Genomic DNA, 804,123 nt, shown 5'->3' on the forward strand with positions numbered 1-804,123 from the left:
GAGCTGACCGAGTACCTGAGCGGGCCCGTGCTGCGCAACCACGTGCGCCGACAGCTGGGCGAGGACTGCGGGCTGGGCGGTGTGCTCGTCGTGGACCGGCTCCCCGCGGCGGACGGCGCAGTGGACGCCGGGCAGCTGGCGGCGGCCGTCGCCGACGGCCGGTGCACCCTGTTCGAGGACCCGCGCGACGACGTCGAGCGGCGGGTGGCGGCGATCTGGTCGGCGCAGATGGACGTGCGGCCGGTCGGCGCGACCGACGACTTCCTGGAGCTGGGCGGCGATTCGCTGTCCGCGCTCGGCATCATCGCCGCGCTCGAAGCGGAGTTCGACCGGCCGCTGGACGTGTACGAGTTCATGAGCGCGTCCAGCGTCCGGCGGCTGGCCGAGATGCTGCGGTAGCGATGACCCTCCCCGTGCACCGGCGGATCGCCGACATCGCCCGCGCCGAACCCGGCCGGACGGCCCTGATCGGGTTCGACGCCGACCTGACCGCGCGCACCCTGTCGTGGGGGGAACTCGCCGAGTCGGTGCAGGAGGCGGTGGCCGCGCTGCGGGCGGCGCTCGACCCGGACGTGCCGTCGTGCGTGGTCGTGGAAGCGGCCAACACCCTGGGCGCGGCGACCGGCATCGCGGCGGCGCTCGCGGCCGAGGTGCCCGTCTTCCCGCTGAACCCCGCCACCCCCGCGGCCGAGCGGGACGTCCTGCTCGGGCTGCTCGGCCGCAGGTACGGGCACGTGCACGTGCTGGACGGCGCGAACCGGCCGGGGCCGGCGATCGTGCCGGCCACGCCGCCGTCCACCCGGGACGGTGCGGCGGCCTACCTGCTGGCCACCGGGGCGAGCACCGGCGTGCCGAAGATCTCGGCGCGACCGGGACCGCTGCGCTACGACCCCGCGCGGACGCCGTCGCTGGTGATCCGGCAGACCGGCTGGCGGACCGGCCAGCGGCAGCTCATCGTCGGTCCGCTGTACCACGCGGCGCCGTTCACCGCGTTCGTCGACGCGCTGCTGGACCTGAACACCGTGGTGCTGCAGCGGTTCTTCGCCGCGCAGTGGACCGTCGACCTGGTGCGGCGGCACCGCGTCGAGTGGGTGCAGCTGACACCGACGCACATGCGCGAGATCCTGATGCTCGCCGACGCGGACCCGTCGGCTTTCGACAGCCTGCGCGCGCTCCTGCACACCGCGGCCTCCTGCGACCCCGACACCAAGCGCGGGTGGATCGACCTGCTGGGGCCCGAGCGGGTCTTCGAGCTGTACGGCGCGACCGAGGGCATCGGCGTGACGTTGGCCCGCGGTGACGAGTGGCTGGCCCGGCCGGGCACGGTCGGGCGCGGTGTCCTGACCCAGCTCCGCGTCCTGGACGACAGCGGCGCACCGGTCCCGCCGGGCGAGGCCGGCACCGTGTTCATGCGCACCCCGCAGCGGGTGAGCCGGTCCGACTACGTCAACGACCAGGTCGTCCGCACCACCCCGGACGGGTTCGCCACGGTGGGCGACCGGGGCAGGCTCGACCGCGACGGCTACCTCTACCTCGAACCCCGCGACCACGGCACGATCAACGTCGGCGGCGAGAAGGTCGACCCGACCGAGGTCGAGGCCGCGTTGCTGGCCCACCCCGCGGTGGTCGACGCCGTGGCGCTGGCAGTGCCGCACCGGACCCTCGGGTCGGTGGTCGGCGTGCAGGTGGTGCTGCGCCCCGAGGCGACCGTCCGCAAGGCCGACCTCGCCGCGCACTGCGGCCGGCGGCTGACCGGGTACAAGATCCCGAAGCACTTCACGTTCGTCGACCGACTCCCCCGCTCCGCGGCAGGGAAGATCCAGCGCTGGCGGCTCGCCGCCGATCACGAAGGCGGTGCACCCACCCCATGAACCCGACCGCGGACGACGTGCTCGACACCGGCTACCGGCACCCGCGCGACCCGGTGGAGCTGTGGCTGGCCCGGCAGTGGCAGGAGGTCATCGGGTTCGCGGTCGGCATCCGGGAGAACTTCTTCGAGCTGGGCGGCAACTCCCTGGACGCGGCGCGGGTCGTCAACGCCGTCCTCGAGGAACTGGGCGTGCGGCTGCCGCTGAACGCGATGACCGAGCACCCCACCGTGGAGAGCCTGGCCGCCCGACTGCGCGACCACAACGAACAGCTGGCCGATCCCCTGGTCCTGATCCAGCGCGGCGACGGGACCGCTCCCCCGTTGTTCCTGGTCCACCCGGCCAACGGACAGGTCGGCCCGTACGCCGAGCTGGCCCAGGCGATGGGCGAGGACTTCACCGTGTTCGGGCTCCAGGCGGCCGGGCTCCACTCGGACGTCGACCCGGTCGCCTCGGTGCGGACCCTGGCGCACACCTACGTCGAGGCCGTCCGCGCGGCGTGGCCCGACGGCCCCTACCTGCTCGGCGGCTGTTCGACCGGCGCTTCGGTCGCCCACGAGATGGCGGCCCGGCTCGTCGAGGACGGCGCCGAGGTGCGGCTGCTGGCCCTGGTCGACGCCGAGCTGCTGGACGTCGGCCCCCGCTTCGACCAGCCGCCCGGTGACCCGGTCGCGGTCCTGGACCGGTGGAAGGAACTCGACCTCGTGCCGTCGGACGCGACCCCGGAGTTCGTCCGGCGTTCGGCGCGCGTGTGGCAGGCGAACGAGGACGCGGTCCGCGACTGGGAGCCCCGGCCGTACCCCGGTCCGCTCGACGTCGTCCTCAGCCCCTCGCACGACCGCCCGGCGTTCGCGGACTGGCCGGCCGCGGTGACGCGCGAGCACACGCCGCCGGGCGGGGACCTGGCCGGTGCGCTGCGCGGGCTGATCGGGTGACCGGGATGAGCACCTCGATCGACACCGGTCGGCGCAGGCGGCGCGTGCGGCTCACGCCCGTCGACGCCATCCAGGTCACCGCCACGGGGTCGCGCGCGGTCGAGGGGCCCGTCACCCTCGGCCAGCTCAACACCCTGCAGTGGTTGCAGGACGACGCCGACCACATCGCCGCGTTCCTGCGCGTCGAACTGCCCGTGCCCGAGGGGAGGTCCGTGGACGACGTGGCCGAGGCGGCCGCCGTGCTGGTGGCCAGGCACGAATCCCTGCGGACCACCTACGTCCGGGGCGAGGACCCGCGTCAGGTGGTCGCGGCGACCGGCGTGTTCACGCTCCACGTGTGCGCCCTGGGCGAGGGACCGTGGGGGCCTCGGGACCGCCCGGCGGTGGCCGTGCGGCTGCTGGCGTGGCTGCGGGAACGGCGTGACACGGCGTCCACCATGATGCGGATGGCGGTGGCCACCGACGAGCACGGCGCGGTCATCGCGTGCGTCGCGGGGTTCTCGCACCTGGCCGTCGACCACGGCTCCATCGAGGTGCTCAAGCGCGAGTTCGCCGAGATGCTCGCGCACCCGGACCGCCGACAGGTCGGCGGGCCCCGCCACCAGCCGCTGGACCAGGCCGAGCTGGAGGCCACGCCCGTCGAGCGGCGTCGGGTCCGGGCGGCGAACGACTACGTCCGCGAGCTGGCTCGGCGGCAGCCGCGCTGCCTGCTCGCGCTGCCGGGGGCCACGCCGTCGGGCGACTCGCTGGCGGTGGAGCTGTCGTCGCCGGCCGCCGCGATGGCGGTGCGACAGGTGGCGGCGCGCACGCGGTGCAGCCGGTCCTCCGTCGTGCTCGCCGCGACGTGCGCGGTGCTGGCGCGGCGCACCGGCTACCGCGAGCTGGTGTTCCCGTCACTGGCGAGCAACCGCTTCGAGCGCCACCTCGTCGACTTCGTCGGTTCCCTGGCGCAGGGCAACCTCGTCGCCGTCGAGGTCGGCGACCGGAGCTTCGACGCGCTGGTCAAGCACACGTGGGCCGCGGTGCTGGAGGCGAGCAGGCACTCGAGGTACGACGGCGTCGAGCGCGGCGCGGCGGACGAGCGGATCCAGCACGAGCGGGGCATGCACTTCCTCTACGACCCGTTGTTCAACAGCCTCGTGCCCGAGTCGTGGTCGGGGGTCACCGCGGGCGTCAAGCACCGGCCGGAGGAGATCACCGCCGCGCTGCGGCAGACCGAGCTGCGGTGGCGTCCGGTGCCCCACAACGGGACACCGGTGCGGTTCGGCCTGGAGGAGGTGGACGGCCGGGTCCGGCTCGACCTGTGGAGCGCGGACACCGGGCTGGTGCCCCGGTCCGAGATGGAGTCGTTGTTGCTGGCCGTCGAGCGCCTGCTGGTCGGCGCGGCCTCGGGTGACCTCGACGCCTCGCGCGTCCGCGAGGTCACCGGCCTGGACCCCATCAGCCGCACGTCGGACTGGGTGCTGGTCGACTCGTGCTGGGTCGACCTCGCCGAGGTGCAACGGCTGCTGGACGAGGCGTTGGCGCCGTCGACGACCCGCGTCTTCGGCTCGGTCGACGGCCGGGACCTGGTCGCCTACCTGACCGCGACCGACGCCGTGCGGACACCCGAACAGGCCCATGCCCGGTGTCTGGCCGCGCTACCGGACCGCCTCAACGCCCTCGCACCGCGCCACTACGTCCTGTGCCCCACCGCGCCGGCCGACCCGGCGGACCCCGCCGCCTGGCCCGCACCGCTCGCCACCGGCACCGGGCGTTGATCCCGCGGTCAGTCGTCGATCGCCTCGTAGACGGTGGTCCAGAAGTCGTGCCATATCGGCAACCTCTGGTCACCCGTGTGCCCCCGCTGCATGAAGAAGACCGCCGCCAAGTCCTGGACGGGATCGTTGTACCAGGCGGTGCCGTAGAAGCCGGACCACCCGTAGCTGCCGACCGACAGGCCGAGCCCGCTCGGACTGGTCAGGACCGACATCCCGAACCCCCACCCCATCCCGCTGAAGAACCCCGGCCAGAAACCGGAAGCCGCCCTCTGCTCCGAGGTCAGCTGGTCACTGGTCATCAGCGCGACCGACGATCGGGAGAACACCTGCCGTCCTCGGTGGGAACCGCCGGCCAGCAGGGCCAGGGCGAAGGCGAAGTAGTCCTGAGCGGTCGAGACCAGGCCGCCACCACCCGATTCGAACTTCGGCGGTCGGCTCCACCGCCCGTCGGGGCCGTCGTCCACGACCGGCTCGCCGGTGGCGACGTTGTCGCGTTGGTACGCCGTCGCCAACCGGTCGACGTCCTCGGCGGGCACGCTGAAGGCGGTGTCCTTCATCCCGAGTGGACCGCACATCCGCTCGCGGAGGGCGTCTCCGAAGGACAGGCCGGTCGCCCTGGCGATGAGCACGCCGATCACGTTGGAGGCGGTGTCGTACATCCAGCGCTCGCCCGGCTGGTAGGCGAGCGGGAGCGAGCCCAGCCCCCGCATGAACGCGTCCGGCGACGAGTAGTCGAGTGCGTTCAGCGCGTCGACGATCGGAATCCTGCCCGGCTTGGTCGGGAACATCCCGATGCCACAGGTGTACGCCAGCAGGTCCCGCAGCGTGATCCGGCGTCGCGCCGGGACGGTGTCGTCCAGCGGCGCGTGGAGGTCGACCAGCACGGTCATGTCCGCCAGCTCCGGGAGGAGGTCGTCGACCGGGTCGTCGAGGTGCAGGGTGCCGTCGTCGACGAGGGTCATCGCGCACGCGGCGACGAGCGGTTTGGTCATCGAAGCGGTGCGGCAGATCGTGTCTGCCGCCATCGGGGTCGCCGAGCCTTCGCCCTCGAAGGCGATGGTGCCCGTCGCTTCGACGTGCACCTCGCCGTGGCGGCCGAGCACGGCCACCGCACCGGGCACGGCGCCGGACTCGACGTGGCGCTCCAGCAGCTCCCGCACCCGAGCCAGCCCTTTCGACGAGAAGCCACCAGTGGGCATTCGCCTCGACCTCATCCCGTCCGTCCAACGCCGCCTGTCGCGCGACGACCGTAGCCTTCCGGGACGGTGCAAAGGAGTGGACTTCGCACCGGCACTACGGTTTCTCGGCACGTTCGGCCGCACGTGCGCGCCGAACCCGTTGGAGGTCGCCGAGTCCCTGGACCGACCGGAGCAACGTGCGAGGAGTTGCGCAAGAATCCGTGCGGATACACGAAATCACCTTCTTGAAGGTGTTCGCGTCCCCGTGCTTGGATGCCCCTGAGGCGCCTGGCCGGCCGGTTGAGGATCGTCGCCGAACCGCACCACCCAAGGATTCGCGGGAGCGCCATGACGACCGGAACACCGCCCGCGGCGGAGTCCCCGACGGCCGGGTTGCGTGCCACGTGGACGAACTGGGTGGACGAGGCGGTGCGGCCGCGGTTGCGGATCGCCCGGCTGTTGCCGTCCGGGGGTGTGGCCCTGGTCGTGTTCCTGGGCGTGCTCAACTTCGTGCTCGGCCTGCTGCCGGTGGCCTTCGTGGTCGCGACGAGCATGCTGCTCGGCGAGGTGCCCGCAGCGGTCGGCGGCGGGGTCGGCAGCGCGGCGTGGGATCGGCTGACGGCGATCTTCCTGCTCGCCGCGGTCGCCTTCCTGCTCACCCAGATCCTCACACCGGTGAACAACGCTCTGGGCCAGCAGTTGCGGCGTCGGGTGGACAGCGCGCTGCGGGACGACGCGATGGCGTTGATGCTGCGGCCGGTCGGCATCGGGCCGCTGGAGGACCAGCGCACGCTCGACGAGCTGAACGAGGCGGTGCGCGCCTTCGACCGCGACTGGGGAACGCCGGGGCAGGCGTGCTTCGGCATGGTGGCGCTGATCGCCCGCTACACCCGCTTGACGGCCCTGGTGGTGGCGATCGGGCTGACGATCGGTTGGCCCGCGGGGCTCGGGGTCGGTGCGGCGGTGCTGGCATTCCGCTACGGCCAGCGCGGCGGGCTGCGCAAGTACTCGCGGGTGGGACGCGACCTCATCGGCCGGATGCGCGAGATCGGCTACCTGCACGAGCTCACGATGACCGACGTGGCGGCCAAGGAGATCCGGGTGTTCGGCCTCACCGGCTGGCTGGCGGATCGCTACGCGGCCGTGTGGGAGGCCGTGCGCGACACCTTCGAACGGGCGCGCCGCCGCGTCTACCTCACGCCTTACCTGCTGCTGACGGCGTTGGGCCTGCTGTTCGCGGGTGGCGCGATGGTGTACGCCGCCCAGCTCGCCGCCACCGGGCAGGTGGGCCTGACCGCGTTGGCGCTCGGGGTGCAGGCGGTCGTGCTGGCGATCTCGCTGGGCGGCTACTACCCCGAAGCGGACACCAGCACCCAGTACGCGATGATGGCGTTGACGGCCCTGCAACGGTTGCGCGACCGGCTGGACGAGCTGGACGGGGGTCAGCCCCCGCCGGGTCGGGCCGAGGTCCCTCCGAGCACGCCGACCGCGTCGCTCGCGTTCGACCGCGTCGGCTTCCACTACCCCGGTTCGGACCGCACCGTGCTCGACGGCATCGAGCTGGACCTGCCCGCCGGGCGGTGCACGGCCGTGGTCGGCGTCAACGGCGCGGGGAAGACCACGCTGGTGAAGCTGCTCGCGCGGCTCTACGAGCCGACGTCGGGCGCGGTGCGCGCGGACGGGGTGGACATCGCGGAGTTCGACCCGGTGCTGTGGCGGCGTCAGGTCGGCGTGATCTTCCAGGACTTCGTGCGCTTCGAGCTGTCCGCGACGGAGAACATCGCGCTGGGGGCGGCGCACGTGCCGGTCGACCGCGCGGTGGTGCTGCGCGCCGCCGAACGCGCCGGGATCGCCGAGGCGCTGCTCGCCCTGCCCGACGGCCTCGACACCCCGCTCTCGCGGGCCTACCCCGGCGGGACGGACCTGTCCGGCGGGCAGTGGCAGCGGATCGCCATCGCACGGGCGCTCTACGCGCTGGAGGCGGGCGCCACGGTCCTGGTGCTGGACGAACCGACCGCGGCGCTGGACGTCCGGGCGGAGGTGGCGTTCTTCGACCGCTTCGTGGAGCTGACGCGCGGGGTCACCTCGCTGCTGATCTCGCACCGGTTCTCCAGCGTGCGGCGGGCCGACCACATCGTGGTGGTGGACGGCGGGCAGGTCGTCGAGCGCGGCTCGCACGACGAGCTGATGGCGGCGGGCGGTCACTACGCGCGCCTGTTCACCTTGCAGGCGAAGCGATTCGCGCACGGCCTGGACGCTGATGGCGCCGAGGACGACGACGCGGTGGACGGCGGCACGACCACCAGGTCTCCGGCGGTCGACGGCGCGGTGGTGGAGGGGGTCAGCCGGTGATCGAGGTCGTCCGCGGTGGCTGGGAGCTGTTCCTCATCGCCTGGCAGGAGAGCCGGTACCGCTTGGTGCTCGCCGTCGTGCTCATGCTCGCCCAGGCGTCGGCGATGCCGTTGGCCGCGCCGGCGCTGGCCGCGCTCACCGACTCGGCGCTGGCGGGCGACGTCCGGGGCGCGACCACGGCGGCGGTGCTGGTCGTGGTGGGGGTGATCGCCGCACTGACCGCCGGGCACTTCGCCCACATCTTCTACTTCGAACTGGGCGACCGCGCCGTGCCGCGCCTGGAGCGCGAGCTGATCGAGATGACCAACGGCTCGGCCGGGCTGGAGCACCACGAGCGCCCCGAGTACGCCGACAAGCTGCAAGTGCTGCGCCAGGAACTGCACCGGGCCGGGTGGGGTTCGATGGAGGGCCTGCTGAACAGCCTCGGCCTGCTGGTGGCGATCTCGATCACCGCGGTCCTGCTGGCGCGGCTCAACCCGCTGCTGTTGCTGCTGCCCCTGGCGGCCGTGCCGCCGTTGCTGCTCGGGCGGCGGGCCGAGTCGATCGTCAACGGCGCGCGCGAGCGCTCGGCGGCGCCGTCCCGGCACGCCAAGCACCTCTTCGGACTGGTCGCGAACGCGGCCTCGGCCAAGGAGCTGCGCGTCGGCGGGCTGGAGTCGGAGCTGCGCTCGCGCCAGCGCCGGGCCTGGGACGACGCGTCGGACCTGCTGTGGCGCGGTGAGCGCCGGGCCGTGGTGCTGCGCACCGGCGGTGAGCTGTTCTTCGCCGTGGCCTACGTGCTGGGCACGCTGCTGGTGCTGCGCGACGCGGTGGCCGGGCGCCGCGGCGTCGGTGACGTCCTGCTCGTGCTGACCTTGGCGTCCCAGGTGAACCAGCAGGTGACCTCGTCCGTGGCCACGTTGCAGGAGATGCAGCGCACCGGCCGGGTCATGGGCAATGTGCGCTGGGTCCGCGCGCTGGTGGCGGGCCAGGCCCCGCCCCCGCCCGACCGGGACGTGCCCCGGCGCGTCCGGGACGGCATCGAGCTGCGCGGTGTGTCGTTCACCTACCCGGGCACGGACCGCCCGGTCATCGCCGACGTCGACCTCACCCTGCCCGCGGGCGGCACGGTCGCGTTCGTCGGTGAGAACGGGGCCGGGAAGACCACCCTGATCAAGCTGCTGTGCCGGTTCTACCCGGTCACCACCGGCACGATCTCGGTGGACGGCACGGACTTCACCCGCTTCCCCGTGGACGGGTGGCGCGCTCGCATCGCCACCGGGTTCCAGGACTTCGCCCGGTTCGAGCTGCTCGCCCGCGAGAACGTCGGTGTCGGCGAGCTGGCCGAGATCGACTCGACCGAGGCCGTGCACGACGCCCTGCGGCGCGCCCGCGCCGAGGACGTCCTGGACCGCCTCGATGACGGCCTCGAGACCCGGCTCGGCAAGACCTACGCCGACGGCGTGGAGCTGTCCGGCGGGCAGTGGCAGAAGCTCGCGCTCGGCCGGGCCATGATGCGCCGCGAGCCGCTGCTGCTGGTCCTCGACGAACCGACCTCGGCACTGGACGCGCAGGCCGAGCACCGGTTGTTCGAGCGGTACGCGGCCGGCGCGCGCGAGGTCGGCCGGCGGACCGGCGCCATCACGTTGCTCGTCTCGCACCGGTTCTCCACCGTGCGCATGGCCGACCTCATCGTGGTGGTGGCCGACGGACGCGTGCGGGAACACGGTTCGCACGACGAGCTCATGGCCGCGAACGGCCTGTACGCCGAGCTGTACTCGATGCAGGCGGCGGCTTATGCGTGAGGTGTGGTCGACGGCCGACGTCGAGCGGTTGGCCGCCGAGCGGTCGGCGCCGGACGTGTGGGACTACATCGCGGGCGGCAGCGGTGAGGAGGTCACGCTGGCCGCGAACCGGGCCGCGCTGGACCGGGTCGCGGTGGTGCCGCGGGCGCTGGTGGACGTCTCGGCCTGCGACACGGGCTGCGAGCTGTTCGGCGCCACGTCGACGCTGCCGCTGGCCGTGGCTCCGATGGCCTACCAGCGGTTGATCCACGACGGTGGCGAGCGTGCGGCGGCTGCTGCGGCGGCGGCGGCCGGTGTGCCGTACGTCGTGAGCACGCTCAGCTCCGACCCGATCGAGGACGTGGCCGCGGCGGGCGGGCCGACGTGGTTCCAGCTGTACTGGCTGCGCGACCGCGAGGTGATGGTGAAGCTGCTGCGCCGTGCCGAGGAGGCGGGGTGCCGCGCGGTGGTGCTGACGGTCGACGTGCCGGTGCTCGGGCGACGGCTGCGGGACCTGCGCAACGGGTTCGCGCTGCCCTCGTGGGTCAAGCCGGTGAACACCGACGGCGAGGTCGGCGAGCGGGTGCCCGGCGACTCGGTGATCGCCCGGCACACGAGCGCGGTGTTCGACCCGTCGTTGAGCTGGCGTGATCTGGAGTGGATCCGGGCGCACACCACCCTGCCGCTGGTGCTCAAGGGGGTGCTCGACCCCGGGGACGCGGCCCGGGCCGTGGATCTCGGGGTGCGGGGCGTGGTGGTGTCCAACCACGGCGGCCGGCAGTTGGACGGCGCGGTGCCGAGCGCGGTCGCGCTGCCGGAGGTCGTCGCCGCGGTGGGCGGGCGGTGCCCGGTGCTGCTGGACAGCGGTGTCCGCAGCGGGGTGGACGTCCTGCGGGCGTTGGCGCTCGGTGCCTCGGCGGTCCTGGTCGGCAGGCCCGTGCTGTGGGGCCTCGCCGCGGGCGGCGAGCAGGGTGTGACCGCGGTGCTGGACGTGCTGCGGGTCGAGTTCGAGAACGCGCTGCGCCTGGCGGGCTGTCCGGACGTGGAGTCGGCACGCCACCTGACCGTCGCCGGGAGTCCTGCGTTCGCGGCGAGGGAGTCCTAGGTTCATCGCCGCTCGCACGACACACGCGAGGAAGGCGGCCGGCTGGGCTACCAGGCCATCAGCACGTGGAGCGAGGACGAGTACCGACGCACCGGCCGTCACGACCGTCATCGCCTGGCCACCGCACAGCAGGTCCCAAGCCGTCGCCGGCCTCGTCCGCGCCGCGACACGGCTCTGACCGACATGCCGGGGCCCGGCGTCACGCCGCCGCGCGTCGGTCGGCAACGGGTGTTCACCGTCCGTCCTCATCGGACAGCAATCGGTCGATGATGTCGTTGAGCGCTTTCGCATCGTCGGGGCCGGGCCGGTCCATCAGGTGACGGCGGGTCGAGGCGGACAGGGCCGGTACCGACGCGTCGATCGTGCGACGGCCCGCCGGCCGCAACGTGACCTCGACCCCGTTCGCGATCTTGCCGCGCGCGAGGTACTGGGACGTCTACAACCACGAGACCGCCGGCGAGGGGCGCGACAAGCTGTCGTACAACCAGTGGTTGGTCGAGACGTTCACCGACGACGGCGAGTACCGAACCCTCCGCCTCCCCCGGTCAGCGCGCCGCGGCGGGCTTCGTCGCGCGCAGGGAGTACATCTGCGGCAGGCGCGGGTGGCCGACCGGGAACCGGTACTCGCCGGTGCCGGTCGGTTCCAGCACGGGGTAGCGCCGGAACAGCGTGTGCTCGTGCTCGCGCAGGAAGTCCAGGCGCAAGCCCGCTTCGGCGAGCGCGGTGACGACCTCACCCAGCGGGTGCTGCCACTGCACGGAGCGGGTGCTGGTCAGCCGGGGGCCGTCGGTGTAGGTGTGCGGCTCGTCCCACGTCCGGCCTTCGGTGTCGAAGTAGTCGTGGTGCAGCGTGCGGCCGTCCTCGCCGAGCAGCTCGGCCAGCGGGTGGAACTCGGCCAGGTAGAGGAACCCGCCGTCCACCAGCAGGTCGGCCACGACCCGGGCCCACCGCGTGAGGTCGGGCAGCCACACCAGGGCGCCGATGCCGGTGTAGACGACGTCGAAGCGCTCATCAGGCAGGGTTTCGCGCGCGGAGTAGACGTCCGACACGACGAACCGGGCGCGATCGGCCAGGCCGGTGTCCACGGCCAGCGCCCGCGCCGTCTCGACGGCTGCGGGAGAGAAGTCCAGACCGGTGACCCGCGCGCCCCGGCGCGCCCACGACAGGGTGTCCGCCCCCATGTGGCACTGGAGGTGCACCATGGTGCGGCCGGTGACATCACCGACCTCCGCCACCTCGAACGGGCGCAGCGTCGAGGAACCCGCCCGCACGCCGTCCAAGTCGTAGAACTCGCTGACCGCGTGCACACGCACCCGGTCCTCCCAGTTCGCCCGGTTGACGTCCAGCCACTCGTCGGTCACGGCCCGGACCATACCCAGGCCCGCCTCGCGGGGCAGGCGATTTACCGGCCGCCCACCTGGCCACCACGCGCATGACCGGCGAGGGCGGTTGCGTTCCCCGGGACGTCGGCCACCGAGATCGCCGGTTTCGCCGGTGGTGGGACCCACTCCGCGGACCTGCTTCCACCGCCTGAACTCGCCCATCCCTCCGGGGACACGCGTCCCCGGATCTCCGACCTGCCCTGCGCCAGCACGCGAAGCACCAGGACGGCGAGCAGCACGGAGAACGGCGACCGTTCTCGGCGTGGTCCGATGAGGGACACGAACCTCCGGGCTAACGTCAGCACCACACCGCGCTCACGCCGCACCAGTCCGATGACCTCGGCGTTCGGAAAACCTGACTGCTGCTCCTGCCTGTCATCGGACACAGGGCCACACGCCCAGTCAGCCGCCCTCGCTCTGGTAGCCATTCACCAGGCCACTCCGGACGGTGCTGATTGGGTCGCCACGCCGTCAGGCTCTCGACCGGTTCCAGTGCCGCGGCCTCCTCTCTACAGCAGCTTGTCCCGCGTGATGGGCAGGTCCCGCACCCGTCGGCCGGTGGCGTGGTAGACGGCGTTGCCGATGGCGGCGGGCACCCCGGTGATCGGGGTCTCGCCGAACCCGCGTGCGCCCAGGGCGGTGCTGCCGGGGTCGGGGTGGTCGACGAAGTGGCTCTCCACGGCCGGGGCGTCCGCGCACACCGGCACGAGGTAGCCGGACAGGTTCGGGTTGACCACCCGGGCGGTGTGCCGGTCGTGGACGGTGTGCTCCATCAGCGCGTGCCCGATGCCCCACGTCACGCCGCCGAGCACCTGGCCGCGGGCGGTGCGGCGGTTCATCACCCGACCCATGTCGTGCGCGGTCACCACGCGGGTGACGCGCACCGAACCCAGCCTGGCGTGCACCCGCACCTCGACGAAGACCGCGCCGTAGGAGTGGCCGGGTGTGTTCTGCAGCCTGCCCGTCGTCTCCACCGGTGCGCCGTGCCTGCCGATGACGGCGCGGTAGCTGTCGCGCCGTGCGCGGTCGCGCACGTGGAACAGGTGGCCGTGCGCGGTCACCACCTCGTCCGCCGGGAGTCCGGCCAGCGGCGACCGCGGGTCGGCCACCGCCAGGGCCACCACCGCGTCCCGCGCGGCACGGGCGGCGCGGTCCACCGGTCCGGTGACGCTCGCGATCGTCGCCGAGCCCGCCGACACGCCCGCGTACGGCAGCGCGCTGTCGCCGATCACGGCGTTGACGGCGTCGAGCGGCACGCCCATCGCGTCGGCGACGACCTGGCCGATCACCGTGTACGTGCCGGTGCCGATGTCCTGGGTGGCGATGCGGACCACCGCCCGGCCGTCGGCGCCGACCGTGACCGAGGCGGTGACCGGCGGGTCGGCCGGTGCGGCGGCGAAGGTGTGCGCCTCGGTGGCCATGCCCCAGCCGACGTGCTCGTCGCCGTCCTTGGTGGCGCGCGGCCGGGGTGCGCGCCGGGACCAGCCGAACGCCTCCGCCGCGATCCGGTAGCAGTCGAGCAGGCGCTTGCCCGCGATCGGCGAGCCGGTCTCCTGGTTGACCGCCGTGTGGTTGCGCCGCCGCAGCTCCACCGGATCCACGCCCACCTGCCAGGCGAGCTCGTCCAGTGCGGTCTCCAGGCCGAAGTGGGCGGTGGTCTCGGGTGAGCGCATGTAGCTGGACGAGGCGAGGTCGAGCGGCACGCCCTCCTGTCTGATGTGGACGTTCGGGCAGTCGTAGAGGGTGCTGGACGAGTCGCTCTCGTTGAAGATCGACTCCTCGGTGCGGCTCAGCTGCGCGGCGGTCGTCTCGACCAGGGCGGTGAGCTTGCCCTGACGGGTGGCGCCGATCCGCAGGTGCTGGCGGAACTCGGCCCGGTGGCCGGTCAGGGTGAACATCTGGGCGCGGGTGAGCACCAGGCGGACCGGTCGCCGGGCCAGCCACGCGGCGGCGACGGTGAGGATGGTGTGCGGCCAGACCGGTCCCTTCGCGCCGAAACCACCGCCCAGGAACGGCGCGAGCACGCGGATGCGGTCCGGCGGCAGGCCGAACGCGGTGGACAGGACCGACCTGGTGAGGTTGACCCCCTGGGCGGTCTCGTGCACCGTCAGGCGGTCGCCGTCCCACTGCGCCGTGGTGGCGTGCGGCTCGATCGGGTTGTGGTGGCGCGTCGGGCTGGAGTAGCGGGCCTCCAGCCGGACCTCCGCCGCCGCCAACGCCGCCGCGGCGTCGCCGCGGGTGATTTCGTTGGGCCGACCCCGGAACGGGAGCGGCAGGTGGGGCGGCTCGGTCGCGTCGTCCATCGACGCCGTCGGCGGTTCGGCGCGGTAGTCGACGCGCACCAGGTTCGCGGCTTCCCGCGCCTGCTCCAGCGTTGTGGCCAGGACGATCGCCACGGGTTGCCCGGCGTGGTGCACCGCGGTGCCCTGCAGGGGGATGAACCCCTTGATGTACGGGAACGTCGGCACGGTCAGGCGCGGCAGGTCGGCGTGCGTGTACACCGCGACCACGCCGGGGTGCGCCAAGCTCTGCGACGGGTCGATGCGCACCACTTCGCCGCGTGCCACCGTGCTGGTCACCAGGAACCCGTGCAGCGCACCGGGCACCGGGTCGTCCGCCGGGTATCGGGCGGCGCCGGTGACCTTGGCGCGGCCGTCGACGCGCGCCACCGGGCGTCCCACGAGTCCGTCGTTCACCGCAGACCTCCCAACCCGCTGAGCAGCTCCACCAGCGCGCGTTGCACCAGCTCGACCTTGAACCCGTTGTGCTGTCGCGGCACGGCGTCGCGCACCAGCGCGCGCCCGGCCCGCTCGATCGCCTCCACCGTCAACGGCGCGCCCCGCAGGACCGCCTCGGCCTCCGGCGAGCGCCACGGGATCGTCCCGATCCCGCCGAACGCGAGCCGCACGTCGCGCACCCGGCCGCCGCGCAGCTCCAGGACGGCCGCGATCGAGACGACGGCGAACTCGAACGTGGCGCGGTCGCGCAACTTCAGGTAGCGCGACCGGACCGCCGCCGGGCCGCGTGGCACCTCGATCGCGGTGATCAGTTCCGCGGGCCGCAGCACGGTGTCGACGTGCGGCGACTCCCCCGGCCGCAGGTGGAACCCGCCCGCCGGGACCTGCCGCGCGCCGTCCGGCCCGAGCAGGTGCACGACCGCGTCGAGGGCGAGCAGGGCGACCGCGAGGTCCGAGGGGTGGGTGGCGATGCAGTGCTCGCTGCCGCCGAGCACGGCGTGGCCGCGGTTCCAGCCCGCCAGCGCGGGGCACCCGCTGCCCGGCACGCGCTTGTTGCACGCCGAGGCCGCGTCCCGGAAGTAGCCGCACCGGGTGCGTTGCAGCAGGTTCCCCCCGATCGTGGCCATGTTGCGCACCTGCGGTGACGCGGACGCCTCCAGCGCCTCGGCCAGCACGGGGAAGCTCTCGCGGACGGACCGGTGCTCGGCGACCTGCCGCATCCGCGCGAGACCGCCGACGCGCAGGCCGTTGGCCGAGTCGGTGATCGACGCCAGGTCGAGCCGGTTGATGTCGACGAGGTGCTCGTGCCGCTGGGCGCCGTCCCGCATGAGGTTCAGCAGGTCCGTGCCGCCCGCGATGAACGCGGCGCCGGGCGTCTGCCGCGCCACGCGCACCGCCTCCGCCGGGTCCCGGACCGGGAGGTAGCCGAACGCCCTCATCGGCGCACCTCCCGGGCCGCGTCGGCGACCGCCGCCACGATGTTCTGGTAGCAGGCGCAGCGGCAGAGGTTGCCGCTCATCCACTCGCGGATCTCCGCCGCCGACCCGGCGTGCCCCTCCCGGATGCACGCGACGGCGGACATGACCTGCCCGGACGTGCAGGCGCCGCACTGGAAGGCGTCGTGGCGGATGAACGCCTCCTGGACCGGGTGCAGCCGGTCGCCGTCGCCCAGTCCTTCAACCGTGGTGATGTCGCTGCCCTGCCTCATCACCGCCAACGTCAGGCACGACTTGACCCGCTCGCCGTCGACCAGGACCGTGCAGGCGCCGCACTCCCCCCGGTCGCACCCCTTCTTGGTGCCGGTCAGCCCCAGCCGCTCGCGCAACGCGTCCAGCAGCGTCACCCTCGGCTCCACGGTCAGGACCCGGTCGCGGCCGTTGACCGACAGGGTGATCTCCGCGCTCTCCCCCGGCGCGATCGCGCTCGGCCCGATCGTGTTCGGCGCGCCGGCCTCGGCGTGCGCCGCGGGCAGGAATGCGGTGCTCGCCGCCGTGACCGCGGTGGACTTCAGCACCGTTCGACGTGTGTGCGCCCGTGCGGGGCGAGGTGGCTCAGGCACCGCATCCTCCTCGACTCGGAATATAACGCGCTATAGCATCGCGTGTAACAGAGTCAGGTATACCGGTCCGGGTGTAACGATGACAACCCTTGACGTATAGCATCGTTACATGGTCGGATCGACGCGACAGCACATCCTCGACGTGACCGCGGACCTGCTCCGGGACGTCGACATCGAGGCCGTGTCCATCCGCGACGTGTGCCAGGCCGCCGGGATCACCGCGCCGACGCTGTACCACCACTTCGGCGACAAACGAGGTCTCCTCGAAGCGGTCGCCGCGGAGGGCTTCGCCCGCTACCTGGCCGAGAAGCACGGCCGCGGGCCGTCCGAGGACCCGTTCGAGGACCTGAAGGCCGGGTGGGACAGCCACGTCCGGTTCGGCCTGACGAACCCGGCGTTCTACGTGCTGATGTACGGCGGCACCAGGGCGCACGAGCACCCCTCGGCACGGGAGGGGTTGCGGGTGCTGCACGACATGCTGGTCCGCCTCGCCGAACGGGGTCGGCTGCTGGTCACGCCCGAGGAAGCCGTGCCCACCATCCACTCCGCGTGCGTCGGCACGACGTTGACGCTCGTCGCCGACCCGGACGCGCCGGCCCACGCCGGCCTGTCCCACCGCGTCCGTGACGCCGTGCTCGCCGCCGTCGTCAAGCCGGAACACCCGACCGGACAGGGGACCGAGGCCCTGCCCGACACGGCACGGGCGCTGCTGGCGACCCTGGGCGGCAACCGCGAGTCGCCCCTGTCACCGGGCGAACGACTGCTGCTGACCGAACTGCTCACCCGCCTGGCCTCCCCTTCCCCGGGCCGAGGTCCGTCCGACTGAACGCCCGATCCAGGCAGCGCACCGGCGGAGCCGACCAGGGTCGCGCCACGCCGGTGCCACGCGCGGCGGCAAAGATCACTGATCTTCGAACGTCGCCGTCGCGGTGCTGAGCCGGGTGTGCGCACGGCACCGGTTCGTCGTGATCGGCGCGCGGGTGCCGCTGGTGCCGGCGCTGATGACGGCCTCACGGGTGATCGGCACACCGACGGACAACGACGTGAGCCTGCCCGGCACCGACGCCCAGCTCGTGCGGGCCCTGACCGCGTCACCGGAGGCCCCGGCCACGTCCGGCACCGTGATTCTCGTGGCCCGCGACGGACGGCTGGACGACGAGGTCCGTTCCGGCGTACCGGCGGACACGGCGGCCTCCCTGCGCCGGGCCGAGTGACGGTGTGCGCCACTGTTTGCGCAGGAAGGCGCTCTGCGGACCGGCCTGCCGCATCAGTCGCTCGACCCGCTTGCGCGACACGCGGACACCCCTGCGGGTGACTGCCTGGGCGCGAACCACTCGGGACGCGGTCGCGCGACGGCGACGAGCACGATGAGGAGAAGTTCGGCCTGTCGTGCTATCACCTCTGCCCTCATCGCCGGCCGATCGGCCGAGCCGGCCGGACAGTCGGCGGTCGAGCATGACAAGGTGGACCGACTCCCCCAGGACATCGATCGACCCGCTGAGTTCACGGTGCGTGACCGGAAAGATAGCGCTCGAGAAGAACCCGGTCCCCCAGTTTCGGCCACGCGGATTCGGCACCTGGGCCGAAAGACGGTCGTCGCACTGCAACGCAGTGCCGGAAACCGAGCCGTTTCGAGCCATCTCGCCGCCCTGCCGGCTGCGGAGCGGCAGCCAGATCACCGAGCCGTACGCAACGGGCCAACCACGACAGACAATGATTCAGAGGTGCCGACACTGGCCGACCTTCGCGTCCAGCGTTACCCGCAACCGAAGAGCGGCAGGGTCATGCCCAGCAAGGAGAACTGGGCGGTCGAACCGATCACCAAACAGAAGCAGAGAATGGTGCTTCCGGGCACCTGGGGAGAGGGTGCGCTGCACCACAAGATCTCCAAGGAGACCCTGAGTGGAATCATTGATGACGATGGCATGGCACTTGTACGTTCCTGGCACGCTCAGGCCGGGAAAAAGGGCGTGCCGGTGCACGTGAGTTCTGGGAGGTGTGCTGCGAGGTCGCAGGCGCCGAGGTCGTCAGGGCGGCGGAAGGCAACCCCTTCAAACTGCTCTGGAACCTGGCGGTCAACCTTTCGGTGGGACCGCCAAGTCCGGTCGGCGACCCGGGCATGGGTTTCGACGCCGACACCGAGCCGGATCCGGACCGGCCTGACCGCCGACGGCTGGACCGGGTGTCCGCTCATCTGAAGAAGCTTGACGACGTCTACACCAAGGCGAGGAAGAGGCGCAAGAGCGTCGTCGGCGACGCGGTTTGGCGGACGATGGCCGACCATCTGCGTGCGGCACAACACGCGGCGACGGAGGCCGACGGCACGCTGAGCAACCCGAAAGAAGAGCAGTGGATCTACGACGAGCAAAATAAGCAACACCAGCGCAAAGCACTACGCTGGTTCCCCAAGGTCGAAGGTGGCGCAAAGATCTTCGAGAGCGAACGCGCCATTGCATCGGATATCCGCGGGTACCTGGCGAGCAATAGGGTTATCGCTGAAGAGACGGTCAGATCAAAAAGCGGATTGTCGCTTACACTGACTTTCGACGAGGCCACAGTACATCACATCTGCCAACGCCACACCTACAGACACTTCGACTTCAGCCAGGTCAAGGCGGTCAATAACTTCTGGCCACCGGGCACCGATTTCGACACGGTGGTGGCCGCAATGGCCGCGACGCTTCGCGACATCACTGAAATATGCCTCACCGAGTTGATGGAACTCAGTTCCGCGGAGTCTGCCAAGCCCTGGAGCGGCCTCAAGGTGAAGTTGGGGAACCGTGAAGCCGGCGGCCACACGGTCTTCTTCATCGCTTCCATCAGAGAAGCCGAGGACAAGACGAGCTCAGGGGTTATCAAGACAATTGCGCCAGACAGCTCCAGTGCTCACGCCTTCCTCGGCACAGAATTGGCGGAGATCGCTGAATTGTTGGGTATCCAGCCTCACCCGCCCCCGCAGCCGACCCTCGAACCAGCGCCGCAGACGCCGTCCGCCTCAGCGCCAACGACGCCGCCCGACGCCGTCATGGAGATCACAACGAAACGACGGTGGAAGTCAGATGGCAAAGTTCCGGCGAATACACCCGTTCCGGCGCCGGTGGAAGTGTTCAACGCCGCCAAGAAGGGCGATCTGAAACACGGTGACTACGTGAAAATCAACGGTGCGGTCTACCTGCTGGCGGTGGTCCGCGTCGGACAGGGGAAGCAGGACATGATCATGTCCACTACCGTCACCCTGGCCTGAGACGAGATGTAGCACCCCCACAGGACGGCCACCCGCCGCCACGGCTACGCGTTCCCGCGCGTCAGCCCCCGAGCAAGCGGTCGTCCTTCACCTCACTGGTGCGACCAGGGGGTCACCATCTCGGCTCGCCTTCCGCGGTGTCGGTACCGCGCTCCGTCGTTGTGCCGGACCGCGTCATGCGCGGGCCCATCGCTGGTTGGCCTGTCCGTTGCAGGTCCACAGCCGCGCGGGCGTGCCGTTGGCGGTCGAGCCGCCGGCGACTTCGAGGCACAACCCCGACTGCACGCCGGTGATCGAGCCGTCGGCGTTGAGCCGCCACTTCTGGTTGGTGCCGCCGTGGCAGGTCCAGATGATCACCAGGGTGCCGGCGGTCGTGCCGGCGTTCTCGGCGTCGAGGCACCGTCGTGAGTCGGCGCCGTAGACGGACAGCTCCTGCGTCGCGGTGGACGTCCACTGCTGGTTGGGCCCGTTCCAGCAGTCCCACACCTGGAGCCGGGTGCCGGCGGTGGTGGACTGGTTCGGCACGTCCAGGCACTTCCCCGCGCCCACCGATCGCAACGGGCCTGCGGTGCCGCCGCCGCTGTCGAGACCGAGGAACGAGATGGCGTACGCGAGCATCCCCGCCTGCGGGAGGGTGTGCCCGGTGCCCGCGATGCTGATGCCTTCCACCGTGGCCCTGGTGCCGGTGTCGCCGTAGCGGGTCCGCGTCCAGCTCGTCTGCGGGCGGTCGGTGGAGGAGGGGGTCTGGCTCAAGCCGTGGAGGTTGGTCCACTGCTTGATCTCCTCGCCGAAGTTGCGGTACGCCAGGGTGGTGTCCTGGTCGCCGTGCCACAGCTGCATCCGCGGGTAGGAGCCGGTGTAGCCGGGGTACATGGACCGGGCCAGGTCGCCCCACTCCTGCGGGGTCTTGACGATGTTCCCGCCGGAGCACTGGCTGTTCCACAGCGAGCCGTTGGTGGTGGCGAAGCACCCGGCGGGCACACCGGAGAAGGCCGAGGCCGCGGCGAAGACGTCCGGGTACTGGGCCGCCAGCACGTTGGTCATCATGGCCCCGGACGAGAACCCGCTGACGACGATGCGGGCCGGGTCGGCGTTGTAGCGCTGGCGGGCCCAGCCGACCATGGACATGATGCCCGTGGAGTCGCTGCCTCCGTTGCGGGTCAGCCCGGCGCGGGTGGACACGTCGAAGCAGCGCCCCTCACGGGTCGCTTCGGGCACCACGACGACGTAGCCGAACCGGTCGGCGGCGGTGGCGAAGTCGCGGCCGTTGCCGTTGAAGATCGCGCCGGCCGACCCGCCGCAGTAGTGCACCAGGACCAGCAGGGCGGGCCGAGGTGCGACGTTGTCGGGCACGTAGACGTACATGCCCAGGTTCGTGGGGTTGGCGCCGAAGTCGGTGACGCGGGTCAGCGTGGCGGCCGCCGCGGGCCCTGCCGACACCAGCGCGGCACCGAGGGCGAGCGACAGCAGTGACGCCATCGTCAACAGGGTGGTGAGCATTCGTCTCATCTGTGGCTCCCGGGTGGACCACCGCCGTCACCACCGCCCTCAAGCGTGTCGTCGCTTGGCGCGGCGGCGTTCCGGCCACCGTGCGATGACCGGCTGCGAGGTGTGGTGGACGCGGTCGTGCCGTTGTGCGCGTGGTTCGGAGTCGCCGCGAGTGCCGTACCGGATCGCGGGGCCGTGACTTGCGAGCCAATGTAGCCACGCAGAGGACCGGCAGTCAACGCACCAACCAAGCGATGTTGTTAGCGTTCACCTATGCCCGATGTCGTCGAATTGTCGTCGAACAAATTAACCGGAGAATCACGTAGTCGCAGCTAGAGGCCATGTTAAAGCGTTAACCGAGAGCTCCGTCTCAAATGGCGATTCACCTGGATTGCCGAACACCGCTTTTCATCGGAGCTGTCTTGTGAACGTGAACAACGAATGCGACACTGTCTCCCCGAGCCTGCGCCGCTGACGGAATCCGCCACGTCACAGCCCGCCGGCAGACCTGTCGAGCCCGGAATCCCGGAGCAACCGAGGAGTGAGATCAGGGTGACAGCAACTCGACTTCCCCGTCCCCGCAGGGCGGCGACGCTGTTGGCAGCAGGCATCCTGCTGCTGTCCGCGATGGCGGCGGTACTGCACGCGCCGCCCGCCCAGGCGTTGGACAACGGCGTCGCGCGCACCCCGCCGATGGGGTGGAACTCGTGGAACACGTTCGGCTGCAACATCAACGAGACGTTGATCCGGCAGATGGCCGACACCATGGCCGGCTCCGGGATGCGTGAGCTCGGCTACCAGTACGTGGTCGTCGACGACTGCTGGATGAACCCCAACCGCGACTCGTCGGGCAACCTCCAGGGCGACCCGAGCCGGTTCCCCAGCGGCATGAAGGCGCTGGGCGACTACATCCACGGCAAGGGCCTCAAGTTCGGCATCTACCAGGCGCCGCTGGCCGAGACGTGCGCGCAGTACTTCGACTCCTACCCCGGCGCCACCGGCAGCCTGAACCACGAGGAGCAGGACGCCCGCCAGTTCGCCGCGTGGGGCGTGGACTTCCTCAAGTACGACTGGTGCCACCCCAGCGGCACGATCGACGACCAGGTGCGCACCTTCGCCAAGATGCGCGACGCGCTGCGCGCCACCGGGCGCCCGATCGTCTACAGCATCAACTCCAACAGCATCCACGACAAGACCGGTCCCCGCCGCAACTGGAGCGACGTGGCCAACATGTGGCGCACCACCGAGGACATCACCAACAAGTGGGACACCGGGCAGACCAACGGCTACCCGATGGGCATCCAGAACATCGTCAACGTCACCGTGCCGCTGGCCTCCTACGCCGGACCGGGCGGTTTCAACGACCCGGACATGATGGAGGTCGGCCGCGGCGGCATGACCGACACCGAGATGCGCAGCCACTTCGCCCTGTGGGCGATCATGGCGTCACCGCTCATCGCCGGCAACGACCTGCGCAACATGAACTCCGCCACGACCACCATCCTGAAGAACGCGAACCTCATCGCCATCAACCAGGACAGCCTCGGCCTGCAGGCCCGGCAGATCTCCAACGACGGCACCCGCCGCGTCCTGGCCAAGCGGCTGGCCAACGGCAACGTCGCGGTCGCCCTGTTCAACCAGGGCGGCGGCACGACCACCGTCTCCACCACGGCGAGCGCGATCGGCCTGTCCGGCAGCTCGTTCACGCTGCGCGACGCCTGGACCAACGGCACCACCACCACGTCCGGCACCATCTCCGCCAGCGTCCCCTCGCACGGCACCGCCGTGTACGTCGTCAGCGGTGGTGGCGGCCCCGCGCCCACGTCGTTCTCCCTGGTGAGCCAGAACTCCGGTCGCTGCCTGGACATCCCCGGCAGCACACCGACCAACGGCGCGCTCGCCCAGATCTGGGACTGCAACGGCCAGACCAACCAGCGCTTCACCACGACCGCGGCCGGTGAGCTGCGCGCCTACGACGGCGCGAAGTGCCTGGACGTCTACGACCAGGGCACGGCCAACGGCACCGCCGTGACGTTGTGGGACTGCAACGGCCAGGGCAACCAGCAGTTCCGCCTCAACTCCGACGGCAGCGTGACGGCGGTGGCGTCGGGCAGGTGCCTGGACGTCAACGGCGGCGCCACCGCCAACGGCACGAAGGTCATCATCTGGGACTGCCACGGCGGCACCAACCAGCGCTGGACCCGCACCTGACCCCCGGGCACGACCGCGGGTTCCGAGTCACCGCCGACCGGAACGGCACCAAGTCCTCACCCACCCGGTTCACCCTCAACGGCTCAGCCTGCACGGCGCCCTGATCCGGCGGGGCGGTGGCGGGGGGGGGGGGGGGGGGGCGCCCCCCCCCCCCCCCCCCCCCCCCCCCCCCCCCCCCCCCCCCCCGGGGGGGGGCGGGGGGGGGGCGGCCCCCCCGGGGGGGGGGGGGCGGGGCCCCCCCCCCCCCCGCGCCCGGCGGGGGGGGGGGGCCCCCCGGCGGGGGGGGGGGGGGGGGGGGGGGGGGGGGGGGGGGGGGCGCCCCCCCCCCCCCCCCCCGCGACAGCCGCACTCGCCGACTCCGCCGGCTGGTGTTCCCGGCGGCGTCACGGGCCTTGACCGTGAAGCGGTACGCGGTGTTCGGCGTCGGGCAGGTGACGGTGCAGGTGGTGGGGGTGACGTCGGTGCGGCCCGGCGCGCCGGTAGTGCTGGCGTGCGGCATGAGGCGTTGGAGGAACGCGACTCCGTTCAACCACGGGAGGAAAACGCCTCCGAGCTCCCCCGGGAAACGCAGGCTGCCACCGGCCGCCGTCACTGGTTCAGGTAGGCCAGGACGGCTTGGACGCGGCGGTGGGTGTTGTCGGCGGGTGGGAGGTTCAGCTTGTTCAGGATGTTGCTGATGTGCTTCTCGACGGAGGGTGGGGCCAGGACCAGTTCGGCGCAGATGGCGGAGTTCGACAGACCTTGGGCGACCAGGGCGAGGACCTCGCGTTCGCGGGGGGTCAGGGTGGTGATCCGGTGGTCGCGGGTGTTGCGGGCGAACAGTTGGCGGATCACCTCCGGGTCCATCGCGGTGCCGCCGGCGGCCACGCGTTCCAGGGCGTCCAGGAATTCGTCCAGGGCGGTCACGCGGTCCTTGAGGAGGTAGCCGATGGCGCCGTTGCCGTCGGCCAGCAGTTCGGTGGCGTAGGTGCGCTCGACGTACTGGGACAAAATCAGGATCGGTGCCTTCGGGTCCTGCTTGCGCACCGACAGCGCGGCGCGCAGTCCCTCGTCCCGGAAACCCGGCGGCAACCGCACGTCCACGATGGACAGGTCGGGGCGGTGTTCGAGCACGGCCCGTTCCAGGTCCGGCGCGTTGTCCACCGCCGCCACGACGGTGTGCCCGGTGTCGGTCAGCATCCGCACCAGGCCGTCCCGGAGCAGGAGCAGGTCTTCGGCGATCACGATGCGCATGGGAACTCCGCGAGAACGGTGGTGGGCCCACCCGGTGGACTGGTGACCTCCATCGTGCCGTCCAACGCCTCCACCCGACGCCGCAACCCGTCCAGACCGGAGCCGGCCGGGTCCGCGCCGCCCCGCCCGTCGTCCCGCACGACCAGCGTCAACACCCCGTCCGACCGGCGCAGCCCGATCGTGCACTCGTCCGCTGAAGCGTGCTTGACCGTGTTCGCCAACGCCTCCGCGACCACGAAGTACGCCGCCGACTCCACCGCGGGCGGCAGGTGGCCCAGGTCCGCGGGTGCTTCCACGACGACCGGGAGCGGCGCGTCGCCCGCCAACGCGGTCAACGCGGCGGTCAGCCCGCGGTCGGTCAGGATCGGTGGGTAGATCCCGCGCACCAACCGGCGCAACTCGGCGAGCGCGTCGTCCAACTGCCGCCGCGCGGTCAGCACGTCCGCCCGCGCCGGGTCGTCCAGCAGACCGGCGGCCCGCAGCTTCCGGTCGGCCAACGCCAGCGTCATGCCCGCCGCCACGATCCGTGCCTGGGCACCGTCGTGCAGGTCCCGTTCGATCCGCTGCAACTCGGCGGCCTGCGCGTCCACCACCCGCAGCCGGGTCGTCCGCAGCGCCTGCACCTGCTGCCGCAGTCGCGCCCGAGGCCCGGCCTCCAGCAGCCGCACCCCGATCGACGCCTGCACCCACGACACCTTGGCCACCAGCCACGACACCGGCCACAGCACCACGAGCCCCGACGCGGTCAGGCAGAACCGGCCGCCCACGGTGTTGAACAGCCAGTCCGCCACCGGGGGCAGGTGCGGGTTCGGCACCGCCCACAGCCACACCGGCGCCAGGACCACGCCCAGCTCGACCACCCCGGCGACCACACCCGCCACGCCGGTCGACACGCCGATCGGGAACGCCAGCAGCAGCCACGCCAGGTCACGCCACGTCGCCGGGTCGCGGATCACCGCACGCCCGCACGTCCACGGGTTCGTCCCGGTCACCGGCCCGTACGGCGACTCGATCACCCGGCCCAGCGCCCACCCGGCCCGCCACCGCTCCAGCCGGGCGATCCGCCTGCTCACCCACGTCACCACCAGGAACACCGGCGGGCCGAGGTAGGTGAACGACAGCAGGCCGGTGGCGAGCGTGGTCACCACCGCCCACACGAACGACGCGGGCCCGATCACCAGACCGGCCAGCAGGTGCGCCAGTGCCCTGGCAGCGCGCGGGAACACCTGGTCAACCTAGCTGAGGCAGGGCGCGGCGGCGGACCACCACACGTGCGGGAACCACGCCGGCCACCAGACCGAGGAGCCCGACACCCGCCACCATCCCGAGGTACCGCGCCGGGTCGACGAACAGCCGCCACCGCCCGTCCTGGGCCACGCTGAACGCGCCGACCACCACCCCGCTGATCACGCACCCGAGCACGAGCGCGACCGCCACGGTGATCAACGCCTCCCGGTCGAGCAGCCGGTGCAACTGCCGTGCCGTGGCACCGGTCAGCCGCAACCCGCCGAACTCCCGCCGCCGCGCTCCGGTGGCGACGGCGAACGTGTTCACCACCGCGATCGCGGTGAAGCCGAGCGAGATCGCCACCATCAGCTCCCACGCCGCCTGCTGGTTCTGCACCTCCGCCGTGCCACCACGGGCGGCACCGAGCATCGGGAAGGCCGCCAGGTCCGGCTCACCGCGCAGGTAGACGGCACCCACCAGGCCACGAGGGTCGTGCGCCGCAACCAGCTCCGCGTCCAGCACCAGGTCACCGAAACCACGCCAGTGCTCGAACACGGCCACCACGGCCAGCGTCGTGCGCGTGCCGTCGGCCAGCCAGAAAGTCGGTCGGTCGCCGACCCGCCAGTTGCGCTGCGCGGCGAGCGGGCCGCTGACCGCCACCCCGCCGGCCAGACCGTCCAGGCTCCCCGCCGTCACACCGAGGTCGAGTGCGGGCTCACCGGACAACCGCAGGCCCTGTGCCGGGTAGTCCTCCGGCTTCCCGCCCTGGTCGACCACGATCCGCGTGCCCAGGGTGAGGGCCGATCCGGTCACTGCGGGCAGCGCGGCGACCTGTTCGGCGGTGGCCAGCGGCAGGCCGGGCGCGTTCGTCGCGGCCACCTGGACGGTCGCCGGCGCGGTCCGCGCGACCTGCTGGTCGGCGGTCACCTCGGCGAGGACGTCCCCGTTCAGCAGCATGGTCGCGTTGATCGCGAACATCAGCGTCAACGGGATCGCCACCCCGACCACCCGGCGGCTCTCGGCGCGGGTCATCGCGCCGGCGACCCGGCCGAGCACCCCGGTCAGCCCGACCAGCCGGGACACGACCGCCGTCAGGCCACCGACCAGGATCGGGCCGAGCGCGGCGGCGGCGCACAGCAGCAACGCGCACGAGACGAACCCCATCCCCATGCCCAGCGGCCCGCCCAACGGCACCAGCCCCAGCACCGCCGTTGCGCCCGCGACCAGCACGGCCGCACCCACGATCCGCGGCACCCGACTGCCACCGCCGACCGTCACCGCCTCCCGCAACGCCTGCGTCGGCGCGATCCGCACCGCACGCCGGGCCGCCACCGAGGTGGACGCCAGTGTCACCAGCAACCCGACCGCGGCGGACGCGATCAGCACCAGCGGGTCGACCACCACCGCGAACTGCGCCGGCACCGCGCCCAACTCGCGGAACCGACCGGCCACCAGGTGCGCCACCACCACGCCGACCGGTAGCGCCGGCACCGTCGCCACGACCGTGACCAGCGCGATCTCCGTGCCGAGCAACCGCCGGAGCTGACCGGGCGTGGCACCGGCGGTGCGCAGCAGGGCCAGTTCCCGCAGCCGCTGCCGGACCGCGAGCGACACCGTGCCGGTGAGCACGAACACCGCCGCGAACCCCGTGATGCCCAGCACGAATCCGAAGATGGAGATCGCACCGACGTAGTCGGGCACCGCGCCCGGCAGGTCGGCGTTCACCTTGTCCGGTCCGGTGTGCACGGTCGCCGGCCCGACCCGCTCCGCCAAGGCGGCGACCACCTGGTCCACATCGCCCGAGACCCGGACCGCGACCGCCGTCGGCCCGCTCAACCCGGACAGCTCGGCGACTTGCCGATCGGCCACGAACACCGCCGCCTGCCCCGGCACACCGCCGGTCACCACACCCGCCACCCGCACGTCACGCGCGCCGGTCCGGGTGGTCAGCCGCACGGTCTGCCCGACCGCCAACCCGAGTTCCGCACCCACCGCCACCTCACCCGGCGCGGGCGCGGTCCCCTCACGCAGCACATACGGAGTCAACTGCGCCGAAACCCACCCGTGCGCCACCACGGACGCACGTTCCGGCGCACGCACCGCCGCCCCCGAAACGTCCAGCGCGACCGGGAACGCCGCATCGGCCACCGCCGTCCGCACGCCGAGAGTCGCGGCAACAATGTCCACCAGATCACCGGGCAACGGCTGCGCGCCGATCAACCGCTCGGTCTTGGTCTTCGTCTTGACCTTGTCGCCCTTGGCCACGCTGCTGGTCAGCTCGACCGACCGCTCCACCGCGACGACCGCGTCCACCGCGCCGAACCGGTCACCACCGGGCCCGGCGGTGAGCACGGAGCAGAGCAGCAACCCGCTGCCCGAGATCAGCGCGACGGCCAGGAACGCCGTCAGGAAAGTCCCGGCGAACGCACCGAGGCGTCGCCGCACGCTCGCGACGGCCAGCTTCAGCGTCATCGGGTCAGCTCCGTCATCCGGGCCGCGACCCGCTCCGCCGTCGGCCGGACGAGATCGCCGGCGAGCCTGCCGTCGGCGAGGAACACCACGCGGTCCGACCACGCCGCCGCAGCCGGGTCGTGGGTCACCATCACGACGGTCGCCGCCGACTCGTCCACGAACCCGCGCAGCAACGCCAGCACCTCGCGGCCGGTGGACAGGTCGAGCGCGCCGGTCGGCTCGTCACCGAAGATCACCTCCGGCCGGCCCGCCAACGCCCGCGCCAGCGCCACCCGCTGCTGCTGCCCGCCGGACAACTCACCGGGCCGCGACCGCTCCCGCCCGCCCAGGCCGACCCGGGCCAGCACCTCGCGCGCCCACGCCTTGTCCGGCCGCACGCCCGCGAACCGCTGCGGCAGCAGCACGTTGTCCCACACCGACAACCCGTCCACCAGGTTGAACGCCTGGAACACGAACCCGACGTGCCGCCGCCGCACGGTGGTCAGCTTCGGCTCCCGCAACGCGCCGACGTCTCTCCCGGCCAGCACCACCCGCCCACCGGACGGCCGATCCAGCCCGGCCGCGCAGTGCAGCAATGTCGACTTGCCCGACCCGGACGGCCCCATCACCGCGGTGAAGGACCCGCGGGCGAACCCGACCGTCACGCCGTCGAGCGCCCGCACCCGCCCCTGGTACACCTTCGTCACGTCGGTCAGCGCGACGACGTCCGTCCCCACCTGCGAATCCCGCACCAGAACCATGCCGATGAGCCTTCCGGCCGACCGCGCCGCAATCCACCGTGCGGGCTTTGATCCCGGTGGTATGGCTGTCCCTACCCGGTGAGGCCGTGCTCATAGGCGTGGATCACCTCGTGCACGCGGGTGCGGACGCCGAGTTCGGTGAGGACCCGCGCCACGTGCGCCTTGACCGTGCCTCCTCGATCGTCAGGGCGACGACGATCTCGGCGTTGTTCAGGCAGCGCACGACGTGTGGTGATAACGCCCGTGATAGATCCGCCAGCCGTTCGTCAAGAACCCACACTCCGTCATCGGGGTCGCTCCTGTGCGAGCACGGCGGTCCGCGCGCAAGGACGAATTGGTCACGGCCTGCGAAACCGTCCCCGACATCAGGCATTCCGCTGGCGGCCCCGGCATCATTCCGCCGGAACCTACCGTATGCCCTGCGACAGGACGACCGCCTCCGCTTTCACATCAAACCACTCCTGTGGAATACCGATACAGCTCGCGGTATCCATTGAGGGAAGGACGTGCGCAAAAGTCTCGCACTACTCAGAATTGACCTACGAGCCCTTCGATTCGATCAACTGCGGATACTTCGACGGCAACCCGATCATCCAGTACAGGGAATGAGGGATCGACTACGCAAGGAACTCCAAGAACGACACCTACCTCGACGTCACCGGACCCGCCGGCGTGCACTGTGTCGCCGACCCGGCAACGCCTGAGTATTCTACGAAAACCACGGAACACCCGACAGCGGCCCGAGCACCGACTTCGCATCCGGGTCACCGTCGATTCCGTCGACTTACCGGACATCGTGGAGGACCAGTTGCCGGAACTTTCGGAAAATCCCGCGTCGAATCCGACACGGGAATGGGTGGACACGCCAGAGGTTCGCACGGAACTGAAGCTCCTCGTCACCGGGACGCCTGGGGAGCGTGTCGCGCTCCTGCACCGACCGGTCGACGGCACCATCTGCGACATGACCATCGAAGAAGAGAACGCCGCCCGATTCTTCAACAAGGTCTCGACAGCCTTCGGGTTCGTAAACATGATCCACATCAACAATGGGTGCCGCTCACTTGCCCCCAACGTCCGAGCACTACTTCCCGAAATTCTTTCGTCCGGGACTCGCGGTACCTTCGAAACGACCGGACGAGAATATATTCAGGCCCGTCCTGCACTGTCGAGCTCGGATCGGATTGATTCGAACCGCCCCGAGGACGGTCGACCCCAAGCACCCACTCGGTCTGGGCGAGGGCCACCTCTAACAGCAAGACCACTCGACTCGAATCACCGATCGATACGCAGGCACCAGCCAGGTGGGCAGGAGGGCAAGGTTTGGGGTGGCCAGGTCTCAATACCCGTTTCCGAGCAGCGAGTGCGTCCCCGAACAACGTAACGCCACACCTCTCGATCATGCCCTGGAGGTCCGAGGTGCGGTGGGAGGTGGGCCGCACGTTCACTGACTGCTCGCGGAGCGGACGAGCGAGCGGTGTGCGCTGTCGGACGGCAGCGCACACCGCCTTGCCACCGCGCCGCACTCACCTCATGTTGGCCACCACGAACGGGCTGTGGCCGCGCAGGTAGTTGTTCCACCCGCCGGTCACCGGCGCTCCCGGCGAGAGGAGGTTCGTGGTGTCGGTGCCGACATCGAGCTTCCACGCCGTCCACGAGATGCCGTTGGTGCGCATCCAGTCGATCCACGCTTGAGCCTCGGCCTGGCAGATCCGACCGTCGAGGCCGCCGTCGGCGTGGCTCGCGCCCCACTCGGTGACGAACAGCGCCAGACCGGTGCGCATAGCGGTGTCGCCCATGGCCCGCAGCCAGGACGTGTGGCTGCACGAGTAGAAGTGCAGGGTGTACATCAGGTTCGTGCCGGAGACCCGGTTGGACGCGGCGACATCCACGCCCCGCGACCAGTTCGGGGTGCCGAGCACGACGATGTTGTCCGGGTCGACGGACCTGATCGCGCTGACGACCGCCTGGTGGTACGGCCGGATCACGTCGTTCCAGCTCACCTGCTTCGGTTCGTTCCAGGGTTCCCAGATGACGTTGGGCAGGTGGCCGTAGAGGCGAGCGAGGTCGGTGAAGAACGCAATCGCCTGTGACTACGACCGGTTCGTCTCGTGGGCGTGGTAGTCCACGATGACGTACACGCCGGCGGTCACCGCGTTGTTGATGATCGTCTCGATCTGTCTGCGCGGGCTTGCCGGGGTCGCTGAGGTAAGCGCCCGACGGCTCCACGCCCATGGCGGCGCGGATCACCGCCCACGTCGGTGGGAGCCGGTGGTTCTCGGTCCACTTGACCCTCCTTGAGCCAGGTCGTCCGGATCCGTGGGAATCCGGCACGAACTTGTGTTCTTCCGGGTGCGGTGGTCGGTTGTGCGGATCCGCGCCCCGTCGGGTCGCGTGTCACACCCGTCGGCGGGTGAAGCGTTGGTTGGGGTTGCCGTTGTAGGTCCACTGCGTGATGCGGGCGCCGTCGGCGGTGGAGAACTCCCACACGTCCATGGCCAGGCCGGACTGCCGGTTGACCAGGCTGATGATGTCGCCGCCGTGGTCCACGACGCGCCACTGCTGGTTCGCCGCACCGCTCGCGGGCTGCTGGGTGACGTCGGTGCCGGTGTTGTTGTCGGCGACCTGGAGGAACAAACCGCTGTGCCGTGCCTTGACCCGGACGTGGCCGTCGCCGGTGTCGACGAACTCGAACTGCTGGTTGGGGCCGGTGCCGGGAGTCCACTGGATGAGCCGGGCGCCGGCGGCCGTGGAGGCTTCGTCGACGTCGGCGGCCTTGCCGCTGTGCTGGGCGGTGAGGGTGTAGGCGGCCGGACCGCCGGGCGTGTCGCCCAGCTGGGCTTCCCACCTGGTGTTGGAGCCCGCGGCGTCGGCGGGGAGGCGGTCGCGTGCGGCGGTGTCGCCGTACATGGTCCAGCGGGCCCAGTCGACGACGGTGCGGGGGAAGCGCTGGTCGTTCCAGAAGCTGGTGTGGCTGCCGCCGACGAAGGTGAGGAACGCCTTGGGCCAGGTCATCTCGTCGTACGCCTGCCGGGCCGAGCTGTACCCGGTGAGGGTGTCGCGGTCGCCGTGGACGAACAGGACCTTGGCCGAGATCGAACCGGACGGGGTGCCCTGGTCGGTGCACGACTGCGGGTTGGCGGAGACGATGCGGCTGTCGGGCCAGGAGGTGAGCAGGCCGTGGGTGGTCATTCCGCCCAGGGAGTGACCGGAGACGCCGACACCGGTCGAGGTGTTGATGTGCCCTGCCAGCGGTCCGCTGGTGTTGAGGGCGAGGGTGTTGGTGATGATCTGTGAGACGTCCTTCGGGGTGTTGCCGTTGGCGACGTCGGCCGGGTTGTGGTTGAAGTGCGGTGCGGGGACGACGAAGCCCGCCGAGGCCAGGGCTTGGACGATGAACAGGGAGTTCTGCGGGCTGCTCTGGTAGCCGTGGGTGAAGTTGTAGACGGGGAAGACCCCGTCGGCGGCTGGGGCGTTGGTCACCGGGCCACCACCCGCGGTGCCGGTGGCGGGGTAGTAGACGTAGGTGGTGCACGGACGGCTGCCGCGGGTCCAGTCGTAGCGGCGCACGCCGACCGCGAACGGTGTGGTCGGTGCGGTGGCCAACGGGCCGACGGTGGCCGGCGCCCGTACAGCGCCGAGCAGGGACAGGCCGACGCCCGCTGCCGCAGCCGCGCCCGCTTGGAGAAAAGTCCGCCGTTGCACGGTCATGGGTGACTCCTTGCGCACGAGGGGGTGGTAGCGGAGGTGGGACGGGAGTGGGGGTCGCAACGCGCAGGGCACCCGCGTCCCACCCCCGCGACAGGAGGGTCAGCCGACGGTGACGTCGAGGTGGTCGATGTTGGGCAGGCCGTCCGCCGTGGTGGGGTCGAGGCGGACGGTGTTGCCACCGGCGGTGAGGGAGGCGGTGAGGTTCTTGGTGGACCAGGTCGTCCACGCGCCGGTGGACTCGAACGACACCGTGCCCACCACGGACCCGTTGACCACGAGGTTCACCGGCCGCGCGGTGCCGCTGCTGTGGCCGTTGGCGAACCGCACGCCCAACGTCGCCGTGCCGGCCTGCGCGGCGTTGACGGTGAACTGGGCGTAGGCGCCGACCGCGGCGTTGCCGTTGCAGAACCCGTTGCCGGTGAAACCCGCCTGGTTGGAGTCGATCGTGCCCTGGCACACCGCGGGCGACGTCTCCGCCTCGTAGCGCTGCCCCACCTGCGTCCCCCCGTCGGTCCTGACGAGGCCGAGCTGGTCGACGGCGAGGTAACCGTTGCCGCCGGCCGCCCTGATGGTGACGGTGGCGGTGCCGGCGGCCAGCGGGATGTTCGCGAGTTCACGGCGCGCCCAGCCGCTGGAGGCCGGGATGGTGAGCGTGCGCGAGCCGCCGGCGGCGTCGGTGACGATCACCTGCGCCGCGCTGAGCGAGCCGGAGGTCCTGGCGTGCAGCGACAGCCGGTAGGTGCCGGCCGGAACGGTGATCTGCTGCCGCGCGCCGCCGGCGAAGGACTGCCCGGCGCCGACCTGGAAGGCGAACCGCGACCCGTTCGCGCCGGCGACGTTGGTCACGAGCGAGCTCGGGCCGGACTCGCGGAAGTTGGTCCAGCCGGTCAGGGTGGACGTGGTGATGCGGTCGGCCTGGAAGTCGGGGTTGAGGATGTAGTTGTTGTTCGGCCCGACGCGCCACTCACCGGTCGTGGCGTTGAACTGCCACTGGCTGACGGAGTGGAACCGGGGCCGCGCACCGGTCCTGGTGATCGGCATCCACTGGTTGTAGCCGATGCCGTTCCAGGCGAAGTCGGCCCAGCGGTCACCGGCGAAGATCACGGTGTTCTGCTTGGTGCCCTTGACGGTGACGAAGAACCCGGTCTGGGTGACGTGGCTGTAGTCCAGCTCGGTGCCCGCCAACGTGTATTCGGCCGAGTAAGTGCCCTGGACGCCGTTGCCGGTCGACTCCAGGACGTGGGTGACGGAGGTGTTCCAGCCGTGCAGGTCCGAGGCCGCGTGGTAGTACCTGCCGTCGAGCTTGAACATCGCGTTGCCCTCGCGACCGGAGGAGCTGTAGCCGATCTGCACCGCCGGTTCCAGCCGCAGCGAGTCGGACTCCCGGAACTTCGAGACGAAGGCGCGGCCGCGGCCCTCGCGGTTGGAGAAGACCAGGTAATCCCTGCCGTCGTCGTCGGTGAAGACGGTCTGGTCCCCGGTCCCGGTGGTCGGTGAGTTGACGATCTGGGCCTGGAAGTAGCCGTAGTCGAAGGTGTCGGTGGGCGAGTCGCCCTGCAGGAACAGGACGCCGTGCCCGCTTCCTGCGTAGACCTGGGTGGCGAGCACGTACTTGCCGGTGGTCTCGTTGTAGGAGACCCCGAGCCGCCCGACCCACCCCGCCTGGCCGAGCGTGCCGCCGTTGTCGATCGGCGTGGAGCGGGTCGCGACGCGGTTCTCGAACTTCCAGTTCACGAGGTCCCGCGAGGAGTAGACGGGGATCGAGATGAAGGAGACCTCGTTGTCGTACTTGCGCGTCGGGTTGGCGCGGTAGCTCTCGGCGCCGAGGTAGTGCACGCCGTACCAGTAGTAGGTGTCGCCGAACTTGAAGACGCCACCGCCTTGGGAGTAGATGGGGTTGCCGTTGGTGTCGTTCCAGAAGGTGTTGTTGGTGATGGTCTGGAACGTGCCCTCGTCGGCGGCCACCAGGTCGGCTGCGGCCGAGTCCAGGGCCGTCTTCGCCGCGGCGACGTCCGCCGCGGTCGCCGACCCGTCGCCCACCACGCGGTCCGCGGTGGTCAACGCCTGGGCGAAGGGCGCCCACGAGTCGGTGGTGTACTTGGTCGGGATGCGGGTCCGGTAGTCGGTGACCAGCTTCTTCAGCCCGCGGACCATCACCAGCCCGTCGCCGGCGCCCTGGGTGGTGGATCCGGACTTGTCCGCCGAGAACTCCGCCCAGGAGTCGGCTGTGTAGTCCTCGGCGGAGTACCGGGGCGCTTCCGCTGCGGCGGAATCGGTGGCCGCGGCCTGTGGCTCCGCGGAGGCGACGTAGGCCGGAAGCGGGGCCGTCAACGATGCGAACAGCAGCGCGGCGACGGGCAGTGCGCGCCGCTTCGACGAGGTGCTTGGTGCACGGGTCATTTCGGTGCCTTTCACAGGGTGAGGTGGTCGACGTCGGGCAGGCCGCCCACCGTGGTCGACTCCAGTCGGATGGTGTTGCTGCCGGCGTTGAGGGAGGCGGTGAGGTCCTTGGTGGTCCAAGTCGTCCACGCGCCGGTGGACTCGAACGACACCGTGCCCACCACGGACCCGTTGACCACGAGGTCCACCGGTCGCGCGGTGCCGCTGCTGTGGCCGTTGGCGAAGCGGACCCCGACCGTCGCCGGGCCTGCCATCGGCGTGGTGACGGTGAACTGGGCGTAGGCGCCCACGGCGGCGTCACCGTTGCAGAACCCGCTGCCGGTGAAACCCGCCTGGTTCGAGTCGATCGCGCCCTGGCACACCGCCGGTGCCTCCTCTGCTTCGTACCGCAGGGGCGTCGGTGCGCCGCCGGACTGCTCGAACGCGCCGAGGTCCGGTGCCACGCCCGTGTAAGGCAGGCCGACGTTCACCCCCTTGTCGATCAGGGTGCTGTTCGCGGTCAAACGCAGGTGGGGCAGTACGGGCAGGCTGCCGTCGGCCTGGCGCGGGGCGTCCCAACCGGAGGTCGACACGCTCTGGAACTGCGCGTCCGACAGGGGCAGACCCAGGTTCCAGGAGTTGTTCGAGGCACTGGTGCCGGTCATGTTCGCCGTGGCGGTTCCGCTGTAGGCGATGTTGTTCCGCAGGTTGCCGCGACCGACCGTCGCGCCGCTGGAGTCGACTCCCCGCATGTCGAAGTTGGGGCGGTTCCCGAAACCGGTGTTGTTGAGGTAGTCGTTGACCACCGGGTGGTGGTTGTTGTAGAAGCCCGCTGCCTTGTTGAGGAACGCCACCGAGGTTCGGACGGTGTGCTTGACCGCGCCCCGGTCGTAGTCGCCGCCGTAGCCGCCGGATTTGAAGCCGGTGCCGTTGCCCGCGCTCGTGGTGGTGCCCGGCACGTACCCGTTGCGCCACGACCAGGAGTTCTCGATCGTCACCGACGAGTAGGCGCTGATCAGGTCGAAGCCGTCGTCGGCGTTCCACCACGCCCGGTTGCCGCGGAACACGTTGCCGGGGTTGCCCGCCTTGATGTGCGCGCCGAAGCCGTCGGCGTTCTCGCCGGGCCCGTCCGAGCTGTTCGCGTCGTAGTTCTCGTGCGAGTCCGAGTTGAGCACCAGGTTGTCGCGTCCGTTCTGGATAAACAGGCCGGCACCCATGTGGTGGTGCGTGTCGATCTGCTCGAAGGTGTTGTAGCTGCCCGAGATCCAGATCCCCCAGGACTCCGCGTTGAGGTTGTTGTTCTGCCGCACGCCGATGACTTCCAACCCCTTGAGGTGCAGCCAGTTGCCGGTGACGTCGAAGCCCTTGATCCGGCAGTCGTCCCTCATGCGCGAGAAGTCGAAGACCGGTCGCTCCCCCGGGTAGGCCCAGTAGCGGATCGGGCTGCCGGACGCGCCGCTCTTGTTCAAGGTGATCGCGTCGACCCGGGCCGTCCGGCTCGCGCAGGCCGTCGTCGCGCGGGTGTAGGCATAGGTACCGCCCCGGAGGTACACCGTGTCCCCCGGCGCGGCGGCGGTCTGCGCGCGGGCGATGGACGCCCAGGGGGCGGCTTGGGTGCCCGCGGCGCTGTCGTTGCCGGTGGGTGCGACGTAGTAGGCGTTCCCGGCCGTCGCAGCCGTGCCGGGCACGATCACGGCACCCAGGGCGAGGGCTGCGGAGGCGGTGACGACGTGCAGGGCACGCCACCGCGATGTGAGGTGCACGAGGATCTCCTCAGGTGACCACGGCCGGTGTTGCCGACCGGGCGATGTGGTACGCGGTCATCGATCTCTTTGATCGAGTGCCGGCAGGAGCAGCTTCCACCGTTGGCGTTGACGACTCGCTTCGCTTGGCGTCGACTGCCCGGCCTCGAGCATCCGGGCACGGCTACTCACCGGTCAGCCGATAACCCACTCGCTGGTTGGCCTGTCCGTTGCACGTCCACTGCCGCACCGGAGTCGGGCCCGGCCCTGTTGGTGAACGACGGTCGCGGTGCGGCCTTCGCGCGCTGCCGGCCGACCACGACCAGGGACACCGCGACGGCGAACACCGCAATGAGCGTCAGGACTCGCCGGACCACGCTGTACCGACGGACAGGCATCATGTGCACTCCTGATGACGGAACGGGCTGAGAGCCGATGCGCGGGCACCCGGAGCCCGCTCTCCACGCAGGGCTGACCTTGCTTCCTCGCGGGCGGGACCTGTTCGCACTTCCCCGGTTGTCGGCGGCCCACCTCGTACCGGGTCGATCCCGAAGCCCGGATCGCGGGCAGGGACCGGATGTGGTCGAGCGCCCGGCCCGCATCGCCGGCGACCATGTAAACGCTTTCCTCGACGCTACGGTACGAGCAACCATCCGACGCGGTCAACAGGTTGTTCACGATCACATGCGGTGAGTAAGCGTTTTACCCCGACCGGTCCACCGCAGCCGCGAGCCACTCGCTACGCCGACAGGACGAGGCGGACTGTCTCCGCTTGCCTTGTTGGCAGGTCGACACAGGCGCCCGTGCAAGCGGATGAACAGGACACCACCGCCGACCAGCCGATGAAGTTGATCGTTCAACGTGCTGTGCGGTTACGCTGGATCAGACGTCCAAGCGCACGCCGAGCTCACCCTCGGCCGCGAAATCACCGTCGGACCCAACAACATCGCGCTTCTCGTGCGCCGCAACGGGTTCAAAGGTCTGCCTCACGGGCGTCGGCCGCGCCCGAGGCACGACACCCCCACCGCGGTGGACCTGATCGACCGCGACTTCGTCAGGCCCGCGCCGAACCGATCGTGGGTTACCGACATCACCGAACACCCGACTCGTGAGGTAAAGGTGTACTGCGCGGTCGTGCTCGACGTGCACTCGCGCCGTGTCGCCGACTGGTCGATCTACCCCAGCCAGGCCGCCGCACTGGCCACCAACGCCCTCGGCATGGCCATCTCGAACCGGTCACCGCTGTCGGACCCGGTGATCCACTCCCACCAGGGAGTCCGATTCACGTCATGGACTTTCACCAGGCGTGGCAAAGAATGCGGGCTTCAACCGTCGACAAGTTCGATCGGCGACTGCTGTGACAATGCCATGATCAATCGTTTTGGGGCGTGTGCAGACGGAACTGTTGGGCCGCCCACGATGGTGCACCCACCTCGAGCACGAACTCCGACACCCCAGAATCGCTCCAGAGACTCCGACCCACCGGGGGAACATCACCATAACCCCGATGCCGCAGACTGCACCGCGCCCTCATCCTCGACGGCTCATCAACGAGCCCGTTGGACCCCACAAGAGGCCGGAGCACTGGCGGTGACGTGTAACGCAGCGGACGAGAGCTGCGACATCCCAGTACCGGACAGCGCTGGGACACCCGGTCGCCATGATCTCCATCATGCGGCACGGTGTTCCGCGAAATGAGGTGCGTATTCGTGTTCACACGACTTGCGTTGTGGCTCACAGCCCTGGTCACGGCTTCGCTGTCGATGATCGGATGTGCAAAAGAAGTGGGAACGACAGGAGCCTCCTCGACTTCTGGGAGTTCCCCGGTCAACGCCCCTGCCGATTCTCCGGGCAGCGAAGTCGGCGGAACGCCGGCGAAGAGGCCGGATCTTCACGGGATAGTGACAGCAGAGTGCTCGAACAGTCACCGGACAGTAACACTGACTGCGATCGATCCGGAAACCGCCCAGAGTGACGCGCGAATGTTCACGTTGAATCCCGACCAGACCGCGAACATGGGATGCACCGCCCCTGTGCCTACCGGAAGGATTCGGCGGCAGGCGTTCAACAGGGACTTCACCAGAATGGCAGCCTCCGCGCATTCTGCGGATGGCAACACACATGTCGGGTACGTGACGAACGACAGACCGGAGAGCTTCGTCGACCTGACACCGCAGACCGCGGGATACGCCGATCGTCCGACACAGAACTCCCCGGTGTTCCACCCGGTGACGGGCAGGATTTGGTTCCAAGGGCCGGACAAGCTCGGCTCGGTTGATCCCGACCTCGGTCCCAGCAGCTCGCACGCGGAAGAGCAGGACGCGTTCTACAACGGCGTCATCGGCGGTTACCAGAACACTTTCTACTTCAGCCAGGACGGGACGACCCCACTGGATCTCGGCGCGGCGTCGAGCACCATCTTCTCGCCGGATGGTCGAACTGAGGTCCAGTTCTCCGGACTTGACGGCTTCCTCATCGGTGACCGCGGGAAGGTGAGCGTCCAGTCCACAGCACCCATCCGCTTCGACGGCGCAATCTGCCGGCCACGCTGGTTCGTAAGTAGCGACACCTTCATCTGCATCGATGCGAGCGGTACCCAGATCTACAGGACAGCGATCCACGCCGATCGAAGCCGCGTCACACAAACAGCCTTGTTGCCAGAAACAAAACAGAAGCTCGGAGACGTCATCGCCGACCCCAACGGAACTCGCATCGCGTTCGTGTCCGCCATCAGTGGCCACTCGGCGCTGTACGTCACCTCCATGTCGGGCGGCGACGAGCCCCGAAAGGTGCTCGACCTGGCACAAGAAGACACGAGCCTTATCGACTGGATACCTTGAGCGCATCGGGACAAATTTCCGGCAACCGTCCATACGGCAATCACAGCATGCGGTACCACCACCCCTCCGAAGTTTACATCGATAAGTCACCGAACGCCGATGCCGGCGAAGATCTTGCGACGAACAACCGCCTGAGGAAATCATGAGAATCCTATCTGCTCTGACCTCGCTGATCTTCGTCGCTGTCGCGTGCGACAACGATCCCGGGTACACCTCGAACAGTGACACGGCGCTCGTGAACGTCGTGGAGGATCGGTGGGACAACAGTTCCCCGTACGGCATCAACTACAGTGTTCCCACGTGCGTGGTGTCCGTCCGGAATAATGCCGACCACTGGCAGCGCGTCACGTGGGAGATCGAGTTCGACGTCAAGGGTCGCGGCACGTACACCATCACCGATGACGTGATGCTGGATCGGACCGCAGTCAGCACCGAGAAGACCACACTGGACGAACTTCGCATCCACGTGGACGAAACAGACGTCGAGTACCCACGTTTCGATTGCCGCGTTCGAGAGATCAGCGGTGAAATGATCGAAGTCAAGTAGGCCAGCCGCCGATCACCGGCGAGCACTTCGACTACGAGCAGGTCCGCGCGGCGTTCGACCGGACGCTGGACTGGCTGGCCCGCACGTATGTGGACGCGTTGAACATCATCCACCACATGCACGACAAGTACGCCTCCGAGCGCATCGAGATGGCCTTGCAGGATTACTCGGTGCAACGGCTGCCCGGCTGCGGCATCGCGGGGCTGTCGGTCGTCGCGGACAGCCTGTCGGCGGTCAAGCACGCGAAGGTCCGGGTGATCCGCGACGACAGCGGGTTGGCCGTCCACTTCGCGGTGGAGGCGACTTCCCCCGCTACGGCAACAACGGCGACCGGGCCGACGCGCCGGCGGTGGAGCTGGTCGAGGACTTCATGGCGCTGATCCGGGGCTACCCCGCCCACCGGGACGCATCCCGCTGACCGCGAGCATCACGCTGAACCCGTGGCGCGGCGTGTCCGGGCTACCGTCGGCTGCCTTCGTCGCGGCGGGGTCGGCGTTCTCGTGCGGCGGTCACCGCGTCGTCGAGCGTGGCGCGGACCGCGATCGTCGCGTCGACCTCGGTGACCCGCAGTGGGTTGACCACGGCACGGTGGTGGGCCACCACGGCGAACCCGATACCGAGGCGGTCCGCGGCCTGCTGCGCGTCCAACAGCAGCGCGATCCCGGCCGAGCCGAAGAAGCCCACCCGGGACAGGTCGAGCACCAGTCCGGTGGTCGCCTGGTCAGCCACCTCCAGCACCGCTGGTCCCACCTCGTGCCGGGTGGCCACGTCGACCTCGCCGACCAGGTGGACGACCCGGACACCGGGTGCCGAACCTGCCGTCACGGTGATCGACAGATCGGTGCAGGCATGGTTCTTCATGCGGTGTGCTCCTCGCCGTCACCGGTCAGTCGAGTCGGACTTCGGCCCAGACCGTCTTGCGGTCGGAGTCGGAGTGGTGCCCCCAGTCGACCGCCAGGCGGTTGACCATCAGCAGACCGCGTCCGTGCTCCAGCGCGCCGAGCCTGCCCAGGACGGGCAGGCGGCTCGGGCTGCCGTCGTCGACCTCGACCCGGACCACGTCCCGGCCCGGTGGCCGGTGCAGCCGCAACCGCCGCGGCGCGAGGGCGTGCCGGTAGGCGTTGCCGACCAGCTGAGCAGCGACGACCTGGACGTCCACGAGGTGGTCACCGCCGACTCCGGCCACCATGCCGGCGACCAGTCCCAGCAGGTCGGCCGCGGGAGGACGTTCCTCGGGAAGGTCCAGGTCGACTTCGTCCCTGGGGAAGTCGACAGTGCTCATAGTTCGTCCTCCGATGCCCTGTGGTCTCAAGGCGCACAGCAACCGGCACGTACCCAGGACGTCCACCGCTCAAACCACGAACGAGGAGTTGACCCCGCCCCGAGGTCAAGGCGGAGCCTGGCCGCATGAGGAACAACGTGCGGGTGCCGCGGGTCTTGCGGCGAGCGGTGATCGCGGCGATGGCGGTCGCGCTGGTGTCCGGGTCGACCGTGCCGGCGGTGGCCGGTGCGGAGGTTGCCGGTGCGGAGGTGGCCGGTGCCGCCGCGGTGCCGGATCGTCCGGAGCTGCGGGAGGCCGTGCAGGCGTTCATCGACATCGGTTTCGCCGGAATGCAGGTGCGCGTGGACGACGAACGGGGTGAGTGGGTCGGCAGCGCCGGGGTGCGCAAGCTCGGCGGGACCGCGACACCGTCGACCAGCGGGAGGTTCCGGATCGGCAGCAACACCAAGACCTTCGTCGCCACCGTGGTGCTGCAACTGGTGGCGGAGGGCGTGGTCGGGCTGGACGCGCCCGCCGCCGACTACCTGCCCGGGTTCGGACTGGACCGGCGGATCACCGTGCGGATGTTGTTGCAGCACACCAGCGGCGTGCTCAACCACACCGGCGACTACTACAACGGGACGGTCCTGCCAGGACTCCCCTCGACGGGTCAGGAGTGGGTGGACAACCGGTTCCGCACCTACCGGCCCGAAGAACTGGTCCGGTTCGCGTTGGCCGAGCCGGCCCTGTTCACGCCGGGGACGGACTGGAACTACTCCAACACCAACTACACGCTGGCCGCACTGCTGGTCGAGCACGTCACCGGCCGTTCGTTCGCGGAGGAGGCGCAGCGGCGGATCCTGCGGCCGCTCGGGCTGCGCGACACGGTGGCGCCGGGCGACCGGTCGGGTATCCCCGGCCCGCACGCCCACGGCTACTACCACTACCAGGACGACGGCCGACCGAAGACGGTCGACGTCACCCGGCAGAACCCGTCCCTGTTGTTCGGCGCCGGGGACATGATCTCGACCACCCGTGACCTCCACACGTTCTTCTCCGCCCTGCTGGGTGGCAGGCTCCTGCCGGACCACCTCCTGGCCGAGATGCGCACACCCCACTCGAAGAGCGGTTTCGGCCTGGGGTTGCGCGTGCAGGAAGCAGGTCCGAGCTGCGCGGGCACCCTCTTCTTCCACAACGGCAGCACCATCGGCTACGGGGCGTTGGTGTACGGCACCCCCGACGGCAGCCGGACCTTGACCGCCTCGATCACCGGCGGGGACACCGACGTGGACCTGGTGGCGGCGTACCCGAGGGCGTTGGACGACCTGCTCACCGAGGTGTTCTGCGGCGGGCGGGCTGCGGACTGACGTCGGTCCGGTCGAGGTGGTCGGGCGGTGCGGGGACCGGTGGGTTGACCTTGACCCGGGGTCAGGCTCGACACTCGTCGCATGGCTACCTCGACCACCCCGGTCACGTCGACCGGCGGCGTCACGATCGGTCAGGCGGCGGCGTTCGCCGGGGTCACGGTGAAGACCGTGCGGCACTACCACCAGCACGGGCTGCTCGCCGAACCACGACGCGACCGCTCGGGCTACCGCCGGTACGGCTCGGCGGACCTGGTGCGCCTGGTCCAGGTCCGGACGCTGGCCGCCGCCGGCGTGCCGCTGGCGGAGGTCGGAGCACTGCTGGACGCCGACGTCGAGCGGTTCGCCGCCCGGCTCGTCGACGTGGAGCGGAGCCTCACCGAGCGGATCGACGACCTGGTCGCCCGCCGTGACAGGCTGCGCCGGCTCTCCGACGGGGACCGGCTCCTGCTGCCCGACCGCGCTCACGCGGTCCTGGACCGGCTGACCGAACTCGGCTACAGCCCCGACTACGTGACCGGTCAGCGGGAGGCCCTGGTGCTGGCCAGGGCGATGTCGCCGCAGCTGTTCGACCTCTTCCTGAACCACTTCGAACGCCGGCTCGCCGATCCCGGGTACGTCGACCTCACCAAGCGCGGCTGGGACGCCCGGTCCTGGGAGCCGGACGACCCCCGGGTCGACGAGCTGGCGGACGCGCTGGCCGACCACCTGCTGGCCGACCCCGAACTGCTCGCGGTGCCACCGGGCTACCAGCCCGGACCGGACGACACCACCCGGTACCGGCTGATCAACCACCACCGCGAGGACCGGATGACCTGGACGCGGCTGAACGCGCTCGTGGAAGCCAGGCTGCGCGCCGCGGGCGTGCCCATCCCCCATCGGTGACGGCGGCTCGGCTGCCCGACGCCGGGAAGGCGGCCAGGGTCGCCGCCTCGCCCGCCACTCCCGGGTGTGCGGTGACCGGGACGGGTCAGGCCGGTGGGCGGAGGGGGAAGCCGAGGTCCAGGCCGGCTTCGGTCAGCTCGGCGCGGACGCGGGGGTGGGCGACGTGGTCGATGATCTGCTGGGCCTGCTCGCCCGCGTCGTGGCCCCAGATGGTGGCGGTGCCCTGTTCGCTGACGAGATAGCTGTGCTGGAAGGACGTGACCGGGCCGGTCAGGCGGGGGACCACGGTGGACACGTCGGCCTTCGGGTGCCAGGACGGCAGCGCCACGACGGCCCGCCCGCCCGGCGAGTGCAGGGCCCCGACGACGAAGTCGGTCTGGCCGCCGAACCCGGAGTAGATGACCCCGTGCACCCGGCTGGCGTTGGCCTGGGCGTACAGGTCGACCTGCAACGCGCTGTTGATCGAGACCAGGCGCGGCCGGCGGGCGATCAGGCCCGGGTCGTTGGTCTTCTCCGTGCGCAGCAGCCGGACCCGCGGGTTGCGGTCGACCCAGCGGTACAGCTCGGGGCTGCCGAAGACGAACGACGCGGTCACCGGCGTGTCCGGGTCGAGCGCCCCCGCCCGGTCCAGGGCCGGGACGCCGTCGCTGAACATCTCCGACCACACCGCGAGGCCCCGTCGCCCGGTCAGCGCCGCCAGCACCGCGTCCGGGACGGCCCCGATGCCCATCTGGAGGGTCGCGCCCTCGGGCACGAGCGCCGCGACCCGCTCGGCGATCGCGTGGGACACCTCGCCGATCTCGCGGGGCGTCGGCGAGGTCAGCGGTTCGTCGACCTCGATCGCGTAGTCCACCTCGTCGCACGGCAGCACCCCGTCGCCGTAGGTGTAGGGCATCCGCGGGTTCAGCTGGGCGATCACCAGGCCGCCGCGGGCCCGGACCGCCTCGATGGCCGCGGGCAGGACGTTCACCTCCGTGCCCAGCGACACGCACCCGTCCACCGGCGTGGAGGTGTGCACCAGCACGATGTCCGGCGGCAGCGCCTGCTGGAGCAGGTTCGGCACCAGTGACAGCCGGGACGGGAAGTACCGCAGCATCCGCTTGCCGCGCATGCCCGGTCCGACGAACGGCGTCTCCAGCACCACGCCGTCCCGATCGGGCAGGCCGGGCTGGGCGTTCAGCGCGAAGAGCCGGTACTCCGGCAGCACCGCGTCCAGCACGGCCAGCGCGTGACGGGGCGTGGCGTGGTTGCCGCTGACCACCACTCGCGGGCAGGTGGTGGTCGCGGGCAGCACGGTGGCCAGCTGGGACTCGGACAGCAGACGCAAGGGGTCACCCCTTCGTTCGGCGGTGCGGGACGACCGCTCCGGTGGGGCGGAACGGCACGAAGTCCCTAACCGCCCTCAGAACTGGGCGACCCGGGTCGACGTCCGCGCCGCCAGGGCGGTCTCGGCGGCTTCGGGCACGGTGGGGTGCACGTCCAGCAGGTCGAGGACGCCGGTCTCGGTCAGCGGGGCCAGCACGGCGCGCTGGTCGGTGGCCACGGCGAAGCCGGCCGCGCACCGCTGCGCGCGGTGCCGGGCCTCCATCAGCAGCGACAGGCCGATCGAGCCGAAGACCACCACGCCGCCGAGGTCGAGCACCAGCGCCTCCGGCCGGGCGTCCAGGGCTTCGACCACCCACGACCGCAGCTCGTCGCAGGTGTCCATGTCGACCTCGCCGTGCACGGCGACGACCGCGACGCGGCCGTGCCAGGTCGTCTCGACCACGATCGGCGCGCTCGGGTCCGTTCGACTGTCCATCACACCGCGCCTCCCGCCGGGACCCGGCGATCCCGCACAGGGCAGCGTAACTCCCTGACCGGCCACGACGACGTGCGGTAAGGCACGAGCGCCCGGTTGGCGCAGTGCGCTGCGACGTCGAGGCGACGAGCGCGGCCGGCCCGTCGCACACCCCGGGGCTCACCCGCGGCTCGCGCAGGGCGTCCAGCCTTCGCCGGCGCAGGACACCTCGGCCCACACCGTCTTGCCCCCGCCCGGCAGCGGGGTGGTCCCCCAGGCCGTCGACAGCTTGTCGACCATGATCAGACCCCGGCCGCGGGTGCCGGCGAGCCGGGAGCGCCCGAGGACGGGCTGGTCGGGCGAGGCGTCGTCGACCTCGACCCGGACCTGGCACGGGACCCGGACGTGCCGCAGGCGGATGCCGTAGGGGGTGCTGCCGTGCTCGTAGGCGTTGGTCAGCAACTCGGTGCTGACCAGCAGCACGGCCTGGAGGTGGTCGTCGTCGAGGTCGGCCAGCGCGGTGGCCGTCCACTGCCGGACCCGGACCAGCGGTGGTGGCTGCTCGGTGCTCATCCCCAGCACCAGCGGTTCCGGATTCTCGCCGCCCATCGGTGACCGCCTCACGCCCGGTGCCCTGCGTCTTGAGCACTCGGCTGGCCTGGTACCCGACCACGAGTTGCGCAAACCCGCAGGTTGCAGGTGCCGCGGCCTCACGGCGCCCGCCGTGCGCCCGGCGGCCCGCCGGTCACCAGCAGGTCGCGGGTCCGGGCGGCCATCTCGACGTCCTCCCGCGCGGTGACCACCCACACGTCGGTGGCGGCACCGTCCGGGCTGATCCGAGTGTCACCCGATGCGGTGACGTTGCGGGTCGGGTCGAGGAGGGGGCCGAGGAAGGCCAGCCCTTCGACGGCGCGGGCGCGGACGACCGGATCGTGCTCGCCCACACCGCCGGTGAACACGAGCACGTCCAAGCCGCCGAGTGAAGCCGCCATGGCGGCGACGCCCTGGCGCAGCCGGTGGACGAAGACGTCCAGGGCCAGCCGGGCTTCGCCGGAGCCCGACGCGATGGCGGCGTGCACGTCGCGCAGGTCGGCGTGTCCGGAGAGGCCCGCGAGTCCGGAGTGGCGCGCGAGGCCGTCGGCGAGCTCGTCGGCGGTGAGGCGGTCGAGCAGCCACAGCAGCAGGCCGGGGTCGAGGTCGCCGCTGCGGGTGGCCATGGGCAGGCCGGCCAGCGGGGTGAAGCCCGTGGTGGTGTCCACCGAGCGGCCGTCGTGGACCGCGGCCAGCGAGCAGCCCGCGCCGAGGTGGCAGGTCACCACGCGCGAGCCGGCACCCGCCAGCTCGACCGCGCGCCGGGAGGCGTAGGCGTGCGACAGGCCGTGGAAGCCGTAGCGGCGCACGTCCCAGCGCGTCCGCCAGGCGGCCGGCAGCGGGTAGGTGGCCGCGGCGGGCGGCAGGGTGCGGTGGAAGGCGGTGTCGAAGCACGCCACGTGCGGCACGTCGGGGAGCAGCGCCCGGGCCGCGTCCACGCCGGCCAGCGCGCGGGGTTGGTGCAGCGGCGCCAGGTCGGTCAGGGCGGCGATCTCGCGCCGCACGTCGGCGGTGATGACGACCGGCGCGGTGAACCGGGTGCCGCCGTGGACGACGCGGTGGGCCACCGCGTCCACGGGAGGAAGGGCCAGGTCGAGGTCGGGCGCGCCGTCCCACCGCTCGACGTGGTGCTGGACGAGGACCGCGTCGTCCTCGCCCAGCACCGACAGCTTCAGGCTCGACGAGCCCGCGTTGACGACCAGCACGTTCATCAGTACGGCCAGGTCCAGTCGCGGATCTCGGGCAGGTCCTCGCCGTGCTCTCGGATGTGGGCGTGGTGGCGGGTGCGCTGGTCCTGCATGTGCTGGCGCACCCCGGCGGCCTTGGGGCCGAGGCCCGGGACCCGGTCGATCACGTCGATGACGAGCCGGTAGCGGTCCATGTCGTTGAGCACGAGCATGTCGAACGGCGTGGTGGTGGTGCCTTCCTCCTTGTAGCCGCGGACGTGGATGTTGTGGTGGTTGGTGCGGCGGTAGGTCAGGCGGTGGATCAGCCACGGGTAGCCGTGGTAGGCGAACAGGACCGGCTTGTCCGGGGTGAACAGCGCGTCGAACTCGCGGTCGGGCATGCCGTGCGGGTGCTCGGTGTCCGGTTGCAGGCGCATCAGGTCGACCACGTTGACCACCCGGACCTTCAGCTCGGGCAGGTGGTCGCGCAGCAGCGCGGTGGCGGCCATGACCTCCAGGGTGGGCGCGTCGCCGGCGCAGGCGAGCACCACGTCAGGCTCGGTGAGGCCGTCGTCCGTGCCGGCCCACTCCCAGATTCCCGCGCCGCGGGCGCAGTGCAGCGCCGCTTCCTGCGGGCCGAGCCAGTCGGGCGTGTAGTTCTTGCCGGAGACGACGACGTTGACGTGGTCGCGGCTGCGCAGGCAGTGGTCGGCCACCGACAGCAGCGTGTTGGTGTCCGCGGGCAGGTAGACCCGGACGACCTCGGCCTTCTTGTTCATCACGTGGTCGATGAAGCCCGGGTCCTGATGGCTGAAGCCGTTGTGGTCCTGGCGCCACACGTGCGAGGAGAGCAGGTAGTTCAGCGACGCGACCGGACGTCGCCAGTCGATCTCGCGGTGGGTCTTGAGCCACTTGGCGTGCTGGTTGAACATCGAGTCCACGATGTGGGTGAACGCCTCGTAGCAGTTGAACAGCCCGTGCCTGCCGGTCAGCAGGTAGCCCTCCAGGAAGCCCTGGCACAGGTGCTCGGACAGCACCTCCACCACCCTGCCGTTGGTCTCCAGGTGCTCGTCGGTGGGCAGGCGCTCGGCCAGCCACTGCTTCGCGGTCACCTCGAACACCGCGTCGAGCCGGTTGGACGCGGTCTCGTCCGGGCCGAACACGCGGAAGTTCCGCTCCGCCGCGTTCAAGGTCATGACGTCGCGCAGCATCCGCCCCAGCGCGCGGGTCGGCTCGGACGTCGTGGTGCCGTGCTTGGTCACCTCCACCGAGTACGGCGCGGTGCCGGGCATCCTCAGATCGCGCAGCAGCAGGCCGCCGTTGGCCTGCGGGATGGCTCCCATGCGCAGTTCACCGCGCGGTGCGAGCGCGAGCAACTCCGGGTTCGGGCTGCCGTCGGCGTCGAACAGCTCCTCCGGCCGGTACGAGCGCAGCCACGCCTCCAACTGCCGCAGGTGGTCGGGGTTGTCCCGGACGCCGGCCAGCGGGACCTGGTGCGAGCGCCAAGTGCCCTCCACCGGCACTCCATCCACTTCGGACGGTCCGGTCCAGCCCTTGGGCGTGCGCAGCACGATCATCGGCCACCGGGGGCGTTCGGTGTCACCGGCACGGGCGGTCTGCTGGATGCGGCGGATCTCGTCGAACACCTCGTCGAAGACCTCGGCCATGCGCCGGTGCAGCAGCTCCGGGTCGTCGCCCTCCACGTAGAACGGGGTGTAGCCGTAGCCGCGCAGCAGGGAGTCCAGCTCGTCGTGCGGAATGCGCGCCAGGATCGTCGGGTTGGCGATCTTGTAGCCGTTGAGGTGCAGGATCGGCAGCACCGCGCCGTCGGTCGCCGGGTCGAGGAACTTGGCGCCGTGCCAGCTCGCGGCCAGCGGACCCGTCTCGGCCTCGCCGTCGCCCACGACGCACGCCACCACCAGGTCCGGGTTGTCGAACGCCGCACCGAACGCGTGCGCCAGCGAGTACCCCAGCTCACCACCCTCGTGGATCGACCCGGGCACCTCCGGCGCGACGTGGCTGGGCACGCCGCCGGGGAAGGAGAACTGGCGGAACAGCGTGCGCATGCCCTCGCCGTCGCGCGGCACGTTCGGGTGCGTCTCGGTGTAGCTGCCCTCCATCCAGGTGTTGGCCAGCAGCGCGGGACCGCCGTGACCGGGACCGGTCACGAACAGCACGTTCGCCGAGTGGTCGTTGATCACGCGGTTCAGGTGGGCGTAGAGGAAGTTCAGGCCGGGCGTGGTGCCCCAGTGGCCGAGCAGGCGGGGCTTGATGTGCTCCGGGGTCAGCGGGACGGTGAGCAGGGGGTTGTCCAACAGGTAGATCTGCCCTGCCGACAGGTAGTTGGCCGCCCGCCAGTAGGCGTCGACCAACGACAAGTCCGGCGCGGTGTTCTCCGGCTGCTGCGACATCTCGCTCTCCTGACCAGCTCTCGGGGTGATGGCTCCAGCGTGGTTTCGCCATCGATCCAGACCCAGTTCCGAGAGTCCCGGCCGGCCGGGACCTTGGTCACTGTCCGAGCGGTGGGGGCGACGGCGAGGCTGGGTCCACGAGTCACGTGCACGAGATCGTCACCATCAGGGTCGACCTGGCCACCGGAGTGCCCGGGGAGGCCACCGACTACGCCCGCGCCAAGGTCGCCGCCGTCGCCAAGTACTCCCCCGCCGACATCGCCTGCGCCAGGGTGCGGCTGGGCACCGACGGGCCGAGGTCGCTGGTGGCGCACGCGTCGCTGGACGTCAACGGGACGCCGGTGAACGCCGAGGCGAGCGCGCACACCTACCAGGAGGCGGTGGACCTGCTGCACGACAGGTTGCAGCACCAACTGGCGAACATGGGCCGCTGAACCGGGGCGACGGGGAAGGGGAGCGCCACCGCGGCGCGACGGTCACGCCGTCGTGCCGCGGTGGCGTTGGTAGTGGCGGGCGGAGCGGGCGCGGTTGCCGCAGCCGGCGGAGCACCACTCGCGACGGGGGTGGTCCTTGAGGAAGTACAGGACGCAGCCCGGTCCGAGGCAGGCGCGCAGCCGGTGGCGGGTGTCGTCGCCGAACAACGCGATGGCGTCCTCGGCGATGGCGGAGACGGCTGCGGGGACGGCGCGCCCGCCGGTGCGCCGGTGCCGTGAGGGCGACTCGCCCGGTGCCCAGGACAGCGCCGACCAGCGGGGTGTGTCGCCCGCCGCCTCGTTGACGACGGTCACGGCCGCTTGCAGTCCGCGCGGGTCCGAGACGGCCGCGGGACGCGGGTCCCCGGTGACCTCGGCGGCCAGCCGGCGCAGCGCGTCGCGCAGCCCGACCAGGCGGTCGAGGTCGACCGCGGAGACGGCGTCGAGGTCGTCCGGGCAGAGCAGATCCGTCCTGGGGCAGACGGAGCGCAGCCAGGCCCTGACGCCGTCGCGGTCGCGCAGCGCGTCGTGCACGCCGTCCCGGTCGGCCCAGACGGTGTTCATCAGCTCGACCGGCAGCGGCTCGCCCAGCAGCGGCGCATCCGTGTCCATGCCGTCGAGGCTAGCGCAGTTCTAACGGTTGCGGCGGTCTCCACCCGTTGACAACGACCTGACACCGTGCCAGAGTCCTTCTAACGGTTGGCGACACGTTCAACCGTCAGAACCGGAGGGGTGGCGGCGGCATGTCCGGTTTCCACGAAGGAGAGCTGGCCGTGCAGCGACGGGCGGGTGTCTCCGACGACGCCGCGCGGCTGTCGACCATGGTCGCCCCGGCCCGGCTGAGCTCGGGCGTGGCGCGGTTCCTCGCCGAGCGCACCTTCGCCGCCGTCACCGCGCGCGACACCGACGGCACGTTGTGGCTCTCGCCGCTCACCGGCCCGCCGGGATTCCTCCACGTCGACTCCCCGACCGCCCTCACCGCGCGCACGTCACCGGCCGAGGGCGATCCCCTCCACGGCCTGCCGACGGGCCAACCGGTGGGGCTGATCGCGATCGAGTTCGCCCTCCGCAGGCGCCTGCGCCTCAACGGCGCGCTGACCGGAGCCGGGAACGACGGGCTGCGCGTCGAGGTGGAGCAAGCCTTCGGCAACTGCCCCCAGTACATCCAGGGACGACTCCTCCGCGCCACCACCGCCGCGGACCCGGGCCCCGCACCGGTCCGACGCGGGGAATGCCTCACGCCCGACGACGTGGACCTGATCCGCCGCTCCGACACGTTCCTCGTCGGCACCACCCACCCCGCCCGCGGCAACGACGCCTCGCACCGGGGCGGGGCACCGGGGTTCGTGCGCGTCGAGGGCGGAGGGCTGTGGTGGCCCGACTACCCCGGCAACAACATGTTCACCACGCTCGGCAACATCCACGCCGATCCCGTCGCCGCCCTGCTGTTCTTCGACTTCACCACCGGCCGCACCCTGCACCTGTCCGGCCGGGCCGAGGTCGAGTGGACCGGCCCCGGGGCAGGCGGCGACGACGACCGCACGGGACGCCGCGTCCGCTTCACCCCGCGGCACGTGGTCGCAGGCCGACTGCTGCCGCTGCGCGCCGACTCCGTGTCCCCGTCCCCGTACAACCCACCGCTCACCGCCCAGTGAAGGACACCCGGCCATGACCGACGCCCGCCCGCCGTTCCCGCCGTTCGACCTCGACGACGCCCTCGCCAAGGTCCAGGCCGCCGAGGACGCCTGGAACACCCGCGACCCGCACCGGGTCGCCCTCGCGTACACCGAGGACTCGGCCTGGCGAAATCGGGACGCCTTCCTCACCGGCCGCGCGGAGATCGTCCGGTTCCTCACCGCCAAGTGGGAGCGCGAGCTCGACTACGTGCTGCGCAAGAGCCTGTGGGGCTTCCGCGGGAACCGCATCGCCGTCCGCTTCCAGTACGAGTGGCACGACGTGGCGGGCCGGTGGTTCCGCTCCTACGGCAACGAGCTGTGGGAGTTCGCCGACAACGGCCTGATGCGCCGCCGTGAGGCGAGCATCGACGACGTGCGCATCGACGAAGCCGATCGCCGCTACTTCGGCCCCCGCCCACCGGACGAACGAGGCCCCGGCCACGACATCCCGCTCGCCTGAACTCCCGTCAGCGGGAAGACGCCCGACGCCACCACTTCTCCACTTCCACCACCCCGTAGGCCACCACCGCCAGCGCCACGACGACCGCCCAGTCACGCCACGCGATCGGCGCGGTGTGGAACAGCGCGTTCATGAACGGCGCGTAGGTGAACAGCAGTTGGAGCACCACCGTCACGGCGACACCGGTCGGCAGCCACGGGTTGCGCCGGAAACCCACGTGCGGCCGCAGCTCCCGCAACGACCGGCAGTTGAACAGGTAGGCGACCTGCGCGGCGACGAAGACGTTGACCGCGACCGTCCGCGCCTCGTCCAGCGTGCCGCCGTGCAGGTGGAAGGCGGCGAACGAGCCGGCCAGCAGCACGGCCGAGACCAGCAGGATGCGCTGCACCAGGGCCCCGGTCAGCAGGGGCAGGGACGGCGGCAGCGGCGGGCGACGCATGACGTTCGGCTCGCGCGGTTCGAAGGCCAGGGTCAGGCCGAGGGCCACGGCGGTGGTCATGTTGATCCACAGGATCTGCACGGGCAGGATCGGCAGCGCGGTGCCCAGCAGGATCGCGGTGAGGATGACCAGGCCCTCGGCCATGTTGGTCGGCAGCGTCCAGATGATGAACTTGCGCAGGTTGTCGAAGACCGCGCGCCCTTCCTCGACGGCGGCGCGGATGGACGAGAAGTTGTCGTCGGTCAGCACCATGTCGGCGGCCTGCTTGGCCACCTCCGTGCCGCCGCGGCCCATGGCGACACCGATGTCCGCCCGCCGCAGGGCCGGGGCGTCGTTCACGCCGTCGCCGGTCATCGCGACGACGTGCCCGTTCGCCTGGATCTGCTTGACCAGCCGCAGCTTCTCCTCGGGCGACACGCGGGCGTGCACGGCGTCGTCGGGCAGGGAGAAGTGGGCCGCGACGGCACGGGCGGTGCCGAGGTGGTCGCCGGTGATCATGCGGACCTCGATGCCCGCCTCCCGGCACGCGCGCACCGCGTCGACGGCCTCGGGTCGCGGTGGGTCGTGCATCGCCTGCAGACCCAGCAACACCACACCGCGCAGGGCTTCCTCGGTCAACGGGACGTCCTCGGGCACGTGCGCTCGCGCGAACGCGAGCACGCGCATCCCCTGGTGCGCGAGCCGGTCGGCTTCGGTGTGGTCGGTGGAGCCGGTGAACTCGAAGATCCGCTCCACCGCGCCCTTGAGGTAGACGACGCCGCCGGCGTGGCGGGTGGCCATGAACCGGCGTTGCGAGGTGAACGGCAGTTCGTCCACCCGCGCGGGCACGTCGTCGGGGGTCAGGCCGCCTTTGCGGGCGGAGACGACGAGCGCGGCTTCCGTGGGGTCGCCGACCGCGGTCCACCGGTCGTCCTGGAGGACCACGTGGGCGTCGTTGCACGCCAGCCCCGCCAGCAGCACGTCGCGCACGGCCGATGACGGCGACGGGAAGTCACCCAGCGGTGAGTAGCCGATGCCGTCGACCCCCCAGCGCTGCCCGTCGGCGACGACCTGGCGGACGGTCATGGCGTTGGCGGTGAGTGTGCCGGTCTTGTCGGTGCAGATGACCGTGGTGCTGCCCAGCGTTTCGACCGCGGGAAGGCGGCGGATGACGGCGTTGCGGCGCGCCATCCGGGCCACGCCGATGGCCAGCGTCACCGTCACGGCGGCGGGCAGCCCCTCGGGGATCGCGCCGACGGCGAGCGCGACGGCGGCGGTCACCATCTCGGCGAACGGCTCGCCGCGCAGCACCCCGATCACGACGCTGACCACAGCCAGGCCCAGGATGACGGCGGTGAGCAGCTTGCTGAACCGGGCCAGTTTGCGGGTCAGCGGCGTCTGCACGGTCTTGGTGTCGCCGACGAGCCGGTGCACGTGCCCGATCTCGGTGTCCGCGCCCGTGGCCACCACCACGCCACGTCCGCCGCCGGTGGTGACGAGCGTGCCGGAGTAGGCCATGTCGGTGCGGTCGGCCAGCCCGGTGTCGTGCGGCACGGGCAGCGGATCCTTCGCCGAAGGCTGTGACTCGCCGGTCAACGCCGACTCGTCGACCCGCAATTCACGGGTGCGCACGAGCCGCAGGTCGGCGGGCACCTGGTCGCCTTCCTCCAGCACGACGAGGTCGCCGGGCACGAGTTCGTCGGACGTGATCCGCGCGGCGGCGCCGTCGCGGATGACGGTGGCCTCGGTGCGGACCATGGCCTCCAAGGCGTCGAGCGCCCGTTCGGCCCGGACTTCCTGCAGGTAGCCGACGATCGCGTTGACCAGTACCACGCCGAGCACGACGGAGGCGTCCACGGTCTCGCCGAGGACGGCGGTCAGGGCCGCCGCGCCCAGCAGCACGTAGATGAGCGGGTTGTGGAACTGGCCGAGCAGGCGCCGCAGCCGGCCCGGACCGCGCCGCTCCGGCAGTCGGTTCGGGCCGAGCGAGGCCAGCCGCTCGCCGGCGACGGCCCGGGACAGCCCGGTGTCGGCGTCGGTCTCGGAGAGCAGCACGACCTCGTGCACCGGCATGCCGTGCGGCGTGGTGCCGGGTTCAGCCGTGGTCGACGGCATGCCGGATCTCCGGGAAGCGCACGTCCACCACACCGGGCACGGCTCCCGCCAGGACCGCTGCCACGTGCCGGTCGCACTCGTCGTCCAGCGCGTCCACGATCGACGCGTGACCGTCCACCACGGACACCGTCCAGCGGTGCGGGCCGCCGTAGAGGCCGAGGCGGTGCCGGACCTCGGCGGCCAGCGTGCGGTCGTCACGGCTGATCGCGCGCAGCATGTCGCGGCGGGTGACGATGCCGACGAGCCGCTTGCCGTCCACCACGCACGCGCTCCGCGCGCCCTGCTCCACCATGCGCCGGGCCAGCTCCGCGACGTCCGTGCCGGGCGTCGAGGCCACCGCCGGCTCGCTCATCACGTCGGCGACCTTCCGCCTCGGCGTGGCACGCGCGCGCGACGGCTGCCCGTGCACGAGCGAGCGCGGGTCGACGGGAAGCCGGTCGCGCAGGGCGTCGGTCTCGGTGACCACGCCGACCAGGGTGCCGGCTCCGTCGACCACCGGCAGGACGGTGAACCCCTCGACGGCGAGCAGCGCCGCCGCGTCACGCGCGGACGTCTCCGGCGACACGGTCACCACGTCCCGCGTCATCAGGTCGCGGACCCTCATCGCCCGACCTCCTGTCCCGCGCCGACCGCAGCCCCGTCGTGCTGCTCGTCGGCCGGCGGCAGGACCACCACGGGCACGGTCGCGTGCCGCACGCAGTGCGCGCTGGTGCTGCCGAGCAGCACCTGCCGCAACCGGCTGCCGCTGTGGGAGGCCACCACCAGCATCGACGCACGACGCGCCTGGGTTTCCAGCGCCTCGGCGGCGGGTCCCCGCACGCAGTGCCGGATGATCCGCGGGAACTCCAGCCGGCCCACGGCCGCCGCGCGCAGCGCGTCGTCGACCAGCGCTTCCGAGCGGGCCTGCACGTCGTGCTCGGACGTCATCGCCCAGTCGGCCAGCGGCTCGTACTGGTAGGCGTGCACCACGTGCAGCGGGAGCTTGCGCTGCATCGCCTCGTCCATGGCCCAGCTCAGCGCGCGCTCGCCCGCCGGGGAGCCGTCGACGCCGACCACGATCGGACCTGCGTTCATGATTCCACCTCGGTCATCTCGATGACGATCTCCGGCGCTCGCCGGAGCGTGTTGTGCACGGTGCAGTGCTGGACGGAGCCGTCGGCCGGCAGCGCCCGGTCGGGGATCGGGGACGCGGTCACAGCAGCGGTCCCGGGGTGAGGACCGGCTTCGGCTCGACGTGCTCGGGCTCGGGCGCGCGGATGACGACGACCGGGCACGTCGCGTGGTGCACGCAGTAGGAGCTGACCGAGCCCAGCAGCGCACCGCGGATCGGCCCCGCGCCGCGGCTGCCGACCACGAGCAGCGCCGCGTGCTCGGATGCCTTGGCCAGCACGTCGCGGGCGTCGCCCTCGGCGAGCACCGCGCGGACGTCGCCACCGGCCTCCGCCACGACCTCGTCCAGCACGCGCTGGTGCTCCTCGCGCAGCTTGTCGCGGTCCATCATGGCGGCGACCGTGGCCGACATCGGCCCGATCACCATCGCGTAGTCCACGTGCCAGGCCAGGACCGCCTCGACCGCGCAGCCGCGCAGCTTCGCCTCCTCGACCGCCCAGCGCAACGCCGTCCGGCTGACCGGTGAGCCGTCCACGCCCACCACGATCGTCTCGTCCATTACCCCTCCTCGGGTGCTCGCCTCCCAGCCTTCCCACGCGGGGTCGACCTGGTCAGTGGCCGCGGTCCCGTCGGCTCCGGGACCTTCGACCCTGAAGGTCGCGCGGGACCGGCGGTGGTGCGCATCGGCTGGTGGTGGCTCACGTCCCTGTCGGCCGTGCCGCCGCAGGGCGAACGTTCCAGGTGGACGGAGAGGAGGAAGTCATGACCCTGGTTGGGTGGACGGGTCGCCCGCGCGGCGACGTGCAGCGGAACGGGGGACCGGTCAGGTGACCGGTCCCCCGTTCCGCTGTCCCCGCGCTCCCTACTGCTCGGTGGTCGGACGGACCACCGCCAGCGGGCACGGGGCGTGGTAGACGAGGGCCTGGCTGGTGGAGCCGAGCAGCATGCCGGTGAAGCCGCCCATGCCGTGACTGCCCACGACCAGCAGGCGCGCGTCCTTGGCGGCGTTGAGCAGGGCCCGGACGGGGCGGTCGTGGACGACGACGCGCTCCACGGACACGTCGGGGTACTTCTCCTGCCAGCCCGCGAGGCGCTCGGACAGCAGCCGCAGCTGCTCGTCCTCGACCTGCGCCCAGTCGACGGTGAAGCGCGAGTGGAAGGCGCTGTCGACCAGGAAGTCCGTCCAGGCGATGACCGCGGTGAGCGGGGCGCCGGCCAGGGAAGCCTCGGCGAACGCGAAGGCGATCGCCTCCTCGCTCGTGGGGGAGCCGTCCACGCCCACCACGACCGGGCCGTCCTGGCGGATTTCCTCGCGCACCACGACCACCGGGCTCTTGCCGCGCGCGGCGAGGGCCACGGCCACGGAGCCGACCAGCAGGCCGGTGAAACCACCCAACCCGCGTGAGCCGAGCACCACCAGCCGCGCGACGCGCGACGCGGAGATCAACGCGGCGGCGGGCCGGGCGACCACGATGGAGGTGTCGACCTCCACGCCGGGTGCGGCCGCACGGGCTGCGGTCGCGGCCTCGTCGAGCCACTGCCGGCCCTGCTGCTCGAACGCCTCCCGCACCTCGGGACCGGTCATCAGGACCTCCGGGTAACCACCGGCGGGCAGCAGGTAGGCGTGCACGAGGTGGAGCGGCACGCGGTGCCGCACGGCCTCCAGGGCGGCCCACTCGGCGGCGGTCAACGCCGACGCCGAACCGTCCACACCGACCACGATCGGGGCAGTCATCACAGGTTCCTCTCCGCATCCGATGTCGGGACCGCAGTGGATCCCCGTGTCTCCTCGACTCGACGGTAGGCAGCCGACGGGCCGGGTGCAGTGGTCCTAGGTCCTCACCGCGCAGGGCCCTAGGGCTGCCGGCGGACAGCACTCCCGTCCCTGTTCCGCTGCGCTCGGGCGGGCGACCGTGGAGCCATGACCAACCGGATACCCCGCAGCCCAGCGCCCGTCGTCGTGGCGGGAGACGACTCACCGTGGGGCGAAGCCGCCCTGCGGTGGGCGAGCGAGCACGCCCGGTCGACCGGCGCGCCGCTGGAGGTGTGCCCGCCGTCCCCCGACTTCCTGCACGACCTGATGACCGCCGGGTGCCGCGCCGGGCTCCTCGTCGTCGGCCACCGCGGCGCGCACAGCACCGCGTTCGCCCTCGGCCGCGTGGTGGTGCCGCTGGTCGAGCACGCGCCGTGCGACGTGGTCGTGGTCCGGGGCACCGGCGAGGCGCTGCGCCGCGACCACCACCGGGTCACCGCGCTGCTGTCCGGGGACGAGTCCGACGACGACCTGGCCCTGTCCCGCGCGGCCGACCACGCCAGGCAGCAGCACGCGTCGCTGCGCGTCCTGCACGCCACGCCGCCGCTGCCGGTGCGCGCCGACGAACCCCGGTGGCCGGTCATCCACGCGGACGAGGTGCTGCGCGATGTCCGCCACACGTCGGTGCTGGTCAGGATGCACCCGCACGAGGCGATCGCCCGGTACGCCGACACCGACCTGCTGATCGTGGCCGGACGGGGCCCGACGACGCGCGCCGCGCTGCACCACGCCCCGTGCCCCGTCCTGGTGGCGCACCGCTCCCCCGCGGACGTGGTGCCCGGACCACGCGCGCCGCACGCCGCCGAGGTGCGGAGGACCTTCAGCGCGTGGTAGGAGGGTCTTTGGACCCTGTGTCGGGCGGCTCCCGCCCGGCAGGGTCGGTGCAGGCGGAAGACGAGAGGTGGAGCCGGTGGCCCGGGTGTTTCTGGTGGACGACCACGAGGTGGTCCGCATCGGCGTGCGTGAGCTGCTGAACAGCGCGGACGACCTGGAGGTGGTGGGCGAGGCCGGTTCGGTGGCCGAGGCGCTCGCCCGGGTCCCCGCCAGCGGCGCGGAGGTCGCGGTGCTGGACGTGCGGCTGCCCGACGGCAACGGCATCGAGCTGTGCCGCGAGCTGCGGTCGCGGATGCCGGAGCTCAAGTGCCTGATGCTGACCTCGTTCACCGACGACGAGGCCCTGTTCGACGCCATCCTGGCCGGCGCGTCCGGCTTCGTGCTCAAGCGCATCCTCGGCACCGACCTCCAGTCCGCGGTCCGCACCGTCGCCGCCGGCGAATCCCTGCTCGACGCCCGCTCCACGGCGGCGCTGCTCAACCGCATCCGCCGCGAGCGCGAGCAGGGCGACCCGGTGCGGATGCTCACCGAGCAGGAGCGCACCGTGCTCGACCACATCGGCGAGGGCCTGACGAACCGGCAGATCGCGGAGAAGATGTTCCTGGCCGAGAAGACGGTCAAGAACTACGTCTCCCACCTGCTGGCCAAGCTCGGCCTCGAACGCCGCACCCAGGCCGCCGTGCTCGCGACCAGGCTGCGCAAGCCGGTTCCCTCGAACGAGGAGTAGGCCGTCACACCAGCGGGACCTGCCAGGTCAGGCGGGTGCCGCCCGCGGGCTCCCCGGTGACCGAGCAGGTGCCGCCCAGGTCGGCGGCCCGCTGTTCGAGGTTGCGCAGCCCGCTGCGGGCCACCTGCGGCGGCATGCCCACGCCGTCGTCCACGACCGTGATGGTGAGCTGGTCGCCCGCTTCCACGGTGAGCACCAGTTCCTTGGCGCGCGCGTGCCGGACCGCGTTGGTCACCGCTTCCCGCACCACGGCCTCGGCGTGCTCGCCGACGTCGTCGGGCACCGAGTTGTCCACCGTCCCCGTCATCCGCACGGTCGGCGTGACCGGGGCGTTCTCGGTGAGCTCGGAGACCAGGTCGAGCAGCCGCCGCCGCAGACCCGGCAGGTCGTCACCCGCCTGGAGGTCGAAGATCGACGTGCGGATCTCCAGCACGGTCTCGTCGAGCTGGTGCACCGCCTTGCGCACCCGTTCCCGGACCTGGGGGTCGCGGATCGAGCCCAGCGCGCCCTGAAGGCTCATGCCGGTGGCGAACAGCCGCTGGATCACGTGGTCGTGCAGGTCGCGCGCGATCCGGTCGCGGTCCTCCAGCACGTCGACCAGCCGCCGCGCCCGCTGGTTCTCGGCGAACTCCAGCGCCACCGCCGCCTGGTCGGCGAACGAGGCCAGCAGCGGAACCTGCTCCGCGCCGAACCGGGCGCCGCCCTTCTCCCGTGCCACCAGCAGCACGCCGGTCACGCTCGCGCCGGCCCGCAGCGGCACCACGACACCCGGCCCCGCCTCGACCGAAGCGTCGCCGAGCCGGCCGTCCAGGTCCTCGACCAGCATGGGTGTGGCGGAGGCGAGCACCTCCTGGACCACCGTCCCGGCGCCGGTCAGCAGCTTGCCGACCAGGGCCTCGACGCGCTCACCGGAGCCGGCGGCCATGTGCAGCCGTTGCCCGTCCGCGCCGTCGGCCAGCACGATCAGCGACATCGACGCCACCGACAGCTCCCGCGTCCGCTGGGCGATCAGCCGCAGCGCGTCCTCGGCCGAGGCGCCGCCCAGCAGCTCGGTGTTGACCTCCGCGGTGGCCTCCAGCCAGCGCTCGCGCATCCGGGACCGCTCGAACAGCCGGGCGTTCTCCACCGCCACACCGGCCGCCGCCGCCAACGCGGTCAGCACCACCTCGTCGTCGGCGGTGAAGTCCGCGCCGTCGACCTTCTCGGTCATGTAGAGGTTGCCGAACACCTCGTCCCGCACCCGCACCGGGACGCCCAGGAAGCTGTGCATCGGCGGGTGGTTCGCCGGGAAGCCCACCGACGCCGGGTGCTGGGCCAGGTCGTGCAGCCGGATCGCGCGCGGGTCCTTGATCAGCAGGCCGAGCAGGCCCTTGCCCTGCGGCAGGTGCCCCATCCGCGACCGCGTCGTCGGGTCGATGCCCACGTAGACGAACTCGGACAGGTTCTCCTGGCTGCCCAGCACGCCCAGCGCGCCGTACCGCGCGCCGACCAGCTCCACCGCCGCCTGCACGATCCGCTGCAGGGTGGAGTCGAGCTCCAACCCCGCGCCCACGGCGAGCACGGCGTCGAGCAGGCCCTGCATCTTGTCCCTGGTCGAGGCGATCTCGGTCAGCCGCTCCCGGACCTCGTCCAGCAGCTCGTCCAACCGCAGCCCGCCCAGCAGGCGGTGCGGCACTCCCCCATCGGCAGGTCCGGGCATGTCGACAGCGTTCCACCCGCAGCGCGGGCACGCCAAGCCCGGGGGTCCCGGTCCGGAAGGGACCTTCGACCGTGTGGCCCGAGCCGCCGCAGGCGCACAGTGGAGGCACGGAAAGGCAGGGAAGACATGACGAACGTGACCGAGGTGCTCGGGCTGGCGGTGGACGAGGTGACCGACGTGCTCGCCGCCGCGGCACTCGCCCCGTCGGTGCACAACACCCAGCCGTGGCGGTTCCGCCTCGCGCCCGACCGGATCGAACTGCACGTCGACCCGGCCCGCAGGCTGCCCGCCACCGACCCGGAAGACCGGGAGCTGCGGCTGTCGTGCGGCGCCGCGCTGTTCAACCTGCGGCTGGCGCTGCGCGAGCGCGGCATCCGACCGCTGGTGACGCTGATGCCCGGCGCGGAGGCGCCCGGCGCGGTCGCCACGGTCCGCCACGGCGGCTTCCGGAGCCTGGACGAGGAGACCCGGCAGCTCATCGCGGCGATCCCGGCGCGGCGGTCCAACCGCAAGCCGTTCCGGGACGCGCCGGTCCCCGTCGGGCACCGGCACGCGCTGGTGCGGGCCGCCGAGCGGGAGCGGTCGTGGCTGCACGTGGTGACCGACCGCGACGAGCGGGCCCGGCTCCAGGGCTTCGTGGCCAGGGCGCACCGCATCCAGGTCGACCAGCCCGGTGTTCGGGCCGAGCTGACCCACTGGACCGGTCCGCGGACCGGGGACGGCATCCCGCCCACGTCCGCCGGCGTGCGGCCCGCGCCCCAGGACGAGTGGGCGTTGCGCGACTTCCAGGCCACCGAGCGGACACCGGGCAAGGACTACGAGTCGGACCCGCTGGTGGTGGTGCTGTGCACGTTCTACGACGGGGCGCTCGCCGAGCTCCAGGCGGGTCAGGCGCTGCAACGCGTGCTGCTCACCGCCACCACCCTCGGGTTGTCGGCGTCGTTCCTGTCCCAGGCCATCGAGGTGCGCCCGGTGCGCGAGGAGCTGCGCCGCGCCCTCGGCGGCACGCTCGAACCGCAGACCGTGCTGCGCGTCGGCTTCGGCTCACCGGTCCCGGCCAGCCCTCGGCGAGCCGTGGACAGCCTGCTGCTGGAGCCGATCGCGACGGCTCCCTGAACGCGACGGTGGGCAGGAGCACGGCGTCGGTGAGAGCGGTCGGTCCGTGCCGCTGAAGTGTCGGTCAGCCCGTCGTCCGGTCCACCGCTCCCGGTTCCGTCCCGGTGCTCACGGCGTCGGCCCCTCCCGACGGTCGGGTCGCCGGACCGGGTCGCGACCGTGACCGGGGGTCGGCGACGCCGCGGCGCGGTCGGCCGTCCCGGCTCGGGCTCGCACGGCCCGGCGCACGACCGTCGTGGTGAACAGCAGCGAGGCCAGGGCGACGACGGCCAGCGCGGCGAGCCCCAGCGCGTAGGAGGACATCGCGCCGTACAGAGCGCCCATCACCAGGGGCGGCACGAACCCGCCGAGGCCGCCCGCGGCGCCGACCACGCCGGTCACCGAGCCGACCTTGTCCGCCGGTGCGAGCAGCGCGACCAGGGCGAACACCGCGCCGCTGCCCGCGCCGAGCGCGGCGGCCATGGCCAGGAACGCGATCGTGCCCCACGGCATCAGCACCGGCGTGAACGCCTGCACCACCGCGCCGACGGCCACCACGGCCAGGCACGCGACCAGCACCCGCACCGGCCCCAACCGGTCCGACAGCCACCCGCCCACCGGCCGCATCACGACCGCGAGCAGCACGAACCCGGCCATCCGGTCGGCCGCGTCCGCCTGCGCCAGGCCGTAGGCGGTGCCCAGGTAGGCGGGCAGGTACACGGAGAACGCGACGAACCCGCCGAACGCCACCGCGTACAGCGCCGAGGCTTGCCACGTGATCGGCAGCCGCGCGGTGGCCGCGAGCCGCCCGCCCAGCGACCCGGCCGGCACCGTCCGCCCCGGCGCGTCCCGCAGCAGCAGCGCCGCGACCACCGCGTAGACCGCCAGCACCACCGCCGTCACCACGAACGGCGTCGCCACGCCCCACCGCTCCACCAGGTCGACCGTGGTCAGGGCGCTGATCGCGGTGCCACCCATGCCCGCGCCGAAGACGCCGATCGCGAGGCCCCGCCGCTCGGGCGGGAACCACAGGTTGACGAACGGCACGCCGACCGCGAACGCCGTGCCGCCCACCCCCAGGAAGAACCCGCCCACCAGCAGCGCGGCAAGCGACGTGGTCCCGAACAGGCCGAGGAACAGCACCGGCACGATCGTGACCGCCGAGACCAGCGGGAACATCACCCGCCCGCCGAACCGGTCGGTCAGCGCGCCGACCGGTACCCGCCCCACCGACCCGACCACCACCGGGACCGCGACCAGCAACGCCTGCTGGAACGCGCTGAGCCCCAGGTCGTCCTTGAACCGCGGGCCGAGCGGGCTGAGCAGCGCCCACGCCCAGAAGTTCAGCGCGAATCCGACCGTGGCCAGGCCGAGCATCAGCCACCGCCGACCGGTCGTCGGTGGCCGGTTGACGGTGGATTGCACTGCCCGCTGACCCATGACTGCGTCCTCGTCCGTGATCCGGTGCGCTCGGGCCATCGTCACCTGGACGGCCGACGGCCGCACGTCGACGCGTCAGCCCACGCGGCCGTCGAGCATCCCGGGGCCGAACACCTCGTACCGGACGCGGTCGGCGGGCAGGCCGCGGCGCAGCAAGCCGGCCCGCACCTCGCGCATGAACGGCAGCGGCCCGCACAGGTAGGCCGTCGTGCCCTCGTCCAGCGGGACGGCGTCGACGTCGACGCGGCCCGGTCGTCCCTCGACGCCGTCCTCGTACCAGGTCAGCTGGTCGACGTCGGCCAGGTCGTGCACCGCCTGGTCGACCTCGGCGCGCAACGCGTGGTGGTCGGCGCCGCGGTCGGCGTGCACGACCACGACCCGGCGGGTGGGTTGGGTGCGGGCGAGGTGGTCCAGCATCGACGCCATCGGCGTGACGCCGATGCCCGCGCTGACCAGCAGCACCGGGCCGTCGCCGCGGTGCAGCACGGTGTCCCCGGCGGGCGGGCCGACCAGCAGCGTGTCGTCGGTGCGCACGTGGTCGTGCAGGTGGTTGGACACCGCGCCGTCCGGTGCGCCACCCGTGCCGCGCACGCGCCGCACGACGATCCGCAACGAGCCGCGCCCGGGGCCCTGGGACAGCGAGTACTGCCGGGGTTGGCGGCGGCCGTCGGGCAGGTCCACCGCGACCGACACGTACTGGCCGGGCGCGAACTCGGGCACCGCGCCGCCGTCGTCCGGCACGAGCGTGAACGACACCGCGTCGACCGCCTCGTCCTGCCGCTTCACCACCCGCCACCGCCGCCACGACGTCACCTCGTCGATCTCGCCGCGCTGGTAGAGCCGCGCTTCGGCGGCGATCAGCCGGCACGCCAGCAGCCAGTAGACCTCGTCCCACGCGGCGGCGACCGCCGGCGTGACCGCGTCGCCGAGCACGGTCCCGACGGCGGCCATCAGGTGCCGGCCCACGATCGGGTACTGCTCGGCGCGGATGCCCAGCGACACGTGCTTGTGCGCGATCCGCTCGGCGATCCGGTCGAACGGCGCGGCGTCGGGGTCGAGCAGGTGCCCGGCGAACGCGACGACCGCGGAGGCCAGCGCGACGCGCTGCTCCCCGTTGGCCTGGTTGCCCTGGTTGAACAGGTCGAGCAGCTCGGGGTGCGCGGCGAACAGGGACGGGTAGAACTCGCCGGTGATCCGGACGGCGTGGTCGCGGACCACGGGCAGCGTCACGCGCACGATCTCGGCGGAGGCAGGGGACAGCACGGTGCGGTTCTCCTCGCTGGACGGGAGGCGGTGCGGGCCGGCGTCGGTCCGGCCCTCCCCCACCTTCCGCCGCACGCCCGCCGACCGGCAGAGATCAACGTCCGCGCGGAACGGGACCTTCGACCCTGCCCTGCCGTGACGCGCGGGGTGTGCACGGCGACTGACCGAGGTCGCCTTGCCGAAGGGCTGGAGCGGCATGTCGCACGCGTTCGTCTCGTACTCGCGCGAGGACTTGGAGTTCGTGCGCCGGCTGCACGCGGCACTGGTGGAACGCGGGCGGAGCACGTGGGTCGACTGGGAGCGCATCCCGCCGGCGGCGGCGTGGCAGGTGGAGATCGGGCGTGCCATCGACGAGTCGGAGGCGTTCGTCTTCGTCCTCTCACCGGACGCGGTGGCCTCGGAGGTGTGCCTGGCCGAGTTGGAGGTGGCGGGCGCCGCGGGCAAGCGGGTGGTCCCGGTGCTGCGCCGCGACGTCACTGTCCCTTGCTGCAGGTGGGTCTCCTCCCCCGCCGGCGAACTGGCGCGCGCACGACGTCAACGGCCTGGTCCCACCGACGGTAAACCGGCTTCGGGCACACCTGGAAGCCCACCACGCTCAGGTCCGCCGGGATGCGCAGCCCCGGGCCGCCTGGTAGGCGCCGAGCGCCTGGAGGTCGTTGCTCGCGAAGATCGCGGTCGGGCGGTCGGGCGCGGCGATCAGTTCCCGGGCGGCGGCGTGACCCGCCTCCTGGGTCAGGTCCGTGCGCACCACCAGGGCCGGGTCGAACGGGAGGCGGGACGGCGGTCGAGCGCGTCGTCGCTCCGGTACCGGATCGCGTTGCGCTGCGGCCCTTTCCGGTGCGCCGGCCGACGGTTTCCACCGGTCAGCGGTACGACTCCGCCTGGAGCGAGAACAGCTCCGCGTAGAGCCCCGCGCGGGCCATGAGCGCGGCGTGGTCGCCGGTTTCCACCACCCGGCCGTCCCGCACCACCACGATCAGGTCGGCCGTGCGCACGGTGGAGAACCGGTGGGACACGAACACGGTGATCGCGCCGGTGCGGGCGGCCACCCGGCGGGCGTGCTCGGCGCAGCGCTGGAACAGCGCGTGCTCCGCCTCCGGGTCCAGCGCCGACGTCGGCTCGTCCAGGACCACCAGCAACGGGGACTCGCGCAGCACCGCCCGGCCGAGCGCCAGCTTCTGCCACTGGCCGCCGGACAGCTCCGCGCCGTCGGCGTAGCTCTTGCCGAGGTGCGTGCGCAGGCCGTCGGGCAGGTGGTCCAGCACGCCGGTGGCGTCCGCGCGGTCCAACGCCGCGCGCACGGCCGGCTCCGACGAGATCCTGGGCAGGTCGCCCACGCCGACCACCTGCTGGACCTCGAACTCGTACCGGACGAAGTCCTGGAACCCCGCCGCGATCCGGGTGCGCCACTCGTCCGGCGGCATGCGGTGCAGGTCGGTCCCGTCGACCAGGACGCGGCCCCCGGTCGGCCGGTAGAACCCGCAGAGCAGCTTGACCAGCGTCGACTTGCCCGCGCCGTTCTCGCCGACGATCGCGACCGCGGCGCCGGCCGGGAGGTGCAGGTCGGTCTCGTGCAGCACCGGCACGTCGGTGCCGGGATAGGTGAAGGCCACGCCGGCGAGGGTGATCCCGTCGTGCAACCGGTCGGGCGGCGACCGGTCGGGCGCCGCCGGGTGGTGGCCGGTCACCGCGGCGGTGACCTCGGTCAGCCGCCGGTACGCACCCGCCATCCGCTGCAAGTCCTGCAGGAGGGTGACGGCGGTGGCGACCTGCTGGTTGACCTGGGCGGCGAGCACGATCACCAGCACGACGTCACCGACCCCGCGCCGACCCGCGATCGCGTCGCGCACCACCAGCAGCACGCCCGCGATGTAGGCGAGCGCGAAGACGACCTGGCCCGCCGCGCGCAGCCACGTCGCGGTCAGGTGCGCCCGCCACAGGCCCCGCGTCGCCTTCCGCCACAGCGCGTCGTGCCGGGCGCGCAGCTCGTCCCCGACCCCGGACACCCGCAGCTCCCCGGCCACGCGCGCGGACGTGGCCAGGCGGAACAGGTTCAGCGCGGTCCGGGTCGGCTCGGCGGTCGCCGTCCTGGCCCGGTCCAGCACCCGTTCGGCCGCGCGGCCCGCGAGCAGGGGAGGCAGGGCGGCTGCCGGGAGCAGCAGCAGCCAGGGGTTCTGCACGGCCAGCAGGACGGCGGTGAGCACGACGGCCAGCACGAGCCCGAGACCGTTGAGCAGCGCCTCCAGGCCGGCCCGGTACTGCCGGCCCTCCTGCCGCAGCACGGTCCACGTGTCGGCGTGCTCGGCCCGCTCGTGGTGCTCGATGCCGGCCGAACCGTTCGACACCTCGATCACGCGTTCGTCGAAGTCCAGCTCGGCCAGCTCCGACAGCTCGTAGTAGGCCAGGTGGGCGAAGTGAGCGAAGGCCAGCACCACCACCGCGAGCACGGCCACGGTCACGCCCGCGAGCACCGCGCGCCCCGTCGCGCCCGCCACGACCTCGCGGGTCATCCACCCGAGCGCCGCCGCCAGCAGCGGGGCGGCGACCGCGCCGGCCGTCATCAAGAGCACCGCCAGGGACGTCTTGCGCGGGTTCAGCCGCCACACCGCGGCCAGGACGGCCCCCGCGCCGGTCAGCAGGACCTTCACCGCGCCCGCCCGTCCACCACGTCCGCGAACCGGTCGGCCTGCAACCGGAACAGCCCGGCGTAGCGCCCGCCGCGGGCCAGCAGCTCCGCGTGACCGCCCTGCTCGGCGACCCGGCCGCGGTCGAGCACGACGATGAGGTCCGCGTGCCGCACGGTCGAGAACCGGTGCGAGATCAGCAGGGTGGTCGCGCCCTCGGCGAGGCCCGCGAACTCCGCGAAGAACCCCGCCTCCGCGCGCACGTCCAGGCTCGCCGTGGGCTCGTCCAGCACGACGACCCGCGCGCCGTGGCGCAGCGCGAACAACGCCCTCGCCAACGCGACGCGCTGCCACTGGCCGCCGGACAGCTCCGCGCCGTCGGTGAGGTGCCGCGCCAACGGCGTGTCCAGCCCGCGCGGCAGGCGTGCCACGGCCTGCGCGAGCCCGACCGACTCCACGACCTCGCGGATGCCCTGCCGGTCGTCCAGGTGGGCGACCGCGCCGAGTCCCACGTTGTCCGCGACGGACGCCTCGTACCGGGCGAAGTCCTGGAAGATCACGCCGAGCCTGGCCCGCCACGCGTCGAGCGGGAACTCGCGGATGTCGACGCCGTCCAGCGTGATCCGGCCCGCGGTCGGCTCGTAGAGCCGGGCGAGCAGCTTGACCAGGGTGGTCTTGCCCGCGCCGTTCACGCCGACGATCGCCGTGCAGCGGCCGACGGGGATCGTCAGGTCCAGGTGGTCGAAGACCGGCCGACGGCCAGGGTAGCCGAAGCTCACCCGTTCGAACCGGATCGTGCCGACCGGTTCGGGCGTCGTCGGCAGGCGCGGTGGGCTCAGCCGCTCCTCGTGGCGGTCGACGTGCTCGGCGAACCGCCGCACGGCGTCGTAGGCCCGCATGCCGATCGCGGTCGGCAGGTCGGCCTCCGGGTAGTGCTCGGCCAGCCGGAGCAGGCCGAGGGTCGCCGTCGTGACCAGGACGAACCCGGTCAGCGTCAACTTCCCCGCCGTCGCACCGACCACCGCGAGGACCACGCCCGCCACGGTGAGCGCCACCACCGAGAACCGGACGAACGGCCACAGGTAGATCCGGCGGCGCTCGGCCCACAGCGGCGCGAGGTAGCGCAGGCAGGTCTCGCGCAGGCGTTGGCGCAGCCAGCCGACGAGGCCGAAGACCCGGATCTCCTTGCCCGCCGCCGCCCCGCCCGCGAGGTCGCGCAGGTAGTCGATCTCGCGCTGGTCGGCGGCGAGCCGGGACCGGGTCCGGGCGTAGCGGCGCAGCCCGCCGCGCTGGCCGTGGCGGAACAGCAGCACGGTGGCGACCAGCGCGGCCGCCGCCGGCCACGAGAACGCCACCCCCACGGCGATCGCGCAGCCCGTCAGCTCGGTGTAGCGCGCGATCAGCGCGAGCAGGCCGGTGGCCGCCCGGCCGGGGCTCTGCACGCCGAACTCCACCTCCCGCGCGGCGGTGCGCAGCGCGTCGAGCGCCCGCTGGTCCTCCAGCGGGCCGAGGCCGGGGCTGCGCAGCGACGCGGCCATCAGCTCGTCCACCACCCGGCCGTCGACGCGGCGCGTCACCAGCTCGCCCATCGCCCGTTCCACCGGGGCGAGCACCTGCCTGGCGACGAACGCCCCGGCCGCGACCGCGAACACCGCGACGAGCGAGCGCCACGCGCCCGAGTCCGGCCCCGCGGCCACGGCCGCCGGAACCCGGCCCAGCACCACCGCCGTCGCCACCGTGAACACGACCGGCAGGCACCCGAGCAGCAGTTCCACCACGACCAGGGCGGCGACCAGGGAGCGTCCCGCGCGGGGCAGCAACCCGGCGATGCCCCGTCGTGCGGCGAACTGCTCCCGGGCGGTCCGGAGCCACGAGCGGTACCCCTTGCCGCCCATCTACCCGGTGGCCCCGTGCCGCGCCCGGTAGTCGGCGCAGCGGGGCAGTCCGCGTTCCGCGATGACCTCGTTGAACAGCGAGAAGCGGATCGCGGGCTCCTCGGTCAGCATCCGGGTGATCGGCGTGCCGTACTTCTCCGCGATGTAGCGGTAGTTGCGCTGCGCGGACCTGGTGTTCTCGCCTTGGTCCTTCTCGTGCGGGTAGTGGATCGAGCTCGCCGCCCGGCTCACGCCGAACCGAGCGCCGTCGCGGTGCAGCCGGTAGGCCAGGTCGAGGTCCTCGCCGCCCCAGGTGCGGAACTCCTCGTCGTACAGGCCGACCGCCCGCACCTGCTCCGTCCGCGCCGACGCGTGGCAGGTCCAGTACATCAGCCACGGCGCGGGGAGGTCGCCGAAGTCGTCGGAGTACCGCTCGTAGAACGGCTCCCGCACGTCCGGCCACGCGCCCGTGCGCGCCAGGGACGCGATGGTGGAGTCGACGTCGTCCACGTCCACGTGCTTGCGGATGAGCCGGGCGTCCTCGTTGTCGAGGTTGAAGCAGTAGACGTACCCGTTGAGCGCCAACGGTTCCTCGGTGGCGTCGTGGGCGGCCACGTGGGCGCTGAGGCTCGCGGAGTGCAGCAGCACGCCGGAGTCCACGAACACGCAGATCTCGCCGCGCGCGTGCCGGATGCCGACGTTGCGCGCCCGGGCCACCCGGTAGCCCTCGTCGGGCTGGTGGAAGTACCGCAGGTCGAACCGGTCGTCGAACGACCGCACCACCGCCGCCGTGTCGTCGCTGGACCCGTCGTCCACGACGACCACCTCGAACCGGTCGCGGTCCAGGTCCTGCGCGGCCAGCGAGTCGAGCGTCAGCTCGAGTAATCGTCTCCGGTTGTAGGTGGGGACGATGACCGTGCAGCGCGATGGGCTACCCACGACAGGCTCTCCTCCAAGAGGTCGGGGTACCGGGAGGGAGATCCGCTCTCCCGGGTGACTCCCCGCCGACGACCGCGCAAGTCTGCCGAGGGTCGCGAGCGCCGGTCAACCACGTGCGCCGAAGGCGTCCTTCACCAGGTCGACCAGCGGGCCGACCAGATCGGCGAACACCTCGCGCACCGGCGGCACGAAGATGATCACGGCCACCAGCAGCGCCACGTACGGGGCGATGCCGCCCTTGCGCTTCGACGCCATGTCCACCCCCGGTCGCGTTGGCGTCTCCAGGATCGCACGACCGCCGCCGGGACGGGTCCGCAGGTCCGGGCGGTCGTGACCGGTGACGACGGCGGTCAGCGGATCAGGGGTGCGGCCTCGATCCCGTCGAGGGTCGTGGTCCGTGACGCGTCACGGGGCTTGCGGCGGGCGGTCGCGCCGGTCGTCGTGGTGGTGCGCTGCTTGCGGCGCGGTGCCGGGGCGTCCGCGGGTTCGGTGGGTTCGGTGCCTTCGGCCGGTCGGTCCCCGTCGCAGTCGGCCGGGCACTGCGGGAGTTGCGAGCAGTACACCACCGGGCCCGTCGTGGACCGCACCTCGAAGGTGCCGTCGGCGCGCGGCGCGAGCGTGACCACGGACCACGGGACGCCCCCGGCCGACCCGGGGTCACGGCACGTGTGGTCCTTGGTGCGGCGGTGGAACGCGGCCACCGCGACCGGCCGCTGGTCGAAGTCGCCCGACCGGCGCACGGCGGTGAACATCATGAACCCGACGATCAGGGTGACCGCGTTGATCGCGCCGGAGATCGTGATCAGCTCGTCGGCGCGCACCGACAACGCCCGCCCGGCCACCTCGGAGTGGTAGACCACCGGCCGGTCCGGCAGCACGGCCCGCACCACGCCGATCCACGCCGGGATGAAGAAGACCACCAACGCCAGGGCCAGCCGGTTGCGGGCGTGCTGGGCCAGGTCGAACCCGACCGCCATGGCCAGCGAGCCGCGCCACGTCGTCCGGTCGGCCCTCGCCCCCACGGCCGCGCTCAGCTTCTCCGACAGCGTTGTCCAAGCGGTCATGGCTTCCCTTCCACCGGTTCGGACGCCGATCAGCCGTTGCCGACGGGTGCGCCCAGCGACGAGTCGATGTGCGCGGCGAGCTCGGCGGGCGACGGGTGCGCCCAGACCTCCGCGGTGGTCAGGGCGACGTCCAGGTCGACGTGGAGCCTGCGGGTGAAGGCGACCGCGAGCAGCGAGTCCAGGCCGAGGTCGGTGAACTTCGCGTGCGCCGCGACGGCGGACGGCTGCGTGCCCAGCAGGGCGGCGAGGACGTGCACCACCGCGTCCTGCGCCAGCTCCGCCCGTGCCGGTCCCGGTGGCTCGGCGCGCAGGTCGAACGTCGACGGCGCGTCGCCCCGGGTGGCGGCGCCGACGCGCAGGTCGGCCAGCAGCGGGTTGTCCAGCGCGTGCGGGAAGGCCCGGAACAGCACGTCGGGCTGGTAGTCGAGCACCCCGGTGTTCACCCGCTGGTGGCGCAGGAGGGCGGTCAGCGCGGCGAACCCGTCGGCGGTCGAGAGGGTCTCGAAGCCGCGGGCCGCGAAGTCGGTCGCCCGGCCCGCCTCGCCCCACGCGCCCCAGTTCACCGACAGGGTGGGCAGGCCGCGGGCGTGTCGCCACCGGGCGAAGGCGTCCACCCACGCGTTGGCCGCGGCGTAGTTGGCCTGCCCGGCGTTGCCCAGCATCGCCGACATCGAGGAGAACACGACGAGCCAGTCCAGCGGGACGTCCTCGGTGGCGTGGTGCAGGTTCACCAGGCCGGCGACCTTGGGGTGCCACGCGTGGGCCAGCCGGTCCCCCGTCATGGCGTCGAGCGGGGCGTCGTCGAGGACCACGGCCGTGTGCAGGACGCCCCGCAGGTCGTCCCCCGCCGCCTCGACCAGGCGGCGCGCGGTGTCCGGGTCGGCGATGTCGCCGCGCACCACCCGCACCTCGCAGCCGGTGGCCGCCACGGCGTCGAGCACGGCGCGGGCGTCGGGTGCGGGTTCGCCGCGCCCGCCGAGGACGACCCGGCCGGCGCCGGCGTCGGCCAGCCACCGGGCCGCCTCCAGGCCGAGACCACGCGTGCCGCCCGTGACGACGTAGGCGCCGCCGCCCCGGACCACCTGCGCCGGTGCGGGCGCGTGCACCCGCACCCGCTGCCCGACCCCGGGAAAGGTGAGCGCGACCCGGCCGACGAGGTCGCCGGACACCAGCCGCCGGAACGCCTCCGCCGCCTCGGTCAGCGGCACGACCTCGCTCGGCAGCAGCGGGAGCCGGCCGGCCGCCAGCTCGTCCAGCACCCGCAGCATCACCGCCCGGAACACGGCGGGCTGCTCGTTGGCGGTGAGCACCAGGTCCAACGCGGCGTAGGTGTTGCCGTGCCGGAACGTGCCCAGGTCCACGCGCGCGCCGTCGTAGAGGTCGCGCTTGCCGATCTCGACGAAGCGCCCGGCCGGGGCGAGCAGGTCCAGGGAGGCGCGCATGGCGGGCCCGGTCAGCGAGTTGAGCACCACGTCGACACCGCGCCCGCCGGTGACCTCCCGCACCTGCTCGGCGAAGTCCAGGCCGCGCGAGTCGAACACGTGCGCCACGCCGTGCTCGCGCAGGTGGCGGCGCTTGGCCTCGGTGCCCGCGGTGCCGATGACCGTGGCGCCGAGCAGCCGGGCCACCTCGACCGCGGCGAGCCCGGTGCCGCCGGCCGCCGAGTGCACCAGCACGGTCTCGCCCTGCCGCAGCCGGGCCAGGTCGTGCAGCGAGTGCCACGCCGTGACATAGGTCAGCACCGACGGCACGACGTCGACGGTGTCGAAGCCGTCGGGCACGCGCGCGGTCAGGTCGGCGCGGGCCAGGCAGTGGGTGCCCATCGACCCGCCGCCGTCCGCGATCACGGCGGTGACCCGGTCCCCCGGTCGCAGGTCGTCCACCCCGTCGCCGACCGCGAGCACCACGCCGGCGGCGTCCGAGCCGAGCGCGGCAGGGTCCCGTCGTCGGTCGGGTAGATGCCCAGGGCCACCAGAACGTCCCGGAAGTGCACGGTGCACGCCTGCGGCCGGAGCAGCACCTGCCCCGGTCCCGGCGTCGGCAGGGGCGCGCCGGTCCCGACCAGCCGCAGCAGGTCGAGGCCGCCGTCGGCGTCCGGCCTCAGCACGAACTCGTCCTCGCCGACGACCGCGTCGACCTCGCGGCTGACCTGCGGCGGCCGGACCGCCAGCGGCGCGCGGGCCAACCTGGCCACGTAGCGCTGCCCCGCGCGCCACGCAGGTCCACTGGTCCGATTGAGCCTTCAAGGTTCACCGGGTCGCCCGAGCGGGAGCCGGGCGGTCACCATCCGTCGATCCCGAGTGGACGGTGGGCAGGTCGACCAGCCCTGAACAGGTCACGGGTCCATCGGCTCGACTTGGTCGCGTTTGGTTCCCCCGGCCCGGGGTACGGCGTCCCCGCGGGAGCGCAGGGCGTGACCGGCGGCAGCGGCCATGCCCACGACGGCGACCGCGAACAGCACCCGGTAGTGGACGATCCCGACCAGCACCGCCCCGACCGGGATGGCCAGTGTCGACGGAATGAACGCGGCGGTGAACGCCGCGCTGCCGGTGCGGCCCTGGAGTTCGTCGGGCGTGGTGCGCTGGATCAGCGTCGTCGTGCCGATGAGCAGCCACGGCAGACCGAACCCGCGCAGGGCCGCGCCGAGCAGGATCAGCCACGGCGACGGCGGCAGCGCGGTCAGCAGGCACCCGGTCGCGGCCACGAGCATGCCGGTGCCGGCCAGCGCGACCTCGCCCCGGCGGCGCAGCAACGACGGCGCGACGAGCCCGCCGAGCACCGAGCCCAGTCCCTGCGCGGTCACCACGACGCCGACGAACTCCGGCGCGCGACCGAGGCCCTGCTCGACCACCGCGTAGGCGTACGAAGTCAGCAGGCCGCCGAAGCCGAACACCACCGCCGAGCTGATCACCAACCGGCGCAGGGGCACGAACTCGACGATCCGGTCGATGCCGGCGCGCAGCTCGCGTCCCCAGCTCTTGCGGACCGGGGTGAGCGGCGGCTCGCGGAACGCCATCAACGACAGCGCCACCGCGGCCGCCAGGAACGTGACCGCGTCGACGACGGCCACCGCCGGGCCGCCGTACCGGGCGAACAGCGCCGCGCCCGCCGCCGGCCCGAGCAGCTTGAACCCCTCGGACAACGTCAACCGCGCGCTGTTGTAGCCGCCCAGGTGCTCCTCGGGGACCAGCGTCGCCATCAGCGCCGGTTCGGCGGCCCCGATCAGCGCGTAGACGATCCCGTAGATCGACATGACCGCGAAGACGACCCACACCAGCCCCGCGCGGTCCACGACCACCAGGGGCAGCAACGCCGCCGCCGCCCCGAGGTTGACGATGACGAGCAGCCTGCGCCGCGGCACCCGGTCGGCCAGAAGCGCGAACAGCGGCCCGACCAGCGACGGCGCCCAGATGCAGAAGTTGACCATCCCGGCCGCGCCGTCGCTGCCGGTCAGGTCCTTCACCCAGATGCCCGCCACGACGAGGAAGACCGAGTCGCCGAACAGCGACAGCGTCAACCCGATCATGTACAAGCGGATGTCCCGGACGCGCAACGCGGCCCAAGCACTGGTCGCCGGCACCCCTACCCCCTCGATCCCGTCGACCACAGATAGCAGATCCGGCCCGAGCCGGTGGCCGAACCGACCGCCCCCATCTTCCGTCCACAGTGGACAAATCTCTGCGCGGCAACCCCGGACGGTGTGCGAACCCTGTGCGACGTGGGCCGCGCGGGGCCGCGCCGCTGGAGGACCTCACCGCGACCAGATCCCGGCTCAAGAGCGGGCAGTGGTCCCGGTCCCGCTGTCGGAACACGGGGAGGGCGTGGATTCGCCACCAGGAAGGAGATCGGCGCCGCCGTCGACGCGCTCGCCGATCCGGGCACCCGTGCCGCAGGTCGTCGCCTGCTCGACCACGCGGACGAGCGCGGTGCGCAGCTGAAGGGCGGGAACGGCGCCTACCCGTCTTCGGGCGTCTACTACCCGTTCGGCGGGAACAGGCGGTCGCTGGCGTCGCTCTACCTCTCGGCCGAACGCCCGGAGCTGACCGTCGACCTCAGGTCCATCTGGGACCAGGACCAGGCGCTGGCGTCCGACGTCCTCACCAAGCTCCGCGGCCACCCCGGGGTGAACGCGCTCCTCCCGGCCGACGACGACCTGGTCCGCAAGTACCCGTCGTTCGACCTGGCGACCCTGGGCGCCGCACCGGGCGCGCTCGATGCCCTGCTGGATGCCCTGGACCTGGTGGTGCGACCCACAGCGCCGCTGACCGGCGGTTATGCCGACGAGCAGAGTAGTTGAGGAATCAATCAGCTGGGCGAGGCGTTCCCACGAGCGTGAAGAACATCGGTTTCCTGTCCTTCGGGCACTGGTCGGACACCCCGCACTCGCGGACGAGGACGGCCGCGGACGCGTTGACGCAGGCCGTCGAGCTGGCCGTGGCGGCGGAGGAGCTGGGTGCGGACGGCGCCTACTTCCGGGTGCACCACTTCGCCCGGCAGCTGACCGCGCCGTTCCCGTTGCTGGCCGCGATCGGCGCGCGGACCGAGCGCATCGAGATCGGCACCGGCGTGATCGACATGCAGTACGAGAACCCGATGTACATGGCCGAGGACGCGGGCGCCGCCGACCTCATCGCCGGCGGCAGGCTCCAGCTCGGCATCTCGCGAGGATCGCCGGAGCAGGTCGTCGACGGCTGGCGGTACTTCGGCTACCGGCCCGGTGAGGGCGACACGGATGCCGACATGGCCCGCAAGCACGCCGAGGTGCTGCTGAAGGTGCTGGAGGGCGAGGGCTTCGCCCAGCCCAACCCGCGCCCGATGTTCCCCAACCCGCCGGGGCTGCTGCGCCTGGAACCGCACTCGCCGGGTCTGCGCGACCGCATCTGGTGGGGCGCCGGCTCCAACGCGACCGCCGTCTGGGCGGCCGAGCGGGGCATGAACCTGATGAGCTCGACGCTGAAGAACGACGAGGGCGGCGCGCCGTTCCACGTTCAGCAGGCCGAGCAGATCCGGGCGTTCCGCAAGGCGTGGTCGGAAGCCGGGTGGCAGCGCGAGCCGCGCGTCTCGGTGTCGCGCAGCATCTTCGCGCTGACCTCCGACCTGGACCGGGCCTACTTCGGCGCGGACGGCGGCAGCACGGACAAGATCGGCTACATCGACGCCGACACGAAGGCCATCTTCGGCCGCAGCTACGCCGCCGAGCCGGACGCCCTGGTCGAGCAACTGGCCGGCGACGAGGCCATCGCCGAGGCCGACACCCTGCTGCTGACCGTGCCCAACCAGCTCGGCGTCGACTACAACGCCCACGTCCTGGAGAGCATCCTCACCCACGTCGCCCCCGCCCTCGGCTGGCGCTGACCCGAGGCTGCCCGCCGGGACAGTCGAGTGACGCCGCGGCCCCGGTAGCGCGCCGGCTGACGCGGGCTGCCCGAGAGCCTCGGGCAGCCCGCGTCCAGGCGTCAGTCCGGCAGCACCGCGAGCACCGACTTCAGCTCCGAGTCGTTCAGCACGACGCCGAACCGGTCGGCCAGCACGTCGCCGAACCGGTCGTCGTCCACCAACGACTCCTCCCGGCCGCCGTCGGCGTAACGCAGGGTCAGCGTGCGGTTGTTCAGGTTGAGCCGCCACTGCTCGGCGATCCGCTCCAGGAACACCCGGCCCACGAACGGCGAGCGCTGGTGGGTGGAGATGAAGTGGTTGGCCACCACGGCGTCGATGCGGTGGTGCGCCTCCAGCGTGAACCGGTAGACCGGGAACCACTCGTCGCCGCGGCGCAGCTGCAGGCACCACGGCTGGGCGCGGTCGGGGTCCTCGGTCAGCCGGTACGTCCAGCCGGCCTGCTCGGACACCTCGCCGTCGGCGAACGGCACCGGGTCCAGCGGGCCGCTGTCACCGAAGCCGACGTCGGCCAGGTAGGCCGTGCCGTCGTCCAGCTCCACGCGCAGCGCCATGTGGGTCCGCGGCAGCGGCTTGGGGTACTGCAGGTCCGGCCGGGCGTGCAGCCGCGTGACCCGGTAGCCCAGCCGTTCCAGCAGGGCGGCGAACAGCAGGTTGTGCTCGTAGCAGTAGCCGCCGCGCCGGTTCTCCAGCAGCTTCGCCTGCACGGCGCCGAGGTCGAGGTCGACGCCGCGGCCGAGCACCACGTCCAGGTTCTCGAACGGGATCGTCGTGACGTGCGCGCGGTGCAGCAGGCGCAGGGTTTCCGGTGTCGGGTCGAGCGGCCCGGCTATCCCGAGCCGGTCGAGGTAGGTGTCGACGTCGAGGCGGTCGGACTCCCATTGGTCTTCGGTGCGCATCCCACGTCCCTTATTCGCTCAGCGACCGAGTGACTACCGTCTGCGATCGACCATAGCGATTTCGGGGCTTATGTGAAAAGTGTTCGTTATCGCACCGGCACAGTGCTTCGGGAACGCGCCGCGCCGGTCTAGCGCCGCGGGCGTTCCCCGGTGTAGACGCCGACCGGGCGGAACCTCAGGCCGGGCTCGCGGTACTCCTCGATCGCGTGCGCGAGCCACCCCGCGCAGCGGGCCAGCGCGAAGATCGCCTCACCGGCGTCCGGACGCAGGCCGAACGCGTGCATCAGGGCCGCCAGCGCCAGGTCGACGTTCGGGAACGTGCCCGCGCCGGGCGTGACCGCGTCCACCACGGCCAGGACCTCCCGGGCGGCGTCGTGCCCGCGCAGCGCGGTGAACAGCGCGTCCGCCCGGGGGTCACGCTCGCGGTAGACCCGGTGGCCGAAGCCGGGCACGCCGCCGGTGCGCTGCCGTTCGGCCAACGCGCCCAACGGGTCCTCCGCCGCGTCACGCAGGAAGCGGTACGCCAAGGTGCTCGCGACGCCGTGATACTGGCCGTCGACCGCGCCCAGACCGGCCGACACTGCGGAGTATGGATGCGCGCGGGCACTGGCGGCCACGCGCACGGCGACCGTCGACACGGCCAGGTCGTGGTCGGCGAGCAGGACCAGCGCCAGGTCGAGCAGCGCGGGGTCGACGGGCCGGTCCCCGAGCTTGCCCGCCAGCCGCTGGGCGATGCGGTCGCCGTCGCCCACCGGGCCGGGCAGCGCGTCGACCAGCACGCCGATCAGCCGCCTGCCGACCCGGACGACCGCCCGTTCGGACAGATCGAACCGCAGCGGGTCGGTCGCGCCCAGCACGGCGGCGGCGACCTTGAACCGGTCCGTCGTCCGCGCCGAGTCCGGCAGCGCGGCCAGGGCGGCGCGGACCGCGTCCACGAGCGGCGCCTCGGTCGGGAACGGCTCGTGGTGGCGCAGTTCGCCGGTCCACAGCAGCGTGGCGACCGACTCGAAGGCGTGCGACGAGGCCAGCTCGGTGGCGAGGTGGCCGCGGTAGCTCAGCCGGTCGTCGTCCAGCAGGGTCAGCTCGGTGCGGATCCGCTCGACCGCGCCGGAGGGTTGGCGCTCGTCGCGACCCCGGGCCACGAACTCCTCGACCTCGGCCTGCGCGAAGAAGCTGCCCCGGCGTCCCGGCAGCCGCACGCTGCGCAGCATGCCGCGGCTGGCGTAGGCGTAGACGGTCTCGGTCTTCACGCCGAGCCGCCGCGCCACCTCGGCGGTGGTCAGGTAACGCTCGTCACTCCCGGCCGGCACGACCTGCCACTCCTCGTTCGTATTGACTGCATCAACGTTGACAATAGTTGATCGGCGAATCGACAGTGGATCCAGGTCAACGAGGAGGTTGTCATGGATGCACCGGCGGGCCTGCGCGACGTCGTGGTCACCACCACCGAACTGGGCGACGTGCGCGGCGGCGAGGGCTACTACCACTACCGCGGCTACTCGGCGGTCGAGCTGGCCCGGACCCGGACGCTGGAGGACGTCTGGTTCCTGTTCGTGGAGGGCAGGCTGCCCGACCCGGCCGAGCGCGCCAGGTTCGCCGAGGACGTCGCCGCCCTGCGGCACGTACCCGACGAGGTGCGCGACGTGCTGCCCGCGATCGCCCGCGCGGGCGACGGGTCCACTCCGCTGGCGGGCCTGCGCACCGCGCTCTCGCTGCTCGCCGCCGCTCGCGGCCTGCCGCCGGTGTGGGACGCCACGCCCGCGCGCCGCCGCGCCGACGCGTTGCTGGTCAGCGCCGTGACACCGACGATCCTCGCCGCGCTGCACCGGTTGCGCGCCGGCCTGCCGCCGCTGGAGCCCCGCGCCGAGCTGTCCGCGGCGGCGAACTGGCTCTACATGATCACCGGCGAGGTGCCCGACGAGCCACGGGTCGCCGCCGTGCAGAGCTACCTCGTCGCCACCGCGGACCACGGGTTCAACGCCTCGACGTTCACCGCGCGGGTCGTCGCGTCCACCGGCTCCGACGTCGTGTCGGCGATCGCGGCGGCCATCGGGGCGTTCGTCGGCCCGCTGCACGGCGGCGCGCCGGACCGGGCGCTGGACAGCCTGGACGAGATCGGCTCGCCCGACCGGGTCGACGCCTGGGTGCGGGACAAGGTGAGCTCCGGTGACCGCATCATGGGTTTCGGGCACGCCGTCTACCGCACCGAGGACCCGCGGGCCCGGATGCTGCGGGACATCGCGCTCGACCTCGGCCGCCGGGGCTTCGACCCGGCGCTGGCCGAGTTCGCGACCGCGGTCGAACGGCGGGTGGTGGAGGTCCTCGCGGAGCTGAAGCCGGGGCGCGAGCTGTACGCGAACGTCGAGTTCTACGCCGGGGTCGTGATGGAGCAGTGCGGCATCCCGCGGTCGATGTTCACGCCGACGTTCGCCGCGAGCCGGGTCATCGGCTGGTCGGCCAACGTGCTGGAGCAGGCCGCGGGCGGCAAGGTCATCCGCCCCGCCGCCCGTTACGTCGGCCCACCCGCCCCACGGCCGCTGCCGGTCGGCGAGACTAGCGCGGTAGCGGGCTAATCCCTTTGCGCGGCAGCCTCTTCGGTGCCTAGCGTTGCGCCGGAAGAGGGGGTTCCACCATGGCCTGTCACCTCGTCGCGCTCCGCTTCGGCGCGAACGACCCGCTCGGCCTCGCGCGCTTCTGGGCCGGTGTCCTGGGCTGGGAGGTGACCGACAGCGCTCAGGACGGCATCGCGCTCGTGCCGGACGACGACACCGGGTTCCCCGTCCGGTTCTTCCCCGACGCGGAGCCGAAGACCGGGCAGAACCAGCTGCACTTCGACCTGACGAGCGCGTCCGCCGAGCAGCAGCGGCAGACCGTGGCCAGGTCGGTGGACCTCGGGGCCCGGCACATCGACATCGGCCAGAGTGCGGAGGAGACGCACGTCGTGCTCGCCGACCCCGAGGGCAACGAGTTCTGCGTGATCGAGCCGGGCAACAACTTCCTGGCCGAGTGCGGCTTTCTCGGGGCGCTGTCGTGCGACGGCTCGCAGGAGGTCGGCTACTTCTGGAGCGAGGTGCTGGGCTGGCCGCTGGTCTGGGACCAGGACACCGAAACCGCGATCCGCTCGCCGCACGGCGGCCCGAAGATCACCTGGGGCGGCCCGCCACTGCGCCCGAAGACGGGCCGCAACCGGCTGCGCTTCGACCTCGCCCCGGCGGCGGGCGGCGACCAGCGGGCCGAGGTGGACCGGTTGGTCGCGCTCGGGGCGACTCGCGCGGGCGACGATCCCGACCGGCCCGGCCGGGTGCTGCTGACCGATCCGGACGGCAACGAGTTCTCCGTCTCGCCGCGCTGACCCGACCGGGTCGGTCGCGGCCCAGCGCGAGAACACCCGTGGCGACCGGAACGGGCTGCGCGGCGAAGAGGCCGGAAGGCACGACCGGCTCACGCACCAACACCGGGATCCGCGAGCCAGGTCCCGTCTCGCGCGCCGGGTGATCCCGCAGTGGTCGGCCCCTTGGCACCGTCACGTCATGGGGCCACCCGGACGTGCGTGCGTTCGCCCTGCCTGCCGACGAGGCTCAGGAACTCGACCGGGCCGGCGGTGGTGGCTCCGAACCAGTGCGGGGTGCGGGTGTCGAACTCGGCGGCCTCGCCCGGCTTCAGCAGCAGGTCGTGCTCGCCGAGGACCAGGCGCAGCGTGCCGTTGAGGACGAAGACCCAGTCGTAGCCCTCGTGGGTGCGCAGGTCGGGCTGCCGGTCGTCGTCGCCGGTCGGCAGGACGAACTTGTAGGCTTGGATGCCGCCCGGTCTCCGGGTCAGCGGCAGGATGGTCGACCCGTCGTCGCAGGCGATGGGGCGCAGGTTGATGCGGGGATCGCCGGTCGGCGGCGCGCCCACGAGGTCGTCGAGGGTGACGCCGTGGACGCGGGCGAGCGGGAGCAGTTGCTCCAGTGTGGGCCGGCGCAGGCCCGCTTCGAGCCGGGACAGCGTGCTGGCGGAGATGCCGGTCTCCTCGGCGAGCTCGGTGAGCGTCAGCTCGCGGCGCAAGCGCAGGTGCTTCAACCTGGGTCCGACGGTGTCGAGCGTGCGGTCCTGGTGGTCGTCCATGGCGTGATTTTGCCATTCGGCAAGATGTTTTGCGCTTGTCACCCGTCCGGGCGCACTATCGGTCGCGAGTGGACGGAACGACGGAAGAGCAGGTCACGATGCCCGAATTCGACCAGGACTACTGGGAGCGACACTGGCGCGAGGCGAGTGCCGACCGCCACGGGAGCCCGGGTGGTGACGCGCCGAACCCGCACATCGTCGGCGAGACCGGAAGGCTGACGCCGGGCACGGCGTTGGACGCCGGGTGCGGCACCGGCGCCGAGGCCGTCTGGCTCGCGTCCCGGGGCTGGCACGTCACCGCGGCCGACATCTCGCCCGAAGCGCTGACCCGCGCCGCCGAACGGGCTGCGGGCGGCGAGGCGTCCAAGCGCGTGCGGTGGGTGGAGGCGGACCTGACCACGTGGGCGCCGGACACCCGGTTCGACCTCGTGACGACGCACTACGCGCACCCGGCGATGCCGCAGGCGGCGTTCTACGCCCGGATCTCCGACTGGGTCGCGCCCGGCGGCACCCTGCTGATCGTCGGACACCTGCACGCTCCCCAGACCGCCGAACACCAGCACCAGCACGGGCACGGGCATGGCCACCAGCCTCCCGCCGAAGCATCGGCAACCCTCGCCGACATCATGGAGGTCCTGGACGACGCCGAATGGCAGGTCGTCACCGCCGAGGAGCGCGTGCGCACGGTCGAAGGCCGACCGGTCCCCCTGCACGACGTCGTCGTGCGCGCCACCCGCCGCCGCACGGCCGTGCCCGCAGCAGCAGACCAGGCGTGACGAGCGCCGCCCTGCCGGTCGGTCAGTCGTCGTCACCGAGGCGCAGTGAGCGCAGGAACGCGACCGCCGCCCGGTGGGCCGGCCCGTCCGGCGGCACGACCTCCAGCAACGCCACCAGTTCCAGCAGCCGGTCCTTGTCCACCGCCTCGAAGTAGCGGGCCAGGTAGGCGTTCCAGCGGCTGTCCAGGTGCAGCAGCACCCCGCCGCTGCCCAGCACGTCGTCGACCACCACCGGCGGCCCGTCCCGCCGCTCGACGGTCCACGCGGGCAGCCGCGCCACCAGCCGCCGGAACCGGTCGACCATCCGTTCGTACTCACGCCGATCCACCGCACACCCCCGACCACCGACACCGTGCGCCACCGCTCCTCGGGGCGGCGGCCCGGCGGCCGGGGAAGAACCGCACCGAGATCGTCGCACACGCGTTCGAACACATGTCAAGTGGAATGACGCCCCGCCGGGCTGCGACCGGGCGCGGACAGCGGGAAGGTGGGGTGGTGAGTGCCCCGGATCACGACGAGCGCCGGCTGACGCTGCCCGCCGGTCGTTCCGCCGAGCGCGGCACGGCCCCGGTGCTGGTGGTCGGCTTCGACGGGCAGTCGGCGAGCCTGGCGGCGCTGCGCACGGCGGCCGGGCTGGCGCGTCGGCTGGGCGCGGACCTGCACGTGGTGCACGGCGTCGACGTGCGGGACTACCCGATCGACTCCGACGCGGCGGTCGAGGTCTGGGAGGGCCGGGCGCGGGAAGCGCTCGACCACCTGCACGCGCAGGTCCGCGACGCGTTGGCCGACCACCCCGGCGAGTGGGTCTACCACGCCTGGAACGGCGAACCGGTGCGGCTGCTGGTCACGGTGGCGGACGAGCAGGACGCCCTGATGATCGTGGTGGGCACGCACCGGCACCGGCCGCTGAGCCGGATGATGCGGCGCTCGGTCAGCCGCGGCCTGCCCACCGCCGCCCACCGGCCCGTGCTGCTGGTCGCCGACCCCGCCGGCCGGTGACCCGGGGGCGGCCGTCCGATGTGGAGCGTCAGGGCGTGTCGTCGGCGGAGGACGGCCAGTCCAACAGCTTCGCCCCGAGCACGGCAACGTGCAGCGACAGCGCCTGCGCCGGGTCGTCCACGCTGTAGCCGGTGAGGTCGGCGACGCGTTGGAGGCGGTAGGTGACCGTGCGGACGCCCAAGTGCAGCTGCCGGGCGCACGCGGCCGCCACCTGGCCGTTGGCGAAGTAGGCCGCCAGCGTCTCCATGAGCGGCTCGGCGCCGCCGCGCGCGCCGCGCAACGGTTGCAGGACGACCGACACGAGGTCCTCCAACGCGGCCCGGTCGCGCAACAGCACCCGGTAGACCAGCAGGTCCACGGCCTTGTGCAGGCGTCCGGGCAGCCCCAGCCGCTCGGCGATGTCCAGCGCGTACCGGGCCTGCTCGAACGAGCGCACCACGCCGCCGGGCCCGGGGTGGGCGCGGCCGAGCCCGACCCGCCAGGCGGCGTCGGACCCCAGCGCCGCGGCCACCTGGCGCACGAACTCGTCCGGCACGTCGGTCAGCGCGTCCGGGGCCACGCAGACCAGCAGGCCCTCCTTGGTGGTGACCAGCACGTCGCGGGAGTCCAGGCGCAGTCCCAGCGAGGTCTCGACCGCCCTCGCCACCTCGCCGCCGTCGACCAGCGGCTGCGCGGAGCGGACCGCCGCCACCACGGTGCTGCCGGCCAGCCTGAGCCCGAACCGCTCCGCCCGCTCGGCGAGCTGCCCGAGGTTGCGCCCTTCGAGCAGGTCGTCGACGAACTCCCGGCGGAACGACTCCTCTTGGCGCACCGCCCAGCGCTGCGCCTCCTCGTAGCCCTCCGCGATGGCCGTGACCGCCGCGTCGGCGGCCTTGAACACCGCCTCGCCCGCGGCCCGCACGGCGTCCGCGCCGGTCGCGCGCCGCACACCGGACAACGACCGCCACGCCAGCCAGGTGGCGCTCAGGTGCAGGTCGATCACTCCGTGCAGCGAGACGCCGCGCTCGGCCGCGCGGGCTCCGACCTCGCGGCGGACCCGGAGCTGCTCGGGCCGGAACGGCTTGCGGGTGGTGCTGATCCCGTCCAGTTCCTCCAGGTACCCGTCTAGGAGGTCGGCGGGTACGCCTTGTGCGTCACGGCTGGCCATGTCGGCGATGCCCGCCAACGCGTGCACCCCGGACGGGGACGTCCTCCTGGTCGGTGGCATGGGCAAGAGTCTGGCAAGCGCAGCCGCGGAGCGGGACGGGGGTCACCGTGCCGGCCGGGTTGCCGGTGTCCGGCAAGCAGCGGCCGTCTTCTCGGTGCCGTTCGCCCCTGTTGCCGGCCGTGCGACCGGGCGACCATCAGGTGGAGCGCACGCCGGCGGCGGGCGCGGCCCGACGGGAGGGGGCGGCATGCGGTGGTCGCTGTGGTTCGTGCTCGTCGGCCTGCTCGTCGCCTCGGCCGCCCGGACCCCGCCCGTGGCCACCGCGCTCGCCACGGGGCTGGTCACCGCCGGGTACGGCGCACGCCACCGGTGCCGGGCACGTCTGCTCCACCACCACGAACGGCTCCGCCTGCGGGCGATCGAGCGGCGGCTGGAGGCCGAGGACCCCGACTTCGCCGCACGCCTGCGCTTCCCCGCCGGCGCCGACCGCGGGCGGGCCGACCGGCCGACCGGGTGGCTCACCGCCGGGGCCGCGTTCGGCGTGCTGCTGACGGCGGTCGGCCTCGTCGGCGATCCGGGACTGGCCGTGGTCGGCGTGCTGATCACCCTCGGCGGCGTCGCCCTGCGCGTGCGGCCGGCGAGGCGGTCCGGCCCCCGCTAAGCCGTTGGCTGCCGGGTCACGCGGTTGACGCTCGGCGCACACGTCCCAGCATCCCGGAGAGCGGCCCCGGTTATGTCCACATCGGCCGGAATCCGGGAGCGGAACCCCTGGTGCTGTACGTCAACCCGTTCGTGCAGCGCGGCGCCGGCCGCCGACCCATCGGACCTGAATTGATCTCGAACAGCTCACGAATCGGTCAACCGCTCGCCGTCCCGGCTCGCCGGCTGGGAAAGTCCCGCGCCACGACCGGTCGGGGGAACCCCGATGCGTGCGAGCAGCGCCCGCACCTCCGCCGGTTGCCGGAAGGAACCCCTCGGTGAACCAGACCGACTCGTCCCTCGCCATCATCCCCGCGCTCATCGGCCTGGCGATCGCGATCTTCATGATCGCCGCCGTCTGGAAGGTCTTCACCAAGGCGGGCCGGCCGGGCTGGGCGGCGATCATCCCCATCTACAACATCTACGTGCAGCTCAAGATCGTGGGCCGACCGGGCTGGTGGCTGATCCTGTTCATCATCCCGGTCGTCAACATCATCATCTCGTTGATCGTCGCGATCGACCTGGCCAAGTCGTTCGGCAAGGGCACCGGGTTCGGCGTCGTCGGCCTGTGGCTGTTCGGGTTCATCGGCTACCCGATGCTCGCCTTCGGCAGCGCCACCTACCGCGGCCCCGCGGCGGCCTGAGCGTCGTGACCGGTCGGGCGTCCGCGCACAGGTGGGCGCCCGACCGGTGCGCGGAGGGCGGGACGCTTCCGGCGCGGCGGTGGTCTTGGGCAGAATCCCGGGGATGAGCGACGGTTCGTTCGCGGCGTACCTCGGTCGGATGGACCGGGCGGAGTTGGCCGACGTCACACGGCTGCGGCCGGAGGTGCGGGTGCCGCCGGTTCCGGAAGGTCCCCACGCGCTGGCGGCGCGGTTGAGCGAACGCGGGTCGTTGGCCGCGGTGCGGTTGGTGAGCCGGGACGCGGTGGCGGCGGGGCGGGCGGCGGCCGGGTTGGGCCCGTCGGCCACGGTCGCGTCCGTGGCGGAGCTGACCGGTGGTGATCGCGAGGCGGTCCGGTCGGCGTTGGGTGAGCTGCGGCGGGTGGGGGTGGCGTGGCCGGACGGCGAGGTGGTGCGCCTGGTGCCGCCGGTCCTGGAGCGGTGGCGGCGGGCGGCAGGACCGGTGGAGGTGACCGGGCCGCCGGCGGTCGAGCCGGGTCGTGGCGGCTCGGACGGTGAGCTGCGGGCCGCGGTGCAGCACCTGCTGCGGTCGGCCTACGCGTTGTCGGACACGAGCCGGCCGATCGCGGGGTTGAAGAAGGGCGGGGTCGGGGCCAAGGAGCGGCAGCGGTTGGGCGCGGCGCTCGGGTTGGCCGACGACCACCTGTCCCTGGTGCTGGACCTGCTGTTCGCGGCCGGGTTGACGGTGCAGGTCGGGACGGCGTTCGAGGTGACGGCGCGGTACGAGCGGTGGCGGGCGGCGACGCCGGCGCGGCAGTGGGCGGAGTTGGCGTCGGCCTGGCTGTGGTTGCCGCACTCCCCGACGGCACGGCGGCACGCGGCCGTGTCGAGGGTCGAGTCGTCGCACGTCCGGGCGGCTCGGTGGGCGGTGCTGCGGGCGAGCCGGGGCGGGTTGTCGGTCGAGGGGGTCGCGGCGGCCTCCCACTGGTTCTGCCCGGCGGTGCACCAGCACGTCGACGGGGTGGCGCGCGAGGCGGAGATGCTGGGCGTGGTCGTGGGGGACGCCTTGAGCGTGTGCGGTGAGGCGTTGTTGTCCGCGGGTGACGCGGAGGCGTTGGCCGCATCGGTGGCCGAGGTGGTGGTGCCGATGCGGTTCGAGCTGGAGATCTTCGAGGACCTGAGGGCCGTGGTGTTCGGGCAGTTGACGGTCGAGGCGGCGCGTGTGTTGGAGGCCGCCGCGGAGAGCCGGGCGGAGGACGGGGCGCGGGTGTGGCGGTTCACCCCCGCCGGCGTGCGGGCGGCGCTCGCGCAGGGGTGGACCGAGGAGTCCTTGCTGGCCGCGTTGGACGAGCTGACGCAGCGGAAGGTGCCGTGGGCGCTGCTGGGCGAGCGCGGGCGGGGTCGCGTGCGCGTGCGGGAGGTGCGGTGCTGCGTGGTGGCCGAGGCGGAGGTCATCGCCGAAGTGGTGCGATTACCCGGTTTCACCGAGATGGCGCCGACCGTGGCGGGCAGTGCGATGACGCCTCCGGAGGTGGTCGAGCTGCTGCGGGCGGAGGGGTTCGCGGTGGTCGAGGACCCGTCGACGGGTGGTGTCGCGGTCCGGCGGCGGAAGGCGCGGACAGCCACCGCGGGGCCTGGGGTGGAGCCGGTTCCGGTGGACCTCACCGACCTGGGCGAGCCGACGACGGCGCGGTTCGTGCGGTCGCGGAACCGGGCGCTGTCGGAGGAAGCGGTGGCGCTGCTCGCGGAGGCCGTCGACGGGAAGTCGGACGTGCGCGTCGAGTACGTCGACGGCAAGGGCGAGTCCTCCCGGCGCACGATCACCCCGATCCGGTGGGACGGGCCGTTCCTGGTGGCGTGGTGCCACCTGCGCGAGGCCGAGCGGCAGTTCCGGGTGGAGCGGATCAGGGCGGTCTCGCCGGGTGGAGGCGAGTGAGGACCCACCGGGGTGCGGACGGCGCCGCCGACGAGTTGGCCGGCGCCGACGCCGTTGCCGCCCTGCCAGTAGAACGTGACCTCGATGCACGTCTTGCCGCTCGGGACGAGCGTCGGCGCGTACACCACCTCCGGGTTGCCCGACGGGATGCCGATGCCGGGGTTGACGGTGTGGATGGCCTGCGCGCCGTCGGAGACGACGGTCGGGAACGCGCCCCACGCGGTGTGCAGGGAGCCGCTCCACGGCGGCAGGGGCGCGGTGGCCGCCCCGACTGCGTCCAACGCCAGAACGCGATCACGGCGCGCGCGGGTGCCCGAACCCACTCGCTAGGCTGGCTCGACCCGACCACGCGACAAGGGGATTCCATGACCGACCTGTCCGCCTCGATCGAATCGGTGGAGCAGCTCGCCCACGTCTGGCGCGGCATGGTCCTCGACCGCGATCCGGACGCCGACGTGCGGGACCTCCCCGGCATCGCGGTCCGCTGGGCCGACTGCCGGTTCGCGTTCTGGAACTGCGTCACGATGACCGACGTCGGCGCGGACGCGGAGCTGGTCGAGCAGCGACTGCACGAGGTCGCGGACATCATGCGCGCCAAGCAGCGGCCCGGTTTCCTGTGGCTGTTCGAGGACCTGCTGACCGAGGACGCGCGCGCCGCGCTCGACGCGGCGGCCGACCGCGCCGGTCTCCGCCACGCCTTCCCCGGCACCGGCATGGCGGGCGACCTGCTGCCGCTCGCCGACCCGACCCACCCCGACCTGACGTTCGTCCGCGTGACCACCGACGAGCAGCTGCTGGCCTACGCCGACCTGAACTCGCGCGCCTACGGCTTCCCGCTGGAGGACGGTCGTGACGGCCTCGCGGGCTCGACCCTGTGGAAGGGGGACGTGCACGCGTACCTGGGCTTGCGGGACGGCGTTCCGGTGACGTGCGCGGGCGCGGTCGAGGCGGACGGCCGGTTGTTCGTCGCCCTCGTCGCCACCGACCCGGAGTGCGAGCGGTCGGGCTACGGCGAGGCCGTGACTCGGAAGGTGCTGTTCGAGGGCGGCCGGGCCACCGGGCTGACCAGGGCCACCCTGCACGCCACCGTCGCCGGCGCGCCCGTGTACCGGAGGATCGGCTTCGAACCGAACTCGACCGTGCACTTCTACGGCCTCAAGGGCTGAACCGGGGATCGGCCCGGCCGCGAGCAGGACCCCCGGCGCACCTGCGGCGCGGTGGCCGCCGGGGGCGGCGGTTCGGGGTGCGGCACGCGCTGTTCCCCGCAGTAGCGCGACGCGCGTTCGCCGCCGCGGATCGACGTGGTCGCCGAGCACGTCGAAGCGGGGCAGCCCCCAGGCGATGCCTCCACGTTCGTGTGCCGAGGGCCGGACGCGGCCGAGACGGGTTCTCCCGCGCGGCCGTGCTCTAGGCGGGAGCGGGGACGCCGCGCTTCCACACGCCGACGATGTCGCGGGTCGCGGTGATGTCCCGGGTCGGGTCGCGGGCGACCAGCAGGAGGTCGGCGCGCATGCCGGTGGCGAGGACCCCGCGGTCGTGGAGGCCGAACACGGCGGCGGCGCGGGAGGTCGCGGCGGTCAGCGCTGCGGACGGGGTCAGGCCCGCCTCGACCAGCAGGACCAGTTCGTCGTGCGCGGAGCTGCCGTGGGGCACGCGGGCCGGTGAGGTGCGGTCGGCGTTCGCGTCCGTGCCGAGGACGATCGTCGCACCGGCCTCGTGCAGGGCCTTGGTGGACGCCAGCGTGTGGGCGAAGTTCAACGACTTGGGCGTGAACGGGAGCTTGAGGGTGCGCAGGATCGTCCGCATCATCACCAGGGTCGGTGACACGGCGGTGCCGGCGGCGGTGATCCGCCGGGCCAGGTCGGCGGACACGGTGTCCCTGATGGGCGCGTGGGTGATGATGTCCGCGCCCGCGTCGAGCGCGACGGTGTACGCACGACTGGACGCGGCGTGCACCACCACTTTCTTCCCGGCGCGGTGCGCGTGGGACACGATGGCGGCGACGGTGTCCGGGCTGAGCGGTTCCGGCTGGAACGGCAGCCTCTCCTCCAGCACGACCTTGAGGTAGTCGGGGCCCTGGGCGAGCCGGTCGGCGGTCCACCGGGCCGCGTCCTCGGGTCCCCGGACGGCCGTCGAGGCGGGGAAGCCCATCTTCCGCACCGCCCGGCCGCGCACGGCGCACGCGGGAGACGAGACACCGCGCAGATCGGCGCGGGCGTCGTCGTCGGAGTCGCGCCACGCGCGCAGTTCCTCCCACCGGGGTGTGCCCATGTCGAGCATGGTCGTCACGCCCCAGCGGAGCCCGGTCGCGAGCTGGTCGGGGTGGTCCACGTGCACGTGGGTGTCGATCAGGCCGGGCAGCAGGTACCCGCCCCGCCCGTCGACCTCCGCTCCCCCGGCGCGCTCGACGAGCACGCCGTCCGCCACGGCCACCGAGGTGGGCGGACCGAACGTGCCGTCGGCGGCGAGCACGTGGACGTCGGTGATGGTGAACCGGGAGATGTCGTGCCTCCACGAGCCGGGCGGACAACGCTTCAGGAGTGGTCGAGCAGGGTCAGGACGGCCGTGAGGCTTTCGGTGACCGATCCGATGCGGGCCGCGTCGACCGGGCGGAGCAGTTCGTGCTGCGCGGCGACGACCTCGCCGACCACCCGCCGGGCGACGGCCGCGCCGTCGGGCGTCAAGGAGATGCGCCGGCTGCGCCCGTCGGTCGGGTCCGGGGTCAGGGCGGTGCAGCCGCGCCGTTCCAGCGACCGCAGCACGTTGCTCAGCCCGCCCGTGGTGAGCAGCAGCCGGGACGACAGCTCCGACGGCCTCAACGGCGCGTCGTCCGCGGTCAGCAGGGTCCCGAGCACGTCGTACTCGGCCCGGCTGAGGTCGAAGCGGGCCAGCACGGCGACCGTGACGCGGTCGGTCAGGGCGTGCACCCGCGCCACGCGCTTGGTGAACTCGATCGTCGCCGCGGGCAGCTCCGGCGCTTCCCGCGCCCACCACCGGACGATCTCCGCCACCTGATCGGTCACCACCACCTCCGCCGGATAGCTTTGCAGAAAGCTTTCTACAAAGCTATCACGGACGCGGCGACGGCCACCCGGCGGTGGGGCCCGCCGGGTGGCCGTCGGTCTCCGGGACTACCGCGGTGCGGCCAGCAGGGTCGGCTCGCCGAACGCCGCCGCGCCGGGCACGCCGCGCCGGTCGTAGATCACCACGGTGCCGTTGGGCGTGCGGTAGGTGATCGTCCACAGCGGAGTGCTGCCGTTGTTCACCGTCGTGGTGGCCGGGTCGGTGGCCGACGGCAGGTCCGGGGTGTTGACCGGCGACCAGTCGCCGAACACGCCGGAGCCCGAGGTCGTCTCGAAGCTGGCGTGCAGGATGCCGTCCGCCGCGCGGGCGACGACGGCGGTGCGGCCCAGCTGCGGGTCCAGGACGGCCGACGGCGCGCCGGCCGAGACGAAGGTCCCGACGCTGTCCCACGCGGCGGGGAACACGCCGGCCGCGTCCTGGACCTTGGTGGTGACGGTGCCGTCGGCGGCGGTGGCGAAGACGCGCAGCCGGTAGCCGGGGTAGACGACGACCGACGGCGTGCCCTGGCCCGTGCCGCCCAGACCGGTCCACGCGGACGTGGTGCCGTCGGTGCGGTGCAGCAGGGTGCCCACGGTGCCGTCGCTCACCCGGCCGAACACCTGGACGCCGTCGCGGACCTGCACGGCGACGGGCGTGCCGGTGAGGTCCACGTCGCCGAGGTTGCGCCACACGCCCGCGATGTGCGCCCACAGCCTGCCGTCCACGTCGGCGGCGAACAGGGCGGTCGAGCCGTTGGCGAGCGTCACGGCGGCGGGCGCGGCGGCCAGGGAGCCGCCCAGGTCCGACCACCCGGTCCAGGTGGCGGCACGGGGCGCGGTCTGGCTGCTGGACCACACGTCGCCGCCGTCGGAGTACTGGGCGAACACGGCCAGCGATCCGTCGGCCCTGGCGTTGAGCGCCGGACGTCCGGTGAACGCCTCGTTGCCCGAGATCACCGTGTACTGGACGGTGCCGAAGTTGTCCAGGTTCTCCTGGTGGCCGATGACCACGCGGCCGATGTTGTCGACGTAGGCGTACTCCAGCGCGCCGACGAGCTGCCCACCGGTGGCCGGCGCCTGCACGACCGTGACCGGCGTGTCGGGCACCACCGGCACGACGGGCTGCGGCTCGGCGAACCAGCCCTCCAGGTCGATGTAGGCGGTGATGGCGCTGGAGCTGAGGTTGCGGACGCGGACCTTGCCGTCCGTGCCCGGTTTGATGACGGTGGACGACCGGTGCGTGGAGTTGGCCGCGAACTGGGTCTGCGTCGCGGACGGTTCGGCGGTGCCGGTCGGCCACGCGCGCAGGGTTCCGGCGACGCTGCCCGCGACCGCTTGCATGCTCAGCGCCGCGCCCGCGATCCCGCGCGTGGGCAGGCCGTTGGTGCCGCCGACGGCGATGTCGATCGAGGAACTGGCCGCGATCTGCCCCGCGTACAACCGGGCGGTGACCGGCCGCAGGCCCGCGCCCGCGGTGGCGGCCTTGGTCGCGTACCCCATCAGGTCGACCACCAGGTGCGCCGCGCCCGAGCCCTTGTTGGTGATGATCACCTTGCCGTCCGCGCCGAGGGTGATGGCGGTGCCGGCCGCGTTGTTGATGCCGTTCTCGTAGTCCATCAGGGGTTGGACGCCGGTCGTGCCGGACGCGGTGGCCTGGAAGTAGCCGCGTTCGGCCGGTGGCGACAGCGTGACCTGCGCGAACACGGCCGCCGCGCCCACCGGCACACCCGCGGTGGCCAGGCTGATCGTGCGGCTGGCACCGGCCGGGATCGCGCCCGCCGTGATGCCCAGGCCGGTGTTGGTGTTGATCACCCGGCTGGGCGTGACCGGGACGAACCCGCCGTTGGTCGCGCCGGTGCTGGTGGTGAAGTAGCCGTGCACCTCGACCACGATGTGCACGGTGCCGCCGTAGTTGTACACGGCGATCCGGCCGTTGGCCCCCGGGCGCACGATCGCGCCGTTGGACAACGTCTGCGTGGCCATCACGTTCACCATCGACACGCTGGGCTGCGGCGCGCCGTCCGGCCACACGGTCAGGTAGGTGTTGGCGGTCGGCGTCACGGCCACGACCCGCAGGTACAGGGCGTTGACCCCGGACGTGGGGATGCCGCCGACACCCAGCACCGGGAACGTGGTGACGCTCTTCGCGCCCCGCGAGCCGGTGACACCGCCGGCGCCCGAACGCGTGTCGAGCACCGACCGGGCGGTCGTGAACGGCACGTAGTCACCGCCCCGGCCCGCCGCGTCGGCGTGCGCCGCCGGTCTTCCCGGGACGACGGCCAGCGCCAGCGCCACGAGCGCGGCCACGAGCACCGCGACCCCTCGCCGCGATTCTACTGTGGACATTGCTCTCCCTCTTCTCCCAGCGCCGCCGCTTCCGGGCGTCACCACGAACTGCTCTTCGGGCAGCCGATGAGGCACTTCGACTCCGACACCCCGAAGCCCACGTCGACGCCGTCCTTGCTGGGCGGTGCGATGGACACGCCCACCTCGACCGCGGTGCGCCCGTCGGGGAGGGTGTGCGACGTGCCGGCGGCGGGGGTGATCCACCAGCGCTGCACGGTGCCGTTCCACCCGGCCGCCGGACCGACGGTGAAGCTGTTGGTGTCCTCCTTGGTGGGGTTGGCCTGGGGCAGCCAGCCGCCTCGCAGGCCCACGCCGGCACCCGGCGTCGAGATGCCGGCGCCCATGCCCCACGACACCTGGCCGTGGCTGGTGACCGTGATGCTGATCGACCGGCTGAACCCGATCGGGCCGAACGCCTTCGTGGCCAGCGACCCGTCGAGCGTGACGTAGTCCGGCGCGGTGTCACCGCCGACCAGGCTGAGCGGTGCGCTGCCCAGACCGGCGCGCCAGGCGCAGTTGAACGCGCCCTCGCACGGCAGGGACTGGAACACCGGCATCTCGGCGTACACCCGGGCGACCCCCACGATGCTCGCGCCCGGCGCGGCCACCGCGTTGGCCGCCGCCGTCACCAGGTCCTTCGCCACCCGCGCCACACCGGACGGGTCGCCGCGCAAGACGCCCACGACGGCGGCCGGCACGTGCGACGCGGCCGACACCAGCGGCTTCACCACGGACATCACGGGTTTCAGCGCGGCCGCGACGATCTTCACCGGAACTGTCTTCGCGACCTGCTCGATGATGCCGCGGGCGATGCGGCTGACCTTCTCCCGCGCGGCCTTGCGCTTCTTCTCCAACCGCCGCGCGGTCTCCTCGGCCCACTCGCGAGCCTGTTCGGCCTTCTCCTTGGCGTCGCGGATGATCCGCCTGCCGCGTTCCTCGGCCCTCTTGACCAGCCTGGTGAAGCCGCGCCGCACCTTGTCGATGCCGCCCTTGAACCGCTTCCACTGGCGTCCGGCCCACGAGCGGGTGCTCTTCCACTTGCGGGAGACCCACTTCACGGCGCTGTCGAACTTGCGCTTGCCCCAGGCTTTGACCTTGTTGACCAGCCGCTTGCCCTTGTCCACCAGGCCGGTGACGCGCTTGACCGCGGACTTGAACATGCGCTTGCCGAAGTCCTCCAGCCGCCGCAGGCCCGACCCGGCGCTGCGGAAGACCGTGGTGACCCGCTCCGCGGTGGAGCTGACGAAGTCGCCGACCTTCTTGCAGATGCCGCAGGAGAACTTGGGCAGGTGGCCGTCGGGGTCCTCGTTGCCCAGCGGGTCGGCCGCGCCGTAGGTGTAACGGTTGGCCAGCACCGAGTCGCCCTCGCCGTAGTCGAGGCTGTCCCGGGACAGGAACGTGCCGGTGTCGGGCGAGTACCAGCGCGCGCCCATGTCGACGTCGCCGGTGTCGGGGTCGGTCCAGTCGCCCTGGAAGCCGAGGTTGCCGGTGTCGCCGGTGGTGGCCACCGCCTTGCCGAACGGGTCGTAGGTGGTGGTGTCGGTCAGCCGGGGCAGCGCCAGGTCGGCCGCGAGGAACGCGCCGACCACGTCGCCGTGCTCGTCGCCGATCGCGATCCGGTCGCCGACGGCGAGCAGGTCGTCGGACGGCCCGCGGGCGTACCTCTCCACGCCGTCGGACACCGGTTCGTCGGAGAGGCCGGCGTAGGTGAACCGGCCGGAGCCGCGTTGGACGAGGCGGTCCAGGGCGTCGTAGGCGTAGGTGCGGTCCCCGGCGCGGACGAGCTGGTCGAACGCGTCGAACTCGTAGGTGACGTCGCCGCGGGACGCGAGGGTGCCGCGCGGGGTGTGGGTGTAGGCGCGGTCCCCGTCGTGGACCAGCCGGTTGCGCGCGTCGAAGGTGGCGGTCTTGCCGCCCGCCCGGACGCGGTTGCCCGAGGCGTCCCAGGCGTAGTCGACGGTGCCCGCCGGGCTGGTCCACGCGGTGAGGCGGCCCGCCAGGTCGTAGCGGTAGGTCTGCTCGCCCGCGGACGTGGTCTTGCCGGTCAGGCGGTCGTTGTGGTCGTAGCGGTAGGTGACGGCCGCGACGGTCTTGGCCTCCGCGTTGCGCAGCACGTCGGAGGCGACGCGGCCGAGCTCGTCGAACCCGTAGGTGCGCACCCGGCCGGCGCCGTAGTCGACGGTGGACAGCCGGCCCGCGGCGTCGTAGGCGTAGCGCTGGGTGGTGCCGGTCAGGCCGTCGGTGACGGTGGACAACCGACCGCCCGCGTAGCCGAACGTGGACGTGCCCGCCGCGTCGGTGCGACTGGTGGGCCGGCCGTCGGCGTCGTAGGCGAAGTCCGCGTTGCCGGACGGGCCGCGTGAGCTGAGCAGGTTGCCGCGGTCGTCGTAGGCGAACGTGTTGTCGCCGTCCGGTCCGCCCGCCAGCACGGGTCGGTCCAGCGCGTCGTAGGCGCGGGTGCGGGTCGGGCTCGGGACGGAGGCGCCCTTTCCGGACCGCGTGGTCGGCCGGTCCGCCGCGTCGTAGGCGACCTCGGTGACCACCGCGCCGGGCGCGGTCATCCGCACCAGGTTCCCGCCGAGGTCGTAGACCGCGGTCCAGCTGCGGTCGGCGGGGTCCGGGTGCGCGGGGGTCGACGGCTCGACCAGGGATTCGACCAGGCCGAGCGCGTTGAACGTGAAGAACGTCGGGTTGCCCCGGCCGTCGGTGTAGCGGGTGCGGCGACCGGCCGCGTCGTAGCCGAACGACGTGGTGATGGACTCGGTCGCGGACACCGGCTCGACCTGGCGCACCAGGCGGTCGTCGGCGTCGTACTCGAACGTCGCGGTCACGCCCATCGCGTCGGTGGACGAGGTCCGGTTGCCCTCCACGTCGTAGGTGTGCCGCTGCGAGCGGATCGTGGACCCGTCCGGGCGCAGGTCGGCCTGCGCCACCAGCCGCCCGGCGGTGTCGTAGGTGCTCTGCGCCGTGCGGCCGGTCGCGTCGGACTGCCGCACGAGCCGACCGCTCGCGTCGTACCCGTGGTGCGTGACCACGCCGGCCGGGTCGGTCGTGCGGATCACCCGGCCCACCGCGTCGTACGCCGAGAGCGTGACCGCGCCGGTCGGGGTCTGCTCGCGCACCACGTTCCCGGCGTCGTCGTAGGTGAAGCGGGACACCAGGTTGTCCGCCACGGGACGGCGTTCGACGTGGGTGCTGGTCACGCGCCGGTCGAGGTCGTCGTAGGTGGCGCGGGTGACGCCGCCCAGCGGGTCGGTGCCGGTCAGCTCCTGGCCGGTGCGGGTGTAGGCGAACCGCCACACCGCGCGGTCGGCGTCGGTGGTCATCGGCCGGTCGACCGCGACGAGCCGGTTGAGCTGGTCGTAGGTGTTGCGCACGGTGTTGCCGCGCGGGTCCGTGACCTCCAGGACGTTGCCCAGCGCGTCGTAGCGGGTGCGGGTGGTCGGTGTGCCGGTGTCGGTCGAGCCGGGCGCGCGGTAGCCGGGCTCGGACGCGGTGACCTGCCGGCCGAGCCGGTCGTGGGTGAACCGCCGCACCTGGCCCACCTCGTCGGTGGACGCCGTCTGCTGCCCGAACGCGTCGTAGCCGGTCCGCGTGGTCGGCCGCACGGTGCCGGGCGTGCCCCCGGAGCTCTCCGCCCGCACCGGGGGCGCGATCTCCACGACCTCGCGGCCCAGCTCGTCGTAGGTGGTGTTCGTGGTGAACGCGGCCGGGTCGGCACCGGTCTCGTTGCCGCGCGGCGACGTCTCGGCGACCTTGTGGCCGCGCTGGTCGTAGGCGGCGGTGGTGATCATGGTGGTGCTGCCCGCGGTGACGGTCTCGCGGACGGCGTTGCCGGCGTCGTCGTAGACGTAGTCGACGACCTCGGGCGCGGTGGACACCGGCCACGGCACGTTGGACGCCTTGCCCGACCGGCTGACCCGCGTCACGTTGCCGCCCGCGTCGAACGCGGTGCTCGTGCTCAGCGCCAGGCCCTCCGGGTCGTGCACCACGGTGGTGCGGTTGCCCGAGCGGTCGTAGGCGGCGGTCGTGACGGACGTGCCGTCGTCGGACACCGTCCGCGTCACGTTGCCCGCCGCGTCGTAGGTGTTCTCCTGGAGCACGTAGTCGCGCGTGCTGCCGTCGGGGTTGTGGAAGTTCTTGAGCACGACCTTGTGCGGGCGGTCGTCGCCGAGGTAGGTGAACTCGACCCGCCTGCCCATCGCGTCGGTCTCACTGGCCTTGCGCCCGGCGAAGTCGTAGGAGAACGAGCGCAGCACCAGGTAGTCGCCGGTCAGCCCGCCCTCGGCGTCGGCCCGGTAGTCGCGCAGCCGAACCTCGGCGATGGCGTTGCGGGCGGTGTAGCCGAAGTCGTAGCGGGTGCCGCCCGCGTCGGTGGACGACACGACGTTGCCGAACCGGTCGTAGTCCTGGGTCGTCTCGCCGCCCTCGGCGTCGGTCACCCGGACCGGCCGGCCCGCCTCGTCGTAGGCGGTGAGGGTGGTGCGGGCGGGACCGCCGCCGAGCTGGTCGGTCTCCTCGACCTTGGTCTGGTTGCCGTCGGCGTCGTAGGCGATGGAGACCTGCCGCTGGTGCTTCGTGCCGTTCACCGCGTCGGTCGTCGCGGGCTCGGTCACCCGGGTCTGCCGGGACAGGGAGTCGTAGCCGTAGGTGGTGGTGACGCCGCCCGGGAACGAGTCGGAGACCTCCGTCTCGGTCGTCAGCCGGCCGAGGACGTCGTAGGAGTAGTTCGTGACCAGCCCGGACGGCGTGGTCAGGCGCGCCAGGTCGCCGTTGGCGTAGTACGCGTACCGGGTGGTCTTGCCGCGCGCGTCCACGGTCGTCAGCGGCAGGCCGGCGGGCACGATCCCGCCGCCCACGGCGGCCTCCGCGCCGTTGGTGTGGGTGTGGCGGACCGTCGAGCCGTCGGGTTCGGTCTGCGTGGCGAGCTCGCCGGTCGCCGTGTAGGTGTACGACGTGCGGAACGTCGGGTCGGTGGCGTTGGCCGACCGCGCGTCCCGGGTCTCCGCCGGCTGGTCCGCCCTCGGGTCCGCCGCGCCGCCGGCCGGGTAGGTGGTGTAGCTGGTGTGGCACTCGCCGGCGCGGCGGCACGTCCTGGTGGACGTGGCGTTGCCGCGCTCGTCGTAGGTCATGGTGACCGCGTCGCCGTTCTCGTTGGTGACGGTGGTCGGGTTGCCGCTCGCGTCGTACTGGTAGGAGCGGATCGCCATGCCGTTGACGGGGTGCCGCACGAACACCGGCCCGCCCGCGTCACCCGGGATCACCGTGCAGAACTTCGGGTCGTTCGGGTCCGGCGCGCTGCACTGCTCCACCGGTTCGGGCTGCGGCGCGGGCTGGTCCTCGTCGCGCAGCTCCAGGCCCAGCGGTGTGCCGGTGCGCAACAGCTTCCCGGTGACGCCGTCGAACTCGTACAGGACCGGCCGGTTGCCCGGGTCCAGCACCTGCACGCCGCGCCGCAGGTCGGCGTCGCCGCCGTAGACCGCGGTCGGGCCGATCTTCCACAGGCCGCCGTTGCGGTCGGTGTAGGTGGTGACGCGGTCCAGGTCGGCGTCGTAGGTGGCCCGCGAGGAGACGTTGCCGCTCGGCCGGGTCACGGTCGCGAGCTGGTCGGCGGCGGTCGTGCCCTGCCGGTGGTGCGTCGCCACGGCGTTCGGGCCCAGCGGGTGCGAGTAGACCGCCACCTCGTCCAGCGAACCGCTGAACGACCGCTGCGCCGCCGTGCCCCAGGCGGGCCACGACCCCGGTGTGCTGACCGACGCGGCGCCGACCTGGTTGAACGTCAGCTGCGCGTGGTCCAGCGCCACGCCGGTCGCCCCGGCCACCTGCGCACCGTCCAGGTACAGCGTCTGCGCCGTGCCCATCAGGGACAGCACGACGTGGTGCCAGCGGCCGTCGTTGACGGCGTTCGGCGAGGTCAGCGGTGCGATCGTGGCCGCGCCGAACTGTCCGCGCAGCCTGCCGTCCGTGCCGACGTACAGCACCGGGACCCCTCGACCCGGTGCGGTGCCGAACGCCTTGTCCTGGTAGCCGAGCAGCGGGCCGCCGGTGCCGGTGGTGTTGGCCTTGAACCACAGCTCGACCGCGCCGTCACGGCTCTTCTTCAGCAGACCCTTGGGCAGGTCCAACCGCGTGGTGGTGCCGTTGAACGACGCGGCCGTGCCGGGCGCGCCCGCCACCGCGCCCGCCGTGCCGAGCGCCGCGTTCACGTACGTGCCCGCGTCCTCACCCAGGTTGGCCGAGACCTCGCTGCCCGCGGCCGTGCCCTGCGCCTCGCCCAGCCGCCAGTACGACTCCGGCCGCGAGTCCAGCACCGCGCTGCGGTAGTGCGAACCGGTGCTGTAGGCGTACTTCGTGCACAGGCCGCCGGGCGCGCACGCCTGGGTCAGCGCGTCCCCCGTGTAGGCGTAGGTCCACGTGGTGTTCGCGTCGGTGGTCACGGACGTGATGTGCGCGCCGGTCCAGGTGAACCGCAGCGAGCGGCCCGCGGTGTTGCTCTGGCTGTTGGACACCTGCGCCTTGGCCAGCCTGCCGTCCACCGCGCTGTAGGTCAGCACCACCGACCGACCGGCGCTGTCGGTGATGCGGCTGAGCAGGCCGCTCGCGGTGAACAGGTGCGCGGTGCCCGACCGGTCGGCGAGCTTCCAGCCGCCCGACTCCTGCGTCAACGCCGCCACCCGGCCCGACGGCGGGGCGAAGGAGCCGTCGGGGTTGCGGCCGAACCGCACCGGCTGACCGTCCGGGAACGTCACCACGACGTTGCCCGTGCCGTCGTCGTCCGGGGTCAGGCGCATGTCGTACCGGCTGGTCCAGCCCGCGCCGAACACGCCGTCCCGGCGCGGGTCGAGGCTGTTGTAGGTGCGCACCACGTTCAGCTCGGGTCCGACGGTGGCCACGGTGGCGTCCACCGCGACGTTCGACACGCCGCCGGTCTGCGGCTCGAACTCGCGCTCGTCCGACGCGCTCGCCGACCGTGACGCCAGCTCCGGCTGCGGCACGTCCGCGTCCAACCCGGACTGCGGCGACGCGACCACGTTGCCCGCGTCGCGGACGAACACCCGCCACAGGTAGCTCCTGCCCCAGAACAGCTTGCCCTCCGGCACCGTCCACTGCGGACTCGGCTGTGCGCCGGAGGTGAAGCACAGCTTCGGGTCGTCCGCCCGGCACACCTCGAAGTCGAAGCTCAACGACGACCCGGGCGGCGCGTCGATGTCCAGCGCGCGGCCCCACAGCATCGGCGTCAGGGTCGGCGTGCGGTAGCCGTTCGGCGGGTGCAGCTCCTGCACCACCGGCGCGAGGTCGATCACGTCCAGCGCCAGCCGGGCAGGCGGCACCTGGTGGTCGGTGAACACCACGCCGCCGGTGCGGACCATGGTGAAGTCCAGGAAGTACGACCCCGGCGGCAGCGCCTTCACCGTCGCGTCGACGGTGACCTTCGCACCCCGCGCCACGGCGCCCGGCAACGACGCCGCCCGCTGCTGGCCGACGGCCGCGCCGGTCTTCGCGTTGTACGCCCGGTAGGCCAGGTAGTAGTCCGCCGCGGTCCACGCCTCCGCACCCTTGTTGGTGACGGTGACCTTGACCTTGCCGTCCTGGTTCTGCAGCACGGGCGGGTTCGGCACCGGGTCGGGGATGCCGTACTCGGCGTTGTAGGGGCTGTGCGTGACGAACAGCCGCGGCGGGTTCGCCGTGCCCGTGCCGGTGAACCGCTTGCCGGACAACGGGTCGGACACGTCCGCCCGCAGCGACAGGCCGTTGTTCGCCGCCGTGCCGTCCACCCAGCCCTGCACCAGCTTCGTGCCGTCACCGCCCAGGTCGAACACCTCGGCCGCGGCCGGGCACTGCGACGAGGACTGGCCCGTCGCCACGTAGCCGTGCGCGAACGACCGGCTCGCCAGCGAGGCGCCCACCGCCGGGCCGGGGTAGCTGTAGGAGCCCGTGGCCGTCCACGCCTGCGACACCGGGTGCACCGCGACCGGGCGGGCCCGGCACGAGGTGGCGTCGAACTCCACGACCTGGAGCTGCGCGCCGAAGACCACGTGGTGGCGCAGCCGGTCGACCAGGCTGCCGAACCGCACGTACGAGGCCGTCGACACGCCGGCCACCTGCCCGACCCGCAGTTCCGAGCCGCCCGCGACCGAGGTCGAGCCGCGCACCGACATCGCCGCGTCCGCCGCGCCGTCGTCCACCGGCAGCGCCACCGTCGGGTCGACCTCCACCGGGTACACCCGGGCCGGGTCGTCCAGCCACGCCCGGTCCAGCCGGACCTCCAGCACGCCGTCCACCAGCGCGTAGGTCACCCCGCGGGACACCGCGCCCGCCGCGTCCACCATGTCGCCGGGCGGCACCACGGCGTGCGCGGTGTCGCCGTCGGCCAGCACGAGCGTCTGCCCGTCCAGCCGCGCCCGGAGGTTGCGCAGGGTCAGCGGGAAGTCGAACGCGCGGGTGGCGGTGGCGTCCTTGAGGACCAGCGTCTCCTTCAGCCCGCCCGGTCGCGCTTGGAGCAGCAGGTCCACGCCGGGGCGCGCGTCGGGGTACCGGACCCGGTCGCCCTCGGCCTGGCCGGCGTTCCGGGCGGCGTCGGCCAGTCGGTAGCCGAACGCGTGCCGGTCGTCCAGCTCGACCCGGTGCTCGCCGTCGGCGTGCGCCGCCAGCGCCAGCCCGACCGCGTTGGTGGTGTTCCGCCAGCCGTCGTCGGTCCTGGTCAGCGCCGTGTCGATCGGCGCGAACGCGCCGTCGCGGTTGCGGTAGTTGACCGGGGCGGCGGAGAACTCGGTGGTCTCGGTGCCGTCGGCGTTGGTGTACACCCGCTCGTGCGGCCCCCGAGCGTCCACGCGCTCCCGGCTCGTCGCCCGGTCGAACCCGGTCCGCGCCGCGGTCGGGCCCGCGCTCACCGAGGCCGTGTTCGCCGGCTGCGGCGGCGCCTGCACGCGCGGGTGCAGGCTCCGGTGCGACGGCGGCAGCGTCCGGTTGACCACGCCCGGCTCCAGGTGCGGCTGCCCCGCCGCCGACCCCCACCGCTGCTCCGGCGCCGCGTTCGCCCTGGTCGGGAACACCGGGCCGGACGGTGCCGCCACGTCACCCGCCGCTGAACCGGCCAGCAGCAGCGCCACCAGCGCGAACACGGACGCACGGACTCGGTTGCGCCTCACGGGCCCCTCCCCCTGCGGGCAGCCGCCGCCGTACACCGACCTCCGGTGTCCCCCCGGACTGCCCCAGGCCCGACGACCGTAAGAACGGGCTCTAACAACTCTCTAATCGAGCGCGGGGCACAATCTGCGGCCATGAGCCCGAACGCACAGCGAGCAGCGGTGTTGGCGCTGCACTGGCAGGTCAACGTCATCAAGCCGGAGGGGTTCTTCGGCCCCATGCTCGCCGAGCCGGTGGCCCGCAGCGGCGTCGTCGAGCGGGCGGCGCGCTTGCACGCGCAGGCGGGCGTGCCGGTGTTCTTCACCCGGTTCACCGTCCCCGAGGGCGAGGGCGGGCTGGTGCGCAACACCGGGTTCATGCGCGCGGTCGCCGACGCCCAGGAGGCGTTCCGGCCGGACGCGCCGGGCGCGCGGCTGATCCCGGAGGTGGCCGGCGCGGCGGGGACCGTGGTCGACAACCAGAAGCTGTCCGGCCTGGCCGGCAACGACCTGGCCGTCCGGCTGTCCGACCTGGGCGTCGACACGCTGTTCCTGACCGGGGTGGCCACCAACCTGACCGTCGAGCAGACCGCGCGGCACGCCACCGACCTGGGCTTCACCGTGCACGTCGTGAGCGACTGCGTGACCGCCGCCGACGACGCCGCGCACGCCGCCTCGCTGGCGAACCTGGAGCTGACGACCGCCGGCTGCCTGACCGCCGAGGAGGTCCTGGCGCGGCTGCGCGGGAGGTCGTGAGCCGGGTCAGGAGGGCAGCGAGACGAACCCCTCGCGCACCAGCCAGTCGCGCGCGACCGCGGCCGGGTCGCGGCCGGCGACGTCCACCTCCGCGTTGAGGCCGCGGATGGTGTCGTTGTCGAGCCGCGCCACGATCGGCGCCAGCACCTCGGCGACCTGCGGGTGCGCGGTGTGGAAGTCCCGGCGCAGCACGACCGCCGCGTTGTAGCGGGGGAAGAACCTCTTGTCGTCCTCCAGCACGACCAGGTCCAGCGCGACGATCCGGCCGTCCGTGGTGAACACCTCGCCGAAGTTGCACAGCCCGGTCGAGGTCGCGGTGTAGATCGTGCCGGTGCCGAACGTCTTGACCTCGACCGCGCCGGGGTCGAAGCCGTAGGTCTCCGCCACGCCCGGAAAGCCGTCGTCGCGGCTGACGAACTCGGTCTCCAGGCAGAACACGGCCTCGTGCGGCGCGCGGGCGATCAGGGCGGCCATGTCGGAGGTGGTGCGCAGGTCGTGGGTGCGGGCGAACTCGCGGGTGACGGCGAAGGCGTAGGTGTTGTCGATCGCCGAGTGGTCCAGCCAGACCAGGCCGTTGCGGGCCAGGTCGGCGTCGCGGACCGCCTCGTACTGGGCCCGCTCGTCGGGGATGGGGTCGGTGTTGCCGAGGTAGCTGATCCACCCGGTGCCGGTGTAGTCCCAGGACAGGTCGACGTCACCGGTGAGCAGCGCCTGGCGGGAGCTGTTGGAGCCCTGGATGTTGGTCAGGTCGCGCACCTCGGCGCCCGCCGCGACCAGGGCGACCTCGGCGAGGTAGCCGAGGACCTGGTTCTCGGTGAAGTCCTTGGAGCCCACCGCGATGTCCACCCCGGCCAGCTCGGACACGGGTCGGATCGAGCCCGGCGCCACCTCGAAGGGCAGCGCGAACGACGATTCCAGCCCGCAGCCGGACGTCAGCAGCACCACCGCCGCGACCACCGACCGGGTGATCCGCCTCATCGCAGCCCCTTCGGTCCGAGGTAGGTCTCGACCAGGGCGCCGAGCCAGTCCACGAGCAGCGCGAGGCCGACCGCCAGCACGGCGCCGGTGACGAGCACCGGCGGCCGGGACAGCTTGTAGCCGGTGTCGATCAGCAACCCGAGCCCGCCACCGTTGACGAACACCGCGAGGGTCGCGACGCCGACCGCGTGCACCAGCGCGGTGCGCAGCCCGGCCAGGATCAGCGGCACGGCCAGCGGCAGCTCGACGCGGCGCAGCACGGCGCCCGCGGACATGCCGATGCCGCGCCCGGCGTCGACCAGCGCCGGGTCGACGCCCTGGAGACCGACCACGGTGTTGCGCAGCACCGGCAGCAGCGCGTAGAAGGCGATCGGCAGCACCGCCGCCCACAGCCCCTCCCACCCCGACACCAGGAAGAACAGCACCAGGACGCCGATGGACGGCGACGCCTGGCCGATCGTGGCGATGCCGAGGAACAGCGGCGCGGCCGGTCGGGCCCACCGGCGCGTGAGCACGACGCCGAGCGGGACGGCCACCACGAGGACCAGCGCGGCCACGACCAGGCTGATCACCAGGTGGTCCCGGGTCGCGGCCACCAGGGCGGACGCGGTGAGGCTCTGCCGCTCGATCGAGTCGAGGTCCCGGCTGAACGCCCACAGCAGCACGCCGCCGACCAGCGCCACCACGACGGCCGGCTGGACCAGCAGGCGCAGCCGGTCGGCCCGGCGCGGTGAGGCGGTGGGCGTCCGGACCGCCGCGGCCGTCACGCGTCCGCTCCCGCGTGGTCGTCGCGCAGCTTCTGCACGGCGCCGATCACGGCGTCCACCTCCACCAGCCCCACGTACTCGCCGCGCGCGCCGGTGACGACCGCCGCGCCGCCCTCGGTGAGGATGGCCTCCAGGGCGTCCTGCACCGTCGACTGGAGCGACAGCGTCGTGCCGACCGGCCGCGGTCGTCCCAGGTCGCGCTCGTGCACCCAGCTCACCGGTCGGTCGCGGGCGTCCAGCAGCAGCGCGTAGCGGTGCCCGGACGCGGCGAGCAGGCGGCCGACCTCGGCAGGCCGGTCGGTCACCGACGCGGTCACCGCCTGGCTCAGCTCGACCTCGCGCACCCGGCGCAGCCCGAGCTGCTTGAGCGACGCGCCCGCGCCGACGAACCCGGCGACCGTGTCGTCCGCCGGGTTGGCCAGGATCGCCTCGGGCGTGTCGTACTGCAGCACGCGCGACCGGGGACCGAGCACGGCGATCCGGTCGCCGATCTTGACCGCCTCGTCGAAGTCGTGCGTGACGAACACGATCGTCTTGCGCAGCTCGGACTGCAGCCGCATCAGCTCGTCCTGCAGGTTGCCGCGGGTGATCGGGTCCACCGCGCCGAACGGCTCGTCCATCAGCAGCACGGGCGGGTCGGCGGCGAGCGCGCGGGCCACGCCGACGCGCTGCTGCTGCCCGCCGGAGAGCTGCCGCGGGTAGCGGTCGCGGAACTCGGCCGGGTCGAGCCCGACCAGGTCCAGCATCTCGTCCACCCGGTCGGCGACCCGGGGACGCCGCCAGCCCAGCAGGCCGGGGACCGTCCCGACGTTCTGGCCGACCGTCAGGTGCGGGAACAGCCCCGCCTGCTGGATGGCGTACCCGATGCCGCGGCGCAGCTCGTCGGGGTCCAGCGACAGCGTGTCCACGCCGTCGATGGTGATGCGGCCCGAGGTCGGCTCGATCAGCCGGTTGATCATCCGCATCGTGGTGGTCTTGCCGCACCCGGAGGTGCCGACCAGCACCACCGTCTCCCCCGCCGGGACGGTCAGGCTGACCGACTCCACCGCGGGCGCCGCGACGCCGGGGTAGCGCTTGGTCACGTCGACGAGCCGGATCTCACTGGCCACGGATCCCCCTGGAGACGGTGCAGCGGCCGATCAGCGCGAAGACCCCGTCCAGGACCAGCGCGAGGACGACGATGCCGAGCGTGCCGGCCACCGCCTGGTTGGTCGCGTTCGCGCTGCCCGCCCTGGTCAGCCCGGCGAAGATCTCCACGCCCAGGCCGGGACCGCGGGCGTAGGCGGCGATCGCGGCGATCCCCATCAGCATCTGGGTGGCGACCCGGGTCCCGGTCAGGATCGCGGGCCAGGCCAGCTTCAGCTCCACCCCGGTCAGCACGCCCCACCGGCTCATCCCGACGCCCCGCGCCGCGTCGCGCACCGCCGGGTCGACGCCGCCGAGACCCACGATCGTGTTGCGCACGACCGGCAGCAGGCCGTACAGCACGAGCGCGACCACGGTCGGCGGCACGCCCAGGCCCAGGACCGGGATGAGCAGGCCGAGCAGGGCGAACGCCGGGATGGTGAGGATGGCGCTGGTCAACGCCGTCGCGGCGGTCGAGCCGAGCGGGCTGCGGTACACCGCGACCCCGATGCCCACCCCGATCACCGCGGCGACGGCCGCGCACTGCACCACCGCGCTGACGTGCAGGAGGGCTTCGACCAGCAACCGGTGCCACCGGTCGGCCAGGAACTCCCCGAAGCTCACGACCCCGCCCCCGATCCGGCGCGACCGCCCATTTCTGTCCACAGAGGACGGATGACCTACCCCCTCGTCCCGGGAACAACGGTCCGAACAGGACAGCGGCACGCGGTGCCGCGCGCCGCACCGCCATCATGCCGCAGCACCCCGCCCGCCCACCTGCCGATCACCTGACGATCACCGGATGACGGCGCCCGCGCCACCCGTCCGGTGGCTTCCTGCTCATTCCCGCCTCACCGGCACGCAGGAGCGGTACCGTGCGCACCGCGTGACCGAGACCGGGGAGGCACCGCCATGCACCGATCGTCGACGACCCGCCGCACCGAACCGGAGGTCGTGTCGTGAGCACCGGGAAGACCACTCGCCGCCGGCTGCTGACCGCGGGCGCGGTCGCGGTCGGCTCGACGTTGCTGACCGCGCCGGAGGCGTTCGCCGACGGCTACGGCTCCGGCGCGCTGGGTCCGTGGGAGAACTCGTCCAAGGCGATCTCGACCCTCACCCAGATCAGGCCGGTGCTCGACACCGACGGGCTGTTCATGTTCGGCGACAGCATCTCGGTGCAGGACGGCTACTCCCTGGCCCAGCGGCTGAACAGCCGGACCGGCGACGTCATCGCCGTGCACAACTGGTCCGGCCGGCCGACCGCGCCCGCCGTCGACGCGCTGGCGCAGTGGGCCCAGACCTACGGCCTGCCCGGCCGCGTCCTGATGGCCACCGGGTCCAACGACATCTTCACGCCGCCGGTGTTCGCCGCCCAGGTCGAGCGCGTGATGGACATCGTCGGCCCGGGCCGGCGGGTGTACTGGGTGAACGTGCAGGTCGCCCGCACCAGCCAGACCGCCGCCGTGCAGCTGGCCGACCAGCGCAACAGCGCGTGGATCAACCTCCAGCTCGCCGACGCCCAGCGGGCGCACCCGAACCTGCGCATCATCCGCTGGGCCGAGTTCCTGGCCGCGAAGCCGACCCGGCTCACGGCGTACCTGCGCGACGGCGTGCACACCACCGAGCCGCTGGGCCAGGACGCCCGCAACGAGCTCATCGTGCAGGCGATCGAGGCGGGCTGACCCGACCGGGTCAGGCGTCGACCACCGCGGCGTGGCCGCGGGAGAGGACCTCCCTGGTCAGCTCCACGCGGCTGCGCACGCGCAGCTTGCCGAACACGCGGCGCAGGTGGGTGTCCACCGTGTGCGGGGAGATGGCCAACCGGCGGGCCACCGCCCGGTTGGTCAACCCCAGCACGACCAGCCCGGCCACGCGCGCCTCGGCGGGCGTCAGGCTGGTCCAGCCGCCGGTCGTGTCGGGTCCGGTCGATCCCCGCGTGTTCGACATCCGGGCTCCCCCTGGTCACTGATGGCCTGGTGCCACTGTGTGCCGGTGGGGTCGGGCGGGTCAACGAACCCGTCGTGGAGTTCGTGACAACCCGCGGATTAAGTCACAATCCGCGCGCGCAACGTCGGGAACAGGTCCAGCGCGTTCCCGCTCGCCACCCGGGATCGCTGCGCGTCGGTCCACCCGGGGTGACCGGCGAAGCCCGCGACGTTCTCCTCGGTGTGCCAGTCCGGCATGAACGGGTAGTCGCTGCCGAACAGCACGTGGTCCGCGCCCGCCAGCTCGGTCAGCGCGGGCAGCGCGTGCGGGGTGGCCGACATGGCGATGTCGTAGTGCAGGCGGCCCAACGACGCGAGCACGTCGAGCGGCGGCTTGCCGCGCAGGTAGGCGCCGATCGTCGGGCCGTAGGTGAGCCTCTTGGCCAGGAACGGCAGCGTGCCGCCCGCGTGCGACAGGATCAGCCGCAGATCCGGCAGCCGGTCCAGCACGCCGCCGAACAGCAGGCTCACCGCGGTGCGGGTGGTCTCGAAGGTGAACTCGTACAGCGACGGCGGCAGGCCGAACGTGGCCAGGTCCCGGGCGGGCGGCGCGGCCGGGTGCACGTGGACCGCGGTGCCGCGGTCGGCGATCTCGGCGAGCAGCGGCTCGAACTCCGGCGCGCCCAGGTACTCCCCCCGGTAGCTGGTGAGCACGTTGACGCCGTCGAGGCCGAGCTGGTCCACCGCGTAGGACAGCTCGTCCCTCGCGGCGGCGACGTCCGGCAGGGGCAGCACGGCGAACGCGCCGAAGCGGGTCGGGTGCGCCGCGACGAGCTCGGCGAAGTACTCGTTGACCTGCCTGGCCAGCTTCGGCGCGTCGACCGGTCCGGCGAACGAGACGCCGGGCGCGGTGATCGACAGCAGCGCGGCGGTGATGCCGTTGCGGTCCATCACCTCCAGGCTCCGGTCGGGCTCCCACGTGGGGTAGTCGACGCCGGGGATCGGGTCGATGCCGCGCAACGCGTCGCGGTACACCGGCGGAATGGCGTGGTGGTGCACGTCGATCAGCATCAGACGTACCTCTCCCCGTACTTGGGCGCGAGCCGGATCGCGTTCTCCCGGTCGATCGCGTACTGCTCCGGCGGTGGCGGCGGCGCGCCGTCGTCGGCCGAGACGCCCATCTCCAGGAAGAACCGCTCCTTGCCGGCGGGCAGGAACATCAGCAGCATCCGGCAGTCCTCGGTGAAGGCGTTGGTGAACGAGTGCGTGACGCCGCGCGGGACGTAGATGAACGCGCCCGGCTCGGCGACCACCGTCTCCTCGCCGGTGAACAGCTCCAACCGGCCGTCGATCACGTAGAACAGCTCGTCCTCGTGGTAGTGGACGTGCTTGGGCGGCCCACCGCCCGCGGGCACGACGGCCTCCACCAACCCGAACGCCGGGCCCGTGTTGTGCAGGCCCGACTTGAGCGTGTAGCGGTCGCCGAACACCCACCTGCTCGGCCCCGCACCGGGTGGCACGTGCACCGCGGCCTTCAGCTGATCCGACGTGAAACTCACCGTGCTCCCATCGCGTTGCGGTCACCGACGAACCCCACAGTGCCCCTCGTCGCGCTCACCGCGAATCACGAGAACACGTGATGCCGGGCGGCCCGCGACCGCGGTGATACTCGACGCCTCCCGGGACGAGAGGGCTTTTAGGAACATGTCTGAAGAAACTGGGCGTGAGTTATCCCGCAGGCGCGTGCTGACGGGTTCGGCGAGCGTCGCCCTGGCCGGGGCGGTGACCGGCTCGGTGGCCGGCGCCCTGGCCGCGGGTGGCGTCGCGACGGCCGAGGAGGTGTCGGGCCGCATCGGGAAGCCGACCGTGACGCCCGACGACCCGAGGTACGCGCAGCTGATCACCGGCAACAACTCCCGGTGGACGGCGCGACCCGAGGCGATCCAGCTGGTGGGCGGGACGAACGACGTGGTGGCCGCGGTGCAGGGCGCGGTGCGGGCGGGCAAGCGGATCTCCATCCGCGGTGGCGGGCACTGCTTCGAGGACTTCGTGTACCACCCGGAGGTCCAGGTGGTCATCGACATGTCCCGCATGGACCGGGTGTACTGGGACGCCGCGATGGGCGCGTTCGCGGTCGAGGGCGGCGCGCTGCTGCTCGACGTGTACGACCGCCTGTTCAAGGAGTGGGGCGTCACGCTGCCCGGCGGCATGTGCTACTCGGTGGGCATCGGCGGCCACGTCAGCGGCGGCGGGTACGGCCTGCTCTCCCGCGTGCACGGCCTGACCGTGGACCACCTGCACGCCGTCGAGGTCGTCACGGTCGACCGGTCGGGCGTGGCCAGGGCGGTGATCGCGACCCGTGACCCGAACGACCCCAACCACGACCTGTGGTGGGGCAACACCGGTGGCGGCGGCGGCAACTTCGGCGTCATCACGCGGTACTGGTTCCGCTCGCCGGGCGCGACCGGGACCACCCCGTCCGACCTGCTGGTCAAGCCGCCGGCGGAGGTGATCGTCAGCGTCGTGCAGTTCCCGTGGAGCTCCATCGACCGCACCGCGTTCACCCGGCTCGTGCACAACTACGGCGCGTGGCACGAGGCAAACGGCGCGCCCGGCGGCGCGAACATCGGCCTGAGCAGCTTCTTCTCCCTGTACCACCGCTCCAACGGCAACCTGGTGATGCTGACCGTGCAGGACGCGTCGGTGCCGAACTCGGCGGCGCTGTTGCAGGACTACCTGTCCGCGATCACCGCCGGCACCTCGGTGGTCCCGTCCCCCGCCTCGACGCCGCGGCGGTTGCCGTGGTTGGCCGCCACGCGGTTGCTCGGCACCAGCAACCCGGTGCTGACCAACCCGACGCTGCGCGGCGCGCACAAGTCCACGTACATGCGCAAGAACTTCCCCGCCGCGCACATCGCCGCGCTCCACAAGCACCTCACGCGGGCCGACTACGCCAACCCGATGGCCATGGTGACGATGCTGTCGTTCGGCGGCAACATCAACCGCGTGCGCGAGAACGCGACCGCGAACGGCCAGCGCGACTCCACGTTCAAGCTGCTCTACCAGGTGTTCTGGACCGAGCAGGCGGAGGACGCGCAGCACATCGCGTGGCTGCGCGACCTCTACCGCGAGGTCTACGCCGACACCGGCGGCGTGCCGGTGTCCAACGCGATCACCGACGGCTGCTACGTCAACTACCCGGACGGCGACCTGCGCGACCCGGCGCAGAACACGTCCGGCGTGCCGTGGTCCACCTTGTACTACAAGGGGAATTACCCCAGGCTGCGACAGGTCAAGGCGAGGTGGGACCCGCGCGACGTGTTCCGCCACTCCCAGTCGATCGAACTGCCGTGAGGCGGGGCGCGGAGGAACGATGTCACGTGTGATCGTCGCCGGGGGCGGCATCGGCGGCTTGGCCACCGCGCTCGCGGTGGCCGACCGCGGCCACCGGGTCGTGGTGCTGGAGCGCAGGTCCGAGTTCACCGAGCTGGGCGCGGGCATCCAGTTGGCGCCGAACGCGTTCCTCGCGCTGGACCGGCTGGGCGTCGCCGAGGCCGTGCTCGACCGGGCGGTGCACGTCGACGCCCTGCGCTTCATGGACGCCGTCACCGGCGAGCAGGTCGCCGCGCTGCCGGTGCTCGGCGAGTACCGCGCGCGCTTCGGCAACCCGTACGCGGTCGTGCACCGCAACGACCTGTACGCCCCGCTGCTGGCGCGGTGCCGCGCGCACCGCGGCGTGGAGCTGCGGGTGGACAGCCCGGTCGTCGGCTATGAGCAGGACGGTGACGGCGTGGACGCGGTGCTGGCCGACGGTGGGCGGGTGCGCGGCGACGCCTTGGTGGGTGCGGACGGGCTGCGCTCGGCCGTGCGGGCGCAGCTCGTGAGCGACGGCGAGCCGCGGGTGTCCGGGCACACCATCTACCGCTCGGTCATCCCGATGGAGACGGTGCCCGCGCGGCTGCGGTCGGACTCGGTGACGCTGTGGGCCGGTCCGCGCTGGCACTTCGTGCACTACCCGATCGACGGTGGCCGCTCGTTGAACGTGGCCATCACCCGCGACAACGGCGCGACCGAGGTCGTCGTGGGCGTGCCGGTGGAGCACGAGCGGGTGCTCGCCGAGTTCGCCGACGCCGCGCCGGTGATCCGGGCGCTGCTCGCGCTCGGGCGGGACTGGCGCAGCTGGGTGCTGTGCGACCGCGACCCGGTCGACCGGTGGGCCGACGGCCGGGTGGTGCTGCTCGGCGACGCGGCGCACCCGATGTTGCAGTACGCCGCGCAGGGGGCCTGCATGGCGCTGGAGGACGCGGTGCACCTGGGCGACCTGCTGACTGACGGCGAGCCGGCCGCCGCGTTCGCGGCGTTCGTCGGGGACCGGCGCGAGCGCACGGCGGCCGCGCAGCTCCTGGCCAGGGCCATGGGCACCCGGCTGTACCACCCCTCGGGCGAGGCCGCGCAGCGGCGCAACGCGATGCTCGGCGGGTGGTCGACCGACGAGCTGCACGAGAAGATCGCCTGGCTGCACGGCGCGACCCGGTTCGGCGCCTCGTCGGGCACACCCGAATCCCTCGTCGCGGCGCGGCGCGTGGAAGCATCCGCCGGGTGAAGAAACGGTCGGTCGCCGTATTGTCACACTCGGCGACCGACCGACTCTTTACAAAGGAATATTCCACGCCGACTCCGCGCACTCCTACGCTATTTGCCCGTATTGACGGCCTACTCGGTCAATTGGCGTGATTGCGCAGACGTTGGCCAATTCCCTGCGGTCGTGGCATCATGAGCGACATCGACCGGTGGCCGGCGCAGGGGGCAGTCACGCTGGGAGAACTCCTTACCTGAGCACGTTTCGCACCGGTCAGTGGATCGAGCGCGGCGCGTGGCCGTCGAGGGGGCGGCCGCCATTGGCTGTGCGCGCAGCGCCACCACGCACGCCGGGCCGCGCCGACTCCGGTTATTTCGCCGGGACGGCGCGCCCGAACAGGTCGACAACGCCGCTGTGGGGAGCCGAAAATGAGCAATGCGCACGTGACGAGACACGCGGAGCTGGATCGGGAGTGGCTGGCCGAGGACGCCGCGGAGCTGTGCGAACGGGTATTCGCGTCGTTGGCGAGGCGGAGCCAGCGCCGCGCGGGGGAGCTGTACGTCCGCGGTCTGCTCGCCGCGGAGGGCCGCAAGTCGATGCGCAACCTCGCGTCCCAGTTCGGCAGGCCCGCGGCCGAGCAGAGCCTGCACCACTTCGTCAGCAACTCGCCGTGGGACTGGCAGCAGGTGCGGCGGGCGTTGGCCGAGCACCTGGACCGCACGGTCAAGCCGATCGCCTGGGTGGTGGACTCGATGGCGATCACGAAGTCCGGCCGGCACTCGGTCGGCGTGCAGAACGCCTTCGTGCAGCACCTGGGCCGGGTCGCCAACAGCCAGCACGCCTACGGCGTCTGGCTGGCCTCCGAGCACACGAGCTACCCCGTCAACTGGCGGCTCGCCCTGCCCGACAGCTGGCTGAACGACCCGGTGCGCCGGCGCCAGGCCGCGATCCCGGCGCACCTGTCGTCGACCACGCCCGGTTCGTGCAAGCTCAACGCCGCGCTGGAGGTGGCCGAGGGCTGGGACGTCCAGCCGCGGCCGTTGGTGCTGGACGCGCGCGAGGCGGACGCCGAGGCCCTGATCGCCCAGCTGCGCATGCGCGAGGTGTCGTTCGTGATGCGGGTCGACGCGTCGGTGAACGTGGTGGCGGACCTGGCGGACAACCGGCGGGTCCGCACGGCGCTGCGCTCGCTGCGGCCCGCGCTGCACCCGTTGCGGCGACCCGTGGTGCTCGACCCGTCGCACCGGTTCCGGCTGTGCGCGACCATGGACGTGACGATGCCCGGTGACACGGCGCGACCGGGTCGCCTGGTGCTGCTGGCGGTGTGGCCGCCGGACGGCAACGGCCTGCCGCAGCTGTGGCTGTCGGACCTGACCGACACGTCGAGCGCGGGGCTGCTGCGGTTGACCCGCCAGCTCGACCGGGTGCGCCAGGACGTGGCGGAGGTCAGCTCGCAGGTGGGCATCGAGGACTTCACCGGCCGCTCGTTCGCGGGCTGGCACCGGCACATCACGCTGGTGTCGGTCGCGCACGCGATCCTGATGCCCGCCAACGCGGACTTCCGGATGCCGGAGATGCTGGTCGCCGGCCGGTCGTCCTAGCCGACGCCCCGAGGCGGCGGCACCGCCGGAACGCCGAGGTGCCGCCGCCGCGGGGCATGGCCGGGGTGACAGCAGCCCTGGGCACGGCTTGGGTGACCGCCACCCTCGGACCTGGTCCCGTCGACCGCAGCGCCGGGCGCGCCGTGGTGGTCGCAGCCAGGCGTGATCGGGATGGCGATGGCCGCCGGGTGTGGGGCGGTTCGCTGTTGCGTGCGGCGGCGGGCCGCCCCCGGTGCCGCCCGGGTCAGCGGGCGTCGACGAGCTCGGCCGGGTCGGCAGGCGTGTACGAGGACAGGATGGCGTCGATCAGCCCCGGGAACCGGGCGTCCAGGTCCTCCCGCCGCAGCGACAGCAGCAGCGTCCGACCCGAGGCGCGCTGGTTGATGACACCGCTCTCCCGCAACACCCGCCAGTGGTGCGTCAGCGTCGACTTCGACACGCCGTCCACGATCGCGCCGCACGGGTACTCCCCGCCCTCCGCGAGCACCTGGAGCACGTTCATCCGCAACGGGTGGCCGAGCGCGGTGAGCACGGCCTCCAGCCGGATCTGGTCGCGGGTCGGGTGGTGGGGTTCGGACACGGTGACGAGTGTACGCGTACAGACGAAATGACAAACCCTGGCGAGCGGTTTGACAGCGGGGCGCGACTGTACGAGCATCCACGTACATTCCAACTGTACGTATAGTGACGTACGGTGCCCACGACAAGGAGCGCCATGCCCACCGCCCCGCCCCAGGCTCGACGGCTCGGCCCGGCCCTGCTGCTGCTCGGGTTCGCGCAGCTGATCATCACCGTGGACTTCAACATCGTCTACGTCGCGCTGCCGGACATCGGCGACTCCCTCGGCTTCAGCGCCCAGACCCTGCAATGGGTGATCAGCGCGTACGCCGTCGCGTTCGGCGGCCTGCTCGTGCTCGGCGGCCGGGCGGCCGACCTGCTCGGCAGGCGCCGGATGTTCGTGCTGGCGCTGACCGTCTACGCCGTCGCCTCCCTGCTCGGCGGCCTCGCGCCCAACACCGGCGTGATGATCGCCGCGCGCGCGTTGCAGGGCCTGGGCGGCGCGCTGCTGTTCCCGGCCACCCTCTCGCTGGTCAACACGATGTTCGCGGAGGGCAAGGAGCGCAACCGGGCGCTCGCGGTGTGGAGCGCCTGCGGCGCCAGCGGCCTGTGCCTCGGCTCGCTGCTCGGCGGCCTGCTCACCGACGCGTTCGGCTGGACGTCGGTGTTCTACGTCAACGTGCCGCTGGCCGGGCTCGCCGCGCTGGTCGCGTTCGCGCTCATCCCCCGCGACCCGGCCCGCGAGCGGGGTCGCACGTTCGACCTCCCGGGCGCGGTCACCGCGACCCTGGGCGTGACGCTGCTGGTGTTCGTGCTGGTGCAGGGTCCGGAGTCCGGCTGGACCTCGCCGGAGGTGCTGATCAGCCTGGTGCTGTCGGTCGTCCTGCTGGTCGCGTTCGCGCTCATCGAGGGCCGCAGCCGCGACCCGCTGATGCCGCTGCGCCTGTTCACCAACCGCAGCCTCAGCACCGCCATGTCCATCGCGTTCGTCTTCGGCGCGACCTACAGCACCGTGCCGTACTTCCTGACCGTGTTCTTCCAGACCGTGCACGGCTACGACGCACTTCAGACGGGCCTGGCGTTCCTGGTGCCCGCGCTGCTGATCGCGGTCGGCACGCAGATCAGCGGTCGCATGGCGGGCAAGGTCGACATGCGGGTCATCCTGGTGCTGGGCATGTCGATCGGCATCCTCGGCACCGCCGCCATCGCCTACGGCATGAGCGACGCGGGCGGCTCGTACCTCGCCGTGCTGCCCGGCTTCGCCCTCTACGGCATCGGCCAGGGCATCACGTGGACCGGCATGTGGATCGCCGCCGCGTCCGGGGTCGCGGGCGGCGAGCAGGGCATCGCCTCGGCGATGACGTCCACCGCGATGCAGGTCGGCACCGCCGTCGGTCTCGCCGTGCTGGTGGCCATCGCCAACCCCGGCGCGATCGGCTTCACCACCCACACCCTCCAGTCCGCGGTGTACGTCGCGGCGATCGGCATCGTGCTCGGCATCCTGGTGAGCTTCGCGCTGCGCAAGCCGCGAACCGCGGACCGGACCGCCGCCGCGGGAGCGGAGCCGGTGGCCGTCGTCGACTGACGCCGGCACGTGACCGACACCGGGGAGCGGGCCCGCGGGCCCGCTCCCCGGTGCTGCGCGGAGGGCGAATTCCCCGCTGTCCCAACGTTGTGACACATTCGAACCGTCCGTGACGAAGTGGATCGCGGATCCGCCCGGTTCGCCGCGATCGCACCCCGCGGTCACGCAGGCTCGGTACATGGACTTGATGGATCGTGTGGGAGCGCTGCCGGGCGAAGAGATCCGGTGCCGCCGATCGCTGCCCGCCGCGCACCAACCCGCTTGGGACGCGCGGGCCGCCGCCGAGGTGGGCGCGGCGCTGGCCGGGATGCCCGGTCTGGTCGAGGTCGGGGAGGTGCGGCGGCTCGGCGCGCTGCTGGCCGAGGTGGCCGCGGGCCGGGCCCAGGTCGTGCAGGCGGGCGACTGCGCCGAGGACCCGGCCGAGTGCGGCCCCGGCGACCTGGCCCGCAAGGTGGGTCTGCTGGACGCGGTCGCGGCGGCGATGACGGCCGACGCGGGCGTGCCGGTGGTCCGCGTCGGCCGGTTCGCGGGCCAGTTCGCCAAACCCCGGTCCACCCCGGTGGAACGGGTCAACGGCGTGGAGGTGCCCGTCTACGCGGGCCACATGGTCAACAGCCCGGAGCCCGACCCCGAGCTGCGGCGGCCCGACCCGAACCGGATGCTCACCTGCTACACCGCGTCCGGCTCGGCGTTGGCGTTCCTGCGCGGCCACGCGGACGACCGGGCCGTGTGGTCGAGCCACGAGGCGCTGGTGCTCGACTACGAGCTCGCGATGCTGCGGCGCGACGGCGACGGCGACACCGTGCTCAGCTCGACCCACTGGCCGTGGATCGGGGAGCGCACGCGCCGGCCCGACGGCGCGCACGTGGACCTGCTGGCGTCGGTGGTGAACCCGGTGGCGTGCAAGGTCGGCCCGACTGCGTCCACCGACGACCTGCTCGCGCTGTGCGCCCGGCTCGACCCGCACCGCACGCCGGGCAGGCTCGCGCTGATCGCCCGGATGGGCGCGGACGTCGTGGCCGACCGATTACCCGCCCTGGTGGCCGCCGTGCGCGCGCAGGGCCACCCGGTGATCTGGCTGTGCGACCCGATGCACGCCAACACGGTCACCAACGCCGACGGCCTCAAGAGCCGCCTGCTGACCACGATCACCCGCGAGGTCCGGTCGTTCCGCGACGCGGTCGCCGGCGCGGGCGGGGTCGCGGGCGGCCTGCACCTGGAGACCACGCCCGACGACGTCACCGAGTGCGCGGCCGACGAGACCGGGCTGGCCGACGTCGGCGCCAAGTACACGACGTTGTGCGACCCGCGGCTCAACCCCGGGCAAGCCGTCGCGGTCGCCGCGGTCTGGGGGGAGTGACGTGTTCCACGACAACACGGCGGTGGTCACGGGCGCGGCCGGCGGCATCGGCGCGGCCATCGTGCGGGCGCTGGTCGAGCAGGGCGTGTCGGTCGCCGCGGTCGACGTGGCGTCGGACGGCCTGGCGAAGCTGGAGGGCGACCTGGTGACGGCGTACGCGGCCGACGTGGCCGACAGCGCGGCGGTCGCGGCGCTGGTCGAGGACGTCGAGGCGCGGTTGGGCCCGATCGGCGCGCTGGTGAACGCGGCGGGCGTGCTGCGGACCGGCCGGGCGCACCTGCTCACCGACGACGACTGGGCGACCACGTTCGCGGTCAACAGCACGGGCGTGTTCAACCTGTGCCGGGCGGTGGCGGCCCGGATGATCCCCCGGCGCGGCGGCGCGATCGTGACGGTCGCGTCGAACGCGGCGGGCATCGCGCGGATGGACATGGCGGCCTACGCGGCGTCCAAGGCCGCGGCGACCAGCTTCACCCGGTGCCTCGGGCTGGAGCTGGCCGAGCACGGCATCCGCTGCAACGTCGTCGCGCCCGGCTCGACCCACACCCCGATGCTGACCGGCCTGTGGGACGACGGCGACGCGGTCCGCGCCTCGGTGGAGGGCGTGCCCTCGGCGTTCCGGACCGGCATCCCGCTCGGCAAGGTCGCGCAGCCGTCCGACGTGGCCGACGCGGTGCTCTACGTGCTGTCCGACCGCGCGTCCCACATCACCATGCAGACGCTCACCGTCGACGGCGGCGCGGCGCTCGGCGCGTGACCGCGCCGTCGTCACCCGCCGCCCGACGAGGAAGGTGCGGCCATCCCATGCCCATCCCGACGATCGACGCCTATCCCATGCCCACCGCGGCCGGGGCGGACGGCCCGCTGCGGTGGGTGGTCGACCCGGAGCGGACCATCCTGCTCATCCACGACATGCAGCGCTACTTCGTCGCGCCCTTCCCGGCGGGCGAGGAACCGGTGGTCTCCCTGGTGGCCAACATCGCCGCGCTGCGCGAGCGGTGCGCCGCGCTCGGCGTACCGGTCGCCTACACCGCGCAGCCCGGCAGCATGACGCCCGCGCAGCGCGGCCTGCTCACCGACCTGTGGGGCCCCGGCATGACGGTGTCCGAGGCCGACCGCGCGGTGGTGGACGAGCTCGCGCCGGGCGAGCACGACACGGTGTTCACCAAGTGGCGCTACAGCGCGTTCTTCAACTCCGGGCTCAAGGAGTTCCTGCGGGAACGCGGCCGTGACCAGATCGTCGTGTGCGGCGTCTACGCCCACGTCGGCGTGCTCATGACGTGCCTGGACGCGTTCAGCTCCGACATCCGGCCGTTCCTGGTGACCGACGCCGTCGCGGACTTCTCCGAGGCGCACCACCGGATGGCCGTCACCTACGCCGCCGGGACGTGCGCGCTGACCACGTCCACCAAGGAGGTCTTGCAGATGCTGTCGACGGGAGCCGACTCGTGACCGGCGCCGACCTGCTGGACCGGCTGCTGGCCGGGCACGCCGGCGCCTACGCCCTGCTGCACCGGCCCCGGTCGACCGGTTCCGGGCACGTCGAGGTGTTCGCGGGCCCGCTGACCGAGCACGACCGGTTGGCCGAGCTGTCCGTCCACGAGGGACGGGTGCTGGCGCTGCTGCCCTACCGGCAGATCACCGAGCGCGGCTTCGCGTGCGCGGACGACGGTTCCCCGCTGCTGGCGATGGCGGTGTCCGAGCAGGCCGTGCTGCCGCTGGGCGACGTGCTCGACCGGCTGCCGGACGCCCCGATCGAGCTCACCGGCGGGCACTTCGACCTCGACGACGACGGGTACGCCGACGTCGTCCGCTCCGTGCTGGCGGACGAGATCGGGCACGGCGTCGGCGCGAACTTCGTGGTGAAGCGGTCGTACCTGGTCGACATCGCGGACTACTCCCCCGCGTCCGCGCTGACCCTGTTCCGCCGCCTGGTGACCCGCGAGCCGGGCGCGTACTGGACGTTCCTGGTGCACACCGGGACGCGCACGTTCGTCGGCGCGAGCCCCGAGCGGCACGTCACCCTCGACCGCGGCCGGGTGGTGATGAACCCGATCAGCGGTACCTACCGGTACCCGGCGACCGGTCCCGAGCTGGACGGCGTGCTGCGGTTCCTGGCCGACGGCAAGGAGGTGGACGAGCTGCACATGGTGCTGGACGAGGAGCTGAAGATGATGGCCCGGGTGTGCGGCGCGGGCGGGCGCGTCATCGGCCCGTTCCTCAAGGAGATGGGCGACCTCGCGCACACCGAGTACCTGATCGAGGGCCGCACGGCGATGGACGCGGGGGACGTGCTGCGGGAGACGCTGCTCGCGCCGACCGTCACCGGCAGCCCGCTGGAGAGCGCCTGCGAGGTGATCAGCCGCTACGAGCCCGCCGGGCGCGGCTACTACAGCGGCGTGGTGGCGCTGATCGGTCCGGACCCGGCCGGCGGGCGGTCGGTCGACTCGGCGATCCTCATCCGCACCGCCGACATCGACGCCTCCGGCCGGGTGGCCGTCGGGGTCGGCGCGACGTTGGTGCGGCACTCGGACCCGGCGTCGGAGGTGGCCGAGACGCGGGTGAAGGCGGCGGGCCTGCTGGCCGCGCTGACCGGGTCGGCGACGTCGGCGGCACCGTCGGACGGCGCGGGGTTGAGCGCCCTGCGGCCGGTGGTGGACGCGCTGGCCCGGCGGAACGAGCCGCTGGCCCGGTTCTGGTCGCAGCCGGCGGACCGGCGGGCCCGGCCGCGCGCGGGGATCGCGGGCAGGCGGGTGCTGGTGGTCGACGCCGAGGACACGTTCACGTCGATGATCGACGTGCAGCTGCGGTCGCTCGGGCTGGAGGTCGTGGTGCGGCGCTACGACGCGGAGCACGCGGTCGACGACGCGGACCTCGTGGTGCTCGGCCCCGGTCCCGGCGACCCGCGCGACCGGGCGCACCCGAAGATCGCGCACCTGGCCGCGGCGGTGCGGCGGCTGCTGGGCGAGCGGCGGCCGTTCCTGGCGGTGTGCCTGAGCCACCAGGTGCTCAGCGCCCACCTCGGCCTGCCGCTGCTGCGCCGGGACCTGCCGCACCAGGGCGTGCAGCGGGAGATCGACCTGTTCGGCCGGAGCAGGCACGTCGGGTTCTACAACACGTTCGCGGCCCGGCACGGCGGCGGCGCGCTGCCACTCGGCGATGGCGCGGTCGAGGTCAGCCGCGACCCGTCGACCGGCCAGGTGCACGCGCTGCGGGGCCCCGGCTTCGCCTCGACCCAGTTCCACCCGGAGTCGATCCTCACCCGGGACGGCCCGGACATCCTGGCCGACCTGGTCGCGCCGCTGCTGACGGCGGCGGTGGCGAGGTGACGGGCGGTCGGGACCACGACAGCGGCGGCGATCGGGACGGAGGCGGCGTGAACCACCACAGCGGCGCGATGAGCAGACGGCGGCTGCTCGCGGCCACCGGCGCGATCGGGATCGGCGCGGTAGCGGCACCCGGAGCGGCGGCGGCCGAGGTCGGGACGGCGGGGGCGGCCGGGGTGGCGGCGGCAAGGTTCGACGCGGTCACGGTGAGGCCGGGAGACCCGCGGTACCCGGACCTGGTGGTGGGGTTGGACCGGCGGTGGGTGGCCCGGCCGGAGTCGGTGCGGGTGGTGTCCTCGCCGCGGCAGGCGCTGGACGTGGTGCGGGAGGCGGTGCGGGCGGGCAAGCGGCTGACCGTGCGCGGTGGTGGGCACTGCTACGAGGACTTCGTGTTCAACGCGGAGGTCGACGTCGTGCTGGACCTGTCGGAGATGACCTCGGTGGCCTTCGACCCCGCGCACCGCGCGTTCGCGGTGGAGGCCGGGGCGACGCTGCTGGACGTGTACGAGCTGCTCTACAAGACGTGGGGCGTGACGATCCCGGCGGGCCAGTGCTACTCGGTCGGCGTCGGCGGGCACGTCGCGGGTGGTGGTTGGGGGTTGCTGTGCCGCCGTGACGGGCTCGTGGTCGACCACCTGCACGGGGTGGAGGTGGTCGTCGTGGACGCGGCGGGCCGGGCCGGGCTCGTGGTGGCGACCCGTGAGCCCGACGACCCCCACCACGACCTGTGGTGGGCGCACACCGGTGGCGGCGGCGGCACGTTCGGCGTGGTGACCCGGTACCTGTTCCGCTCGCCCGGCGCGCGGTCGTCCGACCCGGCGCGGCTCCTGCCGAAGCCGCCGGCGGAGCTGCTGCTGAGCGCGATCGCGTGGCCGTGGGACAGGATGACCGAGGCGGCGTTCTCCCGGCTGGTCCGCAACTGGACCGGGTGGCACACGACCAACGCCGCGCCCGGCGGGCGGTACGCGGGCCTGTGCAGCTTCCTGCTGCTCAACCAGCGCGCCACCGGCGAGGTGGGCCTGTTCACCGTGCTCGACGGCAGCGGCGCGGACGCCGAAGAGCTGCTGGACCGCTTCGTCGCCGACGTCACGCGCGGCGTCGACCTGCCGCACGGCGCGCTCACCCGGCCGTCCGGGGAGCACGGCCCGCTGACGCGGTACGCCCGGCCGAAGCGGTGGAGCTGGCTGACCGCGACCCGGCACCTGGGCACGATGCACCCGCGGATGGTGGACCCGACGCTGCGCGGCGAGCACAAGTCGGCCTACCACCGCGCGGGGTTCACCGACGCGCAGCTCGCGGCCCTGTACCGCAACCTCGACGGCCGCGACGGGTTCGCCAACCCGTTCGCGCAGGTGATGCTGACCTCTTCGGGCGGCCGGGTGAACGCCGTCGGGCGCACCGACACCGCGAACCCGCACCGGGACAGCGCGTTCAAGCTGCACGTGCAGACCGGCTGGAGCGAGCCGTCCGACGACGAAGCGAACGTGGCGTGGGCGCGGCGCCTCTACGCCGAGCTGTACGCCGGGACCGGCGGGGTGCCGGTCCCGGACGAGCGCACCGACGGGTGCGTGCTGAACTACCCGGACGCCGATCTGACCGAGGCCGCGCACAACGCGTCCGGGGTGCCGTGGCACGCGTTGTACTGGGGCGAGAACCACCCCCGGCTGCAACGGGTCAAAGCGGCCTACGACCCGACGGACTTCTTCCGGCACCGCCAGTCGGTGCGGCTGCCCTGAACCCGGTCACGCCGGTGCGCCGAACCAGGTGCGCAGCGCCGCGTCGAGGGTGTCCCCGTCGCTCGCCGATCCCGTGCCGCCCCACGCGGTGTAGCCGTCCGGGCGGACCAGCAGCGTCGGCGCGGACGGCACGTCGTCGCAGTCCGCCACGACGACGTCCACCCGGTCGGCCCACGGGGCGGCGACCCGGCGCAGCGGTTCGCGGTCGCCCAGGTCCAGCAGCACGGGGCGGCCGGCGCGCAGCAGCCCGGCCAGGGTGGTCGCCTCGGCGCCCACCTTGAGCCGCAGGTCCGGCACGAACAGCCCGGTGAGCCGGTCGTCGGGCCGCCCGGTGTCGTAGCGCACGTCCACGCCGGTGATCATGCCCGCGAGGAAGTCGTTGACCTGCGGCAGCTGCATCAGTTCCACGAACAGCTCGCGCAGCGCGTCCACCCGCCGGTCGGGCAGCATCAACCCGACCTGCGCGCGGACGTTGTAGAGCACGCGGGCGGCCACCGGGTGCCGTTCGGCGTGGTAGGTGTCCAGCAGACCTTCGGGGGCCCAGCCGCGGACCTGCGCGGCGAGCTTCCAGCCGAGGTTGACGGCGTCCTGCAAACCCAGGTTGACGCCCTGGCCGCCGGCCGGGAAGTGCACGTGCGCGGCGTCGCCCGCGAGCAGCACCCGGCCGCGCCGGTAGGTGTCGGCTTGGAGGGCGGCGTCGGTGAAGCGGGTGAGCCGGCGCGGCTGGTCCATCGGCACCGGGCGGCCCGCGATGCGCTCCACCTCGGCCCGCAGCTCCTCCAGCGTCACGGGCGCGGTCCGGTCCGGGCGGGACAGGGCCGCGTCGCGGAAGTCGTAGGTGCACACCCGGCTGTGGCCGAACGGGTTGGTCCAGAACAACGTCCAGCCGCGTTCGGTGCGCTGCCAGCCCACCGGGGCGGTGGCCGGGTCGAGCAGCCGGACGTCGCCCATGAGCGCGGCGACCGTGCCGGGCGTGCCGACGAAGTCGATGCCGGACAGCTTGCGCACCGCGCTGCGCGCGCCGTCGCAGCCCACCACCCAGTCGGCGGTGACCTGCCGGGTCGCACCGGACGTCGAGCGGACGTCGAGCACGACCCGGTCGCCCCGGTCGGCGAGGCCCACGACCTCGCTGTCGCGCTGGATCACCGCGCCCAGCGCGGCGGCCCGGTCGGCGAACACCTGCTCGGCGTACGCCTGCGGGCTGCCGACGATCACCGGCCCCTCGTCCACGACGCGGCCGATGTCGAGGGCGAACAGGCCCGCGAAGTGGAACGTCACGGAGCGCCCGCCGCGGCGCGCCGCCTTGTGCGGCCCGGGTTGCACGGCGTCGAGCAGCCCGCGCCGGTGCAGCGTCTCGGCGGTGCGGGCGTGCAGCGTGCCCGCCTTGGACTCGCCGGTCGGCTCGGGCAGCCGCTCCAGCACGACCGTGCGCACGCCGCGGGTGGCGAGTTCCAGCGCGAGCAACATCCCCACCGGGCCGCCACCGGCCACGGCCACCTCGTAGTGGGTCATCGCCGACCCACCGCGCACCGGGCGCACCGCATGTCCCTGTTCCGCCGGTCTCCCGCGTGGGAAGGCATCGTCGTCTCCTCGGGGTCGCCACTACGACAGTACGACACTACACGTACATACGTAGTTTCAGGAACGTGCCGGCGTCCCCGCGGAGATGGCCTGGAACTCGGCATAACGGCCGTCGCGGCGCAGCAGCTCGTCGTGCGTCCCCACCTCCACCACCCGGCCGCCGTCCAGGAACACGACGCGGTCGGCGCGCCGGACGGTCCGCATGCGGTGCGCCACCATCACCACCGTGCGGCCCGCCATCAGGCGTTCCACGCCCTCGTGGACGGCCGTCTCGTTCACCGGGTCCAACGCCGAGGTGACCTCGTCCAGCAGCACCACGGGCGCGTCCTTCAGCAGCGCCCGCGCGATCGACACGCGCTGGCGCTCACCACCCGAGAGCAGCGCGCCGCCTTCGCCGACGTTCGTCGCCCACCCGCCGGGCAGTCGCTCGACCACCTCGTCCAACCGCGCGGCGACGGCGGCCTCCCGCACCTCGGCGTCGCTCGCGCCGGGACGGCCCAGCCGCACGTTCTCCTCGATCGTGCCGTCGAAGAGGTAGACGTGCTGGAACACGAAGGCGATCCGGGACACCAGCTCCTCGGAGCCGATGTCCCGGACGTCCACACCGCCCACGCGCACCGCGCCCGCGTCCACGTCGTAGAACCGCGCGAGCAGCTGGAGCAGCGTGCTCTTGCCCGCGCCCGACGGTCCGACGACCGCGAGCCGCTGCCCCTGCGGCACGGACAGCGTCACGTCGTCGAGCACCGTGCGGTCGCCGTGCCGGAACGTGACGCCGTCGAGCTCCAGCCCGTGGTGGCGCGGCCGGACGGGCTCGCGCGGCTCCGGCAGCGGTTCGGTGCGCAGCACGGCGTCGAGCCGCGCCAGCTCGAACCGCGCGCCGCGGACCTTGCCGCCGATGTCGGACAACGACAGCAGCGGGTCCGCGCAGCGGGCGGCCAGCACCAGGACCGCCAGCACTTCGGCCGTGCCGACGTGACCGCCGACCGCGAGGTAGGCACCCAGGACCAGCACCGCCGTGAACACCGCCTGCACCGTGAACGCCAGGCCCACCACGCCGGGCAACGCCGACAGCACACCGCGCCGGGACGCGCGTTCCACGTCTTGCAGCGAGTCGTCCAGCAACCGGAACCGCTCGCCGGTCCGGCCGCCCGCGCGCAGCACCGGCTGCGCCTGGAGGTACTCGATGACCCGGTCGGCGGCCTCGTGGTCTCGTTCGGCGCGCTCGGCGTCGGCGGCGGCCGTCGACCGCGCCGTCCAAGCCTGGACCGCCACCACCGCGGGCGCCGCCACCAGCGCGGCCAACCCCAGCTGCCAGTGGTGAGCGAGCATCACCACGACGATCGTCAACGGGGTCACGAGGGCCGAGATGAACGGCCCCAGCAGGTGCGCGATCACGCTCATCGCCTGGAGCACCCCGGTGCCCGCCAGCACCGACACCTCGCCGGCCCGCCCGCCGCCGAACCAGCCGATCGGCAGCCGGGCCAGGTGGTCGCCGAGGCGGTGGTACATGCCGCGCAGCAACGTGGTCCCGGCCCGGAAGCCGGACAGGTCGCTGACGTAGCGCAGCACCGCGTAGACCGCGACGGCCACCCCGAACGCGACCAGCCACGGTCGGGCGTCGCCCGGCGTGCCGCCGAGCAGCGCCCGCAGCACCGGCACCAGCAGCGCGTAGGACGAACCCTCGGCCACCGCGGTCGTCGTCATCAGGGCCACGGTGCGCCGCACCGGTCGGGCGTACTCGTGCCCGAGCACGCGCAGCAGCATTCGGATCATCGGGACGGGTCTCCTCGCCTCGCGCCATCGGGGGTCGCGGCCATCGCCGCCTGGCGGGAGCGCCACAGGGCGGCGAACTCCCCGTCCCGCGCCACCAGTTCAGCGGGGCTGCCGCGCTCGACGATCACGCCGTCCCGCAGAACCGCGACGGTGTCGGCGTCGGCGATCGTCTCCAGGCGGTGGGCGATGACCAGGATCGTGCGACCGGCTGCCGCCAGGGCGCGCCGCACCGCCTGTTCGGTCTTCGGGTCGGCGAACGCGGTCGCCTCGTCCAGCACGAGGACGGGTGTGGCGGCGAGCAGCGCGCGGGCGAGGGAGATCCGCTGCGCCTCGCCGCCCGACAGCCGGGCGTCCTCGCCGATCACCGAGTCGTAGCCGCGCGGCAGTTCGAGGATCCGGTCGTGGATCTCGGCCTGCCGCGCGGCCCGGACCACGTCGTCGCGGTCGGCGTGCGGCACGGCCAGCGCGATGTTGTCCGCGACGGACGCGCGCAGCAGCGAGGTCTCCTGGAAGACGAACGACACCGCCCGGTACAGCTCGCGGCTCGCGATGTCGCGCAGGTCGACGCCGCCGAGCCGGACCGCGCCGCCGGTCGGGTCCGCGAACCGCGGCAACAACCGCACCAGCGTGGACTTCCCGCTGCCGGACGGGCCGACGAGCGCGGTGGTCGTGCCCGGCTCCAGCACCAGGTCGATCCCCCGCAGCACCTCGTGACCGGGCTCGTAGCCGAACCGGACGTCACGCAGCTCCACCCGGTGCCCTCGTGGCGCGACCGGCCGCGCGGGCTCGGGCAGCGGCGGCACGGCCAGCACCTCCCGGACTCGGCCGACCGCGCGCCGGGCGGCCTGCACGTCGTCGAAGCCGTGGCCCAACGCCGCCACCGGCGCGGTCAGGCCGAGCCCGAGCAGCAGGAACGGCAGCAGGTCGGCCGGCGCCAGGCCGCCGGACGTGATCCGGGCCGTGCCGCCGACCAGCACGACCAGCAGCACGAACGGCGGCGACAGCGCCAACTGCATCCCGGCCGCGATCACCGACATGCCGCGCACCCACCGGTGGAACGTGGCGACGAAGTCGTCCACGGCTGCCCGGTACCGGCGGTGGGCGCGCTGCGCGCCGCCGAACGCCTTCACCACCGAGATGCCCTGGACGAACTCGACCACCGAGCTGGAGATCCGACCCATGGCCGCGTCGAACTCCCGCTGCTCGCGCAGCCGCGCCGGGGTCATCATCAGCGGCACCAGCGCCACCGCCAGCACCACCGGGACGAGGGTGATCAGCGTGAGCCGCCAGTCCACGGCGACGAGGTAGACCAACGACACCAGCGGCACCACGAACGCGGCGACGAGCTCCCCGGGCGCGTGGGCGATGAGCGGGTGCACGGCGCTCACGTCCTCCCCCACCACCTTCGCCAGCTCGCCGGTCCGGCGCCGGGAGAACCACCCGATCGGCACGCGGCCCAGCCGTGCGGCCAGAGCCCGGCGCAGCGCCAGTTGCACCCGGCCGTCGAGGAGGTGCCCGACGCCGGCCGACGCGGCGGTGAGCAGCAGCCGGACGAGCAGCCCGACCGCGCCCGCGAGGACGACGAGCCGCACGTGGCCGTGGTCCACCGGGCCGGGCGACAGCAGCGCGCGGCCCAGTTCCACCACCGCCAGCAACGGCGCCAGGCCCGCGACCGCGCCGACGACCTGGAGGACCGCGACGGCGGCGAACCCACCTGCGAACGGGCGCAACAGCCGTTCCCGCTCCCCGGGTGGCGCGGGCGCCTTCGCTTCCAGGAGGTCAGCGGTGGTCATCGCGCTCCCCCACCGCTGTCCCGGCGGCCCGGTCCGCCGCGAGGTGGTCCCGCAGGAACCCGGTGATCTCCGCCCGCGCGGCCTTCGCCTGCCGCACCACGCCCGGCATGCTGAGGAACCCGTGCGGCGCGCCGGGGTGCTCGGTCAGCCGCACGGGCGTGCCGGCCCCGCGCAGCCGCTCGGCGTACCGGCGGCCCTGATCGGCCACCGGGTCGACGGTCGGCACCACCACGAGCGCCGGTGCCACCCCGCCCAGGTCGGTGTGCAGGGGCGAGAGCGCGACCGGGTCGGTCCCCGGCGGCACAGCCAGCCGGTGGAACAGCCGCATCTGCGCGGCGGTCAGGGTCGGGCTGTCCGCGTGGCGCGCCATCGACGGCAGGTCGAACGCCGCGTCGGTCAGGTCCACGACCGGGTTGACCACCACCTGGGCCCGCACGGGCAGACCGGATGCCGCGGCCCGGACCGCGGCCAGGGCGGCGACCAGCCCGCCGGTGCTCTCCCCGAACACCGCGGTCCGGGTCGGGTCGACGCCCCAGTCGGACGCGTGCCGCACGACGTGCTCGAGCACGTCCCAGCCGTCGTCGGCGACCGCCCGGATCGAGGTGTCGGCCGCGAGGAGGCGGTGCTCGACCGAGACGACGACCGCGGGCAGCCGCGCGGCGAGGTGGCTGTTCACCCAGTCGGACTGCACCGCCGTGCCGACGAACCCGCCGCCGTGCACGTGCAGGACGAGCGGCAGGTCACCGCTGCGGTGCGCGGGCCGGTGCACCCGGACAGGAAGCACGCGGTCGGGCAGCTCCACCTGCCGCCACCGGATCTCCGCGCCGCCGTCCGGGAACCCGGTGACCACCCGGAACAGCCGGGACGACCGCTTGCGGTTCTCCGCGTCCCGGAAGGCGGCCAGTGCCTCGGCCGTCATCGCCGACCAGTCCGGTTCCCCGCGCAGGGCGCGCAGCAGCCGGATGCCCAGCGGCGGGCGTTCCTCGTCGTTCATGTCCCCACTCCTCGACCACCATGATTTCGCTACCGATGGTATCGATACCGATCGTAGCGCAACTCGGTATCGTGGAGCCATGACCCGGGAGACCACCTCCGCCAAACCGCCCGGCCGCCCACGGGCGGGCATCGACGCCCTGGTCTTCGCCGCGACGCTGAAGACCGTCCACGAACTGGGTTACGCGGGCGCGACGATGGACCGCATCGCGGCCGCGGCCGGTGTCGCGAAGACGACGCTCTACCGCCGCTGGCCGTCCAAGGGCGCGCTGATCACGGACTGCCTGGTCGACACGTTCGGCCCGCTCCCGCCGATGCCGGGCAGTCGGGCCGAGTACCTCGCCGCGGCCATCGACCTGGCCGCGACGAAGATCGCCCAACCGGGGGTGGGAGCGGCGTTCGCGGGCGTCTTCGTCGACGCCGTCAGCGACGCGAGCCTGCGCGAGATCCTGTCGACCCGGTTGCAGGCGCCGTACCTGCGCGCGTTGCAGGACGCGCTCGGCGAGCCCGAGGACCGCATCCTGCTCTTCATCGACATCACCGTCGGCACCCTGCTGCACCGGATGGGCATGACCGGTGCGCCGATGGCCGACGCGGACGTCGCCGCGATGACCGAGATGATCCAGCGCCAGTTCGCCGGACCGGCCCGGTGACGACCGGGCGTCCCGACTGGGGTGCCGTGCCGGGTTACCCGCCCCTCTACCGGCCCGAGGTGATCGAGCCGGGTCTGCGCGGGCTCGCCGAGGCGAACGGGCTGGTGGCGGCGGCACGGGCCGCCGCGAGCCTCGACCAGGGCGCGCTCGTGCACGGCCACAGCGGCGTCGCCATGCCCGCGGCCGCCTTCGCCGCGCCGTTCCTGCTCGACGTCCTCGAACACGGCCACCACGCGGCGAAGGTGGCGGCGTGCGGCCTGCTGGAGGACTCGATCCGGTACGACCCGATCGCCGGCTACAGCCGGGTTCCCGCCGCCTTCGGCCCGGCCGTCCCCCTCTGCTGCGCCGTCGCCCACCACGTGCACGCCCGGCGTGACGCCGTGGTCGCCCTGGGACCGCTCTTCCGCGACCTGCTCGCCGAGGCGTCCGGGCACTGGTCGTTCGAGGTGGGCGAGGCGATCGACGACGGGCGCGACGCGGTCGCCTTCGGCACGTTGCGCGGCACGCTGCCGGAGACCGGGGAGGAGGCCGAGTGCCACGGTCCGGACGGCCACGTGCTGCTCGGCGAGGTGCGTCGCGAACTCCCGGGCGAGCCGGAGGCGTGCCTGCGGTTGGTCGACGTGGACCCGGAGTCCCTGCCCGCGCGGGCCGTCCTGATCCCCGCCGCGTGCGGTCGGCGGGCGCACTGACGAGTGCCGCTGAAACCGCGGTGAAACCGCTCCGAACCGGCGGGGCGGCACTGTCCCGGTCATGACGAACACCCCCATCGAACCCGCCATCGCGGTCACCGGGCTGCGCCGGTCGTACGGCAGCCAGGTGGTGCTCGACGGCATCGACCTGCGCGTGCCCGCAGGCTCGATCCTCGCGCTGCTCGGCCCCAACGGCGCGGGCAAGACGACCGTGGTGCGGATCCTGTCGACCCTGATCCGCGCCGACGCGGGCGAAGTGCGCGTCTGCGGTCACGACGTGGACCGCGAGCCCGACCTGGTGCGCGCGGCGATCGGCGTCACCGGCCAGTTCTCCGCGGTGGACGACTACCTGACCGGGGAGGAGAACCTGCGGCTCATGGCCGACCTGCACCACCTGGGCCGCGCCGAGGGGCGGCGGCGCGCGGCCGACCTGCTCGAGCGGTTCGGCCTCGGCGAGGCGGCGAAGAAGCCCGGCGCGCTCTACTCGGGCGGCATGCGGCGGCGGCTCGACCTGGCCATGGGGCTCGTGGGCGACCCGCGGGTGATCTTCCTGGACGAGCCGACCACGGGGCTGGACCCGCGCAGCCGGCGTGACCTGTGGCAGGTCGTCCGGGACCTCGCCGGTCAAGGGGTGACGGTGCTGCTCACCACCCAGTACCTGGAGGAGGCCGACCAGCTCGCCGACCGGGTCGCGCTGCTCGACCGCGGCCGGCTCGTCGCCGAGGGCACGCCGGCCGAGTTGAAGCGGCTGGTGCCGGGCGGGCACGTGGAGCTGCGGTTCGCCGACGACCGGGCCCTCGCCGCCGCGGCGGCGGCGCTGGACGTCGTGCCGGACGCCGAGTCGCCGGTTCTGCGGGTGCCCGGAGACGGCGGCACCCGTGCGCTCAAGTCCCTGCTCGACCGGCTCGACGCCGCCGCGGTCGACGTGGAGGGGCTGGCCGTGCGCACGCCCGACCTCGACGACGTGTTCTTCGCCGTGACGGGCCAGGCCGCCGGGTCCGCGGAGGAGGTGACCGCACGATGAGCGCGCTCACCCTCGCCGTCCGCGACTCGACCACCATGCTGCGCCGCCAACTGCGGCACATGACCCGCGCGTGGTCCGTGACGCTGATGCTGCTGGCCGTGCCGATCGTGTTCCTGCTGCTGTTCGTGTACGTGCTCGGGGGGACGCTCGGCGACGGCCTGGGCGTGGGGTCGGGCGGTCGCGGCGCGTACGTCGACTACGTCACGCCCGGCATCCTGCTCATCACCATCGCCGGCGCGGTCCAGGGCACCGCGATCTCGGTGGCGATCGACATGACCGGCGGCATCATCGCGCGGTTCCGGACCATGGCCATCGCGCGGGTGTCGGTGCTGACCGGGCACGTGCTGGGCAGCGTGCTGCACACCCTGTTCAGCCTCGCGGTCGTGCTCGGCGTGGCCCTGCTCGTCGGCTTCCGCCCCACCGCGACCGCGGTCGAGTGGCTGGCGGCGACCGGTGTCCTCACCGCGACGACGTTCGCCCTGGTGTGGCTGGCCGTCGCGATGGGGTTGGTGACGAAGACGGTGGCGGCGGCGAGCAACCTGCCGATGCCGCTGACCCTGCTGCCGTTCTTCGGCAGCGGTTTCGTGCCGACCGACTCGTTGCCCGCGGGCCTGCGCTGGTTCGCCGAGCACCAACCGCTCACACCGATCATGGAGACGCTGCGCGGCCTGCTGCTGGGCACGCCGATCAGCGACAGCGCCGCCCTCGCGCTCGGCTGGTGCGCCGTGATCGCCCTGCTCGGCTACGCGTGGGCGAAACACCTCTACAACCGCGACCGCACCCGCTGACGGATGCCGGCACCGGGTCCGCTCCGCCGGGCCCGGTGCCGGCCGTGGGCTGCCGCACGCCGCGTTCTCGGTGTGGGCACGGCACATCAGGCCCGGCTGCTGGTCACCGAGCCCGTGCCGGCGCATCCCGCACCTCACCCGCGGGGCGCTCGTCGAGCAGACCCAGTGCCGCGGAGCGCAGCCCCGCCCGGTCCAAGGCGGCGTACGAGCGCACCGCCTCCTCGTACGCCGTGCGGTCGGCGCGCACGGCGTCCGCCCTGGCCGTCGCGCCCGCCATCGTCGGCTGGAAGTTGCGCAGGAACCCGAACCGCTCGGCCAGCGCGATCATCCGGGCCGCCGACCGCGCGAGGGGCCGATCGCCGGTCCGCCGAACGCGGGCCAGGTCCGCGACGGCGACGGCCAGCAGCAGGGTCCCGCACAACGACTGCTCGACCACGTAAGGCGGCGGGTTGACCAGCGGGTGGGTCAGCAGGCGACGCAGGGGGTCGCGCAGGGCCTCGGCAGTGTCGGCGACGAGGTCGAGCCGGTCGTGCCGGGCGTGGGCTACGACGGCCGCCGAACGCGCCTCCACCACCCACGGGTCCAGGTCGAGCGGCAGGCGCGTGGACGTCAGGGCGGCGTCGCGGACCCGGTCGACCACCCGGCGCCACAGCCGCAGGCCCGGGTCCGCCTCACCGCGGGCGAACCGCAACTCGGCCCGGATGCCGAGGTCGTAGCCGACCGACTTGGCCTCCTCCTCGTCCAGCACGACGTGCGCGAGCCCGTCCAGCCACCGCTGCGCCTCGGCGGTGTCGCCGACCTGGAGCGCGGCCAGCACGAGCCACGACCGCACGCCCGCCGCGTCGGCCCGCGCGCCGAGCCGCTGGAGCACCGGCAGCGCCGCCACCAGGTGGTCACGGGCCTGCGCGCCCCGCTCCAGGCGCAGGCAGAGCTCCGCGGCCCGGCCGTGCGTGATCGAGCGCAGCCACGGCAGGCCGCGGTCGGTGAACACCGCCAGCGCACGCCGGGTCGACGCCAGCGCCGCCTCGACGTCGCCCGCGCCCTCCCGGTGGTAGCCGGCGAGCACGTTCGCGACGCCGGCCACGAGCGGTTCGGGGCTGTCGCACAACCGTTGCAGCTCCGCGGGATCGCCCGACGCGCCGATCACCCGGCCGATCGCCCGGATCACCGTGTCCGGCCTGGCGGGGCCGAGGCGGCGCAACGCGACCACCGCCCGCACCGGGCGCGGCCCTTCCGTGCTGAACGCGTGCCCCGCGGCCACGGTGAGCGCGGTCCGGGTCACCTCGACCAGCGCCGGCTCCGGCCGGTGGTGCGACAGCGCCCAGGACGTCTGCCGGACCAGTGCCGCGAGCCGTGACGCGGTGGACCGGACCGTCCACAGCGCGCCGAGGACCGCGGCGACCGCCGCCACCGTGGGCCGGTCGTCCCGTCCCAGCGCCAGGCGGAGCGCTTGGACCAGGTTCTCCCGTTCCGCGTGGACGGCGTCGACCGCGTCGAAGGGGTCCGTCTCGAACAGCTCGTCGTGGTGTGCCACGCCGAACGCCCGCGCCCACCCCAGGAACGCGGTCGCGACGTCCTCGGCCGCACCGGCCGCCAGGCGCGCGGCGCTGAACTCGCGCACCGTCTCCAGCATCCGCAGCCGGCTGCCCGCAGGGGTGTCGGACACCTTGAGCAACGAGTGGTCGACCAGGTGCTCCAGCACCACGTCCACGTCCACGTCGTGCGCGGGCAGCCCGTCGAGCAGCACGCGGGCGGCGTCGGCGGTGAACCCGTCGGGGAACACCGACAGCGCGCGCATCGCCGCCCGACCGGCCGGGTCCAGCAGGTTCCAGCTCCAGTCCACGACCGCGTGCAACGTGTGGTGCCGTCGCGGCGCGTCCCGGGAACCGCCGCGCAGCACCGCGAACCGGTCGTCGAGCCGACGCGCCAGCTCCGCCACCGACATGGTCCGCACCCGCGCGGCGGCCAGCTCGACCGCGAGCGGCAGCCCGTCGAGGTGGCGGCACACCTCCGCCACCGCCGCCGCGGGCAGGTCGACACCAGGCCGCGCCGCCCGCGCCCGCTGCCCGAACAGCTCGGCGCACGTCGCCGGGCTCAGCTCGGGCAGCGGGTGGACCGACTCCGACGACAGCCCCAGCGGCGTCCGGCCCGTGGTGAGGACCCGCAGCTCCGCGGTCGTCGCCACCAGGGCGCGGACCAGGTCGGCCACCCCGGTGACGACGTGCTCGCAGTTGTCCAGCACCAACAGGGACGGCCCCGCGAGCTCGGCCGCGATGGCGGCGACGTCATCGGCGACCGTGACGTGCGTGCGGTGCTTCCCCGCGCCGAGGACCGTCGCCACCTCCCGGGCCACGTCGTCGTCGGACGCGATGCCCGCCAGCGGCACGACGGCGACGACGGGAGCCTCGGCGCGGCGGGCGACGGCGTGCGCGAGGCGCGTCTTGCCCAGACCGCCCGGCCCGACGATCGACGTCACGCGGGAGGTGCGCAGCAGCGCTTCGACCGCGGCGACGTCGTCGTCCCGACCGAGCAGCGGGTTGGGCTCGTGCACGACCCCGTGGCGGACCGCCGGCGCGACGCCCAGCAGCAGGCGTCGGTGCACGGCTCGCAGCGCCGGCCCGGGATCGGCGCCGAGCTCGTCGCGCAGCGCCCGCCGGTGGGCCTCGTACCGGGCCAGCGCGGCGGCCGGGCCGACCGTCGCCGCCTCGCAGCGCAGCAGCTCGGCCATCACCTCGTCGTCGAGCGGTCGTTCGGCGGACAGGTCGACCAGGTGCTCCACCGCCTCGGCCGGGCGGTCCAGCCGCGCCAGGGCGAGCGCGCGGGTCCGCACCAACACGCGCTGCGTCGTCCGCCGTTCCGCGCGCAACGCGGCGACCGGGCCGTCCTCGGTCGCGTCCGGGTCGACGCCGTCCCACAGCGCCAGCCCCGCGTCGGCGTGCGAGAGCGCGGCGGCGTGGTCGCCCGCCTGCGCGCACCGCGAGGCCGCCGCGGCCCGCAGCAGCACGGCCGAGCTGTCGACCTGGTCCTCGGTCAACGTCAACCGGTAGCCGGTCGGGGTGCGCGCGACGACGTCCGCGCCGAGCTGCGCCCGCACCCGGGAGACCAGGACCTGCACGGCCTTCGGCGGGTGCTCCGGCCGCGCGTCCGGCCACAGCCCCTCGACCAGCCGCCCGGTGCCGCAGCCCGTGCGCAGGTCGACGGCGAGCAGCGCCAGGAGGTCCCGCAGCCGCGGACCCGCGATCTCCCGGCCGCGGAACGCCACCCGTGGCAACAGGACGAGATCGGGGACCACGGCGCCAGCGTAACGATCCCGCGATCAGCCCCCGTGGCGACCGGAGGCACGCATCCGCAGCCGCTTGGGCCGGATCACGGCCGCCGCGGCGGCCCGGACCTCCTCCTCGCCCGGCACGTGCGCCAGCCGCCAGCGCGCGACGATCGACGCGAGCGCCAACGTCGCCTCCATCAGGCTGAACCGGTCGCCGATGCACTTGCGCGCGCCGTTGGAGAACGGCACGAACGCGTGGCGCGCCGGTTTGCGGGCCGGGTCCCAGCGATCCGGGTCGAAGCGGTGCGGGTCCGGGTAGAGGTCCGGGTTGTGGTGGACGGGGTACGGGCTGTAGGCCACGACCGTGCCCGCGGGCAGCCGGTGCCCGCCCAGCTCGGTGTCGGCGGTGACCTGGCGGGTGAGGACGTAGACCGGCGAGCGCAGGCGCAGCGTCTCGGTGACGACCCGGCCGGTGAACTCCAGCGCGGCCAGGTCCTCGGGCCCGGCCGTGCGGCCCGCCAGCACGGCGTCGACCTCGTCGTGCAGGCGGCGTTCGAGGTCGGGGTGGCGGGCGAGCAGGTGCAGCGCCCACGTGAGCGTGACCGCGGTCGTCTCGCTGCCGGCGAGGTGGAAGGTGAGCATCTGGTTCACCACCTCCTCGTCGGACAGCGTGCGGTCCACGCCGGTGGACTCCTCGTCGTACCCGGCGAGCAGCGCGGACAGCAGGTCGCCCCGGTCGCCGCCCTCCGCCCGCCGCGTCGCGACGATCGCCTCGACCATCCCCCTGAGCCTGGTGTGGGCGCGCTCGAACCTCCGGTTCACCGGCAGCGGCAGCCTGGTCATCGCGCGGGGCATCATCATGCGCTGCAACACGTCCGTCGTCAGCACCTCGGCGTCTCGCTGCGACTGCTCGAGGTCGGCGGCCGACAGGGTGTCGGAGAACATCGTCGCGGTGAGCACGTTGGTGGTGAGCATGGTCATCTCGGCGAGCACGTCGAGCACCTGCCCGTCGCGCCACGAGTCGACCCGGTCGGCGATCTGCGCGGCCATCGTGCGCCCGTAGGCGTCGAACCTGCCGACGTGGAACGCGGGCTGGAGCAGCCGCCGCTGCCTGCGGTGCTCGTGGTGCGGGCAGGTGGACAGGTTGTTGCCCACCACCTCCCGCACGCGGTCGGCGAACGGCCCGCCCTTGTCGAACGTGCGGTCGTCGCGGAACACCTGCTGCACCAGCTCGGCGTCGCACACCACGACCGCCTTGACCGGTCCGAACGCGATGCGCACCAGCGGACCCTGGCCGGCCAGCGAGCCGAGGAAGCCCAGCGGGTCGCGCATCATCGGCCAGGCGTGCCCGACGAGCGGCAGCCGACCTCGTGCCATGGGAATCCGCGGTGCCGGCTCCATTGGACGCTCCTCCCGTGCCCCGCCCCCATGGTGGCCCGCTCACCGGCGCCCGTCGACTACGGCCAACCGATCGGACCGTTCACGGAACCACGCCGCGTGCGGCGGTCGGGGGTGCCGGGAGCTGTCCGGCACCCCCGACCGGGGTCACAGGGCCAGTCGCGGCCAGGAACCCGTGTCGCGCAGCAGCTGCCGGTCGTGCGTGGCGATCACCACGGCGGCCGGGGTGGCGTCGAGCGCGGCGGTCAGCTCGTCGACCAGTGCGGCCGAGAGGTGGTTCGTCGGCTCGTCCAGCAGCAGCACGTGCGGCCGGGCGGCCAGGACGAGGGCCAGGTCCAGCCGCCGGCGCGCGCCGACCGACAGCTCGGCCACCGGGCGACGCCGGTCGTAGCCGTCGAGCAGGCCCAGCTCGGCCAGACCGGGCCCCGGCGCGCCCGTCCGCGCGAGCTGTTCGTCGTACAGCTGGGCCGCCGTGCGCCGACCGTGCGGATCGGACTCCTGGCCCAACCGCCCGACCCGCGCCGACCGGGCGCGCCGGACCGTGCCCGTGCCCGGTTCCAGCACGCCTGCCAGCACCGCCAGCAGGGTCGACTTGCCCGCGCCGTTCGGACCGGTGACCACCAGCCGGTCACCGGAGTCCAGCGCCACGTCGACCGGGCGGACCAGCCTCCCGGCCACCGTCACGCCCTCGGCGCGCAGCACCGTCGCGCCGACGTGACCGGGCAGCTCCGGCATGGCGAAGCGGGTCGGCGGCGGTGGGACCTCCACCACGTGGGCGCTCAGCTCCTCCTGCCGCCGGTGGACGGCCCGGACCAGGCCGGGCGCGCGGGTGGCACGCGTGTGCTTGCCGTGCCCCTTGTCGGGCCGCCAGTTGTCGCGCAGCCGGTTCTGCGCCGCGGACAGGTCGTCGGCCAGCCGCTGCCGCTCGGCCACCTGCTCGGCGTGCAGCGCCTCCCACCGGGCCCGCTCGGCCCCGCGCGCCTCGACGTACGCGGAGTAGCCGCCGCCGTACACCCTCGGCCGGCCGTCGCTGGACGGGTCGAGGTCGACCACCGTCGTGGCCACGTCGGCGAGCAGCGCCCGGTCGTGGCTGACCAGCACGACCACGCCCGGGTGAGCGCGCAGCCGCCCGGTGAGGTGGGCGAGGCCGCCGGCGTCGAGGTGGTTGGTCGGCTCGTCGAGCAGCAGCACGGCGTGCCCCGCCCCGAGCAGGCACGCCAGCCGCACGCGGTGGCGCTGGCCCACCGAGAGGGTGCCGAGCGGCCGCTCGCGGTCGGCCACGGCGTTCAGCGCGGCCAGCGAGACCTCGACCCGCCGGTCGGCGTCCCACGCGTCGAGCGCCTCGACCTCGGCGAGGGCGGCGGCGTAGGCGTCGTCCGCGCCGGGACGGCCGTCGGCGAGCCCGTCCGAGGCGCGTTCCAGGTCGGCCAGGGCCGCGCGCACGGCGGCCAGTTCGAGGTCGATCAGGTCGCCGACGGTGTCGGCGTCGCCGAGCGGGATCTGCTGGTCGGCCACACCGGTCGAGCCCGCGCGGCGCACGTCACCGCGGTCGGCGGGCAGGTCGCCCGCGAGGACGCGGAGCAGGGAGGTCTTGCCGCGGCCGTTCTCGCCGACCACGGCGACCCGGTCACCGGCGGCGGCGACCAGGTCGACGCCGGCGAGCACGGGTCGACCGCCGAAGGAGAGGTGGACGTCGGACAGGCGGACGTGCGCCGCGCGGACGCGCGCAGGCGAAAGCTGGGACGACATGAAGGAACTGCCTCCGAGGAGAAGTGATGCGCTGCAAAGGACGAAGTCCGGTAGCGCGACTCGCGCGTACCGGTGGAGGCGTCGTCCCTCAGACGAAGTACAGGTTCGGCATCACGTCGACCAGGGTAGGACAAGCCGCGGACCCGCCGCACCGGATTATCTCCGGCGGGTCCGCGCGTTCCCCGACATCGCCGCCGGTCAGGGGCGGAACGCGCGCAGTGCGGCCTCGACCAGCGCGTCGGCGAACGCGTCGTCCAGCGGACCCGACCGCAGCAGCCACCGCTGGGTCAGCGGCGCGTACAGCAGGTCCAGCAGCAGGTCGAGGTCGGCGTCGTGGGCGAGCTGTCCCGCGTCCCGCGCGCTGCGCAACCGGCGCAGCTTCGCCGCGCGGATCGGCCGCTCCATCTTCTCCCGGTAGACCTCGGCCAGCTCGGGATCGTTGATGATCTCGGTGTTCAGCGCCCGGATCGGGGCCTCGAACGCGGGGTCGGAGAACTCGGCCGCGGTCGCGCGCAGGACCGCTTTGAGGTCGGCTTCGAGGTCGCCGGTGTCCGGCAGCTCGATGCCGCCGTCCGGCGACTCGCTCAACGCCAGCAGCGAGTCGAAGACGACCGCGCCCTTGGACGGCCACCAGCGGTAGATCGTCTGCTTGCCGACGCCCGCGCGGGCGGCGATGGCCTCGATCGTCAGCTTCGCGTACCCGACCTCGGTGATCAGCTCGCGCGTCGCGGTCAGGATCGCGACCCGGGACCGCTCGCTGCGGCGGGTGCTGTTCGGCGTGGTGCTGGCGGCCATGGCGGGCACTGTACTGGGGAACGAGACGGTCCGTCTTGACTCCTGCTCCGACCCCGGGTTACCGTGCACCTCGATCGAGACGAGACGTCTCGTCTCAGACGGAGGTAGACCATGACCCGCGATCACGCCGAACCCCGCACCTGGCTCATCACCGGCGCCTCCCGCGGCCTGGGCCGGGCGTTCACCGAGGCCGCGCTCGCGGCGGGCGACCGGGTCGTCGGCGTCGCCCGCGACGTCACGCCGCTGGCCGACCTGGTCACCGCCTCGGCGGGCCGGCTCGTCGCCTTCCCGCTCGACGTCGCCGATCGGCGGGCGGTCGTCGCCGGGGTGCGGCGGGCGCACGCCGAGTTCGGCCGGCTCGACGTCGTGGTCAACAACGCGGGCGGCGTGGTGCTGGGCATGGTCGAGGAGATCACCGAGGAGCAGGCCCGCGCCCACCTGGACACCAACTTCTTCGGCGCGCTGTGGGTGAGCCAGGCGGTGGTCCCGCTGCTGCGCGAGCAGGGCTCGGGCCACGTCGTCCAGGTCTCGTCGATGGGGTCGGCCGGCGGTTTCGCGGCGACCGGCCTCTACAGCGCGGGCAAGGCCGCGCTCGACGCCATGGCCGAGGCCCTGGCCATGGAGGTGGAGCGCTTCGGCATCAAGGTGACCGTCGTGCAGCCGGGCGGGTATCACACCGACCTGTTCACCCGGGGTCTGACCACGACCGAGGAGAACCCGGCCTACGCACCGCTGCGCACCTGGCTGAACGGGCTGTGGGCCGAGTCGGAGGACTGCGACCCGCGCCTGGCCGCCGACGTCCTGCTGCGCGTGGTCGACCTGCCCGAACCGCCGAAGCGGGTGGTCCTCGGCTCTTCGGCCTACGACGCGGTCGCGCGGATGGCGCAGGCGCGGACCGACGAACTCGCCAAGTGGGAGCAGCTCAGCCGCCAGGCCGGGTGAACCCTTCGGCGTGACCTCGCGGAGGAGGATGATCCCCCGTAGCGGCGGTCGTGGAGCGGGGTGTTGTGCCGGTGGCGGCTCGGCGGGTGTTCATCAGCCACACGTCCGAGCTGCGCGCGCACCCGTCCGGCCGGTCGTTCGTCGCCGCGGTGGAGTCGGCCGTCGCGAAGGCCCGTGACGCCGTGGTGGACATGGCGTACTTCCCGGCCCGTGACCGGGCGCCGGCGTCGGTGTGCGTCGAGGCCGTCGCCGGCGCGGACGTGCACGTGCTGGTGGCCGGATTCCGGTACGGCGCACCGGTCACGGACCGGCCGGAGGTCTCCTACACCGAGCTGGAGTTCGAGGCCGCCGGCGCGGCGGGCCTGCCGCGCCTGGTGTTCCTGCTCGGTGACGACACCGAGGGGCCGGCCGCGTTGCTGCGGGACCTCGACCACGGCGACCGGCAGGAGCGGTTCCGGCGGCGGTTGCGGGACAGCGGGCTGACCGTGGCGACGGTGTCCTCGCCGGGCGAGCTGGAAGCCGCGGTGCTGCACGCCTTGGTGGAGTTGTCCCGGGAGGCGGAGGTCCGGTCCACCGGGACCGCGGGTGTGCGCGTCGGCGTGCCGGCGATGCTCGCCGACGGGTTCCAGGCGCGGGAGCAGGCCGAGCTGCTGAACCGCAACGGAGGCGCGGTGCTCGTGCTGTCCGGCAACGGCGGCATGGGCAAGACCCAGCTGGCCGCGCACCACGCCGCCGCGCGCTGGGCCGATCCCGACCTGCGCCTGGCGATGTGGGTCTCGGCGAGCACGCGCGAGTCGGTCCTGTCGTCCTACGCGGAGGCCGCGAGCCGGGTGCTGGGCACCGACTTCCCGCACCCGGAGGTGGCCGCGCTGCGGCTGCGCGAGTGGCTGGCCGGCTCCGGCGAGCGCTGGCTGATCGTGCTGGACGACCTCCGCCACCCCGAGCACCTGCACGAGCTGTGGCCGCCGGCCGCCGAGCGCGGCCGGGTGCTGATCACCACCCGGCGGCGCGACCCGAGCCTGCTGCGGTCGGACCGCGAGCTGATCGAGGTCGAGGTGTTCACCCCCGAGGAAGCCTCGGCCTACCTCAGCGCGAAGCTCTCCCGGACGCCCCACCTCTCACCGGGCGCGGACGAGCTGGCCGACGACCTGGAACGGATACCGCTGGCCCTGGCCCAGGCCGTGGCGTACCTGGTGAACCGCGACCTGACCTGCGCGGACTACCGGGTGCGGCTGGCGGACCGGCGGCGCACGCTGCGGGACGTCCTGCCCAGGCCGGACGAGTTCACCGACGACCACCGCGACGTGCTCGCGGCGACCTGGACGTTGTCGGTCGAGCTGGCCGACGGGCTCGCCCCCGTCGGCGTGGCGGGGCCGGTGCTGCGGGTCGCCTCGCTGCTGGACCCGGCGGGCATCCCGGCCGGGCTGTTCGCCACCGCCGCCGTGACCGGGCACCTGAGCCGGGCGGTGGGGCGCGAGGTGAGCGCGGACGACACCCGCGACGCGCTGTGGTGCCTGCACCGGTTGAACCTCCTCACCTGGGACCGCGCGTCGTCGCACCGGGAGGTGCGCATGCACGCCTTGGTGCAACGCGCCGCGCGGGAGGCGTTCGCGGCGGAGGAGCAGGTGCTGCACGAGGTCGCCGACGTGGCCGCCGCAGCCCTGGACGAGGTGTGGCCGGACGTCCCGCGCGACGCGGACCTGATGGCGTCCCTGCGCGCCAACACCGCGGCGCTGGAGGCGGTCGCCGAGACCGCGCTGTGGGCATCGGACTCGCGGGTGGTGCTGTTCACGGCCGCCGACAGCCTCGGTCAGGCCGGGGCGGTCGCCGACGCGAGGGACCACTTCTCGGCGTTGCACACCAAGGCCGAGCGCTACCTGGGCGCCCGGCACGCCGACACCCTCGCCCTGCGGGGCAAGATCGCGCAGTGGCGTGGGGAAGCGGGCGACTTCGCGGGTGCCGCGACCGCGACCGAGCAGCTCTTGCGCGACTGCCTGGACGCGTTGGGGTCCGACCACCCGCACACGCTCGCGGCTCGTGCCAACCTCGCGCTCTGGCTCGGCCAGAACGGCGACCTCGCCGGCGCGACCGCGACGGTCGAGGAGATGGTGCACGAGATCGACCGCACGCTGGGACCGGACCACCCCGACGCGTTCATGGCGCGCGCCAACCTCGCCACGTGGCGCGGCGAAGCGGGCGACGCCCTGGGCGCGGTGGCGGCGTTCGAGGAGTTGGCGGCCGTGGAAGCACGGGCGTTGGGCGCCGACCACCCGCACGCGCTCGTGACCCGGGTGAAGCTGTCCCGCTGGCTCGGCCAGGCCGGGCACCCCACCGCCGTGGCGCGGACCGAGCAGTTGCTGGCCGACATCACCCGGGTGCTGGGCCCCGACCACCCCGACACGCTCATCACCCGCAGCAACCTGGCCCAGTGCCGGGCGAAGAGGGACGGCCCGGCACGAGTAGTCGCCGAGTTCGAAGAACTGCTCGTGGACATGACGCGGGTGCTGGGCCCCGGACACCCCGACACCCTCACGGCACGCGACCACCTCGCGCACTGGCGCGGCGAGTCCGGTGACACCGCGGGCGCGGCGGCGGCCTACGAGGAGCTGGTGGCCGACTGCACCAGCGTCCTGGGCGCGGACCACCCCGGAACGTTCAGAGCTCGCCACAACCAGGCGCTGCACCTCGGGGACGCCGACGGCGCCGCCGCGGCGGAACGGCTCCTGGCCGATCGCACCAGGGTGCTGGGACGCGACCACCCGGACACGCTCGAGAGCCGGCAGCAGGTCGTCTGGTGGCAGGCGAGAACAGGGGACGGCGCGATCGCGGCGTACGAGCGCCTGCTCGCCGACCAGGCCCGCGTCCTGGGGCCCGACCACCCCGGCACCCTCCACACCCGGGCGTCGGTGCTGGTCCTGGCAGCAGACGACGCCGACCTGACCCGCTCGACAGCGGCGGCGGAGCTGCTGCTGGAGGACATGATCCGGGTGTTGGGACTCGCGCACCCCGACACGATCGCGGTGCGGCGGGTGCTCGCGAGGTGGCGGGGTCTCCTCGCGCGGCGACGCCCCGGTGACCGGTCCGGGCCGCGCGGCTTCGGCACTCGGGGCGTCAGCGGCGGATGGTGATCAGGTCCGGCACGAGGGGAACGCCTCCGCCGCGACGACCTCGAAGTGCTCCGAACACGGCCAGTGCCAGACCTACGCGAACGAGATGTGGCACTTCGAGCTGTCGACCACGCCGGGCGGCCAGTGCCCCGTGCCGCACCCCGACGCGGCCGGGTGAGCGACCGTCACGAGGTCAGGGCGGCTTCCGGGGTGCACGGCTTCTCCAGCGGCCCCAGGTCGCGCCAGTTGAGCGACCACACCCGGACCTCACCGCCGAGGCGACGGCCCAGCACGCAGTCCTTGCCGTCGCCGCCGGTGCGCGCGAACAGCGCCACACCGACGTCGGAGCCCCGGACCTGCACGCTCACCTGCGGCGGGATGCCCGCGAGCGCGGTCTCCGGGTCGACCGCCGGTGCGGGCAGGGCGGCCGCCAGGGCGTCGTGCACCTCCGCCTCGCCGGGGGTCGCGGGCAGCGCGCCGAGAGTGGCTTCCAGGGCCGGGGTGAACTCCGGCGGGATGGTCCGGTCGGGCAGGGGCGGCGGCGTGATCGGCGTCGCGTCGTCCGGGCAGGAGACCCGGGACGGCCGCCCCGCGGGGCCGTAGTAGGTGAACTCGACGTCGTAGCAGGCGTCGAACGCCGGGGTCTGCTTCCAGCCCGAGTCGACCGCGCCGACGTGGATGCGCCAGACCAGGTGGGCCATCGGTTCTTCGGGAGACTCGTGGGGCAGGTCCTCGGCCACCAGCACGCTGAAGCCCGGCGACTCGCCGAGCGGCGTGGCCAGCGCGGCGCGGGCGAGGCCGGCCGCGTCCGGCTGCCGCGGGTGGCTGATCGCGTCGGCCAGGGTCGTGGACTGCCGATCCGTCTGCGAGTCGCCCGGGGCGGACTCGCCCAGGAGACCGCACGACGCGAGCAGCAGGCCCAGGCAGGCGATCGACGTGACGCGCGGCAGTAGGCCCATGTCCGCCACGTTATCCACGTCGGCGGCGCGACCGCATGAGTATTTCCCCCCCGGCGCGGGGCTCGAACCGGCCTGGGCACGACCACGCCGAACCGACCCAAGATATTCCTTGACACGAATATTCTCAGCAGTGAATACTTCGCCGCATGGACCGGATCGCATCAGCACTGGGAGACGCCGCGCGGTGGCGCATCCTGGAACTCCTCGCCGAGCGGCCGCGCTCGGTGGGCGAGCTGGCCGAGTTGACCGGCTCCCGCCAACCCCAGACCACCAAGCACCTCCAGACCCTCGCCCGCGCCGGCCTCGTCACCGTCACGCCGCTCGGGCAGCGCCGGGTCTACGCCGTGGACACCGCGCCCCTGTCTGCTCTCGCGCAGCGGCTGCGGGAGCTGGTCGAGGCCGGCGAGGCGCACGAGGGCGAGCGGGACGTCATCGCGCGGTACCGCGCCGCCATCGAGGCGGAGACCGCGGCCGCGGACCGCGACCGGTGGGCGGACGGGCGCACGTTCTCGTTCGACCGCCTCCTGGCCGCGTCCCCGGACGTCGTGTGGCGGCACTGGGTCGACGCCGACCTGCTGGCGTCCTGGTGGGCGCCGACGTCGATGACGGTCAGCGAGTGCGTCGTCGAGCCGCGACCGGGCGGGCGCGCCGTCCTCGAGTACCGCGACGCCGAAGGGCGGTACCGCTCCGAGGGTGTCGTGCACGCCGCCGCGGAACCCGAGCGGCTCGTGTTCGACCTCTCGGTGCTGGACGCGGCGGGCGCGGTCTCGTTCACCGGCCACTACGACGTGGCGCTGGCCGAGGCGGCGGACGGCACCCGGCTGCGGCTCGACCTGCGCATCACCGGGACGACCGTCGAGGCCGCTCCCCACATCGCCGGCATCGGCACCGGCTGGGGCCAGGTGCTCGACCACCTCGCCGCCGCCGTCACCTCCACCCGCACCACCGAAGCAGCACCCGCGAAGGAGAATCGATCATGACGAACCCGACCGGCCGCAAGGTCACCGCCAACATCAGCCTCACCCTCGACGGCCGCTACCACGGCCCCGGCGGGCCCGGCGACCTCGGCGCGATCGTCCCGTACGCGATGACCGACGTCGCGCGCGGCCACCTCACCCGCATCTGGGAGCACGCGACCACGGCGGTGCTCGGCCGGCGCAACGCCGAGGGCTTCCTGGGCTTCTGGCCCTCGGTCGCCGCCGACGACAACGCCGACCCGCGTGACCGCGGGTACGCGAAGTGGCTGGTGGACGTGGAGAAGGTGGTCCTGTCGACCACCCTGGCCGAAGCGCCGTGGGAACGCGCCCGCGTGGTGAACGCGCCCACCGCCGACGTCATCACCGAGCTGAAGGCCGACGGCACCGGCGAGATCCTGGTCAACAGCAGCGCGAGCGTCATCAAGCCGCTGCTGGCGGCGGACCTGGTCGACCGGCTCTACCTGATGATCTGCCCCGAGATCGAGGGCGGCGGGCCGCGCCTGTTCGACGACGGCCTGCCGGGCTCGAAGTGGGCCGTCACGCACCAGGAGATCGGCGAGCTGGGCGAACTGGCCCTCGTCTACGACCGCGTGCGCTGACGCCGGCTCAGCCCAGCTCGAACGTCGGGTGCACCCAGTAGTTGCTGTCGTGCCAGGTCTGCGTGGGGAAACCGCCGCCGTACGAGTAGACGCCGGCACCCCGCGCCATGGTGTGGGGCGCGACGACCAAGGCTGCCGTGAAGTAGTCCTCGGTCGACGCGTAACCGCCCTCCGGGGCGAAGTAGGAGACGACGTACTCCTCCCCCGCCGCCACCGGGACGCGGTCCGGGAACCGCACGGAGCTGACGACCCGGTCGGCCGCGGACCCGGCCTCCGCGAGCAGCGTGCCGTCCGCCGACCACAGGTGCACGGTCAGCGGGCCGGTGTACGTGCCACGGTGGACCACCGCGCCGGCGACGTACCCGGCGCGGTCGAAGCGCAGCCGCAGGCCCAGTTCCACCGCGGCGTCGTCGGCGTCGTCGCGTTCCGGCCGGTTCGGCAGCCACGGCAGGGCCAACGTGCAGCGCGAGCACAGCAGGGCGGGTGGCGCGGCCGAGCCGCCGGCGAAGAACCCGAACGGCCCGACCACCGGGCCGACGCCCGCCGAGCTGGACGCGCGCAGGTGGTAGGCGACCGCGCCCGCCACCGCCGGGGTGTGGCGGTACAGCCACTGCTCGCCCTGCTGCTCGGTCGGCAGCCACGTCGCGCCGTCGTCGAAGGTGATGTCGACGCCGGTGACGTCGCCGGACTCGCCGTTGACGGCGATCCCGGCGAGCAGCACCGGCTCGCCCACGGCGACCGTTGCGCCGTTGGTGGGCGTGCGGACGCCGGGCACGGGTGCGGCGTGCGCGGTGCCGGTCACCAACGACCCGGTGAGGAGGAGCGCGGACACCACCGCGAGGATTCGCTTCACCTCCCCGGGATCGACCACCCGCGACGGCTCGTTACCGCGTCGTGCGCTTGCCCGAACGGCGTTGCACCGGACGGCCGCGCGACCCCGGTCCGACGCGCTCAGCCGTCGAGCAGCCGGCCGTGCTCCGCGTCGTAGAACAGCAGCCGGCCGGGTGCGGCGTCGACGGTCAGGGTTCGGCCGAGCTCCGGCTCGTCCTGTTCCGGCACGGTGAGGCTGATCGGGGTGCCGTCCGGGCAGTCGAGCGTCACCAGGGACGACACGCCCAGGTTCTCCACCGTCGACACCCGGCCCGTGATGCCGTGGTCCGCCACCGCCAGGTACTCCGGCCGCACGCCCACCACGACGGGCGTGCCGTCGGCCAGTCCCGGCGGACCCGGCAGCCGGGCGCCCGCGCAGTCCACGTGACCGCCGCGCACCCGGCCCCCGACCAGGTTCATCGGGGTGGAGCCGATGAAGTTCGCCACGAACGTGTCGGCGGGCCGCTGGAACACCTCGCGCGGCGTGCCCAGCTGCCGGATCCGCCCCGCCTCCATCACCGCGATCCGGTCGGCCAGCGCCAGCGCCTCGGCTTGGTCGTGCGTCACGAACACCGTCGTCAGGGCCAGGTCGTGCTGCAACCGCTTGAGGAACGTCCTGGCCTCCAGCCGCAGCCGCGCGTCCAGGTTGGACAGCGGCTCGTCCAGCAGCAGCACGTCGGCCCCGGCCGCGACGGCACGGCCGAGCGCCGCGCGTTGCTGCTGACCGCCGGACAGCTGCCCCGGCCTGCGGTCGAGCAGGGCGGACAGGCTCAGGCCGCGCGCCACGTCGGCCGCCGCGTCCCGTTGGCGCGCCCTCGTCTCGCGGCGCACGCGCAGCGGGTAGGCGATGTTCTCCGCCACGGTCATGTGCGGGAACAACGCGTAGTCCTGGAACACCATCGCCACCCCGCGCCGCCCGGGCGGCAGCCGCGTCACGTCCCGAGACCCGATCGCCACGGCGCCGGCCGCGGGCAGCTCCAGGCCCGCGATCGTGCGCAGCAACGTGGTCTTGCCGCAGCCGGACGGCCCGAGCAGCGCGAACAGCTCCCCGTCCACGACCTCCAGGTCCAGCCCGTCCACCGCGCGCACCCCGTTCGGGTACACAGTGGACAGACCGCTGATCCCGATGCCCGCCATCAGCTCTTGATGCCCCCGTGGAATCGGAACCCGTACCGCCGGCTGACGACCAGGTACAGCACCACGACCGGGATCGAGTACAGCAGCGAGAACACCGGGATCACGGTCAGGTCGGCGCTGCCGCCCTCGTCCTGCAACGTCCGCACCAGCACCGCCGCGGGCTGCTTGCCGACGTCGCGCAGGAGCAGGAACGGCAGCAGGAAGTTGCCCCACGCGTTGACGAACGACCACACCAGGATCGTCGCGATGCCCGGCCGGGCGATCGGCAGCACCACGTGGCCCAGCACCTGCCGCGGTGCAGCGCCGAACACCCGCGCGGACTCCTCGTAGGAGCGCGGCACGGAGTCCACGAAGTCCTTCAGGATGAAGATGGCGGCGGGCAGCATCCCGCCCGCGATGACCAGCGCCGTGCCGAACCGCGAGTCGATGAGCCCGAGCTGGAGCATCAGCACGAACAGCGGCACCATGGCCGCGGTGCCGGTCACCACGCTGGACAGCAGGAGCAGCACGTACAGCAGCGCGTCACGGCCCGGGATGCGCACGCGGGACAGCGCGTACGCGGCCGTCGCGGCGAACGTCGTGGTCACCGCGGTCGCGACCAGGCACAGCACCAGCGAGTTCACCAGGGACCGCACCGCGAACGGGTGACGGAACGTCGCCCGCACGTTCGACAGCGTCCACTCCGGCCACCGGACGCCGAAGCCGGGCCGGGCGTCGAACGGCGCGCCCGCCAGCCACAGCATCGGCACCGCGAAGAACGCCAGCACCACCGCGACCAGCACGTAGAAGCCGATCCGGCGGACCACCCACCCGGGCGTCACGCGCGCCTGCGCAGCAGCCGCAGGTACACCAGCGCCACCACCAGGTTCCCGACCAGCAGCAGCGACGACATCGCCGACGCGTACCCGAGCTGCCCGCTCTCCAGCGCCTGCCGGTAGATCAGCACGGGCAGCACCTCCGACTCGTGGTTCGGCCCGCCCGCGGTGAGCAGGAACGGCGTGAAGTCGTTCGCCGTCCACAGGCTGATGAGCAGCGTGTTGGTCAGCACGTGCCCCCGGATGTGCGGGAACACCGCGTCCCGGACGGTCTGCCACCCGGTCGCGCCGGCGAGCCGGGCGGTCTCCAGGTGCGACGGCGGCACGGCGGCCAGCGCGGAGCTGTAGAGCAGCAGGGAGAACGCCGTGCCGCGCCAGGTGTTGAACACGACCAGGCTCGCCATCGGGTACTCGACCAGCCACGCCGTCCCCGGTCGGCCGACCAGCAGGCCGAGCGTGCCGCCGTCCCGGCTCAGCACCGCGAACCAGAGGTAGGCGACCACCGGCCCCGGCAGGATCCACGCCAGCAGCACGAACGCCTCGACGGTGCGCCGCAGCCCCGGCCGGGCCCGGCGCAGCAGCCAGGCGAGCGCGAAGCCCAGCGCGTTCTGCCCGACGACCGCGGAACCGAGCACGAACAGCGCGGTCAGCCACAGCGAGTTGCCGAACAGCGGGTCGGCCAGCGCGGTGGTGAAGTTGTCGAGCCCGACCACGCTCGGCTCGGCCGCGGCCGGTCCGGTGAGCTGGTAGTCGGTGATCCCGATGTAGAGCGTCCACAGCGCCGGGAAGACCAGGAACACGCCGATCAGCAGCAACGCCGGCGCGACGAACCCGACGGCCCGCGCCGTGCCGATCCCGGCCGGGTCGCGCTCAGCCGCCCGCGACGGCATCTTCGCCGACCGCCTTCACCAGCGCTTCGTGGTAGGCGCGCGCGGCCTCGTCCGGGCTGCGGCCGGACACCACGTCGGCGGTCGCCTGCTGCAACGCGGCCGACACCTTGGGGTAGTCCGCGAGGCCCGGCCGGTACCGGGTGATCGGCAGCACGCGGTCGGCGACGAAGCTCAGCATCGGGTCGCCCGCCAGCACCTCGTCGTTCACGTCGGCGCGCTGGGTGACCTGCGCGCCGCCCGCCAGCGCGGCCTTGACCGCCTCGGCGGAGTTGAGGAACCGCATCAGCTCCCACGCCTGCCGCGGGTACCGCGTGTTCGGGTTGATCACCCGCACGCCGCCGCCGGACGTGCTGACGAAGTCCTGGCCGCCGACGCCGCTGCCCGGCACCCGGGCCGGGATCAGCGCCCAGCCCACGGCCGCGTCCCGGTCGGCCATCCTGGCCACGCCGTTGCGCGGCTCCACCACCGACCGCCAGAAGTAGTCGCTCTCCAGGAGGATGCCGATCCTGTTGTCCGCGAACAGCGCGAACGACCGGTCCCGGCCCTTCGCCTCCTGCTGGAGGACCGGGTCGCCGAGTCCGTCGCGGTAGATGCGCTGGTAGAGCGACAGGACTTCCTCGACGCCGGCCGTCGCGCCCTGCCACTTGCCGTTCTCGTGCACGGTCGCGCCGGTGCCCGCCAGCGCGGGCAGCACGCCCTGCATGGTGGTGGCCTCGCCCATCGCGGTGCCCGCGTTGAGCTGGATCGGCGTGACGCCCGGCAGCGCCTTCAGCTTCGCGGCGGTGTCGAGGACGTCGTCCCAGCTGCGCGGTTGCCAGTCGACGGGCAGGCCGACCCGCGCGAACAGGCGCTTGTTGTAGAACAGCACCCGGCCGTCGGTGCCCATCGGCACGCCGTAGCGCTTGCCGTCGAACTCGCCGAGCCGCTGCACGGCGGCCGGGATCTGCTGCCAGCCGTCCCACGCGTCGACCTCGGCCGCGCCGACCACCTCGGCCAGCGGCTCGACGTGACCCGCCTGGGCGAACTCGCCGAGCCAGATGCCGTCGAGCTCCACGACGTCGCCGCCACCACCGGTCTTGAGGTCCAGCGCGACCTTGGTCTTGAAGTCCTCGTCGCCCGCCCCGTTCTGCTCGAACCGGACGGTGGCGGTGACGCCCTTGGCCCGCTGCGCCTCGGTGAACCGCGGGATCACCCAGTTGGTGATCCAGTCCGCGCCGCGCGCGTTCTTGCCGCCGGCCACCGCGTTGGCCGTGATGGTCAACGTGACGTCCTTGGCGTCGGCGTTGCGCGCCGGGTCGGCGTCCCGGCTCTGCCCGAGGCACCCCGCCAGCAGACCTGCCACCGACAGCAGGACGATCGTCGTCCTCCGCATCGCGCTCCCCCCGCCAGAGTGCACGCACCACGTCGCCTCTCAACATGGCACTCGGAACGCCCGGCCGCGACACGTCCGCCCGACGTCACCCGTTTGACGGCCGCCGGGCCGCGACCGCGCTTGCCATAATCAGTTGATCGGTATATACCGAACGCATGACCGACGCGGCGTTGCGGGAACCGACGTTCCTGATCCTCACGGCGCTGGCCGCCCGGCCGCAGCACGGCTACGGCATCCTGCTCGACGTCGAGGAGATCTCCGGCGGTCGCGTGAAGCTGCGCGCCGGCACCCTCTACACCGCGCTGGACCGCTTGTCGGCGGACGGCTGGGTGGCGGTCGACCGGGAGCAGGTCGTCGACGGCAGGCTCCGCCGCTACTACCGGCTGACCGACGAGGGGGCAGCCAGGCTGGAGACCGAGGTGCAGAGGATGCGGGCGCACACCCGGGCGGCGGAGCGCCGCCTGCGGCTCAGGCCGGCCGGTGGTGTGGCGTGAGCGGGCTGGAACGGCGCTACCGCCGGCTCCTGTCGTGGTACCCGCGCGACCACCGCGAGCGCCACGGCGACGAGATGCTGGCGGTGCTGCTGTCGGGGGCGGGTGACCGGGACCGGCCGACCCGGCGGGAGTCGCTCGACCTGCTGTGGGCCGCGGTGCGGCTGCACCTGCGGCGGGTGGTGGCGGCCGACGGCGGTGTCGACCCGCGCGACGTGCTGGCGATCGTCGCGCTGCTCGGCCCGGTGGCGCTGCTGACCGGCGCGACGAACGGCGTGCACGAGATCGCGTGGTGGGTGAAGGCCGGCGCGCTGGCCGAGATGCCGTGGGCGGAGCAGTTCCCGGACGCGCCGGTGTGGGTCCTCTGGGGCGTGGTCGCCGTGCTGGTGCTGAGGGGGTTGCGGCGCACCGCCGCGTTGTTCGCGTGGTCGGCCACGGCGGGTTTCGTGCTGCTCGCGGTGTTCCTGCCGTTCCAGCGCTGGTGGATCGGGACGGATGCCGGGTGGGTGCTGACGGGGCTGCTGACCGCGGCCGCGCTGACGTGGTCGCCGGGACCGGCGCGTGGCCGGGCGCTGATCGGCGGCCGGGGGATCGTCGTGCTGGCCGTCACGGTCGTCGTGGCGGGGGTGATGGGTGTGCTGGGCTACCGCCAGCCGGTGGTCGAGGTGCTGCGGTTCGCCGTGCTGGTCGGCGGCACGCTGGCGGCGTGCGGCTCCGGGTCGCGCGTCGGCCGCCGGGCCGCGCTGATCCTGCTGCTGCCGAGCCTGACCGCGGTGCTGGGCTTGGCGCAGTGGCTGGTGCTGGGCCGGATCCCGGCGGCGGCGGAGGTCGCGGTCTTCTACGGCTTGCCGGTCGTGGTGCTGCTGGCGCTGGGCGGCCTGCCCCGCCGCATCCGGCGGCGTCCGGACCAGCCCGTGGCGTGACGCGGATCAGACGGCCGGGGCGTCGCGCCAGGGGAAGGTGACCCCGGTCAGCTCTTCGGAGACCTTCCACAGGCGGCGCGCACGCGTCGCCGACCGTCGGTCCGGAGCAGGTTCGTCAGCGCGAAGTGACCGAGGTGGTTGGTCCCGAGCTGCAACTCGGAACCGTCGGCCGTGCGGGACCGGGGCGGGATCATCACGCCCGCGTTGTTGACCAGCACGTCGACCGGGTCGGTGAAGTCGGCGGCGAACGCGCGGACCGAGGACAGGTCGGCGAGGTCGAGCCGCCGGACTTCGACGTGACCCGGCATCGCCGCGGCGGCCTCACGGCCTTGGAGCGGATCGTCGAGGCGGCCGAGGCGCCGTTCCGGTTGATGGACGACCTCATCCGACAGGGGCAGGCGCAGGGGACGCTGGAGGCGGGGCGACCCCGAGCGGATCGGGATCGTGCTGTTCGCGACCCTCCAGGGCATCGCCACGATCACCAACGGCAACCTCGTCAAGCCGGGACCTGCTCGACGGGCTCGTGGAAACCGCGGTGGCGCAGTTCCTCAGGGGAGCCCGACCGGTCGGGTAGCTAGGATCCGGGGAATGCCGCCGACCCGCACCCTCGCCGAGACCTACCGGCGCTTCGGCGAGGTCGACGCCGCCGGCACGCTGTACGAGCGCGTCGCCGCGGCGTTGAGCGAGTCCGAAGAGGCGTTGCGCGCCATCGAAACAGTGCCCGCGCGCAAGCGGAAGCCCGCCCTGGTCCTCGCCGCGCTGCACGACCTCGCGCTCGCCGGACGCGCACCCGAGCTGGCCGCCGCCTACGCCGCCGGGGACGGTGACGCCGCCGCCCGCGCGGCGGTCGACGCGCTGCTGCGCCTGACCGACCCGGTCGTGGACATCGCGGTGCGCCGGCCGCCACGCCCCGACGAGACCGGGCGGGCCGCCGTGCTGTACCCGCTCATCGCCGAGGCCGCGCGCCGGGTGGGCGCGACCTCGGTCGGGCTGGTCGACGTCGGCTGCTCGGCCGGGTTCAACCTCACCGTCGACCGCGTCGGCATCTCCTACAGCGACGGGCGGTCGCTGGGCGACCCGGCGTCCCCCGTGCGGGTGTCGTGCTCGGTGGTGGGCGGCCGGTCCGTCCCGCAGCGGCCGATGCCCGAGGTGGTCGCCCGGATCGGCATCGACCTCGACCCGGTCGACGTGACCGACGCGGACGACGCCCGGTGGCTGCGCGCCTGCGTGCCGCCGGACCAGCCGGAGCGCCGGGCCGCGCTGGACGCGGAGCTGGCGCTCGCCGCGTCCACCCCTCCCCTGCTGCTGCGGGGTGACGCCGTCGAGGTGCTGCCGGACGCCCTCGCCCGGGTGCCCGCCGACGCGCTGCCCGTCGTCACCACGACGTGGGCGTTGTCGGGCTTGTCGCTGGAGAACCGGCTGCGCTTCCTGCACCGGCTGGACGAAGCGGCGACCCGGCGACCGGTGGCGTGGGTGTCGGCGGAAGGGGTCGGCGTCGCACCGGCCGTGCCGACGTTCGGCGACCGGCGCGCGTCCGGGCACAGCATCCTCGGCGTCGCGGTGTTCGGCCACTCGACCGCGCACGTCGAGGGCGTCGGCCGCTGCTGGTCGCAGGGCCGCTTGCTGGCGTGGCTGGCGGACTCCTAGTCTCGGTCCGGCCGGTTTTCCTTGAGGGGACGGGGAGTCGCGGGTGGGACAGGACGACCGGCGGGTGGCCGCCAACCACGTCGGCGGTGACGTCCTCGGGCCGAGCGTGCAGGCCGGGGTGATCGAAGGCGGCGTCCACATCCACGTCGGCCCGGCGCCGGTCGTCGACCCGGGCGGGCTGCCGGTCGGCGTGGTGTCGTTGATGAGCGCCCAGGTCCGGGCGGCGCACGAGCTGCCGTACCGGTTGCCGGGGGCGCGGCGGCCGTCGTTGGCGACGGTGTACGTGCGGCAGGACCTGAGCACGGGCGCGGACGAGCCGCACGCGGAGGCGTCCCGGCCCACGCCGATCCTGGACGGGCACGGGCGGCTGGTGGAGGCGCCGCGCCCGCCCGCGCCTCGGGTGGCCGTGCGGCCTCCGGCCCGGACCGTGGAGGCGGCGCTGGACGGCGACGACCACCTGTTGATCACCGGCGGTGCGGGCCAGGGCAAGTCGACGTTGTCGCTGCGGCTCGCGGCGGACCTCGCGGCCGGGTGGTGCGGCGAGGCGGGCGGCATCGGGGTGCGCGAGCCGGTGGTGCCGCTGCGGTTGACCGCGCGCGAGCTGGCGGCGCGGCTGGACCTGCCGTTCTCGCAGGCGTTGGCGGACAGCGCGCAGGCCGAGTACGGGGCGCTGTTACGGGGCCCGGTCACCGCGGACCTGCTCGGTGACCGGGTGGCGGGTCGGCGGTGGCTGCTGCTGGTGGACGCGCTGGACGAGGTCGCGGCGGCGGCCGACCGGGACCGGCTGGCGTCCGTGCTGGCGGCGTGGGCGTCCGGCGGGCCGTACCGGATCGTGGTCACGACCCGGCCGGTGGAGGGCGCGGCGCTGGCACCGCTGCACCGGATCGGGGCGGCGCGCTACGAGCTGCTGCCGTTCGACGCCGAGGCGCTGCGGTCGTTCGCGCGCCACTGGTTCGCCGAGGAGGGCGAGGAGACCGCCGACCGGTTCCTGCGCCAGATCCGCGCGGCGCACCTGGACGAGCTCGTCCGGGTGCCGCTGCTGGCGACCATCGCCGCGATCGTCTTCGCCCGCCGGGGCGACCTCCCGCTGCCGGACAACCAGTACGAGCTGTACGAGGCGTACCTGGCGTTCCTGCGGTCGGCGCGAACGTCGACCGGTCCGTTCGAGCCGCACCGGGACGCCCTGCTGGAGCACCTGGGCCGCACGCGGTCGGAGACCGATACGTCGCTGGTGTCGGCGGCCCGGTCGTGGGTCGCCGAGCAGGTGCCCGCGGACGCGCTGCCGGCCGACTGGCAGGAGGCCCTGACGACGTTCCTGGTGTCGGTCGGACCGCTGGTGATCCGGGGTGAGGACCTGCGGTTCCTGCACCACAGCTTCGCCGAGCACCTGGCCGCGACGTCGCTGGCCCGCGAGTTCCCCGAGGAGTTCACGCCCGGCGACGACGGGTTCGTGCGCACCGTGCACGCGGCCCGGCCCAAGGAGCGCGGCCGGTTCGCCCGGTCGGTGCTGCTGCACTACACCCGCCTGCGCCCGGCCGAGGCCGACCCGCTGGTCCGGTGGCTGCACGGCGGTGACGCCGAGGCCCACCTGCTGGCCGCCCGCCTGCTCGCCAAGCGCGTCCCCGCCGGCCGGGAGGTGGTCGACGGGTTCCTGGCCACGGTGTGGGGCTGGGCGATGACCGCCCAGCACCCCGGCTCCGACATCCTCGCCGACACCAGCCGCGCCACCCACCACCCCGGGCTGGCGGACTGGCTGGTCGCGCTCATGCGCACCGCCAACGCGCCCGCCCACTCCCGCACCGAGGCCGCCTCCGCGCTGGCCACGCGGCTGCGCGGCGAGCACACGGCGGAGGCCGTCGGCCACCTGATCGCGATGGTGGACGACCCGTCGGCGTCGGTGCCCGAACGCCTCGCCGCCGCCGAGGCGCTGGCCGAGTGCGGCGCGGCCGAGCGGCGGACCTCCGCCCGCGGCCTGCGTGCCGTGCTGGCCAACCCGCTGGCCTCCGGCTACGCCTGCCGCACCGCCGCCGTCGTGCTGGCCGCGTTCGGCCCGGCGGAGCGCGCGTTCGCGGTCGACGCGCTGACCCGGCTCACCACCAGCGACGAGACCCCGCCGGACGACCTGGTCGAAGCCGCCACCGGCCTGGTCGAGATCGGGGCGGAGTTCCACGAGCACGGGGCCGAGGTGTTCCGCGCCGTGCTGCGCGACCCCGTCGACAGCACCACCGGCCGCCGTGACGCCGCGCTCGGCCTGGCCTCCCTCGGCCCCGACCACGCCACCGAAGCCGCCGAGCACCTCACCGCCCTCGTCACCGACCAGCGTCGCTCCGTCTTCGACCGGGCGAGGGTTGCGCAGGCGCTCGGTGAGCTCGGGCCGCAACACCGCAGCGCCGCCGCCGCGCTGCTGGTCGCGTTGCTGGAGCAACCCGGCATCGACCCCGAAGAACGCTGGCACTGCGCCACCAGGCTGGGTGACCTCGGGCCGGAAGCCGCCGAGACCGCCGCCACGCACCTGCGACGGGTGATCGCCGACAGCCGGGCCTCGACCAACACCGCCACCTGGTGCGCGAAGGACCTGGCCGACCTCGGCCCGCAGCACCGGGCGGAGGCAGCCCGCGAGCTGTGGCGGGTGGTCGAGGAGTCGCACGGCACCGAGTTGGACCGCGCGGTCGCGCTGTCCAACCTCGCGGAGCTGGACGAGCCCCACCGGGCGCGGGCGATAGAGCTCCTACGGCAGCGGCTCACCGATCCGAGCCTGCCACCGGACGGCCGGCACACGGTCGCCGAGCGGGTGGTGCGGTTGGGACCGCAGTTCCACACCGAGGCCAAGGCCGTCCTGCTCGCGCTCGCCCGCATGCCGACCGACACCGGGGCGGCGCTGCGCGCCTGGACCACGCTGCTCTACCTCGAAGCCGGGCACCAGGTCGAGGCGCTGAACGCGTTGCTGGACGCCACGCGGTCGGTGGACGAGCACCTGACGGGCCTGTTCAGCAGTGCCTCGACGTTCGCGACGTCGGACGCCGACCACGAGCGGATCGCACGGGCGCTGCTGCCCATCGTGGTCGACCCCGCCCACAGCTACCGGGTCCGGCCTTCGGCGGCAGACGGGCTGGTGAGCCTCGGCCGGCCGTTCCACCGCGCCGCGGTGGAGGGTCTGTGCGAGTTGATCCGCTCGGCCACCGTCGTGGAGCTCGACTTCCCCTTCATGGTGATGCGCGGCCGGGACCTCGGTGCCGGTCACCGCGCCGCTCTCGCCCGAACGCTGCGCGAGGTGCTGTCGCGGAAGTCACGCACGGCAACCGGCACGTGGCGCGTGGTGAAAGCGCTGGACCGGCTCGGCTCCGGTGACGGAGACGACGTGGTGGCCGCGCTGCGGTCCATCGTCTTCGGCGGCACGGCCGACGCGCACGTCCGCGGTGAGGCGGCCGTCATGCTGGCCCGGCTCGTCCCCGGCGACCGCGAGCGCATCGTCGCCGCGACGCCCCTGATCCGCGAGGCGGTGCTCGGCCTCGCTCGCGGTGGGACCGACGTCCTGCCCCGGCTCAGGGAGGTCGTGGCGGACCGCGACGCGCTCGGCGAGGACCGGGAATCCGCCGCCGCCCTGCTCCACGACCTCGCGGTCACCGACCGGGAACGGGCACTCGACGTGATCCGAGGTCGTGCCGAAGACGCGCACCTGAACGTCGCCGCGCGCTGTGACGCGCACCAGACCTGGTCGGGGTGCGACGCGGGGAGGGCGGAGCGGGCTGTCGCGTTCTACCGGCGGGTGATCGCCTCGCACGAGGAGCTGCCCTGGCGTCGCCAGCTCGCTGCCGGCCGGCTCGCCAAGGCCGACCGCGCGCTCACGGGCGCTGCTCTCGGGTTCCTGCGCCGGTGCGCCGACGACTTGTCGATGACGGCGGACGAGCGCGGCGGCGGCGTGGAGTGGTTGGTGTGGTCGAAGCGTTCGGCCGGTGACGAGGTCACCCACGTCGTCGGCGCGCTGGTCCGGCAGCGGCTGGGGGAGCGGATGCCACGCCTGGTCGCCCGCCTTCCCCGGCGGGAGCGGACCGAGGTGGAGCGCGTGCTCCTCGCCGATCGTTCGCTGCCCGTGGAGCAGCGCGTGCCGACGGCCGACTTCTGGGACGACCTGCCGTTGGCGGCTGAGGCGGAGGTGGAGGCCCGGGACGCGCTCGCCGCGCCGGAGACGTCGTTCGAGGACCGGGTGGCGGCGGCGGTCGCGTTGGCGGGGTTGTCGACCGAGTTCCTGCCGGAAGCCGAACGGGCGCTGGAGGCCGTGGCGGCTTCACCGCGGGCGCGGAAGGCGCTCGCGCGGTTGACGCCCGAGTCGTGGCGGCGGGTGGTGGACGAGGCCGTCGGTGAAGTGGCGGACGACGCGCTCCCGCCCCGCGACCGGGTGCGGGCGGCTCGGCTCGTCGTCGAGATCACCACGACGCTGCCGGAACCGGTGGCGGAGTTCCTGCGTGTTGTCGTCCGCGACCCGCGCACGTCCGGCCGGGACCTGGTCGAGTTCCGGTACGCGTTGCGGCAGCACGACGGCCTCGATTCGCTGAGGGCGATGCGGGACGACGAGCGGTTGTCGTCCGTGATCCGCTTGCAGGCAGCCGTCAAGCTGGTGCCGCACGACGTGGACGACCGGGCCGCCGCGGCACGCGTCGCGCACGCGATCGCGACCGACCCGGCGGAACGCCCGGTGCTGCGCCGGCGTGCGGCGTACGAGCTCATGCAGCTCGGGACGGTCGGCCGGGAGCGTGCCACCGAGGTGCTGCGGTCCCTGCTGGCGGACGAGGCCGTGCCGACGACCGTGCGCATTCGTTCGGCGCGGACGTTGATCGAGCAGGCGCCCGCGGCCCGGCGTGCGGCGTTGGCGGCCCTGCGCGGGTTGCTCGCCACGCCGAACCCGCTGCTGCGCCGGAAAGCCCTGAACGCGATCGGGTCGCTGGAGCCGACCGAGGCGGTGGTGGAACTCCTCGCCATGGCGCACGACGGGGGTTCACCGGCGGTGGCGCGGACGCGGTGCGCGGAAACGGCGGTCGGCCTGTCGTCGGACGCCCGGGAGAGGGCCGCGGTGGCGGCACGGGCGGTGGCGACGGACGGGTCGGTGCCGCGGCACGTGCGCCGGCGCGCCGCCGCGAACCTGGCCCGGTGGAGCGAGCTGTGCCGGGACGAGGCCCGGTCGGTGCTCGCGGGGTAGCCTCGGGCATCGGCACGGCGAACGGAGCAAGGCGATGAGCGGTGACCAGGAACCGGTGATCGACGCCGAGATCGTGGCGTACGAGGAGACCCCGCCGGTGGTGGTGCCGCCCGCCGACTACACCGAGGACGGCGTGCCCACGTTCGAGCACGTCCGGGACCGGATCGAGAACCGGGTCGCCACCAGCGCGGGCTCGGCCGAACTGGCCGACGCCATCCCCGAGGGCCAAGCGGTCGAGGACCAGTTCGAGGCACGCCGCCAGGCCGGGCTGGACCGGCTCGAGGAAATCCGCCGCTCGATGCGCGGCGACGCCTAGCCGCCGCGCGACCCCGTACCGGGCTGGTCCGAACGGGGTGACCGGCGGGTCGCGAGTGCCTAGGGTGCCCAGGGTCGGTCCACGACCCTGACGGATCCTGGGGGATCTCGGATGACTCGCGCGACGCACCGGGTGGCCGTCCTCGCCGCCGCAACCCTCCTGTTCACGGCGGCGGTCGGCGGTGGGTCGGCTTCGGCCGTGCCCTCGCGGGCCGGGCTGCAAGCGGCGCTGGACGTCGTCGTCGCGGTCGGTGCGCCCGGTGCGGTCGCGGGGGTGGTCGACGCGGACGGGCAGTGGCACGGCCACAGCGGGGTCGCCGATCTCGGCACCCGCGGCACGCCCGACCCGCGCGGCCGGTTCCGGGTCGGCAGCGTCACCAAGACCGTGGTGGCGACCGCCGTGCTCCAGTTGGTCGGCGAGGGCGAGGTCGGGCTGTCCGATCGGGTCCAGGACCGGCTCCCCGGGCTGCTGCCCTACGCCGAGCCGATCACCGTGCGCCAGTTGCTCCAGCACACCAGCGGGATACCGCACACCGCGCGCTGGCAGAGCCTGTCCGAGGTCGACACCACCCGGTGGGTCCACCAGTCGCCCGACGAGACCATCCGGTCGGGCACCGAGGGCAAGCCGTTGTCCTTCCCACCCGGTCAGGGCGTCGAGTACTCCAACACCAACTACGCGGTCCTCGGCAAGCTCGTGGAGAAGGTCACCGGTCGGCCGCTGCACCACGAGCTGCAACGACGGGTGCTGGACCGGGCGGGCATGCGGGACAGCTACCTGCCCTACCGCTACCCCCACGTCGACCGGCCGGCCGGTCGCGGTTACGAACGGCTGCACGGCCCCGACGCCGCGCCGACCGACGTCACCGACTACGAGATGTCGCGGTTCTGGGCATCCGGCAACCTGGTGTCCACCGCGGACGACCTGAACCGCTTCTTCCGCGCCCTGCTCACCGGCAGGTTGGTGGCCGCCGCGCAGTGGGCCGAGATGCGCGCGACCGTGCCCAGCGGGATCGCCGGCCTGGAGTTCGGGCTGGGCCTGATGCGCATCCCGCTGCCGCCGGGCTGCGCCGCGCCGGAGATCTGGGGCTTCAACGGCTCGGTGCCGGGCTACTACACGTGGACGATGCACTCCCCCGACGCCGCACGGCAGGTCACGGTCGGCGTCACGACCAACCTGACCTCGACGGCCGCCCAGGACGCCGCGCTCCAGGTGGTGTTCACCGAGTTCTGCGGCACGACCGCCGCGCCGTCGACCGCGGTGGACCTGGTCGGCTGAAGCCGCCGGTTGTCGGACCCCGCTGCTACCTTGCGCCGCGAGCTCAAGCGGCGTGAGGAGAGCACCAGTGGCGGAGGTGGCACTGCGGTCGGTCGAGGACTCGGACCTCGATGCCCTGTTCGAGCAGATGCGCGACCCGGAGTCGGTCCGGATGGCCGCGTTCACCGCCGAGGACCCCGACGACCGGGCGGCGTTCGACGCGCACATGGCGAAGTTGCGGACGTCGCACGACATCACCCTGCGCGCGATAACCCTGGACGGTCGGCTCGTGGGCAGCATCGGCTGCTTCGTCATCGAGGGCGACACCGAGATCACCTTCTGGGTCGACCGCTCGGTGTGGGGGCGCGGGGTCGCCGGCCGGGCCCTCGCCCTGTTCCTCGACGTGGTGGAGGTCCGGCCGCTGCACGCCCGCGCCGCGAGTGACAACGTCGGCTCGCTCAGCGTCCTGCGCCGGGCCGGCTTCGAGGTCACCGGCACCGAGGTCTCCTACGCGGCCGGTCGCGCCGCCGAGGTCGAGGAGACGATCCTGCGCCTGGACCAGGACCCGCCGGCGGTCAGCAGGTGAGGTCCCGCGCGGTCGCGGTGCCAAGCAGGTGGCCGTCGGCGGCGGTCCGGGTGCAGTCGTTGGCGTGGTAGACGCCGTGGCCCGGACCGTCGAACGTGACCAGGTGCGAGCCCGCCGCCTGCCGCTGCACGTTGCGCGCCCACGCGTAGGGCGTGGCCACGTCGTAGCGGCTGGTCAGCAGGAGCAGCGGCGGCGCGTCGTCGACGTCGAGGCGGTGCGGCGGGTTCGCCGGGCGGTCGGTGAAGCCGATGCACGTGGCGGCTTCCTGGTGGCCGATCAGCGTGCCGCGCAGCGTGGGCGCGGCGCGCAGCTCGGCCCGGCGCAACGCCCGGTACTCGTCGAAGTCCGCGAACCGCAGCGCGAAGTCCTGGCACACCACGGCGTAGCGCAGCGAGTCGTAGTTCGGCTCGAACGCCAGGCGCGCCCCGCCGACGTCCGCGATGAGCGAGGCCAGGCTCTCCCACGCCCCGCCGCGGATCTCGTAGTACGCCCACGAGATCAGCTCACCCCGCCCCAGGCCGATCTCGTCGGCCCGGTCCAGCGCCTGCTCCCAGGCCGCGTGGACGTCCTGGCCGTGCAGCGCGCACGTGGCGTTCTCCGCGCACCACGTGACGAACGCGCCGAACGCCTCCTCCACGGCCCGCGCCCGGTCCACCACGAACCGGCGCAGGTCGACGCTGTGGTCGATCACGCCGTCCAGCACCATCGAGCGCACCCGCGAGCCGAACAGCTCCGCGTACTGCTGGCCGAGCAACGTGCCGTAGGAGACGCCGTAGAAGCTGATCCGCCGCTCCCCCAACGCCTTGCGCACCGCGTCCAGGTCCCGCGCCGACCGGGCCGTGTCGACGTGGTCGAACACCGGGTGCCGGGCGCGGCAGTCGTCGCGCACCGCGCGGTTGTGCTCGGCCAGCGCCGCGAACGCCGTTTCGTCCGCCGGGTCCTCCCCCGGGTTCCGCGCCATGAGCTCGGCGGAGCAGCGGATCGCCGAGCTGTTGTTCGTGCCCAGCTGGTCGAAGCCGACGACGTCGAACCGGGCGCGCACCTCGCCGCTCAGGTAGGGGGCGCGGGCGAACTCCGCGCCGGAACCGCCGGGGCCGCCCGCGTCCACGAACAGCACGCCGATCCGGCGGGACGGGTCGGTGGCGCGGACCCGGGACACGGCCAGGTCCACCGCCGGGCCGCGCGGGTCGGTCCGGTCCAGCGGCACGGACACCGTGCCGCACTCGGCCGCGGGTTGGTCCGGGCACGGCTGCCAGGAGATCGTGGCGGCCTGCGCCTCGGATGGGCCCGCGAGCGCGCTCGCGGTCAGCGCGGTGACGAGCGCGGCGACGAACAACGTCCGCATGGAGTCCCCCAACCGTGAGCGGAAGCGTGCAGTCTGGCGAGGTCGCCGTACCGGGCGCAACCCCTGGTTCCGCCCGGTCGAATTCACATATCCGCACAACAGCTCGGCAAATAGCCGCCGGCGGTTCACGTTCGTGACCATTTTGTTCACGTGCGTGACCGGCCCGCACAGTCCACTACGGGCCCGTTGACCGGGCGTTGTGCAGCTCATAGCATCCGAAGGGAAAGCGGTTTCTCGTCCTACGGCGCAATGAAGCACCAGGGACCACTGTGTCTTCCACTGCGTCGGAATTGTTTTCCCTACGCCACGGAGACTCCTATGCGCGTGAAACCCATGATTGCCTGCGTCGGCCTGGTGGCCGGCGCAGTGGTCGCGGTGGCGTCGTCCACCGCGCAGGCCGCGACCACCCGGTACGAGGCGGAGAGCTCGCCCGCGGTCTGCTCCGGCTCGATCGACTCGGACTGGACCGGGTACACCGGCAGCGGGTTCTGCAACGGCGCCAACTCCACCAGCGGCTACGCCCAGTTCACCGTGACCGCGGCGGCGGCGGGCACGGCGACGCTGGGCGTCCGGTTCGCCAACGGGACCACCACCGCCCGACCGGCCACCCTGGTGGTCAACGGGTCGGCGGTCCAGTCGCCGTCGTTCGAGGGCACGGGCACGTGGTCGACCTGGGTGACCAAGACGTTCAGCGTGCCGGTGACCGCGGGCACCAACACCATCCGGTTGACCCCCACCGCGTCCACCGGCCTGCCCAACATCGACCACCTGGACGTCGAGACGGACGGCGGCCAGCAGCCGCAACCGCCCGGCGGGCTCGTCGGCTGGGCCGCGCAGGCCGGGGGCACGACGGGTGGCGCGGGCGGCACCACGGTCACCGTGAGCACGTTCGCCGACTTCCGCACGCAGGCGCAGTCCTCGGGCGCGAAGACCATCCTGGTCGACGGCATGCTCAGCGGCACGGGCACGGTCGAGATCAGCGCGAACAAGACGATCCGCGGTGTCGGTTCGGGTTCGGGCATCTCCGGCACCACCCTCAACATCGAGGACATGAGCCCGGCCAACGTGATCATCCAGAACATGAACATCCGCGGGAAGGTCGGCGGCGACACGATCCAGATCGAGAGCGCCACGCACATCTGGATCGACCACAACACCATGTCGAGCACCATCGCGGACAACCCCGATTACTACGACGGCATGATCGACATAACCCACGCGGCCGACTACATCACCGTGTCGTGGAACGTCATCCGCGACCACTGGAAGACCTCACTCGTGGGCCACTCCGACGGCAACGCCGGTGAGGATCGCGGCCACCTGCGGGTCACCTACCACCACAACTGGTTCGACCGCACCTTCGAGCGCAGCCCGCGGGTGCGCTTCGGCGAGACGGTCCACGTGTTCAACAACTACTACACCAACGTCCGGAACAACGCGGACTCGTACGCCATCGCCTCGGTCATGGACGCCGGCGTGCTCGTGGAGGGCAACGTCTTCGAGAACGTGCAGCAGGCGTGCTGGTCGGCCAGCGGCTACGCCGACTCCGACCCGGGCCGCCTGGTGGCCCGCGACAACTCCCTGACCGACTCCGGCCCGTGCGAGGTCAACGGCACGGTCGCACCGATCCCGTACAGCTACACGGCGGAGAGCTCCGCCACGGTGAAGTCCTCGGTCACCGCGGGCGCCGGCGCGGGCAAGCTCTGAGCTGTGCGAAGGCGGCGACCGGCACCGACCGGTCGCCGCCTTCGCCGCACCTTCACGGGGTCGGGACCTGGGCCAGACACAGGTCGCGTTGGCGGCGCAGTTCGGTGACGTCGGCGTCGGGCAGGGTCAGGGCGCGGTCGAAGTCCTGGAGCGCGGCGGTGAGGTCGTGCCGGGCGGCGTGGGCGATGCCGCGGTTCAGCAGGACGTCCGGGTCGTCGCCGACGAGTTCCAGGGTGCGGGTCAGGTCGTCCGCGGCGGCGTCCGGCCTCCCGGCGCGGAAGTGGGCGACGGCGCGGTTCACGAGCGCCGCGGGGAAGTGCGGGTCGACGGCCAGCGCGGCGTCGAGGTGGGCCATGGCCTCGTCCACGCGGTCGCGTTCCAGGGCCACGGTGCCCCGCAGGGCGCGCAGGCGCGGTTCGCCGGGGCGCAGCCGCAGCCCGGCTTCGGCGTCCGCGTCGGCGGCGTCCAGGTCGGCCGCGGCCAGCGCGAGCTCGGCGCGGCTGAGCCGGGTGTCCACGTCGTCGGGCTCCATCTCCAGCACGTGGTCGAAGTCGGCCAGCGCGCCCGCCACGTCGCCGACCTCCAGCCGCGCCGTGCCGCGGTTGTAGTACAGCTCGGGGAACGGCGGCCCCAGGCGCACCGCCCGGTCGTAGTCGGCGAGCGCCGCCTCGAAGTCGCCCCGACGGCGGTGGAGCTTGGCGCGTTCGCTGAGGTAGTCGGTGTAGTGCGGGTCCAGCTCGATCAGGCGGGTGAAGCCCTCGCACGCCTCGTCCACCCGGCCCGACGCGGCCAGCAGGCGGGTGCGGTTGTAGAGCAGCTGCGAGCGGTGCAGCGCCCAGTCGCCCTCGCCCAGTTCCTCGTCCAGCCGCGCCATGCCGTCCTCGACCAGCCGCAACGCGCGGTCGAGGTTGCCCCGGTGCATCTCCACCAGCGCCAACCCGTTGGCCTGGAACACCTCGTACGTGCGGCGCTCGGCGGGGTCGGGCAGTTGCGAGGCGAGCGCGTGGGCGTTGTTCTGCCAGCCGATCGCGGCCTCGTGGTCGCGCGGCTCGAAGAACCTGGTGTGCAGCATGGCGATGCTGTAGCTCGCGATCATGTGCACCTTGGGGTCCAGGAAGCGCGCCCGCATGTGCAGGTAGAGCGCCAGCGACTCGTCGTGCCGCCCGAGCGCCACCAGCGCCGACGCCGCGTGCTGCGCGAACCGCAGGTACTGCTTCGGGTGCGCCTCCGGGTCGGTGAGAGCACGGCCCCGTTCGCCGAGGTCGACCACGGCGGCGGAGAAGCCGGTCTCCACGCACGCGCGAAACGCCCGGTCCAACGCCTCGCGGCCCGCGCCGCCCGGGTCGCCGCCGCGCTCCCGGTGGAACGTCAGCGCGCCGATCACGACCCCTTGTCCCGCACCGGGTTCGAGCTCGTCGGCGCGCTCGTCGTGCAGCCGGCGCACCAGCGCGGGATCGGCGTCGCGGTAGGCGGCGACCTCGGCCGGGTCGTCGCTCGTGCCGTCGGAACGCACGTACGCACGCGCCAGCTCCTCCGGCGCACGCGGGTCCGGCCCGGCCGGACTTCCTTGGCACGTCACCGTTTCCGCGAGCACGTCGGTCAGCTCGTCACCCGGGTCACCGTCCGCGGTGGACACGACGACGCGAGCCAGTCCGGGCGGGCAGCGACGGGCCAGCAGCGCGATGAACTCCACCGTCGTCGGCTCGGCGGCGTGGACGTCCTCGAACACCAGGCACAGCGCGGGCAGCCCGGCCCGCGTCCGCGCCCGGGCGTGCGCCACCAGGAACGTCACCACGCCCTGGCTCATGCAGCGCACCATCTGCGCGCCGTAGAACCGGGTGCGCTGGTCGAACGGCGCCTCGTCGGCCAGCGTCGGCGGTGGCGGCCCGATCAGCTGGGCCAGTTCCGGGATGCCGTGGAGCAGTTCGCCGCGGTGCGCCTCCACCAGCTCGGGGTGGCGGGTCGAGGCGTCGGGCAGGACGGCGCGCAGCAGGTCGTCCACCCCGGTGTACGGACCGCGCAACCGCCGGTGGCAACCCACCACCACGGGGTCCGCGCCGGCCAGGAGGTCCGCCAGGAGCCGTCGCCGGTCGGCCCGCCGGCCGCCGCGGACGAGCAGGTGCGTGGTCATACCCGTTCTCCTTCCGGGATCGGCGCCGGTGACGCGGCGCCGCGCGTGCGCCGCTTGCGCCGGGCCAGGTGCGCCACCAGGGCGAGCTGGCCGACGTTGATCGCCAACGAGACCACCGCGTCCCAGAAGTACAGGTCGTGGCGCCCGCCGCCGAGGTTGCGCCCGATGATCTCCACGTAGGTCAGCACGATCGGCAGCGAGCCGAAGACCGTCAGCGCGAGCATGACGGCCACGCCCAGCACGATGAACGGCCCGTACCAGCGGCCCGCCCGGCGGTCGTGCCCGGTCCAGCGGTCCTCGTCCACCAGCCGGTCGGGCCGGCCCAGCAGCCGCCACACCCGGTTGCGCAGCAGGCCCACGCTCGCGTCGTGCAGGTCGTGGCAGCGCAGGGCGGTCGCGAACACGTAGTACAGGTCGGTGCGCAGGTAGAGCTGGAACTGCCAGACCAGCCGCATCACCACGGTGAAGCCGAGGGCCACGCACATCGCGCCGAACCACGACAGCTCCCCGCCCGCGGCGCGGGTGACGTGGGCCAGCAGGCCGAGCCCGGCCAGGACCACCACGTCGACCGCCATGCCGGACAGGAACGGCAGGTAGCGCTTGGCCGCCGGGACGCTGAACAGGCCGTTCATGCTCGTCTCGAAGACCACGTACAGGTACCGGTTGCTCATGCCGAGCCTGCTGGGCAGACCCAGCCTGCGCCCGGCGAGGGTGTGGTAGCCCTCGTGCAGGAAGATCAGCGGCAACTGGCCGAACGTGATCACCAGCTGCACCACCAGGGTGGAGCCGGTAAAGAAGAACTGCCCGGGGTCGGGCACCACGTCGGCGTGGTCCGCGCCGATGACCAGCCACGTCGCCGTGACGGCCGCGTAGAGCAGCCACGCCACCGGGGAGAACACCGCCCGGCCGAGCCACCCGAACCGCACCGGCCCGGTCACGACCGCGTCGCCGCCCTCGCGCACGAAACCGAGCTCCCGCACGGCTTCGAGGAAGTCGTCCACGTCCACGGCCTCGCCGAACTCGGCCTCGTACCAGTCGGCCGCCGCCTCGGGGCTGTGCCCCTCGGTCATCCGCCGCAGCAACGCCGCCCCGTCCGCGGGCAGCACCGCGTACGCGCCGGTGTCCAACCGGCCGACCACGACGTCCTCGCCCTCGGGGACGAAGCTCAGGTCGTGGAACGGCACCGGTGTCCCGCCCATGTCGCACCCCTCCCGACGCGGGAAGGGCCGCGCGCACCCGGCGCGCGGCCCCGGTCCGTCAGACCTCGACGCTGTACGGGCACTTGCAGGTGGCCGTGGTCAGGCGCACGTCGCCCGTCCGCCGGACGGTGATCTTCTTCATCTTCGTGGTCGTCTTCACGGGTTCCTCCTCGGCCTGGTGGCGCCGCCCCGGCCGGTGCGGCCAGGAATTCCTAACACCCGGCGGGATCGTTTCGGGGTGTTCAGAACGACTCCGGAACAACCGCAGAACAGCGGCGGCGACCGTTCGGCAAATTGCCCGTACGCCAGCCGGACGACCACGCGACTGAACGGCTCATACGACGTCCGAATGCATTCCGCCGTTCGCCGACGCGCTTTTCCGGCGGACACCCGTTCAGCCGATGTCCCACCCCGTTCCCCGTGTCAGGATCTATTCCCTTCTGCCGCCGGTGAAGGGAGGCACCCCCGTGCCGGACCACGACAGACCCAGCGCGGGCAGCGACCCCGCGACCCTGCTCGGCCGCGAGCTGCTGCGCCTGCGCACCGCGCGCGGCCTGTCCCTCCGCCGCCTGGCCAGGCTCCTGGGCATGACCGCGCACAGCGGCCTGGTCGACTACGAGCGCGGCCTGCGGATACCGCCGCGCGACCTGATGTCCGCCTACGTCCGCGTGCTGTCACCGCAGGACGACGGGCTGCTCACGATCTACCGCGCGGCGCTGGACAGCCGGGCCGCCCGCCGGGTGGCCGCCGTGCTCCCGCTGACGCCCGTGCCGTCCCCGGGCCGGGCGGCGGACCACCTGGCCCAGCACCACGTGCTCACCGGCCTGGCCCAGACGCTGGAGAACGTGGCCGACCAGCTGCGGGCGCTGGCCGCGGGGTTCGCCCCCGCCGCCGACGTCGTCGAGGGAACCGGTTCGTGACGTCGATTCCCATTCGCCGGAAATCCGACTTCTGCGGCTTCGCGCACCCGAATCCGTCACCGATCGGCGCACCGCGAGTTCATCACGACAATCGCACTCGCGCTCAGTCCAGGAGCGAGGCGAAACGGGACAAACCGAACTCGGCGACGCGCTTGCCGAGGACGACTCCGGCCTCGTCCGCCGTGCGCGTGTGAATGCCCGACCAGACCCGCGCGTCCACGTTGTCCGCCGTGAGGTCGGCCCACCGCTGGTAGGTGCGGGTGACGCCGGGCGCGGTCGGGCTGGTCGTGGTGAACGGCCGTCGCGCGGACGGCCCGGCGAACGCGGTCAGCACGACCTCCGCCGCGCCCGAGTAGGTGTTGTGGCCGCTCGGGTAGTCCGGGTGCGCGGGCGTGGCGTGCAGCGGCGTCCACCCCGGGTCGACCGCGGCGCGGATGGCCGTGATCGGCCGCCACCGCAGGTGGGCGTACTTCGAGTCCGAGGTCGCGATCTGGGTGTCGACCAGGATCACGTGGAACGCGGCGACCAGCGCGGCCCGGTGTGCGGGCGGCCCGGCGAGCTGGGTGACGGCCGCGCGCAGCGGCTCGGTGTAGCCGACGAGCGAGCTCTGGAGCCAGAACTGCGCGGTGTCGGTCTGCGCCGCCGTGCGCACGGTGCTGTCCGCGGCCCCGTAGGCGCGCACCTCCGCCACGTCCGCCCGGTCGCGCGGCGAGTCGAGCGCGGGCGGCGGCGGCAGCCGGAACTGCTCGGCGCGATCGAGCAGGAAGGGCCGGGCCAACCGGTTGCCCGCCTGCTGGGGCGGCGTGAACGACGGCGCCGTCGGCTGCCACACGCCCGGCGCCGCCGTCGGCACGGTGAACGACGCGTTGACCGAGGCCGGGTCGAGGCCGTCGTCCCGGCGTTCGGCCAGCAGGTCCACCGCTTCCCCGGCACCGTCGGCCACGCCCCGGTCGCGCTGCCCGCCCGGCGGCAGGCGGTCGAGCGTCGCGCGCAGCGCCGCGTCCAGCTCCGTCCGGCGGGCGGGCGCCAGCGCCGCGAGCGCGGTGTGCACCGCCGAGGCCACCGCCGCGTCGGCGCGATCACCGCCGCCCGCGCCACGCGCGGCACGTGCGGCGGCGAGCCAGCCGATCGCCCACGTCCGGCTGTTGGTCGACTGCGCGGACGCGCCCGCGGCGGCGACGGTCGCCGCCGTCACGTCGAACCACTCGGCCACCACGTCCACCCGGTGCCGCGGCGACCCGGCGGCCGGAGCCGCGCCCACCACCGCGAAGATCCCGACGATCACCAGCGCAAGAACTCTCCTCATGCCGCAGAGCATTGGGGCACAACCGAAACCCTGTCCACGCCGCCCACATGGCGGGAGGCGGTTGCGCCACCGCGCTACCGTTCCCCCTGGTGTCAACCGAACTGTCGGTGTCAGACCGGTCGTACGCCTGCCAGCAGCTCGTCGGTCACCGCGGCCAACCGTGCCGCGTCCGCGGAGGAGAACAGCGCGCTGCGCACGCTGATCTCCGTGTCGACGGTGAACGCGGTCAGCGGGTCCGCCGGCGGGTCGTCCAGCAGCCGCAGGATCGGCGGCACGACGGCTGCGGCCGGTTTCGCCACCGCCTTCTGCCGCTCGACGAACGCCGCGGTCGGAGCGTCGAACTCGCCGACGAAACCGGTCGACGTGGTGCCGGGGTGGAACAGGACGTAGCGCACCGGTCCACCGCCGTACCGGTCCGCGAACGCCACGCCGAGCAGGTCGACCAGCCGCCCGGTCAGGAACATCGCGCCGACGCCGTCGTAGCGGCGGGCGCTCTGCAGGTCGTCCCACGCGATCGGGGTGTCGTGCCCCGGTCCGGCCACGTTCACGACCACCGGTCGCTCGGCCCGCTCCAGCGCGGGCCTCAGCCCGTCGCCCAGCAGCAGCCGGCTCAGGTAGAACAGCGCGAAGTTGTCCTCGAAGCCCTCCGCCGTCTCCCGCCGGTGCGTGCGGAAGTAGCGCGCGCACAGCACCAGGCCGTCCACGACCGGGTTGGCGTCGAGGATCCGCTCGACCACCTCCCGGTTGACCGACACCAGGCTCAGGTCGGCCTGGACGAACTCCAGCGAACCGGGAGCCCGGTCGGCCTCGCGGAGCAGCGCCTCCCCTTTCTCCGCGCTCGTGCCGACCGCCACCACGTGGTCCCCCCGGGACACCAGCGCCCGTGCCACGGCCGCACCGATGCCGTCGGTCGCGCCCGTGATCACGTAAGTCTTCGTCACCCGTACCTCCCGGCCATCGTCCACCGACACCTGCAACCCCGGGCGTGGTGATCGCATTCCGCCGGTCGGACGCGAGTCAGGTCGTCGCGGTCGGGTGGGACTCGACGTGATCCCGGATGGCGGCCACGGCGGAGACGCCGCAGACCTCCTCGACCGCGTTCGCCGCCGCGTGGCACGTGCGGAAGCGCTGGAACGGGGTCAGGCCCAGGCGGCTGACCTGGAGGTACGTGCAGTTGAGCAGGAACCGGTGGCGCAGCAGCGCCGGGTCGTTGAGCACGGCTTCGCGGTAGGCGCGATCGCCGACCACCAGCGCGTGCACCGGGGCCGGCGGCAGGGTGGCGGGTGGTTCGGCGGGCAGCGGGCGGAAGACCAGGCCCCGGTCGACGAGCGGGGCGACCCGGTGGCCGTACTCCCGGCACAGCGCCGCCCACCGGCGGGCGTACGGGGCGGTGTTCACCGTGCTGTCCAAGGTGGCCAGCACGGCCCGGGTGCGGGCGAGCAGGGTGGCGCGGTGGGCGTCGTAGTGGGCGTCGAACGCCGCGCGGACCGCGTCCGGGTCGCGGCACGAGGACAGGAAACCCTCGGCGTGCGCGCGGTAGGACGCGAAACCGGCCGCGACGGGCGGGCCGGCTGCCACCGTGGTGGCCAGCACCAGCTCCAGCGCGATCAGCTCCTTGGCGTCGACGCCCGCGCGGGCCCGGTCGAGCATCCGGAACAGCAGGTGCGTGCCGTCGACGGCGAACGAGGCCATCAGCTCGCCGGTCTCCGCGCTGCGGATCACGTGCGAGCGGGTGTCGTAGGGCTGCTCGTGGATGGAGTTGTCCGGGAACCACGGGACCAGCGGCCCGGGTTCCCTCTCCCACCGGGCCAGCACGCGGTGCTGGGCCAGGTCGTGCTCCAGGTCCGGTTCGGCGGTGGACGGGTGCGCCGCCAGGTAGTCGCCGATGACCGCGTCCACGCGGGGCCGCACGACGTCCGACCACGTTCGCGGGTCGGTCCTGGCGAACAGGCGCACGTGCGGGCCCTGCCGCCAGTGCCGGGCGAGGTAGAGCGCGTCCACCCGCGAGCGGACCTGCTGGAAGAGGGGGCGGACCCCGTCGAGGATGAGCCGGTCCTTGTCCGGGTCGTAGTAGTAGACGTGCACGCAGTGCCACGCGGTGCGGGTGTCGTGGTCGGGGCGTTCCGTCTCGACGGTCACAGCGGCGCCACCTCGTCGTGGAGTTCGGAGAGGGTTCGGGCGGTGAGCGACGCCAGGCGCGCCTCGGTCGCCTCGGCGAGGCCGAGCCGGTTGCACAGCAGGTGCGCGCAGCGCAGGACCACGTACGGGACCACGGGGTCCTCCGGCCGCAGGGCGCGCGCCAGCCCCGCGAACGGGGACGGCACGTCCACGGGCGTGAAGTCGCCGCGTGCCCGCAGCCCGGTCAACGTCCCGTGCAGGGTCCGCACGGACAGCCACCACGCCGCGAGGGGATCGGCCGGGGCCGGGCCGGACGGCGGGTGCGCCCACAACCGCCGGGTCTGGACGAGCAGGTCGTCCCGGCGTCGCGGGCGCGGCGCGGACGGCTGCCGGGTGCGCGCCGCGGCGAAGCGGGCGGCGGCCCGTTCGAGGTCGGGTTCGCACACCACGAGGGCGAGGGTGAGCATGGCGAGGGCAGCGCCGGCCCGGCGGTCGGGCGGCGCGGCCAGCAGGCGCGCGGCGAGGCGGCTGGAGTCGGTGTAGTGCCGTTCGACGGCGCGCAACGCCCGACCGTCCCCGTAGGCGTGGTGCTCGGGCTCGTAGGCGGCGAACTCGACCGTGTCGACCGGTCGCAGCCGCCGGTCCCACCGGGTCAGGCGCTCGACCTCGGCGCGGCGGCGGGCGACGGACTCGTACTCGCGCTGGGACCAGTCGTCGGGCGGCGAAGGGTGCCCGGCCAGGTGCCGCGCGCACACCCGCGCGACCGCGGCCCGGACCACGCCCGGGTTCACCCTGGTCAGCAACCGCAGCCGCACGTGCGGCCCGCCCTCCCAGCAGCGCAGGAAGAACCAGTCGCGGACCTTGCCGCCGCGGGACAGCTCCTCGCACAGCGGGACGACCGCGCACGTGACGAGCAGGTCCTGGTCGCCGCGGTGGAAGACGTGCGCGCCGACCCACTCGCGGTCGGGCTCAGCCATGCGGGCCCACCGCCGGCAGCTCGAAGGCGGACCCGGTGGCGCGACCCGGGCGTGCGGGGACGGCGGTGGGCGGCACGGTTCCCTCCAGGCGCTCCGGTCAGGCCACGGCCGCACAGCCGCCGCAGTGGTCGTCGCAGTCGGCGCGGCCCAGGCACAACCCGCCGCTGGACGCGCCCAGCTCCGTGAGCCCGTGGCCCTGGGTCAGCTCCTCCGGACCGACGACCGGCACCACGCCGGCCGGCTCCGGGTCGTCGCACTCCGGCACGCACTCCGGCACGGACTTCGGGACGGTCATGGCGGACCACTTCCGGGGGTTCGGGACCTTCGTCGTGCCGAGCGGATCGCGGGCACGCCCCCAGTGCAGCACGGCCCCGTCCCGACCAGCGCGGAAACCACCCGTGCGGGTCACCCCGGCGGATACCGCCGCACGCACACCCGGTGGTCACCCGGGTCGCACCACTGCGGCGCACGTCACCGGCCGGGGTGGCGTGCCGGGCTCCGACGGGTCACGCGCAGTCAGCCCCGCGGTCCAGGACCGTGCTCGCGGGTCGCGGAGTCCCCGGAAGCGGGAACGACGGGCCGCCCGACCCGGCGCGGCGGCACGTCGGCGCGCGCCGGTAAAGCCCTCCCACATGGTGAGCCTCCCTGTTCCGGGCGGAGGCCGGGTGCCGGCATCGACGCGTGGCACCGACATCGCTCCACATCGGACAGACATCCCCGCCCGGCCGCGAACCCGGGATCGGGGTCCCGGAGTTCCGGCGGGTCTTCCGCCGCCACCCGGCCGGCGTCGTGGTCGTCACCGTCGACGCCGAACGCGGGCCGGCCGGGTTCACCGCGACATCGCTGACCTCGGTGTCCGCCGAGCCGCCGCTGGTCTGCTTCGGCGTCTCGGCCGGCTCGTCCAGCTGGCCGCACGTGCGCGACGCGGCGAGCGTCGTCGTCAACTTCCTGGGCGCGCACCAGGAGGACCTGGCACGGCGGTTCGCCACCCACGGGGTCGACCGGTTCGCCGCGCCCACCCGGTGGCGTCGCCTCGCCGGCGGCGAACCGGTCCTGGACGACACGGCCGGCTGGCTGCGGGCGGAGGTGGAGGCGCTCGTCCCGGTGGGCGACCACCACCTCGTGCTGGCCCGCGTCACGGCGACCGACCTGCGCGACGCCACCCCTCCCCTGCTCTACCACGACGGCCGCTACCGGTCCGTGCCCGGCGAACCGGGCTGAGCACCGGGCGCACGTCCGTCCACATCGGTCGCCGGTCCGGGTGAACCTCGTGGTCTGCGTTGGCGGGGCCTCGTCGCCGCCGGCAAGGCTGGGCACGGACCGGGCCGATGGTGGCGAAGGGTGAGCCGTGCGCACTGGAACGATCACGAGGACCACGCCGTCGCCATCGTCGGGGTCGCCTGCCGGCTGCCCGGGGGCGTCGAAGGACCGGACGCGCTGTGGCAGGCGCTGGTCGACGGCCGGGACCTGGTGGGCGAGGCGCCCTCGGACCGGTTCGACCTGGAGCGGTTCACCGACCGGGCGCTGCCGCGGTGGTCGGCGCGAACCTCGGCGGTTTCCTGCTCGGCTTCCTGCTCGCGGTCACCGGCGGCGCGCTCGCGCCGGCCTGGGTGCCCGACCGCGCCGCGAGCCCGGCCGAGCCCTCGGCGGGAGGCTCCGCGTGAACGACACCCGGCTCCGGCACGCGGTGTCGGGGAAGACGGTCCTGCTCACCGGGACGGCGCGCCGGCTCCGGTGTACCGGGCGGACCCGGCTACCCCGCCGCCGCCATGCGCGGGGTGGCGGAACGGCTGCTCGACGAGCACGACCGGCTCGACATCGTGATCCACACCGCCGGCACCCCGCCACGGCCGTCGTCGTGCCACGGCTTCGAGCACACGATCAACACCCACTACGTCGGCCCGTCCACGCTCATCCGCGGCCTGCTGCCCGCGCTGCGCTCGCGCGGCCCGGCGCACCTGATCAACGTGCTGCCCGCGCACATCCGCCTGCCGCTGCCGTCCCGCTGGGGCGGCCACCGCGCGTCGAAGGCCGCGTTCGACACCTGGTTCCGCGGCCTGGCGGCGAAGGCCCCGCGACCGCGGCCTCACCACGACCACCGTCTACACCGGACTCGTCCGCGCCGACCCGGTCGCGTTGATCTGCGACGCCATCACCCTGCGACCGCGGGAGATCGCGCCGTGGTGGCTCCGGACGTCCGGCCCAAGCCGCCTCGGCCGTTGAGCGGAAGACCCGCGAAACGAGACGTCGATTTCCCGGGTCCCGACCGAACCGCCCCGACTGGCCCGAACAGCGCAACGCGACCGTGACGGGGTTCGCGCGCCGCGGCGGTTCCGCCACGCCGACCCCAGCCGATCGCGCAGTTCACCGGGCAGGTCCGCGCGTTGACCACCGCGCGACCGGACGTGCCCGGCCGCCGTCGTGACACCGGCGAACGGCCGCACGCCGCGCACGGTCACCGGCCGGCAGGGCGTCTCGATTGCCTTGCCAAGGGAATCGGTCCGAAGCACACTGCTGAACGTTTCAAGCCGGTCGCCGGGAGGAAGTGCCCGGTGGGACGACACCGACGGCTGGAACCGCCGCCCACCGACGCCGCCACCACCGCGTTCTTCAGCTCCCCGGAGGTCCGGTCCATGAAACGAAGGCACCTGCTCGCGAGCGCGGCCGCCGCGCTGACCCTGGTCGCCGCCGCGCTGGCCGTCGGCACCGCCCAGGCCGACAGCGGCGTGAAGGTCATGCCGCTGGGCGACTCGATCACCGACGGCTTCAACGTGCCCGGCGGCTACCGCGTCGACCTGTGGCAGAAGCTCGTCGCCGGCGGCCGCGCGGTCGACTTCGTGGGGTCGATGACCAACGGCCCCACCAGCCTCGGCGACCGCAACCACGAAGGCCACTCGGGCTGGACCATCGCCCAGATCGACAGCAACGTCACCAACTGGCTGCGCACCTACACCCCGCGCACCATCCTGCTGCACATCGGCACGAACGACATGTACGGCGGCGACCCGGGCGGCGCGCCCCAACGCCTGTCGAACCTGGTCGACCGCATCACCACCCTGGCGCCGGACGCGAACCTCTTCGTCGCCACGATCGTGCCCCTGTCGTCGGGTGACGCGACCGTCCGGGCGTTCAACGCCACCATCCCGTCCATGGTGCAGAGCAAGGTGAACGCGGGCAAGAAGGTGCACCTGGTCGACATGTACCGCGCGTTGACCACCGCCGACCTCGCCGACGGCGTGCACCCGAACGCCGGTGGCTACTCGAAGATGGCCACGGCCTGGTACAACGCGCTGCTGGCCGTGCCGGGCAGCATCGGCGACCCGACCACGACGACCACCACCACCACGACCACTACGACCACCACTCAGCCCGGTGGTGCGGCGTGCACGGCCACTTACCGCGTGGTCAACGCGTGGGGCGGCGGCTACCAGGCCGAGGTGAAGGTGACCAACGCCGGCACCACGTCGATCAACGGTTGGACGGTCCGCATGACCCTGGCGTCCGGCCACGCGGTCAGCAGCCTCTGGGGCGGTGCGAACACCGGAACCAGCGGTGCCGTGTCGGTGAAGAACGCGCCGTACAACGGTTCCCTGGCCGGCGCCGCGTCGACCACGTTCGGCTACGTCGCCAACGGCCCGAACTCCACCCCGCCGAGCGAGGTGACCTGCACCAGTCCGTGACGGCACCGGCCCGGACACCACACCGGTGTCCGGGTCGCCCGCCGGGCGCGGCACCACCTGCGGCAGTCGGCGTTCCGGTGGGACGCCACGCCGTCGGCCGGCCGCTCGACCCGGACGGCGGAACGCCTCCACCGTCGTGACGCCCCCGGGCCGGACGTCGTGCTCGGCCGGGAACTTCCGGTAGGCGGGCACGGTGGCGGCCACCCGGTGGGACGGCTCCGGCACCGGCTCGCCGCGCATGCCGGTCCCCTCCGCCCGGTCAGGGGACGACGGTCTCGTAGATCCCCCGCCCGAAGGTGGCCGCGACGAGCCGGTGGTGCCGGCCGTCGTACTCGATGTCGTCCACCGCGACCCTCGGCAGGCCGCGGCCCAGCCGCAGCCAGTGCCCGGCCGCGAGCGCGTTGCCGACGAAGACGCCCTGGTCCGTGGCCACGTAGAGCTGTCCCGCGCGGCCGAGCACGACGTCGTTGACCGGTGCGGACGGAAGGTTGCCGGAGATGTCGGCCCACCGCGCGCCCGCCGAGCGGGTCGTCAGCACGTGGGGCTGGTCGGAGCCGGACCGGTAGCCGGACAGCGTCACGTACGCCGTGGCCGGGTCGCGCTCGGACACCGCGATCCGGGTCACCCACGGTTGGCCGTCGAGCACCTTCGCCCAGGTCGCGCCCAGGTCGCGGGTCAGCCACACGCGGCCGTCGTCGGTGCCGACCCAGATCGTGCGCGGGTCGGACGGCGCGGCGGCGACCGTCGTGATGGTGCCGTACGGGTAGGTGTCCTGCCCCGGTCCGCCGGTCAGGTCGGGGCTGATCGCGGTCCAGGTCACGCCGTTGTCGACCGACCGGTTGAGCCGGTTGCCGCCGTAGTACAGGACGTCCGGGTCGGAGGGGTCGAACTGCACCGGGGTGAACCAGTTGCGCCGGTCCGCGGTGGTCGCCGGGGTGAAGTAGGCCATGGTGGCGCCGCCGTCGGTGGACCGGAAGCAGTTGCCGTACTGGTAGCAGGCGAAGACGTTCTCCTCGTCGCGCGGGTTGATGATGTTCTCCTCGCCGTCCCCGCCGAGGTACTCGTTGAACGCCGGACCGCCCCACGAGCGCAACGAGCCGTTGTCCTGGGTGCCGCCGGAGACGCGCGTGACGTCCTGCGGGCTGATCGCCACGCTGTAGAACTGGGTCCACGGCTCGTGCACGGCCTTGACCCAGCCGCCGTCGCCGTCCGCGTCGGACCGGTACACGCCGCCGTCGTTGCCCAAGTAGGTCCGCGCCGGGTGGCGCGGGTCCCACACCATGGCGTGGTGGTCGACGTGGGTCGAGGTGTCGTCCGCGGTCCAGGTCGCGCCGCCGTCCTCGGTGGTCAGCAGCGGAACGCCGGCGACGTGCACGTGCCGGGCGTCGTCCGGGTCGACCCAGACCTTGCCGAACCACCAGCCGAAGCTCGACTGCGACGACCTGAGCACGTCCGGCTCGGGCAGCCGGGTCCAGCTGTCGCCCGCGTCGGCGGAGGTGTGGAAGCTCGCGAACGGGCCCGCGGTGCTGTTGACGATCACGTACAGCCTGCCCGGCTCGGACGCCGAGACGCCGAGGCCGATGCGGCCGACGTCGGGCCCGGCGGGCGGCAGGCCGCCGGCGAGCCGCTGCCAGGTCAGGCCGCCGTCGACGGAGCGGTACACGCCGGAGCCCTCGCCGCCGTAGGTCCGCTTGACCGGGGTGCGCCGGTGGTCCCACAGCACCGCGTACACGCGCTTCGGGTCGGTCGGGTCGAGCTGCACGTCGACCGCGCCGGTGAACTCGTTCGGCACGTCGAGCACGCGCCGCCACCCGTCGCCGCCGCTGGTGGACAGGTACACGCCGCGGTCGCCACCGGGGCTGTAGAGCGAGCCGGTGGCGGCGACGAACAGGCGCTTCGGGTCGGTCGGGTCGATCGCGATGCCGCCCACCGCGCCGGAGTCGCGCAGGCCGACGTGGCGCCACGTCGCGCCGCCGTCCGGGGACCGGTAGACACCGGTGCCCTCGTAGGTCACGCTGCCGCCGCCCGGGTTCGGCTCGCCGGTGCCGACGTACAGGGTGCCGTCCGCGGCGGTGGCCACCGCGCCCATGGACTGCGTCGCGTTGTCCGGCCACGCGGGCGCGAACGTGCTCCCGGCGTCGGTGGAGCGCCACAGCCCGCCGCTCGCCGCGGCGGCGTACACGGTGTCGGGCCGTTGCGGGTCCAGGGCGAGGCTCACGATCCGCCCGCCGATGTTCGTCGGGCCGATCGGGCGCCACGGCGCGCCGGCGGCCGGGATGCGGTCGGCCTCGGCGGCGGCCAGGTCGTGCGCGTGCCGCGGGATGGTGTCGCCGCGGACGGCCTTCTGGAGGAACCGGTGCTCGGCCGGGGCCGACGGACCGCGCACCGGTCGGTACTCGCCGGGCTGCCCGGTGCCGGGCGGGTCGGCGAGCGCGGGCACGGGTAGCAGCACCAACGCGCCGGCGACGACCAGCAGGCGGCGAACTCGCATCGGGAACCCCCAGACGGTGGACCACGGCACGGCCGTGGCGGACGCTAGGGGACGCGGCGGCGCGGACGACACCGGTGATCGTGGGTCGTTCTTGACAGTTGACCCGTGCGCGGTGTCACCCGGTGTAGAGCGTCAGCCCGTACGCCGACAGCGGTTCGGCGATCGGCTGGACCCACGTCGTCCCGCCGGACGTGCAAGTGCCGGACCCGCCCGACACCAGGCCCACCGCGCGGACCGCCGTGCCCGAGCCGGGGTTGGTCACCACGGGCGCGCCGGACGTGCCCGCCTCCGGGCACATCGAGGTCCGGATGAGCCCGCTGACGCAGCCCTGCGGGTAGCAGACGGTCTGGTTGAGCCCGGTGACGCCGCCGCACCGCCAGCCCACGACGGGGCTGGAGTAGCAGACCGACGAGCCGACCGGCGGGGTGGCGTGGCCGGTGATCGTGACGTCGGTGCCGCTGCCGTACCGGTCGACCAGCGGCGTGGACACCGCGGCGGTCGACGCCACCCGGATCAGGCCGTAGTCGTTCGTGGGGAAGGAGGAGCCGACCGCCGGGCCGATGTAGCCGCCGCTCCCGTACCACTCGCTGCCCGTGGCGACGCAGTGCCCGGCGGACACGATGAAGCGGTTCGCGCCGGACCGGGCGTTGAAGCCCACCGTGCAGCGCGTGCCGCCGCTGGTGATCGTCTGCCCGCCGATCAGGTCCCACACCGGGCGGGGCGCTTCGGCGACGTGCTCGACGGTGACCGCGCCGACGCCGAGCCCGCGCGCCCACTCGACGACGCCCGCCGCGTCGCCGTGCACGGACACCACCAGCGCCTCGGTGGCCGGATCGACGTACCAGCCGGTGACGGCGTGGGGTCGGGCCGCCGCGCCCCCCTCCAGCCGTTCCCCGCCGGCGGCGGGTGCGCTCGACACCGGTCCGGCCGAGGTGAACAGCAGACCGGCCGCCAGCACGGCCGCGCCCGCTCGACGCGCGAAGGTCATGACCCACCCCCTGGACCGCGACGGTAACCACGACCGGAGCCGCCGGGTAGCGACCGTTCGTGCACATCGGCCGACCGGCCTTGATCGGACCTACCCTGGTCGGGTGGGGATCGCGATCCTGTGCGCGCTGACCGGGGCGGTGCTCAGCGCGGTGGGCGCCGCGCTCCAGTTCCGCGGCGTCCGGGATGTCGGCGACCTCACCGTGCGCAGGTTCACCCGGCTGGCGGGCAACCGGCGGTGGCTGCTCGGGTTCGCGGTGCTGTTCGTCGCCGCGGTGCTCCAGGTCCTCGCCCTGGCGCTGGCCCCGGTGACCGTGGTGGCGCCGCTCGCCGTGCTGTCGCTGCCGGTCGTCGCGGCGATCGGCGTGCGGCGGGTGACGCGGGGGTTCGCGGTGGCCGTGATGGCGGCGACGGGCGGGGTGGCCACGTTCGTCGCGGTCGCCGCGCGGTCCGCCGTCACCACGGACGTGCCGCCCGCGGTGGCGCTGCGGGCCGGTCAGGTCGTCGCCGGCGTGGTGTGCGCGTTCGTCCTCGTCGGGGCGCTGCGGAGCGGGACGGGGCGCGCTCTGGCGCTGGCCGCCGGCGCGGGTGCGGCGTACGGCCTGGTCGCCGTGCTGGTGCGTGACGTGGCCACCTCGCTGCCGCACCTGCCGTGGGTGTCGTTCGTCGGCCTGGCGGTGGCGTTCCTGGTCGGCGCGTCGCTGGTGCAGCTGGGTTACGCGAGCGGCCCGGCCGACCTCGTGGTGGCCGGCCAGACCGTGGTGAACCCGATCGTCGCCGCGTGGATCGGCATGGTGCTGCTGGACGAGACCCCGGACGCGGGCGGCGGCACCCTGTTCGCCCTGGTCACGAGCGCCGCCGTGGCGCTGACCGGCATCGCCGCCATCGCCCGCTTCCACCGCCGCCGGCCGGCCGGGGAGTCCACCGGCGTCAGGTAGTCGCCGTACCGGGTCGGCGGAGTGCCCGTTCCGCCGGGGCCGCCACATCCGCGCGACCGCGGCCGTCGGCTACTCCGGGTCCATCCCGCCCGCGCCGGCCGTGCCGTCGGGTGTGGACTCGTCCGGTGTGGTGTTGGCGGAGTCCGCCTGCTCGTCGGCGAAGGTGGGCCGCGAGTGCTCGTCGGCGAAGTCCGGGTCCTCCTCCATCGCGGCCGCGGTGGCGGGGTCGGGTTCCGGTGTCGTCATCGCCATGGTGTATCCCTTCGCTGACGGCCCAAACCAGCAGGGGAGATCGTGCGCATCGGGGTGTTCTACGACGGGACGTGGTTCGCCTACCTGAGCGACTACTACGCCACCGCCCATCCGCGGGCGGCGCGGATCGCGCTCGACGGCCTGCACGACGCGTTGCGCTGGTACCTGCACGCCGAGACCGGGACCGCGCTGGACGAGTGCGTGGTGCACGAGGCGCACTACGTGCGCGGTCGCATCGAGACGCCCGCGGCGTCGTTCGACGCGGCCCTGGCCGCCGCCGGCGTCACCCGGCACGACCTGCCGCTGCACGGCGGCAAGGAGAAGGGCGTCGACGTCCACTTCGCCCTCGAGGCGTGGGAGCTCGCGACCACCGTGCCGCTGCGGTGGGTCGTGCTGATCACCGGCGACGCGGACTTCACGCCGCTGGCCACCCGGCTGACCGGGCGCGGCGTGGGCGTGGTGGTGCCGGTGGTGGACGACCGGGCGTCCGCCGAGCAGGCGCCCGCCTGGACGCCGCGCTCCGCCGCGCCGCTGCGGGCGGCGGCCACCCTGACCCCGACGTTCGACGACCTGTTCGCGCCCGCCGACCGCGCCGGCTACCCGTTGCGCCGGCCGTTCGTGCGGTCCGGCGAGGTGGTGGCCTCCCCCGCCGGCGCGCCGCGCGGCCGGCGGCGCGGGACCGTGACCGGGTGGAAGGCCGGGCAGCCGCACGGGTTCATCACCGACAGCCGCGGCAGCTCGTGGTACGCCTCCCGCGACGACCTGCCCGTGGGGGTGGCGATGCTGCCCACCGGCACGCCCGTGTCGTTCACCGGGTCGCCGGTGCCCGCGCCGGGCCGCAAGTACCCGCGGGCGGAGTCGATCCGGTTCGAGTGACCGCCGGTGCGCGGAGGCCGGCTTCCGCGCACCGGCGGGACCGGTCAGCTCGCGGTGCAGGACGCCGTCGGGGCGGTGTTCGCGCCCTTCGACGACGCGGTGAAGCCGAACGAGGTGCTGCCGCCGGCGGCGAGGGCGCCGTTGTAGCTCGCGTTGCGGGCCGTCACGGTGGACCCGCTGCTGGTGATCGCGGCGTTCCACGCGTTGGTGACGGTCTGCCCGTCGGCGTAGGTCCAGGTGACCGTCCAGCCCTTGATCGGCGACGCGCCCGCGGTGACCCGGACCTCGGCCTGGAACCCGCCCGGCCACTGGTTGGTGACGGTGTACCTGGCGGTGCAGGCGAGTCCGCCACCCGGCGTGGTGGTTGTCGTCGTCGTGGTGGTCGTCGTGGTGGTCGTGGTGGTGGTAGTCGTGGTGCCGCCGAAGATCGACGCTTCCTTGGCCGTGGCCTTGATGCCGTTGGCGCCGTTGAAGATGCGCTGACCCCACGTGGTGAGCCGGGCGGGGTCGAAGTCGGTGGCCATGTCCAGGATCGGGTCGCTGTTGCCGCTCCACGACCAGGCCAGATAGCCCAGGCCCAGCTTCTGCGCCTCGCTCAGGATCGTCTCGTGGTCGACCTCGTTCGCCGCGAACCGCCAGCCGAACTCGCCGATCACCAGCGGCCAGCCGTTGGCCTGGAAGCGGTCGAGGTAGTCCACGATGCTCGACGCGGTGTTGAACACCGAGTACATGTGGATCGACAGCACGGTGTTGCGCGCGGTGTCGGCGTCGAGGACCTTCTGGGCGTTGTCCCGCATGACGTACTGCCAGTCCTGGCCCCAGTTCGGCCCGTCCACCATGAGCAGGTGCTGGAAGCCGTTGGCGCGCAGCTTCTTGATGGCGTTGGCGGTGGCGTCGGTCCACTGGGCGGCGTCGACGTTGCCGATCGGCTCGTTGCCGATGTTGATGACGACGTAGTCCTCCTGGCCGACCAGGTTGCCCTTCTGGCTGATCCAGTAGTTCGCCGCCTCGTCCAGCGACGCCGCCGCGGCCTCCTCGCCGTAACCGGTGGTGTCGTGCACCTCCAGCACGCAGATCATCCGGTTGCGCTTGCACAGGTCGATCACGGCGGGCACGTCCGTGGACGGACCCCACCTCTTGCCCGTGCCCAGCACCACCCGGACCGTGTTCGCGCCCAACGCCTTCACGTCGGCGAACGAGCCGGTCCGGCCGGTGTACCAGACGTGCGGGTGGTTGACGCCGCGCATCACGAACGGCTGCCCGTTGGCCTCGACGATCCTCGTGCCGCTGACGTGCAGGCCCACCGCCGCCTGCGCCTGCGGCAACACCGTCAACCCGAAGGCCGCGACGACCAGCAGGGCGGCTCCGATCAGGGCGATTCTGCTTCTCATGGCTGTTCGACACCTCATTGAGTCGACGTTCGTCCCGCTCCCCATTCTGGGAGCGCTCCCAGCAATGTTGTCGCTCAGTGACGACCGAGAAGGACGTCATTAGTTTCTGGGTGGAACTTAAGCGGTCACGGTACGGTCACCGCCCTTCCAGCGTCAAGGTCGAGTTGCGCAAAGGTCGCGGTGCGTAACCATCCGATGGACCAACGACTGGGAGCGATCCCAGAACGCCGCTATGTTCGAGCGGTGATCTCCGAAGCCGGCGCCCGTGCCACCACCTCCTCCTGGCCGAAGCTGCCCGAGGTCGCGCGGGACGTGCTGCTGGAGGTGCTGATCCACGGCCCGCTGTCCCGGGCCGAGATCGCCACCCGGCTGCGCCTGTCCCGACCGACGCTCACCCGCGTGACGAAGGCGCTGGTGACGCAGGGCCTGCTGGTCGAGGGCGACACGAGACCGCGAGCCTCGGCGGGCCGCCCGTCCGAGATGCTGCACGTGCGCGGCCCGGCCCACCGCTTCCTCGGCGTGAAGCTGACCGCCGACCGGCTCTTCGCCGCCGTCACCGACCTGACCGCCACCCCGCTGGCGACGGTCGAGGAGCCGCTGCGCTCCACCGCGCCGGACGACGTCGTCGCGCAGGTCGCGGACGTCGCGCGCCGGTTCCCCGGCATCACGGGCATCGGCGTGACGCTGGGCGGGATCGTGCTGGACGGCCTGGTGGCGCGCGACGAGTTCCTGCGCTGGACCGACGTGCCGCTCAAGGCGGCGGTGACCGCGGCGACCCGCGTGCCGACCGCGGTGGACAACGACGTGCAGGCGCTCACCGCCGCCGAGCACTGGTTCGGCCCCGGCGCGGGGCTGAAGTCGCTGGCGGTGATCACCGTCGGCGCGGGCGTGGGCACCGGGCTGATCGTGTCCGGCGGGCTCGTCGCGGGCTCGCACGGCCTCCCGCCCCACTTCAGCCACACCCTGGTCGACGCCACCGGCCCGCAGTGCGGCTGCGGCAGGCGCGGCTGCATCTCCAGCTACCTGATGACGCACGCGATGCTGCGCCGGCTGCCGGGCCGGCCCACCTACGCCGAGGCCCTGGCCCGGGTCCGCGCGGGCGACCCGGACGCCCGCCAGGTGTTCGACGAGGCCGGTTACGCGCTCGGCGTGCTCATCGGCACCGTCGCCAACGTCATCGACCCGCAGAAGGTCCTGCTGACCGGCGAGGGCCTGCCGCTCTACGAAGTCGCCGCACCGCTCGTGCACGACGGCATCGAGGACACCTACGAGGACGACCCGGACCTGATCGACCTGGACGCCCGGCCGTTCGACTTCAGCGAGTGGGCCCGCTCCGGCGCCGCGCTCGCGATCAAGGCCACCATCACCGGCACCATCGCCGACCGACCGCGGTCCGACCCGCGCTAGGCGTTGCTCAGCAACCCCTCGAACACCGCGAGGAGGTCGGCCGCCTCCGCTGACCGGTGCCGACGCCGACCACACCCGGCTCGACGCAGTCCTCCGTCCCGGTTGCCGGGGTTGGAGCGCTCCAACGGGTAGCCGCGTGCCGACCCCGCCGACGGCACGCCGCGCACCCACCCTCACCCTCGCCGACCTCCGCGTAAGGGGTGGCACCGCAGCCGCCCACCATGCGCCCCGGGTCCCCGGACCACTCGAAAGGCTGGCCCTTCCCACCCGCTCAGGGGTTCGTGATACCGCAGCGATAACGATCTTTGATCGCGGTGGGAAAGGGTGGGGTTCGCAGGGACGCCTACGGAGGGGACAGGGACATGTCGGCGAACGGGCCAGAGGGGTTGAGACCATCCGGCGACGTGGTCACGACGGTGGGAGTCGAGCACGTCCGGCTCAGCTACGAGTACCTCGACCGGCGGGACATGGACGGGTACGGGTCGCTGTTCGACGCCGAGGCCGAGCTGCGCTCGCCGGTGGCCGGATGCGTGCGCGGCAGGGCCGAGATCGAGTCCTACCAGGCCGAACGCGCCGACGACGGCGAGCGGCACGTCGTCGAGCAGGTGTTCGTCGCGCCCGGGCGCGTGGTCGTGGTCGGGCGGGTGACCGGCGGCGGGCGGGAGGTGGAGTTCGTGGACCTGTTCACGCTCACCGAGCACGGGCTGCTGCGGTCGCAGAAGTCGTTCTTCTTCGCGGCGCCCGCCTGACGAGCCCGGCGCACGCCGATCGGCGTGCGCCGAATGACCGGTCCCAACCCGGCTTCCGGGTGGGTGCGAGGGCGGTGACCACCGGTTATCTTCGGTTCGGGGGTCGATGCAAGTGGGAGCAGCCCGTGGATGTGGGAGCAGTCGGGTCGCCGCCCATCCCCGTGTACCGGATCTTGGGACCGCTGCACGTGGCGGACGGGCCGGACCGGGTCAGCCGGGTGCCACCCGGCCGTCAGCAACTGGTGCTGGGCGCGTTGCTGCTCGACGCCAACCGGGTCGTGAGCATCGACCACCTCATCGACGCCGTGTGGGACGACGCACCGCCCGCCACCGCGCGGCGGCAGATCCAGATCTGCGTGTCCGCGCTGCGCGCCAACCTCACGTCGATCGGCCGCGGTGAGGCCATCGTCACCCGGCCGCCGGGCTACCTGCTGCGGGTCGGGGACGGCGAGCTGGACGTGCAGGTGTTCGCGGCGCTGACCGCCGAGGGCGAGTCGCTGGTGCGGTCGGGCGACCCGAAGGCCGGGCTCGCGCTGCTGCGCCAAGGTCTCGCGCTGTGGCGTGGACCGGCGTTGGGCGGCACGACGGGCCGGTTGCGGGCCAAGGCGGCGAAGCTGGACGAGGACCGGCTCGCCGTGCTGGAGACGACGTTCGACCTGGAGCTGAACGCGGGCCGGCACCGCCAGCTCGTCGGCGAGATCAGCGCGCTGGTGGCGCAGCACCCGCTGCGGGAACGGCTGCGCGGCCAGCTCATGCTCGCGCTGTACCGGTCGGGGCGGCAGGCCGAGGCGCTGGAGGCGTACCGCACGACCCGCGAGCTGCTGATCGACGAGCTCGGCCTGGAACCCGGGGAGGACCTGCGCCGACTGGAGACGGCGATCCTCGCGGGCGACCCGGCGTTGACCGCGGGCGCGGAACCCGCGCCGCAGCAGCAGGTCCAGGCACCGGCCCGGCCGTCGTCGCCGCCCCCGGCGGAGATGGTCGTGCCGCTGCAACTGCCCGCCGACATCGGCGAGTTCACCGGCCGGTCCGGCATCGTCGCCCAGGTCCGGGAGCTGCTCGCGCAGGGCGGTCTGGCGACGCGCGTGGTGGCGCTGGTCGGCAAGCCCGGCATCGGCAAGAGCGCGGTGGCCGTGCACGTGGCGCACCTGCTGGTGGAGGAGCACTTCCCCGACGGCCAGCTGTACTGCGACCTGGGCGGCACCCGCGAGCACCCGGCCAGCGCCGCCGACGTGCTGGGTCGCTTCCTGCGCGCCATGGGCATACCCGGCACGTCCATCCCGGACGCCGAGGACGAGCGGGCCGAGATGTACCGCCAGCTCGTGGCGCGCAAGCGGATGCTGGTCGTGCTGGACGACGCCGCGACCGAGCGCCAGGTGCAGGCGTTGCTGCCGGGCAGCAGCTCCTGCTCGGTGATCGTGACCAGCCGGACGCGGCTCACCGGTCTGCCGGGCGGGCGCGTGCTGGAGGTCGACGTGCTCGGGCCCGACGAGGCGCTGGACATGCTCGCCACCGTCATCGGCCACGACCGGGTCGACGCCGAACCCGCCGCCGCGACCGCGTTGATCCGGCTCGTCGGCTCGCTGCCGCTGGCGCTGCGCATCGTCGCCGCCCGCTTGGCCGCCCGGCCGGGCTGGTCGCTGGCGTGGATGCTGGAACGGCTGTCGGACGAACGGCGCCGGCTGGATGAGCTGGCGCACGGCGAGATGATGGTGCGCGCCAGCCTCGCCCTCACCTACGACGGCCTGCCCGTCGAGGCGCGCCGGCTGCTGCGGCTGCTCGGCGCGCTGGACGGGTTGAGCTTCCCCACCTGGGTCGCGGCGGCACTGCTGGACGTGGACGTGTTCCAGGCCGCCGACCTGCTGGAGGGGCTGGTCGACGCGCAGATGCTGGAGGTCGTGGCGGTCGACGCGACCGGCAGCCCGCGCTACAAGTTCCACGACCTGATCCGGCTGTTCGCGCGCGAGCAGTTGGAGCACAACGAGGGCGACGAGCCGCGGTTGATGGCGTTGCGGCGGGTCGTCGGCGGGTGGCTGGCGCTGGCGGGCGAGGCGCACGCGCGCGTCTACGGCGGTGACTTCACCTCGCTGCGCGGTGACGCGCCGCGCTGGCTGCCGTCACCGTCGCACGTGGACCGACTGCTCGCGGACCCGTTGCTGTGGCTGGAGACCGAGCACCCCAACCTGTGCTCGGCGGTCGAGGTGAGCGCGGCGGAGGGGTTGCACGAGGCGTCGTGGGACCTGGCCGTGACGCTGGTGACGTTGTTCGAGGCGCGGTGCTACTTCGCCGACTGGGAGCGCACGCACCAGCAGGCGCTGGCGGCCGTCCGGGCGGCGGGAAACTCGCGCGGCGAGGCGGCGTTGCTGTGCTCGATGGCGTCGTTGCAGCTCTCGTGGTCGCGGGCGCGGGCGGCGCGGGAGCTGGTGGAGCCCGCGTTGCGCACGTTCGAGTCGTTGGGCGACGAGCGGGGCGTGGCGCTGGCGCGGCGGAACCTGGCGCTGGTGCACCACCGGCTCGGCGACCTGGAGAACGCCGCGCCGCTGTACCTGGCGGCGTTGGGCGAGTTCCGGACTTCCGACGACCCGGTCGGCCAGGCGTGGGTGCTGACGCAGATCGCGCAGATCGACCTGGAGCACGGCGAGCAGGAGCTGGCGGCGGACCGGCTGTACGAGGCGCTGGACATCTGCCGCCGGTTCGGCAACCAGCGGGTGGAGGTGCAGGTCCGGTACCGGTTGAGCGACCTGATGGTGCGGCAGGGGCGGCACTGGGAGGCGCAGGAGGCGTTGACCGAGCTGTTGACGGCGGTCCGCGCGTCCGGTGACACCGTCGGCGAGGCGCGGGTGCTGCACAAGCTGGCGGTGGTGAAGCTCGCGCTGGCGGACCCGGATGCGGCGGAAGGTCTGCTGCGGGAGGCGCTGGAGGTGCGGGAGCGGGCCATGGACCACGGTGGCGCGGCGGAGACGCGGGCCGAGCTGGCGGTGGTGCTGGCCGAGCGGGGCGACCGGACCGCGGCGGTGGGCCTGCTGGGCCGGGCGATCTCGACGTTCGCGGAGCGCAACATGGGCGCGGCGAGGCTGCGCGCGCAACAGGTCCTGGACCGGATCAGGACCGGCTGACTCAGCTCGCGGTCGGGCCCCACGGGGTGTCGTCGGACGTGGGCTCGGGCGACGCGTCACCGGTCGGGCCCCAGGGGGTGTCGTCACCGGTCGGGCCCCACGGGGTGTCCTCGCTCGTGAACTCGGACGACGAGCCACCCGTCGGGCCCCAGGGGGTGTCGTCGGTGGTGACGGCGGCGGCGGTGGTGACGGCGGTGGGCTCGGTGGCGGCGTGGGCGGTGGTGGCGGCGACCACCGGGGCCAGCAGGATCGCGGCGGTGACGGCGGCGGCGGCGAGGATGCGGTCGATGCGCATGGTGGGGCTCCTTCTTCCTGGCTGTCGGGTTCGTCTTCCGTGCTGCTGGAACCGACATTAGGAATGCGAAGCATTGCCGAATTATCGCGCCACGAACGTCCCGCGATACCGCGTTATCGCGGGCCGCGCACCGCCGCGATAACGCGGCGATACCGGCGTGACGATGCTGGATGGAGAACCGCCGGAGCAACCGCTCCTCGCAGGTCGAAGCGGGTTCACCGGCACAACGCACCTCGCAGCGGCACGACCTCATCGCCACCGGAGCAGGCATGGACGGGAATTTCATGTACGGGCAATTCGGCGAACTGCTCAAAAAACACCGGATGAAGCGCGGAGCCACCCAGCGACAACTGGCCGACCTGTCCACCGTCAGCGTCCGGGCGATCCGCGACCTGGAGGCCGGGCGCGCGAGCCGGCCGCGCCGCGACACCGTGCGGCTCATCGCCGACGGTCTGCGGCTCAGCGGGCGCGAGCTGACCACGTTCGAGGCGGCGGCCATGCGGTCGCGCGGCGGCGTGGAGATCGACCTGGCCCCCGACCTGGCCGCGGTGCCGCCGCCGGCCGCGCTGGACGTCCTGGTCGGCCGGGACGCCGAGGTCGCGTCGCTGCTGGCGCTGCTCGGCGAGGGCGGCTCGCGGCTGGTCGCGGTGACCGGTCTGCCCGGCGTCGGCAAGACGCGCCTGGTCGTGGAGGTCGCGGGACGGCTGCACGAGTCCGGCACGGCCCGCGTGCTGTGGGACGCGGCCACCGCGCCCGCCCCGGGCGGCCACGCGGCCCGCCTGCGGCTGCTCGTGCACTCGGCGCTGGCCGCCGCGGAGGACGGCGAGGGCTGGGACGCGCTGGCCTCGCTCATCGGCGACCGGGAGGCGGTGCTGGTGCTCGACGGCCACGACCCCACGTGGCCCGACCCGGACCGGGCGTTGGCGCTGCTGCACCACTGCCGCCGATTACGCCTGCTGCGCACCACGCGCGGCTCCCGCCCGATACCCGGCGAACGGGTCGTCGCCCTCCCCCCGCTCCCGCCCGAGCACGCCGCGCGCCTGCTGCACCGGCTCGCCTGCCGCTCCGGCGCACCCGACCCCGCGCTGGTCGAGGTCGCCGAACGGCTGGACGGCCTGCCCGGCGCGTTGGAGGCGGCCTCGTCCTGGCTGGTGGTGCACCGCCCCGGCGAGCTGCTCGACCTGGTGCGCGCCGACCCGCTGGACGTGGTGGTCGACCGGCTGCCCGAGCTGCGCGACGTCCTCGACCAAGCGCTGTCCGAAGTGGACGTGAGCGCGCTGACCGCGCTGACGGGTGACTGGTCGGTGGCCGACGCCGCCCGCCTGACGCGCGTCGCACCGGTGGCGGCCGGCCGGCTCGTCCGGCACCTGCTGCTGCTCGGCCTGGTGCGCCCGGTCGGCGACGACCGGTTCCGCGTGCTGGCCCTGGCGCGCGCCCTAACTGCCTCCCGGCTGCCGGTCGGGCTGCCGCTCGACGCGTCGCGCGACTCCTAGTTTCGGCGTCAACGACCATCCCGCGACCCGAGGGAGTGCCATGGATTTGGTGGAGAACGACGCCGGACTCGACATCGTGGTGACGAGCCTCGCGTCCGACGCCCACACCTGGAACCTCGTGTTCCTCCAGCTCGTCCTGGAGGAGCTGGGGCACCGGGTGGTGAACCTCGGCGCGTGCGTGCCGGACGACCTGCTGGTGTCCGAGTGCGCCCGGCGCGCGCCGGACCTGGTCGTCGTGAGCAGCGTCAACGGGCACGGCTTCCACGAGGCCAAGCGCGTGATCGCCAAGCTGCGCGCCGAGCCCGGCCTGGCCGCGACCCCGGTGGTCGTCGGCGGCAAGCTCGGCATCGACGGCCCCGGCGGGCAGGACCGCGCCGCGACCCTCACCGCGGCCGGGTACGACGCGGTGTTCGAGGACGCCGGCAGCATCGCCGCGTTCCGGGCCTTCCTGGCCCGGTTGCCCGTCGGCGTGCGGTCATGAGCTCGTTCGGCGACTTCGTGGCGCGGGCCGCGGCCGACGGCGAGCTGGTCGTCCAGCCCCGCATGGGCCTCGGCGACCCGGCGGCCATGCGGGCCGGGCTGGTCGCCGTGCGCGCGGCCGGGGTGCGGGCGGTCGGCACGCTCACGCTCGACAGCTTCACCCGGGTCGGCGACCACGACGCCGTGCGCGCCGCGCTCGCCGCCGGTGACGCCCTCAACGGCTACCCGATCGTCGCCTACCCGCCGCGGACCACGCGGGACGTGCTGCGCGGCGTGGCCGGTGACGCGTTCCCGGTGCAGGTGCGGCACGGTTCGGCGCGACCGCAGGACATCGTGGTCGCGTTGCTCGACGCCGGCCTGCACGCCACCGAGGGCGGACCGCTGTCGTACTGCCTGCCCTACAGCCGGGTGCCGGTGGCCGAGGCGGTGCGCGCGTGGGCCGAGTCGTGCCTGTTGCTGGCCGGGCTGCGCGAGCGCGGCGGTCGACCGCACCTGGAGTCGTTCGGCGGCTGCATGATGGGCCAGCTGTGCCCGCCGGGGCTGCTGGTGGCGATCAGCGTGCTGGAGGGGCTGTTCTTCCGGCAGCACGGCCTGGACAGCGTGTCGTTGAGCTACGCCCAGCAGACCCACCCCGAGCAGGACGCGGAGGCGGTGCTGGCGCTGCGGGCGCTCGCCGCCGAGCACCTGTCCGATGTGGACTGGCACGTCGTGCTCTACACCTACATGGGCGTGTTCCCGCGCACCCGCCGCGGCGCGTCGGCGCTGCTCGAACGGGCCGCCGAGCTGGCCGTGCGCACCGGCGCGGAACGCCTGATCGTCAAGACCACGGCCGAGGCGCACCGCATCCCGACCGTCGAGGAGAACGTGACGGCGCTGCGCACCGCGAGCCGCGCGGCGGCCCGGACCGCGTTCGGCGGGCCGGTCGAGGACACCGGTGTGCTGGCCGAGGCGCGCGCGATCGTGGAGGCGGTGCTGGAACTCGCACCGGACCTCGGCGTCGCGCTGGTCCGCGCGGTCGAGCGCGGCTACCTGGACGTGCCCTACTGCCTGCACCCGGACAACGCGGGCCGCACCAGGGCGGTGGTCGACCGGACCGGGCGGCTGCGCTGGTCGCGCACCGGCTCCCTGCCGCTGGCGGGGGTCGTCGAACCCGCCGCCGGCGCCGAGATCACCTCCACCGAGCTGCTGCGCTCGCTGTCGCACGTCGAGCGGACGTTCGACGACCTGGCCCTGGACCGGGTCGGCGCGCAGCCGATCGGCTCCGGCTGACCACCCAGCCCCACCCCACCGAAGGAGCGAGAGCGACATGGACACCACGAGCGCCGCCGACGCGGCGACCCCGCTGCCGGCGAGCCCGCGCGAGCACCTGTCGTCACCCACGACCCGCGCGGTGCTGCGGTTGCAGCACACCGTGCTGGACGCGGCCCGGGAACACCTGGGCGGCAACGGCTTCACCGAGCTGCTGCCGCCGATCATCGGACCGGTCACCGACCCGGGCGCGCGCGGCGCGAAGCAGGTCGACGTCGACTACTACGGTCACCGGTACAAGCTGATGACCAGCGCGATCCTCTACAAGCAGGCGTCGCTGACCGCGTTCGACCGGATCTTCTGCATCGCGCCGAACGTGCGGCTGGAACCGCTGGAGACCAGCAACACGAGCCGGCACCTGGCCGAGTTCCACCAGATCGACGTGGAGATCGCGGGCGCGTCCCGCGACGACGCGATGGCGGTGGTCGAGGGGCTGGTCGCGCACGTGCTGCGGCGCGTCGTGGAGCGGTCGGCCGGGGAGCTGGAGGTCCTCGGGCGCGACCCCGACGCGTTCGCCGACCTGCTGTCCGGCGAGCCGTTCGAACGGCGCACGCACACCGCGGCCGTCGCCGACCTGCACGGCCTCGGGCACGACCAGAACCCGGACGCCGAGATCGACTGGGCCGGCGAGGCGGTGCTGTCGGCGAAGTCCAGCCGGCCGTTCTTCCTCACCGACTACCCGAAGGGCTCGCGCGGGTTCTACGACAAGGAGAACCCCGCCCAGGCCGGGCGGCTGCTGAACTTCGACCTGCTCGCACCCGAGGGGTACGGCGAGCTGTGCAGCGGCAGCGAGCGGGAGCACGAGTACGGCACGATCATCGCGCGGATGCGGGAGACCGGCGAGAACCCGGCCAAGTACGGCTGGTACCTGAAGATGGTCCGCGAGGGCATCCCCGGCAGCGCGGGCTTCGGCATCGGGCTGGAGCGGCTGACCCGCTACATCGCGGGCCTGGAGTCGGTGTGGCAGGCCAGCGCGTACCCGAAGGTGCCCGGGGTGGTGTCGCCGTGAGGGGGTTGAGCGCGGGGTCGTTCCCCGAGGCGGCGGTGCGGCAGCGGGCGCGGCTCGGCGCCGGGGCGGCGTTCCCGGCGTTGGCGGACTACGGGCGGGCGTTGTTCGGCGCGCCCGAGGCGGGGCCGGCGGGCGACGAGCTGGACGCGGCCCGGCTGGTGCCGCCCGTGTTCGTGCCCGAACGGCTGGAGAAGCTGATCGACCTGGCCCGCGAGCCGCTGCACGGTGACGTCGACCTGGGCACGGAGATCGGCGGCTTCACCTCGCCGCTTCCGCTGTACCTGTCGGCGTTCGGGTCGACGCAGGTGGCCAGCGCGGACCTCGGGCAGGCGGCGAGCGCCCAGGCCGGTGCGCTGGGCGTGCCGATGGTGATCGGGGAGAACGTCGTGCCGGTCAACGGGTACGGGCGGCTCACCGGCGGTGGCGGGCGGTCGTTGCTGGGGCGGATCTCGGCGTACGCGGGGGCCGTGCCGGACGGGGTGGGCGGCGTGGTCGTGCAGCAGAGCACGGAGGACGCCGACGCGGAGGTGTGGAACCTGGTCTACAGCGACCCCTCGGCCCGGCCGCTGCTGGACTCCGGGCGGCTCGGGTTCGAGCTGAAGGTGGGGCAGGGCGCGAAACCGGGGCTCGGCGGGCTGACCGTGGTCGACTCGGCGGACGGCGACCGGTTGTCGGCGCAGTTCGCGGTGGAGCACGTGTTCGGCGCGGAGTCGGGGCGGGCGTTGCGGTGCGCGAGCCCCGGCACGTTCACCGAGGAGATCCTGCGCCAGCAGATCCGGTTGATGCGCAACAACTTCCCGCGCGCCCGGGTGTGGGTCAAGCTGCCGCCCGGCCGTGACGTCGCGCTCGCGGCGGCCGTGGCGTGGGAGGCGGGGGCGGACGCCGTGACCGTCGACGGCGCCGAGGGTGGCAGCGGGTGGGCCCCGACGTCGTTCCTGTCGGGCGTCGGCCTGCCGCTGGCCGAGTGCCTGCGCCGCCTGGCCGGCCCGTCCGGGTGCCTGCTGGTGTCCGGCCGGGTGTGGGAGGGGTTGCGGGCGGCCAAGTGCCTGGCCGCCGGGGCTCGGGCGACCGGGCTGGGGCGGGCGGCGCTGCTCGCGGTGGACGAGGACCCCGAGGCCGGGCTGACGCGGCTGGTGGAGTGCCTGGCGCTGGAGCTGCGGCTGCTGATCAGCGCCCTGGGCAAGTACCGCGCGGCGGCGCTGACCCCGGAGGACCTGTGGTCGCCGACGGGTTGGGCGGTCCCGGCGCGCACAGCGGTCGGGACCGTGACCGGATGACCGCGCCCGCCCGGGTCCGGCGGGGGCCGATGTCGCTCTCCTACCTCACCTTCGTGTCCGCCACCGGGTTGTCGTCGCTCGGGGACGCGGCCTGGATGTTGGCGCTCACCACGACGCTCATCGGTGTGTCCAGCGCGACCACGGCCGGCCTGCTGGTCGCCTTGGCCGGGGTGCCCCGGGTGATCGCGCTGCTCGGCGGCGGTGTCGCGGCGGATCGGTACGGACCGGTGAAGGTCATGGTCTGGACCGACCTGGCGCGGTGCGCGGTCATGGTGGTGGCGGCGGGTGTGGTGGTGGCGGTGGAGCCGACGGCGGCCGTGCTGGCGGTGGTGGCGGCGGGGTTGACGGTGCTCGGGGCGTTCTTCGTGCCCGCGTCGGGCGCGCTGCGGCCGTTGCTGCTGCCCGACGAGCACCTGGTGCGCGGCAACGCGCTCTACCTCATCGGGCTGCGCACCGGTCAGGCGGCGGGTGGTCCGGTCGGCGCGGCCTTGCTGGGCCTGGGCGGGGTGGCGGCGGTGGCGGTGGCCAACGCCGCGAGTTTCCTGGTGTCGGCGGCGGCGGTGGCGCGCAGTCGACCCGGAGGTCCGGTGCCCCGGGGCGATCGCGTCGCCATCCGCACGAGGATCGCCGAAGGGCTCCGGCACGTGGCCGGCGACCCCCAGCTGCGCACGCTGGTGCTGGTCGTCGGGCTGGTCGAGCTGGCGGCGGCGGGGCCGGTGAACATCGGGCTCGTGCTGCTGGCGCACTCGATCGGCGCGGGCGACCCCGGCGCGGGCCTGCTGCTCACCGCGTTCACGGTGGGCGCGACGGTCGCGTTCCTGGTCACCCTGGCACGTCCGGTCGGCCGGCGCGCGGGACCGGCGCTGGTGCTGGGCGTCTGCGCGCAGGCCGTGGTGCTGGGAGCACTGGGCGTGCTCGACACCCTGCCGGCGCTGCTCGGCGGCTACGGCGTGCTCGGTTCGGTCACCGCGCTGTCCGGGGTCGTGCTGACCTCGTTGATCCAACGCCGCACGCCCGCACCGGTGCGCGGCCGGGTCATGTCGATCATGTCGCTGGTGGTGTTCGGCGCGCCCCTGCTGGGCAACGCGTTCATCGGCGTCTCCATCGACCTGTTCGGCATCACCACCACGATGGCGCTGCACGCGTTGTCGGCGCTCGTGGCCGTCTGCGTGTACGCGTCCTCGCCCGTCCTGAGGGGAGCCCGCCTTGACTGAGACGACCGCGGCCGAGTGGCCGTCGCTGACCGACCTGCGCTCGCGCCTGACGGGCGGTGAGCTCACCGCGACCGACCTGCTCTCGGCGTGCCTGGACCGGATCGGGGAGGTCGACCCGCTCGTGCGCGCGGTCCTGGCGCTCGACCCGACGGCCCGCGACCAGGCCCGCGAGAGCGACGCGCGGATCGCCGCCGGCCGCGCCCGCGCGCTGGAGGGCGTGCCGGTGCTGGTGAAGGACAACATCGACACCGCCGGCCTGGCGACCACCGCCGGGTCGCGGCTGCTGGCGGGCACGCCACCCCGCGCGGACGCCGACGTGGTGGTCCGGCTGCGCCGGGCCGGGGCCGTGGTGGTCGGCAAGGCGAACCTCTCCGAGTGGGGCAACTTCCGCTCCACCGGCGGCGTCGAGGGCTGGTCGGCGGTCGGCGGGCAGACCCGCAACCCGCACGTGCTCGACCACAGCCCCGGCGGGTCGTCGTCGGGCTCGGCGGTGGCGGTCGCGACCGGCATGACGCCGCTGGCGCTCGGCACGGAGACCGACGGTTCGATCGTCGTCCCCGCCGCGCTCAACGGCGTGGTCGGCGTGAAACCGGCCCTCGGCCTGCTGCCCGGACGCGGGATCGTGCCCGTGTCACGCGTGCAGGACACCGCGGGCGTGCTCGCGCCCAGCGTCGCCGACGCGGCCACGTGCCTGGCGGCGCTGACCGGTGGACCGGCGGTGCGCCCCGTCCCCGCGCCGGGTTTGCGGATCGGCCTGTGGCACGGCCGGCGGATGGACGACGCCGTGCTGTCCGAAGTGGACCGCGTCGCCGAGCGGCTGCGCGCCGCCGGTGTCGTCGTGGTGCCGGTCGAGCTGCCGTGGGACGCGCCGCCGCTGATCGCCGGGATGGACGCGCTGCTCGCCGAGTTCCGGCTCGGCCTGGACGGCTACCTGGCCGCGCGCGGCGGCCCGGTGACGTCGCTGGCCGACGTGCTGGCCGGCAACCGGTCCGATCCCGTCGAGCTGGGCCCGTTCGGCCAGGACGTGCTGGAACGCGCCGCCGAGGTCACCGACGAGCAGCTCGCCGAGGCGTCCGCGAAACGCGCGCAGGCCCGGTGGTGGGCCCGCGACGCCCTCGGCTCGGTGCTGGCCGACCACGCGCTGGCCGGGATCGTGGCGCCGACCACCGAACCGGCGTGGCGGCTCGCGCCCGACGGCGACCCGCTGACCCGCAACACCTCGACGATCCCGGCGATGGCCGGCGTGCCGAACGTGACCGTGCCGGCGGGGTTCCTCGGCCGGCTGCCGTTCGGGACGTCGGTGTTCGGGCCGCGGGACACGTTCGAGGCGCTGACGCTCGCGGCGACCGTGGAAGAGGTGTGCGGGGACCGGCGGGCGCCCCGCTTCCTGGAGGCGTAGGGCCGAGCACTTCGGGGTCGGCACGACCGGGGCAGTCCCGGTCGTGCCGACCCCGTCGTCGTTCCCGGGTGGGCACGGGAGCTGCCGCCTATCTGCCGCCCGCACTGCCGGAACCGCGCCCTCGCCGCCCCTAGCGTTGCCCTTGCAGCGAAACCGTTGTCCCGCAACGACAAGGAGCAGACGATGACGAACCCCTTCGACAACCCCGACGGCGAGTTCCTCGTGCTCGTCAACGACGAGGGCCAGCACTCGCTGTGGCCGGGCGACATCGACGTCCCCGCCGGCTGGGACGTCACCCACGGGCCGGACACCCGCGCCGCCTGCCTGGAGCACATCGAGACCACCTGGACCGACCTGCGGCCGGCGAGCCTCGCCGCCCTGCGCGCCTGACGACACCCACGACACGCGACGACTGGGGAGCTGGTTTGCGGTGACCACGACACACCCGATCGGCACGGCCCTCCCGGCCGTGCACGCCCTGTTCGCCCGCCAGGCGGGGCGGACCCCCGACGCCACGGCCCTGGTGAGCGGGCGGACCCGGGTGACCTACGCGGAGCTCGACGCCCGCGCCAACCGGCTGGCGCACCACCTGCTCGACGCGGGCGTGCGGCCGGGCGACGTCGTCGGCGTGCGCCTGCCGCGCGGGGTGGAGCTGGTCGTCGCGGTGCTCGCGGTGCTGAAGGCGGGCGCGGCGTACACGGTCCTCGACCCCCGGTTCCCCGCCGCCCGGCTGGCCGCGGTGTGCGACCGGGCCGACGTGACCGCGGTCGTGGCCGCGGACGACGTGCTCGCGGGCAGCCGCACCGTCGTGGACCCCGCCGCGCCCGGCATCGCCGGCCGACCGGCCACCGCACCGGACGTCGCCACCTCCCCGGACGACGTCGCGTGCGTCATGTTCACCTCCGGCTCCACCGGCGAGCCGAAGGGCGTCGTCGCGCCGCACCGGGCGCTCGTGGTCACCCTCACCGGCCAGGACTACGCCGGCTTCACGGCGGACGAGGTCTGGCTCCAGTGCTCCCCCGTCTCGTGGGACGCGTTCGCGCTGGAGCTGTTCGGACCCCTCCTGCACGGCGCGACGTGCGTGCTCCAGGACGGCGAAGCGCCCGACCCGGCCCTGATCGCCGACCTCGTCGCCGAGCACGGCGTGACGACCGCGCACTTCTCGGCCAGCCTGCTGAACTTCCTGCTCGACGAGCACCCCGCCGTGTTCGAGGGCCTGCGGGTGCTGATGACCGGCGGCGAGGCGGCGTCCACCAGGCACGTGGCCACCCTGCTCGACCTGCGCCCGGACCTGCGACTGGTCAACGGCTACTCGCCGGTCGAGAACATGATCTTCACGCTGTGCCACGACGTCACCCGCGACGACGCGCGCCGCACGTCGGTCCCCGTCGGCCGGCCGCTGGCGGGCAAGACCGCCGTCCTGCTCGGCCCGGACCTGCGTCCCGTCGCGGCCGGTGAGACCGGCGAGATCTACATGAGCGGCGGCCTGGCGCACGGCTACCTGAAGCAGCCCGGGCTGACCGCGCAGCGGTTCGTGGCCGACCCCGCGCGTCCGGGCGCGCGCATGTACCGCACGGGCGACCTGGGCCGCCTGCGCGAGGACGGCGCGGTGGACTTCCTCGGCCGCGCCGACGACCAGGTCAAGATCCGCGGCTTCCGGGTCGAGCCGGGCGAGGTGCGGGCCGCGCTGACCGGCCACCCGTCGGTGCGGCAGGCGGAGGTCGTGGTCCGGGAGGACCGGCCCGGCGACAAGCGGCTGGTGGCCTACGTGGTGGCCGACGGCACGCCGCGCGAGCTGCGTGCGCACGTCGCCGGACTGCTGCCCGAGCACCTGGTGCCCTCGGCCGTGGTCGTGCTCGACGCGTTGCCCCGCACGGCGACCGGCAAGCTGGACCGCGCCGCGCTGCCCGCCCCCGCCGTCACGGCGTCGTCGGACGACGCACCCCGCACGGTGCCCGAAGAAGTGCTGTGCGGCCTGTTCGCCGACGTGCTGGGCCTGCCCTCGGTCGGCGCGCTGGACGACTTCCTCGACCTCGGCGGGCACTCGCTGCTGGTCGCGACCCTGGTGAGCCGGGTGCGTGCCGCGTTGGGCGTGGAGCTGCGCATCGCCGACGTGTTCGCCGCCCGCACGCCTCGCGCGCTGGCCGCCGCGCTCCCGTCGGCCGCGGCGGCACGTCCGCCGCTGACCGCGACCACCCGTCCGGACGTGCTGCCGCTGTCGTTCGCGCAGTCCCGGCTGTGGTTCCTCGACCAGGTCGAGGGCGGTGCGACCTACACGATCCCGGTGACCGTGCGGCTGCGCGGCGACCTGCGCCCGGACGCCCTGCGCGCCGCCGTCGGCGACGTGGTGGCGCGGCACGAGTCGCTGCGCACCGTGTTCCCCGTGGTCGACGGGTCGCCGGTGCAGCGGATCCTCGACGCCGTCGTGCCCGCGTGGTCCGAGCACGCCTGCGCCGACCCCGACGAGCTGGTGCGGGACCTGGCGGCCGAGCCGTTCGACCTCGCCGCCGAACCACCGCTGCGCGCCCACCTGCTGCGCCTGGCCGACGACGACCACGTGCTGCTGCTCGTGCTGCACCACATCGCCGGCGACGGCTGGTCGACCGCGCCGCTGCTGCGCGACCTGGCCGCCGCGTACCGGGCCCGGCTGACCGGCGGCACGCCCGACTGGCCCGCCCTGCCCGTGCAGTACGCGGACTACGCGCTGTGGGAGCGGGACTCGTGGAGCGAGTACTGGCGCACGGCGCTGGCGGGCCTGCCCGAGGAGTCGACCCCGCCCGCCGACCGGCCGCGGTCCGCGATCCGGGGCGCGCACGGCGGCACCGTGCCGGTAGCGCTGGCCGCCGGGCCGCACGCCGCGGTGAAGGCGCTGGCCGGGCGGACCGCCAGCACCGTGTTCATGGTGCTGCACGCCGCCGTGGCCGCCCTGCTCACCCGCCTGGGCGCGGGCACGGACCTGGCGATCGGCACGCCCGTCGCGGGCCGGGCCGACGAAGCCCTGGACGACCTGGTCGGCTTCTTCGTCAACACCCTCGTGCTGCGCTCCGACACCTCCGGCGACCCGACGTTCCGCGAGCTGGTGACCCGGGTGCGGGACGCCGACCTGGCGGCCTACGACCACCAGGACGTGCCGTTCGACCGGCTGGTGGAGGAGCTGAACCCGACCCGGTCGCTGTCGCGGCACCCGCTGTTCCAGGTGATGCTGGTCCTGCAGAACACGCCGCCCGCGACGGCGGAGTTCACCGGGCTGCGCGCCGAGCACCGGGTCGTGGACCTGGACGTGGCGAAGTTCGACCTCACCCTCGACCTCACCGAGACCGACGACGGCCTCACCGGCGCGCTCAAGTACGCGACCGACCTGTTCGACCGGGCCACCGCCGAGCGCTTCGCCGCCGCGCTGACCCGGCTGCTCACCGCGGCCGCCGCCGACCCCGACACCCCGATCACCGCGATCGAACTGCTGGACGCCGACGCCCGGGAACAGCTGCTGACCACGTGGAACGGCGCTCCCGCACGCGGTGACGACCGGCCCGCGCACGTCGTGTTCGCCGAGCAGGCCGGGCGCACGCCGGACGCGGTGGCCCTGGTCTCGGGCGGCACGGTCACCTACGCCGAGCTGGACGCGGCGGCGAACCGCCTGGCCCACCACCTCCGCGCCGCCGGCGTCACGCCCGGTGACGTGGTCGGCGTCCTGCTCGACCGGGACACGACCCTGGTCACGGCCGTGCTGGCGGTGCTCAAGGCCGGTGCCGCCTACACCGTGCTGGACCCGCGGTTCCCGACCGCCCGGCTCACCGCGGTGGCGCAGCGGGCCGACCTGCGCCACATCGTGTCCACAGTGGACTTCCCCGGCGTGACGACCCTGTCCCCCACCGGGCACGACCACCTGCCCGGCACCGCACCGGACGTCGCGGTCCACCCGGACGACCTCGCGTGCGTCATGTTCACCTCCGGGTCGACGGGCGAGCCGAAGGGCGTCCTGTCGACGCACCGCGCGCTGGTCGGCACCCTCACCGGTCAGGACTACGTCGGGTTCGCCGCCGACGACGTGTGGTTGCAGTGCTCACCGGTGTCCTGGGACGCGTTCGCGCTGGAGCTGTTCGGCCCGCTGCTGCACGGCGCGGCGTGCGTGCTGCAACCCGGTCACGTCACCGACCCGGCAGTCATCGCCGACCTGCTCACCGCGCACGACGTCACCACCGCGCACTTCTCCGCCAGCCTGCTCAACCACCTCGTGGACGAGCACCCCGAGTCGCTGCGCGGCGTGCGGCAGCTCATGACCGGCGGCGAGCCCGCGTCCGTGGCCCACGTCGGCCGCCTGCTCGCCGCCCGCCCGGACCTGCGGCTGGTCAACGGCTACTCGCCGGTGGAGAACATGATCTTCACGCTGTGCCGCGCGATCACCACCGCCGACACGGCCCTGGCCACGATCCCGGTCGGCGCGCCGATCGCGGGCAAGCGGGTCTACGTGCTCGACCACCGGCTCAACCCGGTTCCGGTCGGCGTGCCCGGCGAGGCTTACATGACCGGGGGGCTCGCCCACGGCTACCTCGGCGCGCCCGGCCAGACCGCCGAGCGGTTCGTCGCCGACCCCTTCACCCCCGGCGGGCGCATGTACCGCACCGGCGACCTGGTGAAGTGGGTGTCCCTCGGCGGAGCCGACGACCGGACGCAGTCGGCGGTCCTCCAGTTCCTCGGCCGCGCCGACGACCAGGTCAAGGTCCGCGGGTTCCGGGTGGAGCCCGCCGAGGTCCGCACGGCCGTCGAGCGGCACCCCGGCGTGCGGCAGAGCGCGGTCGTGGTGCGGGACGAACGGCTCGTGGCCTACGTGGTGCCCGAGCCCGGCGGCGACCCGGACGCGGCGGCCTTGCGCGCCCACGTCGCCGAACTGCTGCCCGAGCACCTGAGGCCGGCCGCGTACGTGCTGGTCGACGCGCTCCCGTTGACCCCGAACGGCAAGCTCGACCGGGCCGCGCTGCCCGCGCCGGACCACGCGGAGGCGCCCCGGCGGGCCGCGCGCGGTGCGCGGGAGGAGATCCTGTGCGGCCTGTTCGCCGACGTGCTCGGCGTGCCGGCGGGACCGGCGGACGACTTCTTCGCGCTCGGCGGCCACTCGCTGCTGGCGGCGAAGCTGGTGGGCCGGGTGCGTGCGGCGCTCGGCGTGGAGATCGGCGTGCGGGACGTGTTCGCCGCGCCCGTCGTGGCGGACCTGGCGCTGCGCCTGGACGGCGCTTCCACCGCCCGGCCCGCCCTGGTCGCCGGTGACCGCCCCGAACGTCCGGCGTTGTCCCCGGCGCAGGCGCGCCTGTGGTTCCTGGACCAGGTCGACGGCGGCACGGCGTACAACGTGCAGTTCGCCGCCCGCGTCACGGGACCGGTGGACGCCGCAGCGCTGGACCGCGCCGTCACCGACGTGGTCCTCCGGCACGAGCCGCTGCGCACCGCGTACCCGTCGGTGGACGGCGAGCCGTACCAGCTCGTGCTGCCCGAGGACGCCGTCGGGTCCGTGCTGACCGTGCACGACGTCACGCCCGGTGACGTGGACGCCGTGGTGCGGACCGAGTCCGGCCACCGGTTCGACCTCGCGGGCCGCCCGCCGATCCGGGTGCACCTGCTGAGCACCGGCGAGCGGGACCACGTGCTGCTGGTGACGTTGCACCACATCGCGGGCGACGGCTGGTCGCTGCGCCCGCTGCTGACCGACCTCGCCGCCGCCTACACCGCCCGGCTGGCCGGCGCGGCACCCGTCCGGCCGCCGCTGCCGGTGTCCTACGTGGACTACGCGCGGTGGCAGCACGACCTGCTCGGCGACGCCGAGGACCCCACGTCCCGGACCGCCCTCGACCTCGCGCACTGGCGGACCGCGCTGGCCGGCCTGCCCGAGGAGCTGGACCTGCCCACCGACCGGCCACGGCCGCCGGTGGCGAGCCACCGGGGCGAGTCCCTGCCGCTGCACGTGCCGGCCGAAGTGCGCGAAGCGCTGTCCGACCTCGCCCGCGCGCACGGCGTCACGCTGTTCATGGTGCTCCAGGCCGCGTTCGCCACCCTGCTGACCAGGATGGGTGCGGGCACGGACATCCCGATCGGCACCGCCGTCGCGGGCCGTGCCGACGAAGCCCTGGACGACCTCGTGGGCTTCTTCGTCAACACGCTCGTCCTGCGCACCGACACCTCCGGCGACCCGACGTTCGCCGAGCTGCTGGCCCGGGTCCGCGAGACCGACCTCGCCGCGTACGACCACCAGGACGTGCCGTTCGAGCGGTTGGTCGAGGAGCTGAACCCGGTCCGCAGCGCCGCCCGGCACCCGCTGTTCCAGGTGATGGTGGTGTTGCAGAACAACGCCGACGCCGCCGTGGACCTGGCCGGTGCGACGTGCGTGCCGGCACCGGTGCCGAACACGGCCGCGAAGTTCGACCTGACGCTGGCCGCCACCGAGACGGCGGACGGCATCGGCGGGTACCTGGAGTACGCGACGGACCTGTTCGACGCCGGCACGGCCCAACGCCTCCTCTCCCGCTTCACGTCGCTGCTCGCAGCCCTGGCGGCTCGACCGGACCGCCCGATCGGCGACTTCGACCTGCTGACCCCCGCCGAGCGGCACGACGTGCTGGTGCGGTGGAGCGACGGCGGACCCGCCGCGCCGCCCGCGACCGTGCACGCGCTGGTCGCCGCGCGGGCCGAGGCGACCCCGGAGGCGGTGGCCCTGATCAGCGGCGACCGCCGGGTGACCTACCGCGACCTGGTCGAGCGCGCGAACCGGCTGGCGCACCACCTCGTCACCGCCGGGGTGCGGCCCGGCGACGTGGTGGGCGTGCTGCTGGAGCGCGACGACGAGCTGGCCGTCGCGGTGCTGGCGGTGCTGACCGCCGGCGCGGGCTACACCGTGCTGGACCCGAAGTTCCCGGCCGCGCGGCTGGCCGACCTGGTGGCGCGCACCGCGCCGCCGCTGGTCGTCACCGACTCCCGGCTCGCCGGCGTGGTGGCGGGGACGCCGACCGCGCTGGTCGACGCGGACGCGGCAGCCGTCGCGGCCCACCCGGCCACGCCACCGGCCGTGACCACCGGCCCGGACGACATCGCGTGCGTCATGTTCACCTCCGGTTCCACCGGTCGGCCCAAGGGCGTCGTGGCACCGCACCGGGCGCTGGTGTCCACGCTCACCGGCCAGGACTACGCGGGCTTCGGGCCCGGTGAGGTCTGGCTCCAGATCGCGTCGGTGTCGTGGGACGCCTTCGCCACCCAGCTGCTCGGGCCGCTGCTGCACGGCGGGACGTCCGTCCTGCTGCCCGGCCGCGACGTGGACCCGGCCGTGGTGGCGGCGCTGGTGGTCGAACACGGCGTCACCGTCTTCGACGCCTCCGCGAGCCTGTTCGACCACGTGCTGGACGAGCACCCCGAGGTGTTCGCCACGGTGCGCCGGGCCATGACCGGTGGTGAGCCGGCGTCCCCCGCGCACGTGGCGCGCGCGCTGCGGGAGTTCCCCGGTGTCGCACTGATCAACGGCTACGGGCCGGCCGAGAGCATGGGCTTCACCACCACCCACCGCATCACCGGCGCGGGCGCGGGGTCCGTCCCGATCGGCCGGCCGGTCGCGGGCAAGGTGGCCCACGTGCTGGACGACCGGCTGCGGCCGGTGCCGCCCGGGGTGACCGGCGAGCTGTACGTGTCGGGCGACGGCCTGGCGCACGGCTACCTGGGCGCACCCGGCCTGACCGCCGAGCGGTTCGTGGCCCACCCGTTCCGGGCGGGCGAGCGGGCCTACCGGACCGGTGACCTGGCGCGCTGGGTGACCGTCGGCGACGACGGCACCGGCACGGGGTCGGCGGTCCTCGAGTACCTCGGCCGGATCGACGACCAGGTCAAGATCCGGGGTTTCCGGGTGGAGCCCGGCGAGGTGCGGGCCGCCGTCACCACGCACCCCGACGTGAGCGACGCGGCCGTGGTGGTGCGCGAGGACCGGCCCGGCGACCGGCGGCTCGTCGCCTACGTCGTCACCGGGGCACCGGTGGCCGAGGTCCGGGCGCACGTGGCGGCGCTGCTGCCCGAGCACCTGCGACCGGCCGCCTACGTGCCGCTGGACGCGCTCCCGCTGACCGCGAACGGCAAGCTCGACCGCGCCGCGCTGCCCGTGCCGGACCTGGCGGTGACCGCGGCGCGCCGACCGCGCACCGCCCGCGAGGAGATCGTCGTCGCGTTGTTCGCCGAGGTGCTCGGAGTCGCCGAAGTCGGCCTGGACGACGGGTTCTTCGACCTCGGCGGGCACTCCCTGCTGGCCGCGAAGCTGGTCGGCCGGGTCCGGCGGGCCCTCGGCGCGGAGCTGGGCATCCGCGACCTGTTCGACGCGCCGACCCCGGCCGCGCTGGCCGAACGGCTCGACTCCGCCCGCGCCGCGCGCACCCCGCTGCGGCCGGTGGACCGTCCCGACTGGACACCGCTGTCACCGGCGCAGGCGCGGCTGTGGTTCGTGGACCAGCTGCGCGGGCCGAACCCCGCCTACAACGTCGCGCACACCGTCCGGCTGCGCGGCGACCTCGACGTGGCCGCGCTGCGCGCCGCGCTGACCGACGTGGTCGGCCGGCACGAGGCTCTGCGGACCGTGTTCCCGGCGGTCGACGGCGAGCCGCGCCAGGTGGTGCAACCCGCGACCGAGGTCGACCTGCCCGTGCACGATCCGTCCGATGTGGATGAAGAGGTGGCACGCGCCGCGCGGGAGCCGTTCGACCTCACCACCGAACCGCCGGTGCGGGCGTCGCTGCTGCGGGTCGCCGAGGACGACCACGTGCTGCTGCTGGTGCTGCACCACATCGCGGGCGACGGCTGGTCGATGGGACCGCTGCTGCACGACCTCGCCGACGCCTACACCGCCCGACTCGCCGACCACGCGCCCACCTGGCAACCACTCCCCGTCCAGTACGCCGACTACACGTTGTGGCAACGGGAACTCCTCGGCGAAGCCGGCGACGCGCAACTGGCGTTCTGGCGGCAGGCGCTCGCGGACCTGCCGCACGAGGTGCCGCTGCCGCTGGACCGCCCCCGCACGGCCGAGGGCGGCGCGGGAGGGCTGGTGGACGTGCGGCTGGACGCCGGGCTGCACCGGGCGTTGCTCGACCTGGCTCGGGCACAGGGCGCGACCCTGTTCATGGTGCTCCAGGCCGCGTTCGCGACCGTGCTGAGCAGGATGGGCGCGGGCGGTGACGTGCCGCTGGGCGCGCCGGTCGCGGGCCGGTCCGACGAAGCCCTGGACGACCTGGTCGGGTTCTTCGTCAACACGCTCGTGCTGCGCACCGACACCTCCGGCGACCCGACGTTCACCGAACTGCTGGCCCGGGTCCGCGAAACCGACCTGGCCGCGTTCGACCACCAGGACGTGCCGTTCGACCGGCTGGTGGAGGAGCTGAACCCGGTGCGCACGCCGGGAACGCACCCGCTGTTCCAGGTCGCGTTCGCGGTGCAGAACAACGCGGTTGCACGGCCGGAGCTGCCCGGCCTGGACGTGGAGGTCGCGCCGGTCGACACGGGCGCGGCCAAGTTCGACCTCACGCTGAGCCTCGGCGAGGAGTACGACGACGGCACGCCGGCGGGCGTGGTGGGCGGCCTGGAGTACGCCGCCGACCTGTTCGACCGCCGCACCGCGACCGCGCTCGTGGACCGGCTGGCGGCCGTGCTCCGGGCCGTCGCCGCCGACCCCGGCGTCCGGATCGGCCGGCTCGACGTGCTCACCCCGGCCGAACGGCAGGTGCTGGCGGCGGGCTCGCCGGGCGCACCGGCCCGGGTCGTGGACGACCGCACGGCGCACGAAGTCGTGGCCGCGCACGCGCGGACCAGGCCGGGCGCCACCGCGCTGGTGTTCGAGGACCGGACCACGACCTACGGTGAGCTGGACGCGGCGGCCAACCGGCTCGCCCACCACCTGCTCGACTCCGGGGTCCGCCCCGGCGACCTCGTCGGCGTCCTGCTGGACCGGCGCACCGAGCTGGTCGTGGCGCTGCTCGCGGTGCTCAAGGCGGGCGCGGCGTTCACCCTGCTCGACCCCGGTTTCCCGGACCGGCGCGTCGCCGCGGTGCTGGACGCCGCCGACGCGGTCGCGGTCGTGACGGACGCGGCCGGCCTGACCCGCCTGGACGGCGCGTACCGGATGCTGGACATCGCGGTCGACGTGAGCGGGCGGCCCGACCACGCGCCGGCGGTCCACGTCGACCCGGCCGCACCCGCGTGCGTGATCTTCACCTCGGGCTCGACCGGCAAGCCCAAGGGCGTGCTCGCGCCGCACCGCGCGGTCGTGCGCACGCTGGTGGGCCAGGACTTCTTCGACGGCTCGCCGGACCAGGTGTGGTTGCAGAGCGCGCCGCTGCCGTGGGACGGGTTCGTGCTGGAGATGTTCGGCGCGCTGCTGTCCGGCGCGGCGTGCGTGCTCCAGCCGGGCCGGACCCCGGAACCCGCGCGGATCGCCGACCTGGTCGCCCGGCACGGCGTGACCACGACGTTCCTGTCCGCCAGCCTGCTCAACTACATGCTCGACGAGCACCCGGACGTGTTCGACGTGCTGCGGGTCGTCATGACCGGCGGGGAGGCCGCGTCCGCGCCGCACCTGGCCGCGCTGCTGCGCGACCACCCCGGAGTGCGGGTCGTCAACGGGTACGGGCCGGCCGAGCACATGGTCTACACGAGCTTCCACGACGTGCGGCCCGAGGACACCGGCGGCCCGGTGCCGATCGGCCTCGCGCTGGCCGACAAGCGGTCCTACGTGCTGGACGACCGGCTCGACCTCGTGCCGCCCGGCGTGGCCGGCGAGCTGTACGTCACGGGTGCCGGTTCCGCCCACGGGTACGCGGGCGAGCCGGGCCTGACCGCCGAGCGGTTCGTGGCGTGCCCGTTCGAGCCCGGTCAGCGCATGTACCGCACCGGCGACCTGGTGAAGTGGCGGCACACCGGCGAGCTGGAGTTCGTCGGCCGGGCGGACGACCAGGTCAAGATCCGCGGCTTCCGGATCGAGCCCGGCGAGGTGCAGGCCGTCGTGGACGCCCACCCCGGCGTGCGGCGCAGCGCGGTCGTGGTCCGGGAGGACCGGCCCGGCGACAAGCGGCTGGTGGCGTACGTGGTGCCGGAGGCGGGCGCCGCGCCCGACCGGGCGGCGCTGGCGGCCCACGCGGCGGCCGTGCTGCCGAGCCACCTGCGGCCCGCCGCGTACGTGCTGCTCGACCGCATCCCGCTCAACGCCAACGGCAAGCTGGACCGGGCCGCGCTGCCGGTGCCCGCGGCGGACCCCGGCGTCGAGCGCCGCGCGCCGCGCACACCCCGTGAGACGATCATGGTCGGCCTGTTCGCCGACGTGCTGGGCCTGACCGCCGACCGGGTGGGCGTGGACGACGACTTCTTCGCCCTGGGCGGGCACTCGCTGCTGGCGGCGAAGCTGGTCGGCCGGGTCCGCACCGCGCTGGACGCGGAGCTCGCGATCCGCGACCTGTTCGACGCGCCTACCCCGGCCGGGCTGTGCGGCCGGCTGGACCGGGTCGCCGACCGCCTCGCGCTCACGCCCGCGCCCCGCCCGGACGAGATCCCGCTGTCCTACGCGCAGGCCCGGTTGTGGTTCATCGACCAGCTGGAAGGCGCGGGCGCGGCGTACAACGTGCCGCACGCCGTGCGGCTGCGCGGCGCGCTCGACGTCACCGCGCTGCACGCGGCGCTGACCGACGTGGTGCGGCGGCACGAGTCGCTGCGCACGGTGTTCCCGTCGATCGACGGCGTGCCGCAGCAGGTGGTGCGGCCCGCGTCGGACGTGGCGCTGCCGCTGCCCGTGCTCGACGTGACCGACGTGGACGGCGCGGTGGCGGAGGCGGCCCGGGAGACGTTCGACCTGACCGCCGAGCTGCCCGTGCGGGCGTCGTTGCTGCGGGTCGCCGAGGACGACCACGTGCTGCTCCTGGTGCTGCACCACATCGCGGGCGACGGCTGGTCCATGGGGCCGCTGCTGGGCGACCTGACCGACGCCTACACCGCGCGGCTGCGCGGCCACACCCCCGACTGGGCGCCGCTGCCCGTGCAGTACGCCGACTACACGTTGTGGCAGCGGGAGCTGCTCGGCGACCCGGACGACCCGACGAGCCCGCTGGCGCGGCAGCTCGCGTTCTGGCGGCAGGCCCTGGCGGGCGTGCCCGACGAGCTGCCGCTGCCCGCCGACCGGGCCCGTCCGGCGACCGCGTCGGGCCGGGGCGAGTCGGTGCCGGTGGCGCTGTCCGCCGACCTGCACCGGGCGCTGCTCGACCTGGCGCGCCGCACCGGCACGACGCCGTTCATGGTGCTCCAGGCGGGGTTCGCGGCCCTGTTGACCCGGCTCGGCGCGGGGACCGACGTGCCCGCCGGCTCGCCGGTGGCCGGTCGGGTGGACGAGGCGCTGGACGAGCTGGTCGGCTTCTTCGTCAACACGCTCGTGCTGCGCACCGACACCTCAGGCGACCCCACGTTCACCGAACTGCTGGCCCGGGTCCGCGAGACCGACCTCGCCGCCTACGACCACCAGGACGTGCCGTTCGAGCGGTTGGTCGAGGAGCTGAACCCGACCCGGTCGCTGTCGCGGCACCCGCTGTTCCAGGTGATGCTGGTCCTGCAGAACACCACCGCGGGCCGGGTGGAGCTGCCCGGCCTGACCGCCGAGGTCGCCCCGGTCGACACCGCGAGCGCCAAGTTCGACCTGACCCTCGGGTTGCGCGAGGAGCACGACGCGACCGGCGCGCCCGCGGGCATCACCGGCAGCCTGGAGTTCGCCACCGACCTGTTCGACCGCAGCACGGCCACCGCCCTCGCCACCCGCCTGACCCGGCTGTTCACCGCGGTGATCACCGCACCGGACACCCGGATCAGCCAACCGGACCTGCTGGACCGGCAGGAGCGGCGCGGGCTGCTGGCCGCGTGGACCGACACCTACGCCGACGCGCCGGTGGACCGCTGCGCCCACGAGCTGGTCGCGGCGCAGGCCGCGCGCACCCCCGACGCGGTGGCGCTGGTCCACGGCGACGTGCGGATCACGTACCGGGAGCTGGTGGACCGGGCGAACCGGCTGGCGCACGAGGTGGTCGCCCGCGGCGTGCGGGCCGGGCAGGTCGTCGGCGTGCTGCTGGACCGGGACGTGGACCTGGTCGTGGCCGTGCTGGGCGTGCTCACCGCCGGCGCGGGCTACACCGCGCTGGACCCCCGGTTCCCGCGCCGACGGCTGGCCGGGCTGGTCGACCGCACCGGCACACCGCTGGTCGTGACCTCGGCGGCGCTGGCCGACCGGCTGCCGGACGTGCCCGCGCTGGTCGTGGACGAGCCCGGCACGGCCGCCCGCGTCGCCGGTCACCCCGTGACGTCGCCGGAGGTGGGGGTGTCGCCCGAGGACGTCGCGTGCGTCATGTTCACCTCGGGGTCGACGGGCGTGCCCAAGGGCGTCGTCGCACCGCACCGCGCGCTGGTCGGCACGCTGCTCAGCCAGGAGTACGTCGACTTCTCCCCCGACCACGTGTGGTTGCAGTGCTCGCCGGTGTCGTGGGACGCGTTCGCGCTGGAGCTGTTCGGGCCGCTGCTCGCCGGCGCCACGTGCGTGCTCCAGCCGGGGCCGACGCCGGAACCCGCGGTGATCGACGCGCTCGTGGCGCGCCACCGGATCACCACCGTGCACCTGTCCGCGAGCCTGCTCAACCACCTGCTCGACGAGTACCCGACCGCGCTGGCCGGGGTGCGGCAGATCATGACCGGCGGCGAGCCCGCCTCCGTGGCGCACCTGCGCAAGCTGCTGGACCGCCATCCGGGCGTGCGGCTGGTCAACGGCTACTCGCCGGTCGAGAACATGATCTTCACGGTGTGCCACCAGGTGCGCCCGGAGGACACCGACCTGCCGTCGATCCCGGTCGGGCGGCCGATCGTGAACAAGGGCTTCTACGTGCTGGACGCCCACCTGAACCTGCTGCCGCCCGGTGTCGTCGGCGAGCTCTACATGACCGGTGTCGGGTTGGCCAGGGGTTACCTGGGCGCGCCCGCGCAGACCGCCGAGCGGTTCGTCGCCTGCCCGCACGGCGCGCCGGGCGAGCGCATGTACCGCACCGGCGACCTGGTGCGGTGGCTGGCCGACGACGGCGCCGACGACGGCGTGCAGTCGGGCGTGCTGCACTTCCTGGGCCGCGCCGACGACCAGGTCAAGATCCGCGGGTTCCGGGTGGAGCCGGGCGAGGTGTCCAACGCGCTGACCCACCACCCGACCGTGCGGCAGGCGGCCGTCGTGGTCCGGGAGGACCGGCCGGGCGACCGGCGGCTGGTGGCCTACGTGGTGGCCGAGCCGGGCGCGGAGCCCGACCCGGCGTCGCTGCGGGCGCACGCCGACGAGCACCTGCCCGAGCACATGCGGCCCAGCGCGTACGTGCGGATGGACGTGCTGCCGCGCAACGCCAACGGCAAGCTCGACCGGGCGGCCCTGCCGCCACCCGACTACCTCGACCGCCCCGCCGGGCGCCGGCCCGCGACACCGCGCGAAGAGGTGATGTGCGCGCTGTTCGCCGAGGTCCTCGGGCTCGACGGCGAGGTGGGCGCGGACGACGACTTCTTCGCCCTCGGCGGGCACTCGCTGCTGGTGACCCGCCTGATCAGCCGGGTGCGCACCGCGTTCGGCGCCGAGCTGTCCATCAAGTCCGTGTTCGAGAACCGCACGGTGGCCGCGCTGGCCGAGCGCCTGGGCCACGCGGAACAGGCCCGCCCCGCGCTGCGGCGCCGGGTCCGCCCGGAGGAGGTCAAGTGAGCGCGCCGAGCATTCCCCTGTCGTTCACCCAGCGGCGGCTGTGGTTCCTCAGCCGGGCCGAGCCCGGCGCCACCTACAACATCCCGATCGCCCTGCGGGTGGGCGGTGACCCTGACGTCGCCGCGCTGCGGGCGGCGCTGGGGGACGTCGTGGCGCGGCACGAGGTGCTGCGCACGGCGTACCCGGAGGTCGACGGCGAACCGCGGCAGGACATCCGCCCGGCCGCGCCGGTGGACCTGCCGGTGGCGGTCGTGCCGGCGGACGGGTTGGCCCCGGCGCTCGCGGACGCCGCGCGGCACGTGTTCGACCTGACCGCCGCGCCGCCGGTGCTCACCCGTCTGTTCCGAGTGGACGGTGGTGACACCGTGCTGCTCGTGCTGCTGCACCACATCGCCGGTGACGGCGGGTCCACCGGGCCACTCACGCGTGACCTGGAGACCGCCTACGCGGCCCGCCGCGCCGGGCTCGTGCCGGACTTCCCCGAACTCCCCGTGCAGTACGCCGACTACACCTACTGGCAGCAGGACCTGCTGGGCGACCCGGACGACCCGGACAGCCGGTTCGCGCGGCAGGTGCGGCACTGGGCCCGGGAGCTGGCGGACCTGCCGGTGGAGGTCGGGTTCCCCGCCGACCGGGCCCGACCGGCGACGGCCGGGCACCGCGGCGACTCCGTGCCGCTGACCGTGCCCGCGGACGTGCACCGCGCCCTGGCGGACATCGCCGCCGCCACCGGGGCGACGCTGTTCATGGTGGCGCAGGCCGCGGTGGCCGCGTTGATCACCCGGCACGGCGGCGGCGCGGACGTGCCGCTCGGCACGGCCGTCGCGGGCCGGTCCGACGAAGCCCTGGACGACCTGGTCGGCTTCTTCGTCAACACCCTGGTCCTGCGCACCGACACCTCGGGCGACCCCACGTTCGCCGAGCTCGTGGCACGGGTCCGGGACACGGGTCTGACCGCGTACTCGCACCAGGACGTGCCGTTCGAGCGGATCGTGGAGGAGCTGAACCCGCCGCGCTCGCTGTCGCGCCACCCGCTCTTCCAGGTGATGCTGGTCCACGGCGCCGAGGGCGCTCCCGCCACCGCCGGCACGTTCACTCCGATGGCGCTGGGCACGGGCGCGGTGAAGTTCGACATGACCATCGCGTTCCGGGAACGGCCCGACGGCCTGCGGATCGACTGGGACTACTCGGTCGACCTGTTCGACCGGTCCACCGCGGCCGCGTTCGGCCGGCGGCTGGTGCGGCTGCTGACGGCCGCGGCCGCCGACCCGCACACCCGGATCGGCGCGCTGCCGCTGCTGGACGACGACGAACGCGCCGCGCTGACCGCACCCGGCCGGGCGCACCTCGACGCCACCGTGCACGAGCTGTTCGCCGCGCGGGCCGCCGCGACACCGGACCGGACCGCGTTGATCCACGACGGCGGGCGCGTCACGTACGGCGAGCTCGACCGGTGGGCCAACCGGATCGCCCACCACCTGCCGGCCGGCGCCGTGGTGGGCGTGCACCTCGACCGCGGTCCGGCGCTGGTCGCCGCGCTGCTCGGCGTGCTCAAGGCGGGCGGCTGCTACACGTTGCTGGACACCGCGTTCCCCGCCGAACGGCTGCGGAGAGCGGTGCGGCGAGCCGGTGCCGCGGTGGTCGTCGGCGCGCCGCTGGACGGCGTCGACGTGCTCGACCCCCACGTGCCCGGTCCGGACCACGCGCCCGCGGCACGGGTCTCGCCGGAGTCGCCGGCCGTCATCATGTTCACCTCCGGCTCGACCGGCGAGCCGAAGGGCGTGCTCGCGCCGCACCGCGCGCTGGTCGCCACGCTCACCGGCCAGGACTACGCCGAGTTCGACGCCGACCAGGTGTGGTTGCAGGCCGCGCCGGTCTCGTGGGACGCGTTCGCCACCGAACTGCTCGGCGCGCTCCTGCACGGCGGCACGTGCGTGCTGCACCCGGCCGGTCCGCCCGACCCCGCCGACATCGCCCGGCTCGTGGCCGAGCACGGCGTCACCGTGTTCAAGGCGTCCGCCAGCCTGTTCAACCACGTGCTGGACGAGCACCCCGAGGTGTTCGCCGCGGTGCGCCGGGCCATGACCGGCGGCGAGCCCGCGTCGGCCGCGCACGCGGCGAAGGCCCTGCGCGACCACCCGCACGTCCGGCTCACCAACGGGTACGGCCCGGCCGAGAGCATGGGCTACAGCACCGCGCACCGGATCACCGCCGCCGACCTGACCGGCCGGTCCGTGCCGATCGGCCGTCCCGTCGGGGGCAAGCACGGCTACGTGCTGGACGGGCTGCTGGAGCCGGTGCCGCCGGGCGGCGTCGGCGAGCTGCACCTGGCCGGCGCGGGCCTCGCGCACGGCTACCTCGGCGCGCCGGCCGCGACCGCCGAGCGGTTCGTCGCGGACCCGTTCCGGCACGGGCGGCGCATGTACCGCACGGGCGACCTGGTGCGGCTGCGGCACGACGGCGTGCTGGAGTACGTGGGCCGGGTGGACGACCAGGTGAAGCTGCGCGGGTTCCGGGTGGAGCCCGCCGAGGTCCGCGCCGCCGTCGAGCGGCACCCCGGCGTGCGGCAGAGCGCGGTCGTGGTGCGCGAGGACCGGCCCGGCGACCCCCGGCTGGTGGCCTACGTGGTCGGCGACGTGACGCCCGCCGAGGTGCGCGGCCACGTCGTGGAGCTGCTGCCCGAGCACCTGGTGCCGTCGGCCGTGGTCGTGCTGGACGCGCTGCCGCGCACGCCGAACGGCAAGCTGGACCGGCGGGCCCTGCCGGCGCCGGCGCACGCGGTGGGCGACGGTGAGCCGCGCACCCCGCAGGAGGAGATCCTGTGCGGCTTGTTCGCGCAGGTCCTCGGCTTGCCGTCGGTGGGCGCGGAGGACGACTTCTTCGCGCTGGGCGGCCACTCGCTGCTGGCGACCCGGCTGGTGGGCCGGGTGCGCGGCGCGATGGGCGCGGACCTCGGCATCCGCGACCTGTTCGCCGCGCCGACACCGCGCGGTCTCGCGTCCCGCCTCACGACCTCGCGCACCGCCCGGCCGGCGCTGCGCCGGGCCGACCGCCCCGACCCGCTGCCGCTGTCGTTCGCGCAGCAACGCCTGTGGGTGCTCGACCAGCTCGGCTCGGCGGCCTACAACTCGCCGTGGGCGTTGCGGCTGCGCGGCGAGCTGGACGTGACCGCGCTGCACGCCGCCCTCGCCGACGTCGTCGCTCGACACGAGTCGCTGCGCACGGTGTTCCCCCAGGTGGACGGCGAGCCCGTGCAACGCATCCTGGACACCGCGCCGGACCTCGCGATCGTCACCGCCGACGACGTGGACGCGACCGTGGCGGAGCTGTCGGCGCACGCGTTCGACCTGGCCACCGAACCCCCGCTGCGGACGCACCTGCTGGTGGTCTCGCCGGTGGAGCACGTGCTCGTGCTGGTGCTGCACCACATCGCCAGCGACGGCTGGTCCAAGGCGCCGCTGCTGCGCGACCTCGCCACCGCCTACGCCGCGCGGTCCGGCGGTGCCGCCCCCGACTGGGCGCCGCTGCCCGTGCAGTACGCGGACTACGCGCTGTGGCAACGGGACCTGCTCGGGGCCGAGGACGACCCGGACAGCCTCGTCTCCACCCAGCTCGCGTTCTGGCGCGACGCGCTCGCCGGCGCGCCCGAACAGCTCGACCTGCCCGCGGACCGGCCGCGACCGGCGGTGCCGTCCGGGCGGGGCGGGCTGGTGGCGGCCGAGTTCGGGCCGGCCACCCGGGACGCGGTGCGGGCGCTGGCCGACGCGACCGGCAGCACGACGTTCATGGTGCTGCACGCCGCCCTGGCCGCGCTGCTGACCCGGTTGGGCGCGGGCACGGACATCCCGATCGGCTCGCCCGTCGCGGGCCGCACGGACGAGGCGCTGGACGACGCGGTCGGGTTCTTCGTCAACACCCTCGTGCTGCGCGCCGACACCTCCGGCGACCCGGCGTTCGGCGAGCTGCTGGCCCGCGTCCGCGCCGCCGACCTGGCCGCCTACGACCACCAGGACGTGCCGTTCGAACGGGTCGTGGAGGAGCTGAACCCCACCCGCTCGCTGTCCCGGCACCCGCTGTTCCAGGTGACCCTGGTCGTGCAGAACACCGCGGGCGGCGGGTCGGACCTGGCCGGGTTGGCCGTCGAGCCCGTGTCCACGTGGACGGGCACGGCCAAGTTCGACCTGGTGCTGGCGGTGGCCGAGCACGACGGCGGGCTGACCGCGAACCTGGAGTACGCCGCGGACCTGTTCGACCACGAGACCGCCGCCACGCTGGTGGCCCGGCTGGAACGGCTGCTCACCACCGCCGACCCGGCCACCCGGCTGAGCGACCTCGACGTCCTCGTGCCCGGCGAGCGGGACCGGGTGCTCACGCACTGGAACGACACCGCCGTCCCGGCCGACGCGTGGGAGTCCGTGCCGGCGCAGGTGTCCCGGTGGGTGCGGGAGACGCCGGACGCCCCGGCGGTCGGCTCGACGACGTTCGCCGAGCTGGACGCGGCGGCGAACCGGGTGGCGCACCGGCTGCTCGCGCTGGACGTGCGGCCCGGGTCGGTGGTCGGCGTGTGCCTGCGCCGCTCCCCCGCCGGCATCGCCGCGCTGCTGGGCGTGCTGCGCGCCGGTGCCGCCTACCTGCCGCTGGACCCCGACTACCCGGCCGAACGGCTGGCGCACATGCTCGCCGACTCCGCCGCGCCGGTCGTGGTCACCGAGCGGGCGCTGCGGGACCGCGTGACCGCGCCGGCCGTCGTGTGCCTGGAAGAGCTGCGCGACGCGCCCGCCGAGGACATGCCCACCGCGGACGTGCCCGTGCACCCGGCCGATGCCGCGTACGTGATCTACACGTCCGGGTCGACGGGCCGTCCCAAGGGTGTCGTGGTCGACCACCGCGGGCTGGCCGACCTGTGCGCGTGGCACGTCCGCGAGTACGACATCACCCCGGCCGACCGGACCGGGCAGGTGGCCGCGCAGGGCTTCGACGCGGCGGTGTGGGAGGTGTGGCCGCAGTTGGCGGCCGGTGGGTCCGTGCACCTGCCCGGCAACGACGTGCTGGCCGACGGTGACGCGCTGGTGGCGTGGATCGCCGACAGCGGGCTCACCACGTGCTTCCTGCCCACGCCCCGGCTGGAGCTGGCGCTGGACGACCTGGCGGCCCGGCCGACGGCGCTGCGGGTGGTGCTCACCGGCGGTGACGCGCTGCGCCGCAGGCCGCCGGAGCACACGCCGTTCCGGCTGGTCAACCACTACGGGCCGACGGAGTTCTCGGTGGTGGCGACGGCCGGCGACGTCGCCACCCGGTCCGACGCCGTGAGCTCCGACACCGCCCGGTCCGATGTCGCGCCGTCGATCGGCCGGCCGGTCGCGAACACCCGCGCGCTCGTGCTGGACGCCCGGTTGCGGCCCGTGCCGGTCGGCGTGGTCGGTGAGCTGTACCTGGCGGGCGCGGGGTTGGCCCGCGGCTACCACGACCGGCCGGGGTTGACCGCCGAGCGGTTCACCGCGTGCCCGTTCGGCGCGCCGGGCGAGCGCATGTACCGGACCGGCGACCTGGTGCGGTGGGACGTGCGGGGCGAGCTGGAGTTCGCGGGCCGCGCCGACCAGCAGGTGAAGCTGCGCGGGTTCCGGATCGAGCCGGGCGAGGTCGAGTCGGTGCTGGCGGGCCACCCGTCGGTGGCGCACGCGGCCGTCGTGGTCCGCGAGGACCGGCCGGGGTTGAAGGCGCTGGTCGGCTACGTGGTCCCGCGGGGACCGGTGGACACCGGCCGGCTGCGGGCGCACCTCGCGACCGTCCTGCCCGAGCACATGGTGCCGTCCGCGCTGGTCGCGCTCGACGTGCTCCCGTTGACGCCCAACGGCAAGCTCGACCGCCGCGCCCTGCCCGCCCCGGACCTCGCCACCGGCGACCGCGCACCGCGCACGCCGCGCGAGGAGATCCTGTGCGGCCTGTTCGCCGAGCTGCTGGGCGTGCCCGCGGTCGGGCCGGACGACGACTTCTTCGACCTGGGCGGCCACTCGTTGCTGGCCACCCGCCTGGTGAGCCGCGTCCGCACCGCGCTGAACGCCGAACTGGCCGTGGCCGACCTGTTCGCCAACCCCACGCCCGCCGGGCTGGACACGTGCCTGGACCGCGGCACGCCCGCCCGCCCAGCCCTCCGGTCCGCCGCCCGCCCCGACCTGGTGCCGCTGTCCTTCGCGCAGCGCCGGCTGTGGTTCGTCAACCGGCTGGACGAGCGGAACCCGAGCTACGCGGTGCCGGTCGCGCTGCGGCTGCGCGGCGAGGTGGACGTGCCCGCGCTCCGGGCCGCGCTCGCCGACGTGGTCACCCGGCACGAGGCGCTGCGCACCGTGTTCCCCGAGGTCGGCGGCACGCCGCACCAGCACGTCCGCCACGACGTCACCGCGCCGTTCACGCTGCTCGACCGCGCGCCCGGCGACCTCGACGCGGTGCTGCGCCGGCTCGTCTCGACGCCGTTCGACCTGACCTCGGACCTGCCGCTGCGCACCGCCCTGGTCCGGCTGGCCGACGACGAGCACGTGCTCCTGCTGGTGCTGCACCACATCGCGGGCGACGGCTGGTCGATGGGACCGCTGCTGCACGACCTCGCCGACGCCTACACCGCCCGACTCGCCGACCACGCGCCCACCTGGCAACCGCTCCCCGTCCAGTACGCCGACTACGCGTTGTGGCAACGGGAACTGCTCGGCGACGAGGACGACCCGGACGGCCCCCTCGCGCACCGGATCGCGTTCTGGGCCGACGCGCTGGCCGGCGTGCCCGACGAACTGGAGCTGCCGACCGACCGGCCGCGTCCCGCGACGTCCGCGCAGACCGGCGGCCGGGTGCCGCTGGTGCTGGACGCCGCCCTGCACCGCGCCGTGCTCGACCTGGCCCGCCGCACCCGCACCACGCCGTTCATGGTGTTCCAGGCGGCGCTGGCGACGCTGCTGACCCGGGTCGGCGCGGGTGCCGACATCCCGATCGGCACGCCGGTCGCGGGCCGCACCGACGAAGCCCTGGACGACCTCGTGGGCTTCTTCGTCAACACGCTCGTCCTGCGCACCGACACCTCCGGCGACCCGACGTTCGCCGACCTCCTGGCCCGCGTCCGCGACACCGACCTCGCCGCCTACGACCACCTGGACGTGCCGTTCGAACGGCTGGTGGAACGGCTCAACCCGCCGCGCTCGCTCACCCGGCACCCGCTGTGCCAGGTGCTGCTGACCCTGCAGAACACCGGTGACGCGCACCTCGCCCTGCCGGGACTGGAGGTCGAGCCGGTCGGCGTCACGTCCGGCACCACCGCGTTCGACCTGAGCCTCGGCCTGCGCGAGACCCGCGCCGGCGACGGCTCACCCGCCGGCGTCGAGGGGGCGCTGCTCTACCGGGAGGACCTGTTCGACGCCGGCACCGCCCGCTCCCTGGCCGACCGGCTGGTCCGCGTGCTGAGCGCGGTCACCGCGAACCCGGACGTGCGGCTGCACGACGTGGACGTCCTCGGCGACGAGCGCGACACGGTCCTGGTGGCGTGGAACGACACCGCGCGGACCGTGCCGGACACGACGCTGCCCGCCCTGTTCACCGCCCAGGTCCGCCGCACGCCCGACGCCGTCGCCCTGGTGGCCGAGGGGCGGACCCTCACCTACGCGGAGCTGGACGCCCGGGTCGACCGGCTCGCCGCCGCGCTGCGCGCCAGGGGCGCGGGCCGGGAGCGGGTGGTGGCCGTGCTGCTGCCGAGGTCGGTGGACCTGGTCGTCGCGCTGCACGCCGTGCACCGGGCGGGTGCCGCCTACCTGCCGGTGGACCCCGGCTACCCGGCCGACCGGGTGGCGTTCATGCTCGCCGACGCCGACCCGGTGCTGGTCCTCGACGCGGACGCGTTGCGCGACCTGGAGGACGCGCCTGTGGCGGTGCCGGAAGTGCCCCTGCCGGAGGTTCGGGGCGGTGACCCGGCCTACGTCATCTACACGTCCGGTTCCACCGGTCGGCCCAAGGGCGTGGTGGTCGAGCACCGCGCGATCGTCAACCGGCTGCTGTGGATGCAGGACGAGTACCGGCTGGGCCTCGACGACCGGGTGCTGCAGAAGACGCCGTCCAGCTTCGACGTGTCGGTGTGGGAGTTCTTCTGGCCCTTCCAGGTCGGCGCGGCGCTCGTCGTGGCCCGGCCCGAGGGTCACCGCGATCCCGCGTACCTGGCCGACGCGATCCGCCGCGAGGGCGTCACCACGGCGCACTTCGTGCCGTCGATGCTGGACGCGTTCGTCGCGCACCTGGAGGAGTCGGGCGAGCGGTGCCCCGGCCTGGTGCGGGTGGTGTGCAGCGGCGAGGCGCTGCCGACTGCCTTGGCCCGCCGGTTCGCCGCGGTGTCCGACGCCGGGCTGCACAACCTGTACGGCCCCACGGAAGCCGCGGTGGACGTGACGTCGCACGCCGTGCGCGGTGACGAGACGACGGCGACCGTCCCGATCGGACGTCCGGTGTGGAACACGGGCGTGCACGTGCTGGACGACCGGCTGCGGCCCGTGCCGCCCGGTGTGCCCGGCGAGCTGTACCTGGCGGGCGTGCAGCTGGCCCGCGGGTACCACGCGCGGCCGGGGCTGACGGCGCAGCGGTTCGTCGCGTCGCCGTTCACGCCGGGCGCGCGGGTGTACCGGACCGGCGACGTGGTGCGGTGGTGCGGCGAGGGCGTGCTGGAGTACCTGTCGCGCGCCGACGACCAGGTGAAGGTCCGCGGCCTGCGGATCGAGCCGGACGAGATCGCCGCCGTGCTCCAGGACCACCCGGACGTGGCCCGTGCCGCCGTGGTGGCCCGCGAGCACGCGCCCGGCGACCTGCGGCTCGTCGCCTACGTCGTGGCCGGTGACCGCGTGCCGGAGCAGTCCGAGCTGCGCGCGCACACCGCGTCCCGGCTGCCCGAGCACATGGTGCCGTGGGCCGTGGTGGTGCTCGACGACATCCCGGTCGGCCCGAGCGGCAAGCTGGACCGCAAGGCGCTGCCCGCGCCCGTGGTCCGCTCCGCCGGGCGCGCGCCGTCCACGCCCGCCGAGCAGGCGCTGGCGAGGTTGTTCGCCGAAGTGCTCGGCGTGCCCGAGGTCGGGGTGGACGACGGGTTCTTCGACCTGGGCGGGCACTCCCTGCTGGCCACCCGGCTCGTGGCGCGGATCGGCGCGGAGTTCGGCGTGCGGCTGGGCGTGCGGGCGGTGTTCGAGGCGACCACGGTCGCGGCGATGGCCCGGCGGCTGGAGGACGGTCCGGCCGACGACGCGCCGCCCGCCGTCCTGCTCCCGCTGCGCGCCAACGGGTCCGGCGCGCCGCTGTTCTGCGTGCACCCGGCGGCCGGTGTGGGCTGGGTGTACGCGGGGCTGCTGCCGCACCTGCCCGACCGGCCCGTGTACGCGTTGCAGGCCCGCGGCCTGTCCCAGCCGGACGCCCGGCCCACCAGCCTGGACGGGATGGCCAAGGACTACCTCGACCAGGTGCGCGCGGTGCAGCCCAGCGGGCCGTACCACCTGCTCGGCTGGTCGTTCGGCGCGGGCGTGGCGCACGCGATGGCCGCCGCCCTGCGCGAGGAGGGCGAGGAGGTGGCCACGCTGGCGCTGCTGGACGGCTACCCCACCGCGGCCACCGGCGAGGTGCACTCGGCCCGCGACCCGCGGGTGCTGGCCGCGCTGCTGCGCTCCCTCGGCTACCCGGACGACCCCGCGCCGGTCTCGGTGGCGGACTTCGCGGCCCGGGTCGCGGACGGGCCGCTCGCCGACGTGGTGCCCGCGCGGCTCGCCGACCTCGCCGACGTGTTCGCCGACAACCTGACCCTCATGGGCGAGGGCACCACCGCCCGCTTCGACGGCGACGTGCTGTTCTTCGCCGCCACCGCCGACAAGACCGACCTGTCCCCCGTGCCCGCCGACTGGCGCGCGCACATCACCGGCGACGTCGACGTGCACCGCGTCGACTGCCGGCACGGCGACCTGACCCGACCCGGCCCGCTGGCCGCCGTCGGCGCGGCGCTCGCCGCACACCTGCACGACAACTCGTGAGGAGAACCGCCATGACCGCAGCCATGACCCGCGAAGCCACCCTGGTCCACGACTTCTACCGGTTCGTCGACACCGGCGACGTGCCCGCCCTCGTCGCCATGTTCACCGAGGACACCACCTACCACCGCCCCGGCTACCCGCCGGTGGCCGGGCACGACGGCGTGGCGCACTTCTACACCCACGTGCGGGTGATCAGGGAGGGCGAGCACCGCGTCGAGTCCGTGGTCCTGGAAGGCGACCAGGTCGCCGTGCGCGGGTCGTTCGAGGGCGTGCTGCGCGACGGCACGCACACCAGCCTGCGCTACGCCGACTTCTTCACCCTCGCCGCGGACGGCCGCTTCAGCAAGCGCGAGACGTTCTTCTTCGCCCCCCTCGTCTGATTCCCCGCCTACCCGATCGGAGCACCGCCATGACCTCTCTGCTGAACAAGCCGGCCACCGTCGCGTCCCCCGGCCACGGCGCCGCGTTCACCCCGCACCTCTACAGCCTCAAGTACTCCCCCGACCTGGGCTGGCACGACGGCGACCTGCTGCCGATGGACAACCTCTCGCTGCACCCGGCGACGCTGGGCCTGCACTACGGCCAGGTGATCTTCGAGGGCATGAAGGCGTTCCGGCAGCAGGACGGCTCGGTGGCGGTGTTCCGGCCGTGGGAGAACGCGCGCCGCTTCAACCGGTCGGCCGCGCGGCTGGCCATGCCGTCGCTGCCCGAGCAGCTCTACGTCGACGGCGTGGACCGGCTCGTCGCCGCCGACCACGCCGAGCTGTCCGACCACCCCGACCACAGCCTCTACCTGCGGCCGCTGATGTTCGGCACGGACGCGAACCTGATGCTGCGACCGTCGGAGGAGTACCTGTTCCTGGTCATGGCGTTCGTCGCGGGCGGGTTCTTCGGCGACGTGGTGCGGCCGGTGTCCGTGCTCGTGTCCCGCGACCAGGCGCGGGCCATGCCGGGCGGCACGGGCGACGTGAAGTGCGCGGCGAACTACGGGCCGTCGTTCGTGGCGCAGCACAAGGCGCAGGAGGCGGGCTGCCAGCAGGTGGTGTGGCTGGACCAGGCCGAGCGCAAGTGGGTCGAGGAGATGGGCGGCATGAACCTGTTCTTCGTGCGCGGCTCGGGCCCCGGCGCGGAGGTGTTCACCACGCCGCTGACCGGCACCCTGCTGCCGGGCGTGACGCGGGACTCGTTGCTGCGCATGGCCGAGCGCCTGGGCTACTCGGTGGCCGAGCGGCCGGTGTCGGTGGACCAGTGGCGGGCCGAGTGCGAGGCGGGCGAGATCACCGAGGTGTTCGCCTGCGGCACGGCCGCGGTGGTGACCCCGGTCGGCCGGGTGCGCGACGTGGACGGCGACTTCACCGTGGGCGACGGGGAGATGGGCCCGGTGACCGCCGCGCTGCGCACCGCCCTGGTCGACCTCCAGCACGGCCGCGTGCCGGACGTGGACGGCTGGCTGCACCGCGTGGGCTGACGGGACGGGCGACGCGGGCCGGGTCCACGCGACCCGGCCCGCCCCCGTCCGGGTGACCTCCCTCTGCGCGGGCGCGGCGTCGACCGCCATCACCGAAACCGCCACGCCGAGCGCGTACTCGTACGACCGGACGTCCAGCCGGTTCCTGTGCCCCGAAGGCTTCCCGCACCCCTGTGCCGCACCCCCGTGCCGCGCCACCGGCCACCCGCATTGACGCAACCGAACGGTTGCTATACCGTCGGCTGATGCCGCACGACGCCGAAGCGGTCGCCGAACAGGTCTTCGCCGCCCTCGCCGACCCGACCCGACGCGCCATCCTGGCCGCGCTGGCATCGGGCGGCCCGGCCACGGCCACCGACCTGGCCGATCGCCTGCCCATCACCCGGCAGGCGATCGCGAAGCACCTCGCCCTGCTCACCGACGTGGGCCTGGTGACGGCGGAACCCGGCGAACGGCGCCGGGTCCGGTTCCGGCTCCGCTCCGCCCCGATGCGGGTGGCACAGCAGTACCTGGCCTCGCTGGCCCGCGACTGGGACGGCCCGCTCAGCGCGTTGAAGGACCACCTCGACCGCACGGCGCCCACCGCGGACCCACCGGAACGGACCTGAGCGGTGGCCGGGCCGTGCGCGCGCACTCGAACCTGGAAGGCGGACGACCACGATGAAGACCCCTCCGATCGTTTCCCCGGCGGACTGGGAGGCGGCCCGGCAGGACCTGCTGGTGCGGGAGAAGGAGTTGACCCGGGCGAAGGACGCGATGGCCGCGGCGCGCCGGCGGATGCCGTGGCTGGCGGTGGAGAAGGAGTACGCCTTCGACACGCCGCGCGGCCGGACGAGCCTGCTCGACCTGTTCGAGGGCCGCCGCCAACTGGTCGTCTACCGCGCGTTCTACGAGCCCGGCGTGTACGGCTGGCCGGACCACGCGTGCCGCGGCTGCTCCCTCGTCACCGCCGACCAGGTCGGGCACGTCGCCCACCTGCACGCCCGTGACACCACCCTCGTGTTCGCGTCACGCGCGCCGCAGGCCGACATCGAGCGGCTGAAGGCGCGGATGGGGTGGAGGATGCCCTGGGTCACCATGCTCGACGACTTCGACGCCGACTTCGGCGTGGACGAGTGGCACGGCACCAACGCGTTCATCCGCGAAGGCGACCGCGTGTTCCGCACGTACTTCGTCAACGGCCGCGGCGACGAGGCGCTGGGCAGCACGTTCAGCTACCTGGACATCACCGCGCTGGGGCGGCAGGAGGACTGGGAGGACTCGCCGGAGGGTTACCCCCGGACCCCGCCGTACGTGTGGTGGAACTGGCACGACGAGTACAGCGACGCCGGTCCCGCGGAGGGCTGGCTGGAGAAGGTCGCCGAGGCGGAGGGCACGCTGACGTCCGTGCGGGCGAAGCCGACGCACGACGACTGCTGCCACTGACCCGGGCCCGCGCGGAATAGAGCGGAAATATAGATTTCGGTAAACCGTCGCGCTATTCGCGTGCGCTCTCGCGGTCGGGCGACGGGCGCCGGTACGGTTTTCCGGTGATCGCTGCGGAGTTCGTCGGAAAAAGGCTCGATCCCGTGGTGCTGCGGGTCCCGCGGGAACGGGTCGTCGCATTCGCCCGGGCCATCGGCGAGAACGGCGCCGTGCACGTGGACGTCGACGCGGCGAGAGCCGCCGGACATCCGGACGTGGTGTTGCCGCCGACCATGTTGTTCGGCCTGGAACTCGAAGTGCGCGGCGAGGAATTGTTGGTCGACATGGGGCTCGACCCGTTGCGCGTGCTGCACGCCGAGCAGTCGTTCACCTATCACCGCAGCGTGCACGCCGGCGAGGAGTTGCGGTTCGAGTGCGTGGTCGCCGACGTTCACCGGCGCATGGGCGGTCGACTGGAGTTCATCGTGCAGGAGACGACCGTGCACCGGGGAGACGAGCACGTGGTGGATCTGCGCCAGGTGCTCGTGGTCGAGGAAAGGGGTGCGGCGTGAGCGGGCCCGCGGTCGGCGACCGGCTGCCCCCTTCCGAAGTGCCCGCGATCACGCGGGAGAAGCTCCGGGAGTTCGCAGTCGCGTCGGGCGATGACAACCCCGTGCACCTGGACGACGACGCCGCGCGGCGGGGCGGGCTGGACGGGGCCGTGGCGCACGGGATGCTCGTCATGGCCCACCTGGGCCGGCTGGTCACGTCGTGGCCGGAGGCGGGCGCGCTGCGGTCGTTCAAGGCCAGGTTCACCGCGCCGACGCCGGTCGGGTCACGGGTGACGTGCGGCGGGAAGGTCGCCTCCGTCGACGTGGCCGCCGGAACCGCCCGGGTGCAGGTGAGCGCGGTGCGGGACGACGGCGTGGCGGTCGCGCGCGGCGAGGCCGTGGTGGAGCTGGCGCGGTGAGCCGGTCCGTGCTGGTCGTGGGCGCCAACCGGGGCATCGGCGCGGCCGTGGCGCGGGAGTTCGCGCGGGCCGGCGACCGGGTGGCGGGCACGCACCGCGGGTCGGGCGTGCCGGTCGACGGGGTGTTCGGGGTGGAGCTGGACCTGGCCGACGCCGACCGGGTGGCCGCCGCCGTCGCCGAGGTCACCGCCCACCAGGGCGCGCCCGAGGTCGTCGTGCTGAACGCGGGCCTGACCCGCGACGGGCTGCTCGCCCGGATGCCCGAGGCGCACTACCGGGAGATCATCGAGGTCACCCAGCTCGGCGCGTTCCGCGTGCTGCAACAGGTGCTGCCCGCGATGGCCAAGGCGCGCACCGGCTCGATCGTCCTGATCTCCTCCGCCTCCGCCCGCGCCGGGTCACCCGGTCAGGCGAACTACGCGGCGGCCAAGGCGGCGCTGGAGGGGTTCGCGCGGTCCGTGGCGCTGGAGTACGGGCGGCGCGGTGTGCGGGTCAACGTCGTCGCTCCGGGCCCCGTGGACACCGACATGGTGGCCGTGCTGACGGACAAGCAGCGGCAGGCGCTGGTGGACCAGGTCCCCCTGGGCCGCCTGGCCCGGCCGGAGGAGGTCGCCGAGGTCGTGCGCTGGGTCGCCGGCTCGACCTACGTGACCGGCGCGACGATCCCCGTCACGGGCGGCAGCGCGCTCGGCTGGTGAGGTCCGGCCGGAACGCGCGAGCCGCGGTCGACGGTGGGCGCACGGGTGACCGCGTGGGTCACACCAGGTCGTTCTCCTGGGCGTAGATCGCGGCCTGGACGCGGGAGCGCAGGTCCAGCTTGGTCAGGATGCGGGACACGTGGGTCTTGGCGGTCGCGCCGCTGATGAACAGCTCGTGCGCGATCTGGGCGTTCGACAGGCCCCGGCCGAGGCAGCGCAGCACGTCCAGCTCCCGCTCGGTCAACTGCTCCAGGCGGCTGTCGACGGCAGGCTGGGTCTTCACCGGCGCCTCCGCGTAGGCTTTGATCAGCTTGCGGGTGATCTCCGGGCCCAGCACGTTCTCGCCCGCCGCGACCAGCCGCACCGCCTCCACCAGCCGCGGCGCGTCGACGGACTTCAGCAGGAAGCCCGCCGCGCCCGCGCGCAGCGCCGCGAACACGTACTCGTCCAGGTCGAACGTCGTCAGCACGAGCACCTGCGCCACGTTGTCACCGTGCAGCGCCTTGGTCGCGGCGATGCCGTCCAGGCCCGGCATGCGGATGTCCATCAGCACGACGTCGGGCCGCAGCGCCTTCGCCTGGCGGATCGCCGTCGCGCCGTCACCGGCCTCGCCGACCACCTCGATGCCCTCGGCGTTGCCCAGGATCAGCACGAGACCCGCGCGCACGGCCGCGTGGTCGTCCACCACCAGCACGCGGGTGCTCACCGCTCCACCTCGGGCAGCGGCAGCACGGCGCGGACCTTCCAGGAGCCGTCGGTCGGGCCGGCGGTGAGCGAGCCGCCCACGGCCGCGGTGCGCTCCCGCATGTTCAGCAGCCCCGTGCCCAGCCCTCCCCCGTCACCGCCGTCCCGCAGCTCGTTGACCACTTCCAGCACCATCTCGGTGTCCGTGCGGCGCAGTTCGAGGACGACGTTCGTGCGCGGTGCGTGCTTCATGGCGTTGGTCAGCGCCTCCTGGGCGATCCGGTACGCGGTCAGGTCCACCGCGGCGGGCAGCGGCTCGGTGTCGTCGTAGTCGACCCGCACGTCCAGCCGCATCCCGCCCGCCTGCGCCGACTCGATCAGCCGGGTGAGCTGGGCCAGCCGCGCGGGCGCGGTCGGCTCGTCCGGGGCGGTCATGTCGGCGCGCAGCAGGTTGATCATCGCGCGCATCTCCTCCAACGCGCTCACGCTGTTCTCGCGCACGGACTTGAGGACCACTCGCGTCATCGGGTCCTCGTCCTTCAACGACAGCGCGGCCTCGGCCTGGATGGCGATCGCGGACAGGTGCCCGGCGATCACGTCGTGCAGGTCGCGGGCCATGTGGGCGCGTTCGGCGGCGACCGCGGCCGTGCGGTCCAGTTCGGCGATCTTCGCCAGCTGCCGGGCGTTGGCGCGTTCCACCTCGGCCATCCGCTGGTGCTGCCGCACGTTCGTCGCCCACCACACCGGGATCAGCAGGAACGGCAGCACGGCGAACGCGGCCAGCACGGTCGCGCGCCAGCCCGGCACCAGCAGGACGGTGGCCGTGATCGTGCTGATCGACGTCAGCACCGCGATCGGCACCATGTCGCGGCTGAGCCGCCGCGGGCCGTACAGCGTGGCCGCGTAGAGCAGGTCCGCGTACACCACGAGCGTCGGCGTGCTGACCCCGATGACGCAGTCCACGAGCAGGAACGCGGTGCCGACCGCGAGGGCCGTGCCCGGCGCGATCCGGCGGAACGCCTCCACCGCGCAGACGCCGCCGAACAACAGCAGCCGGACCCACATCGGAATGGGGTCGTCGAGGTTGAACAACGGGTACAGGCCGGTGGCGAACAACACCGAGCCGACCAGCAACGAGCTGATCACGATGAGCGCGTCGTGCTGCCACCCCGGCAACTTCCGCAGCCCGGAGACGACCCGACTTATTCCGGCGTGCACCGCGCGATCACAGCACACGCCCACGCGGCTCGCATCGGCCGAAGTGATGACCCGTGATCGCTCCGACCGCCGATGCCGCCCGCCCGCGCGCTTCGCGATGATGGTGTCACGGCAGGCGCACGGCCCGCCGACCACACCGGGAGGAGCGGATGTCACCATGAAAAGCGTGGCGGTAGCACTGGCGGTGGTGTCGGCTTTCGCGCTGAGCGCGTGCGACCCGGCCGCCGACCGGTCTTCACCGGACAACACCGACGACGGTCGCACGACTTTGCTGTGCCACGTGGCGAACGGGTGGGTTTCGGCGAGTCCGGACGGCAAGAGCGAAGCCGCGAAGACATTGGGTTCGGTCATCGACGACATCGCCGGGAACATGGACGAGTCGTCGCGGGCTGCCAAGGTGTTGGCCGCGGCCCGCCAGTTGCTGTCGGACAAGTCCGAGGACATCGCCGACGGCGCCGCGAAGATCAAGGAACTGTGCTGAGGGTGTGACCGCGCCCGCTGAGGAGGACAAGTGGCTGACGGCAAGGCTGACGACGGTCGGTGGGCCCCGTGGTGGGTGTACGTCGTCCTGATCGTCGGGTGCAACCTGATCAAGCAGTACTTCATCGGCGGCAAGGTGTCCGACGTGGCCAACGTCGCGATCACGGTGGCGATGGTCGGCGCGCTGATCTTCGCCATCACGGCGGTGTACCGGTCGATGGTCGCCACCCGGCGGCGGTGACGTCGACCGGGACTCGGCGGCCTCCCCTGGCCGCCGACCGGTAGGTGGGACGGGCGCCCGTCCCACCTACCCCGACTCACCGTCAACGGGCCGCGACCCGGCGGTAGGCGCGCATGCTCAGCGGCACGAACACCGCCACGATCAGCAGCGACGACAGCCAGGCGTAGGCCAGCGCGTGGTCGTCCGGCCAGGACCCGGACACGACGTCCAGCCCCGGCACGGTGTTGCCGAACAGCCCGCGCACCGCGTTGATCACGGCCGTGAGCGGGTTCCACTCGGCGATCACGCGCAGCGGCCCGGGCATCGACTCCTCCGGCACGAACCCGGACGACACGAACGTCAGCGGCGTCAACCAGATCAGGCCCGCGCTCTGCGCCGCCTCCGGGCTCGGCGAGACCAGGCCGATGAGCGCCCCGATCCACGACATGGCGAACGCGAACACCAGCAGCACCAGGAACGCCAGCACCGCGTCCAGGAAGCTGCCGCGCACCCGCCAGCCGATGAGCAGGCCGCACAGGCACGTCACCAGCATCGCCACCACGCTCACCGCCAGGTCGGACAGCGTGCGGCCGACCATCACCGACACGCCGGACATCGGCAGCGACCGCAGCCGGTCGATGAACCCCTTGCGCAGGTCGGTCGACAGCCCGATGACGGTGAACGCGGAGTTGAACGCCAGCGTCTGCACGAGGATGCCCGCCAGCAGGTACTCGCGGTACGCCGCGCCGCCGAGCAGGCCGCCGAACACGAACCCGAACAGCAGCACGAACATCACCGGCTGCACCACCGCGGCGAACGCCCAGTCCACGCTGCGCCGCACGTGCAGCAGGTTGCGCCAGGCGATCATCCACCCGTCCACGGCGACCTTGGCCACTGCGGTCACGAGTCCTCCCCGTCGTCGGCGCGGTCGGTCAGCATCAGGAACACGTCGTCCAGCTTGGGCCGGTGCAGCGACACGTCGAGCACCCGCACGTCCTCCGCGTCCAACCGCTTCAACGCCTCCACCAACGTCTTCGGGCCGACGTGCACGAGCACGTGCGCCCGCCGCAGGTGGTCGTCCACCACGGGTTCGGCCGCGCCGACCTCCGCGAGCACGCGCTTCAACGCGGGCAGGTCGGCCGCGTCGGCGACGACGATCTCCAGCCGTTCGCTGCCCACGCGCGCCTTCAGCTCGTCCGACGTGCCCCGCTCGACCACCCGGCCGCGGTCGATCACCACGATCGAGTCGGCGAGCTGGTCGGCTTCCTCCAGGTACTGGGTGGTCAGCAGCACGGACGCGCCGTCGTCCACCAGCCGCCGCACCATCTCCCAGGTGTCCAGCCGGGACCGCGGGTCCAGGCCGGTGGTCGGCTCGTCCAGCACGACGACCGGTGGCCGGGCGACGAGCGCGCCCGCCAGGTCCAGCCGCCGCCGCATGCCGCCGGAGTAGGTGCGCAGCAGTCGTGACGCGGCCTGCTCCAGCCGGAACAGCGCCAGCAGCTCCCGGGCGCGTTCCCGCGCCGCGGCGGCCTTGAAGCCGTACAGCCTGCCGACGAGGTACAGGTTCTCGTACCCGGTCAGGCTCTCGTCCACAGCCGCGTACTGGCCGGACAGACCGATGGACCGGCGCACGTCCGCGGACTGCGAGACGACGTCGTAGCCGGCCACGCGGACATCGCCCGCGTCCGGCCGCAGCAACGTCGTCAGCACCCGCACCATCGTGGTCTTGCCGGCGCCGTTGGGGCCCAGCAGCCCCAGCACCGTCCCGGTGGGGACGGTCAGGTCCACGCCGTCGAGGGCGCGGTGCTCCTTGTAGGACTTGACGACGCCTCGCGCCTCGACGGCTGCGGTCACCGTTCTTCCTCCGTGTGGTAGTCCGCCTTGGGCGGGAACAACGTCAGGCGCAGCGGCCAACCGACGAGCCAGAGCGCGGTCACCGCGGCGAGCTGGATCTCGAAGTTCCACAGCTCGACCGTGCTCGGCCCGCCGATCAGGAACATCACCAGCGTCAGCGCCGACGAGATGCCCAGCGCGGCCAGGCAGCGCAGCCACATCGCCCACTCGTGCCGCTGCCGCGCCCGGCCGTGACGCGGCGGTCGGGCCGGTCGCGGGCCACCGGCGAAGCGGTGCGCGAACCACGCGTCCGCCCGTGCCACCAGGTACGGGCCGAACGCCACGCTGATGCCCAAGTAGGCCGCGGCGAGGCTGTGCGTCATGCCCGGCGTGCCGCCCGCGCGCAGGTCGACGGCGCACGCCACCACCAGCACCAGGTCGACCACCGGCACGCCCACCAGCAGCGCACCGCCCAGCCCCGGCCTGCGCAGCGCGTACCTGGTGAGCAGCCCGGAGGCCAGCACCACCCAGAATGCGATCTCGCACGCCACGATCAGGTACAGCACGAACGGGTGGTCCCCCGCCTGCGCCCAGACCTCCTGCGCCCGAACCTCCTGCGCCCGAATCTCCTGGGCTTGCACCGAGTGCGCCACGTCCCGCGGTCACGACTCCACCGGCGGCGCCGCGACCGGCACGCCGGGCCGGTCCCCGATCACGTGCGCGCCCCCGTCCACGTGGACGATCTCGCCGGTCGTCGCGGGGAACCAGTCCGACAGCAGGGCCACGCAGGCCCGTGCCACGGGCGTGAACTCCTGGTCGTCCCAGCCGAGCGGCGACTTGCCGTGCCACCGCTGCCCTTCCCGGCGGGCGGCCTCGTCACCGCCCGGTCCGATCGCGACGGCCGCGGTGGTGCGCAGCGGGCCGGCCGCGACCAGGTTCACGCGGATGCCGTCCCGGCCCAGGTAGGACGCGAGGTACCGGGCGCAGGACTCCAGCGCGGCCTTGGCCACGCCCATCCAGTCGTACTCGGCGTACGCCTGCGAGGCGTCGAAGTCCAGCCCCACCACGGCACTGCCCGGGGCCAGCACCGGCCGAACGGCCCGCACGAGCGCCTGCAACGAGTACGCGGACACGTGGAACGCGGGTGCGACGTCGTCCCAGCGGGCGGTGAGGAAGTTGCCGCCGAGCGCTTCGGGCGGCGCGTAGGCGACGGAGTGCAGCACGCCGTCGATCCGGTCGGCGTGCGCGCCGATCCGCTCCGGCAGGGACGCGAGGTGGTCGGCGTCGGTGACGTCGAGCTCCACCACGGGCGCGGGTGACGGCAGGCGTTGCGCGAGCCGCTCCACCAGGCGCACGCGGCCGTACGCGGTGAGCACGACGTCCGCGCCTTCCTCCTGCGCCAGCCGTGCCACGTGGTAGGCGATGGAGTTCGGCGTGAGCACGCCCGTGACGAGCAGGGTCTTGCCCTTGAGCAGGTCCACGGCTCAGCTCTCCAGCACGTAGCCGTCGCCGGGGCGGTGGCCCCGGGAGCGGCGCAGGTCGGCGAACACGAACGTGCGCTGCAACCAGCGGTCCGCGCCGTCGTAGCGCGGGGTGAACGCCGACCGGCCGTGCACGGTGACCCGGTTGTCCACGATCGCCAGGTCGCCCGCGGCCAGCCGCAGCCCGTTGAACGAGTTGTCGAACAGCTCGCCCAGCTCGTCCATCGCCGCGACGGCCCGTTCGGTGACCGGCTCGGTGGCGGCCTGGTCGACGCACAGGTCCGGGTCGTCGGGGTCGCCGTGCAGCACGGCGCGCGGCGGCACCTCGCCGGACGTCGCGCCGAACGAGGGCGGCGGCGCGGTGACGAACTCGGCCGACGACAGCGCCGCGCGTGCCTGCTCGCCCAGCTTGGGCAGCACCTGGCGGGAGCAGACCAGCCGCAGCTCGGCGACCCGCTCGTGGTCCGGCCGCACGCACACCAGCAGCACGAAGTCCGGCCGGTGCTGGTGGAACGCGTTCTCGGTGTGGAACGTCAGGTGCGCCGACCCGACGTTGCCCTGCACCTCCTCCTTGCCCGGCACCGGCACCACGTTCTGCACCAGCGCGCCGGACTTCTCCGCGCGGAACGCGCCCGGGTCGCCCAGGCCGTGCGCCACGAGCAGCAGCACGGCGGCGGACACGGTGGCCTCGCGCACCACCGAACCCTCGGCCTTCGGCGTGGGCGGGAGGTTGCCCTCGTCCACGGGCAGGTTGCGCAGCAGCAGCGCCCCGCCCGCGCCCGAGTCGCGGCGGAACTCCTTGAGGGTGTGCCGCAGCGTCGCGGGCGCGTCCTCCCACGCCCGGCGCGCGGCGGTGACCCACTCGGGGCTGTCGAGGCGACCGCCCGCCACGCCCAGCAGGCCGCGGGCGATGCGGTCGAGCCACTCGTGCTCGTCGGCCTCCAGCGTGGCGGTGGTCAGCGTGTCCTGGTTGTCCAACAACATTTCCCTCACCCTTAGTGAGTCGTCACCGGGCGGACCCGCCCGAGGTGTGCGGAGATCGCCCCGAGCAGGGCGGTCGGGTCGTGCCGGAAGTAGAAGTGGCCGCCGGCGAACGCGCGGTGCTCGCGCAGCTCGCCCGACCCGGTCAGCTCGCGCCACGCCTCGCCGCGCTCGTGGTCCACGTCGGGGTCGGCGTCGCCTCGGTAGACCACGAGCGGCGTGCGCACCGCCGGCGGTGCGGTGGGCGCGTACCGCTCGATGAGCCGGTAGTCGGCGCGGATCGTCGGCAGCAGCAGCTCGCGCAGGTCGGGGTCGGCCAGCGCGGCGGCGTCGTCGCCGGACACCCGGGTGATCTCGGCGACCAGCGCGCCGTCGTCACGGGTGTGCAGGTCGCGGGGCGTGCGGCGGTGCGGTGCGGCGAACCCGGAGGCCACCAGCAGCGCGGGCCGCCGGCCGCGTTCCTCGCACCGCCGGGTGACCTCGTAGGCGATGGCCGCGCCCATGCTGTGCCCGAACAGCACCACGGGCCGGTCGAACAGCGGCGCGAGCACGTCGGCGAGCACGTCGGCCATCGCCGCCATGTCGTCCACCGGCGCGTCGACCAGGCGTTCCTCCCGGCCGGGGTACTGCACGACGCGCGTCTCGACCGACGCGGGCAGCCGCGCGCCCCAGTCGCGGTAGTAGCTGGCCGAGCCGCCCGCGTGCGGCAGGCACACGAGGGTCAGCTCGGCCGACGGCCGGGGCGTGCGCGTGCGCAGCCAGCGGTCGGCGGTGGTCGTGGCCGCCATGCGCACCTCCTTGTCGTAGACGGGTCTGCTCAGGCGCCCATGGCGTCGACGAGGCTCTTGGGCCGCATGTCGGTCCAGTTCGACTCCACGTGGTCGAGGCACTCCTGGCGGCTCGCCTCGCCGAACACCACGCGCCAGCCGTCGGGCACCGGGATGAAGTGCGGCCACAGGGAGTGCTGGTTCTCGTCGTTGACCAGCACGAAGTAGGTGCCGTTCTCGTCCTCGAACGGGTTGGTGCTCATCGCGGGTCTCCTTCGGGTCGCGGCGTCGCCACGGCGGCGTCGACCGCCCTGGCGACCTCGTCAAGGACGTCCTGACGAGTCATCTCTTCGTGGGGTGCGGGCACGTCGTGCACGCGGATCGCACCGGTGACGTGCGGTGCCCACCGGCCCGGATCGCGGTCCGGGTGGTCGGCGGCGTCGGTGGCGCGGAAGAACAGCAGGTCGCCGTCGAAGCGGCGCGGTGTGTGGGCGGACAGCGCGCGACCGTTGGCCAGGTACGCGTCGAGCACGGCGCGCGCGAGCACCTCGGAGGTCTGCTCGTAGCCGCCGAGCTCGCCGCGCACCACGACGACGGCGCGGGCCCGGCCCTCGGGCGTGGCCAGGTCGGCGGAGGTCAGGCCGGTGCCGGCGAACGCGTCGGCGAAGACCTCCTCGGTGGTCATCGGGGTCGTGACGGCGCGGGGGTAGGAGTCGAGGACGGCGAGGAGGTCGACGGTCCCGCCGGACTCCTGGAGCCGGACGGCGACCTCGTGGGCCAGGTGGCCGCCCATGGACCAGCCGAGCAGCCGGTACGGCCCGTGCGGTGCGACCGAGCGGATGTGCTCGACGAACCGGGCGGCCTGGTCGCCGATCGTGCCGGGGTCTGCCCCGGAGAGGACGGCACCGGAGAGGTCGGCACCGGAGAGGTCGGCTTGGAGGCCGTACAGCGGCACGTCAGGGTCCAGCGCGCCGAGCAGCCCGGTGTAGCACCAGCTCAGGCCGGACGCCGGGTGCAGGCAGAACAACGGCGGCGCGTCGCCGCCCACCCGCAGCGGCAGCAGCGCGCCCAGGGCGTCCACGCCCGTCGCGGCCGGGTCGCCGTCGAGGCGGCGGGCCAGTTCGGCCGGGCTGGGCGACTCGAACAACGTCCGCACGGTCACGTCGGCGTCGAAGCGGGACCGCACCCGGTCGGCCAGCGTCACGGCGAGCAGCGAGTGGCCGCCCGCCGCGAAGAACCCCCGGTCCGGGTCGAACCCGTCCACCCGCAGCACCTCGGCGAACATGCGGCACAGCAGGTCCTCGGTGAGCGTGCGCGGCGCGCGTCCGGCGGTCGCGGCGGACCGGGGCGCGGGCAGGGCCCGGCGGTCCAGCTTGCCGTTCGCGTTGAGCGGCAGCGCGACCAGCTCGGTGACCGTGCCGGGCACGAGGTGCGCGGGCAGTTCGGCGGCCACCTGGTCGCGCACCGCGTCCGGGTCCGGTGACGCGCCGGGCTCGGGCACGTAGTACGCGGCCAGCCGCTGGTCGCCGGGCAAATCCTCGCGCACCGCGACGGCCGCGTGCGCCACCCCGGCGCAGCGCGCCACGGCGGCCTCCACCTCGCCCAGCTCCACCCGGACGCCCCGCAGCTTCACCTGGTCGTCGGCACGGCCCAGGTACACCAGCGCGCCGTCGTCGTCCCAGCGGGCCAGGTCACCGGTGCGGTACAGGCGCGAGCCGGCCGGGGCACCCGACGCAACGCCGTACGGGTCGGCCACGAACCGCGTGGCGGTGACGCCGGGGCGGCCGACGTAGCCGCGGGCCAGCTGCACGCCCGCCAGGTACAGCTCACCGGGCGCGCCGGGCGGCACCGGCGCGAGCCGCGCGTCCAGCACGTACGCGCGGGTGTTCCAGACGGGCCTGCCGATCGGCACGCGCGGGTCGTCGGCGTCGCAGTGCCACGACGTGACGTCCACGGACGCCTCGGTGGGGCCGTAGAGGTTGTGCAGCTCGGCGGAGTAGGCGGCCAGGAACCGGTCCCGGGTGGCGGGCAGGAGGGCTTCGCCGCTGCACACCACCCGCCGCAGGGTCGGGCACGGCACCGGCTCCACCAGGAACGCGTCCAACATGGACGGTACGAAGTGGGCGGTGGTGACGCCGTGCTCGTTGATCACTCGGGCCAGGTGGGCCGGGTCGCGGTGGCCGTCCGGTGCGGTCACCACGATCGCCGCGCCCGCGATCAGCGGCCAGAAGAACTCCCACACCGACACGTCGAACGTGCACGGCGTCTTGAGCAGCACCCGGTCGGCCGCGGTGAGCCGGTAGCGGTCCTGCATCCACAGCAGGCGGTTCACGATCCCCCGGTGCGGCACGCCGACGCCCTTGGGCGTGCCGGTGGAGCCGGAGGTGTGGATCACGTACGCCAGGTCGTCCGGCGAAGCCCGGCGCGGCGTCACGTCCGGCGCGTCTTCACCGTGCACGCCCACCACCCGCAGGCCGTCGAACGCCGCCGCGTCGTCGGTCACCACGCACACCGGCCGCGCCTCGGCCAGCAGCACGGCGCGCCGCCGGGCGGGCAGGTCGGTGTCCAGCGGCAGGTAGGCCGCACCGGACTTCAGCACCGCCAGCAGCGTCACGACCAGGTCGGCCGAGCGCGGCAGCGACACGGCCACCAGCGCGTCCGGTCCCGCGCCCGCCGCGACGAGCCGGCGGGCCAGGCGGTCGGCGGACTCGTGCAGCGCGGCGTAGTCCAGCACGCGGTCGTGGTCGATGACGGCGGTGGCGCCCGGCGAGGAGGTCGCCCGGCGGTCGAGCAGGTCGGTGAGCGTGACGTCCTCGACCGGCGTCGCGGTGTCGTTCCACGCGCGCAGCACGCGGTCGCGGTCGGCGTCGTCCAGCGGTGTCGACGCGCTCAGCGGCCGGTCCGGGTGCTCGACCAGGTCGGTCAGTGCGCGCAGCAGCCAGCTCAGCAGCCGGCGGGCGGTGGCGGCGTCGACCAGGTCGGGTCGGCGGTCCAGCCGGAACGCGAGGTTCGGCCCCGGCACGCCGATCAGCGTCACCGGGTAGTGCGTGGCGTCCCGGGCCTCCACGTCGATCAGGAACGCCCCACCGGCCAGCTCGGTGTTGTCCTCGTCGCCCGCCGGGTAGTTCTCGAACACCAGCGTCGTGTCGAACAGCGGGCCGCGCCCGACCCGACCCTGGAGCTCGGCGAGCCCGACGTGCTGGTGCTCCATCAGCCCGGTCTGCTGCGACTGCACCGCGTCGAGCAGGTCCGCGGCGGTGTCGTCGGGCGACCAGGCCACCCGCACCGGCAGCGTGTTGATGAACAGGCCGATCATCCGCTCCACACCGGGCAGCTCCGGCGGGCGGCCGGACACCGTGCCGCCGAACACCACGTCCGTGCGGCCGGTGTGCAGGCCGAGCGCGAGGCCCCACGCGGCCTGCACGACGGTGTTGACCGTCCAGCCGCGCTCGCGGGCCAGCTCGGACAGCCGCCCGGTCAGCTCCTCGCCGAGCTTCACCTCGAGCTGCTCGGGCGGCGCCTGCTCACCGGGCCGCGCCGGGCCGCCCACCAGGGTCGGTTCGGTGACGCCGTGCAGCACCTCGTCCCACGCCTTGCGGGACACCTCCTGGTCGCGGGCGTCCAGCCACGCCAGGTAGTCGCGGTAAGGGGCGACGGGCGGCATGCCCTTCTCGTCGCCGTGCCGGTCGTAGAGCTCGAACAGCTCGTCCAGCAGCACGGGCATCGACCAGCCGTCGACCACGATGTGGTGCAGGGTGAGGGCGAGCCGGAAGTCCTTGAACGGCATGCGGAACAGCACGCACCGCAGCGGCACGTCCTCGTGCAGCGCGAAGCGGCGCAGCCGTTCGGCGTCGTAGCGCTCCTCGAACCGCGCCTCCGCCTCGGCGACGGACAGCGTGGAGCAGTCCACCACCTCCCACGGCACCTCGACGTGGTCGAGTACGACCTGCACCGGCTGGTCGAGGCCCTCGTGCACGAACACCGACCGCAGCCCGGCGTGCCGTCGCACCAACGCCTGCACGGCGTCGTGCAGCGCGTCCACGCCGAGCTCGCCGTACAGGTCGACAGCCACCTGGACGGTGTAGAAGTCGAGGCCGTCGGTGTCGTGCAGGGCGTGGAACAGCAGGCCCTGCTGCAACGGGGCCAGCGGAAGGATGTCCTCGATGCGCGGCGCGCTCATGAGCTGTCCAGTCATGATCGGCGTGCCTTCCTCATCATGGCCTCCAAGCGGTCGATGTTCTTCTGCGACAGGGGGACCAGCGCCACGTCGGAGGGCGTGAGACCGCCGGCGCGCGGGTCGCGGGCGTGCGCGGCGAGCGCGGCCAGGGCGTCGCGCCACAGCCGGCCCAGCGCGACGACGTCCGGTTCCTCCAGCAGGGCGGCGGGCCACGACAGCGCGGCGACGAGACGCGGCCCGTCCGCGCCGTCCTCGGTGAAGGCGTTGACCTCCAGCACGTGCGCGAACGGCAGGCCGTCGTCGCCGACCGCGCCGCCCGCCTCGGTCAGCGGGGTCCAGTCGCGGCCGGTCGCGCCGACGCTGGTGCGGCCCAGGTAGTTGAAGCCGATCTGCGGCGCGGGGCAGGCGGCGAGCTTGCCCGCGGTGTCCGGGTTGAGGTGGCGCAGCAGGCCGTAGCCCAGGCCGTGGTCGGGCACCGCCCGCAGCCCTTCCTTGACCTGCTTGAGCGCCGTGCCGACGGGGTCGCCGGCCGCGAGCACGTCATCCCACCGCAACGGCGGCACGTCGACCCGCACCGGGTAGAGGTTGGTGAACCAGCCGACCGTGCGGGACAGGTCCAGTCCGGGGGCGACCGCGTCCTCGTGCCGGCCGTGGCCCTCGCGGTCGACCAGCAGCGCGTCGGGCAGCCGCTCGCCGCGCCGGGCCAGCCACTCGCGCACGGCCAGGCCGAAGCCGGTGAGCAGCACGTCGTCCACGCTCACCCGGAACGCGGCGGGCGCGGTCGTCAACAACGCCGTGGTGACGTCCGGATCCACCTCGACCACGGTGGTGCGCGCGGTGGCCAGGGTGTCGCGGCGCGGGTCCAGGGGACGTGCGGCGAGGGCGGGCTGGGCGGTGTCGGCGGTGGCCAGCCAGTGCGGCACCTGCTCGGCCCACCGCGGCTCGGTCGCCGCTTCCGCCAGCCGGGTCGCCCAGCGCCGCCACGACGTGCGCACCGGCGGCAGCTGCGGCTCCACGCCCAGCCGGGCGGCCGTCGCGGCGGTGGCGAGGTCGGGCAGCAGGATCCGCCACGACACCCCGTCGACGACCAGGTGGTGCGCCATGACCAGCAGCCGGCCGGGCGCGTCGGGCCCGGCGTCGAACCACACCAGGCGCACCACCACCGCGTCGTCCGGCCGCAGGGCGCGGCGGGCGGACTCGGTGTGCTCGGCGATCACGGCCGCCAGCTCGTCCTCCCCGAGCCCGGCGACGTCCACGCGGGCCACGTGCTCCTCGGCCCGCACCGCGCCGTGCGGCAGGACTTCCAGCGCCCACCGGTCGTCGTCGCGGCGCAGCCGGGCGCGCAGCGCGTCGTGGTGGTCCAGCACGGTGGCCAGGGCGTCCACCAGGTGCCCGGTGGTGAGGCCGGCGGGCGTGGCGACCACGTGCGACTGGTTGAACCCGTCGACCGGGCCGCCACCGGCCCGCAGCCACTCCACGATCGGCAGCAGCGGCACGTCACCGACGCCGTCGCCGTCGGCCACGTCGTCGTCCTGCTCGGCCAGCGGCACGGCGACGTCGGCCAGGCGGCGGACGGTCTTCAGCTCGAACACGTCGCGCGGGGTGAACACCCAGCCGGCCGTGCGGGCGCGGCTGACCAGCTGGATCGACATGATGCTGTCGCCGCCGAGGTCGAAGAACCCGTCGTCCACGCCGACCCGGTCCACGCCGAGCACGTCGGCGAACACGCCCGCCAACGCCTCCTCCACGGCGGTGCGCGGCACGGTGACCGGCGCGGTCTCCCGCCGCGGCGCGGGCAGGGCGCGGCGGTCGAGCTTGCCGTTGACGGTCAGCGGCAGCTCCGGGAGCACCACGAACGCCGACGGCACCGAGTAGTCCGGCAGGGCGGCGACGGCGGCGGCCCGCGCACCGGCCACGTCCACGTCGGCGCCGACCAGGTAGGCGACGAGGCGGCGTTCACCGGGCCGGTCCTCGCGGACCACGACCGCCGCGCCCGTGACGCCCGCCCGACCGGTCAGCGCGGCCTCGACCTCGCCGAGCTCGATGCGGAAGCCGCGCAGCTTCACCTGGCCGTCGGTGCGGCCGACGAACTCCAGCCTGCCCTCGCGGGTCCAGCGGGCCAGGTCGCCGGTGCGGTACATGCGGTCACCGGGACCGCCGTGCGGGTCGGCCACGAACCGCTCGGCGGTGAGCCCCGGCCGGGCCAGGTAGCCGCGGGCCAGCTTGCCGCCCGCGATGAACACCTCGCCGGTCACGCCCGGCGGCACCGGCTGGAGCCGGCCGTCCAGCACGCGCAGCGCGGTGCCCGCCATCGGGACGCCGATCGGCAGCGGGCTCGGTGCCACGTCACCGGGCAGCAGCACGTGGCGCGAGGCGAACACCGTGGTCTCGGTGGGGCCGTAGCCGTTGACCACCACGAGGTCGGGGCAGGCCCGCCGCACGGCCGCCACGGCGTGCTCGGACACCACGTCGCCGCCCGTCCACACCTCGCGCAGCGGCGCCAACGCCTCCGGCGCCTCCTCCGCGACGACCCGGAACAGGCCGGCGGTCACCCACAGCGCGGTCACGTCGTGCCGGCGGATCGCGGCGGCCAGGCCCGCGATGTCCACCTCGCCCGGTGAGTCGACGATCGACGTGCCGCCGTTGAGCAGCGGCACCCACATCTCGTAGGTGCTCGCGTCGAAGGCGTAGGAGGAGTGCACGAGGACGCGGTGGTGCGCGCCCGTGGTGAAGATCGGGTCGGTGACCAGCTCGGCCACGTCGCCGTGGGTGACGGCCGCGCCCTTCGGCACACCCGTGGACCCGGAGGTGTGGATGACGTAGGCGAGCTGGTCGGGGTGCGGCGTGGGCAGTTCCGCGTCGGGCGCGGGCGGCAGCGGTGCCGTGAAGTCCACGACGCGCGCCGGTGCCGCGAGACCGGCGGGCAGCTCGGCGCGGTCGGTGAGCAGGACCTGCGCGGCCGTGTCGGCGAGGATCAGGTTGTGCCGCTCGGCCGGGTTGCCGTCGTGCAGCGGCACGTACGCGCCGCCCGCGTGCAGCACGGCGAGGCTCGCGACGGTCCGCTCGGCCGTGCGCCGGGCGAGCACGGCCACCCGCGTCTCGGGCCGCACGCCGACCGCGACCAGGTGGCGGGCCAGTGCGCGGACCCGGGTGTCCACCTCGGCGAAGGTCAGCTCGCGGTCGCCGTCCACCAGGGCGACGGCCTGCGGCACCCTGGCGACCTGCGCGGCGAAGCGGCTCACGATCGTGCCGCGTTCCCGGTGCGAGGCGCTGCGGCCCCACACGTCCAGCACGACGCCGCGCTCGCCCTCGCCGAGCACGGGCAGGGCGCTGACCGGCGTGGTGGCGTCGGCGGCGACGGCCCGCAGCACGCGGGTGAGCCGGGCGCCGAGGGCTTCGACCGTGGCGCGGTCGAACAGGTCGGTGGCGAACTGGATGGTGCCCTCCAGACCCGCCTCGGTCTCACCCAGGTCGAACGACAGGTCGAACTTCGCCGGTCCCTCGCCGAGGTCCACGAGGTCCAGCCGCAGGCCCGGCAGGTCCAGGTCGGGCTCGGGCGCGTTCTGGAGCACGAGCATCACCTGGAACAGCGGGTGCCTGGCCACCGAGCGCTCGGGGTTGAGCGCGTCCACGAGCCGGTCGAACGGCAGGTCCTGGTGCGCGAACGCGGCCAGGTCGGTCTGCCGCACGCGGCCCAGCAGCTCCTCGAACGCCGGGTCGCCCGACGTGTCCGCGCGCAGCACCAGCGTGTTGACGAAGAACCCGACCAGGTCCTCCACCGCGGCGTCGGTGCGGCCCGCGACCGCCGTGCCGAGCACCACGTCCTCGCCCGCGCCCAGCCGGGTCAGCAGCGCCGAGATCGCCGCCTGGACCACCATGAACAGGCTCGTGCCGCTCCGGCGGGCCAGCGCCAGCAGGTCGGCGTGCAGGTCGGCGGCCACGCGCCACGGCACGAGGCCGCCCCGGTGGGAGGCCACGGCGGGCCGGCGGCGGTCGGTGGGCAGTTCGACGGCGTCGGGGATGCCGTCGAGCTGCCGCCGCCAGAACTCCAGCTGCGCCGCGCCCACCGAGTCCGCGTCACCGTCCGCGCCGAGCACGTCGGCCTGCCACAACGCGTAGTCCGCGTACTGGACGGGCAGCTCCGGCAACTCGGGGGCGCGGCCGGCGAGGCGGGCGCGGTAGGCGTGGCCGAGGTCGCGGGTCAGCGGCGTGAACGACCAGCCGTCGCCCGCGATGTGGTGCAGCACCAGCAGCAGCACGTGCTCCGACGGCGACAGCTCGAACAGCCACACCTTCAGCGGCAACTCGCGGGACAGGTCGAACGTGCACGCCGCCGCGTCGTCCAGCCGTTCCCGCAGCACGGTCGCGTCGGTGGTGCGCACGCTGAACGCCCGGGTCAGCATCTCGTCCGCCTCGGCGGCGGCGATCACGAGCTGGCGCGGCGTGCCCTCGGTCTCGGGGAACACCGTGCGCAGCGACTCGTGCCGGGCCAGGACGTCGCCGAGGGCGGCGCGCAGCGCGGTCACGTCCAGGTCGCCGGACAGCCGCAGCGCGATGGGGATGTTGTACATCCCGCCCGCCCGCTCCAGCCGGTCCAGGAACCACAGGCGGCGCTGGGCGAACGACAGCGGAACCACGTCCGGCCGTTCGACGCGGGTGACGCCCTGGCGCGCGACGCCCGCCGTGGTGGCGCGGGCGGCGAGCATCGCGGGCGTCGGCGCCTCGAACACCGCGCGCAGCGGCAGCTCCACGCCCAGCGCCGCGCGCACCTGGCTGACCAGGCGGGTGGCGAGCAGCGAGTGGCCGCCGAGGTCGAAGAACCCGTCGTCCACGCCGACCCGCTCCAACCCGAGCACGTCGGCGAACACCGCGCACAGCACCTCCTCGGCGGGGGTGCGGGGCGCGGCGTCACCGACCGCGGCGGCGTCCGGGGCGGGCAGCGCGCGGCGGTCGAGCTTGCCGTTGGCGTTCAACGGGAACGCGTCCAGCGCCACCAGCGCGGCGGGCACCATGTACGCGGGCAGGACCGAGCGGGCGGTGTCGAGCACGGCGTTCGGGTCGGCGACCCGTCCGGTGACGTAGCCGACGAGCCGCTTGTCCCCCGGCCGGTCCTCGCGGACCACGACGGCGGCGCGGTCCACGTCGGCGTGCCGGGTCAACGCGGACTCGACCTCGCCGAGCTCGATCCGGAAGCCGCGCAGCTTCACCTGGTCGTCCGAGCGGCCCAGGTACTCCAGCTGCCCGTCCACGCCCCAGCGCACGAGGTCGCCGGTGCGGTAGAGGCGCCCGCCCCGGCCGAACGGGTCGGCGACGAACCGCTCGGCGGTCAGCGCGGCCCGGCCGACGTACCCGCGGGCCAGGCCCTCGCCCGCCAGGTACAGCTCGCCGGGCGTGCCGGGCGGCACGGGTCGCAGCGCGGCGTCCAGCACGTAGGCGCGGGTGTTCCACAGCGGACGGCCGGTGGGCGCGGGCCCGTCCAGCGGGTCGGCCGCCGCGGTGCCCCACTGGAGCGTGTAGACGGTGGCCTCGGTGGGGCCGTAGATGTTGTCGATCCGGGCGGCGGGCAGGGCGGCGCGGACGTCGTTGAAGACGCTCGCCGGCAGCCCCTCCCCGGCGAGCACGACGGCCCGCGCGTCCAGCTCGACACCGGCGGCCAGCACCTGCGCGAACACCGACGGCACACCGCTGACCAGGCCACCGGCCCAGCCGCCGCGCTCCACCAGTGCGGTCAGGTTCTCCACCACCTCCACCCGCCCGCCGACGACGAGCGGCGTGAACAGCTCGAACACCGACACGTCGAAGTTGAGCGAGGTGGACAGCAGCACCGAGGACAGCTCCTCGGCCGTGAAGTGGTCCGCGGCCCACCCGACGAGGTTCGCCATGCCGCGCCGCGTCACGGCCACGCCCTTGGGCCGGCCGGTGGAGCCGGAGGTGTGGATGACGTAGGCCAACGACCCGCCGTGCACGGCCGGGGCGGGCGGCGCGACGGGCCGGGTGAGGCGTTCGGCGACGGCCGGATCGTCGAGCAGGACCAGCCGATCGGCGGCGGCGGTGAGGCGGTCCGCGGTGGTGGCGTCGGCCAGCACGCACACCGGGCGGGTGTCCTCCAGCACGAACGCGATCCGCTCGGCCGGGTGGCCGGGGTCCAGCGGCACGTACGCGCCGCCCGCCCGCAGCACCGCGAGCAGCGCCACCACCGCGTCGGCGGTCCGCGGCAGCGACACCGCGACCAGCGCCTCCGGCCGGACGCCGCGTTCCACCAGCACGGCGGCGAGGCGGTCGGCGCGGGCGTCGAGCTGGGCGTAGGTGAGCGTGCGGTCGGGGCCGACGACGGCGACCGCGTCGGGCGTGCGGCTCGCCTGCCGGGCGATGAGCTGTTCCACGAACACGTCCGGCACGGGCCGCGCGGTGTCGTTCCACCGGTGCAGCACGCGGTCGCGCTCGGCCGGGTCGAGGACGTCCACCTCGCCGAGGCGGATCGCCGGGTCCGCCACGACCGCCTCCAGCAGCCGCACGAGCCGCCGCGCGAGCGTGCGGGCGGTGGACGCGTCGAACAGGTCCAGCGCGTGTTCCAGGTCGCCTTCCACGCCGGCCGGCCGGCCCGCGTGGTCGTGGGTCTCGCGCAGGTCCAGCAGCAGGTCGAACTTGGCCGCGCCGCCGGGCACCTCTTCGAGGTCGATGGCGAGGTCGGGCAGGTCCAGGTCGGCCTCGGGCGTGTTCTGGAGCACGAGCATCACCTGGAACAGCGGGTGCCGCGCCAGCGACCGGCGCGGGTTGAGCACTTCCACCAGGCGCTCGAACGGCACGTCCTGGTGCGCCAACGCGGCCAGGTCGGTCTGCCGGACCCGCTCCACCAACTCCTTGAACGTCGGGTCGCCGGACGTGTCGGTGCGCAGCACCACCGTGTTCACGAAGAACCCGACCAGGTCGTCCAACGCCTCGTCGGAACGACCGGCCACCGCCGTGCCCAGCGGGATGTCCGTGCCCGCGCCCAACCGCGTCAACAACGCCGCCACCGCTGCCTGGAGCACCATGAACACGGTCGTGCGGGTCTGCCGGGCCAGGGCGACGAGCCTGGTGTGCGTGTCGGCGTCCAGCCGGAACGGCACCCGCCCGCCCCGGTAGGACGCCACGGCCGGGCGCGGCCGGTCCGTCGGCAGCTCCAGCACCTCGGGCAGGCCGGCCAGCCGGGAGCGCCAGAACTCGACCTGCGCCGCGAGCGCGCTGCCCTCCTCCTCGTCCGACCCGAGCACCCGCCGCTGCCACAACGTGTAGTCCGCGTACTGCATCGGCAGCGGCGGCAGGTCGGGGGCCCCGCCGGCGAGCCGGGCGCGGTAGGCCGTGCCCAGGTCGCGCAGCATCGGCGTCAACGACCAGCCGTCACCCGCGATGTGGTGCACCAGGAACAGCACCACGTGCTCGTCGGGCGCGAGCTCGAACAGCCACACCCGGCACGGCAGCTCGGTGGCGAGGTCGAACCGGTGGCCCAGCGCGTCGGCGAGGGCGGCGGGCAGGTCGTCCTCCTCCACCTCCACGTGCACGACCGGCAGGGTGGGCGCGGTGAGCACGTGCTGGCGCGGTTCGCCGTCGACCTCCGGGAACGTGGTGCGCAGCGACTCGTGCCGCGCCACCACGTCGCCGAACGCCGCGACGAGCGCGTCCCGGTCCAGCCGGCCGGTCAGGCGCAGCGGCAGCGGCACGTTGTACATGCCGGCCGCCTCCTCCAGCCGGTCCAGGAACCACAGGCGCCGCTGGGCGTACGACAGGGGCAGCACGTCCGGGCGCGGCAGGACCTCGACGTCGTGGCGGGTGCCGCGGGCGCGTTCGGCCAGCGCCGCCAGCGCGGCGGGCGTGGGCGCCTCGAACACCGACCGGATGGACAGCTCCACGTCCAGCACGGACCGGACCCGGCTGACCAGCCGGGTGGCCAGCAGGGAGTGGCCGCCGAGGTCGAAGAAGCTGTCCTCCACGCCCACCGACGGCAGGTTGAGCACCGTGGCGAACACGCCGACCAGCACTTCCTCGGTGAAGTTGCGCGGCGCGCGGCCGGTCGCGGCGGTGCCGCCGACCACGTCGGGCGCGGGCAGGGCGCGGCGGTCCAGCTTGCCGTTGGTCGTCAGCGGCAGCGCGTCCAACCGCACGAACGCCGACGGGACCATGTAGTCCGGCACGGCAGCGGTGACGTGCGCGTGCAGGGCGACCGGGTCGAAGTCGTGGCCCTCGGCGGGCACGACGTAGGCGACGAGCCGCTGGTCGCCGGGCTGGTCCTCGCGCACGACCACGCCGACCGGGCCGACCGCCGGGTGCCGCGACAGCACGGACTCGATCTCGCCCAGCTCGACCCGGTAACCGCGGATCTTCACCTGGTCGTCGGCGCGGCCCGCGAACAGCAGGTCGCCGTGCTCGCCCCACCGCGCCAGGTCGCCGGTGCGGTACATGCGCGAGCCCGCGGCGCCGTACGGGTTGGCCACGAACCGCCCGGAGGTGAGGCCGGGGCGGGCGACGTAGCCGCGGGCCAGGTTCTCGCCCGCGATGTAGAGCTCGCCGACGACACCGGGCGGCACCGGGCGCAGCGCGTCGTCCAGCACGTACGCCTGCGTGTTCCACAGCGGACGGCCCAGCGACAGCACCTCGGCCGGGATCTCGTCGCCCGGCTCGACCACCAGCGACGTGCAGCCGACCGTGGTCTCGGTGGGGCCGTACTCGTTGACCACGCGCGCGCCGGGGTGGCGCTTGCGCCACACGTCGAGCTGCGCGCCGGGCAGCGGCTCGCCACCCAGGACGAGCTCGGCGGTCGGCGAGTAGGTGTCCGGCAGCACGTCCAGCACGGACAGGTGGCTCGGCGTGCCCTTGAGGAACGCGAAACCGGCCGCCGTGGGGCTCGCCGGGTCGATGCCGTCGTCGGCCAGGTCGCCCAGGTGCACCGCGCCGCCGGAGATCAGCGGCGCGTACAGGCCCGTGACGGTGAGGTCGAACGTGACCGGCGAGTGCAGGAACGCGCCGGACCGCACGGACGGGTAGGCGTCGACCGACCACTGGAGGTAGTTCACCGCCGCCCGGTGCTCGACCAGCGTGCCCTTGGGCCGGCCCGTGGAGCCGGACGTGTAGATGACGTAGGCGGCGTGCTCCAGCCGCAGCGGCGAGCGCCGGTCCGCGTCGGTCAGCGGCTCGGCGGACCGGGAGTTGCAGTCGAGCTCGTCCAGGACCAGCGCCGGCACGTCCAACGCGGCCAGCCGGGGCGCGAGGACGGCGTCGGTGAGCAGCCGCACGGGCCGGGTCTCGTCGAGCATGTCGGCCAGCCGCTCGGTCGGCTGGTCGGGGTCCAGCGGCAGGTAGCCCGCGCCGGTCTTGAGCACCGCGAGCAGCGTCGTGACCAGCCGCGCGCCGCGCGGGAGCGCCACCGCCACCAGGCTCTCCGGCCCGGCGCCGTGCTCGACCAGCAGGCGGGCGAGGCGGTTGGCGTCGGCGTGCAGCTCGGCGTAGGTGCGCCGGTCGGCGCCGTGGACGACGGCGGTCGCACCGGGGGTGGCCGCGGCCTGCCGGTCCAGCAGCGCGGTCAGGTGCAGCGGCTCCACGGCGTGGTCGGTGGCGTTCCAGTCGACCAGGATGCGCTCGCGGTCGTCCGCGTCGAGCAGGTCCACCGCGTCGACCGACCGGTCCGGGTCGGTGGCGATGGCGCGCAGCACCAGCCGCAGCCACTCCCCCATCCGCGCCACGGTCGCGCGGCCCAGCACGTCCGGCCGGTAGTCCAGGCGGAACGCCAGCCGCTCGCCGGGCAGGCCGACCAGGCTGATCGGGTAGTGCGTGGCGTCGCGGGCCTGGAAGTCGGTGATCCGCACGCCGCCGCCCAGCACGGGCGCGGTGTCCACGTCGACCGGGTAGTTCTCGAACACCATCGTGGTGTCGAACAGCTCGCCGTGGCCGGTGCGGCGCTGCACGTCGGCCAGCCCGACGTGCTGGTGGGCGATCAGTCCGGCCTGCCGGTCCTGCACGGCGGTCAGCAGCTCGCCCAGGTTCTGCCCGGCGGTCCACGCCACGCGCACCGGCAGCGTGTTGATGAACAGGCCGAGCATCGTCTCCACGCCCGGCAGCTCGGCGGGCCGGCCGGACACCGTGCCGCCGAACACCACGTCCCGGCGGCCGAGGTAGCGGCCCAGCACCACGCCCCACGCGCCCTGCGCGAGCGTGTTCATCGTCCAGCCGCGGGCCCGGGTGGTGCGGGTGAGCGCGTCGGTCAGCTCGTCGTCCAGCTCGACCAGCACCCCGTCGGGCACCACGGAGGCGTTGGTCGCGGCCGAGCCGACCAGCGTCGGCCCGTCGAGCCCGGCCAGCACCTCGTCGTAGGCGGCCAGCGCGCCGTCGACGTCCTGGCGCTTGAGCCAGCCGAGGTAGTCGCGGTAGGGCGTGACCCGGGGCATGGACGAGTCGTCGCCCGCGAGCTCGTAGAGGGTGAACAGCTCGTCCAGGAACACCGGCGTGGACCAGCCGTCCATCAGGATGTGGTGCATGGTCAGCAGCAGCCGGTGCACTCGGCCGGGCAGCACGACCAGCACGAACCGCAGCAGCGGCGCGCGGGCCATGTCGAAGCGGCGGGCGCGCTCCTCGTCGACCAGCTCGGCGTACCCGGCCTCGGGGTCGGCGCCGCCGGTCAGGTCGACCTCGCGCCACGGCGCGCGCACCTCGCGGCGCACCACCTGCACGGGCCGGTCGAGGCCCTTGTGCCGGAACCCGACGCGCAGGTTGGCGTGCCGGCGCAGCAGCGCGTCGGCGGCGGCGCGCAGCGCGGGCACGTCCACCGGGCCGGTCAGCTCGGTGGCCATCTGCACGGTGTAGACGTCCAGGCCGTCGCGGTCGTACAGGGCGTGGAAGAGGAACCCCTCCTGCAACGACGACAGCGGCAGGACGTCCTCGACTGCGGACTTCTTGCTCATCGGTCCAAGTCCTCGCTCTCGTCTTCGTCGTCTTCCAGCAGGTCCAGCTCGTCCTGGCTGAGCGGCACCAGGTCCACGTCCGACGGCGTGAGGCCGCCCGCCGCGGCGCCCCGCACGTGCTCGACCAGCCCGCCCAGCGCCTGCCGCCACGCCGCGCCGAGGTCGTCGGCCTCGGTGTCGGCGAGCAGGTCGGCGGGCCAGGCGAGGGTGGCGGCCAGGCGCGGGCCGGCCGGGGTGTCCTCGGTGACGGCGGTGACCTCGATCGCGTGCACGAACGGCAGGTCGTCGTGCCCGACGGGGGCGGTGAAGCCGGGCGCGGGCAGCCACAACCGGTCGCCGCCGGGCGCCGCGGTGTCGACGCGACCCAGGTAGTTGAACGCGACCTGCGGCGCGCCCAGGCCCGCGAGCTTGCCCGCCGTGTCGGCGTTGAGGTGGCGCAGCAGGCCGTAGCCCACGCCCTTCTCCGGCAGTTCGCGCAGCTGTTCCTTGACCCGCTTGAGGGCCGCGCCCGCGGCCGGTCCGCCCGCCAGCAGCTCGGGCCAACCGACCCGGCCGGGGTCCAGCCGCACCGGGTGCACGCTGGTGAACCAGCCGACCGTGCGGGACAGCTCCACGTCCGGCACCACGTCCTCCCGGCCGTGGCCCTCGACCTGGAGCAGCACGGAGGTCTCCGCGCCGCGACCGCGCCGTTCCCGCCACCGCCCGACGGCCAGCGCCAGCGCGGTCAACAGCACGTCGTCCACCCCCGCGTGGAACGCGGCGGGCACCTCCGTGAGCAGCGGCGCGGTCTCCTCGGCGGTCAGCCGGACCTCGCTGGTGCGGGCCGTGCCGACGGTGTCGCGGGCGGGGTCGAGCGGGCGGGCGCCGAGCAGCGGGTCCGGGCCGTCGAGGACGGCGGTCCAGTACGGGAGCTGGTCGGCGCGCGCCGGGTCGTGCGCGGCGTCGTGCAGCAGGTGCGACCACCGCCGCCACGACGTCCACACCGGCTCCAGGCCGGGCTCCCGACCGGCCGCCAGGGCGTGCCACGCCTGGGCGAGGTCGGGCAGCAGGATGCGCCACGACACGCCGTCCACCGCGAGGTGGTGCACGACCAGCAGCAGGTCACCGGGGTGCGCGGGGCCCGCGTCGAACCACACCGCCTGCACGAGCCGGCCGCGGGCCGGGTCCAGGCGTCGCCACGCGGTGTCGGCCTCGGCCCGGACGGCGGCGGCCCGCGCCGTGTCGTCCAACCCGGTCACGTCCACCCGGCGGGTGACGTCGGCCGCGAGGACCGCGCCCGGGTCGGCGATCTCGTAGACCCACTCCCCCTCGTCGTCGCGGGCCAGGCGGGACCGCAGCGCGTCGTGGCGGTCCAGCAGCGCGTCCAGCGCGCCCAGCAGCCGCTCCCAGCCCAGCTCGGCCGGCACCGCGACGAGCTGGGCCTGGTTGAAGCCGTCGAGCGTGCCGCCGCTGTCGAGGAACCAGCGCACGACCGGCGTGAGCACGGCGGGTCCGCTGCCGGTGGTGTCGGGCACGAGCCGCGCGTCGGCGGGTTCGACGGCCACCAGGGCGAGCTCGGCGACGGTCTTGCGCTCGAACACGTCGCGCGGGGTGAACACCAGCCCCGCGCGGCGGGCGCGGCTGACGAGCTGGATGGAGCCGATGCTGTCGCCGCCGAGGTCGAAGAAGCTGTCGTCCACGCCCACGTCGGACAGGCCGAGCACGTCGGCGAACACCGAGCACAGCGCCTCTTCCCGCGCGGTGCGCGTGCCGCTCGACCGCGACACCGGCTCGGGGGCGGTGGGCGCGGGCAGCACGGCGTGGTCGAGCTTGCCGTTGCGGCTCAACGGCAACTCGTCCAGCACCACCACCGCGGCCGGCACCATGTAGTCCGGCAGTTCGGCCCGCAACGCCGACCTCAGCGCCGCGGTGTCCAGCTCCCGGCCGGGGGCCGCGGTGACGTAGGCGACGAGCCGGGGCGTGCCGCCGTGGTCGGGGCGCAGCAGCACGGCGCACGCGTCCACGCCGTCGTGGCGGCGCAGCGCGGCCTCCACCTCGCCGGGCTCGACCCGGAAGCCCCGGACCTTGACCTGGCTGTCGACGCGGCCGAGGAACTCCACGTGCCCGTCGGGCAGGCGGCGGGCCAGGTCGCCGGTGCGGTACATGCGCGCCCCGCCGCCCGCGAACGGGTCCGCGACGAACCGGTGCGCCGTCAGCGCGGGCCGGTCGAGGTAGCCGCGGGCGACGTTCGGGCCGGACAGGTACAGCTCGCCGGGCACGCCGACCGGCACGGGCCGCAGCCACGCGTCGAGGACGTGCGCCCGGGTGTTGAGCACGGGCGTGCCGATGACCGGCGCGGCGTGGTCGGACAGGTCGGCGATCATTGAGTCCACTGTGGACTCGGTCGGGCCGTAGAAGTTGAACGCCACCAACCCGGGCGTGCCGCGCAGCGTCTCCCACAGGTGCGCGGGCACCGCCTCGCCGCCCAGCAGCACGACGGACGGGAACCGCTCGTCGTCGTCGAGCAGGCCGTGCGCCACCAGGTGGTCCACGTAGGACGGCGTGGTCTCGATGACGTCGATCCGCTCGCGCCGCAGGTGGGCGACCAGGGCGGCCGGGTCGCGGCGCGCGTCGTCGCCGATGACGTGCAGCTCGTGGCCCGCGACCAGCCACAGCACCGGGTCCCACGACGCGTCGAACGCCACGGGCGCGGTGAGCGCGGACCGCAGCCGGTCGCGGCGCAGGCGGCGGGCGACGGGCGTGAACACGTGCTCCTCGTGGTGGCGCAACAGGTTCACCAGCGAGCCGTGCTCCACGACGACGCCCTTGGGTCGCCCGGTCGACCCGGAGGTGTAGATGACGTACGCGGCGTCCCGCGCGGTCAGCGGCCGGGTGCGGTCGGCGTCCGAGGGAGCCGTGTCCGGCACGTCCGGCAGGGTGTGGGCGGTGACCGAGCCCTCGACGACCACAGCCGGGCGGGCGTCGGCGAGCGTGGCGCGCCGCCGTTCCACCGGGTGGTCCGGGTCCAGCGGCAGGTAGACCGCGCCCGCCTTCAGCACGCCCAGCAGCGCCACGACGGTGTCGACCGAACGGGGCAGCACCACCGCCACCACGTCGCCGACCGCCACGCCGCGGCGCAGCAACGAGTGCGCGAGCCGGTTGGCGCGCCGCTCCACCTCGGCCGCGGTGAGCCGCACGGCGTCGGCCACCAGCGCCCGCTGGTCGCCGCGGGTCGCCGCGAACCGCTCGAACGCGGCGAGCACGGTCGCGTCGGTCACCGGGCCGACGGGTCCGGCCGCGCCGCGGGCCAGGTGGTCCGCCTCACCGGGCGCGAGCAGGTCCAGCTCGCCGATGCGGCGGGCCGGCTCGGCCGTGGCCTGGTCGAGGACCCGGGCGAACCAGGCCGCGACGCGGTGCGCGGTGTCGGCGTCGAACAGGTCCCGGCTGAACTCCAGCTCGCCGTGCAGGCCCGCGGGCTCGCCGTCCTCGTGCCGTTCGGCCAGCGTGAACGACAGGTCGAACTTGGCCGGCCCGGCGGGCAGGTCCACCACCTCGGGGGTGACGCCCGGCAGGTCCAGGTCGGGGTCGGCGTTGTTCTGGAGCACCAGCAGCACCTGGAACAACGGGTGCCTGGCCAGCGACCGCTGCGGCGCCAGCTCCTCCACCAGCCGGTCGAACGGCACGTCCTGGTGGGCGAACGCGGCCAGGTCGGTTTCGCGGACCCGGTCCAGCAGCTCGGCGAACGCGGGTTCGCCCGACGTGTCGACCCGCAGCACGAGCGTGTTGACGAAGAAGCCGACCAGGTCGTCCAGCGCCTCGTCGCGGCGACCGGCGACCGGCGTGCCCACCGGGATGTCCGTGCCCGCGCCCAGCCGCGTCAGCATCGCCGACAGCGCCGCGTGCAGCACCATGAACGTGCTCGCGCCGTGGGCGGCGGCCAGGCGGGCGACGCGGGCGTGCACGTCGGCGTCCAGGCTCAGCGGCACCGAGCCGCCGTCGTGCTCGGGCCGGTTCGGGCGTGGCCGGTCCGTCGGCAGGTCGAGCGTGTCGGGCAGGTCGGCCAACCGGGCGCGCCAGTGGTCGAGCTGGGCGCGCAACGCGCTCTGCTCGTCCTCGTCGGAGCCGAGCACGTCGTGCTGCCACAACGTGTAGTCCGCGTACTGCACGGGCAGCGGCGTGAACTCCGGCGCGACGCCTTCGTGCCGGGCGCGGTAGGCGACGCCGAGGTCGCGCAGCAGCGGCGCGAGGGACCACCCGTCGGCGGCCACGTGGTGCAGCAGCAGGAGCAGCACGTGGTGGTCGGCGGCGAGCCGGTACAGCCGCACGGCCACCGGCAGGTCGGCGGCCAGGTCGAACTTGTGCCGCACGGCGTCGGCCAGGTCGGCGGGCAGCGCGTCCCCGGTGGTGTCGACCCGCCGGGTGGCGGCGCTGAGCAGCGCGGTCGCCGCCGCCGGGTCCAGCACGGCCTGCCGCGGCGCGCCGTCGACCTCGGGGAACACCGTGCGCAGCACCTCGTGCCGGACCACCACGTCCGCCACGGCGGCCAGCAGCGCGGCGTCGTCCAGCGCGCCGGTCAGCCGCACGGCCAGCGGCACGGAGTACATGCCGCCCGCCTCGTCCAGCCGGTCGAGGAACCACAGGCGCTGCTGCGCGGCCGACAGCGGTACCACCTCGGGCCGGGGCCGGGGTGTGACGCGGGCGCGGGCGGGCGCGGCGTCGTGCAGGACGCGGGCCAGCCCGGCGGGCGTCGGGTGCTCGAACACCGCGCGGATCGGCGCTTCCACGCCCAGCGCCGCGCGGACCCGGCTGATCAGCCGCATGGCCAGCAGCGAGTGGCCACCGAGGTCGAAGAACCCGTCGTCCACGCCCACCTCGGGCACGCCGAGCACGTCGGCGAACAGCGCGCACAACGTCCGCTCCACCCCGTGCGCCGCCCGGGACGTGGCCGTGGCGGTGGCCGTGGGCGCGGGCAGTGCCTGCCGGTCGACCTTGCCGTTGCCGTTGAGGGGCAAGGCTTCCAGCTCCGCGAAGACCGACGGCACCATGTACGCGGGCAGCGCGTCGCCGACGTGCTCGCGCAACACCGCCTGGTCCGGGGTGGCGCCCTCGGCGGGCACCACGTAGGCCACGAGGCGGCGTTCACCGCGGTGGTCGGCGCGGACGGCGACGACGGCGTGCGCCACGTCGGGGTGCCGGGCCAGCACGGCCTCGACCTCGCCCGGCTCGATCCGGAACCCGCGCAGCTTGACCTGGTCGTCGGCGCGCCCGTGGAACGCCAGCCGCCCGTCGGGCAGGCGGCGCACGAGGTCGCCGGTGCGGTACATGCGGTCACCGGGCGGCCCGTACGGGTTGGGCACGAACCGCTCCGCGGTCAGGCCGGCGCGCCGCAGGTAGCCGCGGGCGAGGCCGGTGCCCGCCACGTACAGCTCGCCCACCGCGCCCGGCGGCGTGAGCCCCAGGTCGGCGTCGAGCACGTGCACGCGGGTGTTGTCCATCGGCAGGCCGATCGGCATGGACTCCGGGTCGGGCTCGCCGGGCCGCAGCGCGAAGCGGGTGGCGAACGTCGTGGTCTCGGTGGGGCCGTAGCCGTCGACCACGGTCAGCTCCGGGCAGTGCGCGCGCACCCGGGCCACCGCGGCGGCGGGCACGACGTCACCGCCGGTCCACACCTCCCGCACGCCCGCCAGGCACGTCGGCGCTTCCTCGGCGACCAGCCGGAACAGGCCCGCGGTGAGCCACAGCGCGGTGACGCGGTGCTCGGTGACGACCCGGCCGAGCGTGGCGATGTCGAGCACGCCGGGCGGGGCCACGACGACCGTGCCGCCGGACAGCAGTGGCGCCCACAGCTCGTAGGTGGAGGCGTCGAACGCGTGCGAGGAGTGCAGCAGGACGCGGGCGTGCGCGGGTGTGGTGAACAGCCGGTCGGTGGCCAGCTCCACGACGTTGGCGTGGGTGACCGCGACGCCCTTGGGCACGCCCGTCGAGCCGGACGTGTGCATGACGTAGGCGAGCTGGTCGGGGTGCGAACGCCGGTTCAGCGGACCGGCGGCGGGCGGCTGCTCGTCGGTGCGCAGGACCCGCGCGGGGGCGGTCAGCCCTCCGGGCAGCTCGGCCCGGTCGGTGACCAGGACGGGCGCGCCGAGGTCGGCGAGCACGAAGTCCAGGCGCTCCACCGGGTACGACTCGTGCAGCGGCACGTAGTACCCGCCCGCCTTGAGCACCGCGAGCATCAGCACGACCAGCTCGGGCGACCGGTCCACCAGCAGCGCGACGGGCGTCTCGGTGCCGACGCCGGCGGCGGCGAGCCGGTGCGCCCACCGGTCGGCCGCGGCGTCGAGCTGCCCGTACGTGAGGACGCCCGCGTCGGACGCCACGGCGGGCGCGTCGGGCGTGGCGGCGGCCTGCGCTTCGAACCGCGCGGCCAGGGACGTGGCCCCGACGCGGCGGGCGGTGTCGTTCCAGGTGACCAGCTCGGCGTGCCGCTCCTCGGGGGTGAGCAGGTCCAGGCGGGTGAGCGGCGTGGCCGGGTCGGCGGCGACGGCGGCCAGCAGCGTGCCCAGGCGGGTCACCAGGTGCCGCGCGCCCGCCTCGTCGAACAGGTCGAGCGCGTACTCCAGGGCGCCGGCGACACCGGTCACCGCGCCGCTGTCGTCCCGGGTCTCGTACAGGTCGAACCACAGGTCGAACTTCGCCACGGCGGTGCGCAGGTCGGCCACCGCGACGTCCAGGCCCGGCAGGTCGACGTCCGGGTCCGGCGTGTTCTGCAGCACGAGCATCACCTGGAACAGCGGGTGCCGCGCCAGCGACCGGCGCGGGTTCAGCTCCTCCACCAGGCGCTCGAACGGCACGTCCTGGTGCGCCAACGCGGCCAGGTCGGTCTGCCGGACCCGCTCCACCAACTCCTTGAACGTCGGGTCGCCGGACGTGTCGGTGCGCAGCACCACCGTGTTCACGAAGAACCCGACCAGGTCGTCCAGCACCTCGTCGGAACGACCGGCCACCGCCGTGCCCAAGGGGATGTCCGTGCCCGCGCCCAACCGCGTCAACAACGCCGCCACCGCGGCGTGCAGGACCATGAACACGCTGGTGCGCGTCTCCCGGGCGATGTCGGCCAGCCGCGCGTACAGCTCGCCGTCCACGGTCAGCGGCACGCGTGCGCCCCGGTGCGACGGCACATCCGGGCGGGGCCGGTCGGTCGGCAGCTCCAGCACCTCGGGCAGCCCGGCCAGCCGGTCGCGCCAGAACCGGACCTGGCGGCTGAGCGCGCCGTCCGGGTCGTCCTCGTCGCCGAGCGCTTCCCGTTGCCACAGCGCGTAGTCCGCGTACTGCAACGGCAGCGGCGTGAACTCCGGGGTGGTGGCCGCGTGCCGGGCGCGGTAGGCGGTGCCGAGGTCGCGCAGCAGCGGGGCCAGCGACCAGCCGTCCGCGGCGATGTGGTGCACGACCAGCAGCAGGACGTGCTCGTCGGGCCCGGTCTCGAACAGCCACAGCCGCCAGGGCAGGCCGTCGGCCAGGTCGAAGCGGTGGCCGGTGGCGGCGGTCATCGCCCCCGCCGGGTCCGCGACGGCCACCGTCTCCACGTGGTCGGGCAGCAGCCGCAGCGCGTCGGCCGCGTCTAGCACCTGCTGCACGGGTTCGCCGTCGACCTCGGGGTAGCGGGTGCGCAGCGGCTCGTGGCGCGTGACGACGTCACCGAGGGCGGCCACCAGCGCTGCGCGGTCGAGCGGACCCGTGAGGCGCAACGGCAGCGGCACGTTGTAGGTGCCGCCCGCCTCGTCCAGGCCGTGCAGGAACCACAGGCGGCGTTGGGCGGACGACAGGGGCAGCACGTCCGGGCGCGGCCGTGCGGTGGGGCGCGAGCGGGCGGCGGACGCGCCGGCCACGACGAGCGCCAGCCCGGCGGGCGTCGGGTGGTCGAACACCGACCGCAGCGTCAGTTCCACGCCCAGCGCGGCCCGCACCTTGCTGATCAGCCGGGTGGCGAGCAGCGAGTGGCCGCCGAGGTCGAAGAACCCCTCGTCCACGCCGACCCGGTCGACGCCGAGCACGTCGGCGAACACCGCGACCAGCAGCTCTTCCCACGGCGTGCGCGGCGCCCGGCCGGCCGCCCCCGCGTCGGGTGCGGGCAGCGCGTGCCGGTCGAGCTTCCCGTTCGGCGTCAACGGCAGCGCGTCCAGGGCGACGAACGCCGACGGCACCATGTACCCCGGCAACCGGGCCTCGGCCGACGCCCGCAGCGCGGCGGTGTCCACGGCGGCCGGCGTCACGTACGCGACGAGCCGCTTGTCACCGGGCCGGTCCTCCCGCACCACGACCGCGAGCGCGCCGACGTCGGCGTGCCCGGCGAGCGCGGCCTCGACCTCGCCCAGCTCGATGCGGTGGCCGCGGACCTTCACCTGGTGGTCGCGGCGTTCCAGGAACACCAGCGACCCGTCGGCGCGGCGCACCACGTAGTCGCCGGTGCGGTACATGCGGCGGCCGGCGCGCGGGGTGAACGGGTCGGGCACGAACACCGCGCCGGTGCGGCCGGGGTCGCCGAGGTAGCCCCGGCCCACGCCCTCACCGCCGACGTACAGCTCACCGGGCGTGCCGACGGGCACCGGCCGCAGCCGGTCGTCCAGCACGTAGAGGCGGGTGTTGCGCAGCGCGCTGCCGATGGGAACGCCGTCGGCGACGTCGTCGGGCGAGGTGATGAAGGCGTGCGTGACGTCGTCGGCGCACTCGGTGGGGCCGTAGGCGTTCATCAGCGGGATGGACGGGAACGCGGCGAGCCAGCGGACGCACAGGTCGGCGGGCAGCGCCTCACCGGTGGCGACGAGCAGGCGCAGCGACGCCAGACCCGGCCGGCCACCGTCGGCCTCCCACGACTCCAGGGCCGCGCGCAGCAGTGACGGCACCACTTCGAGGACGGCGACGCCCTCGGCGTCGGTCCGGTCGAACAGGGCGCGCGGGTCGGCCGCGAGCTCACGGCTGACGACGCGCGTGGTGCCGCCGACCACGAGCGGTGCGAGCATCTGCCAGATGCTGATGTCGAACGTCAGCGGCGCGTTCTGCACCACCACGTCCACATCGGACAGACCGCAGTCCTCGACCTTGGTCAGCAGGTGGTTCACCATGCCCCGGTGCGTGACCATGGCGCCCTTGGGCTTGCCGGTCGACCCGGAGGTGAACAGCACGTACGCCAGGTCGTCGCCCGCGCCGACGGGCTCGGGCCAGGAGCCGGTCACCTCGTCGGAGACCAGCAGCAGGTCCACGTCCCCGGCCAGGTCGGCGGCGAAGGGGGCCACCGCAGGCGAGGCGAGCACCAGGCGCGCCCCGCTGTCGGCCAGCAGCGCACGACCGCGGGCGATCGGCGAGTCGGAGTCCACCGGCACGTACGCCGCGCCCGCCCCGAACACCGCCAGCACGGACACCACGAAGTCACGGCCCGGGGCGGTCGGCAGCGCCACCACGTCGCCGCGCTCGACGCCCGCGTCCCACAGCCTGCGGGTCAGCGCGGCGGCACGGCCGGCCAGCTCGGCGTAGCTCGTCGACCCCTCGTCGTCCACCACCGCCACCGCGTCGGGCGCACGGCGGGCGTGCTCCAGCACCCGTCGCACCACGCCGTCCGCGTCGCTCAACGGGGCGTCGGTCCGGTTCCAGCCGTCCAGCGCCAGCTCGCGCTCGCCGTCCGCCACCAGGTCGAACGCCGCCAGCGGCGCGTCCGGGTTCGCCAGCAGCCGGTCCAGCAGCCGCAGCAGCCGGTCGAGGTGGTCGGCCACCTCCTGCTCGCGGTACAGGAACTCGTTGCCGTCCAGGTCGATCCGCACGGGCTTGCCGTCCGACCGGTCGTAGGCGGTGATCTCCACGTCGTCGATCACGCCGTTGGACAGGTTGTGGGCGGTGACGCCGTGCCCGCCGAAGGTGACGTTGTAGTCGAACGGCATGATGTTGACCACGACGTTCGCCAACTGGCCCGCTCCGCGCACCAGGCCCAGGTCCCGGAGCACGTCCTCCTGCCGGTACCGCTGGTGCTTGAGCGTGTTCCGCGCCTCCGCGGTCGTCCGCCGCAGCACGTCGACGAACCTGACCGACGGGTCGACGTCCACGAACAGCGCGAGGATGTTGCTGACCATGCCGGGCGTCTCGCGCAGCAGCTTGCTCTTGCGCGCCATCACCGGGAACCCGACCGGCGTCGTGCGCGCACCCGTGACCAGGTGCAGGTACACCGCGGTCGCGGCGGTCAGCGCCATGGGCCAGGTCGACGCGTGCGCCCGGGTGAGCTCCTTCATCCGGTCCATCACCGCGGGCTCGACGTGCGCGGTGGCCCGGGCCGGGCGGGCGCTGGCGGGCGCGGTGCCGGACGTGAGGCCGACGGGCGCGGGCCGGTCGGCCACGCGGGCGCGCCAGTGCTCCTGGTCGCGCAGGTAGGCCGCGGACGCGCGGTAGGCGGCGTCGTCGTCCAGGTACTGCTGGAGCGTGGCGAACGCGCCGGGCGGCGGCTCCTCCCCCGCCACCAGGGCCGAGTACACGGCGGCCAAGCGGTCGGTGAAGATGCGGCCGCTCACGCCGTCGGCGATGACGTGGTGGTTGCGCTGGTAGTACAGGAACCGGTCGGGTTCGACCTTGAACAGCGCGTCCACCGACAGCGGACCGCGTTCCAGGTCCATCGGCCGGTACAGGTCGGCGTCCATCCACGCCACCGCGTCACCGACCGGGTCGGCGCGGTCGGTGTGGTCGAAGTAGTGCAGGTGCGGGTCGGGAGCGAGGAACTGCCACACGCCGTCGGCGTCCTCGGTGAACCGGACCTGGACGGTCTCGGCCTCCAGCACGGTGCGGCGCAGCGCCTCCTCGAACAGCGCCACGTCCACCGGGCCGTGGATCTCCAGGTACTCCGACATGACGAACGCGTTGTCGGGGTTCAGCCGCTGGCCGTACCAGATCCCCAGCTGTCCCGGGGAGAGCGGCCACCGCCGCCTGTCCTCGCTCATGGTCCCGGTCCTCCCTAGCCCTGCCACCGGCGCAGCACGACCACGGCGTTGTGGCCGCCGAAGCCGAAGGAATTGCTCATCACCACGTCCACGTCGTGCGCCTGCGCCTCGTGGGCCACGAAGTTCACGGCGGGGTCGATCGGCTTGTGGCAGTTGATCGTCGGCGGCACCAGGCCGCGGTTGATCGCCATCGCGCCGACGATCGCCTCCACCGCGCCCGCCGCGCCGATCATGTGGCCGGTCATGGACTTCGTGGAGCTGATCGGCAGCCGCTCGGCGTGCTCGCCGAACACGGCGCGGATCGAGTCCAGCTCGGACTGGTCGTTGAACACGGTGCTGGTGCCGTGCGCGTTGATGTAGTCGACATCGCCCGGCGTGAGGCACGCGTCCTCCAGCGCGCCGCGCATGGCGGCCCGCGCTCCCCGGCCCTCCGGGTGCGGCGCGGTCCAGTGGTGCGCGTCGGACGTGGCGGCGTACCCCGCGACCTCGGCCAGGATCGTCGCGCCGCGGGCCAGCGCGTGCTCCGCGGACTCCATCACCACGATGCCGGACCCCGACGCCATCACGAACCCGTCGCGGTCCTCGTCGAACGGGCGGCACGCCTCGGTCGGCGCGTCGGTGCGGGTGGACAGCGCCTTGGCGTTGCCGCTGCCCGCCATGTCCACCCGGGTGAGGATGTTCTCCGCGCCGCCCGCGATCACCGCGTCCACCACGCCGTGGCGCACCCAGCGGGCCGCCTCGCCGATGGCGTCGGTGCCGGACGCGCACGCGCTGCTCAACGCCCGGGTCGGCCCGGTGACGCCGAACGCCAGGCTGATCTCGCCCGCCGCGCTGTCGATGGCCCCGGTGACGGGCGCGAACGGGCTGACCGCGCGCGGGCCCTTCGCGTTGAGCGCCCCCACGTGCTCGGCGATGGACCGCATGGGCCCGTAGCCGCTGCCGATGAGCGCGCCCACGCGGTGCGCGTCGTCCTCGGTGATCTCCAGCTTCGCCGTGCCGACCGCCTCGGACGCGGCGGCGAACGCGTACTGCGCGTACGGGTCCATGCGCCGGACCTGCTTGTGGTTGAGGTACTTCTTCGGCTCGAAGCCCTTGACCTCGCCCGCCAGGTCGGTGGGCAGGTCGGAGGCGTCGATGACGGTGACGGTGCCGATCCCGCTGCGCCCGGCGACCAGCGCGTCCCACGTCTCGTCGGCGGTGAGGCCGACCGGGGACACCACGCCCCAGCCGGTGATGACGACCCGCCTGCCGTGTCGTTCAGCCATGTGCTGCTCCTCGCTCCAGTCGGGGGGTCAGTCGGCGGCCGGGAACGCGCCGCCGAGCTCGTGGTCGGCGAACAGCGCGTCCTCCAGGCGCGTGGGGACGTTGAGGACGACGACTTCGCCGTCCTGCGCGCGCCGCCACGCCTCGGCGACGTCGGCGCGCAACGACTCCTTGGTGACGGCCACCTGGTGCACGCCGCGCAACGCCGGAGCCTGGGCGGTGACGGCGTCCGGGTCCACGAGCGCCGTGCCCGCGAGGTCGCGGTTGTGCGGGCCGAGCTGGGAGTGCAGCCAGCCGTAGCCGCCGTTGCGCAGCACCACGTACAGCAGCCCGGAACCGAGCGCGGCGGCCGTCGGCAGGTCGGCGTCGAACAGGCCGAACGCGCCGTCGCCGACGAACGCCACCACGGGCCGGTCGCCCGCCGCGGCCTTCACGCCGACCGCGGCCGCCGCGCCGAACCCGAGGCTGGTCTGCTCGGATGGCACGACCGAGCCCGCGCCGTGCGCGCACTCGAACCGGGGGAAGCTGTAGGACCACATGTCCTGCAGGCCGTTCTCCTGCACCAGGACGCGGTCCGCGGGCAGCTCGGCGTCGAGCGCGGCCAGCACCTCCACCACGTGCAGCTCGGGCTTCGCGGCGAGGTCGGCCAGCTCGCGGCGGTGGTCGGCGCGCAGCCCGTGGTGCACCTCGTCCACCCGCTTGGACCACTCCACCGGCGCGCTGTCCACGACCTGCTCCAGCCAGGCCGCGCACACGTCCGCGCCGTCGCCCAGCACGACCGGCCCGGCGTACCCGGTGGCCACGCCCGCCGCGTCCACGTTCACCTGCACCACGGGCACGGTCGTGCCGATCCCGTCCGCCCAGCCGTAGGTCGCGGTCTCCTCCAGCCGGCTGCCGAGCACCACCACGCAGTCGGTGTCGGCCCACAGCGCCTTGGCGCGCTCCGGGGCGTACAGACCCGCGAGCCCGATGAACCGCACCGACGACTCGTCCACCGCACCGCGCCCGCTGGCCGTGCACGACAGGGCCGCGCCGACGCGTTCGGCGAGCCGCTCCACCACGCCGTCCGCGTTGCGGTGCCGCATGCCGCCACCGACCAGGACGAGCGGGCGCCGGGCGTTGCGCAGCACGTCCAGCGCGGCCGAGTCGCCGGCCACCGACACGGAGGTCGGGCGTTCGACGGGCGGCGCGGGCGGCGGCACGGGCACGTCCACCTTCAGCAGGTGGTCGGGCACCTCCACGTACACCGGGCCGGTCGCGCCGGACGTGGCCACGAGCACGGCCCGGCGCACGGCGGGGGCCAACCGGTCGGGGTGCTCGACCCGGGTCGCGGACTTCACCAGGGGCCCGACCACGGCCTGCTGGTCCAGCTCCTGGAACGCGCCGCTGCCGCGCCGCTCGGCCGCCGTGCCGCCGGACAGCAGCAGCACGGGCGCACCGGACGACGACGCCTCCAGCAGGCCCGTGACGGTGTTGGTCACCGCCGGGCCCTTGCCGACGAGCGCGACGCCCAACGCGCCGGACCGCAACGCGTACCCCGTGGCCATGAACACGGCGTTGCGCTGGTCCCGGCACACGACGAGCCGCACCCCGGCGGCGTGCAGCGCGTCGAGCGCGTGCAGGTCGTCGTCGGGCAGGCCGAACACGACCTCGACGCCCGCCTCGGCGAGCAGCCGCGCGACCGCGTGCCAGGCGCCCCGGACGTGGTTCGGCGACAGCGGTTCCATGTCGATCACCCCCATCTCCTCCTCGCCCGTCAGGCCGTGCGGCCGGTCGGGTCGGATGCGGCCAGGCGGTCCGCGCCGAGGTGGTCGGCAACGGCCTTGGAGACCAGCAGCGGCTCGGCGTGGCGCTTGCGGCCCAGCGCGGCGTAGTTGGCGCGGATGCCCGTGCCGCCGAACGGCGCGTTGCCGTCCTCGATGTCGATCACGGTCTCGTTGATGCTGACGGTGTGCCGCCGGCGCAGCAGCTCGACGGTCTCGGGCATGTCGCCGTAGACGGTCGCGGCCATGGCCCGCTCCTGGAAGTACTGGTGGTCCAGCATCGGGTGCAGCCAGTCGGTCGAGGTGAACGGCACCACGTTGAAGATCGGCGCGAACAGCTCCGGCGGCGTGATCTTCGTGTCGGCGGGCCGGATCAGCACGGTCGGGCTGAGGTGGTCGTCCACGAAGTTGACCTCGCCGCCCGCCGCCAGGTGCTGACGACCCGACCGCAGGTAGTCCAGCGAGGCGTCGAACGCGTCGAGGTAGAACATGTGGCTGTAGTCGGCGTTCGGGTCGTCGAACCGGCCGTAGCGCAGGTTGTCCACGCGGCGGCACAGCAGGTTGCAGAACTGGGCGCTGATCGAGGTGTGCACGAACACGACGTCCGGGCCGAAGCAGTCCTGCCCGGAGTTGAGCATCCGCACCCGCAGCAGGCCGTCCACGGCCTTGGGGATGTCGGCGTCCGCGCCGACCACGAACGGGTTCACGCCCTGGCCGAAGTAGAGGAACAGCTGGTCGCGGCGCAGCCCGGCGCGGATCTTCTCGGCGTTCTTGAACGTGCCGGTGAACACCAGCACGTCCGAGCGCGCGCCCTCGCCCTCCATGAACTCGCGCTGGTCGCTGTCGTCCATGACGATCGGCAGGTGGTGCACGCCCGACAGCAGCTCGTGCAGCTTGAACAGCTGGTCGGAGATGCGCCGCGACGGCCGGAACACGACGCGCTCGCTGTAGAGGCTGGGGATCGCCAGGTACAGCACGTAGCTGTAGAGCGGGATGTTCGACGGCATCAGCACGCCGATCTGGCCGACCGCGGGCGGCCGGTATCGGGCCATCTCGGCCGCGGCGCCCTCCAGGGCGGCGATCGAGGCGTCGATCTCGCCGTACGCGGTCTTGTAGTTCGTCACCTGCGTGAGCAGGGACATCACCTCGGTGCGGCGTTCGCGCAGCAGCTGGGCGAGGTCGGTGAGCCGGGCCAGCCGGTCCGGGAACGGGATCGCCGACGGGTCCTCGTCACCGTGGGCCCGGGGGAACACGCCCTTCACGCCTTCGAGCGCCACGGTCGAGGCGGCGATGTCGTGCAGCGCCCGCAGGTCGACCTTGCCGTTGCCGTTGAGGGGCAGTTCCTTGAGCACCACGACGCGGTTGGGCTGCTCGTGCGCGGCGACGAACCGGGACACGGCGCGCTTCCAGTGCGCCACGGGCTGCTCGGCCGGGTCGGTGATGACGAACACCAGCTGGGTGCCGCGCTGCTCGTCCTCGACCGGGATCACCCGCACCGGCGCGCCGCACGCGCCGGCCTTCTCCGCGATGGCGTCGGGGTAGAGCGTGTGGCCGAAGCGGTGCACGGCGGACTTGCGGCCGAGCACGCGCAGCTGCCCGTCGGGCGTGAGGTAGCCGATGTCGCGGGTGTGGAACTCGCGGCGCTCGACCTCGCGCACGCGACCGCCCGGTTCGAGCAGGCCCACCATGATGTCCGGGGTGCGGACCACGACCTCGCCGATCTCGCCGGGCGGCACCGGGTTGCCGACCGGGTCGCGCACCTCGACGACGACGCCGTCCAGCGGCGTGCCGCAGTGGGTCGGGTCCTCCGTCGAGGACAGGGCGATGTTGCCCGCCTCGCTGCTGCCGTAGCCGTCGAGGAGGGTGGTGGCGAAGCGGGTCTCGAAGCGGGCGCGCAGCTCGTCGCGCAGCGGTTCGCCGCCCACGCACCACATGCGCACCGAGCCCAGGTCGCGGGTGTCGCGGCGGGCGACGACGCGCAGCATCGTGTCGTAGGTGGCGGGCACGGCGTCCACGACCGTCACGCGCTGCCGGGCGATCACGTCCAGCGCCTGGTCGACGCGCCGGCTCGGGGCGATGACGAGGGTGGCGCGGGCGTTCCACCAGAGCAGCAGCATCGAGAGGCCGTACTGGTGGGTGAACGGCAGCAGCGGCAGCAGCACGTCGGACTCGACGTAACCCATGCGCCGCTGGGTGCGCTCGACGTTGCGCAGCACGGACGCGCCGGAGCGCACGATGCCCTTGGGCTTGCCCGAACTGCCGGAGCTCCACACCACCAGCGCGTCCCGCCGCTGCGCCCACTGGGCGAAGGTCAGCTCGGGCGTCCCGGTCACGGGCACGTCGAGCGCGGTCTTCACCAGGGCGTGCAGGTCGAGCAGGCCGGCCGCGATCCGGTCGAACGCCGGGTCGGCCAGGTCGGCGTCGGTGACGAACCAGCGGGCGCCGGAGTCGACGACGTGCTCGGCGGCCTGCGCGGGCGGCAGGCCGGGGTCCACCACGCCGATGGAGACGCCCATTTCCATCAGCGCGAACAGGACCACGACGAAGTCGTCGGAGTTGCGCGCGGACAGCACGACCCGGTCGGTGTCGTCGACGCCGCGTTCGCGCAGGACACCGACGAGCGCGTGGCTGCGTTCGGCGACGTGCGCCAGGGGTGTTTCCCCGCCGTGTTCGTTGACAAGCATGGCTCTGCCCTCGTTCCTCGTTCTTCGGACACCCACCGGGGCGTCGACGCGGAGTGGACCCGGTCCGGCGGCACGCGGGAACCCGACGTGGGCCGCGGTGACCAGGACCGCCCGGACAGGCGTGGGCGGCTCACGAACCGACCGTGAGCCGAGGCTTTCGGACACATTTCGCCCGCGACCGCGCGCGGGGTGCCGGAATTGGCGCGTGAGCGCTAGGAGGAGGGCCGCGCCGCACGTGGCGCACGCGTCGGACGCGGTGCGTGCCACGGGCGCGACCTCTGCCCACGAGTCGGTGGAACACCCGGCGGCGCGGTGGTGACCACGCCGCCCGAGTGACCACCGGAAGTGCTCGCCTCACGTTTGTCCGCCCCGCGCGCCACGTTCCCGGATAAAGCGGGAACGGCGGCGAACGGGCCCCTGGGACAGGAGATCGTATTCACTGCCGTAGTCCTCGATGGAAGTTCGCGCGCGGCCGGCGGACCACGCGTCACGGGTACTGCGCACGTCCCCCCAGTACTGGCGGCCGTGCTGCCACCCCTCTGATCTGCGCAGACTCAGGGGCGGCCGATCGACGAACAGGCTCGTCAACTTCTAACGGGTAGCGAGCAGTTCCCGTTCATCAGCACCGCCCACCTTGGCAACGGAGACGGGGGATCACAATCAGCCGATTGGCGCAGCAGACCGGAAAAATGGCACCGAAACGGCGAACCAGAGCGCCGTTCGCATTGTCGGGCGCGGCAAACTAGCGATCACCGGAAGGGGTGTCAAATCGAGCGGAACAGACCTTCGGATGACCTTCGGAGTTCCGGCACGTGCCGGTACCGCCGTAACATGGCGATATAGAAGACGTATAGAGCGGCCCGCCGAAGCCGGGCAAGACGATCTTCACGTTAACTCGGTCGACAGGTTCCGCACGGGGTGCCGCGCACCACCCGGCGCACCGATCGAGACGCACGCCCAAACCTCTCCGGCACCCACCTGCGCGTATCCGAAGGGCAACCCCGGAAAGCCCGCGGAACACCCCGACCCGCGCACCGCGCCGGTTGACGCGGTGCCGCGGAGCCCGCCAGACTCGTCCGGTTTGCACAGTGGGGTCACCGCCGCCGGCACGAGGTGACACCGGTCTTCCGCCCGTCACGCGGTCCGATGTGGACTTCCACATCGGACGCCCACGTGGCGACGACCGCCGTGGCACCGCCCAACGGCGGTCGTGGGGTGCACCGGGGCAGCCTCGCTCGTCGGCGACGGGCTCAGACCTCCGCCGGGCAGCCGCCCGGTGCGGACGGCCGCCCGGTCACACCGTCACGAGCGCGGCCCGAGACCTCAGCCCGCCGCGGGAGGCGTGGTGTCGCCGGCCTTCGCCGACGACGCACTGCCGGAGCCGGCCTCGGCCGACTCGGTGTCGGTGGCCGTGCCGCCCGCCGCCCCGGCCTCCGCCGGCCCGGCCTCCGCCGCCCCGGCCTCCGCCGCCCCGGCCTCCGCCGCCCCGGCCTCCGTCGGCCCGGAGTCCGTCGGCTCGAAGTCCACCGGCGCGGAGTCCGCGACCCCGGCCTCCGCCGGCTCAGCGTCCGCGGTGCGCTCCACACCCAGCGACCACGGCCCGGCGAGCGCCGCGAAAGCCGCCACCGCCGTCACCACCGGCGCGGTGACGGCGGCCACCACACCCGCCGTCACCGGGATGTCCAGCACCGGCTCACCCTTGGCGTTGCGCACCACGACCCGGCGCGTGTTGCCCTCGTGCACGAGCTGCTTGACCTTCTCCGTCAGCGCCTCGACCCCCGGCGCCTGACGACCACCCTGCTCCACCATGGTCGACCCCCTTCACCGACCATCCTGCCGGGTGCCGGTCGGTCAGATCCAGTCGCGGCGCTTGAACAGCCCGTACAGGCCGGCGGACAGCACGACCATGGCGATCGTCGACGTCCAGAACCCCCACACCTGGTCCGAGCCCGGGTACGGCACGTTCTGGCCGTAGAACCCCGTCACGGCGGTCGGCACGGCGATGATCGCCGCCCAACCGGTCACCTTCTTCATGATGAGGTTCAGCCGGTTGCCCTGGAGGTTGAGCTGGATGTCGCGGATGGTCGCGACCATGTCCCGCAACGACTCCGTCCACTCCGAGGCGCGCAGCACGTGGTCGTAGACGTCCTGGTAATAGGGTGTCATCCGGCTGTCCACCACGGCGTGGTCGCGGCGCATCAGGCCGCTGAGCACGTCGCGCATCGGCAGCACGACCCGCCGCAACGTCACCAGGGACTTGCGCATCGCCAACGACCGCCGCTGCATGTCGGGGTCGTCGGGGCGCTCGGTGAACACCAGCTCCTCCAACGCCTCGATGTGGTCGTCCAGCGCCTGCACCGCGTCGAAGTGGCTGTCCACCACCACGTCCAGCAGCCCGTGCAGCAGGAACCCGACCCCGCTCGCGGCCAGGCTCGACGACTCGTCCCACCGCCGCGTCACGGCGGTCATGTCGAACCGGTCGTCGTTGCGGACCGTGATCAGCGCTCGCGGCGTCACGAACGCCGACAGCTCCGCCGTGGTCAACCGGCCCGACGCCTCGTCCAGGCTCACCGCGTAGGCGTTGAGCAGCAGGTGCGTGTCGTACTGGTGCAGCTTGGGCCGCTCGTGGTTCTCCAGGGCGTCCTCGACGGAGGTCTCGTGCAGCCCCAGCTCCTCCACCACGACCGCCAGGTCGGACTCGGACGGGCCGCACAGGTCCAGCCAGACGACCGCGCCCTCGTCCCGCAGCAACCGGGGCACGTCGGCGGTCGGGACGTCCTCCTCGGCGAGCGCGCCGTCGCGGTACAGGCGGTTTCGTGGCACCTGGCCAACAGTAGCCACGGAGCGCCCCGGCCGCGGGTCGCGACACCCGGCAAGTCGTGGAGCTATGCAGGGCTCGTCGTGGAGCTACTTCTTCGGTACGGTTGCTCCATGGCGAACCCCGGTGCACGACGGCAGGCGCGTGGCGAGGTCGAACGGCTGCCGAGCGGGTCGTTGCGGGTGCGGGTGTACGCGGGCGTCGACCCGGACACCGGCAAGCGGCGCTACCTCACCGAGACGGTGCCCGCCGGGCCCGCGGCGGAGCGGGAGGCGGACGCCGTCCGGTCCCGGCTGCTGGACGAGGTGGAGGCGCGGCGCAACCCGCGCGTGGAGCGGCGGCCGGACCCGCTGGCCGAGGTGCGCAGGCGGGGCCGCAAGCGGGGCGAGGTGACCGTCGCGGCGGTCGCGCGGCTGGCCGGCGTGTCCGCGCCGACGGTGTCGAAGGTGCTCAACGGGCGTCCCGGCGTGGCGGCGACGACCCGGCGGCGGGTCGAGGCGACGCTGCGCGAGCACGGCTACCGGCGGCCGGAAGCGGTCGTGCGCGCGCCGAACGTGGAGGTCGTCTTCTTCGGCATGCAGAGCTACCTGGCGGTGGAGGTGATGCACGGCGTCGAACGGGTCGCGGGCGCGCACCGGCTGGCGGTGGGGTTCACCGACGCGGAGCGCCGGCACGCGACCGGCCGGTCCTGGGCGCACGACCTGCTGGCCCGCCAGCCGTACGGCGTGGTCGCCGTGCACCTCGGCTTCGCCACCGAGCAGCTCGGCCTGCTGGCCTCCAGCGGCATCCCGCTGGTGGCGCTGGACCCGACGGGCGAGCCGGACCACGCGGTGCCCTCGGTCGGCGCGACCAACTGGAGCGGGGGCATCGCCGCCGCCCGGCACGTGCTCTCGCTCGGCCACCAGCGGGTCGCGGTGATCGCCGGACCGGCCGAGCGGATGTGCGCCAGGGCCAGGCTCGGCGGCATCCGGGCGGCGATGGACGAGCTCGGCGTGCCGCTGGACGACCGGCTGGTGCGCATCGGGCAGTTGTTCTCGTTCGAGGAGGGGTACGACCACGCCCGCGAGCTGCTGCGGCTGCCCGACCCGCCCACCGCCGTGCTGTGCGGCAACGACCTTCAGGCGCTGGGCGTCTACGAGGCCGCCCGGCAGGCGGGGCTGCGCGTCCCGGAGGACCTGAGCGTGGTCGGCTTCGACGACATCCCGGCCGTGCGCTGGAGCGGGCCGCCGCTGACGACCGTGCGCCAGCCGATGGTCGAGATGGGCGCCGCCGCGGCCGAGCTGGTCCTGGCCCTGGCCGCGGGCCGGACGCCCGTGCAGACCCGGGTGGAGCTGCCGACCACGCTCATCGTCAGGGACAGCACCGCCCCGCCGCGGTGAGTCCACATGGCGAAACGCCCACTGAGCCGATCGAGTGAAGTGCCGAAGCGTTTCCAAGAACGGCCGAAAGCTTTCGGCAGTGGTCAGCGTTCTCGGCCGATCATCACCGCCGGCGTTCGCCGATGATTCCGACATCTCGGATGTTCCGCCATCGCACCACCCGAAGCGCCGTTCCGGGAAACCGATGAGTTCCCTCTGCGGGCGGAAGACGCATTTCGCTCGGAAATGTAGTGTCGGCCACTGCTCGCCCGGGGTCGGGAGCAGTGCCGGACCGCTGACGAGCAGGTCAACCGACGGGCGCCCCGGCGCGGGAGCCGCGGTGCCGCGGTTGTCCGGGGAGCCGTGGCCGTCGGGGTGGCCGGGAGGGAAGGCCGACTCTTCCCGATCGCCACAGGAGGCGCGCAGATGTGCGGAATCACCGGCTGGGTCTCGTTCGACCGCGATCTCACCCGCGAGCGGGAAACGCTCGAAGCGATGACGGGAACGATGGCCTGCCGCGGCCCGGACGCCCACGACACGTGGTCCGAGCGGCACGCCGCGCTGGGTCACCGGCGGTTGGCCGTGATCGACCTGCCCGGCGGGGCGCAGCCCAGCGCCACGGCGGGGCTCCGGCGGAGGACACTGGGACGCGGTGCGATCCGGCGTCCCGAGCCGGACCACCCCGGTGATCGCCGTCGACCCAGGGGGAGCCTTGTCGCAGAACGTCACCTTCACCAACGCCGGTGTGGTGCTGGCCGGTTCGCTGGCCCTGCCCGACCGCGGCACGCCGGCACCCGGCGTGGTCATGGTCGGCGGGTCGGGGCCCTCGGACCGGGACAACGACACGCACTTCCCGCCGATCCGGCGGCACCTGGTGGACGCCGGGATCGCCGTGCTGTCCTACGACAAGCGCGGCGTCGGCGGGTCGTCCGGCGACTGGCTGGACGCGAGCGTGGACGACCTGGCGTCCGACGCGTCCGCCGCGCTGGACTTCCTGCGCGCGCGGCCGGAGGTGCGCGCCGAGGCCGCCGGGCTGTTCGGGCACAGCGAAGGCGGCTGGGTCGTCCTGCGGGTCACCGCGCTGCGGGACGACGTGCCGTGGGTCGTCACCAACGGCGGCCCCGGCACGACACCGGCCGTGCAGGACCGCTACGCGCTGGCCAACGTCCTGCGGCGGACCGGGGGGATCACCGACGAGGGGGTCGACGCCGCGCTGGCCGCCTACGACCGCGTCGTCGAGGCGGGCCGGCGTGACGCCGACTTCGCCGAGGCGGCCCGGCTCGCCCAATCCCCGCCGACCGCGTTCGCCGAGCACGCGGCCGAGGTGGACGAGCACTACTGGGAATTCCTGAAGCGCAAGCAGGACCACGATCCCGTGCCGGACGTCGTGCGGTTGCGCTGCCCGCACCTGGCGATCTTCGGCGCCCACGACGCGGTGGTCCCGGTCGCCGAGAGCGTCCGCCTGTTCACCGAGGCCGCCTGCCACCCCGGGCGCGACCGGCGGGCGACGCTGACCGTCGAGGTCTTCCCCGGCGCCGACCACCGCGTCCGCACCGACGGCGGCGCCCGCCTGGCACCCGGCTACCTCGACGCCCTGACCCGGTGGATCGTCGGCCACAGCGGCGACGGAGACGCCTGAGCCCCTGCCCTGACCCAGGACGGTCACCTCGCCGATGGCGCGCGGCCCGGACCTTGCGCAGCGTTGCGCAACCCGGTCCGGTCGCGCGAACGCCACCGGCTCCCGGCGGGGGCATACCGCGGGCGGCGAACAGGCTGAATTCCCGGTTGCGCCTGGACAGCGGCTGGTGGGCGGGCGGACCGGCGTCCACCCTGCTCGAACCACGACCCGCCGCGTCCGCCGAGGCGTGGACTCGCCGGTCCCGTTCACCCAAGGAGTGCGCCCATGCCCCTCAGCGGCTTACGCAGACGCTTGACCGCCCTCTCCGCCATCACGCTCGCCGCGTTCCTCGGCGCTTCGCTGGCGGCCGCACCCGCGCAGGCGGCCTACGGGCCGGCGCACCCGGTCGACATCCAGCTCCGGGGCTACTCCAGCGGGTACACGACCCTGGTGGGCCGCCTGGTCGGCTCGGTCCGGTTCGACGACGGCAACTCGCTCTACCGGCTCGACCTGACGCTGTGCCGCCAGTCCAGCTAAACGAGCACCAAGCTCACGGTCACCGTCAACGGTGCCGCCCACCAGTGGTACTCCCGCGAGGACGGCTACCGGCCGGAGGTCTGCGGCGGCGGGCACGGCCTGTCCGGCGTGGTCAACGCGGACGTGCCCTACGCCGGTGTCGTGCAGAACATCGGGCTGGTCTACGAAGGGCTGCACTTCTCCGGCTCGACCGCGACGCCGGTCTCCCGCGGCGCGTTCTACGACAACCCGTTCAACTGACGGCGCACCGACCGGGTGGCGGCACCTCCGCCGCCCGGTCCGCCGATGTTCGCCGCCTGTTCGCCCCGGCGCGACCATCGGCGGGTTGACGACGTCGTGCCCCGGCCGGGAACCTCGGTGCCGGCCGATGATCTCCGCGTCACCGGCCGATCCCCGCCGCCGTGCCACTCGACACCGGATGGAGGGCATGGTCGTCGTGACCGCCCAGCTGACGTACCCGTCCCGAACCACGCGACTGCTCACCGCCCTGGTGGGCGCGGTGGTGCTCGCCGTGCTCGTACCCGGAGCCGCGTGGGCCGAACCGCCGCAGGCCCTGCCCGCGAACCACGAGGCCGCCGACGGCAAGTGGCAGCCGGCGTTCGACTACGACACCGACGGCTGCTACCCGACCCCGGCGATCTCGCCGAGCGGTGCGGTCGCCACCGGCCTGAAGAACTCCGGCGCGCTCAACGGCCAGTGCCGCGACCAGTCCGACCTGGACAACACCAACTCCTACTCGCGCTCCAAGTGCAACAACAACTGGTGCGCCTACCTGTACGACCTGTACTTCGAGAAGGACCAGGCCGTGCCGGGCATCGACTGCTGCGGCCACCGGCACGACATCGAGCACGTCATCGTGTGGGTCAGCGGCGACCAGGCGCAGTACGTCTCCACGTCCGCGCACGGCAAGTACTCGACCTACCCGCGGTCCCAGGTCGCCTGGGAGGGCACGCATCCCAAGATCGTCTACCACAAGGACGGCCTGAGCACGCACTGCTTCCGCCTCGCGAGCGCGACCGAGCAGCCGGAGAACCACTACGGCGCCTGGCAGTACCCGGACCTGGTGAGCTGGGACCGGTTCCCCGCGGGCATCCGGGACATCCTGGTGAACGCGAACTTCGGCAGCGCGAGCCTGGCCATCAAGGACAGCGCCTTCGCCTACAACCTGGCGCAGGCCAAGCCGAGCGGCATCCCGTTCGACCCGAACGCCTGACGTGGCGCGCGGGAACTCCGGCCGGCCGGGGTTCCCGCGCCCTCACCCGGTGAAGTGGACGTCGTAGCGGTCCTGCTGCGACCGCAGGGCGTCCATGGTGTCCAGGCCGCGCGCGACGCGGCCCAGGTGGCGGAAGTAGCCGAACCGCTCGACCCCCGGCGTGAGCACGACGAGCAGGTCGACGGGGTGCCCCGGGGCCGCGCCGAACGCGTGCGGTACGCCCGGCGGCACGACGACCAGCCCGCCGCGGTCCACTGTGGTCGTCCGCTCGTGCCGGAACTCCAGCACGCCGTCCAGCACGTGGAACAGCTCGCTGGACCGCGCGTGGAAGTGGGGTTTCGCGCCGTCCGCGCCGACGTCGAGGGTCAGCCGGTTGACGCCGAACGCGCCGCCGTCGGCCAGGAGTCGGAACGCGCTGTCGCCGGCCAGGGGCACGAGCTCGGCGGTGTCGGCGGGGATGACGGTGATCGTGGACATGCCCCGAGTCAAGCGCGGGAACAACGCGCGAACCAGCAGCGGTTGACGATGGAGGGGATCACCGGGCGTGATGGATCGGGGTGCGCGTGGAGTTGCGGCAGCTGGAGGCTTTCCTGGCGGTCGTCGACGAAGGCGGGTTCGGTCGGGCGGCGGACCGGCTGCACCTGGTGCAGTCGGCGGTGAGCCAGCAGGTGCAGCGGCTGGAGCGGGAACTGGGCGTGACCCTGTTCGACCGCGGCGGGCGCCGGGCGCGGCTGTCCGCGGCCGGGGAACGCCTGCTCCCCGAGGCGCGGGCGGTGCTCGCGGCCGTGCGGCGCACGCGTGAGGTCGCCGCACGGGTGGCGTCGGGCGAGGAGGGCGTGGTGCGGCTCGGCACGCTCAACGGCTCCGGTGACCGTCTGTACCGCGCGTTGGCCAGGCTGGACGCCGCCGGCCTCCGGGTGCGACCGGACCGCTCGCCGCCCGCGCGCCGGCTGGCCGCGGTGCGGGACGGTGAGCTCGACGCGGCGCTGGTGCGGGCGGTGACCGACGCGCCGGGGCTCACCGTCGTGCCGCTGTGGACCGATCCGCTGTACGTGGCGCTGCCCGCCGCCCTGGCCGGCGACCGGCGGACCCTCGCCGACTTCGCCGACCTGCCGCTGCGCCTCGCACCCCGCGAGCACAACCCGCCGTTCCACGACCTGATCACCGCGGCGGTCCGGGCATCGGGCCACGCGCCACCCGCCGGCCCGCCGTTCACCACCCTCCAGCGCACCCTGGCCGACATCGCGTCGGGCCCGCCGTCGTGGACGGTCCTCTACCGGGTGACCGACCTGCCACCCGCGCCCGGCATCGCGTTCCACCGCCTCCCCGACCCGGCCGTGACGACCTCGCTCGTCCTGCCCGCCACGCCGTCACCGGTCCGGTCACACCTCCTGGCCGCGTTCGAGGTGTGACGGCTAGTCGTACTTGTCCTGGTTGAGGAAACGGGCGAAGGCGCGCCACGAGTTCGGTCCCATCACGCCGTCCACCGGTCCGGTGTAGCCCCAGCGGGAGGCCAGTCGTTGCACCGCGGCCCACGTGTTCGCGCCGGGCACGCCGTCGATCGGTCCCGTGTAGCCGTACGCGCGCATGGCCCGTTGCAGCGCCGTGTACGTGTTGGTCCCCGGCACGCCGTCGATCGGCCCGGTGTACCCGTGCTCGGCGCGCAGCCAGTTCTGCGCCCGCTGCCACAGCACCGGGCCGGGGACGCCGTCCTGCTCGGTCGAGGTCTTCGGCAGGCCCGTGCCGCTGCCCAGGTAGGTCAGCGGGTTGATGCGCGTGCCGCCGGGGTCGATCATGTGCCAGTGCAGGTGCGGTCCGGTGGACGAGCCCGAGCCCGGTGCGCCGGCCGCACCGCCCGACAGGCCCACCACGCCGCCCGTGCCGACCCGCGTGCCGCTCGCCACCACGAACTGGGACAGGTGCAGGTACTGGGTGCGGTAGCCGTTGTCGTGCCGGATGGTGACGGTGTGGCCGCCCGTGCCGTTGTCCGGGGTGTTGGTCACCACGCCGCCACCGGCCGCGGGCAGCCGGGTGCCGACGGCCATGCCGAAGTCGATGCCGCCGAGCGAGCCGCGGTTCAGGTGGTCCTGCCACGTGCCGGTGATCGGGTAGCCGGTGAAGGGGTGGTAGAAGCCGGGTACGGCGGCCCGCGCCGAGCCCGCGCCGAGCGCGGTGACCACACCGGCCACCACCGTCCCGCGCACCAGGGTCCGCCTGCTGATCCGGTCGTCGGTCATGGTTCGAACGTAGGGGCGGCGGGGCGCGCCGCCAGGGTGCGTTCGACCGACGGCCATTCGCGGTAAATGGGCGGCCCGGCCCGGCGGCCGGACCGGCTTTCAATTAAGCGCATTTCGGTGTGCCCCGCGCCGACGGACCGCTATACCCGCTGACCTCGAATACCGCGCGCTCGACCACTGAACCGATCCACCTCGACCAAAGGGGATCGAAAAAGTCCGCCACACCTTTCGGACGAACGTGCGTCAACTCCAGGACGATCCGCTGCCCCGCAGGTCACTACGGGAGTGGAAGGTGACTTCTTCGGGCGCGCATCTACCTCCGTTGACGTTTCTGTGCGATTGTGGTTGGACCGATCCGAAAGGCGCTGCGTTCAATTTCTGGGGGAGGTTGTCGTTGCCGACGCCGAGGTCCGTGCTGTCGCGCGCCCGTTTTCGTTCCCCACCGACACCGCCGTTGCGCCGGGACGGTCCCGGAGTGGCCGGCTTTCCCCCGTTCGCGAGACGGGTGCTGTGGGAAGTGGACGCGCGGCCGCGGGTCGCGCCTGGCTGTGGTCGGGGGTGGGGATGCGCAGGGGTGACGACGAGGTGTCGGTGGTCGCGGACCAGGTCGGGGACGACCGGTCGGCCTGCCGGGTGCTGCTGTACGAGAGCAACGAACTGATCCGAACGGGCGTGCGGACCATACTCGACGCGGAGCCCGACCTGAGGGTGGTCGCGGAGGTGGTGCGCGCCGGTGACCTGCGGGCCGCGGTGAAGCGGGCCCGTCCGGACGTGGTCGTGAGCGAGTTCCCGGCGCGCGGCGACCGGCGCGTGTCGGCGTTCGGCGGGCTGCCGGTGGTGGTGCTGTGCGCGGAGGCCAGCGCGTCCTGCATCGACGGCGCGATCCGGGTCGGCGCGCGGGGCCTGGTGCTGCGCAGCGACGCGTCCCGGCACGTGGTCGACGCGGTCCGCTCGGTCGCGTCGGGCGAGGCGTTCGTGGCCCCGTCGGTGGCCGGGTACGTGCTGGAGCAGCTCGCGCTGCGGATGCCGACGGTCAACCACTCGGTCGGCAAGCAGCTCGACCTGCTGACCGCCCGCGAGCTGGAGGTGCTGCGCCTGGTCGCCAGCGGGCTGACGACCGTGCAGGTGGCCCAGGTGATGCAGCGCAGCCGGGCCACCGTGAAGTCGCACATCTCGCACATGCTGACCAAGCTGGGGTTGCAGGACCGCGCGCAGGCGATCGCGATGGCCTACCAGGCGGGGCTGATCACGAACGGGACCGCGCTCGCGACCGTGTCGGAGCTGAGGGAGTCGGGCTGACGCCGGGGTCACACCGATCCGCCGGTCGTGACGAGCCGCGTGGCGGCGCCGTTGGACCGCGGCCGGCGCCGGTCGAGGATGTCGTCGACGATGTGCCGGGAGCGCTGGGCGAGGACGCTGAGCAGCGAGTCGGAGATGCCGTGGGTCTCCTCGTTCACGCCCTGGAGGTACAGGGCGGCGGAGGCGGTCTCGCCGAGGTCGACGCGGTAGCCGCGGTCCGCGGTCAGCTCGGTGCGGCCCAGCGGCTCCATCAGCGCGCGCAGCAGTCGGGGCGGGCGCGGGTCGAAGCCGGTGCCGAGCAGGACGACGTCGCAGCGCAGCTCCTCGACCGCGCCCGTCTTGCTGTCCTCAAGATCCAGCACGATGTCGTCGCCGTCGAGGCGCGCGCCGACGACGTCGACCAGGGTGAGCACCCGCGACCGCTCCTGCCCGGCCAGCCGCTGGAGGTACCGCATCCGGTAGAGCTCCTCCAGCAGCCCCGGCGCGAGGCCCGCGTAGTTGGTCTGCCGCATCTCCCGCAGGATGCGCGCCCGCGCCTCCGGTCGGGCCTGGTGGAACTCGTCGATGAACGACGGGTAGTACAGCTCGTTGATGAACTTGCTGGTCTGGTAGTGGCCGAACCCGATGGAGCGCATGACGATCGTCGGGCGGCTGTGCGGCAGGTCGTCGTGCACCGACCGGAACATCTCCGCGGCGCTCTGCGCGCCGCCGACCACGACGACCCGGTGCGGTGCGTCCTTCGGCAGCGCGGCGATGCCCTCCAGGTAGCCGGTGCTGTGGACGACCCGGTCGGCGGGCAGCCCGGAGAACACCTCGGGCACGTGCGGGTCGCGGCCCGTGCCGACCACCAGGTCGCGCGCGGAGACCGTGTCGCCGTCCGCGGTCGTCACCAGCCAGCCCTCGACCGAACCGTCCGCCGCGCGCCGGGGCTCGATCGACGTGCAGCGGCGGTCGTAGGAGATCCGCACGTGCTCCAGCGTGTCGGCGACCCACTGGAGGTAGGCGGAGATCTCGGTGCGGTACGGCGTGAACGTCGACAGGTTGATGAACTCGTCCAGCCTGCCCTGCTCGTGCAGGAAGTTGAGGAACGTGAAACGGCTGCGCGGGTTCCGCAGCGTCACGAGGTCCTTGAGGAACGACACCTGGCTCTCCGCCCACGGCAGCAGCAGGTTGCGCTGCCACCGGACGTCGGAGTGCTGCTCCAGCACCAGCGTGCGCTGCGCGACCGGGGTCGGCGCCAGCTCCTCCAAGGCGACGCCGAGAGCGAGGTTCGACGGTCCCGCGCCGATCGCGACGATGTCCACATCCTGGTGTGCCACGGAGTCTCCTCTGCCGAAGGCGGGGCCGGCGCCGGACCGGTCACCGATGTCCGGGGGCGACGCTATTCAGCACCCGGCGGCCCGTCTTCGGCTCCGCGACGGCCCGCGTCTCCACCCTTGGACGAGGTGCCGGGCGGGCGGTCGGTCCGGCGGTGGAACGCGATCACGTTCCCCGCCGCGCCCTGGCCCGCAGCACGACCCGCCGCACCGCGTGGCCGCTGACCACCGCCACCACGGCGCCCACGATCAAGCCGCCGCCCACGAGCAGGTTGGTGCCGACGACCTCGTGCCCGATGAGCACGCCGAGCACGACGGCCACCACGGGGTTGACGTAGGCGTAGGTCGCGACGACGTCACCGGGCAGGGTGGCGTTGGCGTAGATGTAGGCGCTGAAGCCGACGACCGCGCCGGCGAAGACCAGCCACAGCAGGCCGACGAGCGACCGGGTGGAGATCGCGCCCAGGTCCAGGCGGGACAGCTCGCCCGACGCCACGCCCACGACGATCAGGAGCACGCCGCCCGCGATCATCTCCAGCGACGTCGACACCAGCGGGTGCGCGGGCAGCGGCGCGGTCCGCGCGTACACCGACCCCACCGCCCAGAACACCGACGCGACCAGCACGATGACGGCCGCGCCGACGTCGATGCCGCTGCCCGGACCGCCGACCAGGACCGCCACGCCCGCCGTGCCCAGCACGAGGGCGGCGATCGTGCCGCCGGTGACCCGCGCCTTGGTGGCGACCAGGTCGACCAGCACCATCCAGATCGGCACCGTGCCGACGATGATCGCGGCCGTGCCGGAGTCCAGGTCGGTCTGGCCGACGCTGAGCAGCCCGTTGCCGCCCACCAGGAGCAGCGCGCCGATGATCACGGTCGAGCGCAGGTGCCGTGCGGTGGGGCGGTTCACGCCCGTGGCGTGCTTGGGGCCGACGACCGCCAGCACGATCGCGCCCGCCACGAGGAACCGGACGCCCGCCATCAGCATGGGCGGGATCGTCTCGACCGCCGCGCCGATGCCGAGGTAGGTGGAACCCCAGACGAACCAGACCGTGATCAGCGCGATCCACGGCAACGGTCCGCTTTTCGTTTTCCGAGCCTCAACGGTCACGCCGCCTAACTTATCAAGGTTGGGACGCTTGGCAACCTCTGGTAAATTAGGCCGAAAGAGGGAGAAGCGCCCGACCATGAACCGACCACTCGACGACACCGACCGGGCCATGCTGCGTGCGCTGGTCGCCGACGGCAGGCAGACCGTGCGCGCGCTCGCCAAGGACGTCGGCCTCTCCGAGCCGTCCGTGCGCGACCGGCTGCAACGGCTGGAGCGCGACGGCGTCATCTCCGGCTACCACGCCGAACTGGCGCCGACCGAGGTGGAGGCGGGCACGGCCGCGTTCGTGGCGTTGCGCTTCGACCCGAGCAAGCAGGCGAAGGACGCGATGAACGCCGCCCTGACCCGCGAGCCCTGCGTGCTGGAGGTGCACGAGGTCGCGGGCGAGGACTGCTACCTGGTCAAGGTCCGGGTGAGCTCCACCGAGGCCCTGGCCGACACCCTCGACCGCATCCGCGCGATGCCCTCGGTGCACAGCACCAACACCACGATCGTCCTGCGGACCATCCTGGAACGACCACTGCTGCCCCGCTGAGCCCCGACCGCTACCCGGGGCTCGGTGCCGGCGTGCGGACCCGGGCGCGGATCAGCGCCGCCGACCCGACCACCGCCGGGAACAGCAGCGCGGGCCACAGCGGGGTCGCGGCGAGCCAGCCGAGCAACCCCACCGCCACGACCGCCGCCACCCGGCCGCGCGTCGGCGCGGCCCGGTCGGTCGACACCCGGACCGCGTACAGCGCGAAGATCGCCCAGGTCGCCGAACCCGGACCCATGAGCAGTTGCCACGTGCCGCCGCCGGTGGCGAACGCGACCGCCATCGCGACCGCGGAGACCAGCGCCACCGACCCGACCCCGGTCCACCGCCGCGTCACCAACCCGCCCGCGAAGCGCAGGTTCGTCACGCAGTACGAAGCCGCCACGAGCACCACCAGCACGGACGGCACGACGTGCGCACCTCCTCCGGCCACCTCTCCCCCGGCCGCCCAGCCCCGGGACGCCGAACCCCACGAGGTGACGCCGACCGTCACCGCCAGCACGATCGCCGCCGCGACCACGACCTCGCGCCCGGACCGCACCACGTCCCGCGCCGACTCCCAGCCGACCGCCGAGATCAGCAGCAGGAACACCGCCGCCGCGACGCCCGGCGGCACGGGACCGGTCGCGTCCGCCGCCGGCGCGAGGCTCCCCGGCCACGCCGCCCAGCACGCGGCGAGCGCGATCGTCGCGCCCAGCCGCGCCCGCCGGAACACCGGTCCGGGCTGCCAGTTCACCGCCGCCACCGCGCACACGACCACCAACGCCGTGGCGGACACCCACACCGCCCGCCGGTCGAACCCCAGCGCACCACCGAGGAACGCCGCCGCCGTCCAGCAGATGAACCCCTGCCCGACCGCCGTGCCCGCGCAGTACCACGACCGCACGACGGGTGAGCCCGCGGGCAGGGGCCGCACGCCGGTGATCACGACGTACCCCACGACCGCGCCGAGCAGCCCGCACAACGCCCACGCCGCGGGCGCGGCGCCGGTCGCCATCGCCAGGGGCGCGGGCAGGAGCAGCAGCCCGACCCCCAACGCGCCCTCCGCCAACCGCACCCCGCCGGTCACGTCGCCCTCCCGGTCAGATCGCCGTGCCCAGCGGTGTCGGGCAGGCCGGCGCGATCGGGCGACCCGGCGGCACGATCCGCGCACCCGCGGCGGGTCGCGGCGGCGTGCGGTGCAGCGGGTCCGCCGGTGGCACGTCCAGCGCGGTCAGCACGAGTTCGGACCACGTGGGCATGAGCGGCGCGACCGCGACCGCCGTGCGGGCCAGCGCCTCGACGTGGTCGGACAGCGGCGCGTCGCCGCCCAGCGCGTGCGGCAGCCGCACGACCACGTCCCGCACCGCCGCGGCGGCAGCGCGTGGCGAGAACACCGACGGCGCCAACGCCCCCGCCACCACCTCCGGCAGCCGCATGGCCTCCGCCAGCACGGGGTCGGTCGCCCCACCGCCGTCCCCGACACCGCCCGCTTCCCGCACCCGCGCGAACACGCCGTCGGTCCACCCCTGCAACGCCTCCGTCAGCACGGTCCGCGTCGTGTCGGTGAACTCGCGCAACGAGAAGCTGGTCTGGGCGACCTCCGGCCCGGCCAGGCACAGGAAGAACCGCACCGCGTCGGCGGGCACGCGCCGCAGGAAGTCGCCGCCCCAGATCGCGTGGCCCCGGCTGGTGGAGAACTTCTCGCCCTCCAGCCGGTAGAACTCGTTGGTCAGCACGTGCGTCGGCAGCCGCAGCTGCCCCTGCGCCAGCAGCAGGCCGGGCCAGAACACGGCGTGCGAGAACGAGCAGTCGAACCCGAGGAAGTGCACGACCTCCGTGTCCGGGTCCTTCCACAGCTGCTCACCCGACGCGGCCTCACCGCTCGCCACCGCGTGCGCCGTGGTGGCCGCCAGGTAACCCCAGATGCCGCCGAACCACGTGTCCAGCACGTGCCCGCGCCACTCCGGCAAGGGCACCGGGATGCCCAACGGGTCCAGCCTGCTGAACGGCACCTCCGGCAACGGCCGGGACAGCAGGTCGTCCAGGTACGCCTTCAGCCGCGGCCGGAACACGCCCTCGGCGGCGAACCGGGTCAACCCGGCGCGGTGCGGTTCCAGCGGGAACACCAGCCGGCGCAACGACCGCACCTCCGGCACGCCGCCGCACGTCACGCACCGCGGCTCGCGCAACCCCGTCGTCTCCAGCCGCCGTGCGCACTCCTCGCACTCCAGACCGCCGCTGTGCGCGCCGCAGTGCGGGCAGGTACCGGTGACCTCCGCCTCGTACAGGTGGTGGGCGCACGTGGCGCAGTAGAACGCGGGCAGCTCCCGCTCGGCGAACGCGCCGCTGTTGTAGAGGTCGAGGAAGTAGCGCTGAGTGAGCTGGGTGTGCAGCGGCTCGCCCTGCGGGTGCGTGAAGCGGTCGGGCAGCATCCCGCCCAGCGCCAGCGTTTCCTCCATCCGGCGGCCGTAGACGAACGCGGTCTCCTCCGTGCCGTGGCCGAGGTCCGCCGCGCGCCGCCGCACGTAGCACGAGTAGTCGTCGGCGTAGCTGACGTAGCGCGCCGGGATCCCCTGCTGCACCAACGACCGCCGCAGCACGTCCGCGCCGAGGAACGGGCCGGACAGGTGCCCGAGGTGCAGGTCGCCGTTGGGGTTGGGCGGCGCCGAGGTGACGATGAAGTTCTTGCCCACCGTGCTCACTTCCTCCGAGCTCCGTTGACTGCGGTCCGGCCCTGCTCGTCCCGTTCACCCGTGATCAGCACGTCGTCGCCGTCGTCCAGGCCCGCCAGCTCCGCGTGCGCGGCGGACACCCGGCTGCGCGGCGGCACGGACCGGGTGAGCACCGAGTGCGCGCCGATCCGCGAACCGCGCCCGACCGTGACCGCGCCCAGCACGCTGGCGTTCGTGCCGATGACCACGTCGTCCTCGACGGTGGGGTGCCGACGGCGGTCCGGGTGCGCCCGGTCCCGCCACCACCCGACCGAGCCGAGCGTCACCTGGTGGTACAGCATCACGTCGTCGCCGATCACGGTCGTCTCGCCGATCACCACCGCGGCGCCGTGGTCGATGAAGAACCGGCGGCCGATCCGCGCGCCCGGGTGGATCTCGATCCCGGTCAGGAACCGCGCCACCAGCGCCACCACGCGGGCCGGGATGCGGTGCGAACGGCGGTAGCACGCGTGCGCGACGCGGTGCAGCCACAGCGCGGTGATGTGCGGGTGCAGCGCCGCCTCGGCCCGGCCGTGGACCGACGGGTCCTTGTCCACCACCGTGTCCAGGTCCTCGCGCATCGCGTGGACCAGCCCGCGAACGTCCACCATGGTCACATCCACCGGTAGCCGTGCTCGCCGGTGATCGGCTCGCCCGCCTCGAACCGCCCGGGCCGGTAGGGCCGCAGCTCCTCGTGCTCCTCGCCGGTGTCGACCTCGTGCGCGACGAGCTCGCCGATCGCCGGCGCGAGCTTGAACCCGCCGCCGCTCAACCCGGTCGCCGCGTACAGCCCCGCCGGGCCGACCGGCCCGATCACGGGGTGCCGGTCGGGGGTGTACCCGTCGACACCGACGCGCGTGCTGACCGTGGGCCCGTCGGCCAGGGCGGGCACCCGCCGCCACAGCCCGTCGCGGGCCGCGGTGACCAGTTCGGGGCGCACCGGGAAGTAGGTGCCGACCGGCTCGTCGTCCGGGTCGAGGTCGACGCCGAAGAACACGCCCTGGCCGCCGTTGGGCCGGAAGTAGTTTCCGGTGGTGTCGTCGATGCACGCGGGCACGTCGGCTTCCGCGTGCGCCAGGGCGATCGCGATCCACCGGGGGCTGATCGGCAGGTCCACGCCGACTTCCTCGGCCAGTCCGGCGCTCCACACCCCGGCGGCCAGCACGACCGCGTCGGCGTCCACGTCACCGATGGAGCACCGCACGCCGACGAGCCGGTCATCGCGCACCAGCAGGTGTTCCACGGGCACGTCGTCCAGCACGCGCGCGCCTCGCGCCCGTGCCGCGTCGAGGAACAGCCGTGCCGTCGCGGCCGGGTCGGCGTAGCCGCCGTCCGGTTCGTAGGCCGCGGCGGCGACGCCGTCCAGCCGCAGCCCCGGGTACCGCGCGGCCAGCGCGCCCGGTTCGACCACCTCGGCCTTGCCGCCCGCCGCGCGGACCTTGTCCACGTTGTGCCGCAACGATTCCTGGTGCTCCGGGCCGACCAGCAGCGCGAAGCCGGTGGGCCGGTAGCCGCAGTCACCGCCGACGAGCTCGTCGAACCGCTGGAAGGTCGGCAGCGCGCGGGCGGCCAGCGCGATGTCGCAGTCGGCCGTGTGGTGCAGGCGCAGCAGGCCGCCGGACTGCGCCGTCGCCGCCACGCCGCCCCGCCGCTGGTCGAACACCACCACGTCGTGGCCGCGGCGCGCGAGGTGCCAGGCGACGGCCGCGCCGATCACACCACCGCCGACGACCGCCGTCGTCCGCGTCATCGACCGGCCACGCCGCGCTCGGCGGCCTCCGCTCGCCCGCCGTCCGCCGCAGGGTCCCACCACACCGACAGGTACACCAGCCGGGTGTCGGCGTCGTTGGTCAGCTCGTGCTCGGAGCCGTGGGTGATGTAGATCGTGTCGCCGAAGCCGACCGGGCGGACCTCGTCGTCGATCCGCATCGTGCCCCTGCCCTCGACGATGAAGAAGACCTCGTTCTCGTGGTGGGCGTGCGGCGTCGACACCGCGTGCGGGGAGAGCACGACCCACGCCGCCTCCCAGCCCGGCCGGTCCACCCCGGCCCACGGGAACAGCCGCTTGCCGTGCACGTTGTAGTCGGGCTCGAAGACCAGGTCGCCCTCGCCCCAGGAAAGAACGTCCACCGGTAGCCCTCCACATCCGCGTCCGAGGCCAGTCGGGAACCGACCCTAAGGACGCGGCCGGCCGCCGTCTTCAGCCCGGGGAATGGCCGCGGGTCCACTCACGGACGACAAGCCGGCACCCCGACCCGCCGCAGGGGTGGACGCCCGCCGCACCCCGTCACCGTCCGCGAGGCGGGTCACCTGGCCAGGGCTACCTCACCGCACTATCGAGTGCTCCGGTCCCCGCGCCGTTCTCCCGCACCGGCACCGCTCCTACCGTGGCCTGATCGCACCAAGGAGTTGAGGCCGATGTCCGGTGCCTTCCGCCGCCGCCTTGCCGTCGCCGTCACCGCCGCCTTGGCCTTGACGACCGCCCAAGCCGCCACCCGCGCCGTCGACAACGCCACCGCCGCACCCGCCAAGCCCGCCGCGGTCGTCTCGCTCGGCGACAGCTACATCTCCGGCGAGGCCGGCCGGTGGCGCGGCAACGCGCTGGAGAACTCGGGCGACAAGTGGGGCACCGACCTCGCCACCCGGTGCGACGCGGGCGGCTGCACCACGGACCCGCAGCTGATCTACGGCAACACCCACACCGGCACGAACATGTGCCACCGCTCGACGTCGGCCGAGATCGTCAGCGCCGACCTCCCCGACGTCACGGCGATCAACCTGGCGTGCTCCGGCGCGACCACGTCCGACGTGCGCAACGGCGACCCGGCGCGCAACCAGCCCAACCAGGTCGAGCGGCTGCGCGTGAAGACCGCCGACTACCACGTGAAGCTGGTGGTGCTGTCGGTCGGCGGCAACGACCTCCGGTTCGGCGACATCATCGCCGACTGCGTGCAGGGCTACCTCACGTCCTACCGGTGCGGCCCGAAGTGGGACTCGGCCATCGCGGGTCAGCTCGACCAGGTCCGCGAGGACGTCGGCGCGACCATCAGGGCGATCAAGGAGGTGCTCAACGAGGCCCAGGGCCCGGGCACCTACCAGTTCGTCCTCCAGTCGTACCCGTCACCGATGCCGGCCGCCGCCGACTTCCGCATCCCCGAGAGCGGGCCGCGGTGGTCGGAGGGCGGCTGCCCGGTGTGGAACAGCGACGCCGACTGGGCCCGCAACGAGCTGGTGCCCACCATCTCGGCCCAGCTCCGGCAGGTCGCCGCCCAGCGCAACGTGCGGTTCCTCGACCTGCGCGACGCCTTCGACGGCCGCGAGGTGTGCGCGACCGGCTCCAGCCAGGCGACGGCGGCCAACAGCGCCGCCAACCCCCTGCCGGGCACGGTCGCGGAGTGGGTGCGCTGGGTCGTCACCGGCTACACGTCGCAGGGCGACCGCCAGGAGAGCATGCACCCCAACTACTACGGGCAACGCGCGCTGGGCACCTGCCTGCGCCTGATGCACGAGAAGACCACCGGCGACTTCGCGTGCCACAACACCCCCGGCGCCGGTCCGGGCCGGATGACGTTGTCCGCGCTCGGCGGCTCGCTCGACCACTGACCCGTCCGCCCTACCGGAAGGCCCACCCCGTGAGAGCACAAGCCTTGACCTCCATCGCCGCCGTGATCACGCTGATGACGGCCTCCGCCACCACCACCGCGGCGGCGGCGGCGGCGGAACCGAGGGTGGAGCAAGAGCTCTGGTGGTGCAACGTGTCGCTGGACTACCCGCACCGTTCGCACACGCAACCCGATCGCGTCAACGTGCACGCGGACATCAAGCAGTGCCAGCGACCGATGCCCGCGTTCAAGATTGCTTTGAGCCTGTACCAGGACGAAGTCTCGCCGGTGTCGACCCGTCTCCTGGGCAACAACAAGAAGAGAGCCCGCCTGGTCGCCAACACGGCGCCGCAGGAGAACGTGTGGTTCACCTATCGGGCGGTCGCCAAGTTCACCATCGAGGATGGCAGCGAGCCCTTCAAGGCGACGTTGGTGAGCGTGCCGCAGCAGATCTGCATCGGCACCAACTGCCCGCCCCAGCCCGATCCGGACTCGGGCCGCCTGGCGGCGACGCGCTGGTGACCCGTCCCCGGGAGGTCGAGTGAGCGACTACGCCGTCTTCCTCGCGGTCACCGACCGGACCGCGCAGCGGGAGCCGACGTTCTCCCTGACCTCGCTGACCATCCCGGCCGACCGGCTCGGCGAGGCCGAGCAGCGGGCCGCCTCGGCGCTCGCCGCGCTGCCGCCCGACGTGGCGTGGCCGGACGTCGAGCCCGCCGTCCGCCGCCAGGTGGTCGACCGGGTCCGGAGGGTGCCGCACGTCGCCGTCGACCACGTCGAGCACGACCGACCGCGGGCGGGCGCGTGGGTGTGCCTGCGCGCCTGCCTCGCGGACCTGGCGACCAACAGCTCCCTCGCCGCCGTCGCGCACCGGCCGCACACCGTCCACCTGACCGGCCACCCCGTGCCCGACCCGACCGCACCCCTGCTGGTCGACGCCGAGGCCGTGCACGTCGACGCGGAGGCGCACCACCCCGCACTGGCCCGGCTCACCGCGCTGCTCGCCACCGCCGCGCCGGCGTCGGTCAGCGGCGCGCTCCCCGACGACGAGGACCCGTACGAGGCGTTCGACAGCTACACGCTGGGCGGTCTCGCGGAGGCGGGCAGCCGGGCACCCGACTCGCCTCGTCCGCAGTAGACGGTGCCTTCCGTGGCGGTGTCAGCGGTTCGCGGGGACCTCGGGAGCGCAGGACGCCGACGGCGCTCCGGCGCGGGCGGCGCCGTCGATGTTGTCCTCGACCCACACGCGCAGCATCCGCAGCGGCACGGCCGCGCTGTGCCCGAGTTCGGTGAGCGAGTACTCGACGTGCAGCGGCACCTCGGGGAAGACGGTGCGGTCCACGAGGCCGAACTCCTCCAACCGCCGCAGGGTCTGGGTCAGCACCTTCGGGCTGACCCCCTGGAGGTGCCGCTGGAGCTCGCCGAAGCGCCGCGGACCGTCCTCGAGCGCGCCGATGGCCAGCGCCGACCACTTGTTCGCCAGCAGGTCCAGCATCGCCCGGCACGGGCACTGCGCCGCGTAGACGTCGTGGTCGGCGTGCTGTCCGGTCAGGCACACAGTGGCCATGGCAAGCCTCTCACCTCGATACTTCCCATCGGGAAGTTCTTTCCCTTGCGGGTAACCATATCCCCGGAGATACGTTCTCCGCGTCCACAGGAAGATCAACTCCCGGAGAGAGAACCGTGTCCGACACATCCATGCGCGCCGTCGTCCAGCACACCTTCGGCGGTCCCGAGGTGCTCACCGTGCAGCAGGTGCCCCGACCCGAACCGCTGCCGACCGAGGTCCGGGTGAAGGTGCACGCGGCCGGCGTCAACCCGGTGGACTGGAAGACGCGGGTCGGGAACGGCATGGCCGGCGTGCTCGGCGAGCCGCCGTTCACCCTGGGCTGGGACGTCTCCGGCGTGGTCGAGAAGGTCGGCTTCGGCGTCACGACCCTGAGGGAGGGCGACGAGGTCTACGGCATGCCCTGGTTCCCGCGCGCCGCCGGCGGCTACGCCGAGTACGTCACCGCCCCGGCCCGGCAGTTCGCCCGCAAGCCCTCGACCACCAGCCACGAGCAGGCGGCTGCCGTGCCGCTGGCCGCGCTCACCGCCTGGCAGGTCCTGGTGGACACCGCGCACGTCGAACCCGGCCGGCGCGTGCTGGTCCACGCCGCGGCGGGTGGCGTCGGCCACTTCGCCGTGCAGTTCGCCAAGCACCTCGGCGCCCACGTGCTCGGCACCGCCCGGGCGGGCAACCACGACTGGCTCACCAAGCTCGGCGCGGACGAGCTCATCGACTACACCGCCGTCCGCTTCGAGGACGCCGCGTCCGACGTCGACCTCGTGATCGACCTGGTCGGCGACGTCCACGACAGCACCAGCACGCGGTCACTGGACGTGCTGCGCCCCGGCGGCCTCCTCGTCGCCGTCCCGTCCGGCGCCTCCCCCGACCTGGTCACCGCCGCCGAGGCGAAGGGCCTGCGCGCCACCCCGTTCCTGGTCGAACCGGACGGCCACGCGCTCACCACCATCGCCGCCCTCATCGACTCCGGCGATGTGACGGTCGAAGTCGCGGAAACCTTCCCCCTGGACCAAGCCACCACCGCCCACCAGCGCGGCGAGACCAACCGCACCCGCGGCAAACTCGTCCTGCGCGTCACTCCCTGAACCGACGACGCGGCGCACCTCCCGCAACACGCCCCCGACCGGGTTCCCGGCGTCGCGGTCGACCTGACCGGCCACGGGAAGGCCGGTCAGGTCGTTCGCCGCGGCCGGTCAGGTCGCTAGGTCAGGATCAGCGACAGGCCGTAGGCCGACAGGATCGGGTTGACCTCCTGGTAGTAGGTGGTACCGCCCGAGGAGCAGTTGCCCGAGCCGCCCGACGTGACGCCCTGGGCCTGGTTGGAGCTCAGCCACGAGCCGCCGGAGTCGCCGGGCTCGGCGCAGACGTTGGTGCGGGTCAGGTTGTAGACGACACCCTGCGGGTAGTTCACGGTCTGGCCGCGGGCCTGGATGTAGTTGCACCACATGCCGGTGGTCGAACCCGACCGGCACACGCCGGAACCGACCGGGACCTGCGCGGAACCGCGGACGTAGTACCAGTAACCGTCGTAGCCCTCCATGTAGCCCCACAGGTTCACGCCCGCGCCGGTCTGCACGAAGGCGTAGTCGTAGTAGGGGAACGTGGAGCCCGCGAAGTAGCCGTAGAGCGCGCCGGCCTGGTCAGTGGCCTGGGAGCCGGCGGTGCCGCAGTGGCCGGCGGTCACGAACCCGCCGTACACGGCGAACCCGATGGAGCACCGACCCGCGTTGTTGATCCAGTAGGGCCAGCCGCCGACGACGTCGGCGTACGGCACCGGCGAGTGGTCTTCCTCGACCACGCGGACGGCCTCGTGCACGGCCTCGGCCTGCTCGAGGAACGCCTTCACCGCGCCGTCGACCTTGTGCCGGTTGACGGTCACGACCACGGTGTTGGTCCGCACGTCGACGTACCAGCCGTTCACGCCCTCGGGCGCGGCGCGGCCCGCCTGCCGGTCGATCGCGGTCTTGGCGGCGTCGAGCTGCGCGTAGCTGTGCGCGACCGGCACGACGGTGACGTCGAGGCCGGTCCGGTCGGCCGCGGTCGCGCCGGCGACCGCGACGGCCAGCTTGCCGGTCGCCGGGTCGAACCAGCTCCCGGCGTACGCGGAGCCGTAGAGCTTGCGGGCGACGACCTCGGCCCCGCGGGCCCGTTCCTCCTGGGCCAAACGGGTTTCGACGCCCTCGGCGCTCAAGCCGAAGTCGCGCTTCATCGCCTCCGCCATGCCGAGCGACACGCGCGGCGCGGCGGTGGACGACACGGTCGCCACGTCGACGGGCGTGGCGACCGCGGGCAGGGAAGGAATGGCCAGACCGATCGCGAGGACGACCGCGCCGGTTAATCGGGCAGCACGAGAAGGAGTCACTTGGGCAGCCTTTCGCACAAACGGGCAGGGAGGTGCACCAGTCGGTTGCGAGGTGGTGCACGCGGAGACCTCGGAACCGCTGATGTCGCCGGCGAGAACCGACGGATTCGGAACGATACTTTCCCGATCGATGTCCCCATACCGCCGAGACGGTGGCTCTCTCCGGACCATTCGATCAATTCACGGCAACCGGAAGACAGGTGATTGCGCTTCCCGGTCGACGGCGGTGTCCTCCGGCCGCCATCACGGCTGCCCGCACCGTGATCACCCCTGCTCCGGCCCGTACGACGACCCGACCGGTTGCCGTGCACGCGGCCCGCCGCCACCTTCGGCACACCGCACGGGCCACGTAGTCGATCAACCACCGACCCCCTTCCCGCACCTGCCCCTCCGGCCCCGTCGACCGCGGGCCGCGTCGACCCGACCCACTGCGCCCGACGCACCTGAAAAAAGCCGAAGCGCTCCGCAACGAATTCAGTCCTCGAACTCCCGCCACCGCAGAGGGCGGCCATGCGCGCACTCGTAGCCGAAGACGACCGCGCGGTGCCGGATTCCACGAACGGGACCTCACTGCCGAATCATTCGTGGTCGACGTGGAATTCCAGGGGTGCCGCATCGGACTGGGGGAACAGTCGTCCCCTGCTTCCGAGTGGCCAGGTGCCGACTTCGCGCGCGCCGACCGGTGGGCACCGGTTGCCGGGTGGGCGGTCCCGCCCTCGGTGGACGAGGACGGGACCGCGGTCAACCGGATCGGTCAGACAGGCGACAAGCGCCGCCAGTCGAGCCGATGCGACGATCGGCGCGACTGAACCCTCGACGCGCCGGTGCCCGGAACGACGGCGTTCCGCACGGGCGCACCGCAGCGGGTCACCCAGGGGTGAAGGGCGCGTCGAACCGTTCGGTCCCGCGCGGGTGTCGGTGCGCGCCACGGGTTCCTCCATGGCGGACACGGCCGGCTGGGTCGCCTCGTCCAGTCGCCGGTCGACGGGCAGGGGCAGGCGTTCCAGGAACCGGGTCATCTGCAACCGCACCATGCGTGTCGAGCCAGTGGATCGGCGTGGACGGGGCTCCTCGCACCGCCCCGGGGCGGTTGGGGCGGTCAGGCGCGGGCGTAGCGTTCGGCGAGGGTGCGCAGCAGGGGCCTGAGCTCGCTGGGCGACTCGACGGTGAAGTCCATGTTCAGCATGCCGATGTAGGCCGCGATCGTGTCCAGCGAGTCGGCGCCGGTGACGAGGACCGAGGTGGTGTCGGTGACCGTCTCGACCACGCCGACGGCCGGGTGGATCCGGTCGAGGACGGATTGGGCCGGCGCGTCGATCCGCAGGCGGGCGTGCACCTGCCAGCCGCTGGACGCGACACGGCGCATGGTGAAGCTCGTGTAGTCCTCGTCCGGCAGGGCGGTGGGTGCGAACCGGCGGTGGGTGCGCATGCGTGGCGTGATCCAGTCCGCCCGGTAGACGTCCCACTCGCCACTGGACGGGTCGCGGGCCACGAGGTACCAGCGCCGCTTCCAGGCGAGCAGGCGGTAGGGCTCGACGAGCAGCGACGTGTCGCGGTAGTCGAAGCGGAACCACTCGACGTCGTGGATCGCGGTCGCGATGGTGCGCAGCACGGCGGGGTCGACCTCGGGGTCCGGGGCGTCGGTGTCGGTGTTCTCCGGCGCGTGGTCGACGACCGAGGCCAGCGCCTCCACCGTCGGCCGCAGGCGTGGCGGCAGGACCTGTTCGAGCTTGGCCAGCGCGCGGGCGCTGGAGGTCTCGAGCCCGGCGATGCCCCGGCCGGCGCGCAACCCGACCGCGACGGCCACCGCCTCCTCGTCGTCCAGGAGCAGCGGGGGGAGCTTGCCGCCCGCTCCGAGCCGGTAGCCGCCCGTCGCGCCGCGGGCGGCCTCGACGGGGTAGTCGAGCGTGCGGAGGCGCTCCACGTCGTTGCGGATGGTGCGGGTCGTGACACCGAGCCGGTCGGCGAGCTCGGTGCCGCTCCACGACGGCCGTGACTGGAACAGCGCCAGGAGCGCGAGGAGCCGCGCCGATGTGTCCGCGGTCACTGCGACCACCTCCGCCTTATAGGAACGAACTCTTCCTATAAGCACTTTAGCGTCTGTGCCATGACGAACACGGAGATCCGCCCCTTCCGCATCGAGGTCGCGCAGGCCGAGCTGGACGACCTGACCGGTCGGCTCGACCGCACCCGCCTGCCGCAGCCGGCACCGGGCGACACCTGGGAGCACGGCACCCCCAACCACTACCTGCGCGAGGCCGTGGCGGCGTGGCGCGCGTTCGACTGGCGCGCCGCCGAGGAGCGCATCAACGCCCACCCGCACTTCATCACCGAGATCGACGACCAGCCGATCCACTTCATCCACGTCGACTCACCGCACGAGGGCGCGACGCCCCTGCTGCTCGCGCACACCTACCCCGGCTCGTCGGTCGACTACCTCGACATGATCGGCAGGCTCACCGACCCCGTCGCGCACGGCGGGCGCGCCGAGGACGCGTTCCACGTCGTCGTGCCGGACGCACCCGGCTTCGGCTTCTCCAACCCGGTCACCGAATCGGGCTGGACCACCGCCCGCGTGGCCCGCGCCTACGACACCCTCATGCGCAGGCTGGGTTACCGGCGCTACGGCGTCCACGGCTCCGACCACGGCGCGATGGTCGCCCGCGAACTCGGCGTCCTCGCCCCGGAGGGTTTCCTGGGGTTGCACGTGCTGCAACTGTTCTCCTTCCCGTCGGGCGACCCCTCGGAGTTCGAACGGCTCGAACCGCAGGACTACGCCGGCCTGGAGCACATGCAGTGGTTCCAGAAGGTCGGCGGCTACAACACCATGAACGCCAGCCGGCCGCAGACGGTCGCCGCCGGGCTCAGCGACTCGCCGATCGGGATGCTCGCCTACAGCGAGCTGTTCAACTCCTTCGGCAACGGCACGTCCCTGGTGCCGCTGGAGACCATCCTCACCGAGGTGTCCGTCAACTGGTTCGCGAACGCCGCCGCGGGCATGGCCCGGTCCTACTTCGACAACGCGGCCGCTCCGACCGACGAGCCCGCCCCGGTGAACGCCGCCCCGACCGGCGTGGCCGTGTTCGCCGACGACTTCCAGACGATCAGGGTGTTCGCGGAACGGGACAACTCCACCATCGTGCACTGGAGCCGTTTCGAGAAGGGCGGCCACTTCGCCGCACTCGAGGTCCCGGAGATCGTGGTGGACGACATCCGGACGTTCTTCGCCCCACTGCGGTGACCTCCCGGCCGGCGGACGGAGGATCAGCGCCGGGCGCCGGCACGCCGCAGACCGTCGCGGACGACGGCCAGCGCACGGGCCGGGTCCGCGTTCTCGGGCTGGTCGACGGCGTGCTGCGAGCGCAGGATGCCGGAGAGCAGCGCCATGAGGTCCGCGGCGGTGACGTCGGCGCGGACGTGGTGCGCGAGCTGGGCCCGGTCGAGGAGGCGGTGCACGTGCGTGCGCAGCTCGGCGGCGGTCGCGGCGAGTCGGGCGCGAACGTCGACGCCGGCTCCCGTCAGGGCGTCGACGAGGTCCTTCTTGGGCCCGGCCTCGGCCACCAGCAACTCGATGAACTCGAACAGGGCGTCGCCGGCGTGCTCGGCGTCGTGCCGCGCCCGGGCGGCGTCGACCAAGCGCTGCAACCGCTCCTGCACCACCGCCTCGAACAGCGCTTCCCTGGTCGGGAAGTGCCGGTAGAGCGTTCCGGGGCCGACCCCCGCCCGCCGGGCGATCTCGTCGAGCGGCACCGTCAGCCCGCCCACGGCGAACGCCTCCGCCGCCACCTCGAGCAAGCGCGCCCGGTTGCGGCGGGCGTCGGCGCGGAGCGGGGGCTCCTCCATGTGTCGTCCTCCCCGGGAACTCGTTGCAAACGGAGACGAGCCTCCGTTAACCTCGAACCGGAGACACGTCTCCGATTATACGGCTCGGTCACGACGGGGGCAGGCGTGCACATGGACCACGAACAGATCCGCGACCCGCGCACCACGGTCGAGCGGTTCCTCGAGACCGCCCTCAGCGGAAGACCCGGGGACCTCGCGGACTTCTACGCCCCGACCGTCGTCATCGAGATGCCGTTCGCCGCCACAGCGCTGCACCCGTCCCGCATCGAGACGACCCGGGAACAGCTCCGCGCGCGCTTCGCCGCCGGTGCGGAGATCCGGCGGTACACCGGTCTCGACAACGTGCTGATCCACCGGACCACCGACCCCCGGACGATCATCGTCGAGTACGGGCTGCACGGCGAGATGGTGGCCACCGGCGAACCGTTCCGCCTCGACTACGCGATGGTCATGACCATCCACGACGGCTTGATCACCCACACCCGCGACTACGCCGACCCCATCGCCGGCGCCCGGGCCCTCGGCAGGCTGCCGGACCTGCTCGCCGCCCTGGGCGAGAACGAGTGCCGTTGCCCCGCTCGCGGGACGCGGGTTCGTCCGCCCGGCTGAAGGGTTCAACCACTGTGCCGCCGCCGTTCGCGCGCCCGTGGCCTGGCGGGCAGGACGGTTCCCGATGCTCTGGCCCGTCACACCGGTCGAGAGGATGGTCATGGGCGAGAACTCCACGGGCTTCGGGCGGCGCACGGTGTTGCAGGCGGCGCTCGCCGCGCCGGCCGCGGCGGTGCTGACGGGGGCCTCCGCGGCTCGAGCCTCGGCGACGGGTTCGGACGGCGACAACCCCCGCTTCACGATCGCGGTGATGCCGGACACCCAGTACCTGCTCGACGAAGGCGGGTCGGACCCGGAGCCGGTGCGCGAGGCGATGCGATCCCTGGCCCGTCGTGCCAGGGAGGCCAACGTGGTGTTCATGACGCACCTCGGCGACGTCACCGAGCACGGGACCGAGGCCGAGATGCGGCTGGCCGACTCGGTGTTCCGGGCCATCGGGGGCGACGTGCCCTACAGCGTGCTGGCCGGCAACCACGACGTGCCCGGCAACACCGACGACCGGCGCGGCGCGACCCCGTACTCCCGGACGTTCGGGCCGGACCGGTTCGCCCGGATGAAGACCTTCGGCGGGTTCGCCCCCGACGGCTACAACAGCTACCACGTGGTCGAGGGCGGCGGGCGCGAGTGGCTGGTGCTGGCCCTCGACTGGCGGGTGTCCCCGGCCGGGACCGCGTGGGCGCAGGGCGTGCTCGACCGGCACCGCACCCTGCCCGCCATCCTCACCACGCACGACCTGGTCGCCGGCAGCCCGCGCGCGGAGCTGTCCGCGCACGGCCGGCAGTTGTGGGACGACCTCATCCGGCGCAACGACCAGGTTTTCCTCACCCTCAACGGCCACTACTGGCCCTCGGGCCGCACCACCCTCACCAACGACCACGGCCGGGACGTCCACCTGCACCTGGCGAACTACCAGGACCGCTACTACGGCGGCGCCGGCATGATCCGGTTCTACACCTTCGACCTGGCCCGCGGCGTGATCGACGTGGAGACGTTCTCGCCCTGGCTGCTGGCCCGCCCGGCCGAGCGGCTGACCGCGCCGGAGGCCGAGGCCGCCACGCTCAGCGGCGACGACGAGCGGTTCACCGTGGAGATCGACTTCCGGCAGCGGTTCGCCGCGTTCGCTCCCCCCGTGCTGCCGCCGCCGTGCCCGGCGAGCGCCGTTGTGACCCGTGACACCGTGGCGTACTGGCGGTTCGACACCGCGGGTCTGCCCGCGGCCGGGAACGAGGGCGGCGCGGTGCCGGCCGGCGCGGTCATCCGGGACCTGACCGGCAAGGGCAACGACCTGACCGCGGAGGTCCTGCACGGTGGCGCCCCCGAGACGCTGACCTGGTCCGCCGAGCACCACGACGCGCAGCCCGCACACGCGAGCCTGCGCTTCGCGGGCGGCAAGAACCCCGACCGCGGCGCCGTCCTGCGCACGGCGGCCACCGCGCCGGTCACCACGATGACGTTCGAGTCCGGCTACACCATCGAAACGTTCCTCAAGCTGCCGGAGCCGTTCGAGGGTGACCACGCGTGGATGGGGGTGCTCAGCTGGGAGGGGCGCACCGGCGACGCGGGCAAGACGAGCGGTTGGTCCGACGACGAGCCGACGTGCAGCCTCAACCTGTCCGGTGAGCGCTTCCTCCAGTACGTCGTCTACCCGGCGCGAGTGGACGCCGACCCGACGTCGTGGAGCCACGCCGTGCCGATCGGCCGGTGGATGCACGTCGCCGTGGTCAACGACGGCCGCCGCAGCACCATGTACGTCGACGGCGCGAAGATCGCGCGCAACGCGGCCGAGGAGTCCCGGGGCATCACGACGATGGGCAAGCCGTTCGTGATCGGCGCGACCCAGTTCGCCCTGCGGTACGGGCAGGGCTTCTACGGCTGGATCGGCGACACCCGCATCACCGCCCGCGCCCTGCGCCCCGAGCAGTTCCTGACCGGGGGCCGTTGAGCGCGGGACCGGTCACCACCGGCGGGCATCCCACCGGCATGGGTGACGGTGGGAGGTGTCGGAGACACTTCCGGTCGGCGACCGGGAAGCGGCCCGAGCCGAGGCGGCGCGCCGTTCGGGTCTAGATCACACGGCGCCGCACCCGCCACACCACCACGCCGATCAGGACCGCCGCGACGGCGACGAACAGGCCCGCCTCGATCAGCTGGAACGTCCAGAACCGGTCGGCCGGGTGGTGGACCTCGAACCGCTGGACGCCCCGCGCGTGCAGGAACTGGTTGAGGTTGGTTCCGGCCCGGTTGGCGGCGGCCTCCAGCTCGTAGTACTCGGTCCAGCTCAGCCTGCGCCCGGTGGAGTCCACGTAACCGCGTTCGATCACCCAAGTACCGATGTCGGGCACGGGCCCGTGCCCCGTCCCGTCCTGCGAGTCGCCGACGGGGATCGGCTCCGCGGCGGTGAGCGGCGTGGCGTACGCGGGACGGGCCAACAGCGCCACTCCCATCCGGGCGGCGAGGAACGCCCCGAACGCGACGCCGAACGCGGGCAGGCCGCGCCGCAGGATCGCCCCGGCGGCGGTGGCGACGCCGAACGCGAACAGCGCGTACGCCACCGGTACGAGTCCTTCCAGGTCGAAGGCGTCGTACTGGAACCGCCCTTCCCACGCGTCGAACGGCCGCCGGAACCAGGTGAGCACCGCGGTGAACGTCCCGGTGAGCGCGGCGGTGACGCCGGCCAGGGCCACGAGCTTGGCTGCCAGCCAGCGCATCCGCGGCACGGCCTGCGTCCAGGCGAGCTGCCAGGTGCCGTCCTCCAGCTCGCGCGCGAGCAGCGGCGCGCCGAGGAACGCGCCGATGACGACGGGCACCAGGTTGAAGGCCGCCAGCAGGTTCTCGACGTACCCGTACTCCTCGTCGAGCCGGCGGAAGGAGGCCGTGCACGCCTCGTCGATGCCGGCCTGTCCCGCACAGTGGGCGGGACCGCCGGGGAACAGGTCGTGGGCCTGCGCCCCGAGCACGAGCAGGGCGATGCCGAACATGCCGACGAGCAGGCCCAGGACGCAGACCTCGGTTCGGTGCTGGCGCCAGATCAGCCACGTCATGCCGCCCCTCCCGACGTGACCGCGGCGCGCGGCCCGGACGGCCGGCGCAGGTACGCCAGCACCAGGTCCTCCAGCGCGACCGGCTGGGCCTGCCACCCGGGCGCGGCCGGGATCGCGCCGTCGCGGACCAGCACGGTCGTGTGCCGGTCGCTGTGCACGGCCTCCACGACGGCGCCGGTCCGGTCGAGGTCGGTGGCCGTGCGCGGGCCGATGAGCAGCCGGTGCTCGGCGAGGAGGGTGTCGATGTCACCGGTGAGCGTCACCCGGCCGTGGTTGAGCACGACCAGGTGGTCGCAGACGCGTTCCAGCTCGTGCACCACGTGCGAGGAGAACAGGACGGTCACGTCGCCCTCGGCCACCGCGCCCATGAGGACCTGGAGGAACTCGTGCCGGGCCAGCGGGTCGAGGCTGGCCACCGGCTCGTCGAGGACGAGCAGGTCCGGCCGCTTCGCCAGGGCCAGCGCCAACGCGACCTGGGCCTGCTGGCCGCCGGAGAGCGTGCCGGCCCTGCGGTCGAGCGGGATGCCCAGCTTCGCCAGCCGGCGCTCGGCCAGCCCCTGGTCGAACCGCAGGTTGCAGGCCCGGCCGAAGCGGAGCATCTCGGCGACGGTGAAGCGCTTGTACAGCGGGTGGTCCTGGGCCAGGAACCCGATCCGGGACAGGGTGTGCGGGGTGCTGGCGGTGACGTCGTGGCCGAGGACTTCCACCGTGCCGGTGCTCGGTGCCAGCAACCCCACGACCAGGCGCAGCAGCGTGGTCTTGCCCGCGCCGTTCGGCCCGACCAGGGCGATCACGCCGCCCGCCGGCAGGGCCAGCGTGCAGTCGCGCAGCGCCCACCCCTTCCGGTACCGCTTGCCCACACCGTCGGTGCGCAGCGCGAACTCGGTCGCTGTCACGCCACGTCCTCGTTCCTCACCTGCTGGTGGACGGAGGTGAGGAGCGCGTTGACCGACTGCTCGTCGAGACCGGCCGCGTAGGCGCGGCGCAGCCAGGTCGCCAGGCCGCGCCGCAACGACGTGTACGTCGACGCCGGCATCACGGCCGACTGCTGTTCGTTGACGAACGTGCCCTGGCCGGGCCGGCCGGTGACCAGGCCCTCCTGCTCCATCTGCCGGTACGCCTTGGCGACGGTGTTCGGGTTGATCGCCAGGTCCTCGACCACCTCGCGGATGAGCGGGAGGCGGTCACCGGGCTGGAGGAAGCCCAGCAGCACCGCCTGGCGGACCTGGTGGACGAGTTGCAGGTACGGCGGCACGCCGGAGTGGGTGTCGAGCCGGAAGACGAACACGGTAACCCCTTACTGCTTTTCTAGTACCATAGTAAAGCAGTAGTTGATGGTCAAGAAGCCCGCCCTGGCCGCAGGACCGCGACACCGTGCCGGAACGCGGTGGCGACAGCGGCACGGGCAGAGCGCACCGGGTAGCCCGGCCGGCCGATTGACGGCGGTCCAGACCACCCGCACCCTGGATGGGAGCGCTCTCACGTTTGCGGTTCCCGGTGACCACGGAGGAAGCAGGCGCATGCGACGACCGTTCGCCCTCGCCTTGGCGGTGCTCACCGCCGTCGGACTGCTCACCGCCCCGGCCGCGGCGGTCGCGACGAAGAAGGGCGTGAGCGTCAACAACCACCCGGGCGTGACCACCGCGCTCGCCGACGTGCGGGCGGGCTGGTACTACACCTGGGCGTCCGACACGCAGGGCGTCACCACCCCGGCCGGCGTCGAGTTCGTGCCGATGATCTGGGGCGCGGGCGCGGTGAACGACACCGAGTTGAACCGGGCCAGGTCGCTCGGCTCGACCCTGCTCGGGTTCAACGAGCCGGACATGGCCGGCCAGGCGAACCTGACGGTCGAGCAGGCGCTGTCGCTGTGGCCGCGGTTGCAGGCGACCGGGATGCGGCTCGGCGCGCCCGCCGTCGCGTTCGGCGGCGACCGGGCGGGCGGCTGGCTGGACCGGTTCATGAGCGGCGCCGCCGCCCGCGGGTACCGGGTCGACTTCGTCCCGCTGCACTGGTACGGCAGCGACTTCTCGACCGCCGCCACCGGGCACCTCCAGAGCTACGTGCAGGCGGTGTACAACCGCTACCGCAAGCCGATCTGGATCACCGAGTACGGCCTGATCGACTTCACCGGCTCGCAGCCGAGGTATCCGAGCCAGGCGCAGCAGTCCGACTTCGCCCGGCGTTCCGGCGCGATGCTGAACGGCCTGTCGTTCGTGGAGCGGTTCGCGTGGTTCTCGCTGTCCACCCGGACCACCCCGACCGGCCTCTACGACGGGACCACGCCCAACGCCACCGGCGTGGCCTACCGAGCCGTCCCCTGATCCTTGCCTGGAGGAGCGATGCGCAGGGTCCTGGCCGCCGCGTTCGCGCTGATCGCCGCGTTCGCCGTTGTCACACCGGTCTCCGCCGCCGCCGACCACACGGTCACCTTCGTCAACCGGTCCGGTCGCGCGGTGTGGATCGGCAGCACGGTGAACGCCGACGGCTCGCGCGCCCTGACCGGCCTGCCGACGTTGCAGAACGGCCAGTCGGCGACCATCACCATCCCGGAGTCGGGCACGCCGTACCACTGGCGCGGCAAGTTCTTCGCCCGCCAGGACTGCACCGGCACACCCGGCAGCACGTTCCGCTGCCGGGTCGGCGACTGCGGCCCGCTGGCGGACCGCTGCACCACCGGCGAGCAACCGGCGAGCCTGGCGGAGTTCAACTTCGACCGCGGCGACTGGCTCGCGCCCTGGTACAACGTGAGCTACGTCAACGCGTTCTCGCTGCCGATCACCATCGAGGCCCGCGACGGCGTCACCCCGCCGGGCTCCACCGAGTGCACCGCGGTCGGCTGCCCGGAGGACCTGCTGCCGTACTGCCCGGCGGAGAACCTGACCCGGTGGGCCGACGGCAGGCCGATGCTGTGCACCAACCCGAACCGCGACGCCCGGACCGCCTACAGCGACGCCTTGTCGTCCCGCTGCCCGAAAGCCTATGCGTGGTCGCGCCACGACACCGAGCCGGGCAACCAGGTCGTCCGCCAGTGCCGCCAGTGCACCGGTTTCACGGTCACCTTCCACCCGGTCGCCTGAACCCGGTCGCCCTCGCCGGATCTTCCGACTACAGGTCGTGACGGGAGCAGTCCGGAGCGCGACGCCCGATCACCGCGCGGCGGACGGCTCCGGGTCTCCCGCCACGACGCGAGCCGCCCGCGACGGGCAGGCCGCCGTCGCCGGCCACGGGCAGCGTGATGGCCTCGGTGTGACCTAAGCTGCGGCTATGGCCGAGATCAAGTACTCGACTCCCCAGGAAGCCTTCGAGCTGCTGCTCACCGGCAACCAGCGCTTCGTCGCCGGCACACCGGAGCACCCCAACCAGGACGCGGCACGGCGTGCCGAGGTGGCACCGGCCCAGCGCCCGTTCGCCGTGCTGTTCGGGTGCTCGGACTCGCGGCTGGCCGCCGAGATCATCTTCGACCGCGGGCTGGGTGACCTGTTCGTGGTGCGCACCGCGGGCCACGTCGTGGGTTCGGAGGTGCTGGGCAGCGTCGAGTACGGGGTGGGCGTGCTGGACAGCCCGCTGGTGGTGGTCCTCGGCCACGACGCCTGCGGCGCGGTCGCCGCGGCGTGCGCGGCGCTCGACGAGGGCGCGGTGCCGTCCGGGTACATCGGCGACGTCGTCGAGCGCGTCACCCCGAGCGTGATCGCGTCACGGGCCGCCGGACGAGTGCAGGCCGACGAGATCCTCGCCGAGCACGTCAGCCGCACCGTCGACTTGATGCTGGACCGCTCCCGGCTGCTCGCCGAGCGGGTCGACGCAGGCCAGGTCGCCGTCGTCGGCCTGACCTACCGCCTGGCCGACGGCAACACCCAGCTGGTCGCGGCCCGCGGCCTGGACGTCCCCGTTCCCACGACCTGAGCACGCCGGCGGGCCCGGGGCTCGACGCCGGTCATCCGGAGCGTCGCGGCCCCGCGGCTCGGCGGAGCCGGTTGGCGATGGCCAGCCCCAGGCCCTCCTCCGCCGGCAGGGACGCGACGACGAGGTCGCACCCCCGCCGATCGAGTTCGCGGAGGGACCCGTACAGCTCGCGGGCGTAGGCGTCCATCGAACCGGGGACCGCCACCACGGCGTGCGCCCGCACCGGAGCGCCGGCGAAAGCGGACGGCAGGAGCACCCCCACCCGGTGTCCCGATTCCTGCGCGAGCTGCGCTTCGGCGACGACCTGCTCGGGCTCGACCAGGACGACCCGCGCTCGTGGCGCGTAGTGCGACGGGTGTTGGCCCGGCACCCGGACGCGGCTCGTCGAGTGCACCGCGAGCGGGCGGCCCAGCACCGCTTCGAGGTCCTCGCGCGTCACCCCGCCGGGCCGCAGCACGCTCGGGACGTCGCCGGTGACGTCGACGATGGTCGACTCGACGCCCACCTCGCAGGGGCCGCCGTCCAGCACGAAGTCCACGGCGTCACCCAGCTCGGCGCGCACGTGGTCCGCCGTCGTGGGGCTGACCGAACCGAAGCGGTTGGCCGACGGGGCCGCCACACCGCCGCCGAACGCCGACAGCAGGGCGAGCGCGACGGGGTGGTCGGGCACCCGCACCGCCACGGTCTCCAACCCACCGGTCGCCGCCAGGGGCACCCGGCGGCCTCGCCGCAGGACCAGCGTCAGCGCCCCGGGCCAGAAGCTCTCGGCCAGCAGGCGAGCCGTCGCGGGGACGTCCTCCACCCAGTCGTCCAACTGCTCCGGCCCGCCGATGTGCACGATCAACGGGTGGTCGGACGGGCGCCCCTTGGCCTGGAAGACGCGCGCGACCGCCGCGGGATCCTCGACATCGGCGCCGAGCCCGTAGACGGTTTCGGTCGGGAAGGCCACCAGGCCCCCGGCTCGCAGCACCGAGGCCGCCTCGTCGACATCGCTGTTGCTGGTCAGCACCCGGCAATCCTAGGCGCGGCCCGTCCGCGGTGACGCGGCAGGGGAACACCGGGTGGGCGATCGGCCGGCGGCAACACCACGCAACCGCCCCGCCTCAGGCACGGAGCGTGACGACGCAGCGTGCCCACGACATCGCTGTTCCGAGGACATCCTCCGGTACCCGGTCATACCTTCGGGGCAACTGCGGCCACGGGACGCCCCGGACCGGATTCCGCCCGCGCGAAGCGGGCACCCACCGCGGGGATCGAGGAGGAACACCATGCTCGGCGCCGTCCTGCACGCCCCCGGCGACGTCCGGGTCGAGGAGCGCGAGGACCCGCGCGTCGTCGACCCGACCGACGCGATCATCCGCCTGTCCGCCACCTGCGTCTGCGGCTCCGACCTGTGGCCCTACCGCGGGGTCGAGAAGATCGACGGGCCGACGCCGATGGGCCACGAGTACGTCGGCGTCGTCGAGGAGGTCGGCAGCGCGGTCCGCGACGTCGCGCCCGGCCAGTTCGTGGTCGGCTCCTTCTTCGCCTCCGACAACACCTGCGAGATCTGCCGCGCCGGCTACCAGTCCTCCTGCGTGCACCGCGTCCCCATGGGCGGCATCGGCTCCCAGGCGCAGTTCCTGCGCGTCCCGCTGGCCGACGGCACCCTGGTCGCCACCCCGGACCTGCCGTCCGACGACCTGGTCCCGTCGCTCCTCGCGGCCTCCGACGTGCTGGGCACCGGCTGGTTCGCCGCCGTGGCCGCCGAGGTCGGCCCCGGCAAGACCGTCGCCGTGGTCGGTGACGGCGCGGTGGGCCTGCTCGGCGTGCTCGCGGCCAAGCAGCTCGGCGCCGAGCGCATCATCGCCATGAGCCGCCACGAGTCCCGCCAGGAGCTCGCTGCGGAGTACGGGGCCACCGACATCGTCACCGAACGCGGCGACGAGGGCGTGGCCCGCGTCAAGGACCTGACCGACGGCCTCGGCGCGCACTCGGTCATCGAGGCCGTGGGCACCCAGGAGTCGATGACGCAGGCCATCCGCTCCACCCGCCCCGGCGGGCACGTCGGCTACGTCGGCGTCACCCACGACGTGCGGCTGTCCGGCATGGAGCTGTTCTTCTCCCACGTCCACCTGCACGGCGGCCCCGCCCCCGTGCGCCGCTTCCTGCCCGACCTGATCGACCTCATCCAGAACCGGGACATCGATCCCGGCAAGGTCTTCGACCTCACGCTCCCGCTCGACCAGGCCGCCGACGGCTACCGGGCGATGGATGAACGCCGCGCCATCAAGACCCTGCTGCTCCCGTGACACCCGCGTCGTCGTGACCAACCGCACCACCCGCGACGAACGCTCACGAAGTTGGACGGGGACGAGGGGTGGGCTTGGATCGCCGGCATGGGTGACGCGGAACAGATGTGGATCACCGTCGTGCCGGCGCTGGAGGACGGCGAGCAGGAGGAGGCCGAACTGGTCCTCCTCGGGATCGACCCCACCTCGGACGACCCCGGTCAGCGGGTGGTGGACATGCTGCTGGACCGGGGGCACGAGGGCGAGGAAGGGGTGTTCTACCTGCTCCCGTTCGACCTGGGGGTGCGCTACGAGCGCGTCGGCGACCGGTTGGCCGTGCTCCTGCTGACCTCCCCCGAGGTGTACGACCACATGGTGGGCGAGTACCGGGAAGACCTCGGCGAGGCCGCGGCGCACCTGCGCGAGGCCCCGCTGGTGGACGGCGGGGCGCTCCTGCTGCGCAGGGAGATCGTCACGGACTTCGACCCCGCCACCGAGGACGGGCACCAACCGGTGGTCCTGCTGCTCCGGGACGGGCCCGCGGCGGAGGCGGACCTGTTCTCGGCCTTCGACGAGGGCGAGGCGGCGCTCGCGGTCCTCGGCATCTGGGGCGAGGACGAGTAACCGGTAACCGCGGTCTGCCGGGAGGAGGCACTGTCCGGATGCACTAGGTTGTCCGGTTGGAGGGTGTTCAGCAGGGCAGCATCCCGGTTCCCAGTTCCGCCCGGCCTCGTGGCCGTCGTGCGGGGCGCGGCTGATCGAGGGGTGCACCGATGACGCGTGACCAGGACGTTTCCGTCCGCGCGCTGGCTTCCGAGTTGGCCCGGATGGGCAGGTTGGTCGAGGACGAGGAGCACGAGGCCGTCGGACTCCGGTTCACCGAGCACCTGGTCCGCACCGTCCCGGGCTGCGACACGGCGCTCCTCGCGGTCGACCGCCGGGGTGAGGTCGACATCGCGGCGGCCACCGGTCACCCGCCGCCCGACCTCGCCGTGGACGAGGCGGATCCGGTCCGCGAGGTGCTGCGCTACCGCGAGCCGCGCCGCCTGGGCGACACCGCGCAGGACCACCGCTGGCCGCTGTTCGCCTCACGCCTCGCCGAGCACGGCCACCGCAGCTGCCTCGTGCTGCCCCTGCCCACCGAGCACTCCCCCACCGCCGCGACGGTGCTGCTGTCGAGGGAGTCCCACCGGTTCAACGACCACTCCTACGACATCATCATGCTGATCGCCCTGCACGCCGGCATCGCGATGGACAACATCGAGGTGCTGCACCACAGCAAGCAGATGGTGCGGCACCTCACCACGGCGCTCGACACCCGCCACACCATCGGTCTGGCCCAGGGCCTGCTGATGCGCCACTTCTCCCACGACACCGACCAGAGCTTCACGCTGCTGCGGCAGGCGTCCCAGCACACCAACCGCAAGCTGCGCGACATCGCCCAGGACCTCGTGGCGGCGCACGAGCGCGGTGACTTCGTCGAAGCGCTGACCCGGCACCGCATCACGGCCGTCGCACTGCCCTGACCCGGCGGAGTCCGGATCGAGGATCGCGCCTTCGTCCGCGACCTGCTGCGCCCGACCGTCGCGGAACACCTCGTCCACGAGCCTCCGCGTCGCCTGCTTGGAACGGCACGGCCAGTGACAGCGCGGCGTCGTCCACGTAGTCCAGCGTGGCGGCCAGGGTCTTGCGGCCGTCGGGCGTGCTGTACATCAGCGCCGCGTGGCCGGCGGCGCCGCCGTTGTGCGTGATGACGGTGCCCTGCCCGGTGTCCTGCACGAACACCCCCAGGCCGTCGCCCATGTCCGGGATGGACGTCCGGTGCGGAGTCGACGTGGCCGACACGGCCCTGACACCGGCCGCACCGGCGGACGTGGTCGGTTACAGTGGCGGCGGCTGCCAGGGAGCCACCGGTCCGCGGGAACGGGCTCAGCCCGCCTGGTGGGTGCGCCACGTGTCACCATCGTTCTCCTTTCGGCCTGACCGAGCGGACATCAGGCAGACGAGAGGAGACCGTCGTGCCCTTGAGCATGCCCGAGCGTCCGCACCTCGACAGCTTCCGCCGGCAGGCCCGCGCCTTGCAGCGCGCCGTGCGGGCCGGTGAGCCCGACGCCGTCGAGCGAGTGGCCCGTTGCCTCCCTCGCGTCGTCGATGAGGCCGGCGGTTTCCGGCTCAGCGCGGCGCAGTTCGTCATCGCGCGCGAGTACGGGTTCGGCAGTTGGCCCCGGCTCGGGCGGTACCTGGTCACCGCGGCCGAACACGCCTGCGACACCAGGGCCGGCGCGGTACCCGCCACCGACCCCGCGGACGAGTTCTGCCGGCTCGCCTGCCTGACCTACAGCCGTGCGGACGGGCCGGAGCGGTGGGCGGGGGCACAGCGGTTGCTGGCCGAGCGGCCCGACCTGACCTCGTCGAACATCTGGGCCGCGGCGGCGTCCGCCCGCCCGGAGGACGTCGGACGGCTGCTCGGCGAGCAGCCGGGGTTGGTAGCCGAGCGTGGTGGCCCGTTCCGGTGGCGGCCGCTGTTCCACCTCGCCTACTCGCGGTTCGACCCGGCCGTGCCGGCCGAGCGGGTCCTCGCGGTCGCCCGGCAGCTGCTCGACGCCGGCGCCGACCCGAACGACGGTTACCTCTTCGACGGCCTGCCGCAGCCGTTCACGGTGCTGACCGGGGTGTTCGGGCACGGGGAGCTGGGCAGTCGTCGCCAGCCGCCCCACCCGCGGTGGCAGGCGTTGGGCCGGCTGCTGCTGGAGGCGGGCGCGGACCCCAACGATGCCCAGGCCCTGTACAACCGGATGTTCGAGCCGGACGACTCGCACTGGGAGTTGCTGTTCGACCACGGGCTCGGCACCGGGGACGGCGGCCCGTGGCGGGCGCGCATCGCGGAACTGGACCCGCCGGCGCGGTTGCTGCGCGTCCGGCTCCGCTGGGCGATCGAGCACCACCAGTCCGCCCGCGTGCGGTTGCTGGTCGAGCACGGCGTCGACTTCCACTCGCCGTTCGAGGACGACGGACCCGCGTGGAGCCCCGCGAACGGCCGGACGCCGGTCGAGCTCGCCCAGCTCAACGGTGACCGGGAGACCGCCGACCACCTCGTCACCCGAGGTGCCACGCCGCCCGGCCCCGATCCGGTGCGCGACCTGATCGCCGCGGCGTTCCGAGCAGACCGGTCCGCTCTCGACCGGGTTCGCTCCGAACACCCCGACGCCGTGGCGGAAGCCCGCCGCAGTCGACCCGGGCTCATCGTGTGGGCAGCGGCTCGGGCAGGCGCCGAGACGGTCGCGCTGCTGGCCGAACTCGGCTTCGACGTGAACGCCTACGGCCGCGGTGACGCACCGGTCGAAGAGGCGTGGGAGACCGCACTGCACCACAGCGCCATGGCGGGCGACGTCGAACTCACGCGCCGGCTGCTGGACCTGGGCGCCGACCCCGACCTCCGCGACCGGCGCTTCGACGCGACCCCGCTCGACTGGGCCCGGCACGTCCACCGAACGGCCACCGCCGACCTGCTCGAACCCCTCACCACCACGACCGATCCGGTCCGGGACTGACGGGCCCGCGCCGAAAGTACTACTCCGGACCCGGTCTTCGGGCTGGTCGGTCCACGGCCCTGCGCCCGATGTGCCCGGACCGCGGCACGGGTGACGATCTCCGCATGACGTCACGCGGAGGAACGATGCAAGCGATCACCCAGCACCGGTACGGTCCTCCCGACGTGCTGCGGCTCGAAGAGGTCGCCCGGCCGGTGCCGGCGGACGACGAGGTGCTGGTGCGGGTGCGCGCGGCGACGGTGAACGCCCGTGACTGGCACGTCATGCGCGGAGATCCCCGCCTGGCGCGCCTCATGCCGGGTCCGATGGGGCCGCGCAGGCCCGGGGCGCCGATCAGGGGAACCGACTTCGCCGGCGTGGTCGAGGCGGTGGGGCGGGGGGTGACCCGGCTCCGGCCGGGCGACGCGGTGTTCGGCGAGGCAGACGGCGCGTTCGCCGAGTACGTGTGCGCGCCGCACACCGTCGTGGACCACAAGCCCGCCAACCTGGACTTCGAGCGGTCGGCCGCGCTGCCGCTGGCGGCCAACACCGCGCTCATGGGGCTGCGGGACCAGGGGCGGGTGCGGGCTGGGCAGCGCGTCCTGGTCAACGGTGCGTCCGGTGGTGTCGGCACGTTCGCCGTGCAGATCGCCAAGTGGCTCGGCGCGGAGGTGACCGCGGTGTGCAGCGCCCGGAACGCGGACCTGGTCGCGTCGCTCGGCGCGGACCACGTCATCGACTACGCGCTCGACGACTTCACCCGGGACGGGGGGCGCTACCACGTCGTGCTCGACCTCGTGGGCAACCGCTCGTTGACCGAACTCCGGCGCACGCTCGTGACCGGCGGGAGGCTGGTGCTCTCCGGTGGTGGCGTGTCCACCGGCGGCAGCCTGGTCGGACCCATGGGCCTGATCATGCGGGCGACCCTGTCGGGGCTGGTGGTGCGCCGGCACCGGTTGTCGGTCCTCGAAGCGCGGCCGAGTGCCGAGAACCTGGCGACGCTGCGGGAACTCGCCGAGGCCGGTGCGGTGGTGCCGGTCATCGACCGGACCTACCGGCTCGCCGAGGTGCCCGACGCCATCCGGTACGTCGAGGACGAGCACCCACGCGCCAAGGTCGTCATCACCCTGTGAGCGGGCCTCGTCCTCCGGCAGCGCAACGGTTGCGGTTGCGGAGAACGGAAGTGCGGGCGGGACGACGTCGTCATCCTGTCGCGCATGGGGCGCCGGCGGCGGAATCGCGGCAACAGGCCGAGAGCACTCGTCGTCGAGCAGGAGAAGGCGCAGCGGAAGGGCCGGCGGGTGGCGATGTACGCCGTCGTCGCCCCTTTGGTGCTCACCGCGGTGATGGCCACGGTCTTCTTCCAGGAGGCGGTGGACGTCGTGGTCGGCTCGACCGGTGTCGACCCCACCTCGGTGGAAACCCGGTGGCCGCTCAGGTTCGGCTGCGACCTCGCCGGGGTGGTGGCGATGCCGCGGGGTGGCAAGAAGCTGGACGAGTTGGGCATCTCCTTCACCGAGGACCCGAGGCAGACCGCGGTGGACGCCGGGGCCGCGGCCTGGGGGCGGGGCACCCTCTACGTTTCCCTGCGCACGAGCAAGGACAACGAAGTCGTCGTCAACAGCGTGCAGCCCCGGCACGTCACCAGGACCGACGAGGTCGCCGTCGACTGGCTGCTCTCCCAGCCGACGACCTGCGGCGGTGACCCGAGCTCGTGGCCGCGAGCGCCCTACCGGCTCGACCTGGAGACCGGGTCGTTCGCCAAGGTCGACGAAGAGGGCAGGGTCCAGCAGCTCGACTTCGTGGACCGGGTGGTGAAGGTGGACGACCCCTTCACCTTCTCCGTGGACGTCACGGGGTGCTCGGGCACCTACCGGTGGCTGCTGGAGAACCGGCGGTGGTCGGGCGGGTGGGTCGTGCGCGCTGACGGCCCACCCGCCCGACCGGTCCTCAGTAGACGGTCGCCTGCCGGGCCGTCGACTTGATGCCGTTGGTGCCGTTGAAGATGCGGTTGCCCCAACTGGTCAGGCTGTAGCGGTTGAAGCCGCTGACCATGTCGAGGTACTCGACGCCGCCGCCGTTGCCGCTCCACGACCAGCCGAGGTAGCCGATGCGCTGCGACTGGGCCGTGGCCATGATCGTGTTCTCGTCCGGGTTGCCGTCGGAGTGGTTGTCGCCGAACTCGCCGACCACGATCGGCAGCCGGGCGTTGACGAACGCGTTGAGGTAGGAGGTGACCTCGGACGCGGTGTCGTACACGCCGTACATGTGGATCGAGAAGACGGTGTTGCGCTGGGAGTCGGCGTTGAACACCGTGGAAGCGTTGTTGCGCATGGTGTTCGACCAGTCCTGGCCCCAGTTCGGGGCGTCGACCATCAGGGTGTGGGTGAAGCCGTTGGACCTCAGCCGCGAGATGGCGTTGCGGGTGTCGTTGGTCCAGTTGCCGTAGTTGTTGTTGCCGTACGGCTCGTTGCCGATGTTGATGATGGCGTACTTCTCCTGGCCGACGAGCGCGCTCTTGACGCCCAGCCAGTAGTCGACCGCCTGGTTGAGCGTGACCGCGCCGCTCTGCTCGCCGTACCCGGTGGTGTCGTGCGCCTCCAGCACGCAGATCAGCCGGTTCGCCTTGCACTGGGACACGATCGTGGACACCGCCGACGTGCTGGTCCACGTCCACCGGTGGCCGGTGCTCAGCACCACCCGCACGGAGTTCGCGCCCAGCGCCTTGATGTCCGCCAGTGCCTGGCTCGTCCGATCGGGGTACCAGGCGTGCGCGTGGTTCACCCCTCGCATCACGAACTCACTGCCGTTGGCGTCGTACAACCGCCCGTTGCTGACGTAGAAGCCGTTCGCGGCCGACGCCGTTGGTGCGCCCAGCAGCGGCGCGAGCACCGCCAGCAGGGCGAGCAGGGCCCATCGTTTGACCACGTCCACCTCACCATGTCGTCGTTGACATCGTTGACATCCGAACCGGGCGGGGCAGCGGACGCGCCATCGGTTCGGAGGCGAATGCAACCAGTTAACCGGTTAAGCGTCAAGTCCCGCCGACCACTAACCAAGATCCTCCCTGGCGGCGCACGAGACATGAATCGGTTAACTACCGGTGGACGCACACGGCGTTGCTACGATCGCGGCTCGCGAGAACGAGGAGTCGCACGTGTCGTCAACGGTCCGGGACGCCCTGGTCGGGCTGGCCGCGCTCCTGGCTCCGGACGCGCCGGACGTGGCCGAGCGCGTCGCCGCCGCCCACGACGACCCGGACGGCTACCTGCGGACCCACGCCGACCGGCTGGACGACCGCGGCATCGACGAGCCGATCGCGGAACTGGCCTGGATCGCCCTGGTCGACGCGCTGACCGATCACGACCTGCTCGCCGAGGTCGACTGGAAGGAAGCGGCGGACGAGATCGTCGCCCAGTTGCGCGCGTTGCGCTCCAGCCCGTCCGGCGCCGCGGCGTGGGTGTGGTTCGACCGGGCCGACGAGGACGTGCCCGCGTACGACTTCCTCGAACGCGCGGGCGCCGAACTGCGCGCGACCGGCACCGCGCTCGTGGTGCTCGACATCGAGTCCGACTGCTACCCGCTCGTCCTGCTCCCCGAAGACCGCGTGGACGCGCTGCTCGACCTGTCCGGGGCGACCCCCTTCACCGCGAGCGTCCTCGGCGCGCCCGGAACCGACACCTGATCACCCGGCCGCCACGTCCCGCACCCGGCAGCAGAGTTCCTGCGTGCGCAACGCGTCGGCGTAGTCGCACACGAGCTGCCCGGGGTCCCGCTCCCGCACGGCGGTCAGGAAGCGCTCGTCGGCGATCACCAGCGGGTCGCGGCCGATCGGGGTTTCGCGGGTGCCGTGGGCGTCCTCCAGGCGGAGGACCTTGTTCGTCAGCGTCACCTTCCGCCCCTCGCAGTGGAACTCCACCTCGGCGTCCACGGTGGCGTGCAGGACGCACGTCGCGGTGAACACCCCCAGCGGCCCCGAGTCGAACGCGAGCGTGGCGGCGCTGACGGCGGCCACGTCCAGGTCCGGGTGGTCGGCGAGGGGCACGTGCCGCGCGGCGGCGTGGACGACCTCCGCCTCACCGAGCAGGAACCGGGCCAGGTCGACCAGGTGGGTGGCCTGCTCCACCACCTGTCCCCCGCTCTCCGCTTCGACCCGCCACCACGGCACGGGCGGGACGAGGCCGTGCCAGGCGGCGCGCACCAGCACCGGCGGCGTCTCGGCGAGCAGCCGGCGCAGCTCCGGGACGACCTCCATGCCACGCCAGTAGTAGCCCACACCGGCCATCACCCCGCGCTCGCCGAGAGCGGCGGCGATGCGGCGCGGCACGTCGAGGTCCGCGCCGATCGGCTTCTCCACGTAGAACGGGACGCCGCCCTCGATGAGCGCGAGCTCGATCCCGCCGTGGGCGCCGGGCGGAACGCACACCCAGGCCGCGTCCACGTCCTCGCTCGCCACCAGTTCGGCGGTGTCCCGGTACGCCCGACCGCCCCACCGGGCGGCCGCCTCCGCCACGCCGGACCGGCCGACGTGGCCCACGATCTCCGCGCCGAGCCCGGTCAACGCCGCCGCGTGCCGTCCCGCGATGTACCCGGTGCCGATCAACGCCACCCTCATCCAGCCACCTCCACGGCCTGCCAGACCTCGATCCGACTCCGCCAGTCCTCGGTGTGCCCCGGCGCGGCCGGCGGCGGAAAAGCCGACGGCAGACCCGCGGCCATCAGCGCGGCCCCGGTCGTGACGAGCCCGTCGCCCGAACGCCGGTAGCGCCGCCCGGGGTCCAGCCCGCGCAACCGGATGCGCCGCGGCCCCTCCCCCGCCACCCCGCGCACCTGGTAGACGAACACGACGACCTCTCGCCGGTCGCGGGACACGTACTGCACCGCGCACGGCTCGTCGGCCGCCGGCGGCACGAGCCAGTGCTGGTCGCCGTCCTGGATGGTCGGCCGCACCCGCTTGTACTCGGCGATCAACCCCGCCGCCCGCGCCCGCTCCTCCGCTCTCCACGACAGGATGTCGCCGGAGATCCCGAGCACGCCCTGCATGGCGACGTGGAAGCGGAACTCCAGCGGGCTGGTGCGGCCGGTGGTCGGTTCCGGCGCGTCGGCCACCCAGCCGACCATCGCCCTCGGCGCGTAGGCGCGGCTGAACCCGTGCTGGATGCGCAGCCGGTCCGACGGGTCGGTGTTGTCGCTGACCTGCGCCAGGTCCGCCAGGCCGAGGATGCCGAGGTCCGCCCGACCGCCGCCGCCCGCGCACGTCTCGATCATCAGGTCCGGGAACTCGGCGCGCAGCCTCCCGATCACCTCGTAGACGCCCCGGACGTGCCGCACCCACACCTCGCGCCGCCGTTCTCCGGGCGCTTGTGGCCAGCCGACCTCGGTGTAGGGGCGGTTGTGGTCCCACTTGACGAAGTCGATCCGGTGCTCGGCCAGCAGGGCGCACAACCGCGTGAGCACGCCTTCGCGCACGTCGTCCCGGGCGAAGTTGAGCACGAGCTGGTTGCGGGACAACGTGGGCTCGCGGTCGGGCAGGTGCAGCACCCAGTCCGGGTGCGCCCGGTGCAGGTCGCTGTCGGGGTTGACCATCTCGGGTTCCAGCCAGATCCCGAACCCCATCCCCAGCCGGTGCACCTCGTCGACGAGCTCGCCGAGGCCGCGGGGGAACTTGGCCGGGTCCACCACCCAGTCGCCGAGCCCGGCGTGGTCGCCGGTTCGCGCGCCGAACCACCCGTCGTCCACGACGAACAGCTCCACGCCCAGTTCCGCCGCCCGCGTGGCGAGCCTGACCTGGTGGCCCACCTCCACGTCGAACGCGGTGGCGAGCCAGGTGTTGTAGTGCACGGGCGGCGGCGTGCCGCGGTGCCGGGCGGGCAGCACGCGGTCGCGCTGGTAGCGGTGCAGCAGGCGGGCCGCGCCGTCCAGACCGTCCTCGGCGTACCCGCAGACCAGGGCCGGCGTGCGGAAGGTCCCGCCCGGCTCCAGGTGCCAGGCGGAGTCGAACGGGTTGATGCCCGCGACCACGTGCAGCGCCTCGTTGCGCTCGGTCTCCAGCACGATGGACCAGTTGCCGCTCCACGCCAGCGCGCCGAACCAGACCGGCCCGTGCTCGCCCGCCGTCCCGACGGCGAACCAGGGGTTGGCCTCGTGGCTGGTGAACCCGCGCCTGCTGTCCAGCACCACCTTGCCGGGCGGCAGGTCGCGGTGGGTCAGCCGGTACTCGTCGCCCCACCGGCCGTGCAGCGTCCACGACTCGTACCGCGCGGGCGGCAGGCCGAGCACGGCGCTGGCGATCCGCTCGACCCGCAACGGCTCCGCGCCCCGGTTCTCCACCCGGGTGTCGCGCACCACGATGCCGTGCTCGACCGACACGGCGAACCGGTGCTCCACCACGAGACCGGAGCCGGCGTCCTCGAACACGAGCCGCAGCACGTCGTCCTCGACGTGGTCCTCGCGCCACGACAGCCGGGTCACCGACGAGCCGTCCTCGCGGACCACCACCAGCCCGGGTTCCTTGAACGAGCGGTCGCCGTGCACCGAGTGCGCGAGCGGCACGCCGTCCAGGAAGTGGGCCTGCGACGGCCGGTTCCACGGCGTGTGCGGCAGGTACGAGTCGCCACCGAGCGAACCGCCGTCGCCGCCCCAGTGGTCGAGCACCACCGCGCCGCCGTCCGCCGCGGACAGCAGCATCGCGTGCCCCTCGGTCCGCAGCAGCCACGCCGGTCGTCCGGCGCAGGTGGTCCGGGTGATGGCCGGGCCGTCCAAGGACATCGCTCTCCTCCGGGGAAGCCGCGGGACCGCTACCTCGCGAGCGGTTCGGGCGCGAGCCGGGCGTCGACCGCCTCGGCCGAGAACACCTGGTCGATCACCATGTGCCGGGCGCCGTGGACGCCCGCCCGGTCGCCGAGCTGGCTCTCCACCACGGCCAGGCTGCTGGTCAGCGCCGACACGGTCCGCTCGTACAGCCGCTCGCGCACCCCGACGAGCAGGTGCTCCCGGGTGAGCGCGAGGTCGCCGCCGATCACCACGACGGTCGGGTTGAGCAGCGCCACCGCGGTCGCCAGCACCTCGCCGAGCAGCCGGCCCGCGTCCCGGACCAGCGTGATCGCGTCCGAGTTGCCCTCGGCGACCAGCCGCACCACGTCCCGGCTGGTCCGCGCCTCGATGCCGCGCTCGGTGAGCTGCCGGGCCAGCGCCGCGCCGCTCGCGTGCGCGGCCAGGCAGCCGGTCGCGCCGCACCGGCACCGCGCGCCGTCGACCGGCCGGGCGATGCGGATGTGGCCGATGTCCCCGCCCTGGCCGGTGGCGCCGCGTTCGGGCCTGCCGCCGAGGATCACGCCCGCGCCGATGCCGGTGCCGACCTTGACGAACAGCAGGTTGTCCACACCGGGGTACCGCTCGCGCACCTCGCCGAGGCCGAGCAGGTTGGCGTCGTTGTCCACGAACGCCGGGCACCCCAGCGCGTCGGACAGCGTCCTGGCCACCGCGGTGCCGTGCCAGCCGGGCATGATCGGCGGCTGCACGGGCCGCCCGGTGCGGAAGTCGACCGGCGCGGGCAGCCCCACGCCCGCACCGGCGAGCCGGGCCCGGTCCCGGCCGGCGGCCTTGAGCAGGTCCCGGAACCGCCGGAGCACGAGCTTGAGCACCACGTCCGGGTCCTGGCCGATGGGCAGGTCCTCGGTGCGCTCGCCGAGCATCCGGCCGCCGGCGTCGGTCAGCGCGAACCGGGCGTGCGTGGCGCCGAGGTCGGCGGCCAGCACCAGCTTGTCGCTCTCCTCGAACGACAGCACCTCGGCCGGCCGCCCCGCCGTGCCGCGCCGCTGCTCGACCGCGCGGATGTACCCGGCGGAGATGAGCTGGCTCAGCCGCAGCGCCACGGTCGAGCGCGACAGCCCGGTCAGCTCCTGCAGGTCCCGCCGCGTCTTCACGCGGCCGGACCGCACCAGCGCGAGGATCTCGCCCGGTGACGCCGTGAACCCGTTGCGCGCCACCGAGGTTTCCCTTCTCGCCACCGGCGTCGGACCCGCTGCCACCGCCGCGCTCACCCCTTCTCCGCGCCGCTGGTCAGCCCTTGGGAGAGTAGCCGTTCGGTGAGGAAGAACAGCAGCACCACGGGCAGGGTGATCACGACCGACCCGGCCATGAGCACGGTCGTGGGCACCTCGATGCTGCCCGACAGCTGCGCGAGCCCGAGCGAGACGGTCCAGCTGTCGCGGCGTTCGACCAGGAAGAGCAGGGCGAACAGGAACTCGTTCCAGGCGATCATGAACACGAAGATGCCGGTCGCGACGACCGAGGGCACGGCCAGCGGCAGGCTGATCCGCCGGATGACGCCGACCCGGCTCAACCCGTCGACCAACCCGGCTTCCTCGACGCTCGCGGGGATCGTCGCGAAGTAGTTCTTGAGCATGTAGATCGCCACCGGCACGGTCTGCGCGATGTAGACCAGCACCAGGCCGACCAGCGAGCCGCGCAGCTGCATCCGGGTGAGCAGCACGAACAGCGGGATCGCCAGCACGATGCTCGGGAACAGGTACACCATCAGGAACAGCGAACCGACCTGCCGCCTGCCGAAGAACTCCAGCCGGCTCACCGCGTACGCGCCGGGTACGGCGATCACCAGCGCGACCACCACCGACGCGGTCGCCACGACGGCGCTGTTGCCCAGCAGGCTCAGGAAACCCTGGCCGCCCTCGGCGACCGGCCGCAGCACCTCGACGTAGGTGTCCAGGGTCAGCCGGCTCAGATCCACGACCAGCGAGTCCGGTCGCCGCAGCAGGTCCTCGATCGGCCGCAGCGACAGCATGAGCATGTAGTAGAACGGCAGCAGCGTGGCGATCAGGAAGCCGACGACCACCACCGGCCGCAGCACCGCGAACACCGCGCGTTCCACCCGGTCCCGGTTCACGACCCCGCCCCCTCGCGCCGCCGCAGCAACCACAGGTACGCACCCAGCAGCACGACCAGCACGGCGGCCAGCAGCACGGACTGGGCCGCCGCCGCGCCGACGTTGCGCTGCACGGTCAGCAGCTCGTACACCCGCACGCTCACCACCTCCGTGCCCGCCGCGCCGCCGGTGAGCAGGAAGATGTCGTCGAACTCGTTGAACGTCCAGATCGTCCGCAGCACCACGAGCACCGCGATCACCGGCATGAGCTGCGGCAGCACGATGTGCCGGAACCGCTGCGTCGGCGTCGCGCCGTCCACCGTCGCGGCCTCCTCCAACTCGCCCGGCAGGGCCGACAGCCGGGCGAGCAGGAACAGGAACGCGAACGGGAAGTACCGCCAACCCTCGAACGCGATCACGGTCAGCAGCGCCGTGGGCACCGGGACGTCGAGGCCGAACAGCGTGATCCCGCCGCGGGCCTGGGACAGGAAGGCGATCGGGTCGTCCCAGCCGAACAGCCGCTCGCCCCAGCTGTTGACGATGCCGAACTCCGGGTTGAGCAGCACCCGCCACACGAACGTGACCGCGACGACCGGCGCGACGTACGGGACGAGCATCGCGGCGCGCACGAACGACCGGCCCGGGAACGGCCGCCGCAGGGCGAGCGCGGCGACCAGGCCCAGCGCGATGGCGACGACCGTGGACCCGGCCGTGTAGGCGACCGTGGTGCGCAGGCTGTGCCACAGCACGTCGGAGGCGACCACGCGGGCGAAGTTGTCCAGCGTCAGCTTCTCGAACAGCCCGGTGCGGCCGACGTCGATCAGCCGCACGCGCTGGAACGCGATGAGCACCGACCACGCCAGCGGCACCAGCACGACCGCGAGCACGATCACCAGCGTCGGGGTGAGCAGCAGCAACCCCGTGCGGGCGTCGTGCTGCCTCAGCGTTCGCGCCACCGCGGTGCCCGCTACTCGCCGAGTTCCCGCGCGATGGTGGCGGCCTGCTCGCTCGCCTTGCGCGCCGCGGCTTCCGCGTCACCACCGCCGTTGACCACCTCGGCCAGCGCCTTGGGCACGACGAGCTGCCCGGCGACCGCGCCCGCGAGCTCGCCCTTGCCCTGCGCGAAGCCCCATCGGCTGAAGCTGCGCGGGCTGTCCTGCACGACCCGCAGGGTCTCCGCGTCGTAGAACCGCGACAGCGGCGCCTTGGTGTCCACGCCGACGTCGAGCGCGCGCCACGCCTCTGCGTACTCCTGCGGGTTGTCCTTGGTGCCGGAGCGCACCGGCACCTTGCCCTCGGGCGCGATGGCGAGCCAGTCCCGGTACCCGTCGGTCATCAGGTACTCGACCAGCTTCTTCGCGTTGTCCGTGTCGGCGTCCTTGAGCACCGCGAACGACGCCGTCTCGCCGAACGTGGTCGGTTCGCCGCCGTCGGGTCCGCTCAGCGCGGCGACCACACCGGTGTTCTTCGCCAGGAACGCCGGGTCGCCCTGGCACTGCGGGCACGTCGGCAGGGCGTCGGCGCGCAGACCGGCCAGCTCGTCGAGCAGGTACGACGACCACACCACCATCGCCGAGCGGCCCGCGAAGTAGGTGGCCCGGGTGGTGTCGACGTCCTGGTTGCCCGCCGGGGAGTGCCGGGCCACGAGGTCGGTGTAGAACCGGAACGCGCCGACGCACTCGGGGCTGTGCAACGCCACCTGTCCGTCGTCGCCCACGAGCCGGCAGCCGTTGGCCAGCGCCAGGTGCTCGAACGTCTGGTGCGTGAACACGTCGGCGGGCGTGGTGCTCGCGGCGATGCCGGCGACGTCGCCCCGGTCGAGCCGTTCGGCGGCCTGCCGGATCGCGTCGTACGTGGTCGGGGGCCGCAGCCCGGCCTGCGCGAACAGGTCCTTGCGGTAGAACAGGAGCTGGGCCCAGCCGTCGCTGGGGACGACGAGCTGCGCGTCCCCCTCGCGGGTCAGCTCCAACGACTGCGGCGCGAACGTGTCCACGCCGAGGGCGTCCACGACCTGCCGGGCCGCGTCGGTGTCGAGCAGGTCGTCGGTGCGCAACTGGCTCATGATCGGCAACGAGATCGACCCGATCACGTCGGGCAGCTCGCCGGACGCGGCGGCCGAGGTGAGCACGGTCGTGAGCTGGTTCTCGGCGACCGCGACGAGCTCGGTCTCGACCCCGGTGCGCTGGGTGAACGCCGCCAGCAGGCGTTCCTGGGCGCGCACGCGGTCCGCGGTGTCCTCGATGGTCCAGAAGACCAGCGGCCCGTCCGCGCCGGCACCGGGATCACCGCCGCCGCAGGCGGCCAGGGCCAGGGCGACCGGCACCGCGGCGGCGAGCGAACGCAGTCCTCGTCGGGTCATGGCTGCTCCCTTCCGGAGGTCCGCGCTTGCTCGCGCGGGCCGGGGCCGGGTGTTCGGTGGCGTCACTGAACACCCCGGTTCGTCCCGTGACAACCGCCAACCCGGACGCGACTTCGGACCCGCATCGGCACGTGGGCAAGGACTTCGCCGGTCACGAGGCCGCGGGATCGGGATGCCGCATTGTCGTTTTGACTGATCACGGGATTAATGTCGACCATGCCGCAGTGGAAGATCGCCTGTCGGGAGCGGTTGCTCCCGGGCGCCTCGATCGAGCAGAAGTGGGAGTTCGCGCAGTCGGCCGGGTTCGACGGCATCGAACTGCGCGCGGGCGACGGCGAGGCGTTCGCGGCGAGACTCGGCGTGCTCCGGCGTGCGGCGGAACGCGGTGTCGTGCTGCCCTCGGTGGTCCTGGACGCGCTGTCGCTGGTCGGCGACCCCGAGCCGGGTGTCCGGCAGGTCGCCTCGATCGCGGCGCTGGGCGCGCGGACCGTCGTGGTGCCGATGTCCGACCCGCGCCGGGTGCCGCGGCAGCGATCGTCCACACCGGACCGCGGCACGACCGCCGACGGCCTGCGCCACCTCGCCGAGCGGGCCGCGCGGGAAGGCGTGGCGCTGTGCGTGCAGCCGGTCAACCGCTACGAGGGCCGGCCCGTGAACACGCTCGACGAGGCGGCGCGGCTGTGCCGCGAGATCGGGTCGCCGGCCGCGCGGGTGGCGGCGGGCACGTTCCACATGAACATCGAGGAGACCGACCCCGCCGGCGCGCTGCTGGCCGCCGGGCCGTGGCTGGGTCACGTCGAGCTGGCCGACTCCACCGGGCTCGAACCCGGCGCGGGCCACGTCGACTGGCCGGCGCTGTTCGCGGCGCTCGCGGCCGTCGGGTACGAGGGGTGGGCGAGCGTCGCGTGCCGCCTGTCCGGGCCGGCCGGGTCCTGCCTGCCCGCAGCGGTCCGCGTGCTGCGACGGGCCGGGTGACGCGGGTGCGCCCCGACACCGGGCCGGATCCCGCCGACCTGCGGCGCCGGGCCGCCGCGACGCTGCGGCGGAACTGGCGCGGCTCGGCCACCGTGCCGACGACCACGCTCTACCCGCACCAGTGGAGCTGGGACTCGGCGTTCATCGCCATCGGCCAGGCGCACCTGGACCCGCGGCGCGCGTTCGCGGAGCTGACGACGTTGCTCGACGCGCAGTGGGGCGACGGTCGCGTGCCGCAGATCGTCTTCAACCCGGCCGTGCCCGAGGACGCCTACTTCCCCGGTCCGGCGTTCTGGCGGCCACTGCCCCGCCACGGGCCGCCGCCGGGCGTGTCGACCACGGGACTCGTCCAGCCGCCAGTGCACGCCGCCGCCGTGCTGACCATCGCCGAACGCCACCCCGGTGACGCGACCGACGCGGCCGTCCACCACCTGTACCCGAAGCTGGCCCGCTTCCACGACTACCTGTTCGACCGGCGGCGCGTCGCGTCCGGACTGGTGGGCATCGTGCACCCGTGGGAGTCGGGCCTGGACAACAGCCCGGCGTGGGACGAACCGCTCGGCGCGGTCGACCCCGGCCCGGCCGACGGCATCACGGGACTGCGGCGCGACCTGCGCCACGCCGACGCCGGGCACCGGCCCACGGACGCCGACTACGCCCGGTACATGGCCATCGTCGCCGCCTACCGCGACCGGGGGTATGCCGACGACGACCTGCCGGGTCTGCCGTTCTGCGCGGTGGACCCGTTGTTCTGCGCGGTGCTGGCCTGGTCGGAGCAGGCGCTGGCCGTGCTCGCCCGCCGCGTCGGCGCGGACCCCGGCCGGCACGTCGAGCGAGCCCGCGAGTTGACGCACCAGGTGCACACGCGCCTGTTCGACCCGGCGCTGGGCTGCTACGTGGCGCTGGACGTGCGCACCGGCCGCGCCCTGGCCAAGCGCACGGTCGCGGGCCTCGCACCGCTGCTGCTTCCCGGCGGGCACCGGCCGGCGGTGCTGGACACGCTCACCGGCCCGTCGTTCGCGGCTCCGGGTGTGCGCGGCGTGCCCAGCTACGACCTGACCGCGGCCGACGCCGACCTGCGCCGGTACTGGCGCGGGCCGACGTGGGTGAACACCACCTGGCTGCTGTGGCGGGCACTGCTGGCGCACGGCGAGACCGGCCACGCCGAGCGGCTCGCCCACGACGTCGTGTGCCTGGTAGCCGACGCCGGGTTCCGGGAGTACTTCCACCCGGTGACCGGCGAGGGGCTCGGCTCGGACCACTTCAGCTGGACGGCGGCGCTCCTGCTCGACGTACTCGCGCGGGAACCGGGAGGACACCGGTGGCAGCGGTAGTGCGGCTGGACGCGCCGGGGCGCGTGTCGATCGCCGAGGAGCCCGACCCGCCGCTGCACGCGACCGGCGTGCGGCTGCGGACGCTGTTCTCCGGCATCTCGGCGGGCACCGAGCTGACCCAGTACCGCGGCACCAACGCGCACGTCGTCAAGACCTGGGACGCCGCCACGCGCCTGTTCACGCCGGGCCGACCGGAGGTGGCCTACCCGGCGGTGGTCGGGTACGAGGAGGTCGGCGAGGTGGTCGAGGTCGGCGACGGGGTCACCGCGGCGCGGCCCGGCCAAATCGTGTGGGGCGTGTGGGGCCACCGCGCGTCGACCGTGGTCGAGCAGGACTACGCGGCGGCGCGGGTGCTCGACCCGGCGGCGGACCCCGTGCTCGGCATCTTCAGCCACATCGGCGCGGTCGCGCTCAACGTCGTGCTGGACGCCGACCTGCACGTCGGCGAGACCGCCGTGGTGTTCGGCCTGGGCGTGCTCGGGCAGATCGTCGCCCAGCTCGCGCGGCGCAACGGCGCGCGGGTCGTCGCCGTCGACGCCATCGAGGACCGCCTGGAGCTGGCCGGGCGGCTCGGCGCGGACGTGACGCTGGACGCCCGGGAGGGCGGCGTCGCCGAGCAGGTCCGGCGGATGACCGGTGGCCGGGGCGCCGACGTCGCCCTGGAGGTCAGCGGCAACCCGATGGCGCTGCACGAGGCCGTGCGCACGGTGGCCTACAACGCGCGCGTCGTCACCGGTGGCTTCTACCAGGGCGAGGCGCGCGGCCTGTTCCTCGGCGAGGAGTTCCACCACAACCGGGTCGACCTGGTGTGCTCGCAGATCTCCGGCGTCGCGCCGCGCCACGCGCACCGCTGGGACCGCGCGCGGCTCAACGCCACCGTCATCGACCTGGCCGTGGCCGGGCACCTCCGGCTGCGACCGCTAATCTCGCACGTCGTGCCGTTCACCGACGCCGCCTGGGCCTACGACCTGCTCGACACGCGCCCGGACCAGGCGTTGCAGGTGGTGCTGGGGTTCGCCGACCCGGGTGGGTACGACCACCGGCACGGCGACGCGTAGCGGTCGCGACCCCTCGCGGGTGTCGGCGGCGGGGACGTCGGCGGTTTCGCCGGTCCCCCGCCCCGTCGCTGGCCGCGGGCGGGTGCGGTGCGCCAGATTCCGGACTACGTCGCACCACTCCCACCAACGCCACCGATGGAGAGACCCATGCGATTGCGCAGTGCGATTCTCAGCGTCCTCGCCCTGGCCGGCGTGCTGACCGCGACGCCCACCGGCACGGCGGCCGGCGCGCCACCCTCGGTCCTGGGCGGATCGGGACCCTACTCCGCCGGCTACGAGACCACCCTGCGGTTGACCAACCACACCATCTACCGGCCCAACACCCTGCCGACCGGCGTCAAGCTGCCCATCGTGGCCTGGGGCAACGGCGCGTGCCGGGCGGACGGGACGTGGTTCGAGAACATCCTCACCGAGTGGGCCTCGCACGGCTTCCTCGTCATCGCCAACGGCCGGCCGGGCGGCAGCGGCTCCACCGACTCGTCGATGCTCACCGACTCCATCGACTGGGCCATCGCCGAGAACTCGCGCCGCACCAGCAAGTACTACGGCCGGATCGACACCACGAAGATCGCCGTCATGGGCCAGTCGTGCGGCGGCATCGAGACCTACGAGGTCGCGTCCGACCCGCGGCTGACCACCGTCGTGCTGTGGAACAGCGGCCTGCTCAACGACTCGCAGAACTACCTGCTGCAGCGGCTGCGCGTGCCGATCGCGTACTTCATCGGCGGGCCGACCGACATCGCCTACGAGAACGCGATGGACGACTGGCGGCGGCTGCCCGCCGGGCTGCCCGCGTTCATGGGCAACCTCGACGTCGGTCACTTCGGCACGTACGACCAGCCCAACGGCGGCGAGTTCGGCCGGGTCGGCGGGCACTGGCTGAAGTGGCACCTCAAGGGCGACCAGGCCGCCAAGGCGCAGTTCGTCGGCCCGAACTGCGGCCTGTGCGCCACCGAGTGGGACGTGATGCAGAAGAACCTGAGCTGATCCGGGCCCGGCCGGCTGTGCCGCCCACCGTGGCGAGCGGCACAGCCGGCTGTGGTGTGAACGGACCACAGTGCGCCGGCCCGTTCCCGGCTACGGTGCCGGCCATGCTGTCGTTCACGCACGTCAACCGCACGCTGGTCGCCGCGTCCGCGGGCGCGCTCGCGCTCCTGCTGTCCGCCTGCGGTGACGCGACCACGGGCACCGCCGCGCCCGCCGCCACCACCGAGGCGACGTCCGAGGCGCCGGCGGAGACCACCTCCAGCGCCGCGCCGAAGAGCTCGACCAAGACCACCGCGAAGGACGCCCCTGCGGGTGACGTCACCGCTCCCGGCGCGAAGCTCAAGGTCGGCGAACGCGCGGTGGTGCCGTTCAAGTACGGCACCGACAAGAACGGCACCATCGCCATCACCGTCACCGCGATCGAGAAGGGCGACAACGCCGACCTCGCCGCCTTCGGCGAGAAGGCCAAGGGCATCACGCCGTTCTACATCCGGGTGACCGTGGAGAACGTCGGCGGCACCGACCTGTCGTACAGCTCGGTGAGCCTGCGCGCGGTCGGCCCCGACGGCAAGGGCACCGGCGTGATCATCAGCGGCGACACCGCGCAGTGCGAGTCGGAGTCGGCCAAGAAGGACTTCACCACTGCGGGCGCGAAGTACGAGACGTGCGTGCTCCAGGGCGCCCGCGAGGGCGGGGCCGTCGCGGGCGCGACCTTCGACAAGGCGGAGGGCTACGAGAAGTCGCCGGTCACCTGGACCTCGTGACGCCGGGTCACCACGCCACGGGCAGCTCGTAGACGCCGTAGACGAACCCGTCGTGCTTGAACGGGAGCTCGTCGAAGTCCACGGCCAGGCGCAGGGTCGGCAGCCGCCGGTACAGGGTGCGGTAGACGACCTCCAGCTCCAGCCGGGCCAGGGGCTGGCCGAGGCACTGGTGCACGCCGAAGCCGAACGCCACGTGGTGGCGCGCCCGGCGGGTCAGGTCGAGCCGGTCGGGGTCGGGGAACGCCTCGGGGTCGCGGTTGGCGACGTCGTTGGGCAGCACCAGGCCCTCACCGGCGCGGACCACCTGCCCGGCGACCTCGATGTCCTCCAGCGCCACGCGGCGGCGTCCGCTGTGCGTGATGGTGAGGTAGCGCAGCAGCTCCTCCACCGCGTTGGCGGCGACGGCCGGGTCGTCCCGGTCGCGCAGCAAGGCGAGCTGGTCGGGGTGGCGCAGCAGCGCGACGGTGCTCAGCGCGATCATGTTTGCCGTCGTCTCGTGCCCCGCGATCAGCAGCAGCACCGCCATCTCGGTGGCCTCGCGCACGGTCAGCTCGCCTGCCGCGATCCGCTCGCCGAGCCGGGACAGCAGGTCGTCGCCCGGCCGCTCCAGCTTCGCCTCGACCAGGCGGCCGAGGTAGGCGGCCAGTTCGCCGGACGCGGCGGCGCACTGCTCCGGCGTCGAGCCCCGGTTGATCAGCGTCCGGCTGTTGTGCTGGAAGAAGTCGTGGTCGGCGTAGGGCACGTCGAGCAGGTCGCAGATCACCAGTGACGGCACGGGCAGCGCGAACGCCTCGACCAGGTCGACCGGGTTCGGCCCGGCGCCCAGGGCGTCCAGCGCGTCGTCCACGATCTTCTGCAAGGCGGGCCGCATCGCGGCGACGTTCTTCACCGCGAACGCCGCCCCGACCATCCGCCGCAGCCGCGCGTGCTCGGGGTCGTCCATGCCGATGAAGCTCAGGCTCGCGTTCCCGGGCGCCTGGCGCGGGTAGTCCGGGCGGGTCATGTCGGCGCTGACCCGGCGGTCGGCGAGCACCGCGCGCTGGTCGGCGTACCGGGTGACCAGCCACGGCGTGCTGCCGTCCCACAGCCGGACGCGGGTGAGCGGCGCGTCCCGCTGGAGGTCCCGCAGCGCGGGCGGCGGGTCGAGCGGGCACCCCGCCGCCCGGGGCAGGGGGAACCCGACGGGTTCGGTGGCGCTGGTCATCGTCGTCCTCCCGGGACGGGGGCCGGGGCCTGGCCGAGCAGGCGCTGCCGGAGTTGACGTGCTTGTTTGGGCATGTTCCAGCCGAGGACGCCGACGGGTTCGCCGCCGTGCCGGTAGAGCGCGACGAAGCGCCGCGCGGTGACGTCACCGTCCTCCACCGACACCTCCGCACCGGGTGGCAGCACGCCGAAGACCTGGACCTTGGCGTCGAACTGGTCGGTCCAGAAGTACGGCACGGGCGCGTAGGACCGGTCCGCGCCCAGGATGTTGTCGGCCACGACACCGGCCTGCTCGGTGGCGTTGGTCCGGTTCTCCAGGCGCAGCAACGCGCCCAGGCCCTCGTGCCGCCACCGCGCCACGTCGCCGACGGCGTAGACGCCGGGCGCGGCACGGCACCCCGCGTCGCACACCACGCCGTTGTCGACCGCCAGGCCGCTGTCGCGCAGCCACTCGGTGTTGGGGATCGAGCCCAGGGCGACCACGACCACGTCGGCCGGCAGCACGTCGCCGTCGTCCAGCCGCACGCCCGTGACGCGACCGGCCTGCCAGGTCAGCCCGAGCACGGCGGTGTTGAGGCGCAGCCGGACGCCGTGCCCGGCGTGCAGCTCGGCGAGCAGCCCGGCCGCGAACGGACCCAGTTGGGCGGCCAGCGGCGCGGGCTGCGGCCCGGCGAGCGTGACGTCCAGTCCGAGGCCGCGGGCCGTGGCGGCGACCTCCGCGCCGAGCACGCCGTCACCCACCACCACGAGCCTGCCGGCGGTGAGCAGGTCGGCCCGCAACGCGACCGCGTCACCCAGGGTGCGCAGCACGTGCACGCCGGCCAGACCGACCTGGTCCGGCAGGGTCCTCGGGCGGACGCCGGTGGCCACGACCACCGCGTCCGCCCGCAGCACCCCGCCCGAGGCCGTGCGGACCGCGCGCGTGACCGGGTCCAGCGACACCGCCGGGTCGCCGAGCGCGAACGTCGCGCCCAGCTCGTCGAGCACGGCCTGGCCGCGCAGCCGGGCGCGCTCGGGCTCCCACGTGCCCGCGAGCACCTGCTTGGACAGCGGCGGCCGGTCGTAGGGCGGGTGCCCCTCGTCGCCCAGCAGGGTCAGCCCACCGGTGAAACCCTTGCGGCGCAACGCCTCGGCGGTGGCCAGGCCGGCGGCCGAGGCTCCGACGACGAGGACGTCGGAGACCGCGGTCACGCGCGGTTCCCCAGCGTGATCGCCGCCGCCGGGCACACGTCGGCGGCCTCGCGGACCGCGGCGTGCAGGTACTCGGCGGGTTCGGGGTCGAGCAGCACCACCACGCCGTCCTCGTCGCGCTGGTCGAACACGTCGGGCGCGGCCAGCACGCACGAGCCCGCCCCGCAGCACTTGTCCTCGTCCACGGAGACCTTCATCTGTCGCACTCCTTCACTCGTCGGTAGGTCCGTCACCAGCGGACGGGCAGTTCCCGGAGCCCGCCGACCACCAGGCCGTCCACGCGCTCCAGCTCGGCCGCGGGCACGGCCAGGTCCAACGTCGGCAGGCGGCGCAGCAGCACGTCCAGCACGGCCTGGAGCTCGGTGCGGGCCAGCGACTGCCCCAGGCACGAGTGCGCGCCCGCGCCGAACGCCAGGTGCGTGTTCGGGGTGCGGGCCAGGTCGAGCTCGGCGGCGTCGGCGAAGGCGTCCTCGTCGCGGTTGGCCGCGGCCAGGTTGCACACCACGGTCGTGCCGCGCGGGATCACCGTGCCGGCGACCTCGGCGTCCTCGGTGATGTAGCGCGGGATGCCGAACCCGGGGTTCGCGTCCGCCCGCAACGCCTCCTCCACCGCCGTGCGCACCAGCGACGGGTCGGCCAGCAGCGCCTCCCACCGGGTCCGGTCCGCCAGCAGCATCCCGACCATCTTGCCGATCATGTTGGCCGTGGTCTCGTGCCCGGCGACCAGCAGGCCCTGCGCGGTGGCCAGCAGCGCCTCGTCCGGCATGACGTGCCCGGCGCCCGCCGCCGCGGCGATCAGCTCGCTGATCAGGTCCTCGCCCGGGTTCTTCCTGGTCGCCTCGATGTGGGCGCTCATGTAGGCGGCGAACTCGGCCTGTGCGGCGTCGATCTCGACCTGGGTGTAGCGGGTGAGGCTGAGCAGCGTGTTCGACCAGTAGGCGAACTTGTCCCGGTCGCTCTCCGGCACGCCCAGCATGTCGCAGATGACCCACACCGGCAGCGGGAAGCCCAGCGCCGCCTTGAGGTCCGCGGGCGCGCCGCCCGCCACCATCTCGTCGACCAGCCGTTCGGCCATCGCCTCGATGCCCGGCCGCAGCGCGGTCATCCGCTTGGCGGTGAACCACTTGCCGACCATGCGCCGCCACTGCTGGTGGTACTCCTCCGGCATGGCCTTGCCCAACCCGCTGTTGAACACGCCGCCCGACTCGTTCGCCGCGATGCGGGCCGCGTCGGGCGCGTCGAGGCTGCGGGTGAACCGCGGGTCGGACAGCACCTGCTTGACGTCGTCGTAGCGGGTCAGCAACGTCGCCGCGTCACCGCTGGGCAGCCGCACGTGCGCGACCGGGCAACCCCGCCGCAGCTGCGCCCACTCGGCGGGCGGCTCCAGCGCGGCCGGACTCGGGATCGGGTAGTCCACCACTTCGTCGGTGTCTCCGAGCGCCACCGCAACCGCCTCCTCAGGCTTGAGTCAATCGACTGACTTAAGACTGCCGGCGATCGGACCGCAACGCAACGTAGTGACGTGACCGCCGACCGGAACCACGCCACTGGAGGTGGAACGCGAGGACGGACTTCATCGGAGAGCCGCGCACGTCGTCGCTCGGCGCCGGTCCCGAGGGCTACGGCATCGTGGTGCTGATCGCGCTGATCGCGGTCTCCGCGCCGGCCACTACGCCGTGCACGGAGCCGTCCACAGACCCGTGATCGCGTCGACCAGGCCCGTCGCCGCCTCGTCCCAGGTCGCCCTCGGCGTCACCGCACCCTCGGCCACCGCCCGCTCCCGCTCGGCGCACACGTGCACGATCAGGTGGCGGACCATCGCCGCGCGGTCCTCCCGCACGTCGGCGGGCATGTCGGGCAGCAGCTCGAAGAGGGTGTCCACCACGTGCCGCAACGACGCCTCGGCCAACGCCTCCTCCGCCATGATCACGCGGAACGCGGGGTCGGTCATGACCTGCGCGCTGAACCGCGCGAACCAGGTCGGGTCACCCAGCGACGCCAGGTGCGTGGTCACCGGCCGCACCAGGCACGACACCCAGTCCCGCACCTCCCGCGACCCGTCCACCGCCGCCACCGCGTCCTGCCGCAACGCCTCGATGCGCGCCGTGTGCCGCCGCATGATCGCCCGGACGAGATCCGCCTTCGCCCCGAAGTGGTAACCGACCGCCGTGTTGTTCCCCTGACCGGCAGCCGCGCTGATCTGCCGATTGGACACCGCGTACAACCCCTGCTCGGCGAACAACCGCTCCGCCGTCGTCAGGATCTGCTGCCGCGTCGTCCCGACCTGCTCCGCCCTGGGAATCCTCCCGACCTCCGCCACCACGTCCACACCGTACCGCCACTCCTCCCCACCACAACGGACCCGCGACCACCCCCGCCGAGCCGCACTCGATCCCACCCACGACACCCGGACGGGTTAGAACCCCGCACCAACCGGGTATGCCGCGACGATGGGGGCCGACTCACGCCGGACCGACTCGCGTCACCCCGGCTTGTGGCGGACGGAGGTGGTGCGCATGACATCGGGATCGGCACGCGACGAGCCGCCCGACGGGCCGACCGGTGAACCGGCCGGTGAGCTCGCCGGTGTGTTCGTCCGCGCCTCCGGCCTGCTGCTGTCCGCCGAGGCCGTGAACACCGCGCTCCTGCTGATCACCTCCACCGCCAAGGAGGTGTTCCCGGGCGCGGTCGGCGCCGGCCTCACGCTCGCCGACCGCGACGGACGCCGGGTCACCGCCGCCGCCACCGACGACGTCGTGGCGCGCGCCGACGAACTCCAGTACGACCTGGGCCAAGGACCGTGCCTGACCGCGTGGGAACAACGCGCCGTGGTGCGGGTCGACGACGTGCACCGCGAGGACCGCTGGCCCCAGTGGGTCGAGTCCGTGCGCGGGACGAGCCTGCGCTCCGCGCTCAGCACCCCCGTGGTGGCCGGCGCGGAGGCGTTGGGCGCGATGAAGGTCTACGCGTCCGAACCCGACGTCTTCGGCGAGCGGGAGGAGCGGCTGCTGGAGAACTTCGCCACGCAGGCGGCCGTGCTGCTGGCCAACGCGCGCACCGCCGAGGACGCCCGCCACGTCAGCGACCGCCTCAAGGACGCCCTCCAGGGACGGGAAGTGATCGCGTTGGCCAAGGGCATCATCATCGCGCGCGACGGCGCCGACGAGCGCTCCGCGTTCCTGGCGTTGACCGACCTGGCGCAACGCCGCGGCACCACGCTGCGGGCAGCCGCCGAGGACCTCGTGCGATCAACCGTCGACCGACCCCTCTGAAACGCCATGACCGACCACCGCGCCGAACAGCAGCAGAACAGCATCGCCGCCGCCCTCGGGCACGCCGAGCTCAGCACCGACGAACTGTGGATCCGCTACTTCGCCCTCGGCGGCGACGCCGGGATGATCGACATCGACGCGTACGTGCACGGGCTGAGCGGCCTTCCGCCGCTGCAACGCGACATCCTCGCCCACGCGATCAACGAGCGGCTGGACGAGCTGAGGCCGCCCCGGCGCGCCGGGTACAGCCGGCCCACCCGGGAGACCAGGCCGCGCGGCCGGTCGCTGACCGCGCTCGTGGAACTGCTCGAAGGGGCGGAACTCGCCCCGCCCGACCGCCTGCGCGTGCTGGTCGAGGCCGCCGGCCGGGCGCTGGACGTGCACTTGGCGATGTACCTGGTGGACTACGAGGAACGCCACCTGCGCCCGTGGTCGGCCGACGGCGCGTCCGACGGTCCGCCGCTGAGCGTGGACGGCACGCCGGCCGGGCAGGCGTTCCGGGAGGTGCGGATCCTCCCGGCGCCCACCGGCGACCACCCGCGCCTGTGGGTGCCGCTGCTGGACGGCGCGGAGCGGTTGGGCGTGCTGGAGGTGCGGGTGGAGGACGTCACCGACCTGCACGACCCCGGCCTGCGCGCGCAGTGCCGGTGGTTGTCGATGCTGCTCGGGCACCTGGTGACGCTGCTGACCCGGTACGGCGACGCGGTGGACCTCGTGCGCCTGCCCGCGCCGCGCACGGTCACCGGCGAGCTGATCCGGTCGATGCTGCCGCCGCTCACCGCGGGCGTGGACAACTTCGTGGTGACCGGCGTGGTCGAGCCGCGCCACGGCGTCAGCGGTGACGCCTTCGACTACGCGCTGTCCGAGACCACCGCCACCCTGATCGTGCTGGACGCGGCCGGGAACGACCTGCGCAGCGGTCTGGTCGCCGCCACCGCCCTCGCCGCGCACCGCCACGCCCGCCGCGCGGGTCGGGACCTGCTCGGGCAGGCGCGCACCATCGACGAGACGATCGCCGGCCAGTTCGGCCGCGGCGCGTCCGCCACGGCGGTCCTCGCGGAGGTGGACCTGGTCAGCGGCCGGCTGCGCTACCTCAACGCGGGCCACCCCGCGCCGCTGATCCTGCGTGACGGCCAGGTCGTCAAGGCGCTCGACTCGGCCCTCGCGCCGCCGTTGGGCACGGGCACCGCCGGCCACACCGTCGCCGAAGAGGTCCTGGAGCCCGACGACTGGCTCGTCCTGAGCACCGACGGCATCACCGCTGCCCGCAACGACCGCGGCGAGTCCTTCGGCGACACGGGGCTGGCGGACTTCCTGCTCCGCGAAGCAGCCGCGGGCAACCCGCCGCCGGAAACCGCCCGGCGGCTCATCCGGGCCGTGCTCGCCCACCAGGGCGGTGTGCTGCGCGATGACGCGGGCGTCGTGCTGGCCCGCTGGACCACCCCGCGCACGATGCTCCCCTGACCCGGTGATCCCCCGGCGCGGCCGGCTAGGCTGTCGTCGTGCAACCGGATCACCCCCTCGACGCGGCCCCGGTTTCCGTCGTGACGGGCGCGGGTTCGGGCATCGGGCGCGTGGTCGCCCGCGCGCTGCTCGACGCGGGCCACCGGGTCGCGTTCGCCGGACGCCGCGCGGACAAGCTGACCGAGGCGGCCGAGTGGGCCCCCGCCGGGAAGGTCCTGGTCGTCCCCACCGACGTCACCTCTGAGCAGTCCGTGGACGCGCTGTTCGACACCGTGCGCGAGCGCTGGGGACGGGTCGACGTGCTGTTCAACAACGCGGGCGTGAACGTCCCCGCGACACCGCTGGAGGACTTCGCCCTCGCCCAGTGGTCGACGGTCATCGACACGAACCTGACCGGCGCGTTCCTGTGCGCCCGCGCCGCGTTCCGGGTGATGCGCGAGCAGGACCCGCGAGGTGGTCGGATCATCAACAACGGCTCGGTCTCCGCCCACGCCCCGCGGCCGGACGCCGTCGCCTACAACGCCGGCAAGCACGCCATCACCGGGCTGACGAAGTCGATCTCGCTGGAGGGCCGCCGCTACGGCATCGCCTGCGGCCAGATCGACATCGGCAACGCCGCGACCGCGCTGACCGAGCGCATGAGCGAGGGCGTCCGCCAGGCCGACGGCACGGTCGCCGCCGAGCCGACCATGGACGTCGCGCACGTCGCCGACGCGGTCCGCTACATGGCCGGGCTGCCCCTGACCGCCAACGTGCAGTTCCTGACGGTCATGGCGACCACCATGCCGTTCATCGGCCGGGGCTGACCACACCCCGCCGAACCCTCACCGGTCGGGCCCGACCGCTGCCGCCAGCTCCGCGATCATCCCCGGCCCGACCTGGCAGCAACCGCCGACCAACCGCGCGCCACCCGCGACCCAACCGGCCACGCGCCCGGGCTCGAACGCCGGCGCACCGGTCCAGCTCCGAGCGCCCGCGTCCCAGTCCTCGCCGCTGTTCGGGTACACCACGACGGGTTTGCCGGTCACCCGCCGGGCGATCGACACGGCCTCGTCCACGTCGTCCGGGTCGCAGCAGTTCACGCCCACCGCGACCACCTCGCGCACTCCGCGCACGACCTCGAACGCCTCGCTCAACGGCTGGCCGGCGCACGTGCGCGTGCCCCGCGCGCTGTAGGACAGCCACAGCGGCACGCCCGACCCGGCGACCACCCGCAGCACGGCCTCCGCTTCCTCGACGTCCGGGATCGTCTCGACCGCGAGCACGTCCGCGCCCGCCTCCGCCAGCACCTCGATCCGGGGCCGGTGGAACGACTCCAGCGCGTTCGGCGGCAGCCCGTACCGCCCGCGGTACTCCGAGCCGTCGGCGAGCATCGCGCCGTAGGGGCCGACCGACGCCGCCACCCACCGCGGCCCGTCCACCTCGGCCGCCGCACGCCGGGCCAGCGCCACGCTGCCGCGCAGCAGCCCGGCCGTCTCCCCGGCGTCGAGCCCGCGCCGGGCGAAGCCCTCGAACGTGGCCTGGTAGCTGGACGTGATCGCGACCTCCGCCCCGGCCCGGTAGTAGGCCAGGTGGGCCGCTGTGATCGCGTCCGGGTCGGTCAGCAGCAGCCGGGCCGACCACAGCGCGTCGGACAGGTCGTGCCCGGCAGCCGTGAGCGCCGTCGACAGGCCGCCGTCCAGCACCACGACGCGCCGGTCCAGCACGTCGGACAGCCGTTCCCCGGACACGCCCGCGACTCTACGTCGGTCAGGCGGCCCGCGCGGCGGCGACGAACTCCCGCATCATGCCGTGGTCCTTGACGCCCCGGCTCGCCTCGATGCCGCTGGACACGTCCACGCCCCACGGCCGGGCGCGCGTGACCGCCTCGGCCACGTTGTCCACGCCCAGTCCGCCCGCGAGCAGCCACCGCCCCTCGGGCCGCGCCCCGTCGAGGGCGGCGAGGTCCCACCGGTGCCCCGAGCCGGCCTGCGGCGAGTCGAGCAGCAGCATCTGCTCGCCGTACGCGCCGACCCGCACGTCGGTGTCCGCCTTGAGCGAGACCGCCCGCACCAGCGGCACGCCCGCCGCCGCCACCTCGTCGAACGCGGCCCGCGGGTAGTCGCCGTGCAGCTGGACCGCGCCGATGCCGGTCTCCTCGGCCAGCCGCCGCACGTCCGCCGCCGCCACGCCGCTGAACACGCCGATGGACAGCACGTGCGGCGGCACGTCGCCGACCAGCCGCCGCGCGGTGTCCACGTCGACCTGGCGCACGCTCGCGCTGAGCACGAAACCGACCGCGTCGGCGCCCGCGTCCACGGCGGCGGCGACGTCGGCGGGGGTCCGCAGTCCGCACAACTTCACGTACATGTCGCAGACCCTAGCGCCGGGCTTCCCGTGATCGGATCGAGCCGTGACAGTGGGGTGCGGCGCTGCGCTCCACGCGGCGGGGGAGGTGGCGCGCGCGTGCGGCAGGCCGGTCGGGAGCTGGTCGGGCGGGAGCCCGAGGTCGCGGTGGCGGCCGGGGTGCTCGACCGGGCGCGGACGGGCACCGCGTGCCTGGTCGTGTCCGGTGAGGCGGGCATCGGCAAGACCGCGTTGTGGGAGCACGTGCTGCGGGACGCGGAGCGGCGCGGGTACGCCGTGCTGTCGTGCCGTCCCGCGCAACCGGAGGCGCGGCTGTCCTACGGCGGCCTGATCGACCTGGTCGAGCGCGTGGGCGACGAGCTGATCGCCCGGCTGCCGGGCCCGCAGCGCACCGCGCTGGACGTGGCGCTGCTGCGCCGTGACGCCGAGGACGGGCCGGGCGACCCGCGGGCGGTGCGGGTGGCCGTGCTCAACGTGGTGCGGGCGATGGCCGCGACCACGCCGGTGGTGCTGGCCGTGGACGACGCGCAGTGGCTGGACGAGTCGACCGCCGCCGTCCTGGAGTACGTGGCGCGGCGGCTGGCCGACGAGCGCGTGGCCGTGGTCGTCACGGTCCGCTCGGCCGACGGGGACGTGCCGCTCGGGCTGGCCGGGCGGGACGACCTGGCGCACCTGCGGCCGGCGGGGCTGAGCATCGGCGCGCTGCACCGGCTGGTCCGCGCCCACCTCGGCACGCCGCTGCCGCGGCCGACGTTGATCCGACTCCAGCAGGCCAGCGGCGGCAACCCGTTCTACGCCTTGGAGATCGCCCGCGCGCTGCCCGAGCCGGGCGCGCCGGGCGCGTTCGGCGTGCCGCTGCCGACCACCCGGGCGATCGAGGAGCTGCTCGCCGACCGGCTGGCCGCGCTGCCCGACCACAGCCGGGACGCGCTGCTGTGCGCGGCGGCGCTGTCGCACCCGACCGTGGACCTGGTGCGCCGGGCGTCGCGCGACCCGGGGCGGGTCGAGGACGCCCTGGTCGACGCCGAGGACCACGGCGTGATCGAGATCGTGTCGGGCGCGATCCGGTTCACCCACCCGCTGCTCAGCTCCACCGTGCTGGCCGCCGCGTCCGGCAGCAGGCGCCGGCGCGTGCACCGCAGGCTGGCCGAGGTGGTGGACGACCCGGAGACCCGCGCCCTGCACCTCGCGTTGAGCACCGACGGCCCGCACGCCGCGGTCGCCGACGCGCTGGGCGAGGCCGCCCGCAGCGCCCAGGCCCGCAACGCGCCCGACGCCGCCGCCCGGCTGTGGGAGCTGGCCGCCGCCCACGCGCCGGACCCGCGGGGCCGGGCGGTGTCGCTGGCGTCGTCCGTGCTGTGCCGGTACCTCGCCGGTGACGCCTCGGGCGCGCGCAAGCTCGTGGACGCGTTCGACGTCGAGGACGTGCCGGCGGGCCCGGAGCGCGCGGCGGTGCTGCTCGACCTGGCGACCGTGGTGTTCTTCGAGGACGGCCCGGTCGAGGCGACGGCGCTGACCGACCGGGCGTTGGCGCACGTCGGTGACGATCCCGTGCTGCGGGCGACCGCGTTCCTGCGGCGGTCGTTGTTCTGCCAGCACGACACCCGGCTGCGGTGCCGCAACACCGAGCAGGCGCGCGAGGCGATCGCGGGTCACGAGGACGACGTGCCTCCCGACCTGGTGGCGTGCGTCCTGATCTGCGGCGCGTACTACCGGCTGCTGGCCGGCGCCGGGCTGTCGTCCGACGACGTCGAGCGCGGCGCGGCCCTGGTGTCGCCGACCAACCAGACGCGTGAGGCGCGGATGGCCCGCAGCACCCTGCGCGTGCTGTCGAAGTACCTGGACCCGGTGCGGGCGCGGACGTCGATCGAGGCGGCGCACCGGGAGGAGGCAGCGCGCGAGGACGAGGCGGTGGCCGTGCACGAGCTGGTCCACCTGGCCGAGCTGGACGTGTGGCTCGGTGACTGGGCGCGGGCCGGGCTGCGGGCGAACGAGGCCGTGGAGGCGGCGGAGCAGACCGGGCAGCGGCCGTGGTTCGCCTACGCGCTCTACACCCGTGCGCTGGTGGACGCGCACCGCGGCCGGTGGGAGGAGGCGCACGCCGCGGCGTCGCGGGGGCTGGAGGTCGCCGCGGAGCTGGGTGATCCGTGGGTCGCGGTGCACCAGCGGGCCGTGCTCGGGTTCGTGGAGCTGTCCCGGCACGATCCGGGTGCGGCGCGCGAGCACCTGGCGGCGGCGGTGGCGCTGTGCGCGGAGGTCGGCATGGCCGACTTCCCGATCAGCACGCTGTACGGGGACCTCGTCGAGGCGGCGGTGGAGCTGGGCGAGCACGCCGAGGCGACCCGGCTCTTGGCGGAGCTGGAGGAGCGGCGCGACCGCGCGCCCCGACCGTGGCTCACGGTGGTCGCGGCCCGAGCCCGGGCGCTGGTGCGGATGGCGTGGGCCGACCCGGAGGGGGCGGAGGAGGCGTTGGCGGCGGCGAGCGAGGCGTTGGACCGGCTGCCGATGCCGTTCGAGCGGGCCCGCACCGATTTGGTGCGCGGGCGGGTGGCGCGGCGTCGTCGGACGAAGCTCGCGGCGCGGGAGGCGTTGCTGGCGGCACGGCGGGCGTTCGACCGGCTGGGCGCGCCGTCGTGGGTGGCGGAGGTCGACGCGGAGCTGGCCCGGCTCGGGCTGCGGCGCGGTGACGAGCACGAGCTGACCGCCACGGAACTGCGGATCGCGCGGCTGGTGGCGGCCGGGCTGAGCAACCGCGAGGTGGCGGGCGCGGCGTACGTGACGGAGAAGACCGTCGAGGCGCACCTGACGCGCATCTACCGCAAGACGGGCGTGCGCACGCGCCGTGAGCTGGCCCGGCTGGCCTTCCTGCGCGAGTAGCAACTGTGGGGTCGCTCCCCGATTCGTCGGCCGTCCGGTGGGGGCAGGGTGGTGGCATGACCGCTACCGGAGGCCGGCAGCCCACCAGGCTGTTCCTGGTCGAGTGCTACCTGCACGCGGCGAACCCGCGCGAGGTCGCCGCCGCGATGACCGCCGTGCGCGCCGCCGCCGACTCGTGCGCGCCGCCGGTCACGATGAGGTGCTGCCTCGCCGTGCCGGGTGACGACAGCTACTTCGGCGTCTTCACCGCGGCCGACGTCTCCGTGTTGGAAGGGGTCTTCGACCGGGCCGGCGTGACCTTCGAGCGGATCGTCGAAGCCGCCACCGTGCCCCTGGACCGCACGATCGCACTCGAATCCGCAGGGCTCGCCTGAACCATCCCGGCGGTGACCGGGCCGCGTGCCCAACGCTCACCGCCACCATGCCCGGCGCGGCGCATCCCACACGCCGCCGCCGGAGGGGGCCGGTGTCACACCTGGGGGCTGACACCGGCCCCGCGCCCCCTCCCCTGCCTCACCGCACACCACGCCACCACCGCCGAACCCCGCACCGCGGCCTGACCGCGCTCCACCACTTCACGGCGACCGGAGCACACCCTCGTGGCGCACCGTCCAGCCGTCCGCCGGGAACCCGGGCTCCGCCGGTCCCCCGTCCCAGCCCGCGGCCATCAGGGCGACCACCGCGAGCAGCCTCCGTCGCCCAGCGGGTAGACCGGCAGGCGCTCGGACTGCCGGTTGTGGCCGGCGCTTCTTCGACCGCTCCTGGACGTCTTCTTCGGCCCCGGATGACGCCCCTTACCTGGCGTCGTCGGGCTTGAACTCGGTGCGGGTGCCGCTGAACTACCGCCACGTCGAACCCGACGACCGGCCGTTCGAGATCGACGAGAACGGTTTCGCGCCGCTCGACCGGCTGATCGGGCGTAAGGACATCGGCTTGCAGGGCTTGGTCCACACGCGACCGGAGTGCGGATACCTGCGCCGCATCGCGCAGGTGGTCACGAAGGAGGCCCGCCTGGACGCGGACGCGTGGGGCGGCGACGACAGCGCCATCCGCCACGTGCTGGCCCGATCGAGGCCCTCTTCGACCCGTACCCGTGAGGCCGACGGGCGTGGGTCTCCACGTTGGTGCGCAACATCCTCCTCGCGGAGCCGTTGGTCGACGACTTCGAACGCTGCTTCGCCGGCGTCAGCCCGGACGAGGCGGAGGCCACCGACTTCGCCTTCACCCGCTGCACCCCGCGCGAACCACTCGCCGCGGTCCTGGGTCAACGCCCTCGCCACCTCCCTTCCTGACGGCTGCGCCAGCCTCGGCCTGCCGGCCGCGCGGTCTCAGGAGCGCGTCCGTGATGGCGGCCACCGGAGTCGCCGGAACGCCGTCCCGCTCGCGATACTGGTCGCGTGACCGCGAGAGAGCCCCGCTTGGAGATCGAGTACTGCACGCAGTGCCGGTGGTTGCTGCGTGCCGGGTGGACGGCGCAGGAGCTGTTGACCACGTTCGCCACCGAGTTGGGCGAGGTGGCGCTCGTGCCCGGAACGGGTGGTGTGTTCGACGTCCGCCTCGGCGGCGAGACGCTCTGGTCGCGCAAGGAGCAGGGCGGGTTCCCCGAGCTCGCCGACCTGAAGCAGCTCGTGCGCGACCGGATCGCGCCCGATCGCGACCTCGGGCACTCCGACCGGCACCGCACGCCCTCGGCGGGCTGAACGCCGCTCAGGGGCGGGGTAAGTAGGCGGCGACCTCGGCCAAGGCGTCCAACGTCTCGGGGTCGACGTGGCCGGCTGCGGTTTCCGCCTCGGCGATCGTGATCGTGGTGCCGTCCACGTCGGTCCCGTAGTAGTGGCCGCTGAACGCGATGTCGGCCATCCCCAGCAACGGCGCGCCGAGCGGGTGGATGTCGCCGCTGCCGTGGCGGTCCTCGATCCGCTTGAACGCGCGCAGGTCCCGGCTGGTGCGGAAACCCACCCACGCCACCGACACGACCGCGTTGTTGCCCGCACCGTCCCCGACCGCGATCACCATCCGGTCCAGCGACGCGCAGGGTGTGTGCGCGAAGAACTCCCTGACCTCACCGTGCGACGCCGACAGGCACTCCACCTGCCGCCGCACCGCGTCGTTCAGCCTCCGCATCCCCATCCGCTGCCACGCGCCGTCGCGATCACCCCGCTTCGCCGCCTTCTGCCCGTCCAGCTTGCGCGCGGTCACGCTCGACGACCCCGCCGAACCGCCCGCGCTCGACCCGAGCACCCCTCCCCCGCCGGCCGCGCCCCCGGCGCCGACCAGGCCCAGCACCAGCACCCCGGCCGCCACCACGGCTCCCCCGCTCTTCCTGCGGCCGTTGATCGGTATGACTCGCCCGTTCTTGGTGATGAACTCCGTCGCCACGACTCGCTCCCCCTTGATCGGTGGTTCTCGTCCCCGATCGGCAAGTTAGTGACGGGCACCGACAATTCCGGGCCCTTCGTCCCACTGGTCACCCGATCGAGCGACCAACGAGAAACGGGGCCCCGCGCGCGTCGGCGCGGGACCCCGTCCCGGAGTGGAGCGGAGATCAGCTGGTCGGGAAGTTGTCCGCGGTGCTGATCCGGCTCTTGAGCAGCGCACCCGACTCGGTCAGCACACCGCTGCTCGAGTAGTCGCCACCGTTGCACGTGCCCGGGCGCAACGCGGCGCTGCTCTCGTTCGCGTCCGAGTACGTCCAGTTCGCGTAACCGATCTTGAGCTGGTCCAGCAGGTCCAGCCAGGCGACCGTGCTCGCCCGGTCGTACGTGCCGCCACCCGTGGCCAGCACCGTGCCGAACTCGGTCACGAACAGCGGCAGCCGCGAGGCCGCCCGGCTGACCGTGGCGCGGTAGTTGTCCTTGTGGGACGCGGCGTAGAAGTGGAACGCGTACATGATGTTCGTGGCGTTGACCGGGTTGTTGATGACCTCGGTCTCGTTCGAACCCTCCGACACGCCCAGAGACGACCACGCCCGCGTGCCGACGATGACCACGGCGTCCGGGTCGGCCGCGCGGATCACCGGGATGACCTGCTCGGCGTAGCTCTTGATCGACGCCCAGCTCACGCCGTTCGGCTCGTTGGCGATCTCGTAGATCACGTTCTTCTTGTTCGCGTTGCGCTGCGCCACGGACGCGAAGAACGTCTTCGCCCGGTCGATGTTGTAGTTCGGGTCACCGGGCGTGAGGATGTGGAAGTCGATCATCGCGTACATGCCGCGCGCCTCGGCCATGTCGACCAGGCTGTTGACGCGGTTGGTGAACCCGGACGGGTTGGTCTCGTAGCCCTGTTCCTGCACGTACATCGCGATGCGCAGCAGGTCGGACTTCCAGTCGTTCGCCAGCGCGTCCAACGAGTTGTTGTTGTAGCACTTGTCGAACCACTGGATGCCGTGCGTGCTCATGCCGCGCAGCTGGATCGGGCGGTTGTACTGGTTGCACAGGTTGACGCCGCACACCCGCAACTGGCCGTTGATCTCGACCGGGTTGCGGCCGACCGGCGGGTTCGTGGTGGTGGTCGTCGTGGTCGTCGAAGTCGTGCTGGTCGACGTGGTGGAACCAGTGCAGAGCACGCCGTTGAGCGTGAACGACGTGGGCGTCGGGTTGCTGCCCGAGTACGAGCCGACGAACCCGAGGTCCGTGGACCCGCCGGTGCCCAGCGTCCGGTTCCAGTCCACGTTGGTGGCGGTCGCGGTGGAGCCCGACTGGGTCCACGTGGCGTTCCAACCCTGCGTCACCCGCTGCGAGGTGGTCGGGAAGGTGACGCCGAGCGTCCACCCGGTGATCGCGTCACCGAGGTTGGTGACCTTGACGCCGGCCTGGAACCCGCCCGACCACTGGCTGGTGACGGTGTAGTCAACCTTGCAGCCCTGGGCGGCGGCCACGGCGTTCGGCAACATCGTCGCCGCGGAACCGAGGGCCACCGCGCAAGCCGCAAGCACTGCGGTGGAGCGCTTCACTGAGCCCCTCCTCATCTCGACTGATGTCTGGGAGCGCTCCCAGACCCGTCGGGAACGTACACCGCTTAGTGCGGACAAGTACAGAGCTCGTCTCGCACAGTGACACAGCGCGGTGACGTTCCGTATCCACCCAGGGCCCGGTCACGGTGCCGCGCCACGCCTCCGGGCGGCTCGCGCGAGGGCTTCGAGCAGCGGAACCGCGCGGGTCCCAGCCCAGGCAGGCGTCGGTCACGCTCAAGGCAGACCGCCACGGCGACGAAGCCTGGTCCTGGCTGCCGTCGGCGAGGTAGGACTCGATCGTCACGCCCACCAACGCGCGGTCGCGGCCCGCGGCCTGGTCGGCCAGGCCGACGTGGTGGTGCTCCGCCATCGGGTACTGCCGCGCCTGCAGGTCCGCCGGCACCTCGCCGACCGGGCCGGCGCACCGAACCCGCAGCGGCACGGTGTTCGCGGTCAGCCCCCGTGTACAGGGCGAACAGCTCGGCCAGATGCGCGGCGCGGACCAGCTGTCCGACCCGCATCAGCGCGTTGATCATCGAGGCGTGCGGCCGCGGCATGTCGTCGCCACCCTCCGGAGCCGAGCGCGTCGGTGTCCGGCGGCGCCTGCCCGGACACCGCTGCGGTTGGCGGGGCCGGGAACCGGCCGAGGTAGTTCCAGCTGATCTCCGGTGTCCCGGACGGACCACGGCCCTCCCCGCCGCGCGCAGTTGCTCCTTGACCGCCTTCAGCCGGTCCGTCGCGCCACCGCCGGGCGTGACGCGCGCGGGGTGAGCGGCTTACCCGACCTGACGCTCGCGCGAGATGGCGAGGGTGACCGGGATCATGGTCGACCGGTCGGCTCCCAGCGGTAGTCCATCTGGCGTGCGGTGGCGACGGCGAGGTCGAGCGAGACCAGCCGACCGACCAGGTGCAGCGACAGGTCCAGGCCGGCGCTGATCCCGGCGCTGGTGGCCAGGTCGCCGTGGTCGAGGAAGCGGACGTCGTCGCGCACGTCCAGGTCGGGCCACCGGCGGCGCAGGTCGGCGACGTCCTCCCAGTGCGTGGTGACCGGGCGGCTGTCCAGCAGCCCTGCGGCGGCCAGCACGAACGCACCCGTGCAGACGGACGCGACGACTTCGGCGGGCCCACGGGCCAGGCGCAGCCACGACAGCACGTCCGGCATCGCCTCCACCTCGTCAACCACGCCGCCGGGCACGAGCACCACGTCACACCGAGGCGCCTCACCGAGACCGACGTCCGGCACCATCCGCAGCCCGCCCCTGGCGCGCACCGGCGCCGTTCCGGCGACGCCGATCGTCACGACCTCGAACGGCGCGGCCCCTCCGCGACGGACCGCGACCCGGTTCGCCACCGAGAACACCTCGAACGGCCCGCCCGCGTCGAGCACCTCGACCTCGTCGAACAGCAGCAACCCCACGCGCCTGGTCACCGCTCCCCCGCTCGCACGCACTCGCGGCAGTCGCGGGCCGATGCGGCGACCACGCCGTGCGCCGCGATGGCCAGCACGCCGGCGGACCCGGTCAGCGCCCAGTCGGTCGACAGCGCCGAGGTGACGCCCAGCGCGACGGCGGCCAGCGCCATGCCCACCGCGGCGGCGGACGCCGTCCACGCCACGGCCGACGGCAGCCGGTGCGGCGTGGGCAGCAGGCGGGTCAGCGGGCCGGTGGCCAGCAACGCCGTCACGGCCAGCAGGCCGGACGCGGTCGCCACGGCGGCCAGGTGGGTGGCGAGCGCGCCCAGTCGCCAGTCCGGGTCGCGGCCGGCAACGTGCACCAGGGCGTGGCACACCACCAGGACCGGCACGGTGACGGCGGCGACGCGGGCGGTGCGCCGGGTCTGGGCGATGGTCAGCTCCCGCTGGAACGACGGCGCGACCTCGTCCGCCGTCCCGAAGTCGCGCACCGCGCGGTGGGCGGCCTGGTCGGGCGGCACGCCGAAGCGGGTCTGCGCCTCGACCGCGTCCACCAGGCCGTCCCGCACTTCGCGCATCATGGCGGCTTTCGCCCGCGCGGGGCCGTGCAGGGACGAGGTCAGCTCGGCGAGGTAGTCCTCGACCGGGTCGGCGTTCACGTGACCTGCCCGGTCGGGGCCGGGGCGAGCACCGCGCCGACGGTGGCGGTGAACTCCTGCCACGTCGAGCGCGCGTCGGCCAGGCCGCGCCGGCCCGCCGCGGTGAGCTCGTAGCACCGGCGCGGCCGGTCGGCCACGGGCTGCCAGCGGCTGCGCAGCAACCCCAGCCGCTCCAACCGGTTCAGCGCCGGGTAGACGGTGCCGGTGCGCAGTTCGAGCGCGCCGCCGCTGCGCTGCTGCACCGCCGTGATGATCGCGTAGCCGTGCCGCGGTCCCGGTTCGAGCACCGCCAGCAGCATCGCGTCCAGGTGCCCGCGCACCGCGTCCGCCTTCATGGGTTGGCAGCCTACACAACCCTTGAGTAGGTGTGGTACCTATTGACAGCCGACATATGTTGGCTGCCTACTTACCTAGGAGCTCGGGTGACCAAGCTGCTGCTCTCGGTCCACGTGATCGCCGCGATCCTGGCCGTCGGGCCGATCGCGGTGGCCGCTTCGCTGTTCCCCCGCTTCGCGCGGGAGCCGTCGTCCCCGATCGCCGCGTTCCTGCACCGGACGTGCCGCGCGTACGCGGTGATCGGCGTGGCCGTGCCGGTCTTCGGCGTCGCCACGGGCGCGAGCCTGGGCGTCCTCGGCGACGCGTGGCTGCTCGTGTCGGTCGTGCTGACGGCGTTCGCCGCCGGCCTGCTGGCGCTGGCGATCCTGCCCGCGCAGCGGCGGGCGCTCGACGGCGCGACCGGCGCGGCGAAGCGGCTGGCCATGACGACCGGCGTGTTCAACCTGCTGTGGGCGGTCGTCGTGGTGCTGATGATCGTGCGCCCCGGCTCCACCACGGGGGTGTGACGTGCGCGCGTTGCGGCTCGCGGCCGCGATCGAGCTGCTGTCGCTGGTGGTCCTGCTGGTCAACCTGGTCACCGTGCACGCGAAACCGGTGACGTCGCTGACGGGACCGGTGCACGGCACCGCCTACCTCGCCGTGATCGCGGCGACCGCGCTGCTCCCGAGGGTTTCTGCGGGCACCCGGTGGCGTTCGGCCATCCCGGGCGTCGGCGGCCTGCTCGTCCTGCGCCGGGTCTCCCGGCCCGACCACCTGGAAGGACCATGACACCGTTGCCGAACCTGCCGTTCCCGTTCCCGCGGACCGAGGTGGCGCTGAACACCGTTCGGTACGTGCGGGGGATCTCCGCGCCCGCCATCTTCAACCACGCCGTGCGCGCCTACTTCTTCGGGCGCTTCCTGGGCGAGGAGAAGGGGTTGCGGCCCGATGAGGACTACGACGACGAGCTGCTGTTCCTGGGCTGCGTCCTGCACGACGTCGGGTTGACCGAGGAGGGCGACGGCGACCAGACCTTCGACCTCGACGGCGCCGACCTGGCCGCGCGCCACCTGACCGCGCAGGGCGTGGCGGCCGACCGCGTCGAAGTGGTGTGGGACGCGGTCGCGCTGCACCTGACCGGGGCCATCGCGCTGCGCAAGCGGCCGGAGATCGCGTTGATGGCGGCGGGCACGGGGTACGACATCCGGCCGCACGGTCCCGCACTGCCCGCCGGGTACGCCGACCGCGTCCACGCGGCGCTGCCCCGGCTGGGCGGTGCGGCCGCGCTGCACGACGCCATCGTCCGCCAGGCCCTTGCCAAGCCGCACAAAGCGCCGGTGTTCACCCTGCCCGGTGAACTCCTCCGGCAGCGGACCGGTCAGGCGTGGCCGACCTGGCGGGAGCTGGTCGACGCGGAGCCGAGCTGGGGCGACTACGCGCCACCGTCCGGCTGACCCTCCACACGGCACAGTGCGGCCCGGTGCGGGACGTTTCCCGCACCGGGCCGCACGGCTGACTCAGCTAGCGGCGCAGGTCGGCGTGATGCCCGACGCCGAACCGGTGCCCTGGAAGCCGAACTCGGTCGACATCCCGGCCGCCACGCGGCCGTTGTAGCTGACGTTGCGCCACTGCACCGCGCCGGTGTTGCCGGAGCGGTCGGCGCTCCACGCGTTGGTGACCGACACGCCGGACGGAAGGTTCGTGGTGACCGTCCAGCCGCTGATCGCCGCAGACCCGGCGGTGACCTTCACCGTGGCGACGAACCCGCCGGTCCACGAGTTCAGCGACACCGTGGCGGTGCAGCCACCCGGGCCGTTGGTCGTGGTCGTCGTGGTCGTGGTCGTCGTCGTGTCCGTGGTGGTCGTCGTGGTCGTCGTGGTCGTCGTGGTCACGCTGGTACCACCGCTGTTGAGGGCGTTCAGGGTCGACGTGTAGGCGGCCTTCTTGTTGCCCGAACCGTCGAACAGCAGCGGGGTGCCCGAGGCACGCCACGAGTCGGTGTCACGGATGCCCCACACGGTGATGCCGGTGCAGCGCGCGACCGCCAGGCAAGCCTTCACGACCCGCTCGTAGTTGGACGCCTGGGCCGAACCGGAACCCTCGATGTCGAGCTCGGTGATCTGCACGTCCACGCCGAGAGCCGCGAAGCTCGACAGCGTGGTCTGGTAGTTGCTCGGCACCGGGCTCTGGCTGTTGAAGTGCGACTGGAGGCCGACGCAGTCGATCGGCACACCGCGCTGCTTGAAGTCCTGCACCATCCGGTAGACGGCCTGGGTCTTCGCGTGGGTCCAGTCGTCGGTGTTGTAGTCGTTGTAGCAGAGCTTGGCGTTGGGGTCCGCCGCCCGCGCGGCGCGGAACGCCGCCTCGATCCAGTCGTTGCCCGTCCGCTGGAGGTTCGAGTCACGACGCGCACCCGAACTGCCGTCCTGGAACGCCTCGTTCACCACGTCCCACGCGTAGATCTTGCCCCGGTAGTACGTGGCCACCTGCGTCACGTGGTTCAGCATCGCCGACCGCAACGCCGAACCGGACATGTTCTGCATCCAGCCCGGCTGCTGCGAGTGCCACGCCAACGTGTGGCCGCGCACCCGCATGCCCTGCGACCGGGCGTGGTTGACGATCCGGTCCGCGTTGGCGTAGCTGAACTGGTTCTGCTGCGGCTCGGTCGCGTCGATCTTCATCTCGTTCTCGGCCGTGACCATGTTGAACTCGCGGTTCAGGATCCCGACGTAGGTCGAGTCGCTGAGCTTGTTCGCGGCGACGGCCGTGCCGAAGTAGCGGCCCGACTCGGCCGCCGAGGCGCCGAGCGTGGTGCCGGCGCTGGCCGACGTGGCCAGGAGCACCGCGGCGCCCGTGGTGGCGGTCACCAGCGTCGACACGAGTGCCGCTCGAACCACTGACCTCGATGTCAGCTTCATGTTTGCACCTTCTGGGAGCACCTGCGGGTTCGGCAGGTGGTGGGTTGGTTGCTCGGGCGACCCGAACCGGCGGGGCGGCGTGGTCCGGATCCGAACACTTGGCCGAGGAGGGCCCGGTGCCGCGGAATTCCTCCCCGCCAAAGACGAAGTCCTTCGAGTCGGTCCTCCAGAGCGTGCGCGGCGCAGGCGGAAACCGTCGGGGGCGGCACCCGACCGCATCCGGCCTGAAACTTTTAGAAGTATTAACCGAAACAGATCGGTCTGGCAAGCACCGAAACAGTCCGACCTTGCCGACACTTACCCGTCGCGGTACGCCTACCGGCCTGGCCAGCAGCGACGGGGTCGAACCCGAAACAACCGGTCAGAGCTTCGAAGTGCGCCCACTTGTCCACTTGCGCCATATTCGACCGGCTTCGAAAGTATTCGAAAGAAGATTCGCAACTTTCAAGCGCCCCCTGCTCCGGATACCGGCAGCCGATTACGCCGAACGCACCTGTCGCACCGGATCGCGCTCAGCCGAGGGGCCAACCCGTGTAAGCCTCGGCGAGGTGCGTGGCGGCGGCCGTGCCCGACGTGACCAGTTCGAGCTCGCCGAGCTGGCGCTTGAGGTCGAACGGCGTGCCGGCCGGGTCGGTGTGCAGCATCGACGTCATCCACCACGAGAAGTGCTGCGCCCGCCACACCCGGCGGGACGCGGTCGGGCCGTAGGCGTCCAGCGGCTCGGTGGCCCCGGTGGCGAAGTGCTCCTCCAGCGCACGGGCCAGCACGACCACGTCGGCCACCGCGAGGTTGAGTCCTTTCGCGCCGGTGGGCGGCACGACGTGCGCGGCGTCGCCCGCCAGGAACAGCCGGCCGTGCCGCATCGGCTCGCACACGTAGCTGCGCATCGGGATCACGCCCCGGTCGAAGATGCGGCCCTCGGCCAGGCTGAAGCCGTCACCCGCGACCCGGGCGTTCAGCTCGGCCCAGATGCGGTCGTCGCTCCAGTCCTCGGCGCGCTCGTCGGGGTCGCACTGGAAGTACATCCGCTGCACCTGGGGCGTCCGCGTGCTGATCAGCGCGAACCCGCGTTCGGAGTGCGCGTAGACGAGCTCCTTCGCCGACGGCGGCGCCTCGGCCAGGATGCCGAACCACCCGAACGGGTAGGCGCGGAAGTAGTCGGTGCGCGCGTCGTCGGGGATGGCGCGCCTGCTGACGCCCGAGGAGCCGTCGCACCCGGCGATCACGTCGCAGCGCAGGTCGACGGGCGTACCGTCGGCGTCGGTGAACGAGATGACCGGTGCGTCGGAGGTGATGCCGCGCAGCCGCACGTCGGTCGCACCGAACCGGAGGTCGGCGCCGCCCGCGAGCCGTGCCGCGATGAGGTCCTTGAGCACCTCGTGCTGCGGGTACAGCCAGACCGCCCGGCCGGTGAGCCCGGTGAAGTCGATCCGGTGGCCCTGACCGCCGAACCGCAGCTCGATGCCCTCGTGCCGCGCGCCCTCGGCCACGGCCCGCGCGCCGACGCCCATCGCGGTCAGCAGCTCCACCGTGCCCTGCTCCAGGACGCCGGCGCGGATGGTCTGCTCGATCGCCGCCCGGTCGCGCGTCTCGACCACCACCGAGTCGATGCCGCGTTCGGCCAGCAAGTGGGACAGCACCAGGCCGGCCGGGCCGGCGCCGACGATTCCGACTCTCGTTCGCATGGGGTCAAGCCAAGGCGGACGTGCGGCCGTTCGCCAGGATCGACTTCCACTGGGTGGAAGAGGCGGCGACTTCGGGACGGGCGCGCGGTTACGTTCGGTGCCCGGCGTTCGAAGGAGAGTGCATGGCGGTCAACCGCGACGCGCCCCGGCGGTCGATGGCGGGACGGGCGCTGGCGCTGCTCGGCGTGTTCGACGCCGCCCACCCCCGGCTCAAGCTGACCGAGCTGGCCCGGCGCGCGGACCTGCCGCTGGCCACCGTGCACCGGCTGGCCGGCGAGCTGGTGTCGTGGGGCGCGCTGGAACGTGACGCGGAGGGGTACTTCAGCATCGGGCTGCGGCTGTGGGAGGCGGCGACGCTCGCGCCGGTGACCGGTCGGCTGCGCGAGATCGCCCTGCCGTTCATGCAGGACCTCTACGAGACGACCCGGGAGAACATCCACCTGGCCGTGCACGACGGTTTCGACGCGTTGTACGTGGAGAAGCTGTCCGGTCACCGGTCGGTGCCCGTCATCTCGCGGATCGGGGCACGGCTGCCCATGCACGCGACGGGTGTCGGCAAGGCGCTGCTCGCGCGGGCCGACGCGGAGTTCGTGCGCCGCTACCTGGCCCGTCCCCTGCCGCGGGTCACCCGGTACACGATCACCGAACGGGCGCGGCTGGCGCGGGAGCTGCGCGCGACGGCCGAACGCGGGTACGCGCTGACGAACGAGGAGATGACGCTCGGCTCGTGCTCGGTCGCCGTCGCGATCCCGGCCGACGGGCACGAGCCGGCCGGCGCGCTGGGCATCGTGGTGCACTCGGTGCGCACGGACCTGCACCGCCTCGTGCCCGACCTGCGTGCGGCCGCCGACGGGATCGCCCGGCGTCTGGAAGCAGCGCACCGGACGGTCCACGTGACCTGAGCGTTGAATTCGGGGTACCTGAACGTAGGACTCTCGGGACTTGAGCGTAGGACTCTCGGGGTCTGGGGGTTCGACTCACGGGAGGGGGAGGTGGCGGAGGTCGGCTTTGCGGACCTTGCCCGAGGCGGTGCGGGGCAGGTGGTCGACGAGGTCGATGTGGACGGGGACCTTGTACTTGGCGAGCCGGGGCAGCAGGAAGGCGCGCAGCTCGTCCCGGGTCGGGGCGCGGCCCGGGGTGTGGCGCACGAACGCCCGGCCCACCTCGCCCCACCTCGGGTCGGCCACGCCGACCACCGCGGCCTCCACCACGTCCGGGTGCTCGGCCAGGGCGTTCTCCACCTCGGCCGGGTAGACGTTCTCGCCGCCGGAGATGAACATGTCCTTGAGCCGGTCCACCACGTGCAGGTGGCCGTCGGCGTCGAACCGGCCGACGTCACCCGTGCGGAACCACCCGCCCGGCAGGAACGCGGCGGCCGTCGCGGCGGGGTCCTGCCAGTAGCCGGGTGTCACGTTCGGGCCCCGGACCAGCACCTCCCCCGGCTCGTCCACCGCCGCGTCCACCCCGTCGGCGCGCACCACCCGGACCTCGCCGAAGAACACCGGCACGCCCGCCGACCCGACCTTGCGCACGCTCTCCCCCGCTTCCAGCGCCGTCGCGCCCGGCGAGGTCTCGGTGAGGCCGTACCCCTGGCAGAACGTCAGCCCCCGCTCCTGATAGGCGCGGATGAGCGAGTCGGGCACGGCCGCGCCGCCGCACAGCAGGTGCCGCAACGACGACAGGTCGGCCGTCGCCCAGCGGGGTGACGCGGCCAGGTCGGCGTACATCGTGGCGACGCCGAACGCGTAGGTGATCCGTTCCCGCTCGATGAGGTCGTACACCAGCTCGACGTCCCACGACGAGGTGATCACCGCCGTGCCGCCCTTGAGGAACGTCGGCAGCAGCGTCTGCGCGAGCGCGGCGATGTGGAACAGCGGCGCGGACACCAACGTGCGCTCCGAGCCGGTGATGTCCATCGACACCAGCAGGTTGTAGGTGTTCCAGATCAGGTTGGCGTGGGTCAGCATCGCGCCCTTGGGGCGGCCGGTCGTGCCCGACGTGTAGAGGATGAGGGCGACGTCGTCGGGGTCCACCGGTTCGTCGATCGGGTCGGCGGGGCTGTCGGCCAGCCGGCGTTCGTACTCGCGCGCCGCGCCCGGTGTCCCCACGTCGATCACCACCGACGGCGACGAGTCCGCCAGCACGTGGTCGACCTCCGGTGGGGCGAGGCGGAAGTTCACCGGCACGAAGATCGCGCCGAGCAGGTGCGCGGCGAACATCGCCTCCACGAACGAGGGGTGGTTGGGCCCCCGGTAGGCGACCCGGTCACCCGGCCGCACGCCGTCCGCCCGCAGGCGGTGCGCCAGCCGCGTCACCCGCTCGGCCAGCTCCGCGTAGGTCAGCTCCCGTCCGGAGTGGACGATCGCGACGCGGTCGGGCGACATCCGCGCCCGGCGGTACGGCCAGCTCCCGAGCCCCGAGTTGCGCACTGCGGCCCTCCTGTCAGGAAACCGGTTGCAGGTCGCGCGTGCCGGTCTCCTTCAACGCCAGCACGCACACGACGGTCAGCAGGCAGAACCCCGCGACGGCGGCCGAGATCAGGGTCGTGCCCCGGCCCCCGCTCACCCGCTGGAGCTCGGCGAACAGCAGTGGCGCGAGGCCCGCGCCCAACCCGGCGACCTGGTACCCCAGCGACGCGCCGGTGTACCGGTTCTCCGTGCTGAACAGCTCGCTGTAGAGGGCCGCCAGGGGCCCGTACATCATCGGATGGATCACGCCCTGGCCCAGCACCAGCGCGAGGGTCAGCAACGCCGTGTCGCCGCTGTCCACCATCGGGAACAGCACGAACGCGAACACCGCCATCGCCACCGCGCCCGCCACCACGACCGGGCGCCGGCCGAACCGGTCCGAGGCCGCCGACCAGCCGAGGATGCTCACCACCGCGCAGGCGGACGACACCGTCAGCGCGTTCAGCACGGTCTGCCGCGCGTGCCCGGCCGCGACGCCGTGCGCCACGACGAACGTGGTCAACGTCGACTGCGCGACGAACGCCGCCAGCCCCACCCCGATGCCCAGCAGCAGCACGCGCCGGTGGTCGCGCAGCACCTCCACCACCGGCACGCGCCGCTTGCCGCCCGCCTCCCGCACCGCCTGGAACGCGGGCGTCTCCTCGACCCGGCGCCGCACGAACAGCCCGACCCCGAGCAGCACCACGCTGATCAGGAACGGGATGCGCCAGCCCCAGTCCAGGAACGCCCGCTCCCCCACCGCCGCGGCGGTCGCCGTCAGCGCCACCGTCGACAGCACCAGCCCGCACGGCGCGCCGGCGTTGGTGAACCCGGCCCACAGCCCGCGCCTGCGGGTGGCGTGCTCGGCGGACATCAGCACCGCGCCGCCCCACTCGCCGCCGACCGCGATGCCCTGCACCACGCGCAGCACCACCAAGCCGACCGGGGCGATCCACCCCACCTGCGCGTAGGTCGGCAGCAGGCCGATCAGCGAACTCGCCACGCCCATCAGCACCATGGTCAGCACGAGCATCCGCTTGCGGCCCAGGAGATCGCCGAAGTGCCCGAACAGGACGCCGCCGAGCGGGCGGGCCAGGTAGCCGGTGGCGAACGTGCCGAAGCTCGCGACGGTGGCCACGAGCGGGTCGAGGGAGGAGAAGAACACCTTGTTGAACACCACGGCGGACGCGGTGGCGTAGAGCAGGAAGTCGTAGTACTCGATCACGCTGCCGAGGAAGCTCGACGCGACGGCGCGGCGGAGTCGGACGTTCGGCATGGCGGGTCCCTCAGCTGTAGTGCCGGTACACGGCGCGCGCGACGCACGCCGGCTTGTCCGAGCCGTCGATCTCGACGGTGAAGTCCAGCGCCATCTGCACGCCGTCGCCCGCGACCTCGTCCACCGAGACGACGCGGCCCGCGAGCCTGATCTTGTCGCCGACCCGGACCGGACTGGGGAAGCGCACCTTGTCCAAGCCGTAGTTGACGCTCATCCGGACGCCGTCGATCGCCAGCAGCTCCCCGAACAGCGGGATGATCAGCGCCAGCGTGAGGTAGCCGTGCGCGATGGTGCCGCCGAACGGCCCGGAGGCCGCCCGCGCGGGGTCCACGTGGATCCACTGGTGGTCGTCGGTGGCGTCGGCGAACGTGTCGACCCGGTCCTGGGTGATCTCGCGCCACGCCGTGTGCCCGAGGTCCCGCCCGGTCAGCGCGAGGAGTTCGGCCTTGCCGTTCACGGTGGTGCTCATGTGCCCTCCGGGTCCGCGGCGCCGAGGCCGAGCAGCCTGGCCGCGTTGTGCTTGAGGATCTTGGGGCGGACGGCGGGCTTGATGTCCAGCGCGTCGAAGTCGGCCAGCCAGCGGTCCGGGGTGATCACCGGGTAGTCGGAGCCGAACAGCACCTTGTCCTGCAACAGCGTGTTCGCGTAGCGGACCAGCTGCGGCGGGAAGTACTTGGGCGACCACCCGGACAGGTCGATGTGCACGTGCGGCTTGTGCGTGGCCACCGCCAGCGCCTCGTCCTGCCAGGGGAACGACGGGTGGGCCAGGACGATCCGCAGTTCCGGGAAGTCCACCGCGACGTCGTCCACCAGCATGGGGTTCGAGTACTTGAGGCGGATGCCGCCACCGCCGGGCACGCCCGCGCCGATCCCGGTCTGCCCGGTGTGGAACAGCGCGGGCACGCCGAGCTCCTCGATCACCTCGTACAGCGGGTAGGCCATCGGGTCGTTCGGCGCGAAGCCCTGGAGGCTCGGGTGGAACTTGAACCCGCGCACGCCGTGCCGCTCCACGAGCCGGCGCGCCTCCCGTGCGCCCGCCCGTCCCTTCCACGGGTCGACGCTCGCGAACGGGATCAGCACGTCGGCGTGCTCGGCGCAGTTCCCGGCGACCTCTTCGTTGCGGATGCGCGGGTGGCCGGTGGCGTGCTCGGCGTCGACGGTGAAGACGACCGCCGCCATCCGCCGTTCCCGGTAGTGCGCGGCCAGCTCGTCGACGGTCGGCTGCCGGTGGCCGTGCGCGCCGAAGTACTCCTCGGAGGCCGCCAGCAGTTCCGGGCTCAGCGACCGGTGGCCGTCCCTCGACACCTCGGCGTGGGTGTGGACGTCGATGGCCACCAGGTCGTCCACCGGGAGGACCACGTCAGGCCGCCGGCGGGGTCGGTGCGGGGATGCCGGAGGTCTCCGGCTCGGCGCCGACGCCCGCGTCCCACGACCGGGCGATGGCCTCGGCGGTCCACCCGCCGTCCGCGAAGGCCACCGCCTTCTCGCGGGGGTGCGCCCACAGGGCCAGCCGGTCTCCGCCGATGCCGATGGCCTGGCCGGTGACGTGCCGTGCGGCGTCGGAGGCCAGGAAGACGATCAGCGACGCGACGTCCTCGACCGTGCCCAGCCCCTCGTCCCTGCGCAGCCAGTCGGGGAACGGCGCGCCGGTGCGCTCGACCTCCTCGATGACGGGCGCGAACGCCGGGATGGTGCGGGTCATCTCGGTCGCCGCCACCGGCACCACCGCGTTGACCGCGATGTTCGCGCGGGCCAGCTCCAGCGCCCACGTGCGGGCCATGGCCACGATGCCCGCCTTGGCCGCCGCGTAGTTGGTCTGCCCGAAGTTGCCGCGCTGGCCCGCCGGCGACGAGATCAGCACCAGGCTGCCGCCCCGGCCCTGCTCCCGCATCCGGACCGCCGCCGCGCGGGCGCAGGTGAAGGTGCCCCTCAGGTGCACGTCGACCACCGCGTCGAAGTCGTCGTCGGACATCTTCCAGAGCACCTTGTCGCGCAGGATGCCCGCGTTGGTGACCAGCACGTCGAGCCCGCCGAACTCCTCGACGGCGGTGGCGACGAGCCGGTCGGCGGTCTCGGCGGGCCCGACCGGCGCGACCACTGCGACCGCCCGTCCGCCCTCGGCCACGACCGACTTCACCACCGCGCTCGCCGCTTCGGCGTCCACGTCGTTGACCACGACCGCCGCTCCCGCGCGGGCCAGGGCTTCCGCGTACGCCCGGCCCAGCCCCCGGCCACTGCCGGTGACCACCGCGACCTTCCCTCGCAAGTCCATGACGGCGAACATACGGCAGTTTCGTGACGGCCGTCCAGAGTCTGCCCAATATCGATGTGGTGCGGTTGCCGATCCCCTGGTCCACTGTGGTTTCCTCGTGCCGGAACGCACCGGTGACGGACGGGAGGGCCGCGGTGGCGGAGACGACGGTGGCCGACGTGATGGCCGAGCTGGCCGCCCTGGAGGACCCGCGTGCGCGCGAGGTGAACGAGCGGCACGGCGACGACCACGGCGTGAACCTGGGCGAGCTGCGCGCGCTGGCGAAGCGGCTGAAGACCCGGCAGGACCTCGCGCGCGAGCTGTGGGCGACCGGGGACTCCGCGGCGCGGCTGCTGGCGATCCTCGTCTGCCGCCCCAAGTCGTTCGGGCGCGACGAGCTGGACGCCATGCTGCGCGAGGCGCGCAAGCCCAAGGTGCACGACTGGCTGGTGAACTACGTGGTGAAGAAGAGCCCGCACGCCGAGGAGCTGCGCCTGGCGTGGTCGGACGACCCCGATCCGGTCGTCGCGAGCGCGGGCTGGGCGCTGACCACCGAACGGGTGGCCAAGAAGCCCGGAGGTCTCGACCTCGACCGGCTGCTCGACGTCATCGAGGCGGAGATGAAGGACGCCCCGGACCGCTTGCAGTGGGCGATGAACCACTGCCTGGCCCGGATCGGGATCGACCACCCGGGGTTGCGCGCCCGCGCGCTGGACATCGGGGAACGCCTGGAAGTGCTGAAGGACTACCCGACTCCCCCGAACTGCACGTCGCCGTACGCGCCGGTCTGGATCAACGAGATGGTGCGCCGGCAGCAGGACGCGTGACGAGGGACCGCGGCCCGGGAGGTGGCCGCGGTCCCTCGCGTCGCGTCGGATCAGGCCGCCGGCGTCATCACCTTGTCGATGACGAACACGGTGGCGTTAGCGGTCGGGATGTTGCCGCACAACACCTTCGCGCCGTTGACGGTGACGTTGTCGCCCGAGCCCTCGACCTTCAGCGTGCCGCCCTGGACGGTGGGCAGGGTGGCCGAGGAGAGGATGCCGTCCTTGTCCATGCGCTGCGGCACCACGTGGTAGGTCAGGATGCCGGTCAGCTTGGCCTTGTCGGCCAGCACGGCGTTCAGCGCGTCCTGACCGAGGGCTTCGAACGCGGGGTCGTAGGGCGCGAAGACGGTGTACTCGGCGTCGGCCTTGTTGAGCGTGTCCACGAGGCCGGCTTCCTTGACCGCGGCCACCAAGGTCTTGAGCAGCGGGTTGTTGCTCGCGGCGGTGGCGACCGGGTCGTCCACCATGCCGTCGAGCGAGCCCTCGGTGTCCTTGGGCAGGCTGGCGCACCCGGCACCGAACACGTCACCGGTCTTGGTGACACCGTCGCTCATCGCCGTGGTGGTGGTCGTGGTGGTGGTCGGTGCCGACGTGCCGGTGTCGGAGGCGGCCTGCCCGCCGCTGCCGCTGCTGCACGCGGCGGCGGAGATCAGGGCCGCGGCGAGGACGCCGATCGTGGACGCGAGCCGGGTGGTGCGCATGAGTGGTGCTCCTTTGTGGACTGTCCCTCGGAGGTGGTCGCTCCGGGCCTGTCACGAGTGGTTCGGCGCCGCGGTCGGTCCGGATTGGTTGGTGCGGAAGAAATTTCGCCGCCGCCGGTCAGGGCCGCGCGCTGAACACGATCGTGTGCCAGCCGGACGCGCCGTCCGGGATCGGTTCCGCGCGGTCGGCGGTCTGGGTCCGCCCGGTCCGGTCGGTCGCCCGCACTTCCAGCGTGTGCGAGCCGGCGGGCAGGTCGAGTTCGACGCGCCACATCCGCCACGTGTCCGCGTTGACCTCCGTGCCGAGGGTCGCGACCTGCCACGGGCCGCCGTCGGCGCGGACCTCCACCCGGTCCACGCCCCGGTGCTGCGCCCAGGCGACCCCGGCGGCGACGAACCGGCCGGCGGGCACCTGCTCGAAGGGCTTGGGCCGGTCGATGCGGGACATCGTCTTGATCGGCGCGCGCTGCGCCCAGTCACGCTCGACCCAGTAGGCGTCGAAGTCGGCGAAGGTGGTCAGCTCGGCGTCGACCAGCCACTTGGTGGCCGAGACGAACCCGTAGAGGCCGGGCACGACCATCCGCACGGGGAAGCCGTGCTCGGCGGGCAGCGGCTCGCCGTTCATGCCGAGGGCCAGCAACGCGTCGCTGCCGGGCGCCATGATGTCCTCGACCGGTGTGCCGCACGTCCAGCCGTCCGCGCTGCGGGTCGCGAGCTGGTCCGCGCCCGGTCGGACGCCCGCCTCGGCGAGGACGTCGCTCAGGGACACCCCGATGAAGTTGGTGGTGGAGATGTAGGGCCCGCCGACCTCGTTGGACACGCAGCAGAGGCTGATCGTCCGCTCGACCAGCGGCCGGTTCAGCAGGTCGTCGTAGGTGAGCACGAGTTCGCGGTCGACCATGCCGTGCACGCGCAGGCGCCAGTCCCGGGCGCGCAGCCGGGGCACCGACAGCGCGGTGTCCACCCGGTAGAAGTCGGCGTTGGGCGTGATGAAGGCGGGCGTGCCGTCGCCGGCGAAGTCCGCGCCCGCCGGGATGGGCGGCGCGGCCACGTCCGGGGTCAACCGGATCGAGCGCCGGGAAGCCTCCACGTCCACCCGGCCGCCGACGAGCTGCCCCGCCGCCGCGCTCGCCCCCGCCGCGGCGACCACGGCGGTCGAGGTGATCAGGAAGCGGCGGCGGCCCAACCCGGGCACCTGCCAGTCCACCGACCGCGTCCCGGGGTCGCCGCGTCCGGCGTCCACCCGGGACAGGCGGTGCAACCACCGGAACACCACGACGCCGACGACGAGGCTCGTCAACGGCGCCAGCACGGCGATCGGGCCGAGCGTGGGGCGGGCCAGCACCGCGGCGACGCCGACCGCGCCGAGCCCGGCGGCCAGCACCGTGCCGGGCAGCGCGCTGCGGCGCGACAGCGCTCCGGCGAGGGCCGCGAAGGCGGTGATGGCGAACGCCATGCCCGCCAGCAGGACGGTCTTGTCGTCCTCGCCGAACGTGCGGATGGCGAAGTCCTTCACCGGGTGCGGTGTCAGGTCGATGGCGGTGTTGCCGACGGCCAGGAACGGCGAGGCGAACGGGTCGACGAGCGCGGCGACGAGGTGCCCGGCGGCCAACGCCGCCGCCACCGCGACGAGGCCCGTCGCGGCCGCCGCCCACAGCGGCGGCCGCGATGCCCCGGTTCCCGGGTCCTGCTGGTGCGCGGTTGCGTTCACACCAGGGGTTCGTGGCCGGCGGTCGTGCGGATTGCCCCGCTCACACCAGCGGCAGGACCACCACCGTCGGTGTCGTGGGTCGGGGTGACCCGCCGCGCGGCTCCACGGTCAGCCCCACGGCCTCCCGGCCGGTGAAACCACTGGCCAGCACCGGGGTCTCCGCCCCACCGGAGGGCGGGAGCAGCCCGGCCGGGCGCGGCCCGTCGGGTCCGATCAGCCACAGCTGGTAGGCGCGGTCCTCGGGGAGTCGCGCCAGGCCGTGGCCGAGGAACAGCACCTGGCCCCTGGCGGTGGACGCCACGACGGTGCCCGTGCCGCCGCCGGTCACGTCGCCGCGCACGAGCTCGGCGTCCGGCGCGGCCAGCAGCTCGGCGACCTGCCGGTTGCGGTCCTCGACCTGGGCCAGCGCCCGCAGGTCGCGTTCGAGCCTGCGGTTGTCGTCCACGGCCTGCACGCCCAGCACCACGGCGACCACGATGCCCGCCGCGGCGGCCAGCGCCGCCGTCCGCCGCACCCACGGCGTCCGGCTCGTCGGCTTGGTCTCCGGCGGATCCTGGCGCGTCCCGGTGACGGCGGCCAGCACCCGGTCGCGGAGGTGGGCGGGCGGCTCGACCGCGGTCTCACCGGCCAGCACCGCGGTGGTCTCCAGCAGCTCGGCGGTCTCCTGCGCGCAGGTCGGGCAGCCCGCGAGGTGCTCCTCGAACAGCCGCCGCTCGGCGTCGGAGACGGCGTCGAGCACGTAGGCGCCGATCAACGTGTGCGCGTCGTGGCGCGTGGTGTCGCCGGTCACCGGGTCACCCCCAGGCAGTCGCGGAGCCGGATCAGCCCGTCCCGCATCCGGGTCTTCACCGTGCCCAGCGGGATGCCGAGCACGGAGGCCGTCTCCGGGTAGGTGTAGCCCTTGAAGTAGCCGAGCAGGATCGACTCCCGCTGCAACCCGGTCAGCGTCGACAGGCACCGCCGCACCTGCCGCTGCTCGATGCGCGCGGCCACCTGCTCGCTGACCGCGTCGAAGGGCGTCTCCACGTCGCGTCGGGCAGCGAGGTCCTCCCGCCGGGTCGCGGCCTGGGCGGAGCGGACCCGGTCCACGGCGCGGCGGTGCGCCATCGTCATCACCCAGGCCAGCGCGCTGCCCCGGCCCGGGTCGAAGCGGGCGGCGGTGCGCCACACCTCCACCAACACCTCCTGGGTGACCTCCTCCGACTGCGCGTGGTCGCGCAGGACGCGCCGGACCAGGCTCAGCACCCGGCCCGCCACCACGTCGTACAGCCGCTCGAACGCCCGCTCGTCGCCGCGCGCCACCAGGCGCAGCAGCTCCTCGGCCGAGGCGTCGTCCGCGTGACCCGCGGGTACCGCTCGGAGCTCGCGCTCACGACCTGCCATCGTGTCCCTTTCCACTCGCCCTCGACGGGTGTTCGGCGCCGAGGGCCCCGCGGTTCGGTCCGGACCAGGTGTTCCGGGTGACCGGCCCGGCCGCACGAACGGGGGTGGCGGCCGGGCCGGCGGGTGGTCAGCGCCGCCAGTCGTTCGGACGGCCGAGGCGCCAGTCGTTCGGGCGGGTGGTGCCGGTGGTGACCGTGATGGTGCTCATGCTGCTCTCCTGGGGTGCTCGACTGTCTGTGAGGGCTTGGTTACGGTGTCATCACCTGTTGGGAGGCGGTGACACCCCATGGTCGCGGGGGAACGACGAGGGCGCGCGTCCCCTCTGGCGTGGTGCCGCGGTTGGTCGCTGTGGCGGCTGCCGCGCGCCGTGCTGGCGTACGTGCTCGGCGTGGAGGTCGTGGCGGTGGTCGCGGTGGCGGCCGTGGCCGCGTCGACGCCGGTCACCGGCCGTCACTGGGTGTGGTTCGCGGTGCTGGCGGGCGCGGCCGTGGTGCACTTCGAGGCCGCCCGCGGGCTGGAACGGGTCCGCGAGGTGGCCGCCGAGGGCAGCCCGTACGCGCACCCGCAGTCGATCTGGCTGTTCGCCGGGGTGCTGGTGCTGCCCCCGCCGCTGGTCGCCGCGCTGGTCGCGGTGAGCTACGGCTACGGGTGGCTGCGGATCTACCGGCGCAGCCCGCTGCACCGCAAGGTCTTCTCCGCCGCCACCGTGCTGCTGGGCTGCTGGTCGGCGGGCGCGATCCTGCTCGTCGCCCACCCGGACCGCGCCCTGCCGCACGCCGCGCAGCTCACCGGGCCGGTCGACCTGGGCGCGCTGGTGGCGGCCGGGGTGGCGTACTGGCTGGTCAACCTGGCCCTGGTGGTGGGCGCGATCCTGCTGTCCACGCCCGCCCGGCCGGGCCGCGACGTGCTGGGCCCGCTGAGCCAGCAGCTCGTCATCGCGGCCTCCATCGGCCTGGGCACGGGCCTGGCGGTGGTGCTGGTGACGGCGCCGTGGGTGGTGCCGGTGCTGGTGGTGACCATGCTCGGGATGCACCTGGGCCTGCTGCTGCCGGTCTACCGCACGGCCGCCCAGGTGGACGGCAAGACCGGCACGCTGACCTCCGTGGCCTGGAGCGAGCGCGCCGCGGCCGAGCTGACCCGCGCCTCGGCGACCGGGGCGCCGCTGGCCGTGCTGCTGCTCGACCTGGACCACTTCAGCGCCATCAACAACACCCGCGGCCACCTCGCCGGTGACCACGCGCTGCGGGCCGTGGCCGCCGAGCTGCGCCGCCAGGTCCGCGACCACGACCTGGTCGGCCGGTGGGGCGGCGAGGAGTTCGTCGTGCTGCTGCCCGGCGCGGACCCGGACGCCGCCCGGCAGGTCGCCGAGCGCATCCGCGCCGCGGTCCGCGCGCCGCTGACCGACGTGCCCGCGACCGGTGGGAGCGGCGACGCCATGCGGATCACCGCGTCGCTGGGCGTGGCCGCGTACCCCGTGCACGGCGGCACGGTCGACGAGCTGCTGCTGGCCGCCGACACCGCCCTGTACCGGGCGAAGAACAACGGCCGGGACCGGGTCGAGACGGCGCCGGTCGGCTGACCGCGATGGTGGAGCCGACCGGGCGGGCGCGGTACCGCGAGGTGTTCGCGTCGGCCGAGTTCCGGGCGATGTTCGTGGCGCACACCGTGTCGACCGTCGGTGACCAGTTCGCCCGGGTCGCGCTGACGGTGCTGGTGTTCCGCGACACCGGCTCCCCGGCGTGGGCGGCGATCACCTACGCGTTGACGTTCCTGCCGGACCTGGTCGGCGGTCCCCTGCTGGCGGGACTGGCCGACCGCTACCCGCGGCGCGCGGTGATGGTGTGCTCGGACGTGGCGCGGGCCGTGCTGGTCGTGGTGATGGCCGTGCCCGTCCTGCCGTGGCCGGTGGTGTGCGGGTTGCTGGTGCTGCTCCAGCTGGCGGGCGCGCCGGCGGTCCCGGCCCGGACCGCGCTGCTGCCGCACGTGCTGCCCGGTCCCGCGTTCCGGGCGGGCGCCGCCGCGCTGTCCACGGTGAGCCAGGCCGCGCAGGTCGCCGGGTTCGCCGCCGGCGGTGTGCTGGTCATCGCGGTCGGCACCGGCGGGGTGCTGCTGCTGGACGCCGCGTCGTTCGCGGTGTCGGCCGCCCTCGTGGCGTGGCGGGTGCGGCCCCGGCCCCGGCCCGGTGGCGACGGGGCGGTGCGGCCGGGGTGGTGGCGGGCGATGACGGCCGGCGCGGTGCTGGTGTGGCGGGACCGGCGGCTCCTCGCGCTGGTCGGCTTCGCGGCGCTGTCGGCGTTCTACATCAGCGGGGAGGCGCTGGCCGTGCCGCTGGCGGACGGGCTCGGCGGCGGGCCGGTCGCGGCCGGGCTGCTGTTCGCCGCCTACCCGGCCGGGTGCGCGGTGGCGAGCCTGGTCGTGGCCACCCGGCCGGAGGCGGTCCAGCTGCGCGCGCTGCCGGTGCTCGCGGTGGCCACCAGCGCGCCGCTGGTCGCCTGCGCCCTGGACCCCGGCCTGCCGGTGCTGGTGCTGGTGTTCGTGGCGTCCGGGGCGGCGTCCAGCTACCACGCCATCGCGTCGCCGACGTTCGCGCTCTGGACGCCCGACGAGGCCAGGGGGCAGGTCTACGGCCTGGCCGTGACCGCGCTCAAGATCGCCCAGGGGCTGGGTGTCGCCGCCGCCGGGCTGGCCGCCGAACAGGTGCCGCCGCACCAGGTCGTCGCGGCGGGCGGCGTGCTCGGGGTGCTCGCCGCCCTGGGCGTCGGCGTGCTGTGGCGGTGCAGCGGCGCCCACCGCCTCGTCAGGGACTGACCAACGCCGTCCGGGCGAGGCCGCGCAACCAGGCGTGGGCCCGGTCGGTGTCGTAGCGCTGGTGCCACGACAGGTGGACCTGGGCGGGCGGCAGCTCGACCGGCAGCGGGAGCAGGACCAGGTCGAGGTCGGCGGCGGCCGGGCGCGCGGTGAGCTCCGGGACCGTGACGACGAGGTCCGTGCGGCGCACGAAGGCGAAGGCGGCGGTTTCGGTGGGCGCGGACGCGACCACGCGGCGGGTGAGCCCGAGCCGGGCCAGGGCGTCGTCGAGGGCGTTGTCGAGGTTGCCGCGCCGGGACGCGGTGATGTGGTCGGCTGCGGCGTACCGCGCGGCGGTGACGGTGCTCGCGCTGGTCAGGGGGTGCCCCTGCCGAACGGCCAGGACGTGGTGGGTCTCGGTCACCTGCTCGGCGCGGACGTCCGGCGCGGTCGGGCGGCTCGCGTTCGCTTCGAGGTCGACCTCGCCCCGGCGCAGCTCCGGGGTGTCGGTGCTGGACTCGGCGAGGAAGCGCAACCGCACCCCCGGGGCCTGCTCGCGCACGGCCGCGAGCAGCGCGGGACCGGCGAGGGTGACCAGCGACTCGTGCCAGCGGAGCGTGAAGGTGCGGTCGAGGGTGGCCAGGTCCAGGTCGCGGCTCGGTGCGAGCACCCCGTGGACCTGCTGGAGCAGCCCGTGCACCTGCTCCCGGACGGCGACCGCGTACGGCGTCGGGGTCATCGTGCGGCCGGTGCGCACCAGGATCTGATCACCCGTCGTGCGCCGGAGGCGGCCGAGGCTGCGGCTCATCGCCGGCGCGGTGACGTGCATCCGCTCCGCCGCTCCGGCCACGCTGCCCTCTTCCAGCAGGGCGTCGAGCGCGGCGAGCAGGTTCAAATCCAATTGCATGTGAGTAATCCTAGCCGTGCTTTACATGCACTTGCAGTTATTCCAGAGCGCGCATACGTTCGTGTCACGGGGCCGGAATCGCCTCGAAACTCCTGCTCAGAAGGGGGTAGTCGCCATGCCCGGAACAGTTCCGGAGACCCGTTCCGACGCCGACCTGCTCGCGCAGACCGCGACCGCCGTGCGCACCGCCGGCGCGGCGCTGCACGAGCGGTTCGGCGAGGTGGTCCGCCACGAGACCCGCGACGAGCTGATGCGCGCGCTCGCCGCCAACGATGACGTGGCGATGGACGTGCTGCGGCCCCGCCTGACGAGCCTGCGCCCGCAGGCGCGCTGGGTGGACGACGAGCTCGAAGCCGGGGCGTTGCCCTCCGGCGAGTGGTGGGTCGTCGACCCGGCCGAGGGCAACGTCAACCACCTGCACGGCCTGTCGGCCTGGGCGGTCACCGCGACCCTCGTGCGCGACAACCAGCCGGTGCTCACCGCGGTCCACGTGCCGTTGCGCGGCGAGACCTACACCGCGCTGGCCGGCGGCGGTGCGCGGGTCGACAGCCGGCCGCTGCGCGTGTCGCACGCCACGAGCCTGGGGCTGAGCCTGGTGGCCACCAGCCAGGCCAGGCCGGACGAGGACGAGGCGGTCGTGCGGCGCGTCGGCTCCTCGATCACCGCGATGCTCCGCGACGCGCTCGTGGTGCGCGCCTCCGTGCCCGCGACGCTGCACCTGCTGGACGTGGCCGCCGGCCGGGTCGACGCCTTCTGGCAGTTCGCCGGCGCCCGCGCGGACCTGCTGCCCGGCGCGCTGCTCGTGGCCGAGGCGGGTGGATCTCTCTCCGACGCCGAAGGCCGTCCCTGGACCCCGGCGAGCGGGAGCTTCCTGGCCGCCGCACCCGGCGTGCACGCCGAAGCCGTCGCCACCCTCTCCCGCTGACCGCACTCCCGCTGACCACCCACTGGAAGGACCACCACCATGACCACGATCGCCATCCTCGGGAACGGCCGCGTCGGCGGCGCCCTCGCCCGCGCGCTCGCCGACGCCGGGCACGAGGTGACCGTCGCGGACCGCTCGTCCGCCGCCGCGGCCGCCTCCCGTGCGCGGGTCGTCATCAACGCCACTCCGGGCGCGGGATCGCTCGACCGGCTCACCGCGCTGCGGGAACACCTGCACGGCAAGGTGCTCGTCGACGTGTCCAACGCCACCGCCGAAGGACCGGACGGACTGCCGTCGGACCTGCTGCACCCCGGTTCCAGCCTCGCCGAGCGGCTACAAGAGGCGTTGCCGGACACGCAGGTCGTCAAGAGCCTCAACACGATGTCGTACCCGGTGATGACCGCGCCCGCCTCGCTCGCGCAGGCGCCCACCGCGTTCCTGTCCGCCGAGGCCAAGCAGGTCGTCCGCGCTCTCCTGGCCGACCTGGGCTGGCGCGCGGAGTGGGTCACCGACCTCGGCGGCATCCGGACGGCACGGGCCGCGGAAGCCGCGATCCTGTTCGTGCCACACGTGATCCGCGCTGCCGGGCCCCGGCCGTTCGCGGTGTCGATCGTCCACTGACGAGTCCGACGCTCCCCTCGGGACCGACGTGGCGGGTGTCTCCCGCGGTGTGGCTGTGACCGAGGTAATTTTGATTTGTTCCAGATAAGTCCACTAGGGTCGTGGTGTGACACCCGACTTCGAGGCGCAGCTGCGTGCCGTCTCGTTGCGCGTGACCCGGCCCAGGTTGGCGGTGCTCGCCGCGCTGCGCGACCACCCGCACGTCGACACCGAGACCGTGATCTCCTTGGTGCGCCAAGACCACCCCACGGTGTCCCACCAGGCGGTTTACGACGTGCTCCGGGCGTTGACGAACGCCGGCCTGGTGCGGCGCATCGAGCCCGCCGGCGTCACCGCCCGCTACGAGTCCCGGGTCGGGGACAACCACCACCACGTCGTGTGCCGCTCCTGCGGCGTCATCGCGGACGTCGACTGCGTCGTCGGTCACAGCCCCTGTCTCACCGCCTCCGACGACCGCGGCTTCGCGGTGGACGAGGCGGAGGTCGTCTTTTGGGGCACGTGCCCCGACTGCTCGGCCGACCACACCGCCAATGAACCGCCAGTTGGAAGGAAGTAGATGACCGACCCCAAGGCAACGCCCCAGTCGAGCGCACAGGGCGTGGACCAGAAGGCCGCGGTCGGCTGCCCGGTCGCGCACGATTCCGTGACCGCGCACGGCAGCGAGAGCGAGAACCCGGCGATCGACTCGCCGACCCCCAAGACGGGCGGCCGTCCGCGCACCAACCGGGACTGGTGGCCCAACCAGCTCGACCTCTCGGTGCTGCACGCCCACTCGCCGAAGGGCAACCCGCTGGGGGAGAACTTCGACTACGCCCGCGAGTTCGCCAAGCTCGACGTCGAGGCCCTCAAGCGCGACATCGTCGAGGTGCTCACCACCTCGCAGAGCTGGTGGCCCGCCGACTTCGGCCACTACGGCGGCCTGATGATCCGGCTGAGCTGGCACGCCGCGGGCACCTACCGCATCCACGACGGCCGCGGTGGCGCGGGCGACGGCGGTCAGCGGTTCGCGCCGCTGAACAGCTGGCCCGACAACGCCAACCTGGACAAGGCGCGCCGGCTGCTGTGGCCGGTCAAGCAGAAGTACGGCCAGAAGATCTCGTGGGCCGACCTGCTCGTGCTGGCCGGCAACGTCGCCCTGGAGTCGATGGGCTTCAAGACCTTCGGCTTCGGCTTCGGCCGCGTCGACGTCTGGGAGCCGGAGGAGATCTTCTGGGGCCCCGAGGACGCCTGGCTGGGTGACGAGCGCTACGTCAGCGAGTCGGAGATGGCGCCCGAGGTCGGCGCGACCGAGATGGGCCTGATCTACGTCAACCCCGAGGGCCCGCGCGGCAACGCCGACCCGTTGGCGGCGGCGCACTTCATCCGGGAGACCTTCGGCCGGATGGCGATGAACGACGAGGAGACCGTCGCCCTCATCGCCGGCGGTCACACCTTCGGCAAGACGCACGGCGCCGGCCCCGCCGACGCGCACGTGGGCGCGGAGCCCGAGGGCGCGCCGCTGGAGGCGCAGGGCCTGGGCTGGCTGAGCACCTACGGCAGCGGCAAGGGCGGCGACACGATCACCAGCGGTCTCGAGGTGACGTGGACCGACAAGCCGACGCAGTGGAGCAACCGCTTCTTCGAGATCCTGTTCGGCTACGAGTGGGAGCTGACCACGAGCCCCGGCGGCGCGAAGCAGTGGGTCGCCAAGGACGCCGAGGCGATCATCCCGGACGCGCACGACCCGGCCAAGAAGCACCTGCCGACCATGCTGACGACGGACCTGTCGCTGCGCGTGGACCCGGCGTACGAGAAGATCTCCCGCCGTTTCCTGGAGCACCCCGAGGAGTTCGCCCTGGCGTTCGCCAAGGCGTGGTACAAGCTGCTGCACCGCGACATGGGTCCGGTCAGCCGCTTCCTGGGCCCGTGGGTGCCCGAGGCGCAGCTGTGGCAGGACCCGGTGCCCGCCGTCGACCACGAGCTGGTGGGTGAGGCCGACATCGCCGCGCTCAAGGCGAAGGTCCTCGACTCCGGCCTGACGACCGCCGAGCTCGTCGGCACCGCGTGGGCGTCGGCCGCGAGCTTCCGCTCCACCGACAAGCGCGGTGGCGCCAACGGCGCGCGCATCCGCCTGGAGCCCCAGCGCAACTGGGAGGTCAACCAGCCCGAGCAGCTCGCGAAGGTGCTGGAGATCCTCGAAGGCGTCCAGCGCGAGTTCAACGAGGCGGGTGGCGCGAAGATCTCGCTGGCCGACCTGATCGTGCTGGCCGGCTCCGCCGCGGTCGAGCAGGCGTCGCGCGAGGCGGGCGTCGAGGTGACCGTGCCGTTCCGGCCGGGCCGCACCGACGCCGCGCAGGAGCAGACCGACGTCGAGTCGTTCAAGGTGCTGGAGCCGCGCGCGGACGGGTTCCGCAACTACGTGCGCCCCGGCGAGAAGCTGCAGCCCGAGGTGCTGCTGGTCGAGCGCGCGTACATGCTGGACCTGACCGCGCCCGAGATGACCGTCCTGGTCGGCGGCCTGCGCTCGCTCGGCGCCAACCACGGCGGCGCGCGGCACGGCGTGCTGACCGACCGACCGGGCGTGCTGACCAACGACTTCTTCGCCAACCTGCTCTCGCCGGGCACCCGGTGGCAGGCGTCGCAGTCCGAGGAGCACGTCTACGAGATCCGGGACGCGGCCAGCGACGAGCTGAAGTGGACCGCCACCGCGGTCGACCTCGTCTTCGGCTCGAACTCCCAGCTGCGGGCCCTGTCGGAGGTCTACGCCAGCGACGACGCCCGCGAGAAGTTCGTGGTCGACTTCGTGGCCGCGTGGACCAAGGTCATGGAACTGGACCGGTTCGACCTCGCGTGATCCGAAGTTGATCCGCCGTTGACACGAGGGCGGGCCCGGCGCCACCGCCGGGCCCGCCCTTCGTCGTCCACCCGGCCTGGCGGCCTGGGCCGCCTGCCTCATTCACCTGCCTTGTTCACCCGACGTGACCCCGGTGGTGCGCGTTCGAGTGATCACCTGCACTATCAGGGCATGCGCAGCTCACTGTTCAACCACACCGAACGATCCGTCGAGCCCGGCAGCTTCCAGCTGCAGAACGACCGGATGCTGAAGGTGGACCTCACCGGCAGCGGCGGGTTCTTCTTCGCCAAGCAGGGGTCGATGGTCGCCTACCAGGGTGACGTCGACTTCGCCTACGAGGGCGCGGGCGGGCTCGGCAAGCTGTTCAAGAAGGCGTTCACCGGCGAGGGCATGTCCCTGATGAAGGTGTCGGGCAGCGGCGACGTGTTCCTCGCCCAGGACGCCGACGAGATCTTCGTGCTCTACCTGGAGAACGAGGGCGTGACCGTCAACGGCAAGAACGTCCTCGCCTTCGAGTCCACCCTGAAGTGGGACATCAACCGCGTCGAAGGCGCCTCCATGCTGACCGGTGGCCTGTTCAACACCACCTTCACCGGCACGGGCGCCCTCGCCGTCACCGCGTACGGCACCCCGGTCGTGCTGAACGTCGACGTCCCCACCTACGTCGACATGCAGTCCGCCGTGCTGTGGTCGACCTCGCTGCAGTCCTCCATCCGCAAGACCGCCAAACTGGGCGCGGTCATCGGCCGGGGCTCGGGCGAGGCGTACCAGCTCGCGCTGTCGGGCCAGGGCATCGTGGTCGTCCAAGCCTCCGAAGGCCACCCCGTGCCCCAGGCCCAGTGACCACCGCGGGGACCTGCCGGCGGCACTTTCGCGCCGCCGGCAGTCCTGATCCGCTTCTTCCCGATCCCCCGGGCGGAGTGCGACGACCTACAGCCCCGTGGTGGAGCTGATCGCCTCGGCCCTCGCGGTCTGCCACAGGAATTCGAGGAAGGTGGGCGCCATCAGCTGCGCCTCCCGCTCCCCCTCGGTGTACATGAACACGGCGTCCGGCGACGCCCGGTCGAAGAAGTAGAACTGGTAACCCTGGTGCGTGGCGAAGAAGAACCGGCCGGACAGCTCGAGACGAGGGTCCTGCGCGGCGAACTCCCGGGCGTAGTCGTCGGCCTCGATCGGTTCGGGGAAGTAGATGTCCGTGCCCCTGAACAACCTGCCCGCCCTTCGGCCCAGGACCTCCAGGAACGCCAGGTAGTGCGCGGGCAGGGGGAAGTCGCCCGCCAGGTCGTGGACCGCTCGCAGCTCGTCCTCGTCGCAGCCCGCGACCTCGCCCGGCCGCGCGACTCCCAGCTCGACCAGCGCCGCCGCGAAACGCCTCATGTCCTCGACGACCTCGTCAGCCATGGGTGACCTCCACGCGGACCCCGGGATAGGCGTTGCGGAACTGGTCGATCACACTACTACAGGAATCGCAGATATCCCTTTCCGAATAGAGGTAGACCGTTCCCTTCGACGAAGGCGACAACGTGGTCGCGAGTTGTTCGAGGAGCTTCACCTCGGCGTCGTACGGCCGGACCGTCTTGCCGTCCGGCGACGTGGCCTCGAACCGCCGGTCGGCCGGGACGGGCGCCGTTCCGCCCAGTGACGTCTCACCGCTGTGCGACTCGATCTTCCCCGTGGCTCCGTCGATCTCGTAGGACGCCACGGCGACGTTCTTCCTGCCGGACAGGGTGGTCGGCGACTTGGCGAGCCGATCGCGCAGCGCCTTCGCCTCCGCCGCACCGTCCCAGTGGGCGGACGCGGTCGGGATCTTGCCGAGCTTCCCCAGCTTCGGGAGCTTGGCCGCGAGACCGCCGAGTCCGACGATCTCGATCCCGGCCCACAGGCTGCGCCCGATCGCCCGCCCGTAGTTGCCCTGCGCCAGCTCCTCCTCGACGGGCTTGGTCATGGCGCCCCAGAGCAGCCCGGCCGCGCCGAGCGGGTCGTCGGCGATCGCCTTGGCCGTGCGCGCCGCTCCCAGACCGCACTCCAACAGGTCTCCGGCGCACTCCTTCGCCGAGTCCCACGCCTCCCCGGCGCTTTCCTTGGCCGCCTGGCCGAGCCCGGCCACGACCCCGCCCGCCTCGCAGACCCAGGTCCAGGCCCAGCAGTCCGCACCCGACTGCTGCGTCAGCCAGGTCGGCGACTGGAGCGTCGCCGACACGTTCTGGATCACGGACCCGGCCTGCTCCAGCAGGTTGGCGTACACCGCCGAGTACGAGTTGTTCACGTCGCCGACCGGGTTGGCGTAGAAGCCGGCCTGGTGCGACGGCAGGTTCGGCGACGACGACACCGGCGGTGCGTTGTCGGGGCCGTACAGCGGCTGGGTCAGTGCCTCGGGAACCGGCAGGGGGTTGTTGCGGCCGAACGCCCTGGCTTCCTCCCGGGCGATGTCGGTGGGGCTCGGTCCCCTGCTGGTCGACCCCGAGCGGTTGCCGTTGGTGCTCCCGCTGTCCCTGCCCCGGTCGTTGGGCGGCACGTTGCCGAACCCGGGCTTGGTCGCCGCGTCCGGCGGCGGCTCGGCGTTCGGGGGCGGAGGTCCGCACAGGTCGGGCAGGATCATGCAGAACCAGTCGCCGATGTCGCCCCAGGGGTCCCAGGTCCCCGGCCGCGGACCGCACACACCTGGTCCGCCCAAGCACCAGTCGTCCGGCTGGTGGCCGCTGGGGTCGGAGTAGTTCAGCGGGGAGCCGAGGCCGTACGCGTAGCGGTTGGCCATGCCGGACGGGGTGCCGGGCAGCGGGTAGTCGTCGCGGGAGGCGAACGTGCCGCTGCCGGGGCGGTACCAGCGGGCGGTCATGTTGACCTGGCCCGTGTCCGGGTCGGTCCAGTCGCCCTGGAAGCCGATGGACCGCTTGGTCCCCGTGGTGGCCACCGCGCGGCCGAACGGGTCGAAGGTCGCGGTGTCGGCGGGCGCGGTCATCGGGCCGGTCGGGTCCAGCGTGGCGACGAGGTCGCCGTGCCCGTCGCTCACGGCCAGGCGTTCGACGTCGCCCCGGCCGATGGCCAGGAGTTGGTCGCCCCCGCCGCGCGAGTAGGTCGACGTGCCGTCGGAGACCAGTTCGTTGGACCGGCCGCCGTAGGTGAAGACCTGGCTGTTGCGGGTGGCGACGCGGTCCAGGCCGTCGTAGGCGTAGTTCTGCGCGCCCTGCCCGGTCATGCGGTCGAACGCGTCGAAGGAGAACGTCTCGCCGCCCGCCTTCGACGCCAGGGTGCCCCGGGCGCTGTGGGTGTAGGTCTGCGACCCCTCGGTCACCAGGCGGTTGCGCTCGTCGTAGGTCGAGGACTGGTCGCCCGCCTTGGTGCGGTTGCCCGCCGCGTCCCACTCGTAGGCCACCGTGCCCGAGGCCGAGGTCCACGACGTCAGCCTGCTCGCGTGGTCGTAGTCGTAGGTGTTCGCCCCGGCCGGGGTGGTCTTGGCGGTCAGCCTGTTCTTCTTGTCGTAGCCGTAGGTCGTCTGGCCGCCGGCGACGGTGTCGGACGCGAGGCGACCGGCGTCGTCGTAGCCGAAGACCCGTTCGCGTCCCGCGCCGAAGGCGATCTTCTCCACCTGGTTCGCGGCGTTGTAGCCGTAGGTCTGGGTCAGACCGGTCAGGCTGTCGGTGACGGTGGCCGGACGTCCCTTGACGTAGGTCGTCGAGGTGGTGCCGGACGCGTCGGTGCGGGACGTCGGCATGCCGTCCGCGTCGTACTGCCGCGCCGACTCACCGCCGGGCCCGCTCGCGGTGAGCAGGGCACCGCGGTCGTTGTAGGTGTAGGTGTTCTCCCCACCGACGCCCCGCACGCCGACCAGGCGGTTCAGCACGTCGTAGCGGAGCACGCGGTCCGCGGTGGCCGACTCGGCGCCCGCGCCGGTTTCGAGGGTCAGCCTGCCCAGGGCGTCGAACGTGCGCGTCCGCGTGACGCCGCCGGGCAGCCGCATCGACACCGGATCGCCCGCCGCGTTGTACGTGGTGGTCCACGTGCGGTCCGCCGTGGCGGGGTGGGCCGCCGTGGCGGGCTCGACCACGGACTCGCTCAGGCCCAGCGAGTTCACCGTGTAGACGGTCTTGTTGCCGCGGCCGTCGGTGAACCGGGTGGTGTGGCCCGCCGCGTCGTACCCGAAGCCGGTGATGATCGTCTTCCCGTCGGCGACCGGTTCGACCTGGCGGACGAGCCGCCCGAGGGCGTCGTGGGTGTAGGTGGTCTGCCGGTTGAACGGGTCGGTGGAGGTGGTGAGGTTGCCGTCGGCGTCGTAGCCGAACGTGCTGCGGCCGATCAGCGCACCGCTCGCGCCGAGCTGCCGGGTGGACGTGAGCCGTCCCGCGCTGTCGTAACCCGACCTCGACGTGCGGCCGAGCGCGTCGGAGGTGCGCACCAGGCGGTCGGTCATGTCGTAGCCGTACTGGGTGGTGACGCCCGCGGCCGTGGTGGAGCGGACCACCTGGCCCACCGCGTCGTGCTCCCACGTCGCCGCGTTGCGCCCCGGTGACGTGGCCTTGACCAGGCGTCCCGCGTCGTCGTGCTCGTAGTCGGTGGTCAGCGTGGTCGACGGGTGGCGTTCCAGGACGCTGGAGGTGATCCGCCTGCCGAACCCGTCGTAGGTGGCCTCGGTGCGTCCGCCGGACGGGTCGTCGGCGGACAGCAGCTCGCCGGTGCGGGTGTAGGAGTACAGCCAGGAACCGGCGGACTCGGTCGGCGCGTCGGCCTTCGGCACCGTCTGCTCGACCAGCCGGTCGAGCTGGTCGTACCGGAAGGTGCTGACCGCACCGCGGGCGTCGGTGCTGCGGACCACGTTGCCCACCGGGTCGTAGGCGACCTCGCCGGTGCGGGTGATCGGGGTGGTCTGCCCCGGAGGGGTGTAGGCGGGGCTGTGCGTGCGCACCACGCGGCCGAGCCGGTCCACGTCGAACCGGGTGACGTTGCCGTTGGCGTCACGGTTGGCGGTGACCTGGCCGAACGCGTTGTACCCGGTCTTGGACTCGGGACGGGTGACGGCCGGGTCGCCGCCGCCGGACTCCACCGCCACCGGCGGCTGCTGGACGCCGACCAGCCGGCTCGCCGTGTCGTAGCTGAACGAGGTCGTGTACGCGGACGGGTCGGCCCCGGTCTCGTTGCCGCGCGGCGAGGTCACCGAGGTGATCAGGCCGCGCTGGTCGTAGCCGTACTTCGTCACCAGCCACGACGTGCCCAGGCGGGTGGACTCGGTGGTGCGCCGGCCCGCGATGTCGTAGGTGTAGTCGACGACCTCCGCCTCGCCGCTGCCCGTGCTGCCGGTGTTGGAGTCGTTGCCGGTGCGGGTGACCCGCTTGACCTTGCCGTTGCGGTCGTACTCCACGGCCGTGCGCCGGTTCAACCCGGTCGGGTCGGCGGTGGACACCGTCCTGCGGCCCACGGCGTCGTACTCGTAGGTCGTGACCAGGCCGCCGGCCAGGCGCTGCTCGGTCAGGTTGCCGGCGGCGTCGTAGGTGTTGCGCTCGACCTCGATCTGCGGCCTGGTGCCACCGGCCGGGGCGTAGCCGAGGAGCTTGCGCGAGCGGAGCAGGTCGTCGTCGTAGTACTCGCGCACCTCCGTGCGCTGCATCGCGTCGGTGGTCCGCACCAGCCGGCCCGCGCCGTCGTAGGTGTTGGCGCGCAGGACCAGGTAGTCCTGCGGCAGGGCGGGCGCGCCTTCCGGGTCGCCGTTCCAGCCGCGCAGGCGGACCTCCGAGACGGCGTTGCGCGCGGTGTAGGCGAACTCCTGGCGCACGCCGTTGGCGTTGACGGTCCAGGTGAGGTTGCCGAACGCGTCGTAGCCGTGGCTCGTCTCGCCGCCGAGCGGGTCGGTGATCCGGTCGACCCGACCGTGCGCGTCGTACGTGACCCGGTTGACCCGCGCCTCGTCACCGCCGCTCACGTCGCCGACCTCCAGCCGGACCTGGCGCCCGTCGGCGTCGTACTCGACGTCCGTGCGCCGGGTGTGGGTGACGCCGGTGATCGCGTCGACCGTCGGCGGCTCGGTGACGCGCACGACGCGTGAGAGCTCGTCGTAGACGTGGGTGGCCGTCAAGCCCTGCGGGTGGGCGTCCGAGAACACCTTGGTGGTCAGCAGCCGGCCCAAGGCGTCGTAGGTGTGCACGGTCCGCAGCCCGGACGGGGCGCGCACCTCGGCCAGGTCGCCGGTGCGGTAGTACGAGTAGCGGGTCTCGCCGCCCTCGGCGTCACGGCTGGTCTTGACCAGGCCCGGCGGTTGGTTGCCGCCGTCGAAACCCGGTTCGCCGCCGTCGGTGTAGGTGTGGGACACCACCCCGCTGTCGGCGGTGGTCTGGGAGACCAGGTCGCCGCGGGTGTTGTAGGTGTAGGAGGTGCGGTAGCGGTTGTCGGTCGGGCCGGACGAGCGGGCGTCGCGGTGTTCGAGCAGGCGGTCGTTGCGCGGGTCGGTGGCGTCGTTGGGGTTGAGGTAGTAGGCGTAGTGGGCGGTCTGGCAGTTGGAGATGCCGCGGCAGGTCTTGCGGGACTTCACGTTGCCGCGCTCGTCGTGGGCCAGCACGATCTGCCGGCCGGTCTCGTCGGTGATCGTGGTCTGGAAGCCGGACTCGTCGTAGCCGAACGTGCGCACGCCCTGGAACTCGACGTCGACGAAACCTCCGCCACCCCCGATCGGCACGTCGCAGAAGTTGCCGCCCGGCACCGGCGCGCACGTCGTCGGCGACGTCGGCGGCGCCGTGTCGTCCGGCGGTGTGTCCTCGGGGCGGGTGGAGATGCCCAGCGGGGAGAGCTGGCGCAGGATGCGCCCGCGCAGCGGGTCGAAGTCGTAGAAGTGGTTGCGGTTGCCGGGATCGGTGACCCGGACGGTGCGGACCAGGTTGGTGTCGTTGCCGGTGATGACCGGCGTGCCGAACTTCCAGGTGCCGCCGTTGCCGTCGAGGTACTCCGACACGCGGTCCTGCACGGTGTCGTAGCGCAGCTCGGCCGCGACCCGCCCGGTCGGCAGGGTCACCTTGGCGACCTGGTCGGCGGCGAGCCGGGCGGAGTGGTGCGCGCGGACCTGGTTGAGGCCCAGCGGTTGCGCGTAGACGGCCGCCTCGTCGATGTCGCCCTTGAAGAACCACTTGGACTGGGTGCTCCAGGCCGGCCAGTCGTTCGCCGGGCTGAACGAGATGCCCGCGCCGAGCTGGCCGTGCGTCAGGTCGTGGTTGTCGACCACGCCCGCGCGCTCACCGACCACCGCCCCGTCGAGGTACAACGTCTGCGAGCCCACCGCCGCCGCCAGCACCACGTGGTGCCACTGGCCGTCGTTGACCGCACCGGTCGTGGTGATCGGCGGCGAGGTGGGGTTGGGGTCGGTCCAGAACAGGCCGCGCAGCTTGCCGTCCGTGCCGACGTACAGCACGGGCACGGTGGCGGTGTGGCCGGTCTGGTCGAAGGGCTTGTTCTGGAACGCGACCAGCGGGCCGGACGCGGTGGTGCGGAACCACAGCTCCACGCTCGCGTTGCGGTTCTTGCTGATCGCGTGGTCGGGCAGGGTGATCCGGGACTTCACGCCGTCGAAGCCCGCGGCCGTGTCCGCGGTGCCGGCCGGCGCGCCGGGCCGTCCCCTCTGCACGTCGACGTAGGAGCCGAAGTCCTTGCCGAGGTTGACGCCGACCTGGCTGGCGGCCTTGTCGCCGGAGTCGCCCAGCGGCCAGTACGACGACGGCCTGCTGTCGAGCACGGCGCTGCGGTAGTGCGACCCGGTCGTGTAGTCGTAGGTGGCGCAGCCGTCCTTCGGGTCGCAGACCTTGGTCAGCTTGTCGCCGTCGTAGGTGTAGCGCCACGTCGGAGTCGTGCCGTTGACCGGGTTCGTGGCGACCGACGTGACGTGCGCACCGGTCCACGTGAAGGTCAGGTACCGGCCGGTGACGGGGCTGCGGGCCTGGCTGAGCCGGCCCGCCGCGTCGTGGACCAGCTCGACGGCGCGCAGCGCGTTGTCGGTGATGCGGGTCAGCTTGCCGTCGGCGCGGAAGTAGTAGCCGGTGGCGTTCTTGTCGACCAGCGTCCAGCCGTTGTCGGCGTTGCGGAACAGCGTGGCGTACCGGCCGGGCGGCGGGGCGTAGGTGCCGTCACCGTGGTGGCCGAAGCGGACCTGGCTGCCGTCGGGGTAGGTGATGACGACGTTGCCCGTGCCGTCCTGGTCCTGGACCGCGCGCATGTCGAACTGGCTGGTCCAGCCCGCGCCGAAGAGCAGGTCGCGGCGCGGGTCGAGGCTGTTGTAGGTGCGGGTGACGGTCAGCGGCGGACCGGTGCTGCCCACCGACGCGTCGATGGCGCTGGTGCGGTAGTTCGCGACCTGGGCGTCCACGTCGCCCGCCTTGCCGCTGTACGGGGCGTTGCCGAGGTGCGCGGTGATCTCCGGCTGCGGTACGGCGGTCAGCAGCACGCTGGCCTGCACCGGCGCGCTCTCGGCGCCGCCGGAGTCCTTCACGTACGCGTTCCAGGTGTAGGTCTTGCTCCACCGCAACGACCCGGCAGGAACCGTCCACGAAGGACTGCCCTGGAAGCCGGAGTCGACGCACGCGGCCGGGTTCGCCTTGTCGCACACCACGAACCGGTACTGCAGGCCGGCGCCGCCGTTGTCGATGTCGAGGCCGTTGGCCCACAGCGTCGGGGTCAACGTGGGCGCGGAGTAGCCGTTGGGCGGGTACTGGGCCCGCAGCACCGGCGGCACGTTCTTCATCTCCAGCAACAGCACCGCGGGCGGGATCTGCTCGTCCACGAAGTACGCGTGGCCCTTGCGGTGCATGCTGAACTCGAAGGTGTACTGACCCCAGTCGGCGGGCGGGGTGATCGCCGCCTCCAGCGACACCGAGTGCCCGCGCGGCACCTCGTTCGGCAGCACGGCCGAGTCGTTGACCTGCACCATGGGCGCGCCGTTGGCGGAGAACTGGCGGTAGGACAGCACGTACTCGCCCGGCGTCCACGTGGTCGCGCCGTGGTTGGTGACCGTGATGCCGACCTTGCCCGGCTGGCCGCCCTTGAGCAGCGGGGGCTGCGGCGTCGGCCGGTCGATCCGGTACGAGGCGTCGTACGGGGTGTGCGTGATGAACAGGCGCGGCTTGTTCGCGGTGCCGTGGCCGTAGAACTTCTTCCAGCCGTACTGGTCGGTCTCCGACGCGCGCACGGTCAGGCCGTAGTTGGCCTGCTGCCCGCTCACCCACCGCTGGACGAGGTCGCGGCCCTTGGCGCCGAGCGGGACGCCCGCGGGCAGTTGGACCGGGTCGCGCCGGGCGCGATGTAGCCGTAGGCGAACGACGCGCTGTCCAGCTCGGCCCCGTACGCGGGACCGGGGAACGTCTGGCCGGTGCCGGCGGTCCACGGCGCGGTGACCGGGTGCACGCTCACCGGTCGCGGGTTGCAGGAGTAGGAGTGGAAGTTGGTCAGGGCCAACGACGCGCCGAAGATCTTGTGGTGCGCCAACGAGTTCTCGACGCCCGGGAACGCCAGGTAGCTCGCGGTGGTGATGGTGACGCCGCCGTCCTGGACGGTGCCCACCCGCAGTTCCTGCCCGGCGGCGTTGCTGAAGTTCTGGTTGTTGCTCTGCCGCTGCACGTACATGCTCGCGGGCGACTCCAGCGTGGTCACGGTCGGGTCGACCAGCACCGGGAAGCGGCGGGCCGGGTCGGCCAGCCAGTCGCGGTCCAGGTGGACCCGCAGCACCTCGCCCACCAGCTCGTAGCGCACGCCCGCGGAGAACGCCGGGCCGGCCGGGCCGTCGTGGGAGTCCTCCATGTGACCGGCGGGCACGAGCGCCCGCCGCTCGCCACCGGCGTCGACCAGCTCGATCGCGCCGTCGACCACCTTCGCGGTCAACCCCTCGAGCTGCAACGGGAAGTCGAACGAACGAGGTGTGTCGGCGGAGTGCAGGACCAGCGTCTCCTTGACACCGCCGGACTGCAGGTCGAGCCGCAGGTCCACGTTCGGCCGCACGGCCGGGTACGTGACGCGCGAGCCCTCGGCGCGGCCGGTGCTGCGCGCCGCGTCCTTGAGCGAGAACCCGAAGCTGCTCTTGTCCCCCAACGCCATCCGCACGAGCGGCGCGGCGTCGGCGGTGTCGGCCAGCCGCACGTCCACGCTGTCGGACTTGTTGCGCCACTCACCGCCGTCGCGCACCGCGGTCGGGTCGACCGGCGCCCACGAGCCGTCAGGCCCGCGGTGGTGCAACGGGTCCTGGCTCACCTCGGTGGTCAACGTGCCGTCGGTGTTGGCGAAGGTGCGCGACCGGTCCGTGCGACGGTCGGCCAGTTCCCGGCTGGTGGCCGCGTCGAACCCGCGCACCTCGCGCGGCGCGGCCTCCCCCACGCGCGCCTCGTTGGCGGGCGGGACGGGTTCGGGTTGTCCCTCGATCTTCGGGAACTGCGACTGCAACGACCGCGGCTCGGCCTTGTTCACCGCTCGGGCGTCCGCGCCCCCTTGCGCGTCACCCCACTGCTGCGCCGGACCGTGCCCCGGCAGAGCGGCTGCGGCGGCTTCCCGCCGGTCCCGCTGTTCCACGAACACGACCGCCAGGGCCGTGCCCATCAGACCGATGACCAGAGCGCCGACGAGCGCCAGGACGGCGCCGCGGCGGGACATGCGCAGAGCAGCACGACGTGGTCTCACCACGTGATCCTTCCCCTGAGGGATCGCCCGAAGAGCCCGATCCCCCTCGGACCGGTGGCGAGTCGGCGCAAGTATGTGGGGCGGTTTCGCCACCCAGCAAGCGTTTGTCCCGCCGCGGGACAGCCCGCACTACGGCTCCTTGCGCCGACCGCCGCCGACGCTCATGCTTCGGCGCGGCAGCGACCGGGCTGCCCGACTTCCTTGGGGGAGCGATGCGACACAGACCCGCGCACGGCAGGCTCCTGGCCTCCGTGCTGGCGTTGACCGCCGCGCTGACGGCGACCTCCGCCGTCACCGGCCCGACCGCCGCGCAGGCGGCGGACTCGTTGCAGTGCAGGACGACCGCCTCGATCTTCACCGTCGTGTCCGACAGCCGGCTGTACGTGTGGGGGCACCACGAGCCGGAGACCGGCGTGGCGAGCTGGCAGTACGGCCAGGAACTCGGTTCCGGGTGGGGCAACGCGACCTGGGCCGGCCCCGACGGCCGGATCTACACCGTCAACGACACCGGTGAGCTGCACCGGCGCCGGTGGGCGAACGGGGCCTGGGAGGGCGGCGGCCCCAGCGCCTACACCGTGATCGGCACCGGGTTCACCACCTACCGGAACCCGGCTTACCGCAACAAGTTCACGGTCGACTCGCTCGGCCACTTCTACGCCGTCGACCCGAGCGGGTTCCTGCGCTGGCGCAGCTACAACGAGACCACCGGCACGTGGCAGGAAGCCGTGCTCGACGCCGGCTGGGACCGGTACGACATGATCACCGCGGCGGGCAACGGGATCATCTACGCCCGCAGCACGAGCGGTTTCCTGTACCGGTACGAGTACCACGCCGCGTCCCAACGCCTGTCCGGGTCCACCTCGGTCGGCAGCGGTGACTGGGGCGGGTTCGTCAAGCTGTTCTCCCCCGGCGGTGACGTGCTGTACGCCGTGCGGCCCACCGGGCAGATGCTCTGGTACCGCTACGTGGTCGGGTCCGGTCTGGCCACCGGTTCGGGCCGCGAGGTCGGCAGTGGCGGGTGGGCCGCCGACCTCGCCACCGTGGCGTCGACCGACGACTGCCGGTTGACCACGACGAGCGAACCGCAGCGCCCGGCCGTGGCGGTGGACCGGTCCGCGCCGGCGGCGCTGCTCAAGACGAGCAACGGCTACTTGCAGTACGGCTACGTCAACGGCGAGGGCCGGTTGGTGCACGGCGAGATCCGCGACCTCTACAACGTCAACCCCAACGGGTTCGCCGCGCTGCCCGGGTACGCGGGCTTCACCGGCAAGCCGTCGTACGCCGAGAACCAGAACGGTCAGCTCCGGCTGTACGCCCACGGCACGGACTCCGACGCCCGCGGCTCCCTGCAGACCTCGCCCGGCGCGTGGAACGGGTTGTCGTACTTCGGCGGCCGGATGAAGACCGGCCCGCGGCTCGTGCGCACGTCCGACAACCTGGTGACGTTCGTCGCGCTGGACGAGCAGGGCTACATCTGGACCAAGCCGCAGCGGGTGCTCAACGCCTCGATCCACGCGTGGCGCAGGAACACCTACCAGAACCCGCTGCCCGTGGCGCCGGCCGGACCGCTGACGGCCACCGCGGACGGCAACGGCATCGAGCTCGCCGCGCTGGGTGTGAACGGCGTGACCTACACGTACTGGATCGCCGCCGAGGGCCAGGTGACCGTGAACGTCCCGCCGTCGCCGTGGAGCTCGCTGGGCAACCCGGCCGGCACCCTGGCGACGAACGTGGTGCTGCCCGACGGCGCCGGCGAGGTCTGGTTCACCCGTGCCGACGACGGCCAGGTCTGGACCAAGCGGACCGGCGCCACCGCGTGGACCGTGCTGCCGGCCGCGACCCCGGCGGGCGTGACGGCGGCCGGCGCGCCCAGCGCGATCTTGGCCCCGGACGGCACGCTCCAGGTCGCGGTGCGCGGCTCGGACGGTTTCGTGTACCGCACGGGACAGGCCAACCCCGGTAGCAGCACGTGGCTGCCGTGGACCGAGATCACGCAGTACGAGCAGGAGTCGGCCGTCGACCCGACGCTGTCCCTGGCCGCCGACACGTGGGTGATCGCCTTCCGCACCCCCGCCGGCGACCCGAAGCTGCGGCGCTTCCAGCCGGGCGGCGCCGCGGCGCGCACCGCCGCCGCGAGCGGGGACTTCGTCGAGGTGCCGTTGGCCGTGACCGGGTGACCCGCCCCGGGTCGGGTGCGCCGGCGCCCGACCCGGGAACGCCCCTCCTGCTGAGGGCTGATCCGCCCACAGCAGCACGACACCCGGATCGGCGCGGTGTGTCGGCATCGTCGAGGGCATGAGCGACAACGAGAAGCTGCCCTTGTTCGACCACCGGCTCCGGGAGAGGTTCTTCGCCCGACGGGTGCTCGTCCTCGACGGCCCGCTGGACGACGACAACGGCACGGTGCTGGCCACCCAGCTGCTGTCGCTGGCCGCCGAGGACCCCGGCAAGGACGTGGCGCTGTGGATCCACTCGCCGGGCGGCTCGGTGCCGGCCATGCTGGCCATCCGCGACGTCATGCGGCTCGTGCCGTGCGACGTGTCCACCCTCGCGTTGGGACTCGCGTGCAGCGCGGGGCAGTTCCTGCTGTCGGCGGGCACGCCCGGCAAGCGCTTCGCGCTCCCCCACGCCCGCATCCTGATGCACCAGGGCTCGGCGGGGATCGGCGGGTCGGCGGTCGAGGTGCAGGTGCAGGCCGACGACCTGCGGCACACCCGCGACACCGTGCTCGGGCTCATCGCGCAGGACACCGGCCAGCCGGTCGACCGGATCTTCGCCGACTCCCTGCACGACCGCTGGTTCACCACCGCGCAGGCGCTCGACTACGGCTTCATCGACCACGTGGTGGACAGCCTGGACCAGGTCGTGCCGGTGCGCACGCACGAACTCGGCCTCGGCCCGCGGACGGGAGCGCGCGCGTGAGCACCTACACGATCCCCAACGTCATCACCCGCAGCGTCAACGGCGAGCGCGTGATGGACGTGTACTCGCACCTGCTGTCCGAGCGGATCGTCTACCTCGGCACCGCGATCGACTCCGGTGTGGCCAACGCGCTGATCGCGCAGCTGCTGCACCTGGAGGCGGACAACCCGGACCGCGAGATCAACCTGTACATCAACAGCGAGGGCGGCGACCCGTCCGCGATGCTCGCCCTGTACGACACCATGCGCTACATCAAGGCCCCGGTGGCGACGACGTGCGTCGGGCAGGCGGTCGCGGCGGGCGCGGTGCTGCTGGCGGCGGGACGGGCCGGGCACCGCTTCGTGCTGCCCCACACGAGGGTGGTGCTGCACCAGCCCGCGGCGCAGGGCCGCGGCACCATCCCCGACCTCATCCTCCAGGCCGACGAGGTGGTCCGGGTGCGCACCCAGTTGGAGGAGATCCTGTCCCTGCACACGGGTCGCGACGTCGAGGAACTGCGGCACGACACCGACCGGGACCGGGTGTTCGACGCGGCGGGCGCGGTCGCCTACGGGCTGGCCGACCACGTCCTGGAGCACCGCGCCTGAAGCCTCAGGCGGCCAGGAGCACGGGTCCCGCCGGACGACGCCGGGCCGCGGGACCCGTGCCGCGCCGCACGTCGCCCGCGATGTCGGCGAGCAGGTCGCCCAGCCCGAGGCCGAGCGCGCCGGTCACCGCGGCGATCATCTCGCTGGACGGCTCCTTGCGCCCGCGTTCGATCTCCGACAGGTACTGCGGCGAGATGCCGGCCCGCTGCGCGACGTCGACCAGCCGGCTGCCCCGCTCCTCGCGGGCCGCGCGCAGGCTGCGGCCCAGCACCTCGCGCCACAGCGGTTCCGGCTCGGGGTCGGGGGTGCGGGTGCGGTCGAAGGCGAGGACGTCGGCCATGCCGCCATCCTGACGCAGGCCGGCCGGCCGGGGGCAGCGGTTCCGCTCCGGGCGGAACCCGGTCACCGACGCGAGGGGACGCTGACGAAGGCGACGGCGGCGAGCACCACCAGGCAGCCGACGAGCTGCGGCGCGCTCGGCCGCTCGTGCAGCAGCACGACGCCCATCAGGATCGCGCCGACCGGTTGCAGCAGCATCATCGTCGCGCCCGTGGCGCTGGACAGCCGGGGCAGCGCGGTGGAGATCAGCAGCCAGCCCACGATCTGCCCGATCAGCGCCAGCGCGACCAGCCAGCCCAGCGCGGGCCACCCCGGTGACAGGTCCAGCCGGTCGGTCGGCACGCCGATCGCCACCGCGACGACCCCCGCCGACGCGGTGGCCAGGAACAGCGTGTGGTCGCGGGCACCGGGGCCCGTGCTGCGGCGCATCAGCACCAGGTAGGCGGCGAACCCCACGCCCGCGCCCAGCGCGAGCACCGCGCCGAGGACCGGGTCGGGGCCGAACGCGGGCGTGCCCGCCAGGCCGCCCGCGAGCACGATCCCGCCCAGCAGCACGGGGGCGGCGTACAGGAACCGGTTCGACGGCCGTTCCCGGAACAGCGCGTAGGCCACCGCGGGCACGATCACCACCTGCACGGACAGCAGCACGGTCGCGATGCCCGCGCCGACCAGCGCGATGGCGTCGCCCCACAGCACGAAGTCCACGCCGAGCCCCACGCCCGCGAGCAGCGGCAGCAGCACCCGTCGCCGCGACGCGCCGCGCCGCCGTTCCCACCACACCAGCGCGGCCAGCACCGGCAACGAGAACAGGCACCGCCAGAACGCGCTGGTGCTGCCGCTGGTGCCGGACACCTTGATGAACACCGACGACAGCGCGATGCAGAAGCTGCCCGCCATCGCGAGCAGCGCGGGGTTCACCCTCGTGCGCGTCGGCGGCACGCCGGCGGGACGGAGGTCGGTCGTGGTCACGGCTCCACCCTCGGGCCCACGACCATCAAGGACAAGCGAATTGTCGTGAGCAGAACCCGGTAGCATCGCTACCGTGTTCGGTCTGGAGCGGATGCGCGCCCTGCACGCCGTGGCGACGCACGGGACGGTCGCGGCGGCGGCGACGGCGCTGCACGTGACGCCGTCCGGCGTGTCCCAGCAGTTGGCCAAGCTGGAACGCGAGGCCGGTCAGCGCCTGCTGGAGCCGCACGGCCGCACGGTCCGCCTCACCACCGCCGGGCACGTGCTGGCGGGTCACGCGGCGGCCATCCTGGCCCGGGTCGAGCAGGCCCGGACGGACCTGGAGCTGCTGCGCGAGGACGTCACCGGTCCCCTGCGGATCGGCGCGATCCCGACCACGGTGCACGCCCTGCTGCCGCCCGTGCTCGCGACGCTGCGCGACCGGCACCCCGGCCTGGAGGTGACCCTGCACGAGGGCGAGGCCGAGGAGACCATGCCGCTGGTGGTCGACGGCAGGCTGGACGTGGCGGTGCTGGAGAGCTGGGAGCACCGGCCGACCGCCGTGCCGCCGTCGACCTCGCGGACCACGCTGCTGTCCGACGTCGCCGACCTCGCCCTGCCCGCGGGGCACCGCCTGGCGCACCGCAAGGTCGTCGACCTGACCGAGGTCGACGACCTGCCGTGGATCGCCTGGAGCGCGGGCTCCAGCTGCCACGACTGGCTGACGCACGTGCTGCGGCAGGAGGGCGTCGGCACGCGGATCACCTGCACCGTGGGCAGCTACCCGACCCAACTGGCCCTGGTGGCGGGCAACGTGGGCGCGGCGGCGATCCCCCGCCTCGGCCGCGACCCGGCGCCCGAGGGCGTCCGGTTCGTCACCACCCGCCCGGCCCTGAACCGCACCATCTACGCGATCAACCGCGCCGAGGACGACGACCGCGGCGCGATCCGGGCCTGCGTGGACGCCCTGGTCGCCGCGGCGACCGGGTTCCAGCACCTCGCCTGACCCGCCCGGCGCGGGACGGCGGGCGGGTCAGCCCTTCGCCGCGGTCGCGACGACCCGGGCCAGCTCGACCGGCCGGGTGAGCATGGGCCAGTGGCCGGAGTCGAGGTCGACGTAGTCGAGGTGCTCCACCGCGGCCAGCTCGGGCACGTCCCCGCCGTCGATCCACCCCTTGGCCTGGTCCGGGGTGTACTCGGGGCAGACGACCAGCACGGGCACGTCGAAGCGGCGTCGGTCGGTCAGCCGCACGACGCCCGTGGCCACCCCCGCGGGCACGGGGATCGCGGCGTCCGCGAAGGCGCACTTGGCCTCGTCGTCCAGGTCGGCGGAGTCCGACCCGGCGAACGGCTCCCAGCCCGGGAACGGCATCGCGCCGTCGCGCAGCTCGAAGAAGTCGGCGTAGGGCTTGCCGTCGCCCGCCGGGAAGCCGCCGACGAGGACGAGCCCGGCGACCCGGTCCGGCCGGGCGTCGGCGGCCAGCCAGGCCAGGGTGCACGCGGCCGAGTGTCCGACGACCAGCACGTCACCGGGCGCCGCGTCCACCGCGGCGAGCACCGCGGCCACCTGGTCGTCCAGCGTGGCGGACGCGTCGCCGTCGCCCTGGCCGGGCAGGGTGAGCGGCACGGGGCGGTGGCCGAGGGCCGCCAGCGCGGGCACGACGTCGTCCCACGCGGAACCGTCGAGCCACAGGCCGGCGATGAGCAGGATGTCCACGATGAGGTCTTCCTCCGGTCGGATCTGGTCGGTGTCGGGGCACGGTAGGCCCGCATCCGGACGATCCGCGTCCGGTCCACCCGCCGAGGCCGTCACCGAGGTCACCCGACGGGGTGGCCGCACGGGCTGCTAAGATCAGTGCAGGTATCCGTCTTGAGGGAGACTCGACGTGGCAGGTGAAGACGACATCTCCGGGTGAGCCCCGGATGTGACCGGCCCGCGGCGCAGCCGCAGCGGCCGTCCCAGTCGTCCGCCTTGTCCGCTGGGCAGCGCTCTGCCCGCACCACACCCGAGGTCTCTCCACCATGTCCGAAACCTGCGTCGTCGTCTCCGGCCTGTTCTTCTCCTGGCCCGACGACACCCCCGTGTTCGACGGGCTGTCCTTCACCGTCCCGAGCGGCCGCACCGGGCTCGTCGCGCCCAACGGCGCCGGCAAGTCGACCCTGCTCAAGCTGATCGCGGGCGTGCTGCGGCCGTCGGCGGGCAGCGTCACCGTCGACGGCGTGCTCGGCCACCTGCCCCAGGACCTGCCGCTGACCGGCGAGCCGACCGTCGCCGAGGTCCTCGGCGTGGCACCCGTGCTGCACGCCCTGGCCGCGGTCGAGTCCGGTGACGTCGCCGAGGAGCACTTCACCACCATCGGCAACGACTGGGACGTCGAGGAGCGCACCCGCGCCCAGCTCGACCGGCTGGGCCTGGGCGACCTGGCCCTGGACCGCCGCCTGCACACGCTCAGCGGCGGCCAGGTCGTCTCCCTCGGCCTGGCGGCCCAACTGCTCAAGCGGCCGGACGTGCTCCTGCTGGACGAGCCGACCAACAACCTCGACCTCGACGCGCGGCACAAGCTCTACGAGGTGCTGGACGACTGGCACGGCTGCCTGCTCGTGGTCAGCCACGACCGCGCCCTGCTCGATCGCGTGGACCGCGTCGCCGAGATCGACGGCGGCGAGGTCCGCTACTACGGCGGGAACTTCACCGAGTACGAACGCGCGGTCGAGGCCGCGCGTGAGGTCGCCGAGAAGAACGTCCGCAACGTCGAGCAGGAGCTCAAGCGGGAGAAGCGGGAGATGCAGCAGGCCCGCGAACGCGCCGCCCGCCGGGCGAGCAACGCGGCGCGCAACCTCGGCAACGCGGGGCTGCCCAGGATCTTCGCCGGGACCATGAAGCGCAACGCGCAGGAGTCGGCGGGCAAGGCGAGCGGCACGCACGCGGCCCGGGTCGGCGCGGCCAAGGCCAAGCTGGACGAGGCCGAGCGGGCCTTGCGGGACGAGCAGAAGATCGCCTTGGAGCTGCCGCAGACCGCCGTGCCCGCCGGGCGGACGCTGTTCCTGGGCGAACGACTGCGCGCGGCCTACGGCGACCGGGAGCTGTTCGCGGGCGAGGGCGCCGACCTGGCCATCCGCGGCCCCGAGCGGATCGCGCTCACCGGGCCCAACGGCGTCGGCAAGTCCACCCTGCTGCGGATCGTCCACGGCGACCTGGAACCCGACGGCGGGGAGGTCAAGCGGGCCGACGGCCGGATCGCCTACCTGTCGCAGCGCCTGGACCTGCTCGACGGCGACCTGACCGTCGCCGAGAACCTGGAGGCGTTCGCACCGGCGATGCCGCCCGCGGAGCGGATGAACCTGCTCGCGCGCTTCCTGTTCCGCGGTGCGCGGGCGCACCTGCCGGTCCGCGTCCTGTCCGGGGGTGAACGGCTGCGCGCCACGCTGGCGTGCGTGCTGTTCGCCGAACCCGCGCCGCAACTGCTGCTGCTGGACGAGCCCACGAACAACCTCGACCTGCTCAGCACCGGGCAGCTCGAACGCGCGCTCAACGCCTACCAGGGCGCGTTCGTCGTGGTCAGCCACGACGAACGCTTCCTGGCCGAGATCGGGATCGACCGCAGGCTCCGGCTCCAGGACGGCCGGCTGCTGGAGGCGGCCACGAGCTGACCGCGCCCGCTCACCCCCGGGCGGTCACCCCCCGGCGGTCACGGCGCCTCACCGGTCCGACCGGGCACCGCGGCCGAACGTCAGGCGGTGCGCCCCACCTCACAGTCGGCCGGGCCGTCTTGTCGGAGGTGGTAGGAGAAGGCGCGACGGAGGGGCACGACCATGACCACGCAGTCCGAGCCGGGGCCCGACCGGCTCGACCCCGAGCCGAGCGCGATCGCGGGCGAGCGGCGGCAGTTGACCAACCTGGCGTACCGGCCCTCGGTTCCCTGGCCGACGCCGAGGACGTGGTGCAGGAGACCTACGCCCGCTGGTACGCGATGACGCGCCAGGAGCGGGAGGACATCCGCTCGCCCGGCGCGTGGCTGACCAAGGTCGCCGGCCGGCTGTGCCTCAACGTGCTGTCCTCGGCCCGCGTCCGGCGGGTCACGTACGTGGGCGAGTGGCTCCCCGAACCGGTGCCCGTCCCGGACGAGTGGATCACCGGCCCGCCCGCCGCCGACCCCGCGGACCGGGTCACCCTCGACGAGTCGGTCTCGATGGCCTTCCTCGTCGTGCTCGACGCGATGACACCGGCCGAACGGGTGGCGTTCGTCCTGCACGACGTCTTCCGCTACACCTTCGCCGAGATCGCCGACGTCGTCGGGCGCACGCCGGCGGCCTGCCGCCAACTCGCTTCCTCGGCCCGCCGCCGCATCCGGGCCGCGCACGCCCCCGTGCCGCCGGTGGCCCGGCAGGCGCAGGTCGTCCGGGAGTTCAAGCAGGCGCTGGAGACCGGGGACGTCGACGCGCTCGTGAGCCTGCTCGACCCGCAGGTCACCGCCGTCGCCGACGGTGGCGGCGTGGTGCGCACCGCGCTGCACCCGATCGAGGGCGTCGAGCGGATCGTGCGCTCCCTGCTCCGGTTCGGCGACCGGGTCCGGCACCAGACGATCCTGGAACGCACGGTCAACGGCCGGCCCGGGTTGATCGCCCAGCAGGACGGCGTCACCGTGTCGGTGTACGCGTTCGAGGTCGTGGGCGACCGGATCACCCGCATCTGGGCCGTGCGCAACCCGGACAAGCTCCGGCCGTGGACGGCGAGCTGACCGGCGTGTTCACACCTCGTTGTTCAGCGCGCCGCGGGCGAAGCCGAACACCCGCTCCCCCGCTTGACTCGGTACCGAGGAGCCCGTGCCGCGCACACCGCCCGCGGCACGGGCTCCTCGCACCGACGAGGAGGAGCTCGGATGAGCGGGAACGAGGAGCGGTACGGCGCGGGCCGGACCTACGACCGGTCGTTCGGCGCGCCCGTCATCGGTCCGGTGATGTACACCGGCGCCTACCCGAACCTGGCGCGCACCGGGGACCAGGTGGCGGTGTCGCTGTCGCTGTTCGGCGACCGGGACGGCAACGAGGGCTGGTCCCGGACCACCTCGGCGCGGACGGCGCTGTACCGCGACGGCGAGCTGGTGGGCGAGAACGACAGCACCGGGCACGGGGTGTTCGCCGTGCCGCCGGGTCCGGCGCTGTTGCGGGCGCGGGCCGAGGTGACGCGCGCGCCGGAGGTCTCGGACTTCAGCACGCGCATCGAGGTGGACTGGACGTTCCGCTCGGACACGACCACGCGCGAGCGCCGGTTGCCGATGTCGGTGGTGCGGTTCACCCCGGAGCTGGACCACACCGGCAGCGCACCCGCGTACCGGCCGCTGACCGTGCCGCTGGTGGTGGACCGGCAGCGCGGCGTGGACAACCCGCCGCTGCGCCACTTCCGGGTCGACGTGTCCTACGACGACGGCGTGAGCTGGACGAGCCTGCCGGTGTTCGGCCGCGCGGCGCTGGTGGGCAACCGGGCCGGGCCGGGGGCGTTCGCGTCGCTGCGGGTGCGGGCCGACGACGGCCGCGACCGCGAGCTGAGGCAGACCGTGATCCGGGCCTACCGGCTCGGCTGACGGCCCGCGGCGGCGTCACGTGCACAGCGGCGCCACGGGCACAGCGCCGTCACGAGCACAGCGCCGTCACGAGCACAGGGGTGGTTGCGGCACGCCGGGGAAGTGCGCGGCCCAGTCCACGGCGACCAGGTCGGCGCACACGTCGCCGATCACGCGGTCGACGTCCACCGCGAGCCGCCACAGCGACCCGCGCGTCTCCACCATCAGGATCTCGCCCCGCTCGTAGCGCACCGAGCTGAACTCGACCCCCGGCGCGCGCAACGCCAACGCCTCCCCGCCCCGCAGGTCCCACAGCCACACCGAGTCTCGGTGCGTCGCGGTGACCGCCGTGCCGTCGCGGGAGAACTCGACCACGGCCCGTTCCGGGATCGCGTCCACCTCCAGCAGCACGTCGGCGCCGCGGAGCACGGTGAGGTGCCCGGAGTCCAGGTCGGAGACCGCGAGCAGCCCACCCGGACCGGTCGTCAGCCCCAGCCGGCCGGCGCGGCTGAGCAGCGGGGTGGCCCGCCCGTCCAGCGACCACACCTCCACGTGGTGGCGCTTGCCGTCACGGCGCGACAGGACCACGCCGGTGCCGTCGTCCAGCGGCACGGCGATCTCGACGCCGTCCGCCGGCAGTCGGGTCCGGGTCGTCTCGTCGGGACGCCAGTGGACCGCGCCGCCGTTCTCGACCGCGGTGAGCAGGGTGCCCGCCGCGTCGATGCCCTGGGGGAACGGCCAGCCGGTCAGGGTGGCGGTCCGGCGTGGCGCGTCGGGGTCGCGCAGGTCCCACACGGCGAACTCGTCGGGTCGGAGGACCGCGACCGCGGTGCTCCCGTCGGCGCTGAGCAGGTTGAGGAAACCGTTGGGCGGCACCTCCACCACCCCCGCCCGCCGCCACCGCGGACCGACCCAGAGCCGGTAGTCGAGCCCCGAGAGCGCCGGGTCGGAATCGACCTCGTGGGTCACCGCGACGTGGCCCGGCACGCGCGTGTACCCCTGGCCGAGTGTGGTGGCGGTGCCCGCGGCACGGGTGAGCAGGAGCGCGTCCCGGGCTTGTGGCGTCGGTGCGACGCGGTACGCGGCCAGGGCGAGCGCCGCCGCCTCGCGCGGGCGGGCCAGCAGGTCGAGGGCGGCGTCGGCGGCGCGCAGCGACAACGCCTGGTTGCGCTCACGGGTCGCGTCGCGCTGGGCCGTGACCGCGTAGCCGGCGGTCGTGGCGAGCAGCAGGGCCAGCGCGGCGAGGCAGGCGACGAGCCGCCGCAGCCGGCGCACCCCCCGCAGGCGCTGCGCCTCCCGCTCGCGCTCGGCGGCCAGGCCCGCGTCGACGAACTCGCGCTCGGCCTCGTTCAGCCGGGGCGCCAGGCGGCGCGCCTGGTCGAGGTGGACGCCGCGGTACAGGGAATCGGAGTCACGACCGTGCGCGCGCCAGGCTTCGGCGGCGGCGGTGAGCCTGCGGTGGGCGCGCAGCGCCTCGCGGTCCTCGTCCAGCCAGGTCACGAGCCTCGGCCACGCGCTCAGCAGCGCCTCGTGGGTCAGCTCGACGGTGTCGCGGTCGACGGTGACCAGCCTGGCCGCGGCGAGCCGGTCCAGCAGCGCGTCGCCCACGTCGAGCTCGGCGCGGGCGACGCGGCGGCGGGTGTCCTCGGTGCCGTCGCCGGGCGCGACCAGGCGCTGGAACACCTGCCGCGCGGCGTGCCGGTCGTGCTCGGGCAGCGCGTCGTAGACCTGCTCGGCGGTGCGGGCCAGGGCGTGTTCGACGCCGCCCGCGTCCTCGTACGCCGCCGCGGTGAGGACCGCGCCGCGACGGCGTCGCCACGTCTCGACCAGCACGTGCGAGGCGAGCGGCAGCGCGCCGGGCCGACCGGCGACGTCCGCGATCAGCCGGGCCACCAGGGCGTTCTCCAGCGAAGCGCCGCGGCGTGCGGCGGGTTCGACGACCGCGCGGCGCAACTGCTCGGCGGTCATCGGGCCGACGAGCGCCTGCGAGCGGTGCAGCGCGTCGAGCAGTTCGGGGTGGCGTGCGCAGTGGCCGTAGAAGTCGGCGCGCACGCCGATCACGACGCGGGCGGCGCCGGCGGCGTGGGTGAGCGCCCGCACCAGCCACGAGCGGTCGTCCTCCCGGCAGAGGGTGAAGACCTCCTCGAACTGGTCCACGACCAGCAGCAGGTCGTCGCCGGACCGGCGCAGCAGCACGCGCAGGTGCTCCGGGTCGGCGGCCAGCTCGGCGCGGACCTCGACCGCGGACCGGCTGTCGGCCAGCGCCGCCGCCAGCTCGGTGATCGGGTCGGCGCCGGGCGTCACGACCAGGTGTTCGCCCCACCGCGCCGCCAGCCCTGCGCGCAACAGGGACGACTTGCCCGCGCCGGACGCCCCGAACACCCCGACGAACGGGCGTTCCCGCACCAGGGCCAGCAGGCGGCCGACCTCGGCCTCGCGGCCGAAGAACCGGTCGGCGTCGGTGACGCGGTAGGCGGCCAGCCCCACGTACGGCGCGTCCCCGTCGTCCGGGCCCTCGGCGGCCAGCTCGCGCCAGCGCGCCGTCCACTCCTCGACGTCACCACCGCACGCGCGGACGAACGCCCTGGTCACGGCCAGGCTCGGCAACCTGCGCCCGGCCACCGCCTCGGAGAGCGCGGCGGGCGAGTAGTTGGCCAGCCGGCCCAGCTCGCGGTAGGACGGCAGCCCGGCCACGTGCCGCAGGCGCCTCAGGTCGCCCGCGAACTTCCGCACCGGCGTGTCCTCCTCGACCAGCGGGCGTTCCAGACGCGGCACCCCGGTCCCCCTCTCGACACCCCCGATTCTCCCGGTGCCGATCACCGGGCGGCGGCGGCCGTACGGAGCAGGGCGATACGGCACGCGGATGCCCCGTTCCCCGCGCGCCGGACCATTCCGAATGACCGTCGAGTGCGTCGAAGAACTATTAGCGCGACTGTTCGGGTTCATCCACGTGAACAATTGCGGGGATTCAAGAATATGAATCTTCTTGCTGGTCCGACAACCGCTGCGCTACGTTCTGGCACGTTCCCGGAAGGATCTCGGACAATAGTTCCGCACGGTCCGATTCGGGCACGACTTCCGATTGTTCCCGCTCGCGAGGAGGCGAGGCCATGGGTTCGCGCGCTCGCGGGTTCCACAGTCGGGGGTTCGCACGACCGCTTCGCCGATCCCGGCGGACCGCGGACCGGCGGCGCCGTCACGCCGACCGCCCCCGCCACCAGCCGCCGCCCTGCCAGGCCGTTCCCGCCGTGGTCACCGCCGGCGCGGGCCAACCCGAGAAGTCGGAAGTGGAGTTGTCATGACGGTTCGACCCCCGTCCACGCGGTCGTCAGGGCCGCGGGGCGCTCGTTGGCGCCTGAGCCTGCTCGCGGCCGCGGGCGCCACGGCGCTGGCCGCCGGCCTGCTGGCCTGGCCGGGTGCCACGCCCGCCGACGCCGCGGTCGGCGCGGGCACCTACACGATCAAGAACGCGGGCAGCGGCCAGTGCCTCGTCGTGCCCGGCGCCAGTGCGACGAGCGGCGTGCAGCTCCAGCAGGCGGCCTGCGCCGACACCGGCAGCCAGCGGTGGACCCTCACCGCGGTCAGCGGCGGCTTCCGGATCACGTCGGTCTCCAGCGGGCTGTGCGTGGGCGTGCAGGGCGCGTCCACCAGCGCCGGCAAAGCGATCCAGCAGGAGGCGTGCACGGGGGCGGCGAGCCAGACCTGGTCGCTGACCGCGAGCGGCGCCAACTACCGCGTGGTCAACGCCAACGGCGGCAAGTGCGCCAACACCAAGGACAACTCCACCGCCGCCGGCGCGCTCGTGCAGACGAACTCGTGCGACAACGCCGCCACCAAGCAGTGGACGTTCACCCCGACCAACGGCGGGCCCACCAGCACCACCACCACGACCACCACCACTGACACGACGACTACGACCACCACGACTACGACGACGACCACGAACCCGCCCGCGGGCACCTTGTACGCGTCGCCCAGCGGTCGCGACACGGCGACCGGCACCCAGTCGGACCCGACCACGCTCACCTCGGCCATCTCCCGGGTCGCCCAGGGCGGCACGATCTACCTGCGCGGCGGCACCTACGCGTTCTCGCAGACGGTCACCATCCCGCAGGGCAACAACGGCGCCTCCGGGGCCCTCAAGAAGCTGTACGCCCAGCCGGGTGAGACGCCGGTGCTGAACTTCTCCGCGCAGGCGGAGGACCCGGCCAACCGCGGCCTCGCGGTGAACGGCAACTACTGGCACGTCAAGGGGATCGTGGTCGAGCGGGCCGGCGACAACGGCATCTTCGTCGGCGGCAGCAACAACATCTTCGAGCGGACCGTGACGCGGTTCAACCGCGACACCGGCCTCCAACTGTCGCGGATGCTGTCGACGACGCCGAAGGACCAGTGGCCGTCGAACAACCTGATCCTGAGCGCCGAGTCGCACGACAACGCCGACTCCGACGGCGAGGACGCCGACGGGTTCGCCGCGAAGCTGACCTCGGGGCCGGGCAACGTGTTCCGCTACGCGGTGGCGCACAACAACATCGACGACGGGTGGGACCTCTACACCAAGACCGACACCGGTCCGATCGGCGCGGTCACCATCGAGGACTCGCTGGCCTACGAGAACGGCACGTTGAGCAACGGCGGCCAGGCGGGCAACGGCGACCGCAACGGCTACAAGCTCGGCGGTGAGGACATCGGCGTCAACCACGTGATCCGCCGCAACATCGCCTACGACAACGGCAAGCACGGCTTCACGTACAACCGCAACCTCGGCACGATGACCGTGGCGAACAACATCAGCATCGACAACAACGAGCGCAACTTCAACTTCGACGGCGGCTCGTCGGTCTTCAGCTACAACACGTCGTGCCGCACCAGCAGCGGCACGAACGACAAGACCGTCGGCAGCGTCGACAGCACCAACCAGTTCTGGAGCGGCACGAACGGCTCCCGCTGCGCCTCCTACACCGGCGCGCTGGCGTGGTCGTACGCCTCCGACGGCCGCCTGGCCGTCACCTTCGGCGGCAAGCCCGTGACGCCGTAACCCGATCCCGGGGCCGGGCGGGCGCATCGTGGCGCTCGTCCGGCCCCGTTCCACGTGTCGACCTACGGGTGCATCCGGGCGCCCTTGAGCACCTTGTCCACCGCGTTGCGCGGACCGTGCACGCCGAGGCCGACCAGGTCGAGGTCGTCCCGCGGCACGGCGCGCACGGCGGCGCGGTTGTCCACGTCGTTGCCCGTGGCGAACAGGTCGGAGGTGAACACCGCCACCGGCAGCCCGCGTCCGACGGCCCGGGCGTGCGCGGTGGTCAGCACCTCCTTGCCACCCGCCAGCACGAGCACGGGCTGACCCAGCATCGGCAGGTATCGCGTGCCGTCCGCGTCCTCGTACGGCTCGCCCACTGCCTCGGGCACGGCCGCGGTGAGGCCGCTCGCCAGGAAAGCGGTCACGTTCAGCGCCTGCCACGGCGCCAGGTCGTCGCGGAGCAGGACGGCGAACTTCGTCTCGAATCGTTCCACCCCGACACCGTCGCCGGTGCGGGCGGGCGGCGTCTTGTACGTTCTTGACGTGGGCCCCGACATCGCCGCGTGGCGGCCCGCCGTGCCGGGCATCGTGGAGGTGCTGCACGCGCGCTTCACCGACCACGCCTACCCAGCGCACACGCACGACGCGTGGACGCTGCTGCTGGTCGACACCGGCACCGTGACCTACGGCCTGGACCACCGGGAGCACGGCGCGCTGCCCGCGTCGGTCACGCTGCTCCCGCCGCACGTCCCGCACGACGGCCGCAACGCGACCTCCGAGGGTTTCCGCAAGCGTGTGCTCTACCTGGACACGTCGGTGCTGGGCGCGGACCTGGTGGGCGCGGCGGTCGACCACCCGGCGTTCGCCGACCCGGCGCTGCGGTCGCGGGTGCACCAGCTGCACGGCGTGCTGCACGGCGGCGACGAGTGGGAAGCCGAGTCCCGGCTGGCGCTGGTCCGCGACCGGCTGCGCGCACACCTGACCAGCCGCCCGCCCCGGCTCCCGACCGCGGAACCGGGCCTGGCCCACGCGCTGCGGGACCTGCTGGACGCCCACGTGACCGACACCCTCACCCTGGCCGACGCCGCCACCCGCCTGACCGCCGGCCCCGAACGCCTGGTCCGCGCGTTCACCCGCGAGTTCGGCCTGCCCCCGCACCGCTACCTGACCGGCCGCCGCGTCGACCTGGCCCGCCGCCTCCTGCTCGACGGCCTGCCACCGGCCCAGGTCGCCCCGGCCGTCGGCTTCTACGACCAGTCCCACCTGACCCGCCACTTCCGCCGCATGCTGGGCACCGCACCGGGCGCCTACGCCCGTTCCGCCACTTCCCGCCCGTTCCGCCCCGCCCGACCCGCGCGTGGCGGCATCATCGAGACGTGACCGACGACCACGCCGCCCCCGATCCGTTACCGCGCCCCACGCCGGAGCGCACTCGACCGGGCACACCGCCGATGCGGCCGTTGCGGGGCCGGGTGGTCGCGGCGGTCGGGGCGGGGATCGCGGTTCTCACCGCAGGCGTGGTCGTGGCGTTGTGGTGGGCGGGCACGGCGGGCATCTCCGGCGCTCCGCTGGTGAGCGCGCGGTTCGACGCGGTGCGCACCGGGTTGGGCATCGGCCTCGGCGGCGGCGGGCTCTTCGCGCTGTACCTGGCGTGGCGCAGGCAGCACGCCGCTGAGGTCGGCTTGGTGCAGAAGGAACGCGACCAGGACGACGTGGCCCGCGCCTACGAGCTGCAGCGCGAGGTCGCCGAGCACACCCGGCTGCACTCCGAACGCGTCGCCGCCGCGACCGAGCGCGACGCCGAGGCCAGACGGGTGACCGATCTCTACACCAAGGCGTCCGACCAACTGGGGTCGGACAAGGCACCGGTGCGGCTGGCCGGCCTCTACGCGCTGGAACGCCTCGCGCAGGACAACGAGCACCAGCGGCAGACCGTGGTCAGCGTGCTCTGCGCCTACCTGCGGATGCCGTTCGACCCGCCCGGCGACCGGCCCGGCGAGGACGTCGACCAGCAGACCCGGGGGCGGGCCCAGGAGCGCGAGGTGCGGCTCACCGCCCAACGCGTCCTGGCCACCCACCTGCGCCCCGGCGACGCGTTCTGGGCGGACACGGACGTCGACCTGACGGGCGCGGTGCTGATCGACCTCGACTTCAGCAGGTGCGTGCTGCGCCGCGGTCGGTTCGACGAGGCCAGGTTCGTGGGGTACGCCAACTTCTTCGGCAGCGAGTTCGAGGACGGGGCGTCGTTCGTCCGCGCGACGTTCGCCGGACGGGCGGTGTTCTACCAGGCGAGGTTCCCCAGGGGCGTCCACTTCGACCAGGGCGGGTTCGACGGGGACGCCGATTTCACCCGGGCGTGGTTCGCGAAGGACGCCGGGTTCTCCGCCACGACGTTCCAGGAGGTGGCGAGGTTCACCGGCGCCGGTTTCACCGCGCTCGCCTGGTTCCGCGACACGCGGTTCGCCGCTCCGGTCACGTTCTCCGACACGATGTTCTCCGCCGGGGCCGACTTCACCAGGGCGGCGTTCGACCGGGGCGTCCAGTTCCTCGGGACGGGGTTCTCGGGGTCCGCGGTGTTCGCCGGGGCCGGCTTCGGCGACGGTGCCGAGTTCTTCCGGGCCAGGTTCTCGTCGGAGGTCGACTTCAGCGGGGCGACCTTCGCCGAGTCGGCCGACTTCGAGGAGACGGTGGTGGCCCACCCGGTCACGGCGAGGTCCTCGTGGCCGCCCGGGTGGACTCCTTCGGAGCACCACCTCGGCCTGGACCAGCCGTTGGAGCACACGTGGCCGTACTTCCCGGTGGCCACGGCGCGCACGTGGCACGAACTGGTGCCCGTCACGTAGGGCGGTGGCCGCCAAAGCGCCCGATCGGACGATGTCGGGCCCGGCGACGGCTGCGTACATTGCGACGCGGACGTGACTTCCTCACTGCGGGAGTGGCCATGAGGAAAATCTTCAACAGGTGGACGGTCCTGGTCGCGGTGGGGGCGGTGCTGCTCGGGGGTGCGCCGGCGGTGGCCGGGACCGGTGACGTGGTGGTCGACGCGCTGCGGCGGATGAGCCTGGAGGAGAAGGTCGGCCAGCTCTTCGTCACCTACGCCTACGGGGCGACGGTCGACGCGTCCGACCCGGCGTCGGTGGCCGCGAACCGGCGTCAGCACGGGGTGGACAACGCCCGGCAGCTGATCGGGAAGTACCACCTCGGCGGCATCATCTACTTCGCCTGGTCGGGCAACACGGCCAACCCGGCGCAGGTCGCGGAGCTGTCCAACGGCATCCAGCGGGAGTCCGCGGTCCCCGCCCTGATCAGCACCGACCAGGAGCACGGCGTGGTGTCGCGGATCGGGGCGCCGGCCACGCTGTTCCCCGGCAACATGGCGCTCGGCGCGGCCCGCGACCCCGACGCGGCTGCCACCGCGGCCCGGATCGCCGGGCGGGAGCTGCGGGCCATGGGGGTGAACCAGGACTTCGCGCCGGTCGCCGACGTGAACGTCAACGCGCTCAACCCGGTGATCGGCGTCCGGTCGTTCGCCGAGGACCCGGAGCTGACGGCCCGGCTGGTCGAAGCGCAGGTGCGCGGCTACGAGCAGGGCGGTGTCTCGGCCACCGCGAAGCACTTCCCGGGGCACGGCGACACCGCCGTGGACAGCCACACCGGCCTGCCGGTGATCGGCCACAGCCGCGAGGAGTGGGAACGGCTCGACGCGCCGCCGTTCCAGCGCGCGATCGCGGCCGGCGTCGACTCGATCATGACCGCGCACATCGTCGTGCCCGCGCTCGACCCGGCCGGCGACCCGGCCACGCTGTCCCGGCCGATCATCACCGGCATCCTGCGCGACCGGCTCGGCTACGACGGCGTGGTGATCACGGACTCGCTCGGGATGGCCGGCGTCCGGCAGAAGTACGGCGACGAGCGCGTGCCCGTGCTGGCGCTGAAGGCGGGCGTGGACCAGTTGCTCATGCCGCCGAACATCGACCTCGCCTACAACGCGGTGCTGAAGGCCGTGCACGACGGCGAGCTCACCGAGCGCCGCATCGACCAGTCGGTCCGCCGGATCCTGCGCATGAAGGTCAAGCGCGGGCTGTTCGGCGGGCAGTTCGCCGACCCGGCCAGGCTGCCCGAGGTCGTCGGCACCGAGCAGCACCGGCAGGCCGCGCAGGAGATCACCGACCGCACCACGACGCTCGTCCGCAACGCGCTGCTGCCCCTGCGCACGCCGCCGGCCTCGGTCTTCGCCACCGGCTGGGGCACCACCGCCGACCCGGTGCCGCACCGGCTCGCCACCGCCGCCGGCCGCCGTTCGGCGACGGCGAACGCGCTGGTCACGGGGGCGAACCCGACCCAGGCGACGATCGAGCAGGCCGTCGCGGGCGCGCAGGCCGCCGAGCTGACGATCGTCGCGACCAACAAGGCGTGGACCGACGTCGGGCAGCAGAACCTGGTGCGGGCGCTGCTGGCCACCGGCAAGCCCGTCGTCGTCATCGCCGTCCGCGACCCGTACGACATCGCGTACTTCCCGCAGGCGCAGACGTACCTCGCGACCTACTCCTACACCGAGGTGTCGGTGGAGTCGGCGGTGCGGGTGCTGTACGGGGAGAACGCGCCGGTCGGGAAGCTGCCCGTGACGATCCCGGTCGCGGGCGACCCGTCGACCGCGCTGCACCCGTTCGGCCACGGCCTGACCTGGGAGGGGTGACCCGGTGCGCCGACTGCTGACCGCCGCCCTGTGCGGGCTGCTCGTGGCGGTGCCGACCGCGGCGGCCGAACCGGCCGCCCCGACCGTGCCGCTGACCGTGCTGTCGTACAACATCCACACCGGCATCGGCGTGGACGGCCGGCTCGACCTGGCGCGGGTGGCCGCCGACATCACCGCGTCCGGCGCGGACGTCGTCGGGTTGCAGGAGGTGGACGTCCACTGGATGGCCCGCAGCGAGTGGCGGGACCAGGCGGCGGACCTGGCGAGCGCGGTGGGCATGCACGTCTACTTCGCGCCCATCTACGACCTGGACCCGGCCGAACCGGGCGCGCCGCGGCGGCAGTACGGCGTGGCGGTGCTCAGCCGTCACCCGATCGTGGAGGCGGAGAACCACTGGATCACCCGCCTGTCCACGCAGGCGCCGAACCCCGCGCCCGCACCCGCGCCGGGGTTCCCCGAGGTGGTGCTGAACGTGCGCGGCGAACGCGTGCACGTCTACAACACGCACCTGGACTACCGCGCCGACCCGGCCGTGCGCCAGGCGCAGGTCGCCGACATGCTGGCCGTCATGGCCGAGGACCGGGGCGCGGCACGGGTGCTGCTCGGCGACTTCAACGCGCCACCGGACGCCCCGGAACTGGCTCCTCTGTGGACGGAGCTGCTCGACGCGTGGGCGTTGACCAACGCCTCGTCCCCCGGCCTGACCTACCCGGCGTCGGCGCCCGTGAAGCGGATCGACTTCGTCGCCGTCGGCTACCCGGCCCGGGTGCGCGCCACGCGGGTGATCACCACCGGCGCGTCGGACCACCTGCCGGTGCTGGCCGAGCTGGCCGTCACGCGCCGGCCCGGCTCGCCTTGGGACGGGCCGCTGCCCGACCAGCGGCTGCGCTACGGCACGGCCCGGCAGGCCGGGTTGGCCGACGGGCACGTCGACCGGCTCGTGCCCGACGTCGAGGCGGGTGTGCTCGCGTCACCGCAGGCGTTCCCGGGCGGTGTGGTGCTGGTCGCGCGCAACGGCGTGATCGCGCGGCACGCGGCGGTCGGGGACGCGTTGCGCTACGGGCCCGACGGCGCGGAGCTGCCGCCCGACCAGCGGATACCGATGCGCGAGGACACCATCTTCGACGTGGCGTCCATCTCGAAGCTGTTCACCACCGTCGTGGCCATGCGACTGGTGGAGCGCGACCTGATCGACCTGGACGTCCCCGCCGCCCGCTACCTGCCCGAGTTCGCCCAGAACGGCAAGCAGGACGTCACGCTCCGCCAGTTGCTGACCCACACGTCCGGGCTGCCGGCCGGGCTGGCGCTCGGCTCGTACCCGACGGTCGAGCAGCGGCTGGCCGCGGTCTACGCGGTGGCACCGCGGTCGTCTCCGGGGACGCGGTACGTCTACTCCGACCTGAGCCTCATCGTGGTCGGCAAGGTGCTGGAACGCGTCACGGGCCGGTCGTTGCCCGACCTCGTGGCCGCGGAGGTCGCCGAGCCGCTCGGGCTGCGCGACACCCGGTACAACCCGCCGGCCGAGCTGCGGCCGCGGATCGCGCCGACCCAGTACGCGGGCGGCACGCGCGGCCTGATCTGGGGCCAGGTGCACGACTCGACCTCGTGGTACCTGGGCGGCACGGCCGGGCACGCCGGCGTGTTCTCCACCGCGCGCGACCTCGCCGTGTTCGCCCAGATGCTGCTCAACGGCGGCCGGTACGGCGACCGGCGCGTCCTGCGCGAGGACAGCGTCCGGGCGATGACGACGAACTGGAACGCGGCCATCCCGGGCGCGGACCGGGGCCTGGGCCTGGACGTGAACAAGCCCGCGTTCATGGGCATGCTCACCACGCCGCACACCGTCGGGCACACCGGCTACACCGGCACGTCCCTGGTCATCGACCCGGGCAGCCGGTCGTTCGTGCTGCTGCTGACCAACCGGGTGCACCCGACCGCGGCCGGCCCGGCCACCAACCCCTACCGGCGTGCCGTGGCCGACGACCTGGCGCGGGCCGTCCTGGACCGCTGACGCAGCGCCCGCGCCGGCTCAGTTCCGGCCGTCGAGGATGTCGTTGACGAACCGCTCCGCGAAGTCGCGGAGCTTGACGTTCTCGCGCTGGGACCGGTCCACGAGCATCGCGAACGCCTCGTCCGCGCTCACCCGGTGCACCGCCATGACCACGCCCTTCGCCTGGTCGATGACGGCGCGCGAGGTCAGCGCGTGGCGCAGCTGGTCGGCCTGCTCGCGGGCGCGCAGGGAGCGGCGGGCGTGGCGCAACGCGCCCTCCGCGGCGGCGCAGTACAGCTCCAGCAGCGCCGCGTCGAGCGCCCGGAAACCGTCCGGGCGCCCGCTGTAGAGGTTGAGCGAGCCGGGGGTGTCCTCCTCGACGCACAGCGGCGCGGACAGGAAGCCGGCGACGTCGAACGCCCGGGTCCCCTCGGCGAAGTCGGGCCACAGGTCCGGCAGCTCGGCGACCGCCGCGTGCACGACCTGCCCGGTCCGGGCGGCCTGCAAGCACGGCCCCTCGTCCGTCCGGTACTGCACGAGGTCGATCTCCAGGGCGTCCTGCCGGGTCGCCGCACCGGTCACCGGACCGGACTCGGACAGCAGCGTGACGCTGACCATGTCGGCGCCGGGCACGGCGTGCGTGACCTGCCGGCAGATCCGGTCCAGGATGACCGCCAGGTCCTCCTCCCGGTCCAGGACCTCGGTCAACCCCCGCACCGCGCCGGTGACCACGTCCAACCGCCGGACCAGCGTTTCGACGACGTGGTCACCCGCCGCGACCCGCTGCCCGCCACCCATCACCCGCCTCCTCGTTCGTGCCGCCCACCGCCTACCCCGGCGGACGCTCGGACGGCCACGGCGACTCCGGTCGCGCGGCCGTGTGGGACAGGGTTGCCCGCCGGCCGCGAAACCACACCGCGACCGGCCGACATCACACCGCGTGACTTCGTCCCGAACCACCGCGCGGGCCCCGGAATACCACCTCCGGGTGAGCGCGAATCCTGCTCCGACGGGTGGTTCCGCCGTCCCGGCGCGGGTACTCGACCCGTACGTCAAGCAGTCGGCGACCCGCAGCCCGCGGCGGCCGGGACGGCCGCCGGGCTTGGAACCCACTGGACTCCGCCATGGACGCGACACCCCACCCCGGGCACGGTGCGATCGTCACCTACCTCAACCCGGACGTGCACGACCCGGCCGCCTTCCTGTGCGGCATCGTCGTCGGCGCCCACGTGGTCGACCCCCGGACCGAGCACGCGTGGGTCCCGGTCCTGCTGCCCGACGGCACGCTGTCGGTGCTGGACACCAGGAACATCATCGAGGTGCACGCCTCCGACGAACCGTGATCCGCCACCGGGGTGGTACGTCCGGCCGCGGGCGTACCACCCCGGTGGTACGGAGATCGACAACCGCCGCCGGACGACCTGGGAGGTCGGCGTTCCTAGGCTTCGCCCGTAGCTGTTGGGCGAGCGGAGGAAACCTCGATGGACGTCGCAAACGTGCTGGCCGCGGCCAGTGTCTACTCGTTCGGACCCGGGCGGCTCGGCGCCGCGTCGGGCGCGCTGCTGGGGGTGCTCGGCGTCGTCGTCGGCACGCTGGCGCTGACCCGTCCCACCGGCCGGTTCGGCATCTCGACCGGCAGGCGCGGCGTCGTCGTGTCGCTGGCGTGCGGTGTGCTCGGGCTGGCGCTCGGCACGCTGGTCGTGGCCACTTCGGACAGTGGGATCGGCACCGGCAACGGCCGCGGCGGGGCCTACCTGGCCCTCGTGGTCGGGCTGGTCGCGGTGGTGCTCGGCGGGGTGGCCGCGGCGCGGGCCCGCCGCGTGCGCGCCTGAGTCAGGAGCGGGTCAGCCAGGTCGGCACGGTCAGGCCCGACTCGTAGGCGAGGATCACCAACTGGGCCCGGTCCCGGACCCGCGTCTTGGTCATGATGCGGCTGACGTGGGTCTTGGCCGTGGCCGGGCTCAGCACCAACCGCGCGGCGATCTCGTCGTTGGACAGGCCGGCCGCGACCAGCGCCATCACCTCTCGCTCCCGGTCGGTGAGCGCGGTCAGCCGCGGGCCGGGGTCGGGGTGGGTGGCGCGGGTGGCGAACTCGGCGATCAGCCGGCGGGTGATCGACGGCGCGATGAGCGCGTCACCGCGCGCCACCACCCGCACCGCGTGGATCAGCTCGGCCGGCTCGGTGTCCTTGACCAGGAAGCCGCTCGCGCCCGCGCGCAGCGCGCCGTAGACGTAGTCGTCCAGGTCGAACGTGGTCAGGATGATCACGCGGACGTCCGGGCTCGCGGTGATCTCCCGGGTGGCGGCCAGGCCGTCCTGTCCCGGCATCCGGATGTCCACCAGGGCGACGTCGGGCCGCAGGCTCCGGGCGAGCCGCACCGCCTCGGCGCCGTCGGCGGCCTCGCCGACCACCTCGATGCCGTCCTCACCGTCCAGGATGGACCGGAAGCCGGCGCGCACGAGGGTCTGGTCGTCGGCCAGCAGCAGGCGGATCACGCGGGCACCCGGTCCGCGCGCAGCGGCAGGCGGGCGTGCACGCGGAAGCCGCCGTCCGGGCGCGGGCCCGCGGTGACCGTGCCGCCCAGCGCCTGCGCCCGTTCCCGCATGCCGAGGATGCCGTTGCCGGGTGCGCCCGGCGTGCCGGTGCCGTCGTCCTCCACCTCCACGACCACGTCGCCGTCCTCCGGTCGGACCCGGACCACGGCTGCGGTGGCCGCCGCGTGCCGGGTCACGTTGGTGAGCGCTTCCTGCACGATCCGGTACGCGGCCAGGTCGACCTCCGGTGGCAGCGGCGGTGTCCCGGCGAGGTCGACGCGGATCTCCAGCCCGGACCGGCCCGCCGTGGTGACCAGGTCGCCGAGGCGGTCCAGGCCCGGCGGCACGTCGCCCTCCCGGCGCAGCGCGTCCAGCGCGGTGCGCAGCTCGCGCAGCGTCTCCTTGCTGGTCTGCTTGATCGCGGTGAGCGCCTGCTCGGTGCGGTCCGGGTCGGGGCGGTGCAGCGCGGCGCCGGCCTGCACGTTGATCAGCGAGAGGTGGTGGCCGAGCGCGTCGTGCAGCTCGCGGGCGATGCGCAGGCGTTCCTCGGTGGCCCGCCGCCGTGCTTCCTCCTCCATCCGCTGCTCGGCGACGACCGCCCGCGCCCGCGCTTCGGCGAGGTAGGCGCGGCGGTTGCGGGTCACGCCGACGATGACCGCGACGAGCCAGCCCGCGTGCAGGAACGTCGCGCCGTTGTCGGCCTTGTGGAAGCTGTCGGCGAAGGCGAACGCGAGCACCGACGCGACGCCGAGCGTGACGGCGACGGCGAGGTGGCCTTCGTCCACGACGGTGTAGAGCGCGACGACGAACACGACCATGATCGGGCCGGGCTGGTGCAGCAGCACCCCGTACGCGCTGACCGCGGCCAGTGCCACCACGCCCACCGGGACCGGGTGCCGGCGGCGCACGCACAGGGCGGCCGAGGAGGTCACGACGGCGAGCAGCGCGGCCCACTCGGCGGGGGTGTCGATGCCGCGTGACTGCACGAGGAGCCCGAGGAGGGCGACCAGGCCGGCCGCCAGCGCCACGGCGGGGGCCGCCGTCCGGCCGCGCCATCGGGACATGCGCCGAAGCCTAACCCCCCGGCACGTGAACGGGGAGTCAGGCTCCGGCGCGTGATCACCGCCCGCGCGCCGCTACGCCGCGCAGAACTCGTTGCCCTCGGGGTCCCGCATGACCCACCAGTGCCCGACCGGACCCTCGTCGTGCTCGCGGACGCGCGTCGCGCCCAGGCCCTCCAACCGGGCCACGAGCCGCTCCAACCCGCCGGGCTCGCTGTGGACGTCGATGTGCAGGCGGTTCTTGCCGGACTTGGCCTCGGGCACGTCCTGGAACAACACCCGTCGCCCGCGCCCGACGCCGCTGACCGGGTCGAACGGGTCGTCCGGGTGGCGGATGCCCGCGTAACCCCGGAAGTTCTTGCGCCCGTTGTGCTCCACGACCGCTTGCTCGGGGAGGTGACCGGCGGCCAGCAGCTGCTCGATGAGCGCACTGGGGTCCTCCACCTCGTACTCCAGGGCGGCGGCCCAGAAGTCCGCGAGCGCGGGCGCGTTGCTGCTGTCGATGACCAACTTCCAGCTCAATGCCATGTAACCGGTTATATCGGTTACAGGTGCCGCCACGCAACCGGACGGCCCACCGGGGAGGCGCCCGCGTGCCCGGGTGGTCGTCGTCATCCGGTCGGGTGCGTTCCGTTGCCCGGCCGCGCCCGTGCAACTCGCCCCTTGGTCGGCCGTGCCCGCGGCCGCGACCCGGGAGGACGACAACATGAGCACGAAGGCGACGGCACTGCTCGTGACGGGGCTCGCCACCGCGGTGCTGACCGGACCGGCGCCGGTGGCCCACGCCCAGAACGACCGCGCGTGGGTCACCCTCGACGGCCGGGCCGAGCGAGTGGCCGGAACGTGGGCGCTGACCGGCTGGATCCAGTGCGACGAGCGCCACGACGGGCGAACTTCCCTCGAATTCCTGGTGGTCCAGGGCGATGTCGACGCGAGTTGGCGCGAAGGCGTGGAGTGCCATGACGACCGGGCCGTGCCCTGGCGGACCACCCTGAGGGAACCGGAGCAGTTCCGGTCCGGACAGGCGCGGGCGATCGTGACCGACCAGTCCCAGTACGTCGGTGACGAAGTCATGGTCACCTTGGAGTGACGCACCGCCCGACGAACTCCGCGGCAGCGCCGGTGGCCGCGGATAGGCTGTGCCGGCATGACCGCGGCACTGCTGATAGTCGACGTGCAGGAGATGCTGGTCCCGCTCGTCTGGCGGGGTGAAGAGCTGGCCGACCGCATCGCCGCGCTCGCACGCGAAGCCCGGCGGCACGGTGCGCCGGTGGTGGCGTTGCGCCAGATCGGGCCCGCGGGCACGGAGTTCGACCCCGACGAGCCGGGCACGCGGATCAGCGACCGCCTCGGCCTCGAACCCGCGGACCTGGTGGTGCCGAAGACGGCGACCGACGCGTTCTACCGCACCGACCTCGCGGCGCTGCTCGCCGAACGGGACGTGGACACCGTCGTGCTGACCGGGCTGGCCACGGACTACTGCGTGGACGCCACGGCGCGGTCGGCGTTGAGCCACGGGCTGGACGTGCTGCTGGTGCGCGACGGCCACTCCCCCGCCGCCGACGGCGATCCCGTGGCGGGCCTGACCGCGGCGCAGGTCGTCGAGCGGCACAACCGTCTGCTCAGCACAGCCGTCCACCCGGGCGGGACGGTGCGGCTCGTCGCGGCGGCGGAGGTCGCGTTCGGGCGGTGAGGCGGCAGGCCGGTCCGGGTAACGCCCGGACCGGCCCGGTGCGTCAGCCGCTGACGGAGGCCGAGAAGTTGTTGACCGCCAGGCCGACGCCGCCGTTCCACGGCTCGAAACCGGCCTGGATGCTGGTCAGGTACCAGGACGTGGTGATCGCGCCGCGGTTGCGGACGTCGTTGACGAAGTCCATCACGTTGAACGACCACGACGTGATCGGCGACGGCGCCACGTAGGAGATCACGTTGTTCGCGCCGTTGCTGCCGCGCCAGACCTGCCAGCTGCGGCCGCCGATGGTGGTGTTGCCGACGGCGCTGCCGATCGGCTGGATCGAGCCCTGGCGGTTGAACCAGATCATGATCTCCATCTGGTTGACCCCGTTGGTCTTCGGCGTCGGGTCGAGCCAGATGTCGTAGGAGGCGTTGTACGTGCCGCCCACGTAGCTGTAGTTGATCGAGGACGACGCGCTGCGGATCCGGCTGACCTGCATGGGCAGGGTGGAGCCCGGCGAGCAGTTGGAGTAGTGGCAGCCGAAGTACACCGACGGGTACGACAGCGGTGCGCCGTTGGTCGGCGCGGAGCCCTGCTGCTGGGTGATCCGGAAACCGGTCGAGGTGACGTTGATGCACTGGGTGGCCGACGTGCCCCAGCGGTTGTTCTGGACCACGTAGCGGCCCTGGATGGTGGTCGAGCCGTACTGCTCGCAGATCGTGGTGTCGGCCTGGGCCGGCCCGGCTGCGGCGACGACCGCGGTGGCGGCCATCAACCCGGCCAGCACGAGGGCGCGGACGGTCTTTCGCATGGAACTCCTTCCGAAGGGTCCACGACGGCGGGGATCTCCTGGGAGCGCTCCCAGAGTAACTCGGAAGTCCTCCGGGCGCATTAGGTCACACCGGGGACAAATCGGAGCGCGAGGTCGTCAGGCGAGCCCTTGGGGAAACGCGAGGACGCGGTCCGGGTCGTAGCGACGGGCCACGCGGCGCAGGCGCGGCAGGTTGCGGCCGTAGTACGCGGTCGGCCAGTCCGGCATGTCGGGGTCGATGTAGTTGACGTAGCCGGTGCCGTGCCCGATCGCGTCGCGCAGGGCGACCATGGTGCGGCGGGCTTCGGCCTCGCTGACGCCGACCACGTCGACGTACGCCTGGGCGCTGGCGACGGCGTGCCGGTGCGGGAACGCGGTGGCGTCCGGCCGCACCCGCGCGATCGCGCCGCCGAACGTGTCGAACTGGGCCCGCCCGGTCCGCGCGCCGTCCAGCAGGGCGACCACCGGCCCCGGGTCGATCGGCCGGTAGAGCATCCGGGAGGACGCCACGAACGGCGAGCCGTCGTCCGGTTGGCACGCGGGCAGGCAGCCGGCGAAGAACCGCATCGCGCTGCCGTAGTCCATCGGCTGGACCGTGCGACTCGCCGGCGCGACCCGCGCGGCGAGCCGGTCGAGGCGCCGCGCCAGCTCCCGCTGGTGTCCGATCCAGCTGCCCACGACGGTGGACGACGGCGGGCTGCCCGCACCCACGTTGCAGGCGGACCACAGGCCGTCCGGGGCACCCACCCCCCACTCCTGCCACGCACCGAGCACGTCGGCCGCCGCTCCCGCCGGGAACGTGAGCACGAACGCGGTCACGTCCCGCGCGGGCGCGGTGTCGAACGTGAACGACGTGACGACGCCGAAGTTGCCGCCACCGCCGCCGCGCAGCGCCCAGAACAGGTCCGGCTCGGTGTGCGCGTCGACCCGGCGCAGCCCACTGCCCGGCGGCACGACCCGCGCGCCCAGCAGGTGGTCGCACGTGAGGCCGTACGCGCGCCCCACCACGCTGATCCCGCCGCCCAGCGCGAGGCCGCCGATGCCGACCGTCGGGCACGACCCGGCGGGCAGCAATCGGCCCGCGCGCGCCAGCTCGTCGTACAGGTCGATCATCCGGACGCCCGCGCCGACCTCGACCCGGCCGCGCTCGTCCACCCGGATGGCGTTCAGCGCGGCCAGGTCGATGACGAGCCCGTGCTCGGGCACCGAGTACCCGGCGTAGCTGTGCCCGCCGCTGCGCGCGGCGACCGGGATGCGCTCCCGCGCGGCGAACTCCAGGCACCGCGAGACGTCGGACTCGTTCGCGCACAGCGCCACGGCCGCGGGCCTGCGGTGCGCGTACACCGTGTTGTACGGCCGGCGCACGGTGTCGTAGACGTCGTCACCGGGCAGGACCAGCCTGCCGGTGAGCGCCCGGCGCAGCCGGTCCCAGTCGCGCTCCGCCGCGCCCAGCGCGACGAGTCCGGTGGCCTGCATGAAGGTTCTGCGACCGAATTCCATGAGCACTACCCCCTGCCCATGGTCCCCCTGCCGCGCGGCGCGCCACTCCGCCGAACGGGTTCGGTGTCAGGACGCGGCGGCGAGCAGGGTGAGCGCGGCGCTCAGGGCCTGTGCGCCGACCCCGGTCGGGCCGTGGTGGGTGGCGACCACGGTCGCGCCTTCGACCAGCATCAGCAGTTGCCGCCCGAGGAGGGCCGGATCGGCGGCGCCCGCGCGTTCGGCGATCCCGGTGAGCGTGTCGAGGTACCGGTCGAGGTGCCGGGCGGTGAGGGCGCGCACCGGCTCGACGTGGTGCTGGGCGGCGGCGTTGAGCATGGCGCAGCCGCGGAAGCGCGGCTCGTCGTAGGTCTGCTGGAAGACCTCGAACACCACGGCGAGCTGGTCGGCGGGGTCGGGCCCGGCGGCGGCGACGGCCTCGGCCAGCGCTCGCGTCACCCGGTCGCTGCGGGCCTCCAGCACGGCCCGCACCAGGCCGTCCTTGGTGCCGAAGTGCCGGTAGAGCGTTTCCTTGGAGACGCCGAGACGAGCGCACAGCTCGGCGACGCCGATGCCGTCCAGCCCGCGTTCGTACAGCACGGGCGTGGCCGCTTCGAGGATCGCGGCACGGGTGCGCCCCGGGTCGATCGTGGAGCCCTTGGCCACCGGCATGGCGCAGATGGTACCGATCGGTTCGATCGGGTGTTAGCGTGCCGGATCGTACCGATCGGTTCGATCTACGGGGGCGTCCATGGGACCGGCCGCACGGCTCGCGCTCGGCACGGCGTCCGCGCTCGGGCTGTCCCGCTTCGCGTACGGGCTGCTCGTGCCCGCCATGCGCGAGGACCTGCGCTGGACGTTGGCCGAAGCGGGTGCGATGAGCACCGCGAACGGGCTCGGTTACCTCGTCGGGGCGCTGCTCACCGCCTTCGTGGTCCGCCGCGTGGGCGTCGCCGCCGCGTTCCGCTGGGGCATGGTCCTGACCGCGGTCGCGTTGGCCGCCACCGCGATCAGCGGCGACTTCGTCGTGCTGCTGGTCCTGCGCGCGGCGGCGGGCGTGGCGGGCGCGGTGGTGTTCATCTCCGGCGGGGTGATCGCGTCCCGCGTGGCGAACCGGGTCGGTTCGGGCACGCCGATCACGGTCTACTTCGCGGGAGCGGGGCTGGGCATCGTCTTCGGCGGCGTCACGATCCCGCTGCTGGGCAGCGACTGGCGCGTGGCGTGGGTGGTCCTGGGTGTCGCGGCGGGCGTGGCGGCGCTGGTCGGCTGGACCGCCGCGACTGCCGGCGCGGAACCGCCCGCCGCCACGGCCGGCCGGGCGCGGGTGCGCGCGCTGTGGCGGGCCGCGGTGGCCTACCTGCTGTTCGCGCTCGGGTACATCACCTACATCACGTTCCTGTCGGCGTACCTGGACGACCACGCGGCGCCGACCTGGCAGGTGGTGCTGACGTGGGCGGCGCTGGGTGCGGCGGTGGTCGCCGCGCCCGCGTTGTGGAGCCGTCCGATCGGCTCCTGGCCCGGCACCCGCGCGCTGGCCGCGGTGCTGGTCGTCCTGGGCGCGGGAGCCGGGCTGGCGCTCGCGGCCCCGACGCCGGTGGTCATCCTCGGCTCCGCCGTCGTCTACGGCGCGACGTTCATGGGCGTGCCCGCCGCGATCACCGCGCTCATCCGCGCCACCGTCGCGCCCGCCGACTGGACCGCGACGCTGGCCGCGTTCACCACGGTGTTCGCGGCCGGCCAGACCGCCGGGCCCTGGCTGGCCGGGCTCGTCGCCGACCGCACCTCGACCGACGCGACCCTGGCGTGGACGGCGGTGCTGTGCGCCGCGGCGGCCGCGGTCGTGGTCAGGGTTGGGCCACCGCGGCGGCGAAGCGGGCCGCGACCGCCGCGACGGCGGCCCGCAGTTCCGGCCCGCCGTCGACGCGGAAGCTGAACGGCACGGTCGCCAACCACTCCTGCGCGTACATGGCCGGGTTGCCGGTGCTGCCGACGAGCACGCACCCGGCGCCCAGCGGTTCGAGGCGTCCCATCGGCGGCCGGATCCACGGCCCCACCTTCTCCGGCGGCGCGTGGAACACCACGCGGGTGGCGAACTCCCAGCCGGTGCCGAGGTTCTGCTCCACCGCCGCGACCGGGTCGAGGTCGGCGGGCGGCTCGAACCCGTGCGCGGTCTGCCGCACCGCGCGCACCCGGTCGACCCGGTAGGTGCGGATCGCGTCCGCGCGGTGCGAGTGGCACAGCAGGTACCAGCGCCCGTGCCGGACCACGACCGCCCACGGGTCCACCTCGGACTCCCACTCGCCGCCGGAGTCGGTGCGGTAGGAGATCACCGCGCGGCGGCGGGCCGCCACGGCCGCGACGAGCGCGCTGGTCGTGGCCGGGTCCGGGCGGGCCGAGTTCCGGTCGGGCGCGGCCGACGCGTGCGCCCGCAGCACCGCGGCCTGCCTGCCCACGTTCTCGGGCAGCGCCCGGATGACCTTGCCCAGGGCGGCGTCCACGACGTCGTCGGCGTGGCTGTCGAGCACCGCCATGACCAGGCTCAGCGCCTCGGGTTCGGTGAACACGACCGGCGGCAACCGGGTGCCGCGCCCGAGCCGGTACCCGCCGTAGGGACCGCGGGTCGACTCGACGGGGATGCCGGCGTCACGCAGGATCCCGACGTACCGGCGCACGGCGCGTTCCGTCACGCCCAGCCCCTCGGCGAGCTCGCCCGCCGTGACGCCGGGGCGTGCCTGGAGGATCTCCATGGCGCGCAGGGCTCGGGCGGTGGGGCTGAGTTCGGTCGGCACACCCGGACCTTAGCCGCGACCTCCTGACGGCCGTGACCGAGCGTGACCCGACCTCACTGCCGGGTCGCGACGCCTCGGCGCGGCCGGGGACGCGCGCTCGCCGTGATGCAGAATGTCGCCGATCGCGAACCGACTGGAGGACTCCATGGCCGCTCCCGGTGTCGACCGGCCGACCAGGCTGGACGTCGTCCGGGCCGACGCGGCGCACGTCCTCGGACCGCGGACCGCCGCGCGCGTCGACGCGTTCCCCGACGGCACGCTGCACGTCCGCGCCGGGGAAGCGCGGCGGTTCCTGGCGTGGCTGGTCGACTTCGCGGTGTACCTGCTCGTGGTCGCCGTCGGGCTGGTCGCCCTGAGCGTGCCGTACAGCTCCGGGAAAGTCGACGACGGCGAGTTGGCCGTGGGCGCGATCGCGGTGCTTCTCCTGGCCGCCCCGCTCTACGGCCTGTGCTACGGCAACGGCCGCGCGCTGGGCGCCGTGGTGACCGGCACCCGACTCGTGCGGCTGTCCACCGGCGGCCGGATCGGACTGCCCGCACCGTGGGCGATGGCGGTCCGGACGGTGCTGCTGCCGCTGCTGGTCGCCTCGGTCGCGGTCGGCTCGCTCGCCGGCGGCTCACCACCGGGATCACCGTCCCGGACCAGCATCGACGACCGCGGCACCCGCCGCCTCCACGCCGCGGGCTTCCGCTCCCTCGCCGACCAGCGCGTGCCCTGACCTCTCGCGGCGCGGTCACGGCCACGCGAATGGACGTGCCGCCGCGGTCACCTTGAGTGGGACGATCGATCACTCACCGTAGTGGCCGAGTTCCAGGGGGTTCCGCGATGGATTCCGACGTCCTCAACGCCGTCCAAGCGCTCTCCCCACGCCTGCGCGACGCCGCCGCGCGGGCCGACGAGGAACGGCGGCTGGCCGACGAGACCGTGGCGGCGCTGCGGGACGCGGGCACGTTCCGCGTCACGAGGCCCGCGCGGTTCGGCGGTGGGGACGCGTCGATCCGCACGCACCTCGACCTGTCCTCGGCGGTGGCCGCGATCGACGGCGGCGCGGGCTGGTGCACGGCGCTGTGGAACGGCGGCAACTGGATCACCGGCCTGTACCCGGACCAGGCGCAGCAGGACGTGTGGGGCGCCGAGCCCGAAGCCCTGGTCAGCGGCACGCTGATGCCCAGCGGCACGGCCGAGCGCGTGGCCGGCGGCTACCGGCTCAGCGGTTCCTGGAACTACGCCTCCGGCATCGGGCACGCGTCGTGGGGTCTCGCGGCGGCCGTGCTGGAGGACGGCCTGGGGTGGCTGCTGGTGCCGAGCGCGGACTTCGAGGTCGTGGACGAGTGGCACGTGGCCGGGATGAGGTCGACCGGCAGCAACCGCTTCGTGGTGCGGGACGCGCTCGTGCCCGACCACCGCGTGCTGCGGCTGGAGCGGATGGTGGCGGGCGACAACGTCACGTCCGCCACCACCGCCACGCACCGCGCCGCGTTCGTGGCTTCGCTGGTCACGATGGTCAGCGGGCCGCTGCTGGGACTGGGCCGCGCGGCGCTGGCGCACGTGGTCGGCGCCGCCGCGGACAAGGGCGTCGCCTACACCGGCTTCGCCCGGCAGCGCGACTCGGCCGCCTTCCAGCTCCAGGTCGCCGAGGCCGCCGCCGCGGTGGACGGCGCGGAACTGCACGCCTACCGCGCCGCGGACGCCCTGGACCGGCACGCCGCCGAGGCGACCTACCCGCCGGAGCTGGTGCGGGCCCGGTGCCGCGCGGACGCGTCGGTGGCCGTCCGGAACGTCACCCGCGCCCTGGAAACGCTGATGTACGCGCACGGTTCGCGGGGTTTCGCGGACGCGAGCCCGTTGCAGCGGATCTGGCGCGACGCCAACGTGGCCGCCCGCCACGGCATGCTGCTCCCCCAGGTCAACCTGGAGCTCTACGGCGCGGCGCTGGTGGGCGCGGAGAACACCGTCAGCCCGTTCCTGTGATCACCCGGATCACGTGCTTGCCGCGCACGCCACCGGCTTCCAGCGCGCGGTGCGCCGCGGCGATGTCGGCGAGCGGGTGGACGGTGTCGACCACGGGCCGGATCGCGCCGCTCTCGACCAGCGCGGTGAGGTCGGCGAACAGCGCGGACTTGGGGTTGCCGCTGAAGAAGCGGGCGCGGCGCGCGCCGAACACCGCGGACGCCAGGAGGTAGCCGACGTCCGCGGCGGAGCGGAACGCGATGGCGACCATGCGGCCACCGGGCGCGAGCAGGCGGCGGTACGCGCCGGGCGTGCCGCCGTAGGTGTCCAGGACGACGTCGTACCGGCCCAGCCCGGCCGGGTCGGCGCGGTAGTCGACCACTTCGTCCGCGCCCAGTTCGCGGACGAAGTCGAACGTGCTCCTGCCGGTCAACGCGGTGACGTGCGCGCCGTAGGACTTGCCGAGCTGGACGGCGACGCTGCCCACTCCCCCGCTCGCGCCGCGCACGAGGAGCCGTTCGCCCCGGCGCAGCCGCGCCTTGTCGCGCAGCGCGGTGATGGCGGTCGTGCCGACGCCCGGCAGCGCGGCGGCCCGGACCAGGTCGAGGCCCGCCGGGCTGGGCGCGAGCTGGCGCGGGTGCACGGCCACGTACTCGGCGGCGCTGCCGAACCGGCCGCGCGGCAGGCCGCCCCACACGTGCGCGCCGGGCGCGAAGCCGGGCCCGGACACGACCTCGCCGGCGAAGTCGATGCCCACCCGCTTGGGGAACCGACGGCCGAGCAGGAGCTTCAGCGCACCGGAGCGACCCATCCGCTCGCCGCCGTTGACGCTGGCCGCGTGCACCCGCACCAGCACGTGCCCCGGGCGGACTTCCGGCTCGGGCACGACGCCCTCGTACAGGACCTCCGGCGGCCCGTACCGGTCGAACAGCGCTGCGCGCATCCCACACCTCTCGCGTAAGTGGAAGAACCCCTCCACTTCGACCGTAACACGGTAAGCGGAACGATCCTTCCACTTGAGCTAAAGTGAGAGACGTGCCCGCCGAGTCGACTCACCTGCGCGTGGACGCGCAGCAGAACCGCGACCGCATCGTCACCGCGGCGCGGGAGGCGTTCGCCGCCGAAGGGCTGGACGTGTCGATGACCGGGATCGCACGCCGTGCCGGGGTGGGGGTGGCGACCCTCTACCGCCGCTTCCCCACCAAGGAGGCACTGGTCCGCGAGGTGTTCGCGGAGCAGCTGGAGGCGTGCACCGGCGAGGTGCACCGGGCCGCGGCGGACCCCGACCCGTGGCGCGGCTTCTGCCGCGTGGTGGAGAAGCTGTGCGAGATGCAGGCCCGCGACCGGGGGTTCAGCGCGGCGTTCCTCAGCGCGTTCCCCGACGCCGTGCCGGTGGACGAGATGCGCGCGCGGGCCGAGGAGGCGTTCGCCGGCGTGGTGGAGCGGGCCCAGGGCATCGGGGCGCTGCGGCCGGACTTCACCGCCGACGACCTGACCCTCGTGCTGATGGCCAACAACGGCCTGGTCACCGACTCGGTGGACGCGGCGGTGGCCGCCTCGCGCCGCCTGGCCGCCTACTTCCTCCAGGCGTTCCGGGCCCGCGACCCGCTGCCGCCGCCGGTCCGCCTCGGCCTGCGCGACGCGCTCGGCTGACCCGGCCCCCGCGCTACCCCGGCCCGCACTGCCCCGGCCCGCGCTACCCCTGCTCCTGCTCGACCCGCCGGTTCCACTCGCCCTTGGACGACTGCCAGCCGTCCTCGTCGGCGCCGATCCGCCAGTAGCCGGAGATCGACATCTGCTCGCGCGGCACACCCCGTTCCAGCTTCAGGTGCCCGCGCAGGTCCTTGACCATGGTCGCCTCGCCGTGCACGAAGACCTGGACCACGCCCTCCGGGAACGCCAACGCCTTGACCGCGTCCACGACCAGCCGCCCGCGCGGCCCGCCGCCCCGGTGCAGCCACCGCAGGTCCACCCGGCCCGCCGACCGCACCGGCTGCTCGTCCTCCGGCCCGTCGACCTCGACGAACACCTCCGCCCGCGCGCCCTCGGGCAACGCCTCCAGCGCCGCCGCGATGGCGGGCCACGCGCTCTCGTCCCCGGCCATCAGGTGCCAGGCGACGTCGGGGTCCGGTGCGTACCCGCCGCCGGGACCGGCGAAGTGCAGCACGTCCCCCGGCTGGGCCTTGGCCGCCCACGGGCCGGCCACGCCGGAGTCGCCGTGCGTGACGAAGTCGATCCACAGCTCGCCCGCCTCGGCGTCCCACTTGCGCACGGTGTACGTGCGGGTGCGCGGCCACTGGTCGCGGGGCATCGACGCCCGGATCGCGCCGAGGTCGAACGGCTCGGGGTAGAGCACGTCGTCCAGCGGGAAGGCGAGCTTGACGTAGCTGTCGGTGTAGGGGCCGACGGCGAAGTCCGCGAGCCCCTCACCGCCGAGCACCACGCGGACCATCTGCGGCGCGATCCGCTCGGTGCGCAGCACGCGCCCGCTCCTGCCACCACGGGACCGTTCGGCCATGTCGGGTACTCCTCGGTGATTCCAACGGCGCAACCACCTCTCACCGTACGTGCCGACCCGGCGCGCCCGGCGGAGACCGCCGGTCTTCACACAGCGCACCGGCTTTGTTACGGTGCGGTGCTGGGAGCGCTCCCAGAACGGGCGTTCCCCCTCATCACAGCCAGTAAGAGTTCCTATGTCGTCTGTCAACGAAGATGTGGCGGTACATATGCTCTCCATTGGCAAAACCACCGCTCGACGGGTCGGCGCCGTGCTGGGCGCGACCCTCGCGCTGCTGACCACCCTGATCACCGGCACCGCCTCGGCGCACGGCGCGGTCAGCGACCCGCCCGCCCGGCACTACGGGTGCTACCAGCGGTGGGCGAGCAACTGGCAGTCGCCGGACATGGCCACCCAGGACCCGATGTGCTACCAGGCGTGGCAGAAGGACCCGAACGCCATGTGGAACTGGAACGGCCTGTTCCGCGAGGGCGTGAAGGGCAACCACCAGGCCGCGATCCCGGACGGCCAGCTGTGCAGCGCCGGGATGACGCAGGGCGGGCGCTACGCCGCGTTCGACGTGCCGGGCCGCTGGAAGACGGTGAGCCGCCCGGCGAGCTTCACGCTCAACCTGCTCGACCAGTCCTCGCACGGCGCGGACTACATCCGCGTCTACGCCACCAAGCAGGGCTTCGACCCGACCACGCAACGACTGCGGTGGAGCGACCTGGAGCTGGTCGGTCAGACCGGCAAGATCCCCACCGGCACCACCACGAAGGTCAGCGTGAACGCGCCGGGGCGCACCGGCCACCACGTCCTCTACACGGTGTGGCAGGCCAGCCACCTGGACCAGTCGTACTACTTCTGCAGCGACGTCACGTTCGGGTGATCCCGCGGGCGGGGACCGGCTTCCGCCCGGCCCCCGCCCCGGTGCCGCGCGGGCGGTGGGACGACGGCGCGTCCCACCGCCCGCGCCGTCAGCGCACGCTCCACTCCCGCGCGAGCCGGGCGGCCAGGCTTAGGTTCGCCGCGGCGGCCTCCTCGGTGCGCCGCCCGTACCCGCAGGCGGCGGCGACCCCGGCCAGCGGCCTGCCGAGCGCCCCCGCGACCAGCCGCAGCGCCTCGCGGGTCTGGTCCGGGTGGTCCTCGGCCACCACGCCCGCGATGACCTCCACCCCGGGGTGCAGGTCCCGCAGCCCGGCGTAGAACGCGGGATCGGTGGGCGGCGGGCTGTCGCCGCTCGTCACGGGCAGGTGCACGGTCGGCATCGGGGCGCGCCGCTCGGCCAGCACGTCGGCCAGCCCGTTGAGGAACAGCACCGCGGGCACGAGGTCGGTCGGGGTGAACACCGGCACGTGCTCCAGGTCGCCGTAGCACAGGTGCAGCACCCACCGGGAGACCGTGGCGGCGGACAGCACGCCGGCGACCTGGCGGGTGAGGTCGGCGGTCAGCGCGGGCCACGCCTCCCGCGGGGTGAGGTGGTAGGCCACCAGCACGGCGGGCGTCTCCAGCTGCAGTTGCAGCCGGTCGCCCCACCGGGCGACGAGTTCGGTCACCTCGTGCACCACCGCGGTCTGCATGGTGGGCAGCCACTCGCGGGCCGCCTCGATCGAGCCGAACGCGAACACGGAGAGGTCAAGGGCGTTCGGGATGCCCACCTGCACGCGTGGCGCATCACCGGTTCCGGTGACGGGCAACCGGTCCAGCGCCGCGAACGCCGCCTCGGCCTGCTCGACGCGGGACAGCCCGATGTCCTCCGCGCACAGGCGCTCACCGGGCCGGACGCGGTAGTACGGCATGTCGTCGTAGCCGCGGCTCTCCCCGGCGCGCACCTGTTCGAGCGCGGGCACGGTGGACATGTGGTGGGTGAGCCAGTCGATGATCCACCGCGGGTCGCGGTCGGACGGCAGGGCGGTCAGCTCGGCGTCGTCGCGGTGGCGGAGGAACCAGCCCATCGCGGTGGCGGGGTCCTCGCACAGCGGGCGCGGCAGCGAGCCGACGAGGTGGACGGGCAGCGGTCGGCGGTCGTGCCCTCGGTCAACGGTCTTCATGGGGGCGTGTGTGGTCATGAGTGTCGTTCTGCTTTCAGGGCGAAGAGCGTGAAGTGCCCGGGAGTGCCGCAGGATCTCCGCGCCCCACTTCCCGGCGTCGGAACCATCGTGACCGCACCGGCCTGCGGTGTCCACTTAGGATGATCAACCGGATCCGACCGGGCACATCATCCACGCGATAGTGTGAACTCCCTGCCGGGCAACCACAATGTGAGTGATCGTCCAAACGGGAACGACAATCATGATTCGCGGCGGCGAACCTCCGCGATGACCGCGACGCCCTCGGCGATGTCGCTCGGCCCGCTCGCGCCGTAGCCCAGCACCAGCCCGGGGCGGCCGGGTTCCTGCGCGTGCCAGGACAACGGCTGGACCTTCACGCCCCGGGCGAGGGCCGCGGCGGCGAGGTCGGTGTCGGAAACGCTGTCATCGAACGTGATCAGCAGGTGGAGCCCGGCAGCCGCGCCGTGCACCACCGCGTCGGGCAGGTGCCGGGCGATGGCCTCCACCATGGCGTCCCGCCTGCGGCGGTGGCGGCGGCGGACGAACCGCAGGTGCCGTTCCAGGTCACCGGACTCCATCAGCTCGGCCAGCACCAGTTGCGGCAGCACGGCGTTGCCGAGGTCGGCGTACCGCTTCGCCTCGACCACGGCGTCCCGGTACGCCCCCGGCACGATCAGCCAGCCGACCCGCAACGCCGGTGCGAGCACCTTGGACACGCTGCCGGCGTAGCAAACCCGTTCGGGGAGCATCGCGCGCAAGGCGGGCACGGGCCGTCTGTCGTAGCGGTGTTCCGCGTCGTAGTCGTCCTCGATCACGAGCCCGCCCGCGTCCGCCCACCGCATCAGCTCGCGCCGCCGCCCACCGCTGAGCACGACACCGGTCGGGAACTGGTGCGCCGGCGTCAGCAGCACGGCCGCCGCTCCCCCGTCGCGCAGCGCGTCCACCCGCACGCCTTCGGCGTCCACCGGTACGGGCGGGGTGTCGAGTCCCCCGTCGCGCAGGTGCTGACGAGCGCCGAGCGACCCGGGGTCCTCCACCGCGACCGAGGTGATGCCGGCGCGGCCGAGCACCCGGGTGAGCAACCCGAGCGCCTGCGCGACACCCGCGACGACCACGATCTCGCGCGGGTCGACCCGGACGCCCCGGTACCGGGCCAACCACCGCGCCACCGCCCGCCGCAGCGCGGGCGCCCCACTCGGGTCGCCGTACCCGAAGTCCGACGCGGACAACGTGCGGAGGACGGCCCGTTCGGCACGGAGCCAGGCGGCACGGGGGAACGCTCCCAGGTCCGGCACCCCGGGCGACAGGTCGATCCGCCCGGGAACCGCCCGCAACGCGTCGAACGCGTCCGCACCGGGCGGCCCCGCGAACACGCCACCGACCGCCGATCCCCCCGGCACCCCAACACCCACGGAGTCCGCCGGCACCAGACGAGCCGCCCGGCCCGCCGACACCCCGCCGACCAACGGTTCCGCCGAACCTCCGCCGACCGAAGGAACCGCGGATGCCGCACCGGCCGGAGGACCCGCGAACTTCCCGTCAGCCGACCGTCCAGCCAACGCCCCGCCGGCCACCCCTCCCGCGGACACCTCGCCGGCCACCTCACCGGTCAGCGGGGCGGCCACGACCACCGTGCCCGCACGACCCCGGCCGACGACGTGCCCGTCCTCCGCGAGCCGTTGGTACGCCTCGGTCACCACGCCGCGCGAGACTCCCAGCTCGGCCGCCAGCACGCGGGTCGCGGGCAGCCGGCCGCCGACCGGCAGCCGTCCGTCCGCGATCGCCTCCCGGAGCCTGCGGGTCAGCCAGTCGGCCCGACCACCCACCGGCGCGTCGCCGACGTCGAGCTGGAGGAAGTCCGACCCGGCCGTTGTGGACCTGTCGACCCGGCCTGGTTTGGACCTGTGCACCGGGCCAGTCTGGCACCGAAGGTGGACGTCATGACCATCAAGGACCACTTCCGGTGACCGTCGAGTTCCTGCTGACGTCCCTCGTCATCGTCGCCACACCGGGCACCGGCGTGCTCTACACGACCGCGGCCGGCCTCACCGGTGGCGTGCGCGCCGCCGCGATCGCCGCCGTCGGCTGCACGCTGGGGACCGTGCCGCACGTGCTCGCCGCGCTCACCGGCCTGGCCGCCCTGCTGCACGCGAGCACACCGGCGTTCCAGGTCCTCAAGTACCTCGGCGTCGCCTACCTCTTCCACCTGGCGTGGGTCACGCTCCGCGACAAGACCGCCCTGGCCGTCGACCCGGCCGCTCCCCACCGCTCCCCGGCGCGGGTGGTGGCGTCCGGGATCATGGTGAACCTGCTCAACCCCAAGCTCACGATCTTCTTCTTCGCCTTCCTCCCCCGGTTCGCCCGCCCCGGCGACGCCGTCGTGAGCATGGTCGAGCTGAGCGCGGTGTTCATGGCGCTCACGTTCGTGGTCTTCGTCGGCTACGGCTGGTTCGCCGCCGCCGTCCGCGACCACGTGGTGGCGCGGCCCGCCGTGCAGACGTGGCTGCGACGGGCTTTCGCGGGGGCGTTCGTCGCGCTCGGCGCCGTGCTCGCGCTCACGTGAACCCCCTGCCGAGGTCGGTGTCCTGAAGGGAGGGCACGCGGGGACTAGGCTCCCCGCATGGCGAGGTACTTCGACGTGCACCCGGTCAACCCCCAGCGGAGGTCGATCGACCAGGCGGTGGAGCTGATCAAGTCGGACGGTTTGATCGCCTACCCGACCGACTCCTGCTACGCGCTCGGCTGCCGGCTCGGCAACAAGGCCGGGCTGGACCGGATCAGGCAGATCCGGCACCTGGACGACCGGCACCACTTCACCCTCATGTGCCGCGACTTCTCCCAGCTCGGGCAGTTCGTGCACGTGGACAACGCGGTCTTCCGGGCCATCAAGGCGGCGACGCCGGGCAGCTACACGTTCATCCTCCCGGCGACCACCGAAGTGCCGCGCCGGCTGATGCACCCGAAGAAGAAGACGGTGGGGGCGCGCATCCCGGACCACCCGGTGGCACAGGCCCTGCTCGACCGGCTCGGCGAGCCGCTGCTGTCCAGCACGCTGCTGCTGCCCGACCAGGAAGAACCGCTGGTGCACGGCTGGGACATCAAGGAGCGGCTGGACCACGTGGTCGACGCGGTGCTGGACGCGGGCGACTGCGGCACCGAGCCGACGACCGTGGTGGACTTCTCGCAGGGCGAGCCCGAGATCGTCCGGCACGGCGCGGGCGACCCCTCCCGCTTCGAGTAACCGCGCGCGAACGGATCAGCGGTTTTGCGCCGGTCAGAGGTATGGGAGCGTTCCCAGAGCCGATAGCTTCCCTCTGCCCCCTCAGCGCAGAAGGAGCTACCCGTGCGGAAACGGTTGTCCACGGCGGTCCTCGCCGCCCTGCTGTCGGTCGTCGCCCTCCCGGTCGCGGACGCCGCGGGCCCCGACCACGCCGATCACCGGCTGAAGAGCTGCGCCCGCGCCGACCTGCTGTTCTGCGAGGACTTCCAGCAGGTGCCCACCGGCGCGGGCACCAGCCTCAAGTGGGGCGTGGACACCCGCAACGGCTCGCTGGAGGTCGAACGGGACCGGCGCGGCCAGAAGGTGCTGCACGTGCGGGCCGAGGGCAACGGCCGCGCGTTCCTCAAGGTGGACGACTTCGCCGCGCCGGGCAACAGCTTCTACGGCCGGGTCCGGGTGCGCGTGCGCGCGTTCCCGGACGCGCCGGACTGGGCGCACTACACGCTGATCGAGGCCACGGGCGACGGGCCGGAGGTGGTGCGCCCGCTCGGCGGCCAGTACGTGCCCACGCTGGACAAGGCGCTGTGGGGCGTCGGCGCGGACGGCGGCCCGACCGGCGACTGGACGAACTGGCGCGAGTCGGCGCCGTCGAAGGCCGGCGCGTGGCAGTGCGTGGAGTGGCGGATGGACGCCTCGGACAACCGGATCACGCTGTGGTTCGACGGCGTGCCGAACCCGGACCTCACCGTGTCGACCCGCGAGCACGGCGGCAACCAGGTCGACTTCCTGTTCCCGGAGTTCGACACGGTCAAGCTCGGGTGGCAGCTCTACCAGCCCAACGGGGGCAGCTACGACGTCTGGCTGGACGACATCGCGCTGGGCACCCAGCGCATCGGCTGCTAGTCGCGCGGGGACGGGTCCCTTCGGGAGACCCGTCCCCGCCGGGCGTGGGTGCCAGGTGCCCTGGGGCAGACCGGGTTCGGGCTGGTTGTTGTTGCCGCCCTTGAGGTAGACGACGTTGACCCACACGTTCGCCGCGCCCGGCACGTCGGTCAACGCCCACCAGGTGTTGGTGCAGGTCTTGCCGGTGGAGTGCTTCAGGGTCTCCCGGTAACCCTCACCCCAGTTCTTCTGGCAGTAGAAGTACCTGCTTGCGCACCCGCCGGCATGCGGACGATCGACTCGCCGGATCGGGCCAGGGACCTGGACGCGCTGCGCCGGGGCCTGCGCGTCGACGCGGTCGACTTCTACGGCGTGTCCTACGGGACCGTCACCGGGCAGGCGCTCGTCGAGCTCTTCCCCGGCACCGTCCGGTCGATGGTCCTCGACAGCCCGCAGCTCTCGAGGCTGAGCACCCGGGACTACCTCCTCACCGCCGCGGCGGGCACGGAGGACACCGCGCACGGGTTCGCCGCCTGGTGCCAGGCCCACCAGGCGGCACCACCCGGGCAGGGGTCGTGCCGCGCCCTCGCCCGGGTGATCGGGAGGAGCACCCCGATCACCGCCCAACAGGTGCTGCTCCACCTGGGGAGGCTGCGCTTGCCGGCCGAGGCCGGGCGGCTCCGCGACGCCGGGGGGACACCCGTGACGCCCGACGACCTCACGAACGCGTTCTCCTTCCTGTACCCCGGCAAGGACAGTCCCGCGTGGCTGGAAGGTCAGGCCCGCACCCTGGCCGGGTGGAGGCCGCGGCAGCGGGACGAGATCGCGCCAGGGACGGCGGGCGAACCCAGCGCGGACTCGCAGACGCTGCTGCGCTGCAACGACTTCTTCGACCGGACGATCACGACCGGGGACCAGTGGTCCGAGCTGTGGCGGAGCAGCCGCGGGGTGGCGCCGATCGTGCGCACCTCGACCCGGCACTGGAAGTGGGTGCGGAGCTGCCTCGGGACCGACCTCGGCCGGTGGCGTCCCGGCCCGTTCCCGACGACGGTGCCGTTGCTGGTGGTGTCGATGCGGTACGACAGCGCCACGCCCCACGTCTGGGCCCGGCAGCTCGCGACCGCCGCCTCCGCCCCGCTGATCACCTTCAACGGGTTCGGGCACGGCGCCTACGACGCCGCGATCGAGCACGCCCCGGCCGGGACTGCGTCGCCCGGCCGGTCGAGGACTTCCTCCTGCGCGGGGTCGAGCCGGGCGACGTGCGGTGCCAGGGCGCGACGGCCGTTCCCGGCCCTTGAGCGGACGTGTGAGGCGCCCCCGCGCCGGAAAAACCGTGAGTGGGACGGGCGGTGGGGCTGCTAGCGTCGCCGCCATGGCCACCTCGCCCGCCACCCTGATGCCCCGCCACCCGGGGCTGCCGATGCTGCGCGGATGACGAGTCCGAGGCCCCCGTCCCAGGGGGTCTCGCCCGATCCGGAGCCCCCGCACCTGGAGGTTCCGATGCCCCGTTTCTACGTGACCACCGCCATCCCGTACGTGAACGCGCGCCCTCACCTGGGTTTCGCGCTGGAGGTCGTGCAGGCCGACGTGCTGGCCCGCCATCACCGGCTGCGCGGCGACAAGGTGCGGTTCCTGACCGGCACGGACGACAACTCGCTGAAGAACGTGCTCGCGGCGCGGGCGGAGGGCCTGTCGACCGACGAGCTGGTCGACCGCAACGCGGCGGCGTTCGCGGCGTTGCGCGACCCGCTGGCGCTGTCGTTCACCGACTTCATCCGCACCAGCCGCGACGCCAGGCACCGCGCCGGCGTGGAACGGCTCTGGCGGGCGTGCGCGCACGACTTCTACCGAGAGCACTACGAAGGTCTGTACTGCGTGGGCTGCGACCAGTTCTACCCGCCCGCCGAGCTGGTGGGCGGCAAGTGCCCGGAGCACGACGTCGAACCGCAGCAGGTGGCCGAGGAGAACTGGTTCTTCCGCCTCTCCCGCTACACCGACCGGCTGCGCGACCTGATCGGCGGCGGCGCGGTCCGGATCGAGCCGGAGGCCCGCCGCAACGAGGTGCTGGCGTTCCTCGACGCCGGCCTGCGGGACTTCTCCGTCTCCCGGTCCCGCGCCCGCGCGCACGGCTGGGGCATCCCCGTGCCGGGCGACCCGGACCAGGTCGTCTACGTGTGGTGGGACGCGCTGGGCAACTACATCACCAGCCTGGGCTATGGCGACGACGGTTCGAACCACCGCCGCTGGTGGGTGGAGGGCGACCGGCGGGTGCACGTGATCGGCAAGGGCGTGATCCGGTTCCACGCCGTGTACTGGCTCGCGATGCTGCTGTCGGCGGGCGAACCGCTGCCGACCGACGTCCTGGTGCACGACTACCTCACCGTCGACGGCCGCAAGATCAGCAAGTCGTCGGGCGCGGTGGTCGACCCGGTGGCGCTGGTCGACCGGTACGGCTGCGACGCGGTGCGGTGGTGGCTGCTGCGCGACGTGCCGCGCGTCGGCGACGCCGACTTCACCGAGGCACGCCTGGTCGCCCGCGCGAACGAGGACCTGGCCAACGGCCTGGGCAACCTGGTCAACCGCGTCACGGTGATGGTCCACCGCTACCGGGCGGGCACGCCGCCGGTGGCCGCACCGGACGACGACGCCGGGACGTTGGCGGCGGCGTGCCGGGACGCGCCGGACCTCGTGCACGCCGCCATCGACGACTTCGACTTCCGCCGGGCCACGGCGGCGGTGTGGCGGATCGTGGAGGAGGCCAACCGCTACGTGGAACGGGTGCGGCCGTGGGACCTGGCCCGCGCCGAGCGCGGCGGTGACGCCGAGGCGGGCGAGCGCCTGGACGCGGCCATCACCTCGCTGCTGACCGCGTGCCGCGTCCTGGCGCGCGAGCTGACGCCGTTCGTGCCGACCCTGGCCGCCCGCGTCTCCGAGCAGTGCGTGACGCTGTCGGGCGAGCTCCCCCGGCCGCAGCCGCTGTTCCCCCGGTTGTGACCCGGCCCGCGCGGGGGCGTCACTCGCCGAGGGCCTCGGCCATGGTGTCGAGGTCGGCGAGCAGCGCCGCCACGCGGTCCGCGGGGATGGCCTCGATCATGCGCCGCTCGATGGCGTAGACCGCCGCCCGGACGGCGTGCAGGCGCTCCCGCCCGGCGGCCGTGAGGTGCACGGGCAGCGCGCGACCGTGGTCGACGTCGTCCGGGCGGCTGATCAACCCGGCGTCCTTGAGGCCGCGCAGCACGACGTTGGCCGACTGCCGGGTGACGAACGTGCCACGCGCGAGGTCGGCGTTGGACAGGCCGGGGCGCTCGTCGAGCAGTTCCAGGCAGGAGTACTGGGGCACGGTCAGGCCGTGCTCGCGCAACGCCCTGTCCATGGCGGAGCGCAGCGCGGCCGCCGCCCGCTTGAGGCGGTAGCCGACGTGCTCGGTGATGCCCTCGGCCGGGTGTGGCGGGGCGACGGGCGACCGGTCTTCCATGTCAGCATTTTGACATCCGTGACGGAGGACGCCTACAGTCCGCTATGTCAAAGTCCTGACATTCACTCCCCGGGAGGACCCATGATCGCCACCGTCGACGGCCCGGACTTCATCGCGCTCCAGGTCGAGGACGTGCCCGCCGCCGCGGCCTTCTTCGAGCAGCACCTCGGGCTGCGCCGCACACCGGTCTCGCCACCCGGGGCGGTGGTGTTCGCCACCAGCCCCGTCCCCCTGGCCGTCCGCGAGCCGCTGCCGGGCACCGACTTGAGCGGCGCCGCGCCGCGAGGGCTGGGTGTGGCGCTGTGGCTGCGCACCACCGACGCCGCGCGGCTGCACGACCAGCTCACGGCGGCGGGCGTGCCGGTCTCCGGGCCGGTCCGGCAGAGCCCGTTCGGACCGATGTTCACCTTCACCGGCCCCGAGGGCTACCGGCTCACCGTCCACGGCGACCCGACGCCCTGATCGGCGGGCCCGCCGAGGTGTCGCCCCGGCGGGCCCGAGCCGTCACCGCGGCAGGTAGGCGCGGTGCGAACGCGAGAACTCGAAACCGTTGTAGCGGTCCCAGTTGACCGACCACGTCATCAGGCCCCGCAGGTTCGGGTAGGTGGCCCGCGGCTGGTACGGACCGCAGTTCGCGCCCTTCATCAGGCAGTCCAACGCCTTGTGCACCTCGGTGACGGACGTGAAGCCGTTGCCCGCGTTGACGCTGGCCGGCAGGCCGATGGCCACCTGGTCCGGCCGCAGGCCCGGGAACACCTTCGTCGCGTCACCGCGCACGGGGAAGCCGGCCAGCACCATGTCCGCCATGGAAACGTGGAAATCACTGCCGCCCATGAAGTGGTACTGGTTGTCCAGGCCCATGATCGGGCCGGAGTTGTAGTGCTGGACGTGCAGCAATGTCAGGTCGTCGCGCAGCGCGTGGATCACCGGCAGGTACGCGCCCGCCCGCGGGTCCGCGCCGCCGCTGCCGCCGTAGTGCTGGTAGCCGACCTGGACGAAGAACGTCTCCGGAGCCATGGTGAGCACGAACTTCGCGCCGTAGCGCGCCTTCAGCGTCTTCAGCGCCTGGATGAGGTTCACGATCACCGGCGTGGTGGGCGCGCGGAAGTCGGTGTCGTTGGCGTTGAGCGACAGCGAGTGACCCTCGAAGTCCACGTCCAGGCCGTCCAGGCCGTACTTGTCGATGATCGCCGAGGCGGAGCGGACGAACGCGTCGCGCGCGGCCGTGGTGGACAGCTGCACCTGGCCGTTCGCGCCGCCGATGGAGATCAGCACCTTCTTGCCCTTGGCCTGCTTGTCGCGGATGCCCGCGATGAACTCGGCCTCGGACTCCACGTTCGGGCACTCGGCCACGGGGCACTGGGCGAAGCGGAGGTCGCCGGAGGTGGCGGAGGTCGGCTCGGCGAAGGAGAGGTTGATGACGTCCCAGTCGTCGGAGACGTCCTTCATCCGGATGTAGCCGGAGCCGTTGGCGAAGCTGGCGTGCAGGTAGCCGACCAGGACCCGCTTGGGCAGCCCGGTGACAGGCGGGGTCGTGGTGGTGGTCGTCGTCGGGCCGGTGGTCGTGGTCGTCGTAGTGGTGCTGGTCGTAGTCGTGGTCGTGGTGGTCGTGGTGGTCGTCGGCGCACCCGCGCACGACGCCCCGTTGATCTTGCAGTTGACCGGGGACGCGGTGCCCGAGGCGTTGAAGCCGAACGTCACCGTGGCGTCGGGCGCGACGCTGCCGTTGTACTCGCGGTGCGTGAACGTGTAGTGCCCGGACGCGGTGGTCTGCAACGCGTCCCAGTAGGCGCCGACGGTCGTCCCGGCGGGCAGGTCGAACTCGACCTTCCACCCGGACAGGGCCGCGCTCGTCTCGTTCTTGATCGAGAACTGGGCGGTGTAGCCGGTCTCCCAGCTCGACGTCTTGGCGAAGGTCGCGGTGACCGACGCGGCGTAGGCGGGCGCGAACCCGACCGCCGCCGCTGCCACCACCAGCGCCGCGACGGCCCCCACCCTGGCGAACAGGACTCTTCGCGACATACGTCTCCTCCCAGCGGTGGCGGCCTCCAGGTGGGAAGAATTGGACTAGACCACACTCGGTGGTGTCAAGGTCGCGCGGGAGGTGGTTGACCGAACGACCCAGCGGGTACCTCGAACGGGCGTTCGAGGGAAGGAGAGGCACGTGGACCGCAACCCGGAGAAGGACCCGCAGGACTGGACCACCGGCGACGAGCCGATGACCGGGCCGCAGGAGTCCTACCTGCACACGTTGGCGCAGGAGGCGGGCGAAGAGGTGCCGGACGGGCTGACCAAGGTCGAGGCTTCCCAGCTGATCGACCGCTTGCAGGAGAAGACCGGGCGCGGCCGGTGACGTCGGCGCGGCACGCCGTCGCCGGCGTGCCGCGACCGGTCAGTTGCCGTCCTCCTGATCGCCGTCCTGCTCGTTCTGGTCGTCCTGCTCGTTCTGCTGCTCGTCCTGCTGCTCGACGCCCGGCCGGTCGCCGTCGCCGTCGCCGTCGTTCTCGCACCCGGCGCCGAGCGTGAGGAACAGCGCCGCGCCGCTGACCAGCACCACGAGTGACTTCTTCAGCACGTTCCGTGTCATGCCCTCCCGGTACCCCGAACGGGTCCGCCCCAACCGGACCAAGATCGGTGTCCGGGTTCGGCGGGCCGACGCCGGACAAAAGGACACGTTGTCCGGACGTTGTCCGGAGGAGGGGTCGCGTTACCGAAAAGTCTCCTGCTCGCGAACGTCGCCGGTTACGGTTCGCGGGTGCAGATACCCTGGCGAGCCGCACCGCGTGCGGCCCTGTCAAGTCCGCTGACGTTGCTGGTCAGCGTGGTCACCGCCCTGCTGCTGAGCTTCGTGGTGGCCGCCGCCGTGATGCACTCGGCCGCGTCGGGCAGCGCGGCGATCGACTACCAGCAGGACCGGCTGTGCACCGAGGCGCTGCACCCGTCGCTGGAGGCGATCGGGGTGTCGCACCAGCAGGCCGCCGACGCGCCGCGGGTGATCGGAGAGTTGTCGCCCGACCGGGACGCGTTGGTCGGTACGTACGTCCGGGAGCAGCGGGCGGACTTCGGCGGCCCGCCGACCGACGCCAAGTTCGGGTACCGGCCGGGCGCGACCGACCACCTGGAGGTGCTCGAAGGCGGCGGCAAGGACGGCCTGTGGGTGCCGAAGAGCATCGCCGACACCGTCGGCGTGCGACTGGGCGGGCGCGGCCTGGGCGGTCGGCTGCCCCCGGTGACCGCGATCTACGCCGACCTGCTCGACCCGCTGCCCCCGTGGTGGTGCTCGGAACGCCACTTCGTGGTGCCCAACGTGCTCGACCGCGACGAGCTGGCCACGGCCGTGGTGTGGCTGCCCAGCGCCGAGGCGTTCGCCGCGCTGCCGCCCGAGGTCGCCGGCACCACCGACGTGACCGTGCGCTTCCCCGCCGACGTGCCGCGCACGGTGGACGAGGCCGCGGCCCTGCTCACCGAGGGCACCGAGCGGATCGCGCCGCTCGGCGGCGGGTCGGTCCGCACGGTGTCGCCCCTGGTCCTGCCGGTGGAGAACGCCCGGCAGACGGTGACCAACGTGCGGTCCGCGGTGCTCGGGCTGACCCTGATCAGCCTGCTCATCGGGTTGGCGGGCGTCGCCACGGTGACCGTCCAGTGGGCGCAGCGCCGCCAAGCCGAGCTGCGGCTGCTGTGGGTGCGCGGCGCCGGGCCGTTCGCGCTGGGCGGGCGCGGGGTGCTGGAACTGGGCCTTCCGCTGGTGGTCGGCGGCGTGCTCGGGCTGGGCACGGCCCGGCTGCTGCTGCCCGTGTACGCGCCGTCCGAGCAGCTGCCGCCGGGCACGGTGACGACCGCGGCGCTGGCGGTGGTCGTGGTGGTGGTGCTGAGCCTCGTGGTCACGCTGGCCACCGGGGCCCTGCGCGCGCACCGGATGTTCCAGGTCTCCGGCCGCGGCAACCGGCTGCGCAAGGTGCTGACCGTGCTGCCGTGGGAGCTGGCCACCGCCGCGCTGGCGGTGTGGGCGTGGAACCGGGTGCAGCACAGCGGCCTGGCGACCACGACGAAGATCGGCGGGCTGCCGCGCATCGACGCCGCCGCGCTGGCGTTCCCGCTGCTGGTCGTGCTCACCGCGGCGCTGCTGACGGCCCGGCTGGCGAAGTGGGCGCTGGCCTCGTCGCACCGGGCGAAGCTGTGGTCCAAGCCCGCCGCGCAACTGGCGATCCGGCGGCTCGCGGCGGGTGCCGGTCCGGTGACCGGCGTGCTGCTGATCGGGGTGCTGGCGGTCGGCACCATGGCCGTCGGCACGGCCATCGCCGGGTCGCAGGAGACCGCGCTGGACGTGAAGTCCGGCATGTACACGGGCGCGAACAGCTACGCCCAGATCCCGTCGGAGGTCACCGAGCTGCCGCAGGCGCTGCGCGGCAACTCCACCATCGTCGGCTTCGTCAAGCAGTACGACCGCACCGCGCTGGTGGTGGACCCGAGGACGTTCCGCGACGGCGCGTTCCCGGTCGACGTCGACCCGGCGCTGCTGACCCAGCCGCTGCGGGTGGGCAACGTACCGCGCCGGGAGGTCGACCTGCCCGGGCTGCCGCGGCTCAAGCCGGACGCGTGGGTGCCCTCGTTCCCGAAGCTCGGCACGTCGGGCTGGGTGATGCCGGTCGACCGGATCGAGGACCGTGACGACGTCGGTTCCTGGTACGTGTGGTCCACCAGGCCGTTGGCGGAGGTGACCGCGGCCCTGTCGGCGGACGGCGTGAAGCTGTCGCGCAACTCCGGCGAGAAGAAGAAGGCCGTCCAGGGGCTGCCGTTCCTGACGATCCAGTGGACGTTCGCCTTCGTCACGGCGCTGGGCGCGGTGCTGGCGGTGGTCGCGTCGATCGCGCTGCTGCTGGCGGTGGAGGTGCGGCGGCGGCAGAACGCGCTGTCCGGCGCGTTCAGCACCCGGATGGGGCTGGCGCCGGCCGCGATGCTGCGCAGCCACCTGCTCGAACTGGGCGCGGTGGCCGCCGGGGCGGTGGTCGTCGGCCTGGCCGCGAGCGCGGCGAGCAGCGGCTTCACCGTGCCGAAGCTGGACCCCGCGCCGCGCCTGACCCCGGCGCCGCAGGTGCCGGACGCCCTGCCAATGCTGGTGGGGACGGTGGCGGGGAGCGTGCTGGTGGTGCTGGTGGCGGCGTGGATCGCGGTGCGCTCGGTGCGCTCGGCGAAGATCGGGGAGCTGATCCGTGGGTGAGCACGTGTTGCGGCTGCGCGAGGTGGGCGTGGAGTACCGCACGCCCGCCGGGGCGGTGACCGCGGTGTCGGACGTGACGCTGGACGTGCCCGCGACGGGCATGACGGTGCTGGCCGGGCCGTCCGGGTCGGGCAAGTCGACGCTGCTGCGGGTGTTGAGCCTGGTGGAGCGGCCCACGCGCGGCGGGGTCGAGCTGCGCGGCATGGGCACGGCGCGGCTGTCGTCCAAGGCCCGGCGCGCGCTGCGGCGGCGTGACATCGCGCTGGTGTTCCAGAACCCCGCGGACAACCTCGTCGGCCACCTCGACGTGGGCGACAACCTGCGTGCGGCGGCGCAGGCCGCGGGTCGGGTGGTGCGGGTGGACGAGCTGCTGGAGCGGCTGGGGCTGCCGGGCACGGCCACGTGGAAGGTGTCGGCGATGTCGGGCGGACAGCAGCAGCGGCTGGCGTTCGGGTGCGCGTTGGCGCGGCAGGCGACGGTCGTGCTCGCCGACGAGCCGACGTCCCAGTTGGACGCCACGTCGGCGGACTCGGTGCTGGAGACGTTGGCCGACCTGGCGCGCGGCGGCGTGCCGGTCGTGGTGGCCTCGCACGACCCGAGGCTGATCGCGTTGGCCGACACGAGGTTCGACCTGCGGAACGGGGCGTTGGCGGCATGACGGCGTTGCGGGCGAAGGGGATCGAGCGGACGTTCCGGCACGCGAGCGGGCCGGTGCACGTGCTGCGCGGCGTGGACCTGGAGGTGGCGCCGGGCGAGCTGGTGACGCTGTCCGGGCCGTCCGGGTCGGGCAAGAGCGCGTTGCTGGCCGTGCTGGCGGGCTTCGACCGGGCGGACGCGGGCACGGTGGAGATGGCGGGCGAGGTGCTGACGTCGCCGCCGTCGTGGAAGGTGTGCGCGCTGCTGCCGCAGGCGCTGGGCCTGGCCGGTGAGCTGACGCTGGCGGAGAACGTCGCGCTGCCGCTGCGGCTCGGCCGCACCGGCGGTTCGCTCGACCGGGTGACCGAGTTGCTGGCGGAGCTGGGTGTCGACGAGCTGGCCGACCGGTACCCGGCCGAGGTGTCGTTCGGGCAGCAGCAGCGGGCCGCGCTGGCGCGGGCCGTGGTCGGCGAGCCGGCGGTGCTGCTGGCCGACGAGCCGACCGCGCACCTCGACCAGCGCACCGGGCCGACGGCGGTGCGGGTGCTGCGGCGGGCGGCCGACGCGGGGTCGGCGGTGCTGGTAGCCACCCACCACGACGAGGTGCACCGGGCCGCCGACCGGACGCTGGTGCTCAGCGGCGGGCGGATCTCCGTAGGATAGGGGCCGATGTCGCGCCGATCCGTCTCCCTCGTCCTTGTCCTCCCGTTGCTCGCCCTGTTGCTGCTGGTCAGCGACTCGCCGTACCCGGCGCTGCCGGGGCCGAAGCGGGACGCGCCGCGCGCGATCGTGGCGCTCGGCGACAGCACGATGGCCGGTGAGGGCGCGGGCTCCTACGAGCCGGGCACGAACGGCGAGAACGGCAACTGGTGCCACCGGTCGACGAAGGCGTCGGTGCACCACACGCACGTGCCGGGCGTGGACAGGGTGTTCAACCTGGCATGCTCGGGCGCGAACTCCGAGCAGGTCGGCCTCACCGACCAGGTGCGCAACACCGAGGGCTCGCAGGCCAGGCAGTTGGCCGCGATCGCGCGCGAGTACCGGGTGTCCGTGGTCGTGGTGGCGGTCGGCGCGAACGACGACCCGCGCTTCGCCGACGTGCTGGGCGCGTGCCTGCGGGCGTGGATCGAGCGCCGCGCCGACTGCGCGAAGGCCATGGCCGACGAGTGGAAGGCCCGCGTCGAGCGGATGACGCCGAAGGTGGAGCGCGCGCTGCGCGACGTCCGCCGGGTCTTGCAGGACGAGGGCTACACGCCGCGTTCCTACACGCTGGTGCTCCAGTCCTACGCCGCGCCGGTCGCGCCGGGGCTGCCGTTCGACCTGCAGAACCTGGCCGGGTGCCCGTTGCGCACGGGTGACCTGGAGTGGGTCCGGGACCGGGCGGTCGAGCAGCTGTCGGAGGGGCTGCGGACGGCGGCGCAGGCGGCGCAGGCGCGGTTCCTCGACCTGGCGGAGGCGGGCGAGAAGCGCGAGGCGTGCATGGGCGGGGAGACGGCGGACCGGGAGTGGTTCACCCGGCTCACGGTCGACTTCGACGGTCTGCGGGACGAGGCGCGGGCCCGGCACGCGTTGCAGGAGTCGTTCCACCCCAACGACCGGGGCTACGAGCAGTTCGGCCGGTGCATGTCGGAGTTCCTGGCCACGACGGCGCGTGAGGCGTCGTGCGTGGCCGGCTCGGACGGCAACCTCGACGCGGTGGTGGCGAAGGACTGATGGCCGGGGTCGTCCGGGACGCGGACGCGTCGACCGCGACGGCGGCGCTGGACGCGAGCAAGGCGGCGTTCGCCGCGCTGCTGGGCGCGCTGCCCGCGGCGACCTCGCACGAACGCCCGGGAGTGCGCTGGGTGGACACCGGGGTGCACGACAGCGTGTTCAACGGCGTGCACCACGTCGCCGCCGAGGGGTTCGCCGAGTCGGTCGCCCTGGTGCGGGCGCACTTCGCGGCGCGCGGGGTGCCGTTCCACTGGGAGACGGGGTTGCGCCCCGAACCGCCGGACAGCGCCGCGACCCTGATCCGCCACGGGCTGCGGCACGTCGAGGACGAGCCGGGCATGTGGCTGGACCTGACCGGGCCGCGCCGGGAACCGCCGCCGGTGCCCGGGTTGTCGATCCGCCCGGTGACCGACCGCGAGGCGGTGCGCGAGTGGGTGCGGGTGTGGGGTTGCGGAGCGCCGGCGGACGTCACCGACCGCTGGTCCGGGGTGTACTCGGCGCTGCCGTGGGGGCCGGGCGGCCCGTTGCGGATGTTCGTCGGCCACCTGGACGGACGCCCGGTGGCCACCTCGTACGTGTTCCTGGCCGCCGGCGTCGCCGCCGTGCACTACGTGGTGACCCTGCCCGGGTACCGCCGCCGGGGCATCGGCGCGGCCATGACGCTCGCCGCGGTCGACGAGGCGGCCTCCGCCGGGTACCGGGTCGCGGTCCTCACCGCCTCGCCGCTGGGCATCGGCACCTACCGGCGGCTGGGGTTCCGGGAGTGCTGCCTGGTCAGCACGTACGAGTGGGTGCCCGCGGCGTGATCAGGGCGGCCACGTCGGCGGCGGTCCAGAACGGCGTGCGACCGGCCAGGTAGTCGGCGATCCGCTCGACGGTCCAGCCGTGCGCCTCGGCCAGGCCGGTCGCGAGCATGGTCAGGTAGTTGGCCGAGGGCTTGGTGTGCTCCACGTCGGCCGCGTGCCACGGCGCGGTGAACGTCAGCGCCGGGTGCCCGTCGTGCTCGCCGAGGTGGAGCAGGGTCTCGTAGCGGCCGGGCCCGAGCGCGTGCCTGCCGTCGGCCATGACCACGCTCAGGTCGAGGTCGACGCCGGGCTCGCGGTACATCTCCTGCGCGGCCACGTCGGCGAACTGCGCGGTCGTGACCAGGTACCCGCGGGCGGCCGTGACGCCCGGCAGGTCGGGGTCGTAGAACGCCCGCCCGCCGAGCCAGACGGGCGACTCGGTGGCGAAGTAGATGCCACCGGGCACCTCCAGGGGCCTGGTGTCCAACGGCGGGCTGCCGTCCCGGCACCCCGGGTACCCGCGCGTCGCCCCGGCCGGCGTGCCTCCGGCGAGGTAGCAGGCGAACCTCTCGGCGTGCATGTTCGACCCGTAGCCGACGTACCAGACCAACCGGCTCGTCATGACCGACGGCTCACAGGCACAGGCGGCACGGGCGGGCGGTCGGGTGTTCGGTCTCCAGCTCGGCGCGGGCGCCCACGAGCTTGACGTAGCTGCCCACCCACGTGGTGCCGCGGGCCGGGGTGCCGTTGATCGTGCGGCACGAGGCGCGGTGCAGGACGAGGTTGCCCGGGTTCAGGCTGCGTTCGGCGTTGATGACGTACTGGTGCTGGTTGTCCGCCAGCCAGTGCTCGTAGGCGCCGCTGTCCTCCATGAACCTCTGCATCGGGCCATCATGCGCCGCTCGGCCGCCACCGGCTGTCCGCCATCCGGTGCCACTCGTCCTCCAGGATCGCGTAGATCAACTCCTCGCCCCAGGCGCCCTTGAAGATCTCGTTGTGCCGGAAGTGGGCTTCGCGGCGCATGCCGAGCCGTTCCATCACGCGCCACGACGCCTCGTTGAATGCGTCGCAGGAGGCGACGACGCGGTGCAGCCCGAGGTGGGTGAAGCCGAGGTCCAGCATGGCGGCGGCGGCCTCGGTGGCGTAGCCCCGGCCGTGGTGGTCGGGGTGCAGGATGTAGCCGACCTCGCCCTGCCGGTGCTCCTCGCTGAGCCACTTGAGCACGGCCTCGCCGATGACCTCGCCGTTCACCTCGACCGCCAGCGCGAGGTGGTCGCCCTCCTTCCGCGGCCACGGCACCGCGACCTTGAGCGCGAGGCTCTCGGCGGTCTGCTCCGGGGTGCGGGCTTCGCCGTAGAGGTGGCGGACGACGTCGGGGCGCGACATCCACGAGTGCAGTGCGGCGTGGTCGGCCGGGGTGAACGGGCGCAGGGTCAGGCGCCGGGTCCGAACGGGGTAGTCGGGCTTGGTCACGCCGGTCAATCTACGAAATCCCGGCCTCGCCGTCGTCCGGGTTTCCGCGCCGGAGCACGAGGTGGAAGAAGCGGGCGAGCAGCGGGTACGGCATGCGGTCGGCCAGGGCGAGCTCCAGCCGTTCGAGGTCGGCGAAGAACGCCGGGTCGTGCTTGCGGTCGTCGTCGGCGACGTAGTCGGTGACCGCGCGGATGCCGTGGTGGCCGACGAGGTCGCAGTCGGGCAGCCACGCCGTGACCTGGTCGGCCGTGTAGAGGGTGAGGGTGGTGTCGAACGTCTGCGTGTGCGCCTGGTCGGTGTCCAGCGCGGCCAACGCGGCGGCCGGGTCGAGGTGCCGGGTGGCGTGCCGCAGCGGTTCGGCGTTCCGGTTGAGCGCGATGACCGACAGCAGACCGCCGGGCGCGACGAGGTCGACGGCCGCGCGCAGGGTCGCCGCCGGGTCGGGCAGGTACTGGATCACGTTGTGCGTCAGCACCACGTCGTACGGGCCGGGCACGGATCCGGGCAGGTCGGCGAGGTCCGACCGGACCAGCCGGACCGGCAGCCCGGCCTCCGCGAACGCGCGCTCGGCCTCGGCCGGCATCTCGGCCGACCGGTCGACCACCGTCACGTGGTGGCCCTGGCGGGCCAGCCGCAGGGCGTCCGCGCCGTCCCCGCCGGCGAGGTCGAGCACGGTCGTGGGCGGGGGCGGCAGGTGGCGGGGGAGGTTGGCGTTCGCCTGCGCGTAGCGCAGCCGGCCCCACGGGGCTCGCTGCCACGCCCGCCACTGCCGCGTCGCGTCGGTCACGCCCGCAGGCTAGAGGTCGGCCAGGGCGGTGATCGGGGACTCCACGCAGTCGGCGACGAACCGCAGGAACCCGCCCGCCGTGCCGCCGTCGCACACCCGGTGGTCGAACGCGAGCGTCAGCTGGGCGACCTTGCGCACGGCCAGTTGCCCGTCCACGGCCCACGGCCGGTCCATGATGCGACCGATGCCGAGGATCGCGGCCTCCGGGTGGTTGATGATCGCGGCCGAGCCGTCGACGCCGAACACGCCGTAGTTGTTGACCGTGAAGGTGCCCCCGGTCATGTCGGCCGGGGTGAGCCTGCCCTCCCGCGCCGACGCGGTGTGCGCGGCGATGGCGGAGGCGAGTTCGGCGGTGGTGCGGGTGTGCGCGTCGCGCACCACCGGCACCACCAGGCCGCGGTCGGTCTGGGCGGCGAAGCCGAGGTGCACCTGGTCGAGGACCACGACCTCGTCGCCCTCGACGCGGGAGTTCAGCTCGGGGAACTTCTTCAGGCCCAGCACGGTGAACCGGGCCAGCAGCGCGAGCAGCGACACCGACGGCATCGCGGCCCGCGCGGCGAGGAAGTCGGTGGCGTCGACGTCCACCCAGACGGTGGCCTCGGGGATCTCCCGGCGTGACGTGGCGAGCTTCTCCGCCACCGCGCCGCGCAGGCCGCGCAACGGGATGCGACGGCCGGGTGCGGCCGGGGCCGGGGTGGCCGGGGCCGGGGTGGCGCGGGCGGCCAGCTCGCGTTCCACGTCGGCGCGCCGGATGACGCCGCCGGGTCCGGTGCCGTGGATCCGGTCGAGCGCGAGGCCGTTCTCCCGGGCCAGCTGCCGCACGAGCGGGGAGATGACCGCCGGGGCGGACCCGTTCACCGCGGGGCGGGACGCGGTGCCGGAAGCGCCGGCAGGGATCTCGTCAGCGGGCGCGGCGGCAGCACGAGCGGTCGGGATGGCGGCCGGTTCGGGTGTGGTGAGTGGTGTACCCGGGTGTTCCGAACGCCGGACACCCGCGTTCCGGGCATTGGACTCGCGGGGGCGGCGGCGTCGGCGCGCGGTCTGGGACGTGCCGTAACCGATGAGGACGTTGCCGGAGTACTCGGAGGACTCCGGCTCCGGGTCGCCCACGGTCAGCAGCACGGAGCCGACGGCCAGCTTCTCCCCCGGCTCGCCGAACCGCGCGCTCACCACGCCCTCGAACGGGCACGGCACCTCGACCACGGCCTTCGCCGTCTCCACCTCGACCACGGGCTGGTCGACGGACACCTGGTCGCCCACCGACACCAGCCAGGTGACGATCTCGCCCTCGGTCAACCCCTCGCCCAGGTCGGGCAGCCGGAAGTCAGGCACCGTAGCTCCCCACGACCTCGTCGTCCCACTGCAACCGGCCGATCGCGTCCAGGATGCGGTCCACGCTCGGCAGGTGGTGCTCCTCCAGCTTCGGCGGCGGGTAGGGGATGTCGAACCCGGTCACCCGCAGCACCGGCGCGTGCAGGTGGTGGAAGCACCGCTCGGTCACCCGCGCCACGACCTCCGCGCCGTACCCGCCGAACCCGGACGCCTCGTGCACGACCACCGCGCGCCCGGTCTTCACCACCGAGGCGCACACCGTCTCGTCGTCGAACGGGGCCAGCGACCGCAGGTCGACGACCTCGACGTCCCAGCCCTCCTCGGTCGCCGCCTCGGCCGTCTCCAGCGCCGTCGCGACCATCGGCCCGTACGCGATCAGCGTGACGTCGCGCCCGGCGCGCCGCACCACGGCCCGGTCGAACCCGATCCGCTCGTCCGACAGCGGTCCCTTGGCCCAGTACCGCCGCTTCGGCTCCAGGAAGATCACCGGGTCGGGAGAGTCGATCGAGTCGCGCAGCAGCCGGTAGGCGTCGTCCGGGGTGCCGGGCGTGACGACCCGCAGCCCCGGCGTGTGCGTGTAGTAAGCCTCCGACGAGTCGCAGTGGTGCTCGACCCCGCCGATGCCGCCGCCGTACGGCACCCGGATCACCACCGGCAGCTCGACCCGGCCGCGCGTGCGGTTGCGCAGCTTGGCCAGGTGGCTGGTGATCTGCTCGAACGCCGGGTAGGCGAACGCGTCGAACTGCATCTCCACCACGGGCCGCAGCCCGTTCATCGCCATGCCGATGGCGGTGCCGACGATGCCGGACTCGGCCAGCGGCGTGTCGAACACGCGCTGCTCGCCGAACCGCGCGGCCAGCCCGTCGGTCACCCGGAACACGCCGCCGAGCGCGCCGACGTCCTCGCCGAACACCAGCACGGTCGGGTCGGCGGCCAGTGCGTCGGCCAGCGCCCGGTTGAGCGCGCCCGCCATGGACAGCTGCGCCTCTTGTGCGACGACCGCGGTCATGCCAGTTCCTCCCGCAGCAGCGCGGCCTGCTCGCGCAGGTGGCGCGGCGTGGTCGCGTAGACGTGCTCGAACAGCTCGTCGGGTGAGGGCACGACGTCGACGTTCAACTTCGCCCGCACGGAGGCCGCGAACTCCTCCGCCTCGGCCGCCACCGCGGCGCGGCGCGCGGGGTCGAGCAGCCCGCGCGCGGTCAGGTACGCCTCCAGCCGGTCGACCGGGTCGCGGTCCAGCCACGCCGCGACCTCGTCGGACGTGCGGTAGCGGGTGGCGTCGTCGGCGTTGGTGTGCGCCTCGATCCGGTAGGTCAGCGCCTCGATCAGCGTCGGTCCACCCGATTCCAGCGCCTCGCGCACGACCGCGTACACGGCGGCCACGTCGTTGCCGTCCACCAGCACGGACGGCACGCCGTACCCGACGCCCTTGTGCGCCAGCGACGGCGCGGCGTTCTGCTTGGACATGGGCACGCTGATCGCGTAGCCGTTGTTCTGCACCAGGAACACCACCGGCGCCTTCCACACACCGGCGAAGTTCAGCGCCTCGTGCGTGTCGCCCTCGGACGTGGCGCCGTCGCCGAGCAGCACGAGCGCCGCGGTGTCCTCGCCCTTGAGCCGGGCGGCGTGCGCGAAGCCGACGGCGTGCAGCGTGTTGGTCGCCAGCGGCGTGCACTGGGGTCCGACGCGGTGCTCGTACGGGTCGTAGCCGAGGTGCCAGCCGCCTTGCAGCAGGGTCAGCGTCTCGGCCGGGTCGACGCCCCGCGTCACGAGGGCGACCGAGTCGCGGTAGGTCGGGAACAGCCAGTCGGTGGGGCGCAGCGCGAGCACCGAGCCGACCTCGCACGCCTCCTGGCCGCGCGAGGACGGGTAGACCGCGAGCCGGCCCTGCTTGGTCAGGGCGGTGGCCTGGGTGTCGAAGCGGCGGCCGACGACCATCCGGCGGTGCAGCTCGACCAGCACGTCGTCGTCGGGCATGGACAGCGGCGAGTCGTCCACCGGCGTGCCGTCCTTGCGCAGCAGCGACAGCGGTTCGTCGCTGGGCAGCAACGTCCGCTCGGGCGCGCGGGTGCGGGCCATGGGCTCCTCCGGTGTCTCAAGGGGCGAGATGGAGGGCATGGTCCAGCTCACACCGGCCAAAGTTCCAGATCCGGGCCTCGAATCCGGACGAATGGCCGCGCACGCGGGTTATGGTCGGCCACATGACGGCACGGACTGGACATTCGGCACCCCTGGACGCGCTGGACCGGCGCATCGTGGAGGAGCTGCGCGCGGACGGGCGGCTGTCGATGCGGTCGCTGGCCGAGAAGCTGCACATCTCGCGGGCGAGCGCGTACTCGCGGGTGGAGCGGCTGCACCGCGACGGCGTGATCACCGGGTACTCGGCGGTGGTCGACCCGGAGCGCTACGGCTTCGGCATCTCCGCCTACGTCTACCTCAAGATCAGCCAGCACTCGTGGAAGGCCGTGCGGCAGCGGGTCATGGAGATCCCGGAGGTGTGGCACGGCGCGCTGGTGTCCGGCGACTACGACCTGGTGCTGCTGGTGCGCGCCCCCGACGCGCACAGCCTGCGCGACCTGGTGCTGTCACGGTTGCAGACGATGCCGGACGTGACCTCCAGCCACACCGTGCTCGTGCTGGACGAGCTGCCGGCGGGTGCGCACGACCGCGACGGTCACCAGCCGAAGTTCTGAGTCCAGTAGATGCCGTACGAACCGCCGCGGGCCATGCCGACGCCGAGCGCCTTGAGCTTGCAGTTGAGGATGTTCGCCCGGTGCCCCGGCGAGTCCATCCAGCCCTTGACCACGGCTTCGGCGGTGCGCTGGCCCGCGGCGATGTTCTCCGCGCCGGGCGAGGGGTAGCCGGCGGCCTTGACCCGGTCGACGAAGCTGCGGCCGTCCTGGGAGACGTGGTCGAAGTAGTTGTTGGCGGCCATGTCGGCGCTGTGCGCGCGTGCGGCGGCGGCGAGCCGGTCGTCGGCGGTCAGGGCGGGGCAGCCGTTGGCGGCGCGTTCGGCGTTGGTCAGCTCGACCACCTTCGCCTCGGCCAGCTCGACCTCGGTCCTGGTCGGCGTGGCGGGCGCGGGGGTCGGCGCGGGCGGCTCGGCCCGGGTCCGGGGCTGCTGCGCGGGCGGCTGCGTCGTGGTGGTCGGCGCCGTCGTGGTGGTCGTCGTCGGAGCCGGCGCGGACGTCGTGGTGCCCGGTGCGGAGGACGTGGTGCCCGAGGTGGCCGGCGCGGTGGTCGGCGCGAAGGCGTCCGGTTGGGGCGCGGTGCGGATCGTGGTCGTGGCGCTCGCGGCGATCAGGGCCATGCCGTCCGGGTGCTCGCACCCGGCCAGGGCCAACCCGGCGGCGAGGACGACGGCGACGGGCAGCACACTGCTCTTGCGCGACACGCGGAAAACCTCAATCTGCATTCGGCGGTATTTCGGGCGCGGCGACCGGCGAGCGCTTCTTCGCAGGGTAAGCGCACGCGGTCGCCGCACCGGAGGGAGAATCGGGTGGACCGGGCAAGGGGGAGAGCGCTGCGGTCGACCCTGATTCCGTTAATGACTTTATCGCGACAGCCGGAACTGTCAACAACTATTTATTTAAGGAACATTTAAAGGTCGCATCAGGCGCGGAAAAGGGACCTCGGGTCAGGCTGGCTCTTCCGCGCGGCCCAGCCGGAGCTGGACCCGCGTGCCGCCCAGCGGTCCGCGGTCGACCACGAGCGAGCCGCCGGTGGACTCGGCCGCCCGGCGGGCGATGTCGAGGCCGAGGCCGGTCGAGCCCGCGCCGCTGCTCCCCCGCCGCAGCGCCGCCTCCAGGTCGTCGATGCCGGGCCCGGCGTCCTCGATCACGATCACCACCCGGTCGGGCTGGTGGAACAGCGCGACGACGAACCCGACGCCCTCCGGGGTGTGCCGGAAGACGTTGCCCAGCACGGCGTCCATGGCCGCGGCGAGGTCGCTGCGGGTGAGCGGGACGAGGGCGCGCCGCTCGGTGCCGCGCAGGTTCCACAGCCGCTGCTGGTCGTCGGCGAGCGCGGACCAGAAGACCAGCCGGTCGTGCACGACCTGGGCGGCGTCGCACCGGCCGCCGTCCGGGTCGTCGAGCTCTCGGCGGGCGGCCCGGATGAGCTCGTTGACCTCGCGTTCGAGGGCGTGCACGGCCTGCCGGACGCGGTTGGCGTTCGGGTCCTGGCCGAGGATTTCCGAATCGAGCCGCAACGCGGTGAGCGGGGTGCGCAGCCGGTGCGAGAGGTCGGCCAGGATTTCGCGTTCGCCCGCCACCAGTTGGCCGATCCGATCGGCCATCCGGTTGAACGCCACGCCCGCGTCGAGCAATTCCGGCGGTCCGCTCGGCGTGACCCGGGTGGTGAGATCGCCCTGACCCATTTTCCGCGCGCCGTCGGCCAGCGCGGCGGAGGCCCGCACGACCCGCGCGCCGAGGCGGTCGGCGACCAGCACCGAACCGAGCACGAGGACGACCGCGACACCGCTGAGCGCGAGCCACGCCTGCTCCACGCCCCGCGACAGCTCGGCCCGCGGCACGAACGCCTCCACCACCGCCACCCTGCCCTCGCCCAGCAGCACGGGTTGCAGGTGCACGAGACCGGCGGGGATGGGCTCGGTGAACGCCAGACCCTGCTCGCGCGCGGTGCGCAGCTGCTCGTCGGTCGCCACGGGCACGCCGACGACCTCGCCGTCGGCCAGGTGCACCGCGACCCGGCCGGCGGTGCTGGTGAGGGCCTGCCCGACCGACGCCGGGTCGGACGTGATCACCAGGACGGGCGTGAGCGCGCCGGCGAGGCGTTCGGCGTCACCGCGGGCGCGGTCCTCGGCGAGCTGGCGCACCACCAGGGCGAGCGGGATCAGGAACGCCAGCGCGACCATCGACGTGACGGCCAGCGAGACGAGCGCGAGCGACCTCCTCACTCGGCCGCCGTGAGCTTGAACCCGACACCGCGCACGGTGTGCAGGTAGCGGGGCTGGGCGGCGCGTTCCCCGAGCTTGCGGCGCAGCCAGGACAGGTGCACGTCCAGCGTCTGGTCGTCGTGCCTGCCGGGCAGGTTCCACAGGTTCGCCAGCAGCTCGGCGCGCGGCACCACCTTGCCCTCGCGCGCGGCGAGGTAGGCCAGCAGGTCGAACTCCTTGCGGGTCAGGTTGAGCTCGCGGCCGTCCAGGCGCGCCTCGCGGCGGTCCGGGTCCACGGTGAGGCGGCCGATCCGGAACGTGGCGGGCGCGGTGTCCTTGCGCGCGCGACGCAGCACGGCCGACAGCCGCGCGGCGAGGTGCTCGCTGGAGAACGGCTTGACCACGTAGTCGTCCGCGCCGGCGTTGAGCAGCCGCACGATCTCGGTCTCGTCGTCGCGCGCGGTGGCCACGATGACCGGCACGTCGCACACGCCGCGCATCATGCGCAGGGCGTCCGCGCCGTCCATGTCGGGCAGGCCGAGGTCGAGCACCACCAGGTCGAACGCGCCGCCGGTGATCTCGCGCAACGCCTCCAACGCCGTGCCGACCGGCAGCACCGCGTGCCCGAGCCCGGTCAGCGCCCGGCTCACCGCCGACCGCACCACCGGGTCGTCCTCGACGAGCAGCACCGAGACCATGGCGCGCACCGTAACGCGATCGGGTGACAGGGTGGTCGACTCCCCCGGCGCTACCCCGGCACGCGTCCCGGTTCCGGGTGGAACAACCCGTCCAGCAGCACGGGGATCGCGCGCTGCGGGTCGGGCGTCCGGTCGACCGCGGCCTGGAGCATGGTCAGCACCACGAGCACGTCGTCCAGCACGACGTCGTGCCGCAGGTGGCCCGCCGCCCGCGACCGGTCGAACGGGCCGCGCAGCGCGTCCAGCAGCCGGCGCACGTGCCCGCGCCGGTCGGGTTCGGGGAACCGGCGCAGCTCGTCGACCAGCGGGCGCATCGACACCTGGTAGGCCATCACGGCGTGCAGCAGCACGCGGAACGCGGCGGGGTCGTGCGCGGTGCGCTCGGCGGCCTCCGCCAGCAGCCCCAGGTGCTTGCGCGCCACCGTGAGCAGCAACGCGCGCCGGTCCGGGAAGTGCCGGTAGACCGTGGCCTGGCCGAGGCCGGTGAGGTGGGCGATGCGCGCGGGTGACGGCGTCGTGCCGCCGACCACCAGCTCCTCGGCCGCGCGGATGATCGCCGCCCGGTTCCTCAGGGCGTCGCTGCGGCGCGGAACGGTCATGGCGGCACCCCGGCGGAACGGACGGAGGTTACTCGCAGGTAATGAGAATAGCACCGGCTGTGATCCCTCGGAACGCCTTCGTAACGTCGGAGACCCGCCGCCTTCACCCAGGTCACCTTCGAGGAAGGACTCGACGTGCGCGGACGTCTACTCCGGGTCGTGTGCGCGGTGCTGCCCGCCGCCCTGGCCGTCGTGCTCAGCCCGGCCGGGGCGCAGGCCGCCGCCCCGGTCGACTACGTCGCCCTCGGCGACTCGTACTCCTCCGGCACCGGCGCGCCGCCGTACCAGAGCGGCTCGTGCTACCGCAGTTCCCGCGGGTACGCCCAGCTGTGGGCGGACACGCACGAGGTGTCGTCGTTCAAGTACGCGGCCTGCGGCGGTGCGACCACGCAAAGCATGACCGACCAGTTCGCGGCGCTGGACGCGGGCACGGACCTGGTGTCGATCACCATCGGCGGCAACGACGTCGGGTTCGCCAACACGATGGTCACCTGCGTCACCGGCAGCGACGCGAGCTGCGTCAACGCCGTGAACACCGGCATCGAGACCGCGCGCACCACGTTGCCCGGACGGCTCGACGCCACCTACGCCACGATCCGCACCCGCGCCCCGAACGCCACCGTGGTCGTGCTGGGCTACCCGCACCTGGTCGAGCCGGACGGCACGTGCATGAGCGCCACCAAGCGCGCGGCCCTCAACCGCGGCTCCGACGAGCTGCACGCCGTGATCTCCGCCCGCGCCTCGGCCGCCGGCGTCCGCTACGTCGACGCCCGCGCCCACTTCGCGGGCCACGGCGCGTGCGGCCGCTCACCGTGGATCAACTCGTTCTCCCTGTTCCGCCTGGTCGAGTCGTTCCACCCCAACGCCACCGGCTACGCCCAGGGCTACCTCCCCCTCCTGAACTCGGCCACCTCCTGACCTCGGCCACCTCTCAACCCTCGCGAGTCCTACCTCCAGCACGCGAGAGTCGAACGTTCGCGTCGCGAGAGTCCTACGTTCGCGTCGCGTGAGTCCTACGTTCGCGTCGCGTGAGTCCTACGTTCGGAGCACCCGAATTCAACGCTCAGAACGCGGCCCGCCGTCCTGAGCGTTGAATTCGTGGTACCTGAACGTAGGACTCTCGCGTGCTGAGCGTTCGACTCACGCGTGCTGGAGGTAGGACTCGCGGGTCAGCCGATGGTGCGGCCGCCGTCGGTCAGGAGCAGTTCACCGTGCACGTCTGGCCCACGGCGAGGAGATCAACTTCGGCGAGATCGCCGTCCCCGTCGCCAAGTCCACCCTCAGCCACCACCTCAAGGTGCTCAACTCCGCCGGCCTGACGTGGCGCCGCGAAGAGGGCACCCGCTGCTTCATCCGGCTCCGCCGCGACGACATCGACGCCCGCTTCCCCGACCTGCTCGACACCGTGCTGGACGCCGCCGACCGGGACGACGTCGGCGGCCACGTCACCGCGTCCGGCAAGCCGGGCGCCGGGTGCTGACCACGGGGGTCCGCGACACCGGTCCCGCCGGCAGGATGTCCGCGTGACCAGGGGTCTGCAGTACTTCGCCGCGTGGTCGGCGTCGACGGCGGTCGCGGTGGTGCTGTCGTGGCTGGGCATCCGGTTCGTGCTGGACGCCGGAGTACCCGAACGGCCCCGCGTCGTCGCCGGACCGACCCAGTCGTCCGCGATCGCCAGGACCACCACCACGACCACCACCACCGCACCCGCCACCACGACCACCACCACGGTCGCGGCGATCGCGACCATCGCCCCGACCACGACGACGGTCCCGCCGACCACCACCACGACCACCGCGCAACCCCTGCCGTCCGAGAACGGCACCTGGACCGAGCGCGACGGCCAACCGGTCTACCTGCGCAGCTTCCAGCTGCAAGGCGGCGTCGCTGCGATCAGCTTCTCCGCGCGGGACATGGAACCCATCTCCGCCACCCCGCGCCAGGGCTTCGCCGCCACCGTCGAACAACCCGCGGACGCCGTCGTCGTCGAGTTCACCAGCCCCGGCCACCGCTCCCGCCTGGAAGCCACCTGGGTCAACGGACCGCAGTGGCGGATCGTCGAAGCCGGCTGACCGCCCCGCGACCTGGACCGCCCCCGCGACCTAGACCGCCAGGGCGACTTCCGCGCGCAACCGGGGCAGCAACGCGTGGAGAGCGTCACCCGGGCACACGGTGCCGTCCCAGAAGTCGCGGTGCCCGTGGATCTCCGACGGGCGGATCGAGTACTGCCGGCAGACCACCGCGCACAGCCACACCAGCGCGTCCCACTGGACGGCGGGCGGCACCCCGTCGACGTAGGTGCCCTCGTTCTCGATGCCGATCGAGTTCCGGTTCTGCCCGAACGCGTGCGCGCCCTCCACCATCCGGTCACCCGCCGGCAACGCGTCCACGCTGCCGTGCCGCCCTTCCAGCACCACGCCGCCGCGCGTGATGGTGAAGTGCTGCCCGGTGTCACCCCAGCCGTTGGCGTCCATGTGCAACGACTGGAAGAACCGGGCCAGCTCGTGCGCGTGCCGCCGCGACCCGTCGGCCACGTTCTCCGTCGCCGTGTGGTGCACCAGGATCCGCTCCGGTCCCCGGCCCACCGGCGCGGGCCGTTCGACCGGCGTCCGGGCACCCCACTCGGCGCACCGCTCGATGCGCCGACGAGCGGGACGGGGAGGCAGCGTCGACGCGCCCATCCCGACCACCGCGCCCACCCCGAGCACGACCGCGCGCCTGCTGAGCACCGCTCCCCCTGATTCGTCAGCGCGGAGAAGATCACACCGACCCCAAGAGGGGGAACCCCCGCGCTGTCCAGTCTTTCACCCGTTCGCGGCCGGACCTCCACCCGATAGCCGAGTGGTGGTTCGATCACGGTCATGACGCACCCCGGTGAACCGCACCGCGACGACCTCTCCGGCAGGCTCAACCGGCTGCGCGCCGGGGTCCTGGGAGCCAACGACGGCATCGTGTCCACCGCGGGCCTCGTCGTCGGCGTCGCGGGCGCCACGACCGACCGCACCGCGATCCTGGCGGCGGGCGTCGCCGGGCTCGTGGCGGGATCGCTGTCCATGGCGGGCGGCGAGTACGTGTCGGTCAGCACCCAGCGCGACACCGAGCGGGCCGCGCTGCGGCTGGAGGAGCGCGAGCTGCGCGAGATGCCCGAGGAGGAGGAACGGGAGCTCGCCGGGATCTACCAGGACAAGGGGCTGTCCGAGGAGCTGGCCGCGCAGGTCGCCCGCGAGCTGACCGAGCAGGACGCCCTGCGCGCGCACGCCGAGGCCGAGCTCCAGATCGACCCGGACAACCTGACCAGCCCGTGGCAGGCCGCGTGGGCGTCGCTGGTGGCGTTCGCGGCCGGCGCGGTGATCCCGCTGGTCGCGATCGTGCTGCCGCCGGTCCAGTGGCGGGTGTGGGCGTGCGCGGGGGCCGTGCTGGTCGGTCTGGTGCTCACCGGGGTGGTCAGCGCCCGGCTCGGGTCGAGCCGGGTGGGCCGCGCGGTGCGCCGCAACGTGGTCGTCGGGTCGCTGACGATGATCGTCACGTACTACGTCGGTCTCCTGTTCGGAGTAACGGTCGGCTGACCGTGATCACGCAGCGCACACACCCTCCCGGATCGATCGAAAAAAGTTGCCACTCGGAGGTGTGAGGTACGCAAAGTGCGGGTACTCGCAGCCGACTTGTCGTCGTCGAGCGCGACAGGCCCGGACTGGAGGTGCCCGCCGTGACCCACCCGCCCACTTCCCTGCTCGTGCTGCGCGGCGAGAAGGCCGAGCGCCGGCTCTGGACGCTGCTGGCAGCGCTGTTCGCGCTGGTCTCGGGCGTCAACGTGATCCTCGCGGTGAGCGAGGCCGCCTGGTGGCAGGGCGCCGTCGCGGCGCTGTGCCTCGTCGTCGCGGTGGCCTGCGCGAGGCAGTCCAAGAGAGCCGCAAACTGATCTCAGGACGCACTGAAATCACGAAAGTGAGCGAAACTCTGGTCCGACCGGGTGTACCCCGCTGGTCGGAACGGCGTCAAGTCGGCGTGTGATTCACCACGACGCCCTGTCGGACTAGAGCCATAACCGCGAATTCACACTATCGTCACAAGACCCCGGCAACCCCGGTGCACCGCCAAGCGCTCCCGAGCGGCCCCATCCGGCCGCGAGGCGCGCGCACGAGCTAGTGCAGTTCTCCCGCACAACGGAGTGCGGTCCCACGCCGACGATCTCTCGGGCGTGGATCCACAGCCAGTACCCCAGGCCGAAGCTGTCCGCGTAAAGCCGCGCGCGGGCGTTCGGCCGTCTCCGTATGCCCGGACGACGCCACGGGAGGGCCCGTTGTGACCCACCACCACCAGCCGCAAGGCGGCCTCTACGACCCGCAGTACGAGCACGACGCCTGTGGCGTCGCGTTCGTCGCCGACCTGGCCGGGCGTAGAAACCACGCGATCGTGAGCCAGGCCCTGGTCGCGCTGCGCAACCTCGAACACCGGGGTGCCCGCGGCGCGGAGCCCGAAACCGGTGACGGCGCGGGAATCCTGATCCAGGTCCCGGACGCGTTCTACCGCGAGGTCGTCGGCTTCCCGCTGCCCGAGCCCGGCGGCTACGCGGTCGGCACCGCGTTCCTCCCCCGGGAGGGGCAGGACCGGGTCAAGGCCGACATCGAGCGCATCGCCGCCGAAGAGGGCGCGACCGTCCTCGGGTGGCGCGAGCTGCCGGTGGACGCCGACCACGTCGGCCCGACCGCGAAGACCACCATGCCCGCGTTCAGCCAGCTCTTCCTCAGCGGAGCGGAAGGGCTGGAGCTGGAGCGGCTGGCGTTCGTGGTGCGCAAGCGCGTCGAGCACGCGACCGACGTGTACTTCCCGAGCCTGTCGGGGCGGACGATCGTCTACAAGGGCATGCTCACCGAGCCCCAGGTCGAGAAGTTCTTCCCCGACTTGACCGACGAGCGGGTCACCAGCTCGATCGGCCTGGTGCACTCCCGGTTCTCCACCAACACGTTCCCGTCGTGGCCGCTGGCCCACCCGTACCGGTACGTGGCGCACAACGGCGAGATCAACACGCTGCGCGGCAACCGGAACTGGATGGACGCGCGCGAGTCGGTGCTCGCCACCGACCTGATCCCCGGCGACCTGTCCCGGGTCTTCCCGGTCATCACCCGCGGCGCCAGCGACTCGGCGACGTTCGACGAGGTGCTGGAACTGCTGCACCTGGGCGGGCGCAGCCTGCCGCACGCGGTGCTGATGATGATCCCCGAGGCGTGGGAGAACCACGCCGAGATGGACGCGCAGCGGCGCGCGTTCTACGAGTTCCACTCCACGCTCATGGAGCCGTGGGACGGCCCGGCGCTGGTGGCGTTCACCGACGGCACGCTGATCGGCGCGGTGCTGGACCGCAACGGCCTGCGGCCGGCCCGGTACTGGGTCACCGAGGACGGCCTGGTCGTGCTCGGCAGCGAGGCGGGCGTGCTGGAGTTCGACCCGGCCACCATCGTGCGCAAGGGCCGGCTGGAGCCGGGCCGGATGTTCCTGGTCGACACCGCCGAGGGGCGGATCATCGACGACGAGGAGATCAAGGGGCAGCTCGCGGCCGAGCACCCGTACCAGGAGTGGGTCACCGAGGGCATCCTGCACCTGTCCGACCTCCCGGCGCGTGAGCGCGAGGTGCCGACGCACTCGTCCCTGGTGCGCCGTCAGCAGGCGTTCGGCTACACGGAAGAGGAGATGGCGCTGCTGCTGCGGCCGATGGCCCGCACCGGCGCCGAACCGATCGGCTCGATGGGCAACGACGCGCCGTTCGCGCCGCTGTCGGACCGGCCGCGGCAGCTGTTCGACTACTTCAGCCAGCTGTTCGCCCAGGTGACCAACCCGCCGCTGGACGCGATCCGCGAGGAGCTGGTGACCTCGCTGCACGCCACCCTGGGAGCGGAGCCGAACCTGCTGTCGGTCGACGGCACGTCGTGCCGGCGGATCTCGCTGCCGTTCCCGGTGGTGGACAACGACGAGCTGGCCAAGCTCGTGCACGTGGACGACGACGGCACGCTGCCGGAGTTCCGCACGTTCACCGTGCGGGGCCTGTACGAGGTGGCGGGCGGCGGCGAGGCGCTCGTGCGGCGGCTGGACGAGATCCGGGCCGAGGTGTCGCAGGCCATCGAGGACGGCGCGCGGCTCGTCGTGCTGTCCGACCGGGGCGTCGACGCCACCCACGCGCCGATCCCGTCGCTGCTGCTGACCGGCGCGGTGCACCACCACCTGGTGCGCGAGAAGACCCGCACCCAGGTGGACCTGATCGTGGAGGCGGGCGACGCCCGCGAGGTGCACCACATCGCGCTGCTCATCGGCTACGGCGCGAAGGCGGTCAACCCGTACCTGGCGATGGCGTCGGTGGAGGAGCTGCCGGACGTCGAGCCCGAGGTGGCCACCCGCAACCTGATCAAGGCGCTGGGCAAGGGCGTGCGCAAGACGATGTCCAAGATGGGCGTCTCGACCGTGGCCTCCTACACCGGCGCGCAGATCTTCGAGGCGATCGGCCTCGGCGACGAGGTCGTGGACACCTGCTTCACCGGCACCACGTCACGGCTGGGCGGGATCGGCTTCGACGTCATCGCGGAGGAGGTGGCGCGGCGGCACCGGACGGCGTTCCCGCCCGACGGCTTCCGGCCGCACCACCGCGAGCTGGAGGTCGGCGGCGACTACCAGTGGCGCCGCGAGGGCGAGGCGCACCTGTTCAACCCGCAGACCGTGTTCAAGCTCCAGCACTCCACCCGCACCGGGCGCTACGACATCTTCAAGGAGTACACGCGCTCGGTGGACGAGCAGGCCAAGCGGCTGATGACGCTGCGCGGGCTGTTCGCGTTCAAGGAGGGCGTGCGCGAGCCCGTGCCGATCGACGAGGTCGAGCCGGTCTCGTCCATCGTCAAGCGGTTCGCCACCGGCGCCATGTCCTACGGGTCCATCTCGCAGGAGATGCACGAGGTCCTGGCGATCGCGATGAACCGGTTGGGCGCGCGCTCCAACACCGGTGAGGGCGGCGAGGACGCCGAGCGGTTCACCCCGGACCCCAACGGCGACTCGCGCCGTTCGGCGATCAAGCAGGTGGCGTCGGGCCGGTTCGGCGTGACGAGCGAGTACCTGGTCAACGCCGACGACATCCAGATCAAGATGGCGCAGGGCGCGAAGCCGGGCGAGGGCGGTCAGCTGCCGGGCGCGAAGGTGTACCCGTGGGTCGCCAAGACGCGGCACTCCACGCCCGGTGTCGGCCTGATCTCGCCGCCGCCGCACCACGACATCTACTCGATCGAGGACCTGGCGCAGCTCATCCACGACCTGAAGAACGCCAACCCGGCGGCGCGCATCCACGTGAAGCTCGTCTCCGAGGTCGGCGTCGGCACGGTCGCGGCGGGCGTCTCCAAGGCCCACGCGGACGTCGTGCTGATCTCCGGCCACGACGGCGGCACCGGCGCCTCCCCCTTGTCGTCCATCAAGCACGCGGGCGGCCCCTGGGAGCTCGGCCTGGCCGAGACGCAGCAGACGCTGCTGGCCAACCGGTTGCGCGACCGGATCGTGGTGCAGGCCGACGGCCAGCTCAAGACCGGCCGGGACGTGGTGATCGCGGCGCTGCTGGGCGCGGAGGAGTTCGGCTTCGCCACCGCGCCCATGGTGGTGTCGGGCTGCATCATGATGCGGGTCTGCCACCTGGACACCTGCCCGGTGGGCGTGGCCACGCAGAACCCGGTGCTGCGGGCGAAGTTCGCGGGCAAGGCGGAGTACGTGGTGAACTTCTTCGAGTTCGTCGCGCAGGAGGTGCGGGAGCTGCTGGCGCAGCTCGGTTTCCGCACGCTGGCCGAGGCCGTCGGGCACGCCGACCTGCTCGACACGCGGGCCGCGGTGGACCACTGGAAGGCGGCCGGGCTCGACCTGTCGCCGATCTTCCACGTGCCCGAGCTGCCCGAGGGCGCGGCGCGGCGCCGCACCACCGACCAGGACCACGGGTTGGACAAGGCGCTGGACAACACGCTGATCCAGCTCGCCGAGGGCGCGATCGCCTCCGGTGACCGGGTCCGGCTGGAGCTGCCGGTGCGCAACGTCAACCGCACCGTCGGCACCATGCTCGGCTCCGAGGTGACCAAGCGGTGGGGCGGCGAGGGCCTGCCCGACGACACCATCGACATCACGTTCACCGGCACGGCCGGGCAGTCGTTCGGCGCGTTCGTGCCGCGCGGCATCACGTTGCGGCTCATCGGCGACGCGAACGACTACGTGGCCAAGGGGTTGTCCGGCGGGCGGATCGTGGTCCGACCGGTGCCCGACGCGCAGTTCGCCGCCGAGCAGCACATCATCGCGGGCAACGTGATCGGCTACGGCGCGACCGGCGGCGAGATCTTCCTGCGCGGCAAGGTCGGCGAGCGGTTCTGCGTGCGCAACTCGGGCGCGCTGGCCGTGGTCGAGGGCGTGGGCGACCACGGGTGCGAGTACATGACCGGCGGTCGGGTGGTCGTGCTCGGCCCGACCGGGCGCAACTTCGCCGCGGGCATGTCCGGCGGCATCGCCTACGTGCTGGACGCGGCACCGCAGCGGGTCAACCCGGAGATGGTGGACCTGGACCCGCTCACCCCGGCGGACCGCGAGTTCCTCCGCGGCGCGGTGGAGAAGCACTACCTGGAGACGGACTCGGCGGTGGCGCACGCGCTGCTGGCCGACTGGGACCTGGCGGTGGACCGGTTCACCAAGGTCATGCCGAAGGACTACAAGCGGGTGCTGGCGGCGCAGGCGCGGGCCGAGCTCGAAGGCCGCGACGTCAACGAAGCGATCATGGAGGCGTCTCATGGCTGACCCTCGTGGGTTCCTCACCACCGAGCGTGAGACACCGCGCAGCCGTCCCGTGTTCCTGCGCCTGCGCGACTGGCGCGAGGTCTACGAGGAGTTCGAGCGGCCCAAGCTGGAGAAGCAGGCCGGTCGGTGCATGGACTGCGGCATCCCGTTCTGCCACCAGGGCTGTCCGCTGGGGAACCTGATCCCCGAGTGGAACAACCTGGTGTGGAGCGACGACTGGCGCAAGGCGTCGGAGCGGCTGCACGCCACGAACAACTTCCCGGAGTTCACCGGGACGTTGTGCCCGGCGCCGTGCGAGGCCGCGTGCGTGGTGGGGATCAACGGCGATCCCGTCACCATCAAGCGGGTGGAGATCTCCATCATCGACCGGGCGTGGGACGAGGGCTGGGTGACGCCCCAGGCGCCGCCGACGCGCACCGGCCGCTCGGTGGCCGTGGTGGGCTCCGGGCCCGCGGGCCTGGCCGCCGCCCAGCAGCTGACCCGCGCCGGGCACGACGTGACCGTCCTGGAGCGGGCCGACGCCATCGGCGGGCTGCTGCGCTACGGCATCCCCGAGTTCAAGATGGAGAAGTGGCGGCTGGACCGCCGGCTGGAGCAGATGCGCGCCGAGGGCACGCGGTTCGAGACGAACGTGAACGTCGGCGTGGACGTCACGGTCGAGCAGCTGCGCGAGTCCTACGACGCGGTGGTGCTGGCCGGCGGCGCGACGGCGTGGCGCGACCTGCCGGTGCCGGGCCGGGAGCTGTCCGGCGTGCACCAGGCGATGGAGTACCTGCCGGGGGCGAACAAGGTGGCGCGCGGCGAGCTGGACGCGCCGCCCATCACCGCCGAGGGCAAGCACGTCGTCGTCATCGGCGGCGGCGACACCGGCGCTGACTGCGTGGGCACGGCCCACCGGCAGGGCGCGCTGTCGGTGACGCAGCTGGAGATCATGCCGAGGCCGCCGGAGAAGCGCGCCGAGGCCCACCCGTGGCCGACCTACCCGATGCTGTACCGGGTCACGTCGGCGCACGAGGAGGGCGGCGAGCGGCTGTACTCCGTGTCCACGGTGGAGTTCCTGGGCGACGACCAGGGCGCCGTGCGGGCGTTGAAGCTGGTCGAGGTCGAGGCGTCGGGCGGCCGGTTCGAGCCGGTGCCGGGCAGCGAGCGGGAGATCCCGGCGCAGCTGGTGACGCTGGCGATGGGCTTCGTCGGCCCGGAGAAGGACGGCCTGCTCACCGAGCTGGGCGTCGAGCTCGACGCGCGCGGCAACGTGGCGCGCGACGAGTCGTTCGCGACCTCGGTCGACGGCGTGTTCGTGGCCGGCGACATGGGCCGCGGCCAGTCGCTGATCGTGTGGGCCATCGCCGAGGGCCGCTCGGCCGCCGCCGGCGTGGACGCCTACCTGACCGGGCGCGCCGTGCTGCCCCGGCCGATCGAGCCCACCGACCGGCCGCTCGTGTGACCGGCGTCCCCGGCCGCACGACGACGTGCGGCCGGGGACGGCCTTCCCATAGGGTGGTGGACAGCGTGGTCCGCCACGTGGGTTGTCAGATCACCGCGTGCGCTCGCCGGTCGAGCCTTTCGCGCACGCGCTCGGGCGGGCCGGTCCGGTGCGTGGGGACCACCACTCACCGGGCCGGTTCGCTCAGGGGCAGGTCTTCCAGGCGAAGTGGTAGGTCGTCTCGACGCTCCCGTCGGTGGAGTCCATGGACATGAAGCTCGTGGTCGTCGCCGTGTCCGACGAGCCCGCGCTCACCCGCAGCTCCGTGTTGATGTTGAACAGCCGCTGCTCACCGCACGGGTGGTAGACGATCGCGGCGAGTTCGGTGGTGTCGGTGGCCTGCCAGTCGTCGCTGAACGGTCCCGTGTAGCCGTGGCTGCGGTACGCGGTCGGCGACATGCCCTGGAAGTAGTAGTTGGCCCGCTCCAGACCGGTCGCGCCCTGCTCGAGGTGGGCGAAGCCGCGGTAGTCGGTCTGGGCGATGCCGTAGGTGAACCCCTGTGGGATGTTCATCCTGAGGTTGAGCTGGCAGTTCTTCCGGAAGTCGGTGGGCAGCGCGCCGACGCCCACCTGCGCCAGGAACTGGCTGTAGGTGACGGTGAACGCCTTGTTGTCCGGTGAAACCGCCACGGCCGCGGTACCGGCCGGGCATCCGGAGCCGTTGACGGTCACCACGTCGATGGTCATGTAATCCGGGGGCGGAGTGGTGTTCGGGGCCCCGCCCGGAGGAATGATCACCGCCGCCGCCATGGTGACGGCCGCCACGAAATTGAACATGCAGCACCTTCCGACTCGTCGTCGAGCACGGTTTCGGCGGCGAATTGACGCAAGTCCGAGAGCGGACCACCGGCGGGTGCCGCCTAGCACCGCTTCCACGAGAAGTGGTACGTAATGCCCACGCTGCTGTCGGTCGAGTCCATCACCATGAAACCGGTGCCGGTGGACGTGCCCGCGGTGACGCGGAGTTCGGTGTTGACGTTGAACATCCGCTGTTCACCACAAGGCGCGTAGACGATGGCGTCCCATTCCGTGGCGTCGGTGGCCTGCCAGTTGTCACTGAAAGGTCCGGTGTAGGAATGGCTCTTGCGCGCGGTGGGCGAGGTGCCCTGGATGTAGTAGCTGCCCTGTTCCATGCCCGTGGCGCCGCGCTGGAGGTGCGCGAACCCGCGGTAGTCGGCCTGGGCGATGCCGTAGGTGAAGCCCTGCGGGTAGCCCAGCTCCAGCGCGAGCTGGCAGTTCTTCCGGAAGTCGGTCGGGTCGGACTCGCCGCCCGCCTGGGCCAGGAACCGGCTGTAGGTGACGGTGAACGCGGTGCGGTCGGGCGAGGTGGCGACCGCGGCGGTGCCGGCCGGGCAACCGGACCCGTTCACGGTCCTCACCTGGGACCGTGACGTAATCGGGCGGGGCGTCGACCGCCGGGTCACTTGATGGGACGAGCGCGGACATGGTCAATGCGGCCGCGGCCACTAAGGTCAGCATGAACGGCCTTTCTCCTACTGGTGGACGTTCGGTGTGACGGCGGTTACAGGACCGTAGCGCAATGCCGTCGACACCCCGTTCCCCCATTGGAGTGGAACCGCTCCCAGAAGATGGGAAATATGTTTTCCGGTCGAAATAGCAAGCCTTTCGGCGCGTTACCGGACGCCGTTCGTTGAATACGCGACGAGATTGCGAAATATCGCGTCTCGACCGGTCACCTCGGCCGGGCGGCGACCACTCGTCGGATCAATTGCACCATCTGCGCGCGCTCCTCGGCGTCCAGCACGGCGAACCAGCGCGCCTCGCGGCCGTTCTGCCGGGGGAACACCCCCGCGACCGCCGCGCGGCCCGACTCGGTGAGCGCGACGAACACGACGCGCCGGTCGTGGCCGTCCCGGGTCCGCTCGACCAGCCCGGCCCGCTCCAGCGTGTTGATCAGGTTCGACATCGCCGACCTGGTCGTGCCGGACAGGTCGGCCAGCCGCGCGGGCTGGGTGGGCCCCAGGATCCACAGCTTGAACATCAGCCGGAACCCGGGCATGGTCCACCCCTGCTCGCGGTGCACCAGCGCCTCGTAGTCGGTGATCATCATGTACGCCAGGTGCAACACGTTGTAAGACAGGCCGAACGCGTCCGCGTCGCCGCCGATCTCGGCGATCCGGTGCCGGGCGAACCGCTCGTACTCCTGCTCCGTCGCCACGTCGCCGGCGACGGGAACCTCCTGCTCTGCCACCCGCTGATCCTCCCAGGGCTACCCGGCCGACGGGACCTGAATGCGGCACACTACCGGCGTGATCGGGACGAGGCGGTTCGCCATCACGGCCGCGGTCGTGCTGGTGCTCGCCACCGCCGCGTCCGTGGCCGCGAGCTTCGACGTGGTCGAGGGCGACGCCGCGGTGGCCCTCGACGACCTCGCCCAGCTCGCCACCGGCCTGTTCGCGACCGCTTGCTGCTGGTGGACGGCGCGCCGGGCGACCGGGCCGGACCGCCGGTGGCGGCTCGCGACGGGGTTCGGCATGGCGGGCTGGTCCGCCGGCCAGGCGTTGTGGACCTGGTACCAGCTGGTCGAGCGCCGTGCCGTGCCGTCACCGTCGCTCGCGGACGCCGGGTACCTGAGCGTCGTGCCGTTCGCGTTCGCCGCGCTGCTGGTGATCGGCAACTACCGCCGGTCGGACACGCCCGACGCGCTGCTGGACCGCCGCTCCCCCAGCGCCCGGCTGGTGCTGCTGCTGGACGGCCTGATCGTGGTCGGGTCGCTGTTCGGGCTGACCTGGACCACGTCGCTCGGCGGGCTGGTCGCGGCGGGCAACCCGGGCTCGGCGGCGTTCCTGGTGGCCATCGCCTACCCGGTGACCGACCTGGTGCTGCTGGTGATCGTGGTGGTGCTGAGCGCGGACCGCAAGGTCGTGCTCCGGCCCCAGCTGCGGCTGCTCGGGCTCGGCCTGGCCGGGCTGGCCGCGTCGGACTTCGCGTTCGCCTACCTGGTGAGCGTCCAGGCGCCCGAGGTGCCGCCGCTGGCCAACGCCGGGTTCGTGGTCGGCCCCGCGCTGATCGGCCTGGCCGCGCTCGCGCCGCTGCCCTCGCTGTCGACCGGCCCGAGCCGCGACCGGCGGCGGTGGGGCTGGGCCTACCTGCTGATGCCGTACGTGCCGTTACTGGTCAGCAGCGTCCTGGTGCTGCGGCGCACGGTCATCGGCGACCTGGGTCCGCTGGACGGGGTGGAGATCGGCTGCGGGTTCACCGTGTTCGTCGCGGTGATCCTGCGGCAGCTCGTGACCCTTGTGGACAACACGAAGCTCGTGCTGCTGCTGCGCGAGTCGGAGCGGACCCTGACGCACCAGGCGCACCACGACCCGTTGACCGGGCTGGCCAACCGGGCGCTGTTCGAGCGCCGGCTGGACGAGGCGATGGACGCCCACCACCGCGACGGCACCCCGTTCGGGCTGTTGTTCGTGGACCTGGACGACTTCAAGGCGGTCAACGACGTCTCCGGCCACGCGCACGGCGACGCGTTGCTCGAACGGGTGGCGCAGCGGCTGCGGCAGTGCGTCCGCGGCACCGACGTGGTGGCCCGGCTGGGCGGGGACGAGTTCGGGGTGCTGGTGGAGGGCGTCGACGAGCCGGAGAAGGTGGCGTTCCGCGTCCTCGACGCGCTCGGCGAGGAGATCAGCGCGTCCGTCGGCGTGGTGGTCTGCGCGGCCCCCGACCCCGAGGCCACCGCCGCGTCCGTCCTCGGACGGGCCGACAAGACCATGTACGAGGCCAAGCGCGACGGTGGGCGGGGTCTGGTCATCCACTCGTAGGCGTGGTTCGCGAACCTGGAGCGACCGTGATCGGATCAGCTCGCCGGGATTTCGGGGAACGCGGTCGGAGACGCGCGCGGCACGGGTGACCCAGCGTGGCGTTCCGGCGTCGGGGCGCGACGGCAGGTGATTCGAGGGTGGCTCACCTGTTTGCCGGAAGTCGGATCAGGGCACTCGGAAGTGTCCTGCTCACGCGACCGGAGGTATGACGGTGTCACCCTCGGTAAGCGACAACGTGCTGGCCGACCGCTACCAGCTCATCGAGCCGATCGGGATCGGCGGCATGGCCGAGGTGCACCGCGCCTGGGACACCGTCTTGCGGCGGCACGTCGCGATCAAGGTGTTCCAGCCCGGGTTCGACCCCGCGGCGGCCCAGCGCTTCGACAACGAGGTGCGCGTGCTGGCCGGGTTGTCCCACCCGGCTCTGGTGTCGGTGTACGACGCGGACACCACGGCGGACCCGCCCTTCGTCGTGCTGCGGCTGATCGAGGGGCGGACGCTGCACGACCGCCTGGTGCTCGGACCGCTGCCCCTGGACGAGGCGCGTCGTCACGGCGCGCGGTTGGCCGACGCGTTGGCGCACGTGCACGCGCACGACCTGGTGCACCGCGACGTGAAGCCGGCGAACATCCTGCTGGACCGGGAGGACAACGCCTACCTGGCGGACTTCGGCCTGGCGCACCTGACCGGCGCGACGCGGTTGACCCGCACGAACCAGCTCGTCGGCACGGCCGCCTACCTCGCGCCGGAGCAGGTGCTCGGGCAGGACATCGGCACGCCGACCGACGTCTACGCGCTGGGCCTGGTGCTGCTGGAGTGCCTGACCGGGCGGCGCGAGTACGACGGCAGCGAGGTGGAGGCCGCGGTGGCCCGGCTGCACCGGCCACCCGTGATCCCCGACGACCTGCCTGCCGACGTCCGCGACCTGCTGGCGAAGATGACGGCTTCCGCGCCGGACGAGCGGCCGACCGCGCACGACTGCGCGCAGGTCCTGCAGGGCACCGCCCTCGCCGAGGCGAAGACCGAGGAGCTGCGGCAGCCGGTGGCGCGGCAGACCTGGAAGGCGCTCGTCGCGTCGGCGGGCGCGCTGGTCGGGGCCTTCGCCATCACGATGGCCGCGACGTCCGGGGACACCCCGGCGACGTCCGCCCCGCCGGCGGGAACCTCGACGCACCAGGTGCCGCCGGAGCAGGCGGGGTCGTCCGACGCGCCGCAGGACGCGGCCGAGCCCCGGTTCATCCGCACGCCGCAGGCGCAGGGCACGACCGCCGCCCCGACCTCGGTGCAGCCGACGGCGGCGGCGGAAGCGGTGGAGCCGGCGGCGGGCGAGGCGCCGGAACCGGTGGCGGGCACGACGACCGCGCCGGCCGTGACCACGACGGCGCAGCCCACGACGGACGCGCCGACCACGCCGGTCGAGACGTCGACCCCCGCTCCCGAACCCGAGCCGTCCGCCCAGCCCACCGAAGGCGCCCAGCCCTCCGAGGACGGGAACCGAAGCCCTGGCGATGACTGACAGTCATCGTTAGTGTGCGTTGAGTGGCTGACGCTGAGAAGTCCCCGGCGGAGACGGATCCCCGCTTCGCCCTCATGGACCACGCGATGGGTTACCTCTTCCCGGCCGCCCTGCGCGCCGCGGCGGCGTTGGGGGTGGCGGACCACCTGACCGGCGGGCCGCGATCGGTGGCCGAGCTGGCCGAGGCGGTCGGCGCCGATCCGCGCAACCTGCACCGGACGTTGCGGCTGCTCGCCACGCGCGAGGTCTTCGTCGAGGACGAGGACGGCCGGTTCGCGCTGACCCCGGCGGCGGAGCTGTTGCGCGGTGACGTGCCGTCGTCGTTCCGCTCGGCGGTCCTGATGCTCACCGACCGGACGTTCTGGCTGCCCGCCGGCGAGCTGGAGGAGGCCGTCCGGACCGGGATCCCGCCGTTCGAGCGACTGTTCGGGATGCCGTTCTTCGAGCACTTCGCCCGCGACGCCGAGACGGCGGCGGTCTTCCACGTCGGCATGGCGGCGATGTCCGACCCGGAGAACCCGCTCGTGGCGCGGGCCTGCGAGTTCCCGCCGGACGCGGTGGTGGTGGACCTCGGCGGTGGGCACGGCGGGCTGCTGCTGGCCGTGCTGCGCGAGCACCCCGACGTGCGCGGCGTGCTCTTCGACCAGCCGCACGTGCTGCGGGAGCACCGGCTGGGCGAGCTCGGCGCGGACGACCGCTGGGAGCTCGCACCGGGCGACTTCTTCGGCGACGCGCCGCCCGGAGACGTCTACCTGGTCAAGCGCATCCTGCACGACTGGGACGACGAGCAGTGCGTGCGCATCCTGCGGCACTGCCGGCGGGCGGTCTCCGGGCGCGGGCGCGTGCTGGTCGTCGACGCGGTGGTGCCGCCGGGCAACGACCCCGACCCGGGCAAGGTCATCGACATCCTGATGATGGGCTCGCTCACCGGTCGCGAGCGCACTCGGGCCGAGTTCGCCGAGCTGTTCTCCCGGGCCGGCTTCCGGCTGGGGCGGGTGCTCCCGACCGGCACGCGGTTGTCGGTCGTGGAGGGCGTGCCGGTGTGACGCCGGTTCGGTGCGACCCGGGTCGGTGTGGCCCGGTCAGGGGTGGATGCCCGGACCGTGGTCGGCGTCGTCCGCGGGCGCGATGGGGGTCGGGCTCAACGACGACTCGTCCTCGCCCTCCTCCAGCAGGGTGGCGGCCGGGCCGACCACCCGCGGGTCCGGCTCGCCGACCACCTCGGGGTCCTTGTCGGCGTAGTCCACGCGGGCCAGCACGCTGCGCATGGCCTCGATCCGGGCCCGCTTCTTGTCGTTGCTCTTCACCACGGTCCACGGGGCGGCCTCGGTGTCGGTGGCGCGGAACATGGCCACCTTCGCCTCGGTGTAGGCGTCCCACAGGTCCAGCGACTTGATGTCGTTCGGGCTGAGCTTCCACTGCCGCACCGGGTCGACCTGGCGGATCAGGAACCGCGTCCGCTGCTCCGCCCGCGACACCGAGAACCACAGCTTGACCAGCACGATCCCGTCGTCCACCAGCATCCGCTCGAACGTCGGGGCCTGCCGCGTGAACCGCTCGTACTGCTCGTCGGTGCAGTAGCCCATCACCCGTTCGACGCCGGCGCGGTTGTACCAGGACCGGTCGAACAGCACGATCTCCCCCGCGGTCGGCAGGTGGTTGACGTACCGCTGGAAGTACCACTCGCCCTGCTCGCGGTCGGTCGGCTTGCCCAGCGCCACCACGCGCGCGCCACGCGGGTTGAGGTGCTCGGTGAACCGCTTGATGGTGCCGCCCTTGCCCGCCGCGTCACGCCCCTCGAACACCACGACCATCCGCCCGCCGGTGTCCTTGATCCAGTACTGGAGCTTGAGCAGCTCGATCTGCAGCATGCGCTTGGACAGCTCGTACTCCTCGCGGGTCAGCCGCGTCGGGTACGGGTAGTTCTCCCGCCAGGTGTCGATCTCCGTGCCGTCGGGGTGGCGCAGCACCGGGTCGTCCCCGTCGTCGTAGTCCACCACGAGGTCGTCCACGCGCAGGCCGGGGAACAGGTCGGCGATGTCCAGCACGGTCTCCACGGGATCGACGTACCCGGCCGCCGCGCGGTGAAACGCGGGCCGCGCCCCCGCCGGGCGCGGCCCGCGCGGAACCGCTACAGCAGCGAGCCGATCTGGGCGGCGACCAGGTCGATCCGGACGCCCTGGTTCGGGCAGCCACCGTAGTGGTGCAGGCCGATCACCTTGTTCGTGCGCCGGGACAGCACCGGCGAGCCGGACGAGCCGCCCTCGGTGTCGCACCGGTAGGCGATGTCGGACTGCGACGAGCTGCCGTCCACCCTGACCCCCGAGACGGCGCAGTAGCCGCCGCCGTTCTGGTCGTCGCGCAGGGACAGCTTCTTGAGCTTGCCCGCCGGGTGGCCGATGACGTACATCTCCTCGCCGACCGCGGGCACCCGCGCGTCCAGCTCCAGGTAGCCGAACGACGCCAGCGTCGCGAAGTTCGTGACGCTGAACAGCGTGTAGTCCAGCGCGGCGCTGGTCTTGAGCACCGACGAGACCAGCACCTTGGTGACGGTCGCGCTCGCCGTGCCGCCGCAGGTCGGGCACTGGTAGTTGAACCACACCTCGATGCCCGTGCCGCTGGTGAAGCAGTGGTTGTTGGTCAGCATCCGGTTGTTCGGGCCGACCCGCCACGCCGTGCACAGCGACCCGCCGTTGCGCAGCAGCTTGGCCACCGCCGGCGTGCGGCCGAACTCGGTGGGGTTGCTGGACTGGTAGCAGACGACGTCGCGGTAGTCGTTGGTGCCGCAGATGCTCTTCGGCGCCAGCTCCGCCGCGCGGGCCAGTTCGGCCTCGGTGTAGCCGCGGGTGATCTTGTCCAGCCGGACCCGGCTGGCCGGGTGCGCCGGACCGCCGTCCCGGCCCCGGAGGCTGATCACGGCCTCGTCGCCGGTGACCGACATGGCCCAGAAGCCGGTGCCGTCCACGGTGGCCGTGCCCGACGCGGTGACGTCCGCGGTGTAGCGGTGGGTCTCCGCGCCGGTCGGGTCGGACACGGTGAGCACGTCGCCCGCGACCAGGCGCAGGCCGGTGAAGTGCGTCTTGAGGTACCACGAGCCGGGGCGTTCGAGGGTCGTGGACGCGGTCTTGCCGCCGAGGACGACCGAGACGACCTCGTCCTCGCCGACCTTCTGGGTCTGGTCGACGAACTGTGGTGCCGCGCCGATGTCCGGTGCCGCGCCCGCGGTTCCGCCTAACAGCGGTACCACGAGGAGGGCGGCAGCGAGGAGTTGCAGGGTTCTCCGCACTGGTTCACCTCACGTGAGGAGCAGGGATGGTGACCCCGTTGATGCTGCTCCTCCGGACGTGCGGTGTCAGCCCTCCGAACGTCGGGTGAATCGTCTGTCTACTGTGGACTGCTTCAGGCTTCGCGCCCCTGGTCGATCGCGACCGCGTCGAGCACCTCGTCGAAGGACTCGTAACGGCGCTCCGGGATCGCGTGCAGCGCGTGCACGGTGTCCTCGTCGGCGTTGTTGCGCGAGGCGTGGTCGACCAGCTGCCCCTTGTCAGCCGGGTAACCGACGTCTCCCAGCACGGTGCGCAGCCTGCCCACCGTCGTCGTGTCGCTCATGGCTCTCCCTCCGGGCTCGGACCGTGCCCACCGGTTACCCGGCGACGCCGACCCCACACGTGCCGGGCGAACCGCGTTCCACGAGTCCACTGTGGACTCAGTGGCGCAGTCGACCGGTGATGCCGTCGCCGTCGGTCGCCACGCCCTCGATCGTCATCGGGTCCACGCTCCACCGGTGGGCCAGGGCCAGGACGTCACCCTCCCCCGGAACGGTGTCCCACCAGGTCTCGTCGTCGTCCGACTCCGGCCTGGTCCCGACGCCCAGCGCGGCCTCGTCCACCGTCACCTCGCCCTCGAACAGCGGCACGCCCGCGCCGTCGAAGTGGTAGGCCCGGCGCACCCTCCCGCCGACCGCCAGCACCCAGGCGCACGTGCCGGTGGAGCGGTGGGTCTCGAAGAACTGCACGTGCCCGAGCCGCGTGCTCAACCCGACGACCCACTCCAGGAAACCGGGGCTGGCGGCGTCGGGCAGGCCGCGGCCCGGCACCAGCACCCAGGGGCCGATGGGCGGTGCGACGAACACCGCGCCGTCGTAGGCCAGCCCGACGCCGTGCGCCCAGGTCGCCCGCTTGCGCCGGATCAGCCCCAGCACGTCGGCGGCGGTGGCCGCGTCGGGCGAGGTGACCGCGAGCCACCAGCACCGGGAGCCGAACGGGACGGCCCGGTCCACGCCCATGCCGAAAGCCACGAGCCCGATCCTCGCATCCCCGGGGTCCCGCCGCTTCCGTTCATCGCGGTTCCGGCGACGCGCTCCACCGTTGGAACAAATGGAACAAACGTGTGTAACAGCGTCTCAACGGAGGGGCACCGGGCCGGTGGAGTCGCGCACGACCAACGTCGTGGACAGCTCCAGGTGGAGGGCTTCCGGCTGGTGGCCTTCGAGCACGCGCATGAGCTGCGTGACGGCGATGCGGCCCATCTCCTGCAACGGCTGGCGGACCGTGGTCAACGCGGGCCGGGTGGCGCGGCTGAGGTCGATGTCGTCGAAGCCCGCGACGGAGAGGTCCTCGGGCACCCGCAGCCCCCGGTCGTGCGCGGCCTGGAGCGCGCCCACGGCCAGCTTGTCGTTGAAGCAGACGATCGCGGTCGGGCGCCGCGGCTCGTCCAGCAGCGCGGATGCGGCCCGCACGCCTTCGGCCGCGGTGGGTTCGACGTGGTGCACGCGGTGGCGGGCGGGCAGCACGCCGGCCTGCGCCAGGGCGGCGTGGTGTCCAGCGGTGCGGGCGTCGCCCGCCAGCCACTCGAGCGGGCCGGCGATGACGCCGATGTCGCGGTGACCCAGCCCGACCAGGTGCGAGGTGAGCGCCCGCGCCCCCGCCAGGTGGGCCGCGGACACCGAGGCGACGTCGGGCGGCGGCGCGGTGCGCGGGTCGACCACGACGAACGGGAAACCGCGCCGGGCCAGCTCGACCAGCCGGTCGCCGTCCTCCGGCGGCAGGATCAGGATCGCGGCGTCGAGGTCGGGCTCGTCGGGCAGGGTGCTCAGCACGTCGTCGTGCTGCGAGGTCACGCCCGCGTCGAGGACCATCCGCACGCCGTGCAGCCGCAGCGTCTCGGCGATCGAGGAGACGATCAGGCCGAAGTAGTCGGTGAGCAGGTAGGGGCAGCGGACGTGGACCGTGCGGCGGCCGGTCCGGCCGGGCGCGTCGGCGCCGCTGCGCGCCATGGCCTGGAGCACGAGCTCACGCGTCCGCGGCGCCACGTTGACGTGGTCGTTGAGCACCCGGGAGACGGTGGCGATGGAGACCCCGGCCGCCGCGGCGATGTCGCGCACCCTCGCACGCCTGTTCACCTGGGCATCTTAACCGCGTCTTGCACCTTGACTCGTCGAGCGCGTCAGGTGTTCCATCACGAAACACATCTCGCCGCCAGTTGTTACATGCGCGCTCGAAGGGGAGCGATGACCAGATCCCGGGCGACCGCCCTGACCGCGACCGTGGTGCTCACGGTCGGACTGACCGGCGCCGTGCAGGCGGCGGGCCACGACACGACCTCCGCCCGGGTGTGGGTCACGACGGTGGACCGGGCCGAGCTGCTGGCCGAGCGCCCGTCCGTGCCGTTCCGGACCGGCACGTCGCCGCACCAGACCATCGTGGTCGACCCGGACGTGGCCCACCAGGAGGTCGACGGCTTCGGCGCGTCGATCACCGACTCGTCGGCCGACGTGCTGCACCGGCTCACGCCCGCGGTGCGCGAGGAGACGATGCGAAAGCTGTTCGACCCGGTGCGGGGCATCGGCGTGAGCTTCCTGCGCCAGCCGATCGGCTCCTCGGACTTCACCGCCGAAGCCGAGCACTACACCTACGACGACGTGCCGCCCGGTCACACCGACTTCGCCCTGCGCCACTTCACCGTCGCCCACGACCAGGCGGAGATCCTGCCGCTGCTGCGCCGGGCGAAGCAGCTCAACCCGGCGTTGAAGGTGATGGGCACGCCGTGGAGCCCGCCGGCGTGGATGAAGACCACCGACTCGCTGGTGGGCGGCCGGCTGAAGGACGACCCGGCGATCTACGACGCCTACGCGCGCTACCTGGTGAAGTTCGTCCAGGCTTACGCCGCCTCGGGCGTCCCCGTGGACTACCTGTCCTTGCAGAACGAGCCGCAGAACCGCGTGCCCGACGCCTACCCGGGCACGGACATGCCGGTGGCGCAGCAGGTGAAGGTGATCGAGGCGCTGGGTCCCCTGCTGCGCAGGGCGAGCCCGCGCACCAAGATCCTGGCCTACGACCACAACTGGAGCACCCACCCGAACGACGTCGCCACCACGCCGCCCGGCGAGGACCCGGAGACTGACTACCCGCACCGCATCCTGGAGAGCCCGGCCGCGCGGTGGGTCGCGGGCACGGCGTACCACTGCTACTCGGGCGACCCGGCGGCGCAGACCGCGTTGCACGAGGCGCACCCCGACAAGGGCATCTGGTTCACCGAGTGCTCCGGCTCGCACGGCCCCGGCGACCCGCCCGCGCAGGTGTTCCGCGACACGCTCAAGTGGCACGCCCGCAACGTCGTCATCGGCACCACCCGCAACCGGGCGAAGTCGGCGGTCAACTGGAACATCGCGCTGGACAGCGACAACGGCCCGCACAACGGCGGCTGCGGCACGTGCACCGGCCTGGTCACCGCCCACCCGGACGGCACGGTGTCCACCGACGCCGAGTACTACACGATCGGCCACCTGGCGAAGTTCGTGAAGCCGGGCGCGCGGCGCGTCGAGAGCACGTCGTTCGGCACGACCGGCTGGAACGGCCAGGTCATGGACGTCGCGTTCCGCAACCCCGACGGCTCCACCGCGCTCGTGGTGCACAACCAGAACGACGACCCGCGCACGTTCGCGGTGAGCGTCGGCGAGCGGATCTTCGAGTACGCGTTGCCCGGTGGCGCGCTGGCGACCTTCACGTGGCCGCGGAGCAAGGCGTTGGACAGCAGGCTCGACCGCGTCCCCCTGGACGACGCCACCGCGTCCACCACGCCGACCGGCGACAACGCGGCCGCGGCCGTGGACGGTGACGCCTCGACCCGGTGGAGCAGCGGCCAGGCGCAGGAACCGGGTCAGCACCTGCGGGTCGACCTGGGTCGCGTCACGGCGTTCCGGCGGGTCGCGATCGACAGCGGCGGCAACCTCGGCGACTACGCCCGCGGCTGGCGGTTGTCGGTGAGCGACGACGGCACGACCTGGCGGACGGTGGCGTCCGGCACGGGCGTCGGCCAGTTGACCACCGTCGACGTGCCGCGCACCCGGGCCCGCTACCTGCGGGTCGACACCACCGCTTCGGCGGGCAACTGGTGGAGCGTCGCCGACGTGCGCCTGTACCGCTGAGCGGTGGCGCCGCGGGTCCCGGTCGGGATGTGCCCCCGACCGGGACAACGCCGTACCGTGGTTCGGGTGAGCATCGCACCGGCAACCGTCACCCTGAGCGACCACTTCGCCCGGACGCTCCCGGAGCTGGCCCTCCCCTGGCAGGCCGAGCCCGCTCCCGCGCCGCGCCTGCTCGTGCTGAACGAGCGGCTGGCCGCCGAGCTGGGGCTCGACGTCGACTGGTTGCGGAGCCCGGAGGGCGTGCGGCTGCTCGTCGGCGAGCACGTCCCCGAAGGCGTGACCCCGGTCGCCCAGGCGTACGCCGGGCACCAGTTCGGGCACTACGCGCCGCGGCTGGGCGACGGGCGCGCGTTGCTGCTGGGCGAGGTCGTCCACGCCGATGGCAAGCCCCGCGATCTGCACCTCAAGGGCTCGGGCCGCACCCCGTTCGCGCGGGGCGGCGACGGCTTGGCGGCGGTGGGCCCGATGCTGCGCGAGTACGTCGTGAGCGAGGCGATGCACGCGCTCGGCATCCCGACGACCCGGTCGCTGGCCGTGGTGGCGACCGGGCGGCCGGTGCGGCGGGAGACCGTGCTGCCGGGGGCGGTGCTGGCCCGGGTGGCGAGCAGCCACCTGCGCGTCGGCAGCTTCCAGTTCGCCCGCGCCACCGGGGACGTCGAGCTGCTGCGCCGCCTGGCCGACCACGCCGTCGCCCGGCACCACCCCGACGCGGGCGACGCGCTCGGGCTGTTCCGGGCGGTGGTGGCGGCGCAGGCGTCGCTGGTGGCGCGGTGGATGCTGGTGGGCTTCATCCACGGGGTGATGAACACCGACAACATGACGATCTCCGGGGAGACGATCGACTACGGGCCGTGCGCGTTCCTGGAGGCGTTCGACCCGGCGACGGTCTACAGCTCGATCGACGACGCCGGCCGGTACGCCTACGGCAACCAGCCGCGGGTGGCCGAGTGGAACCTGGCGCGGCTCGCCGAAGCGCTGCTGCCGCTGTTCGCCGACGACGAGGAGCAGGCGGTCGCGCAGGCCGTCGAGGCGCTGGGCACGTTCCGCGAACGGTACGAGGAAGCCTGGTCGGCCGGCGTGCGGGCCAAGCTCGGCCTGCCCGCCGACGCGGACGCCTCGGCGCTGGTGGACGACCTGCTGCCCCTGCTCAAGGACAACCGCGTCGACCACACGTCGTTCCACCGCCGCCTGGGCGCGGCGGCCGACGGCGACACCGGACCCGCGCGCGAGCTGTTCCTGGACCTCGCCGGGATCGACGCCTGGCTGGACCGCTGGCGCGCCCTGGGGCCGGACGGCGACGCGATGCGGCGGGTCAACCCCGTCTACATCCCCCGCAACCACCTGGTGGAAGAGGCGCTCGCCGCCGCCACCGAGGGCGACCCGGAGCCCGTCGAACGGCTCCTCGACGTGGTCCGGGCGCCCTACGACGAGCGCCCCGGGCTGGACCGCTACGCCGAACCCGCGCCGGAGCACTTCGCCGCCGCCTACCAGACGTTCTGCGGGACCTGAGCGACCACGTCGCGGACGGCGGCCGCGATCCGCTCGCCGCTGCGCCCGTCACCGAACGGCGACGGGACCCCGGCCAGCGCGGCCCGGCGGGCGTCACCGTCGACCAGCCAGTCCAGCGCGAGCGCGGTGAGGTCGTCGTGCGGCCCGACGAGCCGGCCGAACTCCCGCAGCACCTCCGGCCGTTCCGTCGACCGCCGCACGACCAGCACCGGCCGCTTCAGCGCGGTCGCCTCCTCCTGCACCGCGCCGGAGTCGGTGACCAGCACCCCGGCGTGCCTGGCCGGCGCGAGGAACTCCGAGTGCCACAACCGGTCGACCACGCGCAGGTCCATCCCGGACGACAGCACGCCGGCCCGGGTCACGGCCGCCTTGGTGCGCGGGTCGGCGGGCAGCACGACCGGGTGGCCCGCGTCGGCCACGCCCGCCAGCTGGTTGGTGATCGAGAACAGCGCTTCCTCGTCGTCGACGTTGTCCGGGTGGCTGAGCGTGGCCAGCACGTACCGGTCGGGGGCGAGACCCCACGAGCGCAGCACGGCCAGCCGGTCGCGCCCGGCCATGAGCCGGTGGCGCACGGACTCGACGGTGGTGTCGCCGGTGATCCGCACGTGGACGGCGGGACCGCCACCGCCCAGCTGAAGAAGGACCCGACCCCGCCGCTGGTGCTGGCGCTGACCACGTTCGACGACGACCAGCTGATGATCGACGCGCTGACCGCGGGCGCGGACGGGTTCCTGCTCAAGCAGCTCACGCCCCGGGACCTGATCAGCGCGGTGCGCGCGGTCAACGGCGGCGCGTCGGTGCTGAGCACCGAGCTGAGCAGGCGCATCCTGCGGCGCATCTCGGGCCGGGCCACCACGCCGACCGCGTTCCCGGACGCCGCCGGCCGCGTCGACCTGCTCGGCGAGCGGGAACGCGAGGTGCTCGGCCAGGTGGGGCTCGGCCTGAACAACGCCGGGATCGCCCAACGCCTCTTCATGAGCGTCTCCACGGTCAAGACCTACGTCTCCCGCACCCTGGCGAAACTGCGCCTGGACAACCGCGTCCCAGCCGCCCTGCTCGCCAGCCGCCTGCGCCTCACCCCCGACGACCACCCGCCCGGGGGTGAGTCAGCGCCTGGGCACGAACGCGTAGACGCTGGCCGGCGAGCCGGAACCGTGGCGGTTGATCGTGCCGCCCACCAGGATGTGGGCGCCCTGCTCGGGCAGCTCGGCCAGGTTCGCCAGGATTTCCAGGCTGATCCGGTGCTCGCGGTAGAGCAGCTTGGAGACCCGGTACTCCGCGTCGAGCGCGGACTCGGGGCTGAACGTGTCCGTGCCCAGCGCGCCGCGGCGGCCCAGGCGGCCGGTGTCGACCAGCCACTGGACGGCGGCCAGCGAGAAGCCCGGCTGGTGCATCGCGCCGTCGGCGTCGTAGTTGAAGAACGCCGGGGTGCCCCAGCGCTCCTCCCACCCGGTCCACAGCACGACCGCCGCCTCGTTCGGGATGCGGCCGTGCCGCTTCTCCCACTGCTTGAGGTCGGCGACGCTCACCTCGTGGTCCGCGTCCCGCGCGGCCCGGTCCCGCACGTCGATCTTCACGGCGGGCAGGAACAGGTCCTCCGCGTCGAGCTCGTCGGCGTGGGGCTGGTCGTCGTTGAAGTGCGCGGGCGCGCCCCAGTGCGTGCCGGTGTGCTCGCCCTGCTGCGCGTACCGCAGGTAGAACCCGTGCTCCGGCACGGTCGTGACGGTGGTCAGGGTGAACGCCGGGTCGCCCGGGTAGACGTTGGTCCGGTCCGGGTCGTTGACGTGCGCCAGGTTCACCAGCCGGTAGTCCGCGAGACCCCGCGGCCGGCCGGACGCGCCCGCCGAACCGCCGCCCGCGAGCACGCCACCCATCGCTGTCGCCACACCCGCGAGCATCGACCGTCTGCGCACCGCGGACCACTCCTCTGCCTAGCCGTCACCCGATCCGGGCAACGGTACCGGCTGGGTGATCACAAGACGACGACCTGCCGGACGGCTTCTCCCGAGCCCAAACGGGTGAACCCGGTGTTGATGTCGTCCAGCGCGAGGCGCCCCGACAGCAGCTCCTGCACCGGCAGCTGCCCGGCCCGGTACAGGTCGACGAACCGCGGCACGTCCCGCCGCGGCACGCACGACCCCAGGTAGCTGCCCTTCAGCGTCCGCTCCTCGGCGACCAGGCTCAGCGCGGGCAGCGTGATCGTGCGGTCGGGGTGCGGCAGGCCGACGGTGACCGTGACACCGCCCGCGGCGGTGGCCCGGTAAGCCTGCTCCAGCACGGCCGCGACACCGGTGGTGTCGATGACCTTGTCGACGCCGCCTCCGGTCAGCGCGCGGATCTCCTCCACCGCGTCCGGACCGCCGGCCACCTCGTCGGTCGCGCCGAGCTTGCGCGCCAGCTCCCGCTTGTGCGCCACCACGTCCACGGCGATGATCCGCGACGCGCCGGCGGCCCGTGCGGCGAGCAGCGCGGCCAGCCCCACACCGCCGAGCCCGAACACCGCGACCCGGTCCCCCGGCGTGACGGCCGCGCTGTGGAACGCCGCGCCCGCGCCGGTGAGCACCGCGCAGCCGAACAGGGCCGCGATCTCGAACGGCAGGTCGGCGGGCACGAGCGTGGCCGACTTCTCCGACACCACGGCGTACTCGGCGAACCCGGACACGCCCAGGTGGTGGTGCGGGCGCGTGCCGTCGGGCAGGCGCAGCCGCCGTTCGCCGCCGAGCAGCGTGCCCTCGCGGTTGGCCGCCGCACCCGGTTCGCACAGCGCCTGCCTGCCGGACACGCACCGGCGGCACGACCCGCAGGCGGGCACGAACGACAGCACCACCCGGTCGCCGACGGCGAAGTCCGCCGCGCCCGGCCCGGTCTCGACCACCTCGCCCGCGGCCTCGTGGCCGAGCACCATGGGCAGCGGCCGCACGCGCGAGCCGTCGATCACCGACAGGTCCGAGTGACACAGCCCGGTGGCGCCCACCTTGACCAGCAGCTCACCCGGCCCCGGCGGGTCGAGCTCCAGGTCGAGCACCCGCAAGGGCCCGCCGACCTCGGTCAGCACCGCTCCCCTGGTCCTCACGCGACCACCAGCCCTTCCATCGCGGCGCGCAGCCCGGCCGGGATGGCCACCGGCTTGCGGGTCCCGCGGTCGGTGAACACGTGCACGAAGTGCCCTTCGGCGACCACGTCGTCCCGCCCCTCCGGGTAGAAGCCGACCTCGTAGCGGACGCTGGAGCGACCGAGGTGGCCGATCCGCAGGCCCGCGTCGACCGCCTCCGGGAACGCGATGGACGCGCGGTAGTTGCAGTGGGATTCCACGCACAGCCCGATCCCCTGCCCGTGGTGGATGTCCAACCCGCCCTCGGTGATCAACCAGGTGTTGATCACCGTGTCCATGAAGGCGTAGTGCACGACGTTGTTGACGTGCCCGTACACGTCGTTGTCGTGCCACCGGGTCGGTATCCGCTGCCAGTGCCGGTAGTCGTTACGCATGCAACATCCTGGGGCGCACCCAACCTCCTGGTTCAGTCGAGCATCCGGGTCAGCTCGACGCGGGACCGCACCTCGAGCCTGGCGAAGATGTTGCGCAGGTGGTGCTCGACGGTGCGGTGGCTCAGGAACAGCCGCGCGGCGACCTCCCGGTTGGTCGCGCCCTCGGCGACCAGGCGGGCGATCTGCGCCTGCTGCGGGGTCAGGGTCGCGGTCGGGTCCACGTCGGCGCGGCCCGCGGCCCGGTTGGCGGCGCGGTCGGCGGTCCGGTCGGCCTGGGTCGGCCCGACCGCCTCACCGGCCGCGCGCAGCTCGGCGCGGGCGCGGGCGACCCAGCGGTCGGCCTCGTAGCGCTGGAAGATCTTCACCGCGTCGCGCAGCAGGTCCCGCGCGGCGCGCGGCTTGCGGTCGCGGCGCAGCCGGTGGCCGTAGAACAGCTCGGTCTTGGCCAGTTCCATGGCGGTGCCGCTGGCCCGGTGCAGCCGGATCGCCTCGCGGAAGTGCTCGTCGGCGCGCGGGCCCTCGGCGAGCAGGCCGCGGCAGCGGTGCGACAGCGCCAGCCGGGCCGCGCTGCCCGTGGTGCCCACCCACTTCTCGTACCGGCGCAGCGCCCGGTCCGCGGTGGACGGGCGGCCGCACCCGACCGCGGCCTCCACGACGTGCGGCGCGGCCATCACCTTGATGCCGGTGTGCACGCCGCCCGCCCCGGCCGCCATCAGCCGCAACCGGTCCAGCGCGTCGGCCGGGCGGTCCAGCGCCAGGTCCACGCACGCGAACGCCCACGCGCCGAACGTGCCGGAGCGGCCCAGGCCGCGTTCGGCGATCTGCTCGGCGGCGGCGTCGATGCGGTGCATCGCGGTGTCGGTGTCGCCGCGCAGGGCGGCGACCAGCGCGAGGATCGTCAGGTGGTCGACCACGGCGTTGTGCTGGCCGATGGCGGTGGCCGCGTGCACGCCCTCGAACGCGGCCGACAGCGCCGCCGAGTGCTGGTCCAGCAGCAGCGCCGACAGCGCGCGGTAGACCAGCGCCCACGGCACCAGCGCGGTCAGCCCGTGCTCGTGCGCGGCGGTGACCGCGCTGGTGGCCAGCTGGTGCGCCCGGGACGCGTCGCCGAGGGTGTAGGCGGCCTGGCCGCCCCAGATCTTGGCCTGCGGGTGCGGCACCCGTTCGGCCAGCTCGATCACCGATTGCAGCACGGGCAGCGCCTGCTCGTGCCGCCCGGCGAAGGTGGCGGCCATGCCCGCGAGGTGGTCCAGGGTGATCCGGGTCTCGGCGGGCTCGTCGGGGCGGCGCAGGCGCGCGGCGAACGCGGCCGTCTCGGCGTAGCGGGCGTGGTCACCCGCGATGCTGGCCGCCTCGCCCGCGAAGCCGAGCGCGGTGATGGCCAGCGAGCGGTGCGTGCCGACGAGTTCGCCGGCCGCGTGCAGCAGCCGGCGCACCGCGACGTCGGGCAGGCCGTGGCCCAGGTCGATGCCGCCGCGCAGCAGCTCGGCGCGGGCGCGCAGCTCGCTGCTGTCGGTCAGCCGGGCGGCGGTGCGCAGCGCGACCCGGGCGCGGCGGGGCGCGCCGGACGCCCAGTGGTCGGTGGCGGCGGCGATCAGGTGGCGGGCCCGGGCGTCCGGGTCGGCGGTGAGCGCGGCGGCGCGGTCGTGGTCGCGGGCGGCGGCCGGGTAGTCGCCGCACCGGCGGGCCCGGCTCGCCGCGTCGGCCAGCCGGGCGGCGAAGGCGTCGCGCACGCCGGGCACGCGGGCGGCCTCGTGCCACGTGCGGCGCGGGCCGGGCGGCAGGTTCTCGGCCAGCGCGGCGTGGGCGGCGTAGCGCAGGGCCAGCGGGATCTCGGTGCGCAGCGCGGAGCGGACCAGCGGGCCGCCCTCCAGCAGCGCCTCGGCCTCCTCCACCGCGGCCAGGTCCAGGTCGGGCATCCGGGCCAGCGCGTCGGCGTCGACCTCGTCGTCCACCACGCGCAGCGCCACCGCGTGCCGGGCCTGCGGCGGCAGGGCGTGGAAGCGGGCGCTGAACCGGGCGCGCAGCGAGCTGTCCTCGGGCAGCGCGTCCGGTGCGGGCGCGGTACCGCCGAGCTGCTCCGACGTCAGCGCGCGGGCCAGTTCGGTGAGCGCGAGCGGGTTGCCCCGGGCCAGGTCGGCGACGTCGTCGGCGAGTCCGGACGCGAGTCCGGGCCGCAGGTCGCGCAGCACGCGCAGGCTGTCGGCGTGGTCGAGCGGGTCGAGCCGCACCCACGGCAGGCCCAGCGGCTCGCCGTCCGTGGCGATCAGCACGGCCACCGGCGCGTCGGCGGCGTCGGCGGCCAGCTCCACGAGCCAGTCGGTGTCTTCCAGGAGGTGGGCGTCGTCAACGCACAGCAGCACCTGGCGGTCGCCGGCGGCGGCCTCCCGCGCGGCGGCGAGCATCGCGGTCTTGCCCGAGCCGGGGCCGCCGCGCAGCACCAGCGCCCCGCCGTGACCGGCGCGGGCGCGGGCGAGCAACGCGTCGACGGCGACGCGCTGCCGGTCACGTCCGCGCAGCATGCGACCAGTCTGGCCGGAGGTCCACGGCGAGCGGAAGAGATCGGCCAAAAATTATCTACCAGTGTTAGTTTTCGGCCTCGGACCGGTGGTTGCACCGATGCGGAGTGCTCACCCGGTGGCGCAGGGTCATCGCTGTCCGTAGTTCCCTGCCAAGCGAGGTGTACACCGACGTGCAACTCCGCAAACTCATCCCCGCGCTGATCCCCGCGCTGGTCCTGTCGCTGGCCGGCGTCACGCCGGCGCACGCCGAGGAGGAGTACCGGCGCGGCCCCGCGCCGACCAACTCCAGCATCGAGGCGTCCCGCGGCCCGTTCTCCACCTCCTCCACCACGGTGTCCTCGCTGGTCTCCGGCTTCGGCGGCGGCACGATCTACTACCCGACCAGCACCTCCGAGGGCACCTTCGGCGCGGTCGCGATCTCACCCGGCTTCACCGGCACGGAGTCCACCATCTCGTGGCTGGGCCCGCGCCTGGCGTCGCAGGGCTTCGTGGTGATCACGATCGCCACCAACAGCCTCTACGACCAGCCCGACAGCCGGGCGAGCCAGCTCCTCGCGGCCCTCGACTACCTGACCCAGCGCAGCGACGTCCGCGGCCGGATCGACGCCACGCGGCTGGGCGTCATGGGCCACTCGATGGGTGGCGGTGGCACGATGCGCGCCGCGGAGCAGCGGCCGTCCCTGCAGGCGGCGATCCCGCTGACCGGGTGGCACACCGACAAGACCTGGGGCAGCAACCGGGTGCCGACCCTCGTCGTCGGCGCCGAGGACGACACGGTGGCGCCGGTGTCGTCGCACTCGATCCCGTTCTACACATCGCTGCCGTCCACCCTGGACAAGGCCTACCTGGAGCTGAACGGCGCCAGCCACTTCGCGCCCAACAGCTCGAACACGACGATCGCGAAGTACAGCATCGCGTGGCTCAAGCGGTTCATCGACAACGACACCCGCTACGAGCAGTTCCTCTGCCCGTCGCCGGCCGACAGCTCGCTGATCTCGGACTACCGGGACACCTGCCCGCACGGCGTCTGACCCGTCCGCTCGGAGATCGACAACGCGGTGCCGGCACCACGCCGGCACCGCGTTGTGCGTACCCACAGACGAATGAACTTTTCTCCGCAAGCCGGCGACACAGCGACGGACAGTTTCTCATTACCGCCGTCAACGACACGTTCCGGTGAAAAACATTGGTACGAACGAATCAGCTATTCCCCGTCACCACGAATTGATCCACCAAAGAGCGCCAAGATCACCCGTTGATTACTTGCGAGGTGGAAGACGTCCACAGCGAGTAGGCACAACAGGCCCGATTGACCCTCAGGGGTGTCGTCACATCAGCCGCTTCCCGTTGCGCATTCGGGCTCACTACCGTCGTTCCGGACCACTGAGTGAAATCCGATTGGCGGTGTGATGCGGTGACTGTGACCGATTCGGACTTGGAGACCGAGCAGCCTCGGTTGAGCCTGGGCACGGCGGCGGCGCGAAATCTCGCGACCACGACCAAGTCCGTTCCCCAGATGCAGGGCATCACCTCGCGGTGGTTGCTGAAGATCCTGCCCTGGGTGGAGGCGAAGGGCGGTGCCTTCCGGGTCAACCGCAGGCTCAGCTACGAGGTCGGCGACGGACGGTTGACGTTCACCAACATCGGCGCGGACGTCCGGGTCATCCCGGAGGAGCTGACCGAGCTGGCGCTGCTGCGCGGGTTCGAGGACGTCGAGGCCCTCAACGCGCTGGCCGACCGGTTCGTGCAGCGCGAGTACGAGCCCGGCGCCGTGATCGTCGAGGAGGGCCGCCCCCAGGACGCGGTCTACCTGATCGCGCACGGCAAGGTGAACCGGATCGGCCGGGGCGAGTACGGCGACCAGACCGTGCTCGGCGCGCTGGCCGACGGCGAGCACTTCGGCGGCGACGTCCTCGCCGGGCCGCAGGGCGAGTGGGACTTCACCGTCAAGGCCGTCACGCCGGTGATCGCGCTGGTGCTGCCGTGGGAGGTGTTCGAGCGGCTCAACGGCGAGGCGGGCGGGCTGCGCGCGCACATCCAGCGGATGTTCGCCGCCGGCGGCGGCAAGTCCAACGCCTACGGCGAGGCCGAGATCGACATCGCCTCCGGCCACGAGGGCGAACCCGACCTGCCCGGCACGTTCGTGGACTACGAGATCGCGCCGCGCGAGCTGGAGCTCAGCGTCGCGCAGACCGTGCTGCGGGTGCACTCCCGCGTCGCGGACCTCTACAACCACCCGATGGACCAGGTCGAGCAGCAGTTGCGGCTGACCATCGAGGCGCTGCGCGAGCGCCAGGAGCACGAGATGGTCAACAACCGCGACTTCGGCCTGCTCAACAGCGCCGACCTCAAGCAGCGCATCCACACCCGCTCCGGCCCGCCCACCCCGGACGACATGGACGACCTGCTGGCCACGGTGTGGAAGGAGCCGACCGCGTTCCTGGCGCACCCGCGGGTCATCGCCGCGTTCGGCCGCGAGTGCAGCAAGCGCGGGATCTACCCGGCCACCATCGACCTCAACGGCCACCACGTGCCCGCGTGGCGCGGCGTGCCCGTGCTGCCGTGCAACAAGATCCCGATCACCAAGACCCGCACCAGCTCGGTGATGCTGCTGCGCGCCGGCGAGCACAACCAGGGCGTCATCGGCCTGCACCAGACCGGCCTGCCCGACGAGTACCAGCCCGGCCTGAACGTGCGGTTCATGGGCATCAGCGAGAAGGCGATCATCTCCTACCTCGTCAGCGCCTACTACTCGACCGCGATCCTCGTGCCCGACGCGGTGGGCGTGCTCGAGCACGTCGAACTCGGCCGCGAAGACTGAGCCGTCCCCCTCGACCAGATAGGGCACTCGAAGTGACCGTGACAGACCCCGGTCTCGTCCCCGACGAGACCGAGCAGCGGCGGCACAGCCTCAGCACCGCGGCCGCGCGGAACCTGGCCAGCACCACCAAGTCCACGCCGCAGATGCAGGGCATCTCGCCCCGGTGGCTGCTGCGCAAGCTGCCGTGGGTGAGCACCCAGGCGGGCACCTACCGGGTCAACCGACGCCTCACCTACGCGCTCGGTGACGGGCGCGTGAGCTTCGTCAGCACCGGCGCCGACGTCCGGGTCATCCCGCAGGAGCTGCGCGAGCTGCCCGTGCTGCGCGACTTCCCCGACGACGAGGTGCTGGTCGCGCTGGCGGACCGGTTCCGGCAGCGCGAGTACCAGCCGGGCGACGTCGTGGTCGCGGCGGGCGACCGGGCCGAGGAGGTCTTCCTCGTCGCGCACGGCAAGGTGAACAAGATCGGGCAGGGCAAGTACGGCGACCAGACCGTGCTCGACACGCTGGCCGACGGCGACCACTTCGGCGACGACGTGCTGCTCGGCGGCGAGGCCGAGTGGGAGTTCACCGTCAAGGCGGTCACCCCGGTGATCGTGCTGGCGCTGCCGTGGCGGTCCGTGCTGGAGCTGAACGACCGGGCGGACGCGCTGCGGGCGCACATCGCGTCGGTCGCGCTCAGGGTGGGCAAGCCGCAGAACAAGCACGGCGAGGCGGAGATCGAGATCGCCTCCGGCCACGAGGGCGAGCCGGACCTGCCGGCGACGTACGTGGACTACGAGCTCAAGCCCCGCGAGTACGAGCTGGAAGTGGCGCAGACCGTGCTGCGGGTGCACAGCCGCGTGGCCGACCTCTACAACCACCCGATGAACCAGACCGAGCAGCAGTTGCGGCTGACCATCGAGGCCCTGCGCGAGCGCCAGGAGCACGAGATGCTCAACAACCGGCGGATCGGGCTGCTGCACAACGCCGACCTGAAGCAGCGCATCCACACCCGCACCGGGCCGCCGACGCCGGACGACCTGGACGAACTGGTGTCCCGGCGGCGCAAGACGGCGTTCATGCTGGCCCACCCCCGCGCGATCGCCGCGTTCGGCCGGGAGGCCAGCAAGCGCGGCGTGTACCCCGGCACGACGAACGTCGACGGCACCCACGTCGTCACCTGGCGCGGCGTGCCGCTGCTGCCGTCGGACAAGATCCCGATCACGCCGCAGCACACGACCTCGATCCTGGCCATGCGGGTCGGGGAAGAGGACAACGGCGTGATCGGGCTGCACCAACCGGGCATCCCGGACGAGGTGCAGCCCGGGCTGAACGCCCGGTTCATGGGCATCGACGAGAAGGCGATCGTGTCCTACCTGGTCAGCGCCTACTTCTCGGTGGCCGTGCTGGTGCCCGACGCGTTGGGTGTGCTGGAGCACGTGGAGATCGGTCGGTCCTGACCGCGGTGTCGCGGCACGGCAGCCGGGCCGCCACGCCCGGCTGCCCCTCCTCCCCTGCCCGCGGTAGCCGGGCGCTTCCCCCGAACAGGAGCTGTGGCGATGACCGACCTGGACGTGAGCCTCGACCACCGGTCCGCACGCGAGGTGCTGGACTGGAGCCGGGCCGGGCTCGACCCGGCGCTGCGGTCCGCGGTGGACCGGTTGCCGGACTCGATGCGCGCGGTCGCGGGCTACCACTTCGGGTGGTGGGACGAGCACGGCAGGCCGACGGGCGCGGACGCGGGCAAGGCGATCCGGCCGGCGCTGGTGCTGCTGGGCGCGCAGGCCGTCGGCGGCGCGGCGGACGCGGCGCTGCCCGCGGCGGTGGCGGTGGAGTTGGTGCACAACTTCTCGTTGCTGCACGACGACGTGATGGACGGTGACACGACCCGCCGCCACCGGCCGACGGCGTGGCACGTGTTCGGGGTCAACCCGGCGATCCTGGCCGGTGACGCGTTGTTGACGCTGGCGCTCGACGTGCTGGCGGGCAGCGGGCACCCGCGGGCGCAGCAGGCGATCCGGGTGCTGTCGGGGGCGGTGCAGCGGTTGTTGGACGGGCAGAGCGCGGACCTGGCGTTCGAGGAGCGGACCGAGGTGCGGCTGGCGGAGTGCGTGCGGATGGCCGAGTGCAAGACCGGGGCGCTGTTGGGTGCGTCGTGCGCGTTGGGCGCGTTGTACGGCGGTGGGCGGGCGGACCAGGTGGAGCACCTGCGGTCGTTCGGCGATCGGGTCGGTCTGGCGTTCCAGTTCGTCGACGACCTGCTGGGCATCTGGGGCGATTCCGAGGTCACCGGCAAACCGGTCTACTCGGACCTGCAGAACCGCAAGAAGTCCCTGCCCGTCGTCGCCGCCCTGACCTCCGACACCCCGGCCGCTCGCGAGCTGCACACCCTGTACCACCGGGAGCAGCCGTTGACGCAGGCCGACCTGGCCCGTGCCGCGGACCTGATCGAGGCTTCGGGGGCGCGGGCGTGGAGCCAGGGACGGGCGGACGACCTCCTGGCAACGGCCCACGACCACCTGCGCGCCGCCGACCCCACCGACCGCGCCGCCCGGGAACTGACCGCCCTGGCCCGCCTCGCCACCCACCGCGACCACTGACCCGTATTGGCCTGACCTGGCGTTTTCCCGGGACTGAGAATCACCAACGGGTGAATCCGGCGGGACCACTCTCCAGAAACGCCGTTATGCCCCGCTCCGAACGTCGGTTGAAACAACGAGGCCGCCAACCAACCGCCCCCTTCGCCAACGCGCCACCCCACCCCTCCGACCCCGACCCCGACCCTGGCCCTGGCCCTGGCCCTGGCCTTGATCCTGACCTCGACCTTGATCCGACCTGACGAGGAGCCGTGCCGTGGCCCTTCCCGTTGTGCTGCTGGCGTCGCCCCGGTCGTTCTGCGCCGGGGTCGAACGCGCCATCGACATCGTCGCCCGCCTGCTGGACCAGCGCGGTGGGCCGATCCACGTGCGCAAGCAGATCGTGCACAACACCCACGTGGTCGCTGAGCTGGAGGCGCGTGGCGCGGTGTTCGTGGACGAGCTGGACGCCGTGCCGGACGGCGCGACCGTGGTGTTCTCCGCGCACGGGGTGTCGCCGGCGGTGCGGGAGGAGGCGGCGCGGCGGGGGTTGGAGGTGGTCGACGCGACGTGCCCGTTGGTGACGAAGGTGCACGCGGAGGCGAAGCGGTACGCGGCGCGGGGGGACACGGTGGTGCTGATCGGGCACGCCGGGCACGAGGAGGTCGAGGGCACGCTCGGGGAAGCACCCGGGCAGACCGTGCTGGTGGAGACGGTCGCGGACGTGGAGGCGTTGGAGGTGCCGGACCCGGGCAGGGTGTCGTACCTGACGCAGACCACGCTCGCGGCGGACGAGACGGCGGAGGTGTTGGCGGCGTTGCGGGAGAAGTTCCCGGCGTTGCGGGGGCCGTCGTCGGCGGACATCTGCTACGCCACCACGAACCGGCAGGAAGCGGTGCGGGACGTGGCGCGGGATGCGGATCTGGTGCTGGTGGTGGGGTCGCCGAACTCGTCGAACTCCGTGCGGTTGGTGGAGACCGCGCGTCGGATGGGCACGTCGGCGCACCTGGTCGACCACGTTTCCGACATCCGGGCGGAGTGGCTGGACGGCGCGCGGGTCGTCGGGGTGAGCGCGGGGGCGTCCGCACCGCCGCGGTTGGTGGACGAGGTGATCGAGGCGTTGGGCGCGTGGGACGTCCAGGTGCGCGAGACGACCCGGGAGACGATCCAGTTCACCCTGCCCGCCGCGGTGCGGAAGGGGCAGAAGGGGCAGAAGGCGCCGATCGCGGGGAAGGACCCCGATCGGTCCTGAGTGGACCGATCGGGGTCGGGAGCCGCGTCAACCGCGGGAGATCACTCGTAGGAGACCGCGCGCAGCACGTTCAGCCGGGCGGCGCGGACGGCGGGCAGGATCGCGGCCACCACGCCGACGCCCGCGGCGATCAGCAGGTAGCCGCCCAGTTGCGCCCACGGGATGCCGAGGTCGGTGAAGCCCTGGTCCTCGAGCGCCCGCACGGCCGCGACGCCCAGCGCCACGCCCACCACCAGCCCGAGCAGCGCGCCGAACACCGAGATCACCACCGACTCGACGGTGATCATCCGCATCACCTGGGCCCGGCGCATCCCGATCGCCCGCAGCAGCCCCAGCTCGCGCGTCCGCTCGATCACCGACAGCGCCAACGTGTTGATCACACCGAGCACCGCGATGAGGATCGCCAGCGCGAGCAGGATCTGGATCATCAGCAGCACGGTGTCCAGCTGCGCCGCCTGCTGCCGCGCGTACGAGCTCAGGTCCTGCACCGAAACCTCGGGGTTGTCGGCGAACAGCGGCTCCAGGCGGGTCCGCAGCCCGGCGACGTCCACCCCGGCGTCGGCCTTCACGAACGCGCTCCCGATCCGCGCCACCGCGAACTCGTCCACCGCCGACCGCGGCAGGAACACCGAGTCGGCCACCACGGTCGTCTTCGCCAGCACGAACGCCACCGTGTACGCGCGCTGCTCCCCCTTCGTCGTCTGCACGGTCGCCGTGTCGCCCTGGCGCACGTCCAACGCGGTCGCGGTCGCCTCGTCCAGCCCGATCGAGCCCTCCGCCAGCTCCCCGATCGTGCCGCTGGTCGCGTGGAGCCCGAAGATCCGCTCCATCGCGGGCACGTCGGTCACCACCGCGCCGACCTTCCGCTGCCCGTCGATCAGCACGGCGTCGTTGTACCAGCCGAACCCGGACCCGACGCCCGGTGTGGCGAGCACGCCGTCCATCCGGTCCTGGGTGAACCCGCCGCTGGTCTCGCCGTTCACCGACTCACCGGAGATGATCAGGTCGGCCTTGATCTGCGTGTCCGCGACCTTCGTGATGCTGGTCGTCGCCGACGTGAGCACCACGCTGACCCCGGTGATCAGCGCGATGCCGACCATCAGCGCGGCGGCCGTGATGGCGGTGCGGCGCGGGTTGCGGGCCGAGTTGCGCCGGCCGAGCGTGCCGGGCAGGGACCACGCGAGCAGCTTGCCGATCAAGGACACCACCGGCTTGCTGATCACCGGCGTGAGCAGCGCGACCCCGACGAACGACACCAGCAGCCCGGACATGATCAGCCACAGCGTGCCGTCGGTGAACCCCAGGCCCAACGCCCCGGCGCCCACCAGGGTCAACGCGACCCCGGACGCGGTCAACCGGGTCAGCGGCCGGTCCGGGGTGGCCGCCTCGCGCAGCGCCGCGACCGGTGCGATGCGGGACGCGCGCACGGCGGGCAGCAGCGCCGCCAGGACGGTGACGACGATCCCGACCGCGAACGACGCGATGATCGCCGACGGGGGCACCGCGATGCCGGCGAGCCGCAGGCTGCCGCCGCCGAACGTGCTGAACAGGGTCGCCAGCAGCGCGCCGACGCCGATGCCCGCGCCCAGCCCGACGACGGAGGCGATCAGGCCGATGACGACCGCCTCGACCACCACCGAGCCGACCATCTGCTTGCGGCTCGCGCCCATCGCCCGCAGCAGCGCGAGTTCCCGGGTGCGTTGCGCGACGAGGATGGAGAACGTGTTGAGGATGATGAAGATGCCGACGAACAGGGCGATGCCCGCGAAGCCGAGCAGCACGTAGTTGAAGAACGCCAGGCCCTCGCTGATCTCGTCGGCCGACTCCTTGGCCAGCTGCTCACCGGTCTTCACCTGGAAGGAATCACCCAGCCGTGCCTGGACGCGGTCGCGCAGCACGGTCTGTGACACGCCTTCGTCGGCTCGCACGGTGATCCCGCTGAACGCGCCGGGCGTGCCGAGCAGGAGCCGCTGGGCGGTGGCCTCGGTGAACGCGGTGGTGAGTTCGCCGCCGAGGGAGTCGCGGTCGCCGGGGTAGCCGAAGATGCCCGCGACGGTGAACGTCCGCTTCGGTTCCAGCGTGAGCACCGAGATCGGCTCACCGACGGTGAACCCGCCGGTCGAGGCGAGGTAGGCGCTGATGGCCACCTCGTCGTCACGGCTCGGCGCGCGGCCTTCGCGCAGCTCCTCCTGGCTGCCGTCACGCCAGGCGGTGCCCAGGCGCGGTGCGCCGGAGGTGGTGAGGACCTTGCCGTTCTCGCCGATGGGTCGGGCCGACCCGGTGACGTCGCCGACGGCCGTGCGCACGCCGTCGACCGATCCGACGGCTTCGACGTCGTCGGCGGTCAGGGTGCCGGCGAGTGCGGTCTCGGGGTCGTCCTGGTCGACCTTGGGCCGCACGGCGACCTGGACGTCCACTTCGGAGTAGACGGTGGTGAACAGGTCCTTGAACGACCGGTCCAGCGTGTCGGTGAGCACGAAGGAGCCGGCCACGAACATCACGCCCAGCACCACGGCCAGGCCCGACAGGACCAGCCGGAGCTTGCGGGCGAGCACGCTCTTGAGCGTCGCCTTCAGCATCACGCCACGACCAGCCGGTCGTCGCCGTCGAGGACCTTCATGGTGTCGAGCACGGCCGCCGCGGTCGGCTCGTGCAGCTCGCGCACGATCCGGCCGTCGGCGAGGAAGATGACCCGGTCGGCGTACGAGGCGGCGTTGGGGTCGTGGGTGACCATGACGACGGTCTGGCCGAACTCGCGGGCCGAGCGGCGCAGGAAGCCGAGGACTTCCGCGCCGGAGCGGGAGTCGAGGTTGCCGGTCGGTTCGTCGGCGAACACGACCTCGGGCCGGGCTACCAGGGCGCGGGCGCAGGCCACGCGCTGCTGCTGGCCACCGGAGAGCTGGGTCGGCCGGTGGGTGAGCCGGTCGCGCAGGCCGACGGCGTCGATGACGGCGTCGAACCAGGCGCGGTCGACCTTCTGGCCGCCGATGGCCATCGGCAGGGTGATGTTCTCCTCGGCGGTGAGCGTCGGCAGCAGGTTGAACTGCTGGAAGATGAAGCCGACCCGGCGGCGGCGCAGGTCGGTCAGGCCCTTGTCGCGCAGGCCGCCGACGGCGGTGTCGCCGATCCAGACCTCGCCGGAGTCGATCGTGTCCAGCCCGGCGAGGCAGTGCATGAGCGTCGACTTGCCCGACCCGGACGGTCCCATGATCGCGGTGAACCGGCCGCGGTCGAACTCGACGCTCACGCCCGCGAGCGCCGTGACCGCAGCTTCCCCCGTGCCGTAGGACTTCCACACGTCCACCGCTCTCGCGGCGGCCCCCTCGTTGCCCGTCACCGGTCCTCCACCCCTCACCCCGGACGGCGCTCGCCGTCCACCGGTGGCAAATGTGGCGGACGGGCGGCCGTCGGCGCGTCGGGAATGACCCCGGAATCGCGGTCGGGGTGATTCCCCGAGGTCGGTGCGGGACACCCGAACCTCAAACCTTGGTCAACAACCGTTGTGAGAGCGCTCCACCCGTCACTACGTTCGGTTTCGGCCACAAGCCGCTCGGTGGTGAGCTCATCGCCAGGACACCGGAAAACCTCAACGTGTTCTGCGAGGTCAGCGTGATCGCGAATCCCACACCCATCGGGTAGACCCCCGGCGGACGCCTGGGACGAGCTGTCCCAGGCGATCCGGAGCCGAACGCAAGACCAACGGAGGGTGAAGCGGACCGATCATCCGATGGCTGCACACAGCCCTCCCCCGGCGTCGAACACCGCCCGGACACGACCGGCCACGGACCGTCGCGACGACACGCAAGTCCTCCCACATGCCGGGAAAACCGAGACAGGAGCCGTGATCACTCGTAGGGTCTACCGGCGTCAGCGACCCTGACACCGCACGACCAAGATCAACGCCGACGGCTTTGAGGAGCTGGTGTGTCGACCCTCCGGGTGCGTCCCTACACCAGAACCGGCGGGCGCACGCACTCCGCGACCACGCTGGCCATCGAGACCATCGTGACGACGAACGAAAGGGCGGCCAGAGACGCCCTCACGTCGACCGCGGAACACCGCATCATCAGCGACCTGTGCCGCAATCCGCATTCCGTCGCGGAAGTCGCGGCGACGTTGCGGTTGCCGCTCGGGGTGGTGCGCGTCCTGCTGGCCGACATGTCCGACATGAGCCTGATCAACGTGCACGAGGATCGCGCGATCGACGAGAAGGGCCGGCCGTCACTGGAGTTGATGGAACGGGTCCTGATGGGGTTGCGCCGAATCTGAGCGTTCCCGCAACGCGTGGATCACGGCGATCATGTCCTCTTTGCCGTGCCCCAGCTCCACCGCGCGGGTGAACAGGGCCAGGCACGCGTCCAGCAGCGGTGAGGCGACCCCGGCGGCGCGGGCGGCGTCGGCGATCAGCTCGTTGTTCGTGAGCACGTCGCGGGCCGCGGCCTGGGCGTCGAAGTCGTCGGCGAGCAGCTTCGAGGTCTTCGCGCGGGACACCTTGCTGGACATCGGGCCCTTGTCCAGCACCTCGACCAGCGTGCCGAGGTCGAGCCGGTGCCGTTCGGCGAAGTGGAACGCCTCGGACAGGCCGGTGGTCATGGTGATCAGGAACAGGTTCACGGCCAGCTTCATCAGCAGGGCGTTCGGGGCGGAGCCGCAGGTGACGACCTCGGCGCACATCGGCGCGATGACCTCGCGGACCCGTGCCACGGGGTCGGGGTCGCCCGCGAGCATGGCGACGAGCTCGCCCGCCTCGGCGGGGCCGCGCGAGCCGGAGACGGGTGCTTCGACGTAGTGGCCGCCGGCGGCGCGGACGTCGGCGGCGAGGTCGCGCGAGTAGCCCGGCGCCGTGGTGCCCATGTGCACGATCGTGCGACCGTTGACGTAGTCGTTGAAGCGGTCCGTGCGGCGGGCCAGGACGTCGTCGATGGCGTCCTGGTGGGCGAGCATGAGGATCACGACGTCGGCGGCGGCGAAGACCTCGGCCGAGGTGGCGGCGACCCGTGCGCCCGCGTCCCGCAGCGGCTCGGCGCGGTGCGGCGACCGGTTCCACACCACGAGCGGCCGGCCGGACCGGGCCAGGTTGAGCGCCATCGGCTGACCCATGATGCCGAGACCGATGAATCCGACCTCCACCACGACCTCCTCGCACGACGGCACGGCGCCGCCTCCCGGGTGGGATTCAACGCCGTGCCGGGGGTGCCGGTCTTGAACGGTGGTGCGGTCGGCGTGTCCCGAGCGTTCAACTCGGGTGTTCCGAACGTAGGACTCACGCGTTCTGGAGGTAGGACTCACGCGCTGCGAACGTAGGACTCGCGCGGGGGTCAGGAGGTGGGGAGGCGGATCAGGGTGGAGCCGTCGTCGGTGTCGCGGATGACGAACTCCTCGATGTCGTGCCAGCGCAGGCCCACCGACGACTGGACGGTGACCGGGTCCTTGGCCGGGCCCGACGTGGTCACCAGCCACGAGCCGACGGTGATCACCTCGCCCGAGCGCGACTTCGCCACCAGCTCGCACCGCGCCGGCCCCTTGACGCCCTTCACCTCGAGCTGCACCGACGTGCCCCACCGCTCGGGGCCGGCCGCGAGCCGGGCGAACACCCCGGTCACCGGGTCGGTGCGGGTGATCGCGCCGGACGTGTCCGGCGCGCCCTTCGCCACGTTGGACTGCTGCGGCACCGACTGCGTGGACGGTGCGGCGACCGGGTCGGACGGTGCGGCGACGTTCACCGACACGACCGCGGTGAGCCCGACGAGCACCACCGCGGCGGCGGCGGCCAGCAGCGCGACGGTGCGGCGCTTGCGCGCCCTGGTGTCCGAGACCGAGTCGAGCATCGCGCGCACCGAACGGCCGTCGGGCCGCTCCCCCGCGTTGGCGCGCAGCATGCCGTTGGCGTCGGCCTCGTCGAGCAGGTCGGGCAGTTCGGCGAAATCGCGCAGGTCGAGCGCACATCGACGGCACTGGGCGAGGTGGTTCTCGAACGCGTCGACCTCGTCCTCGTCGAGGACTCCGAGGACGTACGCCGCCACGTCGACGTGGTTCGGCAGCGAAGTCACCTGTCAGCCCCGATCCTGCAACGCACGCCGCAGGGCGCGAAGCGCGTAGTACACCCTGGACTTCACCGTGCCGGGCGGTACCCCGAGCACCGCTGCGGCTTCCCCGACGGTCCGATCCCTCAAGTACGTCTCGAGAATAGCCTCCCGGTGTTCTTCCGTCAGTCCGTTCATCGCTTCGGCTACGACTATGGCCGCCAGCGTGCGGTCCGCTTCGTCCCGCTGCGGGGCCTCGTCGGACGGCGTCAACTCCGACTCCTGCGGTCGGACGCTCCGCTTGCGACGGTCGTCGATGACCAGCCGCCGGGCCACGGTGAACAGCCAGGAGCGCAGCAGGACGGGGTCCCGCTCCAGCTTCTCGGCGTTGCGCCACGCCCGCACGAGCGTCTCCTGGACGATGTCCTCTGCCCACTGCCGGTCGCTGCCCGTCAGCCTCATGGCATGTCCGAGCAGCGCGCTGCCGAACTCCTGGTAGAGCCTGCGGATCAGCTCGTCTTCCAGACTCAGGTCCGGCCGGCCGTGATCTCTTCGGGGGGAAGTGCTGCGTCTGTGCCGCGCCACGCCGAGCATCCAAGCGCGCCGGGGGCGGCCGCGTCGAGGGTTTGGCCGCAAAAAAAGTCGTCGATTTGTTCGTGAACCGTCATCGCTTCGTGTCCGTATGCCCCGGTATCCGCTTCAAAGGCACGGACCCGACTCTCGGTCCGCTGGTCCTTTCGGCGGATCCGCCAGCAGGAGAAAGGACCAATGATGCGCGGTCGACGTACCCGGAAGGCGTTGCTGCTGGTTCCGGCGGCAGCGGTGTCGATGCTGGTCAGCGCGTGTGGCGTGACCGGTGTCGACAACGCTGCGAGCCAGAACCCGGCGGGTGGCGCCGGTTCCGGTTCGACGACTCTCCAACAGCCGCCGGAATTCGGCAAGGAGCCGCACCAGATGCTCTCGGCCACCGAGTCGAGGCAGGTCGGGTGGTTCGTGGCGGACGCGGGCGGCTTCGCGCTGTACCGCTACGACAAGGACACCGCGAAACCACCGAAGTCGAATTGTGACGCCGAGTGCGTGGCGATGTGGCCGCCGGTGCTGGTCAGCGACCACACCATGACCTCCGGTGTGGACCCGACGCTGGTCGGCTCGGTGGCGCGGGCGGACGGCCGCAAGCAGGTGACGCTGGCCGGGTGGCCGCTGTACCGGTACTCGGGTGACAAGAAGGCGGGCGACCTGACCGGGCAGGGCAAGGGCGGCGCGTGGTTCGCGGTGACGCCCGAGGGCAAGAAGGCGCAGGCCGACGACGGCGCGGCGCCCGGCCAACCGTCCACCGGCGACGGCTACTAGGACGAGAAACCCATGTCAGGCAAGCGTTTCGCGGCGGTCGTGCTGACCCTGCACCTGCTGGTGCTTCCCGTGCTGCCCGGTGTCGCGCACGCCGACGACCCGCCCGCGGCGGGGCCGGTGGAGCAGACGCCGCTCGGCCCGATCACCGCCCTGGACAAGGAACTCCTGGTCAAGGTGAGGCTCGCGGGCCTGTGGGAGATGCCCATGGGCGAGGAGGCGCAGACCCGCGCGGCGAGCACCCGGGTCAAGGAGGTCGGCGCGCAGTTGGCGAGCGACCACGCGTTCCTCGACGAGCGGGTGGTGCGGCTGGCGTCCCAGATGGGCGTCGCGCTGCCGGACGAGGCCAACGCCGACCAGCAGTCGTGGATGGCGGAGATGCGCTCGCGGACCGGCGCGGCGTTCGACGACTCGTTCGCCAACCGGCTGCGGGCGGCGCACGGCTCGATCTTCCCGGCCATCGCGACCGTGCGGGCCACCACCCGCAACGAGGCGATCCGGCAGTTCGCCCAGGTGTGCAACCAGATCGTGCTCAAGCACATGACCTTGTTGGAGAGCACCAACATGGTCACCGACATGGGGTTGTCCAAGCCGGTGGCCGCCGGGTCGGCGCCCGCGGCGGCGGTGGGCACCGACCCGGTGCGCGCCTCGGCCCAGCTCCCCTCGGGCGGGCCGAGCCCGCTGTCGGTGCTCCTGATGTGCCTGGTGGGCGCGGTCGTGACGATCGCGATCCTGCGCCTGCTGCGGCCTCGTGCCGACGTCAAGTGAGAGGAGGTGGTCGATCGGACCCGAACCAGCGCGTCTCCCACCGCGGAGACCTCCCACACCCTCGAGCCCGCCCGGCAGGTCGTGACCACTCCTGCGCGGCCGGCCGGGCGGGTCGACCACCGCCGACCCGTTTCCCCCAACCGCCTGCGAGTTCTCTCCCGCCATCTCGGAGGTAGACACCAGTGCTCACCCAGGTTCCGCTGCTGATCGCCCAGGCGGCCGGCGGCGACCACGACGCCGGAGTGCGCCACGTGGCGCAGATCTCGGCGCGCCTGGCCTACGCGACCACGTGCGCCACCCTGTGCTGGGGCGTCCTGATCGCCACCGGCTGGGCCAACAGGATCTCCGGCAGGCAGGGGTTGCGCAACAGCCACATGGTGCTGGCGACCATGGCCCTGACGTTCGGGTCGCTGCACGCGTTCGCGTTCACCCTGTTGCAGCTCGGCGCGTTCTCGTACTTGAAGATCCTGGTGCCGTTCTACGACGGCGGCCTGCTCCGGCACGGGCTGGGCATCCTCGGCCTGGAGGTCATGCTGACCATCGCGATCACCGCCGGGTTGCGCAAGAAGGTCTACTACCGCAAGTGGTTGCGGCTGCACCAGCTCGCCTACGTCGCGGTCACCGCCACCGTGGTCCACTCGTGGTTCGGCGCGATCGCTAACGGCAACCTGGCCGTGCTGTGGTTGGCCGGCCTCACGATCCTGGTGCCGACGGCGACCATCGCCATCGCCCGCTTCCTGCCGCCGGACTGGTTGGTCAGGCTGGGCATGCTGGAGCCGGAGCCCGGGTTCGAGCCCGAGCCGGACGGCGCGGGCGGCAGCGCGTTGGACATCAGCGTCGACAACGAGCGCTGCCACCGCTACGGCATCTGCCAGGCCGAGGCGCCGGGGCTGTTCCAGCTGGTCGACGACGAGCGCCTGCGGTACGAGCGCAGACCGCCGCCGGAGCAGTTCGCGCAAGCGCGGGCCGCCGCGCGGGCGTGCCCGATGCGCGCGATCGAGCTGCGGGAGCGTGTCCGGTGAAGAACGAGGAACGCGTGGTCATCGCGGGCGGCGGGCTGGCCGGCCTGCGCGCGGGCGAACGGTTGCGGGAGTTGGGTTTCCGCGGCGAGATCGTCATCGTGAGCGCGGAGCGGCACCTGCCCTACCACCGGCCCGCGCTGTCCAAGGAGGCCATCAACGGCGAGCTGGTGGCGTCGGACCTGCGGTTGACCATCAGCCGCGAGCTGAACGCGGTGTGGCGGTTGGGCACGGCGGCGACCCACCTGGAGCCGGACCGGCACGTGGTGGGGCTGCCCGGCGGGGAGGAGCTGCGCTACGACGGGCTGGTCATCGCGACCGGCGTCGAGCCGCGGCACCTCGCGGGAGCGCCCCGGCAGGACCCGCGCATCCACGTGCTGCGGACCGTGGACGACGCGATCGCGATCAAGCGGGCGATCAACGCCACGCAGGGCCTGGTCGTCGTGATCGGCGGCGGCCTCATCGGCTGCGAGATGGCGGCGTCGGTGAAGACGATGGGTCGTGACGTGGCGATCGTGAGCCGGTCGTCGACGTTGCTGGGCAGCGCCGTGGGCAAGAACATCGCCGACACGGTCACCGAGGCGCACCGGGTGCGCGGTGTCCGGATGGCGATGGGCGTGAAGATCCGGCACTGGGTGCGGCAGGCGGGCGGGGTGGCGATCCACCTGTCCGACGGGCAGGTGTTCTTCGCCGCGGTCGTGGTGATCGCGGTGGGGGCGTCGCCGTCGGTGGCCTGGCTGCGCGGCTCGGGGCTGGTGCTGGAGGACGGGGTGCTGTGCGACCCCACGTGCCACGTGGTCGGCGGGTCCGACATCGTGGCCGCGGGCGATGTCGCGCGGTGGCCGAACCTCCGGTTCGGAGGGCAACCGCGTCGGGTGGAGCACTGGCTCAACGCGGTGGAGATGGGGCGGGCGGCCGCGGAGAACCTGTTGGCGGGCAGGGACAGTTCGCGGCCGTTCACCCCTGTTCCGAGGTTCTGGACCGAGCAGTACGGGATGCGCATCCAGGGGTCGGGGCTGCCCGCGATGGGCAAGGACACCACGACGTTGGCGGGGTCGCAGAAGGACCACCGGACCATCACCGGCTTCATCGACGACGGGCGGCTGGTCGGGATGGTCGGGCTGGACGCGCCGACGGCGATGATCAAGCTGTCGACGGAGCTGTGGCGGCAGAACCGGGTGACCGCGAGCGGCCCCTACCGCCGTCCGCGGCAGCAGCCGCCCCAGCGGGAACCCGCTCCCCGGAACGCCGCACCGCCCGCGCCGCTCCCGGCCGCCACAAGTCCAGCCGCAAGCCCGGACGCGATCCCGACCGGGGCCGGAACGGGGGCCGGGCCGCGGGTCCGGGAGTCGGTGCGCTTCGAAGCGCCACGTCCGCAACCCGCGCGGGCGGCGGCATCGCGCAACGGGGCGGCCAGGTCGGAAACCTCGCACAGCGGGGCGAGTCGATACGACTCCGTGCGCGGCACCCCGCCACAGGACGAAACGTCACGCAGCGAAGCAGCGGCACGGGAAGCCCTGCACAACAGCTCGCAGCTGTTCGATCCCCACCGCACGAGGGCGCAACCGACGCGGTCCGAGCAGTCGTTGCGGTTCGCGGCCGTGCGGTCGGAGGCGTTGCGGTTGGAGAACGCGTTGCTCCAGGAGGCCGTGCGGATCGAGGCGGCGCGCGCCGAGTCCGCGCGGTCCGACCCCCGCCGCGCCCGGTTCGCCGACCCGGTCGAGCCGGCGCGGGTCCCGCGTCAGCAGCAGGAGTCCCAACCGCTGCCCTTGCCGCCGTCGCACGCCCCGGTCGTGCGGTCACGGGGACAGGGCCGGTCGCTGGTGCGCACGGGACCGAAGGCCAGACCCCGTTGAGACGCGCCTTCGCGGCCCCGAAGGCAAGCGGACCTGCTCCGGACGCCCGCCGTGATGAGGTACGGGGACTGCTCGACACCCCGTCGTTCACAAACTGTTCGCGTGGTGTGAAATATTCAGACATCCGCGACAGATTGACGCAAGTTTACCGCTCCGCCAGGCTCCAGTCCCGTCCCCCAACCCGGTCTGGAGGTCCCTGTGCTCCGACTAGTTTCCTACCTGGCATCGCTCGCGCTCGTCGCCGTGGTGCTCGTGACGGGTGGTGGCACGGCGCAAGCCGACGGCTGCTACACGTGGAACCGAACCCTGTCCCAGGGCGCGTCCGGTGAGGACGTGCGGCAGTTGCAGATCCGCCTGTCCGGCTACCCCGGCTACGGCGCCGTGCTCGCCCTCGACGGCTCCTTCGGCCCGGCCACGCGATCGGCCCTCGTGCGCTTCCAGCAAGCCTACGGCCTGTCGGCGGACGGGGTCGCGGGCAGCGCCACCTACTCACGGCTCTACGCCCTGCAAGACGACGACTGCACACCGATCAACTTCACCTACGCGGAGCTGAACAACTGCAACTCCGACTGGTCCGGCGGCAAGGTGTCGGCCGCGACGGCCAGGTTCAACGCCCTGGTGTCCATGTGGAAGCTCCAGGCGATGCGGCACGCGCTCGGCGACCAGCCCCTCCGGGTCACGAGCGGGTTCCGCAGCATCGCGTGCAACAACGCCGTCGGCGGCGCGTCGGACTCCCGGCACCTGTACGGCGACGGCGTGGACCTGGGCGCGGGCTCGCACACCCTGTGCCGCATGGCGCAGCAGGCCCGCAACCACGGCTTCAACGGCATCCTCGGGCCGGGCTACCCGGGCCACGGCGACCACACCCACGTCGACCACCGGAGCAGCCGCTTCTGGTCGGCCTCGTCCTGCGGCATCTGACCGATCCACCAGGGCGCTTCCTCCGGTCGCCCGCGGGTGCACCCCCCGACCCGCGGGCGACCGGTCCCCGGATCCCGCGGCGCCACCCCTTCACGCGGCGGGATCCGCCGGAAAGGACCGCGGGCCGCGGGCGGGTTCCCACACCCCGCCCGCGGCCCGCGGTGCGAACCCGGCCGACCGCCGAGCCCGGCCCAGTAAGGTGCTGGACGGCCGAGGTGAGGGGGCTGTCATGGAGGCGGCGTCGGGCTTAGCGAACTTCGGGCGCTACGAAGTCCTCGACCTGCTCGGGCAGGGCGGCATGGGCGTCGTGCACCGCGCCCGCGACACCGTCAACGACCGGGTCGTCGCCCTCAAGCGCCTCTCCCCCTCCGCGACCGACCACCAGTACCGCGCGCGGTTCCAGCGCGAGTCGCGCATCGCCGCCGCGCTGAGCCACCCCCACGTGATCCCGGTCCACGACTTCGGCGAGGTCGACGGCCACCTGTTCCTCGACATGATGCTGGTCGAGGGCACGGACCTGCGCCGCGCGCTGGGCACGGGCGGGATGGACCCGGTGCGGGCGCTGGACCTCCTCGAGCAGGTCGCCTCCGCGCTGGACGCCGCCCACGCGCACGGCCTGGTCCACCGGGACGTCAAGCCGTCCAACATCCTGATCGCCGCCGACGACCACGCCTACCTGGCCGACTTCGGCATCGCCCGGGAGACCTCGCCCGAGGCCACCGCCCTGACCCGGTCCGGCGACCTCGTCGGCTCGTGGGACTACCTCGCGCCGGAACGCCTGTCCGGTGGCCCGGTCGACGGCCGCGCGGACCAGTACTCGTTGGCGTGCGTGCTGTTCGAGTGCCTCACCGGCCGGCTGCCGCACCCCGCCGCCGACCCGGCCGCCAAGGTCGCCGCGCACCTGCTGCAACCGCCGCCCGCGCCGTCGGTGTTCAGCCCCACCATCACCCCGGAGCTGGACGCCGTGGTGCTGCGCGGCCTGGCGAAGGACCCGGCCCGGCGGTTCGAGTCCGCGACGGCGCTGATCGCGGCGGCGCGGGCCGCCGCGTTCGCCGGGGACACCGCGCGGGCCGCCGCGCCCACGTCGCCCGGTCCGGGCGACGACCAGGGCCGGCTGGTGCGGGCGATCCTGCGCTCCACCACCAGGCCCCCGCACGCGCACCCCCGGCCGCCCGCCGGCCCGTACCCCGGTCTGAGCGGCTTCGAGCAGGCCGACGCGGCGCTGTTCCACGGCCGCGCGCACGTCGTCACCGAACTGCTGGTCCGGCTGGCCGAACAGGTGCGCGGTGGCGAGCCCGTGGTGCTGGTCGGCGCTTCGGGCGCGGGCAAGTCGTCCGTGCTGAAGGCCGGCCTGCTGCCCGCCCTGGCCGGCGCCGACGACGACACGTGGCCGCAGGTCGTGCTGACGCCGGGTGTGGACCCGGTCGGCAACCTCGCCGCCGCGATGGCCGCGCGCACCGCCGTCGACGCTGCGGAGTGGGCGCGGGTGATCCGGGAGTCACCGCTGCGGTTCGGCGAGCGGTGCGAGGGCACGACCCGGCCGGTGATCGTGGTCGACCAGTTCGAAGAGGTCTTCAACGCGCCCGAGGCGGACCGGCTGGCGTTCACCGCCGCGCTGACCGCGGCACGGCCGGCGCTCGTCGTGCTGGCCGTGCGGGCCGACCTGGTCGACCGGTGCATCGAGCTGGCGCCGCTGCGGCCCGCGCTGGCCGCGCCCGTGCTGCTGGGCCCGCTGGACGCGACCGGGCTGCGGCAGGCGATCGTCAGCCCCGCCCAGGACTTCGGGGTGGAGGTCGAACCGGGCCTGCCCGAGCGGATGATCGCCGACCTGGGCGTGCGCGGCGAGATCGGCTACGACCCCGGCGCGCTGCCCCGGCTGGCGCACGCGCTGCGCGAGTCGTGGCTGCACCGCGACGGCCCGGTGCTGACGCTGGCCGCCTACCGCCGCGCGGGCGGCATCGACGGCGCGGTGTCGCGCACCGCCGAGGAGATCCACGCCGCGCTCGACCCGGCGGGGCGGCAGGCGTTGCGGGCGATCCTGCTGCGGCTGGTCGCGGTGCTGGACGACGGCGCGGTGGTCCGCCGGCGGGTCGACCCGGCGGAGTTCGCCGCGCAGCGGCACGTGCTGGACCGGCTGATCGCGGCCCGGCTGGTCACCGCGGACGGGTCGGGCGCGCGGCTGAGCCACGAGGCGCTGTTCACCGCGTGGCCCCGCCTGCGGGACTGGATCGAGGAGGACCGCGCGGGACTGGTGCAGCACCGCCGGTTCACCGACTCGGTGCGGGCGTGGGCGGAGTCCGGGCGGCACGACGACGACCTGTACCGGGGCGTGCGGTTGGCGTCGCTGACCGCGTGGCTGGACTCCGCGCGGGACCGGGTGCGGTTGCAGCCGGTGGAGCGGGAGTTCCTGGCCCGGTCGACGGCCGCCGAGCACGCGGGCCAGGTCGCGGCGCGGCGGCGCACGAACCGGTTGCGCGGCCTCGCGGTCGCGTTGAGCGCGCTGCTCGTGGTCGCGTCGGTCGCGGTCGTCGTGGCGACCCGGTCCCAGCGGACGGCGCAGGCCGAGCGGGACCGGGCCGACACCGGGCGGCAGCAGAACCTGTCGCGGCAGTTGGCGGCGGAGGCGGCGCTGGCCCGGACGGTGAACCCGCGGCGGGCCGCGCTGGCCGCGCTCGGCGCGTGGCAGGCGAGCCCGACCGTCGAGGGCCGCAGCGCGCTGCTGTCCGCGATCACCGACGCCTACCGCGGCCGGATGACGGGGCACGTCGGCGCGATCAACGCGCTCGCGGTCAGCGGTGACGGCTCGGTCGCCGTGTCCGGGGGCCGCGACGGCACGCTGCGGCTCTGGGACCTGCCCTCCCGCCGCGAAGCGGCCGTGCTGGACGACAAGGGCAGTTGGTACCGCACGGCGGTGATGAGCACCGACGGCCGGCTGCTCGCGACGGCCGACGCGCTCTCCGCGAAGGTCGAGCTGTGGGACGTGCCGGCGCGCAAGCGGGTGTTCACCGTGCCGGGCGAAGCGGTCGACGCGGCGCTCACGCCGGACGGCCGCGCGCTGGCCGCCTACACCGATCGCGGCGTGGTGGTGTGGGAGACGGCGGGGTTCACCGAGCAGGCCGTGTTCACCGCCGAACCGTCGATCCGGATGGTGATCTCCCCGGACGCGAAGCTGGTCGCGGCCACTGCGGGCGACGACGTGCACGTGTACCGGGTGGGCGACGGCACGCGGGTCGCCACCCTGACCGGGCACACCGCCGAGGTGCAGTCGATCGCGTTCGCGCCCGACGGCGGGCTGCTGGCCGGCACCGGGTTGGACGCGACGATCCGGTTGTGGGACACCGCGACCTGGACCACGCGCACCGTGTTCGAGCCGCCCGAGACGGGGATGAGCTCGGTCGCGTTCACGCCGTCCGGCTCGGCCGTGGTGGCGGGCGCGGTGGGGACGAGCGTCTACTCGTGGGACCTGGCGACCGGGGACGTGATCACCCAGTACGCGACCGGGTCGGTGACCACGTTCGCCCTGGCCATGGCCGCCGACGGGCACACCCTGCTCAGCTCCGACTCCACCGGCGCGATCACCGTGTGGTCCTACCAGGGCACCACCCTGGGCCCGCGTGACGCCGTCCTGCTCGGCACGGCGTTCCAGCCCGGCGGCAGGCTGCTGGCCACCACCAGCGGCAACGGCATGGTGCGGTTGTGGGACCACCGCGCAGGGCGGCTGGTGCACGAGGTGAAGGGCCACGACGACGACGTGTACGACGTGGCGTTCAGCCCGGACGGCGCCGAGCTGGCCACCGTGGCCGAGGACGGCACGCTCGTGGTGTGGACCGCGGCGACGGGCGCGCGGGCGCGGCGGGTCGCCCGGCCCGGCACCGAGTTCACCGCGGTGCGGTTCAGCCCGGACGGCCGCACGATCGCCGTCGCCGGCCGCAACCCGACCGGGACGAAGGGCGACCGCGACGAGGTGCTCCTGTTCGACGCCGCGGACCTGGAGCTGGTGCACCGCCGCGAGACGGCCGGGGAACCGCGCAACACCCCGGTCAACGGGGTCGAGCCGAACTACCCGACCGGTCTGGCGTTCCACCCGGACGGCCGCACGCTCGCGGTGGCGCTGGCGGGCGGCCGGATCGGGCTGTGGGACCTGGCGGACCCCGGCGCGCCGTGGACCCTCCTGCCCGGCCACGACGGCATCGCGACGCACGCCGAGTTCAGCCCGGACGGCTCGGTGCTGGCCACCGGCGGCGGCGACCGGCTGGTGCGGCTGTGGCGGACCGGGGACCGCGCCGCGATCGGCACGCTCACCGGCCACGACGTGCCGGTGCGGCAGGTGGCGTGGAGCCCGGACGGCCGGACGCTGGCCACCGCGAGCCGGGACAGCGTGGTGCGGGTGTGGGACGTCCGGGAGGCGCGGCAACTGGCGCGGCTGGACCGGCACGGCGGCGACCTCAACGACGTCGCGTTCGACCCGGCCGGCGGGCGCGTCGCGTCGGTCGGCGTCGACGGCACCGCCCGCCTGTGGGACCTCGAACCCGACCACGCGGTCGAGGTGCTGTGCGGCGCGCTCGACCGGGAGTCGCTGGCCGACGAGTGGCGCGAGCTGGGGCCGGACCGGGGCGACCCGCCCGGCTGCCCGGAGTAGCGCCGTGCCGAGGGTGGTGGTGCGCGGCGCGGGCCTGGCCTCGGTGGTGCTGGGGCCGGGCGAGTCGTTGCTGTTCGGCCGCGCGCCGCACGCCGTGGTCGGCCCGACCCGGCCGGGACGGGTGGTGGTGGCGCTGCCGGACTGCGCGCCGCACGTGTCGCGGCTCGTCGGCGAGCTGGCGGTCGGCGCGGACGTGGTGTCGCTGACGTGGCTCGGCGCGGGCGAGGCGCAGCTGTCCAGCCTGTTCGACGCGCCGGGCGGCGCACGGCGGGTGATCCTGACCCGGTCGGCGTCGGCGTTGCTGGACGCCGGGGAGAACCAGCTGGTGCTGCTGCTGGGCCGCACCGGCGCGGGCGACGGGTTCGCCGACCTCCAGCTCACCGTCGACGTGGAGCACGCGGCCGCGGCCCCGGAGGTGCCGTCCGGGGCGGGCGGCGACGACACCCGGACCGGTCCGGGGCTGGTGCGCGGCGGGCGGGACTGGTTCGTCGCGCTGGCGCTGTGCGAGCCGTGGCTGGTCGGCGCGGACGACTACCCCCGGCCGCCGTCGAACCGGGAGATCTTCGAACGGGTCCGCGAGTGGCACGGCTACGCGTGGAACCTGCACCGGCCGCAACGGGTGGACGACGCGATCCGGGCGATCTCCGCGATCGCGTTCGGCGCGGCGGACGACCCGTTCCGGTCACCGCACGCGGGCCGGTTGCAGAACACGCGGTTCGCGGTCGCCCGCCGTGCCGCGGAGGTGCGCCTGGTGACCGCCGCGGACCTGGCAGAGGTGCAACGCGCCGCCAAGGCCCGCAACGCCTCGCCGCCTCAGTGACCGGGCGCGCCCGAGCCGGGCGGTGACGGCAGCCGCACGCCGGCCGGCACGTTCACCGTGCCGCCGGAGAACGTCGCGCCGTCGAAGAGCACCTGTCCGCCGGCGACCGTCGCGTCCGCGAAGTCCACCGTGCCACCGGAGAACGTGACGTCGCGGAAGTCGACCTCGCCACCCGAGATCACCGCCCCGCCGAAGTCGACGTGCCCGCCGGAGATCGTGGCGGTCGCGAAGTGCAGGTCACCGCCGGAGATCACCGCGCCGCCGAAGTCGATCCCCCCGCCCGAGATCAGCCCACCCGCGAAGTGGACTTGGCCGCCGGAGACCGTCACGTCCCCGAAGTAGCACCGCCCGCCGCTGACCGCGACGTGCCCGAAGTCGACCTCGCCGCCGGAGATCGTCGCGCCGTCGAAGTCCACCTCGCCCGCGGACACCGACGAGCCGCCGAAGTCGAGGTGCCCGGCGGAGACCGCCGCGCCCTTGAAGTCGATCTCCCCGCCGGCCACGGTCACGTCCGTGAAGCCCACGTACCCGCCGGCGAACGTCGCGCCGTCGAAGATCAGCCGGGTGTCCGGCCCGACCCGGATGCCGCTCAGGTCGCCGCCGTCGAACGTGGCGCCGGTGAAGTCGAACGTGCGCCCGTGCCACGGCACCTGCGCGTCGGGCCGCAGGTGCGCGGCGATGACGCGGATGACGGTGTGGCGGACCTGCTGCTCCTCGCGCGGGTCCTCGGCCGCAGCGGCGGAAGGTGCCGGGACGCGGGTGACGGGACGGGGTTTGCGCAGCCCGAGTCCCCGGTTGCCGGGTGTCGGCGCCGCCGAGGCGGGCGGGTCGCACGGCATCCTGAGGTAGGCGCACAGGACGTCGACGCACATCTGCCGGTGGTCGTCCCAGTCGTCGGCGAGGGCGGCCATGGCGTAGATCCCGGCGAGGCGGACGGCGGCCTGGGACGAACCGATCAGCTCCGATGCCTTGCAGAAGCGGTCGGTGTGCGCCTTGGTGTCCTCACGGCGCTCCGCGGCCTCGCCGAGCCGCTGCTTGCGGTACGCGACGGTCAGCGCGATGACACCGCCGATGCCGCCGACGACCGTCAGCGCGATCTTGAGCCCGTCGAACTTCTCCTGGCTGGTCGCGGGTCCGGAGTTCGCCGGGCGCAGGGTCGGTTGCCCCAGCAGCAGCCACAGCACCCACGCGGTCAGCGCGGCCACCGCGACGCCCAGGACCAGCCACAGCGCGATGTGCGCGGCGAAGGGCAACCGCAGCGCCGGTCCGCGCCGCGGCGGCTTGCGTCGGACGGCGGTCACAGCGCGCATCGGTCCTCACCGGGTTGCTCGGTCACGGCCCCGGCGGCACGGCAGGCCCGCCCCCGTCCCGCACGATCGTCACGGTATCGCCCCGCGCCGACGGGCCGAACGCCGGCGTCAACGAGGTCGAGGACACCGCGACGCCGTCCTTCGGTCCGATGTGGACGCTGTGGCTCGCCGTCGCCACGTGCCCGTCCGGCCGGACCACGGCGCCGGTGATCGGGGTTTCGGACACGGCGCGACCGTGGTTGAGCGAAGCCCTCGCGCCGCGCCCCGCTCGACGCGGAGCGCTTCCGCGCCGTGACCCGGCGTGCGCTCCGCCCGCACGAGCACCCCGCCGCCACTACCATGGACGTGTGATCTTCCTCAGCGTGGTCTTCACCCTGCTCGGGCTGAGCACGCTGCTGTGGCGCGACGACGACCTGATCGGCCTGCCTCCCGCGGTCGCCGGCGGTGGCCTGGTCGTGCTCGGCGTGGCGGCCGGCGTGCTGTGGGTCGTGCGCCGGCGGCGTCGCTGGGAGCGCAACGGCGAGCCCCGCCCGGTCGGCAACGTCGTCGACCGGGCCAAGGCCCTGCCCCGGCTGCTGCGCGAGCGCAAGACCTACGGCCTGCCCACCTCCACCCTGGCCACGTGGGCGTTCGCCGTGGTCTACCTGGTCTCCCCGGTCGACCTGCTGCCCGAGCTGCTGCCGCTGATCGGCGTCACCGACGACGCGGGCGTGGCCGTGTGGCTGCTCACCAGCGTCTCCACCGTCACCGGCCAGTACCTGCGGTGGGAGCGCGAGCGCTCGGGCAAGGCCGGGAAGACCCGCTGACGCGTCACCGCACGCCGGGGTGCGGCAGCTCGCGCACGTCGGTGAGCAGCGCGGTCACCGCGCCCATGATCCGCGCGGTCGCCTCGTCCAGCACCGCCTTGGTCGGCTCCAGCCCGTACAGGTCGGACAGGTCGACCTCCGTGCCCGCCACCACGGTCACCTTCCGCCACGGCCGCGGCAGGAACTTCCCCGGCGGCAGCAGCTCCCGGGTGCCCCACTGCGCCACCGGCACGACGGGCGTGCGGGTGGTCAGCGCCAGCCGCGCGACGCCGTTCTTGCCGCGCATGGGCCAGCCGTCGGGGTCGTTGGTGAAGGTACCTTCGGGGTAGACGATCACGCACTCGCCCGCGTCCAGCGACGTGCGCGCGCTGTCCAGCGCCTTGCCGGCCCGCACGCTGTCGCGGTCGACCGGGATGTGCCGGCCCGACGCCATCACCCACCCGATGACCGGCGCCCGCCACAGGCTCGCCTTGGCCAGGTACCGCGGCACCCGGCCCGACGCCAGCGCGAACGCGGTCAACGTCACCGGGTCGGCGAACGACAGGTGGTTGGACGCGAGCAGCACCGCACCCTCCCGGGGGATGTTCGTCCGGCCCGCCATCCGCATCCGCACGAACAGCACCACCAGCGGCCACAGCAGGTCGATCGCCACGGAGTACCAGAAACCGCGGCCCCGCCGGGGCAAGCGGGTCGTCAGCGCCACCATCTGGGAGAACGTCACGCCAGGATCTTCGGTCATGCCCCGCGGGGCCGTCACCGCGCCCCACCGCACCGCCGTCGCCCCGCCCTGATCGAGTTCGACTAATCTCCTCCCCCGTGGCAGGGCTACCCCCACCGCGGGCCGCGGTGAACCGGATCAACGTGCTCCTCGTCGAGGACGACGAGGGCGACGCCGTGCTGGTCGAAGCCCTGCTGGACGAGGGGGAGGCGGACGTCGCCCTGCACCGGGCGCGGACCCTGCGGGAAGCCGAGGGCCTGCTGGCCGGGGCGGACTGCGTGCTGCTCGACCTCGGCCTGCCCGACACGACCGGCCTCGACGGCCTGACCAGGCTGCTCGCCAACCCGGCACCGGTCGCGATCATCGTGCTCACCGGCCTCAACGACGAGCACCAGGGCACCCAGGCGGTGGCCCAGGGCGCGGAGGACTACCTGGTCAAGGGCCAGGTGGACGGCGTGGGCCTGGCCCGCAGCATCCGGTACGCGGTCGGCCGCAAGCGGGTCGAGGAGACCCAGCGCCAACTGCGCGACGAGCAGCTGCTCGCGGCGGAGAAGACCCGCCTGGAACGCGGCCTGCTGCCGTCGCCGATCATGCACGGCGACGACATCCACTGGGAGGTCAGCTACCGGCCCGGCGGCAGCCGGATGCAGCTCGGCGGCGACTTCTACGACGTGGTCCGCACCGCCGACGGCACGCTGCAACTGCTGATCGGCGACGTGTGCGGGCACGGCCCGGACGAGGCCGCGATCGGCGTGCTGCTGCGCATCGCGTGGCGGGCGCTGGTGCTGGCCGACCAGGAGCCGTCGCGGGTGCTGCGCACGCTGCACCAGATCCTCGAGCACGAGCGCCACCAGCCCGGCCTGTTCACCACCGCGTGCATGGTCACGATCTCGCCGGACCGCCGGTGGGCGCGGGTGTACCTGGCCGGCCACCCCGAACCGATGCTGCTGGTCGGCGACCGGGTGGTGGAGCTGCCCCGCGACCGGGCCGGGCTGCCGCTCGGCGTGCTGCCCGACAGCACGTGGAGCGGCCTGGACGTGCCGCTGCCGCCGGGCTGGTCGATGCTGCTCTACACCGACGGCCTGGTCGAGGGCCGGGTGCACGGCGACACCGAGCGGTTGGGCTCGGAACGGCTGATCGGGCTCATCGGCGAGATCACCCGGACCAGACCCGAGTGGGCGCGCACACCGAAGACGCTGCTCAACGACCTGATCAGCCGGGTCAAGGAACTCAACGGCGGGGAGCTGGACGACGACATGGCCGTGCTGCTGATCTCGGACCGCGCCTGATGGACTACCGCACCCGCTGGCCCGCGAGCCGGCTGCTGGCCGCGGCCGTCGCGACCCTGATCCTCGTGTGCGCGGGCTCCATCGGCAGCCTGGGCGTGTCCATGACCGGTCTCACGAAGGCACGCTGGCTGCTGCTGGACCAGATCCTGCCCGCCGAGAACCTGGTCCGCGAGGTCGACACCGCGCTGATCGACCAGGAGAGCGGCGTGCGCGGGTACGTGCTCACCGCGAACGAGGACTTCCTCACCCCCTACACCGACGGGCAGCGGGTCGAGGAGCGGGACATCGACTCCGCCCGGCAGCTGCTCGCCCCGGTGCGGCCCGATCTCGTGGACGACCTGGACGAGCTGGCCCGGCTGGCCGCCGACTGGCGGCAGAGCTACGCCGAGCCGCTGATCGAGCAGGTGCGGCGCTCCGGGGTGCCGCAGACGAGCCTGGCCGACGCGGGCCGCGGCAAGGAGCTGTTCGACCGGGTCCGGGCGTCGGCCGACGCGCTGGGCGACCGGCTGGAGCAGGCGGCCGGCGACGCGCGGCGCGAGCTGGACCGGGTCGCGGCGCGGCAGCTGTGGCTGCTCGGCGGCCTCGGCCTGCTGCTCGTGCTGATCATCGCCGGGGTGGCGGTGATGCTGTACCGGATCGTCATCGCGCCGCTGAGCGGGCTGGCCGCGGACGTGCGGCAGGTGTCGTCGGGCGACTACGCGCACCCGGTCGAGGCCGGCGGGCCGCGCGAGACGGTGATGCTCGGCGACGACGTCGAGGCCATGCGCGTGCGCATCCTCTCCGACCTTGAGGACCTTCGGCGGTCCAACTCCGAGCTGGAGCAGTTCGCCTACGTCGCCTCGCACGACCTCCAGGAGCCGCTGCGCAAGGTGGCGAGCTTCTGCCAGCTGCTGGAGCGGCGCTACTCCGGCCAGCTCGACGAGCGCGGCGAGCAGTACCTGAAGTTCGCCGTCGACGGCGCGAAGCGGATGCAGGTGCTGATCAACGACCTGCTGGCGTTCTCCCGGGTGGGCCGCATCACCCGCGAGCAGACCCTGGTGGACTGCGACGAGCTGGTCGCCCAGGTGCTGGACAACTACTCCGAGGTGATCGAGCGGACCGGCGCCACCGTCGAGGTCGCCGACCTGCCGACGGTGCGCGGCGAGGAGTCGCTGCTGGGCGGTGTGTTCGGCAACCTGGTCAGCAACGCGCTGAAGTTCCACGGCGAGCAGGCGCCCCACGTGCGGGTGGACGTGGAGCGGACGGGGGAATTCTGGACGTTCACGGTGAGCGACAACGGGATCGGGATCGACACCGAGTACGCTGAACGGATCTTCGTGATCTTCCAGCGCCTGCACCACAAGGACGACTACCCCGGGACCGGCATCGGGCTGGCCATGTGCCGGAAGATCATCGAGTACCACGGTGGCACGATCTGGCTGGACACCAGCGGGACCGGCCCCGGCACCACCTTCAAGTTCACGCTGCCGGCAGTAGAGGACGACGAGCAATGAGCAACCCGCTGAACGTGATCGACGTCCTGCTGGTGGAAGACGACCCCGGCGACGCGTTGATGACGCAGGAGGCGTTCGAGCACCACAAGATCCGCAACCAGCTGCACGTGGTGCGCGACGGCGTGGAGGCGCTGGAGTTCCTGCGCCGCGAGGGCCAGTACGAGGACGCGCCGCGGCCGGGGCTGATCCTGCTCGACCTCAACCTGCCGAAGATGGACGGCCGGGAGGTGCTGGCCGAGATCAAGGCGGACGAGACGCTGCGGCCCATCCCGGTGGTGGTGCTCACCACGTCGGAGGCGGAGGAGGACATCCTGCGCAGCTACAACCTGCACGCCAACGCCTACGTCACCAAGCCGGTCGACTTCGACCGGTTCATCGAGGTCGTGCGGCAGATCGACGACTTCTTCGTGACCGTGGTGAAGCTGCCCCGCTAGACCGGCCGGGTGTACCGTCCAGGTCCCCGCGCGGAGGAGTCTTGATGAGCACGGTGACCTCGAAGGACGGCACGACCATCGGGTACTCGCGGGTCGGCGGGGGCCCGGCCGTGGTGCTGGTGGACGCCGCGTGCTGCTTCCGGGGCGGTGGTCCGATGCCCGCGGTCGCCGAGGCGCTGACCGGCTACACGGCCTACACCTACGACCGGCGCGGCCGGGGCGAGAGCACCGACCGGGGCCCGTACGCGATCGAGCGCGAGGTGGAGGACCTGGCGGCGGTCGTGGAGGCGGCGGGCGGCTCGGCGTTCGTGCACGGGTTCTCCTCCGGCGCGGTGCTGGCCCTGCACGCGGCGGCGGCCGGGGTGCCGATCCGGGCGTTGACGCTGCTGGAGCCGCCGCTGTCGTTCGAGGAGCCGACCGGGCCCGACCCGCGCGAGGAGATCGACGCCCTGGTGGCCGCCGGTCGCCGCGGTGACGCGGTGATCCGGTTCCAGGTCGCGTGCGGCGTACCGGAGGAGTTCACCGCCGGCATCCGGCAGTCACCGGGCTGGCCCGCGCTGGAGGCGATGGCCCACACCACCTCCTACGACCTGACCATCACCGGCACTCCCCCGGACCTCGCCTCGGTCACCGCGCCGGCGCTCGTGCTGGACAGCAGGGGCAGCGACGAGCGGCTGCGCGGGTGGGCCGACGGCGTGGCCGAACGCCTGCCGAACGCCCGCCGCCGCACCCTGGACGGCGACTGGCACGGCGTCGCGCCCGACGTGCTCGCCGCCGCCCTGGCCGAGCACTTCAGCTGACCGAGTACGCCACCACGCCGTCGTCGGCCGCGGTGGCCGTCAGCAGACCCCGGTGCACCAGCACGTCGAGGTGCGCGGCCGTCTCACCGGTGGCCAGCACCTGGTTGAACAGGTCGAGGTCGGCGAAGGACCGGTTGCGGCGCGTCCAGCCCAGCTTGCGCGCGGTCTCGAACGCGGTGCCGGTGCCCGCGCGCACGGCGTCCAGCGTGGCCGTCAGGCGGTCTTCGTGGTGCGCGAGCAGCGCGTCCACCCTGGCGTGGCTCGACTCGGTGACGGGGCCGTGGGCGGGCAGCAACCGCAGGTCCGGGAACTCGCGCACCAGGCGCAGCGAGTCCAGGTAGTCGCCCAGCGGCAGCGCGGGCCGGGCGGGCTCGAAGCCGATCGACGGGGTGATGTGCGGCAGCACGTGGTCGCCCGCGAACAGCAGCGACGAGTCGACGTCCACGAAGACGACGTGGCCGCGCGTGTGGCCGGGCGTCGGCAGCACCCGCAGCACCCGCTTCTCCAGCGCCAGCTCGGAGTCGTGGAGCCACTCGTCGGGCTCCTCGTAGTCGCGCAGCTCGGCCTCCTCGACCGACTCCACCACGACGCGCCACCGCTCGGCCAGGTGCGGCGCGCCCCACGTGGTCAGGTCGCGGTAGCCGTCGCGGCGGCGGCCGATGACCTTGGCCAGCGACGGCTGCTCACCCGCGCCCAGCGCGATCTTCGTGCCGAACCGGCGGCGCAGCGCGACCGCCATCGTGTAGTGGTCGCGGTGAACGTGGGTGACCAGGAAGCGGCGGACGTCCTCGAAACCGCGTCCCAGAGCGCCCAGCGCCGACTCCAGCGCCGTCTCGCCGGCCTCCAGCGCCCAGCCGGAGTCGATCAGGACGAGGCCGTCGCCGTCCTCGATCGCGTACACGTTGACGGTGTGCAGCCCGTCGTTCGGCAGGGGCAGCGGAATCCGGTGCACACCGGGCGCGACCTCGAAGACTCCGGGTTCGGTCCACTCCATCCCCGGATACTACTTGCCGGTAACCTCGGCTTGGCCGGTCCGGGTCGCGCCGGCGGGCTCGCGCCCGGCCGCCGCCTGCACCACGAACGGCACCACCACCAGCGTGAGCAGCGCCAACGCCGGGTACGCCCAGCCGATCGCGGACAGCCACCCCGGCCTCGGGATCGTCCAGATCGTGGGCTGCCGGTCGAGCTGGAAGGCGATCACGTCCCAGAACATGACCGGGCACCACAGCACCAGCAGCACGCCCTTGGCCCACGGCGCGATCCGGGTGTGCACGAGCCAGATCAGCAGCGGCGCGATCCACACCCAGTGGTGGTCCCACGAGATCGGCGAGAGCAGCAGCCCCAGCACTTGCACGACCAGCACGCCGATCAGCACGTCGCCCGCGCGCACCGCCGCCCGCAGCGCGAACCCCGCGAGCACGACCGACACGACCACCGCGAGCACCCACGGCCACGTCATCTCGACGTCGTAGCCCAACGTCCGCGACAACGCGCCGCGCAACGACTGGTTGTGCGCGGTGGCGATCGGACCGACCCGGTCGGCCGCGCCGAGCAGCTCGAACCAGTAGTGCCTGGCCTGCGCCGGGTCCGCCAGGAAGCCCAGCCCGACGCTGACCGCGAACGCCACGACCGACCACACCGCCGCCGCGAACCGGCGCGTGGCCAGGAAGTACAGCCCGGAGATCGCGGGCACGAGCTTCACGCCCGCCGCCAACCCGATCCCGGTGCCCGCGAGCCGCGAGTCCCGGGCCGTCATCGCACCCAGCACCACCGCCGCCAGCAGCAGGTTGACCTGCCCGAAGTCGAAGGTGTGCACCACGGGCTGCAACCACAGCAGCACGGCCGTCCACAGCAGCGCCCGACGCCGCCACAGCGCCGCGTCCGCCGTCCAGCCCTCCCCCGCCACCAGGCGCAGCGCGACCCGCACCATCCAGTACAGGCACAGCCCCGACAGCAGCCGCAGCACCCACTGCGCGGCGACCCACGGCAGCCACGTCATCGGCAGGAACACCAGCGCGCCGAACGGCGGGTAGGTGAACGGCAGCGGGAAGTCCGGCGGCGAGTTCGGCGAGGTCACGTCGTAGAGGTCGCCGGAGAGCACGTGCGGCGCGAGCGCCCAGTACACGTACAGGTCGATCGTCTCGTTGCCGAACCCGGTGACGATCGTCCAGGTGCGGCCCAGGACCGACACCACCAGCAGCACCGGCGCGGCGACCAGCAGCCACCGCTCCGCGTTGCCCAGCAGGCGCACGACGGGCGACGACGGTTCAGGGGACACTGGGCTCGGCCTTCGACGTCGTGGTGAGCGGCGCGCCGGCCTGCTCGCGGCCCTCGGCGCGCACCGCCGCCGGCATCACCGCGAGGGTCAGCAGCCCCAGCAGCGGGTAGCACCAGCCGAGCGCGGCCAGCGGCCACGGCCGGGGGATCTCCCAGATGGTCGGCTGCTGGTCGATCAGGAACGTGATCAGGTCCGCGCCGGTCACCACGACCCACGCGGCGGCGACGGCGAGCACGGGCCACGTGCGGCGCGCGCCGTGGACGGCCCACAGCACCAGCGGGATCACCCACACCCAGTGGTGGCTCCACGAGATCGGGGAGAGCAGCAGCCCGAACAGCTGCACGGCGACCACCGTGGCCAGCGTGTCCCCAGCGCGCACGGCGACCCGCAGCGCGAACCCGGTCAGCACCGCCGACACCGCCACCGCGAGCAGCCACGGCCACGTCATCCCGACGTCGTGGCCCAGCGTCCGCGACAGCGCGCCGCGCAGCGACTGGTTGATCGCCGACCCCACCGGGCCGACCCGGTCGGCCGCGCCGAGCAGCTCGAACCAGTAGCGCCACGAGTCCGACGCGGAGGCGGCGAACCCGACGGCCACGGTGAACGCGAAGCCGACCGCCGTCCACAGCGCGGCCTTGAACCGGCGCGTCACCAGGAAGTACAGCACCGAGATCGCCGGGGTCAGCTTCAGGCCCGCCGCGACACCGACGCCGAACCCCGCCACCAGGTGCCGGGTGGCGACCACGGCGGCGAACGTGCCGGCGATCAGCACCAGGTTGATCTGCCCGAAGTCGAGGGTCTTGCGCACCGGCTCGCACCACAGCGCCAGCGCCGTCCACAGCAGCGCGCGGCGCGACCACGTGCCGTCGAACCGCTGCCCGGACCTGGCCGCGACCAGCGCCAGCGCCGTGCGCACCAGCCACCAGAGGCACACCAGCGACAGCACCTGCCACACGACCCGCGCGGCCACCCACGGCAGCCACGACAGCGGCAGGAACACCACGGCCGCGAACGGCGGGTAGGTGAACGGCAGCGGGAAGTCGGCCGTGAACGGCATGTCGATCGTGTAGAGCTGGTCGGTCAGCAGGTTCGGCGCGAGGGTCCAGTAGACCTTGAGGTCGATCATGCCCCAGCCGGTCGGCGCGCCGAGCCGCCAGAGGTACCAGCCCAGCGACAGGCACAACACCAGCGGCGCGAACCTCAGCACCCGCTGTTCGAACCGCTCAACCACCCGTGCTCCCGCGCTGCTTCCCGGACGCGTCCTGCTCGTCCGTCACGTCGTCGTCCTCGGCCTGCGGCACCGGCCCGGCCTCGGGCGGCGCCTGCTCGACGACCCGCGTCGGCCGATCGGCCTCGTTCACCCGCGCCTTCAGCTCCTTGACCAGCGACCACACCGGTCGCCGCTCCAGGAGGGCGCGGCCCACCCACACGCCGACGAGGACGGTGACGGCCAGGTAGGACCACCAGATGACGGGGTTCGCCGAACCATAGTGCCACCGGGCGACGATCGTGCCGTCGGGGAGCGTGACGAGGACCATCCACACCGAGAAGCCGGCCGCGGCGGCGAGCCACCTGTCCTTCCAGGCGAACGCGGCGGCGAGCGCCAAGGCCCAGGTGAAGTACCACGGCAGCACCGACGGCGCGAGCACGGACGCGGCGAGCAGGGCGATGGCGGCGCGGCGCACGGCGTCCACGCCGCCCGCCCGCGCGAGCCACCACTGGCGGACGAGCACGGCGGCCAGCACGAACACGCCGGCCGACCGGAAGAAGCCGAGGAAGCCCTCGTAGGTGGCGCCCGGCACGTGCCGCCCGACCGAGTGGTACAGCAGCTCGGCGACGGCGCAGGGCAGCGACATCCAGGTCAGCAGCGGCGTCTGGCTCTGCAGCACGTTGATCCAGCCGAGGTCGACCCCGGCGACGACCGTGGACAGCGCGAAGACACCCGCGAACGCGACGCCGCCCACGGCGCACGCCTGGAAGAACCGCTGCCGGGCCGGGCCGGACAGCCGCGCCACCCACACCCACACCAGGAACGGCACCACCAGGACGGCGGTCGCCTTCACCGCGGCCGCCAGCGCGATCACCGCGATGCCGCGCACGTGCTTGCCGTCCAGCACCAGCAGCACGCCGACCGCCATCAGGCCGACCATCAGGATGTCGTTGTGCGCGCCGCCGATGCCGACGGCGAGCACGAACGGGTTCGCCACGGTCAGCCACAGCGCGATCGACGTGCGCCCGCCCAGGTGCCGGGCCAGGCCGGGCATCGCCCACGCGAGCAGCACCAGCCCGCCGAGCACGGCGAGTCGCATGAGGACCGCGCCGATGATCACGTTGTCGCCCGTGATCGCGACCGTGTACTTGGCCAGCATGAGGAACAGCGGACCGTACGGCGACGGTGTGTCCTGCCACAGCGAGGCCACGTTCCCGCCCAGCGGCAGGGGCAGCACGGACGCGCCGGTCGTGTACGGGTCGTACCCGCGCAGCAGGACCGCGCCCTGCGCCAGGTAGCTGTAGACGTCGCGGCTGTACAGCGGCGGCGCGATGATCATGGGTGCGGTCCAGGCGGCGGCGGCCAGCACCACGCCGCGCCCGCCGACCTCGCCCGCGCGCACCATCCGGCCCAGCCGCACCCACGAGTAGACCAGCAGCGCCACGCCGGCGAACACCACGGCGGTGGCGAGGTCGCGGCCGTGGCCGTACCGCACCGCGTTGAGGATCGTGCCGCTGAGCAGCGGGTCGCGCCGCAGCACCGAGCCGGCGCCGATGCCGCCGACCGTGATCAGCAGCCCGCCGAGCGCGCCGAGCCGCAACACCCCCGGGGGAACCTGCCGGAGAACCGTCGCCCACGTGCCGGCCTGCCGAGCCGGGCCGTCCGTCCGCGCGCCACTTCCGCTCACCTCAGCGGTCACAGCCAGGCCCACCTCATCGGTCTCGTGTTCGGTCCTCGTCCCCGTCGACCGTGTCTGCTGCCGACGACATCACCATCATGGCGGGGATCAGAGACGAATGAGGCCACGATCAGCAATGTTGACACGATCAGCTACCACTGTTGACCAAAAGCCGCCTACTTAGCCGTGTTGTTACCCCGCTTTGTGACGATTCACACGGACGGGCAACCCCGGCGGTGCGCGGGGATCGTCAGCCGGTCGCGAGCTCGGGGTGCTTCTCCAGGTAGCCGCGCACGAACGGGCACCGCGCCACGACGGTCAGGCCCTTCGCGCGCACGTCCTCCAGCGCGTGCCGGACCAGGGTGCTGCCCAGCCCCTTGCCCTCGATCGCGACCTCGGTGTGGGTGAACGTGACCACGCCGTCGGCGGAGGTGTACTCGGCGAAGCCGCCCAGCTCGCCGTCCAGGCGCACCTCGTAGCGGGACTGCTCGGGGTTGTCGGACACGAACGCTGAGGTCACCGCTGCTCCTCCGGGGTCGGGCTGGGCGCGTGCCACGGTAGTCGCAGCGTGCAAGATTGTCTGATGGACGTGTATCTGCTGATCCTGGGCGACCACCTGCCCAACCCGTACACGGGTCGGGAGGTCACCGAGTGCGACCGGCTGCGGGCCGTGGTGGAGCAGGCCGTCGTGGCGGAGGAGGCCGGTTTCGCCGGGGTGGCGATCGGCGAGCACCACTTCACCCGGTACATCGTGTCCGCGCCGGAGCTGCTGCTGGCGACCATCGCGGAGCGCACGTCGACGTTGCGGCTGTCCACGGGCGTGACGCTGCTCGCGCACCACGACCCGGTGCGGGTGGCGGAGAACCTGGCCACGCTCGACGTGCTGTCGCGGGGTCGGGCGGAGCTGATCGTGGCGCGGGGTGTGTCGCAGCGCACGGACGTGGCGTTCGGGGTGCAGGACGACCTGCGGGCGCGGTTCGACGAGAACCTGCGGCTGCTGCTGCGGCTGCTGGAGGAGCGGCACGTCACCTGGGAGGGCAAGTACCGCACCCCGCTGGTGGACGTCACGACGAGGCCGCGCCCGGTGCAGCAGCCGCGCCCGTCGGTGTGGATGGGCAGTGGGTCGGCGGTGTCGGCGGACCTGGCGGTGGAGCTGGGGCTGCCGCTGATGCTGCCCAGCACGTTGCGCGACCCGAGCACGCACCGGCCGGTGGTGGAGCGCTACCGGGCGGCGATGGGCGGGCGCGGGCGGGTGGCGCTGCCCAGTCACGTGTTCGTCGCGCCGACGTCGGCGGAGGCGCGTGCGGTGTGGCGGCCCCACCTGGCGGCGTACGCGGAGTTCGCCGACCCGTGGCGCGGTGACGGTGGCGTCGACGTGGACGTGCTGATGGAGGGCGCGGCGGTGTGCGGTGACCCGGCCGAGGTGACCGGGCGGCTGAACCGGTTGACCGAGCTGCTGCACCTGGACGCGCAACTGGTGATGGTCGACATAGGGGGTCTCCCCCACCACGCCGTGCTGGACGCGATCCGCCTGTTCGGCCGGGAGGTCCTGCCGAACCTGACCCCGGCGCCGGCCCGCGTCACCGACCCGCCGCGCGCCTGCTGAGCGCAATTCGGCGGTGACGCGCCGCGCTCGCTCGGACACAACGCGCTGCCCGGTGCCGCGGCACCCCCTTCCGTGCGGCCGGCGCGGTCGTGCCGGAAATCCCCGGCACGACCCGCCGCGGACCGGCTGCCAGGCGGTTTGCCGAGCCTCTTCCGACTGGCACGCGCGCACATCACGGTGTCGCGAGCGAACCGGAGAACGATATCGCGCCGCATTTCCCGGCCGATGACGAACAGTGGTCGCCCATTCCGCCCGACAGCTATCCCGGGTGTCCCGAACAATGGCGGCAACGGATTGTTCCGGCCATATACGTAGAACTCGCGCGTTCTGGGTACACCGGCGGGGAAGGAGGTCACCATGGTTCAGCCCCAACCGCCCGACCCGAGGCCCGTGCCCGTGCCGGAGCCGGTGCCCCAGCCGCCTCGCGAGCCGTCGCCCGCCACGGAGCCGCCGATCCCGCCCACGCCCGAGCCACCGGCGCCCAACAAGCCCGCGCCGAACGAGCAGCCGCCCAACCGGTGACGGTTCGAGGGGCGCGCGTGGCCGTGCACCCAGGCGATCAGGGCGCGCGGTTCGCGGCGCGGTGCTCCCGCCGGCGGGAGAGCCCCGCACAACCGGCGGCCTGATCGGGGTGCGCCGGGGACGCGGCAGCCCGCGTCCCCGGCGCACGGGCGTTCAGCGGCGCACGACGACCAGCCGCCGGGTGGCGCGGGTCAGGGCGACGTACCGCTCCGCCGGTGACATGCGCTCGGGGTCGACCACCACGACCGTGTCGAACTCCAGCCCCTTGGCCGCGCGGGGCGTGAGCGGGCCGGTCGGTGTGATCACCGCGAACGTGCCGGTGTCCGGGCGGAACGACTCCGGGTCGGCGCCGACGACCTCCAGCGGTGGCTCGCCGTGCCGCACGGACGTCGGCGGCACGGCGGTCGGGTCCACCTCGGCCAGCGCGCCGGCCGCGTAGGCCATGATCTCGGCGGGCGTGCGGTAGTTGACCGTGAGGCCGCGGTGCTGCCAGCGGTCGCCCGCCAGCGGTCGCAGCACCGTGCGCCAGTCGCGGGCGCCCGCCGCGGATTGCCGCTGGGCCAGGTCGCCGACGATCGTCATGGACCGGTTCGGCCCGCGCCGGGCCAGCACCCGCCAGTCCATCTCGGACAACTCCTGCGCCTCGTCCACCACGATGTGGCCGTAGGTCCACTCGCGGTCGACGGCGGCGCGCTCGGCGAGCACCCGGTGGTCGGGGGCGGTGTGGCGGTCGGCCAGCCACTCGGCGTGGACCAGGTCGACGGCCCGCAGGTCCTCCTCGTACATCTCGGCGTCGGAGTCGATGACGTGCAGCACGCCCTGCGCGTACTCCACGGCCCGCCTGCGCTCCTCGGCCGCGCGGCGCTCGGCCGTGCCGTCGGAACCCAGCAGCTCGGCGGCCTCGTCCAGCAGCGGCACGTCCGAGACCGTCCACGCGGTCGGGTCGTCCCGGTGCAGTTCCGGGTGGCCGAGGGCGAAGCACCGACCCGCGTAGAGGTCGGCCAGCAGCTCCTGCGGGGTGAGCAGCGGCCACAGCGCGTCGACCGCCCGGCGCACGTCCGGGTGCCCGGTGAGCTCGCGGCGCACGTCGGCCGCCAGCTCCGGCCAGTCCAGGCCGATGAGGTCCAGCGCGGGCGCGACCAGGGCGTCCACCAGGGCCCGCTCGAACACGGGCCGGGCCTCGTTGTGCGGCAGCCCGGCGTCCCGCGCCCGCTGCCTGGCCCGGGCGGCGATCGCGGCGGTCACCGGGACCGTGACGTCCTCCAGCTCGACCCCGATCGGGTCGGCGGGCAGCTCCTGCCGGTCCGCGACGGCCTCCGCCAGCAGGTCCAGCGCCGACAGACCACCCTTGAGCGCCTGCACCTCCGGGGTGTCCTCGCGCTCGGTCCGCACGCCGGGGAACAGCTCGCCCGGCGTGGCGAACACGACGTCGGTCTCACCCAGGGACGGCAGCACGTCGCCGATGTACTCCAGGAACCCGGGGTTCGGGCCGACGACGAGCACGCCCTGGCGGGACAGCCGCTCACGCTGCGTGTAGAGCAGGTAGGCCACGCGGTGCAGCGCGACCGCGGTCTTGCCGGTGCCCGGACCGCCCTCGATCACCACCACGCCCCGGTGCGGCAGGCGGATCACCTCGTCCTGCTCGGCCTGGATGGTGGCCACGATGTCGCGCATGGTGTCCGAACGCGGTGCTTCCAACGCGTCCAGCAGCGCTTTCGAGGTGAGCTGGAGTTCGTCGTCGTGGAAGCTCTCCAAGAGCCTCCCCCGGGTCCGGAAATGGCGGCGCAGCGTCACGCCCTCCGGGTTCGCGGCGGTCGCCGTGTAGAACGGGCGGGCGGCCGGAGCGCGCCAGTCGGTCAGCAGCGGTTCGTAATCGTGTTCGGCGTCGAACAAGCCGACGCGGCCGACGTAGACGCGATCGCCGTGGACGTCGATGCGGCCGAAGCACAGGTTCTCGCCGGCCAGGCTCAAGCGGCTGACCTGCTCGGACAGCGTCCGCACGGCTACTTCGCGGTGCCAGCGCTGCTCGTGGCCGTCCTTGAGCGCGGCGTCGAGCCCGGCCTGGGCGGCGGCCCGCTCCACCGCCAGCCGGTCGTGCAGGAAGGCGATCCGCCGTTGTTCCGCGGACAATTCCCCGGTTGTCACGCTTGCCCCCTGTGATATACTGGGATCAGCTTCATTCCGCCATTCATCGGCGAAATCAACCTTCAGGTGTACCACATTCCCCGGCCCTTTTCACCGGACCGGCTCCGCATCGCCCGATCGCGTGAAATGATCCCCGTCGTGGAATCCGACGAGTTGGTGGTCGCCGTCGCGCAGCACGCGCCCGTGCCCGGTGACGTCGCGGAGAACGCGCGCCGCGCCGCCGCGGCGGTGGCCGACGCGGCGGACGCGGACCTGCTGCTGTTCCCCCTGCTGTCGTTGACCGGCTACGACCTGCGCCGCCTCGCCGAGCCGGCGGCCTGGGCGACCCCGGACGACCCGCGGCTGGACGTGGTGCGCGAGGCGAGCCGGGCCCACGGCGTGACGACGGTCGTCGGGGCCGCCTGGTCCGCGCCGGACGGCCGCCGGTTGCTCGCCTCGGTGGCGCTGTGCCCGGACGGCGGGGTCGAGGTCGCCGGCAAGCAGTACCTCAGCCGCGCCGAGCGGGACCTGTTCGAGCCGGGCGAACCCGCGCCCCTGCTGGACGTGCGGGGCTGGCGGGTCGCGCTGGCCGTGTGCTTCGACGCCGCGGCACCCGAGCACGCCCTGGAGATGGCGCGGCGCGGCGCGGACGTCTACGCGGTGTCCGCGCTCTACACCGACGGCCAGGAGCGGCGGCTGGACGTGCACCCCGCGGCCCGCGCGATGGACCACCGGATGTACGCGCTGGTGGCGAACCTGGCGGGCGCGGGGCCGGGGTGGCGGTCGTGCGGCGGCAGCGGGGTGTGGCACCCGGACGGGCGGCGGCTGGTCGAAGCCGGCGCGGGTCCGCGGGTGGTGACGGCACGGCTGGAGCGCGCCGAGCTCGACCGGCTGCGCGCGGCGGACGCCACGGCGGGGTACCGGGGGTAGGCGTGGGCGACCTGGACGGCAAGGCCGTGATCGTGACCGGTGCCGGTCGCGGGTTGGGCGAGGCGTACGCGCGGCACGCGGCCGCGGCGGGCGCGCGGGTCGTGGTGAACGACGTCGAGGGCGCGGAACGGGTCGCGGCCTCGATCGCGGACGCGGGCGGCGAGGCGGTGGCGCACACCGGGTCGGTGGCCGACCCGGCGACCGCGACGGCGCTCGTGGAGCTGTGCGCGTCGGCGTTCGGGCAGGTCGACGGCCTGGTGAACAACGCGGGCATCACCCACTTCGGCGACCCGTGGGACGACGAGCCGGACGTGCTGCGCTCCGTGGTCGAGGTGAACGTGCTCGGTACGATGTACTGCGGCACCGCGGCGGCGAAGGTGCTGCGCGGCGGGTCGATCGTGAACGTCGTGTCCGGCGCGATGCTGGGCCGCGCGAACGCGGCGGCCTACTCGGCGTCGAAGGGCGCGGTCGCCTCGCTGACCTTGTCGTGGGCGGGCGCCCTGGCCGCGCGCGGCGTCCGCGTGAACGCCGTCGCGCCGCTCGCGTGGACCCCGATGATGGACCACGACCCGCGCGCCGACGAGATCAGCTCTCCCGACCAGACCCCGGACCGGATGGCCCCTCTGGTGACGTACCTGCTCAGCGACCGTTCCGCGCACGTCACCAGCCGGCTGATCCGCTTCCTGCCGGACAAGCTGCACGTGATCTCCCAGTACGCGGTCAAGCAGCCGGTCCTGACCCGCGAGTCGTGGGACGTGGACGCCATCGCCGCCGCGTTCTCCTCGGACCTGACCGCCGAACCCCCGGGCCCGGCCCGCTGGCGGGTGTGACCCGGCGTTGCGCGCCGACGACCGCCGAACCGCGGCCGAACGCCCACTCCCGGGAACGGATCCCGGTACTTTTCCCGCGTGAGGACGACGGACGCGGTGACGCGGATGACCCTCGACCGCATCATCGAGTGCGGCGAGCCGATCACCCGTCTCGCGGTCGACACCGAGGTCCCGGCGGACCCGCTGCTCCAGGTGCACGGGCACCGGGTCCGCGAGGTCGTGCACGCGAACACCGGCGAGCGCTACCAGGGCGGGGAACGGACCTCCTGGCGACTCGCGGCCGACAACCTCGCGGGGTTCTCCCTGCCCGACGGCCTCCAGGTGCGGGTCGACGGCACGGACGTCCTGGTCCGCACCACCGGTGACACGGGCGAGTGGCGCACGCTGCGCGGGCACACCACGCCGGTCACCACGGTCACCACGTGCCCGTCCCCGGACGGGCCGCTGGTCGTGTCGGCGAGCGCGGGCGGCTCGATCCGGCTCTGGGACCCGCGCAGCGGCGAGCAGCAGCGCATCGGCCTCGCCCTCGTCCGCGCGGACCACCTGGTCAGCTGGATCGGGCCGGACGGGACCCCGCGCATCGCCTCCGGTGACGACGGTGGCGACGTGAAGATCTGGGACCCGCTGCTGCCACCCGTGCCGCGGATCGGCCCGGTGTCCACCCGCGGTTTCAGCGACCGCGTCGCGCGGGAGGACCTGCTCGACCTCGGCGCCCTGGTGGACGCGCTCACCGAGGTGCTCCGGCCCGGGGAGGACGACGGACCGGTGGTGATCACCGTGGAGGGCACGTGGGGCTCCGGCAAGAGCACGGTGCTGGAACTCGTCAAGAACCGGATGTCCGCTCCGGCCACCGCGGTGCCGCCCGGGCGCAGGCTGACCGTGTTCCGCGCGGACCGCCTGCTGTCCCGGCCGCCGGCGGGGGCGACGCCACCGGCGCCCGAGACCCCGACGACCCACGCGGTGGTCAAGCCGCTGGTCGTGTCGTTCAACCCGTGGCGGCACCAGTCGAGCGAGCAGGTGTGGGCGGGACTGGCGAAGGCCGTGACCGACGCGGTCCAGTCGGCGATCATGCCGCACCCGGACACCCGGGAGCGGTACTGGTTCGCGGCGAACGTCCACCGGGTGGACCGGCGGCACCTCCAGCGGCAGTTGTGGAAGCGGGTCCACTCGCCGCTGCTGTCGTTCGCGGGGCTCGGGTTCGGGCTCTCCGCGCTGGGCGCGCTGACCAAGCTGAACCTCGGTTGGGCGTGGTGGGTGACCGCCGGGCTCGCCGGACTGGGCCTGCTGCACACCGCGAAGCGGTACTTCCGGGACCGGGCGTCCGCGTTCCTGCCGGGTGAGCTGTTCACGGGACCGGTGGCGAGCAACGCCTTCCACGGCACCGCGACGGACCCGGCGATCCGCGATCCGTACTACCACGCCCGTTCCGGGTACCTGTACCTCGTGCAGCACGACGTCCAGGCGTTGCTGGAAGACCTCGCGGCGCACGGGTACCGGCTCGTCCTGCTGATCGACGACCTCGACCGGTGCACACCGCGCACGACGGCCCAGGTGTTCGAAGCGATCAACGTGTTCCTGTCCGAGGACTTCCCGGCCACCCGGTTCGTGCTCGGGCTCGACTCGTCGGTGGTCGCGTCGCACGTCGACCACGCCTACAAGGAGCTCGCCGACGCGGAAGTCGTCGCGCACCCCGACGACCCGAGCCCGGGGTGGACGTTCCTGCGCAAGCTGGTCCAGCTCCCGGTGCGGCTGCCCCGCACGACCGCGGACTCCGTCGACCACGTCCTGCTCGCGCAACTCGGTCCGGTGCACGAGGACCACTGGCGTGACGTCCACGCCGAGGCCACGCTCTCCGCGGACTCGGCGGTGTTCGCGGAGTCGGTGGGCGCGGAGTCGGTGTTCGCGGAGTCGCGGGGCGCGCAGGACGTGGACCGGATCGTCGTGGCGGTCGAGCGGCACGCGGAGGTGCGGGACCACCTCCGCCGCCGGCTCAAGGCCCAGCCCGAGCAGTCGGTGCGCGAGGAGAAGCGGCTGCTCAACGTGTGGCAGTTCCACCTGCGGGTGCTGGGCTCGGTCGACGTCGGGCAGGCGTGCCACCTGGTCGCGGTCGCCGAAATCGCCACCCGGTGGCCGGCCTACCTCCACCGGCTGCGCGGCGGCTGGGCGGACCTGGCCCGCGCGGTCGACGACGACGTCCGGTGGGGCGCGACGATCGCCAGGCTCGGGTTCGCCCACTCCGATCGCGGCGTGGCGGCGAACCTCCGGGCGCTGCTCCGCGACGGCGACGCGCGGGCGGTCGCGGCGTTGGCGGACCGGCTGTTGTGAACACCGGAGCGGGGTCTGGTGGCGGTGGTGATCGGTCCCGTGGGTCGATCGGTCAGCCTGTGGTCACCAGGACCTCGTTGCTCGCTCGCCGCCCTCGACGTCGCCACGGGGAAGATCCGCTACCGGGTCCGGCACCGCTGATGCCATCGCGGGTTTCCGGCCCACGGCACCCACGACCCGCTTAAGGTGACGGGATGGCGGAGGACGGGTTCGTGGACGTACACGGGGCCAACCGGGGCAACAACGTCATCCTGCACCTCTTCGCCGTGGCGCTGATGGTCACCGGACCGGTCGTCTACGCGGCCAACGACGGCGGCACCGTCGGCATCGTGCTCACCGCGGTGCTGCTGCCGTTCGGCATCGCCGTGTGGCGCGGTGTCGCACGCGCCAGGCGGCGATTGCTGCGCCTGGACGAAGTGGGCTTGCGGGCGACCGCCGAGGTCCTGTCCGTCGGGCCGATCAGCGAGGACCCCACCATCCGCGTCCGGCTCCGGATCAGCGGCCCGGACGTGCCCGAGTTCGAGATCGAGCACGACACCCCGCACCACGGCTTGAAGCCCGGGGACAGGCTCGTCGCGATGGTCGACCCCGACGACCACCGGGACTTCGAACTGGACCACCGGAAAACGCCGTGATGCCCCGTGGGGCGGGTGCCGTTCGGGCGATCAGGCAGATCCGTCGCCGGACCGCCTCACCGATCGTCCTCGCTCGTTGAACGCGTGGACCGCATCACGCACGTAGTCGGCGCCGGCAGCACTAGAGGGCGCGCAGTGCCGCCACGGTCTCCGCGATGCAGGCGGCGAGGGCGGGTGGCTGGTCCTCGGTGACCCAGCGGGCGAAGGCGACCTGGAACGCCGTGACGGCGCTGTGGGCGGCCAGGGCGGCGGTGAGGGGGTCGGCGGCGCGCGACCGCAGCGCTTCCGCCGTCGTGTCGACCAGGGACGCGAGCTTGAGCAGTTCCCGCTCCCGCAGGGCCGGGTTGGCCTCGATGACCCGGTGGCGGCGGGCGGACTGGTCGTGGCCGCCCTCCAGCAGGGCGGCCGCGGCGGTCAGGCCGACGGCGGCGACGTCCAGCGGCGCCAGGTCGGGCGGGGCGGTCCGGACCGCGTCGGCGACGGTCCGGGCGAGGCCCTCCGAGCCGTCGAACAGGACTTCCCGCTTGTCGGCGAAGTGGCGGAAGAACGTCCGTTCCGTCACGCCGGCGCGTTCGGCGATGTCGCCCGCGGTGGTTCGCTCGTAGCCGCGTTCGGTGAACAGGTCCAGCGCGGCACGGGTCATCCGTCCCCGCGCGTCCGGTTCCCAGCGGCTCATGGGCGCGAGTGTAGTGATGACAGTCTCTGACATCGCGTGCTACCGTCGATGTCAGTCACTGACATAACGAAGTGAGGGCACGTCATGCGCGTTTTCGTCACCGGCGCCTCCGGCTGGATCGGCTCGGCCGTCACCGACGAACTGCTCACCCACTCGCACGAGGTCGTCGGCCTCGCCCGCTCCGACGAGGCCGCCGCCGCGCTGGAGGCCAAGGGCGCCACCGCCCACCGCGGCAGCCTGGAAGACCCCGACAGCCTCGCCAAGGCCGCCGCCACCGCCGACGGCGTCATCCACCTGGCCTTCAACCACGACTTCAGCGACTACGCGGGCGCGGGCCGCACCGAACACGCCGCCGTCACGCGGGTGCTCGACGCCCTGGAGGGCAGCGGCCGGCCGTTCCTGCTCGCCTCCGGCATGGCCGCGGGCGTCGTCGGGCGACCGCTCACCGAGGACGACGCGTCACCGCACCACGGCCCTGACTCGATGCGCGGCGGCAGCGAGAACCTCGCTCTGGAGCACGCCGAGCGCGGGGTCCGGTCGGTCGCGCTGCGCTTCCCCCCGGTCGTGCACGGCGCGGGCGACCGCGGTTTCGTCTCGGAGCTGGTGGCCGTCGCGGCGCGGCAGGGCGTGGTCGGCTACCTCGGCGACGGCTCCACCCGCTGGTCGGCCGTGCACCGGTCCGACGCGGCCCGGCTGGTGCGGCTCGCGCTGGAGCAGGCGCCCGCCGGGTCGCGGGTGCACGCCGCGGCCGAGGAGGGCGTCCCGACCCGCGACCTCGCCGCCGCCCTCGGCGACCACCTGGGCCTGCCGACCGCCTCGATCGCGCCCGAGGACGCCGAACGGCACTTCGGCTGGATCGGGGCGTTCTACGGCCTGGACCTCGCGGCGAGCAGCGCCCGCACCCGGGAGCTGCTCGGCTGGACGCCGACCGGGCCGACGCTGTTCGCCGACATCGCCGCAGGCGCCTACCCCCTGCCGAGGTGACCGCTACGCGGTGACGCGCTGCCGGCGCAGCGGCACGATCAGGGGCGTGTCGGTCTCCGGGTCGGCGATCACCCGGCACGGCAGGCCGAAGACGTCCTCCACCAGCTCCGCGGTGACGATGTCGGCCGGCCTGCCCTGCGCGACCACGCCCACACCGGGCTTCATGGCGATCAGGTGGGTGGCGTAGCGGCACGCCTGGTTCAGGTCGTGCAGGACGGCGACGAGCGTGTGGTTGCCGTCCTCGTGCAGGTTCGCGCACAGGTCGAGCACCTCGACCTGGTGCGCGATGTCGAGGAACGTGGTCGGCTCGTCCAGCAGCAGGATCGACGTCTGCTGCGCCAGCACCATCGCGAGCCACACGCGTTGCCGCTGGCCGCCGGACAGCTCGTCCACCAGGCGGTCGGCCAGGTCGTGCACGCCGGTCATCCGCATCGCGGCGGCGGTCACCTCCTCGTCCTCGACCGACCACTGCCGCAGCAGCCGCTGGTGCGGGTACCGGCCGCGCGCCACCAGCTCGCCGACGGTGATGCCGCCGGGCGCGATGGAGGACTGCGGGAGCAGCCCGAGCCGCCGGGCGACCTCCTTCGACCGGTACGCCGAGATCACCTCGCCGTCGAGGTAGACCGCGCCGGCGCGCGGTTTGAGCATGCGCGCCAACGCCTTGAGCACGGTCGACTTGCCGCACGCGTTGGGACCCACGATGACGGTGAACGAGCCGTCCGGGATCTCCACGTCCAACCCGGACGCGACCACGCGCTCGTCGTAGGACAGCGTCAGGTCCGACCCCCGGAGCCTCGTCATGCCCTGCTCCCCTTCCGCCACTCGTGGGCCAGCAACCACACCAGGTAGAGCCCGCCGATCGCACCGGTGGCGATGCCCACCGGCAACTGGGTCGTCGGGAACAGCCGTTGCACCGCGAAGTCGCTCACGACCAGCAGCAGGCCGCCCATCAGCGCCGACGCGGCCAGGCCGGGCCCGGACGCGCCGGTGAGCCGGCGGGCGACCTGCGGCGCGGCCAGCGCCACGAAGCTGATCGGCCCGGCGGCGGCCGTCGCGACGGCGGCCAAGCCGACGCTGACCGCGAGCAGCGCCAGCCGGGTGCGCTCGGCGGGCACGCCCAAGCCGGTCGCCGCGCTGTCGCCCATCTCCAGCAGCGCCAGCCGGCGGCCGAGCGCCAACGCGCACGGCAGCAGCACCGCCAGCACCACCGCGACCACCTGCGCCTGGTCCCAGCCCCGGTTGTTCAGGCCGCCGACCAGCCACGTCTGCGCGGCCAGCGCGCTCTCCAGGGTGGCCCGCGTGATCAGGTAGGAGTTGACCGCGAGCATCATGGCGCTCACGCCGATGCCGATGAGCACCAGCCGGAAGCCCTGCACGCCCTGCTTGAGCGCCAGCAGGTACACGGCGGTGGAGGTGAGCAGGCCCGCGACGGTCGCGCCGAGCGCGGTGGCCGCCATGCTGCCCTGCGCCAGCACGAGGACCGCGATCGCGCCGGTGGCCGCGCCCTGGGTGAAGCCGATGATGTCGGGGCTGGCCAACGGGTTGCGGGACAGGCTCTGGAGGATCGCGCCGCTGAGCGCGAGCGCCGCGCCGACCAGCACGCCGGTGATCAGCCGGGGCAGGCGCAGCGTGAAGACGACGAAGTCGGCGTAGCCGTCGCCCTGGCCGGCGAAGGTGGCCAGCACCTCGCCGACGGTGAGCGGGAAGTCGCCGGTGACCATGGTGGCCACGGCGGCGACCGCGGTCAGCGCGGCGATCGCCGTGCTGACGAGCAGGGCGCGTTCGCTGATGCGCAGCGAGACGGCGGGCGTGCGCAGGGTCCTCACAGCGTGGCCAGCTTCCGCCGCCGGCACAGCGCGATGAACACGGGCGCGCCGATGAACGCGGTGATGATGCCGACCTCCATCTCCTGCGGTGCGATGACCACCCGGCCGACGACGTCCGAGCCGAGCAGCAGGATCGGCGAGAGCACCGCCGAGTAGGCCAGCACCCAGCGCTGGTCGCTGCCGCCGATCATGCGGGCCACGTGCGGCACGGTCAGGCCGACGAACGCGATCGGCCCGGCGGCGGCGGTCGCCGCGCCCGCCATGAGCGTGACGGCGAGGACGCCGAACGCGCGGGTGCGGTGGACGTTCGCGCCCAGCGCCTTGCCGGTGTGGTCGCCCAGCGCCAGCACGTTGAGGTTCCGCGCGAGCAGGAACGCGATGAGGATGCCGGGCAGCACGAACGGCGAGATCTGGCCGACCAGCTCGAAGTCGCGGCCCGCCAGCGAGCCGACGTTCCAGAACCGGAACGAGTCGAACGTGTGGGTGAACAGCAGCAGGATCGCCGAGACGTAGGCGTACAGCACCGCGGTCAGCGCCGCGCCGCTGAGCACCAGCCGGTCCGGCGTGGCCGCCCCGCGCCCGGCCGCGCCCAGCACGTAGACGACGGTCGCCGTGCCCGCCGCGCCGAGCAGCGCGAACCAGACGTACCCGGTGGGGCTGGTGATGCCGAAGAACGCGATGGCGGACACGATCGCCGCCGCCGCGCCCATGTTCACGCCGAGCAGGCCGGGGTCGGCGAGCGGGTTGCGGGTCAGCGCCTGCATCACCGCGCCGGACAGGCCGAGCGCCGCGCCGACCAGCAGGCCGAGCACGGCCCGCGGCACGCGGACGTCGCGCACGATCGCCGCGTCACCGGTGCCGTCGTCGGCCAGGAGCAGGGCGAAGGTGTCGGCGAACGGGATGCTCTTGGTGCCGATCCACAGGCTGAGCAGCACGATCAGGCCCAGCACGCCGATCGACACGAGCAGGCCGACCCCTCGCACCGCTTCGCGCGACACCCGCACCTCCCGGAAGTTTAGGTAAGGCTAACCGACGCAGGAGGCACGTCGATCGTCCGGTCGGCGCCGGTCGGCCCGGGTCGGGGTCACGCCGACCGGCCGCGCTCGGAGGTACCGGCGGTAGCGCGTGGCCGTGCGGATGTCACGCGTCGGCCACGACGCCATCGTGGCGGTCAGGCCACCGCCAAGGCGACGATCGCCACCAGCGCCGGGGTGATCTGGGCGAGAGCGCCGCCGATCCCGGTGCCCCTGGGCCTGCTCATCGCGAGCCGGTCGGACACGGCGAGGCCGATGCCGGCCAGCACCATGAACCCGCACGTGTAGAACACCAGCGCGCGGCCGACGGGTTCGTGGCCCGTGTTGAGCGCGATCAGGCCCAGGACGGTGCCGGAGCCCAGGAACAGGTTGTAGAGGCCGACGTTGAACGACCACAGCCGCACCGGCTCGACGTCCTGGGCGGGCACCTTGAACACGCCCCAGTGCACGGCGGGGCGGCGGAAGAGCAGCGTCTCCCACACGAACACCACCACGTGGATCCCGGCCGCCACCCCGGCGGCGACCTGCGCGACGACGTTCACGACGACCACTCCCCCATCGTGATCCCGTGCCGCGCCACGACGTCCCGCAGCAGCGGCCCGGCCTCGGCCGACGGCGTGCCCGCCGGCACGGCCTGGTCGACGTCGCGGAAGAACCGGCCCATCGCGTCGGTCAGGCTGATCGCCAGGAACCGCGCCGACGGCGAGTGCACGGTGAACGTGTGCGCCGCCTCCGGCGGGATGGCGATGGACGACCCCGGCCCCAGGTCGTGCACCTCGCCGTCGACCAGCACCGCCATCCGGCCGTGCAGCACGTAGTACGCCTTGGCCCACGGCGTCACGTGCGGCGGCACGGCGGGTCCGCGCGGCGCTTCGACCTCGAACAGCTCGTAGGCGCCGTCGGTGTGCGCGGCGTCCACCTTGATGGTGATCTGCGCGTCCGGGGAGGTCAGCTCGAAGCCCTCGCCGGCGCTGCTCACGTGCGTCTTCATGGCCCGACGCTAGGAGCGCGCCGTGGCCGCTCCCCATCCCGGAAATGTGGGATGGAGGGCCGGCGCGGGCGGGCGCATACTCCGAGCATGTGGGAAGGTCGGGCGATCGGCGCGCGACGGGAGATCGCGGCACTGGCGGCGGCGGGCCTCGGGGTCGCCGAGCTGCACCGGGCCGCGATCGAGGTGGTCGAGCGGGTCGTGCCGACCGACCTGACCTGCTGGGCGTCGCTGGACCCGGACACCGCCGTGATCAGCACGATGACCAGCGGTCGCACCCTCGTCCCGGCCCGGTACGAGCCGGTGCTGGCGCAGTGCGAGTACAGCGGCGCGGAGCCGCACACGTTCGCCGAGCTGGCCCGCCGACCGGAGCCGGTGGCGCGGCTGTCGGACGTGCCGCGCCGCGACGTCGCCCGCAGCGGCCGGTTCAACGAGGTGTGGCGGCCGCTCGGCCTGAGCCACGAGCTGCGCGCGGTGTTCCGGGTGGACGGCACGTGCTGGGGTGCGGCGGGCATGGTGCGGCGCGGCGAGTTCTCCGCCCGCGAGGCCGAGTTCGTCGCGTCCGTGACGCCCGCCCTGGCCGCCGCGACGCGGGTGGCGGCGCGGTGCGGGACCTCCCGGGCGGGCGGCGACCCGGCGCTCGTGGTGGTCGGCCCGGACGGCGTGCCGCGCGCCGCCACGGCCGCCGCCCGGACGTGGCGGGAGGAGCTGGACGCCATCGCGCCGGGTCGGTTCGCGGTGATGGTGCGCGCCGTGGTGACGGGTGCGCGGGCGTCCGCGTCCGGGGCGTTCCGGGCCAGGGTGCGCGACGCGTCCGGCGGCTGGGTCCTGGTGCGGGCCACCCGGTTGGTCGGGGAGGACGACCTCGACACCGCGGTCACCTTCGAACGGGCGTCCGGCGGCGAGCTGCTCGGCCTGCTGCTGGCCGCGTACGGCCTCACCGCCCGGGAGCGCGAGGTGTGCCACGAGGTCATCGCCGGGCGGTCCACCTCGGACATCGCGGCCCGGCTCGCGATCTCCGCCAACACGGTGCAGGACCACCTGAAGTCGGTGTTCGGCAAGGTCGACGTGCGCAGCCGGGGTGAGCTGGTGGCCAAGCTGCGGCCCGAGGACCACTCGTCGGGGTGACGGGACCGCCATGACCATGTGGCTGGCCACGTAACGGTGCTAGCGTCACGCGGTCGGCCACGGTGTCCGGCGCGAGGAGGCGACCGTGGGACGGCCGAGCACCGCCGACGCCGGCAGGCTGAGCTACGCGATCTTCACGCTGGCCCGGGCCCACCGCGGCTTCGCCGCCGCCCTGCTGCGCGACCTGGACCTGCACCCCGGCCAGGAGCTGCTGCTGATGCAGCTGCTCGAACGCGACGGGCAGACCCAGTCGGAGCTGCTCGACAGCGTCGACCTGGACCACTCGACGGTGTCGAAGTCGTTGCGGCGCATGCAGGAGGCCGGGTTGCTCACCCGCGCGCCGAGCGACCGCGACCGGCGGGTGCTGCACGTGTGGCTCACCGACAGGGGCCGTGCCATGCGGGAACCGCTGACCGACCTGTGGGCCACGCTGGAACGCGCCTGCACCCGCGGCCTGACCGCGGCCGACATCGACGCCTTCACCCGCCTCGCCGGCGCGGTGGAACACGCGATCGCCCATCGGGCGTCCACTGAGGAGACATCGTGAAAGCCGTTGTGCTCACCCGCTTCGGCGGCCCGGAGGAGCTGCGCCTCGGCGAGGTCGACCGGCCCGAGCCCGGTCCCGGCCAGGTGCGCCTGCGGGTGCGGGCGGTCGGCGTGAACCCGTTCGACGCGAAGGTCCGCGCGGGCGCCATGGAGTCCGCCTTCACCACACCGCTGCCGACGGTCCTGGGCCTCGAGGTCGCGGGCGAGGTCGACGCGGTCGGCCCGGGCGTCACCGGGCTGTCGGTCGGCGACGAGGTGTTCGGCTGGTCCGACACCGGCGCGTACGCCGAGCACGCGCTGGCCACCACGGTCGCGCGCAAGCCCGAGGGGCTGTCGTGGGAGCGGGCCGTGACGCTGCCCGTGGCGGTCGAGACCTCCGACCGGGCGCTGCGGCTGCTCGGCGTCGAGGCGGGTGAGACGGTGCTGGTCAACGGCGCGGCGGGCGGGGTGGGCACGATGGCCGTGCAGCTCGGTGTGCTGGCCGGGCTGCGGGTCGTCGGCACCGCCGGGCCGGCCGACCAGGAGTACGTCGCCTCGCTCGGCGCGACGCCCACGACGTACGGCGACGGCCTGGTCGAGCGGGTGCGCGCGGTGGCGCCCGACGGGGTCGACGCGGTGTTCGACGTGGCGGGCCGGGGCGCGCTGCCGGCCGCGATCGAGCTGCGCGGCGGCACGGACCGCATCGTCACGATCGCCGACCCCGCCGCCGGCGAGCTCGGAGTGGTGTTCACCCACGGCCCGGAGGAGCGGTCCGCCGACCGCCTCGCCGACCTGGCGGAGCCGGCCGCGAAGGGCGAGCTGCGGACCTCGGTGGCCGCCACGTTCCCGCTGGCCGAGGCCGCCGAGGCGCACCGCCTGATCGCCGGGGGCCACGGGCCCGGCAAGGTCGTGCTGATCCCGTGAACTCGTCGGGTGAAACCACCGGGGCACACCGCCGACCACGGACGCGGCAAGGCGGGACCTCGTGACCCCGGCCGCGGACCACCGGCTCGGCAGAGTGGTGCCGACCGCGTGAGCCCGCTGTCCGCCGTCGAACTCGACCGGACGACGTCCGAGGGCTGGGTTGCGCCACCACCCCGCCGCGACCTCGGCGAGGTCGACGGGCTGCGCCTGGTCGCGTCCGGGGTCGAGCTCGCGGCCTGGCGCGGTCGCACGCGGGTCTGGTGGCACCGGTGCGGTGCGCTCCCCCGGGCCGTCCACGTGAGCGGCGACCGGCTGCCGGTGCTGACCGAGACCCCCGACTACCACGCGTGGGGCCACCTCGGGCCGGCGCTGCTGCTCCGCCCGGACACCGGCGACCGGCTGGCCGAGCTGCGGGGTCAGCGCGCGGCGGCGGTCGGTGGCGGTCGGTTCGTGCTCGGGCTGGAGGGGTACGGGACCTTCGAGACCCGGCTGCACGACCGGGACGGCGCGCTGCTCACCACGTGGCCCACGTACGGCCACTACGTGCCGGACGCCGACGGGGTGCTGGTGGTCGAGTGCGACCGGCGGGCGCCGACCTCGTCCCGGCTGGTGCGGCTGCGGCCCGACGGCGCGCTCGACCGCGGCGACCGGTTGCGGGACGGGCGGGCGTCGGCCCCGGTCGTGCTGCCCGGCGGCGCGGTCCTGGTGCTGGACGCCGGCGTGCTGCTCGCGGTCGGGCGCGACCTCCGCGCGACGGTCCTGGCCGAAGTCGTGGACGTGGGCGGGAACAGCTCGCGCTGCCACGGTTCGGTCGAGCTGCGGGACGACGACGTGGTGGTCACGGTCTTCGAGCACGTGCCGGACGCGTCGCTCTTCCTCACCCACCGCGTGCGCTACGCGTTGTCCGGAGCCGCCTGACCCCGAACCCCCTCTGGACACTTGCTCACGGCTGCCTGTAACACATGGTTGACAAGTACCGGCAGGAGTCCGAGGAGGTCCGATGGCGGCACGGGACATGGATCGACGCGCGGTGTTGCGCCACGCCGGGGCGGCGGGTGCGGTCGGGGCGCTCTCGGCGCTGTTCGGTAGCGTGCCCGCGATGGCCCGACCCGCCACGACCCCGTTCGACCTGCACTTCGCGGTGACCCACAAGCACCGCCCGTTCGACCTGGTCGCGCCGCGGTTCGTGCAGTACGACAGCGCGATCACCCCGCCGTCGGCCGCCTCCGGCACGCTGGTCGGCACCGGTGTGCGCCCCCGCGCGCCGTTCGGGTCCGTGCTGGTGGAGGTGCAGCGCGCCGACGGCGTGGTGGTGGCGGGCCTGGCGGGCGGCGCGACGTCCGTGCTCGGCACCCTCGACACCACCACCGGCAAGGCGTCGATCGAGGTGACCGCCGGCGGCGCGACCACCGTCGTCAAGACCGCCGACGTGCGCGTGACCGGCGCGTTCCGGTTCGCCGTGGTCGTCAACGAGAACGCGGTCACCGTCCTGGTCGACACCACCGGCACCGGCACGGGCTGGCAGCCGGTGCTGACCGAGCGGGACGGCGTGCGCGCGCTGGTCGACCTGCGGGTGCCCGCGGTGCTGGGCGGCCTGGAGTACGCCTACGGCGGGCGCGGCGGCGACGTGCGGCTGGGCCGGGTGCGGGCGGGCTACTTCGGGCAGGCGGGCGTCCGCGACCCGCACGTCGTGCAGCACGCCGACGGCCGGCCGTTCCTCCGCGACGGCAAGCTGTACCTGACCATGACCAACGCCGGGCTGGGCTTCTTCCAGCAGGCGCACTGGGCGGTGTGGACGATCGACCTGGCCGACCCGTCGCGGCTGGAGCAGGTCGCGATCCTGTTCTTCGAGCGCGACGGCGTCGTGCTGGGCGACCACGCCGGGCAGATCGTGTACGACGACCGCACCGGCCGGTTCATCCTGCTGATGAGCTCGTGGGGCGACTTCGCGTTCCGGGGCGTGCACATCCGGCACACCACGACCACCGCGAACGTGCTGCGCGGCGTGCACGTGCTGCGCACCGAGAAGCTGCCGCTGCCGACCGCGGTCAGCTCGTGGGACCCGGCGCTGACCCGCGTCGACGACCGCTGGCACCTGGCGTTCGTGGAGAGCGAGGCGCAGCAGCCGGCGTTCGTGTTCCACCCGGCGCTCGCGGTCGCGGCCCCCGGCGCGGACTACACCGCGACCCGGCTGGTCGGCGCGGACACCGCCGTGGACCAGACCGAGGGCACGATCATCCAGAAGGTCGGCCGCCAGTGGTACCTCTTCGCCAGCGACGGCGATGCCCGGCAGTACCCGGTGTACGACCTGGCCATGCGCAAGCTGGGCACGCTCGACGCGCCCTACGGCACCAACATCCCGCACCCGATGCTGCTGCCGGTCGGCCGCGAGTGGTGGATGATCACGTTCGACGGCACGCAGTACGCCGAGCCGGTGCTCGGGTACGGCGGGCACGGCGACCTCGTCGTGATGCGCAGCCCGGCCCCCTGAGCCGGGGGCCGGGCTCGCGCCCGCGTCAGCCCTGGAGCTGCTTCTCCTTGGCGAAGAACTCCTTGATGAGGTTGTCGCGGACCTGGGCGCCGTTGGCCGCGTACGGCCCGCCGGGACCGGTGAGCTGGTCGATCTGCTGGAACAGGGCCAGGCTCTGGTCCCGCATCGCGGGGTTCATCGTGAGCTGCTGGCCGTTGACCGTCACCGGGTTGCCCTGGATGTAGTCGCGCAGGCCGTTCCAGTCGGTGTGCGCGGCCGTGCCCGGCGGCAGCTGGTAGCTCAACCGCGGCGGGTTGTTGTTCGCGCCGTGGTGGGCGTTCTCGTTGACGAGCACGTTCTGGTACTCCAGCAACGTGTTGTGCGCGTTGTGGTGGTTGAAGCCGTGCTCGTTCTGCCGGGCGTGCCCGACCTCGTGCAGCAACGTCGCGTTGTCGTTGTGCTTGTCGTCGAGCATGAGGAGGTTGCTGTCGCCGTTGTAGGCGCCGCCGCCCTGCATGTCGAGGGCGTCGGCCGCCGGGGTGCCCGCGAAGTCGGGGTCGGCCATCAGCTCCGGCGGGTAGCCCATCATCTCGCCCAGCGTCATCCGCTGCTGCTCGGGCGTGAGGCCGTGGCGGTTCTCCGGCGGCAGGTCCATGACCGGCGTGTCCAGCGTGTACGGGCGGCCGTCCGGCCGGTTACCCGTGGGCACGATGACCGCGCCGACGTCATTGTTGACCCCGAGCTGCCGGCGGATGTCACCGATGCGGTCGCCGATCGGCCTGGTGTCCGGGCTCGGCATCGGCGTGGGGTTCGGCGGCGAGGGCATCGGGCCGTCGCCCGCCACCTCGGGCGGCGGCGGCACGGTGTCGCCCTGGTTCGTGGTGTCGCCCTGGTTGTTCCCGCCCTGGTTGCCGCCACCCTGGTTGCCGCCCTGGCTGGTGCCGGGCGGGCCCTGGTAGACGTCGTTGTCCCGACCGATGTTGCCGAGGTTGTCGGCGATGTCGGTGTCGGTCGTGCTCATCGTCTCGGCGGAGTCGCGGACCTTCTGCGCGGCGTTGGCGGCGGCGTCCGCGGCGGCCTTGGTCGTGTCCGCGCCCTGGCTGATCGTGGTGTTCAGCGGTGACGCGATCATGCTGCCGAACGCGCCGTACGCGTCGGCCGTCGCCTGGTGCGAGCCCAGGTTCTGGCCGGCCGTGGTGAGGCCGTGGCCGACGTTGTCCAGGTTCTGCGCCGCCCAGTCCAGGTTGTCCAGGCTCATCGCGCTGCCGTTATCGCTGACCTGGTAGAAGTCCGAGAACGGGTTCTGCGGCGACGGCGGCGGACTGACCTCGTAGCGGTCGCTGAACGGGTTGCTGGTCGTGCTCGTGGTGCTGTCCGGGCTGCTGGGCGGCGAGTCCCCGCCCGTGGACGAGGAGCTGCCGCCCCCTCCGTGGCGGGCCATCAGACGGCCGCCTTCGTCGGGTCACCGCTCTGCGGCGCGCCGCTGCCCTTGTCGCCGTAGAAGTCGCCGTACCCGCCGCCTGCCTTGACGCCCTCGTGCACGATGCCGCCCGCGTCGCCGAACCGGGAGAAGTTCTGCCCCAGCGTGCCCATCGACCCGCCGAGCTTGCCCAGCCGCGCGGCCTGCCTGCCCAGCGCGGCGATCAGCTTGGCGATCCGGGCGCCGATCTGCACCGCCAGCGCGGTGGCCGCGCCGACCGCGTAGCCGATGAACCCGACGATCGACGCGCCCAGCGTGAACACCGCGGCGGCGGCCGCGATCAGCGCGCCCTTGACGAGCTGGGCGAGCAGGCCCGCGATCAGGTCGCGCACGATGTCGCGCAGGATGATGATCAGCGTGCCGGTCACCGCCGTCACGCGGGCCGTGCCGTCCACGACCTCGGCCAGCGAGTCCAGCTCGCCGCCCAGCCGGTCCATGCTCTGCTTGAACGCCTCGCCCGCCTTGCCCTCCCAGCCGGTGAACTGCGCCATGGCGGTCTTGTGCACCTCGGCCTGGTCGCGGATCGCCTTGGCGTCGGCCTTGACCTGCTCGATGTGCGCCTGGATGGCGTCGCGGTCGCCCATCAGCATGTCCAGCGGCTCGCGCAGGAAGCTGACGTGCTCGATCAACCACCCGATCCCGGCCGCGAGCAGCGTGCCGATCGGGTCGACCACCAGCGCCACGGTGGAGGCGACCGCGTCGATCGCGCCGAACGTGATGTCCAGGACGCGTTCGGTCTCGCTCTGCGCGTCCCCCTCGATCGTCTTGACGAAACTGGCGTAGCTCTCGAAGATCCCGGCCCCGGTCCACTGGTCGGTCATCCCCACCACCGCCAGCCGGCCGCACGGCCGCCGTGCCCTCGTGCCACCACGGAAATCTCTCCCCCTGCTCGGATGAATCCGAATGACAGTGGACCGCCCCGCGCCAACGACGGGCCAACGTCCGGCCAACTCCGGGTGACCACCCGTGTTTGGGATGCTCGTGCGGTGACGAACCACATCGACGAAGCTCTGCGAGCGCTGGCGGACGGCGACATCGGCGCGGCCGGGGAGGCGTTGCGCGGCGGGACCACGCCGTTGGCGGCGGCGTTGGCGGAACACCTGGCGGCGACGCGGGAGGGGTCGGTGTACGACCAGCCCGCGGCGTTCGAGGCGTTCATCGACGGCGGCGGGAACGTGGGGCTCTACCGGGCGGTCACCGAGGCGTTGGGGCGGGTCTACGCCGACGTCGGGCCGACGAGCCTGCTCGACATCGGGTGCGGTGACGGGCGGGCGCTGCGGCCGGCGCTGACCTCGGAGCACGCGCCCGCCTCGGTGACGCTGGTCGAGCCGTCCACGGCGTTGCTCGACGCGGCGGTGCGCGCGTTGGAGGGGTACGACGTGGACGCCCGGCACACCAGGGTGGAGCTGTTCGCGGCGGGGCTGCCCGCGGACGCGGTGTTCGACGTGGCGCAGTCGACGTTCGCGCTGCACACGTTGCCGCACGAGGTGCGCGACACCGTGCTGGCCGACCTGGTGGGGCACGTCGGCGTGCTCGCCGTGGTCGAGTTCGACGTGCCGGACCTGCCCCACGCGAGCCCCGAGCACCGCCGGTTCCTGGCCGAGGTCTACGAGCGCGGGCTGGCCGAGTACGACGCCGACCGGGACCTGGTGGCGCAGGGCTTCCTGATGCCGGTGCTGACCGGGCAGCTGGTGCCGGGCGCGACGCGGGCCACGTGGGAGCAGCCCGCGTCGAGGTGGGCGGAGCAGGTCGAGCGGGCCGGGTTCACCGATGTGCGGGTGACGCGGCTGCACGACTACTGGTGGTCCCCGGCGTTCCTGCTGACCGCTTCCGGGTCTCCCACAGCAGCGACGCCGCCACGATGAGCACGAGCACGGCCGCCGAGCCGTGCACGGCCAGCGCGTAGGCCACCGTGCCGCCGTTGGTGACCACGGCGAAGAAGTCGCCGATGGGGATGATCGCGTCGACCAGCACCACCCAGCCGAGGGCGCGGCGGTGTCGCAGCAGGAGCAGGACCAGCGCGGTCAGCGCGTAGGCGAGGTCACGCACGCCCTTGACCACGAAGTACCCGTCGTTCTCGGGCCACGGGTTGATGCCGAAGCCCGCCGCCGCGCCCTGCCCGTCGAGCAGGAAGCCGAGGCCGAAGTAGAGGCCGGCGAGGACGACGAGCACGCCGAGGACCGTGTTGACGCGGTGGTGGGTCATGTTCCGACTCCGGTTGCTAGCAGTGCTAGGTGCGAGAGCGACACTAGCTCTAGAGGCGCTCGAATGTCTAGCACTGCTAGCATCGGGCTGTGTCCATCCAGCAGCGCCGTGAGCGCGAACGCGCCGAACGCCACCGGCTGATCGTCGACGCGGCCCGCGAGCTGGCCGAGGCGGAGGGGTGGGACGCGGTCACCACCCGCCGCCTGGCCGAGCGGGTCGAGTACAGCCAGCCGGTGCTCTACAGCCACTTCAAGGGCAAGGACGCGATCGTGCGCGCCGTGGCCGTGCAGGGATGCGCGGACCTGGCCGAACTCCTGCGCGCTGCCCGCACGGCCCACCGCTCGCCCGCGGCGGCGCTGCGCGCGGTGGCGGAGACCTACCTGGACTTCGCCGCCACCCGGCCCGCGCTCTACGACGCCATGTTCGTCCGGGAGGTCGACCTGGCGTTCGGCACGGCCGACTCGCCGCCGGAGCTGGTCGCCGCGTTCACCGAGTTCGTGGCCGTCGTCCAGCCCCTCGCCGGTGACGACGACGTGGAGACGCTCACCGAAGTCCTCTGGAGCGCCCTGCACGGCCAAGCCACCCTCCACCAGGGCCGACGCCTGCGCCCCACCCACCACCGCGCCCGCCTCGACCTGCTGCTGAGCCGGTTCTCCTGAACGGTGTGCCGCCCGGATGTCACAGCGGGCCGGGCTGCGTCGTCTCGTGGGCATGAGCGAGCACACCGAACACGGACGGGTCGCGCTGGTCACCGGCGCGAACAAGGGCATCGGCCGCGGCGTGGCCGAGCGGTTGGCGGGGCTGGGCATGACGGTGCTGGTCGGGGCCAGGGACGTCCGGCGCGGCGAGGAGGCCGCCGCCTCGTTGCGCGCGTCCGGTGGTGACGTGCACGCGATCGCGCTGGACGTCACCGACCAGGGCGCGGTCCGCGCGGCCGCGCGGCTGGTCGAGGAGCGGTTCGGCCGCCTCGACGTGCTGGTGAACAACGCGGGCATCACCGGCTCCGGGCAGGTCTCGCCCCGGGACGCGCACGACCAGGTGCCCGGCTCGGTCGACCTCGACATGGTGCGGGAGGTGTTCGAGACCAACGTGTTCGGGGTGATCGCGGTGACCAACGCCGTGCTGCCGCTGCTGCGGCGGTCCCCGGCGGCGCGCATCGTCAACGTCAGCAGCCACGCCGCGTCGCTGGCCCTCACCAGCGACCCGGACGGTCCCTTCGCGGCGCTGGTGCCCTCGGCCGCCTACTCGCCGTCCAAGTCCGCGCTGAACGCGCTGACCGTGCAGTACGCCAACGAGCTGCGGGCGGACGGCATCCTGGTCAACGCGGTCGCGCCCGGTTTCGTCGCCACCGACAGCAACAACCACACCGGGTTCCTCACCGTCGCCCAGGGGGCCGCGGTCGTGGTGCGCCTGGCCACGCTCGGCGCGGACGGGCCGACGGCCGGGTTCTTCGCCGAGGACGGCCCGGTGCCGTGGTGACCCGGGTCGAGGAGTTCGAACGGCTTCGGCCGCTGCTGTTCTCCGTCGCCTACCGGATCCTGGGCAGCGTCGGCGAGGCCGAGGACGCCGTGCAGGAGACGTGGCTGCGCTACGACGCCTCGCCGACCACGCCCGAGTCGCCCAAGTCGTTCCTGTCGGCGGTGGTCACCCGGATCTCGATCGACGTGCTGCGCTCGGCCCGCGTCCGGCGCGAGGAGTACGTCGGGCCGTGGTTCCCGAACCGCTGTTGACCGACCCCTACCAGGACCCGGAGCGGTCGGCGGAGCTGGCCGATTCGCTGTCCCTGGCGGCGCTGCTCCTGCTGGAACGCCTCAGCCCGCTCGAACGCGCGGTGTTCGTGCTGCGGGAGGTGTTCGGGTTCGGCTTCCCCGAGGTCGCGTCGGCCGTGGGGCGTTCCGAGGCGGCGTGCCGCCAGCTCGCCGTGCGGGCGCGTCGGCACGTGGACGCGGGCCGGCCCCGGTTCGAGGCCGACCGGCGCGAGCGCGAGGAGCTCGCCAAGAGCGGAACTCCGGCCGTGCGCGGACGATCGGGCCGCGCTGTGGTCCGCAATCCTGCGGACCGGCCGGAGGCGTCAGGCGTGGCTCAGGGTGTCGTCCCACTCGATCCGGTGGTCGAACTGCCAGGTGAACCGGGACGGGTCGGTGAACCTGAACGCCAGGGGCAGCAGGGTGTCGCGCAGGAGGCGGCCCACGGGGCCGGCGGCCTTGTCGCGGTTGGTGCGGGCGGCCTGGGCGATGATCCGCTCGACCCGGTCCCGCCGCAGCGCCTCGTAGACCCGGAAAGCCGCGTCGTGCGGCAGGTCGCGCAGGCAGCGGGCCAGTTGCACGGCGCTCTCGAACGCCAGGGACGCGCCCTGGCCGGAACTCGGCGAGGTGGCGTGCGCGGCGTCCCCGACCAGGACCAGCCGGCCGCGGCTCCACCTCGGCACGGTCGGCACGTCCTCCAGCGCGCCCGTCACCACCAGGTCGGCCGGGTCGGTGGCGTCGATCAGCCGCACGGCGGGCGTGCGGTCGGGGGTGAACGCGGCGCGCAGCACGGCCAGCCACTCCCCCGGGCCGGTGGCCCGGGCCTGCGCCGTGGTCAGCGGAATCCGGCGGGGCAGGTTGGCGAACCAGCCGCCGGAGCCGTCGGCGTGGACCTGGTAGCCGAAGAACGCGCGCTTGCCCGAGACCAGCCGCATCGCGCCGCCGGTCGACGGCTCGCCGGTGCGCGCGAGCCGCGCGCCGAAGCCGAGCAGACCGGCGTAGCGCGGGCCCCGCGCGTCCGGGTCGATGATCCGCCGCACGGTCGAGCGGATGCCGTCCGCGCCGACGAGCAGGTCCGCGTCGACCTCCGAGCCGTCGGCGAACCGCGCGGTGACGTGCGGGCCGTGGTCCGCGGCGTCGACCAGTTCCCGGCCGTGCTCCACGGTGACGCCCCGCCGGACCGCTTCCTCGCGCAGCACGCGGTGCAGGTCGGCGCGCCACACCAGCAGCTGGGGCGGTTCGCCGCCGAACCGGCCGAGCGTGCGGCCCGTCCAGGTCTGCAGCTCCATCGCGGTCATCGGTGTGCCGATCCCCCGCACCGCGTCGGCCAGGCCGACGACCTCCAACGCCTGCAAGCCGTTCGGGGCGATGCTCAGCGCGCCGCCCGAGCCGTCGGCCACCCGGTCGTACCGCTCGTGCACGCTCGCGTCGATGCCCGCCTTGCGCAACGCCATCGCCGCGACGGGCCCGCCGATGCCGCCGCCGATCACGATCGCTCTCATCGTTCCCCCTCGTGGAAGGCCGCCCACTGAGGGCGCCAGTCGTCGATCCGCTCCAGGAAGCGCCGGACGAACGCCACCTCGGCGTTCAGCAGCGCGATCCGGTACTCCTCCTCGACCAGGAACAACGGGTGCGCGTCGGCCCCCGCGACGAGCGCCTCGGCCTCGTCCAGCCGCCCGCGCAGCCCGGCCAGCCGGTCGCGCAGGAGGACGACCACCTCGTCCGGGTGCAGCGCCGCGATCATGGACAGGGCCGCGACGAAGTGCGGGTGCTCGTGCCGGGGTTCGGCGACGAGCTCGCGCATCCAGTCCTTCAGCTCCGCCCGCCCGGCGTCGGTCAACGCGTAGACCGTCCGCTCCGGCCGCTGCCCCTCGCGGGACGTCTCGTGCTCCACGATGAACCCGGCGTTCGCGAGCTGGCCGAACACCATGTAGAGCGAGCCGTGGGTGAACTTGATGCTGCGGTCGTCGCCGTGCGCGCGCATGAGCCGGCTGAGCTCGTAGGGGTGCATCGGCTCGCGCACCAGGTAGCCGAGCACCGCCAACCCGAGCAGGTTGCCGACCTTCCGCTTGGACGCCACCGCCACCTCCTAGTCAGCTCTGACTATTCACGAGCGACTAGTCAGAGTCAACTAACCGGGCGGCGCAGGCACACCAGGCCGGGCCGGTCGTCCCAGGAGTCGGCACGGGTGAAGCCGAGGCGTTCGTAGAGGCCGATGGCGTCTCGCCGCCAGTGCCACACCGACAGCCGCACGGAGCCCGCACCGGTGTCCACCGCGTGCGCGAGCACCGCGCCGAGCAGCGCCTTCGCCGCTCCCCGACCCCGGCAGGCCGGGTCCACCCACAGCCGCTTGACCTCCAGCGAGCCGTCGGGCGACGCGGACGCGGCCACGCAGCCCACTGCGGCACCGCCGGTCTCGGCCACCCACACGGTGTCGGCGGCGAACGCGGTCCGCGGGTCGAGCACCTCGGCCCGGTAGCGCGGCGGCAGTTCCCCGACGGCGGACACCGCGACGCCCTTCTCCGCCTCCGTCCGCAGGTGGTAGGCGAGCAGGAGGGGCGCGAGCGCCTGGTCACGCCACTTCGACACGGTGATCTCGACTGTCATGGCGGCAGCCTCACACGGCCGGCGGCCCCGATCACAACCGCACAACCCTACGTATGGGGCTGGTGACGAACGGCTACGGACTGGTTCGTTGGGTGGCGGGAGCCTCCCCTGTCACACGGCTCCCGATCCCTGTACCCCAAGGAGACCACCATGCTCGTACGAAAGGCCGTCGGCATCCTCGCCGGCGTGCTGGGCCTGATGCTGCCGCTGGTCGCGGTGGCCGCGCCGAGCGCGTCGGCGGAGCCGCAGGCTCTGGTGCGCACCCTGTACTACGACGTGAGCCAGGCCCAGGAGTTCGTGGCGGACTGGGACCGCGCCGCGACGAACTGGAACAACTCGGTGTCCAACGTCAAGCTGGCCCGCCGGACCTCCACGTCGGGTGTCAACATCCGGATCCTGGCCGACAACGGCTGGCCCCGGGCCTACGTGAGCTCGCTCGGCAACGGCACCGTCTACATGGGACGCCAGGCCGTGCAGCAGGGCTACTACCGGCCGCGGATCTCGACCCACGAGATCGGGCACATCCTCGGTCTGCCGGACCGGCGGACCGGCCTGTGCGCCGACCTGATGTCGGGCTCCAGCGCGCCCGTGTCCTGCCAGAACGACCTGCCGAACGCCGCCGAGCGCGCCGAGGTGGAGCGCCGGTTCGCCGGCTCCCTGGCCGCGGTGGACGTGCGCGCGGCGGGCTACACCGGCAGCAGCACGGAGTGCTTCGTCTACTGATCGGCACGGTAGTGCCTCGTGGGGCCGTCCTCGGCCCCACGAGGCACCCGGAACCACGGCCCGCCCCCGCTCGTTCGGGTGGCGTGGACGCAGTGGAGACGGTGCTGGCCTGGAGCATCCCCGGCGGGACGTTGTCCGTGGTGGGGGTCGCGGTGTTCGAGCTGCTGCGCCGGGGGAAGCGCAAGCGCAAGGGCACCCCGCTGGCCACGACGACCGTCAACGAGATCACCGCGATGTTCTACGGCTCCAAGCGCATGGAACTCGACCACCGCGACTCGGTGGCCGTGATGCGCGAGGAGGAGTCGCAGGGCGCGCCACCGCTGCGGCTCGACCTGGACGACGGCGTGGTGCGGCTACCCCGGTCCGACGCTGCCCGCCTGCACGACACCTCCCGCGGTCCCGGCCACGACGTTCACGGTGACCGGCGGCGTGCGGGTGCGCAAGACCCGCCACAGCAGCACGAGCAGGACCGCCTGCCCTGACAGGATCGCGCACCCCGCGAACCACATGATTGCGGTGATCGACAGCGCGTTCGCCATGTCGTCCCCTTTCCACCCCTCCGGTGCTCCCGGTTGCCGCTAGCGTGGGACGACCGGTGGGCGTCCCGACAGCGGAGGGACGTTCCCGGGACATCGCCGGGGACACGCCGAGGGGTGACGAGTGGAGCCGTCCGCGCCGGAACGAGCCTTCGCCGCCGAGGTCGAGCGCCACCGCGCCGCCGCCCGCGTCACGCAGGACTGGGTCGCGCAGCGCGTCGGCCTGTCCCGCGCCAAGGTCTCCGAGGTGTGCGGTGGCCGTTACCTGCCGAGCCGGCAGGCGCTGGACGCGCTGATCACCGCGCTGGCCCTGGACCGGGAACGCGCGGTCGCGCTGTGGAAGGCCGCGTGGGAGGCGCGCGAGGAGCGGCGCAGGGCCGAGCGGGCGAACCGGCAGGAGCCTCCCGACGACTGGACCTCGTTGCCCGCGCTGCCGGTCGAGGTGCGTTCGCTGCTGCGGGCGCAGGAGGTCGCCGCCCGTGACCTGCCGTACCGGTTGCCCGGCGCGCGCAAGCCGTCGCTGGACACCGTCTACGTCCGCCAGGACCTGGGGACCGGCACGGAGGAGGCCCACGACGAGCAGCCGCGCACGGAACCGGAGCTGGACGAGCGCGGCCTGCTGCGCGAACGTGCCGCGCCCAAGCCGCGGCTGACCGTCCGGCCGCCCGCCCGCACGGTGCAGCAGGCGTTGGACGACGACGAGCACGTCCTGGTCACCGGCGGTCCCGGACAGGGCAAGTCGACCCTCTCACTGCGCCTGGCGGGCGAGATCGCCGCGCGGTGGTCCGGCGGCGACGCCCCGCCACCGCTGGCCGAACCGGTCGTCCCGCTGCGGCTCACGGCGCGCGAGCTGGCCACCCGTCTCGACCTGCCGTTCCCGAAGGCGCTGGTGGAGAGCATCGCCGCCGAGTACGGCTCGCTGCTGTGGTCGGAGGTCGGGCCCGGTCAGGTGGCCGAACGCGTAGCCGGCTGCCGGTGGTTGCTGCTGGTCGACGGCCTGGACGAGGTCGCCGACCCGGCCGACCAGAGCCGGTTGCTGCACGTGCTGGAGAGGTGCGCCGCGCCAGGGACCCCGTACCGCGTCGTGGTGACCACCAGGCCCATCGAGGGCTCGATTCTCGCACCGCTCCAGCGCGCGTCCGCCGCCCGGTACGAGCTCCAGCCGTTCGACGAGGAGGCGTTGCGCCGCTTCGCGGCCAACTGGTTCGACGGCAGCCCCGGACAGGCCGACCGGTTCGTCCGCCAGCTCCGGGCCGCCCACCTGGACGAGCTGGTCCGCGTTCCCCTGCTGGCGACCATCGCGGCGATCATCTTCGAGCAGTCCGGCGGCCGGCCGCTGCCGGACAACCAGTACGAGCTGTACGAGGCGTACCTGGGCTACCTGCTCACCGCCCACCCGACCGCTCCCGGCCCGTTCGACCACCTGCGCGAGGACCTGCTGCAACACCTGGGCCGCGTCCGCCTGCGCACCGACACGTCCCTGATGACCGCCGCCCGCGCCTGGGTCGGCGACCGCGTGCCCGTGCGGGTCGGCTGGACCGACGAGCTGACGACGTTCCTCACCGCCGCGGGACCGCTGGTCCAGCGCGGCGACGACCTGCGCTTCCTGCACCACAGCTTCGCCGAGCACCTGGCCGCCACCGCCGCGGCCCGCGAGCTGCCCACCGCGTTCGACGACGGGCACCACGAGTTCAAGTCGTTGCTGCACACGGCGTTGCAGGGCGAGCAGGGGCGGCACGCGCGGGCCGTGCTGCTGCACTACACGCGCCTGCACCCCGACCAGGCCGACCACGTGGTGCGGTCGCTGCACGCGGGCGGCGCGAGCCACCACGTCCTGGCCGCGAAGCTGCTCGCCCAGCACCTGCCGGCCGGTCCGGCGGTCGTGGACGACTTCCTGGCCACCACCAGGGCGTGGGCGATGACCACGGAGTACCTGGGCGCGGAGGTGCTGCGCCACGCGAGCCGTGCCGCCCACCACCCCGCGCTCGTGTCGTGGCTGCTCGACCTGATGCGCGACGGTCACGCGCCCTGGCAGTCCCGGATCGAAGCGGCGACCGCCCTGGCCACCCGCCTGCGCACCTCCGACACCCCGGAAGCCGTCACCCTGCTCCGGGCCGTCACCGAGGACACGACCATCTCGGTGACGGACCGCCTGTCCGCCGCCGAGGCGTTGTCGCAGTGCGGGGGTGCCGAGCACGGTGCGGCCGAACGCGGCCTGCGGGCCGTGCTGACCGACCGCAACGCCGAGATGTCGGACTGCCGCACCGCCGCTGTGGTGTTGGCCGGCCTCAGCCCCGAAGGCCGCTCCTTCGCCACGAAGGCCCTGCTGGACTACCTGGACGACCCGCTCATGCCGAACGGCGACCTGGTCGAGATCGCGACCGGCCTGGTGGAGATCGGCGTCGAGTTCCACGAGAGGTGCGCCGAGGTCTTCCTGGCCGTGCTGCGCGACCCGGTCGACTCGATGACCGGCCGCCATGACGCGGCCGTCGCCCTGGCCACACTGGGCCCCCACCGCCTCGACCAAGCCGCTGATGCCCTGCTCGACCTGATCGGAACGAAGCGGATCCACCACTTCGAACGGGTCGCCGCAGCGACAACACTTGCCGAGCTGGGACCGAAGCACCGCACCATCGCCGCAGAGCACCTGCGAGCGATGATGGTGGAACACGGCCTGGAGCACTCCGATCAGCGCATCGTTCTCATGGCCTTGTTGGATCTCGATGCGTGCGACCGGCGCGAAGCGGCGATTCACCTGCGCAGGACCATCGACGATCAGCAGGCAAGCGCGAACACGTACTACCCGGCCGTTCGAACGCTCGCCGACCTCGGACCGGAATACCACGACGAGGCGGCACGGTACCTTCTGCGCATCTCCGAAGATCCGCTGGTGACCGGTCACGAACGGGAAGCCGCTCTTGGTCGACTGGCAGAGTTCGGCGAACCCCACCGGGCCAACGCCATCAGCCGGTTGCGCCACCATCTCGCCGACCCTGACACGGAATCGAGCATGCGGTGCGGCGCAGCCGCCGAGTTGAGCCGCCTCGGACCGGAGTTCCACGGTGAGGTGGTCGAGCACCTGCACGACATCCTCGCGGGTGACCTCCGCGCCTACGACGCCTCGCGTGCTTGGCGATTGCTCGCCTCCCTCGACACCCGGCACGCGGAGGCAGCGGCCGAGGCGCAAGTGGACCTCCTCGCCCCCAGGACGAACGAGGACGGTTACAGGTTCTTCATCATCGAACGACTCCCGATTACTGCGGGGAACTTGGATGCAGCGGCCGAAAAACTGCTCGACACCGTCACGGACGCCAGGCTCTCCTGGCGCGCCCGGTACCAAGCGTGCTATCAGCTCGAGCAGCTCCACCGCAGGTTCCACCTCCCCCTGGTGACCACCGCCATCGAGCTGTGGAATACCGATCCGACGAAAGCCGCGAGATTACTGGCATCCCGCTTCACGACAACAGCACGGCAGGTGAGGGCTCGGTTGGCGGACCACATCCACCGCACGATCGGCGGGAGCGATGACGCCGACGCAGTCATCGCAGGCGCGGAATTGCTGATCGCGCTGGGCCATCACGACGACTCGACCGCGTCATCGGTGCGTGCGGTGGTGCTCGACCACCTGATCCCGTTCCACACACGCACGAGAGCGGCGACGATTCTGGCCCGCCTCGACCCTCGTCACCTCGGGGAAGCCGTCGACTTGGTCGCCGGGCCGGCCGCGCACGCATCACCTCTGAAATCGAGGAGAACGCTGCTCGAACTAGCGCGATTGGGCGCTGACGTGTCAGCACACCTGGGCACCCGGTCGAGCCGCGACGGCCACTGTGAGCTGTGGCAGGCAAGCGCTGAACTGGCGATCGACCTGCACGGGCAGCCCGATCACGAGGTGATCGGTGAGCTCCGGCGGCTGGCGACTGACGTTCACCTCGCTTTCGCCACGCGCAGCGACGCCCTCCTGACCCTGTCACGGTTCAAGACGCCCGCACCCAACGCCCTCGGTTACCTGGAATCGGTGGTGGACGACAAGGCCGCACCGGTGGACGAGCGGGGCCGGGCCGCGCACGACCTGGTTCGACTTGACCGGTCCCGATGGCACAGGTGCGTCGCAACGCTGCGGCGGATCCTCATCGAGCCGATGGCGACACTCGACGAGCAGCTGGACCTGATCAGGTGGTTGAGCGAGCTCAACGCGCTCCACCAAGGCGAGATCAACAGGCTCAACCTCGCGGTCGTGCACCACCCGAGTGCCTCCACGTCCACTCGACGAGACGCCCTCTACCGTGTCACTGATCAGACGAGAGCGGCTCTCTTCGAAGAGACAGTCGCGGACGCTGCCACACCGGTCTCCGTGCGCCTCCCGGCTCACGTCGATCCGTCGTTGACCGAAGCGGTCGTCAAGGCCGCGCGGGACGTGATGACCGCGATCGAGTCGACGCCTGCCGACCGTGTCTCGGCGGTGGTCGCGTTGGTCGGGTCCTCGAACCGGTTCTTACCCGAGGCGATCGACGCGCTGATCGCCGCCGCCCACCACACCCGATTCGGCGCTTGGCGTGCCTTGGCCGATTGCGGCACGTCGTACCGGCGGGAGGTGCTTGCCAGGGCCCTTGGCGTGGTTGGAGACGAAGCCGAGCCCGTGCACACCAGGTTCCGGGCCGTTGAGCTGATCACCGATCTCCTCCGAGTACTACCGGCCGAAGTGGTGGAGTTCCTGCGGCGGGTTGCCGCAGACGAGCGGACGTCCTTGCGGTGGCGGCTCGATGCGATGTTCAGGCTTCGTCATGTGGACGGGTTGGACGGTGTTCGGGCCATGCGGGACGACGAGCGCGTTCCGGCCGCCATCCGACGGCTCGCCGCGACGAAGTTGGTCGACTACCGGCCGGAAGACCGCGTCAAGGGAGCCGAGCTGCTCCACGAGATCGCCGCCGACCCCGCTCAGCGACCGGCGTTGCGGTGTGCGGCGGCATCCGACCTGGTGCGGTTCGGCAAGCCCGGGCGCGAACAGGCTGCGGAGATCGCACGCGCGATGGCCGTGGACGTGGAACTGCCGACGACCAGCCGGATTCACGCGGCCGGAGTGTTGGCGGAGGCGGCGCGGAGCAGGCGGCTGGAAGTGTTGGGGATTCTGCGGGAGTTGGGCACGGCGGAGAAGCCGGTGCACCGGCTGCGGGCGTTGCAGGCGATGGCGGTGTTCGCGCCGTTGGAGGCGACGCGTCCGTTGCGCGCGATGACGCGGGATCGCGAGCTGCCTCCGCTCGTGCGGTTGCGCAGTGCCGAAGCGCTCGTCGTCAACCATCGGGAGCACCGCGAGTCCGCCGTGATCGCGGCACGGGAGGTGGCGGGCGACGAACGTCTGCCGAAGCACGTCAGGGTTCGCGCCGCGCGGAACCTCGCCCGGTGGAGCGAGGTGTTCCGCGACGACGCCCGACGGCTGCTGCACGTCCTGCTGGAGCGGTGAGCCCTCAGCGCAGGGAGAGGGGGCGCAGGTCGGTCCAGTGCTCCTCCACGTAGGCGACGCAGGCGTCACGGGTGTCGGGGCCGAAGCGGGTGGTCCAGCCGGCCGGGATGTCGGCGAACGACGGCCACAGGGAGTGCTGGCCCTCGTCGTTCACCAGGACGTGGAAGCGGCCTTCGGGGTCTTCGAACGGGTTGGTCACGGCGCGATCCTCCGGTCGGGGTCGGTCGTCGCGTGGTGCAGGTGCGCCAGCACGGCGTCGACCAGGTGGTGGGCGGTGGTGGGGGTGAACAGGTCGGTCGCGTGGACGAGGTAGCACGGCACCGGGCCGTCGTCCTGCGGTTCGTAGAAGCTGACGGTCAGCTCGGCGGGTGTCGTGCCGGTGGGGACGGCGACCAGTGACCCGGTGTCGCCCTCCAGCGCCGACAGGACCGCCTTCTCGTGGTGCACGATCATGACCTGCGGCTCGACCGGCACCGGCACGTCCGCGTGCTCGAACGCGGCCAGGTCGGTGGCGCGGACGCGGGCCAGCAGCTCGGCGTAGGTGGGGTCGCCGGCGGTGTCGGTGCGCAGCACGACCCGGTTGAAGAAGCAGCCGACCAGGTCGGACAGCGCCTCCTCGGTCCGGCCGGCCACCATCGTGCCGATCGGCACGTCCGTGCCGTACGGGGTCAGGGCCGCGGCCACGGCGGCCTGCACGACCATGAACATGCTGGTGCCGGTGCGGGCGGCCAGCCGGTCGATCGCCGCGTGCAGCGAGGCGGGCAGCGTGAACGGGACCACGCCGGCGGGGTGGCGACCGGGTCGCCGCTCCCCCGAGTACGGCAGGTCGAGCACAGGCAGGTCGCGCAGCGCGTCGCGCCAGAACGCGCGCTGCTGCTCCCCCACCGACTCCACGACCTCCAGCGACCACAACGCGTAGTCCGCGTACGTCACAGGCAGCTCGGTCCACTGTGGAGCCTCGCCGCGCCGACGGGCCGCGTAGGCGTGCTGGAGGTCGCGGAACAGCGGCACGACCGACCACTCGTCCACCGCGAGGTAGCTCATGGTCAGCAGCAGCGCCTGCGCGCCGGACCCGTCCACGACCAGCCGGGCGCGGACGGGCGGGCGGCCGGGGTCCACCGGCTCGGCGGCGAACGCGGTCAGCGCCTCGTCCAGCGCCACCACCGGTTCCACCTCCAGCGGCGGCACCGCGACGGCGCGCTGCACGTCGCCGTCCAGGACGGTGCGCAGCGGCTCGTGCCGTGCCACGACGTCGGCGTGCGCGGCGATGAGGGCGGGCACGTCGAACGGGGTCCGGGCGCGCAGCGCCAGCGCGTGGTCCCACACCGCCGGCCCCCGCTGCACGGGTGCCAGGGGCAGGTCCACCGGCCGGTCGAAGCGGCGCAGCGGCGGGCGGGCCGAGGTGGCGCCGGTCAGCCGCCCGGCCAGCCCGGCGACGGTGGGCGAGTCGAACACGTCGCGCAGCGCGATGTCGACGCCGAACACCGACCGGATCTTGCCTACCAGCCGCATGGACGCCATCGAGTGGCCACCGAGGCCGAAGAAGTTGTCGTGGATGCCCGGTGAGACGCCCAAAATTTCGGCGAACAGCTCCGCGATGGCCTTCTGCTCCGGCGTCACCGGCCGGTCGTCACCGGTCAGCGCGGACCAGTCGGGCTGCGGCAGGGCACGCCGGTCGAGCTTGCCGTTGGGCGTCAGCGGCAGCGGGCCGTCCAGGAAGACCACCGTCGCCGGGACCATGTACTCGGGGAGCCGTTCGGCGACGAACGCCCGCAGGTCGTCCTCCGTCGCGCCGACGACGTACCCGACGAGCCTGGTCACGTCGCCGGCGCGGTCGGCGACGACGGCCGCCTGCGCCACGTCCGGGTGCCGGGCCAGGGCGGCCTCGATCTCGCCCAGCTCGATCCGGAAGCCCCGGATCTTGACCTGGGTGTCGACGCGGCCGAGGAAGTCCAGGTTGCCGTCGGCGCGCCACCGCGCGCGGTCGCCGGTGCGGTACATGCGGGCCCCGGGCGGGCCGAACGGCGACGCGACGAACCGGGACGCGGTCAGCGCGGCCTGGCCGATGTAGCCGCGGGCCAGGCCGCGGCCGGACACGTACAGCTCGCCGACCACGCCGGGCGGCACCGGCCGCAGCCGGTCGTCCAGCACGTACACGGTGGTGTTCGGGTCGGGGACGCCGATCGGCACGGCCGAGTCCCACTCGGGCACGGCTTTCCACAGGGTGGAGTTGACCGTGGCCTCGGTGAGGCCGTACGCGGCCAGCAGGTTGAGGCGACCGGCCCAGCGCCCGATCACGTCCGGCGGCACGGTCTCGGTGCCCACCAGGATGGTGGAGCCCTCGGGCAGCTCGCAGTCGGCGGGCAGCGCGGACACCAGCGACGGCGGCAGGATCATGTGCGTGATCCGCCGGTCGCGCAGGAAGTCGGTCAGCTCGGGACCGGCGACCCGCACCTCGTCGGGCGCGAACACCAGCCGCCCGCCCACGCACAGCGCCATGGTCAGCTCGAACACGGCCACGTCGAAGCCGACGGACGCGAACTGGAGCACCCGGCTCTCGTCGGTGAGCCCCATCCGGTCGAGGGCGGTCGCGGCGAGGCTGGCGATGCCCTCGTGCGGCACCACGACACCCTTGGGCCGACCGGTCGAGCCCGACGTGTAGATCACGTACATCGCCGAGTCCAACGACCTCGGCCCGCTCGCCGGCGCACCGCCCGACGCGGCGGACAGCTCACCGCGGACCGCGTCCGAGTCCAGCAGCAGGACCTCGGCGACGTCGGGCACGGGCGCGTCCTGCGTGGTCACGACGAGCTCGGCCGCGGAATCCCGGATCATGTACGCGATCCGGTCGGCCGGGTGCGAGAGGTCCAGCGGCAGGTAGGCCGCGCCGAGCTTGAGCACCGCGAGCACGGTGGCGACCATGTCCGCCGACTTGGGCACGGCGATGCCCACCACCGACTCGTGGCCGACACCGCGGGCCGCGAGGAGCCGGGCGATCCGGTCGGACCGGTCGTCCAGCCAGGCGTAGCTGACCGACCGGGTGCGGTCCACCACGGCCACCGCGTCCGGCTTCGCCGCCACGCACCGCGCGAGCAGCGCCGTGAACGTCTCCTCCGGCACCTCCCGGGCGGTGCGGTTGAACTCGTCCACCACCCGCCGGCGCTCGTCGGGCGCGAGCAGGTCCACCGCGCTCACCGGCGCGGTCGGCTCGGCCAGCACCGCGGCCACCAGCGCGGTCAGCCGCTCGCCGAGCCGCTGCGCGGTCACCCGGTCGAACAGGTCGGTCGCGTACTCCAGCCGGCACGTCACCGGCCCGTCCACCACCTCGGTGAAGCTGAACACCAGGTCGAACTTCGCGGTCGTGGTCTCGTGGCCCACCCACGTCACCGGCAGCCCGTCGAACGACCCGGCGTCACCGCCGCGGCTGTGGTAGCCGACCATGACCTGGAACAGCGGGTTGCGCGCCGCCGACCGGGTCGGGTTGACCCGGTCCACCACGGCCTCGAACGGCACGTCCTGGTGCGAGAACGCGGCCAGCGACGTCTCCTTCACCCGCGCCACCAGCTCGGTGAAGCCCGGGTCGCCGGACAGGTCGGCCCGCAGCACGAGCGTGTTGACGAAGAACCCGACCAGGTCGTCCAGCGCCTCGTCGGTGCGGCCCGCGATCGGCGCGCCCAGCGGGATGTCGTCGCCCGCGCCCAACCGGCCCAGCAGGGCGGCGACGGCGGCTTGCAGCACCATGAACATCGACGCGCCGGACGCCTGCGCCAACGCCCGCAGCCCGTCGGTCAGCTCCGCCGGGAACTCCACCTCCAGGTCCGCGCCGCGGAACGTCGGCCGGCCCGGGCGCGGTCGGTCGACGGGCAGTTCCAGCTCCTCCGGCACGCCGGCCAGCGCCCGCGCCCAGAAGTCCAGCTGCTCCTCGCCGACGACGTCCAGCACGTCCCGCTGCCACACGGTGTAGTCCGCGTACTGCACGGGCAGCGGTTCCCACTCCGGCGCCCCACCGGCCCGCCGCGCCCGGTACGCGGTCGCGAGGTCGCGCAGGAACGGCCGGTCGGACCACTCGTCGGTGGTGATGTGGTGCAGCAGGATGACGATCAGGTGCTCGTCCGGCGCCAACGCCGCGATCGTCACCCGCAGCGGCAGCTCGGTGCGCAGGTCGAACGGCCGCTCGACCTCGTCCCGCACGATGCCGGGCACGTCCTCGTCGCTCGCCTCGCGCACCACCACGACCGGCGTGACGTCGTGCAGCACCCGCTGGTACGGCGTGCCCTCGTGCTCGCCGAAGACGGTCCGCAACGCCTCGTGCCGGTCGACCACGTCACCGACGGCGGCGGTGAACGCGGCGACGTCCAGCGGGCCGTGCAGCGTGAACACCAACGGGAAGTTGTAGGCGGCGGACGTGCCCTCCATCTGCTGGATCAGCCACAGCCGCTGCTGCGCCGACGACAGCGGCAGCTCGGCGGGCCGGTCGACGGGCACGAGCGGTGGCCGCGCCGACCCGCCGCCCGCGCGCAGGGCCAGTTCGGCGACCGTGGGCGCGTCGAACAGGTCCCGGATCGCGAGCTCCGCGCCCAGCGCCGACCGGGCCCGGCTGACCAGCCGGGTCGCGAGCAGCGAGTGGCCGCCGAGGTCGAAGAAGTTGTCGTCCACGCCGACCGACGGCACGCCCAGCACGTCGGCGAACAGCCCGCACAGCACCTCCTCCGCCCGGGTCGACGCGGCGCGCGAGGTCGCCGCGCCCGTCACCACCGGCTTGGGCAGGGCGCGCACGTCGAGCTTGCCGTTGACGGTGAGCGGCAGCGCGTCCACCGCCACGATCGCGGCGGGCACCATGTAGTCGGGCAGGCTCAGCTTCAGGCTTTCGCGCAACGTTGCAGTTTCGACCGCGGACACCACATAACCGATGAGCCGCTTCACGCCGCCCGGCCCGGCGTCCACGACGACCGCCGCGTGGGTCACCCCGGGCTGGGCCACCAGCGCGGACTCGACCTCGCCCAGCTCCACCCGGTAGCCGCGGATCTTGACCTGGTCGTCGGTGCGGCCGAGGAAGTCCAGGTTGCCGTCCCGGCGTGCCCGCACCAGGTCACCCGTGCGGTACATGCGGGTGCCGGGCGGGCCGTACGGGTCGGCGACGAACCGCTCCGCGGTCAGGCCGAACCGGTCGTGGTAGCCGCGGGCCAGGCCGACGCCCGCGATGTAGAGCTCGCCGGGCGACCCGGGCGGCACCGGCCGCAGGTGCGCGTCGAGCACGTACGCGCGGGTGTTCCAGATCGCCTTGCCGACCGTGGCCGTCGGACTGTCCTCAGTGGACGCACCGAGCGTGTTGATCGTGTACTCGGTGGGCCCGTAGAGGTTGTAGCCGTACGTGCCGGGTGTGTCGCGCAGCCGCTGCCACACCGACTCGGGCACGGCCTCGCCGCCGAGCAGCACCAGCGCGGGAACGTGCCCCTCCAGCAGGCCCTCCTCGATCAGCAGCTGCGCGTAGGTCGGGGTCACGTTGACCACGTCGATCAGGTGCTCGTCGCAGTACGCCACCAGGGCCGCCGCGTCCCGGCGCAGCTCCTCGTCGCACACGTGCACCTCGTGGCCCTCGACCAGCCACAGCAGCTCCTCCCACGACATGTCGAACGCGAACGACACGGTGTGGGCGATGCGCAGCCGCCGTCCGCCGGCCGCCGCGATGGCGGGCGCGAAGATCGCCTGCTGGTGGTTGAGCTGCATGTTCGTCAGGCCGCGGTACGGCGTGACGACGCCCTTCGGCCGGCCCGTCGAGCCGGACGTGTAGATCACGTACGCCGGGTGGTCCAGCGAGAACGACGGCCACTCGACCTCGTCGGGCGCCTCGGGCAGGTCGTCGACGCACAGCGCGTCCGGCACCAGGCCGACCGCCGTGGTCGACAGCACGCACAGCGGCCGGGTGTCCTCGATCATCAGCAGCAGCCGGTCGGCCGGGTGGTCGAGGTCCAGCGGCAGGTAGGCGGCCCCGGTGCGCAGCACCGCGAACAACGCCACCACCATTTCGGTCGTGCGCGGCAGCGCGAGCGCGACCACGCGCTCCGGTCCCGCGCCGCGGCTGATCAGCAGGCAGGCCAGGGTGTCGATCCGGTCCTGGAGCTCGGCGTAGGTGAGCCGCTGGTCGCCGAACACGAGCGCGGTCGCGTCCGGGGTCCGGCGGGCCTGGGCGACGAGCAGGTCGGCGACGGTCTCGGAGACCACCGGGTTGGCGCTGGCGTCCCACTCGGCTTCCAGCGCGCGTCGTTCGTGGTCGGGCAGCACGTCGAGCGTGCCGACCAGCGCGTCCGGTGCGTCGACCAGGCGGCGCAGCACGGTGGTGTACCGGGTGAGCAGGGCCTCGGCGGCGTCGGCGGTGAAGGTGTCCGGTCGGGACGCCAGCGTGACGCGGGTGCGGGCGCCGGGCGTGATGATGAGCGTCAGCGGGAAGTGCGTTCCGTCCACGTTGGACACGTCGAGCACGCCGTGGCGGGACGCCAGCTCGCCCTGCCGGTCGTCGCCGTCGCCGGTGCGCAGCACGAACAGCGTGTCGAACAGCTGCCGGTGCCCGGCCTCCCGCTGGATCTCGCCCAGGCCGACGTGCTCGTAGGACATGAGCGCGGTCCGCTCGGCCTGGACGCGCCGCAGCAGCTCCAGCACGGTCTCGCGGGGGTCGATCGCGATCCGGGTGGGGATGGTGTTGAGGAACATGCCGATGACGTGCTCGACGCCGTCGACCTCGACCGGGCGTCCCGCGACGGCGGTGCCGAACACCACGTCGTCCCGGCCGACCTGGCTCGCCAGCACCATCGCCCACGCGGCGTTGAAGACGGCGTTGGCGGTCAGGCCGTGCCGCCGGGCCTGCGCCCGGACGCGGTCGGTCAGCTCCTCGGTCAGCTCCTCGTGGAACTCGGCCGGGATGACCGGCTCGCGGGACCGGTCCGCGGGCGCGACCAGGGTCGGCTCGCGCAGGCCGGACAGCGCGGTGCGCCACGCGCGCAGCGCCGCGTCGTGGTCCTGCCGGGCCAGCCACGCCAGGTAGTCGCGGTAGGAGCCGGGCGGCGGCAGCTCGGCGTCGGCGTCGCGGTACAGCTCCAGCAGCTGCTCCAGGAACAGCCACGCCGACCAGCCGTCCCACAGGATCAGGTGGTGGGTGATGACGAGCCGGTCGCGGCCGTCGGGCAGCCGCAGCACCAGGAACCGGCACAGCGGCGGCGCGGCCAGGTCGAACCGCTCGCGCCGGTCGGCGGCCAGCAGGTCCGGCACGTCGGCGTCGTCCGCGTCGACCACGCGCAGCGGGATCTCCGGGGCGGGCGCGATGAACTGCACCGGCGTCGGCACGCCGTCGCTGGTGAACCCGGCCCGCAGGCTCGGGTGGCGGGCCAGGAGCGCGGCGCCCGCGCGGCGCAGCCGGTCGACGTCCACCCGTCCGGCGAAGTCCATCGTCTCCTGGGACAGGTAGACGTCGAGCGCGCCGGTGTCGTAGCTGGAGTGGAAGTACAGGCCCTCCTGCAACGGGGACAGCGGCCACACGTCCTCCGCCTCGGGCAGGGCGGCGCGCTGCTCGTCGGTCAGCACGAGCAGCGGCGCGTCGTCGGCGGTGCCCGCCTTCGCCTCGACGGCGGCCAGCGCGGCGACCGTGCGGTGCTCGAACACGTCGCGCGGACTGATCCCGACGCCCAGCCGGCGGGCCCGGGTGGACACCGCGATGGACGTGATGCTGTCGCCGCCGAGGGTGAAGAAGTCGTCGTCCACGCCCAGCTCGGCCAGGCCGAGGACGTCGGCGAACACCTCGCACAGCAGGCGTTCCCGCTCGGTGGCGGGCGCACGGCGCTCGGCCTTGGCGAGCGCGGGCGACGGCAGCGCGTTCTGGTCGAGCTTGCCGCTCGGGGTGAGCGGGAAGTCCGGCAGCGCCACGACCGCGTGCGGGACCATCGCGGCGGGCAGGGCGGCGGCGATCCCGGTCCGCACCGCGTCGAGGTCGACGTCGTCCGGCGTCACGTACGCCAAGAGCTGGTTGTCGCGGGCGATGACCGCCGCCCGTGCCACGCCGGGCAGCGCGACCAGCGCCGACTCGACCTCGCCGAGCTCGATCCGGTTGCCGCGCACCTTGACCTGGCGGTCGGTGCGGCCCAGGTAGACGAGCGCGCCGTCCGCGCGGCGCACGACCAGGTCGCCGGTGCGGTACATGCGGTCACCGGGCGCGCCGAACGGGTCGGCGACGAACCGCTCGGCGGTGAGCGCGGCCCGGCCGCGGTAGCCCAGCGCGAGCTGGACGCCCGCCAGGTACAGCTCGCCCGGCACGTTCGCCGGGACGGGCCGCAGGAACGGGTCGAGCACGTGCAGCCGGGTGTTCCAGACCGGGTGGCCGATCGGCACGGCGTGGTCCGGCGCGCCGTCGTACTCGAAGTGCGTGACGTCCACGGCGGCTTCGGTGGGGCCGTACAGGTTGTGCAGCGGCACGCCGGTGAGGGCGCGCCAGCGGGCGGCCACCTCACCGGTCAACGCCTCGCCGCTGCTGAACGCGCGGCGCAGGCTCGCCGACCACGCCGCGTCCTCGTTCACCTCGGGCACGGTCAGGAACGCAGCCAGCATCGACGGCACGAAGTGCAGGGTGGTGATGCGCTCGCGGCGGATCAGGTCGGCGAGGTAGGCGGGGTCGCGGTGGCCGTCCGGCTTGGCGAGCACGACGGCCGCGCCCTCGCACAGGGCCCAGAAGAACTCCCAGACCGAGACGTCGAAGCTCGACGGCGTCTTCTGCAGCACGCGGTCGTCGGCGGTGAGGCGGTACTCGTGCTGCATCCACGCCAGCCGGTTGACGATGGCGCGATGCGTGACGACGACGCCCTTGGGCCGCCCGGTCGAGCCGGAGGTGTAGATGAGGTAGGCGGGCTGGTCCGGGTGCGGCGAGGGGAGCTCGACGTCCGGCGCGGCGTCGTCCCGGCAGTCCTCCGGGCGGACGACGACGGTCGCGCCGGAGTCGGCCAGCATGAACTCGACGCGGTCGGCCGGGTAGTCGAGGTCGAGCGGCAGGTAGGCGGCGCCGGCCTTGAGCACGCCCAGCAGGGCCACCATCAGCTCGGCGGACCGCGGCACGGCGACCGCGACGACGTCGTGGCCGCGCAGCCTGCGGGCCAGCGCCGCGGCGCGGCGGTCCAGTTCGGCGTAGGTGAGGGTGACGTCGTCGTGGACGACGGCGGTGGCGTCCGGGGTACGGGCGGTCTGCGCGGCGATCCGGCTGACGAGCGTGCCTTCGGGCACGTCGGCGGCGGTGGCGTTGAGCTGCCGCAGCCAGTCGGCTTCGGCGCTGGTGACGAGGTCGAGGCTCGCGACCGGCCGGTCCGGGGTGGTGGCGAACGCGGTCAGCAGGCGGACCAGCCGCTCGGCCAGGGCGGCGGCTTCGGCGTCGGGCACGCGGTGCTTGAGTCGCAGCTCGATGCGCTCGCCGGGCAGGGCGATCAGCGCCAGCGGGTAGTGCACCTGGTCGCGGATCTCCACGTCGTCGACCACGTCGGGGAAGTTCTCGACCACGACGAGGGTGTCGAACAGCTCGCCGTGCCCGGTGACGCGCTGGATCTCGGCGAGGCCGAGGTGCTGGTGGTCCAGCAGCCGCGCCTGCTCGGCCTGGAGGTGGGCGAAGGCGGTCGCGAGGCTGTCGTGCCCCCGCCACCGCTGGCGGACGGGCACGGTGTTGATGAACAGGCCGACCGCGTTCTCGATCCCGGGCACCTCGGCCGGCCGCCCGGCCACCGTGGTGCCGTAGACGACGTCGGCGCGCCCGGTGAGGCCGCCGAGGAGCAGGCCCCACGCGCCGTGCAGCACGGTGCTCAACGTCAGACCGCGCCGCCGCGCCTGCGCGACCAGCGCCGCGCTCAGGTCGGCGGGCAGCGTCACCCGGTGCTGCCCGTGCCGCGGCGACACGTCGCCCACCGGGGCCGCTGCGCGGGCGTCCCCACCCACGGCAGCGCGGGCGTCCCCGCCCACGCCGGAGTTCCCGCCCAAGGCTGCGCGGAGGTCCCCGCCCAGGGGACCCCTGTTCTTATTCTCCCACCGGGGTACGAGAATTCCGGCGACGAGCGTCGGCTCGTCCACATCGGACAGGGCCGCGCGCCAGGCAGCGTGCGCCGCGTCGCGGTCACGGCCCGCCAGCCACGCGAAGTAGTGCCGGTGGTCGACCGGCTCCACCCGGCCGCCCACCAGCTCACGCCGCAGCAGGCCGACCGACCAGCCGTCCAGCAGGATGTGGTGCAGCGTCAGCACCAACCGGCCGCCGTGCCGCGCCGCCCGCACCAGCGGCGGGCGGGACAGGTCGAACGGTTCGGCCCGTTCGGCGGCCAGCACGGCCTCGACGTCGTCACCCGCCGGGTACTCGCGCCACGGCAGCGCCAACCCCTCCGCGATCACCTGCTCCACGCGCCCGCGGTCGGTCTGGCGGAAACCCGCGCGCAGCAACGGGTGCCGGTCCAGCAGGCCCTGCACCGCCTCCCGGTCCACGTCGAGGTTCAGCACCTCCTGCACCACGTACGAGTCGTCCGCGTCGTACTGGGCGTGGAAGAAGAAGCCCTCCTGCAACGGCGACGCCGGCAGCACGTCGGAGGGGAAACCGTCCAGCGACACCTCGGCCGCCGCGCCGATGGCACGCGCGACCCGCGCCAACCCCGCCACGGTCCGGTGCTCGAACACCTCGCGCGGCGTGAACTCCAGGCCCGCCGCCCGCGCCCGCGACACCAGCTGCATCGTGACGATGCTGTCGCCGCCCAGCTCGAAGAAGTTGTCGTGGATGCCCGGCGTCAACCCCAGCACGGCCTCGACCAGGTCCACCAACGCCTGCTCGACCGGGTTCGTGGCCGGGGCGTCGCCGCCGAGCGCGGTCCAGTCGGGTTCCGGCAGCGCCGCGCGGTCCAGCTTGCCGTTCGGGGTCAACGGCAGCGGCCCGGCCACCGGCACCACCACGGACGGCACCATGTACTCCGGCAGCGCCGCGGCGACGTGCTCCCGCGCGTCCACCGGCGCGGCCGAGCCGACCACGTACGCGACGAGCCGCTTCACCCGCCGGTGGTCCTCCCGCACCAGCACGGCGGCCTGCGCGATCCCGGGGTGCGCCATGAGCACGCTCTCGACCTCGCCCGGCTCGATCCGGAACCCCCGGATCTTCACCTGGCCGTCGGAGCGGCCCAGGAAGTCCAGGTTGCCGTCCGCGCGCCACCGCGCCCGGTCGCCGGTCCGGTACATCCGCGCACCGGGCGCGCCGAACGGGTCGGCCACGAACCGGGACGCGGTCAGCGCCGCCTGACCCCGGTAGCCGCGCGCGAGCCCGCGCCCGCCGACGTACAGCTCCCCCTCGACGCCCACCGGCACCGGCCGCAGCGCCGAGTCCAGCACGTAGCAGCGGGTGTTCGGGTCCGGCACGCCGATCGGCACCGGCCCCGTCCAGTCCGGCTGGGCCGGCCACAGCGTCGAGTTCACCGTCGCCTCGGTCAGGCCGTAGGCCGCCACGACCCGCAGCCGCCGGGCCCACCGGGCGATCAGCTCGGTCGGAACGGTCTCCGTGCCCACGATCAGCACCGCACCCGCGGGCAGCTCGCACTCCGGCGGCAGCGCGGCGACCAGCGACGGCGGCAGGATCATGTGCGTGGCCCCGTGCGCGGCGATGTAGGAGGTCAGCTCCTCGCCCGCGACGCGGCGGTGCGACGGCACGACGACCGCCCGCCCGCCGACGCCCAACGACATGCACAGGTCCCACACGGCCACGTCGAACCCGACGGACGCGAACTGCACCACCCGGCTGTCCGGCGTGATCCCGATCCGGTCCAGTGCCGTCGCGATCAGGCTGCCGATGCCCTCGTGCGTGACCACGACGCCCTTGGGCCGGCCGGTCGAGCCGGACGTGTAGATCACGTACGCGGCCTGGTCCAGCGCGATGGGAAGGCCCAGGTCCGAGCCGTCGGCGGGCAGGTCGAACCGGGTCTGCGGCGTGATGACGAGCTTGGCGCCCGCGTCGGCCACCATGTAGTCGACGCGGTCGCGGGGGTGGTCGAGGTCCAGCGGCAGGTAGGCCGCGCCCGCCTTCATCACCGCGAGCAGCGTCACGACCAGGTCGGCCGAGCGGGGCAGGGCCACGCCGACGACGTCCTCCGCTCCCACGCCCGCCGCGACGAGCGCGCGGGCCAGCCGGTTCGCGGCGGTGTTCAGCTCGGCGTAGGTCAGCGCCACGTCCTCGCACACCACCGCGACGGCGTCCGGGCGCAGCGCGGCCTGGCGCTCGACCGCACCGGGCCACGTCACCTCGTCCACCTCGCGCGGCGACGTGCCGAGGTCCAGCAGCCGGGCGCGTTCGGCGTCGTCGACCAGGTCGATCAACGCCACCGGCTGGTCGGGGTCGGCGTCGAGCACGCGCAGGAAGCGGCGCTGGTGGTCGGCCAGCTCGTCGGGCGTGCACACGGCGGCGTTCGCCTCGAACGTCACGACGAGCCTGCCGTCGGCGCGCTGGAGGAACGACGTGGTGAGGTCGTTGACCGGGCCGAGCGACAGCATGTGGAACGCGGGGTCGAGCTCGGTGAACCCCATCTCGCGGCCGAAGCCGAGGTAGTTGACCGTCGGCCCGACCAGCTCGGGGATGCCGTCGCGCAGGCCCAGCTCGCGGGCCAGGTCCTCGCCGCGGTAGGCGCTGTGCGGGATGACCTCGCGGATCTCGCGGTCGACGTCGGCGATCAGGCCGGTGAGCGTGCTGTCCGGGCGGACGGTGACGCGCAGCGGCAGCACGGTGGACGCCATACCGGGCGTGACCCGGCTGACCGCGTCCCGCCGGCCCGTCACCGGCATGGCCAGCACCAGGTCGGTCGCGCCGGTCACGCGGTGGGTGTAGGCGGCGACGGCGGCGATGACCTGCCGCGAGGACAACGGGTCCGGCAGCTCGACGGTCCGGCGGATGACCTCGCGCACCTGCCCGGCGGCCCGCGGCACGAGCCGCACCGGCTCGGGGTGGTCGGCCATCTTCGCGTGCCAGAACGCCCGGTCCGCTTCGCGGGCCGGCGACTCGCGGTAGGCCAGGTCGGCGTCGACCAGTGCCCGGACCGGCTTCGGCCGCGGCTCGGTGGCGCCCTCGTACAGCTCGCCGGCCCGGCGGGTGATCAGCACGCAGCCGTAGGCGTCGACCACGAGGTGGTGGTAGCGCTGGTACCACAGCACGTGGTCGTCGGCGATGCGCAGCAGCGCGTGGTGGAACAGGGGGCCGTCGGCGATGTCGGTCAACCGGGCCATGTCGTCGTCCATCCACGCCCGCGCGTCGGCGAGCGAGTCGAACGACAGCAGCGTGACGTCGGTGGTCGGCGGCACCGGCACCTGGCCGTGCTCGGTGAAGCGGACGTGCAGCGCGCCGGTCTCGCCGACCACCTGCCGGACGGCCGCCTCCAGCCGGTCGTGGTCGACCGGGCCGCGCAGCTCCAGGTACCAGGCGACGTTGTAGACGGGGTTGTCGGGCTCCAGCTGCTGTGCCAACCAGACACCCGTCTGAGCACCGGTCAAGGGCAGCGCCATGGTCACGACCTTCCCGTTCCTTCCCGACTTTCCCCGTACACGCACCGCGGGTGGGGATGCGCGACGGCACCCCCACCCGCGGTGGACCGCCGCTAGTTCTTGATCGCTTCGAGCAGCGGCACGACCTGCTCGATGCCGTAGGGCACGCTCAGCACCGTGTTGAACGACATGGCCGCGCCGATCGGCGGGTCCATGTAGGTGAGGAACAGGTCGCGCTTCTCGCTGACGACCTTCAGCCGCTGGTAGGCGGGCACGGACTTGACCCGCTCCCACGCGCTCTGGTCGAACATCAGCCACACCAGCCGGTCGGCGTCGAGCAGGTCGAACCGCTCCTCGCTGAACTCGGCGACGTTCATCTGGCCGGCCAGCTTGCCGATCTCGTCCACGAGGGTGAAGCCCAGCTCCTTCATGAAGATGGCCTTCGGGTCGGTCGGCGCGAACGCGGAGTACTGGCCGGGCTTGAAGCTGTCGGCCACCACCATCTTCTTGCCCGCCCACTCGGGGTGCGCGGCCTTGGCCTCGCCGAACTTCTTCGCCACGCCGTCGATCAGGGCCTGCGCTTCCTTCTCCTTGCCCAGCGCCTTGCCGATGTGCAGGGTCTGGTCCTGCCACGGCGCGGCGTAGTCGGGGAACGCCTTGGGCTGCGCGACCACGGGCGCGATCTTGGACAGCGTGTCGTACTGCTCCTGCTTCATGCCGGAGTAGACCGCGAGGATCAGGTCGGGCTTGAGCGCGGCGACCTTCTCCAGGTTGTACTCGTCGCGCTCGCCGACGATCTCCGGCTGGGTGCTGCCCCAGAGTTCCTTGGTCCACGGCCAGTTGCCGAAGGGCCGCTCCTTGAACCAGTCCACGACGCCGACCGGCTTGACGCCCAGAGCCAGCACGGGCTCCTGGTCGGACAGGCCGAGCGTGACGACCTTCTTCGGCTCCGCCTTGATCTCGGTGGTGCCGTACTTGTGCTCGACCGAGACCGGGAACGCGCCGGTGGAGGCGGTGTCGGTCGTGCTCGTCCCGCCGGAGCCGGCGTCGCCGCCGCCCCCGCAGGCGGCCAGCGCCAGCGCTGCGGCCGAGACGACCGCGACCAGCTTGAACCTCGTGGACATCAGGGTTTCCCTTTCAGCGGGCGCGACGGCGCGCCGTGATACCAGGTTAGGTTTGCGTAACCTAACAAACGGAGAGGCGGTTCAGCTCACCCGTGAGACGCTGATCGCGTATTCGGGCTGCGAGGGCACCGCCACGGGGACCGTCCGGGGCACCGTCGGGGTGCGGCGGTCGAGCACGGACCGGAGGATCTCCCCCACCCGCACGGAGGTGTTGGACAGCAACGACGACGAGATGCCGTGCGTGTGCTCGGTGCCGCCCTGGAGGTACAGGCCGGCGAGCAGGTCGTCGTCGGTGTCCAGGCGGTAGTCGCGGCCGACGCTGAGCCTGCCCTGCGCGTCCCGGGCGCAGCGCCCGGCCAGCTCGCCCAGCAGCGCGGTCGGGTCGGCCTCGCGGTAGCCGGTGGCGTAGACGATCGCGTCGGCGTCGAGCACCTCGCGCGCGCCGGTGGCCAACGACTCCACGGTGACCGCCACGCCGTCCGCGCGGTCGTCCAGCTCGGCCACGCGGGAGAGGTTGAGCAGCCGCAACCGCTGCCGCCCCACCACCTTCTCCCGGTACACCCGCCGGTACAGCTCGGCGATCAGGTCCTGGTCGACCACCGCGTAGTTGGTGTTGCCGTGGTAGTCCATGAGCTTGCGCTTGACCGGCTCGGGCGCGGCGAAGTAGTCGTCCACGGCCGCCGGGTCGAAGATCCGGTTCGCGAACGGGCTGTCGTCGGCGGGGCTGTAGCCGTAGCGCGCGAACACCGCGCACACCTCGGCCGACGGGAACCGCTCGTGCAGGAACGCGGTGACCTCCGCGCCGCTCTGCCCGGCGCCGACCACGACCAGGCGGCGCGGGTCGGTCAGGGACTCGACGCGGTGCAGGAAGTCCCGGTTGTGCCACACGCGCTCGGAGGCGCGCACGCCCTCGGGCAGCGCCGGGCGCAGCCCGGTGGCCAGCACCAGGTTCCGGGCGCGGCGCACCTCCACCTCGCCCGCCGCCGTGGTCGACACGACGTCGAAGTGCGTGACCACGCCGTCCTTCACCACGGGCCGCACGTCCACCACGTCGTGGCCGTAGGACACCAGGTCGTCCACGCGCCCGGCGGCCCACTCGAAGTAGTCGTGGAACTCGACCCGCAGCGGGAACAGGTTCTTGTGGTTGATGAAGTCGACCAACCGGCCCTTGCCGTGCAGGTAGCTCAGGAACGTGAAGGTGCTGTTCGGGTTGCGCAGGGTCACCAGGTCCTTGAGGAACGACACCTGCATGGTGGCGTCCTCGATCAGCATCCCGCGGTGCCAGCCGAACCGGGGCTGCCGTTCCAGGAAGTGGGCGGTCACCACGTCTTCGGCACGCGCGGTGGCGTTGTACTCGGTGACGGCGATCGCGAGGGCCAGGTTGGACGGCCCGAAGCCGACGCCGAGGACGTCGAAGACAGGTGGCTGTGGCATGGCTGTCCCATCGGTGCGACTACAGGGTGATCGAACTTTGGTTACCCTAACCTAAGTTGATCCTCCGCGGGAGTGATCCATGCCTCTCTTCTGATTAGGCTAGCCTCACCTGACACAAAGTGGAAGGCGGACACCGGGGTGAAGACCGTCCTGAAGGACGCCGTCGTCGGGCAGTGGAGGTCGGTGACCACCGCTTCGGCGCTCGGCGCGGCGCACCAGGCGGGCGAGGCGGCCGTGCCGCTGCTCGTCGGCGTGGTGATCGACGAGGCGGTGCGCACCGGAGCCGGCGGGCGGCTGGTGCTCTGGATCGGCGTGCTGGCCGCGGTGTTCGTGACGCTGTCGTTGAGCTTCCGCTTCTCCTTGCGCAGCGGTGAGAAGGCATCGCACCAGGCCGCGCACGAGGTGCGGTCCCGGCTCACCGCGCGAGTGCTGTCGACCGACGGCGGCGCGGCGCACGGCAGGCTGTCCGGGGAGCTGGCGAGCATCGCCACCAGCGACGCCCAGCGGGTCGGCCAGGTGAACCTGGCGCTGCCGATCGCGTTCTCCGCCGTGGTCGGCCTGCTGGTGGGCGCGGTGGCGCTGCTGCGCGTGTCGTGGGTGCTCGGACTGCTGGTCCTGGTCGCCGCGCCGGTGCTGCTCGGCCTGGCGCACGTGCTCGGCAAACCACTCGAACGGCGCAGCGACGCCGAGCAGGACCGGGCGGCGCTGGCGTCCGGGGTGGCGGCCGACCTGGTCGCCGGGCTGCGGGCGCTGAAGGGCATCGGCGCGGAGGTGACGGCGGCGCGCCGGTACCGCGTGACCAGCCGGTCGTCCAGGGCCGCCGCGATCCGGGCCGCCCGGTCGCGGGCCTGGCTGGACGGCTCGATGCTGGCCATGACCGGGGTGTTCCTGGCGGTGGTGGCGCTGGTCGGCGGGCACCTGGCCGCATCGGGCGCGATCACGGTCGGCGAGCTGGTGGCCGCGGTGGGGTTGGCGCAGTTCCTGCTGTGGCCGCTGTCGATCTTCTCCTGGGTCAACGGGCTGCTCGCGCAGGGCCGGGCGTCGGCCGCGCGGGTGGCCGAGGTGCTGGCCGCTCCCCCGGCCGTGCCGCCGGGTTCGGCGGCGTTGCCCGAGGTGGCCGGGCGGGTGCAGCTGGACGGCGTGGTGTCCGGGTCGTTGCGGGGCGTGTCGTTGACGGCGGCGCCCGGCGAGCTGCTCGGCGTGGTGGCGCGCGATCCGGCGGACGCGGTGTCGTTGCTGGCCGTGCTGGCGCGGGAGGTGGACCCGTCGGGCGGCGCGGTGACGCTGGACGGCGTGCCGCTGTCCACTGTGGAGGGTACGGCGCTGCGGTCGGCGGTGGTGGTGGCGGCGCACGACGCGGACCTGTTCGAGGGGTCGGTGCGGGAGAACGTCGCGGCCGGCGGCCCCCGGGTGGACGAGGCGATGGACGCGGCGCGGGTGGACGACGTGGCGCGGGCGCTGCCGGACGGGCTGGACACGGTGGTCTCCGCGCGCGGCCGGTCGCTGTCGGGCGGGCAGCGGCAACGGGTCGCGCTGGCCCGGGCGCTGGCCGCCGCTCCCCCGGTGCTCGTGGTGCACGACCCGACGACCGCGGTGGACGCGGTGACGGAGGTGGCGCTGGCGGCCGGGATCAAGCGGGTTCGGGCCGGGCTGACCACCGTCGTGGTCGCCACGAGCCCCGCCCTGCTGGCCGCGGCGGACCGGGTGGTGTTCCTGGCCGGTGGCGCGGTGGTCGCGGAGGGGACGCACGCGGAGCTGGTCGCCGATGACGACTACCGACTGGCGGTGTTGAGCTGATGCGCGAGTTGTTGGCGACCGCGTCCGGCACGCGGACGTGGGCGGCGGTCGGGGAGCTCGTGCGACCGCGGCGGGCGTTGGCCTGGGGCGCGTCGCTCGTGCTGCTGGCCGGCACGGCGGTCGGGTTGCTCACCGCGCCCGTGCTCGGCCGGATCGTGGACCTGGTGGGCGCGGGGTCGTCCGCCATCACGTGGCTCGTGGTCGTGTTGGTGCTGGTCGCCGTCGCGCAGGGCGTGTCGACCGCGTTCGGCACGGCGCTGGTGGCGCGGCTCGGCGAGGGGATGCTCGCCGACCTGCGCGAGAAGTTCGTGGAACGGGCGCTGCACCTGCCCCTGGAACGGGTCGAGGAAGCGGGCGCGGGCGACCTCACCTCCCGCGTCACGCGGGACGTGCAGGTGATCGCGGACGCGGTGCGCAACGCGCTGCCGGTGATGGCGCGCTCGGCGTTGACCATCGGGTTGACCGTGGTCGGGATCGCGGTGCTGGACTGGCGGTTCCTGATCCCGGTGCTGCTGGCGCTGCCGATCCACGTGCACACCGTGCGCTGGTACGGCGGCCGTGCCGTGGAGCTGTACGCGGCACAGCGCGTGGCCGTGGGCGTGCAGCAGCAACAACTGCTGGACTCGATCGGCGGCGCGGCGACCGTGCGGGCGTTCGGGCTGGCCGAGTCGCACGTCGACCGCGTCCGGTCCCGCTCGCGGGAGGCGGTGGACCTGGCGCTGCGCGGCATCCGGCTGCTCACCCGGTTCTACGGACGCCTGAACGCGGCCGAGTTCATCGGGCTGGCCGGCGTGCTGGTGACCGGGTTCTGGCTGGTCGGCGCGGGCACCGCGTCGGTGGGCACGGCGACCGCCGCCGCCCTGTACTTCCACAGCCTGTTCAACCCGGTCAACGCCGCCCTCGCGCTGGCCGACGACGCCCAGGCCGCCACCGCCTCGCTGTCCCGGCTGGTCGGGGTGGCCGACGAGCCGATGCCCGTGCTCGAAGGGCGGGTGCGGCCCGACGACACGACGATCAAGCTCGCCGGCGTCTCCTACTCCTACGTGGACGGCCACCCGGTGCTGCGGGACGTGGACCTCGAACTGGCCGCCGGTGAGCGGGTGGCGCTGGTCGGCGCGTCCGGCGCGGGCAAGACGACGTTGGCGAAGCTGATCGCGGGCGTGCACGAGCCGACCAGCGGCTGCATCAGCCTCGGCGGGGTGGAGCTGGGCGCGGCGGTCCGGTCGGTCGCGCTGATCACCCAGGAGGTGCACGTCTTCGCGGGTCCGCTGGCCGACGACCTGCGGCTGGCCCGCCCGGACGCCACCGACGCGGAGCTCACGGCGGCGCTGGACCGGGTGGGCGCGCTGGGGTGGGCCGAGGCGTTGCCGTCCGGCCTGGAGACCGTGGTCGGCGAGGGCGGGCACCGGTTGACCGTGGCGCAGGCCCAGCAGTTGGCGCTGGCCCGGCTGGTGCTGGCCGACCCGCCGGTGGCGATCCTGGACGAGGCGACCGCGGACGCGGGCAGCGCCGGCGCGCGGGAGCTGGAGGCGGCGGCGGCGCGGGCGCTGGACGGCCGGACCGGGTTGCTGGTGGCGCACCGGCTCACCCAGGCCGTGACGGCCGACCGCGTGGTCGTGCTGGAAGCGGGCCGGGTAGTGGAGAACGGGACGCACGAGGAACTGCTGGCCGCGGGCGGCCGGTACGCCGAGCTGTGGGCGGCCTGGTCGGGCACCCGCGCCTGATGTCCCCCGAACGCCGTGTATCCAGCGGCCGGACGCGGGCCTCTACCTGGTGTTGGTCCCCCACCGCCACCACTGGAGCCCCGCCGTGACCAGTTCCGTCAAAGCCGACGCGACGAACACCGTGACCATCACGTACCACCTGACGCTGCCCGACGGCCACGTCATCGCGGGCACGAAGACGTGCACCAACCTCGACCGGCTCGACTGCCCCCAGTACTACTACCGCGAGGAGGACCGCAAGGACGAGCGGGGCAAGCCGGTCTACCTGCACATGTGGGACCCCGACACCCAGCTGTTCGACTGGCTGGCGAACCAGGTGTTCGCGCACTGCCGCAACGACACGCAGACCTACACCGCCGCCGCCCGCCGGGCGGTCGGCCGGGTCGACGTGGTCGACGACCAGGGCCCCTGCCACTCCTGCCGCGGCGTGCTGTCCCAGTTCCACCGCGAGTACCCGAACGTCGTCGTCAAGGTCGACTACGCCACCGGTGACGTGAACCGGCCGACGAAGCCCGCGGGCACGGGCAAGGGCGTCTACGGCTACGCGGAGGGCGCCGTGCACACCGGTCGCGGCTGGTGGACCAAGACGCTGTGAACGCGACTCCAACGAGAAGCCGCCATGACAACGATTCCGCCACCGTCACGCGCCCGCAACCGCAGGGAACCGCCGTGCACGGCCATGATCGTGTCCACAATGGTCAGTCCGAACCCGGCACCCGCGCCGGCCGCGGTCCGGTCGCGCCCACCCCGCCGGAACGGCTCGGTGAGCTCGGCCACCTCGTCGGCGGACAGCGGCGGACCGGTGTTCTCGACGCGCACGGCCCCGTCCGCGGCCGGCAGCACCCTCAGCACGGAGAACCTCTTGGGCGACAACCGGATCGGCACGCCGTCCCGGACCGAGCCCTGCCACCGCTCCAGCACGACGTCGACCGAACAGCCTCACCGACGCCCTCCCTGTCCGGAGGGGTCGGTGAACACCGGCCGACATCAACAGGGCATGAACACCGGGCTCAGAACAGGACGATCAGCAGGATGATCCCGAGAACGACCGCGATCAGGGTCGGGATGGTCGCGGGCGACCTGCGGTAGTGGCTCTGCACCGAGGTGGTGCGGAACCAGCTGTACGGCACTCGGCGACGGTGTCGCTGAACCCAGGGCATTTCGGCTCCCAACGTCGTTTCGTCCCCCGACGATCACCAGGGAGATACCCGCGACGGTCCGCCGCTAAGCCCGGGAACGCCCCGGATGCCGAAAACGCCGGTGGCCGCGAGGGCCACCGGCGTTTCCGGGCGGAACGGGCTCAGGTCTGTTCGGCCACCGGCACGGGCCGGCGCAGGGCCAGCGCGTCCGGCACCAGGGTCAGCAGGCCCAGCACGCCGAGGGCCGCGCCGATCCACAGCGGGCCGCGCAGCCCCATGCCCCAGTCGATGCCGAGACCGCCGATCCACGACCCGACCATCACGCCGAGCATGATGCAGGCCGTGTGCACGGAGTTGACCAGCATGTTGTTCTGCCCCACCCGCGCGCCGCGGGTCACCAGGGCCGGGTTCATCGACACGCCGGTCAGGCCGATCACCACCAGCGCGACGACCGCGACCACGGCCGACTGGGCGAACAGCGCGAACAGCACCATCGCCGCCACGGCCACGACCAGGCCGACCACGAGCACCTGGATGGTGAACCGGTCGGCCAGCCGGCCCACCACGTTGTTGCCCACGATCGTCGCCACGCCGTAGACCACGAGCAGCACCGGCACGATCCCCGCCGAGAACCCGCTCAGCTCGGTCAGGATCGGCACGAAGTAGGTGAAGCCCGCGAACGTGGCGCCGATCAGCAGCAGGCTCGTCGCGTAGATGGCCCACAGCTTGCCGCTGCGGAAGATCGCGAGCTGGCCCGCCATCGGCATCGCCGGCGGGGCGGGCATCGCGGGCAGCGCCTTGACCAGCAGCAGGCCGACCGCCAGCGCGACCACCGCCACCGACAGGAAGCTGACCCGCCAGCCGAACCGCTCGCCGACGAACGTCGCCGCCGGCAGGCCGAGCACGGTGCCGAACATCAGCCCGCCCAGCACCAGCGACGACGCCCGCGCGAACTTCTCGCCGCCGACCAGCTCGGCGCACGCCGTCAGCGCCACGCCGAAGAACGCCGCCGCGGCGACCGCGGTGACCAGGCGGGCCACCACCATTGTCCCGTAGCCCTGCGCGACCGCGCCGAGCACCTGGCCCACCACGAAGACCGCGACGAGGCCGAGCAGCGCGGTCTTGCGCGACATCTTCAACAGCGCCACGGTCAGCAGCGGTCCGCCGACCGCCATCGCGCCCGCGTAGACGGTCACGAGGTAGCCGACGGCCGCGAACGACACGTCGAACTCGGCGGACAGCGCGGGCATCAGCCCCGACACCATGTACTCACTGGTGGTCAGGGCGAAGATGCCCAGGCCGAGGACGTAGACGGCTAGCGGCATCGGTTCGGACTCCCGAAGAGGATTGGACGGTCGAGCGACGCCGGCGACGGGCCGGCGGTGGGTCAGATGTTGGTGATGATCCGGTCGATGAAGCCGTACTCCAGGGCCTCCTCGGCGGTGAACCACTTGTCGCGATCGGCGTCGCGCTCGATGGTCTCCACCGTCTGACCGGTCTGCTCCGCGGTGATCCGGGCCATCCGCTTCTTCATCTGCGTGAAGATCGTCGCCTGGATCTCGATGTCGGTCGCCGTGCCGCCGATGCCCGCGGACGGCTGGTGCATCAGCACCCGGGTGCTGGGCAGCACGAAGCGCTTGCCGCGCGTGCCCGACGAGAGCAGGAACTGCCCCATCGAGGCCACGAAGCCCAGGCCGATCGTGGAGACGTCGGGCTTGATGTGGTTCATCGTGTCGTAGATGGCCATGCCCGCCGTGACCGAACCGCCCGGCGAGTTGATGTACATCTGGATGTCGGCTTCTTCGTCCTCGGCCGCGAGCACCAGCAACTGCATGGTCAGCCGGTTCGCGACCTCGTCGTTGACCTCCGAGCCGAGCAGCACGATCCGAGACCGCAGCAGCTGCTCGTACAACGGGTCGTGCGTGATCGGAGCTTGCGTGTTCGAGCGGGCCATGATCGCTGCCGCGAGGTCCACCGTTCCCCCATGTTCCATACCGTGAATGTGCCGATCGACTACGGAACGTAGCCTGATCGTCGCAACCCAATCAACTCGGCGCTCCGCAGTTCGCTAGTGGCGAACCTACCGCCGACGCGCCTCCGACGGCGCGTCGCCGAGCAGCACGGTCGCCGCGTACCCCAGCGAATTGCCCCGCACGCGCACGACGGTCAGCCCGCACTCGCGCAGCAGCGCCCGGAACCGGGCCTCGCTGAACGACCGGGAGTAGAAGCCGTCCGAGCCGGTGAACAGCACTCCGCCGTCACCGGTCAGCTCGAACGCCAGCTCGCGCACGCCGCAGCGCGTGTAGTAGGCGTGCCGGACCCTGGTGGCCTCCAAGCTCTCGCCGAACACCGAGATGACCGCCGCGCCGGACGCGCCGGCCAGGGACCGCAGCAGCCGCAGCGGGTGGCGGAAGTTGCCGAGCAGGTTGAACGGCAGCATGTACAGCGGCCGCTCGCCCACCACGTCCCGGTCCCACCGGTGGTGGTTGAACAGGTCGTCGACCAGCGTCCGCGCCCGCTCGGCCATGCCCTCGCGGTCGATCCGCGCGGTGAGCGTGGCGACCGCCTGGGCGTCGAGGTCGACGCCCAGGTAGCGCACGCCGAGGTGGCGCGCCACCTCCAGGGCCCGGCCGTCGTAGCAGCCCAGCTCGACCAGCGTGTCGCAGCCGAGGTAGGGCATGGCCTCGACCGTGGCCAGGCTCTCCATCTGCAGCAGCGGCAGCACGTCGTCGGGGAAGTTGGCGAGGGTCATGATGGTCGCCGAGCCCGACGAGCGCGCGTAGAACGCGGACTCCGGCTGGTGCTCGACCGCCAGCGCCTGGTGTTGGCCGATGTGCTCTTCGAACGGGTCCGACATCTGAAGCGCAGACTCCTCGGGTGTGGGCGGACGTGTCACGCGCGCCTGACCGGAGGCGCCGTGAACCGCCGGTACACGACGTCGCGCAGCACGTCCTCGCCGCCTTCGACCAGCGACACGTGGCGCAGGTCGCGCATGAGCGCGCCGATCGGCAGCTCGTCGGTGTAGCCGAGACCGCCGAACACCTCCGACCCGGTGCTCGCCACCCGCCACCCGGCCTGGCCGCAGAACACCTTGGCGACCAGCGCGGACTTGAGCGCGCCGCGCCGGGCGAACCGCCGCGCCGCGTCCGGGTCCGCGCGCACGGCGTCGAACTCGGCCGCCGCGGCGCGGCACTGGCTGCGCATGGTCTCGATCTCGATCTCGACCTGGGCCAGCTTGTCGGCGAACAGCGGGTGCCTGGCGAGCACGCCGTCGCGCAGCCGCCTGCCGCCCGCGAAGTCCAGGCACAGGTCGCGGACGCGCCGGGACAGGCCGACGGCGGTGGCGGCGATGAGCACCCGGCTGGCGTTCAGCCCGACCTCCAGCAGCCGCAGGCCGTGCCCGTCGAGCACGTGGCCCGCCGGGACGGCGCAGTCCGACAGCGACACGCGGTGCACCGGTGAGCCGGTCAGGCCCATCGTGCGCCACGGCTCCGACACCGCGACCCCGGCCGCGTCGCGCGGCACCACCACGGCCACGTGCGGCTGCTCGTCCGCGCCGGCCTCGTGCCGCGCCACCACGAGCAGGTAGCGGGCGTCGTCGGCGTTGGTGGAGAACAGCTTCTCGCCGGTGACGACGACGGTGTCGCCCTTGGGCACCGCCGTGGTGCCCATCCGGTCGAGCTCGCTGCCGGCGTCCCGCTCGGTGACGGCGGTGGCGAAGAAGCCGCCCTCCCGGCCGAGCGCGCCGAGCACCTCGGCGCGCAGCCGGTCGTCGCCGTACAGGTCGACCAGCGTCGAGCCGATCACGCCGACCAGGGACGAGAACGCGAACCCGGCGTCGGCGTAGGCCAGCTCGTCGACCACGTCGACGCCCTCGACCAGGGACAGGCCGCGGCCGCCGTGCTCGACGGGCAGCCACCAGTTGGCGAGCCCCGCGGCGTGCCAGGCCGCGGTGCGCGACGCGAGGTCGGCCGGTCCGTCGAGCAGGTGCGTCCGGGCGAACGCGCGCACTTCCTGACGCAGGCCCATGACCTACGCGGACCGGGCCCGGGTGGCGAACCGGAGCAGCCCGCCCACGGTCTCCACCTCGTCCAGCTCCTCGTCCGAGGCGACGACCCCGAACTCCTTGCGCAGCTTCATCGCGAGCTCCACCAGGACCAGCGAGTCGAACCCCAGGTCCTCCAGCGGGGTCTCGGGCGTGATGTCCTCGGCCGGCACCTCGCTGATCTCGCTGATCAGCACGACGAGCCGGTCTTCGACCGCAGAACGCATGACTTGTCCCCCTAGCTGCCGATGTCGTTGATCTTGGGCCAGCGCACCGCGACCGACCCCCAGGTCAGTCCCGCGCCGAACCCCGTGAGCACGACGTTGTGCCCGGACCTCAAGCCCTGGTGGCGCATCCCGTGCCCGAGGGCGAGCGGGATCGACGCGGCGACGGTGTTGCCGACGTCGGAGATGTTGCTGACCAGCCGGTCGGCGGGCAGGTCCAGCTGGTCGGCGACGGCGGCCAGGATGCGGGCGTTGGCCTGGTGCGGCACCAGCCGGTCCACCTCACCGGTGGCCCAGCCGACCTGGTCCAGCACCCGGCGCACCGAGTCGCTCATCGCGGTGACCGCCTTGGTGAAGACCGGCTTGCCCTCCATGTGGAAGTAGCCGCGCGTCGCGCCCTCCGCCCGTTCGACCCGGGTCACCGCGGGCACCTCGAGCAGGCCGACGTGCTCGCCGTCGCTGCCCAGGTCGAACGCGAGCAGCGCGCCGTCCTCGTCGCTCCCGCCGGCCCGCAGCACGACCGCGCCCGCACCGTCGCCGATGAGCGCCCGGCCGGACCGGTCGCCCGGGTCCAGGGTGTCGGTGAACTTGTCCGCGCCGATGAACAGCGCGGTCTCGAACAACCCGGCCGTGATCATGGACGAGACCGCGGCCAGGCCGTAGACGAACCCGGTGCAGGCGGCCTGGACGTCGAACGCGGGCGTGCCGGTCAGGCCCAGGCGTGAGGCCACCGTGGGCGCGGTGGCCGGGCACTGCCGGTCGGGGGTGGTCGTGGCGAGCACGACCACGTCGACCCGCTCCACACCGGCCGAGGCCAGCGCGCGTTCCCCGGCCGCCACCGCGAGGTCCCCGGTGGTGGTCCGCTCGTCGGCGACGTGCCGCTGCCGGATGCCGGTGCGGGTGCGGATCCAGGTGTCGGAGGTGTCGAGCACCTCGGCGAGCATGTCGTTGGTCAGCACGTCGGGCGGCACGTGGGTGCCGAGCCCGGCGAGCACCGCGGCCCGTGCCACGGCTCAGCCCTGCACGATCGCCGCGGCGGCGTCGGCCCCGCCGAGCGCTTCCATGTGCTTCACCGGGTTCCAGAAGTCCCGGTAGAGCGTGATGTGCTCGCCGTCGGTGTGCAGGACCGAGATGTAGTCCTGGTCCAGCTTGAGGCCCGACGCGGTGGCGGTGCCGTCGCCGTGGAACTCGCCGATGGCCAGGTTCTCGTCGGCGGTCGGGTAGAAGGTCACCTCGCCGAACTTCACGGTCAGGTGCTCGGGGAACTTCTGCATGTGCTGCCAGATGGCCTCGCGGCCCTCGAAGCGGTTGGGCCAGCCGGGCGGCGCGTAGGGGAACTCCAGCACGCCGTCGGGGTGGAACAGGTCGCACCAGCCGCGGGCGTCGCCGTTCTCCAGCAACTCCAGGCTGCGGGTCAGGATCTCCTGGGCGTTCATGCGGACGTCCTTCCGGTGAGCACGGGCTGGGGGATGACGGGCACGCTGATCAGGGCGCGCAGGAACGTGATCGGCAGCCAGACCAGCTCGCCGTGCGGCACGGCCAAGCGCAGGTCCGGGAAGCGGGTGAGCAGCTTGCCGATCGCGACGCGGGCCTCCAGCCGGGCCAGCGGCGCGCCGACGCAGTAGTGCACGCCGTGGCCGTAGCCGAGGTGCCCGTCTGCCTTGCGGGTGAGGTCGAGCCGGTCCGGGTCGGCGAACCGCTCGGGGTCGTGGTTGGCGGTGAGGTTGGAGACCAGCACGTACTCCCCCGCCGGGATGGTCACGTCGCCGAGGTCGACGTCCTCGACGGTGAACCGGAGCATCGACGCGCGGACGGCGCTGTCGTAGCGGACCAGCTCCTCCAGCGCGTTCGGCAGCAGGTCCGGGTCCTCCCGCAGCGACGCGGCCTGCTCGGGGTGCAGGAGGAGCGTGACGACCGCGTTGCCGATCATGTTCATGGTCGTCTCGAAGCCGGCCATCAACAACAGGTGGGACATGGCCACGAGCTCGTCCGCGGAAAGCCCGTCCTCGTCCGCGGCCTGCACGAGCGCGCTGTAGACGTCGTCGGCCGGGTCGCGGCGCTTGGCCTCCAGCAGGCCGCGCAGGTAGTCGGCCTGCTCCTCGGCCAGCGCCTCGGCGGCCTCGGGCGACAGCAGCTCCGCCTGCCGCTCCCACGCACCGCGCACGTGGTCGCGTTCGGCGGTCGGCACGCCCAGCAGCTCGCAGATCACGCCGATGGTCAGCGGCACGGCGAAGTCGCCCATCAGGTCGACCTGCTCGCGCGCGGCCATCGCGTCCAGCAGCTCGTCGGTCAGCTGCTCGATGTGCGGGCGCAGCCGCTCGACCCGCCGGCTGGTGAACGCGCGGCCGACCAGGGCCCGCAGCCGGGTGTGGTCGGGCGGGTCGGCGTTGAGCATGTGCGCGGTCAGGGAGGCGCCGATGGCCTCCCGCCGCTCCCCCGTGCGCCGGGCGTACAGCTCGGCCGCCTGCTTCGCGTCACGCCGCACGCCGGGGTGCGAGAGCACCTTCTTGGCGTCGGCGTACCGGGTCACCACCCACACCGGGTGGTCGGGCGCGAGGTGGGCGGGCCGGGGCGCGCCGTCGACCTGGAGGCCGTCGTAGAGCGGGTGCAGCGGCGAGATCAGCTCCTCGCCGAGGCGGAGTTCAGGACCCGACACGGTGCGCCTCCTGGTCGGCGGGCAGCGGGGTGACGATCTTGCGGAACATCGAGTCCACGGCGGTGTCGGGCAGCACCCGCGCCAGGAAGCTGCCGCGCCGCACGTCCGTGCCGATGCGGTAGCGGGTCTTGGGCTTGGCCGAGGTGAGCGCCGAGTCGATGGCGGCGGCCACCTCGGCGGGCCGGGTCTTGCTGTCCTTGGCGGCCTGCTCGTTGAACTGGAGGAACCGCAGGAACGTGGCCCGGTAGAGGTCGGCGACGCGGGCCGGCGCGGCGGACAGCGCGTCGTGGCCCTCCTGGGCGATCTTGCCCCAGATCGGGGTCCAGATCGCGCCGGGGCTGACCACGGACACCGACACGCCCATCGGGGCCAGCTCGCGGCGCAGCGCGTCGCTCATGCCCTCCTTGGCGAACTGGGCCGCCGAGTACGGCCCCAGGTACGGGATGGCGACCGTGCCCAGCCCCGAGGTCACGTTGACCAGCCGGCCGCGGGCGGTGCGCAGCTGCGGCAGGAACGCCTGCGTGACCGCGAGCTGGCCGACCACGTTGACCTCGAGCTGGCGGCGCAGCACGTCGGTGGGCACGACCTCCAGCGGCGCGGAGACGCAGATGCCCGCGTTGTTGACCAGGCCCCACAGGCCGCGTCCGCCGACCTTGGCGGCCACCTCCTCGGCCGCGGCGGCGATGGACGCCTCGTCGGTCACGTCGAGCACCACGTGCTCGACCCGCCCCGACGGGCAGTCGGCGGCGAGCCGGTCGCCGTCCTCGGTCTTGCGCACCGCGCCCAGGACCCGGAAGCCCCGCTCGGCCAGGTGCAGCGCGGTCTCCCGGCCCAGGCCGGTCGACGCGCCGGTGATCAGCACGGTCTTGCCGCTCGGCGGCAGTGCCTTGGCGGTGAACACCATGTACTCCTCACGCGCCCGCGGGCGAACTCTGGGTGATCTCCGACAGCAGGGTGTCCAGCGAGTCGTCCGCCATCCGCCGCGCGCGCTCGTCCGGCACCGCGTCGGCGATGTAGGTGAAGTTCCAGAACAGGCGGCCGTGGCTGGAGTTGATCGTGGCCACGAAGTAGCCGTTGACCGAGATGCCGGTGAGGAACTGCGCGTCCGACACCTGCCACGGCCCGATGCGGTCGGGGAACGCGTACCGGCCGATGTTGGACGAGCACAGGTTGATCGGCCCGTTGGCCTCCATGAACTCCATGAACGGCCGCGCCTCGGCCAACGACGGCGGGCACGCGCCGACCACCATCGTGACGAGGTTGAAGTGGTCGCCCTTCGCCTTGCGCCCGGTCAGGTCGTCGGTGATCGCGCGGGCCAGCTCCCAGAACGGCAGCGCCGGGTCCACCACGGACGGCACGGTGGCCACGTAGGTGCCCACCTCGTCGGGCCGCACGGGCGGTTCCAGCTCGCCGCGGAAGTCGATCGGCGAGCCCACCGCGAAGTGGCCGTGGCCGCCGCCCGCGTCCGCCGCCGCGGCCCGCACCAGCGCCGCGGTGATCGCGCCGTGCACGGTCGTGCCGTGCTCGCGCGCCGCGCGGGCCACCGCGTCCACCTGCTCGCCGGTCAGCTCGCGGTGCAGCAGGCGGGACCGGCGCTCGTCCAGCGGCACGCGGGTGGTCGGCTCGACCCGGCCCGGCTCGGTGCGCGCCATCAGCTCCTCGTCGCGGGCGGTCTGCTCGGCGAGCCGGGCCGCGCCCTCCTCGCCGGTGTGCCGGGCGGGGCGCAGCTCGTCGGGCGGCGGCAGCTCGCGGTAGGACTCCACCGGGCCGCCGGCGGCGGCCAGCTCCAGCCACTGCTGCGCCAGCGTGATCACGGTCGTGCCGTCGGCGATGATGTGCGGCACGACCACCAGCAGGTCGTGCACGTCGTCGTCGCCGCTGATCACCACGGCGCGGGCGAGCGGACCGGTGGCCGGGTCGACGCGGTCGAGCAGCTCGCGCTCGTTGACCTCGCGCACCCACTGGTCGTCGTGCTCGCGCCGCACGTGCCGCAACGGGATCGGCCGGTCGGTGGGCACCCAGCGCGGGTCCAGGCCGTCGTCGGCCACGATGGCCAGCCGCAGGAACGGGTGCCTGGCCTGCACGGCGTCCAGGCCGCGGCGCAGCACGTCGGCGGGCAGCCCGCCGCGCACCCTGGTGCGGGAGATGACGTTGAGCGTGGAGAGCTGGTCGCACATCCAGTACCAGCGCTCCACCGGGGACAGCGGGCGGATCGGCGTGGCCATCACTCGACTCCGGGGAAGATCAGGGCCTGCTCGTTCTGCCGGTCGAGCGTCTTCTCGGGGACGAACCGGAAGTACAGGCCGCGGGCGAAGGTCTGGAACGGGTTCTGGAGCTGCTCGGTGCGGCTGAGCCCGCGCGAGGCCAGCACCATGCCGCGCGCCCGGTCGCGCCGGCGGTCCTCGTAGGCGCGCAGCGCGGCCCGCGGGTCGTCGATGGTCTTGAGGCAGTGGGCGAGCACCGCGCCGTCCTCGATCGCGATGGCCGCGCCCTGGCCGAGGCTGGTCAGCATCGGGTGGGCGGCGTCGCCGAGCAGGGTCACCGGCCCGTCGCCCCACTGCTCCAGGAACGGCCGGTCCTGCGCGGGCAGGCTGGTGATGCCCTCCTCGGGGGTGGCCGCGATGACCTGCTGCACCTCGTCGGCCCAGCCGGCGTAGAGCCGCTGCACGCCCGCCTTGCCGCCGCGCCAGTCGGCCGCCTGCTCGGCGGGCATGTTCTTCGTGCCCCACCAGTAGACGTCGCCGCCGCCGATGTCGACCAGGCCGAACCGCTGGCCGCGACCCCAGTAGTGGGCCGCGTAGGCGTGCGTGACCCTGGGGTGGCTGAACTTGGGCGTCGCCCGCCACACCACGTAGTTGTAGTCCAGGGGCCGCTCGGGGCCGGCGATCGTGCGGCGGATGGCGGAGTTGAAGCCGTCCGCGCCGATCAGCACGTCGGCGCGGACCTCCCGGCCGTCGTCGAACGAGACCACCACGCCGTCGCCGTCGTGGGTGTAGCCGCTGGCGGTGGCGCCGAACTCGAACTTCGCGTCCGACGCCTGCTCCAGCAGCGCCTGCTGGAGGCTCGCCCGGTGGATGGCCAGGTTCGGCTGCCCGATCCGCCGGGCCAGCTCACCGAAGTGGATCGTCCTGATCGGACGGCCGCGCTTGGTCAGGAAGCTCAGCGACTCGAACACCAGCGACCGGCCGGTGAACTCGGGCGTGACGCCGACCGCGGCCAGCGCGGTGAGCGCGTTGCTCATCAGCGACAGCGCCGAGCCGACCGGGCGCAGCTCGCGGGCCCGCTCGTACACCTCGACCTCGAACCCGGCCCGGCCCAGCGCGGCGGCGGCCGTCAGGCCGCCCATGCCCGCGCCGACGATGACGATCTTCTTGCGCTTGCTCACGGTGCGGTCCCCTCGGCCCGGTTCGGGCTCAGCAGCGTGGTGATGGCGTCGGCGACGCCCGCGACGTGCGGCTCGTCCATCAGCACCAGGTGGTCGCCGGACACGGTGACGACGTCGAGCCGGCCGGTGGTCCAGTGCCGCCACCCGTTGTCGGGTTCGGCGTGCAGCGTGCCCGCGGCCCGGTGCATCGGCTTGAGCGAGTCGGGCAGCGGCCCGTCCGCGCGCAGCAGCGTCACGTCCAGGTCGGTCACCGGCGGCCGGTAGTCCAGCAACGCCCGCCAGTTGGCCCGGAACAGCTCGTACAGCCGCTTCACGGTGGCGCGCGAGGTGCCCCAGGGCAGCACGCCGGTGCTCATCGCGCGGTCCAGGACGCGGTCCAGCTTCTCGTCCTCGGAGAACTCCGCCGGCAACTGCTCGACCGCGTCCAGGCTGCGCTCGAACCACACCAGTTCCCAGTAGAAGAACTCCATCAGCGCGTCGTCGCCCACCGTCACCTCGTGGTCGCGGCGCATGGTGATCGAGTCGAGCAGCACCAGCTCCGCCACCGCGTCCGGGTCCTCGGCCCGCAGCACGCGCGCCATCTCGTAGGCGACGAACCCGCCGAACGACCAGCCGCCCAGCACGTACGGGCCCTCCGGCCGCACGCGCCGGATCGCGGCCAGGTAGGCGGCCGCCATCTCCTCGATGGACCGGGCGGGCGTGCTGCCCTGGTCGCTGCCCGCGGCCTGCAACGCGTAGACCGGCTGGTCCGGCGGCAGGTGGCGGGCGATGGGCAGGTAGCACAGCACGTGCCCGCCCAGCGGGTGCACCAGGAACAGCGGCGGCCGGTCGCCGTCGCGGCGGATCGGCACCAGCGGGTCGAACTCCGCCACCGCCGACTTCACCCGCAGCCGCTCGGCCAGGCCCGCCACGGTCGGCGTCTCGATCAGCGCGGCCAGCGGTACGCCGACGCCGTAGCGCTTCTCGATGGTGACGACGAGCCGCATCGCGGTCAACGACGTGCCGCCGTTGGCGAAGAAGTCGTCGTCCACGCCGATCTCGGACACGTCGAGCAGCTCGGTGAAGACCTCGGCCAGGTTGCGCTCGTACTCGTCGCGCGGCGCGACCCGCTCGGTGGAGTCGTCGCGGGTCAGCGGGATCTCCCGCAGCGCCGCGTCGTCGCGCTTGCCGCTGGGCGTCAGCGGGAACGCGTCCAGCCATCCGAAGTACGACGGCACCATGTACTCCGGCAGCTCCGCGCGCAACGACCCGGTCAGGTCCGCCATGTCCACGCCGTCGGCCTCGCCGGTGAGGAACGCGGCCAGGAACGCGTCGCCGTCGGGCCGCCTGCGGGCCACCACGGCCGCGCCGCGCAGGCCGGTGTGCCGCTCGGCCTGGCGCATGATCGCCAGCTCCACCTCGGCGGGCTCGATGCGGAACCCGCGCACCTTCACCTGCGTGTCGGCGCGGCCGAGCCAGATCACGCTGCCGTCGGGCAGCAGCCGGCCCAGGTCGCCGGTGCGGTACAGCCGCGCGCCCTCGCGCCACGGGTGCGGCAGGAACCGCTCCCGGGTGAGGTCGGGCGCGCGGTGGTAGCCGCGGGCCAGGCAGTCGCCGCCGAGGAAGATCTCGCCGGTGACGCCGACCGGAAGGGGCCGCAGGTCCGCGTCGAGCACCTGCACCTCGACGCCGTCCAGCGGCCGGCCGATCGGCGGCAGGTCGGGGAAGCGGGCCGGGTCGCCGGTCAGCGTGTGGTAGGTGACCTGGTGGGTCTCGGTCGGCCCGTACTGGTTCTCCAGCATCAGACCCGGCACCGCCGCGGCGAACGCGCGCACCTCCTCGGTGATCCGCATCTGCTCGCCGGACGACACGACCACGCGCAACGCGCCCGGCCGCACGCCCACCGCGTTGGACGCCTCCGCCAACCGCTGGAACGCCACCGCGGGCAGCAGCACCCGCTGCACCGCGTGCCGGTCGAGCAGCTTGAGCAGCGCGATCGGGTCGAGCCGCGTCTCGTCGGTCACCAGCCGCAGCTCACCGCCGCCGCAGTGGGTGGAGAAGATCTCCTGGAACGACATGTCGAAGCTCAGCGGCGCGAACTGGAGCGTGCGCAGGCCCGGTTCGCCGCTGGGCACGCGCAGCTGCCACTGCGTGTACCCGGCCCACATCCGGTGGGTCAGCTCGACGCCCTTGGGCCGGCCGGTCGACCCGGAGGTGAACAGCAGCAGCGCCAGGTCGTCCAGCTCCGGCGTGGGCAGCTCCACGTCCGCGTCGTGCTCGGCGGTCACGTCCGCGACCGGGATGACGATCGCGTCGTCCTGCGCCACGTGCGCGTGCTCGGGGTGCGCGACCACCCGGTACGGCCGGGCCGTGTCCAGGATCAGCGCGAGCCGGTGCGCCGGGTAGCTCACGTCCAGCGGCACGCACACCAGCCCGGCCCGCAGCACGCCCCAGATCACCGCGATCATCTCCGGCGACCGGTTGAGCGCCACGCCGATGGTCGCGCCGGGTTCCGCGCCGCCGGCGAGCAGCCGGGTCGCCACCGAGCGGGACACCCGCTCCAGCCCCCGGTACGTCCACGCGTGCTCGTCGCCGAACGTGACGGCCGGCTCGTCCGGCGTGGCCCGCGCCTGCCGCGTGAACCGGGTGACCACGTCGACCAGCGGCTCGGGGTGCGGCACGACGTCCCGGCGCGGCGCGAGGAACCCGAAGTCGACCGCGCCGTGCGGGTCGGCCACCAGCTCGCGCAGCACGCCGACGTAGGTGTCGGCGATCAGCGCGGCCTGGTCCCGGGTGATCGTGCGGCCGTCGGTGTCGACCCGCAGGAACGTGCCGTCGCCGACCGGGTCGGCGATGACGTTGACGAACAGCGAGAAGTTCGTCTCCTCCCACACCCGCAGGTCGGCCAGCTCCCGCAGCGGCTCCAGCACGTGCAGGTCCACGAAGTTGAACGCGGTCTGGAGCACGCCGCCGTGCGCCTGCTGGATCGCGCTGAGCGGGAACCGCCGGTGCCCGTGCCCGTCGCGCTCCTGCCGGAACAGCTCCCGGGCCACGTCGAGCCGGCTGCGGCCGTCGACGTCCGTGCGGACCGGGACGGTGTTGAGGAACAGGCCCACCATCCGGTCGGCCTCGGGCAGGTCCGGCCTGCCGTGCGCGACGACGCCGGTGACCACCGTGCCGGCGCGGGAGAACAGGTGCAGGGTCAGGCAGTGCGCGGCCAGCACGAGGGACTTGACCGGCAGCGAGTGCTCGGCCGCGGTCGCCCGGACCCGGTCGAGCAGCTCCGCGGGCAGGTCGACCCGGTGGGACGCGAACCGCGGCTCCTCCACCGGCTCGTGCGCGCGGAACCCGTCCAGCGCGGTCATCGCCGCGCCGTCGAGCAGGTCCGCCCAGTAGCGCGCGGCCTCCGGCGAGGTCAGCGCCCGGCGCTCCTCGCGCACCTGCCACGCGGGCGACGGCGCGGCGGGCGGCGCGGGGTCGCCCCGGTAGAGCGTCATCAGCTCGACGATGACGTTGGCGACGCTCCAGCCGTCGAGGATCGCGTGGTGGAAGCTGAGCACCAGGTCCAGCGCGTCGTCCCGGACGAACGCGGTGAACAGGTGCAGCGGCGCGCGGTCCAGCTCGTAGCGGTGGAACCGGCGCTGCTCGACGTGCCGGGAGATCACGTCCTCCGCGTCGGCCCGCCCGCGCAGGTCCACGACCTCCAGCCCGCCGGTGACGTGCTCGTGCACCAGTTGCAGCGGCTCGGAGAAACCCGCCAGGTCGAACGACGACCGCAGTGCCGGGTGCCGGGCCAGCACGGTGTCGAACGCCCGCCGCAGCGCCTGCTCGTCCCACTCGACGTCGAACCGGTAGCGGAACACGTCGTGGTAGACCGACGAGTCCGGGTGCCGGCTGGAGTGGAACAGCAGCCCGAGGCTGAGCCGGTTGACCGGGAACGCGTCGGCCAGCCCGGACAGCCGCGGCCGGTCCACTTCGGACACCAACTCGAACGGCGCCAGCCGCGCCTCGGGCGCGACGGTGGCCGAGAGCCGACCGGCCAGCTCCGCGACGGTGGGGTGGCTCATCAGGTCGGCCGGTTCGAACCGCAGGCCGCGGCGCTGCGCGCGGGCCCGCAGCCGCAGCATGACGATCGAGTCGCCGCCCAGCGCGAAGTAGTTGTCGTGGACGCCGACCTCGGGCACGCCGAGCACCTCGGCCCACACTTGCGCCAGCTCCGCCTCGACCGGCGTGCGCGGCCGGCCGTCCCGCGGCGCGGTGACGACCTCCGGCAGCCGCCGGCGGTCCAGCTTCCCGTTGGGTGACAGCGGGATCGCGTCGATCCGGGTGAAGAACGCCGGGATCAGGTGCTCCGGCACCGCCCGCGCCATCACCGCCCGCAGCTCGGCGGGGTCCAGCTCCTCGTCGGCCACGTAGTAGGCGACCAGGTGGGTGCCCAGCGCCTCGGAGTGCCGGTCGACCACGGCGGCCTCGCGCACGCCCGGCAGCGCGGCCACGTGGTCGCGCACCTCGCCCGGCTCGACCCGGTTGCCGCGGATCTTCACCTGGTCGTCCACCCGGCCCAGGTACTCGATCGCACCGTCGGCCAGGCGGCGCGCCCGGTCTCCGGTGCGGTAGAGCGTGCCGCGGCCGGTGAGGTGGTCGGGCACGAACCGCTCGGCGGTGAGCGCCGGCTGGTTCAGGTAGCCGCGCGCCACGCCGACGCCGCCGATGTGCAGCTCGCCGGGCGCGCCCACGGGCTGCGGCCTGCCCGCGCGGTCGAGCACGTGCAGCCGGATGTTGTCGATGGGCCACCCGATCGGGACGCGCGCGGGCGTGCCGGGCGGGCAGTCGTACGCCGAGACGTCGACCGTGGCCTCGGTCGGCCCGTAGAGGTTGACCAGCCGCGCGGAGTCGCCGAACACCCGGTTGAACCGGGCGACCTGCGCGGGCGGCAACGCCTCGCCGCTGCAGAACACCAGCCGCAACGACGACGCCGCCCGCCGCGCGCCCGGGTCGTCCTCGAGCAGTTCCAGCAGCGGCGCGAACATCGACGGCACGAAGTGGATCACCGTGACGCCGTCGCGCTCGACCGCCCGCAGCACCTCCCGCGGGTCCTTCTCCGCGCCGGGCGGCAGCAGCGACAGGCGGGCGCCGGTGAAACCCCACCAGAACAGCTCCCACACCGACACGTCGAACGACACCGGGGTCTTCTGGAGCAGCACGTCGTGCTCGCCGATCGGGTACCGGCGCTGCATCCACCACAGCCGGTTCACCACCGACCGGTGCTCGACCATCACGCCCTTGGGTCGCCCGGTGGACCCCGACGTGTAGATGACGTAGGCCAGGTCACCCGGCGCGGCCTGCGGCTGCACCGCGTGCGCGGGCGGCACGTCGGCCACCCGCAGGACCGTGCCGACCGAGCCCAGCGCGGCGGCGTCCACCTCGACGTCACCGACGAGCGCGACCTTCGCGCCGCTGTCCTCCAGCAGCAGCCGCACCCGCTCGGCCGGGTAGGTCGGGTCGACCGGCACGTACGCGCCGCCCGCGAGCTGCGCGCCCAGCACCGCGGGCAGCAGGTGCGGTCCCCGTTCGACCAGCACGGCCACCGGGTCGTCCCGCGTCACGCCCTGCGCCCGCAGCGCCGCGGCGACCGCGTTCACCCGTGCGGCCAGCTCGGCGTAGGTGGCGGTGACGCCGTCCGGCTGGACCAGCGCGACGCGCTCCGGCGTCCGCTCCGCCTGGCGGGCGAACAGCTCGGGCAGGGTCACGTCGTCGGGGAACGGCGCGTCGGTGGCGTTGTGCGCGTGCACGAGGTCGTGCCGCTCCTGCTCCGACAACGGGTCCAGCTCGCCGACCGACACCCCGGTCGAGGTGGCCAGCGCCCGGAAGAGGACCTGGATGTGCCGTGCCGCGGCCTCGATCGGGAAGTCCGCGTCGAACACGTCGGTCGCGCACTCCAGGTCGACCCTCGGGTCCTCGGCGCGGTCGAACTCCGAGACCCAGATCGCCAGCGCGTCCTGGTCGTGGCCGTGCGTCCGGGCCACGGTCTCGTAGGACAGGCCGGGCGTCGCGGGCGGTTTGCCCAGGTAGGCCACCGTGACGTCGAACAGCGGTTCGCGGGCCAGCTCGCCCAGGGGCAGCCGCTGGTGCTTCAACAACGCCCTGGTGTCCTGCCGCACCCGGGACAGCAGCCCGTCCACGGTCAGCCCGGCCGCGGTGCCCACGCGCATCGGCAGCGTGTTGGCGAACTGGCCGACGGTCTGCTTGGCCCGCCCGCCCGAGCGGTTGAGCACGGGCACGCCGAGCACCACCTCGTCGACCTGGTGCACCTTCGCCAGGTACAGCGCGACGGCGGCGGAGAACACCACGAACGGCGACTCGCCGCGGTCGCGGATGGCGTTGACCAGCGACCGCTCCAGCGGGAACGAGTACCGGCGCATCCGCCGGCCGCCCCGCGGGCTGCGCCGCGTGAACAGCACGGGCTCGACACCGGCCAGGGCCTGCCGGAAGAACTCGCGGTCCTCCTCGTGCCGCTCGGACCCCTCGTAGGTGTCCGCCGCGGTCAGCTCGGCGAACGACGGCGCGTGCTCGTCGGCGACGCCCAGGTACTCCTCGCGCACCCGCGTCAAGAACAGTTGCAGACCCCACGCGTCACAGATCACGTGGTGCGTGCGGACATATGCGTACACGCTCTCGCCCGCGTTCAGCAGGACGAGATCCACCAGCCGGTCACCGGTCAGGTCATAGGTAGTTGAAAATTCATCACGGAACCACCGTTCCACTTCGGATTCCCGATTCAACCGCACCCGGCGAACCGAGAATTCCGCGTCGTCGGCGAGCCACTGGTACGGCTCCCCGTCGTCTTCGGAAAAGCGAAGCCGAAATGCGTCGGTCCGCTGCGCCGCCGCCACCATGGCCTGGACCAGGCGGTCCTGGTCCACGTCACCGCGGTAGCGGTCATAAATGAAGACGGTGTACTGGTCCAGCTCCGGAAATTGAGCCCCGGCCACCCAGATGTCTCGTTGGTAAGGCGACAGTCGAAAACGAGCAGTACTACCCACCGAGCCCCCAGTGTGCTGCACCGAACATGATCCGCGATTCCGCGCCGGCTAGCGGGGCAACCGTATCAAGGCCCCTCGCGCGATTCCAGCGGCGACGTTTGTCACTTGGCACAAATGTCACCCAGGACAAAGAAGGGCGTTTCGCCCGGTTCAGCGCTGTGCCGCGAGCCGGTGGTGCGTCCGGCTGATGAGCGCCGCGAGCAGCTTCCCCGCGCCCGAGACCGTCTGCGGGTGCAGGCCGGTCAGCGCGGCGATGCGGCGCAGCCGGTAGTCCACCGTGCGCGGGTGCACCGTCAGGTGCCGCGCCACCCGCTGCCGGTCCCGGTCGAACGCCAGGTACAGGTACAGCGTGTGGATGAAGTCCTGGTGGTCGGCCAGCGGGTCGAGCAGGGCCGTCATCGTGGACGACAGCTCGCCGTTGGCGAGCATGGCCTCCTCCAGCGGGTGCGCGTCCACGCTGGTCGGGCTGGCCGCCAGGGCCAGGCTCGCGTACGTGGCCGCCCGCCGCGCCTCGGCCACCAACTCGTCCCGCTCCGCGCCGCGACCGACCCGCGAGACGCCGATCGGCAGGTTCGCGACCAGCTTCTCCCACCGGCGCACCAACCGGTCCTGCTCGGCGCGGACGGTGTGCGGCGAGGAGCCGGAGACCAGGGCGGTGACGCACCCCGGTGTGACGAGGTGGCCCGTGCAGCGGTCCAGCACGTCGGCGCAGACCTGTCTGCGCCGGTCGGGCCCGTCCGCGCACGTGGTGAAGTCGACCGTCACGGCCGCCAGGTAGGTGGCCTCCTCGGCGTCCGGCACGTCACCGTCGAGGCGCACGCGCACGTGGTGGTCTTGGGCAGGGATGAGCGGGGCAGGGTGGGTTAACTCCTGTTGCGGTGCCATGAACACTTCCCCCAGGGTTCTGCGACGATGCACGGCCCGTCACGTTCGGTGACGAGCCTGGTACACGGCTTCGAGTCAACCAACCGCCACATGAGCGTGCACCCGTCCAGACGGACCAATAGGGAGCGCGTGCGACCGACATCCGGGCTAAGGCACGGCGCCGGCGTTCCTGATAACGGGTGAGCGATCAGCCCGAACGGCGGGCGACGAAAGTCGTCGGCAGCACCACGGGCTCCCGGCTCGGCGCCGCACCCTCCAACCGGGCCAGCAACAGCCGTGCCGCGGCCTCGCCCATCTCCCGCATCGGCTGGCGCACCGTCGTCAGCTCGGCGTGCGCCGCGATGGGTATGTCGTCGAACCCGACCACCGCCACGTCATCGGGCACCTTCCGCCCCACGGCGTTCAGCGCCCGCATCACACCCAGCGCCGACAGGTCGTTGTGCGCGAACACCGCGTCGAACCGCAACCCCGTCGAGAGCAGCTTCTCGGTCGCCACCGCACCCCGGTCCGTCCCGAAGTCACCCTCCACCACCAACCGCGGGTCGACGTGCACCCCGGCCTCCCCCAACGCGTCCAGGAACCCGTCCAACCGCTCGCGCACGCACCCGAAGTTCGCCGGCCCGGTCACCACCGCGAACCCGGTCCGCCCCGCCGCCACCAGGTGCTGCGCCGCCGCCTGCGCCCCTTCCCGGTTCGTCGTGCACACCGAGGGGAACCCGGGCCGGCTCCCCCGGTCGTCGATCATGACCACGGGCAACCCCTGGTCGTGCAACGTCTCGATGTAGCTCAACGTGTCCGGCGGCTCTATCACCAACAACCCGTCGAACGCCTTCGCCGACACGTGACTGGCGAACTGCGCCAACGACTCGGACCCCCGGTTCACCGTGTAGAGCAGGAGCCCGTACCCCTCCGCCTCCAGCTCGTCGACCGCCCCCTGCACCACCTCACCGGTCCACGGCCAGGTCAACGAGGGCACCAACATCCCCACCGTCCGCGCCCGCCCCCGCGCCAACCCCACCGCACGGGCACTGGGCACGTACCCGACATCCGCGATGACCTGCCGCACCCGCGCCGCCGTCGCCGCGTCCACATCCGGTTTGCCGTTGAGCACACGGGACACGGTCGCCTTGCTCACCTGGGCACGCTGGGCGACTTCGGCGATCGTCACTCGCACTGTGCACTCCTCGACTAGGCCCCGTAACCGGTACCGAAACCGGTTCCGGACACGCAGTCAACCGCCCCGTGCACACAGCGTCAAGACCCGACCACCCCACCACAACCCGGACACACCGGTCAGACGCACCCATCCGAGCCACCACCGAACCCACCCAGCGAACCCCACCCCAACGGACTGGCCACGAGCCGGACTCGCACCGACCCGCCCGAGCCGCCCGCAGCCTGCTCCGAATCCCTGAGCCGCCCCCCGAGCCGCCCCAACCCTCAGGCCAACACCGCCCGCCCCTGCGGCGTCAACTCCGCCCGCACCCACACCCCGGCCGCATCCCGCTGCGCCGGACGGACCAACCCGGCGTGCGCCAACTCCCGCGCCGCCACCTGGTCGCTGCACAGCAACCCGTCCACCTTCAGATCCGGCTCACTGCTCCGCGTCACCTCGGCCCGCCCCGCCGCGATCGCCCGCAGCAGCGCCCGTGCCCAGTGGTTCAACTCGTCATCCATGATCTTTCACCGTCGTCCCCAGAAGAGGTTGTGCACCTCCTCTATCGCCGCAGCACCCGGAAGTCTTACTTCGGTAAGGTCAGTCCCATGGGGACGATCGCGGCCGTGAGCCGGAGCGGGGAGTACACGTTCACCAAGCCCAACCAGGACTCGATCACGCTCCTCGCGGGTCTCGGCGTCGAGGGCGACGTGCACCAAGGCGTCACGGTGAAGCACCGGTCACGCGTCAAGCGCGACCCGACCCAGCCGAACCTGCGCCAGGTGCACCTCATGCACGCCGAGCTGCACGACGAGCTGAACGCCCACGGCTTCGCCGTCGCCCCGGGCCAACTGGGCGAGAACATCACCACCCGCGGCGTCGACCTGCTCGGGCTGCCGACCGGCACGCGGCTGCACCTCGGCCCCCACGCCGTCGTCGAGGTGACCGGTCTGCGCAACCCGTGCCCGCAGATCGAGGCGTTCCAAGCCGGTCTGCTCAAGGAGGTCGTCGGCCGCGACGAGGACGGCAACGTCGTCCGCAAGGCGGGCATCATGTCGATCGTCCTGGTGGGCGGCGAAGTGCGCCCCGGCGACGACATCCGCGTCGAGCTCCCGTCCGAACCCCACCTCCCCCTCGCCCCCGTCTGACGAGGGGCCCGCTCCACAACGGATCGACTTCGCCCGCCGGAACCCGAATCCTCGCTCGTCCGCGAGTTCGCCGAGTCCCCCGGCTTGGACTGCGTGACGCTGCTCGGCACCCAGCTCGCGCCCCAGGACCTGATCGGCGTGCCCGACCCGGTCGACGGCCGCTCCCGTTCCGCCCGCACGGCCCGGTCTTCCGGATGAGCCGACCGGACTACCCTCCGCACCCGTGGCACAACTCCTCGCGGGCAAGGTCGTGCTCGTCACGGGAGCCGGCGGGCTCATCGGACGCGGGATCGCGCTGCGGTTCGCGCGAGCCGGCGCGGCCGTGGTGGCCCACACCCGGCACAGCGACGTCACCGCGCTCGTCTCCGACATCACGGCCGCCGGCGGCAGGGCCGTCGGCGCGCACGCCGACCTCGCGGACGAGGACGAGTGCCGTCGTCTGGTGCACGAGGCCGCCGAGTGGGACGGCCGGTTGGACGCCCTGGTGAACAACGCCGGCGTGCAGCCGGTGCGAGACCTCGCGGGCATGACGGCGGCCCAGTGGCGCGAGGTGGTGGACCTCAACCTCACCAGCGCGTTCTGCTGCACCCAAGCGGCGGCGGAGGTGCTGCCGGCCGGCGGGTCGGTCACGCACATCGCGTCGATCGAGGGCACGCACCCCGCCGCCGGGCACGCGCACTACAGCGCGTCGAAGGCCGCGCTCATCATGCACGCGCGCTCGGCCGCCCTCGAGTACGGCCCGCGGGGCATCCGGGTCAACACCGTCTCCCCCGGGCTGATCGACCGGCCGGGGCTCGCCGACGAGTGGCCCGACGGGGTCGACCGGTGGACCCGCGCCGCGCCGCTCGGACGGCTCGGTCGACCCGAGGACGTTGGTGACGCCTGCGTTTTCCTCGCCTCGCCGATGGCGTCATGGATCACCGGAAACGACCTGGTAGTAGACGGCGGGATCAGCTCGCGACCCACCTGGTGAGCTATTCGCGACGAATTGGAAATGTTAATTCACAGATTACGACATCCCGGTGAGATGCGATTCCGCTCGAATATCCACCACTCGATCGGGTCACCCCGGTGCCATGCGACGAACACGAACCCTCATGGCGTCCTTGTTCGCCTCCGGCCTGCTGGCCGCTCCGCTGATCGCCACCGGAACGGCGTCCGCCGCGCCGCCGGAGACCGATCTCGTGCTGGCGGTCCACCAGGAGGAGACCGGGGTCGAGACGACCCGGCTGACCTGCGACCCGGCGGCCGGCGAGCACCGGTTGGCGCAGGTGGCGTGCGGCGAGATCGCGGCCGCCGGCGGTGACTTCACCCAGTTGCCCGGCACCGACCCGCAGTTGTGCACCTTCGACTACCGCCCCGTGACCGCGATCGCGTTCGGCTCGTGGCGCGGTGAGCCGGTGCGTTATGTCGAGGAATTCCCGAACCGGTGCGTGATGGAGCAGGAGACCGGCACGGTCTTCTCGTTCTAACCGCGACCGCCTTTTCCGTCCACCTGTCCGAATAATCTGTCACGACCCCGCGGCCGAGCCCCGGCCGCGGGGTCGTCACACATTCGCCGACTGTTCCCCGTCACCGGACGGCCACGGTGCGTGGGGCCGGGATGTTTGTTGTTGCGAACAAGGTTAGCCCTCCGCCACCGGGGTAGGTCGGTAGGCGAGAGCACCCCGACCTTGAGGAGTCAGTCGTGGACGAGAACCAGGTGGGTGCGGTCCGCGAGACCGCGGGACAGGAGGGCACGGCCGTGGCGCAGCACGCCAGGCAGGCCGTCGGAGAGGTGCGTTCGACCGCGCGTGAGCAGGTCGGCCAGGTGGCCCACGAGGCGACGGGCCAGGCCAAGCACGTGGTGCGCGACATGCGGGAACGCGTCGCCACCGAGGCCGAGGAGCAGGCGCGGCGGGTGTCGCGGCAGATCGACCGGATCGCGGACGAGCTGGGCTCCATGGCCGACGGCTCCGGTCCCGACTCGCTGACCGCGGGCGCGTTGCGCCAGGTCTCCGACGCCGGTCGGCAGGCGGCGCGCTACCTCGACGAACGGGGTGCGCGCGGGCTGCTGGACACGGCGCAGGACTTCGCGCGGCGCAAGCCGGGCACGTTCCTGATCGGCGCGGCGGTGGCCGGTTTCCTGGTCGCCCGCGCCGCGAAGAGCATGAGCGGTCCCGACCAGTCGCAGTCCCGGCAGCCGCAGCCGCAGCACGGCTACACCGACCACACGCCGACCACGCCGGTGACCACGCCGACCGCCGTGCCGCCGTCGTCGCCCGCTCCGGCCCCGATGCTGTCGGAGTACGGCACGTTGGCGCCGCAGATCCCGGCCGACCACCCGACGCCGTCGCCGCGCGCCCCCTACCAGCCGGAGGGATCGCCGTATGTCCAGCGCTGAGACCCGGATGACGGGCGGCCGGGTGCCGGAGACCCGCATGCCGAGTGGCGCCGTGCCACCCGGGGGCGCGGTGCCGCCCGGCGCGGTGCCGCCTCCCGGTGCCATGCCGCCTCCCGGTGCGGTGCCCCACGGTGGTGGGGTGCCGCACGGCGGAGTGCCGCACGACGCGGTTCCGCACGGCGCGGTGCCCGCCGACGAGGACACCTCGTTGGGCCGGCTCATCGGTGACCTGACCGAGGACCTGTCGCGGCTGATGCGCCAGGAGCTCGAACTGGCCAAGGCCGAGATCAGGCAGGAAGCCGGCAAGGCGGGCAAGGCCGCCGGGATGCTGGGCGCGGCCGGGTTCGCCGGGTACATGACCGCGGTCCTGCTCAGCCTGGCGCTGGCCTTCGGCCTGGCGACGTTCATGGGGCTGGGCTGGGCGACGCTCGTCGTCGCCGTGCTGTGGGGCATCGCCGGGTTCGCCCTGTTCTCCGCGGGCCGCTCGCGGCTGCGGAAGGTCAACCCGAAGCCGGAGCGCACCATCGAGACGTTGAAGGAGGACGTGGAATGGGCCCGTCACCCGACCAAATAAGGCAGGACATCGACCGGACTCGCGCGGAGCTGGTGGCGGACGCCAACCGGATCGTCGACCACACCAGGCCGCGCAACATCGCCCAGCGCCGGGTGGACCGGGTGCGACACCGGATGAGCACGTTGAAGGAGCGAGTCATGGGCACGGTTCCGGAGACCGCCTCGACCCTGCAGGACCGCACGTCGGGCATGGCCTCCACGGTCGGCGAGCGGGCGCAGGGCGCCGCGTCGACCGTGAGCGACAAGGCTCAGTACGCGGCCTCTACGGTCGGTGACAAGGCGCAGCAGGCCGCGTCCGCGGTCGGCGAGAAGGCCCAGGAGGCCGCGCACGCCGTCCAGCAGGCGCCCGAGCAGGCCCGGCAGCAGGCCCGCGGCAACCCGCTGGCGGCGGGGCTGATCGCGTTCGGCGCCGGTGCGCTGGTCGCGACGCTGATCCCGGCGACGCGGGCGGAGCAGGACGCGGTGCGGCAGCTCAGCGAGCGCGCGGGCGGCGCGATGGAGCCGGTGAAGGAAGCCCTCACCGAGTCCGCGCAGAAGTTGAAGGACGACGCGAGCACCGTGGTCGGCGAGGCCGCGGAGCAGGTCAAGCAGGTCGCCCAGGAGGCCACGCAGACGACCGTGGAGCAGGCCAAGGGCTCGGCCCAGGAAGTCGGCCAGCACGCCCGCGAATCGGGTCAGCAGGTCAAGTCCGAGCTCCGCAGCCAGTAACCCCGTCCGCGCAACCCCCGTCCGCGAGCAGCGCCGACCCCACCCGGGGCTCGGCGCTGCTCGCGTGGTCCGGGCAGCCTCGGATCAGTCCCTCGCGAGGATCGGCTGGGCCACGGCGAACGCGCGGTTCGCGGCGGGGACGCCCGCGTAGACGCCCACTTGCAGCAGCACTTCCTTGATCTCCTCGGGCGTCACGCCGTTGCGCAGGGCCGCGCGCACGTGCATGGCCAACTCGTGCTCGTGCCCGAGAGCGGCCAGCACGGCGAGCGTGACGCACGACCGCACCCGCCGCTCCAGGCCCGGCCTGGTCCACACCTCGCCCCACGCGTACCGGGTGATGAAGTCCTGGAAGTCGGCGGTGAACGCGTCGGTGCCGGCGACGGCGCGGTCCACGTGCTCGTCGCCCAGCACCTCCCGCCGCACGCGCATGCCCTCCTCGTGGCTCACAGGTGCGCCTCCATGATCGCCGAGACCTCGTCGGCCGACTCCACGTTCGCCAGGTGCGCCCCCGGCACGAGGTGGAACGTCGCATTCGGCACGGAGTCGGCGATGAACCGGCCGCACTCCGGCGGCGTGGCCTCGTCGGCCGCGCCGGAGATGACGACCGTCGGCGCCTCGATCACCGGCAGCACGGACCGCAGGTCCATCGCCGCCAACGCCTCGCAGCACCCGGCGTACCCCTCGTCGTCCACTGAGGACAGACCGGCGGCGAACGCGGCGACCACCTCCGGCGACCGCGCGCGGAACGCCGGGGTGAACCAGCGGCCCACCGCGGCGGGCGCGAGGGAGCCGGTGCCCGACTCCCGCACGGCCGCCGCCCGCTCCAGCCACGGCTGCGCCGTCGGGAACGCGGCCGTGGTGCAGCACAGCACCAGCCGCTCGATCCGCTCCGGCGCGTGCCCGGCCAGCCACAGGCCCACCATGCCGCCCATGGACACGCCGCAGTACGACACGCGGGCCAGCCCGAGCGCGTCGAGCAGCTCCAGCACGTCGTCGGCGAGGTCGTCGATCCGGTACGGCCCGTCCACCACCCCGGAGCCGCCGTGGCCCCGGTGGTCGTAGCGCAGCACGCGGAACCGCCGGTGCAGCACGGGAAGCTGCCGGTCCCACAGCCCGGTGGTGGTGCCGAGCGAGTTGCCCAGGACGACGACCGGCGCGTCCTCCGGCCCGCTCAACTCGTAGTGCGGCTTCACGGCCGGTCCCTCCCCCGGTGCGCCGCGAGGGCGCGGTCGGTGAACTCGCCCGCGCGGCCGGTGTACCCGGCCGGGTCGAGCGCGTCGTCCAGCTCCTTCTCCGACAACCCGATCCGCAGGTCGGCCAGCAGCGCGTCGCGCAGCGGCTGCCCGGCCGCCGCCGCGGTCCGGCACACCTCGGCGACCAGGTCCTGCGCCTCCGACCGGCCGATGCGGTCGGCGAGCCGCACGGCCACGTTCTCGGCCATCAGCAGCCCGCCGGTCAGGTCGAGGTTGCGGCGCATCCGCTCCGGGTCGACCCGCAGCCGCGCCAGCAGCTCCCGCGTGCCGCGCACCGCGCCGCCGACCAGCCGCAGCAGCTCGGTGACGGTCTGCCACTCGCTGTGCCACGCGCCGGCCGCGCGTTCGTGCTCCTGCGCCATCGCCGACAGCACGGTCGCCACCAGTCCCGGCACGCGGTGGGTGCACGCGGTCACCAGCACGGCCCGCACCGGGTTGTGCTTGTGCGGCATCGCCGACGACGTGCCGCCGTCGCCCTCGGCCACCTCGGCGACCTCGGTCTGCGCGAGCAGCACCACGTCCTGCGCGATCTTGGCCAGCACGCCGGACGCCTCGCCCAGCGCGCACGCCAGCTCGGCCACCCTCGTCCGGTCGGTGTGCCACGGGATCACCGGCGCGACCAGGCCGAGCTGGGCGGCCAGCTCCGCGGTCAGGTCACCGCCCGAGCCCGCCGCGGCCTGGGTGCCCGCCGCGCCGCCGAACTGCACCGCCAGCCGCCGCGTGCGCACGCGGGTGAGCGCGTCCTCCGCCTCGTCCACCGCGACCAGCCAGCCCGCGCACTTGAGCCCGAACGTGGTCGGCAGCGCGTGCTGGGTCAACGTGCGGCCGGCGATCAGGGTGTCCCGGTGCCGCCGGGCCAGCCGCTCGCACTCGGCGGCCACGCCGCGCAGCCCGGCCAGGATCGGCCCGAGCGCCCGGTGCGCGACCAGCGACAGCGCCGTGTCCACCACGTCCTGGCTGGTCGCGCCGTTGTGCACGGCCGCGCGGCCCTCGGCGGTGACGTGCGCGCCGATCGCCCGGACCAGCGGCACGACCGGCGTGCCCGAGGTCAGCGCGCCCTCACCCAGCACGACCGGGTCGTAGTGGCCGACGTCGATGGCCGTGACCACCATGCGGGCGGCCTCCGGGGACACGATGCCCGCTCTGGCCTGCACGATCGCCAGCGCCCGCTCGAAGTCGAGCATGGCTCGCAGCCACGCCCGGTCGCAGGTCTGCTCGTCCACGTCCGGGTCCGTGAACAGCGTGCCCCACAGCGAGCGCGTGCCCGGTTCTCGCGGCCCGATCGGCCGGCCGCCGTGCTCAGAGGTCGAAGAAGACGGTTTCATGCTCCCCTTGCAGGTGGATGTCGAAGCGGTAACCAAGAGGGCGGGTTACCGGCGGCTCGCTCCCGACGATCGCTGCGATCAGGGTGGCACGCCTGGTCTCCTCGATCGAGGCGAGCACCGGGTCCTCGGCGTTGGCCTCCTCCTCGTCGGGGAAGTAGATCCGCGTGACCAGCCGCACCAGCATGCCCCGGCAGAACACCGACACGTCGAGGTGGGGTGCCTCCCAGCCGTCCCCGGCCGCGGGCAGCGGGCCGGGTTTGACGGTCAGCAGCGAGTACCGCCCCTCGGGGTCCGTGGCGCTGCGGCCGAAGCCGCGGAAATGGTCCCAGCGCACCGCGCCGCGCGGGTCGTCGGGGTGGTCGAACCGGCCGTCCGGGTCGGCCTGCCACGTCTCGACCACCGCGTCCGGCACCGGCGCGCCCGCGCCGTCGTAGACCGTGCCGCCGATCCGGATCGCGCCGGGCGTGCCCTCGGGCACCACGAACGGTCCGTCCGGCCACACCAGGCCGAACGAGAAGAACGGGCCGACGGTCTGCGACGGCGTGGTCTGGAGCCCGGCGTACGAGTCACTCATCGTCGTCGTCCTCTTCCTCCAGCGGCGTGGCGTTCTTGCCCCGCAGCACGATGTCCCACCGGTAGCCCAGCGCCCACTCCGGCACGGTCGTGCCCAGGTCGAACCGGGCCACCATGGCCTCGCGGGCCTTCGGGTCGCGGACCGAGTTGAAGATCGGGTCCTGGGCGAACAGCGGGTCGCCCGGGAAGTACATCTGGGTGATCAGCCGCTGGGTGAACGCGGTGCCGAACAGCGAGAAGTGGATGTGCGCGGGCCGCCACGCGTTGTCGTGGTTGCGCCACGGGTACGCGCCGGGCTGGATGGTGGTGAACGAGTAGCGGCCCTCGGCGTCGGTGGTGGTTCGGCCGACGCCGGTGAAGTTCGGGTCCAGCGGCGCGGGGTGGCGGTCCAGGTCGTGCCGGTATCGGCCGCCCGCGTTGGCCTGCCAGACCTCCAGCAGGGTGCCCGCGACCGGGCGGCCGTCGCCGTCGAGCACGCGGCCGGAGACGATGATCCGCTGGCCCTGCGGCTCGCCGTCGTGACCGGCGGTCAGGTCGTGGTCGTGGGGTCCGACGCGGCCCTCGCCGAGCAGCGGCCCGGTGATCTCGCCCAGCCGCTGCGGCAGCAGCACGAAGGGCCGGTGCGGCGCCCGGAGCACGTTGGACCGGTACTCGGGGAACGACACGGGTGGGTGCGACGGCGTGTCCGGTCGGTAGGTGTGCGGCTGGTGGGTCGGCACCGGGGTCTCCTGTTCGTCGTGCCGAAGGGAGTTATCGCGCGGTCAACGCGCGGAGCACGGCGAGCTCGTCGGCCGTGGGCGGCTCGCCGCGGTCGAGGTCGTCGGCGACGCGCAGGTCCCAGCCGGTGCGCTCGCGCGCGGTCGCGAGGTCAACGCCGGGGTGCAGCGCGGTCAGCACCAGCTCGCGGGTGTCCGGGTCGGGTCGCAGCACGCCCAGGTCGGTGATCACCAGTCGCGGTCCGGCGCCGGTCAGGCCCAGCGCCTCGCGCTCACCGGGCCCCGAGCCGAAGCCGAACGAGGTGACGAAGTCGACCCGTTCCACGAACGACCGCCTGGTCTGGCGCACCACCACCACGACCTCGCGGCACGACGCGGCGATCTCGGGCGCGCCGCCCGCGCCGGGCAGCCGCACGCCGGGGTTGCGGTAGTCGCCGCCGATCACGGTGGTGTTGATGTTGCCGAACCGGTCGAGCTGGGCCGCGCCGAGGAAGCCGACGTCGATGCGGCCCGGCTGCAACCAGTAGTTGAAGATCTCCGGCACGCCGACCACGCTGACCGCCGTGTCGGCCAGCACGCCGTCGCCGATCGACAGCGGCAGCCGGTCCGGTTTCGCGCCGATCGTGCCGGACTCGTAGACCAGCACGAGGTCCGGCGCGTGCGTGCGGCGGGCCAGGTTGGCCGCCGTGCTGGGCAGCCCGATGCCGACGAAGCACACCGCGCCGTCGCGCAGCGCCCGCGCCGCCGCGACCGTCATCATCTCGTCGGAGGTGTAGCCGGTCCCGGGCTCGCCGTCGTTCCCGGCGTGGTGATCGGTGCTCACGCGACGCTCTCCAACCACTGCGCGAACCGGTCCCGGTCGCGGCTGATCCCGTCCCAGGCCACGTAGAAGTCGTTGTCCCGCACCGAGTAGTCGTGCGCGTAGGACGGGTGCGCGCCGCCCGGCACCTCGGCGACGTAGTCCACCACCCAGGACGGCAGCACCACCGCGCCCGGCCGCGGCTCCAGCTCGTCCACGACCTCCTCGACGGTGACCAGCGAGCGGGTCGCGGCCAGCACCGCCTCCTTCTGCACACCGGTGATCCCCCACAGCTGCACGTTGCCGCGCCGGTCGGCGCGCTGGGCGTGCACGACGGCGGCGTCCAGCCGCAACGCGGCGACGGCGGTCAGCACCTCGCCGGTGAACGGGCAGGTCACCGACGCGATGTTGGCGGTCTGGGCGGGCAGGTCGGTGCCGGTGTAGCCGCGCAGCACCGCGAACGGCAGCCCGGACGCCGCGGCGACGTACCGGTTGGCCATGCCCGCGTGGCTGTGCTCCTCCAGCTCCAGCGGTCGCGGCCAGCCGTTCTGCACGGCGTCGCGGAACCGGTGCAGCGAGCCGACACCGGGGTTGCCGCCCCACGAGAACACCAGCTTGCGCGCGCAGCCCGCGCCGATGAGCTGGTCGTACAGCACGTCGGGCGTCATCCGGACCAGCGTCAGGTCGCGCCTGCCCTGCCGGATCACCTCGTGCCCGGCGGCGAACGGGATCAGGTGCGTGAACCCCTCGAAAGCCACGGTGTCGCCGTCGTGCACGACGTGCGCGACGGCGTCCGCGAGGGGGGCGATGGTGGCCAATCCGACCTCCGGTGGTGCACCGCCGGAGGTCGGCGGTGACGTGCGGCGAACCGCGGTGGACGTGGCGGAACGCTAGGGAGCGCGCCGGATCCGGGTCAACGGGATCTTCCACTCACCGGAAGCCCGGACCTCCTCGCGCACTCCGCGGTCGGCGGAACTCCCCCGGCGGTGCCCGCACCATCCACTTCGGACTCCGCCGGTGTCGGAACGGAACCGGCCTTGCGGACTGGGCCGGGGCTGTGGGTATGTTGCGGGCTGTGACGACGCCGGTGGTACGCGTGATCGAGTGGTCGGGGAAGTCCTGGGACGGTCCGTCCGAGACGGACTTGCACGACCTGCTCGCCGACCTGAACCTGACCCATCGACACCTCATCGTGGAACGCGCCGACCTGGAACCCGCCGGGCAGCACTACATGCAGGTCCACCTGAACGACGACCTGAGCCACCAGGTCGAGTACCGGGAGGGCGGCCCGGACCGGCACTTCCACGCGCAGGTGCCCCGCCAACCCGACGTGATCGGGGTCGGGCCCGTCGCGGCGGTGCTCGCGGACTGGGCGTTCGGCCGCCAGGGGTGGCGCGAGGCCCTGCACTGGGTGCCGCTGTCGATGGATCAGTCCACCAGGCCCTGACGGCGCGTCGGGTACGAGGGCCACGGGCCCAGCTCGGGCAGCGGCACGGCGGAGGTGGGCGGCTCGTCGGGCACCCGGCCGGCGAGCCAGGCGGCGAGGTCGCGCACCCCGCCGACCACTTCCGCGCCCGTGCCCCACACCCGCGGCACGTCGGTCGCCCGCAGCGCCACGCCGTCGGGCAGCCGCGGCCGCAGCACGCCGATGGTGTGCACGGCGAACTCCGCGCTCCACTCCCCCGGCCGCACGCCCAGGTCGAGGTCGAGCAGGTGGATCCACACCTCGCGCCAGCGGGTGAACACCGGCGGCACGGGGTCGGGAACGGCCGGGTCGGCGGGCTCGGACCAGTCCGCGACGGCCGCCCACGCCCGTTCCAGGCGTTCGGCCTGCTCGACGGTGGCGGCGCGGTGCTCGGCCGCGCTGCGCGACGCGGTGGCCTCGATGATCGCGTCCCGCTCGCCCGGCTCCCACAGCGGGACCTGCTCGCCGCGGGCCGCGTGCTCGACCACCCGGCTGCGGGCGCGGGCGGCGTCGGCCAGGTGGGCGAGCACGTGCCCGCGCGTCCAGCCCGGCAGCAGGGACGGTCGCGCGACCTGCGCGTCGGTGAGGTCGGCGACCACCGCGAACAGCCGGCGGTGGGCTCGCACGACCGCGTCCAGGGGTGGCTCCACGCGTCCCGACCCTAGCGAGGTGTGCCGCCGCCGGCGACGTCCCGACCCCGTCCGCCCGCCTTGCGCTTGTCGGCCGATGTCGACATCGGCCGGTGTCCACAAGGGCCGGGCGGCAGGGAGAACGGCGCACCGGCCCCGACGGCGAGGATCAGGGAGCCGCCTGCACCACGAGCAGCGTCAGGTCGTCGTGCTCCGCCGGCCCCAGCCAGTCGAAGACGACGCGGCGCAGGTGGTCGGACACCGCCTCGGCGGACAGCCCGGCGCAGTCGGCCAGCGCCGCCTTCAGCCGCACGTCGCCGAACAGCTCCTGCCGGTCGTCGTGCTTGCGCGCCTCGGTCAACCCGTCGCTGTAGAGCAGCAACGTCTCCCCCGGCGCGAGGGCGACGGTCGTCTGGTTGAACCGCACCTCCGGCAGCACGCCCACGATGCCGCCGTGCACGGCCACCTCGTCCACCCGCCCGTCGGCGCGCAGCACCAGCGGCGCGGGGTGGCCGCCGGCGGCCAGGGTCAGCCGCAGGCCGCCCGTCTGCACGGGCAGCATCGTGCCGACCACGAGCGTGGTGAACAGCCGGCTGCCCGCGGCCCGGAGCGCGGCGTTGAGCAGGTGCAGCAGGTGCGCGGGCCGCTGCTCGACCACGAGCAGGGCGTGCAGGCTCTGCCGCACCCGGCCGCTGTGCGCGGCGGCCTCCAGGCCGTTGCCCGCCACGTCGCCGAGCACGAACGCCGCGCTGCCGTCCTCGCGCGGGTGCACGTCGTAGAAGTCGCCGCCGATCAGCACCCGCCGGTGCGCGGGCTCGTAGACGCTGGCCAGGCGCACGCCCGGCACGTCGGGCAGCGGGGTGGGCACCAGGTTCGCCCGCAGCGCCTCCACGGTCCGCTGCTGCTCGCCCAGCCGGGTGCTCGACTCGACCGCCGCCGCGGCCCGTGCCGCGTACCGCTTGAGCAGGTCCACGTTCCACGTGCCGCCGAAGCACACCAGCGCGCCGCCCTCGGTCAGCGGCACGGCCACGCCCACCCCGGACGCGCCCCACGGGCCGTCACCCAGCTCGGTGAGCTCGGCGTGCTCGACCACGCGTTCCAGCACGGCGACCAGACCGGGCACGGTCCCGGCGACCTGCCGCGTGGTGCGGGCCACGGCGACGTCACCCGCGGGGGTGCGCCGCCACCATTCGAGACGGCCGCGGGCACCGGGCAGCACCACGACGGTGTGCTCGGCGGGTGCCAGCTCGACCACGGTCCGCAGCGCGTCGGCGCGTTCGGCGAGCGACGACATGCGCCGCGCGGCCTCGTCCAGGTACTCGTCCACGCCCCGGTACCAGGCGACCCACCCGCCGCCGAGGTCCTGCCGCCGGCCGCGCCCGCCCGCCACCTCGTCCGGCAGCGTCGACCCCGTCCTGGCCTGCGGGAACAGCACCGACGCGAGGGAGTTGACCATCCGGACGACACCTTCCGGGTCCAGCACGACGACGGCCTCGTGGAAGCCGTCGACCACGCGACGCCACGCGTCGAGGTCGAGGCCCGTATCGGCGCCTTGCCGGTAGCCCTGGGCCATCACGGCTCCTGTGTGTCGGGTCGACCCAACCTATCGGACAAGTTGCCACCAACAGTGGCAGGCTTGGCGCAGTTCCGCTGACATCGGAGGCTCGTGTGACGACCGCCCAGGACGACACGGACGTGACCCTGGCCCGACTGCTGACCGCGATGCGGGAGATGAAGGACGGCAACTTCCGCCGTCGCCTCGTCGTGCCCGGCAGAGGCGGGCACCGCGACGGGATGACAGCCGAGCTGGCCGAGGTCTTCAACGAGATCGCGGAGCGCAACCAGTGGCTCGTCGGCGAGCTCGTGCGGGTGCGCCAGTCGGTCGGCCAGGAGGGCAGGCTCGGCGAGCGGTTGGCCCCGAGCACCGCCACCGGCGGCTGGGCGACGGCCGCGGACGCGGTGAACGGCCTGATCGAGGACCTGACCCGGCCGACCGCCGAGCTGAGCCGCGTGCTCGCCGCGGTCGCCGAGGGCGACCTGTCGCAGGAGATCGTGGTCGACGCGCGGGGCGAGGTCGCGGCGCTGGTCGAGAGCTTCAACTCGATGACGGCGACGCTGCGGACGTTCGCGGGCGAGGTCACCCGGGTGGCGCGCGAGATCGGCACCGACGGGCGGCTGGGCGGCACGGCGGTCGTGCCGGGGGTGGCGGGCACCTGGAAGGACCTGACCGACTCGGTCAACTTCATGTCCGACAACCTGACCAAGCAGGTCCGCGACATCGCGCAGGTGGCGACGGCGGTGGCGCAGGGCGACCTGTCGCAGAAGATCACCGTGACGGTGGCGGGCGAGATGTTGGAGCTGAAGGACACCGTCAACACGATGGTGGACCAGCTGTCGTCGTTCGCCGACGAGGTCACACGGGTGGCGCGCGAGGTGGGCACCGATGGGCGGCTCGGGGGCCAGGCGCAGGTGCCGGGCGTCGCGGGCACGTGGCGGGACCTGACCGACAACGTCAACTTCATGGCGAACAACCTGACGTCCCAGGTCCGCAACATCGCCCAGGTCGCGACGGCGGTCGCGCAGGGCGACCTGTCGCAGAAGATCACGGTCGACGCGCGGGGCGAGATCCTGGAGCTGAAGTCGACCATCAACACGATGGTCGACCAGCTGTCGTCGTTCGCCGACGAGGTCACACGGGTGGCGCGCGAGGTGGGCACCGATGGACGGCTGGGCGGTCAGGCGCAGGTGCCGGGCGTCGCGGGCACGTGGCGGGACCTGACGGATTCCGTGAACTTCATGGCGGGCAACCTGACGTCCCAGGTCCGCAACATCGCCCAGGTGACGACGGCGGTCGCGCAAGGTGACCTGTCGCAGAAGATCGACGTGGACGCGCGGGGCGAGATCCTCCAGCTCAAGACGACGATCAACACGATGGTCGACCAGTTGTCGTCGTTCGCGGCGGAGGTCACGCGGGTGGCGCGCGAGGTCGGCAGCGACGGGCGGCTGGGCGGTCAGGCGCAGGTGCCGGGCGTGGCGGGCACGTGGCGGGACCTGACCGACTCGGTGAACTTCATGGCCGGCAACCTGACGTCCCAGGTCCGCAACATCGCCCAGGTCGCGACGGCGGTCGCGCGGGGTGACCTGTCGCAGAAGATCACGGTGAACGCGCGGGGCGAGATCCTGGAGTTGAAGGACACCATCAACACGATGGTCGACCAGCTGTCGTCGTTCGCCGACGAGGTGACGCGGGTGGCGCGCGAGGTCGGCACCGACGGCCGGCTGGGCGGCCAGGCGCAGGTGCCGGGCGTCGCGGGCACGTGGCGGGACCTGACCGACTCGGTGAACTTCATGGCCAACAACCTCACCGCGCAGGTCCGGTCGATCGCGCAGGTCACGACGGCGGTGGCCGGCGGCGACCTCTCGCAGAAGATCACCGTCGACGCGCGGGGCGAGATCCTGGAGCTGAAGTCGACCATCAACACGATGGTCGACCAGCTGTCGTCGTTCGCCGACGAGGTCACCCGCGTCGCGCGCGAGGTCGGCACCGACGGCCGGCTGGGCGGCCAGGCGCGGGTGCCGGGGGTCGCCGGGACGTGGAAGGACCTCACCGACAACGTCAACGTGATGGCCGACAACCTGTCCACGCAGGTCAGGTCCATCGCGGCGGTGGCGACGGCGGTCGCGGGCGGCGACCTGTCCAAGAAGATCGCGGTCGAGGCGAAGGGCGAGGTCGCGGCCCTCGCGGACACCATCAACGGCATGGTCGACACGCTGCGCGCCTTCGCCGACGAGGTCACCCGCGTGTCCCGCGAGGTCGGCACCGAGGGCATCCTGGGCGGCCAGGCGCGGGTGCCGAACGTGGCGGGGACGTGGAAGGACCTGACCGAGAACGTCAACTTCATGGCGAACAACCTGACCTCGCAGGTCCGCAACATCGCCCAGGTCACGACGGCGGTGGCGCTGGGCGACCTGTCGAAGAAGATCGACGTCGACGCGCGCGGCGAGATCCTGGAGCTCAAGACCACCATCAACACGATGGTCGACCAGCTCTCGTCGTTCGCCCAGGAAGTCACGCGCGTGGCGCGCGAGGTCGGCACCGAGGGCAAGCTGGGCGGCCAGGCCGAGGTGGAAGGCGTGTCGGGCACGTGGAAGCGCCTGACCGAGAACGTCAACGAGCTGGCCGGGAACCTGACCCGGCAGGTGCGCGCGATCGCCGTGGTGGCGACGGCGGTGACCGCGGGTGACCTGACCCGGCAGATCACCGTGGAGGCGTCCGGCGAGGTCGCCGAGCTCAAGGACAACATCAACCGGATGATCGGCAACCTGAGGGCGTCCACCCGCGCCAACCAGGAGCAGGACTGGTTGAAGACGAACCTGGCGAGGCTGTCCGGCCAGATGCAGGGCCACCGGGACCTCAACGCCATGGCGTCGCTGGTCATCAGCGAGCTGACGCCGCTGGTGTCGGCCCAGCACGGCGCGTTCTTCCTGGTGGACGCCGAGTCCAACGCCCTGGACCTGACCGCGTCCTACGGGTACGTGCCGCGCGGCGGGCGGCCCACCCGGTTCATGCGCGGCGAGTCGCTGATCGGGCAGGTCGCGGTGGAGAAGAAGACGCTGCTGGTCACCGACGTGCCGCCGGGCTACATCGAGGTCGGGTCGGGGCTGGGCGCGGCGCCGCCCGCGAACCTCGTGATCCTGCCGATCGTGTTCCAGGGCGAGACGCTCGGCGTGATCGAGCTGGGGTCCTTCGGCGAGTTCACCGAGGTGCACCTCGACCTGCTCGACCAGCTCAAGGAGAACATCGGCGTCAACCTGAACACGATGCTGGCCAACGCGCGGACCGACAGCCTGCTGGTGGAGTCGCAGCGGCTGACCGAGGAGCTGCGGGCCGGTTCGGTCGAGCTGGAGGCGCGGGCGCGGCAGCTGTCGTCGGCGTCGAAGTACAAGTCGGAGTTCATGGCGAACATGTCGCACGAGCTGCGCACGCCGTTGAACAGCCTGCTGATCCTGGCCAAGCTGCTGGCCGACAACCTCGACGGCAACCTGAACCCGAAGCAGGTGGAGTTCGCCAAGACCATCCACTCGTCGGGCACGGACCTGTTGCAGCTGATCGACGACATCCTGGACCTGACCAAGGTCGAGGCCGGGCACATGCAGGTGCAGACCGACTCGGTGCAGGTGTCGGACATCGTCGGGTACGTGGAGGCGATGACCACGCCGCTGGCCGCGGAGAAGGGGCTGGCGTTCGAGGTCGTGGTGGAGTCCGACGTGCCGCCCACCCTGCACACCGACGAGCACCGGTTGCAGCAGATCCTGCGCAACCTGCTGTCCAACGCGGTCAAGTTCACCCACGACGGCGAGATCAAGCTGCGGATCAGGGTGGTCGAGGGCTCGGTCGCGTTCGACGTGCAGGACACCGGCATCGGCATCCCGTCGGACAAGCTCTCGGTGATCTTCGAGGCGTTCCAGCAGGCCGACGGCACGACGTCGCGCAAGTACGGCGGGACGGGACTGGGGTTGTCGATCAGCCGGGAGCTGGCCGCGCTGCTCGACGGCAGGCTGGACGTGCGGTCGGAGCCGGGCATCGGGTCGACGTTCACGCTGTACCTGCCGCTGGGCGAGCAGGGCCTCGTGCCGCCGGTCGTCGTGGAGCCGGAGGCCGTGCCGGAGCTGCTGACGCCCGCCGACCAGTCGCCGCAGACGGTGGTGGCCCCGTCCGAGCTGCCGCCCGCCCCGATGCGGTTCCACGGGGAGAAGGTGCTGATCGTCGACGACGACCTGCGCAACGTGTTCGCGTTGACGAGCGTGTTGGAGCTGCACGGGTTGCAGGTCATCTACGCGGACAACGGGATCACCGGCGTGCGGGCGTTGGAGCAGTACGACGACGTGACGCTGGTGTTGATGGACATCATGATGCCGGAGTTGGACGGGAACGCGACCATGGCCGCTATTCGGGCGATGTCGCGGTACGCCGATTTGCCGGTGATCGCGGTGACGGCGAAGGCGATGAAGGGTGATCGGGAGAAGTCGTTGGCTTCGGGGGCGACGGATTACGTGACGAAGCCGGTGGACACCGAGCACCTGCTGCGGTTGATCGCGTTCTATCTGGGGGTTGAGCAGGACTGAGTGGGGTTGGGGGCGGCTCGGTGGTTGGGTTCGGATCCGATGTGAGAAGGATGAGCGGGGGTCGGGAGGGTAGGGGGTCGGGGGTAGGCCCTAGAGGTAGTACTCGGTCCAGAGAACCTTCGCCAGGTCGTGGGCGGGTTCGCCGCGCAGTAGGACCGGGTCGACGGTCAGCCGGGGTTCGCGGGTGGCCGGGAGCAGTTGGGCGGAGTGCAGGTCGCCGTTGACGGCCGGGGGTGGGTCGGTGGTGACCAAGGTCTCGGCAGCTTGCTCACCCGCGCGGAGGAGGGCGGGGTCGAAGGGGCGGGCTTGGTCGAGCGAGTCCGGGCGCGGGCCCTCGGCGCGGGGGCGGGCCAGGTCGGCGGTCGAGGGGGCGGTGGGTGGGGCGGGGATGGCCAGGCGGCGGACCATCGTGCCCGGCCAGGACCGCCATGGCGTCCTCGGAGGGCAGGTCCAGGGCGCTGTGGTGCAGGTCGAGGCGTTCCAGGAGCATGGCGCCGGCGGTCGGGTCGGCGTCGAGCAGGTGGACGGTTCCCCGGCCCCGCCGGACGCGCAGGGCGGCGATGTGGGCGGTCACGTCCTCGCTGGGGGCGTTCAGGCGCAGCACGGATGGGGTACCGGCGCGCGTCACGATCACGTCGTGGCGGATTCGACGGTGTCGTGGATGTGCATGACCTCGGTCAGCTCGGTCAGGCGGAACAGCTTGTGCACGGAGGGCTGCATCGACGCCATCCGGAACTGGCCGCCCTCGCCGTCCAGCCTGCGGTGCCAGTCGAGCATGAGGGACAGTCCTGTGGTGTCCATGAACGGCACGCCGCTCAGGTCCACCACGACGTGGGCGCCCGTGCTCTCCTCAAGGCGGTCCGACAGCAGGGGGACGGTTTCCGCGTCCAGTTCGCCCGACACCGCGACGACCGTCCAGTCGCCCCGCACCTCACTGCGCACCTGCAACTCCATGAGGCACGAGCCTAGCCACCGGGGCCCCCTCCTGCCGACACCCCGTCAGGCGCGCTGGTCACCGGGACGCCGTCCGACGCCGCCAGAGCACCGGTCGGCGCGACCGGCCGGTGGCCCGCGTGGAGGATGTGCGACGATGCGGTGACGGCCGATCAACGGGGAGCGGATGTGCGCAATGAGCCAGCGGCGCCGGTGGCCGTGACGCTGCCCGCTTCGGCGGGCTCATCGGCACGGGCACGGCAGGTGGTGGGTGACGCGGCGGAAGCCTGGGGTTTGTCGGCCGACGCCGCCGACGACGCCGCCCTGGTGGTGACCGAACTGGTGTCCAACGCCGTGGACCACGCGACCGGACCGGTCGGGCTGACCGTCACGCGGACCGAGTCCGGGCTGCGGATCGAGGTGGCCGACCAGTCGTCCGCGCCGCCCCAGCCCAGACCCGTGCAGGTCGACTCGGCACGGGGGCGCGGGCTGATCATCGTGGCGGCGCTGAGCCGGTCCTGGGGTACCGAGCCGACCGCCGACGGCAAGGTCGTGTGGGCCGAGCTCGACGGCTGAGACGCCCCGACCGGGCAGGGGCCGGCCGGGGCGCGTTCCACTTTCGGGTGACGGCCGGTCCGGTAGCAATCCGGGTCGTGGTCCGTAGGGGTACGGCACTTATTCGCGCGCCGCGTTCAGCGCGTCGAAAACGGGTATCCCCGGTGCGCCGACTAGTGAGGAGGTCATGTGTCCACCACGACCGAAACCGGTCAGGTGACCGGAACCCAGGACAAGGACTACAACATCATCTGGTTCGTCGAGGCGTGCCTTTCCAACGCGCTGCGACTGGAGACCTACATCGCCGACGCCGAGCAGGCGGGCGACAGCGAGCTGGCGGACTTCTTCCGCCGCGCCCAGGGCGAGAGCCGCAAGGGCGCCGAGCAGGGCAAGGCGCTGCTCGCCTCGCGCCTCACGAAGGCGTAGTCCGACGCGGAAGGGCCGCCCTCCGACGCGAGGGCGGCCCTCGGCCGTCTCCTACTGCTGCTCGCGGAACCGGTCCAGACCCTCCTTGGCCTTGTCCGTGCCGGTCTGGATGTGCTCGGAGTGCTGTCCACCGGTCCGCTCGTCGACGAACTGGCCGGCCTTGTCGATGCCCTGGTCCGCCTTGTCGCCGTGCTGGCCGAGAGCGTCCTTGGCCTTGTCCTTCAGCTCGTCGAACTTGTCGCCGATGCCCATCTGCGCTCGAACCTCCTCCGGTGTCCCTCGTGGACACTCCGGGGATTGGCTACCCGGGGCGCGGTGCCGTTGATGCGTCCGCGGGGACAACTCACCCGTTCGAGTCAGGTCGATCGTCGACGAGGTCGTGCAGGGCGCGGACCCGGCTCGCGACGAGCACCAGCGGCACCACGCACACCACCGCGCACGACAGCCAGAGGGCGGTGTGGTCGCCGACGACCGTCGCGACGCCGCCGATGGCGAGCGATCCGACCGGGAACGCGCTCCACGACACGAACCGGACGGTCGCGAGGACGCGCGGCAGCAGGTCTGGCGGGGTGACGGTCTGGCGGTGCGTCCGCCACAGCACGCTCATGAGCACGACCGCGCCCGCGAACAGGCCGTTGCCGACCAGGAACAACGCCACCCGCCAGCCCGCGCCGGCCAGGGGCATCAGCAGCACGGTCGCCGCGCCGAACACGGCGACCAGCACGGTGGTGCGGGCGCTGCCCCACCAGCGGGCCGTGACGGGTGCCAGCGCCGCGCCGGCCAGGCTGCCCGCGCCCTCGGCGGCGAGGGCGAAGCCGACCCACTCGGGGCCGAAGCCCAGGGTGTTGACCAGGTAGGGGGCGGTGAGGGCGAGGATGCCGCCCGCGCCGAGGTTGACGATCGTGGCGGCGAGGACGCACGGCCGCATCACCGGGTGGCCGGCCACGTACCGCAGGCCGACGCCGATCATCGTCCACAGCGAGCCGCGGCCCTCGGCCGGGCGCGGGTGCGGCGGCGGTGAGGGCAGACCGGTCAGCAGGACGGCCGACACGAGGTAGCTGACGACGTCCACCACGACCGCCGCGACCGCGCCGACCGCCTGGATGAGCAGGCCGCCCGCGGCCGGGCCGCCGAGCTGGGTCGCCGCGATGGAGCTGGACGTGACGCTGTTGCGCGCGGTCAGCTCCGCCTCGGGCACGATGGACGGCAGGAACGAGGCGTTGGCGATGTCGAAGAACACGCCGGCGAACCCGACCGCGGCCGACACCAGCACGACGTGCGTCAACGTCAGCGCGTCCAGCAGGGCGGCGACCGGCACGGACGCCAGCACCACCGCGCGGACCAGGTCCATCGCGATCTGCGTCTGCCGCAACGGGAAGCGCTCGACGACCACCCCGGCGGGCAGGCCGATCAACGCCCAGGCGGCGAACCGGGCCGCCACGACCATGCTCGCCTCGAAGGTGGACGCGCCCAGCGCGGTGACCGCGACGAGCGGCAGCGCGACCGTGGTGACCGCGTCGCCCGCCGAGCTGACGGTCAACGCGCTCCACCAACGCCAGAACCGGCGGGACGCCTCCCGCTCGGACTCCGGCTCCTGCACGCGCATACCGACGGACCATAGTCCCTGCCGGGCGGGGATTTTCAATGGATTGCGGATCTATCCGGGACACGTGGTGTGGAATACCGAAGTGGTCCGAGGTGAACCGCCGAAGTCGTTGCCCGGGACCGGTTCTTGTGGCACCGTGGCCGGCGGGCGTTGGGGACGCCTCGCCGACAGGGGGATGGCATGAACAGTTCTTTGAGGACTTCCCGTTCCGTCGCGCCGAGGGCCTGACGTGTGCGGCTCGGTCGGGATGTTCCTGGGCTGCACGGCGTTGAGCGCGTGCCCGTTGGCCGAACTGCTGCGCGGTGGCGGCGACGTCGACTACCGGTCGCCGTTCGACCGCTGGGACGAGCGGGCTTCCGTGCGCCGCACGCCGCGCAGGCTGGTGGCGGAGGAAGGCCGGTACTTCCCGAGCGAGCTGATGGCGGTGGCGGACCACCCGCTGGTGCGGGCCCTGTCACCGGAGGCTTTCTCGACCGTCCAATTGCGACACTTGCACCGCTACCTCCGCTTCACCATCGAGCTGGAGACCAAGTACGTCAACCCGGTGGCGCTGGCGCTCGCGTCGCACGGCTACGGGTTGGACCTGCCGCCGCGAATGCGGCTCGACGCGATGCGCGTCTACACCGACGAGGCTTACCACGCGCTGGTGGCGACCGACCTGCTGATGCAGTCCGAGGCCCGGTCGGGGGTGGCGGAACGCCGCCGGCCGCCGGGGTTCGCGGCCGCGTTCGCGCGGTTGGTCGACGCCGCGCCGCGCCGCCGGACCGCGTTGCTGGAACTGGTGTTCGTCGGCGTGTCCGAAACGCTGATCACCGGCACGCTGTCGCAGCTGCCCCGGGCCCGTGAAGCGCCGTCGGGCCTGCGGGACGCGGTGCGGGACCACGCGTCGGACGAGGCCAGGCACCACCGGTACTTCTCGGCCGTGCTGGCCGAGGTGTGGTCGGCGCTGTCCCCCGCGGACCGCGTCGAGGTCGGCGCGCTGGTGCCGGCGCTGATCGACATCTTCCTGCGCCCGGACCTCGGTCCCGTCGCGGCCGACCTGGTCGAGGCGGGGTTGAGCGAGGACGAGGCCGCGCTCGTCGTGGCCGAGACGATGGGCGAGGACCGGGTGGCCGCGCAGCGGGCGCGGGTGGCCGAGTCCGCCGTGCGGGCCTTCGAGGCCGCCGGCGCCCTGGCCTACACCGAGGTGCGGCACGCGTTCGAGGACGCCGGCCTGCCCGCCGCCTGACGGCGGGCGCCAAGAACCGCCGGCCGCGCGCACAACGGCCGGGAGCAGCCGACCCGTTAAGGGGGTGAACCACATGCAGCCGACCAAGACCGAAGAGGTCGTCGACGTCGAAGCGCTCTTCGCCGTCGTCGCGTGACCCACCGGGCGGCACCGGCGCGCGAGCCGGTGCCGCCCACCGACACCCTCCGGAGGAGATTCGCCATGTGTGGACTGGGTGGCGTCGCCGCGCTGGGTGGGTCCACCCTGCCGCGCACGACCAGGCCGCTGCTGGAACGCATGCTGGCCACGGTGGAGCACCGCGGCCCCGACGACGTGAACCTGCGCCTGGACGACGCGGTGTCGTTCGCGTTCACCCGGCTGTCTCTGGTCGGCGTGGACAGCGGCAACCAGCCGCTGGTCGGCCCGGACGAGCAGGTCGTGCTGATCGCCAACGGCGAGGTCTACAACCACCAGGAGCTCGAGCGGACGCTGCCGGACTTCCGGCCGCGCACCAGGTCCGACTGCGAGGTCCTGATCGGACTGTACGAGCGGGACGGGCTGGACTTCGTGGACGGCGTGCGCGGCATCTTCGCGCTGGCGCTGCACGACAAGCGCCGCAACCGGCTGGTGCTGGCCACCGACCCGTTCGCCTGCAAGCCGATGTTCTACGCGTTCGCGGGCGACACCGTGGTGTTCGGCTCCGAGATCAAGGTGCTGTTCGACCACCCGGACGTGCCGCGCGAGGTCGACTGGGTCGGCGGGCTGGCCGAGCAGGGCCTGAGCAACTTCTCCGCGATGAGCACCGGCGAGGTCAACACGTGGTTCCGCGGCGTGCGCAAGGTCGCGGGCGGCACCGTGGTGACGATCGACCTGGCCACCGGCCGCACGGACGTGCACCGCTACTGGCAGCCCGGCGGGCCGCTGCCCGAGGCCGACGCGCCCAGCGCCGCCGAGTACGTGGCGCGCTACCGGGAGCTGCTGTGGAGCTCGGTCGAGGACTCGTTGATGGCCGAGGTGGAGCTGGGGCTGTTCCTCAGCGGCGGCGTCGACTCGGCCGCCATCGCGGCCATCGCGGCGAAGCTCGGCCAGCCCGTGCACACGTTCACCGTCGCCACCCAGGCCACCGTCCTCAACGGCGACGTCGGGCACGCGCGGGAGGTCGCGGAGTTCCTGGGCATCCCGAACACGGTCGCCGCGCTGCCACCGGGCGCGGTGCCCTCGCCCGCGGACTGGAAGAACCTGCTGTGGCTGATGGAGACGCCGCTGACGGGTCCGGAGCAGTACTACAAGTACAGCCTGTACCGGGTGGCGAAGGCGCTGCGGCCGGGGATGAAGGCGACGCTGCTCGGCTCGGGCGCGGACGAGTTCAACGGCGGCTACTCCGACCTGCTGTCGATGGGCGGCGGGTGGCGGCGGTTCGAGGCGAACATCGACCGGCTGGCCGTGGCGCGCGTCGTGCGGCCCGAGTTCGCGCCGTGGTTGACGCAGAGGGCCCCGCTGCTGCTGACGCTGCCCGCGCTGGCCGACGACCCGCGCGGCGTCGACTCCTACGCGGACTTCCTGAAGTGGAAGTGGCGGGACGTGCAGCAGTACAACTGCTGGCACGAGGACCGCAACGCGGCGGGCAGCGGCGTCGAGGCGCGGGTGCCGTTCCTGGACCGGCGGCTGGTCGACCTGTCCACCAGCGTGCCGCCGTCCCTGCGCGAACGGCTGCTGTGGGACAAGTGGATGGCGCGCGAGGCGGTGCGGGACGTGCTGCCGGAGTCGGTGGTGCGGAGGGAGAAGAAGCCGTTCTTCAACGGCCGCACGGCCCACTTCGCGCACGGGCTCGTGGTGGACGCGCTGAACCGGGACGGGATGGCGCTGGTCGAGGAGGCGCTGGCCGGGCCGAGGATGGCCGAGTACGTCGACGGCGACGCGCTGCGCCGCACGGTCGCCGCGCTGAAGGCGGGCCGCTCGCCGCTGCACCCGCAGGTCCCGTTGCGGGTGGTGAACCTGGGGCTGCTGGACGTGCTGGCGCGCGGCGAGCGGGAACCGTTCCGGCCGGAGCGGGTGACGTTGCTGGCGAAGTCGGTCGAGGCCGACCGGGACGCGGTGGACGCGGCGCTGGGCGGGGTCGAGGTGCGGCCGACGTCGGTGGTCGCGTTCGGTCCGGGTGCGCGGTTCGCCCGGGACGAGGCCGACGGCACCTGGTTGCTGATCAAGGACTTGGCGGTGACGCACACCGTGGACGAGGCGCTCGCGCCCGGCTGGGTGCGGTTCCTGCGGGCGGTCGACGGCGCGCGGTCGGTGGCCGAGCTGGTCGAGGTCGCCGGCATCGGGCTCGACGAGGTCGCGGAGTACCTGGACCTGTGCGTCGAGACCGGGTACCTGGTGCTGCGGCCGAGCCTGGTCGGGGTGGCGCCGTGACGGGCTGGGACTGGGTCGCGGACGTCGTCGCCGAGCAGGAGCTGGGCGGCTGGTGCGTGTTCGTCGGCGGGTCGATCGCGCGCGGCTGGAGCAACCCGGGCAGCGACGTGGACGCCTACGTGCTGGGCGCGCCGCGGGACGCGTCGGTGGTGGTGCCGGCGGCGGGGAGCCGGCCGATGGTGGACATCCACGCCATCTCCGGGGACAAGCTGGAGGCCCTGTTCGACAAGGTGTCGTGGGACGTGGCCAGGCGCGGCGACTTCATCGACTCGGTGCCGATCCGCGAGTGGCTGCTGCTGGAGCGGATCGCGCACGCCCTCGTGGTCGCGGGCGAGCCGCGGTTGCGCGAGGTGCAGGAGCGGCTCGACCGCTCGGCGCACCGGTTCATGACGATCCAGGAGCACTTCACCTACGCTGACTCGTTCGCCGAGGACTGCCTGGGTCAGCTGGCGGTGGGTGACGTGGACAGCGCGGTCATCTCGGCGCGGGAGGCGTTCCTGCGGACCGTGGACGGCCTCCTGGCGGGTCGGCGGTGCTTCAGCCGCAACCCGAAGTGGCGGGCCCGCGCGATGCGGGACGCGAAGCCCGTCGAGCTGGACTACGAGCGGTTCTGGGAGGTGCAGACCACGGCGGACCTGCCCGTGCTGGGCGCGCCGCGGTGGGCGCGCCGGACCGTGGCCGACACCCGGGCCGTGATGGCGGAGGTCGATCTGCATGCCTGACGTGCTGGGGTCGGTGTGGCGGCGGCGGCTGGACGTGCGGGTGCGGCGGGTGGCCGGGAAGCTCGCGCTCAAGAGCCCGACGGGCACGGTGGCGGTGCCGTCCGGGTCGACGTGGCTGTGGACCGAGCTGGACGGCCGCAGCACGGTCGCCGGGCTGTGCGAGCGGGTCGGCGTGCCCGTCGAACGGGTGACGACGGCGTTCCGGGACATGGTGGACGCCGGGGTCGTGGAACAGGTCGCGTCGCCGTCCGAGGACACCGCCGGTGACCGGGTGGTCGTGCCCGTCGGTGGTTCGTCCGTGCTGGTCACGGTGGTGCGCACGGCGGAGGGCGTGACGCCGTCGACGCGGGAGGAGTTCGAGGGCTGCGGGCGGCGTGCGGCGGACGCGGTGTGCGCGGAGGTGGTAGTGGCCGGCGTGCGGCCGACGGGGTGCGTCGTGGACCTCACCGTGCCCGAGGACGCGCCGCCGGACGCGGCGGAGTGGGTCCGGCACGGCCTGCGGACCCGGCTGGCGGTCTACGGCGCGAGCCTGGCCGAGGGCACCGTGCGCACCGGGCCGTGGGAGCTGGCGGGCTCGGCGTGGGGCGTGGCGCCGGCGGACCGGGTGGTCGGGCGGGTGCCGGTGCGACCGGGTGACGCCGTCGTGGTCGCGGACGAGGTCGAGGCGGTGCTGGAGTGCGCGCGGCGCGGCCTGCTGGCGGCGGGCGCGGCGGGCGGCGTGGACCGGCTCGCCGCGGTGGTCGCGGAGCGGACCGGGGGCGGTGTGGAGGTGGACGCGCCGGTCGACGGTCCGGCGTTCGCGTTCACCGTGCCCGCGGACCGGCTGGACGAGGCGGTGTCGGTGCTCGGCCGGCAGGCGGTGGTGGGCCGGGTGCGCGGGGAAGCGGTGCCGTGACGGGCCGGTTCGTGGCACTGGAGGGCATCGACGGCGTCGGCAAGACCACGCTCGCGGGCCTGGTCGCCGACCTGACCTACGAGCAGTGGCTGGCGGCGCCGGGCCGGGAACCCTCCGGCGTCGTGTTCGTCCCGCGCCGGGCCAGGTCGGGCACGTCGCCGTTCGCGGCCGCGTTGATGGAGCACCTGGCGCAGATGCTGTGGCACAGCGGCGACTCGCGTGACCTGGAGCCCGCGTTCTGGGTGACGTTGCAGGCGTCGTGGTTCACCGCCCACTCGACGTGCGTCCTCGGCCCGGTGCTGGACAGCGGGCACGACGTGGTGGTGGACGGCTGGTACTACAAGTTCTGGTCGAAGCTGCTCGGCCAGGGCTTCCGGCGCGAGGACCTGGAGACGGTGTTCGCGAGCGCGCGCGAGCCGGACCACGTCGTCCTGCTGGACGCCGACGTGGCCACCGTGTTCGACCGCCGCGCCGACTTCCGGCCCACCGAGCTCGGCCTGCACGCCGGCTACGGCGGGCTGGACCGGGCCAGCTTCGTGGACTACCAGAGCCGCGGGTTGGGCGTGCTCAAGGAGATGGCCCGCGAGCGCGACTGGACGACCGTCGCGGTCGCCGCGGACGAGACCGCGCGGGACACGGCCGATTCCACGCGGAACGCCGTGCTGGAAGCCCTGCGCCGGCACGGGTGAGCACGGCGAGGCCGACGGCGGGTCACGCCGCCGGCCACCGCGCTCGGGTCAGAAGGCCCCGGCCGGGTGGGAGCCGGCCGGTTCCGGGTCGGGCAGCCCGAGCATGAGCAGCAGCTCGCGGCAGTCGTCCGCGTCGACCGAGTTGTCCGCGACGGTGCGGGCGGCCAGGTGGCGCTGGACGGTCTCGGCCCGGTCGGCCGCGGCGCGCGCGTCGGCGAAACCGACGGCCGCGCCCTGGGAACGACCAGGTTTGGTCTGCGTCATGACGACCCCGCCTCCCCTGCCGGCAGGGCCGAACCACGCGTGTCGCGAGCGTGGGTGATCGGACCGGCGTGCCTGCGGGCGATAGGGGTAGATGATGTGAACGGATGGTCCGGCGACAAGCCGGTGCTCCCGTCCCCGGCCCTGGGATGCGGCCGGACTGGGTCGGGGACCGCGCCGACCTCGTGCCGACAGCTCGTGCCCCAACCAGGAGGACTCTACTCCACGACCGTGCACGGGACGAAGCCCGTCAATCTCCAACCAACTGTGATCGACTCTTGCGAGGAACTGCCGAACCGCGCTTGACTGGCCCCCGGACCGTCGGAGGTCGACCGGAGGGGGACGTGGTGAAGATCAGAGTCGCAGTGGTCGGTGCGCTGGTCGGGTTGGTCGGCCTGGCGACGCCGGCGGCCGCCGCGCCGCAGGCCGTCGCCCTGCCCGTGGTCGACATGGAAGCCGTGCTCAAGGCCGCGCAGATCGACCCGCGCCGGGCCGACTCGGCGCTCACGCCGGGCAGCGGCGACAGCGTGCGGCTGGTGGAGCAGGCGCTCGCCGCGAAGGGGCACCTCGCCTCGACCTACGTCGACGGGCACTTCGGCACCCGCACGATCGACGCCTACGCGGCCTACCAGCGCTCGCTCGGCTACACCGGGCTCGACGCCTCCGGCATGCCCGGCCCGACGTCGTTGCGGCTGCTGGGCGAGACGACCTACGCGGTCACGCGCGTGGTGTCGGCGGGCAGCCGCGTGACCTACCACAGCGCGCTGATGAACGCCCGCACGAAGGCCATGCTGGTCGAGGCGGAACGGCTGCTGGGCCGGTCGCTGGGCATCACGCAGGGCTCGTACAACCCCGGCGGCGTGCCCGGTTCGGCGGGCACCCACGACGGCGGCGGCGCGTTGGACATCTCGGTGTCGGGCATGACCGCGACCACCCGCACCACGGTGGCCAGGGTGCTGCGGCAGGTCGGGTTCGCGGCCTGGGTCCGCACGCCCGCGCAGGGCTTCGACTACCACATCCATGCGATCGCGCTGGCCGACCCGGACCTGTCCACCGGCGCGCGCAACCAGGCGGGCGACTACTACCTGGGCTTCAACGGGCTGGCCGACCGCGGCCCCGACGACGGGCCGGTCGTGACGCCCAAGCGGACCTGGGAGGAGTACCAGCGGCTCTAGGATGGTGCGATGACCGTCCGAACGGGGTCGTGATGAGCAACGTGGAGACCCGCCCGTCCGAGCTGATCTGCCGGAGCACGTCCGGCGTCGCGGCGGTCGAGGTGCTCGACCCCCGCGACGTGCCGCTGGGCGGGCCGCGCGCGATGACGGTGCGGCGCACGCTGCCGCAGCGGTCGCGCTCGCTGATCGGCGCGTGGTGCTTCGCCGACCACTACGGGCCCGACGACGTCTCGGTCAGCGGGGGCATGGACGTCGCGCCGCACCCGCACACCGGCCTGCAGACCGCGAGCTGGCTGTTCAGCGGCGAGATCGAGCACCGCGACAGCCTGGGCGTGCACGCCGTGGTGCGGCCGGGCGAGCTGAACCTGATGACGGCCGGGCACGGCATCTGCCACTCCGAGGTGTCGACGCCGGAGACGACCGTGCTGCACGGCGTGCAGCTGTGGATCGCGCTGCCCGACGCCCACCGCGACGCGCCGCGCGACTTCCAGCACTACGCGCCCGAGGCGGTGGCGCTGGACGGCGCTTCCGCCCGGGTGTTCCTGGGCACGGTCGCGGGCCGGACGTCGCCGGTGCGCACGTTCACGCCGTTGTTGGGCGCGGAGGTCGTGCTGGAGCCGGGCGCGCGACTGGCGCTGGACGTGGACGCGGCGTTCGAGCACGGTGTGCTGGTCGACGTCGGCGCGGTGGAGCTGGGCGGCACGGCGCTGGCGCGCGGCGCGCTCGGGTACGTCGGCGTGGGCGCGACGGCGCTGCACCTGGCCAACGTCACCGACGCCCCGGCCCGCGTGGTCCTGCTGGGCGGCGAACCGCTGGGCGAGGACCTGGTCATGTGGTGGAACTTCGTCGGCCGCACCCACGAGGAGATCGCCCACTACCGCGACCAGTGGCAGGCCGAGTCGGACCGCTTCGGCCGCGTCGAGGGCTACCCCGGCGCCCGCCTCCCGGCACCACCCCTGCCGATGGGCCGCCTCCGCCCGCGCGGCAACCCACCCCCGGCCTGACCGATCCGTCAGGCCCGGCGGTCGAGCAGGGCGTGGGCGATCGCGACCTGCTCGGGGTTGAGCGCGGTCCCGCCGTCCCACAACGCGTTCTGGAGCACCCGGCCCAGGGTCCAGCCCGTGGCGCGGTCGCAGTCCACGTCCAGGGTGCCGGTCAGCAGGTCGAAGCGGCGCAGCACGGCGCGGGGCACGTCACCCGTGGCGACCACGGCGTCCCAGCGGCTGTCCAGGGCGGGCAGCAGGTCGAAACCGGGGTCGCCGGCCAGCGGTTCCGGGTCGATCGCCAGCCACGGCTCCCGCTCGCCCGCCAGCACGTTGTCGTAGTGCAGGTCCCAGTGCAGCAGCCGGTCGCCGGCCTCCCCCACCACCTCGGCCACAGCCGACGCGCACGTGCGCACCAAGGCCCGGTCCGCGGCCGTGCGCAACGCGGACTCCGCACCCGCGACCTGGTCGAGCATGGCGGACGCGATGTCGGCCAGCCGCCGCACGCCCGCCGGAGCCGGCACGGCGACCAGGCGCGCGAGGAGGTCGGCGAGGACGCGCAGGGCGTTCGCGTCGTCGGCCGGCGAGGACAGCGCGCGGCTCGCGTCCAGCCGTTCGAGCAGCATCGCGCCCGGCTCGTGGTCGAGCAGCCGGACCGCGCCGTCGCCGTCCCAGGCGCGCAGCCCGATCGCCGCGGCGGCGTTGTCCTCGGTGACGGGGTGCAGCTTCACCACGGCGGGCGTGCCGTCGGCGCGCACCACCGGCAGCACGAGCGACGCCATGCCGTTGCCCGCCGAGCCGTCCGGCCGCAGCACCCACCGGTCGAGGACGTCGGCGGCCTGGTTCGGCAGCGCGGCCGGCCACGCCCGGCCCCAGTCGGTGCTCCGGTAGGACGCCGTCAGCGCCTCGGGCACCTTCACGGCCGCGGCGCGTACATGATCACGGCCATGCCGGCCAGGCAGATCGCCGCGCCGGCGTAGTCCCACCGGTCGGGCCGGAACCCGTCCACCACCACGCCCCACGCGAGCGACCCGACCACGAACACCCCGCCGTACGCGGCGAGGATGCGGGCGAAGTGGGCGTCGGGCTGCAACGTCGCCACGAACCCGTACAGGCCGAGCGCCGCCACGCCCGCGCCGACCCACAGCAGGCCGCGGTGCTCGCGCACGCCCTGCCAGACGAGCCACGCGCCGCCGATCTCGGCGAACGCGGCCAGCGCGAACAACAGCAGCGAGCGGACCACGGTCACGGTCGCGACGATAGCCGGCGTCCGCTCTTGACAACACCCGAACCGGACGTGAACAGTTGTTCATGAACAAGCGTTCACAACGAAGGGACGGCACCGTGCCGAAGATCGTCAACACCCACCAGGCCGAGGCGTGGAACGGGTACGAGGGCAAGCACTGGGCCGGGAACCAGGACCGCTACGACGCCGTGAACAGCGGTTTCAACGACATGCTGCTCGCCGCGGCCGACATCGCGCCGCACCACCGGGTGCTCGACGTCGGCTGCGGCAACGGCCGGATCGCCTGGCTGGCCGCCCAGCGCGCCGCGCGGGTGCTCGGCGTCGACCTGTCCGGTCCGATGCTGTCCCGCGCGCGGATGGCCGCGGTGGGCGTGCCCAACCTGACCTACCAGCAGGGTGACGCGCAGGTGTTCCCGTTCCCGCCGCACGCGTTCGACGTGGCGGTCAGCCGGTTCGGGGTGATGTTCTTCGCCGACCCGGTCGCGGCGTTCGCCAACATCCGCGGCGCGCTCAAGCCCGGCGGCCGGCTCGCGTTCCTGTCGATGCGGGACCTCGGCGACCTGGCCGGGGTGTTCGCCGCGTTCGGGGGCACGCCGGTGTCGACGTCGACCGGCACCGGGCCGCTGTCGCTGTCCGACCCGGCCGTGGTCGACCGGGTGCTCACCGGCGCGGGGTTCACCGACGTCACCGCCGAGGCGGTGGAGGCGGACCAGGTGTGGGGGCGTGACGTCGCCGACGCGGCGGAGTTCATCATGGGCTGGGGGCCGGTGCGGTTCGCCCTGCGCGACGCCTCACCGTCCACTGTGGACGACATTCGCGAGGCGGTGGCGGCGGCGCTCGCCCCGTTCGCGGACGGTGACGCGGTGCGGTTGCGCGGCACCGCCCGGCTCGTGACCGCGAAGGCGTGACGTGGCCGGGCACGGCTCCCACCGCCACCCACCGCCTACGATGCAGCACGATGGCACCGCGACGAGCAGCAGCACTGCGTGACGGCGAGGTGAGCCTGCGCGATCACCTGATCGCCGCGGCCACCCGCCTGATCGCCGACCGGGGCACCGCCGGCCTCACCGTCCGCGACATCGCCCGCGCGGCCGACGTGGCGGTCGGCGTGCTCTACAACCACTTCGCGGACAAGGAGGAACTGCTCGCGCTGGCCCTGCACCGGCACGTCCGCGACGTGGAGGAACGCCTCGGCCGCCCGAGGACCGACGGCACCCTGGCGGAGAACCTGCACGCCTTCGTCACCCACGCGCTGGCCGCGCACACGGCGTTCCTGCCCGCGTTCGCCGGCCTGATCGGCCACCCCGAGGTCTTCGCCCGCTTCGACGACCTGCCCAACCCGATGGCCGACGGCCACGGCCTGCACCGCGCCCTGGCCGACTACCTGCGCGCCGAGCAGTCCCGCGGCCGCATCGCCGCCGACGCCGACCCGGACGCCGTGGCCACCCTGGTCGTCGGCGCCTGCCACGAACTGGTCCTCCCCCGCGTCTACCGCGGCCTGACCGACCCGCCACCCATCCCCCCGGGCCACGTGGACGCCCTGGTCGCCACGGTGCTGAACGGCATCGTGCCGCGCTGATGCCGGGACGCTTCGCGGCCGATCGGGGTAAGAGGGGTCGACCGTTCCGGTAGCGCGAGTGGGAGTGACGCAGAACACTCGTTCCCGTCGTCCGGGATTCGGACCGATTTCGCCGCAACGGCATGTTTGAACCCCTTCCGCCACCCTGGCGGAGCACTTCGGAGCAACCCCCTTCGCGAACGCGGTCCGCCACGCCCCGGAAAGCCGGGCATTCACCGAGGGCACTTCACGTTCTCGCAGTCGGTCGACACCCTCTCGGCGCAGTGCCGCTCACGATCGGTACAGCGGTACGCATTTGTTCCCGATGGTTCCACCGCCGCGCCGTGAGACGATCGGAGCAATTCCCGCCCACCTGATCGCCGATGCCCGCATTCACAGGGTGCGCACCACCGCGGCTTTCTGCTTTATTTGTGCCATCGCCGGAACCGGCGAAATCGAGCAGATTCCACTACCAAGGAGACCTCGTGTTGAAGCGTCTTGCCTCGGGTGTCGCGCTGGCCGCCATGACCGGCGCGATGGTGTTCGGTGGCACCTCGGCCGCGCAGGCCACCACCGTCCCCGACGCGTCGTGCATCAACTCCGACCCGACCGGCCTGGTCAACGTCATCGTGTGCACGATCAACACCACCGTGCAGGTGCCGATCGACCTGAACGACTCGCTGATCACCATCGGCGACGTCGCCAGCGGCAACACCATCGAGGTGCTGAACGGCGCCGAGCTCGACGCGGTCGAGGTCACCATCAAGGACGTCATCGACGACGTGAACGTCGAGGACAACCTGGTCTTCAAGAGCGCCCTCGTGGACGCCCTGAACAACGCGGACATCATCGACGACATCGACATCTCGAAGATCTTCGTCGACCTGCTCTGAGATTTCCTCACGATATTCCCGAACAGGCGATGACAGCGCCACCCCGCGCCTGAAGGCACCGCACGAATGGCGCATCCGGCTCCGCGTGCCGCCCCCACCACCGGGCGGCGCGCGGAGCCTTTCGCGTCCAACCCGCGAGCGCTCGCCTTCGTCCGGCCGCGTCGCGTGCACCGACGCGGCCGGACGCCCCCTCCCCCTTGACGGACCCGGCCGGCCTCGCGTCCCCCCTTGAGCGCGGGGTCGACTGGTCCGTCGCGGTCAACGGTGGCCGATCTCCGGGCGGTGGCGCGAGTGGTGCGGGACGCTGGGACACGGCGGGTGCCGTGAGCTGCGGCGACGTGGACCGGTGGGACGGCCTGTGGGACGCTGGGTGATCGAGGGGGCGGGGCATGTCGTTATCGGCGCACGTTGAGTTGTTCGCGCGCGCGCTTGGTGAGCTGAAGCGGCGCAGTGGGCGCAGCTACCGGACGTTGGGCGCGCGCACCGGGCTGAGCAGTTCCGGGCTGCACCGCTTCTGCCAGGGCCTCGCCGTGCCCGACCACTTCGAGGTGGTGGCCCGCATCGCCCGCGCGTGCGGCGCGACGAAGGCCGAGCTGGTCGAGCTGCACCGGCTGTGGGCGATGGCGACGGCGGACACCGCGAACGCCCACGACGAGCCGGTGGCGCAGCAGCTGCCCGCTCCCCCGGCCCGCTTCGCCGGGCGGGAACGGGAGCTGGAGCACGTCACGGCCGCGCTCGCGGCCCAGCCCGCCGCCGTGGTGATCTCCGCGATCAGCGGCGCGGGCGGCATCGGCAAGACCTGGTTGGCGCTGCACTGGGCGCACCGCAACCTGCACCTGTTCCCCGACGGCCAGCTCCACGTCGACCTGCGCGGTTTCGACCCGACCGGCTCGCCGGTGCCGCCGGAAGCGGCCGTGCGCGGGTTCCTGGAGGCCATGGGCGTCGCGCCGGCCACCATCCCCACCGACCCGCAGGCGCAGGCGGGCCTGTACCGCAGCGTGATCGCCGGTCGGCGGATGCTGGTGGTGCTGGACAACGCCCGCGACACCGCCCAGGTCGTGCCGCTGCTGCCGGGCAGCCCCACGTGCACGGTGCTGATCACGAGCCGCCGCCGGCTGACCCGCCTGGTGACCGCGCACGGCGCCCGCCACGTCGACCTGGACGTGCTGCCGGACGACGAGGCGCGCAACCTGCTGGCCCGCCACCTGGGCGCGGGCCGCCTGGCCGCCGACCCGGGCGCGGTGGACGAGCTGGTCGGGTTCTGCGCGGGCCTGCCGCTGGCGCTGGGCATCGTGGCGGCCCGCGCGACCAGCCACCCCGAGTTCTCGCTGGCCGCCCTGGCCGACGAGCTGCGCGACCACGCGGGCCGGTTGGACGCGCTCAACATCGACGACGCCGAGGCCAACCTCAGAGCGGTCTTCTCCTGGTCCTACCGGGCGCTGGCCGAGCGCACGGCGACCGCGTTCGGGCTGCTCGGCCTCGCGCCGGGACCGGACATCGGGCTGCCCGCCGCGGCGGCGCTGATCGGCACGTCCACCGCCGAGGCCAGGGTCCGGTTGCGCGACCTGGAGGCGGAGAGCCTGGTCCAGGAGCACACGCCGGGCCGGTACCGGATGCACGACCTGGTGCGGCTGTACGCGGCCGAGCAGGCGGCGCGGGACCTGGCCGAACCGGTGCGCCACGACGCGTCGACCCGGCTGCTGGACTTCTACCTGCACACCGCGTACTCCGGCGACCGGGTCCTGGACCCGTACCGGCCGCCGATCGTGCTCGACCGCCCGGCGGCGGGCGTGACGCCGCACCCGCTGCCCGACGTGGGCCGCGCGGTGGCGTGGTTCGAGGTCGAGCACGCGAACCTGGTGGAGGCGCAGCACCTGGCCGCGCGGCACGGGTGGCACCCGACGACGTGGCGGCTGGGCTGGGCGCTGCACACGTTCCACTACCGGCAGCGGCGCCGCCGGGACAACCTCGCCACGTGGCGGACCGCCGTCGCCGCGGTCGAGCACCTGGACGACCCGGCCGACCGGGCCCGCGCGCACCGGCGGCTCGGCGTGGCGCTGCTGGACGTCGGCGAGCACCACGACGGGCTGCGGCACCTGCACCGGGCGCTGGAGGGGTTCCACCGGGCCGGGGACGTGGCGGGCCAGGCCCGCACGCACGAGGCGTTCGCCGCCGCGTGGGACCAGCAGGGTGACAGCGCACGGGCGCTGGAGCACGCCTACGAGGCGTTGGAGCTCTACCGGGGGCTGGCCGACCAGACCCGGGAGGCGAACGTGCTGAACTCCGTCGGCTGGTACCACGCGGTGCTCGGCGACCTGGCCCGTGCGGCGGAGTACTGCACGGCCGCGCTGGAGCTGCACCGGCGCATCGGGTACGCCGACGGGGAGGCGTACACGTTGAGCAGCGTCGGCCACATCGCCCACCGCACCGGTGACCACGCGCGGGCGGTGGAGCACTTCCGCGAGGCCATCGCCGTGCTGCGCAGGCTGAACGACCGCGGTGAGGAGGCGGACACGCTGGACCTGCTGGCGCAGGCGCACTCCGCGATGGGGCAGCACGACCAGGCGCGTGAGGCGTGGTCGCAGGCGTTGGAGCTGTACCACTCGCAGCACCGCACCGCCGAAGCGCTGGAGGTCCGCGCACGGCTGGCCGCCATCGACACGGGCGCCTGAGCACGCGCTCACTGGTTGAGGATCTTCGCCAACCGCTGGAGCGTCTCCGGTTTCAGCCGCCCGCTGCGGTCGTTGATCGCCTCGGCGACGCCGTCGCGCAACACCTGGCTGAACTCGACGTAGTGCCGCGTCACGGGCCGCAGGCGCGCCGAGCCCAGGGCCGTGCGCAGCTCCTGCATGTCGTGCCGCCTGGCGTTGTCGTACGCGGACTGCCGGGTCGGGGCGAAGCCGCCGACCTCGGACAGGATCAGCTGGCTGGCGGCGCTGGTCAGGAAATCGATCAGCGCCTGCGCGGCCCGCGGTTTGCCCGTCCCGGCCCGGATCGCCAGGTTCTGGCCGCCGAGCACGCCGGCGGTCGGCAGGGCGACGACGGCGAACTCGACCCGGTCGCGCAGCCCGTCGCGGGTGACCGGCCAGTTGCGCATGTAGAGCGTGCGCCCGTCGGCGAACGTCCGGACCGCCACGTCGTCCGTGGTCGACCGCGCTTCGGCGGTCACCACGATGTCGTCGTCGTGGGCGGCCTCGGCCAGCCGGCGCAGGCCGATCTCGTCACCGGCCCCGAGCTGCACGCTGGTCTTGTCCTCGTTCAGGGCGACGTCCCCGTTCTCCCCGAACGCCTTGCCGCCCGCCGCCCACATGGCCTCCAGCGCCATGACGGTGAGGATCTCCTCGTTGGCGAGCGGCGCCGCGTTCGCCGCGGCGACCTGCGGCGTGCCGGCCGCCGCTGCCGCCGCGTCCGCGCCGAAGTACTGCTCCCACTTCGTCGGCGGCTTGACCGCGAGCGGCAGGTCGGTGCGGTAGTACAGCATTCCCACGTCGGTGTTGAGCGGCAGGCACCACATCTTGCCCTCGTGCACGCACGTGCCGAACACCTTGGGCACGAAGTCGTCCAGCCCCGCCAGGGTCGACCGGTCGAGCTCGCGGATGTAGCGCTCCTCCCGGAACTGCGCCATCCACACCAGGTCGAGCACGTACACGTCGGCCTCGTGCGCACCGTCGGGTTTGGCGTCGTTGACCATCCGGAGGTTCTGCTGGTCGGGCTCGCCGGGCACGAACACGACCTCGACCTGGTTGGCCGGGTGCAATTGGTTCCACAGCTTGATGAGCAGCAGGCGCGGGTCGTTCGCGCTCTCGTCGAACGCCGTCATGACCACCAGCTTGCCCGCTTCGAGGCCGGTGTCGGGCGGTGGTGACGGCCGCAGGGCGACTCCGGCGGCGACGATCAGGACCACCGTCAGCGCGATCCCGAGCCACTTGGTCTTCTCGCCCAACCAGGCGCGGACGTCCCGGATCGTCTTGTCCAGGGAGCGGTTCGCCGACTCCGGGTCGCGCCAGACCTTCACGATCGCGGCCAGCATCAGGTTGACGTAAACGCCGGAGAACAGCACCAGCACCGCGCTGAGCACGCCGCGCGTCACCGAACCGGCCGTCCAGGACTCGTCCACCTCGGTGACCAGGATGGTGGACACCATGGTCACGGCGACGCCCACGAGCAGCATGATCGCTATGAGCACCAAGCGAAATCGGGAACTCCAGTGTCCCCCCGGTTCCGACATCCCCCACCCCTCCGCAGGACGCGATGAGCCACGTAACACCGGCTCGACGGGGCGTGTCAATCCGCTCAACGGCGAGCGAACCCCGCCGCACCCGCACTGGTGCGGTCAGGCGCGGAGGGCGGCGCGCGTGCCGTGCGCGATCTCCAGGTCTTCGCGGGCCGTGACGACGAGGGTCCTGGCCTTCGCGTCCGGGGCGGTGATGTCGGTGTCGCCGTCGACGTGCTCGTTGCGGTCGGGGTCGACCGCCACGCCGAGGAACGCCAACCGCTGCGCGGCGCGGCGGCGCACGGTGGCCGACTTCTCGCCGACGCCGCCGGTGAACGCGAGGACGTCCAGGCCGCCGAGCGCGGCGGCCATCGCGGCGACACCGCCGACCAGCCGGTGCGTGTAGACGTCCAGGGCGAGCACGGCGTCCGGGTCGCCGTCGGCCGCCGCCGCGTCGACCTCCCGCATGTCACCGGTCCCCGCCAGCGCGGTGAGCCCGGACTCCTTCTCCAACGCGGTCGCGACCTCGTGCGGCGACAGCTCCTCGTGCTCCTCCAGCCACAGCACGAGACCGGGGTCGACCGTGCCGGACCTGGTCGCCATCACCAGCCCTTCCAGCGGGGTGAAGCCCATGGTGGTGTCGACGCTGCGGCCGTCCCGGATCGCCGCCAGGGACGCCCCCGCGCCCAGGTGGCAGGTGACCAGCCGCGCGCCGGGCGACCCGAGTTCGGCGACCCTCCGCGCGCAGTGGGCGTGGGACAGGCCGTGGAAGCCGTACCGGCGGATCGCGTACCGCTCGCGCCACTGCCGCGGCACGGCGTAGGTGGCCGCCGCCGCGGGGATGGTGGTGTGGAAGGCCGTGTCGAAGCACGCGACGGCGGGCACGTCCGGCAGCAGCCGGTGCACCGCGTCCAGTCCCGCCAACGACTTCGGCTGGTGCAGCGGCGCGAGCGCGGTCAGGTCGACCAGCGCCTGGCGCACCAGGTCGTCCAGCACGACGGGGTCGGTGAACCGGGTGCCGCCGTGCACCACGCGGTGGCCGACGGCGTCCGGCGTCGGCCAGTCCGCGAGGACGTCGCCGAGCCGGTCCGGGTCGGGCTCGACGTCGGCGGTGCGCTCCACCTCGTCGTCGGGCCCCAGCAGCCGCAGCTTCAGGCTGGACGAGCCCGCGTTGACCACCAGGACCCGCACGTCAGCTCCACGTCCACCCGGCGATGGCCGGGTCGTCCTCGCCGTGCTCGCGGGTGTGCTGGAGCGCGGCGAGCCGGGCGTCGGCCATCCGCTGCCGCAACGACGCCGCCGCGCCGCCCAGCGACGGCACCCGGTCGATCACGTCCATCACCAGGTGGAACCGGTCCAGGTCGTTGAGCATCACCATGTCGAACGGCGTGGTGGTCGTGCCCTCCTCCTTGTAGCCGCGCACGTGCAGGTTGGCGTGGTTCGCGCGGCGGTAGGTGAGGCGGTGGATGAGCCACGGGTAGCCGTGGAACGCGAAGATCACCGGCTTGTCCGCGGTGAACAGCGCGTCGAAGTCGCGGTCGGGCAGGCCGTGCGGGTGCTCGGTGTCCGGTTGCAGGCGCATGAGGTCGACCACGTTCACCACGCGGACCTTCAGGTCGGGCAGGTGCTCGCGCAGCAGCTTCGCCGCGGCCAGCGTCTCCAGCGTCGGGATGTCGCCCGCGCACGCCAGCACCACGTCCGGCTCGCCTTCGGTGGTGCCCGCCCAGTCCCAGATGCCCAGGCCGCGCGTGCAGTGCGCGATCGCGTCCGGCATGTCCAGGTAGGTCAGCGCGGGCTGCTTGCCCGCCACGATCACGTTGACGTAGTGCCGGCTGCGCAGGCAGTGGTCCGCGACCGACAGCAGCGTGTTGGTGTCGGGCGGCAGGTAGACGCGGACGATCTCGGCCTTCTTGTTCACCACGTGGTCGAGGAAGCCGGGGTCCTGGTGGCTGAACCCGTTGTGGTCCTGGCGCCACACGTGCGAGGACAGCAGGTAGTTCAACGACGCCAGCGGCGCTCGCCACGGGATCTTCCGCGTGGTCTTGAGCCACTTGGCGTGCTGGTTGAGCATCGAGTCGACGATGTGGATGAACGCCTCGTAGCTGGTGAACAGGCCGTGCCTGCCGGTGAGCAGGTAGCCCTCCAGCCAGCCCTGGCACAGGTGCTCCGACAGCACCTCCAGCACCCGGCCGTCCGGGGCCAGGTGGTCGTCGCCGGGTTCGGTCCCGGCGGCCCACTTGCGGCCGGTGACCTCGAACAGCGCCGACAGCCGGTTGGACGCCACCTCGTCCGGGCCCATCACCAGGAAGTTGTCCGGGTTGCGGCGCACCACGTCCCGCAGGAACGCGCCGAGCACCCTGGTCGCCTCGCTGCTCTCGGCGGCGGGCCGCTCGACGGGCACGGCGTGGTCGCGGAAGTCGGGCATCCGCAGGTCGCGCAGCAGCCGTCCGCCGTTGGTGTGGGGGTTGGCGCTCATCCGCCGGTCCCCGGTCGGCGGCAGGGCGCGCAGCTCGGGCACGAGCCGTCCGCTGTCGTCGAACAGCTCTTCGGGGCGGTAGCCGCGCAGCCACTCCTCCAGTTGCGCGCGGTGGGCGGCGTTGGTGCGGGTGCCGGCCAGCGGGACCTGGTGGGCGTGGAACGTGCCTTCGACCCGCCGACCGTCCACTTCGCGCGGTCCGGTCCAGCCCTTCGGGGTGCGCAGCACGATCATCGGCCACGGCGGGCGCCGCTTGGCCTGCTTCATCTCCGCGATCTGGTCGAGCACGGTGTCCAATGTGGAGGCGAGCTGTTCGTGCACGGCCTTGGGCTCGTCGCCGACGACGAAGTGCGGTGTGTGGCCGTAGCCGCGCATCAACGAGGCCAGTTCGTCGTCCGGGATGCGCGCCAGCACGGTCGGGTTGGCGATCTTGTAGCCGTTGAGGTGCAGCACGGGCAGCACCACGCCGTCCCGGGCGGGGTCGAGGAACTTGTTGGAGTGCCAGCTCGCGGCCAGCGGCCCGGTCTCCGCCTCGCCGTCCCCGACCACGCACAGCGCCAGCAGGTCCGGGTTGTCGAACACCGCGCCGTAGGCGTGCAGGAGGGCGTAGCCGAGCTCGCCGCCCTCGTGGATCGAGCCGGGGGTCTCCGGCGCGACGTGGCTCGGGATGCCGCCGGGGAAGGAGAACTGCCGGAACAACGCGCGCAGCCCGTCCAGGTCCTCGCCGACGCCCGAGTACACCTCGCTGTAGGTGCCTTCCAGGTAGGCGTTCGCGACGAGCCCGGGACCGCCGTGGCCGGGTCCGGTGACGTAGAGGGCGTTCAGGTCGCGCTGCCGGATGGCCCGGTTCATGTGCGCGTAGAGCAGGTTGAGGCCGGGGGTCGTGCCCCAGTGGCCGAGCAGGCGCGGCTTGACGTGCTCGGGCAGGAGGGGTTCGCGCAGCAGCGGGTTGTCGAGCAGGTAGATCTGCCCGACGGAGAGGTAGTTGGCCGCACGCCAGTAGGCGTCCAGCAGGTCCAGGTCGTCCGCGGGGCGCTCGGTCGACGGCATGGCACCGACGCTAGCCGTGATCACGGGGGTCCGAAACTCGAGCGCCGACCGGCGGCGGTGGCCGCGTGGGCGGGCGGGATCGGGTGGGGCGGGTGACGATGGTGGCCGGTTCGGGAGGTGGGGATGTCCGAGGTCGCCGGCGTGCGGGCGGAGCGGGCGGCGGGGTTGACCGCGGCGGAGGTCGCGCAGCGGGTCGCCGACGGGCGGACCAACGCCGTCCGGTCCCGCACGAGCCGCAGCGCGGGCCAGATCGTCCGGGCGAACGCCTTCACGCCGTTCAACGGGCTGCTGACCGCGTTGTTCCTGGTCATCCTGGCCACCGGGCGCTGGCAGAACGGCCTGTTCGGGCTGGTCGTCGTGGCCAACACGGCCATCGGCGTGGTCCAGGAGCTGCGCGCCAAGCGCACGCTGGACCGGCTCGCCGTCCTCAACGCGCCACACGCCCGGGTGACGCGCGACGGTGTGACGTCGGAGGTCGACGTCGGCGAGGTGGTGGCCGACGACCTGATCACCGTGCGCGCCGGCGACCAGGTCGTGGCCGACGGCGAGGTCACCGCGGCCGACGGCCTGGAGGTGGACGAGTCGCTGCTGACCGGCGAGTCCGACCCCGTGCCCAAGGCCGTCGGCGACGACGTGCGGTCCGGGTCGGTCGTGGTCGCCGGGTCGGGCCGGTTCCGGGCCACGGCGGTCGGCGCCGATGCCTACGCGACCCGGCTCACCGCCGAGGCGCGCCGGTTCACCGCGGTGCGGTCCGAGCTGGTCGCGGGCACGAACAAGCTGCTGCGGTGGATCTCGCTGATGATGCTGGTGGTCGGCCCGCTGCTGCTGTGGAGCCAGCTGCGCAGCCCCGACACCGACGACTGGCAGGAGGCGATGACCGGCGCGGTCGCGGCGCTGGTCGGCATGGTCCCCGAAGGGCTGGTGCTGCTCACCAGCCTGGCGTTCATGCTCGCCGCGGTGGCCCTCGCGCGTGAGCAGACCTTGGTGCAGGAGCTGCCCGCGGTGGAGGTGCTGGCCCGCGTCGACGTCGTCTGCCTCGACAAGACGGGCACGCTCACGCACGGCGACCTCGCGTTCGACCAACTCCTGGCCGACGGTCCGGAGGACGACGCGCGCGCCGCCCTCGCCCTGCTGGCCACCGCGCCCGACGCGAACGCCACGTCCGCCGCGTTGGCCGAGGAGTTCTCCGCCACCAATTGGCGGCGCACGGGCGGCGTGCCGTTCTCGTCGGCCCGCAAGTGGTCCTCTGTGGACACCGACGGTCACGGCACGTGGGTGCTCGGCGCTCCGGAGGTGGTGCTCCCCGAGGGCGGCCCGCTGTCCGACCGCGCCGCCGACCTCGCCGCGCGGGGCAAGCGCGTGCTGGTCCTCGCCTCGGCCCGCTCCCCCGGTGACGGCACGGCGCTGCCCGCCGGTCTCACCGGACGCGCGCTGGTCGTGCTCGCCGAGCGGGTCCGCGACGACGCCGCCGACGCGCTGCGGTACTTCGCCGAGCAAGGCGTGGCGCTGCGGGTGATCTCCGGCGACAACCCGCGCACGGTCGGCGCGGTCGCCGTGTCGGTCGGCGTGCCCGGCATCTCGGCGGCGGACGAGGCCGTGGACGCCCGCACGCTGCCCGACGACCCGGACGCGCTCGCCGACGTGCTGGAGGCGTCGGCCGTGTACGGGCGGGTCACGCCGCAGCAGAAGCGGGCGATGGTGGGCGCGTTGCAGCGGCGCGGGCACGTGGTGGCGATGACCGGTGACGGCGTCAACGACGCGATGGCGTTGAAGGACGCCGACATCGGTGTGGCGATGGGCAACGGCGCCGCCGCGACCCGGGCCGTGGCGCAGCTCGTGCTGCTGGACAGCCGGTTCGCGCACCTGCCGGACGTGGTCGCGGAGGGGCGGCGGGTGATCGCCAACATCGAGCGGGCGGCGAACCTGTTCCTGGTGAAGAACGTGTACTCGCTGGTGCTGGCCCTGGTCGTGCTGGTGAGCGGCATCGCCTACCCGCTGGCCCCGATCCAGCTGACCATGATCTCGGCGCTGACGATCGGCATCCCGGGCTTCGTCCTGGCCCTCGGCCCGAACCGGCGGCGTTACGTGCCGGGCTTCCTGGGCCGGGTGCTGCGGCTGGCCGTGCCGACGGGCGTGGTGATCGGCCTGGCCGCGTTCGGCGGCGACCTGGCGATCCGCTCGCTCGACCCGGCCGGCGGGCGGGTGGCCGGCCAGACCGTGGCGACGGTCGTGGTGCTGGTGGCGTCGCTGTGGGCGTTGTCCCTGCTCGCCCGGCCGTTGACGGGCTGGAAGGCTGCCCTGCTGGTCGGTCTCGCCACCGCGGCGGCGGTGATCCTCGCCGTGCCACTGCTGGCCACGGGCGTGTTCCTGCTGGAGGTGACCGCGCACCGGGTGCTGATGGGCCTGGCGGTGGGTGCCGTGGCCGCCGCGCTGGTCGAACTCATCGGCCGCTTCGTCCCGGCCCACCGCGGCTGATCCACTGTCGAACCGCGCACGCCCGCTGCGGTCAGGTGGTCGCCGATCCCCGGCGGGCCGCGGCCGTGCCCTCCGCCGGCGACTGGTCGGCTCTGGCGCGTTCCACGGCGTAGGCGCGCAGCAGGTCGTGCACGCGGTAGCGGTCGCGGGCGGTCGGTTCGGCCAGGTGTGCCGCGGCCAGGATGCCGACCACCCGGCGGGCGCTCGCGGTCGGCACGTCCAGCAGCACGGCCAGCGCGTCCAGCGACGCTTCCGACGTCACGTGCAGGCCGAACGCGCGGAACGCGGCGGCGGCGTCCGGCGGCAGCGCCCGGTACGACCACGACAGCACGGCGCGCACGGCCGCGCTCGGGTCGTCGCCGGACGACAGGAGGTCCAGGCGGTCCTGTTCGGTGGCGAGGTCGGCGGCGAGATCGGCCAACGTGGTGTACGGCGAGTCCGCGCAGCGCTCGGCGGCGACCCGCAGCGCCAGCGGCAGGCGGGCGCACTGCTCGACGATGCGTGCGGCGGCGGCCGGGTCGGCGTCGACCCGGTCACCGCCGGCGGTGGCGCGCAGCAGGGCGATCGACTCGTCCGGCGACAGCACGTCCAGGCCGAGCCGGCCCACGCCGTCGCGCGCCACCAGGCCCGGCAGCCGGTTGCGGCTGGTGACGATCACGGTGACGGTGTCGGACGCGGCCAGCAGCGGGCGGGCCTGGTCGGCGTCGGAGATGTTGTCCACCAGCACGAGGAGCCTGCGACCGTCGGTCACCGACCGGTACAGCGCGGCCTTGTCCTCCGTGTCGACGGGCACGAGTTCCGGGTCGACGTCCAGGGCGTGCAGGAAGCCCTCCAGCGCCTGCCCGGCGGACAGCGGTCCACGCGGCGCGTGTCCACGCATGTCCGCGTAGAGGTGGCCGTCGGGGAACCGGTCGCGGCGCAAGTGCGCCCAGTGGACGGCCAGCGCGGTCTTCCCCACGCCCGCGGTGCCGGTGATCAAGGTGGACGTGCCGGCGCGGGCGTCCAGCCGGTCCAGCTCCTCCGCGCGGCCGGTGAACCGGTACGTGTCCGGCGGGAGCTGGCGGGGCACCGGGCGCACGGACCGCGTTCGCGCCGCGTGGTGCATGTGCACGCCGCCGTGGACGGTGCCCGTCTGCACCGCCGAGCCGCCGACTTCGCCGGAGATGACGTTGGGGAGATCCACGCGTCCATCCATCCCTCCAGCGGGGTGCGGCGCACCGCAGTTCGGCGGACAGCGGGTGTTACGCGCCCACCGTGCCGTCGATGCCCTCGCGCAGGAAGTCGGCGTGGCCGTTGTGCCGGGCGTACTCGTGGATCAGGTGGAGCATGACCAGGCGCAGCGACACGTCCTCACCCCACCGCTCGTGGTGGCCGGTGACGTCGAGCGACTCGGCCTCCCGCTCGATGCGCCGCGAGTGCTCGACCTCCGCCTGCCACGCCTCGAACGCCTCGGACCTGGTCGCGGTGGAGGCGTCGTACGCCACCTGGAAGTCGCCGTCGGGCGACCACACCAGCGGGACGTCCTCGTGGGCGATCACCCGGCGGAACCAGGTGCGCTCCACCTCGGCCATGTGCCGGACCAGGCCGAGCAGGGTCAGCGTGGACGGCGGCATGGAGCGGCGGCGCAGGTCCTCGGTCGACAGGCCGTCGCACTTCATGGCCAGGGTGGCGCGGTGGTAGTCCAGGAACGCGCGCAGCGTCTCGCGCTCGCCGCCGCGCAGCGGGGGGCCGATCCGTTCGGTGGTCATGGGGCCATCCTGTCCGGCGGGCTAGGGTCGGGGCCATGGACCCCCGCGTGCCCCGGTACGGGAGCGGATCGCTCGCCGACGTCGTGCCGTCGCTGCTCGCCGGGATGGGTGTGCCCGGGGTGGTGGACGTGCTCGGCATCTCCGGCCCGGCGCGGGTGTGCGTGCTGCTGGTGGACGGCCTCGGGTGGGAGTTGCTGCGCGAGCACGAGGCGGACGCGCCGTTCCTGGCGTCGTTGGCCGGTTCGGCGATCACGGCCGGGTTCCCGGCGACGACGGCGACGAGCCTGGCCGCGCTGGGCACCGGGGTGCCGACCGGCGAGCACGGGCTGGTCGGGTACTCGTTCGCCGACGGCGGCGAGGTGCTGAACGCGTTGCGGTGGTCGCGGTACGGCTCGGCGGCCCACGTGGACCTGCGGGACGTGCTGGTGCCGGAGGAGGTGCAGCCGCGGCGGACGGCGTTCGAGGTGGCGGCCGACGCGGGGGTGGCGGTCCGGCTCGTGCTGCCGCGGGACCAGAAGGGCAGCGGGCTGACGCGCGCGGTGCTGCGGGGCGGGCGGTTCCAGGGCGTGCTCGGGTTCGGCGACCTGGTGACGCGGGTGGCGGAGGCGTTGCGGTCGGACGACCGGGTGCTCTGCTACGCCTACCACGCGGACCTGGACGCGCTCGGGCACGTGCACGGGCCGGGCAGTGAGGCGTGGCGGTGGCAGTTGCGGTTCGTGGACCGGTTGGCGGCGGCGGTGGCGGACGGGTTGCCCACCGGCGCCGCGCTGGTCGTGACGGCGGACCACGGGATGGTGGCGGCGGACGACCGGGTCGACTTCGACACCGACGACGTGCTGAGCGCCGGTGTGCGGGTGCTCGGCGGGGAGGCTCGGGTGCGGCACGTCTACACGTCCGAGGCGGAGGCGGTGCGGGCCCGGTGGGTGGAGCGGCTGGGCGACCGGGCGTGGATCGCGTCGCGCGCGGAAGCCGTGGCGGCGGGGTGGTTCGGGCCGCGGGTGGACGACCACGTGCTGCCGCGGATCGGCGACCTGGTGGTGGCGGCGAAGGGGTCGCTGGCGGTGGTGCGCTCGACGGTGGAGCCGGGGCTGACCACCTTCGTCGGGCACCACGGGTCCCTGACGGAGGAGGAGCAGCACATCCCGGTCCTGAACACGATCGGGTGATCATGGCCCGGACAGGTGCGGAAACAGCGTTCTCGTACCTCGGTCGGACCTGACCGAGCGCCGACCACCCCGCTCCACCACCACAGGGCCCGCCCGGACCCGGTCCGGCATAGCATCACGTCGGCCGCACGGGTGAGCACGGCCGGCACGTGCCGGTCCGCGTCGGCCCACGTCGGCCCCGTCCGGGACCACCGACGACCGCGGCCGCAACGGGAGGCGACGAGTGGAGCACGGGCCGGCCGCGGTGGACACGTCGGTCGCCGGTGTCGTGGAAGCCCGCTGGGGCGTCCGCCCGGAACCCGCGATCGCGCGCTACGCCGAGCCGGGCTGGCAGCTCTCCCCAGTGCCGATCGACCGCCGCTGCCCGAAGTGCGACGGCGAGCTCCACGGCCTCTACCGCGCCCACCCCGACCGCGGTCGGCAGCAGTTGCAGGCCGCGGTGGCCTGCCCCACGTGCCCGGCGTCGTTCACGCTGCGGGAGTTGAAGCTCGCCCAACGCTCCGTGCTGGGCGAGCTGCGCCCCGACGCGGTGTCCCGCCGCCTCGCGGAGGACGCGCAGCTCGAAGCCCTGGCCCGCACCTCCCGCGCCACCCGCCGACCTGCCGCCACCCCCACGCGTCCCGCCGCCGACCGGGACGCCGAGCCCGGTCCGGACCTGCCGCTGGAACCCGCTTCGCCGGAGGCGCGAGGCGCGGGGCGGTCGGGGGTGGCGGCGGATGCGGAGCGGCGGGGGCCGGCGGGCCGACCGGGCGCGGGATCGGCGCTGCCGGGGCCGGTCGAGGGTGCCGGCGGCGATCGGGCACGACGGGTACCGGCACGCGGGCCCGGCGGGAAACCGAGGCCGAGGCAGTCGGCTGACGGCATCGGCGCGGATCTTGAGGCGGCGGGGAGCCCGGGAGCGGCCCAGAGGTCGGGTCGGCAGGGCGAGCCGGAGGGCGCAGACGGCGGCGCGGCGGATGGCACGAAGGCAGCGGGCGGCGCGGCGGCCACCGACGGCACCGCGACGGCGACCAACGGCGCTGCGGCGGCGGGCCGTGCCGCGGCAGCGGATGCCACGGCGGCCGGCGGTGTGGCGGCTGGCCGGGCTGCGGCAGCGGGCGGTGCGGCAGCGGATGGTGTGGCAGCGGATGGTGTGGCAGCGGATGGTGCTGGTCGAGGTGGGGTAGGGGCAGAGGGTTCGGCGGTGGTGCGGCCGGCGCGGCGCACGTCGACGGTCGCGATGGCGGCGCGGATCCGGTCGATCCTCAGTGGGTCCGAGGTCGCGCCGGCGGCGCGGGTGGCGACGGTGCCCGTGTTGCCGCCGGCGTTGGCGGCGCGGCCCGTGTGGTGGTGCAAGACGGTCGACCCCGCGTTCGAGGTGCCCGAGGTGCCTCCCGGAGTGGACGTCAGGGTGATCCTGCCCGATTCGCCCGAGTTCGCCGCGGTCAAGGAACGGCTCACGGCCGCCGGTGTGCCGTTCAAAGCCCTCCGCCACTGGCTGGAGCAGGAGGAGGTCTCCGCGACCGCCGCCACCGCCTGGCTGTCCGACGTCGGCGGCGTGGTGCCGGAGCGCTGCGACTCGGTGGTCGACGAAGGCGCCCGCGCGGCCCGGTTGGCCTTCGAGGTGGTCTGGGACCTGCACGCACCCGCCGGACCGATCCCCGACCCGGTCCCCGCCTCCCGGTTCGTCCCCGACGACTGGGCCCGGTTCCTGCCGTTCCCCGTCCTCAACCCCGCCCAGGCCCAGGCCGCGCCCCACCTGGTGGACGGCGACTCCCACCTGCTGATCACCGCCCCGACCGGCGCGGGCAAGACGGCGATGGGCATGCTGGCCGTCCTCAAAGCGATCCTGCACGAGGGCCGCAAAGCCGCCTGGCTCGTCCCCCAGCGCTCCCTCACCGACGAGCTCGACCGCGAACTGGAGACCTGGCGCACCGAGGGCCTGCGCGTCGAACGCCTCTCCGGCGAGTACGCGGTCGACGTCGAGGCCGTCAAGGCCGCCGACCTCTGGGTCGCCACCACCGAGAAGTTCGAGGCCATCTGCCGGGCCAGTTCCCTCCAGGCCGCGCTCGGCGAGGTCGGCTGCCTGGTCGTGGACGAGATCCACCTGCTGGGCAGCCCCAACCGGGGCGCGCTGCTGGAGGCCCTGCTGGCCCGCGTCCGCGGCGCGGACTCGCCGGTGCGGATCGTCGGCCTGTCGGCGACGGTGTCCAACGCCGCCGAGGTCGCCGAGTGGCTGGAAGCCGACCTCGTGGCCACGACCTGGCGGCCGTCCCGGGTGACCTGGCAGCTGCCGACGATCCCGGCCGCCTCCGGCTTCACCGCGAACAACCGGCTGCGCGAGCAGGTCGTGCTGGACCTGACCGGCCGCCACACCGCCGAGGGCGGCAGCGTGCTGGTCTTCTGCGGCTCCAAGCGCAACGTCCGCTCGACCGCGATGGCGATCGCCGCCGACCGGGGCGCACCCGTGCACGCCGTCGCCGCCGACGACGTGGACGGCCTCACCGAGGTGTGCGCGGAAGTCGGCGTTCGCCTGCACTACGCCGACTACGAGCACAAGCACGCCGCCGAACGGGCGTTCCGGGCCCGTCAAGCGGACGTCCTGGTGGCCACCTCCACCGTCGCCGCGGGCGTGAACCTGCCCGCGCGGGCGGTGATCGTCCGGGACGTCTCCATCGGCGGGGAGCCGATCGACACGTCCACGGTGCTCCAGATGTTCGGCCGGGCCGGGCGCATCGGCGCCGGTGAGTCGGAGGGCTGGTCGTACCTCGTCGTCGACGAGACGCAGCGCGCCGACTGGCAGACCAGGCTGGTGGCCGGGTACTCGGTGTACTCGCGGATCCGCGACTCGCTGCCCGACCACGTGCTGGCCGAGGTGCTCCAGGGCCGGATCGGCACGATGGACGACGCGCAGGCGTGGTGGGTGGAGACGCTGGCCCACGCGCAGGGTGACGACGACCTGGAGCCGGTGCAGGAAGCCGTCGCGTTCCTGGAGGACGAGGGCCACCTGACCGTCACCGACGGCCGGCTCGCGATCACCGAGCTGGGCCGGTTGACCGCGCGGATGATGGTGTCGACCCACACCGGGCACCGGCTGCGCCGCACGCTCGGCCTGCTGCCCGTGCCGCACGACCCGGACGAGGCGGAGACGGCGCTGAGCCTGGTGCTGTCGGTCGCGGTGCGGGACCTGGCGGGCATCCCGGTGCCGGAGCCGGTGCGGCCCGCCGTGGCCACGGTGATCAAGGCGGGTGGCCGGACGTCGCAGATCACGAACACGACGTCGGTCAAGGGCCTGGGCTCGCAGACGACCACCGCGCCCGGCGACCTGGCGTGGGCGGCGTTGCTGCTCGCGGCACGCTCGCCGCACCTGTTCGACGGGAAGCGGCGCGTGGCGGGCAGCATCCCGATGGCCACCCTGCACCCGGTGTACGAGCAGGCGCCGAGGTTCCTGGCGTGGCTGGCCGCGCAGGGCGTGCTGGGCACCGTGCACCCGTGGATCGCCGTCGTGGCCGCCGACCTGGACCACCGCGTGCGCTGGCGCGCGCTCGCGCCGGGACGGGGCGCGGGCCGGTTGCTGTGGATGTGCGAGGAGATGGCGACCCGAGCGCACCTCCGGGACGTGGTGCCGGGCCTGTGGCGCTCGGCGGTCGCCCGCGGGGTCCGCTCCCCCGACTGGCCGCCGGGGCGGTCGCCGGCGGGGTGCGTCCTGGACCACGCCGGGTACACCGCGCTGCTGCGCGAGCGCACCACCAACTACGCCCTCGCCGCGCACGCCGACCACGCCACGGCCACGGGCGGCACGGGCGCTTCCGCGGTCGCCTGGCGCGGTCGCACGTGGACCGCGCCGTCGACGTCCGCCACGATCGCCTACCCGGAGTCCGAGGACGACGACCCGGGCGTGGCCGTCTTCACCCGCCGCGGCGACTACCGCGCCACCGGCTGGCTCGACGCCTACACGGGCTTGACCGCGCCAACCGACGCCGCTCCCCCGCCACCGAGGCGCACGCGTCGCGGCCTGGGCCGGTGATCACGCCACCTACCCGCGGCCCAGCTCCTCGTGCAGCATCGGTGTCAGGGTGCGGCTGAACGCGGCGTTGAGGTGGTCGGCGTCGTAGTACACCGCGATGTTGCCGACCACGCCGTGGCACTTGTGCTCGTCGCAGAAGTAGTCGCTGAAGTCCGCCAACGACACGCCGGGGTTGTCGCTGCTCCGGGCGACCTCCGACAGCGGGTCCGCGGGCTGCGCCACGGCGCGGTCCACCGAGCACACCGCCGGGTCGGCCGGGTTGAGCGCCACGCACTGGTGGTCGCGCACCTCGCCGTTCAGCGGCGGGTCGCCCAGCACGACCACGCGCGCCCCGGCGTCGGTCCACCGCTTCCAGCGCGGTTCGAGGCCGTCGCGGTACTGCTCGACCTGGGAACGGCCGCTGCCGTCGTCCACGGTTTCCTTGCGGGAGAAGAACGACGTCAGCACCAGCGACGGCGCGTCGTCGGCGATCACGTCGGTCATCCGCGCGGTCCAGTCGGCGCACTTGCGCTTGGCCTCGTCGGTCGCGGCAGCGCGGTAGCCGACGAAGTCGACCTCCGCGAACGGGCACCCACCCAGGTAGGCGTACTTGAACACCCACCCGTTGGCCCGCGCCAGGTCCGCGACCGGCGGCTGCCACTGCTGGGCGTGCGAGTCGCCGACCAGCCACACCGATCGCGCGCCGGCGGATCCGCCGCTGTAGTCGCACACCACCGCGTCGGCGACGTCCTCGAGCGGGGCGCAGCCGGGCGGCGGCTTGAAGTACTCGTTGGCCGGCCCCATGTGGACGATCTTCGCCGGGCCCAGCGGGTTCGGGCAGCCGTGGGCCGGGATCATCGCCTGCGCGCCCGCGCACGGACCGGTGCCGTGCTCGGCCACGTCGCGTTCGGCCTGCGCGACGTGCCGCCCGTAGGTCCAGTTCAGCCCGCCCGCGGCGGCGGAGACGACGAGCAGGCCGACCACCATCGCGGCGAACGTGGCGCCGGTGCCGAGCCGCACCGAGATGCCCCGGTCCTCGACCAGCACCTTGGACAGGTACGCGAGCACGAGCGACACGGCGAGAACGACGAGCAGGTACGGGGTGGTCATCCGGCCGGCCCGCAGCGCGTCGCCGAACACGAACGGCGCGATCATGATCAACGGCCAGTGCCACAGGTACAGCGAGTAGCTGATGTTGCCGAGGAACTGCACGGGTGAGGACGCGGTGACCGGCGCGTGCCACGGCCGTCCGGGGCGCTGCCCGGAGGCGATGACGAGTGCCGTGCCGACGGTCGGCACCAGGGCGAGGTACCCCGGGAAGGGGGTCCCGTGGCCGTACGCGAACGCCGACCCGAGGATCATCGCGAACCCGACCGCCGACGCGGCCCCGGAGAACCGCTTCGACAGCTCCACCCCGGTCAGCGCGACGAGCGCGCCGAGCGCGAACTCCCACACCCGGACCGGCGTGACGAAGTAAGCCTGGCTCGGTTCGACGTGGGTGTAGTAGACGCTGAACGCCAGGGAGGCCGCGCCGACCGCGGCGATGCCGACGATCTGGGCCCGTCGTCGCCGGACCTTGAACAGCAGCACCAGCAGCAGCGGCCAGACCAGGTAGAACTGCTCCTCGACCGACAGCGACCAGTAGTGCTGTACCAGGCTGGCCGCCGCGTTCGCCGCCGAGTAGTCGACCGACTTGGCCGCGAGGAGCCAGTTCTCCCAGTACAGGGCGCTGGCGAACGACTCCGCCGCGGTCGCTTCCCACCGGGGGTACGGCAGCAGGAAGTACGCGGCCACGACGCTCACCAGCAGGACCAGCATCGCGGCGGGCAGCAGCCGGCGGACGCGGCGGGCGTAGAAGCGGCCCAGGCGGACGCGGCCGGTGGCGGTGATCTCCCGGTCGAGGTGGGAGCTGATCAGGAAGCCCGAGATGACGAAGAACACGTCGACGCCGACGTAGCCGCCGGTGAGCCCGCCGGGCCAGAGGTGGTTGACCACCACGGCGAGCACCGCGATGGCGCGGAGGGACTGGATGTCGGTGCGGAACGCCGATGATCTTCGAGGGCGGGCGGGCGCGCGTTCCTCCATGATCGTGCTCACGCTTTAGCTCGTCCCCCACACGTGAAAACTGACTACAGGCTGTTAGCGCGGCACAGTACAGGACCCCGGCAGGCCGATCGCAAACCCGGAGTCGGGGGAGACGGCGGTCACCGGCGGTGGCGGCGGGCGTAGTGGCCGGGGGTGGTGCCGCGCCAGCGGCGGAAGGCGTGGATGAAGGCGGCGGGTTCGGCGTAGCCCAGCAGGGTGGCGATCCGCTCCACCGGCAGGTCCGTCGAGGTCAGCAGCTCCTCGGCCCGCTCGGCCCGCGCCTCGTCCAGCAGCTCCTGGTAGCCGGTGCCGCAGGCGGCCAGCCTGCGGCGCAACGTCCGCGGGCTCATCGCCAGCTCCGCAGCCACCTCCTCCACCGTCACGGCGAACGCGTCCGACCGCGCGAGCCGCGTCCGCACCGCCTGCGCCACCCCCGACCGGTCACGCCGGCGCGCCACCAGGTCGCGGCACTGCGCCTCGCACATCGCGCTGGTCTCCGGGCTCGCCAGGGGCAACCCGCGGCCGAGGAAGGAGATGTCGAACGAAGAACCGCACCGGTGCGCGTCGAACGTCGGCCGCACGCCCAACACGTCCTCGTAGCCGACCCCGGCGGGCTCCGGGAACGGGAGGTCCACCTCCAGCACCGGCACCCCGCCCGGCACCAGCTCGCCGATCACCGTGTGGATCGCGGCCAGGTCCCGCTCGACCAGGAACCGCGCCACCTCGCCCGGCAACGCGGTGGCGTCCAGCTCCACCCGCACCCGGTCGCCGTCGACCGACGCCGTCGGGTTGGTGAACGCGAAGCTCAGGTCCAGGTACCGCAGCGCCGTGTCGACCGCGTCCCGCACGGTCGCGGAGCTGAGGAACGCGTAGCCGAGGATGCCGAACGTCGTCGCGTGGTACCGCCGCCCGACGTCGACCCCGCACCCCGGCAGCACCGCCACCAGGTTGCGCACGACCCGCAACTCCTGCCGCGCGTCCACCTCCACCCCGGGCTCGGCCAGGTGCGCCGCCGTCACCCCGCTGCCCGCCAGCAGCCGGTCCACCCCGATCCCGTGATCACCCCCGTACCGCACCAGCAGCGCCACGCTCGCGATGCCGCGGCGGAAGTCCCAGTGCCGCACCACCGGCTCGGCCAACGTCGACATGGCCACCATTGTCAATTACCCGACCGGTGATGTCCTGGTTCGTTCGAGTGGTTCCTCCCTAGCGTCACGGACGTGCGCTCAATCGTGGTGATCGGCGCGGGGTTCGCGGGCATCGGCATGGCGTTGAGCCTGCGCCGGGCCGGGTTCACCGACGTCACGGTGCTGGAACGGGCCGACGACGTCGGCGGCGTGTGGCGGGACAACACCTACCCCGGCGCGGCGTGCGACGTGCCGTCGTCGCTCTACTCCTACTCGTTCGCGCCGAACGCCTCCTGGCCGCGCCGGTACGCCGAGCAGCCCGACATCCTGGCCTACCTGCGCCGGACCGCCGAGCCCGTGCGCGACCTCGTGCGCACCGGGTGCGAGGTGGTCGGCGCGACCCGCGTGGACGGCCGCTGGCGGGTGGACGTGGCGGGCGGCGAGGTCATCGAGTGCGACGTGCTGATCAGCGCCGTGGGCCAGCTGTCCCGGCCGTCCGTGCCCGACCTGCCGGGCCGCTTCGGCGGGCCGGCGTTCCACAGCGCCCGGTGGCGGCACGACGTGGACCTGCGCGGACGCCGGGTGGCGGTCATCGGCACGGGCGCGAGCGCGGTGCAGTTCGTGCCGCGCGTGCGGCGGCACGCGCGGCACGTCACGGTGTTCCAGCGCACCGCGCCGCACGTGCTGCCCAAGCCCGATCGCGCCCACCCGTCGCGGTGGCTCGGCGGGCGGCTCGGGCGGGTGACGACCTTCCTCGCCGGCGAACTGCTGACCGCCGCCCTGACCGCGGGCCCGGCCTCCCGCGCGGCCGTCGAGGCGTTGACCGGCCTGCACCGGTTCTGGCGCGTCCGCGACCCCGTGCTGCGCGCCGAGCTGACGCCCGGGGCGCCCGCCGGCTGCCGGCGCCTGCTGTTCTCCAACGACTGGTACCCCGCGCTGACCCGGCCGGACGTCGACGTCGTCACCTCGCCCGTCGCCGAGCTCACCGAGCGGGGCGTGCGCACCGCCGACGGCGTCGAGCACCCCGCCGACGTGCTGGTCTACGGCACGGGTTTCGCGGCGGCGGACTTCCTCGGGCCGCTGCGCGTCCGCGGCCGGGACGGGCGGGAGCTGGCCGACGCGTGGGCCAGCGGCGCCCGCGCGCACCTCGGCGTCACCGTGCCGGGGTTCCCGGACTTCTTCCTGCTCTACGGCCCCAACACGAACCTCGGCGGCAACTCCGTGCTGACCATGGTCGAGAGCCAGATCCGGTACGTGCTGCGCGTCCTGCGCCACTTCGCGCACGCGCCCGGGGTGGAGGTGCGGGCCGAGGTGGCGGAGGCGTTCGACGCCGAGGTGCAGCGACGCCTGCGGCGCAGCGTGTGGAGCCTGTGCGCGAGCTGGTACCGCGCGGACGGCGGCCGGATCACCACGAACTGGCCGGGACTGGTGTGGGAGTACCGGCGGCGCACGGCGCGCGCCGACCCGGCCGACTTCCGGATCGCGGGAGGATGAGGGTGGACTACGACGTGCTGGTGATCGGGTCCGGGTTCGGCGGCGGCACGACCGCGTTGCGGCTGAGCGAGAAGGGCTACCGGGTCGGTGTGCTGGAAGCGGGTCGCCGGTTCGCCGACGAGGACTTCCCGCGCACGTCCTGGCAGGTGCGGGACTACCTGTTCGCGCCGCTGCTGGGCTGCCTGGGCCTGCAACGGGTCGACCTGCTGCGAGACGTGCTGGTGCTCAGCGGCGCGGGCGTCGGCGGCGGGTCGCTGGTGTACGCCAACACGTTGTACGAGCCGCCGGAGGCGTTCTTCGCCGACCGGCAGTGGGCGCACATCACGGACTGGCGGGCCGAGCTCGCGCCGCACTACGACCAGGCGTCGCGGATGCTGGGCGTGACCGAGAACCCGCGCACCACCGCGGCCGACCGGGTGCTGCGCGCCGTCGCCGACGAGATGGGCGTCGGCGGGACCTACCACCGGTCACGGGTCGGCGTGCACTTCGGCGCGCCGGGCGACCCGTTCTTCGGCGGGGTCGGGCCGACGCGGTCGCCGTGCACGCACTGCGGGCAGTGCATGACCGGCTGCCGGCACAACGCCAAGAACACCCTGGTCAAGAACTACCTCCACCTGGCCGAGCGGGCGGGCGCGCGGGTGCACCCGTTGACGACGGCGGTCGACGTGCGGCCGGTCCGCGGCGGTTACGCGGTCGCCACCCGGCGCACGGGCGGTCGGCGCGGACGGGACTTCACCGCGCGGCAGGTCGTGTTCGCGGCGGCGTCGCTGGGCACGCAACGCCTGCTGCACCGGTTGCGGCGCACCAGCCTGCCGCGCCTCTCGCCGCGGGTGGGGTCGTTGTGCCGCACCAACTCCGAGGCGGTGCTGGGCGTGCGGGTGCGGTCGGGCGAGGCGGACCACTCGCTGGGCGTGGCGATCACGTCGTCGTTCCACCCGGACGCGCACACGCACGTGGAGCCCGTCCGGTACGGGCGGGGCAGCAACCTGATGGGCCTGCTGATGACCGTGCTGGCCGACGGCGGGCCGCGGCGGTTGCGGCGCGGCGTGCGCGAGCTGGCGCGCGGGTGGCGGGACTTCGGGTGGCTGCACGACCCGCGCCGGTGGTCGGAGCAGACCATCGCGCTGCTGGTGATGCAGAGCCTGGACAACTCGCTGACCACGGTGGAGCGGCGGGGCGTGTTCGGCAGGCGGATGACCACCCGGCAGGGCGACGTGCCGAACCCGACGTGGATCCCGGTCGGCCACGAGGTGGCGCGGCGGGTCGCGGCACGGGTCGGTGGCGTCGCGCGGGGCTCGTGGCCGGACCTGGCGGACATCCCGCTGACCGGGCACCTGATCGGCGGGTGCGTGATCGGCGACTCGCCGGCGACCGGGGTGGTCGACCCGTACCACCGGGTGCACGGCTACCCGGGCCTGCACGTGGTCGACGGGTCCACGATCCCGGCGAACCTGGGCGTGAACCCGGCGCTGACCATCACCGCGCTCGCCGAGCGGGCGATGTCGTTGTGGCCCAACAATGGTGAGCCCGACCCGCGTCCGGGACCGGGTGCGGCGTACGTCCGGCTGCCGGCGGTCGCGCCGCGGCGGCCGGTCGTGCCGCGCACCGCTCCCGGCGCGTTGCGCCCGACCGCGGAGGACGAGTGATGGTGAGCTACCCGCCGGAACCGTGGGAGCTGCACGGCCGCGCGTGCGTGTCGGTGTGGCTGGTCCGGGCGAGCGCGCTGCCACCGCTGCCCGTGCGGCCGGTGACGGTGTTCGGGCGGGCCGTGGTGGGCACGGCGTTCGTCGACTACCGGCCGCCCGGCATGGCCTACCACGAGGTGCTGGCCGCCGTGCTGGTGCGGCGCGGGGCGCGGTTCGGGGTGTCGATCACGCGGATCTGGGTCGACAGCCCGGAGTCGCGGGCGGGCGGCCGTGAGCTGTGGGGCATCCCCAAGGAGTTGGCCGAGTTCGAGTGGGGCGACGACCTGGCCGCGTCGGCGCGCGACGAGCACGGTCCCGTCGCGGCGGTGCGGGCCCGGTCGCCGAGGTTCGGCGTGCGGCTGCCCGTGGCGGGGTCGACGTGGCAGGCGTTCGGCGACGGCGTGGCCCGCACTCCCCTGCGCGCCGCCGGCCGGGTGAGCCCGGTCCGCGCGACCTGGCGCGTCGACCCGTCGGGTCCGCTCGCGTGGCTGCTGCCCCACCGGCCGCTGCTCGGCCTGGCCGTGCGGGACCTGTGGATGCGGTTCGGGCCGCGCCGGCGCTAGGACCAGCTCGGCTCGGGCACCTCGGTGACCCGGCCGTGCGGGTCGAAGTGCAGGTACCGGTCGAAGTCCTCGGCGAACCAGCGGTCGTGGGTGATGGCCAGGACCGTGCCGGTGAACGCGCGCAGACCCTGCTGCAAGGCGTCCGCGCTGGCCAGGTCCAAATTGTCGGTCGGCTCGTCCAGCAGCAGCAACGTCGCGCCCGACAGCTCCAGCAGCAGGATCTGCAACCGCGCCTGCTGGCCGCCCGACAGCGTCTCGAACGGCTGCCGCCACGCCGGGGCGAGCTCGTAGCGGGCGAGCGCCGGCATCGCGTCGTCGCGCGCCAGCGCGTGGTCCTGCATCACGATGTCGGCCACCGCGCGCCCGACCAGGTCGGGACGGGCGTGGGTCTGGGCGAAGTAGCCGGGCACGACCCGCGCCCCGTAGCCGATCCGGCCCGAGTGCCGGGTCGCGGACGGGTCGGCCAGCACCCGCAGGAACCGGGACTTGCCCGTGCCGTTCGCGCCGAGCACGGCGATCCGCTCGCCGAACCCCACGTCGAGGTCGAACGGGTCGAGCAGGCCCGGCACCGACAGCCCCGCGCAGCTCAACGCCTGCTTGCCGGTGCGGCCGCCGGCCAGGCGCATGCGGACGTTCTGCGGGCGCGGTGGCCGCTGCGGCGGGCCCGCGGCCTCGAACCGGGCCAGCCGGGCGCTCGCGGCCCGGTAGGACGACGACACGGCGTCGTTGCGCGCGGCGGCTTGGCGCAGGGTGTGCGCGGTGGCCCGCAACCTGCGCCGCTCGTCGTCCCAGCGCTTGCGCCGCTCGTCCAGCCGGTCGATCCGGTCGTGCCTGGCCTGGGCGAACGTGGCGAACCCGCCGCCGTGCACCCACACGTCGCGGTCCTCGACGGCCACGATCCGGTCGGCGGCCGTGGCCAGCAGCCGCCGGTCGTGCGAGACGACCAGGATGGTCTTGCGGCTCGCGGCCAGCTCCCGCTCCAGCCACTGCTTGCCCGGCACGTCCAGGTAGTTGTCCGGTTCGTCCAGCAGCAGCACGTCGTCGGGGCCGCGCAGCAGGGCTTCGAGGACCAGCCGCTTCTGCTCGCCGCCGGACAGCGTGGCCACCGGCCGGTCGGCGGCCTCGGCGAAGGGCAGGCCCAGCGCGACGGTCGTGCAGGTGTCCCAGACGACCTCGATGTCGTAGCCGCCCGCGTCGACGTGCTCGGCGATGGCCTCCGCCAGGGCCAGCTGGGTGTCCTCCTCGTCGCGTTCCCGCAACGCGGCCTCGGCCTCGGCCAGGGCTGCCGCACCGGCCCGGACGCGGTCGGGCGCGACGGCGAGCAGCAGGTCGCGGACCGTGTCGCCGGTGATGAACTGGCGCATCACCCCGACACCACCGCTCGTCACCACCTCGCCGGACGCGGGGCGCAGCTCACCGGCGAGGAGCCGCAACACCGTGGTCTTGCCCGCGCCGTTCGGCCCCACCAGGCCGGCCGTGACGCCCTCGCCGACGCGGAACGACACCCGGTCGAGCAGCACCCGGCCGTCGGCGAGCGCGTAGGTCAGGTCCGTCACCTCGACGTGCGCCACCAGCCACCCCCTCTCGAACATTGGTCGAGAACCCGACCAACGTACTAGGGTGCCGTCCGTGACAGCGACTGGTTTTCCGGGCGGCGTGTGGCTGCGGCCCGCCAAGGGGCGGCGCGACGCGCCGCTCACCGTGGAGCGGATCGTCGGGGCGGCGGTGGCGCTGCTCGACGCCGAGGGCGCGGGCCGGCTGACCATGCGCCGGCTCGCCGAGCACCTCGACGTCGCGCCGCCCACGCTGTACTGGCACGTCAAGACCAAGGACGACGTGCTCGACCTGGCCGTGGACGCGATCTTCGCCGAGGTGCCCGTGCCGGACGGGGGACCGTGGCCCGACGCGGTCCGCGCCCTCGTGCTGGCGTGGCGGGCGACGATGCTGCGCCACCCGTGGTCACCGCCGCTGCTGGGACGGCCGGCGCTCGGCCCGAACGTGCTGCGGCGCACCGAGTTCCTCCAGCGGACGCTGGCCGGGGCCGGTTTCCGGGGCGCCGAGCTGGCCGCGGCCACGCACGGCCTGGCCAACTTCACCATCGGCTCCGCCCTCACCCAGTCCACCTGGCGCGACGCGGCCACGCGGGACGCCGCCCACGCCCACATCCGGGCCAACGCCGACACCTATCCGACCCTGGCCGCGCACGCCCACCTCGACCGCCCCGACTGGGACGCGCTGTTCAGCCGGGGCCTGGACCACTTCCTGGCCGGCCTGACGGCGTCACGCCCGACCGGGGGCTGACCGCAGGAACCCGGCGAGCCCGTCGAGCAGCCGGTCCACCTCCGCCTCGGTCGAGTACGGCGCGAGACCCACCCGCAGCCCACCGGTGTCGCCGAGCCCGAGCCACCGGGACGTCTCGATCGCGTAGAACGAGCCCGCCGGCGCGTTCACGCCCCACTCGGCCAGGTACCGGTACGCGTCCGCGGCGGCGTGCCCGTCGAACGTCACCAGCACGGTCGGCGTGCGCCGCCGGGCCCGCGACCACACGACCGCGCCGGGCAGCTCCGCCAACCCCGCCTCGACCCTCTCCCGCAACCGGTCCTCGTGCTCGCCCACCGCCGCCAACGACGCCGCGATCCGCTCCCGCCGGGTGCCGGTCGACGGGGCCAGGTCGGCGATGAAGTCCACCGCGGCCGTGCAGCCCGCCAGCACCTCGTAGGGCAGCGTGCCCAGCTCGAACCGCTCCGGCACGGCGTCCGACGACGGCAGCAGCTTGTCCGGCCGCAGGTCCGCCAGCACCTCCGGCCGGCCCGCCACGACGCCGCAGTGCGGGCCGAAGAACTTGTACGGCGAGCACGCGAAGAAGTCCGCGCCGATCGCCGCCACGTCGACCGGGTGGTGCGCGGTGAAGTGCACGCCGTCCACGTAGAACAGCGCGCCGCGCTCGTGCGCCAGTGCGGCGATCCGCGCCAACTCCGGCCGCGTGCCGATCAGGTTGGACGCCGCCGTGACGGCCACCAGCCGGGTGCGGTCCGACAGCGCGCCGGCCACGTCGTCCAGCTCGCCGGTCGCCGGGTCGAACCCGACCCACCGCACGACCGCGCCCACCGCCTCGGCCGCCTGCACCCACGGCCGCACGTTCGCGTCGTGGTCGAGCCGGGTCACCACGACCTCGTCGCCGGGCGACCACGTGCGGGCCAGCGTGCGGGCGAAGTCGTAGGTCAGCTGCGTCATGCTGCGCCCGAACACCACGCCCTCGGGTGACGCGCCGAGCAGGTCGGCCACGGCCCGGCGGGCGTCCAGCACGATCGCGTCGGCCGCGCGCTCGGCGGCGGTGACGGTGCCGCGGTTGGCCAGGGAGGACACCATCGCGTCGCGCACGGCGTCCGCGACGGCGGCGGGCACCTGCGAGCCGCCCGGACCGTCGAAGTGGGCGGTGCCGGTGGCCAGGGACGGGAAGCGGGCGCGGACGGACTCGACGTCGTAGGTCATGGCACCACTCTGCTGCCGTTCCACATCGGACTCCAGTGGTGCGCGTCACGTTCCGGCCTTGACAGTGGTCCAACCATTCGACCAGGCTTGTGGAAGCGCTCTCACGGGCTGTCGCCCGTGGTGGCGCCCGTCGTCCCGGTCGCCCTGAACCGGCCGGGAGGCGGCACGACCCGCCCTGCACGGAGGAGTCGCAACGATGCGCACCCTGACGAAGTGGTTGAGCGCCTTCGCCGCGCTCGCCACCTCGGCCTCACTGGCCGCCGCCACACCGGCCGCGGCCGTCGGTCCCGACCTGCTGCCGCTGACCGTCACCAACAACAGCGGCCGCTCGGAGGCCGTCCACCTGTACGTCCTGGGCACGGACATCCGGCCCGGCGGACGGCTCGGGTACGTCAACCAGTCCGGCGCGTTCACCCCGTGGCCCGCCGGCGCCAACCCGCCCGTGCCCGCACCGGACGTGTCGATCGCGGGACCGGCGAACGGCGGCAGCGTGACGCTGCGCGTGCCGCGGTTCATCTCCGGTCGCGTGTACATGTCGTTCGGGGAGAAGCTGAAGTTCTTCCTCACCCCGGACGGCCTGGTGCAGCCCGCGCCGTGGTCGCCGAGCGACCCGAACCGGGACATCCTGTTCGACTGGAGCGAGTTCACCTACAACGACGCGGGCCTGTGGCTGAACAGCTCGCAGGTGGACATGTTCGCCGTCCCGCACGCGGTCACCGTCACCGGGGCGAGCGGCGCCACCAAGAAGACCGGCGAACTCGTCGTCAACGGCCGCGACAACGTGATCAACGGCCTGCGGAACCAGGCGGGCTGGGCGAACTCGATCCGGACCCGCGGCGACGGCACGGTGGTGCGGGTGCTCGCGCCGGGCAAGGCCGCCGACGCGGGCCTGTTCGACCGCAACTACCTGGACCCCTACATCACGCAGGCGTGGAACGCCTACACCACCAAGACGTTGACCGTGGTGCCGTTCGGTGACCGACCGGACATCCGCTACTTCGGCCGGACGTCGGGCACGACGATGACGTTCACCAACTCGGCGGGCCAGCAGGTGGCGTCGTTCGCCAAGCCGTCGACGGCGAACGTGTGGGGTTGCGACGGCGCGCTGCACGCACCCAACGACCAGGTCGTCGGTCCGATCGCGCGCACCCTGTGCGCCGCCCTGCACCGCTCCACGCTCGGCACGATCGACACCCAGCCCGGCGGCGGCCCCGCCGACTTCTACAAGGGGTCGATCACCAACCACTACTCGCGGTTGGTGCACCAGAACATGGTGGACGGCAGGGCTTACGGGTTCGCGTTCGACGACGTGCAGGCGCAGGAGTCGTTGGTGCACGACGGTGATCCGCGTTCGGCGGGGATCATCCTGACCCCGTTCACGGGCGGTGGTGGCACTCCCCCGCCGGGGCCCGCCGGGAGCATCGTCAGCGCGTGGCACGGCAAGTGCGTCGACGTGCCGAACTGGAACTTCGCCGACGGCCAACGCCTGATCGTGTGGGACTGCACCGGCGGCACCAACCAGAAGTGGGAGTCCACCGCCGGCACGTTCCGCACGCAGAACAACATGTGCATGGACGTCGCCTGGGGCTCGACCGCCAACGGCGCGGCCGTCCAGGTCGCCACGTGCAGCGGGAACCCCGCCCAGCAGTTCGTCCTGACCGCCGCCGGCGACCTGGTCAACCCGCAGGCGAACAAGTGCGTCGACATCGCCGACTGGAACCCGAACAACGACGCGGTGCTGCAACTGTGGGACTGCGCCGGCACCGCGAACCAGAAGTGGCGCCGGGGCTGACCCGACATCCGTTCACGACCGTGACGACTGCGACGACTGTGCCGTCGTGACGGAGTCGACCGCGAAGACGGCCTCGGACGGGCGAACACTCGTCCACCGGCCTTGTCGCCGAACGGCCGGCGGGCCGTCTTCGCGGTCGTCCCCCGACAATCACCACTCGTCGTGGCATGATGATCAGTACCCCCAGGACCTGGCGGCCTCCGACCTGAACCCCCTGGGTACCAGCCCCCCAATCGGGTGATCATTGACAACTCCATCAACAAAAACGCCGTTATCCAAACCCTCGAACGTCGGTTGAAACAACGAGGCCGCCAACCAACCCCCGCGCCCCGCCACCCCTGCCCCTGCCCCTGCCCCACCGCACAACGCCCACCAACCCCACCCGGGACCTCTACAGGAAATCCCGGAACCACCCACCCGCGAGGTGCGCGACCTCGTCCAGCGCCCCCGGCTCCTCGAACAGGTGCGTCGCCCCCTCCACCACCTCGAGCCGCCACAACGCGGGCAACTGCGAGGCCGCCGCCCGGTTCAGCTCCAACACCTCCACGTCACGGCCGCCCACCACGAGCAACGTCGGCGCCTGCACCCGTGCCAGCGCACGTCCCGCCAAGTCCGGCCGGCCGCCCCGCGACACCACGGCCCGCACCAGGTACGTCCCGGCCGCCGCCACCAGCGCCGCCGCCGCGCCCGTGCTCGCGCCGAACAGGCCGATCGGCAACCCGCGCGTCGCCCGCGCCCGCGACGTCCACTCGACCGACGCCGCCACCCGCTCGGCCAGCAGCCCGATGTCGAACCGCAGCCGGCCGGTGGCGCGGTCCTCGCGTTCCTCGCGCTCGGTCAGCAGGTCGAGCAGCAGGGTCGCGTAGCCGTCCCGGCGCAGGGACTCCGCGACGGCCTGGTTGCGCGTGCTGTGCCGGGAGCTGCCCGAACCGTGCGCGAACACGACCACGCCGGCCGGGTCCGCGGGAATGCCGAGGTCGGCGGCCAGGTCGACACCCCAGGCGTCGACGGACACCGCCATCGTGCCGCTCCTCGTCATGTCCCCTGGGGTTCACCGGGGCACCGCCGGGCAAACGGGTCGTGTCCCCGATCGGGGTGCGGGTAACCCGTCGGTGTGCCCACCCGCACCCAGCTGGCACCCGAAGGAGCGAACGCATGGCCGACGAACGAACCCACCGAGCGCCCATGTCCGAGCAGCAGGAAGAGCTCGAACCGGGTTGGGGCACGACGCACAGCGCACCGGCCACCGGCTCCTCGGGCCACCAGTACACCGCGCCCGACGACCGCGGTGACCTCACCGACGACGAGCCCACGTCGATCGCCGACGAGGCGGGCTTCGACCACCTGCTCGGGCCTGAGGACGCGGCGATGCACATCGAGGACGAGGACGGTCGGCCCGCCGAATGAGACACGATCAGGTGTAAGGAGTCAGTGCCGGAGGGCGGGAAGGGAAAGGGAGGGTCGGGAAGGGGGAAGGTGGCAGGTGCGACGCCGAGGCAGACCGAGTCAAGGCAGGCCGCCACGCCACTGCGAGTTCCGGAGTGGACCCCGCCACTGGGCGGCGGACACGACGGCGGCGACCACGTCGGCCCACGTCGCGTCCCACACGACCCCGCCCGGAGCGAACGACAGCAACGGGCACACCAGGCAGCTCGCGCAAGCCACCGCGGCGGTCCACTTGACCCGGGTCACCAGAGCGACGTAGGACCGGAACCCGGCCGCCATCTCGTTCGCCATCAGCATGATCAAGACCGCCAGGCCGATCCGCATCACCATCACCCGGATCTCGGCCTTCGGGTCCTCCACCGGCCCGCGCAGCCTCCGGAACCGCCGGTCCACACGATCGACCATGGTGGGGAACACCGCGCCCCACACCAGGAACACCGCCACCTCAACCAGCGCGAAGCCGGTCGGTGTCTCCTCCTGCGCCTGCGCCCGCCCGATGACGAACCCGGGAACCGTCGTCAGGAACAGCACCGTCCCGAACACGAAGCCGTGGACCCGGCTCAAACCCCTCCGCGACGTCTGCCAGACGAGCACCACCGGCGCCGCCGCGATCAGCACCCCCATCAGCGGCGAGCTCGCCACGAACCGCTCGGGTCCGGCGTCCCCGGTCACGAACCACCAAGCGACGAAGGCGGTCGTCAGCCAGAACAGCCCGTAGACGACGAACCTGATCGTCGTCTTCTCCACCAGCCACGGCACGAACGTCTCGGCCAGCTTGCGCAGTTCGGTCACCGCACCCCTCCAGGCAAACGCGTGGAGTGAGCTTACGGTTACTCGGAGTCCCACCAGTCGAGCACCCGGGTCGCGTGCAGGGTCAGCCACTTCGACGGCTCCCCCGCCGGCACGTCGACCTCGAACCACACCCGCCCGGGGTGGCGCCGGGCCTGCGACCACGTCCCGTCGGGCCGCCGCTCGGCGCGGATCAGCCCGATCGCGTCGGCCATGCGCGGGTCCGGCGGGGTGCCGTCCAGCAGGGACGCCCGGCGGAAGTAGTCGGCCGCGTTGAGCACGCTGTAGAACCAGCGGAACGGGTAGGAGAAGCGGTTGACCCACGGGGCGACCGGTTCGCCCGTGGACAGCCGGCGGAACAGGCCGCGTTCCAGCAGGTACTCCTCGCCGCCGCGGCGGGCGGCACGGGTCGCGTCCGTGCCGCCGGTCGCGGCCTCGTGGTCGAGGAGGCCCTTGAGGGAGTTGAGCGTCGAGTGGAACGACGACCGCGTGGACCCCTCGACCCACTCGCAGTTCCAGCCGCCGTCGGGCAGCCGGTGCTCCACGAACCAGTCCACGATGCCGCTGACGTCCGCGCCCAGCCACAGCCCGTTCTGGACGGTCCACGCGTTGATGCAGCAGTCGACCTCGCCGCCCCAGTACGGCAGGTCGTCGTACTCCCAGCGGCAGTTCCGCTCGAGCAGTTCGGCGGTGCGGCGCTCGCGCAGCACGGCGGGGTCCATGCCCCACTCGCGCAACGAGTTCAGCGTCCACGTCGTCGCGGTCCACGGCTGCCCGGCGCCCTCGGCCGCTTCGGGGCCGTGGAAGTCGAAGCCCGCCGGGAAGAACGCGCCGCCCGCCCACCGGCCGTCCGGGTCCTGGAGCGCGAGCAGCCGTGCGCCGAAGCCCTCGATGGCAATCCTGGCGCGGGTGGCCTCCCACACCTCGGCCGGTTCGCGCAGGAGGTCGCGCTCGACCTGCCAGCGCAGCGCCGGGTCGGAGTCGAGGAGCCACGGGATCGTGCTCGTCATGGCGTGACTCTAGTCGACCGGCTCGTCCTCGGGGCTGCTTCTCGCGAGCGCGGCCAGGACGTCCAGCGCGGCGGCCAGGGTGGGTGCGGGGGTGGAGGCGAGGGCGAGGCGGACGGCGTTGGGCGCGTGGCCGGGGACGACCGCGAACGCGGCGGCGGGGGTGACGGCGATGCCGCGTCGTGCCGCGGCGGCCACGAACGTCTCGGCGCGCCACCGGTCCGGCAGTCGCCACCAGCAGTGGTAGGCGCCGGGGTCGGCGCGGATGTCGAAGTCCGCCAGGCGTTCTCGCGCGAGTCGTTGTCGGGACAGGGCGAGGGGGCGTTTCCGGTCCACTATGGACTGCACGGTGCCGTCGGTGAGCCAGCCGGTGGCGGCGGCGAGCGCGAAGTGGCCCACGGCCCAGCCGCCGGAGCGCGCGGCGGCGGCGACGCGGTCGACCAGGTGCCCGGGTGGGACGGCGAAGCCGACGGACAGGCCGGGCGCGAGGCGTTTGGAGAGGCTGTCGACGACGGTCGTGCGTTCGGGCGCGAGCGGCGGCAGGTCGGGGCCGAGGAACGCGTAGATCGAGTCCTCGACCACCTGGACGTCCAGGTCGCGCACGGTGTCGGCGAGTTCGGCGCGGCGCCGGTCGGGCATGGTGGTGCCGAGGGGGTTGTGCAGGGTCGGCTGGAGGTAGACCGCGCGCACGTCGGCGGCGCGGACCGCCTGCGGCAGCACGCCGGCGTCGTCCACCGCCAGCGGCACGAGGGTGACGCCGAGCCTGCCCGCGAGGGCCTTCACCACCGGGTAGGTGACGGCTTCGACGCCGAGCCGCCCGCCGACCGGTACCAGCGCCGACACCGCCGCCGCGATCGCCTGCTTGCCGTTGCCGGTGAACAGGACGCGGCTCTCGTCGGGGGTCCAGCCGCCGCGGGACAGCAGCCGGGCGACGGCGGCGCGCGCCTCGGGTGTGCCGCGGACGCCGACGGGGGTGAGCGCGTCGGGCAGGCCGTGCCGGACGAGCCGGTCCAGGCCGGGGGCCAGCAGGTCGGGTTGGTCGGGCAGCACGCAGAAGTTCAGCTCCAGGTCGACGCGCGCGCCGCCCGGGTCGCCGAGCGGGGGTTCGACCGGTGGGCGTGCCCGGACGAACGTGCCGCGGCCGACCTCGCCGACCACCACGCCGCGCCGGACCAGCTCGCCGTAGACGCGGGCCGCCGTGGAGCCGGCGATGCCGTGCCGGCGGGCGAACGCGCGTTGCGGCGGGAGGCGGTCGCCGGGCTTGAGCCGGCCGGCCGTGATGTCGGCGGCGATCCGGTCGGCGATCAGGCGGTAGTCCGCCACGCGAGCACCCCACATTGCACCGAGAGCATTGTTTTCATTGCACCGAGCATGGTGGCGTTCCTAGGCTTCGGACGTCAACGGACCGAGGGGGGACCATGCGGGTGGACGACATCGACATCGCTTACGACGACGAGGGTGACGGCATCCCGGTGGTGCTGGTGCACGGCCACCCGTTCAACCGGTCGATGTGGCGACCGCAGGTCGAACGGCTCCGCACCCGTTACCGGGTCATCGCGCCTGACCTGCGTGGATTCGGTGAGACGACGATCGTGCCCGGCACGATGCCGTGGACGGTGTTCGCCGACGACCTGATCGGGCTGCTCGACTGCCTCGGCCTGGAGCAGGTGGTGCTGTGCGGGCTGTCGATGGGCGGGCAGATCGTCATGGAATTGCACCGCGCACACCCGTCACGGGTCCGTGCAATGGTGTTGGCGGACACGTTCCCGGACGGTGAGACGGCGGCGGGCCGCGAGCTGCGGCACGGGATGGCGGCGCGCGTGCTGCGGGAGGGCATGGGCCCCTACGCCGACGAGGTGCTGGACAAGATGCTCTCGCCGCACAACGTAGTCGCGCTGCCGGCCGTCGCCGAGCACGTGCTGGGGATGATGCGCGGCACGTCGCCGGAGGGCGCGGCGGCCGCGTGGCTGGCCCGCGCGCAACGGCCCGACTACGTCGACTCGCTGTCCCGCGCCACCGTGCCCGCGCTCGTTGTCGTCGGCGAGGAGGACGAGTACACGCCGGTGGCCGTGGCCGAGCGGATGCGCGCCGCCATCCCCGGGTCGACGCTCGCGGTGATCCCCGGCGCGGGTCACCTGCCCAACCTGGAACGGCCGGACGAGTTCACCGACGCGGTGGAGCGGTTCCTGGCCGGAATCCCGGAGGGGGCCGAGCCGGCCGACGGACGGACCGCCGCGGGAGCGGAAGCCTAGGCGGGAAGTGCCTCGGTCGGCGGCGCGGTGGGGTGTCGGACGCCGCACAGCAGCCGGTCGGGCGGCAGGGCGGTCGGGGCGGGCCGGAGCCGGTCGGCGACCTGCGCGGCGGTCGGGCGGCGGTGGGCGCTCAGCGAGGTCATCGCGGCCAGCAGGCGGGACAGGCCGGCGGGCACGTCGTGCGGGATCAGCGGCGGGCGGTGCAGGCGGGCGACGGCGGCCTCGACCCGGTCGCCCTGGTACTCGCGGTAGCCGGTGAGGCACTCCAGCAGGACCAGGCCGAGCGCGTAGACGTCCGCGGGCGGGCCGACCTCCTCGCCGCGCACCTGCTCGGGCGCCAGGTAGGAGGCGGTGCCGACGACGGCGCGGGTCTTGGTGACCGGGGCCGAGCCGAGCGAGCGGGCCAGGCCGAAGTCGGCCAGGAAAGCGGTGTCGGAGCCGTCGAGCAGGATGTTGGACGGCTTCACGTCCCGGTGCACGACGCGCTGCTCGTGCACGTGGGCGAGGGTGTCGGCGAGCTGGTGGCCGAGCGCGCGGACCTGGGCGGGCGTGAACGCGCCGGCCACCAGCCGGTCGCGCAACGTCGTGCCCTCGACCAGCTGCATGACCACGAACGACGTCCCGCCGTCCGCGCCCACGTCGTACACCGACAGCAGCCCGGGGTGCGACAGCCCGGCCAGCGTGCGGACCTCGTTGTCGAACCGGCGCTCGTCGCCCTCGCCGGTCACCACCTTGACCGCCACGAACCGCCGGAGCAGCACGTCCCACCCGCGGTGCACCTCGGCCGCACCGCCGACGCCGAGCTTGCCCGTCAACTGGTAGCGACCGGCGAGGACGCGGCTCTCGGTGGCCAACGACATGGCCCCACCCTTCGGGTCGCCTATCCGGACGTCCCCGAATTCCCGCAGGTCGACTCCGCCAAACGCCGGTCAGAGGACGTCCAGGCGGGGTGCGGCGGAGGCGGCCTGCGCCGCCTGGGCCACGGCCTGCGCGTCGGCCAGGTTGGACACCCGCACGGCCAGGGCGGGCACGGCCCGCTTCGTCGGCTTGGTGGTGTAGACGGCGAAGACCTTCGAGGTCCGGTCGTAGGTGACCCCCTTGGCCTGGTTCCAGTCGACCTCGAGGAACTGCCGGCGCACCAGGCCGACGAACAGGAACAGCAGGCGGTGGTTGGTGCAGGCGAGCACCCCGGAGCCTTCGCCCTGCGCGCCGGTCAGGGCCAGCACCCGCTCCTCCGGGTGGAGGTGGTCGCCGAGGAGGTTGACCTCCTTCATCGAGCCCAGCAGCACGCCGCGCACCCGTTCGAGCGCTTGTGCCACGTCGGGCCGCAACGCGGGGGCGGGCGGCGGCTGGACCTGCGGCGCGGGTGCCGCCGGGCGCTCCACCCGGCGCACGGCCGTGTGGAACGTCCAGCGGTGGCCGTCCCAGTAGCGGACCAGCGCGTCGTCCAGCGGATCGGTCGACCACGCCGCGGGGCGCGCGGGCGGGTGGCTCATCGGTCACTCACCGCCGTCGTCGGAGAGGTCGCCGTCACCCTCGTCGGCGGCCATAGCGGCGGGCACCGGCCGGGCGGCGCCGTCGCCACCACGACGGCCGGGGTCGGAGGCGCGCCACTCGATCGCCTCCGCGGTCTCGTCGAACTCCAGCACGTGGTCATCGCCCAAGCCGACCAGCAGGTCCCTGACCTCGGCCGGCGTGGCGTAGAAGAACTCGCGCCGCGGGTTCACCACGTTCACCCGCTTGTGGCTCAACCGCTGGTGCAGCGACGTCTCCAGCGCGACCGCGTCCTCGGAGAAGAACAGCGCGTGGGTGTCGAACCGGAACGGCACCGACGCGTCACCGAGCTCCCGCACCCGGTCCATCGGCTCCAGCCGCCGGGTCATGCCGATCTTGACCACGTCCGGCCCGAACGCGCCGATGTTGGAGATCACGTACACGTAGCCCGCCCGCGCGTTGGCCGCGCGCCGCTCGACGCCCGTGATCGCCTCCTCGACGGCCGCGAGCTGCTCCCGCGCCCGCGCCACTCCCTCGACGTCGCCCTTCGCCTCCAGCCTGGCGACGACGGTGGCGTAGTGCGACCGCTCCTTGGCCAGCCGCGCCCGCTCCCGCTCGATCTCCTTCATCACCTTCGCCTCTTCGCGGAGCCGTTCGCGCTCCGCCCGCGCCGCGTCGCGCTCCGCCTCGACCTTGACGAGGTAGTCGGCGGTCAGGTCGATCTCGCGCAGCCGCAGCCGGTGGTAGTCCGGCGAGATGACGATGCGCATCAGCGCGCCCAGCTTGCCGATGGTGTCCCGGGTCGTGGTCAGCCGCTTCTTCACCGCCTCGCGGGTGTGCGGCTTGACCGCGCGCACCGCGTTGTCGGCTTCGGCGTTGTAGGCGCGCAGCATCAGCTTGGCGATGTCGCGGCCCACCTTCTGGCCCTCCTTGACCGAGCCGTTCACCGCCCAGTCGACCTGGCAGGCCACCGCGTCGTCCTTGGCGGCGGCCTTGATCCGCTGCTTGAGGTCGTCCAGGGCGGCCTTGTACGCGAGCGCGTCGTCCAGCGGGTGCGCGTAGTCGTAGACCCCGACCTCCTGCAACAGGGCCAGCTCACGGGTCTCGACCAGGTGCGACCGCCACACCTCGACCTCGGCCGCCAGCCGCTGACGCGTGGCACCGAGCGTCCCGACCTCGTGCCGGGCCTGCTCCACGGCCGACCGCAGGCCACGCAGCTCGGCCTCCGCCGCCTGGGCTCCCGCGCCGCGCAGGTGGCCGACCCAGCCGCGCAGCTCGGCGATCGTGGCCTGCGCCGCGGCCAGTTCCCGGTGGAGCGCGGCGACCTCCGCGCTCTCCTTGTTGCCGAACAGAGCCACCGCGGTCCTCTCCCGGAGCATGCCGGGAACCACGTGGTGCGGTTCCCGGTCATGTCACCGTGGATCGGCCCGCCGCGGGCGCGCGTTACAGCCCGCGGCCGGGGCTCAGTCGCGCGAGGTGGCGCACTTGCCGGCGCCGGGGCAGTTGCGCACCACGCGCACCTCCGGCGGCTGGGTGATCGTGGCCGGCGGGTGGGTGGCGCCACCCGGCCAGCGGATCGAGACCGCCATGGACGAGGAGTTGTTCGAGTACGACTTCTCCGTCAGGGTCCGGTCGCCGTTGACGACGTTCACCACGTCGTAGACGCCCGACGGCACCGCGGTGATGTCGAGCCACTGGAAGTCGACCGTGTGCAGGTAGTCGTCGCCGTACCCGACCGAGATGCCCTGCACCACGCTCAACGCCCCCGGCGCGTGGTGACCGCACCGGTTCTCCCGCAGGAACGCCGCCAGCCGCCCCTCCGGGCTCAGCTCGTCGGCCGGGCGGTGCGGCAGGCGGTCGGCCGTCGGGTAGCGGTCGCCCAGGCAGAAGCCGTTCTTCCGGTCCACCACCACCGTCTCACCCGACCGCGAGCGCAGCTGGAAGCGCTCGAAGCCCAGCAGGTGCCAGTGCTCGTGCGCCGCCGCCGGCTCGTAGTACAGGGCGGCCGGGATGGCCTGCTGCGCCTGCTCGTAGGTCATCGGCACCGAACCGTCCACCGCGGACTGGAACGCCTGCCGCGCGGTCATCCGCGCCTGGCCGGTGTCCGGGCGGCTGCCGTGGATCAGCAGCGGGCCGTCGCCCACGTTGTCCGCCGAAGTGGTGAACCGCAACCGCACCGCCCCGATCGGGCCCGTCGCCACGCACTCGCCGCTGGGCGCCGCCGCGTCGGCGACCGGGCACACGTCCCAGTCGACGCACCGCGCCGGGTCGCCGGTGAAACCGCCCGCGCACCCCACCGCCGCCTGCCGCAGGTCGGGCAGCAGCACCAGCCCCACCGCCTGCGCGTGCGACGGCCCCACCAGCGCCGCCACGAGCACCGCCGTGACGACCAGGGCCACGTGTCTTCGCATCGTCGAATTCCGTCCAATCGGGATTGATCCACTCACCAACCTACTGAGCCACCCCGACAACGCGACCCCGGCCACGACCAAGTTCACTCGATCGACTGAGGCACAAGGGAAATCTCCCGCCGGGACTCTAACCTTCTCCGCGATCGCGCCCCGGGCGCGCGTCGTCCGCGACTGGAGGTGGGTCCGATAGACCAGGCAATCCCCGGCACCGTCACGATGGTGTGCGGCACCAGGCCGGAGCTGATCAAGCTCGCGCCGCTGATCCGGGTGATGGGCGCCGACGCCACCGTCGTCTACACCGGACAGCACTACGACACCGCGATGTACCACCGGATCCGGCAGGACATCGGCCGGCCGGGCCGGTTCCACGAGCTGGCCGTGGGCGGCGGCCGGCGCGGCGGCCAGCTCGGCGCGGCCATCACCGCCGTGGACGAGGTGCTGGCCCGGCACCCGACGAAGGCCGTCATCGTGCAGGGCGACACGACGTCCGCGCTCGCGGGCGCGCTGGCCGCCAACGCCAACGACGTGCCGCTGGTGCACGTCGAAGCGGGCCTGCGCAGCTTCGACCGGGCCATGCCCGAGGAGCACAACCGGGTCGCCATCGACCACCTCGCCGACCTGTGCTGCGCCCCGACCCCGCTCAACCGCACCAACCTGCTGGCCGAGAGCGTGCCCGAGGAGCGCATCGAGATCACCGGCAACACCGTGGTCGAGGCGCTGGTCACCGCGCTGCCCGGCCGCGACGAGGAAGCCGTCGTGCTGGCCGCGCACGAGCTGCGGCGCGACGGCTACGTGCTGGCCACCGTGCACCGGCCGGAAAACGTGGACGACCCGGTCAACCTGGAGACGATCCTGCGCGAGCTGAACCGCCTGCCGCTGCCCGTGGTGCTGCCGCTGCACCCGCGCACGGCCAAGCGGGTCGAGGCGTTCGGCCTGACCGCCCTGCTGGGCCGGCTCAGGGTGGTCGAGCCGCAGGCGTACCCGGTGTTCCTGGCGCTGGCCCGCTGCGCCGCCGTGGTGGTGTCGGACTCCGGCGGCATCCAGGAGGAGGTCAGCGTGCTCAAGCGGCCGGTCGTCGTGGTGCGCCGCAGCACGGAGCGCCCCGAGATCGAGGGCACGTTCGGCACGCTCGTGCCGCCGGGGCCGCGGGTGTGCGCGGAGGTGATGCGGTGGCTGGACGACGTGCCGGGCCACCGGGAACGCCTGGAGCACATCCCGTCGCCCTACGGCACCGGCTCGCCGTCCGCGCGGATCGCCGCCGCGCTGCGGCAGCTGGTGCGGGGCGAGCCGGTGCACGCCCGGCAGCTCAGCCCGGAACGGGTTGTGGTGCCTGCGCCAGCGTCGCGACGACCCGCCGCGCCAGTCCCACGCTCGAGTTCCAGCTCGTGACGTCCGGGTAGACGTGCGCGGTGGTCGCCAGCAGCAGCGGGGTGCCGGCGACCACCACGGGCGGTCGCCGCGCCAGGTACCCGAGCGGGTACACCGGTTCCACGAACGGTGCCTTGAACACCCGCACGTCGTCCACGTCCGCGCGGCTCAGCCCGGGGTGCAGCGCCAGCAGCTGCGCGGTCCACCGCGCCGCGACCGCCGCCTCGTCCTCCTGGAACAGCGCGGACTCCCGGTCGGTGTACCGCATCGCGTAGACCAGGTGCCGCCCGTCGTACGGCTCGACGCCGGCCAGCGGCGTCATCTGGATCAGCCCGTCGAACTCGGTGCCGGACCGCACCACCGGCGTCCAGTAGTGCCCCGACAACGGCCGGCGCAGGAAGAACAGCGCGTTCACCACGCCCTGGTACGGCAGCCGCACGTCGGGCAGCCGCGCGGCCAGGTCGTCGTCGGCGAGCTGCCGCAGCGCCGGCAGCGGCAGCGTCGACACCACGCGGTCCGCCGTCACGACCTCGTCGCCGTCCAGGGTGATCCGCGCCCGCCCGCCGGCCACGCCGAGCCGCCGCACCGGCGCGTCCAGCCGCACCACGCCGCCACCGCCCTCGATCGACGCCCTCAGCGCGTCGATCACGGCCCGGTAGCCGCCGTCGGGGTAGCCGCGCACCGACACCGCGCCCTCGCGGCCCAGGCGCTGCCACAGGTACAGCGCGGGCACGTCGCCGAACCGGGCGCCGAACTTCGCCCCGAACAGCGGCGCGAGCAGCAGCTCCCACACCCGGTCGCCGTACAGGCCGCGCAGCCAGTCCTCGGTGCGCGTGCGGTCGAGGTCCCGGCCGCGGCCCAACCGCCGCAGCAGCACCGAGACCGCGCCGAACCTCAGCCGGTCGAGAACACCCAACGGGGTGAACCTGAGCAGGTCGAGCGCCGTGTTGAACGGGAACGCGCGGCCGTCCACCACCATGCCCATCCGGGTCGGCCGCCACGTGATCGCGTCGCGCAGCCCGAGCTCGCCGAGCAGGTCCAGCAGGTGGTCGTCGGTCGGCATCACGCAGTGGTAGAACCGCTCCACCCACCGGTCCCGCCAGGCGAAGAACGTGCCGAGCCCGCCGAGCTGGTCGCTGCCCTCCAGCAGCGTCACCCGGGTGCCGGCGCGCACCAGCTCGTGCGCGGTGGCCAGGCCGCAGATCCCGCCGCCGACCACGACCACGTGCCCGTGGTCCGCCCGCCGCATCACAGCGCCCGGTACGGCGCGGGCGTGAGCCGGTCGCGGACCAGCAGCTTCACGTACTGCCAGACCGTGCGGGCGATCCGGATCTTGCTCGGGCCGCGCTTGCGGTCGTAGCGCAGGGCCAGCGGCACCTCGACCACCACCGGGCGGCAGTGCCGCAGCTTGAGCAGCAGCTCGACCATGCACGCGAAGCCGCGCTCCTCGATCAGCCGCTCGCCCCAGTGCCGCTCGGCGCGGGCCAGCAGGCCGACCCGGTAGGCGCGGAAGCCGCTGGTGAAGTCGCGCACGCCCTCGACCCGCAGCACGCGGCGGAACAGGGCGGCCGCGCCCCGCGAGAGCAGCCGGCGCACCGGCGGCGCGGTCGCGTCGTCGCCGCCGTCGACGAACCGGGAGCAGATCACCACGTCGGCGCCCGCCGCGATCTCGTCCTCCAGCCGCTGGATCAGCGCCGGGTCGTGGGTGTCGTCGGCGTCCATGACGACCACGACGTCCTCCTCGCCCGCCTCGGCCAGCACGGCGCGCAGCCCCGACCGGACGGCCTGGCCGAGGCCGAGGTTGACCGGGTGGCTGACCAGCCGCACGTCCAGGCCGGGCCAGCCGCCGGCGACGACGCCGGCGGTGCCGTCCGACGAGCCGTCGTCCACGACCCAGGCGGTGAGCTTCTCGGTGCGGCCGACCTCCGCGAGCCGGGTGAGCAGCGGCGGCAGCGAGGCGGCCTCGTTGTAGGCGGGCAGCACGACGTGGGCACGGGCGTGGGTGCGCGGGCCGCCGGAGAGGGCCGGTCCGCCCTGTTCCGACGCGGTGCGCACGTCGCCTTCATCGACGCTCAATGGGCCCCATTTCACTGGATGGCGGATGACGGTCCAGAATTATTCGCCTCCGGACCGCCACGGGATTGGACCACCCCGCCGGTATCTCGTCGCACGTCTGGATGAATTACCGCAGGGCCCGGAACCGAGAGCCACCAGGAAGGGGAACAGTGATCATCGAAAGAGTGAATTAGCGCCACTGAATCGCGTTTCATGCACACCGAGTGAGCACAACTTCCCGTTCGGATGGTCTCGGACGGGTGACCAAATAATCGGGTTCATGGTGGGAAGGACGTCGACCGGATGTGGTGTGGCGTGGACGGGACGCGCTCGGTCCCGGGCAAGGGCGGTCCGAGGTGAACGGGGTCGGCTCGGCGACCACCCCGACCCTGGTCTCGCGGTGGCGGCACCCGAGGCCGCGGGAGGCGTCGGGGTCGGACCTGCTGAGCCGGGTGAACGCGGTGGCGGTGCTGCTGGTCGCGGTGGACGTGACGGCGGTGGCCGCGGTGGTGGTGCGGTACGCGCCGGGCGCGAGGTGGACGGCGGTGCTGGTGGCCGCGCTGCTGGGCGTGCGCGCCGCGTGCCGGCTGTACCGGCGGCGGCTGTGGCTGTCCTGGTTCCACGACCTGCCGCGCTCGGTCGGCGCGACGGCGGTGGCGTTCGCCCTGGTCACGCTGGTCGGCCTGGTCGGAGTGGTCAGCGGGCCGCCGGGCGCCGCGACGGCCGCGCAGTGGGCGGTGCTCGCGTTCGCCGCGCTGAGCGAACCGGCCCGACTGGTCGTGTTCGCGTTCGGCCGCTGGTGCCGGCGGAGGTTCCACCGCTGCGACCGCACCATCGTGGTCGGGGCGGGCAAGGTCGGGATCGACCTGGTCGGCGCGATGCAGGCGCACCCGGAGTTCGGCCTGCGCCCGGTCGGGTTCGTCGACCCCGAGCCCGCGGTGGAGCGCGCCGCCCTGCCCGTCGAGCTGATGGACGAGGACCTGGCCGACGCGATCACCCGGTTGGGCGTCGGCACGGTCGTGCTGGCCTTCTCCCACGCCCGCGAGTCGTCGGTGGTCGACTCGGCCATCACCGCGCACCGGCTCGGCTGCACCACCCTGGTCGTGCCCCGGATGTTCGAGCTCTACCAGGACGGCCCGGACATCGAGCGGCTGCGCAGCTACCCCCTGATGAGGCTGGGCACCGCGCCGACCAGCAGGCCGAGCTGGTGGGTCAAGCGCGCGATGGACGTCTTGCTGGCCGCCGTGGCGCTGGTCGTGCTCTCGCCGGTGATCGCGCTGTGCGCGCTGGCCGTGCTGGTGGAGAGCGGCCGGCCGGTGATCTTCCGCCAGGTCCGGGTCGGGATGGACGATCAGCCGTTCGTGCTCTACAAGCTGCGCAGCGTGAGGATGAACGGCGAAGACGATTCCCAAGTCACCTGGTCGGTGGTCGGAGATCGCCGGGTCGGGCCAGTCGGACGATTCCTGCGACGCACTTCGCTGGACGAACTACCCCAGTTGTGGAACATCATCCGGGGGGACATGTCCATCGTCGGACCGCGACCGGAACGACCGGGTTTCGTCCGCGAATTCTCCGCCATCCACGAGCTATACTGGGCCCGGCACCGCGTTCCCACGGGGCTGACCGGACTCGCGCAGGTGCACGGCTTGCGGGGTGACACCTCGATTGTCGACAGGTCGCGGTACGACAACTACTACATAGCCAACTGGTCCTTGTGGCTGGACGTGAAAATCCTGTTGCAGACGGTGGGTGAACTGGTGTGCCGAAGGAATCGCTGAACCGACGACGACCCCGCCGCGTGCTCGGGCTGGTGTGCGCCGCCGCGCTCCTGCTGTCGACCGCGGCCTGCACGGCGGGCGCCGCCGCCGGCCGGCCGGTCCCGCCGCCCGACCCGCTCGGGCCGCTGCCCAAGCCGCTCGCGCCGTGCGGCTGGTGGTACGGCATCGGCGAGCCGCCCACGCCCCGCGACCTGGCGTTCGCCGCGGAGCACTACAGCCTGGTGGTGCTCAACGCGACCGAGACGGCCGCCCTGCACCGGCTCAAGCAGCTCAACCCCAAGATCAAGGTGCTGGTCTACAAGGACTTCTCCAGCGCGCGCAACTACCCCGGGGCGATCGAGGGCGACGTGGACGCGCCGCTGCTGCCCACCGGCATCGGCTACTTCAAGGCGCACCGGGAGAACCCGCACTGGTTCGCGGTGGACACCCACGACAACCGGATCGAGTGGACCGTCTACCCCAAGCACTGGCAGATGACGGTCTGGGACCCGACCTACCAGAAGGCGTGGAGCGAGGCGGTCACCGCCGAGGTGGTGGCGCAGGGCTGGGACGGCGTGTTCGCCGACAACGACTTCAGCTCCCTGAAGTACTACTCGTCCGCGGTGCTCAAGGGCACGGCGGACGGGGCCGAGTCCGACCGGATGATCCGCGAGGGCATGGACGCGTTCCTCACCACGGCCGGTGACGCGCTGCACAAGGCCGGGAAGATGCTGATCCCGAACGTGTCCGAATCCCACCTGACCGCGGGACGCTGGACGGCGCACTCGCGCTACGACGGCGCGATGGAGGAGAACTTCGGCCTGCGCGACACCGGCACGGGTGAACTGCTCACGTTCAAGGGCAACGAGTGGAAGGAGCTGCGGTCCCAGGCCGCGCTCGGCGAGACGTGGCTGCTGCTGATCACCCACACCAAGGGCGCGCGGGAGGAGCGCGTCGGGTACGCCACGGCGGCGCTGCTGGCGAGCCCGTACACCTGCTGGTCCGGCGCGACCACGAAGGACTACCGCGACCCGGACTGGTCGAAGTACCAGGACGCGAAGCTGGGCGAGGCGACGGAGACGGCGAACCGGCTGCCGTCGGGCGTGTGGGACCGCCGGTTCACCGGCGGGTACGTGGCGGTCAACCCGACCGGGAAGGCCGCGCGGGTGACGCCGCCGCCCGGGTTGGTCAACGTCGACGGCGGGGCCGCCGCGCCGACCACGATCGAGGTGGCCGCCGGTGACGCCGTGATCCTGGTGAACCCGGCGGGTCCCACGACGACGGCGACCACCCCGGCGACCACCACGACCACGACGACGACGCAGCCGACCACCACCACGACGACAACGACGACGACAACGGCCGACCCGACGACCACCACCGCCGAGCCGACGACCACCACGACCACGGGCACGACCACCACCACGTCAACCACTACGACCACCACTACGTCGTCGCCGAGCCCCAGTCCGTGAGGTCGCGGTAGAGGGCGAGGTGCCGCCGCGCGCACACGTGCGGCGCGAACCGCTCCCGAGCCCGTTCGGCGAGCGACAACCCGATCCGGGCCGGGTCGGGTTCGGCGAACAACGCGCGCAGCCGGGCGGCGAGCTGGTCGACGTCGCCCGGCGCGGCCAGCGCGCCGCCCGAACCCGCCGGCCCGAGCATGTCGGCCACCCCGCCGGTGTCGGTCGCCACCACGGGTTTGCCCGCCGCCATCGCCTCGGCCACCACCAGCGGCTGCTGCTCCATCGTGGACGGCAGCACGAGCGCGTCGTGGTGCCGCAGCAGCTCCGGCACGTCGGACCGGAAGCCGAGGAACTCGACCCGCCCGTCCAACGCGCGCGCCAGCGACTCGGCCCGCGACCGCTCCGGCCCGTCACCCACCACGGTCAACGTGGCGTCCGCCGGCATCACGCCGGGCAGCGCCAACGCCGCCAGCAGCGTCGCCAACCCCTTGCGCTCCACCAGCAACCCGACGAACACCAGCCGCCGCACCGGCCCGACCGGCGGCTGCACGTGCGCGGGTTCCACGCAGTTGTCGATGTGCGCCAACCGGGCGGCGGGCACCCGCAACCGGTCCGTCAGGAACCGCCCCATCGCCGGCGCGGGCACGACCGTGCGGTGCACCGCCCGCGCCACCACGGCGTCCGCCGCCAGCACGGTCCGCGTGTACGCCGACGGCGGCACGGCCCGCGGCACGCCCCGGAACCACTCCTCCCCCACGTCGTCCGGCACGCCGTGGTAGGTCTGGATCACCTTGTGCCGCCACCGCAGCCCGGCGGTGACCAGCCCGGCCCGCCGGTCCTGCGCGTGCACCACGTCCGGCCGCCACGCCCGCACCAGCGCCCGCGCCCGCCTCCCGGCCCGGACGTCGGCCTTGTCGCCCACCTCGACCACCTCGTGGTGCCCGGCCAGCACCTCCGCGCCCCGGCGCGGCACCGGCCCGAACACCCGCACGTCCGCCTCACCGGACGCGAGCAGCGCCCGCGCCAACCGCACCGTGACGTCGACCGGCCCGCCGCTGTCCTGGGTCAGCACGTACGCGACCCGCAGCCGCCCCTTCACCGCGCACCCACCAGCACCTTGTCGACCAGCGTCGCGACCTGGTCGGCCGCCTGGCGCCGGTCGAACAGCAGCTCCACCCGCCGCCGCCCGTGCGCGCCCTCCAGGTCCGCCGCGGACGGGTCGGCGAGCCGCACCGCGACCGCCTCGGCCAACCCGGCGACGTCACCGGCCGGCAGCACCGCGCCCGCCTCGCCGACGCTCTGCCGCACGCCGCTGACCTCGAACGCCACCACGGACCGCCCGCACGCCATCGCCTCCAGCGGCACCAGCGCCATGCCCTCCTCGCGGGACGGCAGCACGACCACGTCGGCGGCGGCGTAGAAGTCGGCGACCGCGTCGTCGGCACCCCACCAGCGCACGGACTCGTCGTCGCACGACGCGCGCCACCGCTGCGCCATCGGGCCGTCGCCGACCAGCACCAGCCGCGCGTCCGGCACCTGCGCCCGCACCAGGGGCCAGGCCGCGAGCAGCTGGTCCTGTCCCTTGTAGGGCACGAGCCGACCCACGCACACCGCCGTGGGCACGTCCGGCAGCCCCAGCCGCGCCCGCGCGGCGGCCCGGTCGTCGGGCCGGAACCGCTCGACGTCCACGCCGTTGCACACGACCTCCGCCGACCCGCGCACCCCGGCGGCGCGCCCGAGGGCCAGCTCGTCGTCGCTCACGCACACCAGCTGGTGGGTCCACCGCGCCGCGACCCGCTCCCACACCCGGGCCGCCCGCGACACCGCGCCGGTGGCGCTCTGGAACGACCACATGTGCGGCTGGAACAGCGTCGGCCGACGCCCGCGCAGCACGAGCCGCCCGACCATCCCGGCCTTGGAGCTGTGCAGGTGCACCACATCGGGCTCGACCTCGCGCAGCACGCGCCGGAGCCGGACCGCCTCCCCCAGCGCCGAGGGCCCGGGGTGCCGTCCGGCCCGCCACGTCCGCACGTCCACGCCCACCTCGCGCGCGTGGTCGGCGAGCGGCCCCGGCGGGCACACCACCACCACCGACCACCCGAGGTCCCGTTGCGCGCGGACCAGGTCCAGCACCACCACCGCCACGCCTCCCGTGACGGGCTGGCTCACGTGCACCACCCTCACCGGCGGACCACCTCCCGGTTCGCCACCAGCACGACCACGCCGCACACCACCGCCAACACGACCCCTTCACCGAGCGCGGCCACCACCGAGCCGGGTGGCCCGAACACGTCACCGAGCGAGAACGACACCGCCGCGCAGCAGCCCGCCGCCGCGACGACCCCGGCGGCACCGCGGGCCAGGGCGGGCAGCGGCGGGCCGATCCCCCGCCGCGCCAACGCCCACCACGTGCACGGCACGAGCAGCCAGGCCGCCGCGACCTGGACCAGCGCGACCGCCACCACGCCGTGCCGGGTGGCCAGGAGCAGCCCGCCGACCAGCAGCGCCAGGTGGGTCACCTCCAGCGCCAGGTAGCGGCGGGCGTGCCCGGCGGCCTTGAGCACCTGGTACCACACGTGCAGCAGGCTGATCCCCAGGCCGTACAGGCACAGCAGGGCCAGCGGCACGGCCGCTCCCGACCACCGCGCGCCGAACACCACGACCCGGTCGGCCACCACCGCCGTCACCGCGTACAGCCCGCCGGTCACCGCCAGCACCGCCGCGGTGGCCCGTCCGACCACGTCGGACAGCGGTTCCCCGCCCCGGACCAGCTTGGCGCACAACGGCAGCACCACGCCGCCGATGACGACCGCGACGAGGATGTACGGCACCCAGGCGATCCGGTACGCCAACGAGTACACGCCGACCGCCTCCGGCCCGTGCACCCGCGCGATGGCCAGGTAGTCCACGTTGATCAGCAGCACGGCGACCAGCGCGCCCGGCCCGACCACCGCGATCCAGCGCAGCGCCTCGGCCGCCGCGCCCGCGTCCCACCCTGGACGCACTCGCACGCCCACCAGAACGCCCAGCGCGGGTTGCGCGACCGCCGTGCACAGCAGACCGATCACCAGCGAGTGCGGTCCGGCGCCGGTCACCGCGAGCGCGACCGTCACCGCCGCGCCGAGCACCGCGCCGCCCGCGTCGGGCAGCAGCCGGCGCCGGAAGTCCAGGTCGCGGTGCAGCAGCCCCATCTGCACGCCGGCCACCGCCGAGAACGGCAGGCTCACCGCCGCCAGCCGCAGCAGCGGCGCGGCCGACGGCGCGTCCAGCGCGTGCGCGACCCCGTCCGCCGCGAGCACCAGCGCCGCCGCCAGCACCGCGCCGGTGCCCGCGCTGAGCACGAGCAGCGTGCCCGCCATCCGGCGCGGGTCGCGCTCGGTGCGGCTGACCACGTCGTAGACGCCCATCGACTGGATCACCTGGCCGATGTTGACCAGCGCCACGGCCAGCGCCACCAGTCCCAGGCCCTCCTCGGTGAGGAACGCGGCCAGCACCAGCGTGACGGCCATCTGGCTGCCCTTGCCGACCAGGTTGACCAGGAACAGCCACAGCGAGCCGCGCACGGCCCGCCGGCCGACCGCGGTCACGTCCGGACCGTGCCGACGGCCGAGCACCGGCGGGTCGCCGCGAACACCACGGCCGACGCCCACGCCACCACGACCGCGACGCCGTCGACCGTCACGTCCACCCGCGCGCCCGACACCTCCCGGATGGCCTGGCTGACGAAGTGCAGGTGCGCGAACGGGACCAGCAGCAGCACCACCGACAGCCCGAGGCGCCAGTCGCGCTCGCACCTGCGCCCCCACCACACCACGCCCACCGCCACCAGCGACGGCACGGCGATCAGCACGTCACCGGGCTGGTGCACGATCGCCGCCACCACCGCCAGGCACGTCAGCAGGTCCGCGGCGGCGGGCTGGCCCATCCGGTCCAGCCGGCGCACCAGCACCGCGCTGGCCACCAGCACGCCCACGAGCACCACCGGTTCCGCGCCGCCGGGCAGCCAGCCCGTGACGCGGTAGAACACGGCCGCGACGTCGACCCGCTGCGCCGTCATCGAGTCCACCGCCCCGTACGCGGTCTCGCCGGCGTGCGCCAGGTTCACCGCGATGACGTCCAGGAACGGGCCCACGCCGCCGCCGCGCACCACCAGCGGCACCACCGCGACCAGGCTGGCCAGCGCCGCGACCGCCGTGCCGGTCACCGCCACCCGCTGCGACCCGCGCACGAACAGCAGCACCGCGAGCGGCAGGCCGAACTGGGGTTTGAGCCACGCCAGCGCCAGCGCGACGGCCGCCCACTTCGGCGCGTCGCGGCGGGCCAGCAACGCGCCCGCCGCGCCGACCGCGATCAGCGGGTTCACCTGGCCGACGTACAGCTGCGCCTTGCCGACCTGGCTGAGCACGAGCAGGGTCGCGATCACCGCCGTGCCCAGCGCCAGGGGCACGTGCGGCCGCAACCGGCCCGCCGCGAGCACCGCCAGGGCGACCAGCAGCACCAGCGACGCCAGCGTGAACGCCACCGCGCCGACCCGGTACCCCGGCAGTGCGAACGGCGCGTGCAGCACCAGGTGGTAGGGCTGGTAGAGGTTGAACGCCTGCCGCACCGGCCAGTGCTCGAACATCGTCGCCGGCAGGTACGGGTTGCCGCCCGCCAGGAACTCGCGGATCGGGAAGTACAGCGCGTCCCGGAAGTCCTGGAGCCGTTCCTCGGGCAGGTTGGCCCACGTGGGGACCGGCGCCTGCCACGACGGCCGCAGCGCGCGCCACGCCGCCACCGCGCCGATCACGGCCACCAGCGCGGTCAGCACCCGCGCCTTGTCCTTCACCACCATGGTCTTCAGCACGTCACCACCGCCACCAGGGTCGCCGTGGTCGGCAGAGCGCCGACCACCGTCGCCAGCTCGTCCTGCGGTCCGCCGTCCGGCACGACCGCGATCACCGCGTCGCCGTCGGCGGGCTCGCCGGTCTTGTCCGGCAGCTCGGCGGCCAGCTCCTCGGCGCGGTCGGCCAGGCCCGGCACCACGGCGACCACGCGCGCGGGCCGTGCCGACGCCTCGCACAGCAGCGCCAGCCGTCGCACCAGGTCGGGGTCGTCGTCGGGCAGCACCGCCACCGGTCGTCGCACGCCACCGGCGGTGAGCGCGGCGCGCACCAGGTCGCGGGGCCGGGTCCGGCGCAGGTGGCCGACGGCGTGCGCGGCCAGGCCCGCCAGCACGCCCGCGATCACCGCCAGGCCGTAGGCCAGCGGCCGGTCCGGCGCGACCTGCGTGGTCTCGGGCCGGTCGAGCAGGCGCAGCCGGGCGACGGGCGCGAACAGGTCGGCGTCCACCACGGTCTGCGCGATCCGGGTCGCGGCCTGCGCGGCCCGGTCGGCGGTCTCGGCCCGCACCGACAGCCGGGCCAGGCCGGACGCGGGCACCAGCTCCACGGACACGCGGCGCGCCAGGTCGTCGGTGGTGGTGCCCAGCTCGGCGGCTGCCGCGCGCAGCACCGTCGGCGTGCGGGCCACCTCGACCAGCGCGGGCAGCGACAGCGCGACGACCTCGCCGAAGCCGCCGGGAGGGGGTTGCTCCGGGTCGCCGACGGCCGGGACGGCGAGCAGGCCGACGCGGCTCTCGTACTCCTTGCCCGCGACCTCGACGGCCACCACCACGGCGACCGCGACCAGCAGCGCGATCGCGAGGCTGAGCGCGAGGGGGCGCTTCAGGGCGGCCGGGACGCGCAGGTCGCGCAACACGCTCAGATCCATCAGGACGCTCCTATCGCGGTGCGCAGCAGTTCGTCGTAGGACCGCATCAGCAGACGCGGGTCGTGCTCGCGGCGCACGGACGCCAGGCCCTCCTCGGCCAGCCGGGCGCGCGCGGCGGGGTCGAACAGCAGCGTCCGCAGCGCGTCGGCCGTCGCGCCCGGGTCGCGGCGCGGCACCACCAGCCCGCCGCCACCGGCCAGCGCCTGCCGCACGCCGTCGACGTCGGTGGCCACGACCGGACGCCCGGCGGACAGCGACTCCAGCACCGCGATCGGCATGCCCTCCCAGTCGCTGGTGAGCACGGTGACGTCGGCGGCGGCGAGCAGGTCGGGCACGTCGCACCGGTTGCCCAGGAACCGGACCCGGTCGTCGACGCCCAGCTCGGCGGCGCGCTGCCGCAGCTCGTCGCGGAGGCTGCCGTCGCCCGCGAGCCACAGCACCGCGTCGCCGTCCACCTTCGCCCACGCCTCCAGCAGCACGTCGTGCCGCTTCTGCGGTTCCAGCCGGGCCGGGCACAGCGCGACCGGCGCGTCCGGCGCGACGCCGTGCACCGCGCGGACCGCGGTGCGGTCCACCCGTTCGGGTTGCGGGAACACCGCGTTCGGGATCACCACCGGGTCGGGCACGCCCGCCGCGCGCAGCCGGTCGGCGGTGGCGTCGGCGACCGCGACGACCGTGCGCGAGGTGCGCTTGAGGATGCGCGCCGCGCCCGTGTAGTCGGTGTCCGCGACGCCGTGGAACACCGTCAGCAGCGGCAGCCTGCGCGGCAGCACGGCCAGGCGGGCGACCAGGCTGGCCGACACGTTGTGCGCCAGCACGACCTGCGGCCGGAAGGCGCGGATCGCGGCCTTGGTGGCCGTGGTCGCGCGCAGCACGCCGGTCGCCCGGCGCTGGGCCACCGGCACGGTGAACGTCGGCACGCCGCACGCGCGCAACGCCTCGGCCCGGTGCCCGCCGCCGCTGGCCACGGCCGACTGCCAGCCGTACTGGGCGCCGGACCTGGCCATCCCGGCGACGAGCGCTTCGGCGCCGCCGGTTCCCATCTCACTGATCACGTGGAGCACACGCAACGTCGCTCGTCCTCCTCAGACGCAGGTCGGTCGCGGCCACGACCGCGACCAGCGACCACAACGGCAGGTAGTACTGCTGGGACAGGAAGGTCGAGGCGACCACGACGGCGATCAGGGACGCCTGCACGGCGAGCACCGGCATCGGGTCGGGGGTGGTGCGGCGCACGCGTTCGCCGACCACGGCGGTGAGCGCCAGGAGCGCGATGAACAGGGCGAAGCCGGGCACGCCCAGTTCGGCGGCGACCTCCAGGTACATGTTGTGCGCCACGGGGGTCTGCTCGTCGATCTCGGCGTTGTGGGAGGCGGCCGGGTAGCCCTCGCGGAACCCTCCGGGCCCGACGCCGAGGGCGGGGTGGTCGGCGACCATCCGGGCGGCGGCCTGCCAGCGCAGCTCGCGGGTGTCCACGTTGGTCCCGGCGACGTGCGTCTTCTCCCGCACCGCCCGGTCCAGCTCCGGGCCGGCGAACAGCACGGCGGCCACGCCGAGCACGGCCAGCGCGGCGACCCCGCCCGCCAGCGCCCGCAGCGGCAGCGCGCGGCGGGCCAGCAGCCACGCCACGGCGGCGGTGAGGGCGAGCGCGCCGCCCCGGGAGAACGTGGCCGCCGCGCCGGCCGCGAGGACGACGGCCGCCACGGGGGTCAGGACGCGGTGGCGCAGCGCGACCAGCAGCGGCAGCGCGGCGACGAGGAAGTAGGCGAGGTCGTTCGGGTCCTCCAACGGCCCGGCGGCCCGGGTCTGCCCTTCGACGACCATGCCGAGCAGCGCGCCCGCGGCGGCGACGAGGGCTCCGGCCACGGTGGCGGCGAGCACCACCCGGACCGGCACCTCGCGGGACACCACGTCGATCAGCACCACGGCGACCGCCAGGAACGGCAGCCAGCGCAGGGCGTACCCGGTCGCGTACGGGCCGCCCGCGTGCACCGCCCAGGACGCGAGCAGCACGACCGCGAGCGCGGCGAGGACCAGGTGCGCGGGGTGCGGCTCGGGCGCCCGGCGTTGCCGCGCGCGCAGCACGGCCCAGGTGGCGACGAGCAGCGCCGGCGGCACCTTGGCCAGGTGGCCGTGGACCTGGAAGAGGTAGCCCTCCAGCGGCGCGACGAACACCGTCGCGCACGTCAGGGCCCGCACCAGCCAGGTCATCCGCCGCACCGCGCCAGCAGGCCCGTGTCGTGCTCGCGCAGGCCCGCGTCCAGCCGGTCGACGTGCGCGCCGGTGCCGATGACCTCGAAGTGGTGGGCTCGCAGCGCGCCGAGCACCCAGCCCAGGAACTCGACCTTGCGCGCGCCGGGCACCGCCATGCCGGGGAAGAACTCCATGCCGGGCGCTTCGGCCGCGCCGAGCACGTCCGTGGGGTGCAGCAGCAGCGACGGCTGGACGCCGCGCGCCCGGCACAACCGCAGTGCCGCGGTGAAGTACGCGCGGGCCAGCCGCGGCGAGAGCTGGTGCAGTTGCAGCAGGTACGAGCCGTGGATGGGCACGCGCAGCAGCGGCATGGTGGTGACCGGCAGCTCGACCAGGCCCGTGCCGACGCGCCAGCGGTAGGCCCGGTTGGGCGCGCGGACCCGGGCGAAGCCGCCGAACAGGTCGCGTTCGCCGCCGGTCGGCGCGGTGCGGTTGTGGTAGGCGCGGGCGAGCGGGCCGATCCAGGTGGGCAGGGTGCTGGCGTCGTAGCGGTACCCGCGTTCGGCGAGCAGTTCCAGCAGGTCGCGGGTGACGCTGTAGCCGGGGCCGCGGAAGCCGGTCGGCCGGGGCGCGCCCGCGGCGACGATGGCGTCCTCGGTGCGGGCGAGCTCGGCTTCGAGCCGGTCGCGGGTGTAGCGGTGCAGCCAGGGTTCGTGGCCGTAGGAGTGGTTGCCGATCTCGTGGCCGGCGGCGGCGATGTCGGCGACGGCCCGCGCGCCGTCGTCGCGCTCGGCGTCCGCGCCGACGACGAACACCGTGGTGGTGAGGCCGTGCTCGCCGAAGACCTCCAGCAGGCGCGGCACGGCGGTGCCCAGGAAGCTCGGCCGGCGTTCCCAGCCGGGGTCGCCGTGGGTCTTGAGGTAGGCCCAGAGGTTGTCGAGGTCGAGGGAGACGCTGGCGGTGTTCACCGGGCGGCCTCCGCCGGGGTCTTGGCGAAGCGGTCGGCGTAGCCGAGCAGCAGGACGCCGCACACGACGAGCCCGACGCCCAGCGCGACCCACCACTCGCGGCCGGGGGTGATCCGGTCGCCGAGGGCGGCGATGCCGATGATCGAGGTGATCACGACGGTGGTGGCGTCCATGGTGGCCACGGTCGAGGTGGCCGAGCCGCGGCGCAGGGCCAGCGCGAGGTAGGACTGGCCGACGAGCGCGGCGGCGATCATCAGCCACGCCAACGGGTACAGCGGCAGGGTGAGCAGCGGTTCGTCGGCCAGGGTGCGGCTGGTCATGGCCACCACGGCGAACGCCAGGCCGGCGAGCGCGGCCAGCGGCACGACGCCGCCGACCCGCCGCTGCACCAGGACGAGCGCGACCACGGGGAGTCCGAACAGGACGATGCCGAGCCCCTGGGGCACGTCGTGCGCGGCCGAGGGGGTGGCCGCCGCGACGAGCAGCACCAGCCCGGCCGCCATCACCACGAGCACCACGACCTCGATCGCGCGGACCCGCCAGCCGAGCACGGCGATGCCGAACAGGGTCGCGAGGCCCACCGCGCACGACGACCCGGCCTGGACCAGGTAGAGGGGCAGCTGGGCGCGGGCCAGGAACGCCAGCGCGAACCCGCCGACCTGGCCCGCGAAGCCGAGCAGGTAGAGCCGGTCGCGGGCGAGCCGGGCGAGCAGCCCCAGCCCGCCGCCTCCTTCGACGGCGCGCCGGGACGCGATCGACTGGGCGACGACGCCCAGCGCGTACAGCACCGCGGACGCGGCGAGTTCGAGGTAGCCAGTCACGCGACCCTTCCCCTGGAGATAACGGCCCGTGGAGACAGCCGGCGCGCGGAAGCGGTCGGTGTGATCCCGATATCGGAAGGGCAGCGTAGAACCCGCAGGTCGCCGACACGTTCGAGCGATAGGCGACTACACGATCGAGCGATCTTCCTGATTACACAACGACATCGCACGTTCAGGTGACCACTCAGGACTCCGCGCGCGTGGGCGACGACGGCCCGAGTTGCCGGATCGGCAACTTTGTTTGCCGACCGACCGGGGGTGTCCGGAGGATCGGGGGCATGGATGCGACTGAGGAGTACTGGGAGACGTTCTACCGCGACCGGGACCAGGTCTGGACCGGCAAGCCCAACGAGCTGCTGGTCCGGGAGGTGGCGCACCTGAGCCCCGGCACGGCGCTGGACCTGGGCTGCGGCGAGGGCGGCGACGCGTTGTGGTTGGCCGAGCAGGGGTGGCGGGTGACCGCGGTGGACGTGTCGACCGTCGCGCTGGCCAGGGGCGCGGCGCGGGCCACCGAGCGGGGTGTGGCCGCGCGGATCGACTGGCAGCGGCACGACCTGGCGCGCTCGTTCCCGACCGGGGTGTTCGACCTGGTGTCGGCGCAGTTCCTGCACTCGTCGGTGGCGGCGGAGGGCGAGCGGGAGGGCATCCTGGCGCGGGCGGCCGAGGCGGTCGCGCGCGGCGGGGTGCTGCTGGTGGTCGGGCACGCCGGGTGGCCGACCTGGTTGCGGGACAACCCGCCGGTGGAGGTCGTGTTCCCTACCAACGCCGACGTGCTGGCCTCGCTGCGGCTCGGGCCGGAGTGGGTGGTGGAGGTGGACGAGTCGGTCGAGCGGGAGATCACCGGGCCCGAGGGCCAGCACGGGACGCGGTCGGACTTCGTGCTGCGGATCCGGCGCGGTTAGGGGCGGTGCGGTCAGGGGCGGCGCGGTCAGGGGCGGCGCGGTCAGGGGCGGCGCGGGCCGGTATCGGGTGGTCCGGTGTCGTCAAGCGACCGTGCCGCGCTCGTGCAGAGCGGGCAGGCGCAGGCGCTCGCGGGTCGTTTCGTCGAACCCGTCCAGGAAGTCGTGCAGCGCGTCGGCGAGGTGGTCCAGCGAGCGCACCGCGTACAGCACCGGCTGGTACCCGGCCGCCACGTAGGCGGTGTCCACGACGCGTTCGACGGACCACGGCCTGATCTCGGCGCGGTGCAGCCGGCCCAGTTCGCCGTACGAGGACAGCAGCGCCGCCCCGTACGCCCTCGGCCGTCCCCGCTCGTGGGCGACGCCGTACTCCAGGGTGAACCAGTACACGCGGCTGATCAGGTCCAGGGCGTCCGCGCTGTCCACTCGGGACGCCGCCGCGCCGACCAGCCGGTAGAGGTCGGCGAACCAGGGCGACGACAGGTGCGTGCCGTGGCCGTACACGTCGTGCACGACATCGGGCTCCGGTGTGTAGAGGGGCATCGCCGGGTGCCGGACGTACTGCACCGCGTGGAAGTAGCCGCGAGCCATCGCGCCGAGGAACCGCTTGTCCGGCACCAGTCCGCCGGCGAGGGTGAACCGGAACCCGGTCAGCGCGTGGAGGCGGTCGCCGACCTCGGCGTGCTGCGGCACGTGGTCGGCGGGGATGGGCGCGGCGTCCCGGGCTTCCAGCACGCGCCGGCACACCGTGCCCTCCTGGACCACCGCCAGCGCGGCGTGCACCCGCCGCCAGGTCTCGTGCTCCTGCTCGGTGTAGGTGACCGGCGGCGAGGGCGCACCCACCTCGTGCCCCTCGGCCGCCGCCACGATCGCCTCACGGCGGCGCAGGTACGCGGGATCGCTCAGGCCGGGGTGCAGCCGCGCGTCGCCCAACCTCCCGTCCCGCGCCACCGGCGTCCGCGCGGGCACCTCGATGGTTTCGCTCGTCATGCACGGGGCGTACCCGGCCCGTCCCGCCGACACGCGACCGACGGACGCCACTCACCCCGTCAGGTGACGTCGGCCGGGCGGTGGCGAGCTGATCGGTGACGGCCGCGTCCGACGACCGAGCGGTCACCGCTCAATCGGACTTCATTCTACACTGAAGCGATAGTGAGTGGTGTCGCCGACAGGACCGGCGAGGACCGACCGTCAGAGGCGGGCGAGCAGGGTGGTCAGGGCTTGGCCCAGCGGCAGGTCGACGCGCACGGTCGCGTGGGGGTCGCCCCTGGTCTCGCCCTGGTTGACGATGAGGACCGGCTTGCCCGCGGCGGCGGCGTGGCGGACGAAGCGCAGGCCCGACATGACGGTCAGCGACGAGCCGAGCACGAGCAGCGCGTCCGCGGCGTCCACCAGCCCGTAGCACCGCTCGACCCGCTGCCGGGGCACGTTCTCGCCGAAGAACACCACGTCCGGCTTGAGCACCCCGGTGCCGCAGTCGGCGCAGTCGACCAGCCGGAACGACCGCACCTCGTGCTCGGGCAGGTCCACGTCGCCGTCCGGGTTGATCCGGGTCGCGGTCGCCTCGAACGCGGGGTTGGCGGCGCGGAAGCGGCGGTCGAGGTCCTCGCGGGCGCTCACCGCGCCGCAGTCCAGGCAGATCACCCGGTCGAGGCTGCCGTGCAGCTCGACCACGTCCGGCGTGCCCGCGGCCTGGTGCAGGCCGTCGACGTTCTGCGTGATGACGCCGGAGAGGTGGCCGCGGGCGTGCAGGTCGGCGACGGCGCGGTGCCCGGTGTTGGGCGCGGCGCGGGCGATGGTCCGCCAGCCGAGGTGGCTGCGCGCCCAGTACCGGCGCCGACCGGCGGCGCTGCCGACGAACTCGTCGTAGGTCATCGGGGTGTGCTTGCGCAGGCTGCCGGACGCGCCCCGGTAGTCCGGGATGCCGGACTCGGTGGACAGGCCGGCGCCGCTGAGCACCAGCACCCGCCCTCCGGCGAGCACCCGCACGACCTCGTCCAGGCTGGTCGTGCGCGGCAGCGGCGCACCGGTCGGCGTCCAGCTCAGCGTCGGCCGTGTGCGCATGGCCCCCACTTTACGTGCGGCCGGGGGCCGGGCCCGTGGACTCGCGGACCACCAGTTCCGGCGGGCGGACGTCGACCGGCGCGGGGTCGACCTCCCCGAGCGAGGCGAGCAGCACGCGGGCCGCCGCGCGGCCCAGCCCGACCAGGTCCTGCCGGACCGTGGTGAGCTGGGGGTAGACCAGCTCGCCGAGCGGCAGGTCGTCGTGGCCGATCACGGACAGCTCGCCGGGCACGTCGACGCCCAGCCGGCGGGCCGCGCTCATGCCGGCCACGGCCATGGAGTCGTTGGCGAACAGCACGGCGGTCGGGCGGCGCCGGTCGGCCAGCAGCGCGCCGATCGCGTCCACCGCGCCGGCGGCGGTGAAGTCGGAGACGAGCGAGTGGCTGGGCGTGAGGTCGTGCGCGGCCAGGGCGTCCTCGACCACGCGCCGCCGGTGCACGGTGTGCACCCGGTCCTCGGGGCCGGAGACGTAGGCGATCCGGCGGTGCCCGTGCCCGACCAGGTGCCCGACGGCCGCGCGGAGGCCGTCGCCCAGGCCGGTGGCCTGCACCGACGGCACCGGGTCGGCGCGCCACGGCGTGCCGATCAGCACGGCGTTCACGCCGAGGGTCCGCAGCAGCTCGAACCGGGTGTCGCCGATCCGGCTCTCGGTGAGCACGACGCCGTCCACCCGGCGTTCGTCGGCCAGCCGGCGGTAGGCGGCCTCCTCCGCGCTGGGCTCCTCGCCGACGATGTGCAGCAGCAGGCCGTACCCCAGCGGGGACAGCTCGCCCTCGATGCCGGAGATCAGCAGGGTGAAGTGCGGGTCGGCGCTGAGCAGGTCCGGCGAGCGCTTGGCGACCATGCCGATGGCGCGGGTCTTCGCCGAGCGCAGGGCGACGGCGGCGGCCGACGGGGTCCACCGGAGCTTGCTCGCGGCGGTGAGGACGCGGTCGCGGGTGGCCGCGGAGATGCTGCCCTTGCCGTTGACGACCTTCGACACGGCCGCCACCGACACCCCGGCTAGGGCGGCGACGTCGGTGATCGTCGGCTTGCGACCTGACACCCGGCAAACGTTACACCGGCCGACCACCGGACCTCGACAGACACGTGGTTAAACGATATACCTGGGCCATGCAGCGCAACTCCGCCAAGCTCGCCGGCCCGGACATCTGGGTCGGGGTCAACTACTGGTCGCGGACCGGCGGTCCGCTGATGTGGCGCCACTACGACCCCGCCGTGGTGGACGAGGAGCTGCGGGTGATGCGCGACCACGGGATCGAGCTGACCCGCAGCTTCTTCTACTGGCCCGACTTCATGCCGACCGAGCACTCGCTGGACGGCGAGCTGCTGGCCCGCTACGACGACTTCCTCGACCGGCACCTCGCGCTGGGCATGCGGACCATCCCGACGTTCGTCGTCGGGCACATGTCGGGCCAGAACTGGGACCCTGCGTGGCGCAACGGCCGGGACGTCTTCACCGATGAATCGTTCCTGGACCGGCAGCGCTGGTACGTGCGCGAGCTGACCGGCCGGTGGCACGACCACCCGGCGGTGGCGGGGTGGCTGCTGAGCAACGAGATCCCGATCTACGCCGACTGGCGGTCCCGGGGCATCGGCACGCTGGACGCGGACGCGGTGACGGCGTGGGCGGCGGCGCTGATCTCGGAGGTCCAGGCGGCGGGGGCGACGCAGCCGGTGTCGATCGGCGACGGCGCGTGGGGCGTGGAGGTCACGGGGCTGGACAACGGCTTCCGGGTCCGCGACCTGACACCGCTGATCGACTTCCACGGTCCGCACGTCTACCGGATGGACGACGACCAGGTGCGGCTGCACCTCGGCGCGGCGTTCGTGTGCGAGCTGCTCGACATCGGCGGCAAGCCGGTGGTCGTGGAGGAGTTCGGGGTGACGTCGGACTACGTGTCGGAGGAGAACGCCGCGCACTACTACCGGCAGGTCCTGCACACGACGTTGCTGGCGGGCGCGACCGGCTGGATCCCGTGGAACAACACCGACTACGACGACCTGGCCGACCAGGAGCCGTACCGGCACCACCCGTTCGAGATGCACTTCGGGCTCACCGACTCCACCGGGCGGCCGAAGGCGCAGCTGCGGGAGGTGCGCGACTTCACGGAGGTGTTGCGGCGCACGGACTTCGCGCGGCTGCGGCGGCCGGACACGTCGATCGTGTTGCTGGTGTCGTCGTTCCTGGAGGCGCGCTACCCGTTCACGCAGCCCGAGGACGCGACCAGTGTGGTCAACAACGCGCGGCAGGCGTACATCGCGGCGCGGGAAGCCGACCTGCCGGTGGGGGTGGCGCGCGAGCTGGACGGCGTGCCGGACGACTGCGCGCTGTACCTCGTGCCGTCGGTCAAGCAGCTCACCGCGCCCACGTGGCGGACGTTGGTGGAACGCGCCGAGGCGGGCGCGGTGGTGTACGCGTCGTACTTCGTCGGCGAGCACCGGACGCAGCGCGGACCGTGGTGGCCGAAGCTGGACGAGACGTTCGGCGTGGTGAAGCAGCTGCGGTACGGGCTGGTCGACCCGATCGAGGACGACGAGCTGCGGATGGTGTTCCAGCGCGACTTCGGCGGCATCGGCGCGGGCGAGGAGCTGGTGTTCCGGGTCGGCGGGACGGCCGAGTCGCGCGCGTTCCTGCCGGTCGTGCCGAACGGGGCGGAGGTGGTCGCGGTGGACGGGCACGGGCGGCCCGCGCTGCTGCGGCACCGGGTCGGCGACGGGTGGCTGGTGCTGTGCACGTACCCGGTGGAGCACATGGCCGCGATGACGCCGCGGGTCAACCCGGAGCCGACGTGGCGGCTGTACGCGGCGCTGGCGGAGGTGGCGGGCGTGCCGCCGCGGGTGCGGGTGGGCGACCCCTCGGTGCTGACGGGGGTGATGGAGCACTCCGTCGACGGGCGGGTGTTCGCGTGGTTCGTGAGCCAGCACCCGTCACCCGTGGTGGTGCGGCCGGTGGTGGCCGGCGGGTCGCTGGTGGGGCTGGACGGCTCGCCGTCGGACGCGGTGGAGCTGGGTGCTTTCGGTGTGTTCGTCGGGGAGGTGCTGGGATGAGGATCGCGGCGGCGGAGGTCGTGGTGACGTGCCCGGGGCGGAACTTCGTCACGCTCCGGATCACCACCGAGGACGGGATCACCGGACTGGGTGACGCCACGCTCAACGGGCGCGAGCTGGCGGTGGAGGCGTACCTGCGCGAGCACGTCGTGCCGCTGCTGATCGGTCGGGACGCGTCGGCGATCGAGGACACCTGGCAGTACCTGTACCGGGGCGCGTACTGGCGGCGCGGTCCGGTGACGATGGCCGCGATCGCCGCCGTCGACACGGCGCTGTGGGACATCAAGGCCCGCGCCGCCGGGATGCCGCTGTACCAGCTGCTCGGCGGGGCGTGCCGGGTCGGGGCGCTGGCGTACGGGCACGCGTCCGGGCGCGACCTGCCGGAGCTGTTCGACTCGATCCGGCTGCACCTGGAGCTGGGGTTCCGGGCGATCCGGGTGCAGACCGGCATCCCCGGGCTGGACACGGTGTACGGGGTGGCGGCGTCCGCGGCGGGCGGCCGTGACCGGTACGACTACGAGCCGGCGCGGCCCACGGCGTTGCCGGTGGAGGAGAGCTGGGACACGCGGGCGTACCTGCGGCACGTGCCCTCGGTGTTCGAGGCGGTGCGGTCGGAGTTCGGCCCGTCGTTGCCGCTGCTGCACGACGGCCACCACCGGATGACCCCGATCGAGGCGGCGCGGTTGGGCAAGGCGCTGGAGCCGTACGACCTGTTCTGGCTGGAGGACGCCACGCCCGGCGAGGACCAGGCGGCGTTGCGGTTGATCAGGCAGCACACCACCACGCCGCTGGCGATCGGCGAGGTGTTCAACTCGATCCACGACTACACCACGCTGCTCGGCGAGCGGCTGATCGATTACGTCCGCTCGGCGGTCACCCACACCGGTGGCGTGACGGCGTTGAAGAAGGTGCTCGACTTCGCCGCCGTGTACGGGGTCAAGTCCGGCATGCACGGGCCGACCGACATCTCACCGGTCGGCATGGCCGCCGCGCTGCACCTGGACCTGGCCGTGCACAACTTCGGCATCCAGGAGTACATGCGGCACACGCCGGAGACGTTGGAGGTGTTCCGGACGTCCTACACGTTCGCGGACGGCCTGCTGCACCCGTCCGACGCCCCGGGCCTGGGGGTGGAGCTGGACCTGGACGCCGCGTCCCGCTTCCCCTACCGCGCCGCGTACCTGCCGGTGAACCGGCTGGCGGACGGAACGGTGCACGACTGGTGAGCGGGGTGTGTACGCCGTAGACCGACTTCGTGCACGTTGTAAACGTGACGGACACGGTCGAGCGGTTGGCGGCGGCGTTGGCGATCCTGGTCGACGAGGGCGCGCAAGCGGTGACGATGCGGCGGGTGGCGGCGGAGGCCGGGGTGACCGCGATGGCCACCTACCGGCACTTCGCGAGCCGCGAGGCGCTGCTGCGGTCCGTCGTGGACGGTGCGGTGGCGGAGTCGGTCGCCGGGTGGGGCGGGTTGGGCGCGGGGTTGCCGTTCGGGCGGCGGGTCGAGGTGCTGGCGGACGCGTTCCTCGACTTCGCGCTGGACCGGCCGAACCTCTACCGGTACCTGGCGACCGAGCGGCGGGACGACGCGTTGCGGTTCCCGGACGACTTCCGGGCCGGCGGCTCGCCCGCGTTCGCCCCGGTGTTCGCGGCGGTCGAGCAGGCCATCGGGGACGGCGTGCTGCGCGCCGACGACCCGCTGGAGGTCACGTCGGCCATCACCACGCCGGTCGTCGGCCTGCTCCAGTTCTACCTCGGCGGCCGGATGGACATGCCCGAGAACGACTTCCGCGCGCTGTGCAAGCGCACCACGGGTAGGGTCCTCAATGGACTTATCGCGTAAGGTCCTGCTGCCGGCCGGGATGTGCTCGGCCGTCCTGTTCCACTTCGGCACCGGGCCGGCACCGGTCCCCTGGCTGGCCTGGCTCGCACCGCTGCCCGTGCTCCTCGTCGCCCCGCGAACCTCCGCCCGCACCGCCGCCGCCCTCGCGTTCGGCTCCTGCCTGCTGGGCCCGACGAACTCCTGGTCGTTCTCCGCCCACTCCCACGACCTGCCGCTGTGGCCGTGGGGCGTCGCCGTCACGGTCGGCATGGCGGCGACGTTCGCCCTGGCCACCGCGCTGTTCCGGGCGTTGCTGACCCGCGGCCGCACGCTGCTCGCCGTGACGGCGCCACCGGCGGCCTGGACCGCGGTCCTGTACGGCGTGGCGACGCTCAACCCCACGGGCATCATGGGCACGTTGGCGACCACGCAGGCCGACGTGCCGCTCATCGCGCAGCTCGCCGCGCTCACGGGCGCGTGGGGCGTCGAGTACCTGGTCCTGCTGGTGCCCGTGGCGGTCGCCGCCGCGCTGACCGAGCGGGACGTGCGGATCGTCGGGTTCGCCGGGCTCACCCTCGCGGCCGTCGTGATCCCCGGCGGGGTCCGGCTCACCCAGGACGACGGGCCGACCCAGCGGGTGGCGCTGGTGGCGGGCAACCACCACGGCTGGGGCACCGACCTGGGCACACCGGCCGGACCGGAGCTGGTCGCCGGCTACGCGCGGCAGATCGAGGCCCTGCCCGACGGGGTGCGGCTCGCGGTGCTGCCGGAGGGCGCGTTCGGCGCGCACGAACCCCGCCCGGCCGCGCTGTTCGACCCCCTGGCCCGACTCGCCCACGCGCAGGACGTCGACATCGTCGTCGGGTTCGCGCAGTGGACCGACGGCCGGAAGTACAACTACGCCTTGACGTTCCCGGCGTCCGGTGGCGAGCCCGTGCGGTACCTCAAGCAGCACGACACGGTCAGTCCCGCCGGGCACGACCTCACGATCCTCGGCACGACCGGTGTCCTGGTCTGCGGCGACGTCAACCACCGCGACCCGGCTTCCGCCTACGCGACGGCGGGTGCGCGCTTGCTGGCGGTCCCGGCGTCCGACGAGGACGACAACGGGTGGCAGCACAGCCGCACGGCGTTGCTGCGCGGCGTCGAGAACGGGGTGGCGGTGGTGTGGGGCGGTCGGCAGACGCGGCTGATGGCGTCCGACGCCCGCGGGCGGGTGGTCGCCGAGGCGGTCACCGGCGGAGCGGAGCCGTTCACCACCGTGGTCGCGGACGTGCCGGTCGGTGCCGGTCCCACCCCCTACGCGCGGCTCGGCGACTGGTTCGCGTGGCTGTGCGTGGCGGCGGCGGTGGCCGGCGCGGTCAGGGCCCGATCCGGGGCGCGGTCCCCTTCAGGCCCTCCTGCCGGATCTCCACTCCCCCGTCGGTGAACGTGAGCTCGCAGCTCAGGTCGACCACGCGGAACCGCCCGTCGGGCAACGGGGTCAGCGGCAGCGGCGGTTGGCCCGCCACGGTCGCGGTCAGGTGGCCGTCGGTGGACCCGACGCGGATCAGGTAGTCCTCGCGCAGCCGGTAGACGCCGGTCACCGCCACCGCCTCCACCCGGCGCGGCCGGCCGTAGTGGACCTCGGCCGCGGCGACCACGGCGGACAGGACCTCGTGCGCGGCGTCGTTGTTCGTCATCACGGCGACGCTCGCCCCCGTGTCCGGCCAGGTGAACGACCAGCAGCAGTACCCGGCGTTGCCGCCGGTGTGCCCGAACCGGAGCCGGCCGCCGTGCTCGTCGACGTGCGTGCCCAGCCCGTACCCGCCGGGCACCTGCGGGGTGAGCATCCGCTCGGCGAGGTCGCGGGACAGCAGGCCGGACCCGCCCGCCGCGGCGCGGGCGATCTCGGAGCCGAGCAGGGTCAGGTCGGACGGGGTGGTCCACAGGCCCGCGCCGGCGCGTTCGGGCTGCACCCGCCACCCGCCGGGCAGCGGCGTCCCGGACAGGTGGTGGCCGATCGCCACGTCCGACCGGCGGTGCGGGAACTCCTGGTCGAAGCTGCTGTCGGCCATGCCGAGCGGGTCGAGGACGGTGGCCGCCATGAGCTCGGCGAACCCGGTCCCGGTGACGTCCTCGAGCAGTTGCTCCAGCACTGCGTAGTGGCTGCCGGAGTAGCGGAACGCGCTGCCCGGCAGCAGGCTCACCCGCACCGGCGGCGAGGTGGCGGGCGGCTCGCCGGCCAGCACCTGCCGCAACGTGGGCAGCGATTCGTCCGGCCGGAAACCCCGGAACCAGTTGTAGGTCAGGCCCGCCGTGTGCGCCAGCAGCTGCCGCAGGGTGATCACGGCCCGACGGCCGCCGGTCTCCGGCACGCGCCACGACGTCAGGTAGGCGTCCACGTCCTCGTCGAGGTCCAGCACGCCCTGGTCGACCAGCCGCAACGCCCCGAACGCGGCGACGTGCTTGCTGATCGACGCGGCCTGGAACAGCGTGCGCGGCCCGGCGCCGAAGCCGCCCGCCCAGTGCCCCGCGCCGTCCTGTCCCGCGCCGTCCTGCCGCACGGCCACGCTGACCGCCGGCACGTCGTACAGCCGCATCAGGTCGACCAGGTGCACCCGGTCCGGCGACGGGAGCCGCCACCCCGACTGCCGTTCCAGCGCGGTCAGCACCTCGGGCCACTCGTCCGGTCGCACCACGACACCACCCCCCGGCCCTCCACCGTAGCGGCGGCCGGTACCCGGTCAGAACCGGAACGCGGCACGCACCACCGCGCCGTCGAACGGGCGGTTCCCGGACTGGACCGGCATGGCGTCCGGCGGGCGCGGGCCGACCAGCGACGCCGCTTCGGCGGGCAGCCCGACCCACTGGTCGGCCACGCTCACCTCCAGCGGTGCGCCGGGGTCCAGCTCGCAGGTGATCTCCCGGCCGACCGGGCCGTACAGCTCCAGCGCCGAGCCGGGCAGGTCGGTCGCCCCGAGGCGACAGCCCCGCACGCCCCGGTCGGACAGCGTCACGTGCGTCCGCCACGCCCGGGCGTGGGGCGTGACGCGGAACGTCACGGTCCGCACCGACGCGTCGGTCGAGGTCACCACCGTCGCGGTGGGCGCGGGCAGGGCCAGGTCGGGTGCGTCGGCGCGCATCATCGGCTCGGCGGACACCGGGTGCGCCGAGCCCACCCGTTCCGGGTCCTGCCCCAGCACCCGCGAGGTCCACTCGTCGGGTTCCGGATCGGGCGACAGCCAGCTCGTCCGGCCGCCGTCGGCGTCCTGGAGGTAGATCAGCGAGTCGGGGCGCGGCTCGTCCGGCGCGAAGCCGAACCGCGCGGTCCCCAGCGCGAGCAACGCCACCGCCACCGCCGTGACGCCGAGCGCGGGCCACCACGAGCCCGTGGTCAGCAACGGCAGCAGCAGCACGCCCGCCAGCACGCCGAACACCACCGCCACCGCGCTCGACGGCATGCCCAGCGCCACCGCCATCGTGCCGACCAGCGGCGGGAAGATCGCCGCCGCCACCAGCGGCGGGAGGAACGCGGCCCGCGTCGCCCACAAGGCGGGCAGGCCGGCCAGGAGGGTCCACTGGAACAGGAAGCTCGCGCCCGGCACCGCCACCGCGGACACCGCCAGCAGCACGGCCGTCACCACCAGCACCCCGGCGACCACCTCGTCCGCCGACCACCGCCGCGCCACGCGTGCCGCCGCGACCAGCGCCGCCAGCCCCAGCACGCAGAACCCGGCCACGAACCAGCCGCGCTCGTGCGGCTCCGACAGCGCCAGGAAGCCCAACCCGGGCCGCACCGCCGCCACCAGCAACCACGCCCCGAACGACACCACCCCTGCCACGACCACCGCGCCGACCGCCACCCCGGCCACCGCCACCACGCCCCGCCACCGCAGCCGTCCCCGACGCACACCCAGGACCAGCAGCAGTGCCAGGGCCGGCACCGTCAGGACGGCCAGCGCCACGGCCAGCCAGGTCGGGTAGCGCACGAGCACGCGGGAGAACAAATCGAAGTACACCGCGTCACCGCCGCGTACCCGCAGGTCCCGGTCGCCCAGCACCCGCACCAGGCCCACCATCGTCTCGCCGTGGTGCTGCACGCTGCCCCGGTCCAACCGCTCCACGTCGTCGTACGGCGAGTGGTAGTCGCGCACGTGCTCGATGAACGCGCTGTTCAGCCCTCGCGCCCCCGCGTCCCGGAACACGGTGAAGTCGCTGTAGTTCGGCATCCGCCGGTACACCTCGTAGGCGAACGAGTTCGCGATCGGCCTGCTGCTCGCCCCGCCGAACGCCGACACGAGCGGCGCGTTGTCGTCCCCCGTCTGGAACATCCACACCGGCCCGCCGCTGCCCCGCGCCTCCCAGTTCAGCACCGCGCCGACCCCGTCGACCCCGTTGCGCCGCACGTAAGCCTGCGCGCCGAGCGTCCCGGCCTCCTCGCCGTCGGTGAACAGGAACACCACGTCGTTGCGCACACCGCCGCTCGACGTCAACGCCCGCAGCGCCTCCAGCATCGCCGCCACCGCCGCGCCGTCGTCGGCCGCCCCCGGGCCGGTCGGCACGGAGTCGTGGTGCGCGACCAGCAGCAACGCCTTGCCGCCGCTGACCGACGGGTCGGTGCCGCGCACGCGGGCCACGACGTTGTGCGCGGTGGCGACCCGGAGCACGCCCCGCCACGGCCGGACGACGTCGTCGGACTCCACCGACACCTCGGCGCCGAAGCCTCGGGCGGTGTCGGCGATGTAGTCCCGGACGCGCTCGTTGTCGGCCGAACCGATCGGGTGCGGGCGTTGCGCGACGGCCCGCAGGTGCTGCTCGGCGCGCCCGGCGGCGAACTCCGCCGGCGGGGCGTCCGCCACCGGCGCGGGCGGGCGGAACGCGAGCACGGCCAGCACGCCCACCACGGCGATCACCGTGAGCGGGACCAACACCCGGCGGATCATCGGCAGACCCTAACCCGGCGCAAACCCGTTCGACAGGGCCCGGAGCGCGGCGCACCATGTGCGCCATGAACGCCCTGCCCGCCGGCCTCACCGTCCGGTCACCGCGCCCGGACGACGCCGAGCCGATCCTCGGCCTGGTGCACGCCTGCACCACGGCGGTGATCGGGTTCGCCGACTACACGCTGGACGAGATGCGCGACGAGCTGTCCCGCCCGGGGTTCGACCTGGAGCGCGACGCGTGGCTGGTGCTGGACGCTGCGGGCGCGCCGGTCGGGTACGCGACCGCGAACGGCAAGAGCGGCAGCGACCAGGTCGACGTGGACGTGGTGTCGGCCGACCCGGCGGTCGCGGACTGGCTGTTCACCAGGGTGCTGGACCGGGCGCGGGAGATCGGGCGCGAAGGCGGGCACGAGCAGGTGAGCGTGGACCAGGGCGTCTACCGGGACGACACGGCGCTGCGGGCGCGGGTGGCCGCCCTGGGGTTCGAGGCGGCGGCCACGTTCCACCGGATGCGGATCGACCACACCGGCGACGTGCCGCCTCCCCCGCCGGTGCCGGGGCTGGTGCTGCGGCAGGGCTTGGACGAGGACGTGCGGCGGGTCGCGCACCAGGTGTGGACCGCGTCGTTCGACGGGCACTTCGGGTTCGTGCCGAAGCCCTACGGGCAGTGGCACGCCGAGCTGGAGGCCAGGTCCACCTTCGACTGGTCGGGCCTGTGGCTGGCCGAGCTGGACGGGCGGCCGGCCGGGTTCCTGGCGTGGACCGACCAGTTCGCCGACGAGAACCGCGGGTACGTCGGCCACCTCGGCGTGGTGCCGGGGGCACGGGGTCGCGGGGTGGCCAAGCACCTGCTGGGGCACGCGTTCCACCGGGACGCGGCGGCCGGCCGGGTCGGCACGGTCCTGCACGTCGACTCGAACAACCCGACGCCCGCGCTGACCCTGTACGAGTCGGTGGGGATGCGGCCGGTGCTGGTCATCGACGTGTGGCGGGCCCGCCTCGGGTGAGGGCCGGGCGTCGGGCCAGGCCCTCGGCCGGCTCACGACGCCGGCCCCCGGCGCGGCGGGCGATCGGCTCCCCCGCCGTCAGGCGTTCTGCTGCCCGTCGATCATCCACTGCCCGTTGACCTTGACCAGCGTGTACAGGTGGTTCTCGGACTGCGTGCCGCCGCCCTTGAACGTGTACGACACGGTCGCCGTCACCTGCTCCGGGCCCACGGCGCGCACGTTGCTGACGCTCACCGCGCTCATCTGACCCCACCAGCCCTGGTAGTCGGCGAAGGTCTTGGCCCGCGCGGCCTTGAAGCCGTCGGTGAGGCGGGCGTAGGCGGGCTCCAGGTTGGTCGGCAGCAGGCCGTAGTAGTCGCTCAACGCCTGGTCCGGGCCGACCTCGGCGGGTGGCTGGGTCGTGTCCTGGGTGGTCGGCTCCGGGGCCGCGGTGGTCGTGGTGGTGGTCGGCTCGGCCTGGTCCGTGGTGGTCTGCGCGGGCGGGTCCCCGGCGGCGGCGGACGTGGGCTGGGCGGTGGTCTGGCTGGTGGTGCCGGAGTCGGCCGACGGCGAGCCGCCGTCACCACCCCGGTTGAGCAGGTACGCCACGGCGGCGATGGCGATCAGGGCCACCACGGCGAGCGCGATCAGCGCCTTCCGGTCGCCGCGCTTCTCCTCGTGCCGCGGCGTCGCGTCGGCGGGCGTCGCCTGAGGCGGTGTCGGCTGAGGCGTCGGTTGAGGCGTCGGCGCGGGGGGCGCCGGCTGCTGGGGCTTCGGCTGCGCGGGAGCCGGCGCGGGTTCGACCGGCTCGGGCTTCGCGGCGGCCGGCGGCTCGGCGCGGTCCGGCTCCGGGTCGGGCACGGGTTCCAGCGGCGAGGCCAGGATCGCGGTCGGCGCGGCCTTCGGCGGCACGGCGGGCGCGGCACCGTCGAACCGCACGCCGCGCAGCATGTCGGCCGCCTCGGCCATGCTCGGCCGGGTCTCCGGGTTCGGGTCGAGCAGGCGCATCAGCACCGGCTCCAGCGGCCCGGCGTTGCGCGGCGGCGGGAACCGGCCGTCGGCGACCCGGTGCAGCAGGGCGATGGTGTTGCCGTCCACCCCGAACGGCGGCGTGCCCTCCAGCGCCGCGTAGAGCGTCGCGCCCAGGGCGAACACGTCGGCCGGGAACTCGCCCTTGCCGCCGCGCGCCACCTCCGGGGCCAGGTAGGCGGGGGTGCCGACGAGCATGCCGGACGCGGTGACGGTCGCCTCGTCGGCCGCGCGCGAGGTGCCGAAGTCGGTGACCTTGACCGTGCCGAACTCGGTGACCAGCACGTTGCCCGGCTTCACGTCCCGGTGCATCACCCCCGCCGCGTGCGCGGCGGCGAGCCCGTTGGCCAGCTGCGTGCCCAGCCGGACCACCTCGTCGGCCGGCAGCGTGCCGCGCTCGGTCATCACCGTGGCCAGGCTCCGGGACGGCAGGTACTCCATGATCAGCCACGGGTGGCCGTCGTGCTCGACCACGTCGTACAGCGCGATCACGTTGGGGTGCGACAGGCGGGCCGCGATGCGGCCCTCCCGGACCGCCCGGTCGATCGACTCCTGGTCGAACCCGGTGCGGGACAGCAGTTCCTTGACCGCGACGACGCGGCGCAGCCGCTGGTCCTCGGCGCGCCACACCACCCCCATCCCACCCGTGCCGATCCTCTCCGTCAGCCGGTACCGGCCTGCGATAGTGCGGTCCTCCACCCGTGCTCCCAACGTCGCGCGCACGTCCGGCGACGGGGTACCCGATCGGGCTACCACTCGAACGTGCGTTTCAGTCGTAACACTTCCAGTGCCCGTTTGTCCCTTCACCACGCGGGTCGATCACGCAGGTGAGCCGCGTGCCACTCGGCGCGCCGAACCGGACAGTCCTGTGTGGACGGTCCGGGTGGAGCTGCCGCCGAACGGCGGCAGGCCGCTGCGCCGGAACGACCAGCGGTCGGGCGGGTGGCGTCGCCGGCTAGGCTGGGCCGCCTCGGAAGGAGGACACCGTGACCGATCTCGACTGGGTGCCCGCGGACGTCGACACCGAACGCCCCTCCGCCGCGCGGGTCTACGACTACCTCCTCGGCGGCGGCCACCACTTCGCCGGCGACCGGGCGCTCGGGGACCTCATCATCGGCCGGTTACCGAACGCCCGCGAGATCGCCCGGTCCAACCGGGCTTTCCTGCGCCGCGCCGTGACCTTCATGGCCCGGCAGGGGGTGTCCCGCTTCCTCGACCTGGGCTCCGGCATCCCGACCGTGGGCAACGTCCACGAGATCGCCCAGCGCGCCGACCCCACCGCCCGGGTCGTGTACGTCGACCACGAGGACGTCGCCGTGGCGCACAGCCGGCTGCTGCTCCGCGACGACGAGCGGACCGACGTCGTGCAGGCCGACCTGACCGACCCCGACGACGTGCTGTCCGCGCCCGAGGTGCGGGACCTGCTGGACACCGACGAGCCGGTCGGGCTGCTGATGGTCGCCGTCCACCACTTCGTCCCCGACCACGAGGACCCCGCCGGGCTCGTCGCCCGCTACCGCGCCGCCCTGCCGCGCGGCGGCTACGTGGCCATCTCGCACCTGACCGCCGACCACGACCCCGAGGGCATGGCCGAGGTGACCGCGGCGATGGCCGCCAGCCCCGACCCCATGTTCTTCCGGCCCCACGACCGGGTCGTGGCGCTGTTCGACGGCATGGAGCTCGTCGAACCGGGTGTCGTGGACGCGCCCCGGTGGCGGCCCGAACCCGGCGTGGCGGACCTGGTCGACATGACGCACGGCGTGTACGCGGGGGTCGGCCGCGTCGCGCCGCCGAGCGCCTAGCCGGGGCGCTTCAAGCCCGACCACGGCCGACCGTCGACCAGCGGGGCCGGGATGTCGACCGGCAACTCACCGACCACCACGCGCACGGGGCCGTCGGGCAGCAGCACGCCGTGGTCGGTCACGACGACGACGTAACCGCCGGCCCGGAAGTCGCCGACGACGGTCGCCGGGAACAGCTCGTCCGGCGGCGGGGTGGAGTCGTACAGGTCGGCCGAGGCGGTGGCCGCGAGGACGTCGGGCGCGTCCGCGTCCTCCGGTGCGTGCACGACGCCCTCGAACGGCAGCCACGCCACGGGGCCGCGGTGCCGGTCCGCGGTGTGCACGAGCACGCGGTGCCCCTGCTCGAAGCGGATCATCACCCGCGCGGCCGGCGCGGGGACGCCGAGGATGCGGCGTGGAGCGAGCCGCGCGGCGCTGTGGCGGGCCAGCAGGGCCGCACCGACGAGCCCCGACACGCCCGCCGCAGGCCACAGCGCCGGGTGGTCCCCCAGCCACGCCCACGCCGCGAGCACCACGGCGACGACCAGCGTCGACCAGATCGTGCCCGCGCGCAGCCGCACCGCGCGCCGCATGCCCGGATCGCCCTCGGGCAGCGTGATCGTCACGGGCGCGGCGAGCCGGGCGAACACGCGCCGCTGGCGTGCGCGGGCGACCAGGAACCGGACCAGCGAGTACGTGCAGTAGGCGGCGTGCACGGCGAACGGGACGACGACCGCCTTCGGTTCACCGGACACCGCCAAGAGGACCGCCGCGACGACAGCGACGACACACCCCAGGCGGGGACGGGCGACCAGCACGACGGGGGTGGCCGGCACGACCGGCGCGACGGGGTCGGCGAGGTCGAGACCGGCCGTGCTCAACGCGATCACCAGCGCGATCAGCCAGAGCAGGACCGTCAGCACCACCCGGCCGGTCCGGTGGGTGGCCGGCCGCACCCACTCCTGTGCGCGGGCCCAGTCCAGCACGGGCGTCGGAAGTCCGCCCCCGATGTCGGTCGACCGGCTCACGGCGACGATGTTCGCACGGTCGACAACCGGTGCGGCGGCGATAGTGTCGGACACCATGGACTACCCGTTCGCACGCCGTCCCGGGTTCGACCCGCCGGCGGAGTTCGCGCCGCTGCGGGCGCAGGCGCCGGTGTGCCCGGTGTCGTTGCGGCACGGCCAGCGGGCGCACCTCGTGACGCGGTACGACGACGTGCGGGCGGTGCTGCGCGACCACGGCCGGTTCTCGTCGGACCCGAGCACGCCGGGGTTCCCGCAGTTGCGGCCGGTGGTGGACCGCAAGGCCGCGCCGGGGAGCTTCCTGGTGACCGACCCGCCCGAGCACACCCGGTACCGGCGGATGCTGACCGGCGAGTTCACCGTGCGGCGGATGGCGGCGCTGCGGCCCGAGGTGGAGCGGATCACGCGGGAGCGGTTGGCGGCGCTGCGCTCCGGGCCGCGGCCCGCGGACCTGGTGGGCGGGTTCGCGCTGCCCGTGCCGTCGGACGTGATCTGCCTGCTGCTCGGCGTGCCGGTGGCCGACCAGGGGTTCTTCTCCACCCGCAGCCGCGCGCACCTGGACCGGTCGTTGTCGGCGGAGCAGGTGCGGGCGGCGCTGGACGAGCTGCACGGGTACCTGGCGGACCTGATCCGGTCCCGCCGCGCCACGCCCGCGGACGACCTGGTCAGCCGGTTGGTGCGGGACCCGGGGCTCAGCGACGAGGAAGCGGTCGGGATGACCGTGCTGCTGCTCGTCGGCGGGCACGAGACCACGGCGAACTCGATCGCGCTGTCCGTGCTGGCGTTGCAGCGGGACCGGGCCTGCTGGGAGGCGCTGGTCGCGTCGCCGGACCTGGTCGACGACGCGGTGGAGGAGCTGCTGCGGTTCCTCAGCCCCGTGCACCACGGGGTGGTGCGGGCGGTGGCCGGTGACGCGGTGGTCGGCGGGACGGCGCTCCCGGCGGGCGAGGGCGTGATCGCGTCCCTGTTCGCCGCCAACCGCGACCCGGCCGCGTTCCCCGACCCGGACCGCCTCGACCTGCGGCGCGACGCGCGGACGCACCTGGCGTTCGGCAGCGGGGTGCACCAGTGCATCGGGCACTCGTTGGCGCGCCTGGAGATGCGCGTGGCGCTGCGCGCGCTGGTGACCGACCTGCCGGACCTGCGCCTGGCCGTGCCGTTCGAGGACGTCGAGTTCAAGTTCGACGCCCCGATCTACGGCCTGCGCTCCCTGCCGGTCACCTGGTAGGCACGAGTTTGAGCAGTTGCAGCGCGCTGTGGGACGGGCTGCCCTCGGGGGCGCTGTAGAGGACGAGGTGGTGCCCGTCCTGGAGCTCCGCCGTTTCCAGCTCCAGCTCCAGCTCGCCGACCTCCGGGTGGCACAGCCGTCTCGGGCCGAACGCGTGGTTCGCCACCGGGTGGCTCGCCCACAGCGACGCGAACGCCTCGCTCTTCATCGTCAGCTCGCCGACCAGCTCCGCCAGCCCCACGTCGTCGGGCAGCCGCGCGGCCGTGATGCGCAGGGACGCCACCGCGCACGACGCCGTCACCGGCCAGTCCGGGTGCAGCGCCGCGTAGTGCGCGTCCAGGAACAGCATCCGCGTCAGGTTCGGGCGTTCATCCGGCCGGTCCGGCGCGGACGAGTCGACCTCCTGCATCAATACTTGCACCGAACAGACCTGCTGCATGACCTGCAAGAAGCGGTGCGGCAGGTCCAGGAGTCGCTTGAGGCAGATGAGCCTTCGTTCAGTGTCAAGGCCACGCCTCGCGCTCCTGCGCGGCGGAGGCTGAGTAACCGACTGAGTGCTGACCAGGTGGCCGAGTTGGTGGCCGCATTCGAGGCAGGGGCTACACGGATGGAGCTTGCCCAGAAGTACGGAATTGGGCGGACGAGTGTGGCTACAATACTGCGGGAACATCGTCAGCGGCGAGACAAAGCGAGCTAGCAGTAGCGACAGAACACGTCCGCTTACCTCCCCGGGCGGGCGTGTTCCTTTTGAACTGCCTTCATTCGAAATAGTACAAAGCTCGCCCGGTGCTCTGGTCGTAGAACGTTTTCCCATCGAACCAGCCGAGCACCTTGTCCTTCGTTGCATACAGCCAGTTACCCGAGCGCCAGGCCCAATACTCACCGCTTCCGGCCAAGTAAAAGTCCTTCTCGTTGTCTGTCCACGCGAACGTGCCGCCACTGCCATATGCATAGAGCCACTGTGAAGCCATAGCCAACTATTCTACACTTGACCCGAATAAATCGGTGGCGTGAACACTCGCCGCTGCTTACACTAGACCGATGACCATGACCGAAGATGCTGGCGACATGCTTCCAGAGAGATACGAACCAGACTGGGAGCAGCTAGCGCAGTCGAAGTCCGAAGCACCGCACATGGAAGCAAGCTTTTATCTGCTCCGTGAAACGACACACTGGATAGTCTTGGTTTCAAGCGCTCACGTCGCACCGACGACTGAGCGTAACTTGGCCATTAATCGCGGCATGCTGGTCCGACTGGCGAAGCTATTGCGGCTCATGGTACGCGAACTAGTCGCTGAAGAGTCTTTCCAGCAGATGAGCATCAACCGTTCAGTGCTGGAAACACTGGCAACACTTCAGTACCTGCTTGACGACGATGGCACGGGAGAGCGTTACGACAAGTACGTCATGAGCGGTCTCATTCCTGAACGGGAACTACTGACCCTCATCCAGGCGAATATCCAGAAACGAAATGGGATCGTACTACCGATCGAAGTCCGGATGCAGCGTTCCATTGCAATGACTGCTTCTGCGGCGGGCATCAGCGATGTATCGACCATTCCAGGTAGATCGAAAATCGGCTACCCAACGGTCGAGCAGCGTATCAAGCTGCTCGGAGATCGGGCGTACTCGTCATACCGTATGGGATCGGTCGAGGCTCACGGCGACTGGAACGACCTCTACCGAAATCACCTGACGTGCGAGAATGGTGTATACGAACCGAAGTTCGACAAGTACGAGGTCCGCCCGCAAGCGCCGCTCGTCACATCCATACTTGCAGTGGGCGTAGCAGGTCAAAGTATCGGCAAACTGCTGAGTATCAGTGACCAGAGCCTCGTTGTGGAGCTCGAAACCCCACTCAAAGACCTCATGGAGCGCCTCGTTCGACTGGACGAAGCCCACGAAAAATTGCTACAAAGCTCCCAGCAGGCGTAACGAGCGTTCTTCACCCGCCCACCTCCGCTCTCCCTGCCGCCAACACCGACCCCGCAATAATCGCCGCCAGTCCCACTACCGTCGACCACTGCACCTGCTCATCAAGCAGCAACCACCCAAGCACTACTGTTACGCCCGGCGACAGGTAGAACGCCAACGTGGCCTTGCTTGGTCCAGCTCGTGCAATAAGCCCGTAGAACACGGTCAGCGTCAGCGCTGTGAACACCACGCCGAGCACCACCAAAGCAATCGAGCTGCTTACCGGCGGCGCGTGGTCCGGCAACAGCAATACGGCCGGAACGGCGGTTACTGCGCTACTCACCATCATGGCCGATGTCGCCACACCAAGCGGCTGGGCAAAGCTCAGCTTGCGGTGGATCAGAATAGAGCCAGCGGCGTAGCACAAGGCAGCCGCGGTAACTAATATTCCACCAAGTAGCAGGTGCGAACTCCCGCCAATGTCGACCCCGAACAGCAGCCCGATACCAGCAAATCCCATGACCAGCCCGAGGATTCCTCTGATACCCTCGGGCTTCTCGTCAGGTGCGAACCAGGTAGCGAGTGCCGCCACGAACAATGGTTGCGCTCCAATGAGCACACCGGTGAGGCCAGCGGATAGCCATTGCTGCCCACAGGTAAGTAGGAGCAGAGGTGCGGTCGACTGCACGAGGACGGTTACCAATACCCACCACGGGTGCTTCAGCAGTGGCCGCAAGACGTCACGGCGAATAGCCAGTGGTACGAGAACCAGCGCAGCGAGGAAGACCCGCCCGAACACCACAATTACCGGCGGGAATCCTCGCAGTGCCACCGCGATAACGAGGTAGGCCGCGCCCCACAGAAAGGACAGTGTTCCGAGCAGCAGCCAGTTCCTACGGTCCATCACCTGGCGCTTCCGGTGCGGTCTTCACTCCCAGTCGGCACGGGCCGATGCTACGGGGCGGCCTCCAGCAGGGTCCGTACAGCGCCGAACTGCCGGTACGGCTGGAGCTGGGGCAGCAGCTCGCGCACCCGGCGTTGGTTGCGGCCGGAACCGGTCTGGACAGCCAGCTCCCAGGCTTCGAGCGCAGCAGTGGCAGCCGCCTCAGGTTCGACGGCTGAGGTCTGGCCGGTGCGTGACGGCATCAGGCGAGCGATGGCCAAGTCGATGAGCGTGCCGGAGCGTTCCCGGACGTAGTGCACAGGCAACGCCTGGACGGCTTCCTCCAGCGCGGTGACCGCAGCGACACCATCACCCAGCCGCACGAGACAACGACCCTTCAACCGCATGATGTGCTCAGCGCCGTTGTAGAACCCGAGCCACGCCGGTACGTCGGCTTGGTCGACGCCATCGAACAACCGCTCAGACTTCGCCAGCGCTGCTGCTCCCGCTCGGTGGTCCCCAGCCAGGGCGTACGCCTCCCCGATGGCTTCGGACAGCCAGGAATGGACGGCTTGGCTGATGCCGAAGCGTGGGTTCTCGGCGAGGTGGAGGGCGGCCAGCAGCAGGCGTACCGCATCCGGCCCTCGACCCGCGTGCAGGTGGATGTAGCTCATGATCCCCAGCACGTAGGCGTGGAGCTGGGCATCCTCGCCTTCCTGCGCGCTGGACAAGGCCAGCGAGGTGTACCGCCGCGCTGCGCCGTAGTCCTGGTGGTCGATCGCCAGCCAGGCCGCAAGCTGCGCCGTGTCGCCGAGCACCAAGGCGAACCGCTGGTAGTGGGATGACGGCACGTTGTCAGCCATCCCCATAAGGCGGTTGAGCTGGGAGACAGTCTGCTCGTACACGGCTGCCGAACCGGCCTGGTAGTCGATCTGGCGGTAGGCGCTCGTCAGCGTCTCGTACTGCGTCAGCAGTTCGGCATGGACCACCCGTGGTGCGGGCAACACGACTGCGGGCGGGATCGCCTGTTGCTTCGCCGCAACGCTTTCGACCTCGGGGTGCAGCAGCTCGTCCAGCTCGTTCATCGTGATCTTCAGGAGCCGGGCCAGCTTCGGCCGCAGGTACGGCAGCGGCTCACGGGTGCCCTGCTCCCAGCGGGCCACCGTGGAGCGGTCGACGTGCATGACTTCCGCGAACGACTCCTGGGTGAACCCAGCGGCCTTCCGGGCACGGACAAAGCCGGTCCGCCGTACTGCCATCGGGTGACCTCCTGGCGCTGGCTGCTGCATTCCGCGGCGCGGGTTCTGCCTGGTCAAGCGTAGCGCTGCACCAGGCTGGCCCCGTTTGGGCGATACCTCGGCCTTGCAGCGGCGCTGTCTGTCGCCCCTCGGAGATTCCACCCTTGATCACGGCCCCAGCGCCAGGCAAGCCCCCGGTGGAGATGCCTCCCAAAGTCCCCGGTGGTCCCCACGCCGCCTGGTGCTGGGCCACCCGATGACAACACCGAACGCTGCAAGGGAGCAGTGATCATGCCACCCCGACATACGTCCATGTCCACATAGGACAGGTACGCCAGGATGCCGCACACCGTCCGGCTGCGAATTGACTTATTCACCAAGGCCGCACGACTCGCAGGCTTCCGCTCGGACTACGCCCTGGCCAAGTCGATGGACGTCAACCGCTCCACGGTCGCACGGGTGCTGAGCGGTGAGCTTCAGCCGGGTCCGGCGTTCATCGGTGGTGCTCTTGTCGCCCTGTTCCCGTTGCAGTTCCACGACCTGTTCGAGGTCGTGCCCGCTTCCACTTCCGCCGAAGATTCCCAAGCAGAAAGGCAAGGCAGTGCCGACCAGCACGCCGAACACCGAACCATCCACGACCTTGCAGGCCGCTCTGACCTACGCCGAACTGGGCTGGCCCGTGATACCGGGAGCCATCTGGCATGACGGCCACTTCGCCAGTCCGGTGGACGAGCTGCCCGTAACCAGTCCGTGCCTGCGCCCCATCGAGGCAGCGACCACCGACGCCGAGCTGGTGCGCGAGTGGTGGTCAACGCCTGGTCTGCACGAGCCCAACGTCTTCACCGTGACCGGTCCGGAGTTGGGTGCGTTCGCGGTGGCTGAGTCACGGGTCATGACGCTCGCGGATGATCCGTGGTTCTCGAGGCTGCCGACGCCGGTGCTGGCTTTCCCGAACATGCCCATTGCCTACTTCCTCGTCCGACCGCCGATGCCCTCGGTGCTCATGAGCGACGAGGCGCGGGTCATGGAGGCCGGGATGCCGATGCCCCTGCCACCCAGCGCACCGGAGACCACGCCGGTGATCTGGCTGGTCACCCCCGAACAGGCGGGCAACCGCCTGATGCCCGGTGACGCCCTGGCCGACCTGATCCAGAGCTACGAGAAGAGGAAGAGCGCGTGACTGAGCTGGCCGGACGGACGCCACCGACCATCACCCGACTGCCGTGGAGCGCGGAGCAGTTCACCGGACTCATGCGGGAGCTGGCAGTGGCCGAAGCTCCACGGCTGTTCGCGCTCATGGAGGAGTACGGCGAAGGAGAAGACGCCCGCGTTGCGGGCTACGGCCTGGCCTACGAAGACCGGGCCGACGTCAACTCCGTGGAAGGCGACTTCCATCTGGACTCCGAGAGTGCGGAGCGTGCCCGGACGCTGTTCGAGATCTCCTCACGGTCGACGGGGGTTTCACGGGTGCACGTGGTGTGGCTGGACGAGACAACCACTGCGGCGCATCAGGGCTAAAGCGACGCGCAGCAGACGATTCGGAGGAGGTTGCCCCGTGCGTGAGGGCTACCTCCTCCGGTCTGTCTGTGGGGACGTACGGCTTCCTGGCGCCCTTGGACGAAAGGGACGTATCTCCGTGGGTGCACACCACGGGCGTGGACCGCAGTCGGTGACCGTGGCCGAGCTGGTGGAGCGGGAGGCGAAGGCAGGCCATCCACTGCGGCTCAACTGGCGAGACTCGGACACTGGGGTAGACGGCCTGGTGCACAGCCGGGAGGAGGACGTTTGGCCGACTGGCGTACTCCCCCGGATCACGGACGAGATGGTGCAGCAAGCAGGCGGCACGAGTGCCCAGGCCACCGCGGATTCAGTGGCTGAACTGCCGAAGCGGAGGCGGGACACGGTCATACCCGCCCCGGCACAGCCGGTGCGGGTGCAGCGTGATCCGGAGCTGCTGGGGCAGCTGCTTGAGGGGCTGCGGCGGTGGGGGTAGGTCAGTACGCGCTGGGGTGAGCGGTGACAACCGCTCTTGATTCCAGCCTTCATGCCATAAGTTCGCCGCTCATCGGAATTTCGAAGGAGATAGTCACTGACCACTCGCTACCGTCCTCGGCGTAACAGCGGATACGAAGAGTCGGCTTATCGGTGCGGTTGTCTTCGAAGGCGACACTCCAACAGGCCGACTCGCCATGCTCAAGTACCTTGTCCCATGACGCGTTCTTGATCGGCGCAGGCGAGGACGGATCAACGCCGTTCTGGCTGTGCGTGAATGATACGCCCTTGGCCTCGACCAGCGTACAAACCAACCTTGTGAGTGGTTCTGAGGTCTCAAGGCGAAGCCACAACCGCTGCCAACCGCCCATACTCTCAACCCAGGCGGTGAACTTCGGGGTCCGTTCTTCAAGCCGCCGCTCTGCTTCGATACGGGCGACTTGTTTCCCGGCATGGGCTTGCTGGCGGGTGTACATGATGCTGACAAGCGAAAGAAGTAGTGCGACCACGGAAACGACAAACGCGGCGACGATCATGCGGGGAGTGTAGACCTGACAAGCTCTATCTTGCAGCAGGCTCGCTCACCCGCTGGAGCCAGCGCTAGACTGCGCCGATGGCTGACGAAGAGGTGCCGAAGCGGCGATGGACCGACGACGCCGGGCTCGGCGGCAAGGCTGTCGTGAAAGGTTCTTTCGGCCTGGTACCTGGTGTTGGCAGCTTCCTTACAGAGGCGATGAATGCAGTAGAGGAACGAAAACGCCAGCGTGAAGCCGCGGTGGTGCAGGCCACGATAGCTCGTCTCGGTATCCGGGTCGAAGAACTCAAGGCCAAGCTCGACAGCGACGACGAGCTTGCTGACCTATGGGATAGAGCGATGCAGGCGGCACGAAGTTCGCGGATCAAGTCCAAGCAGTTCATGTGCTCTGCGATCATGGCTGGTGCTGTCTACGCCGACCACAACGAAAGGTTGACAGCAAACATACTCATCCGACTGCTCGATCAGCTTGAAGAAGAGCACCTGCAAGTGATGGTCGCCACCGAGAAGCGGACAACGTTTTCGCGTGCAGATACAAAGCCCGAGCATCACGGCGCAGACCCCGAAGAGTTGATCGAGCTTCTACCACACCTCGCAGGACCGATCCATATTGTGCTCTCATCGCTCCTGTCGCTGAACATCATCCACAATGTCTGGGCGATCACTTACCACGGCTTAGCGGGAAACAAGCGGTACGCGCTTACTCCAACTGGTGAAGCGCTGTGCCGTGTGCTGCGCGCCGACGAGCCGCCTACGGACACTGAATTACTCCGATCGCTTGTGCAACTTCCTTGGCCTCCCCAGGAAGTCGACTCCAATCGGGAAGTAGCTGGGTAGCGATGAGGGATTAACCTGCTCCCAGTATCCTCGCGCAACATCCGGGTGATACTTTACATCGAGCACAGGCAGACGTTCACCTGTAAAAGGATCGACCATAAAAGACCCGTCTGGGTTGCGGACATACTCGTTCGGTAGGTCTTGCCAGACCATTTCCTTCGCGTCGCGGCGTGCGCCTGCGGACGGTTCGTAGAGCTGGGTCCGCAGGATCGAGGCGATGTTTGGGGTTGCGGAGTCGCGGAGGTGCGGTTCGCCCTGCCCGGCGTCGTCACCGTGCCGCGGCACGTGCGGGCGCGCCGCGTGCAGGGCGTGGTCGAACCGGACGTGGCGGCGCTGTTCACCTCGGTCACGGCCGACGCACTGGCGACCATGGCGTTCGGCCCGACGCTCGCGCAGCGCGAGGCGAGCGAGTGGCGGATGGCCGCGCACGCCGTCGGCCGCGACGGACGTCAGGCGCACGGCGAGGTGCGGGGCGCGGACCCGTACGGCACGACCGCGCGGATCGCCGTGCGGCTGGTGCGCGACCTGGTCACCGCCGGCGCGCCGAGCGGCGTGCGCGCGCCGGCGGAGGTGGTCGACCCGGCCGGGTTCCTCGACCGCCTCGGCCTGCGGTGGGAGGTCGGCGCCCGCGGGTGGGGCGGGCGCCGACCGGTCACTCCCCCGTGCTGAACGCGGCGTCGAACGACGCGGCGGGCGGGTCGAACAGGTGCCGCCGGATGAACCCGACCGCCTCCTCCGCCCCGCGCAGCCGGTCCATGCCGGCGTCCTCCCACTCGACCGAGATGGGGCCGGTGTAGCCGATCGCGTTCAACGCCCGGAACGACTCCTCCCACGGCACGTCGCCGTGCCCGGTGGAGACGAAGTCCCAGCCGCGACGCGGGTCGGCCCACGCCAGGTGCGAGCCGAGCCGGCCGTTGCGGCCGTCGAAGCGCTTCTTCGTGTCCTTGCAGTCCACGTGGTAGATCCGGTCGGCGAAGTCGAGGATGAAGCCGACCGGGTCGAGGTCCTGCCAGACGAAGTGCGACGGGTCCCAGTTCAGGCCGAACGCGGGCCGGTTGCCGACCGCGTCCAGCGCCTTGCGGGTGGTCCAGTAGTCGTAGGCGATCTCCGACGGGTGCACCTCGTGCGCGAACCGCACCCCGACCTCGTCGAACACGTCCAGGATCGGGTTCCAGCGGCGGGCGAAGTCGGCGTAGCCCTCGTCGATCACGGCCTGTGACACGGGCGGGAACATCGCCACGTACTTCCAGGTCGAGGACCCGGTGAACCCGACGACGGTGTCCACGCCCAGCCGTGCCGCCGCCCGCGCGGTGTCCGCCATCTCGGCGGCGGCGCGTTGGCGCACGCCCTCGGGCTCACCGTCGCCCCAGATCCGGGACGGCAGGATCGCCTGGTGCCGGAAGTCGATCGGGTCGTCGCACACGGCCTGCCCGACCAGGTGGTTGGAGATCGTCCACACGTCCAGCCCGTACTGCTTGAGCATCGCGCGCTTGGCGGGCACGTAGTCGTCGTCCGCCAACGCCTTGTCCACCTCGAAGTGGTCGCCGGCGCAGGCGATCTCCAGCCCGTCGTAGCCCCACCCGGAGGCGAGCCGGCACACCTCCTCGAACGGCAGGTCGGCCCACTGGCCGGTGAACAGGGTGACCGGTCGGCTCATCGCAGGTCTCCAATCGTGGTCCACGTCGACTGCTGCCCGGCACTCTCCTCCACCGCCGCCAGCACGCGCTGCACCCGCAGCCCGTCGGCGAAGCTCGGCGCCGGGTCGACGCCCTCGCCGATGGCCGTCAGGAAGTCCGCGGCCTCGTGCGTGAACGTGTGCTCGTAGCCGAGCAGGTGGCCCGGCGGCCACCACGCGCCCACGTACGGGTGGTCGGCCTCGGTGACCAGGACCCGCCGGAACCCGGCCGACGGGCCGTCGTCGGCCGAGTACACCGACAGCTCGTTCATCGACTCGAAGTCGAACGCCAGGCTGCCGCGCGTGCCGTTGACCTCCAGCCGCATCGCGTTCTTGCGGCCCAGCGCGTAGCGGGTCGCCTCGAACGTGCCCAGCGCGCCGGACGAGAAGCGGGCCAGGAACACGGCCGCGTCGTCCACGGTCACCTCGCCGACCCCGTCGCCGTCGGGCCGCGAGCGGACGAAGGTCTCGGTGGTGGCGCTGACCCCGGTGATCAGGTCGCCGGTGACGTACTGGGCGGCGTCCACGATGTGCGCGCCGAGGTCGCCGAGCGCGCCCGAACCGGCCTTCTCCTTGCGCAGCCGCCACGTCATCGGCGACGCCGGGTCGGACAGCCAGTCCTGCAGGTACACCGCGCGCACGTGCCGGACCTCGCCGATCCGGCCCTCCTCGACCAGCCTGCGGGCCAGCGCGATCGCGGGCACGCGCCGGTAGTTGAACGCGACCATCGACCGGACGCCGCGCGCCGCGGCCTCCTGCGCCGCCGCGGCCATCGCCTCGGCCTCGGCGACCGTGTTGGCCAGCGGCTTCTCGCACAGCACGTGCTTGCCCGCGGCCAGCGCGGCCAGCGCGATCTCGGCGTGCGTGTCGCCGGGCGTGCAGATGTCGACGAGCTGGACGTCGTCCCGGGCGACGAGCGCGCGCCAGTCGGTCTCCGCGGCCGCCCAGCCGTACTTGGTCGCGGCTTCCTTGGTGCGCACCGGGTCACGGCCGCCGAGGACGGCCAGGCGGGGCGTCAGGGGCACGTCGAAGAACCGGTGGACGCTGCGCCAGGCGTGCGAGTGCACCGCGCCCATGAACGCGTGGCCGACCATGCCCACGCCGATCTCTTCCGTCATCAGCAGCCTTTCGCGACAGGTGGGAACCGGGTCAGGAGTCGAAGCCGACGTCGAGGTACTGGTCGACGTTCTCCTTGGTCACCACGGCGGAGTAGGTGGTGATGGACGCGGGAATGTCGTGCTCGGCCATGTCGCCGATGCCCTTGGCCTGGCCGAGCAGGCGGGCCAGCGCGATCGCCGAGGAGGCCATGGACGGGCTGTAGAGCACGGTCGCCTTGACCACGCCGCTGTCGGCCTTGATCAGGTCCATCATGTTGCGCGAGCCCGCGCCGCCCACCATGACGAACTCCTTGCGGCCGGCGCTGTCGATCGCGGCCAGCACGCCGATGCCCTGGTCGTCGTCGTGGTTCCACAGGGCGTCCAGCTTGGGCGCGGACTGGAGCAGGTTCGCGGTCTGCTGCTCGCCGGACTCGGAGGTGAACGCCGCCGAGACGCGCGGGCCGACCGAGAAGCCCGCCTTCGCCAGGGCGTCCTTGAAGCCCTGGCTGCGCTCCTGGGTCAGCGGCAGCGAGTCGATGCCCGCGACCTCGCCGATGATCGGGTTGCTGACGTTCTTGGCCTTCATCTGCGCGGCGATGTACTCGCCCGCGTTGACGCCCATGCGGTAGTTGTCGCCGCCGATCCACAGGCGGTAGGCCAGCGGGGTGTCGAAGACGCGGTCGAGGTTGATGACCGGGATGCCCGCGTCCATCGCCTGGCGGCCGACCTCGGTGAGCGCCTTGCCGTCGAACGGCAGCACCACCAGCACGTCGACCTTGTCGTTGATCAGCGTCTCGACCTGGGCGATCTGCTGGTTGACGTCGTTGGTGCCCTCGGTGGCCTTGAACGTGACGTCGGAGAACTCGTCGGCCTGCGCCTTGGCGTTCTTCGTCATCGCGGCCATCCAACCGTGGTCGGCGGCGGGCGCGGAGAAGCCGATGGTGACCTGCTTGCCGGGCTGGCTGTTCTGGCCGGAGCCGCCCGCGACGGCGTTCGGTGCGGAGTTGGCGGACTCGTTGGACGTGCAGCCGGCCAGCAGGGCGGCGGTGCCCACGGCGGTGGTGCCCCAGAGGAAGCGGCGGCGGTCGAGTGAGGGCATGGCGGACTCCCGGGTCGTGTGTCGGGGTGGTGGAGGAGGCGGGGGTGGAGGAGGCGGGGGTGGTGGAGGCGCGTCAGGTGGTGTGCGTGCGGCGGCGGGCGGTGGTGCGCTGCAGCAGCACCGCGGCGACGATGATCACGCCCTTGGCGATGTTCTGGATGTCGGTGTCGAGGTTGTTCTGGGTGAAGATGTTGCCCACCACGGTGAAGATGAGCACGCCGATCAGCGTGCCGATCAGCGAGCCCCGGCCGCCGCTGAGCAGCGTGCCGCCGATGACGACCGCGGCGATCGCGTCCAGCTCGTAGAACATGCCGTTGGTGGACGCGCCGGAGGTGGTGCGGGCCACGACCATGAGCGCGGCGATGCCGCAGCACAGGCCGGCCAGGCCGTAGACCAGCGCGGTGTGCCGGCGCACGTCGATGCCCGCCAGCCGGGCCGCCTCGGCGTTGCCGCCGACGGCGAACGTGCGGCGGCCGAACGTGGTCCGGTTCAGCAGCACCCAGCCGACCGCGAACACCGCGGCCAGCAGCCAGATCAGCACCGGGATGCCGAGGATGTCGCCGCGGAAGAACGTGGTGAACCCGGACTCGGTGACGACCTGCGTGCGGCGGCCGGACAACCGCTCGGCCAGGCCCTTCGCCGACGCGTACATGGCGAGGGTGGCGATGAACGGCACGATCTTGCCGTAGGAGATCAGCACCCCGTTGACCAGGCCGCAGCCCAGGCCGACGAGCAGCGCGCACAGCACCATCACCACGGGGCCGTAGGACTGGGTGGCGACGGTCGTCATCCACACGCCCGACAGCGCCACGATCGACCCGACGGACAGGTCGATGCCGCCGCTGATGATCACGAACGTCATGCCGACGCTGACCACGCCGATCGCCGCGGCCAGCCGCAGCATGGTGGAGATGTTGGCCTCGGTGAGGAAGCTGTCCGGCCGGGTGGCGTAGCCGACGACGCACAGCACCACCAGCACGCCGAGCAGGCCGGTGAGCCTCAGGTCGAGGGCGCGGCGGTGTTTGCGCGGCTCCTGGGGAGCGGCGGATTTGGGGTCGAGGACCCTCACCTCGGTCACGGGGCCTCCTCGTTCACGGCGGCTTCGGTGACGGCGCTGCCCGCCATCACCAGGTCCAACACGGCGGATTCGGTCAGCTCGTCGGCGGGCCGGTCGGCGATCACCTCGCCGTCGCGCAGCACCAGCACCCGGTCGGCGAGGCCCAGCACCTCGGCGACCTCGCTGGACACCAGCACCACGGCCACGCCGGCGGCGGCCAGCTCGTGGATCACCCGGTACAGCTCGGCGCGGGCGCCGACGTCCACGCCGCGCGTCGGTTCGTCCAGCAGCAGCACCTTGCAGCCCCGGACCAGCCAGCGCGCCACGACGGCCTTCTGCTGGTTGCCGCCGGAGAACTCGCCGACGAGCCGGCGCGGGTCGGCGGGCCGCAGGTCGAGCCGTTCCAGCGTGGCCCGGGAGTCCTTCAGCTCGCGGGCGCGGTCCACGAAACCGGCGCGGCTGTAGGCGGGCAGGCTGGACAGCGTCACGTTGTGCGCGACCGACAGGTCCAGCAGCAGGCCCTGTGCCTTGCGCTCCTCCGGGGCGAGGCCGATGCCCGCCTTCACCGCGGCGACCACGCTGCCCGACCGGACCGGTTTCCCGTCCACGGCGACGTGCCCGGCGTCGGGCTTGCGGGCGCCGAACACGGTCTCCAGGATCTCGCTGCGGCCCGCGCCGACCAGGCCCGCGATGCCCAGGATCTCGCCCGCGCGCACGTGGAAGCCGACGTCGTGGAACTCGCCCTTGCGGGTCAGCCCGGTGACCGTGAGGACTTCCCGCGCGGTGTCCACGGTGGACGCTTCGCGGTGCGGGAAGACCGTCTCGACCTTGCGGCCGGACATCAGGTCGACCAGCTCGGAGGTCGGGGTGTCGGCGGGGAGGTTCGCGGCGACCGTGCGGCCGTCCTTGAGGACGGTGACGCGGCTGCCGATGCGGCGGATCTCCTCCAGCCGGTGGGAGATGTAGAGGACCGCGACGCCGGCCGAGGTGAGCTCGCCGACGATGCGGAACAGGTTGTCCACCTCGTCGGCGGCCAGGGCGGCGGTCGGCTCGTCCATCACGATGAGCCGCGCGTCGTGCGCGAGCGCCCGGGCCATCGACACCAGCTGCTGACCGGCGGCGGACAACCGGCCCACCTCGCGGTCCGGGCCGATCTCCGGGTGGCCCAGGCGGGCCATCAGCGTCGCGGTGAGGTCGCGGGCCGCCCGCCGGCGGGTGAAGCCGAACCGGGTCGGCTCGTGGCCCAGGAACACGTTCTCCGCCACCGAGATGTCCGGCACCAGGTCCAGCTCCTGGTACATGGTGGCGACGCCCAGCCGCAGCGCGGCCACCGGCGACGGGAGGGTGGTCCGCGCGCCGCGCCAGGTGATCTCGCCCTCGTCGGGCTGGTGCGCGCCCGCCAGCACCTTGATCAGGGTGGACTTGCCCGCGCCGTTCTGGCCGAGCAGGCAGTGCACCTCGCCCTCGGCGACCTCCAGGTCCACCCCGTCGAGCGCGCGCACGCCCGGGAAGGTCTTGCCGATGCCGGTCATCCGGAGCAGGGTCATGCCGAGGCCCCTTCGTGTGAACCGCCCGTCTTCGGGGCACTTGCCTTGACCGGGACGACGGTCGGGTCGTCGAGCACCCGCCGCAACGCGGCCAGCGCCGCGCCCTTGCCGCCCGCGGTGAAGCCGAGCGTGGACGCGGTGATCGCCGTCCGCCCGTGCCGCTGCGGTGCGACCAACCAGTCCTGCAACGCGGCGAAGTAGCCGCCGAGCACGATCTTCTGCGGGTTGAGCAGGGCGGCGAGGACCGACAGGCCGGACGCCAGGGCGTCGGCCGTGCGGTGCAGCGCGTCCAGGGTGCGGGCGTCGCCGCGTTCGGCGCGGGCGCGCAGGATCGTCATGCGCTCGCCCGGCGCCAGCTCCGGGTCGTGCACCGGGTCGTGGCGCGGCGCGCAGGCGTGCAGGAACGCGTCCAACCCGACCTGCGTCTCCCAGCAGCCGCGACGGCCGCACGCGCAGGTCGTGCTGCCCAGCGGGTCCAGCACCATGTGCCCGACCTCGCCCGCTTGGTTGTCGGCGCCGCGCGCCAGCGCGCCGTTGACGATCACGCCCGCGGCCACGCTGCGGTCGCCGGTGAGGTAGACGAGGTGGTCGACGGGGTCGCTGTCGTGCTCGGCGCAGGCGGCCAGGTTGGCCTCGTTGTCCAGGTCGAGCCGGGAGAGGGGCAGGCCGGTCCGCGCGGCCAGGCCGTCCACCACGGCCACCTCGCGCCAGCGCAGCCGGGCGGCCGTGGCGGTGCCGGTGGCGCGGTCGGCCCGGCCGGGCACCGCGACCGTGACGCCCGCCCAGTCGGCCTTCGGCACGTCCTTGAGGGCGCGGCGGGTCAGGTCGGCGAGCCGGTCCAGGGCGTGCTCGGGGACGCTGGTGTCGCAGCTGGCCTGGCGGCGCAGGTGCACCTCGCCGGTCAGGTCGGTGATCGTCGCGCCGAGGTGGCCCGGGTGCACGTCCAACCCGATCCCGCAGACCGCGCCGGGCCGCAGTTGCACCAGCTGGCCGGGGCGGCCCTGGGTGGTCGTGGTGCCCGCCCGCTCGGTGAGGCCCCGGTGTTCGAGGTCGGCCAGGAGCGGGGAGACGGTGGCCTTCGACAGGCCGGAGCCGGCGGCGAGCTGGGCCCGGGACAGGGGGCCGCGGGCGCGGAGCGTGCGCAGGAGGAGGGCGAGGTTGGCCTCGCGCCTGCCTTCGGTCTGCGCCTGCATCGGTACTCCGACTTCGTCGAGGGAGTCGATCGAACGAGGTGGTCCAGCTCACGTTCGGCAGTGAGTTGCGGCAGATCCTGACAGTTGGCGGCGCGCTCTGACAAGAACTGGAGCCCACTTTTGTCGATTCGTTGCAAAAGTCGGGCCTGTTCTGACAGAAGCTCGCGATTGCTTTCGGGAACACGTCAGGCCGTCGCCGGCCTGCCCGGCGGGCGGTCGAAGGTGGTCGGCGGACGCGCGCCGCACCTCGGCCAGGATCCGGCCGGCCTGCGCGGAGCGGTCGTCGCGAGCCGGAGCGGAACCCGGCCACCGGCACGTCGCACTCGGCGACCCGCTCCCGGCACAGCCGCGCGGATGACTGGTCCTGGGCGGTGAAGAAGTCCATGTCCACGGGGCGTCCCGGACCCGCAGGACGGCCCGCTCCGCCGCCGCGACGACCGACGACCCGCCCTCGGGCAGCCGCCGCAGCTCGGACGTCGAGCCGACGAACACCCGCCGAGCCCGATCACCCACCGGACCACCCCGATCCGACGCCCCCGCATCGTCCGTCGCGCGCCGGCGTCGCGGGACGCGGGGTCAGCCGGCCGGGGAGAACGCGCGGTCGGTTCCGGACCAGGCCGCGCCCGTCACACCGGCCAGCTCCCCCAGCTCCGACAGCACGATGGGCAGGTTGCCGGTCGCCAGCGGCAGCGAGCGCCGGTAGACGGCGCTGCGCACCTCCGCCAGCAGCGAGTGGCCCAGCCGCGAGACACCGCCACCGATGACGACCATGCCCGGGTTGAGGAAGCTGACCAGGGACGCCACCACGTGCCCGAGCCGCCGGCCGCCCTCGCGCACCAGGTTCGCCGCGGCGAAGTCGCCCGCCGCGGCCGCCGCGCCGACGTCCTCGGCGGACAGCACGCCCTTGTCGTGCAGCGCGCCGGCGAGGGCGACGGAACGGCCGCTGCGGGCCAGGGTCGTCGCGTCCCGGGCCAGCGCCGCGCCGCCGAAGTACGCCTCCAGGCAGCCGACCTCGCCGCACGCGCACGCCGGACCGAAGTCGTCCAGCCTGATGTGGCCGATGTCGCCGGCGGTGCCCGCCACGCCCCGGTAGACCTTGCCGCCGAGCACGATCCCGCAGCCGATGCCGGTGCCGACCTTGACGAAGATCAGGTCTTCGAGGGACCGCGCCACGCCCGCGTGCCGCTCGCCCAGGGCCATGGCGTTCACGTCGTTGTCCACCGTCACCGGGCAGCCCCACCGGCCGGCCAGCTCGTCGCGCACGGGGTAGCGGTCCCAGCCCGGCATGATCGGCGGCGCGACCGGCATGCCGTCGCGGAAGCTCACCGGGCCCGGCAGGCCGATGCCCGCGCCGATCAGCCGGCCCGGCGCCTTGGCGTAGACGACGTCGGCCAGCTCGGCGACGCGGCTGAGCACCTGCGCCGGGCCGCTGCGGACGTCGCAGTCCTCGCTGCGGCTCTCCAGCACCTCGCACCGGCCGTCGGTGACCGCGACCGTCACCGAGGTCGCGCCCACGTCCACGCCCAGCACCCGCAGGTCGTCGGCGAGGTGGACCAACGTCGACCGCCGCCCGCCCCGGCTGGCCGCCGGACCGCCGACCTGCACCAGGCCCACGTCCACCAGCCTGCCCAGCTCGGCCGTCAGCTTGGCGCGCGGCAGCTCCAGCCGCTCCCCCAGCGCGACCCGGGACATCGCGCCCTCGTCGCGCAGCAGACCGAGCAGCTCCGACTGCCTGCCGGAAACCACCCGCGGCTGCTGGCCGCTGCCCGTCGCGCTGCTCATGCCACCAATTTACGGCCAGCGGTCCTCCAGGTGCGCGGCGATCAGGGCGGCGTGCGACAGCGGCGCCGACAGGTCCGCCACGTCACCGTTCGTCGTGTAGTCGAGCAGCACCACGTCGCCCGCGGCGCTCAGCTCTTCGAGCGCGGCGACCTCGGGCGCGGCCCGGTGCTCCAGGACCCAGCGGTACGTGGGCAGGTAGATGGCCCGGCGTGCCTCCTCGTAGCCGAGCAGGCGCTTGCCGGTCAGCCCTTCGCGGTGCCCGCGCACGGGCCCCGACTTGCGGACCGTGCGCTTGAGGCCGGCCATCCGGGCCACGTCGAGCTTGGCCGGGTCGACGTCCTCGTCCTCGAAGACCTTCAACGCCTGCCAGACGCCCTCCACCGACTGCGCCGTCACGTCGGGCGTGAACGGCACCGGAATGCCGCCGTGCGGGTAGAACGGGCTCAACCGCACCCACGGCCGCGGTCCCTTGGACGTCACGTCCACCACCGCCGCCCCCGGGTGCGCCTTCGCCAACCACGCCGCTCCCCGCCGCCTGCTCGCCACGTGCACCGCCATCACCACTCCCCCTCCTCGATGCGCCGATGGTGCCAAAGGGGACCGACAATCCCGGCCCGCGCGCGGTCCACTGGGGACGGCCGCGACGGGCGGGGTCCGGCCACCGGGAATTCGGGTGCGCGGCCGGTCGGCGGGTGTTTGCATCGCGGCATGCCCATCGACCAGCACCTGCTCGTCCTGTTCACGCTGACCACCGTCGTCGCGATGATCACGCCCGGCCCGGACATGCTGTTCGTCCTCGGGTGCGGGATGCGCGGCGGGCCGCGCGCCGGCCTGCTGGCCACCGCCGGCGTGGCGACGAGCGAGGCCGTCCACGTCGTCGTGGCCGCCGCGGGCCTGGCGGCGCTGTTCGCCGCGGTGCCGGTGGCGTTCACCGTGGTCCGCACGGTCGGCGCGGCCTACCTCGTCTACCTGGGCGTGCAGGCCATCCGCCACCGGGGGCGGACCGTCGTCGGCGAGGAGGTGACGGGTGGCATGTCCGGTCGCCGAGCCTTCCTCACCGGGATGGCGACCAACCTGCTCAACCCGAAGATGGTCACCTTCACCATCGCCTTCCTGCCGCAGTTCATCAACCCGGACCTCGGCCGGGTGTGGCTCCAGTTCGCCATTCTGGGCGCGATCCTGATCGCCCTGGAGTTCCTGGTGGACGGCGCGGTCGGGGTGCTGGCGGGCCGCATCGGCGGCTGGCTGCGCCGCAGGCACGCCGCCCGCCGCCGGATCGACGTCGCGACCGGCGGGGTCTTCATCGGGCTGGGCGTCCGGTTGGCCGTGGAGCGGTGACACCCGCCCGGGACGGTGGGGTGACCGGGGGTACCACGTGATGACTCGACCGGCGGCGTCCGCGTGCCGCAGGACGAGGGGTGTACGACCGTTCGGGCGATCGATCCGGCGGCCGACCACGACCCGGTGATCACCACGACCACCATCGGCTGACCGCCACCGGCACGCGCCCGACCGTCCACTGTGGACGAATCGGCGCGTGCCGCCGCCGTGCGGACCGGCGGTGTGCGGTTGCCCACGGTTTCCGGGTCGCGCTCGGTCACGAGCACCGGCGCGGACCAGCCGAACACCGCGACGACACCCCCGCGTGATCGCGTCCGCCGCCCGGCCCGACCCCCGCAGCGGTTGCGGGCCGGGCCGCGCCTTGCCAGGGTGGCGGTTCGGGGTCCGCGCGGTGGAGCTCGTGCGCCGAAGATCCTCGGGAGTGGCCGGCCGCGACCCGCGCGCGTGCACCCGGTGTGACGACGAGGAAGGGTTCACGTGGCTCAGACGGTTCGTGGCGTGGTGGCCCGGGGCAAGGGCGCCCCGGTCGAGGTGACCGAAGTCGTGGTGCCCGACCCGGGACCCGGTGAGGCGGTGGTGCGGGTGCAGGCGTGCGGCGTGTGCCACACCGACCTGCACTACCGGGAGGGCGGCATCAACGACGAGTTCCCGTTCCTGCTCGGCCACGAGGCCGCCGGGGTCGTGGAGCAGGTCGGCGACGACGTCACCGGTGTCGCGCCGGGCGACTTCGTGGTGCTGAACTGGCGCGCGGTCTGCGGCGCGTGCCGGGCGTGCCTGAAGGGCAAGCCCTGGTACTGCTTCAACACCCACAACGCGACGCAGGCCATGACGTTGGCCGACGGGACGCCGCTGTCCCCGGCGCTGGGCATCGGCGCGTTCGCCGAGAAGACCCTCGTGCACGCCGGGCAGTGCACCAAGGTCGACCCGCACGCCTCGCCCGCCGTGGCCGGGCTGCTCGGCTGCGGCGTGATGGCCGGGTTCGGCGCGGCGGTGAACACCGGCAAGGTCGGCCGCGGCGACAGCGTCGCCGTGATCGGCTGCGGCGGTGTCGGCGCGGCGGCGGTGGCGGGCTCGCACCTGGCCGGCGCGACGACCATCATCGCCGTCGACCTCGACCCGCGGAAGCTGGCGTGGGCGCGCGGCCTGGGCGCCACGCACACCGTGGACGCCGGCACGGAGGACGTGGTCGCCCGCATCCAGGAGCTGACCGGCGGGTTCGGCGCGGACGTGGTGATCGACGCGGTCGGCCGGCCCGAGACGTGGAAGCAGGCGTTCTACGCCCGCGACCTGGCCGGCACGGTCGTGCTGGTCGGCGTGCCGACCCCGGACATGCGCGTCGACATGCCGCTGATCGACTTCTTCTCCCGGGGCGGCGCGCTCAAGTCGTCCTGGTACGGCGACTGCCTGCCCTCCCGCGACTTCCCCTACCTCATCGACCTGCACCGCCAGGGCCGCCTCGACCTCGACGCGTTCGTCACCGAGACCATCGCGCTCGACCAGGTCGAGGACGCGTTCGCCAAGATGCACCACGGTGACGTGCTGCGCTCGGTGGTGGTCTTCTGATGGTGCGCGTGGACCACGCCGTGACCAGGGGCACCTTCAGCCTCGACGGCCAGACCTTCACCGTGGACAACAACATCTGGGTCGTCGGCGACGACACCGAGTGCGTGGTGCTCGACGCGCCGCACGACGTGGACGCGATCCTGCGGGTCGTCGGCGGGCGCGAGGTGAAGGCGATCCTCGCCACGCACGCCCACGACGACCACGTGCGCGTCGCGCCGGACCTGGCCCGCGCGACCGGCGCGCCCGTGCTGCTGCACCCGGCCGACCGGGTGCTGTGGGACCTGATCCACCCGGACGCGAAGCCGGACGGCGACCTCGCCGACGGCCAGGTGGTGGAGGTGGCGGGCGTCGCGCTGCACGTGCTGCACACACCCGGCCACGCGCCCGGCGCGTGCTGCTTCCACGCGCCCGACCTCGGCGTGGTGTTCACCGGCGACACCCTGTTCCACGGCGGGCCCGGGGCCACGGGCCGGTCGTACTCCGACTTCGACGTCATCATCGACTCGATCTCGCGCCGGCTGCTGACCCTGCCCGGCGACACCGTCGTGCACACCGGGCACGGTGACGACACCACCATCGGCGCGGAGGCGCCGCACCTGGGCGACTGGATGACCCGGGGGCGGTGACCGGGCGGCGTCAGTAGATCCGGGTCGACGTGTAGACGAGCGTGAAGCCGGTGTTGGTGAGCGCGCCGGCGGCGTCGAAGCAGGCGAGCCAGATCGAGGCGTCGTTCGCGTAGCTGTAGTCGTTGAGCTGCGTGATGCTGCAGTGCGTGCCGACACCGCTCGCCGTCACGTGCGCGGTGCTGCGGATGTAGCCGTTGGCGAAGTGGGCCTTGTACTTGCCGGTCGCGGTCCGCTCCAGCGTCATCGGGGCGTTGCCCGACGCCCAGCGGGTGGTGATCGCCGGAGCGGGCGCGGACGGCGAGTCCTCGGCCACGAGGTAGTCGCCGACCGGTTTGCGCGGGTCGTCCAGCAGGTTGTGCTCGACGGTGGACGCGGCGGTGAACGCCGTGTCCACCGGCGAGCCGTCCGGCGCCGTGCAGGCCAGGTCGGCGAGCCGGCCGCGCCTGCCCACCACGCCGCAGTGGCGCGGCGCCGGACCGACCGCGGTCACCTCGACCGCGCCGCCCGCCGAGCCGGGGAAGTCCGCCGTGTAGCGGCCGACGCCCGTCCTGGTGACCGCGCCCGCGTTCACGCCGTGCCGCCGGTCGGGCACGAAGGTCGGCGCGGTGGGCTGGTCGTCGAACACGAACCCGCGCCGGGACGACGCCGACCCGGCCACGTACCGCACGAAGAACGGCACGTCGGCGGGGTTGCCCGCGCGGTCGAAGCACACGACGTCGACCACCTCGTCCGCGCCGTCCTGGAACCACGTCGACGGCTGGCAGGACACGCCCGGCTGGTAGCCGACCTTGCCGCCCCACGCGGCGTAGTCCTGGGCCGTCACCTTCACGCTGCCGCCGGGCGCGCCGACGGCGGGCAACCGGATGCGCTGCCGGCCGACGGCGACGTGCGTGGCGGTCGGGTAGCCGGCCGCCGGCGTGGTCATCTCCCAGGGGCCGTAGGTCCAGTTCGCCTCGTTGTTGTCGGGCACGGTCGGCCCGGACAGCGGGCGGGTGGTCCCGATCGCCGCGTCCACCGACCAGACGCGGACGTGCCCCCACGTGGCGGCGGTGACCTCGATGCGGGGCGTGGTCGTGGTGGTGGTCCGCGGATCGCCGGGGTGTCCGGGGTCGTCCGTGGCCGGTTGCCCGTCCTCGGTCACGCGACCACCCGGCGTGGTGGCGTTCGGCGGCACGGGCACGGGCGCGGTCGGCGTCGTCCCGTCCGGCGCGGTGGTCGTCGGGCCGGGTGCGACACCGGTCCGGCCCGGTGGTGGCGGCCCGGCGAGGGTGGTGGTCGGCGGCATGGCCGTCGCCTCCTCCCGGCTGCCGGACGCGGACATGGTGGCCAGCACGAGCCCCGCCACCGCCGCGATCGACACGACACCGCGCACCACGGCCGGGTTCTCCTGCACGAGCCGCAGCAGCTGAGCGCCTCCCGGCGTGCTCGCCAGCACGTTCACGCACGCGTCCCGCACGGCCTTCGCCGACGCCACCGCCGTGCTGCCCACCTCCGCGACCCGCGCCGCCACGGCGTCGGCCGCGGACAGGGACGACCTGGCGGACAGGTGGCCGATCTCCGCGTTCAGCTCGCGCACGCGGGCCGCCAGCCGCTGGTCCTGGTCGTCCCGGCTCAGGCTGAGCGCACCGGCCAGCACCTCGGCGGCCTGCCGGCTGTTGCCGTCGTTGAGTTGGCACACGGCCAGCGCGTAGCGGAACGAGACCTCCTCGCGCACCGACCCGGCGCCGATCGCGGCGCGCACCCCGAGCCCGAGCACGACCGCCAACGCACCCCAGTGCCGGGTCCACGCGAGCGCGACGGACGCCGTGCGGGCCAGGGCCAACGCGGCCTCGTGCTGCTCGGTGTCCAAGGCCCGCTCCAACGCCCGTCGCACGACGTCGAGCTCCGCGGCGACGGCAGCGGGTCCCGCGCCCGCCGCCCACTCCGCGAGGCGTGCCACGAGCGGCACGAGCCCGGTCCCGTCGAACCGCGTCACGACGTCGCTGACGCGGTAGCGGCCGTCCTCCCGGTGCGCAAGGCGCGTGCGCGCCAGGACGGCCGCGCCCTCGCTCTCGGGCACTTCGCAGACCGCGGTGAGCAGGGACGCGCCCCACCGCACGTCCCCCAGCGCCACGAGCGGTCGCAGGGCTTCACGGGCCTCGTCGGTGAGCGAGCCGAGGACGATCGCGACGGCCTGCTCGACCGCCTCGGCGCTGGACACGCCCTCGGGCACCGCGCCCACGCGCCGGGCCGAGTCGCGCACCGCGGCGCGTTCGAGGACGTCCAGGGGGTTGCCGCCGCACGCCCGCCAGTCGCTCTCGACCTGCTCCGCGTCCACGACGTCGCCGAGTTCGTCCCGCGCCATCGCGAGCGCGTCCTCGAAGGGCAGCCCGCCCAACGGCCGCCGCCGGCCCGCCACCCACAGGTCGTCGCGCCGGGACGACAGGACGAACACGCTGCGGGGCATGGCCGCCAGCAGCAGGCGCGCTTCCTCGGGCGGCAGGTCGACGCCGTCGAGCACGACGAGCGCGCGGACGCGGCCCAGCTCCTTGCGCGCCAGGCCGGCGTCCACGACCGCGTCGTCCGCGACCTCGAAGCACTCCTGCACGAGCTCCCGGATCGCGTGCGCGGCGGTTCGGAACCCCTTGGCCAACCACACGGCGCCCACGTCGTCGCCGAGCAGGCGCCCGGACAACGCCCCGGTGTTCACCGCGTGCTGGAGGAGCAGCGTCTTGCCGGAGCCCTTCGGTCCGGTCACCACCACGTGGTTGCCCGAGGCGACGGTGTCGCGCACGAAGGCCAGGTCGTCCGCGCGGCCCCGCAGCGGCGCGCGGGGAGTCTGCCGGAGGGTCGCCGGGAGCCGCCGCCGCACGAGGTCGCCGCGCCGGAGCGGACGCCGCCGGTCGACCACCTGGTGGACGTGGATGTCCTGCCCGGCCTGGAGGACGTAGGCGCCCCTGAACGCCCACACCCGCTGGCCGGGCGCTCTCCGCCCGTTCCAGGGCCATCGCCGAGTACCCACCGCACGTCATCGTCCTACGGACACGCGCACGACGGCCCGCAACGATGCGGCCCCCGCACAACAGTGACCACGTTCCGCCCAACGGACGACGCCGCGCGCTCCCAGCGACCGGCTCGACGTGGCCGAAGACGGTGATCCAGGCCGGGCGTGAGCAGCCCGACCGGGCGGTGGGCACCGCCGAGCCGCGGGCTCAGCGCGGCGTGGTCGGGCACCAGGGGGCGCGGCGGAGGTCGACGTCGTGGCGGTTCGGGTAGTCGCCGCACGACGCCAGCACGGTCGGCGGCTTGCCGTCGGCCACCCGCAGCACGGCCAGGAACTTGTCGATCGGCACCTGGCCGCCACCGAAGTCGATCACGCCGCTCTCCCCGGACAGCGCCCGCGCCCCGCCGATGTCGCTCATCTCCTTCCAGATGTGACCGGGCGAGACCGGGATGTCCCCCAGCTGGATCATGGCGTGCACGAACAGGTACAGCGCGTCGTAGGTGAGGGCGGCGTGCCCGTCCAGCGACGGGTTCGCGTCACCCTCGCACTCCTCCGGCACGAGTTCGCGCAACGTCTGGTGCATCTCCGTGGCCGCCGCGCAGCCCTGCGCGCCGATCGCGAACGACACGTACTCGAACGGGATCTCCGGGTGCTGGCCGCGCAGCGTGTCGTCGGCGGCGTAGCGGGCCACGTCGTCACCGGCCAGCAGCATGGGCGGGTCGCTCTTGCACCCGGCGCTCACGCCGTCCATCAGCTTGCCGAAGTCCGCGGGCCGGCCCGCGAAGAACACCACCTCGTCGTCGCCGACGTCGCACAGGCCCTGACCGAGCCGCCGGGCGTCGGAGCCCTGCCCCGCCGACACCGGCCGGTACGGCTCCTCGCGCACCCGCAGGCCCTGCTCGCCGAACCGGAGCGCCACGTCCAGGCGCAGGTTGGCCGCGTAGGAGTCCCCCTCGTCGCTGGAGTGCACGATCACCACGCCCCGCTTGCCCGGGTACGCCGAGCGCACGTGCCGCGCCGCGACCTGCGCCTGGCGGTCGTTGGTCGGCGAGACCTGGAAGTACATGCGGGACGCGGTGGGCATGGCGTCGTCCGACAGCGTCGCGGCGACCACCGGCAGGCCGACCTCGCCGAGCACGGTGATCGTGTCCCTGGTCGGCTTGCTGCTCAACGCCATGCCGAGCACGCCGATGACGGTCTTGTCGCGCTCCAGCACCGTCCGCAGCACCCCGGCGACCACGCCGCCGTGCTGCATGGCCGAGCCCGCGTTGCCCAGCAGCACCCGGATCAGCGGCTCGTCGGAGTCGGTGCGCTCCAGCAGCCGCGCCTGCCGGGCCGCGACGCCGACCAGTCGCGCGGTGTTGCTGGTCAGCACGTCCCGGCTCGTGCCCATCGCGGACACGTACACCACGGTCGCGTAAGGGCGGTTCCGGTCGCGCTCGTGCGCCGCCAGCACCTCCCGGTTCTGCCGCACGATCAGGTCCTGGATGGTGTTGAACCGGCGCAGGTCCTCGTCGTCGGCCGGCCCGAACAGCGGCACCGGGCCGGTGGTGACGCCCACGCAGTCGTCGCCGATGCGCTGGACGGTGTGCGCGTCGGGGTTGTCCCGGGCCAGGCCGCAGTGCTCGAAGCGCCACCGCTCGTCCGCGGTCACGACGTCGCGCACGTGCCGGTAGCCGACCGTGGCGACCGACGCGAGCAGCAGCAACACCACCACCGTGAGCACCGACGTGCGCGACCAGACCGGTGGCTGCCGCACGGACAGCGTCGCCGTGGGCGGCACCTCGCCGCGCACCACGGTCACGTCGGGCACCCGCAGCGGCAGGAACCACGCGGTGGGACGGCGGGCGCGGCTGTCGGTGGCGAGCTTGCGCGCCCACGTCTCGTAGGCGTGGCTCGCCTGGCCGACCGGCGCCGGTTCGCGCTCGGCGGTGGTCTCCGCGTCCGGCGGCACCTTGGCGCTGCCGCTGATGATCACCAGCGGGTCGAACGCGCCGGTGTCGTTGCGGACGTCGTTGATGATCTTCAGCACGGCGTAGCCGCCGTTGTCGCGGCGGATGCCGTCCAGCAGCACCACCGGGTACACCGTGCGGCGGGCCGACCTGATCCGCCACCACGACCGGCGGTAGGCCCGGCGCACGTCCTCCAGGAACGCGTTGACCAGCAGCTTCGCCAACTGGCCGGTGTCCTCGCGCGGCTCGGCGCTCTGGCCGGGCACCAGCGCGGAGGTCAGCCGCTCGGCGAAGCCGATGAACGTGCCGGGGTCGTGCGGCGCGAGGTAGGGCTGGCGCAGCAGCCACCGGTACTCGCTGCCCGGCACCAGCCCGCGCAGCTTCGCGCGGAACAGGAAGGACGGCACGAGCCGCACCACCAGCCGCACCCACCACGGCGCGGTCCCGGCGGCGTCGTCCAGCACGTCCTTCAGGTCGTCACCGCTGCGGCGGGCCAGATCCCGCTCCCGTAATCGGGTCAGCAGGGTCGCCGCCGACTCGGGGTCGGCGCCGTCCACGCGCTGGTTCATCAGCCAGTAGACGAGCTCGAAGCGGCGGAACTCGTGCTTGCCGTGGCGGTCGTTGGCGCCGTGCGCCAGCTCGCGGGCGACGCGCACCAGCACCGAGCCGACCGCTTCCAGCGCGCCCGGCTCGGGCGCGCCCTCGTCCGGTTCGGCGAAGCGGTGGTAGGCGTGCGGCACGCGGCCCGGGTGCGCGCCGCGCAGGTGCGCCTGGAGGGCTTGCAGCAGCCCGTCGGCCTGCTCGCCGCGGACCAGGCAGACCAGCGGGATGCCCCGGTCGCCGCCCGCCCGCGCGCCGGACCGGCGGCCGGGCAGCTCGCCGAACCGCGGTCGTTCGGTCAGGTCCTGCAGGAGCTTCACCAGCTCGTCCACGACCTCGACCGACGAAGAACGTTCCCCTGCACCGTGTTCGGCCACCGGACTCCTCGTGCGGACCAGCCTCGTCGCACCCTCACCGGCGTGACGCAGGACGTCCGACTGTAGTCGTCCGGACGGTCCGGTTCGGGCGTTTTCCCCGGGAGACCCGCACGTCGCCGCACTCTTGCGGACTCGGCGGCGCGTTGTCCGGCATCGTCCGGAGAACGGGCGGAACGGGCTGCGCGACCGACTCGCGCCGCTCGACCGGTTCGGCCACGAGGTCGGCCGCCCCGGCCCACGATTCCGGCCGACGCGCCCGAGCCGCGAGCGGTGGCGCACCGGGTGCGGCAGCCGGAGCGGCTGCGCCGGCACACCGTCGGCCGGGCCGGGCAGTGCCGATTCAGCGCGGCCGAGGGGCGTGGCGTTGCGCGTGCTGTTCGAGCGGGTGGAGACGGGCGGCGGGGTCGCCGCCGTGAACGCGCTCGGGCCGGCGGGACGGGCTCGGAGGTGACCCTGCGTCCCGCGTCCGCGCCGTTCGGGCGGGTCTTTACCCACGTCCGCAGCCGTTTTGACACGATCGGGGGACACGAACAACACACAGTAGTCAGAACTCAAGTAAAACGTGACGAGAGTCACCCATTGCTGCCCACGCCTTGCCTCCGCAAAACACGAACGGTTACGTTCTCGGCCGCAGATCACGGTTCCATCACCGAAGGGACACGGGCCCGACATCCCCCGATACGGCCCGCGTCCACCTGGATCCCCCGCCAGGTCCGGTGACGGAGTTCCCCGACCGCAGGAGGCTGCACCCTTGGCTCGGCACGTCCGTCACAAGAACAAACGTGGGCAGACCACGTTCCAGGTACCCCCGCCGCCCCCCGGTTACAAGGGCGCGCACCGGGCCGAGGCGGAACGGGTCCTCCCGCGCCGCATCGCCGGTGTGGCCGTGGCCGTCGGCATCGTCTCCGGCGCCGGGGCCGCGGCCCACGCGATGACCGGGACGTTCAGCCCGGTGGCCGGCGGCGCGGACCTCGGCGGCGTGCCGGACGACACGGCGCGCACCGGCAAGGTCGACACGGTCCACGCGGTGGACCTCGGCTCGGAGACCGCCCGGATCATCCGCCAGGAGCAACTGGCCGCGCTGCACACGTTCAACCAGGCCAGCGGCATCGCGCAGGACGGCTACGCGGCCCGCAAGGCGGCCGAGGAGCAGGCGGCGCGGGAAGCGCGCGAGGCCGAGGAGGCGCGCAAGCCGCCGAAGCAGCGCCAGATCGAGGGCTGGATCCGCGAGGCGATCGGCGTCCTGGCCGCGAACGGCACCCCGATCGACGAGAGCAGCGTCGACGAGATCTACACGATCATCATCAAGGAGTCCAACGGCAACCCCAACGCCGTCAACACCTGGGACTCCAACGCCGCCCGCGGCACACCGTCCAAGGGCCTGATGCAGTGCATCGACCCGACGTTCCAGACCTACAAGATCGCCGGCTACGACGACATCTACGCGCCGGTCGACAACATCATCGCGGGCGTCCGCTACACCTACGCGCGCTACGGCGGCTTCGCCCGCCACCCCGGCCTGGTCGGCATCAACGCCGGCACCGGTTACGTCGGCTACTGATCCCCCTCGGCGGGCAGCGGGCGTCGCACAGGGGTCCCCTGGGCGGTCGGGAGACCCCTGTGCCCCGGCGGTCAGCCCAGGCGGAAGTCGGCCACCCGGATCGCCGACGGCGTCGTGCCGCTGGAGCGCTGCTGGTACTGGAACGACAGCACGCCGTCGGTGGCGACCCTGGACGTGTCGACGTTGACCTCGCCGAACGCGTTCATCGACGGCCGGTCGAACACCAGGGTCCAGTCGGTCCACCCACTGGCCCTGCTCGCCGACACGATCCGCCCGCGCGGCATCACCAGGTAGGCGTTGTCGTCGCGGTCGAAGACCAGCTTCGTGCGCTGGGTGCTGCCCGGGGCCACCGGGACCTCCCGCTTGGTCCACGTGCCGTTCGAGCCGCGCACGACGTGGAACACGCGGCCGTACTGGGCGCGCTGCTGCGAGTAGTTCGAGACGCACTGCGTGAACCGGCCCGGCACGTAGCTGATCACCACGTGCGGCGTGCCCGCCGAGTCCGCGTTCTGGCCCTCCTGGTTCATCAGGCCGTGGTTCGGGTCCAGCGGGTCGGCGACCAGCCCCGGCGAGGTGATCGAGACGCGCGTGCCGCCGGTCGTGCCGACCACCGCGCCCGCCGCGTTGCGCCACGTGCGGCCCCGGTCGTCGCTGTAGACGTAGCCGGTGTCGTGGTTGGTCAGGCCGCCGGAGTTGCACAGCACGCCCGCGTTGCCCTCGCGCCAGGTGAACGCCGCGTGCAGCCGGCCGCGCCGGTCGTAGGTCAGGCCGTGCAGGTACATGTTGCGGGTCGTGGACACGACGCCGTTCGGGCCCTTGTAGTCACCGGTGGCCGACGACCACGCGCCCAGCCGCCGCCACGCGCCGCCGGTGTACTCGGCCAGCTCGTTCACACCGTTGCCCGACCCGCCGGTGCGATAGCTGAACTGCAACGCGCCCTCGGGCGTGACGACGAACTGCGGGTAGGTCATGGCTCCCAGCTCGACGCCGCCCAGCGTCCGCTGCACGGCCCCGAACACCGACGCCGACCAGCTGTGCGAGCCCGGTTGGGACGCCAGTCCGGCGACCGACCTGGTGTAGAAGACCCGCGTGTTGTGCGTGTCCATGGCGACGTGCAGGGTGCCGTCCTGGGGCGAGATGCCCAGTGAGATCACGTTGTGCGAGTCGTTGGTGCTCAGCTGGTGCGGCAGCACCGCCTTCTCCCAGTTGCCGCCCAACGCCCGCCGCGCGATCACGGGGTTGCGGCCGGAGGTGTACCAGGCCGCGTACTGGTGGCCGTTGTAGGTGATCAAGGCGTCCTGGAACGCGTTGTTGTTGACCAGGCCGTCGTAGGAGACGAAGTACAGCGCCGACTGGTCGAGCAGCGTGTCGGACAACAGGGTGACGCCCGGCGCGGCGTGCGCGACGCCGGGCTGGACCAGGGACGCGGCGAGCACGACGGCCGCCGCGAGCGGTGCCTTCCTCATTGAAGACCTCGGAGGAGTTGTCGGGAACGGCGGCGGACCCCGACTCTGGCACAGCCGTGAAACGTTTCACAACGCCGTGCCCGACGGGCCGCCGTCATGGGCAGCGGCCGGTCGGGCGCGGTGTCGACGGCGTCCGCGCGGTAGTCCCCACGTCCGCTCGCCGACGTGTCACTCCCGCGGGAACCGGATCACCCACCGGCGTTGCCAGGGCGTTTCGACGGCGCGGGGGTTGTGGTGCCGTCGGGTCCAGGCGACGGCGTCCGCCGGGTCGACGCCCGCCAGGATCGCGAGGCAGGCGAGGACGGTCCCGGTCCGCCCGACGCCGCCTCCGCAGCACACCTCGACCGCCTCACCCGCGCGGGCCCGGTCGTGCAGCGCGCGGATCTCGCGGACCGCGGCCGCGTCGTCGCGCGGCAGCCGGAAGTCCGGCCACTCCAGCCAGGTGTGCGACCAGGTCAGGTCGGCGTCGCGGGCGCGGCGCAGCCGGCGGGAGCCCAGGTACAGGCCGAAGTCCGGCAGGGGTCCCGCCGGCAGCGGATGGCGCAGGCCGCGCCCGCGGACCCACGACCCGTCCGGCAACCGGATGGAGCCCGCCAGGGGTGCGTCGCTCATCGGACCGCACCCACCGAGAGCCGACGAGCGCGGTGGTTGGTGACGTTGACGCGGTTGCCGCAGCGCTCCGGGGCGCAGTAGCGGCGGCGCCCGGCGCGGCTCGTGTCCGCGAACACGCCCCGGCACCCCGGCGCTTCACAGGCGCGGAACCGGTCGTGCCCCAGTGCCCGGACCACGCCGAGCAGGCCGACGCCGACGAGCGCGGCCAGCTCGTCGGCCAGCGAGGCGCCGGGTGCGGTCGGGACGTGCCACTGCCACCGGCCGCGGGGGTCCTGGCGCAGCACCGGACCGAGCGCGGCACGACGGGTCAGCACGTGGCCGCCCGCGACGGCCTGGTCCGCCGTCTCGGTCTCCAGGATCCCGCGCACCTCGCGGCGCAGCAGGTGGACCTGGAACAGGTCCTCGCCGGTCGGTTCCCGGTCCGCGACGGCGTCGGGCCGCACGTCGTGCTCGGCCAGGAACGCCGCGAGCGACTCCGGGCGGGGCAGGCCGTCCCCCGCCGTCCGCACGGTCGGGGAGGTGGTGACCAAGGCCGTCGCCACGGCGGCGCCGGTCGGGTAGTCGGTCAGCGGTATGTCCACGTCGACCCTTCACTGTAAGAGGTGAAACGAGGCTATACCCCTTTCATTCCAGTGATCAACCCCGACGCCCGGACCGTCCCCCCGGTCCGTCACCACGCCCGCGTCGTCATCACCCCATCGGGGTCGGGGACTATCCGACCGAGGGATCGCACGCGACGGACCCCGCGTCTAGCGTCGATCGGGAGACGCAAGCACAACACGTCTTCATCCTGGGGGTTTTTCCGATGTTCAAACGAACCGTAGGCGCGGTGTCCGCACTTCTCGTCACGGCAGCCGCGTTGCTCGTGCCGACGCAGGGCGCCGTCGCGGATCCGCCGTGCGACGTCTACTCGGTGGACAAGATCTTCGAGAACGGGGACTACTACGCGACCGGCAGGAACTGTTCCCTGTACGACCGCTACATGACGGTTCAGCTGATGGACCAGAGCTACAAGTACTGCCAGTGGGTGGGCGGGAAAGAACTCGGGAGGTGGGACATCCTGAAGGAGCAGGAGCCCTACCGCACCTGGGACTGCTGAGCCGGCGCGGCGGCGGAGGTCTTCACGGCGGCCGTGCGGCACGCCGATCTTGTCGTCCCCGGTCCACCGGGACGATACTCGGGTGCTCCGATGACGGACTCGCGCTGCGTCGAGGGGGCACACCCGATGAAGACCTCCCTGCCCGCGTTCCCCACCGCCGGTGAGAGCCCGCTCGACACCTGCCTGCGGCTCCGTCGCACCGCACCCGTGGTCGAAGTGGAGTTCCCCGGCGGCGTGCCCGCCTACCTCGCGCTGACGACCGAGGCGGTGCGGGAGATCCTCGCGGGCGACAACAAGACCTTCGCCAGGGATCCCCGGCACTGGCCCGCGCTGCACGACGGGTCGATCCCGCCGGACTGGCCGCTGCGCGGCATCGTCGAGGGCGACCACCTGTCGACGAAGGACGGCGCGGACCACCGGCGGTTGCGCGGCCTGGTCGGCAAGGGGTTCACCCCGGGACGGGTCCGGGACCTGGAGGCGCGGATCCAAGGGCTCGTCGACCGGTTGCTGGACGACGTGGTGGCCGCGGGCGACGGGGTCGACCTGGTGCCCGCCTTCACCGAGCCGCTGCCGATGGCGGTGATCTGCGAGCTGTTCGGCGTGCCGGCGCCGGAGCGGGCCCGGCTGCGGAACTGGACGTCCACGCTGTTGGCGCACACCACGACGCCCGAAGAGGCGTTCGCGGCGCAGACCGACCTCAGGGCGTACCTGCGGGAACTGGTGGAGCGCAAGCACCGGGACCCCGGTGACGACCTGACCTCGGACTTGGTCCGGGCCCGCGACGCCGGCGACAGGCTCACCACCGACGAGCTGGTCGGCGTCCTGTGGCTGATGCTGGTCGCCGGCCACGAGACCGCGGTGCACCTGGTCGGGCACGCCGTCGTGGCGCTGGCCCGCAACCCCGACCAGCTGGAACTCGCGCAGGCCGGGGACCGGTGGGCGGACGTGGTGGAGGAGGCCCTGCGCTACCGCCATCCCGTGATGATGACCAGCTTCCGGTTCGCCCTGCGGGACGTCGGCGTCGCGGGAGTGCCGATCCCCCGGGGCAGCGCGGTCGGCGTGTCCTACCAGGCCGCCGGTCTCGACCCCGCCGAGCACGGCGAGACGGCGCACCGGTTCGACATCACCCGCGAGCAGACCGGGAACCTCGGGTTCGGGCACGGCCCGCGGTACTGCATCGGCGCACCGCTGGCCCGACTGGAGAGCCGGCTCGCGCTCGCCTCGCTGTACCGGCGGCTGCCGAACCTCGCCCTGGCGATCGACCCGGACGACATCCCGTACTCGCCGTCGTTCTTCACCGTCGGGCCGACCTCGGTGCCGATCACCCTCGGCCTGGCCCTCTGAGCCTCGGCCGAACCCGTTCCCGCGGTCCCACCCCCGCGGGAGCGTCCGCGCCAGGCCCGCCGGCCGGCTAAACCCCTGCTGACCCGATCCGGTACGGCCGCGCGCCGCGATCGCCGTCGCGGACCGTGAGGACGGCGGCGGACGGCGCTGCCTTGGCGTTCCCGGAAGGCGGCAGCCGCTCACCGCCGCGGTCGAGCGAAAGCGGGAGAAAGACGTTTCCGGGTGTGCGTGCGACGTTGTCGATTCCCGGCGCGGGCGGTTTCGGTACACCCGGATTATTTATCGGAAAATGCACACGTTCAGGTCGCCCACGCCCGGTCGACCATTTCCCGACGGCCGCCGGGTCGCAATCCTCGAAGCGCGGCGCAAAGTCCGCGCAGCCTCGTCGCCGCTGCATGAGCAGAGGAAGCGCACCAGTCGAGGACGAAGAGGCGGAACACCATGCGAATTCGGCAGTGGTCACGTTGGATTTACACCGCGATGATCTGCGCGGTGGCGGCAGTCGTCGCACCGGTCCTCCCGGCGCATGCGCAGGAAAGCACGGCGGTGCTGTTGCGGGACGCCGTGGAGCACCTGCCCGTGCGCGAGGAGAACCGGGAGGGCTACGAGCGGGACAAGTTCCGGCACTGGATCGACGCCGACCGCGACGGGTGCTCGACCCGGGCCGAGGTGCTGCTCGAGGAAGCGGTGGAGCCGCCCGGGATCACCGACCGCTGCACCCTCTCCGGCGGGCACTGGTACTCCGTCTACGACGACGTCTGGGTCGACGACCCGAGCGCCCTGGACATCGACCACATGGTGCCGCTGGCGGAGGCGTGGGACAGCGGCGCCTACGACTGGACGTACGAGCGGCGTCGGGCGTTCGCGAACGACCTGGACGACCCCCGTGCGCTGTGGGCGGTGACGGCCCGCTCCAACCGCAGCAAGGCCGACCAGGACCCGGCGACGTGGCTGCCGCCCAACGAGCTCGCCGTGTGCCGCTACCTCGCCGCGTGGACGGTGGTGAAGGTGCGTTGGGAGCTCACGGTCGACCAGGCCGAGCACGACGTGCTCTCCGCCCTGGCGGCCGACTGCCCGAACGACCTCCTCACCGTCACGATCGCGTGACCCGGCAGCAGCCGCACGGCCCGGACGAGGAGCGCAACCGCCTGACGGCGGCACTCGCCCGAACGTGCAGGGGCTGAACGAATGATTGCCCACTGGTCCGCGCGCCACCACGATGAGGGCAGCCGAACGTGGAGGAGGCCGCGGTGGGGCGGTACCGGTTGCACGTCAACGGCGAGCGGCGCGAGGTGGACCTGCCCGCGCAGACGCCGCTGCTGTGGGCGTTGCGGGAACAGCTCGGCCTGCTCGGCCCCAAGTACGGCTGCGGTGTCGGCGCGTGCGGCGCCTGCACGTCCCTTGTGGACGGTCAGGCCGCACGGCCGTGCGTCACGCCCGTCAGCGAGGCGCAGGGCAAGCGCATCACCACCATCGAGGGGCTGTCCGAGGACGGCGACCACCCGGTGCAGCGCGCCTGGCTGGAGCTGGACGTCGCCCAGTGCGGCTACTGCCAGCCCGGCCAGATCATGGCGACGGTCGCGCTGCTGGCGGCCAACCCCGACCCGGACGACGCCGCGATCGACGCGGCGCTGCGCGACAACGTGTGCCGCTGCGGCACCTACACGCGGGTGCGGGCGGCCGTGCGCCGGGCCGCCCGGCTGAAGCGGGGCGAGCGGTGACCATCAGCAGGCGTGCGTTCCTGGGCGGGGTCCTGGTCGTGTCGGTGCCCGTGGCGCTGCCCGGTTCGGCGCGGGCGGCCGACGAGTTCGCGCCCAACGTCTTCGTCCGGTTGGACGAGCACGGCCGCATCACCGCGACCGCGCCCAAACCGGACTCCGGTCAGGGCGTGCGGACGATGGTCGCGCTGCTGGTCGCCGAGGAGCTGGTGGTCGGTCCCGGTGACGTCCGGGTGGAGCAGGCGCACGGCGACACGGCCCGGTTCGGGTCGCAGGGCGTCGGCAACTCGTTCTCCGCCCGACAGCTCGGCGAGCCGATCCGCCGCGCCGCCGCGACCGCCCGGTGCCTGCTGGTGACGGCCGCCGCGCGGCGGTGGGGCGTGCCGGTCGAGGAGTGCGCGGCGCGCGACGGCGCGGTCCGCCACGGGCGGCGCGTGCTGCGGTACGGGAGCCTGGTTCGGGACGCGGCGGCGCTGGACCCGGCGACCGTGCCGGTGGCGCTGACCCCGCCGGAGCGGTGGCGGCTGCTGGGCCGCACCCGGGCGGGCCGCGTGGACGCCAAGGCGATCGTCACCGGCAAGGCCCGGTACGGCATCGACACCCGGCCACCGGGCGCGCTGGTCGCCGTCGTGCTCCGCCCGCCGTGGATCGGCGCGGTGGTCGACTCGGTCGACGACGGCGCCGCGCGGGCGGTGCCGGGCGTCGTCGCCGTCACGGCCCTCGACCCGACCACGTCCGGCCAGGGCGGGGTGGCGGTGATCGCGCGGTCGACGCCGGAGGCGCTGCGCGGGCGCGAGGCGTTGCGCGTGACCTGGCGCGGCGGCACACCGACCGCGGACAGCAGGCAGTGGCTCGCCGACCTGGGGACGGCGCTGCCCGCCGTGCCGACCGCGCCCGGCCCGATCGCCTTCGAGGCGACCTACGAGCTGCCGCTGCTGGCGCACGCGCCCATGGAGCCGATGAACGCCACGGCGCACCTCACCGACACCGGGCTGACCGTGTGGGCGCCGACGCAGGACCCCGGCACGCTGCGGGCGCTGCTGGCCGGGCAGCTGGGGCTGGACCAGGCGGCCGTCCGGGTCGAGGCGACGCTGGCCGGTGGCGCGTTCGGCCGGCGCATCGAGCCCGACCCGGTGCTGGAGGCCGTCGCCTGCTCGCGGGTGGCCGGCGCTCCGGTGAGCGTGGTGTGGACCCGGGACGACGACATGCGGCACGACTCGTACCGGCCGATGTCGGTGCACCGGCTGGCCGCGGTGGTCGACGCCGACGGCGTGCCGACGTGGCGGGCCCACGGGGTCGCCACCTGGCCCCTGAACATCTTCCCGTTCTTCAACAACCCGGCGATCGTGAAGGCCAGCGGCGACCACTTCCCGTACACCGTTCCGGGTCAGGTGGACGTGGTGCTGCGTGACGCGCCGCTGCGCACCGGGTTCTGGCGCGCCGTCTACGCCGGGCACTTCCAGTACGCCGAGGAGTGCTTCCTGTCCGAACTGGGCCACCGCGCCGGGCTCGACCAGGTGGAGCTGCGGCGGCGGTTGCTGCCCGCCGACTCGCGGCTGCGGCGGGCGCTGGACGCGGCGGCGTCCCGGGCGGGCGCGCTGCCGCCCGGCGCGACCCGGGGTGTGGCGTGCCACGACGACTACGGCTCGGTGATCGCGGTGATCGCCGACAGCTCCGACGGCCGGGTCCGCCGCGTCACGGCGGCCGTGGACGTCGGACCCGTCCTGCACCCGTCCGGGGTGCGGGCGCAGGTCGAGGGCGGCGTGATGGACGCGCTGTCGACCGTGTCGGGCGCGCAGATCACGGTGCGGGACGGGCGGGTCGTGCAGTCGTCGTTCCGGGACTACGCGTGGGCGCGCATCGACCAGGCGCCGGACGTCGACGTGGTGCTGGTGCCGTCGGACGCGCCGATCGGCGGCCTGGGCGAGCTGGCCTACCCGCCCGCGGCGGCGGCCATCGCGTCAGCCACCGGGCGGCCGGTCGTCGGCATGCCGGTGGGTGTCGAGGTGGGCTGACGAAATCCGGTGGTGCGGCGCGGAGATCCACCTAGTCTCTGCGCATGGACGTGGTGGACCTGTGGCGACCGACCGGGCGGGCGGAGCTGGACCTCGTGGCGGAGGCGCGGTGGCGTGCCTGGCCGCCCCGGCTGCCCGACCAGCCGATCTTCTACCCGGTGACGAACCGCTGGTACGCCACGAAGATCGCGCGCGAGTGGAACGTGCCCGCGGGCGGGGTCGGGTTCGTGACGCGGTTCGGCGTGCGGCGCGACTTCCTCGCCCGCTACCCCGTCCGGCAGGCCGGTGGGCGTGACGTGCTGGAGCACTGGGTGCCCGCCGAGGACCTGGCGGAGTTCAACGCCCACATCGTCGGCGAGATCGTGTGCGAGGCCGAGTACCGGGGGCCGGTCGCGGACGTCGAGTTCGACCGGGCGCGGGCGCGGCTGGGACGTCCGCTGCCGGCCGCGTGGCGGCGTTACCTCCAGGGCGGGTCGTGGTGGCGCAGCGGGCGGCTCGGTGACGCGGTCGTCACCCTCCACCCGCCAATGGAGACGCTGGAGGGCGGGCGCCCTGGGCTCGCGATCGTCGGTGACGACGGCTCGGGCGGGCGGATCGCGTTCGACCTGACCCTCGACCCGGCTCCCGTGCTGGTGCTGGACGTCGAGGGGCACGAGGCCGTCGTGGTGGCGTCGGACGCCGAGGCGTTCATCGCGCAGGTGGAGGCCGGCGAAGCCCTGCGGTGACCACGCGCACGAGCCGCCGATGGTGCATTCGGGTGGCCGAACACCCTGCCAACAGACGCTGACCGCGCGGGGCCGGGATGGCTAGCGTCGAGGCCGTTGGGGGCTTCGTCACTTCCGGTCCACCGCCACCGCGGGTCTGCGACGCCCCCGGAGCGCGCGATCCACGCGCGCCGGATTCGGGAGGTACGTGTGTTCAGACCACGAAAGCGCGGCAGAGCTCTGGGAGCGCTCCTAGTCGCGGCGGGCCTGCTCTCCGCGCCGGCCACCGGCGTGGCCGGCGCGACCGACGCGAAATCAGCCGCCGTGGCCGGTGCCCAGCAGGCGGCGACCGGTTCCGGTTCCGCCGCAACCGGTTCCGGGTTCGCGGCGACCGGTTCCGCCACCTCGTCGGCGGCCGATCCGCGACCGCGCACCGTCACCCTCGTCACCGGGGACCGGGTCGTGGTGGCGGGCGAGGCGGTCGGGTCGTTCCAGCCCGCACCCGGTCGCGACCGGATCACCTTCCAGTCCACCCACCGCGACGGTCGGCTCAGCGTCGTCCCCGAGGACGCGCTCAAGGGCGTCGCCTCGGGCAAGCTCGACCCGCGCCTGTTCGACGTGACCGGCCTGGTCGAAGCCGGCTACGACGACGCCCGCAGCGACCACGTGCCGCTGATCGTCACCGGCACGCCCACCACCGGCCTGCGCTCCGCCCGTGCCCTGCCCGGCGCGCTGGCCGTGCGAGCGCCCAAGGCCGACGCCGCCGCCACGTTCCGGGACCTGCTCGCCGACCCCGGCGTGACCAAGGTCTGGCTGGACGCCGTGCTCCGGCCCACCCTCGACCGCTCGACCGCCCAGATCGGCGCGCCGACCGCGTGGCGGTCCGGCCTGACCGGCAAGGGCGTGAAGGTGGCCGTGCTCGACGGCGGTGTCGACGGCGGGCACCCCGACCTGCGCGGCAAGGAGGTCGGCGAGCGCAACTTCACCGACGAGCCCGACGCCGTCGACCGGACGGGCCACGGCACGCACGTCGCCGCCACCATCGCCAGTGGAGACCGGACCTACCGGGGTGTCGCGCCCGACGCCCGCATCCTCGACGGCAAGGTGTGCGGCCTCAACGGCTGCCCCGAGTCGGCGATCCTGGCGGGCGTGCAGTGGGCCGTGGACGAGGGCGCCGACGTCGTCAACCTCAGCCTCGGCGGCTACGACTCCCCCGGCGTCGACCCGCTGGAGGACGCGATCAACCAGCTGTCCGCCAAGACCGGCACGCTGTTCGTCGTCGCGGCGGGCAACGGCGGCCGGTCGAAGTCGATCGACTCGCCCGGCAGCGCGGACGCCGCGCTCACCGTCGGCGCGGTCCGGCACGACGACGACCTCGCCCACTTCTCCAGCCGCGGTCCCCGCAACGGCGACGACGCGGTGAAGCCCGACATCACCGCGCCCGGCGTGAACATCGTCGCCGCGAAGGCCGCCGAGGGCGTGCTCGGCACACCGGTCGGCCGGCGGCACACGGCCCTGTCCGGCACCTCGATGGCCACCCCGCACGTCGCGGGCGCGGCGGCGCTGCTCGCCCAGCGGCACCCGGACTGGACCGGGGCCCAGCTCAAGGCCGCGCTGATGGCGTCGGCCAAGCCGAACCCGGCGCTGGGCGTGTTCGAGCAGGGCGCGGGCCGGGTCGACCTGACCCGCGCGATCACGGCCACCGTCGGGGCGGAACCGGTCAGCGTGACGTTCGAAGAGCAGCGGTGGCCGCACCACGACGACGCCCCGGTCACCAGGACCGTCACCTACCGCAACAGCGGCCCGGAGCCGGTCAGCTTCGACCTCACCGCCGAACTGCGCGGCCCGCGCGGCACCCCGCCCGCCGGCCTGATCACGGTGGACCCGGCGCACGTCACGGTGCCCGCCGGCGGCACGGCCGCGGTCGCGGTCACCGCGGACACCAGGGTCGGCGACGTGGACGGCGTCTTCTCCGGCGTGCTGGTCGGCGGGCCGACGCGCGTCCCGGTCAGCCTCGCCCGCGAGGTCGAGAGCTACGACATCGCGCTGGAGCACGTCGACGCCGACGGCAACCCGGCGCTGGACAACTCGACCGCGCTCGTCGGCATGGACAACGACGTCTACGAGACCTTGTACGGCCCGGACGGCACGGCGACCGCACGTGTGCCCAAGGGCGAGTACATGGCGCGCACGGTCATCCGCAGCTGGCCCAAGACCTGGGTGCTGGCCCGGCCGACGCTGACCGTCGACGCCGACCACACCCGGTACACCTTCGACGCGCGGGTGGCCAGGCCGCTGAGCGTCACCGCGCCCGACCCGACCGCGACGCCGATGATCGGCGACATCAACGTCTCCCGGCTGCTCAACGGCCGGCGCGTCGTGCTGAACACCGCGTTCATCGGCGGCTACGGCGACATGGCGATCGGCCACGTCGGCCCCACCCTGACCGACCAGGAGTTGACCGTCTCGTTCGGCGCGCAGTTCCAGAGCCCGCCGGTCGACGGGACGCCGACGCACTACCGGTTCCGCTGGATGGCGCAGGGCGCGGTGCCCACCGGGTTCACCCGCGCACCCGCGCTCGGCGAGCTGACCGAGGTGCGGACCTCGTTCGCGCCCGGACCGGCTGACCGCCAGTACCTGCACAGCGGCAACGCGAGCCCGCCGGACGGCTCGGGCGGCTGGTCGGTGGGCCTGCCGGTGCCCTCGGGCGGCGCGGTGGTCGACCGGATCACCCCCGACCAGCTCACCTGGAGCTGGGGCTTCCAGCGGCTATCGCCGCAGTACCGGACCGAGGCCGACTACTCGTCGTTCAACCGCCGGTACCGGCTGGGCGAGCGGTACGACGAGCGGTTCGTGTACCCGGTGCTCGGGCCGGGCCTGGCCGGGTACTCGGCCACCTACCTCGGCCTGCACGAGGACCGCGTGACCGCGCAGGTGCCGCTGATCAACGACCGGGACGGCAACCTCGGCCGCGGCGACTACGCGTCGGCGCGCACCTCGGTGTACCGGGACGGGCGGCTGGTCGGCCAGGTGCGCGACCAGTGGGGCGAGTTCACCGTGCCGGAGGGCGCGGGCCGCTACCGGGTCGAGCACGACCTCGTCCGCGACCCGGCGGCGCACGAGCTGACCACGCGGGTCAGCGGCGCGTGGACGTTCGACCTGGCGACCCTGCCGGACGGCCAGGGCCGGCGGCTGCCGCTGTCGGTGGTGCGGTTCACCCCCCGGCTCGACGCCTCCGGCGCCGCACCGGCCGGCCGGGTGCTGAGCGTGCCGCTGACCGTGGAGCAGCAGGACGGCGCGGACAACGGCGAGGTGGGCCAGGTCCGGGTCGACGTGTCGTTCGACGACGGCACGAGCTGGCGGCGGGTGCCGGTCGCCGGCGGGGCGGCGCTGGTGCGGCACCCCGACGCGGCCGGTTACGCGTCCTTGCGCGCGTCCGGCACGGACAGCGACGGCAACACGTTCGAGCACACGGTGATCCGCGCTTACAAGATCACCCGGCAGTAGGGCCGGCGCTGGTGCCCCGGGCCACCGGTCCGGGGCATCAGCCCCGCCGCCTGCGGGCGACCAGGACCACCGTCGTGGTGCCGCGACCAGCAGCAGTCCGGCGGTCAGCACGGCCGGGCCGACGTTCGCGCCGGTGCCGGCCAGGACGTCGTGCTCCCCGCCGGCGTGGGTCGTGGTGGACGGTGTGGCGATGGCGTCGGTGGTCGACGTGGTCGTTCCGGCGGTGGTGGTGCCGGTCGGCCCGGTCGTGGCGGTGGCGGTGGTCGTCGTGGCGGTGGCAGTGGTCGTGGTCGTGGTCGTCGTGGGGATCGCGCACGCGGGCAGGTCTCCGGTGTAGGTGACGATCCGGCGGGCCGCGCCCACCAGGTTCACCAGCACGGTCGCACCGTCCGGGATGCCCTCGAACACCAGCCCCTGCTGGCCGCCGGACGCGCCGGCCAGGTCGAAGTCGCCGCCCACGACGACCCGCCCCTCGGCCTCGGCCGCGCTCTGCCGCACGAGGAAGTCACCGCCGACGAAGACGTTCACCGCCTCGTCCCGCCCGGCGAACCCGCCGTTGTGCACGGGCGGGAACTCGGGCGGGCACTGCGCGCCGAGGCACGGTCCGAGCCCGCCGGGCAGCGGGTCCGCGACACCGACGCCGCGCAGCGCGACGACCGCGAGCAGCGCCGTCGCGCCGACGACTCCGAGCAGGTGGGTCCGGGCCATGCGGTCCATGCTCGGCGAGCGGGGCCGCACCGCACGCCGAAACACCGGGGCCGGACCTCAGGGTGACGAACGGCCCCCGACGGGGTGAACCCGGGCGGCGGACCCGGGCGGGCGGAGTCAGCCCCAGACCGGCAGCCACGCCTGCCAGCGGTCCTCCTCGCAGGAGTTCACCCGGCTGAACGTCGCCGCGACCTCGACGCCGAACAGCAGGCCGGACGCCTTGGCGCGCTGCGGGCCGTACACGCGGTCGTAGCAGTGCGAGGTCGGCGGCGGCGGCTCGATGGCGCCCGGCGACTTGCGGATCGCGTCGCAGGCCGCCTCCGGCCGCGGGTGCGTGCCGCCGTCGGGGTCGCAGGTGAGGCGGTACTCCCGGGCGACCGGCGCGAGCGGGTCGGCCACGGAGATGGTGAGGTCGGTGGTCGGGGCCGCGGTCGCGGCGGGCGCGAGCAGGCCGCCGAGGGCGGTCGCGACGGCCAGCGCGGGCAGCAGGCCACGGGTCAACCTGGTGACGGGCACGGTGGTCTCCTCCAACTGATCTGCGGTGATCACGGGGAATCCGGGAGCGGCGGTGCCCCACCAGTACACCACCTGTCCACAGTGGACTGACCGCGCGGTGGACCTCACCACACCAGCGCCGCCGCCACGCACGACGCGGTGACCAGGGCCCCGACCACCCACGGCAGGCGACCCGGACCTCGGTCGCGCGGTCGGCCGCCGGCCCACGCCGCCACCACGGCGACCACCGCGACCAGCACCCCCGGCGCGACCCGGAGGCCCCACCCGGCGCGGGCCGCGGTGTGCAGCAGGAACACCGAGCACGCCGCCGCGCTGAGCGCCGTGCGCCGCCACGCCAGGTCGGTCCGCTCGGGCTGCAACCCGGGGTCACGCGGTCCGCTCACCCCACGACCACCAGGACGGCCGCCGTCAGCGCCACCACCAGCACCCCCAGGGCGAGCACGAGCACCACCCGGCTCGACGGCAGGGGCCGGCCGGCGCGCATGGCCCGCTGCACCGCCCGCCACCTCGGGTAGCTCGTCGCCGCCAGGACCGCCGCCAGCCCGAGGCACAGCAGGCTCAGCGCCGCGGTCGCGCCGGGCACCCCGAACGGCGGCACGACCTGCCCCACCGCGACGCCGCCCGCCAGCAGGCCCAGTGCCGTGCGGATCCACGCCAGGAACGTCCGCTCGTTGGCCAGCGTGAACCGGTAGTCCGGCTCCCGGTCCGGCTCGGCGTCCATCGACCCTCCCCCGTCGGCACCACGGCGCAGACTACGCCCCCGGCCGACCCGACCTCCACGCTCTATTGTGGACGCATGCTGCATCTCAGCGGTCTGACGTGGACGGTCACGATCGGCTTCATCGTGCTCCTGCTGGCCGTGGACCTGGTCCTCGCCACCGCGCGACCGCACCGCGTCGGGTTCCGCGAGTCGGCTCTGTGGTCGGTCTTCTACGTCCTGGTCGCCATCGGGTTCGGCATCTGGTTCTGGTCCGCGCACGGAGGCGGGTTCGGCGCGGAGTACTTCGCGGGCTACATCGTCGAGAAGAGCCTGTCGGTCGACAACCTGTTCGTCTTCGTGCTCATCATGACCACGTTCGCGGTGCCGGAGGAGCACCAGCACAAGGTGCTGACCTTCGGCATCGTGCTGGCGCTGCTCATGCGGGCGCTGTTCATCGCGGTCGGGGCGGCCCTGCTGGCGCTGTTCACGTTCATGTTCCTGCTGTTCGGCGTGCTGCTGATCTACACGGCGGTGCAGCTGTTCCGGCACCGCGACCAGGACCCGGACATCGAGGACAACGTGGTGGTGAAGACCGCGCGGCGACTCCTGCCGATCACCGACGAGTACGTCGGCGGCAGGATCTTCACCCGGGTCGACGGCAGGCGGGCGGCCACGCCGCTGTTCGTCGTGCTGGTGGCGATCGGCGGCGTGGACCTGCTGTTCGCGCTGGACTCGATCCCCGCGGTGTTCGGCGTGACCGAGGAGCCCTACATCGTCTTCACCGCGAACGCGTTCGCCCTGCTCGGCCTGCGAGCGTTGTTCTTCCTGGTCAAGGGCCTGCTCGACCGGCTGGTGTACCTGTCGGCCGGGCTCTCGCTGATCCTGGCGTTCATCGGCGTGAAGCTGATCCTGCACTGGGCGCACGTCTCGGTGGACGAGCGGGTGCCCGAGGTGCCGACCGCGGTCAGCCTCGGCGTGATCGTGGTGGTGCTGGCGGTGGTGACGGTGGCCAGCCTGGTCAAGACCCGGCGCGACCCGTCGGCCAGGGCGCACGCCGGGTCGCTGCGTGCGCGCCCGACCGAGGAGCGCGACCCTGAGCGGTGACGGCCGAGGACCGCGACCCTGAGCGGTGACGGCGGACCTCACCTGTCCGGGTGCCGACCGAGGACGTCGGCGGCGTGTACCGCTTCCAGCGACAGCGTCTTGTAGCCGACCTCCTCGAACAGCACGGTGAGCCGGTCGGACTCGCTCTGCACCACCGTGCCGGCGCCGAACTCGGTGTGGTGGACGCGCGACTGCGCCGGGTACTCGGGGTTGGCCGACACGCCGGTGCCGGCCTCACCCCGTTCGCAGGTGTCGCAGTGGCCGCAGGCCCGTTCCAGCACTTCGCCGAAGTACCCGAGCAGGTGCTGCCGCCGGCACGCCCTGGTCTCCGCGTACGCCCGCAGCACCTCGATCCGCGACTTGTCCAGGCGTTGCAGCCGCTCCGCCTCCGCCACGGCCAGGTCGGCCGCCCGGTCGGGCTCGACCACCAGCCGGAACCGGGACTTCGCCACCTCCACGGCGTCGACCCGTTCCAGCAGGTTCACCCCGGAGGTGACCTTGCGGCGCGACTGGCCCAGCTCCCGGGCCAGCTCGGTGACCCGCAGCCCCGGGTGCTCGCGCACGGCCTCGGCGAGGGTCGCCAGCGCGTCCCGGTCGATGTGCCGGGACTGGAGGAACCGCTGCAACCCCAGGTCCTGCGACCGGTAGAACAGCACCGCGTCGGCGGGTTCGCCGTCCCGCCCGGCCCGGCCGATCTCCTGGTAGTAGGCGTCCAGCGAGCCGGGCGCGGAGGCGTGCGCGACGAACCGCACGTCCGGCTTGTCGATGCCCATGCCGAACGCCGAGGTGGCCACCACGACCTCGACCTCGTCGCGCATGAACGCGTCCTGCACGCGTTCCCGTTCGGCGGCCTTCATCCCGGCGTGGAAGGGCTCGGCGCGCACACCGGCGGCGGTCAGCTCCTCCGCGTACCGCTGGGCGTCCTTGCGGGTGGCCACGTACACCAGCCCGGGTTTCGGCGCGTCCCGCACCCAGTCGAGCACCGCGCGCCGCTTGTGGTCGTCCTCGACGAACGCGCGCACCTCCAGCGCCAGGTTGGGCCGGTCGAACCCGACGGCCACCACGACCGGGTCGCGCATGCCCAGGTGGGTGATCACGTCCTCGCGCACGGTCGTGCCCGCCGTGGCGGTGAGGGCGAGCACGGGCGGTCGGCCGAGCTTCTCCACGGCCGCGCTCAGCCGCAGGTAGTCGGGCCGGAAGTCGTGGCCCCACGCGGACACGCAGTGCGCCTCGTCCACCACGAACAACGCGGGTTCGCCCACCCGGTCCAGCACGTCCGGCCTGGCCAGCTGCTCGGGCGAGAGGAACAGGTACCGCACCTCGCCGCGCGCGACCGCCTCCCACGTCGCCTCGTTGTCCACATCGGACTGGGCGGAGTTGACCAGCGCGGCGGGCGGCGCGCCGTTCTCCCGCAGCGCGGTGACCTGGTCGCGCTGCAACGCGATCAACGGCGACACGACGACGACCAGCCCGTCCAGCAGCACGCCGGGCACCTGGTAGACCGCCGACTTGCCCGCGCCGGTGGGCAGCACGACGAACACGTCCCGCCCGGCCAGCACCTGCTCCATGGCGTCGATCTGCTCGTCCCGCAGCTCCGCCCACCCGAACACGTCCCCGGCGGCCTCGCGCAGCCGCTCCCGCACCGCGCTCACCGAACCACCCGCTCCCGCGCCACCAGCCGGCCGGACACGACCAGCGCCGCGCCGAACACGAGGAACGCGAGGTCGTAGGCCAGTTCGTGCGGCCCGGTGCGGACGTGGTGCACGCCCAGCACCAGGTGGTCCACCACCCCTTCGACCAGGTTGAACAGGCCCCATCCGGCCAGCACCCCGCCCCAGAGCACGCGCCCGGCCACCGCGCCCGCGCGCTGGAGCAGCGCCACCCCGGTGAGCACGAGCACCAGGCACAGCAGGTGGAACAGCCCGTCCCCGACCATGTTGCGGTGCAGGTCGTCCGGGTACCAGCCGGACAGCATGTGGTGCCAGCCCAGGAGCTGGTGGATGACGATGCCGTCCACGAACCCACCGATCCCCGAGCCGAGCACCAGCGCCGCTCGCGCGCCTCTCGTCATGGCCCGGGAGTTGCCCGCGCGGCCCGGCTCAAACTCGGCCCGTCGTCACACCCGGGCACGGTCGTCACCCCGGTCGGCGACGGAGTCGATCAGGGCGGCCACCGCGGGGTGCCACTCGCGTCCCGGCGGGCCGCTCACCACCAGCCGGCGCACCACCCTCGGCCGCACCGGCACCAGCGTGAGCCCCGCCGGCAGCATCGACGCCACCAGGCCCGGCACGATCGAGACGCCGACACCGGCCCGCACCATCGCCAGCAGCGTGCCCAGCTCACGCACCCGGTGCAGCGGGTCGAACGGCAGGCCCGAGTGCACCTGCCGCACGTGCCGCTCGCACCCGCCGCACGACAGCAGGAACGGGTCGTCGGCCAGGTCCGCCACGTGCACCTCGCCCACCCCGGCCAACGGGTGGTCGGTGCGCACCAAGGCGTGGAACGCGTCCTCGCCCACCGGCACGCCCCGGCCGGGTGGCGGGTCGACCACCACGGCCATCTCCACCGTGCCGTTGGCCAGCCACTCGGCGACCTCGTCGTCCTCGCCCTCGAACACCCGCACCCGCACGTGCGGGAACTCCGCCTCCCACCGGGCCATTAGGTCCGGCAGCAGCCCCTGGCACACGGTGGGCGGCGCGGCCAGCTTGATCGTGCCCCGGGCCGCGCCGCCGTGCCGCGCGGCCAGGTCCGTGATCGCCACCGAGGCGGCCACCGCGACCCGCGCGTGCGCCACGACCTCCGCGCCGAACGCGGTCGGCCGGGGTGTGCCGCGCCGGACCAGCACCGGGTGGCCGAGGGTGCGTTCGAGCGCGGCCACGGCGTGCGACACGGCCGACTGCGTGACGCCCAACGCCTCGGCGGCCGTGCCGAAGCCGCCCTCGTCCACCACGGCGAGGAACGCGCGGAGCTGCGGGAGGTTCAGTGCCATGAACAACTCTCATGGGTAGGCGGACACCACTTGTTGGACTCATCATCGCAGGCCGGGTGATCCTCGCCCGGTGCAGACGTCCGGGAAGTTCGTCCTGCTGTCCGCGATCTGGGGCGGCAGCTTCGCGTTGATCAAGGTGGCGGTGGACGCGGGCGTGCCGCCGGTGTGGGTGGCGTTGTCCCGCTGCCTGTTCGGCGCGCTCACGCTGGGGGCGATCTGCCTGGCGCAGGGCGCGGCCGTGCCGCGGGACCGGCGCACGTGGGGTCACGCGGCGGTGGTCGCGGCGCTGCTCAACGCGGTGCCGTTCACGCTGCTCGCGCACGGCGAGACCCGGGTCAGCTCGGTGCTGGCGGGTGTCCTCAACGCCACCACGCCGTTGACCACGCTGGTGTTCGTGCTGCTGGTGGTGCCGAGCGAGCGGATGACCCGGACGCGGGTGGCCGGGCTGCTCATCGGCTTCACCGGCGTGCTCGTGGTGCTGAACGCGTGGCGCGGGTTGGCCGGCGACGCCCTCGAAGGCAGCCTCGCCTGCCTGGCCGCGACCACTTGCTACGGCGCGGGGTTCGCCTACACCCGCCGGTTCTTCTCCGGTGGCGACCACAGCGCCGGCGCGTTGTCGGCCGTGCAGATCACGTGCGCGACGCTGCAACTGGCCGTGGTCGCGCCCGCGTTGGGCGGTGTGCCGTCGTGGCCGGGGATGTCGGCGGCGGTGGCGCTGGTGGTGCTCGGCGCGGCGGGCACGGGCCTGGCGTACGTGCTCAACCTGGACGTGATCCGGGCGGCCGGACCGGCGGCGGCGTCCACCGTCACCTACGTCACCCCGCTGTGGTCGACGGCGGTCGGCGCGGTCATGCTCGGCGAGCCCGTGGGGTGGACCACGCCGGTCGGCGGCGTGATCGTGATCGGCGGCGTGCTGCTGGCCCGGTCCCGGCCGAATGTGAAGATCTCTGCATGAACGCGATCTTCGTCTTCGTCCCGGGCTCCAACAGCAACTCGTTCCACTACTCCCCCGTGCTGCGCGAACTCGCCCTGCTCGGTCACCGGGCGCTCGCCGTCGACCTGCCCGGACACGGCTTCGACGCCACGTTCTCCGCGTCCTACCAAGCGCCCCAGGACGGGGCCGCGCTGGCCTCCGCGCCGGCCGGGTTGCGGGGCGCGACCCACGCCGACAACGTCGCCCACGTGATCGACGTCGTGCGGCGGGCGGGCGAGCACGGGCCCGTGGTGCTGGTCGGGCACAGCCGGGGCGGGATGACCGTGACCGGGGTGGCGAACGCCGTGCCCGAGCTGCTGCACCGCGTCGTGTACGTGTCCGCGTGGTGCTGCGTCGACCTGACCGCCGGCGGGTACATGCAGGAGCCGGAGTGGGCGTCGAGCGTGCTCAACGACCTCGGGGCGGGCCTGCTCGCGGGCGACCCGGCCGCGCTGGGCGTGCTGCGGATGAACTGGCGCACCGCCGACCCGGACCTGCTGGCCAAGCTCAAGACCGCGATGCTGGCCGACGGCACGGACGCGGAGTTCCTGGCCGCGCTGAACACCCTGGAGCCGGACGAGAGCCTGGACGGCGGCGACGACCGCGTCGACCCGGACGCCTGGGCGCGCCTGCCGCACACCTACGTCCGGCTCGCGCAGGACCGCTCGGTGCCGGTGGAGCTCCAGGACCGGTTCATCCGCGAGGCCGACGCGCTGCTCCCGGACAACCCGTTCGACGTGCGCACGCTCGACACCAGCCACATGGGCTTCCTGGTCCGCCCGGCGCGGACCGCGGCGCTCCTGGCCGAGCTGGCGTAGTCCCGGTCCGACCCGAGAATCCCGGTTTGTCAACTTATTGCGAGGTACTGCTCGATTCTTGCATGCTGGTGCCGTCCCTCCAACGAAGGAGCGTGCGGTGTCCCTGTCACGCAGGACGTTTCTCGGGTCGGCCCTGGCCGTCTCCACCCTGGCCGCCACCTCGACCCCCGCCGGCGCGGCCAGTCCGCCGGGCGACGTGGTCGGCAAGATCACCGTCGGCTACCAGGGCTGGTTCGCCGCCCGGGGCGACAACTCCCCGCTCAACGGCTGGTGGCACTGGAGCGACAACTGGGGCGAGCCGCCGTCGCCCACCAACCACGCGCTCCAGTCGTGGCCGGACATGACCGACTACCCGACGAAGTACCCGACCGCGTTCGGCGCGCTGGGCAACGGCCAACCGGCGACGGTCTTCTCCAACCACGACTACCAGACCGTGGACGTGCACTTCCGCTGGATGCGCGAGTACGGCTGCGACACCGCCGCGCTCCAGCGGTTCAACCCGACCGGCGGCGAGGGGCCGATCCGCGACGCCGTCACCGCGCACGTGCGGCGGGCCGCCGAGGCGCACGGCGTGAAGTTCTACATCATGTACGACGTCACGAACTGGACGACCATGCAGTCGGAGATCAAGGCCGACTGGACGAACAAGATGCGCGCGTACACCTCGTCCCCCATGTACGCCCGGCAGAACGGCAAGCCGGTGGTGTGCGTCTGGGGTTTCGGCTTCAACGACCCCGGCCGCCCGTTCACCCCGCAGCAGTGCCAGGACGTGGTCGACTGGTTCAAGGGCCAGGGCGTCTACCTGATCGGTGGCGTGCCCACCCACTGGCGGCGGGAGGTCGAGGACTCGCGGCCCGACTTCGGCGGCGTCTACCGCAGCTTCCACATGCTCTCGCCGTGGATGGTCGGCCGGATCGGGAACGTCGCCGACTCCGACCACTTCCACACCAACGTCAACACGCCGGACCAGGCCGAGTGCGACCGGCTCGGCATCGACTACCAGCCGTGCGTGCTGCCCGGGGACCTGGCGCGGCGGCACCGCGCGCACGGCGACTTCATGTGGCGGCAGTTCTACAACATGGTCCGGCTGGGCGCGCAGGGCATCTACATCTCGATGTTCGACGAGTACAACGAGGCCAACCAGATCGCCAAGACACCGGAGACGCAGGCGGGCATCCCGGTCGGCTCCGGTTTCCTGGCGCTGGACGAGGACGGCACGCGCTGCTCGTCGGACTACTACCTGCGGCTCACCGGCGACGGCGGCCGGATGCTCAAGGGGCAGCTCGCGCTGACCGCCGTCCGCCCGACCAAGCCGGTGCTCACCGACACCCCGCCGGTCGAGCGCGACCTGGCCGCGGGCCGGCCGACCACGCAGAGCAGCCAGACCCAGCACTACGGCAGCCACCTCGCGGTCGACGCCGACCCCAACACCTACTGGGAGAGCGCGAACGGCGTGTTCCCGCAGTGGATCGGGGTCGACCTCGGCGCGGTGGCCGCGCCGCGCCGGATGGTGCTGAGCCTGCCGCCGAACCCGGCGTGGGGCCGCCGCACGCAGACCATCGCGGTGGAGGCGAGCGCGGACGGCTCGGCGTTCACCACGGTGTCGCCGGCGACCGGGCACGTGTTCGACCCGGCCACCGGCAACACGGTCACCCTCGCCCTGCCGGCCGGGCTGAGCGCGCGGCACGTGCGGTTGCGGTTCAGCGGGAACACCGGGTGGCCGGCCGGGCAGCTCGCGCGGTGGCAGGTCTGGGGCTGAGCCCTGGGAGCGCTCCCAAGGTAGGCTCCGGCGCATGGTGAGCGTTCTGGTGACGGGGTCGGCGGACGGTATCGGTCGGGAGACGGCGGCGACGCTCGTCGCGCAGGGCCACCGGGTGGTGCTGCACGCGCGCAACGACGAGCGGGCCGCCGACGCGCTGGCCGCGGTGCCGGGCGCGGCCGGTGTGCTCGTCGGGGACCTCGCGTCCCTCGCGCGCACGAAGGAGGTGGCGGCGGCCGCCGAGGCGTTCGACGTGGTGATCCACAACGCGGGCCTCGGCGGCGGGCTGCCGGAGCGGACCGTCACCGAGGACGGCCTGGAGCTGCTGTTCCAGGTCAACGTGCTGGCGCCGTACCTGCTCACGGCCCTGATGCCCCGGCCGCGGCGGTTGGTCTACCTGACCTCGGGGCTGGAGGCGCAGGGCGTGGCCGACCTCGACGACCTGCAGCACGAGCGCGGGCCGTGGGACGGCATGCAGGCGTACTCGGACTCCAAGCTGCTCGACGTCGCCCTGGCGTTCGCGGTGGCCCGGCGGTGGCCGGACGTGCTGAGCAACGCCGTCGACCCGGGCTGGATCAAGACCAAGCTGGGCGGCCCGAACGCCACCGACGAGCTGCCGAAGGGCGCCGACACCCAGGTGTGGCTGGCCACGAGCGACGAGCCCGCCGCCACCGTCACCGGCCGCTACTTCAAGTGGCGCGAGGACCTGCGCGCCAACCCCGCCGCGTACGACCTCGACGTGCAAGAACGCTTGCTCGACGCGTGCGCGGACCTCACCGGCGTCAAGCTCCCGCACTAACCACGGCCGGGGCGGCACGTGGCGCGCGGGTGATCCGGTCCTCGAGCCGGTGGACTTCGAACCCGAGACGCGGTGGCGTTCCGACGTGCTCGCCGCGCTGCCGGCGTCGGCCGGGTTCCGGGTCGCGCCTCCCGTGCGGTCGGCCTCCGGCGACTGGGTGGCCGACGGGTGGGAGGCGTGCCGGTTCGTGGCGGGTGAGCCGGACGTCGGCCGGCCGGACGACGTGGTGCGGGCCGGGATCGCGTTCCAGCCGCCGTGCGCGACGCGCCTACCTCGACCTGCGCGACGACCCGTGGCCGGTCGGCGACCGGGTCGCCTGGGAAGAGTCGCCGCTCGACGTGGACCCGGCGGCGCGGGAGCTGCCGGCCCCGCTCGTGGCGGCCCGTCGCCCCGTGGTCGACCTGGTGGTGTCCCGGCTCAGCGGGCCAGGGTCTCCTCGGTGACCTCCCACAGCCGCTCGGCCGCCGCCGGGTCCAGGGCGTGGTCCGCGACCCCGCTGATCACGCCACCCTCGTTGCGCGGGGCCTCACCGCAATCCTCGAAGTACCGGCCGGTGACGCCCTCCAGCAGCGGCGACGCGGCCAGCAGCACCGACGTGGCCGCGCCCTGCTCCGGCGTCTTGAGCGTGAAGCCGTCGGCCACCGCGCGGCTCATCAGGGCCTCCATCTCCGCGCTCTCGACGTGCCGCTGGAGGTTGGTCCTGATCCCGCCGGGCATCAGGGCGTTCACCGTGATGCCGTCGGCCGCCCACCGCTTGGCCGCCCCCACCGCGAACAGCACGTTCGCGGTCTTGGACTGGCCGTAAGCCGTCCACGGGTCGTAGGGCCGCTCGGTGTAGTGGATGTCCTCGAAGACCACCGGCGACATGAGGTGCGCGCTGGAGCTGACCGCCACCACCCGCGCGCCCTCGACGGCCAGGAACCGGTGCAGGCCCCTGGCCAGCGCGAAGTGGCCCAGGTGGTTGGTGGCGAACTGGAGTTCCCAGCCCTCCGGCGTGCGGGTTTCCGGCGTTGCCATCACGCCCGCGTTGTTGACCAGCACGTGCAGCGGGCCGTCCCACGCGGCGGTGAACGCCGCCACGGACGCCCGGTCGGCCAGGTCGAGCCGCGCGACCCGGACCTCGCCGTCGATGTCGTCGGCCACCCGCTGCCCGGCCGCGGTGTCGCGGACCGCCAGCGTGACCTCGGCGCCCGCCGACGCCAGGGCCCGTGCCGTCTCGACGCCGATGCCCGACGCGCCGCCGGTGACCACGGCCCGGCGTCCGGTCAGGTCGACACCCGCCACGACCTGCGCCGCGGTGGACGTCGCGTCGAACGGCGTGGTGATGCGCTCGGTCATGCCTGTCCCCTGTCTCCCCTGTCGTACACTGAAACGGAGGTTCCTCCGTTACGTTCGACAGTAACCGGAGGATCCTCCGTTTAGCATTGAGAGCCCCGTCACACCCCCTGGGAGGCACCGTGCCCCGCCCGTTGCGCGCGGACGCCCAGCGCAACCGCGACCGCTTGGTCGAGGTCGCGCTCGACGCGTTCACCACCGAGGGCGGGGACGTGACGCTGGAGGCGATCGCCAAACGGGCGGGCGTCGGCATCGGCACGCTCTACCGGCACTTCCCGACCCGCGAGGCGTTGGCTGAGGCGGTCTACCGCACCGAGCTGGCCAAGCTCTGCGACGCCGTGCCCGACCTGCTGCGCACGCTGCCGCCGGACGAGGCGACCAGGGCGTGGATGGACCTGTTCGTCGAGTACATGAACACCAAGCAGGGCATGGGTGACGCGTTGCGCGCGGTGATCGCGTCCGGCGGCGACCCGTACGCGCAGAGCAAGGAACGGCTGACCGAGGCGATGGGCGCGCTGCTGGCGGCCATGGACCGGCCGGACGTCGACCCGGTGCACGTGATCGCCGCCATCGCGGGCATCGCCCTCACCCTGCCCGACGTCGGCCCGGCGGACGGGATGCTCGACCTGGTGCTGGACGGCCTGCGCTACCGGCCCTGAGCCGCGGGCAGGGCCTTGGCGACCGCCGCGCGGGACGTGCCGACGAGTTGGCGGCCCAGGTCGCCGCGCAACGTCGACACCGCGTCGAGCACGTAGTTCTGCCGCACCCGCCAGGGGCCGCGGTCGCCCTGCCGCGGGAACGCGTCGACGGCCCGCTGGATGTAGCCGGAGGCGAGGTCCAGCAGCGGGCGGCGGGTCAGCGGGCGGTCGGGCGCGGGGACGACCGACGCGTAACCGTGCCGGTCCATGTGGTTGACCACCCGGCACACCAAGCGTGAGGTGAGGTCGGCGCGCAACGTCCAGGAGGCGTTCGTGTAGCCGACGCACACGGCGAAGTTCGGCAGCCCGGTGATCATCGCGCCGCGCCAGATGAACTGCTCGGACAGCTCCACGCGCCGCCCGTCCACGCTGGGCGTGATGCCGCCGAGCGCGAGGAGCTGGAGGCCGGTGGCCGTGACGACGACGTCGGCGTGCAGTTCCCGGCCGGACTTGAGCCGCACGCCGTCGGGCGTGAACGTGTCGACGTGGTCCGTGACGACCGACGCCCGGCCTTCCCTGAGCGCCCGGAACAGGTCGGCGTCCGGGATCGCGCACAGCCGCTGGTCCCACGGGTCGTAGGTCGGGGTGAAGTGCTCGCGGACGGTGTCGGGGTCGGCGAGGACCTTGGTGGACAGCTTGGTGAGCACCTTGCGCGCGGCCTTCGGCCAGCGGCGGCAGAACTGGTAGAAGGCCAGGCCGAACAGGATGTTCTTGGTGCGGATGAGCCGGTGCGCGATGCCCGCCGGGAGCAGGTCGCGGACCTTGTCGGCGAACTTGTCCCGACCGGGCACGACCCCGATCCACGTCGGCGACCGCTGGAGCATGGTGACGTGCTCGGCGGTCTCGGCCAGGGACGGCACCAACGTCACCGCCGTCGCCCCGCTGCCGATGACGACCACCCGCTTGCCCGCGTGGTCGAGGTCGTCGGGCCAGAACTGGGGGCGCACCACTTCGCCGCGGAACGAGTCGATGCCCGGGAAGACCGGGTCGTGGCCCTGGTCGTAGTCATAGTAGCCGGCGCAGGAGTAGAGGAAGTCGCAGGTGACCGTGCTCCGGGTGACCGCGCCGTCGTCGCCGCGCTTGTCGATCGTCAACGTCCAACGCGCCGTTTCGGTCGAGAAGTCGGCCGCGACGACCTTGGTGCGGTAGCGGACGAGCCGGTCGATGCCGAACTGCGCGGCGGTGTCCCGGATGTAGTGCAGGATCGACGGACCGTCGGCGATGGACTTCGCCTCGCGCCAGGGCTTGAACGGGTAGCCGAGGGTGAACATGTCGGAGTCGGACCGGATGCCCGGGTACCGGAAGAGGTCCCACGTCCCGCCCATCGCGTCGCGGGCTTCGAGGATCGCGACGGACTTGCCGGGGCACTCGGTGCGAAGCCGGTAGGCCGCGCCGACACCGGACAGTCCGGCGCCCACGATCACGACGTCGAGGTGCTCGGGAGTGGTCATGCCCCCAGTGTGCTGGATACCCGCGCCATGCCCTCTACCTGGGGTAAGCTGGGTCAGGGCCGCTCCCACCCGTGCCCGATCGGGTGAACCTGGACCGGGCACTCTTCTGTAACGCCGTTACCTTCACCGCCAAACGTCGGTTGAAGAAATGAGGAGCCCGCCCCAACCACCCGCCTCCCGGCCCCCTCCACAGCCCTCGTCCCACAGCCCTCGGTCATCGGGCTGTCCAACAGACCGCCAGGCCGCTCGGCGTACCGCCAGGACGCAGAGCGGGCGCGAGTCCGCAGGACATGGCCTGGCTGTGAGCCGGCCGCGGCCCGGCTGAGGGCTGCTCGACCGAATCCCGGGCACCTGGTGGCACTCGTCCCGTGTCCCGTGAGGCGTGACGTCGAGCCGCGCCAAACGAGGCCCGCCGTATCCACGCCGCGCCGCCCCACGCCCCACACCCAGGAACGCTCCCCCAGAACGCCGCACTCCGGCCCGGCCGGCCGAGCCGAAGCAGGGGCGCGGTGGGTGGGTGGCGGGCCAGACTGGTGGGGGTCAGTGGTGGTCGGTGAGTGTCGTCGTGGGGTTGAGGAGGCAGCATGTCGCAGCTCGGGCGTTTCCGGTTCGCGGGTGGCACGGCGGTGGTGACGGGGGCGGCCAGTGGGATCGGGGAGCAGTTGGCGTACGGGCTGGCGCGGCGTGGGAGTGGGTTGGTGTTGATCGACCGCGATGCCGAGCGGCTCGCGGCGGTGGCGGGGCGGATCCGGCGGGTGCGGGTGCGGACGTACGTCGCGGATCTCGCGGAGGTTGGTGGGCTCGGCGAGCTCGTGGCGCGGGTGGTCGAGGAGAATCCGGGGATCACGTTGCTGGTGAACAACGCCGGGGTGGCGTTGGGTGGGACGTTCGACCAGGTGAACGCCGAGGAGTTCGACTGGGTGATGGACGTCAACTTCCGGGCGCCGGTGGCGTTGACCCGGTTGTTCCTGCCGACGTTGCTGGCCGCGCCGGGCAGCCACGTGGTCACCGTGTCGAGCCTGTTCGGGCTCATCGCGCCACCCGGCCAGACGGCCTACTCGGCTTGCAAGTTCGCCCTGCGCGGGTTCAGCGAGTCGTTGCGCCACGAGCTGGCCGACCGCGGCGTGGGCGTGACCTGCGTCCACCCCGGCGGCATCCGGACGCGGATCGCGGAGACGGCGCGGGTGGCGGCCGGGGCGGACGAGGTCGAGGCGGCGCGGGGCAAGGAGAGCTTCGCCAGGTTGTTGACCTACCCCGCGGACAAGGCCGCCGAACGCATCCTGGCCGGGGTGGCGAAGCGCAAGGGCCGGGTGTTGATCGCGTGGACGGCCATCGTGCCGGACCTCCTCGCCCGGATCTTCCCCACGTCCTACATGGCCGTGCTGAACCGGCTCGGGCCGGCTTCCCGCCAGGCCGCCCGCGAAGCCGTGCGCGACGCCGCCCGCAAAGCCGCGTCGCGCAACACGGCGGCCTAGCCCAGCACGGCGGCCTGGCGCAGCACGACCTCCACCGGCGTCCGGGTGGCCTGGTCGAACGACCTGATCACCGGCGTCACGCGATAAGCGTCGGCGTCGAAAAGAGCCCGCACGTCCGCATCGGGGTCTCGCAACGACTCCGCCAACTCGTCCGCCGCCGCGACCTCCGCCGACGACAGCTCCGGCGCGTCGCTCAACGCACCCCACAGGTCCCACAGGATCATCTCGTGCTTGTTCAACGACGCCAGGTCCTGCACGAGGTCGTGCCGCACCTGCGTCAGCCCCCGCGTGCCGGGGATCGTCATCTCCGGCGACACCACGAACCGGTCCGCGTCGAGCGCGCCCGACCGGCAGGCCCGCCACGCGTCCGCACCCACCAGGAACCGATCCCGCGGCACGTCCAGCAAATCCACCTCACCCTCGACGAGCTGCGGCTCGACCAGCCGCCACCGCTCCCCGTCCCACACCTCGGCCACCACGTGGTCCAGGTACCAGCCCGGCAGGAGGTACCCGGCGAACCCGACCCGCGACCGCGCCGGCACACCGAGGTGCCGTGCCATCGACACGAACAGCAGCGTGAAGTCACGGCAGCAGCCCACGATCCGCTCGGTGAGCGCGCGCTCCTCCCCCAACGGCGCGGGGTTCAGCGCGTGCAGCCGCGCGAACATGTCCGCCGCGTACCGCGAATCGGCCTCCGCCATCCGCTCCGCCGGGAACCCGTGCGAGGTGATGTCCCCGTTGCCCCAGTAGTGGAACACCAACCCGGACGCCGCGCGCCGCAGCTCCGCCAGGTCCGGCCCGACGCCGTCCAGCCACCCGGCCACCCACGCGGCCATCGGACCGGGGTCGGTGAACCGGCTGTGCGTCGTGTAATCGATCACGTGAACTCCCCTGGGTGCGGTTGTTCCGCCCTGTCTAGATCCTCTCCCAAGGGCACGGTCAAGCGGTGACGGTGAACACGACGTAGCCGTAGCTCAGCTCCCGCCGGCCGGGGTTGGCGCGGACCCACCCGTCCACGACCTCGCCGGGGAACTCGATGCGCAGCACGGCTTCCAGCTCCGCCGCGTCACGGCACCGCCAGGCCGACATCACCTCGGTCCGCGTCGCACCGCGCTCGCGCCACCACGCGTCGGTCGTCTCCGCGGTGCCCTGCGCGGACGCCCACGGTGACGCGGCGAGCAGGTCGGCGAACTCGCCGTGCCGCCAGTCGTTGTCGATCACGACCAGCGCGCCGCCGGGCCGCAGCACGCGCCGCACCTCGGCGAGGCCGGGTGCGCAGTCGGGAGGGAAGAAGTAGGCGAACCGGGCGTGCACGACGTCCACGCTCGCGTCGGGCAACGGGATGTGCTCGGCCGAGCCGTGCCGCACCGTCCCCCGCTGCCTCGCCGCGGCCGGTGCCACCAGGTCCGGATCGGGCTCCACACCGATCACCTCGGCCGCGTCGACCGCGTACCGCGGGAGCCAGAACCCCGTGCCGCAACCCAGGTCCAGCACCGTGCGGCCGACCCAGTCGGCTTGCTCGCGCAGTGCCCGCCACAACCGCCCGTCGGGGTCGATCGCCTCGTTCTCCCGCTCGTAGAGGTCGGGGTGGTCGGCGATGTTGGGCGCGCGGTGGAAGTCGGGGAACATGCCGGTCACGGTAAGCGGTGCGACGGGATCGGGTGCAACGGAATTCACAGGTCCTCTCAGGAAGCGCGGTACCAGCGTGTTGTCCGCTCACCTGGACTAGCACAACCGGACCAGCCGATTGGTCCGCGCATCTGATCGACAAGTCCTGGTACATGTGTAGTTGAGGGCGACCACAGGGGGTGCGTTCGTCCCACCCGGACGTTCCGGGTGCTCAAAAGACCTGGGGGGGTCGATGAAACAGCACGGCACCAACAGCTTCTTCGTCGTGGGCGAGGGAGTGCTCGAGTTCGACCGCGACGGTCGGGCGATGACCCGCCAACCGCTCACGGTCGAGGAGTTGCGGCGGTTCCGCTTCTCCCGGATGGGTCCGGAGGGCCCGCAGTGGGACGAGGAGACCCGGATCGCCCTCGCCACCGCCATGACCGCGGACGTCCCGCAGCCCGACTCGGCGGCGCCGCCGATCCCGGCGGGCTTCACCTACCTGGGCCAGTTCGTCGACCACGACCTGACCATGGACCGCACCGAGGCGCAGCTCGGCGAGGAGGTCACCCTCGACGACCTGGTGCAGGGCCGCTCGCCCGCCCTCGACCTGGACTCGGTGTACGGGCGCGGTCCGGACGACCGCAACGACCGGATCTTCTACGCCGCGGACGGCGTGAAGCTGAAGGTGGGCACCACCTCGCCGACGCCGTTCCCGGACGAGCGGGTCAACGTCGCGTTGGAGGGGTTCGACCTGCCGAGGTTCGGGGCGGCGGGCGTCACCGGGGCCGACCGTCGCCGGCCGCTGATCCCGGACGTCCGCAACGACGAGAACCTGGTCGTCGCCCAGCACCACCTGGCGTTCATCAGGTTCCACAACCGGGTCGTGGACGAGCTGGCGCTGCGCGGGCTGACCGGGCGGCGGCTGTTCACCGCGGCGCGGGAGGAGGTCGTGCGCCACTACCAGTGGATGCTGCGCACCGACTTCCTGCCGCGCATCGCGGACCCGGCGATCGCGGACGACGTGTTCGCCAACGGTCGGCGGTTCTTCGAGGCGCCGGGAAGGGGTTCGACGCCGCACGGCCTGCACCCGACGATGCCGCTGGAGTTCTCCGTGGCGGCGTACCGGTTGGGGCACAGCATGATCCGCGGCGCGTACCAGTGGAACCGGGTGTTCAACACGGCCGGTCCGGGTGGTGCCGCGACGCTGTTCCTGCTGTTCGTCTTCACCGGCACGTCCGGCAACTTCGACCCGGGGTCGGCGCTGCCGGACCTGGACAACCCGAACTCGGGCACGGTCGACGCGCTGCCGACGAACTGGATCGCCGACTTCCGCCGGCTGTACGACTTCACCGAGGCCGACCGGCCGGACCTGGCGCCGCCCACCGCCGACGGCGGCAACGTGGCCAAGCGGGTGGACAGCCTGCTGGTCAACCCGTTGACGCAGCTGCCGGCGGGCACGTTCGACGGTCGGGGCAGCACGATCCCGCAGATCCAGCGCAACCTGGCGTTCCGCAACCTGACCCGGGCGGGCATGGTGCGGTTGGCCAGTGGGCAGCAGATGGCGGAGTTGCTGGGCGTGCCCGCGTTGACCGAAGAGCAGATCCTGGTCGGCGACCGGGGCGCGTCGCTGGAGTCGTTGACCGACGCGCAGAAGGCCGCGGTGACCGCCGCGACCCCGTTGTGGCTCTACGTGCTGCGCGAGGCGGAGTTCCACGACGGCAGGCTCGGGCCGGTCGGCGGGCGCATCGTGGCCGAGGTGTTCCACCGCGCCATGGAGGGCAGCCGCACGTCGATCGTGCGGGAGCCGTCGTGGCGGCCCGCGTTCGGGCCGGACGCGCAGACGTTCCGGATGGCGGACCTGCTGCTGTTCGCGTTCGAGGGCAAGGCCGACCTGCTCAACCCGCTCGGCGACTGACCCGGCGGGCGGACCCGGCCCGGACGGACCGGGTCCGCCCTCCTCCTTGACACGGCCCGGCGCGAGGCGCTTCACTGCGGAGGTTTGAAACGATTCAAGCCTGCGGGAGCCGCGCATGTCCGTCGCCAGGGTGTTCGGAGCCGTCGACATCGGCGCCTCGGGTGGGCGGGTCGTGGCCGGGGTGGTGGCCGGCGGCCGGACGGCGTTGCACGTGGTGCACCGGTTCCCCAACGGCGTGGTGAGGCGGGACGGCCACCTGCGGTGGGACTTCACCGGGCTGTACCGGGAGGTGCTGACGGGCCTGCGCGCCCTGGCGGCCGGGTTCGGGGACGTGGTGTCGATCGGCATCGACACGTGGGCCGTGGACTACGGGCTGCTCGGCGAGGACGGCGCGCTGCTCGCCGAACCGGTCGCGTACCGGGACGGGCGGACCGCCGAGGCGGTGGACCGGGTGCACGCGCGGGTGTCACCCGAGGAGCTGTACGCGGTCAACGGCCTGCAGTTCCTGCCGTTCACGACGCTGTACCAGCTGGAGGCCGAGCGCTCGTCGCCGCTGTGGGAGAAGGCCGCGCACGTCGTGCTGCTGCCGGACCTGCTGGCGTACTGGCTGACCGGCGAGCTGCGCACGGAGGTCACGAACGCCTCGACCACGGGCCTGCTGGACGTGCGGACGCGGACTTGGGTGCCCGAGCTGACCGCCGACGTGCCGTTGCCTCCCCTGCAGGAGCCGGGCGAGGTGCGCGGGCTGCTGCGGCCGGAGGTGGTCGCGGCGACGGGGTTGCCGAGCACGACGCCGGTCACGTCGGTCGGGTCGCACGACACGGCGTCGGCGGTCGTGGCGCTGCCGGCCGACGGGTCGCGCTTCGCCTACGTGTCCAGCGGGACGTGGTCGTTGGCGGGCGTGGAGCTGCCCGGCCCCGTGCTGACGCCGCGGGCGCGGGAGGTCAACTTCACCAACGAGGGCGGCGTGGACGGCCGGACCCGGTTCCTGCGCAACGTGGGCGGGCTGTGGCTGCTCCAGGAGTCGCTGCGGGAGTGGCCGGACCAGGACCTGCCGACGCTGCTGGCCCGGGCGGAAGCCCTGCCGCCCGGTGGGCCGACGGTGGACGTCGACGACCCGGCGTTCATCGCGCCGGGTGACATGCCCCGGCGGATCGCGGCGGCGGCGACCGGCCCGCTGCGCAAGCCGGCCGAGACCGTGCGCTGCGTCCTGGACTCGCTGGCCATCGCCTACGCCCGCACCATCGACCAGGCCGTGGAGCTGACGGGCCGGGAGGTGGACGTGATCCACGTCGTGGGCGGCGGTTCCCGGAACGACCTGCTGTGCCGCCTGACCGCGACCCTGTCGGGCCGCCGCGTGACCGCGGGTCCGGTGGAGGCGACGGCCCTCGGGAACGTCCTGGTCCAGGCCAGGGCCCACGGTGCCGCCCCGTCCACCCTGGAGGCCATCCGCGCCGACCTGGCGGCCACCGAGGACGTCCGCCACTACCAGCCCGGGTGACTCAGCCGTGCCGGATCCACTCGCGGTGGAAGCCCTCGACGTGACGGGTGACCCTGGTGGCGGCCAGGTCGCCGTCGCCCGCCCGGACGGCGCGCAGGATCGACCTGTGCTCGCGGCGCAGTCGCACGGCGGTGCGCGACCAGTCCGGAAGCGCCCGCACGGCGTCCAGCACGGTGCGGTGGATCGCGTCGCGCAGCGCCGCCATGATCGCGGTGTTCACCGCGTTGCCCGCCGCGGCGGTGAGGGCGACGTGGAAGTCGGCGTCGAGCTGGTGGAACGCGTCGGCGTCCAGGTCCGGCGCGTCCATGCGGGCCAGCAGGTCGGCGGCGCGGGCCAGGTCGGGGTGGTCGGGGTGGGCCGCGGCGGCGCGCACCGAGTGGCTCTCGATCATGACGCGGGTGCCGACGAGGTCGGCCATCGGCAGCCGGCGGGTGGCCAGGTGCAGGCGCAGGGCCGCGCCGAGCCCGCCGGCCGGGTCGGCGATGACGGTGGTGCCCGCGTCCGGTCCCGAGCCGACGCCGCTGCGCACCACGCCCATCGCCTGGAGCACGCGGATCGCCTCGCGCACGGTGGCGCGGCTGACGCCCAGGTCCTCGGCCAGCTTGCGCTCGGCGGGCAGGTGCTGCCCCACCCCGAGCCTGCCCGCGCTCAGCTCAGCCTCGACGTGCCGCAGCACCGCGCCGTACCCGGACACCGACGTCCACCTCCTGTGGTCCGACCACAGCCTGGTGTGGTCAGGCCACAGAGTCTAAACTCACCGCGGTGAGAGTCGCGCTGTTCGTCACGTGCCTGGTCGACGGCCTGTTCCCGGATGTCGGCAAGGCGACCGTCCGGCTGCTGGAACGGCTCGGTCACGAGGTGGTCGTGCCGTCCGCCCAGACGTGCTGCGGCCAGATGCACGTCAACACCGGCTACCCCGGCCAGGCGCTGCCGGTGATCCGCAACCACGTCCGGGCGTTCGAGGACGCCGACGTGATCGTGGCGCCGTCCGGGTCGTGCGCGGGGTCGGTGCGCCACCAGCACGCCCACGTCGCCCGCGAGCACGGCGACGCGAAGCTGGCCGAGGCCGCGGCGGACACGGCGAAGCGCACCTACGAGCTGTCGGAGTTCCTGGTGGACGTCCTCCGGGTCACCGACGTGGGCGCGTACTTCCCGCACCGCGTCACCTACCACCCCACGTGCCACTCGTTGCGCGTGCTGAAGGTGCAGGACCGGCCGTTGCGACTGCTGCGCGCGGTCGAGGGCATCGACCTGGTGGAGCTGCCGTCGGCCGAGACGTGCTGCGGGTTCGGCGGCACGTTCGCGCTGAAGAACTCCGACACCTCCACCGCGATGCTCGCGGACAAGATGAGCGCGGTGCTGAGCACCAAGGCCGGTGTGGTCACGGCGGGCGACTCGTCGTGCCTGATGCACATCGGCGGTGGCCTGAGCAGGCTGCGCAGCGGCGTCCGGCCGCTGCACCTGGCGCAGATCCTGGAGCACACGCGATGACGACGTTCCTGGGCATGCCCGCCGGCGGCGGGAACCTGACCGGCGAGCCGTTCCCCAAGGCGGCGCGCGAGGCCCTGGGCAACGCCCAGTTGCGCCGCAACCTCGCCAAGGCCACCACCACGATCCGGGCCAAGCGCGCGAACGTCGTGGGCGAGCTGCCCGACTGGGCGCAGCTGCGCGCGGCGGGCGCGGCGATCAAGGACGACGTGCTGGCCAACCTGGACGAGTACCTGGTCCGGTTCGAGGAGGCGTTGACCAGCCGCGGCACGCGGGTGCACTGGGCGCGGGACGCCGAGGAGGCGAACCGGATCGTCACCGACCTGGTGCGGGCGACCGGCACGCGCGAGGTCATCAAGGTCAAGTCGATGGCCACGGTCGAGATCGGGCTGAACGAGGCGCTGGCCGACATCGGCGTGCACGCGGTGGAGACCGACCTGGCCGAGCTGATCGTGCAGCTGGGCCACGACAAGTCGAGCCACATCCTGGTGCCCGCGATCCACCGCAACCGCACGGAGATCCGGGACATCTTCCGGCGCGAGATGCCGGGCGTGGACCCGGGGTTGACCGACGACCCGCGGGCGTTGGCCGAGGCGGCGCGCGAGCACCTGCGGCACAAGTTCATGACGGTGGACGTGGCGATCTCGGGCGCGAACTTCGGCGTGGCCGAGACGGGGTCGCTGGTGGTGGTCGAGTCCGAGGGCAACGGCCGGATGTGCCTGACGCTGCCGCGCACGCTGATCAGCGTGGTGGGCATCGAGAAGCTGGTGCCGCGGTGGCAGGACCTGGAGGTGTTCCTGCAACTGCTGCCGCGGTCGTCGACCGGTGAGCGGATGAACCCGTACACGTCGGTGTGGACCGGGCCGACCGAGGGGCAGACCAGCCACGTGGTGCTGGTGGACAACGGGCGGACGGCCACGCTCGCCGACCCGGACGGGCGGGCGGCGTTGCGCTGCATCCGCTGCTCGGCGTGCCTGAACTCGTGCCCGGTGTACGAGCGCACCGGCGGGCACGCGTACGGCTCGACGTACCCGGGCCCGATCGGCGCGGTGCTGTCGCCGCAGCTGACCGGGGTGGACCGCAACCCGACGCTGCCGTTCGCGTCGTCGTTGTGCGGTGTCTGCTACGACGTGTGCCCGGTGGCGATCGACATCCCGTCGATGCTGGTGCACCTGCGGGAGCGGGTGGTGTCGGCGAAGCGGACCACGCCGGAGTCGACCGCGATGCGGGCGCTGGCGTGGGCGATGTCGGACGCGCGGCGGTGGAGACGGCTGCTGCGGTTGGGGAGGTTCGGCCGGGTGGCGAGCCGGCACGTGCCGCTGCCGGGCTGGTCGACGGCGCGGGACCTGCCGCAGCCGCCGGTGGAGTCGTTCCGCGACTGGTGGGAGTCCCGTGATGAGCGCTCGTGACGAGGTTCTGGCGAGGGTGCGGCGGGCGAAGGGGCCGCGGGAGGTGCCTCCCGTGCCGCGCGAGTACCGGGCGGTGGGCACGCGGGGGCCCGGTGACCTGGAGCTGTTCGCCGAACGCCTGCGCGACTACCGGGCCCGGGTCCGGCTGGTGGCCGCCGACGAGGTGCCGGACGCCGTCGCCGCGGCCCTGGCCGAGCGGGGCGCGCGCCACGTCGTGACCGCGCCCGGCGTGCCACCCGAGTGGACCGCCACCTGGGCCGGCTCCGGGAGTGCCGCTGCCTCCACCGCCGGGTCTGACGCCGAGGCCGCTCCCGAAGCCGCTCGGGGCCCGGAATTGTCGGACCCCGCCGGTAGAATCGAATCAAGGGTTCCCCTTGGCGGGGACGCTCGCGGAGCGCTGCGCGGCATCGTCGAAGCCGCCGACGCGGTGGTCACGGCCTGTCACGTGGCGGTCGCGGAGACCGGGACGATCGTGCTCGACCACGACGCCGCCGACCAGGGGCCCCGGGCCCTCACCCTCGTGCCGGACTACCACCTCGTGGTGGTGCGGGCCGACCAGGTGGTGGCGGGCGTGCCGGACGCGGTGGCGGCGCTGGCCGGTGTGCGCACCCAGACGTGGATCAGCGGACCGTCCGCGACCAGCGACATCGAGCTGGAACGCGTCGAAGGCGTGCACGGGCCGCGCACCCTGGAGGTCGTCATCGCCCTCCGTAGCTGACGGAAAAAATGTGATCGACTTCTCACCCTTTGGGCGGATCCGCCCACGATCGCGTGATTCGCTAGGATCGGACTCCCGATCGAGAGGCGCTGCAACGGGTGATGAGCCCGCCACGCTCGGCCGGGCGAAGATCCCCAAGGGCGCCTCCCACCAAGGGAGGCTGCGTGTCGGAAAACGCCCTGCGAGAGCTGCTGGACCAGCGCGTCGCGGTGCTCGACGGCGCCTGGGGCACGATGCTCCAAGCCGCCGGCCTCACCCCGGCCGACTACCGCGGCGACCTGCTCGGCGACCACACGCACGACGTCACCGGCGACCCGGACCTGCTCAACCTCACCCGGCCGGACCTCGTCCTCGACGTCCACCGCAAGTACCTGGCCGCGGGCGCGGACATCACCACCACGAACACGTTCACCGCCACCTCCATCGCGCAGGCCGACTACGGCCTGGAGAAGCTGGTGCGCGACATGAACGTGCGCGGCGCGCAGCTCGCCCGCCAGGCCGCCGACGAGGCGGGCGGCCGGTTCGTCGCGGGCTCGGTCGGCCCGCTCAACGTCACCCTGTCGCTGTCGCCGCGGGTCGAGGACCCGGCGTACCGGACGGTGACGTTCGACCAGGTCAAGGACGCCTACGCGGAGCAGATCGGCGCGCTCGCCGAGGGCGGCGTCGACTTGCTGCTCATCGAGACGATCTTCGACACGCTCAACGCCAAGGCCGCCGTCGCCGCCGCCCGCGAGGTCGCGCCGCACCTGCCGCTGTGGATCTCGGTCACCATCGTGGACCTCAGCGGTCGCACGCTGTCCGGGCAGACGGTCGAGGCGTTCTGGAACTCCGTCGCGCACGCCGACCCGCTGGTGGTGGGCGTGAACTGCTCGCTGGGCGCGGCCGAGATGCGACCGCACGTCACCGAGCTGTCCCGGATCGCGGGCGCCTACACCGCGAGCCACCCGAACGCGGGCCTGCCCAACGCGTTCGGCGGCTACGACGAGACCCCCGAGCAGACCGCCGAGCTGCTGCGCGGTTTCGCCGAGGAGGGCGTGGTCAACATCGTCGGCGGCTGCTGCGGCACGACGCCCGACCACATCGCGCGGATCGCGGCGGCGGTCAAGGACATGGCGCCGCGACCGGTGGCGCAGGTGCCCGACCGCAGCCGGTTCAGCGGCTTGGAGCCGTTCGAGATCGGCGCGGACACCGGGTTCGTGATGATCGGCGAGCGCACCAACGTGACCGGGTCGGCGAAGTTCCGCCGGCTGATCGAGAGCGACAACTACCAGGCGGCGGTGGACGTCGCGCTGGAGCAGGTGCGCGGTGGCGCGAACCTGCTCGACGTGAACATGGACGCCGACCTGCTCGACAGCGAGCGGGCGATGACCACGTTCCTGAACCTGATCGCGACCGAGCCGGAGATCGCCCGCGTCCCGATCATGATCGACAGCTCGCGGTGGAGCGTGCTGGAGGCCGGGCTCAAGTGCGTGCAGGGCAAGGGCGTGGTCAACTCCATCAGCCTCAAGGAGGGTGAGGAGTCGTTCCTGGCCCAGGCCCGGCGCATCCGCGACTTCGGCGCGGGCGTGGTCGTGATGGCGTTCGACGAGCTGGGCCAGGCCGACACGGCCGAGCGCAAGGTCGAGATCTGCGGCCGGGCGTACGACCTGCTGACGCAGAAGGCCGACTTCCCGGCCGAGGACATCATCTTCGACCCGAACGTGCTGGCGGTTGCGACCGGCATCGCCGAGCACAACGGGTACGCCAAGGCGTTCCTGGACGCGATCCCGCTGATCAAGCAGCGCTGTCCGGGCGTGCGGATCAGCGGCGGCATCTCGAACCTGTCGTTCTCGTTCCGCGGCAACGACACCGTGCGCGAGGCGATGCACTCGTCGTTCCTGTACCACGCGGTGCAGCTGGGCCTGGACATGGGCATCGTCAACGCCGGTCAGCTCGCGGTCTACCAGGACATCCCGAAGGACCTGCTGGAGCTGGTCGAGGACGTGCTGTTCGACCGGCGGCCGGACGCCACGGACCGGCTGGTGTCGTTCGCCGAGACGGTGGCGAGCAAGGGCACCAAGCGGGTGGTCGACCTGGCGTGGCGCGAGGGCCCGGTGGCCAAGCGGCTGGAGCACGCGCTCGTGCACGGCATCGTGGACTTCATCATCGAGGACACCGAAGAGGCGCGGCTGGAGGCGGCACGTCCGCTGGACGTCATCGAGGGTCCGCTGATGGACGGCATGAAGGTCGTCGGCGACCTGTTCGGCGCGGGCAAGATGTTCCTGCCGCAGGTGGTGAAGAGCGCGCGGGTGATGAAGCGCGCGGTGGCGCACCTGGAGCCGTACATGGACGCGGAGAAGGAAGCCTCCGGTTCCACCCGCGGCAACGGCAAGGTCGTGCTGGCCACGGTGAAGGGCGACGTGCACGACATCGGCAAGAACATCGTCGGCGTGGTGCTGGGCTGCAACAACTACGACGTGGTCGACCTGGGCGTGATGGTGCCCGCGGCGAAGATCCTGGACACCGCGATCGCCGAGGGCGCGGACGCGATCGGCCTGTCCGGGCTGATCACGCCGTCGTTGGACGAGATGGTGTCGGTGGCGGCGGAGATGCAGCGGCGCGGGATGAAGCTGCCGCTGCTGATCGGCGGCGCGACGACGTCCCGGCAGCACACCGCGGTGCGGATCGCGCCGGTCTACGACCAGACCACGGTGCACGTGCTGGACGCGTCACGGGTGGCGGGCGTGGTGTCGGCGCTGCTGGACGAGGACCGGGCCGAGGAGCTGGCGCAGGACACGCGCGTCGAGCAGCAGCGGTTGCGCGAGGAGCACGAGAACCGGCAGAGCACGCCGCTGCTGACCGTCGAGCAGGCGCGGGCGAACGCGGAGACGGTGTCGTTCGACGAGCTGCCGACGCCCGCGTTCACCGGGCTGCGCGTGGTGGAGCCGTCGCTGGCGGAGCTGCGCGAGATGATCGACTGGACGTTCTTCTTCCTGGCCTGGGAGCTCAAGGGCAAGTACCCCAAGATCCTGAAGACGAACCCGGCCGCGCAGGAGCTGTTCGACGACGCGAACGCGATGCTGGACCGGATCATCGAGGACGGCTCGCTGCACGCGAAGGGCGTGTACGGGTTCTGGCCCGCGCACTCCGAGGGCGACGACATCGTGGTGGACGGGCGGCGGCTGCCGATGCTGCGCCAGCAGACGGCCAAGCCGCAGAGCAGGCCGAACCGGTGCCTGGCCGACTACGTCGCACCCGAGGGCGACCACCTGGGCGGGTTCGCGGTGGCGATCCACGGCGCCGAGGAGCTGTCGGCGCGGTACGAGCGGGAGCAGGACGACTACAAGTCGATCATGGTGAAGGCGTTGGCGGACCGGTTGGCCGAGGCGTTCGCCGAGCACATCCACCTCCAGGCGCGGCGGGACTGGTTCGAGCCGGACGCCGACCCGGCGCTGGAGGACCTGCACGCCGAGCGGTTCCGCGGCATCCGGCCCGCGTTCGGCTACCCGGCGAGCCCCGACCACAGCGAGAAGCAGGACCTGTTCTCGATGCTGGAGGCGGAGCAGGTGGGGCTGGCGCTGACCGACTCGTTCGCGATGACGCCGGCGGCGGCCGTGAGCGGCGTGATCTTCGCCCACCCGGAGGCGCGCTACTTCACGGTGGGCCGCATCGGCCGTGACCAGGTGGAGGACTACGCGGCACGGCGGGGCATGCCGGTCGCCGAGGTCGAGCGCTGGCTGCGCCCGAACCTGGCCTACGAGCCCGAGGTCTGATCGGCGACGGATCGGCTGCGGGGCGGCATGGGACGCTTGACCTGTGGATGAAGCGATCGCCACTGCCCTTGCCCACCTCCAGCCGCTGTCGCACGCGCAGCTGCGCGGAGTCGTCACAGCCTTGGCAGCGGCCAAGCCATGGCTGTTGTCGGGAGTAGCGCAGCGCGAGGACTTGGACGCGGAGCTGCGTGCGCACCTTCTCCGACAAGCGCCGCCGCACATGGCGGTGCGGCTCCTGGAGCAGTGGCCGGCGGCGACCGATCTGGTGGGCGCCGTGAGGGAGGCTCACGGCGCGCTGCCGGACCTCGTCGCGTACTGCGGCAGCCACGACTGGCATGATCTCGCCGCGGCGCTCGCTCGCGACCTCGAATGGCGTGACGTCCCACGCGCGGCAGGCTCCTGGCCGGAAACGGCCGCCGGGGCGATGCCCACGTCGGTGCGCATCGCCCTGATCGAGGCGGCCCTGACCGAGCGGGATCCGCGGCCTGCCCTCGCGTCGATGACCGAATGGGAGCAGCGCGAGGTCCTGCAACGCTTGAACTCGGAGCGCAAGTCACGCGCGGAAGTCGCGTGGTCGTTGCTCGAGCAGCACGAAGAACTGTGGGTCCCGCTCGCACGCGCGGCCGAGCACACCACGCAGATCCGCCGGATCCTGCTCACAGCCCCGGCAGACCTGAGCGACGAGGTGCTGCTCGCCTGCCTGCCCGAAGTGCTCGGCGACCACTTGCGCGGCGACGAGCACATGGCCGGGTTCCGGCTCTGGGACGCCGCTGCCCACGTACGCCGTCGGCCGCGGCTCCGCGAGCTGGCCGCCGCGGAGATCCAGGAGCTGGTGCACGAGGTGGTCGCTGACGGCTGGACGGTCGAGGACCGCTACAGCGGACCCGATTGGAGCGGGATCACCGCTCTCGCCGACCTGTCGGACGACGTCGAGCTGCTCAAGGCCGCAGTCGACGCGGTCAAGGCCGCTCAACCCTCGAAGTACCACCGGCGAGACCGCGAACGTCTCACGAAGTGGTCCCAGGACCGGTCATCAGCCGTGGTCGCTCTGGCCGCGAACCGCCACGTGCCGCACGTCTGGTTGATCGATCTGCTTCCCGGGCTGGACGAGCACGCCTTGCTCACGCTGGGCGACGCCGGCCATGGCGGACTCAGCCGCGCCGCTCAAGAACACCTCACCCGGCTGCGCGCGCAGAACGAGGCCGAGCTGCCGAAGATCGTGCCGGTGCCGGACGACGACGTGCTGGCGGTGCTCGACGACCCGGCGGCGGAACTGCGGGCGCACCTGAAGCACCTGAAGGGTCGCGCGGCCCAGCGGGACGCGACGATCGACGGACTGCTGAGTTCCCGTCACACCACGGCCGAAATCCTGCGGGCCCTCCCCGCCGCGCGGGTCCTCGCCAGCGCGGAGCAAGCAGCGCGGGTCGCCGGAGTCCTGGCCGAGGTGTGCGGCGAGCAGGAAGAGCTCTGGCGCTCGCTGCCCGCCCACTTCGACCCTCCACCTGCCCGGAACGTGACTTTCGGCGCGTTCCTCGACCGGCTGGTGCAGGGACCGGAACGCCGGCTGCCGGTGTGAACCAGGCGGAACTGCCGCTGAGGGTCCTCGCGGTCGGGCCGACCTGCGAGGACCTCCTCGGCTGTCTGTCGAGCCGGCAGGGTCCGAAGTCGCGGCGGGGAGAGGTGGGTCAGGCCGCGGAACGGTCGGCGGGCGGGCGGCGGCGCAGGGCGGGTTGCTGGATGGCGGGCGTGCGGTAGTCCATGTCGAGGGCGCCGACGCCGGTGCCCGGTGGCACGATGGCGTCGATCCGGTCGAGGACGGTGTCGTCCAGGACGGTGTCCGCGCCCGCCAGCAGGTCGTCCAGGTGGTCCGCGGTGCGCGGGCCGATGATCGCGGACGTGACGCCGGGGTGGGCGATCACGAAGGCCATGGCCAGGTGGGTCAGGGACAGCCCGGCTTCCTCGGCGACGGGGACGAGCTGCTCGACCACGTCGAGGCGGCGTTCGTCGGTCATGTGCCGGAAGCGGGCGCGGCGGCTCTCGGTGCCCGTGCCCTTGCGGAAGCGGCCGGTGAGCAGGCCCTGCGCGAGCGGGCTCCAGACCAGCGTGCCCATGCCGTAGCGCTCGCAGACGGGCAGCACCTCGTTCTCGATCCGGCGGTCGAGGATCGAGTAGGGCGGCTGTTCGGTGCGGAACCGCGCCAGGCCGCGGCGTTCGGCGACCCACTGCGCCTCCACGATGTCGGAGGCGGGGAACGTGGAGGTGCCGATGGCGCGGACCTTGCCGGCGCGGATGAGGTCGGTGAGGGCCGACAGCGTCTCCTCCACGTCGGTGTCCGGCGCGGGCCGGTGGATCTGGTAGAGGTCGACGTGGTCGGTTCCCAGGCGGCGCAGGGAGTCGTCCAGGGCGCGGACCAGCCAGCGCCGCGAGTTGCCCCGCCGGTTGGGGTCCTCGCCCATCGGCAGGTGCGCCTTGGTGGCCAGCACGACGTCGTCGCGGCGGCCCTTGAGGGCCTTGCCGACGATCTCCTCGGACTCGCCGTGGGAGTAGACGTCCGCCGTGTCCACGAAGTTGACGCCCGCGTCCAGCGCCTTGTGGATGATGCGGACGGAGTCGTCGTGGTCGGGGTTGCCCACGGCGCCGAACATCATGGCGCCCAGGCAGTACGGGCTGACCTTGATGCCGGTGCGGCCCAGCGTGCGGTACTTCATGGATCTCCTCGGGACGATCGGTGCGGCGCGTTAGACTCGCAACCGGAACAACGTTCGACTTCGACGATACGGAACAGTGTTCCGCTTAGCAAGGAGGTGTCGTGGACGTGCCCGGCAAGCGGGTGCGCGCGGACGCGCAGCGCAACGTCGACGCCCTGCTCACGGCCGCCGCCGAGGTGTTCGCCACCTCGGGCGTGGACGCGCCGGTCCGGCAGATCACGGCCAAGGCGGGACTGGGCGCGGGCACGCTCTACCGCCACTTCCCGCAGCGCTCGGACCTGATCGCCGCGGTCTACCGCCACGAGGTCGACGCCTGCGCCGACGCCGCGCCCGCCCTGGCCGCCGAGCACGACCCGCTCGAAGCGCTGACCCGGTGGCTGTGGCGCTTCACGGGCTTCATCGGCACGAAGCACGGGCTCAGCGACGCACTGCACTCCGGTGACCCGGCCTACGCGGGCCTGCCCGGCTACTTCCAGCAGCGCTTCGTGCCCGTGCTCCGCGACCTGCTCGACCGTGCGGCGGACGCCGGCGAGATCCGCGCCGACGTCGACCCGTACGACCTGCTGCGCGCCACCGCCAACCTGACCCGGCCGACGCGGGACGACGGCGGCTACACGCGCCGGATGGTCGGGCTGCTCATCGACGGCCTCCGGTACGGCGCCCGGACGTGATCCCCGGCGGCGCGCCGATCACCGGGTGCCCGGCGCTCGGGTCGACGGACCAGAACGGGCAGTCGGGATGACGCTACCCCGCCGGGTCATCGTCACCCCGCGGCCGTCGTGGGGCGCGGACCCGAGCCCGTGAAGCCGTTTTACCTCGTCACGAGCGCACGTGCCTCCGCCCACCGCGTGTTGAGGTCGTCGAACACGTCCTGCTTGGACTTCCCGCTCACGCCGCGCGCCGCGTCCACCAGGGCCTGCCGGTAGGTCTGGTCGTACAGGCCGATCTCGGCCGCCGAGTCGATCTTGGTGACCTCGGCGTCCTTGGCGTGGTCGAGCTCGAAGTACCTGACGCCCGCGGCGGTGAAGTCCTCCAGCGTGGCCGGGTCGGGGCCGCCCACCAGCGGTGACACGCCACCCTCGGCCTCGGCGTAGCCCGAGCTGTCGGCGAACCAGTCCAGCCACGCCCGCGCGGCCCGCTTGTTCTTCGAGTGCACGCTGATGGCGTTCTTGTAGTCGCCCGCGATGACGGAGTGGAAGGCGCTGTCCACCTGCACCGGGAACGGCAGGTAGCCGATGACCTCCGGGTCCGGCGCGGCGGTGCGCAGCTGGGTGATCGCCCACGAGCCGAGCATCATCGTGGCGATCTCCCCCGTTCCGATCATGGCCTTGGACTTCTCCCAGTCCGTCTCCCCCCGGGTCGTCCTCCACCAGGCCGCCCGCGACCGCGTCGAACAGCAGCGAGTCGACCACGTGGTGCGGCTTGCCCGGCGCCCACGGCGCGTCGTCGGCCGCCATCAGGCTGGACGTCTGCGGGTCGGCGGTGACGGAGCTGCGCGCGTCCTCCCATTGCGCGAGCGGCCACCCGTTGCGGTAGTTCGTGTAGAGCGGAACCGCTTCAGTTCGGTCGCGGATGCGGCGCAATGCGTCGAGGAACGCGGCGGGTGTTTTCGGGGGCGTGGTGATACCCGCGTCGGCCCACACGCGTTTGTTGTAGAGGAACCGGACGCGTTGCCGGTGATGGCGAGCCCGTACACCTCGTCCCGGTACGCGCGTTCGGTGACGAACCGGTACTCGGCGGACAGCCGCGACACCGGGCCCAACGGCTCGAAGTAGCGCGGGAGCTGGTCGGTGGCCAGCGCGTTGGGGATGAGCAGCACGTCGCCGTAGCTCTTCGTGGTCATCCGGATCTTCATCTCGCCCTCGTAGTCGGTCACCCCCTCCACGGTGACCTCGACATCCGGGTACTGCTCGGCGACGGCCACGCTCGGGGCGATGACGGCGACCGCCGCCGCGAACCGCTCCTCGAATGCGGTGCGCGAGCGAATCGAGCGCCGGTGGGCGAACGACCGGCGAAAGGTGTCGCGAGCGGTATCGAGAATTGATTAACCGGTAAAGCTGCCGGCCTGGTGATTTGATGAAGAAAGCCCCGCCGCCCGGATCGGGCAGCGGGGCTCCCGCGTGGTCGGCGACCTCAGACGGCGACCGGCTCCCGCTCTTCGACCGGCCGCTGGGCCTTGCGCGCCTGTCGGCGCTCCTTGCGGCCCTCGACCATCGAGTACAGCGTCGGCACCAGCACCAGGGTGAGCAGCGTGGAGCTGATCAGGCCGCCGATCACCACGATCGCCAGCGGCTTGCCGATGAACGCGCCCTCGCCGGTGATGCCGAGCGCCATCGGCAGCAGCGCGAAGATCGTGGCCGCGGCGGTCATCAGGATCGGCCGCAACCGCCGCCGACCGCCCTCGACCACCGCCTCGCGCACCGGCATCCCGTCCCGCCGGTACTGGTTGACCAGGTCGATCAGCACGATCGCGTTGGTCACCACGATGCCGACGAGCATCAGCATGCCGATCAGCGCGGGCAGGCCGAGCGGGGTGCCGGTGAGCAGCAGCAGGCCGATCGCGCCGGTCGCCGCGAACGGGATCGACACCAGCAGGATCAGCGGCTGCACCAGGCTGCGGAACGTCGCCACCATGATCAGGAACACGATCGCGATGGCGGCGAGCATGGCCAGGCCCAGGTCGGCGAACGTCTCGGCCTGGTCGGCGCTGACGCCGCCGATGCTGTGCGTCGCGCCGGCCGGCAGGTCCACCGCGTCCAACCGGGACGTCAGGTCGGCCGTGACCGCGCCGAGGTCGGACCCGGTGGCCTTGGCCGACACGGTGGCGCTGCGCGCGCCGTCGGTGCGCCGCACCTGCACCGGACCGTCCACCACGGCCACCTCGGCGACCTGGCCGAGCGTGACGCCACCCGGCAGCGGCAACGCGCGCAACGCGGCCACGTCGGCCGGCGCGGTGCCCGTGCGCAGCAGGACCTGCTGCGAGCTGCCGTCGATCGGGAGCTGGGCCACCGGCACGCCGCGCAGCGCCTGGGCCGCGAACTGGCCGATCGCCTGGCCGCTGAGCCCGCGCGCCGCCGCCGCGGCCTGGTTCACCGTCACCTGCACGCGCGGCGCGCTGACGGACAGGTCGTTGGTGACCTCGCCGACGCCCGGCGTGCCCGAGACGGCCTGCTGCACGCGGTCGGCCGCGTCCCGCAGCGCCTTCTCGTCGGGCGCGGTGACGAGCACGTCGATGGTGTCCGAGCCGAAACCGGACGCCGCCGCGCCGAACTTCACCTCGCCCGCGCCGGGCGTGTTCTCCAGCTGCTCGGTCAGCCGGTCCTGCAACGCCTCCAGGTCCGTGCCCTCGCGCACGGTGGCGCGCACGCTGGTGTCGCCGTCACCGCCGAAGCCGAACGCGGCCAGGCTGTTGTCCGTGCCGACGGTGACCTGGTAGGTCTCCACCTCGTCGGTACCGGCGAGCACGCCTTCGAGCTTGCGGGCCGCCTCGTCCCGGGCGGCGAGGCTGGTGCCGGGCGGCAGCTCCTGCGTGCCCTGCAACGCCGTGCCGCCCGCGTTGTCGATGAAGTTGGTCTGCAGCGAGCCGGCCAGGCCGAGCGTGCCTCCGAAGATCAGCACCGCGATCAGCAACGTCACCCAGCGGCGCGTGGTGGCGAACTTCAGCACGGGCACGTAAGCGCGCTGCAACGGGCTGCGCTTCTCCTTCTCCAGCGCCGCTTCCCGCGCCTTCGCGGCCTCCTCCGGGTCGGTCGGCACGGCCGGCCGCTTGAGGAACCAGAACGCCAGCACCGGCACGATCGTCAGCGACACCAGCAGGGACGCCAGCAGCGCCACGGTGACCGTGATGGAGAACGGCCCGAACAGCTCGCCCGCGATGCCGCCGACGAACGCGATCGGCAGGAACACCGCGACCGTGGTCAACGTGGACGCGGTCACCGCGCCCGCCACCTCGCGCGTGCCGTCGAGGATCGCGCGCTGCTTCTCCTCGCCGTAGCCGAGGTGGCGCTCGATGTTCTCCAGCACCACGATCGAGTCGTCCACCACCCGGCCGACCGCGATCGTCAGCGCGCCGAGGGTGAGCAGGTTCAACGACAGGTCGCCGGTGTAGAGCGCGATCAGCGCGACCACCACCGACAGCGGGATCGACACCGCCGTGACCAGCGTGGACCGCACCGACAGCAGGAACAGCAGGATCACGACCACCGCGAACAGCAGGCCGAGCAGGCCCTCGGTGGTCAGGCCGCTGATCGCCTTCTCCACCTGCGGGCCCTGGTCGAACGCGACGGTGAGCGTGGAGTCCGCCGCCTCGCCCCACTCGCCGAGCTTCTCGCGCACGTGCTGCGAGATCTCCACCGCGTTGCCGTCGCCGGTCATGGTGACGCTGACGCCCAACGTGGGCTCGCCGTTGGTGCGGGTCAGCACGGTCGCCGCCGCGGGCGCGGACTCGACCTCGGCCACGTCGCCGAGCTTCACCGGGCCGCCGGGCGAGGCGAGCACCAGGTTGCGCACGTCGTCCACGGTGGCGACGGGGCTGCCGACCTGCACGGTCAGCGACTTGTCCGCGTCCGGGACGGTGCCCGCGGGCATGACCGCGCCCGCCGAGGCCAGGGCCCCGGTGAGGGCCTGCGGGTCGACCCGGGCCGCGCCGAGGCGGGCGTAGTCGACGGTGACGGTGACCTGCCGGTCCCGCTCACCGCTGACCGAGGCTTCCCGCACGCCGGGGATGGCCTCCAGCTCGGGCACGACCTCGGCGCGCAGCCGGGCCGCCGCCGCGATGTCGTCGTCACCGGACGTGGCGGCGAGCGCGATCACCGGGATGTCGTCGGTGCTGCCCTGCGCGACGGTCGGCTCGACGCCCTGCGGCAGGCGGGGCTGGAGCCGGTTCACCGCCTGCTGCATCTGCGCGACCGCGGCGTCGATGTCGGTGCCGTAGGTGAACATCACCTGCACCGTCGCGGAGCTCTCGGCGGAGCGGGTGAACACCTGCTCGACGCCGTCGACGCCGCGCACGGCCGACTGGATGGGCTCGGCCACCTGGCTGTCCACCAGGTCCGGCGACGCGCCGGGGAACGGCGCGATGACCACCGCGGCGGGCAACTCGATGGACGGGAAGAGCTGCTGCTTGATCGCGGGCAGCGAGAACACGCCGAAACCGATCACGAGCAGGCTGAGCAGCCCGACGAGACTTCGGTTGGCCAGGCTCAGACGAGCCAGCACGGACATCGTGGGAATCTCCTTGGTGGGCGGACCTGCCTGCGCGTCGCTGCGCGAGGGGCCGCGGGCGGATGTGCGAACCGTGGCACACCGCACCTGAGAACGGGCTCAGACATGGGGTGATTCCACATCGGCCGGCACCGCCCTGACCTGGGCGAACGTCATCACCGGCACGGTCGGGCGGTGCCGGTGATCTTCATCACCACGGGTCGCGGGCGGTCAGCCGGTCCGCTCGGCGTGCCGCCGGCCGGTGTGGCGCAGCCAGAGCAGGCCGAGCACGGGCAGCACGAGCGGGATGAAGCCGTAGCCGCCGCCGAAGTCCGACCACACCGTGGCGTCCGGGAACGCGTCGGCGAACACCAGGCTCGCCGCGCCGACCACGACCACCCCGGCCAGCTCCACGCCGCACGCCAGGTAGGCGACCCGCCGCGACACCACGCCGGCCAGGGCCGCCGTGGCCACGACGTACACGACCGCCGCGAACGCCGACAGCACGTAGGCCAGCGGCGCCTGCCCGAACCGGGTGCCGATCTGCACCGCCGACCGGGCCGTGGCGGCGACGGCGAAGATCCCGTACACCGCGATGAGCATCCGGCCGGGACCGGACCGGGTCGTCTCCGCGAGCCCGTCACGCCGCTCAGCCATGCGCGACCCAGAGCTGGTCGAGCCGCAGCACCATCACCGGCACGCTCAGGCACGCGACGGCCAGCACACCGGCGCCCCACCGCGAGCGGTCGCCCAGCGCCCAGAACGCGCCGACCGGCAGCACCGCGATCGACGCCACCAGGTAGCCGAAGAACGTGGGCAGGTCGACCTGGCCCCGGTCGGCGCCGAGCACGCGGACCGCGGCCACCACCGCCTGCACGAGCAGCCCGGCTTCCAGCAGCACGACCACCGCGGCCAGGCCGAGGGTGGGCTTGGTGGCGAGCGTGATGGGCCGGTCGGTGACGACGAGCACCAGCGACCACAGGGCCGCGACGAGCGCCACGACCGTCAACGCGGTCGCGAGGACTTGGATCATGTCGGGCTTCCCGGTCGGAACGGACTCACGGCCGCAACCTACCCGGCGTCACGACAGCGCCAGCTTGAAGCCCTCGTGCGACTGGGCGAAGCCGAGGCGGCGGTAGAAGCGGTGCGCGTCCGCCCGGCTCTTGTCCGACGTGAACTGGACCACGGCGCAGCCCCGCGCCTCCGCCTCGCCGATCGCCCACCGCACCAGCTGCTCCCCCAACCCCTGCCCGCGAGCCGAGGACGCGACCCGCACACCCTCGATCTGCGCCCGTGCCGCGCCCCGGCGCGACAGCCCGCGCAACACCGTGAGCTGGAGCGTGCCGACCACCTCACCGTCCCGCTCCGCCACCGCCAGCACCTCGTGCCCGGCCCCGTCGACCGCCTCGAACGCTTGCAGGTACGGGGCCAGGTCGTCCGGCGACTCGCGCGAGGCCCCCAGCTCGTCGTCGGCGAGCAGGGCGACGATCGCGGGCACGTCGTCGACGGTGGCGCGGCGGATGATCACGGGCACTGTCCTTTCCGGTGGCTGGTCGCCCCACCCCATCACACGTGCCGACGTCGTGGTCGCCCTCCGCCGGCAACAGGTCCGCGCGCGAACCCGGGCCTCGGTCGGTGAGTCCGAAGTGGACGGGTGGTCAGCGCGCCCCCACGCCGTGCAGCAGGGTGTCGACCACCCGCTGCGCCAGCGCGTCCGGTTCCAGGCCGCCGTCCGGCCCGTGCACCGCCTCGCCGATCAACGCGTAGAAGACGCGGCGGACCCAGTCGAGGTCGGCCGAGGCGTCGAGGAGGCCGTCCTCCCGGGCCCGGCGCAGCAGCGCCAGGCAGCGGTCGTCGACCCGGCGCCTGCCCTCGGCGGCGGGCGAGCCGGCGTCGGTGAAGACGACGCCCATCGCGAACGGCCACCCGATCTTGACCCGCAGCACGCTCGCGGTGATCTGGTGCAGCGCGACCAGCGGCGGCGCGGTCTCCGGCCGGCCCGCGTCCATCACCTCGTCCAACTGGCGCACCACGTCCGCCGCCATCGCCTCCACCAGCGCCTGCCGGTTGGCGAACCGCCGGTGCACGGTGGTGCGCGCGACGCCGGCCGCCTCGGCGATCTGCTCCATGGACGCGCCGGGGTTGACCGACAGCACCCGCTCGGCGGCTTCGAGGATCGTCCGCACGCTGCGCTCGGCATCGGCCCGCAACGGTCGCGTGGCTCCCAAGGTGGCTCCTTTCGCCACACCGATGGTACAGCTAAGCCGCTAACCGCAACACCGGTGTTGCATTTAGCGCGTCAACTGTGCCTAAGATGTCTCACATAATCCGCAGCCAAGCCGATGGAGACGCCATGACCCACCGCCCCACCGCCCTCGTCACCGGCGCGTCCGCCGGCCTCGGCGTCGAGTTCGCCACCCGGCTCGCCGCCCGCGGCCACGACCTCGTCCTCGTCGCCCGCTCCGCCGACCGCCTGCACGCCCTCGCCGACCGCCTGCGCCACGACCACGGGGTGGAGGTCGACGTCGTGGCGCAGGACCTGTCCGCGCCCGACGCGGTCGACTCGGTCGTGTCACGGCTGCGCGGCCCCGTCCACACGCTGGTGAACAACGCGGGCTTCGGCACCGCCGGCCGGTTCGAGGACATCCCCGCGGGCCACGACCAGGAGCAACTGATGGTCAACGTGGTGTCGCTCGTCGGCCTCACCCGCGCGCTCGTGCCGGGCATGCTGGCGGCCGGTTCCGGCGCCGTGGTCAACGTCGGCTCGACCGCCGGGTTCCAGCCCTCGCCGTACTTCGCCACCTACAGCGCGGGCAAGACGTTCGTGCTGAACTTCAGCCTCGCGCTGCGCCGCGAGTACCGGGGCCGGGGCATCAAGGTGCTCGCCCTGTGCCCCGGCCCGACCGAGACCAGCTTCTTCGACCGGGTCACCCCGCGCGCCGCGATCGGCGGCCGGATGATGAGCGCCGAGGCGGTCGTGCGCGCGGCCCTCGACGGGCTGGACCGCGACCGCGCCTACGTCACGCCGGGCCTGGGCAACGCGCTGAGCGCCCACCTCGTCCCGCGCCGCCCGCGCCGGATGGTGGCCGCGATCGCCGAACGCGTGACGCGGACCGTGCTCCAGCCCTGACCCTCACGCGCCGCCGGACAGGGTCAGGTCGCCGATCACCACGGTCGTGCGCGGCGCCGCCACCGCGTCCGCGACCCGGGCCACCACCTCGTCGAACACCGGGTCGTCGTAGTAGTAGCTGTGCCCGCGCAACGGCGATGCGACCATGTCCGGGTCGGGGTCGAGGAACTCGGGGTCGCGCAGCCGCACGTCGTTGCCGCACCGCACGCCCCACAGCTTCGAGCCGGCGTGCACCCGCTCCTCCGCCGTCTCCGGCCACACCTGCACCGGCCCGCCCAACGGGTCGGTCGACCGGTGCACGTTCCACCACCGGTCGCCGAGCTCCTCGTGCAGGCCGGCCAGCTCGGCGTGGCCCAGGTAGTGCGGGAACAGCCGCGAGTACGCCCATTGCAACTGCGAGCCGTAGGTGACCAGGCCGACCCGCCGCAACGCCGCGACCGCGTCCACCTGCCTGATGTACCGCTCACCGTCGGCCGGGTCGGGCCGCTCGGCCTCGCGGCGCAGCAACGACAGCGCGGCGAAGCACACCACGCTGCCCTGGCTGTGCCCGGACAGCACGACCGCGCCCACGTCGTGGTGCCCGGCCAACCGGACCGCGCGGGAGGTCAGCTCGATGGTGGCGCGACCGCCGTAGGGCGGCGGGCAGATCGGGTGCGCCAGCCGGGGCCAGAACGCCACCAGGTCCCACACGATCCCGACCGCCGTGCGCATCTTCGGGCTCTGCCAGGTCCGCACGCCCAGCAACAACAAGACCAGCACCACACCGGACACCACCAGGCTGCCCAACGCGCCGAGTTCCCGCGCCGGGACCGTCGACAGCCAGTCGGCCAACCCCGCCGGCGGCGCGGCCCGCCACTCCGGGTGCGCGAGCCGGGCCAGCGCGAGCCCACCACTCGCCGCCACCAGCACGCCCCCCAGCGACGCCAGCGCACCCAGCAGCCAGTGGTACCGGTACTTCGCCGCCGCCACCCGCTGCGTGAGCGCCACCTTCCCGATCCCCGGCCGATCCGGACGCCCCGGGTAGTCCGCCACCACCCCGTCGCGAACCGCCACCCCGATCGCGTGTCGCACACAGGAAACCGCGCCTACCGCGTACAAGACGCCGGCGACCACCACCGCCCCCCAGAACCCCCACCCCTCGTGCGTCCACCGCAACACCACCGCCACCACGGCCACCACCGACCCGGCCGCGAACACCACCGCGCTGGACACCTGCCGCACCATCGCCGCCACGACCGGCGCCAGGAGCAGCGGGAACGCGATCGCCAGCACACCCCACAACCCCGCGCCCACCAGGTAGCTCGTGCTCAGCACCAACCCGGCCCGCCCCACCTCCGGCACCGGCTCCCCGACCCAGTCCACCACCCGGTACGCCAACCCACCGCTGAACCCGACCGCCAACGTCGTCGCCACCGCCGCGATCACCACCGCCGCGTACCCGTGCCACAACGGCCGGAACCTCTTGTCCGCCACCATCAACTCGACCCCGCGCGCGGAGTGCCGCATCCGCGCGCACGCACCGAGCAGCACCACCAACAACACCATCGCCAACGCCGACAGCACGTTCGTCACCGCCTCGAACCCGGCCAGCGGCGTCACCGCGCCCGTCGCCCCGGTCGGCACCCGCCACAGGAACGCCGTCGCCAACCCCGCCGCCAGCAGCAGGTACCCCACCGACGCCCACTTCAGCGCCCGCGAGTTCACCTCCCGCCGATCCGGCGACATCACCACGCACCCCACCGCCCACGCCAACACCAGCGCACCCAGCCCGACCACCGTCCACGACAGCACGTCCGACGGCCGATCCGGCTGCGCCGTCCGCAACGCCCCCGCGTACAGCACCCCCACCACCGCACACGCCGCCGCCACGTGCGCGTCACGCAACACCGGCGTCCGCGGCGACGTGTGCCAGAACGCGTAGTCCCCCAGGCTGCCCGTACGCGTCTCCCACACGTGATGGGTGCCCTTGGGCTCGTACAGGAACGTCTGGCGCCCGAACCACCACAACACGGTGACGACCAACCCCGGCGGGACCACGCCCACCAACAGCATCGCCCCGAACGGCCACCCCTCGAAGAACCCCAGGTGCTCCACCCGGCACGCCGCCGTGCCCGCGCACTGCCTCACCAGCAGCTCCAACGACACGTACGCCGTCGCCGTCACCAACATGCACGTCAGCACCAGCGCCAGCAGCCGCAACACCGCCTCCGCGAACCGCCCGGCCCCCAACAACGTGTACCGGGCCAGGTTCAGGATCGCGAACGGGATCAGCACCAACCACAACGCCCGACTGGCCCCACCGGACGTGAACCGCCCCCAGTGGAACGCCTCCACCACCCGCTCCCGCCCACTGCCCACCGCCCGCACCGGCTTGCCGGCGCGCAGGAACCGGGCCACGTCGTCCCCGGCGACCGGCGTGGGGAATGGATCACCGAGCATCGCTTCCGGCGGCGTGCCGGACACTCCGTGCACCCGCAGTTCGACGACGTCCTCGGGACGCATGCGATCACCTGCCGTAGGTAGGCCGTGACGTGTTACCTACCGGATCGCCCACCCCCAGCCACCCGTTTCGCCAAAACTGCCCCCTATCGGGCCTCACCTCACCGCTCTTCTCACGAGCAGGGCTTCGTGTCATCCCGCCGGCCTGGCGCAGCCCTACCGCACCTGTCAAGGGGGGCGAAGTCCACTGCGGGCTAGGACGCCCACTGATGTCGCCCCCCTTGACGCGTGTGGTAGCCCTTCGGGAGGTCGGTGGGATGGCGCGAAACCCGACCCACCACGCAACCGGAACATCCCAGGGCAGTTGGGGTCATCCTGCTGATCTGCCCGTCCGGCGAGGACTCTTTTGATCTTTCACCCTCTCCTTTGATCTTTCACCCTCTCCGCCCGGGGGGGGGGGGGGCGGCTGACGGATCGCGGTCGGCCCTGGTGAGAACATCGTGCGCACGCCACGCCCGTCGCCGATCGCGAACGGGTGCGCCCACGGCCACGACCCGAAAGGCTGACCACGGTGACCAAACCCGCCCGCCGCGACCCGAGCAAGCTCGTCGACGCCTCCGGCTTCCGGGAGTTCGTCCAGCACGGCTGGGGTCCGGCCGACCGCGCCGCCCGCGTCACGCCCGGCGCCGCGCGGGCCGCCGCCGCGCACCGCGACCGGCTCAGCGCCGCGCTGCCCGGAGCACGCATCGCGGTGGCCGCGGGCTGGGCGCCGGTCAGGTCCAACGACACCGACTACGGCTTCCGCCCCGACAGCGATTTCTCCTGGTTGACGGGCTGCGCCGCGGAGGGCGCGGTGCTGGTGATGCACCCGGTGGCCGGCGGGCACGACGCCGAGCTGTTCCTGCGCCCGCCCGCCGGGCCGGACGAACCGGACTTCTTCGCCAACGCCCGGGACGGCGAGCTGTGGATCGGGCCGGTGCCCGGTCTGGCCGAGTGGGCCGACGCGCTGGGCGTGCACTGCCGCCCGCTGCACGAACTCCCGTCCGCGCTGCGCGGCCGGCTGCCCGCCGTGCACGCGACCTCGGGCGTCGACCCGCTGCTGGACGCGCTCGCGGGCGCCGACCACACCGCCGAGCTGCGCACCGTGCTGGCCGAGCTGCGCCGCATCAAGGACGACTGGGAGGTCGGCCAGCTCCAGGCCGCCGTGGACGCCACGATCCTCGGGTTCGCCGACGTCGCCGCCGAGTTGCAGGTCGCCGTCAAGGGTGGCGGGGAGCGGTGGTTGCAGGGGACGTTCGACCGGCGGGCCCGCACCGCCGGCAACGGGCCGGGGTACGCCTCGATCGTGGCCGCCGGGCCGCACGCGCCGGTGCTGCACTGGGTCCGCAACGACGGCCCCGTGCCCGAGGACGCCGTGCTGCTGCTGGACGCGGGCGTGGAGCTGGACACGCTCTACACCGCCGACATCACCCGCACCCTGCCCGTGTCCGGCGCGTTCAGCCCGGCGCAGCGGCAGGTGCACGAGCTGATCGAGCGCGCCTCGACGGCGGCCCTCGCGGTCGTGCGGCCGGGCGCGGCGTACCGGGACTTCCACCAGGAGGCCATGCGGGTGCTCGCCGAGGGCCTGCACGACTGGGGCCTGCTGCCGGTGTCGGTCGAGGAGTCGCTGGACCCGGACGGCCAGCACCACCGCCGCTACATCACGTGCGGTGTCGGGCACTTCCTCGGGCTGGACGTGCACGACTGCGCCAACTCCCGCTCCACCGCCTACCACGAGGGCACGCTGGAGGTCGGCATGGCGCTGGCCGTGGAGCCGGGCCTGTACTTCCACCCGAACGACGAGACCGTGCCGCCGGAGCTGCGGGGCATCGGCGTGCGGCTGGAGGAGAACGTCGTGGTGACCGAGGACGGCAACCGCGTGCTGTCGTCGGCGCTGCCCCACGACGCGGCGGGCCTGGAAGCCTGGGTCGCGGCGGCCGGCCGCTAGCCGCACGCCACCCGGTTCTCCCGCAGCAGGGCGGCGCACCAGTGGAAGTGGCCGTCGCTGCCGTCCGGCGAGAACAGGTCGTAGGTGGTGAGGGCGTAGACGGCCTGGTAGAGCGCGAGGAGCTCGGCCGGGTGGCCGAGCTCCTCGGCGAACAGGTCGGTGAGGGTGGCGGCGTGGTGCCCGGCGTGCGGTCCGTACATGTCCCAGACGGCGGCGGTGACGGCGGCCTCGAACGCGGGGTCGCCGGCGGTGGTGAAGAAGCCGAAGTCGAGCACGGCGGTGGGGCGGCCGGTGTCGTCCACGTGGACGTTGGGCGGGACGAGGTCCCCGTGGACGGCGGTGACCGGCCGGTCGGGCAGGGCCGTGAGGGCGGCGACGACCCGTGCCACCGCGGCGGCGAGGTCCGGGACGTGGGCGGCGAGCACGTCGGCGTGACGGCGGACGGCACGCCGGACCAGGGCGGCGAGCGCGTCGGGGAAGCGCTGGTGGCCCCGCCAGAGCGGGCGGTCGTCGCCCTGGACGGTGAGGCCGCGCATGGCCTCGGTGCCCGGGACGGTGGCGAGGGCGCGCAGGACCGTCAGCAGCGCGGCGGTCTCGGCCGCGGGCAGCTCGCGTTCGGCGGCGGTGGTCGCGGGCCCGGCGCGGAAGGGTGATCCGGTCAGCTCCCGCTCGTAGGTGACCAGGACACCGTCGTGGACCTCGGTGTCGAGGACCTCCGGCGTGGCGAAGGGCAGCGGGTGGCGGGCGATGTCCGCGCAGACCCGGCGCAGGAGGTCGAGGTCGGCCGGCGGCCGGCCGCTCCAGACCTTGGCGACGAGACCTTCGCCCAGGCCGTAGACGGCCCCCTCGACGCCGGCCCCGAGGGGACGCGGGTCGCGGTGGCCACGGCGGGCGAAGTGCGCGAGCCACTCGTCGGTGTGGCGTCGGCGGTAGTCGACCATGGTGGCAGTACACCCGCCCCACCCACCGGGTCGGCCACCGGGTCGACGTCCCGGGACTCGGCCACCGGGTCAGCGCTTGCGCAACCGCACGGACGTGATGGCGTGGTGCTCGACCTTCAGCACCTCGACGCTCCACCCGGAGACCGTGACGCGGTCGCCGGGAGCCTCGGGGATGCGGCCGAGCACCGCCAGCACGAGCCCCGCGATGGTGGCGTAGTCGCCCTCGGGCGCGTCGGGCAGCTCCACGCCGAGGTCGATCAGGTCGTGCACGGGGAACGTGCCGGGCAGCACCAGCGAGCCGTCCGGGCCGTTGCGGACCGCCATCACGTCCCGGTCGGTCTCGTCCAGGATCTCGCCGACGACCTCCTCCAGCAGGTCTTCGAGCGTGACGATGCCCGCGACCGCGCCGTGCTCGTCCACCACCAGGCCGAGCTGCTCGCGCTCGGCCTTGAACCGGCGCAGCGCGTCCGACACCCGCACCGAGTCCGGGAACACCACCGGCTCGCGGGCCACGTCGACCAGCTTCGCGTCGTCCCGCAGCAGGTCGCGCAGGTGCACGACGCCGACGACGTCGTCCAGGTGCCCACCGCGCGCGACCGGCGCCCGGGAGTGGCCGGAGGCGGCCAGCTCGGCGCGCGCGGACGCCACGTCGGTCCCGGCGTCCAGCGTGACCACCGACCGGCGCGGCACCAGCACCTCGCGCAGCCGCCGTTCGGTGATCTCCAGCGCGCCGGTGATGATCATGCGCTGCTCGGCGTTGAGGCCGCGCTGGGCGGACACCAGCTCGCGCAGCTCCTCGGCCGACATCTGCTCGGACTCGGCGTCCGGTTTGCCGCCCAGCAGCCGGACGACCACGTTCGTGGACGCGCTCAACGCCCACACCGCGGGCCGCGAGGCGGTCGACAGCACGTGCAGCGGCCGAGCCACCAGCAACGCCCACCGCATCGCGTACTGCATCGCCAGCCGCTTGGGCGCCAGTTCGCCGAACACCAGGGTCAGGAACGTCAGCACGATCGTGACCAGCGCGATCGCCACCGCGTTCGCCGCGTCGCCGAGGAACGACAGCGCGGGCACCAGCGGCGCGGCCAGCGACACGGCCGCCGTCGCCGAGGCCAGGAACCCGGCCAGGGTGATCCCGATCTGGATGGTGGCCAGGAACCGGTTGGGGTCGCGCGCCAGCCGCACCAGCGTCGTCGCGGACGCCCGGTCGTCGCGCTCCAACGCCCGCAGCTGCCCCTCGCGCAAGCTGATCAGCGCCATCTCGCTGCCCGCGAACAGCGCGTTCAACGCCACCAGCACCGCCACCAGCGCGAGCGTCCACCCGTATCCGTCCACACCCGACTCCATACCCGAACCGGGCCGGACCGCAACCGCCGGGTTGGTCATTTCGAGTGGAGCCACTGCCCTTGGAGCGCCCGTCCGGGTTACAACAGGCGTGGGGAGGTCACATGGGGTCGGCTGCGGTGCACCGGTCGTTCGTCGTCGTCGACGTGGAGGGCTACGGCGACGGGACGCGCACGACCCACCACCGGCTGGCCGCCCGTGACGGCATGTACCGGGTGCTGATGGGCGCGTTCGCCGACTGCGACCTGCCGTGGGACGACAAGGCGGTGGACGACGCCGGTGACAGCCTGATCGTCGTCCTGCCGGGTGACGTCGCGAAGGCGCACCTGGTCGACCGGTTGCCGGTGAGCGTCGCGGCGAAGCTGCGCGAGCACAACGCGGCCTCCTCGCACGGCGCCCGCCTGCGCCTGCGCCTGGCCGTGCACTTCGGCGAGGTGGCCTACGACGCGCACGGCGGCAAGAGCAGCCCGGAGCTGATCTTCGCCTGCCGGATCCTGGACGCGGCCGAGGCGAAGGCGGCGCTGAAGGGCTCGAACGCGACGCTGGTGCTGATCGCGTCGGACCCGTTCTACCAGGCGGTGGTCCGGCACCACCCGTCCGCGCACCCGGACGCGTTCCGCCTGGTGCGGGTGGACGTGAAGGAGGTGCGGGCCAGGGCGTGGATCAGGCTGGTGGACGACTACCAGCCGCAGCCCACCTCCTCCCCCGCCCTCGCTCTCGCCCCGCGACCGGAGCGGACGTCGACGTTGCGCACGGGCGTGGAGATCCTGCTCCGCACACCCGGCTTCGACACCCGCGACGGCCGTGACCTGGTGCTGCGCGACCTGCCGTTCGCCGGCTCGGTCCCGCGCATGCCCACCGACCGGGGCGACGTCGTGAGCATCGTCCGGACGTGCGAGAACTACCCCGGCGGCGTCGCGGCGCTGCTCGAAGCGATCCGCTTCTACGCCGACGGCACCACCGCGATGGCCGACCTGGACGCCTGGCTGGCCGCCCGGGACGACGGGTGACCGGGCCACCCGCCTACCCGACGACGGCGTGACGCCCGGTGGTGAGGGCTCGACCGCTGGTGGTCAGCTCGGTGGCCACCCGCTCCACCGCGTCGGTGAACTCGACGTCGTCGCAGTTCCAGTCGGTGAGCTTGACCAGCAGCCAGCGCCGCCAGGCCGCGACCAGGTCGGCGAACACCTCGGTGCCCTGGGGCGTGAAGCGGTAGCGGCCGTCGGACTCGGTGACGTAGCCGCGGGTCTGGAGCTGGCGCGCCACGGGTTCGAACACGCCCGCCGGCACCTTCGTGACCTCGACCAGGCGTTCCAGGGTGGCGTCACCGTGGTCGACGCTCTGCCGGAACACCTTCACCACCAGCCACGCCTGCGCGTGCGTGAGCGGGACGCCCGACTCGCGCAGCACGTCCGGCGTCGGGTCGCGGCGCTCGCGGCTGACGATCAGCGCGACCAGCTTCTCCAGCTCGTGCTCGGAGTCCGCCGAGTGCGGCGCGGCGAAGTTGTCGCCCACCTCGGTCGCCGCCGCACGCGCGGTGTCGCGCAGCGGCACCTCTTTGAGGAGCAGCGCGACCAGGAACGCGACCGCAGCGACCGGCGCGGCGGACAGGAACACCGTGTGCAGGGTGTCCGCGTACGCGGCGATGATCGGGGCCTTCACCGGGTCCGGCAACGCGTGCAGCGCCTGCACGTTGGCCGCGGCGGCCGGGTCGACGCCCGGCGGGATGGCGGCGGCGAGGTTGCCGGGCAGGTTGCTCGCGTACACCGTGCCGAACACGGCCACGCCGAACGAACTGCCCAGCGTGCGCAGGAAGCTCACCCCGGACGTGGCCACGCCCAGGTCCTCGTAGCTGCTGGTGCTCTGCACGACCACCATCGCCACCGGCATGCACATGCCCACGCCCAGGCCGAGCACCAGCATGTACGTCGACGCCTGCCAGAACGACGTCTCCGGGTGCAACCGGGACAGCAACAGCAGCCCGGCGACCATGAGCAGGCTCCCGACCAGCGGGAACACCCGGTAGCGGCCGGTCTTGCTGATCACGTTGCCGGTCGTGACGGAGGCGATGAGCAGGCCGACGACCAGCGGCAGCATCTCCAGGCCCGACTGGGTCGCGGACGCGCCGTGCACGTACTGCAGGTAGGTCGGCAGGAACGTGACGCCGCCGAGCATGGCGAACCCGACCACGAAGCTGAGCACCGTGCACACGGTGAACACGCGGCCGCGGAACAGCCGCATGGGCAGCATCGGCTCGGCGGCGCGCGTCTCGACGAGCACGAACAACGCGAGCGCGACCACCGACCCGACGGCCATCCAGATGATCGTCGGCGACGCCCACGGGTACTCGACGCCGCCCCAGCTCGTGACCAGCGTCAGACCGGTCGCGGCCAGGGCGATGAGCAGGATGCCCAGGTAGTCGATCTTCGGCCGGCCCGCTCCGCGCACACCGGGCAGGGCGAACGCGCCGACGGCCAGCACCACCACGCCGAGCGGCAGGTTCACGTAGAACGCCCAGCGCCAGCTCAGGTGGTCCACGAACAGCCCGCCGAGCAGCGGCCCGACGACCGTCGCCACGCCGAACACCGCGCCGATGAAGCCCTGGTACTTGCCGCGCTCGGACAGCGGCACGACGTCGGCGATGACGGCGGCAGAGGTGACCATGAGCCCGCCCGCGCCGAGCCCCTGCACCGCGCGGGCCAGGATGAGCCACGTCATCGAGTCGGCCCAGCCGCACAGGAACGAGCCGACCAGGAACAGCACGACGCTGGTCAGGAACGCGCGCTTGCGGCCGAACAGGTCGCCGAACTTGCCGATCAGCGCGGTCATGATGGTCTCGGCGAGCAGGTAGGACGTGACCACCCAGGACAGGTGCCCGCCGCCGCCGAGGTCGGAGACGATGGTCGGCAGCGCGGTCGCCACGATCGTCTGGTCGAGCGCGGCCAGCAGCATCCCGAGCATGATCACCGAGACGACGGCGTTGCGCGCGCCGCGCCCGACCTCGACCCGTTCGACCACGTGGACCTCCCGGCCCGACCATAAAACCACCACCGCCACGCCGCCCGCCCACGACCACGGCCGGGTGATCACCCGCCGAACCCGTGCCGCACCCAGGGCTGTGTTCGGCAGCCTCGGCTTCGCCGACGGGGGCGTTCGCGGGCCCGCGTCGAGGTCGTCATCACCGACCGGCCGTCCACCTCCAGGCCCCTCACCGAGGGGTCGGGGTGGAGAGCGGCCGGTCGGAGGCGTCCGCTAGTCGCGGACCGTCTTGTAGCGCAGGAGGACCGCACCCGAGCGGAACGTGCGGTTCTCCACCAGTTCCAGCGTCGCCCACGCCTTCAGCGCCGGGAAGAACGGCGTCCCGCCACCGATCAGGACCGGCTCGACCAGCACGTGGAACTCGTCCACGAGGCCGGCCTGGACCAGGGGCGCGGCGAGCGTGGCGCCGGCCACCTCCATCAGGCCGTCGGTCTCCGCCTTGAGCTTCCCGGCGGCCTCGACCACGTCACCGCGCTCCAACCGGGAGTTCCAGTCGACCGACTCCAACGTCCGGGAGAAGACCACCTTCGGCATCGCGACCCACAACCGGGCGTACTCGGCCTCCACGGGCGACACGTCGGGCGCCTGGCCGGCGGTCGGCCAGTGGGCCGACATCAACTCGTACAACTTGCGCCCGTACAACGACAACGCGACCTGCCCGGTCCGGTCGTTCCAGTACTGGTGCACCTCCTCGTCCGGTGTGCCCCAGCCGAGATCACCGTTCGCGTCGGCGGTGTAACCGTCCAACGAGACGTTCATGCCATAGGTCAACAATCCCATGGCGTCAGACTGCCGGAACCCGAATGCCTCTTCGCGCCGCCACGCCGCCCGGCACGTCGCCAGACACGCCTCGGACAACGCGATCGACGCCCTGCCAACGTTCCGCACCGTCCTCAAGAGCCTGTCGCTCCGAACGCCGTGCCCTTGACCGCCCCGTCCGGCAGGACCGGTCCGCCGGCGATCGCGTCGCGGCACAACAGGCAGTCCGCGTCGGAGCAGCGGGTGATCTCCTGGTCGGCGGCGATGGCGGCTGCCGCGGCGGCCACCGCGTCCCGTGCCGAGTAGGCCCGCCAAGAGGACTTCCCCACCGCGGTTCTCCGCCCGTACGGGGCGAGAACACCACCCAACCGCAGGAAGCCCTGCGAGCAGGAACCGACTTCGAACGGCGAGATCCGACCGTGCGCGTCGCGCGCCCACCGGACGAACAAGCGCCGTCCCGCCAGCTGTTCGGCCAGGTGCAGGGCCGTCATGGACCTCAGGTCGACACCGACGAGCAACACCGCGCCCCCGAGATCGGCCAGTGCGCGGATCGGCCCGTACACGTCACCCGGATGCTGGGCGGCGGCGAGGTGCTCGGCGAGCGGCCCGATCGAGGCGAACGAGTTGAGCGGGTGGTCGCCGCGCGCGGCGTCGGCCCGACGGACCAGGGCCGCGGGCAGTGCGCCGAGACGCGGGTTTACGAGGCCGTGGTCGACCCGGTACACCGGGGCATCGGCGGCGGCGTAGGGCTCGGGCGGTGAGACGTAGTCGATGCCGTTGCGCGGTGGCCGCGCCCACTCCGGCGCGGCCATGCCGAACCGGGGCTCGGTGAACGCCGGAACCAGCACCGTGCACCCTCTCGCGCGGAACACCTCCAGGAGGCCGTCCGCCTCGACGCGCTCCCCGAAGGACCGCAGCGACGCGTGCACCATGACGGGACGGCCCGCCAGGCCCAGATCGGTCACTGCCCGGTCCAGCTGTCGTTCGTTGATCACTGTCGGTCTCCTCGTTAGCCGGTGGTGCCGCGGTCACACGAGGTGCGCGGCGTCGACGATTCGGCCCTGCCGGAGTTCCTCCAGCGCCAGCCTGGTCTCGCGGGTGTCGGGGTGGTCGTCGCCCAAGGTGCGGCGGCGGAGCTTCAACGCCTCGCCGTACAGCGACTCGGCCTCCGCCGACCGGCCCAGGCGGGCGACGACCCAGGCGAGTTCGTGGGTGGTGAGCAGGGTCTCGGGGTGCTCGTCCTCCAGCACCCGCCGGCGCAGGGCCAGAACGTCGCGGTAGAGGATCTCCGCCGTCGCCCACTCACCGCGCTTCGCGGTGACCCAGGCGAGCTCGTGCCGCGTCGCCAGGGTCTGCTGGTGGCGTTCCCCGAGCACGCGCTCGCGATCGCGCCGGACGTCGAGCAGGGCGGCGTGCGCCTCGGCGAAGCGGCCCTGGTTGGCGATGGCCCACGCGAGTTCGTGGCGCGTCGTGAGGACCTCCGGGGCGTCGGGCCCCAGCAGCCGCAGGCCGTGGTGGAGGGCCAGCCGGTAGCGCGACTCGGCCTGGGCCCACCTGCCCTGGCAGGCGGTGATCCAGGCGAGCTCGTGGCGACTGGCGCACGTGTCGGCGTGGTCCTCGCCGAGCACCTGCAACCGGGCGTCGAGGACGGCTTGGTAGCGGACCTCGGCGCCGACCAGGTCACCCTGGTTCGCGATCGCCCAGGCGAGCTGGTGCTGCACGCGCAACGACGCGGGATGGGTGCTTCCGAGCGCCGCGCACCGGGCCAGCGCGAGGTTTCCCAGTGCCAGAGCGGCTTTGGGTGCTCCACTGCGGTTGAACGCGCGGACCGTGGAGGCGGTGGCCGACATGAGCTTCTCGAGCCGTTCGCGGTCGGCGTGCTCGGCGGTGGTGTCGAGGAGCGCCAGCAGGTGCTGGCCGAACAGGCGGTACCGGGGCCAGTCCTCGCGGAGGTCGTGGCGCAACTCCCGCACCGCGGCGGTCAGGAGGTCGATGGCGCTGTGCCTGATCGAGGTGCCACCGGGATCGGCTCCGCCGAGGTGGGCGCGGTTGGCGCCGTTGACGACGGGGTGCACCTTGATCGAGGTTCCCGGCACCGCCGGGTCCTCGTGCTCGCTCTCGATCAGCCCGACGCTGCCGAGTCCGCGCAACGCCTGGTGCACCAGGTGTCGTGCCCCTCGGGGATCCGTCCCCGGACCGGGTGGCCCGGCTGTGGGCAGCGGTTCGAAGACGTCCACCGGGATGGCGACCGGTGCGTAGCAGCTCGCGAGCCGCAGAAGCGTTCTGGCATGCGGTAGCCCTCGGTCGGCCAAGCCGTCCAACGAGATCTCCGCCGTGCGGTGCACCTCCTGGACGCGCGGCGCTTCCGGGTCGGTCGCGCGGTGCGTGCCCGACACCTCGTCCAGGGCGTGGCGGTAGTCCTCGAACGTGGGCCGGCGGGCGACTCCGGACCGCAGGTAGCTACCTGCCAGGTGCAGCGCCAACGGCAAACCGCCCAGTCGACGGGACAGGATCAGCGCCTCGCGCCCCCCTCCGGCTTCCGGCGCCAGGTCGCGCAGCACCCGGGCCGCGTCGACGTCCGACAGGAGTGCGACCGGGTGCAGACGAGCCGTGGCCCAGACCGCGGAGTCGGCGACCCTGCTGGTCACCACGACATGACCGCGACGCGATGAGCGGATCCACCCCCCGGCCACCGTCGCGCCCTCCGACGGGGCACCGGTGCGGAGAAGTCCGGGGTCGTCGGCGTCGTCGACGACCAACAGCCACTCACGGGACGCCTGTTCCAACAACCGCCAGAGCCGGTCCGGACCGTCCGCCGCCATGCCCGCGACCGCGTCCACGTCGGTCGAAGACCCGCCCAACCCGCGCGTCAGGGCCACCAGCCCGGCCCACAGGCTCGCCGCGTTGGCGGCGGAGATCCACCACACCGACCGGTTCTCGGCACCCAACCGCGCCGCCACCGCCGCCGCGATGGTCGACTTGCCCGTGCCGCCCGGCCCGACGAGCACGGCCGGCTCGCTCCCCGGAACGCGCGCCGACGTCACCAGCTCCTCCAGCAGGTCGTGGCGGCCGCGGAGCTCCACCCGCGGCACCGGCACCGCGAGCTCCGCCTGGACACCCGACCGCATCGGTCCGGTCCCCGCACGTCCGGGCACGACGTCGACCTCCCGGTCCATCCACGTCAGCAGCGCGTCCAGCCCCTGCCCGACGTCGAACGGGACGACGTCGTCGGTCCGAGCCTCACGGACCCGGCGGTACGCCTCGGCGAAAGTCAGCGCGTCCTGTCCCTCATCACCGGCCATCAGCCGTGCCTCCCTTCGTCCCATCGCCTTCTTCGTCCTCGATGAACGTGACCAGGTGCCCCAGATCGGCTCTCAGCCGACGCCGGGCCTCCCACAGGTGTCCCCGGACGGTGCTCACCGAGATGCTCAGGTGGTCGGCGACTTCCGCCGTGGGCCATCCCTCGCGCCAGACCAGGAACGCGACCCGCTGCCGCATCAACGGCATCCGCTCGATCGCCGCCCAGCACCGCGCCAACGCGATCGACCAGCCGACTCGGTCGGAGAGGTCCGCCGACCGCACGACCGGCTCGGGGAGGGGTGCGGTCGTGTCCACCGCACGTGTCTTCCGCCAGTCGTCGATCGCTTTGTTCTTGAGCACTCGACGCAGCCACCGCCGGTGCTCGACCGGAGCACGCCCGCCAACCTCCGCCCACGCGCGGACGAGCTCCTGGAAGGCCGTCTGGACGAGGTCTTTCGCATCCTCCGCGCTCGTTCCCGGTAGGGAACGGCCATACCGGAACAAGTCGCCCGCTTCCCGCAGGTACAGGTCGGCGATCCGCCGGGACTCCCCCTCCGGGAGCTCCGGCCGATCCCGGGGCTGCTCGGGCGGTTCCACGTCACCACTCCGGCCGCGGTTCGACCGAGCGGTCCGGGTCGGCCCGGACGAGGCCCAGGTCCCACCAGCCCCGTCCGTCGCGACCGATCGACACCACTCCCGTCGGCCCCTGCGCACGGCCAGGAGGAGGACATGTCGCGACAACCACTCGGTCACCAGCGGTGCGGCGCACCAGAGCAGGAAGAGCCAGGTCACCGCGCAGGCGGTCGGCCAGGGCCAGGGATGTGCGGGTAACGCGGTCGCGGTCATGCGCGTTCCGTTCTCTCGTGGGGATGGTCGGCGTCACACCCCACTGTCGTGCGACCGGCCCCTTCCGTTCGGTCGTCGTCGGAAGTTCTTCCGGTACGGGCGGTCACCAGGGCCACCTTTGCCCGTGCCCGAATCCGGGCACGGGAGTTGGACCGGTGGTTGGCTGTGGTCATGCTGGAGGTCGTGGGAGACGAGGTGCCGGACGAGTTGCTCCGGCACGTGGTCAGGACGACCGGCCTGCCTCCCGCGCTCGCGCGGCGCGTGGTGGCGGACGTGATGGGCTACTTCGTCGAGACGGCGGAGGAGTACGTGGTGCGCAGGCACGCCGAGTTGCGGCGGGACGGGCTGGGGAACGCGAGGATCTGGGCGCTGTTGCGGGAGGAGCTGGACGTGCGGCCGGTGGCCGCGCCGCCGTTGTCCGAACGCCAGTTGCGCCGGATCGTCTACGGCTGAAGGAGATCACCGGGTATGTGCGGAATCGTCGGTTACGTCGGTCCCAGGGACGCGGTCCCCGTGCTGTTGGAGGGCCTGCACCGGCTCGAGTACCGGGGGTACGACTCGGCGGGTGTCGCGGTCGCGGACGAGGGTGGGTTGAGGGTGGTGAAGACGGCCGGGCGGGTCGGTGACCTGCGCAAAGCCGTGCCGGACGACGCCGCGGGGCGAACGGGTATCGCGCACACCCGGTGGGCCACGCACGGGGAGCCGACCGACCGCAACGCCCACCCGCACGTGGACGCCGCGGCACGGGTCGCGATCGTCCACAACGGCGTGTTCGAGAACTCCGACCGGCTGCGCGCCCGGTTGCGGGCCGACGGGGTCACGCTCGCCTCGGACACCGACAGCGAAGTCCTCGCCCACCTCGTCGCCCGCAGCGGCGCGGCCACCCTGGAAGGCGCCGTGCGCGAGGCGTTGGCGCAGGTGGAGGGCACGTACGGGGTGATCGTGATGGACGCCGACCGGCCCGGTGAGCTGGTCGCCGCCCGACGCGGCAGCCCGGTCGTGCTGGGTGTCGGCGAGCAGGAGATGCTCATCGCCTCCGACGTCACGGCCCTGGTCCGCTTCACCCAGCAGGTGATCTTCCTGGACGACGACGAGATCGCCGCGGTCACCGCCGACGGCTACCGCACGTCCACGATGGACGCCCGCGCCACCAGCACCACCCGCTCCCCCACGGCGATCGACGTGGCGAGCGCCGAGTACGAGCTGGGCGAGCACCCGGACTTCATGTACAAGGAGATGCGCGAGCAGCCCGACGCGGTGGACCGCTGCCTGCGCGGGCGGCTGGACCACCGGTTCTCCTCGGCCCGGCTGGACGGCGTCGGCCTGTCCCCGCAGGACTACCAGCGCATCCGCCGGGTCAAGCTGCTCGGCTGCGGTTCGGCGTACTACGCGGGCCAGCTCGGCGCGCAGCTGATCGAGGAGCTGGCCCGGATCCCGGCCGACGCCGAGCCCGCGTCCGAGTTCCGCTACCGCAACCCGGTGGTGGACCCGGACACGCTGTACGTCGCGATCAGCCAGTCGGGGGAAACGCTGGACACGCTCGCGGCCGTGCAGGAGCTCAAGCGCAAGGGCGGGCACGTCATCGGCGTGGTCAACGCGGTCGGCAGCACGATCGCCCGCGAGTGCGGCCACGGCATCTTCCTGCACGCCGGCCCGGAGGTGTCGGTGGCGGCGACGAAGTCGTTCACCACGATGGCCGTGGCGCTGGCGATGCTGGCCCTGGACCTGGGCCGGGTGCGCGACCTGTCCATCACCGAAGGCCGACGCCTGGTCACCGGCTTGTCGGAGCTGCCGCACCGGATCGCGCGGATCCTCGCGGCGGAGGACGACATCGCGGCCGTCGCCCGCAAGTACGCCGGCGCGGAGCACATGTTCTTCGTCGGCCGGGTGCGCGGGTGGCCCGTCGCGCGTGAAGGCGCGCAGAAGCTCAAGGAGATCTCCTACGTGCACGCCGAGGCTTACCAGGCGTCCGAGCTGAAGCACGGGCCGTTGGCGCTGATCAACCCGGAGATGCCGACGGTGGTGCTGGTGCCGGACGACGAGCTGCTGGCCAAGAACACCGCGACGATCGAGGAGATCAAGGCCCGCGGTGGGCCGGTCATCGCGGTGACCGACGCCGAGCTGCCGCCGGGTCTGGCCACGGACGTCATCCGGGTGCCGAAGGCGCACGACGCGTTGGCCCCGATCACGCTCTCGGTGCCGTTGCAGCTGTTCGCGTACCACCTCGCGCACGCGCTGGGCCGTGACGTGGACCGGCCGCGGAACCTGGCCAAGAGCGTCACCGTGGAGTGAGCGGCCGGCCCTGTCGCCACGAGGTGACCTTAGGTTAGCCTAACCTGCATGCCCCGGTACTCGACGTTGGCCCAGTTGCAGCTCAAGGTGCTCACGAAGGCCGCGGGCCTGGTCACGGCCACGCCCAACCAGCGTGACGTGTTCGACCAGTTCGCCATGACGGTCACCGCGGTCGCCGACCTCGCGCCGCACCTGCGCCGGGTGACGTTCCGCGCGCCCGGGTTCGCCGAGTTCCGGGTCACCGGGCCGGACGAGTGCTTCGGCTTGCTGATGGCGCCACCCGGCCGCCCGTTGACCATGCCCAGCGCGGACCGCGTCAACGTGCGCACCGCGATCCGCGCCCTGCCCGCCGGGGACCAGCCGGACCTGCGCTGGTACACCGTCCGGGCCCACCGCCCGGACCTCGGCGAGATCGACGTGGACTTCGTCCTGCACGGCGACGCGGGTCCGGGCACGCGGTGGGCGACCCGGGCCGCGGTGGGCCAGTCCGTCGGCTTCCGCGCGGGCAACTCGGGCTACCGCCCGCCGTCGACCGGCACGGTCCTGCTGGCCGCCGACGAGACCGCGCTGCCCGCCCTGTGCGCGATCCTGGAGACCGGCGTGCCGGAGGGCGCCCGGATCTTCGCCGAGGTGCCGGACGAGGACTTCCGGGTGGCCGTCGACGCGCCCGTGACCTGGCTGTACCGGGGTGACGACGCGCCCGGCTCGCACCTGCTGCGCGCGGTGACCGACATGCCCTCCCCGGCGCCGGACTACGCCTGGGTCTGCGGCGAGTCGACCCTGGCCACCTCGGTCCGCAGGCACCTGGTCAAGGACCGGGGCGTGGACCGCCGGTCGGTGATGTTCAGCGGGTACTGGAAGCTCGGCGCGGCGCGGACGTGACCGGGGGTCACCCGGCGGCGCGTCGCTCCCGGCGGGTCAGCACGAGGCCGACCACCGCGGGCACGCCGACCGCGGCCCCGGCCAGGAGCCACTGGGCCACCGTCATCGTTCCCAGCGAGGCGCCGGTGGTCGTGTAGACCAGGGTCGCCGGGACCACGCCCACGGCGGTGCCGACGGCGAACGCGCCGACGCGCAGGCCGCTGAGCCCGGCGGCGTAGTTGACCAGCCCGAACGGCACCACGGGCAGGAACCGGAGCGCGATCACGGCCCACACGCCGCGCCGTTCCAGCAGCCGGTCGACCCGCGCCAACCGGCCCCGCTCGAACCGGGGTCGAACCGCGTCCCGCCCCAGCCCGCGGGCCACCGCGAAGCCGGCCAGGGCCCCGATCGTCACACCGGCCACCACCACGCAGGCGCCGACGACCGGCCCGAACACCACCCCGCCGGCGATGCTCAACAACGGCTTGGGCACCAGCACGACCGACCCGGCCGCGCACACCGCCACGAACGCGAACGGGGCCGCCGCGCCGGCGCTCCCGACCCAGCCCTGGAGCTGGGCGACGTCCGGCGTGACACCGGTCAGCACGCCCACGACGAGCGCCACCAGCACGAGCACCAGCGAGCCGAGGCGGACCACGCCCACCCGAACGCGGTCCGGCACACCCACCCCTCACCGTCAGGACGTCAACTGACGACCATCGTACGGCCGCCCCGCACCCCGGCCGCCTGCTTGCGCCGGCCGTAACCGCGCCGAGCCGGCCCACCGAGGAGACGACGTGCGCGGCCAGGGCGGTCCTGCACCGGGGCGGGCACGTCGCGGAGGCACGCCGCCACCTGCACGGCTTCGCCCGCGACCTGCCGGCCTGCGGCGCGGAGGCGGGCGGGCTGCGCGACGACGTGCCGGCCGAGGAACCGGCCGACTACTGCCTGCACGCCCTCGGCGCCGCCGACCGCCTGCCGTCCGACGCGATGCGCCGACTCGTCGCCGTGATGCTCGACGGCCTGCGCCCCGCCCGCTGACGACCCGAGCCCGGCACATACCCACCGGGGGTATGCGCCGAGGCTGACATACCCCCGAGGGGTATGCAACCATGATCGGTGGAGGAGTCCGAAGAGGAAGGGGGACCGCCCCCGGGCGGCCCCCCTCTCCGTCAGAGCTGGCCGGTGGCCTCCCGCCACGCCCGCTCCTTCTTGATCCACTCGTTGTCCTGGGGGAACTCGTCGATGCTCGGCACGCGCCGGACCTCGGTCTTGAAGCCGGGGCCGGTGATCGGCTGGCGCTTGGCCCACTCGACGGCCTCCTCCTTCGAGGCCACGTTGAGGATGTAGAAGCCGTTGAACAGCTCCTTCGTCTCGCCGTACGGGCCGTCGGTCACGACCGGAGGCTCCGACGAGTAGTCGACCACCACGCCCTCGGAGGCGTCGGCGAGCCCTTCGGCGGCGACCAGCACGCCCGCCCGGATCAGCTCGTCGTTGAACCTGCCCATGGTCTCCAGGATCTCGTCGAAGTCGATCTCGCCCATGCCCGCGAAGGCTTCGTCCGTGGCGCGCATGATCAGCATGTACTTCATGGTCGACATCTCCCTGGCCGCCGTCCGGGCCCCTCTCGGACCCTGTTCACCCCTAGGTCGAACGGGACGGGCCGTGGATCGACACACCGCGCCGAACTTTTTCAGACGAGATGTTTCCGCAGGTCAACGACCTTCCAGCAGCCCGAGGAGCGCCGAGGCGACCAGGGCGACGGCCCGGTCGCCGTCACCGGCCAGGCCGCGCAGGACGCCGTGCGCGGCCGTCCCCGGCAGCTCGGCGAGCGCCTGGATCAGGCGGATGCGCACTCCCGGGTCGGAGGTGTGCGCGGCGAGCTCGTCCACCAGCGCGCCCATGACCCGGTCCGCGCACTCGGGGTCCCGGGACAGGACGCCCAGCACCTCGGCCGCCTCGACGTCGTTCACGCCCTCGACCACCATGCCGACCAGGACCGGCACGGCCGCGGTCGTCCCGCGCGCGCCCAGGGCCAGCGCGGCGTGCCGGCGCACCGTCGCCGAGGCGTCGCCGAGCGCCTCCACCAGCACCGCCGTCGCCGCGTCGCCCGGCATCCCGGCGATGGCCTGGACCGCGCGCCGCCGCACGTCCGCGTCGTCCGAGCGCACACCCGCCGCCACGTGCGCCACACCGTCGTCACCCGTCCGCGCGAGGGCCCAGCGCAGGGCGCCGGCGACGTTCGGGTCGGTCTCGGCGAGGACCGCCTCGGCCAGCAGCTCGGCCGGCACCGGCACGTCGTCGGCCGGTGACAGGACGGCCTGCTGCCGCCGTGCGGCGCTGGGCGAGTCGAGCCCGTGCAGCAGCCGGACGATGCGCAGGACGTCCGGCCAGCCGGTGGGCGACGAGGCGTCGACGGCGCGCAGCCGGTCGAGCAGCTCCCGCTCCCGCCGCACCCGGTCCTCGGTCCGGCGGATGAGGTCGGCGACCAGTGCGGACGGCGCGAAGGCCGGGTCCTCCAGCGCCCGCCCGATCTCCCGCAGCGACAACCCCAGGGACCGCAGGCTCTCCACGTGGAAGATCCGGCGGATGTCCTCGGCGGAGTACTCGCGGTAACCGCCCACCGTGCGCCCCGTCGGGCGCACCAGCCCCAGGGAGTCGTAGTGCCGGAGCATCCGGGTGCTCACCCCCGAGCGCCGCGACACCTCGCCGATCAGCACGCCGGTCCGTCCGCCGCGGCCGGGCCGAGCGCGACGACCCGGATCGCCTCGTCCACGTCCGGGTCGAAGGCGGCGTCCGGGTCGAGCAGCAGCCGTTCCGTGGCACGGGCGTGCGCGCGCACCGCCGGGTCGGCGCTCGCCAGTGCCGCCCGCAGGACCGGTTCGACCACGTCGTCCAGCGCGACGAGCGCCCGGCTGAGGCTCAGCCGCACGGCCCGGTCGCCGCGCCCGAGCTCCCCGGCCAGGTCCGCGGCCAGCCGCGCCCGGTCCCCGTCCGGCACGAGGACGACCGCCGCGCGCCACGCGCTGCGCGCCACCTCGTCGTCGGCGTCGTGCAGCAACGCCGGCGTGATCGCGGACCACGCGCTCGCGTCCCCGATCTTGGACAGCGTGTGCAGCGCCTGGCTGCGGGCCTGGGAGCGCCCGGACCCCAGCTCCGCGAGCAGCCTGGGCACCGTGACCTCCGCCGGGAACCGGGTCAACGCCCAGGTCAGCATGTCGCGCACGAAGAAGTCCGGCTCGACCGCGCACCGCGCCACGAGCGCCTCGACGTGGCCGGGGTCGCGCCGGCTGCCGATCGCGAGCGCCGCCTGGAGCCGCGTCGACGCCTCGCTCGCGCGCACGGCGTCGAGCAGGCGGGCGTCCTGGGTGGTGTTTCGGGTCGAGTTGATGGGGACCACCTCCTCGACCCAGTGAAGACCTTGTCACAGTGTCAACGTCAAGCCCGGTCAGTGCACGCCGCTCATCAACCGCCGGATCGGCCGTGACGCCAGGGCCAGCAGCACGCCGAACAGGACGGCCGCGCCGCCGACCGCGGTGAAGTAGGCCGCCTCGTGGTCGGCGCTGTAGTACTTGGCGAGCGAGCCCGCGGTGGCGGTGCCGAGCGCGATCGACAGGAAGTTGAGCGCCACCATCTGGGTGTGGAACGCCGCGGGCGCGAGCTTCGTGGACAACGACAGCCCGACCGGTGACAGCAGCAGCTCCGCGACGCTGAACACCAGCAGGATGACCACCAGCATGAACAGCGGCGTGCTGTTGGCCGCGCCGCCCGCCGTGGGCAGGAACAGCAGGAACGCCAGCCCCATCAGCACGGTGCCCAGGGCGAACTTCACCGGCGAGGACGGCTGCCGCGACCCGAGCTTGGTCCACACCGCCGCGAACACCCCGGCCAGCAGGATCACGAACACCGGGTTGATCGAGTTCGCCCACGACACCGGCATCTCCCAGCCGAAGAACGTGCGGTCGACCCGTTGGTCCACGTAGATCGCCACCACGGTGAACTGCTGCTGGAACAACGCGAAGAACACGAAGCTCGCCAGGAACATGGGGATGAACGCGACCACGCGCCGGCGTTCGACCCGGGTGATGCGGCGGCTGGACAGGATCACCGCGAAGTAGCCGACCGACGCCACCACGATCACCACGATCACCGCGTTGGCCAGGTTCGCGGGCCGGATCACGCCGGTCAGCACCAGCACCACGACCGCCACGACGACGGCCGTCGCGATGCCGAGCACGACCCGGCGCCGGGCGGGCGGCAGCGGGTTGGGCACGACGTTCACCTCGGGGCCGAACCCGCGCCGGCCGAACCAGTACTGGGTCAGGCCCGCGGCCATGCCGACGGCGGCCAGGCCGAAGCCGTAGTGGAACCCCAGCTCCTCCTGGGCCAGGCCGGTCAGCAGCGGGCCCACGAACGCCCCGAGGTTGATGCCCAGGTAGAACAGCGAGAACCCGGCGTCACGGCGTTCGTCGCCCTCCGCGTACAGCGAGCCGACCAGGGCCGTGGCGTTGGCCTTCAGCCCGCCGCTGCCCAGCGCGACCGCCGCCAGCCCCACGCCCACCCCGGCGAACCCCGGCAGCAGCGCGAGCGCGACGTGCCCGAACATGATCAGCACCGCGCTGGCGAACAGCACGCGTTCCGACCCGACCAGGCGGTCCGCCACCCACGCGCCGACGATCGTGGAGAGGTACACCAGCCCGCCGTAGGCGCCCACGATGCTGGTCGCGGTGCCCTCGGACAGCCCGAGGCCCCCGTCGGCCGCGCGGTAGTACAGGTAGATCGTGAGGATGCCCTGCATCCCGTAGAACGAGAACCGCTCCCACATCTCGACGCCGAACAGGTGCGCCAGCGCGCGTGGGTGACCGAAGAAGCTCCGGCTCCGGTCCCGCTCCGCCGTCGTGCTCATCGTCTGACCTCGCCTCATCGGGTGGCGGGCGCGGCCCGCGCTGAGCTGACCGAGAACGGCGTGCCCTCCTGGCACGTCGTGGCCTGCCCCGGTCGGGCCGTCCCCTCCACGACGACCTCGGCGCCCGCGCGGAGCACGGCCTCGTCGCCGCCCAGGAGCAGGAACGGACCCCGGTCGGTCGCCAGGACCAGGCACCCCGCCTCCACGCCCGCCTGCACCGTGCCGCGCAGCACCGTCACCGGACGTGACGGTGCCGGGGTCGAGGGCGTGGGGGTCGTGGGAGCGGTGGACGTGGCGCACGGCGGCACGTCACCCGCGCAGCCGGTCGGGCCGGGCTCCCGCGCGGGCTGCCCGCACGCCGTCACGAGCAGGACCGCGCCCAGGAGGGCGGCCGTACGCGAACCGTCCATGCCGTGCGGCTACCCGGCAACCGGCCGGTGAACGGCACTGTCACCCGATCGGTGTCGCCCGTCCGGGTCTGCGGTCAGACGGGCGTGCGGGACGCCTGGTCCGGGTCGCCGTGCCGGTCGCGGGCCGCGCGGACGCGCAGGCGGTCCAGGAGCCCTATGGCCGGGGTCGCCGTGATGCCGTGCAGGACGATCGACCCGATCACGACCAGCGCGACCACGCGCCAGATCTCGTCCTGGTCGGCGAAGTGCCCGGCCTGCACCGCGTAGGCCACGTAGAACAGCGACCCGACACCGCGCACGCCGAAGAACGAGATGACGGCCCGTTCCCGGGGACCGGTCTTGCCGCGCGCCAGCCCGATCAGGCCGGCCGCCGGCCGCACGACGAGCAGCACGGCCAGGGCCACCAGCACGTCACGCCAGCCGGTGCCCGCCAGCAGACCGGTGACCGCCGCGCCGCCCAGCAGGAAGATGATCAGCACGGTGAGCATCCGCTCGACCTGCTCGACGTACTGGTGCAGCACGCGGTGGTAGCCGTGGGACCGCTCACCGGCCCGGATCGTGCAGGCGCAGACGAAGACGGCGACGAAGCCGTACCCCTCGGCCAGCTCGGTGAGGCCGTAGGCCAGGAACGTGGCGGCCAGCGCGACGAAGCCCTCCGCGTGCTCGGCCAGCCGCAGCTTCTCCGACGGCGCGGCGAAGAACAGCTTGCGCAGCGCCCACCCGGTGAGCAGCCCGACGAGCACGCCGCACGCCAGCCGCCACGCCACGTCCACGGCGAGCCACTGCGGCAGCCAGGCCGACGGCGCCGCGCCCACCACGCTGACCGCCACCGCCGCGTAGGTGAACGGGAACGCCAACCCGTCGTTCAGCCCGGCCTCCGAGGTCAGCGCGAACCGCGCCTCGTCCTCGCCCTGGTCGTCCGGGTGCTCCGCGGGCTCGGCCACCTGCACCTCGCCCGCCAGCACCGGGTCGGTGGGCGCGAGCACGGCCGCGAGCAGCAACGACGAGGCCAGGCCGAAGCCGAGCGCGGCCCAGCCCAGCAGGCCGACGGCGAGCATGGACAGCGGCATCGTGATACCGAGCAGCCGCCAGGTCGTGGACCAGCGGCGCAGGCCGAACGGCCGGTTCAGCGCGAGCCCCGCGCCCATCAGCGAGATGATCACGCACAGCTCGGTCAGGTGCGCGGTGACCGAGCCGTGCCGGGTGGGATCGGGGTCGGGCAGCGGCTCGACCACCGCGAACGCCACCGCGCCGACGGCCAGGAACACCATCGGCATCGAGATCGGGGCGCGCCCCAGGAGCCGGGGCAGCAACGCGGCGAGGAGGGTCGCCACACCGGCGCCGGCGTACACGGCGGCCGGACCCACCAGGCGGCTCCTCTCGGTCGGGCCGCGGCCGAACACCGATTCGACCGCACGTACGCCGTCAGGTACCCACGCCGGGCGTGGTCCATGCGAACCCGGTCGAACGACATCGCGCAGCTCCCCGGCGGCGTCACCCCGGGGACACGAGGGGGTGAGGATCGCTCGATCGTGTCAGCCCGGGTGCGGACATGATGACGGCGGTCCCCAACCCCGCAGCCGGAAGATGGTGCCGCCTTGCCACCACTGACCCAGATCGTCACCACCGCCCTGACCGACGCGGTGAACCGCTACGGGACCGCGGTCTCCCCCGTGCTGGACGGCCGCGGGTTGCACTGGGAGATCGATTCAGGAGGTGTCCTGCGCGGTGTGGTGCCCGAGTCGTGCCCGGCGCCCGAGGTGCTGGAGCGCCTGGTGCACTGGGCCGCCGTCCTCGACCTCGCCCTCGCCGCGTCCGATCAGGACGCGCGGGGCGTCTACACCTACCGCGGCACAGCCGGGAACCGCCCGGTCGAGGTCCGGGGCGCGGTCGAGGTCCGGGGCGCGGTCAACCCCTGACCCGCCCCGACCCGGTCAGCGGCGCAGCCCGGCGCGGACCACGAGCGCGTCGTGGTCGGTGTGGGTGGTGCGTTCCAGCTCCAGGGTCGGCGCGGCCAGGGTGCCGTAGGCGTGCTGGATGCCGGGAGCCTGGACGGCGGCGGCGTCGGTCAGGGTCCAGTGGGTCGGTGGCGCGCACGAGGCGCGGCGGTTGACGTCACCCGCGAAGAGGGTCGGACGGGTCCGCGCGGACAGCACGGCGGTCAGTTCCGCGCACTGCGTCGCGTTGGCCGTGCCGGGCGCCTCGCCGCCGGTGGACAGGTGCGTCGTGCACACGTCGACGCGGCGGGCGGTCGTCACGCACAGCCAACGCCGTTGCTCCACACCGTTGAACACGGAGAATGGCGCGTCCTCGGAGGCGCGGATCGCTTCCTTGGTCAGCACGGCGTTGCCGAACACGCCCCGGCCCTCCGGCGCCTTGCACGCCAACGGCGCGCCCCGGTAGATCACCGTGGCGAAGCGGTGGTGGTACCCGGTGCGCGCGGCGATCTCGGCCACGTCACCGCTGCACGCCTCGTTCAGCGTGACCGCGTTGACGTCGTTGGCCTCGATGCGCGCCACCACCTCGTCCACGATCTTCGGGTACTCCGTCTTGGCGTAGCAGCCGGCGTAACCGCTGGCGCAGATGTTCATGTGCAGCAACGAATACGGCGGGTGCGCTGCCGCGCTGTCGGCCGCGGCAACGCCCGTGGACAGCAGGCCGAGCAGGCAACCGAGGACGGCGGCGAGCGGGGAAAGTCGGATCACGGCACGATTGTGCCGATCGGAGCAACGCATCCGAAGGGCTCGCGCCGAGGGTTCACCGCCTCGACGCCTGCGCGAAGCCCCACCGCGAACAGGAGTTTCCGGCTGAGTCGCACGCCACAGGTGTGAAAACCGCCGGAGCGGGGCAACCCGGTCCCGGTAACGATCACGCCGCGTCGCAGGAGTCGGCGTGGCACGAGGACAAGGAAGCACCGTGGGCATCCTGGGTTGGATCGTTCTGGGTCTCATCGCCGGCGCCATCGCCAAGGCCATCATGCCCGGCAAGGACCCGGGCGGCATCGTCATCACCATGCTGCTGGGCATCGTCGGCGCGATCATCGGAGGCTTCATCGGTCGGGCGGTCTTCGGCTCCGACATCGGCAGCTTCTTCGACCTGAGCACCTGGCTGCTGGCCATCCTCGGCTCGGTCGTGGTCCTGGCCGTCTACCACCTGGTCACGAGCCGGGGCCACCGAGCCCACAGCTGACGCCACACCGCAACGCTCGGGCCCGCCGGTCGACACCGGCGGGCCCGGTGCTGTGTCCCCTTGCGACGGAGCGGTCAGCCGACCAGGCCGTGCCGGTAGGCGTAGACGACGGCCTGGACCCGGTCGCGGAGCCCCAGCTTGGTCAGGATGCGCGACACGAACGTCTTCACGGTCTCCGGGCTGAGCACCAGCTCCGCGGCGATCTCGCTGTTGGACAGGCCGTCCGCGACGAGGTGCAGCACCTCCACCTCGCGGGGCGTCAACCGGGTGCCGGGCGCGCTCGGGGCGGCCGGCCGGATGCGGGTGGCGAACCTGCCGACCAGCTCCCGCGTCACCTCGGGGTCCAGCAGCGCCGCGCCCGACGCCACCGTGCGGATGCCGTGCAGCAGCCGGTCCGGTGGCGCGTCCTTGAGCAGGAACCCGCTCGCCCCGGCCCGCAGCGCCTCGTACACGTACTCGTCCAGGTTGAACGTCGTCACCACCAACACCTTGACCGGCCGCGGCACGTCCGCGCCGGCGAGCAGGCGGGTGGCCGCGATGCCGTCGAGCACCGGCATGCGCACGTCCATCACCACGACGTCCGGGTCCAGCCGGCGCGCGAGGTCGACCGCGGCCTGCCCGTCACCGCACTCGCCGGCCACTTCGAGGTCCGGCTGGGCGTCGATGATCGTCACCAGCCCGGTGCGGACGAGCACCTGGTCGTCGCAGACCAGGACGCGGATCACAGCGCGCTCTCCGGGACGCGGGCGCGCACGTGGAAGCCGTCCGGGTCGTGGCCCGCGCTGAACTCGCCGCCCAGCACGTCGATCCGCTCGCGCAGGCCGGCCAGACCGCGTCCGCCGCCACCGAGGGGGACGGCCGGGGCGGGCGCGCCGTCCGTGCTGACCGCCACGGTGACCTCTCGTTCGCCGTGGTGCACGTGCACCGACGTGCGGCTGCCGCGGGCGTGCTTGAGGGCGTTGGTCAGGGCTTCCTGCACCACCCGGTACACCACCGGTTCGGCGCTGCCGCCCCGGCGCACGGCACCGTCCTCGGTGAACTCGACCGGTTGGCCCGCGCGCCGTGTCCGCTCCACCAGCGTGCGCAGCCCCCCGGCGGGCGGTGCGGAGTGGTCGGGGGCGAGCACGTCGAGCAGGTGCCGCAGATCGGTGAGCGCCTGCCGGCCGGTGCCGGCGACGGCGGTGAGCGACTCGTCCAGCCGGTCCGGTTTCGCGGTCAGGTAGCGGGCGGACTCGGCCTGCACGACCATCGCCGTCACGTGGTGCGTCACGACGTCGTGCAGCTCGCGGGCGATGCGGGCGCGTTCGGCGGCCCGGGTGTCCTCCGCGACCCGGCGACGCCGCTCGGCCTCCGCGATCCTGGTGGCGCGCAACCACGACCCGGCGCTCGCCGCCAGCACCAGCGCGAGGTAGAACGTCACCGCCTCGGCCACCGGCTCTCCCCCGCCGAACAACGGGAACAGGAGCACGAGGACCACGTACGCCGCGGAGAACACCACTGCCACGACCCACCGCCGGCGCTCCACCCGTGCCGCCGCGATGAGCAGCGCGATCACCAGCGCCGTGCCCGCGAACGTGTGGTAGCCGCGCACCTGGTCGACCGCGAACCCCAGCGACACCACCGCGAGGCAGGCGACCGGCCACCGTCGGAACAGGGCGAACGGGAGGCATTGCAGCGCCACGGCGACGACGGTGAGCCCGTCGTACGGGCGGGCGGGCATGCCGCCGAACTGCGTGCCCTGACCGTGGAGCGCGGGCACGAGCGACCCGACGAAGAGCCCCAACCCGATCAACGGGTACCAGAGCGCGTACCGCCGCCAGAACTCCGGGCCGCGCCGCAGACCGATCACCGGCCTCATCCTAGTGGCCGGCCGTGCGCCGGAGGTCGCACGGCCGCACCGCGTTGTGGCGTCGGAGAAGGTCTTCGAGCAAGTCCGGCGCGGAGCACCGCCGCCTGGTTCGGGCACCACGGCGCGCCGGTGATCCGGATCGCCGTGTCAGGAGCCGTGTCAGCGCGGTGGCGGTTCGGTGTCAGGGTCGGGGGCGAAGGTGGTTCCTGTCAGCAGGACGAGCACGGAACCACAGGAGAAGACGATGCAGACGTTCGACACCCCCGCCCCGATCTCCGCCCTCGTGCACATCCCCGCCGGGGTCGTGCGGGTCGTCGCCGGCGACCGGTCCGACACCGCGGTCGAGGTCCGGGCCGCGGACGCCTCGAAGAAGCGTGACGTGAAGGCCGCCGAGCAGACCGCGGTCGAGTACCGGGACGGGGTCCTGCGGGTCGAGAGCCCCACGAAGAACCAGGTCCTGGGGCCCTTCGGGGCGGTCGAAGTGACGGTGCACCTGCCCGCCGGTTCGCGGGTCGAGGGCAAGGCGGGCGCGGCCGAGGTGCACACCGCCGGGCGGCTCGGCGACGTCACGTTCGAAGGCGCGCACGGGACGATCACCCTCGACGAGGTGGCAGGTCTGCACCTCACCGCGCACGCCGGTGACGTCACGATCGGCCGCCTCGGCGGGTCCGCGGAGATCAGCACGCAGATGGGCGACATCCGCGTCGCCGAGGCCGTGCGCGGCACGGTCGTGCTGCGCACCGAAGCCGGCGCGATCTCCGTCGGCGCGGCGCACGGGACGTCCGCCACTTTGGACGCCGGCACCTCCTCCGGTCGCATCCGCAACTCGCTGGTGAACACCGGTGACCACCGGCTCGACATCCGTGCGACCACCTCGTACGGCGACATCACCGCCCACAGCGTCGCGAACGACTGAGAGGACCCCGGCGATGAACCAGGCGTACGGCGCCGCCGTGTGGCTCGGCGACGCGCAGGTCGCCTCCCACGGCTACGAACCGGACGGACCCCTGACTCCTGCGGCGCGCTGATCCACAACGTGGCCGGCCGAGGCGTCATCCGGGATCGCGGCAGGCCCTGACGGCCGGCGCAGCGGCTCCGCGCGCGGCGGCGGTGGTCAGTCGACGCCGATGCCGACGATGCAGGTGTCGTCGTCGGTGTCGGCCCGGCTGTGCTCCAGCAGGTGGTCGAGCCGTTCCTCGAGGGAGGTGACCGGGCGTTCGGACGTGGTGAGCAGCCAGTCGATGCACTCGTCCAGGTTGCTGTCCCGGCGTTCGATCAGGCCGTCGGTGTAGAGCAGGAGGGTGTCGTCGGATCGCAGCTGCACCCGACCCTCCTCGTAGTGCGTCTCCGCCAGGGCGCCGAGCAGCACTCCTCGCAGCATGGGCAGGGTGGCGGCCTCCCCGTCGCGGATCAGCACCGGTGGCAGGTGGCCGGCGCGGGCCCAGCGCAGCACCTTCGTCTCCGGGTCGTACAAACCGAGGACCGCGGTGGCCAGGATGTTGTCGGTCAAGTGGTGGGCCACGGTGTTCAACCAGCCCAGCAGTTGCGCCGGCCCGGCTCCGGTCGCGGCCAGGCCGCGCAGCGCGTTGCGCAGCACCACCATGCCGGTCGCGCCCTTGATGCCGTGGCCGGTGATGTCCCCCACCGACACCAGGACCTGCTTGGACGGCAGCAAGACGGCGTCGTACCAGTCGCCGCCGACCAGGTGCTCCTGCTCGGCCGGCTGGTAGCGCACGGCGATGCGCAGGCCGAAGGCGTCGATCGACGGCTGGGCGGGCGGCATGATCGCCTGCTGGAGCTGCAGGGCCAGCCGGTTCTGCTCGGCGGCCTGCTGCTCGGTCTGGGCGAGCTGGTCGCGCGTGGCGGACAGCGCCACCTCGGTCCAGTGCTGGGACGAGACGTCCTGGTACGCGCCGCGGATCGCGGTCAGCCGGCCGGCGTCGTCCAGCATCGGCTCCGCGATCACCCGGATGTGGCGGGTGACCCCGTCGCCGCGCAGCAACCGGAACGCCACGGACGCGGGTCTGCGGTGGTTCAGCACCGCCCGCAGGAAGCGCCCGATCGCGGCCGCGTCGTCCTCGTGGGCGTGCGCGGCCAGTTGCGCCAGCGGGATCGGGTCGGCGCTCGCGGGCAGTCCGTGGAGGGCGAAGAGCTGGCTGTTCCAGGTGATCTCACCGGTGGTCGCGTTCTCCTCGAAGCCACCGATGCGCCCCAGCCGCTGGGCGTGCTGCAACAGGCTCGCCAACCGGGCGCCCTCGTCCTGGACGCGCCACAGGAGCAGCACGGAGTCCCCGTAGCGGCTGATGGCGACGTCGGCGACCACGGTCAGCGGCACCTGGTCCACCAGCGCGGGCAGGGTCATCTGCTTCGCGCGGAACGGCTCGCCGGTCGCGTAGACGTGCTCGACCTTGTCGAACAGCTGGCCGGGCCCCGCGGCCATCGGGTAGACCTCCAGCAGCAGGCCGCCGCTGACGGAGCTGCGCGGACGGCCCGCGAGGTCGACGAAGTGCCCGTTGACGTGGTGGACGCGGAAGTCGGTGAGCCGGCCGTCGCCGTCGCGGTGCGGTCGCAGCACCAGCGCCGGGTCGAACAGCCCGTCGGCCAGGTCCACCAGCTCCACCAGGTCGGCCGTGGGCACGCCGGGGTGCTCGACGACCCGCTGCACCGCCGGGACGCCGGTCTCCAGCGTGTGCGCGCACAACTCGGCCAGTGCCTCGATCTGCCGCAGGATGCGCGGCGGCTGCGGCTCCAGCCGCGACGGCCAGCACACCTCCAGCACGCCCAGGATGCGCCCACCGGCCCCGGCGGGCGTGACGATCCGGCTGCCGTCGCGCAACGCGGCGTCCCCGATGGTGGACGGGCCGGTCGGACCGAGGTCGACCAGCACCGTGCCCCGCTGGTCCAGCGCGCGGCGCGCGGCCGTCGCCACACCGGGCGGGACGTAGTGCCAGCGCCGCGCCTCCTCGGCCGCGAACCCGACCGCGCCCACCAGCGACAGCGACGAGTCGGTGGCCGCGGACCAGATGGCGACCGCAGTGGCGCCCAGGGGCGCGAGGGCGTGCTCCAGCAGCGACTCGGCGACCCGCTGGGTGTCGTCGGCCGCGGACACCCCGCTCTCGGCGGTGCGCAGGCGCAACGCCGTGGACGGTGCGGGTGGGCCGGCCGCCTCGTTCGCGGCGTGGACGAGCTGGTCCGCCACCTCGGTCAGGTGGTCCTCGGCCGCCTGGTTGACGATGTCGGCGGCCAGTTCCAGGTGGCTCACGCCCGCCTGGTCGGCCATCGTGGCCAGCTGGCGGGCGGCCTGCATCGGGCCGCACCCCAGTCGCTCGACCAGGATGCCCTTCGCCAGCTCCACCAGCGCCCGGCCGTCGGCGGCGACGTGGGCGGCCTCCACCTCCCGGCGCAGCCGGTCGACGGTCGCCGCCAACCGGCCGAGGGTGGACTCGTCCCCGGCGCGCGTCCGGTCGCCTTCCGGCATCGGGCCCGTCACGCTTCCAGCCAACGCCGCATGCTGGCCAGCAGGTCGTCGGCGTCGACGGGCTTGGTGATGTAGTCGTTCGCGCCCGACGAGAGGCTCTTGTCCCGGTCGCCGGGCATGGCCTTGGCGGTCACCGCGATGATCGGCAGGTGGGCGTGCTCCGGCATGGCGCGGATCGCCGCGGTGGCCGTGTAGCCGTCCATCTCCGGCATCATCACGTCCATCAGGATCAGGTCGATCGCCGGGTGCCTGCCCAGCTCCTCGATGGCCTCGCGGCCGTTCTCGGCGTGCACCACGTTCAGGCCGTTCAGCTCCAGGATGCTGCTCAGCGCGAACAGGTTGCGGGCGTCGTCGTCGACGATCAGCACGGTGCGGCCGGCGAGCTGCCCGTCGCCGCCCTGCGGCGCCGGGTCGAACGAGTCCTGCGGCCGGACCAGCGGCAGCACGTCGCCCGGCACCTCGGCGTTGAGGTGCAGCGCGACCCGCTCCCGCAGCTCGTCCAGGCTGGAGAGCAGTTCGAGCGGGCGACGGCCGATGCGCGCTTGCAGGTCCCGCTCGTACTCGGGGTCCAGCCGCCGGTTGTTGTGCGCGAGCACCGGCACGTCGCGCAGCGCCGGGTCGCCGTCCATCGCGCCGAGGAACCGCACCGCCTCGCCGTCGGGCATGTCCAACTGGAGCACGACGCAGTGGCACGGGTCCGCCGCGAGCGCCGCCGCCGCCTCCTGCGCGCCGACCACCGTGACGACCTGCACCGGGCCGCGCGGGTCGTGGTTGTCGGCCAGGTCGGCCACCGCGCTCTGCACCACCAGCGACAGCAGGCCCTGGGGCCGGTCCTCGACCACGAGCAGGCGGCGCTGCTGGGGCGGGTCGACCGTCACCGGGGCCGTCGGCTGCTCGGGCGTGTCGGTGACCGACGCGTCGTCCACCGCCGTGACCTGCGGCCGGACCAGGACGTTCTGGAAGTCCGGCCGCGCCACGGGCAGGTAGAGGGTGAACGTGCTGCCGTCGCCGAGCGCGCTCTCCGCCGTGATGGCGCCACCGAGCAGGTAGGCGATCTCCCGGCTGATCGACAGGCCCAGACCCGTGCCGCCGTACTTGCGGCTGGTGGTGCCGTCGGCCTGCTGGAACGCGCCGAAGATCGACTCCAGCTGCTGCTCGGCGATGCCGATGCCGGTGTCCACGACGCGGAACGCGATCGCCGCGCCGTGGTGGCGCACCGACGCGGGCAGCTCCGCCGGGTCGGCCGGTTCGATGCGCAGCTCGACGCTGCCCGCCTCGGTGAACTTCACCGCGTTGGACAGCAGGTTGCGCAGCACCTGCCGCAGGCGCGAGTCGTCGGTGAGCAGGTCCGCGGGCACGCCGGCCCCGGTGCTCACCCGGAACGCGAGGCTCTTCTGGCTGGTCATCGGCCGGAACGTGGCCTCGACGTAGTCCAGCAGCCGGCGCAGCGGGACGCGTTCCGGGGTGATGTCCATCTTGCCCGCCTCGACCTTGGACAGGTCGAGGATGTCGTTGATGAGCTGGAGCAGGTCGGAGCCCGCTGAGTGGATGATCCCGGCGTACTCGACCTGCTTGGGCGTGAGGTTGCGGGTCGGGTTCTGCGCGAGCAGCTGGGCGAGGATGAGCAGGCTGTTCAACGGGGTGCGCAGCTCGTGGCTCATGTTGGCCAGGAACTCCGACTTGTACTTCGAGGCCAGCGCCAACTGCTGCGCGCGGGTCTCCAGCTCCTGCCGGGCCTGCTCGATCTGGAGGTTCTTCGCCTCGATGTCCCGGTTCTGCACGGCCAGCAGCTCGGCCTTCTCCTCCAGCTCGGCGTTGGAGCGCTGCAACTCCTCCTGCCGCACCTGGAGCTCACCGGAGCGGGCCTGGAGCTCGGCGGCCAGGCGCTGGGACTCCTCCAGCAGCTCGTCGGTGCGCGCGTTGGCCACGATCGTGTTGACGTTGACGCCGACGGTCTCCATGAGCTGGTCGAGGAAGTCGCGGTGCACGGCGGTGAAGTGGTGCACGGAGGCCAGCTCGATGACGCCCAGCACCTGCTCCTCGACCACGATCGGGAGCACGACCAGGTTCGTCGGCGCGGTCGCGCCGAGGCCCGAGGAGATCGTCACGTAGTCCGCGGGCATGTCGTCCACGGCGATGGTGCGCCGGCTGCGGGCGGCCTGGCCGACCAGCGACTGGCCGAACCGGAACCGCTCCGGGCGGCCCTCGTCGGGCGCGCCGTAGGACCCGATCAGGCGCAGCTCCGGGCGGTCGGCGGTGTCGTCGGCGAGGTAGAACGCGCCGTACTGCGCCCCGACCAGCGGCGTCAGCTCGTCCATGATCAGCTCGGCGACCACCTCGAGGTCGCGCCTGCCCTGCATGAGGCTGGAGATCCGGGCGAGGTTGGACTTGAGCCAGTCCTGGTCGTGGTTGGCCTTGGTGGTCTCGCGCAGCGACCCCACCATCGAGTTGATGTTGTCCTTCAGCTCCGCGACCTCGCCCGACGCCTCCACGGTGATCGAGCGGGTCAGGTCGCCCTCGGCCACCGCGCTGGTCACCTCGGCGATCGCGCGCACCTGCCGGGTCAGGTTCCCGGCCAGCTCGTTGACGTTCTCGGTGAGGCGCTTCCAGGTGCCGGACACGCCCTCGACCTCGGCCTGACCGCCCAGCCGGCCCTCGCTGCCCACCTCGCGGGCCACGCGGGTGACCTCGGCGGCGAACGCCGACAGCTGGTCGACCATCGTGTTGATGGTCGTCTTGAGCTCCAGGATCTCGCCGCGCGCGTCCACGTCGATCTTGCGGGTCAGGTCGCCCTGGGCCACCGCCGTGGTGACCTGGGCGATGTTGCGCACCTGGTTGGTCAGGTTGTTCGCCATGAAGTTGACGTTGTCGGTCAGGTCCTTCCAGGTGCCCGCCACGTTCGGCACCCGGGCCTGACCGCCGAGGATGCCCTCGGTGCCGACCTCGCGCGCCACGCGGGTCACCTCGTCGGCGAACGCGGACAGCGTGTCGACCATCGTGTTGATCACCCCCGCCAGGGCCGCGACCTCGCCCTTGGCCTCGACGGTGATCTTCTGGGACAGGTCGCCCCGGGCCACCGCGGTCGCCACCTGGGCGATCGAGCGCACCTGGCCCGTGAGGTTCGACGCCATCACGTTGACGTTGTCGGTGAGGTCCTTCCACGTGCCCGACACGCCGCGCACCGTGGCCTGACCGCCGAGGTTGCCCTCGGTGCCCACCTCGCGGGACACGCGGGTCACCTCGTCGGCGAACGCCGAGAGCTGGTCGACCATCGTGTTGATGGTCTCCTTCAGCTCCGCGATCTCGCCGCGCGCGTCCACCCGGATCTTCTGGGACAGGTCGCCGCGCGCCACGGCCGTGGTGACCTGGGCGATCGAGCGCACCTGCGCGGTGAGGTTGTCGGCCATGACGTTGACCGACTCGGTCAGCGCCTTCCAGGTGCCGGAGACGCCCTTGACGTCGGCCTGACCGCCCAACCGGCCCTCGGTGCCCACTTCGCGGGACACCCGCGTCACCTCGTCGGCGAACGAGGACAGCTGGTCGACCATCGTGTTGATGGTGTTCTTCAGCTCCAGGATCTCACCGCGCGCGGTGACCGTGATCTTCTGGCTCAGGTCGCCGCGGGCCACCGCCGTGGCGACCTGGGCGATCGAGCGCACCTGCGCGGTGAGGTTGCCCGCCATGAAGTTCACCGAGTCGGTGAGGTCGCGCCAGGTGCCGGAGACGCCCTTGACGTCGGCCTGACCGCCCAGCGCGCCCTCGGTGCCCACTTCGCGGGACACCCGCGTCACCTCGTCGGCGAACGAGGACAGCTGGTCGACCATCGTGTTGATGGTGTTCTTCAGCTCCA

660 protein-coding genes and 8 pseudogenes (1 of these 668 only partly in view) are annotated in these 804,123 nt (G+C 73.2%); 314 read left to right on the plus strand and 354 right to left on the minus strand.

Features of this window, described 5'->3' with window-relative positions; translation table 11 throughout:
• The 4 genes in view from ACIQMJ_RS08660 to ACIQMJ_RS08675 are tightly spaced (at most 5 nt apart) and all read left to right on the plus strand, a layout consistent with a single transcriptional unit that may run on beyond the window.
• Positions 1-399: the 3' portion of a phosphopantetheine-binding protein gene (locus tag ACIQMJ_RS08660; protein ID WP_499760328.1), read on the plus strand. The gene continues 111 nt to the left of window position 1, outside the view; 399 of the gene's 510 nt are visible here — the last part of the coding sequence; its start codon lies off the left edge, out of view; it ends in the stop codon at positions 397-399.
• Positions 400-401: 2 nt separating this feature from the next.
• Positions 402-1,871 carry an AMP-binding protein gene (locus ACIQMJ_RS08665; protein ID WP_499760329.1) on the plus strand — a complete coding sequence of 490 codons (1,470 nt, stop codon included), beginning with the start codon at positions 402-404 and terminating at the stop codon, positions 1,869-1,871.
• Positions 1,868-2,803, plus strand: coding sequence for a thioesterase domain-containing protein (locus tag ACIQMJ_RS08670; RefSeq protein WP_499760330.1), 936 nt, complete (start codon positions 1,868-1,870; stop codon positions 2,801-2,803). The genes ACIQMJ_RS08665 and ACIQMJ_RS08670 overlap by 4 nt, the downstream gene beginning before the upstream one ends.
• Before the next feature lie 5 nt (positions 2,804-2,808).
• The gene (locus ACIQMJ_RS08675) at positions 2,809-4,563 is read left to right on the plus strand and encodes a condensation domain-containing protein (RefSeq protein WP_499760331.1); all 1,755 of its coding nucleotides are present in this window, start codon (positions 2,809-2,811) and stop codon (positions 4,561-4,563) included.
• 8 nt (positions 4,564-4,571) lie between these two features.
• Here the strand turns inward: ACIQMJ_RS08675 and ACIQMJ_RS08680 are convergent, their stop codons facing one another.
• Positions 4,572-5,762, minus strand: a complete 1,191-nt coding sequence (locus tag ACIQMJ_RS08680) for a serine hydrolase domain-containing protein (protein ID WP_499760332.1) — start codon at positions 5,760-5,762, stop codon at positions 4,572-4,574.
• Positions 5,763-6,089: 327 nt separating this feature from the next.
• On the opposite strand from ACIQMJ_RS08680, the gene ACIQMJ_RS08685 reads away from it, so the two are divergent.
• The 4 genes and pseudogenes from ACIQMJ_RS08685 to ACIQMJ_RS08700 all read left to right on the plus strand — a co-directional run.
• A complete protein-coding gene (locus ACIQMJ_RS08685) occupies positions 6,090-8,093 on the plus strand; it encodes an ABC transporter ATP-binding protein (RefSeq protein ID WP_499760333.1) in 2,004 nt (667 codons plus the stop codon).
• Complete coding sequence (locus tag ACIQMJ_RS08690; RefSeq protein WP_499760334.1) at positions 8,090-9,877, plus strand: ABC transporter ATP-binding protein; 1,788 nt, start codon at positions 8,090-8,092, stop codon at positions 9,875-9,877. Before ACIQMJ_RS08685 ends, ACIQMJ_RS08690 begins: the two co-directional genes overlap by 4 nt.
• Positions 9,870-10,961 carry an alpha-hydroxy acid oxidase gene (locus tag ACIQMJ_RS08695; protein ID WP_499760335.1) on the plus strand — a complete coding sequence of 364 codons (1,092 nt, stop codon included), beginning with the start codon at positions 9,870-9,872 and terminating at the stop codon, positions 10,959-10,961. The genes ACIQMJ_RS08690 and ACIQMJ_RS08695 overlap by 8 nt, the downstream gene beginning before the upstream one ends.
• An 85-nt stretch (positions 10,962-11,046) precedes the next feature.
• A pseudogene (locus ACIQMJ_RS08700) lies at positions 11,047-11,139 on the plus strand (LysR family transcriptional regulator); the annotation flags it as partial.
• A gap of 367 nt (positions 11,140-11,506) precedes the next feature.
• Here ACIQMJ_RS08700 and ACIQMJ_RS08705 read toward each other — a convergent pair.
• The 4 genes from ACIQMJ_RS08705 to ACIQMJ_RS08720 form a co-directional block, all read right to left on the minus strand.
• Positions 11,507-12,322, minus strand: coding sequence for a class I SAM-dependent methyltransferase (locus ACIQMJ_RS08705; RefSeq protein WP_499760336.1), 816 nt, complete (start codon positions 12,320-12,322; stop codon positions 11,507-11,509).
• A gap of 530 nt (positions 12,323-12,852) precedes the next feature.
• On the minus strand, positions 12,853-15,039 hold the full coding sequence (locus tag ACIQMJ_RS08710) for a xanthine dehydrogenase family protein molybdopterin-binding subunit (RefSeq protein ID WP_499760337.1): 2,187 nt from the start codon (positions 15,037-15,039) through the stop codon (positions 12,853-12,855).
• Positions 15,036-16,019, minus strand: a complete 984-nt coding sequence (locus ACIQMJ_RS08715) for an FAD binding domain-containing protein (RefSeq protein ID WP_499760338.1) — start codon at positions 16,017-16,019, stop codon at positions 15,036-15,038. The genes ACIQMJ_RS08710 and ACIQMJ_RS08715 overlap by 4 nt, the downstream gene beginning before the upstream one ends.
• Positions 16,016-16,498, minus strand: a complete 483-nt coding sequence (locus tag ACIQMJ_RS08720; RefSeq protein WP_499761050.1) for a (2Fe-2S)-binding protein — start codon at positions 16,496-16,498, stop codon at positions 16,016-16,018. The genes ACIQMJ_RS08715 and ACIQMJ_RS08720 overlap by 4 nt, the downstream gene beginning before the upstream one ends.
• Before the next feature lie 250 nt (positions 16,499-16,748).
• On the opposite strand from ACIQMJ_RS08720, the gene ACIQMJ_RS08725 reads away from it, so the two are divergent.
• From ACIQMJ_RS08725 to ACIQMJ_RS08735, 3 genes are all read left to right on the plus strand, one after another.
• The gene (locus ACIQMJ_RS08725; RefSeq protein ID WP_499760339.1) at positions 16,749-17,465 is read left to right on the plus strand and encodes a TetR/AcrR family transcriptional regulator; all 717 of its coding nucleotides are present in this window, start codon (positions 16,749-16,751) and stop codon (positions 17,463-17,465) included.
• 115 nt (positions 17,466-17,580) lie between these two features.
• Positions 17,581-17,853, plus strand: a complete 273-nt coding sequence (locus tag ACIQMJ_RS08730; protein WP_499760340.1) for a hypothetical protein — start codon at positions 17,581-17,583, stop codon at positions 17,851-17,853.
• Positions 17,854-18,635: 782 nt separating this feature from the next.
• Positions 18,636-19,883: a hypothetical protein gene (locus ACIQMJ_RS08735; RefSeq protein WP_499760341.1), complete on the plus strand. Its 1,248-nt coding sequence runs from the start codon at positions 18,636-18,638 to the stop codon at positions 19,881-19,883.
• Between the two features lie 174 nt (positions 19,884-20,057).
• On the opposite strand, the gene ACIQMJ_RS08740 is transcribed toward ACIQMJ_RS08735, so the two are convergent.
• Positions 20,058-21,392, minus strand: coding sequence for an extracellular catalytic domain type 1 short-chain-length polyhydroxyalkanoate depolymerase (locus ACIQMJ_RS08740; protein WP_499760342.1), 1,335 nt, complete (start codon positions 21,390-21,392; stop codon positions 20,058-20,060).
• 576 nt (positions 21,393-21,968) lie between these two features.
• Between ACIQMJ_RS08740 and ACIQMJ_RS08745 the strand changes: the two genes are divergently transcribed.
• Positions 21,969-23,582: a glycoside hydrolase family 27 protein gene (locus tag ACIQMJ_RS08745; RefSeq protein ID WP_499760343.1), complete on the plus strand. Its 1,614-nt coding sequence runs from the start codon at positions 21,969-21,971 to the stop codon at positions 23,580-23,582.
• A gap of 588 nt (positions 23,583-24,170) precedes the next feature.
• On the opposite strand, the gene ACIQMJ_RS08750 is transcribed toward ACIQMJ_RS08745, so the two are convergent.
• From ACIQMJ_RS08750 to ACIQMJ_RS08785, 8 genes are all read right to left on the minus strand, one after another.
• Positions 24,171-24,815, minus strand: a complete 645-nt coding sequence (locus ACIQMJ_RS08750) for a LuxR C-terminal-related transcriptional regulator (RefSeq protein WP_499760344.1) — start codon at positions 24,813-24,815, stop codon at positions 24,171-24,173.
• On the minus strand, positions 24,803-26,041 hold the full coding sequence (locus ACIQMJ_RS08755; RefSeq protein WP_499760345.1) for a sensor histidine kinase: 1,239 nt from the start codon (positions 26,039-26,041) through the stop codon (positions 24,803-24,805). Before ACIQMJ_RS08755 ends, ACIQMJ_RS08750 begins: the two co-directional genes overlap by 13 nt.
• Before the next feature lie 4 nt (positions 26,042-26,045).
• A complete protein-coding gene (locus ACIQMJ_RS08760; RefSeq protein WP_499760346.1) occupies positions 26,046-28,514 on the minus strand; it encodes an ABC transporter permease in 2,469 nt (822 codons plus the stop codon).
• Positions 28,511-29,254: an ABC transporter ATP-binding protein gene (locus ACIQMJ_RS08765; RefSeq protein WP_499760347.1), complete on the minus strand. Its 744-nt coding sequence runs from the start codon at positions 29,252-29,254 to the stop codon at positions 28,511-28,513. Before ACIQMJ_RS08765 ends, ACIQMJ_RS08760 begins: the two co-directional genes overlap by 4 nt.
• Positions 29,255-30,777: 1,523 nt before the next feature.
• Positions 30,778-31,335, minus strand: coding sequence for a glycoside hydrolase family 5 protein (locus ACIQMJ_RS08770; RefSeq protein WP_499761051.1), 558 nt, complete (start codon positions 31,333-31,335; stop codon positions 30,778-30,780).
• A gap of 313 nt (positions 31,336-31,648) precedes the next feature.
• A complete protein-coding gene (locus tag ACIQMJ_RS08775; RefSeq protein WP_499760348.1) occupies positions 31,649-32,962 on the minus strand; it encodes an RICIN domain-containing protein in 1,314 nt (437 codons plus the stop codon).
• Positions 32,963-33,061: 99 nt separating this feature from the next.
• Positions 33,062-35,362 carry a carbohydrate-binding protein gene (locus ACIQMJ_RS08780; RefSeq protein ID WP_499760349.1) on the minus strand — a complete coding sequence of 767 codons (2,301 nt, stop codon included), beginning with the start codon at positions 35,360-35,362 and terminating at the stop codon, positions 33,062-33,064.
• Between the two features lie 11 nt (positions 35,363-35,373).
• A complete protein-coding gene (locus tag ACIQMJ_RS08785; protein WP_499760350.1) occupies positions 35,374-37,104 on the minus strand; it encodes a right-handed parallel beta-helix repeat-containing protein in 1,731 nt (576 codons plus the stop codon).
• Between the two features lie 1,098 nt (positions 37,105-38,202).
• On the opposite strand from ACIQMJ_RS08785, the gene ACIQMJ_RS08790 reads away from it, so the two are divergent.
• The 4 genes from ACIQMJ_RS08790 (at position 38,203) to ACIQMJ_RS08805 (ending at position 40,850) form a co-directional block, all read left to right on the plus strand.
• Entirely contained in the window at positions 38,203-38,781 is a 579-nt protein-coding gene (locus ACIQMJ_RS08790; protein ID WP_499761052.1) for a DDE-type integrase/transposase/recombinase, read from the plus strand.
• Between the two features lie 11 nt (positions 38,782-38,792).
• Positions 38,793-39,923 (plus strand): hypothetical protein, encoded by a 1,131-nt coding sequence (locus ACIQMJ_RS08795; protein ID WP_499760351.1) that lies wholly within the window; start codon positions 38,793-38,795, stop codon positions 39,921-39,923.
• A 142-nt stretch (positions 39,924-40,065) separates the two neighbouring features.
• Positions 40,066-40,470 carry a hypothetical protein gene (locus ACIQMJ_RS08800; protein ID WP_499760352.1) on the plus strand — a complete coding sequence of 135 codons (405 nt, stop codon included), beginning with the start codon at positions 40,066-40,068 and terminating at the stop codon, positions 40,468-40,470.
• Between the two features lie 11 nt (positions 40,471-40,481).
• On the plus strand, positions 40,482-40,850 hold the full coding sequence (locus tag ACIQMJ_RS08805) for a pyruvate formate lyase family protein (protein ID WP_499761053.1): 369 nt from the start codon (positions 40,482-40,484) through the stop codon (positions 40,848-40,850).
• Between the two features lie 79 nt (positions 40,851-40,929).
• Here ACIQMJ_RS08805 and ACIQMJ_RS08810 read toward each other — a convergent pair whose 3' ends face one another.
• Both ACIQMJ_RS08810 and ACIQMJ_RS08815 read right to left on the minus strand, forming a co-directional pair.
• Positions 40,930-41,331: an STAS domain-containing protein gene (locus tag ACIQMJ_RS08810; protein WP_499760353.1), complete on the minus strand. Its 402-nt coding sequence runs from the start codon at positions 41,329-41,331 to the stop codon at positions 40,930-40,932.
• Positions 41,332-41,356: 25 nt separating this feature from the next.
• A complete protein-coding gene (locus ACIQMJ_RS08815; RefSeq protein WP_499760354.1) occupies positions 41,357-41,752 on the minus strand; it encodes an ATP-binding protein in 396 nt (131 codons plus the stop codon).
• 125 nt (positions 41,753-41,877) lie between these two features.
• Here ACIQMJ_RS08815 and ACIQMJ_RS08820 point away from each other — a divergent pair, with 125 nt between their 5' ends.
• Positions 41,878-43,098 carry a serine hydrolase domain-containing protein gene (locus ACIQMJ_RS08820; RefSeq protein ID WP_499760355.1) on the plus strand — a complete coding sequence of 407 codons (1,221 nt, stop codon included), beginning with the start codon at positions 41,878-41,880 and terminating at the stop codon, positions 43,096-43,098.
• Between the two features lie 81 nt (positions 43,099-43,179).
• Positions 43,180-43,980: a MerR family transcriptional regulator gene (locus tag ACIQMJ_RS08825; RefSeq protein ID WP_499760356.1), complete on the plus strand. Its 801-nt coding sequence runs from the start codon at positions 43,180-43,182 to the stop codon at positions 43,978-43,980.
• Between the two features lie 85 nt (positions 43,981-44,065).
• Here ACIQMJ_RS08825 and ACIQMJ_RS08830 read toward each other — a convergent pair whose 3' ends face one another.
• The 5 genes from ACIQMJ_RS08830 to ACIQMJ_RS08850 all read right to left on the minus strand — a co-directional run bounded on the left by ACIQMJ_RS08830 (position 44,066) and on the right by ACIQMJ_RS08850 (position 49,928).
• Positions 44,066-45,307 carry an acetyl-CoA hydrolase/transferase family protein gene (locus tag ACIQMJ_RS08830; protein WP_499760357.1) on the minus strand — a complete coding sequence of 414 codons (1,242 nt, stop codon included), beginning with the start codon at positions 45,305-45,307 and terminating at the stop codon, positions 44,066-44,068.
• A 75-nt stretch (positions 45,308-45,382) separates the two neighbouring features.
• Complete coding sequence (locus ACIQMJ_RS08835) at positions 45,383-45,781, minus strand: STAS domain-containing protein (protein ID WP_499760358.1); 399 nt, start codon at positions 45,779-45,781, stop codon at positions 45,383-45,385.
• 159 nt (positions 45,782-45,940) lie between these two features.
• Positions 45,941-46,333, minus strand: coding sequence for an ATP-binding protein (locus tag ACIQMJ_RS08840; protein WP_499760359.1), 393 nt, complete (start codon positions 46,331-46,333; stop codon positions 45,941-45,943).
• 137 nt (positions 46,334-46,470) lie between these two features.
• Entirely contained in the window at positions 46,471-47,562 is a 1,092-nt protein-coding gene (locus ACIQMJ_RS08845; RefSeq protein WP_499760360.1) for an acetate/propionate family kinase, read from the minus strand.
• On the minus strand, positions 47,562-49,928 hold the full coding sequence (locus ACIQMJ_RS08850) for a phosphoketolase family protein (RefSeq protein ID WP_499760361.1): 2,367 nt from the start codon (positions 49,926-49,928) through the stop codon (positions 47,562-47,564). Before ACIQMJ_RS08850 ends, ACIQMJ_RS08845 begins: the two co-directional genes overlap by 1 nt.
• A gap of 146 nt (positions 49,929-50,074) precedes the next feature.
• Between ACIQMJ_RS08850 and ACIQMJ_RS08855 the strand changes: the two genes are divergently transcribed.
• Positions 50,075-50,362 (plus strand): HPF/RaiA family ribosome-associated protein, encoded by a 288-nt coding sequence (locus tag ACIQMJ_RS08855; protein WP_499760362.1) that lies wholly within the window; start codon positions 50,075-50,077, stop codon positions 50,360-50,362.
• A gap of 42 nt (positions 50,363-50,404) precedes the next feature.
• Here ACIQMJ_RS08855 and ACIQMJ_RS08860 read toward each other — a convergent pair whose 3' ends face one another.
• Positions 50,405-51,013 (minus strand): CGNR zinc finger domain-containing protein, encoded by a 609-nt coding sequence (locus ACIQMJ_RS08860; protein ID WP_499760363.1) that lies wholly within the window; start codon positions 51,011-51,013, stop codon positions 50,405-50,407.
• A gap of 131 nt (positions 51,014-51,144) precedes the next feature.
• On the opposite strand from ACIQMJ_RS08860, the gene ACIQMJ_RS08865 reads away from it, so the two are divergent.
• Entirely contained in the window at positions 51,145-52,056 is a 912-nt protein-coding gene (locus tag ACIQMJ_RS08865) for a pyridoxamine 5'-phosphate oxidase family protein (RefSeq protein WP_499760364.1), read from the plus strand.
• A 13-nt stretch (positions 52,057-52,069) separates the two neighbouring features.
• Positions 52,070-52,537 (plus strand): nuclear transport factor 2 family protein, encoded by a 468-nt coding sequence (locus ACIQMJ_RS08870; RefSeq protein ID WP_499760365.1) that lies wholly within the window; start codon positions 52,070-52,072, stop codon positions 52,535-52,537.
• 7 nt (positions 52,538-52,544) lie between these two features.
• Here ACIQMJ_RS08870 and ACIQMJ_RS08875 read toward each other — a convergent pair whose 3' ends face one another.
• The 6 genes from ACIQMJ_RS08875 to ACIQMJ_RS08900 form a co-directional block, all read right to left on the minus strand.
• Positions 52,545-55,070, minus strand: coding sequence for a cation-translocating P-type ATPase (locus ACIQMJ_RS08875; RefSeq protein ID WP_499760366.1), 2,526 nt, complete (start codon positions 55,068-55,070; stop codon positions 52,545-52,547).
• Positions 55,051-55,674, minus strand: coding sequence for a CBS domain-containing protein (locus tag ACIQMJ_RS08880; RefSeq protein ID WP_499760367.1), 624 nt, complete (start codon positions 55,672-55,674; stop codon positions 55,051-55,053). The genes ACIQMJ_RS08875 and ACIQMJ_RS08880 overlap by 20 nt, the downstream gene beginning before the upstream one ends.
• Positions 55,671-56,144 (minus strand): universal stress protein, encoded by a 474-nt coding sequence (locus ACIQMJ_RS08885; protein ID WP_499760368.1) that lies wholly within the window; start codon positions 56,142-56,144, stop codon positions 55,671-55,673. Before ACIQMJ_RS08885 ends, ACIQMJ_RS08880 begins: the two co-directional genes overlap by 4 nt.
• Entirely contained in the window at positions 56,141-56,266 is a 126-nt protein-coding gene (locus tag ACIQMJ_RS08890; RefSeq protein ID WP_499760369.1) for a hypothetical protein, read from the minus strand. Before ACIQMJ_RS08890 ends, ACIQMJ_RS08885 begins: the two co-directional genes overlap by 4 nt.
• Positions 56,263-56,739, minus strand: coding sequence for a universal stress protein (locus tag ACIQMJ_RS08895; protein WP_499760370.1), 477 nt, complete (start codon positions 56,737-56,739; stop codon positions 56,263-56,265). Before ACIQMJ_RS08895 ends, ACIQMJ_RS08890 begins: the two co-directional genes overlap by 4 nt.
• Positions 56,740-57,042: 303 nt before the next feature.
• Positions 57,043-57,915, minus strand: a complete 873-nt coding sequence (locus ACIQMJ_RS08900) for a universal stress protein (protein WP_499760371.1) — start codon at positions 57,913-57,915, stop codon at positions 57,043-57,045.
• 186 nt (positions 57,916-58,101) lie between these two features.
• On the opposite strand from ACIQMJ_RS08900, the gene ACIQMJ_RS08905 reads away from it, so the two are divergent.
• Positions 58,102-58,827 (plus strand): hypothetical protein, encoded by a 726-nt coding sequence (locus ACIQMJ_RS08905; RefSeq protein ID WP_499760372.1) that lies wholly within the window; start codon positions 58,102-58,104, stop codon positions 58,825-58,827.
• A 76-nt stretch (positions 58,828-58,903) separates the two neighbouring features.
• Positions 58,904-59,554: a response regulator gene (locus tag ACIQMJ_RS08910; RefSeq protein ID WP_499760373.1), complete on the plus strand. Its 651-nt coding sequence runs from the start codon at positions 58,904-58,906 to the stop codon at positions 59,552-59,554.
• A 4-nt stretch (positions 59,555-59,558) separates the two neighbouring features.
• Here the strand turns inward: ACIQMJ_RS08910 and ACIQMJ_RS08915 are convergent, their stop codons facing one another.
• Positions 59,559-61,253 (minus strand): GAF domain-containing sensor histidine kinase, encoded by a 1,695-nt coding sequence (locus tag ACIQMJ_RS08915; RefSeq protein WP_499760374.1) that lies wholly within the window; start codon positions 61,251-61,253, stop codon positions 59,559-59,561.
• A 126-nt stretch (positions 61,254-61,379) separates the two neighbouring features.
• Between ACIQMJ_RS08915 and ACIQMJ_RS08920 the strand changes: the two genes are divergently transcribed.
• Entirely contained in the window at positions 61,380-62,369 is a 990-nt protein-coding gene (locus ACIQMJ_RS08920) for an Acg family FMN-binding oxidoreductase (protein WP_499760375.1), read from the plus strand.
• Between the two features lie 108 nt (positions 62,370-62,477).
• Here the strand turns inward: ACIQMJ_RS08920 and ACIQMJ_RS08925 are convergent, their stop codons facing one another.
• Complete coding sequence (locus ACIQMJ_RS08925; RefSeq protein ID WP_499760376.1) at positions 62,478-63,788, minus strand: MFS transporter; 1,311 nt, start codon at positions 63,786-63,788, stop codon at positions 62,478-62,480.
• 75 nt (positions 63,789-63,863) lie between these two features.
• Positions 63,864-65,051, minus strand: coding sequence for a globin domain-containing protein (locus tag ACIQMJ_RS08930; protein WP_499761054.1), 1,188 nt, complete (start codon positions 65,049-65,051; stop codon positions 63,864-63,866).
• Positions 65,052-65,247: 196 nt separating this feature from the next.
• Between ACIQMJ_RS08930 and ACIQMJ_RS08935 the strand changes: the two are divergent.
• Positions 65,248-65,463, plus strand: a pseudogene (locus ACIQMJ_RS08935) (toll/interleukin-1 receptor domain-containing protein); the annotation flags it as partial.
• A 183-nt stretch (positions 65,464-65,646) separates the two neighbouring features.
• Here ACIQMJ_RS08935 and ACIQMJ_RS08940 read toward each other — a convergent pair.
• From ACIQMJ_RS08940 to ACIQMJ_RS08980, 9 genes are all read right to left on the minus strand, one after another.
• Positions 65,647-65,802 (minus strand): hypothetical protein, encoded by a 156-nt coding sequence (locus tag ACIQMJ_RS08940; protein ID WP_499761072.1) that lies wholly within the window; start codon positions 65,800-65,802, stop codon positions 65,647-65,649.
• 112 nt (positions 65,803-65,914) lie between these two features.
• Positions 65,915-67,699 carry an ABC transporter ATP-binding protein gene (locus ACIQMJ_RS08945; RefSeq protein ID WP_499760377.1) on the minus strand — a complete coding sequence of 595 codons (1,785 nt, stop codon included), beginning with the start codon at positions 67,697-67,699 and terminating at the stop codon, positions 65,915-65,917.
• Positions 67,696-69,570, minus strand: coding sequence for an ABC transporter ATP-binding protein (locus ACIQMJ_RS08950; protein WP_499760378.1), 1,875 nt, complete (start codon positions 69,568-69,570; stop codon positions 67,696-67,698). Before ACIQMJ_RS08950 ends, ACIQMJ_RS08945 begins: the two co-directional genes overlap by 4 nt.
• A complete protein-coding gene (locus ACIQMJ_RS08955; protein WP_499760379.1) occupies positions 69,571-70,488 on the minus strand; it encodes a glycosyltransferase in 918 nt (305 codons plus the stop codon).
• Between the two features lie 105 nt (positions 70,489-70,593).
• The gene (locus tag ACIQMJ_RS08960) at positions 70,594-70,743 is read right to left on the minus strand and encodes a hypothetical protein (protein WP_499760380.1); all 150 of its coding nucleotides are present in this window, start codon (positions 70,741-70,743) and stop codon (positions 70,594-70,596) included.
• Positions 70,744-70,838: 95 nt separating this feature from the next.
• Positions 70,839-71,552, minus strand: a complete 714-nt coding sequence (locus ACIQMJ_RS08965; protein ID WP_499760381.1) for a hypothetical protein — start codon at positions 71,550-71,552, stop codon at positions 70,839-70,841.
• A gap of 29 nt (positions 71,553-71,581) precedes the next feature.
• Complete coding sequence (locus ACIQMJ_RS08970; protein WP_499760382.1) at positions 71,582-73,459, minus strand: SDR family NAD(P)-dependent oxidoreductase; 1,878 nt, start codon at positions 73,457-73,459, stop codon at positions 71,582-71,584.
• The gene (locus ACIQMJ_RS08975; protein WP_499760383.1) at positions 73,396-73,746 is read right to left on the minus strand and encodes a hypothetical protein; all 351 of its coding nucleotides are present in this window, start codon (positions 73,744-73,746) and stop codon (positions 73,396-73,398) included. The genes ACIQMJ_RS08970 and ACIQMJ_RS08975 overlap by 64 nt, the downstream gene beginning before the upstream one ends.
• Before the next feature lie 141 nt (positions 73,747-73,887).
• Positions 73,888-75,132, minus strand: a complete 1,245-nt coding sequence (locus ACIQMJ_RS08980; protein ID WP_499760384.1) for an MFS transporter — start codon at positions 75,130-75,132, stop codon at positions 73,888-73,890.
• Between the two features lie 138 nt (positions 75,133-75,270).
• Between ACIQMJ_RS08980 and ACIQMJ_RS08985 the strand changes: the two genes are divergently transcribed.
• Both ACIQMJ_RS08985 and ACIQMJ_RS08990 read left to right on the plus strand, forming a co-directional pair.
• Complete coding sequence (locus tag ACIQMJ_RS08985) at positions 75,271-75,849, plus strand: hypothetical protein (RefSeq protein ID WP_499760385.1); 579 nt, start codon at positions 75,271-75,273, stop codon at positions 75,847-75,849.
• 35 nt (positions 75,850-75,884) lie between these two features.
• Positions 75,885-76,907, plus strand: coding sequence for an LLM class flavin-dependent oxidoreductase (locus tag ACIQMJ_RS08990; RefSeq protein WP_499760386.1), 1,023 nt, complete (start codon positions 75,885-75,887; stop codon positions 76,905-76,907).
• A 101-nt stretch (positions 76,908-77,008) separates the two neighbouring features.
• On the opposite strand, the gene ACIQMJ_RS08995 is transcribed toward ACIQMJ_RS08990, so the two are convergent.
• Positions 77,009-77,845 carry an arylamine N-acetyltransferase family protein gene (locus ACIQMJ_RS08995; protein ID WP_499760387.1) on the minus strand — a complete coding sequence of 279 codons (837 nt, stop codon included), beginning with the start codon at positions 77,843-77,845 and terminating at the stop codon, positions 77,009-77,011.
• Between the two features lie 128 nt (positions 77,846-77,973).
• Positions 77,974-79,155, minus strand: coding sequence for a citrate/2-methylcitrate synthase (locus ACIQMJ_RS09000; protein WP_499760388.1), 1,182 nt, complete (start codon positions 79,153-79,155; stop codon positions 77,974-77,976).
• A gap of 93 nt (positions 79,156-79,248) precedes the next feature.
• Between ACIQMJ_RS09000 and ACIQMJ_RS09005 the strand changes: the two genes are divergently transcribed.
• On the plus strand, positions 79,249-80,418 hold the full coding sequence (locus ACIQMJ_RS09005; RefSeq protein WP_499760389.1) for a citrate/2-methylcitrate synthase: 1,170 nt from the start codon (positions 79,249-79,251) through the stop codon (positions 80,416-80,418).
• Between the two features lie 59 nt (positions 80,419-80,477).
• Positions 80,478-81,197: a VOC family protein gene (locus ACIQMJ_RS09010; protein WP_499760390.1), complete on the plus strand. Its 720-nt coding sequence runs from the start codon at positions 80,478-80,480 to the stop codon at positions 81,195-81,197.
• A 176-nt stretch (positions 81,198-81,373) separates the two neighbouring features.
• Here the strand turns inward: ACIQMJ_RS09010 and ACIQMJ_RS09015 are convergent, their stop codons facing one another.
• The gene (locus ACIQMJ_RS09015; protein ID WP_499760391.1) at positions 81,374-81,952 is read right to left on the minus strand and encodes a helix-turn-helix domain-containing protein; all 579 of its coding nucleotides are present in this window, start codon (positions 81,950-81,952) and stop codon (positions 81,374-81,376) included.
• Positions 81,953-82,050: 98 nt separating this feature from the next.
• On the opposite strand from ACIQMJ_RS09015, the gene ACIQMJ_RS09020 reads away from it, so the two are divergent.
• Positions 82,051-82,728, plus strand: a complete 678-nt coding sequence (locus ACIQMJ_RS09020; RefSeq protein WP_499760392.1) for a class I SAM-dependent methyltransferase — start codon at positions 82,051-82,053, stop codon at positions 82,726-82,728.
• Positions 82,729-82,750: 22 nt separating this feature from the next.
• Here ACIQMJ_RS09020 and ACIQMJ_RS09025 read toward each other — a convergent pair whose 3' ends face one another.
• Positions 82,751-83,056 carry a hypothetical protein gene (locus tag ACIQMJ_RS09025; RefSeq protein ID WP_499760393.1) on the minus strand — a complete coding sequence of 102 codons (306 nt, stop codon included), beginning with the start codon at positions 83,054-83,056 and terminating at the stop codon, positions 82,751-82,753.
• A 167-nt stretch (positions 83,057-83,223) separates the two neighbouring features.
• Between ACIQMJ_RS09025 and ACIQMJ_RS09030 the strand changes: the two genes are divergently transcribed.
• Complete coding sequence (locus ACIQMJ_RS09030) at positions 83,224-83,727, plus strand: universal stress protein (RefSeq protein ID WP_499760394.1); 504 nt, start codon at positions 83,224-83,226, stop codon at positions 83,725-83,727.
• 28 nt (positions 83,728-83,755) lie between these two features.
• Here the strand turns inward: ACIQMJ_RS09030 and ACIQMJ_RS09035 are convergent, their stop codons facing one another.
• Positions 83,756-84,934 (minus strand): PucR family transcriptional regulator, encoded by a 1,179-nt coding sequence (locus tag ACIQMJ_RS09035; protein ID WP_499760395.1) that lies wholly within the window; start codon positions 84,932-84,934, stop codon positions 83,756-83,758.
• A 187-nt stretch (positions 84,935-85,121) separates the two neighbouring features.
• On the opposite strand from ACIQMJ_RS09035, the gene ACIQMJ_RS09040 reads away from it, so the two are divergent.
• From ACIQMJ_RS09040 to ACIQMJ_RS09055, 4 genes are all read left to right on the plus strand, one after another.
• On the plus strand, positions 85,122-85,535 hold the full coding sequence (locus ACIQMJ_RS09040) for a DUF3040 domain-containing protein (RefSeq protein WP_499760396.1): 414 nt from the start codon (positions 85,122-85,124) through the stop codon (positions 85,533-85,535).
• Between the two features lie 316 nt (positions 85,536-85,851).
• A complete protein-coding gene (locus ACIQMJ_RS09045; RefSeq protein ID WP_499760397.1) occupies positions 85,852-86,217 on the plus strand; it encodes a DUF5684 domain-containing protein in 366 nt (121 codons plus the stop codon).
• Positions 86,218-86,320: 103 nt separating this feature from the next.
• Complete coding sequence (locus ACIQMJ_RS09050) at positions 86,321-88,132, plus strand: helicase-associated domain-containing protein (RefSeq protein ID WP_499760398.1); 1,812 nt, start codon at positions 86,321-86,323, stop codon at positions 88,130-88,132.
• 365 nt (positions 88,133-88,497) lie between these two features.
• Positions 88,498-89,298: a GNAT family N-acetyltransferase gene (locus ACIQMJ_RS09055; RefSeq protein ID WP_499760399.1), complete on the plus strand. Its 801-nt coding sequence runs from the start codon at positions 88,498-88,500 to the stop codon at positions 89,296-89,298.
• A 241-nt stretch (positions 89,299-89,539) separates the two neighbouring features.
• Here the strand turns inward: ACIQMJ_RS09055 and ACIQMJ_RS09060 are convergent, their stop codons facing one another.
• The 4 genes from ACIQMJ_RS09060 to ACIQMJ_RS09075 all read right to left on the minus strand — a co-directional run bounded on the left by ACIQMJ_RS09060 (position 89,540) and on the right by ACIQMJ_RS09075 (position 102,689).
• A complete protein-coding gene (locus tag ACIQMJ_RS09060) occupies positions 89,540-90,604 on the minus strand; it encodes an amidohydrolase family protein (RefSeq protein WP_499760400.1) in 1,065 nt (354 codons plus the stop codon).
• Between the two features lie 62 nt (positions 90,605-90,666).
• Positions 90,667-91,155, minus strand: coding sequence for a MarR family winged helix-turn-helix transcriptional regulator (locus ACIQMJ_RS09065; RefSeq protein WP_499760401.1), 489 nt, complete (start codon positions 91,153-91,155; stop codon positions 90,667-90,669).
• A 108-nt stretch (positions 91,156-91,263) separates the two neighbouring features.
• Entirely contained in the window at positions 91,264-93,540 is a 2,277-nt protein-coding gene (locus ACIQMJ_RS09070; protein WP_499760402.1) for a DUF8189 domain-containing protein, read from the minus strand.
• Between the two features lie 38 nt (positions 93,541-93,578).
• Positions 93,579-102,689: a LamG-like jellyroll fold domain-containing protein gene (locus ACIQMJ_RS09075; protein ID WP_499760403.1), complete on the minus strand. Its 9,111-nt coding sequence runs from the start codon at positions 102,687-102,689 to the stop codon at positions 93,579-93,581.
• Positions 102,690-102,821: 132 nt separating this feature from the next.
• Between ACIQMJ_RS09075 and ACIQMJ_RS09080 the strand changes: the two genes are divergently transcribed.
• A complete protein-coding gene (locus ACIQMJ_RS09080) occupies positions 102,822-103,421 on the plus strand; it encodes a cysteine hydrolase family protein (RefSeq protein ID WP_499760404.1) in 600 nt (199 codons plus the stop codon).
• A gap of 6 nt (positions 103,422-103,427) precedes the next feature.
• On the opposite strand, the gene ACIQMJ_RS09085 is transcribed toward ACIQMJ_RS09080, so the two are convergent.
• From ACIQMJ_RS09085 to ACIQMJ_RS09100, 4 genes are read right to left on the minus strand one after another with little or no spacing between them, the layout of a single operon-like run.
• Positions 103,428-104,399, minus strand: coding sequence for a glycine betaine ABC transporter substrate-binding protein (locus ACIQMJ_RS09085; protein ID WP_499760405.1), 972 nt, complete (start codon positions 104,397-104,399; stop codon positions 103,428-103,430).
• Positions 104,396-105,166 (minus strand): ABC transporter permease, encoded by a 771-nt coding sequence (locus ACIQMJ_RS09090; protein WP_499760406.1) that lies wholly within the window; start codon positions 105,164-105,166, stop codon positions 104,396-104,398. Before ACIQMJ_RS09090 ends, ACIQMJ_RS09085 begins: the two co-directional genes overlap by 4 nt.
• Complete coding sequence (locus ACIQMJ_RS09095; protein ID WP_499760407.1) at positions 105,163-106,275, minus strand: ABC transporter ATP-binding protein; 1,113 nt, start codon at positions 106,273-106,275, stop codon at positions 105,163-105,165. Before ACIQMJ_RS09095 ends, ACIQMJ_RS09090 begins: the two co-directional genes overlap by 4 nt.
• Positions 106,265-106,915 (minus strand): ABC transporter permease, encoded by a 651-nt coding sequence (locus ACIQMJ_RS09100; protein WP_499760408.1) that lies wholly within the window; start codon positions 106,913-106,915, stop codon positions 106,265-106,267. Before ACIQMJ_RS09100 ends, ACIQMJ_RS09095 begins: the two co-directional genes overlap by 11 nt.
• Before the next feature lie 335 nt (positions 106,916-107,250).
• Between ACIQMJ_RS09100 and ACIQMJ_RS09105 the strand changes: the two genes are divergently transcribed.
• Complete coding sequence (locus ACIQMJ_RS09105) at positions 107,251-107,973, plus strand: SGNH/GDSL hydrolase family protein (RefSeq protein ID WP_499760409.1); 723 nt, start codon at positions 107,251-107,253, stop codon at positions 107,971-107,973.
• A 10-nt stretch (positions 107,974-107,983) separates the two neighbouring features.
• Here the strand turns inward: ACIQMJ_RS09105 and ACIQMJ_RS09110 are convergent, their stop codons facing one another.
• From ACIQMJ_RS09110 to ACIQMJ_RS09120, 3 genes are all read right to left on the minus strand, one after another.
• Positions 107,984-108,238, minus strand: a complete 255-nt coding sequence (locus ACIQMJ_RS09110) for a response regulator transcription factor (RefSeq protein ID WP_499760410.1) — start codon at positions 108,236-108,238, stop codon at positions 107,984-107,986.
• A gap of 98 nt (positions 108,239-108,336) precedes the next feature.
• Complete coding sequence (locus ACIQMJ_RS09115; RefSeq protein WP_499760411.1) at positions 108,337-109,287, minus strand: amidohydrolase family protein; 951 nt, start codon at positions 109,285-109,287, stop codon at positions 108,337-108,339.
• Positions 109,287-109,775, minus strand: a complete 489-nt coding sequence (locus tag ACIQMJ_RS09120) for a cupin domain-containing protein (protein WP_499760412.1) — start codon at positions 109,773-109,775, stop codon at positions 109,287-109,289. The genes ACIQMJ_RS09115 and ACIQMJ_RS09120 overlap by 1 nt, the downstream gene beginning before the upstream one ends.
• Before the next feature lie 184 nt (positions 109,776-109,959).
• Here ACIQMJ_RS09120 and ACIQMJ_RS09125 point away from each other — a divergent pair, with 184 nt between their 5' ends.
• The 3 genes from ACIQMJ_RS09125 to ACIQMJ_RS09135 all read left to right on the plus strand — a co-directional run bounded on the left by ACIQMJ_RS09125 (position 109,960) and on the right by ACIQMJ_RS09135 (position 114,396).
• On the plus strand, positions 109,960-111,570 hold the full coding sequence (locus tag ACIQMJ_RS09125) for an FAD-binding oxidoreductase (RefSeq protein WP_499760413.1): 1,611 nt from the start codon (positions 109,960-109,962) through the stop codon (positions 111,568-111,570).
• A 19-nt stretch (positions 111,571-111,589) separates the two neighbouring features.
• Complete coding sequence (locus ACIQMJ_RS09130) at positions 111,590-112,819, plus strand: FAD-dependent monooxygenase (protein ID WP_499760414.1); 1,230 nt, start codon at positions 111,590-111,592, stop codon at positions 112,817-112,819.
• 404 nt (positions 112,820-113,223) lie between these two features.
• Positions 113,224-114,396 carry an IS701 family transposase gene (locus ACIQMJ_RS09135; protein ID WP_499760415.1) on the plus strand — a complete coding sequence of 391 codons (1,173 nt, stop codon included), beginning with the start codon at positions 113,224-113,226 and terminating at the stop codon, positions 114,394-114,396.
• 244 nt (positions 114,397-114,640) lie between these two features.
• On the opposite strand, the gene ACIQMJ_RS09140 is transcribed toward ACIQMJ_RS09135, so the two are convergent.
• Complete coding sequence (locus ACIQMJ_RS09140) at positions 114,641-114,976, minus strand: ArsR/SmtB family transcription factor (protein WP_499760416.1); 336 nt, start codon at positions 114,974-114,976, stop codon at positions 114,641-114,643.
• A gap of 135 nt (positions 114,977-115,111) precedes the next feature.
• Between ACIQMJ_RS09140 and ACIQMJ_RS09145 the strand changes: the two genes are divergently transcribed.
• The 6 genes from ACIQMJ_RS09145 to ACIQMJ_RS09170 all read left to right on the plus strand — a co-directional run bounded on the left by ACIQMJ_RS09145 (position 115,112) and on the right by ACIQMJ_RS09170 (position 122,961).
• Entirely contained in the window at positions 115,112-116,539 is a 1,428-nt protein-coding gene (locus ACIQMJ_RS09145; RefSeq protein WP_499760417.1) for an MFS transporter, read from the plus strand.
• Between the two features lie 187 nt (positions 116,540-116,726).
• Complete coding sequence (locus ACIQMJ_RS09150) at positions 116,727-117,899, plus strand: 3-deoxy-7-phosphoheptulonate synthase (protein ID WP_499760418.1); 1,173 nt, start codon at positions 116,727-116,729, stop codon at positions 117,897-117,899.
• A 1-nt stretch (position 117,900) separates the two neighbouring features.
• The gene (gene dhbA / locus ACIQMJ_RS09155) at positions 117,901-118,656 is read left to right on the plus strand and encodes a 2,3-dihydro-2,3-dihydroxybenzoate dehydrogenase (RefSeq protein ID WP_499760419.1); all 756 of its coding nucleotides are present in this window, start codon (positions 117,901-117,903) and stop codon (positions 118,654-118,656) included.
• Positions 118,657-118,703: 47 nt separating this feature from the next.
• Entirely contained in the window at positions 118,704-119,351 is a 648-nt protein-coding gene (locus ACIQMJ_RS09160) for an isochorismatase family protein (protein ID WP_499760420.1), read from the plus strand.
• Positions 119,348-121,228 carry an anthranilate synthase family protein gene (locus ACIQMJ_RS09165; protein WP_499760421.1) on the plus strand — a complete coding sequence of 627 codons (1,881 nt, stop codon included), beginning with the start codon at positions 119,348-119,350 and terminating at the stop codon, positions 121,226-121,228. The genes ACIQMJ_RS09160 and ACIQMJ_RS09165 overlap by 4 nt, the downstream gene beginning before the upstream one ends.
• 47 nt (positions 121,229-121,275) lie before the next feature.
• Positions 121,276-122,961, plus strand: coding sequence for an FAD-binding oxidoreductase (locus ACIQMJ_RS09170; RefSeq protein WP_499760422.1), 1,686 nt, complete (start codon positions 121,276-121,278; stop codon positions 122,959-122,961).
• Between the two features lie 6 nt (positions 122,962-122,967).
• Here the strand turns inward: ACIQMJ_RS09170 and ACIQMJ_RS09175 are convergent, their stop codons facing one another.
• From ACIQMJ_RS09175 to ACIQMJ_RS09190, 4 genes are all read right to left on the minus strand, one after another.
• Positions 122,968-124,473 (minus strand): FAD-dependent monooxygenase, encoded by a 1,506-nt coding sequence (locus ACIQMJ_RS09175; RefSeq protein WP_499760423.1) that lies wholly within the window; start codon positions 124,471-124,473, stop codon positions 122,968-122,970.
• A gap of 126 nt (positions 124,474-124,599) precedes the next feature.
• Positions 124,600-126,315, minus strand: a complete 1,716-nt coding sequence (locus tag ACIQMJ_RS09180; protein WP_499760424.1) for an ABC transporter ATP-binding protein — start codon at positions 126,313-126,315, stop codon at positions 124,600-124,602.
• Complete coding sequence (locus ACIQMJ_RS09185) at positions 126,312-128,108, minus strand: ABC transporter ATP-binding protein (protein ID WP_499760425.1); 1,797 nt, start codon at positions 128,106-128,108, stop codon at positions 126,312-126,314. Before ACIQMJ_RS09185 ends, ACIQMJ_RS09180 begins: the two co-directional genes overlap by 4 nt.
• Positions 128,095-129,102 carry an alpha/beta hydrolase fold domain-containing protein gene (locus ACIQMJ_RS09190; RefSeq protein WP_499760426.1) on the minus strand — a complete coding sequence of 336 codons (1,008 nt, stop codon included), beginning with the start codon at positions 129,100-129,102 and terminating at the stop codon, positions 128,095-128,097. Before ACIQMJ_RS09190 ends, ACIQMJ_RS09185 begins: the two co-directional genes overlap by 14 nt.
• A 79-nt stretch (positions 129,103-129,181) precedes the next feature.
• Here ACIQMJ_RS09190 and ACIQMJ_RS09195 point away from each other — a divergent pair, with 79 nt between their 5' ends.
• The 4 genes from ACIQMJ_RS09195 (at position 129,182) to ACIQMJ_RS09210 (ending at position 132,255) form a co-directional block, all read left to right on the plus strand.
• Positions 129,182-129,754, plus strand: coding sequence for a TetR/AcrR family transcriptional regulator (locus ACIQMJ_RS09195; RefSeq protein ID WP_499760427.1), 573 nt, complete (start codon positions 129,182-129,184; stop codon positions 129,752-129,754).
• A gap of 26 nt (positions 129,755-129,780) precedes the next feature.
• Positions 129,781-130,443 carry a hypothetical protein gene (locus tag ACIQMJ_RS09200; protein ID WP_499760428.1) on the plus strand — a complete coding sequence of 221 codons (663 nt, stop codon included), beginning with the start codon at positions 129,781-129,783 and terminating at the stop codon, positions 130,441-130,443.
• A gap of 61 nt (positions 130,444-130,504) precedes the next feature.
• Complete coding sequence (locus tag ACIQMJ_RS09205; RefSeq protein ID WP_499760429.1) at positions 130,505-131,467, plus strand: ATP-binding cassette domain-containing protein; 963 nt, start codon at positions 130,505-130,507, stop codon at positions 131,465-131,467.
• A complete protein-coding gene (locus ACIQMJ_RS09210) occupies positions 131,464-132,255 on the plus strand; it encodes an ABC transporter permease (RefSeq protein WP_499760430.1) in 792 nt (263 codons plus the stop codon). The genes ACIQMJ_RS09205 and ACIQMJ_RS09210 overlap by 4 nt, the downstream gene beginning before the upstream one ends.
• 103 nt (positions 132,256-132,358) lie before the next feature.
• On the opposite strand, the gene ACIQMJ_RS09215 is transcribed toward ACIQMJ_RS09210, so the two are convergent.
• The 4 genes from ACIQMJ_RS09215 to ACIQMJ_RS09230 form a co-directional block, all read right to left on the minus strand.
• Positions 132,359-135,547 (minus strand): ATP-binding protein, encoded by a 3,189-nt coding sequence (locus tag ACIQMJ_RS09215; RefSeq protein WP_499760431.1) that lies wholly within the window; start codon positions 135,545-135,547, stop codon positions 132,359-132,361.
• Between the two features lie 24 nt (positions 135,548-135,571).
• Entirely contained in the window at positions 135,572-136,897 is a 1,326-nt protein-coding gene (locus ACIQMJ_RS09220; RefSeq protein WP_499760432.1) for a cytochrome P450, read from the minus strand.
• Positions 136,898-137,065: 168 nt separating this feature from the next.
• Positions 137,066-138,667: an ABC-F family ATP-binding cassette domain-containing protein gene (locus tag ACIQMJ_RS09225; protein WP_499760433.1), complete on the minus strand. Its 1,602-nt coding sequence runs from the start codon at positions 138,665-138,667 to the stop codon at positions 137,066-137,068.
• Positions 138,668-138,865: 198 nt separating this feature from the next.
• Positions 138,866-139,462: a TetR/AcrR family transcriptional regulator gene (locus ACIQMJ_RS09230; protein WP_499760434.1), complete on the minus strand. Its 597-nt coding sequence runs from the start codon at positions 139,460-139,462 to the stop codon at positions 138,866-138,868.
• Between the two features lie 111 nt (positions 139,463-139,573).
• On the opposite strand from ACIQMJ_RS09230, the gene ACIQMJ_RS09235 reads away from it, so the two are divergent.
• Positions 139,574-140,404: an SDR family NAD(P)-dependent oxidoreductase gene (locus ACIQMJ_RS09235; protein WP_499760435.1), complete on the plus strand. Its 831-nt coding sequence runs from the start codon at positions 139,574-139,576 to the stop codon at positions 140,402-140,404.
• Between the two features lie 71 nt (positions 140,405-140,475).
• A complete protein-coding gene (locus ACIQMJ_RS09240) occupies positions 140,476-143,532 on the plus strand; it encodes a tetratricopeptide repeat protein (RefSeq protein WP_499760436.1) in 3,057 nt (1,018 codons plus the stop codon).
• A 164-nt stretch (positions 143,533-143,696) separates the two neighbouring features.
• Here ACIQMJ_RS09240 and ACIQMJ_RS09245 read toward each other — a convergent pair whose 3' ends face one another.
• Positions 143,697-144,470 carry a hypothetical protein gene (locus ACIQMJ_RS09245; protein WP_499760437.1) on the minus strand — a complete coding sequence of 258 codons (774 nt, stop codon included), beginning with the start codon at positions 144,468-144,470 and terminating at the stop codon, positions 143,697-143,699.
• 146 nt (positions 144,471-144,616) lie between these two features.
• On the opposite strand from ACIQMJ_RS09245, the gene ACIQMJ_RS09250 reads away from it, so the two are divergent.
• Positions 144,617-145,450 (plus strand): metalloregulator ArsR/SmtB family transcription factor, encoded by an 834-nt coding sequence (locus tag ACIQMJ_RS09250; RefSeq protein ID WP_499760438.1) that lies wholly within the window; start codon positions 144,617-144,619, stop codon positions 145,448-145,450.
• Entirely contained in the window at positions 145,447-146,046 is a 600-nt protein-coding gene (locus ACIQMJ_RS09255; RefSeq protein WP_499760439.1) for a dihydrofolate reductase family protein, read from the plus strand. Before ACIQMJ_RS09250 ends, ACIQMJ_RS09255 begins: the two co-directional genes overlap by 4 nt.
• A gap of 7 nt (positions 146,047-146,053) precedes the next feature.
• Here the strand turns inward: ACIQMJ_RS09255 and ACIQMJ_RS09260 are convergent, their stop codons facing one another.
• The 5 genes from ACIQMJ_RS09260 to ACIQMJ_RS09280 form a co-directional block, all read right to left on the minus strand.
• Positions 146,054-146,878 carry a DUF4082 domain-containing protein gene (locus ACIQMJ_RS09260; RefSeq protein WP_499760440.1) on the minus strand — a complete coding sequence of 275 codons (825 nt, stop codon included), beginning with the start codon at positions 146,876-146,878 and terminating at the stop codon, positions 146,054-146,056.
• 119 nt (positions 146,879-146,997) lie between these two features.
• Positions 146,998-148,053 carry an ABC transporter ATP-binding protein gene (locus ACIQMJ_RS09265; RefSeq protein WP_499760441.1) on the minus strand — a complete coding sequence of 352 codons (1,056 nt, stop codon included), beginning with the start codon at positions 148,051-148,053 and terminating at the stop codon, positions 146,998-147,000.
• Entirely contained in the window at positions 148,053-148,874 is an 822-nt protein-coding gene (locus tag ACIQMJ_RS09270; RefSeq protein ID WP_499760442.1) for a carbohydrate ABC transporter permease, read from the minus strand. The genes ACIQMJ_RS09265 and ACIQMJ_RS09270 overlap by 1 nt, the downstream gene beginning before the upstream one ends.
• A complete protein-coding gene (locus tag ACIQMJ_RS09275; RefSeq protein WP_499760443.1) occupies positions 148,871-149,758 on the minus strand; it encodes a carbohydrate ABC transporter permease in 888 nt (295 codons plus the stop codon). The genes ACIQMJ_RS09270 and ACIQMJ_RS09275 overlap by 4 nt, the downstream gene beginning before the upstream one ends.
• Complete coding sequence (locus ACIQMJ_RS09280) at positions 149,739-151,130, minus strand: extracellular solute-binding protein (protein ID WP_499760444.1); 1,392 nt, start codon at positions 151,128-151,130, stop codon at positions 149,739-149,741. Before ACIQMJ_RS09280 ends, ACIQMJ_RS09275 begins: the two co-directional genes overlap by 20 nt.
• Before the next feature lie 155 nt (positions 151,131-151,285).
• Here ACIQMJ_RS09280 and ACIQMJ_RS09285 point away from each other — a divergent pair, with 155 nt between their 5' ends.
• Together ACIQMJ_RS09285 and ACIQMJ_RS09290 are read left to right on the plus strand one after the other, a co-directional pair.
• Positions 151,286-151,624 carry a PadR family transcriptional regulator gene (locus ACIQMJ_RS09285; protein WP_499760445.1) on the plus strand — a complete coding sequence of 113 codons (339 nt, stop codon included), beginning with the start codon at positions 151,286-151,288 and terminating at the stop codon, positions 151,622-151,624.
• A complete protein-coding gene (locus ACIQMJ_RS09290) occupies positions 151,621-152,544 on the plus strand; it encodes a hypothetical protein (RefSeq protein WP_499760446.1) in 924 nt (307 codons plus the stop codon). Before ACIQMJ_RS09285 ends, ACIQMJ_RS09290 begins: the two co-directional genes overlap by 4 nt.
• 47 nt (positions 152,545-152,591) lie before the next feature.
• Here ACIQMJ_RS09290 and ACIQMJ_RS09295 read toward each other — a convergent pair whose 3' ends face one another.
• On the minus strand, positions 152,592-153,044 hold the full coding sequence (locus tag ACIQMJ_RS09295) for a hypothetical protein (RefSeq protein WP_499760447.1): 453 nt from the start codon (positions 153,042-153,044) through the stop codon (positions 152,592-152,594).
• Positions 153,045-153,132: 88 nt separating this feature from the next.
• Here ACIQMJ_RS09295 and ACIQMJ_RS09300 point away from each other — a divergent pair, with 88 nt between their 5' ends.
• The 5 genes from ACIQMJ_RS09300 to ACIQMJ_RS09320 all read left to right on the plus strand — a co-directional run bounded on the left by ACIQMJ_RS09300 (position 153,133) and on the right by ACIQMJ_RS09320 (position 161,541).
• Entirely contained in the window at positions 153,133-154,191 is a 1,059-nt protein-coding gene (locus tag ACIQMJ_RS09300; RefSeq protein WP_499760448.1) for a DUF2332 domain-containing protein, read from the plus strand.
• Positions 154,192-154,234: 43 nt separating this feature from the next.
• Positions 154,235-159,385, plus strand: coding sequence for an NACHT domain-containing protein (locus tag ACIQMJ_RS09305; RefSeq protein ID WP_499760449.1), 5,151 nt, complete (start codon positions 154,235-154,237; stop codon positions 159,383-159,385).
• Between the two features lie 34 nt (positions 159,386-159,419).
• Positions 159,420-159,701 carry a hypothetical protein gene (locus ACIQMJ_RS09310; protein ID WP_499760450.1) on the plus strand — a complete coding sequence of 94 codons (282 nt, stop codon included), beginning with the start codon at positions 159,420-159,422 and terminating at the stop codon, positions 159,699-159,701.
• A 111-nt stretch (positions 159,702-159,812) separates the two neighbouring features.
• Complete coding sequence (locus ACIQMJ_RS09315; protein WP_499760451.1) at positions 159,813-160,976, plus strand: serine hydrolase domain-containing protein; 1,164 nt, start codon at positions 159,813-159,815, stop codon at positions 160,974-160,976.
• Positions 160,977-161,043: 67 nt separating this feature from the next.
• On the plus strand, positions 161,044-161,541 hold the full coding sequence (locus tag ACIQMJ_RS09320; protein WP_499760452.1) for a GNAT family N-acetyltransferase: 498 nt from the start codon (positions 161,044-161,046) through the stop codon (positions 161,539-161,541).
• On the opposite strand, the gene ACIQMJ_RS09325 is transcribed toward ACIQMJ_RS09320, so the two are convergent.
• A complete protein-coding gene (locus ACIQMJ_RS09325; protein WP_499760453.1) occupies positions 161,531-162,886 on the minus strand; it encodes an alpha/beta hydrolase in 1,356 nt (451 codons plus the stop codon). The two genes, ACIQMJ_RS09320 and ACIQMJ_RS09325, sit on opposite strands and share 11 nt — an antisense overlap.
• A 333-nt stretch (positions 162,887-163,219) precedes the next feature.
• Between ACIQMJ_RS09325 and ACIQMJ_RS09330 the strand changes: the two genes are divergently transcribed.
• The gene (locus tag ACIQMJ_RS09330; RefSeq protein ID WP_499761055.1) at positions 163,220-164,593 is read left to right on the plus strand and encodes a pectate lyase family protein; all 1,374 of its coding nucleotides are present in this window, start codon (positions 163,220-163,222) and stop codon (positions 164,591-164,593) included.
• Positions 164,594-164,645: 52 nt separating this feature from the next.
• On the opposite strand, the gene ACIQMJ_RS09335 is transcribed toward ACIQMJ_RS09330, so the two are convergent.
• The gene (locus tag ACIQMJ_RS09335) at positions 164,646-166,724 is read right to left on the minus strand and encodes a tetratricopeptide repeat protein (RefSeq protein WP_499760454.1); all 2,079 of its coding nucleotides are present in this window, start codon (positions 166,722-166,724) and stop codon (positions 164,646-164,648) included.
• The gene (locus ACIQMJ_RS09340) at positions 166,721-167,923 is read right to left on the minus strand and encodes a hypothetical protein (RefSeq protein WP_499760455.1); all 1,203 of its coding nucleotides are present in this window, start codon (positions 167,921-167,923) and stop codon (positions 166,721-166,723) included. Before ACIQMJ_RS09340 ends, ACIQMJ_RS09335 begins: the two co-directional genes overlap by 4 nt.
• A gap of 467 nt (positions 167,924-168,390) precedes the next feature.
• On the opposite strand from ACIQMJ_RS09340, the gene ACIQMJ_RS09345 reads away from it, so the two are divergent.
• Complete coding sequence (locus tag ACIQMJ_RS09345; RefSeq protein ID WP_499760456.1) at positions 168,391-168,843, plus strand: helix-turn-helix domain-containing protein; 453 nt, start codon at positions 168,391-168,393, stop codon at positions 168,841-168,843.
• Between the two features lie 103 nt (positions 168,844-168,946).
• On the opposite strand, the gene ACIQMJ_RS09350 is transcribed toward ACIQMJ_RS09345, so the two are convergent.
• From ACIQMJ_RS09350 to ACIQMJ_RS09370, 5 genes are all read right to left on the minus strand, one after another.
• The gene (locus ACIQMJ_RS09350) at positions 168,947-170,149 is read right to left on the minus strand and encodes a vanadium-dependent haloperoxidase (RefSeq protein ID WP_499760457.1); all 1,203 of its coding nucleotides are present in this window, start codon (positions 170,147-170,149) and stop codon (positions 168,947-168,949) included.
• Between the two features lie 110 nt (positions 170,150-170,259).
• Complete coding sequence (locus ACIQMJ_RS09355; protein WP_499760458.1) at positions 170,260-171,090, minus strand: SDR family NAD(P)-dependent oxidoreductase; 831 nt, start codon at positions 171,088-171,090, stop codon at positions 170,260-170,262.
• Between the two features lie 76 nt (positions 171,091-171,166).
• Positions 171,167-172,288 carry a thiopeptide maturation pyridine synthase gene (locus ACIQMJ_RS09360; RefSeq protein WP_499760459.1) on the minus strand — a complete coding sequence of 374 codons (1,122 nt, stop codon included), beginning with the start codon at positions 172,286-172,288 and terminating at the stop codon, positions 171,167-171,169.
• The gene (locus ACIQMJ_RS09365) at positions 172,285-173,244 is read right to left on the minus strand and encodes a lantibiotic dehydratase C-terminal domain-containing protein (protein WP_499760460.1); all 960 of its coding nucleotides are present in this window, start codon (positions 173,242-173,244) and stop codon (positions 172,285-172,287) included. The genes ACIQMJ_RS09360 and ACIQMJ_RS09365 overlap by 4 nt, the downstream gene beginning before the upstream one ends.
• A 97-nt stretch (positions 173,245-173,341) precedes the next feature.
• The gene (locus tag ACIQMJ_RS09370) at positions 173,342-173,539 is read right to left on the minus strand and encodes a hypothetical protein (protein WP_499760461.1); all 198 of its coding nucleotides are present in this window, start codon (positions 173,537-173,539) and stop codon (positions 173,342-173,344) included.
• A 386-nt stretch (positions 173,540-173,925) separates the two neighbouring features.
• On the opposite strand from ACIQMJ_RS09370, the gene ACIQMJ_RS09375 reads away from it, so the two are divergent.
• The 3 genes and pseudogenes from ACIQMJ_RS09375 (at position 173,926) to ACIQMJ_RS09385 (ending at position 174,908) form a co-directional block, all read left to right on the plus strand.
• Positions 173,926-174,465 (plus strand): flavin reductase family protein, encoded by a 540-nt coding sequence (locus ACIQMJ_RS09375; protein WP_499760462.1) that lies wholly within the window; start codon positions 173,926-173,928, stop codon positions 174,463-174,465.
• Positions 174,466-174,585: 120 nt separating this feature from the next.
• Positions 174,586-174,750 (plus strand): annotated as a pseudogene (locus ACIQMJ_RS09380) (beta-ketoacyl synthase N-terminal-like domain-containing protein); the annotation flags it as partial.
• A gap of 26 nt (positions 174,751-174,776) precedes the next feature.
• Positions 174,777-174,908, plus strand: coding sequence for a hypothetical protein (locus tag ACIQMJ_RS09385; RefSeq protein ID WP_499760463.1), 132 nt, complete (start codon positions 174,777-174,779; stop codon positions 174,906-174,908).
• Between the two features lie 227 nt (positions 174,909-175,135).
• Here ACIQMJ_RS09385 and ACIQMJ_RS09390 read toward each other — a convergent pair whose 3' ends face one another.
• The gene (locus ACIQMJ_RS09390) at positions 175,136-175,288 is read right to left on the minus strand and encodes a hypothetical protein (protein ID WP_499760464.1); all 153 of its coding nucleotides are present in this window, start codon (positions 175,286-175,288) and stop codon (positions 175,136-175,138) included.
• Between the two features lie 508 nt (positions 175,289-175,796).
• On the opposite strand from ACIQMJ_RS09390, the gene ACIQMJ_RS09395 reads away from it, so the two are divergent.
• Positions 175,797-176,924 carry a cellulose binding domain-containing protein gene (locus ACIQMJ_RS09395; protein WP_499760465.1) on the plus strand — a complete coding sequence of 376 codons (1,128 nt, stop codon included), beginning with the start codon at positions 175,797-175,799 and terminating at the stop codon, positions 176,922-176,924.
• A 259-nt stretch (positions 176,925-177,183) separates the two neighbouring features.
• Here the strand turns inward: ACIQMJ_RS09395 and ACIQMJ_RS09400 are convergent, their stop codons facing one another.
• Positions 177,184-179,415, minus strand: a complete 2,232-nt coding sequence (locus ACIQMJ_RS09400; protein ID WP_499760466.1) for a WD40/YVTN/BNR-like repeat-containing protein — start codon at positions 179,413-179,415, stop codon at positions 177,184-177,186.
• Between the two features lie 115 nt (positions 179,416-179,530).
• Complete coding sequence (locus ACIQMJ_RS09405; RefSeq protein ID WP_499760467.1) at positions 179,531-180,403, minus strand: S1 family peptidase; 873 nt, start codon at positions 180,401-180,403, stop codon at positions 179,531-179,533.
• A gap of 103 nt (positions 180,404-180,506) precedes the next feature.
• Between ACIQMJ_RS09405 and ACIQMJ_RS09410 the strand changes: the two genes are divergently transcribed.
• On the plus strand, positions 180,507-181,340 hold the full coding sequence (locus ACIQMJ_RS09410; protein ID WP_499760468.1) for a DMT family transporter: 834 nt from the start codon (positions 180,507-180,509) through the stop codon (positions 181,338-181,340).
• A 69-nt stretch (positions 181,341-181,409) separates the two neighbouring features.
• Here ACIQMJ_RS09410 and ACIQMJ_RS09415 read toward each other — a convergent pair whose 3' ends face one another.
• Complete coding sequence (locus tag ACIQMJ_RS09415; protein ID WP_499760469.1) at positions 181,410-181,586, minus strand: hypothetical protein; 177 nt, start codon at positions 181,584-181,586, stop codon at positions 181,410-181,412.
• A gap of 48 nt (positions 181,587-181,634) precedes the next feature.
• On the opposite strand from ACIQMJ_RS09415, the gene ACIQMJ_RS09420 reads away from it, so the two are divergent.
• Entirely contained in the window at positions 181,635-182,468 is an 834-nt protein-coding gene (locus ACIQMJ_RS09420; protein WP_499760470.1) for an NYN domain-containing protein, read from the plus strand.
• A gap of 44 nt (positions 182,469-182,512) precedes the next feature.
• On the opposite strand, the gene ACIQMJ_RS09425 is transcribed toward ACIQMJ_RS09420, so the two are convergent.
• Positions 182,513-183,859: a cellulase family glycosylhydrolase gene (locus tag ACIQMJ_RS09425; RefSeq protein ID WP_499760471.1), complete on the minus strand. Its 1,347-nt coding sequence runs from the start codon at positions 183,857-183,859 to the stop codon at positions 182,513-182,515.
• A gap of 243 nt (positions 183,860-184,102) precedes the next feature.
• Here ACIQMJ_RS09425 and ACIQMJ_RS09430 point away from each other — a divergent pair, with 243 nt between their 5' ends.
• The 3 genes from ACIQMJ_RS09430 (at position 184,103) to ACIQMJ_RS09440 (ending at position 189,131) form a co-directional block, all read left to right on the plus strand.
• A complete protein-coding gene (locus tag ACIQMJ_RS09430) occupies positions 184,103-185,266 on the plus strand; it encodes an ROK family transcriptional regulator (protein WP_499760472.1) in 1,164 nt (387 codons plus the stop codon).
• Positions 185,267-185,670: 404 nt separating this feature from the next.
• Positions 185,671-186,015: a nuclear transport factor 2 family protein gene (locus tag ACIQMJ_RS09435; protein WP_499760473.1), complete on the plus strand. Its 345-nt coding sequence runs from the start codon at positions 185,671-185,673 to the stop codon at positions 186,013-186,015.
• Between the two features lie 125 nt (positions 186,016-186,140).
• Positions 186,141-189,131: an AfsR/SARP family transcriptional regulator gene (locus ACIQMJ_RS09440; RefSeq protein ID WP_499760474.1), complete on the plus strand. Its 2,991-nt coding sequence runs from the start codon at positions 186,141-186,143 to the stop codon at positions 189,129-189,131.
• A gap of 1 nt (position 189,132) precedes the next feature.
• Here the strand turns inward: ACIQMJ_RS09440 and ACIQMJ_RS09445 are convergent, their stop codons facing one another.
• Positions 189,133-189,426: a hypothetical protein gene (locus ACIQMJ_RS09445; RefSeq protein WP_499760475.1), complete on the minus strand. Its 294-nt coding sequence runs from the start codon at positions 189,424-189,426 to the stop codon at positions 189,133-189,135.
• Between the two features lie 269 nt (positions 189,427-189,695).
• Here ACIQMJ_RS09445 and ACIQMJ_RS09450 point away from each other — a divergent pair, with 269 nt between their 5' ends.
• The 17 genes and pseudogenes from ACIQMJ_RS09450 (at position 189,696) to ACIQMJ_RS09530 (ending at position 226,944) form a co-directional block, all read left to right on the plus strand.
• The gene (locus ACIQMJ_RS09450; RefSeq protein ID WP_499760476.1) at positions 189,696-190,919 is read left to right on the plus strand and encodes a helix-turn-helix transcriptional regulator; all 1,224 of its coding nucleotides are present in this window, start codon (positions 189,696-189,698) and stop codon (positions 190,917-190,919) included.
• Positions 190,920-190,959: 40 nt separating this feature from the next.
• The gene (locus ACIQMJ_RS09455; RefSeq protein ID WP_499760477.1) at positions 190,960-191,400 is read left to right on the plus strand and encodes a cobalamin B12-binding domain-containing protein; all 441 of its coding nucleotides are present in this window, start codon (positions 190,960-190,962) and stop codon (positions 191,398-191,400) included.
• Positions 191,397-192,668 (plus strand): methylaspartate mutase, encoded by a 1,272-nt coding sequence (locus ACIQMJ_RS09460; protein WP_499760478.1) that lies wholly within the window; start codon positions 191,397-191,399, stop codon positions 192,666-192,668. Before ACIQMJ_RS09455 ends, ACIQMJ_RS09460 begins: the two co-directional genes overlap by 4 nt.
• 37 nt (positions 192,669-192,705) lie before the next feature.
• Entirely contained in the window at positions 192,706-193,716 is a 1,011-nt protein-coding gene (locus ACIQMJ_RS09465; protein ID WP_499760479.1) for an asparagine synthetase A, read from the plus strand.
• On the plus strand, positions 193,713-194,993 hold the full coding sequence (locus tag ACIQMJ_RS09470) for a glutamate synthase-related protein (protein WP_499760480.1): 1,281 nt from the start codon (positions 193,713-193,715) through the stop codon (positions 194,991-194,993). Before ACIQMJ_RS09465 ends, ACIQMJ_RS09470 begins: the two co-directional genes overlap by 4 nt.
• The gene (locus ACIQMJ_RS09475) at positions 194,990-196,207 is read left to right on the plus strand and encodes an MFS transporter (RefSeq protein ID WP_499760481.1); all 1,218 of its coding nucleotides are present in this window, start codon (positions 194,990-194,992) and stop codon (positions 196,205-196,207) included. Before ACIQMJ_RS09470 ends, ACIQMJ_RS09475 begins: the two co-directional genes overlap by 4 nt.
• The gene (locus ACIQMJ_RS09480; RefSeq protein WP_499760482.1) at positions 196,200-197,606 is read left to right on the plus strand and encodes an amidase family protein; all 1,407 of its coding nucleotides are present in this window, start codon (positions 196,200-196,202) and stop codon (positions 197,604-197,606) included. Before ACIQMJ_RS09475 ends, ACIQMJ_RS09480 begins: the two co-directional genes overlap by 8 nt.
• A gap of 183 nt (positions 197,607-197,789) precedes the next feature.
• Positions 197,790-197,996: an MbtH family protein gene (locus ACIQMJ_RS09485; RefSeq protein WP_499760483.1), complete on the plus strand. Its 207-nt coding sequence runs from the start codon at positions 197,790-197,792 to the stop codon at positions 197,994-197,996.
• 88 nt (positions 197,997-198,084) lie between these two features.
• Positions 198,085-212,370 (plus strand): annotated as a pseudogene (locus ACIQMJ_RS09490) (amino acid adenylation domain-containing protein); the annotation flags it as partial.
• On the plus strand, positions 212,367-222,404 hold the full coding sequence (locus ACIQMJ_RS09495) for a non-ribosomal peptide synthetase (RefSeq protein ID WP_499760484.1): 10,038 nt from the start codon (positions 212,367-212,369) through the stop codon (positions 222,402-222,404). The pseudogene ACIQMJ_RS09490 and the gene ACIQMJ_RS09495, both read left to right, overlap by 4 nt.
• A gap of 11 nt (positions 222,405-222,415) precedes the next feature.
• Entirely contained in the window at positions 222,416-222,784 is a 369-nt protein-coding gene (locus ACIQMJ_RS09500) for a nuclear transport factor 2 family protein (protein WP_499760485.1), read from the plus strand.
• A 29-nt stretch (positions 222,785-222,813) separates the two neighbouring features.
• Entirely contained in the window at positions 222,814-223,872 is a 1,059-nt protein-coding gene (locus ACIQMJ_RS09505) for a branched-chain amino acid aminotransferase (protein WP_499760486.1), read from the plus strand.
• 245 nt (positions 223,873-224,117) lie between these two features.
• Positions 224,118-224,480, plus strand: a complete 363-nt coding sequence (locus ACIQMJ_RS09510) for an ArsR/SmtB family transcription factor (protein WP_499760487.1) — start codon at positions 224,118-224,120, stop codon at positions 224,478-224,480.
• Positions 224,481-224,532: 52 nt separating this feature from the next.
• Entirely contained in the window at positions 224,533-225,297 is a 765-nt protein-coding gene (locus ACIQMJ_RS09515) for a DUF899 domain-containing protein (RefSeq protein ID WP_499760488.1), read from the plus strand.
• Positions 225,298-225,401: 104 nt separating this feature from the next.
• Positions 225,402-225,848 carry an FAS1-like dehydratase domain-containing protein gene (locus ACIQMJ_RS09520; protein ID WP_499760489.1) on the plus strand — a complete coding sequence of 149 codons (447 nt, stop codon included), beginning with the start codon at positions 225,402-225,404 and terminating at the stop codon, positions 225,846-225,848.
• Complete coding sequence (locus ACIQMJ_RS09525) at positions 225,845-226,246, plus strand: MaoC/PaaZ C-terminal domain-containing protein (protein ID WP_499760490.1); 402 nt, start codon at positions 225,845-225,847, stop codon at positions 226,244-226,246. Before ACIQMJ_RS09520 ends, ACIQMJ_RS09525 begins: the two co-directional genes overlap by 4 nt.
• Entirely contained in the window at positions 226,243-226,944 is a 702-nt protein-coding gene (locus tag ACIQMJ_RS09530) for an SDR family oxidoreductase (protein ID WP_499760491.1), read from the plus strand. Before ACIQMJ_RS09525 ends, ACIQMJ_RS09530 begins: the two co-directional genes overlap by 4 nt.
• 58 nt (positions 226,945-227,002) lie before the next feature.
• Here ACIQMJ_RS09530 and ACIQMJ_RS09535 read toward each other — a convergent pair whose 3' ends face one another.
• Both ACIQMJ_RS09535 and ACIQMJ_RS09540 read right to left on the minus strand, forming a co-directional pair.
• Positions 227,003-227,650, minus strand: coding sequence for a response regulator (locus tag ACIQMJ_RS09535; protein WP_499760492.1), 648 nt, complete (start codon positions 227,648-227,650; stop codon positions 227,003-227,005).
• The gene (locus tag ACIQMJ_RS09540; protein WP_499760493.1) at positions 227,647-228,774 is read right to left on the minus strand and encodes a sensor histidine kinase; all 1,128 of its coding nucleotides are present in this window, start codon (positions 228,772-228,774) and stop codon (positions 227,647-227,649) included. Before ACIQMJ_RS09540 ends, ACIQMJ_RS09535 begins: the two co-directional genes overlap by 4 nt.
• Here ACIQMJ_RS09540 and ACIQMJ_RS09545 point away from each other — a divergent pair.
• Positions 228,734-229,327, plus strand: coding sequence for a hypothetical protein (locus ACIQMJ_RS09545; RefSeq protein ID WP_499760494.1), 594 nt, complete (start codon positions 228,734-228,736; stop codon positions 229,325-229,327). The two genes, ACIQMJ_RS09540 and ACIQMJ_RS09545, sit on opposite strands and share 41 nt — an antisense overlap.
• Positions 229,328-229,357: 30 nt before the next feature.
• Positions 229,358-229,567 (plus strand): hypothetical protein, encoded by a 210-nt coding sequence (locus tag ACIQMJ_RS09550; protein ID WP_499760495.1) that lies wholly within the window; start codon positions 229,358-229,360, stop codon positions 229,565-229,567.
• A gap of 82 nt (positions 229,568-229,649) precedes the next feature.
• Here the strand turns inward: ACIQMJ_RS09550 and ACIQMJ_RS09555 are convergent, their stop codons facing one another.
• From ACIQMJ_RS09555 to ACIQMJ_RS09625, 15 genes are all read right to left on the minus strand, one after another.
• Positions 229,650-230,450, minus strand: coding sequence for an ABC transporter permease (locus tag ACIQMJ_RS09555; protein ID WP_123742034.1), 801 nt, complete (start codon positions 230,448-230,450; stop codon positions 229,650-229,652).
• A complete protein-coding gene (locus tag ACIQMJ_RS09560) occupies positions 230,447-231,400 on the minus strand; it encodes an ATP-binding cassette domain-containing protein (RefSeq protein WP_499760496.1) in 954 nt (317 codons plus the stop codon). Before ACIQMJ_RS09560 ends, ACIQMJ_RS09555 begins: the two co-directional genes overlap by 4 nt.
• Positions 231,397-232,020 carry a hypothetical protein gene (locus ACIQMJ_RS09565; RefSeq protein WP_499760497.1) on the minus strand — a complete coding sequence of 208 codons (624 nt, stop codon included), beginning with the start codon at positions 232,018-232,020 and terminating at the stop codon, positions 231,397-231,399. Before ACIQMJ_RS09565 ends, ACIQMJ_RS09560 begins: the two co-directional genes overlap by 4 nt.
• A gap of 21 nt (positions 232,021-232,041) precedes the next feature.
• Positions 232,042-232,860 (minus strand): enoyl-ACP reductase FabI, encoded by an 819-nt coding sequence (fabI, locus tag ACIQMJ_RS09570; protein ID WP_499760498.1) that lies wholly within the window; start codon positions 232,858-232,860, stop codon positions 232,042-232,044.
• Between the two features lie 3 nt (positions 232,861-232,863).
• The gene (locus ACIQMJ_RS09575) at positions 232,864-233,844 is read right to left on the minus strand and encodes a TauD/TfdA family dioxygenase (RefSeq protein WP_499760499.1); all 981 of its coding nucleotides are present in this window, start codon (positions 233,842-233,844) and stop codon (positions 232,864-232,866) included.
• Positions 233,845-233,855: 11 nt separating this feature from the next.
• Complete coding sequence (locus ACIQMJ_RS09580; RefSeq protein ID WP_499760500.1) at positions 233,856-234,629, minus strand: thioesterase II family protein; 774 nt, start codon at positions 234,627-234,629, stop codon at positions 233,856-233,858.
• A gap of 29 nt (positions 234,630-234,658) precedes the next feature.
• The gene (locus tag ACIQMJ_RS09585) at positions 234,659-234,871 is read right to left on the minus strand and encodes an MbtH family protein (RefSeq protein ID WP_387495759.1); all 213 of its coding nucleotides are present in this window, start codon (positions 234,869-234,871) and stop codon (positions 234,659-234,661) included.
• Entirely contained in the window at positions 234,868-238,803 is a 3,936-nt protein-coding gene (locus ACIQMJ_RS09590; protein WP_499760501.1) for an amino acid adenylation domain-containing protein, read from the minus strand. The genes ACIQMJ_RS09585 and ACIQMJ_RS09590 overlap by 4 nt, the downstream gene beginning before the upstream one ends.
• Entirely contained in the window at positions 238,800-249,716 is a 10,917-nt protein-coding gene (locus ACIQMJ_RS09595; protein ID WP_499760502.1) for a non-ribosomal peptide synthetase, read from the minus strand. The genes ACIQMJ_RS09590 and ACIQMJ_RS09595 overlap by 4 nt, the downstream gene beginning before the upstream one ends.
• Positions 249,713-260,665, minus strand: a complete 10,953-nt coding sequence (locus tag ACIQMJ_RS09600) for an amino acid adenylation domain-containing protein (RefSeq protein ID WP_499760503.1) — start codon at positions 260,663-260,665, stop codon at positions 249,713-249,715. Before ACIQMJ_RS09600 ends, ACIQMJ_RS09595 begins: the two co-directional genes overlap by 4 nt.
• Before the next feature lie 14 nt (positions 260,666-260,679).
• On the minus strand, positions 260,680-261,930 hold the full coding sequence (fabF, locus tag ACIQMJ_RS09605; protein ID WP_499760504.1) for a beta-ketoacyl-ACP synthase II: 1,251 nt from the start codon (positions 261,928-261,930) through the stop codon (positions 260,680-260,682).
• Positions 261,931-261,957: 27 nt separating this feature from the next.
• On the minus strand, positions 261,958-263,655 hold the full coding sequence (locus tag ACIQMJ_RS09610; protein WP_499761056.1) for a thiamine pyrophosphate-binding protein: 1,698 nt from the start codon (positions 263,653-263,655) through the stop codon (positions 261,958-261,960).
• A 29-nt stretch (positions 263,656-263,684) separates the two neighbouring features.
• Entirely contained in the window at positions 263,685-266,375 is a 2,691-nt protein-coding gene (locus ACIQMJ_RS09615) for an aldehyde dehydrogenase family protein (protein WP_499760505.1), read from the minus strand.
• A 1,323-nt stretch (positions 266,376-267,698) separates the two neighbouring features.
• Entirely contained in the window at positions 267,699-268,184 is a 486-nt protein-coding gene (locus ACIQMJ_RS09620; protein WP_499760506.1) for a DUF4342 domain-containing protein, read from the minus strand.
• A gap of 42 nt (positions 268,185-268,226) precedes the next feature.
• A complete protein-coding gene (locus ACIQMJ_RS09625; protein WP_499760507.1) occupies positions 268,227-269,198 on the minus strand; it encodes a magnesium transporter CorA family protein in 972 nt (323 codons plus the stop codon).
• A 108-nt stretch (positions 269,199-269,306) separates the two neighbouring features.
• Here ACIQMJ_RS09625 and ACIQMJ_RS09630 point away from each other — a divergent pair, with 108 nt between their 5' ends.
• The 6 genes and pseudogenes from ACIQMJ_RS09630 to ACIQMJ_RS09655 all read left to right on the plus strand — a co-directional run bounded on the left by ACIQMJ_RS09630 (position 269,307) and on the right by ACIQMJ_RS09655 (position 273,919).
• A complete protein-coding gene (locus ACIQMJ_RS09630) occupies positions 269,307-270,572 on the plus strand; it encodes a LacI family DNA-binding transcriptional regulator (protein WP_499760508.1) in 1,266 nt (421 codons plus the stop codon).
• 405 nt (positions 270,573-270,977) lie between these two features.
• Positions 270,978-271,163: pseudogene (locus tag ACIQMJ_RS09635) on the plus strand (asparagine synthase (glutamine-hydrolyzing)); the annotation flags it as partial.
• Positions 271,164-271,203: 40 nt separating this feature from the next.
• The gene (locus ACIQMJ_RS09640) at positions 271,204-272,190 is read left to right on the plus strand and encodes an alpha/beta hydrolase family protein (protein ID WP_499760509.1); all 987 of its coding nucleotides are present in this window, start codon (positions 271,204-271,206) and stop codon (positions 272,188-272,190) included.
• A 291-nt stretch (positions 272,191-272,481) separates the two neighbouring features.
• Positions 272,482-272,706 (plus strand): hypothetical protein, encoded by a 225-nt coding sequence (locus tag ACIQMJ_RS09645; RefSeq protein WP_499760510.1) that lies wholly within the window; start codon positions 272,482-272,484, stop codon positions 272,704-272,706.
• Positions 272,707-272,814: 108 nt separating this feature from the next.
• Entirely contained in the window at positions 272,815-272,946 is a 132-nt protein-coding gene (locus ACIQMJ_RS09650) for a hypothetical protein (RefSeq protein ID WP_499760511.1), read from the plus strand.
• A gap of 187 nt (positions 272,947-273,133) precedes the next feature.
• Positions 273,134-273,919: an NPP1 family protein gene (locus tag ACIQMJ_RS09655; RefSeq protein WP_499760512.1), complete on the plus strand. Its 786-nt coding sequence runs from the start codon at positions 273,134-273,136 to the stop codon at positions 273,917-273,919.
• Positions 273,920-273,961: 42 nt separating this feature from the next.
• Here ACIQMJ_RS09655 and ACIQMJ_RS09660 read toward each other — a convergent pair whose 3' ends face one another.
• On the minus strand, positions 273,962-274,396 hold the full coding sequence (locus ACIQMJ_RS09660; RefSeq protein ID WP_499760513.1) for a cupin domain-containing protein: 435 nt from the start codon (positions 274,394-274,396) through the stop codon (positions 273,962-273,964).
• Positions 274,397-274,476: 80 nt separating this feature from the next.
• Here ACIQMJ_RS09660 and ACIQMJ_RS09665 point away from each other — a divergent pair, with 80 nt between their 5' ends.
• Complete coding sequence (locus ACIQMJ_RS09665) at positions 274,477-275,331, plus strand: LysR family transcriptional regulator (RefSeq protein WP_499760514.1); 855 nt, start codon at positions 274,477-274,479, stop codon at positions 275,329-275,331.
• Between the two features lie 3 nt (positions 275,332-275,334).
• On the opposite strand, the gene ACIQMJ_RS09670 is transcribed toward ACIQMJ_RS09665, so the two are convergent.
• The gene (locus ACIQMJ_RS09670; RefSeq protein ID WP_499760515.1) at positions 275,335-276,156 is read right to left on the minus strand and encodes a peptidoglycan DD-metalloendopeptidase family protein; all 822 of its coding nucleotides are present in this window, start codon (positions 276,154-276,156) and stop codon (positions 275,335-275,337) included.
• A gap of 564 nt (positions 276,157-276,720) precedes the next feature.
• Here ACIQMJ_RS09670 and ACIQMJ_RS09675 point away from each other — a divergent pair.
• Positions 276,721-277,455, plus strand: coding sequence for a response regulator transcription factor (locus ACIQMJ_RS09675; protein WP_499760516.1), 735 nt, complete (start codon positions 276,721-276,723; stop codon positions 277,453-277,455).
• Positions 277,456-277,463: 8 nt separating this feature from the next.
• Here ACIQMJ_RS09675 and ACIQMJ_RS09680 read toward each other — a convergent pair whose 3' ends face one another.
• A complete protein-coding gene (locus ACIQMJ_RS09680) occupies positions 277,464-278,774 on the minus strand; it encodes a lysine N(6)-hydroxylase/L-ornithine N(5)-oxygenase family protein (RefSeq protein WP_499760517.1) in 1,311 nt (436 codons plus the stop codon).
• Positions 278,775-278,937: 163 nt separating this feature from the next.
• The gene (locus ACIQMJ_RS09685; RefSeq protein WP_499760518.1) at positions 278,938-279,882 is read right to left on the minus strand and encodes an EamA family transporter; all 945 of its coding nucleotides are present in this window, start codon (positions 279,880-279,882) and stop codon (positions 278,938-278,940) included.
• Between the two features lie 76 nt (positions 279,883-279,958).
• On the opposite strand from ACIQMJ_RS09685, the gene ACIQMJ_RS09690 reads away from it, so the two are divergent.
• Entirely contained in the window at positions 279,959-280,417 is a 459-nt protein-coding gene (locus ACIQMJ_RS09690) for an Lrp/AsnC family transcriptional regulator (RefSeq protein ID WP_499760519.1), read from the plus strand.
• Between the two features lie 10 nt (positions 280,418-280,427).
• Here the strand turns inward: ACIQMJ_RS09690 and ACIQMJ_RS09695 are convergent, their stop codons facing one another.
• From ACIQMJ_RS09695 to ACIQMJ_RS09715, 5 genes are read right to left on the minus strand one after another with little or no spacing between them, the layout of a single operon-like run.
• On the minus strand, positions 280,428-281,486 hold the full coding sequence (locus ACIQMJ_RS09695; protein WP_499760520.1) for a hypothetical protein: 1,059 nt from the start codon (positions 281,484-281,486) through the stop codon (positions 280,428-280,430).
• 13 nt (positions 281,487-281,499) lie between these two features.
• The gene (locus ACIQMJ_RS09700) at positions 281,500-283,101 is read right to left on the minus strand and encodes a class I tRNA ligase family protein (protein ID WP_499760521.1); all 1,602 of its coding nucleotides are present in this window, start codon (positions 283,099-283,101) and stop codon (positions 281,500-281,502) included.
• A complete protein-coding gene (gene epsC, locus ACIQMJ_RS09705; protein ID WP_499760522.1) occupies positions 283,098-283,721 on the minus strand; it encodes a serine O-acetyltransferase EpsC in 624 nt (207 codons plus the stop codon). The genes ACIQMJ_RS09700 and epsC overlap by 4 nt, the downstream gene beginning before the upstream one ends.
• Before the next feature lie 2 nt (positions 283,722-283,723).
• The gene (locus ACIQMJ_RS09710; protein ID WP_499760523.1) at positions 283,724-284,860 is read right to left on the minus strand and encodes an NAD(P)/FAD-dependent oxidoreductase; all 1,137 of its coding nucleotides are present in this window, start codon (positions 284,858-284,860) and stop codon (positions 283,724-283,726) included.
• A complete protein-coding gene (locus ACIQMJ_RS09715) occupies positions 284,857-285,240 on the minus strand; it encodes a cupin domain-containing protein (protein WP_499760524.1) in 384 nt (127 codons plus the stop codon). Before ACIQMJ_RS09715 ends, ACIQMJ_RS09710 begins: the two co-directional genes overlap by 4 nt.
• Before the next feature lie 288 nt (positions 285,241-285,528).
• Here ACIQMJ_RS09715 and ACIQMJ_RS09720 point away from each other — a divergent pair, with 288 nt between their 5' ends.
• Genes ACIQMJ_RS09720 through ACIQMJ_RS09730 form a run of 3 tightly spaced genes read left to right on the plus strand, consistent with a single transcriptional unit; the run spans position 285,529 to position 287,850 of the window.
• Complete coding sequence (locus ACIQMJ_RS09720; protein WP_499760525.1) at positions 285,529-286,713, plus strand: GDSL-type esterase/lipase family protein; 1,185 nt, start codon at positions 285,529-285,531, stop codon at positions 286,711-286,713.
• Positions 286,714-286,757: 44 nt separating this feature from the next.
• On the plus strand, positions 286,758-287,234 hold the full coding sequence (locus tag ACIQMJ_RS09725) for a hypothetical protein (RefSeq protein WP_499760526.1): 477 nt from the start codon (positions 286,758-286,760) through the stop codon (positions 287,232-287,234).
• 19 nt (positions 287,235-287,253) lie between these two features.
• Complete coding sequence (locus tag ACIQMJ_RS09730; RefSeq protein ID WP_499760527.1) at positions 287,254-287,850, plus strand: hypothetical protein; 597 nt, start codon at positions 287,254-287,256, stop codon at positions 287,848-287,850.
• A gap of 21 nt (positions 287,851-287,871) precedes the next feature.
• On the opposite strand, the gene ACIQMJ_RS09735 is transcribed toward ACIQMJ_RS09730, so the two are convergent.
• The gene (locus tag ACIQMJ_RS09735) at positions 287,872-288,279 is read right to left on the minus strand and encodes a winged helix-turn-helix transcriptional regulator (protein WP_499760528.1); all 408 of its coding nucleotides are present in this window, start codon (positions 288,277-288,279) and stop codon (positions 287,872-287,874) included.
• A gap of 131 nt (positions 288,280-288,410) precedes the next feature.
• On the opposite strand from ACIQMJ_RS09735, the gene ACIQMJ_RS09740 reads away from it, so the two are divergent.
• On the plus strand, positions 288,411-289,364 hold the full coding sequence (locus ACIQMJ_RS09740; protein WP_499761057.1) for an NADP-dependent oxidoreductase: 954 nt from the start codon (positions 288,411-288,413) through the stop codon (positions 289,362-289,364).
• Positions 289,365-289,480: 116 nt separating this feature from the next.
• Here the strand turns inward: ACIQMJ_RS09740 and ACIQMJ_RS09745 are convergent, their stop codons facing one another.
• Both ACIQMJ_RS09745 and ACIQMJ_RS09750 read right to left on the minus strand, forming a co-directional pair.
• Positions 289,481-290,641 (minus strand): S1 family peptidase, encoded by a 1,161-nt coding sequence (locus ACIQMJ_RS09745; protein ID WP_499760529.1) that lies wholly within the window; start codon positions 290,639-290,641, stop codon positions 289,481-289,483.
• Positions 290,642-291,740: 1,099 nt separating this feature from the next.
• Positions 291,741-292,688, minus strand: a complete 948-nt coding sequence (locus tag ACIQMJ_RS09750; RefSeq protein WP_499760530.1) for a helix-turn-helix transcriptional regulator — start codon at positions 292,686-292,688, stop codon at positions 291,741-291,743.
• Positions 292,689-292,748: 60 nt separating this feature from the next.
• Between ACIQMJ_RS09750 and ACIQMJ_RS09755 the strand changes: the two genes are divergently transcribed.
• Positions 292,749-293,882, plus strand: coding sequence for an epoxide hydrolase family protein (locus ACIQMJ_RS09755; RefSeq protein ID WP_499760531.1), 1,134 nt, complete (start codon positions 292,749-292,751; stop codon positions 293,880-293,882).
• Between the two features lie 23 nt (positions 293,883-293,905).
• Here the strand turns inward: ACIQMJ_RS09755 and ACIQMJ_RS09760 are convergent, their stop codons facing one another.
• Complete coding sequence (locus ACIQMJ_RS09760) at positions 293,906-294,484, minus strand: TetR/AcrR family transcriptional regulator (protein WP_499760532.1); 579 nt, start codon at positions 294,482-294,484, stop codon at positions 293,906-293,908.
• 111 nt (positions 294,485-294,595) lie between these two features.
• Here ACIQMJ_RS09760 and ACIQMJ_RS09765 point away from each other — a divergent pair, with 111 nt between their 5' ends.
• Positions 294,596-295,093, plus strand: a complete 498-nt coding sequence (locus ACIQMJ_RS09765; RefSeq protein WP_499760533.1) for a nuclear transport factor 2 family protein — start codon at positions 294,596-294,598, stop codon at positions 295,091-295,093.
• Positions 295,094-295,193: 100 nt separating this feature from the next.
• Positions 295,194-297,035 carry a LamG-like jellyroll fold domain-containing protein gene (locus ACIQMJ_RS09770; RefSeq protein ID WP_499760534.1) on the plus strand — a complete coding sequence of 614 codons (1,842 nt, stop codon included), beginning with the start codon at positions 295,194-295,196 and terminating at the stop codon, positions 297,033-297,035.
• 121 nt (positions 297,036-297,156) lie between these two features.
• Here the strand turns inward: ACIQMJ_RS09770 and ACIQMJ_RS09775 are convergent, their stop codons facing one another.
• Genes ACIQMJ_RS09775 through ACIQMJ_RS09785 form a run of 3 tightly spaced genes read right to left on the minus strand, consistent with a single transcriptional unit; the run spans position 297,157 to position 299,422 of the window.
• Positions 297,157-298,134 carry an ABC-2 membrane transporter-related protein gene (locus tag ACIQMJ_RS09775; protein ID WP_499760535.1) on the minus strand — a complete coding sequence of 326 codons (978 nt, stop codon included), beginning with the start codon at positions 298,132-298,134 and terminating at the stop codon, positions 297,157-297,159.
• On the minus strand, positions 298,131-299,030 hold the full coding sequence (locus tag ACIQMJ_RS09780) for an ABC transporter ATP-binding protein (protein ID WP_499760536.1): 900 nt from the start codon (positions 299,028-299,030) through the stop codon (positions 298,131-298,133). The genes ACIQMJ_RS09775 and ACIQMJ_RS09780 overlap by 4 nt, the downstream gene beginning before the upstream one ends.
• Positions 299,027-299,422 carry a GntR family transcriptional regulator gene (locus ACIQMJ_RS09785; protein WP_499760537.1) on the minus strand — a complete coding sequence of 132 codons (396 nt, stop codon included), beginning with the start codon at positions 299,420-299,422 and terminating at the stop codon, positions 299,027-299,029. The genes ACIQMJ_RS09780 and ACIQMJ_RS09785 overlap by 4 nt, the downstream gene beginning before the upstream one ends.
• Positions 299,423-299,654: 232 nt before the next feature.
• On the opposite strand from ACIQMJ_RS09785, the gene ACIQMJ_RS09790 reads away from it, so the two are divergent.
• From ACIQMJ_RS09790 to ACIQMJ_RS09800, 3 genes are all read left to right on the plus strand, one after another.
• A complete protein-coding gene (locus ACIQMJ_RS09790; protein WP_499760538.1) occupies positions 299,655-300,455 on the plus strand; it encodes a glycoside hydrolase family protein in 801 nt (266 codons plus the stop codon).
• 18 nt (positions 300,456-300,473) lie between these two features.
• Entirely contained in the window at positions 300,474-301,211 is a 738-nt protein-coding gene (locus tag ACIQMJ_RS09795; protein WP_499760539.1) for a thaumatin family protein, read from the plus strand.
• A gap of 187 nt (positions 301,212-301,398) precedes the next feature.
• On the plus strand, positions 301,399-302,037 hold the full coding sequence (locus ACIQMJ_RS09800; protein ID WP_499760540.1) for a carbonic anhydrase: 639 nt from the start codon (positions 301,399-301,401) through the stop codon (positions 302,035-302,037).
• Between the two features lie 31 nt (positions 302,038-302,068).
• Here ACIQMJ_RS09800 and ACIQMJ_RS09805 read toward each other — a convergent pair whose 3' ends face one another.
• Positions 302,069-303,046: an L-threonylcarbamoyladenylate synthase gene (locus ACIQMJ_RS09805; RefSeq protein ID WP_499760541.1), complete on the minus strand. Its 978-nt coding sequence runs from the start codon at positions 303,044-303,046 to the stop codon at positions 302,069-302,071.
• Between the two features lie 259 nt (positions 303,047-303,305).
• Between ACIQMJ_RS09805 and ACIQMJ_RS09810 the strand changes: the two genes are divergently transcribed.
• From ACIQMJ_RS09810 to ACIQMJ_RS09820, 3 genes are all read left to right on the plus strand, one after another.
• Positions 303,306-304,328 (plus strand): zinc-dependent alcohol dehydrogenase family protein, encoded by a 1,023-nt coding sequence (locus tag ACIQMJ_RS09810; RefSeq protein WP_499760542.1) that lies wholly within the window; start codon positions 303,306-303,308, stop codon positions 304,326-304,328.
• Positions 304,329-304,415: 87 nt separating this feature from the next.
• Positions 304,416-304,931, plus strand: coding sequence for a hypothetical protein (locus ACIQMJ_RS09815; RefSeq protein WP_499760543.1), 516 nt, complete (start codon positions 304,416-304,418; stop codon positions 304,929-304,931).
• Between the two features lie 149 nt (positions 304,932-305,080).
• Positions 305,081-305,833 (plus strand): GAF and ANTAR domain-containing protein, encoded by a 753-nt coding sequence (locus ACIQMJ_RS09820; RefSeq protein ID WP_499760544.1) that lies wholly within the window; start codon positions 305,081-305,083, stop codon positions 305,831-305,833.
• On the opposite strand, the gene ACIQMJ_RS09825 is transcribed toward ACIQMJ_RS09820, so the two are convergent.
• Positions 305,811-306,152, minus strand: coding sequence for a hypothetical protein (locus ACIQMJ_RS09825; RefSeq protein ID WP_499760545.1), 342 nt, complete (start codon positions 306,150-306,152; stop codon positions 305,811-305,813). The two genes, ACIQMJ_RS09820 and ACIQMJ_RS09825, sit on opposite strands and share 23 nt — an antisense overlap.
• Positions 306,153-306,325: 173 nt before the next feature.
• On the opposite strand from ACIQMJ_RS09825, the gene ACIQMJ_RS09830 reads away from it, so the two are divergent.
• From ACIQMJ_RS09830 to ACIQMJ_RS09840, 3 genes are all read left to right on the plus strand, one after another.
• Positions 306,326-307,858 carry an ankyrin repeat domain-containing protein gene (locus ACIQMJ_RS09830; protein ID WP_499760546.1) on the plus strand — a complete coding sequence of 511 codons (1,533 nt, stop codon included), beginning with the start codon at positions 306,326-306,328 and terminating at the stop codon, positions 307,856-307,858.
• 125 nt (positions 307,859-307,983) lie between these two features.
• Positions 307,984-308,970, plus strand: a complete 987-nt coding sequence (locus ACIQMJ_RS09835; protein ID WP_499760547.1) for an NAD(P)-dependent alcohol dehydrogenase — start codon at positions 307,984-307,986, stop codon at positions 308,968-308,970.
• 84 nt (positions 308,971-309,054) lie between these two features.
• Positions 309,055-309,822 (plus strand): hypothetical protein, encoded by a 768-nt coding sequence (locus ACIQMJ_RS09840; RefSeq protein ID WP_499760548.1) that lies wholly within the window; start codon positions 309,055-309,057, stop codon positions 309,820-309,822.
• Here the strand turns inward: ACIQMJ_RS09840 and ACIQMJ_RS09845 are convergent.
• Complete coding sequence (locus ACIQMJ_RS09845) at positions 309,788-310,765, minus strand: cellulase family glycosylhydrolase (protein ID WP_499760549.1); 978 nt, start codon at positions 310,763-310,765, stop codon at positions 309,788-309,790. The genes ACIQMJ_RS09840 and ACIQMJ_RS09845 overlap by 35 nt on opposite strands.
• A gap of 229 nt (positions 310,766-310,994) precedes the next feature.
• On the opposite strand from ACIQMJ_RS09845, the gene ACIQMJ_RS09850 reads away from it, so the two are divergent.
• Positions 310,995-311,522: a DUF6630 family protein gene (locus ACIQMJ_RS09850; RefSeq protein ID WP_499760550.1), complete on the plus strand. Its 528-nt coding sequence runs from the start codon at positions 310,995-310,997 to the stop codon at positions 311,520-311,522.
• Here ACIQMJ_RS09850 and ACIQMJ_RS09855 read toward each other — a convergent pair whose 3' ends face one another.
• Genes ACIQMJ_RS09855 through ACIQMJ_RS09880 form a run of 6 tightly spaced genes read right to left on the minus strand, consistent with a single transcriptional unit; the run spans position 311,523 to position 319,080 of the window.
• On the minus strand, positions 311,523-312,452 hold the full coding sequence (locus ACIQMJ_RS09855) for a Gfo/Idh/MocA family protein (protein ID WP_499760551.1): 930 nt from the start codon (positions 312,450-312,452) through the stop codon (positions 311,523-311,525).
• Positions 312,449-314,605 carry an alpha-galactosidase gene (locus tag ACIQMJ_RS09860; protein ID WP_499760552.1) on the minus strand — a complete coding sequence of 719 codons (2,157 nt, stop codon included), beginning with the start codon at positions 314,603-314,605 and terminating at the stop codon, positions 312,449-312,451. Before ACIQMJ_RS09860 ends, ACIQMJ_RS09855 begins: the two co-directional genes overlap by 4 nt.
• A 29-nt stretch (positions 314,606-314,634) precedes the next feature.
• Entirely contained in the window at positions 314,635-315,825 is a 1,191-nt protein-coding gene (locus tag ACIQMJ_RS09865) for an ROK family protein (RefSeq protein WP_499760553.1), read from the minus strand.
• A 50-nt stretch (positions 315,826-315,875) separates the two neighbouring features.
• The gene (locus ACIQMJ_RS09870; protein WP_499760554.1) at positions 315,876-316,742 is read right to left on the minus strand and encodes a carbohydrate ABC transporter permease; all 867 of its coding nucleotides are present in this window, start codon (positions 316,740-316,742) and stop codon (positions 315,876-315,878) included.
• Positions 316,739-317,677 carry a carbohydrate ABC transporter permease gene (locus ACIQMJ_RS09875; RefSeq protein ID WP_499760555.1) on the minus strand — a complete coding sequence of 313 codons (939 nt, stop codon included), beginning with the start codon at positions 317,675-317,677 and terminating at the stop codon, positions 316,739-316,741. The genes ACIQMJ_RS09870 and ACIQMJ_RS09875 overlap by 4 nt, the downstream gene beginning before the upstream one ends.
• An 11-nt stretch (positions 317,678-317,688) precedes the next feature.
• On the minus strand, positions 317,689-319,080 hold the full coding sequence (locus ACIQMJ_RS09880) for an ABC transporter substrate-binding protein (RefSeq protein ID WP_499760556.1): 1,392 nt from the start codon (positions 319,078-319,080) through the stop codon (positions 317,689-317,691).
• Positions 319,081-319,287: 207 nt separating this feature from the next.
• On the opposite strand from ACIQMJ_RS09880, the gene ACIQMJ_RS09885 reads away from it, so the two are divergent.
• The 5 genes from ACIQMJ_RS09885 (at position 319,288) to ACIQMJ_RS09905 (ending at position 324,198) form a co-directional block, all read left to right on the plus strand.
• Positions 319,288-320,055 (plus strand): sugar phosphate isomerase/epimerase family protein, encoded by a 768-nt coding sequence (locus ACIQMJ_RS09885; RefSeq protein ID WP_499760557.1) that lies wholly within the window; start codon positions 319,288-319,290, stop codon positions 320,053-320,055.
• 5 nt (positions 320,056-320,060) lie between these two features.
• On the plus strand, positions 320,061-321,389 hold the full coding sequence (locus tag ACIQMJ_RS09890) for an MGH1-like glycoside hydrolase domain-containing protein (protein WP_499760558.1): 1,329 nt from the start codon (positions 320,061-320,063) through the stop codon (positions 321,387-321,389).
• Positions 321,377-322,447, plus strand: coding sequence for a zinc-dependent alcohol dehydrogenase (locus tag ACIQMJ_RS09895; protein ID WP_499760559.1), 1,071 nt, complete (start codon positions 321,377-321,379; stop codon positions 322,445-322,447). Before ACIQMJ_RS09890 ends, ACIQMJ_RS09895 begins: the two co-directional genes overlap by 13 nt.
• 147 nt (positions 322,448-322,594) lie before the next feature.
• Positions 322,595-323,434: a poly(ethylene terephthalate) hydrolase family protein gene (locus ACIQMJ_RS09900; RefSeq protein WP_499760560.1), complete on the plus strand. Its 840-nt coding sequence runs from the start codon at positions 322,595-322,597 to the stop codon at positions 323,432-323,434.
• A gap of 104 nt (positions 323,435-323,538) precedes the next feature.
• Complete coding sequence (locus tag ACIQMJ_RS09905) at positions 323,539-324,198, plus strand: hypothetical protein (RefSeq protein ID WP_499760561.1); 660 nt, start codon at positions 323,539-323,541, stop codon at positions 324,196-324,198.
• Positions 324,199-324,205: 7 nt separating this feature from the next.
• Here the strand turns inward: ACIQMJ_RS09905 and ACIQMJ_RS09910 are convergent, their stop codons facing one another.
• The 5 genes from ACIQMJ_RS09910 to ACIQMJ_RS09930 form a co-directional block, all read right to left on the minus strand.
• Positions 324,206-325,402: a cytochrome P450 gene (locus ACIQMJ_RS09910; protein ID WP_499760562.1), complete on the minus strand. Its 1,197-nt coding sequence runs from the start codon at positions 325,400-325,402 to the stop codon at positions 324,206-324,208.
• Entirely contained in the window at positions 325,399-326,592 is a 1,194-nt protein-coding gene (locus tag ACIQMJ_RS09915; RefSeq protein ID WP_499760563.1) for an NAD(P)/FAD-dependent oxidoreductase, read from the minus strand. Before ACIQMJ_RS09915 ends, ACIQMJ_RS09910 begins: the two co-directional genes overlap by 4 nt.
• Positions 326,589-326,789 (minus strand): ferredoxin, encoded by a 201-nt coding sequence (locus ACIQMJ_RS09920; RefSeq protein ID WP_499760564.1) that lies wholly within the window; start codon positions 326,787-326,789, stop codon positions 326,589-326,591. Before ACIQMJ_RS09920 ends, ACIQMJ_RS09915 begins: the two co-directional genes overlap by 4 nt.
• A 32-nt stretch (positions 326,790-326,821) precedes the next feature.
• Positions 326,822-328,036 carry a cytochrome P450 gene (locus ACIQMJ_RS09925; protein ID WP_499760565.1) on the minus strand — a complete coding sequence of 405 codons (1,215 nt, stop codon included), beginning with the start codon at positions 328,034-328,036 and terminating at the stop codon, positions 326,822-326,824.
• 225 nt (positions 328,037-328,261) lie between these two features.
• Positions 328,262-328,921, minus strand: a complete 660-nt coding sequence (locus ACIQMJ_RS09930; RefSeq protein ID WP_499760566.1) for a TetR/AcrR family transcriptional regulator — start codon at positions 328,919-328,921, stop codon at positions 328,262-328,264.
• Between the two features lie 187 nt (positions 328,922-329,108).
• On the opposite strand from ACIQMJ_RS09930, the gene ACIQMJ_RS09935 reads away from it, so the two are divergent.
• From ACIQMJ_RS09935 to ACIQMJ_RS09945, 3 genes are read left to right on the plus strand one after another with little or no spacing between them, the layout of a single operon-like run.
• Positions 329,109-329,864 carry a GAF domain-containing protein gene (locus tag ACIQMJ_RS09935; RefSeq protein ID WP_499760567.1) on the plus strand — a complete coding sequence of 252 codons (756 nt, stop codon included), beginning with the start codon at positions 329,109-329,111 and terminating at the stop codon, positions 329,862-329,864.
• Between the two features lie 6 nt (positions 329,865-329,870).
• On the plus strand, positions 329,871-331,328 hold the full coding sequence (locus ACIQMJ_RS09940; RefSeq protein ID WP_499760568.1) for a PP2C family protein-serine/threonine phosphatase: 1,458 nt from the start codon (positions 329,871-329,873) through the stop codon (positions 331,326-331,328).
• A 38-nt stretch (positions 331,329-331,366) separates the two neighbouring features.
• Positions 331,367-332,134 (plus strand): SDR family oxidoreductase, encoded by a 768-nt coding sequence (locus ACIQMJ_RS09945; RefSeq protein WP_499760569.1) that lies wholly within the window; start codon positions 331,367-331,369, stop codon positions 332,132-332,134.
• Between the two features lie 18 nt (positions 332,135-332,152).
• Here the strand turns inward: ACIQMJ_RS09945 and mmuM are convergent, their stop codons facing one another.
• A complete protein-coding gene (gene mmuM, locus ACIQMJ_RS09950; protein ID WP_499760570.1) occupies positions 332,153-333,058 on the minus strand; it encodes a homocysteine S-methyltransferase in 906 nt (301 codons plus the stop codon).
• 19 nt (positions 333,059-333,077) lie between these two features.
• The gene (locus tag ACIQMJ_RS09955; protein ID WP_499760571.1) at positions 333,078-333,677 is read right to left on the minus strand and encodes a phosphoribosylanthranilate isomerase; all 600 of its coding nucleotides are present in this window, start codon (positions 333,675-333,677) and stop codon (positions 333,078-333,080) included.
• 96 nt (positions 333,678-333,773) lie between these two features.
• Between ACIQMJ_RS09955 and ACIQMJ_RS09960 the strand changes: the two genes are divergently transcribed.
• The 4 genes from ACIQMJ_RS09960 to ACIQMJ_RS09975 all read left to right on the plus strand — a co-directional run bounded on the left by ACIQMJ_RS09960 (position 333,774) and on the right by ACIQMJ_RS09975 (position 338,251).
• A complete protein-coding gene (locus tag ACIQMJ_RS09960; protein WP_499760572.1) occupies positions 333,774-336,551 on the plus strand; it encodes an ATP-binding protein in 2,778 nt (925 codons plus the stop codon).
• 56 nt (positions 336,552-336,607) lie between these two features.
• On the plus strand, positions 336,608-336,925 hold the full coding sequence (locus ACIQMJ_RS09965; protein WP_499760573.1) for a hypothetical protein: 318 nt from the start codon (positions 336,608-336,610) through the stop codon (positions 336,923-336,925).
• Positions 336,926-337,672: 747 nt separating this feature from the next.
• The gene (locus ACIQMJ_RS09970; RefSeq protein WP_499760574.1) at positions 337,673-337,843 is read left to right on the plus strand and encodes a hypothetical protein; all 171 of its coding nucleotides are present in this window, start codon (positions 337,673-337,675) and stop codon (positions 337,841-337,843) included.
• Positions 337,844-337,948: 105 nt separating this feature from the next.
• The gene (locus tag ACIQMJ_RS09975; protein WP_499760575.1) at positions 337,949-338,251 is read left to right on the plus strand and encodes an Rdx family protein; all 303 of its coding nucleotides are present in this window, start codon (positions 337,949-337,951) and stop codon (positions 338,249-338,251) included.
• A gap of 7 nt (positions 338,252-338,258) precedes the next feature.
• On the opposite strand, the gene ACIQMJ_RS09980 is transcribed toward ACIQMJ_RS09975, so the two are convergent.
• The 5 genes from ACIQMJ_RS09980 to ACIQMJ_RS10000 form a co-directional block, all read right to left on the minus strand.
• Positions 338,259-338,930 (minus strand): hypothetical protein, encoded by a 672-nt coding sequence (locus tag ACIQMJ_RS09980; protein ID WP_499760576.1) that lies wholly within the window; start codon positions 338,928-338,930, stop codon positions 338,259-338,261.
• Between the two features lie 166 nt (positions 338,931-339,096).
• A complete protein-coding gene (locus ACIQMJ_RS09985) occupies positions 339,097-340,503 on the minus strand; it encodes a cellulase family glycosylhydrolase (RefSeq protein WP_499760577.1) in 1,407 nt (468 codons plus the stop codon).
• A gap of 820 nt (positions 340,504-341,323) precedes the next feature.
• Positions 341,324-341,932, minus strand: a complete 609-nt coding sequence (locus ACIQMJ_RS09990) for a DJ-1/PfpI family protein (RefSeq protein WP_499760578.1) — start codon at positions 341,930-341,932, stop codon at positions 341,324-341,326.
• Positions 341,929-342,573 (minus strand): permease prefix domain 1-containing protein, encoded by a 645-nt coding sequence (locus ACIQMJ_RS09995; RefSeq protein ID WP_499760579.1) that lies wholly within the window; start codon positions 342,571-342,573, stop codon positions 341,929-341,931. The genes ACIQMJ_RS09990 and ACIQMJ_RS09995 overlap by 4 nt, the downstream gene beginning before the upstream one ends.
• Positions 342,570-342,908, minus strand: a complete 339-nt coding sequence (locus tag ACIQMJ_RS10000) for a PadR family transcriptional regulator (RefSeq protein WP_499760580.1) — start codon at positions 342,906-342,908, stop codon at positions 342,570-342,572. Before ACIQMJ_RS10000 ends, ACIQMJ_RS09995 begins: the two co-directional genes overlap by 4 nt.
• Before the next feature lie 87 nt (positions 342,909-342,995).
• Between ACIQMJ_RS10000 and ACIQMJ_RS10005 the strand changes: the two genes are divergently transcribed.
• Genes ACIQMJ_RS10005 through ACIQMJ_RS10015 form a run of 3 tightly spaced genes read left to right on the plus strand, consistent with a single transcriptional unit; the run spans position 342,996 to position 344,342 of the window.
• Positions 342,996-343,415: a hypothetical protein gene (locus tag ACIQMJ_RS10005; protein ID WP_499760581.1), complete on the plus strand. Its 420-nt coding sequence runs from the start codon at positions 342,996-342,998 to the stop codon at positions 343,413-343,415.
• A 1-nt stretch (position 343,416) separates the two neighbouring features.
• Positions 343,417-343,677: a hypothetical protein gene (locus ACIQMJ_RS10010; RefSeq protein WP_499760582.1), complete on the plus strand. Its 261-nt coding sequence runs from the start codon at positions 343,417-343,419 to the stop codon at positions 343,675-343,677.
• Positions 343,674-344,342: an HD domain-containing protein gene (locus ACIQMJ_RS10015; protein ID WP_499760583.1), complete on the plus strand. Its 669-nt coding sequence runs from the start codon at positions 343,674-343,676 to the stop codon at positions 344,340-344,342. The genes ACIQMJ_RS10010 and ACIQMJ_RS10015 overlap by 4 nt, the downstream gene beginning before the upstream one ends.
• A gap of 63 nt (positions 344,343-344,405) precedes the next feature.
• Here the strand turns inward: ACIQMJ_RS10015 and ACIQMJ_RS10020 are convergent, their stop codons facing one another.
• Positions 344,406-345,806, minus strand: a complete 1,401-nt coding sequence (locus ACIQMJ_RS10020; protein ID WP_499760584.1) for an endo-1,4-beta-xylanase — start codon at positions 345,804-345,806, stop codon at positions 344,406-344,408.
• Between the two features lie 512 nt (positions 345,807-346,318).
• Positions 346,319-347,491 carry a 4-hydroxybenzoate 3-monooxygenase gene (locus tag ACIQMJ_RS10025; RefSeq protein ID WP_499760585.1) on the minus strand — a complete coding sequence of 391 codons (1,173 nt, stop codon included), beginning with the start codon at positions 347,489-347,491 and terminating at the stop codon, positions 346,319-346,321.
• 122 nt (positions 347,492-347,613) lie between these two features.
• On the opposite strand from ACIQMJ_RS10025, the gene ACIQMJ_RS10030 reads away from it, so the two are divergent.
• Positions 347,614-348,393 (plus strand): IclR family transcriptional regulator, encoded by a 780-nt coding sequence (locus ACIQMJ_RS10030; protein ID WP_499760586.1) that lies wholly within the window; start codon positions 347,614-347,616, stop codon positions 348,391-348,393.
• 75 nt (positions 348,394-348,468) lie between these two features.
• Here the strand turns inward: ACIQMJ_RS10030 and ACIQMJ_RS10035 are convergent, their stop codons facing one another.
• The 5 genes from ACIQMJ_RS10035 to ACIQMJ_RS10055 are packed head-to-tail and all read right to left on the minus strand — an operon-like array spanning position 348,469 to position 353,486.
• Complete coding sequence (locus ACIQMJ_RS10035) at positions 348,469-349,920, minus strand: acyl-CoA synthetase (protein WP_499760587.1); 1,452 nt, start codon at positions 349,918-349,920, stop codon at positions 348,469-348,471.
• 13 nt (positions 349,921-349,933) lie between these two features.
• Positions 349,934-351,214 carry an MFS transporter gene (locus ACIQMJ_RS10040; protein ID WP_499760588.1) on the minus strand — a complete coding sequence of 427 codons (1,281 nt, stop codon included), beginning with the start codon at positions 351,212-351,214 and terminating at the stop codon, positions 349,934-349,936.
• Positions 351,215-351,224: 10 nt separating this feature from the next.
• Positions 351,225-351,683: a MaoC family dehydratase gene (locus ACIQMJ_RS10045; protein WP_499760589.1), complete on the minus strand. Its 459-nt coding sequence runs from the start codon at positions 351,681-351,683 to the stop codon at positions 351,225-351,227.
• Complete coding sequence (locus tag ACIQMJ_RS10050) at positions 351,680-352,561, minus strand: amidohydrolase family protein (RefSeq protein ID WP_499760590.1); 882 nt, start codon at positions 352,559-352,561, stop codon at positions 351,680-351,682. The genes ACIQMJ_RS10045 and ACIQMJ_RS10050 overlap by 4 nt, the downstream gene beginning before the upstream one ends.
• A gap of 13 nt (positions 352,562-352,574) precedes the next feature.
• A complete protein-coding gene (locus ACIQMJ_RS10055) occupies positions 352,575-353,486 on the minus strand; it encodes an SDR family NAD(P)-dependent oxidoreductase (RefSeq protein WP_499760591.1) in 912 nt (303 codons plus the stop codon).
• Positions 353,487-353,620: 134 nt separating this feature from the next.
• Between ACIQMJ_RS10055 and ACIQMJ_RS10060 the strand changes: the two genes are divergently transcribed.
• On the plus strand, positions 353,621-354,292 hold the full coding sequence (locus ACIQMJ_RS10060; RefSeq protein ID WP_499761058.1) for a DNA alkylation repair protein: 672 nt from the start codon (positions 353,621-353,623) through the stop codon (positions 354,290-354,292).
• Between the two features lie 50 nt (positions 354,293-354,342).
• Here ACIQMJ_RS10060 and ACIQMJ_RS10065 read toward each other — a convergent pair whose 3' ends face one another.
• From ACIQMJ_RS10065 to sigK, 4 genes are all read right to left on the minus strand, one after another.
• Positions 354,343-354,993, minus strand: coding sequence for a fasciclin domain-containing protein (locus ACIQMJ_RS10065; RefSeq protein WP_499760592.1), 651 nt, complete (start codon positions 354,991-354,993; stop codon positions 354,343-354,345).
• A gap of 118 nt (positions 354,994-355,111) precedes the next feature.
• Positions 355,112-356,704 (minus strand): molybdopterin-dependent oxidoreductase, encoded by a 1,593-nt coding sequence (locus ACIQMJ_RS10070; protein WP_499760593.1) that lies wholly within the window; start codon positions 356,702-356,704, stop codon positions 355,112-355,114.
• 40 nt (positions 356,705-356,744) lie between these two features.
• A complete protein-coding gene (locus ACIQMJ_RS10075) occupies positions 356,745-357,494 on the minus strand; it encodes an anti-sigma factor (protein ID WP_499760594.1) in 750 nt (249 codons plus the stop codon).
• Positions 357,491-358,087 (minus strand): ECF RNA polymerase sigma factor SigK, encoded by a 597-nt coding sequence (gene sigK / locus ACIQMJ_RS10080; RefSeq protein ID WP_499760595.1) that lies wholly within the window; start codon positions 358,085-358,087, stop codon positions 357,491-357,493. The genes ACIQMJ_RS10075 and sigK overlap by 4 nt, the downstream gene beginning before the upstream one ends.
• A gap of 286 nt (positions 358,088-358,373) precedes the next feature.
• On the opposite strand from sigK, the gene ACIQMJ_RS10085 reads away from it, so the two are divergent.
• Together ACIQMJ_RS10085 and ACIQMJ_RS10090 are read left to right on the plus strand one after the other, a co-directional pair.
• Positions 358,374-359,666 carry a GGDEF domain-containing protein gene (locus tag ACIQMJ_RS10085; protein WP_499760596.1) on the plus strand — a complete coding sequence of 431 codons (1,293 nt, stop codon included), beginning with the start codon at positions 358,374-358,376 and terminating at the stop codon, positions 359,664-359,666.
• Between the two features lie 5 nt (positions 359,667-359,671).
• Positions 359,672-360,895: an MFS transporter gene (locus tag ACIQMJ_RS10090; RefSeq protein WP_499760597.1), complete on the plus strand. Its 1,224-nt coding sequence runs from the start codon at positions 359,672-359,674 to the stop codon at positions 360,893-360,895.
• Here ACIQMJ_RS10090 and ACIQMJ_RS10095 read toward each other — a convergent pair.
• Positions 360,885-361,781: a LysR family transcriptional regulator gene (locus tag ACIQMJ_RS10095; RefSeq protein WP_499760598.1), complete on the minus strand. Its 897-nt coding sequence runs from the start codon at positions 361,779-361,781 to the stop codon at positions 360,885-360,887. The two genes, ACIQMJ_RS10090 and ACIQMJ_RS10095, sit on opposite strands and share 11 nt — an antisense overlap.
• A gap of 115 nt (positions 361,782-361,896) precedes the next feature.
• Here ACIQMJ_RS10095 and ACIQMJ_RS10100 point away from each other — a divergent pair, with 115 nt between their 5' ends.
• The 5 genes from ACIQMJ_RS10100 to ACIQMJ_RS10120 all read left to right on the plus strand — a co-directional run bounded on the left by ACIQMJ_RS10100 (position 361,897) and on the right by ACIQMJ_RS10120 (position 367,003).
• On the plus strand, positions 361,897-362,706 hold the full coding sequence (locus tag ACIQMJ_RS10100) for an inositol monophosphatase family protein (protein ID WP_499760599.1): 810 nt from the start codon (positions 361,897-361,899) through the stop codon (positions 362,704-362,706).
• A gap of 39 nt (positions 362,707-362,745) precedes the next feature.
• Positions 362,746-363,327: an NADPH-dependent F420 reductase gene (locus ACIQMJ_RS10105; RefSeq protein ID WP_499760600.1), complete on the plus strand. Its 582-nt coding sequence runs from the start codon at positions 362,746-362,748 to the stop codon at positions 363,325-363,327.
• Between the two features lie 106 nt (positions 363,328-363,433).
• Complete coding sequence (locus tag ACIQMJ_RS10110; protein WP_387499847.1) at positions 363,434-363,883, plus strand: Fur family transcriptional regulator; 450 nt, start codon at positions 363,434-363,436, stop codon at positions 363,881-363,883.
• Positions 363,884-366,160 (plus strand): catalase/peroxidase HPI, encoded by a 2,277-nt coding sequence (gene katG / locus ACIQMJ_RS10115; protein ID WP_499760601.1) that lies wholly within the window; start codon positions 363,884-363,886, stop codon positions 366,158-366,160. It abuts the gene before it with no gap.
• A gap of 171 nt (positions 366,161-366,331) precedes the next feature.
• Entirely contained in the window at positions 366,332-367,003 is a 672-nt protein-coding gene (locus ACIQMJ_RS10120) for an AIM24 family protein (RefSeq protein ID WP_499760602.1), read from the plus strand.
• 87 nt (positions 367,004-367,090) lie between these two features.
• Here ACIQMJ_RS10120 and ACIQMJ_RS10125 read toward each other — a convergent pair whose 3' ends face one another.
• The 3 genes from ACIQMJ_RS10125 to ACIQMJ_RS10135 are packed head-to-tail and all read right to left on the minus strand — an operon-like array spanning position 367,091 to position 376,792.
• Entirely contained in the window at positions 367,091-367,561 is a 471-nt protein-coding gene (locus ACIQMJ_RS10125) for an SMI1/KNR4 family protein (RefSeq protein WP_499760603.1), read from the minus strand.
• Positions 367,554-375,347, minus strand: a complete 7,794-nt coding sequence (locus ACIQMJ_RS10130) for an RHS repeat-associated core domain-containing protein (protein WP_499760604.1) — start codon at positions 375,345-375,347, stop codon at positions 367,554-367,556. Before ACIQMJ_RS10130 ends, ACIQMJ_RS10125 begins: the two co-directional genes overlap by 8 nt.
• Positions 375,344-376,792, minus strand: coding sequence for a DNRLRE domain-containing protein (locus tag ACIQMJ_RS10135; RefSeq protein WP_499760605.1), 1,449 nt, complete (start codon positions 376,790-376,792; stop codon positions 375,344-375,346). The genes ACIQMJ_RS10130 and ACIQMJ_RS10135 overlap by 4 nt, the downstream gene beginning before the upstream one ends.
• A 212-nt stretch (positions 376,793-377,004) precedes the next feature.
• On the opposite strand from ACIQMJ_RS10135, the gene ACIQMJ_RS10140 reads away from it, so the two are divergent.
• The 3 genes from ACIQMJ_RS10140 (at position 377,005) to ACIQMJ_RS10150 (ending at position 380,301) form a co-directional block, all read left to right on the plus strand.
• A complete protein-coding gene (locus ACIQMJ_RS10140; RefSeq protein WP_499760606.1) occupies positions 377,005-378,969 on the plus strand; it encodes a tachylectin-related carbohydrate-binding protein in 1,965 nt (654 codons plus the stop codon).
• Positions 378,970-379,087: 118 nt separating this feature from the next.
• Positions 379,088-379,714 (plus strand): ClpP family protease, encoded by a 627-nt coding sequence (locus tag ACIQMJ_RS10145; RefSeq protein ID WP_499760607.1) that lies wholly within the window; start codon positions 379,088-379,090, stop codon positions 379,712-379,714.
• A complete protein-coding gene (locus ACIQMJ_RS10150) occupies positions 379,711-380,301 on the plus strand; it encodes a ClpP family protease (protein ID WP_499760608.1) in 591 nt (196 codons plus the stop codon). Before ACIQMJ_RS10145 ends, ACIQMJ_RS10150 begins: the two co-directional genes overlap by 4 nt.
• A gap of 4 nt (positions 380,302-380,305) precedes the next feature.
• Here ACIQMJ_RS10150 and ACIQMJ_RS10155 read toward each other — a convergent pair whose 3' ends face one another.
• Positions 380,306-380,641 carry a helix-turn-helix domain-containing protein gene (locus tag ACIQMJ_RS10155; RefSeq protein WP_499760609.1) on the minus strand — a complete coding sequence of 112 codons (336 nt, stop codon included), beginning with the start codon at positions 380,639-380,641 and terminating at the stop codon, positions 380,306-380,308.
• 62 nt (positions 380,642-380,703) lie between these two features.
• Positions 380,704-381,609, minus strand: coding sequence for a DMT family transporter (locus ACIQMJ_RS10160; RefSeq protein ID WP_499760610.1), 906 nt, complete (start codon positions 381,607-381,609; stop codon positions 380,704-380,706).
• Between the two features lie 73 nt (positions 381,610-381,682).
• Here ACIQMJ_RS10160 and ACIQMJ_RS10165 point away from each other — a divergent pair, with 73 nt between their 5' ends.
• Positions 381,683-382,594, plus strand: coding sequence for a LysR family transcriptional regulator (locus ACIQMJ_RS10165; protein WP_499760611.1), 912 nt, complete (start codon positions 381,683-381,685; stop codon positions 382,592-382,594).
• A 27-nt stretch (positions 382,595-382,621) separates the two neighbouring features.
• Here the strand turns inward: ACIQMJ_RS10165 and ACIQMJ_RS10170 are convergent, their stop codons facing one another.
• Entirely contained in the window at positions 382,622-383,305 is a 684-nt protein-coding gene (locus ACIQMJ_RS10170) for an alpha/beta fold hydrolase (protein WP_499760612.1), read from the minus strand.
• Positions 383,306-383,610: 305 nt separating this feature from the next.
• On the opposite strand from ACIQMJ_RS10170, the gene abc-f reads away from it, so the two are divergent.
• The 3 genes and pseudogenes from abc-f to ACIQMJ_RS10185 all read left to right on the plus strand — a co-directional run bounded on the left by abc-f (position 383,611) and on the right by ACIQMJ_RS10185 (position 387,170).
• Positions 383,611-385,239 (plus strand): ribosomal protection-like ABC-F family protein, encoded by a 1,629-nt coding sequence (abc-f, locus tag ACIQMJ_RS10175; RefSeq protein WP_499760613.1) that lies wholly within the window; start codon positions 383,611-383,613, stop codon positions 385,237-385,239.
• A gap of 162 nt (positions 385,240-385,401) precedes the next feature.
• Positions 385,402-386,327, plus strand: a pseudogene (gene sigJ / locus ACIQMJ_RS10180) (RNA polymerase sigma factor SigJ).
• A gap of 141 nt (positions 386,328-386,468) precedes the next feature.
• Positions 386,469-387,170, plus strand: a complete 702-nt coding sequence (locus ACIQMJ_RS10185; protein WP_499760614.1) for a hypothetical protein — start codon at positions 386,469-386,471, stop codon at positions 387,168-387,170.
• Positions 387,171-387,236: 66 nt separating this feature from the next.
• On the opposite strand, the gene ACIQMJ_RS10190 is transcribed toward ACIQMJ_RS10185, so the two are convergent.
• Complete coding sequence (locus tag ACIQMJ_RS10190) at positions 387,237-389,924, minus strand: nSTAND1 domain-containing NTPase (protein WP_499760615.1); 2,688 nt, start codon at positions 389,922-389,924, stop codon at positions 387,237-387,239.
• 523 nt (positions 389,925-390,447) lie between these two features.
• On the opposite strand from ACIQMJ_RS10190, the gene ACIQMJ_RS10195 reads away from it, so the two are divergent.
• Positions 390,448-392,187 carry an RICIN domain-containing protein gene (locus ACIQMJ_RS10195; protein ID WP_499760616.1) on the plus strand — a complete coding sequence of 580 codons (1,740 nt, stop codon included), beginning with the start codon at positions 390,448-390,450 and terminating at the stop codon, positions 392,185-392,187.
• A gap of 62 nt (positions 392,188-392,249) precedes the next feature.
• Here the strand turns inward: ACIQMJ_RS10195 and ACIQMJ_RS10200 are convergent, their stop codons facing one another.
• Positions 392,250-392,663: a DUF2000 family protein gene (locus tag ACIQMJ_RS10200; protein ID WP_499760617.1), complete on the minus strand. Its 414-nt coding sequence runs from the start codon at positions 392,661-392,663 to the stop codon at positions 392,250-392,252.
• 49 nt (positions 392,664-392,712) lie between these two features.
• On the opposite strand from ACIQMJ_RS10200, the gene ACIQMJ_RS10205 reads away from it, so the two are divergent.
• The 4 genes from ACIQMJ_RS10205 to ACIQMJ_RS10220 all read left to right on the plus strand — a co-directional run bounded on the left by ACIQMJ_RS10205 (position 392,713) and on the right by ACIQMJ_RS10220 (position 398,876).
• Positions 392,713-393,549, plus strand: coding sequence for an AraC family transcriptional regulator (locus tag ACIQMJ_RS10205; RefSeq protein WP_499760618.1), 837 nt, complete (start codon positions 392,713-392,715; stop codon positions 393,547-393,549).
• Positions 393,546-395,012 carry a pentapeptide repeat-containing protein gene (locus ACIQMJ_RS10210; protein ID WP_499760619.1) on the plus strand — a complete coding sequence of 489 codons (1,467 nt, stop codon included), beginning with the start codon at positions 393,546-393,548 and terminating at the stop codon, positions 395,010-395,012. The genes ACIQMJ_RS10205 and ACIQMJ_RS10210 overlap by 4 nt, the downstream gene beginning before the upstream one ends.
• A gap of 98 nt (positions 395,013-395,110) precedes the next feature.
• Entirely contained in the window at positions 395,111-396,865 is a 1,755-nt protein-coding gene (locus ACIQMJ_RS10215; RefSeq protein ID WP_499760620.1) for a glycoside hydrolase family 3 protein, read from the plus strand.
• 4 nt (positions 396,866-396,869) lie between these two features.
• Complete coding sequence (locus ACIQMJ_RS10220) at positions 396,870-398,876, plus strand: serine hydrolase (RefSeq protein WP_499760621.1); 2,007 nt, start codon at positions 396,870-396,872, stop codon at positions 398,874-398,876.
• An 18-nt stretch (positions 398,877-398,894) separates the two neighbouring features.
• On the opposite strand, the gene ACIQMJ_RS10225 is transcribed toward ACIQMJ_RS10220, so the two are convergent.
• Positions 398,895-399,653, minus strand: coding sequence for an ANTAR domain-containing protein (locus tag ACIQMJ_RS10225; protein WP_499760622.1), 759 nt, complete (start codon positions 399,651-399,653; stop codon positions 398,895-398,897).
• Positions 399,654-399,979: 326 nt separating this feature from the next.
• On the opposite strand from ACIQMJ_RS10225, the gene ACIQMJ_RS10230 reads away from it, so the two are divergent.
• Both ACIQMJ_RS10230 and ACIQMJ_RS10235 read left to right on the plus strand, forming a co-directional pair.
• On the plus strand, positions 399,980-400,198 hold the full coding sequence (locus ACIQMJ_RS10230) for a hypothetical protein (protein ID WP_499760623.1): 219 nt from the start codon (positions 399,980-399,982) through the stop codon (positions 400,196-400,198).
• 138 nt (positions 400,199-400,336) lie between these two features.
• The gene (locus ACIQMJ_RS10235; RefSeq protein ID WP_499760624.1) at positions 400,337-400,687 is read left to right on the plus strand and encodes a DUF6223 family protein; all 351 of its coding nucleotides are present in this window, start codon (positions 400,337-400,339) and stop codon (positions 400,685-400,687) included.
• A gap of 1 nt (position 400,688) precedes the next feature.
• Here the strand turns inward: ACIQMJ_RS10235 and ACIQMJ_RS10240 are convergent, their stop codons facing one another.
• From ACIQMJ_RS10240 to ACIQMJ_RS10250, 3 genes are all read right to left on the minus strand, one after another.
• Complete coding sequence (locus tag ACIQMJ_RS10240) at positions 400,689-401,351, minus strand: response regulator transcription factor (RefSeq protein ID WP_499760625.1); 663 nt, start codon at positions 401,349-401,351, stop codon at positions 400,689-400,691.
• Positions 401,348-402,454: a sensor histidine kinase gene (locus tag ACIQMJ_RS10245; RefSeq protein WP_499760626.1), complete on the minus strand. Its 1,107-nt coding sequence runs from the start codon at positions 402,452-402,454 to the stop codon at positions 401,348-401,350. The genes ACIQMJ_RS10240 and ACIQMJ_RS10245 overlap by 4 nt, the downstream gene beginning before the upstream one ends.
• 72 nt (positions 402,455-402,526) lie before the next feature.
• Positions 402,527-402,979: a VOC family protein gene (locus ACIQMJ_RS10250; protein ID WP_499760627.1), complete on the minus strand. Its 453-nt coding sequence runs from the start codon at positions 402,977-402,979 to the stop codon at positions 402,527-402,529.
• A 178-nt stretch (positions 402,980-403,157) separates the two neighbouring features.
• Between ACIQMJ_RS10250 and ACIQMJ_RS10255 the strand changes: the two genes are divergently transcribed.
• Together ACIQMJ_RS10255 and ACIQMJ_RS10260 are read left to right on the plus strand one after the other, a co-directional pair.
• The gene (locus ACIQMJ_RS10255) at positions 403,158-403,541 is read left to right on the plus strand and encodes a hypothetical protein (protein WP_499760628.1); all 384 of its coding nucleotides are present in this window, start codon (positions 403,158-403,160) and stop codon (positions 403,539-403,541) included.
• 57 nt (positions 403,542-403,598) lie between these two features.
• A complete protein-coding gene (locus tag ACIQMJ_RS10260) occupies positions 403,599-404,144 on the plus strand; it encodes a cysteine hydrolase family protein (protein ID WP_499760629.1) in 546 nt (181 codons plus the stop codon).
• 43 nt (positions 404,145-404,187) lie between these two features.
• Here the strand turns inward: ACIQMJ_RS10260 and ACIQMJ_RS10265 are convergent, their stop codons facing one another.
• The 3 genes from ACIQMJ_RS10265 to ACIQMJ_RS10275 form a co-directional block, all read right to left on the minus strand.
• Complete coding sequence (locus ACIQMJ_RS10265; protein WP_499760630.1) at positions 404,188-404,937, minus strand: GH12 family glycosyl hydrolase domain-containing protein; 750 nt, start codon at positions 404,935-404,937, stop codon at positions 404,188-404,190.
• 117 nt (positions 404,938-405,054) lie between these two features.
• Complete coding sequence (locus ACIQMJ_RS10270) at positions 405,055-406,437, minus strand: FAD-binding oxidoreductase (RefSeq protein WP_499760631.1); 1,383 nt, start codon at positions 406,435-406,437, stop codon at positions 405,055-405,057.
• 66 nt (positions 406,438-406,503) lie between these two features.
• On the minus strand, positions 406,504-407,085 hold the full coding sequence (locus ACIQMJ_RS10275; RefSeq protein WP_499760632.1) for a TetR/AcrR family transcriptional regulator: 582 nt from the start codon (positions 407,083-407,085) through the stop codon (positions 406,504-406,506).
• A gap of 79 nt (positions 407,086-407,164) precedes the next feature.
• Here ACIQMJ_RS10275 and ACIQMJ_RS10280 point away from each other — a divergent pair, with 79 nt between their 5' ends.
• Positions 407,165-408,346 (plus strand): YbfB/YjiJ family MFS transporter, encoded by a 1,182-nt coding sequence (locus tag ACIQMJ_RS10280; protein WP_499760633.1) that lies wholly within the window; start codon positions 407,165-407,167, stop codon positions 408,344-408,346.
• On the opposite strand, the gene ACIQMJ_RS10285 is transcribed toward ACIQMJ_RS10280, so the two are convergent.
• On the minus strand, positions 408,258-409,202 hold the full coding sequence (locus ACIQMJ_RS10285) for a helix-turn-helix transcriptional regulator (RefSeq protein ID WP_499760634.1): 945 nt from the start codon (positions 409,200-409,202) through the stop codon (positions 408,258-408,260). The genes ACIQMJ_RS10280 and ACIQMJ_RS10285 overlap by 89 nt on opposite strands.
• A gap of 145 nt (positions 409,203-409,347) precedes the next feature.
• Here ACIQMJ_RS10285 and ACIQMJ_RS10290 point away from each other — a divergent pair, with 145 nt between their 5' ends.
• Together ACIQMJ_RS10290 and ACIQMJ_RS10295 are read left to right on the plus strand one after the other, a co-directional pair.
• Positions 409,348-409,920: an RDD family protein gene (locus tag ACIQMJ_RS10290; protein ID WP_499760635.1), complete on the plus strand. Its 573-nt coding sequence runs from the start codon at positions 409,348-409,350 to the stop codon at positions 409,918-409,920.
• Positions 409,921-410,027: 107 nt separating this feature from the next.
• The gene (locus ACIQMJ_RS10295; protein ID WP_499760636.1) at positions 410,028-411,173 is read left to right on the plus strand and encodes an acyl-CoA dehydrogenase family protein; all 1,146 of its coding nucleotides are present in this window, start codon (positions 410,028-410,030) and stop codon (positions 411,171-411,173) included.
• Here ACIQMJ_RS10295 and ACIQMJ_RS10300 read toward each other — a convergent pair.
• Positions 411,157-412,095 carry an NAD(P)-dependent alcohol dehydrogenase gene (locus ACIQMJ_RS10300; protein WP_499760637.1) on the minus strand — a complete coding sequence of 313 codons (939 nt, stop codon included), beginning with the start codon at positions 412,093-412,095 and terminating at the stop codon, positions 411,157-411,159. The genes ACIQMJ_RS10295 and ACIQMJ_RS10300 overlap by 17 nt on opposite strands.
• Positions 412,096-412,187: 92 nt before the next feature.
• On the opposite strand from ACIQMJ_RS10300, the gene ACIQMJ_RS10305 reads away from it, so the two are divergent.
• Complete coding sequence (locus tag ACIQMJ_RS10305; protein ID WP_499760638.1) at positions 412,188-412,805, plus strand: TetR/AcrR family transcriptional regulator; 618 nt, start codon at positions 412,188-412,190, stop codon at positions 412,803-412,805.
• A gap of 43 nt (positions 412,806-412,848) precedes the next feature.
• Here the strand turns inward: ACIQMJ_RS10305 and ACIQMJ_RS10310 are convergent, their stop codons facing one another.
• Complete coding sequence (locus ACIQMJ_RS10310; RefSeq protein ID WP_499760639.1) at positions 412,849-413,670, minus strand: siderophore-interacting protein; 822 nt, start codon at positions 413,668-413,670, stop codon at positions 412,849-412,851.
• Positions 413,671-413,920: 250 nt separating this feature from the next.
• Here ACIQMJ_RS10310 and ACIQMJ_RS10315 point away from each other — a divergent pair, with 250 nt between their 5' ends.
• Positions 413,921-414,538: a lytic polysaccharide monooxygenase auxiliary activity family 9 protein gene (locus ACIQMJ_RS10315; protein WP_499760640.1), complete on the plus strand. Its 618-nt coding sequence runs from the start codon at positions 413,921-413,923 to the stop codon at positions 414,536-414,538.
• A gap of 88 nt (positions 414,539-414,626) precedes the next feature.
• Here ACIQMJ_RS10315 and ACIQMJ_RS10320 read toward each other — a convergent pair whose 3' ends face one another.
• Both ACIQMJ_RS10320 and ACIQMJ_RS10325 read right to left on the minus strand, forming a co-directional pair.
• Entirely contained in the window at positions 414,627-415,700 is a 1,074-nt protein-coding gene (locus ACIQMJ_RS10320; protein WP_499760641.1) for a hypothetical protein, read from the minus strand.
• A gap of 239 nt (positions 415,701-415,939) precedes the next feature.
• Positions 415,940-417,610, minus strand: coding sequence for an aminotransferase-like domain-containing protein (locus ACIQMJ_RS10325; protein ID WP_499760642.1), 1,671 nt, complete (start codon positions 417,608-417,610; stop codon positions 415,940-415,942).
• A 53-nt stretch (positions 417,611-417,663) separates the two neighbouring features.
• Here ACIQMJ_RS10325 and ACIQMJ_RS10330 point away from each other — a divergent pair, with 53 nt between their 5' ends.
• The 5 genes from ACIQMJ_RS10330 (at position 417,664) to ACIQMJ_RS10350 (ending at position 422,796) form a co-directional block, all read left to right on the plus strand.
• Entirely contained in the window at positions 417,664-418,263 is a 600-nt protein-coding gene (locus ACIQMJ_RS10330) for a LysE family translocator (RefSeq protein WP_499760643.1), read from the plus strand.
• A 57-nt stretch (positions 418,264-418,320) separates the two neighbouring features.
• Entirely contained in the window at positions 418,321-418,941 is a 621-nt protein-coding gene (locus ACIQMJ_RS10335) for an L-threonylcarbamoyladenylate synthase (protein WP_387494417.1), read from the plus strand.
• Positions 418,942-419,043: 102 nt separating this feature from the next.
• Positions 419,044-419,823, plus strand: a complete 780-nt coding sequence (locus tag ACIQMJ_RS10340; RefSeq protein ID WP_499760644.1) for a hypothetical protein — start codon at positions 419,044-419,046, stop codon at positions 419,821-419,823.
• 264 nt (positions 419,824-420,087) lie between these two features.
• Positions 420,088-421,164, plus strand: a complete 1,077-nt coding sequence (locus tag ACIQMJ_RS10345) for an alpha/beta fold hydrolase (RefSeq protein WP_499760645.1) — start codon at positions 420,088-420,090, stop codon at positions 421,162-421,164.
• A 138-nt stretch (positions 421,165-421,302) separates the two neighbouring features.
• Entirely contained in the window at positions 421,303-422,796 is a 1,494-nt protein-coding gene (locus ACIQMJ_RS10350; protein WP_499760646.1) for a methionine--tRNA ligase, read from the plus strand.
• A 19-nt stretch (positions 422,797-422,815) separates the two neighbouring features.
• Here ACIQMJ_RS10350 and ACIQMJ_RS10355 read toward each other — a convergent pair whose 3' ends face one another.
• Positions 422,816-423,277: a MarR family winged helix-turn-helix transcriptional regulator gene (locus ACIQMJ_RS10355; protein WP_499760647.1), complete on the minus strand. Its 462-nt coding sequence runs from the start codon at positions 423,275-423,277 to the stop codon at positions 422,816-422,818.
• Between the two features lie 81 nt (positions 423,278-423,358).
• Here ACIQMJ_RS10355 and ACIQMJ_RS10360 point away from each other — a divergent pair, with 81 nt between their 5' ends.
• Complete coding sequence (locus ACIQMJ_RS10360; protein ID WP_499760648.1) at positions 423,359-423,739, plus strand: VOC family protein; 381 nt, start codon at positions 423,359-423,361, stop codon at positions 423,737-423,739.
• A 42-nt stretch (positions 423,740-423,781) separates the two neighbouring features.
• Here ACIQMJ_RS10360 and ACIQMJ_RS10365 read toward each other — a convergent pair whose 3' ends face one another.
• Positions 423,782-425,299, minus strand: a complete 1,518-nt coding sequence (locus ACIQMJ_RS10365) for a chitinase (protein WP_499760649.1) — start codon at positions 425,297-425,299, stop codon at positions 423,782-423,784.
• Positions 425,300-425,441: 142 nt separating this feature from the next.
• On the opposite strand from ACIQMJ_RS10365, the gene ACIQMJ_RS10370 reads away from it, so the two are divergent.
• Positions 425,442-425,630: a DUF3072 domain-containing protein gene (locus tag ACIQMJ_RS10370; RefSeq protein WP_499760650.1), complete on the plus strand. Its 189-nt coding sequence runs from the start codon at positions 425,442-425,444 to the stop codon at positions 425,628-425,630.
• A gap of 39 nt (positions 425,631-425,669) precedes the next feature.
• Here the strand turns inward: ACIQMJ_RS10370 and ACIQMJ_RS10375 are convergent, their stop codons facing one another.
• Complete coding sequence (locus tag ACIQMJ_RS10375) at positions 425,670-425,864, minus strand: hypothetical protein (protein WP_499760651.1); 195 nt, start codon at positions 425,862-425,864, stop codon at positions 425,670-425,672.
• 168 nt (positions 425,865-426,032) lie between these two features.
• Between ACIQMJ_RS10375 and ACIQMJ_RS10380 the strand changes: the two genes are divergently transcribed.
• The 5 genes from ACIQMJ_RS10380 to ACIQMJ_RS10400 are packed head-to-tail and all read left to right on the plus strand — an operon-like array spanning position 426,033 to position 431,650.
• Complete coding sequence (locus ACIQMJ_RS10380; RefSeq protein WP_499760652.1) at positions 426,033-428,495, plus strand: ABC transporter permease; 2,463 nt, start codon at positions 426,033-426,035, stop codon at positions 428,493-428,495.
• The gene (locus tag ACIQMJ_RS10385; protein WP_499760653.1) at positions 428,488-429,153 is read left to right on the plus strand and encodes an ABC transporter ATP-binding protein; all 666 of its coding nucleotides are present in this window, start codon (positions 428,488-428,490) and stop codon (positions 429,151-429,153) included. The genes ACIQMJ_RS10380 and ACIQMJ_RS10385 overlap by 8 nt, the downstream gene beginning before the upstream one ends.
• The gene (locus ACIQMJ_RS10390; RefSeq protein ID WP_499760654.1) at positions 429,150-429,794 is read left to right on the plus strand and encodes an ABC transporter ATP-binding protein; all 645 of its coding nucleotides are present in this window, start codon (positions 429,150-429,152) and stop codon (positions 429,792-429,794) included. Before ACIQMJ_RS10385 ends, ACIQMJ_RS10390 begins: the two co-directional genes overlap by 4 nt.
• A 6-nt stretch (positions 429,795-429,800) precedes the next feature.
• The gene (locus ACIQMJ_RS10395; RefSeq protein WP_499760655.1) at positions 429,801-430,844 is read left to right on the plus strand and encodes a GDSL-type esterase/lipase family protein; all 1,044 of its coding nucleotides are present in this window, start codon (positions 429,801-429,803) and stop codon (positions 430,842-430,844) included.
• Entirely contained in the window at positions 430,844-431,650 is an 807-nt protein-coding gene (locus ACIQMJ_RS10400; RefSeq protein ID WP_499760656.1) for a GNAT family N-acetyltransferase, read from the plus strand. Before ACIQMJ_RS10395 ends, ACIQMJ_RS10400 begins: the two co-directional genes overlap by 1 nt.
• Here the strand turns inward: ACIQMJ_RS10400 and ACIQMJ_RS10405 are convergent.
• From ACIQMJ_RS10405 to pdhA, 7 genes are read right to left on the minus strand one after another with little or no spacing between them, the layout of a single operon-like run.
• Positions 431,619-432,251, minus strand: a complete 633-nt coding sequence (locus ACIQMJ_RS10405; RefSeq protein ID WP_499760657.1) for a histone deacetylase — start codon at positions 432,249-432,251, stop codon at positions 431,619-431,621. The two genes, ACIQMJ_RS10400 and ACIQMJ_RS10405, sit on opposite strands and share 32 nt — an antisense overlap.
• Positions 432,252-432,261: 10 nt before the next feature.
• Entirely contained in the window at positions 432,262-432,513 is a 252-nt protein-coding gene (locus tag ACIQMJ_RS10410) for a hypothetical protein (protein WP_499760658.1), read from the minus strand.
• Positions 432,514-432,520: 7 nt separating this feature from the next.
• On the minus strand, positions 432,521-433,102 hold the full coding sequence (locus ACIQMJ_RS10415) for a GNAT family N-acetyltransferase (protein WP_499760659.1): 582 nt from the start codon (positions 433,100-433,102) through the stop codon (positions 432,521-432,523).
• Positions 433,103-433,112: 10 nt separating this feature from the next.
• Positions 433,113-433,889, minus strand: a complete 777-nt coding sequence (locus tag ACIQMJ_RS10420) for a methyltransferase domain-containing protein (RefSeq protein WP_499760660.1) — start codon at positions 433,887-433,889, stop codon at positions 433,113-433,115.
• Between the two features lie 9 nt (positions 433,890-433,898).
• Entirely contained in the window at positions 433,899-435,221 is a 1,323-nt protein-coding gene (locus ACIQMJ_RS10425) for a dihydrolipoamide acetyltransferase family protein (protein WP_499760661.1), read from the minus strand.
• On the minus strand, positions 435,214-436,230 hold the full coding sequence (locus ACIQMJ_RS10430) for an alpha-ketoacid dehydrogenase subunit beta (protein WP_499760662.1): 1,017 nt from the start codon (positions 436,228-436,230) through the stop codon (positions 435,214-435,216). The genes ACIQMJ_RS10425 and ACIQMJ_RS10430 overlap by 8 nt, the downstream gene beginning before the upstream one ends.
• The gene (pdhA, locus tag ACIQMJ_RS10435) at positions 436,227-437,300 is read right to left on the minus strand and encodes a pyruvate dehydrogenase (acetyl-transferring) E1 component subunit alpha (RefSeq protein ID WP_499760663.1); all 1,074 of its coding nucleotides are present in this window, start codon (positions 437,298-437,300) and stop codon (positions 436,227-436,229) included. Before pdhA ends, ACIQMJ_RS10430 begins: the two co-directional genes overlap by 4 nt.
• Positions 437,301-437,422: 122 nt before the next feature.
• Between pdhA and ACIQMJ_RS10440 the strand changes: the two genes are divergently transcribed.
• Positions 437,423-437,914 (plus strand): Lrp/AsnC family transcriptional regulator, encoded by a 492-nt coding sequence (locus ACIQMJ_RS10440; RefSeq protein WP_499760664.1) that lies wholly within the window; start codon positions 437,423-437,425, stop codon positions 437,912-437,914.
• On the opposite strand, the gene ACIQMJ_RS10445 is transcribed toward ACIQMJ_RS10440, so the two are convergent.
• From ACIQMJ_RS10445 to ACIQMJ_RS10460, 4 genes are all read right to left on the minus strand, one after another.
• Positions 437,896-438,615 (minus strand): CAP domain-containing protein, encoded by a 720-nt coding sequence (locus tag ACIQMJ_RS10445; protein WP_499760665.1) that lies wholly within the window; start codon positions 438,613-438,615, stop codon positions 437,896-437,898. The two genes, ACIQMJ_RS10440 and ACIQMJ_RS10445, sit on opposite strands and share 19 nt — an antisense overlap.
• Positions 438,616-438,858: 243 nt before the next feature.
• A complete protein-coding gene (locus ACIQMJ_RS10450; RefSeq protein ID WP_499760666.1) occupies positions 438,859-440,139 on the minus strand; it encodes a HAMP domain-containing sensor histidine kinase in 1,281 nt (426 codons plus the stop codon).
• Positions 440,136-440,816 (minus strand): response regulator transcription factor, encoded by a 681-nt coding sequence (locus ACIQMJ_RS10455; RefSeq protein ID WP_499760667.1) that lies wholly within the window; start codon positions 440,814-440,816, stop codon positions 440,136-440,138. Before ACIQMJ_RS10455 ends, ACIQMJ_RS10450 begins: the two co-directional genes overlap by 4 nt.
• 50 nt (positions 440,817-440,866) lie before the next feature.
• The gene (locus ACIQMJ_RS10460) at positions 440,867-441,415 is read right to left on the minus strand and encodes a TetR/AcrR family transcriptional regulator (protein ID WP_499760668.1); all 549 of its coding nucleotides are present in this window, start codon (positions 441,413-441,415) and stop codon (positions 440,867-440,869) included.
• 135 nt (positions 441,416-441,550) lie between these two features.
• Between ACIQMJ_RS10460 and ACIQMJ_RS10465 the strand changes: the two genes are divergently transcribed.
• From ACIQMJ_RS10465 to ACIQMJ_RS10475, 3 genes are all read left to right on the plus strand, one after another.
• Positions 441,551-442,333, plus strand: coding sequence for an SGNH/GDSL hydrolase family protein (locus ACIQMJ_RS10465; RefSeq protein ID WP_499760669.1), 783 nt, complete (start codon positions 441,551-441,553; stop codon positions 442,331-442,333).
• 379 nt (positions 442,334-442,712) lie between these two features.
• Positions 442,713-442,895 carry a hypothetical protein gene (locus ACIQMJ_RS10470; RefSeq protein ID WP_499760670.1) on the plus strand — a complete coding sequence of 61 codons (183 nt, stop codon included), beginning with the start codon at positions 442,713-442,715 and terminating at the stop codon, positions 442,893-442,895.
• Between the two features lie 43 nt (positions 442,896-442,938).
• Entirely contained in the window at positions 442,939-443,487 is a 549-nt protein-coding gene (locus ACIQMJ_RS10475; RefSeq protein WP_499760671.1) for a hypothetical protein, read from the plus strand.
• Between the two features lie 30 nt (positions 443,488-443,517).
• On the opposite strand, the gene ACIQMJ_RS10480 is transcribed toward ACIQMJ_RS10475, so the two are convergent.
• Entirely contained in the window at positions 443,518-444,144 is a 627-nt protein-coding gene (locus ACIQMJ_RS10480; protein WP_499760672.1) for a peptidoglycan recognition protein family protein, read from the minus strand.
• A gap of 132 nt (positions 444,145-444,276) precedes the next feature.
• Here ACIQMJ_RS10480 and ACIQMJ_RS10485 point away from each other — a divergent pair, with 132 nt between their 5' ends.
• The 4 genes from ACIQMJ_RS10485 (at position 444,277) to ACIQMJ_RS10500 (ending at position 451,655) form a co-directional block, all read left to right on the plus strand.
• Positions 444,277-444,981, plus strand: a complete 705-nt coding sequence (locus ACIQMJ_RS10485; RefSeq protein WP_499760673.1) for a VIT1/CCC1 transporter family protein — start codon at positions 444,277-444,279, stop codon at positions 444,979-444,981.
• Positions 444,982-445,121: 140 nt separating this feature from the next.
• The gene (locus tag ACIQMJ_RS10490) at positions 445,122-445,334 is read left to right on the plus strand and encodes a hypothetical protein (protein WP_499760674.1); all 213 of its coding nucleotides are present in this window, start codon (positions 445,122-445,124) and stop codon (positions 445,332-445,334) included.
• A gap of 383 nt (positions 445,335-445,717) precedes the next feature.
• Positions 445,718-450,211: a glutamate synthase large subunit gene (gene gltB, locus ACIQMJ_RS10495; RefSeq protein WP_499760675.1), complete on the plus strand. Its 4,494-nt coding sequence runs from the start codon at positions 445,718-445,720 to the stop codon at positions 450,209-450,211.
• Complete coding sequence (locus ACIQMJ_RS10500; protein WP_499760676.1) at positions 450,204-451,655, plus strand: glutamate synthase subunit beta; 1,452 nt, start codon at positions 450,204-450,206, stop codon at positions 451,653-451,655. Before gltB ends, ACIQMJ_RS10500 begins: the two co-directional genes overlap by 8 nt.
• A 183-nt stretch (positions 451,656-451,838) precedes the next feature.
• Here ACIQMJ_RS10500 and ACIQMJ_RS10505 read toward each other — a convergent pair whose 3' ends face one another.
• The 3 genes from ACIQMJ_RS10505 to ACIQMJ_RS10515 all read right to left on the minus strand — a co-directional run bounded on the left by ACIQMJ_RS10505 (position 451,839) and on the right by ACIQMJ_RS10515 (position 453,906).
• A complete protein-coding gene (locus ACIQMJ_RS10505) occupies positions 451,839-452,444 on the minus strand; it encodes a DUF4360 domain-containing protein (RefSeq protein WP_499761059.1) in 606 nt (201 codons plus the stop codon).
• A gap of 110 nt (positions 452,445-452,554) precedes the next feature.
• Positions 452,555-453,064, minus strand: coding sequence for a DUF4360 domain-containing protein (locus ACIQMJ_RS10510; RefSeq protein WP_499760677.1), 510 nt, complete (start codon positions 453,062-453,064; stop codon positions 452,555-452,557).
• A 323-nt stretch (positions 453,065-453,387) separates the two neighbouring features.
• Entirely contained in the window at positions 453,388-453,906 is a 519-nt protein-coding gene (locus ACIQMJ_RS10515; protein ID WP_499760678.1) for a MarR family winged helix-turn-helix transcriptional regulator, read from the minus strand.
• 58 nt (positions 453,907-453,964) lie between these two features.
• Between ACIQMJ_RS10515 and ACIQMJ_RS10520 the strand changes: the two genes are divergently transcribed.
• The 3 genes from ACIQMJ_RS10520 to ACIQMJ_RS10530 all read left to right on the plus strand — a co-directional run bounded on the left by ACIQMJ_RS10520 (position 453,965) and on the right by ACIQMJ_RS10530 (position 458,038).
• Entirely contained in the window at positions 453,965-455,476 is a 1,512-nt protein-coding gene (locus tag ACIQMJ_RS10520) for a diguanylate cyclase domain-containing protein (protein ID WP_499760679.1), read from the plus strand.
• A 211-nt stretch (positions 455,477-455,687) separates the two neighbouring features.
• Positions 455,688-456,992, plus strand: a complete 1,305-nt coding sequence (locus ACIQMJ_RS10525) for a serine/threonine-protein kinase (RefSeq protein WP_499760680.1) — start codon at positions 455,688-455,690, stop codon at positions 456,990-456,992.
• 23 nt (positions 456,993-457,015) lie between these two features.
• Complete coding sequence (locus tag ACIQMJ_RS10530; RefSeq protein WP_499760681.1) at positions 457,016-458,038, plus strand: methyltransferase; 1,023 nt, start codon at positions 457,016-457,018, stop codon at positions 458,036-458,038.
• 36 nt (positions 458,039-458,074) lie between these two features.
• Here the strand turns inward: ACIQMJ_RS10530 and ppk2 are convergent, their stop codons facing one another.
• The 5 genes from ppk2 to ACIQMJ_RS10555 all read right to left on the minus strand — a co-directional run bounded on the left by ppk2 (position 458,075) and on the right by ACIQMJ_RS10555 (position 462,393).
• Positions 458,075-459,040: a polyphosphate kinase 2 gene (gene ppk2 / locus ACIQMJ_RS10535; RefSeq protein WP_499761060.1), complete on the minus strand. Its 966-nt coding sequence runs from the start codon at positions 459,038-459,040 to the stop codon at positions 458,075-458,077.
• Between the two features lie 83 nt (positions 459,041-459,123).
• Complete coding sequence (locus ACIQMJ_RS10540) at positions 459,124-460,278, minus strand: trypsin-like serine peptidase (RefSeq protein ID WP_499760682.1); 1,155 nt, start codon at positions 460,276-460,278, stop codon at positions 459,124-459,126.
• A gap of 113 nt (positions 460,279-460,391) precedes the next feature.
• Complete coding sequence (locus ACIQMJ_RS10545) at positions 460,392-460,601, minus strand: DUF2795 domain-containing protein (protein WP_499760683.1); 210 nt, start codon at positions 460,599-460,601, stop codon at positions 460,392-460,394.
• Positions 460,602-460,698: 97 nt separating this feature from the next.
• Positions 460,699-461,289, minus strand: coding sequence for a hypothetical protein (locus ACIQMJ_RS10550; RefSeq protein WP_499760684.1), 591 nt, complete (start codon positions 461,287-461,289; stop codon positions 460,699-460,701).
• A gap of 105 nt (positions 461,290-461,394) precedes the next feature.
• Entirely contained in the window at positions 461,395-462,393 is a 999-nt protein-coding gene (locus ACIQMJ_RS10555; RefSeq protein ID WP_499760685.1) for a LacI family DNA-binding transcriptional regulator, read from the minus strand.
• A gap of 108 nt (positions 462,394-462,501) precedes the next feature.
• Between ACIQMJ_RS10555 and ACIQMJ_RS10560 the strand changes: the two genes are divergently transcribed.
• Together ACIQMJ_RS10560 and ACIQMJ_RS10565 are read left to right on the plus strand one after the other, a co-directional pair.
• Positions 462,502-464,418 carry a discoidin domain-containing protein gene (locus tag ACIQMJ_RS10560; RefSeq protein WP_499760686.1) on the plus strand — a complete coding sequence of 639 codons (1,917 nt, stop codon included), beginning with the start codon at positions 462,502-462,504 and terminating at the stop codon, positions 464,416-464,418.
• Between the two features lie 66 nt (positions 464,419-464,484).
• Positions 464,485-465,927: a protein adenylyltransferase SelO gene (locus tag ACIQMJ_RS10565; protein WP_499760687.1), complete on the plus strand. Its 1,443-nt coding sequence runs from the start codon at positions 464,485-464,487 to the stop codon at positions 465,925-465,927.
• On the opposite strand, the gene ACIQMJ_RS10570 is transcribed toward ACIQMJ_RS10565, so the two are convergent.
• On the minus strand, positions 465,903-466,532 hold the full coding sequence (locus ACIQMJ_RS10570) for a UDP-N-acetylglucosamine 2-epimerase (protein WP_499760688.1): 630 nt from the start codon (positions 466,530-466,532) through the stop codon (positions 465,903-465,905). The two genes, ACIQMJ_RS10565 and ACIQMJ_RS10570, sit on opposite strands and share 25 nt — an antisense overlap.
• Positions 466,533-466,586: 54 nt before the next feature.
• Here ACIQMJ_RS10570 and ACIQMJ_RS10575 point away from each other — a divergent pair.
• Positions 466,587-466,976: pseudogene (locus ACIQMJ_RS10575) on the plus strand (LuxR C-terminal-related transcriptional regulator); the annotation flags it as partial.
• A gap of 57 nt (positions 466,977-467,033) precedes the next feature.
• Here the strand turns inward: ACIQMJ_RS10575 and ACIQMJ_RS10580 are convergent.
• The 4 genes from ACIQMJ_RS10580 to ACIQMJ_RS10595 form a co-directional block, all read right to left on the minus strand.
• Entirely contained in the window at positions 467,034-467,813 is a 780-nt protein-coding gene (locus ACIQMJ_RS10580) for a cyclase family protein (protein ID WP_499760689.1), read from the minus strand.
• Between the two features lie 86 nt (positions 467,814-467,899).
• The gene (locus ACIQMJ_RS10585; protein ID WP_499760690.1) at positions 467,900-469,000 is read right to left on the minus strand and encodes a zinc-binding dehydrogenase; all 1,101 of its coding nucleotides are present in this window, start codon (positions 468,998-469,000) and stop codon (positions 467,900-467,902) included.
• A complete protein-coding gene (locus tag ACIQMJ_RS10590; RefSeq protein ID WP_499760691.1) occupies positions 468,997-469,413 on the minus strand; it encodes an acyl-CoA thioesterase in 417 nt (138 codons plus the stop codon). Before ACIQMJ_RS10590 ends, ACIQMJ_RS10585 begins: the two co-directional genes overlap by 4 nt.
• 32 nt (positions 469,414-469,445) lie before the next feature.
• Entirely contained in the window at positions 469,446-471,935 is a 2,490-nt protein-coding gene (locus ACIQMJ_RS10595; RefSeq protein WP_499760692.1) for a LuxR C-terminal-related transcriptional regulator, read from the minus strand.
• A 170-nt stretch (positions 471,936-472,105) separates the two neighbouring features.
• On the opposite strand from ACIQMJ_RS10595, the gene ACIQMJ_RS10600 reads away from it, so the two are divergent.
• The 5 genes from ACIQMJ_RS10600 to ispH all read left to right on the plus strand — a co-directional run bounded on the left by ACIQMJ_RS10600 (position 472,106) and on the right by ispH (position 478,566).
• Entirely contained in the window at positions 472,106-472,966 is an 861-nt protein-coding gene (locus tag ACIQMJ_RS10600) for an alpha/beta hydrolase family protein (protein WP_499760693.1), read from the plus strand.
• Between the two features lie 383 nt (positions 472,967-473,349).
• Positions 473,350-474,756 (plus strand): family 2B encapsulin nanocompartment shell protein, encoded by a 1,407-nt coding sequence (locus ACIQMJ_RS10605; protein WP_499760694.1) that lies wholly within the window; start codon positions 473,350-473,352, stop codon positions 474,754-474,756.
• A 32-nt stretch (positions 474,757-474,788) separates the two neighbouring features.
• Entirely contained in the window at positions 474,789-476,198 is a 1,410-nt protein-coding gene (locus tag ACIQMJ_RS10610) for a family 2B encapsulin nanocompartment shell protein (protein ID WP_499760695.1), read from the plus strand.
• Positions 476,199-476,297: 99 nt separating this feature from the next.
• A complete protein-coding gene (locus ACIQMJ_RS10615; protein ID WP_499760696.1) occupies positions 476,298-477,338 on the plus strand; it encodes a family 2 encapsulin nanocompartment cargo protein polyprenyl transferase in 1,041 nt (346 codons plus the stop codon).
• A 253-nt stretch (positions 477,339-477,591) separates the two neighbouring features.
• Positions 477,592-478,566, plus strand: coding sequence for a 4-hydroxy-3-methylbut-2-enyl diphosphate reductase (ispH, locus tag ACIQMJ_RS10620; protein WP_499760697.1), 975 nt, complete (start codon positions 477,592-477,594; stop codon positions 478,564-478,566).
• A gap of 41 nt (positions 478,567-478,607) precedes the next feature.
• Here ispH and ACIQMJ_RS10625 read toward each other — a convergent pair whose 3' ends face one another.
• Positions 478,608-481,145 (minus strand): ABC transporter permease, encoded by a 2,538-nt coding sequence (locus ACIQMJ_RS10625; protein ID WP_499760698.1) that lies wholly within the window; start codon positions 481,143-481,145, stop codon positions 478,608-478,610.
• Positions 481,145-481,903 (minus strand): ABC transporter ATP-binding protein, encoded by a 759-nt coding sequence (locus ACIQMJ_RS10630; protein WP_499760699.1) that lies wholly within the window; start codon positions 481,901-481,903, stop codon positions 481,145-481,147. Before ACIQMJ_RS10630 ends, ACIQMJ_RS10625 begins: the two co-directional genes overlap by 1 nt.
• A gap of 587 nt (positions 481,904-482,490) precedes the next feature.
• Between ACIQMJ_RS10630 and ACIQMJ_RS10635 the strand changes: the two genes are divergently transcribed.
• Complete coding sequence (locus ACIQMJ_RS10635) at positions 482,491-482,835, plus strand: DUF742 domain-containing protein (protein ID WP_499760700.1); 345 nt, start codon at positions 482,491-482,493, stop codon at positions 482,833-482,835.
• Here the strand turns inward: ACIQMJ_RS10635 and ACIQMJ_RS10640 are convergent.
• The 3 genes from ACIQMJ_RS10640 to ACIQMJ_RS10650 all read right to left on the minus strand — a co-directional run bounded on the left by ACIQMJ_RS10640 (position 482,788) and on the right by ACIQMJ_RS10650 (position 485,183).
• Positions 482,788-483,699, minus strand: a complete 912-nt coding sequence (locus tag ACIQMJ_RS10640; RefSeq protein WP_499760701.1) for an NAD(P)-dependent oxidoreductase — start codon at positions 483,697-483,699, stop codon at positions 482,788-482,790. The genes ACIQMJ_RS10635 and ACIQMJ_RS10640 overlap by 48 nt on opposite strands.
• A gap of 185 nt (positions 483,700-483,884) precedes the next feature.
• Complete coding sequence (locus tag ACIQMJ_RS10645) at positions 483,885-484,616, minus strand: anti-sigma factor (RefSeq protein WP_499760702.1); 732 nt, start codon at positions 484,614-484,616, stop codon at positions 483,885-483,887.
• 3 nt (positions 484,617-484,619) lie between these two features.
• Positions 484,620-485,183, minus strand: a complete 564-nt coding sequence (locus ACIQMJ_RS10650; protein ID WP_141975920.1) for a sigma-70 family RNA polymerase sigma factor — start codon at positions 485,181-485,183, stop codon at positions 484,620-484,622.
• A 177-nt stretch (positions 485,184-485,360) separates the two neighbouring features.
• On the opposite strand from ACIQMJ_RS10650, the gene ACIQMJ_RS10655 reads away from it, so the two are divergent.
• The 7 genes from ACIQMJ_RS10655 (at position 485,361) to ACIQMJ_RS10685 (ending at position 495,959) form a co-directional block, all read left to right on the plus strand.
• On the plus strand, positions 485,361-485,939 hold the full coding sequence (locus tag ACIQMJ_RS10655; protein ID WP_499760703.1) for a hypothetical protein: 579 nt from the start codon (positions 485,361-485,363) through the stop codon (positions 485,937-485,939).
• 12 nt (positions 485,940-485,951) lie between these two features.
• Positions 485,952-486,704, plus strand: a complete 753-nt coding sequence (locus ACIQMJ_RS10660; protein WP_499760704.1) for a DUF4142 domain-containing protein — start codon at positions 485,952-485,954, stop codon at positions 486,702-486,704.
• Positions 486,705-486,886: 182 nt separating this feature from the next.
• Positions 486,887-487,726, plus strand: coding sequence for a ferredoxin (locus tag ACIQMJ_RS10665; protein ID WP_499760705.1), 840 nt, complete (start codon positions 486,887-486,889; stop codon positions 487,724-487,726).
• Complete coding sequence (locus ACIQMJ_RS10670; protein ID WP_499760706.1) at positions 487,723-489,579, plus strand: FAD-dependent oxidoreductase; 1,857 nt, start codon at positions 487,723-487,725, stop codon at positions 489,577-489,579. The genes ACIQMJ_RS10665 and ACIQMJ_RS10670 overlap by 4 nt, the downstream gene beginning before the upstream one ends.
• 198 nt (positions 489,580-489,777) lie before the next feature.
• Complete coding sequence (locus ACIQMJ_RS10675; protein WP_499760707.1) at positions 489,778-490,500, plus strand: D-Ala-D-Ala carboxypeptidase family metallohydrolase; 723 nt, start codon at positions 489,778-489,780, stop codon at positions 490,498-490,500.
• A gap of 229 nt (positions 490,501-490,729) precedes the next feature.
• Positions 490,730-495,139, plus strand: coding sequence for an nSTAND1 domain-containing NTPase (locus tag ACIQMJ_RS10680; RefSeq protein WP_499760708.1), 4,410 nt, complete (start codon positions 490,730-490,732; stop codon positions 495,137-495,139).
• A 4-nt stretch (positions 495,140-495,143) separates the two neighbouring features.
• Positions 495,144-495,959 (plus strand): hypothetical protein, encoded by an 816-nt coding sequence (locus tag ACIQMJ_RS10685; protein ID WP_499760709.1) that lies wholly within the window; start codon positions 495,144-495,146, stop codon positions 495,957-495,959.
• On the opposite strand, the gene ACIQMJ_RS10690 is transcribed toward ACIQMJ_RS10685, so the two are convergent.
• A complete protein-coding gene (locus tag ACIQMJ_RS10690; protein ID WP_499760710.1) occupies positions 495,953-497,260 on the minus strand; it encodes a hypothetical protein in 1,308 nt (435 codons plus the stop codon). The two genes, ACIQMJ_RS10685 and ACIQMJ_RS10690, sit on opposite strands and share 7 nt — an antisense overlap.
• Positions 497,261-497,291: 31 nt before the next feature.
• The gene (locus ACIQMJ_RS10695) at positions 497,292-497,495 is read right to left on the minus strand and encodes a hypothetical protein (RefSeq protein ID WP_499760711.1); all 204 of its coding nucleotides are present in this window, start codon (positions 497,493-497,495) and stop codon (positions 497,292-497,294) included.
• Between the two features lie 121 nt (positions 497,496-497,616).
• Here ACIQMJ_RS10695 and ACIQMJ_RS10700 point away from each other — a divergent pair, with 121 nt between their 5' ends.
• Positions 497,617-498,075 carry a YkvA family protein gene (locus ACIQMJ_RS10700; protein WP_499760712.1) on the plus strand — a complete coding sequence of 153 codons (459 nt, stop codon included), beginning with the start codon at positions 497,617-497,619 and terminating at the stop codon, positions 498,073-498,075.
• Positions 498,076-498,079: 4 nt separating this feature from the next.
• Here ACIQMJ_RS10700 and ACIQMJ_RS10705 read toward each other — a convergent pair whose 3' ends face one another.
• On the minus strand, positions 498,080-498,781 hold the full coding sequence (locus ACIQMJ_RS10705; RefSeq protein WP_499761061.1) for a lysophospholipid acyltransferase family protein: 702 nt from the start codon (positions 498,779-498,781) through the stop codon (positions 498,080-498,082).
• 110 nt (positions 498,782-498,891) lie between these two features.
• Between ACIQMJ_RS10705 and ACIQMJ_RS10710 the strand changes: the two genes are divergently transcribed.
• The 4 genes from ACIQMJ_RS10710 to ACIQMJ_RS10725 are packed head-to-tail and all read left to right on the plus strand — an operon-like array spanning position 498,892 to position 502,809.
• Positions 498,892-500,082, plus strand: a complete 1,191-nt coding sequence (locus tag ACIQMJ_RS10710) for a PP2C family protein-serine/threonine phosphatase (RefSeq protein ID WP_499760713.1) — start codon at positions 498,892-498,894, stop codon at positions 500,080-500,082.
• Positions 500,082-501,575 carry a sensor histidine kinase gene (locus ACIQMJ_RS10715; protein ID WP_499760714.1) on the plus strand — a complete coding sequence of 498 codons (1,494 nt, stop codon included), beginning with the start codon at positions 500,082-500,084 and terminating at the stop codon, positions 501,573-501,575. The genes ACIQMJ_RS10710 and ACIQMJ_RS10715 overlap by 1 nt, the downstream gene beginning before the upstream one ends.
• Positions 501,572-502,009, plus strand: a complete 438-nt coding sequence (locus ACIQMJ_RS10720; protein ID WP_499760715.1) for a response regulator — start codon at positions 501,572-501,574, stop codon at positions 502,007-502,009. Before ACIQMJ_RS10715 ends, ACIQMJ_RS10720 begins: the two co-directional genes overlap by 4 nt.
• A 44-nt stretch (positions 502,010-502,053) precedes the next feature.
• Positions 502,054-502,809, plus strand: a complete 756-nt coding sequence (locus ACIQMJ_RS10725) for an alpha/beta fold hydrolase (RefSeq protein WP_499760716.1) — start codon at positions 502,054-502,056, stop codon at positions 502,807-502,809.
• Here ACIQMJ_RS10725 and ACIQMJ_RS10730 read toward each other — a convergent pair.
• The 5 genes from ACIQMJ_RS10730 to ACIQMJ_RS10750 form a co-directional block, all read right to left on the minus strand.
• Positions 502,802-503,803 (minus strand): MBL fold metallo-hydrolase, encoded by a 1,002-nt coding sequence (locus tag ACIQMJ_RS10730; protein ID WP_499760717.1) that lies wholly within the window; start codon positions 503,801-503,803, stop codon positions 502,802-502,804. The two genes, ACIQMJ_RS10725 and ACIQMJ_RS10730, sit on opposite strands and share 8 nt — an antisense overlap.
• Before the next feature lie 9 nt (positions 503,804-503,812).
• Entirely contained in the window at positions 503,813-505,087 is a 1,275-nt protein-coding gene (locus ACIQMJ_RS10735; protein WP_499760718.1) for a glycosyltransferase 87 family protein, read from the minus strand.
• Positions 505,077-506,318, minus strand: coding sequence for a mannosyltransferase (locus ACIQMJ_RS10740; RefSeq protein ID WP_499760719.1), 1,242 nt, complete (start codon positions 506,316-506,318; stop codon positions 505,077-505,079). Before ACIQMJ_RS10740 ends, ACIQMJ_RS10735 begins: the two co-directional genes overlap by 11 nt.
• The gene (gene mptB, locus ACIQMJ_RS10745) at positions 506,311-507,996 is read right to left on the minus strand and encodes a polyprenol phosphomannose-dependent alpha 1,6 mannosyltransferase MptB (RefSeq protein ID WP_499760720.1); all 1,686 of its coding nucleotides are present in this window, start codon (positions 507,994-507,996) and stop codon (positions 506,311-506,313) included. Before mptB ends, ACIQMJ_RS10740 begins: the two co-directional genes overlap by 8 nt.
• Positions 507,997-508,225: 229 nt before the next feature.
• Positions 508,226-508,495, minus strand: coding sequence for a GNAT family N-acetyltransferase (locus ACIQMJ_RS10750; RefSeq protein WP_499760721.1), 270 nt, complete (start codon positions 508,493-508,495; stop codon positions 508,226-508,228).
• 63 nt (positions 508,496-508,558) lie between these two features.
• Between ACIQMJ_RS10750 and ACIQMJ_RS10755 the strand changes: the two genes are divergently transcribed.
• Together ACIQMJ_RS10755 and ACIQMJ_RS10760 are read left to right on the plus strand one after the other, a co-directional pair.
• Entirely contained in the window at positions 508,559-509,581 is a 1,023-nt protein-coding gene (locus tag ACIQMJ_RS10755; RefSeq protein ID WP_499760722.1) for an LLM class flavin-dependent oxidoreductase, read from the plus strand.
• 357 nt (positions 509,582-509,938) lie between these two features.
• On the plus strand, positions 509,939-510,103 hold the full coding sequence (locus tag ACIQMJ_RS10760) for a hypothetical protein (RefSeq protein WP_499760723.1): 165 nt from the start codon (positions 509,939-509,941) through the stop codon (positions 510,101-510,103).
• Positions 510,104-510,256: 153 nt separating this feature from the next.
• Here the strand turns inward: ACIQMJ_RS10760 and ACIQMJ_RS10765 are convergent, their stop codons facing one another.
• Complete coding sequence (locus tag ACIQMJ_RS10765; protein WP_499760724.1) at positions 510,257-512,248, minus strand: UvrD-helicase domain-containing protein; 1,992 nt, start codon at positions 512,246-512,248, stop codon at positions 510,257-510,259.
• 138 nt (positions 512,249-512,386) lie between these two features.
• Between ACIQMJ_RS10765 and ACIQMJ_RS10770 the strand changes: the two genes are divergently transcribed.
• The 4 genes from ACIQMJ_RS10770 (at position 512,387) to ACIQMJ_RS10785 (ending at position 516,947) form a co-directional block, all read left to right on the plus strand.
• A complete protein-coding gene (locus tag ACIQMJ_RS10770; RefSeq protein ID WP_499760725.1) occupies positions 512,387-513,157 on the plus strand; it encodes a carbon-nitrogen hydrolase family protein in 771 nt (256 codons plus the stop codon).
• 2 nt (positions 513,158-513,159) lie between these two features.
• The gene (locus ACIQMJ_RS10775; protein WP_499760726.1) at positions 513,160-513,987 is read left to right on the plus strand and encodes an SDR family NAD(P)-dependent oxidoreductase; all 828 of its coding nucleotides are present in this window, start codon (positions 513,160-513,162) and stop codon (positions 513,985-513,987) included.
• 78 nt (positions 513,988-514,065) lie between these two features.
• Positions 514,066-516,312, plus strand: a complete 2,247-nt coding sequence (locus ACIQMJ_RS10780) for a P-loop NTPase fold protein (RefSeq protein WP_499760727.1) — start codon at positions 514,066-514,068, stop codon at positions 516,310-516,312.
• Positions 516,313-516,506: 194 nt separating this feature from the next.
• Positions 516,507-516,947 carry a hypothetical protein gene (locus ACIQMJ_RS10785; protein ID WP_499760728.1) on the plus strand — a complete coding sequence of 147 codons (441 nt, stop codon included), beginning with the start codon at positions 516,507-516,509 and terminating at the stop codon, positions 516,945-516,947.
• A gap of 121 nt (positions 516,948-517,068) precedes the next feature.
• On the opposite strand, the gene ACIQMJ_RS10790 is transcribed toward ACIQMJ_RS10785, so the two are convergent.
• Positions 517,069-517,623, minus strand: coding sequence for a TetR/AcrR family transcriptional regulator (locus ACIQMJ_RS10790; protein ID WP_499760729.1), 555 nt, complete (start codon positions 517,621-517,623; stop codon positions 517,069-517,071).
• Between the two features lie 84 nt (positions 517,624-517,707).
• On the opposite strand from ACIQMJ_RS10790, the gene ACIQMJ_RS10795 reads away from it, so the two are divergent.
• Positions 517,708-518,607: an SDR family oxidoreductase gene (locus tag ACIQMJ_RS10795; RefSeq protein WP_499760730.1), complete on the plus strand. Its 900-nt coding sequence runs from the start codon at positions 517,708-517,710 to the stop codon at positions 518,605-518,607.
• A 3-nt stretch (positions 518,608-518,610) separates the two neighbouring features.
• Here ACIQMJ_RS10795 and ACIQMJ_RS10800 read toward each other — a convergent pair whose 3' ends face one another.
• The 5 genes from ACIQMJ_RS10800 to ACIQMJ_RS10820 form a co-directional block, all read right to left on the minus strand.
• Positions 518,611-519,408: an ABC transporter ATP-binding protein gene (locus ACIQMJ_RS10800; protein ID WP_499760731.1), complete on the minus strand. Its 798-nt coding sequence runs from the start codon at positions 519,406-519,408 to the stop codon at positions 518,611-518,613.
• Complete coding sequence (locus ACIQMJ_RS10805) at positions 519,405-520,433, minus strand: FecCD family ABC transporter permease (RefSeq protein ID WP_499760732.1); 1,029 nt, start codon at positions 520,431-520,433, stop codon at positions 519,405-519,407. Before ACIQMJ_RS10805 ends, ACIQMJ_RS10800 begins: the two co-directional genes overlap by 4 nt.
• A complete protein-coding gene (locus ACIQMJ_RS10810) occupies positions 520,430-521,431 on the minus strand; it encodes a FecCD family ABC transporter permease (RefSeq protein ID WP_499761062.1) in 1,002 nt (333 codons plus the stop codon). The genes ACIQMJ_RS10805 and ACIQMJ_RS10810 overlap by 4 nt, the downstream gene beginning before the upstream one ends.
• A 173-nt stretch (positions 521,432-521,604) precedes the next feature.
• Entirely contained in the window at positions 521,605-522,018 is a 414-nt protein-coding gene (locus ACIQMJ_RS10815; RefSeq protein ID WP_499760733.1) for a DUF1304 domain-containing protein, read from the minus strand.
• Positions 522,006-522,458: a cupin domain-containing protein gene (locus tag ACIQMJ_RS10820; protein ID WP_499760734.1), complete on the minus strand. Its 453-nt coding sequence runs from the start codon at positions 522,456-522,458 to the stop codon at positions 522,006-522,008. Before ACIQMJ_RS10820 ends, ACIQMJ_RS10815 begins: the two co-directional genes overlap by 13 nt.
• Positions 522,459-522,545: 87 nt before the next feature.
• Between ACIQMJ_RS10820 and ACIQMJ_RS10825 the strand changes: the two genes are divergently transcribed.
• From ACIQMJ_RS10825 to ACIQMJ_RS10845, 5 genes are all read left to right on the plus strand, one after another.
• The gene (locus ACIQMJ_RS10825) at positions 522,546-523,583 is read left to right on the plus strand and encodes a helix-turn-helix transcriptional regulator (protein WP_499760735.1); all 1,038 of its coding nucleotides are present in this window, start codon (positions 522,546-522,548) and stop codon (positions 523,581-523,583) included.
• Between the two features lie 85 nt (positions 523,584-523,668).
• Positions 523,669-524,130 carry a MarR family winged helix-turn-helix transcriptional regulator gene (locus ACIQMJ_RS10830; protein WP_499760736.1) on the plus strand — a complete coding sequence of 154 codons (462 nt, stop codon included), beginning with the start codon at positions 523,669-523,671 and terminating at the stop codon, positions 524,128-524,130.
• Complete coding sequence (locus ACIQMJ_RS10835) at positions 524,127-525,032, plus strand: NADP-dependent oxidoreductase (protein ID WP_499760737.1); 906 nt, start codon at positions 524,127-524,129, stop codon at positions 525,030-525,032. The genes ACIQMJ_RS10830 and ACIQMJ_RS10835 overlap by 4 nt, the downstream gene beginning before the upstream one ends.
• Positions 525,033-525,140: 108 nt before the next feature.
• Positions 525,141-525,950, plus strand: coding sequence for a hypothetical protein (locus tag ACIQMJ_RS10840; protein WP_499760738.1), 810 nt, complete (start codon positions 525,141-525,143; stop codon positions 525,948-525,950).
• A gap of 82 nt (positions 525,951-526,032) precedes the next feature.
• Positions 526,033-527,523 (plus strand): hypothetical protein, encoded by a 1,491-nt coding sequence (locus ACIQMJ_RS10845; RefSeq protein ID WP_499760739.1) that lies wholly within the window; start codon positions 526,033-526,035, stop codon positions 527,521-527,523.
• 25 nt (positions 527,524-527,548) lie between these two features.
• Here ACIQMJ_RS10845 and ACIQMJ_RS10850 read toward each other — a convergent pair whose 3' ends face one another.
• Positions 527,549-528,943, minus strand: a complete 1,395-nt coding sequence (locus ACIQMJ_RS10850) for a hypothetical protein (protein ID WP_499760740.1) — start codon at positions 528,941-528,943, stop codon at positions 527,549-527,551.
• Positions 528,943-529,803, minus strand: a complete 861-nt coding sequence (locus ACIQMJ_RS10855; RefSeq protein ID WP_499760741.1) for a WXG100 family type VII secretion target — start codon at positions 529,801-529,803, stop codon at positions 528,943-528,945. The genes ACIQMJ_RS10850 and ACIQMJ_RS10855 overlap by 1 nt, the downstream gene beginning before the upstream one ends.
• A 165-nt stretch (positions 529,804-529,968) precedes the next feature.
• Between ACIQMJ_RS10855 and ACIQMJ_RS10860 the strand changes: the two genes are divergently transcribed.
• A complete protein-coding gene (locus ACIQMJ_RS10860; RefSeq protein ID WP_499760742.1) occupies positions 529,969-530,847 on the plus strand; it encodes a class I SAM-dependent methyltransferase in 879 nt (292 codons plus the stop codon).
• Here the strand turns inward: ACIQMJ_RS10860 and ACIQMJ_RS10865 are convergent.
• Positions 530,747-531,187, minus strand: coding sequence for a DUF4267 domain-containing protein (locus tag ACIQMJ_RS10865; RefSeq protein ID WP_499760743.1), 441 nt, complete (start codon positions 531,185-531,187; stop codon positions 530,747-530,749). The two genes, ACIQMJ_RS10860 and ACIQMJ_RS10865, sit on opposite strands and share 101 nt — an antisense overlap.
• Positions 531,188-531,276: 89 nt before the next feature.
• On the opposite strand from ACIQMJ_RS10865, the gene ACIQMJ_RS10870 reads away from it, so the two are divergent.
• From ACIQMJ_RS10870 to ACIQMJ_RS10880, 3 genes are read left to right on the plus strand one after another with little or no spacing between them, the layout of a single operon-like run.
• The gene (locus ACIQMJ_RS10870) at positions 531,277-531,846 is read left to right on the plus strand and encodes a TetR/AcrR family transcriptional regulator (RefSeq protein WP_499760744.1); all 570 of its coding nucleotides are present in this window, start codon (positions 531,277-531,279) and stop codon (positions 531,844-531,846) included.
• A gap of 52 nt (positions 531,847-531,898) precedes the next feature.
• Positions 531,899-532,666, plus strand: coding sequence for an SDR family oxidoreductase (locus ACIQMJ_RS10875; RefSeq protein ID WP_499760745.1), 768 nt, complete (start codon positions 531,899-531,901; stop codon positions 532,664-532,666).
• Positions 532,663-532,917 carry a sigma factor gene (locus ACIQMJ_RS10880; RefSeq protein ID WP_499760746.1) on the plus strand — a complete coding sequence of 85 codons (255 nt, stop codon included), beginning with the start codon at positions 532,663-532,665 and terminating at the stop codon, positions 532,915-532,917. Before ACIQMJ_RS10875 ends, ACIQMJ_RS10880 begins: the two co-directional genes overlap by 4 nt.
• Positions 532,918-533,258: 341 nt before the next feature.
• Here the strand turns inward: ACIQMJ_RS10880 and ACIQMJ_RS10885 are convergent, their stop codons facing one another.
• From ACIQMJ_RS10885 to ACIQMJ_RS10895, 3 genes are read right to left on the minus strand one after another with little or no spacing between them, the layout of a single operon-like run.
• On the minus strand, positions 533,259-534,434 hold the full coding sequence (locus ACIQMJ_RS10885; RefSeq protein ID WP_499760747.1) for an FAD-dependent oxidoreductase: 1,176 nt from the start codon (positions 534,432-534,434) through the stop codon (positions 533,259-533,261).
• The gene (locus tag ACIQMJ_RS10890; protein WP_499760748.1) at positions 534,431-535,012 is read right to left on the minus strand and encodes a PadR family transcriptional regulator; all 582 of its coding nucleotides are present in this window, start codon (positions 535,010-535,012) and stop codon (positions 534,431-534,433) included. The genes ACIQMJ_RS10885 and ACIQMJ_RS10890 overlap by 4 nt, the downstream gene beginning before the upstream one ends.
• A 47-nt stretch (positions 535,013-535,059) precedes the next feature.
• A complete protein-coding gene (locus ACIQMJ_RS10895; RefSeq protein ID WP_499760749.1) occupies positions 535,060-535,539 on the minus strand; it encodes a GNAT family N-acetyltransferase in 480 nt (159 codons plus the stop codon).
• Positions 535,540-535,689: 150 nt separating this feature from the next.
• On the opposite strand from ACIQMJ_RS10895, the gene ACIQMJ_RS10900 reads away from it, so the two are divergent.
• The 3 genes from ACIQMJ_RS10900 (at position 535,690) to ACIQMJ_RS10910 (ending at position 542,259) form a co-directional block, all read left to right on the plus strand.
• Positions 535,690-536,262: a snapalysin family zinc-dependent metalloprotease gene (locus tag ACIQMJ_RS10900; protein WP_499760750.1), complete on the plus strand. Its 573-nt coding sequence runs from the start codon at positions 535,690-535,692 to the stop codon at positions 536,260-536,262.
• Positions 536,263-536,345: 83 nt separating this feature from the next.
• The gene (locus ACIQMJ_RS10905) at positions 536,346-536,744 is read left to right on the plus strand and encodes a DUF6191 domain-containing protein (RefSeq protein ID WP_499760751.1); all 399 of its coding nucleotides are present in this window, start codon (positions 536,346-536,348) and stop codon (positions 536,742-536,744) included.
• A 178-nt stretch (positions 536,745-536,922) separates the two neighbouring features.
• Positions 536,923-542,259: a helix-turn-helix domain-containing protein gene (locus ACIQMJ_RS10910; RefSeq protein WP_499760752.1), complete on the plus strand. Its 5,337-nt coding sequence runs from the start codon at positions 536,923-536,925 to the stop codon at positions 542,257-542,259.
• A gap of 4 nt (positions 542,260-542,263) precedes the next feature.
• Here ACIQMJ_RS10910 and ACIQMJ_RS10915 read toward each other — a convergent pair whose 3' ends face one another.
• The 4 genes from ACIQMJ_RS10915 to ACIQMJ_RS10930 form a co-directional block, all read right to left on the minus strand.
• Positions 542,264-542,458, minus strand: coding sequence for an MbtH family protein (locus tag ACIQMJ_RS10915; RefSeq protein WP_230570959.1), 195 nt, complete (start codon positions 542,456-542,458; stop codon positions 542,264-542,266).
• Positions 542,455-555,792 carry an amino acid adenylation domain-containing protein gene (locus ACIQMJ_RS10920; protein WP_499760753.1) on the minus strand — a complete coding sequence of 4,446 codons (13,338 nt, stop codon included), beginning with the start codon at positions 555,790-555,792 and terminating at the stop codon, positions 542,455-542,457. The genes ACIQMJ_RS10915 and ACIQMJ_RS10920 overlap by 4 nt, the downstream gene beginning before the upstream one ends.
• 92 nt (positions 555,793-555,884) lie before the next feature.
• A complete protein-coding gene (locus ACIQMJ_RS10925) occupies positions 555,885-556,895 on the minus strand; it encodes an iron-siderophore ABC transporter substrate-binding protein (protein ID WP_499760754.1) in 1,011 nt (336 codons plus the stop codon).
• 81 nt (positions 556,896-556,976) lie between these two features.
• Positions 556,977-558,329 (minus strand): lysine N(6)-hydroxylase/L-ornithine N(5)-oxygenase family protein, encoded by a 1,353-nt coding sequence (locus ACIQMJ_RS10930; RefSeq protein ID WP_499760755.1) that lies wholly within the window; start codon positions 558,327-558,329, stop codon positions 556,977-556,979.
• 138 nt (positions 558,330-558,467) lie between these two features.
• On the opposite strand from ACIQMJ_RS10930, the gene ACIQMJ_RS10935 reads away from it, so the two are divergent.
• From ACIQMJ_RS10935 to ACIQMJ_RS10945, 3 genes are all read left to right on the plus strand, one after another.
• Positions 558,468-560,126, plus strand: coding sequence for an ABC transporter ATP-binding protein (locus ACIQMJ_RS10935; RefSeq protein ID WP_499760756.1), 1,659 nt, complete (start codon positions 558,468-558,470; stop codon positions 560,124-560,126).
• Positions 560,123-561,850: an ABC transporter ATP-binding protein gene (locus ACIQMJ_RS10940; protein WP_499761063.1), complete on the plus strand. Its 1,728-nt coding sequence runs from the start codon at positions 560,123-560,125 to the stop codon at positions 561,848-561,850. Before ACIQMJ_RS10935 ends, ACIQMJ_RS10940 begins: the two co-directional genes overlap by 4 nt.
• A gap of 85 nt (positions 561,851-561,935) precedes the next feature.
• On the plus strand, positions 561,936-562,445 hold the full coding sequence (locus ACIQMJ_RS10945) for a deaminase domain-containing protein (protein WP_499760757.1): 510 nt from the start codon (positions 561,936-561,938) through the stop codon (positions 562,443-562,445).
• Here the strand turns inward: ACIQMJ_RS10945 and ACIQMJ_RS10950 are convergent.
• The 16 genes from ACIQMJ_RS10950 to ACIQMJ_RS11025 all read right to left on the minus strand — a co-directional run bounded on the left by ACIQMJ_RS10950 (position 562,391) and on the right by ACIQMJ_RS11025 (position 582,883).
• On the minus strand, positions 562,391-562,771 hold the full coding sequence (locus ACIQMJ_RS10950) for an ATP-binding protein (protein WP_499760758.1): 381 nt from the start codon (positions 562,769-562,771) through the stop codon (positions 562,391-562,393). The genes ACIQMJ_RS10945 and ACIQMJ_RS10950 overlap by 55 nt on opposite strands.
• A gap of 379 nt (positions 562,772-563,150) precedes the next feature.
• Entirely contained in the window at positions 563,151-564,314 is a 1,164-nt protein-coding gene (locus tag ACIQMJ_RS10955) for an MFS transporter (protein ID WP_499760759.1), read from the minus strand.
• A 62-nt stretch (positions 564,315-564,376) separates the two neighbouring features.
• Positions 564,377-564,943, minus strand: a complete 567-nt coding sequence (locus tag ACIQMJ_RS10960) for a ClpP family protease (RefSeq protein WP_499761064.1) — start codon at positions 564,941-564,943, stop codon at positions 564,377-564,379.
• Between the two features lie 126 nt (positions 564,944-565,069).
• Positions 565,070-565,846: a class I SAM-dependent methyltransferase gene (locus ACIQMJ_RS10965; protein WP_499760760.1), complete on the minus strand. Its 777-nt coding sequence runs from the start codon at positions 565,844-565,846 to the stop codon at positions 565,070-565,072.
• Between the two features lie 35 nt (positions 565,847-565,881).
• Positions 565,882-567,018, minus strand: a complete 1,137-nt coding sequence (locus tag ACIQMJ_RS10970; RefSeq protein WP_499760761.1) for an acyl-CoA dehydrogenase family protein — start codon at positions 567,016-567,018, stop codon at positions 565,882-565,884.
• A gap of 3 nt (positions 567,019-567,021) precedes the next feature.
• Complete coding sequence (locus ACIQMJ_RS10975) at positions 567,022-567,261, minus strand: acyl carrier protein (protein ID WP_106615759.1); 240 nt, start codon at positions 567,259-567,261, stop codon at positions 567,022-567,024.
• A gap of 11 nt (positions 567,262-567,272) precedes the next feature.
• Entirely contained in the window at positions 567,273-568,268 is a 996-nt protein-coding gene (locus ACIQMJ_RS10980) for a beta-ketoacyl-ACP synthase III (protein ID WP_499760762.1), read from the minus strand.
• Positions 568,269-568,271: 3 nt separating this feature from the next.
• Complete coding sequence (locus ACIQMJ_RS10985) at positions 568,272-568,694, minus strand: nuclear transport factor 2 family protein (RefSeq protein WP_499760763.1); 423 nt, start codon at positions 568,692-568,694, stop codon at positions 568,272-568,274.
• Positions 568,691-569,914, minus strand: coding sequence for a cytochrome P450 family protein (locus tag ACIQMJ_RS10990; protein ID WP_499760764.1), 1,224 nt, complete (start codon positions 569,912-569,914; stop codon positions 568,691-568,693). The genes ACIQMJ_RS10985 and ACIQMJ_RS10990 overlap by 4 nt, the downstream gene beginning before the upstream one ends.
• Positions 569,901-570,815, minus strand: a complete 915-nt coding sequence (locus ACIQMJ_RS10995; protein ID WP_499760765.1) for an SDR family NAD(P)-dependent oxidoreductase — start codon at positions 570,813-570,815, stop codon at positions 569,901-569,903. The genes ACIQMJ_RS10990 and ACIQMJ_RS10995 overlap by 14 nt, the downstream gene beginning before the upstream one ends.
• Positions 570,816-570,825: 10 nt before the next feature.
• Positions 570,826-572,139 (minus strand): phthiocerol/phthiodiolone dimycocerosyl transferase family protein, encoded by a 1,314-nt coding sequence (locus ACIQMJ_RS11000; protein ID WP_499760766.1) that lies wholly within the window; start codon positions 572,137-572,139, stop codon positions 570,826-570,828.
• On the minus strand, positions 572,139-573,299 hold the full coding sequence (locus ACIQMJ_RS11005) for an FAD-dependent oxidoreductase (protein WP_499760767.1): 1,161 nt from the start codon (positions 573,297-573,299) through the stop codon (positions 572,139-572,141). The genes ACIQMJ_RS11000 and ACIQMJ_RS11005 overlap by 1 nt, the downstream gene beginning before the upstream one ends.
• A complete protein-coding gene (locus ACIQMJ_RS11010; protein WP_499760768.1) occupies positions 573,296-580,342 on the minus strand; it encodes an amino acid adenylation domain-containing protein in 7,047 nt (2,348 codons plus the stop codon). The genes ACIQMJ_RS11005 and ACIQMJ_RS11010 overlap by 4 nt, the downstream gene beginning before the upstream one ends.
• A 129-nt stretch (positions 580,343-580,471) precedes the next feature.
• Positions 580,472-581,146, minus strand: a complete 675-nt coding sequence (locus tag ACIQMJ_RS11015; protein ID WP_499760769.1) for a helix-turn-helix domain-containing protein — start codon at positions 581,144-581,146, stop codon at positions 580,472-580,474.
• Positions 581,147-581,393: 247 nt separating this feature from the next.
• Positions 581,394-582,380, minus strand: a complete 987-nt coding sequence (locus tag ACIQMJ_RS11020) for a LacI family DNA-binding transcriptional regulator (protein WP_499760770.1) — start codon at positions 582,378-582,380, stop codon at positions 581,394-581,396.
• Between the two features lie 266 nt (positions 582,381-582,646).
• Positions 582,647-582,883: a hypothetical protein gene (locus ACIQMJ_RS11025; protein ID WP_499760771.1), complete on the minus strand. Its 237-nt coding sequence runs from the start codon at positions 582,881-582,883 to the stop codon at positions 582,647-582,649.
• A gap of 87 nt (positions 582,884-582,970) precedes the next feature.
• On the opposite strand from ACIQMJ_RS11025, the gene ACIQMJ_RS11030 reads away from it, so the two are divergent.
• From ACIQMJ_RS11030 to ACIQMJ_RS11055, 6 genes are all read left to right on the plus strand, one after another.
• Complete coding sequence (locus ACIQMJ_RS11030; protein ID WP_499760772.1) at positions 582,971-583,510, plus strand: MOSC domain-containing protein; 540 nt, start codon at positions 582,971-582,973, stop codon at positions 583,508-583,510.
• A gap of 223 nt (positions 583,511-583,733) precedes the next feature.
• Positions 583,734-584,483, plus strand: a complete 750-nt coding sequence (locus ACIQMJ_RS11035) for an SDR family NAD(P)-dependent oxidoreductase (RefSeq protein ID WP_499760773.1) — start codon at positions 583,734-583,736, stop codon at positions 584,481-584,483.
• A 103-nt stretch (positions 584,484-584,586) separates the two neighbouring features.
• The gene (locus ACIQMJ_RS11040; protein ID WP_499760774.1) at positions 584,587-584,982 is read left to right on the plus strand and encodes an SSI family serine proteinase inhibitor; all 396 of its coding nucleotides are present in this window, start codon (positions 584,587-584,589) and stop codon (positions 584,980-584,982) included.
• A 215-nt stretch (positions 584,983-585,197) separates the two neighbouring features.
• A complete protein-coding gene (locus ACIQMJ_RS11045) occupies positions 585,198-585,893 on the plus strand; it encodes a hypothetical protein (RefSeq protein WP_499760775.1) in 696 nt (231 codons plus the stop codon).
• Positions 585,880-586,467: a phage holin family protein gene (locus ACIQMJ_RS11050; protein WP_499760776.1), complete on the plus strand. Its 588-nt coding sequence runs from the start codon at positions 585,880-585,882 to the stop codon at positions 586,465-586,467. The genes ACIQMJ_RS11045 and ACIQMJ_RS11050 overlap by 14 nt, the downstream gene beginning before the upstream one ends.
• A complete protein-coding gene (locus ACIQMJ_RS11055; protein ID WP_499760777.1) occupies positions 586,443-587,174 on the plus strand; it encodes a DUF3618 domain-containing protein in 732 nt (243 codons plus the stop codon). The genes ACIQMJ_RS11050 and ACIQMJ_RS11055 overlap by 25 nt, the downstream gene beginning before the upstream one ends.
• An 84-nt stretch (positions 587,175-587,258) precedes the next feature.
• Here the strand turns inward: ACIQMJ_RS11055 and pcaC are convergent, their stop codons facing one another.
• The 7 genes from pcaC to ACIQMJ_RS11090 are packed head-to-tail and all read right to left on the minus strand — an operon-like array spanning position 587,259 to position 592,658.
• Entirely contained in the window at positions 587,259-587,603 is a 345-nt protein-coding gene (pcaC, locus tag ACIQMJ_RS11060; RefSeq protein WP_499761065.1) for a 4-carboxymuconolactone decarboxylase, read from the minus strand.
• Positions 587,604-587,617: 14 nt separating this feature from the next.
• Positions 587,618-588,367 (minus strand): 3-oxoadipate enol-lactonase, encoded by a 750-nt coding sequence (gene pcaD / locus ACIQMJ_RS11065; RefSeq protein WP_499760778.1) that lies wholly within the window; start codon positions 588,365-588,367, stop codon positions 587,618-587,620.
• Complete coding sequence (pcaB, locus tag ACIQMJ_RS11070; protein WP_499760779.1) at positions 588,364-589,752, minus strand: 3-carboxy-cis,cis-muconate cycloisomerase; 1,389 nt, start codon at positions 589,750-589,752, stop codon at positions 588,364-588,366. The genes pcaD and pcaB overlap by 4 nt, the downstream gene beginning before the upstream one ends.
• Positions 589,727-590,326, minus strand: a complete 600-nt coding sequence (gene pcaG / locus ACIQMJ_RS11075; protein WP_499760780.1) for a protocatechuate 3,4-dioxygenase subunit alpha — start codon at positions 590,324-590,326, stop codon at positions 589,727-589,729. Before pcaG ends, pcaB begins: the two co-directional genes overlap by 26 nt.
• Entirely contained in the window at positions 590,319-591,044 is a 726-nt protein-coding gene (pcaH, locus tag ACIQMJ_RS11080) for a protocatechuate 3,4-dioxygenase subunit beta (protein ID WP_499760781.1), read from the minus strand. The genes pcaG and pcaH overlap by 8 nt, the downstream gene beginning before the upstream one ends.
• Before the next feature lie 31 nt (positions 591,045-591,075).
• The gene (locus ACIQMJ_RS11085; RefSeq protein WP_499761066.1) at positions 591,076-591,801 is read right to left on the minus strand and encodes a CoA-transferase subunit beta; all 726 of its coding nucleotides are present in this window, start codon (positions 591,799-591,801) and stop codon (positions 591,076-591,078) included.
• Positions 591,802-591,860: 59 nt separating this feature from the next.
• The gene (locus ACIQMJ_RS11090) at positions 591,861-592,658 is read right to left on the minus strand and encodes a CoA transferase subunit A (RefSeq protein WP_499760782.1); all 798 of its coding nucleotides are present in this window, start codon (positions 592,656-592,658) and stop codon (positions 591,861-591,863) included.
• A gap of 257 nt (positions 592,659-592,915) precedes the next feature.
• Between ACIQMJ_RS11090 and ACIQMJ_RS11095 the strand changes: the two genes are divergently transcribed.
• Positions 592,916-593,287 (plus strand): hypothetical protein, encoded by a 372-nt coding sequence (locus tag ACIQMJ_RS11095; RefSeq protein ID WP_499760783.1) that lies wholly within the window; start codon positions 592,916-592,918, stop codon positions 593,285-593,287.
• On the opposite strand, the gene ACIQMJ_RS11100 is transcribed toward ACIQMJ_RS11095, so the two are convergent.
• The gene (locus ACIQMJ_RS11100) at positions 593,269-593,955 is read right to left on the minus strand and encodes a maleylpyruvate isomerase family mycothiol-dependent enzyme (protein WP_499760784.1); all 687 of its coding nucleotides are present in this window, start codon (positions 593,953-593,955) and stop codon (positions 593,269-593,271) included. The two genes, ACIQMJ_RS11095 and ACIQMJ_RS11100, sit on opposite strands and share 19 nt — an antisense overlap.
• A 148-nt stretch (positions 593,956-594,103) precedes the next feature.
• Positions 594,104-595,507: a PP2C family protein-serine/threonine phosphatase gene (locus tag ACIQMJ_RS11105; protein WP_499760785.1), complete on the minus strand. Its 1,404-nt coding sequence runs from the start codon at positions 595,505-595,507 to the stop codon at positions 594,104-594,106.
• A gap of 95 nt (positions 595,508-595,602) precedes the next feature.
• Here ACIQMJ_RS11105 and ACIQMJ_RS11110 point away from each other — a divergent pair, with 95 nt between their 5' ends.
• The gene (locus ACIQMJ_RS11110; protein WP_499760786.1) at positions 595,603-600,060 is read left to right on the plus strand and encodes a HAMP domain-containing protein; all 4,458 of its coding nucleotides are present in this window, start codon (positions 595,603-595,605) and stop codon (positions 600,058-600,060) included.
• A gap of 90 nt (positions 600,061-600,150) precedes the next feature.
• On the opposite strand, the gene ACIQMJ_RS11115 is transcribed toward ACIQMJ_RS11110, so the two are convergent.
• Together ACIQMJ_RS11115 and ACIQMJ_RS11120 are read right to left on the minus strand one after the other, a co-directional pair.
• Positions 600,151-600,468: a hypothetical protein gene (locus tag ACIQMJ_RS11115; protein ID WP_499760787.1), complete on the minus strand. Its 318-nt coding sequence runs from the start codon at positions 600,466-600,468 to the stop codon at positions 600,151-600,153.
• 222 nt (positions 600,469-600,690) lie between these two features.
• A complete protein-coding gene (locus tag ACIQMJ_RS11120) occupies positions 600,691-601,014 on the minus strand; it encodes an STAS domain-containing protein (RefSeq protein ID WP_499760788.1) in 324 nt (107 codons plus the stop codon).
• A 168-nt stretch (positions 601,015-601,182) separates the two neighbouring features.
• On the opposite strand from ACIQMJ_RS11120, the gene ACIQMJ_RS11125 reads away from it, so the two are divergent.
• Together ACIQMJ_RS11125 and ACIQMJ_RS11130 are read left to right on the plus strand one after the other, a co-directional pair.
• Positions 601,183-601,569 carry an ATP-binding protein gene (locus ACIQMJ_RS11125; protein WP_499760789.1) on the plus strand — a complete coding sequence of 129 codons (387 nt, stop codon included), beginning with the start codon at positions 601,183-601,185 and terminating at the stop codon, positions 601,567-601,569.
• Positions 601,570-601,737: 168 nt separating this feature from the next.
• Positions 601,738-601,974, plus strand: coding sequence for a hypothetical protein (locus ACIQMJ_RS11130; protein WP_499760790.1), 237 nt, complete (start codon positions 601,738-601,740; stop codon positions 601,972-601,974).
• 51 nt (positions 601,975-602,025) lie between these two features.
• Here ACIQMJ_RS11130 and ACIQMJ_RS11135 read toward each other — a convergent pair whose 3' ends face one another.
• Positions 602,026-602,226: an antitoxin gene (locus ACIQMJ_RS11135; protein WP_141976088.1), complete on the minus strand. Its 201-nt coding sequence runs from the start codon at positions 602,224-602,226 to the stop codon at positions 602,026-602,028.
• Positions 602,227-602,317: 91 nt separating this feature from the next.
• Positions 602,318-603,580: an MFS transporter gene (locus ACIQMJ_RS11140; RefSeq protein ID WP_499760791.1), complete on the minus strand. Its 1,263-nt coding sequence runs from the start codon at positions 603,578-603,580 to the stop codon at positions 602,318-602,320.
• 229 nt (positions 603,581-603,809) lie between these two features.
• Between ACIQMJ_RS11140 and ACIQMJ_RS11145 the strand changes: the two genes are divergently transcribed.
• From ACIQMJ_RS11145 to ACIQMJ_RS11165, 5 genes are all read left to right on the plus strand, one after another.
• Complete coding sequence (locus ACIQMJ_RS11145; RefSeq protein ID WP_499760792.1) at positions 603,810-604,808, plus strand: diiron oxygenase; 999 nt, start codon at positions 603,810-603,812, stop codon at positions 604,806-604,808.
• 201 nt (positions 604,809-605,009) lie between these two features.
• Entirely contained in the window at positions 605,010-607,196 is a 2,187-nt protein-coding gene (gene asnB / locus ACIQMJ_RS11150; RefSeq protein ID WP_499760793.1) for an asparagine synthase (glutamine-hydrolyzing), read from the plus strand.
• Positions 607,193-607,918, plus strand: coding sequence for a hypothetical protein (locus tag ACIQMJ_RS11155; protein ID WP_499760794.1), 726 nt, complete (start codon positions 607,193-607,195; stop codon positions 607,916-607,918). Before asnB ends, ACIQMJ_RS11155 begins: the two co-directional genes overlap by 4 nt.
• Positions 607,911-608,813, plus strand: coding sequence for a hypothetical protein (locus tag ACIQMJ_RS11160; protein WP_499760795.1), 903 nt, complete (start codon positions 607,911-607,913; stop codon positions 608,811-608,813). The genes ACIQMJ_RS11155 and ACIQMJ_RS11160 overlap by 8 nt, the downstream gene beginning before the upstream one ends.
• Complete coding sequence (locus tag ACIQMJ_RS11165; protein WP_499760796.1) at positions 608,810-609,502, plus strand: dTMP kinase; 693 nt, start codon at positions 608,810-608,812, stop codon at positions 609,500-609,502. Before ACIQMJ_RS11160 ends, ACIQMJ_RS11165 begins: the two co-directional genes overlap by 4 nt.
• A gap of 48 nt (positions 609,503-609,550) precedes the next feature.
• Here ACIQMJ_RS11165 and ACIQMJ_RS11170 read toward each other — a convergent pair whose 3' ends face one another.
• The gene (locus ACIQMJ_RS11170; RefSeq protein WP_499760797.1) at positions 609,551-609,766 is read right to left on the minus strand and encodes a hypothetical protein; all 216 of its coding nucleotides are present in this window, start codon (positions 609,764-609,766) and stop codon (positions 609,551-609,553) included.
• A gap of 344 nt (positions 609,767-610,110) precedes the next feature.
• Here ACIQMJ_RS11170 and ACIQMJ_RS11175 point away from each other — a divergent pair, with 344 nt between their 5' ends.
• Positions 610,111-610,938, plus strand: coding sequence for a peptidoglycan-binding domain-containing protein (locus ACIQMJ_RS11175; protein ID WP_499760798.1), 828 nt, complete (start codon positions 610,111-610,113; stop codon positions 610,936-610,938).
• Between the two features lie 32 nt (positions 610,939-610,970).
• A complete protein-coding gene (locus ACIQMJ_RS11180; protein ID WP_499760799.1) occupies positions 610,971-611,942 on the plus strand; it encodes a pirin family protein in 972 nt (323 codons plus the stop codon).
• Positions 611,943-611,950: 8 nt separating this feature from the next.
• On the opposite strand, the gene ACIQMJ_RS11185 is transcribed toward ACIQMJ_RS11180, so the two are convergent.
• Both ACIQMJ_RS11185 and ACIQMJ_RS11190 read right to left on the minus strand, forming a co-directional pair.
• Positions 611,951-612,841 (minus strand): aminoglycoside phosphotransferase family protein, encoded by an 891-nt coding sequence (locus ACIQMJ_RS11185; RefSeq protein WP_499760800.1) that lies wholly within the window; start codon positions 612,839-612,841, stop codon positions 611,951-611,953.
• Positions 612,838-613,170, minus strand: coding sequence for a YnfA family protein (locus tag ACIQMJ_RS11190; RefSeq protein WP_499760801.1), 333 nt, complete (start codon positions 613,168-613,170; stop codon positions 612,838-612,840). The genes ACIQMJ_RS11185 and ACIQMJ_RS11190 overlap by 4 nt, the downstream gene beginning before the upstream one ends.
• 95 nt (positions 613,171-613,265) lie before the next feature.
• Between ACIQMJ_RS11190 and ACIQMJ_RS11195 the strand changes: the two genes are divergently transcribed.
• The 4 genes from ACIQMJ_RS11195 (at position 613,266) to ACIQMJ_RS11210 (ending at position 618,290) form a co-directional block, all read left to right on the plus strand.
• Entirely contained in the window at positions 613,266-614,075 is an 810-nt protein-coding gene (locus tag ACIQMJ_RS11195) for a class I SAM-dependent methyltransferase (RefSeq protein ID WP_499760802.1), read from the plus strand.
• Positions 614,076-614,125: 50 nt separating this feature from the next.
• Positions 614,126-614,746, plus strand: a complete 621-nt coding sequence (locus ACIQMJ_RS11200) for a TetR/AcrR family transcriptional regulator (RefSeq protein WP_499760803.1) — start codon at positions 614,126-614,128, stop codon at positions 614,744-614,746.
• 464 nt (positions 614,747-615,210) lie between these two features.
• Positions 615,211-615,618 carry a hypothetical protein gene (locus ACIQMJ_RS11205; protein WP_499760804.1) on the plus strand — a complete coding sequence of 136 codons (408 nt, stop codon included), beginning with the start codon at positions 615,211-615,213 and terminating at the stop codon, positions 615,616-615,618.
• 389 nt (positions 615,619-616,007) lie between these two features.
• Positions 616,008-618,290 (plus strand): ATP-binding protein, encoded by a 2,283-nt coding sequence (locus tag ACIQMJ_RS11210; protein ID WP_499760805.1) that lies wholly within the window; start codon positions 616,008-616,010, stop codon positions 618,288-618,290.
• Between the two features lie 8 nt (positions 618,291-618,298).
• Here ACIQMJ_RS11210 and ACIQMJ_RS11215 read toward each other — a convergent pair whose 3' ends face one another.
• From ACIQMJ_RS11215 to ACIQMJ_RS11225, 3 genes are all read right to left on the minus strand, one after another.
• Positions 618,299-619,804 (minus strand): extracellular solute-binding protein, encoded by a 1,506-nt coding sequence (locus tag ACIQMJ_RS11215; RefSeq protein ID WP_499760806.1) that lies wholly within the window; start codon positions 619,802-619,804, stop codon positions 618,299-618,301.
• A gap of 147 nt (positions 619,805-619,951) precedes the next feature.
• Positions 619,952-621,022 carry an acetate/propionate family kinase gene (locus ACIQMJ_RS11220; RefSeq protein ID WP_499760807.1) on the minus strand — a complete coding sequence of 357 codons (1,071 nt, stop codon included), beginning with the start codon at positions 621,020-621,022 and terminating at the stop codon, positions 619,952-619,954.
• A 1-nt stretch (position 621,023) separates the two neighbouring features.
• Positions 621,024-623,357 carry a phosphoketolase family protein gene (locus ACIQMJ_RS11225; protein ID WP_499760808.1) on the minus strand — a complete coding sequence of 778 codons (2,334 nt, stop codon included), beginning with the start codon at positions 623,355-623,357 and terminating at the stop codon, positions 621,024-621,026.
• Between the two features lie 123 nt (positions 623,358-623,480).
• Between ACIQMJ_RS11225 and ACIQMJ_RS11230 the strand changes: the two genes are divergently transcribed.
• Positions 623,481-625,832, plus strand: coding sequence for an HAD-IC family P-type ATPase (locus ACIQMJ_RS11230; protein WP_499760809.1), 2,352 nt, complete (start codon positions 623,481-623,483; stop codon positions 625,830-625,832).
• Between the two features lie 31 nt (positions 625,833-625,863).
• Here ACIQMJ_RS11230 and ACIQMJ_RS11235 read toward each other — a convergent pair whose 3' ends face one another.
• Entirely contained in the window at positions 625,864-627,015 is a 1,152-nt protein-coding gene (locus tag ACIQMJ_RS11235) for a hypothetical protein (RefSeq protein WP_499760810.1), read from the minus strand.
• A 58-nt stretch (positions 627,016-627,073) separates the two neighbouring features.
• Positions 627,074-627,580, minus strand: coding sequence for a DinB family protein (locus tag ACIQMJ_RS11240; RefSeq protein WP_499760811.1), 507 nt, complete (start codon positions 627,578-627,580; stop codon positions 627,074-627,076).
• 35 nt (positions 627,581-627,615) lie between these two features.
• Here ACIQMJ_RS11240 and ACIQMJ_RS11245 point away from each other — a divergent pair, with 35 nt between their 5' ends.
• Positions 627,616-628,746, plus strand: coding sequence for an alkaline phosphatase family protein (locus ACIQMJ_RS11245; RefSeq protein WP_499760812.1), 1,131 nt, complete (start codon positions 627,616-627,618; stop codon positions 628,744-628,746).
• 223 nt (positions 628,747-628,969) lie between these two features.
• Positions 628,970-632,752, plus strand: a complete 3,783-nt coding sequence (locus tag ACIQMJ_RS11250) for a DEAD/DEAH box helicase (protein ID WP_499760813.1) — start codon at positions 628,970-628,972, stop codon at positions 632,750-632,752.
• A gap of 9 nt (positions 632,753-632,761) precedes the next feature.
• On the opposite strand, the gene ACIQMJ_RS11255 is transcribed toward ACIQMJ_RS11250, so the two are convergent.
• A complete protein-coding gene (locus tag ACIQMJ_RS11255; protein WP_499760814.1) occupies positions 632,762-634,828 on the minus strand; it encodes an acyltransferase family protein in 2,067 nt (688 codons plus the stop codon).
• Between the two features lie 107 nt (positions 634,829-634,935).
• On the minus strand, positions 634,936-635,964 hold the full coding sequence (locus ACIQMJ_RS11260; RefSeq protein WP_499760815.1) for an AraC family transcriptional regulator: 1,029 nt from the start codon (positions 635,962-635,964) through the stop codon (positions 634,936-634,938).
• 72 nt (positions 635,965-636,036) lie between these two features.
• Between ACIQMJ_RS11260 and ACIQMJ_RS11265 the strand changes: the two genes are divergently transcribed.
• The 3 genes from ACIQMJ_RS11265 to ACIQMJ_RS11275 are packed head-to-tail and all read left to right on the plus strand — an operon-like array spanning position 636,037 to position 639,685.
• The gene (locus ACIQMJ_RS11265; RefSeq protein WP_499760816.1) at positions 636,037-637,437 is read left to right on the plus strand and encodes a flavin-containing monooxygenase; all 1,401 of its coding nucleotides are present in this window, start codon (positions 636,037-636,039) and stop codon (positions 637,435-637,437) included.
• Positions 637,434-639,083, plus strand: a complete 1,650-nt coding sequence (locus ACIQMJ_RS11270) for an FAD-dependent oxidoreductase (protein WP_499760817.1) — start codon at positions 637,434-637,436, stop codon at positions 639,081-639,083. Before ACIQMJ_RS11265 ends, ACIQMJ_RS11270 begins: the two co-directional genes overlap by 4 nt.
• Positions 639,083-639,685, plus strand: a complete 603-nt coding sequence (locus ACIQMJ_RS11275; protein WP_499760818.1) for an acetoacetate decarboxylase family protein — start codon at positions 639,083-639,085, stop codon at positions 639,683-639,685. Before ACIQMJ_RS11270 ends, ACIQMJ_RS11275 begins: the two co-directional genes overlap by 1 nt.
• Here the strand turns inward: ACIQMJ_RS11275 and ACIQMJ_RS11280 are convergent.
• Positions 639,682-641,277, minus strand: coding sequence for an ABC-F family ATP-binding cassette domain-containing protein (locus tag ACIQMJ_RS11280; RefSeq protein ID WP_499760819.1), 1,596 nt, complete (start codon positions 641,275-641,277; stop codon positions 639,682-639,684). The genes ACIQMJ_RS11275 and ACIQMJ_RS11280 overlap by 4 nt on opposite strands.
• A 37-nt stretch (positions 641,278-641,314) precedes the next feature.
• On the opposite strand from ACIQMJ_RS11280, the gene ACIQMJ_RS11285 reads away from it, so the two are divergent.
• Positions 641,315-641,986 carry a TetR/AcrR family transcriptional regulator C-terminal domain-containing protein gene (locus ACIQMJ_RS11285; protein ID WP_499760820.1) on the plus strand — a complete coding sequence of 224 codons (672 nt, stop codon included), beginning with the start codon at positions 641,315-641,317 and terminating at the stop codon, positions 641,984-641,986.
• Here ACIQMJ_RS11285 and ACIQMJ_RS11290 read toward each other — a convergent pair.
• Positions 641,966-643,177, minus strand: a complete 1,212-nt coding sequence (locus ACIQMJ_RS11290) for a cysteine desulfurase-like protein (protein WP_499760821.1) — start codon at positions 643,175-643,177, stop codon at positions 641,966-641,968. The genes ACIQMJ_RS11285 and ACIQMJ_RS11290 overlap by 21 nt on opposite strands.
• 196 nt (positions 643,178-643,373) lie before the next feature.
• On the opposite strand from ACIQMJ_RS11290, the gene ACIQMJ_RS11295 reads away from it, so the two are divergent.
• Positions 643,374-644,969, plus strand: coding sequence for a glycoside hydrolase family 64 protein (locus ACIQMJ_RS11295; protein WP_499760822.1), 1,596 nt, complete (start codon positions 643,374-643,376; stop codon positions 644,967-644,969).
• 391 nt (positions 644,970-645,360) lie between these two features.
• Here ACIQMJ_RS11295 and ACIQMJ_RS11300 read toward each other — a convergent pair whose 3' ends face one another.
• The gene (locus ACIQMJ_RS11300) at positions 645,361-645,990 is read right to left on the minus strand and encodes a dienelactone hydrolase family protein (RefSeq protein WP_499760823.1); all 630 of its coding nucleotides are present in this window, start codon (positions 645,988-645,990) and stop codon (positions 645,361-645,363) included.
• Positions 645,991-646,124: 134 nt separating this feature from the next.
• On the opposite strand from ACIQMJ_RS11300, the gene ACIQMJ_RS11305 reads away from it, so the two are divergent.
• Positions 646,125-646,376: a hypothetical protein gene (locus tag ACIQMJ_RS11305; protein WP_499760824.1), complete on the plus strand. Its 252-nt coding sequence runs from the start codon at positions 646,125-646,127 to the stop codon at positions 646,374-646,376.
• A 99-nt stretch (positions 646,377-646,475) separates the two neighbouring features.
• Here the strand turns inward: ACIQMJ_RS11305 and ACIQMJ_RS11310 are convergent, their stop codons facing one another.
• From ACIQMJ_RS11310 to ACIQMJ_RS11320, 3 genes are read right to left on the minus strand one after another with little or no spacing between them, the layout of a single operon-like run.
• The gene (locus tag ACIQMJ_RS11310; RefSeq protein ID WP_499760825.1) at positions 646,476-647,207 is read right to left on the minus strand and encodes a hypothetical protein; all 732 of its coding nucleotides are present in this window, start codon (positions 647,205-647,207) and stop codon (positions 646,476-646,478) included.
• A 38-nt stretch (positions 647,208-647,245) separates the two neighbouring features.
• Positions 647,246-648,214 carry a squalene cyclase gene (locus tag ACIQMJ_RS11315; RefSeq protein ID WP_499760826.1) on the minus strand — a complete coding sequence of 323 codons (969 nt, stop codon included), beginning with the start codon at positions 648,212-648,214 and terminating at the stop codon, positions 647,246-647,248.
• A gap of 9 nt (positions 648,215-648,223) precedes the next feature.
• Positions 648,224-649,534, minus strand: coding sequence for an aminotransferase-like domain-containing protein (locus ACIQMJ_RS11320; protein ID WP_499760827.1), 1,311 nt, complete (start codon positions 649,532-649,534; stop codon positions 648,224-648,226).
• Between the two features lie 95 nt (positions 649,535-649,629).
• On the opposite strand from ACIQMJ_RS11320, the gene ACIQMJ_RS11325 reads away from it, so the two are divergent.
• Complete coding sequence (locus tag ACIQMJ_RS11325; RefSeq protein ID WP_499760828.1) at positions 649,630-650,463, plus strand: alpha/beta fold hydrolase; 834 nt, start codon at positions 649,630-649,632, stop codon at positions 650,461-650,463.
• Here ACIQMJ_RS11325 and ACIQMJ_RS11330 read toward each other — a convergent pair.
• The 4 genes from ACIQMJ_RS11330 to ACIQMJ_RS11345 all read right to left on the minus strand — a co-directional run bounded on the left by ACIQMJ_RS11330 (position 650,460) and on the right by ACIQMJ_RS11345 (position 654,368).
• Positions 650,460-651,323, minus strand: coding sequence for a serine/threonine-protein kinase (locus ACIQMJ_RS11330; RefSeq protein ID WP_499760829.1), 864 nt, complete (start codon positions 651,321-651,323; stop codon positions 650,460-650,462). The two genes, ACIQMJ_RS11325 and ACIQMJ_RS11330, sit on opposite strands and share 4 nt — an antisense overlap.
• Positions 651,324-651,392: 69 nt before the next feature.
• Positions 651,393-651,959, minus strand: coding sequence for a DUF2510 domain-containing protein (locus ACIQMJ_RS11335; protein WP_499760830.1), 567 nt, complete (start codon positions 651,957-651,959; stop codon positions 651,393-651,395).
• Positions 651,960-651,962: 3 nt separating this feature from the next.
• Entirely contained in the window at positions 651,963-653,336 is a 1,374-nt protein-coding gene (locus tag ACIQMJ_RS11340; RefSeq protein WP_499760831.1) for an SNIPE associated domain-containing protein, read from the minus strand.
• 84 nt (positions 653,337-653,420) lie between these two features.
• Positions 653,421-654,368: a lysyl oxidase family protein gene (locus tag ACIQMJ_RS11345; RefSeq protein ID WP_499760832.1), complete on the minus strand. Its 948-nt coding sequence runs from the start codon at positions 654,366-654,368 to the stop codon at positions 653,421-653,423.
• A gap of 216 nt (positions 654,369-654,584) precedes the next feature.
• On the opposite strand from ACIQMJ_RS11345, the gene wecB reads away from it, so the two are divergent.
• Positions 654,585-655,757, plus strand: a complete 1,173-nt coding sequence (gene wecB / locus ACIQMJ_RS11350; RefSeq protein WP_499760833.1) for a non-hydrolyzing UDP-N-acetylglucosamine 2-epimerase — start codon at positions 654,585-654,587, stop codon at positions 655,755-655,757.
• Here wecB and ACIQMJ_RS11355 read toward each other — a convergent pair.
• A complete protein-coding gene (locus ACIQMJ_RS11355) occupies positions 655,675-656,985 on the minus strand; it encodes an FAD-dependent oxidoreductase (protein ID WP_499760834.1) in 1,311 nt (436 codons plus the stop codon). The genes wecB and ACIQMJ_RS11355 overlap by 83 nt on opposite strands.
• On the minus strand, positions 656,985-657,812 hold the full coding sequence (locus ACIQMJ_RS11360) for a glycosyltransferase (RefSeq protein WP_499760835.1): 828 nt from the start codon (positions 657,810-657,812) through the stop codon (positions 656,985-656,987). Before ACIQMJ_RS11360 ends, ACIQMJ_RS11355 begins: the two co-directional genes overlap by 1 nt.
• 335 nt (positions 657,813-658,147) lie before the next feature.
• Here ACIQMJ_RS11360 and ACIQMJ_RS11365 point away from each other — a divergent pair, with 335 nt between their 5' ends.
• Together ACIQMJ_RS11365 and ACIQMJ_RS11370 are read left to right on the plus strand one after the other, a co-directional pair.
• Positions 658,148-659,569, plus strand: coding sequence for a sugar transferase (locus ACIQMJ_RS11365; protein WP_499760836.1), 1,422 nt, complete (start codon positions 658,148-658,150; stop codon positions 659,567-659,569).
• A complete protein-coding gene (locus tag ACIQMJ_RS11370; protein ID WP_499760837.1) occupies positions 659,551-661,023 on the plus strand; it encodes a putative glycoside hydrolase family 15 protein in 1,473 nt (490 codons plus the stop codon). Before ACIQMJ_RS11365 ends, ACIQMJ_RS11370 begins: the two co-directional genes overlap by 19 nt.
• Here the strand turns inward: ACIQMJ_RS11370 and ACIQMJ_RS11375 are convergent.
• From ACIQMJ_RS11375 to ACIQMJ_RS11415, 9 genes are read right to left on the minus strand one after another with little or no spacing between them, the layout of a single operon-like run.
• Positions 660,995-662,113, minus strand: a complete 1,119-nt coding sequence (locus ACIQMJ_RS11375) for a glycosyltransferase family 4 protein (RefSeq protein ID WP_499760838.1) — start codon at positions 662,111-662,113, stop codon at positions 660,995-660,997. The genes ACIQMJ_RS11370 and ACIQMJ_RS11375 overlap by 29 nt on opposite strands.
• Positions 662,110-663,183, minus strand: a complete 1,074-nt coding sequence (locus ACIQMJ_RS11380; RefSeq protein WP_499760839.1) for a glycosyltransferase — start codon at positions 663,181-663,183, stop codon at positions 662,110-662,112. Before ACIQMJ_RS11380 ends, ACIQMJ_RS11375 begins: the two co-directional genes overlap by 4 nt.
• Positions 663,184-663,194: 11 nt before the next feature.
• A complete protein-coding gene (locus ACIQMJ_RS11385; protein ID WP_499760840.1) occupies positions 663,195-664,601 on the minus strand; it encodes an oligosaccharide flippase family protein in 1,407 nt (468 codons plus the stop codon).
• On the minus strand, positions 664,598-665,860 hold the full coding sequence (locus ACIQMJ_RS11390) for a glycosyltransferase 87 family protein (protein ID WP_499760841.1): 1,263 nt from the start codon (positions 665,858-665,860) through the stop codon (positions 664,598-664,600). Before ACIQMJ_RS11390 ends, ACIQMJ_RS11385 begins: the two co-directional genes overlap by 4 nt.
• Complete coding sequence (locus tag ACIQMJ_RS11395; protein WP_499760842.1) at positions 665,854-666,765, minus strand: YveK family protein; 912 nt, start codon at positions 666,763-666,765, stop codon at positions 665,854-665,856. The genes ACIQMJ_RS11390 and ACIQMJ_RS11395 overlap by 7 nt, the downstream gene beginning before the upstream one ends.
• The gene (locus tag ACIQMJ_RS11400; RefSeq protein ID WP_499760843.1) at positions 666,765-667,808 is read right to left on the minus strand and encodes a glycosyltransferase; all 1,044 of its coding nucleotides are present in this window, start codon (positions 667,806-667,808) and stop codon (positions 666,765-666,767) included. Before ACIQMJ_RS11400 ends, ACIQMJ_RS11395 begins: the two co-directional genes overlap by 1 nt.
• 1 nt (position 667,809) lies before the next feature.
• Positions 667,810-668,976 carry an O-antigen ligase family protein gene (locus ACIQMJ_RS11405; protein ID WP_499760844.1) on the minus strand — a complete coding sequence of 389 codons (1,167 nt, stop codon included), beginning with the start codon at positions 668,974-668,976 and terminating at the stop codon, positions 667,810-667,812.
• Entirely contained in the window at positions 668,973-669,926 is a 954-nt protein-coding gene (locus ACIQMJ_RS11410; protein ID WP_499760845.1) for a polysaccharide deacetylase family protein, read from the minus strand. The genes ACIQMJ_RS11405 and ACIQMJ_RS11410 overlap by 4 nt, the downstream gene beginning before the upstream one ends.
• Positions 669,923-670,747 carry a DMT family transporter gene (locus ACIQMJ_RS11415; RefSeq protein ID WP_499760846.1) on the minus strand — a complete coding sequence of 275 codons (825 nt, stop codon included), beginning with the start codon at positions 670,745-670,747 and terminating at the stop codon, positions 669,923-669,925. The genes ACIQMJ_RS11410 and ACIQMJ_RS11415 overlap by 4 nt, the downstream gene beginning before the upstream one ends.
• A gap of 278 nt (positions 670,748-671,025) precedes the next feature.
• On the opposite strand from ACIQMJ_RS11415, the gene ACIQMJ_RS11420 reads away from it, so the two are divergent.
• The gene (locus ACIQMJ_RS11420) at positions 671,026-671,649 is read left to right on the plus strand and encodes an SAM-dependent methyltransferase (RefSeq protein ID WP_499760847.1); all 624 of its coding nucleotides are present in this window, start codon (positions 671,026-671,028) and stop codon (positions 671,647-671,649) included.
• Between the two features lie 81 nt (positions 671,650-671,730).
• Here ACIQMJ_RS11420 and ACIQMJ_RS11425 read toward each other — a convergent pair whose 3' ends face one another.
• From ACIQMJ_RS11425 to ACIQMJ_RS11435, 3 genes are all read right to left on the minus strand, one after another.
• Positions 671,731-672,636: a phenylalanine 4-monooxygenase gene (locus ACIQMJ_RS11425; RefSeq protein ID WP_499760848.1), complete on the minus strand. Its 906-nt coding sequence runs from the start codon at positions 672,634-672,636 to the stop codon at positions 671,731-671,733.
• 201 nt (positions 672,637-672,837) lie between these two features.
• A complete protein-coding gene (locus tag ACIQMJ_RS11430; protein WP_499760849.1) occupies positions 672,838-673,710 on the minus strand; it encodes an NAD-dependent protein deacetylase in 873 nt (290 codons plus the stop codon).
• A gap of 10 nt (positions 673,711-673,720) precedes the next feature.
• Positions 673,721-674,755, minus strand: a complete 1,035-nt coding sequence (locus ACIQMJ_RS11435; RefSeq protein WP_499760850.1) for a LacI family DNA-binding transcriptional regulator — start codon at positions 674,753-674,755, stop codon at positions 673,721-673,723.
• Positions 674,756-674,823: 68 nt separating this feature from the next.
• Between ACIQMJ_RS11435 and ACIQMJ_RS11440 the strand changes: the two genes are divergently transcribed.
• The 4 genes from ACIQMJ_RS11440 to ACIQMJ_RS11455 are packed head-to-tail and all read left to right on the plus strand — an operon-like array spanning position 674,824 to position 680,012.
• Positions 674,824-676,761, plus strand: a complete 1,938-nt coding sequence (locus ACIQMJ_RS11440; RefSeq protein WP_499760851.1) for a cellulase family glycosylhydrolase — start codon at positions 674,824-674,826, stop codon at positions 676,759-676,761.
• On the plus strand, positions 676,758-677,987 hold the full coding sequence (gene manD / locus ACIQMJ_RS11445) for a D-mannonate dehydratase ManD (RefSeq protein WP_499760852.1): 1,230 nt from the start codon (positions 676,758-676,760) through the stop codon (positions 677,985-677,987). Before ACIQMJ_RS11440 ends, manD begins: the two co-directional genes overlap by 4 nt.
• A gap of 44 nt (positions 677,988-678,031) precedes the next feature.
• On the plus strand, positions 678,032-678,604 hold the full coding sequence (locus tag ACIQMJ_RS11450) for a TetR/AcrR family transcriptional regulator (RefSeq protein ID WP_499760853.1): 573 nt from the start codon (positions 678,032-678,034) through the stop codon (positions 678,602-678,604).
• Positions 678,588-680,012 (plus strand): nitrilase-related carbon-nitrogen hydrolase, encoded by a 1,425-nt coding sequence (locus tag ACIQMJ_RS11455; protein ID WP_499760854.1) that lies wholly within the window; start codon positions 678,588-678,590, stop codon positions 680,010-680,012. Before ACIQMJ_RS11450 ends, ACIQMJ_RS11455 begins: the two co-directional genes overlap by 17 nt.
• On the opposite strand, the gene ACIQMJ_RS11460 is transcribed toward ACIQMJ_RS11455, so the two are convergent.
• Positions 679,945-681,264 carry a serine hydrolase domain-containing protein gene (locus ACIQMJ_RS11460; protein ID WP_499760855.1) on the minus strand — a complete coding sequence of 440 codons (1,320 nt, stop codon included), beginning with the start codon at positions 681,262-681,264 and terminating at the stop codon, positions 679,945-679,947. The two genes, ACIQMJ_RS11455 and ACIQMJ_RS11460, sit on opposite strands and share 68 nt — an antisense overlap.
• Positions 681,265-681,309: 45 nt before the next feature.
• Positions 681,310-683,508, minus strand: coding sequence for a M20/M25/M40 family metallo-hydrolase (locus ACIQMJ_RS11465; protein ID WP_499760856.1), 2,199 nt, complete (start codon positions 683,506-683,508; stop codon positions 681,310-681,312).
• A 65-nt stretch (positions 683,509-683,573) separates the two neighbouring features.
• Here ACIQMJ_RS11465 and ACIQMJ_RS11470 point away from each other — a divergent pair, with 65 nt between their 5' ends.
• Positions 683,574-684,515, plus strand: a complete 942-nt coding sequence (locus ACIQMJ_RS11470; protein WP_499760857.1) for a GNAT family N-acetyltransferase — start codon at positions 683,574-683,576, stop codon at positions 684,513-684,515.
• 78 nt (positions 684,516-684,593) lie between these two features.
• Here ACIQMJ_RS11470 and ACIQMJ_RS11475 read toward each other — a convergent pair whose 3' ends face one another.
• A complete protein-coding gene (locus ACIQMJ_RS11475) occupies positions 684,594-686,222 on the minus strand; it encodes a serine/threonine-protein kinase (RefSeq protein ID WP_499760858.1) in 1,629 nt (542 codons plus the stop codon).
• Positions 686,223-686,509: 287 nt separating this feature from the next.
• On the opposite strand from ACIQMJ_RS11475, the gene ACIQMJ_RS11480 reads away from it, so the two are divergent.
• Positions 686,510-687,325 (plus strand): SAM-dependent methyltransferase, encoded by an 816-nt coding sequence (locus tag ACIQMJ_RS11480; protein WP_499760859.1) that lies wholly within the window; start codon positions 686,510-686,512, stop codon positions 687,323-687,325.
• On the opposite strand, the gene ACIQMJ_RS11485 is transcribed toward ACIQMJ_RS11480, so the two are convergent.
• On the minus strand, positions 687,322-688,332 hold the full coding sequence (locus ACIQMJ_RS11485) for a hypothetical protein (RefSeq protein ID WP_499760860.1): 1,011 nt from the start codon (positions 688,330-688,332) through the stop codon (positions 687,322-687,324). The two genes, ACIQMJ_RS11480 and ACIQMJ_RS11485, sit on opposite strands and share 4 nt — an antisense overlap.
• Before the next feature lie 55 nt (positions 688,333-688,387).
• On the opposite strand from ACIQMJ_RS11485, the gene ACIQMJ_RS11490 reads away from it, so the two are divergent.
• Complete coding sequence (locus ACIQMJ_RS11490) at positions 688,388-689,557, plus strand: cytochrome P450 (RefSeq protein WP_499760861.1); 1,170 nt, start codon at positions 688,388-688,390, stop codon at positions 689,555-689,557.
• On the opposite strand, the gene ACIQMJ_RS11495 is transcribed toward ACIQMJ_RS11490, so the two are convergent.
• Positions 689,547-689,978 carry an MmyB family transcriptional regulator gene (locus ACIQMJ_RS11495; protein ID WP_499760862.1) on the minus strand — a complete coding sequence of 144 codons (432 nt, stop codon included), beginning with the start codon at positions 689,976-689,978 and terminating at the stop codon, positions 689,547-689,549. The two genes, ACIQMJ_RS11490 and ACIQMJ_RS11495, sit on opposite strands and share 11 nt — an antisense overlap.
• 337 nt (positions 689,979-690,315) lie before the next feature.
• The gene (locus tag ACIQMJ_RS11500; RefSeq protein WP_499760863.1) at positions 690,316-690,528 is read right to left on the minus strand and encodes a hypothetical protein; all 213 of its coding nucleotides are present in this window, start codon (positions 690,526-690,528) and stop codon (positions 690,316-690,318) included.
• A gap of 70 nt (positions 690,529-690,598) precedes the next feature.
• On the opposite strand from ACIQMJ_RS11500, the gene ACIQMJ_RS11505 reads away from it, so the two are divergent.
• On the plus strand, positions 690,599-691,492 hold the full coding sequence (locus ACIQMJ_RS11505) for a DUF5677 domain-containing protein (protein WP_499760864.1): 894 nt from the start codon (positions 690,599-690,601) through the stop codon (positions 691,490-691,492).
• A 10-nt stretch (positions 691,493-691,502) separates the two neighbouring features.
• On the opposite strand, the gene ACIQMJ_RS11510 is transcribed toward ACIQMJ_RS11505, so the two are convergent.
• Both ACIQMJ_RS11510 and ACIQMJ_RS11515 read right to left on the minus strand, forming a co-directional pair.
• Positions 691,503-692,375 (minus strand): DMT family transporter, encoded by an 873-nt coding sequence (locus tag ACIQMJ_RS11510; RefSeq protein ID WP_499760865.1) that lies wholly within the window; start codon positions 692,373-692,375, stop codon positions 691,503-691,505.
• A 50-nt stretch (positions 692,376-692,425) separates the two neighbouring features.
• Positions 692,426-693,613 carry a helix-turn-helix transcriptional regulator gene (locus tag ACIQMJ_RS11515; protein WP_499760866.1) on the minus strand — a complete coding sequence of 396 codons (1,188 nt, stop codon included), beginning with the start codon at positions 693,611-693,613 and terminating at the stop codon, positions 692,426-692,428.
• A gap of 318 nt (positions 693,614-693,931) precedes the next feature.
• Here ACIQMJ_RS11515 and ACIQMJ_RS11520 point away from each other — a divergent pair, with 318 nt between their 5' ends.
• The 3 genes from ACIQMJ_RS11520 to ACIQMJ_RS11530 are packed head-to-tail and all read left to right on the plus strand — an operon-like array spanning position 693,932 to position 695,110.
• Positions 693,932-694,297: a transcriptional regulator gene (locus tag ACIQMJ_RS11520; protein WP_499760867.1), complete on the plus strand. Its 366-nt coding sequence runs from the start codon at positions 693,932-693,934 to the stop codon at positions 694,295-694,297.
• The gene (locus tag ACIQMJ_RS11525; protein WP_499760868.1) at positions 694,233-694,772 is read left to right on the plus strand and encodes a bifunctional DNA primase/polymerase; all 540 of its coding nucleotides are present in this window, start codon (positions 694,233-694,235) and stop codon (positions 694,770-694,772) included. The genes ACIQMJ_RS11520 and ACIQMJ_RS11525 overlap by 65 nt, the downstream gene beginning before the upstream one ends.
• Positions 694,769-695,110, plus strand: coding sequence for an RNA-binding protein (locus ACIQMJ_RS11530; RefSeq protein WP_499760869.1), 342 nt, complete (start codon positions 694,769-694,771; stop codon positions 695,108-695,110). The genes ACIQMJ_RS11525 and ACIQMJ_RS11530 overlap by 4 nt, the downstream gene beginning before the upstream one ends.
• A 524-nt stretch (positions 695,111-695,634) precedes the next feature.
• Here ACIQMJ_RS11530 and ACIQMJ_RS11535 read toward each other — a convergent pair.
• The gene (locus ACIQMJ_RS11535) at positions 695,635-696,120 is read right to left on the minus strand and encodes a hypothetical protein (RefSeq protein ID WP_499760870.1); all 486 of its coding nucleotides are present in this window, start codon (positions 696,118-696,120) and stop codon (positions 695,635-695,637) included.
• Positions 696,121-696,197: 77 nt separating this feature from the next.
• Here ACIQMJ_RS11535 and ACIQMJ_RS11540 point away from each other — a divergent pair, with 77 nt between their 5' ends.
• Positions 696,198-696,956 carry a hypothetical protein gene (locus tag ACIQMJ_RS11540; protein ID WP_499760871.1) on the plus strand — a complete coding sequence of 253 codons (759 nt, stop codon included), beginning with the start codon at positions 696,198-696,200 and terminating at the stop codon, positions 696,954-696,956.
• A gap of 243 nt (positions 696,957-697,199) precedes the next feature.
• Positions 697,200-697,625: a hypothetical protein gene (locus ACIQMJ_RS11545; RefSeq protein ID WP_499760872.1), complete on the plus strand. Its 426-nt coding sequence runs from the start codon at positions 697,200-697,202 to the stop codon at positions 697,623-697,625.
• Here the strand turns inward: ACIQMJ_RS11545 and ACIQMJ_RS11550 are convergent.
• From ACIQMJ_RS11550 to ACIQMJ_RS11585, 8 genes are all read right to left on the minus strand, one after another.
• Positions 697,609-698,613 carry a sugar phosphate isomerase/epimerase family protein gene (locus ACIQMJ_RS11550; protein ID WP_499760873.1) on the minus strand — a complete coding sequence of 335 codons (1,005 nt, stop codon included), beginning with the start codon at positions 698,611-698,613 and terminating at the stop codon, positions 697,609-697,611. The two genes, ACIQMJ_RS11545 and ACIQMJ_RS11550, sit on opposite strands and share 17 nt — an antisense overlap.
• On the minus strand, positions 698,610-699,749 hold the full coding sequence (locus ACIQMJ_RS11555) for a Gfo/Idh/MocA family protein (RefSeq protein WP_499760874.1): 1,140 nt from the start codon (positions 699,747-699,749) through the stop codon (positions 698,610-698,612). The genes ACIQMJ_RS11550 and ACIQMJ_RS11555 overlap by 4 nt, the downstream gene beginning before the upstream one ends.
• A gap of 31 nt (positions 699,750-699,780) precedes the next feature.
• A complete protein-coding gene (locus tag ACIQMJ_RS11560; RefSeq protein ID WP_499760875.1) occupies positions 699,781-700,827 on the minus strand; it encodes a substrate-binding domain-containing protein in 1,047 nt (348 codons plus the stop codon).
• A 73-nt stretch (positions 700,828-700,900) separates the two neighbouring features.
• Positions 700,901-701,896, minus strand: coding sequence for an ABC transporter permease (locus ACIQMJ_RS11565; RefSeq protein WP_499761067.1), 996 nt, complete (start codon positions 701,894-701,896; stop codon positions 700,901-700,903).
• Positions 701,897-701,901: 5 nt separating this feature from the next.
• Positions 701,902-703,431: a sugar ABC transporter ATP-binding protein gene (locus ACIQMJ_RS11570; RefSeq protein ID WP_499760876.1), complete on the minus strand. Its 1,530-nt coding sequence runs from the start codon at positions 703,429-703,431 to the stop codon at positions 701,902-701,904.
• On the minus strand, positions 703,428-704,624 hold the full coding sequence (locus ACIQMJ_RS11575) for an ROK family protein (RefSeq protein WP_499760877.1): 1,197 nt from the start codon (positions 704,622-704,624) through the stop codon (positions 703,428-703,430). Before ACIQMJ_RS11575 ends, ACIQMJ_RS11570 begins: the two co-directional genes overlap by 4 nt.
• Positions 704,625-705,200: 576 nt before the next feature.
• Entirely contained in the window at positions 705,201-706,406 is a 1,206-nt protein-coding gene (locus tag ACIQMJ_RS11580; protein WP_499760878.1) for an ROK family transcriptional regulator, read from the minus strand.
• A 9-nt stretch (positions 706,407-706,415) separates the two neighbouring features.
• Entirely contained in the window at positions 706,416-706,964 is a 549-nt protein-coding gene (locus tag ACIQMJ_RS11585) for a DUF6939 family protein (RefSeq protein WP_499760879.1), read from the minus strand.
• Between the two features lie 150 nt (positions 706,965-707,114).
• On the opposite strand from ACIQMJ_RS11585, the gene ACIQMJ_RS11590 reads away from it, so the two are divergent.
• The 3 genes from ACIQMJ_RS11590 (at position 707,115) to ACIQMJ_RS11600 (ending at position 709,936) form a co-directional block, all read left to right on the plus strand.
• Positions 707,115-707,744, plus strand: a complete 630-nt coding sequence (locus tag ACIQMJ_RS11590) for a LysE family translocator (protein WP_499760880.1) — start codon at positions 707,115-707,117, stop codon at positions 707,742-707,744.
• A 480-nt stretch (positions 707,745-708,224) separates the two neighbouring features.
• Positions 708,225-709,310, plus strand: coding sequence for an S-(hydroxymethyl)mycothiol dehydrogenase (locus ACIQMJ_RS11595; protein ID WP_499760881.1), 1,086 nt, complete (start codon positions 708,225-708,227; stop codon positions 709,308-709,310).
• Positions 709,310-709,936 (plus strand): MBL fold metallo-hydrolase, encoded by a 627-nt coding sequence (locus ACIQMJ_RS11600; RefSeq protein ID WP_499760882.1) that lies wholly within the window; start codon positions 709,310-709,312, stop codon positions 709,934-709,936. Before ACIQMJ_RS11595 ends, ACIQMJ_RS11600 begins: the two co-directional genes overlap by 1 nt.
• 10 nt (positions 709,937-709,946) lie before the next feature.
• Here ACIQMJ_RS11600 and ACIQMJ_RS11605 read toward each other — a convergent pair whose 3' ends face one another.
• Both ACIQMJ_RS11605 and ACIQMJ_RS11610 read right to left on the minus strand, forming a co-directional pair.
• Entirely contained in the window at positions 709,947-712,937 is a 2,991-nt protein-coding gene (locus tag ACIQMJ_RS11605; protein ID WP_499760883.1) for a hypothetical protein, read from the minus strand.
• A gap of 190 nt (positions 712,938-713,127) precedes the next feature.
• Positions 713,128-715,848, minus strand: a complete 2,721-nt coding sequence (locus tag ACIQMJ_RS11610) for an ABC transporter substrate-binding protein (RefSeq protein ID WP_499760884.1) — start codon at positions 715,846-715,848, stop codon at positions 713,128-713,130.
• Positions 715,849-716,599: 751 nt separating this feature from the next.
• On the opposite strand from ACIQMJ_RS11610, the gene ACIQMJ_RS11615 reads away from it, so the two are divergent.
• Positions 716,600-717,409, plus strand: a complete 810-nt coding sequence (locus ACIQMJ_RS11615) for a transglycosylase SLT domain-containing protein (RefSeq protein WP_499760885.1) — start codon at positions 716,600-716,602, stop codon at positions 717,407-717,409.
• A 71-nt stretch (positions 717,410-717,480) separates the two neighbouring features.
• Here ACIQMJ_RS11615 and ACIQMJ_RS11620 read toward each other — a convergent pair whose 3' ends face one another.
• The 3 genes from ACIQMJ_RS11620 to ACIQMJ_RS11630 form a co-directional block, all read right to left on the minus strand.
• A complete protein-coding gene (locus tag ACIQMJ_RS11620; RefSeq protein WP_499760886.1) occupies positions 717,481-718,875 on the minus strand; it encodes a BNR repeat-containing protein in 1,395 nt (464 codons plus the stop codon).
• A gap of 168 nt (positions 718,876-719,043) precedes the next feature.
• Complete coding sequence (locus tag ACIQMJ_RS11625) at positions 719,044-719,487, minus strand: phosphatase domain-containing protein (RefSeq protein WP_499760887.1); 444 nt, start codon at positions 719,485-719,487, stop codon at positions 719,044-719,046.
• A complete protein-coding gene (locus ACIQMJ_RS11630) occupies positions 719,484-720,068 on the minus strand; it encodes a CGNR zinc finger domain-containing protein (RefSeq protein ID WP_499760888.1) in 585 nt (194 codons plus the stop codon). Before ACIQMJ_RS11630 ends, ACIQMJ_RS11625 begins: the two co-directional genes overlap by 4 nt.
• 248 nt (positions 720,069-720,316) lie before the next feature.
• On the opposite strand from ACIQMJ_RS11630, the gene ACIQMJ_RS11635 reads away from it, so the two are divergent.
• The 8 genes from ACIQMJ_RS11635 to ACIQMJ_RS11670 all read left to right on the plus strand — a co-directional run bounded on the left by ACIQMJ_RS11635 (position 720,317) and on the right by ACIQMJ_RS11670 (position 730,211).
• Entirely contained in the window at positions 720,317-720,586 is a 270-nt protein-coding gene (locus ACIQMJ_RS11635; protein ID WP_499760889.1) for a hypothetical protein, read from the plus strand.
• A gap of 90 nt (positions 720,587-720,676) precedes the next feature.
• Positions 720,677-721,930, plus strand: coding sequence for a cytochrome P450 family protein (locus ACIQMJ_RS11640; RefSeq protein ID WP_499760890.1), 1,254 nt, complete (start codon positions 720,677-720,679; stop codon positions 721,928-721,930).
• A 546-nt stretch (positions 721,931-722,476) separates the two neighbouring features.
• The gene (locus ACIQMJ_RS11645) at positions 722,477-723,037 is read left to right on the plus strand and encodes an HNH endonuclease family protein (RefSeq protein ID WP_499760891.1); all 561 of its coding nucleotides are present in this window, start codon (positions 722,477-722,479) and stop codon (positions 723,035-723,037) included.
• Positions 723,038-723,180: 143 nt separating this feature from the next.
• Positions 723,181-723,651 carry a (2Fe-2S)-binding protein gene (locus ACIQMJ_RS11650; RefSeq protein ID WP_499760892.1) on the plus strand — a complete coding sequence of 157 codons (471 nt, stop codon included), beginning with the start codon at positions 723,181-723,183 and terminating at the stop codon, positions 723,649-723,651.
• Positions 723,648-725,663, plus strand: a complete 2,016-nt coding sequence (locus ACIQMJ_RS11655; protein WP_499760893.1) for a xanthine dehydrogenase family protein molybdopterin-binding subunit — start codon at positions 723,648-723,650, stop codon at positions 725,661-725,663. Before ACIQMJ_RS11650 ends, ACIQMJ_RS11655 begins: the two co-directional genes overlap by 4 nt.
• 44 nt (positions 725,664-725,707) lie before the next feature.
• The gene (locus ACIQMJ_RS11660) at positions 725,708-726,388 is read left to right on the plus strand and encodes an SMI1/KNR4 family protein (RefSeq protein ID WP_499760894.1); all 681 of its coding nucleotides are present in this window, start codon (positions 725,708-725,710) and stop codon (positions 726,386-726,388) included.
• A gap of 189 nt (positions 726,389-726,577) precedes the next feature.
• On the plus strand, positions 726,578-729,874 hold the full coding sequence (locus ACIQMJ_RS11665; RefSeq protein ID WP_499760895.1) for a S8 family serine peptidase: 3,297 nt from the start codon (positions 726,578-726,580) through the stop codon (positions 729,872-729,874).
• Positions 729,875-730,007: 133 nt separating this feature from the next.
• Positions 730,008-730,211 (plus strand): hypothetical protein, encoded by a 204-nt coding sequence (locus tag ACIQMJ_RS11670; protein ID WP_499760896.1) that lies wholly within the window; start codon positions 730,008-730,010, stop codon positions 730,209-730,211.
• Positions 730,212-730,699: 488 nt separating this feature from the next.
• Here ACIQMJ_RS11670 and ACIQMJ_RS11675 read toward each other — a convergent pair whose 3' ends face one another.
• From ACIQMJ_RS11675 to ACIQMJ_RS11685, 3 genes are all read right to left on the minus strand, one after another.
• Positions 730,700-731,131 carry an SSI family serine proteinase inhibitor gene (locus ACIQMJ_RS11675; protein ID WP_499760897.1) on the minus strand — a complete coding sequence of 144 codons (432 nt, stop codon included), beginning with the start codon at positions 731,129-731,131 and terminating at the stop codon, positions 730,700-730,702.
• A 71-nt stretch (positions 731,132-731,202) separates the two neighbouring features.
• On the minus strand, positions 731,203-731,481 hold the full coding sequence (locus ACIQMJ_RS11680) for a DUF202 domain-containing protein (RefSeq protein WP_499760898.1): 279 nt from the start codon (positions 731,479-731,481) through the stop codon (positions 731,203-731,205).
• The gene (locus tag ACIQMJ_RS11685) at positions 731,478-731,819 is read right to left on the minus strand and encodes a YidH family protein (protein WP_499760899.1); all 342 of its coding nucleotides are present in this window, start codon (positions 731,817-731,819) and stop codon (positions 731,478-731,480) included. Before ACIQMJ_RS11685 ends, ACIQMJ_RS11680 begins: the two co-directional genes overlap by 4 nt.
• A 75-nt stretch (positions 731,820-731,894) precedes the next feature.
• On the opposite strand from ACIQMJ_RS11685, the gene ACIQMJ_RS11690 reads away from it, so the two are divergent.
• Entirely contained in the window at positions 731,895-732,902 is a 1,008-nt protein-coding gene (locus ACIQMJ_RS11690; RefSeq protein WP_499760900.1) for a TerC family protein, read from the plus strand.
• 38 nt (positions 732,903-732,940) lie between these two features.
• Here the strand turns inward: ACIQMJ_RS11690 and ACIQMJ_RS11695 are convergent, their stop codons facing one another.
• The 3 genes from ACIQMJ_RS11695 to ACIQMJ_RS11705 are packed head-to-tail and all read right to left on the minus strand — an operon-like array spanning position 732,941 to position 735,891.
• Positions 732,941-734,554, minus strand: a complete 1,614-nt coding sequence (locus ACIQMJ_RS11695) for a RecQ family ATP-dependent DNA helicase (RefSeq protein WP_499760901.1) — start codon at positions 734,552-734,554, stop codon at positions 732,941-732,943.
• A complete protein-coding gene (locus tag ACIQMJ_RS11700; protein WP_499760902.1) occupies positions 734,551-734,973 on the minus strand; it encodes a DUF2243 domain-containing protein in 423 nt (140 codons plus the stop codon). The genes ACIQMJ_RS11695 and ACIQMJ_RS11700 overlap by 4 nt, the downstream gene beginning before the upstream one ends.
• Positions 734,974-735,018: 45 nt before the next feature.
• On the minus strand, positions 735,019-735,891 hold the full coding sequence (locus tag ACIQMJ_RS11705) for a LysR family transcriptional regulator (RefSeq protein WP_499760903.1): 873 nt from the start codon (positions 735,889-735,891) through the stop codon (positions 735,019-735,021).
• Positions 735,892-735,961: 70 nt separating this feature from the next.
• On the opposite strand from ACIQMJ_RS11705, the gene ACIQMJ_RS11710 reads away from it, so the two are divergent.
• The 5 genes from ACIQMJ_RS11710 to ACIQMJ_RS11730 all read left to right on the plus strand — a co-directional run bounded on the left by ACIQMJ_RS11710 (position 735,962) and on the right by ACIQMJ_RS11730 (position 740,683).
• Positions 735,962-736,846 carry a DMT family transporter gene (locus ACIQMJ_RS11710; protein WP_499760904.1) on the plus strand — a complete coding sequence of 295 codons (885 nt, stop codon included), beginning with the start codon at positions 735,962-735,964 and terminating at the stop codon, positions 736,844-736,846.
• Positions 736,843-737,682 (plus strand): alpha/beta fold hydrolase, encoded by an 840-nt coding sequence (locus ACIQMJ_RS11715; RefSeq protein WP_499760905.1) that lies wholly within the window; start codon positions 736,843-736,845, stop codon positions 737,680-737,682. The genes ACIQMJ_RS11710 and ACIQMJ_RS11715 overlap by 4 nt, the downstream gene beginning before the upstream one ends.
• 97 nt (positions 737,683-737,779) lie before the next feature.
• Positions 737,780-739,441: a glycoside hydrolase family 99 protein gene (locus tag ACIQMJ_RS11720; protein ID WP_499760906.1), complete on the plus strand. Its 1,662-nt coding sequence runs from the start codon at positions 737,780-737,782 to the stop codon at positions 739,439-739,441.
• 34 nt (positions 739,442-739,475) lie between these two features.
• Positions 739,476-740,240 carry an SDR family NAD(P)-dependent oxidoreductase gene (locus tag ACIQMJ_RS11725; protein ID WP_499760907.1) on the plus strand — a complete coding sequence of 255 codons (765 nt, stop codon included), beginning with the start codon at positions 739,476-739,478 and terminating at the stop codon, positions 740,238-740,240.
• Between the two features lie 194 nt (positions 740,241-740,434).
• A complete protein-coding gene (locus ACIQMJ_RS11730; protein ID WP_499760908.1) occupies positions 740,435-740,683 on the plus strand; it encodes a hypothetical protein in 249 nt (82 codons plus the stop codon).
• On the opposite strand, the gene ACIQMJ_RS11735 is transcribed toward ACIQMJ_RS11730, so the two are convergent.
• Positions 740,658-741,578: an SDR family NAD(P)-dependent oxidoreductase gene (locus ACIQMJ_RS11735; RefSeq protein WP_499760909.1), complete on the minus strand. Its 921-nt coding sequence runs from the start codon at positions 741,576-741,578 to the stop codon at positions 740,658-740,660. The genes ACIQMJ_RS11730 and ACIQMJ_RS11735 overlap by 26 nt on opposite strands.
• A 119-nt stretch (positions 741,579-741,697) precedes the next feature.
• On the opposite strand from ACIQMJ_RS11735, the gene ACIQMJ_RS11740 reads away from it, so the two are divergent.
• Positions 741,698-742,234 (plus strand): TetR/AcrR family transcriptional regulator, encoded by a 537-nt coding sequence (locus tag ACIQMJ_RS11740; RefSeq protein ID WP_499760910.1) that lies wholly within the window; start codon positions 741,698-741,700, stop codon positions 742,232-742,234.
• Here the strand turns inward: ACIQMJ_RS11740 and ACIQMJ_RS11745 are convergent.
• Positions 742,222-743,724, minus strand: coding sequence for a flavin-containing monooxygenase (locus ACIQMJ_RS11745; protein WP_499760911.1), 1,503 nt, complete (start codon positions 743,722-743,724; stop codon positions 742,222-742,224). The two genes, ACIQMJ_RS11740 and ACIQMJ_RS11745, sit on opposite strands and share 13 nt — an antisense overlap.
• Before the next feature lie 584 nt (positions 743,725-744,308).
• Here ACIQMJ_RS11745 and ACIQMJ_RS11750 point away from each other — a divergent pair.
• The gene (locus tag ACIQMJ_RS11750) at positions 744,309-745,199 is read left to right on the plus strand and encodes an SDR family NAD(P)-dependent oxidoreductase (protein ID WP_499760912.1); all 891 of its coding nucleotides are present in this window, start codon (positions 744,309-744,311) and stop codon (positions 745,197-745,199) included.
• Here ACIQMJ_RS11750 and ACIQMJ_RS11755 read toward each other — a convergent pair.
• On the minus strand, positions 745,196-746,080 hold the full coding sequence (locus tag ACIQMJ_RS11755; RefSeq protein WP_499760913.1) for a transglutaminase domain-containing protein: 885 nt from the start codon (positions 746,078-746,080) through the stop codon (positions 745,196-745,198). The genes ACIQMJ_RS11750 and ACIQMJ_RS11755 overlap by 4 nt on opposite strands.
• 58 nt (positions 746,081-746,138) lie before the next feature.
• Positions 746,139-746,828 (minus strand): class I SAM-dependent methyltransferase, encoded by a 690-nt coding sequence (locus ACIQMJ_RS11760; protein ID WP_499760914.1) that lies wholly within the window; start codon positions 746,826-746,828, stop codon positions 746,139-746,141.
• A 232-nt stretch (positions 746,829-747,060) separates the two neighbouring features.
• Between ACIQMJ_RS11760 and ACIQMJ_RS11765 the strand changes: the two genes are divergently transcribed.
• Both ACIQMJ_RS11765 and ACIQMJ_RS11770 read left to right on the plus strand, forming a co-directional pair.
• Positions 747,061-748,725 carry a peroxidase family protein gene (locus ACIQMJ_RS11765; protein ID WP_499760915.1) on the plus strand — a complete coding sequence of 555 codons (1,665 nt, stop codon included), beginning with the start codon at positions 747,061-747,063 and terminating at the stop codon, positions 748,723-748,725.
• A gap of 115 nt (positions 748,726-748,840) precedes the next feature.
• Entirely contained in the window at positions 748,841-750,226 is a 1,386-nt protein-coding gene (locus ACIQMJ_RS11770; protein ID WP_499760916.1) for a rhamnulokinase, read from the plus strand.
• Position 750,227: 1 nt separating this feature from the next.
• Here the strand turns inward: ACIQMJ_RS11770 and ACIQMJ_RS11775 are convergent, their stop codons facing one another.
• Complete coding sequence (locus tag ACIQMJ_RS11775) at positions 750,228-750,920, minus strand: FadR/GntR family transcriptional regulator (protein ID WP_499760917.1); 693 nt, start codon at positions 750,918-750,920, stop codon at positions 750,228-750,230.
• 68 nt (positions 750,921-750,988) lie between these two features.
• On the opposite strand from ACIQMJ_RS11775, the gene ACIQMJ_RS11780 reads away from it, so the two are divergent.
• The 5 genes from ACIQMJ_RS11780 (at position 750,989) to ACIQMJ_RS11800 (ending at position 759,169) form a co-directional block, all read left to right on the plus strand.
• Positions 750,989-751,717 (plus strand): (Fe-S)-binding protein, encoded by a 729-nt coding sequence (locus ACIQMJ_RS11780; protein WP_499760918.1) that lies wholly within the window; start codon positions 750,989-750,991, stop codon positions 751,715-751,717.
• Positions 751,714-753,123 carry a LutB/LldF family L-lactate oxidation iron-sulfur protein gene (locus tag ACIQMJ_RS11785; RefSeq protein ID WP_499760919.1) on the plus strand — a complete coding sequence of 470 codons (1,410 nt, stop codon included), beginning with the start codon at positions 751,714-751,716 and terminating at the stop codon, positions 753,121-753,123. Before ACIQMJ_RS11780 ends, ACIQMJ_RS11785 begins: the two co-directional genes overlap by 4 nt.
• Positions 753,107-753,841 (plus strand): LutC/YkgG family protein, encoded by a 735-nt coding sequence (locus ACIQMJ_RS11790; protein ID WP_499760920.1) that lies wholly within the window; start codon positions 753,107-753,109, stop codon positions 753,839-753,841. The genes ACIQMJ_RS11785 and ACIQMJ_RS11790 overlap by 17 nt, the downstream gene beginning before the upstream one ends.
• 164 nt (positions 753,842-754,005) lie before the next feature.
• A complete protein-coding gene (metH, locus tag ACIQMJ_RS11795; RefSeq protein WP_499760921.1) occupies positions 754,006-757,593 on the plus strand; it encodes a methionine synthase in 3,588 nt (1,195 codons plus the stop codon).
• A gap of 43 nt (positions 757,594-757,636) precedes the next feature.
• Complete coding sequence (locus tag ACIQMJ_RS11800; RefSeq protein WP_499760922.1) at positions 757,637-759,169, plus strand: hypothetical protein; 1,533 nt, start codon at positions 757,637-757,639, stop codon at positions 759,167-759,169.
• Positions 759,170-759,278: 109 nt separating this feature from the next.
• Here ACIQMJ_RS11800 and ACIQMJ_RS11805 read toward each other — a convergent pair whose 3' ends face one another.
• Positions 759,279-760,301 carry an aldo/keto reductase gene (locus ACIQMJ_RS11805; protein WP_499760923.1) on the minus strand — a complete coding sequence of 341 codons (1,023 nt, stop codon included), beginning with the start codon at positions 760,299-760,301 and terminating at the stop codon, positions 759,279-759,281.
• Positions 760,302-760,402: 101 nt separating this feature from the next.
• Between ACIQMJ_RS11805 and ACIQMJ_RS11810 the strand changes: the two genes are divergently transcribed.
• On the plus strand, positions 760,403-760,972 hold the full coding sequence (locus ACIQMJ_RS11810; protein ID WP_499760924.1) for a TetR/AcrR family transcriptional regulator: 570 nt from the start codon (positions 760,403-760,405) through the stop codon (positions 760,970-760,972).
• Between the two features lie 140 nt (positions 760,973-761,112).
• On the opposite strand, the pseudogene ACIQMJ_RS11815 reads toward ACIQMJ_RS11810, so the two are convergent.
• The 7 genes and pseudogenes from ACIQMJ_RS11815 to ACIQMJ_RS11845 form a co-directional block, all read right to left on the minus strand.
• Positions 761,113-761,643 (minus strand): annotated as a pseudogene (locus tag ACIQMJ_RS11815) (hypothetical protein); the annotation flags it as partial.
• A gap of 114 nt (positions 761,644-761,757) precedes the next feature.
• Positions 761,758-762,225 (minus strand): hypothetical protein, encoded by a 468-nt coding sequence (locus ACIQMJ_RS11820; protein ID WP_499760925.1) that lies wholly within the window; start codon positions 762,223-762,225, stop codon positions 761,758-761,760.
• A 209-nt stretch (positions 762,226-762,434) separates the two neighbouring features.
• On the minus strand, positions 762,435-765,524 hold the full coding sequence (locus tag ACIQMJ_RS11825) for an efflux RND transporter permease subunit (protein WP_499760926.1): 3,090 nt from the start codon (positions 765,522-765,524) through the stop codon (positions 762,435-762,437).
• Positions 765,525-765,734: 210 nt separating this feature from the next.
• Positions 765,735-766,160 carry a hypothetical protein gene (locus tag ACIQMJ_RS11830; protein WP_499760927.1) on the minus strand — a complete coding sequence of 142 codons (426 nt, stop codon included), beginning with the start codon at positions 766,158-766,160 and terminating at the stop codon, positions 765,735-765,737.
• Positions 766,153-766,536, minus strand: a complete 384-nt coding sequence (locus ACIQMJ_RS11835) for a hypothetical protein (protein ID WP_499760928.1) — start codon at positions 766,534-766,536, stop codon at positions 766,153-766,155. Before ACIQMJ_RS11835 ends, ACIQMJ_RS11830 begins: the two co-directional genes overlap by 8 nt.
• A gap of 48 nt (positions 766,537-766,584) precedes the next feature.
• Positions 766,585-767,031 (minus strand): GNAT family N-acetyltransferase, encoded by a 447-nt coding sequence (locus ACIQMJ_RS11840; protein ID WP_499760929.1) that lies wholly within the window; start codon positions 767,029-767,031, stop codon positions 766,585-766,587.
• 130 nt (positions 767,032-767,161) lie between these two features.
• Positions 767,162-767,731: a TetR/AcrR family transcriptional regulator gene (locus ACIQMJ_RS11845; protein ID WP_499760930.1), complete on the minus strand. Its 570-nt coding sequence runs from the start codon at positions 767,729-767,731 to the stop codon at positions 767,162-767,164.
• A gap of 125 nt (positions 767,732-767,856) precedes the next feature.
• Here ACIQMJ_RS11845 and ACIQMJ_RS11850 point away from each other — a divergent pair, with 125 nt between their 5' ends.
• The gene (locus ACIQMJ_RS11850) at positions 767,857-768,633 is read left to right on the plus strand and encodes an SDR family NAD(P)-dependent oxidoreductase (protein WP_499760931.1); all 777 of its coding nucleotides are present in this window, start codon (positions 767,857-767,859) and stop codon (positions 768,631-768,633) included.
• A 3-nt stretch (positions 768,634-768,636) separates the two neighbouring features.
• Here ACIQMJ_RS11850 and ACIQMJ_RS11855 read toward each other — a convergent pair whose 3' ends face one another.
• A complete protein-coding gene (locus tag ACIQMJ_RS11855) occupies positions 768,637-771,135 on the minus strand; it encodes a hypothetical protein (RefSeq protein ID WP_499760932.1) in 2,499 nt (832 codons plus the stop codon).
• 508 nt (positions 771,136-771,643) lie between these two features.
• On the opposite strand from ACIQMJ_RS11855, the gene ACIQMJ_RS11860 reads away from it, so the two are divergent.
• Complete coding sequence (locus ACIQMJ_RS11860; RefSeq protein ID WP_499760933.1) at positions 771,644-773,059, plus strand: aminopeptidase P family protein; 1,416 nt, start codon at positions 771,644-771,646, stop codon at positions 773,057-773,059.
• Here ACIQMJ_RS11860 and ACIQMJ_RS11865 read toward each other — a convergent pair.
• Together ACIQMJ_RS11865 and ACIQMJ_RS11870 are read right to left on the minus strand one after the other, a co-directional pair.
• The gene (locus ACIQMJ_RS11865) at positions 773,056-774,000 is read right to left on the minus strand and encodes a phosphotransferase family protein (RefSeq protein ID WP_499760934.1); all 945 of its coding nucleotides are present in this window, start codon (positions 773,998-774,000) and stop codon (positions 773,056-773,058) included. The genes ACIQMJ_RS11860 and ACIQMJ_RS11865 overlap by 4 nt on opposite strands.
• 69 nt (positions 774,001-774,069) lie before the next feature.
• Positions 774,070-775,335, minus strand: a complete 1,266-nt coding sequence (locus ACIQMJ_RS11870; protein ID WP_499760935.1) for a hemolysin family protein — start codon at positions 775,333-775,335, stop codon at positions 774,070-774,072.
• A gap of 113 nt (positions 775,336-775,448) precedes the next feature.
• Here ACIQMJ_RS11870 and ACIQMJ_RS11875 point away from each other — a divergent pair, with 113 nt between their 5' ends.
• Positions 775,449-776,354, plus strand: a complete 906-nt coding sequence (locus ACIQMJ_RS11875; protein ID WP_499760936.1) for an effector-associated domain 2-containing protein — start codon at positions 775,449-775,451, stop codon at positions 776,352-776,354.
• A gap of 13 nt (positions 776,355-776,367) precedes the next feature.
• On the opposite strand, the gene ACIQMJ_RS11880 is transcribed toward ACIQMJ_RS11875, so the two are convergent.
• The 5 genes from ACIQMJ_RS11880 to ACIQMJ_RS11900 all read right to left on the minus strand — a co-directional run bounded on the left by ACIQMJ_RS11880 (position 776,368) and on the right by ACIQMJ_RS11900 (position 783,288).
• Positions 776,368-778,305 carry an MDR family MFS transporter gene (locus ACIQMJ_RS11880; protein WP_499761068.1) on the minus strand — a complete coding sequence of 646 codons (1,938 nt, stop codon included), beginning with the start codon at positions 778,303-778,305 and terminating at the stop codon, positions 776,368-776,370.
• A 291-nt stretch (positions 778,306-778,596) separates the two neighbouring features.
• Complete coding sequence (locus ACIQMJ_RS11885) at positions 778,597-779,163, minus strand: dihydrofolate reductase family protein (protein ID WP_499760937.1); 567 nt, start codon at positions 779,161-779,163, stop codon at positions 778,597-778,599.
• Positions 779,164-779,276: 113 nt separating this feature from the next.
• Positions 779,277-780,137: an AAC(3) family N-acetyltransferase gene (locus tag ACIQMJ_RS11890; RefSeq protein ID WP_499760938.1), complete on the minus strand. Its 861-nt coding sequence runs from the start codon at positions 780,135-780,137 to the stop codon at positions 779,277-779,279.
• Positions 780,138-780,170: 33 nt separating this feature from the next.
• On the minus strand, positions 780,171-782,444 hold the full coding sequence (locus tag ACIQMJ_RS11895; RefSeq protein ID WP_499760939.1) for a tetratricopeptide repeat protein: 2,274 nt from the start codon (positions 782,442-782,444) through the stop codon (positions 780,171-780,173).
• Positions 782,434-783,288 carry an RNA polymerase sigma factor gene (locus ACIQMJ_RS11900; protein WP_499760940.1) on the minus strand — a complete coding sequence of 285 codons (855 nt, stop codon included), beginning with the start codon at positions 783,286-783,288 and terminating at the stop codon, positions 782,434-782,436. The genes ACIQMJ_RS11895 and ACIQMJ_RS11900 overlap by 11 nt, the downstream gene beginning before the upstream one ends.
• A gap of 171 nt (positions 783,289-783,459) precedes the next feature.
• Here ACIQMJ_RS11900 and ACIQMJ_RS11905 point away from each other — a divergent pair, with 171 nt between their 5' ends.
• Genes ACIQMJ_RS11905 through ACIQMJ_RS11915 form a run of 3 tightly spaced genes read left to right on the plus strand, consistent with a single transcriptional unit; the run spans position 783,460 to position 786,462 of the window.
• On the plus strand, positions 783,460-783,741 hold the full coding sequence (locus tag ACIQMJ_RS11905) for a hypothetical protein (RefSeq protein WP_499760941.1): 282 nt from the start codon (positions 783,460-783,462) through the stop codon (positions 783,739-783,741).
• 15 nt (positions 783,742-783,756) lie between these two features.
• Entirely contained in the window at positions 783,757-785,580 is a 1,824-nt protein-coding gene (glmS, locus tag ACIQMJ_RS11910) for a glutamine--fructose-6-phosphate transaminase (isomerizing) (RefSeq protein WP_499760942.1), read from the plus strand.
• A gap of 48 nt (positions 785,581-785,628) precedes the next feature.
• Positions 785,629-786,462 carry a siderophore-interacting protein gene (locus tag ACIQMJ_RS11915; RefSeq protein WP_499760943.1) on the plus strand — a complete coding sequence of 278 codons (834 nt, stop codon included), beginning with the start codon at positions 785,629-785,631 and terminating at the stop codon, positions 786,460-786,462.
• A gap of 7 nt (positions 786,463-786,469) precedes the next feature.
• Here ACIQMJ_RS11915 and ACIQMJ_RS11920 read toward each other — a convergent pair whose 3' ends face one another.
• Positions 786,470-787,123 (minus strand): TVP38/TMEM64 family protein, encoded by a 654-nt coding sequence (locus tag ACIQMJ_RS11920; protein WP_499760944.1) that lies wholly within the window; start codon positions 787,121-787,123, stop codon positions 786,470-786,472.
• Positions 787,124-787,359: 236 nt separating this feature from the next.
• Here ACIQMJ_RS11920 and ACIQMJ_RS11925 point away from each other — a divergent pair, with 236 nt between their 5' ends.
• Complete coding sequence (locus tag ACIQMJ_RS11925) at positions 787,360-787,482, plus strand: hypothetical protein (RefSeq protein ID WP_499760945.1); 123 nt, start codon at positions 787,360-787,362, stop codon at positions 787,480-787,482.
• 131 nt (positions 787,483-787,613) lie between these two features.
• Here the strand turns inward: ACIQMJ_RS11925 and ACIQMJ_RS11930 are convergent, their stop codons facing one another.
• From ACIQMJ_RS11930 to ACIQMJ_RS11955, 6 genes are all read right to left on the minus strand, one after another.
• The gene (locus ACIQMJ_RS11930) at positions 787,614-788,033 is read right to left on the minus strand and encodes a YciI family protein (protein ID WP_499760946.1); all 420 of its coding nucleotides are present in this window, start codon (positions 788,031-788,033) and stop codon (positions 787,614-787,616) included.
• 123 nt (positions 788,034-788,156) lie between these two features.
• Positions 788,157-789,161 carry a HEAT repeat domain-containing protein gene (locus tag ACIQMJ_RS11935; protein WP_499760947.1) on the minus strand — a complete coding sequence of 335 codons (1,005 nt, stop codon included), beginning with the start codon at positions 789,159-789,161 and terminating at the stop codon, positions 788,157-788,159.
• Complete coding sequence (locus tag ACIQMJ_RS11940; protein ID WP_499760948.1) at positions 789,155-789,841, minus strand: HEAT repeat domain-containing protein; 687 nt, start codon at positions 789,839-789,841, stop codon at positions 789,155-789,157. The genes ACIQMJ_RS11935 and ACIQMJ_RS11940 overlap by 7 nt, the downstream gene beginning before the upstream one ends.
• Before the next feature lie 48 nt (positions 789,842-789,889).
• Entirely contained in the window at positions 789,890-791,347 is a 1,458-nt protein-coding gene (locus tag ACIQMJ_RS11945) for a peptide MFS transporter (RefSeq protein WP_499760949.1), read from the minus strand.
• Between the two features lie 14 nt (positions 791,348-791,361).
• The gene (locus tag ACIQMJ_RS11950) at positions 791,362-791,757 is read right to left on the minus strand and encodes a hypothetical protein (protein ID WP_499760950.1); all 396 of its coding nucleotides are present in this window, start codon (positions 791,755-791,757) and stop codon (positions 791,362-791,364) included.
• 74 nt (positions 791,758-791,831) lie between these two features.
• Positions 791,832-793,124, minus strand: coding sequence for a cation:proton antiporter (locus ACIQMJ_RS11955; protein ID WP_499760951.1), 1,293 nt, complete (start codon positions 793,122-793,124; stop codon positions 791,832-791,834).
• 231 nt (positions 793,125-793,355) lie between these two features.
• Here ACIQMJ_RS11955 and ACIQMJ_RS11960 point away from each other — a divergent pair, with 231 nt between their 5' ends.
• Positions 793,356-793,676, plus strand: coding sequence for a hypothetical protein (locus ACIQMJ_RS11960; protein WP_499760952.1), 321 nt, complete (start codon positions 793,356-793,358; stop codon positions 793,674-793,676).
• A gap of 15 nt (positions 793,677-793,691) precedes the next feature.
• Here the strand turns inward: ACIQMJ_RS11960 and ACIQMJ_RS11965 are convergent, their stop codons facing one another.
• A complete protein-coding gene (locus tag ACIQMJ_RS11965; RefSeq protein ID WP_499760953.1) occupies positions 793,692-794,462 on the minus strand; it encodes an endonuclease/exonuclease/phosphatase family protein in 771 nt (256 codons plus the stop codon).
• A gap of 211 nt (positions 794,463-794,673) precedes the next feature.
• On the opposite strand from ACIQMJ_RS11965, the gene ACIQMJ_RS11970 reads away from it, so the two are divergent.
• The gene (locus ACIQMJ_RS11970) at positions 794,674-794,946 is read left to right on the plus strand and encodes a GlsB/YeaQ/YmgE family stress response membrane protein (RefSeq protein WP_499760954.1); all 273 of its coding nucleotides are present in this window, start codon (positions 794,674-794,676) and stop codon (positions 794,944-794,946) included.
• Between the two features lie 74 nt (positions 794,947-795,020).
• Here the strand turns inward: ACIQMJ_RS11970 and ACIQMJ_RS11975 are convergent, their stop codons facing one another.
• Positions 795,021-795,671 (minus strand): response regulator, encoded by a 651-nt coding sequence (locus tag ACIQMJ_RS11975; protein ID WP_499760955.1) that lies wholly within the window; start codon positions 795,669-795,671, stop codon positions 795,021-795,023.
• Positions 795,668-796,795, minus strand: coding sequence for a sensor histidine kinase (locus tag ACIQMJ_RS11980; RefSeq protein WP_499760956.1), 1,128 nt, complete (start codon positions 796,793-796,795; stop codon positions 795,668-795,670). Before ACIQMJ_RS11980 ends, ACIQMJ_RS11975 begins: the two co-directional genes overlap by 4 nt.
• 244 nt (positions 796,796-797,039) lie before the next feature.
• Here ACIQMJ_RS11980 and ACIQMJ_RS11985 point away from each other — a divergent pair, with 244 nt between their 5' ends.
• On the plus strand, positions 797,040-797,711 hold the full coding sequence (locus tag ACIQMJ_RS11985) for a DUF4097 family beta strand repeat-containing protein (protein ID WP_499760957.1): 672 nt from the start codon (positions 797,040-797,042) through the stop codon (positions 797,709-797,711).
• Between the two features lie 198 nt (positions 797,712-797,909).
• On the opposite strand, the gene ACIQMJ_RS11990 is transcribed toward ACIQMJ_RS11985, so the two are convergent.
• A complete protein-coding gene (locus ACIQMJ_RS11990) occupies positions 797,910-800,285 on the minus strand; it encodes a SpoIIE family protein phosphatase (RefSeq protein ID WP_499760958.1) in 2,376 nt (791 codons plus the stop codon).
• Positions 800,282-804,123 (minus strand): HAMP domain-containing protein (locus ACIQMJ_RS11995; RefSeq protein WP_499760959.1); only part of this gene is annotated, 3,842 nt, incomplete at its 5' end. The genes ACIQMJ_RS11990 and ACIQMJ_RS11995, both read right to left, overlap by 4 nt.

It is taken from the genome of Actinosynnema sp. NPDC091369 (assembly GCF_044757065.1).
Lineage (GTDB): Bacteria > Actinomycetota > Actinomycetes > Mycobacteriales > Pseudonocardiaceae > Actinosynnema.

Coding starts and splice junctions, on each gene's coding strand:
- ACIQMJ_RS11395 (WP_499760842.1), bottom strand. CDS start 666,765: ATGGATCTGAGCGTGTTGCGCGACCTGCGCGTCCCGGCCGCCCTGAAG.
- asnB (WP_499760793.1), top strand. CDS start 605,010: ATGTGTGGACTGGGTGGCGTCGCCGCGCTGGGTGGGTCCACCCTGCCG.
- ACIQMJ_RS10125 (WP_499760603.1), bottom strand. CDS start 367,561: ATGGCTGACGAGGTCGTCGAGGACATGAGGCGTTTCGCGGCGGCGCTG.
- ACIQMJ_RS10195 (WP_499760616.1), top strand. CDS start 390,448: ATGACGGTTCGACCCCCGTCCACGCGGTCGTCAGGGCCGCGGGGCGCT.
- ACIQMJ_RS11420 (WP_499760847.1), top strand. CDS start 671,026: ATGGATGCGACTGAGGAGTACTGGGAGACGTTCTACCGCGACCGGGAC.
- ACIQMJ_RS10020 (WP_499760584.1), bottom strand. CDS start 345,806: ATGAAGCTGACATCGAGGTCAGTGGTTCGAGCGGCACTCGTGTCGACG.
- ACIQMJ_RS09690 (WP_499760519.1), top strand. CDS start 279,959: ATGAACCGACCACTCGACGACACCGACCGGGCCATGCTGCGTGCGCTG.
- ACIQMJ_RS11290 (WP_499760821.1), bottom strand. CDS start 643,177: ATGACCTACGACGTCGAGTCCGTCCGCGCCCGCTTCCCGTCCCTGGCC.
- katG (WP_499760601.1), top strand. CDS start 363,884: ATGACCGACCCCAAGGCAACGCCCCAGTCGAGCGCACAGGGCGTGGAC.
- ACIQMJ_RS11600 (WP_499760882.1), top strand. CDS start 709,310: ATGGTGCGCGTGGACCACGCCGTGACCAGGGGCACCTTCAGCCTCGAC.
- ACIQMJ_RS10795 (WP_499760730.1), top strand. CDS start 517,708: ATGCGCGTTTTCGTCACCGGCGCCTCCGGCTGGATCGGCTCGGCCGTC.
- ACIQMJ_RS11855 (WP_499760932.1), bottom strand. CDS start 771,135: ATGCGTCCCGAGGACGTCGTCGAACTGCGGGTGCACGGAGTGTCCGGC.
- ACIQMJ_RS09775 (WP_499760535.1), bottom strand. CDS start 298,134: ATGACGTGGCTGATCTGGCGCCAGCACCGAACCGAGGTCTGCGTCCTG.
- ACIQMJ_RS09505 (WP_499760486.1), top strand. CDS start 222,814: ATGACCTCTCTGCTGAACAAGCCGGCCACCGTCGCGTCCCCCGGCCAC.
- ACIQMJ_RS10335 (WP_387494417.1), top strand. CDS start 418,321: ATGGCGAGGTACTTCGACGTGCACCCGGTCAACCCCCAGCGGAGGTCG.
- ACIQMJ_RS09760 (WP_499760532.1), bottom strand. CDS start 294,484: ATGGAGGAGCCCCCGCTCCGCGCCGACGCCCGCCGCAACCGGGCGCGC.
- ACIQMJ_RS11905 (WP_499760941.1), top strand. CDS start 783,460: ATGCTGGAGGTCGTGGGAGACGAGGTGCCGGACGAGTTGCTCCGGCAC.
- ACIQMJ_RS10730 (WP_499760717.1), bottom strand. CDS start 503,803: ATGGAGTGGACCGAACCCGGAGTCTTCGAGGTCGCGCCCGGTGTGCAC.
- ACIQMJ_RS09765 (WP_499760533.1), top strand. CDS start 294,596: ATGGACCACGAACAGATCCGCGACCCGCGCACCACGGTCGAGCGGTTC.
- ACIQMJ_RS11230 (WP_499760809.1), top strand. CDS start 623,481: ATGTCCGAGGTCGCCGGCGTGCGGGCGGAGCGGGCGGCGGGGTTGACC.
- ACIQMJ_RS11030 (WP_499760772.1), top strand. CDS start 582,971: ATGGGGACGATCGCGGCCGTGAGCCGGAGCGGGGAGTACACGTTCACC.
- ACIQMJ_RS10760 (WP_499760723.1), top strand. CDS start 509,939: ATGGTTCAGCCCCAACCGCCCGACCCGAGGCCCGTGCCCGTGCCGGAG.
- ACIQMJ_RS11750 (WP_499760912.1), top strand. CDS start 744,309: ATGTCGCAGCTCGGGCGTTTCCGGTTCGCGGGTGGCACGGCGGTGGTG.
- ACIQMJ_RS11120 (WP_499760788.1), bottom strand. CDS start 601,014: ATGGAGTTGCAGGTGCGCAGTGAGGTGCGGGGCGACTGGACGGTCGTC.
- ACIQMJ_RS09210 (WP_499760430.1), top strand. CDS start 131,464: ATGAGCGCGCTCACCCTCGCCGTCCGCGACTCGACCACCATGCTGCGC.
- ACIQMJ_RS11930 (WP_499760946.1), bottom strand. CDS start 788,033: ATGAAGTACATGCTGATCATGCGCGCCACGGACGAAGCCTTCGCGGGC.
- ACIQMJ_RS11505 (WP_499760864.1), top strand. CDS start 690,599: ATGACCATGACCGAAGATGCTGGCGACATGCTTCCAGAGAGATACGAA.
- ACIQMJ_RS11805 (WP_499760923.1), bottom strand. CDS start 760,301: ATGAAGTACCGCACGCTGGGCCGCACCGGCATCAAGGTCAGCCCGTAC.
- ACIQMJ_RS10400 (WP_499760656.1), top strand. CDS start 430,844: ATGGCCGGGGTCGTCCGGGACGCGGACGCGTCGACCGCGACGGCGGCG.
- ACIQMJ_RS11945 (WP_499760949.1), bottom strand. CDS start 791,347: ATGAGCACGACGGCGGAGCGGGACCGGAGCCGGAGCTTCTTCGGTCAC.
- ACIQMJ_RS09020 (WP_499760392.1), top strand. CDS start 82,051: ATGCCCGAATTCGACCAGGACTACTGGGAGCGACACTGGCGCGAGGCG.
- ACIQMJ_RS10850 (WP_499760740.1), bottom strand. CDS start 528,943: ATGGCCCGCCACGGAGGGGGCGGCAGCTCCTCGTCCACGGGCGGGGAC.
- manD (WP_499760852.1), top strand. CDS start 676,758: ATGAGGATCGCGGCGGCGGAGGTCGTGGTGACGTGCCCGGGGCGGAAC.
- ACIQMJ_RS09190 (WP_499760426.1), bottom strand. CDS start 129,102: ATGAACGACGAGGAACGCCCGCCGCTGGGCATCCGGCTGCTGCGCGCC.
- pcaG (WP_499760780.1), bottom strand. CDS start 590,326: ATGAGTGACTCGTACGCCGGGCTCCAGACCACGCCGTCGCAGACCGTC.
- ACIQMJ_RS10715 (WP_499760714.1), top strand. CDS start 500,082: ATGGACTACCGCACCCGCTGGCCCGCGAGCCGGCTGCTGGCCGCGGCC.
- ACIQMJ_RS08900 (WP_499760371.1), bottom strand. CDS start 57,915: ATGACTGCCCCGATCGTGGTCGGTGTGGACGGTTCGGCGTCGGCGTTG.
- ACIQMJ_RS10925 (WP_499760754.1), bottom strand. CDS start 556,895: ATGTCCACGAGGTTCAAGCTGGTCGCGGTCGTCTCGGCCGCAGCGCTG.
- ACIQMJ_RS09660 (WP_499760513.1), bottom strand. CDS start 274,396: ATGTCCACGATCACCGTCATCCCCGCCGACACCGCCGAGCTCGTGCCC.
- ACIQMJ_RS10705 (WP_499761061.1), bottom strand. CDS start 498,781: ATGGTGGCGCTGACGACCCGCTTGCCCCGGCGGGGCCGCGGTTTCTGG.
- ACIQMJ_RS10185 (WP_499760614.1), top strand. CDS start 386,469: ATGAGCGGGAACGAGGAGCGGTACGGCGCGGGCCGGACCTACGACCGG.
- wecB (WP_499760833.1), top strand. CDS start 654,585: ATGGTGTGCGGCACCAGGCCGGAGCTGATCAAGCTCGCGCCGCTGATC.
- ACIQMJ_RS09235 (WP_499760435.1), top strand. CDS start 139,574: ATGACCCGCGATCACGCCGAACCCCGCACCTGGCTCATCACCGGCGCC.
- ACIQMJ_RS10430 (WP_499760662.1), bottom strand. CDS start 436,230: ATGACCGCGGTCGTCGCACAAGAGGCGCAGCTGTCCATGGCGGGCGCG.
- ACIQMJ_RS08665 (WP_499760329.1), top strand. CDS start 402: ATGACCCTCCCCGTGCACCGGCGGATCGCCGACATCGCCCGCGCCGAA.
- ACIQMJ_RS10405 (WP_499760657.1), bottom strand. CDS start 432,251: ATGACGAGCCGGTTGGTCTGGTACGTCGGCTACGGGTCGAACATGCAC.
- ACIQMJ_RS11540 (WP_499760871.1), top strand. CDS start 696,198: ATGGCTGACGAAGAGGTGCCGAAGCGGCGATGGACCGACGACGCCGGG.
- ACIQMJ_RS11735 (WP_499760909.1), bottom strand. CDS start 741,578: ATGACCGAGCGCATCACCACGCCGTTCGACGCGACGTCCACCGCGGCG.
- ACIQMJ_RS09350 (WP_499760457.1), bottom strand. CDS start 170,149: ATGAGGAGAGTTCTTGCGCTGGTGATCGTCGGGATCTTCGCGGTGGTG.
- ACIQMJ_RS11325 (WP_499760828.1), top strand. CDS start 649,630: ATGCGGGTGGACGACATCGACATCGCTTACGACGACGAGGGTGACGGC.
- ACIQMJ_RS11895 (WP_499760939.1), bottom strand. CDS start 782,444: ATGGCCGGTGATGAGGGACAGGACGCGCTGACTTTCGCCGAGGCGTAC.
- ACIQMJ_RS11440 (WP_499760851.1), top strand. CDS start 674,824: ATGCAGCGCAACTCCGCCAAGCTCGCCGGCCCGGACATCTGGGTCGGG.
- ACIQMJ_RS11245 (WP_499760812.1), top strand. CDS start 627,616: ATGGACCCCCGCGTGCCCCGGTACGGGAGCGGATCGCTCGCCGACGTC.
- ACIQMJ_RS11455 (WP_499760854.1), top strand. CDS start 678,588: ATGGACTTATCGCGTAAGGTCCTGCTGCCGGCCGGGATGTGCTCGGCC.
- ACIQMJ_RS09620 (WP_499760506.1), bottom strand. CDS start 268,184: ATGGTGGAGCAGGGTGGTCGTCAGGCGCCGGGGGTCGAGGCGCTGACG.
- pdhA (WP_499760663.1), bottom strand. CDS start 437,300: ATGGCCCGCACCCGCGCGCCCGAGCGGACGTTGCTGCCCAGCGACGAA.
- ACIQMJ_RS10265 (WP_499760630.1), bottom strand. CDS start 404,937: ATGCGAAAGACCGTCCGCGCCCTCGTGCTGGCCGGGTTGATGGCCGCC.
- ACIQMJ_RS11700 (WP_499760902.1), bottom strand. CDS start 734,973: ATGACGAGAGGCGCGCGAGCGGCGCTGGTGCTCGGCTCGGGGATCGGT.
- ACIQMJ_RS08865 (WP_499760364.1), top strand. CDS start 51,145: ATGTCCGGTTTCCACGAAGGAGAGCTGGCCGTGCAGCGACGGGCGGGT.
- ACIQMJ_RS10095 (WP_499760598.1), bottom strand. CDS start 361,781: ATGCAATTGGATTTGAACCTGCTCGCCGCGCTCGACGCCCTGCTGGAA.
- ACIQMJ_RS11490 (WP_499760861.1), top strand. CDS start 688,388: ATGGACTACCCGTTCGCACGCCGTCCCGGGTTCGACCCGCCGGCGGAG.
- ACIQMJ_RS11115 (WP_499760787.1), bottom strand. CDS start 600,468: ATGGTCCGCCGCCTGGCCATCCCCGCCCCACCCACCGCCCCCTCGACC.
- ACIQMJ_RS08740 (WP_499760342.1), bottom strand. CDS start 21,392: ATGAGACGAATGCTCACCACCCTGTTGACGATGGCGTCACTGCTGTCG.
- ACIQMJ_RS11225 (WP_499760808.1), bottom strand. CDS start 623,357: ATGCCGTCGACCGAGCGCCCCGCGGACGACCTGGACCTGCTGGACGCC.
- ACIQMJ_RS09610 (WP_499761056.1), bottom strand. CDS start 263,655: ATGGAACCGCTGTCGCCGAACCACGTCCGGGGCGCCTGGCACGCGGTC.
- ACIQMJ_RS11865 (WP_499760934.1), bottom strand. CDS start 774,000: ATGGTCGACTACCGCCGACGCCACACCGACGAGTGGCTCGCGCACTTC.
- ACIQMJ_RS09150 (WP_499760418.1), top strand. CDS start 116,727: ATGGATCGTGTGGGAGCGCTGCCGGGCGAAGAGATCCGGTGCCGCCGA.
- ACIQMJ_RS09815 (WP_499760543.1), top strand. CDS start 304,416: ATGGGTGACGCGGAACAGATGTGGATCACCGTCGTGCCGGCGCTGGAG.
- ACIQMJ_RS09220 (WP_499760432.1), bottom strand. CDS start 136,897: ATGGCACGAGGTCGGCTGCCGCTCGTCGGGCACGCCTGGCCGATGATG.
- ACIQMJ_RS10360 (WP_499760648.1), top strand. CDS start 423,359: ATGATCGCCACCGTCGACGGCCCGGACTTCATCGCGCTCCAGGTCGAG.
- ACIQMJ_RS09905 (WP_499760561.1), top strand. CDS start 323,539: ATGCTGTCGTTCACGCACGTCAACCGCACGCTGGTCGCCGCGTCCGCG.
- ACIQMJ_RS08725 (WP_499760339.1), top strand. CDS start 16,749: ATGGTCGGATCGACGCGACAGCACATCCTCGACGTGACCGCGGACCTG.
- ACIQMJ_RS09175 (WP_499760423.1), bottom strand. CDS start 124,473: ATGACCCACTACGAGGTGGCCGTGGCCGGTGGCGGCCCGGTGGGGATG.
- pcaC (WP_499761065.1), bottom strand. CDS start 587,603: ATGCGCGTGCGGCGGGAGGTGCTGGGCGACGAGCACGTGGACCGCGCC.
- ACIQMJ_RS08920 (WP_499760375.1), top strand. CDS start 61,380: ATGACGAACGTGACCGAGGTGCTCGGGCTGGCGGTGGACGAGGTGACC.
- ACIQMJ_RS08800 (WP_499760352.1), top strand. CDS start 40,066: ATGAGAATCCTATCTGCTCTGACCTCGCTGATCTTCGTCGCTGTCGCG.
- ACIQMJ_RS08765 (WP_499760347.1), bottom strand. CDS start 29,254: ATGGTTCTGGTGCGGGATTCGCAGGTGGGGACGGACGTCGTCGCGCTG.
- ACIQMJ_RS10900 (WP_499760750.1), top strand. CDS start 535,690: ATGCTCGTACGAAAGGCCGTCGGCATCCTCGCCGGCGTGCTGGGCCTG.
- ACIQMJ_RS08680 (WP_499760332.1), bottom strand. CDS start 5,762: ATGCCCACTGGTGGCTTCTCGTCGAAAGGGCTGGCTCGGGTGCGGGAG.
- ACIQMJ_RS08995 (WP_499760387.1), bottom strand. CDS start 77,845: ATGCGCACCGAAGACCAATGGGAGTCCGACCGCCTCGACGTCGACACC.
- ACIQMJ_RS08750 (WP_499760344.1), bottom strand. CDS start 24,815: ATGCGCATCGTGATCGCCGAAGACCTGCTCCTGCTCCGGGACGGCCTG.
- ACIQMJ_RS09405 (WP_499760467.1), bottom strand. CDS start 180,403: ATGACCTTCGCGCGTCGAGCGGGCGCGGCCGTGCTGGCGGCCGGTCTG.
- ACIQMJ_RS09460 (WP_499760478.1), top strand. CDS start 191,397: ATGAGCTCGTTCGGCGACTTCGTGGCGCGGGCCGCGGCCGACGGCGAG.
- ACIQMJ_RS11580 (WP_499760878.1), bottom strand. CDS start 706,406: ATGAGCAGCGCGACGGGCAGCGGCCAGCAGCCGCGGGTGGTTTCCGGC.
- ACIQMJ_RS11275 (WP_499760818.1), top strand. CDS start 639,083: ATGGTGAGCTACCCGCCGGAACCGTGGGAGCTGCACGGCCGCGCGTGC.
- epsC (WP_499760522.1), bottom strand. CDS start 283,721: ATGGTGGACGTTCGCGGGCTGGTCCACGCGATGCGCGAGGACCTGGAC.
- ACIQMJ_RS09900 (WP_499760560.1), top strand. CDS start 322,595: ATGCGATTGCGCAGTGCGATTCTCAGCGTCCTCGCCCTGGCCGGCGTG.
- ACIQMJ_RS08885 (WP_499760368.1), bottom strand. CDS start 56,144: ATGAACGCAGGTCCGATCGTGGTCGGCGTCGACGGCTCCCCGGCGGGC.
- ACIQMJ_RS10295 (WP_499760636.1), top strand. CDS start 410,028: ATGGATTCCGACGTCCTCAACGCCGTCCAAGCGCTCTCCCCACGCCTG.
- ACIQMJ_RS09325 (WP_499760453.1), bottom strand. CDS start 162,886: ATGCGGACGTTGTTCGTCGCCGCGCTCGTCACCGCGCTGACCGCGAGC.
- ACIQMJ_RS09575 (WP_499760499.1), bottom strand. CDS start 233,844: ATGTTGTTGGACAACCAGGACACGCTGACCACCGCCACGCTGGAGGCC.
- ACIQMJ_RS09670 (WP_499760515.1), bottom strand. CDS start 276,156: ATGACCGACGACCGGATCAGCAGGCGGACCCTGGTGCGCGGGACGGTG.
- ACIQMJ_RS10920 (WP_499760753.1), bottom strand. CDS start 555,792: ATGGCGCTGCCCTTGACCGGTGCTCAGACGGGTGTCTGGTTGGCACAG.
- ACIQMJ_RS09835 (WP_499760547.1), top strand. CDS start 307,984: ATGCAAGCGATCACCCAGCACCGGTACGGTCCTCCCGACGTGCTGCGG.
- ACIQMJ_RS10015 (WP_499760583.1), top strand. CDS start 343,674: ATGACACCGTTGCCGAACCTGCCGTTCCCGTTCCCGCGGACCGAGGTG.
- ACIQMJ_RS09400 (WP_499760466.1), bottom strand. CDS start 179,415: ATGCGAGTTCGCCGCCTGCTGGTCGTCGCCGGCGCGTTGGTGCTGCTA.
- ACIQMJ_RS09245 (WP_499760437.1), bottom strand. CDS start 144,470: ATGGGCCTACTGCCGCGCGTCACGTCGATCGCCTGCCTGGGCCTGCTG.
- ACIQMJ_RS09510 (WP_499760487.1), top strand. CDS start 224,118: ATGCCGCACGACGCCGAAGCGGTCGCCGAACAGGTCTTCGCCGCCCTC.
- ACIQMJ_RS09455 (WP_499760477.1), top strand. CDS start 190,960: ATGGATTTGGTGGAGAACGACGCCGGACTCGACATCGTGGTGACGAGC.
- ACIQMJ_RS11575 (WP_499760877.1), bottom strand. CDS start 704,624: ATGCAGGCGCAGACCGAAGGCAGGCGCGAGGCCAACCTCGCCCTCCTC.
- ACIQMJ_RS11260 (WP_499760815.1), bottom strand. CDS start 635,964: ATGTCGACGTTGGCCGAGCCGGTGGTGCGGCACTGGGACTTCCGCCGC.
- ACIQMJ_RS11725 (WP_499760907.1), top strand. CDS start 739,476: ATGGTGAGCGTTCTGGTGACGGGGTCGGCGGACGGTATCGGTCGGGAG.
- ACIQMJ_RS09035 (WP_499760395.1), bottom strand. CDS start 84,934: ATGCCACCGACCAGGAGGACGTCCCCGTCCGGGGTGCACGCGTTGGCG.
- ACIQMJ_RS10625 (WP_499760698.1), bottom strand. CDS start 481,145: ATGCTGAAGGCGACGCTCAAGAGCGTGCTCGCCCGCAAGCTCCGGCTG.
- ACIQMJ_RS10960 (WP_499761064.1), bottom strand. CDS start 564,943: ATGGCCCGCTCGAACACGCAAGCTCCGATCACGCACGACCCGTTGTAC.
- ACIQMJ_RS10045 (WP_499760589.1), bottom strand. CDS start 351,683: ATGAGCACCACCGTGAACGGCAAGGCCGAACTCCTCGCGCTGACCGGG.
- ACIQMJ_RS09300 (WP_499760448.1), top strand. CDS start 153,133: ATGCCGCCGACCCGCACCCTCGCCGAGACCTACCGGCGCTTCGGCGAG.
- ACIQMJ_RS10650 (WP_141975920.1), bottom strand. CDS start 485,183: ATGCTCGGCGTGGCGCGGCACAGACGCAGCACTTCCCCCCGAAGAGAT.
- ACIQMJ_RS09275 (WP_499760443.1), bottom strand. CDS start 149,758: ATGCCGTCGCGGGCGGCTGAGCGCGACCCGGCCGGGATCGGCACGGCG.
- ACIQMJ_RS10825 (WP_499760735.1), top strand. CDS start 522,546: ATGTGGGAAGGTCGGGCGATCGGCGCGCGACGGGAGATCGCGGCACTG.
- ACIQMJ_RS11140 (WP_499760791.1), bottom strand. CDS start 603,580: ATGCGCGTGCAGGAGCCGGAGTCCGAGCGGGAGGCGTCCCGCCGGTTC.
- ACIQMJ_RS10155 (WP_499760609.1), bottom strand. CDS start 380,641: ATGGCCGACGTCCTCGCCTTCGACCGCACCCGCACCCCCGACCCCGAG.
- ACIQMJ_RS11465 (WP_499760856.1), bottom strand. CDS start 683,508: ATGATCCGCCGGGTGTTGGTCCCGCTCACGGTGATCGCCGTGGTGGGC.
- ACIQMJ_RS08950 (WP_499760378.1), bottom strand. CDS start 69,570: ATGGGCGGCAAGGGGTACCGCTCGTGGCTCCGGACCGCCCGGGAGCAG.
- ACIQMJ_RS09860 (WP_499760552.1), bottom strand. CDS start 314,605: ATGTCCTTGGACGGCCCGGCCATCACCCGGACCACCTGCGCCGGACGA.
- ACIQMJ_RS11135 (WP_141976088.1), bottom strand. CDS start 602,226: ATGGGCATCGGCGACAAGTTCGACGAGCTGAAGGACAAGGCCAAGGAC.
- ACIQMJ_RS11585 (WP_499760879.1), bottom strand. CDS start 706,964: ATGGCGGTGCACGTGGCGAGCAGGCGGCGGGGAGCGGCGTGGTTGGCG.
- ACIQMJ_RS10250 (WP_499760627.1), bottom strand. CDS start 402,979: ATGGCATTGAGCTGGAAGTTGGTCATCGACAGCAGCAACGCGCCCGCG.
- ACIQMJ_RS11745 (WP_499760911.1), bottom strand. CDS start 743,724: ATGACCACTCCCGAGCACCTCGACGTCGTGATCGTGGGCGCCGGACTG.
- ACIQMJ_RS09675 (WP_499760516.1), top strand. CDS start 276,721: ATGCGCAGGGGTGACGACGAGGTGTCGGTGGTCGCGGACCAGGTCGGG.
- ACIQMJ_RS11345 (WP_499760832.1), bottom strand. CDS start 654,368: ATGCGAAGACACGTGGCCCTGGTCGTCACGGCGGTGCTCGTGGCGGCG.
- ACIQMJ_RS09465 (WP_499760479.1), top strand. CDS start 192,706: ATGGACACCACGAGCGCCGCCGACGCGGCGACCCCGCTGCCGGCGAGC.
- ACIQMJ_RS08960 (WP_499760380.1), bottom strand. CDS start 70,743: ATGGCGTCGAAGCGCAAGGGCGGCATCGCCCCGTACGTGGCGCTGCTG.
- ACIQMJ_RS10755 (WP_499760722.1), top strand. CDS start 508,559: ATGGACGTGTATCTGCTGATCCTGGGCGACCACCTGCCCAACCCGTAC.
- ACIQMJ_RS09475 (WP_499760481.1), top strand. CDS start 194,990: ATGACCGCGCCCGCCCGGGTCCGGCGGGGGCCGATGTCGCTCTCCTAC.
- ACIQMJ_RS09790 (WP_499760538.1), top strand. CDS start 299,655: ATGCGACGACCGTTCGCCCTCGCCTTGGCGGTGCTCACCGCCGTCGGA.
- ACIQMJ_RS11620 (WP_499760886.1), bottom strand. CDS start 718,875: ATGAGGAAGGCACCGCTCGCGGCGGCCGTCGTGCTCGCCGCGTCCCTG.
- ACIQMJ_RS09180 (WP_499760424.1), bottom strand. CDS start 126,315: ATGATCCGAATGCTGCTGCGCGTGCTCGGGCACGAGTACGCCCGACCG.
- ACIQMJ_RS08760 (WP_499760346.1), bottom strand. CDS start 28,514: ATGACGCTGAAGCTGGCCGTCGCGAGCGTGCGGCGACGCCTCGGTGCG.
- ACIQMJ_RS09130 (WP_499760414.1), top strand. CDS start 111,590: ATGTCACGTGTGATCGTCGCCGGGGGCGGCATCGGCGGCTTGGCCACC.
- ACIQMJ_RS11500 (WP_499760863.1), bottom strand. CDS start 690,528: ATGGCTTCACAGTGGCTCTATGCATATGGCAGTGGCGGCACGTTCGCG.
- ACIQMJ_RS09735 (WP_499760528.1), bottom strand. CDS start 288,279: ATGGCCACTGTGTGCCTGACCGGACAGCACGCCGACCACGACGTCTAC.
- ACIQMJ_RS09280 (WP_499760444.1), bottom strand. CDS start 151,130: ATGCGGAGGACGACGATCGTCCTGCTGTCGGTGGCAGGTCTGCTGGCG.
- ACIQMJ_RS10800 (WP_499760731.1), bottom strand. CDS start 519,408: ATGACGAGGCTCCGGGGGTCGGACCTGACGCTGTCCTACGACGAGCGC.
- ACIQMJ_RS11040 (WP_499760774.1), top strand. CDS start 584,587: ATGCGACGAACACGAACCCTCATGGCGTCCTTGTTCGCCTCCGGCCTG.
- ACIQMJ_RS10085 (WP_499760596.1), top strand. CDS start 358,374: ATGGTCGCGGGGGAACGACGAGGGCGCGCGTCCCCTCTGGCGTGGTGC.
- abc-f (WP_499760613.1), top strand. CDS start 383,611: ATGTCCGAAACCTGCGTCGTCGTCTCCGGCCTGTTCTTCTCCTGGCCC.
- ACIQMJ_RS08695 (WP_499760335.1), top strand. CDS start 9,870: ATGCGTGAGGTGTGGTCGACGGCCGACGTCGAGCGGTTGGCCGCCGAG.
- ACIQMJ_RS09615 (WP_499760505.1), bottom strand. CDS start 266,375: ATGCTTGTCAACGAACACGGCGGGGAAACACCCCTGGCGCACGTCGCC.
- ACIQMJ_RS11950 (WP_499760950.1), bottom strand. CDS start 791,757: ATGGACGGTTCGCGTACGGCCGCCCTCCTGGGCGCGGTCCTGCTCGTG.
- ACIQMJ_RS11705 (WP_499760903.1), bottom strand. CDS start 735,891: ATGGCACTGAACCTCCCGCAGCTCCGCGCGTTCCTCGCCGTGGTGGAC.
- ACIQMJ_RS08715 (WP_499760338.1), bottom strand. CDS start 16,019: ATGAGGGCGTTCGGCTACCTCCCGGTCCGGGACCCGGCGGAGGCGGTG.
- ACIQMJ_RS09005 (WP_499760389.1), top strand. CDS start 79,249: ATGGATGCACCGGCGGGCCTGCGCGACGTCGTGGTCACCACCACCGAA.
- ACIQMJ_RS10300 (WP_499760637.1), bottom strand. CDS start 412,095: ATGCGCGCAGCGCTGTTCGACCGGTACGGGCCGCCGGAGGTCCTGTAC.
- ACIQMJ_RS10865 (WP_499760743.1), bottom strand. CDS start 531,187: ATGACCCACCACCGCGTCAACACGGTCCTCGGCGTGCTCGTCGTCCTC.
- ACIQMJ_RS09055 (WP_499760399.1), top strand. CDS start 88,498: ATGACCGACCTGTCCGCCTCGATCGAATCGGTGGAGCAGCTCGCCCAC.
- ACIQMJ_RS09885 (WP_499760557.1), top strand. CDS start 319,288: ATGTCGACCATGCCGCAGTGGAAGATCGCCTGTCGGGAGCGGTTGCTC.
- ACIQMJ_RS10350 (WP_499760646.1), top strand. CDS start 421,303: ATGCCCCGTTTCTACGTGACCACCGCCATCCCGTACGTGAACGCGCGC.
- ACIQMJ_RS10090 (WP_499760597.1), top strand. CDS start 359,672: ATGGTGGAGCCGACCGGGCGGGCGCGGTACCGCGAGGTGTTCGCGTCG.
- ACIQMJ_RS10895 (WP_499760749.1), bottom strand. CDS start 535,539: ATGACAGTCGAGATCACCGTGTCGAAGTGGCGTGACCAGGCGCTCGCG.
- ACIQMJ_RS09335 (WP_499760454.1), bottom strand. CDS start 166,724: ATGACCACGCACCTGCTCGTCCGCGGCGGCCGGCGGGCCGACCGGCGA.
- ACIQMJ_RS10395 (WP_499760655.1), top strand. CDS start 429,801: ATGTCGCGCCGATCCGTCTCCCTCGTCCTTGTCCTCCCGTTGCTCGCC.
- ACIQMJ_RS08905 (WP_499760372.1), top strand. CDS start 58,102: ATGACCAACCGGATACCCCGCAGCCCAGCGCCCGTCGTCGTGGCGGGA.
- ACIQMJ_RS11550 (WP_499760873.1), bottom strand. CDS start 698,613: ATGAGCCGACCGGTCACCCTGTTCACCGGCCAGTGGGCCGACCTGCCG.
- ACIQMJ_RS11300 (WP_499760823.1), bottom strand. CDS start 645,990: ATGGCGGTGTCCGTCGACGCCTGGGGTGTCGACCTGGCCGCCGACCTC.
- ACIQMJ_RS11000 (WP_499760766.1), bottom strand. CDS start 572,139: ATGGCCACGCCGATCCGCCCGCTGTCCCCGGTGGAGCGCTGGTACTGG.
- ACIQMJ_RS08820 (WP_499760355.1), top strand. CDS start 41,878: ATGAGGAACAACGTGCGGGTGCCGCGGGTCTTGCGGCGAGCGGTGATC.
- ACIQMJ_RS11240 (WP_499760811.1), bottom strand. CDS start 627,580: ATGACCACCGAACGGATCGGCCCCCCGCTGCGCGGCGGCGAGCGCGAG.
- ACIQMJ_RS11085 (WP_499761066.1), bottom strand. CDS start 591,801: ATGATGACGGTCGCGGCGGCGCGGGCGCTGCGCGACGGCGCGGTGTGC.
- ACIQMJ_RS10375 (WP_499760651.1), bottom strand. CDS start 425,864: ATGACACGGAACGTGCTGAAGAAGTCACTCGTGGTGCTGGTCAGCGGC.
- ACIQMJ_RS11425 (WP_499760848.1), bottom strand. CDS start 672,636: ATGACGAGCGAAACCATCGAGGTGCCCGCGCGGACGCCGGTGGCGCGG.
- ACIQMJ_RS11160 (WP_499760795.1), top strand. CDS start 607,911: ATGCCTGACGTGCTGGGGTCGGTGTGGCGGCGGCGGCTGGACGTGCGG.
- ACIQMJ_RS10055 (WP_499760591.1), bottom strand. CDS start 353,486: ATGGACTTGCGAGGGAAGGTCGCGGTGGTCACCGGCAGTGGCCGGGGG.
- ACIQMJ_RS10680 (WP_499760708.1), top strand. CDS start 490,730: ATGGAGGCGGCGTCGGGCTTAGCGAACTTCGGGCGCTACGAAGTCCTC.
- ACIQMJ_RS10455 (WP_499760667.1), bottom strand. CDS start 440,816: ATGGTCTCGGTGCTGCTCGTCGAGGACGACCCGGTGGTGCGGTCGGCG.
- fabF (WP_499760504.1), bottom strand. CDS start 261,930: ATGGCTGAACGACACGGCAGGCGGGTCGTCATCACCGGCTGGGGCGTG.
- ACIQMJ_RS11880 (WP_499761068.1), bottom strand. CDS start 778,305: ATGCTCGGGATGCTGCTGGCCGCGCTCGACCAGACGATCGTGGCGACC.
- ACIQMJ_RS10500 (WP_499760676.1), top strand. CDS start 450,204: ATGGCTGACCCTCGTGGGTTCCTCACCACCGAGCGTGAGACACCGCGC.
- ACIQMJ_RS10105 (WP_499760600.1), top strand. CDS start 362,746: ATGACCACGATCGCCATCCTCGGGAACGGCCGCGTCGGCGGCGCCCTC.
- ACIQMJ_RS10460 (WP_499760668.1), bottom strand. CDS start 441,415: ATGACCGTTCCGCGCCGCAGCGACGCCCTGAGGAACCGGGCGGCGATC.
- ACIQMJ_RS11555 (WP_499760874.1), bottom strand. CDS start 699,749: ATGACGGAAGAGATCGGCGTGGGCATGGTCGGCCACGCGTTCATGGGC.
- ACIQMJ_RS10955 (WP_499760759.1), bottom strand. CDS start 564,314: ATGCCGCTAGCCGTCTACGTCCTCGGCCTGGGCATCTTCGCCCTGACC.
- ACIQMJ_RS09965 (WP_499760573.1), top strand. CDS start 336,608: ATGACCGCTACCGGAGGCCGGCAGCCCACCAGGCTGTTCCTGGTCGAG.
- ACIQMJ_RS11765 (WP_499760915.1), top strand. CDS start 747,061: ATGAAACAGCACGGCACCAACAGCTTCTTCGTCGTGGGCGAGGGAGTG.
- ACIQMJ_RS09955 (WP_499760571.1), bottom strand. CDS start 333,677: ATGTACGTGAAGTTGTGCGGACTGCGGACCCCCGCCGACGTCGCCGCC.
- ACIQMJ_RS11305 (WP_499760824.1), top strand. CDS start 646,125: ATGGCCGACGAACGAACCCACCGAGCGCCCATGTCCGAGCAGCAGGAA.
- ACIQMJ_RS10040 (WP_499760588.1), bottom strand. CDS start 351,214: ATGCCGAACGTCCGACTCCGCCGCGCCGTCGCGTCGAGCTTCCTCGGC.
- ACIQMJ_RS10875 (WP_499760745.1), top strand. CDS start 531,899: ATGAGCGAGCACACCGAACACGGACGGGTCGCGCTGGTCACCGGCGCG.
- ACIQMJ_RS08675 (WP_499760331.1), top strand. CDS start 2,809: ATGAGCACCTCGATCGACACCGGTCGGCGCAGGCGGCGCGTGCGGCTC.
- ACIQMJ_RS10965 (WP_499760760.1), bottom strand. CDS start 565,846: ATGTCGGACCCGTTCGAAGAGCACATCGGCCAACACCAGGCGCTGGCG.
- ACIQMJ_RS11270 (WP_499760817.1), top strand. CDS start 637,434: ATGAGGGTGGACTACGACGTGCTGGTGATCGGGTCCGGGTTCGGCGGC.
- ACIQMJ_RS09365 (WP_499760460.1), bottom strand. CDS start 173,244: ATGGCTGAGCCCGACCGCGAGTGGGTCGGCGCGCACGTCTTCCACCGC.
- ACIQMJ_RS09115 (WP_499760411.1), bottom strand. CDS start 109,287: ATGCTGATCGACGTGCACCACCACGCCATTCCGCCGGTGTACCGCGAC.
- ACIQMJ_RS11715 (WP_499760905.1), top strand. CDS start 736,843: ATGAACGCGATCTTCGTCTTCGTCCCGGGCTCCAACAGCAACTCGTTC.
- ACIQMJ_RS11825 (WP_499760926.1), bottom strand. CDS start 765,524: ATGTCCGTGCTGGCTCGTCTGAGCCTGGCCAACCGAAGTCTCGTCGGG.
- ACIQMJ_RS11295 (WP_499760822.1), top strand. CDS start 643,374: ATGCGCACCCTGACGAAGTGGTTGAGCGCCTTCGCCGCGCTCGCCACC.
- ACIQMJ_RS11280 (WP_499760819.1), bottom strand. CDS start 641,277: ATGTTCGAGAGGGGGTGGCTGGTGGCGCACGTCGAGGTGACGGACCTG.
- ACIQMJ_RS10215 (WP_499760620.1), top strand. CDS start 395,111: ATGAGGAAAATCTTCAACAGGTGGACGGTCCTGGTCGCGGTGGGGGCG.
- ACIQMJ_RS11690 (WP_499760900.1), top strand. CDS start 731,895: ATGCTGCATCTCAGCGGTCTGACGTGGACGGTCACGATCGGCTTCATC.
- ACIQMJ_RS08685 (WP_499760333.1), top strand. CDS start 6,090: ATGACGACCGGAACACCGCCCGCGGCGGAGTCCCCGACGGCCGGGTTG.
- ACIQMJ_RS09195 (WP_499760427.1), top strand. CDS start 129,182: ATGACCCGGGAGACCACCTCCGCCAAACCGCCCGGCCGCCCACGGGCG.
- ACIQMJ_RS09500 (WP_499760485.1), top strand. CDS start 222,416: ATGACCGCAGCCATGACCCGCGAAGCCACCCTGGTCCACGACTTCTAC.
- ACIQMJ_RS11025 (WP_499760771.1), bottom strand. CDS start 582,883: ATGGATGACGAGTTGAACCACTGGGCACGGGCGCTGCTGCGGGCGATC.
- ACIQMJ_RS09580 (WP_499760500.1), bottom strand. CDS start 234,629: ATGGCGGCCACGACCACCGCCGACCGCTGGCTGCGCACGCGCACGCCC.
- ACIQMJ_RS09085 (WP_499760405.1), bottom strand. CDS start 104,399: ATGAGGCGGATCACCCGGTCGGTGGTCGCGGCGGTGGTGCTGCTGACG.
- ACIQMJ_RS10855 (WP_499760741.1), bottom strand. CDS start 529,803: ATGACCGACCAGTGGACCGGGGCCGGGATCTTCGAGAGCTACGCCAGT.
- ACIQMJ_RS11760 (WP_499760914.1), bottom strand. CDS start 746,828: ATGTTCCCCGACTTCCACCGCGCGCCCAACATCGCCGACCACCCCGAC.
- ACIQMJ_RS09370 (WP_499760461.1), bottom strand. CDS start 173,539: ATGACCGTCCCGAAGTCCGTGCCGGAGTGCGTGCCGGAGTGCGACGAC.
- ACIQMJ_RS09415 (WP_499760469.1), bottom strand. CDS start 181,586: ATGACGACACCGGAACCCGACCCCGCCACCGCGGCCGCGATGGAGGAG.
- ACIQMJ_RS10820 (WP_499760734.1), bottom strand. CDS start 522,458: ATGAAGACGCACGTGAGCAGCGCCGGCGAGGGCTTCGAGCTGACCTCC.
- ACIQMJ_RS10235 (WP_499760624.1), top strand. CDS start 400,337: ATGGACGTCGCAAACGTGCTGGCCGCGGCCAGTGTCTACTCGTTCGGA.
- ACIQMJ_RS09340 (WP_499760455.1), bottom strand. CDS start 167,923: ATGGGCGGGACACCGGTGCCGTTCCACGACCTGAGCTTCGTCCCCGAG.
- ACIQMJ_RS09600 (WP_499760503.1), bottom strand. CDS start 260,665: ATGAGCGAGGACAGGCGGCGGTGGCCGCTCTCCCCGGGACAGCTGGGG.
- ACIQMJ_RS08895 (WP_499760370.1), bottom strand. CDS start 56,739: ATGGACGAGACGATCGTGGTGGGCGTGGACGGCTCACCGGTCAGCCGG.
- ACIQMJ_RS10390 (WP_499760654.1), top strand. CDS start 429,150: ATGACGGCGTTGCGGGCGAAGGGGATCGAGCGGACGTTCCGGCACGCG.
- ACIQMJ_RS09050 (WP_499760398.1), top strand. CDS start 86,321: ATGAGCGACGGTTCGTTCGCGGCGTACCTCGGTCGGATGGACCGGGCG.
- ACIQMJ_RS09080 (WP_499760404.1), top strand. CDS start 102,822: ATGAGCCCGAACGCACAGCGAGCAGCGGTGTTGGCGCTGCACTGGCAG.
- ACIQMJ_RS09820 (WP_499760544.1), top strand. CDS start 305,081: ATGACGCGTGACCAGGACGTTTCCGTCCGCGCGCTGGCTTCCGAGTTG.
- ACIQMJ_RS08965 (WP_499760381.1), bottom strand. CDS start 71,552: ATGACCGCTTGGACAACGCTGTCGGAGAAGCTGAGCGCGGCCGTGGGG.
- ACIQMJ_RS08915 (WP_499760374.1), bottom strand. CDS start 61,253: ATGCCCGGACCTGCCGATGGGGGAGTGCCGCACCGCCTGCTGGGCGGG.
- ACIQMJ_RS10320 (WP_499760641.1), bottom strand. CDS start 415,700: ATGAAGACCGTTGACCGAGGGCACGACCGCCGACCGCTGCCCGTCCAC.
- ACIQMJ_RS11355 (WP_499760834.1), bottom strand. CDS start 656,985: ATGCGGCGGGCGGACCACGGGCACGTGGTCGTGGTCGGCGGCGGGATC.
- ACIQMJ_RS08825 (WP_499760356.1), top strand. CDS start 43,180: ATGGCTACCTCGACCACCCCGGTCACGTCGACCGGCGGCGTCACGATC.
- ACIQMJ_RS10660 (WP_499760704.1), top strand. CDS start 485,952: ATGTCAGGCAAGCGTTTCGCGGCGGTCGTGCTGACCCTGCACCTGCTG.
- ACIQMJ_RS11685 (WP_499760899.1), bottom strand. CDS start 731,819: ATGGACGCCGAGCCGGACCGGGAGCCGGACTACCGGTTCACGCTGGCC.
- ACIQMJ_RS09485 (WP_499760483.1), top strand. CDS start 197,790: ATGACGAACCCCTTCGACAACCCCGACGGCGAGTTCCTCGTGCTCGTC.
- ACIQMJ_RS09040 (WP_499760396.1), top strand. CDS start 85,122: ATGCGGTGGTCGCTGTGGTTCGTGCTCGTCGGCCTGCTCGTCGCCTCG.
- ACIQMJ_RS10140 (WP_499760606.1), top strand. CDS start 377,005: ATGCGACACAGACCCGCGCACGGCAGGCTCCTGGCCTCCGTGCTGGCG.
- sigK (WP_499760595.1), bottom strand. CDS start 358,087: ATGGCAGGTCGTGAGCGCGAGCTCCGAGCGGTACCCGCGGGTCACGCG.
- ACIQMJ_RS09205 (WP_499760429.1), top strand. CDS start 130,505: ATGACGAACACCCCCATCGAACCCGCCATCGCGGTCACCGGGCTGCGC.
- ACIQMJ_RS09810 (WP_499760542.1), top strand. CDS start 303,306: ATGCTCGGCGCCGTCCTGCACGCCCCCGGCGACGTCCGGGTCGAGGAG.
- ACIQMJ_RS09740 (WP_499761057.1), top strand. CDS start 288,411: ATGCGCGCCGTCGTCCAGCACACCTTCGGCGGTCCCGAGGTGCTCACC.
- ACIQMJ_RS11400 (WP_499760843.1), bottom strand. CDS start 667,808: ATGGGAACCGGCGGCGCCGAAGCGCTCGTCGCCGGGATGGCCAGGTCC.
- ACIQMJ_RS09135 (WP_499760415.1), top strand. CDS start 113,224: ATGAGCAATGCGCACGTGACGAGACACGCGGAGCTGGATCGGGAGTGG.
- ACIQMJ_RS11835 (WP_499760928.1), bottom strand. CDS start 766,536: ATGATCCAAGTCCTCGCGACCGCGTTGACGGTCGTGGCGCTCGTCGCG.
- ACIQMJ_RS09225 (WP_499760433.1), bottom strand. CDS start 138,667: ATGTCGTCCCAGCTTTCGCCTGCGCGCGTCCGCGCGGCGCACGTCCGC.
- ACIQMJ_RS11515 (WP_499760866.1), bottom strand. CDS start 693,613: ATGGCAGTACGGCGGACCGGCTTTGTCCGTGCCCGGAAGGCCGCTGGG.
- ACIQMJ_RS11640 (WP_499760890.1), top strand. CDS start 720,677: ATGACGGACTCGCGCTGCGTCGAGGGGGCACACCCGATGAAGACCTCC.
- ACIQMJ_RS10970 (WP_499760761.1), bottom strand. CDS start 567,018: ATGGGCCTGCGTCAGGAAGTGCGCGCGTTCGCCCGGACGCACCTGCTC.
- ACIQMJ_RS09795 (WP_499760539.1), top strand. CDS start 300,474: ATGCGCAGGGTCCTGGCCGCCGCGTTCGCGCTGATCGCCGCGTTCGCC.
- ACIQMJ_RS10505 (WP_499761059.1), bottom strand. CDS start 452,444: ATGGCGGCGGCGGTGATCATTCCTCCGGGCGGGGCCCCGAACACCACT.
- ACIQMJ_RS11335 (WP_499760830.1), bottom strand. CDS start 651,959: ATGAGCCACCCGCCCGCGCGCCCCGCGGCGTGGTCGACCGATCCGCTG.
- ACIQMJ_RS08845 (WP_499760360.1), bottom strand. CDS start 47,562: ATGAACGTGCTGGTCGTCAACGCGGGCTCGTCGAGCCTGAAGCTGTCG.
- ACIQMJ_RS10975 (WP_106615759.1), bottom strand. CDS start 567,261: ATGCGTTCTGCGGTCGAAGACCGGCTCGTCGTGCTGATCAGCGAGATC.
- ACIQMJ_RS10725 (WP_499760716.1), top strand. CDS start 502,054: ATGAGCACGGTGACCTCGAAGGACGGCACGACCATCGGGTACTCGCGG.
- ACIQMJ_RS08870 (WP_499760365.1), top strand. CDS start 52,070: ATGACCGACGCCCGCCCGCCGTTCCCGCCGTTCGACCTCGACGACGCC.
- ACIQMJ_RS10845 (WP_499760739.1), top strand. CDS start 526,033: ATGGCGGCACGGGACATGGATCGACGCGCGGTGTTGCGCCACGCCGGG.
- ACIQMJ_RS09590 (WP_499760501.1), bottom strand. CDS start 238,803: ATGACTGGACAGCTCATGAGCGCGCCGCGCATCGAGGACATCCTTCCG.
- ACIQMJ_RS11850 (WP_499760931.1), top strand. CDS start 767,857: ATGACCCACCGCCCCACCGCCCTCGTCACCGGCGCGTCCGCCGGCCTC.
- ACIQMJ_RS09010 (WP_499760390.1), top strand. CDS start 80,478: ATGGCCTGTCACCTCGTCGCGCTCCGCTTCGGCGCGAACGACCCGCTC.
- ACIQMJ_RS10260 (WP_499760629.1), top strand. CDS start 403,599: ATGACCGCGGCACTGCTGATAGTCGACGTGCAGGAGATGCTGGTCCCG.
- ACIQMJ_RS09145 (WP_499760417.1), top strand. CDS start 115,112: ATGCCCACCGCCCCGCCCCAGGCTCGACGGCTCGGCCCGGCCCTGCTG.
- ACIQMJ_RS10345 (WP_499760645.1), top strand. CDS start 420,088: ATGCGGACGATCGACTCGCCGGATCGGGCCAGGGACCTGGACGCGCTG.
- ACIQMJ_RS09160 (WP_499760420.1), top strand. CDS start 118,704: ATGCCCATCCCGACGATCGACGCCTATCCCATGCCCACCGCGGCCGGG.
- ACIQMJ_RS11660 (WP_499760894.1), top strand. CDS start 725,708: ATGGACGTGGTGGACCTGTGGCGACCGACCGGGCGGGCGGAGCTGGAC.
- ACIQMJ_RS09585 (WP_387495759.1), bottom strand. CDS start 234,871: ATGAGCACCAACCCGTTCGAGGACGAGAACGGCACCTACTTCGTGCTG.
- ACIQMJ_RS10485 (WP_499760673.1), top strand. CDS start 444,277: ATGACGCACCCCGGTGAACCGCACCGCGACGACCTCTCCGGCAGGCTC.
- ACIQMJ_RS08850 (WP_499760361.1), bottom strand. CDS start 49,928: ATGTCGCAGCAGCCGGAGAACACCGCGCCGGACTTGTCGTTGGTCGAC.
- ACIQMJ_RS11625 (WP_499760887.1), bottom strand. CDS start 719,487: ATGAGCGACGCACCCCTGGCGGGCTCCATCCGGTTGCCGGACGGGTCG.
- ACIQMJ_RS11210 (WP_499760805.1), top strand. CDS start 616,008: ATGTCGTTATCGGCGCACGTTGAGTTGTTCGCGCGCGCGCTTGGTGAG.
- ACIQMJ_RS10290 (WP_499760635.1), top strand. CDS start 409,348: ATGGCCGCTCCCGGTGTCGACCGGCCGACCAGGCTGGACGTCGTCCGG.
- ACIQMJ_RS10590 (WP_499760691.1), bottom strand. CDS start 469,413: ATGCGTAACGACTACCGGCACTGGCAGCGGATACCGACCCGGTGGCAC.
- ACIQMJ_RS11535 (WP_499760870.1), bottom strand. CDS start 696,120: ATGATCGTCGCCGCGTTTGTCGTTTCCGTGGTCGCACTACTTCTTTCG.
- glmS (WP_499760942.1), top strand. CDS start 783,757: ATGTGCGGAATCGTCGGTTACGTCGGTCCCAGGGACGCGGTCCCCGTG.
- ACIQMJ_RS10030 (WP_499760586.1), top strand. CDS start 347,614: ATGGCGGTCAACCGCGACGCGCCCCGGCGGTCGATGGCGGGACGGGCG.
- ACIQMJ_RS09070 (WP_499760402.1), bottom strand. CDS start 93,540: ATGTCCACAGTAGAATCGCGGCGAGGGGTCGCGGTGCTCGTGGCCGCG.
- ACIQMJ_RS09230 (WP_499760434.1), bottom strand. CDS start 139,462: ATGGCCGCCAGCACCACGCCGAACAGCACCCGCCGCAGCGAGCGGTCC.
- ACIQMJ_RS11885 (WP_499760937.1), bottom strand. CDS start 779,163: ATGGGATTGTTGACCTATGGCATGAACGTCTCGTTGGACGGTTACACC.
- ACIQMJ_RS10145 (WP_499760607.1), top strand. CDS start 379,088: ATGAGCGACAACGAGAAGCTGCCCTTGTTCGACCACCGGCTCCGGGAG.
- ACIQMJ_RS11560 (WP_499760875.1), bottom strand. CDS start 700,827: ATGCCCTCACTCGACCGCCGCCGCTTCCTCTGGGGCACCACCGCCGTG.
- ACIQMJ_RS11405 (WP_499760844.1), bottom strand. CDS start 668,976: ATGACCTGGCTGGTGCGGGCCCTGACGTGCGCGACGGTGTTCGTCGCG.
- ACIQMJ_RS09910 (WP_499760562.1), bottom strand. CDS start 325,402: ATGACCAGCGCCACCGAACCCGTCGGGTTCCCCCTGCCCCGGGCGGCG.
- ACIQMJ_RS10275 (WP_499760632.1), bottom strand. CDS start 407,085: ATGCCGGTGGCCAAGGGCTCCACGATCGACCCGGGGCGCACCCGTGCC.
- ACIQMJ_RS10790 (WP_499760729.1), bottom strand. CDS start 517,623: ATGAGCCGCTGGGAACCGGACGCGCGGGGACGGATGACCCGTGCCGCG.
- ACIQMJ_RS09015 (WP_499760391.1), bottom strand. CDS start 81,952: ATGGACGACCACCAGGACCGCACGCTCGACACCGTCGGACCCAGGTTG.
- ACIQMJ_RS10230 (WP_499760623.1), top strand. CDS start 399,980: ATGGACGCGACACCCCACCCCGGGCACGGTGCGATCGTCACCTACCTC.
- ACIQMJ_RS08840 (WP_499760359.1), bottom strand. CDS start 46,333: ATGAGCACCGAGCAGCCACCACCGCTGGTCCGGGTCCGGCAGTGGACG.
- ACIQMJ_RS08835 (WP_499760358.1), bottom strand. CDS start 45,781: ATGGACAGTCGAACGGACCCGAGCGCGCCGATCGTGGTCGAGACGACC.
- ACIQMJ_RS11170 (WP_499760797.1), bottom strand. CDS start 609,766: ATGACGCAGACCAAACCTGGTCGTTCCCAGGGCGCGGCCGTCGGTTTC.
- ACIQMJ_RS11900 (WP_499760940.1), bottom strand. CDS start 783,288: ATGACCGCGACCGCGTTACCCGCACATCCCTGGCCCTGGCCGACCGCC.
- ACIQMJ_RS10270 (WP_499760631.1), bottom strand. CDS start 406,437: ATGGAATTCGGTCGCAGAACCTTCATGCAGGCCACCGGACTCGTCGCG.
- ACIQMJ_RS10225 (WP_499760622.1), bottom strand. CDS start 399,653: ATGGGTGGCGGGCAGCGGGTCGCGGCGGGTGACCACGTCGTCGAAACG.
- ACIQMJ_RS11105 (WP_499760785.1), bottom strand. CDS start 595,507: ATGGCCCAGGGCTACCGGCAAGGCGCCGATACGGGCCTCGACCTCGAC.
- ACIQMJ_RS10310 (WP_499760639.1), bottom strand. CDS start 413,670: ATGGCCGAACGGTCCCGTGGTGGCAGGAGCGGGCGCGTGCTGCGCACC.
- ACIQMJ_RS09425 (WP_499760471.1), bottom strand. CDS start 183,859: ATGAGAAGCAGAATCGCCCTGATCGGAGCCGCCCTGCTGGTCGTCGCG.
- ACIQMJ_RS11200 (WP_499760803.1), top strand. CDS start 614,126: ATGGCACCGCGACGAGCAGCAGCACTGCGTGACGGCGAGGTGAGCCTG.
- ACIQMJ_RS08875 (WP_499760366.1), bottom strand. CDS start 55,070: ATGCCGTCGACCACGGCTGAACCCGGCACCACGCCGCACGGCATGCCG.
- ACIQMJ_RS11590 (WP_499760880.1), top strand. CDS start 707,115: ATGCCCATCGACCAGCACCTGCTCGTCCTGTTCACGCTGACCACCGTC.
- ACIQMJ_RS08810 (WP_499760353.1), bottom strand. CDS start 41,331: ATGAAGAACCATGCCTGCACCGATCTGTCGATCACCGTGACGGCAGGT.
- ACIQMJ_RS08925 (WP_499760376.1), bottom strand. CDS start 63,788: ATGGGTCAGCGGGCAGTGCAATCCACCGTCAACCGGCCACCGACGACC.
- ACIQMJ_RS10365 (WP_499760649.1), bottom strand. CDS start 425,299: ATGTCGCGAAGAGTCCTGTTCGCCAGGGTGGGGGCCGTCGCGGCGCTG.
- ACIQMJ_RS10985 (WP_499760763.1), bottom strand. CDS start 568,694: ATGAACGCCCAGGAGATCCTGACCCGCAGCCTGGAGTTGCTGGAGAAC.
- ACIQMJ_RS10785 (WP_499760728.1), top strand. CDS start 516,507: ATGGCGGAGGACGGGTTCGTGGACGTACACGGGGCCAACCGGGGCAAC.
- ACIQMJ_RS09800 (WP_499760540.1), top strand. CDS start 301,399: ATGGCCGAGATCAAGTACTCGACTCCCCAGGAAGCCTTCGAGCTGCTG.
- ACIQMJ_RS09655 (WP_499760512.1), top strand. CDS start 273,134: ATGGTCGTCGTGACCGCCCAGCTGACGTACCCGTCCCGAACCACGCGA.
- ACIQMJ_RS11915 (WP_499760943.1), top strand. CDS start 785,629: ATGCCCCGGTACTCGACGTTGGCCCAGTTGCAGCTCAAGGTGCTCACG.
- ACIQMJ_RS10560 (WP_499760686.1), top strand. CDS start 462,502: ATGACCAGATCCCGGGCGACCGCCCTGACCGCGACCGTGGTGCTCACG.
- ACIQMJ_RS09315 (WP_499760451.1), top strand. CDS start 159,813: ATGACTCGCGCGACGCACCGGGTGGCCGTCCTCGCCGCCGCAACCCTC.
- ACIQMJ_RS11875 (WP_499760936.1), top strand. CDS start 775,449: ATGGGGTCGGCTGCGGTGCACCGGTCGTTCGTCGTCGTCGACGTGGAG.
- ACIQMJ_RS10545 (WP_499760683.1), bottom strand. CDS start 460,601: ATGAGCGACACGACGACGGTGGGCAGGCTGCGCACCGTGCTGGGAGAC.
- ACIQMJ_RS10655 (WP_499760703.1), top strand. CDS start 485,361: ATGCGCGGTCGACGTACCCGGAAGGCGTTGCTGCTGGTTCCGGCGGCA.
- ACIQMJ_RS10000 (WP_499760580.1), bottom strand. CDS start 342,908: ATGAAGGCGGACGCGGTGCGCGGGCACCTGGACGCGATGCTGCTGGCG.
- ACIQMJ_RS08880 (WP_499760367.1), bottom strand. CDS start 55,674: ATGAGGGTCCGCGACCTGATGACGCGGGACGTGGTGACCGTGTCGCCG.
- ACIQMJ_RS09310 (WP_499760450.1), top strand. CDS start 159,420: ATGAGCGGTGACCAGGAACCGGTGATCGACGCCGAGATCGTGGCGTAC.
- ACIQMJ_RS11510 (WP_499760865.1), bottom strand. CDS start 692,375: ATGGACCGTAGGAACTGGCTGCTGCTCGGAACACTGTCCTTTCTGTGG.
- ACIQMJ_RS11330 (WP_499760829.1), bottom strand. CDS start 651,323: ATGTCGTTGGCCACCGAGAGCCGCGTCCTCGCCGGTCGCTACCAGTTG.
- ACIQMJ_RS10245 (WP_499760626.1), bottom strand. CDS start 402,454: ATGTCCCGATGGCGCGGCCGGACGGCGGCCCCCGCCGTGGCGCTGGCG.
- ACIQMJ_RS11785 (WP_499760919.1), top strand. CDS start 751,714: ATGACGACGTTCCTGGGCATGCCCGCCGGCGGCGGGAACCTGACCGGC.
- ACIQMJ_RS10120 (WP_499760602.1), top strand. CDS start 366,332: ATGCGCAGCTCACTGTTCAACCACACCGAACGATCCGTCGAGCCCGGC.
- ACIQMJ_RS10720 (WP_499760715.1), top strand. CDS start 501,572: ATGAGCAACCCGCTGAACGTGATCGACGTCCTGCTGGTGGAAGACGAC.
- ACIQMJ_RS09255 (WP_499760439.1), top strand. CDS start 145,447: ATGACGAACCCGACCGGCCGCAAGGTCACCGCCAACATCAGCCTCACC.
- ACIQMJ_RS11830 (WP_499760927.1), bottom strand. CDS start 766,160: ATGGCTGAGCGGCGTGACGGGCTCGCGGAGACGACCCGGTCCGGTCCC.
- ACIQMJ_RS09515 (WP_499760488.1), top strand. CDS start 224,533: ATGAAGACCCCTCCGATCGTTTCCCCGGCGGACTGGGAGGCGGCCCGG.
- ACIQMJ_RS10025 (WP_499760585.1), bottom strand. CDS start 347,491: ATGCGAACGAGAGTCGGAATCGTCGGCGCCGGCCCGGCCGGCCTGGTG.
- ACIQMJ_RS11315 (WP_499760826.1), bottom strand. CDS start 648,214: ATGACGAGCACGATCCCGTGGCTCCTCGACTCCGACCCGGCGCTGCGC.
- ACIQMJ_RS09855 (WP_499760551.1), bottom strand. CDS start 312,452: ATGAGGGTGGCGTTGATCGGCACCGGGTACATCGCGGGACGGCACGCG.
- ACIQMJ_RS09840 (WP_499760548.1), top strand. CDS start 309,055: ATGGGGCGCCGGCGGCGGAATCGCGGCAACAGGCCGAGAGCACTCGTC.
- ACIQMJ_RS11520 (WP_499760867.1), top strand. CDS start 693,932: ATGCCGCACACCGTCCGGCTGCGAATTGACTTATTCACCAAGGCCGCA.
- ACIQMJ_RS08815 (WP_499760354.1), bottom strand. CDS start 41,752: ATGAGCACTGTCGACTTCCCCAGGGACGAAGTCGACCTGGACCTTCCC.
- ACIQMJ_RS11985 (WP_499760957.1), top strand. CDS start 797,040: ATGCAGACGTTCGACACCCCCGCCCCGATCTCCGCCCTCGTGCACATC.
- ACIQMJ_RS09755 (WP_499760531.1), top strand. CDS start 292,749: ATGACGAACACGGAGATCCGCCCCTTCCGCATCGAGGTCGCGCAGGCC.
- ACIQMJ_RS10355 (WP_499760647.1), bottom strand. CDS start 423,277: ATGGAAGACCGGTCGCCCGTCGCCCCGCCACACCCGGCCGAGGGCATC.
- ACIQMJ_RS10255 (WP_499760628.1), top strand. CDS start 403,158: ATGAGCACGAAGGCGACGGCACTGCTCGTGACGGGGCTCGCCACCGCG.
- ACIQMJ_RS11770 (WP_499760916.1), top strand. CDS start 748,841: ATGTCCGTCGCCAGGGTGTTCGGAGCCGTCGACATCGGCGCCTCGGGT.
- ACIQMJ_RS10615 (WP_499760696.1), top strand. CDS start 476,298: ATGACCGACCTGGACGTGAGCCTCGACCACCGGTCCGCACGCGAGGTG.
- ACIQMJ_RS10100 (WP_499760599.1), top strand. CDS start 361,897: ATGCCCGGAACAGTTCCGGAGACCCGTTCCGACGCCGACCTGCTCGCG.
- ACIQMJ_RS09920 (WP_499760564.1), bottom strand. CDS start 326,789: ATGAAGGTCTCCGTGGACGAGGACAAGTGCTGCGGGGCGGGCTCGTGC.
- ACIQMJ_RS09185 (WP_499760425.1), bottom strand. CDS start 128,108: ATGACCACCGCTGACCTCCTGGAAGCGAAGGCGCCCGCGCCACCCGGG.
- ACIQMJ_RS09330 (WP_499761055.1), top strand. CDS start 163,220: ATGATTGCCTGCGTCGGCCTGGTGGCCGGCGCAGTGGTCGCGGTGGCG.
- ACIQMJ_RS08780 (WP_499760349.1), bottom strand. CDS start 35,362: ATGACCCGTGCACCAAGCACCTCGTCGAAGCGGCGCGCACTGCCCGTC.
- ACIQMJ_RS09285 (WP_499760445.1), top strand. CDS start 151,286: ATGACCGACGCGGCGTTGCGGGAACCGACGTTCCTGATCCTCACGGCG.
- ACIQMJ_RS11340 (WP_499760831.1), bottom strand. CDS start 653,336: ATGCTCCGGGAGAGGACCGCGGTGGCTCTGTTCGGCAACAAGGAGAGC.
- ACIQMJ_RS09935 (WP_499760567.1), top strand. CDS start 329,109: ATGACATCGGGATCGGCACGCGACGAGCCGCCCGACGGGCCGACCGGT.
- ACIQMJ_RS10885 (WP_499760747.1), bottom strand. CDS start 534,434: ATGAGAGCGATCGTGATCGGCGGCGGCATCGGCGGGCCCGTCGCGGCG.
- ACIQMJ_RS09940 (WP_499760568.1), top strand. CDS start 329,871: ATGACCGACCACCGCGCCGAACAGCAGCAGAACAGCATCGCCGCCGCC.
- ACIQMJ_RS09265 (WP_499760441.1), bottom strand. CDS start 148,053: ATGGCGGGCATCGGGATCAGCGGTCTGTCCACTGTGTACCCGAACGGG.
- ACIQMJ_RS10930 (WP_499760755.1), bottom strand. CDS start 558,329: ATGCCACAGCCACCTGTCTTCGACGTCCTCGGCGTCGGCTTCGGGCCG.
- ACIQMJ_RS09595 (WP_499760502.1), bottom strand. CDS start 249,716: ATGAGCAAGAAGTCCGCAGTCGAGGACGTCCTGCCGCTGTCGTCGTTG.
- ACIQMJ_RS08775 (WP_499760348.1), bottom strand. CDS start 32,962: ATGACCGTGCAACGGCGGACTTTTCTCCAAGCGGGCGCGGCTGCGGCA.
- ACIQMJ_RS10595 (WP_499760692.1), bottom strand. CDS start 471,935: ATGCTGCGCGGACGTGACCGGCAGCGCGTCGCCGTCGACGCGTTGCTC.
- ACIQMJ_RS09250 (WP_499760438.1), top strand. CDS start 144,617: ATGGACCGGATCGCATCAGCACTGGGAGACGCCGCGCGGTGGCGCATC.
- ACIQMJ_RS09770 (WP_499760534.1), top strand. CDS start 295,194: ATGGGCGAGAACTCCACGGGCTTCGGGCGGCGCACGGTGTTGCAGGCG.
- ACIQMJ_RS09445 (WP_499760475.1), bottom strand. CDS start 189,426: ATGCGCATCGACCGCATCCTCGCCGCCGCCGCCGTCACCGCCGCGATC.
- ACIQMJ_RS11570 (WP_499760876.1), bottom strand. CDS start 703,431: ATGACCCTGCTCCGGATGACCGGCATCGGCAAGACCTTCCCGGGCGTG.
- pcaB (WP_499760779.1), bottom strand. CDS start 589,752: ATGAAACCGTCTTCTTCGACCTCTGAGCACGGCGGCCGGCCGATCGGG.
- ACIQMJ_RS09630 (WP_499760508.1), top strand. CDS start 269,307: ATGGCGAACCCCGGTGCACGACGGCAGGCGCGTGGCGAGGTCGAACGG.
- ACIQMJ_RS09720 (WP_499760525.1), top strand. CDS start 285,529: ATGTCCGGTGCCTTCCGCCGCCGCCTTGCCGTCGCCGTCACCGCCGCC.
- ACIQMJ_RS08670 (WP_499760330.1), top strand. CDS start 1,868: ATGAACCCGACCGCGGACGACGTGCTCGACACCGGCTACCGGCACCCG.
- ACIQMJ_RS11050 (WP_499760776.1), top strand. CDS start 585,880: ATGTCCAGCGCTGAGACCCGGATGACGGGCGGCCGGGTGCCGGAGACC.
- ACIQMJ_RS10410 (WP_499760658.1), bottom strand. CDS start 432,513: ATGCAGAGGTTCATGGAGGACAGCGGCGCCTACGAGCACTGGCTGGCG.
- ACIQMJ_RS10280 (WP_499760633.1), top strand. CDS start 407,165: ATGGGACCGGCCGCACGGCTCGCGCTCGGCACGGCGTCCGCGCTCGGG.
- ACIQMJ_RS10065 (WP_499760592.1), bottom strand. CDS start 354,993: ATGCGCACCACCCGGCTCGCGTCCACGATCGGCGTCCTCGCCGCGGCC.
- ACIQMJ_RS09110 (WP_499760410.1), bottom strand. CDS start 108,238: ATGTCGAACACGCGGGGATCGACCGGACCCGACACGACCGGCGGCTGG.
- ACIQMJ_RS08860 (WP_499760363.1), bottom strand. CDS start 51,013: ATGGACACGGATGCGCCGCTGCTGGGCGAGCCGCTGCCGGTCGAGCTG.
- ACIQMJ_RS11430 (WP_499760849.1), bottom strand. CDS start 673,710: ATGCGCACACGGCCGACGCTGAGCTGGACGCCGACCGGTGCGCCGCTG.
- ACIQMJ_RS11470 (WP_499760857.1), top strand. CDS start 683,574: ATGAACGCCCTGCCCGCCGGCCTCACCGTCCGGTCACCGCGCCCGGAC.
- ACIQMJ_RS09710 (WP_499760523.1), bottom strand. CDS start 284,860: ATGACGCGGACGACGGCGGTCGTCGGCGGTGGTGTGATCGGCGCGGCC.
- ACIQMJ_RS11055 (WP_499760777.1), top strand. CDS start 586,443: ATGGGCCCGTCACCCGACCAAATAAGGCAGGACATCGACCGGACTCGC.
- ACIQMJ_RS10440 (WP_499760664.1), top strand. CDS start 437,423: ATGACGGCACGGACTGGACATTCGGCACCCCTGGACGCGCTGGACCGG.
- ACIQMJ_RS09880 (WP_499760556.1), bottom strand. CDS start 319,080: ATGACCCGACGAGGACTGCGTTCGCTCGCCGCCGCGGTGCCGGTCGCC.
- ACIQMJ_RS09450 (WP_499760476.1), top strand. CDS start 189,696: ATGGACGGGAATTTCATGTACGGGCAATTCGGCGAACTGCTCAAAAAA.
- ACIQMJ_RS11180 (WP_499760799.1), top strand. CDS start 610,971: ATGAGCAACGTGGAGACCCGCCCGTCCGAGCTGATCTGCCGGAGCACG.